Consider the following 922,746-nt stretch of genomic DNA (forward strand, 5'->3'; position numbering starts at 1 on the left):
TGGAGCTCGGCGTTCGACCCCTGGCGGGTGATATCCCCGGAGTAGAAGACCCGGTCGCCGCAGTCGAAGAAGCGGGCCTTGCTGCCGCGGGCCACCACGGTTCCCACCGCATCAAAGCCCAGCACCTTGGGGCTATCCTGCGGGCCGCTGCGCCTGCGGACCTTCGCGTCGATGGGGTTGATGGACACCGCGTGGACCTTCACCACCAGGTCATGGTCGCGCGGGGTGGGATCAGGAAGCTCGACCTCGTGGAAGCAGTCGGGGTCACTGGTGGGCAAGGAATCCAAGATTGCTACAGCCTTCATACCCTGTGAGCCTAGCCCGGTGAGCCCAGGTGACGCGCTGGCGTGGGCGGGCCTAAAATCTGCGGGCATGTCAAAGAAGAAACCTAAACCTGACCCGGTTCCAGCCGAGCCGCTGCCGGGAATCGTTGACGCGCACACCCACCTGGCCTCCTGCGGGGCCCGCACCGCCGAGGAGGTGGCTGCGGTGGTGGATCGCGCCGTGGCAGCCGGGGTGGACAAGCTATGCACCGTGGGGGACGGGGTGGAAGAAGCCGCCGCAGCGCTGGCGGCGGCACAAGAAAATCCGCGAGTATATGCGGCGTGCGCGGTGCACCCCACTCGCGCGCGGGAACTCGACGCCCCGACGCGCCAGCGGGTAGCGCAGCTGGTGGCGGATCCGCGGTGCGTGGCGGTGGGGGAGACGGGGTTGGATACCTACTGGATCCGCCATGATCCGGAGCGCACAGCGCCGCTGGAGATGCAGGAAGAGGCCCTGCGCTGGCACATCGACCTGGCCTGCCAGCACGGTAAGGCGTTGATGATTCACAACCGGGAAGCAGATGCGCAGCTGCTGGACATCCTCGACGATGCCCCCCGCCCGCCGCACGTGATCCTGCACTGCTTTTCTTCGCCTCTCGACGTCGCCGCCCAAGCCATCGAGCGCGGCTATGTGCTCAGCTTCGCCGGGAACGTGACCTTTAAGCGCAACGAGTACCTGCGCCAGGCCGCCGCGATGGTTCCTCCGGGCCAGCTGCTCATTGAGACGGATGCCCCGTACATGACCCCGGAGCCGTTCCGCGGGTGCCGCAACGAGCCGGCCCTGGTTGGGCACACCGCCTATTGCGTGGCGGCGGCCCGGGGACAAGATCCGGGGGAGTTGGCCGATGAGGTCTCGGCAACCTTTGACCGCGTCTATGGGCTGAATCTGTAGCTCGCCGTGCGCGCCGGGGCGTGTGGGGGCGCTGGAGTGAGGGTTGGAGTGAGCGCACCAGCCCGCACAGGACTATCACTGCATGCATTGGGTTCGCGGCGGGGGAGCGGCGGGGGAGCGCCGGGAAGAAAACTACTCGACAAGCCCGTGTTGTTACCGTATTGTTATGCGCATTGTGAGCGGTGGCCGAGGGTGTGCGCCAGGCGGCTGACAGGGCCTGCCACGCGGGCATCCTTTGCCCCACCACGTGCCACCGGAGCCCACGACTGAGAAAGTTTCAAGAGGAAGTTCGAGAATCTTGCCTATGTCTCACACCCGGATTACCAAAATCGACCGGATCAATGACTCGCGCTCCTTGCCGCTACGGCTGGCCACCGGCGGTGTGCTTGCCAGCGTTGTTGCCGGCGGCGTGGTGGTTGCGGGGATGCAAAAGCAGGTGACCGTGGAGGTCAACGGTGAGGCGACCGAGCTGACCACCCTTGCCACGGATATTGCCGGCGCGCTCAATGACGCCGGCGTGACCATCGGGGAGCATGACCTGGTCTCCCCGGCGCCGAGCGAGAAGCTGGGCAAGTCCACCACCGTGCGGGTGCAAACCGCCAAGCCGGTGGCGGTGATTATCGATGGCACCCCCCACGACCTGACCACCACCGCCACGACGGTCAGCGACCTGGTCAATGAACTGCCGCAGATCAACCCGGGCTCCACCCTGACCGAGGACGGCGCCGCCCGGCTCAAAGACGGCATGACCATCGAGGTGACCTCGCCGAAGATCATCTCCATCGACGATGGCGGCAAGGTGCTGTTTACCTCCATCGCGGCACGCACCGTCGGCGACGTACTCAAGCAGCGCGGCATCACGGTGGGCAAGGATGACAAGGTCACCCCGGCACTGAAGGATGCGCTCAAGCCTGGGGCACGCATTGCCATCGAGCGGATTGAAAAGCTGGATCGCACGGACTCCGAGCCCATCGAGGCGCCGGTGGACTACGTCGATGACCCGGACCTGTTGGTCGGGGAGGAAAGAGTCGTCGAAGAGGGCGAGGACGGCATTCGGGAGATCGTCCGGCACATCGTTACCGTCAACGGCAAGGAGCGGGAGAACACCGTCATCCGGGAGTCGGAGAAGAAGGCCCCGGTCGCGCGTGTCATCGCCCAGGGCACCAAGGTGGAGCGGTCTTCTTCCTCTTCCGAGCTGTCCTCTAGCGGCAACACCGGCGCGAGCGCCCCTGCGGTAGCCGATGGCAGCGTGTGGGACTCGCTGGCGCAGTGTGAGTCGGGAGGAAACTGGTCGACCAACACCGGCAACGGCTTCTCCGGTGGGTTGCAGTTCACCCCGTCGACCTGGGCCGCGTATGGGGGCACCGAGTACGCCCCGGAGGCCCACCAGGCCACCCGTGAGCAGCAGATCGCCGTCGCGGAGCGCGTGCAGGCCTCCCAGGGGTGGGGGGCGTGGCCGGCGTGTACCTCCCGGATGGGTATGCGCTAGCCGGGCTGGGTGTGCCAGGTAGATTCGGAAGCTATGGATCATCGTGAGCACACCCCGGCCGCCCAGCTGTTGGGGCCCGTTGAGATTCGGGCCCTTGCTGGTGAGCTTGATGTCACGCCCACCAAAAAGTGGGGGCAGAACTTTGTGCATGACCCCAATACGGTGCGCCGCATTGTGGGCGCAGCCGAGCTGGATCCTTCCGACCACGTGGTCGAGGTCGGCCCTGGCCTTGGGTCGTTGACCCTGGCGCTGCTGGATACCGTCGAGCAGGTCACCGCCGTGGAGATCGATCCGCGCCTGGCGCAGCGGCTGCCGCGCACGGTGCAGTGGCGGGCGCCGGACTTCGCCGAGCGGCTGCGGGTGGTGCAGGCGGACGCGTTGGCGGTGGGGGCCGACGAGGTGGGGGCGCCGACCGCGCTGGTGGCCAACCTTCCCTACAACGTCTCGGTTCCGGTGCTGCTGCATTTCTTGGCCACGTTTCCGTCCTTGCGGCGCGTGCTGGTGATGGTGCAGGCGGAGGTCGCTGACCGCCTGGCAGCCCCCGCGGGCTCAAAGGTCTATGGTGTTCCGTCGGTAAAGGCGAGCTTCTATGGCAAGGTCAGCCGGGCAGGTGCCATTGGGAAGAACGTGTTTTGGCCTGCCCCGCGCATTGACTCGGGGCTGGTGCGCGTGGACCGCTTTGCCCCGGGGGCTGCCCCGTGGCCGGTCGATGAGGCCACCCGGTCGCGCGTGTTCCCGCTTATCGACGCCGCCTTTGCCCAGCGCCGCAAGACCCTGCGCGCCGCGCTCGCGGGCACCTTCGGCTCCGGCGCGGCGGCAGAGGAGGCGCTGCGAAAGGCGCAGATCGATCCGACGCTGCGCGGGGAAAAGCTCTCCGTTGCTGACTTTGTTCGGCTGGCCGGGGTGGGGGCGTGATGGGCGCGCCGCTTGAGGGCAGCCGGACGGTGCGCGCGGTGGGCCGCGCCAAAGTCAATCTTCACCTGGGGGTGGGTCCGGCGCGCCCGGATGGCTTCCACGAATTGGCTACGGTTTTCCAATCGCTCAGCCTGGCCGACCAGGTCACGCTGCGCTGTGATGACACCCAGGCGTGCCCGCCGGGCGAGCCGGTGGTGCGCGCCGTGACGGTCAGCGGTCTTGACGCGGCGGCTGTGCCCTGCGACGCCAGCAACCTGGCGGCCCGCGCGGTGGAGGCCATCGCTGCTAATCTTCGGGCCAAGCGCGGGGCGGTGGAGGTGCCGGCGATTGATCTTGAGATAGTCAAGGCAATTCCCACGGCCGGGGGCATGGCTGGCGGGTCCGCGGATGCGGCGGCTGCGCTCGTGGCGGCGAATGCGGCGCTGGGGGCGGGATTGGATCAGGGGCGCCTGCTGGAATTGGCGGCGCAGCTGGGCTCGGACGTGCCGTTTACGCTGTTGGGCGGCACGATGCTGGGCACGGGACGCGGAGAAAAGCTCACGCCCATGCTTGCCCGTGGGCAGTACCACTGGGTGTTCGCACTGCCTGGCCTGGGGCTGTCCACGCCACGGGTGTTTGCCAAACTCGATGAGCTGCGTGGCGGCGACCAGCCGGCGGGCCCGGCGGCGCCCGATGCGGTGGCGGCTGCGCTGGCCGCAGGCGACGTGCATGCGTTGGCGCGCAGCATGCGCAATGAGCTGGAGCCGGCGGCGCTGTCCTTGGAGCCGCGGCTGCGGCGGATCCACGCCACGGCCCGGGAATTGGGGGCGCTGCGCGCGCTGGTGTCTGGGTCGGGGCCCACCATAGCGCTGCTGTGCGAGGATGCCGCCGCGGCGGCGGAGGTTGCCGAGGGGCTGGTGGCAGCCAACCTGGTCTCCCAGGCGCTGCCTGCTCACTCGGTGCCCGGAGGGGCCCAGCTACTTGGCGGCTAGGCCCGCTGAGGGGCTAGTGCTCGTGGCCGTGATCGTGGTCGTGCTCGTGGGGGTGGGCGGCGTCGGCATCCGCATCAGAGTGCGCGGGGCCGTGGCCGTCCACGATGGCCATCTCGGTGGGGGTGACGCTGAGCTGGTGGCGGGCGGCAACCTCGCCGGAGGTCAGGTCAACGACGGCCAGTTCCTTCTTTTCGGCGTCGGTGACAAAGGCGGTGGTGCCGCGGACCTTGAGGATAGGCCCGGGCTGCTGCCACTCGTCCTTTTCAGTCCAGGAGTCGATGACGGGGATGTCCTTGACCACGGTGGCGGACTGGGGGTCAATGACCTTCAGGTGGCCGTCGGTGGTCAGCACGATGGCCTGCCCGTCCTCGGTGCGCCCCAGGGAGCGGAACCAGTAGGATTCGCCCAGTTCCACGGTGCGCATGGTGGCCTGCTGGGTGTCGATGAGCGCCACGGAGGTGGGGTGCTCATGCTTGTTGTCCTTGTCGGTCTTGTTGTCTGCCAGCACCCAGGCAAAGGCGTCGCCGCCGGCCATGTTCCCGGAGCGCTGGTAGGCGTGCTCGACGGGAACCTTGTGGAAGGCGGAGCCGTCGAAGACGATGGGGCCGTTCTCACAGCCAAAGGCCACTCGGCCGTTCTTTCCGGGGGCTTCGCCGTGGACGCCGGGGCAATCGTTGGTCTCGGCGAGGGTGGAGCCGTCGGCGGCGACGTGGCGGATGGTGTCACGGTGATCGGTCGTGCCGGCGGTGATCAGGGCGGAGCCGTCGGGAAGCGGGACGGCCACGCCGTGGTGCCCGGAGCCGGTCTCTAGCTTGCCGATGGGCTTCAAGGCGCCTTCCTCTAGGGAGGCGGTGTCAAAGAGCTCGGCGGAGCCGGTGCCGTCAGAAAAGACAGCGGTGCGGCCGGCGTGGGCGACCACGTGGCCGATCTTCTTGCCGGAGGTAGTGGCGTCGGTGAGGTAGGGGGTGCCGGCGTAGTAGTGGGAGTGATCGCCGTGGGGCTGGACGTGGACGGCGGCGTCGTACAGCAGCGCCTCGTCGCCATCGGTGACCATGACGGTGCGGCCGTCGCCGGTGTCATTGAGGCGCAGGAAGCCGGGATGGTCCGTCTCGTCGAGGACCTTGCCGGTGACGGTGTCAATAGTCAGCAGGCCGTCGTCGTGGCTGATCACCGCCCGCGGATTGATCCGGGAGACCTCCTTGAGCTCGCCGGGCTTGGCGGCGGAGGAGGAATCAGCGGCCTCTGCGGCGGAGCTGGCGGCAGTGCTGGCGCCATCCGTCGACGAGGTGGTATCTGTGGTGCCGCAGGCACCGAGTGCAAGCGCTGCGCCGAGTGCGAGGGCGCAGGCGGGAAGGGCCCGGTGGCTGATGGGACGAGTATGGGGGAAACGGCGGGTCTTTCGTGTCATAGAGGCAACCCTACTGACAATGAAAATCGTGTGCAATAAGCCCTGTGGGCGGAATCCGTCATTTGGCGCACGTCCGGCCTAGACTGTCACCTTGATATGGCAGCGCAGATAAATTTGATCAATTTGGAGGCCGTGTCCAAAACCTTTGGACTGACCACCCTCCTCGACCAGGTCAGCCTGGGGGTCCAAGACACCGACCGCATCGGGGTCGTCGGCCTCAACGGTGGCGGCAAAACCACCCTCCTGGAAGTCCTGACGGGCATCGTCGAACCGGACTCCGGGCGCGTATCCCACCGCGGAGGCCTGCGCATGGCGGTGGTCACCCAGCGCGCCGAACTTGATCCCCACGCCACGGTGGGCCAATGCGTGGTCGAGCCCCTCGGGCTCAACACCTTCGAGTGGGCCTCCAACGCCAAAGTCCGGGAAGTGCTCGGCGGGCTGGGAATCATCGGCCTGGGGCTAGACACCGCAGTCGGCGACCTCTCCGGCGGGGAGCGCCGCCGCGTCAACCTCGCCGCCGCCCTGGTCCAAGACCTCGACCTGGTGGTCCTTGACGAGCCCACCAACCACCTGGACATCGAAGGCGTGCAGTGGCTGGCCCAACACCTCCTCTCCCGACGCATCGCGGTGGTGGTGGTCACCCACGATCGCTGGTTCTTGGACACCGTGGCCACCCGCACCTGGGAGGTCCACGACGGCCAGGTAGACACCTACCAGGGCGGCTACAATGACTGGATCTTCGCCCGCGCCGAGCGCGCCCGACAAGCCGATGCCGCCGAGGCACGCCGCCGGAACTTAGCGCGCAAGGAGCTCGCCTGGCTGCGCCGCGGCGCCCCCGCGCGCACCTCCAAACCGCGCTACCGCATCGAGGCCGCAGAAGCGCTGATCGCCGATGTGCCCGCCCCGCGCAACAGCGTCGAACTCATGCAGTTCTCCCGCGCCCGCCAGGGCAAGAAGGTCATCGACCTGGAAGACGCCCGCATTGAAACCCCCGACGGGCGAACCCTGGTTGACCACCTGACGTGGCGCCTGGGCCCCGGCGAACGGTTAGGCATCGTGGGCGTCAACGGCTCCGGAAAAACAACCTTGCTGCGCGCCCTTGCCGGCGACTACCCGCTGGCCAGCGGGCGGCGAGTCGAAGGACTGACCGTGCGGCTCGGATGGCTGCGCCAGGAACTCGATGACCTTGACCCCACACGCCGTGTTCTCGACGTCGTCGAAGACGTGGCCACCTACGTCCACCTGGGAGACAAAGAACTCAGCGCCTCTCAACTGGCCGAACGCCTGGGCTTCCCGCCCGCCCGCCAACGCACCCCCGTCGGCGACCTCTCCGGCGGGGAGCGCCGCCGCCTGCAACTCACCCGCATCCTCATGAGCGAGCCGAATGTGCTGCTCCTCGACGAGCCCACCAACGACCTGGACATAGACACCCTCCAGGAACTGGAATCGCTTCTCGACGCCTGGCCCGGCACGTTGGTAGTCATCTCCCACGACCGCTACCTCATCGAGCGCATCGTCGACTCCACCTGGGCACTCTTCGGCGACGCCACCCTGACCAACCTTCCTGGCGGCATCGACCAGTACCTTGCCCGCCGCAAGGAACTGGCCGCCGCGAGCCAGCAGGCGGCGGTGACCCCGGGGGCGTCGGCACGCGAAACCGCCGCACCCGAAAAGAAGAAGCGCAGCTTCCAGCAACAACGCGAAAACAGCAAAGCCCTGAGCAAGCTGGAGCGCGCCATGACACAAACCGCACAGCGCATCGACGACCTGGAAACCCAACTCGGTGACGTAGCGCAACAGCTTCCGGTAGACACCGCCGAGCTTGCCCGCCTGGATGCGGCCGTGAAGAAGGAACGCGCGGCGCATGAAGAACTGGAATCCCAATGGCTAGAGCTAGCCGAGGCCATGGAGGGATGAAACGACTACACCCGTGGGGAATCGTCGGCGCCGGCATCATGTTTGTTCTGGGGCTGACCCCATCACTGCTGCCCCGCGAGGTGTTCTACCAGGGCGTTGTCTGCGGGCTAGGTGCCGGGATCGGATACCTGGTAGCGCTGGGGGTCCACCGCGCGTGGCAACGGTGGGGTGCACCCTGGGTGCTCCCGCGCCTGGCGCGGTGGGTGGCGCGGTGGAGTGCTCGGCGTTCGGAGGAGGCTCGGCGTTCGGTGGAGGCTCCGCGTTCGGTGGGGTGGTGGCGGCAGTCTAGTAGTGGCGGGACTGGTGGGGCCGTGGCGGTGAGCCCGCGGATGGTGCGCGCCGGGGAGATCCTGCTCAGTGTCATCGTGGTGTGCGGGGTGCTCGTGGCCGTTGGCTTTGCGCTGCGCTGGCAGCGTGCCATCGCCGAGCTCACCGGATCGCAGGCCTACACCGTGTGGGAATTTCTGCTGGTCATCCCCGTGGGATTCGCCGTTTTTGGGCTCATGGTTGCGGTGGGGCGCCTGCTGCGCGCCAGTGCGCACTGGATTTCCCGCGTGCTGCCTGCCCGGGTGCGGCCTACCGTCCGCTCGGCAACGGGGTGGATGACGGTGGTCGTGGCATGCGTGGTCCTGGTCAACGATGTCATCCCGGGGGCCATCGTGGGATTAGGGGAGCGGGCATTTTCCGCTACCACCCCTGACGCGTCCGGCAGCTACGGCGCGACTGAAGAAGGGGTGGACCAGCCCCAGGAGTCCACGCGCAGCGGCTCGCCGGCCTCCCCGGTATCCGCCGACGGGTTGGGCACGTTTGGCCGCCGCTTCGTTGCTGGCGGCCTGCGCAGGGCGGACCTCGCCGCCCTGACCGGGCGGGAGGCCCGGGAACCGGCGCGCGTGTATGCGGGATTGGGTAGTGCGCCCGATAATGCCTCCCGCGCCCAGGTGCTCATCTCCGAACTTGAGCGCACCGGTGCGGCGGACAGGGAGGCCATTTTATTGGTCATGCCCACCGGCACAGGATGGGTGAATTTGCGCGCCGCCCAGGCATTTGAGCTGCTGTATGGGGGTAATACCGCGATCGCTTCTGCGCAGTATTCCTCGCTGCCGTCGGCGTTCCATTTCTTTGCGGGCGGCGATGCGGTGCGGGCCGCAGGCGTCGAGCTTCTCACCCCGCTTATCGATTGGTGGAATGCGCTGCCCCAACAGCACCGGCCCAAGCTGTACCTATATGGGGAGTCGCTGGGTTCTACCGCCGTGGAGTCCGCCTTTTCAGGTATTCGGGATATTGCAGCCTCGGTGGATGGGATTTTGCTGACCGGGCCGCCCCACTTCAACCCGTTGCATTCCAGCTTGGTGGCGCGCCGGGACCCGGGCAGTCGTGCGGTCAGCCCAGAATACTCGGGCGGTATGACTGTGCGTTTCGCGCAAGACCGGAACGATATTCGGAACTTAACCGCCAGCCCGGACATTGGGTCGCCGCATACCCGCGTGCTTTATGTTCAACACGCCTCCGACCCCGTGGTGTGGTGGTCCCCGCGCCTGCTGGTGCGCGAGCCCGACTGGCTGCGCGAACCCGCCGGAACGGACCGCTATCCCGGTATGCATTGGATTCCCGTGATTACGTTTCTTCAGGTCTCCGCGGATTTACCGGTGAGTCAAAATGTCCCGCAGGGCCACGGCCACAATTATGGGGACACGATGGTCGATGGCTTTGCGGCCATCGCCGGGGTAAGCGCGCAGTCACAACCGCTTATCGACGCCCTCGCTGAGGCCTTGCCACGCGCCCTCGCCATGAGCGGGGACGAGAGGTTCGGCTAAAGCGTTCGCCGCGGGGGCGTCGAAAAGCGAGCGGCGTGGCCGCTATGCTGGGGCCCATGATTTTGATCAACGTGAAATTTCGTCCCCTGCCGGAGTTTGTAGAAACGTTCCGCCAGGAAGTGGAGTCCTTCACCGCCGCCACCCGCGCAGAAGAGGGCAATATCTTCTTCGAATGGTTCCGCAATGTCGATGACCCCAACGAGTACTTCTTGCTGGAGTCCTTCCAGGATGACGCGGCCGAAGCGCACGTGGAATCCGAGCATTTCAAGGCCGCGTGTGAGATGTTCCCGCGGATCCTTTCGGAAACCCCGCAGATCATCAACACCACCATTGAGGGCAAGACCGAGTGGGATCGTATGGCGGAGTTTTCGGTGGACTAGTTCGCCGCCCTGCGAACCTGCAGCCCTTGCCCGCACATGCGTTCGATTGCTATGTGTGGGCTAGTGGGCGCCGTCACGGGGGGTTGTTAGGTTGGGGGATTTGGCTTAAAAACGCCTGGTCAAGGTGCAAATTTAGGGGGTGGCGCGCGGGCTGGGTGGTGGTTATAATGGGGTGGCATCGAAGGGGAACACACGATTGAAGGGGGGATATGGTCACCATTGCGGAACACGTCGCGGCGATTGATGCTGCGTTGCGTGGAATCTTCGCCGAGCTGGGCCCAGATCTTCCCGCCGAACATTTCCATCCCCTGATCCCTGTACTCAAGGATCTTGAGCGGGTCTGTCACACCAAGGGGCTGATCGATGCTCTTGTGGCGCACCTCGCGCAGACCACTCACGCCGGGGACACCATTGGCACCGCGCACAGTTCAACCTTCCTGCGGGAGGAATTTGGGCTGTCCGCCCAGGAGGCCCACCGGCGCCTGCGCCGCGGTGCCATGAACTATGCCGCAGTTGCCGGAACAGGGGCGCACGAGCAGGCGCAGCAGCGCGCCGCCGTCGCCGTCGAGCTGGACACCGGCGTGTCCGCCGAGAAGGCTGCGATCATCGAGCGCGAACTGCGCAGCCTGCGGCCAGAAGCGGCTGGCCTGCGCGACGAGCTTCACCACCAAGCAAGCGCGCACGCTGCCGAGCGTTCCCCGGAAGACTTACGCGACTGGGTGCGCCGCGCCGTCACCCGCGCCGGCGGGGCCACCCCGGACCCCTTCGCGGGAATCCGCAAACGCTACCTCGCCGTGGCTGCGCCGGATGCTGACGGCGGCGCACGCATCAGCGGCTACCTGCCGGCCCACGTCCTCGCGCAACTGGAGGTCAGCCTCGCACCGGCACGCCGGCCAGGCCACCTCTTCGACGAGACCCGCAACCCCGAGGAGACAGACGCGCGCACCCTGGGACAGCGCCGGGTAGACGCGCTGGCGGACATCCTCACCCGCTACAACAGCGGGGCACTGCAACGCCGCCAGGGCATCGGCTCAGTGGTCCTGTCACTGACCCCGGACGACCTCGCCGAACCGCACGGCCACCAGTGGTGGACGACACGTCACGCCACCAACACCAACGCGCGGCTGAATTTCGCCGAGTTCCTGGCCCTCGGCGCCGCGCCGCAGGATGTGGCCGTCATCCATGACCCAGACACCGGCCAGCCGCTGCACTGTGGCCGAACCAAGCGGAGCGCCACCCTGCTCCAAAGGCTGAGCCTCTTTGCCACCGAACTCGTGTGCACTCACCCCGGGTGTACCCAGCCGGCAGTCAACTGCGACGTTCACCACATCGAATCCTGGGCTCGCGGCGGGCCAACCGACATAGAAAACCTCACCCTGCTGTGCCGGCGCCACCACAGCGATAACAATGACGCCCGCGCGGCCACCGCAGCCCGCGGATGGGCGGCACGAGACGAAGAAACGGGCCGCGTCGGCTGGCAACCACCCGCGGCCCCCGGCCAGCCCAGACCGCCAATAAAATTCAACGAGACCACGGCTAGCCAACAATCAGGAGGGGCGAGAATACGGGCCACAAAACACCACCGGTCAGAGGGGGATTCACACTCTGATCCGCCACGTCATGCTGCCTAAAAGCAGCGCGGACCGCTGGGGACCGCGCGCGCATGCGCACGACCGCCGGTGCGGCAGCTCGGTGCGGGATGCAGCCTGCCTCCGGACAGCTGCGCAAGGTGAATAAAGCGCGGTACTATCTCAATTATGTCTGACATTCAGTCCGCCGATAGTTCGGTCAGCCTTGGCAAGGACGCTGCCAAGCCCGGCCCCGATCGCCCCCTGGATACGCACGGGAAGCTAGATAAAAAGGCGTATGAGAAGGAACTCAAGCGCCTTCAGGCGGAACTTGTTGACATGCAGCAATGGGTCGTGGAAACGGGGGCGCGCCTGGTCATCATCATGGAAGGCCGCGACGCCGCCGGCAAAGGCTCCGCGATCAAGCGCATCACCCAATACCTCAACCCGCGCACCTGCCGCGTAGAGGCCCTTCCGGCGCCGAACTCGCGGGAGCAGGGGCAATGGTATTTCCAGCGCTATGTGGAGCGTCTGCCCACCGCAGGCGAGATCGTCATCTTTGACCGCTCCTGGTACAACCGCGCCGGGGTGGAACGTGTCATGGGTTTTTGCACCTCCCAGGAGTATCGCCGCTTCCTGCACCAGGCGCCCATCTTTGAGCGCTTGCTCACAGAAGACGGCATCATGCTGCGCAAATACTGGTTTTCGGTCTCTGATGAAGAACAGATCGCCCGCTTTAAATCCCGGCGCAATGACCCGCTGCGCCGCTGGAAACTCTCGCCCATGGACTTGCAATCCATCACCCGGTGGCAGGACTATTCCCGCGCTAAAGATGAAATGTTTGTGCATACCGATATCGCCAGCGCGCCCTGGTTCACGGTAGAAAGCGAAGACAAGAAGCGCTCCCGAATTAACGTCATCTCACACCTTTTGTCCACCATTCCCTACGAGCGCATTGAGCGCGCCCTCCCGCAGATCCCGGATCGCCCCTCCTCCGACAAGAACTATCGACGCCCCCCGCGCGACGAGTTCCGCTACGTCCCCGACGTTGCGGCAAGCCTGGTCAAGCCCAAGAAGAAGAAAAAGCGCTAGCAATGACCCCCAGCGAGTCCCTGGAGTACCGGGATGCGCCGAACCGTGCGGTGGCGCCCCGGTACGGGTTCGTCATAGCTGGACTAGCCATTGTCATCGCGGCCGGGGTGGTGGCGTGGCTGCGTTTTGCAGAGATACCGGACCCCATGCCTACCCACTGGAGCGGAAGCGGTTCTCCTAACCGGTATAGCGATAAGTCGCTGCCCCAATACATCGGGCTTTTTACCGTCGGGCCGCTGGTGACGTGGGTGAGCCAAATCGGCGCCCTCGCGCTGATTCGCTCCCAGTCGCGCAACGTGGTGGGCCCCAGCCAGGCGCGCCGCCGCCGTATTTGGTTGATGCTGGATCGCACCTATGTGGCCACCGGGTGGTTCTTGTTGGCGCTCATCGCGCTGATCTCTGCCAGCTCGGCGGTGGTGGATGCGCAGACCGGCCGGGGGTTGAACTCGCTGTGGTTCCTCGCCGGGTTTGTCGTGGCGCTGGTTGGGTATTTCGCCTACCTGTGGCGCGCTGACGTGCGTATTCGGGCGACGGTTCCCCTGGAGCCTGGGGTGGATCCGGGGCCGCGGCTGCGCTGGGGCTTTTTGTACTTTGAGCCCAGTGATCCGCGGGTGATCATTTCTACTAACAAGGGCACCAGTTCAACGTTGAACCTGGCCCGGTTGGGGGCGTGGCTGGTGTTGGCCGGCCTTATGGCGCCGGCCGTGCTCGTTATTGTGCTGGTTGCGCTGACGGGTCGGTAGGGGCGGGGTCATCGTCGGGGTTGCGCCCGGGGGTCATGAGGTTCAGTTTGGTGATGAGCACCCGGAAGATCACGTAGTAGATGACCGCGAAGATGAGGCCAACGATGATCACCAGCCAGGGTTTGGTGGCAATTCCCCAGTTGAGAACGTAGTCGGTCGCGCCCGCGGAGAAGCCGAACCCCAGCTTGGCGCCCAGGAAGTTCATCACCGCCAACGCCGTTCCGGTGAGGATGGCGTGGATGACGTAGAGCGGCATGGCCACGAACATGAAGGAGAATTCGATCGGTTCGGTGATGCCGGTGAGGAAGGCGGTCAGCGCCAGGGAGATCATGGCGCCGCCGACGATCTTCTTCTGGGCGGGCCGGGCGGTGTGGTAGAAGGCCAGGCAGGCTGCGGGCAGGGCGAACATCATGATGGGGAAGAAGCCGGTCATGAAGCTGCCGGCGGTGGGGTCTCCAGCCAGGAAGCGGGCGATGTCGCCGTGGACGAGTTCGCCGGAGGCGTTAGGGTATTCGCCCAGGACGAACCAGGGGAAGAAGTTGAGCAGGTGGTGCAGGCCGAGCGGGATGAGGGCGCGGTTGCAGATGCCGTAGAAGAATCCACCGATGACGTCATTGTTTTGCACCAGCTCGCCGGCGGCGCGCAGCCCGGCGTTGAAGGCCGGGTAGATCAGCAGCAGGGGGATGGCCACCAGGACTGCGCTGAATCCGACGATCATGGGCACCAGGCGCCGGCCGGAGAAAAAGCCCAGCCAGTCGGGGAGCTTGGTGCGGTGGAAGCGTTGCCATTCTACGGCTGCGATGAGCCCGATGATCACGCCGCCGAAGACGTTGTAGTTGACCACGGCTTGGTCCCCGTTGGCGTCCGTGACGCCTTTGAGCACGATGGGGCTCATGGCTTCGAAGGTGCCGGTGAGCATGAGGTAGCCGACGATGGCGGCCAGTGCGGTGGAGCCGTCGGCCTTCTTGGCAAATCCGATGGCGATGCCCACCGCGAAGAGGATGGGCAGGTTGCTCATGATGGCGTTGCCGGCGCCTCCGAGGAGGTTGGCTAGCCAGGCCAGGACGGTGACGTCTGGCCAGCGGCCCAAAAGGTCTGCTTGCCCGGCTCTGGCCATGAGGGCGGCGACGGGGAGCGTGGCAATGGGCAGCATGAGTGAGCGGCCGAGCCGCTGGAGGACCTTCATGGATCCGCCCTTTTTGGCGGGGGCTTTTTCTCCAGCTCGTGTCATGGCTGGGTGTGTCCTTTCCTTGGAGACCAATATCCTGCGAAACATCCTAGACACAGCCTTAACCCTGTGCGGTGGGGCTTGTGTAGTGTGAACTTTGAACTGCTTGCTTTTAAGTGATCGAAGGGCATGAAGTCATGGCTTCTATTGACATTGACAAAATCGTCGCCGGACTGGGCGGCGTGAACAATATCTCCGAAATTGAGGGATGTATCACTCGACTGCGAACGGTGGTGGAGGATGCGTCTGCGGTAGATGAGGCGACGTTGCGGGCCGGCGGTGCGATGGGGGTTATCGCCGCGGGGGATGCGGTTCAGGTTGTCGTCGGGCCGCAGGCAGAGATGATCGCCGAGGATATTGAGGACATGCTGTGATCATTCATGCCCCGCTGTCTGGAACGGTCACGCCTTTAGCGCAGGTGCCTGACCCGGTTTTTTCTGCCGGTATGGTCGGCGATGGGATGGCGGTCACGCCGCCGGATGATGCTGAGACGCTGCACGTGGTGGCCCCGGTGTCGGGCAGGCTCGTGCAAGTCATGCCGCACGCTTTTGCCATTCTGACGCCCGAGGGGCCCGGCATTTTGGTCCACGTGGGCCTGGATACGGTGGAGCTGGAGGGCCGGGGTTTTGCTACCCACAAGGCCAAGGGCGACCAGGTCGCTGCCGGCGAGGAGGTCATCACCGTCACCGCTGGGGTGGTTCGGGAGGCGGAGCTTTCTTTGGTCTGCCCGGTGGTGGTGATGGATGCGGCAGGCACGGCGATTGCTCGCCGCGCCGACGCGGATGCCGCTATTGATTCCGGGGAGTTGCTCTTCGAGCTGAGCTAGTCGGCGAAGAGTTCGCGCAGGACCTGCATGACGCCGCCTTCGGTGTGGGGCGGCGCGATGTGGTCGGCGATTTCTTTCAGGGCGGGGTGGGCGTTGGCCATGGCGTAGGAGGTGCCGGCGGCGGTGAGGAGTTCGTAGTCGTTGAGGTAGTCGCCGAAGGCGAGGGTCTGGTCGAGCGTTATTCCGGTGTGGCGTGCGAGTTCGGTCAGCGCGGTGCCTTTGTTGGCGGCGGGGTTCATCACGTCGATCCAGCGGGCGCTGGAGATGACAACGTGCTGGCCGGCGGCGGCGTCGGCAAGCGTGGCGGCGAGCTGGTCGGTGGCGCCGTTGCGGCAGTTGACGGCGAGTTTGACTACCTCGTCGCGCTCAGCAACTTCGTGGAGGTCTGCCACCTGCTCGATGGAGTGGTAGTAGCTGAGTTCTTCGACGGGAGGGGTCTCTGTGTAGGCGCGCAGTGGGTGGCAGACCACCACGTTCATGGTGGTGCCGCGCACGGCATCAATGACGCTGTGGACGGCGTCCATGGGCATGGGGGTGGTGGAGACGATGTCTCCGTGGGCGACCACAACGGCCCCGTTTTCGGCGATGAAGTCGAGTTCGCCGGACAGTGGTTCGAACATTTCGGTCAGCGTGGCCAGCTGGCGCCCGGAGGAGGGGGTGAAGGCGATCCCGGCGGCGCGCAGGCGTGGGTAGAACTCCCAGAAGTCGGCGGGGATGTGCCCCTGGCCGTCCAGGAAGGTGCCGTCCATGTCCGCGGCTATTAATCGGTAGTCCACTGGGGTCCTTTCGGGGTGGGGCAGGTTGTGGGAGACTGGGCGCCATGACGCAAGAGGTTCTGACAGATGTTACTAATACTACCGGGGTGATCACGCTCAACCGGCCGCGCGCCCTCAACAGCCTTAATCCGGCGATGGTGCGCGCCATCGCTGAGGCGATCGCGCAGTGGCGGGATGATCCGCGGGTGGAGCAGGTCATCATCGAGTCCAGCTCGCCGAAGGCGTTCTGCGCTGGCGGGGATGTGCGGTTTGCCCGCGAGGAGATCCTGGCCGGCCGGCAGCGCGAGGTTGATGAGTTTTTCGCGCTGGAGTACCAGATGAATAAGGACTTGGCCGCGTTTCCTCGGCCGCTGATCGCGCTGGTCGGCGGCGTAGTGATGGGCGGCGGCCTGGGGGTCTCGGCGCACGGCTCGCACCTGGTGGTCACCGATGCCGCGTTTGCGTCGATGCCGGAGATGGCCATTGGCTTTAACACGGATGTGGGGATGAGCCACGTGTTTCAGACCCTGCGCGACAGCCCGGCGCTGGGTCGTTTCCTGGCGCTGACCGGCTGGCGCCTCAACCCCGCGGAGATGATGTGGGCGGGCCTGGCCACAAACTATGTCGGCGACCGCAACCTTGGCCAGCTCCGCGACCGCCTCATCGATGCGGGCCCGCAGGCGCTTATCGACGCCGCCGCCACCCCCGATCCCGCCACCAATCGGCTTGCGGGTCTCGCCGCGGACATCGAGGCCGTCTTCGCCGCGGACACCTACACCGAGATCCTGTCGCGCCTAGAGTCTTTCCCGCAGCTGGCCCGTGTGGTAGGCGAGCTGACCGCGAAGGCCAACCCGACCTCACTGGTGGCCACCGCGGCCTTGTGCGCGGTGACGGTCACGCAGGACCTGCCCGCGGCGATTGATACGGAGGCCCGGCTGGGCGAGGCGCTGCGCCGGGAGCCCAACTTCGCCGAGGGCGTGCGCGCGGTGCTGGTGGACAAGACCCAGGACGCGCAGTTTAGCCCCGCCACCGTTGAGCAGGTGGATGCGGGCGCCTACCAGGAGATTCTGCGCGCCTGCTCGTAGGCGTGCCAGGCGCGGGTGGGATCCGCGCCGGCCGGCAGCTCCGCGGCGAGGGTGGCCTCGGCGGCCGCCGTGGTGGGCTGCGGGAGGCGCAACTGCGGGGCGGACAGCGCCACAATGGCGGTGACCTCTGGCGACAGGGGCAGCGCCGCATGCGTCCACACCCCCAGCACCGGCTTGATGGTGGCGGGCAGGTCCCAGCGCTGCGCCAGCTCCAAGGGCAGCTGCGGCCGGGCGAGTACGACGATGCCTGTGTCGTAGCCGCAGCGGCGCAGCCCGGCGCTGGCCTGGCGGGCCGCCGGGGGCAGGGACTCATCAGCCCAGCCCCATGTCCAGGTCTGCCGAGTGATGGTGGCCACCACCGTCGCGCTGGCGCGAATGCCGCCCAGCCGCGCCTGGTTTGTGCCCAGGTCCAGGCTGGGCCGCACCCCGGGGAAGACCCCTTCGTAGAACAGCTGGTGCTCGGCGGAGAGGTAGGCGGCGTCGGCAGCCATGTCGGCGAGCCGGACGGTGGGGTAGGGGGTTTCGGTGAGCACCTGCTCTGGGGTGCCCGAAGCATCCAGGGTGACCGTGATGCGTGGGGTGGTGTGCACCACCACGGCGTCGGGCTGCTCGGTGACCTCAAAGCCGCGCAGCGCGGCGTAGCCCAAGACGGTGCGTACCTGCGGGTACTGGGCAAGCCCGGCGATGAGCGCCTGCCTGGGGTAGGCCCCGCGCCGCAGGAAGTCCCCGGTGATGGCCACGAGCATCGCCGAGCCGTCGCGGCGGGGGGAGAGCACCACGGGGGCTCCCGCCATGATGGTGCCGGCGGCGGCGATGAGGGCGTCGGAAAGCGGTTGCGGGGTGTGCAGCTCAGGCAGGGGGCTGGCATTGATGCGTGCGGTGCGCCACGTCAGGGTGCCCTCGGCGATCTCTGCGAGGCGTACCCCAGTTGCGGGGGCATCGTTGATCCGCAGGTCCACCGGGGCGTCGAGCGCGGGATCCGCCGCGCTCGGTCCGGTGGCAGCAAAGGAAGTGACTGCCCCGAAGCGGCGCTCGAGGTCCGCTCTGCCCTCCGCACTGGCGGCGGCGCCGTCGATGAGGAGCTCGGACAACGTTGAAGGGGCATTAAGCGGCACGACGCGGCCTCGTTTCTTGTGCTGCGGGGATCAGATGTACCTAAAGGCTACGGATAACCGCAAAGGCGCGGCGCACCCGGGCCACCGCATCGGTCGGCCCGGTGGGGGAAGCCTGATCAAAGTAGGACTCCATCGCCCGGTGCGCGGCCCCCGCCCCCACCGTCAGCACCACCGACACGTCGAAGGCATCCATGCCGGGAGTGTTGTGCGCGATGCGTTCGAAGAGCGGACCGAACTGTTTTTTGAGGGTGCGCTGCGCGCGGATCGGCTCTAGGGAGTTGAGCACCTCCCCGAGGCGGTAGAGCGTGGCAAAGGAATCCAGTGTCTCCGAGCCGCCCTCCTCGATGCTGCTGACCATGAGCCGCTCAAGCGAATCGAGCAGGCTCTCTCCGGGGGTGGGGGACTCCAGCTGGAGGGCAAGGTAGCGCAGCCGGCTGACCACAAAATGCAGCAGCGCGTCCTCGCGGGAGGTGAAGTAGTTGTGGAAGGTGCGGGTAGATACCCCGGCGAGCCGGGCGACGGAGGACACCGTGGCCGCGTCGACCCCGTCGCGCAGGGTGACCAGGGCCGCGGCATCGGCAATGGCGTTTCGGGTGGCGGCCTTCTTTTGCTCCCTGAGCCCAGACATCGTCCTAGCGCCATTGCCTTTCTGCACGTCGTGCTGCTTGTTACTGCTGGTTTGGCTGGTCGTGCTCGCCCTGCGTCGTGGTTGGGGCGGCGGCCGCGGAGTCGGTCAGCGCCTCACCCTCCACATCCACGCGCGGCAGGATCTTGCCTAACCAGTGTGGCAACCACCAGGCGTGCTTGTCCAACAGGAACATCGTCGCCGGGATGATGGTCATGCGCACCACAAAGGCATCCAGGAACACGGCGGCGGCCAGGGCAAAGCCCATCGTCTTAATAAAGGCCATATCCTGCAGCGCAAACGCGGCGAATACGGAGATCATGATCAGGGCGGCGGCGGTGACCACGCGCGAGCCGTGCTTGAAGCCGTTGGCCGTCGCGTTGCCGGCGGTCTTGCCGTGGTGGAAGCCCTCCCGCATCCGGGTGACCAGGAACACCTCGTAGTCCATGGCCAGGCCAAAGACCAGGCCGATGAGCATGATGGGCAGGAAGCTCAACAGCGGCTGCGGGTCGGAGATGATGCCCAACCAGCCTTCCTGGAAGATGGCCACGGTCAGCCCGAAGGTCGCCAGGACGGACAGCCCAAAGCCGGCGGCGGCGATCAAGGGTACCCAGATGGAGCGGAAGACAACCATGAGCACCAGGAATGCCAGGGCGATGACGATCGCCAGGTAGGGCACCAGGACGTCTGCCAAGCGCGCGGACATATCCACAAAGATGGGGGTCACGCCGGTGATGCCGTAGTGGGCGCCATCGTGCTGGCTGGAGAAATCCGCCTCGGCGTCGCGCAGCCGGGCCAGCGTGTCCTGGGTGGCCTCATCCGTCGCCCCGTCATGCGGGGTGATCATGACCTGGGCGGCGCTGTGATCCTCACTGATGCCCACGATCTGGGCGTTGTCTACCCCTTCCGTGCTGGCGAAGGTGGACACGGCCTCGGCGAAGACGGGCATGCGGGATTGCTCCGAAACCTGATCTGCCTCCACCAGGGCGATCATGGGGGCGTTGCGCCCGGGGCCAAAGGACTCCGAGATCTGGTCATAGGCGGCACGCTGTGGGGTGCCAGGGGCCTCCATGCCGTCGGTGGGCATGGCCAGCCGCATGGAGCCGACCGGGATGGCGCACAGGCCCAGCAGGGCAACGCCGGCGACCAAAAACGCCCAGGGCCGTGCCCTGATCAGGCGCACCCAGCGCAACCCCATGGTGGGGGTGGCGTTTTCGGGATCGGGGACCTTGGGCCCCGGCACGGTGCCGGCAAAGACCTTGGTGCCCAACAGGCCGAGCAGTGCGGGCAGGAAGGACAGGGCAACCATGACGGCCAGCGCGACGGTCACGGCCGCGGCCCCGGCCATCCAGGTCAGGAACGGAATGTTGATGATGGACAGCGCCGCCAGCGCGATAAGAACGGTCAGGCCGGCGAAGACCACGGAGGATCCGGCGGTGCCGGCAGCGCGGCCCATGGCGTGTGCGCGCTGCTCGACGCTGAGTTCCTTGATCTTGCGTTTGACGTCCGCGGGCGGGTCATTGTGCGCCCCGGCAAGCGTGATCAGCTCGCTGCGGAAGCGCGAGAGGATAAACAGGGCGTAGTCGATGCCCACGGCCAGCCCGATCATGGAGGCCAGCGTGGGGGTCATCTCATTGACGTCGCTGCTGACGATGGTGGCCAGCTGGACGCCCAGCACGCCCAACGCCACGCCAATGATCGCGGAGAACAGCGGCATGCCGGCGGCGACGAAGGAACCGAAGGTCACCAGCAGCACGATGGCCGCCACCGCCAGGCCGAGGAGCTCGGAGCTTAAGTTAAGGCCTTCGCCGCGGCCGCTAAACGCGTTGCCGTTGTAGGAAACATTGAGGTCGGAGGAGTTGTTCGCCTCGTCGAGGATGTCCGTGACGCGGGTGCGGGCATCGTGATCGATGTCCATGGACGTCTCCGCGTTGAACGCGATGGTGAGCGTGCCGGTGGTGTGATCGGGGCTCAGCGGGCTCAGCGCGGCGATATCCGCGTCGATTTTTTCTTCCGGGGTGCCTTGGGCGCCAAGCTGCTGGTGGAGCTTCTGGCTCATCCCCTGGGCGGCCAGGACTGGGTTAACTAGAGGTGCCTGGGGATCTTCGACGAGGGCTCCGGTGGCCGTGAGCTTGTCAATGGTGGCGTCTACCTGAGCCATGACGGCAGGATCATCGAGCTTCTTGCCATCCGCCCCGGAGAAGACCACGGTGCCGCTGGGGGCTTGGAGAGCGTCGCCGGCTTCGGGGAAGTGGGCGAGCATCTTCTCTTGGGTCTCCATGGCCGGCAGGCCAGGGATGGAAAAGGACGTTGCGGGCTGCTTGGCAAAGGCGCCGGCGAGCCCGCCGACGGCGATGAGGATGATCAGCCAGGTGGCTAGGAACGGCCACTTGTTGCGGTAGGCGGTGCTACCGAGCTTGTAGAGGAAGCGTGACACGAGTGGGTGAGCTTTCTGTTGAGACTGTGTGGTCTGCCGGGGCTGGCGCGCAGCTGGTTGTGCCGCGTCCCCGACGATACGGGTGCACAGTGTACGCAAGTTTGCAGCCCACGTGCAAAACCGCCGGTGGGGATGGGTCCGGGCCTGCGGAAGAGGCCGTCCCCAGGCGGCCGCACACCTCGGCCACGGCCCGCGCCCCTCACAACCACCGTCCCCATGCGGCGGCAGGGACGGCAGGGGCAGCGGAGGCGGCAGCAGACCCGGCAGCAACACGCACGGCAGCAGCCCCCGGCACCAGGGGCACCCCCGGCACCTGACCCCGTGATGGCACAATAAGAACCGCCCACCCGTGCCGCGGGCCCTACCTGTCTCCGGCACACCTTCCCACAAGAAAGCGCCTTCATGCTCCACGCGGCGTCCTTCGCCCTGCTCGACTCCGTTAACGTGCTGCTTATTGGCGTGCTCGTCGCCTTAGGTATTGCGCTGCCGGCCCGCGGCGCTTACGCCAAGGTTGCGGCGCTGCTGGTGGCGGGTGATTGGTTTGGGGTGTTGTCGCTGGCGCTGTTTTCGCTTTTTGTTTTTGGCGGCCTTGAGCAGCTGGTTCAGCGCTTTATGGATTCGCCTGCTTTCGGCGGCTTGCTCATTGCGGTGGGGGTGGTTTCTGTGTTGGCTACGCTGCGTGCGCAGGCGGAGTCTACCTCGGCGTTGGTGCGGCGGCTTATCCGTCCGCTGCGGCGTCCGGGGCCGAAGGTTCCGGTGGTGGGTTTTGTGCTCGGGGTGGTTCAGTCGGTGACGTCGGTCCCGTTTTTTGGGGGTATTGCGTATGTTAGCGTGAGTGGTTTTCCGGTGTGGGCAAGTTACGTGTCCATGATCGCGTACGCCAGTGTGGCGCTTAGTCTTCCTGCGTTGGCTGCGGTGGCGGTGGGGTGGGTGCGCCGCTATCCGTATTCCCCGGTGGGCAGGCTGTTTTCGTGGGCGCGGGACAACAGGGAGATGGCTATCGACGTCGCCGGTTACGGCGTCGGCGTGGCGCTTGTGGTGATGGGGGTTGCGGCGCTGCTCTAGCGGGTGGGGGTGGCACCCACCCCCGGATTGTTGAACAAAGTGCTTTACAGATGCCCGGGCTCACCCTAGAATGTCCAAAAACCCGTGGAAAGGATGACCCAGATCACAACTTTCCATGGAAACAACTGACGTCTACATGGTCGACAAGGGAGGCCCCCGGTGAGCCAGAAGAGCCATCACCTGACCGAGCGCGAGGAATCCAAGGCCCAAGCTCGTGCCCGCGCCAGCGCCGGACGCACCGCGGTCCTCGGCGCCATGTTCCTCATGGCTACCTCTGCCATCGGTCCCGGATTCCTCACGCAAACAAGCGTGTTCACAGTCAAGATGGGCGCGGCACTCGCGTTTGCCATTGTGGTGTCCATCATCGTGGACGTGGCCATCCAGATGAATGTGTGGCGCGTGCTGGCCGTGTCTGGCCTGCGCGCCCAGGAGCTGGGCAACACGGTGGTCACGGGCCTGGGCTGGGTGCTCTCAGCCTTCGTCTTCATCGGCGGGCTGGTCTTTAACATCGGCAACATCGCGGGCACTGGGTTGGGGCTTAACGCTATGGTGGGCCTGGACCCGAAGATCGGTGGGGCTATCTCCGCGGGCATTGCCATCTTGGTGTTCCTGTCCAAGCGCGCCGGGCTGGCATTGGACCGCATCGTCGTCGGGCTCGGTGCCCTGATGATCCTCATGATGCTCTACGTGGCCATCGCCTCGGCGCCGCCGGTAGGCGAGGCGCTGCGTAACACCGTGGCCCCGGAGAAGGTGGACTTTTTGGTCATCACCACCCTGATCGGCGGCACGGTCGGCGGCTACATCACCTTCGCGGGTGCGCACCGGATGATTGATAGTCACATCACGGGCCCGGAGAACATTCACCAGATCACCCGCGGGTCGGTGCTGGGCATCATTGTCACCGGTGTGATGCGCATCCTGCTGTTCCTGGCGGTGCTGGGCGTGGTGGCCACGGGGGTGGCGCTGTCGCAGGATCACACCGCGGCGGACGCCTTCCACCATGCCGCCGGCGAGGTGGGCCTGCGCCTGTTTGGTGTGGTGCTGTGGGCGGCGGGCCTGACCTCTGTCATTGGGGCGTCGTATACGTCGGTGAGTTTTGTGACTACCCAGGCGACGGCGCCGCGGACCCGCAACGTGGTCACCATCGTGTTCATCGCGGTGTGCGCGGTGGCGTTCCTGGTGCTCAACACCGCGCCGCAGGCCTTGCTCATCTTCGCCGGCGCGTTCAACGGGCTGATCCTGCCCATTGGCTTTGCAGTGGTGTTGTGGGTGGCGTGGCGGCGCACTGATCTGTTGCACGGCTACCGGTATCCGCGGTGGCTGCTGGTGCTCGGGGTGGCTATCTGGGCGCTGACCATTTACTTGGGGTGGAACTCCCTGTCCGGCATCGCCGCGCTGTGGCACTAGCTGGCACTAGCTAGTACTAGCTAGCACTAGGCCGCATGAGGCGGCACAAGAAAGGAACACCGTCATGGATTACGCACAGCTCAGCCCCGCCCAGGCGCGTCAGTTGGCGCGCGAGGGGCTGGTGGCCCCGACGGCCGGGTGGTGCCGCGGCTTTACCCAGGTCAATCTGGCGTGCGTGCCGCGCGAGCTGGCTTTTGATTTCTTGTTGTTCGCCCAGCGCAACCCCAAGTCCTGCCCGGTCATTGGGGTCATTGAGCCCGGCCAGATTACTGATCTCCCCCTGCTGGGCCCCGAGGGTGACGTGCGCCGAGATTGCCCTGCCTACCGGGTGTTCCGCAACGGCGAGTTGGTGGATCAGGTGCCGGATGCGCGGGATTTCTGGCGCGCGGACTTAGTCTCCTTCCTCATCGGGTGTTCTTTTACCTTTGAGACCGCCCTGCTGGAAGCCGGGGTCCCGGTGGCCCATATTGAGCAGGGGCGCAACGTGCCGATGTATCGCACCAACCGGCAGTGCCGCCCGGCGGGGGCGTTTTCGGGCCCGCTGGTGGTGTCCATGCGCCCCATTCCGGCGAGCCAGGTGGCCGATGCGGTGCGTATCAGCGCGCGCTACCCGTCGGTCCACGGCGCCCCGGTGCATGTGGGCGACCCGGCGGCCCTGGGGATTGCGGACTTGCAGCGGCCGGATTTTGGGGATGCGGTGGACATTGCATCCGGGTCGGTGCCGGTGTTTTGGGCCTGTGGCGTTACCCCGCAGGCCGCCATCATGGAGTCGCGCCCGGATCTGGCCATCACCCACGCCCCCGGGCACATGCTGATCACGGACGCGCGCGATAGCGCCTACCAGGTGCCTTAAGCGTCCAACAGCTTTTCGACGTCCCCGCTGGTCACCGCGAGCGCTCGGTGCAGCCGCTCAGCAGCTTGATCGCGCTGCCCGGCGGCAAGCAGCGCGGCAACGTCTTCATTATCGGCCACGAAACGCACGTGGAAGTCCGGCTCGACGGCGCTGGCCTTAAGGAAGGCGAGCCGCATGCGGGCGAGCAGGCGGTCCATTGTTTCGTTGAGGATCGTCGATTCGGCCCCGGCGACGATCGCCCGGTGGAAGTTCTGGTTGTGGGCTGCCACGGCGTCGATACGCAGGTCCGCGGCGGCGCGCCGGGCGGCGGCCGTGATGGACAGGAGCCTGTCTGGCTGGGGGTTGTGTCCCCAGCGCAGCGCTGCGGGCTCGATGAGCATGCGGGCCTGGTAGAGGTCGCGTACGGATTCCGCGGTGGGCACCGCCACGGCCACGCCGCGGTGCGGCAGGCGCTCCAGCAGGCCTTCTGCCTCCAGCATGGCAAAGGCTTCGCGCAGCGTGTTGCGGGAGATTCCCAGGTCGGCGGCGCAGGCCGCCTCGGTCAGCCGGGTTCCGGGGCGGAAGAGCCCGCGGGAAAGTGAGCGGCGCAGTTCCCGGGCGGCCTGCTGGGCGGCGTGCATTAGTCTTCGATGCGCGCCAGGGCGGCGCCTTGTTCGATGGCCTGGCCGGCCTGGGCGAGCAGGTGGATGGTCCCGCTGGCCGGGGCGGTGACGGCGGATTCCATTTTCATCGCCTCGACGGTGGCTACCTTGTCGCCTTCGCTGACCTGGTCGCCGTCGGCGACGTGGAAGTCCACGATGCTGCCGGTATACGGGCTGGTCACGGCGGTTCCGGGGCCATCGGGGGAGCCGGCAGCGGATCCGGCGGACCCACTGGAAGGCTCGCCTGCGGGGCTGGGGCCCGCACCGCCGATAAGCCCTGCGGGCAGCGCCACGGAGTGCAGCCGGCCGTCGATCTCTATGGCTACGCGGACGCGCTCCTGGTAGGCGGCTTCGATTCCCCCGGCGGCCTGCGGGTAGCGCGGGGTGTATTCCTTATCCACCCAGTCGGTGTAAATGCCGAGTTCGTTGCCGACGAGCGCCGGGTGGGTGACGATGTCCCGGTGGAAGGGCAGCACGGTGCGTACCCCTTCGATGCGAAACTCCGCCAGGGCGTGCTCAGCGCGGCGCAACGCGGCGGCGCGGTTGGGCCCCCACACGATGAGCTTGGCCAAAAGCGAGTCGTAGAAGCCGGGCACCTGGCTGCCGGAGCGCACCGCGGCGTCGACGCGGATGCCCGGCCCGCAGGGGGCCTCAAAGGTGGTCACGGTGCCGGGGCAGGGCACAAAGCCGTTGGCGGCGTCTTCGGCGTTGATGCGGAACTCAAAGGCGTGTCCGTGCGCTTGCGGCTCGGGCGGGCAGGACAACTCCAGGCCCGCGGCGATGCGGAACTGTTCGGCCACAATGTCTACCCCGGTCACGGCCTCGGTGATGGGGTGTTCTACCTGCACGCGGGTGTTGACTTCCAGGAAGGAGACGGTGCCGTCCTGGGAGACGATGTACTCGACGGTTCCGGCGCCGACGTAGCCTGCTGCCGCGCAGATGTCGCGCGCGCCGTCGATGATCGCCCGGCGCTGCTCCTCCCGCAGGAAGGGGGCCGGGGCCTCCTCGACGAGCTTTTGAAAGCGCCGCTGGGTTGAGCAGTCGCGGGTGCCCACCACGGAAATGTTGCCGTGCGTATCGGCCAGCACCTGGGCCTCCACGTGGCGGGGCTGGGTGAGGAATTTTTCTACAAAGCACTCGCCCCGGCCGAAGGCCTCACGGGCCTCCCGCCCGGCGGATTCGAAGGCGGACTCGATGTCGGCGGCGTTGTCTACTACTTTCAGCCCGCGCCCGCCGCCGCCGAAGGCGGCCTTGATGGCAATGGGCAGCCCGTGCTCCTCGGCGAAGTCTCGGGCTTGCTCCCAGGAGTCCAGCGGGTCCGGGGTGCCGGGGGCCAGCGGCGCCCCGGCCTCCTGCGCGATGCGTCGGGCGGCAACCTTGTCACCGAGCTTGTCTATGGTCTCCGGGTCCGGGCCGATCCAGGTCAGCCCGGCGGCTATGACCTCGCGGGCGAAGTCAGAGTTTTCGGAGAGGAACCCGTAGCCGGGGTGGACGCAGTCGGCTCCGGCGCGCAGGGCGACGTCGATAAGCGCAGGAATGTTGAGGTAGGTGTCCTTCGGTGAGTTTCCAGGCAGCGCCCAGGCCTCGTCGGCGATGTGGGCGTGTGGGGCATCCGCATCGGCCTCGGAGTAGACCGCGATGGAACGAATGCCCAGGTCGCGGGCCACTCGCGCCACCCGCACGGCGATCTCACCGCGGTTGGCAATCAGCACCGCGGACAGGGGAAAAGAGTCAGTCTGGGTCATGGTTTACTCCTCGATCGGGGCGGGCAGGGGGACAAAGCGGACCGTATCGCCGGGGGCGAGCTGGCCGGCGGCGTCCACGTCCGCGGCCACGACTGTGGCGATGACGGGGTAGCCGCCGGTGACGGGGTGGTCGCGCAGGAACACCACCGGCTGGCCATTGGGGGGAACCTGGATGGAGCCGGCAACCATGCCTTCGCTGGGCAGCTCGGCGGTGGCGTAGGCGTCCTCGCGGGCGAGCGCACAACCGGACAGCCGCAGGCCCACCCGGTTAGACGTGGGGGTGACCGTCCACTCCTGCTCACTCAGGGCGTTTGCGGCCTCCTGGAACCACTGCGCGCGCGGGCCCGGAATGACCCGCAGGGACACCGCGCCGTCGGGGTCGGCCTTGCGCAGCGGGTTGACGCCAGGCAACCCGACGCTGCCGCGCACCTGGGCGGCACCGCGCAGCACAGCACCGGCCTCGAGCGGGTCCGGGCCCAGCCCGGAGAGCACATCCGTTGCCGCACTGCCCAGCTCCGTGGGGGCGCTCAACCCGCCGCGTACCGCCAGGTAGGAGCGCAGGCCGCGGCGCGCAGGTCCTACGGTCAGCTCGCTTCCGGCGGGCACCAGGATGGGGGTTGCTGGGGGCACGGGCAGCCGGTCGCGGGTGATTGGCGCGTCGGCCCCAGCCACCGCCACCACGGCGTCGACCAGGGCGCGCAGCGTCATCCCTCCGATGTTTTCCAGCACCACCGCGCCAGGGGCGTTGCCCACCGCCGCATTGGCCGCGCGTGCCGACGCCCCATCTGCCGCACCGCTGCCCGTCACCCCCAGACTGGCCTGCCCGCCGCGCCCGGCGTCCTGGTAGAGGGTCTGCATGCCCACGGATTCGACGGTGAGCAGGGCGCGGGAGGGGCTAGCAGGTGGCTGGGCCGGGGGTGGCGGAGCCAGCTCGATGGCCTCGCGCACGGCCCGGTAGCGCACCGGGGTGTTGGGGCCCACCAGCGCGGGCGGGGTAGCCGTGGCATCCCACAGCGGGGTGGGGGAGTGTCCGATGAGCTGCCAGCCGCCCGGTGAGGTGCGCGGGTAGACGGCGGAAAAGTTATCGGCCAGGCCTACCGCCCCTGCGGGCACGGCGGTGCGGGGGCTGTCCAGGCGCTTAACCGAGCGAGCGTCGGCGGGGTCGGCGGGCACGCAATAGGTAAACCCGGGGGCAAACCCGCCGAAGGCGCCCACCCATTCGGTGCTGGTGTGCCAGGCGATCAGCGCCTCTTCCGACGTTTCCTGGGCGGCGGCGAGGGCGGACAGATCAGCGCCGTCATAGACCACCTCGATGGTGACGGGTTCGGCGTGGTCGGCCGCGTGGGTGGCCGGCTGGAAGTCCGCGAGCGTGCGCGCCGCGGCGGCCACAGCCGCGGGGCTGTCCAGGATGACCAGCAAGGTAGACGCGGCGGCGATGGCCTCGCGCTGCCCGGGCAGCGGGTGGGCGTTCAACTCGGCGTGCCAGGCCATGACTTCTGCCAGGTCGGGAAGATCGACGAGCAGCCCGTGGTCGCCGACGGGGTGAATGGTCCGGGGGGAGAGGGACATGGGCTAAGAATCCTGTCCGGCGAATGCGCGAATAGCAATGCCCTCTTTTTCTAAGGCGGCGACAATGCCGCGGGCCATCTCCACCGCGCCGGGGGAGTCGCCGTGGACGCAGACGGACTGTGCGCCCACGTCTACCCGGGTGCCGTCGGTGGCGGTGACGGTCCCGGTGGTGGCCACCTGGATGACGCGGTCGACCACCTCCTGTGTGGTGGCCAGCACGGCGCCGGGCAAGCGCCGGGAGACAAGGGTGCCGTCGGGGTTGTAGCCGCGGTCGGCGAAGGCCTCGCGGACAACCGGCAGGCCCTTGGCAGTGGCGGCGTCGATGGCCACGGAGCCGGGAAGCAGCAGCACGGGCAGGTCGCGGCCGAAGGCAGCCACGCCGTCGATGACCGCCTGGGCCTGAGCCTCGTGGTGGACGATGGCGTTGTAGAGCGCGCCGTGGGGCTTGACATACGCCACCGCGGTGCCGTGGGCCCGGGCGAGCGCGTCGAGGGCGCCGATTTGGTAGAGCACCTCGTCGGCGAGCTCCGCGGGGGCGTAGTCCATGAAGCGTCGGCCGAACCCGGGGGCGTCGCGGTAGCCCACGTGCGCGCCCACGGTGACGCCGCGGGCGGCTGCGGCCGCGACGGTGCGGGCGATGTCGTGGGGGTCGCCGGCATGGAAGCCGCAGGCCACGTTGGCGCTGCTGACTAGTTCGAGCATGGCGGCGTCATCGGCCACCGGGTTGCCGGCGGTGGTTTCTCCCAGGTCCGCGTTGAGGTCAATGCTCAGGTGCGTGCTCATGGAAGGGGCCGCCTTTCTTGAAACAGTGGGCTGGGTCCACCCCATCCAGGGGATTGTTGAACAATCCGGGGTGGTTTGGGTGGAAGTCTAGCTATTTTTGTTCCACCCCGTCGCCGTTTTTACCCCCGCGGTGTCCGTTTTCTCCCCCGCAGCCTCCCCCGCGGGCTACCCCGCGGCCTCCGCCGGAACGTCGAGCAGCCAGGACACCAGCAGCGCCCCGGGATCCACCACCCCCACGGCGCGCTCCTGAAGATAGGAGGCCCGCCCCTTGGCCGGGCGCATGGTCGCGGTGGCCTGGGCGCCTGCGGTGGCGGCCTGCCCGGCTGCGGCGAGCACCGCCGCGAAGTCAGCCTGTGGATTCTCAGCCAGCGCCTCCTCGGCGGCATCCGCAGCCGGGGCCAGCGCATCAATGACCGTGCGCTGCCCCGGGCGCGCCCCGCCGAGCTCGGTGATGGCCTCTTGTGCGCGGCGCAGCCCGCGGGCCAGGCCTTCAGCGGGACAGTCCGCGTCCGCCAGGGCGCGGCTCAGCTGCTCGCACAGGGTTCCCAGCACGGCTCCGGAGGTTCCCCCGGCACGCACAAAAAGTCGTTGGGCCAGGCCCTTGAGCACGTCGGTGGGCTGTCCGCGCAGCGGGAGCTCCAGGCCGCCGAAGGCGGCGGTCATGTTGGTGCCAAAGTCCCCGTCGCCGGCGCGCCGGTCCAGCTCGGTCAGCTCATCGGCGCCGCCTTGGATGCGCTCGATGGCGGCGCTCAGCCAGGGCTGGGGCTCGCCGGTGCTGGGCAGGGGGTCGCTGATGCGCATGCGCGCAGGGCTGGCCTGCGGGTCGCTCACCATCTGGGGCCAGGCGGGGGCGGCGGTGGGGGCGTCGAGAAGCTCAAGGATCTCCTCGTCGACGGGGGCGAGGGTCAGCGAGACCCCGTGCATGTTCACCGAGGTGACAAAGCTGCCCACCAGACCGCGGCGCACGCGGATGCCGCGCTGGTCCAGCTCGCGCAGGGCGTCGGCGAAGAACACCCCGAGTTCGAGTTGCGTGGTCGATCCCAGGCCGTTGATCACCACCGCGACCTGCGCACCAGCCTCCAGGCCGGCCGCCTGGGTGACGCGCTCGACGAGCGTGGCAGCGATCTCGGCAGCCGTGGACGTGGCCACGGTGTCGGTGCCCGGCTCGCCGTGGATGCCCACGCCCATTTCCATCTGGCCGGCCGGCAGGTCAAAGGTGGCGCGCCCCGTGGTGGGCACGTGTCCGGGGGCAAGTGCTACCGCCATGGAGCGGGCGGTGGTGGCCACGCGCTGAGCAAGGTCAACTACGCGCTCTAGCGAGTCCCCGCGTGCGGCGGCGGCCCCGGCGACCTTTTCCACCAGGATCGTCGCGGCGGTCCCGCGTCGCCCGGGTCCGTCCTCGCCGTCGCGCAGTTCGGTGGCGACGTCATCGTCCACAAGCACCACCGCGGTATCAACATCCGCGCAGGTCGTGCGTGCGGTGGAGAAGTTCATCACGTCGCCGGTGTAGTTCTTGACAATGTGCACCACACCGCGGCCCTGGTCGCACGCCCGCGTCGCCGCGGCAATCTGCACGGCGTTGGGCGAGGTAAACAGCAGCCCCGGCACCGCGGCGTCGAGCATCCCAGGCCCCACAAATCCGGCGTGCAGCGGCTCGTGTCCGGACCCGCCACCGGAGAGCACGCGCACCTGAGCCGGGGCGTCCGAAAGGGCGGCGCTGAGCACAAAGCCTCCGTCGTCCCAGCGTGCGTGCGGGTGGGCGGCAAGCAGCCCGCCCAAACCCTCGGGCAGGAAATCATCAGGATCATTGCGTAAAGCGGCACCGTGAGTCATGGCCGCGAGACTACCCGTTTTACTCGCACACCAGCCCAAGATTGATCCCGGGGATCTCCCACGCATACTGCTTATCGACGCCCCCGTCCTCACCCTGCGCCGCCACCTCACCGGTGCGCGCCACGAGCTGCGCGCGCACAGCCTGAGTGATGGGAATGATCCAGCCGGCTACCGGGTCCAATGCCGGGGCGGGGGTGGCCTTGTCCGGGGCTGCGACAAAGCTCACCGGCCGGGCGTCGGGGCACTCCAGGCGGACGTCCTCGCCCGCGCGCAAGGCGGCCGACAGTGGCGGCGCGACCTCGGGGGAGAAGGTGACAACCACCAGGGACTCGGCAGTGTGCACGTGGAGGCGCTGCGCAGCCAGGACGTGGGCCTGCTGCGGCGCGCGGGCCAGCGGGGAGCGGCGGCGAAAGAGCTTCATGGCCTGCGACTAACCCCGCGGATAGACCTGAACGTCTACCCCTCCGAAGGCCGCTAGGCCCGTGATGCGTACCCGGGGTGCGCCCGCCGGTGCTGGGGCAACACTGCGACCCTGTCTGGACGCCTGGCGCTGGCTGAAGCTGCCGAAGAGCCCCAGGCCCTCGCAGATGACCTCAACATCGTCGAAGACCTTGATGGTTATCCCCCCGAATAGCGCTACTGCCTGGATGACTGTCTCCGGGGCGCTCAGCTCCACGTTGCGCAGATCAATGTCCACCCCGCCGAAGGAAGCGACGGCGCGGTGGGTGGAGGCTAAGGCTCCGCGGGAGCGCTCCGTACCGCCGAAAACCCCCACCGACCAGGACGAACCCCGCACTGCGGAGGTGCGCCGGGGTGCGGGGGCTGAAGCTGCAACAGGTGTGGGGACGGTGGGGGCGGGGACGTCGGCAAGCAGGGCGGGAAGCTCATCGGCGTAGGTCGCCCGGATGGCGGCCATGGTGCGCTCCTCAAACTCCGCGATGGTCAGCTGCCCGCGCGACAACGCCGCGCCGAGCTCTTCGGTGGCCTGGTGGCGCTGGTCATCGGTGGCGCGCGGGCGCGCGGCGGGGGTGTTCATAGTGGTCATCCTAGGTGATAGGAATGACCCAGACCATTGCTGCGGGCGCGCTGGTGTGCCGATTGTCCGGCCGACACGGCTGGCGGGGCTGGTGGTTAGTCGGCCAGATCGTGCCGGGCGTAGCGCCGTGCGGCGCCCAGCTGGCGGCGTACCGCAAACGGATCGCGGCCAGCGCGTCCTGTCCCGCGGCGCTTGTGCGGCTTGCACAGGGCGCAGCCTCGCCAGCTGCGGGAGGGGTGATGATTAGGCACGGGTCGGGTGCTCCTTTTTGGGTTTAGTCGTCTGCCACCAGCGGCTCGAGAGTGAACTCCGGGTGCTCCTTCTCGATGAACGCCAGCTTCCACTTATCCCCGAACAGCGCGATGAGCTCGCCGTCGGTGCGGGTAAACACCTCGACGCCGCGCTGCCGGCCCAACCCGGGGGCGGACTCCGCGTCGGTGCGCCTGGCCACCTTATAGGGGATGGGGTCGATCTCCGTCTCCACGTTATATTCGGCGGCCATGCGGGCCTGCATGACCTCGAACTGCATGGGGCCTACGGCGGCCATGACGGGGTTGGCATCGCCGCGGATCTCATTGCGCAGGATCTGCACCACGCCCTCTGCATCCAACTGCTCGAGGGCCTTGCGGAACTGCTTGTACTTGCCCAGAGACTTGGCACGCAGGATCCGGAAATGCTCAGGGGCAAACTGCGGCATGGGCGGGTACTGGATCTTGCGGCCGGTATACAGGGTGTCCCCGGGCGCCAGCGATCCGGCGTTGACCAGGCCCACAATATCGCCCGGGAAGGCCGTCTCCACCGTGGCGCGGGTGCGCCCAAAGACGGTCAGTGCATACTTGGTGGAAAAGCTGCGCCCGCTCTGGGCGTGGGTCACCTGCATGCCGCGGTCAAACTCCCCGGAGACCACGCGCATGAACGCCAAGGTGTCGCGGTGATTGCGGTCCATGCCCGCCTGGGCCTTGAACACGATGCCGGAAAAATCATCATCGACCTCCCGGCGGGTATCCATGGCGCTGGTGGCGGCCTCGATGACCTTCGGGTCCGCGTCGCGCCCGGCCGGCGAGGGCGCCAGCGCACACAGGGCGTCCAGGATCTGGTGGACACCAAAGTTCAGCATGGCGGAGGCAAAGATCACCGGGGAGGTCTCGCAGGCCTCGAAAAGCTCCTGGTCATGCACGGCGCCGTCGGCAGCCAGCAGTTCTGCCTCCTCAGCGGCGCGCTCCCACACCTCGCCCTCGCGCTCACGGGCCTGGTCAGGGGAGTAGTGCTCCTCCGGCGCGATGGTGGAACCGCCGGCCGTGCGGATGAAGTGGACATACTCATCGACCTCGCCGTCCGGGGTGACGCGGGCCAGGCCCCGGAAATCGCCGGCATCACCGACGGGCCAAAACAGCGGGGTGGGCTGCAGACCGATCTCACTGACAATCTCATCGACAAGCTCCAGCGGTTCGCGGCCCACCCGGTCCCACTTGTTGATCACCGTCACGATGGGCAACCCCCGGGACTTGCACACGCGGAAAAGCTGGAGGGTCTGGGGCTCGAGGCCTTTCGCGGCGTCGATAAGCATGACTGCCGCATCGACCGCCATGAGCACGCGGTAGGTGTCCTCGGAGAAGTCCGCGTGGCCGGGGGTGTCCACCAGGTTGATCACAAAGGGGGCGCCCTCGTGGCCGCTAGGGGCGTATTCGAACTGCAAGGCTGACGAGGCGATGGAGATGCCGCGGTCCTTTTCCATCTCCATCCAGTCAGACACAGTGGACTTGCGTCCCGCCTTACCGTGAACGGCACCGGCCTCAGAAATCATGTGGGCGTGCAGCGCCAAAGCCTCGGTGAGCGTGGATTTACCGGCGTCCGGGTGAGCGATGACGGCAAAGGTGCGCCGCAGTGCTGCCTCGTTCTTGGTCGCGGTCTCGCTCATCGTCTCCCCTTCACGTGGTGGCTGGTGCCTGGTGCTTAGTTCTTGGCGCCTGACAGGCGCGCAACCTGAACAGGATACAGCACCTACCAGCGAAGTTGGAACCGGATCCAGTGCACGACTGCGAGGTGATGAGGGATGCAGGTGTTTGAATAGCGCAACGGCGGTGCAACTTGTTTAGTTCTGGCCCCGTACCCACCGTAAGCACAATGCGGCGCTGGCGATTGCCACTACTGCTTCTGCAATAGTCCAATGTGTGATTGTAAGTAGCATGTTCCAGTTTCTGGGGGATGCGGAGCTATCGTAGGCGAAGATGAGTAAGCCTAAAAGCACCGTGAGGGGAATAAACCAAGCGCGAATATTTCGGATGATACAACAACAAATTATGCAGATGCCTTGCCAGAATAACGTTCCTATCAGGGTTTGTGTTACATCCTGTACCGAGAGGTTCACGCAGATGAAAAAACGAAGTAGACCCGCGATGCATACAACAATAACTAACTGAAGAATGCAGAATACGGACATTGCGAAAAGTCTGATACGGAGGAGGGAGGATGGAGCAACATCTTCCATCGCAGGGGCTACCGGATTGACGGTCGTGCCAGCCAGTCCGCCGAGAACCACGGGTAGCAGTCGAGCCAAGGGCGTGTCTAATGCATAGTTCGCGCTTGGGATTCCCCATGAAATGGGCATAATCCATAGCAACGACGTCGCAGCGAGCACAGAAAGTGCAAGCGCGTAACCTATGCGACGCGTTGAAAGGAAGGTAGTAATCATCGGACCGTCTTGGAAATGAGGCTGGTGTAGTTATGCTCCATTTGTTCCAGAGTCGTTGCGCCGCTAGCTCCCAAGACGCTAGCCGGACCTTGGTAACATAATTGCCCTGAATTGATGACCAATAAGTCATCCGCGCAGGACACCACATCTTCTACAAGATGGGTGCTCAATAGGACCGTGGGTGGATGCTGTTGGGAGTGGAGCTCTCTAAGTAAGGCTCTAAAATGTGCGCGTTGTTGTGGATCAAGTCCGGCAGTGGGTTCATCGACGATAATTAGCTGTGGATGTCCGGCAACGGCCGCTGCGATGCCCGCACGTTGACGCATTCCGCCGGAGAGAGACTTCAGCGCGGTATCAGAATCACCGCCTAGGCCAACAGTGTCGATGGCCTCTGTGGTGGCACGGTCCCGCAGCTTCGAAGGGTAGCAACGCATCCAGAGGCTATAAGAGACAAATTGACTCACGGTGAGAGACTCATCAGCGCTGAAATTTTGCGGTAAGTAGCCGAGATTGCGTCGGATTTTATCACGGTCACGCCGCACTCGTGGGTCTAGGCCCCGTATACGTAGTTCTCCTGAACTTGGTCTAGCGACGGTAGCGAGGATGGAAAGCAATGTCGTCTTTCCGGCTCCGTTAGGACCGAGTAGAGCGATAACCCTACCAGTTCTCAGTTCAAAGGTGATGTCCGTGAGAACCGGACTGTGGCGATACCCGCCAGACACCTTTGTGGCTTGTAGTGCTGGTGGGAGTGAGGTCATGGCACAAGCTCCTCGGCATGAAAGGTACATGTGGTGAAATAGGTGGACAGGCTGGCAGCGAGACGGGCGCGAAGATCATCTGGGTCAAGTTTTTTTAACTGTTCTGTCAGGCGGACACGGTTCGCATCGGCTGCTGGATCCTGTGTGGCGAAGCCGCGGAAGTCTATGTCACCATACAGGTAGTTGTTGATGAGAACATAGAGTAGATCTGAGTCTTCTGACGGCGGACACGTGGTCCAGGGAAAAGCAGCGAGTAGACTCTGTGCGCCGCTCCAGGATGGGTTATCACCTCCGAAGGGGTATAAAACGATATTTTGGGGCGGTAGTGAAAGCCCGGGCTCGGCTGCTATGACCGGAGGAATGCTCATCTGGGCGGTTTCAATGAGCGATCGCTGCCTGGTGAGTTGCGCGTTGAGGGAGTCAAGTTTGAAAGCGTCTTCGGGCCACACACAGGCACGATCGTGTCGGGTGGTGGTGCATTCTGGAGACTTTGCCTGAGTTCGTGTCACCCCCACGGGCTGTACCCCACCGAAAAGAATAGTAATAATGACAAGGGTAGTGAGTGATACCCCGGCGACGCTCCGGTTGGTCATTGGTATGGTTCTAGGGAGGGTGTAGAGTAAGCAAAGAGCTCCAATAAGAAGCGCTAAGCAAGTGCTTATAGCCGCCCAGGCCAGGGGATTAAGCGTCTCCCACGTGTTGACGATGCCTGGCAGGCGTACCAGGTAGATTCCGCTAAATAGGCCTAGGATGACGGCGAAGATGGCATTACGTATCATTCCCAAGTTCAGATGCGCGGCCACCGTGCCAATGCACAATGCAATTGCCCCCAATCCGAAACTTAGCCCGAGGTAGCGGTAGTCTAAATAACCCGGAGTATGGCGTACCCACGTAACAACGAGGATTGCTCCACTTAAGAGGAACTGTGGTAGAAAAACTGATATCAGGTAGGTCTGGAGCACTTGCCTTGAGTGAACTGCACTCCAGCGTCGCGGAGTATGCATCCATACCGGGCGTGCATTGGCACCCACGCGTATGGATTCCTGCCAGGAAGCACACGCAGCAATAACCGGCATAGCATACATAACGGGTGCGCATATTGCTACCGTAGCCGCATTCAGGCTGTTGTGCCAGGATGTTGCGAGGGATAGCATGGTTGCTACCCATACTGCTGCCAAAAGTATTGCAGAAAAGAGCTGGCGCTTCCTTGCAGGCGTCATGTGCGGTTTTACTGCCAGTGAGTTTGTGCGGTGTGAACGTGGAAGAAGCAACCGGTTTGGGCGATTCCGAGTGACACCTGATTCTGATAGACCGGGACCCAACGGCTCATGATGGTGGGTTGAGCGGTGCAATGGGCGTGTGTGGCAACCTGTCCGGTTGCGGTAGCTGGGCGGCAGTTGCTCCATGCAGAAGCGCCCTGGATAAACGCTTGACACCCGTTGACGACTGAGCCCCGATAACCGACCGCTGCCATGGCTATCGGGGTGCAAGGGCTAGGGTAGCGAGGGTTGCGAGGCTCAGAGCCGATGCCATTTTGGGCATGAGCATAATCCTTTCGTGTACAGAGGATGGTATGTGCTATCCGCACATCGCGTAGGATACGTGGTCATCGGTGAGGCTGCCATAAGAGTTAGGGAAAATATTTCGGATTACACCCCAATATGGGGTAGGTCCCGTGAAGGTATGTATGGAGGCAAGGTCGTGTGTTCGCCATAAGGAATACTTAAAATTTATCCGGGATCCAAGGGTCTGTCTCTCCAGAAGGGTGAGCTGTGCGTACTCTTTGGGCGACCGCCCCATCTTCATGCTGCAACGCCTCAGTTTCCAGCGTGTTCAGCACTCTTTTGACTATCTGAAGCTGATCAGGGCTCTCACAAAGTAACTACCAAGTCCCCGACCATCAGAGGGGATACTGTAGTGGTCATGCTGGGGCTCCTTCATCGCCTGGATCGCTGTATTGGTCCGTTGGGCGGTTCAGGATCGATGTCGCGGAAGGGTGCGGGCAGGGGGCTAACAACTTTCAATCATGAAAATGTGTCCTTAAGCGGCTCTTCGCGTTTTAGAGTGCATTGATCGCGGCTTGCAGTCCTCCGGAGTGCAGCAGGGACCGCAAGCTGTAGTTCTCGAGGTTGCGGAACCCTAGGGCGATCCCCTGCAGGGGCTCAAGCGTCCATTGATCGCTTCAACTGGCCCATTGGACGCTCCGATACCGCAAAACGCCAAAATGTCTTCGCGACGGCGATACAAGGTATGACCCAGCTGGCGGAGTTCATCTGTTGTGTTGTTAAATATTTTGCTCGAGTACTAGTTACGTGCTCTCTACGACGAAGCTCCCCTTCATTGCGAGCAGCCTTGATCAGGGCTACGCGAACGAATGGCTGTGGAACTCTACTAAAGAATGCACTCCTAGGATGTCTTACACCGATTCTCTGGTGCGATGCACAAGTCACGCCGCCTTCCGGTACCGCGCCACCGCCAAGGGGGCGAAGACGACCGTAAAGATCACCGTACCGGCAAGAACGCCGGCGATGGGGTGCTGCATGGGCCAGGTATCCGGAATGGGGGCATCGCCGGTGTTGCCAAACAGGTCACGGGTGGCTTGGACCAGGGCAGAGACGGGGTTCCATTCGGCGAAGGCGCGCAAGAACCGGGGCATGGATTGGGAGGGCACAAACGCGTTGGACAGGAATGTCAGGGGGAACAGGACCATAAAGGACGCGCTGTTCATGGCTTCGGGGCTGCGCACAACAAGGCCCAGCAGAATCATCACCCAGGAAAACGCCCAGCAGAAGATGAGCAGCAGGCCCATGCCTGCCAAGAAATGCAGCCAGCCGTCTTCGAAGCGCCACCCCACGATTGCTCCGGTGAGCACCATGACGCTCAAGGTAAAGGCATTAAGCAGCAGGTCGGCGATGGTGCGCCCGACCACGACGGCGGAAGGGGCCATGGGCAGCGTTTTAAAGCGGTCGATCAGCCCCTTCTTTTTATCTTCGGCCATGAACATGCCGGATAGCGTGGAACCAAAGACGGCGGTTTGGACGAAAATGCCGGCCATGAGGAATTTGGTGTAGTCCGTGCCGGGCACGGTGATGGCGCCGCCGAAGACCTGGCTAAAGAGCAGCACAAACATGACGGGCTGGGCTACACCCCAGGTAAGCACGTCGGGGTTGCGCCGGAACCGGATGATATTGCGCAGCACGATGGCGCGGACGTCGCTCAGCCAGTTGATCATGAGCGGACTCCTTTGTTGGTGGCGTCAGCTTCTTCGGCGGGTTCGGCGGTCGCGTCATGGCCGGTGAGCTGTAAGAAGACGTCGTCGAGGGTGGGGCGGGTCAGGCCGGCGTCGTGCAGCGAGATTCCGTGTTGGCGCAGGCCGCGCAGCGCCTCTTCAAGGCTGTGGGCACCGTGGGTGGCCGGGGCGGTGATGGTGCGCTCGGCGACGTGGGGCTGTGTGCCGGTGGCATTGGCGATGATCTGGGCTGCCTTCATCGCAGCAGTGGCCTTCTCCACCGTGATGGAGATGCGCTGCCCGCCGACCTCGCGCTTGAGTTCGTCGGCAGTTCCTTCCGCGATGACGCGCCCGTGGTCGATGACGCTGATGCTGTCTGCCAACTGGTCTGCCTCTTCGAGGTACTGGGTGGTCAGCAGCAGGGTGGTACCGGCCGCGACGCGCTGGCGGATGATGTCCCACAGGGCTAGGCGTGCTGCGGGGTCGAGGCCGGTGGTGGGTTCGTCAAGAAAGAGGATGCGTGGGTCATTGACCAGTGAGGCGGCCAGGTCTGCGCGCCGGCGCATGCCTCCGGAAAATCCCTTGACCGGCCGGTTTGCGGCGTCGGTGAGGTGGAAGGTTTCTAGCAGTTCATCGGCGCGGGCTTTGGCGCGGCGGTCGCCGAGGTGGAACAGCCTGCCGATGAGGATGAGGTTTTCACGGGCGGACAGATCCTCATCGATGGTGGCGTATTGGCCGGATGCGCCGATGATGCTGCGCACGCGGTGGGCCTGGCGCACCACGTCGAACCCATCGATGGTGGCGGTGCCGGAGGTGGGGGTTATCAGGGTGGTCAGTACCTTGACGGTGGTGGTTTTTCCGGCGCCGTTGGGGCCAAGGAGCCCACGCACGGTGCCTTGTTCTACCTCGAGGTTCAGCCCGTCGAGGGCGTGGACCTCCCCGCTGGAGGTGCGGTAGACCTTGCGCACGTCGCGCAGTGAGATCAGTGACATGGTGTCACAGTCTACGCAAACCTAAGGGCGTTTAGCGTTCCAGCTGCTTCTCGACGTCTCTATGGCCCCGCCCGCAGCCACCTGCGGGAGGCAGGGGCTAACGGTTGAAGGTTAGTGGTGCCCGCTCACAGCCACAGCGCAGCAAAACCCCGCCACCCAAACATTAGAAGACAAGCATGGGGAGCGGGGCAGGATAGGCCGGAGGGAATGTATTTAGTGATCGTCCCAGTGGCCCTCGTGGGCGGCGTGGCGGTGGCCGTCATGGATGTAGTCCACGTGGTCGCCGTGGGGGACGGCGACGTGGCCACAGTTCGGGCCGTGCTCGTGGTCGTGGCCTTCGTGGACGTGGTGCTCTTGGGGCTCGCACTCGTCCCAGTGGCCCTCGTGCTCGCGGTGGAGGTGGCCGTCGTGGACGTAGTCGGTGTGGTCGCCGTGGGGGACGGCGACGTGGCCGCAGTTGGGGCCGTGGGTGTGGGTGTGGCCTTCGTGGGTGGTGTGGGTCATGGTTTCTCCTTTGTGGAGTAGGGAACAACCTTCTTAAGCCCTGACACTACTCATTTTTATTAGGTTTTCAATAAGGCCATTCCCGCAGGTAGAAGCGCTATTGAGCACCGTTTCCAACAAGCGGAAAACGGCAAGCTCACAGCCGGTGCGCTGCGTCGCCCTCGCCGCCGCGGCATACCCCCATCCGGGGGTGGCTAGCTGGAGTGGATGACGTTTTGCGCCTTGGCCAAGCCCTCTGTTGCTACCAACCGGCAGGCGCGCGCGGCGGTGGTGATAGCGGCGTCGAGAAGCGGACCCGAATCCACCGCCCCCAGCACCCAATCGATGACCGGAGTACCCTTCGGCGGGCGCGAAATACCGATGCGTACCCGCAGGTAATCGCGGGATCCCAGGTGCTCGCTAATGGACTTCAACCCGTTGTGGCCGTTCTCGCTGCCACCCTGGCGCAGCCGCACCGTGCCCAGTGGAAGGTCCAGCTCATCGTGGCAAACGATCACCCGCTCCGGCGGCAGGCCGAGTGCGCGGGCGGCCGGGCCCACCGCCTCGCCCGAGGTATTCATAAACGTTGTGGAGCGCATCACCACCGCCGTGGAATCACCGATGGGCACCACAGCGGCCTGCGCCGGCACGCCTGTGCACGCTGTGAGCACCTTGCCGTCGACCGCCAGCAGATCATCAACGGCCATATAGCCCACATTGTGGCGGGTCGCGGCGTACTTCGCACCCGGGTTGCCCAGCCCCACGATCAGCCAGTCGGCGCTGACCTCACGCAGATCCAGCGCAGCTGTCGGGCGCGCCGAGCCGGACGTGTCAGCCGCCGGGCGGCCAGAAACAAGGTCCTTGAACTTCTGAAGAAATCCCACGGTCGCCCATTGTCCCACAACTGCCGCGCCCCGCTGGCCTACCATTGGCACCATGAGCCCCGCACCGGCAACCCCCGCCTGTCCCCGAGTGCCCATCATCGCCGCCCCGATGGCCGGTGGGCCCTCCACCCCCGAACTCGTCTGTGCCGTCGGCCAGGCGGGCGGACTGGGATTCTTAGCCTCCGGGTCGTCCGACGCCGCCACGCTCGATGACCAGATGCGCACCGTCGCCGACGGCGGCGTGCCGTATGGCGTCAACCTTTTCTGCCCCCAAAACCCTGACCCCGAGCGCGAATGCATCGGCGAGGTTGCCCAGGAGCTGCAACCGCTGTTTGCCCAACACGGCCTGGAATGGCCCGGCATCCCGGACGTGGATTACATGTTTGGCTGGAACGCCAAATTCAACGCCATCCTCGATGCCGTGCGCGCCGGATACGGACCCACTGTGGTCAGCTGCACTTTTGGCATCTTCGCCCCCAACGAGTTCGACTGCCTGCGCGCCTACGGCGTCGAGGCGTGGGTCACCGTCACCAACCCGCAGGACGCCCGCGTAGCCGCCGACGCCGGGGCCCGCGCCCTGATCGTCCAAGGCCCAGAAGCCGGCGGGCATCGCAGCACGTGGAGCGTGTGCGCCACCCCCGACGAGCGCCCGCTTGAACAATTGCTTATCGACGTCCACGCCGTCACCGACGCCCCGCTCATCGCCGCCGGCGGCCTGACCACTCCCGGCGCCGTCGCCCGCGTCCTCGCCCAGGACGGGGTGTGCGCCGCCGCCTGCGGCACCGCGTTCCTGCGCGCCCCCGAAGCAGGAACCAGCCAGCGCAATCGCCGTTTGCTTAGCGACGCCACCGCCGAGGCGCTGCGCACAGTGTCCACCCGCGCGTTCTCCGGCCGCTTCGCCCGCGGCCTACCCACCGCCTTCACCCAGGCCCATCCCGACCTCAAGCCCTGCTACCCGCACCTGGGAGCACTCATGGCGCCGCTGCGCGGCCGCGATGAATTCGCCTACTGCCTGTGCGGTGCCGAATATGCGTCCGCGCCGGAGACACCCGCCGGGGAAATCGTGTCCTGGTTGGCCTCCGAGCTGGAAACTTAAGGGCTGCGGGGCTGTAACGGCGGGTGATCCGGGGCGGATAAATCGGGTATGAAGAAGCTGCTTGCCGCTGCCAGCGCCGCGACCGCGCTGGCGCTTGCCGTCCCCGCCCCTGCCTTTGCCACTACACCGGGTCCTGCCCTGGGTGCGTCCTTCACCGCGCCGCTGGTCTACGGGTCATCCGAACACGTCGACGTCTACTACCTGGTGGGCTATGAGGAATTCAATACCATGGGCCACCACTACGGTGATGCCGGCCAGACCTTCGCCCACTACACGCGTACCCCCAACCAAAACATTGACGGGTTGCGCATCATCACTCCGAAGGGGCAGCTGCCCGCGGAGTTCTGGGTGGACGCCGTGCCCTGGGAGTACTCGTCTAACACGTACCCCACGATCAAGATTGTCACGGGCTTCGAGCCGAAGTTCCCCAATGAACCGGATTCACAGCTGATCACCCCCACCTACTTTGGGCAGGTCCTCTGGACGCTTCCCGAAGTCAACCGCACCATCGTGGGCTCCACCATCCCTGCGCTCGACACACTCGCGGCGCAGGTTGGTGGGATTTTTCATCCTTAAATCTGCTCAAAGACCGTCTTGTTAGCAATGCGCCCCAGGCCGGCGATCTCAACGGTCACGGTCTGGCCATCGCCGATGTAGCGCTGCGGTTTCCGGGCATGTCCCACGCCGCCCGGGGTGCCGGTGGCAATGACGTCGCCCGGATTGAGCGGGTAGATGTGTGAGATGTACTCGATGAGGTCCTCTGGCTTAAACACCAGATCATCGGTGGGGGTGGACTGCACCTGCTCCCCGTCGAGGTAAGTGGCCAGCTCCCCGCCAAAAGCAAACGCATCCGCAGTGGTTAGCCAGGGGCCAAAGCCCGCCGAGCCTTCCATGGACTTTCCTTGGTGCCACTGCAGGGTGCGGTATTGCATGTCCCGCTGGGTGTAATCATTCATCACCGCATAGCCGGCGATGTACTCTGCGGCATCAGCAGCAGCCACGCGCCGAGCGCGGGCGCCGATGATCACCGCCAGCTCGCCCTCCCAATCCAAAGCATCGTGCCTGTCATGAGGTGCCAGGACATCATCAAACGGCCCGGTCAGCGCCTCGGGGAACTTGACAAAGAGCGTCGGATAATCCGGCTTGGGCCGCCCCATCTCCGCGATGTGATTGGCGTAGTTCATGCCCACACAGATGATCTTCGACGGGTGTGGAACTACCGGGGCAAGGTCCGTGGGGGCAAAGGTCAGCGAGGGGGCGTCGGCACGCTGGGCGATCTGCCGCCACGACGGATCAGCTAGCAACGCGCCCACATCCGAAAACCCAGCAATGGGCACGCCGGTGGAGTCAGTCTCCACCCGGACGGCAATAGTGGTGGAATCAGAACGAACAGTGGCAAGACGCATCGCAGGGGTGTCCTTTCAAACGAAAAACTACAGCCTAGACTAGAAGGCGTGGGTAAGGCCGACAAGCAACGCAAGAAGATGGCAAAGGTGCGCCGCCAGCTGGCCAGCGGCAAAACCAAGAAGAAATGCTGCCGCTCCGACCCGCGATGCCGCACCTGCCCCACAGTCGTGCACCGTTTGAAGCGTTGCGGCGCCTTAGAGCTCGATGATCGCGCCCTGGCCAAAGCCGTGAAAAAAGCCCGGAAATGGTAGTGCGCTAAGGTGGGGGAAATCACCGCTGAGCTTGAGCTATCCAGGAGGGGTCCACGCCGATGGGCGAAACCATTGCGCAGCGCAGCAGCGTCAACGCCGCCGACTACATCGCGTCCAACTACAACGACTTTGAGGCGCAGCGCTCCACAGCGCTACGGCCCGTAGAAGTCTACCGAGTCACCTCCGGATACGGCGGGCCCAGCTCCACGCCCCGCAACCCCTTCGACAGGGTAGAACTCTCCCGCGAACATCCCGTCGACGCCCACGGCAACGTCCGCCGCACCCTTGATGCCCACCACCAGGTGTTTGATGAAAACGTGGGCAAAAACCTCAACTGGCTTGACACCGCCAAGGCAGAGGTGGCGAGGAAGAAAATGCCGAACCTTACGGGGGCGTCGATAAGCCTTGCTATCCAGATTCTGCTGCTCTGGGCGGTACTGGTGCCGCTTATTTTCTTCGTCTTTTAAAGGGGGGCTAAAAGCAATGGCACGACGCTATGTGGTTTATGAAGAAGAAGACTATTCCGGATGTGGCATCTTCCTGGTCATCGCGGTAGGCCTGTGGCTGCTCACCCTGCTGGCACCACTACTGGTCACACTGGCTAAAATCGCCGCCGCAGGTGGAGCAATCTGGCTCAGCGCCAAAGCAGTGGCAGCGTGGCTGAAAAAATACCACGAAAAAGAAGACCTGGAACGCGACCGGCATCTCCTAGAACAAGAAACCGTGCTGGTAGAACAAGAAATCCGGGGACGCCTCGCCACCGCAGTCACCCGGCTAGACAGCCTGCTGGGCCACTGGCATCAACTCTGCGAAGTACAAGGAATAGGCTCCGGCGCAGAAAAGCTGATTAGCCGCTATCATGATGCCGCCAACTCCACCGAAGCCCTCGATTTTCTGCGCTATACAGAAGAACGCGCCTACGCGGAACTCAGAAACTCCCGCAACCTCCTTGACTGCGCCCCCTCCCCGGGAAATGCCCGCGCACTGAGCGCCGCCTACAGCGCCCTTACCCGCGCAGAAGAAGACTTCTACATCGCCGTGTCCTGGGCCAATGTTGAAGACTAACTAGCTGCGGATATTGCCCGAATAATCTCCCGCGCAGCAGTATCCGCAGCAATAGCCACCTCCACCCGCTCAGACTTAGCAAAGCGGCGCAGCACAAAAGCCGCCGGATCCATGCGCCCCGGTGGACGGCCAATTCCGCACGACACACGCACATAATCCTTCGTACCCAATGCCTTGGTGATAGAGCGCAAACCATTGTGGCCCCGATCGCCACCACCCGGCCGCAACGCCACCTGCCCCAAATCAAGCTCAAGTTCGTCATGGCAAACGTAAATGTGGTCTGCGGGGACCTTATAGTAGTCCGCCAGTACTCTGACCGGACCGCCGGACAGGTTCATCAGGCACCTCGGGCGTGCGAGGACGACATGCTGGCGATCACTGCCCAGGCGAGCCTCCGCGACCTCCGCGTTCACCTTGCGATTCGCCTTAAACGCCCCGGCCCCCAGCTGCGCGGACAGCTCCGCGATGACCTCGAAGCCAAAATTGTGGCGCGTACCGGCGTACGAGGCCCCCGGGTTTCCTAGGCCAACAACAAGAACAGTAGACACAAGGCACAACTCTACCGGGCCGCCGCGGGGCGCCCGCGAGGGCGGGACGGGGCCTTGTGTGTGTGGGCTTGTGCGTCGGGGCCTTGCGTGGGGTCTTTTGCCGGGGGTCTTTTGCACCGTGTGACTGGTGTGACTGACCGAGTGCGTTTTCGGGGGTGAAAAACGGCCGAACGGGGGTGGTTTTGTGCACCGTGTTAATCCCACCAGTCACACGGTGCATGCGGAGGGGCATGCGGGACCGGCAGGGGAGGGTGCGCGGGGCTTCGTAGCAAGGCGGGGCAGTGGGGCAGGGGGATTGCTGCCTCACCTGCTGCTCGTCCCTGCGTGGGTTCTTGACCAGACGGCGTGGCTATCCCCTTGCGCGGGTCCTCGTTTTGCACCGTGTGACTGGTGTGACTGGCCAAGTGCGTTTTCGGGGGTGAAAAACGGCCGAATGGGGGTGATTTTGTGCACCGTGTTAATCCCACCAGTCACACGGTGCATGCGGAGGGGCATGCGGAGGTGCATGCGGAGGGGCATGCGGAGGTGCATGCGGAGGTGCATGCGGGACTGACAGGGAGAGCGCGCAGCGCCACGTACCAAAAAGAAAACAGGGGCGACGGCCCACGGTGGGTCATCGCCCCTGCGTCATGCGCAAGGAACGCGGAGGGGTTTTACTCGGCGTCGGTTTCCTCGGTGGACTCGGCACCGGCCTCGGCGCCGCCTTCCTCGGCAGCCTCGGCGGCCTCCTCGAGTTCTTCGTCAACCTCGGGGTAGGAGACGGCCACGATCAGGGTCTCCGGATCGGCGACCAGGGTGACATCGCCCGGCAGGGTGATCTCGCCGGCGGTGATCTTGGTGTCCACCTCGGCGCCCTCGATGGAGACGGTGATCTCGTCGGGGATGTTGAGCACGTCGGCCTCGACGAGCAGCACGTCGGCGTCCTGGATGGCCATGGTGCCGGCGGCGGGCTCGCCTTCGATGACCACGGGGACCTCAACCTCGACCTTTTCGCCGCGCTTGATGGCAAGCAGGTCGATGTGGTCGATGTCCAGGGTGAGCACGTTCTGGTCAACGTGCTTGACCATGGTCAGGTGGGGGGTGCCGTCTACGTTGAGCTCGACGATGGCGTTGGCGCCGTGGTTGCGCACCAGGGCCTGGATTTCCAGGCGGGACACGGCAAAGTGGACCGGGGTTTCCATCTCGGGGCCGTAGATGACGCCGGGGACCTTCCAGTCGCGGCGCAGGCGGCGGGCAACACCCTTGCCAAATTCGGTGCGGGCGTCAGCCTGGATGGTGGGGTACTTGGTCGAAGGCATGTGGATGCTCCTTATTCGTTGGAAAGAAGGTCGTGTCCCAGGCCACCATTGCCTGCCCGCTGCCCTGTACAGGGGCCTCCGGGCAGCAAAAAGCCTGCGGCGGGACTCTGGTTCTTCGTCTTGGTCGAGTCTCTTCGCAGGCACAAGTTTGTTTGTGAAGATGGTGATCGCGTCGATAACGGAGCGGCGCACACAAGGCGGGCTCCCTCGCCGAGACTGGTCTACTTTAGCACTGCCCGGCGGTAGGGCTCAACCCTTGGTGCCAATGTGTTTGAGGGCTTCACGCCGGGAGAGTGCGGAAAGGCCTTTTCCTTCGCAGGAGTGCACGAAGTTTCGTACCCAGATGGGGTTGGTGCGGGCGTAGTCGCGCAGCGCCCAGCCGATGGCCTTATCCAGGAAGAACTCTCCGGTGCCCACGTTCGCCTGGATGCAAGCGGAAAGCAGGTCGGTGTCTGTGGCGTCGCGTCGGCCTAGCTGGTGGAGGAGTGCCACGCGACGGATCCAGAGGTTTGGGTCATGTGCCCAGGAGAGCATGGTGTCTGTCGCTGGGGCCATGCGTCCGATCACGCCGGCAAGCGGGTCGACGGTGTCCCACCAGGAGTGGGTGGTCACCAGGCGGTAGAGGGCCGGGAGCTGATCCTGAGGCACAGCGTGGCGTTGGGTGCGCAGGTGGTCGCAGGCGACGTACTGGTATTCGCGGTGGGGCTGGTCCCAGCAGTCGTTGATCAGCTCCCAACAGGGCTGGTCGCGCAGCGGCGAGAGGATTGGTTTGGTGGCGTGGCGGCGGGGCACGGCGCTGATGCCTAGGAATGCGAAACGCCCCCGCATGTAGGCCGCCATGGCCTCCGCCCGCAGGGGGTCTGCGAGGGGGAGGAGAGCGGCGCGAATGAGCGAGAGCGCGTCAGACAGCTTAGGCCTGGCCTTCGAAGAGGTGGGTGACGGATCCGTTTTCAAAGATTTCGTTGATGGTCTGTGCCAGCAGCGGGGCGATGGACAGTACCGTGAGGTTGGACCAGCCTTCGGTGGATTGCGGCAGGGTGTCGGTGGTGATGACTTCTTCGGCGCCGCAGTCGGAGAGCCGTTCGCGGGCGGGGTCGGAAAAGACGCCGTGGGTACAGGCGATGACTACGGACTTCGCGCCGGCTTCCTTGAGGATGCCCACGGCGCCGGCGATGGTGCCGCCGGTGTCGATCATGTCATCGAGCAGGACGCAGTCCTTCCCGGCGACGTCGCCGACGACGCGGTTGGCCACAACCTCGTTGGCCACGTCGACGCTGCGGGTCTTGTGCACGAAGGCCATGGGGGCGTCGCCAAGCACATTGGCCCACTTTTCGGCGACCTTGACGCGGCCGGCGTCGGGGGAGACCACGCAGATGTTGTCCAGGGAGTACTTGCCCTTGATGTAGTCGGTGAGGATGGGCATGGCATGCATGTGGTCGACCGGGCCGTCGAAGAAGCCCTGGATCTGGTCGGTGTGCAGGTCCACTGCCACGATGCGGTCTGCGCCGGCGGTCTTGAGCAGGTCGGCGACGAGGCGGGCGGAGATGGGCTCGCGGCCGCGGTGCTTCTTGTCCTGGCGGGCATAGGGGTAGAACGGCAGGATCGCGGTGATGTGCTTGGCGGAGCCGCGCTTGAGGGCGTCGATCATGATGAGCTGCTCCATGAGCCACTTGTTCAGCGGCTGGGTGTGGGATTGCAGCACAAAGCAGTCGGAGCCGCGGACGGACTCTTCGAAGCGGACAAAGATTTCACCGTTGGCAAAGTCACGGGCGGTGGTGGGGGTCAGCTCGATGCCGAGCTCGTTGGCCACCGCCTCGCCGAGCTCCGGGTGTGCGCGCCCGGAGAAGAGCATGAGGTTTTTGTGGGTTTGCTTCCAGTGGGCAGACATGGGTTTTCTGCTTAGCCTTCCTGGTCGGTGCCGGAGTGTGACTCGGATGCGGAGCGGGCCCGCTGGGCGGCCTGCGCGGCCGGGCTTCCCGGACGCTTCTTTTCCACCCATCCCTCAATGATGCGCTGTGGTCCACCGGAGACCACCAGCGCACCGGCCGGGACGTCCTGTCTGATCACTGTACCCGCCCCGGAGTAGGCCCCGTCACCCACGGTGACCGGGGCGATGAACATGGTGTCCGAGCCGGTGCGCACGTGGGAGCCCACCGTGGTGTGGTGTTTGTTCACCCCGTCATAGTTGACAAAAACGCTGGAGGCTCCGATGTTGGATTCCTCACCGATGGTGGCGTCGCCCACATAGGTCAGGTGGGGCACCTTGGAGCCGCGCCCGATCTGGGCGTTCTTGGCTTCCACGAACCCGCCGAGCTTGCCGTCTTCGCCCAGGACGGTGCCGGGGCGGATATAGGTAAACGGGCCCACGGTGGCGTTCGGGCCAATCTCAGAGGACAGCCCGTGGGTGCGCACGACGGATGCGCCCGCGCCGATGGTCATGTCTACCAGGGTGGTATCCGGCCCAATGGTGGCGCCGTCGGCGATGGTGGTGGTCCCGCGCAGTTGGGTGCCGGGCTCGATGGTGACGTCCTGGCCCACGCTCACGGTCACGTCGATGAAGGTGGTGTCAGGGTCGATGATGGTGGCACCCCCGCGCATGGCCGCTTCGACGGTGCGGCGGTTGAGCACCTTGCCCGCCGCGGCGAGCTGGACGCGGTCATTGACCCCGGCGAGTTCTTCCGAGTCTTCGGCCACGTGCGCGCGTACGGCAAGTCCGTCGCCGCGGGCGATGGCCAGCACGTCGGTGAGGTAGAGCTCGCCTTGGGCGTTGTCGGCGGTGATCCGGCCGAGTGCGTCGCGCAGCACGTCTGCGTCGAAGGCAAACACGCCGGAGTTGACTTCGTGGATGGCTTTTTCTGCGTCGGAGGCGTCCTTTTGTTCCACGATGGCGGTCACCTCGCCGGCCTCGTTGCGCACGATGCGTCCGTAGCCGGTGGGATCATCAAGCTCCAGCGTCAGAACGGTCACCGCGGTGGGGGACTGGGTGTGGGCGCGGGCCAGCCTGGCCAGCGTCTCCGGGCGCAGCAGCGGCACGTCACCGTTGGTCACAATCACTGTCCCGCTAAACCCGTCGAGCTGGCCTAGCGCGCACTGTACGGCGTGCCCGGTGCCCTTTTGTTCCTCCTGGATGGCAACGGCCACCGGACGATTCAGCTCCTGGGCCACCTTCTCGACCGCGGGGGTGACCTGGTCGCGCTGGTGGCCCACCACGGCGACGATGCTGGTGGGGTCCATCCCCGCGGCGGCGTGCAGGCTGTGGGACAGCAGGGTGCGTCCCCCGATTTCGTGCAACGTCTTTTGGGTGGCTGACTTCATGCGGGTGCCCGCACCTGCGGCGAGGACGATCACCGCGCAGGAGGGCGGAGTGAATTCTGTGTTGTTCTCGGTGGGCACTGGTAGACCGCCTGCCTTCCTGTTGGGACTCATCGATGGCGCGTGAGATGGCGCGTGAGATGGCGCGCGGCTGGTGGAAGTCTCACGGGCCACAGCATAGCGTGAGGCTAGGGTAGGAGGTAGAAGAGTTGAACCTCAAGGCTTAAAGGTGAGTCGATATAAATGATGAACATCCAGCGCAGGTCCTTCCTCAAGGGCGCAGCATTTCTTGCCGCTACCGTCGCCGCCGGTCCGTTGATCGTCGCCTGCGGGTCCAAGCACAAGCAGGCCACCCCGCGCGGCTATGACGGCGCCCGCCGCGCACTGCCCATCCCCCCGCTTCTCGACGGCTCCGTGGTCGCCGGAGTGCGCACCTTCGACCTCCATGCGGGGGAGGCCCAGGCGCAGATCCTCCCGGACGTCACCACGCCCGCCTGGGGCTTCAACGGCGGCCACCTAGGCCCCACCCTGCACCTGCGCCGCGGGGAGCAGGTGCAGGTCAACGTCCATAATGGGCTGAAAGAGATGACCACCATCCACTGGCACGGCATGAAGCTGCCCGCCATTGCCGATGGCGGCCCCCACCAGCCCATCGAGCCGGGAGATTCCTGGTCCCCGACCTGGAAGGTCGAGCAGCCCGCGGCCACGCTGTGGTACCACCCCCACCCCCACGAGCGCACCGCCCTGCACGCCTACCGGGGATTGGCCGGGCTGATTGTCATTGACGATGACACCTCCGCCAAGGTCGACCTGCCGCACAACTACGGCGTGGATGACATCCCCGTGGCCATCATGGACCAAAAGTTCAACGAGGACGGCACCCTCAACGAGGAATCCGACCCCGACCTTGGCCTCAAGGGAGACACCCCCACCCTCAACGGGATCACCAACGCCGAATTCACGGCAACCACCCGCAGGGTCCGCCTGCGCCTCCTCGACGCGTCCACCATGCGCTTTTTCAACCTGCGCTTCTCCGACGGGCGCTCCTTCCACGTGGTGGCCACAGACTCCGGGCTCCTAGACAAGCCCCTTGAGGTCGACCACCTGCGCATCACCCCAGGCGAGCGCGCCGAAATCGTGGTGGACCTTGACGAGGGCAAGGACCTCACCCTCCAGGCCACCCCCTTCGAGGACAACTTTGGCGTCCCGGATGACGAGTACACCCTCGACTTTGGCCTCCAGGACAGCTTTGACCTGCTGCTCATCCACGGCCCCGAATCCGCACCGGCCCCCGCCGCGCTGCCCGCAGTCCTCGAGCCCGCCGCCGCCAAACCGCTGGACATCAACGGCGCCGTCGAGCGCGAATTCGTGCTCAACACCTTTGAAATCAACGGCCAAAGCATGGACATGTCTCGCGTGGACCTCACCATCGACCGCAAGGCTCCGGAAATCTGGACAGTCACCAACGAAAACCCCGACTGGATCCACAACTTCCACATTCACGACGCCGCCTTCAAGGTGCTGTCCATGGAGGGTACCGACGTCGACGTGTTCACCGACGGCTGGAAGGACACCGTGGGCCTGCCCCCGGGAGCCACCGCCAAGCTGGCCGTCACCTTCGGCTACTACCCGGACCCCAAGTGGGCCTACATGTACCACTGCCACATGCTGCTCCACGAGGACTCCGGGATGATGGGCCAGTTTGTCATCACCGAGCCCGGCCAGAAGGCCGCACTCGCCGCCCCCATGGCCGGCGAGCATCACCACCACGGGCACTAGTGAATAGGAGAACACTCGGCTTTTTCATTACTTGTGTTTGGCCTTTTTGCTTGCTGACCACAAGCAATCCCGTACCGCTCGAGGAGCAGGTACGGGATTGGGGTTAGCGCAGAGACTATCCAGACCCTGCTAGGGATCGACGCGGGAGTTTAGGCCACTGCCGCGTCCGCTCGGCGGGAGAAGCGCTCAGGCAACACTGCTGCGACGAGGAAGAGGACCATAGCCACGATCGCTCCGCCAAATCCTGCGATGTTGATGCTTCCCAGCGGCAGCAAGCGGAAGGACGCCAGAGAAACGGCCCCGATTATTCCTGCGACGATCAGCAAGAGACGTGTTTTTCCGCTGGACTGTGCTAGAGCTAGGCCAACGGCGGCAATTGAAAGGATTACTCCGCCCCAGATGAGCACAGGGAACCACGGTGCGAGATCGTGTGCGGAGGCGTTTCCGAAGACAAATATCGCAAACACTGCAGTATTAGCAATCGCCAGAATTCGTGAGATCATGATATCTCCTAGTCGGCTGCAGCAGTCACCGCAGCATAGCGGCGTTCGGCCATGACTTCGCAGTTTCTCCAGGTAGTGTGGGGCAGCTGCGCCGATAACCAAGGCTGACGCGAAACCGATTGTGGCACCCTCGTGACAGGATTCTTTTCCGAGAAAATGCGTTCGTCACAGGCAAGCCTAAGACGGCTTCACGGCTACCGCAAGACTGTATATCAAGTTGTTATTAAAAGTTTAGCATGTAAACTTTTTTGGTTCGTAAAACGTGTGCTCCTACCGGGGTGGGCTGGAAGCTAGCTCTCGCTCTTGCGCCCCGCCACAACCACGTACCAATAGATCAGCGGGCCGATCAGGGGGACCATCACAAAGAGGATGCTCACCAGGGTCTTCTGGCCCTGGGAGAACTCCGGATTCTTTACCACGTGGCTGATGGCGTAGATGGTCACGGCCACTGCCGCCACGGTCAGCGCCAGCACGCCCACCGTCCACATGGCGTCGTAGGTGGCGGGCAAGGGGGAATTGGATGATTCGGCAAGCAGCATGAGTCCTCCTAGTGTCGGTGCTGTCTGGTTTTAGGCTACCCTGCCTGTGGCGGGCAGACCATGGCCACGGGGGAGGGGGCGTGCCGGGAGACCGTGGTGGTGATGCTGGCCTTGTCAAAGAGGTAGCGGTCATCGGAGGACTCGATGACCGCACCGTCGGGGGTGAACGCTCGGCGGCGTACGCGCAGCAGGGCAGTACCGGTAGGAACGCGCAGGAGTTCAGCATCCGTGGGGTCGGCAGGCAGCGCGTCGATAGTGCGGGTGGCGCGATCGATGGGCACCCCGCAGTCCACGAGTCGCTGGTAAATGGACCCAGAATCGGGATCGAAGCTCAAGACGTGTTGGCCGAACTCGAGCGGATAGTTGAGGCGTTCCACCATGGCCGGGGTGCCGTCCATGAGTCGCAGCCGCAGGACGCTGACGACGGGGGCGGCGTCGGCAAGCTCAAGGGAAGCGGCCAGGCTGGGATCGGCCTTGGTACGGGTGACCCACTGGGTCTGCTGGCCTGGTGTGACCCCGGACGCCTGACACCACTGGGTGAAGGAAAACAGGTGATCAAAGGACTGCGTGGGCAGGGTGTCTATGACGCGGGTGCGCCGTCCCTGCCCGGAAGAGACCATGCCTTCCTGGCGCAGGATTCCCACGGCCTGGCGGACTGTGCCTCGGGCGGCGTTGAATTGTTCACACAACTGGGCCTCAGAGGGCAGTGGATCGCCGGGGGACAGGGTTCCCGAACGGATGTCATGGCGTAGCTGCGCGGCGATCTCCATGTATCGCTGGACAGGTGGGGTGGCCACGGGGCCTCCTTTGCTGGACAAGTCAACCGTCCCAGTGGGGTGTGTGAGTCAGGGTGGTACGCGGCAGTAATTGAAGTTCATGATAGCGGAACCGATGTGCGGGGCCCTCCCACTGAGCGGAGGAAAGCGAACAACCGGTAACAATTTCATGAACATGTCTAGTCAAGTATGGCGAGTGGGGGTGAGATCTGCGCATAATCACACCATGACTACTCACACTGTGGCTGCACACTCTGCGCAGCCAACTACTGACCTACTCATCGTCGGCGCCGGAATTATCGGCTTGGCCACTGCCTTTTGTGCCCTTGGGGAAGGCCGCACGGTCCGCATCGTCGACGCCGCCGGAGGGTCTGCTGGCGCCGTTGGCGCCTCCATTCAAAACTTTGGTCATGCCTGTGTGACCGCCCAGTCGGACCTCATCCAACCGGTGGCACAGGCCTCCCGTGCAGGCTGGCTGCGCGCCGCTGCGGCAGCTGGCTTCTGGGCCCGTGAGGCGGGCACGTGGGTTCCGGCCGTCACAGAAGTAGAAGCCCAGGTGCTCGATGAATTTGCCCACCACCGTGGCAGCCAGCAGGTGCGGCTGATCGGCCGTGACGACGTTGCTGCTGCGCTGGGGAATCCTGACCTTGCAGCCGTCTCAGGCGCGCACTTCCCGCGCGACCTGCGAGTCAATCCCCGCGAGGTGGTCCCGGTCCTCACACGCTACCTGGCCGACCAGGGCGTGGAATTCGTGTGGAATGCCCGTGCCCTGCACGTTGGTGATGGCACCGTGGAGACCACCGCGGGCACGTACGCAGGCACCCAGGTGGTTGTCGCACCTGGACACCAGTTGTCTGGGCTTTTTCCCCAGTTGGCGCAGCGTCACCAGGTGCGGGTGTGCGAGCTGGTCATGTCCATGATCCGGCGGCCCGCCCACACTCCGGAGGACTTGAGTGTGCTCACCGGGACCTCGTTGGCGCGCTATGACGGCATCGCCGCCATGCCCAGCGTGACGGCGCTGCGCGAGGAGCTTGTCCAGCGCGAGCCGCGCTTAGTGGATTGCGTGGCTAACCTCATGATGACGGGTACAGCTGACCACGTGCTCATTGGTGATTCGCACGCCTACTCGCAGGCTCCGGATCCCTTCATCGACGCGGAGATCGCGCAGCTGCTGCTCGATCGCGGATGTGCGTATCTGGGCATTGAAAAGCCCTGTGTGGTGCAGCGATGGAAGGGCATCTACGCCGATAGTACCCAGACCAACCTGGTGCTGGAGCGCCCGGATGCAGCCACGACCGTGGCGGTGGTGACCTCCGGGATCGGCATGACGCTGTCTTTTGGTATCGCGGAATTGATCCTGAGTGGCGGCAATGTTGCGGGCTTCTAGGCGGCGGTGAACACTCGGTGACATGTCCATGAATTGCCCTAGCTACTATAGACAAGTGCCGTGCGGTGTCGGACAATAAGACGAACGACGCCGCATGAAGGGGCGTCGATAAGCACACTCAGCAACCCCTGCTCCCCGCGAAAGGCCGGAACACCACATGTCCCACACCCGCTGGCTGACCGGATGCCTGGCACTGGCAACCACCACAGCACTAGCCAGCTGTGCATCAACACCCACCGACGCGCCCACCACCATCACCTTTGCCGCCGTTCCCGCGGAATCTGCCATGAGCTTGGAACAAAGCTTTGGGCACCTCACAGCCCTATTGGAAAAGGAAACCGGTGCGAAGGTGGAATTTCACAACGCATCGGACTACGCCGCCGTCATCGAAGGCATGCGCGCAGGCCAGATCGATATAGCCTCACTCGGGCCGTTTTCCTACGTCATTGCCAAAGGCACCGGGATGGACTTAAACCCAGTAGCCGCCGCCTCCCACGCCAAGGACCAGGCGCCCTCCTACACTTCCCGGGCCTACGTGAAAACAGGCTCCGCCATCCAGTCGCTCAAACAGGCCGAAGGTCACCGGGTCTGTTTGGTGGACAAGGCGTCTACCTCCGGATACCTCGTCCCCCTCAAAGGTTTCATGGACGCACAGATAGACCCCAACACCGGCATTGAGCAGGTGCTCAGCGGTGGGCACGACGCCGCGCTGCTGGGTCTGAAATCCGGCAACTGCGATGTCGCCTTCGCGCATGACGCCATGGCCACCACGCTGGAAAAGTCCGGGCAGTTACGCGCAGGTGAGATCCAGGAGATCTGGAAGTCAGAACCCATCCCGGAAGACCCCTTGACCGTGAATAATTCCACGCTGACCCCACAGCTGCGCGAGAAGATCACCACCGTGCTGCGCGAACAGGCCACCAAGCCGGCCTTAGTTGAGGCGGGAATCTGCCCGAGCGAACACGACTGCGAGCTGCCGGAAGAAACCGAGTATGGCTACCTGCCGGTTGACGATTCCTCCTTCGACCCCATCCGTGACCTGTGCACGACAACCAAGGCGGAGGCGTGCCGTGGCCTTGTCTAAACAGCAGGCAGCGGGCACCCCGCATCATGAGCCCACGCAACCTGTCCACTCCACACTGCCCGCGGACTACCAACGTGACCTCGACGCGGTCTATCCCGTGCAGCTCAACGGCCTGACCAAGGCGTACGGGCAGGTCACCGCTCTCAATGACATCACGGTGGGCTTCCGTACTGGGTCCGTCACCGCGGTGCTTGGGTTGTCAGGATCCGGCAAATCCACGCTCTTATCCCACATCAATGGCATGGCCACCCCCACCCGGGGAACCGTCCGGGTGCTCGGCCATGAGGTCAATGCTCTGCGTGGCCGCCCGCTGCGGCGGCTGCGCCGCGATGTGGGCATGATCTTTCAGAGCTTTAACCTGGTTGGCCCCATGAGCGTGCTAGAAAACGTGTGTACCGGCGCGTTGGGCAGGCTGCGCGGTCCCCGCATTAGCCTCATGATGTACCCGCGGGCCGTGCGCGAAGAGGCGATGGCCAATCTTGAACGGGTGGGCCTGTCCAGCCACGCACACCAGCGCGCGGACACGCTCTCCGGCGGCCAGCAGCAGCGCGTGGCCATCGCCCGCGCGCTCATGCAGCATCCTCGCATTTTGCTTGCCGACGAACCCGTCGCTTCCCTTGACCCCGTCTCCGCACAGGAGGTCATGGGGCTGATCACTCACATCAGCCGCGAGGATGACCTCACCGTCATCATGTCCTTGCACCAGGTCCAGCTCGCTCTCGATGTTGCGCAGCGCGTCATCGGATTGCGCGGTGGCCACCTGGTGCTTGACCAGCGCACGGACACTCTCACCGCCGCGCAGGCCAGCCAGATCTACAGTGCGGTGGCCAGCACGCAGACAGCTGAGGTGCCCGCGCAGTGACCACTCTGAAAGCCCCGAAGCGCGCACCGATTCCAGCGCTTCCCGTTCGCCTGGCCCAGCCGGGCACCGCGGCCTGGGTGGTAGTGATGATCCTGCTTGCCGCCGGACTTTGGTCCATGTACTCGCTGGGCATCAATGCTGCTGCTCTGGCTCGCTCGGGCACCAACGCAGTGGCCTTTGTTCGGCGGCTTGTTCCTCTTGACTTCCCTGGGTTTGCAGAAACTGCGCAGCTTGTCGGCCAGACCCTTGCCATCGTCATCGCTGCGACAGCTGTGAGCGTGGCCCTTTCCCTCCCCGTCGCATTGCTGGCGGCGCGTGCCACCACACCGGCACCGTGGGCACGGCGCGGGGCGCGCGCAGTGATCGTTGGTTGTCGCGCTGTGCCGGACCTAATTCTGGCCATCATTTTTGTGCGCGCCTTCGGCCTGGGTGCCACCGCCGGCGTGTTGGCCATGGGCATCCACTCAGTAGGAATGGTGGCCAAACTCTACGCCGATGCCATCGAAGACCTCGATCCCAGCGCGCGCCGTGGTGTGGCGGCTACCGGTGCGAGTCGTGCCCAGCAGATCATCGCCGCGATTCCCCAGGCCTTGGCGCCACAGCTTATTGCCACGGCCCTGCACCGGTGCGACATCAATCTGCGTACGTCGGTGCTGTTGGGGTACGTCGGCGTGGGCGGAATAGGACTGGCCATCGCAGATGCACTGCGCGTGCTCAACTATCAGCGCGGGATGGCGCTCGCGCTGATTGTGCTGGTGTTGTGCATCGCCATGGAAATGGTGTCCGGAGTCGCGCGGGCGGTGCTGCAACGCGGTGGGGCTGGGGGCGTCGGCAGGCGCGGTGTGCTGCGTGGGGGCGGAAGCGCGGGGGCGTCGATACGCGAGAACAACACCACGCCGCCGTGGACGTGGCAGCGCAGTGGTCGCACCGCGGTGTTCGCGCTAGTGACAACGGTGGTCGTGGTCTCTTTCGTGGCTCTTGATTCCAGCCCGGCGCAGCTTACCCATGGAATCTCGCTGCTTCCAGAGACCCTGGCGCTATTGTGGCCGCCCACCACGGGCGGGGCGGGGGCGGCGATTTGGGCGGCGCTGCTGGTGACCATCCAGATTGCGCTGGCAGCTACCGTGATCGGAATGGTGGCCGCTGTGCCCATCGGGATCCTTGCCGCCCGCAATGTGGTGGCCAATAGGGCGGTGCACAGCTTCTTTCGGCTGCTCATCGTGGTGGTGCGCGGCATCCCAGAACTCATCGTGGCCATCATTTTCGTGGTGATCTCCGGACTGGGTGCCATAGCCGGAACGCTGGCGTTGTCCCTCGGCGCGGTGGGGTTGCTGTCCAAGCTGGTCGCTGACTCTGTGGAAGAGACGGATCAGCGTGTGCAACACGCCGTGGCAGCCACAGGGGCCAATCCCGGACAAGTGTTTTTTGCTGCCACGGTGCGCCAGGCTGCCCCCGCGCTGGTCGCGCACATTCTCTATCTGCTGGACACCAACGTGCGCTCGGCCACCCTGTTGGGCGTGGTGGGCGCCGGCGGCGTGGGTTTCCTGCTGCTCAACGCTGCACGCATCAATCAATTCGGGGTGGTCTCCGCCATCGTGCTGATCATGGTTGGCATCGTGGTGCTCATTGAGGCGTGCTCGATGTGGCTGCGCGCGGTCATGTCGGCGCGATCTGCCACGCAATCCGCCGCACGTCGGGCGAGTGCGGCCCAACATCCCTCAGTTACCCAAGGAGTAAAGCAATGAACAAATACCAGCTTGTTGTCTGCGACATGGCCGGAACTACCATCAACGATCGCGATGAGGTCTACCGCGTCCTGCGTGCGGCCACCGAGCGCGAAGGGGCCCGGTTGAGCGATGCTCAGTTCCAGGAACACATGGGCACAGAAAAGCGCGACGCCATCACGCAACTGCTGCGCATCGGAGGTATTGAGCCTACGCAAGAGCTGGTGGGCCAGGCCTTCGCGTGGTTCACCGCCGAGCTGCGCCGCACCTACCAACAGACCCCACCCGAGCCGCTCGAAGGGGTAGCCCCAGCTCTGCGGAGGCTGCGGGGCGCTGGCGTGACTGTGGCGCTGACCACCGGGTTTTCCCGCGAGATCACCGACATCATCCTCGCCGGGCTGGGATGGGAGCCGGGCGCGCCGGACAGCGTCATAGACATCAGTGTGGCTGGTGACGAAGTCGCCCACGGCCGGCCCGCCCCGGACATGATTGAGCGTGCCATGAGCATCGCCGGGATCACGGATCCGAGCGAGGTGCTCAGCTGCGGCGATACCCAGGCGGACGTGCGCTCCGCCCAGCGCGCCGGCGTCACCGCAGTCGGCGTGCTGACCGGTCACCTCAGCCGCGAGGACTTTGCCGCCCTGGATACTGCGGTGGTGCTCGAATCTGCCGCCGACCTGCCCGAATTGGTCATCGGTTGATGCGCGCCCAGGCTCAACTATGGAGCGGAGGGCGCAGCTTCTCGCTTATCGACGCCCCCCTTCCCACACTGTCCGCAGGCGAAGTGCTGGTAGCACTCACGGCGGCGACGGTGTGCGGATCAGACCGTCACACGATCTCCGGACGCCGCAGCGCCGCGTGCCCCTCGATTCTTGGACACGAAGGCGCCGGGGTAGTGGTGGAGTCGCGCCGCGATGGAGTGAGAGCCGGTGATGCTGTGGTCCTGGGTGTAACGAGTTCGTGCGGGACTTGCCCGCGGTGTCGCCGCGGCCTGGCGGCCAAGTGCCTACACGTGCGCAAGGTCGGCCACGAGCGCTTCGATCCCGCAGATACCTGGGTGCTGTCTGGAACCTACGCCACCCACGTGGTCGCCCCGGCTGGACTTCCCGTGGCTTTCGCGCCGCACGGGCTTCCACTTGGAGCCGCCGCCACCGCCGGATGCGCAGTAGCAACGGTGATGGCCATGCTGGAGGCCGCCGGGCAGCTGCGGGGGCGCCGCGTGCTGGTCATGGGATTAGGCCTGCTGGGGTTGTGTGCGGCGCAGGCGGCGCTGCACGCTGGGGCGCACGGCGTCCATGGTGCGGATCCTGACCCTGCCGCACGCTCGTGTGCTGCCGGGATGGGTGTGACGGTGAGCGCCGACGTGCCTGAGTCCTGTTGGGACATCGCTTTTGAACTGTCCGGCTCGCAGGCTGGGGCGCGGTCCTGCGTTATGGCACTGGACGTTGGCGGCACCGCTGTGCTGGCAGGCACCGTGGCTCCCGTGGGAACCATTGACGTGGACCCGGAGTGGATAGTGCGCGGCTGGCGCACCGTCACCGGTGTGCATAACTATCAGCCCTGTCACCTCACCCAGGCAGTGGAGTTTCTGGATGGACCGGGGCGGGGACTGCCCTGGGACACCATCCTGGGGCGGCGCTACGGCTTGGCTGACCTGCCGCGCGCATTCGCAGAGGCTACGGGCCTGCGTGCGGTGGTGGAGTTCTAGCCCCGCTGGCGCCTCGCTTTGAGCCGTGGCCTAGTCCTCGGGTAGAGTGTGGCGTGCGCGCAAGCGTGAGATTCCCCATGGTGTAATCGGCAACACTACGGTTTTTGGTACCGTCATTCTAGGTTCGAGTCCTGGTGGGGAAGCAATGATAGGGGGAAAGCGGCTGGTTGGGGGTAGTCCAGCTCGAGGCTGAACCTGGTTAGATTCGCAGGAACATGGGCCGTGGGAAAATGCCGTCTGCCGCGCCTGAAGGTGCACTCTTTATTGCCGGACTTCTTGCTCTTGCTCTTGGGCAGGCAATCAGGGCGGGTGTCAATAGTGCGGTAATTATTGGTGTGGTGTTCACCATCGTGGGCGCATTCGGATGCCTTTATCGCATTGTTCTTGGCGCAGCGCCCGGTCCGCGGAAGGGTATTCAGTGGGGCTGTTTCCGTGGCCATCGAACCGGATGGAATTCTCACGGGAGCACCGTTGTATATCGGTTTAGCCATTGTGGTCTGCCTGTTTTTGCACCGGGGCGAAGGGCAGTGAGAACTGCCAATAGGGTGCGCATGGTCGCGCTCTGGAGCTGTACTTGAGTCTGGGGCCTTCGCGTCAGGGGCCATTGTGTCTAAGGTAGGGGAAGTGAAGACAATGCCGATCCCACCCTCCGGGAGTCCTCGGGTGGTGTTCTACTATGACGCCACCTGCGGGCTATGCGTGCGTTCGGCACGGTGGGTCCAGGCCGTGGATCGGCGGGGACGCGTGCAGTTTCTTGCCCTGGATAGCCCCGGTGCCCTAGCAGCGCTGGGAATCACACAGCAGCAGGCTCAGGCCACCGCGTGGGTGATGCGCGGCACTGAGCGGCTGCGCGGTGCCGGTGCGGTCAATGCTGTATTGGATGCGCTGGTCAGTGCGCATTTTCGGGGCTTTAGCGCCATCTACCGCGTGCCTGGTATTCGTTTCCTGGAGGATCGGGCGTATCGGTGGGTGGCGGAGCATCGGCATCTATTTCCCGGTGCACGGTCGTGGTGCGATGGGCAGCGGGGAGTGTGTGCGCGATAGCGTGACGGGAGGGGGCGTCGATAAGCAAAGATAGGACCTCCACGGTTGACCAGATACCCTGGTTGCCATGGTGAGACAGCGGATGAGTGGGCGCGCCCGGCGTGAGCAGCTCATCGAGATCGGGCGGCAGCACTTTGCGCAGCGCGGTTTCGATGGCGCCACAGTAGAAGAGATTGCGGCCAGCGCGGGGGTGACTAAGCCGGTAGTCTATGACCATTTTGGGGGAAAAGAGGGCCTGTATGCGGTGATTGTGGATCGAGAAATGCTCCACATTGAGCAGGTGATTACCTCGGCGCTGTCGGAGGGGGGCTCGCATGAGCGTATTGAGCGGGCGGTCCTGGCGCTATTAACCTACGTCGAGGAGCGCACGGATGGGTTCCGTATTCTGGTACGGGATTCCTCGCCGCGGATGGGCTCGTCGAATGCCACGCTGCTTAATGCGACGGTCGGCCAGGTGTCCTATATTTTGGCGGGCAAGTTTGAGGAATTTGGGCTGGACCCCACAACCGCGGTGCTCTATGGGCAGGCGTTGGTGGGAATGGTGTCCATGACGGCGCAATGGTGGCTGGATGATCGTTCCATTGACAAGCGGGAGGTGGCGCGGCACATCGTTAACCTGTGTTGGAATGGGCTGCACCACCTGGAGATGAACCCGCATCTGTCCGATCGGGTGGTGGCGGCGCTGGATGCGCATGATGCAGAAAAGCGGGCCCAAGAAGGGCAGGTCCAGGAAGAGCAGGCCCAGGAGCCCCAGCAGGTCCACGAAGACAAGAAGATCCAGGAAGGTTTTGCACAGTAGTGTCTAGTAATTCGGCCCCCATGCTCGCGGGGCTGCTCAAGGTTGCGGCGACGGACCCCAAGCTCAAGGGCTTGGTCACGCACGTCGGGGAGCCGACGCTGCACCTGACCGGCATTGATCAGGCGCGCTCGTGGGCGCTGGGCACGCTCAGCCACCACGCCCCGGTGCTGGTGGTCACGGCGACGGGGCGGGAGGCAGAAGACCTCACCGCGGAGCTGCGTGCCATGATCGGGGACAAGGTGGCGTGGTTTCCGTCCTGGGAGACGCTGCCGCATGAGCGGCTGAGCCCCGGGGTGGATATTGTGGGCCGGCGCGCGGAGGTGCTGGGCAACCTGGAGAAATATTCTGTGGTGGTCACAGCAGCGCGCGGCGTGTGCCAGCCGGTGATTGCGCAGGTTGCCGGCCGCGATCCGGTGGTGCTGCGGGAGGGCCAGGACCACCCGCTCGAGGAGGTCACCGAGCAGCTGGTTTTCCGCGCCTATGAGCGGGTGGACATGGTTGCTCGCCGGGGCCAGTTTGCGGTGCGCGGCGGCATCCTGGATGTGTTTCCTACCACGGCCGCCTACCCGGTGCGCGTGGAGTTTTGGGGCGATGAGGTCACGGAGATCCGCCAGTTTTCCGTGGCTGACCAGCGCACGATCACAGATGTGGACCCGATTTCGCAGGTTGCGGCCTACCCCGCGCGCGAGCTGCCCATCACCCCGCAGGTGGCGGCGCGTGCCGAGGAGCTGGCGCGCCGTCACCCGGGCAACCCGACGCTGGTGGAGCTGCTGTCCAAGCTCGCCGCGGGCACTCCAGCCGACGGTATGGAGGCGCTCATCCCGGCGCTTATCGACGCCCCCCTGGTCACCCTCCCACAGCTCATGGACCCCGCCACCCACGTGGTGCTGGTGGCCCCGGAAAAGATTCGCCGCCGCATCACGGACCTGATTGCCACCGACCAGGAATTCCTAGAGGCCGGGTGGGAGGCCGCAGCGATGGGTGCCGATGGCCCCCTGGCCGTGGAGGGCCTGGACCTGTCCGCCTCCACGTACCGGTCCCTCGATGAGCTTGAAGATGACGCCCGCGACCGCAGGCTACCGTGGTGGACCTTTTCCCCGCCAGGGATGCTCGAGGGCGCGGAATCTGACACCCTGCCGCTGGAGTTTGAGCCCGGCCCCACCCCGCGCGGCGACCTGCCGGCCATCGAGGAAATGATGGCGCTGCTGCTCGCCCACACCAATTCCGGGGGGCGGGCAGCGTTTATCACCCCCACCCACGGTGCGGTCAAACGCATGGTGGACCGCTTTGGGGAGAAGGGCATCCGGGTCCACGTGGCGGAGCCGGGCTGGCAGCCCAACCCCGGCGAGGTGACCATCTACCAGGCGCTCAGCCACGCCGGACTGGTCTTCCCCAAGGTGCGCAAGCACCGGGATGCCCAGGCGTTGCCGCTGGTCGTGGTCACGGAGACGGACCTGACCGGCAACAGGGTGGGCGATATCGCCGGTGCAAAGCGCCGGCCTGCCCGGCGCCGCAACCGGGTGGATCCGCTCGCCCTCAAGCAGGGCGACTTTGTGGTCCATGAGACCCACGGCATCGGCCGCTTCCTCAAGATGGCCGAACGCACGATTCAGGCCGGGGACGAGACCTCGCGGCGCGAGTACATCGTGCTGGAGTACGCGGCGTCGAAACGCGGACAACCCGCCGACCAACTGTGGGTGCCCATGGACTCGCTGGACATGCTGAGCAAGTACAGCGGCGGCGAGGCGCCCACCCTGTCCAAGATGGGCGGGTCCGATTGGAAGAACACCAAGCGCAAGGCCCGCGCCGCGGTGCGGGAGATCGCCGGCGAGCTGGTCCAGCTCTACGCCAAGCGCCAATCCGCGCCCGGGCACGCCTTCGCGCCGGATTCGCCGTGGCAGCGCGAGATGGAAGACAACTTCCCCTACGTGGAAACGGAAGACCAAATGGCGGCCATCGATGCCGTCAAGGAGGACATGGAAAAGCCCACGCCCATGGACCGGGTCATCGTCGGCGACGTGGGCTACGGCAAAACCGAGGTGGCCGTGCGCGCCGCGTTCAAGGCGGTGCAGGATGGCCGTCAAGTTGCCGTGCTCGTGCCCACCACGCTGCTGGCCCAGCAACACCTGGCTACCTTTGAAGAGCGCATGGCGGGCTTCCCGGTAACCATCAGGGGCCTGTCGCGGTTTACCTCCACGCGGGAATCCAAGGAGATCCTGCGCGGGCTTGCCGATGGCTCCGTGGACATCGTCGTAGGCACCCACCGCCTGCTGCAAACCGGCGTGAACTGGAAGAACCTGGGGCTCATCGTCGTCGATGAGGAGCAGCGCTTCGGCGTAGAACACAAGGAACACATCAAGGCGCTGCGCAGCCACGTCGACGTGCTGACCATGTCCGCCACCCCCATCCCGCGCACCCTGGAGATGTCCATGTCCGGGATCCGGGAGATGTCCACCATCCTCACCCCGCCGGAAGACCGCCACCCGGTGCTCACCTACGTGGGACCGCAGGAAGAACAACAGGTTGCCGCGGCGATTCGCCGCGAACTGCTGCGCGACGGGCAGACGTTTGTCATCCACAACCGGGTGCGTGACATCGATAAACGCGCCCGCGAACTGCGCGACCTCGTGCCCGAAGCCCGCATCGTCGTCGCCCACGGGCAAATGAGCGAAGAAATCCTCGAACGCACCGTCCAAGGCTTCTGGGACCGCGACTTCGACGTCCTAGTGTGCACCACCATCGTGGAAACCGGCCTGGACATCGCCAACGCCAACACACTGATCGTGGAAGGCGCCCACCACATGGGGCTGTCCCAACTCCACCAGCTGCGTGGCCGCGTAGGGCGCTCCCGCGAACGCGGCTACGCCTACTTCCTCTACCCCAAGGGCACCACACTGACCGAAAACTCCTACGACCGGCTAGCCACCATCGCCCAAAACAACGACCTCGGCGCCGGCATGGCCGTAGCCATGAAAGACCTGGAAATGCGCGGCGCCGGCAACGTCCTGGGCGCCGAACAATCCGGCCACATCGCCGGTGTGGGCTTTGACCTCTACATGCGGCTCGTCGGCGAGGCCGTAGACACCTTCCGCGCACTAGCCCGCGGCGAGGTCCTCGACGCCACCGACTCCGGGCCCCGCGAAGTACGCATCGACCTGCCCGTGGACGCCCACATCCCGGAGTCCTACATCAACTCCGAACGCCTCCGCCTGGAGGTCTACCGCAAACTCGCCGCCGCTGGCGATGAGACGGATCTGCAGCTGGCGGTCGAAGAAATGGAAGACCGCTACGGCCCCATCCCCGTCGAGGTCACCCGTCTGCTCGCCGTTGCCCGCCTGCGCAACCAGGCGCGCGCCGCCGGCGTGACGGACATCGGCGTCCAAGGCACCCGCATCAAGGTCCACCCCGTCGCACTGCCGGACTCCAAGCAGGTGCGCCTCAAGCGCCTGTACCCGGGCTCAAACTACCGGGCAGCGGCGCAGGCCATCCAGCTGAACTTCCCCAAGGCCGGACGCAACGTCACCGACCCGAAGCTGCGTGACGAGGACCTCCTCCAATGGGCCGCCGACTTCCTCACCGCGCTTCTCGACGCCCCCGCCACCACCGTCCGCGGCCCCCACGCCACCCCGGCCCACAAGGGTGGCCCCGCGGTGGTTTCTGTGTCCGAGTAAAGGGCGCCGGCCTGCGCGGGTGAGCTCGTGCGCAGGGTGGCCTTTCGGGGAACGCTGCGCGGCGTGGCCTTTCGCGGGGCCCTGCGTGGGTACGTTTTGCACTGTGTGACTGGTGGGGTTGACAGAGTGCGTAAATCACCCCCGAAAACGCGTCTTTTTACCCCCGAAAGCGCATTTGCCTAGTCACATCAGTCACACGGTGCATGGGGCAGGGGTTGCAGGGTTCCGCGCCGTCCCCCCCCGCTTGTCGACGCCCCCGTTGCCATCGTTCGCGTGCTCCTGCGCCGCCCCTGCGCGGGTGCGTTTTGCACCGTGTGACTGGTGGGGTTTACGGAGTGCGCAAATCACCCCCGAAAACGCGCTTTTTTACCCCCGAAAACGCACTTGCCTAGTCACACCAGTCACACGGTGCATGGGGAGGGTGCATGGGGGTATGCGCCTGGGGGTCCCGCGCCCCGCGCCGTCCCCCGCTTGCCGACGCCCCCCGCGCGCCGCCGGTGCTAGAGCGTCAGGGATCCGGTGGTTAGGCCCCACAGCCCCACGGCGGCGCCCACGAGGACGAGCGCGACCACGCACCATTCGAAGGCGTTGAAGATCTGGCCGCCGCCGCGGCGGCGGGTCCACACGTAGGGGATGAGTCCCGGCACGATTGCTAAGAGCCCAAACAGCACGTACTTCGGGTCGGCGGCGTAGAAGAGCCACAGCGAGTAGATGAAGGCGACCGCGCCGACGAGGAGGTGGCGGTGGTTGTCGCGGCGGGGGATGTCTGGGCCGGAGAGGTTGAATCGGGTGCCGGCGTGGGGGTGGGTTACTCCGCGTCCGCGGACGGCCAGGAGTACCAGGTAGAGCGCGGAGAAGAGGTAGGGCACCAGGTAGAGCACGGTGGCTAGCTGCACCATGGAGGCGTAGGTGGTCTCGTTGAGGAAGAACACGATGATGAACAGCTGGATGACCAGGGTGGAGATCAGCTGTGCCATCCAGGGGGAGCCGGCGCGGTTGACGGAGCGCAGGCGGGCGGGCAGGAGGCCGTCGTGGGCCATCATCATGAGTGGTTCGGCGCAGAGCATTTGCCAGGAGACGTAGGCGCCGAGGACGGAGAGGCACAGGCCTGCGGAGATGAGTGCTGCGCCCCAGGGGCCGACGACGACTTCCAGCACGGAGGCCATGGAGTTATCGGGCAGTGCGGCGAGTTCTGCCTGGCTGAGCACGCCGAAGGAGAGCGTGGAGACGCAGACGAGGAGCGCGAGGACGCTTAAGAAGCCGATGACGGTGGCGCGGCCGACGTCGGAACGCGATCGGGATTGCCGGGAGTAGACGGAGGCGCCTTCGACGCCGATGAACACCCAGACGGTAAACAGCATCATGCCTTGGATCTGTTCAAAAACGGTGGCCTCGGATGCTGTTCCCCAGAAGTCGAAGGTGAAACGGTCCCAGGAGAATCCGATGAATGCGGTGAGCAGGATGAAGGCAAAAATGGGGAGCAGTTTTGCCACGGTGGTCACGGCGTTGAGTACAGCGGCTTGCCGGACTCCTTTTGCCAAAATGGCGAAGATGACCCAGGTCAGGATCGATACGCTCAGGGCGGAGGTGAGGCGGTGTTCTTCGGAAAATACCGGCACGTAGTGGCCGAGGGTGGAGAAGAACAGTGTGGCGTATCCCACTTGGGCGATAACTGATCCGAGCCAGTAGCCCCAGCCGGAGGCGAACCCGATGAAGTCGCCGAGCCCTGCGCGCGCGTAGGCGTAGACGCCGGAGTCGAGGTGGGGTTTGCGTCGAGCCAGGATGTGGAACACAAACGCCACGGAGAGCATTCCTACGCCTGCAATGACCCAGCTGATGAGCATGGCGCCGGGGGCGGCGACGGAGGCGATGTTTTGGGGGAGGGAGAAGATTCCGGCTCCCACGGTGGAGCCGATGATCAAGGCGACGAGCGTCCACATGGGGACGGAACGCTGGCTGGCGCCTGGCTGGGGTTGGTCATTCACCTGGATAAACTTATCGGATAGTGGTGGGGGGATTAAAAGTGGGGGGTGACGAGTACACGGAATGTGGCCTAATCTGGTGATGTACTTTGTGCATTCACGATTTTTGCTGAAAGGACACCCCATGGGTTTGTTTGATGAGGCCAAGAAGAAGGCCGGCGAGTTCCTCGGTTCTGATGCTGGGGAGCGCAAGAGCGATGAGTTCCTGGATAAGGCTGCCGATTTTGCCAAGTCCAAGCTGGGCGAGGATAAGGCCGGCATGATTGACAAGGCTCGTGATGCAGCTGATGAGCGCATTGGCGGTGGAGATCCGGAGCCGCAGGAAGAAGGGGAAGCTCCCGCCGAGGAGGCTCCGGAGCAGTAGGCACTAACGTCGGTGCCATGACTGTTGTGCTTCTCGACGCCCGCTGGCCCGACCTCGTGCCTCTTGCCGCATTGCAGGCACGCTTGCCCGCTCCCGTCACCGCCACTGCGGAGGTGCCGGAGCGGGTTGTTTCGTTTCTCGCGGCGCGCGCCGACCGTCACGGTGAGCACGGTGAGCAGGGTGAGCACGGTGAGCACGGTGAGCACGGTGAGCAGGGGGGCGTCGGCACGCTGGTGACCTGTGATGCCACGCATCCGCGCTGTGCGCAGGAGACGGTGATGGCGGCGGCGAGCGTGGCGGATCCGGTGGCGCAGGCGTGCACGGTGATGGCGGCGGCGCGGCGTCGGGGGCAGTGGGAGGCCCGACAGACTCATGCCAGCTTGTTGCCGTATTTGGCGGAGGAGGCTGGCGAGTTTGCGCAGGCGGTGCGGGCGGGGGAGTCGGAGGAGCGGCTGCGCTCGGAGCTGGCGGATGTGTTGTTGCAGGTGCTTTTTCACGCGTGCCTTGCGCAGGAGCGGGGCGCGTTCGGGTTTGCTGAGGTGGCGCAGGCTTTTGTAGACAAAATGCGCTCCCGCGCCCCGTACCTTTTCGATGGTTCTTCGGGCGTGGTGGATGAGGAGGAGCAGCAGCGCGCGTGGCAGGCGGGTAAGGATCGTGAGGCGCGCGAGGTGTGACTTCGGGTGGGCGGGGTCGCCGGGTAGGATCGGGCGCCATGAGTTTTTCGGAACAGGCCTCGCTTCCTCGCCGCGCAGCTGGGTGCGGCTGCGGTGTGCTCGTTGCCCTGTTCCTGGTGATTTCGCTGGTCGGGTGGGCGGTCACGTCGCTGGGTGGGGGTAACCCGGTGCGACGTTTGGAGCCGATTCCGGATTCGGTTCCGCCGGCTGCGGGCGATCCGGTGGCGCCGATTGATATCAACGCGCCGGGCCGGACTGCGGATCAGTTGGTGGCGTGGGCGCAGCCGTTGTCCCAGGCCACGGGGATTCCTGCGCCGGCGTTGCGGGCGTATGGCAACGCGGCGCTTATTGCTCAGCAGTCGTGGCCGCAGTGCCACCTAGCGTGGACCACGTTGGCGGGGTTGGCGTGGGTGGAAACTAAGCATGGCCATTATTCGGGGAAGCTTTTTGAGCCCTCTCATATTGATGAGGCTGGGGTGGTCACGCCCCCGATCATCGGGATCACGCTGGATGGCTCGCCAGGGGTTGCGGAGATCCCGGACACGGATGGTGGGGCTCTTGATGGTGATCCGGTTTATGACCGCGCCGTGGGTCCGCTGCAGTTCATCCCGGAATCGTGGGAGCGCTATGGCCGGGATGCCAACGGCGATGGGGTGGCGGATCCGCACCAGATTGACGATGCCGCCTTGGGCGCGGCGAATCTGTTGTGCGATGGGCGGGACCTGTCGGTGCCGGAAGAGTGGGTGTCGGCGATTAATTCCTACAACATGTCCGGCCAGTATTTGATCAAGGTGCGCGACGCGGCGAACTCCTATGCGCTGCGTCAACCTGCACCTTAAGGGTGTTTTTCCGCTTATCGACGCCCCGTCGGTGCGCCTCCCCACGTTGCGTTCGGACACATTCGGGCACGGTCGGGCACCCACGCGGGCAAGTTTTCTGCAATAATCGGGGGAAGGGAGTCGCTCCGGATGGCGCGCACTCCATCGAAGCAACTGCTTACTAGCTGGCAATAGGAGGCCACGGTGGCTGATATTATGCACGTCTTCGCCCGCGAGATTCTGGATTCGCGCGGCAACCCCACTGTCGAGGCTGAGGTGTTCCTCGACGATGGCGCCCACGGCGTCGCGGGTGTGCCCTCCGGCGCATCGACCGGTGTGCACGAAGCACACGAGCTGCGTGACGGAGGTGAGCGCTACCTGGGCAAGGGCGTGTCCAAGGCCGTCAACAACGTCAACGAGGAAATCGCCGATGAGATCGCCGGCATCGAGGCCGATGATCAGCGCCTGGTAGACAAGGCCATGATCGACCTGGACGGCACCGAGAACAAGTCCCGCCTGGGCGCCAACGCCATCCTCGGCGTATCCATCGCCGTGGCCAAGGCCGCAGCCGAGTCCGCTGGCCTGCCCCTCTACCGCTACATCGGCGGCCCGAACGCGCACCTGCTGCCCGTCCCGATGATGAACATTGTCAACGGCGGCGCCCACGCTGACTCCGGCGTTGACGTCCAGGAGTTCATGATCGCCCCCATCGGCGCCGAGACCTTCGCCGAGGCCCTGCGCGAGGGCGCAGAGGTCTACCACGCCCTGAAGTCCGTGATCAAGGACAAGGGCCTGTCCACCGGCCTGGGTGACGAGGGCGGCTTTGCCCCCTCCGTCGGCTCCACCAAGGAGGCCCTGGACCTGATCGTCGAGGCCATCAAGAAGGCCGGCTTCACCCCGGGCAAGGACATCGCCCTGGCCCTGGACGTGGCCTCCTCTGAGTTCTACAAGGACGGCAAGTACCACTTCGAGGGCGGCGAGCACACCGCCGAGGAGATGTCCAAGGTCTACGCCGAGCTCATTGAGAACTACCCGATCGTCTCCATCGAGGATCCGCTGCAGGAGGACGACTGGGAGGGCTACACCGCCCTGACCGCCGCCATCGGCGACAAGGTCCAGATCGTCGGCGACGACTTCTTTGTCACCAACCCCGCCCGCCTCAAGGAGGGCATTGAGAAGAAGGCCGCCAACGCGCTGCTGGTCAAGGTCAACCAGATCGGCACCCTGACGGAGACCTTCGACGCCGTCGAGCTGGCACACCGCTCCGGCTACCGCACCATGATGTCGCACCGTTCCGGTGAGACCGAGGACACCACCATTGCCGACCTGGCTGTGGCGCTGTCCTGCGGCCAGATCAAGACCGGCGCCCCGGCTCGCTCCGAGCGCGTGGCCAAGTACAACCAGCTGCTGCGCATCGAACAGGAGCTCGGCGAGGCCGCCGTCTACGCCGGCCGCGACGCCTTCCCCCGCTTCCAGGGCTAGGATCACCTCCGCGCTCACCACTTGGTCAGCGCCCTAGACCAGCCCCCAGGCGACCACTTCGGTGGCGGCCTGGGGGTTTTGTTGTGCGGCATGCGGGGGCAGCACAGCATTCCCCGCCGGAGTCGCGCACCTGCCTGTACTACTAAGGCAACGGCAAGCTATCGTATACAGTCATGCCCGCACTTGATCGTCCCGGCGACGACACCAAACGCTACATTGAGGTCTGGAGCGACCTCGTCTCCACCAAAGATCTCACCGTGAGCCTGCTGATCTGCTGCGCCACCACCATCGCTGCGTTGTTGGTCGCCCTGGCCATCCACTCCAGTGAATTCTTCTGGGGGTTAGGCGGCGCCGTGGTGGGCTTTGTCATCGCCGCCGTGGTGGTCACGCCTAAGCGGGTGGTAGAGATCGTCGATGCTGACGCCGCCGATGCCGCTGTGGCCCGGGAAGGGGAGGCAGCCTGATGGACCTCATGCTCGTCGCCCAGATGCTCATCGCCGCAGTCGCGGCGATCGGCCTGTATACCTTCATCGGCTTTATCCCCGGCACCGATGAGACCAGCGTGTTGGTCCCCGTGACCCTGGCGCTGGTGCTGGCGGGCACGGACCCGCACGTGATCCTCGCCTTCTTTATTGCCGCGATTGTCACGCTGAATCTGACCAACGCCATTCCCACCGCTTTGGTGGGGCTGCCGGGTGGGGTGTTGTCCACCCCCATGATGGAGGATTCCCTGTACTTGCGAGCCAAGGGGCTGGCGGGTTCAACCATTAGGAAGATGGCGGCGGGCTCTGCGGTAGGCACCGTCATTGCCATCCCGGTGAGCCTGGCCATCGCTACGGCGATCGCACCGTACGCGGATACGCTGCGCCAATATGGCTCGCTGATCTTTGTCATCGGCGCGGTGGTGTTGGCTCTGCTGGGGTCCAATAGGCTGCTGTCCCTGGTGGCCATCATCCCCATGTCTTTGCTCTTCCAGGGGTTGCTCTCCTTGTACCGCGCGCAGGGGGTGATCCCGGAGGATGGGTCCATTTCCGTGTCCTTCTTCCTGGGGATTACCATCGGCCCGCTGCTGGTGGCACTGCTTGGCCTGTTGAACAAGTCCCAGCGGGAGCGGCTGCCGCGCCAGCAGCCCACGCGGGTAAGCATCTCGCGGCGGTCCTTGGGCGGCGGGGAGCTGTCGCCGACGAAGATCCTTACGCGTGGGGAGTTGGGGGCGACCAGCCTGTGGTCCCTGGTGACCACGCCGCTGTTCTTCCTCAGCCCGGTGGGGTTGACGTTCCTTCTGGGCCGGCTGTCGCAGGGGCGCTCCACGGACCGGGTGGTGCGGGCTAATCGTGCGGTCTCCAGCATGAACGGTATCGCGCACGCGAGCTATCTGTCGGGCACGATCATCCCGCTGCTGGCGTTGGGTATTCCGTTGTCGCCGGTTGCTATCGGCCCGGCCCAGGCGCTGTTTAACGCCCCGCCGGTGTTGTCACTGGACAATAACCTGCACCATCTGTTGAGCACCGGGGGGTTCATCGCTGCGGTGCTCATCGGCGCCGTGGTGGCGCTGGTGCTCACCTACATCATCGCGGTGCGCTACTCCCACATGATCACCTACTTTGTCATGCGCTACATCGCCCACGAGGCCGTGCTGGGGTTGTTCATTGGGTTCATCGTGTTGCTGGCCTACTTGGATGCTGGGGTGCTCAATATTTTTGGGGTGCTCTTGGTAGGGGTTAGCTGCGGTACGCTCAATAAGTTGGGCGTTGGCTATGGCGTGCAGTTCATGACGTTGTACGCCTCCCCGTGGATTGTCCAGCACCTGCTCTAGCCCCATGTGGTGGGCGTGGAGTACGTGTGGGTAGCTGAAGTGTGCTGAGAAAGGCGTGTGCGTGGACGCTCAGGTGGGTCGTGGTTGTACTGCGGCCAAAGTCATTGTGATGGGTGAGCATTCGGTGGTCTATGGCCACCCTGCGGTGGCGTTGCCGTTGACGTCGCTGCGCATGGTTGCGCATGCCCGGGCGTGTGCCGCGGGGGAGTCGACGTTGTCTGCGCTGGGGTGGTCTGGCCCGTTGGCGCAGGCGCCGGCGCGTTTTGCTTCTGTGGTGTGTGCGGTGGAGGCGGCTCTACAGTTTGCCGGGTGCGCGGATCGCGGCGTGGAGGTGTCCACGGTGTCGGACTTTCCGGAGGGGCGCGGCCTGGGTTCTTCGGCGGCTGCGGCGGGCGCGGTGATTCGCGCGGTGCTTGCGGCGTGCGGGGCGTCGGCAACGTCTGCGGAGCTTTTCGAGCTCACCCAGCAGGCGGAGCGGGTGGCCCACGGCCGTCCGTCGGGCCTTGATGCTATGGCCACGGCTTCGCAGGTGCCCATCCTTTTTGAGCAGGGTCGCACCAGCCCGGTGGACATGACCATGCGTGCGTGGCTGGTCATCGCGGACTCGGGGGTCTCGGGCAGCACGCGGGAGACGGTGTCGCACATTCGGCACGGCGTTGAGCAGGACCTTCCCGGGGTGGCGTCATGGTTGGCGGAGTTGGGCCAGCTGGCGGCGGATTCGGTGGGGGACCTGCGCGCTGATCGGCCGCGGGAGTTGGGCGCCCGGATGGACCGCGCACACGAGTTGCTGGCCCGGCTGGGGGTGAGCATTGACGCGTTGGATCGGCTGGTGGCTGCTTCTCGACGCGCCGGCGCACTCGGGGCCAAGCTCACCGGTGGTGGTCGCGGTGGGTGCATCATTGCGCTGGCTGACTCCGCCGACGCCGCCCAGACAATTGCCCGCGCCGTAGCGGCGGCGGGGGCAACCCAGACGTGGATTCATCCCCTGCATCATGGCGGGGTGGAAGGGAAAGACTCGTGAGGCTTGCAGCTACGGCTACTGCGCACGCGAATATCGCACTGATCAAGTACTGGGGCAAGGCGGATGAGCAGCTGATCATCCCGCGCACCCCGAGCCTGTCTTTGACGCTCGCGGAGCTGTCTACCACCACGCGGGTGGAGTTCGGTGCGGGGGAAGCTGACGTCGCCGAGCTCGACGGGGTGGCGTTGCAGGGCCGCGCCCTGGAGCGAGTGGTGCGCTTTGTGGACCTGGTTCGTGCCCGCGCCGGGATTACCGCCCCGGTGGCGGTGACCTCGCATAACACGGTGCCCACGGCGGCGGGCCTTGCCAGCTCGGCGTCCGGTTTCGCGGCGCTGGCGGCGGCGAGCGCGGCGGCAGCCGGCCTCAACCTGGACCCCACTGAGTTATCGCGCCTGGCCCGGCGGGGCTCCGGCTCGGCGTGTCGGTCCATCTTCGGCGGGCTGGCCTACTGGGAGGCCGGCGATGATGATGCCACCTCTTTTGCCCGCCCGGTTACCGGCGCGCTTGCGGCGAGTCAGCTGGCCATCGTGGTGCTGGTCATCGATGCCGGCACCAAGGCGGTGTCCAGCCGGGAGGCCATGGCGCGTACGGTGGCCAACTCGCCGGTCTATGAGCAGTGGGTGCGCGACCACGCCACGGATATGGATCAGGCGCTCACCGCGATTGCGCAGGGCGACCTGGAGATGCTGGGGGAGGCGGTGGAGCGCAACGCGCTGGGCATGCACGCGACGATGCGCGCGGCCACGCCCCCGGTGGACTACCTGGGACCGGATTCCCAGCGCGCGCTTGAAGCGGTGCGTGCCGCGCGGGCGGCGGGGTTTGCCGCCTGGGCGACCATGGACGCGGGCCCGAATGTCAAGGTTCTTACCAGCGCCGCGCAGGCGGAGGCGGTGGGGGCGTGGTTGCGCCAGCGGCTGCTGGGCGTTGGGGTCATTGTTACCCACGCCGGGCGGGGAGTAGAGGTGGAGTCATGATTGAGGTCCACGCGCCCGGCAAGCTCTACATCGCCGGCGAGTATGCGGTGGTGGAGACGGGCTTTCCGGCGCTGCTCATCGCGGTGGATAGGTACCTGACCGTGCGGGTCAGCCCCGCGCAGGACATGGGGCATATCACCTCGGACCACAACTCGGGAAGCTCGCTGGCGTGGTATCGCCGTGCCGCGAGCATGGTGGTGGACGCAGACGGCACGACCTTTGACTTTGTGCTCGCCGCGATTCGGGTGGTCGAGGAGATCGCCGCCGCTGTGGGGAGGCCATTGGAGGTCTATGACCTGGACATCACCAGCGAGCTGGGGGATGATTCCGGGCGCAAGTTTGGTCTGGGTTCCTCGGCGGCGGTGACGGTGGCCACCGTACAGGCGTTGTGCGCGTACTACCGGCTGGATCTGCAACCGATGGAGCAGCTCAAGGCGGCCTTGCTGGCCTCAACGCTGGTGCAGCGCTCCGGATCTGGTGGGGATGTGGCGGCCAGCATGTTCGGTGGCTGGGTGTGCTACACCTCTTTTGACCGGGAGTGGGTCGAGCAGCAGCGCAACCTGGTTGCGCTGGCGGAGCTGGTGCGCCAGGACTGGCCGGGGTTGTCGGTGCGCCGGGTGACTCCGCCGGAGGGGCTGCGCCTCTTGGTGGGCTGGACCGGATCCCCGGCGTCCACGGCCCGGCTTGTTGGTGACGTGCAGGCGCGCCGGACTGGGGTGACCAGTTACGTGGACTTTTTGGCGGGTTCGCGGCGCTGCGTGACGGATATTGTTGCGGCGCTGGATGCGGGCGATTCCGCGGCCGTGCTGGAGGGGATTCGCCGCAACCGGGAGCTGCTGCGGGATTTGGGCGAGCTGACGGGCACCACCATTGAGACGCCGCTGCTGACTCGCCTGATTGAGACTGCGCAGGAGCATGGGGCGGCGTCGAAAAGCTCTGGTGCGGGCGGCGGCGACTGCGGCATTGCGCTTATCGACGCCGCGGGGGACACCGATGGACTCATCGCGGCGTGGGAGCGGGCGGATATTCGGCTGCTCAACCTGCACGAACACCGCCCGCGGGCGCTTTAGGCGCGTTCGCGCAGCGCGGTGGTGATCAGGCCCTCGCGCGGCGCGAAGAGGTAGACCACTAAGAAGACGAGCGCCTGGACCAGAATGATCATGCCGCCGGCGGAGACGTTGAGCCAGAAGCTCGCCCAGATTCCCACCGCCGAACACACGAAGGCGATGGCGGGGGAGATCAGCAGCATGCGATTCATCTTGCGGGTGAGCAGGTAGGCGATAGCGCCGGGGGTGATGAGCATAGCCACCACCAGGATCACGCCCACGGCCTGCATGCTGGCCACCACCACGAGCGCCAGGCAGACCATGACCACCCAGCGCAGGGCGGTGGTGTGGATGCCCACGGCGCGGGCGTGGCCGGCGTCGAAGGCCCACAAGGTGATGTCGCGCCGGAAGAACAGCATGAGGGCCAAGGCGATGAGCCCGAAGCTGAACACCTGGATCAGGGATGCCTGCGTCACGCCCAACAGGTTGCCAAAGAGGATTTCCTGAAGGTTGGTGCTCGCCGGTGTTCGGGAGACGAGCACCAGGCCTAAGGCGAAGAGCGCGGTGAAGACCACACCGATGGAGGTGTCGGATTTCAGCGTCGTGCGTTCCTTGACGGTGCCCACCAGCCCCACTGCCACGAGGGCGGCGACGAGCGCGCCGACGGCGTAGGGCATGCCGAACATGTAGGAGATGACAACGCCGGGCAGGACGGCGTGGGAGACGGCGTCGCCAAGCAGGGACCAGCCGATCAGGATCAGCCAGCAGGACAGCACCCCGGCGATGATGGAGGTCACCGCCCCCACGGCGAGTGCGCGGGGGATGAAGCTATAAGACAGCGGTTCAGTCAGCCATGTCCACATGGGGCGCCTCCTGCGGGGTCTCGGGCGCGGCGGCGCGGGTGGGATCGGAGCCAAAGGTCCGGATGAGGGTGTCATTGTCCATGACGGTGCGGGGATCGCCCTGGGCGATGATGGTGCGGTTGAGCATGGTCACCGTGTCACACAGGCGGGGCACGGCGGCGAGGTCGTGAGTGGAGATGAAGACCAGGCGGCCGTCGTTGGCCAGCTCGCGCAGCAGGCGTGAGATGGTGGCCTCACTGACTGCGTCGACCCCGGCGAAGGGTTCGTCGAGAAGCATGATGCGGGCCTGTTGGGCCAGGCCGCGGGCGACGAAGACCCGCTTGCGCTGGCCGCCGGAGAGCTGACCGATTTGCCGGTCACGCAGGTCCGTCAGTTGCGTACGCTCCAGCGCATGGGCCACGGCCTCGTGGTCGGCGGAGCTGGGGCGACGCAGGATGTTCATGTGGCCATAGCGGCCGGTCATGACCACCTGCTCCACGCTCAAGGGGAAGTTCCAGTCCACCGCCTCAGATTGCGGGACGTAGGCAATGCCGGCGTCCCCGGCGGCGATAGAGACCTCCCCTGAGACCGTGGGCAGCTGGCCCATGATGGATTTAAACAGGGTGGATTTGCCGGAACCGTTCATTCCGATCAGCCCGGCAACCTGTCCAAACTCCAGGTTCAGGGAAACATCGTGCAGCGCTGTGACGCTGCCGTAACGCACAGTGAGGTCGCGGACGCGGATAGCTGGTGCGTCGTCGCGGCGAGTGATCACTTGTTCAAGCCCTCCACAATGGTGGTGGTGTCGTGGCGGATGAGTTCCAGGTAGGTGGGGGCCTCTCCGCCCTTTTCTGTCAGAGAGTCTACGTAGAGCGTGCCTCCGTCGGCAGCTCCGGTCTCACGCATGAGCTGTTCCTTCGGGCCGGGATCCACGGTGGACTCGCAGAAGACCGCCGGGACCTTATTGCTCTTGACAAACTCGGCGGCGCGGCGCAGGTTCTGCGGGGTGATTTCTTCCTCCGAGTTGACGGGCCAGATGTAGGACTCCTTCATCTTGGCGTCGCGGGCCAGGTAGGAGAAGGCGCCTTCGCAGGTTTGCAGGGCGCGCTCGTTGTCGGGCAGCTTCTTCAGGCCGTCGAGCATCTCCTGGTTGACCTTCTTGAGCTTTTCCTTGTACGCCTTGGCGTTGGCGTCGAAGGTGGAGGCGGCCTCCGGCTTGAGGGCGGACAGCGCGGTGGTGATGTTGTCCACGTACTTTTCGGCGATGACGGGGCTCATCCAGGCGTGCGGGTTGGGCTCGCTGGTGCCTTCGATCATGATGGGGTCCACCCCTTCGCTGGCCACGGCGCGGGCGGCGTGGGAGTCCTGGGTCAGCTTGTCCACCCAGTGCTCCAGGCCTAGTCCGTTGGAGATGATGAGCTTGGCCTCATTCGCGGAGCGGATGTCGGCGGGGGTGGGGTCGTAGCCGTGAATCTCGGCGCCGGGGCGGGTCAGGGAGGACACGGTCAGTTCGTTGCCGGCAACTTCGCTGGCCATGTCGGCGAGGATGGTGAAGGTGGCCAGGACGTCAGTCCCGCCGGATGAGGGTGCTGCGTTGTCTTCAGAATTGTTTGCGTTTGTGCAGGCTGCGAGCGTGAGCCCGAGGGTTGCCAGAAGCGCGGTGGCAATCAGTCCGAGGCGCCGCAGGGAGCTGGTAGGAGACACTGAAGGATGTCCTTTCGGTTGGAGAAGACTGGTGTTCATTCCCAAGAACTTCATAGTACGGCCATGCTTGGCTTGATGCGACCAGGAGGGGGTAAAACTGGGTTAGACTAGCCGACATGCACATCACGGATTTGCCTGTGCGGTCGCAGGATTACCTCAAAAAGATCTACGACCGGCAGGAGTGGGGCGGGGGCGCCGCGCTGTCAGACCTGGCCGCCGCCCTCGGACAACGCCGCTCCACCGCCTCCGAGGCCATCAAGCGCCTCGCCGGCGACGGCCTGGTCAACCACGAGCCTTACGGGGACATCACGCTGACCGACCAGGGACGCGACCTTGCCGTGGCGCTGGTACGCCGCCACCGCCTCATCGAGACCTTCCTGGTCACCCACCTGGGCTATCCCGTCGAAGAAATCCATGATGAAGCCGAAGTCCTGGAGCACAGCGTCTCCGATACCTTCATCGCGCGTCTCGACGCCGTCCTGGGCCACCCCCTGCGCGACCCCCACGGCGACCCCATCCCCGACGCCGAGGGGCGCATCGCAGACACCCCCACCCAACCCCTCTCGACTGCCACCAGCGGGATGACCACCACGGTCATCCGCATCCGGGACCAAGACCCGGACCTGCTGCGCTACCTCGACGCCAACGGTGTGCGCCCCGGGGTGAGCATAACCCTGCTCGATCGGCCCTACCCGGACATGGCCCAGCTGCGGACCGCAGACGCCACCATCACCGTGGCGGCCAACGCGCTGGACTCAATTCTGGTGGCGGCAGAAAACTAAGCATGCGAACCGCCCGCACGGCGCATCATCAGGCTATTATCAAAGTTCTATGGGCTCAACGGCACGACGAGGCAACACAATGATCCACACTCCCCGCAGGCGCGGGCGTGTCCCTGTGGTCTCCCGTGACCTAGAACCGGCGCCGCGCAGGCGCCCCCACCCGCGCATGGCGCTGTCCGTGGCGGAGGTAGGCGTGATCATCGTGTTCACCCTGCTCATCCTCTTTGCTGTTGCCGTCCCACTGCGCAACTACTTCCAGGGGCGCAGCGAAATCGCCCAAGTCAGCCAGGCCATCGCGGCAAAACAAGAGCAAAAAGCCCAGCTCGAAGGGGAAATCAGCCGCTACAACTCGGACGCCTACGTGCGCGAGCAGGCGCGGCGGCGACTCGGAGTCATTGATAAGGGCGAAACCGCCTTCCGGATCCTCGACCCCGCAATGGATAACGCCCCCAACACCGGTGAGCAGCCCACCGAAGATCACGCCCCCACCCAGTGGTGGCAGCTCCTGTGGGACTCCGTATCCACCCCGCCAGAGCCGGAGAACAAACCCGCGCCCATTGACATGCACCTGCCGCTCCAGGCGCCTGCCGGGCAGCCCACAAACGCCCAATGACACAATAGGGCCCATGACTGTCACTGCCGCCGACCTTGAGCAGGTCTCCCGCCAGCTTGGCCGCCGCCCCCGCGGGGTTCTGGATATCGCCTACCGCACCCCGGACGGTGCCCCCGCCGTTGTCACCACCGCCCCGCGACTCGACGACGGCACCCCCTTTCCCACCCTGTACTACCTCACCGACCCCCGCCTCACCGCGGAGGCCTCCCGCCTAGAAGGCGCCCACGTCATGGCCGCCATGACGCAGCGCCTGGCACACGATACCGCCCTGGCGCAGGACTACCGCGCCGCCCACGACCACTACCTGGCCACGCGCAACGCCTTAGAGGACCTGGGCACCGAGTTCTCCGGTGGCGGGATGCCGGATCGGGTCAAATGCCTCCACGTGCTCATCGCCTACGCCCTGGCGGAGGGGCCCAACCGGATCCGACTAGGCACCGAGGCCGTCGCGCTGGCCGCCGAGCACGGCAACCTGCGCGGCACCGCCATCCCAGCCCAGTGGCCCACCCTGGAGCAACTGGGCGTAACCTGGTCTGACTTTGGGCTCACATCCCCCGACGAAGGAGAACCGCGTTCCTCATGACCCGCTATGCAGCTGTTGACTGCGGCACCAATTCCATTCGCCTGCTCATCGCCGACGTCGTCGATGGCCAGGTCACGGAGCTTCATCGCACCATGGAGATTGTGCGCCTAGGCCAGGGCGTGGACGCGACCGGCAGCCTCGCCCCGGAGGCCATCGCGCGCACCCGCGAGGCACTCGAGCGCTACGTGGACATGATGGCGTTTGAACACGTGACCACCGTGCGCATGGTGGCCACCTCCGCGAGCCGGGATGCGGACAACCGCGATGAGTTCTTTGACATGACCGCCCAGCTCCTCGGACGCATCCAGCCGGGCGCGCGCGCTGAGGTTATCACCGGGGAAGAGGAGGCGGAGCTGTCCTTCCGCGGCGCCGTGGCCGACCTGGATGCGCAGCGCGGGCCCTTCTGCGTGGTCGACTTGGGCGGCGGATCCACGGAGTTTGTGGTTGGCAACGAAGACGGCATCCGCGGCGAGCTGTCCACGCGGATGGGCTGTGTGCGCTTAACAGAGCGGATCCTGCGCTCAGATCCCCCGACGCCCGAGGAGATCGAGGAGGCGCGCGACTATGTTCGCGGCCAGCTGGCCCTGGTCCTCGACGCCGTGCCGGTGGCCCAGGCGCGCACCCTGGTGGGGTGTGCCGGGACGTTTACCACCCTGTCCGCGCTGGCTCAGGGGCTAGAAACCTATGATCCGGCGGCCATCCACGGCTCCGAGCTGAACTTTGGGGCCCTGCGGGTGATGACCAGCCAGCTCATCTCCGAAGGCGCAGCAACCCGGGCGCTCAACCCGGTCATCCATGAGGGTCGCGCCGACGTGATTGGCTCCGGGAGCGTCATCGTTGAAGAGATCATGGACTTCATGGGCTATCACGCGGGGGTGGAGTCGGTGGTCATCTCAGAAAAAGATATTTTGGATGGGATCATTGATAAGCTCGCCGCCCCGATAGGCTAAACTATCCACCCGGTGGGCCCCCATAGCCCAATTGGCAGAGGCAGCGGACTTAAAATCCGCGCAGTGTCGGTTCGAGTCCGACTGGGGGCACCAATGCCACAACGGCACCCCGGGTAGCGGGTGGTACAAGAACGTACAAGAACCAAGCACAAAGACTGTGGGCCCCGCCAGCGGCTGCTGGTGGGGCCCACAGTGGTGTGTGGAGCTAGTGTGCTTGCGGATCGTCGAGGTCGAGGATGCGCTCGGAAAGCTCCCGGGGGACAACCTTGCCGCCGTCATTGCGCGGCAGCCAATCGACCCAGTACACGCGATCAGGGACGTTGTGGTTGGCCAGGTTGGCGCGCACGATGTCGCGGACCTGCGCTGCGGTCAGCTGAGAGCCGTCAGCAAGCGTGCCGCGCACGATGAACGCGTCGAGTCGGGCAATGATGTCATCTTGGATGCCATGGACAAAAACATCATCGACGCCATCGACGGTGCCCAGGAATTCTTCCACCTCCCGGGGGAAGACGTTCTCGCCGCCCTTGATCACCATGTCATCGGCGCGGCCACAGATGTAGAGGCGCCCGGAGGCGTCAATGTAGCCGCGGTCGCCGGTGGCGATCATGCCGTCCCGGGTGTCTGCATGGTCCCGCGAGCTCAAAAAGCCCATGGTGGACATGCTGTTGGAGGAGAAGACGGCGCCTTCCTCCCCAACGGCGGCCTCCTGGCCGTCGTCACGGAAGACCGTCAGCCGCACACCCAGGCCCGGGGTTCCGGCGGTGGTGGGGTCGGCGGCCATCTCCTCGCCGCTGGCGATGGAAATCTGGCCGTGCTCCGTGCTGCCGTAGAAGTTGCACACCACGGGGCCGAAGCGGGCGATGAGCTCGCGGACCAGCTGCGGGGGGATGGCGTTGCCGGAGGAGACGATGAAGTCCAGCGGGCCGATGGTGCCCTTGTGGGCATCGACGGCGTCGATAAGCTCCCGCAGGAACACCGCGGCCGAGACGATGCCGGTGACCTGGTAGCGCTCGCAGTCCGCGGCGGCCTGGTTGGGGTCGTAGTAGCGGTGCGTGACCAGCGTGGAGCCCGTGGCCAGGCCCAGGTGCAGGTTGAGCCACCCCCAGGCGTGGAACATGGACGCGGTCAGTTGCACCACTCCGCCGACGCGCCACGGGATCTTGTTGACAATGCCGCCGAGCACCTTCGGCGTGCGCGGCACCGGGAGCGTGACTCCCTTGGGGATGCCGTAGGTGCCGGAGGACATGATGACCGTGGGCTGTTGCTTGGGCCGGTGGGCCAGGGTGATGTCCGGGTGGTACTCGGTGATGATGTCGGTGATCGAGGGGTGGCCGTCGACGTGGCCGTAGGCGATGACGCCCGGGGTGGGCAGGGAGTCGAGGACGCCGGCGTATTCATCGTCAACAACCAGCACATCGGCCCCGTGCTCGGAGATGATGCGCTTGATCTGCTCGGGTGAGGAGCCGACGTTGAGGATCATTGCTTGGGCGCCCAGGTAGCCGGCGGCGATCATAGGCAGCACGATTCCGCGGCCGTTGCGCGCCATGATGGCGATGATGGACCCCTCGGTCACGCCGCGGGCCTTGAGGCCTTGGGCGAAGCGGCGGGCGTCCGTGCGCAGGCCGCTGAAGGTGAGCAGGCCATCATCGTCAACCAGGGCGATGCGGTCCGGGAAGGAGCCATTGGCCCCCTCGACGAGGGAGGCCAGGGACATTCCCCAGCGTCCGATGGCGCCGACGGTTGCTGCCTGAGCTGCCGGGGTGCCGACGCGCAGAACCCCGGACTTGACTAGTGGGGGCAGCGATTCGAAGAATTGCTTAATTTGAACGCGCGCAGGAGTATGAGCCAGTCTTTCTGACATGTTTACTTTCTGGGTTTAGTAGCGTGCGGCGATCTCGTTGGCCAGGATTTCTTCACCCTCGGCGTTCAGGTGAACGGGAAGGTTGTAATCCTTGGTGCGGGTATCGATGACCCCGGCGACAATGCGCTGGTTATCCGGGGTGCACTCATGGCGGTTGGCCGTGGGCGTGCGCACATCCAGGAATTCGCCGCCGTTGCGCTCGGCTGCGGCCTGGGCGAATTCGGAGGTCTCCTTTTCGCCGACCTCGATCCAGAAAGCAGGAACACCTCCATCGACAGGCTGGCCCACAACGTCAACGTGGATCAGGCACTGCATGGAGGTGTTCGGCTCAGAGATGGTGGGGTAGTTCATGAACATGATGCGGGCGTTGGGTGCCGCGCCACGGATGGCGGCCACCGCGCGGTCAGCTGCCGCGCCATATAGGTTCGCCTTGACCGGCTTGGGGGTCAGAGCCTGCTGGTAGGTGTCATTGAAGCCGATCTGGATGACCACCAGCTTGGTCTGCCCGTCCAGGGCGTGCTCAGCAACGGCCTTGTCCACCTCGCCCTGGAGGGTGGTTCCCGCGCTGGGGGTGTACATGGTTGCCCCGGAGCAGGAGTAGTCCCGAACTTCCACGCCCGTCTTCATGCCCACGCGCGCCGGGATGTTGGCCTTGTCATGGCCGCAACCGCCGGGCGCGTAGCCATCTAGGCGTTCCTTGATTCCGGGGGCGTTGCGGATTTGCTCGGGCGCCTGGTGAGCGATCTTGGACCCGAAGAACTCGTCCGGGTTGGGGTTGGCAAAGTAGGAATCGCCGAAGGTGACGATGTTATCGCCGGGCGCTGCGGCCGCCGTCGGAGCCCCCCCCCGACGCCCGCAGCAACGCCGAGACACGTTGCCGTCGCCGCGACAGAGGCGAGCAAAGTCCTGGTCTTCATGGGAATGATCCTTCTCTCCTGTAGGTTCAGGTATCTCGCTGATACATGGGGTCCCGTGCGGTCGCGGTTGTCCTGCTTAGCGACGCCCCCGTGGGCACCGCAGGCACACACAGCCACGCGGATCGAGCACGGGGGATAAGGCAAGCAGGTGAGAAGTAAGCGGCCAGAAAAGCCAGGCGGCTTTGCAGGCCTTTACCATAAGCGCGATCGGCCTCAATGCTGAGGCCGCCACAATAAGACCACCTGAATGTAAAGTGTAGAGCAAGAATCCCCAGTGCGGTACCGGGAGGCCAGATAATTCATGGTTCCGGGTAGGTATTTCTCCCCAAAACAATAGGCACAAACTCCTAATGTCCACCCATCGTGCGGGTGCGGGAGGTCGCCAATGCCCCGCCTCTGAAAGGGGCCGGTCATGTGCTCATGGTTCGCGCATATTCCCAGCGTATTTCCAGCCCGGGAACTCTCGGGCGCCTGGCGTCGTTGACTCAAGTGCATGCCCCGTCGACCACCCATTGGTCTAGGCACGCCCAACCTTTGGATCGCCAGGTACTCGGCGAACCCTCAGGTTTTAAAAAGTAAAGATGATAAGAGTGAGGAAAAAGTGAGAAGCAGCAATCCTGTATTGAGGACACTGACGGACACCGATCGCCGCTCTGGGGACACCCTTCGCGGCACCATGCAGCAGGGTTATCCCAGCGCGCCGGCCCCCACCCAGATGGACCAGCAGCGCCCCATGACCGTCGATGACGTGGTCACCAAGACCGGCATCACGCTTGCCGTGATCATCGCCCTGGGCGCCGCCACCTTTGTCACCGGCATGTACAACCCGGGCATCGCTATGATCCTGACCGGCATTGGAGCTATCGGCGGCTTTATCACCGTCCTGGTATCCACCTTCGGCCGTAAATTCGGCTCGGCCGTGGTCACGCTGCTCTACGCCGCCTTTGAGGGCCTGTTCGTCGGCGGCTTCTCCTTTGTCTTTGCCAACGTGTCCTTTGGACAAGGCGCCAATCAGTCCAGCGGCATGGCCATCGTGGGTCAGGCCATCGTGGGCACCGTCGGCGTGTTCCTGGGCATGCTCTTCGTGTACAAGTCCGGGGCGGTGCGTGTGACGCCGAAGTTCAACCGCATTGTCACCGGCGCGATCGTCGGCGTGGCGGTGCTCACCCTGATCAACCTGATTGCCGCGGTGTTCTTCAACTACAACCCGCTGCGCGATGGCGGCACGCTGGCCATCATCTTCTCCCTGGTGTGCATCGTGCTCGCCGCACTGAGCTTCCTCCAGGACTTTGATCTTGCCGATGGCATGATCCGCGCAGGTGCTCCGGCCAACCAAGCCTGGGGCGTGGCCCTGGGGCTGTCCGTGACCCTGGTGTGGCTGTACACCGAGATCCTGCGACTGCTCAGCTACATGCGAAATAGCTAGCTGCCCCTTCGCAGTCCACACAAATAAGCCCGGCGGGGCTGCGCGATAACCACTCAGAACAGTGGTCCGCGCAGCCCCGCCGGGTTATTTCTATGCAGTGGGGGTGTGATGCCCGTTAAGGGGCAACAACCTCCCCGTTGACAATGAGCGTGCTAAACACCGTGGAGGCACCCGTGGTGACGGGGTTGGTCAGCTCGACGTGTGCGGGGACGGTGCCCTGCATGCCGTCGCCCTCAGCGCCCTGCGCGTCCCACGCGGTCCACTGAATGTTGGACACAATAGCAGTGGCATCGAAGCAGCTCAGCTGGATAGACATGGGGGTGGCGATGGGCGCATTGGCGCAGTCCGCATACAGCGGGGCGCTGGCCTGGGCCAGACCATGTGCCCCAGCCGCCGCGCTCGGGGCGGAGACAGCGGTGCTGTGCTGCACCGGCGGGGCAAAGCTGGTGGCCGTATCCACCTTGGTTTCAGAGGGGTTTTCCTGCGGGGGGCTACAAGCGGCAATGCCCACGGCGGCGACGGCAACGCTGGCCGCCGCAAGACTCAGACGCGAAGACAGGGAACGCATGGTAGGAGTTCTGGGACCTTTCAGGGAAACGGCCCCCGCGGTGCACACACCTGGGGGCGGGGAGGGTTATTGGGCTGCGCGTGGGGTGGCGGCCTTATCGGAGTCGTAGGGCGCGGCGGAGACGATGGTTACCGTGAGGGTCTTGCCGTTGGGGGCGGTGTATTCCCGGGTGTCGCCCTCCCGGGCGCCAAGAATCGCCGCACCCAGGGGCGACTGCTCGGAGTAGGTTTCCAGGTCCTTGTTGTCCGAGGCGGCGGCGCGGGTGCCGATGAGGAAGGTCTCCTTATCGTCCTTATCGCCGTTGTAGTACACGTGCACCACGGAGCCGATGTGGGCCACGCCCTCCTCCACGCCGGAACGCTCGGTGGTGGAGTTGGCCAGGATTTCGGAAATCTGCTTGATGCGGGCCTCTTCCTGGTCCTGCATCTCGCGGGCGGCGTCATAGCCCGCGTTTTCCTTCAGGTCGCCTTCCTCGCGCCGCTCGTTGATCTCTGCGGCCACCTCGGGGCGGTGGTCGATGAGAGTTTGCAACTCCGCTTCGAGCTTGGCCTTGGTTTCCGGGGTAATGTATTGCTTCTTCTGGTCTGCCATACAGCGGTCCTTTCGGTAACTGTCGCGCCCGTGTCCCCGGGGCGGAGGAATCTGATTAAACGCGCAGGTCACTACAGGCGTTTGTGCGGTGACATCCTAACACACGCCGGGGAAGGCCCCGGCGCGCAGCTCACAGGTCCATATAGGACGGGATGGTGGTCGAACAGCCGTAGACGTTGCCGGAGACGGCCTCCGAACGGGTCACAATGTCTACGGGGATACGCTGTTGTTCCTCGCCTCCGGGGGGTAGGAGAACCTCCCGGCGGCCCACCTCGGCCATGTCGAAGTTGAGCGCCCGCACGATGCAGTAGGAGGGTACGGAAGGGTTGTTGCGGGTGACGTCGATATCCATGTGGAAGGTGGAGTCGTCGATACGCTCGAAGTCGGTCATCTGCGCCTTGACGGTGTCTTCTTGGCGGTTGGCCAAATAGCGGGCAACGAAGATGACCAACAAGGCCAACAAGATGACCATGATGACGGCCACGATCTTTCCGCTGACCCCGCCGCGCGGGCTGACCTGCGCGCGGGTGCGCGGATCGGCGCCACCATAGCGGGCGCGGCGAGTGGGCTGATCAGAAGGGGAGGTGTTGGTGCTCATCGTTAGAGGTGCTGCTGCTTCCACACGTCGGAGAACAATGCTGCGCCGTGAGGTCGCGGGCAGGCCAAGCGGCACTGCCGTTCGGGTACGGCGTTTTCCCTAGCTTATCTGAGGCCGCCACCACGGTGGGCTAGTGCGTGCGCGCCGGGGCGTTAGGATGGTCACGATGTTGATGGTGTGCGCCGCGGCATTGCCGCGCGCATGCTCAAAGCGACAGGCGAAAGGAAGGTTCACGCGGTGAATGCCACGAACACCGAGGGGCTGCGGCTGATGGCCATCCATGCCCACCCGGATGATGAGTCCTCCAAGGGGGCAGCCACCATGGCCCGCTACGCTCATGAAGGGCACCGCGTCATGGTTGTCACCTGCACCGGTGGGGAACGTGGGGACATTCTCAACCCGGCCATGGACCGCCCTGGGATTAAAGAAGACCTGCGCAACGTGCGGCGCAAGGAAATGGATGCCGCGATCGCAGCGCTGGGCGTGGAACACGTCTGGCTGGGCTATGAGGATTCCGGCCTGCCGGAAGGCGACCCGCTGCCGCCGCTGCCCGCGGGCTGCTTTGCTCTGCAAGACTCTGACGCGGTGGCGCGCGACCTCGTCCGCGTCATCCGGGACTTTAGGCCCCACGTGATAATTACGTACGACGAAAACGGCGGCTACCCCCACCCGGATCACCTCAAAGTCCATGAGACCTCCATGATCGCCTGGGACAAGGCCGGCGATGACACCTATGTAGTCCCCGGCGACGCCCCCGCGTGGACGCCGCTGAAGCTGTATTACACCCACGGGTTTGTCCGCCAGCGCATGCAGCTCTTCCACGACCTGCTCATCCGCGACGGCAAGACCAGCCCCTACGCGCCGATGCTGGAGCGCTGGGAAAACCACAAGGCCGACATCATGGCCCGGGTGACCACGCAGATTCCCTGCGCGGACTACTTCCCGCACCGCGATGCGGCGCTGCGCGCCCACGCCACCCAGATCGATCCGGCCGGCGCGTTCCTGGTCACTGACCCCGCCGTGCAGGCCCAGCTGTGGCCCACCGAGGAGTTCGAGCTGGCCGCGACGCGGGTGAGCACAGATTTCCCCGAAGACGACCTCTTTGCCGGTATCCCTACTGGTGACACGCCGGATAACCCGGGCGCGATAGAATGACGGGCATGACGGACTCCATAGCTGCTATCACAGTCTTGGCGGCGCAAGGCGGACCGGTAGGCGCCGAGTTTGGTAAAGCATCTCCGATTGGCCTGCTGGTCACCGTGGCGCTCATGGCCGCGGTGCTCTACCTGGGCTGGGCGCTGCATCGCCGCTACGCGCGGCTGAATCGACGCCGGGTCTTTGCAGAAGAACACGGCCTGGACCTGTTCGATGAAGAGGCCGTGGATAAGGCAATGGCCGAAGCCGGCGTGCTGGACCGCTCAAAGAAGCACTGGCTGTAGCGGGGAGACGGTCGGGGACCGCGGACCGGAGCGTGGCCCGGGGGCGTGTGGGCGCCGCGGGGAGCCAAGGCCGCTAGACTCGGGGGCGTGAGATTTCTCCCGCGCCGCCTGCTCTATCCGCTCTATGAGGCTCGGCTGGAAAAGGAGCTCAAAGGCCTGCCGCAGCCGAAGCACGTTGCTGTCATGTGCGACGGCAATCGCAGGTGGGCGCGTGAGGCCGGCTTCGACGATGTCAGCCACGGGCACCGGGTGGGGGCGCGCAAAATCGCGGAGATGATCCGCTGGTGCCGGGATACCCAGGTGCAGGTGGTCACCGTGTATCTGCTGTCCACCGAGAACCTCAAGCGTTCCCCTGAGGAACTTCAGCTGCTGTTTTCCATCATCGGCGAGGTCGTCGATGAGCTCGCGGGCGCGGACAATGATTGCCGGGTGCGCGTTGTTGGCCACCTGGATGCGCTGCCCACTGAGCTTGCCCAGCGCATGGCGCAGGCAGAGCAGGCCACCAAGGACAATCCGGGCGTGACCGTCAACGTTGCGGTGGGCTATGGGGGACGCCAAGAGATTGTCGACGCCGTCCGCGCGCTCGTCGCCGAGAAAGTCGCCGCGGGCACTCCCGCTGAAGACCTTGAGGAAAGCGTGACGGTGGACTCTATCTCCCGGCACCTCTACACCTCCGGCCAGCCCGATCCGGACCTGGTGATCCGCACCTCAGGAGAGCAGCGGCTCAGCGGTTTTCTCCTCTGGCAGGCCGCCTACTCCGAGATCTGGTTCACGGACACGTATTGGCCGGCGTTTCGCCGCATCGACCTGCTGCGCGCGCTGCGCGAATACTCCAAGCGCTCGCGGCGCTTTGGAAAGTAGGCGGCAAGGACCGAGGACGCACACCGCGCCTAGAGCTTGCGCAACCGTACCCGATTGACCTGGTGGTTGTCCCCCTTGCGCAGCACCAGGCTGGCGCGAACCCGGGTGGGCAGGATGTTTTCCACAAGGTTCGGAAGGTTGATGGATTGCCAGATTTCGCGCGCTTCGGTGATTGCGGCGGCGTCGTCAAGCGTGGCGTAATGCCCGAAGTGCGCATCCGGCTCGCGGAACGCCGTGGACCTGAGGGTAAGAAAGCGCTGAATGTACCACGACTCGATGATGGCGGTAGGCGCGTCAACGTAGACGGAAAAATCCACCAAATCTGACACCATGAGCGTGGGGCCGGTCTGCAGGACGTTGAGGCCTTCAAGAATGAGGATGTCCGGCCGCGCCACGGTCTGCACCGCGCCGGGGACACGATCGTAGAGCTGGTGGGAATACACCGGGGCGGTGACCTCCGGCTCGCCAGACTTCACATCGGTGATAAAACGCAGCAAGGCGCGCCGATCATAGGATTCCGGGAAGCCCTTCCGGTTCATCATTCGCCGCCGCGACAGCTCGGCTGCGGGCAACAAAAAACCATCCGTGGTCACCAAATCCACCCGCGGGTGGGTGTCCCAGCGCTGGAGCAGAACCTGAAGCAACCGGGCGGTGGTGGACTTGCCCACCGCCACGGACCCGGCGACCGCGATGATAAACGGCACGTGCTGCGGCTGGGAGTTTAAAAAGGTGTCCGTCGCAGAGGTCAACTGCTGGCGGGCCGAGACCTGGAGGTGGATCAGTCGGCTCAGCGGCAGGTAGACCTCCGCGACCTCCTCAAGGTCAATGTTTTCGCCGATGCCGCGCAGGGCAACAACTTCTTCTTCCGTCAGTACCTGGGGCATCGACTGGCGCAGCGTGCGCCACTGGGTGCGGTCAAATTCCAGGTAAGGGGTGCTGGGCATGGCACCATTGTGCCCTCGCGGGGGATGCATGCCAGGCACTGGGAGGCCTGAGCGCCCCCACAACGGACCCACGCGCCCTGCCTGTGAGCGCGCCGCGGGGAGAGTAACCACACAAAATCCCTGTCCGGGGCCGGTAGTATCTTCGGTGATGCTTGGCCGGCACAATCGCGAAGCGCGGGTACACACGCGTGCCGGGTCCACAGCATGGACAGCCTGTGTGCGGCCACGGCCGCCCCGGAAGACCGGAAGAAAGGAATCACATGAGTTCTGACCTGAGAACGCAGTCGCTCGCCGAGCTGGACCCGGAGGTCAGCCAGGCTATCGCGGGAGAGCTGACCCGTCAGCGCGAGACCCTGGAAATGATCGCCTCAGAAAACTTCGTGCCACGGGCGGTGTTGCAGGCTCAGGGCTCCGTACTGACCAACAAGTACGCGGAAGGCTACCCGGGGCGGCGCTACTACGGCGGCTGCGAAAACGTTGACGTCATCGAGGACCTCGCCCGCGAGCGCGCGAAATCCCTATTCGGGGCCGAATACGTCAACGTCCAGCCGCACTCCGGGGCGCAGGCCAACGCCGCGGTGCTCCACGCTGCGGCGCGCCCCGGCGACACCATCATGGGGCTGTCCCTGGCACACGGCGGCCACCTTACCCACGGCATGAAGATCAACTTCTCCGGTCGCCTGTACAACGTGGTGGCCTATGAGGTGGATCCGCAGACCATGCGCGTGGACATGGATAAGGTCCGTCAGCTGGCCCTGGAGCATCGCCCGAAGGTCATCATCGCCGGCTGGTCGGCCTACCCGCGGACCTTGGACTTCAGCGCGTTCCGGGCCATCGCAGATGAGGTCGGCGCCGTCCTGTGGGTGGACATGGCCCACTTTGCGGGCCTGGTCGCCGCCGGCCTGCACCCCTCCCCGGTGCCGCACGCGCAGATCGTGTCCACCACGGTGCACAAGACGCTGGGTGGGCCGCGCTCGGGCATGATCCTTGCCACCCAGGATTGGGCTAAGAAGCTCAACTCTGCGGTATTCCCGGGCCAGCAGGGCGGCCCGCTCATGCACGTCATCGCCGCCAAGGCCGTGGCCTTGAAGATCGCCGCGACCCCAGAATTCAAGGAACGCCAGGAGCGCACCTTGGAGGGGGCGCGCATCCTTGCCGAGCGCCTGTCCGCCCAGGACTGCGCCGCCGCCGGCGTCGACGTGCTCACCGGCGGCACGGATGTGCACCTGGTGCTGGTGGACCTGCGCAATTCTGCCCTTGACGGGCAGCAGGCAGAAGACCTCCTGCACGCCGCGGGCATTACCGTCAACCGCAACGCCGTGCCCTTCGACCCGCGCCCGCCGATGGTGACCTCCGGGCTGCGCATCGGCACCCCGGCGTTGGCCACCCGCGGCCTGGACGCCGCCGCGTTCGCGGAGGTTGCCGATGTCATCGCCGCCGCCCTGACCGGTGGCACCAACACCGATGTGGACGCGCTGCGCGCCCGGGTGTCGGCAGTGGCACAGCAGTACCCCCTCTACGAGGGGCTGGAGGACTGGAAGCTGGCCTAGTCAGCCGACTAACGACGCCCCCCCCGCGCAGGGCGAGCCTAGGATTCCTCGGCGTCCCGCGCGGGGGTTTCTTGTTGCGGGGAGGCTTCCTGTTGCGCGGGGGCTGCTGAGTCTGCGGCGGCGAGTGCCGCGCGGGCGTGCGCGAGCCAGTCAGGCATGGTGGCGCGAAGGTCGTCGATCTGCGCGGTGGTCAGGGGCTTGTCCATGCCGGCGCGTTTGAGTGCGGCAATAGTGATGCCAAGTTTCTGCGCTACCACCGGCCGCGGGTGCGGGCCGTTGCGGCGCAGGTCGTTAAGCCACTCCGGGGGATTGGTGTGCAGCTCGCGCAGCTGGGCGTGCGTGATGGCATTGGCCTGAAAATCCTCCGGGGTAGCAGGTAGGTAGATGCCCAGTTTCTTCGCGGCGGTTTGGGGTTTCATCGCCGTGCCGGAGGGCGCGCGGTGGTCGTGGTTAGGCTCCGGGGCGGCGGGTTGGTTCTGCGCGGGTTCATTCACGTGCCTAACGGTAGCATCGAGCCCATGAGTGCACCCACCTCCATTGCTGTTGCTTTTGTTACCGGGACCAGGCCGGACAAGTGGTTTCGCCGGTACCGGGAGCGCAGCGATGTGGCCTTGGAGGCCCAGCCGGCCAGTGACGCCACGGCGCAGTTGCTGTGCGGTGCGGTCGATGTGGCTCTGACCCGGATCCCGGATCCGCGGCTTGACCCGCAGCTCTTTCACGTGGTGGTGCTCTACCGGGAAGAGCCAGGCCTGGCGGTACCGCGTGACAGCGTGGCAGGGGAGTTAGTGCGCGCGGGCGGTCAGCTCACGGCGGCTGACGTGGCAGAAGAGGTGGTGCATTATCGCCCTGACGCGACGGGACCAGTCGACGTTGCCGCGGTGCGCATGGGCTTAGACGTCGTGGCAGCAGGGGTGGGAATTGTTCTTGCGCCGCGGCCACTTATTCAGGTGTTGTCGCACCGCGGTGTAGTTGATACGCCCTGGCAGCCAGCTGAAAAGGAAATATGCGATTCGGCGGATGCAAGTAAGGCGCCTGATGCGGGTGATGGAGGGCAAGATACTGCGGTGGTGTTGGCATGGCGGAAGTCAGATGATTGTGCTGCCATCCAGGATCTGGTGGGAATTGCGCGGGGGAGAACGGCTGCCTCTTCGCGCACTGGTGCGGGAAGAAATGGCGCCCAAAGCACAGCCGCCGAGAAGACCGCGGCACAGCACAATGGTGGTAAACAAAATGGGGCGAAAGCAAAGAGTGCACAGACCGGACAACGGTCACAGGGCGGCAAGAAAGGCGGCGCAGTTTCGGGGCGGGGCCGCGGCGGACAGGGGCAGCGGGGGCGCCACAAGCCTGTGGCTAAGGGCACACGCCGCAAAAAGCGCCGTTAGATGTGGCAAAGGTTATCAAACTTGTCGGGTTGGATCATCGACGCGGCTGGGCAATGTGGTTACAATTTAATAGGTAAGCACCGCACGTTAATAGAAAGGCTTTTTTGTCATGACCTACAAGAAGCTCATTGCTCCCGTTGCTGCCGCGGCTCTTGCCTTCGGGCTCGTCGCCTGCTCCGGGGATGACGCGAAGGATTCCGCCACGAAGGCCACTGACACCGTGTCCTCCGCTGCCGCCCAGGCCTCTTCTGCCGTGACGGCTCCGGGCGCCGACAACTCGGCTGCCCCCTCCGAGGGCGCTGAGGGTGCCCAGGGTGCTGAAGGCGCCGAAGGCGCCCAGGCAGAGATGGTTGACGTTGCCACCGCCGACGGCCAGACCGTCCAGGTTCCCGCCGCCATCCAGTCCGCCGCCCAGCAGAACCCGGTGGCCTACACCTCGCTGCTGTCGGTGCAGAAGGGCCCGCAGGGCGAGTTCCTGGCGGAGTACCCGAACATGGAGTACATCGCCTACACCGCGCAGACCGGCGCACAGCCGATCCGCGGCTCCATCAGCGAGGTCTGGATCGGCCAGGGCGGCTTCAACTCCCCGCTGGGTGCCCCGGTTGCTGAGGAGACCGTGCTACCCAACAACGCCGGCTGGTCGCAGAACTTCGCCCACGGCGTGATCAACTGGACCAAGGATGCCGCCGGCCAGTACCAGGCTGACATCCAGGCCAGCTAAGCGCTGCGGCACTGCGGCGCTGCGGTACCACGGCAGCGTGAGGGCGTGGGAAGGATTTCATTCCGCGTTCATCTTTCACCCATGTAAGTTCCACATTGCGGCGTTAGCCTCAGGGCTGTGACGCGCTATGACCGTGATGTTGCCGCACTGGCGGCGGCCCGTTTCCCCTTGTGGGGTGCGGGCCGCCGCCTTTTTTGTGCGGTCGGCCCGGTGCGCGCACATGACGTGTCCCTGTTTCCCAAGAAGAAGGATCCGCAGATCATCATGCGTACTGCAACTTCTGCTTCTCCCGCTGTCCATTCGAGCTTTTCCCCTGCGCTGCCGGGCGTGCGAACCTGTGTGGTGGATACCTCGGTGTTGTTGTCTGATCCGTTTTGTTTGAGCAAGTTCGGCCCTCATGATGTGGTGGTTCCGCTGCCGGTAATTTCGGAGCTGGAGGCCAAGCGCCATCATCCGGAGTTGGGGTGGTGTGCGCGTGAGGCATTGCGCGCCCTGGAGGGATTTCGGGCCACGTTTGACCGCCTGGATGAGCCTTTTCCGGTGAATGTGGAGGGCGGCACGGTGCGCGTGGAATTGGTGTCCGCGACCGGGGATGACGCGGTGCTGAACTGTGCGTTGGATTTGCGCGATGAGGGCTGCGATGTGGTGGTGGTGTCTAAGGACATTCCGCTGCGGGTGCGCGCCGGGTCATGTGGTGTGGATGCTGATGAATATCGCGCGCAAGACGTGGTATTCACCGGCTATTCCGGGATGGTGGATCTGTGCGACGAGCAGGTTCCGGTGGGGCTTATCGACGCCCTCTATGCCCACCACCGCGTCGATCTCCCGGAAGCCTTAGCCGACACTCCCATCCATTGTGGGGTGCGCGTGCACAGCAATGGGCAGTCCGCGTTGGCGCGCGTGGGGCACAAGGAGCTGGTCGCTGTGGATGGGCAGCGCCAGGCCTTTGGGCTGCGCGGTCGCTCAGCCCAGCAGCGTTTGGCGTTGGACCTGTTGGCGGATCCTGGCGTGGGGATCGTTTCCTTGGGCGGTAAGGCGGGAACGGGCAAATCGGCCTTGGCGTTGTGTGCGGGCCTGGAGGCGGTTATGGAGCGCGGGGAGCAGGACAGGATCCTGGTTTTTCGCCCCTTGTACGCCGTGGGCGGGCAATCGTTGGGGTACCTGCCGGGCAGCGAAGATGAGAAGATGAACCCGTGGGCCCAGGCGGTGTTCGACACGCTGGGCGGGCTGGTATCCAGCAATGTCATGGAGGAGGTTGCGGCCCGGAACCTGCTGGAGGTCTTGCCGCTGACGCATATTCGGGGACGGACTTTGCATGGTGCGTTTGTCATTGTGGATGAGGCGCAGTCCTTGGAGCGCACGGTGTTGCTGACGGTGCTTTCTCGGCTGGGGGAGGGCTCGAAGGTGGTGCTGACCCATGATGTGGCGCAGCGGGATAACTTGCGGGTGGGCCGCCACGACGGGGTGCAGGCGGTGATTGAGAAGCTGAAGGGGCATGAACTTTTCGCCCACGTGACGTTGCAGCGCTCGGAACGCTCCGCGATAGCGGAGCTGGTCACAAGCCTGTTGGAGGGGGAATAGTTGCGGGATTCGGCGCGAGCAAGAATGATCGGCGATATGCCAGAAGCAACGTTTCTTATCAGGCCTTTGGAAGAGGCAGATTTCCCGCAGGTGCAGCGCATCTATGAGCGTGGCCTAGACACTGGGCACGCCACCTATGAGCGCAAGGCGCCGACCTGGGAAAAGTTCACCCGATCCAAGATCCAGGGCACGGCGTTCGTGGCGGTGGAAAAGGATGACCCTTCGGTGGTGCTGGGGTGGGTCTCCGGGGCGCCGGTGTCTTCGCGGCAGGTGTTCAACGGGGTGATCGAGGATTCCATCTATGTTGACCCCAACGCGCAGGGGCGCGGCATCGCCGGGGGCCTGCTGGATTGGCTCATTGAGACTGCGACCCAGATGGAAAAGTGGGCCATCCATTCCTGGATCTTCCCGGAGAACACCGGGTCGGCTCAGCTGCACGCCTCCCGCGGCTTTGAAAAGGTAGGCACCTACCATCACCTGGCTAAGATGCCTTACGGGGAGATGGCGGGCCAGTGGCGTGACACGGATGTGTGGGAAAAGCTGCTGCCCAAGCCGGATATTGCTGTTGCGGATCTGCCGGAGAACTAGCGCAAGCAGCATCGAGGACAATCAAGACTGAGCACAACGTGCACACGCCCGGTCCAATCCCCCGGCAGAGACTGACCGGGGCGTGCGTGAGCCCCCGTCCACACTGCGCGCTAACGCGGTGGTGGGCGGGGGCTGACGTGTGCCAGGACGGTGCGGTTAGGAGATCGTCTCGCTGAGCTTGTCTTCACGCACGGCGATAAGTATGGCCGAGCAGATGATGGCTACGGGCATGAGCATGAAGAAGATCGGGGTGAGCGCATCGTTGTAGCTGACCTGGATGGCGGTGCGGACGGCGTCGGGAAGCTGATCGACCATCCCGGGGGTGAGGTGAGAGGTGCCTTCAGCAAACTTCTCTGCCAGCGGGCGGCCGGCCTCGCCCAGGGAGGCGAGTGCAGGCGGCAGGTTTTCTGCCATGCGGTCGCCCATGTTATCCACGAACAGCCCGCCGACGAGCGCGGCGCCCAGCGAGCCACCGATCTGCCGGAAGAAGTTGTTGGCGGCGGTGGCGGTGCCCACCATGCGCAGCGGGAAGGAGTTCTGGACAATGAGCACCAGGATCTGCATGGCGCAGCCGATGCCAAAGCCAAAGACGAACATGAACAGGCCAACCGTCACCAGGGAGCTGTCCGCCTTCAGGGTGGACAGGAGCACCATGCCCACGGCGACGATGAGCAGTCCGACGATGGGGAACCACTTGTAGCGGCCGTGGCGGGAGACCAGCTGGCCCACCACGATGGAGGTGCCCATCAGACCAACCATCATGCAGATGAGCATGAGGCCTGCATTCGTGGGCGTCATGCCGTGCACCATCTGCAGGTAGGTGGGCAGGTAAGACAAGGAGCCGAACATGAACACGCCGATGCCAAAGCCGGCGACGGTGGTGAGCACAAAGTTGCGGTTCTTAAACAGCGTCATGGGCACCAGCGGATCACTTGCGCGCAGTTCAATGAGCACGAAGGCGGCGCCGAAGACGATCGCCGCGGCAATCAGGCCCAGGATGGTGGCGCTGGTCCACGGGTATTCGTTGCCACCCCAGGTGGCAAACAGGATCAGGCAGCTGGTGGCGATGGCCATGGTCAGCGTGCCCGCCCAGTCCATGTTCAGGTGACGCTCAGCCTTGGGCAGGCGCAGCAGGTAGGCGATCGCGGCGATGGAGATCAAGCCCAGCGGGATGTTGAGGTAGAGGCCCCAACGCCAGCCGATGCCATCAGTAAACCAACCGCCCAGCACCGGGCCCAGCACCGAAGACACGCCGAACACTGAGCCCATCAGCCCCATGTACTTGCCGCGTTCGCGGGCGGTGGTCACCTCCGCGGTGATGGCCTGAGACAGGATCATCATGCCGCCGCCGGCAACACCCTGGATAACGCGGGCGGCGATGAGCACCGCCATGGAGTGAGTGGAGCCGCCGAGGGCGGAGCCCACCACGAACAGGGCGTTGGCAAAGATGAACAGGCCCTTGCGGCCCAGCTGGTCGCCCAGCTTGCCAAAGATAGGCAGGGAGATGGTCTGCCCGAGCAGGAAGCCGGTGATCACCCACGTCATGTGGTTGACCCCGCCGAGCTCCCCGACGATGGTGGGCAGCGCCGTGGAGAAGATCATCTGGCCCAGCGAGCTCATGAGCATAGACAGCATGAGCGTGCCGATGATCCACGGCAGGTGCCGCCGCGACTCCGCCATGGCGGGATCGGTCACCGCGGGATCGGTGGCGGCGGGGGAGTGGTGAGGTGAGGTCGGTTCGTCGGGATGTCCGACGACAGCGGTTGCTGATTCTGTCACGAAGCCGTCCTTTGTAGTTCAGTGAGATGTGTCAGTGCGGTATGGCACGAATAGCGCAGTGAGCTCAGAGTGATGCCGGTTCCCTTCATCCACAGTCGCGTTCCCAATTGGTGGGCGGTGACCAGCAAGGCAATGATGGTCAGCGCCTCCTGGGACAGCGGAATATCTGGGATTTGCCGCTGTTGCGGGTGGGCCGTGAGGTAGCTCTGCGTCAAATCCACCAGAGCCTGGTACACGGTGTGCGACTGCCCGAAGCGCCCGGCCATGAGTAGCGGGTTTTCCTGAAGGATCAGTTTGCGCCGGCGGAGCAATTCGCCGGCGTTGCTACTAGTAAGCGAGCCGCCGAGAAGGGAAGCAAACAGCAGGTCCATGAGGTCGCCCAGGAGATCGTCGTGGGAGCAGGCGAGGAATTCCTCGCATACGGCTTCATCCGGCACAGTGGCGGCCGGGCCCATGACGGCGATCTCCTTAGAGTCCACATAATTGAAGAACGTGCGCCGGGAGATCCCCACGGCCTGGTGAATGTCCTCCACGGTGACGTCCTCGTAGCCGCGTTCGAGGACCAGCCGGGTGGCGTGGTCCTCTATGGCGGCGTGAGTGCGCTGCCGTTTGCTTTCGCGCAAGGAGGGTTTCTGAGTCACGAGGGGACAATCTAGGCCTACGGTGCACTCAGTGCAAGTTTGCACCCAGTAAAGGTGATGCGGTTAACATGAGCGCTTATCGACGCCCCCGACTCACACCGCACGCACCTGCGGGTAGATACTTGTGCGCGTTGTTCGACGTTTTTTTTGGCGTCTTCAGCTTCGTCGTATTTCTTGGCCTTGGCTTTCAGTTCGTCGTATCCGGCGTACTTGGCGCGCTCGCGGGCAAGACGGGCTTCGATGATGCGGTCAAGGTCGTCTTGGGTGGCTGGCGGGGTGTAGCGGGTTTCCTGCTGGTTGTTGGCTGCGTGCTGGGTGTCAGGCTCGGCGGCCTGTGGGGCCTGCGCGGTGCGCGTGTGTGTGGTGGTGCGGGCTGCGACGTCGCCGGGGGTGGGCATGTTGGGGTTGGTCATGGGGTGTTCTCCTTGGGGGTGCAAGTTGGTGGGTGTCCACCCCACGGTTTTTAGCCCCCTAGAGCCCGGGTGGGCTGGGGGCTTGTGGTTTGTGTGTGGGGTGTGGTTCTCCTGGCAGGAGTTGAACCTGCACGTGGGCCTTTTTTAACCCCCTGGCCGCCTGTGGTGGGTGGTGGGGGTTTTCAGGAGATGTTGAGGTGGGTGGGTTAGGTGGTTACCTTCCCGGCGCGCTCGGCGTTTTGGGCGCGCAGGCGTGGGATGGTGTTAGGCAGTCCGCAGTATTCGCCGTATTTGTTCATTTCGTCTTCGATGCGGTTGATGAGGTCGTCGGGGACGGGCCAGTTGTTTTCGGCAGCGAGGAAGAGCGCGTAATCCATACCGTCCCACTCGAAACAATAGCGAGCATCGTGAAGAATTTTCCTCTTATCACTGTCCTTTATCTTATCAAAGAGGAGGAGTACTACCTCATGTGGCAGTGGATCATCCTGAAAGAAATAGTCAAATATTTCCCGTGTCAGCGGAATCTTACGGCTAGGCGCAGCCCGGAAGTGATCAAGGTCCATTTTATGCTCCATTCAATTCATTCGGGTCGAATTGAACATGCGACCTGCGGTTCTTCTCATTGACGATTACCCCGTCACCGTTGATGGGGTAGAAGGCTCTCAACTGTGGTCCTTGGCCTTCATCATAGTAGGAAAACCGGCATACTACCCGATCTCCGTTCAATGTAACGCGTCGGTGAAGGTCCCTGCGATCTCTATCCAGCAATGATGCGTCGGGGTCGTTCATGGTCAGTTCCATGGCTCTGCGGATTTCTTCGGGCCCCCAGGATGGGGGAAACTCAGTCTTACCTGGGTTGTTTTGGAGCGCAGTCAAATTCTAGGTGATTTGCACGTTTTCGGTTCCGTGTGTGCGCAACGGTGAGGGGCAAAACCGCTGACTTCGCTTTAGTGAAGTCAGCGGGGCTCTTCCAGAAAGTATGACTAGAAAAGCCAACACGTGTTTTTAATTATTGTTAAATTTCTTGCGTTCAGCATTGTGGACTCGCTCGTGCTGTGGTGTGGGAGGAGGGGGCGTCGATAAGCAACAAAGCCGAATAAACAACGCCGGCCGAGCCCGCAAATGTAGGGCCTAGCCGGCGTCGAAATTCAGCGCCTAAAGAGATTTAGGCGTCGCGGTCCGTGTTGCACATGGCCAACACGTCCAGGCGGCGGTCCAGCTCTTCCTCGGTGAGCTTATCGCCATCAACAAAGCCGAGGTCAATGACGGCCTGGCGGATGGTGATGCCCTCCTTGAGGGCGTGCTTGGCCACCTTGGCCGCGGACTCGTAGCCGATCGCAGAGTTCAGCGGGGTGACAATGGACGGGGAGGACTCCGCCTGCAGCTTCATGCGCTCGGCGTTGGGCTCGATGCCATCGACCAGCCGGTGGGCGAACACGCGGGAGGTGTTGGCCAGCAGGCGGGCGGATTCGAGGATGTTGCGCGCCATCATGGGGATGAAGACGTTGAGCTCAAACTGGCCCTGGGTGCCGCCGAAGGCAACGGCGGCGTCATTGCCAATAACCTGCGCGGCGACCTGTGTGGCCGTCTCACACAGCACGGGGTTGACCTTGCCGGGCATGATGGACGAACCCGGCTGGAGGTCCGGCAGGTGGATTTCGCCCAGGCCGGTCAGCGGGCCGGAGCCCATGAGGCGGATATCGTTGGCGATCTTGTACAGGGACACGGCGATGGTGCGCATGGCCCCGGAGAATTCCACCAGGCCGTCGCGGGCGGCCTGGGCCTCAAAGTGGTTGCGGGCCTCGCTCAGGGCGTCCACGCCGGTGAGCTTCTTCAGCTCGGCGGTGACCTTGGCACCAAAGTCTGCAGAGGTGTTCAGCCCGGTGCCGGTGGCGGTACCGCCGATGGCCAGCTCGCCCAGGCGGGGCAGCGTGGCCTCAACGCGCTCGACGCCGGCCTCGATCTGGCGTGCGTAGCCGCCGAACTCCTGGCCGAGGGTGACCGGAACGGCGTCCATGAGGTGGGTGCGCCCGGACTTGACCACATCCTTCCACTCGGTGGCCTTGGCCTGGAGGGAAGCCTGGAGCTCCTTCAGCGCGGGGATCAGGTCCGTGACGGCGGCTTCGGTGGCCGCCACGTGGGTGGCGGTGGGGAAGGTGTCATTGGAGGACTGGCCCATGTTGACGTGGTCGTTGGGGTGGACCTCCACCCCGGCCTGGGCAGCCAGGGAGGCGATGACCTCATTGGTGTTCATGTTCGAGGAGGTCCCGGAACCGGTCTGGAAGACGTCGATGGGGAACTCCGCGTCATGCTCGCCGTCGGCGATCTTCTTGGCGGCGGCGATGATGGCGTCCGCGCGCTCGGCGTCCAGTGCGCCGGAGTCCTTATTCACCTGCGCGCAGGCGGCCTTGAGCAGGCCGAGTGCCCGGATTTGGGCTGCTTCTAGTCCGCGGCCGGAGATGGGGAAGTTCTCCACGGCGCGCTGGGTTTGGGCGCGCCACAGTGCCGCAGCCGGCACCTTGACCTCCCCCATCGTGTCGTGTTCGATCCGGTATTCCTGGTCTGCCATGGCTGCTGCCTTTGCCTTCCTAGAGATGAAGAAAAACTCATGGTGGTGGGCGCCCTAGCGGCACCCACCACTCCAGTATGACTGAAATTGCGCGGCTGGAGCCGCAGGGTTACTCGGCTTCCTTCAGCGCCGAGTAGTCCACCACGGAGTAGGCCTGCAGCTTGGAGAGCTTGTGGCGCGACTCCAGGTAGCGGATGGTGCCGGACTTCGAGCGCATGATCAGGGAGCGGGTGGTGGCGCCGTCGTTGCGGTAGGTCACCCCACGCAGCATGTCACCATTGGTCACGCCGGTGGCTGCGAAGTAGCAGTTGTCTGAGCTGACAAGGTCATTGGTGGTGAGCACCCGGCCGAGCTCGTGTCCGGCGTTGATGGCCCGGGCCTGCTCCTCTTCATTGCGGGGGGCGAGGATGCCTTGGATCTCTCCGCCCATGCACTTCATGGCGCAGGCGGTGATGATGCCCTCGGGGGTGCCGCCGGTGCCCATCATTACGTCGACGGAGTTGGTCAGGTCATCCTGTGCGGCGGCGACGGCTCCGGCGACGTCGCCATCAGAAATCAGGCGCACCTTGGCGCCGGCGCGGCGGATATCCGCAATGAGCTCCTTGTGGCGGGGACGGTCCAGGACGACCACGGTGACCTGGGAGGGGTGGATGCCCTTGGCCTTGGCCACGGCGTTGATGTTGTGCTCGACGGGGGCCTCAATGTCCACGCAGCCGGCGGCCTCTGCACCGACGGCGATCTTCTTCATATAGAACACCGCCGAGGGGTCATACATGGACCCACGCTCGGCGGCGGCGATGACGGAAATGGCATTGGGGCGGCCCTCGGCCATCAGGGTGGTTCCGTCGACGGGGTCGACGGCAATATCGACGTCCGCTCCGTCGCCGTTTCCTACCTGCTCACCATTGAAGAGCATGGGGGCTTCGTCCTTTTCGCCCTCGCCGATGACCACTACGCCGCGCATGGGCACGGTGTTGATCAGGCGGCGCATGGCGTCCACGGCGGCGCCGTCGCCCTCGTTTTTCATCCCGCGGCCGACCCAGCGACCCGAGGCCAGTGCCGCGGCCTCCGTGACGCGCACCAGCTCCATGGCGAGGTTGCGGTCGGGGGCGTCGTAGTCCTCCACGAACAGCGGCTGAGAAGTGTTGTCAGACATGGAATGCATGCTCCTGGTCTTGTGTGCGGGGGTGGGTACGTCAACAACGGGTCCGGGGGCAGCTGCGCCCAGACGATTTCATTGTTGCACTTTGTGGGTTTAGCCGGGTTCGTTGACCCCGTTTGAGGGTGACACAGTGTGCTGGTGCTGGGCCGACTGCCTCAACCGGGCGTGTTTATCGCGTCATGCCATACTTGTGGGCGTGGCAAAACCAAAGATTTTCGAATCCGGACGCGACATGATGCTGTCCCTGGGGGTCATCGTCATCATGATGATCGGCGGGGTGGCGTTCACCGGCCTGTGCTCCTTTAACCCAGGCACCCCGGAAAACGGTCCGGTTCCGCAGGTAGACGCGCACTCCTTTTTGACCATGGAGGCCGCCTCCGCGGGGTTCGCCGTGCGCGAGCCTGCGCTGCCACAGGGGTGGATTACTAACTCGGCGCGCCGGGCGGCTGTGGGGCCTGCCACGGCTGCGGTGGTGGGAGTGATCACCGACCAAGAAGGGTATTTGCAGTTGTACCAGACCGGCGCGGACGTTGCTGCCACAGTGCGCGACATCGACGCCGATTTTCGCGAGCACGCGCGCAGCGTGGACGTCTCCGGCCGGAAGGTAGACATTTACGCGTCGCCGAACCATGAGGCAGACGTGCGCGACCTGTGGGTCACGGACCTTGGCGACGCCCGCATCGTGGTCACCGGGGCTGCCACCGATGAGGAGTTTTCTCAGCTGCTCGCGGCCACAATCGCAGCAAAGCCGGTGCGCTCCGGCGCCTAGGCCGGGGCCGGGACCGGCTCGTTGTGCTAGTCCTGCTGGTCGTTGTGGCCTTGCTGGTCGCGCTCGTCCTGGGACTGCGCCAGCGCGGATTCCACCTTTGCCGCCGCGGCAGCCAGCTGCTCTTCGCAGCGCTTGGCCAGCGCCTCGCCGCGCTCCCAGTAGGCAAGCGATTCGTCCAGATTCATCTGGCCCAGCTCCAGGATGCGCACCACTTCAATGAGTTCATCGCGGGCCTGCTCATAGCTGAGCTGGGAAACGGGGGTATCTTCGCCGGGAACGCCGGCGCCGATGGTATCAGGGGAAGTCATAGCTGTTCTCGCTTGTTCTAGGGGGCTTTGGTAGTAGACATGGCGGCCGCGGTGATCGAGCCGTCCGCAACACGGATGCGCAGCTGGGCGCCCGGGGGAGCTTGGGCAATGGACGTCACCACAGCGGGTCCGGAGTGGTCCCGGGGGACGACCTGGACCACGGCATAACCGCGGGCCAAGGTGGCCGAGGGGCCCAAGGAAGACACCTGCGCGCGCAGGGCCGTCACGGTCGCGGTTTCCCTTGACACCAGGGCAGCAATGCCCCTCCGGGCAGTATCGCGGGCCCGGTAGAGCTCTTCTCGACGCCGCGTAATCGGCGTCAGCGGATCCGCCAACGCCGGCCGGGACCGCAGCGCGGCAAGATGCTGCGACTCCCGACGCACCCAGCCGCTGAGCGCAGCACCAGCGCGCCCGCGCAGCTCAGCGATCAGGGCACGCTCCGCAGCAACGTCAGGAACAACCCGCTTGGCCGCATCCGTCGGCGTGGCGGCACGCAGGTCAGCAACGTTATCCAGCACCGGATTGTCCGGCTCGTGGCCAATGGCAGACACCACCGGAGTGGTGGCCGCAGCCACCGCCCGGGACAGGGCCTCCTCAGAAAAGGGCAGCAGATCCTCGACGGAGCCACCGCCGCGGGCGATGATGATGACGTCTACGTTGGCATCCGCATCCAGCGTCTCCAGCGCAGCAATCACCTCCGGCACGGCATGGGCGCCCTGGACGGCGGTGTTGATCACTCGGAAGGAAACCTCCGGCCAGCGGTCCCGCGCCACCGCGAGCACATCGCGCTCCGCGGCGGACCCGCGGCCAGTGATCAGGCCCACGCATCGTGGCAGGAACGGCAGCGGGCGCTTGCGGGCGGCGTCGAAAAGCCCCTCCGCGGCGAGCTGGCGGCGCAGCCGATCGATCTTGGCCAACAACTCGCCGACCCCGACCTGGCGGATCTCCGTGACCCACAGCGAAAAGGAACCACGCCCGGCATAAAACGCCGGCTTACCGCGCACCACCACCCGATCCCCGTTGGAGACCTCCCGGGCAAGCTGGGTAGGGCACGTCAGCTGAATAGAAGCCTCCGCCTCCGTATCGCGCAGCGTCAGATAGCTCAGCTTCCACGTGGGCTTGACGTTGACCTGCGCCAACTGGCCCTCAACCCACACCGCCCCCAGCCGTTCAATCCACCCCTTGACCAGGGAATTGACCTCACGCACCGGCAAAGGATCCGCGGGAGTGGTGACCTGCTTAGCCATACGTGATGTACCTCTCAATAGGAAGGGGAAGACAAAGCGCCGCACTCAGTCTAGGCTCATTGGGCCCCTGTTGGTTAGTGTAGGGGCCATGGTTGAGGCGGTTAAGGAAGACAAGCAGGTGCTGCTGGCCGCGCCCCGGGGCTACTGCGCGGGCGTGGATCGCGCCGTGGAAACGGTCGAGCGCGCCCTGGAGAAGTACGGCGCGCCCGTATACGTGCGCAAGCAGATCGTGCACAACCGCTACGTCGTGGAGACGCTCTCCGAACGCGGAGCCATCTTTGTTGACTCCACCGACGAGGTCCCGGAAGGCGCACACGTGGTCTTCTCCGCCCACGGGGTCAGCCCCGCGGTGCGCGGCGAAGCACAGGAACTGTCCCTGCGCACCCTCGACGCCACCTGCCCGCTGGTGACCAAAGTGCACAATGAGGTCAAACGCTTCGCCCGCGGCGGATACCACATCCTGCTCATCGGACACGAAGGCCACGAGGAAGTCGAAGGAACCGCCGGCGAAGCCCCCGAGGTCACCCACCTGGTGGATGGTCTGGACGGGGTGGACAAGCTGCCGGACTTCCTCGACGATGAAAAGCTGATTTGGCTCTCCCAAACCACCCTGTCCGTCGACGAGACCGTCCAGATCCGCGCGCGGCTGCATGAGCGCTTCCCGCACCTGCAAGATCCGCCCAGCGAGGACATCTGCTACGCCACCCAGAACCGCCAAGTGGCCGTCAAAGCCATCGCGCAACAGTGTGAGCTGATGATCGTGGTGGGCTCGCAGAACTCCTCAAACTCCAAGCGCCTGGCGGAGGTGGCACTCCAACACGGGGCGCAGGCCTCCCACCTGATCGACTATGCCCGCCAGATGGAAGACTCCTGGTTTGACGGCATCACCAGCGTGGGGGTGACGTCCGGGGCGTCGGTCCCAGAGATCCTGGTCCGGGAGGTCATAGAGGAGCTGGCGCGCCGGGGATACACGGACGTCCAGGAAGTCACCACGGCCGATGAGACGATCAGCTTCGCCCTGCCCCGAGACCTGCGCCCGGCGCGCACCTAGGTGCTAGAGGTATACCTAGCGGCGGCTCTCGGCTCGGCCCAGGGGGCCTGTGGGGGGGGGGATTGGATTTGGCCGTGCGGGCAGCGAGCTTCGCCGCGGCGCGCTAGTACCGGCGCCGGGGCCGGCGCTGCCGGTTGCGGGCCATCAATTCTTCGACGGTGACGGACTTCTCGCCGCGCTGCACCGGGGGTTCGCGCCGCGAGACGGGCTCCGGCGGCCGTGGCGGTTCCACGCGCGCGCGGCGCCGGTCAGACCTGTCGATTCTGTCAGCCCTATCAGTTCGGTCAGCCCTGCCGGCCCTATCCGCACGAGCAGGGCGTGCGGCGGGCTCGCGCGGTTCGCGCTGGTCGCGTGGTTCGCGCTGGTCGCGCGGTTGACGTGGTTGGCGTTCCTCCTCAGGCCAGCGCCAGCGGGGGCTTGCCTCCTGGGCATCGCGCCAGCTGTTGATCTCCTGGCGGGTGCGCCGCTGTGCCTGGGCGGTGCGTCGCCGGGTGTCTGCCTCCGCGCGGCGGGTGTACTGGGCGCCGCGGCGCAGCAGCCACAGCCGCAGCACGGCAATGGCGATGGACCCGACGGTGACCAGGAAGAGGACGGGGAAAAGCTGCAAGAGGGGAAAGACGGTGGAGGCGATGGTTGTCAGCGAGAATGCGCCAGAATTTGGGCTCCCGGCGCGGGTGATAATCCACGAGGTTGCCACCGTGACCACGGCAAAGGAGACGGGCATGGCAGCCACGGTGAGATAAAGGCCGCGGGGTTGGGTAAACAACGCGACGACGATGCCTCCGATAACAAATGCGCTGACGTAGGGGGCACCGATGTTTGCGTTAAAAACGCTTATCAGAAGGCCCGTGAGAAGGGCTGCGATCACGATGACTATGCCCGCCCAGGTTGGCAGGCCAAGGGAGCCTTGGTCTGCGGCGGGGCGTGGTTTCTGAGTCAGGTGAGACACGTCGCGTTATTCTACCGTGACCTTTCTTCCTCAGGCTGTACGGGGCTTTGCCGTGGCGTGTTGGCAACCGGATGCAGGGTGGTTGGAGGTTCGTCTGTGCGGGCGGAAACCTCCATATCCGCGAGCTTGCGGGCGGTAACCATGACTCGGGCGTTCATGGACCCCAGCGTGGCGTTATAGGCATCCACCGCGCGTTCTAGACTTAAGCCCAACTTGTTGTAGTGATCGCCGAGGATGTTTAGCCGGCTATAGAGCTGACGGCCCAGGAAATGAATCTGGCGGGCTTTATCGGAGTAATCCTCCTGCCGCCAGCCCAGTGCCACGGTGCGCAACAACGCAAACAGGGTAGAGGGGGTAGCAATGATGACGTTGTGGGAAAAGGCGTATTCCAGAAGATCCGGCGCGGTGGACAGGGCAGCGTCTAAGAACGGATCTGCGGGGACAAACAGGACCACAAATTCCGGGGTGGGGCTAAAGGCGCTGATGTAATCGCGGGCAGCAAGTTGGGTGACGTGGGTGCGCAGCTGGTGGGCGTGGCGCCGCAGCAGCGCTTGGTGCTCCTCTGGGTCCTGGCTTTCAATGGCATCGAGGTAGGCGCCGTAGGGAACCTTGGCGTCCACCACAATCTGGCGGCCACCGGCGAGGAGGACCACCAGGTCTGGCCGCACGGTGCGATCGCCCAGCTTGGCGGTGACCTGGCTATCAAAATCGCAGTGGCGGACCATCCCGCCAAGTTCTACCACTCTTTCCAGCTGGATTTCTCCCCATCGGCCCCGCACCTGTGGGGAGCGCAGGGAGTTGACCAGCTCATTGGTGCGGTCCGTCAGGCGTGTGGAGGTGCGCACCATCGCTTGCATCTGGGCGTTGAGCCCAGCGAGGGTGGCTGTGCGGTCTTCTTCAAGAGCACGGACTTCGCCGGCTAGGTGCCCCATGACCTCGCGTATAGGCCGCAGTTCCGCGAGGACGCGGTTGGTGCTGTTGGTGCGTGCGGGTGCGGGGGTGGGGGCGCGTCGCGCCCACAACCAACCCAGCGCCGCCCCCAGCAACAGGCCGATGAGAAGCGCGAAGACGATGTCCATGCACCCTACCTTCTCACAGGGCCGGGACCTGGCGGGCTAGCGCCGCCTCCACCATTGGATCAGGCGTGCGAACACCGGGGGAGTATCCTGCGGGTCTTCTGGTTGACGCTGGGCCTCTTCAGCCCCCTGCTGCGCTTCGGCTTCCCGCTGAGCCTCAGCCTCCCGCTGAGCTGCGGTGTGGGGATCATCGCCCACCTCCACCGCGGCGGACTGCGCCGGCACCTGCGCTTCCGCTGCGCCGTCTAGGCACCACTCCTCCGAGTCTGCCGGTCCCGCCGTGGTGGCCAGCTGTTGGCGGTGCAGGTGGGCCTCCTGTTCGGTGAGCTGGCCAATCGGGGTGATAAAGCGCATCTCCTCCAGCGTGCGCTCCCCAGACTTGAGCGTGACTATGTCCTGGCAGTAGCGGAAGACCACGGCGATCATGGCGGCGACCGGCACGGCCAAAAACGCGCCGACGATGCTAAACAGGCTGCCGCCCACGGTCACGGAAACCAGGATGATCACCGGGTGAAGGTTCATCGCCTTGGACTGCAAGATGGGCGACAAGACGTTGCCCTCCAACTGCTGGACGATGAGGATGAGCACGAGCACCGCCACCGCCTGGGGCACCCCGAGGGACAGCAAGGCGATGGCCACCGCCAGGGCGCCGGCGGCAAAGGCGCCGATGATGGGGATGAACCCTGCGATGAAGGTAATCACCGCGAGGGCGAACGCCATGGGCACCCCGATGACGATGAGCCCGATGCCGATGAAGACGGCGTCGACAAGCGAAACCAACGCCTGCGCGCGGATGAACCCACCCAGGGTGGCCCACGCGCGCGTGAGCACCTCGGTGGCGTGCCAGCCCGCACGCCGCCCCAGCACGCCGCGCGCCCACGGCAGGAAGCGGTGGCCGTCCTTGAGGAAGAAGAACGTGAGCACCAACACCACACCCAGGGTCACCGCCACGGAGGTCACCGTGGAAATACCGCTGAAAATGCCGCCCGCAATCGCGCCGGCGCGGTCTTGCAGCCAGCTGGCGGCCTCATTGATTACCTGGTCAAGCTCGGTTTCGTCGATGTTGAGCGGCGATCGGGTGATAGTCAGGCGCAGCTGCTGGATGCCATTAATCAGCTGCAGATACAGCACCTGCGACTGCCGGACAATGCCCGGGGCGATGAGGTAGATCACCCCGCCGACCACAGCAAAAAAGCCGATCAGCGTGGTCGCCGCCGCCAGGGCGGAAGGGAAATGGGCGCGGCGCAGCCAGGAGGTAGGCCCTGCCAGCACGGTGCACACGATGATCGCCAGGATCACCGGCAGCACGCCCTGCCACACCATGCGCAGCACAATCCACGCCACATAGACAGAGGCCACCACCACCAAGGCGCGCAGGCACGTGCGCGAGGTGCGGCGCAATGCCTCCTGAACCACCACCGAGCGGTCCACCTGATCGCGGTAACCAGTAGTTTTCACAGCAACGTCACTCACGCCCACCCATTTTGCCCTAAGTTGGCCGTTGCTAGGATGGGTGGCCGTGAGCCTTACTCTTGGAATCGTCGGTCTGCCCAACGTTGGCAAATCCACCCTGTTCAACGCGTTGACGCGCAATGATGTTCTTGCGGCGAACTACCCGTTTGCCACCATCGAACCCAACGTGGGACTCGTGGAGCTTCCCGACGCCCGCCTCCCGCAGCTTGCCGCTATCTTCGGCTCCCAGCGGATCCTGCCGGCCACCGTGTCCTTTGTGGACATCGCCGGCATTGTCAAGGGCGCCTCCGAGGGCGAAGGCATGGGCAACGCCTTTTTGGCCAACATCCGCGAGGCAGACGCCATCTGCCAGGTCGTGCGCGCCTTCGCCGACGACAACGTGGTCCACGTCGACGGCAAGGTCGACCCGGCCAGCGACATCGCCGTCATCCAGACCGAACTCATCCTCGCCGACTTGCAAACCATTGAAAAGGCCCTGCCCCGGCTGGAAAAGGAAGCCCGCAAAGACAAGGACAAGGCCGTCGAGGTCGAGGCCGTGAAGAAAGCGCAGGCCGTGCTGGAAGATGACCGCACGCTGTACGCGGCATCCGTCGCCGGCGAGCTGGACCTTGCCCCGCTGCGCGAGCTGCACCTGATGACCGCCAAGCCCTTCCTCTACGTCTTCAACGCCGACGAGGAAGTGCTCACCGACCCCGAGCGCAAAAAGCAGCTTGCCGACGTCGTCGCCCCCGCGCAATGCGTCTTCCTCGACGCAAAAACCGAAGCAGAACTACTGGAACTCGACGAAGACGAGGCCGCCGAACTGCTCGCCTCCGTGGGTCAAGATGAACCCGGCCTGCAAACCCTGGCCAAGGCCGGCTTTGCCACCCTGGGCCTGCAGACCTACCTCACCGCCGGGGAGAAGGAAACCCGCGCCTGGACCATCCCCCAGGGTGCCACCGCCCCGCAGGCAGCAGGCGTGATCCACAGCGACTTCGAGCGCGGCTTCATCAAAGCGGAGATCGTCTCCTTCGACGACCTTGTCGACGCCGGCTCCATGGCCGAAGCCCGCGCCCGCGGCAAAGTCCGCCAGGAAGGCAAGGACTACGTCATGCGCGACGGGGACGTGGTGGAGTTCAAGTTTAACGTGTAGCGCCTAGTGGCATACGCTCACTCTCCTGCAGAATTTGCCCCTGATCAGGGCATTCAGCACCCACGATGTCAAAGTGTTGTTCGAACGACGCAGCACTCGTCCCTGCTCACACTCCCGCTGATCAATATGACCATGTAGGCTGCGGCCTCAGGGCCCTGCGGAGGAATTCCTGGGTCGGCTTCTGAATAAGCCCTGAACGCTGTGGTCGGGCAGAATTCGCATCTCCGCTGGACAGCGCATCTGCCTGTTCTAGAAAGATGGACGTGGGAGAAAATGACGAATGCGATTACTGCCACCGGCGATGATTTGATCGAACCGATCCACCCGGGAGAGGTCCTGATGGAGGACTTCATCAAGGGTTTTGGGATCACACAGAACAAGCTGGCAGTCTCAATCGAGGTACCGCCGCGGCGGATCAATGAAATTGTGCATGGTAAGCGTGGTATCACAGCTGGCACCGCGGTCCGCCTGGCGCGCTACTTTGGTACTTCCGAAGAATTGTGGATGAACCTGCAGTCGACGTACGAATTACGGCTTGAGCGGCGGGCACTACGTGATCAGGTCGATGCGATTACGCCATTGCGGTCTATGTGATTCGACCGGGTGAAAACCCCACGGGCTCAGAGGCATCCCCGCTCATCATCCGGGGTAATTCTAGGCGCGACAAAGGTACTATCGCCCGAGCTATCCGTGCGGGATGGCCGCGTGGTGTGGCTATTATCAGCCAGGATGCTGTGCGCCGGGAGGTCTACGGGGGGCGATGCTCACCTGCCTGCGGTTCGACCATCTGGGTGTGACCCGCTCCAATCGCTGCCAATTAGACCTGGACGGGATACTGAGACGGCATCGCGCTAAGCCCTAGGCACGCGGGGTCACCGAGGAGCCGGTCACGTCGAGGTACCGCAGCTAACCCCGTGCTGGGGCCCGATGAGGTGGTTGTGGGTCCTGGTGTGAACACCACCGCTGCAGTCGACCGAGTGCTTGTCGACGTCGCCTGGGGCGGCGCCGCCTCGATACCCCTACGAGTCACTGACGTACACCTCCTCCGCAGGTTGAGACGAGCTTTCCTTTCCAAGAGAGACGCGGACCTGTACTCCATCTTCCGTGTCGGAGCGGGAGCAGAAGGCCACGCACCTGTTTCGCTCACCTGCCAACGTGCGCCGTCTGATTGATGCTTGGGATCAGGCTCGCATTGGAAAAGCTGAGGTTGACCAGTGCGATCGGATAGACGAGCACGCCTGACTGATGGGACGTGGTGCGTAGCGTGCACCAGGTACGTTGGGTGCATGGCCCAGGTGACCCAGTCCCAGTTCAGCAGGAATGTGCCCCAATACATCGCACTCGCGCAGCATGAGCCAGTAGCCATCACTGCGCGTGATCCGGGACGCGGTGCGGTGGTAGTCTCACTGGAGTTTTATGACCGAGCAGTGCAGGCCCTAGAAAACCAAGCAGATATTCGAGATGCTGCTCGGGCTAGAGGCGAGGCAGGGCGCGTTTCTCACGATGAGCTTATTCGCGGGTATGGGTTCTAAGCTCTTGGGAATCTGTCGGGAACATCCCCGCTAAGCCCAGCCTAGAGAGAGCTCAGAGTTTCTTTTGCCTGGATTAATGTGGCCTCGGGATGGTCTCGGCGAAGTTGGCGGACAGCATGGGCAAGTCCTTTACTGTTCAACTCGGCTCTGAGAGATTCCTTTTCTTCGTCAGAAAGACTAATCACCGCAGGCGCGTCCCGTCGTTTCATAAAAATCAGAATCCCCGCGATGAGCCCAAGCACAAGACAACCGATGCCAACTACTGCACGCCACGATGATGGCTCGTCTGACATTGCGATCAGCAGGCAGCCGACGACCAGGAGAGTGAACGATGAACCGCTGAGTCTTGACATCACGTCGTCTCCTTCGATGTGGTCTGCCTGCCAGATGGCCCTACCTCACATGAAGGTGTGGATCATGCGGGCGATGGGTTGTCTGTGCTTGTTTCCGCAGCATGTCCCAGTCACACGGCCACCCTCACCGTGGACAGTCTAACCTGGTGCACGCGGCCGAGTCTCCGAGCAAGAAACACCGGTAACCATCATGCCTGACTACACCTTTGCACCTCCCACCGAACGGGACATTGTGCAGCTCCACGCCATTTACTCTGATCCTGAAGTCTGGCGGCACCTGCCTTCCGGGCGGCACACCGAGTTGGAGCAGACGGCGCGGATGGTGCGCGAGTGGATTGCGGGGTGGCGCACGGAGGGACTGTCGCACTGGGTGGTGCGTGACGCGGCGTCGGCACGCGTGCTTGGGCACGTGGGCTGTGGGCTGCGCCGAGGGTGTTTCTGGAACCTGGGTTACCGCATAGCGCCGAGCGCGCAGGCGCGGGGGATTGCCACGGCGGGGGCGTGCAAGGCCATTGACGCGGCGCACCACACTGATCCGGAGATGCCCGTTGTTGCCTACCTTCTGGAGCACAATGCGTCGTCTGCGCACGTGGCGCGCAAGGTGGGGTTGGAGCTGCAGTCGCGGTGCCCGGACGCAGGCAATCCGGATCCGCAGGCGGTGCGGCTGATTTTTGCGGATCGCCCCTTAACAGCGGAGGTGCTGAGCGCGGCCCAGAAATAGGCCCAGCAATAGGAACGGGCCGCGGCTAGCGTGTCACCAGGTCCAGGATCACGGGATCCTTGTTCGCGTTGAACACTAAGACGACGGCCTTGACTTGGTTGTCGTCATTAAGAATGGAAACAAATTGTGACTGGTCAAACTCGTCGACTCTGATGCCCGTCGATTTGGAGGGGAAGTCATCATAAAGACCCTCGCCAAATACGGCTTGGTACTTGCCGGAGAAATTGGTGGCCGTTCCGACCTTGGGGTGCGATGTCTTCAGCAGGGAATCGATGCCATTGAAGGTCTGGGACCTGTCCAAGTGGAGCGTGCTCATCACAGAGTCGCGGGTTCGGGGGTCGGTGTGCTTGAGCACCCAGTCGCGCAAGTCCTGCTCCGTGTCCTGCTTGAGCATGTCTTTGACCAGCGCCTGCGCCTTGTGTTCGGGGGATAGTAGCGACATCACGCCGTATGCTCCTGCCCCGGAGACGAGGGTGAGCACCGCGCCGGTAGCAAGGCCAATGACCAGGCTTTTTGTCTGTAGTCCAGCCCCGCGGCTCGCCTTGGCTGGAGCAGGCGCGCCGGGGCCGTACGGCGGGGCCGGAGCTGGGGTCGGTGCCGGCGGGGCGGCTGGTATAGCCGCGGATGGGGCAGTTGGCGCATCAGCGGGTCCTGGGGCAGGAGCTGATTCCGGTCCGACTGCGCCTAGGACGAGCGTGGGCTCGCCACCGGCAGGAGCCGCCGGAGCCGCCGCTGCTGGAGGAGCCGTCGGAGCCGCGGGTGCCTGGGCGGCGAGTTGGTGCAGCGTGTGGACGGTGATGGGTTCGGCTGAGGGGTCCTCCAGGTGGGCGTCGTAACGCGCGCGCAGCTCGGGGTTGCCCAGAATGGCGCGGGCGGTGGAACGCTCGTCGAGCGCGGCGGCGTCGTCGGGCGAGGTTGCCGCGATCTTCTCATCCAGGATGTCGCGCAGCTGCATGCTATCTGCAGCGCGGTCTAGTCCTAGGGATTGGTAGAGGTCATAGTGGGCCATGGCGGGCCATCTCCTTTCGCCGTTATCGGCGAATATACAGGTTCTTGGCCGCCAATGTGTGGCACATTATTCGCCCATGAGATGGGGTGGTTTCCTGCGAGTGTTCTTGCCGGAAAAGGACAAGACACCTTGTCGGGCAGGGCAGTTCGTTGAGCACTGCGCGGAGCAGAAATCACCATGTGACCCGCACCGCGTGGCTAGGCCGCGGGGTACAGGCGTGGTGTCGGGCGCACCGTGCCAGAAACCCCAAGGTCCAACACAAGCCTAGGCTTGAGGGGTCAAGAGCAGTGTGAAGAAATCTGCCAACGCAAGAAAGGACCAGCCCATGAAGGCTGCCCGCTACCATGGCCGCACCGATGTGCGGATCGAGGACATTGACCACCAACCGCTGCGCGAGGGTACTGTGCGCATCGACGTCGCCTGGTGCGGCCTGTGCGGCTCCGACCTGCACGAATATCTGGAGGGCCCGTTTGCTTGCCCGCCGCCGGAGCGCCCCAATGCGGTCACAGGGGAGTCCATGCCGGTAACCCTGGGGCACGAGTTTTCTGGAGTTATCAGCGAGGTCGGCGCGGGGGTCAGTGACCTTGAGGTTGGCGACCACGTGGTGGTGGAGCCCTATCTGCTCCCGGATTCGGTGGATACCAGCGACAACAACCCCACCTATCACCTGACTCCGGGGCTGAATTTCCTGGGCTTTGGGGGCGGTGGCGGGGGACTGCAGGAAAACGTGGTGGTGCCGCGCCGTTGGGTGCACAAGGTCTCTGAGCAGGTGCCGCTGGATGAGGCGGCGCTCATCGAGCCGGCGTCGGTGGCCTTCCACGCGGTGGAGCGCGCCGGCATCACGGCGGACAACGCGGCGGGAAAGACGGCGCTGATCGGCGGGGCGGGGCCTATTGGTCTACTTACCGCCGCGGTGCTCAAAGCGCTGGGCGCGCGGGTGATCGTCTCTGAGATCTCGGATCTGCGCCGCGCCAAAGCCCTGGAGTCCGGCGTGGCGGACGTGGCGCTGGATCCCCGGAAGGACGATGTGGTGGCGGAGGTAAGAAAGCTTTGCGACGCCCGCGGCGCCGACGTGGGCTTCGAATGTACCTCTGTGCAGGTGGTGCTCGACACCCTGCTGGATGCGGTGCGCCCGCAGGGAGTGATCACGGTGCTGTCCATCTGGGTCAAGCCTGCCGCGCTGAACCTGCACAAGGTGGTCATGCGGGAGCTTGAGATCCGCGGCACCATCGGTTACGTGCACACCCATCCGAAGGTCATTGCACTGGTGGAGTCCGGAAAATTGGACCTGCGGCCCTTCATTACCGCGAAGATCCCGCTGGAGGCGCTGATTTCTGAGGGCTTTGACACCCTGATTCACCACAATGAAAGTGCCGTGAAGATCCTGGTATCGCCCAGCGGTAGGGGAGTGGAATCCTAGCCGCTAGCGGTGAGCGTGCGGGTGCAGGCCGGCCTCGACGGCGTCGAGAAGAAAACGAATCTTGACGTCGAGGTTGCCGCGCTCGATCCAGGTGTCGTTGGGGCGCATGAACACCGTGGCATCAGGATCACCATCAGCAGGTTGGAGTGCGGCCGCGGCGCGGTCGACCCCGCGGCGCCCCTGCGCGTCAACCTGGCGCATTTGTTCCGTCATCAGGTGGGTGCCCAGCGTGATGTCTCCGATGAAATCGAGCATGAACTCAATGTCGTCGCCGGTGCCGGGAAAGTCCGCGGCGACGAGCGCGGCGGCGAGCTTGCGGATGTAGTCCTGGGCGTGGGCGTGGGCGCCGGGGGTGTTAATGATGGTGGCGGCAAGACCTGGAACGGCACACAGCACCGTCCAGAAATCATCCGCGTAGCGTTCCAAAATGGCGCGTCACCCCGGTGCTTCGTGGCCGTCGGGGCCGTCTTGATCGTCCAGACCGTCTTGGGGTTGGGTGGCCGCGCGGGCAGGATCGGGGAATCGCGCGGAGACCTGGGCTAGGCAGCGGTCGACGAGCTCGTCGCGGGAGGCGATGACCCGGTAGAGGGACGGGGCGGACACCCCGAGCTCAGAGGCAACACTGTTGAGAGTGAAGCGGTCCAATCCCTGGCTCAGTGCGGTCTCGATGACGGAGTCCAGTGTGAAAATCGGCCTTCTGCCTGAGGTGCGGCGCATACCCGACAGCCTAGTGCTCATCGCTTGGACAAGGTCCACCCGGCCGCTGCTTGCCTGCGCCGCCAAAACGCCGTGTATGGCCCAGGGTGTGCGATGAGCTGCTCATGGGTGCCCTGCTCGGCGACGCTGCCGTCCGGGTTGAGCACCACGATGGTATCGGCGGTGACCACGGTGGACAGCTTGTGGGCGATGACAATAAAGGTTGAGGTGGTGCGCAGTTCCTCCACGGAGGCGGTGATGGCGGCCTCATTGTCCGCGTCCAGCGCGGAGGTGGCTTCGTCAAAAAGCACGATGGGGGACTTCTTCAGCAGGGCGCGGGCGACGGAGACGCGCTGGCGCTCTCCGCCCGACAGGCTGCGCCCGGCCTCACCGACCCGGGTGTTCCATCCCTTTTCCATCCGCTGCGCGATGGTATCCACCCCGGCCAGGCTGGCAGCGTGGGCGATCTCCTCATCCGTGGCGTCCTCGCGGCCCACCCGGATGTTCTCCCACAGGGTGTCATCAAACAGATAGACGTCCTGGAAGACCAGGGACAGCTGCGTCATCAGGTCTGCTGTTGTCTGCTCGCGCACATCCACACCCCCGACGCGCACCGCACCGCTGTCAACGTCCCAGAATCGGGCGATCAGTCGCGCGATGGTGGTCTTTCCGGATCCGGAAGGTCCCACGATAGCCACCATGGTCCCGGGGGCAGCCTTCAGGCTCACATCGCGCACCACCGGGGTTTCGCCGTAGCCGAATGTCACGTGGTCCAACTCCACGGAGCCGGGGGAGACCACAGGGGTGGATTCCGTTGGTTCCGGCAGGATCGGGGTGCTCATGATGTCCCGCGTTTCTGTCAGCGGTTGACGGGCCATTTCCACGCCCACCAGCATCTGGCCCATGTTGTCCAGGTTCCGGGAGAACCGGAGGGTCAGGCCAATGAAGGTGATGGCCGCCACGGCGGACATGGTGCCCGCTAATGCGCCGAGGGCGGCGATGATAACCAACACCACCACAACCATCTGGGTGACCATCCCTGTCAGGAGCAGGGCTCCCGAGGACACCCACAGGTCCCGGATGGAGGCGGCGTGGTTGCGGCGGTGGGCCTGCGCCAAGGGGGCGAAGTCGCGGGAGTGTCCGGCGGCGCGCAGGGCCGGCTGGCAGGTGGCAAACTCCACGATTCGGGAGGCGAGTTCCTGTTCGGTGGGGCGCACCCGCGCATTGGACCGGCGCTTAATGCGTTGGGCGAGCATCATGATCACGCCGGCTATCGGCCCGGCGATTGTCAGTGCCAGCCCCAGCCGGACATCCCAGAACCAGGAGCCGATGAGAATGATGAGCATCGCAGTGCCGTTGGTGATGATCACGGAGATGATGTGCGCGAGCGATTCGCCCACGGCCATAAAACCCGAGGACACCAGCTGGGAGATCGTGCCGGAGCGCTGGCGCCCAAACCATCCCAGCGGCAGGGTTGCCAGGTGGTCGCCCAGTGCGGTGTGGCCGGTGCGGATGAAGTCCATCGCGGCGGCGTATCCCACCACATTTTGCCGGTAGACCAGCACGCCGGTGACGGCGGCGAGGACCGCGAGAACAATCAGCCAGCCCCCGGCAGACAGACCGCGGCACGGCTGCCCGGTGCTCAAGGCTTCTACGAGCGGCAGGATGCTCAGCAGCGCGAGCCCTTCGAGGACTCCGGCGCACACGTTGAGCCAGATCGCCTGGGTGAGTTGCCGATTGCCGCGGGGGCTCAATTGTGAGCGAAAGACGTTGATCATCAGGGGGTCAGGCATGGTGGGTTCCCATCAGTTCGTCGAGGGTGGCGTCGGTGATTTCTGCGCCGCTGAGCCGGCGGTGCAGTGTGCCATCGCGCAGGATGAGCAGTTGGTCAACGCCTCGTATCGTTTCGGGGCGGTGCGCGATGACCAAAACGGTCCGGCCGGCGGCCAGGCTGGTCAGCGCCGCCTGGATCTCTGCCTCGGTATCGGGGTCGGTGGAGGAGGTTGCCTCATCGAGGATGACCACGGGGGTATCTGCCAGGATGGCGCGGGCAATGGCGATGCGCTGCGCCTGCCCGCCGGACAGGCGGCAGTCCTGCCCGTAGACGGCGTCGAGGCCGATGCTGCGAAGATCGTCTGCGATGTGGGCGGCGCGCGCGGCGTCCCACACCTCTTCGTCGCTGGCGGTGGGCCGGGCGAGCCGGATGTTGTCCCGCAGCGAGATGCGCAGCAGCTGCGGGTCCTGAAGCACGAAGGATACGTGCTGGTAAAGCACCTCTTCGGGCAGGTCGCGCAGGTCCACGCCGCCGAGTCGGATGACGCCGGAATCCGGGTCCTGGAAGCGGGCGAGCATCGTCGCTGCGGTGGATTTTCCGGATCCCGACGGCCCGATCAGGGCCGTAACCGTGCCGGGCTCCAGGACGAAACTCAGCTTATCGACGCCCACCTGCTCACCGTAGGAGAAGCTCACGTCCGCGAACTCCACACGGGCGTCGGCCGGTCGCGCCCCTGCGTCGTCGGCACGGGGCAGCACGTCGATGGACAACGCCTCGCTGATGCGCAGGGCTGCCCCTCCAGCGAGCTGATAGGACCACATCGACCGGGTGATGGTGTCGATGGTGCCGGGGACCACCAGCGCGATGAGCGTGGTGGCCACCACGTCGAAGGGGCTCACCCACCCCTGGTGGACCATCCAGGCCCCGCCGCCGACGTTGACCAGCGCCAGCACGGGCACGCTGATCAGGCCTTGGGAAATGGCGGAGCCGCGAATGAGCGGGCCGCACCAGGCCTCGTAGAACTCGGAGAATTCCCTGGCCGCGGTGGCAAACCTGCCATGGGCGCGGCCGACCTTGCCAAAGGCCTTGACTACCTGGATGCCGTCAACAAACTCGACGGCGCGGGCAGACACCGTGCCCAGGCGGGTATCCATCTCTGCGGTCTTTGGCCCCATGTCCTTGGTCATGAGCATTTGCATGACCAGGTAGATGGGGATGACGGCCATGGTGAGAATCCCCAGGCGCCAATCGACGATGAAGGCGTAGCCCACCAGGGCCAGCGGGGTGATTGCGGCGGCGGCCACCTCTACAGGTGCGTGGGCGATGAGCTGGTGGAGTGTTTCCACATCATCTTGAACGGCTTTGCGCACGCGGCCGGACGTCTGGGAGCTAAACCAGCTCAGCGGGGCCCTGGCGAGCCGGCCTTCGAGGCGGGTGCGCAGGATCTCGCGCAGGGTGACGTCCGCGAAGTGGGTGACCAACAGGCCGGCAAAAAGGCAGCCCAATTGGCAGAGGAATGCGGTGATGAGCACCTGTACCAAGAAGTGGACCCGGTCCGGGTCGGGCTCGGTTGCTGCTAAGGCCTCGCCGAGGCGCACCAGCGCGACGTAGGGGGCGATGGCCAGCAGGCCGGACGCGGCGCCGAGCACGCGCCCCAAGGTGACGCGCGCTGCCACGGGCTTCATCAGGTCTTTCAGGGCCGCGTTTCCGGCCTTGCGCTGCTGTGCTGGAGTGAGTGCGTCTGCTGCCGTTGTGGTGTCCGTGCCTGCGCCAGCGGGGGTGGCGGTAGTGGTCGCCGGGGAGGGGTCTGGCTGAGTCATGTTGTCCGTCCAGGGGTGGGATGTGCTGCTGAGCCTACTCTAATACTAAATGCATTAAGTTATTCGACTCACCACCCCCGGACGGGGTCACCTACAGCTCGACGGGCTCGTACTCCCGCGGGGTGACAGCCATCCCGGAGCCGGACTCCTTAGCCGCCTGCGCCTTGGCGGCATGGGCCTCGGCCGTGGCGTCCAGCCAGGCGTGCAGATCCTCGGCGCTGCGCCAGCGGGTGATCACTAGGTACGTGTCCGCATCCTTGGCCGGGCGCAACAGCTCAAAGGACTCAAAGCCGGGGGCGGTGTCCACGGCCTTTTTCCGCGCGGCAAAGCGCTGCTCGATCTCAGCTTCCGCCCCGGCAGGGAAAGAAAGCTCAGTAATGCTGACGTAGCTCATGAGTGCCTCCGTTTCGGTGAGGTGAGGATTACCCACCCCACAGTACGCGTGCCCAAGGGTGAGGGGAAGGGGGCGTCGACAAGCGGGAGGCTATCCTTACCTGCGGTTTTACGCGAACCGGTAATATGACAAACGTACTATTTGGGTACTAATCTTGATGATTATGTCTGCTCTCAGTCCTCTCAACTGGCCAGTTCTGCGCCAGTTGCGCGCTGGTGACGCGTTTGGCCGGGATGAAAACACCCGCTCCCGCAAATCCCGCACCCTCACTCCCCGCAACGCCCACGCGGACCGGGTCGTGCAATCCGTCTGTCCCTTCTGCGCCGTGGGCTGTGGCCAACGCGTATACGTCAAAGACGAGCGCGTCATCCAGATCGAGGGCGACCCAGATTCGCCGATCTCCCGCGGCCGCCTGTGTCCCAAGGGCTCAGCCTCCGAGCAGCTGGTCAACTCCGCGTCCCGGTGCACCGACGTGCTCTACCGCGCGCCGCACGCCACCGAATGGCAAAAGATTGACCTGGACACGGCCACCGACATGATCGCTGACCGCTTCGTGGAAGCCCGGCGCAAGGGCTGGCAGGACTTCGACGAATACGGCAATCGTGTCAACCGCACCATGGGCATCGCCGGACTGGGCGGAGCGACGCTGGACAATGAGGAAAACTACCTCATTAAGAAACTCTTTACCGCCGCAGGGGCAATTCAGCTGGAAAACCAGGCCCGCATATGACACTCTGCCACGGTTCCCAGTTTGGGATCCTCCTTTGGCCGTGGCGGCGCAACTCAGCCGCTGCAGGATATGGCGAATGCTGACCTCATTCTGATCCAAGGATCAAACATGGCAGAGGCCCACCCCGTGGGCTTCCAATGGGTCATCGAAGCAAAGCGTCGTGGTGCGAAGATTATCCATGTGGATCCGCGCTTTACCCGCACCTCCGCGGTGGCACACAAGCACATTGCTATCCGTGGTGGCACGGACGTGGTGCTGCTCGGCGCGTTGATTAAGTACGTCCTGGATAACGAGTACTACTTCCACGACTACGTCCTGGCCTATACCAACGCCTCAACGATCATTAATCGTGATTTTGAGGACACCGAAGACCTCGACGGAATCTTCTCCGGCTACGACCCGGAGACCGGAAAGTACGACTTTGAAACCTGGGGCTACGAGCCCGCCAAGGGCCTGGGCCCGGACGCCGCGCAGTGGAACGTCGAGCGCGATGAGACGCTGCAAGACCCCAACACGGTCTTCCAGATTCTCAAGCGCCACTACTCGCGCTACACCCCGGAAATGGTGGAAGAAATCTGCGGCATCCCGCCGGAGGACTTCCAATACCTGGCGGATTCCATCGTGGAAAACTCCGGGCGCGAACGCACCACGTGCATGGCCTACGCCCTGGGCTGGACCCAGCACACCCTGGGTGCGCAATTCATTCGCACCTCGGCCATTTTGCAGTTGCTCATGGGCAATATCGGACGCCCCGGCTCCGGCATCATGGCGCTGCGCGGGCACGCCTCCATTCAGGGCTCCACGGACATTCCCACGCTGTTTAACCTGCTGCCGGGATATCTGCCCATGCCCACCACCAAGGAGCCGACGTTTAAGGAATACCTGGCAAACGTCAACGCCCCGGACCAAAAGGGCTTCTGGCAGCTCGGCGACACCTATGCGGTGAGTCTGCTGAAGGCCTACTTCGGTGACGCCGCCACCGAAGCCAACGGCTTTGGGTATGACTTCTTACCCAAACTCACCGGCCCGCAGTCGACGTACCACACGCTGCAAAACATGCTCGCCGATAAGGTGGACGGCTACTTTGTGTTCGGCCAAAACCCGGCCGTGGCACAATCGCATGGCCGGCTGCAGCGCATGGCACTGTCACACCTGAAATGGATGGTCATCCGGGACTTCCAGCTCATTGAAACCGCGACGTTCTGGAAGGATTCCCCCGAAATCAAGCGCGGGGACATGGCCACCGAGGACATTGCCACCGAGGTGTTCTATCTGCCCGCGGCCAACCACGTGGAAAAATCCGGCACGTTCACCCAGACGCAGCGCATGCTCCAGTGGCGCTTCCAGGCGGTCGAACCGCCAGGAGACGCGGAAAGCGAGTTGGACTTCTTCCACCGCCTGGGCTGCAAGATCCGGGAGCGGCTGGCCGGGTCCACGGACCCGCGCGACCGCGCGCTACTGAACATGACGTGGGACTATCCCGTGGATGACCGCGGCGAGGTCATCGCCGAAAACGTGCTCAAGGAGATCAACGGCTACTACCTCACCGGCGAGCACGCCGGGGAGCTGCTGCCCAACTACCTGGCTATGAAGGCGGACGGGTCTACCTCCGGCGGCTGCTGGATCTACTCCGGCGTCTTCGCTGACGGCATCAACCGCTCCATGCTCAAGCGACCTCGCTCGGCCGACGAGTGGGGCTGGGTGTGGCCGCTCAACCGCAAGATGCTGTACAACCGTGCCTCGGCGGACCCGGAGGGCAAGCCGTGGTCGGAGCGCAAGAAGTACATCTGGTGGGACGAGGAGCAGCGCCGGTGGGTCGGCGATGACGTCCCGGACTTCCCGGCGACCACGCCCCCGGACTTTGTTCCGGAGCCGGACGCCGTGGGCCCGGCCGCGCTGGCCGGCTCGGACGCCTTTGTCATGCAGCCCGACGGCAAGGGCTGGCTCTTCGCACCCACGGGCATGGTGGACGGGCCGATGCCCACCCACTATGAGCCGCAGGAATCTCCCATGCCCAACCTGCTCTATGACCAGCAGCAATCGCCGACGCGGTTGACGTTCCCGCATGAGGACAACCTCTCGGCGCCGACTGCCGGCGAGCCGGGCGCGGAAGTCTACCCGTTCGCGTTTTCTACCTACAGGTTGACGGAGCACTACACCTCCGGGGCGATGAGCCGACGACTGCCGTTCCTGGCGGAGCTGCAGCCGGAGCTGTTCTGCGAAGTCTCGCCCACATTGGCGCGCCAGCGGGGCCTGGAAAACGGCGGCTGGGCAACAATCGTCTCGCCGCGTGCGGCCATTGAGGCCCGAGTGTTGGTCTCTGACCGCATCACCACCATGAAGGTGGGCGGACGCGAGTATGAGCAGATTGGTCTGCCGTACCACTTTGGGCAGTCCGATACCACCGCGGTGACCGGCGATAGCCCGAATGACCTGCTGGGCATCACCTTGGACCCCAACACCTCTATCCAGGCCTCCAAGGTGGGCGCCTGTGACATCCGTGCGGGCCGGCGCCCTCACGGCAAGGAGTTGGTGGATCTGGTGCGCGCCTACCAGGAGGCCGCGGGCCTGACCACGGCCACCGGCAACCGCCTGGTTACGGTGTCCAAGGAGGATTTGGAGGCCTCCGAGGAGGCGGGCGAGGGCGCCGGCCAGGGCCCGCAGCAGGATCAGTCTGAGGTGGGTCGTCCAGAGATGCCCACCACCCACGGCGCAACCGCCAAGAACGGAGATGCATAAGCGGTGACTAGCAGTTTCCTCACCGAATCCCCGCGACACGTGGGCTACACCACGCGCAAGGGGTTCTTTACGGACACCTCGATCTGCATTGGCTGCAAGGCCTGCGAGGTCGCCTGTAAGGAATGGAACCGCAACCCTGTGGAGGGCTATTCGCTCACCGGGCACTCCTATGACAACACGGGCGCGTTGGGTGCGGACACGTGGCGGCACGTCGCCTTCGTGGAGCAGACCAAGGAGCGCATCGAGCAGGCTCAGGAGTCGGGGCGCAAGCTCATCGGCCTGGGTATGCCCAGCATGCCCAGCATGCCCACTAAGCCAGGGGAGACCCCGGCAGACGAGGCTGCGAGCCGGCCTGCCGCCTCCACGGCCCCGCCCCAGACCCCGGATTTCCGGTGGCTGATGTCTTCGGACGTGTGCAAGCACTGCACCAACGCCGGTTGCCTGGACGTGTGCCCTACCGGTGCGCTCATGCGCTCGGAGTTTGGCACCGTGGTGGTTCAGGATGATGTGTGCAATGGGTGCGGTACGTGCGTGGCTGGCTGCCCCTTCGGGGTCATCGAGCGGCGCACCGACGGCGGCGTCAATGTGCGTGCTGAGCGCGGTGGCCATGACTTCACCCCGGGTGAGCAGGCGCCGATCAAGAACGTGGGCGTGGCCCAGAAGTGCACGCTGTGTTATGACCGCCTCAAGGACGGCCAGATGCCCGCGTGCGCGAAGGCCTGCCCCACGGAGTCCATCCAATACGGCGACCACGATGAGCTGCTGGAGCGCGCCCGCGCCCGCGTCGCCGAGCTGCACGCCCAGGGCTACCCGGAGGCACGCCTCTACGGCGCCAACCCGGAAGATGGTGTCGGCGGCACGGGGTCCATCTTCTTGCTTCTCGACGCCCCCGAGGTCTACGGCCTGCCGCCGGATCCACGGGTGCCCACCGCCGACCTGCCCGCCATGGCGCGCACCGCGCTGAAAGCCGCAGCCGGCATGGTGGGCGCGTGCGCGGCCGCATTCCTGATCGGAGGCCGCAAGTGACCAATCAGTTTGACTCCTACCGTCCGCCGCAGGGCCCGCGGAAGAAGGGCAAGCGCGCCGAGGGATCCTTCGAGGCCTCCATGGTGCCGCGCATGCAGTTCGACTCCTACTACGGCCGCCCCGTGGTCAAGGCCCCGCCGTGGGAGTCGCCCATCGGCGTCTACCTTTTCCTCGGCGGCGTGGCCGGGGGATCGTCCCTGTTGGCGCTGGGTGCACACGCTTCTCGACGCCGCCTCCTGCGGCGCAACGCGCGCCTCTCGGCGTTCACCGCGGCGTCGGTAGGCTCTGTCGCGCTCATCGTTGACCTCGGCCGGCCGGAGCGGCTGCTCAACATGTTCCGCGTGTTCAAGCTCTCCTCGCCGATGAACATGGGGTCCTGGATCCTCGGCGGCTTTGCCTCCCTCGCCGGCCTGGCGGCCCTGCCGGAGATCGATGATCTCACCGGCCAGCGCCTCCCGCTGCCCGGGTTCCTGCGCACCCTGCTGCACAAGGCCGCCGGCCCCGCCGGCGTGGGCTCCGCGCTGCTGGGCTCCCCGCTGGCCGTCTACACCGCCGTCCTGTTTGCCGATACCTCCAACCCCACCTGGAACGGCGCCAAAGACCACCTGCCCTACGTGTTCGTTTCCTCCGCCACCCTGGCCGCCTCCGGGCTGGCCCTGGTGACCACGCCGGTGACGGAGACCGGTCCCGTGCGCGCCCTTGCCGCCGCCGGCGCGGCCTGCGACCTTGCGGCCACCAAAATCATGGAAGACAACATGGACCCCACGGCTGCCGAGCCGCTGCACACCGGCACCCCCGGCAAGCTGCTCAAATGGTCCGAACGGATGGTCGCCCTCGGCGGGGTAGGGGCCCTGCTGGCCCGGCACCGGGCCGTGGGCGTGGTCTCCGGGCTGGCGCTCATGGCCGGCTCGGCGCTGACCCGCTTCGGCGTGCTGCACGCCGGGCTCGAAGCCGCCAAGGACCCCCGCTACACCATAGAGCCGCAGCTGCGTCGGCTGGCCAAGCGCCAGCAGGCGGGCACCACCGGCGATTCGATCACCACCGCCGGCTAGACCACGGTGATGGTTGGCTCCCCGTCGGCCACGGTGGTCTGACCGATGACCGGGTAGCCTGGTACCTCGCCAATGACCAGCAGGCCACCAGAAGTCTGCGCATCGGCCAGCAGAATCAAGGACTCGAAGTCCAGGTCTGACTCCACATGGGGGCTTACCCAGTCGAAGTTCGAGCGCGAACCGCCCGGGATGAAGCCCTCGTGCACGGCGGTGACGGCGGCGTCGATAAGCGGAACCTTCGCGTGGTCGATGGTCGCGCTGACCTGCGAGGCGCGCAGCATCTTGTACAAGTGGCCCAGCAGGCCAAAGCCCGTCACATCCGTAGCGGCCTTCGCCCCCGCAGCGACCGCAGCGCGCGCCGCATCCCGATTCAGCGTGGTCATCGTGGCAATCGCCTCCGGGAAAACCTCCCCGGTCTTCTTGTGCCGATTGTTCAAAATGCCCACGCCGAGCGGCTTGGTCAGGGTGATCGGCAGGCCGGGGGCGGCGGCGTCGTTACGCATCAGCTTCGCCGGATCGACCAGGCCCGTCGCCGCCATCCCATAAAACGGCTCCGGCGCCTTAATGGAATGGCCGCCCGTCACCGCAATACCAGCATCCGACGCCACATCCATTCCCCCACGCAACACCTCACGCAGCACCGTCAACGGCAACACATCCTGCGGCCAACCCACAATATTGATCGTGGTCAGCGGCGTGCCGCCCATCGCGTAAATATCCGACAGCGCATTCGTGGCCGCAATGCGACCCCAGTCATACGGGTCATCGACCACGGGGGTGAAGAAGTCCGTCGTCGAAATGACGGCCAGGTCGCCGCTGCCACTGATGCCGTTGATGCGTACGGCCGCAGCATCGTCGCCATCATCCAGGCCGACGATGACATTCGGATCCTGCATGCCCACCAGATCCTTGACCGTGTCTTCCAACTGGCCCGGCGGGATTTTGCAGGCGCAGCCGCCGCCGGCGGCGAATTGAGTGAGGCGAAGGGGATCGTGCTGAGTGCTCATGCCTCCCGAGGCTACCCGGGTTGGCGACCGCGCCCCCGCCCCGTCGCGCCCGGTGCCCCCTGCACTGTCGCGCCCGGTGCCCCCTGCACTGTCGCCCCTGCACTGTCGTCCCCTGCACCGTGTGACTGGTGTGACTGGGTGAGTGCGTGTTTGGGGGTAAAAACGCGCGTTTTCGGGGGTGTTTTGTGCACTCTGTAAACCCCACCAGTCACACGGTGCAGGAAGTCCCTACGGAGAGGCGCTGCTCAGTGCCTGGACGGAGAAACCACCGCGGGCGCCTTGTTCGCAGCGGCGGTGCGGGGGCGTGCTCGGTGGTGGGGGCGGGACGTCGATAAGCGCGGGCGTACCGCGGCACGCGGAACTCCTCGTCGCCCCGGCTCCTCCTGCACCGTGTGACTGGTGTGACTGGGTGAGTACGTGTTCGGGGGTGAAAACGCGCCTTTTCGGGGGTGATTTGCGCACTCTGTAAACCCCACCAGTCACACGGTGCAGGAGAGGGGTGCAGGAAGCCCCAGGAGAGCCGCGCCCGGGAGGGCTCACCGGGGGAACCCACGCCCCGCGCCCCGCCCCGCGCTCCGCGCAGGCTTAGCGGCGGTCCCACCGCCAGTCGCGCTCCCAGTGCGCGTGGTCGTAGTTGGCGCGGATGTCTTCTTCGATGCGCGCCCACGCTTCTGGGCGGAACAGTGCGTTGGAGGTGACTTCGGTGATGCGCCATCCGGCGTTGCGCAGGGCGTTCATTCGTTGGGCGTCGCGTTCTCGGCCGTGGGCGGTGAAGTGGTGGTGGCTTTGGTATTCGGCGCCGACTTGGTGGTAGGCGTCGCCGAGGTCGATGTAGTAGATGCCGGTGGGGGTGGTGACGCGGACTTGGGGTGTCAGGGCGGTGAAGCCGGCGGCGTGGGCGCGTAGGCGTAGGAGTGTTTCGGGGCGGGATTCGGCACGCGGGTCGGCGAGTGTTAGTGCACGTCGTAGGTCGATGGGCCGGGTGGCGTTGATGCGGGGGTGGCGGCGCAGGAGGGCCAGGAGGGTGGGGTTTTGGCGGGTGAGGGTGTCGAGGACGGCGACGAGTTCGTTGTCCAAGGCGCGCAGGTGGGCGAGGCGTGCCGCACGATCGCGCGGGAGGTGCAGGCAGCCGGGCCATTGGTGGGGGATTTCGGCGAGGTCGCAGACTGCTTGGGCGGCGTCCATGGTGGTGGGGTTGCGGCGGATGAGCAGCCCGGCGCCGGGGATGAGGCGCCGTCGCGCGGGGGCGGGTAGGGCGGCGACGGGGGTCCACGTGGTGATTGGCAGGTGGTAGCCGGCGTGGTGGAGCCAGGCGAAGCCGCGTAGTTGCGCGGCAGGGTGGTGCAGGCGCAGCGTGGCGGTGGGATCGGGAAACGGAGGGGCTAGGTCCGTTGGCTCGAAGGTAGCGGTTTCGAGGGTTTCAGTCTTCATAGTCTTGTGGACTCCTCTCGGGCCTGCGGGGTTCCCTGCTAGTATTTTTGCCCGGAGGCGTACGTGTCCTGGTGGGCGCCCCGGTCTTCAAAACCGGTGAGGCCGAGTATCTCGGTCTGGCGGGTTCGATTCCCGTCCGTCTCCGCCAGTTTTCCTAAGTTTTCTATTTTTCTAGGTCAGGTGAGGGGCGCGAAGGTGTGTAGTGATCCGCGGCGAAGGATTCCTAGCACGGATTCGCTGTTGCCTTTGGGTGAGGGGTTGGGGGTGAGTCCTAGCGCGTTGCGGTCGGTGATTCATGAGGCGCAGGCTGCGGCGCGGGCGGGTCGGATTGCTCCGGAGGAGGTTGCGGCGCGGGTGCGCGCGCGGCTGGGGGAGGGGGCGTCGATAAGCAGGGTGCTCAACGCCACGGGTGTGGTGGTGCATACGAATCTGGGGCGCGCACCGTTGTCTCCTTCCGCACGTCAGGCGCTTATCGACGCCGCCGGCTACACCGATGTGGAGTTGGATCTGGCCTCCGGCACGCGCTCGTCGAATCGAGGTGCGGGGGCGCGCGAGGCGCTGCTGCAGGCGTGCCCGGCGGCTGAGGATGCGCTGGTGGTCAACAATGGTGCGGCGGCGTTGCTGCTGGCCACGGCCCTGGCGGGCGGTGAGGTGGTGATCTCGCGCGGGGAGCTCATTGAGATTGGGGCGGGGTTTCGGCTGCCGGAGCTGATCGAGTCGACTGGGGTGCGGCTGCGCGAGGTGGGGGCGACGAATCGTACGCACCCGCAGGATTATGTGGTCCCTGGTGCTTCGGCGATTCTGAAGGTACACCCTTCGAATTACGTGGTGCGTGGCTTTACCGCCTCCGTGGATGTGGAGCAGCTGCGTGAGATTGCTGATGCCCACGGCCAGCTGCTCATCGTGGATGTGGGCTCCGGGCTGCTGCGCCCGGACGCAGTGCTGCCGGAGGAGCCGGACATTGATTCGGCGCTGCGCGCCGGTGCCGACGTGGTTATTGCCAGCGGTGACAAGCTGCTTGGCGGGCCGCAAGCCGGACTGATGCTGGGCCGCGCGGAGGTGATTCGGCGGGCGAAGAAGCACCCGCTGGCCCGCGCGCTGCGGATGGATAAGCTGCGCCTGGCCGCGCTAGAGGCCACGGTGCGCGGCGGCAGCCTGGTGGCCGGCTACCTGCGTGCCGATACCCGCGCCCGAACCGAAGCCCTGGCCGCCCGGCTGGGCGCCCGCGTGGTGGAACACCAGGGGCGCGTGGGCGGCGGCGGTGCCCCGGAGGTTCCGCTGCCGGGTTGGGCGGTCGCGCTGGACCAGGGGCTGGCCACGCACTTGCGGGCCTTAGGCGTGCTCCCGCGGGTGCGCGATGGCGAGTGCCTGGTGGACCTGCGGTGCATCCCCGCGGAGGACGATGAGCGCCTGGCTGGGTTGATCGACAAGGCGCGCGAGGCGCAGGCTCGGCAGGCGCAGGCTCGGCAGGCGCGCCAGGCGCAACCAGGCCAGGCGCCAGCGAGAAAGGCCGAGGACTCATGCACGTCATAGCCACCGCCGGGCACGTCGACCACGGCAAGTCCGCGCTGGTCCGCGCCTTGACCGGCATGGAGCCGGACCGCTGGGAGGAGGAGCGCCGCCGCGGGCTGACCATTGACTTGGGCTTCGTGTGGGCGGGCGACCTTGCCTTCGTGGATGTTCCCGGCCACGAGCGCTTCTTGTCCAACACGTTGGCGGGCTTGGGACCGGCGAGCGTGGTGCTGTTCGTGGTGGCCGCCGATGAGGGTTGGCAGCGCCAGTCGGCGGATCACCGGGATGCGATCGCCGCGCTGGGGATTTCCCACGGGGTTATCGCCGTGACTAAGTCTGATCTGGCCCCGGATGCGGACTTGGACCCTATCCGTGAGGAGTTCGCGGGCACCGGGTTGGCCGATGCCCCCATCGTCCGGGTCAGCGCGAAGACCGGCGCGGGCATCGAGGAGCTGCGTGCGGCCCTGCGCGAGGTGGTGCCGCAGCCGCCGCGCCGCCCGTTGCGCTACTGGGTGGACCGCTGCTTTAGCGTCAAGGGCGCGGGAACGGTGGTCACCGGAACGCTGGAGTGCGCGCACGTGGCGGCGGGCGATCAGCTGGTGTGGCACGATGGTCACCGCCCCCACGCTGTTACGGTGCGCGGCATTCAGAGCGAAAACCAGCAGGTAGACAGTGCTGATCCGGTGGCCCGGGTGGCGCTGAACCTGCGTGGCGGCAGCCCACACCGCGGCCACGTGCTGGTGCGCCCGGATCAGTGGGTGTTTACCCGGTGCGTGGACGCCCGGGTGGTTTTCGGCAGCATTGATCAGGCACCAGAACACCTGGTGGTGCACGTGGGCACCGCGGAGATTCAGGCCCGGCTGCGCCCCCTTGGGAATCATGCGCGTCTGGTGTTGGAGTCTGCGGTGCCGCTGCGCCACGGCGACCGGTTGGTCCTGCGCGCCCCGGGCGGGGGGATCGTCGCCGGGGTGGAGGTGGCGGATGTGGAGCCCCCGGAGCTTGCCCGCCGGGGTGCGGCGGCGCGCCGGGGTGCGCAGTTGGCTGCAGGCCTGAGTGCCGATGGGGAGGTGGCCCGCCGCGGCGCGGTGCGCCATGCGGATTTCCTGCGCCTGGGGTTCGGCGCCCCGCACCATGCGCGCGATGAGGCCGGGTGGTGGATTGACCCGGGTACTTTCGATGGGTGGGTGGTCCGCGCCCAGCAGGCCGTCGCAGCTGCCGATCCGCTCAATCCCGCGGTTTCGCGCGGCTCGCTGCACGTCCCGGAGGAGCTTATCGACGCCCTCGTGGCCGCCGCCGGACTAGAAACTTCTGGTGGGCTCATCCGCAAGCCTGGGGCCAAGGTTGATCTCGGTGGGGCGGAGAAGGCGGTAGCCACCGTTGAGGGCTGGCTGGATGATGAGCCCTTTGCTGCCCCCGAGGCCGACGAGCTTGCCGAACTCAAGCTGGGCCCCCGCCAGCTGGCCGCCGCCGCCCAGGCAGGGCGCCTGCTGCGCCTTCCCGGCGAGGTGATCCTGCTTCCCGACGCCCCACGCCGCGCCGCCGCCATCCTGGCAAAGCTGGAGCAGCCATTTACGCTCAGCCAGGCGCGCAAGGCGCTAGATACCACCCGCCGCGTGGCGGTGCCCCTCCTGGAATACCTGGATGGGCAAGGCCTGACCCGGTGGGATGGCAACGTGCGCACGGTGCGCTAGGCGGTGACGTGCTCGGTGCCGGGATGCGCGGTCGCGCGCGGATCAGTCGCCTGGGCGATGAGGTGTTGGCAGCCCCAGTGCACCGTCAGCGCGCCGCACAGCCCCATGCCTAGTCCGAAGACCCCGGCGATGTGGAACAGGTCGGTGACCACGATGAACCAGACGCAGGATCCTATGACACACACCAGGCAAAACCACACGGTCGCTTGGAGTGCGCGGGCGAACTTCCTGGTGGACCAGGAGCTGGCAAAGAGGTAGGCCACGAACCAGAACAGCAGGGCGATGGCTATCCCGGCTCCGCAGATTCCGGTGGCAAAGGGGTAGCCGCTGCCTTCTGGGAGGTCTGGGCCACTGAATTCGTTGTAGAAGGAAATTGCGGCGACCAGCGTCATCCCCAGGATGAACAGTCCGGTGAGGACGGACACCGTGGCCTTGAGCATTTTCATCGGGTTTTAGCTCTTCAGCTGGGGGGTGACGCGCTGGCGGGCCCAGTGAATGGTGGCTGCGGCGATGACGGTGCACAGCAGGGCGAGCAGGATGCGGAAGTCAGCACCCCAGTGGGTGTGCAGCTGGAACCAGGCGGCCGCAACGACGCCGCAAGCCAGGGCGAACCATGCGGTGATGTCCACGGCGCGCAGCACCTTGTCGGTGGACCAGGTGGTGGCAAAGCTGTATGCCACGTAGAAGGCCAGCAGGGCAGCCGCCACTCCGGCACAGCCGAAGGCTACCTGGAAGGGCAGGCCGGCGCCGGGAATGCCGGTGACGTAGTCGACCTCCGCTCCGGCAGTCAGGACGGCAGCGACGGTGATGGCCAAGAGGAGCAGGCCCGCCGCTGCGGCGGTGATGGTGGGAAGGATTTTGGTGGTCATGGGTCAGTCTCCTTGTGTGGAAAGCTCGCGGGCGATGCTGCGGCAGATGGCCAGCAGCGTGACCGCTCCGGTGAGGGAAAAGGCGACGCCGAGGACGCCGACGATATTGAAAAGATCTGTACGGGCGATGAACCAGACGGTGGAGCCCGCCACGATGAGTAGGCAGGCCCACACCAGGATGCGCACGCCGGTGAGGAAGACGCGGGTGCGCCATCCGGCGACCAAAAGGAAGGCCACCAGGATAAAGAGCAACGCTGTGGCGATGCCCACGCCGATGATCCCCAGGTAGTACGGCAGGGAGGAGGCTTCCATCCCTAAGGGCTCGTCAAGCTGTGGGTCGAGGCCAGCACGCACGCCTTCTGCGGTGCACCACCCCGCCCAGAACACCAGCAAAGAAAACAAGAAAGAGGCGCCGGCGGCCAGCAGGTTGCGGTGCCGTGTCGCCGCGGAGGAATCGGGTGCTGGGGTAGGGCGTGGGGCTGGTGTCTGGGGCATGAGCTGCGACCTTCCAGGGTCTTCTGGCGTGTAACCCCAACCTAATGGCCTCCCGTGGCACAAGGCAATAGCTGTTATCGGATTGCAACCTGTATCGACGTGCCGACGACCCTAGGGGACGCGGTGGGTCCACTCGGGGGTGCCGAACTTGGTGTCCACGAGGTGTTGGGCGGCGTCGATATCCGCTTGGGGCAGCTCGGCCATGGTGGCGGGGTAACGGGAGGTAAAGGTGTCAAGCAGGGCGTCGATGACCTGCTCGCGCGGCACGCCCGTCTGGCGACGCAACGGGTCCACGCGCTTGGCGGCAGAGCGGATGCCCTTGTCTGCCAGCTTGACCTTGCCCACCCGCAGGACCTCCGACATCTTTTCGGCGTTGATGTCATAGCTCATGGTGGTGTGGTGGAGCACCGCGCCCTTGACCCGCTTTTGGGCGGCCCCGCCGATCTTGCCGCCGTCAGAGGTGATGTCATTGATGGGCACGTACCAGGCGTTGACGCCCAGGGAGCGCAGCCCAGCGATGACCCACTGGTCCAAGTATTCGTAGGATTCCACGTAGCTCAACCCCGCGACGGCGGATTCCGGGACGTAGAGGGAATAGGTGACGCAGTTGCCGCCCTCCATGAACATGGCCCCGCCGCCGGAGATGCGGCGCACCGGGGTGATCCCGTGGCGCTCCACGCCTTCTTGGTTCAACTCGTTGCGGTAGGACTGGTAGGAGCCGAAGACGACGGCGCGGTCGTGCCACTCCCAGAACCGCAGCATCGCCCCGCGCTGGGGTACCTGGCTTAACAGGTGTTCGTCGAGAGCCACGTTGAGCGGGGTGGGCAGGGGGCCGGGGCGGTAGACGGTCCATTCGAGGTCGGTTAAGTCCGTGGCGTCGAGGAGCGCGCGACGGGTGACCTGGGCGATGTCGCGGGTAGAAAAGCCGTGCAGGGCGGTGCCCTCGCAGCGGGTGAGGGCGGCGTCGAGAAGCTTTTCTAGGGTGTCGGTGTCCGCGGTGACGGGCGCGCCGACGAGCGCGGCGTTGAGGGCGTGGAAGGCTTCTTCGGGCTCTAAGAAGAAGTCTCCGGAGATGCTGGCGGCGGTGATGTGGGAGCCGTCGTCGGTGATGTCGGCGACGACGAGCTTGCCGCCGGGGACCTTTCGTTCAAAATGATGATCAGGCATACCTACGAAGGTAGCGCCCCGTGGGGGTGTCTGCTTTAGCGTCGTGTCATCGCTGCCTGGTGAGCGGGACCAAAGGGGCCGTGCGTTAGCGTGGAGGTTCGTCCGCGACTGTCCCCGACAGCCCTTCGTGTTCGACTAGAAAGCGCACATGTCCACCGAGCTGAGCCCGCACGCCCCTTTCCCATACCTCAAGCTCACGGGACTGTCCTTCGCGGCGTTCATCGCCATCATGACCGAGAACGTGCCCTCCGGTCTGCTGTTGGATATGGCCTTGAGCTTTGGCACCTCCACGGCGGTGGTTGGCCAATTCCTTACTGCTTACGCGTTTGGGTCCGTCGTCGCCGCCATTCCCGTGATGACGGTGACCCGGGCCATGCCCCGGCGTGCGCTCTTGGTCACCGCGGTGGGATTCCTCGCCGCCTTCAACGCCCTGACGGCCATGACCACCGTTGTTGGCGTGGGCTTTGTCTCCCGGTTCATCGCGGGCATGGCCGGCGGCGTGGTGTGGGGCCTGGTGGCCAACTATGCGCGCAGCCTGGTCACCCCGGACAAGGCCGGCCGCGCCCTGGCCTGGGTGAGCTTTGGCCAGCCCATCGCGCTGGCATTCGGTGTGCCGCTGGGCGCGTGGGCCAGCCAGTTTTTGGGCTGGAGGGGCGTGTTCGTGGCACTGTCTGCCATCGCCGCGGGGCTGGCCATCTGGATTGGAGTGACCGTCCCGCCCCGGCGCGGCATGACTGGTGGCGCGCCGGGGCTGAAACTGCTGGCCGGAGTGCTGCGGGTGCGCGGGGTACCAGCCGTGCTGGTGGCGTTGGCGGGGTGGATCTGCGCCCACAACATCGTCTATACCTACATCGCGCCAGTGACCCGGGACGCGGGAGCGCCGGTGAGCGTGGATGCGGTGCTGCTGGCCTTCGGCGTGGCGGCCTCGGTGGGGATCTTTGCCACCGCCGCGGTGGTGGACGCCCACCTGTATGCCACCGCCGTAGCCTGCGGGGCCGCATTGATCTGCGGTCTGGGGCTGATCTGCGTGGCGGCGGGCAGCCCGTGGGGGTTGATCGGCGGGGTGATCGTCTGGGGCGTGGGCTTCGGCGGGGCGCCCACGGTCATGCAGACGGCGCTGGCCGCGCGGGCGGGGGAGCAGGCCGATATGGCGCAGTCCTTCTTTGTCACGGTCTTTAACAGCGGGGTTGGTCTGGGAGGGGCTGTTGGTGGCGTGCTGTCGGGAGCCTACGGCTCTGGGAGCTTGCCGTGGGTGGCCGCGGGGTTATGCGTGGGCGTTGGGGTGCTGCTGTGGTGGCGCCCGGCGTATTTCTCGCCGGCCGGGGTCGTGCTCGGAGGCCAAGCGCAGCGGGGCTAGGCGCTGTGCACGGCTGACCGGGTGTTTGGGGCTCACGGCGCTTCGCCTGGGCCTAAGGTAGGCGCTATGAGTAAAAGAGACCGCGCCTCTTCCTTCCTGCGGGAGGTCAACCTGCCGCGCCGCATCCATCCTGCGTTGGTTCCCGGGGTCTCCGTCGATGACCTGCGCATTCACTTCCGGATTGATAGGCCCATTGTGGTGGGTGTGGGCGGGGTGATCATCGCGTTTGTGGTCTGGGGGGTGATGAGCCCGGATCAGGTGCTCGCGCTATCAACGTCCGTCCTGCACTGGGTGATGGTCAACCTAGGGTGGGTGTTTACCACGTTGGCAGTGGTGGCGGCGGTAGTGCTGGTGCTGCTGGCGGTATCGCGCTACGGGGCCATTCCGCTGGGTCGGGATGGGGAGAAGCCGGAGTACTCCACCTTGTCCTGGGCGGCCATGCTCTTTGCCGCCGGCATTGGCATTGGCATCATTTTCTTTGGCCCCTTCGAGCCGCTGACCTACTACCTTTCGCCGCGCCCGGGTGCCTACGAGCCGGAGACGCAGCGGGCGGTGCTGGGGGCGCTGTCCCAGTCGGCGCTGCATTGGGGGATTAATGCGTGGGCGATTTATGCGGTGGTGGGCCTGGCGGTGGGCTATGTGTCCTACCGGCGCGGCCGCGTGCCTTTGATGAGCTCTATTCTTACGCCGCTGTGGGGGACCCGCCCGGTGGCCTCACGGCTTATCGACGCCATGGCCATCGTCGCCACGCTCTTCGGTACTGCCGCCTCGCTGGGCATCGGTGCTCTCCAGATCTCCCACGGTGTGGAGGTGGTCACCGGCTGGTCGCCAGCAGGCAATGCGCTGGCCATCGGGATCATTGTGGTGCTGACGGTGGGCACCATCTTCTCGGCGGTATCCGGTGTGAACAAGGGCATCCAGTGGCTGTCCAACATCAACCTGGTGCTGGCCGTGGGGCTGGCGCTGTTCTTCTTTATTGTGGGCCCCACCGCCTTTCTGGCCAACATGATCCCGGCGGTCATCGTGGATTATGTGGGCTCCATGCCGCAGATGCTGGCGGCAAACATGGGGCAGGGCGAGGACATGCAGGAGTTCTTGTCCAGCTGGACCACGTTCTACTGGGCGTGGTGGGTGTCCTGGTCTCCCTTCGTAGGGGTGTTCGTGGCCAAGATTTCTCGCGGCCGGACTATCCGCCAGTTCATCTTTGGGGTGCTGTTTATCCCGTCGACGATCATCATTTTGGCGTTCAGCATCCTGGGTGGCACCACCATTTGGTTGCAGCGCTCCACCGGGGATATCGCGCCGGGCGGTAAGCTTCCCGCCCCGGAGCAGATCGTGTTCACCGTGCTGGATCACCTGCCGGGTGGCCACCTGGTGGCCCCGTTGCTCATCGTCATGCTGGCGGTGTTCTTTATCACCACGGCGGATTCTGCCTCCCTGGTCAATTCGCAGCTCTCCCAGCAGGGAAACCCCAAGCCGCGGCGGATGGTCACCGCGTTTTGGGCGGTGTGCATGGCAGGCATTGCGGTGGTGATTTTGTTGACCGGTTCATCCAACGCATTGCAGGGCTTGCAAAACCTCATCACCATCACCGCGCTGCCGTTTGCGGTGGTGCTGGTGGCCATGATGGTCGCGCTGTTTAAAGAGCTGCGCCATGATCCGCAGTCGATTCGCACCACCTTCCAACAACAGGCCATAGCCAAAGCGGTGGTGCGCGGGGTGCGCGAGCACGGTGACAACTTCACCCTGGCCATCGAGCCCACCCATGATGATGACTACGCCGTTGGCTCCCACTTTGATGCAGACAATGAGCAGGTCATGGACTGGTATGTGGCGCCTGCGGACCCACCGGATGAATCACATCCCGGTACGTAGCTGGTAGCTTTGAAAGCCACACGGGTACCCGGTGCAATTCCGGGCTGAGATGCCGCAAGGGCGAACCGCATGAACCTGATCCGGTTAGTACCGGCGCTAGGGAAGGAAGCGAATTTTTCATGCCTGCACAATCACAGGAACATCAAGACCAAGGTCAACATCAAGGCCAAGGCCAGGGCCAACGTCCGCTATCGCGTTCGTGGCGCATCATCGATATCGTCATTGCCACGGTGCTCGCCGTGGCGGGGGGACTGCTGTTTTGGATTTGGGATGGCCTCGGCGGCGCGGGCTATGAGGTCCTCAACGCGCTGACCCCCGGCCTGGGCGGGCTGGCAGTGGGGGTGTGGCTGCTCGCCGGGGTGGTCGGCGGGCTGGTCATCCGAAAGCCCGGGGCGGCGCTGTTCGTCGAACTGCTGGCCGCGGTGGTCTCCATGATCCTGGGAAACCAGTGGGGCGTGGGCGTGATCTACTCCGGTCTGGCCCAGGGCTTAGGCGCAGAGCTGGTCTTCGCGCTGCTGGTCTACCGGCGCTGGGGCCTGGGCACCGCGGTGGGCGCGGGCACGGCCTCCGCGGCGGCGGCCTTCGCCCTGGAGCTTGTCACCTCTGGGAACTGGGCGCGCAGCCTGGCGTTCAACCTGACTTACTTGGGCTGCGTGCTGGTCTCCGGGGCGGTGTTGGCCGGGGTGGGCGGCTTCTACCTGGTGCGTGGCTTGGCGCGCACGGGCGCACTCGACCGCTTTGCGGCGGGAAGGGAAGCGGCCGCGCAGTGATCCGCGCTTGCGACTTTTCTTATCAACACCCCACCCGCGACGCGCCTGCCTTTGAGCACGTCAGCATTGAGATCCCGGCCGGGCAGCGGGTGCTGCTGTGCGGGGATTCCGGAAGCGGAAAGTCGACCTTTGCCACCGCGTTGGCGGGCGTGCTGGAGGAAGATGCGCTCACCAGCGGCTCCCTGGAGGTCGCCGGAACGGTGGGACTGGTTCTTCAGGACCCGGACCCCATCTGCTCCCGGATCGGCGATGACGTCGCCTTCGGCTGTGAGAATCTGGGCCAGCACAACATCTGGGAGAAGGTGCGCTGGGCACTGAAGGCGGTGGGTCTGGACCTGCCGCTGGATCACCCCACCGCGCGGCTGTCCGGCGGGCAGCGCCAACGCCTGGCGCTCGCCGGGGTACTGGCCATGGGTGCGGATGTTGTGGTCCTGGATGAGCCCACAGCCAACCTTGACCCGCAGGGCGCGCAGGAAATTGTGCGCCTGGTAGATGAGGTGGTGGCCAACACGGGGGCGACCCTGTTGGTCATTGAACACCGGGCGCAGCGGTGGCTGCCGTATGTGGAGCGCATCGTCGAGATGACCGGCCAGGGGATAGTGGAGCGCACGGAGCTGCCGGAGCCGCCGCGCCTGCCGGGGGCGCGGGGCGTCGATAAGCACCAACAGCCCGCCGTGTGGACCCGGCAGCTGCGCACGCACACCGGCCCGCCGCGCGACGTGGAGCTGCCGGAGGGCGCGGCAACGGTGATCACCGGGCCCAACGGTGCGGGCAAGACCTCTCTGGCCATGGTGCTCGCCGGGCTGGATGCCCCGCGCTCGGGAGAGGTGGACTATGCGCCGCAGGTGCGTGATGGGCTGGGCGGGCCGGCGCATCGGTGGCGCTCGGCGCAGCTCGCGCGGCGCATCGGGTGCGTGTTTCAGGACCCGGAGCACCAGTTTGTGGCCCGCACGGTCGCCGAGGAGATGGCGGTGGGCCCGCGGGTGATGGGCATGCCCGATGCCCCGATTGATCAGCTGCTAGAACAGTTGCGCCTCGACCACCTGCGCAACGCCAATCCATTTACCCTGTCCGGGGGTGAGAAGCGCCGGCTATCCGTAGCAACGGCACTGGTTGCGGCCCCGCGGGTGCTCATTTTGGATGAACCGACCTTTGGCCAAGACGAGCAGACCTTTGTAGAGCTGGTCACGCTGCTGCGCCAGCTGACCGACCGCGGCGTCACCGTGGCGGCTATCACCCACGATGAGCTTTTCCTCCACGCGCTGGGCGATCATCACGTGGAGGTCACCCCATGAGGATGCTCGACAGTTTCAACCCCGTCGCCCGGCTTGCCGGCGCGCTCGTGGTGACCACTCCACTATTGATCTCCGTGGACCTCGTCTCCGCCACGGTGGCGCTGGTGTTGTGCACCGCGGTGGCCCTGGCCTGGGGCTTTCGCTTCACGCGCCTGCTTCCGCTGTGCGCCATCGCCCCGCTCGCCGGCGTGTCCATGGCGCTCTACGCCCGCCCGGAAGGCCACGAGTATTTCTCCTTCGGGTTCGCCCACATCACGGACAACTCGCTGGCCCTCGCCGCGGCGATCATGGTGCGCGTCATCGCGGTGGCGCTGCCGGTCCTGGTGCTCACCGATCGGCTGGACCCCACGGACCTCGGCGACGGGCTGGCGCAGGTGGCGCACCTGCCGGAGCGCTTCGTCGTCGCCTCCGTCGCCGGGGTGCGCATGCTCACGCTCTTTCGTGACGACTGGGCCAGCCTCAACCGCGCCCGCCGCGCCCGCGGCATTGCCGACCAAGGCCGCCTGCGCCACACCCTCACCCTGTCCTTCGGACTTTTGGTAGCGGCGCTGCGCCGCGGATCCACGCTCGCCGTGGCCATGGAGGCGCGCGGATTTGGCTCCGGCCCGCGCACCTGGGCCCGGCGCTCCCAGCTGCACCGCCGCGACGCAGTACTGGTCGCGGGCTGTGCCGTCGTGGCGGCGATAAGCATCGCCGCGGCGGTGTGGACCGGCCAATTCCGCTTCCTGGGGGCCTAACGGAGACAGCTATGAGCGATTTTCCTGCCGGTGGCTCCCCGCTTTCCGACGCCGCCCCCAGCGCCGCCCCCAGCGCTACCCCCAGCGCCGCCCCCAGCGCTACCCCCAGCGCCGCCCCCAGCGCTACCCCCAGCGCCGCCTCCAGCGCGGCGGTCACCGCCGCTGCTGCCTCCGGGGACCCGCTGACGGTTCTCATCGACGGCCCTTCGGGGGCAGGCAAGACCACGTGGGCGGCGTCACTGGGCTACCCGGTGGTGCATCTGGATGACTTCTACCCCGGCTGGTCGGGTCTGGCCGCCGCCGCGCAGATGGTGGCCCGGGATGTGCTTGACCCGGTGAACCCGGGGTTTTGGCGCTGGGACTGGGATGCTGATCGGCGCGGGGCGTGGCAGCCGTTGCCGCGCCGGGGCCCGGGCGAGGTGCTGGTGGTGGAGGGCGCCGGCGCGGTGACCGCAGAATCGGTGGCCGCGGCGCGGGCTCTCGGCCGAGTGCACACCGTGTTGGTCACGGCCCCGGAGGAGGTGCGCCGCACCCGGGCGCTGGCGCGCGACCCATATTATGCCCCCTTTTTGGCCATGTGGGCCCGCCAGGAGGAGCGGCACTTTTCAGTTCCGGTGCACTACGATGAGGTAATCCGGGGGTAGCTGTGCAACATCGGGGGTGGGGTGGTGGCTGATTTTGGTGCGCTTGTAGGGGTATTCCCACTATCCTTTCGGGAAACACCTACCCAGTATTGAGACGGAAAGAGACGTCCGTGAGAAAAGCGCTCAAGGCGGCGAGCCTGCTCCTAGCCGGAGTTCTCGCCGCGTGCTCCAGCGGCCAGGATGGGCCGGAAGTAAATTACGTCAGCGTCAATGGTTCGGAGCCGCAGAATCCGCTGCTTCCTGCGGGTACCACGGAGACTGGCGGCGGGGACATCATCGACCAGATCTTTTCCGGCCTGGTGGGCTATGACACAGACGGCAAGGCGTACAACGAGGTTGCCACGAACATCAGCACCACGGATGCCACCACTTTTAAGGTGGAGCTGCATCGGGACCGAAAGTTCTCTGACGGCTCTCCGGTCCAGGCCCACAACTTTGTGCGCGCTTGGGATTACGCGGTGGAGCACAGCCAGACCGGCGCGGACTTCTTTGCCCCCATCAAGGGCTTTGAGGAGGGCAAGGCGCACATGGAGGGCCTGAAGGTGGTGGATGATTACACCTTCACCATCACGCTGGCCTCGCCGCAGGCGGACTTTCCCATCCAGCTGGGGCACTCCTCCTTCTTCCCGCTTCCCGACGTCGCCTTCGACGACATGGAGGCCTTCGGTCAGCTGCCCGTGGGCAACGGCCCCTACAAGATGGAGCGCTGGGACCACAACGTTGCAGCCACCCTGGTGCCCAACCCGGAGTACGTGGGCGAGCGCACGCTCGCTAACTCCGGGGCCCAGGTGCGCTTCTACACCACCCCCAACGCGGCCTACGCGGACGTGTTGTCCGGTCAGCTTGACATCATCAAGGACGTGCCCAGTTCGGCGTTTACCACCTACCAGGACGAGCTGGGAGATGGCGCGGTGAATAAGCCGGTGGCTGTCTTCCAGGGATTTACCATTCCGCAGAACCTGCCGCACTTTAGCGGCGAGGAGGGCGCGCTGCGCCGCGCGGCGATCTCGCTGGCCATCAACCGCCCGCAGGTCACCCACGCCATCTTTGCGGATACCCGCACTCCGGCGCGCGACTTCACCTCGCCGGTGTTGCCCGGCTACAGCGCTGATATCCCCGGCGCGGAGGTGTTGGAGTTCAACCCGCAGCGCGCCCGCGAGCTGTGGGACAAGGCGGATGCCATCTCGCCCTACGAGGGCACGTTTACCATCTCCTACAACTCTGATGGCGGGCACAAGCCCTGGGCGGATGCCGTGGCCAATCAGCTCAAAAACAACCTGGGCATCCAGGCTGAGGGCACCGCCTACCCGGACTTTAAGTCCCTGCGCGATGACATCACCAACCGCACCATCACCGGCGCGTTCCGCACCGGCTGGCAGGGCGATTTCCCGGCCATGTCTGGCTTTCTTACCCAGACGTACCGCACGGGGGCGGGCTCCAATGATGGCGACTACTCCAACCCGCGTTTCGACGCCGAGCTCGACGCCGCCGCCAGCGCCCCCAGCGTGGAGGAGGCCAACAAGCACTACCGTGCCGCGCAGGCAATCCTGCTGAAGGATCTGCCCGCCATCCCGCTGTGGTATTCCAACGTCACCGGCGGCAGCGGGCCGCGCGTGAGCAACGTGCACTTCAACTGGAAGTCCGTGCCGGAGCTTAGCGCCGTGGTCAAGGAGGGCGACCCCGGACCCGGTGGTGGCGCTGATAACAAGACACAAGGACACGGAAAGGAGTAGGGCAGATGCCACGCTATATTGCGCGCCGACTGCTACAGATGATCCCCGTCTTCTTCGGGGCCACGCTGCTGCTCTACGCGCTGGTTTTCCTCATGCCCGGCGATCCGGTGGCCGCCCTGGGCGGCGACAAGGCGCTGTCAGAGGCCGCCCGGGCGCGCATTGAATCCCAATACAACCTGGACAAGCCCTTCCTGGTGCAGTACCTGCTCTACCTCAAGGGCATTGTGACCTTGGACTTTGGCACTACCTTCTCGGGCCGCCCCGTCGCTGAGGTCATGGCTGAGGCCTTCCCGGTGACCATCAAGCTGGCGGTCATGGCGCTGGTCTTTGAGGCCGTGTTTGGCATCCTCTTCGGCGTCATCGCCGGGGTGCGCCGCGGTGGCTTCTTTGACTCCACGGTGCTGGTGCTCTCGCTCATCGTCATTGCCGTGCCCTCCTTTGTCATCGGCTTTGTTTTCCAATACGTGGTGGGCGTCAAGTGGGGGCTGCTGCCGGTGACGGTGGGCAGCAAGGAAACCTTCGTGCCGCTGCTCATGCCGGCGATCGTGCTCGGCGCGTTGTCTTTTGCCTACGTGTTGCGGCTGACCCGCCAATCGGTCTCAGAGAACCTGACCGCGGACTACGTGCGCACCGCCCGGGCCAAGGGCTTGGGCGGGCGGTCGGTGATGACCCGGCACGTGCTGCGCAACTCCTTAATCCCCGTGGCCACCTTCCTGGGCGCTGATCTTGGCGCGCTGATGAGTGGCGCCATTGTCACAGAGGGCATCTTTGCCATCAACGGCGTGGGCGGCACGATGTACCAGGCCATCTTGAAGGGCGAGCCGACCACTGTGGTGTCCTTTGCCACTGTGCTAGTGGTGGTCTACATCGTGGCCAACCTGCTTGTTGATCTCATCTACGCCGTACTAGACCCGAGGATTCGCTATGAGTAGCACCCGTATCCCACGGCCGGACCGTGATGACCAAGAAAACCAGGTCAACCGTGACCTTCCAGAACCCGCGGGAGCGGTGGCTGACGCCGGGACTGTAGCCACCGAGGTTGCTGCGCCGGGCGTCGAAAAGCGAGCTGCCCGCCCGGGCCAAGAGCACGTGGTGGCCGCCGATGATGAGACCGGCCTCGGCGCAGTCGATGCGGTAGCCGATGAGTCCGCGCCGTCTTCCCAATGGGCGGTGGCCTGGCGGTACCTGCGCCGGCGGCCCCTGTTTTGGATTTCCGCAGCGCTGATCCTGCTTGCCCTCGCCGTGGCGGCGGTCCCGGGGCTGTTTACCCGGGCGGACCCCAGCTTCTGCGACCTTGACTATTCCCTGCGCGGGATGAGCTGGTCCCACCCCTTCGGTTTTGACCGCCAGGGCTGTGACATCTACGCGCGCACCGTCTACGGGGCCCGTGCCTCGGTGCTCGTGGGCGTGCTCACCACCGCGCTCGTGGTCCTCCTCGGCGGCGCGATCGGCGCCCTGGCCGGGTTCTTCGGCGGCTGGCTCGACGCGGTGCTCTCCCGCATCACGGATATCTTCTTTGCCGTGCCCCTGGTGCTGGCCGCGATCGTGATCATGCAGCTGTTTAAGAACCACCGCACCATCATCACGGTGGTGCTGGTGTTGGCCCTGTTCGGCTGGACCAGCATCGCGCGCATCACTCGCGGCGCCGTGATGAGCGCCAAGAATGAGGACTATGTCACCGCGGCCCGGGCGCTGGGCGCGCGGCGGCGCACCCTGTTGCTCAGCCACATCCTGCCCAACGCGGCGGCGCCGATCATCGTGTACGCCACGGTGGCGCTGGGAACGTTCATCGTGGCGGAAGCCACGCTGTCCTTCCTGGGCATCGGCCTGCCGTCCTCGGTGGTGTCCTGGGGCGGGGATATTGCCGTGGCGCAGGACGTGTTGCGCACCAAGCCTGCCGTGCTCTTCTTCCCCGCGACAGCCCTGGGGCTGACCGTGCTGAGCTTCATCATGATGGGCGACGTCGTCCGCGACGCGCTGGACCCGAAGGCGAGGAAACGATGACCGATCACACCACTGCGGATCGCGCTGCGGATCACGCATCCGCGGATCACGCTGCGGATCGCGCCGCAGGTCACGCCGCAGATAAGCCGCTATTGGAAATTAAGGACCTGCGAGTCTCCTTCACCTCCTCGACGGGCGTGGTTGACGCTGTGCGCGGGGCAAACCTGACGGTCTACCGCGGGCAATCCGTGGCCATCGTCGGCGAGTCCGGCTCCGGCAAGTCCACCACCGCCATGTCCGTGCTGGGCCTACTTCCGGGCGAAGGAAAGGTCACCGGCGGATCCATCCTCTTCGACGGCCAAGAGATCGCCGGGGCCAGCGAAAAGCAGATGCAACAGCTGCGCGGCGCCCACATTGGCCTGGTGCCCCAAGACCCCATGAGCAACCTCAACCCGGTGTGGCGCGTGGGCACCCAGATCGAAGAGGCACTGCACGCCAATAATGCAGAAGGCTCCGCCGAGCAGCTGCTTGAAGATGCCGGCTTAGATGATGCCGCGCGCCGGGCCCGCCAATTCCCCCACGAGTTTTCCGGCGGCATGCGCCAGCGCGCGCTCATTGCCATTGGCCTGGCCGCTAAGCCGCAGTTGCTCATCGCCGACGAGCCGACCTCCGCGCTGGATGTCACGGTGCAAAAGCGCATTCTCGATCACCTAGAGGGCCTGACTGAGCAGCTGGGTACCGCCGTGCTGCTGATTACCCATGACTTGGGGCTGGCCGCCGAGCGCGCTGAGCACCTGGTGGTCATGCACCGCGGCCGGGTGGTCGAGGCCGGTCCCTCCCGCGAGATCCTGGCCAACCCGCGCCACCCCTATACCCGCAGGCTTGTCGACGCCGCCCCCTCCCTGGCTTCCGCACGCATCCAGGGCGGCCACGGGGCCGACGAATTGCTCAAGACAGGGGATACCCAGACCACGGAGCAGGTCATCCGCGTGGACGGCCTGACCAAGGAGTTTAAAAACGTTACCGCCGTGGAGGATGTGTCCTTCTACGTGCGGGAAGGCACCACCACAGCGCTGGTGGGCGAGTCCGGTTCCGGGAAATCCACCGTGGCCAACATGGTGCTGGGCCTGTTGCAGCCGACGAAGGGGAGCGTGTACTTCCACGGCCGCAACCTCGACGAGCTCAGCCGGGCGGAGAAGTTTGCGGTGCGGGAGAAGATGCAGGTGGTCTTCCAGAACCCCTACGGTTCGCTGGACCCCATGTACTCGATCTACCGTTGCATCGAGGAACCGTTGGCGGTGCATAAGAAGGGCACACGCAAGCAGCGTCAGCAGCGGGTGGCGGACCTGCTGGATATGGTGGCCCTGCCGCGGTCAACCATGCGGCGCTACCCCAACGAGCTGTCTGGCGGTCAGCGCCAGCGGGTGGCCATTGCGCGTGCGCTGGCGTTGCGCCCGGAGGTGTTGGTGCTCGATGAGGCGGTGTCCGCCCTGGACGTGCTCGTGCAGCACCAGGTGCTTGAGCTGCTGGCTGGCCTGCAAGAAGAGCTGAAGCTGAGTTACCTGTTTATTACCCATGACCTGGCCGTGGTGCGCCAGATTGCAGACGATGTTGTGGTGATGCGCAAGGGACATCTGGTGGAGCGGGGCAGCGCCGATGAGGTGTTTGCCCACCCCCGCCAGGACTACACCCGCAACCTCATTGAGTCTGTTCCGGGCGCCGGAATCGACTGGGGTGCACACGTAACAAACTAGCGAGTTCGCCGCGCCGAACCCCTTATTGACAAATTTTGCCAATAAGGGGTTCACTGTGCCTTGTGAATCTGCAACCTCGAGGCTGGAGAGCCTCCGTCGCCGCCCTCGCCGCGGCCCTCCTGATCCCCCTAACCGGCCTGCCCGCCGCCGCCAGCCCCAACGACGCGCTGGTGGTCCGCACCGAAGGCCACGTCGATTCCCCCCACGTGACGTGGGACGAGCACACCAGCAACTTCCAGCTCGTCTCCCGCAGCGGGGGAGACCTACCAATTGAAAAGACGGTCAACTACGCCGGGCGCGGAAAGGAAAACAAGGGCCAGTTCGTCTTCACCGTCCCCGATGACCCGCGCCTGAGCTTCCTGGGGAAGCCCGGCACCCGCCTGTATAGCCTGGGCCCGGCCGCCGGCGGCCGCGGCGCGCCCATCTGGGCCGGGTTCGGCGCGGACTTGGACCTGCCCGTAGACAGCTTCCGGGACGGCACATTGACCATGGAGATCGTCGATTTTGACGGCCCCGGGCGCATGGAGCTGTTCAACTACACGGACGCTGACTATCCCGTCCGCAGGCTCTGGTCCTCCCACGACCTGGGCTACCGCTCCACCTGGGCCACGGCGGGAACCCACACCCACAACCTGACCACCTTCAGCAAACCCGGCCGCTATCAGGTCACCTACCGGGCCGCCGCCCGCGGGGTGGACGGCAAGCTCATCGCCTCTGCGCCGCAGACCCTGGTCTGGCAGATCGGCGGCACCCGCCCGGACGAGCACGGTCTGGGCCCCATCGAGGACGCCTTTGCGGCAAGCGCCCAGTCCTCCGATAGTGAACAATTCCACCCCGAGTTCTCGCTGCGCCCCTACCACGGCTCCATGCCCGGTTCCGCCGATGGGGCGCTGAGCACGCTGACCTTCAACACCGGCAATGACCGCGACCGCGGGCACGCCGTGTTCTACGTGGACGGCTACTTCCTGGCGGAGGTCCCGGTCGAGTCCGGCACGGCCCACTGGGATGAGCTGTTGGGTGACACCGAGTCCTCCTACAGCGCCGTGTTCATTCCGGACAAGGCGGCAGAAAGCCCGCGCTGGGTGTCTGCTCCGCTGCGCTACACCACCGGCGAGCAGACCACCGCCACCACCGATGAGGCTGATGGTCTACCCAGCCCTGCCACCCAGGACCCGGCGCCGCGCCTGGACCTGGGGGACTATCAGCCCACCAGCACCGATATCACGGTGAGCACCACCGCGGAAGACCCGGATACCGCGACCACGGACCTGACCGTGGCCCCGGCCGATGACTCCCTGAGCGTGCTGGCGTCCGGCGGCTACTACCGTCTGGATTCCTCCGGAACTATTTCCGCAGATGTGGTGGGCACGCAGGCCGCTAGCTGCCCCATCGCGTTTAGCAGCGCGCCGGGCAGGCGTACCTCCCGGCAGTCCATCGACGGCTGCCAGGGGCCGGGCTACGCTCTGGTGCTCAAGATCTCCCCGGATGCGCGCACTATAGCTCCGGGAGATGCCCACGTCACCGTCGCGCTGCCCGATGGGTTCGCGCCCACCCCGCCGACGACGGTGGCCTTCCAGCTCAACAATGAGCCGGAGGATCCGGACTACTCGCCGGAGGATCCGGAAGGCACGGACAACACCGAAGGGGCCACACTTAGTACGCAGCCCGTCACGCTGGAGCAGGGCCATCTGGACATCGCCCCCTTCTCGCGCGGTTCCGAGGTGGACCTGGCCATCAAGGACGGCACTGGGACGGCAAGTCACCAGGAGGTCTGGCGGGACCCAAGCGCCGTGACCCTGTCTGTGGCGGACCAGGCTCAGCGCACCTTGAGCGCCCGGGACGTGGCCAAAGGACTAGGGTTCTTGGGCCAGGAAGGCCAGCAGATCTACCTGCTTCCGCAAAGCCAGACCGATGGTTTGTTGTGGCCTGGGCTGAGTACGGAGGATGACGCGGCAACCCACGATGGGGACTACACCTTTACCATCACCTCGGCCGAGACCCCGGAGGGTGGAGACTGGTTCGCCTTCACCGGCGGCGGCCCGACCCCCATCGAGCACGTCTTCGACGCCACGCATAGCCAATTGCGTGCCGACGCCCCCCTCCACCGCCACCTGGCATGGGCCTTCACCAAGCCCGGCACGTACCGCCTGTCGGCCACCATAGCCCGCGGCGGGGACAACCCTGCCACGAGTAAGCCGGTGACCCTGACCTGGCAGGTAGGCCAGTCTGAGCAGGACCAGCCGGATCGTGAGGCTGGCACAGCGCAGGAGCGCTGGACCACCGGGCACATTGATATCCACCCGGCAGACGTTCCGGGTTCTCCCACCACCCCGGAACTCCTGTTGCATCGCGATGGCACCGGGGACCGCAAGACCTCGGACGTAGCGCTGGTGGTTAACGCCGCGCGTGCGCGGGTGATCGGCGGCGGGCAGCGCTATCCGTCCATCCCGGTCGAGCCGGAGCTGGCGTTCCTGGGCAAGCGGGGCGATGTGGTCTACCACCTGCCCATGAGCCAGGACCCGCAGGCGATTTGGCCCGGGTTTGACACCTATTCGGTGCGCACCACCCACCCGGATATGCGCTTTCGGCTGCGGCCAAAGAGCGCGCCCGAGGGTGGCAAGTGGTTTGCGTTTACTTCCGGGTTAGATATTCACCGGATCGCAGATTCCACGGGGCCGGCCGTCTTTGGTTCCGGGAAGCCATTCCACGCTCATCTGGACTGGGTGTTTACCCGTTCAGGCACGTATGAGATTGAGGTGCGTGGAGAGTCCAGCACCGGTTCAACTGCGTGGCACACCGTGACTTTTGTGGTGGAGCCGCACACGTTCGGCCAGGTGAAGTTGGATTCCTAGCGGGTTAACCGCCCCGCGGGGTTGTCGGAGCACGCAGCCGGCAACCCCGGTGCCGGGCGGCGCGCCTGATGCGGGAAACCAGGTTACCGCAAGGTGAACGGGGGTGAAATGGGGGGTGTACTGAGGCTTGGCTTTTATGGGGAAAAGCTGCATACTACTTCTCATGTCTGAATCTCATGCGTTTTCTTTGCGGGCGCTGAAGCCCGCGCCGCGCCTGAGCTCTGCTGAGGTAGCACACCGCTACCCGCTGCTGCGCTTTCAGGTGTTTATGGGCATCTTCATTGGTTACGCCGGATTCTATTTGGTGCGCAACAACATCTCGGTGGTCTCTGCGCTGCTCAAGAGCGAGGGCATCCTTGATACGGTGGCCATCGGAATCATTGCCAATGCCGTATTTGTTTCTTACGGTTTATCCAAATTCTTCATGGCCACGTTGTCGGATCGCTCAAATGCGCGCATGTTTATGCCCATTGGGCTCGCGCTATCTGGCCTGACCAATATTGCACTGGGTACCATGCCCGCGCTACATGCCTCGGTGGCCATTTTTGCGCTGGTGATGTTCATCAACGGTTGGTTCCAGGGCATGGGCTGGCCGCCCTCGGGCCGGGTTTTGGTCCACTGGTTCTCCACCTCTGAGCGCGGTTTGAAGACCTCCATCTGGAACTGCGCGCACAACGTCGGTGGCGCGGGCGTGGGCATCGCGGCCGCCTGGGCGCTGAGCGTGACCAATAATCAGTGGCAGTCTGCCTTCTGGTTCCCCGGCATCCTGGCCCTGGTGGTGGCCGTCATTGCCTTCGTGCTCATTCGGGATACCCCGGAGTCGCAGGGCCTGCCCACCATTGAGGAATATCGCAACGACCCGGCCAAGACCGAGGAAGTGGACGCGTCCGGCCTGACTGTCTGGCAGATCGTGTGGCGCCACGTGTTGACCAACCGGGTGATGATGTTCCTGGCGCTGGCCAACGTGTTTATCTACGTGCTGCGCTACGGCGTGCTCAGCTGGACCCCGGTCTACCTGCATGATGTCCACGGCGCCGACCTGGGCGCCGGCATCGCCGGCTTCTCCTTCTTCGAGCTGACCGGCATTGTGAGCACGCTGCTGTGCGGCTGGGTCTCCGACCGCATCTTCAAGGGCTACCGCACAGGCACCGGCATCCTGTTCATGTCCGGTGTGGGCCTGTTCATTGCGGCCTATTGGCTGCTGCCGCAGGGCACCCCGGTGTGGGTCCTGCTGGTGGTGGTGGCCATGATCGGTGGGTTGATCTACGGCCCGGTCATGCTCATCGGCTTGCAAGCCATTGACTTGGCTCCGCGTAACGTGGCCGGCACGGCCGCGGGCTACACCGGCCTGATGGGCTACGTGGTGGGCGCTACGTTGGCTTCCACGGGCGTGGGTTGGATTATTAAACACTATGGCTGGGATGTGACGTTTATATTCCTTCTGGTGTGTGCCATTCTGGCCATCGTGTTGCTGCGTGGTATCGGTGGCGATGAGCGTCGTTTGATGGAACACCACGCGTCGCAGAAGGCTGCTGCGGCCGAGGCAGGATCGGACGCAGCTGAGTAGTCTGAGCCGCAACTGAATCAAAAATGGGGGTATTAAGCGGGGGGATAACAACTGCTGTGTGAAAGCGCCGTCGTGGGTGGTGACCTGCGGCGGCGCTTCGCATGCGGGCCGTGTTGCAAAAAAGTTACCCAGAATCTCCAACCTGGGACTTGTGACGCCAGTAACATTGGCAACCAACAATTTCAGTGGTTTCCCAAAACCATCACCTGAGCTTGATTGTTGCCTTCACTGTGGGCGAAAGCGAGGACCGGGTTGATCAAGTATGTGTTAAAGAAGACTGCCAGCTGGGGGGTGGTCATCGTGTTGGCCACCAACCTTGCCTACTTCATGGCGTCTGTGTTCCTAGATCCGCGCTCGAACTACCAGGGGCGGCGCCCTCCGATGTCGCCTGAGCAGATCTCCGGGGTACTCACGCCGTTGAATCTCAACCCGGAGACCCCGTTGTTGCAGCGGTGGTGGACGTGGCTGACGGGGGTGGTGTTGCACTGGGACTGGGGGTCGTCCCCGGTGGGGGACTCGGTCAACTCGCAGGTGTCTTATCGCATCTGGGTCTCTGCGCAGTTGTTGCTCATTGCCACGGTCGCCTCGGTGATCATTGGCGTGGCGGTGGGCGTGTATACCGCCTCGCGCCAATACAAGCTGGCGGACCGAGTCTGGCAGGGGCTGTCCATTGTCACTATGAACACACACGTGGTGGTCGCCTCTATCGCGGTGGTGGCGGTAGGCCTGTGGGTCAATGACATCACCGGCACGCGCTTCTTCTACGTCACGGGGGCAGCGTCGCCGGACGTGCAGGGATTCTGGCCCAAGTTGGCAGATCTCGGCCAACACCTGGTGCTGCCCACGGTATCCCTGGTGATCATTTCCTACGCGGGCTACCACATGATGCAGCGCTCGTTGCTGCTGGATAACCTCTCCGCGGACTATGTGCGCACCGCGAGAGCCAAGGGGTTGACCCGCTCGACGGCTATCCGCCGACACGCGCTGCGCACGTCCATCATCCCGGTGGCCACGTCCGTGGCGTTTTCCGTGCCCGGGATTTTTACCGGCGCGGTGATGACGGAGACGATCTTCGCCTGGCAGGGCATGGGCAAGTACTTCATTGAGACCATCAGCCGCAATGATGTCCATGGCGTGGTAGCGGTCGCCGCGTTTTCCGCGCTCATGGTCGCCTTTTCTGCGGTGCTGGCAGACATCGTGGTGGTGCTCCTTGACCCGAGAGTGCGGGTGAGCTAGCCATGGGAAGCCATAAGTATCGGCGCCATGACCTGGAGATTGACACCGCGGCAGAGAATCTGGGGGTGCGCCCGGTAGGCCCCAACCCGGATCTGACACCCGCCTCGGTGGGCACTGGGCAGGCCGTCCTGGCAAGCCCGGATGAAGAGCAGGCCCACCGCACGGCGGCCAAGGCCACGAGCAAGTGGCGCCTGTACGCGCGGCGTTTCATGCGCAACAAGATGGCCGTGGTGGGCCTGGTGATCTTCGGGTTGCTGGTGGCGGCCTCGGTGGGAGGCAAGTATCTCACCCCGTGGGCTTTCGATGATCCGGATTTCCTCAGCCTCGCATCGGGCCCGTCGGCGGAGCACTGGTTTGGCACCACCGATTCCGGCAATGACCTGTATGCGCAGACGGTCCACGGGCTGGGGCGCTCGCTGATTATCGCCCTGGTGGTCTCGCTGGCTACCTCGGTATTGTCTGCGATTATCGGCGCGGGCGCCGCGCTTTATGGCGGCTGGCCGGAAAAGGTGATCCTGGCTGCTATTCACTTCCTGCTGGCTATCCCCACGTTCTTGCTGACCGCCCTGATGGTGGCGGATGCCAATGGGGATTGGAAGCTCCTCATCGTGGTGCTCATCATCTTTGGCTGGATGTATCCGGCGCGCGTGATTTGGTCGCTGGCGCTGAGCATCCGCGAGAATGATTATGTGCGCGCCGCAGGCTACATGGGGGTGTCGCGTCCGCGCATTGTGCTGCGCCACATCATTCCCAATATTGGTTCGCTGCTCATCATTCAATTTGCTCTGGGCGTGGTCTCCACTGTGGTTTCAGAAACGGCGCTGTCCTTCCTTGGCCTTGGTGTGAAGCTTCCCGACGTCTCCTTGGGCACCCTGCTCTCCGGCGGTGCGGGTGCCCTCCAGTCGGCGCCCTGGCAGTTCTACTTCCCGGCGCTCACGTTGACGCTGCTGACGGTGTCTATGTCCTTCATCGCGGACGGTCTGCGTGACGCCCTTGACCCGAATTCTCAGGCTGGAGGCCACGCATGATTGCCACACCAGAACCCATCTTGTCCGTGCGGGATTTGCGCGTGACATTCCCGTCTGAGGCCGGTCCCGTTCATGCGGTGCGCGGGGTGGATTTTGACCTTTTTCCGGGGCGCACCTTAGGCATTGTGGGGGAGTCCGGCTCCGGAAAGTCGGTGACCTCCATGGCCGTCATGGGGCTGCTTCCGGAATACGCCCGGATTGAGGGCTCTGCGGTGTTTGCCGGTGAGGAGCTTTTGACCAAGTCGGACAAAGAGATGTCCAAGGTCCGCGGTAAGGGCATTGGAATGATTTTCCAGGATCCGCTGTCTGCCTTGACACCGGTGTTTAACGTCGGCGACCAGATCATGGAGGCCATTCACACCCACCAGAATGTGTCGAAGAAGCAGGCCCTCACACAGGCCATCGAGCTGCTGGATCTGGTGGGAATTCCTGAGCCGGACAAGCGGGTGCGTTCCTTCCCACACGAGTTTTCCGGCGGTATGCGCCAGCGCGTGGTCATCGCTATTGCTATTGCCAATAACCCGCGGGTTCTTATTGCCGATGAACCCACCACAGCCCTGGACGTGACCATTCAGGCCCAGATCCTTGACGTGATCAAGCTCGCCCAGCGCGAGACCGGCGCGGCGACCATCATGATCACCCATGACATGGGCGTGGTGGCCGGCACCGCCGACGATGTGCTGGTCATGTACGCCGGCCATCCGGTGGAGATGGGGCCGGTAGACACCATCTTCAACGACCCCCGCATGCCCTATACGGTGGGCCTGCTGGGCTCCACTCCGCGGGTGGATGTCGCCGCCGACGAGCCGCTCACCCCGATTGCGGGCTCACCGCCGGTGCTTCTCGACGTCGCCGACCAGTGCCAGTTCGCACAGCGCTGCCCCGTGGCGCTGGAGCGGTGCCTAGCGGCAGAACCGCCGCTGCGGGGCGTCGATAAGCACCACAAAGTCGCCTGTGTGCGCTCCGATGAGATCGCCCACGGGCGCATCGGGGACGAGCGGATGTACCCGCTGCCGCAGCTCGCCCAGGATGTGCTGGCAGATGTGCCCCGTGAGCAGCGGGAGATCACGCTGGATGTGCGCAACCTGCACAAGGAATTTCCGCTGATCAAGGGGGCAGTGCTCAAGCGCAAGGTGGGCGTGGTGCACGCCGTCAAGGGCGTGGACTTTGAGGTTCGCGCCGGCGAATGCATGGCCATCGTCGGTGAATCCGGCTCCGGCAAGACCACAACTCTGCTGGAAGTTATGGACCTGCAGCCCGCCGCGGATACCACCCTCATGCTCGCCGGAAAGGACGCATCCACCTTCAGCGCTGCCGAGCGTCGGCGTGCCCGCCACGACATCCAAATGGTCTTCCAGGACCCCATGAGCTCGCTCAACCCGCGTATGACCATCCGCGAAATCATCGCCGAGCCGCTGGAATCCCTGGGCTATGACGGCGACATTGACCAGCGCGTCGGCGAACTCATGGAGCTGGTGGGCCTGGGCGCCCACCAGATTGACCGCTTCCCCGGGCACTTCTCCGGCGGGCAACGCCAGCGCATCGGCCTGGCCCGCGCGCTGGCCACCAACCCCAAGATCATCGTGCTCGACGAGCCTGTCTCCGCACTCGACGTGTCCATCCAGGCCGGCGTGATCAACCTGCTCGAAGACCTCAAGCGCCGCCTGGGACTGTCCTACCTCTTTGTCGCCCACGACCTGTCCGTGGTCCGCCACCTATCCGACCGCGTCGCCGTGATGTACAAAGGCGAATTTGTGGAAGCCGGCGACGTGGACGAGATCTTCGACCACCCCCAACACCCCTACACCAAGGCGCTGCTCTCAGCCATCCCGGTACCCGACCCCGCCGTCGAGCGAGAACGCGTCCGCATCCCGTTCAACCCAGACCTGCTCGCCACCGCGAGCACGGACACAACTACATAACGTCACTTTTCACTCCCCATGGCGCCGCAACTCCACCGGCGCCACCACCTAGCAAAAAAAGACACCGAAAGGAGGACGCCACCGATGAAAATGCGACGCACACTTGCGGCCCTAGTCTCAGTGGCCGCCCTGACTTTGAGCGCCTGCGGGGGCTCAGACGGATCATCCGGATCCGGATCCAAGCTGGAAGTCTCACCCGATGGGTCCTACAACAAGCAGGACCGGGAAAACCTCGCCCAGGGCGGGGAGCTGACCCTGCCTATTGACGAGCTTTCTGAACAGCAAAATGACTTCCACGCGGACTTTACAGCGTATACCCGCACTATTTGGCAGTGGTACAACCCGGTGCTGTTCACCACCGATGGGGATGGCACCTACCACACAAACCCTGATTACCTCACGGATGCCAAGGAAGAAACCGTCGACGGTAACACCCGGGTGACCTACACCATCAACCCCAAGGCGCAGTTCAACGATGGTACTCCCATCGATTGGAAGGTTTTTGAGCACACCTGGCAGTTCATGAATGGGTCCAACAAGGAACTCAACGTGAGCTCCACGGATGGCTACGAGCGCGTTACCTCCGTGCGCCCCGGCGAGAATGACCGTCAGGTTGTTGTGACCTATAACGGCGTGTATCCCTGGTGGCAGGGCATATTCGGAGAGTTGCTCCACCCGGCGATCAACAGCCCAGAGATCTTTAACAAGGCGTACATCGGCAAGCTACACCCCGAGTGGGGAGCCGGCCCCTTCACGGTGGACAACGTGGACTTCCATGCCGGTGTGGTCAGCTTCAAGCCCAATGACAAGTGGTGGGGAAATAAGCCCTTGCTAGACAAGGTCACGTACCGCTACATGGAAGACCAGGCCAGTATCAACGCGTTCAAGGCTGGGGAAATTGACGCCACAAGGGTAAGCAGTAAGGATCGGCTGGCGGTGGCCAAGGGAATGGGGGACCAAGCCAAAATCTACACAGCGCTGCGCCCGGCGAATGTGCTGATCATGCTCAACGGGCAGTCTCCAGAGCTGAATGACGTCCACGTCCGAGAAGCCGTCATGACTGCCATTGATCGTGCCCAGCTCGCGGACATTCGCTTCAACGGCTTGGACTACACCGAACAGCTGCCGGGATCCTTCAACCTGCTTCCCACCCAGGAAGGGTATGAGGACAACTTTGGCCAGGTGGTCTCTTTCGACCCAGACAAGGCGAAGGAGATCTTGGATCAGGCCGGTTGGGCCCCGGGTGCAGACGGTGTGCGGGAAAAGGACGGAAAGCCGCTCACGCTGCGCTATGTCGAAGTTGGCGGCACGCCTATGACCAAGGCGACCGCGGGTGCGGTTCAAAAGATGCTCAAGGACGTGGGCATTGAGGTCAAGGTGGAGGAGCGCCCCTCCTCGGACTTCTCCAAGGTGGCTACCCAGCGGGACTTTGACATCTTCCCCATGGCCTTCAACATGGGAGATGCCTTTGGTGTGGCCAGCTTCGGGCAGGTCTACCGGTCCAATTCTGAGCTCAACCGGTCTGGCACGGGTACCCCGGAGCTGGATAAGAAGATCGACGAGTTGCAGAAGATTGGCGATGCCAAGGGGCAGATCAAGAAGTCCAACGAGCTGGAGCGCGAGGCCTTCCACGGCTACGGCATCATGCCGCTGGCTAACGGCCCGTTCATCACGGCTACCAAGCCGGGGCTTGCTAACTATGGTTCGCTGTCCTTCGGCTACATCCCGCCGGAGAACATTGGCTGGGAAAAGAAATAGGACCTTCGAGCTTGTTCTTTCCACTGGGTGCCGGGGTGAAACAATTACAGTTTCGCCCCGGTTTCCATTCTTATATGAGCTTCTAGTGAATCGTCTGGCAGTGAGTAGTTGCTAAAGTTCTCCGGGAGGTGCCATGTCGCTTTTGCGTAATCGTCCTTTTCGGCGGTTCGTCGCGGCCAAGGTCTCCAATAAACTGGCAGATACGATTTCCGCGGTGGCCCTCCCGCTTATTGCGCTGGGCATCTCGGGAAACCCGGTGCTGGTTGGCGTGGCATCGTGCTGCGCCATGGGGGGCGCTCATTGTCATGCAATGCTTTGCAGGTACCCTGGTTGATCGCGTTAGCGCGAGCTTGGCGTTGCGGGGTTCCTCGCTGGCGCAGGCGTTCGGATGGGCTGCTGTGCTGTGTGCGGCCACGACGCATTCTGTGTGAGCAATAATTCTTCAGCCGAAGCGGGGTGCCGTGATCGATGGGGAGGGCGATGTCCCGGGATGGAACACGGGAAAACCAAAATATTGTCCTGCGCGGCGCGCAATGGTCAGGTAATCTGTGTTGCACCCAGCGGTGCAGTGAAGCGTCTCTGGAACTACCAATCCCCTATTTTCCGTTTTGCGGGACGAGGTGATCATATTCTTTGCCGAACAGCGGAGGGCAACGCGTGTGAGTAATCTGCGTAGTCCGGTCCTTTACCTGGGCCTGTCGTTGCTACTGTCAGGTTTTGGAGATTGTCTGATCCCCATTGCTTTTGCCATTGAGTCGACTCGCCTGAGTCCTGAGGGGGCGTTGCTCACCTGGGTATTGATGGCATTGTGGGCGGGGCGTTTGGTTGGCGCCACAGCCGCCAGGCGTATGCCGGATATGCTCCGTCCAGGCCGGATCATGATCATCGCGGATGTTATTCGGGCAGTAGCGCAAGGGGGTTTACTTGTTAGCGTGAGCGCTGGTTATATGCTGCCGGCAGCGATGGTGGTGTCTTCGGCGATCTATGGCCTTGCGACGTCATTTTTCAATCCAGCCCGATTTAGTCTCTTGCCGGCCATTTGTCCACAACGAAGCCTTGGAAGAGCAAATGCCGTATTTTCTGCAATTGGAGACACCTTTGCCATCGCCGGCCCTGTGCTGGGCACACTGTTGATGCTTTCTTGTGGCTTTTCGGGTGTGCTTTTCATAGATACCCTGAGCTTCGTCTTGTCCACGATGGTGCTTCTGCGGTTCTGGGCAACGCGTTCCACATCATTGGGGAGCAGGACAGCAAAGAGCACTTCCGGAGCTTTGCCGCGGTGGGTCTCCTGGGGGCTGTCTAGCTGGTTCTTTGTGTCCTGCGCTGTGGGGCTGGTGGGGATTGCGGCGCCAACCCACATTATGGGTTTTCATGGGGAAGCTGCCTGGGCAAGCGTGGCTACGGGTGTTGCCGTAGGTTCCCTCTGTGGATCGGCTCTGCTTTTGATACTTCGCCCGTCGGTATCGCGTTGGGTGGGTGTGCATACTATCGCGTGCGTGGCCTTTGCCGCTCAGATTATCGCCTATGCAGCCATTGGTACCGTGTGGATTGTTGTTGCAGTTGCCGCCCTTGGGTCACTGTGGGTCACAGTGTCTGGAGTTTGTTGGGACACCGTCGGGCAGACTCTCGGTGGCGGTGATGGCGATCTGGTTCACATATTTGCCACCCGAGACCAACTGGTTAATACAGTTGCCATTCCCTGCGGCATGCTCGTGTTCGCACTGTGCTCGAGGCTGAGCGGCACGCAGACGTCATTGTGGGTGGGCGTTGCACTATGCACGGCTGGGGTTGCCAGTCTGTTTCCTTTGTGGGGGAGATGGAACGCGAAGACCGCGTCGCACACTTAATCAGCCGGAGTCAGTTCCAGGTTTTCTGGGCGGGCCCACTCCAGCTCAACGCCGAGGGAACTCAGCCACGCCATCGGGTCATCCCCGCACCGGGCGATGCCGTCGATGGCGCGGGTGGTGGCTTTCAGCGCGCGGGTGCCTTCTTCGGGGGAGATGAGCCCTGCTGCTAGGGCGTCGGAAAGCTCATCGAGGTCATCAACGGTGACCGGTTGGCCAGGCACGCAAATGAGGTCCACGTAGAGGTCCCGGGTGTGCCACACCTGCGCTGTGCGGGTGATGGCTGCAACATCGATGTAGTACTCGAAGGGGCGTGGCGCGCGGTGGTGGAAGATGTTGACCCGCAGGTCTAGCTCGGGAAGTAGCCAGGACTCAAGGTATCCAAAACGCGGGTGGTTTGCCCCGCGGGCCATATACAGGCCCCATGCGGCCTCCCGGTAGGTATCGACTGCCCGCTCGAAGCCTTTGGGGTCAATGTTGATGGCGCGGGAGACGTCAAAGGTTTCCCGTTTGATCGCGTGAAGCTTGCCCATGGGTACCTAAAAGAGGGTGCGTCTGAGGGGGCTACCCGTGGTGGATGACCCCGGCGGTGGGGGCATAGTTGCAGGTGGCGTCTTGGGTTGCCACGGCGCCGCTGATGACGGCGATGATGGTGCCGCGGCCGGTAGTGGCGGTGCCGGACAGGGTGGCGGGCCCTTGGGGGTTGACGCCGTAGTTGTTCAGCTGGGTCTCGCCGGTGGCCATGGTGTCCAGGTTGATCCAGTTGACCTTCATGTGGCCTTGTTCTGGCAGCGCGGCGGAGGTTCCCAGGGCAGTGAACAGGAAGGCGGTGTCTTCGGCGCCGGCGCCGGGTGCGGGGATGGGGGAGGGGCCGGGTACCCCAATGGCGGTGCCTACGGAGTTCAGCCCGTTGATGCAGTTGCCGGCGACGGTGGGCCAATAGAACTGGGCTACGTGGGGGGCGTTTTCGGGAAGCTCAACGTCTCCGGGGGCGGCGGTGCCTTCGTAGAAGGCGATGGCCGCGTTGAGGGTGTCGCGCAGTTGTTGGGGCAGCCAGGGCTGGGCGGCGAAGTCGCGGACCTGGTTGAGCTGCTCGGCGGTGGGCTGGAGCATGGGGCCTTCTGGCAGGTTTTCGGCTCCGGGAACCGCTCCGGCGGTGGGGCTTAGTGCTAGCGCGGCGGTGCAGGCTACAGCGGCAGTGGCAGACAGCAGGCGGATACGCGGCACGGCGAGGGCTCTTTTCTGTAGTGCGGAAGTAAACAAGGGCACAGTCGGGCACAGTGAAGCGCGAAGTGGCGCCACCAAGCGCGGGGCAAGGACGCCACGGGCGAGCACACCACCGCGCGCGAAGCACGGCGGCGGTGAACCTGTGCACACTAATCCTTCACCATAGCGCGTTGGTCCCGGCTGTGGGTAGATTGTGTGCTATCTGTGCTGCGATTTTGGTGGGTTGTCATTCACAGCACCCCAGGCAGGCAGGGAAATTTTGGTGCCAAAACAATTTTCCTGTGATCCGCCGCAACGGTCGCGCAAACGGGGGCGGCGGGGCGTCGATAAGCAAGCAGATAAGCAAGCAGAAATGCGAGCTGATACACGAGCAGATAGCCGGGGAGTGAAGCAGCACTGCGCGATACGCGCTGCTCGGCGTGCACTGGCGGGCAAAAGGGGGTAGTGTCTTTCCGGTCCATGCGCGCGTGGCCGGGCTCACGGTGGTCTGTGCGAGCGCGGCGCATACATTTTTGCTACTTGAGTGCTTCAGGAGTTTCCCGCTAGTGAGCCATCCAGAATTCCGTAACGTTGCCATCGTCGCGCACGTCGACCACGGCAAGACCACCCTCGTCAACGCAATGCTGGAGCAGTCCGGCGTGTTTGGCGATCACGGCGAGGTCACCGACCGCGTGATGGATTCTGGTGACCTGGAAAAGGAAAAGGGCATCACCATCCTGGCCAAGAACACGGCCATCCACCGCAAGGGCCTGGGCAAGGACGGCCAGGACCTGATCATCAACGTCATTGATACGCCCGGCCACGCGGACTTTGGTGGGGAGGTCGAGCGCGCGCTGTCCATGGTCGATGGCGTGGTGCTGCTTGTCGACGCCGCCGAGGGCCCCCTCCCGCAGACCCGCTTCGTGTTGGGCAAGGCGCTCGCCGCGAAGATGCCGGTGATCATCCTGGTCAACAAGACCGACCGCCCGGATGCGCGCATCGATGAGGTGGTGGAGCAGTCCCAGGACCTGCTGCTGGAGCTGGCCGCCGGCCTGGATGACCCGGAGGCCGCTGAGGCCGCCGAGCAGCTGCTGGACCTGCCGGTGCTCTACGCCTCCGGGCGTGAGGGCAAGTGCGCCACCACCAACCCGGGCAACGGCAACGTGCCGGACTCGCCGGACCTGCAGCCGCTCTTTGACGTCATCTATGACGTCCTGCCGGAGCCCTCGGCCACCATTGATGGCCCGCTGCAAGCCCACGTGACCAACCTGGACTCCAGCTCCTTCCTGGGGCGCATTGGTCTGGTGCGCATCCACTCCGGGTCGTTGAAGAAGGGCCAGCACGTCGCCTGGATCCATTACGACGCCGAGGGCAACAGCCACATCAAGGACGTCAAGATCGCCGAGCTGCTGCGCACCGAGGGCGTTAACCGCGTGCCTGCGGAAGAGGTCATCGCCGGCGACATCGCGGCCGTCTCTGGCATCGATGAGATCATGATCGGCGATACGCTGGCGGATCTGGAGCATCCCAACCCGCTGCCGCGCATCACCGTCGATGAGCCGGCGATCTCCATGACCGTGGGCGTGAACACCTCGCCCATGGCGGGGCGCGGCGGCGGCACCAAGCTCACCGCCCGGCTGGTGAAGAACCGCCTGGACCAGGAGCTGATTGGTAACGTGTCCATCCGCGTGCTGCCCACCGAGCGCCCGGACGCCTGGGAGGTCCAGGGCCGCGGCGAGATGGCCCTGTCCGTGCTGGTGGAGACCATGCGGCGCGAGGGCTTCGAGCTGACCGTGGGCAAGCCACAGGTGGTCACCCAGACCATTGACGGCAAGATCCATGAGCCCTACGAGCACATGGTCATTGACGTGCCCGCCGAGCATCAGGGCGCGGTCACCCAGCTGATGGCCGCGCGCAAGGGCCAGATGGTGGCCATGGACACCACGCCGGGATCGGACTGGATCCGCATGGAATTTCGGGTGCCTGCCCGCGGGCTGATCGGCTTCCGTACCACCTTCATGACGGAAACCCGCGGCACCGGCATCGCTAACTCGTACGCGGATGGCATGGAGCCCTGGGCTGGTGAGATTAAGGACCGCGCCACCGGATCCCTGGTGGCCGACCGCACCGGCCAGGTCACCGCCTACGCGCTGACCCAGCTGGCAGACCGCGGCAGCTTCTTCGTCGAGCCCGGCGATGAGACCTACGAAGGCATGGTCGTTGGCGCCAACAATCGTGATGAAGATATGGACATCAACATCACCAAGGAAAAGAAGCTGACCAACATGCGCTCCGCCACCGCGGACGCCACCGTCACTCTGGCCAAGGCACACACGCTGTCGCTGGATGAGGCCATGGAGTTCTGCGGCGCCGACGAGTGCGTGGAGGTCACCCCGGACGTGCTGCGCGTGCGCAAGGTGGAGCTGTCTGCCACCGATCGCGGCCGGGCCCGCGCCCGCGAGAAGGCGCGCAATAAGTAAGACTTCGCGCAATCCCACTAGGCTAGGCACAGTGAGTAGTCCAACACGCCGGCCCCTTGGGAGCCGGGCCCTCGCGCTGGCCCTTTCTGGCACGCTAGCCGCGCTGGCGCTCAACCTTGGCGGCTGCGTGGCCCGGCCTGGGCCCGCCCCGGTGGTCGAGGACCCCCCAGCCGCTGAAGCGGCGGATCATCCCGAAGCTGAGGATTCGCCAGACGGCAACCGGCCCGGGGAGGCCGGTGCTGACAACGCGGACCAGGAGGACCCAGAGTCCACCACCACCCCGGGCGCGCAGGACGCCTCTGGGCAGCCGGTGCGCTCCACCATCAACGTGGGCGTGGACCCGCTGCGTGCGGGGCTCAACCCGCACCTGGCTGCGGACGCCAGCGCCCTGGTCGACTCGCTTGCAGACCTCGTACTGCCCTCGCCGTTTAAGAACGGCCAGCCGGACCCCAACCTGGTGGTCTCAGCCCGGGAGGTCGCCCCGCCCGAGGGATCCACGGTACAGCGCAGCGTGCACTATGTCATCGCCCCGGAGGCGCAATGGTCAGATGGCACGCCGGTGAGCGGCAATGACTTCGCCTACCTGTGGCGGATGATGGTGTCTACCCCCGGCGTTGTCGGCGCCGCGGGCTACCGCGCGATCAGCGCTGTGCGCGTGGGCGGTGGGGGCAAGACGGTGGATGTGGATTTTGCCTACCCGGTTGCCCAGTGGCGTGAGCTTTTTGCGCACCTGCTGCCCTCGCACCTGGTCGCCGGGGAGGATTTTGCTTCCGCGCTGCACGACACCATTCCGGCTTCTGCAGGGCGCTACATGGTGCGGGTGGTGGATCGCTCCCGCGGGATCATCGAACTCGGGCGCAATGATCGCTTCTGGGGAAGCGCCCCGGCGGCAACTGAGGTGTTGAGTCTGCGCCCCGTGCGTTCTGCGGTGGAGGGGTCGGATCAGCTGCGTTCGGGGCAGCTCAGTTTCATCGACGTCACCCCGGCGCAGACCACGCAGGAGTCCTTTGGGCTGGTCCCCGGCACGCAGACCCGCCAGCTGACCACGGCCCGCCGGCTCGAGGTGCGCGCGTCGGCGATCTCACCAAGGCTGCGCGACGCGCAGGTGCGTGCCACGTTCCTTTCGCTTATCGACGCCCCCCGCGTCGCCCGGCTAGCCACCGGCCGGACCGCACCCCTCGAGGTGCCGAGCCCCGCCGCCGCCGTCGCCGGGGTGACCCCCGGCCCTGAAGACGTGGCGGCGCTGCGTGAGGCGAGCCACAAGCGGGCGCTGCGCATCGCGGCCGATCCCGCCGACCCCACGGCGTCCGCGGCCGCGCGCACCATCGTGGACCTGCTGGCCCACCAGGGGGTGTCCGCCCGGGTCGTGGCCACGGATATAGATACCCTGGCGGCCACGCAGCTTCCTGAAGGCACCGTGGATGCGGTGGTGGTGTGGTCCGCCGGCCGTGCGACGGCGATGGATGTGGCGGACGCGTACTCCTGCGGCGTCGATAAGCAGCCGGGCAACCTGTCGGGCTACTGTGATGTGGCGCTGCAACCACAACTCGTGGCGGCGCTGGGCGGGAAGGACGATGCCGCGCAGCTTGCCCACCGCATCGAATCCTCCGCGCACCTGAGCCTGCCGCTGCTCAAGGAGACCCGACTGCTGGTCACCGGGCAGGACCTGGAAGGACCGGACCCGAACCTGGAGAACTGGACCGCGGGCTTATCCGCGGCCGCAACCTGGAAGAAGAAGTGATGAAGGACCTATCTGGTGCGCGCGTGGTGGCCGTGCACGCACACCCCGACGATGAGGCGATCTGGACTGGCGGTGCCCTGGCGCACCTGGCCCGCCGCGGCGCAGACGTCACCGTGGTCACCTGCACGCTGGGGGAGGAAGGCGAGGTCATCGGCGAAACCTACCAAGAGTTAGTGGCCGATCACGGCGACCAACTCGGCGGATTTCGCATCGCCGAACTGCGCGCCTCCCTGACCGCCCTGGGGGTCCAGGGCGTCCACCTGGGAGCCCCAGGACGCTACCGGGATTCCGGGATGGCCGGCACCCCGGCAGCAGCCAATCCGCGCGCCTTTGTCAACGCCACAACCCGCGCCGTGGCTGACCTGGTGGACATCCTCGTGCGCGTGCGCCCCCACCTGGTTATCACCTACGGCCCCGACGGCGGCTACGGGCACCCGGACCACATCCAGGCCCACACGATCACCCACGCCGCCGTGGCAGCCGTGGGCGATACGGCCCCCGTGCAGCGCATCGCCTGGTCGGTCACGGACACCGGCTACCTCAACCGGGGGCTCGACGCCCTGAGCCGCATCCCGGAGGGCTGGCGGCGTGCCAACGACGGCGAGATTGCCAGCCTGGACGGCTTCGATGTTGCCGTCGAGCTGACCGACCAGGACTACTCCGCCAAGCTGACGGCCATGAAGGCCCACGCCACGCAGCTGTGGATCGCCGACGCCACCGCCAGCCTGACCAACCCCCACGCCGCAACCGCAGCCACCACCGACCCACAGGCCGCGGCGAGCGTGTTCGCCCTGTCCAACCTCATCGCCCAGCCGCTGGGCACCACCGAGCACTACCGCATCGGAGCCGGCACCGTCCCGGCGGGCGGCACGGATCTGATGGAGGGGTTGGAATGGTAGACCCTGCGCGCCCACACGAGCCGCAGCGCCACATTTTTATTCGCCAAGACGTCTCCCGCGCGGAGGTCATCGGCGGGATCACCTGGCTGGCGGTGGCGGCTGCGGTCTCGGTGCTCCTGGAGGTGGTCTACTTAAGCGCCTGGGTGAGCCTGCCCGGGGGAGTGCAGGTCCCGGTGCCCTACACCATCCTCCTCGCCGGGGGCTTTAACCTGGTGTTATCCCGCACCGCGCTGCTATGGACGCGCAACAAACTCGCCGCCGGGGTGCCCCTGTGGGTGTGGGTGGCAGGGTTTCTCACCCTGACCTTTTGGGTCACGGTGACAGGCGATCAACTCGTCGGATCAAGCCTGCGTAGCCTGCTCTTACTTGTAGTAGGTATGGCTGGCGGTGGTTGGCCGCTAGTCAGGGGGAAGTGACATACTACTGCGTGTCACTTATTGTGATGACCCGTTTTCTTGGTGATCGGGCGCGGCCGTGCACCCTGGTTGCGCGGCCCACGCCGTCAGCGAGCCCCGACCGACACAGCGCGCCTCAAGTTTTCCGGAGTGATAGATAACAGATGACCTATGTGATCGCACAGCCGTGTGTGGACGTGATGGACCGAGCATGCGTTGAGGAATGCCCGGTGGACTGCATCTACGAGGGCAAACGCTCCCTGTACATCCACCCTGATGAGTGCGTCGACTGCGGCGCCTGCGAACCCGCATGCCCCACCGAGGCGATCTTCTACGAAGATGACGTGCCCGATGAGTGGATGGACTACACCGACGCCAATGCGGCATTCTTTGATGACTTAGGTTCCCCCGGCGGGGCTCAAAAGCTGGGCCCCCAGGACTTCGACCCCGCCTACGTGGCCGAGCTACCCCCGCAAAACCAGGACTAGGTTCCTCGCCGCGGGCGCCGCGGGGGCCGCGCGGCGGTGGGGGTGTGCACAGCGGCGCGGGGGCGTGGCAAAGGCGGCCGCGGCGTCGATAAGCCATTGCTCGTCGGAGGCGCGCGGCGCGCGGGGTAAGCTGACGGGCGTGACTGAGCCAACTTCCCCCACCTCACCGCGGCGAACCCCCCGCGCGCAGACCTTGCCCGACTTCCCCTGGGACACCATCGCCGAGGCCAAAGCCACCGCGCAGGCGCACCCGGAAGGAATGGTCAACCTCTCCGTTGGCTCCCCGGTTGACCCCGTCGCCCCCGGCATCCAGCTCGCCCTGGCAGAAGCCGCCGGCTACCCCGGCTACCCGCAGACCATTGGCACCCAACAGCTGCGGGACACCCTCGTGGAATCCCTGGAGCGCCGCTACGGTGTGACCGGCCTGAGCCGCGAGTCCGTCCTGCCCGTGGTTGGAACCAAGGAAGCTATTGCCTGGCTGCCCACCACCTTAGGGCTGGGGGAGCACTCCACCGTGGCCTTCCCCGAGCTGGCCTATCCCACCTACGAGGTCGGCGCCGCACTGGCCGGGGCGGCAAGCTTGCGCACCGATGACGTCGCCGGCGACGCGGACCTGATCTTTATCAACTCCCCGGCCAACCCCACCGGACGCGTCTTGGGCGTCGAGCGGCTGCGCGAACTCGTGCGCGCCGCCCGAGCCACCGGTGTGATTCTGGTCTCCGACGAGTGCTACCTGGGCCTGGGCTGGGATGATGAGCACCCACCGGTATCCATCCTGGACCCCCGCGTGTGCGACGGCGATCACACCGGGCTGCTGGCCGTGCACTCCCTATCCAAGACCTCCAACCTGGCAAGCTACCGCGCCGGCTTCCTCGCCGGCGACCCGGCACTCATCGCCGAGCTAGCCCTGGTGCGCAAGCACGCCGGACTCATGGTGCCCTACCCGGTCCAAGCCGCCATGGTGGCCGCCTGCACCGACGATGACCAAGAAGCACTGCAAAAGCTGCGCTACGCCTCCCGGCGCGCCACCCTCATGGCCGCGGTGCGCGATGCCGGGCTGACCATCGAACACTCAGAAGCCGGCCTCTACCTATGGGCCACCCGCGGCGAAGACGGGCGCGCCACCGTCGACTGGCTGGCCCAGCGCGGAATCCTCGTCGCCCCGGGCGACTTTTACGGTCCCAGCGGGAAAAACTACGTCCGCATCGCCCTGACGGCCACCGATGAAGACATCGCCGCCGCCGCAGCCCGCCTGCGCGACTAAGCCGGCACCCACACAAGGCCCGCCCCGGTGTCCTCCCGCAGCCCGCTACCACCACGCCACGGCATCCCCGCCCGGCGCGTGGTCCTGCGCGGGACCGTCGACCCCGCACACCGCTACCTAGCCGGGCGAGCCGGGGACAGCCCCTTCGCCTTTGGCCAACCGATCCCTCCCGGCACGGTGCTCGATCGCCCGCAGCCCGCCTGGTACTACCCGGAGCTAGGCCCGGAGCCGAAAATTCCCTTCCACCACACCCTGATCCACGCCGACGCAGACCTCCTCGTGGTGGACAAGCCCCCCTTCCTGCCCACCACATCCAACGGGCGACTAGTACGCAACACCCTACAAACCCGGCTCCGGCTGGCCTACGGGCAGGACTGCGTGCCCATCCACCGCCTGGACAGGCTGACATCCGGGATAGTTCTGTGCTCCCGCCACCAGGACACCCGCGGCGCCTACCAGCGACTATTCCAGCTTCACCGGGTGTCCAAACGCTACCTCGCCCGCGTGAGCAACCCCCACCTTCTGCCAACATCCTGGACGCGTATCGACGCCCCCATGGCCCGCATCCCCGCAGCCCGCGGCGTGGCCGTGGGGCACGGCAGGCCAACCACCACCTGGCTGCGCCGCCGCCCCGGCACCGACCTGGTGGATCTACGCCCCATCACCGGGCACACCCACCAGCTTCGGGCCGTACTCAACCACCTAGGAAGCCCCATCCGTGGCGATGACACCTACCCGGAGGACCTAGGCCTTGACCTTGGGGATTTCAGCCACGTGTTGCAGCTGCGGGCCATCGGCGTGAGCCTGGTGGACCCACTGAGCAACCAGACACGCACCTTTGCGGTACCGGAACAATTTCCGCGGCCCGGGTCTGGGGCGGTAAACTGCGCCAGTTAGCGTTGTTGACAATCTAGTCCGGAGACAATCACCATGGCCGAGCCCAGTGCCAGCAGACGTGTGCGCCTAATTGGTGGCATGCGCCAATTCCTGCAGTTTGGCATCGTCGGTGGATCCGGAGTGATAGTCAATATGGCGGCGGTGATTTTTGCCACTAAAATGGGCCTATGGAGCGCCGGACTACACGCTGATGACCCGTTTATGAATATTCTTGGTACCGCGTTCAACGTGCGGTGGTACCACATTTATTACACCTTTGCATTCCTGGTAGCTAATACCTGGAATTACCAGATGAACCGCATGTGGACCTTCCGGGGGGCGAACACGCGCAGCTGGTGGCGGGGCTTTTTCCCCTTCCTGTTCACCGGCGTCGGGGCTTTCTTAGTCACCCAGGTGGTGGCCACGCTGCTGATGAATCCCACATCACCGATCGCGCTATCGGACGCGTTCTTTGACGGCTCCAGTGGGCTGCGCACTAAGCACTATTGGGCGAATCTCATTGCCACGCTGGTGGCCATGCCGATCAATTTTGTGATCAATAAGTTGTGGACCTTCCGCGGCAAGCGCGTGGTGGTGGTCGCTCAGGAGGAGCCGGCGGCTTAGTCCTGGCCGCTCTTGGCCAGGTTGTCTGCCTCCCGCTCCCGGGCCCGCCGCGTCAGTCGCGGGCTGACAGTCAGTGTCAGGATGCCAAAAACCACAGCAAACACGATGAGCGAGATGACCCCGGAGATTTCTCCGGAAAACTCTGTGCGGGCGATACCCCACAACATGATGCACAGGAGCGCCACGCGCCCGAACACCTCCAGTACGGTGCTGTGCACCATGCGGGGGCGTGGATTGTAGGTGCGCAGCCACCGCTGGCTGATGGCCCCAGCCAGGGTCATGGGGAGGAGCATAAGCAGCACCGCCACGACAGCGTGATCGGGGATGACCCACGGCGTGATGGCCAGACTGAGCAGCAGGAACCACAGGTGGTAATACTGTGCAACGCTGGCCGCGCGGTGCAGGATGTGGCGTTCGTATTCGTCATCGACGCTGGCGTCTAGACGCTTGAGGTAGCTGGTGGGGGAGAGCGTATTCACGGCTGCGGATTCCTTTCCGGGTCGGTGGGGGCAAAAACCTCTTCTACGGTGCGGTGAAGGACCGCACAGATCGCCAGGGCGAGGTGGACGGAGGGGGAGTAGTTGCCCTTTTCGATGTTGGCGATTGTTTGGCGCGAGACCCCGACGGCGGACGCGAGCTCGGCTTGGGTGAGCTCTGCCCAACGGCGGTAGCGTCGCACCATGTTTGTGGTGGGTTCGTTCATGGAGCCTCTTCGTGGAAGTCAAATGCGCTACCTAAAAAGTAAAGGAAACTTGGCACTGAGTCAAGGCGGCTTGCGGGATAGCGTAAGAAAAAGCCCGCCTGCGGGTGATCGCAGGCGGGTATTCGACGGCCCAAAGGAGGCGGGCCGCGAGTTAAGCGGCTAGTTGGTGTGCAGCTCCTCGTTGAGCGCCACGGTGGCCTTATATGGGGTGGCCTCAACTGCGCCGGTGACGGAGTTGCGGCGGAACAGGATCCCGCTGGCCCCGGACAGCGCGGCAGCCTTGACGGTATCGCCGCTGGTCACCCCGGCGGCCTCAGCCACGGCATCCAGCACGGTGACCTTCGTGCCCGCGGTGACGTAGAGGCCTGCCTCGACCACGCAGTCGTCGCCAAGCGAAATCCCTACGCCCGCATTGGCGCCGAGCAGGCAGCGCTTGCCAATGGAGATGACCTCCTTGCCGCCGCCGGACAGGGTGCCCATGATCGAGGCGCCGCCGCCGACGTCGGAGCCATCATCAACCACCACACCGGCGGAGATGCGCCCCTCCACCATAGAGTTGCCCAGCGTGCCGGCGTTGAAGTTGACAAAGCCCTCGTGCATGACGGTGGTGCCCTCCGCCAGGTGCGCGCCCAGGCGCACCCGATCCGCATCACCAATACGCACCCCGGTGGGCACCACATAATCGACCATGCGGGGGAACTTGTCCACCGAGTACACCGTCACCGGGCCGCGGGCGGCCAGGCGGGCGCGCGTGGCGGCAAAATCGGCCACCGCGCAGGGGCCAAAATTCGTCCACACCACGTTGTTGAGCTTGCCAAAGATGCCCTCCACGCTCAGCCCGTGCGGGGCGACCAGCCGGTGGGAGAGCAGCTGCAGGCGCAGGTAGGCGTCATACGTGTCCGCGGGCGCGGCATCCAGATCCGCGATGGCAGTCTCCACCACCACCCGGCGCACACCGCGATCCTCATCCGCCCCGGCCAGCGCGGCGAGCTGCGCGGGCGCCTGTTGCGTATCGACGTCCCGGGTGCCCGGCTGCGCAGTGTCCTGCGCGTGAAGCTGGGGAGTCGGGTACCAGGCATCCAACACGGTTCCATCGGTGGTCACAGTGGCCACACCAAGGCCATAAGCAGAAGTCATGGCCTCGAACCTACCTGATCGCCGCGGCGGCGGGTCAACAGGGAGCCTGCGGCCAGGCCCAACGTCAGAATGCTCACCGAGAAGATCTGCGCGCGCGAGGAGGAATCAAATAGCATGAGTACCACCAGGCCCACAAAGCCGGCTACCGTGGCCCACGGCAGCCAGGGGTGGCCCCACATGCGCACCTTGGACAACTCCCCGCCAGCCACCAGCTTGGGGTGCAGGCGCAGGTAGCTGCCGCAGATCATTAACCAAATGACCACCAGGCACCCGCCCACGGCATTGAGCAGGAAGTCCAACAGGCCCGGGGGATTCCACCACTGCAAGCCCACGGAGACGAAGGCGAAGAACATGGACATGATCACCGAATTGATGGGCACGCCCGCGCGCGAGGTCACCGCAAACATCCGCGGCGAATCCCCCTCCAACGCCAGCGAATAGCACAGCCGCGAGGACGCATAAATCTGGGCGTTAAAGGCAGACAGCAGCGCCAAAACGATGATCAGCTCCATGAAGCCCACCACGCCCGGGGCGCCGGTCATGGTCAAGATGGTGGTGAAGGGAGATTCCGCAGCAGAATCCGCCCCGCGGATCTCCGAGAACGGCATGAGGAAACAAATCACCACCACCGAGCCCAAATAAAACAGCGAGATGCGCCAGATGATCGAGCGCACCGCGGTGGCGATCGCGCGCTGCGGATCATGGGATTCTGCCGCCGCGATGGTCACGATCTCAATGCCGCCGAAAGCGAAGGCCACCGCCAGCAAGCCCGCGGCCATGCCCGGCCAGCCGTTGGGCATAAAGCCAGAATCCCGAATGTGCGTCAGCCCCACCGCGGGGTGACCGGGCAGCCAGCCGAAGATCAAGGCCACTCCGACCACCAAGAATCCGATGATCACGGCCACCTTGATAAAGGCGAACCAGAATTCGAACTCGCCGAAGCCCTTGACCTGGCCCAAGTTGACCACGGCGAAGAACACCACGCAGATCAGCGCCGGGATCCACGGGTCCACACCAAACCAGGCGCCCATGATTGCTGCGGCGCCGGTCATCTCCGCGCCGAGCACCATGATGAGCATGAACCAATACAGCCACCCCAGGGTAAAGCCCGCCCAGTGGCCCAACCCTTGCCGGGCGTAGGCGGAAAAGGCCCCAGAGGCGGGGCGCGCAGACGCCATCTCTCCGAGCATCTGCATGACCATGACAATCATCAGCCCGGCCAGCAGGTAGGCCAGCAAGATCGCGGGCCCGGCGGCGCGGATGCCCACGCCGGTGCCCAGGAAAAGCCCGGCGCCCACCGACGATCCCAGCCCCATCATGGTCAGGTGCCGGGTTTTTAACCCGGAACCAAGTGTCGTTTTTTCAGTCATTGGCCTCGGCCTCGGTGTCAGTGAAGGAAAACAAGAGTCAGATCAATTTATCCCATGTCGGCGGAACGCTTGTGCGCGGCCCCAACCACAAAGGACGCGGCGACGAGGACCGCAAAGACAATGCTCACGGATGTCACCTGCCCCCGCGAAGAAGGATCAAACAACATGAGCAGCACAAACCCGCCCAACGCGATGATCGCCGCCCAGGGCAGCCACGGGTATCCGCCGAGGCGGACCGAGCCCAGCGCGCCGCTGGCGACCAGCCGGGGGTGCAGCCGCAGGTAGCTGGCGGCCACCACAATCCAGATGAGGATGAGAATCCCGCCGACCGAGTTGAGCAGGAAGTCCAACAGCCCGGTGGGGTTCCACCACTGCAGGCCCACAGAAGCGAACGCGCAGATCATGGACAGCACCACGGCGTTGATGGGGACCTCGTGGCGCGTCAGCCGGGCAAACAACCGCGGCGCGTCATGCTCGCACGCAAGGGAGTACACCATACGGGACGACGCGTAGATCTGGGCGTTGAATGCAGACAGCAGGCTCGCCACGATGACCACCTCCATCACGCCCACCACGCCCGGGATGCCGGCCATGTCGAGCACCTGGGTGAAAGGCGATTCGGCGGCGGAGGTTGCCCCGCGGATCTGGCTGAAGGGCAGCAGGAACGTAATCACCAGGACGGTGCCCACATAGAACAGGCCGATGCGCCACATCACCGAGTTGGTTGCCCGCCGAATGGAGGTCTGGGGATCTTCTGATTCCGCCGCGGCGATGGTCACGATTTCAATGCCGCCAAAAGCAAAGGCCACCGCCAACAGGCCGGCCGCCACCCCCGGCCAGCCCTGGGGCATGAAGCCATCGCCGAGGAAGTGCGTGGTGCCCACGAAGGAGTGGCCCGGCAGCCATCCGAAAATCTGGGCGACGCCCAACACCAAAAAGATGATGATCACGGCGACTTTGATGAAGGAAAACCAGAACTCGAACTCGCCGAAGCCGCGCACGCGCGCGAAATTGACCACGGCGAAAAACACCACGCAGATCAGCGCCGGGATCCACGGGTCCACACCAAACCAGGCGCCCATGATGGCCGCCGCGCCGGTCATCTCCGCGCCCAGAACCAGCACCATGTTCAGCCAGAAGAGCCAGCCGATGGAAAACCCTGCCCAGTGGCCAAATGCCAGGCGGGCGTAGGCGGCAAAAGACCCAGTGGCTGGGTGGGCGGCGCCCATTTCCCCGAGCATACGCATGACCACCATGACCACCGCGCCAGCCATGGCATAGGCCAGGATCACCGCCGGGCCTGCGGCGCGGATACCCACGCCGGTGCCCAAAAACAGCCCGGCGCCGATAGCCGAGCCCAGGCCCATCATGGTCAAGTGGCGAGTTTTTAATCCATTGCTCAGCGCAGTGGTAGTAGACATCAACGTCCCGCTTTCACGAGTGTGGTGGAAGGTGGAGCTTTAGGCCGCGCGGCGGCGGCGTCGGAAAGCAAACGAGGCAGCGGCGGCGAGCAGGATGACCGCGCAGACCACCGTCACAGCGAGCACCTGGGTGCGCGCAACGGGGTCGGCGAGCATGAGGCACACGATGGCCCCCACGGCCGCGGCCGTGGCCCACGCCGCCCAGGGATAGCCCCACATGCGCACGCTGGTGATCTCGCCGCGGCGCTCCAGGATCGGGTGAATCCGCAGGTAGGAAGCGATGACCGTGACCCAGATGACCACCAAGCATCCGCCGATGGAGCTGAGCAGGAAGTCCAGCAAGCCCGGCGGATTCCACCATTGCAGGCCCACCGAGCCGAAGGCAAAAATCACGGAGAGCACCACCGCGGGGATGGGCACCTGGGCAACGGAGACCTGGCGGAAGATGGCGGGGGCATCGCCGCGTTCGGCAAGCGAGTAGCACAGCCGCGACGACCCGTACAGCTGCGCATTAAACGCGCTGAGCAGGGCCAAGACAATGACAACCTCCATGATTCCCACCACGCCGGGAATGCCCGCCATGTCCAACACCATGGTGAAAGGAGACTCCGCCGCAGTCTGGGCGCCCTTAATCTCCTGCAAGGGCAGCAGGAAACTAATCACCAGCACCGACCCGATGTAGAACAGCCCGATGCGCCAGATGATCGAATTGACCGCAGTGTGCACGGAGCGCTGCGGATCCTCCGATTCTGCCGCCGCAATGGTCACCAGCTCGATGCCGCCGAAGGCAAAGGCCACCGCCAGCAGGCCTGCGGCCACGCCAGACACGCCGGAGGGCATGAAGCCTTCCGCCGTGATGTTGTGGGTGCCCACGAAGGAGTGGCCCGGCAGCCAACCGAAGATCAGGGCCACGCCGATGATGAGGAAGGCGATGATCACGGCAACCTTGACAAAGGCGAACCAGAACTCAAACTCGCCGAAGCCGCGGACGCTGGCCAGGTTGACGGCGGCCAACACGGCCACCGCAATCAGCGCGGGCACCCAGGCCGGGATGCCAAACCAGGCGCCCATGATGGCCGCGGCGCCGGTCATCTCCGCGCCCATGATCATGATCATCATGAACCAGTACAGCCAGCCGACGGAAAAGCCCGCCCAGGGCCCAAAGGCCTGCTCGGCGTAGGAGGAGAAGGTCCCCGCGGAGGGGCGGGCGGCAACCATCTCGCCGAGCATCCGCATGATCAGGACGGTGATGACGCCGGTGACGGCGTAGGCGATGATGACGGCGGGTCCGGCGGCGCGGATGCCCACCCCGGTGCCCAGGAAAAGCCCGGCGCCGATGGCAGAACCCAATCCCATCATGGTCAGGTGCCGGGTGCGCAGCCCGCGGCCCAGTGCTGCGCCGGTGCCGGCGTCTACGGTGGTGTTGTCTGGCATAGGTGAAACTGTAGCGTGAACGAATCCGCACCGGTGCACGAAGTGGCCTGTGTGGTCTACTTTTGCTCCTTGCGATCCTGCGCGGGGGAGGGCTGCTGCTTTTCCGCCTGGGAGTGCAGCCCCTCAAGGTAGAGTGCGACGAGCCACTGGGGCTGGCGCGGGGCAAGCTGGTGGGTGATGTCGGGTAAGGGCCGGGCGATGGAGACAAGCCCTAGGTGAAAGCGCAGCGGGTCCAGCCCGGCGGGAACTAAAGCGTTGGCTTCGGCGCGGGCTAGGAGGTCTGCATAGGCGGTGTGCACGTTGGACACGATGGTGTCGGTGAGGTGGCGGGCAAGCTCTTCGTGGCCGTGTTCGAGGAGATAGGGGGTGAAAATGGAGATCAGGGGGACGAGCTGGGAGGTCACTAGATCGCTAATGGTGTCGTGCCATGCCGTGGCGGGGTTGGCATCCCACTGGGCGTCATGGCGCTGTAGTGCCTGGTAGAAGGCGTCAAGCACGCGTTCTGACATGCCGCTAAAGAGGCTGAGTCGGTCCGGGAAGTGCCGCTGCACAGTGGCTATGCCCACATGGGCGTGGCGGGCGATAGCGCGAAAGGAGACCTCCGGTCCGCGTTGCGCAAATAGCTCCTCGGCGGCATCGAGGATGGCTTCGCGGTTGGCTTGGGCGTCGGCGCGCATGAGGGTCCTTGGGTTCTTGGGTTTCTTGGGTTTTCGGGGCTGAGGTGGGGGAGTCGGTGTTCTTTTTTAAGGGTATTGCACAGAGAGAACCGGCACACTATGATCCGTTTGCGTAAGTGGATCACGGTGTTCCGTTTGAATCGTCGTGGCCATCCTACCTCTGACCCATGACTTTCCGTCCAGCTCAGAAAGGCCCCCTCATGACACACCACCCCGAGCACGCCTCCCCATATGGGGATCTACCTGACACCGATGACAACCTTCAGCTCAACCCGGCAGCCCTGGGTGAGCACCGGGAAGCGCAGGAAGCGCAGAAGGCGCAGGAAGCGCAGGAGTCGAAGCCCCGGAACGCCTGGGCGATTGTTACCGCCCTGGTCGTCGGTCTGCCGGTGGTCATCGCCGCCATGCTCTTTTCCTTCCTTGCCCCCATGAATGCCTCGGGGCCGCATCACCTGCCTGTAGAGATCGCGGCGCCGGCGCAGGTCGTCGATAAGCTCGATGCCGCGCTCCAGCACCAGCAGCCGGACGCCCTCGATCTGCGCCACGCCGCAAGCCCCGACGCCGCCCGCGAGGCCGTAGCCCAACGCGAGGCGGTCGGCGCCCTGGTGGTTGACCCCCAGGCCAATCAGGTCACCGTCTACACTGCCGCCGCCAACGGCGCGCCTTACGGCCAGCTGCTCACCGGCGTGGCAGAAAGCTTCCGGGTCCAAGGAATGGACGTGACCTCCACCGACGTGGCCCCGCTGACGGAGAAGGATCCCTCCGGCACCGGCCTGAGCGCGCTTGGTTTGCCCCTTGCTTTCGGCGGGATGGTCTCGGGCGCATTGATTACCCTGCTGCTGCGCCGGCGCGCCGTGTGGGAGAAACTGTGCGGCGTCATCGGAGTGAGCCTGGTCGGCGGTTTCATCGTCTCCGCGATCCTGACCTGGGGTTACGGGACCCTTGATGCGAACGTGTGGGCCACCACCGCCACCATCGCGGCAGGTATCGCCGCGACGTCCTTTGTGGCCACCGGGCTCGGATCGTGGCTTGGCCTGGGCGGGGTGGGTATCGCCGCGATCCTGACCATCTTCGTGTCCAACCCGCTGTCCGGCCTGGCCACCGGATGGTGGTGGCTGCCGCAAGGTTGGGGCGCGCTGGGCCAGTGGATGCCCATCGGCGCGGCCGGGCACGCGCTGCGCTCGGTGGCCTTCTTCGACGGCGCGGGTGCCACGCAGCAGTGGTGGGCGCTGGCCTTGTGGATCCTGGTTGGTGCGGCGGTGCTGGTGTGGGGAGAAAGCCGCAAACCGGCGTCCCGCGTAGGCTAACGGGGCATGAACAGCCCGCGTCACGCCCGCCCCGAAGAGCCCTCCTCGCCCGCTGAGGCCAACCAGCAACCCCTGCCCCGGCTAGACCTGTGCGCAGACCCCGTCGCCCTGACCCAGGCCTTGGTGGACATTCCCAGCGAGTCACACAAGGAGGCCCGCATTGCCGATGCCATTGAGGCCGCGCTGCGCGCCCAGTTCGGCGACGCCGGGGCGCAGGCGGGCGCACCCGCACCCATTGAGATCCTGCGGGTGCGCAACAACGTGCTCGCCCGCACACATCGCGGTTTAGACCAGCGGGTGATCCTGGCCGGGCACATCGATACGGTGCCCATCGCCGATAACGTCCCCTCGCGGCTGGACCACGGCATTCTCCACGGCTGCGGGTCGGTGGATATGAAATCCGGCATGGCCGTCTACCTGCATGCTTTTGCCACGCTCGCCCGCAGCGCAGACTTGAGCCGCGACCTCACGCTGATCTGCTACGAGGCTGAAGAGGTCGCCTCCCAATACAACGGCCTGGCCTACATTCAGCGCGAGCTACCGGACTGGCTGCACGCGGACCTGGCCCTGCTGGGGGAGCCCACTGGCGGCGACATCGAGGCCGGCTGCCAGGGCTCCATCCGGCTGAGAATCACCGCCCGCGGCACCCGGGCGCATTCTGCGCGCGCCTGGCTGGGTGATAACGCCATCCACCGCCTGACCCCGGTGCTCAAGCGGGTGGCGGACTACCAGCCGCGCGATGCCGTCGACCTGGGCGGGTGCGTCTACCGGGAGGGACTCAACGTGGTCCACGTCGAAGGCGGGGTGGCCACCAACACCATCCCGGATGAGGCCTGGTGCTTTGTCAACTTCCGCTTCGCCCCGGATCGCTCCACCGACGAGGCGATGGCCCACCTGCTCGACGTGTTGGCCTTGGGCGATGATGATCAGCTGTCCTGGGAGCCTGATGACGTCTCCGCCGCCGCGCACCCCGGCCTGGGCAGCCCCGTCACCCAGGAGCTTATCGACGCCCTCGGGGGCACCGTGCGCGCCAAATACGGCTGGACCGACGTCGCCCGGTTCGCGGCCGCGGGAGTGCCCGCCCTGAACCTTGGCTGCGGCGACCCCGGGTACGCGCATAAGCGCGATGAGCAGTGCCCTGTCGAACACATCACGCGGGTAGCGCACGCTTTGAGCATCTACCTCACCGCGCGTACCCAGCAATCCTGAGCCCAAGGCGCTAGGTTGTCATCCGTGGCAGCAGAGAAAAACCCAACCCCAGACAAACAGCGCATGTTGCGCGGACCCCTGCTCGTGCGTGCAGAAGGCGCCGAGCAGGAATCCACCTATGATCAGCGCCTCCTGGAGCTGCGGGCCGACCATGACTGGATGCACGCGGACCCGTGGCGCATCCTGCGCATCCAATCGGAGTTCGTCGCCGGCTTTGATGCCCTGGCGGACCTGCCGCGGGCGGTCAGCGTCTTCGGCTCCGCCCGCATCCCCCGCGACCACCCCTACTACGCGCTGGGGGTGGAGGTCGGCCGCCAGCTCGCCCGGGCGGACTATGCCGTCATCACCGGCGGGGGACCAGGCCTGATGGAGGCCCCCAACCGTGGCGCCAGCGAGGTCGGCGGATTGTCCGTAGGCCTGGGCATCGAGTTGCCCCACGAGCAACACCTCAACGCCTACGTCGACCTGGGGCTCAACTTCCGGTACTTCTTTGTCCGCAAGACCATGTTCCTGAAGTACTCCCAGGGCTTCGTGTGCTTGCCGGGCGGCTTTGGCACCCTGGATGAGCTTTTCGAGGTGCTGTGCATGGTGCAGACCGGCAAGGTCACCCACTATCCGATCGTGCTCATTGGCACCGAGTTCTGGTCGGGGCTCATCGAGTGGATTCGCGAGCGCCTGGTCAGCGAAAAGCTCATCAACGCCGATGACCTCGACCACCTCATGGTCACCGATTCCCCGCAGGAGGCCGTCGACCACATCAGGCGGGCGCATGCGGCACGGCGCTAACGCGGTCGCGGGCAGCGGTGGGCCTACCAGGTAGGTTAGGGCCCATGCCTGCTCCGCTTGCTGCCGTCATGGCGATTATCAACCGCACCCCCGACTCTTTCTATGACCAGGGCGCCACCCACGCCTGGGATGCGGCCCTTGAGCGAGTCGACCAGGTCATCGCGCAGGGTGCGGACATCGTCGATGTGGGGGGAGTCAAGGCCGGTCCGGGCCAGGAGGTCAGCGCCGCCGAGGAAGCCGCCCGAGTGGTGGACTTCATCGCCGCCGTCCATGAGCGCCACCCGGAGGTGGTTATCTCAGTAGACACGTGGCGCGCTGGCGTCGCGGAGGCCGCCATTGCCGCCGGGGCCGGGTTGATTAACGATACCTGGGCGGGGGCCGACCCGGAGCTCGTCGAGGTAGCCGGCCAGCATCGGGTCGGCTACGTGTGCTCGCACACCGGCGGCGCGGTACCGCGGACGCGCCCGCACCGCGTCCACTACGACGACGTGGTGGCAGACGTCATCGCCACCACCGACGCGTTGGCGCGCCGGGCCGCTGAGTGCGGGGTTCCGCCGGAGCGCATCTACATTGACCCCACCCATGATTTTGGTAAAAACACGTTCCACGGCCTTGAGCTGCTGCGCCGTGTCGACGAGTTGGTGGCCACCGGGTGGCCGGTGCTCATGGCCCTGTCCAACAAGGATTTTGTGGGGGAGACTGTGGCCCGCCCGGTGCGGGAGCGACTGGCGGGCACCCTGGCGGCCACGGCGTGGGCGGCGGCGCGCGGGGTGGCGGCCTTCCGCGTACACGAGGTAGCCCAGACCGTCGATGTGCTGCAGATGACGGCGGCCATTCAGGGCCAGGTGGCGCCGCTGGCCACGATCCGAGGATTGGCATGATGCGCCACGTCAGCGTGGTCATCCCCGCGCTCAATGAGCAGGACACGGTAGCCGGGGTGGTGGCGGCCGCGCTCGCCGACCATCCGGGCGAGGTGCTGGTCATCGATTCTGATTCGCAGGATGCCACCGCCAGTCGTGCCGAGCGCGCCGGGGCGCGGGTAGTCCATTGGACCCGGGACGTGTTGCCGCAGGTTGCCCCGTGGTCGGGCAAGGGGGAGGCCCTGTGGCGCGGCGTGGCCGCAGCGAGCGGCGAGGTGGTGGTCTTCATGGATGCGGACCTGAAGGACCCGCGACCGGGGATGGTGGCGGCCCTGGCCGCACCGTTTGCGGACCCCCGCGTGGCTATGGTGCGGGCCCGATACCAGCGCCGCCTCAACGGGGTCGTGGGGGAGGGCGGCCGGGTTACCGAACTGACGGCGCGCCCCCTGCTCAGCGCGCTGTTTCCCGAGCTCGCACACATTGGCCAACCGCTGGGCGGCGAATACGCGCTGTGCACCCGCGTTGCCCGTGAGCTGCCCTTCATCGCGGGCTATGGGGTTGAGGCTGGATTGCTTATCGACGTCGCCCGGGCCTACTCGCCGGCAGCCATCGCCGAGGTGGACTTGGGGGTGCGGGCCCACCGGAACCGCCCGCTGGCCCAGTTGCGGGGGACCGCCGACGACGTGGCGCGTGCATTATTGCAGCGTGCAGGGGTTGCAGGCGTGCAAGTACGGGAACGCCCGCCATTGTCACGTATGATCAACTGCGATTAAACGCCCCTGCCCTGTTACTGACTTTTAAGGAAGCGAGCTTCTCCGAGACTATGTTTGCGCTCTGGATCCTGCTCATCGTCGTTTTGCTCCTCCTCATTGTGCTGGGCACGTGGTTGTGGGGAACTATTTTTGGCCGTGGAGAGGTCACCGAACCCCTGGAGGCGCCGGAGAAGGTGCGGGAGCAGAATGCGCAGGCGGTGGCCGAAGGGCGGGTGGATGACCTGCGCTTCGCGGTGGTCGTGCGCGGGTACCGCCAGGATCAAGTGGACCCCGTTATTGCGCAACTTGCGGAGCGAATCGCAGTTTTGGAATCCCGACTTAAGGGAAACGACTAAGCTGGATTGGGTATCCCCATAGAGCAGTTCAAGTAAGGAGCCTGACTTTTTATGGCAGCGATGAAGCCCCGCACTGGTAGCGGAGACATGGAAGCGGTCCTGGAAAACCGAAAGATCGTCATGCGCATCCCCTCCGATGGAGGCGGCCGCTTGGTCATTGAGATGAGTAAGGAGGAGGCCGCCGAGCTGGGCGGCCTGCTCACCGAGGCGGCCCAGTAGGAGCACGCAGACCCCCATGCTCGCAGACGTCATCGATGTGCTCGCCGATCCCGTTGACGGGACCCCGCTGGCCGGGGCGGATAATTTTAGCCGCCTCGTGTCTACCTCGGGCCACAGTTACGATGTGGCCCGACAAGGCTATGTCACCTTAACCGGGGGCGCGGGCCTGCGCCATAAGGGCGATGATGGTGAGATGATCGCCCACCGGGAGACCTTCCTGTCGAGCGGTCATTTTGCGCCCTTTGTGGAGGCGGTGACCGAGTCCGTCCACGACGCCCTCGATGAGGCCGCCGTGCCGGATGATGCGTCCCCGGTGATCTGCGAGGTCGGTGCCGGCACGGGCTACTACCTGTCCCACACGTTGGACTCTGTGCTCGGTGCGCGCGGTGTGGGATTAGACGTGTCCGTCGCCGCCGCCCGTCACCTGGCCAAGTGCCATCCGCGGGTGGGCGCGGTGGTAGCTGATGCGTGGTCGCGCTTGCCGCTGCGCGATGAGTCCATTGACGCTATTACCGTCATTTTTGCCCCGCGTAACGCCGCCGAATTTGCCCGGGTGCTCAAGCCGGGCGGCCAGGTCATCGTCCTGACCGCGGACACCGGTCACCTGGCGGAGCTGCGCGCGCCGCTGGGAATTATTGATGTGGAAAAGGGCAAGGTGGATCGCCTTATTGAGCAGGCTCGCGGCCACCTGGTCCCGGTGGGGGAGCCGGAACACATCACCTTTGCCATGGATCTTGATCAGGCGGCCATCGCCGCCCAGATTGGGATGAGCCCCTCGGCGCGCCACATTGACCCGGAGGTTCTTGCCGGGCGCATTGCCGAGTTGCCCAGCACCATGAAGGTCACCGCGCACGCCAACATCACCCGGTTGGCGCGCGCCGACGCCTAAGGCCCGGCTAGCCGGCCAGTCCGCCGTTCCAGCGTTCGAAGCTGTTGATCAGCTCGGCGCCACCGGTGGCCGTGACGTCGAAGCCGTGGCAGCCGCCATCAACGTAGACGCGGCTGGCCATGGCCACCAGGCCGCCGTCGGCGAAGACTTCCAGCGTGGAACCGTCGGCGATGATGGTCAGTGAATCGGAGTCCCCGTCGGCCAGGGGAGCGCGGGCGGGGGCGTCGCCGCGGTGGTGGGGGTTCATGGAGCGGTCGATGGTCAGCTCGTCGCCGGTGTGGCAGATGGTGGCGGCGGTGGCCCCGGAGGCGTCGAGAAGCTTCACCAGAACCTGACCGCCCTGGGGGATATCGCACAATCCGGTCCATAGATGCGCGCGCTGGGTGCGGCCGACATGATCCGGCAGCTTGGAGGTGGGCGTCTGGTAGAGCACCCCGTCTTGCAGGGTGGTCACCCGCGGCAGGGAGACCGCGTTGGCCCATTCTTCCGTGTCAAGGCTCGGGTGCGTGGTGGGGTCATCAAGCCGCCCGATGCCGTTGAGCAAGCCCATGATCGCGGCCCGGTCATAGCGCTGCTCCTCGGGGATGGTCCCCGGGGTAAACGTGGTGTTGCGGGGGCGGGTGAAGTCATGGCCGTAGTCGATGCGGGTGAAGGGGCTGACCACCGTAAACGTGGGTCCTTCGAGGTGGCCGACCACGTATCCGGAGATGTCCACGCCGTTGCGCTCGACGGTGATGAGCAGGATGTCTCTGATGTGCCCGGTGACCTCGTCGCGCAGCCGGGTAATCCGCGGCGAGACAATGGAGGCCTGGGGCTCGAGTCCGGTGTCTCCTTCGAAGCGCAGCGGGCCGTGCAGCTGCCATTCTTTGCCGTCGTCGGAGTGCAGCATCGCTAGGTCGGGGCTGTCTACGTCCCCGGTGACCGCGAGCATGAGCCAGCCCTCGTGGCCTTCGGAACGGTCATCATTGGCCACCCAGTCGGCCACCACGCAGGGGGAGCGGAAGTTGTATAGGCCGTCTGTGTCGCCGACGACTCTCCCCACCCGCTGCACGGCGGGGCACAGGGACAGCGGGTCATCGGAGATGTCGGAGCAGCACGCCTCGAGGTCGTCGATGCGGGCGAGGTGAATCTCCGTGCCCGTAGGGGTGACGGAGGTGAAATAGAGGTTGACCCCGCCGTCGATGGCCGCCACGGAGCCGGCGCGCACCCGCTCCTCGGCGCCCTGCGGCGCGAGCGCGTCATCGCACTGGTCCCAGCTGTAGGCGTCCCCTCGTGATATTTGGTGGCCCCACCGCGACGGTGACTGCGGGTCCGGCCGGTATTGATAAAACAGGTGCCAGGTTGAGGAATCGAGAAGGATCGCTGCGGGCGCCTCCAACACTCCAGTTTCGGCGGTCACGTGCAGCTCAGGGCGATAATAGGTGGCGGGTAGGGAGGGCATGAAGGTGCTCCTTTCGCGTCTTTAGCTTTTGATCTCGGTGTGGTGGATTTGTTCGTCGAGGTTCTCGGGGGCCAGCTCCGCGCGGGAAAAATCGCGCGTCAGCGGCAAGTGAAGCTGCAGGTCGGTGCCGGGGCACAGCTCGACCTGGCCCTCCTCCAAGGTGAAATCCAAGACGTGGCCGCCGCTGTGGCGGGCCTCATCGATGAAGTGCACGTGGCAGCCGGGGACCCCAATGCCCTTCTCATAGACCGGGGTGCGGAACCCCGCAATGGTTCCGGTGACGTCATGGAAGGTCAATTCCGCGTCGTCGCCGGTGGCCTCCGTCATCGGGCGGTAGGGCTTGGACTGCCTGGTCACGGTGCGCACAGTCACCGCGCTGAAGCGGCCGGTGATGCGCAGCGCATACATGTAGTTCTCGCTGGGCTGGAGGCCGTCGATGAACTCCCCAAGATCCTCCCGCGACATCTGCTGCGGGGGATGGGAGACGATGAGCGGAACAAAGTTGGTCATCACGGTGAAAGGAGAACGCTGCGTGAGCGCGGCGCGCTCGGCGGAGCCGTCGCCGCGGACCTGATAGCAGGTGCCGTCCAGGACGATCATTTCCCCGTCCAGGGCATCAAAGGTACCGATGCCAAAGTTGCCGTGGCCCAGCAGCTCTCCGACGGTCATTTCGCCGTCGTAGATCCCGTCGAGCAAGGCCGTCATCAAAGAGTTCTGGAAAATCGTGTGCCGCTGGACCGGCAGCGAAGTCTCAATCTCCATGCCGACCCAGGATAGTCAGCACCGCCGTTTAGTGCAGACGTGTCACCACAGCCATGCCCGCACCCAGGGCCAGGCGGCACACCGCCACCCCGTCGAGGTCGTCCAGGGCGTCTTGGCACCGGCGTGCTGCAACCGTAGAACGGTCGTCGCGTTCCGGATCGTCTAACTCCCCGCCGCTCAGGCAATCCGCCAGCAGGAGGCTGCCGCCCGGGGCCAGCAAAGGCAGGGCGGTATCTACGAGCGCGGCAAGCTCGAGCGGATCCACCTCCGCGTAGATGAGCTGATAGCTGCCCGGGGCCATGCGCCCGAGGACGTCGAGTGGCCGCGAGGTCAGGAAGCGGGCCCGCGATGTGGGCAGCCCGCGGCGTCGGAAAGCGTTCCGGGCGAGCTCTTGGTGCGCGGCCTCCGGATCGATGCACGTCAGCGTGCCCGCGGGCATCCCGTCGAGGAGATAATGGCCCACCACGGCCAGCGCGGGGGTAATAGCAATTGCCGACGCCCCCGTCACCCCCGCCGTCGCGGCCGCAGCCAACATCGTGAGCGTGGCACCGGTCATCGGATCCGGCACGCTAACGCCTAACTCCTGGGAATCCTGCCGGGCGGCGTCCAACTCCGCCACGTCCGCACGCGGGGACAACGAGGCAGAAGCAGCGGTAAGGGCGGAGGCAGACTGATCGGCGGCAGGGGCATCGGCCGCGACGCGCCGGGCCTCGACGTCACGCTGGCGGGCGTCAATGTAGTGTGCCAGGCCAGCGGCCTTGTCCTGGGGGCTATGTTCAGAGGATGTCACGGTCTCCGATGGTAGGCCACCGGCTGGCCAACGGCGGCCCATGACATCCCCATTGCGTTCCCGTGGGCTCCCTTTTGTTTCCCCAACCCTACGGGCGGGCAGCGTGCGGGGGAGCGGCACAGCTCACCGCCGCGCCGCTGCTGCGCCCGTTTGGGCCAGAATCTCAGCTATCGCGCAGCTCTTGCGGCGCAAACACCGTACATTCACAGAACGCTGTGCGCTGGGAAGCTGGTCATGGCAAGGAAGAGTTGGCAGAATAAGGCTCATGTCCACGCAGTATTCCTCCGACGGCACCGCCGGACCCGCCAGCCTCAGCGGCCGCAGCAGCTTAAGAAGCTCCGCAGGCCCCACCGGGGCCGCGGCGCCGGCACCCGCCCGGGATGTTCAGGACGGCCAGGATGCCCAGCAGGAGGCGGAACTGACCGGAACGGCAGCCTTCGACGCCGGCGTGGGTGATATGCCCAGCTGGGGCGAGCTGGTCGCCGAACACGCAGACAGCGTCTACCGGCTGGCCTACCGGCTGTCCGGCAATCAGCACGACGCGGAGGATCTGACACAAGAGACGTTCATGCGCGTGTTTCGCTCCCTGAAGCGCTATAAGGCAGGGACCTTCCGCGGGTGGCTGCACCGCATTACCACCAACCTCTTTTTGGATATGGTGCGCCACCGCAACAAGATCCGCATGGAGGCCCTCCCAGAAGACTATGAGCGGGTTCCGGGCACGGACATGACCCCGGAGCAGGCATATAGCGTCAACCACCTGGACCCGGTTCTCCAGGACGCCCTCGATTCCCTGAGCCCGGACTTCCGCGTGGTGGTGGTGCTCTGTGATGTGGTGGGGATGAGCTATGAGGAGATTGCAGATACGCTGGGGCTCAAGATGGGCACGGTGCGCTCCCGCATCCACCGTGGCCGCAGCCAGCTGCGCACCCGTCTGGAACAGGCCGCAGAGGCCAGTGAGGAAGCACGGCTGCTGCTTCCCGCGCACCGATAGCGCGATATCCTGGTTTCAGCGTTCCGCAATTTGAGTCCGGTATTGAACTTTGGGAGGTGACCCGCACCGTGTCCACGCACCCGACGCGCCCCACGCAACGCCGTGGCGCCCGCGAGATGCGTGTGGTCGCCGCCGCCCGTGCCCGCTTCGACTCCATCGATCACCTGGGCCCGGAGGCGGTGGCCGCCTTCGTTGATGGGGAGATGACCCCGCAGGCCGCGCACCGCGCCCGGATGCACCTGGCCCTGTGCGCGGAATGCCGCCGCGATGTGGCCCGCCAACAAGGTACCTCTGCGGCGCTGCGTAACTCCTGTCTGACCTCCCGGCTCCAAGCCTCCGCGGAGCTACTTGCCCGGCTGAATGCCATTGCGCAGGAAGGCTGCCCGCCCGGGCCGGGTGCCGGGCCCCAGACCAAGGCCGAGATGTTGGCGCAGCGGTGGGAGGATCTCATCCAATCCGTGCGCCCGCACCGGCCTGGGCGCTAGCGGCGTGCGGGCGCTGGCCTAAGGTAAAGAACTGTGTTTTCTAGTATCGGTTGGTCTGAGATCCTTGCGGTGGTGATCATCGGTCTCATCGTCATCGGCCCGGAGCGGCTACCCGGCGTGATCAAGGACGTGCAGGCGGCGATTTACGCGGCCCGCAAAGCTATTGCGAATGCGCGCGCCGAGCTTGACGGCGAGTTCGGGGACATCACCAAGGAATTCGATGAGCTGCGCGGGCCGCTGAGCCAGGTCGCGCGCCTCCAAAGGATGAGCCCCCGCTCAGCACTCACGCAGGTGCTTTTCGACGGCGACTCGACCGTGCTCGACGACCTTGACCCGCGAACTACTGCGCGCCCCAAGCCCGCACACAAGCCAACCGATACCGCCACCTCCGCCTCCGCGGCACCCCCGCAGCAACAGACCCCGCCGCGGCGCACCCCACCACCGGCCCCGCCTGCACCGGGCGGGTTCGACTGGAACGACATCATGTGAGGCCCGCACCCCGCGGGCGAGACGGCATTAGTGCCGGGTGACCCCCAGGCCGAGGGACTTGCCGGCCAATGATTCGCGCCGGTGTGCCAGGGTCTGGGCGATGGCCACAAACTCCTGCGCCGCGGGAGTATCCGGCTGCGCGATGACCACCGGGGTCCCCGTATCCCCGTGGATGCGCAGCTGGGGGTCAAGCGGAATCTGGCCCAGCACGTCTACCTGCGTGCCCGTCAGAGCAGTCAGGCGGGTGGCAACCTGCTGACCGCCACCGGATCCGAACACGTCCATGGTGGTGCCATCGGGAAGGACCATCGCGGACATGTTCTCAATGACTCCCGCGACCCGCTGGCGGGTCTGCTGGCTAATCGAGCCCGCCCGCTCCGCTACTTCTGCCGCAGCCACCTGAGGGGTGGTGACAATGAGCAATTCGGCGTTGGGCACCAGCTGCGCCACGGAAATGGCAACGTCACCGGTTCCCGGAGGTAGGTCCAGCAGCAGGATGTCCAGATCGCCCCAGAAGACGTCAGTGAGGAACTGCTGCAAGGCCCGGTGCAGCATGGGCCCACGCCACACCACCGGAGCGTTGCCCTCCACGAATTGGCCGATGGAGATGAACTTCACCCCATGGGCGATAGGAGGCAGGATCATGTCCTCCTCCATGACCGTCGGCTGCTGATCCGAGCCCATCAGGTGCGGCACGGAGTGGCCATAGATGTCCGCATCGACGATGCCCACCGACAGGCCGCGCTCGGCCAGCGCGCAGGCCAGGTTCACCGTGACGGAAGACTTGCCCACCCCGCCCTTGCCGGAGGCCACCGCAAACACCCGGGTGTGGGAGTTGGCCTGGGCAAAGGGGACCACTGGCTCTGAGTTGGCGCCGCGCAGCCGGGTGCGCAATTGGCGGCGCTGCTCATCGCTCATCACGTCGGTGGTCACGGTGACGGACTCCACGCCCGGTACTTCTGCCACGGCGGCCTGCGTGTTGGTTTGCAGGGTGTCGCGCATGGGACAGCCGGCGATGGTCAGGTAGATCTCCACGTCAACATGGGAGCCGTCAATCTCGACGGACTTGACCATGCCAAGCTCGGTGATGGGCCGGCCCAGTTCCGGGTCTTCAACCCGGGCGAGGGCGGCGCGGACGTCGGCGTGACTGAAAGTAGGCATCACTGCCCGACTCTAGCGCTCTGAGTCAGGGTGCCTCAATTTCGCTGATCCTCATCTTCACCGCGGAAGTGTTGCGTGGGTTCGGCAAGCTCCTCGCGCCGCTCCATGGCTTGCGCGGCGGCGTCGTCAAGCTTGGACTCGATGCGGGCGAGCACACCGAGCACATCCTCAAGCTCACCGCGCACGTAGTCGCGGGAGGCCATATCGCCGACCGCCAGCCGCACACCGGCGAGCTCGCGGGCAAGAAACTCCGTGTCCGCCTTCGTCTGCTCCGCCCGGCGGCGATCATTGCTCAAGGCGACCTTGTCCCGGTCCTCCTGCCGATTCTGCGCCAACAAAATCAGCGGAGCCGCATAGGCAGCCTGGGTGGAAAACGCCAGGTTAAGCAGGATGAACGGGTAGGGGTCCCAGTTCCACTTATAGCCGCCGATGTTCAGCGCAATCCACACGATGACCACCACCGTCTGCCACATGAGGTAGCGGCCCGTGCCAAAGAAGCGGGCGACCTTCTCCGCCATGGCACCGATGGCATCGTCGTTGACGGAAAACAGTTTGCGCTTCGACGCCGCGACCGGCGTATCCAGTGCGCTCTTCTCACGATCAGCCATAGGTCACCTCCGGACGCAGTCCCGTCTCGCGCCAGTCTTCGGGCAGCAGGTGGTCAAGCAGGTCATCGACGGCAACAGCGCCGAGCAGATGATTATCCGCATCGATGACCGGCCCGCACACCAGGTTATATGTAGCAAAGTAGCGTGCCGCGGTCTCCTGAGTGTCATTGGCGTACAGCGGCGGCAGGTCCGGATCCAGAATCCCGGAGATCAGCGTCGAGGGGGGCTCGCGGAGCAGCTTTTGTAAGTGCACGCAGCCCAGGTACCGGCCGGTGGGCGTCGCCGTTGGTGGGCGCACGACAAAGATGAGCGAGGCCAGGGAGGTCGGCAGCTCCGGGTCCCGGGCCAGCGCCAGCGCCTCGGCCACCGTGGTTTGGGGGCTCAGGATCAGCGGTTCTGGCGTCATCAGGGCACCCACGGTGTCCGGCGAGAAGCTCATCAAGCGGCGCACCGGGCCGGACTCCTCCGGGTCCATCAACTCCAGGAGCACCTCGGCCTTGTTGTCCGGCAGCTCCTGGAGGATGTCGGCCGCATCGTCCGGGTCCATCTCTTCGAGCACGTCGGCGGCGCGCTCAATGTCGAGGGTTTCTAGTAGCTCCGCCTGCCGCTCATCGGGCATCTCCTGGATGATGTCTGCCAGGCGGTCATCGTTGAGCTCATTGGCCAGCCGGTTGCGCTGCGAACTCGGCAGCTCATGAAGATAATTGGCCACGTCTGCCGGGTGCATGTCCTCAAAGGCCGCGATCGTCTCCGCCAACGTATCGGTCATGCCCACTCCGGCGGCGGTGATCCCGTGCACGTAATTCCACGGCACCGCATAGACCTCGCGGGAACGCCCGAAGCGGGCCTTATTGCCAAAGACGGCGACCTTGGAAATGACCCAATCCCGGGTCCGGGTGCGCTCCAACTCCACGTCCGTGATCTCCACGGCGCGGCTGTGCAGATCAATGAGGTCCGGATCATCCGTGTGTACCTTGGATCCCACCAGGTCGCTCATGATTGTCAGCTCGCCGGTGCGGGTGTGAAACGCCCGCATGGACACCGAGCCGGTAGCCAGGGTGATCTCGCCGGGCTCGATGCCAGCGATGCGCAGCATGGGGACAAAGATGCGGCGCTTGGTGGCCAGCTCCACAACCAGCCCCAGCGCCCGCGATGACTGCCCATAGGGGCGGATGGTCACCACCACGTCGCGGACCCGCCCGATGGCATCCATGTCCGGTCCGCGCACCACCATGCCCGCGAGTCTGCCTGCATACATTCGGGTAACCGCACTCATGGAAAGGCAGTCTAAACCCCGGGGAGGGAACTCTTCCAACGGCTGCGGCGTTTGATGTTTAAGTAAAAACAATAATTGGAAGGTGGCCCGCACGTGTCTTCACCCACGCCCCGTCAGAACGCCTCTTTTGCTCGCCAGGCAGCCATTGCGCGACAACGCCCAGCCGGCTGGCCGGTGGGCAGCTTTAGCACCTATGAGGAAGCCCAACGTGCCGTCGACGGCCTGTCTGATAAGGAGTTTCCCGTCGCAGCGTTGACCATCGTGGGCGTGGATCTCATGGAAGTTGAATCCGTCACCGGACGGTTGACCTGGGGGCGGGTGCTCGCCGGCGGAGCAGCCTCCGGCGCATGGACCGGCGTGTTCGTTGGCCTGTTGCTGGGCATCTTCATGAACACCTTCTTTGGCCCGCTGCTCGCCGGACTGGCCTTCGGCGCCGTCTTCGGGCTGGTCATGGCCGCCGTGCCCTACGCCATGACGCAGGGGCGCCGCGACTTTACCTCCGCCACCACCATCGTGGCAGGCCGCTACGACCTGCTGTGCGACCCGCAGCTTGCGCCCCAAGCCCGCGACTTTGTGGCCACGCTGACCGGCAATACCGCCCCCACGCAGCAGGATGATTCAGGCGCCCAGCACTAGCGGCTACCATTAACCGCCATGACCGCCGTGAGCCACGTCCGAACCCTGTGCGCCGCCCTCCTTGTCACCGCCTGCGCGGTGGGGGCATCAGGCACGCTCGTCGCGTGCGCAGACAGCGACCGCTTGGCCCGCCCCAACACCGATAGTGAGCAGGTGGGCCAGCGCGGCAAGAAGGCTCCCCAGGAGGCTGACGTCACGCAGACCGATGGTCCGCAGGCGCGCGATGGGCGAGTGGACATCGTGGTGGCGGCAGGCGACGTCGAAAAGCGGGCACTGGCACACATCTACCGCATGGCGCTGCTCGACGAGGGCATTCCGGCCGTGGTAGAGGCCCGCGAAACCACCCAGGATGAGCGCATGGAATGGCTCACGGATCCCGGCGTGGACATGGTCATCGGCTGCACCGGGGAACTGCTCACCCAGCGCTCCCCGCACGAGGCCGAGCAGCTGCGCGACCAGCTCACCGCCGGTGCGATCGCAGACCCAGTCCAGGCCACCTATGAAGCCCTAGCGGCAACGTTGTCCTATCAATTCGACGTCCCCGATCCGTCGCCGGCCTCCGGCTGCCGCTCCCACAGCCCCGCAGCTGCGGGCTCGCATGCCTCCACGTCGCGCGACGCCCTGCCGGAGAGTTTCATCCCGATCTTCCGCAAAACCGCGGTCGACCGCGAAGGGCTCAAGGGCATCAACGGGATTACCCGGCTGGTGACCACCGCAGATATAGAAAAGCTCGTCGCCGAGGCGGGCACCGATCCGAGCCGCGTCGACGAGCTCGGCGAGCAATGGTTCCGCGATAACGCGGGATCCTAAAGCGTTCGTGCCCCACCGCCCGACCTGTGCGCCAGGCCTGGGCGGTGGGGTCAGGTGCGCAGGGGGAAAAGGGCACGCACGGCGGTACGAAGGGAGACACCCGTATAGGGGGATGGTCCTTGAGGGGCCTATCGGGGGGAGGGTCTTCTCACTATCGTCGGGAACCGTACTCATTCGCCCCACCTGAAAGGGTCGCCATGCCTGCCCCCCCCCCCAATTCCTCTTAGCAAACGCGGCTGTCCAGCTGGTTGTTTCGGGCCCTCTCGTGGCTCAGGCCCACGCGAAGACATCGACTGTTAAGACCTCGGGGACAACGACCCTACAGGCGATAGCTACCGGGAACGTGGTGATGGCACATGCCTCGAACTAAGCTGATTAACCTCTGCGCAATGGTGGCCATTGCGGCAAGTGCGTGCCTATCCGCGTGCGCGCCGCACGCCGTGGTCTCGGAGGAAAAGGAGCGCGCGGCCGAGACGATCTCTGCACTGCGCGATGCCGATACGGGTTTGATAAAAGACCCCCGATCCACCCACGACCGCACAACAAGTATCCCTGATACGTACTATTTGCGGGAATCTGCGCACAAGCTTGATATTGCGGTGGCCCCGCTCAGCGGCACAACGCCGGCGCCTACCAACGACGTTGAAGCCATCTACCTTGCTTTGTTGGGGGAAAAGACTCAGCCGGACGTTGTCCGCGCGGTCTCTAACCCAGCACTCGCGCCGGCAGACAAGGCAGGACTGGGGTTTACTGCCCTCGACGCGCTGAAGAGCGACCCGGCCGATAAGGGCAAGCGCCACCAGGTTGTTGATGTGCTCAACGCGGACCCGGCAGTCGGTGAAGCCGTGTGCGCCAGCTATGACCTTTGGGAGCGCTGGACGCAGCACGAAGGCGAAGGCGTGCGCGTCCCGTGTTCCTCACCGAAACCCGGGCCGACACCCGGGCCGACACCAGATGATGACGATCATGGTTTGCTTGAAGCCCGCGGTGAGATCCTGGTGGAAACGCAACCCACTGCTCAGACAATCCGGACTGTGCAGCAGGCCTGCACCCGGGTGGTCAACGATCCTGAATCCATCTCTGGCCTGGCCACCTGGGTGCTATCTGACATCGCGCTGCACGACAATCTTGGCGCGGACTGTCTGGCGGGGGTCAAACAGCGAATCACCTCCCACCTCAAGGACGATGGCTGGGGCTTCGCGCCAGGGCGCATCCTGCCGCGGCTGGATGCGACGGAAGCGGCGTACCGGCTGGTGGGCGACGTTTTCGGCGAAGAAGATGACGCGCGCGCCGAGGAGACGATTCGCCACATGGTGGAGTCGCCAGACTGGGTCCCCGGCGGGCCCGAGGCCGCGTCAGCGAGCGTGGTGCTCTTTGAAATGGGCCGGTTGCGGGATGAAGATAAGGCACGTTTCTGCGAGGCACTTGGCTCCGCTGCGCGCACGATCTCGCTGAGCAACCTCACCGACCTTCAGGTATTAGCCGCAGGTGAGACCGTGGGCTGCACGCTGCCGCCAGCGCACCTGAAGTTCTGGACGCCCAGCGACGATGCCTCCCTGCACGCCGCGCTAGCCGTGGTCGCGCACGCCAACCTCTTTGGCAACCAGGAGGAAATCAAGGACACGTGGGGCGATCTAGCGGGCCAGACGCTCGCACGATACAGCCACTACACCGGCCCGGCGATGCTGATGGCGCAGGCCCTCCACGCCGCGCACGTCACCGGTGCTCCTGATGAGATCGACCGCGAGGACATCGGGCGCAGCATATACCAAGACGGCTGTGCGGACCCCGCGTACGGTGCGGACCTGATCAGGGATGGCAAGCCGAGCGGGGAGTCCTGCAGCCTTAACGTCGCCTACGAACTGCGGATGGCGGGGTATGTGCCATGGTGAATCAGTTGACCCTTGAAGGGCTGGAAATTGAGCTGAATGACGGCCGGGCGCGGACGACGGTTCGGGTGGCCGATTCAGCGGCCGAAGCCGGTGTGCTCACAGTGGTTGCGGGCCCGTCCGGGGCAGGAAAGACCACCGCCCTCGCGCACGCGGCGGGGCTCCTGCCAGCACGCCGGGGCCACGCGACGTACCACTGTGAGGGGGATGGCTTAAGCCCCGCAGCAGCCTCCGCGCGCGGGCTGATCGCCATTGCCTTCCAAAGCCCTCATCTGCTTGGACAATTAACCGTTGAGCAGAACCTTGTGATGTTCGGCGATAGGGAGATCGCCCAGTCCTATCTTGAGATGGCAGGAATCGGGTATACCGCACAGCGGCCGGCCGCAACGCTGTCTGGAGGCGAGGCGCAGCGGGTCGCCGTCGTGCGGGCGCTAGCTAGCCGCCCGGAGATCGTGATCGCCGATGAGCCGTTTGCCAACCTTGATCCGGAATCCGCGGCGGCCATCGGGGCGATGTTCGATGCGTTTCTGGACGGCGGTGGACTGGTGCTCATGGCGTCCCACCAGGAGATTCCCATGACCCATCCGCCCCAAGAGATTCCAGTGAAGTCGGAGGTGACCCGATGAAGATTGCAGCGGTGTGGTGGCTTTTTGTTTCTGGAATCCGCAAGGAGTACACCCGTAGCATCGTTCTGGCGGTAGTCCTTGCGTGTTTTGCTTTGGTGTTGGGGGCGTTCGTGGCGCCAACCGGGAGCGTGGCAGCGAAAGGTCTACAGGGCAACGATGCGGTTAGCACGCTGGTGATCACCCCAGCAGTTGGACCGAATGCGCAGCCGTTCAACGCGCAGACAGAAGAAGCGGTGCGGGCTGACGCCCGCCTCGACTCGGCGACCCCGCAGTTCACGGTGGGTCTGGTTCCCAATGACGAGCGCCTGAAGAGCGAGGGCGTTGACTCTATCCTCTGGGCAAAAACGGTGGTGCCTGGGGCGCATCCGGATTGGGAGTCAGGAGACGAGCAGCTTGGTGCAGCAGAGATCGCGGTACCTGCCGATTTCGGGGGCGTCGATTTTCGCGCACTGCTCGGCGACGACGCGGTATTCCGCTACCAGGAGCGCTTGGAGGGCAGCCGCGTGCGGGGAGCCGATGCCACGCTGAAGGTCAGCCGCATCTTTGGCACGGATCAGCCCAATAATGATGGCCCTGACGTCGCGTATATCAACGCCGACGATGCCCGGAGGCTCAAGGCAGCCGAGCAGGGCGTCCCACCAGACCAGGCCGTGCCGGAGAAGATCTTTGCCCATGTCGCCCCAGAGGCCGATCTGGCGGAGGTGCAGAAGGACTGGCAGGACCGCGGCTATCAGGTGACCAGTCTTGCCCAGGTGGTTCGTATGATGGATCCCATCGTGGGGGCCGCGAAGAACCTGTCGGTGGTGCTCAATGTTGTGGTCGCGGTGGTGCTCTTTGTGCTGGCATTCACGCTGGGCGCGGTGATTTGTTCGAGTCGGCGCACGTTCTTTGGCATCGCAAAATCCTTCGGCGATAGCTCGGGCAAGATTGCGGCCTACATCTTCCTCGAGTCCGCGTGCGTCGCAGGGGTGGTGGCCGTGGCCGCCGTGGTGCTTGCCATGGTCGTCGTGGGCGTGGCCGCGCTTGTCGATGCAACGGTCGGCTTGCCGCACGCGCTGAGCGGGGCCTGGTCTCTTCCGGCCCTTCTTGCCACGCCAACGGTCGCGGTGGTGGTGGGCAGCTGTGCGGCTATTCCCTTCCTGGCCGTACTTCGCGCCTGGAGCACAGTGTCGCGCTCAGATCCGCTGGAGCTGCTGCGCGAGGAGTAGCGCGCGGATAACCTTGAAAAACACCAGTGCCCCGGCCGAAAGATGATCGGCCGGGGCACTGCATGTGCCTAGATTAGTCGGCGAAGGCTTCGTCGATCAGCGCGGCTTCCTCAGCCTGGTGCACCTTGGCAATACCGGTGGCGGTAGAGGCCTGGGCGCGGCGCGAGACGCGGCGCAGCGGCAGCAGGTCGTCCACCAGCTCCGGCAGGTGCTCGTGCAGGAACGGCCACGGGCCCTGGTTGGCGGGCTCGTCTTGGCAGAAGACGATCTCCTTGGCGTTGGGGTAGGCCTTGAAGGCTTCGGCCAGGCGCTTGAACGGCACCGGGTGGAGCATCTCCAGGCGCACGATGGCAATGTCTTCGCGCTTGTCCTTGGCGCGGCGCTTTTCCAGCTCGTAGTAGAGCTTGCCGGAGACCAGCAGGATCCGGGTGACCTTGTCTACGTCGCCGGTGACGGTGCCGTCGGCGGCAATCAGGCGCGGGTCATTGATCACCGAGCGGAAGCGCTTGGTGGTGGTGAAGTCCTCCGGCGCGGAGACCGCAGCCTTGTTGCGCAGCATGGACTTGGGGCTAAAGACGATGAGCGGGCGGCGCATCTGTCCCAGTGCCTGCCGGCGCAGCAGGTGGAAGTAGTTCGCCGGGGTGGACGGCTGGGCGATGGTCATGGACCCTTCCGCGGCGAGCTGCAAGAAACGCTCGATGCGGGCAGAGGAGTGGTCCGGGCCCTGGCCCTCGTAGCCGTGGGGCAGCAGCAGGATCACGGAGGAGAGCTGGCCCCACTTGGCCTCGCCGGAGGAGACGTACTCATCGATGATGGTCTGCGCGCCGTTGGCAAAGTCGCCGAACTGCGCCTCCCAGGCCACCACGGCGTCCGGGTTGCCCACGGAGTAGCCGTATTCGAAGCCCATGCCGGCGTATTCGGTCAGCGCCGAGTTGTACACCAGGAACTTGCCGCCGTTGCCCTTGGAGGCGGCCAGTTCGCCCAGCGGGTTCCACTCCGCGCCCGTCTCCGGGTCAAAGATGATGGCGTGGCGCTGGGTGAAGGTGCCGCGGCGGGAATCCTCACCGGCCAGGCGGACGGTCTTGCCGGCGTTGGCCAGGGAGGACAGGGCGATCAGTTCGCCCCAGGCCCAGTCGATTCCGCCGGCGGTGACGGACTCGCCGCGCTTCTTGGCCACCGGCTTGACGCGGCGGTGGAACTCCCAGCCTTCCTTGGGAGTGGAGTAGGCGTGGCCGATTTCCAGCAGCTCCTCGCGGGAGATGTTGGTGTCCAGCCCCTGGGTCAGCTCCTGGGAGGAGGTGATTCCGGCCTGCGGCTCCGCAGCCTTCTTCTCTGTCTCCTTGACCTCGTTGAATACGGATTCCATCTGGTCGTGGAAGTCCCGGGCGGCGGCCTCTGCCTCATTTTCGTTGAGGTCGCCGCGGCCGATGAGGTCTTCGGTGTATTGGGCGCGCACGGAGGGACGGTTGTCAATCTGCTCGTACATCTGCGGCTGCGTCATCGAGGGATCGTCGGCCTCGTTGTGGCCGCGGCGACGGTAGCAGATCATGTCGATGAAGACGTCCTTGCCAAAGATGCGCCGGTATTCCGTGGCCAGGTTGGCCACCCACACCACGGCCTCCGGGTCGTCGCCGTTGACGTGGAAGACGGGGCAGCCGTAGGCCTTGGCCAGGTCGGTGGCGTAGTAGGAGGAGCGTCCGGAGTCCGGGGTGGTGGTAAACCCAATTTGGTTGTTGACCACGATGTGGACGGTGCCGCCGACGGTGTAGCCGCGCAGCTGGGCCAGGTTGAGGGTTTCTTGGACAATGCCCAGGCCGGCGAAGGAGGCATCGCCGTGGAGCATCAGCGGCATGACGGAGTAGCCGTCGTGGCCCTTGTCCAGCAGGTCCTGCTTGGCGCGTGCCAGGCCCACCATCACCGGGTCGACGGCTTCGAGGTGGGAGGGGTTGGCGGTCAGCGTGACCTTGATTTCGCCGTCGCCGAACATTTGCAGGTGTTCGCCTTCAGCACCCAGGTGGTACTTCACGTCGCCGGACCCGCCGGTCTGGCCGCCCTGCATGGTGCCTTCGAACTCGTGGAAGATCTGCGCCAGCGGCTTGCCCACGATGTTAAACAGCACGTTGAGGCGCCCGCGGTGGGGCATGCCAATGACCACTTCGTCGAGGCCTTGCCCGGCGGCGGTGTCAATGGCGGCGTCCATGAGCGGGATGAGCGCCTCGGCGCCTTCCAGGGAGAAGCGCTTTTGGCCCACGTACTTGGTTTGCAGGAAGTTCTCAAAGGCCTCGGCGGCGTTGAGCTTTTGCAGGATGTACTTCTGCTCGGCGGTGGTGGGCTTGGGCATGCCGGCTTCCAGGCGGTCTTGGAGCCAGTTGCGCTCTTCCTTGTCCAGGATGTGGGTGTATTCGGAGCCCACCTTGAGGGTGTAGGCGGCGCGCAGGCGGGAGAGCACCTCGCGCAGCGTCATGGTTTCCTTGCCGCCGAAGCCGCCGACGTTGAAGCGGCGGTCTAAGTCCCAGATGGTCAGTCCGTGGGTCTCAATGTTGAGGTCCCGGTGGTCGGGGACGGGCAGGCCGGGCTGGTGCCAGTTCAGCGGGTTGGTGTCTGCGATGAGGTGGCCGCGGGAGCGGTAGGCCTCAATGAGCTGCATGACGCGGGTGTTCTTGTCTACCCCCGTATTGGGGAGGTCCTGCGCCCACCGCATGGGGGCGTAGGGGATGCCCATGGCGGCGAAGATCTCATCGTAGAACTCGTCGTCGGTGAGCAGCCGCGACATCTCGCGCAAGAATTCGCCGGATTCGGCGCCCTGGATGATGCGGTGATCGTAGGTGGAGGTGATGGTCACCAGCTTGCCCACGCCGAGTTCGGCGAGGCGGTCGGTGGAGGCGCCGGCGAACTCGGCGGGGTAGTCCATGGCGCCGACGCCGATGATGGTGCCCTGGCCCTTGGTCAGGCGGGGCACCGAGTGGCGGGTGCCAATGCCGCCCGGGTTGGTCAGGGAGATGGTCACTCCCTGGAAGTCATCGAGGGTGAGCTTGCCGGAGCGCGAGCGGGCGACGATGTCCTCGTAGGCCTCGACGAAGGCGTCGAAGGTCAGCGTCTCGCATTCCTTAATCGCGGCGACGACCAGCGCGCGGGTGCCGTCCTTCTGGGGCAGGTCGATGGCCAGGCCGAGGTTAATGTGCTCCGGGGTGACAATCGAGGGCTTGCCATCGGCCAGTTCGTAGCGCACGTTCATGGCCGGGTGGATCTGGGTGGCCTTGACCATGGCCCAGCCGATGATGTGGGTAAAGGAGATCTTTCCGCCGTGGGTGCGCTTGAGGTGGTCATTGACCATCGCCCGGTTTTCAAACATGAGCCGCGCCGGCATGTCGCGCACGGTGGTGGCCGTGGGCAACTGGAGGGACTCCTCCATGTTCTTGGCTATCGCCTTGTATGTGCCGCGCAGCACCTTGGCGCCAGCTTCTGGTAGTTGCTGAACCTTCTCCAGGGGGGAATCCGGCTTCACGCGTTCTGGGATGGCCTTGCGGTTGGTCACCGGCTTGTCTCCTTGCCCGGCGGCTCCAGCGCCGGTGGTCAGGCTGGTAGTGGGCTGCGCGGCGGCGCGCGCCGGGGCGTCCGGTGCGGCGACGTCGCCTAAGGTGTCCGAGTCTGTCGAGCTATCCGAGCCAGCGTTAGTGGCCGGCGCGGTTGCGGGCGGGGCGTCCTGCGCGTTGGGTGCTGTTTGTGGAACGTCTTTGAACAGCTCGCGCCACTCCTTATCTACGGAGTTCGGGTCCTCACGCCACTGCTGGAACATCTCATCTACCAGCCACTGGTTCTGGCCGAAGTTGCTCACGCTGCTCACGGCAGGTACTCGCCTCATTTCCTTTACCTGGGGGTGCACTCGTTTATTCAACTGTAGTAGCCGAAAGTACCCTTGCGTTCCGAACACTCTAGGCCACCGGCACCACATGTCCGAATTTCACCCCGAATGCGGGTGAACGTCATTGTGACTGCCACATCCGAGCGTACCGCCCCGACCGCGCAAGCAAGTCCATATGCGTTCCATCTTCGACGATTGCCCCGTCTTCGATGACCAAGATGCGATCAGCGCGCCGGGCGGTTTCCAGCCGATGCGCCACCACAACGCAGGTGCGCGCGTGCGCCAGGGTGCGCGAGGCCTGCAGTACTGCTGCTTCGGTGGTGGCGTCGAGCGCGGCGGTGGCTTCGTCGAGAAGCAGCACGGCGCCGCCGGCCAGCTGCGCCCGCGCGAGTGCAATGATCTGGCGCTGCCCGGCGGACAGGCCGCGGCCCCGCTCGCCAACCCGCGCATTCAAACCACCGGGAATCGCGGCGATGACATCTCGCGCCCCCAGCGCGGTCACCGCAGCCTCAATGTCCGCACGGCTGCTTATCGACGCCCCCGCGTACCCAATGTTGGCTGCCACCGTCCCGCGAAACAGGTAGCCCTCCTGCGGCACCTGGGCGATCGCGCGGCGCCACTGCCGCAGCGGAAACTCGCGAATATCCCGGTCCCCGGCGCACACCGCACCGGCGGTGGGATCGTAGAAGCGGGCCAGCAGCTTCAACAGCGTCGATTTTCCGGCCCCCGTGGCCCCCACCACCGCCACCGTGGTGCCGGGCGCGATCGAGACACTGAGATCCGCCACGGTGGTCGGGCTGTCCGGCGAATACGCAAAACTGACCTCCCGCAGCGCCACCTCCCCGCGGGCGGCCTGCTCCGCGCCGGGGCGATCACCGGTGTCTACCACCGTGGCGCGGGTGCGCAACAGCTCGGCGATGCGGCGCAGCCCCACGCTGGCCTGCTGCCAGGAATCAAAGATCTGGCCCAACTGCTGGACGGGGCCGTAGAGCAAGCCCAGGTACATGACAAAGGCCACCAGCACACCTGCCGAAAGCTCGCCAGCCGCCACCCGGTGCGCACCCACCCACAGCACGGCAGCAGCCGTGAACTGGGAGATGAAATGCACGCCCGGAAAATACAGGGCGATAGCCGCGTAGGCGCGCCGCCGCAGCCGCAAATACCGCATCGACTCCGCCTCCAGGTGCGCTTGCGCAGCACCAGTTGCGCCATGCATCTGCGCGGTGCGCAACCCGGCGACCGCCTCCTGAAAATAGGCGTTCACGCCGCTGATCTGGGCGCGGGCGGCCCGATACGCCCGGGAGACCACCGCCCGAAACACCACCGTTGCCACCACGATCACCGGTACCGCGGCCACCGCCACCACCGCCAGCTGCCCATCCGTGGCAGCGAGCATGCCCACTACCCCCACAATCGTGGTCAAGGACACCACGGCCTGGGCCAGGGAGGTCTGCAAAAAGGAGGACAGGTTATCAATGTCCGTGGTCATGCGCGTCATGATCCGCCCGCCGGCGTGCGCCTCAAAATAGTCCATGGACAGGCCCATCAGGTGGGCGAAGCTGCGCACCCGCAACCCGTAGAGCACCCGCTCCCCGGCGCGCGCCGTCACCACCGTCTGCGCCGTCTCCGCCAGCCAGGACACCGCCACCACCAGCACCCCGCACCCAGAAATCACTGCCAAGAGGCGGCCATTGTGCTGGGCAATACCGGAATCGATGGCCACCCGCATCAGGTGGGGCAGGCACAGATCGGCGGCCACCCCTACCGCCAGCAGGCACACTACGCCCGCCAGTAGTCCGGCCACCGGGCGCAGCAGCCGCGCCAGCCGAAACGGCGCCCCGCCGGTGCTGGCAGGATCGGCGGCATCTAACTTCGGATCGCGCTCCGGGACGTAGCGCAACAGCCGGCCAGGGCCCTGCTGCGGCCACAGATCGTGCTCCACCGCCCGCCCCGGCAACTCCAGCTCCGTGGCGCAAGCGCGCCGAGTGGAATCCCGATGCGCCACCGCCACCAGGGTCAGCCCAGGAAGACCCGCCCGGATTCGGGCAAAAACCCGCGCCTCCGTCGGCGTATCCAGGGCGCTGAGCGCGTCGTCAAGGACGAGCACCTTCGGGCGGGCCAGCAGTGCCCTAGCCAACGCGATGCGCTGGCGCTGCCCGCCCGACAGGGTCAGGCCTCTTTCCCCAACCACGGTGTCCAATCCGGCGGGAAGGGCAGCAACAAACTCATCCGCGCAGGCCAGGTAGACCGCCTCATCGATTGCGGCGTCCGTGGCGCCAGTGGCCAGCGCGATATTCTCGCGCAGCGACCCGGAGTACAAGAAGGGCTCGTCAGGCACCACGGTGACTACCTCGCGCAGCTGCGCGCGGGACAGCTGCGCCACATCCACCGCGCCCTGGCTGCCTACCAGCCACACCGACCCCGCATCGGGGGAGACAAATCCCCCCAGCACGTCACTGAGCACCGTCTTGCCCGAGCCCGCCGGGCCGACCACGGCCACCGAGGACCCCGGCGCAACAGCGGCGCTCACACCGGCAAAGACGCCATCGACGCCCACCTCGCGCAGCTCGACTCCCAGCGTCGGCGAGGCCAGCGTGGCCGCCGCCTGCGCACAGCGCGGGAGGTCGGCGACGTGCGGTTCCAGGCCCAGCACCTCACCCAGGCGTCCCAGACTGGTCAGCGCCACCTGGAGACGCACCAGCGAGCTCGACACGATCCGCGCCACCGAAGTCATGGAGCTTAAATAGAGCGAGAAGGCAAAAAACTCGCCGACGCTGAGCACCCCGGAGACCGCCAACCAGCCGCCCGCCCCAATTGTGCCCACCAACGCCAACTGGGGCAGGTGCCCCAGGATCGGCTGGAGGCGCGCCTGCGTGCGGGCCAGCCGCACCTGCGCTGAATACAGCCGCCGCGCCAAGGCGTCGCAACGGGCCACGGCGGCGTCTTCGCCGGCGAAGGCCTTGACCACCCTGACGCCAGAGACCGTCTCCTCGACATGGACGGCAAGGTCCGCGCCGGCCTGTTGGCCCGCCCAGGACTGGGAGAAAACGTCCTTGCGCGATGTTGCTCCCACCACAAAGATCACCGGCAACAGCAGCACCGAAAGCGCGGTCAGCGGCAGAGATACCCACGCCATGATGGCGATGGTGACGATCAACTGGCCCACGTGACCGACGAACATGGGCAGCTGGGCAACCAGAGCCTGGGTGCGCGAAAGATCCGTGATGGCGCGGGCCACCACCTGGCCGGTCACCAGCCCGCTCTGGGCCGGGCCGTCGAGGCGGTGGAGCCGGGAGAGCAAAGCCACGCGCAGGTCATGCTGGACGCGCAGGGATAGGGTGGCGGCCGCGAAGCGGCGCAGCCCCTGGAAGAGGAATCGTGCCGCCGCCACAGCTGCCAGGGCGGCCACGGTGTGGTTGACGGCGTGCAGCTGGCCTCCGTGGGCGGCAGCCTGCACGGCGCCGTCGACGGCCCCGCCGGTCAACAGTGGGATGGCCAGGTCAAAGCCGATGGAAGCGAAGACCACACAGGCCGTCACCCACACGTGGATGCGGTGGTGTGCCAGACACGTGCGCAGCAGCTCCATGCTTGCCCCTCTCCACCCGTTGCGGCAGGCCCGCCGGGATTGTGCGATTAATCAGCGGGGGGCTGGTCTGCCTCGGGGATCAGCTGCGCCGGGCCGAGCGCCTGGCGTACATGGTCGATGACAGCGGCGGCGAGCCGGCGGTTAGCCACCGATCCCACCACAGCCCCGATGCCCATGGGCATGAGTTTGCCCAGGACTGCTCCCGTCATACGCTTAGTCATGGTCTTGAGGGCGCGCTGGGTCAGCCGGTTGTTCACCTGGTTGAGGGTGGGGGCAGAAAAGCGGGTCAGTGCCCGGGCGGAGGGAATCGTCGCCGTCTCCATGCCGGCGGGCAACAGGGCGTCAATGATCGCGGTGCCGGAGGAGCCCAATAGGCCGATGAGCACCAGCGCGCGACGCCGCTCCGGATCGCGGATATCAATGCCGCGCAGGCTGGCGCTGGCCACCGTGTAGAGGGCCGCGGCGTCGAGGAAGACGAGCGATTCCGCGCCGATGGCCGCCGCTCCGGTAAACAGGCCAACCCCGGGGATGGCCGCAGCCCCGCCCGCGCCGGCGCCGGATCCGATGGTGGCGTAGCGGAAGTGCTTGTCCACGATGCTCTGCAGCTCCTCGGTGGAGGCGCCGGGGTTCTTCTCGCGCAGCCGGTTGAGATAGTTCTCCACGGTGGAGCCCTGGATGCGCACCGCGCGGTCAAGCCCTGCCACCAGGGCGCGACCCACCGGGTTGCGGGAGGTGTCCACCTGTCCCGCGGTGTCCAAAGTCACAGGTGCATCGTGCGTGGTGGCAACGTCAGTCGCCTTCTTTTTGCGTCCAAATCCAAACATGAGGGAGCACTTTCTATCGTGATTGAACCTATGATGTCGAAAGGATTTTACTGTGCGGACTGTGCTTCGGGGGCGCTGGCGTACTCTTCTGCGGCGGCAACCTGCTCCGGGCTCGGGCGCACCCCGGTGTAGAGCGCGAACTGCTCGGCCGCCTGGAGGGCGGCAATCTGGGCTCCGGTGATCACGGGGATATCGCGGCTGCGCGCGGCGCGGACCAGGGGAGTGTTGGTGGGGAAGGCAACGGCGTCGAGGACGATGCGCGCCCGGGAGAGCTCGTCATCGCTGAAGGCCTGCGCCTGGGAGACCTCCGGGTCCGGGCCGTGCATGCCAATGGGAGTGACGTTGACCAGGAACTGGGCCTCCTGGGGTACCTGCGCGGAGTAGTCCCACTCGTAGCGGGAGGCCAACGCCGCGCCGGTGAGATGGTTGCGGGCCACAACCACGCCGCTGAGCCCGTGATCGGCCAGCGCCGCTACCACCGCGTTGGCCATCCCCCCGGAGCCGCGCACGGCCACGGGCAGATCGGGGTCGACCTCCGCGGTGCGCAGCAGCTGGCGAACGGCGGTGTAGTCCGTGTTGTAGCCGGTGAGTACGCCGTCTTCATGAACAATCGTGTTGACCGCGGAGAGGCGCTCTGCGGAGGGATCGAGGGCGTCGATAAGCGCGATGACATCCTGCTTGTAGGGCATGGATACGCCGGCACCGCGGATATCTAGGCCCCGGATTCCGGCGACGGCGGCGGTGATATCCGTTGGCGCAACAGCCTTATACAAAAAATTCAGTCCCAGCTGCTCATAGAGCCAGTTATGAAAGCGAACTCCATGATTAGACGGGCGCGCGGCCAGAGAAATACACAGAGTTGTGTTGCGGTCAACAGTATTTACCATGCCTTCAAAGGTAGGCCACTGAAGGGCCCGGGGCACACTACGGCAGGCAGATTCGGTGCGGCGGCGCATCGGCAGACGGCGGCCACATTTGCCGCTAGGCTGGTTTCGTCCCGGCAACCGCCTGGACCGACTTGATCGGAAGGTGTGGAGTAACCATGAGCTTTTTCGAGGATATCGCCGCCGCCCTGGACGCCGAGGGCATCGAGTCCCGCGTCGACGATGACGTTTTGTTCGTGCCCATTACATCCGACCTGGAAATCCAGTTTCTGGAAATAGACCCCCACCTGCCCGCCGCGAACGTCTACATCGCGGCAGCTGACGTTGATGAAGACGATGAGGACTTTGAGGCCGTGCTCGTCTCCGTTGTCTTTTCCGCCGCCGACGCCGTGGCTACCGTCAACCGACATGTCGCCACAGACCAGGTGGTCACCGTCCTGCGCGACCTGCTCGAAGCCACCGATGAGCGCATTGAGGACCTGGACTTCTACCAGGATCCGGTGGACCCCAACCTGGTCACCGCCGAGGTCGGTGAGGCCGCTGAGCTGAAGGTCTTCGTGGAAGTCGCCGACGGTACCCCCACCGCGCGCGTCTACTTTGCCACCGCCGGCGATAGCTTCGAAGACCTTGTTGATCAAGCCATCGATGAGCTGTGGGAATCCGACGCGGACGCCACCTTGAGCGATGAGGACCGCCGCCGGCTCTTCGCTGGATTGCGCCCCGACCCGCTGGCAGACCTCGGCCCCGAAGAAGTCTTAAGCCTGGGCTCCTTTACTGACTTTGACAAGCTTTTCGACGTCCTCTCCCTCGCCGCCGATCAGGCAGAGTCCTGGGAGGAGCAGCTCACCGTCTTCGACGACGACTTTGACGATGACTTCGACGACTACGATCCCGACGCCGACTACGACGACGAGGACGAGCTCGAGGCCGACGACGCCGACGACGCCGATGACTTCGACGACGATGACGCCGAAGACGATGACGCATACGCCGATGACGACGTGGAGGATGACGATGCCGACGACTTCGACGATGACCTCGACGACGAGCCCCACCCACACACCCGCGACGAACGCTAAACGCCGCCCGGTCCTGCTCGACTGCGACACCGGCATTGATGATGCCCTCGCGCTGATCTACCTTGCCGGTGCCCATCACGCCGGGACCATCGAACTGCTCGGGGTGACCTGCAGCGCCGGCAACACCACCGCCGCGCAGGCCGCCTCCAACAGCCGGCACATTCTCAACCTCTGCGGCCTGCCCGAAGTCCCGGTAGCCGCGGGCCAACCCGGGCCGGCGCACGTGGAGTTGACCACCACCCCGGAGACCCACGGTCCCACCGGGCTGGGCAGGGCACGGGCGCCCATGTGGCGCGGCGTGGAACCCTGGCAACACCTGTGGCGCCGGGCCCTTGCCCGCCCGGGCGTGGAGCTGATCATCACCGGTCCGGCCACCAACGCCGCGGCGTACCGCCACGACCTCAACGGCGCCCGACTGACCTGGATGGGCGGCGCTTTTACCTACCCCGGAAATACCACTCCTACGGCGGAGTGGAATGCGTGGGTTGATCCGCACGGGGCGAAGGAGCTGTTCGCCCGCCCGGACGTGGGGCTGATTACCGTGTGTTCGCTGGGGGTGACCAGCCGGCTGCGCGTTGATGACGCCGCTGCCGCCACCTTGGCCGAGCACGCCGCAGCGTCCCACCCGGCCTTGGCCGAGCTGATCCGCGATGCCCTGGGCTTTTACCTGGACTTCCACCAGGAACAGGGCGAGGGGCGGGCGGCAAAGATCCACGACCTGGCGGCCTGCATGATCGCCCTCGGCGCCGTGGGCTACCGCGCGACGGAAGCCACCGTGGACGTCGAGGCCGACTCGACCTTGCTGCGCGGCACCACCGTGGCCGACACGCGCGGAATGTGGTCGCGGCCCCCGAACGCCCGGGTGGTCACCGATGTCGATGTTTCTGGTGCGCAATCCCTGCTTATCGACGCCCTCGGGCACCTGCCCGCAGGGCCACGCTAGGATAAGTGCCCGGCGAGTACCCACCGCACGAGCCTGCGGTACACACCATCGCGTCTTCCGAGGTGACATAGGAAGCCGCGGTGTGCGGCAGGTGTTTATCCGCATGAGCAAAGAAGGCCCTCATGACTGTGTCACACAAGACTTTCCTCTACCTTGGCGCCGCACTGATCGCCGCGACCTGGGTCTATGTGGTCGCCCTGCGCCCCACCGAATGGGACCAGGTGGGCCAATCCGGCCCGGCGCTGGTTACCCTCGTCGGCTATGTGGCCGGCGCATTGTTGCTGTTGGCGGGAACCCTTCCCGGTTTGCCGGCCCGCACGGTGGCCATCATCCCCGGCGCGCTGGTGCTCAATATTGTCATCGGTGAACTTGTGGGCAGCTTCGCGCTGCCGATTTACCTGGACAGCCTGGGCACCGTGCTCATCGCCGCGCTCGCCGGGCCCGCCGTGGGCACGGCCACGGGGGCGTTGAGCTCGGTGGTGTGGGGGCTGATCAACCCGGCGGCCCTGCCCTTCGCGGCGGTAAGCGCCCTGACCGGCGGGGCAGCTGGAGTCATCGCCCGCCGCGGGTGGCTGCGTTCGGCGTGGAAACTAGTGGCATCAGGGGCAGTGCTGGGGGCTGTATGCGGGATGCTGGCCGCCCCGGTGGCGGCGTTTGTCTATGGGGGAACCGCAGGCTTGGGCACGGGCGCGCTGGTGTCTTTGTTGCGGGAAATGGGAAATTCATTGCTGGCTGCGGTGACGTTGCAGTCATTCCTGTCTGATCCTTTGGACAAGATCATCGTGTTGGCCGTGGTCGCGGCGACGATACGCCTGTTGCCCGATCGTGTCCTGACTTCCTTAGGCCGCCGCAGTGAGCAGAAGGCTTAACCCGCTGACCCGACTGACCCTGGCAGCCTGCGCCTGGATTGTGGTGTTGAGCCTCAACACCCCGATGCTGAGCGTGGCGGTGGCCCTCGCCAGTTGGGTATGGGCGCGGCGCTGGTCGGTGTGTGCCGCGTCCGTGCTGCTGACGGCGCCGGTGGCGGCGTCGCTAGCCATCATGCACATTCCACACGGGCAGGGGTGGGAGGGGCTGGCTCTCGCCGGGGAATTAAGCGTGCGTTTTGCGGCCTTGGTGTCCGTATTCTTGGCGGCCATGTCCGGGGTGAGTGTGCCCGCGCTGGCCAAGTCTCTCCAGGCGACCAGGATGAATTCGGCGTTGGTGTACATCGTGTGCGCGGCGCTGCAGTTCCTGCCGGAGGCGCGGGCGTGTACCCGACGCGTGCGCGAGGCGTTCATCGTGGCCGGGCGCACGCCGCGTGCCCGCAACCTGGTGCTTCCGGTGATTACGCAGATTCTGCATCAGGCGACGCTGCGCGGACACCGCCTGGAGGCTGCTGGCATTGCCTCCGGGCAGCGGGCAACGGTGTGGCGTCCGGTGCCTGACCCGGCGTGGCAGCGGTGGTTGCGCTGGTGCTTGGTCGGCGCGGCCCTGCTTACCGTGGTCGCCGCGGCCTTTGGCGGTGGCGGGTGGTGGCGCGCATGAAGCACTGGCCGACTCGCCCGGGCGTGTATCTCACCGATGCGGTAGGCCCGTGGGTTCCCGCTGGGGTGATTCAGGTGGCAGCGGATGTTTCCAGTGAGATCACCGGGCTGCGCGCACGCGTCGATGAAGAGGTGGCCTTTGGTCTGGAGCAGCGCGGGTGGGGGCGTGCGGAGATGACTCGGCGGGTTGCCGAGGTGATCGACGTGCTTGGCCTATCGTCCCTGGTTGATCGGGATCCGCGGGAGTTGTCTGGAGGGCAGACGCGTCTGGTGGCCATCGGCGCGGCGGCTGTGGTGCCGGAGGTGGGGCTGCTTATTGAGCACCCGTGGGCCGGGCTCGACCCGGAGTCTGTGCGCCGGGTTCGTACGCTGTGTCGCCTGCGCGCTGAGCAATCAGGCACCGTAGTCCTCGTGTGTCCGCCGCGCCCGCGTCTGGGCCGCGCCGAGCTTCCCGCCTGGGTGGAGCCGGGTGCGCCGGTGACGCTATCCCAGGTAAGCGCCCAGCGCGGGGCCGTCACTCTCGGCCCAGTTGATGTGGAGCTGCGGCGGGGCGCGGTGACGTGGTTGACGGGGGCAAATGGTGCGGGAAAGTCGACGCTGCTGCGGGAGTTGGCGCTGACCCATGGGGCGGCGCTGAGCATGCAGCGCAGCGTGGACCAGGTGGTGGATCACGCGGTGGGACGAATGGGCATTGACGCGCAAACGATGCGCATGGCGCAGCTGGCTGCAGATGCGCACCCCCTTGATCTTGAGCCCAGTGCGCTGCGAGTGGCTATGGTTGCAGCGGCGCTGGCCCGCGGGACTGCCGTGGTGTGCCTCGATGAGCCGGACGTGGACCTTGACGCAGCCGGGCGGGCCGTGGTGCACCGGCTGCTTGCGCAGGCACTGCGACAGCAGGTGGCGGTGGTCATTGCCTGTCACGAGGACTCCTTCATGTCGGAGGTGGCCTCCTATTGCCAGGTAACCCCAGTAGAGGTAGACAGCCTTAGGCGGCCTGCGGGAAGGCACTGAGCAGTTCGGCGGGGGAGTGCACGGCGCAGAAGGTGGCGTCAGTAACCCAGCAGAAGGTGGGGGCGGTGGCGCTCAAGGGTTGGTGGATGGCGTCGGCGAGGTCATCGGGGACGAGGGCACGAACCCACGCTTCTGCGATTGCTGGATCCGGGCGCCTGCCCCGCGGTGACGATAGCCGGACAGTGATCAGCCACGCGGGGCGGATGCCGCTGTAGGCGTGAATGCTCCGGGCGGCGTGGGGGCCAACGCGGTGGCGGTGCACGGTGGCGCGGAGTGTGCCGGTGCCCTGAAATCCGGGGAGGGTGATGGTGGGGGGCCGCCAGGTGGGGGTGGACCTGGCCAGGCTACGCGGGTGGTGGATGGTGGCGTCCAGGGCGCGCAATGGTGCGGCTGCCTGTCGGCGCAACTGGTGGGCCACTGCGGCAGGCGTAGGGATGGAGGCCGGCATGTCGGTGGGGGAGGTGCTGTGCGGACTCATGGGGTGCACGTTAACCCCCGGCCGTGACGGCGCCTTCCTGGAGCCATCCCAAAATAGAACGCCTGTGCTAATTTGCGTGAGGGAGCAGGCAACTTGACCCAGGGGCTAAGCTAGGTAGCAAAGGGATGATCACATCGGTGCGCCGGGCATGAACCGCACCCCCAAAGGCGCTTTACCGCCCCCTAACAATCCGCCCCTGCGGCCACCACGATTCGTCAGAGAGGTCGTTGATACCCCTGAAACGCCCCCACCCCGCCTCCCGGAGCATTGACACACTCGCGCGACAAAACGCCCACGCCACCGTCCAAGCGCTAGCCCCACACCCGGACCAACCGCCCGCACGCCCGCTACGCGCGGCGGCGATTCCGCGCGAGATCTGGATCCTCGTCTCCGCAGCCTTCATGGTCGCGCTGGGCTATGGTCTCATCGCCCCGATCATCCCGCAGTTCGCCCGCAGCTTTGACGTGGGCATGGCAGCCGCCGGCGCGGTGATCTCCATTTTCGCCTTCTCCCGGCTCGTCTTTGCCCCCACCGCCGGCTGGTTCATCAACAAGATGGGCTCGCGCACCATGTACCTGTCTGGACTGGCCGTAGTCGCCGTGACCACGGGGGCGGTGTCCATTGCCCACGAATACTGGCACATCCTGCTGCTTCGTGGACTCGGCGGCATCGGGTCAACCATGTTTACCGTCTCGGCGATGGGGCTGATAGTCAAGCTCGCCCCGCCGAGCATCAGGGGGAAATGCTCCTCGGCCTATGCGTCGGCCTTCCTGGTGGGAAACATCATCGGGCCGGTCGCCGGGGCGGGCCTGGCACCCTTAGGCATGCGCCTGCCCTTCCTCATTTACGGGGCGACGTTGTGCGTTGCGTGCGCCATCGTGTGGATGCGCATGCCGGCGACGGTCGGCCAAGATAGCCCCGATCATCCGCACCAGGAGGCCATGAGTGTGGCGGAGGCGCTGCGGGATCGGGCGTATCGCGTGGTCATGGTCAGCGGCTTTGCCAACGGATGGAGCAACTTTGGCGTGCGGGTGGCCACCCTTCCGCTGTTTGCCGCGGCGGTCTTTAAGGATGCGGCATCCGTCGCGGGACTGGCCATGGCAGCCTTCGCCGTGGGCAATGCGGTGTGCTTACAGTTTTCCGGCACCCTCGCAGACCGGTTGGGCAGGCGCCCGCTGTTGATCACCGGGCTGCTCATCAACGCCTTGTTCACGGGGATGCTTGGGTGGGCAGATTCCATGGCCGCAGTGCTGGTGGTTTCCGCCCTGGCGGGTGCGGGCGCTGGGGTGCTCAATCCCGCGCAGCAGGCGGTGGTGGCTGACGTTATTGGTTCGCACCGCTCGGGCGGCGCCGTGCTGGCGGCCTATCAGATGGCTGGCGACTGCGGGACGATTTTAGGGCCCATCGTGGTGGGCATGATCGTCCAGGCGGCGGGATTCCAGTGGGGCTTTGGGGTCTGTGGGCTGATCAGCCTGGCGGCCGCGGTGTTGTGGATGCTCCGCGGCCGGGAGACGCTAGGAGATCACTTGTCCGAACCCGGCGCAGCAGCGTCCTGAGCAGCACCATCCGCTGCCCCAGCAGCCGAGGTGGCGCCGGCCCCCGCGGGGCGGCGCAGCATGAGGGCATACAGCGCGCTCATGATCACCAGGAAGGCCACGCCGACGGCGAGCGCCATGTGGTATTCGGCGTTCCACACCATGATGCCAAACGTGAAGAAGATGAACGCGATGGCAAAGTACTGGCCCCAGGGCCAGAAGGGGACGGGGAAGTCCAGGTCGGCGACCTCGGCGCTGCTCATGCCGCGGCGTGAGGCGACGTGGGCGATGAGGATCATCAACCAGACGTAGATGGTGGCAAAGGTGGCCAGCGCGGCGACGATGGTAAACACGCGCTCCGGCAGGATGGCGTTGAGCGCCACGCCGATGACCAGCACCGCGATGAGGGCGATGGTGGTCATCACCGGAACGCCCTTGGCGGAGGTCCGCGCCAGTGCTTGGGGGGCCAGGCGCTCGCGCGCCATGCCGGTGATGACTCGTCCGGCTCCGAAGAGGTCGGAGTTGATGGCGGACAGTGCGGCGGTGATGACCACCACGTTGAGCAGCGCCGCCGCCCAGTTGACCCCGAGCGCGGAGAAGATTTGCACGAAGGGGGATTCCTCGCCTGTGACGCTGCGCCACGGGTTGAGCACCAGGATCACGGCGATGGCCAGCACGTAGAACAGCAGGATGCGCACCGGGACGGTATTGACGGCCTTGGGTACCGCGCGGCTGGGGTCGTCCGCTTCCGCGCCGGCGACGCCGATGATCTCCGTGCCGCCGAAGGCAAAGAGCACCAGGATGAAGGCGGAGACCATGCCGCCAACTCCGTTGGGGAAGAATCCGCCGTCGTTCCACAGGTTGGATACGGAGCTGTGGCTGGGGTCTGTGCCTAAGTTGAAGACGAGGATGGCTGCGCCGCCGGCGATCATCGCGATCACCGCGCCGACCTTGATGAGGGTGAATCCGAATTCCAGCTCACCGAACCAGCGCACGCTCGCCAGGTTGGCCGCGCCCACGACGAGCAGGGTCACTGCCACCCATACCCATTGGGGTGTATCTGGGAACCAGAATTTCATGTAAATGGCAATGGCGGTTAAGTCCGCCAGGCAGACGATCATCATCTCGAAGGCATACATCCAGCCGGTGATGTAGCCGGACCAGCCGCCCAGGTGTTCGCGGGTGTATTCGGCGAAGGACCCGGATACGGGGTGACGAACGGCCATTTCGCCCAGGGCGCGCAGCATGAAGTACACCACGGCGCCGCCGATGAGGTAGACCACCAGCACGGAGGGGCCGGCGGCCTGGATGGCCCCGGCGGAGCCGTAGAACAGGCCGGTGCCAATGGCTGAGCCCAGCGCGATGAAGTGAATATGGCGGGCATTGAGTCCTAGTTTCGCGCGGCCACGGGGGTGTGACTGCGTGCCGGGTCCGTGCGGTGTGGGCGTTAAGGGCGCTGTGTTTTCAGCCATGGCGCGGGGCCTTTCTGGAACAATCGTGTGAGATTCTCTGATGCTACCTAAGGGGACGCGGGAGTGCGGGAGAAACGTGCGTGTGCGTCGCGGGTGGGGCGTCGAGAAGCGCTCAATGCGGTCATTTGCGGGTTTGTGCGTTATCGTGGCAGGACAATGACGAATACGGATAACGGCTACGAGCCGGAGAACGTGGACGCCGTGAGCACTGACCGCACCGAGGTCCCCCAGGTCGAACAGGCCGTGGAGACGAGCGAAGATCAGGCGCAGACGGCTGCCACCACAGAGACAGTGAATCCGTCGGAATCTCAGGAACAGTCGCATGAGGGCGCCCAGCCCACTAGGGACGATTCGACTGCTGAGAAGACCGACTCTAGTGAACGGGACACCCCCAATTTTGAGGGGCTTGGACTTCCTGATGACGTGCTCAAGGCCGTCTATAAGGTTGGATTTGAGACCCCTTCAGCAATTCAGGCTGAGACCATCCCGCTGCTCATGCAGGACCGGGATGTGGTGGGCCTAGCCCAGACCGGTACCGGCAAGACGGCGGCATTCGCGCTGCCCATTCTTGCGCGTATCGACGTCGCCGAGCGTTCCCCGCAGGCGCTTGTGCTGGCCCCCACCCGCGAGCTCGCACTTCAGGTTGCGGACTCGTTCCAATCCTTCGCCGATCACCTCGGCGGCATCCATGTGCTTCCCATCTACGGCGGGCAGGCCTACGGCATTCAGTTATCCGGGCTGCGCCGCGGCGCCCAGATCATCGTGGGCACCCCGGGACGCGTCATCGATCACCTGGAGAAGGGCTCGCTGGACATCTCCGGCCTGCGCTTCCTGGTTCTCGATGAAGCCGATGAGATGCTCAACATGGGCTTCCAGGAAGACGTTGAGCGCATCCTGGAAGACACCCCGGATGACAAGCAGGTGGCGCTGTTTTCCGCGACGATGCCCAGCGGCATCCGGCGGATTTCCAAGCAGTACCTCAACGACCCGGCGGAAGTGACCGTCAAGTCGAAGACCCGGACCAACACCAACATCACGCAGCGCTGGCTGCACGTGGCACACCGCAACAAGCTCGACGCCTTGACCCGCATCCTTGAGGTCACCGAGTTTGAAGCCATGATCGTGTTCGTGCGCACCAAGAATGAGACCGAAGAGGTGGCAGAAAAGCTGCGCGCCCGCGGTTTCTCCGCTGCCGCCATTAACGGCGACATCGCCCAGCAGCAGCGCGAGCGCACCGTCGATCAGCTTCGCGACGGCCGCCTGGACATCCTGGTGGCCACCGACGTTGCGGCCCGCGGGCTCGACGTCGAACGCATCAGCCACGTGTTCAACTTTGACATTCCCAACGACACCGAGTCCTACGTGCACCGCATCGGCCGGACGGGCCGCGCCGGGCGCACCGGCGAGGCGATCCTGTTTGTCACCCCGCGTGAGCGCCGGATGCTGCGCTCCATCGAGCGTGCCACCAACGCCCCGCTCACGGAGATGGATCTGCCCACTGTCGACGAGGTCAATGACTCGCGCAAGGCAAAGTTCGCGGACTCCATCACGCAGTCCCTTGAGGACAGCCAACTGGAGCTCTTCCGCGGCCTGGTCAAGGCCTACGCAGAGGCTCACGACACCCCGCTGGAGGACATCGCCGCAGCACTGGCCACCCAGGCCCAGGCCGGCGATGAGTTCCTGATGAAGGAGCAGCCCCGCGAGTCGCGCAGGGATCGCTTTGACCGCCGCGACCGGGACCGCGACGACCGCTTCGATCGCGGCGGCCGTGGTCGCCGCGACCGGGATCGGGACCGCGACCGGGGCGGCCGGAGTCGCTTCGAGGCGGAGCCCGGCAAGGCCATGTACCGGCTGGCCGTGGGTAAGCGCCAGCACGTGCGCCCGGGCGCCATTGTTGGCGCCCTGGCCAACGAGGGCGGGCTGAACTCCAAGGACTTCGGGCGCATCTCCATCTTCGGGGACCACTCGCTGGTGGAGCTGCCCCAGGGCCTGCCGCGCGAGGTGCTCGATCGGCTGGCGGATACCCGCATCTCCGGGCAACTGATCAATATTGAGCTGGATTCCGGCCGCCCGCCGCGGCGCGAGTCCCGCGGCTACGGCTACGGCCGCGACCGTGATGATCGCGGCGACCGGGGCGGACGCGGCTATGGGCGGCGCGATGATCGCGGCGACCGTGGGGATCGCGGCGGCTACCGTGGGGACCGTGGCGATCGAGGCGATCGTGGCGGGAAACGCGGTGGCTTCCACCGCGACCGCTACTAAAAAAGCGCGCCCCCAGGGCAAAGCTCAAGCCCGCCGGGAATAAGGCAGACAGAACGTGTCTTCCTCATCCCGGCGGGCTTGCGTGATGCTGGGGCCACCCGGGTGCGTGTTAGAGGAACATCAGCACCAGGATGATCACCCACAGCAGGCTGAAGATGCCGCCGAACATGGACAGCTGCTTCTTGGCCTTCTCCCAATTGGAAATCGTGGTGGGCTTGGCGGGCTTGTCTTCCTCATCGAGCAGCCCAAGCGCGGCCATCATGGCCTTTTGCCGCGGGATGATCAAAAACAGCAGCATGGCCCAGGCGATGACTCCCAGCAGGATGCTCACGTGGTACTTGATCTCGTGGAAGTACGTGCTCAGGTCAGTGAACATCACCGCCACGCCGAGGACGGGAACCAGGGCAGACAGCACGCCGTAGGTGTTGGTGATGCGGTGGAGCAAGGAGGCGATGCCGGCGGCACGCTCGTCGCCCTTGTGCGCCTTGAGCGCATAGGTATGGAAGGTAGATGCCGCCACGGTGACCGGGCCCAAGAACAGGACCGCAGCCAATGCGTGGAGGATGATCATCAGAGAATTCATCGGAGAGATGACCTTTCACAAATAAAAATGTCCGGGTGTGCAGTGATACATATCAATCGTAGTTATTCCATCCCCGAAGGAAAACATGACCAGCGCATCACGGCACGGTCTGCCCGAGTCAACGGCAGGTGATAGGACCGCGCCACGGCGTCGAGGCGCCGCGAATACCAACATCGGGCGCCCCTATCGGAGGGCATCCATTCGGAGGGCAGCGCGTCAGACTTCTCCCGGTTTTCCTTGCGCGATACTGCCACCAGGTTGAGCGGGTCATTGGCAAATTGCTCCCGGAGGTGCGCCGGCCACGCATAGGCGCCCATATCCCACGCCGCGGACAGGGGGAAGACATGGTCAATGTCAATGGCCGCGGGGTCAAGCTGAGTGCCCGAATACGGGTCCCGGCCCGCGGAGCGCACGCGGCAATCGGACACCGTATCCGGGCCCTGCTGCCGGATGATTGTGGCCTCCCGCGTGGTGCAGGCTCCGGCAGGTGCCCAGCCGTCGCCGAAGGCGGAGCGCTCATAGCCCACGACCGTCGCGCGCTGGGCAACGGTGAGGGATGCGCCGGAGCGGGGGAGGGGGACGTCGGTAAGCGGGGTGTGGTGCCGCGGGAACACGGTGACCATGACCACCGCCAGGTAGCCCAAGGTGGCAAGAAGAAGCGCCCACCAAGCGCAGCGGCGAAGAGTCATGCCTCCTTTGACTTGGCCCGCCCTCGCAGCGGTTCCATGGCGGCATCAAATTCCTGGGTCACCTCGGCGTCAGGGGCGGCGGTGGCCAGGGAAATCACCCACGTCATCAGGGCAGCGCAGGCGAAGCCCGGAACCATCTCGTAGAGCGTGTCAGACAGCGGCGACATGCCCCAGGCGAAGGAGACCACCGCTCCGGTGAGCATGCCCGCCACGGCGCCGGCGGCATTCAGGCGGCGCCAGTAGAGGCTAAAGAGCATGAGCGGGCCGAAGGCGGAGCCAAATCCCGCCCACGCGAAGGCCACCAGGCCCAGGATCGAGTCGTTGGGGTGCACGGCAAACAGGGCGGCGAAGACGGATACGGCAATGACGGCCGTGCGGGCCAGGTTGATCAGGACCGCCTCGCTGGGCTGCCGCTTGGCCACCAGCTTGTACAGGTCCTCGATGAGGGAAGACGAGACCACGAGCAACTGCGAGCTCATGGTGGACATGATCGCGGCGAGCACCGCGGTGAGGACCAGCCCGGCGATCAGCGGGTGGAACAGGATGCGGCCCATGTCCAGGAAGATCGTTTCAAAGTTCTGCTGGTCGGTCACCGCGATGTCCGGGTTTTGGGAGAAGAACACCGTGCCAATAACGGCCGTGGCCAGCGCGCCGAGGATGCACAGCAGCATCCAGGAGATGCCGTAGCGGCGCCCAGAGCGGGCCTCCTGCGGGGTACGCAGCGCCATGAAACGCACCACCACGTGCGGCTGGCCAAAATAGCCCAGGCCCCACGCCAAGGAGCCAATGACCGCGGCGGCGCCCACCCCGCCGAAGATATTGAAGAAGTCAGGGTTGCCCACGCCGTCGGTCCAGGGGCCGTAGTCGTGGCTGGTGGCCCAGGTGAAGATGTCGGAGGGGTGGTCCAGGGTCAGCAGCGCCACGGACGGCACGGCGATTAGTGCGAGGAACATGATCAGCCCCTGGACAACATCCGTGTAGGACACCGCCAGGAAGCCGCCGACGAACGTATAGGCCACCGTCACCGCCGCGATGATGAGCATCCCGGTGAGGTAGTCGCCGCCGAAGGTCGCCTCGAAGTAGCGTCCGCCGGAGACCATGCCGGAGGAGACGTAGAACGTCAGGAAGACGATGATGATCACCGCGGCGGTGATGCGCACGATGCGGGAGGAATCATGAACCCGGTTGCCAAAGAAGCTGGGCAGCGTCACCGAGTTGTGGGCGCGCTCGGAGTAGGCGCGCAGCCGCGGGGCCACGAACTTCCAGTTCGCCCAGCTGCCCAGGAGCAACCCGATGGCGATCCACATGCCGGACACACCGCCAACGTAGAGCGCTCCGGGCAGGCCCATGAGCAACCAGCCGGACATGTCCGCGGCGCCGGCAGACAGTGCGGCGACGAAGGGATTGAGGCCACGATCGGCGAGAACGTAGTCCTCATACTTCTCAGTCTTGGTGTAGCTCCAGTATCCAATGCCAAGCATCACAAACATGTAGATGATGATGGCTAGGACAAACCACGTTGTTTGGGTCACGGTAGAAGCTCCCTGTGCGTCGTGAGGAACATCCGGCACGCACGACACGCGCCTGCTGCAAGGGCTGGCTGCGCGGCGTGGACGCCGAACATGGGCGGGGGAGGGGCGGACCGGAGAACCAGTCCCTCCGTAGAGGTTTGTTCCGACAGCTTATACAGCTTTGCGGCGCATCGCGGCGAAAATTGATGAAAATGGTAGAACGGACCTTATGGCCAAATTCCTCCTCCACGCGCTGTGGGTGCAGCATTCTGGACTGCATCTGTGGGTAGAGCAGGTCGCAGGCCACCGCATCGTGCTGCCTGACGCCGTGCCTTCGGGGACGTTTCCACCGGTCGTGGAGTCCATTTTGGAGCGAGCAAGCTTCCGGCACCGCCTGCGCACCACGCTGCGCACCCCCAAGGGCAGGGAGGTGGCCTTGGTGTTGCCCACCGCCGCCTATGCGCCCGAGCAAGCCATCACCGTGCTCGCCCAGCTGTCCTTCCTCGATTCGCCCACCCCTGCGGCCACGAACGCCCAGCGTGCGGCCATCGCGCCGGACTTGATGTGGATCATTCGCCTGTACCTGGGCCTGACGCGCTTCGTGCGCGCCGGGCGGGTGACGCTGCGCCTGGCCTACATTGACGATCAATGGTGGCCGCAGTGGCAGCTGGCCCACGGGCTGTCCGAGCGGGGCTGGGTGGCGCAGATGATGGCCAGCGCCCCGGGAATCTTGCACATCAACAACCGCGCCCTAGACAGCGACGTCACGGAGACCCTGCCGCATTGGATCGCCTCGGCGGAGCTGGCTGATCTGCGCGAATCCACCCGCCCATACCCCTGGCACGACTTTTCTGATGCGCTGCTCCACAATCAGCCGCTGCGCCGCGGCGGGGTGGGCCTGCTCAACCGGCTGCGGGAATGGAAGGATTCCGTCGCCGCGGTGGGCCTGCAACTGGTGGTGGTGGTCGAAGAGCCCGCCGAGCCGAGCGGACCCGAGGACTACCTTTTTGGCCAGGATGCCCCGGACCTTCCGGAGTCGGCGGCGCGGTGGCCGGTGCGCCTGCACGTGCGTTCCGGGGTGGATAGCCCCCAGCCGGTGCGCCTCGGGCGGCTCGACGCCGGCAGCGTGGAGGTGTTGCGTGAAGCCCGCAAACGGCTCGTGCAGCTGGCACCGCTTCTCGACGCCGCCCCTCCCGCAGCCCCCTTCGCCCCGCCGTCGCCGACGCAGGGCGACTGGGACGTTGTGCTGACCACCCCCCAGATCGTGGACTTTGTTGCCCGGGACGTGCCGCGCCTGAAGAGGGCCGGGACCACCGTGCTTTTGCCCAAGGCGTGGGCGACGCAAGATACCAAGGCGCGCTTGGTCACGCGCTCTGACGGGGGTGCCACTGGACCTGCCCGGCTGGGCATGGACCAACTGGTGGGCTTTGATTGGCATCTGTCGGTGGGCGATAAGCAGCTCAACGATGATGAGATGGCCATGCTCATCTCCTCTAAGTCTGGCCTGGTCAAGCTGCGCGGCGAGTGGGTGATGGCGGACACGGCGGCGCTGGCCCGGATCACGGACTACATGCGCAAGCTCGGCGACAAGTCGGTCGATGAGGCGGTCACCCTGGCGGACCTGCGCGAAGTGGCGCTTGAGGCCGCGGCCTATGAGCCAATCGCGGTGGAGGGCGAGGCCTGGGTGGAGGCCCTGCTGGGCTATCGCACCGCCCCGGCCCCGCAGCGCGTGGAGCTGCCGGAGACGGTGCACGCCACGCTGCGGGAGTACCAGCGCCGTGGGGTGGATTGGCTGGTGTGGATGTCGCACAACAACCTTGGCGCGGTGCTGGCCGATGACATGGGTTTGGGCAAGACTCTCCAGCTTTTGGCCATGGTTGCGGTGGAAAAGCAGGAGCGTGCCGCTGCCGGCGATCACGCCCCGCGGCCCACGCTGGTGGTGGCTCCGACGTCGGTGGTGGGCAACTGGGCGCGGGAAGCGGCACGCTTCGTTCCCGGCTTGCGCTGCGTGGTCCATCATGGGCCGCGGCGCCTGGCCGGGGAGGAGCTTGCCGCGGCGGCTCGGGACACGGACCTGATGATCACTTCCTATGGGATTCTCACCCGCGACTGCGCGCAGCTGGCGGAGGTGGAGTGGGATCATGTGGTCCTCGATGAGGCCCAGCACGTCAAGAACTCGGCGACGCGATCGGCCAAGGCGGCGCGCGCCCTGCCGGCCCGGCAACGCATCGCGCTGACGGGCACGCCGGTGGAAAACCGGCTCTCCGAAATGCGGGCGATTCTGGATTTCTGCAACCCCGGAATCCTGGGGTCGGCGACATTCTTCCGCCACCACTTTGCCGCTGCGATTGAGCGGGAGGGCGATGAGGAGATGACGCAGCGGCTGCGGCGGATGACCGCGCCATTTATCATGCGCCGCGTCAAGTCCGATCCGGCGATCATTGATGACCTGCCGGAAAAGACCGAGCAGGTGATCACCGTGGCCATGACGGCCGAGCAGGCGGCGCTGTATAGCGCCTACGTCAACGACGTGAAGGAAAAGCTCAGCCAGGCCCACGGCATCGCCCTCAAAGGCCTGGTGCTGGCCTCGCTGACGCGCATCAAGCAGATCTGCAATCATCCCGCCCACTTTTTGGGCGATGGCTCGCCGGTCACCGACCGCGGGCGCCACCGCTCCGGCAAGGTCGCCGAGCTCATGCGGCTGCTTGACGACGCCGTCCGGGACGGCCGTAGGGTGCTCATCTTCACCCAATACCGCGCCTTCGGCGACATCCTGGTGCCTTACCTGAGCGATCGAATGGGCGAGGACATTCCCTTCCTCCACGGCGGGGTCGCGCAGGCTGCCCGCGACCGGATGGTCGCCCGCTTCCAATCTCCCGACGGGCCGCCGGCCATGGTGGCCTCCCTCAAAGCCGGGGGCACCGGGCTCAACCTTACCGCGGCGTCCGTGGTGGTCCACATGGACCGGTGGTGGAACCCCGCGGTGGAAAACCAAGCCACCGACCGGGCCTACCGCATCGGCCAGGACAAGGACGTGCAGGTATACAAGATGATCACCGCCGGGACGATGGAAGAATCGATCCAGGATATTTTGGATGGAAAAACGCAGCTGGCCGGCACCGTCGTCGGGGAGGGCGAGGGCTGGATCACCGAGCTGTCGCCCGAGGATTTGGCCCGCCTGATGAGCTACCGCAGCCACACCGAAGAGAAATTCTAGGAACCACCCCATGCCCCGACCTCGCAAAGACAATGTCATCTACGCCAACTTCGGCGCGCGCCGCGGCGTGCGCGTGGACAACGAGCCTGCCACCGCGGCCCTGCGCCGTGACAAGCCGCTCGGGGACGCGGCTGCGTGGCTGGTCGCGGGCGTCGAAAAGCGTGCCGACGCCGGCCGCATCACCCGGGGGCGGGCCTATGCGCGCGCCGGGCACGTGGTGAGCCTAGAAATTGAAGCGCCGGGCCGCATTGCGGCACAGGTCGCCGGATCGCAGAATGAGCCCTTCGCCGTCACCGTGGCGCTGGAGTACCGCAGCACCGATGACCTCATGGAGGTCACTCGCCGGCTGACGCACCCCGCCCAGGGCAGCGACTCCCTGGCCAAGGCGCGGGCGGGCCAGCTGTCGGCTGAGCTGCTGGAAGTCTTGATGGGCACCGACATCACCTTTTCCTGCGACTGCCCGGATCGCGTCCCCGCGTGCAAGCATGCGGTGGCGGTGTGCGAGGTGGTGGCCGGGCGCATGGATGCGGACCCGGAGTTCGTCTTTGCCGCCCGCGGCCTCAACTTTGCGCAGATGGAGCGCTACTTCACGCAGCATGCCCAACAGGAGAGCAGGGAGTCCGCGGCGGCGACGGACGGGCGATTCTGGACGGGCTTGGAGCTGCCGGCCTTGCCCGAGCCGCGCCTGAGCCCAGCGATCGCGGACTCGGACCTAGACGCCCTGCACAAGGCGATGCGCACCGTGTCCTATACCTCGGTCGAACAGCTCCGCGCCGTGTCCGATATCGAGGATCTTTATGACCATCTGACCCGCTCCATGCACCAGTAAGCGAGCGTGTGTTCGACAGATTCGGGCTGTGGTTGGGTGGGCCATGATAGAAGTAGATCCATGACGGCAGTGACGTTCTTGCACACCTCGGACCTCCAAATTGGCATGTGTCCCCAGCGCCTGGATGCAGACGCCCAGGCCCGGTTTGAGGCCGCCCGCCTAGAGGCGGTGCGCACCTTGGGTCGGCGCTGCCTGGAGCATGACTGTGCCTTCCTGGTCATGGCCGGTGACGTCTTCGAATACAACTCGGTCAGCCCGCGCACCCTGGGCCGGGCACGCGAGGTCTTCGCCGAGCTGCCCGTGCCCTGCTACGTGCTGCCCGGCAACCATGACCCACTCACGGCGGACTCCGTGCTACGCCGCCTGGCCCAGGACGTTGCCGGGGTACACCTGCTGGAGGACTCCACCCCACTGGAGGTTGCGCCAGGAGTAGACATCGTTGGTGCGCCGCTGCTGGCCAAGCACGCCACCCGTGACCTGGTCGCGGAAGCCTGCGCGGGGCTCGAGCCCACCGACCGGATTCGCCTGGTCGTCGGGCACGGCGCGGTGCTGAACTTTGGCGATGACGCCGATGATCTCATCGACGTCGCGGCGTTGGATGAGCTGGCCCACCGGCGCGTCATCGACTACGTGGCGCTCGGCGATACCCACTCCGCCGGGCCCTGTAGCGCCCAGCGGCGGGTGTGGTACTCCGGCGCTCCGGAGGTCACCGATTTTTTGGAACCAGACGGCGGCGGGGAGAACAACTCCGGAAAGGCGCTGGTGGTCACGGTGGACAAGCCCGCGGGCCACGAGTCCAACGTGGAGGTCACCGAGGTTGCGGTGGGGCAGTGGCGCTTCCTGGCTGCGGAACAAGAAATCACCACGCCGGCGGATGTCACCGCGTTTCTTGACTGGATAGCAGGCCTGGAGGACAAAGACCGCACGGTGGTCAAGTACGCGCTGCGCGGCACTATCGACGTCGCCGGCAACCGCGCGCTGGAATCGGACCTGGAGCGCTACGGCCACGTGTTCGCCGCGCTCTACCCGCGCACCCGACTCATGGACCTCCACGTCGAGCCCACCAGCGCCGAATTGGCGGACCTCCAGCTCCACGGCATCGCGGGCCAGGCGCTGCAGGAATTGCTCGACGCAGATGAGCGCGACGCGGTCAACCTGCTGTTTCGACTGCAAGCCGGAATCGCGCGAACGGAGGCGGCACAATGAAAATCCACAGCATACGCATCACCAACTTCCGCACCCTCGAACACTTAGAGCTCAAAGACCTGCCGGAGACGGGCGTCTTTGTCATCTCGGGTGACAACGAACACGGAAAGTCCACCGTCTTAGAGGCGATCTACCTCGCGCTGACCACGCCCCATCACAGCAAGAAGAAGGAGGTCAAGTCCACCCAGCCGGTGGGCAAGGACGTCGGGCCCGAGGTCAGCGTGGAGGCGACGGTGGGCCCGCATCGTCTGCGCATCACCAAGCAATGGGTGCGCGGGAGTCGCAGCGAGCTGACAGTATTTACCCCGAATACGGAGTCCTACACGGGGCGCGAAGCCGATGAAAAGCTCACGCGCATCTTGGACAACAACGTAGACATGGCCCTGCTGGAGACGGTGTTCATGCGCCAGGGGCACATCGAGCCCGCGCTGGCGGCGGCGGGGATCCCCTCGCTGGCGGCAGCACTGGAGGACTCCTCCGGGGGTGTGCGCGAAGACATTCAGGGACAATCCCAGCTCATGGATGCCGCGGAGGCCGAGTACTCCCGCTACTTCCAAAAAAGTGGGCGCGAAAAAGGCGAGCTGACGCAGGCGCGCACCGAAGATCAGGAGGCCCACGACGAGCTCGAGGAGGCCCGCCAGGCCTGCACGCAGCTGGAAGAGTACGTCAGTAAAGTGGCACGCGCCCAGGAGACCCAGCGCGTGAGCACTGCGCAGATTCCCACCGCACAGGCCAACGTCGAGCAGCTTCGCGCCCAAAAGGAACAGGCCGACCGGGCAGCCGAAGAGATCGCCCAGGCGAAGGCGAAGGTCACCGCCGCCCGCGACGCCCACCAGCGCGCCCAGGGTGACCTAGAGGCCCGCGCGCAGTTGGCCGCACAGGTGGAGCGCCGCCGTGCGGATCATGCCACGCTGCAGGACAAGCAGAAACAAGCAGACGAGGCCGCGCAAGCAGAGTCCGCGCGCGCCACGGAATGTGCCGCCCTGGTCGACGCCGCGCGGCGCCGCCTCGACGAGGCCACCGAAGCCAACACGCAGGCGCAGGCAGCGCAAAGAATTGCCGAGCGCTCCCGGCAACTCGCCGATCTAGAGGCCCGCCTCGAAGCGCTGACGCAGATCGAGGAGGAACTCCGCGCGGCGCGCAATGAGCGGCCCGCCACTGCAATCAGTGCCGAGGAAGTCGATCAGCTCGATCAGGCGGTCCAGGACTCCCGGGTGGCGGCGGCGCTGGCCGCAGCCAGCACAGCAAAAATGCTCCTCCGCGGGCCACAGGCCTCCACCGTCACCGTTGATGGGCAGCCAGTCGAGCTCGACGCGCAGGTAGACCTGCGTGACGGCATGACGCTAGAAATCGGGGAGGTTACCGCCACCTATCAGGCCGGTGGGACGGGGACAGACGGCGTGCACGCACAGGCGGAACAAGCCCAGCGCCGCGTGACCCACTTGTGCGCCGAACTCGGGGTGGCGGACCTGGAGGACGCACGCGCGCGCCGCAGCGCACAGGACCAGGCTGAGAAGCACGTGGAGCAGGCGAGTAGGCGCAGGGAGGCGATCCTCAACGGGGCAGACGCCGATGATTGGCGCGCCCAGGCCGAGTCCTGGCGCCGCGAGCTCGACGAGGCGCAGCGCCACGGCGTTGCCGCGGTCGACCCTGAGCAGGCCGAACTGACTCGGCTGGAGACCCAAGGGGCAGTCCAGGATGCGCAGGAGGCCCTGCAGCAGGCTCAGGCGGCAGCCGATCCGTGGCTGGAGCGCACCGCGGCCACGGAGTGTGCCCGCATGAATGTGCGCGTCGAGGCCGCGCAGGAAGAGGTGGACCGCGCCGTGGAGGCGCTCGCCGCCGCGCAGGCCCACCGCGCCACCGAGGAACTCGAAGCCGCACTCCACGACGCCCACCAGAAGCTCACGGATGCACAAGACGCCTTGGAAGGAATCACCGCTAGGCAAGGAGACCAGGACCCGGAGCAGGCCGCCGAGATGGTCGAGGTAGCCCAAGGCCAGCTTGACGGGCTGCGCGAGCGGGCGCAGGGTGCCAGGGAACAGATCCTGGAGCTACAAGGCCGCATCGAACAGGCACAAGGCGCCCAGGAGCGCTGGGAAAAGGCCCGCGTGCGGGCGCAGTCCGCACAACGCCACCGCGAGTCCGTGGAGCAGCGAGCACACGCGGCGCGCAGCCTAGTCGAGGCCCTGCAACGAGCCCGAGACGCCGCGCGAACCCGCTACGCACAGCCGTTTGCCCAGGAACTCACCCGCCTGGCCGCGCCGGTCTTCGGTGCGGACGTCTCCTTCGAGCTCGATGACAACCTGGACGTGGTGGCCCGCACGCTCGGGCACACCTCAGTGCCGGTTTCACAACTGTCTGGCGGTGCTAAGGAACAACTCATGATCCTTGCTCGCATGGCAGCAGCCGGCCTTGCCGGAGGCGAAGACGGGCTCCCCGTGCCCGTGTTCATCGATGATGCCCTAGGGCACAGCGACTACGCCCGCCTACAAAAAATGGGCCTCGTGCTCAAAAAAATGGGGCTCACCGGCCAAGTGTTCGTCTTGACCTGTGAACCCCAACGCTATGACGCCGTACCTGGGCGCCACGAGTTCCCCATGGAGGAACTCACGCGTACTTAGGCCTTGATGCCGGAGCCGTCGATGGCGATGGCGATCTTCTCAGAGACCAGCACGCCGCCGGAGCCGAGAGGAGCCTGGAAATCAATGCCAAAGTCCTTGCGGTTGATGGTAGTGGAGGCCTCAAAGCCGATGCGGGTGTTGCCAAAGGGGTCTTCCTCCACGCCGAAGACCTCGACGTCGAGGGTCACCGGGCGGGTGGTGCCCTTGATGGTCAGGTCGCCGGTGACGGTGCCGGAGGCGGCGTTGCCCGTGGTGTCAATGTCAAAAGAGGTGGAGGAGAAGGTCATCTCCGGGAAGCGCTCGACGTCGAAGAAGTCCTCGTTCTTCACGTGGGCATCGCGGTCAGCGTTGCCGGTGTCCACAGACGCGGTCCGGATGGTGGCCTGAGCCGAAGACGCCTGGGGGTTCTCCGCGTCCACGGTAATGGTGGCATCGAAATCACCGAAGGAGCCGTGCACCTTGGTCACCATCGCGTGGCGAGCGGTGAAACCGATCGTCGAGTGGGCGGCGTCCAGCGTCCAGTTTCCTGCAAGAGTCATAGTCCTGAAACCTTTCCGATCGTGTTTGAGTCGTGCCGCGCCACCGTCTTGGTGACGCATCAACAACCACTATACACCATGTTGGTGACATGTCAACAACGGTTCGGTGTGGGCGTTTCTGCGTGGCCAGTTTCTGCGGGGTGGCGTGCCATAGGGTTTCATAATCGCCGAGCTCAAGGGCTAAAATCACCACCATGGTTTTCACCCCCCGCTGGCTCACTGATGAGGAACAGCACATCTGGCGCCTCCTGCTGTCGACGATGCGCAAGATCGATCGCTCACTCGATGAGACCCTGCTGGTGAGCCAAGACCTCTCTTCTTCCGAATTTGCTGTCCTGGTCACGCTCTCAGAATCCCCGAACAGTTCCATGCGTATGCACGAGCTGTGCGGGTCGCTGGACTGGGCGCGCAGCCGGGCCTCTCACCAGGTCACGCGCATGCAGCGGCGAGGTCTGGTAGACAAGTGCCGCAGTGAGGGCGACGGGCGCGGTGTCTTTGTCATGCTCACCGAGGAAGGGCGTCGCCGGCTGGAAAAGGCCGCCCCGGACCATGTGGAGCACGTCCGCCGACTCATTTTTGATCACCTCACCGCCGAGCAGGCCACAGCCCTGGCGCAGTTTTGCACCGACGTGCTGGCGGTAGACAACGTGCCAGGTATGGGAGGGTGCGCGGAACCGTTGCGTTAGCGCACTCCGGTGGTAGTCTTTCCACTATGGAAAGTGTGCAGGAAACGCTCGCAGCTGTCGACCAGGTGCACGCGCGCGCCACTGCGGGCGCCCCACGCTGGGTCCTCGGTGCGCTGTCGGTGCTTTTCGGGGTGACCATCGCGTTCATTATCTGGGAGGTGACCTGGGCGGCATTGGCCGGGCTAGGCGCGCTCATCGTGATCATCGTTGTCCGCTGGCGCGATTTTCGCAGAGGGGTACGCCCGAAGATCCGCCAGGACCCCGGCTCACCCCTGTTTCCCCCGTCGACGTGGTGGTCGCTGGCCCCATTGCCGTTCACGTGGCTGGCCATCATGGTTCCAGCGCACCCGTGGTGGATCGGCGCGTGCGTTGGGGTCATCACTTGCGCCGCCAGCTATTGGTATCTGGTGGCCATGGATGAAAGGCAGTGGCTGTGACGTTTGTGGGCGTACTGTGCGGGCTGGTGAGCCTCCTGGTAGGAGCGGGCCTGTGTGCTGCGATCTGGCACATGTGGGGCATCGCCATCGCCGTGATCCTTGTGGCCGCTGGCGGTGCTTGGCTCCTCACGCGCCGCGAGGTGCCCCGGCGTCATCCGGCACAGGTGTCCGGCCCGCAGGCCGCGCTGAGGATGGTGCCGCTGGTCATGATTCCGGCGGGAATAATTACTCCCAGCCAGCCGCGGTGGGCGGGGGCGTTGGTCGGCGCCCTCAATGCGGTGACCATGTATGTCTGGCTGTGTTGGATGGAAAAGAAATGACGCTCAACCCGGTGATTCATCCGATTAATCGGCTAAAAATTTGTGCCGCGTTGCGCGCGGGCGGTGCGGTCAATCGCGCGGGGCAGCTCGCTAAAGAAATGCGTTTCTCGCGGTTGGCCGAGCTCACGGGACTCAGTGACTCAGCATTGTCTAAACAGTTGACAGCCTTGGAGGACGCCGGAATGGTAACCCGGCAGCGGGAATGGGCCTCGCGGCGCAGCGGGGATGCGGTGTGGGTAACCCTGACGGAATCTGGTGAACAGGCGTTTGTTGAGCACATGGAAACCCTGAGATCCTTGGCCGAAACTTAGGTGCTTTCCCCGATGTCCTGGTGGCGCGCCCGCGGGACAATGGGAAGGGAAGCGCAGGTGCGCCTGTGATTTTCTAAACAAGGCCAAGATTTGGGAGGAATGACCGTGAATAAGAAGCTGCATCGCTCGACGACGAACAAGTGGATCGGTGGGGTGTGCGGGGGAATTGCCGAAACATATGATCTGGATGCAACGGTGGTCCGGCTGTTGGCCGTCGCGTCTTTTGTCTTACCGGGCACCCAGGTCCTGCTGTATCTGGTGGCGTGGGTGATCATGCCGCGCGGCTAGGTGCAGAGCAATGGTGAGGTGGGGCGGGGTCGGCGCAGCCGCGCCAAGCCGTAGATCCGGAGATCCGGAGACCGGCCGCGGAAAAGAAAAATCTCTCTACCGGCGGCGTTGAGCCGGCAGAGAGAGGAAAAGTGCCCCCGACAGGAGTCGAACCTGCGACCTACGGTACCGGAAACCGGCGCTCTATCCACTGAGCTACGGAGGCATGCTGTCAGTGTTGTGCTGACAACGGTGTGATTCTATCACCCTGTGCGCGGCGGTGTCTAAACCGGGCCGGGGTAGATCGTTATGGCGCGTGCTTTGGTCACGCAGATGACGTCGGATCCTTCGGCAAGCCCCAGGCGGGCGACGGATTGTGCGGTGATGGGCACACGGATGGTCGTCTCGCCGATATCCACGGTGACCTGGGCGGATTCGTCGATTGCTGTGACGGTGCCGGGCCAGGCGTTGCGGGCGGAGTCGGTGCCGTGGTTGCCCGGCAGACGCAGCAGGGTGTCCACTGGCTGCCATACGGCGACCCCCTGGCCGCCTGGACCTGGGCCTGGGCGCAGTTGGGGTGAGGGGTCAGCGGCCATGCCCACGACTCTGCAATCGCCGCAGGTGAGCGTGGCGGTGGGCCCGGTGATCTCGGTGATGGGTGCGGCGATGCGGTTGACGCCGGCGAGGCGGGCAGCAAACGCGGTTGGGGGCACCTGAAGGGCCTGCGCGGTGGGCAGGTGAGCCGCGACGACGCCGCCTTCCATGACGAGGGTGTGCTGGCTGAGTGCGGCCAGTTCGATGGGGTCGTGGGTGACCAACAAGGTGGTGCGGTCCGGTGTGGAGGCGCGCAGGAGTTGGCGCCAGGCGGCGGCGGAGTCGACGTCGACGGCGGCCAGGGGTTCGTCGAGGATGAGCACACTGGGGCGCGCCCCGAGGGCGCGCAGGAGGGCCACCTGGGCGGCTTGGCCTCCGGAGAGGTGGGCTATGGGGACGTCGGCAAGGTCGGTGAGCCCGGCGGCGTCGAGAAGCTCCTCGGTGGCGGCCCGCGAGCGGGTGGCCATGGTGATGGCGGCGGCGACGCGGGAGCGGGGCGGCAGGCCGGGGTTTTGGGTCAGCAGGATGATCCGCCCGGGGCAGTCGACCTCGACGTGGGGCCCGCGCAGCCGCCCGGCGATCAGTCCGGTCAGGGTGGTTTTTCCGGAACCATTGGGCCCGATGATGGCGGTGGTGGTGCCCGCGGTGAAGGTGGTGGTGCCCGCGGCGGTGCGCAACTGGACGCGCGCGGGCCCGGCAGTGGGAGCGGAAAGTTGACGCAGGCGCGCGGCGTCGAGTTCTCCGATGGTACGGGGGCGCGAGGGGCGGCGTCGGCGCAGGAAGGTGGGGCTGAGGGCGGCACTGAGGCTGAGCAGTGCCACGCCGATGAGGATGACGGCGAGCACATAGGCGCGGTCCTGGTTGAGCTCGCGTTCCAGGTAGATGCCCAGCGGCATGGTGCGGGTGACCCCGGGCATGGATCCGGCGAAGGTGAGAGTGGTGCCAAATTCGCCCAGCGAGCGGGCGAAGGCCAGTCCGGCGCCGGTGGCGATGGCGGGCGCCACGGTGGGCAGCGTGACCCTCCACAGCACGGCGCGGGGGCTCATGCCCACCCCGGCGGCGGAGGCCAGCACCTCGCGGTCGATTTGGCGCAGCGCGGAGTCCACGGAGACCACCACGAAGGGCAGGCAGACGAAGACGTGCGCGAGCACCACCCCGGGGAAGGCGAAGGCGAACTGGATACCCAGGGCGTCGAGGAGCGGGGCGGTGAAGCCGCGGCGGCCCATCGCCGCGGTCAGGGCCAGCCCGCCGACGACCGGGGGCATGGCCAGCGGCAGCATGACCAGCAGGCGCGCCATGCGTGACCCGCGTAGCGTCACCGCCAGGGGAACCCCGAGGGCCACGGTGATGATCGTTGCTTGGGCTGCCGCCGCCAGGGTGACGGTGAGCATGTCGCGGGTGGCCTGCTCGCCGAGGACCTGGGGTACCTGCCCCCAGGAGACGCGCAGGGCCAGGGCAATAACGGGTCCGACAATGACCAGCAGCCCCACGCCTCCCAGGATCCGGATGATCGGGGGAATGCGTGGGGCGACGGGGCGCGGTGACGGCGCTGTCATGGGGCGCTAGGCGGCGGGGGTGAAGCCGAAGTTGCGCCAGACCTGCGCGAATTGCGGGGAGGCGAGTAGGTCGACGAGTGCCTGCGCCTGCTCGCGGTGCTCGGTGGTGGAGGTCACCGCGGCGACCAGGGAGTTTTCATGTTCGGCGGCGTGGGGGATGTCAATGACTTCCACCTTGTCGCCGGCGGCTGCGGCGTCTGTGCGGTAGACCCATCCGGCATCGGCCTCCCCGGAGGTGACCTTGCCCAGCACGTCGGAGACGGACTGCTCCAGGGAGGCCGGGGAGAGCTCGATACCTAGGTCCTTTTGGATGTCCGCAGACACAGCGCCGCAGGGCACCTGCTTGTCGCACAGCACCAGCTTGGCGTGATCGAGGCTGGAATCCACACCGGTCACGTGCGCGGGGTTGCCCTTGGGCACCACCATGACCATGGAGTTGGTGGCCACCGTCACGGGCGTGTCCACGACGCCCGCGGAGACCGCCTTGTCCATGTTCTTCTGGTCTGCAGAGATGAACACGTCTCCGGGGGAGCCGTCGCGCAGCTGCTGGACCAGGGTGGATGACCCGGCGTTGTGGAACTCGAGGTGGGCCTGGTCAAAGGTTGCGGTGAGGTCGTCGTTGAGCACGCGTGTCGACGCCGCCGCCAGCACCTGGAGGTTCACCTTCTCACCGTCCGCACTCGTGGCGGATTCGGTCTGTGGGGAGCAGGCGGCCAGGGCCAGGCCGGCGGCCGCGGCCAGGGCCACGGCGCCGAGGGTTCGCACAGTGCGCAGGTTCATGGGGATCGTCCAATCGTCGGTGTCAATGAAGAGGTGAAGTAAGCGGGAAACCGCTCAGGCGCGCGCGCAACGCGCGAGCGGCCCGTGGCAGTCACCAAGACCCCACCTACTATAAGCGCAGGTGGGGTCTGGCAGGCGCGTCTTTAGCGGTGCACCTTGGTCGCTGCGGTCAGGGGCCGCGACGCCGGGGTAGTGGTGGCCTCGCGGGAGCGGTAGACCACGTAGGGGCGGGTGAGGTAGCCCACCGGTGCGGAGAACGCGTGCACCAGGCGGGTAAAAGGCCACACGGCAAAGAGGGTGAAACCGGACAGCACGTGGACCTTGAACTGCCAGGGCACGTCAGACATCAGCTGCGGTTCTGCGTTGAAGATGAGCAGCTGGCGCAGCCAGGGGGAGATGGTCTCCCGGTAGTCGTAGCCGTGGGGGCCGCCGAAGACCTGCAGGGAGATGGTGGCCACGGTTCCAGAGAGGATGACCAGGGCGAGGACGACGTACATGACCTTGTCCGAGGTGGAGGTAGACAGGAACACCGACCGGAACCGCACGCGACGGTAGATCAGCCCGGCCAGGCCGATGACCACCGCGACGGCGGCGATGGTGCCGGGGATGGTGGCTACCAGGTGGTAGACGGCGTCGCTAACACCCATGGCGCGGGTCCAGGACTTGGGCATTGCCAGGCCCATGAGGTGGCCGATGATCACGAAGACCATGCCCCAGTGAAACAGCGGCGAGGTCAGCCGCAGCAGCTTGGATTCGTAGATCTGGGTGGAGTGCGAGGTCCACCCGAATTGGTCGGAGCGCCAACGCCAGATGGTGCCGATGACAAAGGCGGCGAGGGCAAGCCAGGGGTAGGCCACCCAGGCGAAAATGTCGTAGGGGTTCATGATGCGGTGACCTCCGCTCGGTTGGTGTGAATATTGGGAAACGGCAGGGCGGTGGGCTGGCCCAAGCCCACCATCTCTGCGGGCGGGCCGGTGCGGATGAGCTCGAGGTAGCGTTGCGCGGTGTCCTCATCGATGGGCGGCAGCGCGGTGCACAGCGCACTGATCAGCCCCGCGTAGGGGGAGGCCACGGCCTCTAGCGCGCTGCGCAGCACCTCGATGCCGTCGCGGTGGGCGGCCAAAAGCTCGAAGGCGCTGGGCTCCAGGGCGGCGGCCTCTAACACCACGCACAGGTGGTCCGGCAGCTCCTCGCGCGCCAGGTCCAGGCCCAGGTCTGCCAGGTAGTCCTTGAATGCCAGCAGCGCTGCTCCGCGCTGGCGGGTATCTCCCACGGCGTAGTAGCTGAGGAACAGGCTGCAGCGGCGGCGCTGGTCGAAGGTCTCCACGTAGCGCGCTTGGGCGGCCAGCAGCGACTCGGCGGCGGTGGCGCGCAGGAATCCGGCCATCAGCTCGCGCGGGGTGGCCGGCAGGGCGGCGATCTGCCCGGCGACGGCGGCGCGTCGGTCCTCCCAGCTGTCGTCCGGGTAGTCCAGCAGCACGGCGACGGCCATGGCCACGATTCCGCGCTGGGCGGGGGTCATGGTGACGGGCTCGACGAGGGCTTCGGGTACCAGGCCGGTGTGGGTGCGGCGCATGCTAGACCTCCCTGAACAGGGAGTCTGGGCGGGTGCCCGGCTCCCAGCTGGCCAGCGAGACCCGTCCGCCTTCGGAGGCGGCCGCCCCGCTGTGGCACATTTCCGGGGCGCCGTGGCCGAAGGGGTCGAGCTCGGCGATGCCGCGCGGGGTCTCCGGGGAGGTGGTGGGGATGACAAAGCGGTCGTCATACTTGGCGATGGCCAGCAGCCGGTACATCTTCTCCAGCTGGTGCCCGGTCATGCCCACGGCCGCGGCGATGTCCTCGTTGGGCGCCTCGCCTAAGTTGATGTCGCGCATGTAGGAGCGCATGGCCGCCAGGCGGCGCAGGGACAGCTCCACGGGGGCGGTATCGCCCGCGGTGAACAGTCCGGCGAGGTAGTCCAGCGGGATGCGCATGGTGGACAGCGCGGTGAGCAGCACCCGGTGGTCCTCGGCGTCGTTGCCGGTGGCGGTGACTTGGTCGACCACGGGGGACAGCGGCGGAATGTACCAAACCATGGGCAGGGTGCGGTACTCCGGGTGGAGCGGCAGCGCGAGCTGGTAGGTCTGGATGAGATCCCAGATGGGCGACTGCTGGGCGGCGTCGATCCAGGAGTGGGGGATGTTCTCCGCGATGGCGGCGGCGATGACCTCCGGATCATGCGGATCGAGCAGCAGGTCGCGCTGGGCCTGGTAGAGGTCCTGCGGATCCTCGGTGGCTGCGGCTTCGGCGACGCGATCGGCGTCGTAAAGCAGCACCCCAAGGTAGCGCAGCCGGCCCACGCAGGTTTCGGAGCACACGGTGGGCTGGCCGACCTCCAGACGCGGGTAGCACAGCGTGCACTTCTCGGCCTTGCCGGTCTTGTGGTTGAAGTAGACCTTCTTGTAGGGGCAGCCGGAGACGCACATGCGCCAGCCGCGGCAGCGGTCCTGGTCCACCAGCACGATGCCGTCTTCGGTGCGCTTGTACATGGCGCCGGAGGGGCAGGAAGACACGCAGGTGGGGTTGAGGCAGTGCTCGCAAATGCGCGGCAGGTAGAACATGAAGGCGTCCTCGATGGTCTTGGATACCTGCAGGTTCATCTGCTCGAGCACGGGGTCATCGTCGAGCGTGGCGGTCGATCCGCCGAGGTTGTCGTCCCAGTTGGAGGACCATTCGATCTTCTCCAGGGGGCGGCCATCGAGGGCGGAGACGGGCCGGGCTGTGGGCTGGGTGCGCTGGCCGCGCGGGGCGGACAGCAGCTTGTCATACTCGTAGGTCCACGGCTCGTAGTAGTCGTCGATGGTGGGCAGCTTGGGGTTGTGGAAGATGGTGGCCAGCTTGCGCATGCGCCCGCCGGAGCGGGGGCGCAGCTTGCCGGTGGAGGTGCGGATCCAGCCGCCCTCCCAGTGGTCTTGGTCCTCCCAGGCGCGCGGGTAGCCCACGCCGGGGCGTGTTTCCACGTTGTTGAACCAGATGTACTCGGTGCCCTCACGGTTGGTCCAGGCCTGCTTGCAGGTCACGGAGCAGGTGTGGCAGCCGATGCACTTATCCAGGTTCATCACCATGGCGATCTGTGCCATTACCTTCATCAGTACTCAACCTCCTGGCTGCGGCGACGGATGCGCGTGACCTCGTCGCGGTTGTTTCCGGTGGGCCCGATGTAGTTGAACCCGTAGGAGATTTGCCCGTACCCGCCGGCCACGTGCACCGGCTTGATCATGATGCGGGTCAAGGAGTTGTGTGTTCCGCCGCGGCGGCCCGTTCGCTCGTTGACCGGGGTGCCGGTGGTGCGCTCCTGGGCGTGGTTCATAAAGACCGTGCCTTCGGGGATGCGGTGGGAGACGATCGCGCGGGCAGAGACGATGCCGTTGCGGTTGTAGGCCTCGATCCAGTCGTTGTCCGCCACGCCGAGCTTGGCGGCGTCGCGGTCGGACATCCAGATGACCTGGCCGCCGCGGGAGATGGACAGCAGGTGCAGGTTGTCGTAGTACTGCGAGTGGATGGACCACTTGTTGTGCGGGGTCAGGTAGCGCACCGTGACCTCGGGGTTGCCGTCCGGCCCGGTCAGCGTCTCGCCGGGGCCGACCTCACCGTTGATGTGGATGTGATCCAGCGGCGGGCGGAAGACCGGCAGCGCCTCGCCGTAGTCCATGAACCAGTCGTGGTCGATGTAGTAGTGCATCCGCCCGGACAGGGTGTGCCAGGGCTTGTTGTACTCCAGGTTGATGGAAAAGGCGGTGTAGCGGCGGCGGTCCTGCTTGGATCCGGTCCACTCGGGGGAGGTGATCACCTCGGCGGGGCGTTCCTTGATCATGTCCCAGGTGATGTGGGCGTCCTCGGCGCCGCGCACCAGCTTGGTCATGTCCTCGCCCACGCGCGCGCCCTGGTTGCGGAAGCCCTCCAGCGACACCTCGCCGTTGGAGACTCCGGACAGGTGCAGAATTGCCTCGATGGCTTTGGTTGCGGTGGTCAGCTCCGGCAGCTGGGTGGGTCCTTCGCTTGTCGACGCCTCCGAGGTGCCGTTGATCAGCTTAAGTTCCTCTACCTGCTTGGAAAGGTTGTAGGCGGTGCCGTGGGTGCCGGTACCCAAGGTCCCCGTCAGGGGGCCGAGGTGGTTCCACTTCTCATAGATCTTGGTGTAGTCGCGCTCCACCGGGACGAGCTTGGCCATGGTGGTTCCCGGGATGAGACCCTGGGATTCCACGTCCGGGACCACGCCGCCGGGCATGCCCAGCTCATCGGGGCTGTCGTGGCCCATCGGGGCGGTGATCACGTCAGTCTGCGTGCCCAGCCAGGTCACGGCCAGCTCGGAGAAGGCCTTGGACAGGTCGCGGAAGACCTCAAAGTCTGAGCGCGCCTCCCACGGCGGGTTAATCGCGGCGTTGAAGGAGTGGATGAACGGGTGCATGTCCGTGGTGGACATGTCGTTCTTCTCATACCACGTGGCGGCGGGGAAGACCAGGTCAGAGACCAGCGTGGTGGACGTGTTGCGGAAGTCCGTGGTCATCATCAGGTCGAGCTTGCCGTCCGGGGCCTCATCGGCCCAGCGGATCGTGCTCGGGCGCTCATCCGGGCCCAGCTCTTCGGCGGTAGCGTCCGAGTCCACGCCCAGCATGTGGCGCAGGAAGAACTCGGTGCCCTTGGCCGAGGAGCCCAGCAGGTTGGTGCGCCAGTTGAGCAGCACGCGGGGGAAGTTCACCGGGTTATCCGGGTCCTTGGCCGCAAACTCGAGGTCGCCTGACTCCAGCTGCTCGACGATGTACTCGCGCACGTCGCGCCCGGCGTTGCGGGCCTCTTCGGCGATGAGCAGCGGGTTGCGGTTGAACTGGGGGTAGGACGGCATCCAGCCGCGCTCCATGGCCTCAACCAGGGTCTCCGAGGTCATCTTGGTGCCCACCACGCCCCGGTTGGCCAGCGGAGAGGCCAGCCGGTCGGCGCGGGTGTTGTCATAGCGCCACTGGGAGGTGGTCAGGTAGTAGAACCCGGTGGAGATCATCTGGCGGGCGGGGCGCTGCCAGTCCAGCGCGAAGGCGTACTGGGCCCAGCCGTTGGCGGGGCGCAGCTTTTCTTGACCCACGTAGTGGGCCCAGCCGCCGCCGTTGACGCCCTGGGTGCCGCACATGGAGGTCAGGGCCAGGAAGGTGCGGTAGATGGTGTCGGCGTGGAAGTAGTGGTTGACGCCGGCGCCCATGATGATCTGGGAGCGGCCCTTGGTGCGGGCGGCGTTGTCGGCGAACTCGCGGGCGATGCGCACGGTGCCGGCTACCGGCGCGCCGGTAAGCTCCTCGGCCCAGGCCGGGGTGCCCACCTCGGAGGCGTCGTCGAAGCCGGTGGGCCAGGACCCGGGCAGGTTTAGCTCGGGGCGGGCCACGCCGTAGTGGGCGAGCATGACGTCATAGACGGTGGTGACCAGCTTGTCGCCCACGCGGTAGACCGGCACGCCGCGGGTGACCACGCCGGCGCCGACCGGGCCGGACTCTGCGCTGCCGGTTGCCGGCAGGTCGAATCGCGGCAGCAGCAGCGTGGCGGTGTCGTGGCCGGCGACCTCGCCGATGCTCATGACGGGGTCCACGCCGTCGAGGCGCAGGTTCCACTTGCCCACGCCGTCGTCGCCGTAGCGGTCGGCCACCGTGCCGCCCGGGTCCACCACGGTGCCGTCCTTTTCCATGGTCAACAGGCGATGGGTGGCGTTGGGGGTGGCGGCCAGCGGATCGCCGTCGAGCTGGGCGGCGGTGAGGAACTTGCCGGGGGTGTAGGCGCCGTCGGCGGCCTGGTCGAGGCTGACCAGGAATGCCGAGTCGGTGTAGCGGCGCATGTAGTCCAGGAAGTAGGGGGTCTTGTTCTTGACGTGGAACTCGGAGAGGATGACATGCCCCATGGCAAAGGCCAGGGCGCCGTCGGTGCCGGGGGCCACGCGCAGCCACTCGTCGGCGAACTTGGTGTTGTCAGCAAAGTCGGGGGAGACCACCACGACCTTGGTGCCCTTGTAGCGGGCCTCCACCATGAAGTGGGAGTCCGGGGTACGGGTGACCGGGATGTTGGATCCCCACATCATCAGGTAGCTGGAGTTAAACCAGTCGCCGGATTCCGGGACGTCGGTTTGGTCGCCGAAGGTCTGCGGGGAGGCCGGGGGCAGGTCCGCGTACCAGTCGTAGAAGCTGAGGGCGGTGCCGCCGATGAGCTCCAGGAAGCGGGTGCCCGCGCCGTAGGAGACCTGGGACATCGCGGGGATGACGGTAAACCCGAAGATGCGGTCGGGGCCGTGTTCGCGCACGGTGTAGACGTGGGCGGCGGCGGCGATCTCGATGGCCTCTTCGTAGGAGATGCGCACCAGGCCACCCTTGCCGCGCTCCTTGATGTAGGCGCGGCGCTTGTCCGGGTCCTGCTGGATGTCGCGCCACGCCAGGACCGGGTCGCCCAGGCGCTGCTTGGCCTCGCGGTACATCTCTACGAGCACGCCGCGGGCGTACGGGTAGCGGATGCGGGTGGGCGAGTAGGTGTACCAGGAGAAGCTGGCGCCGCGGGGGCAGCCGCGCGGCTCATATTCGGGCATGTCCGGGCCGGTGGTGGGGTAGTCCACGGCCTGGGATTCCCAGGTGATCACGCCGTCTTTGACGTAGACCTTCCAGGAGCAGGAGCCGGTGCAGTTCACGCCGTGGGTGGAGCGGACAACCTTGTCAAAGGCCCAGCGGTTGCGGTAGAAGACGTCGGCGTCGCGGCCGCCCTTCAAAAAGAGCTGTTGCTGGCCGGGGCCGGAGTCGCCACGGCGCACGTAGGTACCCAGCTTGAGCAGCGGGTTGGCAGAGGAGCCGGAGGTGTCAGTCATGGGAAAATCCTGAGGGGAAAGTGAGTGGGCAAAACGGGTGCAGTGTCAGCGCGCAGTTTTAGCCGGGGAAGGGGGCCCGGGGGCGGGCGTAGTAGATCCACACGAGGCTGGTGGCGATGGCAAAGAAGACCACGCAGCCCCAGTAGAAGGCGGGGACGGTAACGGCGGTGAGGAGCACACCGACGATGAACGGGCCGAAGGCTGCAATCGCGCCGGTCCAGCCGATGACGCCGCCGGCCTGGCGCTTGGGCAGGATCATGGGCATCTGCTTGAACGTGCCGGCGTTGCCCAGCCCGGTGAAGAAGAAGAACACGAGCATGGAGGTGAGGAACCAGCGGAACTGGCTGGGGTCGGTGGGGTTGAGGTAGAACGTTGCCCACGCGCACGAGATGGTCATGCCCACGCCGCCGACGAAGGTCCAGATGGCGCCGCCGAAGCGGTCGCACAGCGGGCCCCACAGGGCGCGCACGCCGGCGCCGATGAGCGGGCCGAGGAAGGCGAAGCTGGCGCCCGCGGGCAGGGTGGCCGGGTCGTGGGTGGCGGCGAAGTCGGAGTTGGCGCCGTAGAGGTTGTTGATCATCAGCCCGAATTGCGCGGCGAACCCGGAGAAGGCGCCGAAGGTCATCAGGTAGACGATGGTGAGGATCCAGGTGTTCTTGTTGCCAAAGATGTCGATCTGCTGGCGGATGTTGGCCTTGATGGGCACGTCGCGCAGCAGGGTCCAGGCCAGGATCGCGGCGAGGATGGCCCAGGGGATCATCACGGCGGCGGCGTTGTGGACGAAGATGTCATCGCCGGCCGTGGTGCGCTGCGGGGCGACGAAGGTCAGGCCCAGCAGGCCGAAGCCCATGACCCAGGGGGCCAGGAACTGGATGAGGGACATGCCGAAGTTGCCGATGCCCGCCTGCAGGCCCAGGGCCGTGCCGGAGCGGGACTTGGGGAAGAAGTATCCGGTGGAGGGCATGTAGCCGGAGAAGACGCCGCCGCCGATTCCGCAGAGGAAGGCCAGCGTCAAAAGCCATCCATAAGAAGTCGATGAATCTTGAACGGCGAAAAACCAGCCGACCATCGGAATGATGAAAAGCAGAGAGGAAAGGGTAACCAGTTTTCGCGTGCCGATGATCGGCGGCAGGAACATGAAAATCAGCCGGAAAATACCGCAGGCCAGTCCGGGAATGGCGGTCAGCCAGTAGAGCTGGCCGGCGCTGAGGCTGAACCCGATCTGGTTGAGCAGCGGGGCGACCGCGGAGACGAGGTACCAGGTGGAAAAGCCGATGATCAGGGAGAACGTGGATACCCACAGGGTGGTCCACGCGATGCCGGAATCCCAGCGGTTCGGATCTTCGGGGTCCCAGTTAGTCAGGACCCGACCGTGGTGGGATGCCTGCTGGGGCTGAGTGTCGGAGGACGCGGCCATCGCGGTGCCTTCCAATCTGTCGTAGAGATATCAAACAAGGGTGGTGCTGCTCATCAAATTATTCGACTAAGATTCAGTTGTCTAATTTTCTACGAGTATCCTCGTTTTAAATACGCAACACGGGTGTTGTTTAAATACGAGAAAGGAAGTTCACATGCGCACGGCCAGGGTGATTGTCGTCTCTGATCGGGTGGCCCAGGGGGGCCGCGAAGACACCTCGGGACCGGAGGCAATCCGGCTTCTCGCGCAGATGGCGGACCGCATCACTGACGGATTGCAAGTGGAAGAGGCGCCGGTGGTCGTCCCCGAGGGTGCCGAGCCGGTGGCTGACGCCCTGGACGCGGCCTTGGACGCCGGCGTGGGGCTGGTTATCACCTGCGGCGGCACGGGATTGAGCCCGCACAACAAAACCCCGGAGGTAACAAAGCAGCGCCTGGTCACTTTGCTTCCGGGGGTGGTCACTCAGATGGTGGTCGCGGGCCTGGCCAACAGCTCGAAGGCGGGCTTAAGCCGCGGTGTGGTGGGTATCAGTGCCTCGGGCGCGCTGGTGGTCAATGCGCCCGGCTCGCTGGGCGGGGTGCGCGATGCGCTCGCCGTGCTCGCCGAGGTGGCCGACGCCATCTTCCGCCAGCTCGACGAGGCCTAAGCGCCTCAGCGCCTCAGTGGCCGTGGCCGGCCCTGCCGCAGCTGCTTAGGCGGTGCGGTCGAAACGCAGGTGCCAGTCCTGCGGGCCCCGCTTGAGGTAGGTGACCTCGAAGGTCTCCGGGCGCTGCTCGATCTCGGCGAGCAGCGGCAGCGGGTCGTGCGGGGCGATGAGGATGAGGGACTGGCCCACCTCGCGGGTGCTCAGCGCGCCGTGGATGGCGCCGTGGCGCACCTCGTGGGGGATGGTGGCAACGTTGAAGGCGGGCACGGGTGCCTGGGGGTTAAGGGGGATGAATTCGCTCATGGGGTCTCCTTGGGGTCGAATCGTGGTGGCGTTGTACTCTCGCCCCCACTTTAACTACGCTCAAATCCGTGAAAAACATGGCCCGCGCTCATCTGGCCGTGGCCGCAGTCTTAACCGCCTGGCTGATCGCCGAGGCCGCCTCTGTCGCCGCGGGGGCGAGCTGGTGGAGGATGGTCCACCCGATCACGCTGGGGGTAGTCACCACGGCGATCCTGGTGTACTCCACGCACTTTTGTGATGCCCTGACCCGCTCGCATACCTCCGGCACCCCGCTGGTGATCCGGGTGGTGCTGGTGCAGGTCGCCGCCGTCACCCTCTACCTGGTGGACCCGGCGACGGGCTGGAATCTGCTTGCCGACGCCGCCGCGGCACTCCTCGGCATCACCGGCGCCTGGCACGCCCTTGCCCTGGCCCGGCGCCTGCGCGCGGCGATCAGCCCTAGCCCCTTGGCCCGGATCGTCGTGGCCTACTATGTTGCCGCGCTGGGCGCTCTCATCGCGGCGATCATCGCCGCGCGGTTGGGGTATACCCAGGTGCATTCGCGCCTGGCGGTGTGGGGTTTTGTGTGGCTGACGGTGCAGGCCACCGTGGTGACGTTGGTGCCTACCTTCGCCGGGACGTCGATAAGCACGACCGCGAGTGCCCGCCTGCCGCGCGCGCTCGTGATCAGCTGTGCGGGGCTGGCGGTGCTGGCTGTGGGGCTGCCCTGGGGCCAGCTGGTGGTCGCGGTGGCCGGGGTGCTGGTGATCCAGCCGGTGATCGCCGGCGCGCTGGCAGGCTCCGCGCCGGTGGGCGTAGTGGCCGCGCTGGTGTGGTTTCCTGCGCTGTGCGTGGCGGACGTGGTGGCCGGGCAGACGCAGGTGGTGCTGCCGACGCTGCTGGGTGCCGGCCTGGTGCAGCTGGTGACCGGCGTGCTCATCGTGCTGCTGCCGCGGTTGACGCTGCGGCGGCCGGGGCCGGATCGGTGGGCGGTGCCGCGCGCGGTGGTGATCAACGCCGGTGGGGTGGTGGCGCTGGTGTGGGCCGGGCCGGGGGCGGCCGTCATGGCGGCGGGCCTGGCCTGGCAGCTGGCCACCCTCATCGCGCGGGTGGTGCGGCGATGAGCGCGCGACGCCAGGCCATCATCTCCTGGGCGGTGATCCTTGGCACGATGGTGCTCGCGGTGGGGCTGGTGCTCGCCCCGCGGGCCTGGCAGGCCACCGCTGGCGGCCCGGTCCATGACGTGACCATGAAGGGCATGCATTTCTCCCCAGAGGTAGTGGCCGTGCGCCCGGGCGAGCACGTGCGCATCAGGCTGCACAACGAGGGCAGGGTGGCCCATGACCTCACCGTCAACGGGGTGCGCTCCCCGCGGGTCGCACCCGGCGCCACGGCGATTCTCGACGTCGGTGAGCTGGAGGAATCCACCACGGGGTGGTGCACGGTGGCGGGGCATCGCCAGGCCGGCATGGTGCTCTACGTCGTGGTGGTGGACGCGCCGTGAAGCTGGCTCTAGCCGCCAGCGAAGGGCGGCAGCACGTCGAGCCGGCGCACACCGGACAGGGGGCTGGCTGCGGTGGCGTGGGCGCCGTCGAGAAGGAAGGAACAGCGGCCGAGTACCTCGGCAAAGCCCATGCCCGCCTGGGTGGTGCCGGCGTGCTGGGCGCGCAGGTCATCGAGCAGCTCGCCGAGCGTTGCCGGAGGCTGCGGATAGTCCTGGCTGGCGGTACCAGCGGCCTCGCGGGCGGCGGCAAAGTAGTGAATCTCCATCAAAGAACTAGCCTTTTCGTGGGTGTCGGTAGCGGTATGAATGCCGATACCGGCCCACGCTACCCTGGAACACATGTCTCAACGAAGCCCGCTTGACCACCTGGCGGCTGTCCGCGCGGCACTGGGCAGCCCCACCACCATCACCGTCGCGCTTGCCGACGCCCTGGGCGCCACCCTAGCCAGCGACGTCACCGCGGTCACGGACTCGCCCCCCTTTGACAACTCCCAGATGGACGGCTTCGCCCTGCCTGCCGTCGGCGCGCGCACCTGGCCGGTCGGGCCCACCATCGCCGCCGGTGACGCGCCCGGCGAGCTGGCCGGGCACGCCCTGCCCATCATGACCGGCGCAGCCGTGCCCGCAGGGACCGCCGCGATCGTGCCCGTCGAGCGCTGCCGCCCGGATACCTTCGACGCCGCGCTCGCCGCGGGTGACGTCGACGTCCCGGAGGTGGCCCCGGGCACGTTTATCCGCACCGCGGGCAGCGACCTGCGCGCCGGCGAACTGGTGGTGCCCGCGGGGTCTCGGGTGACCCCGGTGGTCATCGGCGCGCTGGCGTCCCAGGGGATTGCTGAGGTCACCGTGGTCGCCCCCACCGTGGTGCTGGTCACCGGGGGAGCAGAGGTAGGTGGTACCGGCCCGGCATCCATCCCGGACGCCAACGGCCCGCTCCTGACCGCGCTGTGCAGCACCTTTGGCATCCGCGTGGCCTGCCACCTCCACACCGATGACAACCCGCAGGCCTGGGAAAAGCAGCTGGCCCAGGCCATTGCGACCCACCGCCCGGACGCGGTGATCACCTCCGGGGGCATCTCCCACGGCCGCTTCGAAGTGGTCCGCCAGGTGCTCAGCAGCCGCGGCTGGTTTGGGCACGTGGCCCAGCAGCCCGGCGGGCCCCAGGGCCTGGCCACATATGAAACCACCCCGGTGATCTGCCTGCCCGGCAATCCCATCTCTACGCTGGTCTCCTTCCGGCTGTTCGCCCTGCCCGCCCTGCTGGGGCGCGCCGATTTCGGTGGGGTGACCAGCGTGCTGTCTACGCCTGTCCCGGTGACCGGGCTGCCGGATAAGGTGCAATTTCGCCGCGCGATCACCCACGGGGCCACCACCCGCCTGCTCGGGGGTGCCAGCTCCCACCTGCTCGCCCAGGCCGCCACCGCCACCGCGCTGCTGGAGGTGCCCGCCGGCGCCGAGCTTGCCGACGCCACCGCCGTCACCGTCTACCCCCTCTACGACCTGCCAGGACCCCGCCATGACTAGCGCTTATGTCATCGTTTCTTCGACCCGCGCCGCCGCCGGTACGTACCAGGACCGCACCGGGCCGGTGCTCGTGGACTGGTTGCGCTCCCGCGGGCTGGACACCCCCGACGCCGAGGTCGTCGCCGATGCGGAAATCGCCGCTGCCGTGACCGCCGCGCTCGGCAGCCCGGTACCGCCGCGGGTGCTGCTGACCACTGGCGGGACCGGGCTGAACCCGGATGATCGCACCGTCGAGGCCGTCCGCGAGCACCTGGATACGGAGCTGCCCGGCATCGTCCAGGCCTTCTTCGCTCAGGGCCTGGCCTCCACACCCATGGCGGTGCTCTCCCGGGCCGTCGCGGGCACTACCGGGCGCACCTTCGTGATGACCCTGCCCGGCTCGCGCGGCGCCGTCGCCGATGGCATCGCCGTCCTCGATCCGCTCCTTGACCACCTGATCAGCCAACTGGAAGGCCGCCATGACCACTAATCTTGTCGACGCCCTGATGAGCACCCGCCCGCTGGAAGAACTACTCCCCGCCGCGCGCGCCGCCACCGCCGATGACACCCACGGCGCCGTGGTCACCTTCGACGGGGTGGTGCGCAACCACGACGGCGGCAACGCCGTGTCCGCCCTGACCTATAGCGCCCACCCCAGCGCCGACGAGGTCATCGCTGCCGTGGCCGCGCGCGTGGCCGCGGACTTCCCCGAGGTGCGCCTGTGGGCGGCCCACCGCACCGGCGCGCTGGCCGTCGGCGACCTCGCGTTCGTGGTCATCGCCGCCTCCGCGCACCGCGGCCCCGCCTTTCGCGCCTGCGCGGCGCTTGCCGACGCCGTCAAGGCCGAGGTCCCCATCTGGAAGGACCAAGAGCTCAGCAGCGGCGACCACCAGTGGGTGGGCCTAGAATGAGCCGCTACCTGCGCCAAGAAACCCTCTTTGGACCCGCAAACCAGGACAAACTCGCCGCGGCCCACGTGGTGGTCCTCGGCGCCGGCGGACTCGGCTCGCCCGCCCTGGCCTACCTGGCCGCCGCGGGCGTAGGCCGGCTGACCATCATCGATGATGACACCGTAGAAATCAGCAACCTGCACCGCCAGGTCATCCACCCCACCAGCGCCGTAGGCCTGCTCAAGGCCGACTCCGCGGCGCGCACCCTGGCCGCCTTGAACCCCGAGATCACCGTCACGGCCGTGGCCCGGCGCCTAACCCCGGACAACGCCGACGAGCTGCTGCGCGGCGCAGACCTGGTCCTCGACGGCACCGACAACTTTGCCACCCGCCACCTGGCCTCCACCGCCTGCGCGCGCGCCGGGATCCCGCACGTGTGGGGCTCAATCCTGGGCTGGCAGGCCCAGCTCAGCGTCTTCTGGGCCGACCACGGCCCGGTGTATGAGGATCTCTATCCCAGCCCGCCACCGGCAGGCTCCGTGCCCAGCTGCGCCCAAGCCGGGGTGCTAGGACCCGTCGTCGGCGTGGTGGGCTCCGCGATGGCCATGGAGGCCCTCAAGCTCATCACCGGGCTAGGCGAGCCGCTGATCGGGCGCGTGGCCTACTACGATTCCCTCCAGGCCACCTGGGAACACATCCCCCTGGTGGCAGACCCGCAGGTCACCCACCGCACCCGAGAAGGCCTGCCTCCGGGGCTGACCCCGCAGGTCGAGGACATCCCCGCCGGCATCGCGCTGATCGACGTACGCGAGCCAGACGAGTTCGCCCGCGGGGCGATCCCCGGGGCACGCAACGTTCCCTTAAGCCGCATCGAGGCGGCCACCCCCACTGAGCGCGCCGGGCTGATCGCGGCCCCCGCGGTGGTCTACTGCCAGGCGGGGGTGCGCTCCGAGCGGGCGGTCGAGTTGCTCGATACTCCCGGGATTGTCAGCTACCGCGGCGGGTTCGAGCGCTGGTTGGCCGCGGCCAACTCCTCCGGGGTGTCATAGTCGCGCTCGCTGCCGTCCGGGGCAACGGTGACAACGTTCGCCTGGGCCAGCAGGGCGCGCGCCGAACGATCCCGCGGGCTGCCCAGGCCCGCCAGCGCCGCCACCAGGGCCTCGGTGCGCCACAGGGCGCACAGCGGCTCGCCGGCAATGCAGGCCACACCGGCGGCAGGGGTGCGGGCCAGTGCGGCGTGGAGGCGGGGAAGCGCCGCCCCGGAGTGCGGCGCATCGACGGCGAGGACCGCCGTAAGGTCACAGTCCGGCCGCACCGCGGCGGCAATCCCGGCCACCGGCCCGCCGAGCGGGGGATCCTCGCACACCCGCGCTACGTCCGGGGGTAGATCAACGGGGCCGGGGTGGACAACGGTGACGGGGCGGTCCAGGGTGGCTAGGAGGGCGTCGATAAGCCGAACCCCGTGGAGGCGCACCTGCGCCTTATCCGCCCCCATCCGTGAGGAGGCGCCCCCGGCCAGCACGATGATGTGCACGCTAGGCACCGGGCAGCTCCCGAGACCAATCCCCCGAACGCCCGCCGGACTTGGCCACGATGCCGCAGCGGCGAATGTAGGCGCTGCGATCCACGCCCTTGACCATGTCAATGACCGCCAGGGCCGCCACGGACACCGCCGTGAGCGCCTCCATTTCCACGCCGGTGCGATCCGCCGTGCGCACCGTGGCCGCGATGGCCACGTGATCGTCGTGGATGTCTAGATCCACCGCCGCCCCGTGGACGCCGATGGTGTGCGCCAGCGGAAGCAGCTCGGGTACACGCTTGGCCGCGGCGATACCGGCGATGCGCGCCACCGCCAACACATCCCCCTTAGGCACCGTGCCTTCCCGCAACGCCGCCAACACCTCCGGCGAGCAGGCGACCTCGCCGACCGCGGTCGCTGTGCGTACCGTCGGCGCCTTGGCCGTTACGTCCACCATGCGGGCCTGGCCGCGAGAATCAAGATGCGTCAATTCCATGAAGACAACCTTCCACAAAAAGAGTTAAGCGAGCAGCTGTACCCGGGTCGACCCGTCGGGAAAGGTCACCGCCAGGCCGCTCGCCCCGGCAAGGGCCCCGACCATGTGAGAGCGCCCCGCATGCAGGCGGGCAACGCCGCGGCGCCAATCAATGGCCACCGGGCTGACTACCGCCACGCCCTCGCGGGCGGGAACCGCAGGCTCCACAGGGAAGGGCACCACGCGCGCGGGAGCCTGCGTTCCCGCCAAGCGCGCCACGCCAGGCAGCACGAACAGCTCCAAGCCCACCCACGCGGCCACGGGATTGCCTGGCAGGCACACCAAGGGGGTGTTCTCCCACCGGCCCACCCCTTGGGGCTTGCCCGGCTGGATGGCCACCGGACCAAACCACGCCACCGACCGGGCGGCGGCCTTGACCACGTCATAAGCACCGGCTGAAATCCCGCCGATGGTGACAATGAGATCTGCCTGGGCGGCCAGCTGATCCAGCAGCGCGCTCACCGCCGCCACGTCATCGTGGCAGTGGTGGTGACTGACCGAGGCATGGGGTTCCAGCACGGCGCAGGCCAGGGGCCCGTTGGAGTTGGGGATGACCGTGCCCACCTCATCACCCGTGGTCAGCACCGCCACCCGGGGCCTGGGATGCACCTCAACGTGGCTGATCCCGCAGCTAATCAGCGTGGAAAGCAGGCCCGGATCCACCACATCGCCGGCGGCGGCAATCTGGGCGCCTGCGGCGATGTGCTCGCCACGCAGGCGCACGTGGGCGCGTGGGGGCAGCGCCGCGATGGTCACGTGGGCAGGCAGCGACAGGTCGGCGGGGGAGTCGGTGTCCTCGACGGGGATGACGGTGAGGTCGGAGGCGCGCGCAAGCTCGGCGCCCGTCATCACCCGCAGCGCGGTGCCGGGGGTTACCTCGCGTGGCGACGCCCCCGCTGGTACATCTCCGCACACCGGCAGCCGCCACGGCCCACTGCCCTGCAGATCCGCCCGCCGCACCGCGTAGCCGTCCACCGCCGAGTTATCACACGGGGGGACCGCAAGCTGCGCCTGCACGGGGACGGCGAGCACGCTGCCAACCAGGCTGGCGTCCACGGCGAGACGCCCCGGCGGCAGGGGAGCGCACACCTCTTCAACGGCGCGGAGGTGTTCGGCAAGGGAACGAGGCATGGGACTCATGCTAGCCAAGCGCGGGGAGGACACCGGCGTTAGCCGCCGATGGCAGACATTGGCCGCTCGGGCTGCAAGAAGGACGGATCATCAATGCCATGCCCGGCGCGCTTAGCCAGCGTGTTGAGCCCCCACGCATCGATGAGCTCCGCATCAGTAGCCCCGGCGCGCATGGCATCGCGCAAACTCGTCTCGCCGCGGGCGAAAAGGCAATTGCGCACCGCCCCATCGGTGGTCAGCCGAGTCCGGTCACAGTCCCCGCAGAACGGGTGCGTGACAGAGGCAATAACCCCCAGCGCGCCCGTGGCGCCGGTATGCCGATCGCGGGCATCCCACAGCGCAGCCGGCGCCGCACCCCGGGGGGTGGTCGCCGCGCGCAAGTCAAAGCGCCGGCCCAGGCGCCGCAGAATCTCCGCGGCCGTAATCATGGTGGAGCGATCCCACTGCGACGGGGGCCCTAAGGGCATCTGCTCGATGAAACGCAACTGCAGCCCGTTGTTGATGGCGAAGGCAGCCACCGACTCAATATCGGCGTCATTGACCCCGGGCATGACCACCGTGTTGAGCTTGACCGGCTCCAGGCCCGCCTCCTTGGCCGCCTGAATCCCGGCCAGCACATGCGGCAGGCGGTCGCGCCGGGTCAGCTGCGCGTAATGCTCCCGGTCCAGGGTGTCCAGCGAAATATTGACCCGGTCCAGCCCGGCCGCCTTCAGCTTGGCGGCACGGTGGCTCAACCCCAGCCCGTTGGTGGTAATCGCTGTGGCAGGGGCCACCCCCTCATCGGTGCGCAGCTGCTTTGTGGCCGCGACGATCTCCTCCAACGAGCGGCGCAGCAGCGGCTCCCCGCCGGTAAAACGCACCTGGCGGATGCCCAGATCCTCCACGGCGATGCGGATGAGCCGCAGCATTTCCTCGTCCGTCAGCGTCGCCTCGGTGGGAAACCAGTCCAACCCTTGCGCCGGCATGCAATACGTGCAGCGCAAATTACAGCGATCGGTCAAGGAGACACGCAGGTCACGCGCAACCCGGCCGAAAGTATCGGCGAGGACCGTAGTGGAGGTTCGAGGAAGTGTCATTGCCCCTCATCCTAGGAATTGTTCACAGTTTTTCCAAGCTTTATCCCCCGTTGGCTGCGCCGGGGCCAACATAAGACTGCGGGGGAGTCAGCCGCGCGATGGCCGTTGCGATCAATTCCCGGGGGTGATCGCCGATCTCCATTGACCTGTGGAGGAGCAGCCCCTCGTAGAGCGCATCGATGACCAGGGTGGTATCCGCGTCGAAATACTGGGCCACCACCGCACGGCAGCGCCGAATCCACCCGCGCAGCACAGCCTGGAATCGGGGATGGCGCACCGCGATGGCATACAACTCACTGCCCAGGACCACCGAATCGCTCATCGATTCCGAGGACCCCACCAGCATGTTCACCACCGCCTCGCGGGCGGATTCGAGGCCATCAACGTGGGCAAAATAGGCGCTAAACTCCGCCACCGACTCATCGGTGAAGTGGGCGAAGGCCTCATGGAGCAGCTCATCAATACCGTTGAAGTAGTAGGTCATGGACCCCAACGGGACGCCGGCCGCCTGGGCGACACGGCGGTGCGACGTCCCGGCCACCCCGTGCGTACATATCACCTTCATGGCGGCCACGACGATGCGCATACGTCGGTCCGGGTCGCGCCGGGCCGACGCCTTCATGGGCGGGGAAGACGGAGGAAGAGCCATAATGTCTCGACCGTAGCAGGGGCCTGGATTCTACCCAGCCCCACTCCGCCACCCCGATCGCAGGCGATTAGGCGCTGGCCTTGCGGCGCATGGCGGTGCGGTAGATCTTGAAGATCCCGTAGGCGCCGAAGACGGCCCACACGAACTCGGTGATAAACAACCCGGGGTTGAACGGCGAAATGGCGGTGTAGGTAAAGCAGGCCGCGCCCACGAGGTTCAGCGACTGGTACAGGTAGGAGTCGCTCTTGAGCAGACCGGCGTTGAGCGCGCCGAAGGCGGCCAGGAAGCAGACGGTGCCAAACAGGGACACGGGGGCAGATAGAGGCATCATGGGAAAGGGTGCTCGCTTTCTTTAGCGGGGACAGCGGGGGGAAGGGGAAGGACAGGTGCAGGCGGTGCTGGTTTAGGCGGCGGCCGGTGCGGGCGCGCCCTTGGAGCGCTTGCGCCAGATCTTGACCACGCCGAATAGCGCGATGAGCGTCCAGATGGCCTCGGTGATGACCACGCCGACGTTGAAGGGCTGAATAGCGGAGTAGGTCAGGGCGGCGGCGCCGATGGCGTTGAGCCACTGGTAGGTGTAGTGATCCGGGGTCAGCTTGCCCATGTTGAGCAGGGCGAACCCGGCGAGCAGGGCAACAGATGCCACGATGGAAATAGGGGCTGCAAAAGGCATGAGGATCCTCTCAGGGGAAAGGTGTTAGGAATTTAGGAATGGTGCTGGGCGTGCCGGCGCTTCTCCGGCACGGCGATGCGCGCCAGCGTGGGCAGCTCGAGTGACTCCAAGGTCTGCTGCGCCTGGGTGGCCTGGGCCTCGAAGGCGCGCAGGCGCTCCTGCTGGGGTGCGGTGAGCCGGCCGGCCTTCTCGTAGTACTTCAGCCGCGGGTAGCGCCCGGCAAGCAGCGTGCCCAGGTCCACGGCGAGGTCGAACTGACCCTCATCGGCCGACGAATGACCGGCGTGGGCAAAGTCCAGGGCGTCAGCCAGGGTGTCGTGGAGCATGGCCAGATCCAGGTCCACGCCGGGCACGGAGCCGTCGGCGGTGGCGTAGGAGTCCACGCCGGTGCGGCTGGGCCCTGTCGGCGTATCGCGCCACCGCTGCATGCGCAGCGTCTGGTTGGCCAGCACGGGCTGATTGACCGGCAAGCGCAGCGCATCCGGCTGGCCGGTGAGCTGGCCGTAGCTCATCCGAATGAAGGTGTGGTGGGCCTCCAGGCCCGGGGTGGTGCACACCAAGCCCACGGCGTAGGCCTCCAAGTCCTCCGACTGGAAGTTCCAGCCGATGTATCGGGCCAGATCCTTGACGCGGAAGTCCCGCGGGGTCGAGCCGGGCAGGTGGAAGTCCACCTCCACCAGGTAGTCCAGGGCGCGCTGGCGCCCGGCCGCATCGAGGGTGATGTCCGAATGTAGGGGATACATGTGTGGGGGTTCTCCTTTCTAGATCATTTGCATGCGGTCGTAGTTGTCAAAGTCCTCGAACCAGCCGCCGCGGCCCTTGCCAATGACGTCATAGCGGCCGACGACCTCAATGCGCTCGACCCATTTGGCGGAGCGGAAGCCGGTGGAAATCTCCTGGCGCAGCCGCACCGGCGCGCCGTTTTTGATGGGAATGTCCTTGCCGTCGAGGCCGATGGCGATGAGTGTTTGCGGCTGGGTGGCCTCCATCATCGGGGCGGATTCGTAGTACCAGCCCTCCGGATAGATCGCGTCATCGCGGCCCATGTTTTGGAAGCAGCCAAACACCACGTCGGTGGCGCCGGGCAGCGGGCGGGCCAGCTCGAGCAGCCGGGCCAGCGGCACGCCGGACCATTGGCCCACCGAGGAGAATCCCTGCACGCAGTTGTGCATGGTGGTCTGGCTGTAGCCGTCGGCGATCTCGCGCAGCTGGGCCAGGGTCAGCGTCATGGGGCGCTCGACGAGCCCACCGATCTCCAGGTAGTAGTCATCCTCATAGCCGTGGGCGACCAGCGCGACGTACTCGTCATTTTCCGGCGGGCATCCGGAGGCCCGGAAGTGCGCCGTGGTGGCCTCCGGCGAGTAGTCCTGCCGGGACTTCAGCTTCATCAGCTGCCGGGTCAGGGGGCGCACCACCACGTTGTGGATGCGCTCGACCAACCGCGGGTTGTTCAGCGAGGTCTTGGTGGCCACCACGTGGAGGAAGACCACCAGCGCCAGGCCCAGGCAGAAGATCACGGCGGCGGCCAGCGGCGAGTCGGTGTGGCCGAAGACCATCTTGGAGACCTCCGTGCCAAAGCCGTGGGCGATGACCATGGCCACGTGGATGACAATGAACACCACGTAGACCATCAGCCCCCACCAGTGCAGGGTGCGGATCATCTGACGCCCGCCGAGTGCCCGGGTGATCTTGGGCCAGTGGGAGTTGACGGCGGGGGACTGGAACATGCCGGTAAAGATCATGAAGGCCGGCATGATGAGGATGATCACCGCGTAGGACAGCTGCTGGACGGCGTTGAAGGGGTAGCCGGGCATGTGCTCGGGGACCTGGAAGGCCAGGTAGCTAATGATGTCCCGGCCGGCCTGCGGGAAGACGTCCCAGCTGGCGGGGATGTACCGGCGCCATTGCCCGGTGACGGCCAGCGCCACGTAGTAGGCGACGAAGCAGGTGACAAAGCCCATGACCATCATGAAGTGCCAGTAGCGGCCCTGTCCCAGCAGGCCCTTGCCGGGAAGGGAGATCAGGGGGGAGTAGTCCTCGTATTCGCTGCCTACGGCGTAGTACTTGTGCTTGGGCTTGGACTTGATGGTGAATTCGGCCCACTGCTTGCCCGCGGGGGTGTGAATGGAGGTGTGCAGGCGGGGGAATGTGCCCAGGATTTCAATTCCGGAGCGGATGAAGAAGGTGATGAAGATGATGTTGACAAAGTGCTCTGCGCGGAGCCACCAGGGGAAGTCGTAAATCATGGTCAGTGTTTTCGGTCCTTAGTGCTGGTGAGTGGGGGAGGCTAGTCCGTAAAGCCCTGGGTATCCGGCCAGGCGACGAGGATGCCGTAGCCGAGGGCCGCGCGCAGGACCAGGTAGGCCACCGCGGACAGCGCCATGAGGTTCCACGTGGCGGCCAGTTCCACGGAGGCACCGTTGCCCACGTAGGGGGCGGTGCCGACCAGCCCGCCGATGTAGACGACCAAGGCGCCGGAGGCGACCAGCGCGCCGAGGTCCCAGACGCGCAGCTGGGTGCACAGCCCGAAGGCAAGGAAGATGACGGCCGCGGCGACTACCAGCCACAGGGCGATCTGGCCGTGGGCGAAGGGCAGGTGGCTGCTGCGTGCCACGCCGGCGGCGCACGCTGCGCACACGGCGATGCAGGCCAGCAGCGCGGCCTTGGTTAGCCGGGGCAGGTTGAAGCGGAAGTAGCGCAGCAGGGGCGCGCGGGTGCGGCCCGGCTTGATGTGGTGGTACACGTCCTCGGTGGCGTTAGCAGTGCCCACCGCGTTGGGGGTGTCGGTGATGTTCACTAGGCGTCCTTACCTGTGCTGGGAAACAATCGAGACCGCGTGAGATCTCGAACACAGTTAAAGATGCTATGAATGAACTGGCGAAAAGGCCTAGTGTACGAACGTACGCCGCAGCAAGGGGGCGGTTTCCACCCCGGCGCGCCGGCGAGGTATTGCACAAAAAATACCGCCACCAGCCGGGAAGCTGGTGGCGGTTGGTGGCGGCTAGCGGTACAGAGGCTAATCCACCACGATGACGATGAGATCGCGCGGGCCGTGGACGCCTTCCACGCGGGCGAGCTCAATATCGGAGGTGGCCGATGGCCCGGAGATCATGGTCACCGGGGCCGACGCATCGAGCCGGCCAATCATCTCTGGCACGCCGTAGACGACCGTGTCCATGCGCACGATGCACACGTGGCGGTCAGGCACCAGGGTCAGGGCGCGGCGCCCGCACACCGGGTTGGACATCAGGCAGATGGTTCCGGTCTGGGCGCAGCTGACGTGGGAGTCCGTGACCACGGCGTCCACGTCGTTGAGGGTGCGCGGGTCCACGGTGCGGTCATCGGCGCTGGCCTGCCCGTCGAATCCGGCGAAGAGTGCGGGGTCGAGCCCTTCGGCGTAGCGCACCTGCTTGCAGGACTTGTCGTGCAGCGTGGCGGCGAGGACGTCGGCAAGCGAATCCCCGGTGGCGGTGACTACCTCAGCCTTGTAGTCGATGAGGCGGTCGATGAGCAGCTCGCGCAGCTCGTCGCGGCCCATGTCCGTGGAGCGGACGTAAGTGCGCTGCGCCTCGTAGCGCTGCGGGGTGCCCGACAGCTGCTGGGCGTTGCGGATGCGGGCCAGGATTTCCTTTTTGGCGGTGGTGGTCATCGGTCCTGCTCCTCCACGGTCTCGTGGGTGGGAATGCCCTCGGCGCGCGCCTGTTCGAGCAGATCACGGGCCTCGTCGGACTCCCACCACTGGCGGAAGGACTGCTTGGGCGGAACGGCCGTGTCCCGCACGTTCGTCCAGCCGGACAGGAAGCTGGGCAGGTGCGTAATGGTCTGGTTGAACCCGCCGAGCAGGCGCCCGGCGCGCACGACGCGCATGAGCCGGTTCCACAGCCCGGAGTGGCCCATGGCCAGCCCTGCCGCGCCGAGGATTGCGCCCTCGATCTTGGGCTTGTGGTGGCTGATCTTCTGGTGGCGCATCTCCAGCAGGACGTCGGTGATCGGGATCTTGACCGGGCACACCGAGTCGCAGCGCCCGCACAGGGAGGACGCGTACGGCAGCGAGGCGGACGGATCGTCCACCGAGTCGATGCCGGTGAGCTGCGGGGTGAGGATCGCCCCGATGGGGCCCGGGTACGTCGAGCCGTAGGCGTGCCCGCCGGCGCGCTCGTAGACCGGGCAGACGTTGAGGCACGCGGAGCAGCGGATGCACTTGAGCGCCTCGCGCCCGATGGGGTTGGACAGCGCCGCGGTGCGCCCGTTGTCCAGCAGCACCAGGTGGAAGTTCTGCGGCCCGTCACCCGGGGTGACACCCGCCCACAGGGAGGTGTAGGGGTTCATGCGCTCGCCGGTAGAGGAGCGGGGCAGCAGCTGGAGGAAGACCTCCAGGTCCTGGAAGGTGGGCACGATCTTTTCAATGCCCATCACGGAGATGAGGGTCTCCGGCAGGGTCAGGCACATCCGGCCATTGCCCTCGGATTCGACGATGGTGATGGAGCCGGTCTCCGCCACGCCAAAGTTGGCGCCGGAGATGGCCACCTTGGCCTCCATGAACTGCTGGCGCAGGTAGAGGCGGGAGGCCTCGGCTAGCTCGGCGGGCTCGGTGGACAGGGACTCATCCGTGTCGGGCATCTCGCGGACAAAGATGTCGCGGATCTCCGCGCGGTTGCGGTGGATCGCGGGCACCAGGATGTGCGAGGGGGTGTCGTGGCCCAGCTGGACGATCAGCTCGGCCAAGTCCGTCTCCTGGGCGGAGATGCCGGCCTGCTCAAGCTGGTCATTGAGCGCAATTTCCTGGGTGGCCATGGACTTGATCTTGACCACGTGCTTCTCGCCGGTGGCCTGCACCAGTTCGGTGACAATGCGGCCAGCCTCGGCGGCGTCGCGGGCCCAGTGGACGTGTCCGCCCCGGGCGGTGACGGCGGCCTCGAACTGTTCGAGCAGCTCCGGCAGCCGGGCGGCGACGTCGCGCTTGATGCCGGAGCCGGCCTCGCGCAGGTCCTCCCAGTCCGGGCATTCCGCGACCACGTTGGCCCGCTTGTTGCGGATGGTGGTGGTGGCGTTTTTCAGGTTGCGCCGTTGGGTGGCGTTGTCTAATTCGTCGTGCGCGGCGCGCACGAAACCGGTCTTGCCGCGCAGGTGGCCCGGCGAGTGCGGGGCGCGTGGCGGCATGGCCGGGGAGCCGAGTGCAATGCTCACAGCATGGCCTCCCTCTTGTAGGCGGCCTTCTCCGGGGTCCACGGGTGGGCCTTGGTGGAGGCCAGGATTTCTGCCATGTGGATGGCGCGGATGCCGTTGCGTTGGCGGGACATGGTTCCGCCGATATTCATCAGGCAGGAAGAATCGCCGGCGGTGACAAATTCGGCGCCAGTTTCCTTAATGTGGCGGACTTTGTCGGAGACCATGGCGGCAGATGTTTCTGCGTTCTTGATGGCAAAGGTGCCGCCGAATCCGCAGCATTCCTCACTATTGGGAAGGTCCACCAGCTCCAGCCCTTCGACGTTGCGCAGCAGCTTAAAGGGGCGTTCGCCGACCTCGATGAAGCGCAGGGAGTGGCAGGAGGTGTGGTAGGTGACCTTGTGGGGGAACCAGGCTCCCAGCTGGGTGGTTTCCATGACGTCGACGAGGAATTCGGAGAGGTCGTAGGTCTTGTTCGCGGCGCGTTCGGCGGCGTCGACAAGCGCGGAGTTGCCGTAGCGCTGGGCGATACGGACGTGCTGTTCGCGCACGGCGCCGGTGCAGGAGCCGGAAGGGGCGACGACGTAGTCGATGGAAGGGTCCGCAAATGCGTCGGCATAGGTGCGGATGATGGGCACGGCTTCTTTTTGGTAGCCGGTATTGATGTGCATTTGGCCACAGCAGGTCTGGGCCTCGGGGTAGACGATGTCGCAGCCCAGGCGCGCGAGAATTAACGCGGTGGCCTTGTGGGCGTCGGGAAACAGTGCGTCGCCGATGCACGTGGAGAAGAGTGCTACTCGCATGAATGCTCCTGTGGTCGGGTTGCCCACCGGGGGTACCGGAGGTGGTGGGCCGGGTGACCCTTCTCACCCTAATGCGCCTCGTGGGAGAAAAGTATGCAGGCAACCCTTCCTACCTGCGGATTTACGCAACACGGGCGTTGTTTAATTGGGATGATCAGTGTTTCTCGCGGGGGTAGTTCGGGGCCTGAGGGGCGGACGCAGGGGGGATGTCAGATGTCCGGAAGTGGGCGCCTCGTGTGAATGTGTCCAACGTCACAGTGAGGGACGTGGAGCGGGGCTAGCAAAAAGGGGTGACCATTCGATGGTGGAGCAACGCGCGGGGGTAATCCTGTGGAATAGCCTGAAAAAAGGTGCGACAATACACAACGTCAACACCACGTCGATAAAAATTCGAGTTTTTGACCTGCCCACCTTTTAAAAATCTTTGTGAAAGGCGTTCCACGTGGATCCGCAGTCCCTCTCAGTGCTCGCCGCTGAGTACACCGCGCGTACCGACGCCGTCGCCGGCAACGTCGCGCTGTCCGCCCTCGCGGGAATCCTCCCGCTGGTGACATTTTTTGCCTTGCTCATGGGCCTGAAATGGAAAGCCCACTGGGCAGCCCTCGGCGCCGTGGGCGTAGGCCTGATCATCGCCGTCGCCCTCTTTTCCATGCCCGCCGGGCTCGCCGCACTCTCGCTGAGCCAAGGCATCTGCTTCGGCGTATTCCCCATCGTCTACATCATCATCATGGCGGTGTGGATCTATGACCTCACCGTCGCCTCCGGGCGCTTCGAGGACCTGCGCCTGATCTTCTCCAAGGTCGGCCGCGGCGACATGCGCGTCCAGGCCATGCTCATCGGCTTCGCCTTCGGCGGGCTGCTCGAAGCTCTCGCCGGTTTCGGCGCCCCGGTGGCCATCGTCGCCGCCATGCTGCTGGCCATCGGAATGGACCCGCTCAAGGCGGTCCTGGTCACCGTGGTGGCCAACGCCGCCCCGGTGGCCTTCGGCGCCATGGCCATCCCGGTGACCACCGCCGCCGGACTGGCCCAGCTGGTCCCCACCGAGGTTGCCGCCATGGCCGGCCGCCAGGTCTCCGTGGTGGCCCTGGTCGTCCCGCTGGTGCTGTGCCTGATCATGGACGGGATGCGCGGGCTCAAGCAGTGCTGGCCCATGGCCATCGTCCTGGGCATCTCCTTTGGTGGCGGGCAGTTCCTGGCCTCCAACTACTTCACCTACGAACTGACCGACGTGGTCGCCTGCCTGCTGTCCCTGGCCGCCGGACTGGCGCTGCTGCGCGTGTGGGCGCCGACCACCCCGGAGGATCAGGCCTCCCACGTGGACCAGTCCACGGGCAGCCTGGAGCCCGGGCGCATCGGCCTGGCGCTGTTCCCATACCTGCTCATCGTGGTCGTCTTCGCGGTGACCAAGCTGTGGACCTGGGGCGTGGACGTGCCGGGCGCGCTGGCGTCGACCGATAAGAAGATCAAGTGGCCGGGCCTGCACGGCAACCTGCTGACCGCCTCCGGGGAGGCCTCCTCCTCGCCGGTGTTCAACTTCAACTGGCTGTCTAGCCCAGGCACCATCCTGGCCATCTGCGCGGTAATCACCGTGGTGGTCTACACCGCCTGCCACTCTGGTGGGCGCTACCGCCTGGGCTATGCCAAGGGCTTCGGCGAGCTGATCCGCGGTGTCAACCGGATGAAGTGGTCCTACCTGACCATCGCCTCGGTGATGGGGCTGGCCTACGTGATGAACTTCTCCGGCCAGACCGCCGCGATTGGCGCGCTGCTGGCCGCCACCGGTGCGGCCTTCCCCTTCATCTCCCCGGTGCTGGGCTGGCTGGGTACTGCCGTGACGGCTTCGGCGACGTCGTCCAACGCGCTGTTTGCCCAGATGCAGGCCACCACCGCCGGACAGGTGGGCGTGGACCCGAACCTGCTGGTGGCGGCCAACACCTCCGGTGCCACGCTGGGCAAGATGATCTCCCCGCAGACCGCGGCGATTGCCGCCGGCGCCACCAACATGGAAGGCGGGGAGGGGCGCATCTTGAGCTCCGCTGCCCGCTACTCGCTGTTGCTGCTGGTGGGCATGGGCCTGCTGGTCTTCTTGCAATCCACCGCGGTGCTGGGCTGGATGGTGCCCTAAGGCTCGCCGCACTTCAGGCTCCGGCCCACCCGACCCCGGCCCACCCGGCCCCGGCCCACACCCAACCTCGGCTTGGTGTGGGCCGGGGTTGTCAGCGATACTGGTGTTTCTTGTCTTCAGTTATCCCAGTTAAATCAAGGAACCGACGCCCCTCATGGACATGCCCCCCGCAGCTGACTTCAACGACCTTCCCGCGCACGTGTGGCCGCGGGGCGCGCGCCGGCGTGCCGATGGCGCCGTGACCATTGCCGGGGTGGCGCTGCCTGACATCGTCGCCGAGTTTGGCACCCCGGTGATGGTGGTAGATGAGCAGGACATGCGCTCCCGGATGCGGGACATGGCTGCCGCCTTCGGGGCCCCGGAGCATGTCCACTACGCCAGCAAGGCGTTTCTCACCCGCACGATCGCCCACTGGGTCGATGAGGAAGGCCTGTCGCTGGATGTGGCCAGTGAAAACGAGTTCCTCATCGCCCGCGCGGCGGATTTCCCGGCCGCCCGCATTGCCGCCCACGGCAACAACAAGTCGCGCGGCTTCCTGCGCCGCCTGGTCACCGAGAAGGTTGGTCGGGTGGTGCTTGATTCTTTCCAGGAGCTGGAGCGCCTAGCGGACATCGCTGCCGAGTGCGGCGTGGTGCAAGACGTGCTGGTGCGCGTCAAGCCGGGCATTGAGGCCCACACCCACGAGTTCATTGCCACCTCGCACGAGGATCAGAAGTTTGGCTTCTCCCTGGCCAGCGGTTCGGCCTTCGAGGCTGCCCGCCAGGTGCTGGACTCGTCTTCTTTGCGGCTGGCCGGCCTGCACTGCCACGTGGGCTCGCAGGTCTTTGATGCGGAGGGCTTCTCCCTTGCCGCCGAGCGGGTGCTGGGGTTGCTGGAGCGCATTATCGACGACCTCGGTCCCAGCCACCCCGGCGGGCGCGCGGGGCTCGCCGCCCAGCTGTCGCACCTGGACTTGGGCGGTGGCTATGGCATCGCCTACACCACCGATGAGGTGGCCCTGGACGTCTCTGCGGTGGCCCGCGACCTGCTGCGCCGGGTAGCCGGCCACGCCCGCGATTTCGGGCTCCCGGAGCCCACGGTGACCGTCGAGCCGGGGCGCGCGATTGCCGGCCCGTCGACGGTGACGGTCTATGAGGTGGGCACCGTCAAGGACGTCCACATCGCCGCGGACAAGACGCGCCGCTACGTCGCCGTGGACGGCGGCATGTCGGATAATATTCGCCCCGCGCTCTACGGGGCGGAGTATGACATCCGCGTGGTGGGCCGCCTGGTTCACGGCACCCCGGTGACCACCCGCGTGGTGGGCTCGCACTGCGAGGCCGGGGACATTCTGGTGGATTCGCTCGCCGCCCCGGACGACATTTGTGCAGGTGACCTGGTGGCTTTGCCCGCCACGGGGGCCTATTGCTACGCCATGTCTTCGCGCTATAACTCCTTTGGCCGCCCGGCGGTGGTGAGCGTCAAGGACGGTCAAGCCACGCTCATGGTGCGTCGGGAGACGGTGGCAGACATCCTCGCGTTGGAGGCTTAAACCGCCCTAATCACGGCTCGCGGGCCGCCCCAGATACCACGATTAGACTGCTTGGTCTATAGTGGCTGCATGGCTCGGGAGAACCGGGCCGCACACACGTGTTGTCGGCGATGACTGGGGAGAGAGATGACCAGTACTAACGGTCAGGGTTTTAATCAGGGCAAGGGCGAAGGCCAGCCGGTGGGCATTGCCATTTTGGGCTTTGGCACCGTGGGCTCTCAGGTGCTGCGCCTCATGCTCGATAACGCCGACGCCTTCGCCCACCGCATCGGCGGGCCGCTTGAGGTGCGCGGCGTGGCCGTCTCGGACCTGTCCAAGTCCCGCGACGGGGTGGACCCGGAGCTGTTGACCGATGACGCCATGGCCCTGATCAACCGCGATGACGTGGACATCGTCGTGGAGGTCATCGGCGGGATCGACTACCCGCGCAAGCTGGTGCTCGCGGCGCTCAAGGCGGGCAAGTCCGTGGTCACGGCCAATAAGGCGCTGGTGGCCGCGCACGCAGATGAGCTTGCCGCCGCGGCAGAGGAGGCCGGGGTGGACCTCTACTTCGAGGCCGCCGTGGCCGCCGCCATCCCGGTGGTGGGCATGCTGCGCCGCTCCCTGGCCGGCGATCAGATCGAGCGCATTGCGGGCATTGTCAACGGCACCACCAACTTCATCCTGGACGCCATGGACTCCACCGGCGCCAGCTATGACGACATGCTGGCTGAGGCCACCCGCCTGGGCTACGCGGAGGCGGACCCCACCGCGGACGTGGAGGGCTATGACGCGGCCTCCAAGGCGGCGATTATGGCCTCCCTGGGCTTCCACACTCGGGTGAAGGCCTCGGACGTTTACTGCGAGGGCATCACCGCGATCACCGCCAAGGATATTGCGGCGGCGAAGGAATCCGGTCACACCATCAAGCTGCTAGCCATCTGTGAAAAGCTCACCGATGAGGAAGGACACCAGTCCGTGTCTGCGCGCGTGCACCCCACCCTGATTAGCCGGGACCACCCCCTGGCCAGCGTCTCTGAGTCCTACAACGCGATCTTCGTGGAGGCCGAGGCAGCCGGACGCCTGATGTTCTACGGCAACGGTGCCGGCGGCAACCCCACGGCCTCTGCGGTGCTGGGTGATGTGGTCGGCGCTGCCCGCAACAAGGTCCACGGTGGCCGGGCGCCGGGCGAGTCCACCTATGCCAACCTGCCGGTGGCAGATTTTGGTGACGTTCCCACCCGGTATCACATCGACATGGTTGTCCGGGACCGCATCGGCGTGCTGGCTGATGTCTCTGCCATCTGCGCCAAGCGGGGGATCTCCTTGCGCACGGTGCGCCAGGAAGAGTCCGGGGAGACCGCCCGGCTGATCCTGGTCACCCACACGGCTGCGGAGCGCGATCTGGCCGACACGGTGGCTGCCTTGAGCGCATCCGCGGATGTGTTGTCCGTGGAAAGCGTCATCAGGCTGGCCGAGTAGGTCAGGCAGTCAGGCAGCGAGTAGGGCAGGAGATCGATGAAGTGAGCGTTGACATTGAGGTCGGCCGCACCGTCACGGTGAAGGTTCCGGCGTCCTCGGCGAATTTGGGCCCGGGCTTTGACACCCTGGGCCTGGCGGTGAGCATGTATGACACGGTGACCGTGGAGGTCACCGAGTCCGGCCTGGAGATCATCATCCACGGCGAGGGAGCCGATGATCTTCCCCGGGACTCCTCGCACCTGGTAGTGCGCGCCATCCAGGCGGGCTTGACCGCAGCGGGGGTCAGCGCGCCGGGTTTGCGGGTGGAGTGCACCAACGTGATTCCGCAGTCTCGCGGCTTGGGCTCTTCGGCAGCCGCCGCTGCGGCGGGCGTGCTGGCGGCCAATGGCCTGGCCGGCAATCCTTTGGACACCGAGAAGGTGGTGCAGCTGGCCTCGGCGTTTGAGGGCCATCCGGATAACGCGGCGGCCTCCATTCTGGGCGGCGCGGTGGTGTCCTGGACGGAGATTCCCGTCGACGGGCAATCCCTGCCGGTCTACCGTGCGGTGCGCATCCCGGTGCACCCGGACATCATCGCCACGGCCCTGGTCCCGGATTCGCATGCCTCTACCCAGGCGGTGCGCCGGGTGTTGCCCAGCCACGTCACGCACACGGATGCGCGTTTTAACGTCTCGCGCGCGGCGGTGATGACGGTGGCCATTCAGTCGCATCCGGAGTTGCTGTGGGAGGGCACCCGCGACAGGCTGCATCAGCCCTATCGCGCGGACGTGCTGCCGGTGACCGCGGAGTGGGTCAATCGCCTGCGCAACCGGGGCTACGCGGCGTACCTGTCCGGGGCGGGCTCGACGGTCATGGTGCTGTCCACGGAGCCGGTCGAGGAGGCAATACTTGACGACGCCCGCTCCGCCGGCCTCGCCGTCCACGAGCTACAGGTCGCCGGTGCGGCAGACGTGACGGTCGCGTCGTAGGTACTGTAGGGGGGCATGGATAGGGTGACTTCACTATCAGATCATCGCCCGCTGTGGCTGGCCATGATCGCCGTGTTCGTGTGCGCACCGTTGGCGTACCTGCCGTGGGTGTGGCTCGCGGTGCCAGCCACCGCCGCGCTGATTGTCGTTGCCGCGTGGCAGGTCGGGAAGCTGCGCGGCAGGCCGGGGCTCATGGCAGTGGGCCTGGCGGCCGTTGCCATCGGCATCATCCACGCGGCGTTAACCATCTTTTTGGTCAACCTGGTATCGGAGGCGTGATGAATTCTGCATCCCCTTCGTCCCAGATCCGCGCTGTGTTCTCCCTCTACGCAGTCGTCCTCGTCGGGCTGGTGGCCAGCCTCGCCGTGCCTGCCCCCATCGCCATGATCATCTGTGGGGTGTGCAGCCTCATGGTCGCAGGATTTGCGTGGTGGGGCCGGCGCCTGGGGCCGGCATACCTCACGATGTGCCTGCTGTTCATTGTGACTGCGGGTATCGCTCGGGTGGCGTTTATCTGGATGAGCGGCTGGTTGAGCGTCACGCTGTAGTGTCCGCGCAGTAGTCGGCCATGTAGTCGGCCATGCCCACCGGGTCGGCCAGGAAGTCCTCCCAGGCGCGAAACGCCAGCGTCTCGCACAGTGGCAGGGTGTCCATGGTGCCGCCCGCGTGAAATTCGATGATGCGCGCGCCTGGGATGGCCAGCACGACGGGAGAGTGGGTGACTATGACGTATTGGCCACCCGCGTCCGCGGTGCGCGCGATGATGGCCAGCAGCGCCATCTGCCGCACGGTGGATAGTCCCGCCTCGGGTTCGTCGAGGAGGAACAGTCCGTTGCTGTGGAAGCGATCCATCGCGACGTCGAGAAGCGATTCCCCGTGGCTGCGGTAACGCAGGAGCGTGCCGTTGGGGTCCAGGCTGGTGGACGCGGTGGCTAGGTGGGTTTCTGCGCGCAGGAAGTAGCCGCCCATCGCGCGGGTGCCGCGGATGGCGGCGCCGATGCCGGCAAAGACTGACTCTTCGCGCAGCCCCACATCGGCACGCGGCAGCCCGTAGGCCCCGCCGCTAGGGTCGAACCCGCAGCTGACGGCGATGGCTTCCAGCAGGGTGGATTTGCCCACACCGTTGTCGCCGGTCAGCAGGGTGACAGGGCGGGCTAAATCCAGTGCCCCGGCGTCGCGGACGGCGCGCACAGCTGGGGCGCTCGCCGCCCAGGCGGGCAGGTCGCGGTGGCGCCAGTGGGCGTCATGGAAGCGGAAGGACTCGACGAACAGCCCGCTCATGGTTCCTCCTCGGCGCTAAGGAATTCCGCGGTGCCCTCCGGGTCGGAGAGGAACTCGCGGGCATCGCGCACCGCCTGGGTCTGTTCATAGGACTGCGCGCGGATTCCGGTACTGGTCAGCTCCACAATCTGCGCGTCCGGGACGGCCAACAGGATGGGAGAGTGTGTAGCCATGAGCACCTGGGAGCCGGCGCGCGCGAGGGTGGCGATGATGCCTAAGGCCTCCAGCTGGCGCAGCACCGACAGGCCGTCTTCAGGTTCGTCGAAAATGTAGAGCCCATCGCCGCCGCAGCGGTGGCGCAGGATGTGCATGACGGACTCGCCGTGACTGCGGGCCAGCAGGTCGGGAGCCCCCTCGATGTCATCGCGGTAGGTCCGCGCGATGTCCAGGTGCGTTTCGCCGCGCAGGAAGTACCCGTCGCGCGGGGAGCCGCCGCGGCTGATCCGCAGGTAATCGTGCACATCTTGGGTTTCATGGGTCTGCGTGACCAGCATCCCCCGTGGCCCGCCGCGGCCGTGGAAGCCCATGGCCCGGGCGATGGCTTCGAGCAGGGTGGATTTGCCCGCGCCGTTATCGCCACTCAGGATCGTCACCGGGGCGCGCAGCTTAAGCGGGCGCTGCGTCAGCGCGTGCAGTGCGGCGGGCAGGTGGCTCCTGCTTATCGACGCCTCCAGCGCCACCGAGCGCACGAAAAGCATGGCGGGCAGGTGGCCTACGCGGCGGTCGGGCGCAGGTGGATCCGGCAGGTGTGATCGGCGCGCAGGGGCTCAAGCTCAGAATCCAGGGCGCGGCCCTGGGCGAGCAGCTCGCGCAGGAACCCCTCGTGGACGTGGCAGATGGACACCGAGGGCACCCCGTCGGCGCGGGCGAAGGGGCACGCATTGAGGCAGATTGTGGTGGGCTCGGCGGGCGCGGGGGCGTCGATAAGCTCGGGGTCGAAGCCCAAATCGCGCAGGCGCGAAAAGACCCGATTAATTGCTTCTTCCGGGTCGGAGTAGTCCTCATCCCCGGCCATGGTGTGCGCCCAGCGCTGGCCAACCAGCTGGGCCTGCTGCGGGTCGATGGTATCGGCCAGCTCCGCAATGAGGCTCAAATACTCGTGCGCGATGGCGCGATTGTCCGGAAGGCGGGTGCTAAAAATCAAGGTCGGCCGCCCGCGGCCGGTGATGGGGGCCTGGCGGTGCCGTACGGCACCCTGCATCTGCAATTCATCAAGATGCCCGCGCACCGTGTTGGCGTGCATTCCCAGCTGCTTGGACAGCTCGGCGACGGTGGCCCCGTCCGGGAAGGTGTGCAGGGCGTCGAGGACCTCACGCTGCCGGGGGCTTAAGTGCAAAGACTCGCGAAAGAGCTCGGTAGTGGGCTTCGGTGCTTGGCGTGTTGCGTCAACCACGGTCATGATCTCACGTTCTCTCCGGCATATATGGGTAAAAAACTCTCCCTTTAACTTATGGGTTTAAGTGGGTTCGTCTCAAGCGGGGGCGGCTGAGCTAGCCGCCGTGGACCCCCGTCCGGGGCCCCGCAAGGCGATCACCTCAAACTCTCCGGCCTGCACGTGCTTGCGCAGATCCTTCTTATCAAACTTGTTCACCGAGGTCCGGTCGATGCGCTCCACAAACGTCCAATACTCCGGCAGCATCCAATTGGGGAGCTGATCGCGCAGCTGGTCGCGCAGGTGCTCGGCGGTGCGCGCGGTGGGGTCCACCCCCTCATGAAGCACCGTGACCGCCAGCGGGCGCTCGCCCCACTTCTTATCGGGGTAGCCAATCACGGCGGCCTCCACAACCTCCGGGGAATCCATGATGAGGTTTTCCAGCAGCACCGAGTAGATCCACTCGCCGCCGGAGCGGATGACATCCCGGGCGCGGTCGTGGATGGTCAAATACCCATCCGAGGTCACCGAACCCACGTCGCCCGTGCGCAGCCACCCGTCCGCAGTGAACTGGGAATCGGCGTCCTCGACCGGCTTGCCGCGGAAGTGTGCCGCCGCCCCGCCCGCATCCTCCGCAGGGGAGTGGTAGTAGGAGCCGGTCACCAGGTTTCCGCGCACCTGAATCTCACCCTGGTTACGGTCCGTGGCGGAGACCACCTTGCCGTCATTGACCACCCGGTAGTCCAGGGAGGGCGGGAACCGGCCCTGGCTGATCCGGTAGGCCCAGCGCGCCTCGCCGGACACGCCAGCCGGCGGGCGGGCCACCGTCCCCACGGTGGAGGTTTCCGTCATGCCCCACACGTGCACAATGTCCACGCCGTAGCGCTCCTCCCACATGCGGATGAGCATGGGCGGGGCGGGCGAGCCGCCGACGTAAATCTCCGTCAGCGACATCCGCTCTGGCGGGTGGTGCAGGTAGTGGACCATCAGCTGCATCCACACGGTGGGCACACCGTGGGCCACGCGCGGGTGGGTCGCGCCGATCAGCTCCGCCAGCGTGGCGGCAGAAACATCCGAGTCCGGGAAGATCATGGGTGCGCCTGCCATAAAACACGCCAGCGGCACCCCCCAGCTGAGCACGTGGTAAATGGGCACGCAGCACAGGAAGGAAACCCCGGCGGAGACCGCCAGGGAGTCCGTGGTGCGCAGGGTGACGGACTGCAAGTACAGGGAGCGCTGGGAGTAGACCACCGCCTTCGGCGCGCCGGTGGTGCCGGTGGAATAGCACATCGCCGCCCCGTCGCTTTCCTGCGGGATCGGCCAGTCGTAGGTGGTGGGGCGGGCGTCGAGAAGCGCCTCATAGGAGTAGAGCGCAACGCCGTCTGGTACCGGCGGGCACGGGGAGGGCAGCTGGGCGCCCAAAAACACCACGGCGCGCACGCTCGGGCAGCCATCAAGGACCGCGCACAGCTGCGGGGTCAGCCGTGGGTCGGCGATGATGACCTCATCTTCTGCATGGTTGATAATGTGCTGGATCTGATCGGCCATCAGATGCTTATTCAACGGGTTAAACACCGCCCCCATGCAGGTGACCGCGAAAAGCGCCTCCAGGTGCTCGGCGCAGTTATACATTAAGGTGCCCACCCGCTGATCGCCCGTAATGCCAAGCTCATCGTGCAGGGCATGGGCCAAGGCGGCCGCGCGCCCGGCGACCGCGCTAAACGTGGTCACCACGGGCTGGCCCTCGTGCCAGGTGGTGATCTTGGTTGCGCCGTGCACGGTCGCGCCGTAGTGAAGGATCCGCGCGACGGACAGGGGGATCTCCTGCATGGTGGACTGCATGCCCACCACCATAGCGGCCCTCATCCGCCGCGCGGAGGGACCTGAATGACACCAAAGCGGTGCCCATGCGATAAACTTTCGCGTGGATCAACCGAACCCCGCGCTGGGAGTGTCGCTGTGCAGCCGCGAACCAGCTGCCGAACGGGTCGGGGAACGTCCGCATCCATACCACCGCACCCCAAGCGCAGTTGTGCTTGCCTGCGAGGACAGCGGTCCATGATTCCCATACATTTGCACGTCAACGAGCATGCCGCATGCACTCGTGGGCCCGCGCCGTGTGGCTAACCCAAGCACACGCGCTGCAGGGGACGCGACGAAAGGACATTTGTGACCACACCGGATTTAACCACCCCCATGGGTGGCTCCGAGCAGTCGAGCTTGGCAACCTTGCGCATCCCTGAGCTGCGCAAGCTAGCCGCGGACCGCGGACTCAAGGGGGTATCAGGGCTGCGCAAGGGGGAACTCATCGCAGCCATCGAGGGCAGGGGGGCGCGCGCGCCGCAGCCGGAATCCACCGCCGGTGCCGCCCCGCACGAGCCGGCACAGCCGCGCGAAGACCACCGCGAGGATCGGCCGCGCGAAGAGCACCGCGCCCAGCAGTCGCAGCCCGAAGGCGACCGCGCGGAGGCATCCGAATCCTCCCGGGACAACCGGGATAACCGTGATAGCCGGGACAATCAGGATCACCAGGACGGCCAGGACGGGCACTATGAGTCTCGGTCGGCGGCCCGACGTGCACGCCGCAACCGGGCCCGCGCCCAGCAGCGCGGCGGGGACCACCGCGGCGGGGACCAGCAAAACGACGGCCAAGGGGATTCCCACCGCGAGGGCGGACGCGGCGGGCGGTCGGACAACCGTTCCCAGGATCGTGGGGACCGCGGTGACCGCAACGATCGCAATGACCGTGGTGACCGGGGCGACCGGCGGGGCCGGCGCAACCGCCGGGGCCGGCGGGGCCGGGATCGGGACTTTGATAACCGGGACAACAACCGGGATAACGGCCGCGAGAACTACCGGGACTCCGGCGCAGAGGAGCGCCCGGAGGAGTTGCAGCAGGTCGCGGGCATTCTCGACGTCGTGGATGCCAACGTCGCCTTCGTGCGCACCACCGGCTACCACGCGGCGTCCTCGGATGTCTTCGTGCCCAACCAGCTCATTCGGCGCTGCGGACTGCGCAGCGGCGATGCCGTGGTGGGCCAGGTGCGCCCGGGCCAGCTGCAGACCCGCGGCCACGGCCGCAACAAGCAGAAGTACAACAACCTGCTGCGTGTGGAATCCATCAACGGCCTGCCCGTCGAGGAAGCCCGCAACCGTCCGGACTTTTCCAAGCTCACCCCGCTGTATCCCAATAAGCGGCTGCGCTTGGAGACTGAGCCGAAGATCCTGACCACCCGGGTCATCGATCTGATCATGCCCATCGGCAAGGGCCAGCGTGCACTGATTGTCTCCCCGCCGAAGGCCGGTAAGACGACGATCCTGCAAAACATTGCCAACGCGATCTCCCGGAACAATCCGGAGTGCTACCTCATGGTGGTGCTTGTCGACGAACGCCCCGAGGAAGTCACCGACATGCAGCGCAGCGTCAACGGGGAGGTCATTGCCTCCACGTTCGACCGCCCGCCGAGCGAGCACACCGCGGTGGCCGAGCTGGCCATCGAGCGTGCCAAGCGCCTGGTGGAGCAGGGCAAGGACGTTGTGGTGCTGCTGGATTCCATCACCCGTCTGGGCCGGGCGTACAACAACTCTTCGCCGGCATCCGGACGCATCCTGTCCGGTGGTGTGGATTCCAACGCCCTCTACCCGCCGAAGCGTTTCCTGGGTGCTGCCCGTAACATCGAAAACGGCGGTTCACTGACCATCATCGCCACCGCGATGGTGGAGACCGGCTCTGCCGGCGACACCGTGATCTTCGAGGAGTTCAAGGGCACCGGCAACGCGGAGCTGAAGCTGGACCGCAAGATCTCCGAGCGGCGGGTCTTCCCGGCCGTGGATGTCGGACCGTCCGGCACGCGGAAGGATGAGCTGCTGCTCGCCCCCGAGGAGGCCCGGCTGGTGCACAAGTTGCGCCGCATCCTGGCGGCCTTGGACAATCAGCAGGCCATTGACCTGTTGATCAAGCAGCTCAAGAAGACCAAGTCCAATGGGGAATTCCTCATGCAGGTCGCTTCCTCGGCGCCGATGGCCGCGGACAAGGACGATGAGGAGGACTATTCCTAAGATGAGCGATCAGGTATCCGCCGTCGATGACGTGCTCTCCGAGTACATGGGCATTGAGGCCCAGATGGCTGACCCGGAGATCATTGGAGATCAGGACCAGTTCCGCAAGCTGTCCAAGCGCTATAACCAGCTGCAGCCCACCGTCACCGTGGCGCGTGAGCTGGAGCAGGTGCGCGCGGATCTGGCTGAGGCGCGGGAACTGGCCCATGAGGACCGCGAGTTTGCCGCCGAGGCTGAGCGTCTGTCAGCCCGCGAGGTCGAGCTCGAGGAGTCTCTGGCGGACCTGCTCGCCCCGCGCGATCCGCACGATGGTGATGACATCATCATGGAGATCAAGGCCGGCGCGGGCGGGGAGGAAGCCGCCCTGTTCGCCGGGGATCTGGTGCGCATGTATGAGAAGTACGCGGACAAGCACGGCTTCACCTATGAGGTGTTGGGCCTGTCCGAGTCTGACCTCGGCGGCGTCAAGGACATGACCTTGTCCTTCCGGTCGAAGGGCAACTCGCCCGACGGTGCGTGGTCCGTGTTCAAGTTTGAGGGCGGCGTCCACCGCGTCCAGCGCGTGCCGGTCACCGAATCGCAGGGGCGCATCCAGACCTCCTCCGCGGGCGTGCTGGTCTACCCGGAGCCGGATGAGGTCGAGCAGGTGGAGATCGACGACAAGGACATCCGCGTCGACGTCTACCGCTCGTCTGGCAAGGGCGGCCAGGGCGTCAACACCACTGACTCCGCGGTGCGCATCACCCACGAGCCCACGGGCCTGGTGGTGACCTGCCAGAAGGAGCGCTCGCAGATCCAGAACAAGGCCCGCGCCCTGCAGGTGTTGGCCGCCCGGCTGCAGCAGATGCGCGAGGAAGAAGCCGATGCTGCCGCCGCCGAAGGCCGCCACGCCCAGGTGCGCACCATGGACCGCTCCGAGCGCATCCGCACCTACAACTGGCCGGAGAATCGCATCTCCGATCACCGCATCGGTTTTAAAGCCAACAACCTTGACCAGGTCCTCGATGGCAACCTCGACGACTTGTTCACCGCGCTGCAAGCCGCCGAGCGTGCCGAGCGCCTCGAGGCCCAGTGACCCCTGAATGGCTGCGTGAGGCGGCAGCAACCCTCGCCGCCGCAGGCGTTGCTAGCCCGCTTGTCGACGCCCGCCTCATCGCCGCCCATCTCCTCGGGTGCGGTGCGCTGGAAGTAGGTCTGCGCGCAGGCGAGCGCCCGCCCGCCGGCTTCGCCGAGGCCATCCAGCGGCGCGCCAGCCGGGAGCCACTCCAGTACATCCTGGGCGTGGCGCCCTTCGGCCCGCTCGATCTTGCGGTGGGCCCCGGGGTGTTCATCCCGCGTCCGGAAACGGAGGTGCTGGCTGATTGGGCGGTGCGGGCGCTGGGGGGCGTCGATAAGCCCCTCGTAGTTGACCTGTGTACCGGGTCGGGCGCGCTGGCCGCCTACATTGCCCACGCCGTGCCGGATGCCCACGTCATCGCCGTGGAGCGCTCCCCGCACGCCTGCGCGTATGCGCGGCGCAACCTTGCCCCCTACGAGGGAAGGGTGACCCTGCTTGAGGCAGACGCCACCGACCCTTCTGTTTTGGAGCACTGGCACGGCCAGGCCCACGTGGTGGTGACCAACCCGCCCTACGTCCCGGAGACACCTGACCTCGACCCGGAGGTCTACTGCGACCCCCATGACGCCGTCTTTGCCGGGGCCGATGGCCTGACCGTGATTCCGGCGCTGCGAGAACCCATCGCGCGCGTGCTGCGCCCTGGCGGGGCAGTGGGCATAGAACACGATGACTCCACGGCGACCCAGGTGCGCGACCTCCTCGCAGCACACGGCGATTTTTGTCAATTGGCGCACGTCAAGGACTTGAGCGGGCGGTCGCGCTTTGTCACCGCGGTGCGCGTATAAACTAGACCCACGTCGGCCCGATCCCACACGCACAAAGAAAGGCCCGAGGTTTTCGCATGGCCCAGATAGCCAACTGCCTGGATGCGGCGTCGCGCGCCGCCTCGATCCCAGCCGCCGCTCGCGCGGTCGCAGCCGGAGAGCTCGTGGTGCTGCCCACTGACACCGTCTACGGGCTGGGGGCAGACGCCTTTAATAACCAGGCGGTGGCTCAGCTGCTGGCCACCAAACGCCGGGGTCCGGACTTCCCGGTGCCTGTGCTCGTGGGGTCCTGGGACACCGTCCAGGGGCTCGTCGCGCACTACTCGCCGACGCTGCGCACCCTCGTCGAGGCGTTCTGGCCCGGCGGGCTGTCCGTGGTGGTCGCCCAGGCCCCGTCGCTGCCGTGGGATTTGGGCGATACTCGCGGCACCGTCATGGTGCGCATGCCCAATCATCCCGTAGCGGTTGAGCTGCTGCGCCAGACCGGTCCCATGGCGGTGTCTTCCGCCAACCTTCATGGCATGGCTGCCCCCACCAGCGTGGAGTCTGCGCGCCAACAACTAGGCGATGCCGTGTCCGTCTACCTCGACGGGGGAGAAGCCACCATTGGCCAGCCCTCCACCATCGTGGACCTGTCTGGGGACCAACCAAGGGTGCTGCGCAGCGGTGCCGTTTCGGCCGAGCGCATCGCGGAGGTCCTAGACATACCAGTCGCGGCGCTGGAGGCCTCCTAGATGGGCAGCGGGGCCGCCGGCGTCCCGCTGCGTGAACTGGGCCTGGTCATCTTAGTCGCGGCGGTGATTACCTACCTGTGCACCGGCCTGGTGCGCTACCTCATGCTGCGCACGGGCCGGATCGCGGAGATCCGCAAGCGCGACGTGCATACCCAGCCCACCCCGCGACTGGGCGGGGTGGCCATGTATACCGGCTTTACCGCCGCGATCTTCCTGGCCAACCAACTGCCGGCCTTGACCCGCGGCTTCATGCCGGTCACCCCAGAGATGACGGCGGTGATTTGGGCGAGTCTGGTCATCGTCGTGGTGGGAATCATCGATGACCTCTACGAGCTGGACGCGCTGACCAAGCTCGGCGGGCAGATCCTCGGCGCGATCGTCATGAGCGTGCTGGGGCTGAGTTGGACGCTGCTCTACATCCCGGTTCGCGATGGCACGACGGTGGTCCTGGACCAGTTCCAGTCCACGGTGCTTACCGCAATCTTTACGGTTCTGCTGGTCAACGCCATCAACTTCGTCGACGGGCTCGACGGCCTGGCGGCCGGCCTGGGGCTGATCGCCGGGGGTGCAATCCTGGTGTTCTCCTTAACGGTGCTGCACGATCAAGGCGGGGCGGTGTCTGCCTATCCGCCGGCGATCATCGCATCCGGCCTGGTGGGCATGTGCGTGGGATTCTTGCCGCACAACTTCGAGCCCTCGCGGATTTTCATGGGGGATTCGGGCTCGATGCTCATCGGCTTGCTGCTGGCCGCGGCGAGCACGTCGGCGTCGGGAAAGATCAATATGTCCCTGTACGGCGCGGCGGATATGGTCGCGTTGATGAGCCCCATCATCGTGGTCGCCGCGGCGGTGTTCATCCCGGTCCTGGATCTGGTCATGGCGGTGGTGCGCCGCGTGTCCAAGGGCCGCTCGCCGTTTTCCGCCGACCGGATGCACCTGCACCACCGGCTGTTGTCCTTAGGCCACACCCACCGCCGCACGGTGCTGGTGCTCTATCTGTGGGTGTCCGTGGTCGCATTCGGCGCGGTCTCCTTTTCCTTTGTCCCCGGGGTGGTCGCAGTGGGCGGCATGGTTGTGGCCCTGGTAGGGGCGTTTATTGCCACGCTTATTCCACTGCGCCACGGCAAACTCGGCCGCCATGCACGTGGTCGGTAGGGTAGGTGGGCGTGACTGAGACGAATCATGGATTTCTGGGCGGCGCCCCGCGCCCGCTGCGGGTAGCTCTGCGCTGGGGCGCGGTGGCGTTGATCGCCCTGACGGTGGTCATGGCCGCGGTGTGGACGGCGGTGGCCGGTCTTCCGGGTCTGTGGGGCGCGCTTGTTGGTGCGGCCGTGGCGGGTGCGTTCATGCTGCTGACGGTCCTTAGCGTGGCAGCGACGTCGCGGTCGTCCATTGGGGTGTTGGGGGCCGTGGTGCTGGGTGGCTGGCTGCTCAAAATGGTGGTGGCCATGGGGGTGATGTGGTACCTGAGCCAGCTGAGCTTTTATCACCGTCCGGCCCTGGTGGTGACGGTGTTGGCGGCGCTGGTGGTGGTGCTCACGTCGGAGACTTTGGGGGTAGTGCGCACCCGGGAGCCCTATGTGGACCCGGACCGGGAAGCAAAGAACTAAAGATTCTACCCCCGCATGGGGTAGGCCATTGGGGGGCGTTCGGGGGCGGTGGGCTCCGATCTGGCAACCACGCCCTGGGGTTTTGTGCAGCCGCGGGGGTGGAAAACTGTGTTTGGGGGTATGGCCGGGTCAACGAAAGGTGCACGGGGCTGATACGCTATACCCCGGGTTGCCCCGAGTACTTTGCCGCGCCTTTCTTTTGTTGGATTGGCCGTGGCGGTGACGGGGTGAGATTATCCCCTGGTCTGACCTTGTGACGTGCGACGGAGTCGCAGGTTGGCGCCAGTGAAGCAGGAAAGACGTCCATCGCACCACGCGGCGACGATACGGCGCTGCGTGGACATGAGTACGGGAGACAACGCTGATCTCGACAACTTTGGCCATGAAGGGTGAGTTCCACTCTCCTTCATTGGATCACGAATTCTTCCCGGGAGAGTCCTTTGGCGACTTCGTGCTACACGACGTCGCTGGAGGCTGGTTCGCACTCGACCGTCTGATGTTCGTTCGCCTGTTGATGGCGGCGATTGTTGCAATCTTCTTCGTCCTGGCTATGCGCAACCCCAAGGTTGTGCCGTCGGGGCTGCAGAATGTGGGCGAGATTTGCCTGGACTTTGTGCGGGTGCACATCGCTGAGGAGATCCTCGGGCGTAAGGAGGGGCGCCGCTTCCTGCCTTTCCTGACCACCGTCTTCTTCCTCGTTTTCGCGATGAACCTGCCGTCGGTCATTCCGGGCCTCAACGTGTCACCCAATGCGCGCATTGGTATGCCGTTGGTGCTCGCCCTCGTGGGTTACGTGATCTTCATCTACGCCGGAGCGAAGCGCTACGGCTTTTTTAAGTACATGAAGTCCTCGCTGGTGATCCCCAACCTTCCGTGGGCTCTCCACTTCCTGGTGGTCCCCATCGAGTTCTTTTCCACTTTCATTCTGCGTCCGGCCACGCTCACCATCCGTTTGATGGCGAATATGCTGGCCGGTCACCTGATTCTGGTGCTGCTGTTCTCCGCCACTAACTTCTTCTTCTGGCAGATGAATGGCTGGACGGCATTGGCACCGGCAACGCTGCTCGCCGCTTTGGCATTCTCGCTGTTCGAGCTCCTGGTCATTTTCTTGCAGGCGTACATTTTCGCCCTGCTTTCGGCCGTGTACATCGAGCTGTCGCTGCATGCTGACGAACACTGATGAGTCCTCAGGGCGTCCCTAACGGCGCCTGAGGTGCTCACCCTCCCACAACCTCACCAATTTCGCCTCTGCGGGAACCTCGCCCACAGGAGCACCAAGAAAGGGAACGACTCTAAAATGCAAGAAATCATCCTCGCCGCTGACGCTGTCTCGCAGTTCAAGGGCTTCGGCGCCATCGGCTACGGCCTCGCCGCCATCGGCCCGGGCGTGGGCATCGGCATCCTCGTGGGCAAGGCCCTCGAGGGCATGGCTCGCCAGCCCGAGATGGCCGGCACCCTGCGTACCACCATGTTCCTGGGCATCGCCTTCACCGAGGCCCTGGCCCTCATCGGCCTGGTCGCGGGCTTCCTGTTCTAGTACTAGCCACTACCGGCTAGCCCTAGAATCCACCCGACAAAGAAGGATAGGAACAGATGAAGGACGTTCTCTACGTTCTGGCTTCCGAATCAGCGGAACACCTTCCCATGGAGGAAGCTGTCAACCCGCTGCTTCCGAAGAACTATGACCTCGTGTGGTCATTGGTGTGCTTCATCATTATCCTGCTGGTCTTTTGGAAGTTCGTTTTGCCGAAGTTCCAGGAGGTCCTCAGCGAACGTGAGGATCGCATTCAAGGCGGTATCCAGCGTGCTGAGGCTGCCCAAGCGGAGGCCAAGGCAGCGCTGGAGAAGTACAACTCCCAGCTGTCCGACGCCCGCGCAGAGGCCGCCGAGATCCGCGAGCAGGCGCGCGAGCGCGGCAAGCAGATCGAGGCTGAGATCAAGGAGCAGGCGACGCAGGAGTCGCAGCGCATCGTGGAAAGCGGTGAAAAGCAGCTGCAGGCTTCCCGCCAGCAAGTGGTCTCCGAGCTGCGTCAGGAGATGGGCCAGACCTCCATCTCGCTGGCAGAAAAGCTGCTCGGCGGCGAGCTGTCCGAGTCGTCCCGGCAGGCCGGGACTATTGACTCCTTCCTCGCCGACCTTGACTCCCTGGCAACGCCCGTTTCGGCAGGAAAGTGAGCGACATGCACGCAGCAAGCCGTGAAGCACTCGCAGCGTTGAGCGATCAGCTGGACTCCCAGATCACCACCGTCGCCCAGGCCGCCACCGTGGGCACGCAGCTTTTCGACGCCGTCGAGGTACTCGACGGTGATCGTCAGCTGCGCGTCGCCATCGCCGATCAAGCAGCGCCAGCTTCTGCTCGCGCTGGGTTGGTACGCGACGTCTTTGCCTCCGCAGTGGCCCCAGAGACGCAGCAGGTCCTGGAGGCCGCGGTGACCCAGCAGTGGTCCACCCCTCGCGAATTGCGCGACGGATTGGTTGACCTGGGCCGTCAGGCTCTGCTGGTGGGCGCCCGCTTGGACGGCAAGCTGGAGACCGTGGAAAGCGAGCTCTTCGAGCTCGCCCGCGTGCTGGACCGCGAGCCGGAGCTGACCGCGTTGCTTTCGGATAAGGCCACCGACCCCGAGCGGAAGCGCTCCCTGGCGGCCTCCGTGCTGTATGGCAAGGTCACCATGTTCACGGAGACGCTGGTGCTGCAGGCCATTGGCCGGCCCGAGTTCAACCCCATCGACGATGTGGATGCGCTCTCCGAGCGCGCAGCCGCAGTGCGGGGACACACCGTCGCGCGGGTGACGTCGGCAAGCGCCCTGTCTGCGCAGCAGACCGAAGCACTGGCACAGAAGCTCGGCCAGGTCTATGGCACCGAGATCTCCGTGCACACGGTCATCGACGAGTCGCTGCTGGGCGGGTTGAGCGTGCGGGTGGGTGATGAGCTTATCGACGGCTCCATCGCCGCCAAGATCGCACGCCTGCGCGCCGACATGGCGCGGGTGTCTTAATTCCTCAAGACCAGGCGAGAAGTACACGAAGACAAATTGGACGAAACAACCGAGAGCAGGAAGAACATGGCGGAGCTGACGATCTCCTCCGATGAGATCCGTAGCGCGATAGCGAACTACACCTCGAGCTTCTCCGCGGAGGCCTCCCGTGAGGAGGTCGGCGTGGTCATCTCCACCGCTGACGGCATTGCCCAGGTTTCGGGCCTGCCGTCCGTGATGGCCAATGAGCTGCTGGAGTTCCCCGGCGGCGTCATCGGCGTCGCGCAGAACCTCGAGGCCGACCGCATCGGCGTCGTGGTGCTGGGCAACTACGAGTCCCTCAAGGAGGGCGACGAGGTCAAGCGGACAGGCGAAGTCCTGTCCATCCCGGTCGGAGACAAGTTCCTCGGCCGCGTGATTAACCCCCTGGGCGAGCCGATCGACGGCCTGGGCCCCATCGAGGCCGAGGAAGAGCGCGTGCTCGAGCTGCAGGCACCATCCGTGCTGCAGCGCAAGCCCGTCGATGAGCCCATGCAGACCGGCATCAAGGCCATCGACGCGATGACCCCCATCGGTCGCGGCCAGCGTCAGCTGATCATCGGCGACCGCAAGACCGGCAAGACCGCGGTGTGCATTGACACCATCTTGAACCAGAAGGCCAACTGGGAATCCGGCGACAAGAACAAGCAGGTGCGCTGCATCTACGTCGCCATTGGCCAAAAGGGTTCCACCATCGCCTCGGTGCGCCGCACCCTGGAGGAGCGCGGTGCCCTGGAGTACACCACGATCGTGGCGGCCCCGGCCTCTGACTCCGCTGGCTTTAAGTGGCTGGCGCCCTTCTCCGGCGCGGCCCTGGGCCAGCACTGGATGTACCAGGGCAACCACGTCCTGGTCATCTACGATGATCTGACCAAGCAGGCGGAGGCGTACCGCGCCATTTCGCTGCTGCTGCGTCGCCCGCCGGGACGCGAGGCTTACCCCGGCGACGTGTTCTACCTGCACTCCCGTCTGCTGGAGCGCGCGGCCAAGCTCTCCGATGACATGGGCTCCGGTTCGATGACCGCACTGCCGATCATTGAGACCAAGGCCAATGACGTCTCCGCGTTCATTCCCACCAACGTCATCTCCATTACGGATGGCCAGGTCTTCCTTGAGTCTGACCTGTTCAACCAGGGCATTCGCCCGGCCATCAACGTCGGTGTGTCCGTCTCCCGCGTCGGTGGCGCCGCCCAGACCAAGGGCATGAAGAAGGTCGCAGGCTCCCTGCGTCTGGACCTGGCCGCCTACCGCGACCTGGAGGCTTTTGCCACCTTCGCGTCTGACCTGGACGCCGCGTCCAAGGCTCAGCTCGAGCGTGGCCAGCGCCTCGTCGAGCTGCTCAAGCAGCCGGAGAGCTCCCCGCAGCCCGTGGAATACCAGATGATCTCCATCTGGCTGGCTGGCGAAGGCGTCTTCGATGACGTTCCCGTCGAAGACGTTCGCCGCTACGAGGCCGAGCTGCAGGAGCACCTGCGCGCCACCCAGCCGCAGGTCTACGAGCAGATTGACGGCGGCGCCGCCCTGTCTGACGAGTCCAAGCAGACCCTGCTGAAGGCCAACGAGGAGTTCCGCTCCTCCTTCCAGACCACCGATGGCACCCCCGTGATCAACGAGCCCGAGGTGGACGCGCTGGATGCGGCGCAGGTGAGCAAGAACCAGCTCAACGTCAACCGCAAGAAGTCGGACGCGTAAAGGGCATGGTGCACGCAACCATGACCGCTAGCAAGCAAGAAGGGAGGAGGGTGTTCCATGGCTAATCTTCGCGAGCTGCGCGACCGCATTCGGTCCGTCAACTCCACCAAGAAGATCACCAAGGCGCAGGAGATGATCGCGACCTCGCGCATCACCAAGGCGCAGGCGCGCGTGCAGGCCTCGGTGCCGTATGCCACCGAGATTCAGCACGTCGTCGAGCGACTGGCCGCCGCCAGCTCCCTCGATCACCCCATGCTCCACGAGCGGGAGGACGGCCGTCGCGCCGCCGTGCTCGTGGTGTCGTCTGACCGCGGCATGTGTGGTGGATACAACCACAACGTGTTCAAGAAGGCTGCCGAGCTGATCAAGATGCTCGAAGAGGCCGGCTACGAGGTGGTCCGCTACGTCACCGGCGGCAAGGGCGAGGGCTTTTATAAGTTCCGCGGCGAGAAGATCGCCGGCGCCTGGACCGGGTTCTCCCAGGACCCCACCTGGGACTCCACCCACGATGTGCGCCGCCACATGATCGACGGTTTCCTGGCAGGCTCCAAGGCTCAGGCCAAGAGCCGCAACGGACTCGTCGGTGATGAGGGCGATGGCATCCAGGGCTTTGACCAGGTGCACGTGGTGTACACGGAGTTTGAGTCCATGCTCACGCAGACGGCTCGGGCGCACCAGTTGCTGCCCATTGAGCCGGTGCTCCATGAGGTGGAATTCAACCCGGGCGAGGACCTGCTGGACAACACCGGTGAGCCCACCGCTGACTATGACTTTGAGCCGGACGCAGACACGCTGCTTGGGGAGCTGCTGCCCAAGTATGTGTCGCGCTCGCTGTACTCGATTTTCCTCGAGTCGGCGGCCGCGGAGTCTGCATCCCGGCGCACGGCCATGAAGTCGGCGACGGATAACGCCACCGAGCTGGTCAAGGACCTCTCGCGCGTGGCTAACCAGGCCCGTCAGGCACAGATCACCCAGGAAATCACAGAGATCGTCGGTGGCGCGGGTGCGCTCGCCGATAGCGGAGAAAGCGACTGATTATGAGTACAGCTCTGACTGAGCACGAGACACAGCAGGCGGCTACCGCCGGCCGTGTCGTGCGCGTCATCGGCGCGGTCGTCGACGTGGAGTTCCCCCGCGGCGAGCTGCCCGCGCTCTACAACGCGTTGACGGTCGAGGTCACCCTCGAGGCCGTTGCCAAGACCATTACCCTAGAGGTGGCCCAGCACCTGGGCGACAACCTGGTGCGCACCATCTCCATGGCTCCCACCGACGGCCTGGTGCGTGGCACCAAGGTCATCGATACTGGGGCCCCTATTTCTGTGCCCGTGGGCGACGTGGTCAAGGGTCACGTCTTTAACGCCCTGGGCGACTGCCTGGACGAGCCCGGCCTGGGCCGCGACGGCGAGCAGTGGGGCATCCACCGCGATCCGCCGCCGTTTGACCAGCTCGAAGGCAAGACCGAGATCCTGGAGACGGGCATCAAGGTCATCGACCTGCTGACCCCGTACGTCAAGGGCGGCAAGATCGGCCTGTTCGGCGGCGCCGGCGTGGGCAAGACGGTGCTCATCCAGGAGATGATTACCCGTATCGCCCGCGAGTTCTCCGGTACGTCGGTCTTCGCCGGCGTGGGCGAGCGTACCCGTGAGGGCACCGACCTCTTCCTGGAAATGGAAGAGATGGGCGTGCTGCAAGATACGGCCCTGGTCTTCGGCCAGATGGACGAGCCGCCGGGAGTGCGTATGCGCGTGGCCCTGTCCGGCCTGACCATGGCGGAGTACTTCCGTGACGTGCAGCACCAGGACGTGCTGCTGTTCATCGACAACATCTTCCGCTTCACCCAGGCCGGTTCTGAGGTGTCCACGCTGCTGGGCCGCATGCCGTCTGCTGTGGGTTACCAGCCCACGCTTGCCGACGAAATGGGCGTGCTCCAGGAGCGCATCACCTCGACCAAGGGTCGTTCGATTACCTCCCTGCAGGCCGTCTACGTGCCCGCCGATGACTACACCGACCCGGCGCCGGCGACCACGTTCGCGCACCTGGATGCGACCACCGAGTTGGACCGTTCCATCGCCTCGAAGGGTATTTACCCCGCGGTCAACCCGCTGACGTCCACGTCTCGTATCCTCGAGCCGGGCATCGTCGGTGAGCACCACTACGAGGTTGCGCAGCGCGTGATCAACATCCTGCAGAAGAACAAGGAGCTCCAGGACATCATCGCGATCCTGGGCATGGACGAGCTGTCCGAAGAGGACAAGATCACCGTCCAGCGTGCCCGCCGCATCGAGCGTTTCCTGGGCCAGAACTTCTTCGTCGCGGAGAAGTTCACCGGCCTGCCGGGCTCCTACGTTCCGCTCAAGGACACCATTGACGCCTTCGAGCGCATCTGCAATGGCGAGTTCGACGCCTACCCGGAGCAGGCCTTCAACGGCCTGGGTGGCCTCGACGACGTTGAGGAAGCGTACAAGAAGCTCACCGAGAAGAAGTAGGGGAGGTTCGAGTACGTATGGCTTCCATCACCGTGGAACTGGTCTCCGTGGAGCGCATGTTGTGGTCCGGAGAGGCCACCATCGTCTCCGCGCAGACCACTGAGGGCGAGATCGGTATCCAGCCGAAGCATGAGCCCATGCTCGGCCAACTCGTTGACAATGGGACGGTGGCTATCCGGCCCATCGACGGCGGGTTGAAGGTCGCGGCGGTCCAGGGCGGATTCATTTCCGTCAACCCTGACCGGGTGACCATCCTTGCCGACCACGCGGTGTGGGCCGACGAGGTTGACTCCCGCGCCGCGGAGGAGGGCCTGAACTCCGCCCACGAACTTGAGCGCTCCCGCGCGCAGGCCGCGCTCAAGGCACAGCGTCGACTGGCTGAGGGATAATCTCATCTGCCGGACCCCCGTTTCCACTGTGTTGGAAACGGGGGCTTTGTGCATCCTGGGGAATTGGAGGCCGGCCGAATACTTCCCGATTAATTGGGTGCAAGCAGGGCAAATGAGTATTATTGCGGTATTACAATGCTCCCCCTTGGCGGCAGGGTATGACCGATTGGAGAACAGGATCGAAGATGGGAGTTCGTGGCATGCAGTGGACCCTGTGGATTCCCGCTGCTCTTGGCGCTGTCGTGCTCGCGCTGGCGGCCTGGAGATTCTTTGCAGTACGGTCTCAGGGCAGTACCATCGCGCTGCGTCGACTACCTGCAACAGGCATCCATGGCTGGCGCCACGGTGTGATCCGCTACGAGGGTGATTCGGTGAAGTTCTTTAAGCTTCGCTCGTTGTCCCCGGTAGCGGATCTTGTTTTTAACCGCAGCTACATCCACATCGAGTCCAGCCGGGAGATGACTCCGCAGGAGGCGTCGTTTATGATGCCCGGCTCGCGGGTGATCACCGTGAGCAACGGCTCGCGGTGGCAACTCGCCGTGGATGTGCGCACCGCGATGGCGTTGCGTGCGTGGGTGGAGGCGGCGCCGGACGTCCGGCAGGAGCGCCTCGATGCCCGCCTGATGCGCCGACAGCTGAAGCGCGACCCCGATGTCCGCGGGCGTCGATAAGCGGAAGTAGTCTAGTCGGCATGCGCCTTGTCATCGCCACGTGCAGAGTCGATTATGTGGGCCGGTTAGATGCCCATCTCCCCAGCGCACAGCGCCTGCTGATGGTCAAGGCCGACGGTTCGGTATCGGTGCATGCTGACGATCGCGCCTACAAGCCGCTCAATTGGATGACCCCGCCCTGCACGTTGCAGGAAAGCCCGATCCTCGACGAGGATGATCAGGACACCGGTGAGGTGCTGTGGGTGGTGGAAAACTCCAAGGGCGAGCAGCTGCGGATCACCATCTCTGAGATCGTGGCCGACTCCACCTACGAGCTGGGCCCGGATCCGGGCCTGATCAAGGACGGCGTGGAGGCCCACTTGCAGGAGCTTCTGGCAGAGCACATCACCACGCTGGGGGAGGGCTACAGCCTGGTTCGCCGGGAATACCCGACGGCCATTGGTCCGGTGGACATCGTGTGCCGGGACGCCGACGGTGCGACGGTGGCCGTGGAGATTAAGCGCCGCGGCGGCATCGACGGCGTGGAGCAGCTGACGCGCTACCTGGAGTTGCTCAACCGCGATAGCCTGCTGGCCCCGGTGCAGGGAGTTTTTGCGGCCCAGGAGATCAAGCCGCAGGCGCGCACCCTGGCGCAGGATCGCGGGATTCGCTGCGTGACACTGGACTACCAGGCGCTACGCGGCATCGAAAGCCCTGAGCTGCGGTTGTTCTGATGCCGCGGCGCAATAAACGGTCCCGCCGCGAGGCGCCCCCGCGGCTTCCCTCCCACGGTGCCTCGCTGCTGGGTGCGCGTGAGGTGCCGGGGCCGGCCTGGGCGCACGGGGAGATCTTTGTCGTGCGCCAGATTCCGGGCCCTTCCGCGGTGAAGAGGTACCTGTGTCCGGGGTGCAATCAGACGATTGAGCCTGGGGCGGCGCACGTGGTGGCGTGGCCGAAGGAAATCTGGGGCGGCGCGGAGGAGCGCCGCCATTGGCACCACGGGTGTTGGGCACGCCGGTAGGGTGGGGCCCATGATTGTTGCGTTTAGTGTGGCACCAACGCAGACCCCGGGACATGACGCAGAGATGTCTGCGGCGGTGGCGCGGGCGGTGCGTGTGGTCCGCGAGTCCGGATTGCCCAATGAGACCAATGCCATGTTCACCCTGGTGGAGGGGCAGTGGGATGAGGTCATGGATGTGGTGCACCGGGCCACGCTGGCGGTGGCGGAGGTCAGCCCGAGGGTGTCGCTGGTGCTCAAGGCGGATATCCGCGCGGGGCACACCGGCCAGTTGACCCAGAAGGTGGAGTCCTTGGAGGCCCAGTTGGCGGCGCAGTCGCCGGCTGCTGGTCCCGTCGATGGTGAGGAGAAGGCATAGTGACTACCCCTGATCGTTTTGTCGCCGGAGCGGTGGACTTGGGTGCGCTGGCCGCGTCCCGTTCGGAGCGCAGCTCTGATGGCGTGGTGGAGGTCAGCGCGCAGACGGTCCAGGAGGAGGTGATTGCGCAGTCGCAGCGCACCCCGGTGGTGGTGCTCATCGGCTCGGAGCGCAGTCCGGAATGTGCCACGATGCGTGGGGATTTGGCGCGGATCGCGGCCCAGTCTCAGCAGGCCCAACCCCAGGGCGGATTTGTGCTGCGCTACGTGGACGCGGATTCCTCCCCGGAGTTGGCGCAGGCTTTCGGCGTGGCGGTTGTGCCCACGGTGGTGGTTATTGCCGGCGGGCAGCCGGTGACGAGCTTTGAGGGCCCGCAGCCGGCGGAGGCCCTGGAGCAGTGGGCGCAGGCGTTGCTCGCGCAGCTCGGCGGTGCCCAGCCCGGTCAGCCCGGTCAGGAGCCGCGCGAGCCGCGGGATCCGCGTTTCGACGCCGCGGAGGAGGCCTTGGAGGCCGGCGATGCGGCGACGGCTATTGACTACTATGACCAGCTGCTTGCGGAAGATCCACACAACAGTGCGGCCGCCCAGGCGCGGGGCAGCGCCCGGCTTATCCAGCGGCTGGGCACCCCGGCGGAGTCGGGCGATGAGCTAGCAGAGCAGCTGGCCGCCGCGGATGCTGAGGTGGTGTCCGGCAAGGTGGAACAGGCCTTTGCCCGTTTGGTGGGCCTGTTGGCGGGCCCGCACCGGGATGCGGCGCGGGAGCGTTTGCTCGAGTTATTTGGTCTTTTTGCCCCGGATGATCCGCGGGTGAGCGCGGCGCGGTCGGCAATGGCAAACGCGTTGTTCTAAACGCGGTGTATGTGGTGCACTAGGGTGGGAAGGTGTGAGCGACGTGAATGAGGATCTGCTGATCGATTTCTCCCAGGTGAGTGTGGTTCGAGGTGGAACCACGCTGGTGGGGCCTGTGGATTGGCAGGTGGAGCTGGATGAGCGTTGGGTGGTCCTTGGCCCGAACGGGGCGGGTAAGACGACGCTGATTCGGGTCGCCGGCGCGCAGGAGCATCCCACCTCGGGGGTGGCGCGGGTGATTGGTCAGCGCTTGGGGCGTACGGATGTGCGTGACTTGCAGGCGAGCATTGGCATGTCGTCGTCGGCGCTGGCGCAGCGGATTCCGGATACGGAGCGGGTGGGGGATCTGGTGATTTCTGCGGGCTATGCCATTTTGGGTCGCTGGCGGGAACACTATGATGACACCGATTTTGAGCGTGCGACGGACATTTTGGATCAGGTCGCTGGGCTGCACTTGGTGGACCGGACGTGGGGGACGTTGTCGGAGGGGGAGCGCAAGCGCATTTTGTTGGCTCGCGCGTTGATGATTGATCCGGAGCTGTTGATCCTGGATGAGCCGACCGCCGGGATGGATTTGGGCGGCCGGGAGGACCTGGTGTCCTATTTGGGCCAGCTGGCGGAGGATCCTGACGCCCCGGCGATCGTGATGATCACCCACCATGTGGAGGAGATTCCGCCGGGATTCACGCACGCGTTGCTGCTCGATGAGGGCCGCGTGGTGGCCCAGGGGCTCATCGAGGATGTGATGACCAGCGAGAATCTGACCCGCACGTTCCATCAGCCCATTGCGTTGAACCGCATTGATGGGCGGTTCTTTGCTCGTCGTTCGCGGCGGGGTGGAAGCCACCGCAGCGGGTAAGTGGCTCATGGATTCGGCCAAGCGGGCGTGCGGCCTGGGTGGCGCACGCCTGGCGGCGACGGTGCTGTTGGTTCGTGACGGCCCCGGCGGGGTGGAGGTGTGGGTCCAGGAGCGCGTGTCCACCATGGAGCACTACCCGGGGATGACGGTCTTTCCCGGGGGTGGGGTTGATGAGCGGGATTGGCCGCAGGATTTTGGTTCTTTGTGGTCGGGCCCGTCGATTGTTGCTACGGCGCGCGCGCTGGGTACCTCGCGCCACAAGGCGCATGCGTTGGTTTTTGCTGCGGTGCGGGAGCTCTTTGAGGAGACGGGCACGCTGCTGGCTATCGACGCCACTGGTGCCACCGTGGAGGATGCGTCCCCCTTCCACGGGGATCGCCTGGCTTTGGAGTCGCATCGACTAGCCTTGACGCAGGTGCTCCAGCGGGGGCAGCTGCGGGTGCGTTCGGATTTGTTGCGGCCGTGGGCGCGGTGGGTGGGCCCGTCGGAGCGCGGCACGTGGTTTGATACTTTTTCTTTTTTGGCGGTGCGTCCCCGGGGCCAGGAGCCGGATGGTCAAACGCCCGAGGCGCTGTCGGCGGGGTGGTTTCCGCCGGGGCTGATCCTCCAGGCGTGGCGGCATGGTCTGGTGCGGCTGGTGGTGTCTACGTGGCACCAATTGTTGTTGCTGGAGCGCTGCGCCACGGTGGATGAGGCGTTGGCCCGCGCGGCGGTGGCGGATATGACTCCGGTGATTCTGCCGGCCACGGGCGATGACCCGCGTTTTGATGATTATTACCGTAACCACCCGACGGATCGGAGGTAGTGCCGTGGCTTTTCGGCTGGATGAGGTGGAGTTTTTGGTCTCCCACCGCAGCCAGGTGGCGCAGGTGTGCGGGCAGCTGTCGGGTGCGCGCGCCGATGCGCTTGCCGACGCCGCCGTGCTGCGCTCCGCCTTCGGCCCGTACGCGCGCGCGGCCGCGGAGTGGAACTCGGCGACGGCCACCGGCAAGCTGCCGGCGGGTTGGCTCGCTGACCATGATGCGGCGCAGCAGGCCACGCCCGCCCCGGTGGCCCAGGTGCGGGCGCAGCGCCTGGCCCAGGCTTGCCCGGGCGCGGTGGTCCATGACGTGACCTGTTCGGTGGGCGCGGAGGCGCCGGCGGTGCAGGCCGCAGGGTTGGGCTACATCGGCTCCGATATTGATGCCTCGCGGGTGGCCATGGCCCGGCACAACGTCAGCGGTGGGTTGGTGTGCCGAGCGGATGCAACGACGGCGTCGAGTAGCGCACCGGTGATCATCGCGGATCCGGCGCGCCGGCGTGGGGGACGCAGGCTGCGCGACCCTGAGGAGCTGGACCCGCCATTGTCGGCGGTGGTGGAGGCGTGGCGGGGGCGCCACCTGGCGATCAAGTGTGCGCCGGGTATTGACTACGCCGACTGGGAGGGGCTGGTCAGCGTGGTTTCCGTCGACGGCGGGGTCAAGGAGGCGTGCTTGTATTCGCCGGGGCTGTCGGCAGGCTTGCGCCGCGAGGCGGTGGTCATCCGCGCCGGGCAGGTGGATCGGGTCACGGACGCGGACGGCTCGGAGGTGGCGGTCGCGCCGCCGGGCAGATTCATCATCGATCCGGATGGGGCGGTGGTGCGCGCCGGGCTGGTGCGCCATTTTGCGGCGCGCGAGGGGCTGTGGATGCTCGATGAGCGCATCGCGCACCTGAGCGGCGACCGCATCCCTGTGGGGTATCGCGGATTTCCATTCATCGAACAGGCGCCCGTGCGCAAGGCCCGGGAGGTGTTGCGCCGCCTCGATGTGGGGCGGGTGGAGATTTTGGTGCGCGGCGTGGACGTGGATCCGGACGTGCTGCGCAGGCAGTGGCGGTTGCGCGGCAGCCAGCCGGCCACGGTGGTCATCTCGCGCATCGGGCGCAGCGCGGTGGCGCTCGTCTGTGGCCCGGCTGTGGTCCGGCGGCCCGGCTGAGGGGCTGATGGCTACACTGGCGGGGAGCAAAAAAATCCTAAGTGAGAAGGGAAGTAGTGCATGCCCGCCATCGTGGTGCTGGTAAAGAACGTCCCGGATACGTGGTCGACCAAAACCCTGGAGGCTGACCACACCGTGGACCGGGATTCCGTCGACTGCATTCTTGATGAGGTCAATGAGTACGCCGTCGAGGCGGCGTTGCGGCTGCGCGATGATAACCCGGATGCCGGACTGAAGGTCATTGCGCTGACCGTGGGCCCGCAGCAGGCGGATAACGCGTTGCGCAAGGCGTTGGCCATGGGCGCCGATGACGCCATCCACGTCGTCGATGACGCCCTGGCCGGCTCGGACGTGCTGGCTACGGCGTGGACCGTGACGTGCGCGCTGGCGACGATCCCGGATGTCAGCCTGGTGGTGGCGGGCGATGCCTCCTCGGACGGGGCGGTGGGCGCGCTGCCCGGAATCCTCGGAGAGTACCGCCAGCAGCCGGCCTTGACTGCCGTGCATGATGTGGCGCTGGATGGCACTGAGATCACGGCGACCCGCGAGGACGCCCACGGCACCTACCGCCTGCGCGCGGCGCTTCCGGCGATTGTGTCGGTAACGGATAAGTCCGCTAAGCCGCGCTTTGCCAACTTTAAGGGCATCATGGCCGCGAAGAAGCATGAGATCAGCACGCTGAGCTTGGCGGCGATCGGGGTGACGGCGGAGCAGGTGGGCCTGGAGCATGCCGCCTCCGTGGTCACGGGCGCGACGCCGCGCCCGGCGCGCGCCGCGGGCACCACGATTTCCGGTGGGGATGCCGCACAGCGCGTCGCGGAGTTTTTGTCCGACGAGAAGCTGATCTAGCCAAAGCGAGGGAGAACAATACCTATGAGCACTGCTTATGTTCTTGTGGAATACACCGCCGAGGGGCTGGATAGCACCACCGGCGAGCTGATCACCGCGGCCCGCGTCTTCGGCGATGTTGCCGCGGTTGTGGTGGGGGAGCCGGGCACCGCGGAGGCGCTGCGCGAGCAGCTGGCCGAGCTGGGCGCGGCCACGGTCTACGCCGCGGAGGCCCAGGGGGCTTCCCAGCGGGTGGTCTTGCCTGCCGTCGATGCGCTGGCTGCCGTCGCTGGCTCCACCCCGGGGCCCATCGTGGTCGCAGGCGGGGTAGCGGGCAATGAGATCGCAGGGCGCCTGGCCGCCCGCCTGGCCTCTGGCCTGCTGCGCGACGTGGTGGGCATCAACGCCGATGGCACCGCCAACCAGTCCATCTTCGGCGATACCATCCAGGTCTCTAGCGCGGTGGGTGGTACCAGCCCGGTGTATACGCTGCGCCCGGGCGCTGTCGCGGCCGCGCCGCAGGCGGCCGCGGGCGAGCTGGTTGCCGTGGAGCTGCCGGAGCCGACGATCAAGGACGTCACCGTGGAGTCTTTCACCCCGGCGCAGCATGGGGATCGCCCGGAGCTGACGCAGGCGAAGGTGGTTGTCGCCGGCGGACGTGGGGTGGGCTCCCGGGAGAACTTCACCGAGTACGTAGAAAAGCTGGCGGATGCGCTTGGTGGCGCGGTGGGGGCAACCCGCGACGCGGTGGATCTGGGCTACTACGACGCCCAGTATCAGATCGGCCAGACGGGAGTGACGGTCTCCCCGGACTTGTACATTGGGGTGGGCATTTCCGGCGCCATTCAGCACACCTCCGGCATTCAGACGGCCAAGAAGATCGTTGCCATCAATAACGACGAAGATGCCGCGCTGTTCCAGCTGGCGGACCTGGGCGTGGTGGGAGATCTCTTTGAGGTTGTCCCCGCGTTGGTGGAAGAAATTGAGAAGCGCAAGTGAGCACCCAGCATTATCTTGACCACGCTGCGACCACCCCGATGCGCGAGGTCGCGGTGCGCGCCTGGGTGGACAACGCACAGGCGCTCAACCCGGGCGGGCAGTATGCGGCCGGCCGGGAGAGTCGGCGCATTCTTGACGAGTCCCGGGAGCGGGTCGCGGAGCTGCTGGGGGCGGACCCGGTGGAGGTCATTTTCACCGCCTCGGGCACGGAGGCAGACAACATCGCTGTCCAGGGCCTATTCCGGGCGTCGGATCGCCAGCGCATTGTCACCACCCCCATCGAACACCCGGCGGTGGCTGAGGCCATTGCCGCCACGGGAGCGCAGGTGGATTACCTGGGCGTGGATAGCACCGGACACGTCAGCCAGCTCGCCGCGCTGGATACCCCGGCGGCGCTGGTGGCGTGCATGATGGCCAACAATGAGACCGGCGCGATCCAGCCGCTCGATAAGGTGATCGCGGCGGCGCAGGCCACGGATACGCCCGTGCACGTCGATGCGGTGCAGGCAACGGGGCGGGTGCCCATTGATTTCCATGCGCTGGGCGCGACGACGCTGGCCGCATCCGGCCACAAGTTCGGCGGACCGCGCGGGGTGGGAGTGCTGCTGGCGCGGCGATCCCCGGCACCCCAGGCGCTGCTTTTCGGCGGCGGCCAGGAGCGCGGCATCCGGCCGGGCACCAATGATGTTGCCGGGGCGGCGGCGCTGGCCGCGGCGTTGGGTGAGGCGTGCGCGCAGCTCGACGAGGAAGCCACCCGGCTGGGCGGCCTGCGCGATCGCCTGCGCGAGCGCATCCTGGCGTCGATTCCGGACGTGGTGGTCAACACGCATGCACCGGCCATGGCGGGTCACCTGAGCGTGTCTTTCCCCGGGGCTGAGGGAGATAGCCTGATCATGCTTCTCGACGCCGCCGGGTTCGCCGCATCCACGGGCTCTGCCTGCCACGCGGGGGTCAACCGCGCCTCCTCCGTCCTGCTAGCCATGGGGGTAGCCGAGGGGCCCGCACGCGGGACGGTGCGTTTTACCCTGGGGCGCACGACCACCGACGAGGATATCGATGCGCTGGTGGCTCAGCTGCCGGCGATCGTGGAGCGCGCCCGCGTCGCCGGGATGGCCTGAACTACCAGGTGATCCAGGGCGCGCAGCCCTGAGTGGCTGACCTTGGCTACCTCGACGACTTCGCCGAGCCGGGACGACCACTGGGGCACCACCCGGTCGCCGTCGGAGACGATGGAGACGATGCGCACACCGGGCGCGGCGGGGGCGTCGATACGCGGGCTATACCACGTGTCCATGCCCCGCCAGTTGGCCCCGAGCCCCACGATGGTGCCGATTTTTCCGGCGAACTCGGGGCGGGCGGCCAGCTGTAGGCCGATCAGTCCGCCGAGCGAGTGGCCCACGATGTCAAAGCGCGGCAGGTGGGACAGCTTGGCCGCCAGCCGATCCAGGATGGGTTGGTGGCGCCCGAACCCCAAAAAGCCGTAGGCGGGGGTGTGCACGGTGCATCCGCAACGGCGCAGGGAGGCCGCAATGCGCCACATTGATAGTGGCAGGGATGCGGAGCCATGGAGGGCGACGACAACTGGGTCCATGCCGTCATAGTACTGCCGGATGCCTGTGAGTTCCGCCGCAAGGTTCTTTTGGGTGCAGAACTTAGTTTCTGCTTCAGGTAAAAATACATCCATGACTTGGTTTTTAGAGCTCTCGCTCGTTTCACCAATTGCGAGAGCCTGCTACGCGCTCGCCTGGATTGCCGCCATGGTCTGCGCGCTGCGATACGGGACGCGAAAGGCCCGAATCGGCGGCTTCGCCGTGGCAGCAGTGCTCACGGTCCTGGCGTGGGCGATCCTCGAGGTGTGGTGGAAACCCTTCCCCGATCGGGTCATGCCGGTGGTCTACCTCGCCGGCGGCGGGGCGGTGGCCTGCCTGGCAGGCGTGGTCACCCACCGGGGTCGGCGCGTAGTCATGGCCGCCGCAACGATCGGCGCGCTCATCGGAGCACTCGGCGTGTTTAACCTCATCTACCAGCAGTATCCCACCGTGCGTTCGCTCAGCGCCCAGCTCAATGCCCAGTCGATGACCTATGAGCAGTTCCGCACCGTCACCGCCGCCCCGCAACGCGACGGCGGACCGGTGGGCGCTCTGGTGGATGTGGACCTGCCCGGTTCCTTCGCCGCCCGCACCGCCGTGGCGTGGGTGCCGCCGGCCTATTGGACCCAGCCGCAGCGCCAGCTGCCCGTCCTGGTGCTCATGGCCGGCAATCCCGGTCGGCCCCAGCAGTGGTTCAGCAACGGCGCGGCCGTGGCCACCGCGGATGAATACCAGGCCACCCACAACGGCGTGGCGCCGATCATCGTCAGCGTGGACGGCACCGGTTCCTTTACCGGCAACCCGCTGTGCACCGATAGCTCCGAGGGGGCGGTGATGACCTACCTGTCTACGGACGTGCCGGCCGCCATCAAGGAACGCTTCCGCGTCAACCCGGACCAATCCACGTGGACCATCGGCGGGCTGAGCTACGGCGGCACCTGCGCGCTCCAGGTGGCCACCGCCCACCCCCGCGCCTACGGCAACTTCCTGGACTTCTCCGGCCAGGCCGAGCCCACGCTCGGCGACCACCAGGCCACCGTGGAGCACTTCTTCGACGGCGACGAGGAGCGCTTCCAAGACATCAACCCGGCGACCCTCCTCGCCCGCGGAAACCCCGACTTTGCCCATGTCGCCGGGCGTTTTGTCGCCGGTGAGAAGGACAAGGAATCCCGCGCCGCGCTCACCGAGCTTAACGACGCCGCCCGCGCCGCCGGGATGGACACCACCTTCACCACCGTACGCGGGGGCCACTCCTACCAGGTGTGGCGAGAGGCCCTCCGTCATACTTTCGACTGGGTTGCCCAGCGGGGTAGGTTGGCAGAATGACCAGACAGCTTTTCGCCGTCGTGCGGCGCACGCCCGCCACTTTTGTCCTGGCGGCCATGATCTGGATCGTGCGGTGGACCGTCGGGCCGGACACCTTTGACCTCTGGGATAGCCTCGGCGTGTGGATGCCCTACCGCATCAATGACCCTCACCTCCTGCTCGCCGGCCTGACGGCGAGCACGGGCATGGGGGCGATCATCTCCACCGGCGCCATCCTGGTGCTGGTGCTCGGCTCGGAGATGGTGCTGGGCACCCGCAAGATGCTCGCCGTCGCGGCGGCCATGCAGATCTTTGCCACGCCGGTGGGGTTGATGATCGCCCAATCCGTCGAAGAGGTCGGCCTTAACCGCTGGGGGGCTGACCTGCTTAACCAGGCGTTTGTCAGCCCCGTGGGCTGGATCTGCGGCACGGCGGCATTTGCCACCGGGCACATGCCCGTCCTGTGGCGGCGGCGCATCGCCGGCTGGCTGGTCACCCTCACCGCCACCCTGGTGCTCTTTTCCGGCAGCCTGGGCGACTTTGTGGGCCTGGCCACCACGATCCTGGGCCTGCTCGCCCGCAACGTGAACTCGGTGCGCCGGATGTCCCTGCGCGAGACCCGAGTGCTGGTGGCCATGGTGCTCGCCGCCGTGGGCTTGGGACCGGTGATCTCCGCGTTTAACCCGCTGGCGCAAAGCCCCCTGTCCGCCGTCGGGGAACTGGCCTGGTGGCCGGCGGTCATCGACCTGGTGCCGCTGATTGTGCAGGCGGTGCTCATCCTGGGGCTGGTGCGCGGCCGCCGCCTAGCGTGGTGGCTGTCGCTGGGATTCCAGATTCTTTCCTGCCTGGTCATCGCCGTACACGTGGTGGCGCGCCGGGAGGCCTATGACGGTTCGGTGATCTACCAGGCAAACATCCTGTCTAGCCTGAGCCCGTGGCTGGCGTGTATCGCGGTGCTGGTGGTCACGCGCCGGGCTTTCCAGGTGCGTATTGCGTTGGCCCGCGTGGGCCGGTTTGTGCTGCGCTCCGCCGCGGCGTTCGGGGCGACTAGCGGCCTGTGGTTTGTGGGGGCGTGGCTGTTGCGCCGCCAGTTCGCGCCGCATGCGACGATGGACATGATTATCTCGCAGTGGCTGACGCGCTACGTCCCGCCGGCGGTGCGGGTGTACCCGCAGTGGCCGTTGCGTCCGGATTCCACCGCGGCCTGGCTGCTCTACGAGTGGGTGGGCTCCCTGTTCTGGATTGCGGTGGCCGTGGCGTTGTACGTGCTGCTGATGTCGGTGCCGGATCGTGCGGTGGCGGCTGATCGGATGGTGGCTCGCCAGATCATGGCTGCTGGCAGCGGAGACCACCTCCAGGCGATGACGGTGTGGCCGGGCAATAGGTACTGGTTCAATGAGGCGCGCGACGGCTACGTGGCGTTCCGGGTCCGCAACGGCGTGGCGGTGACGGTTGGTCAGCCGGTGGGCAGCGCTGCGGTGGAGGAATTGGCTGCGGGCTTTGAAAAGTTTGCGGCGGCCCAGGGCTGGACGGTGGCGTGGTATTCGGTGAATGCGGACTTCGCGCGAGATCGCGCCGCGCATGGCTTTAAGCGCGTGCAGGTGGCTGAGGAGTCCTTGATGCTGACCGAGTGCACGGACTTTAAGGGCAAGAAGTTCCAGAACGTGCGCACCGCCCGCAATCGCGCGGTCAAGGAGGGCGTGGAGGCCGTGTGGACGACGTGGGCGGAGGCTGGCCCGGCACTGCGGGACAAGATCACCGCCCTGTCGGAGGAGTGGGTGGCCGATAAGGCGCTGCCGGAGATGGGCTTTACCCTGGGCACCCTCGACGAGCTGGCGGAGCCGGGAACGCGGCTGCTGCTGGCCATCGACGGCCAGGGCCGTGTCCATGGCGTGACCAGCTGGTTGCCGGTCTACGAGCACGGCCAGTTAGCCGGTTTGACGTTGGACTTCATGCGCCGGGATCGGGAGGGCTTCCGCCCGGTCATCGAGTTCTTGCTGGCGGAGGCCGCGGTGGCCGCCCGGGAGGAGGGGCTGGAGTGGGTGTCGCTGTCGGGAGCGCCGCTGGCGCGGTCGAGCGAGGCGAAGAGCTTTTTGGATCAAGCCCTGGATCGGGTGGGCCATACGATGGAGCCGTTCTATGGCTTCCGCACGTTGGCCGCGTCGAAGTACAAGTTCAACCCGACCCACGAGCCGTGGTATTTGGTCTACCGCGATGAGTTGACCTTGCCGGCCATCGCCATCGCGGTGTCGGGCTGCTACTTGCCGCAGTTTGGCATCGGGTTACTTTTGAACCGGGTCCCGGCGTCCTAGCCGCACCTTCTTGACCTCCCGGCCGGTCTCGACGTCGGAGTCCTTGAAGCCGAACAGCCAGGTCAGGACGAAGGCGACGCCGGCGGCCACCGCGGAGGCGATCCAGAATCCCCAGAAGCTGAAGTCCAGGCCTTCTGGGTTGACAAAGCTGGTGAATCCGATGAGCGATCCGGTAAAGCCCCACATGTTGACCTTGAACAGGCCGGTGAGCAGGCCGCCACAGGCGCCGCCGATGGAGGCCATGATGAAGGTCCGCCCGTATTTCAGGTTGACGCCGTACATGGCCGGCTCGGTGATGCCACAGAAGGCGGCGATGGCCGCGGAGCCGGAGAGCTCCTTGACCTTGAGCAGCCGGGACTTGAAGAACACGGCCAGGACCGCCCCGCCCTGGGCGACCATGGTCGCGGAGATGATGGCGTTGAGCGGGGAGTTGCCGTTGAGCGCGATGTCTTGGGCCACCAGGGGGATGACGGCCCAGTGCAGGCCGAAGATGACCAGGGACTGGTAGAACCCGCCGATGAACAGCCCGGAGATGGTCGGGGAGAGGTCATAGAGCGCCTGGATGCCGTTGGCAATGCCGGTGGAGATGAACATGACCACGGGGCCCAGGAGCAGCAGGATTGCCAGGGAGACCACCACGACCTCCACCAGGGGCAGGAAGATCATGCGCACGGTGGTTGGGATGAAGCGCTTGAGCTGGGGTTCGAGGATGGAGGCCAGCCAGGCGGCGACGATGATGGGGAAGATGGAGTAAGAGTACTGGGCTACGTGGAAGGGCAGCCCGAAGAAGTCCGCGTTGAGGGGCATACCCAGCAGGCTGGAGGAGGCATCGCCTTCCGCCAGTTTGATGATGGCGGGGTAGGTGATCACACCGCCGATGATGGCCACGATGATGGGGTCCGCGCCGAGCCTGCGTGCGGCGGTAAAGCCGACGAAGATGGGCAGGAAGTAGAACACGGCGTCACTCATCGCGTCGATGAGGATGAAGGTGGATGACGTCTTGGTGATGACGTCAAAGTTCAGCAGCAGGGACAGGATTCCCTTGATAATGCCGGAGGCGGCCAGCAGTCCAATGACCGGAATCATGGACCCGGTGATCACACCGATGAGGGAGGCAAAGCCATGCTTGACCCATCCCCAGGTGGTCGTGGGCTTGTCGACGTCCCCCGCCAGCGCAGGGGCATCATCGGCACCGCCGAGCTGCGCAGCCAGGGTGTCATAGAGGTCCTCCACACCGGGGCCGATGACCACTTGATATTGCCCGCCGGCGCGGATGATCTCGATGACCCCGTCGAGACCCTGCAGATACTCAGTGCGGGCCTGGGATTCGTCCTTGAGGTTGAAGCGCAGCCGGGTGATGCAGTGGGTGTGGTTGCGAATATTCTCAGCGCCACCGACCCCGTCAATGATGGCGGCGGCCAGCTGGTCCTGGCTCAGTGGGGCGACGGCGGCGGCAGGCTGCTCATCCTGCGGCTGCTGCTGCTCAGGCTCGTCCTCGCCGCTGCGGACGATTGTTGCCGCCGGGTCGCCTGCGCTCACGGTTCCCACGTGGGCGTCGATACGCTCGCAGGTGGTGGCTGAGTTGGTGACGGCGACGATGGTGCAGGTGGACTTGCCTTCCTGCGCAACAAGCTCGGTGTCCCAGGTGGCGATGGCGTCGCCTGCCTGGACCTGATCGCCCTTGACCACGCTCAGCGCGAAGGGGCGTCCCTGCAGCTCAACGGTGTCGATGCCCAGGTGGACCAGCACGTCTAGGCCGTCTTCGGTATGCAGTCCGATGGCATGGCTGGTCCGCGCCACCATGGTCACCGTGCCGGTGACGGGGGAGACGACGGTGGTGTCCGTGGGATCGGCGATGCCAAAGCCTTGGCCTAGGGCGCCTTTGGCAAAGGTGGGATCGGGGACATCGGCCAGGTCAATAACGGTGCCTGAGACCGGTGCTACTAGGGATTGTGTGGCCATCCGTGGGCTCCTTTGGAAGCGGTCATGCAACTTTCGGTTCAGGTTAACACCGGGGGGAGAAAGCGGGATGGTTTTTGGCCAATCAGTGCTGCCGCACTAGTAAGTGCATTCGAGGCGGCCTGGGGCTAAGTGGTGCCGGTCAATGGTGGAGCCTTAACTGTACAACCTGGGCTGATGAACCTTGACGCGGTGGTGGAAGGGAGTATAGTGGGAGGGGAACATGTGAACGGGGACTGAGCGTACCGGGGGGAGAGCATGCCCCCGGAGGGGGGAGGCCTTGAAATGCCCGTCACACCAGACTGTTACTTCACTGTCAATGACCCGGAAAATCCGGTAGCTGTGCACTATCGGGACATTGTGCGCGCAACCCATCTTTTCTGGGAATCCCAGGTTCCGCGCGGTGATGAGGCCATGCGCACGTCCGTGGCCCGGCTGGTCAAGGACACGGGCGCGCGGCCGTACACGTTGAAAAACTCGATCATCGTGGGACTGGATGTACTGTCTCGGCTGCCGTTGCTCAACGCGCTTCAGCATGAGTTGTTTCATCTGGACCTGGATCGGGTGACGGCAATTGGCAGGCTCATGGAGGCTGTTGATCGGGAGGATTTCGGGGACGTCGATAGGCATTTGACTGCGTATCTCACGCCCACGGTTCCCGGGCAGGCGCTTCCTACGGTGCGGCAATTGGAAGCCAAGCTCACCGAGATTATTCGGGCGCTGGATCCGGAGATTATTCCGGGCCAAAAGGAGCCGCCGCGTCAACGCCGCTACGGGGTAGACCATAACGATGTCACCTCCGATTTCCTTATCACGCTGGACCTTGATGAAGGCGTGTGGCTAGACAAGCTCGTGCGGGCCCGTGCGGCCAAGGACAACACCACCCTGGGGGAGGCGTTCGTCGCCCTGGTCAAGGAGAAGAGCACCACCCGAGTGGTCCTCAACCTGTATAAGGCCACAGATATTGAGGCCGCCCCGGCGTGGATGCCGCAGGCCGGTTGGCTCAGCGAGCGTTCCCAGCGGCAGTGGGAGTCCATGGTGACGCAGGTGCGCGACATGGACAGCGCGCGTACCGAATACACCGCGGCCCACGATGCCACCCGGGGATTGTCGGCGTGGGTGGATGGGCGTGACGGCACCTGCCGCTTCCCGGGCTGTACCCATCCCGCTGACACCGCGCAGCAGGACCATCGGATCAACCACCACGAGGGGGGATCTACCAGCTGCGACGGCCTGGCCAACCTGTGCCAGCATCATCACAATATGAAAACCGATGGGGTGGTGCGCTACCTCCTCGACCCATCCACCGGCATTGCCGTGTGGATGATGGATGATGCCACCTGGCAAGTATCGGTGCCCAGCGGCCCGCTGAGTTGCCGGGGAATCGCCTGGGCGCGCACCATTGCGCAGTACCGCAGCCAGCGGTGCGAGCGTGCCCGCGAACTGGCGCGCAGGGCCGCGCGGGAGGAGGTCGGTTTGGATACTCGCCCATGGTGGTGACTACACTCGTGTCCCGCACAAAGACGCGAAGAGAAGGGGTGATGGTGTGCGGGTCCTTGCCGCCATGAGCGGGGGAGTAGATTCCTCCGTTGCCGCCGCCCGTGCCATGGAAGCCGGGCATGAGGTCATCGGGGTGCACCTTGCACTCTCCCGCGACCCGCAAGCCGTGCGCGAGTCCTCGCGCGGGTGTTGCTCGCTGGAGGATTCCGCCGACGCTCGCCGCGTGTGCGACAAGCTGGGCATCCCCTTCTACGTCTGGGACTTTTCTGATCGCTTTAAAGAAGAGGTCATCGACGACTTCGTGGACTCCTACGCCCATGGCGAAACCCCCAACCCCTGCCTGCGCTGCAATGAGAAAATCAAGTTCGCAGCCCTGCTGGAGCGTGGCCTCGCCCTGGGCTTTGACGCCGTGGTCACCGGCCACTACGCGCAGTTGACGCTCCCGCAGGATGGCGGCGACGGCTACCTGCGCCGCTCCGTGGACCCTAACAAGGACCAGTCCTATGTCCTGGGAGTACTCGGCGCCCACGAGTTGGCACACTGCATGTTCCCCGTGGGCGACACTCACAAGCCGCAGATCCGGGAGGAAGCGGCGCGGCATGGGTTCTCCACGGCCTCGAAGCCGGACTCCTATGACATTTGCTTCATCCCGGACGGTGACACCAAGGCCTTCCTGGGGGCCCACATTGGGCTGCGCCCCGGGGCGATCGTTGATACTGAAGGCCACACGCTGCGCGAGCATGACGGGGTGTACGGCTTTACTATCGGCCAACGCAAAGGGCTAGATATTAAAACTCCGACGCCGGACGGGACGCCCCGCTACGTCACAGACATCGACGCGCGCACCGGCACGGTCACGGTGGGGTCCCGGGCGGACCTCGCCGTCACCAGCATCGAGGCGGACCGGTTGAAGATCCTGCACCCCGCCATGGACGGAATCTTTGACGCCCAGGTCCAGGTGCGCGCCCACGGCGGCGTGGTGGACTGCCGCGCCCAGGTGGATCGCACGCGCGACCAGATGCACCTTGAACTGGCGCAGCCGCTGTCCGGCGTGGCGCGCGGGCAGGCCGCTGTGGTCTATCTGCCCGACCCCGGCGGGGACATCGTGGTGGGCTCCGGCACCATCACCGGAACTGGCCGCTAAGCTGCCCCAGATGAGCACCATCTATGGGCTAGGCCCCATGCCCGGAACCTCCATCGCGCATGCTGCCAGCATGATCGATGGGGAGACCACCCTGCGCCACATTCCCCTCCTGCCGCAGCGGGGACTGACCTGCCAGGCCGTGGCCTATACCGTGGCGCACCTTGAGGGGGTCTACATCGAACGCGGTCCCCGCAGCTGGCGGTTGTGCCCCCGCCCAAGCCTGCTGAGCCGGCAGGCTCGAGACCAGGTGGAGCGGGACCGTGACGCGCTGGAGGCCGCGTGGTCGGGTCTGCGCGCCCCGCTCAAACAGCAGTTCCTTGGGCCCTGGACCTTAAGCGCGCGCCTGGAGCTTAGTTCGGGGCACCGCGTGCTCACCGACCGCTACGCGTTGGCTGACCTTCGCGCCGCCCTTGCCGGCGCTGCGGCGGCAAGCCCGTGGGATATTCAGCTCGACGAACCAGACCTTGGCCTGATCCTCGGTGGGAATGTGCCCGCCCCAACAGCTTTTCATGCCATTGATCCGGTCCCCGCCGAGCGAGTCGCCGCGGCCCTCAAACAGGTCGGCCACCAGTGGCTCAACCTGGCTGGAGTGCCGCCGCGGTGGTGGCGCGAGCTGTGCCTGTGGCCCCAGACGCTCATCGTGGACGCGATGGACCTTGACGCTGCCGCGCAGCGCCTCGACGCGGGCTTGCGCCTCGGGGTGGTAGAAGGTCACCCGGCGGCGCTGTCACACGAGGTGGGGGTTGACGCCGAGGACCTCATCGACGTGGTCAAGCGCGACTGGCCCGCCTAGGCCGAGCCCCCTAGCCCCCTAGCCCCCTAGCCCCCTAGCCCCTAGTCCAGGCGGTAGCCGGCTTCCTCGACGGCGGCGGCCACCGCATCGCGGTCCACGGTGCCCGCAGAGGTGATGGTCAGGTGGCCGTCGGTGTGGCTGACGGATACGTCGCTGACCCCAGGGATGGCGCTGACCTCCTCGCGCACCGCGTTCTCGCAGTGGCCGCAGGTCATGCCGGTGACGTGAAATTCAGTAGTAGTCATGTCAGCCATTATCCACGCATGGGCCAGGAGGTGTGGACGTCGGAGGCGTCGCGGTCGCGGGCCTCAAGGTAGGACTTGAACTCTGTCTGCATCTCGTAATAGCCCACGGCCTGGAACTCCATGAGCTCCTCGCAGGTCATCTCCACCAGGTCTGGGTAGAGCTTGGCCTGCCGCCAGGCGATGCGCGCGGCGGCCAGCGCGTCAGAGGTGGCCTCATGGGCGTTATCAATGCGCACCCCGTAGTGGGCGGACATGTCCGTGAGCGTGCGCTTGCCCTTGCGGTAGCGGTCCTTGAGCTTGTCTATGACAAAGGGGTCATAGACGGTGCCAGTGACGGTGAAGTCGCCCGTCAGCTGGCGCAGCACGGTCAGGTCATAGGCGGCGTTGAACACGATGAGCGTGAGCCCCTCCTCCCAACCCGCGCGGATGGCTGCCACGGTTTCTGCCAGGACCTCATCGTGGGGGCGCCCATGCTCGCGGGCGTATTCGGTGGTGATGCCATGGACCTTTTGTGCCCCCTCGGGGATCTCGATGCCGGGATCGGCGAGTGACTCGCTGGGGTGGGCCCCGGCGGCGTCGATACGCACCATGGCGGAGGTGACAATGCGCGCTTCCATCGGGTTGGCGGAGGTGGTCTCCAGGTCGAAGGACAGCATGGCGGAGGGGGAGAAGTGGCTCATGGGCACAACCCTACTTTCCGCCTGGGACCCACCGATAGAATCGGAAGGCGTGACTGACACCAAGGACAATAATGAGCAGCTGCGCCGTCATTGGGATGAGCTTGCCTCCGCCGTGCGCTACCACCGGCAGCGCTATTACAACGGCACCCCCGAACTGCCGGACGGAGAATTTGACGCATTATTTTCCCAGCTCGTGGCCCTGGAGAAGGACCACCCGGAGCTTGCGGTGCCGGATAGTCCCACCATGGAAGTGGGTGCCCCAACCCCGGAGGGGTCCAACTTTGCGGACGTCACCCACCTCGAACGCATGTACTCATTGGACAACGTCTTTTCCGCCGAAGAACTCGCCGACTGGCTGGCCCGCACCCCCGCCCCGGCCTACCTGACGGAACTGAAAATCGACGGCCTGTCCATCGACCTGGTCTACCGGGACGGCCACCTGGAGCGCGCCGCCACCCGCGGCGACGGCACCACGGGCGAGGACATCACCGCCAACGCCAAGGTCATCTCGGACATCCCCCACCAGCTCACCGGAACCAGAGAATACCCCGTCCCAGCCTTGGTGGAGATTCGTGGCGAAGTCTTCATCGCCGTGGAAGACTTCGCGGACGTCAACGAGCAGCGCCAGGCAGCCGGAGGCAAGCCCTTTGCCAATCCCCGCAACGCCGCCGCGGGCTCCTTGCGGCAGAAAAATGTCGAAGACGTCCGCCGCCGCCGACTGCGCATGATCTGCCACGGCATCGGCGCCCGGGAGGGCTTTCACCCCACCACCCAGCACCAGGCCTACCAGGCCCTGCGGGCGTGGGGCCTGCCCGTCTCCGACTACACCCGCCAGGTGCACTCCGTCGAGGAAGTCCAGGAGCAGGTGGCCTACTGGGCACAGCACCGCCACGACGCCCTCCATGAGATGGACGGGCTGGTGATCAAGGTCGATGACATAGCCGAGCAACGCAAACTCGGCGCCACCAGCCGGGCGCCACGCTGGGCGATTGCCTACAAGTACCCACCCGAGGAGGTGACCACCCAGCTGCTGGACATCCGGGTGGGCGTGGGCCGCACCGGCCGGGTCACCCCGTTCGCGGTCATGGAACCCGTCCTGGTCGCCGGGTCCACCGTCGCCATGGCCACCCTGCACAACCAGACCGAGGTGGCCCGCAAGGGCGTGCTCATCGGGGATACGGTGGTCATCCGCAAGGCCGGAGAAGTTATCCCGGAGGTCCTCGGCCCCGTGGCGGAGCGCCGCGACGGCACCGAGCGCGCGTTCGTCTTTCCCGCCCTGTGCCCCGTATGCGGCACCCGCCTAGCCCCCCAGAAGGAAGACGACGCCGACTGGCGCTGCCCCAACCATCGCTCCTGCCCCGCGCAGCTGACCGCCCGGCTGACCTACCTGGCCGGGCGCGGCGCCTTTGACATCGAGGCGCTAGGGGAGAAGGGTGCGCGGGACCTCATCGCTTCCGGGGTGCTCAAGGACGAAGCCACCCTTTTTGACCTCACCGAGGAAGACCTGAAGGCCACCGCGGTCTATACCACCAAGAAAAAGACGGTCAACGCGGGCGGTCGGTCGCTCATCCGCAACCTCGAGCAGGCCCGCCACGCGCAGCTGTGGCGCGTCATCGTGGCACTGTCCATCCGGCACGTGGGCCCCACCGCCGCCCGCGCGCTCGCCGCACACTTCCACTCCCTGCCTGCGCTTGCCGACGCCCCCGCGGACGAGCTCGCGGACATCGACGGCGTCGGCACGATCATCGCCCAGTCCGTGGTGGACTGGTTCGCCGTGGACTGGCACCGCGGCATCGTTGCAGCGTGGGCGCGCGCCGGGGTGACCATGGAAGAAGACGCCCCAGAGGGTAAAGAGCTCACCCTTGACGGCTTGACCGTGGTGGTCACCGGAACGCTGGAGGGATTCACCCGGGACGGGGCGAAGGAGGCCATTGCCAGCCGCGGCGGCAAGGCCGCAGGTTCGGTGTCCAAGAAGACGGACTACGTGGTCGCCGGCCCCGGCGCCGGGTCCAAGGCCGCCAAGGCCGAGCAGCTGGGGGTGCCCATCCTTACAGAGGCGGAGTTTGTGGCCCTGCTGGCTGGTGAGTTAGGACAGGATGGCGCCGCAGACGGTAGCTAGATGCCCGAGGTGGCTGACCTCTGAGGCCAGGTAGTCCGGCCCCCCGGTGCGCCCGGTGACCACCACCAGGTTGGTGCCGGGCAGCGGGGCTGCGGCCAGCGCCGAGTCGAGCAGCGCCCACCCCCGCGGGATCCAGGCCTCCGTCTCCGGGTTGAGCACCCGGGCGGTGGTAATTGGGATGGACTCGGGGTTTTCGTGGTTATCCTCCGGGGCGGCGGAGGATCCGGCGACGCGGGTGACGGGATCGCTGGTGTCTAGCACCAGCGCCCAGGAGGAGGTCATGGACCTAGGTAGTACGCTGACCAGGACGTTCATGGCGCCGCGGACGTCGCGGGCGTGCTGGGCAACCTCGGCGAGCATGGCTATCTGGCCGCGCCTGTCCACCCTCCCGGAAAATGGGCGAATGGAGTCTACTAACACGCCGTCGACGGCCTGCGCGGCGCTGACCAGGACGTCGGCCATGGTGGCTGGCGGCAGCTCCACAACCAGGTCATCCATGGCGGTGCCGTCCGGAAATGTCTCCACCACGTCTACCGACTGAATGTTGGCGTTGATGCGCCCCATGGAGTCAGCCACGAGGGCGAGGCTGCCGGGGGAGTCGGGAAGAAGTACGCGGATAAGATAGGACATTGCTGTCAGCGGGCCTTTCTGGGGCGTGGTATCTGCCCCACATGATAGCTACTGCGGCGGCCATGGGGGTGGGCGCGACGGCGCTGCACTACTATGGGCCTGGTTCCCACCCGATTTGCGAAGAAGGAAATTCCCACGTGCCTGATTTTTCGCGCGATAAGGTAGCCCACCTGGCCAACCTGGCTAGGTTGGCGCTCAGCGACGAGGAGCTTGATCAATACGCCACCCAGATCGATGGCATCATCGCCAACGTGTCTGCGGTGCAGCAGGTGGCTGCGCAGGGGGTGGAGCCGATGAGCCACCCGCACTCGATTACCACCACCATGCGCGCGGACGTCGAGGAAAAGACGCTCACCGCGGACCAGGCCCTGGACCAGGCGCCTGAGGTGGAACAGCAGCGCTTCGTCGTACCGCAGATTCTGGGGGAGTAAGGCCAATCATGACTACTTTTATCCGGCCCGACTCCGGGCTGACCAGCCTGTCCGCCGCGGAGCTGGCGGCCAAGATCCACTCCCGCGAGGTCACCTCCCGCGAGGTCACGCAGGCACACTTGGAGCGTATCGACGCCACCGAGGACACCCTGCATGCTTTCCTGCACGTCGGCGCGGACGAGGCCCTGGCGGCTGCTGACGCGGTAGACCAGGCGCTCGACGCAGGGGAGACCCCGGCCTCCCCGTTGGCGGGTGTGCCGCTGGCGCTCAAGGACATCTTCACCACCACCGACGCCCCCACGACGGCGGCGTCCAAGATGCTCGAGGGCTACATGAGCCCCTACGACGCGACGGTGACGCGGCGCATCCGGCAGGCCGGCATCCCCATCCTGGGCAAGACCAACCTGGATGAGTTCGCCATGGGCTCGTCGACGGAGAACTCCGCCTTCGGTCCCACCCACAACCCGTATGACCCGGAGCGCACTGCCGGCGGGTCCGGCGGCGGGACGGCCGCCGCGCTGGCCGCCGGCCAGGCACCCCTGGGTATTGGCACGGATACCGGCGGATCGATCCGCCAGCCCGCGGCCCTGACCAACACGGTGGGTGTGAAGCCCACCTACGGCACCGTGTCGCGCTATGGCCTCATCGCCTGCGCGTCATCGCTGGACCAGGGCGGTCCGTGCGCGCGCACGGTGCTCGATACCGCGCTGCTTCACGAGGTCATCGCTGGCCACGACCGCTTCGATGCCACCTCCGTGGACCGTCCCGTCGCCCCCGTGGTTGCCGCTGCCAAGCAGGGTGCCACCGGGGATTTGAGCGGCGTGCGCGTCGGCGTGGTCAAGCAGTTTGACCGCGAGGGCTGGCAGCCCGGCGTGATGGAGCAGTACCACCGCGCTTTGGACCAGCTCAAGGAGCAGGGCGCACAGATCATTGAGGTGGACTGCCCCCACTTTGATGACGCCCTGGCCGCCTACTACCTCATCCTGCCCTGCGAGGTGTCTTCCAACCTGGCGCGTTTTGATGGCATGCGCTACGGCCTGCGCGTGGGCGATGACGGCACGCATTCCTCTGAGGAGGTCATGGCCTTGAGCCGTGCCGCCGGCTTTGGCCCGGAGGTCAAGCGCCGCATCATCCTGGGCACCTATGCACTGTCGGTGGGTTACTATGACGCCTACTATTTGCAGGCCCAGCGCGTGCGTACGCTCATCGCCCAAGACTTCGCCGCCGCCTTCGAGCAGGTGGACGTCCTGGCCACCCCGACCACCCCCACCACGGCGTTCAAGCTGGGTGAAAAGGCCGAGGATCCGCTGGCCATGTACAACTTCGACCTGTGCACATTGCCGCTAAACCTGGCAGGCTTGTGCGGTATGTCCGTGCCCTCCGGGTTTGCGGGGGACACCGGGTTGCCGGTCGGCCTGCAGCTGATGGCGCCCGCATTCGCGGACGATCGCCTCTACCGAGTCGGCGGCGCCTTTGAAGCAGGGCGCGCCGGAAAGGACTAGTCATGCCCCACGATCCTGAGATGGTCAAGCGCAAGCGCCGCGCCCTCGGCGCCACGGTCACCGCCACCCGCTGGATCTCTTCCAACCTCATTCGGGTGAGCTTCTCCTGCCCGGGCATCGTGGGCATGGACCTGCCATTTACGGACCACTACATCAAGTTCCTCTTCATCCCGGAGGGCGCGGACTACTCCTGGCCGTTCGAGCTGGCGGAGATCCGTGAGACCCGCCCGGCGGACATGCAGCCGGTGCGTCGCACCTACACGCTGCGCAGCTGGGACACCCAGGCCGGTACCTTTGACGTGGACTTTGTCGCCCACGGCGAGGAGGGCTTGGCCGGGCCCTGGGCGCAGCGCGCGCAGCCCGGAGATGTGTTGGCCTTCGCGGGCCCGGGTGGGGCCTGGGCGCCGCGTGCCGAGTATGCGCACTTTGTGCTCGCCGGTGATGAGGCGGCCGCACCTGCGGTAGCGGCGGGCGTCGACAAGCTCCCTGCCGGTGCCACCGCGCAGGTGTACCTGGAGGTCGCTGACGCCTCGGCGCGCTTCGAACTGGACGTCCCGGAAGGCGTCACGGTGCAGTGGGTGCACCGGGATGGGGCGACCCCGGGGGCGGCGCTGGCTCACGCCGTGCGGGCCGGCGGCATCCCGGAGGCGCACACCTCCTGGTTTATCCACGGCGTGGCGGAGATGATCAAGGACCTGCGCCGCTTCCTGTTCGTAGAAAACTCCGTGGACAAGAAGGATGTGTCCATCACCGGCTACTGGCGGTTGGGCATGATCGAAGACCAGTGGCAAGCCTCCAAGCATGACTTCAACCGGGAATTGGAAGAAGCCGAAGGCCACAGCGCCTAATGAGCGCCAACTATCGCGCCCTGATGGCGCTGTGCGTGGGGTTTTTTATCATCCTCATCGACCAGACCATCGTGGCGGTGGCCACCCCGCACCTCATCGCGGACTTTGACGCCTCGCTCACCGCCGTGGTGTGGGTGACCAGCGTCTACCTGCTGTGCTTTGCCGTGCCGCTGCTGTTTACGGGCCGGCTCGGTGACCGCTACGGGCAGCGCAACATCTACCGAATCGGCATGGCGGTGTTCATTGTCGCATCGGTGGTGTGCGGCTGCGCCACCTCCGTAGCCATGCTCATCGCCGGGCGTGCGCTCCAGGGCCTGGGTGCGGCGATTCTCACCCCGCAGACCATGAGCGTGATCAACCGCATCTTCCCGCGCGAGTCGCGCGGCGCGGCGCTCGGCGTGTGGGGGGCGGTCGCCGGGTTGGCCGCCCTGGTGGGCCCGGTCATCGGCGGGGTCATCGTGGCTACCGTGGGTTGGCACTGGATCTTCTTTATCAACGTCCCGCTCGGCCTACTCAGCCTGGCGCTGGTTACCGCGTGGGTACCCAAGATGCCGCGCACCGCCCGCGCCATCGATCCTGTCAGCGTGGCTGTGTCCCTGGTGGGCCTGTTCGCCTTTACCTTTGGGCTACAGCAGGGGGAGGATTTTGGTTGGGCGTGGTGGATTTGGGCGCTCTTCGGCGTGGGATTGGGCGCTTTTGTGCTGTTCGTGTGGCTGCAGGCCACCGCGCAGGCGCGGGGGACGGAGGCGCTGGTGCCCCTGGAGTTGTTTGCGCATCGGAACTTTTCGCTGGGGGCGGCGTCGATTAGCACCATGGGCTTTACGGTCTCCTCCCAGATGCTGCCCATCATGATCTACCTGCAGACGGCCAAGGGTTTAGATGCCCAGCAGGCCGGGCTGCTCATGGTTCCCATGGCCGTGGCCTCGGGGGTGCTCTCGCCGTTTGTGGGGCGGGCCAGTGACAAGGTCGCGCCGCGGGCGCTATCCGTGAGCGGCTTTGGTGCCATGGCTCTCGGCCTGACGGTGCTGGGGATAGGCATGCTACGCGGGGCGGGGCTGGTGGAGTTTTGCCTCGGCGTGGTGATTATGGGCGTGGGCTCCGCGCTGGTGTGGGCGCCCAACTCGGCGACAGCCATGCGCGACGTTCCGGTGGAGCTGATGGGGGCGGCCTCTGGGGTGTACAACACCACCCGGCAGTTGGGTTCGGTCACCGGGGCGGCGGCTATTGGTGTGACCATGCAGATGGCCTCGGAGAGGTTCAGCGTCGGCCCGGCGATGGGAATTACCATGTTTGTTCCCGCGTTTATGCTGGTTATTGGCATGATCCTGGTGAGCTTCTTCCGCGGAGGCGCGCCCGTGGCACAGTAGGGCAGACGTGATTGTCTAAACTATGTGCCATGCGCATTGCCACATTGACCTCCGGAGGTGACTGCCCGGGACTCAACGCCGTCATCCGGGGCATCGTCCGCACCGCCAGCTCTGAATTCGGATCCACCGTCGTGGGCTATGAGGACGGCTGGGTGGGTCTCATGGAGGACCGCCGCGTCCAGCTCTATGACGATGAGAAGATTGACAAGATCCTGCTGCGCGGCGGCACCATTCTGGGCACCGGACGCCTCCACCCGGACAAGTTCAAAAGCGGGCTGGACCAGATCAAGGCCAACCTGGCGGACGCCGGGGTGGATGCCCTGATCCCCATCGGCGGTGAGGGCACGCTCAAGGGCGCGAAGTGGCTGTCCGATAACGGCATCCCCGTCGTCGGCGTGCCCAAGACCATTGACAATGACGTCAACGGCACCGACTTTACTTTCGGCTTTGACACCGCCGTGGCCGTGGCCACCGACGCCGTGGATCGCCTGCACACCACCGCCGAATCCCACAACCGCGTGATGATCGTGGAGGTCATGGGCCGCCACGTCGGCTGGATCGCCCTGCACGCAGGCATGGCCGGCGGCGCCCACTACACCGTCATCCCCGAGGTGCCCTTCGACATCGCCGACATCTGCAAGGCCATGGAGCGCCGCTTCCAGATGGGTGAAAAGTACGGCATCATCGTCGTCGCCGAGGGCGCCCTGCCCAAGGAAGGCACCATGGAGATGCGCGAAGGCGAGGTGGATCAGTTCGGCCACAAGACCTTCACCGGCATGGGCCAGCAGATCGCCGACGAGGTCCACCGCCGCCTGGGCCATGACGTGCGCACCACCGTGCTGGGCCACATCCAGCGCGGCGGCACACCCACCGCTTTCGACCGCGTGCTGGCCACCCGCTACGGGGTGCGCGCGGCGCGGGCCTGCCACGAGGGCCAGTTTGGCAAGACCGTGGCCCTGCACGGCGAGCACATTGAGATGATCCCCCTGGAGGAGGCCGTGGGCACCCTCAAGGCCGTGCCCATGGACCGTTACCTCACCGCGCAAGCGATGTTCGGATAAGGCGCCCGCATGGACAATCGGGGCGCCTACATTGCGGCGCTGGGCTTTCCCGTTCTGGTGATCATCGGCGGCATTGTGGGCTTCACGCTTCCCGACGCCGCCCTCACCCTCAAGCCGGCCACCAACTACTTGTTGGGGGTCATCATGTTCGGCATGGGTCTAACCCTGCGGCCGGTGGACTTTGTGCTGGTGGCCAAGCGTCCCCTTCCGGTGCTCATCGGGGTGGTGGCCCAATACGTGATCATGCCCAGCCTGGCCATGGCGGTGGTGTGGTTGCTGCGCCTGCCTGCTGAGATCGCCGCCGGCGTCATCCTGGTCGGCTGTGCCCCTGGAGGCACCAGCTCGAACGTGGTGTCCTACCTGGCGCGCGGTGACGTGGCACTCTCGGTGACAATGACGTCTATTTCCACCCTGCTGGCCCCGCTGCTGACCCCCTTGCTCACGTTGTGGCTGGCTGGGCGCTACATGCCTCTCGACGCCGCGGCCATGGCCATCTCCATCGTTCAGGTGGTGCTCGTGCCCGTGGTCGCCGGGCTGGTTGTCCGCGTGGTGGCCAAGGACGCCGTGGCGCGCATCCTCGGGGCGTTGCCGTGGATCTCTGTCCTGGCGATATCCACCATTGTGGCCATCGTGGTCGCCGGGTCCAAGGCCTCCATTGTCAGCGCTGGTATCACGGTGCTGGTGGCCGTGATGCTCCACAACGTGGCTGGTTACCTCCTGGGCTATGCGGCCGGGCGGGTGACCGGTCAACCGGTAGCCGCGCGGCGCACCATGGCCATCGAGGTCGGCATGCAAAACTCGGGGCTAGCCGCGGGCCTGGCCGCCCAGTACTTTTCGCCGCTATCGGCGCTTCCCGCCGCGGTGTTCTCGGTGTGGCACAACCTGTCCGGGGCGGTGCTCGCTGCGCTGTGTCGGTCAGCTGACAGGCGTGCTGAGGTCACTGCACAGTAACGGATCAATAACAGATTCATCACAATCGAATCGTTATCCTGGAGTACAGGAAAACTGTGGACCTAAAGTGAGGGTAGCCGCAATCCTCCTTGGCGTCAGGATCGAGGGGGCACGGCTCGTGCACAGAGATCGGACACATGAAAACTCGTGCCCTACTCATGCCGGTGACCGTCGCCACGGCCTTCATCGCAGTTCCCGGACAAGCCCTGGCCAATGCGGCTGGGGTGGCTCTTCTGATTGGGCTGCTTTGGTTCACTAGGAAGGCCGTTCAATGCAAACTGTGGTTGAGGTTAAAGATCTCAGCTTCCAGTATTCGCATGGGCGTCCCGTCCTCAAAGGTGCGAATTGTGCTTTTGGGGACGGGTTGTCTGTGATTCTGGGAGCTAATGGAGCGGGCAAGAGCACGTTGATGGGCTTGCTTGCTGGTGAGTTAAAGGTTCAGGGTGGATCTATAGCACTGAACCAGGATCGTGCGAGATCTGTGTCCGCAGTGGGGTGGGTGCCGCAGCGTAGTGTGTTCGATCCGGCGCAGCGGCTTGAGGATTTTGTCTCATCCGTGGGCTGGCTTCGGGGCTTAAGCCGGAAGAAAGCCAGTGCTGCCGCTAAGGATGCGCTGGCTACGGTGGGTCTGGGGGACCGTAGTAGGGATAAGCTGAAAGACCTTTTGGGGGTATGCAGCGTCGTGCAATCATAGCTGCTGGTTAGGTCAATGAGCCCGCTGTGTTGTGGCTGGATGAGCCGACGGCGGGGTTGGATCCGAATCACCGGGCTGATTTGTTGGACTTGTTGCGAGGGTTTGCGGATGCTGGGACCTGTGTGGTCATCTCGACGCACATTTCCGGCGATGTTGCAGGTGCGGATCGGGTGCTGTTCCTTGATGGTGGGGTGATCACGGCGGAGGGCAGTGTGGGGGAGCTACTTGAGCGTTTTGGTGATATTGATGCGGCATTCCGGGCGTTGACAGGTGGGGGTGATCAGAGATGAGGCGCATGCCTCGATATGGCATATTCATCCTGCTTGTGGGGCTTCTTACGTGGATGTGTGTGCGCCTTGATTGGATGGAAGGATATTTACCCAGTATTCATGAGAGTTTTCTCTATATTTTAGAGTTTACGTGTCCCGTTCTTGCGGCAACAGTAGCCTGGGACATCTCTGGATTTGATATCTGATACGTGAGCGCCACGGCTATATCTCGAGTCCGCCTACTTATCGGCCTCTTCTGGGCACCGCTGATGAGCACAGCTGTAGCGACTTTTGCATGTCTAAGTCTGGTGATATGGCGGTTTACCCGACAAACTCCTGCTGGAGAACCCTGGTGGGGGATGTACTCTCAATACCTCTTATGGGTATTTTTGGCTATGGTCATCGGGGCAATTGTAGGAATTATTTTGCCGCATCGACGCCGGCTGGCCCCCGTTGTAGCGATAGCGGCGGTTGTATGTATTATGGCAGCAAGAAATTATGGATGGCTCCGTATGCCATACGCTGTTGTCGCCATTGACCAGTTCCCCTTCCCGGATCTTATCGCTCACGAGCCTGGTGTGATGTATCTAGTTGTGAGCGGGGTAGTTACTATGGTAGGTATAGTCGCGGGGTGTTGGTTTCTGGCAAAGAATCACTCAGGTAGGTCGACAGCTGTTACGGTACTTACGGCATTTTTGAGTGGAACCGCGTTTCTTTCCTTTTTTCAAGCTGATCCTATGGTTGCACGGCCTGCTCCCGCGCAACCTGTGTGTACGGAAACCGCTCGGGGCGTCAGGTACTGCGGGTGGCCTGAGGAGACGGCCCTGATTGAATCGTCAGGTCCGAAATGGGAGGAATATGTCGATTCGATGGCTAAGCTCGGGCTTGTACTGGAGGAAGGAACCTACGGTTTGGTTGGGATTTATCCTGACCATGAGGTTGAGCCTTTTGGGAATTACGATGGTGCACTATATCGCTCGATGATGGGGGCGATGACTGACACAATTGTACATAAACAATGTCGGGAATCTCCTCATTTCCCAGAAAATTTTGCTTTGGCTGATATGTTAAATACGTGGGCTGCATTTTCTTTCAAAAACCCCAAACAGCCTGATTCGGTGGGCCGCAACACCCCGCGCGCCCAGTGGGTCCTGTCCCACACTGAGGGAAAGCCGATGGAGGAGCAGATCGCGGTGATGAAGCCGATCGCTGAGGATCTGCTGACGTGCGGCTCGTTGGGGCGGGCGGTGATGAGTTGATGAACCCGTATCTGGCCCTGCGGGGTTGGAAAGAGGCCGCAGGCGTCTTTGTGTTTACACAGATGCCGCTATTGTTTGATCTGCCGATTTACAGTCTGTTCGGCCCAAACCTGGAATTTCCCACCACGCTGTTCAACTTGGAGCCATTAATTGCCGCGTTGGCGCTTGCTCTGTTGTTGGGTAGTAGGTGGGATGCTCGGTATGAGAAAGCGGTGACGGTTCGTAGCGTGGTCCCGCAGCGCGCGGTACTGGTTGGGATCTTTATGGCGGCGTGTGCCGTGGTGGTCGTCGAGTTTGCGTTCTACAGCCGTTTTAGTGAGGTTCCCATCAAGACGGCCGTCGATTATCTCGCAGTGTTAGCCCCGGTACTAGTAGTCGACGAGTTGTGGGGGACCCGGGCGGCGCTGTGGGTCGGTGGGCTGTGTGCGTTGGTGCTGGGTTTTGCCCAGTGGTTTGTTGGTGAGCATTGGTTGGTCGGTGATGTGATTGGTCGCGGCCAGGATCCGGTACTGCTTGGTTGCTTGTCTGCTGCGGGCCTGCTTGCCGCGGCGTGGTGGGTGTGGCGGGGGCGCGCGGCGTCGATAAGCGGGGAGCACTAGACTGTCTATCCATGACTGCCGCGATGTATGACCTGATGGATTTTGATGAGGTCCTAGAGAAGTTCGATCCCGTCATGGGCCTAGAAGTCCACGTGGAGCTGGCCACGGAGACGAAGATGTTTTCCACCTCCTCGGCGCACTTCGGTGCCGAGCCCAATAGCAACGTGGACCCGGTCTCCCTGGGCCTGCCGGGCGCGCTGCCCGTGGTCAACGCCAAGGGTGTGGAGTGGGCCATCAAGATTGGGCTGGCGCTGAACTGCCAGATCGCGGAGTCGTCGCGCTTTGCACGGAAGAATTACTTCTACCCGGATCAGCCGAAGAATTACCAGATCTCCCAGTACGATGAGCCGATCGCGCATGACGGCTACCTGGACGTGGTGCTCGATGATGGCACTCCGTGGCGCGTGGAGATTGAGCGCGCCCACATGGAGGAAGATACCGGCAAGCTCACCCACATCGGTGGGGCTGATGGGCGCATCCAGGGGGCCACGCGCTCGCTGGTGGACTGCAACCGGGCGGGCATCCCGCTCATCGAGATTGTGACCAAGCCCATCGAGGGGGCCGGTGCGCGCGCCCCCGAGGTTGCTCGCGCCTACGTCACCGCCCTGCGCGAGCTGGTCAAGGCCCTGGGTGTCTCGGATGCCCGGATGGACCAGGGGTCCATGCGCGTGGACTCTAACCTGTCACTGCGGCCGGTGGGCACCACGGAATTTGGTACGCGTACGGAGACCAAGAACATCAACTCGCTGAAGTCCGTGGAGCAGGCGGTGCGCTTTGAAATGCAACGCCAGGCCGCCGCCCTGGAAAACGGCGAGGAGATCGTCCAGGAGACCCGCCACTACCAGGAGACGGACGGCTCGACGGCCAAGGGGCGCCCGAAGGAGACCGCCGAGGACTACCGCTACTTCAACGATCCGGACCTGCCGCCCGTCATCGCGCCGCGGGAATGGGTTGAGGAGATTCGCGCCACCTTGCCGGAGCTGCCCTGGGTGCGCCGCGCGCGCATCCAGAAGGACTGGAAGCTGTCCGATGAGGAGATGCGCGACCTGGTCAACGCCGGTGCCCTGGACCTCATCATCGCCACCGTGGAGGCCGGCACCACGCCGGATGAAGCTCGCGCCTGGTGGGTGTCCTACCTGATGGGTAAGGCCAATGATGCCGGAACCGAGCTCGACGCCCTGTCCATCACCCCGGCACAGGTTGCCCGCGTGGTGGCACTGGTGCGCGAGGGCAAGCTGACCACCAAGCTCGCCCGCACGGCTATCGACGGTGTCCTTGCAGGCGAAGGCGACGTCGACGAGGTTGTCGCCTCCCGCGGGCTGGAGGTCGTGCGCGACGACGCCGCCATCGAGGCCGCCGTGGACGAGGCGCTGGCCGCCAACCCGGACATCGTGGAGAAGTACAAGGCCGGCAACACCAAGGTCACCGGAGCCATCGTGGGCGCGGTGATGAAGGCCACCCGCGGCAAGGCGGACCCGAAGCAGGTCAACCAGCTCATTGCCGCGAAGCTAAGCTAGCCGCTGAGCTAGTTGCGCGCGGCGGGGCAGCCCCGGGTGCCCCGCGCTCCGCGTCGGGCGGTTATGTTGGAAGGCTGTGTGTCCATCCTTCGCCGAACCTGATGAGGAGTTGCTGAACTCGTGAGAAGAACAATCTCCATCGCCCTATCTTTTGTGGGGCTGTTGGTTGGCGCCGGTTTTGCCACCGGCCAGGAAGTTATCCAATATTTCGTGTCCTTTGGCATGCCGGGCCTGTGGGGTGCGGTGATCGCAGGCGTAGTCTTTGCCATCGCCGGGGGAGTGATCCTGGGCCTGGGAAGCTATTTCCTTGCCGATGAACACAACATGGTCTTCAGGAATATCTCCCACCCGGTGATGTCCAAGTTCTTGGATATCAGCGTGACGGTGACGCTGTTTGCCATCGGCTTTGTCATGCTCGCCGGGGCGGGATCGAACTTTGCCCAACAATTCGGCTGGCCCACGTGGGTCGGCGCGGCAATCATGACCGGAATTGTCATGGCCACCGGCCTGCTGGATGTGGACAAGGTGTCCAACATCATCAGTTCGCTGACGCCGCTGATCATCATCGCCGTGCTGGGCGTGTTCTTCTACACCATGTTCCACCTGCCCAGCGATACCTCCCAGCTCTCCGAGATCGCCCAGCAGGCGGACTCTCCGGTCAAGCCCTGGCTGTTGTCCGCGCTGAACTACAACGGTCTGGCGCTGCTGCTGGGTGTGTCCATGTGCCTGGTCATCGGCGGCAATCACTCTGACCCGCGCGCGGCGCTGCGCGGCGGTCTTATCGGCGGAATTATTTACACCTGCCTACTCATCATGGCGGCGGTGGTGCTCTACCTCAATATCGCCGATGTGGTGGACGATTCCGTGCCCATGTTGTCCTTGTATGACTCCATTTCGCCGGTGTTGTCCTTCATCATGGTGTGGATCATTTACGCCATGATTTATAACACCGCCATTGGCATGTTTTATGCCTTGGGTCGCCGGCTGACGTCAAATAATCCCAAGCGCTATCGCCCGGTGTTCTTGAGTGTGTGCTTGGTCGGTTTTGCCATCAGCTTCCTGGGCTTCCAAACGCTGATGACGTACGTCTACCCGGCGATTGGCTACGTGGGCATTGTCATGGTGGCCATGCTGGTGTGGTGGTGGATCAAGCACCGCCGCACGATCGCCGAGGAGATGGATCGCCGCGAGCGCATCCTGGAGCTGACCTATGCGCGTGAGCACCCGGATGAGGAGTTCACCCGCAGTCATGCCCGGGAGCTGGAGAAGCACGCCGAGGAGTCCAACATTCACTCCGAGGAGATCGTGGCCACGATCGAAGAAGAGGTAGCCACCGCCCTGGTGGAGGATGATTCGGTGGACTACACCGAGGAGGACATGCCGGAGAGCGTGCAGGCCGCGCGCGAGGAAGACAGCTCGCGCGAATAACAGCATGCATTGTCCGCTTATCGACGCCCCCGTCGCCACCGTTGCGTTAGTATCGATCTGACAGCATAAAGATCGCGGGGCCCGTGTGGGCCCCGATTGACGTGGACGGGTTACTTACTGATGAAGAGAACCATTTCCATTGCTCTGGCTTTCGTCGGCCTGATGGTCGGCGCCGGATTCGCCACCGGGCAGGAGGTGATTCAGTACTTCATCGCCTTCGGCCCGTGGGGATTTGCGGGGGCTGTGGTCTCCGGCATCCTCATGGCCGTGACCGGAGCGGTGATCCTGCAGCTGGGCAGCTATTTTCTGGCGGAAGAACACTTCTCCGTCTTCCGGAATGTGTCCCACCCGATTATCTCTAGGATCATGGACTGGTGCGTGATAGTCACCCTGTTCTGCCTGGGCTTTGTCATGCTCGCGGGGGCGGGGTCCAACCTGGAGCAGCAGTTCGGCCTCAAGGCGTGGATCGGCTCGGCGATCATGCTCGTGCTGGTCATGGCCACCGGATTCTTGGATGTTGATCGCGTGTCCAACATTATCGGTGCGATTACCCCGCTGGTGATCGTGGCGGTGATCTTCCTGTTCATCTACGCGCTGCTGCACCTGCCGGAGAACCTGGAGCCGCTGCACGAGCTGGCGGAGTCGAATGATTCGCCGATTCCCAGTTGGTGGCTGGCCGCCCTGAACTACAACGGCCTGTGCCTGCTCATGGGCGTGTCCATGTGCCTGGTCATCGGTGGCACGAACTCGGATCTGAAGTCCGCCTGGCGCGGCGGCCTGGCCGGCGGCGCGGTGTTCATGATCATGCTGGTCATGGAGTTTAGTGCCCTGTATCTCAACATTGAGACCGTCCAGGGCTCGGACGTGCCCACCCTGGAGCTGTTTAACTCCATCTCTCCGGTGCTGTCCTTCATCATGGTGTGGATCATCTTTGGCATGATCTACAACACGGCCATCGGCATGTTCTATGCGCTGGGTCGGCGGCTGACGGCCTCGAATCCCTCCCGCTTCCACGTGGTCTACCTGATCGGCTGCCTGGCCGGATTTGCGGTGAGCTTCGTGGGCTTTAAGACGCTGCTCACCGCCGTCTTCCCGATCCTGGGCTACCTGGGCATCCTGCTGGTCGGCGCCCTGGTGGCGTGGTGGATCAAGTCGCGGGTGCGCATCACCCGCGAGGCTCATCGCCGGGAGCGGCTGCGTGACCTGACCTATGCCCGCGAGCACCCGGATGAGGAGTTCACCCACAAGGATGCCAGGGAGTTAGAAAAGATCACCGACGCCTCCCACGTCGAGGATGAGCGCCTGGCCGAGCAGGTCCACAATGAGGTTGTTGAGGAGCTGGAGGCTGACCCCGAGGTGGACTACGAATACAAGGGTGATGGCACCGGCAGCCACCGCATCTCCCACTAGGGGTGGCTATGTAGCCTGGGTGCCGCCCGTGATGGACAGGTAGTGCAGCACGGCGCGCACCCGCCTGTTGTCCACGTGCGGCGGCAGGCCCAGCTTGAGAAAGATCGCCGAGACGTGCTTGGACACCGCAGCCGCGGTGACCACCAGCGCCGCGGCGATCTCTGCGTTTGAGGCCCCGCGGGCCATCAGGCCCAGCACCTCCATCTCCCGGGCGGTGAGCGTTTCCACGCCGCTGCTCGCGCGCACCAGCGCGGAGGCCACCGTGGGGTCAATGACCACCCCGCCGCCGGCGACCATGTCCACCGAGGATAAGAACTCGCGCACGTCGGTGACGCGCTCTTTGAGCAGGTAGCCGGTTCCGGCCGCGCTGGGGGAGGAAAACAGGGTGCGCGCGTAGGCGGGGGCGACGTATTGGGACAGCACCAGGATGGGCAGGTGCGGCTGGGCGGCGCGTACCTCAAGGGCCGCGGACAGGCCGTCGTCGGCCATGCCGGGAGGCATGCGCACGTCGGTGATGAGCAGGTCGGCGGCGCAGTCGGGGCCCGTGGTGAGCGCCTCCGTGAGGGAGGGGGCGTCAGAGAATTGGGCCACCACCTCGTGGCCCTGGCTGGCCAGTAGACCGGCCAGGCCCTCGCGGATGAGTACCGCGTCATCGGCAAGGATGATCCTCATGCCACACCTCCAATGCCGCTCGTGCCGCGCTCCAACAGGAGGGGAATCTCCCCGCTGACCTTAGTCGGCCCGCCGGCAGGCGAGGACAGTGACAGGCGCCCGCCGAAGGCGGCCAGCCGTTGCGCCATGCCTTCGAGCCCTCCGCCGGGAGTCAACGTGGCACCGCCAGGACCGGCGTCCACCACGGAGATGCGCAGGGCATGATCCGCGGTGACGAGCACGCTGATGGGTTGCCCCGGCGCGTGGCGCGCGGCGTTGGTGAGCGCTTCGGCGGTGAAGAAGTAGCCCGCGGCGAGGACGGGGGCGTCGAGAAGCGGCAGGGGGTTCGGGCAGCACACGGTGACGGGGCTGGTCAGGCCGTCGGCGATGTCCTCGATGGCGGCGACCAGGCCAAGGTCTTCCAATTCGCGGGGCATGATGCCGTGGACGGTGTGGCGCAGCGCGGCCAAGCCCTGGGCGATGAGATCCGCGGCCGTGGCGACGGCGGGATCCGCATCGGGGCGCAGCAGCGCCTGGCCCAGGTGGAGGGAGGCGGCGACGAAGTACTGCTGGGCGCCGTCGTGAAGATCGCGTTCAATGCGGCGGCGCTCGCGTTCATAGGCCTCGGCGACGGCGCGCCGTGAGCGGGTCAGCTCCGCGATGCGGGCCGCGGTGGCGGTCTCGGCGCTGCGGCTGCGGGCCCGGCGGCGGGAGGAGAGCGTCATGGGACCATGGTAGCGGTGGTAGAGCTGCCTCTACCTAAAAGACTCCGGGCAGCGCCACTGGAAACGCGCTGCACACAGGGTGAAATGGAAGACATGACAGCAACAGTAACTGCAACAGGCGGCCCGTTGGTGGCCGAAGATATCACCAAGGACTACGGTTCCGGACCCGTACTCGGAGGGGTGAGCCTGCGCATCGAGCAAGGCGAGCTCGTCGCCGTGATGGGGCCCTCCGGTTCCGGTAAATCTACCCTCCTGCACTGCCTGTCCGGCATCCTGGTGCCCACGTCCGGGCGCGTGTGGCTGGGTGAGCAGGAAATCAGCGCGCTGCCGGACGCGCAGCGCTCCCGGTCCCGGCTGCGCAACCTGGGCTTTGTCTTCCAAGATGGCCAGCTCATCCCGGAGCTTTCCGCCGTAGAAAATGTGGCCCTGCCGCTGCAGCTGGACGGCACCCGCCGCGGGCTGGCCCGGCGCAAGGCCCAGGAGGCGCTGGACAAGCTGGGCTTGGGGGAGCTGGCCACCCGCCGGCCCGGGCAGCTGTCCGGCGGGCAGATGCAGCGCGTGGCGGTCGCCCGGGCGATTGCCGGCAACCCGGCGATCATCTTTGCTGATGAGCCCACCGGAGCACTGGACCAGGCCACCGGGCACGAGGTCATGCAGCTGCTGACCACCGTGCTGCATGCCACCGGCGGCACCCTGGTGATGGTCACCCATGACCGCAACGTCGCCGGGTGGTGCGATCGGCTGGTAGAAATCCGCGACGGCATTGTCCACCACGACTCCGCCGCAGCCGGGCAGGAGGCCTGACATGCGCACCGATCTTGCTCTTGCCGGCCAGCTCGCCGCCGCCTCCGTGCGGGCGCGCACCGGCTCCGGAACGCTCGGGGTCATCGCGGTGGCCGCCTTTACCGTCGTGGGCTGGCTAACCATGACGGTTGCCGGTGGGACGTGGATGTTTGTCCACCGCTGGACGGACAAACCCAGTTACCTGTCTCCGATCATGCTGGACCCGCAGTTCAGCGACATGCAATTGGGCATGTATGTGTGGTTGGCTCTGTGGGGCTGCGCGCTGCTCATCCCAGCGATCTTCAGCCTCACCTCCGCTACGGCCGTGCTGGGTGCCTCCGGGCGTGAGGAACGCCTGGCGGTGCTGCGCCTGGTGGGTGCCTCGCGCGCCCGGGTCATTGGCATCGCGCTGGCAGAAACGCTGGCCCAGGCCGGCGTGGGCGTGGCGCTGGGAACGGCACTGTCCGTGATCACCGCTCCGGCGTGGGCCGGGCTGAGCTTCCAGGACACCCCGGTGCGCCCGCACGAGTTCCTGCTGCCCTGGTGGGGGTATCTGGCCGTGCCCCTGGTGTTGCTCCTCATCGTGGCGGCGGCCACCGTCCGGGGCCTGGCGCGCGTGTCCATCACCCCGCTGGGCGTGGCGCGGCGCACCCCGCCGAAGGCGATGCGCGCCTGGCGGGTGGTGGTGCTGGTGCTCATGCTGGTCGCAGCGGTGGTACTCGTGCCCATGACAGGCCAGATGTCCAACTACAAGGGAGTGGGGGTTGCGGCGCTGATCCTGCTGCTGGTGGTCCAAGCCATCAACCTGGCGGTGCCCTACCTGCTGCAGTTCTGCGCGCGCCTGGCGGCCCACCTTCCGGGCACGGCGTGGGCGACGGCGATGCGCCGGGTGAGCACTGACCCGCGCCCGGCCTGGCGGCGCGTCTCCGTGCTGTCCGTGGTGGGCATCGTCGTGGGGTTCTTAGGCTCGGTGCCGTTTGAACAATTGCGTCACGATTCCCGCGCCGAGGACATCCCGCTGCTCAATGACCTGGTCACCGGCGGGCTGCTGGTGGTTATTGGCACGTTCTTGGTCGCCGGGGTGGCTACATTTCTTACCCAGGCCTCAGGCGTGTTTGAGTCGCAGCGGTTGAATGAGTCGCTGCACCGCATCGGTGCCCCGCGGGCGTTTATGGACTGGGTCTCCCTGTGGGAAACCTTAGGCCCGCTGCTGCTGTCCGTGCTCGCCGGCACGGGTGTGGGGCTGCTGTTTGGCCGGGCGATCTATGCAGAGTATTCCGCCTCCGGCGGGGTGAGTACCTCCGGGGTGCCCATGATGTGCGCGCAGATCGGGCTGGGGTGTGCCATCGTGCTCGCCGGGGTAGGTGGCGCTGCGCTACTGCGCAGGTCTACGGTTGCACACCGGCGCGGTCGGGTGATGCGCCCCTAGAGTGGGGGCATGGCTACTCATACTCTTCCGTACTACCCGGCGCAGGATCGCTATGAGAATGCGACCTTCCGCCGGGTTGGTCATTCCGGCCTCCAGCTTCCGCCGCTGTCGCTGGGGCTGTGGCACAACTTTGGCGATGATAAGCCGCTGGAGACCCAGCGCGAGATCATCCGCGGCGCCTTCGACCGCGGGATCACCCACTTTGACCTGGCCAACAACTATGGGCCGCCCAACGGCTCGGCGGAGAAGAACTTCGGGCGCATCCTGCGCGAGGACCTGTCCGCCCACCGCGATGAGCTGATCATCTCCTCCAAGGCCGGCTGGTACATGCACGAGGGCCCCTACGGGTTTGGCGGGTCGCGCAAGTACCTGGTCAGTTCGCTGGATCGCTCCCTGGCATCCCTGGGGGTTGACTATGTGGACATTTTCTATCACCACCGCCCGGATCCGGATACGCCGCTGGAGGAGACGATGTACGCCCTGCGGGACATCGTGGCCTCCGGAAAGGCGCTTTACGTGGGGATTTCTTCCTACGGTCCGGAGCTGACCGCGCAGGCCGCCGAGTTCATGGCAGACGAGGGCTGCCCGCTGCTCATCCACCAGCCGAGCTATTCCATTTTGAACCGCTGGGTGGAAGAAGAAGGCGAGGATGGCCAGTCCCTGCTGGAGGCCGCCGCGGAGGCCGGGCTGGGGGTCATCGCGTTTTCCCCCTTGGCCCAGGGCCTGCTCACGGATAAATACCTCGACGGCGTGCCGGCGGATTCGCGCGCCGCGGCCCACAAGTCGCTCTCGGAGGACATGCTCAGCGAGGCGAACCTGGCGATGGTGCGCCGCCTGAGCGAGATTGCCGCCAACCGCGGCCAGACGCTCGCCCAGATGGCGCTGGCCTGGGTGCTGCGCGAGCAGGGCGACTACGGCGAGCTGACCGTCACCTCCACCGTGACCGGCGCCTCCTCGATCGCCCAGCTGGACTCCAACCTCAAGGCCCTGGACAACCTGCACTTCGACGCCGAGGAGTTGGCGCTTATCGACGCCGCCGCCTCCGACGCAGGCATCAACATCTGGGCCGCAGCCACGGACTCCAAGCGCCGCGAAAGCTAGCGGCGGTAGCGCAAGGCTAGAGCAGGATCAGCTTGGCGGCGAGGCTGACCAGGATCACCCCGAAGACCACGTTGAGCACCCGCCACACGCGCGGGCTGGACAGGGGTCGGTGCAGCAGTCCGGCCCCGTAGCCCACGCCGCAGAACCACACGATGCTGGCCATGTAGGTGCCGGCGACGAAGGCCCAGCGACCGGCGTCGCCGTACTGGTTGGCAATGCCGCCGATCATCACCAGGGAGTCCAGGTAGGCGCCCGGGTTGAGCCAGGTGAGGATCACGGCCGTGATGGCCGGCTTGACCCAGGCGCGCTGTGGGGTGGGCATGTGCAGGCGGCGCCGGGTGCGCGTCTTCAGCGCCGTGCCGCCGGTGCTGTCGGTGCCGCCGGTGCTGGACTCGGGCCAGGAGTCGGTGGGAGAGGGGGCGTCGATACGCGGGGCCTCGTCGCTGATGACGGTGACGTTGTCGCGCGGCGGGCGCAACGCATCGCGGAAGGACGTGTAGGCAAACCAGGACAGGTAGGCAACGCCGACCCAGCGCAGGACAGTCAGCGCCTGGGGCAGGGTGTCGGTCAGGGCGCCCACGCCTAACACACCGCCGATGTAGAGGAAGATGTCAGAGATCAGGCACACGAGGACCACGGCGGTGACGGCCTCGCGGCGGATACCCTGCTTGATCAGCAGGATGTTCTGCGGGCCCATGGCCACGATGAGGGAGATACCCAGCAGGAAACCAGCGACGACGATTGACATGGCATCAGTCTGCGTCCAGGGCGATATGAAGTAAATATATGGAGTCTTAACCTGGTGAAGTAGTGCTTCATTCACACCGCCTGACTAGGCATTGTGCGAGGTCGCTGGCAAAACTCTGACCCGGCGGGGTGACCAACGCAACATTTTTATAACAAAGGTAAGCTGACCTGCGTGAACCCGGTGCATCTGCATACCCTGCTGACCATCCTCGACGAAGGCAGCTTCGAAGGCGCCGCCGCGATCTTGGGCATCAGCCCCTCGGCGGTCTCCCAGCGCGTCAAAGCCCTAGAAAAAGACGTCGGCCGCGTGGTGCTGCGGCGCACTAACCCGGTCACCGTCACCCACGCGGGGGAGATCCTTGCCCAAGCCGCGCGCAAGATGGAGCTGGTGCAGGCGGAAACCAACGCGCGGCTGCGCAGCAGGGTCGAACGCGTCCCGCTGGCCATCGCCGTCAACGCGGACTCTCTGTCCACCTGGTTCCTGCCCGTGCTGGCCAAGGTTGCCCAGTGGGGCAACGCCGCGCTGCAACTGCGCCGCGAAGACGAGGCCCACACCCTGGCGCTGCTGCGCCGCGGCGACGTCCTCGGTGCCGTCACCCGCGAGGAAGCACCCGTGTCCGGTTGCGACGTCGTGGAGCTCGGCGACATGCACTACGTCGCGGTAGCCACCCCCCAGCTGCGCAGCACCTACTCCACCGCCGAGGGCATCGACTGGGCCCACATGCCCGCCCTGGGCTTCGGGCCCCGCGACGGGCTGAAAAACATGGACCTGGAAGGCCGGCTAGCCCCGGACGTGCCCCGGCGGCGCCGCATGAACTACATCCCGTCAACAGAAGCCTTCGTGGAGGCCGCCCGGGTGGGGCTCGGCTGGGCGCTGCTCCCGGACTTCCAGGCCGAGCCGCTGCTGCGCGCCCGCGACGTCGTCCTGCTGGACGATCGCGTCCTCCAAGTCCGGCTCTATTGGCAGCGGTGGCGACTGGAATCGCCCCTGCTGGAGGATCTCACCGCCGCGGTCGTTGACGCCGCTGCCGTCCTGCGTTAGGCCTGCTCGGCCTGCTCGGCCTGTGGTCGGCTGGAGCTAGGCAGGCTGGAGCGGGTTGCGCACCTGCTCGCCCGGAGCCACCGGCCCCGGCGCGCTCGCCCCCGGGGCGAAGGGGCTGCCGCCCAGTCGCTCCCGCCCGTGCTCACTGAGCAGCCCGGTCATGTCCGGGCCCACCGGCACGATTCCGGTGGGGTTGACCTCTTCATGGACGATGTAATAGTGCTGCTTGATCTCCGTGAAGTCCGTGGTGTCTCCAAACCCCGGCGTTTGGTATAGGTCGCGCAGGTATCCCCACAGCGCCGGCATCTCCGTGATCTTGTTGCGCGAGCACTTGAAGTGCGCGTAGTAGACCGGATCGAAGCGCACGAGCGTGGTGTAAAGGAAGATGTCAGCGAAGGTGATGTGGTCGCCCATGAGGTAGCGCTGCGTGCTCAGGCGCTCCTCCAGCCAGTCCAGCGCCGTCCAGAGGCGCTGGTAAGCCTCCTCGTAGGCCTGCTGGGAACCGGCGAAGCCGCAGCGGTAGACCCCGTTGTTGACCTCCGTGTAGACGCGCCGGGTCAGCTTGTCCATCTCCGCGCGCAGCTCGGCGGGGTAGAGGTCCGGGGCGCCGTCGCGCTGGAAGTCGGTCCACTGTTCCAGGAAGTCCACCGGGATGGTGGGGAAGTCATTGGTCACTACCTTGCCGGAGGCGATCTCCACGATGGCGGGCACGGTGATGCCGCGCGGGTAGTCCGGGAAGCGAGCAAAGTACGCGTCCTGGAGGCGGGGGATCTTCAACACTGGGTCCACGCCGTCGGGGTCCAGGTCGAAGCGCCAGGACCGCACGTCATGGGTGGGTCCGGCCAAGCCGAGGGACAGGGCGTTTTCCAGGCCGAGGAGGCGGCGGGTGATGACGACCCGGTGGGCCCAGGGGCACGCCCGCGCGGCGATGACCCGGTAGCGCCCGGCCTCGACCGGCCAGCGCAAGGTGTCATCGTCCGGGTTGGAAACGGGTGCGGACCCGGCGGGCAGGGAAGCATCGAAGCGGTCGGCGATGTAGGCGGTGTCGCGGACGAACTCTCCGTCTGGGGAGGCGTTGTGCGCGGGGCCAGTGGTTGCTGTGGTGTCAGAATCTTGTGTACTCATCAACAAAAAGCATACTCGCGGCGCGGCTCCGACGTCGCCTCCGCGCAATGGCCTACCCTAACGCACTATGAACGATAGCCACCGAATCGACCGCCCTGACCGCGCCGTTGCTGGGGCCGATGACCTCGACGTGCCCACCTATAGCGCTGCCACGGACAGCATCTACCGCCGCGCCGGGCGCGCCGCCCCCCGCGCCATCGTGCCCGGCCAGGCCGCCACGGCTGCTGAAGCTTCCGCCACATTCGCGGCTGCAGACCTACCCAAGGAACCGGACACCCCCACCAGCGCCGGCCAGGCAGCGGTGCAGGATCCGGCGCCAACCTACCTACCGGAGGATCATTCCGCGCCCCTGGCCTCTGATGCGCCCACCCGCGCCTGGGAGGCGCCCACAGATTTCACCACGGACTTCGCCGCAGATGTGACCACAGACGTCACCGCAGCCGGCACCACAGCCGCGCCGGCAGCTGCGGAACCCCTGACAGAAAGCGAGCCTGCACCCGTGGCGGCGGCCGAGCCGGCTGGCCGGGGAACGACGGACCTGGGCCTGCTCATCGTGCGCCTCGTCGCCGGGCTGTGGCTGGTCATCCACTCCCTGGCCGTGTTTTTCCAACTGGGTCACACCCCGGGCATTGTCCAGATGGAGCAGGATTTCGCCGCCGCGTCTTACTCTTACCCTGCGGCGCTGGCCATCGCCGTTCCCTCCGCGCAGCTGGCCGCGGGAGTGTTTTTGGTCCTGGGTCTGATCACGCCGCTGTTTGCCGCCGTGGCCACGGTGGTTACGGGGTGGGGAGCCGTCCACGCCATCGCCGCTGCCGGGGTGGGGCTCAACGTTTTCGACTACACGGAGGCCGTGTGGCTGCCGATCGTGCTCTTCGGGGCCTCGGTTGCTCTCCAGTTCACGGGCCCGGGCCTGTATTCCTTCGACTTCTCACGCAGTTGGGCGCGCCGCCCGCTGGCTAGCGCCTGGGTTTTCGTGGTCCTGGGCATCGCCGGATTCGTCGCCGCCTGGGTCTTCGGCGCCGGCGTTAACCCGCTGCATTAGTCGCAGCTGCCAGGCCAGGCCGATGAGGGTGGCAAGCGCCACCCAGACGAAGTCTGAGACGAGGAAGCGCTGCCAGTAGTCCAGCGAGTCGAAGTCAATGCCGTCGCCGAACCACCACTTCGGGGGGCTGGTGAGCACCATGGTGGTCCACAGCACGGTGCATACCACCAGGAACGTGCGCTGCGGGTGCTGGCAGGCATGCCACCAGGCCACGGGTAGCAGCAGCGCGAGCCACACCCAGTGATGCGACCATGACACCGGCGAGATCAGCAGCATGACCACCGCGCCGACGAGCCAGGCCTGCGTGTCCCGCTGGGTGTGGCGCAGCCGGTACATAATCCACGCCCCGAGGGCGATGACCAGCAGGGAGCACACCAGCCAGAGCACTGAAACCAGCAGCTGATGGGTCTCCAGGTCGCCCCGCGTGGGCATGGAGCGCATGATCATGGCCTTCAGCGAGCTGTTGGAGGTATAGGTGTCATCGACAGCAAGCTCGGACCCGGAGCCCATCCCCAGCAGCGTGGACCCGAAGTACTCCTTGGTCATGTCCCAGCGCACGCTTGCCGACGCCGCGGTGGCCACCACCGCCGTGACGATCGCCGTGACCACGGGGCGCAGACGCTGGCGCCAGGGGCCGGGGCCGACAACAAAAAACAGGAGCATGGCCAGCGGCGTGACCTTGATGGCGGCGGCAAGACCAATGAGCCAGCCCTGCGGCAGCCGCCTGCGGCGGGGGATAAGGTCCAGGACCACCAGGGTCATGATGACCACGTTGATCTGGGCGAAGTTGTCATTGATCACCACTGGCCGGAAGTGCAAGGCCGCCGCCCAGCTGATGGTGGTCAGCGGCGCGAGCCATTCTTGAGCGGTGATGACTTGGCGCAGGACTAGGAAGATGCACAGGAGGAGGAGGGCGTCGGAAAGCAGGATCATGGCGTTGCCGGCGTCGTCGTGGGTCAGTGCCTTCCAGGAGAAGGGCGCCAGGGCGAGGGCCCCGAAGGGCGGATAAATGAAGGGCAGCTCCGCATCCCCGGCGCGCATGCGCTGCCCATAGACCTCCCGGCCATCGAAGAATGCCCACACGCCCTCCCGATAAATGGCCATGTCAACCGGCAGATCCGTGGCCGCGATATGCGCCACAGTGGTAGAGACCCCGATGGCCAAACCGACCAGGGTGATCAACAAATATGCGGGATGAGAGGCCGCTGACCGCGGGCGGGGGGCGCTTGCGCGCAGGTATGTGGGCATGATGAAGCGGTATTTTAGCATCAGCGCGGAACCACGAGGGGCCCCGCGGAAACCGGATCGCTGGCGATCACGGCGTCCAAGTCAAAGACGTCCGCCAGCATCTCTTGGGTGATCACGTCCTCGGGGCGGCCCGTGGTTACGATCCGGCCGTCCTTCATGATCACCAGGTTGTGCGAGTAACGAATCGCCAGGTTGAGATCGTGGAGAACCATGACCACGGTGCGCCCCTGCTGCTCCTGGAGGCGGCGGACGAGGCGCAGCACGGAGATCGCCTGGGAGAGGTCCAAGAAGGTGGTGGGCTCATCGAGGAGCAACACCGGGGTGTCTTGGGCTAGGACCATGGAGATCCAGACGCGCTGGCGCTGCCCGCCGGAGAGCTCATCAACCCGGCGCTGGGCGAGTCCGGTAATCCCGGTCATCTCCAACGCCCGGGACACCTCGGCGGCGTGGTCCCGCGACCACTGGCGGATCCAGGACTGGTGCGGGTGGCGGCCGCGCTCCACCAGATCTGCAACCACAATGCCCTCCGGGCACACCGGCGACTGCGGCAGGGACCCCACCATCCGAGCAAGCGCGCGCCGCGAGATCGCCGTCACGTCCGTGTCGCCCACCCGGATGGCACCCGTGCTCGGCAGGGTGCGGTTCATAGCGGACAGCAACGTCGACTTACCGCACCCATTCGGGCCGATGATCGTGGTCACCTGCGCCCCCGGCACCTGAAGATCAACTCCGTCGAGGATGATGCGGGAGCCATAGCCGGCCCGGAGCCCGGAGACCGTCACTGAAGCGGCCGCGGCTGCGCCCTGAGTGCTCATGATTCCTTCCTTGCCTGCTTGATAACCAAGTAGATCAACACCGGGGCGCCGATGGCCGAGGTCACCAGACCCACCGGAACCTCCCAGCTCAGCGCCAAACGTGCCACCAGATCAGCGGCCGTGAGCAGTGCCGCGCCCGCCGCTGCCGCCCCGGGCAGGGACGCCACCGGGCTGGCCGCCACCCGGGCGGTAATGTGCGGGGCGACAAAGGCGACAAAGCCCACCGGACCCGCCGCGGCAACCGCGCCGGCCGACAGCGCCACCGCGCTACCCAGGACGCAGGCCTGAACCAGCGCGACTGGGGCGCCTAAGCCGGCGGCAACGCGGGACCCCAGGTGCAAAGCCCGAAGCTCAAACGCCAGCCAGCGCCCCAACGCAGCCACCACCAGCAGTGCCCCTGCCGCGGCGCCCATGACCTGCCAGGTCATTGCGGACAGGGATCCAGACACCCACACCTTCGCCTCCGCCGCCCGGTTGAGGTCCGCGGCAGAAATCAGGTACAGCGTCCACCCATTGAGCAGCGCGGACATGGCCACACCCATGAGGACAAGGCGCAGCGGATCGATACCCCGGCGCCACGACAACAGCCACACCACCGCCATGACCACCCCTGCGCCCACCAACGCCGCGGTGGCCACAGCGGAGGACCCGGCGTTCAACCCGAGCAGCGGGCCCACCACGATGACGGTCACCGCCGCGGCCGAGGCGCCGTGGGTAATGCCCAGCACGTCCGGGCTGGCCAGCGGGTTGCGCGCCAGCGTCTGGGTCAGCGCGCCGGCGAGCCCCAGGCACGCTCCGACGAGCAGCGCACCACAGGTGCGCGGGGCCCGGGTCCCCAGCACCACGGTGGTATCCAGGCGGCTGCCGTGGCCCAGCGCCACGTCCACCACGCCCTGGAGGCTGATGGGGTAGTCGCCCAAGCACAGCCCCGCCAGCCCCGCCGCGGCGGCGATGAGCAGGAGGGATACGGTGGCCCAGTGACCGCGGGCGCGTCGGGACATCATGCTCATGCGGGGCTGACCACCCTCCGGCGGACCACCCACATAAACAGCGGGGCGCCAACCAGGGCGAGCACCACGCCCACCTCAACCTCACCGTGGGGGATGACCAGGCGGCCAACGATGTCCGCGCTAGTCAACAGGCAGGCCCCGCCCACGGCGCTCAGCGGCACCAAGGCCCGGTGGTCCGAGCCACACAGCGGACGCAGCAGGTGGGGGACCACCAGGGCCAAAAAGGCGATCGGGCCGGCCGCCGCGGTGGACACCCCGGCGAGTACCGCCACAAGTCCGAGGGCGCCCAGGCGCGCGGCGCCCACGGAAGTGCCCAGACCAGAAGCCACAGCATCGCCTAAGGCCAAGAGGTTGAGCGTGGGGGAGAGCGCGCAGGCGCCAGCCACGGCAATGGTCAAAACGATGGCGGTCAGCACCGCAGTACGCATGTCTGCGCCCGCGACGGAACCGATGGTCCAGAAGCGCAGCTTGTCTAAGGCAAAGGCGTCGCGCAGCACCAGGCCCGCGCTCAAGGAGGACAACAGGGCAGTCAGCGCCGCCCCGGCCAGGATGAGGGTCAAGGGGTTGATGCTGCGGCCCAGGGCCGTGATGCCAAACACCAGGGCGCAGGCGCCACCCGCTCCGACTAAGGCCAGCAGCGCCGTCACGGTGGCGGACAGGGGACCGGCCACGGTGGTGGCGGTGACGATCGCCAGCGCCGCCCCGGCGGAGATACCCAGGATGCCCGGATCGCTCAAGGGATTGTGGGTCACGGTCTGGATAATCACCCCGGCAACCCCCAAAGCCGCGCCGACGCTGAGCGCCGTCAGCGTCCGGGGCAGGCGCAGGTGCGCGATGATCTCCCCATCGGAACCCCCGGTGGACCCGCTGCGGATGGCGCGCAGGGCGGGGCCGGCGGCGTCGATAAGCTGTGCAGGAGACATGCTGCGCGAGCCCAGGCACAGGCTGGCCACGGCGATCAGCGCCAGGGCCACCAGCAGGATGCCCGCAAGATACCCGAGGGGACGGGGATTGTTCATCGGCAGTCTGATCCTAAAGATGTAATCTGATGTCCATTAGGTTAGCTAAGGGCACAGTACCCTATCCTTAGCATTGTCAGACAACAGCCCACCACCCAAGGAGCCCCAACACCATGGTTGACCTACGCCGCGTGATCGCCGCCGCCGCACTATCCTCCATTGCTGTCCTCAGCGCATGCAGCCAAGGAACACCCGAGACGCAGCAGACCACCTCGAGTGCGCCCGCCGCCAACCAGCACGGCGACCACGTCTCCATCACCCACGCGTGGGGCACCGACGAATACCCCACCCACCCCGCAACCGTGGTGGCAAGCGGAACCGCGGTGGACAACCTCCTGGAACTGGGCATTACCCCCACCGCAGTGGTCGTGTCCACCATGGATAAAAACAACCCCTGGCTCATAGACAAACTCGACGGCGTCCACATCATCGAAACCGCCGACTACGGCAGCCTGCCGGTAGAAAAGATCGCCGCAGAAAAGCCCGACCTCATTGTTGGCGACTTCTGGCACATCACCCAAGACAATTACAACGCTCTTAAAGACATCGCCCCCACGCTCGGAGGAATAGGCACCACCGGCGAGCAGTCCGGGTGGAAGCCCCAGCTCACCGCGCTCGGAACCATCTACGGCAAGGAAGACCAAGCCGCAGCCGTCCTCGCCGCTGATGAGAAGCGATTCGGCGACGCCGCCGCGGACATGCCCGGATTGCGCGGCAAAACAGCAGTGCTCACGCAGTTCATCAAAGGCCAGGGAATCGGCGTTATTGCGGACGAAAAAGAGCCCGGCAATTCCTTCTTCTACGACCTGGGCATGACCATCCCTGAAAAGGTAGCCACGCTGCCCAATGTGCAGATGGGCCGGGCCATGATCTCGCCAGAGCAGGTCAGCCTCCTTGACGCGGACTTCATGGTGATCTTCCCCGCCAGCGGGACCGAGGCGGAAATGCACGCCCTGCCCGGATTCGATCAGCTGCGCCAAGTCGCCGGCAAGCACACCGTCTTTACGGACTTTTCCACCGTCCAGGGCCTCAACATTCCCAGCTCGCTGAGCCGCGCCTGGGTGCTCGATTCCATCCGCCCGCAGCTGAAGCAGCTTGCCCACCAGGGTGCCTGACCGGGCCTCGCGCCTTTTCACCCCCCGAAGGAGAACCACCGCATCATGATCCCTACATCATCCCTGCGTCGCTCCGCCGCAGCGCTGCTGGCCGGGGCGCTACTGCTTGCCGGTTGTAGCAGCCCGCAGTCTGGCGAAAACACGGACTCCGCCGCATCCGAGCAGGCCACCGTGACCATCACGCACGCCTGGGGGACCGACGCTTACCCGGTCAAACCCCACAAGGTGGTGGCCACCGGCACCTCCGTGGACAACCTGCTGGAGCTGGGAATCACCCCGGACGTGGTAATCAATACCCCCATTGATAAAGACGTGCCGTGGCGCGAAGGCAAGCTCGACGGCGTGACCGTCCTGGAGATGCCGGACTTCCGGACGATGCCGATTGAAAAGATCGCCGCCGAAAAGCCCGACTTCATCGTCGGAGACTTCTGGCGGATCAGCCAGGACAACTACGCTGCGCTCAAGGACATCGCTCCCACCCTCGGCGGCATCGGCGCCACCGGCTTGGACATCGGCTGGGACAAGCAGCTGGAGGCGCTGGGCACCATCTATGACAAAAAGGATGAGGCGCAGGCCGTCCTGGCCGCCGACAAGAAGCGCTTTGCCGACGCCGCCGCCGCGCTGCCGGGAATCAAGGGCAAGACCGGGGTGGTGGCCCAGTACATCAAGGAAAAGGGCCTGGGCGTGGTGGCCGAGCGCACCGAGCCGGGCAACTCCTTCTACTATGACCTCGGCATGACGGTGCCGGAATCCGTGCTGGGCCTGCCGAACATCAAGACCGGGCGGGCGATCGTCTCCCCGGAGCAGGTTCAGCTGCTCGCCGCCGACTTCATGGTGATCTACCCGGTCAGCGGCAGCGAGGCGGACATGCACACGCTGTCCGGTTTTGACCAGCTGCCCCAGGTGGCCCACCACACCACCGTCTACGGCGATGCGCAGCTGGTGCAGGGGGTCAACGTGCCCAGCTCCCGGAGCCGCGCCTGGGTCTTAGAAAAGATCATGCCGCAGCTCAAGGCGCTGTCCGACGCCGCCTAGCGCTAATCCACCTGGCGCACCGCGCCCTTGTCGGCTGAGGTGGCCATGGCCGCGTAGGCGCGCAGCGCCTTGGACACTGTGCGGTTGCGGCCCACGGGCGTCCACGGCTTGTCGCGGGACTCCATCTCTGCGCGGCGCCGGGCGATTTCCTCATCAGGGACCTCCAGGCGCAGGATGCGCTCGTGGATGTCAATGGTGATGGTATCGCCATCGTGGATGAGTCCGATCAGCCCGCCGTGGGCGGCCTCCGGGGACATGTGCCCGATGGACAGTCCGGAGGTGCCGCCGGAGAAGCGCCCGTCCGTAATCAGGGCGCACACCTTGCCCAGGCCGGCGCCCTTGAGGAAGGACGTCGGGTGCAGCATCTCCTGCATGCCCGGCCCGCCGGAGGGGCCCTCGTAGCGGATGACCACCACGTCGCCGGGCTTGACCTTCTTGGCCAGGATCGTCGAAACCGCTTGCTCCTGGCTTTCCACCACCAGGGCCGGGCCGCTGAAGTGCCATAGCTCCTCATCCACGCCGGCGGACTTGATCACCGCGCCGTCGGGGGCGAGGTTGCCGCGCAGGATCACCAGGCCGCCGTCGGAGGTGTAGGCGTGCGCCACATCGTGGATGCAGCCGTGTTCGGCGTCGGTGTCCAGCTCTTCCCAGCGCGCGGACTGGGAGAACGCCTCGGTGGTGCGGCGCCCGCCGGGGGCGGCGTGGAAGAGGTCGCGGGCGTCGTCGATGGCCTTGCCGCCGCGCACGTCCCAGTCGTCGAGCCACTCGTCGACGGATCCGTACAGGGCGGTGTGGACGTCCTTGTTCAGCAGCCCGGCGCGGCGCAGTTCGCCGAGGATGGCGGGGATGCCGCCGGCGCGGTGGACGTCTTCGATGTGGTAGTCGGAGTTGGGGGAGACCTTGGCTAGGCAGGGGATGCGGTAGGACAGCTCGTCAATGTCGGCGAGGTCAAAGTCCACCTCGCCCTCTTGGGCGGCGGCCAGGATGTGCAGGACCGTGTTGGTGGATCCGCCCATGGCCATGTCCAGGGCCATGGCGTTGGCAAAGGCGTGCCGGGTGGCAATGGACCGGGGCAACACGGAGTCGTCGCCCTGGCCGTAGTAGCGCTGGCACATGTCAACGATGAGGCTGCCGGCGCGCTCGAACAGGGCGCGGCGGGCGGTGTGGGTGGCCAGGGTGGTGCCGTTTCCGGGCAGGGACAGGCCCAGGGCCTCGGTCAGGCAGTTCATGGAGTTGGCGGTGAACATGCCGGAGCAGGAGCCGCAGGTCGGGCAGGCAAAGTTCTCGATTGTGCCCAGCCCGGCCTCATCGACGGCATCGTTGGCGGAGGCGGTGATCGCGGTGATCAGGTCCGTGGGTGCGTGGGCTACGCCGTCGACCACCACGGCTTTGCCGGCTTCCATGGGGCCGCCGGAGACGAAGATCGCGGGGATGTTCAGCCGCAGGGCGGCGTTGAGCATGCCGGGGGTGATTTTGTCGCAGTTGGAGATGCACACCATGGCGTCGGCGGTGTGGGCGTTGCACATGTACTCCACGGAGTCGGAGATGATCTCGCGGCTGGGCAGGGAGTAGAGCATGCCGCCGTGGCCCATGGCAATGCCGTCGTCCACGGCGATGGTGTTGAATTCTTTGGGCACGCCGCCGGCGGCGCGCACGGCGTCGGCGACCACGTCGCCCACGTTTTTCAGGTGGACGTGCCCGGGCACAAACTGGGTGTAGGAGTTGACGATGGCCACAATCGGCTTGCCAAACTCCGACTCCTTGGTGCCCGTTGCCCGCCACAGGGCGCGGGCCCCGGAGGCGTTGCGCCCCACGGTGGTGACTTTGGATCGCAGCTCGATCACGGGAAACTCCTAGCTAAAGGTGGGTAGACTACTGCCCACAGGTGGGTCAAGAAAGGAACCGGTGCGGCCCGGACGGGGGTGGTGTCCGTGGGAAACGCTACTGGTCCTGCTCGTCCTTCATGGCGGCGTATTCCTCGCGGGTAACAAGGCGTTCGCTGCCGTCGCGGCGCACGATGGTGATCATGTCGTCTGCGGCTTCCCGGCCGGCGGTCAGCGCGTCCGGGATGCGGCCCCGCGACGCTTCGGACAGCGCCGGCAGGTCGTTGAAGGTTACCGCGGGAAGGGCCACGCGTTCGCGGCCCTGGGCGGTGGTGGTGCGGCGCAGGAATGCGCGGGCGCCTGTGAATCCAATGCCGGCGATGTCTTCCCAGTTCACGTGCACGGGCGCCCGGAGTGCGTAGCGTGCGGTGATCCCGGAATCATCGACGGTGGTTGCCACTCTTAAGACCCACCACAGGTAGGCCGCTGGCAGCAGCCAGGCCCACGCAAGCACCAACGGAGCATGGCTGAAGGGAATGGCGATGATGCAGGCCATCAACACCACTACCAGCAGGTGGATCCGTTCGGGGCGGAAGACCGTCCGGTGCTCGGCGTGGGGATTCATGTCGTTCATAGTAATCAGGACCCCGCATGGGTCCCGAATCGCCCCGCTATTGTGCCTGCGTGGTGGCCTCTGGCGTCGCGCTGGAGCTGGGGGTGGGGGTGTGGCTGTGCGCCTCTTCCTCCGGCTCTGGGGTAGGGGTGGGCGTGGTGCCGGCGTTGTCTTCGGCGGGGCGCTCGGGGGTGGCGCTGGGCCGCGGGGTGCTGGGGGTGGGCTCCTCGGCCGGCGTGGTGATGGCGGGCTCCGGCGTGGGCGTGGGCGTGGGGGTGGACGTGGATTCTGAGACGGTGGGAAACAGCCGGTTGGGGGAGAGCCAGCCGTCGTCGCCCTGCCAGTCATCGTCGGCTTGGACGGTGGCCAGCTGGAGGTAAAACAGCACGCCCAGGGCCGCCACCAGCAGGGTGGTGGAGGGGCGGAAGCGGTGGCCCAGGCTGAGCGCGCCGTGCAGCTTGCCGGACTTGTTCGTGCGTATCGACGCCCCCGTCGCCCCCTCGGCGGAATCGTCCGGCTCGGGCTGCGCGGCCGCGGGGCTGGCGTCCGGCTGCGCGGGCAGCTGCGGGCTGGTGGGCGGGGTGAGCACTTCGGTGGGGGTGTCGGCGACGTCGGGGGAGTCGGCGTCGGTAAGCGTGCGCCGCAACGTGCCCGAGGTCGTGGGGGCGGAGCCATACTCTTCCCAGAATTCGGCGACGATGGCCGTGCGGATGGCGCGCTCGACCTGCCATTGGCTGCCGGGCTCTACCTGAACCATCACCCGCATCTGCATCATCCAGGGCATGCCCACCGTGGTCGGCGGGGTGACGTCCACGGCCGGGTGGATTTCCAGCGGGCCGAGGATATCGGTGGAGATGGCGGGGTCGAGGAGTGCCTGGGAGGCGCTGGCGCGGCAGCGCTCGATCGCGTCGGCAGGACTGCGCGAGCCCAGCAGCGGAACCGGAATGACCACCACCGCCCGCGACCAGTAGTTTGAGGAGTTCACGCACACCTTCGCCGTGGAGTTGGGGATGGTCACCGTCTCCTGGGCCAGCGTGCGGATGCGGGTCGCGCGCATGGTGATCTGGATGACGGTGCCTTCTACTTCAACCCCGTTGCCCTCAAAGCGCACCCAGTCCCCGATGCCGTACTGCTTTTCGGTGAGAATGAAAAAGCCGGCCATGAAGTCGGCGATGATGGATTGCGCGCCCAAGCCGATGGCGGCCGAGGCCACGGTGGCGGGGATCGCGGCGCCGGTCAGGGAGAACCCCAGCGCCCTTAAGAAGGCCACCAGGAGCAGGAAATAGGCCACCATCTGAATGATGTAGACGGCCACCCCCGTGATGGCCTGCCGGGTCTTGCCATCCTGGGAATCGTTGGACTCCTCGATATGGCGGTTGACCACCCCGATGGCAAAACGGCCAATGCGGGGGATGAGCACCGCGATGATGCACAGCAGGGCCAGGGTCAGACCTTTGTCTGAGATCCATACCCAGACGTTGTAACGCAATAAGTGGACCGGCAACATGGCGACCACCGTAGGGCCTTCGCCCTTGGATTTCCTGGACTGCGCCTGTGTGCTGCTCACACGGTGGCGCGGGGGAGTGTGGCGCCGGGAAACCCCAAGAAGGGGGTCACCAAATGGTGTACTTCGCAACCGTGTGTATACTACCCGGCATGACCATCCTTCGACTTGTAATTATCACGCCGCGGCGCTCGCCGTGACGGCTTCCTACAAGTCGACCGACAAGCGCCCTCCACAGCCCACACCCAGGCTGTGCGGGGGCTTTTGTTTTAGGTGACACCCACCCACGGTGCCGCCCGGTCATGGACCCGACGCCCACCAACAACCGAAACTGTGGACACACCCAACTAAAAGAATCGAGAGGAACCCCGTGACAGTGGAAAAAGGCAAAGCAGGCCCGCCGGGGCGCAGACACGCCGCGCCCGAGGTGATGACGGGCGCGCAGGCCATCGTGCGCTCCCTGGAAGAACTCGGTGCTGACCTGGTCTTCGGGCTACCCGGCGGCGCGGTACTGCCGCTGTATGACCCGCTGTACGCCTCTGAGAAGGTTCGCCACATCCTGGTGCGCCACGAGCAAGGCTCCGGCCACGCCGCCGAAGGCTATGCGCAGGTCACCGGCCGGGTGGGCGTGTGCATTGCCACCTCCGGCCCGGGGGCGACCAACCTGGTCACGGCCCTGGCAGACGCCCACCTGGACTCCGTTCCCATGGTGGCCATCACCGGCCAGGTGGGCAGAGGGCTGCTGGGCACCGATGCCTTCCAGGAAGCAGACATCAAGGGCATCACCCTGCCGGTGACCAAGCACAACTTCATGGTCACCGACCCGGCAGACATCCCCCAGGCGCTGGCGGAGGCCTTCCACCTCGCCGCGACGGGCCGCCCCGGCCCGGTGCTGGTGGATATTCCCAAGGACATCCAGAATGCGCAGCTGGAGTTCCACTGGCCGCCCAAGATCGACCTGCCCGGCTACAAGCCGGTCACGGCGCCGCACTCGCGGCAGTTGGCCCAGGCGGTGGACCTGATCGCGGCGTCGCGGCGGCCGGTGCTCTACATCGGCGGCGGCGTGATCAAGGCGGATGCGTCCAAGGAGCTGCTGGAGTTCGCAGAGCTGACCCAGATCCCCGTGGTCACCACGCTCATGGCCCGCGGCGCCTTCCCCGATTCTCACCCGCTGCACATGGGCATGCCCGGCATGCACGGCACCGTCCCGGCGGTGGGTGCTATGCAGCGCTCCGACCTGCTCATCGCGGTGGGAACGCGTTTCGACGACCGCGTCACCGGCGACGTCGCCTCGTTCGCTCCGGAGGCAAAGACCATCCATGCGGATATTGACCCGGCGGAGATCGGCAAGATCCGCGCCGTCGACGTGCCCGTGGTGGGCGACGCCCGCAAGGTGCTCGCTGGCCTGACCCGGCGTTACCAGGCCTCCGGCGCACCCGCGCCGGATACCTCCGAGTGGCTGGAGTACTTAGGTGGGCTGCAGGAGAGATTCCCCCGCGGCTATGAGGAGCCCAGCGATGGGGCCATCGCGCCGCAGTACGTCATTGAGACGCTCTCCCAGCGCGTCGGACCGGACGCCATTTACGTCTCCGGGGTGGGCCAACACCAGATGTGGTCCGCGCAGTTCGTCGACTTTGAGCGCCCCCGCACCTGGCTCAACTCCGGCGGGCTGGGCACCATGGGCTATGCCATCCCGGCGGCTCTCGGCGCCAAGGCGGGCGCCCCGGACAAGGAAGTCTGGGCCATCGATGGCGATGGCTGCTTCCAGATGACCAACCAGGAACTGACCACCGCCGCGGTCAACGGGTTCCCCATCAAGGTGGCGTTGATCAACAACGGCAACCTGGGCATGGTGCGGCAGTGGCAGACCCTCTTCTACGGCGGGCGCTACTCCCACACGCGGCTGCGCAACCAGGATGAGTACGTGCCGGACTTTGTGGGCTTGGCCGAGGCGTTGGGCTGCGAGGCCATTCGGGTGACCCGCAAGGAAGATGTCATCCCGGCGATTGACCGGGCACGCGAGATCAATGATCGCCCCGTGGTCATCGACTTCATTGTCAGCGAGGACTCGCAGGTCTGGCCGATGGTCTCTGCCGGAGCCTCCAACTCGGAGATTCGCTACGCGCACAACCTGCGCCCGTTCTTCGATGAGGACGACTCCGCGGCGGAGACGCCGGCGGACATTGACACCGTTGTCGCCCACGCTGACGCAGAACTGGAGGATTAAATGGACTCCCAGGCAATCAACCGCAACATCCTCAGCGTGCTGGTCCAAGACGTTGAGGGCATTATCACCCGCGTGTCCGGGATGTTTACCCGCCGGGCCTTCAACCTCGTGTCTTTGGTCTCTGCGCGCACGGAGACGGAGGGCATCAACCGGATTACCATCGTGGTCGATGCCACGGAGATCAGCATCGAGCAGATCACCAAGCAGCTCAACAAGATCGTCCCTGTGCTCAAGGTGGTGCGGCTGGAGGAGGAATCCACGGTGGCGCGCTCCCTGATGCTGGTGAAGGTCAATGTGACCAACGCCAACCGGCCGCAGGTTGTCGACGCCGCGACGATCTTCCGCGCGCGGGTTGTTGATGTCGCCCCGGATTCGGTGGTCATTGAGGCCACCGGCAGCCCGGGCAAGCTCCAGGCCCTGCTGGATGTCTTGGATCCCTTTGGGATCCGCGAGATGCTGCAGTCCGGTCAGATCGCGCTGAACCGGGGGCCGAAGACGATGGCACCCAGCAAGGGATAGCGTCTCTTGAAATGAGACGACAATCCCGTATGATGAAACAGTATTTTCAATTCGCCCGCCGTCGCCCCACACGCGCGGCTGGCACCTTCTAGAAGGGAACACCCTCACTCATGGCAATCGAAGTGCTTTACGACGCCGACGCCGACCTGTCCATCATCCAGTCCCGCAAGGTTGCGGTCATCGGCTACGGCTCCCAGGGCCATGCCCACGCCCAGAACCTTCGCGATTCCGGCGTTGAGGTGGTCATCGGTCTGCGCGAGGGGTCCCGCTCCGCAGACAAGGCCCGCGAGGCCGGCTTTGAGGTCAAGTCCAACGCGGAAGCCGCCGAGTGGGCCGACGTGGTCATGATCCTGGCCCCCGACACCACCCAGGCCTCCCTCTACAAGGAGGACATCGCCCCCAACCTCAAGGACGGCGACGCGCTGTTCTTCTCCCACGGCCTGAACATTCACTTTGACCTGATCACCCCCGCCGAGGGCGTCACCGTGGGCATGGTCGCCCCCAAGGGCCCGGGCCACCTGGTGCGCCGCACCTACGTTGACGGCAAGGGCGTGCCCTGCCTCATCGCCGTGGACCAGGACCCCAAGGGTGAGGGCCGTGAGCTGGCGCTGTCCTACGCCGCCGCCATCGGTGGCGCGCGCGCCGGCGTTATCCCCACCACCTTCCGCGAGGAGACGGAGACGGACCTCTTCGGCGAGCAGGCAGTGCTCTGCGGCGGCCTGGAGTACCTGATCATGTCCGGCTTCGAGGTGCTCACCGAGGCCGGCTACGCCCCGGAGATGGCCTACTTCGAGTGCCTGCACGAGATGAAGCTGATCGTGGACCTCATCTACGAAGGCGGCATTGGCAACATGAACTACTCCTGCTCCGACACCGCGGAGTGCGGCGGATACCTCTCCGGCCCGCGCATCATCGATGCCGGCGCCAAGGACCGCATGCGCGATGTGCTCAAGGACATCCAGGACGGCACCTTTGTCAAGCAGCTGGTGGCCAACATTGAGGGCGGCAACAAGGACCTGGAGTCCCGCCGCGCCGCGATCGCGGAGCACCCGGTGGAGAAGACCGGCGCTAAGCTGCGCGACCTGATGAGCTGGGTGAAGAACCCGCTCGACGCCACCGCCTAAGGCCACAGGCTAGACACGCCTATTTTCAATAGGTTTCCAATAGTGGTTGTGGTGGACTAGGCTGCCAGACATGGGCAGCCACCATCACCACCATCATCATCACCCCGACTCCCACGCACCCGGCTCACTGGGCGCGTTGGTCGGGGTGATTGTGCTCACTACGGTCATCTTTCTGGCCGAGTTAGTCGCCGGCTGGCTGTCCGGCTCGCTCGCCCTGCTGTCTGACGCCATGCACATGCTGTCTGACTCCACCGGCCTGATCCTCGCCCTGGTGGCCATGCTGGTCGGCCGGCGCGCCCCAACCCCCCAGGCCACCTACGGGTATCGGCGCGTCGAGGTGCTTGCCGCCCTGCTCAACGCCATCACTGTGACCGCGGTGTGCGTGTGGATTGTCATCCAGGCCGTCGCGCGGCTGCACCACCAGGAGCCCATTGACACGGGCATGATGCTCATCGTTGCGGTCATCGGCTTGATAGCCAATGGAGCCTCCGCGCTCATCCTGGCCCGGCGCAGCGGCGGCAGCCTGAACATGCGCGGCGCCTACTTGCATGTGCTGTCAGACCTGCTCGGCTCCGTGGCCGTCATCGCCGCCGGACTGGTGATCGCCTGGACCGGATTCCAGGCCGCGGACACCATTGCCTCGGTGCTCATCGCCTGCCTCGTGGTGCCGCGGTCGCTGGGGTTGGTGCGGGCGTCGATAAGCGTGCTTTTAGAGCGCGCACCGGCCGACGTGGATGCCCGCGACGCCGCCCGCGCGCTGGAGCGCATCCCCGGCGTGATCGCCGTCCACGATCTCCACATCTGGACCACCGATGGAACCACGGTGCTGGCGAGCTGTCACCTGGTAATCGACACGGAGACCACCACTGGATGCGCGGTCCTCGACGCCGCCCAGCGCCGCCTTCATGACCGCGGTATCCAGCACTCCACCATCCAAGTGGAACACCCCGGACACCGCGATCATGAAACCGTATGTCATTAAAATATAAACACACCCACCGGCGGGTTTAGGCGCCCTACTGGCAACGCTAAGATAGCCCCCATGGGATTTTCCACGCCTAGTTACGGCCTGAACGATCTATTCGTCCGCATTGATCGGGGAGAGTTGCAGCTTCCCGATTTTCAGCGCAAATACTCCTGGGGAGTTGACCGAATTCGCTCCCTCATCGTCACAGTTTTGCGCGGATATCCGGTCGGATGCTTCATGGCGTTGGACACCCGCAACACCCCCGTGCGTTTCCGCCCCCGCCCCTTAAGCGGCGCGCCCGATACCGGAGCCACCCCGGGCATGCTGCTTCTCGACGGCCAGCAGCGCCTGACCACCCTGTACCACTGCCTGCGCGGGGACGGCTACGTCGACAGCGTGGACTACCGCGGCCGGCCCGTGCGCCGCACCTTCTACGTTGACCTGCGCCGCGCCACCCAGGCGGACGTGCTGCCGGATGAGGCCGTCTTCGCCGTCGACGAGGACGGCAACGTGCGCTCCCACTTCGCGCCAGAGATCCCCGGTGGACTGCCAGACCGCGAGGCTGCGCTGCGCCACCACTGCATCCCGGTCTCCACGCTGCTGCGCGACGACGCCACTGACTACCTCTTCGACCTCATCGGTGCGGACAGCGAACACAACCGCGACGAAGTCAAAGACTTCTTTACCGACACCGTCAACCCGCTGGCCGCCTACACCGTCCCCGTCATCCGCGTCTCCCGGGAAACCGCCCGCTCCGGCGTGGGCTCCATCTTCGCCCAAGCAAACTCGGCAGGCCTCCAGATGGACGTCTTTGACCTGCTCACCGCCGTGTTCGCCGCAGAAGATGAGACCTTCTCCCTGGCCGAGCACTGGCAGCGCGTCGAACGCGACCTGCGCAGCTACCCGGCACTCGACGCCGTGGACCGCACCGCGTTCCTCACCGCGGTCTCCCTGCTGGTGACCAGCCGTCGCGGACACGCGGCCGGCAACCGGGAAGACATCCTGGAACTGAGCCTGGAAGACTTCCTCGACGCCTCCGAGGACCTGCGCATCACCCTCAAGGAGTCCGCCGAATTCCTCCTCCAGCGCTGCATCTTTGACCTCTCGCAGGTGCCCTACGCCCCGCAGATCATCCCGCTGGCCGTCATCCTCGCACGGCTGTCCGATACCCCCGGGGCGCTGTCGAGCTCGCACGCCTGGGACCGGCTCAACCAGTGGTTCTGGTGCGGCGTGTTCGGCGAGCTCTATGGTTCGGCCGCCGTGGTAAACCGCATGGCCCGCGACGTCGACGAGGTCACCGGCTGGGTGCGCGGGGACGTCGACGACACGCCAAAGACCGTTCGCGACGCCGCCTTCCACCAGGACCGGCTCTACTCCGCCGACGCCGACTCCGGCGTGTACCACGGCCTCTACGCGCTGCTCATGTCCCGCGGCGCGCGCGACTGGCGCACCACCGAGCCCTTCGACCGCTGGACGGTAGGCGACCTGCACCCCACCTACGCCCAGATCTTCCCGGAGAAGTGGTGCGTCGACCATGACATCGACCCCGCCTTGGCCCGCTCCGCGGTCAACCGCACCCCCATGGGCAAGCGCACCGAGGTCGTCCTCGACGGCTATGATCCGGCGCGCTATCTGCCGCGGGTGCAGTCCAAGTCGCTCATGGAGGATGATGAGTTTGATGCGGTGCTTGCCTCCCACGAGCTCGACCCCCAGCTGCTGCTGCGCGGCAAGGCCCAGGAGTTCTTCGCCGATCGCGCAGAACGCCTCTACGCCGTCATCGCCGCAGCCATGGGCAAAGAGGTCGTCCGCGACGACCGCGAGGGCGCGGGCCCCGAAAAAGAGCGCGACGCCGCACCTGCTGAATCCGCACCTGCTGAATAGTGCCACCAACGCCCGACTAACTCTGCTGTGTTGGCAGGGTCGGCTGTGTTAGCTGTGTCGGCTGTGTCAGCGAAGCAACTGAGAAATACCCCCGAGAACACCACCGTGAAGAAGACTGAGAAAGGACACCCCACCCGGTGAAATTACGACAGGTTTGGGCCGCACTGGCCGCAACGGCGTTGTGTGCCGGCACGCTCACCGCGTGCACTGACGCTGATCCCGGCTCCCAGGCGGCCGCCACTGCCGTACCGGACTCCCTGGAGCAGGCGCGCACGGAAAACCGTGCCCACAACGTTGACCAGCGCTTTGGCAGCGCCCCCACGGTGGTGGCAGACCCCACCAATAGCGGGGTGGAGGCCACCAAGATCTTCTTCGAGTCCTCAGAAACAGCCGTGGTTTCCGGGCCCTCCGACGCTGACCAGCTACGCGCGGCCAGCCTAGCGATCACTGCCCACGCCCCCGTGCTGCGCTGGACTCCGGACACGGCGGAGAAGGTCACCGCGGAGCTACACCGGCTGGGGGTGGGCAAGATCCTGGCAGTCGGAGAGGTCGACCCGGCAGGAGTGGACTCCGCGTTTGGCACGGACGCCCAGGTCATCGTGGATCCCGGCACTTCGGCCGCGCTCAGCGACCTGACCAGCCTGGAGTTTGGCCAGGAGGAGGTCAACACGCCGGCCCAAATGGTCGCCGCCGCGGCCAAGTTTGACGCCAAGAACCCCGTGGAGCTTCAGGCCGTGTGGGAGCCGCGGCCGGCCCAGGAGGAGGCGACGTCGACCGCCACGCAGGAGCGGGTGGCCGCCTTCCCGGTGCAAAGTGCCCAGGACGGCCAGGTCGCCCCTGTGGTGGTGGCGGCCCCCCAGTCCTCGGTCATTGAGGTTGCTACGGCCCGCGCCTATGGCACCACGATTCGGGTGATGGATTATCCGGATCCCCGGATCAATGAGACCGCGCACAAGATGGTGGTGGGCCTGGATGATCAGCCGCTCATCGCCTTAGGCGCCGGGTTTGGGGACTCCCAGCAGCTGTCTCGCAAGATTCAGCTGGCGGATCAGGCCAGCGCCAAGGGGCAGGAGCTGCCCGGCGGCGGGAACCTGGTGTTCCCGGGCCGGCGCATGATTGCCCTTTATGGGCATCCCTCCGGCGGTGCGCTCGGCGTGATGGGGGAGCGGGACCCGCAGGGTTCCGTGGACTACGTCAAGGACCTGGTGGCCCAGTATCAGCCGTTAGAGCCTGATCAGAAGGTCATCCCGGCGTTTGAGATCATCGCCACGGTGGCCTCGGAGTTTCCCGGTGAGGACGGCGATTACTCCAACGAGGCGGACCCGGAGGAGCTGATCCCCTACATTGACGCGATCGTTGCGGCCGGCGGCTATGCCGTGTTGGACCTGCAACCTGGGCGGGCGAACTTCTTGGACCAGGCCAAGCGCTACGAGGAGCTGCTCAAGCGGCCCAACGTGGGCTTGGCGTTGGACGCGGAGTGGCGCATCGGCCCGGATGAGGCCCCGCTGTCGCGCGTGGGTCATGTGGAGGCGGCGGAGGTCAATGAGACCTCCGAGTGGCTGGCTCGACTGGTGTCGGATAATCAACTGCCGCAGAAGGCTTTTGTGCTCCACCAATTCCAGCTTCAGATGCTTCCGGACCGGGATAATATTCGAACCGATCACCCGGAGCTGGCGTATGTGTTGCATGCGGATGGCCACGGGGTCGCCGAGGAGAAGTTTGGCACCTGGAATGCCATGTTGCAGGGCCTCAACCCGTCCTGGTTCATGGCGTGGAAGAACTTCTTCGATGAGGATAAGCCGATGTTTACCCCGCAGCAGACCTATGATGTTGCGCCGCGGCCGTGGTTTGTTTCCTACCAATAAGGGTGGTTAAACCCAAAACGGCAGAATTTCTATTTTCAAGCAGGTAGACTCCAGCCCACCGGGGCGCGCGCCGGCGCGCCCCTCAAGCCGTGTATGGAGGAGTCGAGAGAATATGGCCGCGTCCAACGCCAGCCCTGTGGTAGTCATTGCTGATAAGTTGTCCCAGTCCACCGTCGATGCCCTGGGCGGCGGCGTGGAGGTGCGATGGGTCGATGGGACGGACCGTGACGCCCTGCTTGAGGCGGTGGGGGATGCGCAGGCGTTGTTGGTGCGCTCGGCAACCCAGGTTGATGCGGAGGTGTTGGCCGCCGCGCCGAACCTGGTGATTGTGGGCCGGGCCGGGGTGGGCCTGGATAACGTGGATATTGATGCCGCCACCGAGCGCGGCGTGATGGTGGTCAATGCTCCGACGTCGAATATCCACTCGGCCTGCGAGCATGCCATCGCGTTGCTGTTGGCTACGGCCCGGCAGGTGCCGGCTGCGGATGCCAGCCTGCGCGGCGGCGAGTGGAAGCGCTCGCAGTTCAAGGGGGTAGAGATCTTTGGCAAGACCGTGGGCATCATCGGCTTCGGCCACATCGGCCAGTTGTTTGCCCAGCGTCTCGCGGCTTTTGATGTGGAAAAGATCCTCGCTTTTGACCCGTATGCCAACCCGAGCCGCGCCGCTCAGCTGGGCGTTGAGCTCACGGAGCTTGAGGATCTAATGGAGCGCAGCGATTTTGTGACCATCCACCTGCCCAAGACCAAGGAAACGGCCGGGATGGTCAACGCGGAGTTGTTGGCGCACGCCAAGGAAGGGCAGATCATCATCAACGCCGCGCGCGGGGGGCTTGTCGACGAACCCGCGCTCGCCGCCGCGATCACCTCCGGGAAGATCCGTGGTGCCGGTGTGGACGTCTATGCGTCTGAGCCGTGCACGGACTCTCCGCTGTTTGCGCTCGATGCGGTGGTGGCCACCCCGCACCTGGGTGCCTCGACGGTAGAGGCGCAGGATCGTGCCGGCACGGACGTTGCGGCTTCGGTGCTCAAGGCGCTGGCCGGCGAGTTCGTCCCGGATGCGGTCAACGTGTCCGTCGGCGGGCGCGTGGGCGAGGAGGTGGGCTCCTGGCTGGACCTGGCTCGCAAGCTGGGCCTGCTGGCGGGCAAGCTGCTCGGAAGCGCGCCGGATGCCCTGACGGTGCAGGCGCGCGGCGAGCTGTCCACGGAGGACGTGGATGTGCTGGGCCTGTCGGCGCTGCGCGGGTTGTTCTCTGCGGTGACGGACGCGGGTTCGGTGACGTTTGTTAACGCCCCGCGCATCGCGCAGGAGCGCGGCGTGGAGCTGACGGTGACCACCGCCACGGAGTCGGTGTCGCACCGTTCGGTGCTGGAGGTTAAGGCAATCGGTGCGGATGGGGCGTCGGTAAGCGTGGTGGGTGCGCTGACGGGCCTGGAGCATGTGGAAAAGATCGTGCGCATCAACGGTCGCAGCGTGGATATGCGGGCGACGGGGCGCAACCTGTTCCTGCGGTATACGGACGTGCCGGGCGCGCTCGGCCGGGTCGGTTCGGTGCTGGGCGATGCCGGGATTAATATCGCGGCGGCGGCGCTGACGCAGACTACGCAGGGCCAGCCGGCGACGTTGATTCTGCGGGTGGAGGCGGAGGTGCCTCAGGAGTTGGTGGACCGGATTTGCGCCGACCTGGGCGCGACGGCCATTCAGCTGGATCTGGGGTAGTTTCCTGGGGGTTGCTAGGGTAGGCCCCATGAGTGGACAGTCTTTCCTACCCGGCACCTCCCAGGATCTGGGGGCGTTTTGGCTTGTCGCGGGGCAGGCGCCTGCCGGCTGGCAGGCGTGGGAGGCCGTGTGGGCGGGCCAGCTTGATGCGCGCGATTATGTGCGCGCCGTGGCGGTGGCTAATGCGCTCAACGGCGCGCAGCCGTGGCCGGGGGTGCGGATTACTGGGGCGGGGGGCTCGGATGTGGGGGCTGCGGTGCATGAGCAGGCGGCGGTGGAGGCGCGGGCCCGGGTGGTGCATCCGGAGCCGCGCGATGCCGCCCAGTCTCAGGCGCTGTGGTCCGCGGCGGTGACTGCGGGGCGTCGGCTTGCCCGGGAGATGGCGGCGCAGTTTCCGGATCGGGAGGTGCCGGCGTTGCGGCGGGATGCGGCGGGGAGTTCGGATGCGCCGGACGGCACCGCTGCGGACCCTTCTCCCGCCGCGGGGATCACGCGCGAGCGGGTGGCGGCCTGGTTTGAGCAGCGCGGAATAGCAGAGGTGCCCTTTGATGAGGAGGCGCAGGTGGTGGCGCTGTCTTTGGAGGGCACGGCGGTAGATATTGATGTTTCTGACCCGGCGGTGCTCAGCGTGCGGTTATGCGCGCTGGTGCCGGGGGCGGCGAACCCGGATCCGGGGAGGCTGGTGCACCTGGCTAATCGGGCTAATGCGCGCCACAGTCTGCCCACGTCCACGGTGATAAGCCAGGATGGCGGCTGGTGGGTGGCCTCCCAGGTGGTGGTGCCCGCCGGTGCGGGCCTTGATGATGCTCAGGTGGACACGGCGATTCATGATGCGGTGCTGGCGGGTGCGGCGCAGTTGCGCTCGGTGATGCACCGGCTCTAGGGGTGTTGGTGGAAGGTGCGCCGCAGTGACTAGGACTGCCCCCTCACATCCTGTATGGTGGGATCCAATACCCACTATGTGAGAAAGGCCAGTTGATTATGAAGATCGCCGTAATCGGGGGCGACGGCATCGGCCCGGAGGTCACCACCGAGGCCCTCAAGGTGCTGCGCGCGGTTCGCCCGGACGTGACCACCACGGACTGCGACCTCGGCGCCGCGCGCTACCTGCGCACCGGCGAGCTGCTCACCGACGCGGACCTGGACCAGCTGCGCGAGCATGACGCCATCTTGCTGGGCGCCATCGGCGCGCCCGGCGAGGTGGCCCCCGGAGTGCTCGAGCGCGGCCTGCTGCTCAAGATGCGCTTCGCGCTGGACCACCACGTCAACCTGCGCCCCTCCCGGCTCTACCGCGCGGAGCACTCGCCGCTGCGCGATCCCGGCGAGATTGACTTTGTGGTTGTCCGCGAGGGCACCGAGGGCCTCTACTGTGGCAACGGCGGCGGCCTGCGCGTGGGCACCGAGCACGAGGTGGCCAGCGAGGTCAGCCAGAACACCCGTTTCGGGGTGGAGCGGGTGGTGCGCGATGCATTCGCCCGGGCTGCGGTGCGCCGCGGTCATCTCACCCTGATTCACAAGCGCAACGTGCTGGTCAACGCCGGCGATCTGTGGTTCCGCACCGTCCAGGAGGTCGCGGAGGAGTTCCCGGATGTGGAGGTGGATTACAACCACATCGACGCCGCGACCATCTACATGGTCACCGATCCGGGCCGCTATGACGTCATTGTCACGGACAACCTCTTCGGCGACATCATCACCGACTTGGCCGGCGCGGTCACCGGCGGCATCGGCCTGGCGGCTTCCGGCAACATCGATGCCTCCCGCACCAACCCTTCCATGTTCGAGCCCGTCCACGGTTCCGCCCCGGACATCGCTGGTCAGGGGATTGCGGACCCCACGGCCGCTATTCTGTCAGCAGCCCTCATGCTGCGCCACCTGGGCGACGACGAGGCCGCTGCGCGTATCGACGCCGCCGTGGCCGCGGACATCCTCGCCCGCGACACGCAGGACGTGCGCACCGCTGAGGTCGGCGACCGCATTGCTAGTGCCGTGCAGCAATAAGCATCCTGTCGATGGACTCAAGCACCTCGTCCACGTAGGCGGGGTTTTGCCCCCGCTCGCGGCGCGCAGACAGCATCTCATGTTGTGAGGCGATCAGCGCCCCGGTGCGCACCTGGCGGGCGCGCTCGCGCCAGTGGGTCAGCTCCTCGCTGTGGTGCTCGGCGTGCTCGCCGAACTGGATGCGGATCCACCGTTGCATGGAGTCCCGGACGGTCTCCGGTAGCTCCTCGGCCTCGTGCATGATGTAGGCCTTGGCGGCGTCCTGGGCGCGGGTGCGCAGCCGCTCGATCGCCTGGTCGCCCGCGGCGTCGGGGCCGTGCTCAAGGTCGAGGACCTTCATCAGCTGCGGCAGGGTCAGACCCGGAAGCACCATCGTGCACAGCAGCACCACCAGGGCGATGACCGAGGCCTCATGGTGCAGGCTGCTGGCGGCGTGTGCGGGGATGGACAACACCAGCGCCAACGTCACCAGCCCGCGCATGCCGGCCCACGCCATGAGCAGCACCTCTTGGAGGCGCAGCGGGGCGGCAAACTCGCGCTTGCGCTTGCGGTTCATGTGGCAGGTCCACCACAGCCACGCGAAACGCACGATGAAGGCGACGGCGGAGAGCACCACGCCGATCCACACCGCGTGCCACAGCTCCGCGCCAACCTCCTCGATGGCATCGCGCACGGTCAGGCCAATGAGGCCGAAGGCCACGCCGGTAAACAGCATTTCCACCGTCTCCCAGAAGGCGCCGCCGGAGAGGCGGTCTTCCGCGCCCAGCGTCGCCCGGGAGTTCATCTCCACGGCGGCGATGACAATGGCGATGACGCCGGAGCCGCCGATCTCCTCAGCGACGATGTAGACCACGAAGGGCAGCACCCACGTCAAGGCGTTTCGGGCGGCCACGTTGTCAATGTGATCATTGGCCCACGCGGCGGTGCGCCCAATGCCCAAGCCCAAGGCCACGGCCGCAAGGATGGACCACAGGAAGCTGCCGGCCCCGTGGACGAAGGAAAGCTCAGAGCCCGCCACGGCCGCGCCGAGCGCCACGTGGAAGGTGACAATGGAGGCGGCGTCATTGAACAGCCCCTCCGTTTGCAAGGTGGTGGTGATGCGCTTGGGAATGCCCACCGGCTCCGCAACCGCGTCCACGGCCACCGGGTCCGGCGGGGCGAGCGCGGCCGCCAGGGCGATGGCCGCCGCCACCCCAAGCCCCGGCACGAGCAGCAGCGCGGTGCTTGCCAGCGCGGCGATGGTAATGAACACCAAAATCACCGACATGGAGATGATGGTGGACATCTGGGAACGGATCACCGACCATGACGTCCGGCGCGCCAGCGCCCACAACAGCGGGGGCAAGAAGATGGGCAGCATGAGCTCCGCCGGGATCTCCGGGGCGGGCAATCCAGGGATGAGCAGCGCCCCAGCCGTGAGTAGCGTGAGCAGGACGGGCCACGGCAGGCCCAGGCGATCGCCCGCGGCCACGACGATGACCGTGCCGAGTAACAAGCCAGCGATCATGAGGAGAATGGTCATAGCAGAAGTATATGTAGCATGAACTCCATGCGTTTTGGACGAGTAGCTACACCAGAGGGAATGAGTTTCTGCGTCATCGAATCCGCTGCGCCGCAGGAGGCAGACGCAGCGGCACGCGACGGGGCGGCGCAGGAAGACAACTTGATCTGCCGGCAGATCACCGGCACGCCGTTTACCCCGCCCACCTTCACCGGCAAGGAGTGGCCGCTTGAGCAGGTCAAGCTGCTGGCCCCCATGCTTCCGGGCAAGGTGGTAGCCATTGGGCGCAACTATGCGGACCACGTGGCTGAGGTGTTTAAGAAGTCCGCTGAAACGCTGCCGCCCACCCTGTTTATCAAGCCGCCCACAGCGGTCATCGGGCCGGGCAGCCCCATCAAGATCCCGGAGTTTGCCACCAACGTGGAGTTTGAGGGCGAGCTGGCGCTGATCATTGGCAAGCCGTGCAAGAACGTCTCCGCACAGCAGTGGCGATCGGTGGTCCTGGGCTACACGGTGGTCAACGATGTGTCCTCCCGCGACCTGCAGTTTTCTGATGGCCAGTGGGCCCGGGCGAAGGGAATTGACACGTTCTGCCCGTTGGGCCCGTGGGTGGAAACGGACCTGGATGCCATCGATCCGACGGACCTTCCCATCCGCGCGCGCCTGACCCACGACGGGGTGACCGAGGTCAAGCAGGATTCCAACTCCAACCAGATGATCATGGACTTAGGCCAGATCATCGAGTTCATCACCGCGTCGATGACCCTGCTGCCCGGTGACGTGGTGTGCACGGGTTCGCCGGCAGGCACGGCGGAGATGGTGCCGGGAGATTTCATCGAGATTGAGATCCCGGGCATCGGTAAGCTCGGCTCTCCGGTGGAGCGGGCGTAACGGCGATGGGACACACGGGAGCGAACCCCAGCGTTGAAGAGCTGGAGCAGTTTTATCAATCCCACGAGCAGCTGTGGTCCGGCCAGCCCAACTCCACGCTGGTGGATCTGGTCAGCACCCTGGGCTTGACCCCAGGTACGGCGCTGGATATCGGCTGCGGGGAGGGCGCGGATGCCGCGTGGCTGGCCGAGCAGGGGTGGCAGGTCACGGCCATTGATCCCGCCCCCACGGCCGCGCGGCGCACCGCGCAGCGCGTGCCGCAGGCCACGGTCAAGGCGCAATACTTGTCCGAGTGTGCCGGATCTGCGGGCGCCTATGACCTGGTGTGTTGCTCCTACGGGCAGCTGCCGGCCACGGATGCGACGCTGCGCGACCTTGCCCAGGTGGTGCGCCCCGGCGGGATATTGGTGGCGCTGCACCATGATCTGGACAAGCTCACAGACGAGCACGTGGCCATGCCGCAGTGGTTGGCCGACAACCTGAACGGCTGGCAGTGCGTGCGCGCCGGTACGGCGCAGCGCAGCGTGGCCACCGGCGCGGGGGCGCACCACCACGATGACGTCTACGTGGTGCTGCGCCGCCCGGACAGCGCTTAACTGTTAGCGCTCGAGCGCGCCGTCGGCCAGGCTGATCAGCCGGGACAGGACGCCGCCGTTGCTGGAGCGCAGGCCGGAGTGCTCGTGGGTGCTCGTCACCCAGGTGCGCACCCCGGGCACCAGCGCCGCGGTGTCCAAGGAGTAGCTCAGCGGCACAAAGGCGTCATTGACGTAGACGGCCGCGGCGCCGCGGGCTCCGGACTCGCGCAGGGCAGAGGCGCTATAAAGCGAGGGCCACTGCCAGGCGGCGAGCTGTTCGGTCAGCTGCTTCCAGGGCTTGAAGGCGGGGACGGTATCCAGCCACTCGGGGTCGACATGCTCGCCGGTCAGCAGGGTGGGATCATCGCGGAAGTCCTGCGGGCAGACGCGCTGGGCGGCCCAGTTGGTGGCAAAGCCGTCCGCATAGGAGGACTCGTGGAGGACGTAGTAGAGCGGGTTGCGCCCGGTGTAGGGCAGCGCGGCGGCGATGTCGTGGGCCAGGGCGGCGCTGCCGGGCTCGAAGTCCAGGATGGAGCGCAGCCGCAGCCAGCCGGCGTCGGAGCCGAGCAGAAGGCCCAGGCTGCGCAGCCGCGAGAGGCTTAATACCTCCCCGTCGGGCAGGACGATCTTGCCGGCGGTGGTGGCCTCGATGAGCTTTTCCATGCGGTCGCGCCCGCCATAGCGGCGGTAGAACTCCTCGGAGTGGGCGCGCATGGAGTCATAGGTGGTGGCGTAGATCTCTGCGGGGTCGGTGCCTACAGCAGACAGCCCGCCGGTGAAGTAGACGCGGTCGAGGGATTCGGGGTGGACCGAAAGGTAGTGCAGGGTGCTAAACCCGCCGAAGGATTGGCCCAGCACGGACCAGGTCTTCGCGCCCAGGTGCTCGCGGAAGGCTTCGGCGTCGCGGATGATGCCGTCGGCGCGCAGGTGGGACAGGTATTCGGCATCCCAGCCGTCCGGGCTTGACACGGGTGTGGAGCGCCCGGTGCCGCGCTGGTCGAGCAGGACGACGCGGTAGCGCTTCAAGGCGGCATCCATCCAGCTGGGCCAGGGCCGCGGTGCTTCGCAGCCGGGCCCGCCCTGGAGGAAGACCAGGTAGGGCAGGTTGTCGCCGGGGTGGCGGTCGGCTACGCGGGCGAAGACGTCGATGGTGCGGGCGTCTGCGGCGTCGGGGGACAGTGGCAGGGTCAGGGTGTGGTCGGTGACGGTGACGTCACCAATGCGGTAGGTCTCCATGGGGCCCAAGGCTAGCGTGCCCATCAACCGCCGGCTTCCGGCACGCTGGGAGCCGGCGCGGGGGACTATCCCAGCCCGAGGGCGCGCAGCATGGTGTGGAGCTTCGCGGTGGTTTCCGCCAGCTCGGCCTCCGGGTCCGATTCTGCGACGATGCCTCCGCCGGCCCAGGCCCGCGCGCGGGTGCCGCCGGCGGAGATCTGGGCGCAGCGGATGGCCACCATGTATTCGCCGTCGCCGTTGGCGGTGCACCAGCCGACAGCCCCGGCGTAGAAGCCGCGGTCTGTTTCGATGGTGGCGATGACGTCGGCGGCCGGGTCGGTGGGTGTGCCGCAGATGGCGGGCGTGGGGTGGGTGGCCAGCGCCAGCTCCAGGGCGGTGGTGTTTGGTTTGACGGTGCCGGTGATGGGGGTGGCCAGGTGCCACATGTCCTTGGTGCAGGTCAGTTCGGGCTGGTCGGGGATGTGCAGTTCGGTGCACAGGGGGGTCAGGCAGGCGCGGAGGTGGTCAACCACAAAGCGGTGTTCGGCACGGTCCTTGGCGGAGGCCTGGAGCTGTGCGGCCGCGGCGCGGTCAGCTTGCGGGTCTCGGTGGCGCGGGGCGGAGCCGGCCAGCGGGAAGGCGCTGACGGTGGTGCCGTGGCGGCGGACCAGGACTTCGGGGGAGGAGCCCACGAGGTGGACGCCGCGGTAGCGCGGTCCTGCGGGGGTGAGGTCGACGCACAGGCCGTCTTTGTTGGGGGAGGCGTCGATGAGCCGGGAGGCCACCAGCAGCGGGTCGATGGGGGAGTCGAAGGCGATGTCTACGGCGCGGGCAAGGACTACTTTGTCCAGGCGGGAGTGGGCGATGGTGGCCACGGCGGCTTCTACTCGGCGGAGGTGTTCTTCTTCCTCGGGGTCTTCGTCGATGATGCGCCCGCCGAGCGCGCGGGTGTCCGTGCGGTAGTAGGCGTGCGGTTCCAGCGGCCCGTCGGTGATGGCGAAGGTTGCTGGGGTGGTGAGGGCGGCGGCGTCGTCACGCGAAAACGGCAACGCCCCGACGACGATGTCCGCCTCACCACGGTGCAGTGCGTCCACGGCGGCCCACGGGTCCTGGAAGGTCGCTGCCGTGCCCTGTGCGCGCACAGAGCGGTGTGCCCGGGACAGCAGGAAGTCCGGGGCGCTGGCGGGACGCGACGGGCTCGCCTGAGAATCAGGAAGGGGCTCGGGCAGGGGCTCGGGCAGGGACGCAGACATGAGGAAGAAGTCTAATAGGCGGCCGCGGCGGCGGCGACTGCCGGGCAGACCTGGCGGGTTGTCTACGATGTGGAGTCATGAGCGAAGTTCGCGTGAGATTCTGTCCGTCACCCACCGGAACCCCGCACGTTGGCATGGTGCGCACGGCGTTGTTCAACTGGGCGTACGCCCGTCACACCGGCGGCAAGCTGGTTTTCCGTATTGAGGACACGGATGCGGCACGGGATTCTGAGGAATCCTATGCGGCGATCGTGGACTCGCTGCGCTGGCTAGGCCTGGACTGGGACGAGGGCGTAGAAAAGGGCGGCCCGCACGAGCCCTACCGCCAGTCCCAGCGCAAGGACATCTACGCCGAGGTGCTGCGCAAGCTTATCGACGCCGGCGAAGTCTACCCGGCCTACTCCACCGCCGAGGAGGTCAAGGAGCGCCACATCGCCGCAGGCCGGGACCCGCAGCTCGGCTACGACAACTTTGACCGGAACTTAACCGACGAGCAGGTCGCCGAGTTTGAGGCCCAGGGCCGCAAGCCAGTGTGGCGACTGCGCATGCCGGACCACGACTGGGCCTGGCACGACCTGGTACGCGGCGACATGGAATTCAAGGCCGCCACCCAGCCGGACTACGTGGTCGCCCGCTCCAACGGCGAGCCGCTGTACACCCTGGTCAACCCCGTCGATGACGCCCTGATGGGCATCACCCACGTCCTGCGCGGCGAGGACCTGCTGTCCTCCACCCCGCGCCAGCTGGCCCTCTACGAGGCCCTGCAGCGCATCGGCGTGGCCCAGGCGACCCCGCAGTTCGCCCACCTGCCCTTCGTGCTCGGCGAGGGCAACAAGAAGCTGTCCAAGCGCGACCCGGAATCCAACCTGTTCAACCACCGCGACGCCGGCATCATCCCCGAGGGCATGCTCAACTACCTGGCGTTGTTGGGCTGGTCCCTGTCCGCGGACAAGGACATCTTTGGCACCGAGGAGCTGGTGGCCAACTTCGACGTGGCAGACGTGCTGGGCAACCCCGCGCGCTTTGACCAGAAGAAGCTAGAGGCCATCAACGCCGACCACATCCGGCTGCTCGAGCCGGCCGATTTTGCCGCCCGGCTGCGCGCTTACTTGACCGAATACACCGACTTCCCGGCCGACTACCCGGAAGACAAGTTCGCCTTCGCCGCGGACCTGGTGCAGACGCGCATCAAGACCCTGTCTGATGCCTACGGCCTGCTGCGCTTCCTGTCCACCCCGGACGCGGAGCTGGAGCTGGATCCGAAGTCCGCCCGCAAGAACCTCAAGGAAGACGCCGCGGAGGTGCTGGCCGCCGCCATCGAGGAGCTGGAGCGTATCGACGCCCCCGCCTTCCGCACGCAGGCCATCGAGGACGCCCTGTCCGGCAGGCTTATCGACGCCATGGGGCTCAAGCCGCGCAAAGCCTACGGCGCCCTGCGCGTCGCCGTCACCGGCGCTGCGGTCTCCCCGCCGCTGTTCGAGTCCATGGAGCTGCTGGGCAAGGACTCCACCCTGGCGCGCCTCAAGGCCGCAGCGGCAGTGACGCCGTACACGCAGGAGTAGTCCCTGGCGCCCGGGGTGGGACTCGGAAGTGGCCTTTGCACACCCACCGGGACCCACCGGGACCCCGCTCGGGCTGAGTGCCGCAGCGGCGGGGAAGTGGCGGCTGAAGTGCAGATTTGTCAGCGTGACATCGATGTGGTTATAGTATTCCCCGTTGCACGGCAGCGCATGCCGCTTCAACAATGGCCTATGGTGTAATTGGCAACACAGCGGTTTCTGGTACCGCCATTCTAGGTTCGAGTCCTGGTAGGCCAGCTGCAATCTTTCCTTGAAACTTCATTGGGGGAAGGTTCGCCGCGCCCCGTTCGTCTAGCGGCCTAGGACGCCGGCCTCTCACGCCGGTAACACGGGTTCAAATCCCGTACGGGGTACAACGCAACAGCCAGGTTCCTTGGGTTCCCCAGGAGCCTGGCTGTTTCGGTTTGTCTGGGGAGTGCTGCCGGGTGGGGTGGTAGCGTGAGACGCACTGTTTTAGGTGACGTGCGGGATTGACCAATCGTGGATATTGGAGAGGCGGCACACTAGTGGCCAATATGCCCACCTGGGAAGAGTTTATGATTCCCACTCTTCGCGTCTTGAGTGATGGAGTAGTACGTCATTGGCGCGAGTTTCAGCCGCTGGTCGCGGACCTTATTGGCCTGAGCGATGAGCAAAAGACCGAAATGCTGGATTCCGGTGGCAACCTCAGGTACAAGGACCGCATCGGTTGGGGAGTCTCACTGTTGACCAACGTGGGTGCCTTGTCCCGGCCAGAGCGAGCGCATTATCAGATCACTGATGCCGGACGGCAGCTGATTGAGCAGTTCCCACAGGGCATCACCGCACGAGAGATCGCTGCGTTGGGTGAAGATCCACATTCTCCCATCCGGGTATATCGATCAAGCAAGCAACGCGCAAAGACCGTGGCTACCCCAACCAGCGTTCCTGATGACGTGATGACCCCCACAGAGCAGGTGCAGGCTGGAATTGAGCGCATCGAGGAGGAGGTGTCTGCCGAATTGCTCCACCGCCTTCAAGGCAAGGAGCCGGCCTTCTTTGAACAGGCCGTGGTCGACCTACTGCTTGCCATGGGATATGGCGGAACAACCGGCGCCGGGACGGTGACCCAGCTGTCCAACGACGGCGGCATCGACGGGGTGATCGACCAAGACGTCCTGGGGCTCAGCCGCGTGTACATCCAAGCCAAGCGCTACGCGGACGGCAACACCGTGGGCCGGCCCGATGTCCAGGCCTTTGTTGGCGCGCTCAGCGGCAAGGCAGATGGCGGCGTGTTCATCACCACCAGCAGCTTTTCTGATGGTGCACGCGCATACGCAGACAAGGTACCTATGCGCATCATCCTCATCGATGGCAAGCGCCTGGCTAGCCTGATGATCCGCTACGGCGTGGGCGTTCAGGTCAAGGAAACCTACAAGGTTGTGGAGATCGACGAGGATTTCTTCGCCTAAGGCAAATCAGCCACGTGATTGATTGTTCTCTCCATTTTGGCGAGGTCGTGCGGTTGAGTTCCTAACAGAACTCGGAAAGGACGTCCCAGGACCATAAATGGCAGCACTAGCGCGGGACCAAAGTGACCCACGCGCCCTCACCACGCTTATCTGATGGCCGCCGCCACCGCGGGCACCACGTGCTTGTCAAAGACAGACGGGATGATCGCCTGCGGGGTGGGGTGGGCGACTGCTGCGGCGAGGGCTTCGGCGGCGGCGATGAGGTGGTCGTCGGTAATGTTTGTAATCCCATTGTCCAGTGCCCCGCGGAAGATGCCCGGGAAGGCGACGGCGTTGTTGACCTGGTTGGGGTAATCGCTACGCCCTGTGGCCACAATGGCTGCTCCACCCACCAGGGCCTCTTCTGGCATGATCTCCGGGTCCGGGTTGGCCAGGGCGAAGACGATGGCCTGGGGGGCCATGGTGGCAATATCTTCGCGGGTGAGTAGCCCCGCGTGCGAGATGCCGATGACAATGTCCGCGCCGCGCAGGGCCTCGCGCATGGTGGTGGCGTCACTGTGGTGGTAGGTGGCCAGGCGGGCCTTTTCCTCCGTGAGCACCATGCGGGCCGGGGAGATGACCCCCTTGGAATCGCAGGCGATGATCTCCGGCTGCGCGTAGGCGTGGATGAGGTCCGCAATGGACACGCCTGCCGCGCCCGCGCCGAGGAGCACCACGCGGCACTCGGAGAGCTTCCTGCCGGTTACCGCGGTGGCATTGATCAGCCCGGCCAGGCAGACGACTGCGGTGCCGTGCTGGTCATCGTGGAAGACGGGGATGTTCAGGTCCCGGCGCAGTCGGTGTTCCACTTCAAAGCAGGTGGGCGCGGCGATGTCTTCCAGGTTGATGGCGCCAAAGCTCGGTGCGATGGCCTTTACGGCCGCAACGATCTCATCGGCGGAGTGGACATCCAGAGTAATGGGCACGCAGTCGATGCCGGCAAAGTGCTTAAACAGCATGGCCTTGCCCTCCATCACGGGCATGGCGGCGCGGGGGCCGACGTCGCCCAGCCCCAGCACTGCGGTGCCGTCAGTGACCACGGCAACCAGGTTGCGCACCCACGTGTAGTCGCGCAAGAGCGCCGGGTCGCGGTGGATGGCGGTGCTCGCCGCGGCGACGCCGGGGGAGTAGTAGGCGCTTAAATGCTCCGCGTCGAGGGGGCCGGGGTCGCGCAGCACCGTGGTAATTTTACCGCCGAATTTTTTGTGTAGCTGCAAAGAATATTCGCCGATGTCCATGACGTCTAACAGTAGCAATTCGGTAGCAACGCTCCACCCGCGGGGTGGGGTTCTCATCCCCTGTGGCCTGCGGATTTGTGTGTGGTCGTGGGAGTAGTTTAGTGTTCATGGAGTCCTAAACGGCATGCCCCGTTCGTCTAGCGGCCTAGGACGCCGGCCTCTCACGCCGGTAACACGGGTTCAAATCCCGTACGGGGTACAACGCAACAGCCAGGTTCCTTGGGTTTCCCAGGAGCCTGGCTGTTTTTGTGCGTGGGGTGTCGCTGGCGCTGGGGTCCGGGGGTGTGACGGGGGTAGGCGGCCGTGGATCCCAGTCCTCATGTCAGTCATGGCAGCTGCATTAATCGCCGGCATGATAAAGGACTATCTCTTCTAGGGATGCCTGGTATAAATTTGGGCCAGATGATTGAGTATTGTTGCTTTTTAGCGCCCCACAATTGTCGCCGATCCCTCCCGGGCTTGGGGGTGTGATCATTTTCTTTGTCTTGTGTTGCATGCGTTCAATGATCTGTAGGTAAAACAAAACCCTCATTCGTGCTTCACCAAGGGCAAGGAGGATTATCATCACCACTCACACCCATTTCACGCGCGCCCTCATCTGGCTAGTCACGGTGCCTTCGCTGCTCTGTACCGCTCCCGCGATGGCAGGAGCTGCGCCGGAAGAAGTGCCGGAGCCGCCGGCGGCAGCCATTCGAGTACAAGATCAGTTCCCCGATGGCGAGGGCGGCGCCAGCTTTGGCGATGAACGCGCAGATGGCCTGTACAAGCTGTTGAGCTACCTGGTGAGTATCCCTGACGAGGTGCTGGAACAGGGCGACGAGGCGCTGGCGCAGTGGAAGAGCGAGCATCCGCTTCGTGTCCCCCGCGCTTCTGCTGTTGGGTGCACGGGAGCACTTCTCTGGCTCCTGGGATCGAACATGGTCGGCTACGCGAAAGTGCTCAAAATCAAGCAATACGTGGCAGCTCTCGGCGGAGTGACAAAGGCTGTACGCATCATGTGGGGCGCAAGCTTTGAAATGGAAAAGATCCAGGCTCTTGGCGGCGCGGTTGTTGGGCTTGCCGCGGAAATATCGGGAGTGAGGAAGGTTCGGGACGAATGCTTCAATTAAAAAGGGTAGTGGCGGCGGCTGTGATCCTTATTTCGAGTTGTAGCGGTTTGGCACTTGCCATTCTCTACTTCTGCGATGTCATTGGTGGCTTTATTTTCGTCCTTGTGGCCCTGCTGGTGTGGTACCTCGCTAATGACTGGCTCAACGGGCTGAACTCCCGCAGGTCCTAAGGGGTCGCGCGCCGCTTTCCGCCATGGCCCACTCCGCCCTCGGCCAAGGGTTTTGGCCAGCTGGGGTGGTTATAGCTGTGCTATTGTCCACCAGTGTGACTGGTGTGAATATTGTGGCTAGCGGTGCTCGTGCGACTATTGCCACTTCCGGCGATCCCATTTCCGATAAGGCGGCAGCCCTGCCTCGCCGCCTGATGGCCATGCTGGGAGCTTTCGTCCTGGCGCTGGGCCTGTTCGGCGCACTGCCCGGCGTGCCTAACCGAACCGCCGCGGGCGCGCAGGAGCAGCTGGCTCCGGCACCAGTCCCGGCACCTGCCCCGCCAGCCGAGTCCAGCTCGTTGCCTGCAGGCCCCGGGCAGGTGATGGAACAACACCTGGATCTGCCGCATGGCCTGGTGCGCAGCTACCTGCTCAGCGTCACGCACACCTATGATCCTGCCCGGCCGGTGCCGCTGCTCATCGCCATGGGCGGCTGGGGTGATACGGCTGGCTTCTTCCGCTCCTACGCGGGCCTGGGCCGCACTGCCGCGGCGGATGAGGCGATTGTGGTCTACCCGCAGGGGGTGGCCAACGCGTGGGAGGGCGCGCCTTATGCGCGCACGGCGCCGGGGGAGGATGTGGATTTTATTCGGCGCATCGTCGCCGAGGTGCAGGCCCATTACTCCATTGATCCGGCGCGCATCTACGCGCTGGGCATGTCTAATGGTGGGGGGATGGCTGCCACGCTGGCCTGCCACGCGCCGGACCTGGTTACGGCGGTGGCGGTGGTCTCTGGGGCCTACTACGCGCCGGTCAATCAGGATTGCGCCCCGCAGCCGGTGGGCTTCCTGGACATTCATGGGGATGCTGATCCGGTGGTCCCGGCTGCCGGCGGGATGCGCCACGGCGCGTCGCTGCTGCCTATCGACGCCGTCGTGGCCAGCTATGCGGCCCGCTCCGGGTGTGCCGGTACCCGCGAGCAGGCCCCGGGCCACGAGGTATTTGACGGCTGTAGCCGGATGGTAGAGCGCGCCCGCGTCGCCGGTGGTGGGCACCAATGGTATACCTCGCCGGATGTGGCGGACTGGGCGTGGACCTTCTTACGCGGGCAGTCCCGTCCGGCGGGGGACCAGTAGTTAGAGGGCCGCGGAGAGGCGGGCGGCGGCGTCGAGAAGCTGTGGTGCCCAGCGGGCGCCGGGGCTGGGCTTGAGGCGCTCGGCCACCCCGGAGATAGACAGCGCGGCTAAGAAGGTGCCCTCCGAATCGAAGACGGGGGTAGACAGGCTGGCCAGGCCCACCTCGCGCTCCTCGACGGATTCGGCCCAGCCGCGCTGGCGTACCAGGTCCAGCTCCGCGGCGTCGAAGGCGGCGTCGGGAAGCGTGTTCTGGGCGAGCTCGGGGGGTCCGTAGGCCAGGAAGACGCGGGCGGCGGATCCGGCGGTTAGCGGCATGCGTGAGCCCACCGGGACGGTGTTGCGCAGCCCGGAGGCGGGCTCTTGGGCGGCGACGCACGTGCGGAAGGCGCCGGTGAGCTGGTAGAGCTGCACGGAGTTGGTGGTGGCCTCCATGAGATCGCTCATGATGGGGGTGGCGGCGTCGATAAGCTGATTCTTTGCGCCCGCGCCGAAGGCGGCCATGGTCGGGCCGATGGCCCAGCGCCCGTCGGAGGTGCGTGCCAGCAGTCGGTGGACCTCCAGGGCGGTGGCCAGGCGGTGCGCGGTGGCTCGGGGAAGCTCAGTGTCCGCGCATAATTCGGCGAGGTTGCGGGGCTTTTGTGCGATCGCCGTCATGATGGCCACGGCGCGATCCAGCACTTTGATGCCCGATACGTTAGAATGTCTCACACCGCGATACTATCATCCCGCATGATGGGATGTTAGGGATGGGTTGCCGTAGCTCCCGTTCGCTGACGGCAGAGAACAAAAGAAAGGCGCGTTGGAATGGCTGCAGAACAATCCCGCAAGCTCACGCTGGCCGAAAAGGTCTGGCGTGATCACGTGGTGAGCCCAGGTGAAAATGGGGAACCCGACCTCATCTACATCGATCTCCAGCTCCTCCACGAGGTTACCTCCCCTCAGGCCTTCGATGGCCTGCGCCTGGCCGGGCGCCCCCTGCGCCACCCCGAACTGCACCTGGCCACCGAGGACCACAACGTGCCCACCACCGGGGTCGCCGGCGGCAACCTGTTAGACATCGCCGACTTAACCTCGCGCACCCAGGTAGCCACCCTGCGCAAAAACTGCGAAGAATTCGGCGTGCGCCTGCACTCCATGGGAGACATCCGCCAGGGCATCGTCCACACCGTCGGGCCCCAGCTGGGCGCCACCCAGCCGGGCATGACCATCGTCTGCGGCGACTCCCACACCTCCACCCACGGGGCATTCGGATCCATCGCCATGGGCATTGGCACCTCCGAGGTCGAGCACGTCATGGCCACCCAGACGCTGTCGCTGAAACCCTTCAAGACCATGGCCATCGAAGTCTCCGGCACGCTGCAACCCGGCGTCACCGCCAAGGACCTCATCTTGGCGATCATCGCCAAGATTGGCACCGGCGGCGGGCAGGGCCACATCATCGAATACCGCGGCGAGGCCATCCGCAAGCTGTCCATGGAAGCCCGGATGACCATCTGCAACATGTCCATCGAAGCAGGCGCCCGCGCCGGCATGATCGCCCCGGACCAAACCACCTTCGACTACGTCAAGGGCCGCGAAATGGCACCCAAGGGCGCGGACTGGGACGCAGCCGTAGAGTACTGGAAGACCCTGCCCACCGACGAAGGCGCAGAGTTTGACACCGTCGTGCACATCGACGGCGACGCCCTGACCCCCTTTGTCACCTGGGGCACCAACCCCGGACAAGGCCTGCCCCTGTCCGCCACCGTGCCCGCCCCCGAAGACTTCCACGATGACACCTCCCGGGCCGCCGCCGAAAAGGCCCTGAAGTACATGGATCTCACCCCCGGCACCCCGCTGCGGGACATCGCCATCGACACCGTCTTCTTAGGCTCCTGCACCAACGCTCGCATTGAAGACCTGCGCACCGCCGCCGACATCCTGCGCGGCCGACGCATCCACTCCGGAGTGCGCATGATGGTCGTGCCCTCATCAACCATGGTGCGCAACCAAGCTGAAGAAGAAGGCTTAGACCGCATCTTCACCGATGCCGGCGCCGAATGGCGCACCGCCGGCTGCTCCATGTGCCTGGGCATGAACCCCGACCAACTCGCCCCCGGCGAGCGCTCCGCATCCACCTCCAACCGCAACTTCGAAGGCCGCCAAGGACCCGGCGGGCGCACCCACCTGGTCTCCCCGGCAGTCGCCGCCGCCACCGCCTTAACCGGGCACCTGGCCAGCCCCGCGGACCTGGAGTCCACCGCCGCACCCGCCGCCGGATCTGCCGCCGCACCCGCCGCCCAGAGCAACTAGACACGCCCCAGGAGGACCACCCCACCATGGAGAAATTCACCACCCACACCGGCGTCGGAGTGCCCCTGATGCGCTCCAACGTCGACACAGACCAGATCATCCCCGCCGTCTACCTCAAGCGCGTCACGCGCACCGGCTTTGATGATGGCCTGTTTGCCAACTGGCGTGCCAACGACCCCGACTTTGTGCTCAACCAGGACACCTACAAGAACGGATCCATCCTGGTAGCAGGGCCGGACTTTGGCACCGGATCCTCCCGCGAACACGCCGTCTGGGCGCTGATGGACTACGGCTTCAAAGTAGTCTTATCCGCCCGCTATGCGGACATCTTCCGCGGCAACGCCGGCAAGGCCGGGCTGCTCGCCGGGCTGATGGACCAAGGCGACATCGAACTGCTGTGGAAGCAGATGGAGCAAGAACCCGGCTTGGAGCTGACCGTCAACCTTGAAGAGCGCACCGTCACCGCCGGCAGCAACGTCTACTCCTTCGACGTGGACGAATACACCCGCTGGCGGCTCATGGAAGGCCTCGACGACATCGGCTTGACCCTGCGCAAGGAAGAAGAAATCGAGGCCTTCGAGGCCCGGCGCCCGGCGTTCAAACCGCTCGTTGCGGCCACCGCCCCCGGAAGCGACGCCGACCCGCAGGCCGCGGCCCCGGCGCCTACTTCACCGGAAGCGGACTAGCCAGGTAGTTCGCCCACAGCAGTTTCCCGGCGCGCAGGCCCAGCACCCAACAGCTGGCCTTGCGCGCCTCGATGCGCTTGGGCGCCACCCCCAGGTGTGCCAGCACGCCGGGGATGACCTCGCCCTGGGCGAAGACCACCGGGTGGGCCCCGCTGCGCGCCAGGCGCTCGTAGACCTTGCGCGACGCCTTCTGGTCGGTGCCCCAGCCGTAGTCGCCGAGCAGCGGGTCCACCACAACCTGGTTGGCCAGCTCATCGGCCAGGGGCGCGGCGGTCGCCTGGCACCGTTCGGGCCGGGCGCTGTACAGGGCGGTTGGCCCATAGGCCAGCAGCTGGGGGACCAGCAGCTCGGCCTGGCGGCGGCCCTTCTTGTCCAGGGGGCGGCGGTCATCGTCGCCACCCCAGTTGCGCCGCTGGTGTGCGCGGGCGTGGCGCACCAGCACCAGGGTGGTGTCGTGGGCGGTGAAATCCGCGGCGGCCAACACGTCCCGGTCCACGTCATAGCTGAGCAGATCGCGGGCCTTGTCGGGGCTGACCCAGCGCAGCTGATCGGCCTCATCATTGGGCACAAACTCGCCGCCGGTGACCTGCGCGGACCAGTAGTAGACCACCTTGGTGCGGTTGCCCACCGGGTAGGTGACCACGCCCAGCAGGGGCCCTAAGCAGACGTCCAGGCCGGTTTCTTCGGCGATTTCGCGGTGCGCGGTGGTGGGCAGGGATTCGCCCGGGTCGACTTTGCCCTTGGCCAAGGACCAGTCGTCGTAGCGGGGCCGGTGGATGAGCGCGACCTCCACCTCGGGGTGCTTGCCGGTGCCGGTTCGCCACAACACGGCGCCGGCCGCCAGGGTTGCGCGCGTGTACTGGCCTGCCGGGTCCTTGGGGATGGCGTCGTGGCGGTGGAAGGAGTGGGCTGAAGCCATGAGGGTGGGGGGCACCTTTCTGAACAAAGCGGTGTGCGGTGTTGCTGGTGTCATATTGTTGTCCAGCCGGCGCATATTCGCACACCGGGGTCCGCTTCGGCGCCCAGCGTGGCATTATGCTGGGTGGATTAGTGCAGCAGTGGGTTGGCAGAAAGGGTGAGATGGACCGTGACGGCAGGCTATGAGGATTCTCAGCGCGGGTGGGTGGCCATTCTGGGCGCCGGGTCGTGGGGCACAACGTTGGCCAAGGTTTTTGCGGACGCTGGCAATGAGGTGCGCCTGTGGGTGCGCCGGGAGGGCCTGGCGGCACGCATGGAGGCGACCCGCTGCAATGAGGACTACCTTCCGGGCATCATCCTGCCGGACAAGGTGGGCATTACCACCGACGTGGAGCAGGCCTGTGCGCGTGCCGACGCCCTCGTGCTCGCCGTCCCCAGCCAAACCCTGCGCGCCAACCTGAAGGCCTGGCGGGAATTCTTCCCCGCGCAGGCCACGGTGGTCAGCGTGGCCAAGGGCGTGGAGGCCGGCACCGGCAAGCTGATGACCCAGGTCATCGAAGAAGCCGCCGGGATCGACCCGGCGCGCATCGCCGTGATCACCGGACCCAACCTGGCCAAGGAGATCGCCCTGGAACAACCCGCCGCCACGGTCGTGGCGTGCACCGACGCCGCCCGCGCCCAACGCCTCCAGCAGGCCCTGGCCACCGACTATCTGCGTCCCTATACCAACACCGATGTTATCGGCTGCGAGCTCGGCGGCTCGTGCAAGAACGTCATCGCCCTCGCATGCGGCATCGCCGCCGGCCGGGGCCTGGGGGAAAACTCCGCAGCCACGGTGATCACCCGCGGGCTGGCAGAGATCACCCGGCTGGGCCAGGCGCTCGGGGCGGATCCGCGAACATTTTCCGGGCTTGCCGGGCTGGGCGACCTGGTGGCCACGTGTTCGTTACCGCTGTCACGCAACCGGACCTTTGGCCAGTGCCTCGGCGCCGGCGGCACCCTGGACAGCGCTATGCAGGCCACTCACGGACAGGTCGCCGAGGGTGTGACATCATCAAAGTCGGTATTCGAGCTTGCCCGCGCCCACGGGGTGGATATGCCCATGACGCAGGCCGTCTACGCCGTGTGCCACGAAGGAATGACCGTTGAGGACATGATCGTCGCACTGATGGGGCGATCGAAGAAAGCTGAGTAGATTTTCCACCATGCCCCAAGACAGAATCCGCGTCGCCGTCATCTACGGCGGAATGAGCACGGAACACTCCATCTCCTGCATCTCCGCCGCCGCGGTGATGGGCCACCTCGACCGCGAAGTCTATGACGTCATCCCCGTCGGCATCACTGCCTCCGGGACGTGGACCGTCGGCGTGGATGACCCCACCGCGGGCTGCGCGCCGGGCACCCTGCCGCAGGTCCCGGACGACGGCCAGGAGATCACCCTCAGCCCCGCCCCTGCGCGGCGCGGCCAGCTCTGCCACGCCGATGGCACGGTGTGGCAGCAGGTTGACGTCATCTTCCCCGTGTTGCACGGCCCCTTCGGTGAGGACGGCACCATCCAGGGTCTCTTTGAGCTCTCCGGTGTGCCCTATGTGGGCAACGGGGTGCTGGCGTCTGCCTGCTCGATGGACAAGGAATACACCAAGAAGATCAGCGCCGCCGCGGGCCTGCCGGTCACCCCTGAGGTGGTGGTCCGAGACCGCGGGCAGCTCAGTGACAAGGACCAGCAGCGCCTGGGCCTGCCGGTCTTTGTCAAGCCTGCTCGCGGTGGGTCGTCCATCGGGGTATCCAAGGTCACGGATTGGTCCGCGGTCCCCGCCGCCATCGATGCTGCCCTGGCGGTGGACTCCAAGGCCATCGTCGAGGCCGAGGTGGTGGGCAAGGAGGTCGAGGTAGGGGTGTTGGAATACCCCGACGGCCGGGTGGTAGCCTCCGCGCCCGCCTTGCTGCAGGGCACCGGGGACTCCCCGGAGGGCTTTTACGGCTTTGACACCAAGTACCTGGACAATGTGGTCTCCGCGCAGATTCCGGCAGATCTGCCGGATGAGACCATCCGCCAACTCCAGGAGATGGCGGTGCGCACCTTCCACGCCCTGGACTGCCGCGGCCTGGCGCGCGTGGACTTCTTTGTCACCGACTCGGGCCCAGTGCTCAATGAGATCAACACTATGCCCGGATTCACCGCGGTGTCCATGTACCCGCAGGTGTTTGCGGCCGGCGGCGTGGACTACGCCCAGCTGTTGGACATCATGGTGCGCACGGCCCTTAACGCGCCGCGCCGGTAGCAGCCGCGTGCACCACGGCCCGCCCGATGCGCACCAGCGGCTCGTTGCCGGCGGCCGGGGAGGCAGCCACCGCCAGGCCGGGGGAGCGGCCCACCGTGTAGGAGACCGCGCCCTGGGTAAACCAGGCGACGTCATCAACCTGTGTCAGGCGTACTCCCGGCTGGTAGGTGGGGGGAAGCTTCACTCCGCAGCGCGCGACAATGGGCTCGGTGGGGCGCGGGTCTGAGTCCGCGGCGGCCCACACCACGGTGGTGGGGTCGGTCTGGGTGGCGTTCATGACGCCGAGGTCGCGCGGCAAGGAGGCGAGCACCGCGGCGCAGCCTGCCGTATCCGGCGTGGCCACGTTGCTCAGCGGTGCCGGACCGGGGGCGCGCTCCACGCGCGCCATCGCGCCGAGGGCGGCGCTGAGGTCCGCGGTGGGATCCTGCGCGGCGGTTACCGCCACCACCTGGCTGCGGTCAACCGCATACCACGTCGCCCGGGAGGAGTCCGTGGGATCGGCGATGGTCAGCCAGCGCACCGGCTGGCTGCCGTGGGCGGCGACGTCGTGGGTGGGCATCAAGGCGGTGTATTGGGGAGGAACCTCCACGCCGCAGCGCAGGGTGGTCTCGCTTCCCCAGGCGGCCGCTCCGGCGGGTGCGGGGTCGGCCAGCGCGGAGCGGGGGTGGCCGGTGACGGTGCGGGGGAGGGCGTCGAGAAGCTGTGTGCACTCCTGGCTGTCCGCCCCCGGCGCGTCCACGTCGGCCAGGGAGACCGGCTGGTTGGACACCACCCGGGCGCCGATGATCACCCCGGCGACCATGGCTAAGGCGAGGGCAAGGGACAGGTAGATTGGCCACCGGCTAAATTTGTCACCATCGCGCATGGCGTTTCATTCTAGTGAAAGGACGTGGCATGCCCACCATCGGTGAGCTAGGCGAACATGAGGTCATCCGCCGCATCCGGGCCCTGGCCCCCAGCCCAGTTAACGGAGACGACGCCGCCGTCCTGCCCGTGGGCTCCACCAACTCACGCACCGTGGTGGCAACGGACACGCTGGTCCAAGACCGCCACTTCCGGCTCGACTGGTCGTCTCCCCACGACATTGGCGTGAAAGCAGTGACCCAAAACTGCGCAGACATTGAGGCGATGGGGGCGCGTGCCACCGCCGTTCTGCTCGCGCTCAGCGCCCCGCCGACCACCCCGATGGACCTGGTTGCCGGCATTGTCACCGGGATGCATGATGCGCTCGGCGCCTACCCCGCCCAGCTCGTCGGCGGCGACCTGACCACCGCGCCCACCCTGATCCTCGGGGTGACTGCCGTGGGCAGCCTGGGCGGCAACCTTCCCGCCCTGGGGCTCGACCGCGCCCGCCCCGGCCAGACCCTGGTGGCCACCGGGACAATCGGATACTCGGCCGCCGGATTGGACCTGCTGCGCGCCTATGGTCCCCACGACTTTCCCCCAGAGTTTGAGGAGCTGCGCCGGGCGCACTGCGCTCCGGTCCTGTGGCCTGGGCGTGGGATGATGGCGCGCGCCACCGGGGCGACCGGGGCCACCGACAACTCTGACGGCCTGCTGGCAGACGTGGGTCACCTCGCGCGCGAATCCGGCGTGGACATTGATCTCGACGCCGCCGCCCTCGCCCCCGATGACCTGCTCACCGCGGCGGCGGACCTGCTCAGCTGCGACCCCTGGGACTGGATCCTCGGCGGGGGAGAAGACCACACCATCCTGGCTACCACCGCCGCCGCCATCCCCTCGGGCTTCCGCAAACTAGGAACAGTCGGCCGCCCCCGCACCGCCGGCACCCCCGGGGCCGTCACCATCTCCGGTCAGGACCCGCAGCCCCACACCGGGTGGGTAAGCTTCTAATACCATGAACCTTCCCGTCCACGAATCCTGGAAGCCGGCGCTCGCCCCCGTCGAAGACGCCATCCACCGGATGGGGGATTTTCTCCGGGAAGAAAACCGCCGCGGGGGATACCTGCCTGCCGGCCACGACGTGCTGCGCGTCTTTAGCTACCCCTTCGATGAGGTCAAGGTGGTCATCATCGGCCAAGACCCCTATCCCACCCCCGGCCACGCCATGGGGCTGTCCTTTTCCACTCAGCCCGGGGTCCGGCCCCTCCCGCGCAGTCTGGCCAACATCTTCACCGAGCTGTCCGACGACCTGCACATCCCGCGCCCCGTCGACGGCGACCTGACCCCGTGGTCACGCCAGGGTGTGGCCCTGTTCAACAGGGTTCTTACCGTCGCCCCCGGCAAGGCCGGATCCCACCGGGGCAAAGGCTGGGAGGAGATCACCCAAGCCGCGCTCAGCGCCCTTGATGCCCGCGGCCTGCCCCTTGTGGCCATCCTGTGGGGCCGAGCCGCCCAATCCGCCCGGCCCTTCCTGCCCCACGCCCAGTGCATCGAGTCCCCCCACCCCTCGCCGCTGTCTGCCAGCCGCGGATTCTTTGGCTCCCGGCCCTTCAGCCGCGCCAACCAGCTGCTCACCGAACAGGGCGCACAGCCCATCGACTGGCGGTTGCCGTGCTAACCGGGCCCGAGTTACTCCAGCGGGCGCGCCACGCCCACGCGGAGCTGACCCAGCACGCCGCGGAGCTCAACGCGCTCAACGTTTTTCCCATTGCTGACGGCGATACGGGCGATAACATGCTGGCCACCATGGCCGCGGCCCTCCAGGCGGCCGACGCCGCCACCGCGGCCGCGAGCGCTGCGGGGGCGACGCCATCCGCGCCCGAGGTCGCCCGCGCGCTGGCGACCGGGGCGGTGCGTGGCGCGCGGGGCAACTCCGGGATGGTGCTCAGCCAGGTATTGCGCGCCGTGGCAGAGGCCGTAGTAGAGGGCCACGACCCGGCCGCGGGGCTGGCCCGCAGCGTCGAGTTTGTCACCGAAGCGCTGGCAGACCCCGTCGAGGGAACGGGCTTAAGCGTTCTGCGCGCGGCTGCCACAGCCCCGGCGGGCGCCCCGCTGGCCGCGGCCGATCACGCCCTGCGCGACACCGCCCGGCAGCTGCCGGCGCTGGGTGGGCGCATCGACGCCGGCGCCTGGGGCCTGGTGCTCGTGCTCAAGGCGCTGCTGGGGCCGGACACCCTGGACCCCACCACGGGAGGGGCTGCCGGCGCCGCGGGACAGCGCACGCCGGAGGCGTGGACCAGCCACGCACCCCACGCCGGGCAGGCCTACCTGGAGGTCATGTTCTACTTCCAGGGTGCAGAGGAGACCATCCAGCGCCTCGAGCAGGCGCTGTGCGCCATGGGCCAGGCGCTCGTTGTCGCACGGACGGGGGACAGCGCGGCCCAGGTGCACATTCACACCCACCAGGCAGGACGCGTCATTGAGGAGGCCTTTGGCCTGGGCGAGGTCAGCGATATTCGCATCGAGGTCCTGCCGCTAACCCAGCGCCCGGCGCTTGTCGCCGCGGCGCCACGCGGGTCTGTTGCCCGCCTGTTTGCGGAGGCCGGCGCGGAGGTCATCGACCCCGGGCAGCGCCCGCGGCCGGACGCAATCTACCTGCCCAACGGGCTGGGACACACCGCGCAGGAGGACTCCCAGCTCGTCGTGCCCACCGAAAGCCTGGTGGAAGGCATCGCCGCGGTGGCGGTGTTTAACCCGCAGTTACCCGCCGCGCAGGCTGCGGCGGTGATGCGGGAGACCGCCGCGGGAGTGCGCGTGGCTCGGGTGGAGGACGTCGATAAGCTTGATGCAACCGCACGCGGGCTGCTGCGCCCCGGCGACGAGCTCATGACCATCCTCGTGCGCCCCGACGTGGCGGTAGAATTGTCTGACCTGGGAGTAGAAACCACCGTCTATCCCGCGGACAATCTAGATTCGGTGGCGCAGATCGGGGTGGAATAGTTCAATGTTGGGGTTTCGTGATACCCGCGACCTCGCGGAGGTTCTTCCGGCCAAAGAATGGCGAGCCATGAAAAAGAACCTGGGGGTAGACACCTGCCAGGACCTTATCGACTGGCTGCCCCGGACCTACTCGCGCAACGGCGCGCAGGTGGGAATCACCGACGCCACCGAGGGCGAACTGGTCACCTGCATCGGACACGTCGTTGACGTTTCCGCCCACCGCGCCAAAAACGGGGTGTACATCACCGAGGTCACCATCGACGACGGCCAATCGCGCATCCGCGCCACCTTCTTTCGCAGCACCTGGATCCAACGTGCCCTGCCCCGGGGAACGCGCGCGATGTTTTCCGGCAAGGTGAAAAAGTTCCGGGGGCAGGTCAGCCTCCAACACCCCTCCTACCTCACCCTGCCGGACGCACCCACCGCCTACACCGGTGCCGCCACGGTGACGGACATGTTCCGCTACGAACCCGGCGACGACGTCGCCCAGGCCCTCGCGCAGCGCGAATACATTCCCATCTACCCCATCCGCGCCAAAGCAACCTCCTGGCGCATCATGGAAGCGGTAGACACCGTCCTGGAGACCCTGCCGCCCGTGCCGGAGCCCCTCGACTTCGCCCCCGCAGACCTGCCCACTTTCGACGCCGCCCTGCGCGGCATCCACCACCCCGGCCCGGAAGGGCCGGACCCGCACCTGCGCCGCTGGAAATACAACGAGGCCTTCGCGCTGGCCTGCGTCATGGCCCTGCGCCGGGCAGATACTGACCACCGGCGCGCCCACCCCTGCCCGCCGGCAGAATCCGGGGCGCGCGCCGAACTGCTCGCCGACCTGCCCTACGAGCTCACCGACGGGCAGCGCGCCGTGCTCGAAGAAATCAGCGCGGATCTTACCCACACCCGGCCCATGACCCGCCTGCTGCAAGGCGAAGTCGGCTCCGGGAAAACCATCGTCGCCCTCGCCGCCATGCTCCAGGCAGTCGACGCCGGCTACCAATGCGCCTTCCTGGCACCCACCGAAGTGCTCGCCGCCCAGCACGCCGCCACTCTGCGCGACCTGCTCGGCGACCTCGACGTCACCGTCGTGGTGCTCACCGGCTCCCTGCGCACCAAGCAGCGCCAGCAGGTGCTCCTGGACATCGTCGCCGGCAACGCCGACATCGTCGTGGGCACCCACGCGCTCTTCCAAGACACCGTCGAGTTCTTTGGCCTTGGGCTCGTGGTGGTCGACGAACAACACCGCTTCGGGGTCGAACAGCGCGAAAGACTCCGGCTCAAAGGCGCAAGCACCACCCCACACCTGCTGGTCATGACCGCCACCCCCATACCCCGCACCGTGGCCATGACAGTCTTCGGAGACCTGTCCGTATCCACCCTGCGCCAACTTCCCGGCGGCCGCCGCCCCGTGCACACCTACGCCGTTCCGGTGGACAAGCCCGCCTGGCTGGAACGCACCTGGGTGCGCATCCGCGAAGAAGTGGCCAAAGGCCGGCAATGCTACATCGTCTGCCCCCACATCGACGGCCCAGGTGGCGTCCTTGACGTCGCCGAACAGGTCCTTCCCGAACTCCGCGTGGCACCCCTGCACGGGCGCATGTCCGCCGAAGAAAAAGAAGACACCATGCGCCGCTTCGCCGACGGTGACATCGACGTCCTGGTCTCCACCACCGTCATCGAAGTCGGGGTGGATGTGCCCAACGCCACCGTCATGATGATCATGGAAGCCGAGCGCTTTGGCATCTCCCAACTCCACCAGCTCCGCGGGCGCGTAGGCCGCGGCGGCCACGAATCCCTGTGCTTTTTGTGCTCAGCCTCCCAGGACCCCCACGTCCACCGCCGCCTCAACGCCGTCGTGGCCACCACCGACGGCTTCCGGCTTGCCGAACAAGACCTCCTGCTGCGCCAAGAAGGCGACATCCTGGGCACCGCCCAGTCCGGCACCGAACGCAGCGTCAAGGTCCTCGACGTCCTCGCCGACGCCGATCTCATCGAACAAGCCAACCGCGACGCCGCCGCACTCGTCCAGCGCAACCGCGCCCTCGCCCAACGCTGCGCCGCCGAAATCGCCCCGGATGAACAGGAATTCCTCGACAAAAGCTAATCTTGGCGTCATGGCACGCATCATCTCCGGCCACGCCCGTGGCCGCAAGCTCAAAGTCCCACCGGAAGGAACCCGCCCCACCTCCGACCGCGCCAAGGAAGGCCTCTTCTCCTCCCTCCAAGTCCGCTTCGGCTTCGGAGGACGCACCGTCCTCGACCTCTTCGCAGGATCCGGGGCCCTGGGACTCGAAGCACTCTCCCGCGGAGCACAATCCGTTGTGCTTGTCGACGCCGCCCGCGCCGCCACCGCAATCATCCGCCACAATGCGCACACCGTCGGCCTTCCCGGCGTGACCATCGAAGAAGCCGTCGCCTCCACCTACGTCGCCCGCGCGCCGCACAATCACTTTGACATGGTGCTTGCCGACCCTCCCTACGACCTCGATGACACCGCCATCGCAGAGATGGTGCGCGCACTCATCCCCACCCTGCGCCCCGGGGCCGTCGTGGTCATCGAGCGCCACAAAGACTCCGCGCCCACCGACTGGCCCGACACCCTGGTACCCACCACCCAGAAACTCAAGAAACGAACCTACGGCATCGCCCGCATGGACATGGCCGTCTACACCCCCGAAGAGGCAGAACAATGAAGGTCGTATGCCCCGGATCCTTCGACCCGATCACCATGGGCCACGTCGACGTCATCGAACGCGCAGCCGCCCACTTTGATCAAGTCACCGTGCTGGTCACCGCCAACCCCAACAAAAACACCGGACTATTCACCGTGCCCGAGCGCGTGGAACTCATCCACGACAGCATCGACCACCTGCCCAACGTGGTGGTCGACTCCTGGGGCGGGCTCCTCGTCGACTACACCAGCGCCCACCGCATCACCGCCCTGGTCAAAGGCCTGCGCTCCTCGCTGGACTATGACTACGAACTGCCCATGGCACAAATGAACCGCCGACTCTCCGGCGTGGACACCTTCTTCCTGCCCACCAACGAAAAATACGGCTACGTCTCATCCACCCTGTGCAAGGAAGTCGACCGCTACGGCGGAGACCTCAGCGGACTGCTTCCCGCCCACGTCATCGCGGCGATGAAAGCCAAACGGCAGGAAACCCGCTAAGTGACGGCGCTGACCATCCTCATCATCGCCGGGGCCGTCGCCCTCGGCGCATGCTCGCAACGCGCCTCCGGCATGGGCATGGGCATAGTCGGCGGGCCCATCGTCAGCCTGGTACTCGGACCCGCGACCGGAATCCTGGTCATCAACGTCATCGCCTGCGTCAACGCCATCATCCTGACCTGGGGTGCGCGCCGGGAAGTCTCCTGGAAGCGATTCGGGCTCATCGCTTCCATGCTCATCGTGGGGGCAATCCCGGGGGCGTGGCTGGTCAGATCGGCCAACCCGGCCCTCCTGCAGGTACTCGTGGGCCTGGCAGTCCTTGCTGCCCTAGGTTTGGTCACCTGGGGCGCGCGGCTCGTGCCCACCCCGCGCGGGCCCGTCCCAGCCCTGTGCGCCGGGGCAATCGGCGGCTTCATGAACACCCTGGCTGGCGTGGCCGGGCCAGCCATTACTGTCTACGCCCAGGCCGCCCGCTGGCCTCATGTGATGTATGCGGCCACGCTCCAGCCGATATTTATGGTCTCCGGGCTGCTCTCCGTGGTGGTCAAGACCGTCGGCGGCGCAGGCAGCCTGGCGGATGTCAGCCTGTGGCTATGGCCCGCGGCTGCTGTGGGGATGGTGGCCGGTATCGCCGCCGGGCGTGCCGTGGCAGGAAGGATCACCCACGCGGTAGCCCATCGCGCCGCGCTGACCCTGGCCGTCGCGGGGGCCGGAGCGGTGGTGGTCAGGGGAGCCCTGGCCTGGTGGGCCGGAGTATAGGAGTATCGGGGCCCCGCTGGGCCCGCGGGGGTGTGGTGAGTTGCTACTTCACCACGGCGTGCTGCTTGATCCAGAAGTGACCAAGCTCATCCTTGTAGATGGTGTCGCCGGCATGCGCGGTCTCATACTCGTTGACGCGCAGCTCGGTGAGGTCACGCGTTTCAGCGGTGGGCTTGACAAACTCTCCGCCGGCGAACCAGGCCTCAAAGGCGTCCTTCGACGTGGAAGATCCGGAGAAGACGTGCTCTTCAACCTGTGAGGCGCTGGTGGCAGTGGCGGCGGTGGCCGCAACGTCCCCGGAGGGCTGGGCGGTCTGGGCGACAGCGACGGCACCGGCTGCGGTGGCGGCGAGGCTGGCGGCGGCAGCGAGGGCAGCAGTGGCGGTGGAAAGGCGACGCGGAGTCATAGGTTTCTCCCTGTAAGTTGGCTCGTACGGATCGAAATGGTCAATGAAGATGTGGGCCAAGTCTACGGGGGTACCTCTTGGGCTGCAAGGGTCTGCGCTCGGTGTGTTATGTGCACGAAGGCGCCGCTTGGGGATCTACGCTTCCTCGCGTCAACTGAGTCACTGTGACGGTTTCCTGGCGGACCAGCACTCCCGGGCGGGTGCGTTGCTTCGAAGGTGCCCTTCCGGTCTCGCAGGCAGTCTATACTGAAAGAAAAAATATGGTAAGCGATAAACACGCTGTAAAAAATGGTCCACAAATCTACCCCTAATACTGAAATGTAGCTTCGGTGCAGCACCATGGGAGATGGTACTATGCCGTGCAGGAATATCCCTGGTTGCTTGTACAAACGCGATAGAAAGCTTTCAAAACTTGCGAATAGACTCTTATCAGCGGACGTGTTGGTGGGCCCTTACAGAATGACCTACCGGGAAAATGTGCCGAGAACCAGGACTTATAATAGGGCACCTAAACAACGCCCCCAGCACCGCCTCATACCCCCGAAGGGGGAGGGGCGAGCTGCGCGGTACCCCGCGGTTGCGCACACTGGGATGATGACAAAGTCAACGCATCACGTTTTTGTTCCCGGCCGCGACCTAGGCGGTGCCGTCTTCTCGTTTGCTCGTGCACGCGTGGGTACACGGTGCCCGTCCGGAGCACACCGTCGACGCGGTTGGGGTGGCCCCACGCCACTGGCCGGGCTCCGCGCGCGATCCGTGGGGAGGCGTTGTGGCGCGGCATAGGCAGCCTGGGAGTTTTTGGGTTGATGATCTGTGGGTGCGCAGCCGCGGTGGCGGGCATACGGCGCGCTATGGGGTAGGAAAGCGCTGGCGTGCGTGTGTGGTCTATCCCGCACCGGTGGGCCTGCGCACTAAGGCGTTTTCTAGGAAGGCTGATGCTCAGCGCTATGCCGCGGACGAGGCGGCCCGGGCGTTGCGCGGCAGCGGGGCGGCCACGTTGCTGCGCGGGTTGACCGTCGGGGAGGTCTACTCCTGGTGGTTCGAGGAGGCTCAGCGCAAGGTGGAATTGGGGCGGATGAAAAAGACCTCGTTGGTCGATTACCAGAGCGTGTGGAAGAACCATGTGAAACCGGTGTGGGCCGATGAATGGGTAGGTGATATCCGGCAGTCGCAGCTGCAGCAGTGGGTCGATGCCCAGCTGAAAGCAGGCTGTGCGCCCAGCGCTCTGCGCAAAGCTAAATCCCTTTTAAGTCAAATATTTAAAAAGGCAGCCTCCCAGGGGTGCTTGGAAAACAACCCTGCCGCCGGGGTGGAGGTGGCCCAGCCGCGGCGCCGCGAGCCCGTGGTGCTGGACCCGCGGGAGGTGGAGGCCCTGGCGCGGGAGTGCGCGCCGTATGAGGGGCTGGTGCGCTCCTTTGCCTATGTGGGGTGGCGCTACGGGGAGGCGACGTCGTTACGCATCGGCGATGTGGACTTCAGCGCGGGACGGGCTCGGGTGTGGCAGACGGATTCCGGCGGGACCACCAAGACGCGGGCTGCGCGCACGGTGGCGCTGCCGCGGCGAGTGGTGGCCGATATGCGCCCGCTGTGTGCGGGCAGGGCGGCACAGGAGCGGGTGTTTGTGAGTCGGCGCGGAAAGCGGCTGTGGAACCAGACCTTCCATGAGCACGTCTTCGACCCGGCGAAGATCCGTTTGGGGCGCCCTGAGCTGCGGATCCATGATCTGCGCCATTTTGCCATCACCACGATGATCGGTGAGGGGGTGCCGCTGCCGGTTATTCAGGCGCAGGTGGGCCACGCGACCCCGACGATGACCCTGGGGGTGTACGCGCACGTGCGGGAGCGGGATCTTGGACAGGCGGCACGGGTCATGGACGAACTGGTGTCTACTGTGTGTTTACCGCCGCTGGATTCCCCTTCGCCCCCGCTGCCGCCGACACCCCTGTGACCTGGCGGTTTAGTGGTGCCCCCGGTGAGACTCGAACTCACACTGAACGGGTTTTGAATCCGTTGCCTCTGCCAATTGGGCTACGGGGGCGTTCACCGTTGAGGACCCTGCGGGTGCCGTAACGGCCGGGGGATAGTCTAGCCCACCGGGACGCCGGAGGGTAAATCCGGCGGTGGGCACCGGCACCCAGGCGCCTGACATAGACTCGTGGGCATGCCTGAGACCCCTGATGATTCTGCCGTGTCCGCGTCGAATTCCACGGACACGCTCCTGCTGATCGACGGCCATTCGATGGCTTTCCGCGCCTTTTATGCCCTACCTGCGGAGAAGTTCTCTACCGCAGGGGGCCAGCACACCAACGCCGTGTATGGGTTTTTGCAGATGTTGTCGGGCATCCTGCGCGACGAGCAGCCCACGCACGTGGCGGTTGCCTTTGACGTGGGCCGCAAGACCTTCCGCACGGAGATCTTCCCGGAGTACAAGGCGCAGCGCGATGCCGCCCCGGAGGAGTTTCGCGGCCAGGTGGGCATCATTCAGGAGGTCCTGGAGCTGCTGGGCATTACCACCTTGACCAAGGACAACGTGGAGGCCGATGACATCATCGCCACCCTGGCCACCCGCTCGACGATGAATAACCTGCTGGTCACCGGGGATCGGGACTATTTCCAGCTGGTCAATGACCACACCACGGTGCTCTATCCGGTCAAGGGCGTGTCCACCATGGTGCGCTATACCCCTGAGATGGTGGAGGAAAAGTATGGGCTGACCCCCGAGCAGTACCCGGATTTTGCCGCCCTGCGTGGGGATCCCTCGGACAACTTGCCCGGAATCCCGAAGGTGGGCCCGAAAACCGCCACCAAGTGGATTGTGCAGTTCGGCAGCCTCGATGAGCTGCTGGACCACGCCGAGGACGTGAAGGGCAAGGTGGGGGAGTCCCTGCGCGAGCGCATCGATCAGGTGCGCCTGAACCGCCAGCTGACGCAGATGATCACGGACCTTGACCTGCCCGTGGGGCCGGAGGATCTGGCCCGTCGTAGTGTGGATCCTGCCGCGGTGGCGGAGAAGTTCGATGAGCTGCAATTCGGCACAGGCTTGCGCGAGCGGGTGCTCGCGGTCGTGCCCACCACAGGGGAAGCCGCGCCGACGACTGAAGCGCTTATCGACGTCTCCGTGGTCACCGATGTCTCCTGGCTCACCGACTGCGAGGCCGCCGCGGTCTACTGCGACGGGCAGGAGACGCTGGCGTTTGTCTCTACCGATCATGAGGGCCTGGTGGTCAACCTCGGTGAGCTGGATGCCGCGGAGGAAAAGATCGTTGCGCAGTGGCTGGCCGGCCCGTCCCAGGTGATCGCGCACGGCGGCAAGAAGCTGATCGCGTTTCTGCGCGAGCGCGGCTTGGAGCTGGTCGGATTGAGCCACGACACGCTCATCGCCGCCTACCTGCTGCGCCCCGGCCAGCGCACCTATGAGCTTGCCGAGGTCTGCCAGCGCCATCTCGCCCAGGCCGTGGACGAGGACCCGATTTCCCAGGCGGCGGCCATTGTCCGGCTTGCGGAATCCCTGACGCAGCAGCTCCTCGAGTTGGGCATCTACGAGCTCTATTCCGACCTCGAACTGCCCCTCGTCAGCGTCCTGGCGCAGATGGAGGCCACCGGCATCGCCGTGGATCACAGCGTGCTGGAACGCCAGCTAGACAGCTTCAACGATGAGGTGGCCACCCAGGAACAGGCGGCCCGGGACTTAGCTGATGACCCCACCCTCAACGTCTCCTCGCCCAAGCAATTGCAAACGGTGCTTTTTGAACACCTCGGGTTGCCCAAGACAAAGAAAACAAAGACGGGCTACTCCACGGCGGCGAAGGAAATTGAACAACTGGCGGTCAAACACCCGCACCCCTTCCTGGAACACCTGCTGGCCTACCGCCAATACCAGAAGCTTGCCTCAACCCTGGAGGGCCTGATCAAGGCCATCGAGCCGGACGGGAGGATTCACACCACCTTCAATCAGACCGTGGCCTCCACCGGGCGTTTGTCCTCGACGGACCCGAATTTGCAGAACATTCCGGTGCGCACCGCTGCCGGGCGCACCATTCGCTCCGCCTTTGTGGTGGGCCAGGATTTTGAGACCCTCCTGACCGCGGATTACTCCCAAATTGAAATGCGAGTCATGGCCCACCTTTCCCAGGATCCGGGCCTGATTACCGCTTATCAGCGCGGCGAAGACCTGCATGACTTTGTCGGTTCCCAGGTTTTTGATGTGCCCATCGACGGCGTGACTCCGGAATTGCGCCGCCGGGTCAAGGCCATGTCCTACGGGCTGGTGTATGGCCTGTCCGCCTACGGGTTGTCCCAGCAATTGGGCATCCCCGCGGGGGAGGCCAAAGATATCATGGCCGCCTATTTTGAGCGCTTCGGCGGGGTGAAAAACTACCTGGACACGGTGGTCGAGCAGGCGCGCCGCGATGGCTACACGGCAACGCTTTTTGGCCGCCGCCGCTACCTGCCCGAGCTGACCTCTACCAACCGCGTGGCGCGCGAAAACGCGGAACGCGCGGCACTCAATGCCCCGATTCAGGGAACGGCAGCGGACATCATCAAGATCGCCATGCTGCGGGTGCACCGGCGGTTGCGCGACGAGGGCGTGGCCTCTCGGGTGCTGCTCCAGGTTCACGATGAACTCGTCGTCGAGGTTGCGCCGGGAGAGCAGGAGACCATCCGCCAGTTAGTCGTGGAGGAGATGGATTCCGCGATCACCCTGCGGGTGCCCCTCGAAGTGTCTGTGGGGGTGGGCCCCAACTGGGACGCGGCGGGCCACTAGTCGCCGGGCTGCGCGCTCTTCTGGGCGATGAAGATGGCCGTGCCGGGAATGACTGCGCCCCGCTGCGGTGACCACTGGCCCCAGGTGGTGGACAGCTGCGCGGGCCACGTGGGCTCCAGGACGTCGATAAGCGTCATCCCGTTGCCGCGCAGTGCGCGGATGTAATCGCCGAAGCTGTGGTGGTACTCCGCGTAGGTCAGGGTGCCGGCGTCATCGTATTCCTCGTAGGCGTGCTCGAAATAGCTGTGCGCCACCTGCAAGGTGGTGGGGTCATCGGCAAAGACCCAGCGCATGGGGTGGGCCACGGAAAACACGCAGCGCCCACCGGGGCGCAACACGCGGGCGACCTCAGCGAATGCCGGGTTGAGGTCCGGCAGGAAGGGAAACGCGCCGAAGGCGGAAAAGACCGTATCGGCGCACCCGCTGGCCAGGGGCAGCGCCAGGGCATCGGCCTGCAACCGGGGCACCGTCGGGTCCGGGCAGTGGGCCAGCATTTCGGCGGAAATATCCAGCCCGATGGCCAGGCGAGCGCGGCCCTGCAGCCAGCGCGTGCACGGCGCGGAGCCGCAGCCCACCTCGACGATGACGGCGTCGGAGGTGTCCCCGAGGAGCCCGGCGGTGGATTCGTGAAGCATCTCGGGGCACCAATAAAACGATGCTAAGTACTCCGGGTGTGCGCGGTGGTAGGACGCAGCGTCAGCGTCCCACCAGAGTTGATTCGCGGCGGATGCTGCGTGCATGGGGTGAGAGTCCTTTTGCCTGAGGGAAGAATCAGCGGATGATGTGCTGACAGGGTGCGGTCCGGTAGTGCGAAAATCGAGGCGCAACACGGCGTGTCCTACGCTTGATTCTGCTCGAATGCGGGGGTAGGGTTGTGCCCGCGTGTCTACGTTCGAGTTCGGCCTGCCTTGATAGGAGGGCGGCCCGGATTGTCGGCCGGGATCACCAGATCATCACTATCTAGCCGCTGTGCTGGGGATCTGCGTGAGAGACGCGCACCTCTGTCCGTCTACTAGATCCTATCTCAACCCCGGAGCACCAATACATATGCCCAATTCCAACGTCCCTCAGGTAGCCGTCAATGACATCGGCTCCGCTGAGGATTTCCTCGCCGCGGTCGACCAGACCATCAAGTACTTCAATGACGGCGATATCGTCGAAGGCACCGTGGTCAAGGTCGATCACGATGAGGTCCTGCTTGACATCGGATACAAGACCGAGGGCGTCATCCCGTCCCGCGAGCTGTCCATCAAGCACGATGTTGATCCCGATGAGGTCGTCGAAATCGGCGACCAGATCGACGCCCTCGTCCTCACCAAGGAGGACAAGGAAGGCCGCCTGATCCTGTCCAAGAAGCGCGCGCAGTACGAGCGCGCGTGGGGCGCCATCGAGGAGCTCAAGGAGAAGGACGAGCCGGTTACCGGTACCGTCATCGAGGTTGTCAAGGGCGGCCTCATCCTCGACATCGGCCTGCGTGGCTTCCTGCCGGCCTCCCTGGTGGAGATGCGCCGCGTCCGCGATCTGGAGCCCTACATCGGCCAGGAGATCGAGGCGAAGATCATCGAGCTGGACAAGCACCGCAACAACGTGGTGCTCTCCCGCCGCGCGTGGCTCGAGCAGACCCAGTCTGAGGTCCGCTCCGAGTTCCTGCACCAGCTGCAGAAGGGCCAGGTCCGCAAGGGTGTGGTCTCCTCCATCGTCAACTTCGGCGCCTTCGTCGACCTGGGCGGTGTGGACGGCCTGGTGCACGTCTCTGAGCTGTCCTGGAAGCACATCGATCACCCGTCTGAGGTTGTCACCGTGGGCGATGAGGTCACCGTCGAGGTTCTTGACGTCGATCTCGACCGCGAGCGCGTCTCCCTGTCGCTCAAGGCCACCCAGGAAGACCCGTGGCGCGTGTTCGCCCGTACCCACGCCGTCGGCCAGATCGTGCCCGGCAAGGTCACCAAGCTCGTGCCCTTCGGCTCCTTCGTCCGCGTCGACGAGGGCATCGAGGGCCTGGTGCACATCTCCGAGCTGGCCCAGCGCCACGTGGATGTGCCGGACCAGGTTGTCTCCGTCGGCGAAGAGGTCATGGTCAAGGTCATCGACATCGACCTGGATCGTCGCCGCATCTCCCTGTCGCTCAAGCAGGCTGATGAGGACTACTCCGAGGACTTCGACCCCTCGAAGTACGGCATGGCCGACTCCTACGACGAGCAGGGCAACTACATCTTCCCCGAGGGCTTCGACGCCGAGACCAACGAGTGGCTCGAAGGCTTCGACGCCCAGCGCGAAGAGTGGGAGGCCCGCTACGCGGAGTCCGAGCGTCGCTTCCAGCTGCACACCGCGCAGATCGAGCGGCACCGTGCCGCCGCTGCCGATGCCGCCGAGCAGGCCGCGACCAACTACTCCTCCGAGACCTCCGATGCAGCTCCGGCATCCGAGGTTGAAGAGCACACCGGTTCGCTGGCTTCCGACGAGCAGCTCGCTGCGCTGCGCGAGAAGCTTGCCGGCAACTAAGCGCTCACCGGTGGTGCCCTAGCACCACCTGGAACGCCCAAGGCGCAGACCACCCAGCGTGGTCTGCGCCTTGTTGTGTTTTCTGTGAGAGTGGGGGTTTACGGAAAGAACACTGTCATTGAAGGCGTGGTTTTGTGTGAGTTGGTGTGGTTTAGCGTGGGAGTTGGTGTGCTCTTTGTGGATACGGGCAGTATACTCATCAGACGTTCTGTGTCGTTGACTCTGAAAGGTATACGACTTCCATTATGGCGTCTCAGACGACAACGACGTCTCAGCACATCATCGACCACATCGGTGGTGCTGACAACGTCGCCTCACTCACGCACTGCGCCACGCGCCTGCGTTTCCAACTCGTCGACCAGTCGAAGGTCGATGTCCCGCAACTCGAATCGGACCCGGCCGTGTTGGGCGTGGTCAAGCAAGGCACCACGGGCCTCCAGGTGATCATGGGCGGAGGGGTTGCCGAATACTACAACGGCATCATGCGCGAACCGGGCATGGCCGCCGCCGGCGAAAAGAAGGCCGCCGCCCCCGCCAAGAAGGAATACGGCGGCATCCGCGGCAGGTTCGGCTGGGTGGACTACGCCTTTGAGTTCTTGTCCGATACCTTCCGCCCCGTGCTGTGGGCGCTGCTCGGCGCCTCGCTGATCATTACGCTGCTGGTCCTTGCGGATACCTTCCACATTCAGGACTTCCGCATGGATCTGCATGAGCAGCCGCCGGAGTTCCAATTTGCCCACGCCATGTGGCGCTCCGTGTTCTACTTCCTGCCGATCATGGTGGGTGCCACGGCCGCCCGGAAGCTCGGCGCCAATGAGTGGATTGGTGCGGCCATTCCGGCCGCGCTGTTTACCCCGGAGTTTATGGGGATGAAGGACTCCGCGCGCGAGGTAGCCACCGCGGTGGAGGGCCAGTCGACCTTCGTGGTGGACTTCTTTGGCCTGCCCATGTACATCCAGGATTATGGCGGACAGGTCTTCCCGCCCATCCTGGCGGCAATCCTGCTGTATTTCCTGGAAAAGGGATTGAAGAAGACCATCCCGGCCTCGGTGCACATGGTCTTTGTGCCCTTCCTGTGCCTGCTTATCCTCATCCCGTTGACCGCACTGGTGGTTGGCCCGTTTGGCATTTATATCGGTAACGGCATCGCCGGCCTTTTGGCGTGGCTCAATGACCTCTCACCGTTCATTTTGTCCGTGGTGGTCCCGCTGCTGTACCCGTTCCTGGTGCCGCTGGGCCTGCACTGGCCGTTGAACGCCATCATGATCGTCAACATCAGCACGTTGGGCTATGACGTCATCCAGGGGCCCATGGGCGCGTGGAACTTCGCCTGCTTCGGAGTGATCTTCGGCGTGTTCATCCTCTCGCTCAAGGAGCGCAACCGCCAGATGCGCCAGGTCTCCTTCGGCGCGACCATGGCCGGCCTGCTCGGCGGCATCTCCGAGCCGTCTCTCTACGGCGTGCTGCTGCGTTTCCGCCGCTCCTACTACCGGCTGCTGCCGGGCTGCCTCATCGGTGGTGTTGTCATGGGCTTCTTTAGCATCAAGGCCAACGCCTTTGTGTTTACCTCGCTGCTGACGGTCTTTGCCATGGATCCGCTGCTGGGCTACTGCCTGGGCATTGCGGCGGCCTTTGTCACCTCCTTCCTGCTGACCATCACGCTGGATTACCGCACCAAGGAGGAGCGCACGGAGATGCGCGCCGCCATCGCGGCGGATCAGGCTGCGCACGCAGAACAGGAGCAGGTCCACGAGCCGGCCGCTGTGGCGAGCGCACCCGCAGCCGGTGCGGCGGACGAGGCTGCGACGGCGTCGGCACGCGAAGCTGGTGCGGTGACCACCGTGGATGCGCCGATGGCGGGAACCATCGTGGCGCTTGCCGACGTCCCCGACCCGGCCTTTGCGGCAGGGGCACTCGGCCAGGGCGTAGCCATCGAACCTTCGGGGGATACCGTGGTTGCTCCCGCAGACGGCAAGATCATCGCGGTTCCTAAGTCCGGTCACGCGGTGGGTCTGCGCCTGGATAACGGCATTGACATGCTCATCCACATTGGCATTGACACGGTCACCATGAACGGCGAGGGCTTTGAGGTTCATGTGGCCAATAAGCAGCGGGTGTCCGCCGGCGAGAAGCTGATCACCTTCGATCGAGAGAAGATCGCGCAGGCAGGCTTCCCGGCCATCACCCCGGTGCTGGTGTCCAACACCAAGAAGTTTGCATCCGTCACGGCGGTGGCCTCCGGCGAGGTGGCTGCGGGTCAGCCCATCATCGAGGTGACGGCAAAGAGCACCGTCGACGCCTAGACTGGGGTCCATGATCATTGGACTTACTGGCGGGATCGGCAGCGGAAAGACAACCGTTGCCGATCTTCTGCGTTCTCACGGTTTTCGTATCGTCGACGCCGACCAGGTGGCCCGCGAGATCGTGGCCCCCGGCAGCCCGGTGCTCGACCAGCTTGCCCAGGCCTTCGGGCAAGACATCCTCGACGGCGATGTGCTCGACCGCACCGAGCTGGCCCGCAGGGCGTTCGCCGACCCGGAACACACCGAGCTGCTCAACACAATCACTCACCCGTGGATTGAGGCGGAGACCTCACGGCAATTCGCCGATGCCGGCGATGAGACGGTGATCTATGACATGCCGCTGCTGGTGGAAAAGGGCCTCCACGAGGACATGGACTACGTGGTGGTCGTTGACGTGGATGCGGAAGAGCGGGTGCGCCGCCTCGTGGAGCTGCGGGGGCTGGGGGAGGATGACGCGCGGCGCCGGATCGATGCCCAGGTTTCCGACGAGCGCCGCCGCGAGGTGGCCGACTTTATCATCGACAATAACGGCCCGGTAGACGCCCTGGCTGAGCAGGTTGACCAGCTTGTAGAGCGCATCAGCAGCTAGGGGTAGCGGCGACTGTAAGTCGCACATTAGTACGGGTAGCATCGGGGGCATGGCTTTTGCTGCTGAGCATCCCGTCCTGTCCCATTCGGAGTTCCGTCCCGTCGGCGAAGTCGAACGCACCGACGGGCGCTTTGAGGTCATCTCGGACTACCAGCCCGCCGGCGACCAGCCTGCCGCCATCGCGGAGCTGGATCGGCGGCTGCGGGCGGGGGAGCGCGACGTGGTGCTCATGGGGGCGACGGGCACCGGCAAGTCCGCCACGGCAGCGTGGCTAATTGAACGCCAGCAGCGTCCTACCCTGGTGATGGCGCCCAATAAGACGCTTGCGGCACAGCTGGCCAATGAGCTGCGCCAGCTGTTGCCCAATAACGCGGTTGAGTATTTTGTCAGCTACTACGACTACTACCAGCCGGAGGCCTACATAGCGCAGACGGATACCTATATTGAAAAGGATTCCTCTATTAACGAGGACGTGGAGCGGCTGCGGCACTCCGCCACCTCGGCGCTACTGTCCCGCCGTGACGTGGTTGTGGTTTCCTCCGTGTCCTGCATTTATGGCCTGGGCACGCCGCAGTCCTATTTGGATCGCTCCGTGGTGCTTCGGGTGGGTGAGGAGGTGGAGAGAAACAGATTCCTGCGCCTCCTGGTAGATATCCAATATGACCGCAATGACGTTGCCCTCCAGCGCGGGGCGTTCAGGGTGAAGGGTGACACGGTAGATATCATCCCCGCCTATGAAGAGGTGGCGGTGCGGGTGGAATTCTTTGGCGATGAGATTGACTCCCTGTACTACATTCACCCGCTGACCGGGGAGGTGTTGCGGCAGGTGGAGGAGATCCGTATTTTCCCGGCCACCCACTACGTCGCCGGCCCGGAGCGGATGGAAAAGGCGGTGGCGGATATCAAGGAGGAGCTGGCGCACCGGCTGGCGGACTTTGAAAACCGCGGCAAACTCCTGGAGGCCCAGCGCCTGCGCATGCGCACGGAATACGATCTGGAAATGATCGAGCAAGTCGGTTTTTGCTCCGGTATTGAGAACTACTCGCGCCACATTGACGGCCGGGCCGCGGGTTCAGCCCCAGCGACGCTCATCGACTATTTCCCCGAAGACTTCCTCACGATTATCGACGAGTCCCACGTCACCGTCCCACAGATCGGCGGCATGTATGAGGGCGATATGTCGCGCAAACGAAATCTGGTGGAATTCGGATTTCGGCTGCCATCCGCGGTGGACAATCGGCCACTGACGTTTGACGAGTTCGAGGATCGCGTGGGGCAGACCATCTACATGTCCGCAACGCCGGGAGACTTCGAGCTGGCCGCATCCGGCGGCGAGTTTGTGGAGCAGGTCATCCGCCCCACGGGCCTGGTGGATCCCAAGATCGATGTGCGCCCGACCTCCGGGCAGATCGATGACCTGATGGAAGAGATCCGGGTCCGCGCCCAACGCAACGAACGCGTGTTGGTAACCACGCTGACTAAGAAGATGGCCGAGGACCTGACGGATTACTTCCTGGGCAACGGCATCCGGGTGCGTTATTTGCATTCGGACATCGATACGTTGCAGCGCGTCGAATTGCTGCGCCAGCTGCGGCTTGGGGAATATGACGTGCTGGTGGGCATCAACCTGCTGCGCGAGGGCTTGGACCTGCCCGAGGTGTCATTGGTGGCCATTTTGGATGCGGATAAGGAAGGCTTCTTGCGCTCGGATCGTTCGCTGATTCAGACGATTGGCCGCGCGGCCCGCAACGTTTCCGGTGAGGTCATCATGTACGCGGATTCGGTGACGGACTCCATGCGCTACGCCATTGAGGAGACGGAGCGGCGCCGCGAAAAGCAGATCGCCTACAACACAGAGCACGGCATTGATCCGCAGCCGTTGCGCAAGAAGATCGCGGACATCTTGGACCAGGTGTATGAGCGCGATTCTGCAGACGACCAGGGCGCGGCGACGGGCGATCCGGTGCGCGTGGTGGAGCGCCCAGATACCACCGCCATGCCCGCTGAACAGGTACAAAAGCTTATCGACGACCTCACCGCGCAGATGGGTGCCGCCGCACGGGAGTTGAAGTTCGAACTCGCCGGCCGGCTGCGCGATGAAATAGCGGATCTCCGCAAGGAACTCCGTGGTATCAAAGAGACAGGCATGTAAAATCCCTGGGTACCGGAGGTTCCCGGGGACTAAGCCGGTACTGCAGCCTTTCTTCCCTTCAGAGACGACAAGGACACCACAATCATGATCACCTATAACACGATCGCCGCCGGAACAGATGGCTCCGATACTGCGTTGATTGCCGTGCGTCACGCAGCGAGCCTTGCCCGCGTCTATGAGGCCAAGCTGGTGCTGATCTGCGCCCACTATGAGGCCTCCGGGGACGTGCTCAACTCTCCCGGAACGGAATCCGTGCAGGTCCCCGTGGTCAGCGATACGCTCGCGGACCGCTACCTGGAGGAAGCAAAGCAGGCGGCCGTGGAAGAAGGCGCCGGCACCGTGGAGGTGGTCAAGGTCGAGGGAGCCCCGGTCACCGCATTGAGCTCTGCGGCTAAGGAAGCCGGGGCGGAACTGCTGGTGCTGGGCAACCGCGGGATTCACAGCTTGGCCGGGCGCATCTTTGGAAATATCCCCACGGGCGTAGCTCGCAAGTCCACTATGGATGTGATGATCGTCAATACTGAGGGCCGCGTCTAGCGAACGTTGATAGACTTGGACTCGGTATTTTTCTGACTGTGAGGAAGGTTCAATGAGCGACTACTACAAGAAGATCGTCGTTGGTACGGATGGGTCCAAGTCCTCGATGCTTGCCGTGGAGCGTGCCGCCAAGCTGGCCGCCGCCTTCGGCGCGCAGCTGATCATCGGATGCGCCTACTACGAGAACAAGGAGGAGGCGTCCAAGACCCTCCGCCAGGATTCTGTGACGATCCTCGGTGATGATCCTGCTCAGGAGAACCTGAACAAGGCGAGCGAGTTTGCGCAGCAATGCGGGGCTGCGGACGTGGAGACCGCCATTCGGCGCGGCACTCCGGTCCAGGCCCTCATGGAGATTGTCAATGAGAATGACGCGGACCTGCTCATCGTGGGCAACCGCGGCATCAACTCCCTGACCGGCCGCCTCCTGGGCTCCGTGCCGGCCGACGTGGCACGCCAGTCCGACTGCGACGTCATGATCGTGCACACCGTGAACTAGCACGAGCGCACGCACACCAGGGCTTCCTGGAACAACCGCGGATCTTCGGCGCCAGCAGCGCCACAAGAGAAGATCCGCGGTTGTGCGCGTTTTAGCCCCGGATGGTCAGTGACTGCGTCGCGCGAGTCACCGCAACGTAGAGGTCCTGGAGACCCTGCGGGGACGCGCTGACGATGTCCCCGGGGGCGTCGACAAGCACATGATCAAACTCCAGCCCCTTGATGGAGGCGACGTTTGCGGCATTGATCACTGTCACCGGCCGCCCGTCTGCGGGGGTGGGCACGGGCGCCCCGGCCGGGAGGGTGCGCACCGGGTGGCCGGACTCGCGGATCGCCTGCGCGGGCGTGGCCTGCGGGTCAATCCGCGCGAGAATGTCATTGGCATAGGCGGTGACCTCGGCGGGGGTGCGGTAGTTGATGGTCAGGCGGTGGGTGCGCAGCCGCGAGCCCACGAAGGGGGAAAGCGCCGCCTCCCAGGAGTCCACACCCGCGGGGGCGCTCGTCTGCGCGGGATCGCCGACCAGGGTCATCCAGCGGTTGGGGCAGCGGCGAAAGACCATGCGCCACTCCATGGGGGAGAGCTCCTGGGCCTCATCCACAACAACGTGCCCGTAAGCCCAGGTGCGGTCGGCGCGGGCCCGCTGGGCGGTGCTGCGGTCATCGCGCGTTTCCTGGCGGGCGGCAAGGCCTGCGGCGTCGATGACGTCGTGGGCGGAGAGGTATTCGGCGTCGAAGGCGTCATCGTCATTGTCGGTGGCCTGGGAGCCTTCCAGGATGTCCAGGGTCTCCTGGGCCTCCAGGATCTCGGCGGCATCATCGGCGCCATCAGGGCTTGGCGTGCCGTCGGCGTCTGGGCGCGCGGAGGGTGGCAGCGGGCCGAGGAGTTCAGCAAGCTCGTCGAGCAGGGCGGCGTCGCTGTCCGCCCAGCCGGGCTGGTGGCGCAGGAGCGCGGCCCGGGTTTCCTCGTCATAATCGTGGGCGGCGCGGGCGATGCGCTGCGCGTCCGTGAAAAGACCCTGGGCAAGCTGCTCAGGGGTCAGGGCCGGCCAGAGCTCCTCGACGATGAGATCAACGTCTGGTTCTGCGTCGAGGTCATCATGAAGCTGGTCCACATCCGCCGCGGACAGGAGGTTCTTTCCGCCGAGCGGGTCGGCGCCGATGGTTTCTGCAAGCTGTGCGGCCAGCAGGTCCAGCAACGCGTCGCGGAAGACGGCGCGCGCCTGATTGTGGGGTCGGCGGGAGCGGCGCGCCCGCGTGCGTGCCCGGCGGACCATATCCTGATCAACCGTCAGGCTCAGCGACCCGGTGCGCAGCGTCAGTGGGGCGCCGGGCAGCTCCTGGCGATCGCGCACCGCCTCGGCCAGGATGGTAGCCATCTCCGCGGAACCCTTGATCTCCCGGGTGAGGGGATCCTCGCGCAGCGTCGGGGCAAAGGGCGCGGCGACGCCGGGGTAGAGCTGGGAGACGGTGGACAACACCACGCCGGTCTCGCCGAGCTCGGGCAGGACGTGTGAGATGTAGTCCAGGAAGGTGGAATTGGGGCCCACAATGAGCACGCCGGTGCGGGCGAGCTGTTCGCGCCACGTATAGAGCAGGTAGGCCACCCGGTGGAGCGCCACGGCGGTCTTGCCTGTGCCGGGGCCGCCTTCCACGACCATCACCCCGCGGGTGTTATCGCGGATGATCTCATCTTGTTCGCGCTGGATGGTCTCAACAATGCTGGCCATCCTGCCGGTGCGCGGCTGATTGAGCGCCGCCACCAAGGCGGTCTCCCCGGCAACGCCCAGCCAGTCCTCCTGCTGAGCTGCATCCTCCGGTGCCGCGCCGACGTGCTCATCAGACACGTCAGTAACCATGCGTCCGTTGGTGCGAATGTGGCGGCGCAGGGTCACGCCCTCCGGGTGCGCGGTGGTTGCCAGGTAGAACGGGCGGGCCATCGGGGCACGCCAGTCCACCAGGAGTGTGCGGTAGGAATCCGCACGGTCGTCCAAGCCCATCCGGCCGATGTAGCGGCGATCCAGCTCGGGGTTGCCCGGCACGGGATTGTCGCCTGGGGCTGCAATATCGATGCGCCCGAACACCAGCCCAATCTGGGCCAGGTTGAGGCGGTCGAGTTTGGCGCCGAGCTGGTGGTATTCCGTCTCGCGCTGAACCAGGGCTTCCGCCTTGGGATTAGCGGGATCCAGGTTGCGGGACACATCCGCTAAACGACGCCGCGCCGTGGCAACCTCCGCATCAAGGCGAGAAAAGAGCATGTCCACATATGCTTGCTCGTGGTGGATAGCGTCATCATGTCCGCGATCGTGGAGACGATCCGAAGTCACAGTCGAATTCCCTCCTCGGGTGGTGCCTGGGGGTCAGGCGCAAAATTTGGCAGGCAGTCCAGTCTAGTCCGCCTGCCCGCAGCCGGGGCAATGCAATGATGAGCGCGCGAAAAACTCCCCCACCCGAAGCCGGATGGGGGAGTGGTGCTGAAGGGATGCTAGAACTCGAAGTTCTTCAGCTTCTTCTGCGCCTTGCTCAAGGCCTTGTCGGCGCGCTTGCGCAGCTTCTTGGCCTTCTTAGAGTCCACGTCGGCGACGCTTTCGGCCTTTTCTTGGGCCTTGGCAGCAGCCTTGACCACGCCCTTCTTGGCGGTCTTGGCGTTGTCCTGCGCTGCGGCAAGCCAGTCGTCCTTGTTATCGGAGACAAAGTCCTGCGCGCGCTGCGCGTAGTCGCCGATGACGGAGGAGACCTTGGTGGCGCCGTCCTGCGCGGACTCGATCCAGTCATCCTTGTTGTCGGCGACGAACTCCTGGGCCTTGGAGGTGTTCTCGCTGATCCAGCCCTTGGCGTTCTCAGCGAACTTCTCCGTCTCAGACTTGCTGGGCAGCGCAGACTGGACGCGCCACAGCAGACCGGGCTTGCCCTCCTTGTCCAGCGCGGTGATGCCCAGGCCGCCGAGCAGGGCGACGTTGGTGAGGAACCCGGAGCGGCGGGCACGCTTTTCCTCCGGCTCCTGGGTCTCCCAGAAGGCGTAGCGGCCGATGATGGTGGGCACGCTGCTCAGCGCCAGGGCGGTGGCGGACAGGCGGGGGAGCTTGCCCAGCGCCAGCAGGGAACCGGCACCAACCTTGACTCCACCGAGCGCCTGCGCGACGACCTTGGGATCATCCGGAATCTGGCGGGCGTACTTGCGGGGAAGCACCGAGCGGGTGTGCTTGATAATGCCCTCGGCGCTGTCGAGGTGCTCATCGGTGTTGACCAGAGTGTCAACGCCGTCGGCGATATAGACGGAGGCCAACATTGGGCGGGCCAGCTTGCGGATCATGTTTTACACGCTCCTGACGATTGACAATAGGGATTGTGCTATCAAACGAACAGACTACCAGCGTCGCTGCCACCAGACGTCGAGGTGCGGACGCTCCGCGCCGAGCGTGGTCGGCGCACCGTGTCCGGGCCAGACGACACTGGAGTCCGGGTAGACATCAAAGATTCGCTCCTTCACGTCGTTGAACAGACGCACAAAGTCCCCCTCGGAGGTGGTTTTGCCCAGCCCGCCGGGAAACAGGCTGTCGCCCACAAACAGCTGCGGGGTGCCGTCCAGCTCGGCGACGATCGCCGCGCCGCCCGGGGTGTGTCCGCGCAGGATGATGATGGGAAGCTCGACGCCGCCAAACTCGATGGTGTCCCCGTGGTTGAGCTCCACGTCGACGGGGGCGGGCAGGGCCGGCGCGTCGAGGAAAGGCGCGTAGTGGGTGGCCCCTGTCGCCTCCAGGACCTCCGCAAGGGCGCCGGTGTGGTCGGTGTGGCGGTGGGTGGTCACCACCTTGGTGATTGTCACCTCGTTGCGGGCGGCGAGCTCGAGCAGTGCGGGGGCGTCGGCGGCGGCGTCGATAAGCAATCCTTCACCTTGGGTGCACAGCAGGTAGCAGTTATTGTCCATGGCGGACACGGACAGGTGGTCAAGTGTCAGGGCTGTCACATTCTCGGCTGTCATAATCTCAACGGTAGCGGTTCGTTGCTGGTGGGGCGTTTCGGCTCCACACAGAGTCGCTGCTATGTTCGAAGTGGATGTGCGGTGCGTGGCGCGCGGCAAACGTGGCCGGCGCGCACGGATTAAAGGCAACACTAATTCATAGGAAGGGACGGGACTGTCGTGGCAGACCGACTGGTGGTACGCGGAGCGCGCGAGCATAACCTCAAGGGAGTTGATGTTGACCTCCCGCGCGATGCCATGGTGGTATTCACCGGATTGTCGGGATCCGGAAAGTCCTCCCTCGCCTTTGACACCATTTTTGCCGAAGGCCAGCGCCGCTATATTGAATCCCTTTCCAGCTATGCTCGCATGTTCCTCGGGCAAATGGATAAACCCGATGTGGATCTCATCGAGGGCCTGTCCCCGGCGGTATCCATCGACCAGAAATCCACCAACCGTAATCCGCGCTCCACAGTGGGCACCATTACGGAAGTTTATGACTACCTGCGGCTGCTCTACGCCCGCGCGGGCACGGCCCACTGCCCACAATGTGACGCCCCCATTGAGCGCCAGACCCCGCAACAGATCGTGGACCAGGTCTTATCTGGGACGGAAGGGGAGAAGTTCCAGGTGCTGGCCCCCGTTGTGCGTACCCGCAAGGGTGAGTTTGTGGACCTGTTTGAGCGCCTCGCCGCGCAGGGTTTTGCCCGCGTGCGTGTTGACGGGCAGGTCTATCCGCTGACTGATCCGCCCACGCTCAAAAAACAGATTAAACACGACATTGACGTGGTGGTTGATAGGCTCCAGGTCAAACTCAGCCAGAAACAGCGGCTCACGGAATCGGTGGAAACGGCCCTCGGGCTTGCCGATGGCGTCGTGGTCATCGATTATGTCTCCACCGGAAATACGCAACGCTTCTCCGAAAAGCTTGCCTGCCCCAACGGACACACCCTCGACATTGAGGAGCTCGAGCCGCGCGCCTTTTCCTTCAACAGCCCGTACGGCGCCTGCCCGGATTGTGACGGCCTGGGCACCCGGCTAGAAATCGACGAAGAACTGCTCATACCGGACCCCGACGCCCCGGTGCGCAACTCCATCCAGCCGTGGAACACCAGCCCCAACCATCGCTACTTTGAAAAGCTTATCGACGCCCTCGGGGCCGCCCTCGGCTTCGACTCTCACGCCCCGCTGTCCGCACTGAGCTCCAGCCAATACTCTGCGCTGCTGCACGGCAGCAAGGAGGAAGTCACCGTCCGGTACAAAAACCGCTACGGGCGAATGCGGCAGTGGACCGCCCCCTTCGAGGGCGTGACCGGCTATGTGCGGCGCAAAATGGACCAGGCGGAGTCAGAGACTCAAAAGGACCGACTGCTGGCCTACACCCGCCAGGTCGCGTGCCCGACCTGCAAGGGCACCCGCCTGCGCCCGGAGATCCTGGCCGTGCGCCTCAAGGCGGGCCAGGAGGAGCTTTCGATCGCGGGGGTCACCGCCCTGTCCATCGCCAACGCCGCCGAATTCCTTAACCGGCTCACCCTCGGCCACCGCGAGGAGATCATTGCGGGGGCTGTGCTCAAGGAGATTCAGGCGCGGCTGAAGTTCCTGCTGGACGTGGGGCTGAACTATCTCACCCTCGATCGGGCGGCGGGCACCCTGTCTGGTGGCGAGGCCCAGCGCATCCGCCTGGCCACCCAGATCGGCTCCGGCCTTGCCGGCGTCCTCTACGTGCTTGACGAACCCTCCATCGGGCTGCATCAACGCGACAACCAGCGCCTCATTGCCACCCTCGAGCGCCTCCGAGACCTGGGCAACACCCTGATCGTGGTCGAGCATGATGAGGACACCATCCGGGCGGCCGACTGGCTCGTCGACGTCGGCCCGCGGGCCGGCGAATACGGCGGGGAAGTGGTCTACCAGGGAAGCCCGGAGGGCATCGCGGACGTGCCAGAATCGCTCACCGGCGCCTACCTGTCCGGCCGCAAGGTCATTGGCGTGCCGGACACCCGCCGGGAGATCTCCCCGGACGCCATGCTGCGCGTCGTCGGGGCGCGGGAAAACAATCTGAAAAACCTCTCCGTGAACATCCCCCTTGGGGTGCTGACCTGCGTGACCGGCGTGTCCGGTTCCGGGAAATCCACCCTGGTCAACCAGATCCTGGCCAAGGTGTTGGCCAATGAGCTCAACCGCGCGCGCCAGGTTCCAGGACGGGTGCGCCGGGTGGAAGGCCTGGTCAATCTGGACAAGTTGGTGCAGGTAGACCAGTCGCCCATCGGACGGACCCCGCGCTCGAATCCGGCGACCTACACGGGTGTGTTCGATAAGATCCGCAAGCTCTTTGCGGAGACCCCGGAGGCGAAGGTCCGCGGCTATAAGGCCGGGCGCTTCTCCTTCAATATCAAGGGCGGGCGGTGCGAAGCCTGCCAGGGCGACGGGACGATCAAGATTGAGATGAACTTCCTGCCGGACGTGTACGTCCCCTGCGAGGTGTGCGGGGGCGCGCGATACAACCGGGAGACCCTGGAGGTCACCTATAAGGGGAAGAACATCTCCGAGGTGTTGGACATGCCGATTTCTGAGGCCGCGGAGTTCTTCGAGTCCATCGGCTCGATTCACCGCTACCTCAACACGCTCGTCGAAGTTGGCCTGGGGTACGTGCGCCTGGGCCAGTCCGCCACCACTCTGTCCGGGGGCGAGGCGCAGCGCGTGAAGCTGGCCTCTGAGCTTCAGAAGCGGTCCAACGGGCGCACCATCTACATCCTGGATGAGCCCACCACGGGCCTGCACTTTGAGGACATCCGCAAGCTGCTGCTGGTCATCCAGTCCCTGGTAGACAAGGGCAATTCTGTCATCGTCATCGAGCATAACCTCGACGTCATCAAGTCAGCAGACTGGATTATTGATATGGGCCCCGAAGGTGGCGATGGCGGCGGTACGGTAGTTGCGCAGGGCACCCCAGAAGAAGTTGCGCAAGTTGCACAGTCTTACACAGGCCACTTCCTTCAGGAGGTTCTGGCGCGATAGGATGTTGGCCAGCTTGTGCTTCCCGCACTTGACGCCCGGCCCCGGTGGTTCGCCCACCGTGGTCACCTGCACCACCAAGAATTCTGTGAAATGCGAGGACGCCGGACCCCATGACTGACCCCTTCGCTGATACCGCCACCTTCCCTACGGTCGAGGTGGACGGAGAAGAGCCGGAGCGCACGCGGGGCGTCCGCGGACTATGGCCTGCGCTGGGGATCCTCATCGCACTGGTGGTGGCAGCGCTGCTGCTGGGCGTCGGCGTGTACAACATCTTCCTGCGCCCCACCACCGGGCATGAAAACTCCCCGGCCGCCGGTGTGACGTCCACGGCCACCAGCCTGGCGCCGGCGACGACCCCGGCGGCCCCCGCCACCAGCAGCGCTCCTGCCTCCTCCGCCGCGCACACCACCCCGGAGTCGCCGACCACCGAGCCGACCACGGAACCCACCTCGACGCCCAGCAGTACTGCTGAGCAGGTCGGCTTCCTCGAGCAGTGCGGCAAGCAGGGAAGCTATGCCGTCTACCGGGACTCTGAGGTCACCTCCTGCGGGTTCGCCCAAGCGGTGGCCAAGCAGTTCCGGGGCCATGAAGGCACCAAGAAGGTGGAAAGCCCGGTGACAGGCCAGAAATATGAGATGACCTGCATCAAAGACGCCCATATCCCGGGTGTGGTGCGGTGCACGGGCGGCAACAATGCGGTAGTGGTGCTTCAGCGGGGCGGGGGCGCTCACTAATGACGCCCCGTTGGACACCGCGGGCTGCCACAGCCGCGGTGGCGATACCTTGTTGCGCCCTGCTGGCGCCCTTCCTTGCGGCCTGCGGCGACCACCACGAGCCCGCAACCCCTGCGCCGTCCCCCACGATGGAGCAATTCCGGCCGGCCGATGCGGACCTCCAACATCTCCTGCGTGATCTCGTCGAGGAGGTGCAAGCGCGCCACCGCATGCCGGTGGGCATAGCCGTGACCTCCGGGGACAGGGTGGTCGAAGCCGGGGATTCCGCGGTGGGACCCGCGTGGTCAACCATCAAGGTGCCCATCGCGGTAGCCGCCTACCGTGCGCACACCGCGGATCCGACCACGGTGGATGCCGCCATCACCATCTCCGATAATGATGCCGCCACCGAACTGTGGAACACCCTGTCCACCAACGGCTCTGCCCCGGAGGCGGTGGAACAGGTGCTGCGCTCCGGTGGCGATGACCAGACCACGCTGGCGGACCTGTCCCAGGAGGAGTTCGGGCAGACCACCTGGCCGCTGGCGCGCCAGGCGAGCTTTGTCTCCCACCTGCCGTGTCTTGCGGAGGCAGCGGACGTGCTGGACTACATGTCCGATATCACTCAGGAGCACCGCTATGGGCTGGGCGTCATTGAGACCATGGCGTTCAAGGGCGGCTGGGGAGACGATGACGATGGCCGCTTTACCACCCGCCAGATGGGTGTCATCGACGGCATCGGCGTGGCAATATTCGCAGACCCGGGGACCACGCAGGGGCCCAGCGGAGACCGTGAGGTCGAGGAGCTGGAGCGCTCCGGGCGCGCCGCGTTAGATGACCTCGCGCGAGGCTTTGAACAGATTCGCACCCAGGGCAAGATCGTCATCCCACAGGTGTGCCCGCAGCCACACGTCCCGCAGCGCCCGGAGCGCACCGAGCCCGCGCCGGTGCTTACCCAGTCTGATGAGGACGCCGCCACGGACTCGGAGCCCGCGCATCGGGAGGCCACCACGGAAGCTGGGCAGTCCCCGGAAGGTGCCGCAGCTCCCGCTGCGGAAGCCCGGCCGAACAATCCCGCACAAGACGTGGTGGAGGCCCCGGACCCGCCGGTCGGCGCGGCCCAGGAGGGTGCGGGCGGCCCGGCTAGTCAAGGCGCGGCTTCGCCTGCTCAAGGGGCAGTGTCTGCCAACCCTGGCGCCGGCGAGCCGGATGGGGGAGCCCAAGAAGTTGCGCCTTAGGCCGCGGGGTGTTAATCTCATCTGCACTACCGCCCAGAGCGCGGATTGGGTCATCCCTTCCGTCGCACGCTGGGCCGCAAGTGGAGTCCATCCCACCCCATGCCGTTACCAGCACAGGTAACTGGATACGGGTCCTCGTGGTACATCTCAACTGTTCGTTGTGGTGTGGCAGCGTAGATGACTCCTGCGGGCGCTGAGCGTCACGCAGGTTTTTCTTTGCCCACCGCGGCCGAATCACAGTGGGACGCCCGCCGAGGTATGTGGGGGAGGCTTCATGAATGCGGCCGCGGCAGGGCCGGTACGCACACACTATTTACCTTGCTACTTGAGGAGTACTCATCAGCGCTGAAGCCCGCATCAATGAGCGGATCAGAGTTCCAGAGGTCCGACTCGTCGGCCCGAGCGGCGAACAGGTCGGCATCGTCCGCACCGAAGACGCCCGCAAGCTGGCCTATGACGCGGATCTTGATCTGGTGGAGGTTGCCCCCAAGGCCAAGCCTCCTGTCTGCAAGATCATGGATTACGGCAAATACCGCTACGAGCAGGCCCAGAAGGCCCGCGAGTCGCGCCGCAACCAACAGCAGACTGTGGTCAAGGAACAGAAGTTCCGTCCGAAGATCGACAACCATGATTATGAGACGAAGAAGGGCAACGTTGTCCGCTTCCTCGAAAAGGGTTCGAAGGTCAAGGTGACCATCATGTTCCGGGGCCGGGAGCAGTCCCGCCCGGAGCTGGGATTCAGACTCCTCGATCGCCTGGCTCAAGACGTGGCTGAGTACGGCGTGGTGGAGACCAAGCCCAAGCAGGACGGTCGGAATATGACTATGGTGCTTGGTCCCGTCCACAAGGGCAAGAAGTAACAAGAAACCATCAAACAGGGATTGTAAGGATTCATCCATGAAGCAGAAGACCCACAAGGGCATGGCCAAGCGCGTGAAGGTTACCGGTTCCGGCAAGCTGCGCCGTGAGCAGGCCGGCCGCCGTCACCTGCTGGAGAGCAAGCCCTCCACCCGCACCCGCCGCCTGAAGGGCACCGTCGATGTGGCCAAGGCTGATACCAAGCGCGTCAAGCGCCTGCTGGGTAAGGCCTAACTGCGGTTGTGCGTGCAGGGACGTCGCCTCCCGCACGCTGACTGACAGATTTGCACTCTCCATTCCCTCATATAAAACGTTAAGGAAGTATCACCGTGGCACGTGTCAAGCGGTCCGTTAACGCCAAGAAGAAGCGTCGCGCCATTCTCAATTCTGCCAAGGGCTACCGCGGGCAGCGCTCTCGCCTGTACCGGAAGGCCAAGGAGCAGTGGCTGCACTCCATGACCTACGCCTACCGGGATCGTCGCGCTCGTAAGAGCGAGTTCCGGAAGCTGTGGATCCAGCGCATCAACGCTGCCGCCCGCATGAACGGCATCACGTACAACCGCCTCATCCAGGGCCTGCGTCTCGCCGAGATCGAGGTTGACCGCAAGATCCTCGCCGAGCTGGCGGTCAATGACTTTGACACCTTCTCCGCCATCTGCGAGCAGGCCAAGGCCGCTCTGCCGGAGGACGTCAACGCCCCCAAGGCTGCCTAAGTGGCACTGCCTGGCTAGAAGTCAGCGCGATTGCCTGATTGCCTAGCTATCGTCCCCGCTTCCCCGCATCGCCGCGTGGGTAGCGGGGATTTATGTATTTTCTGCCTGGCATGGGTCGTGCATAGTAGGGTAGACGTCAGCCAGATGCTCGGACTATCTCCCCTCAGGAGGCGCCATCAATGACCGATTCGAATCCCTATCGCGAATCCACTGGGGGAGAGGTTCCCTACCCGGGGTATGGCGGCGATACCTGGGGGGCAACTCCGTCCGATAGCTCCAATACGCAGGCTTTCCCAGGGGGTACCGGTAGCCCACAGCCGGGTTCGCACGCGTATGGCAGCGGGCCGGCCTATGGCACCGGTGCCGCCAACCCGAACTCTGCACCCTACAGCGGGTCCTACGGGGAGGGCTCACCGTACGGTCCGAGCGCACCGTATGGAGCGAGTGCCCCCTACGGGGCTGGCGCACCCTACGCAGCGGGCGCACCCTATGGTGCGAACCCGCCGTATGGGGCGAACTCCTGGCAGCAGGGACCGCTGGTCCTCCAAGCCAAGTCCTGGATTGCCGCGGCGCTGCTCTGCTTGTTCCTCGGGGGGCTGGGCCTGCACAACTTCTACCTGGGGTACACCGGCCGGGGAATAGGGCAGTTGGTGTTGCTCATCGTGGGGTGGATATCCACGCTTGTCTTTGTCGGCGGGCTGTTGCTTTTCGCACTTTTCGTGTGGGTGTTCGTCGAGTTCATCATGATTCTTACGCGTTCAGGAAACTACGGGCACGATAATCTAGGCATCCCCTTGCGCTAGCGGGGCACTTCCTGCCGGGTTGCGGCCTGCTGCTAGTTTGGCCTGTATGGATCTTGACTTCTCGACGCCCTTTACGCAGCGCACCCCACGCATTGTTGCGGCAGCAAAGCTGCACCGCAGCGCGGGGCGTCGGAAAGCGAAAGCCTTCCTCGTCGAGGGGGAAAACTGCGTGGAGGCCGCGGTGGCCACGGGGGCGGCCCGCGATGTCTTTGTCACCCAGCAGGCCGCGCAGCGCTATGAGGACATCGTCCGGTCTGCCGGATATCTTAACGTGTATGTGCACCCTATCTCCGACGATGCCGCCCGCGCGCTGGCTGAGACGGTGACCTCGCCTGGGATTTTCGCCGTGTGTGAGCCGGTGACCTGGCCGGTGGCGCAGGTGCTCAAGGGCCGCCCGCAGCTGGTGGCAGTACCCGTGGAGGTCCGCGAGCCCGGGAATGCAGGCACCCTGGTGCGCGTGGCCGATGCCGTGGGCGCAGACTCCGTGATCTTTGCGGGCGACACCGTGGATCCGCTGGCGGGCAAGGTCACCCGGGCCACCGCGGGCTCGGTTTTCCATATCCCGGTCGCGCGGGAGCGCAATACCCACCGTGTCCTGGACAGTCTGCGCGGGCGCGGCCTGACCCTCCTGGCTACCACCGCCTCGGGGCAGGTCAGTCTCGACGAGGCGGAAGAGCTCCTCGCCCGCCCGCACGCCTGGCTTTTTGGCAATGAGGCGCACGGCTTGGACCCGGAGATCCTGGCGCAGGCGGATACTACGGTGTCCATCCCCATGCGCGGCCGTGCGGAATCGCTCAACCTTGCCACGGCGGCGTCGATATGCCTCTACGAATCCTCCCGGGCGCAGGCCCGCGCCGCGCAGCGGCAAGGATCTGGGGAGTCTGAGTAAGGCGGCGCGGCGGCGCCGATACAATGAGCTACTACCTACGCATTTTCAGCGAAAAGCACCAGTGTTGAAGAAAGGCCTGCCCACCGTGTCTGACAATCCCATCGCGCTTACTGAGTCAGCGCTCAACGCCGCCGCAGACGAGGCCGTCAGTGCCTTTGCTGCCGCCGCAGATTTAGAAGCCTTGGCCCAGGCGCGCAAGGCACACCTGGGCGACGCTGCGCCGATTCCCCAGGCGCGCCGCCAGCTGGGCAGCTTGCCAAAGGACCAGCGAAAGGACGCGGGGCGGCGTGTCAACATGGCGCGCGGGCGCGTGGAAAAGGCCTACGCCGCGGCGCACCAGGAGCTGGAGGAACGCCGCAACGCGGAGATTTTGCAGGCGGAGACTGTCGACGTCACGGTGCCCACCGCCCGCGGCCAGCGCGGCGCGTTGCACCCGATTACCACGCTGAGCGAGTCCATCGCGGACATCTTCGTGGCCATGGGCTGGGAGATCGCTGAAGGCCCGGAGATTGAAGCCGAATACTTCAACTTTGATGCCCTGAACTTCATCCCCGATCATCCCGCGCGCACGCTCCAGGACACCTTCTACATCGGGCAGGACGGCTCCCATCAGGTTATGCGGACCCACACCTCCCCGGTTCAGGTGCGCACCATGCTCTCCCGCGAGGTGCCGCTCTACATCGCCTGCCCCGGCCGGGTGTTCCGCAGCGACGAACTCGACGCGACGCACACCCCCGTCTTCCACCAGGTAGAAGGCCTGGCGGTGGATCGCGGGCTGACCATGGCGCACCTGCGCGGCACGCTGGACCACCTGGCCAAGGTGCTCTTCGGCCCGGAGACCACCACCCGGATGCGGGTCAACTACTTCCCCTTCACCGAGCCGTCCGCTGAGGTGGACGTGTGGTTCCCCAACAAGAAGGGCGGGGCGGGCTGGATCGAGTGGGGCGGCTGCGGCATGGTCAACCCCAACGTGTTGCGCGCGGTCGGCGTTGACCCGGAGGAGTATTCGGGCTTTGCCTTCGGCATGGGGCTCGAGCGCACCCTGCAGTTCCGCAATGGGCTGACCGATATGCGCGACATGGTCGAAGGCGATGTCCGCTTTACGGTGCCCTTTGGAATTCAGGCCTAAGCCAGCCAGTCAACCCACTTTTTTCACGCTAATACTCCAAGGAGAGCGCTTCCCGTGCTGATTTCCCAGAAACTCATCATCTCCCAGCTGGCCGCCACCAATCCGGGCTGGAGCATCGATTCCCCCTCCTTAGACGCGGGTTTTGTCCGCGTGGGCTTTGAAACCGAAGGCTACGCCGATATCGAAGAGACCACCGGCCCGCTGGTTGTTGGAAAGGTCGTGAACATTGAGGAGCTGACCGGGTTTAAAAAGCCGATCCGCTTCTGCCACGTCGATGTGGGGCAGGCCAACGGTAACGGCGAGCCCCAGGAGATCATCTGCGGGGCGCGCAACTTTGCCGAGGGCGACTTTGTGGTGGTCAGCCTCCCCGGGGCGGTCCTGCCCGGCGGGTTTGCCATTGCCGCGCGCAAGACCTACGACCACGTCTCGCAGGGCATGATCTGTTCGGCGGCGGAGCTGGGGCTTACGGCAAAGCAGACGAGCGGGATTATCAACCTGGGTACGGACTGCGCGCAGGCCCCGGGTACGGACGCCCGCGAGCTGCTGGGGCTAGATGACACGATTTTTGACGTCAACGTCACCCCGGACCGCGGCTACGCGCTCAGCGCCCGCGGCCTGACCCGCGAGATCGCTTCAGCCTTTGACCTCACCTTTGTGGACCCCGTCTCCGCGCCCACTGAGCCCGAGCGCCAAGAGCTTATCGACGTCTCCGTGGATCCGGAGACCAAAGCCGTGCGCTTTGCGTTGGCTCGCGTCAGCGGCATCGACCCCCAGGCGCAGTCGCCGTTTTGGATGCAGCGCGAGCTCATGGCGTTTGGCGCCCGTCCCGTTAATGCCGCCACGGACGTGACCAACTACGTGATGTTCATGCTGGGCCAGCCCATGCATGCCTTCGACGCCGCACAGGTCCACGGCGCGATCTCCGTGCGGCGGGCAGCCCCCGGAGAGCAGCTGACTTGCCTCGACCATGAGACCCGCAAGCTCGACGGCGAGGATGTGGTGGTTGCCGATGAGCGCGGCGTGCTCTCCTTGGCAGGAGTCATGGGTGGCGAGGACTCGGGCGTGAGCGCACAGACCACCGACGTGTACTTCGAGGCGGCGACCTGGGATCCCATCACGGTGGCACGCACGAGCAGGCGCCACAAGCTCAGCTCCGAATCCTCGCGGCGCTTTGAGCGCGGCGTCGACCCGGCGGCCGTTGAGCAGGCGCTGAACATGGCCTGCCAGCTGCTCGTTGACATTGCCGGTGGCACGATCGCCGAGCAGCGCACCGTCGTCGGTGGGGTCCCCACCCGCGAGCCCATCATCATGCCGGCCAGCCGCGTCGGCGCCATCGCGGGCGTGGACTATTCCACCGAAACCGTGGTCGCGCGACTTCGTGAGGTCGGCTGCACGGTCGAGGTGGGCGATGACGACACCCTGACGGTCACCGCGCCGTCGTGGCGCCCGGACCTGACCATGGATGCTGATCTCGTGGAAGAGGTCCTGCGCCTCGAGGGGCTGGAGGACATCCCGCTGGTGCTGCCCACCCCGGTCGGCGGGCGCGGCCTGTCGCCGCGACAGCGCCGCCGCCGCTGGGTGGGCCACGCTTTGGCCTACAGCGGGTACGCAGAAATCCTGCCGAGCCCCTTCATGGTCAATGACGCGCTCGATGTGTGGGGCCTGGATGATAGCGATCCCCGCCGCGAGCTGGTCACCGTGCGCAATCCGCTGGATACTGATCGTGCGACGCTGGCGAGCACCCTGCTGCCGGCGATGCTCGAAGCTGTGGGACGCAACGTGTCCCGCGGTACCCGCGACGTCTGCCTCTTCGGGCTCCAGCAGGTCAGCTTTGGGGGCAGCGCGCACAGCCCGGTGCCTGCGGTGACCCACAGGCCGTCGGAAAGCGAGATCAGCGAGCTGCTCGAGTCCCTGCCGAGCCAGCCGCTCCACGTGGCCACGGTGGGCTGCGGCCAGCTGGAGCTTGCGGGTCCGTGGGGTCCGGGTCGTGCCTACGCCTACGCCGATGCAATCGAATCTGCGCAGGTGGTGGCGCGCGCCCTGGGTGTGGAACTAGAGGTATCGGCTGCAGAGATGCTGCCCTGGCACCCCGGTCGCTGCGCTCAGCTGAGCGTGGACGGCACGGTTGTTGGGCACGCCGGCGAGCTGCACCCGCGCATTGTGGCGGCCCTCGACCTGCCGGATCGCGTGTGCGCCATGGAACTGGATCTCAGTGCGATTCCGGTCACCGAGCCGCTTCCGGCGCCCGTGCTCTCCGCGTTCCCGGCATTGCACCAGGATATTGCCCTGGTTGTTGCGGAAAATGTCACCGCGCGCGAGGTGCGCGACGTCATCGTGGAGGGCGCAGGCGAGCTACTCGAGTCCGTGGAACTCTTTGATATCTACCGCTCGGACACACTCGGACATGGACTCAAGTCTCTGGCCTTTACTCTGCTGTTCCGCGCTCCGGACCGCACCTTGACCGATGAGGAAGCGAATGCCGCCCGCCTTGCCGCCGCTGAACTGGCACAACGCCGACTCGGCGCGCAACTTCGAGGGTAGTATTGCTGCTGCAGACAGCTGGTTATGAGTTTCTGCGGTGAGTTTTGTACCCTGCAAGATGTGAACAAGTGCCTAGGTGAGGAAGCGATCGTTTCGTGACTACCTCCATCATCATTCTGGCCATCGTCGTCATCACGGCTCTGGCGTTCGATTTCACCAATGGTTTCCACGACACCGCCAATGCGATGGCAACGTCCATCGCCACCGGTGCCCTCAAGCCCAAGACCGCCGTGCTGATCTCCGCATTGCTGAATCTGGTGGGTGCATTCCTGTCAGTCAACGTCGCGGCGACAGTGGCCAAGGGGATTGTCAACCTGGAGAACTTCGACCTGACCTCCCCGGGGGCGGGCGATGGTGATGGACGCTCCTTGTTGCTCCTCGTCTTTGCCGGGCTGATCGGCGGGATCATCTGGAACCTCTTCACCTGGCTGCTCGGATTGCCCTCAAGCTCCTCGCACGCCCTGTTCGGTGGGCTGATTGGCGCGGCGCTGGCCACCATGGGATCCTCCGGCGTGGCATGGACCTCCATCCTGGGCAAGATCATCATCCCGGCAGTCGCCTCGCCGTTCATTGCCGCGCTGGTCTCCTCCAGTGGCACGGCGCTGGTGTACTGGATCACCAACACCATGTCGGACAAAGAAAAGGCGCCGCACTTCCGGCACGGCCAGATTGTCACCGCCTGCCTGGTCTCCCTGGCGCACGGTACCGGCGACGCCCAGAAGACCATGGGCGTGATCTTCCTCGCCCTCGTCGCCGAGGGACAGGCCACGCAGGACCAGCGCATTCCGCTGTGGATCATCGTGTGCTGTGCCGTCGCCATCGCTGCCGGCACGCTGTCTGGTGGATGGCGCGTCATCCGCACCCTGGGCAAGGGACTCGTGGAAATCGACCCGCCCCAGGGCATGGCGGCGGAGGCGTCTTCGGCCGCGATCATCCTGACCTCTTCCGTCGGCGGCATGGCTTTGTCCACCACCCATGTCTCCACCGGTTCGATCCTGGGCAGCGGCCTGGGACGCAAGGGAGCCAGCGTGCGGTGGGGCGTGGCCATGCGGATGGCAGCCGCCTGGCTGATCACCCTGCCGGCGGCGGCAGTCACCGGCTTTGTCACCTGGTGGGTGGCCAAGGGCGCATCCGTGGCCACCAACGACTTGGTTGGCGTGCTCGTGGCCTTCGCCATCCTGCTGGCCACCGCCGGGTACATCTTCTGGAAGTCGCGCCAGAACCCGGTCCACGCCGGTAACGTCAACAACGAGTGGGATCCGGATTCAGAGTCCATTACCACCCAAGACTCCATGGCCACCCCGGCCGGCACCACGGTCGGCGCCTAGCCGCCTGTCGGTGCAAAGGAAGGACGAAATATGACTGGTGCAGAAATGGCCACCGCCATCTTCCACGTGGCCGCGTTGGGTTTGGTCTTTGGGGCGGGAATCCCGGCACTCTTCGCGCTGGGCATGCGCTGCCTGGCGGGGGACGTCCACCACAACCCGGACGGCTCCGTCGTCCGCGTGCATGAGGCCAGCCCGGCCATGAAGCTATTGGGATACCTGGTCTTCGCCTTTTGCGCCGCGCTGCTGATCTTTGCCGTGGCATGGACGGCCAAGGAGACCCTGCTGTACTACTTCGGGTTTAATTTGCTCGGGATGGCATGATGAGCTCAGACGCCCTGCCCACGCCGAGTGACCTGATCATCACCGACCCGGCCGAAGTTGAGCGGGAGCGCCTGGCAGCAGAAGCCGCGGCGCGTGAAGCGCTGCGCGCAGAAGAACGCCACGCGGGCTGGCTCGTCCGCGTGCTCGCTTGGGTACACAAGGGTTTTCCAAGGGGAGTGCCCGTGAATAAGACGCCTGCCCTGGCCTACGTGCTGCGGCGGCGTCTGGATGACAACGATATTGCCGTCGTCTTAAGCATGCTGCGTGCGCAGTGCGTCGGCGAACCCGTCAACCAGGCGCAGGTGGAAGGCACGCTGACTGCCGTCATGGAGCAGGAGCCTGATGAACAGGACGTCGTGCGCGTCTACGAGGCGCTGCTTGACGCCGGTTTCCCCGTGGAGACCTTTGACACGGATGACTCGGTTGCCGCGCAGATTCAGCGGATCGACTGCCGCCTGGCTGCGCTGGAAGAGGAAAAGACCCGGCTGCTGGGATGGCGCGAAAAGCTGGTGGCGCGGGAGGATGCCGGTGACCTGTCGGGTGCGGAATCTGCCGTACCGGCGGGGTATGGGCAGGATAGTCGGTCCGGCCCGTCCGAAAAGTGACCATAAAGTTAACGCAACGTTAACGGCCTGGTATCGCTACTGGTACGGGCCTCAAGCTCGGTAACTAGCAGTTAAACGCCAATAGTTGACAGCTCCCACTACTTCGCCTAGTCTTTGGTATCAAGGACGATTTGAGGAAGGTAGGTGGGTCGCACCATGTTCGCGTTTCTTTCGCACTTGTTTCCGGAACTGGTCAGCGGCGAATCCGCTGGCCTGACCTGCACTGGTCTTGATCTGCTTCCTCGGGTGCCGCTGGAGGCTCGTGTTGCTGAGTCTCTGGTGGATCAGGGGCGTACGCCGGCTACTCGGGAGGAAATTGCTGAGGCCGTCCGGCAGATCGAAGGGGAGGATGCTACGGCGGCCGTCGTAGCGGAGTGTGTGCAGTTCATGGCGGGGTTTGGGTTCCTCGCTCCAAGCCCACACGCTGCATAATTTACTTTTTGCCGCATAAATGATACGGTTGCCGGCATGACATTTCAGGCAGCCATCGCAGGAGCCTCCGGCTATGCCGGAGGCGAAATCCTTCGGTTGCTCCTCGGCCACCCCGCAATGCTTGATGGGACGATGAGCCTTGGAGCTCTCACCGCCCATTCCAGCGCCGGGCTCAGCGCATCCGAGGTGCTTCCCCACATCCCCGCGGTTGCCGAACGACGTATCCAGGACACTACAGCCGCCGCCTTCGCGGACGCTGATGTTGTCTTCCTCGCACTGCCGCACGGCCACTCGGCCCGGCTGGCCGCACAACTGCCGGATAAGACCGTAGTCATCGATTGCGCCGCCGACCACCGGCTGGCCAGCAAGGATGCCTGGGACGCCTATTACGGCGGAACCTACTCCGGGCATTGGCCCTACGGAATCCCGGAGATGCCGGGTCACCGGGAGCAACTCCAGGGAGCTACCCGTGTTGCTGTGCCCGGTTGTTTCCCCACCGGAGCGACCTTGGCCCTGGGGCCGGCGCTGCAGGCCGGCATTATTGAACCTGCCGTCAGTGTCACCTCCATCACCGGGGTGTCTGGGGCTGGGAAGAAGGCCTCGGTGCCCATGCTCGGCTCGGAGATCATCGGCAGTGTTCGGGCCTACAACACGGCCGGTGCGCACCGGCACACCCCGGAGATCGCACAGAACCTGGGGGAGTACTGCGCCGAACCGGTGACGGTGTCTTTCACCCCGGTTCTTGCCCCCATGACCCGTGGCATCCTGTCGGTGGCCTCCGCCACGCTGACTGACCCCGCCTCAGTGACCGCGCAGAAAGCCCGGGAGGTCTACGCCCAGGCCTACTCTCAGGAGCCCTTCGTGCACGTGCTCGCCCCCGGCGTCCAGCCGGCCACGGCGAACGTGGTGGGATCCAACATGTGTCACCTCCAGGTGGAGGTTGATCCCGGCTCTTGCCGCCTGCTGGTCACCACCGCCATCGACAACCTGACCAAGGGCACTGCCGGCGCGGCGATCCAGTGCATGAATCTGGCGCTGGGGTTCCCGGAGACAGCCGGGCTGCCTACCGCGGCCGTGGCTCCGTAACCGCGGTGTGAGGAAGGTAGTGACGTCAGCTATGTCTATTACTCAGCCGACTGGTTTTCAGGCCGCTGCAACCACGGCGGGCATCAAGCAATCCGGGGCCGCCGATCTGGCCTTGGTGGTTAACTGTGGGCCGCGTTTCGACGCCGCCGCGGTGTTTACCCGCAACAAGGTGTGCGCGGCGCCGGTCAAGCTCACCCGGGATGTGGTGGCCGATGGCACGGTGCGGGCAGTAGTGATCAATTCCGGCAACGCAAATGCCTGCACGGGTGCTCAGGGCATGGAGGATGCCCGCAGCATGCAAAGCGGCATCGCGCAGGCCCTTGGCTGCGCAGCCGACGAGGTCGCGGTCGCTTCGACGGGGTTGATCGGCGAGCCGATGCCCATGGACCGTATTTCCGCGGCGCTGGGCCCGCTTACAGCGGGGTTGGATGATGCCCCAGCAGCGGGCGAGGCGTTCGCCCACGCGATTATGACCACAGATACGGTGGCCAAGAGCGTGGCACACACCGCGCCAGCCGGGTTCCACGTGGGCGGTGCGGCCAAGGGCGTGGGCATGATGGCCCCGTCTCTGGCGACCATGCTGTGCGTCTTGACCACCGACGCGGTGGTGGACGCTCAGGTACTGCAGGCCGCATTGTCGGAGGCAGTCGATCAGACGTTTAACACGTTGGACATCGATGGCACGACGTCGACGAACGACACCGTGGTCATCATGGCCAGCGGGGCCAGCGGCGTGGCCGCCACACCAGCGCAGATGAACGCCGCCGTGCTGGAGGTCTGCCAGGAGCTCGCCGCGCTCATGCAGGCCGATGCGGAAGGCGTGACCAAGCGGGTACGGGTGAGCGTCACCGGTACCACCGATGATGACCATGCGCTGCGGGCGGCCCGCACCGTGGCGCGCGACAACCTATTTAAGTGCGCCATGTTCGGTTCGGATCCGAACTGGGGCAGGGTGCTCGCGGCGGTGGGGATGGCGCCGGCGGATATGGACCCGGAGGGAATCTCCGTGTCCTTCAACGGGCATCCGGTGTGCCGTGACTCCGCCGGGGTCCCGGGAGCCAGAGAGGTAGACCTGTCCGGACCGGAGATCGCGGTGGACATTGACTTAGGGCTGCGACGCCCCGGCCGCGCCACCGTGAGAACCACGGACCTCTCCCACGCCTACGTGGAAATTAATTCCGCATACAGTACCTAGCACCCCGGAAAGGGTGATTACCAAATGTCAGACGCAGTCACCCGACTTACCTCCGCGGATCGGGCCGCTGTTTTAGCAGATGCGCTACCGTGGCTTCAGTTCTTCCACGATCGCATTGTCGTGGTCAAGTATGGCGGTAATGCCATGGTTGATGAGGATCTTAAGCGCGCCTTCGCGGCCGATATGGTCTTCTTGCGCACCGTGGGTGCCAAGCCTGTGGTGGTGCACGGCGGCGGCCCACAGATTTCGGCGATGCTCGATCGCCTGGGTATGGTCGGCGATTTTAAGGGCGGCTTCCGGGTCACTACCCCGGAGGTGATGGATGTTGTGCGCATGGTGCTCTTTGGCCAGGTGGGCCGAGATCTGGTGGGATTGATCAATTCGCACGGCCCGCTCGCGGTGGGAACATCCGGGGAAGACGCCGGGCTGTTTACCGCCACCAAGCGCATCGTAGAAATTGACGGCGAGCCCACCGATATTGGTCAGGTGGGCGATATCACCGACGTGGATGCCACGGCATTGTTGGACCTCATTGATACTGGCCGCATTCCGGTGGTTTCTACCATTGCGCCGGGTGAGGATGGGCAGATCTATAACATCAATGCAGATACGGCCGCGGGCGCGCTGGCTGCTGCACTCGGTGCGGAACGCCTGTTGATTTTGACCAATGTTGAAGGCTTGTTTACCAAGTGGCCGGATCGGGAGTCGTTGGTCTCCAAGATTGTCGCCTCTGATTTGGCGAACCTGCTGCCGCAGCTGGAAACAGGGATGATTCCCAAAATGGAGGCCTGTTTGGAGGCCGTGCGCGCGGGCGTGAATGCCGCGCACGTCATTGATGGCCGTATTGCGCATTCGGTGCTTTTGGAACTGCTGACCATGGGCGGTATTGGCACCATGGTGCTGCCGGATAATTATGTGCGTGCCGATTATCCGGCGGGCACGGTGTTTAGGAAGGATGACCCCAATGACCACTAAAGAAACCTCCCACACGCTTGCGCAATGGCCGCAGGTGCTCATGAATACGTACCGCACTCCGGATGTTGAGATGGTGCGGGGTCACGGTGCGACGCTTATCGACGCCGCCGGCACCTCCTACATCGACTTCCTGTCCGGCATTGCGGTCAATTCCTTGGGTTACGGTCATGAGGGCTTGGCCCAGGCGGTCTACGAGCAGACCCTCCAGCTCACGCACGTGTCCAATCTGTTGGGTTCCGCCCCGGTCGTGCGCGCCGCAGCCGGCCTGATCGAGCGTTTTCCCCGCCCGGATGCCCGCGTGTTCTTCTGCAACTCCGGTGCTGAGGCCAACGAGGCGGCCTTCAAACTCGCGCGCAAGACGGGGCGGTCGCGGATCCTCGCCGCCGTGCACGGGTTCCATGGCAGGACGATGGGGGCGCTGGCCATGACCGGACAGCCCGACAAGCGGGCCCCGTTTGAGCCGATGCCCGCCGGCGTGGAGTTCTTTGACTACGGCGACGCTGCCGGTCTGACCGAGCTGGTCATGCAGGCTCCGCAGGATGTGGCCGCGATTATCATCGAGCCTATCCAGGGAGAAACTGGCGTGGTCCCGGCGCCGGAGGGCTTCATGTCCCACATCCGCCAGCTGTGCGATCAGGTGGGTGCGCTCATGGTGCTCGATGAGGTGCAAACCGGTGTTGGCCGTACCGGGGAGTTCTTCGCCTTCAGCCATGAAGCTGGCGTTGTCCCTGACGTGGTGACCTTGGCCAAGGGGCTCGGCGGCGGCCTGCCCATCGGCGCCTGCTTGGCGGCAGGACCGGCGGCCCAGCTGTTCGGCCCCGGCGATCACGGGACCACCTTTGGCGGAAACCCGGTGGCGTGCGCTGCGGCGGGCGTGGTGCTGGATACCGTGGATGATGGCTTCCTGGCTACGGTACGTGCACGCGGCGATCAGCTGCGGCGGGGCGTCGAAAAGCTCCCTGTGGTGGAGTCGGTGCGCGGCCGAGGGCTCATGCTGGGCGTGGTGCTTGCCAAGCCGTGCGCGAAGGCTGCCGTGGCCGCGGGGATGGACAGGGCGGTGATCCTCAACGCGCCGCAGGACAACGTGCTGCGGCTGGTCCCGCCATTGGTTATCACTGAAGAAGAGGTTGATCAGGGTCTGGAGTGCCTGGCGCAGGCGTTGCAGGACGTAACCGCCTAACGGGCGCAGACGGCGAGACGTCGGCGCTCAAGCGCGGACGGTGAAGAGACGGAACTTAGAAAGGATGACGCAGCTCATGGCACAGATACCCTCGACGCGGGTGGCTCGGCAGGCCAAGATTTTGGAACTGCTTGAGCGCACCAAGGTTTATAGTCAAACCCATTTGGCCGAGTTGTTGCGGCCGGAGGGTTTTGTGGCGACGCAGGCCACGCTCTCCCGGGACCTCGACGAACTCGGTGTGCGCAAGATTCGTAATCGGGCTGCGCGGTCCTTTTATTCCATCTCTCCGCAGGAGGATTCGGCGGGCCCGCGGGAAAAACTGCGGCGCATGATTCAGGAATTGGCGGTGTCTACGGATTCCTCCGGGAATATCGCCGTCCTGCGCACTCCGCCGGGGGCGGGGCAGTACCTGGCCAGCTTTGTTGATCGGGTTGATCTTGAGGATATCGTCGGGTGTGTCGCCGGCGATGACACCGTTTTTATTCTCGCGCGCGATCCCATGACGGGCGAGGAATTGCGAAGACTCCTGGCCGGCGGCGAGGACGCATAAGCAACTCTCCGCGGGCCCATGACCCACACCACTGTTTTTCACCGAGCTTTGCTCGCACACACTCACTGACTTTTCAAGGAGATTGACCTACTATGACTAATCGTGTGATCCTCGCGTACTCCGGCGGTTTGGATACCTCCGTGGCCATCCCGTACCTGGGCAAAATGCTGGATGCTGAGGTTGTTGCCGTATCCCTCGACCTGGGGCAGGGCGGCGAGGACATGGAATCGGTGCGGCAGCGTGCTCTCGACTGCGGGGCGGTCGAGTCCGTGGTCATCGACGCCAAGGATGAATTCGCCTCCGACTACTGCATGCCCACCGTCCAATCCAATGGCTTGTATATGAAGCAATACCCGTTGGTCTCTGCCATTTCGCGGCCGCTCATTGTGAAACATCTGGTGGCCGCCGCGGCGGAGTTTGGTGGCACCCACGTTGCCCACGGCTGCACGGGTAAGGGAAATGACCAGGTGCGCTTTGAAGTCAGCTTCATGGCCACGGCCCCGGAGCTAGAGATTGTTGCCCCGGCCCGGGACTATGCCTGGACTCGGGACAAGGCTATTGCCTTTGCGGAAGAAATTGACCTTCCCATCGAGCAGTCGGCGTCCTCGCCGTTTTCCATTGACCAAAATGTGTGGGGCCGCGCGGTAGAAACCGGCTACCTTGAGGACCTGTGGAATGCGCCCACCAAGGACATCTACGCCTATACCGAGGATCCCGCGCTGGGTAACGCCCCCGATGAGGTCATCATCTCCTTCAAGCAGGGCATTCCGGTGGCCATTGACGGCACCGCGGTCACGCCGCTGCAGGCCATCGAGGTGCTCAACCGGCGCGCCGGCGCACAGGGCGTGGGCCGGCTGGACATGGTCGAAGACCGGCTCGTGGGCATTAAGTCCCGCGAGGTCTATGAGGCACCCGGCGCCATCGCGCTGATCACCGCCCACCAGGCGCTGGAGGATGTCACCCTGGAGCGGGAGCTGGCCCGGTACAAGCGGCTGGTGGATGCCCGCTGGTCGGAGGAGGTCTACGACGGCCTGTGGTACAGCCCGCTGAAGAAGTCCCTGGACGCGTTCATCGCGTCGACGCAGACCCACGTCACCGGCGATATCCGGATGGAGATGAAGGCCGGGTCCATCACCGTTAACGGGCGGCGCTCCGAGCAGTCCCTCTACGACTTCAACCTGGCGACCTACGACACCGGCGACGCGTTTGACCAGACCCTGTCCAAGGGGTTTGTGCAGTTGCACGGTCTGTCCACCAAGATTGCCAACGAGCGGGATCGGAAGGCGGCGCAGTAGATGGATAATTCCCACACGACCACACCGGCCACGGGTACGCAGGCCACGGGTACGCCGGCCAACAGCGCGCCGGCGCGGCACGGCACGAATCAGGGTGCTCTGTGGGGCGGGCGCTTTGCCGGCGGCCCGGCGGAGGCGATGTTTGCCCTGAGCGTGTCCACCCATTTCGACTGGGTCCTCGCCCCCTATGACGTGCTGGCCTCGAAGGCCCACGCGCGGGTGCTCCACGCCGCGGGCCTGCTCAGCGATGCGGATAAGGACGCGATGCTGGCGGGATTGGAGCAGCTGGGCCGTGACGTTGCCAGCGGCGCGTTTACCCCCGCGCCCACGGATGAGGATGTCCACGGTGCCATGGAGCGCGGCCTGATTGAGCGCGTGGGCGCAGAGCTCGGCGGCCGGCTGCGTGCGGGTCGATCCCGCAATGACCAGGTGGCCACGCTGTTTCGGATGTGGTTGCGCGACGCGATCCGCGAGGTCGCCGTTGCCGTCACGGAGCTTATCGACGCCCTCGTGGCGCAGGCAGGTGCCCACCCCGACGCAGTCATGCCGGGCAAAACACACTTCCAAGCCGCCCAGCCTGTGCTGCTGGCACACCAGTTGCTCGCGCATGCCCACCCGCTGCTGCGGGACATCCAGCGGTTGCGTGACCTGGACGGGCGCCTGGCGGAGTCCCCCTACGGCTCCGGCGCGTTGGCGGGCAGCTCCCTGCACCTGGATCCTGAGGCCATCGCGGAGGAACTCGGCTTTGACCACGCCGCCGACAACTCCATCGATGCGACCTCTTCGCGGGATTTCGCCGCGGAGGCGGCCTATGTGCTCGCCCAGATCGCGGTGGATATGTCGCGGCTAGCCGAGGAGATCATCGCCTGGTCAACGCCCGAGTTTGGGTATGTCACGCTGTCTGATGCGTGGTCAACCGGCAGCTCGATCATGCCGCAGAAGAAGAATCCGGATATCCCGGAATTGACTCGCGGCAAGACCGGTCGGCTGATTGGCAACCTGGCGGGCCTGATGGCCACCCTCAAGGCGCAACCGCTGGCCTACAACCGGGATCTTCAGGAAGACAAGGAGCCGGTCATTGATTCGGTCGCGCAGCTGACGCTGCTGCTGCCTGCGATGACCGGGCTGGTGTCCACACTGGAGTTCCATGAGGACCGCATGCGCGAACTCGCACCGGCAGGGTACACCCTGGCCACGGACTTGGCCGAATGGATGGTTCGCCAGGGCGTGCCCTTCCGCGAGGCGCACGAGGCCTCCGGGGCGTGCGTACGGCTGGCAGAGCAGCGCGGGGTCGGCCTTGCGGAGCTGACCGACGCTGAGCTCCGCGGCGTCGATAAGCGGCTTTCACCGCAGGTCCGTGAGGTGCTCACCGTGGATGGGGCGATTGCCTCGCGCGATACCCGTGGCGGTACTGCCGGCACGCAGGTTGCACAGCAACGGCGTCGCGTCGAGGAAGCGTGCGCTAGCGCGCGCCAATGGGGGAGCACCCCCGTACGCAACAGCTAGCCCCCTCCGCTGAAGGCCAGGACATTCCGGCAGGTAGGATCAGTGACCATGAGTCTTGATCCGATGCTGCTGGAAGTCCTGGCCTGCCCGCGTGATAAGGGCCCACTGGACTATGTGGAAGAAGAACAAGTGCTGGTCAACCCGCGGCTGGGGATCGCCTACCCCATTGAAGATGGCATCCCTGTTTTGCTCATTGATGAAGCCATCTCGTGGCCGCGCAGCAACTAGTTTTCCTTCTTTAACAACGCAAGGAGTACACGTCCCAGACATGGATATCATTGATGAATTGTCCTGGCGAGGGCTGATCAACCAGTCCACCGATCTTGATGCGCTTCGTCAGCGCCTTGCCCAAGGTCCGCTTGCCGTTTATGCGGGATTCGATCCCACCGGACCGTCCCTGCACGCCGGGCACCTCGTCCCGCTGCTGATGCTGGCCCGCTTCCAACGCGCAGGCCACACCCCGATTGTGCTGGCAGGCGGGGCCACCGGCATGATCGGGGACCCGCGCGACGTCGGCGAGCGCAGCATGAATGACGCAGACACCGTCGCCGACTGGGCGCAGCGCATCTCCGGCCAGCTGTCCCGCTTCGTCTCCTTTGACGGCGACCACGCAGCAAAACTGGTCAACAACAACGAGTGGACGGCCAACCTGGGCACCATCGAGTTCCTGCGCGACATCGGTAAGCACTTCTCGCTGAACACCATGCTCAACCGGGAAACCGTGCGCCGGCGCCTGGAATCTGACGGAATCTCCTACACCGAGTTCTCCTACATGCTCTTGCAGGCAAACGACTACCTGCAACTTCATGACACCTACGGCGTGGACCTGCAGGTCGGCGGCGGTGACCAATGGGGAAACCTCGTCGCCGGGGTAGACCTAGTGCGCCGCGTACGCGGGGAGCGCGTCCACGCCGTCACCGTGCCGCTGGTCACCGACTCCGAAGGCAAGAAGTTTGGCAAGTCCACCGGCGGTGGATCGCTCTGGCTCGACCCGGAGATGACCAGCCCATACCGCTGGTACCAGTACTTTATTAACACCGCAGACGCGGACGTCATCCGCTACCTGCGCTGGTTTACCTTCCTGGACCGCGACGAACTCGCCGAGCTTGAGCAGCAGGTGGAAAACCAGCCGCACCTGCGCCAAGCGCAACGCACCCTCGCCCGCGAGATGACCACCCTGGTCCACGGCGCGCAAGCCACCGAGGCCGTAGAGCTCGCCTCCCAGGCGCTCTTCGGGCGCGCGGAACTTAGCGACCTCGACGCCCAGACCTTGGCCTCCGCGGTGGGGGAGACCACCGTCGTTGACCTTGGAGACGACGACCCCCGCGCGGTAGTGGACCTGCTCGTCGCGGCGGAACTGTGCCCCTCCCGGGGTGCCGCGCGCCGAGCAATCAAGGAAGGCGGCGTCTACCTGAACAACGCTCGCGTCGAAGCCGAGGACGCAGAGGTCACGGACGCAGACTTTCTTCACGGGACGTGGGCCGTCCTGCGCCGCGGAAAGAAGAACTTCGCCGGCGTTCACCGCGCCTAATGTGACCAAAAGGTACACCTCAATGGGGGTGCCCCGGGAGCGACCTGCCCCCGGAGCACCCCCATTGTTATTCCCCCCACCTTTCGTGGTGGTTTACTAGGTGGGGTGACAACTGAAGGGCAAGAGTTCGCTGCGCAGTGGCCTCCCCTGTGATGCGCACCCTTGCCAGGACTTTTTTACAATCGCGGCACTCAACCGCTGCACTGATGAAGGAACACCGGAAATGGAATGCACACAACCGGATCCCCAGGCGGAAACGCCGATTCCTGAAGTAGCCATAGAATACGGTGACTACCAGGCAATAATCAGCGGTTCTGGCGCCGCAGTACGCCAGTTCACCTACGGCGGAAGACCCCTTCTGCGCGGATTTGCAGCTGGTACCCATCCACCGGAATCCTGCAACGTCATCCTTGCCCCTTGGCCTAATCGGGTAGCCGACGGAGCCTTCACCTTCGACGGGCAGCACCACCAGCTTGAGATCACCGAGCCGGAGCGGGACAACGCGATTCACGGTTTCACGGACAGGCTCGTCGGCGAGGTGACGCGCACCAGCCCGGCCAGCGCACGGGTCGCCATGACGTTGGGCCCCCGGCCCGGGTGGCCCTGGCGCCTGGAGCTAACCGTGGACTACCACCTTGACCACGACGGTCTGACCGGGGTGGCGCGGGTGGTGAACACCGCAGATAGTGACTGCCCCTTCGCCTTTGGGGCCCACACCTACCTTGAGGCTCAAGGTCACAACCTTGACGAATGTGTTCTGGCCGGTCCGCACATGCGCAACCTTCCGCTCGACCAGCGCATGCGCCCCGCCGGCGACCTGCGGGCCTGGGGACCCCGGATGCTGGACATGGGAGGTGTTGAGCTTGACCATGCGTTTGTGCTCGATCGTGCTGCGGGACGCGCCGATGCAGCCGACGAGGTGAGCGGCGACGCAGAAGGTGCCGAATTCACGCTGTCCGGCCCGGACGGTCAAGGCGTGAGGCTTACCTGTGATGACACCCTGGGGTGGGTGCAGATTTACACCTCCCCGGAGCGTCACCTTGCGGTAGAGCCCATGAGCGCCCCACCCAACGCGCTCGCCAGCGGGGTAGACCTGCTGCGCCTCAAGCCGCAGGGCAGCGCCGAGTTCCGCTGGACCGTCGCGGCCACCCACCAGTAAGCAGCTTGTGCAGATGGCACCGATGGCCGGATGTGGTCCCTGGAGGAATGCATCGCGGCGCGTGCATCCGGGCTCTGCCGCCGGGAGCCGGGGGAACCGGTGGGAATCGGTGAGAATCGGTGAGAAACCAAGAGGAAAACCTACAACTTCATACGCTTCGTAGATTTTGACTAAATTTTTCTGTCTATTTCACACGAAAGAGCAGCTATGGATACTGCACAATCAGTGCTCAGGCTCGATGCCAGCTGGGTTGACTACACGCTGGTAGCCATCTACTTCCTGTTTGTTCTGTCGATTGGTTGGGCGGCAAAGCGGCGCGTCTCCTCATCCATCGACTTCTTCTTGTCCGGGCGCGGCCTACCCGCGTGGGTGACCGGGTTGGCGTTCATTTCGGCCAATCTTGGAGCGGTGGAAATTATCGGCCACTCCGCTAATGGCGTGCAATATGGTTTCCAAACCATGCACTACTTCTGGATTGGCGCCGTCCCTGCCATGGTTTTCCTGGGCATTGTCATGATGCCCTTCTACTATGGCTCAAAGGTCCGGTCGGTTCCGGAGTTCATGCGGCGGCGTTTCGGCTCCGGGGCGCACCTGGTCAACGCACTGTCTTTCGCCATCGCCCAGCTGCTCATCGCGGGTGTGAACTTGCTGCTGTTGGCCAAGGTGGTTAACTCGCTGCTCGGGTGGCCGCTGTGGGTGACGCTGATTGTCGCCGCGGTCATCGTCGTGTCCTACATCACCTTGGGCGGGCTGTCGGCGGCGATCTACAACGAGGTGCTGCAGTTCTTTGTCATCGTGGCCGCACTGCTGCCGTTGACTATCATTGGTTTGCACCGGGTTGGCGGCTGGTCGGGGCTCAAGGAGTCGCTGCCGGCCGGTCACTTTTCTACCTGGCCGGGGCAGGCGATTTCTGGTTTTGATTCTCCGGTGTGGTCGGCTGTGGGCATCGTGTTCGGCCTGGGCTTTGTGCTTTCCTTTGGGTATTGGACCACGAATTTCGTGGAGGTTCAGCGCTCGATGGCTGCCGAGTCGATGTCGGCGGCGCGGCGCACGCCGATTATCGGTGCGTTCCCCAAAATGCTCATTCCTTTCCTGGTGGTCATCCCGGGCATGGTTGCTGCGACGATTGTCACGCCGATTATGGATGGCAGCGGAGAACCCAACGATGCCATCTTGTACCTCATGCGCGACCTGTTGCCCAATGGTCTGCTCGGCGTGGGCATTGCGGGACTGCTGGCCGCCTTCATGGCGGGCATGGCCGCGAACATCTCCGCCTTCAACACAGTGATGAGCTATGACCTCTGGCAGACCTACGTCATCAAGGACAAGCCGGACGAGTACTACTTGCGTTTCGGCCGCATCGCCACCGTGGTGGCTACTGTCATCGCCATCTTCACGGCGTTGATTGCCTCGAACTACGGCAACGTCATGGATTATCTGCAGACCCTGTTCGGGTTCTTCAATGCCCCGCTGTTTGCCACGTTCTTGCTGGGCATGTTCTGGAAGCGGATGACCCCGCACGCCGGCTGGGTCGGCCTGGTCTTGGGCACGGCCTCGGCGATCGTCTACTGGTACTTTGCGGAGGTTGCCGAGGTCTCCGGAGCCCTGTTTGACCTCGAAGGCCAGGGCACCGCGTTTATCGCCGCGTCGATTGCATTCGTGGTGGACATTGTCGCCTCGGTTGTGGTGACGCTGTTTACCCAGCCGAAACCCGACGCGGAGCTGGTGGGCTTTGTCTATTCGGTAACGCCCCACGAACAGCTTGTGGACCCAGCAGAGGCCACGCGGCCCTGGTACGCCCGCACGGTTCCACTGGGTATGGTGTGCTTGGCGTTGGTCATCGCTTTGAATATCGCATTCTTCTAGATGCGCAGGGAGTAACTGAACATGTCTAAAAATACGCGTCCTGCACATCTGACTTCTTCGATGGGAGACCCCATGAACACCCACGCATCTGAACCGGCTGCTCACAGCGCTGTGCCGGAAAAGCCCGCGGAGTCCACGCAGGGAACACGGAAGCATAGTGCGGGCGCCTTTGATATCCGCAACGTCATTTCCATCCTGTTGGGCATCTACGGCGCCATTCTGGTGGTGTGCAGTTTTGTCCTTGACCCGGGCGTGAATCCGGACGCCGCGGTGCAAAAGAACTCTTCCGATAATTTGTGGACGGGCGTGGCACTGCTCGTCGTTGCCGCGGGATTCTTGGCCTGGGCGCGGCTGCGCCCCATCATTGTGCAAGAACCGGCAGGCGAGGGCGATACCCCGGTCGCCGTATCTAGCTAGATTCCCGGACGGGATACACGTTTCTGGTGCGCTGACTGCAAAGGGAGTTTTCTTATGGACGTTCGTGTCACGCGAACCCAGCTATCGGATGGGCGCGAGCTTATCTACTTCGATCTACCGGGCGCGCCCGAGCGCCAGACCGTTGATGGGCGTGGACTTCCACGCGTGGATACGGATTCGGACATGCGCCGGGATCCGCTCACAGGTCAATGGGTGATCTTTGCTGCTCATCGGCAGAACCGAACCTTTTTGCCTCCGGCCAATGAGGACCCTTTGGCGCCGACTCGCCCCGGCATGCTGCCCAGTGAGATTCCCGCCGATGACTATCAGGTGGCGGTATTTGAAAACCGCTTCCCCTCCTTGAGCACGCACATGGTTATCCCGGATGACTATGAATTCTGTGTTGACGGCCAAGAGCTTTTCCCGCAAAGGCCGGCCGCGGCGCGATGCGAGGTGGTCTGCTTCACCCCGGATGCGGAGGCGTCATTCGCCACACTAGAGCCGCAGCGTATTCGCATGCTTATCGACGTCTGGGCGCACCGCACTGCGGAATTGTCCCGCATTCCGGGCGTCGAGGTGGTATTCCCCTTTGAAAACCGGGGTGAGGAAATTGGTGTCACCCTGCACCACCCGCATGGGCAGATCTACTCTTATCCGTTCCTTCCGCCGCGAACGGCTGCGATTGTCCAGTCGGCGCGGCAGCACCGTGAGCGCACTGGCCGGGACCTTTTTGACGATGTGTTGCAATCAGAGCTGGATGCTCGCTCGCGCATCATCACCGCCACCACACACTTTGTTGTCTACACCCCGGCTGCGGCCCGGTGGCCCCTGGAGCTGGTGGTCATGCCGCGGCGCAATGTTCCGGATTTTCCGGCGTTGACCGATGAGGAACGCGATGATCTAGCAGCACTTTTGGTCCGCATTTTCCCCGCGGTGGATCAGTTCTTTGAGGGCGTGGATAAAACTCCGTATATCGCAGCGTGGAATCAAGCTCCTGTGGGGGAGCAGGACCGGCCCTTCGGCCGCCTGCATTTGCAGCTGTTTTCGTTGATGCGGTCGCCGCACCGGATGAAGTATCTCGCCGGCTCAGAATCCGGCATGGGGGTGTGGATTAATGACACCACCCCGGAGGTCATCGCCGCCACGCTTCGTTCCAAGATGGGAGTGGATGATGAATAGCCAGCTCAGCAGTGCAGATACCGCCGTCGTTGCGCTTTTCCGCGAACAGTGGGGCCAGGATCCGGAAGGGGTTTGGGAGGCCCCGGGGCGCGTCAACCTCATCGGCGAGCACGTGGACTACGCTGACGGCCTGAGCATGCCTTTCGCGTTGACGCTGACCACCAAGGTGGCAGCGCGTCGGCGCTCGGACGATCTCATTCGTGCGGTCTCGCAGGCTCCCGACGGCACCGTGCTCAAGGGCGAGGTAGCGCTCAGCGAGGTTGCCGGGCACGACCAATTGGGCTGGATGGGCTACGTGGCAGGCACGGTGTGGTCCTTGCAGCAGGCGGGGCTGCCGGTGTCGGGTATGGATCTGGCCTTGGTCAGTGATGTCCCTTTGGGCTCAGGGCTGTCTAGTTCTGCCGCCCTGGAATGTGCGGTGGGCATCGCTTCCTGCGAGCTTGCGCTAGGGCAGCCGCTGTCGCAGGAGGATCGCCACACCCTTATGCTTGCGGCGATTCGGGCGGAAAATGAGGTCGTGGGTGCTTCTACGGGCGGTCTGGACCAACGCGCCAGTCTGTTCTGCGCGCCTGGCCAGGCCCTGCTCATCGACTTTCTGGCTGACGCGCATCGCCTGATCCCCTGCGACCTGGAAGCCCATGGCCTGCGACTTCTCGGTGCCAACACCAATGTGTCCCATTCGCACTCTTCCGGCCAGTATGGTTCGCGCAGGGGGCTTATCGACGCCATCGGGGCAAGCTGGCAGGGCACCTTCCGGGATTCCGGTGTCGCCGAGGCCGCGCGTGCGTGGGCGGGAACAGATCCGGAGCGTCAAGCTCTGGCTGAGCGCAGAGTGCGGCATGTCACCACCGAGATTGCGCGAACCGAGCAGGCGGCCGCCGCTCTGGAGCGCGAGGACTTCACTGAACTGGGAGCGTTGATGAACGCCAGTCATGATTCGTTGCGTGATGACTTTGAGGTAGTTACGCCAGAATTGGAGAGTGCGGTCCAGGCGGCCCGCACCGCGGGCGCCCTCGGGGCCCGCATGACTGGCGGTGGTTTCGGCGGGACCATCATTGCGTTGGTGCGGGAGCCGGAGGCGCAACAGACGGCAACGGCTATCCGTGAAGCTGCCGCGCGACACGGGTTCCCCGAACCAACGATGATGAATCTGTGCCCGGGGCCGGCGGCTCGACGCATCTTCTAGCATCGCAGGTAACCCCTGTTGACCTGGTGGTTTGTGTTGTGTGGTGGGGGTGTGTAGCTTTATGCGAGTCGCTGCGGGCCGGCTTGGTTGTTTGTGAGTCGGTGTGGCTGGGTTGACTTGTTTGTTTGCCTGGTGTTAATGTTAGCGGCCTACGTACCCGGTGGGGTTTGGTCACTGTTGTGGTGGTTGGATTCTGTGTGGGTGTGTTGTGTGAGAACTCAATAGCGTACCAATGTACTTTTTTGATTTTGTTGTCATTGTTTCAGCTGGCTCTGCTTTGTATGGGTGGGGTTGGTTGGTGTGTGCCAGCGTGGTGTAACGGCCACGTTAAATAAGTGCCACAATTTGGTTGTGGTGGTTGTTGTTGGCTGGCAGTGATGATTGTTGTTTTGATTATTTTTCTTGTCAGTTTTTCTTTTTTGCTAGGTTTTGGCTTTTCACGAGCCTTTTGTGGAGAGTTTGATCCTGGCTCAGGACGAACGCTGGCGGCGTGCTTAACACATGCAAGTCGAACGGAAAGGCCTCCTGCTTGCAGGGGGTACTCGAGTGGCGAACGGGTGAGTAACACGTGGGTGATCTGCCCTTGACTTTGGGATAAGCCTGGGAAACTGGGTCTAATACCGGATAGGACCATCGTTTAGTGTCGGTGGTGGAAAGCTTTTGCGGTCAGGGATGAGCTCGCGGCCTATCAGCTTGTTGGTGGGGTAATGGCCTACCAAGGCGGCGACGGGTAGCCGGCCTGAGAGGGCGGACGGCCACATTGGGACTGAGATACGGCCCAGACTCCTACGGGAGGCAGCAGTGGGGAATATTGCACAATGGGCGCAAGCCTGATGCAGCGACGCCGCGTGGGGGATGACGGCCTTCGGGTTGTAAACTCCTTTCGCATGGGACGAAGCTTTTTGTGACGGTACCGTGAGAAGAAGCACCGGCTAACTACGTGCCAGCAGCCGCGGTAATACGTAGGGTGCGAGCGTTGTCCGGATTTACTGGGCGTAAAGAGCTCGTAGGTGGTTTGTCGCGTCGTCTGTGAAATTCCGGGGCTTAACTCCGGGCGTGCAGGCGATACGGGCATAACTTGAGTACTGTAGGGGTAACTGGAATTCCTGGTGTAGCGGTGGAATGCGCAGATATCAGGAGGAACACCGATGGCGAAGGCAGGTTACTGGGCAGTTACTGACGCTGAGGAGCGAAAGCATGGGTAGCGAACAGGATTAGATACCCTGGTAGTCCATGCCGTAAACGGTGGGCGCTAGGTGTGAGGGTCTTCCACGACTTTCGTGCCGTAGCTAACGCATTAAGCGCCCCGCCTGGGGAGTACGGCCGCAAGGCTAAAACTCAAAGGAATTGACGGGGGCCCGCACAAGCGGCGGAGCATGTGGATTAATTCGATGCAACGCGAAGAACCTTACCTGGGTTTGACATGCACTGGATCGGCGCAGAGATGTGTCTTCCCTTTGTGGTCGGTGTACAGGTGGTGCATGGTTGTCGTCAGCTCGTGTCGTGAGATGTTGGGTTAAGTCCCGCAACGAGCGCAACCCTTGTCTTATGTTGCCAGCACGTTGTGGTGGGGACTCATGAGAGACTGCCGGGGTTAACTCGGAGGAAGGTGGGGATGACGTCAAATCATCATGCCCCTTATGCCCAGGGCTTCACACATGCTACAATGGTCGGTACAGTAGGTTGCGAGACCGTGAGGTGGAGCTAATCCTTTTAAAGCCGGCCTTAGTTCGGATTGGGGTCTGCAACTCGACCCCATGAAGTCGGAGTCGCTAGTAATCGCAGATCAGCAACGCTGCGGTGAATACGTTCCCGGGCCTTGTACACACCGCCCGTCACGTCATGAAAGTTGGTAACACCCGAAGCCCATGGCCCAACCAGTTTTCTGGGGGGAGTGGTCGAAGGTGGGATCGGCGATTGGGACGAAGTCGTAACAAGGTAGCCGTACCGGAAGGTGCGGCTGGATCACCTCCTTTCTAAGGAGTTTTGTTTATTTATTTTGTTTTCTGGGTGGATCGCATGCCACGTCTGTGGGATGGTGATGGCAAAATCGTGTTGTATGTTGGTGCGTTGTTGGGTGTCTGGCATGGCATGCTTGTTGTGTGTGGTGTCGTTGATCGGCCAGTAGGCTGGCTGCCGTGTTTTCGTGGTGGTTGGTTGCAGGTTGATGGGTTGTGTGAGAACTGTATAGTGGACGCGAGCATCTTTATTCTTGTGTAAATTGTTTGTTGTGTTTTTTAAGGCACACGGTGGATGCCTTGGCATACTGAGCCGATGAAGGACGTGTGAGTCTGCGTTAAGCCTCGGGGAGTTGGCAACTAAGCGTTGATCCGAGGATGTCCGAATGGGGAAACCCGGCCATCGTTGTTGGTGGTCACCCTTCCATGAATTCATAGTGGTTGTGGGGGTTACGCGGGGAAGTGAAACATCTCAGTACCCGTAGGAGAAGAAAACAATAGTGATTCCGTTAGTAGTGGCGAACGAACGCGGACGAATGGCTAAACTGCATGCGTGTGATACTTGGCAGGGTTTGCGTGTGTGGGGTTGTGGGTGCATGTGTGATGGGTCTGTCAGCCTGTCGGCGTTTTTGTGCGTGGTGAAGCGGAAGTGGTTTGGAATGGCCTGCCGGAGTAGGTGAGAGTCCTGTACGTGAATCATCATGTGTGGCGCTAATGTGTTTACCCGAGTAGCAGCGGGCTCGTGGAATCTGCTGTGAATCTGCCGGGACCACCCGGTAAGCCTGAATACTCAGTGTGACCGATAGCGGATTGAGTACCGTGAGGGAATGGTGAAAAGTACCCCGGGAGGGGAGTGAAATAGTACCTGAAACCGTGTGTTGACAATCCGTCAGAGCCTTGACTGTGGGGTGATGGCGTGCCTTTTGAAGAATGAGCCTGCGAGTCAGCGGCATGTCGCGAGGTTAACCCGTGTGGGGTAGTCGTAGCGAAAGCGAATCCTAATTGGGTGTTTTTAGTGGCATGTTCTGGACCCGAAGCGGGGTGATCTACCCATGGCCAGTGTGAAGCGATGGTAAGACGTCGTGGAGGCGCGAACCCACTTAGGTTGAAAACTGAGGGGATGAGTTGTGGGTAGGGGTGAAAGGCTAATCAAACTCCGTGATAGCTGGTTCTCCCCGAAATGCATTTAGGTGCAGCGTTGTGTTAGCTTGCCGGAGGTAGAGCTACTGGTTGGTTGAGCGGGACTATCATCTTAGCAACATCAGCCAAACTCCGAATGCCGGTTAAGTGGTGCATGGCAGTGAGACTGTGGGGGATAAGCTCCATTGGTCGAGAGGGAAACAGCCCAGATCGCCGGCTAAGGCCCCTAAGGGTGTACTAAGTGGAAAAGGATGTGGGATCGCGAAGACAGCCAGGAGGTTGGCTTAGAAGCAGCCATCCTTGAAAGAGTGCGTAATAGCTCACTGGTCGAGTGGTTCTGCGCCGACAATGTAGTGGGGCTGAAGTACACCGCCGAAGCCGCGGCAGCAAGTCTTTTGGCTTGTTGGGTAGGGGAGCGTCGTGCATGTGTTGAAGCGTCCGTGTGAGCGTGGTGTGGAGTGTGTGCGAGTGAGAATGCAGGCATGAGTAACGAGTGGTAAGTGAGAATCTTACCCGCCGTATGACTAAGGGTTCCTGGGTCAAGTTCGTCTTCCCAGGGTGAGTCGGGGCCTAAGGCGAGGCCGACAGGCGTAGTCGATGGTTAACGGGTTGATATTCCCGTACCCGTGTGTGTGCGTCCATGGTGAATCAGGGATACTAACTGCCTGCTGTCACTGGCTTTGTCGCATGCCCTTTTTGGGTGTGTGTTGTTGGTGGTGGTGCGCAGGGCCTGATCTGGTAGTAGCCAAGTGATGGGGTGACGCAGTAGGGTAGCTGGGCCACTTATTGGATTGTGGTGTAAGCGTGTAGGGTGTGGTGTAGGTAAATCCGTGCCATGTTAAACCTGAGGCGTGATGCGTAGCCTTTTTTGAGGGTGATGTCAGTGATCCTGTGCTGTCGAGAAAAGCCTCTAGCGAGTGCATGTACGGCCCGTACCCTAAACCGACACAGGTAGTCGAGTAGAGTATACTAAGGCGTTCGGGTGAACTGTGGTTAAGGAATTCGGCAAATTGCCCCCGTAACTTCGGGAGAAGGGGGCCCATGTGTGGTGCATCATCCTGTGCGGTGGTTGTGCTGTGTGTGGGCGCAGAGGATAGAGGGAAGCGACTGTTTATTAAAAACACAGGTCCGTGCGAAAACGTTGAAGTTGATGTATACGGACTGACGCCTGCCCGGTGCTGGAAGGTTAAGAGGACCTGTTAGATCCCTTGTGGGTCGAAGCGGAGAATTTAAGCCCCAGTAAACGGCGGTGGTAACTATAACCATCCTAAGGTAGCGAAATTCCTTGTCGGGTAAGTTCCGACCTGCACGAATGGCGTAACGACTTCCCTGCTGTCTCAACCACAGGCCCGGTGAAATTGCAGTACGAGTAAAGATGCTCGTTACGCGCGGCAGGACGAAAAGACCCCGGGACCTTCACTATAGCTTGGTATTGGTGTTTGGTTCGATTTGTGTAGTATAGGTGGGAGACGTTGAAGCATTGACGCTAGTTGGTGTGGAGTCGGCAAGTGAAATACCACTCTGGTCGGATCGGGCATCTTAACCTTGGCCCATGATCTGGGTTGGGGACAGTGCCTGGTGGGTAGTTTAACTGGGGCGGTTGCCTCCTAAATGGTAACGGAGGCGCCCAAAGGTTCCCTCAGCTTGGTTGGCAATCAAGTGTTGAGTGTAAGTGTATAAGGGAGCTTGACTGTGAGAGTGACGGCTCGAGCAGGGACGAAAGTCGGGACTAGTGATCCGGCACCTACTTGTGGATGTGGTGTCGCTCAACGGATAAAAGGTACCCCGGGGATAACAGGCTGATCTTCCCCAAGAGTCCATATCGACGGGATGGTTTGGCACCTCGATGTCGGCTCGTCGCATCCTGGGGCTGGAGTAGGTCCCAAGGGTTGGGCTGTTCGCCCATTAAAGCGGCACGCGAGCTGGGTTTAGAACGTCGTGAGACAGTTCGGTCTCTATCCGCCGCGCGCGTTGAAACTTGAGAAAGGCTGTCCCTAGTACGAGAGGACCGGGACGGACGTACCTCTGGTGTGCCAGTTATTCTGCCAAGGGTAGGGCTGGTTGGCTACGTACGGGAGGGATAACCGCTGAAAGCATCTAAGCGGGAAGCCTGTTTTGAGATGAGGTTTCGTTTGAGGTGTCCTGTAGATGACGGGGTTGATAGGCTAGATCTGGAAGCCATGTAAGTGGTGGAGGTGACTGGTACTAATTCGCCGAGTAACACAACAATCGTTGTTGTTGTGCAAGAGTATTATGGGTGTTTGCGTCCACTGTGCAGTGTCTGGCATGGCTTGTTGGCTTGTGCTGGTTGGTTGTTTTTTGGTTGTGTCGGTGGTTGATGGTGGCGGGGTCACGCCCGGTCCCTTTTCGAACCCGGAAGCTAAGCCCGTTTCACGCTGATGGTACTGCACTCGGGAGGGTGTGGGAGAGTAGGTTGCTGCCGGCCTTTAACTTAATGTTGGTGTGGGTGGTGTGTTGTGGAGTCTGTTGACTTCGTGGCATGCCACCCACACTTTTTTTATACCCACAACACCCGCACAGTAGTTCTTGGCTGTCAGGGCGTGGGCTAGACTTGCGGTGTTTACGGTTGTGACGAGGCACGGTCTGTATGTGGGGAAGTGCGTATCTTCTTCCCCGTCGTGATTGGGCTAGGCCTAGATGACAAGGAGAATGATGGAACATCGCGGTGGTCAATACTCTCGGGGCGAAAACGGCGACTCCCGCGAAAACGGCGGGAATTCCGGCCGGCCCTCGGGAGGCCGAAGCGGCGCTGGCCGAGGTAGTGCAGGCCGCGGCGGAACAGGGCGCGGTGGGGGTCCCCGCGGAAACTCGAGAGGCGGCTCCCGCGGCGGCGCCCGGGGCTCACACGGCGGGCCAGGCCAGCGCCGCGGTCACGGGCAGCGCGGGGGCGCCGGCCGCGATGAGGGCAAGGGGCGGCTCAATCCGCAGCGGTCGGGTTTTCGGGAAGAACGGCTGAATAAGCGCCAATCGGAGCCTGATCTCCCGGATGATATTGACGTCCGTGACTTGGATCCGCTGGTGCTCCAGGACCTCAAGGTTTTGTCCAAGGTCAATGCGGATGCCGTGGCTAAGCACATGATCATGGCTGCGACTCTGATGGAGGATGATCCGCAGTTGGCTCTGCGCCATGCGCGGGCGGCGAAGGATCGCGCCGGTAGGGTCTCGGTGGCCCGGGAGACCAACGGCATTGCTGCGTATCGCGCGGGGGAGTGGAAAGAGGCGCTGTCGGAGCTTCGTGCTGCGCGCAGGATGAGCGGGGGACCTGGCTTGTTGGCCATCATGGCTGATTGCGAGCGCGCGTTGGGTCGCCCTTTGAAGGCGGTGGAGTTGTCACGTAGCCCTGAGGCGGCAGAGCTGGATCCTGCCTCGGCCGTGGAGTTGGCCATTGTTGCTGCCGGTGCCAGGAGGGATCTGGGCCAGGATGAGGCGGCGGTGGTGACGCTCGAGCGTTTGGGTCCGTCGTTGGAGTCCTCGGGCTACGTTGCGGCTCGGTTGAGCTACGCGTATGCGGATGCGCTGTTGGCGGTAGGCCGGGTGGCGGAGGCCCGCCGTTGGTTTGAGCATTGCCGGGAGAATGATCGAGATGAGCTCTTGGATGCGGCGGCACGGCTGGAGGAATTGGATCAGTGACGCAGCTCAAAGATATAACCGATGCCCTGCTATTGGATCTTGACGGCACTGTCTGGGAGTCTGGCCGCGCCATCGCGGGGGCGGTGGAGGCGATCGTTGCCAGCGGCGTGGACGCCCTGTACGTGACCAATAATGCTTCGCGTGCGCCCGCGGACGTGGCGCAGATGCTCCAGGCCATCGGGCTGAAGGCGGATTCCCGCCAGGTGGTGACCTCGGCACAGGTGGCTGCGGAGTTGGCGGCGCAGGTCAGCGGGTCGGGCGCGCGGGCGCTGGTGTTGGGCAGCCCGTCGTTTAAGCAGTTGGCTGAGGATGCCGGCCTGGTTGTGGTCTCTGGTATGGAGGATCCGCAGGGCCCTCCGGAGGTTGTGTTGCACGGGCATAATCCGGAAACCGGGTGGGCGCAGTTGTCCGAGGCCGCGTTGGCCTTGCGCGCGGGGGCGCGGTATATCGCGTCGAATCTGGACTCGTCATTGCCGTCGGATCGCGGGCTGATGGTGGGTAATGGCTCCATGGTGGCAGCTGTGGTCAGTGCGACGGGGATTTCGCCGACATCTGCGGGCAAGCCGGAGCCGGCGATGTTTGAGGCTGCGGCCCGTTCGGTGGGCGCGCAGCGCCCCTTGGCCGTTGGAGATCGCTTGGATACGGATATCCGGGGTGGAAACAACGCACAGATGCCCACGTTGCATGTGATGACGGGGGTCTCGCGGCAGCGGGATCTCATTGCGGCACCGCCGCAGGATCGTCCCACGTATCTCGCCGCGGATTTGGGCGGGCTTTTCGACGCCCCGGACTCGCTGCGCCCGCAGCCTCAGGGCGACTTTGTGGCTCAGGTGGCGCCTGCGGGTGCGCGGGTGGAGCTTCGCGGAGGCACGGGGGCGTCGACAAGCATGCAGGCACTGCGTACGGTGCTGGGCGCGGTGTGGGCGCAGGACCGGGAAGCGGAGTGGACCGTGGCTGCCTGTAGTGATGCTGCCGAGCGGTGCATCGCGGAGTGGAGTTGATGTGCAGGCCGCGGAGGTAGAGCAGAGGGTGCGCCAGATTCTGGAAGAAGATGCCACGACTGCCCAGGAGATCGCCGAGCAGCTAGAGCGCGCGCATGAGGTACTCAATGAGGCGCTCAAGGACAAGGATGCGTAAGTGGGTACAAAAAGAAGGCTAGACGCGGAGCTGGTGCGCAGAAAGATCGCGCGCTCCCGTGAGGCGGCCGTGGAAATGATCAAGCAGGGTCGCGTCAGCGTCGGAGGTTTTCGCGCGCTCAAGCCGGCCACCGCGGTGGGCCCGGATGTCTCGATCAAGGTCACAGGCCAGGCGGATCAGGAGTGGGCTTCACGCGGTGCGCACAAGCTCCTGGGTGCTTTGGAGACCTTTGAGCCGCAGGGCCTGAGCGTGCGGGGGCTGCGGGTGCTTGATGCGGGGGCGTCGACAGGCGGGTTCACGGATGTCCTTCTGGCGCGCGGCGCGGCGAGCGTCGTAGCTGTGGATGTGGGCTATGGGCAGTTGGTGTGGCGGCTGCAAAATGATCCGCGGGTGCAGGTGATGGATCGGACCAATATTCGGAATCTGACCCCGGATCTTATCGGCGGGCCCTGCGAGATGATGGTCGGCGATCTTTCGTTTATCTCCCTGCGCCTGGTTCTGCCGGCGATTGCGCAGTGCCTGACTCCGGGGGCCGCACTGCTGCCCATGGTGAAGCCGCAATTTGAGGTGGGCAAGGAGCGGCTGGGCCACGGCGGGGTTGTGCGCTCGCCGCAGTTGCGTGCAGAGGTCACCGCGGAGGTCGCAGACTTTGCCGCCACCCTTGGGCTGACGCTGCGCGGCGTGGTGGCCTCCCCGTTGCCCGGGCCTTCGGGCAACGTCGAATACTTCCTGTGGCTGGTCAAAGGCGACGAAGCGCACGCATGGGATGCCAGCGAGCGCAGGGCGGCAATTGAACGAGCCGTAGCGGAGGGACCGCAATGACCGATTCACAGCGCACCGTCCTGTTGGTGCCGCACACCGGGCGGGCCTCAAACACGCGCTCTGCTGCCCGGGCGGCGCAGCTTCTCACCGGGGCAGGAATCTGCGTGCGCATCTTGGACACGTACGGCTCCGGTGCCCTCAACGATTATCCCGAGCTGGCCAGCCTCGAGCGGGTGCCCCACGGCCGGGAGGCGACCTCTGGTGTGGAGCTGGTCTTGGTGCTCGGCGGCGACGGGACGTTCCTGCGCGCCGCTGACCTGGCCCATGACGCAGACCTTCCGGTTTTGGGCATCAACCTGGGGCACGTGGGTTTCCTCGCGGAATGGGAGGCGGAGTCGCTGGAGGAGGCCGTGGGGCGGGTTATCTCCCGGGACTACCGCATCGAGGAGCGCATGACTGTGCGGGCCACGGTCTATGACGCGGACATGGAGCTGATCGATTCCGCCTGGGCGCTCAACGAGGTCAGCGTGGAGCATGAGCGCAACGGCGGCGTCTTGGATGCGAGCCTGGAAGTTGATGCCCGCCCGGTCACGGCCTTCGGCTGCGACGGAGTGATCATCTCTACCCCCACGGGATCGACGGCCTACGCCTTTTCCGCGGGGGGACCGGTGCTGTGGCCGGAGCTCGACGCGATGCTTGTGGTGCCCAATAACGCCCACGCGTTGTTTACCAAACCGTTGGTTATTAGCCCGGATTCGACGGTGGCTGTGGAATCGCTCAGTCCCTTCGGCCGCGCGGTGGCGGTGATGGATGGCTTCCGGCGCATCAGCATGCCGCCGGGGGCGCGCGTGGAGGTTGTTCGCGGCGACAGGCCGGTGCGCTGGGTGCGCCTGGACGACCGCCCGTTTACGGATCGGCTGGTGACCAAGCTGCACCTGCCGGTTGATGGGTGGCGCGGTCCGAAGTCTCAGGGTGGCCGACCCGGAGACTTAAACCCGCCTCGCTCTGGCAGGTAGAGTCTGGGGCATGCTTGCAGAGCTGACCATCGAAAACCTTGGCGTCATTCCCAGTGCGCATGCGGAGCTCAGCCCCGGGTTGACGGTGCTGACCGGAGAGACCGGTGCGGGAAAGACCATGGTGGTCACCGGGCTGCGGCTGTTGGCCGGCGCCCGCGCGGAGGCGTCTCGCATCCGTGACGGGGCCTCCCGCGCCGTGGTGGAGGGCCGGTTTGTTACCGCGGGCATGCTGCCCGAGCAGGCGCACGCCGCGCAGCACACTGTGACGGAAGCCGGCGGCCAGGCGGATGAGAACGGAGAATTCATTGCCTCCCGGACTGTGAGCGCCTCTGGGCGTTCGCGGGCGCATCTGGGCGGGCGCTCCGTCCCGGCGGCGACGCTGACGGAGTTCACCGATCACCTGCTGACCATCCATGGGCAAAACGATCAGCTTCGTTTGCTCTCCCCGGCCGAGCAATTGGCCGCCCTCGACCAGCTGGACCCACGGATTGCCAAGAAGCGGGCAAGCTACGACGCCGCCTATGCGGTCTATGCCGAGCTGGCGCGCGACTTGTCTCGGCGCACGCAGCGCCGCCGCGAACTGGCCCAAGAGATTGACCGCCTGACCTTTGCCCTCAACGAGATCGATGAGATCAATCCGGTTCCCGGGGAGGATGAGGAGCTGGTGGCCCTGGTGCGCCGGCTTTCCGACGCCGATTCCCTGCGCGAGCAGGCCACCGCAGCGTTGGCAGCCATCGACGGTGCAGAAGCCTTCGGCGGGATGGCCGGCAGCGATGAGGACGCCGCGGCCTCCACGCTGTTGGGGCAAGCAGCCGCGGCCTTAAGCGGCTCAGAGGACCCGGAACTCGCGGAGCTGGCCGGCCGCCTTGAACAACTCACCGCCACGCTCGGGGACGTCTCCGCCCAGCTTGGCGCCTACCTGTCCGGGCTTCCCGATGACCAAGAGGCCCTCGAAGCCGCGCTCAACAGGCAGCAGGAGCTCAAAACGTTGACCCGCAAATACGCGCCGGATGCCGCCGGGGTGGTGCGCTGGCGGGACAAGGCACGCACTCGTTTGGAGCGTATCGACGTCTCCCAGGAAGCGCTCGACGAGCTGCGCGACCGCGTGCGCGAGGCGAAGGAAAAGATGACCCGTGCCGCGACAGCATTGTCCACTGCCCGCGCAGCCGCGGCCAAGCGCCTAGAAAAGGCCGTCACCGCCGAGCTCGCCGGGCTAGCAATGCCGCACGCCCACCTCCGCGTGGCCCTCAGCAGCGTGGAGCCGGGGCCCAGTGGCGCAGACGCCGTGGAGTTTTTACTTGCGCCTACCCCGCAGGCAACTGCGCGCCCGCTGGCCACGGCGGCGTCTGGCGGCGAGCTGTCCCGAGTCATGCTTGCCCTTGAGGTCATCGTCGCGGGCGGAATGCCCGGAGCCACGCTGGTCTTCGATGAGGTTGACGCCGGCGTGGGCGGCAAGGCCGCGATAGAAATCGGGCGCAGGCTCGCGCGTCTAGCCACCAACAACCAGGTCATTGCGGTCACGCACCTGCCGCAGGTCGCCGCCTATGCGGACGTCCACCTCCACGTATCCAAGGCGGTAAGCAGCCAGGACGTGCGTTCCGGGGTGCGCCAGCTCAGCGGGGAAGACCGAGTAGAGGAGCTGGCCCGAATGCTTGCCGGCATGGACGATACGGCGACGGGGCGGGCCCATGCGGCCGAGCTGCTGGCAAAGGCGGACTCGGAGAAGACCGAACAGCGTTCCTCGGCGTCCACGTAGCCGGCGGGGGACCGGGCGGGAGTGCGAGGCAGGCGACGGAACGAAAAAGCAAAGTTCTGGCCGCGGTGTCCCGCGTGCCTCCGCCCTTTGGAACTCCATGACATGCACAATCGACGCCATGAGTCTGTTCTCCCGCAAAGACGAGCTGCCCGGCGTCCACGGGGTGATGCGTGATTGCACCTCCGATAATGCCAAGGGCTTCAAGCGCCTCAGCCAGGGCGACATCGCGATTATTGATGCGCCCGATATCACCCGACAATTCGCCCAAGAACTCATTGAGTCGAACCCCGCAGTGGTGGTCAACCTGGCCGAATTCTCCACCGGGGCGGTTCCTAATTTTGGTCCCCGGTTGCTTCTGGATTCCGGAATTGACCTTGTAGAAGACGCCGGCGCGGAGGTGCTATCGCAGCTGCGCGACGGCAAGAAGGGCCGCGTGACGGAGGAAGGCGAACTCTTCCACGGTGATAAGCACATAGGTTCCGGCCGCCCGGTCAGCGCTGACGATGTGGATGAGACTTTTGCGCACGCCCAGCGCAGCCTCGTTGACCACATGGAAGCCTATTTTGGCAATACCATCGAGTTCATTAATTCGGAGGCGCCGCTGCTGGTTGATGGGCTGGGTATCCCGGATACGGGGGAGACCCTGCGGGGCCGCAAGGCGCTGGTGGTCAGCCCGGGGCCGGGGCACAAGGAACAGCTCGCTGACCTGCGGAATTTCATTCGGGAATATGATCCCGTGGTAGTGGGCGTTGATGCGGGCGCGGACACCGTGGTGTCCATGGGCTACAAGCCGGACTTTATTGTGGGCAATCCGGACGGCATTGATGCGGCGACGCTGCGCTGCGGGGCGCGGGTGATCCTTCCTGCCGATCCTGACGGCCACGCCGCCGGCCTGGAGCGCATTCAGGATTTGGGCATTGGGGCCATGACATTCCCGGCCGCGACAAGCTCAGCGACAGACCTAGCGTTGCTGCTAGTGAATTTCCATGAGGCGGATCTCATCGTTCTTGCCGGCGCACCCTTGGATCTTGATGCCATGTTTGCGCGGCGCTCCGATGCCACGCCGTCGGCGCTGGTGACCCGCGCGAAGGTAGGCCCTCGCCTGGTGGATGCCTCCGCGGTATCGAGCCTGTACACGGTGCCGTCGGGCGGTGGCATTGCCTGGCTGTGGGCGGTGCTCGGGCTGTTGGTGGCGCTCGCCGTGATGGTGGTGATCGCGGGTCTGAACGGGGACGGGAGCTTCGTGGACAACATGATCGATACGTGGAATAACATCGCGCTGACCGTCCAGGGTTGGTTTAAGTAACGTACGACTTTTCTGACTCGGAGGTTAGAAACACATGCCAGGAAAAACTGGAGGCAGGACCGGGTTGGTCGTCGCGGGGCTGGCTTTTGGCATCGCCGCAGGCGTGGCCTTTGGCACGTTGGGGCTTGCGCCAAACCTATCCTCGGGCGCCGGCCCGGGGGCGGGCTCGATCGCGCAGGAGCGTGACGCGGCGGTCAAGGATGCCCAGATCAATGACGCGCAGGCGCGATCCGCGGACGCGGTGGTGGGGGAGTTGGCCCGCCCGGCGGTCGCCGATGTGCTCAAGGACCATTCGGTGCTCATTATGCGCACGGCGGATGCTCAGGACGAGGACGTGGCGGCCGTGCGCGCGCTGCTGCGGCAGTCTGGGGCTACTTTTGCGGGCGGGATCAAGCTGGAGTCGCGCTTCTTATCCCAAGATGGTGCTGATGCGCTCAAGACGGTGGTCACTAACACGCTGCCGGCCGGGGCGCAGTTGTCGGAGACGAACCTTGACCCGGGCACGCACGCGGGCGAGGCGCTGGGCTCGGCCCTGCTGGTTAGCCCGCGAGAAGGCACGCCGCAGGCCACGGAGGCAGAGCGCGCCACGGTGTTGACCGCCTTGCGCGATGGGGGATTTATCTCCTATGACGAGGGCACGATCTCTCCTGCCCAGGCGGTGCTCATAGTCACGGGCGATTCTGACGGCTCGGGCGACGCCGCATTTTCGGCAAAGACGCTCGCCGCGATGAGTACTGCCCTGGATAGCCGCGGCAGGTCCGTGGTGCTGGCAGGCCGGATCCATACCGCTGCTGACACCGGTGCTGTGGGCCAGTTGCGCGCCGCCCATCCGGGTGGTGCGAAGGTGTCTACGGTGGATTCCGTGGATCGGCAGTGGGGCCGTGTGGCCACGGTGTTGGCGGTGCGCGAGCGCATCGATGGCGCCACGGGTGCCTATGGGGCTGCGGCGTCGGCAGAGGCGGCCAGTCCCGCGTTGACCCGCTAGTTTCCTAGCGTGGGCGGGCGCGGTGTTATGCTGGAGTCCCGTGGGTTGTACGGTCGGCCCCCGCGTTGTGTGGCGCCATGATTGGCGTGCACGGTGGGTGCCGGGTCCCCGCGGGATTTTTGTATGCACGGCAGGTGTGCGGCGCCGTCAGGGTGGCGCAGCGGGCGTGCATGCAGGGAGTTCTTTCGTGGGGATAGGGCCGGACCACCTGATCCTGTTGCGTGAGACTCCGAAGATTCAAGGGGATGACTGGTAGATGAAACGCCCGGCCACTAAGTACATATTTGTCACCGGGGGCGTCGTGTCCTCACTGGGGAAGGGGCTGACGGCAGCCAGTTTGGGCCAGCTGCTCACAGCTCGAGGCCTGTCGGTGACTATGCAGAAGTTGGACCCGTATCTCAATGTTGATCCGGGCACCATGAATCCCTTCGAGCACGGTGAGGTCTTTGTCACCGATGACGGCGCGGAAACTGACCTAGATCTTGGCCATTATGAACGCTTCTTGGACCGCAATCTCACCGCGAATGCGAATGTCACCACCGGCAAGGTGTACTCCTCGGTGATTGCCAAGGAGCGCCGCGGCGAGTACCTAGGAAAGACCGTTCAGGTCATCCCGCATATCACCGATGAAATCAAGGCCCGAATCCTGGCCATGGGCCAGCCGGATGCTGCGGGCGAGCGCCCTGACGTGGTCATCTCTGAGATCGGCGGCACGGTCGGTGACATTGAGTCCCAGCCTTTCTTGGAGGCTGCGCGGCAGGTTCGCCACGCCGTGGGGCGGGATAATATTTTCTTCATCCATGTGTCGTTGGTGCCCTATTTGGCCCCGTCCGGCGAGCTGAAGACAAAGCCGACTCAGCATTCGGTTGCGGAACTGCGTGGGATTGGCATTGTTCCGGATGCGTTAGTGTTGCGCTGCGATCGGGAGGTGCCTGCGCCGCTGAAGGAAAAGATCGCGCTGATGAGCGACGTCGACGTGGATGGGGTGATCTCCTGTGCTGATTCCTCGTCGATTTACAACATTCCGGAGGTGCTGTATCGGGAGCACCTGGATACCTTCTTGATCCGCAAGCTGGGCCTGCCGTTCCGGGATGTCGATTGGTCGCAGTGGCGGGACCTGCTTGATCGGGTGAATAACCCGCAGGGCGAGGTCACCGTGGGCATCGTGGGCAAATACATTGATCTGCCTGACGCCTATCTTTCCGTGGTGGAGGCGGTGCGCGCGGCGGGCTTTGCGCATCGGGTCAAGGCGAAGATCAAGTGGATTGCCTCCGATAGCTGTGAGGACTCGGCTGGCGCGGCGGCGGCCACGCAGGGGTGTGACGCGCTGATCGTTCCCGGCGGATTCGGGGTGCGTGGCATCGAGGGCAAGATCGGTGCAGTGCGCTACGCCCGGGAGGCCGGGATTCCGCTGCTGGGGTTGTGCCTGGGGTTGCAGTGCGTGGTCATTGAGGCCGCGCGGGCAGCGGGTATCGAGGGGGCCTCATCGACGGAGTTTGATCCGCAGACCGCGCAGCCGGTGATTGCCACCATGGCGGAGCAGCAGGAGGCTGTGTCCGGGAAGGCGGATCTGGGCGGGACGATGCGCCTGGGGTCCTACCCGGCGACCCTGGTTGCAGATTCGCTCGTCGCCGAGGTCTACGGCACGACGCAGGTTGAGGAGCGGCACCGCCACCGCTACGAGGTCAACAACGCCTACCGCAGCCAGATCACCGAGGGCTCTGGCCTGGAGTTTAGTGGCACCTCGCCGGATGGGACGCTGGTGGAGTTTGTGGAGTACCCGCGCTCCGTGCACCCGTACCTGGTGGCCACGCAGGCTCACCCGGAGTACAAGTCGCGGCCTACCAAGGCGCACCCGCTGTTTGCCGGTCTGATTGCGGCGGCCATCGAGCGCCAGAAGGCTGAGGACTGATCCGTGGGTCATGAGTTCGCGGTGCGCGATTCGCGCCTGCTTATCGACGCCCCCATCCTCGCCGTCCGCCGCGACGCCGTCACCATGCCCGGGGGTGAGGTGGCTAATCGAGAGATCGTGGAGCACTTCGGCGCCGTCGCCGTCGTGGCCTATGACCGCCAGCGCGACGCGATCGCGATGGTGCACCAGTACCGGCATGCGGTGGGCCGCCACCTGTGGGAGCTGCCCGCCGGCATCCTGGATGTGGCAGGAGAAAGCGCCCTGGACACGGCAAAACGGGAGCTCCAAGAAGAAGTTGGCCTGGCCGCGCAGACATGGTCTGTGCTGGTAGACCTGGTGACTTCTCCAGGGGTGTGCGATGAGGCCGTGCGCGTGTTTGTGGCCCAGGATCTTTCCGCGGTCGAGCAGCCGGTGCCGCAGGAAGAAGAAGCGGAGATGACTATGCAGTGGGTGGAGCTGTCTGCCGCGCGGGACATGGTCTTTTCCGGGCAGCTGCACAACTCCATCGCCGTGGCCGGCGTGCTCAGCGCGTGGGCGGTGCTGCGCGACGGTGCGTCGGCTCGCCCCGTGGATACCCCCTTTGATCTGCGCCCCACGGCGCTGGCGGGGCGTCGACAAGCAGCCGGGGTTCCCGCCGGCGCGGACATGAAGCGGCCCTAGCCGTGGAACTGGAGGAGGCCGCGGGTCTGTGGCTTGATCACCTCACCGTGGAACGCGGCTTGCGCCCCAACACCCTGAGCAATTACCGCCGGGATGTGGATCGCTACGTGACATGGATGCGGGCTGCGGGGCGAACGCGCATGGAGGATATTTCTGCCGGCGATGTCTCCGCCTATGTGGCGGACCTGCGCCGCGGCGGCCTGGCGGCCTCGTCGGCCGGTCGGGCGTTGGTGGTGGCGCGGGGCCTGCATCGCTTTGCCGTCATGGAAGGCTGGGTGGGAGTCGATGTGGCGGCGGAGGTCTCGCCGCCGCAGACCGGAAGCCACCTGCCCGATACGCTGAGCATTGATGACGTCTCCCGGCTGCTGGAGGCCGCCCCGGATGGGGAGTCGGCTACCGCCATCGACCTGCGTGATCGCGCCCTCCTGGAAGTCCTCTACGCCACCGGCGCCCGGGTCTCGGAGGCCTTAAGCCTCACGGTCGATGACCTAAGCGACTGCGACGGGGTCCTGCTGATTACCGGCAAGGGGGGAAAGCAGCGCCTGGTGCCCATCGGCCAGCCCGCACTGCGCGCCTGCCAGGCCTATCTGGTGCGCGGGCGCCCGAGCCTGGCGACTGGGCGCAGTCACGCCCTTTTTCTTAATCAGCGTGGTGGCGCCCTGTCGCGGCAAAGTGCCTGGGCGATTATGAAAACGCGCGCCCACCTCGCCGGCCTCGAACAGGCAGACGCGATCTCTCCGCACACGTTGCGGCATAGTTTTGCCACCCATTTGCTGGAGGGCGGCGCGGATGTGCGGGTGGTCCAGGAGCTTTTAGGCCACGCATCGGTGACCACCACGCAGATCTATACGCACATCACGGCCGAAGGTTTAAGGCAGGTGTGGCGTCACGCTCATCCGCGCGCCTGACGGCCGGGGTGAAAGCTTCGGTGCAAACGCACTAGAATGACAGGAGTGTAGTTTTTGTTGGGCCGCCCGCGGCGCACCAGGGCCCACCAACCCCGACAAAGACGAAAAGGATGACGATAATCAGAACACTGGCATTGCTGGCCAGGCACACGCGCCGGATGGATAAATGGGAGAAGGTGACACTGTGGCAGACGAGGGGCTGTTTGAGACCGCAGACCAAAAGACTGCCCTAACCGGACGCAGCCTGCGCGATATTCCCTTGCCGCAACCGCTTGAGCGGCACGGTCCCGCGACGGTGTTGGCTATGTGTAACCAAAAGGGTGGGGTAGGAAAAACGACCTCCACGATCAACCTGGGGGCCTGCCTGGCTGAGTACGGCCGCAAGGTACTCCTGGTTGATCTTGATCCCCAGGGCGCGTTGTCCGCCGGCCTGGGGATTGCGCACAATGAGCTGGAAGTTACCGTCTACAACCTGTTGGTGGATAACCAGACGTCCGTGCATTCGGCCATCCATCACACCGCGGTCGGCGGGCTGGATATTATTCCCGCCAATATTGACCTGTCCGCGGCGGAGATTCAGTTGGTCAATGAGGTCGGCCGGGAACAAACCCTGGCCCGCGCATTGCGTCCGGTTATGCGCGATTATGACTTCATCCTTCTTGACTGCCAGCCTTCCCTGGGCCTTCTTACGGTCAATTGCCTGGCCTGTGCGCATGGCGTGATCATCCCCATGGAATGCGAGTATTTCTCCCTGCGCGGGCTGGCTTTGCTCACGGACACGGTGGAGAAGGTCCGCGACCGGCTGAACTTTGACTTAGAGATCCTGGGCATCCTGGTAACCATGTTTGACCGCCGGACCAGCCACGCGCGGGAGGTCATGTCGCGGGTGGTTGAGGTATTCGGCGACAAAGTCTTTGATGCCGTGATCACCCGAACAGTGCGTTTCCCGGAAACCTCAGTGGCAGGCGAGCCGATTACCACGTGGGCACCTAATTCGCAGGGGGCGCAGCAGTATCGGCTCCTGGCCCGGGAGGTCATTGCCAGGGCAGGAGGCCTGCGCTGACACGGGTTGACCACCAGGGCGTCCAGGAGGAAATTCCCGGATTCCGGGTAGCGCTGGGAAACTTCGAGGGGCCCTTTGACCTTCTTTTGCAGCTGATTTCTGCAAAAAAAATGGACGTCACCGAGGTGTCCTTGTCTGCGGTGACAGATGAGTTTGTCTCCTACACCCGCAGCCTCAAGGAAAACGCCCAGCTGGAGCAGATCACGGAGTTTCTGGTCATCGCCGCAACCTTGCTTGATCTCAAGGCCGCGCGCCTGCTGCCGCGGGGGCAGGTGGATGATGAGTTGGACGTGGAGCTGCTGTCTACCCGGGACCTGCTCTTCGCGCGGCTACTTCAATACAAGGCCTACAAGCAGGTCGCTGATCTTTTTGCCCACTGGCAGCGCAAGGCGCAGCGGGGCTATCCGCGCACCGTCGGCCCGGAGGAGCAGTTTGCGCAGCTGGTTGCCCCGGTGCGGCTGGGGCATTCCGCGGATTCCTTTGCGCAGTTAGCTGCGGGGGTTTTCCGCCCGCGTCCGGCGCCGCAGGTGGGAACCGATCACCTCCACCAGGTGGCGGTGTCCGTTCCAGAGCAGGCGGGGCGGCTGTTGGACGCGCTGCGAATTGCTGGCCCGGACCAGTGGTTATCTTTTGCCACGCTCATCGCCGATTGCGGGGTCTCTATGGAGATCGTCGGACGCTTTCTTGCGCTGCTTGAGCTGTATAAGGCCAAGGCGGTGGAGGCCCGGCAGGATGACCCCCTGGGCCCTTTGGACGTGGCGTGGACGGGCCTGGAGGTAGATCCGCAGGTGGTGGCGGCCGCCAACTGGGACTAGGACGCGGCGTCGAGAAGCCGCATGTGTTCGGCGCTGAGCGTGACGGCGGAGACCTCAGCGTTGGCGCGCAGGTGCTCAACGCTGGTGGTGCCGGGAACCAGGGCGCTGACGTCACTGTGGTTGAGGTGCCAGGCCAGTCCCACCGCTGTGGGGCTAAGCCCGGTTTCTGCGGCGACCTGGATCACGGCCGGCAGGTCCTGGGCGCGGGTCATGGCGCCCATGACGCCGCTCCCGCCGAGGGGGAAGTAGGGGATCCAGGCGATACCGTGCTGGGTGCAGTAGTCCAGCAGGTCCTCGTTGGTGCGGTCCGCAACGGAGTGGATGTTTTGGACGGCGGCGATGTCCGCGTCGGCAGCCGCGCGCAGCTGGTCCAGGCTTACGTGGGACAGTCCGATGGCACCGATGCGTCCGGCGTCGCGCTCGGCGATGAGCGTGGCCAGCTGGTCGTCCAGGGGGACTCCGGCCTGCTCCCCGGTGGCCACTAGGCCGGGGGTCATATCCATGCGGCGCAGGTAGACCAGGTCAAGATGATCGGTGTGCAGGCTGGTCAGGTTGTCGGTGATGGCGTCACGCAGCTCGTCAGGATGCTGGGCGGCTGCCATGGGAACCGGGCCCTGCGGGGTGGGTCGGGCGCCGACCTTGGTGGCGTAGACCACGGTGCTGTTGGCTCCGGTGCGGGGCCCAAATGCCGCGGCGAGCATGGCGTTGGCCACGTGGTCGCCGTAGAAGGCAGCGGTATCAAAAAGCTGGACTCCTAGCTCCCTGGCAGCGGGCAGGAGGCGGCGGGCGGCCTCTGGGTCGCCTGCACCGTTGTTGGCGTGGGCTAGTGGGCCCATGCCTAGGCCTACACGAAAGACCTCGCGGTTTCCTATCGTGATGGTGCGTGTCAGTGACGTCATGGTGGACAAGCGTAGCCCGGTGGCGGTGGGCGGGCGGCGCGCCTGGCCCGAACACATATACTTGCCGCCATGGCAGCGATCATCGATGTGGACACGCTTGTCGCACTGCGCCGCAGGGCGGTTGTTGTGTGCGTCAGCTCGGCAGGCAATCCGCCCGAGCAGGGTATCCCCGGGTCCGTGTGGGCGGATGTGGAGGCGGATTTTTCTGCTCCGCAGGCGGGCCTGCCGCACACGGTGCCGGAGGATCCGCGGTCCCTGTTCCTCCGCTTGGGGGTGACCAGCAAAAAGCCGCTGGTGCTCTATAGCGCGCACGACCCGGGGCCGGCGGCGCGGGTGTGGTGGCTGGCCCGGGTTGCGGGCTTTCCCAACGCCGCGGTGCTCGATGGCGGCGTGCAGGCGTGGCAGGAGTCCGGGCGCGAGGTAGCGCCGATTGAGCGGGCGGAGTGCGGTGCGGGGACGGGGGCGTCGATAAGCGGGGAGGACACGCCCGTGGAATGGGAGCGCCTTGCCGATGCACCTGCCGTGCGCGAGGCGCTGACCAGCTATAACTCTTTTGTGGTGGATGTGCGCAGCGCGCAGCGGTTCCAGGGCACTGGCTCGGAGCCGCTTACGGGCGTGCGCGCCGGACACGTCCCGGGCTCTTTTAACCTTCCGGTGTCCCGGCTGCTGCGCGTCACGGAGGCCGGCGGGTGGAGGCTGCGCGACGTCGATGAGCTGCGCGACATCTTTGAGCCCATCATCGGGCCCGCAGGGGCGGTGACCTTCTTAAGCGGCACGGCGCTTGATGCGTGCGTGGGCGCTTTGGCGGCCAACGTCGCGGGCTACGGTGACGTGCAGGTCTATGAGGGATCGTGGGCGGAATGGGGCTGGGCGCACAATGATCCGCAGGACTTCCCCGTAGCCACCGGCCCGTCTGGAGAACCCCGGTGAGCCCCGACGCGCCGGCCTCCTGGGAGATCAGTCGCCTGCGCAGTCAGATTGAATCGCTGCTGCTCGTTGCGGATCAGCCGGTGGCCACCGAGGTCCTGGCCCGGCTCGTGGAGGCGGAGCCCGCGCAGGTCGCGGCGGTGTGCACACAATGGGCGCAGGAACTCTCCGAGCGCGGCAGCGGCATCGATCTGCGGTGCGTGGAAGCGGCCGCGGGGGAGGCGCCCGGCTGGCGGCTGTATACCAGCCGCGACAATGCGCCCACGGTGGAGAAATTCCTCCTCGACGGCAGCCAATCGCGGCTGTCCCGGGCCGCGCTGGAAACGCTTGCCGTGGTGGCCTACCGCCAGCCGGTCACCCGCGCCCAGGTTTCCGCGGTGCGCGGCGTCAACGTCGATGGGGTGATGCGCACCCTCGCGGTGCGTGGGCTGATCCGGGAGGTAGACCCCGACCCGGCGACCGGGGCACACCGCTGGGTAACCACAGAATTGTTCCTGGAGCAGCTGGGCATCGACTCGCTGGACCGGCTGCCAGATCTTGCGCCGCTGCTGCCGGACCTGGACCACATTGATCTGGAGGATCTTCCGGATTAGCGCGGGTGCGGGAAACACAGGCGAGGTGGGGTAGACTCGCGGGCGGCTGTGCGTGGCGTGGCGTGATGGTGTGGGGGGACTTTTCTACCGCGTCAGCATCCCCGCGCCGCCGGGCGTGGGGGAACCCAAAGCCACCGCCCATATGGGCCTGCGTGCGCCCGATGGCGCAGGCATTGACAGGCTAGAAAATCTGAAAATAGGAAGTACACCGTGACACCACCCGCTCGCCGAGACGGCACACCGGAGGACGGACGACGCCAGTCCCGCGCCCCCCAACGCTCCCGCGCTGACCAGCAATCTCGCGCTGACCACCATTCCCGCGCTGACCAGCATTCTCGCGCTGACCAGCAGTCGCGCCCCGCCCCGCAGTCGCGTGCGGCCGAAATCCCCGTGTCCCAGGCCCGCCCGGCCCGCCACCAGCACGTCGACGTGTCTGCCCGGCGCGCCGCGGCGGCCCGCTCTGAGGGGGAGGGGGTGCGTCTGCAGAAGGTCCTCGCCCAGGCTGGGGTGGCGTCGCGCCGCCATGCCGAGGTCCTTATTGACGCCGGCCGCGTGGAGGTCAACGGCTCCACGGTGACCCGTCAGGGGGTGCGCGTGGACCCGAACGTGGACATTATTCGTGTCGATGGGGTGCGCGTCAACGTCAACGAGGACCTGCAGTACTTTGTGCTCAACAAGCCCCGTGGCGTGCACTCGACGATGAGCGATGAGCTGGGTCGGCCCTGCCTGGGCGACATCGTGGGCGAGAAGATTGCCGCTGGCCAGCGGCTGTTCCACGTGGGGCGCCTTGATGCCGATACAGAAGGCCTGATCATGCTCACCAATGACGGCGAGCTGGCCAACCGGCTGATGCACCCACGCTATGAGGTGTCCAAGACCTACCTGGCCACCGTGCTTGGCGAGGCCGACCGCACCCTGGTGAAGGCCCTCAAGGACGGCATCGAGCTCGAAGACGGCCGCACCGCCGTGGACTTTGCACAGATCGTGGACGTCAACAATGGCCTGTCCCTGGTTCGCGTGGAGCTGCACGAGGGGCGCAAGCACGTGGTGCGTCGCCTGCTGAAGGCGGCGGGCTATCCGGTGCAGCGCCTGGTGCGCACCAAGATCCATACCGTGGCGCTCGGCGAGCAAAAGCCGGGCGGCCTGCGGGCGCTGAACAACTCGGAGCTGACCAGCCTGTTTAAGGCGGTGGGAATGTGAGCAGCGCGGATAGACAGCTGAGCAACATGCCGGACGGGGGACTGGTGCTTGCCGTCGACGGCCCCTCCGGGACAGGAAAGTCCACCACCTGCCGCACCCTGGCCGCCCAGTTGGGGGCCCGTTACGTGGACACCGGGGCGATGTACCGCGTGGCCACGTTGGCGGTGCTGCGGGCGGGCGTGGACCCGGCGGACGCGGACGCCGTGATCGCTGCGACGTCCGACCTGGGCCTTGGGATCAGCGATGATCCGCACTCCCATGAGGTGCTTCTCGACGGCGAAGACGTCTCCGGGCCCATCCGGGGTGCGGAGGTGACCGCCGCGGTCTCCGCCGTTTCCGCGATACCCGAAGTTCGCGCCAACCTTGTGGCCCTGCAGCGCGACCTGACGCGCAGAGCTCACCGCGCGATTGTGGAGGGCCGCGACATCGGCACGGTGGTGCTTGTCGACGCCCCCGCCAAGGTGTTTCTCACCGCCTCACCGCAGGTGCGGGCACAACGCCGCTATGACCAGGACCGCTTGGCTGGACGGCCGGCTGATCTCGAGGCCACGCTGGCAGACGTCATGCGCCGCGACGAGGCGGATTCCTCCCGGGCGGCCTCCCCGCTGCGCCCCGCCGCGGACGCGGTGGTGGTTGACACCTCGGAGCTCAGCCCGCAGCAGGTCATTGAGCAACTCATTGATATTGTGCGCCGCAGCGCACCGCAGCAGGAAGGACAGGGCTCATGAGCGACCACGATGGAACCGCTGAGGACCGCACGCAGGCCAGTGAGCTGGCGCCGCAGGAGCCGGAGACCCAGTTCTTTGGCCACACGGACCAGGTGGACTATGACGACACCCCGGTGCCAGGCGGCGGTTGGGCCGCCTCCGATTTTGATCTCTCCGAGTTTGGCGACGCGGACCTGGCCGAGGACGACTGGCAGGCCCTAGAGGCCGAATTCGGCGTCGAGGCGACCCCCAACGTCGAGGAGGCCCTGTGCACCGTTGCTGTGGTAGGCCGCCCGAATGTGGGCAAGTCCTCGCTGGTCAACCGCTTCCTTGGGCGTCGCGAGGCCGTGGTGGAAGACACCCCTGGGGTGACCCGGGACCGGGTGTCCTACCTGGCTGAGTGGACCAACCGGCGCTTCTGGGTGCAAGATACCGGCGGGTGGGACCCCAACGTGCGGGGCATCCACGCCGCCATCGCCCGGCAGGCCGAGGGCGCGATGGAGACCGCGGACGTCATCGTCTTTGTGGTGGACTCCAAGGTGGGCGTCACAGCCACGGACGAGGTGATGGCTCGCCGGCTGCAGAAGTCCTCCGTGCCCGTGATCCTGGTGGCCAACAAGTTTGATTCGGACACCCAGCTGGCGGACGTGGCGGAGTTCTATGCCCTGGGTTTGGGCGAGCCCTACCCGGTTTCGGCGCAGCATGGCCGGGGTAACGCGGACGTGCTGGATGAGATCTTGCGCTCTTTCCCGCAGACCCCGCGGGCGACGTCGATCGTCTCGGGCCCGCGGCGCGTGGCGCTGGTGGGCCGCCCGAATGTGGGCAAGTCCTCGCTGCTTAATAAGTTCACCGGCGAGCAGCGTGCGGTGGTAGATAACGTGGCGGGAACCACGGTGGATCCGGTGGATTCGATCGTGGAGCTCGACCAGCGCACGTGGCGTTTTGTGGACACCGCGGGTTTGCGCAAGAAGGTGAAGAATGCGCAGGGCCACGAGTATTACGCGTCGCTACGCACGCGGGGCATCATCGACGCCGCCGAGGTGTGCGTCATGCTTATCGACGCCTCCCAGCCAGTCACGGAGCAAGATCAGCGGGTGCTCGCGATGATCCTGGAGGCGGGCAAGGCGTTGGTCATTGCCTTTAACAAGTGGGACCTCATGGATGAGGATCGCCGCTGGGAGTTGGACCGCGAGCTGGATCAGCAGTTGGCGCATGTGCCGTGGGTGACGCGGATTAACATCTCCGCCAAGACCGGTCGCGCGCTCCAGCGCCTCGAACCGGCGATGATTGAAGCCTTGGATAACTGGGACAAGCGCATTTCTACAGGCCAGTTGAATAACTGGGTGCGTGCGACCATTGCCAAGAATCCGCCGCCGATGAAGAATAATCGGCTGCCGCGGGTGCTTTTTGCCACGCAGGCCACCACTCGTCCGCCCACAGTGGTGCTGTTTACCACGGGTTTCCTTGATGCCGGCTACCGCCGCTATTTGGAGCGGATGTTCCGCGAGGAGTTCGGTTTTCACGGCACTCCGGTGCGTTTTGCGGTGCGCATTAGGGAGCGCAAGCAGCGGAAGAAGTAGACATTATATCGGTGCGAGGGTACACCCTCCAAGCCGATTAAATGTGACCATTGCCATGGTCTGATCATTTCCCTTCGGCCCTGCAAGCTGGATAGCGTCGAGGTGGTATCCCGGAGAGATTCTGGGCGCCACCGCGGCGCTTTCTTTGTGCCGTTTCTTGCAACGCTGACCCCTTGTGGAAAGGTCACTTCTCATGCTTGCCTCGGTGCTCGACCCAACGTCGGTGCTGGCCATTGTCCTTCAGGTCCTTGTCATCCTGAGCTGTCTGCTCGTCGGAACACGCTTCGGAGGGATTGGCCTGGGCCTTATCTCGGGGATTGGGCTGTTGGTCCTGGTCTTTGCCTTCGGACTGACCCCGGGGGAGCCGCCCGTCTCCGTCATGCTGACCATCGTGGCGGTTATTGGATGTGCGGCAACGTTGCAACAAGCCGGCGGCCTGGATGTGATGATGCAGTTCGCAGAGCGCATCTTGCGCCGCAACCCGTCGATGGTGACCATTCTGGCGCCCCTGACCACCTGGACGCTGACGGTGCTGTGCGGTACCGGGCACGTGGTCTACACCATGTTTCCCATCATCGAGGACATCGCCGTGAAGAAGGGCATCCGCCCCGAGCGCCCCATGGCCGTGTCCTCCACGGCCGCGCAGATGGGCATCACGGCCTCCCCGGTCTCCGTTGCCACCGTCTCCCTGGCCTCCATCCTGGCCGAGCACGCTGGCGTGATTGATAAGGCCTACTCCATCCCGCAGATCCTGTCCGTGGCCCTGCCGGCCTCCCTGTGCGGCGTGTTGTTGGCGGCCCTGTGGTCCGTGCGCCGCGGCAAGGATCTGGACCAGGATCCGGAGTTCCAGCGGCGCTTGCAGGACCCGGAGTTTCGGGAGCAGGTGTATAGCCACTCGGAGACGCTGATTGGCAAGGTGTTCCCGGCCTCGGCCTTCCGCGCAATGTACATCTTCTTTACCGGCATCATCGTGGTGGTCGTGCTGGGTGCCTTTGACGGCCTGCGCCCCAGCTTCCCGGGCAAGGACGGCACCCTGACCCCGCTGTCGATGAACCTGGTTATCCAGATGGTCATGCTCGTCTCGGGCGCGGCGATCCTGCTGTCCTGCAAGGTTGAGCACGCCAAGATCGCCTCTACCGCGGTATTTAAGGCCGGAATGACGGCGGTGTTTTCCGTCTTTGGTGTCGCCTGGATGGCCGATACTTTCTTTGGCACCCACATTGATGCGCTGGAGTCCGGACTGGGAAGCGTGGTTTCTTCCGCGCCGTGGATGTATGCCATTGCTTTGCTCATCGTGTCCAAGCTGGTCAATTCCCAGGGCGCGGCGCTGGTGGCTATCGCCCCCATTGGGCTGCACCTGGGCATCGACCCGGCCGTCATCGTCGGATTCTATGGCGCCGCCTACGGCTACTGGATTCTGCCCACCTATCCTTCAGACCTGGCCTGCATCGGGTTTGATACCACCGGTACCACGCGCATCGGGAAGTTTGTGATCAACCACTCCTTCCTCATCCCGGGCGCCATTTGTGTGGCCACCTCCTGCGTGGTGGGCTCCCTGCTGGCCCAGGTGGTGCTCTAGCTGCGGGCAGCCCCGGCTAGCGCTCCAGGGCAAAGGCATCGGTGCGGTAGGGCAGCACCACAGGGTCATAGGGACCCAATGCGGTGTGCTCGAAGAGGTACCAGGTCAAGTTTTCCTTCAGCCTGTTGCGCGCTGCCGGGGAGGCACGCAGCCAAAAAGAGCGCGTCGCGGCGAGAGTAAAGAGGTCGCGCGCCTGCATCGTCTGCGTCCAGCGCAGGCGCACCTCCTGTGCGATGTGCCAGGGGCGGGCTACCTCCGGGCTAAACCCCTTCCGCAGGATGTCCCCAGAATGCATGATGCGGGCCAGCCGCAGCACCCAGGGGTCCGCCACGTCGAGAGTGTTCCACGCCAGCACCACGCGCCCGCCCGGGGCAACAATCCGATCGAACTCGGTGCAGGCGGCGGGGACGGTGACCCAGTGCCACGTCTGGGCGCAGGCCACGGCGTCCACGGAGGCGTCGGCAAGCGCGGTAGCCTCCGCCGTGGCGCGCAGGATGGGAACGGGAGCCCAGGAGGAGAGCACTCGAGTCATATCCGGGCTGGGGTCGGAGGCCACCACGCGATAGCCGCAATTGAGAAGCGATTCCGTGAATTTCCCGGTACCTGCGCCAACCTCGGCGACCAGGCGGGCGCGCCCACACAGCCGGGCCACCTCATGGGGGTACCCGGGGCGGACGTCATGATAGCGGCTCGCCCCGCGCGCAAAGGCGCCCGCAGTGTGCACACGCTGCTCCGGGGACGCAAAATGCGGGCGCTGCCTGCGCGATGGCGGGCGAAAAGCTGGTACATGCGAGGAATTCATTGCTAGCCACTGTATCCTTAGAGACTTGCGCAGCCACAACCCCGCGCAGGCGGACAGCGAGGGCGCGCAATCACAGAACCCAAGGCAAAGAAGGGTTGGGTATGAGACGAACACAACTCGCGGCGATGCTTCTCGCCGTGGGGGTGATGCTGGGCATCTTTTTGACGGTGGTCCTCGACTCCGTGGCCCGACAGTCTCACCAGCAGGCGAGCGCCATCACCGGCGTTGCCGAACCATTTACGCAGGTCGCTCCGGGAACAACGGAGACCTTTTCTTTAGTATCGGCAGAGCTTAACCGCACCTTTTTGCTCAGTCGGCCGGCAACCCCCGTGCCAGCAGCCGGCTACCCAGTGATCTTCATGTTCCACGGCTGGCAGGAAACCGCAGCACAGATGCGCGACTACTCCCAAATGGACCATGCCGACGCACTGGTTGTCTACGCCGACGGCATCGCCCGAGCATGGGCGGGAGGGCCCTATTCCAAAACCAACCAAAATGGAGGCGACGAGGTCCTAGTACGCGACATTTTGGCCCGACTCTCAGCAACCTATCCCATTGATGGACAACGCGTCTTCGCTGTCGGACTGTCCAACGGTGGAGGGTTTACCGCGTTGCTGAGCTGCCGGGCCCCAGACATCATCCACGCCGTGGCTGAAGTCTCCGCGGCGAACTACTCAGCAGTGCGCAGAAACTGTTCACCTACTCCCGTGCCTACGCTGTCGATCCACGGGACCAATGATGGCGTCATGCACTTTGATGGCGGCACCCGCCACGGCTCGCCCTATGACGCGGTGCCGGCTGCACGACGCTTCGATTCCAACCGCAACGGCTGCACCGGGGAGAACATTATCCCGCAAGGCCCAGCCATCGATTACTACCAACAACAAGGCTGCCAGGTGCCCACGGACTTCTACACCATCAAGGGCGGGGTCCACATCTGGGACGGCGCCCCCGCGGACGCCAACGCCTCGGTGCCCAAGGGTTTTGCCACGGACAAGGTCCTCGAGTTCTTCGGGGTGGGCCGCCAGCCCGAGCAGCCCGTGGAGCCGCCACCGCCGGCACCGCCGGAGCCTGCCCCGCAACCCGAGGAGCCGGTGCCGCCGGAGCTGCCCGAGTTGCCTTAAGCACCTTAAGCACCTTAAGCACCGTGGAGCGCCGGAAGCTTTTCAAGCTCCCGGAGCGATGGGGCAGCGGCGTACCGGCCGCCTACGCAACAAACCCCGGGGCCCTGCTGTGGCAGGATCCCGGGGTTGTTTCTTGTGGTCGGACTGACAGGATTTGAACCTGCGACCCCTTGACCCCCAGTCAAGTGCGCTACCAAACTGCGCCACAGTCCGCTACGTGCTATCCGGCCTGGTGAACAAGCCACCCAAACCGGTCCTGGCAACGGGTTAAAGGTTACAACACTGTCGTTCTAAAGAAGAAATCCCCAGCTCACAAGGATGATTCCTGGACGTAAAACCAGCGGCCATCGCGGCGGACGAACTCGGAGTTCTCCCGCTGCGAACCGGCGGCGGCCCCCGACCCCGGCAGCGGCTTGAAAAACGCCTCAAAGTCGACGGTGCCCCGCTCGTCGAGCAGGCCGCCTCCGGTGGTGGCGTAGATCTCCAGCCGGTAGAAGCGCACGGGGGAGTCTTTCAGATCCAGGTCTGCCGGGCGGGTAGCCGGATCCCAGGTGGCCAGCAGATAGTCGGCATCGCCGACGGCGAAGGCGCTAAACCGGGAGCGCATGAGCGCCGCGGCGGTGGGGGCGGTGTGGCCGGCGTGGTAGCGGCGGCAGCACTCGCCGTAGGACAGGCCAGTGCCGCAGGGGCAGCGCCGCGAATCCGGATAGATGTTGACCTGGTTCATCTAGGCATCCTGGATGTCTAGGCCGGCCAGGACGGCGCGCAGGTCGGTGCCATCGGCGGCCGCCACCAGGGTGGCCCGCTCGGTCGCGCTGGGCTCTGGGCTCAGGGCGATGGTGCGCCGTGCCTGGCGGGGAGCGGTGCGGGTGAGGGTGACAGAGACGTCGTCAAGCGTGATGCGCTGGGCGCGCGCGGCGGTGCGGATGGCCTCGGCGGCGTCGGCGCTCAGGGCGGCCAGGACAAGATCATCCGGGCTGTGGCCTGCGGACTTGCCGCCCCGCTCGCGGGGAAGGTCCGTGGTCAGCCGCCCGGTAGCCAACGTCACGGTGTCTGCCTGCCGGGAGCCGCCTGCCGGGGTGGACACCACGGTTCCCGGCTCCGGTGAGGTTTCCTGGTTAACCGGAACCAGGTAGGGCTTAACCCAGGTGCCAATGATCTCCCCGGCGCGCGCGGCCGCGCCCTGGCGGGTGAGCAGATGATCGGCCTTATCCAGGCTGACCAGGGACTTAGGGTAGCGGGTGAGCTGGAAGATCTTCTGGGCGTTGTCCACGCCCACGGTCTGGTCGACGGGGGAATGGACGATCAAAAGCGGGCGGCGCAGCCGCGGCAGGTAGGCCTCCACGTTGGTCTCTGCGAGGTCTTCGAGGAAGGGCCGGGAGATGACGATCTCGCGCCCGCCGAGGATCACCGTCACCGCCCCATGCTCATCGACCTCCTTGATGCGGTCTGCGTAGTGGAGCACGGAGTGCGCCGGGTCGAAGGGAGCGCCCACGGTGGCCACCGCCTTGAGGCCTTTGAGTTGACCGGCGGCGCGCAGGACGGCGGCCCCGCCGAGTGAGTGGCCGATCATCAGCTGCGGGGCGGCGTAGTTGGCCTCCATGAACTCGTAGGCGCAGCGCAGGTCCTCCACGTTGGAGCTAAAGCTCGTCTCCGCGAAGTCGCCTTCGGATTGGCCGAGGCCGGGGAAGTCGAAGCGCAAGGTGGCGATGCCAAAATCGGTCAGCTTTTTGGCTATGCGTGACGCCGCCGGGGTGAACCGGGAGCCGGTGAAACAGTGCGCGAAGATGGCGTAGGCCAGCGGCGGCGTATCAGGCAGATCGATGGTGCCGGCCATGGCGGTGCCCTGGGAGGACGTGAGCGAGACGGTGCGTGAATACACGAGGAGCCTAGGGTGCCTTTCTTGGGATCGGTCAGGCCCGCAAAACTATGGGGATGCCGCTGCGGGGCGCGTTCTTACCCCCATAGCGTAGACACCTGCGCGCGGCGGGGTCGTACGGGTAGCAGTACCGGAGGTGGCGCTGGTGGCGGTGCTCGCGCGGGCGTCGGCAGTAATCCGGTACCGCGGGGTGCGCAAGCGCGAAGCCCACGCCCCGCGAGGCCCGCACCGCGAACCCGGGGCATGAGCGGGCGCGTGGGGGTGGGTTAGGCTTAAAACCTGGAGCGTGCCTCCCGCAGGTTCCCACTGACCCACTCGATGACGGAGGTGACCCGCGTGGCGGGATTTGGATGGTTCTGGAAGGCCATGGGCTCAGGAACCGGGCGAAACCAAAAACGCAGCATCGCCATCGCCCAGGCGGCGCACGAACGAGCAGCAGACCTCGAGCAGCTTCCTGATCAGTCTGTGGCGCAGTGCGCCCGGGCGGCGACCGCTTCCGGCGCGCTGGACAACCCCACGGATTTCCTGGCTGCGTTGTCTGTGGCTGCCCAGCGCACGCTGGGGATGCGCCCGTTTGCGGTGCAGTCCCAGGCCGTGTTGCGCTTGGTGGAGGGCGACGTCATCCATATGGCTACCGGCGAGGGCAAGACCCTCGTGGGCGCCATGGCCGCGACTGGGTACGCGCTGATGGGCAAGCGAGTGCACACGGTCACAGTCAATGATTATTTGGCGGGCCGCGACGCCGAGTGGATGCGCCCATTGGTGGAGTTCTTTGGGCTGCGGGTGGGCGCGGTGACGGCGGCGTCATCACCCGAGCAACGCAGGCAGGCCTACGCCTGCGATGTGGTGTACGCGCCGGTCAATGAGATCGGCTTTGATGTGCTGCGCGATCGCCAGGCGACCAGCAGGTCCGCCCAGGTGCAGGCCCCCGCTCAGGTTGCGCTTGTCGACGAAGCGGACTCCGTGCTCGTCGACGAAGCACTCGTGCCCCTGGTGCTCGCGGGCAGCCGTCCGGGCACCGCGCCCACGGGACGGATCACGGGGATTGTGCGCGGATTGCGCGAAGGCAAGGACTTTAGCGTCGACGATGATCGCCGCAACGTCTTTCTCACCGAGCGCGGCGCCGGCGTCGTCGAGCGTGCGCTGGGCATTGATTCCCTCTACGGGCCGGAACACGTGGCCACCACCTTGGTGCAGGTCAACCTGGCACTTCACGCCCGCGCCCTGCTGTTGCGCGATGTCCATTACATTGTCCGCGACGGGGAGGTCAAGCTTGTCGACGCCGCCAAAGGCCGCGTCGCACAACTCCAGCGGTGGCCAGACGGCCTGCAGGCTGCGGTGGAGGCCAAGGAGGGACTCACCGTCACCGAGGGCGGGAGGATCCTGGATACCATCACGCTGCAGGCACTCGTCGGGCGCTATGACACCGTGTGTGGAATGACGGGCACCGCCGTGGAGGCCACCGACCAGCTGCGCCAGTTCTACGGCCTGCGCGTCTCTGAGATCGAGCGCAACGAACCGCTACGCCGATTCGATGAGGCCGACCGCATCTACGCCACCATGGAAGACAAGCTCGCGGCCATCGTCGACGAGGTAGAGGCCATTCACCTCACCGGCCAACCCGTCTTGCTGGGTACCCAGGACGTGGCAGAATCCGAGGAGCTCGCCGCGCGACTGCGCGACCGAGACATCCAGGTCAACGTCCTCAACGCGAAAAACGACGCCCAGGAGGCCGCCATCATCGCCGAAGCCGGCGACCGGGGACGGGTCACCGTGTCGACCCAGATGGCCGGACGCGGCACGGACATCCGGCTCGGCGGGGCGGATGAGGCCGACCATGACGCGGTCGCGGCAGCGGGAGGCCTCGCCGTGCTGGGGACCGCCCGGCACCGGACCGCGCGGCTGGACAACCAGCTGCGGGGGCGCGCCGGACGCCAGGGCGACCCAGGATTGAGCTTGTTCTTTGTCTCGCTCGAAGATGACGTGGTGGTGGCCGGCGGCTCGGGGGAGCGGATCACCGCCCACCCGGACGGCACCGGGCGGGTCACGGATAAATCCGTGCAGGACTTCGTGGAGCACTGCCAGCGCGTCACCGAAGGCCAGCTGCTGGAGATCCACGCCCAGACCTGGAAGTACAACAAGCTGCTCAGTGACCAGCGCGACATCATTGATGAGCGCCGCGACCGACTCCTTGATACCCCGCAGGCCTGGGAGGAGCTAGCGCAGGCCGCGCCACAGCGCGCCGAGGAGCTTGCCCAGCTACCCGCCGCGACGCGTGAGGATGCCGCCCGGACCATCATGTTGTTCCACCTCGACGATGAGTGGGCCGAGCACCTGGCGATCATGGATGACGTGCGCGAATCCATCCACTTGCGCGCGATCGCGCGGGAGACGCCGATCGATGAGTACCACCGCATCGCGGTGCGCGAGTTTAAGGACCTGGCCCAACGCGCCGTGGATAAGGCCGTGGAGACCTTCCAGCGCGTGCCCATCGACGAGTCGGGCGCACACCTGGAGGAAGTAGAGCTGTCTCGTCCCTCGGCGACGTGGACCTACATGGTCTCTGACAACCCGCTGTCCGGCGGTTCCTCACTCGCCCGCGGGATTGGCGATATCTTCCGTTAGGTCCCTGGCGTGCCTTAAACATGTCAGTTGCCGCTATGATGTGGCGTAGTGCTTATGGAGTGCTCGCAAGGGCCTCGGGCCGCTGTCACCCCGGTGTCGATTCCGCGGCGCCGTGGGCGCTGGTGTGCCAGGCTGAGAAGCAAGCGCGTGAAATGAAAGCAGAAAGGTAGGGCAATGAGCGATATCACCCAGGCGGAGACAACCTCGGTTTTCCGGGCGGAGCTGCTCAAGGAGATGGAGTCCGGAGCGAATGCCGCCCCGTCTACTGATGGGGCAGAAAACCTTCCCGGCGGAGCCGCCCTGCTGGTGGTCAAGCGCGGCCCGAATGCGGGCGCCCGATTCCTCCTCGACCAGGACACCACCACGGCTGGTCGGCATCCCGAATCAGACATCTTCCTTGATGACGTCACCGTTTCTCGCCGGCACGCGGAGTTCCGCAAGCACGGCGACGGCGACTATGAGGTCGTTGATGTGGGAAGCCTCAACGGCACCTACGTCAACCGGGAGCCCCGCAACTCTGAGGTGCTCACCTCCGGAGACGAGATCCAGATCGGCAAGTTCCGCCTGGTCTATCTCACGGCCGGCAAGTAGCCACCGGGGGCGCCGCCGCTCCGGCTTCACCTGGTTGGCGGGCGCCCCGCCGCGTTAGTCTTCCCCGTTTCCCATCCCCGCTTATGTGAAAGTGGCCTTCGATCTCCCGTGAACGCAGCACGTAAGTCCGCGGCAGTCCGCGCGAACGCGAATATTGGTGCGCGGCCCAAAAAGACGATGTCTATTGGCGTGGTCCTGGAACGCCTCCGTGAAGAGTTCCCAGACGTTACCGTCTCAAAGATCCGCTTCCTGGAGTCAGAGGGCCTAGTGACGCCGCAACGCACGGCGTCCGGGTACCGCCGCTTTACTGAAGAAGACGTTCAGCGGCTGCGCTATATCCTGGTGACCCAGCGCGATAACTATCTACCGCTCAAGGTCATCCGCGAGCAGCTAGAGGCCATGGATTCCGGGCAGGTGACGGCGATCCTGACGGCGGGAGACACCAAGACCTTGGTCTCTCCTGAAAACTTCCGCGCGCCGGCCGCAACGCGGCTTACGGATGCAGACGTTGCCACCCAAGCCGGCGTCGACCTGCCTGTTATCGCGGAGCTGGTCAAGGCCAAGCTCATCCACCCGGACGCGGCGGGCTTTTTTACGGCTGATGACGTAACGGTGGTCGCCACCGTAGAGGCGCTGCGTGGGTTCGGATTTGATCTGCGCCACGTGGGGCTGTTGCGAGGCGCTGCGCGCCGGCAGGCAGACCTCATCGCCCAGGTGGCGGCCCCGGTCGCCCGCTCGGGCATGGCCGGGGCGCGCCAGCGCGCTGAGGATACCGCTCAGCAGATGAGCGCACTGACCGTGTCCTTGCATGCGGCGCTGGTCAAGGCCGCATTGCGTGAAGATCTTGGCTGGTAAAAAAGGGGGTAAGGATCGGTGGCTAGCCGTGAAGTCCGGCTCCTAGGCATCCGCACCTTCGGGCCGGAGGAATTTTGTTGCGCGCTGCTGCACGTCGTGGGGCAGCGCCGGGTCATCCCGGTGTGGATGACCCCGAGCACCGCACGGAGCTTGGCACGGCGCACAGCCGGGGCGGGCCCGCGGCGGCCAGAGGCGCTGGAGCTGCTGGCAGAAACGATCGGGGAGAGTGCCCAGGGCATTGCGCGCATCAACGTGGGCAGTGCGCACCGCGGCGTCTTCTACACCGATATTGAGCTCGGCGACGGCACGCAGCTGGACGCCAAAATCTCCGACGGCCTGGCGTTGTCCGCCCTCGTGGGTACCCCTGTGACGGTTGCAGAAGAAGTCATAGCGGCAACAAGCGTGTATGTTCCGCGCGACGAAGAGCTGGAATTGCTTGGGGTGGAAATTCCGGAGGATTCTTCCGTCGCAGAGGCTGAGCAAGAAACTGCGTCAGCATCTGGCGACGCACAAGCAGATGCTGATTTTGAGGCACTCATGCGTGATATGGGCGTCTCGGAGACGGATTTGTGGGGTCAGGAGCCACCCACTGAAGGCGAGTAACTCTAAGGTTCAACTTTAACTTGAGAGTTTCGGCGTGTCGCATGCCCACGGCCACCGCGTGGTCTAGTGTGGGCAGCAACGGGCGCCTTGCGCGCCGCCATAAACGCCATTGGAGTAATTACGTGAGCAGCACCGATCGACCTGTGCAGGAATCCCTCTTTGACCTCGGCCCCGGCGATGAGGTGGGCTACCGCGTGCCCATCGCCTGCCAGGTAGCGGGCATTACGTACCGGCAGCTCGACTATTGGGCGCGCACCAACTTGGTCAAGCCCTCCATCCGGGCCGCCCGCGGCTCCGGCTCGCAGCGGCTGTATTCCTTCCGGGACATCTTGGTGCTCAAGATTGTCAAGCGCCTGCTGGATACGGGCATTTCCCTGCAGAACATCCGGCTGGCCGTAGACAGGCTGCGCGACCGGGGTGTTGATGACATCGCGGAGATCACGTTGGTGTCTGACGGTTCGACGGTCTACGAGTGCCGCTCCGCCGACGAGGTCATTGACCTGTTGGGCGGCGGCCAAGGCGTGTTCGGTATTGCCGTTCCGGGGATCGTGCGCGAGCTGTCCGGAACCATCGCCTCCTTCCCCTCGGAGCGCGTGGATAGCGCAGGGGAGGCACCGACGGTCATCGGTGTCGATGAGTTGGCCGCACGGCGCCGCTCGCGCAAGACCTCTTAACACTCCCGCTCTCCATAGCGTTAACGCCCCGCACATTGGCGGGGCGTTTTGTTGTGTCCAGACTAGGTGGGTCTTCTTCTGCGTCGAACCAGCGTTCCTTTAAGGGGCGGGGAGGAGGGCGCCCCTTGGAGAGGAACGCCGCTACTGCGCGCCGGCGGCGGTGCGTACCGCCTGGACGATCTGCGCGGGGTCAGCAACCTGGGTGAACGCATGAGCAGCGTTCTTGAGTCCCTCATCAACCGGGGCGGATCCCACGTGCACGACGGACAGCGACACCGCGTTGCCCGCAATGTCCTTGACCTGCTGAATGAACTCCGGATCCGGGGTGATGTCCTGCGCAGCCGTGCCGGAGGTCACCAGCACCACGCGGACCGGCTGGGCGGTCGCGGCTGCCTGATCGGCGCCGGCGCGGAGAGCCTCAAGCAGCGAGGTGCGCGTCATGGGCACGCCGCCGGTGCCAAACTGGTTGAGCACCTCCGGCAGGTCACTGCCCTGGGTAAATCCGAGGTTGGCGCGCCACGGGCGTACCACACCCGGGTTGAGCGGGGAGGAGTAGTTCCACAGGGACGACAGCTGGCCGCGCTCCTGCAGGGCGCCAGCGCTCTGGGCAATGGCGTCAGTGGCCTGGGGGAAGACGCCCGTAATCTGCTCGGAGGCGTCGAGGAGGAACAGGGTCTGCATGGTCTGGGCAGGCTGCGCAGGCGCCGGTGCTGCGGGGTCCTGGCCGTCCTTGCCCGGCTGTTCGGTGGCGGGTGCGGACGCATTCGCGTCATCGCCAGCAGGCTGCGGTGCCGGCTGCGCCTCCGGGGCGGGTGCCGGGACGCGGGGCAGGGCGGTCAACCCTAATGCTGCGTAGACGTGTTCCAACGCGCCGCGGGTTTCCGGGTTGAGCTCAGGAGCAGGGGTGGCCTTCTGCGCTACCTGTTCAACGGCGGCGACGGCGGCACGCACCTGATCCGGCTGGGCGCCGTTGTCATTGTGGGAGATCACCGGGATGGCTGCATAGGGCAGCACGGCCCCGGGGACGGGGGTAAAGGAGCGGCCCTCAGGAACAGCGGTGTCTACCGTGGCGATCATGGCATCCGGGTTGGCGGTGACAGCGGCGATGTCTGCGCCTTTGTCCCGGGACACAAGGGCCTCGGCGGCGGCGGGATCTCCGGTCAGCGCGGTGGCGGCGACCACGGCGACGTCGGGAGCCTGGGTGCTGGGGTAGAAGACGCGGTCAGCGGTCAAGGTGCCGGGGTCGGCGACGGGCTGCGCCGTGGACACGCCGACGGGCCGGGTGCCGAGTACCGCTGTGGGCGCCTCAACCTTGGCTAGGCCGTGGGAGTGGAGGAGGGCGTCGGTAGCCGGGGAGTCCACGCCGACAAAGAGGGCGGCTTGTTCAATGGAATCGACGACCTGTGGGGTGACGCAATGATCCTGGAAAGTCGGGTGAGTATCGGCGTAGGAGCTGATGAAGTCATGCGCGGCACCGGGTGTTTGTTCGGCGACCGGAATGATGAGTTCTCCCTGCGCGCAATCGCCGGCACCCGCGGCGGCATCCGAGTTGGAATCGCGGTCCTTGACCGCCAGATACACCAACGCGGCCACCACGGCGATGACGGCAATGACGGTGAGAATTATCGCTCCGATGAGTGCAGACCGATTACGATCGGTCCTGTGTTGAGCGGCCACTGGGGCGGTCCTCCCTTAGCTAGTCTGACTGTTAACTAGAAGTTTAGCGTCTTCGCAAGAGAAGACAATCTCTAACAGTAATTGTCTTATATCATTTCCGCGGGCGCTGAGCTCCCTTTGCCGGTGCACATAGGTTGCTTTACCTTCGGCAGTTTCAATGGGGACCACGCCCAGCCCCAGAGACGAGCAATCATAGGGGGAGGCCTCCATATCCAGGATGCGCGCATCCCACGCCAGGCCAAAGGCATCCAGCACCAACTCGCCGGGCACCGCCGGCGTCAATTTCAACGCCCATTTGACCAGGTCCATCGTGGCATGCAAACACCCTGATTGGTCACACGCCGCCTGGCTGGAGCGGGACAACTCGCACGCGTTGAGGGGGCGGGCCGCGGGGGTGAAAAACCGGAACGCGTCAAAGTGGGTGCACCGCAATTGGTGGTCTTCCACCACCGCGTTGGTGGCGTTGGCTCCCAGCCGCAGGGGAAGATCATGGCGGGGGACGCCCCGATAGACCATCGCCCATTCGTGCAGCCCAAAGCAGTCAAAGCGGGCCGGATTGGTGGCGGTAGCGTGCAACATCGTTGCGGCCTGGGCAATCACCTTTCCGCGCCGGCGCCGAAATTCAGCCACGTCTACGCCCACGGAGCCATCCGGGAAGCGGCGGTAGAACGGCCAATCCAGCTGGCGCGGGTGGTCCTGGCCCACGAGTCGCGCCCCCACACCCGGGTGCCAGCGGTGCAGGTGGGATGGCCGAATTGAATAATAATCAAAGAGGAAATCAAAGACGGGATGGCGCTGACCGGTGCGGCGCCGCTGTCGGTGCTCAGCGTCGAAGCTATCGGCGCGTGCGGTGTGGCGCTCTTCGCGGGCGCGGGCGGAGGGGGCGTCGATAAGCTCGATGGGACGGGGGCTACTCACTGGTGTCATGGGTCCAATCGTTGACCGTGCCTACGTATTCTTCGATGAGATCCTCCAGCGTGACCACGCCCACGAGCCGCCCGTGGTCGCGCACCTGGGCCATGTGCGCCGAACGAACGTGCAATGTGTGCAGCGCCTCGTCGAGGGTGGAGTCCGCCTCCACGGTGATTAGCGGGCGCAGCCGGTCGCGGGGGATAGCAGTATGCGGGTCGGTGGTCTCCAGGTCCGGCAGCACGTCCTTGATGTGGATGTAACCCAGGTAGGCGCCGTCGCTGCGCACCACGGGGAAGCGGGAAAAGCCGGTCTCCAGGACAAGGTCTTCCAGCGCGGCCAGGGTTGGACCGGTGGCGCCGTAGCGCAAGGTACGCACCTCATCGACGCCGATGGTCACCTCCCGCAGGCTGCGATTTTCCGAGCGCAACGCCTTATTCAGGCGGGCATGTTCCTCCGCGTCGAGGTAGCCTTCCGCGCGCGATTCGGCGATCATGCTGGCAAGCTGTTCCTGATCCACCGTGGAATCAAGCTCATCTTTTTGTTCGATGCCAAACATGCGCAAGGTGATGCGCGCGAGCCAGTTGAGAAACTCGATGATCGGCCGGGTGAGCCACACCCACCGGATCATCAGTGGTGCCAGCCACATTGCCAAAGACTCGGGGCCGGCGATGGCAATATTCTTGGGCACCATCTCGCCGACCAGAATATGCAAAAAGGTGATGATGGCCAGGGCGATGACAAAGGATAGCGGATGAATCAGCCCCGGCGAGATGCCCAATGCCGTAAACGGCCCCACCACAAAGTGGGCCACCGCCGGTTCAGCCACCTTGCCCAACAATAGCGAGCAAATAGTGATGCCAAACTGCGCTCCGGCCAGCATGATCGATAGGTGCTCGGTGGCGTGGAGCACCTCACGCGCCCGCGGGCGTCCCTGGGCAATCAAAGACTCGATGCGATCACGGCGCGAGGAAATAAAGGAAAACTCAGCGGCCACGAACAGCGCATTCGCGCCCAGCAGCGCGAGGATCAAAGCCACGGTGGTCAATACACTCACTGCTGGTACTCCTTCGCCTGCTCCTCGCTGATGGGGCTGAGCGCGACCTTGTCCACCCGGCGATCATCCATGAGGGTGACCTGGGCGAGCCAGCGGCCCGGGGGATCGGCCTGTAGGTCATCGAGCAGCCCGGCGCGCTGGCGGGGCAGCACCACGGTATCCCCGGCCGCGGGGATGCGCCCGAGCGTGGCCATGACCAGGCCTCCAAGCGTCTCATAGGGGCCGTCCGGGGCCTGATAGCCTAGCTCATCCGCGACGTCATCAAGTCGGGCAAGGCCGGTGACCAGCCAGGAGGTTCCCTGCTTGAGAAAGTCCTGCTCGGCGGCCTCGTCATCGTGTTCGTCGTAGACCTCGCCGAGGATTTCCTCCACCACGTCTTCGATGGTGACAATGCCGGCGGTGCCGCCATATTCGTCGGCAACGAGGACCAGCTGCGACCCGGCCGAACGCACCGCCTTGAGCACGGCATCGCCGTCCAGGGATTCCGGCACCGCGGGGATGGGAAGCGCCAAGTCCCCCAGTTGGAGGGTGCTGCGCTGCGCGCGGGGAACCCGGAACGCATCCTTGACGTGGACGACTCCGAGCGTTTCGTCCAAGTCCCCGTCCACGACGGGGAAGCGCGAATGGCCAGTCTCTATGGCCAGGGAGATGAGCTGGTCGACCGTGTCATCGGCCTGCAACACGTCGACCGTTGAGCGGGGAGTCATCAGTTCCTCGGCGGTGGTGTGCCCAAACTCCAGGGACGCCTCTAAGACTTCCGCCGTCGTGGCATCTAGCCCCCCGGATTCGACCGAATTGCGCACCAGAGATCCTAATTCCTGCGGCGAGCGCGCAGAGACCAGCTCATCGGCCGGCTCGATGCCCATTTTGCGCACCACCCAATTAGCCGTGAAGTTGAGAAAACGAATGAACCAGGAGAAGACAAGATTAAAAGCCTGCACCGGCCGGGTGACCGCGCGGGCGACGGGCAACGGCATGGTGATGGCGATGTTCTTGGGCACGAGCTCACCAAAAACCATGGACAGCACCGTCGCGATGATCAATGCCACAATCATCGAACCCGTCTCGGCGGCCGCCGGGCTGAGCCCACACGCCATCAACAGGGGGTTGACGTAGGTAGCCAGCAGCGGTTCGGCGAGGTACCCGGTGGCCAAGGTGGTAATGGTGATTCCCAGCTGCGCGCCGGAAAGCACGAAAGATAAGTGAGAAAAGGCCCGCGAAACGGCGCGGGCGGGGGCATCACCGCGCGCCCGTTCGTGGGCTTCAACGGTTGATTTTTCCAGCCCCGTGAGCGCAAATTCGATGGCCACAAACAGGCCGGTAGAAGCTGTGAGCAGGATAAAACCGGCTAGTGAGGCGATGGCTATAACAACGTCCATGGTGTCCGCACACAAACAAATGCGGGTGACAGTCCCTTCTTCGAGCCTATGGAACAAGTAGTCGTTGCACAGAGCTTACCCGCGCCCGCGGGTCCGGCGCGTCTTCCCGCGTGCCGACGCCCCACCCGTCGCCCGCGCGCGTCGCGTCCGCCCCCGTCCGCCAGCCGATGCACGGTTGCGTGTCGCGGCAGGCTTGCGGTCACCACCCTGCTTCTTTGCAGGCGGGGCGCCGAAGGGCGGCAGGGGCTGTCCCTGCGGTTCCCGCGCCCCAGTCAGCTGCGCGAGAACCGGGCTGGTGGGGGTGACGGCGACCTGCTTGGCGGTTACGCCGGCCTTGCGCAGCAGCGCAGCGACATCATCGACCTGGTCATCAGTAACCAGGGTGATCACCACTCCGGACTCCCCAGCGCGCGCGGTGCGCCCGGCGCGGTGGAGGTACGCCTTGTGCTCGGCCGGAGGATCGACGTGGACAACCAGGCTGACGTCGCCGACGTCGATGCCGCGCGCCGCAATGTCTGTGGCTACCAGGACCGGCACGGTCCCGTCCGAAAACCCGGCCAGGGCCCGCTCCCGGGCGCCCTGACCCTTATCCCCATGCAGGCCCGCGGCGTTGATCCCCAGGCGGCGAAGCTTCTTTACCTGACGGTCTACCCCGTGCTTGGTGCGGACGAACAGGATCGTGCGCCCGGAGCGTGCGGCGATGCGCGCCACCACCTCGGCGCGCTCGGGCTTGCCTGCCACCCGCAGCTGATAGTGCGTCATCGTCTCCACGCTCGCACCGACTGGCGCAGTAGAGTGCGTGACCGGGTTGTGCAGGTAGCGCGCAACGAGCTTGTCCACCTCCTTGTCCAGGGTGGCGGAAAAGAGCAGCCGCTGCCCGTCGCGCGGCGTCAGGTCGAGCAGCTTGCGCACCTGCGGCAAGAAGCCCATGTCTGCCATCTGGTCTGCTTCATCGACGGCAGTGATCTGGACATCGTCAAGAAAGAGCTTGCGCTGATTGATCAGATCCTGGGCGCGTCCCGGGGTGGCCACCAGCACGTCGACCGTGCGGGCCAAGGCGGTGATGTGGCGCTTGATGTTGACGCCCCCGACGACGTCGAGCACGCGCAGCCCCACCGCGGCGGCGGGCCTTTCCAGGCGCTGCTTCGTCTGCGAGGCCAGCTCGCGGGTTGGGGCCAGAATGAGGCCGCGCGGGTGCGCGGGGCGCGACGGCGCCCCGGCAAGACGGGCGAGCATGGGTAGCCCAAAGGTAAAGGTCTTGCCGGAACCCGTGGGCCCGCGGCCAAGGACGTCACGTCCTGCGAGGGCATCCGGGATGGCCGCGGCCTGGATAGGGAAGGGCTCAGTGATGTGCGCGTGCGTGAGCTCGCGCACAAGGGCGTCCGGTAGGCCGAGGTCGGCGAAAGTAGTCATCCGCGCCAGTCTAGGCGACCTGGCCGGACGCTCGAGACACTAGGCCTCTACTTCGCTGCGGTCCCCAGACCACAGCGTGTGGAAGGCGCCTTCGCGGTCCACGCGCTGATAGGTGTGGGCGCCAAAGAAGTCACGCTGGCCCTGGATGAGGGCAGCAGGCAGCCGGTCGGAGCGCAGCGAGTCGTAGTAGGACAGCGAGGAAGCGAAGACCGGGATGGGCAGGCCCAGCTGCGTGGCGGCAATGACCACGCGGCGCCAGGAGTCAACGGAGCCGCCGATCTCATCCTTGAAGTAGGGATCAAGCAGCAGCGACTCGACCTCGGGGTTGGTGTTGTAGGCATCCACAATGCGGTTGAGGAACTGGGCGCGGATGATGCAGCCGCCGCGCCAGATGGTCGCCAGATCGCGGGGATCGACGTCCCAACCGTTTTCTGCGGACCCCGCCTTGATCTCGTCGAAGCCCTGCGCGTAGGCCACGAGCTTGGAGGCGTAGAGGGCGCGGCGGACATCCTCAACGAAGGAGTCCTTATCCGTGCCCAGGGCGGCGAAGTCGAGCAGCTGGCCCGATGGCAGGGCGGCGGCGGCGCGGCGCTGGTCGAGGGCGCCGGACAGGGCGCGAGCGAACACGGCCTCGCCGATGCCGGTGGTGGCAATGCCCAAGTCGAGCGCGGCCTTGACCGTCCAGCGACCGGTACCCTTCTGTCCTGCCGCATCCACGATGACGTCGATAAGCGGCTTGCCCGTGGCGGCGTCTTCCTGACTGAGCACCTCCGCCGTGATCTCAATGAGGTAGGAGTCCAGGTCGCCCTTGTTCCACGTGCGGAAGATCTCTGCGATCTCCTTCGGCTCCAGGCCGGCGCCGTGGCGCAGCAGGTGGTAGGCCTCGCCGATGACCTGCATGTCTGCGTACTCGATGCCGTTGTGGACCATCTTGACAAAGTGGCCGGCACCATCGGGACCGATGTGGGTGCAGCAGGCGGTGCCGTCGACGTGCGCGGAGATATCCTCCAGCAGAGGGCCGAGGGACTTGTAGGACTCGGCGGTACCACCGGGCATGATGGACGGGCCGTTGAGAGCGCCTTCCTCGCCACCCGAGATGCCGGTTCCCACGAAGTGCAGGCCGCGGGCGGAGATCTCCTTTTCCCGACGGATCGTGTCCGTGTACAGCGCGTTGCCGCCGTCGACGATGATGTCGCCTTCCTCCATGGCGTCAGCCAGCTGGGAGATGACGGCATCCGTGGCGGGGCCAGCTTGGACCATGATGATGGCCCGGCGCGGGCGCTCCAGCGAGGCGACGAAGTCCTCGATGGTCTCGGAGGCGATGAACTCGCCTTCGGTGCCGTGCTCATTGATGAAGTCGTGGGTCTTGGCGGCGGTGCGGTTGTACACGGCGACGGTGTGGCCGTGGTGGGCGAAGTTGCGTGCCAGGTTGGAGCCCATGACTGCCAAGCCGACGACGCCGATATGTGCCAAAGAGTTCGGGTTGCTCATAGGTGTTAGGTTACAGCGCGGCCTCCCTGGGGTCTCGCGACACCCCGGGAAACGTACTACCTTTAACTAAATGTGAGAAACCTCACACCAATCTTGCTCCGTCGCCCGCACCTGTGGTGGCATACATGCATGAGTTCACTGGACATCCCCGCCACCAACACCACGCTGCGCGAGCTCATCGTCGCCGCATCCCACAACCAACTCGACGACGCCCAACTAGAACAATTCAACGTGGCACTCGGCGGCCTAGAAACCACCCTCAACCTGCGCTACACCGCCGTGGGCCCGGACCGCACAGCCGCACAATTAGCCGTGGCGCCCCGGCATTTGCAGCTCGCCGGACTCGTGCACGGGGGAGTCTTCGCCGCAATCGCAGAATCCGTGGGATCCCTGGCCAGCATCGTCAAAGCCGGTGCTGACCGCGCAGCGGCAGCCGCGGTTGCTGCCTCCACGCCCGGCGGGCAGGGCGCACAGGGCGCGCAACAGGCAGGGCGCCGCGCCCAGATCCCGCCAGCCGTCGTGGGGGTAGACAACAACACCTGCTTCTTGCGAGCCGTCCGCGGCGGCACCATTGAAGCCACCACCAGCTGCATCCAAGCCGGGCGGACCACCCATGTCTGGGAGGTCTCCATGCACAATGAGGGGCAGCTCGCCGCTATCACCCGGTTGCGCACCATGGTGTTTTAGCCTGCGGGCCGCCGGCCTGCGTGAGGCTGCGCCGGCGTGCGGGGCGCCAGCCTGCACCGGCGTGCACCGGCGGGTGCCCCCTGCCGGAACCATCATCAGGCGTGGCTACCAGTCAGATGTAGTGGCGCCGGTGACACACCCAGTAGATGATGGTGACGGACAGGACCATCAGTCCGATGGCCGCCGGGTAACCAAACATCCAGTGCAACTCGGGCATCTCGTCGAAGTTCATCCCATAAATTCCGGCGATGAGCGTGGGCACCGTGATCATTCCCACCAGCACCGAAAGCCGCCTCATATCCTGGTTTTGTTGCAGGGTAATCTTTGCCACCGCCGCGTCAACCAGAGCGGTCAGCCGCTCATCAAAAGAGGTGATCTGCTCGCGGGCGATTGCGGTGTTATCCAGCACGTCGCGGAAATGCGCGGATAGTTGGGCAGGGAGTTGGGGCTCGAGCCGGGTGGTCAGGGCCGTCAGCGCGGAAACCAGGGGAGCGACGGAATGGCGCATTTCTAGGATCTCGCGTTTGAGCATGTAGATCTGTTCGATCTGGAAATCGGAGTCTGGGGTAAAGACTTCTTCTTCAATCTCGTCGACCTCTCGCTCAAGCAGGTCTGCGATGCGCCCATATTCTTCCACGAGGTGGTCGGCGGCGCTCCACGCCAAAGCCAGCGGGCCGGTGTCCTCCAATTCCAGGTCCCGGTCCATGTGTTCCAGCAGGCCGGGGACGTCTGCCCCGTGGCGCACGGTGATGATGAAATGCGAGCCGATGAGCATCTGGAGCTCGCCGGTTTCAATGATTTCGCGCGCATCCTTGACCGCGTCTGCATCCCGGTAGGTTACCGAGCGCACGACGATAAAGAGCTGGTCGCCGTAGCGTTCCACCTTGGGGCGCTGGTGGGCGCTGACCGCATCCTCGGCGACGAGTTCATCAATGTCGAACTTCAACGCCACCCGGGCCATTTGGGTGTCGTTGGGCTCGCGCAGCGCCAGCCACACAAAACCCCCATGCGCGCGTACCTCTTCGATGGCTTGTTCAACGGTGTGTTCGCCGGGGAGGCGGGTGCCGTCGCGGAATATCCGACAGTGCTCGATAGCGCGCTCGACGGGAATGCGCAGGCGTGATTCGCGGTGCGCGCTGTCGCCGGAGGACGAGTTGCGCGGGCGGGGAAAAGTTGGTGACACGTCAGTCCACTATAGACTTGGGGGCCATGGTTACTTGGAAAGAAATAGTGGACAACAACCCGCAGCATTCCCACAACTACGCGCAACGGTGGCGCATGTTTGCGGCTCAGGGCCGCGACATCGTGGGAGAAGCACGGCTTGTCGACGCCCTCGCCCCCCGGAATGCACGCATCCTCGACGCCGGATGCGGTACCGGCAGAATTGGCGGGTGGCTCGCCGAGCGCGGGCACACCGTCGTGGGCACGGACATTGATCCGTTCCTCATCGAGGTGGCCCGTCACGATTACCCGGATGCGCGATGGGAGGTCGGGGATTTGGGCCACGACCCCATCCCGGAGGGCAATTTTGACGTTGTTGTCAGCGCCGGCAACGTCATGGGGTTTATTGATCCGCGTGACCGGCGCGCCGTGCTTGCCGCTCTTGCCGGCGCCACCGCGCCCCAAGGCCGCGTGGTCATTGGATTCGGCGCGGGTCGGGGATGGGATTTTGCTGACTTCTTAGCCACCGCGCAGGACGTTGGCCTGCACGTTGACGCTCGCTTTGAGTCCTGGGACCTGCGCCCGTGGGGCGAGGAGTCCCAGTTCCTCGTTGCCTTGATGTCTGTCTAGGCGCCGGTGGCAACCTTGTAGATGATCGAGAGGATCGCAATGGATCCGGCGATGATGACAAACAGGTTGGACCATTGCTTGCGGTAGGGCCGCAGCGCCGGAACCTTGTAGATGGCCACCATTGGCATGAGGTACAGCAGCGCCGCGATGACCGGGCCGGACAGCGTTTCAATCATGTCGAGGATGCCGGGGTTGAGAATGCCGGCAATCCAGGCGCAGACAAACATGAACAGGTAGACCCACAGCTGCAGCTTGCGCTCGTTGACCGAGCGCACCCCCGCGGCGTGCAGCGCCCCACGCGCGATTGAGGCAGCACCTTCAGAGGCGCCCAGGACGTGCCCGAAGTAGGAGGACACGATCGCGGCGATGGCGATGGCAGGCGCGAAGTAGGACAAGACCGGGCTGTCAAAGACATTGGCCAAGTGGGAGAGCACCGGGACGTTTTCCGCGCGGGCATCCTGCAGACCTTCAGTGCCCAGGGCCAGGGAGCAGGACCAGACAAAGAACATGGTGAACACGGTGAGCATGATCGCCGTCGCAGCCAAGACCACGGATGCCCGCTTTGCCGCGTTGTCGCCGTGGGCGCGCTGCATGGCCAGGGAGAACTGGGAAATCGCGGGGGAGTGGTTGAACGCAAACACCAACACGGGAACGGTCAAACAGATTGCTCCGGCAATGGCCCACACGCCCGCCGAGGGAGACCCGGAGAAGGCGGAGAAGTCCCAGCGCGGGATGAGGTAGATGGAGATGCCCGCCAGCAGCACGATGAGCGGGTAGACCAGAGCCTGGGTGACGGCCAGCATGAGCTTCTCGCCGAAAACGAGGACCAGGGTCATCACACCGATGAGCACGCCGGACAACAGGACACGGTTGACGTGTGGCCCGTTGAACTGGTGCACGATGAGGCTATCGACGGTGTTGGTGATGGAGACCCCGTAGATCAGCACGATGGGGAAGATCGCCATGAAGTACAGGAAGGTCACAGCCCAGCCGGCGACGTCGCCGAAGTAATCGCGGGCGACCAGGGTGATGTCTTCGCCTTTGCGGGGAGACACGCACACCATGCGCGCCATGGCGCGGTGGGCGAAGTAGGTCATGGGGCCAATGAGGATGGTGGCTACCAGAAGGGGCCACAGGCCCTTGCCTCCCGCGTTCATGGGGAGGAAGAGGATGCCGGCACCCACAGCGGTACCGAACAGTGAGATTGCCCAGCTGGCGTCGACGCCGCGGGCAGGGGTGTCAGTGGTGACATCTGCCGGGGTGGTGGCAGGAGAGGTCGTGGACATGGATGGTCCTTGCTATAGAAGCTTGTCGGTGCAACTAATTGTGTGTCGCCGACACGGTAGCCACCCACGTCCACGGTGCAACGTGCGTTACTCAGGCTCAAGGAGGTCTCGCCTTCACGTGAAGAGCGACACCTCCGCAAGGTTAATAGACAGTCAACCCTCTCGCACGGAAAATCTGCCTACACTGCTCCACCTGTTCGGGCGGGGGCGGGGAGACGTCTTCCAATGTGTAGTGCATCCCCAGTTCGCGCCATTTGTCGGCGCCCATGTTGTGGAAGGGGAGTACCTCAACTCTGTCGACAGTGCCCTTCCATCTGGCCACGATGTCAGCCGCGGCCTCGATGTTGGACACCTCGTCGGTCAGGCCCGGAACCAGCACGTAGCGCACCCAGGTGTGCTTGCCGGCTTGATGCAGCCTGTCTCCAAAGTCGATGGTGGGCTGCAGGGGGCGTCCGGTGACCGCTTGATAGGTCTCCGAGTTTCCGGACTTCACGTCCAGCAGCACCAGGTCAATGTTGTCTAGGTCCTCGTCGGTGAGTCGTGAACCGAGGAAGCCCGAGGTGTCGATGCAGGTATGAATGCCCGCATCATGCACGGCCCGCAGCAGGCGGCGCGTGAAAGCGATCTGGAAGAGAGGCTCCCCGCCGGAGACGGTCAACCCGCCCCCGGAGGCGCTGAAGACGGTGCGGTAGCGCTTGATCTTGGAAACGATCTCATCGATCTGCTCCAAGGTCCCCGTCTTCATCTCCATTGTGTCGGGGTTATGGCAGTACTGACACCGCAACGGACACCCGGACAGGAACAACGTCATGCGCGTTCCAGGTCCATCCACAGCGGTGACAATCTCCCACGAGTGAACGAGGGCGATGTCGCCTCTGCGGCGCGCCTCCATGAGCTCAGGGCGCGACAACTCATCGGCAAGATCCTCGCCTGAGTTGATCCCCTGGGCCACGCCACGGACTTTTTGTCCGATCTCTGGGGCGAGCGTGACCACGCCACTGATGCCGTCAGCCATTGTGCCTGATCTCTCCTAGCTGTTGTGGTGGAACGTACGGGAAATGACGTCGAGCTGCTGTTCCTTGGTCAGCTTGACAAAGTTGACGGCGTAGCCGGAGACACGCACCGTCAGGTTGGGGTACTTCTCCGGGTGCGACATGGCGTCCTTGAGGGTGGACTCATCGAGCACGTTGATGTTGGCGTGGTACAGACCAGCGGTCTGCTCGTTGGCGCAACGGTTGGCCTTCATGGTCTCAAGGCGCTGATCAAAAGTTTGGGTAGACATTTCTGCTCCTTTTCGCAGGATGTAGGGGAGAGGGGGTTAGCTTTCGGAGTGCTCCATGATGAAGCCGGCGTCAAGGATGCCGACCAGGTTGTTGACCTGCTCGTTCTTGTCGCGCCCCAGTCCCGAGGGGGTGATGGTGTTGGTGAGCGAGATTCCGTCGAGGGCATCGTTGTAGTCCAACTTGCCCACGGACAGCATCGACGCGACCATGCCGTGGTTGTCTGCGCCGTTTTCCGGGTTGGCACCCGGGGCGAACGGCGTGCCCGCCTCGTGTCCGGAGGGGAACGCGCCGGTGGCCTTGCCGTAGACCACGTTCGAGGTGATGGTCAGGACCGACTGGGTGGGGATGGCATCCCGGTACAGGGGGATTTCCTTGATCTTGGACATCACGGTGTGGACGACGGTGGCCGCAATATCATCAGCGCGGTCATCATCGTTGCCGTAGATCGGGAAGTCACCCTCGGTGATGTAGTCGGTGACCAGGCCGGATTCATCGCGCACCGGGGTGACCTTGGCGTATTTGATGGCAGCCAGGGAGTCGGCGACGATGGACAGGCCGGCGATGCCGCAGCCCATGGTGCGCACGATGTCAGAGTCGTGCAGCGCCATCTCGATGGACTCGTAGGCGTAGCGGTCGTGGCAGTAGTGGATGATGTTGAGGGCCTCAACGTAGGTGCCAACCACCCAGTCGAGCATCTCTTCGTACTTCTGCCAGACCTCGTCGAAGTCCAGGGGGCCGTCGCCGGAGATCGGGCTGAACAGTCCGTCCTCGGTGACCTGCTTGCCGGTGACCTCGTCGCGCCCGCCGTTGATGGCGTAGAGCAGTGCCTTGGCGGCGTTGACGCGGGCGCCGAAGAACTGCATCTGCTTGCCCACGCGCATCGGGGACACGCAGCAGGCGATGGCGGCGTCGTCGCCCCACTGGTCGCGGATCTGCTTGTCAGACTCGTACTGAATCGCAGACGTCTCAATGGAGATGGCGGCGCAGAACTCCTTGTAGCCTTCCGGAAGCTTGGGATCCCAGAAGATGGTGATGTTCGGCTCCGGGGCGGGGCCCAGGTTGCGCAGAGTCTGCAGCAACCGGAAGGAGGTCTTGGTCACCTGCGAGCGGCCGTCCTCGGCGAAGCCGGCGTCGGACCAGGTTGCCCAGTAGGGGTCACCGGAGAAGATCTGGTCATAGTCGATGGTGCGCAGGAAGCGCACGATGCGCAGCTTGATCACCAGGGCGTCGATGATCTCCTGGGCATCTTCCTCGGTGATCAGGCCGGCGGCCAGGTCACGCTCAAAGTAGATGTCAAAGAAGGCGGACAGTCGGCCGATGGACATGGCGGCGCCGTCCTGGGACTTCACCGCGCCGAGGTAGGCGAAGTAGGTCCACTGCACGGCTTCCTTAGCGTTGGTCGCCGGGCCGGAGATGTCAAAGCCGTAGGACGAGGCCATGGCCTTGAGCTTCTTCAGGGCCTTGATCTGCTCGGAGTGCTCCTCGCGGTAGCGAGCCCAGTGCTCCGAGAAGTGCTCGGTGGCCACGCGATCCTTGGCTTCGGTCTTGTCCTCGATGAGGCGGTCCACGCCGTAGAGCGCGACGCGACGGTAATCGCCGATGATGCGGCCGCGGCCGTAGGCGTCCGGCAGGCCGGTGATGATGTGCGAGGAACGCGCGGCGCGGATGCGGGGGGTGTAGATATCGAAGACGGCGTCGTTATGCGTCTTGCGGTACCGGGTGAAGATCTTCTCCACCTCGGGGTTGACTTCCTTGCCCGCCTCGCCGATGGCGGTCTTGACCATGCGCCAGCCGCCATTGGGCATCATCGCGCGCTTGAGGGGGACGTCCGTCTGCAGGCCGACGACGACGTCATCGTCCTCGCTGATGTAGCCAGCCGGGAAGGCATCGACATCAGCGGGGGTATCGGTGTCTACGTCATAGACTCGGCGCTCACGCTCGACGGACAGGTACTTGTCCTCAAGGTGCTCCCAGATGCGGGTGGTCTTGTCCGTGGGGCCAGCCAGGAACGACGCGTCGCCCTCGTAAGGGGTGTAGTTCTTCTGGATGAAGTCACGGACATTGATGGAATCTTGCCAGTCGCCGGGCTCGAAGGAGTCCCAGGCTGCCCGGGAAGGCGATTGTGCGGTGGTTGTCACAGGCACTCGTCCTTTTTACGAAAGTTGAAACGGATGTAATCTGCGGCCCATCGCTGCTCACACATTCTCAGCCACAGTCGTGCCGGATTCGCCGGATTCAACGCCGTGATGGCGGTGGCGAAGCGGGCGGCTATTTTTCAAGCAATGCGCCGTACATGACCCAGTATAGAGAAAAGGTTTCCGTGTCACGAAATTTCCTCGCTGTGAACTTCGGCACTCCCACCGCCGTGAGCCATCTCACTCCTGCCGGGAAGCCTGATCAAAAAACTCAAGCTCGAAGCGCCAGGCCCGCAAAAACTCCTTAGCCGCCCGGGCGCGCACCTCAGGCGACGCAGCCGCAAGGGCGCCCTCTACGTAGGCAATGGCACGCCCCACCTCCGCGTGGAAATCCGCATCCTCATAGGCAGCAATCCACGGCGAATAGGGGTTTTCCAGTACCCCGTCACTGGCCTTCTTACTGGTGCTGGCTGCGGCGGCTGGGCGTGAGTGCTGCCGCGTCAGCTGGGCCATGCGGTGACCAACTTCGGCGTACAACCAGAAGCACGGCAACACGGCGGCTGCTCCAACCACGGCGTCATCACTGAGCACGCGGGACTGCAAGAAGCTGACGTACGCCAAGGTCACCGGGCTAGGCTCCGTGGTCTTCCCGCTCGCCGGAGAGGTTTCCAGCCAGGCATCGTGGAGCTGGCGGCGCTCCTCAATACACCCCAGTGCGGCCTGGGCCCACCACTCGACATCCTCAGGCGCACTCGCACGCACCGCCAATCCGGCCAACGCACGGGCGTACCCCTCCAGGTAGACGGCATCCTGGGAGAGGTAGAAGTCAAACTGCTGGCGCGGCACGCGCCCGGAGGCCAGGCCCTGAATGAAGTCCAGCTGCCACGTCGCGTCCGTGATCGGGCGCGCAGCCTGCCACAGGGCGTTTGTCCAGGGCCCGGCCGCGGCGACGGCGGTGGGGGTGGCAGTGGAATCGTCCGCAAGTGTGGCCTGGGCTGTGGCGGCAAGATCATCAGGGTGCTGCCATTCAGTGCCCACCGCCGCCGGCTCTGGCCAGGGTGTGGTGTCGGCCGCACGCAGGAGGCGGCGGGAGCGATGCGTGTGGTCAATAGGCCCATTGCCGTGGCCGATGTGCAGCTCATCTGCATGCGCGATAGCCTCGTTGATCCAGGTGGTTGCCCACTGCAGGGCCGCAGGGGCAGCCTCTCCGGAGGCCAGCCGGGTGGCAAGGGCAGAAGACAGTGAGCATCCCGTCCCGTGGGTATGACGGGTGGCAATCCGCGGGCTCTCCACGATGCTCACTGCGCCATCAGGGGCGACGACAGCATTGCGTGCCGACGCCCCCGTCAAGTGCCCACCTTTGACGATGATCACCGTGTCAAGGCTATGGGCTAGATCCTTCGCGTCACCCAGGGCGTGCTCCCAGCCCTGCGGGCCCCGGTATACGGCCGGGTCCGGCACCTGGGCCAAGACCGCCAGTTCAGGAAGATTCGGGGTGATGACGTCCGCGCGCGAGCACAATTCGCGCAGGGCGTCCTGGGCGGCGGCGTCGAGAAGCGAATCCCCGCTGGTGGCCACCATGACCGGATCAACCACGAGCACGGGCGGGCGATGCTGCTGAAGATACTCGTCGACCGTGCGCGTAATCTCGGCGGTGCCCAGCATGCCGATCTTGACGGCATCGATGCGCACGTCATCCCAGACGGCATCGAGCTGTGCGCGCAGGAAATCCACCGGAGGCGTGTGAATGGAACGCACCCCCTGAGTGTTTTGCGCAACCAGAGCGGTGACAACGCTGAAGGGAAAACCACCGGCCTCACAGATAGCTTTGATATCTGCCTGGATTCCAGCACCCCCGGTGGGGTCTGTGCCGGCGATGCTTAAGACGGTGGGAAGGTAATGCGGGGGCCGATTCACGGTAGGCCTTTCCGCGAAGGGGCTTCGAGCGTGAGCCTGCGGCAAGCCCATGCCCGCATCGGGCACCGGCCCTTGAGCAGGCACAGCGGCGACAATTCCCTTCGCTAGTGCGAGCTAGATCAGGTTCGACGGGTGTGGTCTCAGCGCGCCGGTGCACCTGGGCTTGCCAGGAAGGCGCGCACCCCGTTGTCGTACGGGCCCCACGCTAGCAAACAGCAATCACCCCCGGTCGGGCTATGCGCCCAATCCGGGGGTGATACGTCCCACAATGACCGGTGGGGGGGGGGCAGCTACTTGCTGGCCTTCTCGGCCTTCTTCTCCTTCGAGGCCTCTGCGCCGGCCTCTGCGGCAGCCTTCGCGCCGGTCTCAGTGTCACCGTCAGCCTCGCCCAGCTTGTTCAAGCCGTTGCGGCCGTGGAGCTGCTGGCGAGTAGTGGCAAGGTTCCAGCGCTTGCGCGACAACGCGTTGAGCCCCCACGCCACGGCCGCGACCAGCCGGTTGCGGAAGCCAACCAGGTACATGACGTGGACCACCAGCCACAGCACCCAGCCGATGAATCCGGTGACCTCGACCTTGCCCAGCTTGACCACCGCGGAGAAGCGGGAGATCGTGGCCATTGAGCCCTTGTCAAAGTACTCGAAAGGCTCCCGCGCGGCGGCGGAATCCTCGGGCTGATCGACCTCCTTGGCAATGGTCTCAGCCACGTACTGGCCGGACTGGATGGCCACCTGAGCCACGCCCGGCAGCTTGTTCAGGTTGATCATGTCCCCGACGACGAAGACATTGCGGAAGTCCCCGACGCTCAAGTCCGGGTTGACCGGAACGCGGCCGGCGCGGTCGACCTCCAGGCCGGCCTGCTCGGCAACCAGCTTGCCCAGGGGGGAAGCCGCCACACCTGCGGACCACACCTTGGTGTAGGACTCGATGGTGTGCTCCTTGTCGCCCGCCTTGTAGGTCACCGAGGACTCATCCACGTTGGTGACCATGGCGCCGAGCTTGACGGTCACGCCGAGCTTTTCCAGCTGGCGCTGCGCCTTGCGGCCCAGGCGCTTGCCAAAGGGCGGCAGGACCTGCGGAGCGCCGTCCAACAGGATGATCTTGGTTGCGCTGGTGTTGAAGTTGCGGAACTCGCCCGCCAGGGTGCGGTGCGCCATTTCTGCCAGCTGGCCTGCCAGCTCAACGCCGGTGGGGCCGGCGCCCACGACGACGAAGGTCAGCAGGCGTTCGCGCTCCCGCGGGTCATCGGTCAGCTCTGCGCGCTCAAACGCGCCAACAATGCGGGCGCGGATTTCCAAGGCGTCATCGATGGACTTCATGCCGGGAGCGAACTCGGCGAAGTGATCGTTGCCAAAGTAGGACTGGCCTGCGCCAGCGGCGACGATCAGGGAGTCATATTCGTAGACGCGCTCATACTCATCCAGGTGGGTTGTCACGGTCTGGGCCTTGATATCAATATCCGTGACCTCGGCCTTGACCACGCTGGCGTTGTCCTGGTTGGCCAGGATCTGGCGGGTCGAGGGGGCGATCTCGCCGGAGGACAGGATGCCGGTGGCTACCTGGTAGAGCAGCGGCTGGAAGAGGTGGTGGTTGCCGCGGTCGATGAGCGTGACATCAACGTCGGCATCCTTCAGTTCCTGCGTGGCGAACAGCCCGCCGAACCCGGAGCCAATGACAACAACATGGTGGCGTCCGCCGACGGGCCGATAGGGTTGCGTAGTCATAAAAAAATCGATCTCCTCTTCGTAGGGACTGTTAGAGAGCTCCGCGGTGGGCCCAAAAGAGCTGTGAGGGCCGCATTTCGCTGAATCCTACGCCCGTTGCCTGGAGCGGGAAAACGGGAAGCAGGAGCCGGAAAAAATGTGGTCTGCGTCAACGATAATAGTCCGCACATTGCGATAGTGCACAGGTCAACTCCAGCAAGGTGAGGATGGCCGTGTCTACGCGGCGTATGAGCTCACACGCGGTAGCCTGGGATCCTGGTTTATCGCACGGATCAAGGAGCCCGCTCAACTCACCATGACAGACCATCACCTTCGCGATATAGACCATCAATCTTGGCCGCGCATTGCCACGGTTCCCCGCACGTGGCCAGTGAGCATGGCCGCCCGCGGTACTGAGGCAGGGTTCGCCCACGCCTGTGCTAAGGCCGGCATAGAGCTGGATCCGCGTTCCCGCCCGGACCTGGTGGTCCTTCATGCCGCAACCTTTCACCGCGTCGCCGCTGATGGGTGGCTCGGGCTCGCGGAGGCATACATGGCGGGGGAGTGGACGGCACCAGATCTTGCTGACGTCCTCGCCCGCCTGCTCAGCGTCAACTATCACCCCCGCGGCGTGCACCGTTTTCCCGGGCGAATCGCCGGCCCTCCAGATCAGCCGGATATTCGGCGCTGCCTCAACGAGTTGTCCTCGCCGATCGGGCTGGCTACCAGCGGTGCAGTCTTCGAGTCGGGAGTGCCTACGACGCTGCGGCGGGGCGTCGATAAGCGTTCTGCGGCGAGTGCGACCGGCCGCTATGTGGATCGCACCGTCGTCGCGCCCCCAGTAGCCGTCGAGCGCGCCGATCTGCCTGCCGCCCAGCTCAACGGCCTGCGCACGCTTGCCGACGCCGCCGGGCTCGCCCCAGGTGACCAAGCTGCTGTCCTGCCGGAGCTCGACATCGCGCTGGCTGCCGAACTCGCCGATCGGGGAGTGCACGTCAACGGGTGGGTCCGAAATCTTCAGGAAAGAAACAGGCTGCGCGCCGAGCTAGCCGTCACCGGCACCGATCTTGACGCCATCTCCGTGGGGGTAGACCCAGACCTGCTGGCCGGACAACTTCACCTCTCACGCGGCGCTTACCAGGCGATTGTCAGCCTCGAGGCCCTAGAAAACCTCAGCCGCCCGCATCGCACCCAGTTGGGCCGGCTCCTCGGCCACGGTGTCGCCCCCGGGGGTGCGGCGGCAATCCAGACCACCGTTGCAGGACCAGCATGGTCTCGATCCGCTCGCGCCGCGACGGCCGCGCTGCGCGCGTACCTGTGGCCCCACCTGACCTACCGCAGCCTCGCCGCCACGCAGGCAGAACTCGAAGCAACAACCGCCATGCCCATGACCGCCGAACGGCTACTCGGGGATCATGCCGTGACTGCCCTGCGAATGCAGCGCGAGTACTTTTCCGGCCATTCCCGCGAAGCCGCCGCGGCCGGCGTGGACGTTGTGTGCCGGCGACTCTGGCGCTTCCAGCTCGCTCTCAAAGAAGCACTCGGCGCCCAACAGATGACCACCACCGTCCAGCTCACCTTCACCCAGCGGGTGCGCCGCGGACGCTAAGGCAGGGGCTAGCGGCTACCGCTAGATAGCCGTCAAATCGTGGTCAGAGGACTCCCGCATGACCATGATGGCGATCAGAGAAACCACTGAGACCACCAACAGATACCAGCCCACCGAGCTCACCCCAAAGCTGGCAGCCAACGCCGTAGCAATGAACGGCGCAACCGCGGCACCCAGGATCGACGCAACGTTATAGGCAATACCCGAACCGGTGTAGCGGACATTGGTGGGGAACATCTCCGGCAGCACCGCAGACATCGGGCCGAAGATCAGGCCCATCAGCGCCATACCCACGGTCAAGAACGCCAGCACCGAGTTCTCCGTGGCCACCGCCGGGGACAAGAAGAAGGTAAAGGTCAAGGAGAACACGATGATGCCCGCGGTCGTCCACGCCAGCGTGGGCTTGCGGCCAAAGCGATCCGCCAGCCAGCCGGACACCGGGATACCAATGATGAAGGCGAAGATAGAAATCAGCTGCAAGTGCAGGAAGTCCACGTAGGGGATACCCAGCCCGACGCCCTTCTCCCGCGAACCGATACCAAAGGAAAGAATCCACGTAGTCACCAGGTAAAACAGCGTGTAGCAGCCGACCATGACAAACGTGCCACAGATCAGCGGACGCCACGCGGTGACAAAGACCTCCTTGAGCGGGGACTTCACGCGCTTGCCCTGATCGACAGCTTGCTGGAAGACGGGGGTCTCATCCAGGCGCAGCCGAACGTAGAGACCAATGGCCACCATCACCGCAGACGCCAGGAAGGGGATACGCCAACCCCAGGCCATGAACTGGCTATTGATGTCCCCGCCCTGGTGGTTAAACACCGTCACCAAGATCAAAAACAGCCCGTTGGCCAGCAGGAAGCCAAAGGGGGCGCCCAGCTGCGGCCACATGGCCGCGCGCGCACGCTTACCGTCTTCCGCCGTCTCCGTGGCCAGCAGCGCCGCGCCGGACCATTCGCCGCCCAGACCTAAGCCCTGGCCAAAGCGCATGAGTGCCAGCAGTGCCGGGGCCCACAGCCCGATGGTGTCATAGGTGGGCAGGCAGCCGATGATGAAGGTGGAAATGCCCATGGTCAATAGCGCCACCACCAACGACGCCTTGCGTCCGATGACGTCACCAAAGTGCCCGAAGACGATGGATCCCAGCGGGCGGGCAACGAATGCCAGGCCGAACGTAGCAAAAGAGGACAGCAACGCCATCGTGGGGTTGTCGCTCTTGGGGAAGAACAGGTGGGGGAAGACCGCCACGGCTGCCGTGGCATAGACATAGAAGTCGTAGAACTCGATGGTTGTGCCCACCGTGGAGGCAGTAATGACCCGGGCGCGCTGGCGCTTGGTGATCTGCGGGGGTGCTCCCAGATCCTGGGAAGCGACTGTGTTGACTGTCTGGGTCATGGCATGGAACCTCTCCAAACTCGGTAAAGCCGGTGAACATGATGTGAAGTGTTAGGAGAACACAGTAGTATCCCACTAAGTGGACCGCAAGTCCCATTGAGTGGAATTTTGAGAGGTTTTCTCTACCGCAGGGTGGGGTGGGGCGTTGGCTGCAGACGTGCAAGCCGCTAGGGCCTGCGAGGGTCCTAGCGGCTTGTGTGAAAGGTCCTGCGTTGCTGGCTACAGGTGCGGGATCGGGATGTCCCGAGGGGGCAGGTTCAAAACGTTGTCCACGCCCGCTGAGTACATGGTCCCGTCGGGAAGGTAGACCACCCCCAGCGACCAATGGTCGGGGATATTGGTCCCGTGATAATAGCGGCCGGCGTCCTGAGGGCAGTGACCTTCGGCTCGGCCACCCTTCAGAGGGCCAATTTTGAGGTCATAGTGTATGAAACAGGAGTGTTCCAGCCGGCTAGGCTCAATGGCGCCGGCTGTTGCTGCAGGTGCGAGCGTCGCAATCGCCGCCGCGGCGACGACCGTTCCGGCCAGGCGACGCAGTCGCGGATGGCGGGTGACTGTGGGGTGGTCCATGGTGGGTTCCTCTCTGGATCTTTTGACCTATGGACGGGGAATGTGGGTGGCATATCGAAGATATGTCGCCGCTGCCGCCTATTGTAGGACGATTATGGGTAGCGGGGGAGAAATTCTTGAGCCGCAGAATGATGAGTATTACGAGCCTGAGGGCTCCCATCTGAATGGGGACCTTTGAGCTCTGTACGTGCTGTGCCGGCAGAGGGGCAATATCCGGCGCCAGCAGGATCAGCTTTTCATTGTCAGGCGAGATCTGGGGATGCCTGATGGTAGGGCCCGGATATGGCATGGCTCCAGAAACAACGAACCGCCAAGACGTCTACGGTCTTGGCGGCTGCGTCTGGGCCGAGGGGTTTGGGTCACAGATGTGGGATCGGGATGTCCCGAGGGGGCAAGTTCAAAACATTATCAACGCTCGCGGAGTACATATCGCCGTTAGGAAGATAAAGAACCCCCAGGGACCAACGTGAGGGCACGCCGCGCCCGCGGTAGTATGATCCGGCGTCTTGGGGACAATCACCTTCGGCGCGACCGATCCGCAAAGATCCAAGTTTAAAATCCTCGTGTTGCCAGCAGGAATCGTTGTAAACACTAGCTTCTATAATGCCGGCTGTTGCTGCAGGTGCGAGCGTCGCAATCGCCGCCGCGGCGACGACCGTTCCGGCCAGGCGACGCAGTCGCGGATGGCGGGTGACTGTGGGGTGGTCCATGGTGGGTTCCTCTCTGGATCTTCTGACCTATGGACAGGGCATGGGGTGACACATCGGTGATATGTCGCTGCTGCTGCCTATTGTAGAACGGTTATGGGTAACTCGGGGAGAGGAATGCTGCGCGAAAAGGATAATTGCCTGATCACGCTAGGCGGCCGCGGTGGCATATTCAACAAGGAACGGACTCGTTCGTCGTTTCTCCGGAGTGCGCTGGTAACTGGCTGGGGCCGAGCTTGCGGGCCACAGCAGGCGGCATGCGGACGTCTCGGGGAGCTGCCGGTCTCCGATGTGGCGCGAGGTGTTGCGCAGCCTGAGGCGCATCGAGTTGTGTCAAGGGAACGGCTCTACAGTGGATACAAAGGGCGCAGGTTGTGTGCTCGGCTCGCTGAGAGGTTTCGGATGATCCGCAGCGTGCTGTGTCGTAGGCGTGTCTTAGGGTCTTACGCGGCGGCGGGTGGTTCCTCCACGGTCGGCGAGCAACCATGGTTACCAAATGTGTCCGCCACGCGGGTGCAGCTCGCATATCCGTGCCACACACGGAGTGAGTGCATGTTCGGGATGGAACCAGACGCCATGAAGTCTGCGGAGCGCTGTGAGGGAACAGGAGCGCCGATGAGAGTCACTACGGGGGTCCGGAGGAGGGGTGAAGCTACAGCGGCTCACGATGTAGGGAACTGCGGACACCGCTAAAATGACATAATGTACATTATCGGACAAAAGGGGAAGCGGGCCGCGGGCCCAGCGTGCACCGCACCGACACCGCAGCGCACCTCCGCATCGCCGGGACACCTTCTCCGTTTGCCCGTACACCGCGCTTTCGTCTGTGCTGGCCGGCGTTGCCGTCGCCCACGCCACCGCGCCGGCGGATGATCGGAAACCTCTCAGCGAGAAATTTCCGTTTGGCCGCTTCTGCGAAATTTCTTAGCCCGGTTTTCGGGGAAAATTTCTGCCACCAGGTGCTCGAGAAATTTTGCCTCCGGCACGCCTCCAGGTTTCCGCATGGCCAGACCTCGGACCGTTATTTAAAACGTCACGCGTGACAATAATAACCATATGGGCGTGAGACCCGGTTTGGCGCGATTTTCTTCGCAGATCCGGCGTGCACGCCGCGTGATGCCGCAGGGGCTACACGATGTCGCAGATGTGTAGGGCCGGCTGGGAATTATGGGTGAACATCACAGCTCATTTCGATGATCTTGGCCGCTGCTGCCAATTGTTGCCTAATTTTGGGCATCTAGAGCGCTAGCGCTGCTAGTGTGACCTTGGTTTTCACTAACCACTGTCTACAGCCCTGAGAAAGGGGTCTCATGCAGCATTGTTTTCAGTCAGCGCGTCGCGTCCGTGGCGTGGCTCGTTGGCGCTCCGCAGCCATGGCGTTGATCTGCGCTGCCCTCGCGGTGGGCACGCAGGTTCAGCCCTCGGCTGATGCGGTCATCCTCGGCGAAGAGGCTCACCGCGACGATCTCGTCCAACTCTACATCTATGACATGGGCCCGGGCGGTGCGCACCGCTGCTCGGCCACTGCGGTGGCGGACGAGTGGATTCTCACCGCAGCGCACTGCGTTGCGGGACAGACTCCCTCGGCTCCGGACGCGTCGCCGGACATCCTGCGCGTGTACTACTCCAATGACAGCGTGCACCCCGGCCGGGCTCTGCGCGTGGACAAGTACGCCAAGTCGAATGAGGCGGATCTGGCCATCATCCACGTTCCCGGCAGCCCGCGGCTGACGGCCTACCCGCCGATCGCAGACTCTCATGAGCTGCAGGTCGGCGAGCAGGTCAGCATGTACGGCTTTGGCCAGGGCTTCAAGGGTGCGCCCACGACGTGGCTGCGCACCGCTCGCCTGGAGGTCACTGGCCAGGAGCGTCACCCCAACGCTGGCATCGTGATGAACATGAAGGGTATTACCGGTTCGTCGAACTTCGGCGATTCCGGCGGACCTATCTTGGATGATTCCGGTGTGCTCATCGGCGTCAACGTCATCGGCTCTCAGTCCAACTGGTATGACCCCTACGCGCCGTCCAAGGCCGTGGACATTCAGTACTACCGTGACTGGATCTACCAGATGTCCGGGGTCTAACCCGGACTAGTTTGCCAGGCCGTTTCCGGGTGCACCCGGAGGGCCTGGTCGCTCATTTTTTCAAGAACGCCCCGTAAGCGGGCGTTCTTGTCGTCTCCTACTCCCCCATCTTCTGGGTGTCTTGCTTATCGACGCCCCCTCGCGCACCGTAGTCGGCGCTGCCTTCAAGGGGGTCTGCAATGTATCGCTGGATCGTCGGGCCGACGAGGTCCCCGACCTCTTCTGCAGACATGGAATGAAGTGGCTCTGATTGAATGACCACGCGGGATACTGCAAGCCCTATCAGGTGGCTGAGGATGAGGCTGCACCTCAATTCGCCATCGGGACCGTCGAGATGCAGTGGGCCGAGAATACTGCTGAGGAGGTGGTCCTTGAGTGCGGCCCGTGTCGACGCACCTGCGGCCTCTGATCCGAGCATGGTCCTGATGAGCGCTGAGATGCCCGGCGTGTTATCCCACATCGTGACCATCTGGACGACGAGGGTCTTTCCCCTTTCGTCCGGATGGCAGTCGAGGATGGGGGCAATGAGCTGTTGGGAGTCCATGGGGCGTTGGACTGCAGCGAGAAAGAGTTGGTACTTGGTGCCAAAGTATCGGTGCACGAGGGCTTGATCTACTCCAGCCTTGGCGGCTATCGCGCGAACGGACACGCCGTCATAGCCGTGGGTGCCAAAGAGCTGGCGGGCTGCATCAAGGATGCGAGACCGTGTGACCTCGGCTTTACCCTTCTTCTTCGCTGTAGACATCTGACCCTAATTTGTCTTTCTAGGCATGGTGAGTGCTGACAAGACGAGTGCCAGTGCGCCAACGCCAGCCAGAACCAAAAAGTCTACAAAAAGCATACCTGTTGCCGTTGCGTTGTCACGCACCTGGTTGAGAGCGTCCACGGCGTAGGTCATGGGCATGACTCGGGCGGCCCATTCGAGCACTACCGGCATATCTTCAGTGGCAACGAACAATCCGCAGAGGAACAGCTGGGGGCCAACGATCACGGGCATGAACTGCACGGCCTGGAATTCGTTACGGGAGAAGGCGCTGGTGAACAGCCCCAGGGCGACGCCCACAATCGAATCAATGAGGGCGATGGCCAGCACCCACCAGGATGCTCCCCTGGTCTCGACGTCGAGGAACCAGAATGCCACGCCGAAGAGGATAAGCGACTGAATGACGGCAGTAACCGCGAAAGCGGTGCAGTATCCCAAAATGAGGTCGAGTCGGTGGAGCGGTGTGGTCCACAGGCGCTCGAGAGTGCCAGATGCGCGCTCGCGTTGCATAGCCACAGAGGTGACCAGGAACATGACCACCATGGGCAGGATGCCGAGCATGGTCAGTGCAATGCGGGGGAACCCGGCGACAGAGCTCGGCTCGCCTGCCGGCAGCGGCGCTGCGGGCAGATCGGAGAAGACGTAGTAGAGCAGGATGAGCAAGAGGGTGGGCACCGCGAGAATCATGGAGACAGTGCGCTTGTCTGCGAGCAGCTGACGCATGACGCGCACGGTTGTTGCGCGGTAGGCGGAGAAATTCATGAGTTGGACTCCTGATCAGAATCGCGGATGAGGGTGAGGAAGGCCTCGTCGGGGGTTTCCGCATGGGTGCGCTCCAGGAGCTCCTGCGGGGACATGATGCCAAGGATGCGACCGTCGCGCATGAGGATGAGCTGATCGCACCTGGTCGCCTCATCCATGACGTGGCTGGAGACCAACAAGGTGGTGCCGTTTTGGGCAAGGCCGTGGAAGCGCTCCCACAAGTCCTCTCGGGTGACGGGGTCCAGGCCGACCGTGGGTTCATCGAGGACCAGGAGGTCGGGCAGGCCTACAAGTGCACATGCCAGGGATGCGCGTCCCGCCTGTCCGCCGGACAAGTCTTCGACGTTGCTGTCAGCGAATTTCTCCAGGTTGACAGCTTCAAGGGCATCGATGACGGCTTGCTCGTCGCGGTTGCCATGAAACAGCGAGGAGAAGTACTCCAGGTTGTCGCGGACTGTGAGGTCGCGATAGACGGAGGCCTGTTGGGTGACGTAGCCGGTGCGTCCGCGGTTGGCTGGCGCCCCGGGCTCATCGCCGAAGACGCGCAGCACTCCCCCGGAGGTTTTTTGTACGCCGACGATTGAGCGCATCAGAGTGGTTTTTCCGCAGCCGGAAGGTCCCAGGAGGCCCGTGACGCTTCCCGGGGGAAGCTCCAACGATACGTCGTGCAGAATGTGGTTTTTGCCCCTGTGGACGTTGAGGTCCTGGGCTTGGACAATGGGTTCAACCCTATTGTCATCAGGTGATGATGTCAGCATGTGATGAATGCTAGACCTGGATTCCGCAATGCGTCAAGGCTCAATCCCAAAGAACCGTGCAAACCCAGCTGCCGTCACCCGCCTATCCCCTGGTAGAGGGAGGAAACGGCGGCTGAAAAAAATCGCGATCAGGCGTGAAGGATAACCTTGAGCGCCCCCGTATCCTGCGCCCGAGAAAACACGTCATAGGCGGAAGCAATGTCGCTCAGTGCAAACTCGTGGGAGACAAATGGGCGAGCATCGAGCTTCTTTGCGGCAACCATCTTGAGCAGCATGGCGGTGGTGGTCGCGTTGACCAGCCCCATGGTCATGGTGATGTTGGAGATCCATAGCCGGTCAAGGGCGAGTTCCACGGGGCGACCGTGAACCCCGACGTTGGCCACGGTCCCGGCGGGCCGGACGATGCGCAGGCACATGTCAAAGGTGGCGGGGATGCCTACGGCCTCGATGGCCACGTCTACCCCCAATCCGTCCGTGAGGCTGAAGACCTGATCGGCCCAGTCTGCGTTGGAGGCCACTACCCCATCGGTTGCGCCAAAGGCTCGGGCCTGGTCCACCCGGTTGGGGTCGAGGTCAATCGCAATGATCGCAGCGGGACTATACAGCCCGGCGGTCAGGATTGCGGCGAGCCCTACGGGCCCGGCGCCGACCACGGCGACGACATCACCGGGTTTGACCTGGCCGTATTGGACGCCAATTTCATGGCCGGTTGGAAGAATATCGGAGAGCAGGACGCCCTCGGCATCGGTGACGTTTGCCGGGAGTTTGTATACCGAGTTTTCGGCGAAAGGAACGCGAACATATTCGGCCTGGGTTCCGTCAATGAGGTGTCCGAAAATCCACCCGATTCCTGATTCTCCCTCTGGGTCAAGGCAGTGGGAGGGAACTCCACTTTTGCAGTAGTCGCAGCGTCCGCACGAGCTAATGCAGGAAAGGATGACGCGGTCTCCCACAGCCAGCGTGGACACGGCCTGGCCGACCGCCGTAATGGTTCCCACGCCCTCGTGGCCGAGCACGCGACCGGGGGTTACCGCGGGTACGTCTCCTTTGAGAATGTGCAGGTCGGTGCCGCAGATGGTGGTGGCATCGATGGCCACGATCGCGTCAGTCGGGGCGAGAATGGTGGGGTCTGGTACCTCCTCCCACCGTTTATCGCCGGGCCCGTGATAGACAAGAGCTTTCATGAGGTGCGCCCTTCTTGAGGCTGATGGATAGCCATGAGCCTAGCTTTAGACGGGCGAAATGCTACGGGCGCGCGGGTGTGTAATTGGACACCATTTTTTTTGGGCGGGAAAAAGAGAAATAGAATGCCCAGGATTACATGCAGGTGCAGCGGTGGGTGGGGACTAGCGGCGTCGATAAGCGCTGATGAGCTGCCATGCGGTGAGCGCGGTAAGCCCAGCGCCAACAACGGCGATGAGCCACTGCTCGCGCGTGGCCATCCACGCGCTAAAGGCAATGACCACAACAAGGCGCAGCCACAGGGCGGGAATCATAGCTGAGGGGCGCATGGGTTTTTACTTTTCGTCCTTGTCAAAGCGCACCCGCAGATTCAGCGCGCCGTCATCGGCAATAGAGGCGGCGACGAATTCCGGGGTCTTTACCCCGTAGTCCGAGCGTTTGAGGGGAACGTCTCCCCCGATGATGACGTGCTCGCCATCGCGCAGCACCTCGAGGGTGGCGGTGACGTCGTGGGTGTGGCCGTGGATGGTCAGGCGCCCCGGAACGGAGACCTCGCCGATGGTGCCATCGCTGGGCAGCCCCCGGATGTCCACCGGCTTGACCACCTCAAAGGTGGCTGTGGGGTAGACATCGGTTTCCAGAATCTTGGTTGCAGCGTTGATATCGCGGCGCTCATTGTCAGACGACAGGTCGGTGAGATCGACCTCGATTTTCGCCCCCGTGATCGCGGCGTGCTCGATGGTGACATGCCCATCGACGCTCGTCGTCGACCCAGAGGTGGTCCGCCGGTCACCCGGAAGGACCTCGTCGAAGGTGTAGCCCACGGAGGTGGCGTTGGCCCCAGGCTTGTGGGAGACCACCCAGGTGCCGTCGACGTCGGTCGCAGCCGGCTTGGCGTGCTGGGCGTCGATACCATCGGTGGGCACGCCGGGCCCTGACATCGCGGAGATGATCATGGGCACCACGGCCACGGCGGCCAAAAGAATGATCGCCGTGACAAAAATGCTGACGATGAGTGTGCGATGACGCTGCATAAACGGTTACCTCAGTTTCTCTATCTTGCGGGCCATGACCACCAGCTCAGTGCAGAGTTGATCAACCTCGCTGCTCTCCGCACCTTCCCGCACCGCGGTGGCCACATCCTCGGCCGCGCAGCGAACCTGGAATAGCGAATCCTGCAGGTTGGATAGCTGCCGAGCACTCAGCACCACGGCATCTTTGTCCTCCCGGGGAGTCCGGGTGGCCTGGCGATGCTCAAAGGCGCGTTGCCGGCATGAGGCGCAACAATACTTGCGCCGCCGACCTTTGCGATGAACCTCGGTGATAGGACGGCCGCACCACTGGCACGTAGCCGGTGCAGCGGAAGATGAAGAGGAAGCGGCGGTGGGCACGCAGGCCATTCTAGGCCACCAGGGTCCGACCACCTTATCTACTACCCCATCCGGGGAACAAACAGGATGGTGGATTCGTTATACTCTTACGGCTGGACTATCTGCCCACCTCAGACACGTGTTGTGCGTGTGCGCCGGGTTCCTCGCGGACTCTGACGCTACATCCGCACCCCGCGCGCGCTGGGCAGAACCCACCAAGACCTGCTCCAACATACACAGAAGGGCTGATGCGTTCATGGCAGATCGCGTTCTCCGGGGAAGTCGCATGGGGGCGGTCAGCTACGAGACTGACCGCGACCATGATCTGGCACCGCGCCAGGTGGTGAAATACCGCACCGAATCCGGTGAAATCTTCGACGTTCCCTTCGCCGACGACGCCGAGATTCCGGGCACCTGGCCGTGCAAGAACGGCCAGGAGGGCACGCTGGTTGAAGGCGAAGGGGTGGAGTCCAAGGCAGCTAAGCCGCCGCGCACCCACTGGGACATGCTGCGCGAAAGGCGCTCGATCGAGGAGCTTGACGAGCTCCTGGAGGAGCGCATAGAGGCGCTGCGCAAGCGGCGCAGGAATGCCGCCCGCCTGCTCAAGCAGCAAAAGGAAGAAGAGGAAGCCGCCAAGAAGGCCGCGGAATCTTAAAAAGAACACGCGCCAAAGCCAATAAAGCCCTGGTGCCGTCAAAAGTGGTAGGGACTCCCCCGCTCCCCCACCGAAAACGGCAACCAGGGCTTTTGTGCTCCCTACAGGGGTGTTCGCTGCTCCTTCCGAGGCGGCCTTAGCCGCCACCGGAAGAAGCCCTCGCGCCCGCCCACGTCGATCCCTCGCACTCGCCGTGCGGGCGACGCGCTAGAGGTGGCGCTTGCGGAAGCGGGCAGCCTCGTGGGAGATCTGCCGCGCGGACTCCTTGGCCAGGTTGGCCACCTGCTCGCCCCGGTGGGCGATCCCCCACCGCGTGACCACAACCAGCGAATCCTTGACAAAACTGCCGTCGAGCTTGGATTCTCCGATCTCCCGCTCGGTGAAGGTGATGGGGACCTCGCGGACGTCCCAGCCGGCCTCGACGGCGCGACGGGCCAAATCCACCTGGAAGATGTAGCCGGCGTTGGACAGCTCGTTTAAGTCCAGGGATTCCAGAAGCTCGCGGCGGTACGCGCGGTATCCGGCGGTCATATCAGACAGCCCGGCGCCCAGGGCAAGGGAGATGTACACGTTGCCCAGCTTGGACAGCAGCCAGCGCTTCTTGGGCCAGTTGACCACCTTGCCGCCGGGAATATAGCGCGACCCGATGACCAGGTCTGCCCCGGCGTCGACCTCTTCCAGCAGCAGGTGAAGTTGCTCGGGGGCGTGGGAGCCATCGGCGTCCATTTCGCACAGCACCGTGTAGCCGGCCTCAAGGCCCCACTCGAAGCCGGCGATGTAGGCGCCGCACAGTCCGCCCTTTCCTTGGCGGTGCAGGACGTGCAGGTGCTGGTCCGCGGCGGCCATCTCATCGGCGTGGTCGCCGGTGCCGTCGGGGCTGTTGTCATCGACGATGAGGATGTCAACGTCCGGTGTTGCCTTGCGCACCCGCCCGACGATGAGCGGAAGGTTCTCCCTTTCGTTATAGGTAGGGATGATGACGAGGGTCTTGTCGCTGGGCTGGGACACGCGAAGCTCCTTTATATGGGCCCGCGCCCTCGAAAGGACAAGAGCAAAGGCCCCTTATTCATGGCTACTAGTCATCGCTGCCAGGGCGATCACCGCGGTGGCGTACCCACGCCACACCTACGGCGAAAACTCCGGCCGACGCCCCAATGATAGTCAGTGCCATTGTGACCCAGAAACCATACCTGGCAGCAGGGGTGATCGTCTGGCGCAGCGGCAGCGAAGAAACCAGCACTCCCGGCTCAAAAATCCCAGTTTGGGAGGTCACGGTGCCGTCGGGTTCCACGATGGCAGACACGCCCGACGTCGCGGCCACCACCACCGCTCGGTCGAGTTCGATGGCGCGCATCCGGCTCATGGCCAGCTGTTGGTAGGTCATGTCCGTGTGGCCAAAGGTGGCGTTGTTGGTGGGGGTGGCCAGGATCTGCGCCCCGTGGGTGACCGCGTCCCGGTAGGCGGCGTCAAAGGCCACCTCGTAGCAGGTTGCCACGCCCACGGGGATGCCCCGCATATGCACCACGCCATCGCCCTGTCCCGGCTGGTAGTCGCCCGCAAGATCAACCAGCGAGGTCACGTGGCGCAGCAGATCGCGGTAGGGCATCGTCTCGCCGAAGGGCTGGAGGTACTTCTTGTTGTGGCGCTCTCCGGGTCCGGTGTCCGGATCGAAGACGAGCATGGTGTTGCGCGGGCCGACTTCGTCGCGCGTAATCGTGCCCACAAGTACCGGTGCGCCAACGTGGGCCACCGCGGCGTCGACAAGCCGGCGGGCCGCAACGGAGGACAGCGGGTTGACATCAGCGGCGTTTTCCGGCCATATCACCAGGTCAACGGGCTGTGAGATATCCTGGGTGACCTCCGAATGATTGCGCAGGACCGCAAAACGCTGCGCATTAAAATCAAGCCCCAGCCGCGGCACATTGCCCTGCACCGCCGCCGCCGTCACCATCGGCTCCCCAGCCCGCGGCCCGCTCACCGGCCACCCGCCAACTAGCGCCACCGCCGCCACGCAGGTGCTTATCGACGCCCCCCGCCACGGCCACCGCCGCCCCGCGCACTCCCGCAGCATCATCCACACCGCAGCCCCAGCCACGGCCACCGCCGCAGACACTGCAATGGGCCCACCCAGTCGAGTCAGCCCCGCCAAGGGGCCACCAACTTGCCCCCAGGCCAAACGCACCCAGGAAAAGCCGCCGAAGGGCCAGGATGAACGCGCCTGTTCCACCGCCACCAGCCAGAACGGAAAGGCCAGCCACCCCCACCGCAGACGCAACAACGCCGCCCCGCCAGCACCCGTGGCCAGACCGTAGAGCGACAACACCACGCATAAGGCGATATACGGCAGCGCACCAACAAAATGCCCGATCCAGGGCAGCGTGAGCGCGCACAGCACCGCGGAGTGCACAAAGCCCAAACCGGCCCCTCCCCACAGGCCTAGCGGGGCCGACCACCGAGCCGGCCACGGGGCCAGCGCCACGCACAGCAGGAATACCCCGAGGATGCCCCCAACCCACAGCCCTACCGGTTCATAGGAGGCATAGACCGCAGCCCCGCCCAGGGCCGCGACCGCGCCGCGCGCGAGCGCACACGCGCAGCCTCGGCGGGACCACCTGCGCCGCGTGCCGCTCACTCGCGCGGGGAGTCCGGGGTGCCAAAGTCCTCAGGGTCAACCTGAGAACTCCACCGAGAAATCTCTTCGGAATCTATGATCTCCCCCGACCCCGACCCCGCGGCCGTTCCGCCGGGGTGAGGGTGAGTGCCAAAGGAACCGTAACTCGCGCGGCGTCGATAAGCATCGGTGGCCTGGAAGCCCCGCAACCCAAAGTCCTCCACCTTGGCGCGCAACCGCCGTGCGGTCATCCGGCGCACCATCGCGCGGGTGGGCGGAATGATCAGCACCAACCCCAACACCGAAGACACAAACCCAGGCGCAGCCACGCACAACGCACCCGCCGCCGTGAGGCCGTAATCACCCATCGCCTGAGTCGCGGGAATAGAACGCTGCCTGACCTGCGTAGAGATCCGGCGCAGCTGCCAGGCGGCCACCCCCAACCCCACGAAAAACACCACGACCAAAGCCAGCAACGCCCATCCCGTGCCAATCATCGCCGCAACAGCGATGAAGGCAAGCAATTCAATGAGCACATAAGGGACTGCAATAAACAAAGGCACGGTGCCCTAGTTTAGGCGCTTCGCATCAGCGAAGGCGATCCCACAGCCACTCCGCATCCGCAACAGCATGACGATAGTACGGCAAAAAGTGATTCAGACCGGTGCCGCCCGGGATGCGTAGCAACCCATTTTCGCGCCACTCCACCTGCGCCCCACCAGCACACCAGCGCTCCCGCAGCGCCCGCACCGCGGTGACTGGAATCACGTCATCATGCGTCGAGCCCCACAACACAACCGGCACCCGGGGGGCCCGCTTGCCCAACAGTCTGCGCTGACACTCGGCACGCAACGCCGGCCACTCACACAGCTCCTCAGACAGACTCCGGCCAGAACGCGTCCACTCCCGCGTATCAAGATTGCGCACCACCTGAGACGCACCCACCATGCACGTGCCCACCAAGCGGGCCATCTCCCGGACCCCGCGGGCGCTCAACAAAGAAAACACCTCTGTCCGCAACTGCGCAGACGTGACCGCAAGCCCAGCCGTGGCATAGCCAATCACCCCAGACCACAGGCTGCCCTCCACGTGGTCAAGCACCGCAGCGACATCAGCCGGGGGCGCTCCCACCACAGCGCCTGCCACCTCCACCGGCGACTCCCCCGCCGCATGCCTTTCCAACGCCGCAGCAACACACCCACCCCCCTGCGAAAAGCCCCATAGGCCCACCGGTGCGCACGCAGAAATCAGACCCAATTGCCGCGCCGCAGTCACCGCGTCGACCAACGACCGCGCCGCCGCATCATGATCGCAATAGAACTGAATATCCAATTCCGGATCGCGCGGATAGTCGATGAACACCACATCCAATCCGCGGGCGAGAAAATAATTAATCACCGGCTGCTCATAGGCGGCAATAAGGTCAAAAGGCCGGGCAAAAACGTGCACCCCAACCTCGCACGACCACGACGGATTGCAATGCGCCGCCACCCCCTGAGTCGACGGCGCAAAAGCAACAACACCGTGCCCGGCATTCGGCGCATGGGACACTAATACCGCGCCCGTGGTGGTAATTAGGCGATCGCGCGAATCTGTGGCCACGTACTCAATCCGCGTTGCGCTCGCCGGGACCTGCGGCCACCGCAGCCCCACCGGGGCCAACGGCTGCACCCGCAACGGGGTCCCCGGGACAAGCCCCTCAGCGCGGCGCGCATCCACAAACTCAATCTCGCGGCGCAACTGCGCATCCTCTTGCCCCAGGTCGCCGCCCCCAACCCCCGGGCTGCGGGTAGGTACCGCCCGGCGACGCACCAGGCGCAGGGCCCCTCGAGTGGCCACGTCCACGCCGAACGCAGCCACCACCCGAGCCGCCGTCGCCCACGAACCGGCCGTCAACGTCACCTCAGAGCCCGGCTGCATCATACGACCAATCCTAGCCACGGGCGCTAACGCGGCATTCTCCGCCATAAAAAGCGCGGCACAAGCCGCATGACCCAGGCGAGAATGCGCAATCGGCGCGGAATCCACACCGTTGCAGAATCCGACCCGCGGGTGACTACCGCGTCCACCGCATCAGCGACGTCGCCCGCCGCAACGGACAGGGGTGCCGGATCCATTCCAGCGGTCATTCGCCCACGCACAAACCCCGGCCGAGCGGTAATAATGCGCACGCCAGTTCCGTAACAGCGATCCGATAACCCCTGGCAAAAGGCATCCAAACCCGCCTTCGTGGAGCCATACACGTAGTTGGCTCGGCGAGCCCGCCACCCCGCGATGGAAGAAAAGGCCACCACCACCCGGGGAGACTGCACCGAAGGGGTGCCCAGCTGTTCAACCACGGTAGTCAACGCCGCCACCTGCGCGGCATAGTCAACGGTGGCGATCTCCCAGGCATGATGCTCGTCGCGCTGCGCGCGCTCCTGATCGCCGAGGATGCCAAATGCAACAACGGCAATGGCGGGGATGCCCATGCCGGAGCGCATCTGTTCAAGTACCGCCCGCGTGGCGCCGGGGTCGGCGGCCTCAAAACTGGTGACAGCCACCTGGGTAGCGCCCGCCGCGCGCAGTCGCTCGGCCACCGGCTCCAGTGCCTCCGGGCGGCGCGCCGCCAGCATCACCGGCCGGCCTGCAGCCAGCCGATACGCGAGCTCCGAGCCGATCTCGCTGGTGGCGCCCAGGACCAATAGTGGCCCCGGGCCCACACCGGTGGCGTGCGCCACCTAGCTCAGCTCCCTGGTGTTGGTGTTGAGCTGCTCGCAGCCCTGCGCGGTAACCACCACGATGTCTTCAATGCGAGCCCCGTACTGGCCGCGCAGGTAGATACCCGGCTCGATGGAAAACGCCATCCCCTCCTCTAACACCAGGTCATTGCCGGCCATGATGAAGGGCTCCTCATGGGTAGACAGGCCAATGCCGTGGCCAGTGCGGTGGAAGAAGGCATCGCCGAAACCAGCCTCCGCGATGGCATCGCGCGCCACGGCGTCGATCTGCTGGGCGGTCACTCCCGGGCGTACGGCCTTGACCGCGGCCGCCTGCGCCGAAAACAGCACGTCATACATGGCGCGCGCCTTCTCGTCGAGTGCGTCCGCATCGCCACCGACCACATAGGTGCGTGTGCAGTCGGAGTGGTAGCCCACCCCGTAGGTCCCTCCGATATCAACCACCACGAGCTCGCCGGGGTTGAGCGTGCGCTCGGAGAAAGAATGGTGCGGATTGGCGCCATTAGGCCCGGACCCCACGATGATGAAGTCCACGACGTCATGGTCAGCCAGGATGAGCTTTTCAATATCGGCGGCAACCTCCGCCTCAGTGCGCCCCGGGCGCAGCAGGCCAGGAACCTGCGCATGGACGGCGTCGATCGCCGCACCGGCGCGGCGCAGCTGCTCGACCTCGTCGGCGTCCTTGCGCATGAACAGTTCCTTGAGGGCGGTGGCCGCCAGAATCGTCTGGGGATCCCCCACCTGCGCCAAACGCTCCTGAATCCGCAGGACGTGATTGGTGGTCAAGGACTCCCCCAGCCCCACCTGGCCGGTGACCGTGCCGCCGGTGGCCAGGTGTGCCACGGCCAGCTGGTGGGCGTCATCCCCGTCCGCCCACCCGTGCACGTCAATGGGCAGATCCGGTACCGCGGATGCGGAGAGGTCTGCGATGTCCGTTTCCGGTGCGATGAGCAGTGCCCGGCCCTGTGCCGGCACGATCAGTGCCGTCAGGCGCTCATGAGACTCCAGCCAAGAGCCGGTCAGGTAGGCCAGCTCGGCTCCCGTTCCGATGATCAACCCGGCCAGGCCCTTGGCTTGGCACAGCTGGGCTGCGGTGTCCAGGCGGCGTGCGTAGACGTCGCTAGCAAACAATTCAGTCATGAGCCCCATCGTAGGGCCGGGGTCTGCTTAGTGGAGTGAGCGGGTGTGGGCGGTGCCGTTACCGTCGTCGCTTAAGACCACGGTGGTGGTATCGCCGGACTCACACGTCACGGTGAGGGTGTGGTATCCATCGGCCGGGCCGGGGCCAATGTTCACCGGTGCAATGAGGTCCCCGATGAGCACGCCGGCGTCAGCCGCGGGGGTCAACTGGGTATGCGCGCCGAAGCTGGCCTGCGCCTCAGCGCGAGTGTCGGAGCCGCAGTCTGCCGTGACGGTCAGCACTGCGGAGGGCTTAAGTAACCCGGAAATACGGACGGTGACCGGGTGTTGCTCGGAGTGGGATTCCCCGGCTGCGGGCGTGTCGGCGGAGTCTGCGCATGCCCATGCCAGCCCGGTGGTGGCGGCGCCAACCACTGCCACGGCGCCGACTGCCAGGAGGAGGCTGCGGCGGCGGGGGCTGCGGGTGGTGCGCTGTGCAGGGGTGGTGGTCGAGGACTCGGATGGTTTCTGAGAGCCTTGAATACTCATAGGCTAACCCTGCCACAGGCTAGGCGCCGATGGCTACCACCCCACGCCGAATAGCCTCTACGGCGCGTCGTGCCGTTGCCGCTGTGTCCTTGGAATAGGCCGTTGCGGCAACCTGCTCAAGCAAATCGATGACCTGGCGGCAGCACCGCACAAAATCCCCCGGCGTCAACTGCGCACCGCACTCTTGAGCGGCAGCCAGGGTGTAGCCCAGGGGCGCGCCTGCTGTCCATTGATGCATGGCCAGTGCGAAAGCGGCCTCCGGGGCCTGGGTTGCTGCCAGGCCGTGGCGCTGTTCGTCGGCCACGAGTTCCTGCCACACCCGGAAGGTCGCCTCCACCGCGGTGGCCATCTCATCTGTCGCGGCGGCGGGCTCGCCATGGACTTCCTTGCGGTTTTCAAAGGTGCACGTGGAGACCACCCCGGCTAGCTCGGCTGGGTCGAGGTCGTCCCAGATGCCGCGCCGCAGGCATTGTGCCACGAGCAGGTCCGCAGGATTGTGGATCCGTGCTAGGCGGGTTCCTTCCTCCGTGACGCGGGGAACCCGCGGCGTGGTGTGTTCATCAAAGTCCACGTACCCCAGCTCGCCGAGGAGCTCGAGGATGCGGCGGAAGGTCGTAGCCAAAGTGTCGGACGTCGCCTCAATCTGGGAGCGCAGCCGTGCAGCCTCGCGCTGGAGTTTGCGCAGCTGTGCGGCCAGTGTGGCCAGCTCCTCCCGGTCGTGCGGCGGCCACGCGTGCACGGGGTGCGCACGCAGCTGCGAACGCAGCTGTCGCGCCTTGGGGCTCATGCGGTCCCGGGGGCGCTGGCGCAGCGTCCGAGGGCGCTCGGCCTCCCACCGGCGCAGCGTTTTGCGCACCATGCCGGTGTATTTGTGTGGGTGGTGAGAAATCCCCTTAGGCAGCCCCACGTGGCCGAGCTCCATGGGCGGGCGGGCAAAGTCGTCGATGCCCACGCGGCCGAGCCACCCGGATTCAGAAATGACCTGGGGGCGCGGATCTTCGCGCTGGTTTGCCGGGGTGACAATGACCCCGAGCAGCGGCGCGCGTTGGGTGGGCATGGCGATCACGCTGCCGCGGCGCAGCCGGGCGAGAACTGCAGCGGTCTCGGCGGCGCGCTCCTTGGTGGCACGCGACTTCGCGCTGCGTTCCTCGGCGGTGAGCTCATCGCGCAGGGCCGCGTATTCTTCCAGCTCCTCGACCGGGTGGTCGCTGGGCAGGCTGCGAGCAGAGATGATGTCCGTGATGGAGCGTTCGAGCTCCGCGGCGCGGGATTCCGCCCGGTCGAGGGCGCGGGCCTCATTGACCACAGACCCATCGGCCTGGAACTGGGCAAAAGACATTCCAAGCAGCGTGATCGCTTGGTCATAGCCGTGGGTGCCCAGGAGGTTGACGGACATGTTGTAGCCGGGCGCGAAGGTGGATTCCAGGGGATATGTTCGGGTCGAAGCCAGGCCGGCCACGGAGCGCGGGTCCATCGAGGGGTCCCACTGCACCACGGCGTTGCCTAGGGTGTCTATCCCCCGGCGGCCTGCCCGCCCGGTCAGTTGGGTGTACTGGCCGGGGGTCAGCTCAGCGTGCGATTCCCCGTTGAATTTGACGAGCTTTTCCAAGACGACCGTGCGGGCGGGCATGTTGATGCCCAGTGCCAGCGTCTCGGTGGCAAAGACCGCCCGAATAAGCCCGCGGACGAAAAGCTCTTCGACGATGTGGCGAAACGCCGGGAGCATCCCCGCGTGGTGGGCCGCAAAACCCCGGGTCAACGCCGCTTTCCATTGCTTGAAACGCAGGACGTCGAGGTCCTCGCGCGGGATATCGGCGACGCCGGCGTCGATAATCTCGGCGATCTCATCGGCCTCCTGCTGGCTAGTGAGCACCAGGCGAGAGTGCAGAACCTGGGCGAGCGCCCCGTCGCAGCCCGCGCGCGAGAAGATGAAGATGATTGCTGGGAGAAGCTGCTGGCTTTCCAACAGTCGGATGACTTCCGGCCTGCCGGTGGGCGTGTGCCGGGCGGCCTGGTGGTGGTGGCGCCGCGTCATGCGGGAGGAGTAGCCGGAGCGGGTACCGCGGGCGCGCGAGCGGAAGGAGTTTGCCTCCCAGTCGTGATTGTCCCGGGGGGCGTGGCTGTGCGCGGCCCCGGATTCGATGCGTTCGATGGCCTGCTCGAGGGAGAGGTTGACGCGGGAGTCCGAACCGGGTTCGAAGAGGGGGTAGAGTCGCCGGCCCACCAGCATCCACTGGTCGAGAGGGACGGGGCGGTGCTCGGAGACAATGACCTCCGTATCGCCGCGCACCGTGGAGAGCCACCGGCCAAATTCTTCGGAGTTGGACACGGTGGCGGACAGCCCGATGACCCGGACTGATTCGTCGAGGTTGAGGATGATCTCCTCCCACACAGAGCCGCGCGAGCGGTCTGCAAGAAAGTGGATCTCATCCATGACCACGTGGGACAGCCGGCTCAGCGCCGGGGAGGACGCATAGATCATGTTGCGCAGGACCTCGGTGGTCATCACCACCACGTCGGCGCCTGGGTTGATGGACTGATCCCCCGTGAGCAGGCCGACCGCGTCTTGCCCATAGACGGCGACCAGGTCATGGAACTTCTGGTTGCTCAGCGCCTTGATGGGGGTGGTGTAAAAGCACTTGGTCCCGCGGTGCAGGGCCAGACTGACGGCAAACTCCCCCACTACCGTTTTGCCGGCCCCGGTGGGGGCGCAGACTAAGACTCCGCGGTCCGCTTCTACTGCGTGGCATGCGCGATCTTGAAACTCGTCGAGGCGGTAGCTCAGGCCCGCGCGGAAGGAGTCGAGGTGGGATGCTGAATTTTCAGCCTTGCTGTCACCCATACTTTCACCCATGGACACCCAGGCTACCGGCACGGGTGGCTCGTCGGGTTGGCTGGGTCGGCCCGGACCTCGCAGGGGCTGCGGGGGTCCAGGCCTTAGAGCACGTCGGAGTAGTCCGCTCCGGCCCCGCCTGCGGAGGAGTCGTTCCACCCGCCGTCAGCCTGTGGGTTATAGGGCCGGGCGATGCCTTCGGCGCTGGGGGCGGCGATCGGATCGGCGGGCCCGAGTGGGCTGGCCGCGCCTGGGGTGCCGGAGGGCTGGTCGAGGGGTGCGGCGTGGTCGTCGTCGACGTTGAGCCAGTCGGGGCGCTCGCGTTCTACGGAGCGGTCGTGGAGCCGGCACAGTTGGAAGGCCAATTCGACGAGCGCGACCAGCGCGGTTCCTAGGACGAGCATGGAGTAGGGGTCTTGCCCGGGGGTCATCACGGCGGCGAAGATGTAGAGCGCGACGGCGACGTAGGCGCGGTTGCCGTTGATGGTCTCATAGCGCAGCAGGCCGAGCCTGTTGAGCACGACGACAAGTAGCGGCACCTCGAAGCTGACGCCGAAGATGACGAGCACCTTGAGCACGATGCCAAAGTATTCTCCACCGGTGACGGCAGCGACCTGGGTTTGTTGGCCGATGGTGAGCAGGAATTCCAGGCCGACGGACAGGATGAAGTAGGCCAGGACGACGCCAAGGACGAACAGCGCGACGGCGGTGCTGACCACCGTCAGCGTGGTGGAGCGTTCGTTGCGGCGCAGCCCCGGGGTGATGTAGGCCCAGATCTGGTAGAGCCACACGGGCGAGGCGAGGATCGCGCCGAAGAGGGTGCCCATCTTGATGCGCAGCATGAGCATTTCAAAGGGCGCGGTGGCCAGGAGCCGGCAATCCCCATCGGGGCCGGTGTAGAGGCGTTTTTCCTGAGGCAGGTGGCAGTACGGGTCGAGGAGAATGTCGCCAAGGCTGGGTATGCCAAAAGCAGAGTGGGCGTACCAGATGTAGCCGATGACCGCGCCGATGCCCACGGCGACGAGACTGATGATCACGCGTCGCCGCAGCTCCTGAAGGTGCTCCACGATGGACATGGTGCCTTCAGGGTTCTTGGTGCGGCGCCGCTTCAGGCGCAGGGCACGGCTCGAACGCCCGGGGTGACCGGGTTGCGTACTGCGGGGGGTCATTTAGGCCTGGCGCGGAGGGAGATCCGTGGGGGCCGCAGGTGCTGCGGTGTCTTGGGGTGCCGGGGTAACCGGGGTCACCGGGGTGGACGGGGCCTGTTGGGTCAGCTGGGCGGGCGCCTGCTGCTGCGCGGCGGCCTCGGAGCGGGCGTCATCATTGCCCATCTCCTTCATTTCGGACTTGAAGATGCGCAGCGAGCGTCCCAGTGAGCGGGAGGCCTCGGGCAGCTTCTTGGCCCCAAAGATCAACACGATGATCAGGACGAGGATGACAAGTTCCATTCCACCTGTTGGCATGCGCTGGCCTTCTTTCTGTCTTAAGCGGAAAAAGCGCGGATGACTCCCATCATAAGCCCCCACCTTCGGAAGGTCATACCTGGTCGTACGCTGTCAGTGCCCGACCTGCGCGATCCTCGATGGCGGCGACGATCTCCGGCGGCCCGGTCACCGTGAGCCGATCTGCGTGGGACAGCGCGAAGCGGATGAGCCAGCCGGTCGAGGCATAGGTGAGGGTCGCGGGCAGCCAGTGGCCGCTGTGCTCCTCGGGGCGCGCGGCGATGACCAGCGGGAAGTAGTCGCTCATCCACGCCGCCTCGGGGGCGATGAGCACCTCTGCGACAGCCCCGTCCGCGCTGAAGTCGAAGGGGTCGGCGGCGTCGATGTCAAGGTCCTCGGCGTGCGGCTGTGCCTGCTTATCGACGCCCCGGGCCGCCACAATGCGATCCGTGCGGAAAGTCCGGTGGTCCCCCACCTCATGGTCAAAGGCCACCAGGTAAGTGTGACCGCCGGAGCTAAAGATCCGCGCTGGGCTGACCGTGCGGGTAGACAGCGTGTCTGAGTTGGCCGAGCCGTAGGTGAGCCGCAATTGGGTGCCGTGCGTGAGAGCGGTGCGCACCGCGGCGTCGATAGCCTCCCGCGATGGCGGCGGCGCGTCGGGCACGGAGTCGAACACGGCTGCGGTGGTGGTCCCTGTAGCGGCGCGCAGTTTGGCTGCGGCGCTGCGCACGGTGGCGGTATCGGCCAGTCCGGGGTGCGCCTCGAGGGTCTCTAGGTTCATGAGCAGGGCCGCGGCCTCGGGGGTGGTCAGGCGCAGGGCGTGATCGAGCCCCTGGCTGTTAATCACTTCTACGCTGCGGTAGTCAAAGACCAGGTCCACCAGGTCGTCGGGCATGAGGCCGGGCATTCCGCAGCAGAATAGGCGGCGCAGGTCGGAGAGGATCTCCTGGGGCGTGGTGCCCAGGTCCTGGGCGGCCTCGAAGGTGCTCACCCCGGGGTGGCTGCGAAAGTATGGGATGAGGTTGAGGCAGCGGACGAGGTCATTGGCGTGCGTGGCGTCACTCATGGTCGTGGCTGTCTTCCGTGTTCAATCTGGCTTCGAGCAGGGCGCGCACGGCGGCGCGGGCGTCGGGAGGATCAAGGATCACGGCGTCTGGGCCGAGGCCGGCGCAGGTGCGCACCAGCCAGTCGCGGTCGACTCCGGACAAAGCGATGCGGTTGGGGTCGCTGGCCGTGGCGGTGCCTGCCGCGCGGATGTCCAGTCCGCGCGCGGGGGCGCAGACCACGGTGGCGTCGACGGTGTGGCGGGCGCGGGTGAGGGAGGCGGTGACTATCTGGTCAAAGTCCGGCGGGTTCCCCAGGCCGGCCTCCGTGGCGTGGTGGGTCGCCGGCCCGGCGAGCGCGTGGGCGCTGGTGCGCGTTAGTCGGAAGCTGCGGGGTTCTGCGCGGTCGATGTCATAGCCCACCAGGTACGCGTTGCCGCCGCGCATGACTATCCGCCAGGGATCCATGGTCCGGGAGGTGGGCTCGTCGATGCCGGAGCGGCGGTGGGAGAAGGTGATGCGTTGCTGGTCGCGGATCGCGGTGAGGAGGACCTTGAGGGTCCGGGCGCTGATCCGGGTGAGGTCGTCGTAGGAGGATGCGGAGTCGAGCGCTGCCGCCGTGGCCTGCGTGGGGGTGCGGGGCAGCCCGGAGGCGGCCAGCTTGGTCCACCCGGAGCGGGTGAAGGCGGCTAGTTGGCCGCTGCCGCCGAGGCGCCCGGCCAGGGCGACCACGGTGGCTTCTTCCGGGGTGAATTCGATGGGTGGGAGCTCGTAGTCGGCTCCCCGAATGCGGTAGACCTGTTCGCCGTCGCGGCGGGTGGCTTCGAGGGGCACGCCGGCGCGGGCTAAGGCACGCAGGTCCCGTTGCAGCCGCTTGCGGGCAGCCTCTTCGGTGATCCCCGAGTAGCCGGCGACTTTGCTGCGCAGCCAGTGGCCGGATAGGTAGGGCCGGCCTGCCCGTTCGGCGCCGAGGAAGGCGAAGGTGAGGTTGATTAGCCGCTCGGTGGCATCGTCGGCGGGTGGTTGGGCCGCTGCGTTCACCGGTTGCTCCGCCCTAGGGTGTGGCCGTGGTCTCCGGCGGCGTAGCTCGCGGCGTGGGTGTCCATGTAGTCCAGTAGTTCGGCCACGCGGTCGTCGGCGGCGGTGAAGGGGTCCCCCAGCTCCACAAGCTTGGGCTCGGGGCGGTTGACCTTGAGCCGCAGCCAGTCCGCGGTTACCGGGGCGCCGGTTTCTTCGGCGTGGGTGAGGAACTGCCCGCGCAGCGCGGCGCGGGTGGTCTGCGGCGGCGTGGTGGTCGCCTGGGCGATGGCGGCGTCGGTGAGATCCGCGTCTGCCCACCGGGTAATCAGGCCGTGGCGGGTGAGCACGCTGGCCAGCCCCCTGCCGGGCCGGATGTCATGGTAGGCCAGGTCCAGCTGGGCGAGTTTGGGGTGGGTCCAGGAGGTGGGGTCGTCGGACAGTCCCAGCCGGTCCCGGTAGCGGTTGAGCAGGCGCAGCTTGATGACCCAGTCAATTTCGGTGTCTATGGCGGCGAGGTTGTCGGAGGCGATGGCCTCCAGGGTGCGGCGCCATAGCTCGACCACGCGGGTCAGTTCGGCGCTGCTGGTACCCGCACCGGACTGCGGTTCGGGGCGCTCGCGCAACCAGTCCTGCGCCGCCGCGCACAGCTGGCGTTGGATCTCCAGGGCGGTGATGGTGGTGCCGTCGGCAAGCTCAAGGGCCACGGTGCCGGTGTGGTCCTGGGAGACCTGGCGGATGGCGCGGATGGGGTCGCGCAGTTCCAGGTGCGGGGTGGGCGCGCCTGCCTCAAGCATCTCTAGAACCAGCAGCGTGGACCCGATTTTGAGGGCAAAGGTCGGTTCCGCCATAGAAGAGTCGCCGACGATGACGTGCATGCGCCGGTAGCGGGCGGAATCGGCGTGGGGTTCATCCCGGGTGTTGATGATGGGCCGCGATCGCGTGGTGGCCGAGGAGACGCCCTCCCACACTTGGTCGGCGCGCTGGGAGAGCACGAAGCCGGGCGCCTGCGCACCGGTGGGGTGGGCCGCAACCATGCCGGCGCCGCAGATCAACTGGCGGGTGACCATGAAGGCCAGCAGGTCGCGCCCCAGAGTTTTGAGCACGGTTGAGCGGGCGATGAGGTAGTTTTCGTGGCACCCGTAGGAGTTGCCCAGGGCATCGACGTTGTTTTTGAACAGGTACACGCCGGCGTCGATGCCCTCGGCGCGCAGCGCGCCCTCGGCTGTTTGCGCCAGGTCATCCATGATGGCATCGCCGGCGCGCTCGTGGGCGAGCAGGTCGGCGAGGTTGTCACACTCCGCGGTGGCGTACTCCGGGTGGGAGCCTACGTCCAGGTAGAGGCGCGAAGCGTTGGGCAGAAACACGTTGGAGCTGGAGTAGCGCTCCACGATGGGCCGGAAGAGATAGCGGGCTATCTCATCGGGGCCTAGCGCGCGGTGCCCGTTGCTGCGCGCGGTGATGCCGTATTCGGTTTCGATCCCGACGATGCGTCGCGTCAACGCTGCCGTGGTGTCCATCTGGGCTATTCTCCGCCCTTTTGCACGTAGGAGTTCACAAACTCTTCAGCATTGTCTTCCAGGAGGCCATCGATCTCGTCGAGGAGCGCATCGGTTCCCTGGGTATTGATCTGCACCTGCCCTGCGGCGGCAACGTCATCGTGTTCGGAATCATCGTCACGTCCGCCGTGGTGGACCTGGGTATGCAGTGAATCGGCCATAGAAAGCTCGAATGTCCTTTCTGTCTTGGAATGGCTTGCCTTAGCGCGAGCTATATCGTTCGACGCTACAACGTTCCAGGCGGGAAAGCCCATCTAACAGGGCTGTGACGTCTCCCCCCGCGTGCTCGATAATCGGGCCTGCCAGCTCAAAGGTACAGGAGTCAACGTCATCGAAGCGCACCTGAGCCGCCCCCGTGGAGCATGCCAGCACCACGCTTTGCCAACTGGCAGCGAGCACGTGTTCGCCGAAGTCCCGCACGAGGGTCGCGCGCAGCCAGGCGCGGGAGTCGCGCGGCGGGTGAGATGCCGCATCGCGCAGCTGGGGGGCGTCGACAAGCGTGCGCATCGCGCCCTTGCGCACCAGGGCATGGTAGAGGCCCCGCTTGGGATCGATATCGCAATACTGCAAGTCGATCAGCTTCAACTTGGCATCGCCGGCAGGCACCCCGCGGTCCATAAAAGACCTGATCAGCCGCAGCTTTGCGGTCCAATCCAGCAGGTCGGCGGTGCGCATCGGATCAGCGTCCAGCAAGTCCAGCACCCGCGACCACTCCTCAACGACCCGCTTATCGACGCCCCCGCGCACCCTCACCCGCTCCAAGTACTCCCGCAGGATCCGCGTTGCGGACAGCTCGCGCCCATCAGCCAGCTGGAGACGGTGGGTCAGGGAAAGATCACGCGAGACCGCCTTGAGCTCCGCGACGGGATCGCGCAGCGCAAGATCGGAAAAGTCCACCCCCGACTCGATAGCATCGAGCACCATGCTGGTCATCCCGAATTTGAGGAACGTGGCCGTCTGCGACAGGTTCGCATCGCCGACGATGGTGTGCAGCCGGCAAAAACGGTCCGCATCCGCGTGCGGCTCATCCCGGGTATTAATAATCCCCCTATTCAGCGTGGTCTCCAGGGAGATCTCCTGCTTGAAGTAATCGGCCCGCTGGGAGATCTGGAAACCCGGCGTGGCACCGTCCTCCCCCAGCCCCACCCGGCCAGCACCAATGATCACCTGCCGGGTGACAAAGAACGGGATCAGCCCCTGGGCGAGGACATCAAAATCCGTCTCGCGCGCGTACTGGTAGTTTTCATGGGCCCCGTAGGACGCGCCCTTGCCGTCGGTGTTGTTCTTGTAGATCTTCAACTCCGGGCACGGCTGGTGATCCTTGAGCACCGAAATCCCCTGCTGCGTCAACTGAGCCACCGCGCGGACGGCGTCCAAGACGATGAGGTCACCGGCGGCGTCATAGACCATGACATCCCAGGCATTCGAGCACTCCGGGGAGGAATACTCGGGGTGCGCGTGGTCCACATAGAATCGCGCCCCATTGTCCACCACCACATTGGCAACCCCCACCGCATCCGGGTCCACCACCGGGACCGTGTGATAGCGGCGCAGATCAAAGCCCCGGGAGTCGCGCAACGGCGACTCGCCATGAAAGTCCCACCTCGACCGCGCCGAGGTGTGCACCGCCGCATACCCCACCACCGCGTGGGTGGAGGTGATGATGGGGCTTAAACCCGGATCAGAGGGTGTGGCAATGCCATACTCTGTCTCCGAGCCCATAAAACGCGGGCAACACAGCAAATCAGGGGTCATAGAGTCCAGATTATCCGACGACCCTAGCCTCCACGACACGCTTGCCCCCACGGCCGGTGATTCGCGCCCACTCGTCCGGGTTGGTGGTATCCGGAAGATCCTCGCTTTGGCGCTGCTCGAGGCGCACCGCCGCGCGCAGATGCTGCGCAGACACCCCCGCGCACTCCACGCCAGCCAGCGTGTCTTTGATCGCCAGCTCCTTGGCCCGATCCACGATGTTGCTAATCATCGCCCCAGAGACAAAGTCCGAATAGTTCAGCGTCACCGTCGCCCCATCCGCATACGTCAGCTCCACGTAGGGGCGAGGCGTAAACAGCTCCTCCACGGCGGCGTCGATGAGCTCAGCTGTGGGCGCGGCCTGCGGCACCTCCGGGGACAAATAGCGCGAGAAGATATCCGCGCAGGCGTCCCGGCCCGGCCGCGCGACCCGGATCTTGACGTCCAGGCGCCCCGGGCGCAGGATCGCGGGATCGATGAGCTCCTCACGGTTCGTCGCGCCAATGACGATGACGTTATCCAGCGCCTCCACACCGTCCAGCTCCGCGAGCAGCTGCGGAACCACCGTGGTTTCCACATCCGAACTGCGCCCCGACCCGCGCGTGCGAAACAGCGACTCCATCTCATCAAAGAACACGATGACCGGCCGACCCCCATCCGCCAGCTCCCGGGCGCGCTCGAAGATCTCCCTGATCTGGCGCTCGGTCTCGCCGACGTACTTATTCAGCAGCTCCGGGCCCTTGACGTTGATGAAGTACGAGTCCTTCCCGTCGCCCGTGCGCGAGGCCAAGCTATTGGCCACGGCCTTAGCAATCAGCGTCTTGCCGCACCCAGGCGGGCCGTAGAGCAACACGCCCTTGGGCGGGCGCAGCTGGAAGGTCCGGTAGAGCTCCGGGTGGGAGAAGGGTAGCTCCACGGCGTCATGAATCAGGCCGATCTGTTCATCGAGCCCGCCGATGTCCGCATATGTGACGTCCGGGGCCTCCTCCAAAGACAACCGCGCGACCTCAGCCTTGGGGATCACCTCAAAGCCCACCGCCGCTTTCGGCTCCACCAGAATTGAATCGCCGGGGCGCGGCGGACGGGCACCCACCTCCAGCAGGGGGCCCGCAAGCCGGATGACCCGCTTCTCCCCCGTCGAATCCGCCACCACCGCGCGCTCCCGACCCAGCATTTGCAAGCAGGTCATCAGCGCGCCCGTCGGCTCAAAGCCCGTGGCCTCCAACAGTTGATGTCCCCCGCCCAGGCGCACCTGGATGCCCGTCACCAGATCCGCCTGGCACACCATCGGAGACATGGCCACCCGCATGCGCCGACCCTGGGTGAAAATCTCGGCGGAGTGGGCGTCATCAGAACGCTCCAAAAAGGTGCCGTAGGTTGAGGGCGGCTCCGCCAGATCCTCGAGCTGCTGGTACAGGTTGGCCAGCTTGTCGCGCGAGGACTTCAGCATCTCCGCCAGCTTGGCATTGCGCGCGCCCAGATACTTGTTGGTCCGGCGCAACTCATTGAGCTCCCGGCGGGCATCACCGTCCCCGGGCGCCGAAGCACCCGCGCGGGCGGATTCACGTTGTTGATGCTCCCGGAAGGACGGCAACGGGCCATGTTGGTCAAATCCGGTGGGCTTAGTCATGCTGCCCAGCCTATCCGACGCGCCACAGGGCGCACTCAGGCAGGTGAGCGTGTCCTGTGCGCGGGCAGTCTTACCTGCGCGCGCGGCGCTGCGGCCGCGGCGGCGTGACCCCATCGGCGAGCCGGCGCGCCCACACCAAAAATGCGGTGTGGGCGTTCATCCGGTGCTCCGGACGCGTGGCCAGGCCTTCCACCCGCCACTCGCGCACCAGGGACTCCCACGCGCGCGGCTCCGCGAAGCACTGCAACTGACGGATCTTTTCCATGGTGTTCATCAACTGCGGGACCGTGGCCACATAGGTCATGAGCACCCCGCCCGGGATGAGCAGGCCCGCAACGGTATCCAAGCAGTCCCAGGGCTCGACCATATCCAGGATCACCCGGTCCACCGGGCCCTCCAGGTCCGCCGTGGTCACCTCGTTGAGATCACCCAGCCGGGCGTGCCAATTGGGCGGGGTGCCCTCGAAATACTCCGCGACATTAGACCGGGCGAACTCCAGGTGATCCTCGCGGATCTCATAGGAAAACACCTCCCCTTCCGGTCCCACGGCCCGCAGCAGCGCCATGGACAGCGCCCCCGAGCCCGCACCGGCCTCCAGAACCCGCGCGCCGGGGAAGATGTCCCCCTCGACGAGGATCTGGGCGGTGTCCTTGGGGTAGATCACCGCAGCACCGCGGGGCATGGATAGCACGTGATCGACCATCAGGTGGCGGAAGCACAGGAACTCGCTGCCCTGCACAGAGCGAACCACAGAGCCCTCGTCCGTACCGATGATGTCATCGTGGAAGATCTGCCCCTTGTGCGTGTGAAAGACACCCCCAGGCGCCAGCACAATGGTGAAGTGGCGCCGCTTGGCGTCCGTGAGCTGGACGCGGTCGCCGGCTTGGAAGGGCCCGGAATATGCCATGGGGGAGGTCAGTCTCCTACGTGTCGGTGGGGTTAGTGACCGATCAAGTATGCCTCAAGCGCGTGCGCAAACCACTCCATGTCCGCGATGCCACACAGCTCCCGCGCCGAGTGCATGGACAGCAGCGGCACGCCCACATCCACCGTGTCAATGCCCAACCGAGTCGCGGAGATCGGCCCAATCGTGGACCCGCACGGAACCGAGTTGTTGCCCACAAAGGTCTGGGTGGGCACCCCGGCGCTGCGGCAGGCGCGCTCCCACATCCCCGCGCTGTGCGCCGTGGTGGCGTAGCGCTGGGAGGCATTGATCTTGGTCACCGGGCCGTGGTTGAGTAGCGGATGGTGGCTGGGGTCATGCTTGCCGGGATAGTTCGGATGCACGCTGTGCGCCGCATCCGCCGAGACCATGGTGGACCTGGCGATGATGCGGCTGCGCTGTTCCTCATCCGCGCCCAGGCCCCGCGCCGTGCGGGTCAGCACCTCGCCCAGCAGCGGACCGGCCGCGCCGGTGGTGCTGGAGCTTCCCACCTCCTCGTGGTCGAAGGCGGCGAGAACCAAGATGGAGCCGTCGCTTTCTGCGTGCGCGTCGGGGCCAGTGGTCGCGGCCTGAAGGGCGCGCATGCCCGCGTACACGGAGGTGAGATTGTCCAGCCTGCCGGAGGCGATGAATTCCCCAGCAGAGCCGATGATCGCGGGCTCGGCGGCGTCGATAGTAATCAGCGTGTGGCCGACGATGTCCTGGCGCGCCACTCCCGCCTGGCGAGCCACCATGTCCAGGATGTCTTCCTCACCATCAGCCATGCCCACGATCGGCTGCAGGTGCTCCTGACGGTCCACGGTGAACTCGTCACTGCGGTACAGGTGGATCGCCAGGCTCGGCACCCGCGCGATCGCGGGGGTGTGCACCAGGCGCTGCGAACCATCCGCCAGCGCCACCACGCCTGCGAAGGCAAGATCACGATCAAACCACGACGATAGGATCGGCCCGCCATAGACCTCGACGCCCACCTGCGCGAAACCATGCCGCGTGAGCGCCGGCTGCGGCTTGAGCATCAGCCCCGGCGAATCCGTGTGCGCGCCGACGATGCGGAAGGCACTGTCCGGGCCGGCGCCCTCCGGCACCCACCACGCGATGACCGCGCCGCCGCGCACCACCACATGCCCGCCGGGGGTGGCGTCCCACTCCGCGGCCGGATCCTGCTGGATGAAGCCGGCGGCCTCCAGCCGGCGAAAGACCTCCGCCGCGGCGTGGAAGGAACTGGGGCTGGAGCTGAGGAAGTCTAAGAAGTCCACGGGTCGGTTCATAGACCCCAGTCAACCACGATGTGGCACATAGTTAGGCTGGAACGATCATGGTTTCCCCCTCCCCGCACACCCCCCGACCGTTGGCGCTGTCTGCATCCCGCGCCAGCGACTACCGCCGCTGCCCCCTGCTCTACCGCCTGCGAGCCATTGACCGAATCCCGGAGCCTTCCACAATTGCGCAGGTCAAAGGCACACTCGTGCACGCCGTGCTCGAAGACCTCCACCGCCAGGACCGCGCGGAGCGCACCTACCCGGCAGCCGTGGCCGCCCTCAAACCGCACTGGCAGGCCATGTGCGACAAGGACCCCGAACTGACAACGCTAGTACCCCCGGAAGAACTCTTAGGCTTCCTCGTCGAGTGCCGCAGCCTGCTCAAGGGGTACTTCCGCATGGAAAACCCGCAGGGCTTTGACGCCCACGCCTGCGAGCAATACGTGGAGACCATCCTGCCCAACGGGGTACCCGTGCGCGGATTCATCGACCGGGTGGACGTCGCCCCCACCGGCCAGATTCGCGTGGTGGACTATAAGACGGGCAAAAAGCCCCAGCCCCGGTACGCGCAGGACGCCCAGTTTCAGATGCGCTTTTATGCCCTGCTGTACTGGCGCATCTTCCAGACCATCCCCGATCAGCTGCGACTGATGTACCTGAAGGTGTGCGACTCGCTCTACCTCCAGCCCACCGCCGAAGAGCTGGAGTTTGTCGAACGCGACGTCGCCGACGTCTGGGGGCGCATCGTGCGCGACGGTCACTCAGGGCTGTTCCGGGAACGCACCTCCAAGCTGTGCGGGTGGTGTTCCTTCCAGTCGCTGTGCCCGGCCTTCGGCGGCGTTCCCCCCGAATACCCCGGCTGGCCCGGAGCAGTAGAGCCCGGGCCAACAACCGATTAGAACAACCCGCTGATCTGCCCGTCGGCGGTGATGTCTATGCCCTCGGCCGCGGGGCGGGCGGGCAGCCCCGGCATGGTCATGACATCCCCGGTGAGAACCAGGACAAACCCCGCACCGGTACGCGCAACCACGTCTCGCACGTGCAGCGTGTGGCCCGACGGGGCGCCGAGCGCGGAGGGGTCATCAGAAAACGAGTACTGCGTTTTAGAAATACAGACCGGCAGCGTGTCCCACCCCTGCTTCTTCAGCTCCGCGATGGCGCGCCGCGCAGCAGCCGAATATTCCACGGAGTCCGCCCGGTAGATCTCGCGGGCGATCGTCTCAATCGAGGCCTCTACCCCATCCGCGGGATCATAGAGCGCGTGCGATCCGCTTCCCAGCTTCTCGACGACCGCGTCAGCCAGCTCGATCGCCCCGTCACCGCCGTCAGCCCACACGGTCACCTCGCGCAGCTCGACGCCGAAGCGCTGCGCCCAGGCGGCCATGAAGTCGCGCTCCTCCGGGCTATCGGAGGTAAACAGGTTGAGCGCAACAACCGGCTCAACACCGAACTTGCGGATGTTATCCACGTGGCGCTCCAGGTTGACCACCCCGCCGCCGAGGGCATCCACGTTGGTTTCATTGAGCTCGCTACGGGCGACACCGCCGTTGTATTTCAGGGAGCGGATGGTGGCCACCACCACCGCGGCCGCGACGTCGAGGTCACCGCTGCGGGCCTTGATGTCAAAGAACTTCTCCGCGCCAAGATCCGAACCGAAGCCGGCCTCCGTGACCACGATGTCCGCGCACCGCTGGGCGGTCTGGGTAGCCATCAAGGTGTTGCACCCGTGGGCAATGTTGGCAAAGGGGCCGCCGTGAATGAATGCGGGGGCACCGCCGAGCGTTTGCACCAGGTTGGGGTGGATGACGTCCTTGAGCAGGGCCGTCAGCGCACCTGCGGCGCCCAATTGGGCGGCGGTGACCGGTTGGCCATCCCAGGTCTGCCCGATGGTGATCGCCGCCAGGCGTTCCTTCAAATCCTCCAGGTCCCGCGCCAGGCCCACGATGGCCATGATTTCGGAGGCTGCCGTGATGGTAAACCCGGTCTGCGCCGGCATGCCGTGGGCCTTGCCGCCTAAGCCGGTAACCACGTGGCGCAGCGCCCGATCATTGACGTCAAGGCAGCGCTGCCAGGTCACGCGACGGGGATCAATGCCCAGGGCGTTGCCCTGCTGGATGTGGTTATCAATGAGCGCGGCGAGCGTGTTGGTGGCCGCGGCGATGGCGTGGAAATCCCCCGTGAAGTGCAGGTTGATGTCCTCCATGGGCACCACCTGCGAGTATCCGCCCCCGGCGGCACCGCCCTTGATGCCCATGACCGGGCCCTGGGAGGGCTCCCGCAGTGCCGCAACAGCATTGTGGCCGGCGGCGCGGAGGGCGTCGACAAGCCCGATGAGAACCGTCGACTTGCCCTCCCCCGCCGGTGTGGGCGACATACCGGTGATGAGGACCACGCGGCCGTCGGCCGGCTGATCCGCAAGCTGCGAGACATCGATCTTGGCCTTGGTGGTGCCAAAGGGGATGACCGCGGCGGCCGGAATGCCGGCACGCTCGGCGATGTCGCCGATGGGTTCGAGGTGGTGGGCTTGGGCAATCTCTACGTCAGATAACGGCATACCCGCCAATTCTACGGGTACTAGAGCACCAACGCCCCGATCCCGTAGCCCAGCGCCACCGACACGATGGTGTAGATCACGCCAGGAACCAGGAAGGGATGGTTGAAAACAAACTTGCCAATTTGGGTCGAACCCGTGTCATCCATCTCCACAGCGGCCAACAACGTCGGGTACGTCGGCAGGATGAACAGGGCCGCAACAGCCGGGAAGGCCGCCACCGCGGTCAGCGGGCCCACGCCGATGGCCAAAGCAGCAGGCATGAGCGCCTTGGCCGTTGCCGCCTGGGAGTACAACAGGCCCGCGGCGAAGAACAGCACGACGGCCAGCAGCCAGGGGCTCGCCTGCAGCACGTCCCCGGCAACGTTCTTAATGCCGTCAATGTTGTGGTTGATGATCGTGGTACCCAACCACGCCACGCCCAGCACACACACGCACGCAGACATTCCGGACTTGAACACCTGGGTGGAAATGATCTCGCCGGTAGGAATCTTGGTCACCATGACAATGAGCGTGGCGGCGGCCATCATGATGGCCATGATCGCCTCATTGCGCGGCAGCGTCGGGTCACTGACCAGGCCAACCTGCTCAGAAATCGCAGTGGCGTAGACCACCACCAACACAATCGCGGCGAGGAAGATCCACACGGAGGCCTTGGCCTCCTTGGTGGGGGTATACCCGTGGCCGACCGTCGGCTGCTTGACCAGGCCCTCCTTCATCCGCTGCTGGTAAATCGGATCCGCGTCGAGCTCCCTGCCCATCCGGTTACACAGCCAGGCGGTGGGGAAAATGGCCAGGAAAGTTGCCGGAATCATGATCCCCAGCAGCGCCAGGTAGCTCACGCCCTCCGGCTCAAGCAGGGACGCCATGAACACCACGGCGGCGGAAATCGGAGAGGCACAAATGGCCGCCTGCGCGGCGATGACCGCCACAGACAGCGGGCGCGACGGGCGAACGTGGCCTTCCTTAGCCACCTCCACGATGACGGGGAGGGTGGAAAAGGAGGTGTGGCCGGTGCCCGCAAAGAGCGTCATCAAAAAGGTCACCACCGGGGCCCAAAAGGTGATTTGGCGGGGATTGCGGCGCAAGAAACGCTCCGCCCAATAGACCAGTAGATCCATACCCCCTGCCCGCTGCATCGCAGAAATTGCGGCGATGACGGCCATGATGATGCCAATGACATCGAAGGGAATGTCCTCGCGGGTGACCGGCACACCGATCAACCCCAGGACCAAAACTCCCAACCCGCCGGCGAAGCCGATAGCAATGGAACCGAGACGAGCTCCCAGAACGATCGCCGCGAGGACAATCAATACCTGGAGGATTAGCATAGATGCCTTTCTGCACCGTGCAGGATCAGGTCTGGAATTGCCTGGGCCCCACACATTTTTAAGAAGCAAAAAACGAAACTGAACAGGTGCTATTATTGCGGTTCGAATTGGCTGAGGGCAAACCGGAACGACGCGTGCCGACGCCCGCGAAAGGGAAGTCGGCACGCGTCACCGCAACAGAGAGGCGTCAGGCCTCCTGACTAATCCTCCGTATCCAGGTAGATGGTGCCCCGGAATTCCGGGTGCATGAGGTTTTCCTTAGACAACACCCGGCCCAAAGTCTCCTCATCCAGCAGCTTCTTTTCCAACACCAAATCGCGCACGGACTTGCCGGTAGCCAGCGCCTCCTTGGCCACCACATCGCCATTATGGTGACCGATAAACGGGTTGAGGTAGGTCACGATGCCAATGGAGTTTTCCACGTAGGCGCGGCAGACCTCCTCATTCGCCGTGATGCCCTGGACGCACTTGGTGCGCAGCGTGTCCGCCGCCGCCCGCAGGATGCGCAGCGACTCAAACAGCGCCTGTCCGATGACCGGCTCCATCACGTTGAGCTGCAGCTGCCCGGCCTCGGCCGCCCACGTCACCGTGAGGTCATTGCCAAAGACCTTGAAGCACACCTGGCTGACCACCTCGGGGATCACCGGGTTGACCTTGCCCGGCATGATCGACGAGCCGGCCTGCAGCGCAGGAAGGTTGATCTCGTGCAGACCCGCCGTCGGCCCGGAGGACAGCAACCGCAGGTCATTACAGATCTTGGACAGCTTCATCGCGGCGCGCTTGATGCTCGACTGTGCCAGCACGTACGCGCCCGTATCCGACGTCGCCTCGATGAGATCCTTCGCGGACTTGACCTCCAGGCCAGTGACCTCGCTGAGCGCGGCGACAACCTGGTGGCGGAAGCCGGCGGGGGTGTTCACTCCGGTTCCAATGGCGGTGGCACCCAGGTTGACCTCCAGGAGCCGGTCGGCGGATGCCCGCAGAATTGCCTGCTCCTCGGCCAGGTTGTGGGCGAAGGCCCGGAACTCATCGCCCAGGGTCATGGGCACGGCATCCTGGAGCTGGGTACGGCCCATCTTGAGGATGTCCTCGAACTCCGCGCCCTTTTCCTGGAACGCCGCCTGCAGCTCCTCAAAAGCCTCGATGAGCTTGGACATGTCCGCGTAGACGCCCAGCCGGAACCCGGTGGGGTACGCGTCATTGGTGGACTGGGACATGTTGACGTCATCGTTCGGGTTGATCACGTCATAGGAGCCCTTGGGGTGGCCCAGGTGCTCCAGGGCAAGGTTGGCCACAACCTCGTTGGTATTCATGTTCAGGCTGGTGCCGGCGCCGCCCTGGAACACGTCCACGGGGAACTGGTCCATGCAGCGGCCTTCCTCCAGGATCTGATCGCAGGCCCAGATAATCGCGTCAGCCTTCTTGCGCGGCAGCGTGTGCAGCCGGCGGTTGGCCATGGCCGTGGCCTTCTTCACCTGCACCATGCCGCGAATAAACTCCGGGACCTCGTTGATGGTGGTTCCGGAGATCTGGAAGTTCTCAACGGCCCGCATGGTATGGACGCCGTAGTAGGCGTCCGCCGGGACCTTGAGCTCGCCGAGCAGGTCCTCCTCGATGCGGAAGTCCTTGTCCTTAGGGGCCGCGGGCGTGGCGCCAGCCTCGTCGATCGCGGCTGCCTGGGAGGGGGCTGCCTTCTTCTTTGCCTCGGTGACCGGTGCGAGTGCGTCAGTGTTGTCCACTGCGGGAGCATCGGTGGTGGCTGCCCGCTTGCCGTTCTTCCTGGATGAAGCCATGGTGGGAGCGGTGTCCTTTCCTCTAAAAATGAGAAAGGCCCAGGCAAATAAAATGCGTGTATGCAATTACCCTGGGCCGGTTGCTGCTCGAAATATGGTGCCGTAGTCCATGGTAGCTGGACTCGCAGAATTGGCCCACCATGCAGGTCCGGGTTTCCCCCCGAATTTGGGGATAACTATCAATTGTTAGCTAAATTCGGGCGATTCGCAGATCCGAAGCCAAAATAGCCTGCGCGCCTAACGCAGAGAGGCGATCCATTACGGAATTGGCATCCGCCTGGGGAATCATGGCGCGCACGGCCACCCAGTCCGGAGTTGCCAATGGCGAAACCGTGGGGCCGGACAAACCCGGGGTGATTGCCGTGGCGGCCTCCAGATCCTGGCGGGGAATGTTGTAGTCGAGCATGAGGTAGTTGTGCGCGTGCACAATGCCCTCGAACCGCCGCAGGATGACCTCGTGGTCCTCCCCCAGCGTCAGGTGTGGGCCTGCCACCACCACTGCCTCAGACTGGCAGATGGGTTCCCCGAAAGGCTCCAGCCCCTGGGTGCGCAGCGTCGCGCCCGTAGAGACCACATCCGCGATCACATCTGCCACCCCCAGCCGGATGGAAATCTCTACCGCACCGTCCAGGCGGATCACTGTGGCGTTGACCCCCTGGCGCTCCAGGTAGTCACGCACCAGATTCGGGTAGGCCGACGCGATGGTGCGCCCCTCCAGCCCCTCCACCGTCCAGTCAGAGCCCAAGGGTGCGGCGAAGCGGAAGGTCGATCGGCCAAAGCCAAGGGTGAGCACTTCATGGACCTCTGCGCGGGAATCCAGTGCCAGATCTCGGCCGGTGATGCCCAGGTCCAGCTTCCCGGAGGCGACGTAAATAGCGATGTCCTTGGGGCGCAGGTAGAAAAACTCCACGCCGTTGGCGTGGTCGACAACGTTGAGCGCCTTGGAGTCTCGTCGGGTGGCATATCCCGCCTCCCGCAAAATGGTCGACGTCACCTCTGCGAGAGCTCCCTTATTGGGAACGGCAATCTTCATCATGGGGTTGGCTTACACTCCTAGCGGCGATTCTTAGGTTCTTAAAGGAAACGGTAGATGTCTTCGGGGCGCAGGCCACGAGCGATCATGGCTACCTGGGCCCAGTAGATGAGCTGAGAGATTTCCTCAGAAAGCTCCTCATCGGACTGGTACTCGGCCGCCAGCCAGACCTCCCCGGCTTCCTCGACGATCTTCTTGCCAATGTTGTGGATCCCGCCGTCCAGGGCCGCTACCGTCCCGGAACCGGCGGGGCGCGACTGGGCCTTGGTGCTCAGTTCTGCAAACAGTTCTTCAAAGTTCTTCATTCGCGCCATTATCGCACGAATAGCCGAACCGCGGGCGGAAATAGTGGCGCCGTTTTCCGTTCATCCGCGCGCATGGGCGGCGAGTTTAGGCGAAGAGCTGATACCAGCGTTCGACGTCCGCCGCGCGGACCCCCTCGAAGGAACGGGTGCCGCACAGCTCGCGCATGCTCAGCGCCCCGGCGGGCAGCGGCGCGTCCGGGTCTTCTGGCAGCCCGATGACGCGGCATCCCGCCTGTGCGGCGGCGGCCATTCCAGCCGCGGAGTCCTCAAAGACCAGGCAGTCCGCGGGCGCCACCCCTAAGGAGTGCGCTGCCGCGAGGTACATATCCGGCGCGGGTTTGGGGGCCGGCACCTCATCTCCGGCGATGGAGCCGCGGAAGAAGGATCGCCCCACCGCGTCTATGGAGGGGTCAGCCAATTGCCTCTCGGTGTTGGTGGTCACCATCATGGGTACATCATTGTGGGCAAGCTCCGTGAGCAGCTCGCGCACGCCGGGGCGCGGGACCAGGTGGGCGTCGAAAAGCTCGCGCACCCTGGCGAACATGGCGTCGTGTAGCTCTTTGGCCTGCGCGGCGTCCACGCTCACGCCGGCATGTGTGGCGCACACCGCCAGCGTGTTGGCAAAGGATCCCCCGACGGTGGTCTCCCGCAGCTGCGGGGTCAGCCGGCGGCCCAGCTTCTCCGACAGTTCGTAGGTGGCTATCCCCCACAACGGTTCGGAGTCGACCATGGTGCCGTCCATATCCCACAAAATGGCGGTAATCATCAAGGGCTTACTCACGGACCTTTCGCACGGGTTCCCGGCAGATGCTGTCACGGGCGCCGGTGTGACCCGGGCGCGGCCGCGCACGTGCAAGGAAACGGTATGACCATTGACCCCATGGTAGGTCATGTCTGGTCCAGCCACCTAGTCCACGGCGGTTGGGTGACTAGTCCAGCTGTGGCAGCTCGGCGATGTCCTCTTCGCTCACGCCCGCCGCGCGCGCCGCGGAGACGAACAGGAAGTTGATCTCCTCGCGCTCCTCCGGCTCGACGACCGCCCCGGCGTGCTCCTGGTTGAACGCCTCCAGCTGATCGATGGTGTGCACGACCAGTTGGCGCAGCACCGTGGGATCGGACTGGGGCCCGAGCGTGTCAACGCGATCCGCAAACGCCTCCAGTTGGGAGCGCAGCTGAGCCAGGGCCTTGGCGTCGAAGGGCGGCTCCCACAGGGCGCGTTCCTCTTCCTTGAGGTAGGAGCCCGTGGCAAAGACTTCAAGGTCCTCGATGAAGGCGTCAATGCGCGGCTGGAGCTGGTGTCTGATGCTCATGGCTTCCCATTGTGTCACCCCACGCTTATCGACGCCCGCGGGAGCGCCACTCCAGCGCCAGCACGCACCGCGCGGGTTCGGCTTGCCGGCTAGCGCACCTCGACGCCGAGCAGCGCACTGACCGCGTCGGCGACCACCGTGGACCCGGAGGCGGCCGCATCCGGCTGGGATTCTCCGCTCTCCTGAGTTGTCTGCGCGGCCCACTCGTCCAGGACCGCCAGGGCGCCGGGGGTATCCAGGTCGTCGGAGAGCCGGGCACGCAGCCGGGCCACAGTGTCTGCCGCACGCGGGTCGCCGTGCGCGGCGGCCTCCGCGGCGGCGCTTCGCCACTGGTCCAGCCGGGCTTCAGCGGCGGCGAGGACCTGATCCGACCAGTCGCGGTCGGTGCGGTAGTGGCCGGCAAATACGCCCAGGCGAATGGCGCTGGGATCATGGCCGTCGCGGGTCAGGTGGGAGACAAAGACCAGGTTTCCTAGGGACTTAGACATTTTTGTCCCGTCCAGCCCGATCATGCCGGTGTGCACGTAGTGGCCGGCCATGCGGGCAGTCCCCAGCGCGGCTTCGGCGTGGGCGGCGGAAAACTCGTGGTGGGGGAAGGCCAAATCCGAGCCGCCGCCCTGGATGGAAAAGTGCTTGCCCAGGCGTTGGGTAGCGATTGCCGAGCACTCGATATGCCAGCCCGGGCGCCCTGCCCCCCAGGGGGCCGGCCATGCGGGCTCGCCGTCCCGGTGGGCGCGCCAGATCAGGGCGTCGAGTGGATCGCGCTTGCCGGGCCGGTCCGGGTCTCCCCCGCGCTCCCGGAACGCCTCCGCCATCTGCGCCGGCGAATAGTTCGACTCATAGCCAAAGTGGTCTGTTGCGTCGATGGATGCGTAGACGTCCGGGTACTGCGGATCATCCACGATGTAGGCTGCACCGACCTCAAGCAGCCGGGCGACCATGTCCACGATCTCATCGACCGCCTCCATAGCGCCCACAAAGTCCTGGGGCGGGATGACATCGAGGGTGTCCATGTCGCCGCGGAAGAGGTTGATCTGGTCGGTGCCTAGTTCCCGCCAGTCCACGTTATCGCGTGCTGCGCGCTCGAAGAGCGGGTCATCCACGTCGGTGACGTTTTGTACATAGTGAACCTGGTGGCCGTTATCCAGGAGCACCCGGGAGATGAGATCAAAGGTGAGGTAGGTTGCCGCGTGGCCCAGGTGGGTCGAATCGTAGGGGGTAATCCCACAGACGTAGATGCCCACGGGCCCGGAGGTGGGGATTTCTACCGGCTTGATCCGCGCATCGGCGGTATCAAACAGGCAGAGGGGCTCCGGGGTTCCGGGGGCAGAGTTGATCATTGGAGAAGGCCACGAGTGCATGCCCATACTCTAACGGCACCCACCGTGGCGCGGGCGGCGGACCCGGTTCGCCGCTAGGCCCCCTCAGCGGCGGCCGGGTCGCCGGCTCGGGCTACACCGGGCTGAGCACTCCGGTAGCCAGCAGCACCATGAGCAGCAGGCCGAGCGGAATGCGGTACAGGGCGAACCAGGAGAAGGAGTGGTGGGAGACGAACTTCAGCAGCCAGGCGATGCAGGCATAGCCCAGCCCGAAGCAGATGACGGTGCCCACGAGCAGCTGCAAACCGGAAGCAGCTTGGCCTGCCGAGGGATCGAAGGCGTCGGGAAGCGAAAACAGGCCGCTAGCCAGCACCGCCGGGATGGCCAGGAGGAAGGAAAACCGGGTGGCCACCTCCCGCTCCAAGCCCTGGAACAGGCCGCCGGAGATCGTGCCGCCCGAGCGCGAAACGCCGGGGATGAGCGACAGGCACTGCCACAAACCCATGGTCAGGGCGTCGCGCATGGTCAATTCGGAGTAGGAGCGGTTCTTTGGGCCGATGCGCTCGGCAAGGATGAACACGAAGGAAAACAGCACCAACACCGTCGCCGTGATCCACATGTTGCGCAGCGCACCGCGGATGAAGTCCTGCAGGAAGAAACCCAGCAGACCGATCGGCAGGGAGCCGGCGATGACCATCCAGCCCATGCGGTAGTCGAAGCCGCGCTTGGAGGAGTCCAGCAAGCCGGCGAACCACCCGACGATGATGTTCCAGATATCGCGGGCGAAAAACACCAGCACCGCGGCCTCTGTACCCAGCTGGACTACCGCCGTGAAGGAGGCGCCAGCGTCCGCGTCCCAGAACAGCTCCGAGACAATGCGCAGGTGCCCCGACGAGCTGACCGGTAGGAATTCCGTCAGGCCCTGGACAATGGACAATACGATCACTTGCAGCCAGGACATCGCGCCTGTTGCGGCCTCCGGAGCAGCGCCCGAGGCGAGGTACGTCACGTCAATCACCCGGTTGACCCTACTACCGCGCGCCCCATGCTGACAGCGGTGGCACGAGCGTGGTTGCGCCGGGCTAGAGTCGGGGCGTGGATATCACGACGCTTGGCCGCAGTGGGCTTCGAGTCTCACGCATAGGGGTGGACACCACCGGCTGGGATTCGACGATGGATGAGAAAACCGCCGCCGAAATCCTGGGCACCTTGGTCGACGCCGGGGGCAACCTGGTCACCTCCTGCCCCGCCGCACCCCGGCATGCCGGGCAGGTTCAGCTCGGGCAGGCCTTGGCCACAGTCAACCGCCAGGACCTCGTGCTGGCGGTGTCCGTCGGCGTCGACTTAAGCCAGCCCGTGGGCCGGCGAGTGGACTGCTCCCGCCGCGCGATCATGAGCGCCCTGGACAATGCCCTGGCCCGGATGGGCACCGATTACGTCGACGTGTTGAGCCTGGGCTACTGGGACCCGGCAACCCCCCTCGACGAGGTGGCCAGCACCCTGACCGGGTTGGTCGCATCCGGGAAAACCCGCTACGTCGGGGTGTGCGACTACTCCGGCTGGCAGCTGGCGGCCACCGCGGTAGCAACCGGCCCGGCGCTGATCACGGCCACGGCCTCTTATTCCCTCGTGGAGCGCGGCCCCGAACAAGAGGTACTCCCCGCCGCCGAGCACCTCGGCCTGGGCATTATCGCCCGTGCCCCCCTAGGTCACGGATTGCTTTCCGACGCCCCCGCACTCACCACCGCAACACCCGGAACCGCCAGCACCGCCGCCGAAGTCAGCGCGGAAGCCCATGCGCTCGCCGGCCAGCGCACCGACGCGATACGCCAAGCAGCACGCACCGCCTCCGAGGGGTTGGGAGTGAGCATGGACGCCGTGGCAATCAACTGGGTCAGCCGCCGGCCGGGGATCAGCGCCACCGTGGTCCCCGTGACCACCGCCCCGGTGCTTTCCCAGTTGGTCTCCCAGCTCACCGCCCACGCCGGCGGCTTGCCGGGCGCCATTGAGGAAGCGCTCGACGACGTTTCGCGTTAACCGCGCTGCTAGAGTTGCCCAGTGTGAGCAGTTCTCAGGCCCCCCGTCAGCAGCGGCGCGCTAGTGCGGCCCTGGTCCTCATTTGTGCGGCCGCACTTACCGCCTGCCAGGCCCAGCGCGACGATTCCCTCGACCCAGACATGGGCAACGCCACGCCGGCGGCCTCCCCGGCGCAACCCGCCCACCCCACCGGCTCCACGGTGGCGCTGCCGGCGGGATTTGATCATGTCACGGACATGGAGACCAGCGGAAACGGTTCCATCGCCGTGCGCTCCGGGGAGCGGTTGGCCGTCGGATCCGTGAAGCAATTCCGTGAGCGCACCCCAGCGGTCATTGATGTGCCCGGCCACTGCGGGGACCTGACGGCCACCGCAGATTCCTTTGTGCTGGCGTGCGGCGAAGAGGTCTGGGTGCTGCCAGCGGACCACCCGAAGGACGTGGATAAGAAGCAACTGGGCGACGGCGAGCGCGCAACCGTGGCCGCCCAGTTGAGCAGCGGCGAGCTAGTCACTGGCGACGCCGAGGATGGGCGCCTCCTCGTCCACACCCCCGGCGAGACCACCCGGTCCATCTCCGTCGACGAGGGGACCTCGCAGTTGGTTGCGGTGCCCGCCACCGGCCAGCGCGACGCGGTGGTGCGCGCGTGCAACGCGGACACCACCGTTCAAGACATCGACCTTGACCACGATCGCCAGGGCGGTCGCCTGCGCGTCGGCCTCGGCTTAGGCCAGGTCAGCGTCGGGGCCGAGGGTATTTTGCTGGCCTCCGACACCACCGGTTCCCAGCTGGCCGTCTACACCACCAACGACGACGTCATCCGGCTGCATCAGACCCTGCCCGTAGACGCCTCGCCGTGGGCCGTCGCCTGGGACCAGCACGCACACCTGGCGTGGGTCGCCTCCACGGCCACCAACACGGCCACGGGATATGACATCTCCCAAGGTCAACCCGTACGCAAGGCGAAGGTTGCCACGCTGGCTAACGCGACCTCCATGGTTGCGCTTCCCGATGGCTCCCTCGTCCTCGCCTCGCACAGCGAACCGACCCTGCAAATCACTGACAAGGCGGCGGAGAAGGACTCCGCCGCACACAAGTAGTTTCACCACGACCCTGCGGGGCGCGGCCCCGCCCTCAAGAAGTAGAGTCCACAGGTATGGGATCACTGCGTCAGAGCGCCTACCAGCTTGCCCTTAAAGCCATGTTCCGCATCGACCCGGAGCGCATCCACGGGATGATCAACGATGCGTTGGGATTGTGCCAGTTCTTCGGGCCGGTCAACCGAATGATGGGACACATCTTCCCGGTCAAGGACGACATCTTGACCCACACCGTCTTTGGTGTGGAATTCCCCCGCCCCCTCGGCCTGGCAGCCGGTTTTGATAAGGCCGCCAACTCCCCTGACGTATGGACCCCGCTGGGATTCGGGTACGCCGAGGTAGGAACCGTCACCGCCTCACCCCAGCCGGGAAACCCGCAGCCGCGACTCTTCCGGCTGAAAAAAGACCGCGGCATCCTCAACCGCATGGGCTTTAACAACCCCGGAGCCGCCCAGGTGGCCTCCAACATGGCGCGGCGGCACTCCCGCGACGTCGTGGGCATCAACATTGGCAAGACCAAGGTGGTCCCGCTTGAGGATGCCGTAGCCGATTACCGCCGTTCCGCCAGCCTGCTGGAGTACCACGCCTCCTTCCTCGTGGTCAACGTCTCCTCCCCGAACACCCCGGGCCTGCGCGACCTCCAGGCCGTCGAATCCTTGCGGCCCATCCTGCAAGCAGTCCAGGGCGAGACCACCAAACCCGTGCTGGTCAAGATCGCCCCCGACCTCAGCGATGCCGACATCGATGCCGTCGCCGACCTCGCGGTCGAGCTCGGGCTCGCCGGAATCGTGGCAACCAACACCACCATCTCCCGCGAAGGCTTAGCCACCAACGCCGCAGCCGTGGCAGACATGGGTGCCGGCGGAGTATCCGGTCCCCCCGTTGCCGCCCGCTCCTTAGAGGTGCTCCACCGGCTTTACGGCCGGGTCGGAGGCAAGCTGGCGCTCGTCTCCGTGGGCGGCATTGAGACCGCGGAACAAGCCTGGGAGCGCATCGCCGCCGGTGCCGACCTGCTCCAGGGATACACCGCGCTGATCTACTACGGGCCGGACTGGATCCGGGACATCCACCGCGGGCTGGCAGACCAGCTGCGCGCCCAAGGCATGTCCAACATTAAAGAGGCGGTCGGCTGCGGCCGCCCGTGGATCGCCTCCTAGTCGGCGGTCGAGTTAGGTCGTTTCAAACCAGCCCCACAACACGCCGCGGCCCAGCGTGTGGAAATACAGGTTAAAGCCCAGCGTGGCGGGGCTGGCATCGGGATCAATATCGAGCTCGTCTACGTCCAGGGCGTGCACGGCAAAAAGATAGCGGTGCGGGCCGTGCCCCTGGGGCGGCTGGGGGCCGTAGTAGGTGCGCTGCCCGCTATCGCCGCGAAGCGAGACGATTCGTGCTGCGGCGTCCCCGGCGGCGTCGGCAAGCACCTCCAACCCTGGCGTCTCCCCCGCCCCCGTGGGCAGCGCGGTGACGGACGCCGGAATGTTGAACACCGCCCAGTGCCAAAAGCCCGAACCCGTGGGCGCGTCCGGATCGAAGCACGTTACCGCCAGGGAGCGGGTGCCTTCTGGAAGGTCGGACCACGCCAGCTGCGGCGACGTGTTCGACGGCGCGGCCTGGGCTGGTGAAATTGCGGCGCCATCGTCAAGGTCTGTTGAGGTCACCGGAAATTCCGGGTGGGAGCCCAAGGGGGCGTACGGGTCGGGCCCGGGAAAGCGCTCGGCGTTGCTGTCTGATGCGTAGGAATAGCTCATAGCCTCGTTTCTACCTGTTTTCTGCGGCCCGCGTGGGCGCCGGACGGTGTCCGCGATCCCGGACCGCACCCATTGACATGCCCAACATCCCAGACCGGTGCTCGCGCCGGCGGGAGCGCCGCGGCATTCTCACCGCAGGGAAGGCACCTGAGCAGCGCCCGGATACCGGGTGGCCTGGCGATTTGTCTCCGACAGCCGCCAAAGGCTAATCTATGTCAGGTCGCTCACCGGAAACGGTGCAGGTCACCTTGCCCGGGTGGCGGAATGGCAGACGCGCTAGCTTGAGGTGCTAGTGTCCTATTAACGGACGTGGGGGTTCAAGTCCCCCTCCGGGCACCACGATCAACCGCTTCCGGTACACAACCGGGGGCGGTTTTTGTGCATCCTGTGAACACGTGGCTCAGCCGGGGCAGGACGGGGCGCAGATTGGTAGCAGACTACTATTGATCCCATGACGGTGACCATCAGAAGATACCGCGACGCAGACCTCGACCCCGCCATGGAACTATTGGCCGCGGCCTTCGAATCAGACCCCTCTTTCGCCCGAATGCAGCGGCTGACCACCACGGATTCCCAAAAAGACGCACTGCTGGACCTTTTTCGCGCCCAAATTAGCAAGCAGTACGCCCCGGCCGGGCTCATTGACATCGCAGAATCGGACGTCACCGACGGCATCGTTGGGGTAGCCCTGTGGGATCCTCCGCAAGGAGGCCCCAGCCTGCGCCACGAAATCGCCTCCCTGCCGGACCTCGCCCGCATCTTCGGGGCCAACCTGCCCCGTAAGCTCCTGCGTGACCGCGAGGGCGCCTCCTATCACCCACGTTTCCCACACTGGTACCTCTACGTTCTGGCCGTCTCTCCCCGCGCCCAGGGCCAGGGAGTCGGCTCAACACTGCTCAACCACGGCATCGACAGGGCCGGCGATGAGGCGATCTATTTGGAAGCCTCCACGCCGCGATCAGCTGCGCTCTACCAACGGTTAGGTCTGGTCCCCCTGGGTGAGATCCCGGCGCACGGTCCAGGCCCTTGTGAGCGCGCCATGTGGAAGCCGCCGGTCCTTCCCGGGCAGGATTAAGTGCGCCCAGCAGTCCCCGATACCTTCGAAGCCGCCGGGGGCATCGGTGGCTTCCTGCGGGACCTTGTCGCCGACGCCTGGCATGCAGTGCGCCAGTGGTCCTGGCCGCGCAAGGCAGCTGTGGCGTGCGGATGCCTCCTTTTTGCCGCAATAGCCTTATGGGCCGACGTGCCACCCCTGTCCACCCTGCGCGAATGGGCGCAGGGGCTAGGCGGCTGGTTCCCCCTCGCCTACTGGGCGGCTTATGTGCTGGTGACCCAGTTTCCGGTGCCGCGCACAGTGTTGACGCTCAGTGCGGGCATCCTCTTTGGGCCAGCGGTAGGCATTGCCATTGCGCTCACAGCCACGGTTGTCTCCGCGGTGGTGTCCTTGCTTGTGGTGCGCCATTTTCTGGGCGCCTGGATGGCGCCCCGGCTGCGCCACCCCGCGGTCTCCTCTATTACCCACCGCCTCGAGCAGCGAGGCTGGTTGGCGGTGGGCTCGCTGCGCATGATCGCCGGGGTACCTTTCTGCGTGCTCAATTACGCCTGCGCCCTATCGCCGGTGGCGGTGGCCCCCTTCGCCGTGGCTACCTTCGTTGGCTCTGCTCCAGGATCGATTGCCACGGTATTGCTGGGCGACACGCTGACTGGTCATGCGAATCCGGCGATCATTGCGGTCACGGTGGTCTTGGCCCTCCTGGGCGTCAGCGGGCTGGTGCTGGATCACCGCCTGCCCATCAAGCCGGGAAGCACAGAGTCCGGCCGAGAATAAGACCCGAAAGTCAAGCCTGAAAGGTAGACGCGAGGGGTAGACTGGGCAGCTACATGGTCAGCCAGTGGGAAAGCTGAGGATTGCGGCCCATGATGATTCTCTACGCCCGGTATCGCGGCGATACTCGTCAGCGTGCCCAGCTGGTGCGCGCCTCAGCACAGGCGCTGAGCAAGCTGGAAGGAATCGGCCCGTTCGAGGTCACCGGCGTTGAGGAAATCCGCGCCCAGGCCCACACCCCGGAAGGCTTGTGCGACGCAGTCATGGCCTTGCTTGCCGATGGACAATGGGCGCTGGGGCTGGTCCTCGGGGTTGATGCGCAGCCACAGGTCACCCAAGACCGGCGTGCGGGGCACCCAGGCTTTCCACGCGGATACAGCCCGACCATGTGTCCGATCGCCGCGCGCGCCCGGCCCGGCAGCGTTGCCGTGCGCGTGGGCGCCCGCCGCGACGCGCGCAGCCATGAGGTCAATATTGCCGGCGCGTTGACGCTGCTCCACCACGTGTTTTCCCGGCGCACCGTCGAAGGCCGGGAGGCTACTGCCCTGGTGCGGGCTGGGCTGACGCAGTCGGAGGCAGCAGCCGAACTCGGGGTGAGCAAGCAGGCGATTTCGCAGCGCCTCCAGGCTGCCGGCTGGACGGCGGAAAAGGCTGGATGGGCGCTGGCAGTCAACTTGCTCAGCGCGGCCGTCACCAGCCCCGCTGGAGCACTCGCCCCCGCCCAAGAGTGAGCGTCAGGCACACCGACGCACTGCCCTCTCCAAAAAACACCCAACCGCGGCCGGTAGGAAATCTCTCCCACCTGCCGCGGCTGAATTCTTCGGGACGCTAGGACTGCTCCGTATCCGCGCGCACGGCGGTAGCAGAATCCGGCTCGGGGCTTGGCTGCTGGTCCTGGCCAGGTGCGGCAGTCGCGGCGGTAATGGACGCCGGTGCTTCCTGCTCAGTCACTGCGGGCGCTGCGGGCGCTGCTGGCGCGGCAGCTGCTGCGGCCTGGGGTGCCGGTTCGCGCCGCTCCCGCGGGGTGACGGGCTCGGCGACCGCCGGGTCGACTGGCTTGTTGGCCACCGCGTTGGCGGCGGCAACTGCGGCAGCGATTTCCGGGTCTGACTCGGTGGAGAACCACTCGTCGGTGTTGTCGGAGGCGGCCATCTCCTTGGTGTCTTCATCGACGTCCTGGGCCTCATAGCGGAAGACGCCCTTGTCGTCCTGGTGTCCAAGGGCCCGGGCGAATTGTTCGAGGGAGTCGCCGAACTGGGAGGGGATCATCCACATGGTCGATGCCTTGCCCTCGGCCATCTTGGGCAGCTTGTCCAAGTATTGGTAGGCCAGCAATTCGGGGGTGGGCTTGGAGGACTTGATCGCGGCGTTGACCTTTTGGATGGCCCGGGCCTCGCCTTGGGCCTCCAGGTAGCGGGCGGCGCGGCGGCCTTCCGCTCGCAGGATTTCTGCTTGGCGTTCGGCCTCGGCGGCGAGGATGGCGGCGTGCTTTTCACCTTCGGCAGCAAGGATGCGCGCCTGCTTTTCGCCCTCGGCGGTCTTGATGTCAGCCTCGCGTTGGCCCTCGGCGGCCAGGATGGTGGCCCGCTTTTCGCGGTCGGCCTTCATCTGCTTTTCCATGGACTGCTGGATGGACGGCGGCGGGTCGATTGCCTTGAGTTCTACGCGGCTGATGCGCAGGCCCCATTTGGTGGTGGCTGCGTCGAGTTCGCCGCGCAGGCGGCGGTTGATCACTTCGCGGGAGGTGAGGGTTTCTTCCAGGGTCATGCCACCGACGACGTCGCGCAGCGTTGCCACGGAGATTTGTTCCACACCCACGATGTAGTTGTCTACTCCGTAGATTGCGCGGGCGGGGTCGTTGATTTGGAAGGTGACCACGGTGTCAATGGCCACGGTGAGGTTGTCTTCGGTGATGACTGCTTGCGGCGGGAAGGACACCACGCGTTCGCGGGTGTCAATGCGTGCGCGCACGCGGTCGATGAAGGGGACGAGGAGCGTGATTCCCCCTGATACGGTGCGCGTATAGCGTCCGAGCCGCTCGATGACGGCAGCTTCTCCTTGTGGGATCAGGGCGATCGATTTGATGACGATGAGTGCTATGACAACCACCAGGAGCACTGTGGTGAGCAGGCCCGGGGTGAGAAATTCCATTAGCTTTCCTTCCAGATGACTGCTGTGGATCCGTCAATGTGGACAACCGGGACCTGCTCACCGACCTCAAAGGAATGGCCGTCGATCATGCTTCGTGCCGACCACACGGTGCCGTCAAGGCGGACTTGACCGCCGGTGCCGTCGACACGCTCGAGGACGGAGGCCTTCGCGCCAACGAGGGCTGCCGGGGAGGTATCTAGCACCAGCGGTGCCTGCATGCGTCGACGCAAAACGGGGCGCAGGAAGACGATAAGCCCCGCCGAGGCGAGGGCGAATACGGCCACGCTGGCCAGCGTCGGGGCCCCCAGCTGGGCCGCTATGGCCGCGCAAGCAGCCCCGCCGGCGAGCATGAGCAGAGTAAATTCCCCCGCCGCTAACTCACAGGCGGCCAGGACCAATGCGGCGATGAACCAGACGAGAGCTTCCACGCTCCCCAACGTACCGTACGCGCGAGCTAGCAGAGGTCCTCCTTGCTCAGCTCGGGGGTGGTGACAAAGTCCACGAGGCGTTCGACGGCTCCGATCAGGCTGGAATCAAGATCGCGGAATGAGCGCACGGCGTTAAACACGCGATTCCACCCTTCCTGGGGGTCTGACCAGCCCAGACGCTGACACACGCCGGTCTTCCAATCCTCGCCGCGGGGAACCTCGGGCCACGCGCGGATGCCCAGTCGCTCGGGTTTCACCGCCGCCCAGATATCGATGTACGGGTGCCCGGTAACAAGGACATCAGGGCCGACCGCAGCCGTGAGCCGGGTTTCCTTGGATCCGGCGACCAGGTGGTCGGCCAGGACGCCTACCCGCCTGCCCGGTTCCGGGCGAAACTCAGCCAGGCGTTCCGGCAGGTTGTCCAGCCCCTCAAGGTATTCCACCACCACCCCTTCGACGCGCAGGTCATGGCCCCACACCCGCTCGACGATGGCGGCATCATGGATACCCTCCACCCAGATCCGCGAGGGAGCGGCAACCTTGGCCTGAACATTGGCCACGCGCCGGGATCCGCTGTTGGAATGCTGCGGGGGGCGCGGGGCATCAGCCACGTAGCGCGTCAAGGTCACTGGCTTGCCTTCGAAGAGAAATGCGCCGTTGCGGAGGTGGAACAGGTGCTGCGCGCCGTGGCGATCTTCGAGGCGGACGAAGTCACCGTCGTAGGTGCGTTCACAGCCGATGACGGCGCCGACGTATCCCGTGGCGCGCACCTCAACGACCATGCCCGGCTTCGCCGGCAGCGAGGGGTAGACGCGCGGGCGTTTCCGCGCATGCCCGGCAAAGATGTCTCCGGCATAAGGATCGTGTGCAACCATGGCCCCAGAGCTTAGTAGGCGCCGTGTCAGCGGCTAGCATGGTGCGGTCATGGATGTGCAAACCCAAGTGTGGAGCCCGCTGCAGGATTGGGCGCTGTGGATCAACGCCTGGCTGGAAGGATCGGTGTCTACCGATGCGCTTCTCGACGCCTTCTCCCCCGACGCCGCCACACACCGGTACGCGGGCGCGCCCATCATCGAGCTACTTGGGGTGCTGCGGGCGCTGCCGGGGGCGTCGGCACGCAGCGGTCCGGGAGTATTGCTCACCCTGGCCGGACCGGGTGACCCTGCCGCGCTGCCTGCCGGCAGTCCGGCGGCGCGCCAGGCTAGTGCTGCAGGCAGCCTCGGCGGGGCGATCCTCGTTGCGGGAGGGGGAGGCTGGACGGCGCTGGTTGTCACGCGCTCCGATGCGACGCTGGAGTGGAATGCCTACGAGCTCGCGGCGCCTTTTGTTCCCCCCGCACCGCTGGCCCCCGGGCAGGCTGATCTCGCGCTTGCTGCTGCGACGCGGGAGGCGGCGAGCGCCATCACCGCGGCGCACCCCCAGCCCGGCGCCTCACCGCTGCCGGATCCGCGCCTGACGGTGGGGACGCTGCGTGATCATTATGATTCCATCGGCCTGCCGCCGGGCACGCCGACGCGCAGCGCGCGGCTGATCGCCCGCGCAGATCAGGTGGCCGCCATCGTGGAGGCAGTACTGGAGCGCGCCGGGGAGCACGGCTTCGATCCCCACCTGTTGGCCCTGACCCGCCATATCCGGGCGGCGCGGGAGTCGGCCGTCGCCTACGCGGTGGCTACCGGACGGTAGCGGCTGCGCTGCGGATCGCTGCAGGGCTCTCCGTTGATGGACGCGCCGGTGACGGTGACCTCCCCCGCGCTTTCTAGCGGCGCATCCTTGGTCCACTCGTCGATGAGGTCGACGACCATGCCCGCAAATTCCGGGGTGGAGCCGATGGTGCTCGCCCGAACCATGGTCATGCCGCGCTCGTCGACTGCCTCGCGCAGCTCCGTATCCAGGTCCCAGACCACTTCCATGTGATCGGAGATGAAGCCCACCGGGAACACCACGATCGCGTTGACGCCCTGCTTATCGTGCAGGTCAACAACGTGATCCACCACGTCCGGCTCGAGCCACGGGGTGCGCGGGTTGCCGGAGCGCGATTGCCACACAACATCCCACTGCTCGACCCCGGCGCTCGTGGCGATAAGGCGTGCGGCCTCCTTGACCTGGCGCGAATACAGCTGGGGGTCCTCCGGGCCGCCGGCGGCGTTATCCGCGGCGAGCGGGACGGAGTGCGCGGTGAAGATGACGCGTGCGTCCTTGGGGGCCTCTTCGCGGGCACGGCGCACGGAGGCGGCGCTTTCGGCGATGACGCGCGGGTGGTCATAGAACTGGCGCAGCTTGGTGAACTCGATATCCGGAAGCCCCTTGGAGGCAAGGTGATCGCGCATCCGGATAATGTCCTCGTTGTATTGGTCGGTTCCGGAGTATCCGGCCCACGCCGAGGTGGCAAAGACGAGGACGCGGCGCACGCCGTCGGCGGCCATCTGCTCGGCGGCTTCCTGCGCAAAGGGGTGCCAATTGCGGTTGCCAAAGTAGACGGGCAGCGTCTCGCCGCGCCGTGACAACTCCGCCTCCACATTGGCAATGAGTTCCCGGTTGAGCCTATTGAGTGGGCTGACTCCGCCGAAGTGGAAGTAGTGTTCGCCGACCACCCGCAGCCGCTCGCGGGGGATGCCGCGGCCTTGGGTGACGTTCTCTAGAAAAGGAATAACCTCGTCTTCGCCTTCGGGGCCGCCGAAGGACAAGACGAGGAGCGCATCATAGTGCTGGGGTGCGTCAGTCATGGGCATGACTTTACGACTTTCGTTCGACTATGAGCAAAAGGTGGAGCCCGTGAAAGTGGGCTCCACCAGCGGCAATTAGAGCAGCCTCACCACATAAGGGCTCATTCCGGACCAGCGCACCGGGGAGATTTGCACGTAGGATCCCGATTGCGGGGCCTCCACCATGGTGCCATCGCCAAGGTAAATTGCCACGTGCTGATTGCCGGACGGACCATAGAAGATCAGGTCACCGCGCTGCATCTGGCTGGGATCCAACTGCGTACCGCGCTGGTACTGGTACCCGGAGTAGTGCGGCAGGGAAATGCCCACCCCGGCGAACGCATAGACCACCAGGCCAGAGCAGTCGAAGCCCACCTTGTTGTAGTCACCATAGGAGTCCGCGACTCCCCCATCCCGGATGCCCAGGCTGGGGCCCGTGGCGGTGCCGCCGCCCCAGGCATAGGGCACGCCGATCTGCGAGGTCGCGCGCGCGATGACCGTTTCCACCAGCTCCGAGCGCGCCCCGCTGACCACGGCACTGGAGCCCTGCCCTGCGGCATCGCTTCCCGACGCCGCCGAGCCGCTCGATCCCTGCGCCTCTGCGGGTGCGGCCTCCTGCTCGGTGGTCTCCTCAGCCGCATCGGTGCCCTGCTGGTCCTGCGTGCCGGAAGACGAACCCACGCCCGTGCCTGTGGTGCCGGTTTCCTCCGTGGCGTCCTGAGCGCCCGGGTTTTGCAGCTCTGCCACCGGGCCGGCAGCCGCATCCTCCGAGGTGGGGTACGGGCTATCCAACTCGGTGTGCGTCGGCTGGGTGGCCTCAACGCGCTGGGCTTCCTTGGCGGCGGCTGCCTGCTTCGCCTTATCAATAAGGTCCTGCTGACGAGCCTTCTCTTCCGCCTCCGCCCGCGCACGAGCGGCCTCTTCCTTTTCCTTCTGCGCCCGTGCGCGCGCTGCCTCATCGGCGCGTCGCTCCGCCTCCGCGGCCCGCTCGGCGGCTTCCTTCTCCGCCTTGCGCTGAGCCTCCGCCTCCGCCTGATAGCGGTTGTACTCCTCGCGCTGAGTCAGCAGACCCTCCGCGTGGGACTTGGCAGAATCTAGTCGCCGCTGAGCGTTTTCCTGGTCGGAAACCAATTGGTCCCGCTGCGCGGCCGCGGAGTCGAGCTTTGCCGTGTTGTTCTCGATCGCCTGGCGGGCGGCATCCTGGGCGCTTTGCGCCTCGGATTCCCGCAGTTCTGCAACGTTTCGGGCCTCGCGCAGCCGCGACTCGTTGTTCGCCTTTTTCGTCCGAGCGCGATCCAAGTCCTCAATGGCGGCGCGCTGTTTCTCTGCGTTTGTGCGCAAGAAGGTGGACCGGTCGAGGGCCTCCCGCGACGTCGACTCCCCGGCCAGTGCCGTCATCGGCGACGATGCCCCGCGCCGGTAGGTAGTCCGGGAGATCTCATCGAGTCGACGCTGGGCGTCTTCCAGCTCACTTTGGGTGCCGTCTAGCTCGCGCTTGGCGGCCGCGGCGTCCTGGCGTGCACGTTCCGCAATGGACTGCGCATCGTGCAGGTCAACCAGGGACTTGTTGACCTCTTCGCGCAACGCGCCCATGTCGAGCTCAATGCGCGCGATCTCCTCCTGGGCCTGCGTCACCTTGCCAGCCAGACCGGCGACGTCATTGGCACCGGTAGTCAGCGCCGCGCGCGCGTTTTCCAGGTCAGCGTCGCTGGGGTTGGTCGGTTCCGCCACCGCCGGGGGAACGGTCATGAGCGTGGCAGCGCAAACGAGTGCCGCCACGCTGGTGCGAGTCACCGCCCGCAGGCAGCGATAAGGCGTCGGTTTTCCGGTGCGAACCACGGGCTTCTCCTGTTGCCCTGAGCAGGCGCATGCCAACCCCGGGGCTGTCTTGGTCGATCCATTGAACACGTAGGGATGACTCGCGGGCCGCTGCGCGGCGCCGCTGCACCAGCACAACCGGGCAGCATCGCCTGCGGCATGGCGGGTTGATCGCAGTTACCCAAGCACGCTTCCCCACGTGCCCACACGGATCCGCGACCTCACCGCGTCTAGGCCAAAGCCTTGACTGCGGCGTTCGCCGTGCCCGACGATCCCGTTTCCGGGACCCCGGTTGTGACAAGTCGGTACAGATGTGACGAACATCGACCCGCGAGTCATTACCAAAACAATAGGGCACAGCAGGCTAAGCGCGCCACGTCAGGAACATATTTTTCATGAATCCCACCCCTCACACCAGCCCCAGCGGGCTGCTTACCCCCTCCTGCCTGGCCTTTTAATGTAACGCTAGACCAGTGTGACGCTCATCACTCTTGCGGTGTACCCCCTGGCGTGTCTGCCAATTCCTACCCGGCCTCCCCTACCGCCTCCTAGTCAAGGGTATTGGCCTGACCCACGTGCCGCTTGCCCATCCAGACCCCCAGGCCGACGACACAGGCCAGGGCTAGACACACCACCACCGCGATGAGCGTCCACTGGGGGGAGGTGGTATCCATCGCATGGGCAAACTCACGCAACCCCGTGGCGTAGTTGGGGTCCAGAAGATGCTGTTGCGCCGCCTCTATCGCATCGCGGGTATACACCTGACTGACCGCCCCTGAGGCATGGGGGGCGCGTACCACCACCGTGTCCAAGCCCGTTGTGTCCTGGAGCACCTGCGCAATATCGCGCAGGTCCGCGGGCTGTTGCGGCGTGGTGTCCACCGCGACGAACCCCAGGGAACCGTGCGTGACTGACTGTGCGTAACTCTGGGCGTCGATAAGCTCCCCGCGCCACGCGGGGTCGAGGGAGCCCTGCCCGATGATCCCCACTCGTGACCGCTCGAGTTCGGCGGTCACGCTGGCTAGGTCTTCTGTGCTCACGTTGGAGGGGATCACGGCGCAACGAGCTCCTTGTTTACTCGGTATCTCGATCTCAGTAACGAAGGGAACTCGGACAGCCGCACCCCGTGGTGGGCTATGAGCTCTCCGGCGGCATTACTACGGCATTTATCGGGAATATCCGGGGTCCCGTTAGCGTCCATTGTGCACCAGTGTTGGGCTCCCCCCACACGGGGGGTGGGAAAAGAAAAGTCTGGCGAAGATTCTGAAACAGAACGCCCGTACTGTTAAGATCAGAGCCAAGACGCGGGTCCGGTACCTCAACGACGGGTAAACTAGGGCTGGACCTCGCGTAATGCCGGACTCCGGCTCCGGCGACGAGGACACCCCCACCATTGCCCGTTAGGAAGTGGAGCTCACTGTGGTTGAAAGTAAGAACTCCTTTGACGCCAAGCGAAAGCTCACGGTCGGCGAAAAGGAATACGACTATTTCGCGCTCGATGCTGTCGAAGGTATGGATAAACTACCTTACTCGTTGAAAGTGCTCGGAGAAAACCTCCTGCGCACCGAGGACGGCAAAAACGTCACCGAAGAACACATCAAGGCAATCGCCGGGTGGGACCCACACGCCGAACCTTCCATTGAGATCCAGTTCACCCCCGCCCGCGTCCTCATGCAGGACTTCACCGGCGTGCCCTGTGTGGTGGACCTGGCGACCATGCGCGAGGCCGTGTCCACCCTCGGCGGCAACCCTGACCAGGTCAACCCCCTCAACCCCGCCGAGATGGTCATCGACCACTCCGTCATCGTCGAGGCCTTCGGCGGGCCGGAGGCATTGGCCAAGAACGTAGAAATTGAATACCAGCGCAATGAAGAGCGCTACCAGTTCTTGCGCTGGGGTTCAGAGAACTTCTCTAACTTCCGCGTGGTTCCCCCGGGAACCGGCATCGTCCACCAGGTCAACATCGAGCACCTGTCGCGCGTTGTCTTTGACAATGAGGGCCTGGCGTACCCGGATACCTGCATTGGCACGGACTCCCACACCACCATGGAAAACGGCCTGGGAATCCTCGGCTGGGGCGTCGGCGGCATCGAGGCAGAAGCCGCCATGCTTGGCCAGCCGGTGTCCATGCTCATTCCGAAGGTTGTGGGCTTCAAGCTCACCGGTGAGATCCCCGTGGGTGTGACGGCTACCGACGTCGTCCTCACCATCACCGAGATGCTGCGCGAGCACGGCGTGGTGCAGAAGTTCGTGGAGTTCTACGGCAACGGCGTCAAGTCCGTTCCGCTGGCCAACCGGGCGACCATCGGCAACATGTCCCCCGAGTTCGGCTCCACCTGCGCCATCTTCCCCATCGACGAAGAAACCGTGAACTACCTGCGCCTGACCGGACGCCCGGAGGAGCAGATCGCCCGCGTGGAGGCCTACGCCAAGGCGCAGGGCATGTGGCTGGAAATGGACGCCCCGGAGGCGGAGTACTCCGAGTACCTGGAGCTCGACCTGTCCACCGTGGTGCCCTCCATCGCCGGGCCGAAGCGCCCGCAGGACCGCATCCTGCTGTCCGACGCCAAGGAAACCTTCCGCAAGCAGCTGGGCGATTTCACCGACGACCCCATCTGCGAGGACGACTCCCCGGCCGGCAACGCCATGGAATCCGAGGGCGAAGTCGACGACACGGATACCGAGTCCGAGGATCTGGCAACCCCCGGCTACAACTCCTCGGCCGCCGGCCATGGCGAGTCCGCGGCCGCCGGCGCCAAGGGCCGCCAGTCCAAGCCCGTGCTCGTCCACTCCCCCAACGGCGGCAGCTACACCCTCGACCACGGCATGGTGGCCATCGCCTCCATCACCTCTTGCACCAACACCTCCAACCCCTCGGTCATGGTGGGTGCGGGCCTCATCGCCCGCAAGGCACACGCCCGCGGGTTGACCTCCAAGCCCTGGGTCAAGACCATCTGTGCGCCTGGCTCCCAGGTGGTTGACGGCTACTTCAAGCGCGCGGACCTGTGGAAGGACCTGGAAGCGCTGGGCTTCTACCTGTCCGGCTTCGGGTGCACCTCGTGCATCGGCAACTCCGGCCCCCTGCCGGACGAAGTCTCCGCGGCGATCAACGATAACGATCTCACCGCCACCGCCGTCCTGTCCGGCAACCGCAACTTTGAAGGCCGCATCTCCCCCGACGTGAAGATGAACTACCTGGCCTCCCCCATCATGGTCATCGCCTACGCCCTCGCCGGCACCATGGACTTTGACTTTGACACCCAGCCCCTGGGCCAGGACCCGGATGGCACTGACGTCTACCTCAAGGACATCTGGCCCTCCACCCAGGAGATCGAGGACACCATCGCCGAGGCGATTAGCCGCGAGCTCTACGTAGAGGACTACGCGGACGTGTTCAAGGGCGACGAGCAGTGGCAGAACCTCGACGTCCCCAAGGTCAAGACCTTCGTCTGGGATGAGGACTCCACCTACATCCGTAAGGCCCCGTACTTAGACGGCATGCTTGTCGAACCGGAGCCCGTCGAGGACATCCACGGCGCACGCGTCTTGGCCAAGCTGGGCGACTCGGTCACCACTGACCACATCTCCCCGGCGTCCGCCATCAAGCCCGGTACCCCCGCGGCGCAATACCTGGACGCCCACGGTGTTCAGCGCCAGGACTACAACTCCCTGGGCTCTCGGCGCGGCAACCACGAGGTCATGATGCGCGGCACTTTTGCCAACATCCGCCTGCAGAATCAGCTGGTTGATGTCCAAGGCGGCTACACCCGCGACTTCACCCAGGAAGGCGGCCCGCAGGAGTTCATCTTCGACGCCTGCCAGAACTACGCCAAGGCGGGCATCCCGCTGGTAGTCATCGCGGGCAAGGAGTACGGAACCGGATCCTCGCGTGACTGGGCGGCAAAGGGCACCAACCTGCTTGGTGTGCGCGCCGTGATCACCGAGTCCTTCGAGCGTATCCACCGCTCGAACCTCATCGGCATGGGCGTCATCCCGCTGCAATTCCCGCAGGGTGAGTCCCACGAGTCCTTAGGTCTTGACGGCACGGAGACCTTTGATATTGAGGGCATCACCGCCCTCAATGATGAGTCCGCCGGTATTCCTAAGACCGTCCATGTCACGGCCACCAAGGAAGACGGCCAGACCGTCGAGTTCGATGCCACCGTGCGCATCGATACCCCCGGTGAGGCGGATTACTACCGCCACGGCGGCATCCTGCAGTACGTGCTGCGCCACATGGCGCAGTCCGAAAACTAGCCGCACTGCCGCACCCCACGCCCCTGGAGCCAGCGGAAACCTTTTCCTCACGCTCCGGGGGCCTTGTGCCCCATTAGTCCCCTGCCTGCCCCCTGTTTTGGATTGGACGTGAAAACGCGTGCCCGTTGTCAGCGAAGCCGAGCTTGCCAAGCGCCGCCACGAGATCATCGAGGGCGCTCGCCGCTGCTTTGGCCGCCACGGTTATGAAGGTGCCACGGTCCGGTTGCTTGAGGAAGAAACCGGAAAGTCCCGCGGAGCGATCTTCCACCACTTCGGCGACAAGGAAAGCCTCTTCCTTGCCATCGCGCGCGAGGACGCGGTCCGGCAGGCAGACGTTGTTGCCCGCGACGGGCTGGTGGAGGTCATGCGCGACATCCTCTCCCACCCCGAACGCCACGACTGGCTGGCCACCCGGCTTGAGATCACCCGGATGGTGCGCACGGACTCGAGCTTCCGCTCACGTTGGCGCCAGCACCAGGAGGTCCTTGACGACGCCGTCCGCGACCGCCTGCGCCGCAACGCTCAGGCCGACCGCATGCGCACCGACGTCCCGGTAGAAACCCTCATGATCTACTTAGAGACCGTCATGGACGGGCTGATCTCCCGGGTGGCCGCGGGCCTGCCGCTGGACTCCATGGCCGGGGTGTTGGACCTGGTTGAGGCTTCTGTACGCAAAAGTGGCTAATCCCCTGCACCGGAAATAGACCGCTTAGTTCACTCGCGGCGCGGTGGTGTACTAGACTGTCACGCTATGTCGAAGTTCCTCCTGCTCTCCCCACGCCGTGGGGCGGCCGTCGCCGCCGCCGAATACCGGGATTTCCTCCAGGCCTCCCAGCTTGCCCCGGAACAGCTAGAGCAGCGCATGTTCGACACCGCGGATGCCCAGGTTGGGTCCACCGCGGGTGTCACCGGGATCTTCGTTGGGGGCAGTTCGTTGAACATGACCGCGCCGGCGCGTGATGAGTGGCACCGACGGGTCGTCGATAAGCTCTCTGAACTCCCCCACCAGCCGCTACCGTGCCTCTTTGTTTGCTTCGGGGCGGGACTGATCGCCGAGTCTTTCGGCGGCGCGGTGGGCAACACGCACCCGGAAAAGAGTGGCGAAACCATCGTTGAGCTCACCGCGGACGGGGCGCAGGACGAGCTTTTTGGGCGATTGCCCGCCCGCTTCAGCGCGCTGACGGGACACACCGAGAACGTCACCCGCATCCCGGAGGGTGCAACGCTGCTGGCCTCCGGGCCCACCTGCCCGGTGCAGGCCTACCGCCTGGGTACGCATACCTGGGCCACCCAGTTCCATGCGGAAATGGACCCCTTGGGCATGGCCACCCGGATGGGCTTTTACCGCAACCACGGCTATTTTGATGACGCGGATTTTGATGACATCGTCACCGAATTGCAGGCGGTGGATACCACGTGGTCCAATGCCGTGCTGCGCGGCTTTGTGGATATGTGTGATAAGCGGGCGGGGCAGCTCAGCGCCTAGACGGGCACTCCGCCCACAGGGGTAATGCTGCCTGGGCAAAAGCACCCCGGGGAGGGGTCGGGCGGACTACGATGGATCGGCATGTATGCCGTTATGACCGTCACCGGTGCGGACCACACCGGGATTATCGCCGCAGTGACCGCTAAACTTGCGGAACTAGACATTAATATTCTCGACGTCTCCCAGACCATCATGGACAAGTGGTTCACCATGATCCTGCGCGTCGAGCTACCGGAGTCCTCCAGCGACGTTCCCGCCGTGCAGGAGGCGATGACCGAGGTGGAAAAGGTCCAACACCTCACCATCAGGATCCAGTCCGAGGCCCTGTTCACCGCGGTCAACGAGGTCTAGACAATGGCATTGAGCATCAACGCCGGGCGGATCCTGGACACCATCGACATGGTGGAGAAGTACCGTCTGGACATCCGCACCGTAACCATGGGCATTTCCCTGCTGGGCTGCATCCGCTCCACCATGGAAGACACCTGCACCGCCATTTATGACAAGGTCACCACACAGGCTGGTCGCCTCGTCGAGGTGTGCCAGGGCATCGAGAAGGAGCTGGGGGTGCCCATCGTCAACAAGCGCATCTCGGTGACGCCGATCGCCCTGGTCGCCTCTGGTCTCGACGGTAACCCCGCCCTCCTGGCTGCCGCGCTGGATCGCGCCGCCAAGGAGGTGGGCGTCAACTTCATCGGCGGCTATAGCGCGCTGGTGGAAAAGGGCGCGACCACCGGCGACCGCCGCCTGCTGGCCTCCATCCCGGAGGCGCTGTCCACCACGGACGTGGTCTGTTCCTCAGTCAACATCGCCTCCTCCCGGGCGGGCATCAACATGGATGCCGTGGCCGCGATGGGCAGGATTGTGCGCGAGGCGGCCGAAAAGACCGCGGAGCGCGACGCCATCGCCTGCGCCAAGCTGGTGGTCTTTGCCAACGCCGTCGGCGATAACCCCTTCATGGCCGGCGCCTTCCACGGGGTCGAGGAGCCGGACTGCGTGGTCTCCGTCGGGGTGTCCGGCCCCGGCGTGGTCGACCGCGCCCTGGGCAGCCTCGAGGGCGCGAGCCTAGATCAGGTTGCCGAGGCCATCAAGAAGGCCGCCTTCAAGGTCACCCGCACCGGCCAGCTCGTGGGCACCATGGCAGCCGAGCGCCTCGGCGTACCGTTCGGCATCGTCGATCTCTCCCTGGCACCGACCGCCGAGCTGGGCGATTCCGTGGCTCATATCCTGGAGCACATGGGCTTAAAGCAGGTGGGCACGCACGGCACCACAGCCGCGCTGGCTCTGCTTAACGACGCCGTGAAGAAGGGCGGCATGATGGCCTGCTCCCGCGTCGGCGGGCTTTCCGGATCCTTCATCCCAGTATCCGAGGACCGCGGAATGATCGACGCCGTGCGCGCCGGATCCATCAGCGTGGACAAGCTGGAGGCCATGACCTCCATCTGCTCCGTTGGGCTGGATATGATCGCCATTCCCGGCGATACCACCGCGGAAACGATCTCTGCCATCATCGCGGATGAGGCTGCCATCGGAGTGATGAACCATAAGACCACCGCCGTGCGCGTTATCCCGGTTCCGGGGACGCGCGCTGGCGACGAGGTCAACTTTGGTGGACTGTTGGGCTACGCTCCGGTCATTGACGTCAACACCGTCGATTCCAACGAGTTCATTCACCGCGGCGGGTTCATCCCCGCCCCAGTCCACGGGTTCCGAAACTAAAAGCACCCCCGCGTCCCTGCTCGTTCCCGCCGACCGCCAGTGGCGGCCGGCTCGGGCCATTAGTCAGAGAAGGGTGCGGGGGTGGCTTGTGTGCCGTGGCCTGCCTTAGACGGACGGCTGCGGCAGCAGGCGCGGGACAACCTTGCCGGCATCATTGCGCGGCATCTCTTTGATCCGGCAGATGAAGTCCGGCACGTTGTGCTCGGCGAGGTTGGTGCGGATGAGCTCGCGCACGGCGTCGTCGTCAAGCTTGGCGCCCTCCTCATTATCGGCGACAACAATGTAGGCGTCCACGCGGGCCACGATGTCTTGGCGCACGCCGCGCACGTAGGCGTCACGCACGCCGGGCTGGCGCAGCAGGAAGTCCTCAAGCTCCCGGGGGTAGACGTTTTCTCCACCCTTGATCACCATGTCATCGGAGCGACCATGCACGTGCAGGAAGCCCTGCGCGTCCATGTGTCCGAGGTCCCCCGTGCCTAGCATGGCGTCATGCACGCTGACTTTGTCGCGTGCGGACAGGTAGCCAACCATGGTTTCGGCGTTGCAGCTGTAGATCTTGCCGATCTCCCCCACTGCTGCTTCGGTGCCGTCATCGCGCACGATGGCCATGCGCACCCCGGGCGCAATCGTGCCGGCGCGGGAAGGATCCTCAAATAGCTCCGGCCCGCTGGCGGTGGCCACCGGCCCGTGCTCGGTGGACCCGTAGAAGTTGCACACAATCTGGCCAAAACGCTCGGATAGTCCGCGCACCAGGATCGGCGGGATGGCGTTGCCAGACGAGGCGATGAATTCTAGGTGGATGCGTTGCTTATACTCGACGGATAGCTGGTCATATTCCTTCTGGAAGTCCCGTAGGAAGACCGCCGAGGATAGGACCCCGCACACGTTGTAGTCGATGCAGTCACGCACCGCCTGGCGCGGATCAAACTCCCGGCGGAGCACCATCGTAGACTTGGTGGCCAGCGCGACGTTGAGGTTCATCCACCCCCACGCGTGGAAGAGGGAGCAGGTCAGCTGCACGGTGCCGGCCTTGCGCCACGGAATCTTGGGCAGCACAGACCCCAAGACAGCGGGGCTCTTAGGAATAGCTCGCACCACGCCCTTGGGCACCCCGGTGGTTCCGGAGGACATGATGATCAGCGGCGCGGGGGCAGCCCGGAACTTCAGCTTCGGGCGTCCGGCGGAGCGATTGATCTCATCCTGGAAGGCGTACACGTTGTCCGGGTACTCCTCCGACGTGCGGCCCTCAGTGCCGTAGGCGGCGATGATCGGCGTTTCGTCGACTTCCAGTTGGATGGCGTATTCGCCATCCGCCACGACAACGGTGGCACCGTACTCCAGGATGATGCGCGACATCTGCGCTGGAGAGGAGGCCGGGTTGATGATCATCGGGGTGGCGCCCAGGTACGCACAGGAAATCAGGCACATCGGAACCACGCGGGAGTTGCGGGCGATGACGGCCACCTGGCTGCCTTCCTCAACGCCGAGGTGCTGCAGGGTCTCGGTAAACCTGAGGGCTTGATCGCGCAGCTCACCATAGGTCAGCTCCCCCATGTCATCGATGATCGCGCGGTGGTTCGAGTCCAGGTGGGCGGCGGCCTCCATGAGCGCGGCCGGAGAGAAGTGCCAGCGCAGGACGCTTGTTGCCAACTTAGCCACGCCGGCTGGTCCCCGCGAGGACAGGATTCCTGCCTTGAGGACCCAAGGGGTGCTATCAGCTAAGGAACGGATTTGACGGATGACAGATACCCGGGCGCCGACGGAGCGTTCTACCAGGTCTTCCGGTTTTAACAAGATGTAACCTCTGTGTGCGACGTGGTGATGGAGTTATGCTGCGGAAATGATCTCGGCGACGCGACCTTTTCCAAGATCAGTCATATGCACCGGCAGGTTCCGCGGCTGGCCCAGATCGATGAGCGCGCCGAACCACCGCTGCCCGTCGGGGGCGCACATGCCGTGACCCATGCTCGGCCCGCGCAGGTCGACGTAGGCAACCCCGGAGCGGGCGGCGGCGTCGCGAAGCATGTTCTCCGCGATGTTCTCCCAGTCGGTGACCTGGCGCAGGTTCTCCAACGAGTGAATGTTGTTGCCCAGCTGGATCATGCAGACGCCAAAGTTGTCAGAGATAGAGGGGTAGCCCACCACCTTGATGGCGGCGTTGGGGGCGGCCTGCCGGATGCGGTTGATTTCGGGGACGACGGTGTCCACGTAGCGGCCGTGGATGGACTCCGGGGACTGCCCGGCGAACAGGTTGCCGTAGATGTCATTGAATCCGGTCTGGATGATGACCTCTCGGGTGGCCCCGTCGAGCGCGCCGTCACGCAGTGCGTCATCGATCTGGGTGCGCAGGAGCTTTCCGCCAGAGAAAGCAGAAGCGCCAGGGCACGAGTAATCGTGGGGCTCCATTCCGCGGGCAGCGGCGGTCTGCTTGACGGTGCCAAAGGCGTCCGTAGCGCAGTTGTTGGCGATGTTGGGGTTGGGCACGGCGCCGGGCAGCGGCGCAACCTTGGACATCAAGAAGTCATTGATGGCCGGGTTGGCCAAGACGGAGTCCCCGAAGCCAACGAGCGCGTTCGGCGCCGCTCCCGCGATGGGGGCGGCGATGATTCCGGCGGATAGCGCCAAGCTCGCTAGGCCTGCTGCTGTGCGGGAGCACAGGGAACGAATCGACATATTTTCTTCTCTCTCCTTGGCTGCTGGACGGCTGCCCACGACCGAAACCAATGTGACAAATGGGACTGATGTTACTGAATACTACTCGTGATCTACAGTGTAGAGTCAAGTAGTTTCGCCTGGCAAAGCTCTTGCTCACACAAAGATACGCCTGGGTAACCCAACGAGGTCGCCGGGACCTAATCCTCGAAAAACTCGAGTCACACCAGGCGCCACCCGCACGGCACCACGCAGACCGCACCCCTATGGACCCAGTCCAAGGCGAGTGTGGAATCTTTGGCACGCCGGGCGTACGAACGCGGTCAATTTATCACGTCTTGACGCATTCACCATTTTCATCGCAGTCGCCGGAGACAACGTTACATTCTGGTAACGGCGCCCCCGCCCGCGTACTGACGCCCGTCCCGCCGCACGCGCTGCCACACAAGCCCGCCCACACGTGTGCACCCCAAGGCTGCTTCGCACACTCTGCCACGGTGCCTTCTCGCCGCCTTTTCTGGGCCCGCCGTCCCCCGGCATCTCCCGGGGGCGTGGGCGTCCTGAACTGCCCCACCGCCCCCGGTGTTCCCACCCCGCCAGACCGGTGCCATCCATCCGCTCGCATTATTTTCATTCACGGGCTGACCTGGGCTAACACTGGGAAGAGCAGCGCGGGGCTGGTGGCCTATTGGGGCCCTCGTTTAGCCTCATGAACACCTATTCAGAGCGGCCGAGAGACCCGGATCAGCGACGCCGCAGCAACCCCCAGAGCCCTGGAAGGGTGCTACAGCCGGGTTCAATAGGAAGAACTGTGTCCACCGCACATCTGTACGCCGGGTACCGTCCCGGCCGTCCCACGGATACCCCCACGGTGTCCTTCGAACTCTATCCACCCCGCAACCCCTCACGAACCTCCGGAGTGTGGGCTGGCATTGAGAGGTTGATCACTGCCGCCCCCAACTTTGTCTCCGTGACGTACGGGGCCGCCGGCGCCGCCACGGACACCCGCGATCGCTCTGTTCAGGTTTTGCTCAATGTGGTTGACCGCCACCCCGGGCTGCCCGCCGTGGCGCACCTGACCTGCCTGGGGTCAACGCGCTCAGAGCTGTCCATGATCGTTCGGCTTCTCTTGCGCGCCGGCATCCGAGATTTCCTCGCGCTGCGCGGGGACCCGCCAGCTGGTGGGAACCCGGACCCGTCCTTCCGCCCTGCGGAGCATGATCGGTTGTCCCGGGCAGTCGAGCTTGTGGAACTCATCCGGCAGGTCGCCGCAGAAGAGCTGCCGGATGGCGTAGGAACCGGGCCCAATGGTTCGGGCGCGGCCAGCGCCCCGTGCCCCCAGGACTACGTGTCCATCGCCGTGGCCGCCTACCCGGCGGCTACCAGCCAGGGGCGCGCCAATGATATTGCCGCGCTGCTGGAAAAGGAGCGCGCGGGGGCTGACTACGCCATCTCCCAGGTCTTCTACGACGCCGCCGGCTATGCCTCCTTGGTCCGCGAGTTGGCCATGTCCGGCTCCCGGCTGCCCATCATCCCGGGCATCCTGCCCCTGCACGATGTACGGCGTTTGGAGGCCATGGAACGGCTGGCTGGCATCGCCATCCCCGCGCGGCTGCGCCAGATGTATGAGGAGGCGACCTCTCCGCGGCAGCTGGCCAGCGCCGCGCTGGGAGAAACCATGCGCCTGATTACCGCCACGCTTGACGCCGGCGCACCCGGGATCCACCTCTATACCTTCAACCGACCGCGGCCCACCTTGGACCTGCTGGACTACCTGGCCGCCGCAGGCTACCTGCATCCGCGCCTGGGCACCCCGCTGCCGGTCGATCACGAGGCTGACCCGGAGCTGGTGGCGTTGGCGCTGCATCGACTCACCCCCAGCGCGTAGCTGTCGGCTCCATCACCCCCCTAGCTCATACCGCACATATCTTTTCCGCTATCTCAAGGAGTTCACCTATGACTACCACCACTTCTTTCCCCGCAGCCACCGTTTTGGGCTATCCGCGCATCGGCGCGAACCGCGAGCTCAAGCGCGCCATCGAGGCCTTCTGGTCGGGCGGGGACAACAACCCTGCTGAGACCGCCGCCCAGCTGCGCGCGGCGCGGACCCAGCGCCTGCAAGAATTGGGCCTGGACTCCCCCGCCGCGGTCCCGGAGGACTTTAGCTACTACGACCAGGTCTTGGACATCACGCTGGCCGCCGGCGCGCTGCCGGAGCGCTTCGCACCGGAGCGGGAGGTGTTGCGCGCGGCACAGGATCCGGAGGGCGCCGAGGCACTGCGCGCGCAGTTTACTGTGGCCCGCGGCGAGGGAGACCGCCCGGCACTCGAGCTGACCAAGTGGTTCGACTCCAACTACCACTATTTGGTTCCGGAAATCGGCCCGGGCACGGAATTTGAGTACCTGGGTTCGCCGCGCGTTGCTGGGTTGCGGGAGTTGGGTGCGGTAGCGCGCCCTGTCTTGGTCGGCCCGGTGACGTATTTGGCGCTAGCCAAGGCCGCTGACTCCGCTCCCGAGGGGTTTAACCCGCTGGAGCGCCTTGATGATCTCCTCGGCTTCTACGAGCAGCTGCTTGCCGAGCTGAAGGACGCCGGTGCCACCTGGGTGCAGTTCGACGAGCCCGCCCTGGTCACGGATCGTCACCGTACCCCCCAGGATCGCGGCGCGCTGCTGGAGGCCGTCTCCCGCGCCTACGGTCGGCTCGCCTCGGGCACGGATCTTCAGCTTGCGGTTGCTTTGACCTACGGGCAGGCTTTCGACGCCGTGGATGTGCTCGCGCAGACCCCCGTGCAGGCGGTCATCGTTGACCTCGTGCGCGGCGCGCAACCAGACGCACAGCAATGGCGCCGATGGGGTGCGGCTTTTGCCGGACGCACCCTGGGCCTGGGCGTGGTCTCCGGGCGCAATATCTGGCGCACGGACTTCGATGCCGCGCTTGCCGTAGTGCGCACGGCGACGGCCGAACTGGGCGAAAACGTGCAGGTCAGCATCACCACGTCCACGTCGCTGCAACACGTTCCCCATGATGTGGAGCGCGAGGTCGATCTTGATCCCCAGATTCGCAGGTGGCTGGCGTTTGCGGATCAAAAGGCCACGGAGGTGGCCACGCTTGCCGTCGGCGCGCGCGAAGGGGACGCAGCGATCGCGCAGGAACTGGAGGACAACCGAGCCGCACTGGCCTCCCGCCGCGACCACGGGGGCGTCGACAAGCCCGAGATTCGCACCGCCACCGCTGCAGTGACCGCCAAGCAGCGCACCCGTGGGGATTATCAAGAGCGCCGCCGCGCGCAGGCAGAGGCGCTGCAGCTGCCGCTGCTTCCCACCACCACCATCGGATCCTTCCCGCAGACTGCGCAGATCCGCAACGCCCGCGCCGCCCATCGTCGCGGCGAACTGAGCGACGCCGACTACACGCAGGCCATGCGAGCGGAAATCGAGCAGGTCATCCGGCAGCAGGAGGACCTGGGCCTCGATGTGCTCGTGCACGGTGAGGCCGAGCGCAATGACATGGTGCAGTACTTCGCAGAGCTTCTCGACGGCTGCGCGACCACCACGCACGGTTGGGTGCAATCGTACGGCTCCCGGTGCACCCGCCCCTCGATTCTGTGGGGTGACATCTCCCGGCCCGCGCCCATGACCGTCGAGTGGTCCGCCTACGCGCAATCGCTGACCGACAAGCCCGTCAAGGGGATGCTCACCGGCCCGGTCACCATCATGGCCTGGTCCTTTGTACGCGAAGACGTCCCCGCCCAAGAGGTGGCAGATCAGCTGGGCCTGGCCCTGCGTGAAGAGGTCAAGGACCTGACCGAGGCAGGCATTTCCATCATCCAGGTTGATGAGCCGGCCATCCGCGAGCTGCTGCCCCTGCGCGAGGCCGACCGCGCCGCATACCTGGAGTGGTCCGTGGGCGCGTTCCGGCTGGCCACCTCCGGGGCGGGCCCGGAGACCTCCATCCACACCCACCTGTGCTACTCGGACTTTGCCACCATCGTCGACGCGGTAGATAGCCTAGACGCTGACGTCACCTCCATTGAGGCCTCCCGCTCCCGGCTCAAGGTCCTGCCGGCCTTGGCCGAGCACGGCTTCGCCCGCGGGCTGGGCCCAGGCGTGTGGGACATCCACTCCGCACGCGTGCCCAGCACCGCAGAGATCCGGGAGCTTATTGAGGTTGCCGTCGGCGCCCTGGACCCCCGCCAGGTGTGGGTGAACCCCGACTGTGGCCTCAAGACCCGGCGCTGGGAGGAAACCGCCCAGACCCTGCGCCACCTTGTCGAAGCCGCAGAGCAGGTGCGCGCGCAGCTGAGCTAATTGCTGGCTCACGCCGGCAGTGGCCGGCGCTGCTGCCGGCTCAAGTCCGCTCAAGCCGGCTCAGGCCGGTTGAGGCTGGTTGAGGCCGGCCCAGGATTTCTCAGGCCAGCTCGACGATCTCCATGTACTCGTCGCTCCACAGGTCCTCGGTGCCATCCGGAAGCACGATGACCCGCTCGGGTTCCAGCGCCCGCACCGCGCCGGGATCGTGGGTGACCAGCACCACGGCCCCGGTATAGGAGGCCAGCGCCCCGAGCACCTGCTCCCGGGATACCGGATCCAGGTTGTTCGTGGGCTCGTCAAGCAGCAGCACGTTGGCCCGGGAGCTGACCAGCGTGGCCAGCGCCAGGCGCGTCTTTTCGCCACCGGACAACGTACCCGCCGGCTGATCAAGCTTCTCGCCAGAGAACATAAACGCCCCCAACAGGCCGCGCAGGTCCTGCTCGCCGGCGTCCGGGCAGGCCCGAATGGTGTTCTCCCACACGCTGGCCTGGGGGTCGATCGTGTCATGCTCCTGCGCAAAATAGCCGATCTTGAGCCCGTGCCCGCTGACGATGCCGCCCTCTCCGTCGGTGCGCTCAACCCCGGCAAGCAGCTTGAGCAGCGTGGTCTTTCCGGCGCCATTAAAGCCCAGAACAACAACGCGCGAGCCCTTATCGATGGCCAGGTCAATCCCGGCGAAGACCTCCAGCGAGCCATACATCTTGGTCAGCCCCTGGGCGAACATGGGCGTCTTGCCGCACGGGGCCGGCTCCGGGAAGGAAATGTGGGCGACCTTGTCAGCCACCCGCACCTCATCAAGGGAATCGAGCATCCGCTCCGCCCGGGCCGCCATCTGCTTGGCCGCCTTGGCCTTGGTGGCCTTCGCCCCCAGCTTGTCAGCCTGCTGGCGCAGCGCAGAGGCCTTCTTTTCCGCGTTGGCCCGCTCCCGACGCCGCCGCTGCTCATCTTGGGCACGCGCCTTCTGGTACTTGGCAAAGCTCATGTTGTACACGTCCGCCTCGGCGCGCACGGCATCGAGGAACCACACCTTGTTGCACACCGCGTCCAGCAGCTCCACGTCGTGGGAGATCATGATCAGCCCGCCCTCGTGCTTGGACAAAAATTCCCGCAGCCAGGCAATCGAGTCCGAGTCCAGGTGGTTGGTCGGCTCGTCGAGCAGCAAGGTGGTGGCCGACTTGCCGGAGCCGGCGGTGGCGGCAAAGAGAATCTGCGCCAGTTCGACGCGGCGACGCTGTCCGCCGGACAGTGTAGACAGCTGCTGGTCCAACACCCGCTCGGGCAGGCCGAGGTTATCGCAGATCTGCGCGGCCTCACTATCTGCCTCATAGCCGCCCAGAGTGTGGTACTGCTCCTCCAGGCGCGAGTACTTCCTAATCGCCGCATCTCGCTTGGAGCTGTCGCTGGTGGTCTCCATGATCTCCTGCTGGCGTTCCATCGACGAACGCAGCCGGTCGAGTCCACGCGCAGACAGCACGCGATCCCGCGCCGTCTGCTCGATGTTGCCTTCGCGGGAATCCTGCGGCAGGTAGCCCACCTCGCCTGAGACCGTCACGGTGCCCCCATACGGCTTCGTCTGGCCCGCCAAGATCCGCATCGTCGTGGTCTTTCCCGCACCGTTGCGCCCGACCAGCCCGATGCGATCCCCTGGCTGGACGCGCAGGTGATCCCCCGGGGCGGTCAACAGCGTGCGGGCTCCAACGCGGACTTCAAGGTCATGGGTGACAATCACAACGGGCTAGTGTATCAACGCCCGTCCCCACCGCTTAAGCGGTGCTCAACGCGGCACGCATCAGGGACGCCTGCGCGCCCCGGGGCGGGGAGCCACGCCGCCAGACCAGCCGAATCGGACGGCTCAGGTCCACTCCGTCCACCGGCACCCCGACCAAGCCCGCGGCCGCAACCAGGCGGGCCGGCAGGATTGCGGGCACGCCCAGTTCGCGCACGCAGGCCGCCACCCCCTGTTGCGAGGCCACCTCCGCGACCGGGGTGGCCAGCCTGCCCAGTGCCGCTTCCGCCACAGTGCGGGTTCCCGATCCTGCCTCCCGCATGATGAGCGGGGTGCGGCGCAGGGTCGCGGCGTCGATACGCGGCTCGTGCGCCCAGTGATGGTGCGGCGGGACCGCAACGCACAACTCATCGGTGGCTACCACCCGATCATCCAGGCGATGGCGCGCGGCTGCCACGATCTCCCGGGACTCGATGACCCCCAGGCCCACGTCTCCCGCCGCCACTGCCAGCGCAATCTCGGTGGAGTTTCCGGCGCGTACCCGAAAGTGCATGTGGGGATGATGCTGGTGCAGCGCGGCAACCCACTGGGGAACATAGGCGGCCACCGCCGTAAAGGACGCGCTCACGGTCACGGTCTGCCTGCCCGGATGGCGCAGCTCCTGGGCATCTTGCTCCAAGCGCTGCGCCGCAGCCAGCACATCCCGGGCACCGGCGAGCAGCGCCGTGCCAGCCACGGTCGGCTGCGCGCCCCGGGAGGTGCGAGCAAACAAGGCGACACCAAGGTTGGCCTCCGCCTCCTTCACCCGCGCCGAGACGGCCTGCTGCGATAGCCCCAATTCGGCAGCCGCCGCCCCAAAGGAACCCCCATCAGCCACCCCCACAATCGTCTGTAGGGTCTTTAGGTCTGGCACTCGCTGATTATGCACATCCACCAGCATAGACGCGAGGCAGCCACAAATATTTTTTGTGGGGTCATCGGCATTCTGGGCATCGACACCCACGCCGAGTTCTGCCACCCTGAGCACCCATGACACGATCTAAGGCCCCCACCCTCTTGCCCCAGCCAGCGGGACCACCCTGGTGGGGCAGCGTCATGGGAACAGCCATCCTGGCTAACCTCGCCTCCCTGCACGGCTACTCCGTCCCCGCCTGGCTCATCCTTGCCATCGCCTGGATCCTGCTCATCGCCCAATCCGTCGGGTTCGCCCGCCGCGTCCACCACGACCGCACCGTCCTCACCGACGCCCTGACCATCCCCGGTGAGGCCACCGGCTGGGGCATGGTCTCCATGGGCATCCTCGCCGTCGGGGCCGCCACCGCCCAGATCATCCCCGATACCTGGGGCATCGACGCCGTTCTATGGACCATTGGCACCATCCTGGGCATCGCCATCACCCCCTGGTTCTGCGCCAAGATCCTCACCCACCGCGCCGGGCAACCCGTCTTCGCCTGGGGATTGCCCGTGGTGGCGCCCATGGTCTCCGCCACCGGCGGGGCGAACCTGTCCGGCCACGTCCCCCCGGCGTTCGAATTGCCCACCCTCGTCGTGGCCACTGGCTGCTTTGCGCTCACCCTGACCTGCGCGCTCCCGATATTCGCCTACGTCTACGCCCACGGCTGGCCGCCCATCAACGCCAGCGTCTCCGCCTTCATCCCCCTCGGCGTGGTGGGCCAGTCCACCGCTGCCGCTCACGCCCTGTCCCAGCACTGGGAGCGTCACGGCTGGCACTGGACCGATGCGGCGGACCATTACGGCATCATCATGGCGTGCATAGGCGTCTGCGCCGTGCCCTGGGCCTACGCCAGCCTCATCCGCGGCCTGCGCAACCACATGGCGTTTACGCCTGGTTGGTGGGCCTCCACCTTCCCCATCGGCACGTGCTGCTTGGGGTCCTGGGCGCAGGGCTGGACCGGCGTCAGCCAGGTCTTTCTCATCCTGCTTGCCATCAATTGGCTGTGGGCCGGCTCCGGCAGCGTGCTGGCGTGCGTGCGGCACCACCAGCACAGCCACGCATAGCCGGCTGCGCTGGCACCACAGCCCCCCCGAGGGGCTAGACCTTAAACCGCAAAGCCGAGGGCGCGCAGCTGCTCGCGGCCTTCCTCGGTGATCATGTGCGGACCCCACGGCGGCATCCACACCCAGTTGATCTGCACATCATCCGCGGCACTGTTGCCGATCACCGCAGCGTGCGTCTGGTCCTCCAACATGTCCGTCAGCGGACAGGCCGGAGACGTCAAGGTCATGTTCACCATCGCCTTGCGTACGCCCTCCTGGGAATGATCCATCCAGATGTCATAGACCAAACCCAAATCCACAACGTTGATGCCCAGCTCTGGGTCGATCACATCGTGGAGGTACTCTTCCACCGCCGCGGCGTCCTTGATGTCCTGTTCTGTCTGCTCAGGACGCTGGGCGGGATCCTGCGGATCAAAACCAGAATCAATCACGTAGCCGTCCGCATCGCTTGTCGACGCTCCGTTCACAGGCTCAGTCATCATGCTCCTTCCGTGCAGTACTCATCGAATCAGAACCGCTACCCGATCCTGATCCTTCTTGTCCGGCGTCACGGTGATCCAACGCCTCGGCCGTAGCGGCCTGAAAAGCCTTCCATCCCAATAGCGCGCACTTCACCCGGGCGGGATACCGCGATACCCCGGCAAAGGCGACGCCGTCTCCGATGATCTCAGGATCGCCCTCCCGCTGGCCCCGGGACGTCACCATCGCCTCAAACTCCGCGAGCTTGGCCATCGCCTCATCCACCGGTTTGCCGATGACCCCTTCTGCCAACACCGACGTGGAGGCCTGGCTGATGGAACAGCCCTCAGCGTCATAAGAGACATCCTCCACGGTGCTGCCATCAGCCGACAGCGCCACCCGCAGCGTCAGCTCGTCCCCACAGGACGGATTGACGTGATGGACCTCCGCACCAAACGGCTCCCGAAGGCCAGCGAACTGCGGGTTCTTATAGTGATCCAGGATCACCTCCTGGTACATCGAGTCAAGATTCACCGATCAACTCCAAAGAAACTCCGGGCAGCGCCGATCGCCTCAACCAGCGCATCGACCTCCGCCCTGGTGTTGTACAGGTAAAAGGACGCGCGAGCCGTCGACTGGGCACCCATGCACCGGTGCACAGGCCACGCGCAATGATGGCCCACCCGGATGCACACCCCGTGATCATCGAGCACCTGGCCCAAATCGTGCGGGTGCACGCCGGACACGGTGAAGGACACGGCGCTGCCGCGCAGCGTCATATCCGTCGGCCCCACGATTGCCAGCCCCGGAACCTCGGACAGCTGCTGCAACGCATAGGCCGTCAGATCATGCTCGTGGGCGGCAATGGCGTCCATGCCGACCTCGCGCAAAAACTCCACAGCCGCACCCAGGCCGACGACCTGGCTGGTCATCTGGGTGCCGGCCTCGAAACGCTGCGGCGGGGCCGCGAAGGTGGTGTTTTCCATGGTCACCACCTCGATCATGGATCCGCCGGTAAGGAAGGGCGGCAGTGCCTCCCCGAGCTCCTCACGCAGATACAACACGCCCACGCCAGTAGGGCCCAGCATCTTGTGGCCAGAAAAAGCCGCGGCATCCACGCCTAGGGCGTGCACGTCAACCGCCTGATGGGGCACAGACTGGCACGCATCTAGGACCGTGAGCGCCCCTACGGCCCGGGCCCGGGCGACAACCTCAGCGACGTCGGTGACAGCACCCGTCACGTTCGACTGGTGCGTAAAGGCAACCACCTTGACCGAATCGTCCAGGTCCAAGGAATCCAGATCAATCCGGCCGTCCGGGGTGACCCGATACCACCGCAGCGTTGCCCCGGTGCGCTGGCACAGCTCCTGCCAGGGCACCAGATTCGCATGATGCTCTAGCTCGGTGATAACCACCGTATCCCCGGGGCCGACGGCATAATCTCCGGCACGGCGGTCACCCAACATGAAGGCAACCGAGTTCAACGCCTCCGTGGCGTTCTTGGTAAAGGAAATTTCCTTGTCCGCGGCGCCGATGAAGGAGGCGATTGCTGCCCGGGCGTTCTCGTAGGCGTCCGTGGCCTCCTCCGCAACCTCATAGGCGCCTCGATGCACCGGCGCCCAGTGCCCCAACACGAAGTCTTCCTCCGCGCGCCACACGCGCTCCGGGCGCTGCGAGGTCGCCCCGGAGTCGAGGTAGACCAAGGGGCGTCCGCCGCGCACCGTCCGCGACAGTATAGGGAACTCGGCGCGAATCGCGGCAACATCCAGCGCGCCGTCGGAGGTCTGAAAACTGCTCATCACAGGAACTGTTCGTATCCCTCGGCCTCGAGCTTGTCCGCAAGTTCCGGGCCGCCCGAGGTGACTACCCGGCCGTTGGCAAACACGTGCACAACATCCGGAATGACGTATTCCAAAATGCGCTTGTAGTGCGTGATCATGATGATCCCGCCGTCGGTGGTCTCCTGGTAACGGTTAATCCCCTCCGAGACCACGCGCAGGGCGTCGACGTCCAGGCCGGAGTCCGTCTCATCCATCACCGCGAACTTGGGCTTGAGCAGGTCTAGCTGCAAGACCTCATGGCGCTTCTTCTCGCCGCCGGAAAAGCCCTCGTTGACGGACCGCTCGCTAAAGGACTTATCAATCTTGAGGTCCTGCGTAGCCGCGTTAACCTCCTTGACCCAGTCGCGCAGCTTCGGGGCCTCGCCGCGCACCGCGGTGACCGCCGTACGCAGGAAGTTCGACATGGAGACCCCGGGGACCTCGGTGGGATACTGCATGGCCAGGAACAGGCCGGCACGCGCGCGCTCATCGACGCCAAGTTCCAGGATGTTCTCCCCGTCGAGCAGCACCTCACCCTCGGTCACCTCATAGCGCGGGTGCCCCGCTAGCGCGTACGCCAGCGTGGACTTGCCCGAACCATTAGGGCCCATGATGGCGTGGGTCTCCCCCGACTTCACCGTCAGGTTCACACCCTTGAGAATCTCCTTGGCCTCCCCGCCTTCCTCAGTGGGCAACACGGTGGCATGCAGGTTCTTAATTTCAAACGTAGACATTATGACTTCCTTTTCTCCTCGAACAACGGCAGCGCCTGAACCCGGGTGGGGTTAGACCACCACGTTTTCCAGTTCCTTTTCCACTCGGCGCTCCAATTCCTCGCGTACAGACTGCACCGGAATCTGGCGAATCACCTCGGTGAAGAACCCGTGAACAATGAGCCTGCGGGCCTCTGCTTCCGGGATGCCCCGGCTCATCAGATAGAACACATGCATGTCATCGAAACGTCCCACCGTCGCGGCGTGACCCGCGCCCGGGATATCCCCGGTCTCAATTTCCAGGTTGGGAATCGCGTCCGCGCGGGCACCCTGGCTGAGCACCAGGTTGCGGTTGGCTTCATAGGTGTTGGTGTTGGTGGCGGCGGCCCGAATGAGCACATCGCCCACCCAGCAGGTCCGCGCTTCCGTGCGGGTATCCGGGTTGCCTTGCAGCGCACCCTTGTACAGCACGTTCGAGGTGCAGTTGGGTTCGGAGTGGTCCACCAGGAGCCGGTTTTCAAAGTACTGCCCGTCATCCGCGAAGTAGACGCCCAGAAGCTCTACTTCCCCGCCTTGTGCCTCAAAACGCACGCGCGGCACGATGCGGACGACCTCGCCGCCGAAGGTAGCCACGCTGTGGTGGAGCCGGGCATCGCGGCCCACCACGGCCTGGTGCTGGGACAGATGCACGGAGTCATTTTCCCAATCCGCGTCCACGACCACGGTCAGCCGGGCGCCGTCTCCGATGCGGAAGTGAATGTTGTCGGCGTGGGTGGCATGCCCCTGGTAGGACAGCACGACCGTGGCCTCAGCATGCGGCTCCACGGCGATGACCACGCCGGCAAAGGTCGGAGCCTCAATGCCGTGGCCCGTGGTGGTGACGTAGATGGCATCGTCAATCTTCGTGTCCTTGGCCACCGTGACCAAGGTGACATCCGTCATGGACGTCCACGCCTGGGCCGCCACCCTATCGGCGGGGGCACCCGCGTAGGTCGCGCGCGCATCGTCCTTGGCGATTCTTTCTACGCTCACCCCGGACTCTGGGCTCACCTCCTTGCCGCCCACGGTCACGGTGATGTCCGGATCGGTGGGCTGGGCGAAGGAGCCATTGTGCAGGCCGCGCAGCGCACGCAGGGAGACAAAACGCCAGATCTCATCGCGTCCCTTGGGGACGTCAAAGTCCTCCACATTAAAGGACGTGAAGACATCGCCCTTGGTGTTATGGGGAGTTGCGTTTTTGACCATTTCAGCCACTTAGCCCACCGATCCTTCCATCTGCAGTTCAATCAGGCGATTGAGTTCTAGCGCATACTCCATGGGCAGCTCCTTGGCAATGGGCTCAACGAACCCACGCACGATCATGCCCATGGCTTCTTCTTCCGTCAGCCCGCGGCTCATCAGGTAGAACAACTGGTCAACGGACACCTGGGAGACCGTGGCCTCGTGCCCCAGCGTCACGTGATCATTACGGATGTCGTTGTACGGGTAGGTATCGGTCCGCGAGATGTTGTCCACCAAGAGCGCGTCGCACTCCACGTTGGCGGTCGAGTGATGAGCGTTTTGGTGAATCTCAATCAGGCCCCGGTACGCCGAGCGGCCACCGTTGCGGGAGACGGACTTAGACACCACGTTGGAGGACGTATACGGCGCCATGTGCACCATCTTCGCCCCGGTGTCCTGGAACTGGCCCTCGCCAGAGAACTGTGCGGACAGCACCTCGCCCTTCGCGTGCGGGCCGGTCATCCACACCGCCGGGTATTTCATGTTCGTCTTGGAGCCGATGTTGCCGTCCACCCACTCCATGGTCGCGCCCTCTTCGGCGCGAGCACGCTGGGTGACCAGGTTATAAACGTTGTTAGACCAGTTCTGAATGGTTGTGTAGCGGCACCGTGCGCCCTTTTTCACGATGATCTCCACCACGGCGGCGTGCAGCGAATCGGACTTATAAATCGGCGCGGTGCAGCCCTCGACGTAGTGCACGTAGGCGTCCTCATCGACGATGATGAGCGTGCGCTCGAACTGCCCCATGTTTTCCGTGTTGATGCGGAAATACGCTTGCAGCGGGATATCCACGTGCACACCCTTGGGCACGTAGATGAAGGAGCCGCCAGACCATACGGCGGAGTTGAGGGCGGAGAACTTGTTGTCCCCAGCCGGGACGACCGTGCCAAAGTGCTCACGGAACAGCTCCGGGTATTCGCGCACGGCGGTATCGGTGTCGACGAAGATGACGCCTTTTTCCTGGAGGTCTTCCCTAATCTGGTGGTAGACCACCTCAGACTCGTACTGCGCCGCAACGCCGGCGACGAGGCGCTGCTTTTCCGCCTCCGGGATGCCCAGCTTGTCATAGGTGGCCTTGATGTCTGCCGGCAGATCATCCCAGGACTGGGCCATGGCCTCGGTGGACTTGACGTAGTACTTGATCTGATCAAAGTCGATGCCGGATAGATCCGGGCCCCACGTAGGAATCGGCTTCTTTTCAAAGATGTTGTAGGCCTTCAGGCGCTGTTCAAGCATCCATTCCGGTTCCTTTTTTTGCATGGAGATGTCGCGCACGACTGCCTCGTTGAGGCCGCGGCGCGCCGCCGCGCCGGCGACGTCGGAGTCGTGCCAGCCATACTCATAGGCGCCCATGGACTCGATGATCTCATCATCATTCATCGGCTTAGTTACGCCCGGGTTCTGCGACGCCTGGGTCATGAACCGCTCCTTTCATCGGGGGCTGCGGGTTTGGGTTGCAGTGGGATATTGGTGGTGCACACTACGTTTCCGTTGGCTATGGAAGCTAAGGGCTGGACGTGCAGGCCCGTGAGTTGGGCGATCATGTCATGCTCGGCTTCGCACAGTTCCGGGAACTCGGCTGCGACCTGGGAAATGGGACAGTGATGCTGGCAGATCTGGACGCCACCGCCGGCGCTGCGCACGGTGGCGGCGTAGCCGTTGTCATCGAAGGCTTGGGCGAGATCGCTAGCGATGTCTTCGACTGTGCGCTCCGAGGAGCCCACGGGTTCCACATCCGCGAGAATAGCGTGAATGCGTGCCCGCGCTAACGCACGTACCGCCTCCGAGCCGCCCTGTTCGCGGAGCGCGTTCAGTGCCAGCTGGGCAAGGTTGTGATAGTCATGCCCGAATAGTTCACGGCCACGGTCGGTGAGCTGAAAATACTTCGCTGGCCTACCGCGCGGTGCCGCGGCCTTGCCGGGGAGGCGTCGGCGAACGGTGCACGCCATGCCCTCCGATTCCAGCACGTCAAGGTGTCGGCGCACGCCTGCGGCCGATAGGCCTAGGCGGTCGGCGACCTCGCCGGCGGTGACGGGGGCGTGTTTGAGAAGGGTCAGCATGATGGTGTGCCGAGTATCGCCTTCGGCGGGATCGCGTCGGGTTGTGGGCTCTGAAGTTTCCTTACCCTCTAAGCGACGCTCACGGCTCATCTGCTGCCATCTCCTTTCTCCTAGCTTGTGCGTTGAGAAATCTCAGGGTCTTAAACAACGGGCCTATCGGCCACGGCCGTGCGCACCCGTCCGGTATGCTGTGTTTTCGACCACAGCGTGGGGGTGTCCTGCAGGCGCGGGCGGATTGGGGCCCGTCTTTAGACAACACAAGTGTTACTTAAATCGCTGACCTGCGCAAGACAGGTTAGCGTAGCCCAATAGGCAGACCATTTCCTCGCCTCTGCCCGCCCCCTGAACTTTGGTCTGCGTTGCTGTTTGCCTGCACAGTCAGAATAGGATGAATGCCGTGCGTTCCCAAGGACCCGTGCTGTGGCAGGCACTCATCACAGAGCTTCCCCGCCTGGGCACCGCGGGCTCACGCTCCGCTGAACTCCACGTTGACTCCGCTCTGGTGACCGCCGTCAGCGGCGCCGATGTGGATCAACCCGCCGTGCGTCTGCGCCCCAAGCAGCTCCTCCACTTCGCCGTGCTGCGGTGGGTGGGGATGGTCGGCTCTTTGTTGCTGGCCATGGGCATCCTGGGCGGAGGGGCGCTGCCTGTGGTGGGCAACCCATACGGGGCGTTTCCTGGGGCCACGCTGCTGGGGCAGATGCCCCAGGCTTCCTGTGCTATTGCCTTCGTGGGCATCGGCGCCCTGGTTGTCGCGTGGGTGTGCATGGCACCCCTGGCTGGAGTGCGGTTGCGGCTTCACGACGCCGCCGAGGGCACCGTCCGCAGCGGCATTGTGGGGGTCTCAGTACTCTGGCGCACCTTCGCAGCCTGGGTGGCACCCATCGTGATCACGGCGCCTGCCTTTACCCAGGACATCTACTCCTACCTGGCGCAGGGGGCCATCGTGCGCGCCGGGATGGACGTGTATTCCGCGGGGCCTATTGATCTGCTCGGCCCGGAAAACCACCTGGCCCGTTCCGTCCCCTTCATTTGGGCCCACTCCCCTTCCCCTTATGGCCCGGTAGCGCTCGGCGTGGCGCAAGCGATTAGTTTTATCACCAACGATTCCATCGTGCTCGGCGTGGCCGCGCATCGCTTGGTCAGCGTCGCGGCGGTTGCCTGTGCCGGGTGGGCAATGTCGCGCCTGGCCCGTCGCTGCGGGGTCCACCCGACCACCGCGGTCTGGCTGGGAATCCTCAACCCGCTGACCATCTTGCATCTGATTGCCGGCATCCACAACGAGTCCCTCATGCTGGGCTTGTTGCTGGTGGGGCTGGAGCTGGGGCTGCGCGGCGTCGAAAAGCTGCGCAAGCCTAGCGGTTGGCTTCTGGTTGGAGTGTCTGCCCTCCTGGTGTCCATGGCGGGGATGGTCAAGGTCACCGCCTTCTTGGCGCTGGGCTTTATGGGCATGGAGCTGGCGCGCAAACTCCCGCACGCGGCGCGGGGCCCGTGGCGCCACGGCTGGGCCCGGCTGCTGACCGCCATTGCCGTGCAGGTTGTAGGACTCGTGGTCGCCGTGGCTGCCGTCTCCGCGGTCACGGGCATTAGCCTTGGGTGGATCAGCAGCCAGGGCGGCGCCGCAACCGTCCGAAGCTGGATGTCACTGAGCACCGAGACCGGAGTGGTGTTCGGTGGAATTGGCATGCTGCTGGGTCTAGGCGATCACACCGACGCCATGCTGGTAATCACCCGCGGCGCCGGGCTGCTGGTCGCCGGGGCGTTCACGGTGCGGCTGCTGTTTGCCACGCTGCGGGGCAACATCCACCCCGTCGGGGGTTTGGGAGTATCCACCCTGGTCTTGGTGGTGCTTTTCCCGGTGGTTCAGCCCTGGTACATCCTCTGGGCAATCCTGCCGCTGGCCTGCTGGGCGAACCGCAGCATCTTCCGGCTCGGCGTGGTGGCTTATTCCGCCGCGTTCAGCTTCTTTGTGCTCCCCCGGGGGCTGTCCTTGCCACCGGCAACAGTGCTCAGTATTTATGTGGCGTCCGCGGTTGCTTTCACCTGCTGCCTGGCGCTCGTGTGGTGGCTGTTGAGGCGTTGGGGATTCATTCGCCTAGACTAAGGCGCTGTGACTGCCAGTACCCAGGATGAGCCTCAACGCCTCGACGCCACCGGTTTCGCGGACGGGGACGCCCCGCCGCACGGTGACGCGGCGCTTGAGCTGCGCGACGTCGTCAAGCAATTTGGCTCCAAGCGGGCGGTGGATGGTTTAACCCTGTCGGTGCAACGCGGCCAGCTGCTGGCGTTGCTGGGCCCCAACGGGGCGGGCAAGACCACCACCATTGACATGTGCGAGGGGTTCCAGCGTCCCACCTCGGGGTTTATTCGAGTCCTGGGTGTGGATCCCGCCACGCACCCAGAAGCGCTGCGGGCGCGCATCGGGATCATGCTGCAAGGCGGCGGCGCGTATTCGGGTATCAAGGTCCGCGAAATGCTCAAGCTGGCGGCCTCCTACCACGCCAATCCCTTAGACCCTGAATGGTTGCTCGACCTTGTGGGCCTGCGGGAGGCGGCGGGCACGACCTATCGGCGCCTGTCCGGCGGGCAGCAGCAACGCCTCTCTCTGGCGCTCGCACTGGTTGGCCGCCCGGAACTGGTGTTCCTGGATGAGCCGACTGCGGGGCTGGACGCCCAGGCGCGCCTAGCGGTGTGGGAGATCATTGCGGAGCTGCGCCGCGACGGCGTCACCGTGGTCCTGACCACCCACCTGCTCGATGAGGCGGAATCCCTGGCGGACACCGTGGTGATCATTGACCACGGCCGCGCCGTCGCCGCCGGCACCCCCGCGGAACTGACCCGGGCACCCCACGATCAGATCATCGTAGAAACGGCCAGCGCCGCAGACGCAGCGCAGCTTGAGGCGACCGTTGGCCACCGGGTGGTGGGCACACGCCCGCTGCGCTACACCGTTGAGGCCGCCCCCACCCCGAGCCTCATCGCCGAGCTGACCGCAGAACTCGCCCGCCAAGACGTGCTCATCAGAAGCATCGACGTCGCCCAGCGCAGCCTGGAGGACGTCTTCTTGGACATCACCCACCAGCACGCGAGGAGCTAAGTCATGGCTGTAGACACGCACACACCGCACGCGCCCGCGGCCAGCACCACAGCGCCGGGAACCTTCACCCCCGCGCCCCGCCGGGCGAGCATCGCCCGCCTCGTGGCGGCCCAAGGGCGCGTGGAAACCCGCCTCTTCCTGCGCCACGGGGAGCAACAACTGCTCAGCCTCATCATCCCGCTGGGCATGCTCTTCGGACTGTCCGCCGTACCGGTGCTGGACACCGACGACCCCATGCGCGATGGCTTCCCCATGATGCTCGCCATCGCGGCCACCTCTTCCGGGTTTACCGGCCAGGCCATCGCCCTCGCCTTCGACCGCCGCTACGGGGCGCTCAAACGCACCGGCGCCTCCGGAGTGCCATCATGGACGATCATCGTGGGCAAGATCATCGCCGTGGCCTCCATGGTGGTGCTCCAAACCGTCATCCTCGGCGCTGTGGCTTGGTTCCTCGGGTGGCGGACAACGCCCCTCGGCATGCTCATGGGGGCGGTCGTCCTCATCGTCGGCGCCGCCGCGTTTACCGCCATGGGGCTGCTCATGGGTGGGACCCTGTCCTCAGAGATCGTGCTGGCACTAGCCAACCTCATCTGGGTGGTGCTGGTGGGCATCGTCGGGTTCGTCGTGTACACCCATGGCCTGACCGGCACCACGTGGTGGGATCTCATCCCCTCCGTCGCACTGGCCTCCGGCCTGACCGACGCCTTCACCGGAACAGTCCCCTGGCCTCAACTGGCCAGCCTGGCCATCTGGGCCATAGCCGTTTCCGCTGCGACGACCCGCTGGTTCCGCTTCTCCTCCTAAAGGCGGTGCTCTACGGCGGCGCTGCGCTGGCATTTCCCCGGTAGCGCGCTGGGCGTGCCCTTGCCCTGCCTGTCGTCCTGCCCCTCGCCCCGCCCGGGCCCTTTCCCGTCCGGATGGCCCCGGTCCGGGAGGCCTTTCCGTGCAGTCAGCCGCCGCGGGTTCCCCACAAAAAGGTAGCTGAGCATGCCCTTTCGCCCTCACCGCTCATGTGTGTGCGCCGCCTCACGGAATCGGGTTTTCGCGCCATAGGCTATAGACTCAGAAGGCGTGAGTATAGCCACGACATCAAATTCAGTCCTGTCCAGGATCCCTACTATCGCGGTACAGCGACGGTTGGCTTTGGTCCTGTTGATTCTGCAGGGGGGAATTACCGTCACGGGATCGATCGTGCGGGTGACCGGCTCTGGGCTGGGGTGTGACACGTGGCCGAATTGTCACGCCGGCTCCCTTGTTCCGGTTCAGGGCGCTGCCCCGCTGGTTCACCAGTTCATTGAGTTTGGCAACCGCCTTCTCACCTTTGTGCTTGTGGCCTCTGTTGTGGCGGTGTTGTATTCGCTATACAAGGCGCAGCGGCGCACCGAATTGAAGGTGTACGGCATCATCAACGCGGTTGGCATTGTTGTGCAGGCTGTCATCGGTGGCATTTCGGTTCATTTGGACCTCCAGTGGTGGGCCGTGGCGCTGCACTTCTTGCCGTCCATCATCCTGGTGTGGATCTCCGCGCTGCTCTACCAGCGGGTGCAGGAGCCTGACGACGGCGTCGTCGAACAGACCTTCCCGCAGGTTGTTCGCATCTGCGCGCTCAGCGCCGCGCTAGCCTTGGCGGTGGTGCTGGTCACGGGCACGATGACCACCGGCGCCGGCCCGCACGCCGGCGATGCTACCGCGGGCATGGAAGGACGCCTGGAGGTAGACATCGACATCATGGCCCACGTTCACGGGCTCCTGATGTACCTCTATTTCGCACTGACTGCCGCGACGGTCTTTTTGCTTTACCGCTTCTCCGCTCCGCAAGAATCGCGGCGCACCGGCCTTATTCTCATGGGCTTAATCGTTGTGCAGGGTGCTATCGGCATTGCGCAGTATCGTCTCGGCGTTCCGCGGTGGACGGTGCCCATTCACATTGGCATGTCCTCCGTGGTCACGGCATTTTCCGCCTTCCTTTACGCCCACGGCGTTATCCGCACGGGTGGTAGCGCCACCAAGACGGGTTCGCCGGCTGGGGACGCTGAAGTGCCATCGCGGGTGGCCTAGCCCGTTTCCCCGCGCCGCTTAAGCCTATTGCGCTTATCGACGCCCCCACCCCCACCGCAGCACCCAATCCTTCCGGTTTCCGGCCTCGCGCCTGTTCGCTTGAGCGTTGAGGCCGCCCGGGTAAGCCACAGGGTTTGGCAGCGGTGGGGGTTTCTTCATGCCTGTTGCCGCTATGTGAATCGCTGGCGGCGTGGGTCGCTGGCGTTGCCCGCGTAGCGCGCCATGGCACGGTGGGCCGAAACTTCTGCCTAGCATCCGAGCACGAACCGTTCTCCCCCACCCCGGAAACGTCGCGCCCGAGCCAGTCTGCTAGAAGTTCAGCGGGCCCGCGCCCAAGAACTGGGCGATGGTTTCCCACCCCAGCACCGCGTCGACGGACAGGGCCACGAAGAGCAGGGCCAGGTAGTTGTTGGACAGGATGAAAAGCTTCAGCGGCTTGACGGGCTCGCCGCGGCGCACGCCCCTGTGCAGCGCGGTGGCCATGACCAGGAAGGCCCCGCCGGTGACAATGGCACCGATCGCATAAATCCAGGATGCCGCCGGGATGAGCAGCAGCGAGACGATGACGGTGGCCCAGCTGTACCAGAGGATTTGCCGGGTAACCTGCTCAGGCGTGCGCACTACCGGGAGCATGGGGACGCCTGCCCGGTCATAGTCGTCGCGGTATTTCATTGCCAAGGACCAGGTGTGCGGGGGCGTCCAGAAGAAGATGATCAGCCAGAGCACCAGCGCCTGCCACCACTGCCAGGGCGAGGAACCGGGGGTGTTATCGGTGATGACCGCCCATCCCACGGCCACGGGCATGCACCCTGCGGCGCCGCCCCACACGATGTTCATGTGCGTGCGGCGCTTGAGGAACTTCGTGTACACGAAAATGTAGAACCAGATGGTCAGGAGGATGAAGCAGGCCGCAAGCAGGGAGTGGCACAGCAGCCACAGCCACAAGAAACTGACCACCGTCATCGTCCACGCGAAGATCGTGGCGTTGCGGTTGGACACCGTGTGGCGCACGAGCGGTCGCGCCCTGGTTCGACCCATCTTCTGGTCGATGTCAGAGTCGGCGACCATGTTGAAGGTGTTGGCCGCCGCGGCGCCCATCCAGCCACCGATGAGGGTGAGCAGGATGATCACAATGTTGTTTTCACCACGGTCGGCCTGCAGCATCGCCGGAATGGTAGCGACGAGCAACAGCTCAATCACCCGCGGCTTAGTGAGCGCGATGTAGGCCTTGATGGTCTTCAAGGAAAGAAGCCTCCAACGTGGTTCTTGCGTCCTTTAAGGTACCTGCAGCGAAGCTGGTACCAGGCTAGAGTCGACAACTGTGCGGTGCCACCGAAAGTTTTCCTCCCAGCCAGCATGGGACACAGCGCTGTGCCAGTCTGGCACTGACTCTAACTACTTTCGTATCCGCTCCACTGTATCGTGCTTAGGCGTGCGGGTGCGCATCGGCGCCCGGGCTAGCTCCCCCACGGTGGCCGCGCTGCCTCACACGTCTGTGACGCGGCCGCACCGGACCTGGCACGTGTGCGCCAAGACACGCTATGGCCGGGGCCGAGCTTCCAGCACCTTCCCATAAGGTACCATCATTATGGTATGGCACTTTCCCGCCGCGGAGCAGCCAAGTTCCACACACCGCCGACCAGATTTTGACCGACCTTTTTGAACGTGAGGTATTCACAGTGACACTCTCGCCCGACCTTCAGGCCCTCACCACGCGCCGCTACCCCGAGGACTGGACCGACGCGGACACCCGCGCCGTAGACACCGCCCGGGTACTTGCCGCGGACGCCGTCCAAAACGTGGGAAACGGCCACCCGGGTACCGCCATGAGCCTGGCCCCCCTGGCCTACACCCTCTACCAGCGAGTGCTCAACCATGATCCCGCGGACACCAACTGGGCCGGCCGGGACCGCTTTGTCCTGTCCTGCGGTCACTCCTCGCTGACCCAGTACATCCAGCTCTACCTCGGTGGCTTCGGCCTCGAGCTCGATGATCTCAAGGCACTGCGCACCTGGGGCGCGCTGACCCCCGGACACCCCGAGTACGGCCACACCAAGGGCGTGGAGATCACCACCGGCCCGCTGGGCCAGGGCCTGGCCTCTGCGGTGGGCATGGCCATGGCCGCCCGCCGCGAGCGCGGCCTGTTCGACCCCGAAGCTGCTCCCGGCGAGTCCCCCTTCGACCACTACATCTACGTCATCGCCTCTGATGGCGACTTGGAAGAAGGCGTGACCTCTGAGGCGTGCTCGCTAGCGGGCACCCAGCAGCTGGGCAACCTCATCGTGTTCTGGGATGACAACCGGATCTCCATCGAGGATGACACGCAGATCGCCTTTACTGAGGATGTCGTCGCTCGCTACAAGGCCTACGGCTGGCAGACCCTGGAGGTGGAGGGCGGCGAGGACGTCGTCGCCATCGAAGAAGCCATCGCCGCCGCGCAGAAGGAAACGCAACGCCCCACCTTCATCCGAGTGCGCACGGTCATCGGCTACCCGGCCCCCACCAAGGCCAACACCGGCGCCGTTCACGGTGCCGCCCTGGGCGAAGAGGAAGTCGCCGGCGTCAAGGAGGCCCTGGGCTTTGACCCGGCACGCACCTTCGACGTCGACGAGTCCGTGATCACCCACACCCGTAGCCTGGCCGATCGGGCCGCGCGCGCTCACGCCGAGTGGCAGGAGCGTTTCGACGCCTGGGCGCAGGCCAACCCGCAGCGCAAGGAGCTCTTCGACCGCCTGCGTGAAGGCGCCCTGCCGGCCGGCTGGGCCGACGAGCTTCCCACCTGGGAGCCCGACGCCAAGGGCGTGGCCACCCGGAAGGCCTCGGAGGCCGTCCTTCAGGCCCTCGGCGCCACCCTGCCCGAGCTGTGGGGCGGGTCCGCCGACCTCGCCGGGTCGAACAACACGGTGATCAAGGGCTCGGACTCCTTCGGCCCCAAGGACATCACCACGGATACCTTCACCGCGCAGCCGTATGGGCGCAACCTGCACTTTGGTATCCGCGAGCACGCCATGGGCTCCATCCTCAACGGCATCGCCTTGCACGGCGGCACCCGCCCCTACGGCGGCACCTTCCTGATCTTCTCGGACTACATGCGCCCCGCGGTGCGTCTGGCAGCCCTGATGGGCACCAACGTCTACTACGTGTGGACCCATGACTCCATCGGCCTGGGCGAGGACGGCCCAACCCACCAGCCCGTGGAAACGCTGGCGGCGCTGCGCACCATCCCCAACCTGGCGGTGCTGCGTCCGGCGGATGCCAATGAGACCGCCGCCGCCTGGAAGGCGGCGCTGGACTGCCCGACCAAGGGCCCGAAGGCTCTTGCCCTGACCCGCCAGAACGTGCCGGTCCTGGAGGGCACGCGAGAGAAGGCTGCCGAGGGCGTCGCCCGCGGTGCCTATGTCCTGCGCGAGGCCAGCACGCAGGAGCCCGCGGTCATCCTCATGGGTTCCGGCTCTGAGGTGCAGCTGGCTATCGAGGCCGCCGATCGCCTCGAGGCGGAGGGCATTGCCACCCGCGTGGTCTCTGTACCCTGCATGGACTGGTTCGCAGAGCAGGACGCCGAGTACATCGAGCAGGTGCTGCCGGCGGCCGTGACCGCGCGGGTGTCCGTGGAGGCTGCCGTGGCCATGCCATGGCACCGCTGGGTGGGCACTCAAGGCAAGTGCGTCTCCCTGGAGCACTTCGGCGCCTCGGCCGACTATGAGCGGCTCTACAAGGAGTTCGGCATCACTGCTGATGCCGTCTACCAGGCTGCGAAGGACTCCCTCGACGCCTCCTAGGGCCTCCCCCACGCTGCGGGCGCAGGCCCGCAGCGCTCGCTTTTTCTCTGCCTGTGAAAGGACAGCTATGAACCCCATTGATGAACTTGCCGCCGCCGGTACCGTCACCTGGCTTGACGATCTCTCCCGCGACCGCATCACCTCGGGAAACCTCGCCGAGCTTATCGCCCAAAAGTCCATCGTTGGTGTCACCACCAACCCGGCGATCTTCGCCGCCGCGATGTCCAAGGGCACGGCCTATGACGAGCAGATCGGTGAGCTGAAGGCCTCCGGTTCTACCGTCGATGATGCCGTCTACGCCATGAGCATCGATGACGTGCGCGATGCCTGCGATATCTTCGCCGACGCGTTCGCCAGCTCCGGTGGCGCCGATGGTCGCGTATCCATCGAGGTTGATCCGCGAATCTCCGCTGACCGCGAGGCCACCTTGGCCCAGGCGCGCGAGCTGTGGAACAAGGTCGGCCGCGACAACGTCCTGATTAAGATCCCGGCCACCAAGGGCTCCCTGCCCGCGATTGCCGACGCCCTGGCCGAAGGCATCAGCGTCAACGTCACGCTGATCTTCTCGGTGGAGCGTTACAAGGAGGTCATGGACGCCTACATCGAGGGCATCACCCGCGCCGCGAAGGCCGGCCTTGACGTGTCCAAGATTTTCTCCGTGGCCAGCTTCTTTGTCTCCCGCATGGATACCGAGGTCGACCGCAGGCTCGAGGCCATCGGCACCCCGGAGGCCCTGGCGCTGCGCGGCAAGGCTGGCGTGGCTAACGCGCGCCTGGCCTATGCCGAGTTCCAGCGCGTCTTCGCCGCAGCCGAGCTGCCGGATGGCGCCACCATCCAGCGTCCGCTGTGGGCGTCCACGGGCGTGAAGAACCCGGACTACCCGGCCACCCTGTACGTCACCGAGCTTGCGGGCCCCAACACGGTCAACACCATGCCGGAAGCGACGATCGACGCCGTCCTGGCGGACGGTGGGGTCCACGGTGACACGCTGACCGATACCGCCGCTGATGCCCAGGGCGTCTTCGATCAACTCGAAGAGGTGGGCATTGATCTGGCCGACGTCGCCGTGACGTTGGAAAGCGAAGGCGTGGAGAAGTTTGTCACCGCATGGTCCGAGCTTCTTGATTCCATGCGCTCGCGTTTGCAGTAGTTTTCTCACCGCTACCTGCTGGTGGCGTGGATGAGGGCCGGTGATCTTAGCGATCACTGGCCCTTCTCGCGCCCCAGGATTCCATATCTTGCGCCACGCCGCCTATTGTTTAGAGCGCACCGCATGCGGCGTATTCTTATTCAGTTTTTCCGAAAGGTCACCTCAGTACCGTGAGCACTCCCGCAGCCTCGCCTGTGCCCAATCCCTTGCGCGATCCACGGGATAAGCGCCTCCCGCTCATTGCCGGGCCGTCTGGCATGGTGATCTTTGGCGTCACCGGCGACCTCGCCCGCAAGAAGCTGTTGCCTGCCGTCTATGACCTGGCTAATCGTGGTCTACTGCCGGCCGGCTTTACGCTGGTGGGCTACGGCCGCCGCGACTGGTCAAAGGCGGACTTTGAGGATTATGTCCTGTCCGCGGTGCGCGCTAACGCGCGGACAGAGTTTCATGACAACGTGTGGCAGCGCCTCGCCGAGGGGATGCACTTTGTCTCCGGAAACTTTGACGATGATGACGCGTTTGATCGCCTCGCGCACACTCTCGAAGAAATGGATCGCACCCGCGGTACTGGCGGTAACTGGGCGTTTTACCTGTCGGTCCCGCCGGACTATTTTGCTGACGTGTGCAACCAGCTGGAGCGTGCCGGTATCGCGCAGGCGCCGGATGGTTCTTGGCGCCGGGTGATCATCGAAAAGCCCTTTGGCCATGATCAGGAATCCGGCCGACGCCTCAATAGGATTGTCAACTCGGTTTTCCCGGAGCGCTGTGTCTTCCGCATCGACCACTACCTGGGCAAGGAAACTGTTCAGAACATCATGGCGTTGCGGTTTGCCAACCAGCTTTTTGAGCCGTTCTGGAATTCCCACTACATCGATCACGTGCAGATCACCATGGCCGAGGATATCGGCGTCGGTGGCCGCGCCGGCTACTACGATACGATCGGCGCTGCGCGCGACGTGATCCAAAACCACCTCATTCAGCTGCTGGCCTTGGTGGCCATGGAAGAACCCATCGCCTTTGATCCCAAGCAGCTGCGCACGGAGAAGATCAAGGTGCTGCGCGCCACGCACCCCGTCTATCCCCTATCGCAGACCACGGCCCGCGGTCAGTACACGGCCGGGTGGCAAGGCTCCCAGCATGTTCAGGGCCTGCGCGATGAGGATGGCTTCGATCCGGAGTCCGCAACGGAAACCTACGCCGCCTGCACGCTGGAGATTAATTCACGCCGCTGGGCTGGCGTGCCGTTCTATCTGCGCACCGGCAAGCGTCTTGGCCGCCGGGTCACGGAGATTGCGTTGGTGTTTAAGCGCGCCCCGCACCAGCCTTTTGGGGATGGTGATACTTCGGAGCTTGGCCAAAACGCGGTGGTCATTCGTATCCAGCCGGACGAGGGCGTGCTCATGCGTTTCGGCTCCAAGGTTCCTGGCTCCGGCATGGAGGTCCGCGATGTGAACATGGACTTCTCCTACGCGGAGGCCTTCACTGAGGAGTCCCCTGAGGCCTATGAGCGGTTGATCCTGGACGCCCTGCTGGACGAGTCGAGTCTGTTTCCCACCAACACCGAGGTGGAGCTGAGTTGGGAGATTCTTGATCCGATCGTGGAGTACTGGGCTGCCCACGGGCGTCCGGATGAGTACGCGGCAGGCACGTGGGGTCCGCGCAGCGCGGATGTCATGCTGGAGCGCACCGGCCGCACGTGGCGCCGCCCCTAGGGTGACTGTTATTTTCATTCCCAGCGCCTCCCCCTGCCTTCTTGTCCCCCTCGCCTTGCCATAGAAACCGGTTTGACCAGTGAATATTGATCTTCCTCAGACGTCCACCAGCACCATCGTCGCGGAGCTGCAGCGAATCCATGAGACCACGGCGCAGACCACCGGCCGCGTGCTCACGCTGCTGGTAGAAACCCCCGCAGATGATGATCTTGAATCCATCATCGACGTCATCATTGACGCCTCGCGTGAGCACCCGGCCCGCGTGTTGGTGTTGATCAATGATGGTGACTCGGACCAGTCTGGCATCGACGCGCAGATCCGTATCGGCGGATCCACCGGAGCCAGCGAGTTGGTGATCATCCGCCTGCACGGGCAGGTCGCGCAGCATCCCGATGCGGTGGTCACTCCCCTGCTGTTGCCCGATACCCCTATTGTCGCCTGGTGGCCCTCGCGCTGCCCGGAGTGCCCGGCGGAGCATCCGCTGGGGCGCATCGCCCAGCGCAGGATCACCGATTCGCGCCGGGATGGGCGCAGCGATCCGTTGTCCGTGCGTGCGGCAAACTACAGCGCCGGCGATTCGGACATGGCGTGGGCACGGCTAACGCAGTGGCGAGGCATCGTAGCCTCCTCTCTTGACGTTCCTCCGTGTGAGCAGGTCGAGTCCGTGCACATCGCCGGCGGTGAGCCCAGCGTGAGCGTGGACCTGGCGGCAGCCTGGCTGGCCGACCGCCTGGAATGCCCGGTCGAGCGCGGCGTCATTGCGGAGCTTGCCGAGGACCCGGGCACCACCGAGCTGTCTGCCTGCGAGCTGACCATGAATCGAGCCTCCGGGCCGGTGACCATTTATAACCGCCTCGGCGGGACGGTGACTGTGCGGGTACCGGGGCGCCCGGAATCGTTGGTTGCCATGAACCCCCGCTCCGCCGCCGACTGCCTGTCCGAGGAGCTGCGCCACCTCGACCCGGACCTGGGCTATGCTGACGCGCTCAGCGCTCTGTCTTCTGTCCGCCCCGCACACTAGCTTGGAAGGAATTCCTTCGTCTTGATCACCGTTACTCAGTTTCCCACCCAAGATGAGCTCATCGACGCCGCCGCGCACGACTGCGCCCAGGTCATTGCGCACATTCAGAAGTCCCACGGGGGTCGGCACCGCGATGGCATCGCCCGGGTGGTGCTTACCGGCGGCTCCAATGGCATTGGGATGCTGCGCCGCCTTGCCGAGCAGGTAGATAGCAAGGGCGAGCCGCTCATCGATTTTTCGCGGGTGGAGTACTTCTTCGGCGATGAGCGCAACGTTGCGGTCTCCGATCCGGAGTCCAACGAAGGGCAGGCGCGGGAAGCGCTTTTCGACGCCGTCCCCGCCCCCGCCGCGACCATCCACGGGTGGCAGATGGAACAACTGGGCTTAGACGATGCCGTTGCGGCCTACACCCACACCCTGGAGAAGTTCGCTCCTCAAGGTTTTGACCTGCATCTTTTGGGCATGGGCCCGGAGGGGCACATCAACTCGCTGTTCCCCCACACCAGTGCGGTGGCCGAGCAGGAGGCGCTGTGCGTGGCGGTAACGGACTCGCCCAAGCCCCCGGCGCAGCGTGGCACGCTCACGCTTCCGGCCATCGCGCGGGCGGAGCGGGTGTGGCTGCTGGTCTCGGGCGCGGAGAAGGCCGAGGCGGCGGCGGCCGTGGTCGCGGGTGCTTCCCCGGAGCAGTGGCCCGCAGCCGGCGCGCACGGCAGCGCCCAGACCGTGTTGTACGTGTCTGAAGACGCCGCGGGACTCATCGCGGAATAATCCGCCACTCGCCCGCGAAAAGGGCCCTACCACCTGCCGGTTCAGGCAGGGGTAGGGCCCTTGGTACGTCTAGCGCGCCGTTAGCCGCGGGTACCCAGCAGGTTGAGGGTGATGATGCACAGCAACCAGATGAGCGCCACGATCACGGTGTAGCGGTCCAGGTTCTTCTCCACGACCGTGGAGCCGGACAGGTTAGACTGCACGCCGCCGCCGAAGAGGCTAGACAATCCGCCGCCCTTGCCTTTGTGCAACAGGACGAAGATGGTCATGAGCACAGCAGCGACGACGAGGATGATCTCAAGGGCCAGAATCATAACTATCCTTTGTACCTCTGGTTTTACGGCTCGTGATTCGAACTTGCTCTACTCTACACCACGGCTAACCCGAATTGCGCAAGGCTGTGGCAAGGCCGTTCATGGTCAGCTGGATGCCGGAGGCCACCTCATCAGACTCGTCGCCGTTGCGGTACCGGCGCATGAGCTCCACCTGGATGATGTTCAGCGGCAGCAGGTAGGGGTAGCGCGAGCGCACCGACCGGGACAGCTGCGGGTTATCCCCCAACAGATCATCGGTCTGGGTGATCTCTGAGTACATGTCTCGGGTGAGCTCGTACTCCGTGCAGATGCAGGAGTAGATGCGATCGGCGACCTCGGGGGCGTCGACAAGCTGGGAGTACAGCCGGGCCAGGCCCATTTCTGCCTTGCTCATCACCTGCGCCATGTTGGACAGCACCGAGTTGAAAAATGGCCAGTTTTGGTAGAGCTGCTGGAGCTCTGTCAGGCGCGCGTCCCGGTCGTCGCCGGCGTCGAGCCAGCGCTTGATGGCGGTGCCCACGCCATACCAGCCGGGCAGCATGACGCGAGACTGCGACCAGGACAGCACCCACGGAATAGCCCGCAAGTCATCCAGGCTTTCCGTCTGCTTGCGCGACGACGGCCGCGAGCCGATGTTGAGTGAGCCGATCTCGCGGACGGGGGTGGACTGCGTGAAGTACTGGATAAAGCCCGGGTCCTCGTGCGCCAATGCGCCGTAGTGTTCCTGGCTGGCCTGGGACAGCCACTCCATGACCTCGTAGGCCCGGGTCGGATCGTCCAGGTCATTGACGTCCAGGGCAGTAGATTCCAGCGTGGCGGCCACCAAGGCCTCCAGGTTGCGCCGGGCGGTCTCCTCGGTGCCGTACTTGGCGGAGATGATCTCCCCCTGCTCGGTGATGCGCACCGAGCCGGAGACGGCGCCCTTAGGCTGGGCCAGAATTGCGTCATAGGACGGCCCGCCGCCGCGGCCCACGGTTCCGCCGCGGCCGTGGAAGAGGCGCAGCCGGATGTTGCGGCGTGCGCAGGCGTCCACCAGTTGCAGCTCCCCGCGGTACAGCGCCCAGTTGGCGGCGAAGTAGCCGCCGTCCTTGTTGGAGTCCGAGTAGCCCAGCATCACTTCTTGGGTGTCGCCGCGTCCCTTGAGGTAGCTGCGGTAGAGCGGGATGTCCCAGAGCTTTTCCAGGATTTCCGCACCGCGCTGGAGGTCCTCGATGGTTTCAAACAGCGGAATAATGTCCAGGCTCCCCACGAGGGTGGAGTCCTGGCAGCGCAGCAGGCCAACCTCCTTGAGCAGGATCATCGGTTCCAGGATGTCGCTGACGGATTCGGCCATGGAGATGATGCTGTGGGGCACCATCTCGGTGCCGTAGCGCTCCACGGCCGCCGCGGCTTGTCTGACAATTCCCAGCTCGCGGACGGTCTCCTCGCTCAGCTCCACCTTTCCGGCGGGCACGAGGGGCCGGGGGCTCGACAGCTCGGCGACCAACAGCGCGATCTTGTCCTCTTCATTCAACGCCTCATAGTCGGGGGTGACGTGGGAGAGCCGGAACAGTTCGCTCAGGATTGCGCTGTAGCTTTCCGAGTTTTGCCGCAGGTCAATCGAGTAGAGGTGGAATCCGAAGGTGTCCACCGCGCAGATGAGCCGGGCCAGCCGGTCATCGGCAATGATGGCGTCTCCGCCCGCCCGCAGGGACGTATCAATGATCCCCAGGTCACGGCGGAAGTCCGCGACGCTGTCGTAGGGCCGGTGGTCCTGGTACCAGCTGCCTTCCACCGCATCGGGGTTGATGCGGTCTGCCTCCGTGGCCAGAATGCGGCCCCGGACGCCGTGGATGGCGCGCCGGTAGGGCTCGTCGACACGGCTGGGAACGTCATTGTGCCCGCGATCCGCCAGGTCATACAGCTCGGCGCTCATCTGCGTCATGCGGTCCGACAGGCTGAGTTCATGCTCAAGCTTGTGCAGTTGGCGCTGGTAGTAGCGCAGCACCGTCTGGGCCGCCCGCCAGGAGGCATAGTCCACCGTGGCGTGGGTGACGTAGGGGTTGCCGTCGTGATCGCCGCCGATCCAGGATCCGGGGCGCACGATGGCGTGGGTTCCGGTATCCACGCCGAGGCTGCGCAGGTGATTACGCACGTCCAGGTTGAGGCGCGGGATCTCCTCGAGCAGGCTGAGCTTGTAGTAGCGCAGGCCCACTTCGATCTCGTCTTCGATGCGCGGCCGGGCCACCCGAATCAGGGCCGTTTGCCACAGCAGCGTCAACCGCCGGGAAATATCGTGATCGATGCGATCAAGCTCGCGCTCTGTCAGCGCGTTGCGCGGCTGGCGCAGCACCTCATGGCGGCGGCGCATGAGCCGGCCGATGTGGCTTTGGGCATCAAAGACCGTGCGCCGCCGCGTTTCCGTCGGGTGGGCGGTGAGCACCGGGGCCACCAGCATGTGGGGCACGGCGTCGGCCAATTCTTGCGGGCTTTGTCCGGCGCGCTCCAGGGCTGCCCACGTCGCCCCGAGGGTCGCCGGGGCCGCCGGTTTGCCCTCCTGCGCGCGCCGCAGCTGGTCCGCTTCATCGTTGAGGTCCTCGGCCAGGTTCGCCATGAGGGCAAAGGTGCTAAAGGCGCGAATGACGGGTGCCGCGTCCTGGGGTTTGATGCCCTCGAACATGGCCCGGAGATCGTCAATATCGGCCTCCTGGCGGGCGACGGAAAACGCCAGTTGGCGCGCGCCCTCCACCAGCTCGAAGACCTCCTCGCCTTCCTGCGAGGCGATGACGTCACCGAGCAAACGTCCCAGGTGTCTAATGTCTTCTTGGAGACATTGCGCGGAACGCGAAAGCTCTTCTTCCACGGGAAATACCATCCTTATCCAACACAGTATGTGCCAGTGATTGCGGCCCTTTTCAAGGCCTGTGAGCCCACAAAACCCCCGAGGCACGTGCGTAGCGCTCGGGGGCTTGTGCGGCGGGTGCCGGCGAGACTAGCGCACCGTTCCGGCAGCGTTCGCGGCCAGCTTGGCAAACGCCTCACCATCGAGGGAGGCGCCGCCGACCAGACCACCGTCAACGTCGGGCTGCCCGACGATCTCAGCGACCGTTTCGGCCTTGACGGACCCACCGTAAAGGATGCGTATCGACGCCGCGGTCGGGGCGTCGGCAAGCTCCTCCAGCAGGCCACGGATCGCGTGGCAGACTTCCTGCGCATCGGCGGCCGAGGCCACCTTGCCGGTGCCAATGGCCCACACGGGCTCATAGGCGATGACCACGCGCTCCAGCTCGTCCTTGCTCAGGCCGGCCAGGGAGTTGCGGGTCTGCTCCACCACGTAGTCCACGTGGGTGCCCTTCTCCCGGATCTCCAGCGGCTCGCCCACGCACACGATGGGGCTGATGCCAGCGCCCAGCGCGGCCTTCGCCTTGGCGGCAACCAGCTCGTCCGACTCCTGGTGGTATTCCCGACGCTCCGAGTGGCCCACCACGACCCAGGAGCATCCCAGGCGCGCGAGCATAGCGGCGGACACCTCACCGGTGTAGGCGCCGGACTCGTGCCCAGAGACATCCTGCGCGCCATAGGTGATGGCCAGCTTGTCTCCCTCGACGAGGGTTTGCACGGAACGCAGATCCGTGAACGGCACGGTCAGCGCCACATCCACGGCCTCGTAGTACTCCTTGGGCAGAGCGAAGGCCAGCTTCTGCACGGTGGCAATGGCCTCCAGATGGTCCAAGTTCATCTTCCAGTTGCCGGCAATCAGCGGCTTACGTGCCATAGTGGGGCACCTTTCGTTGTGCTTGTAGGAAACAGCAGTGCTAGGCGGGCTGGGCGCTTAGGCGTTGAGAACTTCCACGCCCGGCAGGTCCTTGCCCTCCAGGAACTCGAGGGAGGCGCCGCCACCGGTGGAAATGTGGGAGAAGCCGTCCTCGTCAAGACCCAGCGCGCGCACGGAGGCTGCGGAGTCGCCGCCGCCCACCACGGAGAACGCGCCCTTGGCGGTCGCGTCGATGATGGCCTGGGCCACCCCGGCGGTGCCGGCGGAGAAGTTCTCAAACTCGAACACGCCCATGGGCCCGTTCCAGAAGACCGTGCGGGCCTGCGCCAGCACCTCGCCAAAAGCCTCCACCGACTTCGGTCCGATGTCCAGCGACTGCCAGCCCTCCGGGATACCGTCGAGCTCCACGATGGTGCGCTCGGCGTCGTTGGAGAAGCCGTCCGCGGCGGTCAGGTCGACGGGCAGGACGATCTTGTCTCCAAAGCGCTCCAGCAGGTCCTTGCAGGTGTCCACCATCTCCTCCTGGAGCAGGGACTTCTGCGTGTTGTAGCCGCGGGCAGTCAGGAAGGTGTAGCACATGCCGCCGCCGATGATGAGCTTGTCCGCCTTCTGGGCCAGCGCCTCGATGACGCCGAGCTTGTCGGAGACCTTCGAGCCACCGAGGACTACCACGTAGGGCTTCTCCGGAGCCTGGGCAACCTTCTCCAGCACGGAGACTTCCTTGTTCACCAAGTAGCCGGCGTACGCGGGCAGGCGCTTGGCAACGTCGTAGACGGAGGCCTGCTTGCGGTGCACCACGCCGAAGCCATCGGAGACGAAGGCGCCGTTGTCGGCGGCCAGGGCCACCAGCTCGTCGGCGAAGGCGCCGCGCTCTGCCTCATCCTTGGAGGTCTCGCGGGGATCGAAGCGCACATTTTCTACCAGCAGCACGTCGCCGTTGTTCAGGCCGTTGGCGCGCTCGTGGGCGTCCTCGCCGACGACGTCGCTAGCCAACGCGACGTACTGGCCGAGCGCCTCGGACAGCGCCTCTGCCACCGGCTTGAGCGAGTACTTCTCATTGACCTCGCCCTTCGGCCGGCCAAGGTGCGCGGTGACGATGAGCTTGGCGCCCCCGCCGATAAGCGCCTTGAGGGTGGGAAGGGAGGCAGTGATGCGACCGGGGTCGGTGATCTCGCCGGCGTCGTTAAGCGGAACGTTGAAGTCCGAGCGCACCAGGACGTGGCGGCCCTCGACGCCCTCCTTGAGCAGGTCATCAACAGTCTTGATAGCCATGAAAACTCCTCAATAAAACAAGTCGTGGGTGCAGCCTGCCCGGACGGGAGCGCCCGGATGCTGCGAAAGAAAACGGCCCGGGAGTACGTGTGCCGAGGCACACCCCGGGCCGCAGGGTTTATGCTGGGGGTACAACGCGAGCGCTCTACCCCGCGACGTGCACCTTAGAGCTTGGAGGCAACCAGCTCGGTCAGGCGCAGCAGCTGGCAGGTGTAGCCCCACTCGTTGTCGTACCAGGAGACGACCTTGACCTGGTCGCCGATGACCTTGGTCAGGCCGGCGTCGAAGATGGAGCCGTGGGAATCGGTGACGATGTCGTGGGAGACCAGCGGATCCTCGGTGTAGCCCAGGGTCTCGTTGGCAGCTTCCTTGATGGCGGCGTTGACCTCTTCAACCGTGGTCTCGCGGGAGGCGGTGAAGGTCAGGTCCGTGGCGGAGCCGGTGATCACCGGGACGCGCAGGGCGTAGCCGTCAAGCTTGCCCTTGAGCTCCGGGAGCACCAGGGCCACGGCCTTGGCGGCACCGGTGGAGGTGGGCACGATGTTCACGGCGGCGGCGCGGGCACGACGCAGGTCCTTGTGGGGAGCGTCGTGGAGGCGCTGGTCGCCGGTGTAGGCGTGCACGGTGGTCATCAGGCCACGCTCGATGCCGAACTTGTCATTGAGCACCTTGGCCATCGGGGCCAGGCAGTTGGTGGTGCAGGACGCGCCGGAGATGACGTTGTGCTTCTCCGGGTCGTAGTCCTCGTGGTTGACGTTGTAAACGAAGGTCGCGTCCTCGTTCTTCGCCGGAGCGGAGATGATGACCTTCTTGGCGCCGGCCTCGATGTGGGCCTTGGCGTCGTTGGCGTCGGTGAAGAACCCGGTGGACTCGATGACGATGTCCACGTTGTGGGAGGCCCAGTCAAGGTTCTTGGGCTCACGCTCGGCGGAGACGGCGATGCGCTTGCCACCAACGGTGATGGACTCATCATCGTGCTCGATGTCCTGATCCAGCTTGCCCAGGATCGAGTCATACTTCAGCAGGGTGGCCAGCGTCTTGTTGTCGGTCAGATCATTGACCGCGACGATCTCCAGGTCCTCGCTACGCTCCAGAACGGCGCGGAAGAAGTTGCGGCCGATGCGGCCAAAGCCGTTGATGCCAACACGAATGGTCACGTTGTTTCTCCTCTAGGTTGAGAGTGGTGTCCAGAGGGGCGATCCCACTTAACTCACCAGCCTGGTGCCGGTAGGTAAGCAGTCGCGCTCTGCCTCACACGGACGAGTGTACCGACCCCGCGCCCGTATTGCAGCCTTCCTATGCCCGAAACTGGACCGGAAGGCCACCGTTTCTCAACGTTTCGGGCTCAAACGGATATGAAACGGACATTGCTTGTGCGGACAATGTCGGGAAACCCTGGCCCACCCCCGCCCCGCGGGGTGCAGCCGCCCCCGTTAAGGGGGACATAACTTAAGGTATTCACCCCGGAGTACATCTTCCATACCTAAGTGTGTTCTTCATCACACCTGGCAGTCGGGGGCGATGTAGCAAACACCACCCCACCGCCCGCCGCAGCACCCCCACTGGGATCCGGCCTATTCCGGGTCCAAAAGGTCGTCCGTCACCGCCGCCGCGGTGCCCTCAATCCCCAGCTCCTCGGCGCGCCGATCGGCCATAGACAGCAGGCGCCGAATCCGCCCGGCGATCGCATCCTTGGTCATCGCGGGCTCAGCAAGCCGGCCCAGCTCCTCCAACGAGGCCTGCTTGAAGCGCACCCGCAACTGCCCCGCCTCAGCCAAATGCTCCGGAACATCATCGGCCAAAATCGCCATCGCGCGTTCCACCCGCGCCGCCGCGGCAACAGCCGCGCGCGCCGAACGACGCAGATTCGCGTCATCAAAATTGACCAACCTGCTCGTTGTCGTCTGCGCCTGCTGCGCGCGCCGCGCCTCATCCCACCGCAGGCACGTCCGATACGCCCCCATGCGATTAAGCAAGACCACAATGCCCTCCGCGTCCCGGACGGCAAAGCGCTCCTCTCCCCGAGTCTCGCGCATCCGCGCCGTCAGCCCCAGGCGACGCACGCACCCCACCAAGGCCTGGCCCGCCACCGTCTCCGGGCACTCCACCTCCAGCGCGCTCGAACGCGCCGGATCAGACAGGCTGCCGCGGGCAAGCACAGCCCCCCGCAACGCTGCATCGATCACCGAGATCGGGCCGTTGATGATCATCAACGGCAGCCCGCGCACCGGCTCGCCACTGCGGGTGATCAGGCCCAGCCGGCGCACCATCTCCGCGGACCCAGAACCCATGTGCACGCTAAACTGCGCGGCCTTGCGCCCCGCGACCGGAGGAATGGAAACGGTGCGCACCGGGACGTCGAAAAGCGAGGACACCAGACGAGACAGATGCCGAGCCACGCAGGCATACGGGGTCTCCACGCTCAACGTCAACACCCCAGAGCGCTGCTCCCACTGCCCGCCCATGCGCAACAGCCCGGCAAGCTCCGCCATCCGGTCACCCTGGCGATGCGTCTCCACCGCCGCTAGCTCGTCGATCATCGACGCGGTCAAACTCACCTCGGATACGCTCCCTTTCGCCTCACAGACTCCACCTGATGCCCCGGCTGGCACCTCGCCACAACCGGAACAGACACCGCGCGCGCCGACATCATGCCGAACCCAACCGTCTCACATCCCGCAAAGCTGCAGCGAGCTTAGCCGGATCGTGCCGATTGCGCCGGCGACCGTCCGAATCAACCTCCTCGACGTCACGGTAAACCACCTGCGCACCCAAGCGCTGTGCAGCGCGCTGCAAATACGCCTTCTCACTGCTACTGAGCTGCGCACCGCGATCCACCATGATCCAATCCACGCGCAAGCCCGGAGCATGCTGCGCGAGCATATGCAGGTGCCGCTCCGAGGAAAAGCCCTGCGTCTCCCCCGGCTCAGCAGACAGATTCAACACCACAACCTTGACTGCCGACGCCGCCGTCATCGCCTCCACCAACTCCGGAATCAGCAAGTGCGGAATCACCGAAGAAAACCAGGATCCCGGGCCCAGGGTAATCATGTCCGCCGCCGCAATAGCATCCAGCACATGGGCATTGACCTGTGGATTTTCCGGAATGAGGCGGACGCGCCGCACCGAGCCGGGAGTCGACGCCACCGCGACCTGACCGCGCACCGGACGCACGATCCGCGGATCATTGTCCAAGCCGGCCACATCGGCCTCAATATCCAACGGCTCCAAGCACACCGGCAACACGCGGTCACTCGATCCGGTCAAGGCGCCCACAATATCCAGCGCCTGCTGGGTATCGCCCAACACCTCCGTCAGGCCAGAGATGACCAGGTTGCCCAAGGCATGCCCCGCCAAGGCGCCGTTGCCGCCAAAGCGGTGCTGCAACGCCTGCGCCCACATCCGACCGGACTCATCCTCGCCCGCCAAGGCGGCCAACGCCATGCGCAAGTCGCCGGGCGGGATCATGGCAAGCTCGCGGCGGATGCGCCCCGAAGAACCGCCATCATCAGCCACCGTGACCACCGCGACGATCCCCTCGGCACCTGATAGCCGGCCCGCGCGCAAGGTCTGATAGAGCCCGTGCCCCCCGCCCAGACTCACCAATAGCCCCATATCTCCGGCGCCGCGAGCACCATGCTGGGTCATCGAATCCTCCGGGGCCGGGTAGTGCGGATCAGCATCCACCGCGGTTACCGCCTTTCTGCCTAATCTTCGTGGTGTCTAGCTCCAAGGGCACAGACACTCGTGTGTCTTCTTGACGCAGCCCGATGCGGGGTCAGGATGGGCGACGGGCCAGCACACAACCCGCGCATGACGCTGCGCGCGCAGCAGCATGCAGCCCACGGTGCAGCCTTAAGCGCAACCAATAAGCGCCGCATCATCCCTTTCTACCCAAACACTCATTGCCCTGAGCCACCCAGCCGCCCCCTCAAAAGGGGCCGGGTCCCGTACAGTGCGCGCGGCGCATGCTGTGCCACGCGCGCACAACTCCTGGTCGCTCCGGTCTGGTCCGGCACACGAGCGCGCCCGCGTCCCGGAACCCGCCTTGCGGCACGGCTGGGCATCAGCGCGGCTACTCGCGTGCGATATCCCGGTGCGTCACCGTCACTCCGATCGTGCCACGCTCACGCAGGCGCCGACCGATTTCCTGGGCCACAGCCACAGAGCGGTGATGCCCGCCGGTGCACCCCACAGACATGGTGATGAAGTTCTTTCCCTCATGCCGATACCCCGGCTGCATGGAATCAAACATGGTCAGGAAGTTATCAATAAACTCCCGCGAGCCCGGCTGAGAAAGCACATAATCCGACACCGCGGCGTCCGTGCCCCGATACTGGCGCAACTCCGGAACCCAATACGGATTGGGTAAGAAGCGCACATCCACCGTGATGTCTGAATCCCGGGGGGCGCCGTGCTTAAACCCGAAAGACTGAATGGTGACGTGCGGGCGCTTATCCACGATGGTGCCAAAGGTTTCTTCAATCCTGCGGCGCAGATCATGGACAGACAATTCCGAGGTGTCAATGGTCACATGGGCGTCTTCTTTAATCTCGGCGAGCTCATGGCGCTCGCGGGCGATGCCATCAGAAAGCGTGTCCCCGCCCTGGAGCGGATGAGTGCGCCGCACGCTATCAAAGCGTTTGATCAGCACGTCATCGCGGGCATCCAAAAACAGGACCGTCGGGGCGAGATGACGCGCCCGCAGCTCCTCAAGCGTCTGCAACAAATTGCCCCGGAACATCCGCGCACGCACGTCCGTGACCATGGCCACCCGATCAACGGGAGAATCCGGGGCGGCGCACATTCCGGCCAGCGTCAACACCAACTCCGGGGGCAAATTGTGGGCGACATACCAGTCTTTATCTTCAAAAACCTTCGCCGCGGTGCTCAAACCCGCCCCCGACATGCCGGTAATCAGCAACGGCGGGGACACCAGATGGGAAGGCAAAGAACCTGCGGGATCGAGATCTCTAGATTGCTCTCGGTCGGCGCTGTGACTAGTCATGCTCACCATCCTAGCGGCCGGCACTACAGGTGGTTACCCGGCGAAAAGTTCACCGCATACTCACTGACATCGTGACTCGTAATACCAGCCGCCAGCGCAGGCTTACTTATCCCGCACGCCGCCGGGTGCTTCCATGGCAGAATTTTGTCTACTGCCCCCGCGAAGCCCGCAGGTAGCGGGCACCGGGGACGGCGGGGCGTCGACAAGCAATACCTCCCGGGCGGCGGACTGAGTGCCCACTAGGTGGCCACGCGTGCCTTAAGCGTCACCCGGTGCTGGCGGATCCGCCGCGGGCGGGTGCTCCCCCGCATCAGGGTGCAAGGCGGTGAACACCGTCTGCGCCAGCGCCGGGCCAAACCCTTTGACCTGCGCTATTTGCTCCACGCTCGCCTGTTTGAGCCGCTTGAGGGAGCCGAAGTGGCGCACCAGCTCGCTGCGGCGCACCTGCCCCAGACCCTTAATGTCATCGAGCTGGGAGTGCTTCATGCGCTTGGAGCGTTGCTGCCGGTGATAGGTGATGGCAAAACGGTGGGCCTCATCGCGGATTTGTTGGAGCAAATACAGGCCCTGGGAATTGCGCGGCAGAATCACTGGATCGGGGTCGCCGGGCACCCAGATTTCCTCCAGCCGCTTGGCCAGACCGACCAGATAGACATCCGAGATTCCAAGCTCATCAAAAACCTCCGCAGCGGCAGCGACCTGGGGTGCGCCGCCATCAACGATGAACAGCTGCGGCGGGTAGGCAAAACGCTTCGGATCGGTGCTCATCTCCTCGACGCGCTGCGCGAGTTCATCGCTAAACGTCGATCCGTCGAATTCTTCCGCCTCCGGAATCGCGCGGCTGTCCTGATTATGGCGCAAGAATCGCCGACGGGTGATTTCCGCAATGGAGGCGACATCATCGCTGTGCCCATCGCCGGCAGCTTCCTTAATTCTGTAGCGCCGATAATCGGATTTCTTTGGCAGGCCGTCTTCAAAAACCACCAGCGAGGCAACCACATCGGTTCCCTGAAGGTGGGAAATGTCGGTACATTCGATGCGCAGCGGTGCCTGATCCATTCCCAGGGCATCTTGAATGTCCTGCAACGCCGCGGACCTGGCCGTCAGATCGCCCACGCGCTTGAGTTTGTGCTGGCGCAGGGCCTCCACCGCATTCTTGGTCACAGTTTCCGCCAACGCTTTTTTATCGCCACGCTGCGGAACCCGCAGTTCGACCGGGCCGCCACGCAACTCCTGCAACGCTTGGGTTGTCTCCGGGGCGGCCGCGGGAAGCTGCGGCACCAAAATCAGCCGCGGGATCAGAGTTCCAGGCCGGCGATGTTCGTGGGATTGCTTATCGACGCCCCGGCGCCGCACCGCCGCGCGCTCCTCCTGGTCTTCCTGGCGCGCCCGGTCAACCGCATCGCCATAAAACTGGACGAGGAAGTTCTGCAGCAATTCCGGAAGCGCCGGATCCGGCTCACCCTCGACGAGCGGCTGGCTGCCCCCGGCCTCGTCGCCGCTCTTTTCCACGACCCACCCACGCTGACCGCGGACCCTGCCGGCACGCACGTGAAAGACCTGGACTGCGGCCTCGAGCTCATCGGTAGCAATGCCGATGATGTCGGCGTCCGTGCCGTCGCCAAGGACCACCGTCTGGCGCTCCATGAGCTTATCAATGGCGGCCAGATTGTCCCGCAGCCGAGCCGCATGCTCGAACTCGAGGTTGACCGCGGCCTCCTCCATCTCCCGGGTTAGCCGCGCGCGCACGGCGTCAGTGTGCCCCGCCATGAAAGCGCAGAAGCCCTCCGCGATGTCACGGTGCTCCTCCGCGCTGACCCGCCCCACGCACGGGGCGGCGCACTTATCGATGTAGCCCAGCAAGCATGGCCTGCCCAGGGCCTCATGCCGGTGAAACACCCCCTTGGTGCAGGTGCGCATGGGGTAGATCCGGGTGAGCAGGTCCAACGTTTCGCGCACCGCCCAGGCATGCGAATAGGGCCCAAAGTAGCGCACCCCTTTGCGCCGCGGGCCGCGGTAGAAGAAGGCCCGGGGGTACTGCTCGTTCATGGAAACCGCCAGAACCGGATAGGTTTTATCGTCCCGGTACATGACGTTGAAGCGCGGGTCGAAGCGCTTAATCCAGGTGTACTCCAGCTGCAGGGCCTCCACCTCGCTGGCTACCACCGTCCACTCAACACTCGCCCCGGTGAGCACCATCTGGCGGGTGCGCGGGTGAAGCTGGGTGATGTCCTGGAAGTAGTTAGACAGGCGTGCCCGCAGGTTTTTGGCCTTGCCTACGTAGATGACGCGGCCGGTGTCATCGCGGAACTTATATACCCCCGGGTCGGTGGGGATGGTGCCGGGGGCCGGGCGATAGTCTGCTGGATCAGCCAAGAAACGGGGCCTCCGGCACTAATCTTCTGGCATGTAGGCGGCCTCGAGCTGGCGGAAGCGCTCCACGTCCTCAAGGATGGTGTCCTGATCCGCCGCTTGCAGCGCCCACATGGGCACATACTCAAAGTCCGGCAGCTCCAGGCGGGCAACGCGCGAGCCGCGGGGGAAAGACAGCCCATAAATCACGGACCACCCGTAGAAACGGGTTCCAATGAAGTTGCGCACCTCAACGCCATCGGCGTTGGCCCGCACGCGCGGGCGCGACAGGCACACGGCGCACAGCACGGCGAGGATGACGCCGATTCCGGGGAATGCGAAGCGGTCAATGGTGGTGATGGTCACGCCAGTGCTGCCGATACCCACGACGATGCCCATGATGATGTGGATAACGATGAGCGCCGCGGCGCCGACATATCCGATGAGCCGCAGCCGCCGCGACTGCACCTCATACTCCCAGGGGCGTTGCGAAGTCTCCGCCATCGGGTCCAAAGCGTTATAGGCGCTGGCCTGATCCTGGCTTAACTGCGTGGCTCCCGCCTGGGAGGCGGCGGTCGCCTTCGCGTCGCCGAGCTGTCCAGGCACATCCTTGGATTCCACTTTTTCTACGTCCGTCCCATCCGCTGGTCGCTAATCTCCGGGCTCAGTCTACCGAGCCGCCCGCTGCTGCACGCCAGATTGCCTCATCTGACGGCGTCTCGGGGCTTTTTCCCCTGACCCACCTCGCGCAGGACCAGCGCCGTGTGCAGCGCCGCCACGGCAGCTTCTGCGCCCTTATCCTCTACCGCGTCGATCCCACCGGAGCGTTCAATGGCTTGCTCGAGGGTATCGGTGGTCAGGATGCCATTGCCCACGGGGGTGGATTCGTCCAGGGCGATGCGGGTGAGCCCGGCGGTCACGGAGTCACACACATAATCGAAGTGCGGCGTGCCGCCCCGGACCACGCACCCCAGTGCCACCACTGCGTCGTGGGTGCGGGCTGCGGCCTGGACGACCACCGGGATCTCCAAGGCACCAACAACCCGGAACTCATCAACGCTCGCGCCGCAGTCGCGGGCGGCGCGCACGGCGTGCTCGTGGAGGCGATCGCAGATCTCCTCGTTCCAGCTGGACGTGACCACGGCCACCGAAAGGCCCGTCGCGTCCACGCCGGCTACCTGGGGCAATCCCTCTTTAGCCATCGCTTTTTACTCTCCTTGGGATTAGTTGTCATCCGCCGCGGCGGGCCCATCCTGGGGGTGGGTCTGGTCCCACTGTGCCACGCCCGGCAAGTCATGGCCCATGCGATCGCGCTTGGCGCGCAGATAACGCACGTTGTCCTCGTTGACGGTGACAGGCAAGGTGGTGCGCTTGACCACCTTCAGGCCGTGGCCGGCCAGCGCCTCCTGCTTAGCCGGATTATTGCTAATCAGGTTGACGGAGGTCACGCACAGATCCCGCAGGATCTGCGCGGCGGTATCAAACTCTCGAGCATCCACCGGGTGGCCAAGTTCCACATTAGCGTCCACGGTGTCCCAGCCCCGATCTTGAAGCTCATAGGCCTGGAGCTTGTGGTTCAGGCCAATGCCCCGGCCCTCCTGGCCGCGTAGGTATACCACGATGCCGCGACCGGCCTGGGCGATCAGCTCCATCGAGCGGTGCAGCTGCTCGCCGCAGTCGCACCGGCGCGAGGAGAAGACGTCTCCGGTCAGGCACTCAGAATGCACCCGCACGATGACATCCTCGCCGCCATCCTGGTCTGGGTGCCCGGCGATCAACGCCACGTGGTCTACCCCGGTGATGCGGTGTCTAAACCCGATGGCCCTGAAGTAGCCAAACTCGGTGGGCAGTCGGGTCTCTACCACCCGATCAATGAGCATCTCGTGGCTGCGGCGCCAGGCGATGAGCTGTTCGATGGAGATCATCACCAGGCCGTGTTCATCGGCGAACCGACGCAGCTCGGGTCCGCGTGCCATGTCCGTGGGATCAGCCTCCGAGACGATCTCACAGAGCACCCCAGCCGGGTAGAGCCCGGCGGCGCGTGCCAGGTCTACGGCGGCCTCGGTGTGGCCGTCGCGGACCAGGACTCCCCCTTCCCGGGCCCGCAGTGGCACCACGTGCCCGGGCCGGGTGAAGTCCTCCGGGCCGCGGGCGGGGTCGGCCAGGCGGCGGACAGTTTCGCAGCGCGACTGCGCCGAGATGCCCGTCGTGCCGGTGGCCGCATCCACGGTAACGGTGTAGGCCGTTGACCTGGCGTCCTCGTTTCGGGTCACCATGGGGGGAAGGCCCAGCCGGTCCGCATCCGCGTGGGTCAGGGGGGCGCAGATGTAGCCGGAGGTGTAGCGCACCATGAATGCCACCAACTCTGGGGTGGCTTTTTCCGCCGCGAAGATTAAGTCGCCTTCATTTTCCCGGTCTTCATTGTCTACAACCACCACGGCTTGACCTGCTGCGATCGCCGCGATGGCGGCCTCGACGGTGTCAAGTCTTAAGTTCTCCCGGGATTGCTCAGTCACGCTGCCTCACTTTAGTCGCCTGAGCTGGCGTGCTCAGCCCCGGGTCCCAGGAGTTTTTCCACGTACTTAGCCAGCACGTCGACTTCCAGGTTGACGGGATCGCCAACCTCTAGTTGACCCAGGATGGTCTGCTCCAGCGTGGCGGGGATGAGGCTGACTTCAAACCAGCCCGGCTGCGTTGCTGAAACGGTCAGGGAGGTGCCGCTGACGGTGATGGAGCCCTTCTCCACCACGTAGCGGTCAATCTGTTCGGGCAGGCTCAAGCGCAGGACGTCCCAGTGTTCTGAGTGCGTTCGCGCCAGTAGGGTTGCGGTGGCGTCGACATGGCCCTGGACTAGGTGCCCGCCGAGGCGCCCGCCTACCGGCATCGCCCGTTCGAGGTTGACCTGGGCGCCCGCAGTCAGCTCGCCGAGCGCGGTGCGCTGGAGGGTTTCTTTCATCACGTCGGCGCTGAAGTGGTCCTCGGCGATCTGTGTGATGGTCAGGCAGACCCCGTTGACGCACAGGGAGTCTCCCAGTTTGGCGTCGCTAAGCACCGTGCGCGCGGCGATGGTCAGTATCTGGGAGTCATCGTCGTGGCGCGTCAGCTCCTGGACGCGCCCGAGTTCTTCAACAAGCCCGGTAAACACGATTCGGTCATCCTTTCTGCGATGCGTGTGGCTCTCGGGTGTATTCCACGAGCAGGTCTTGGCCTAGGGGCGTGACCCCTGTCCTGGTCCAGTGGGGCGCGTCACGCAGCGTCGCTGCGACGGTGCGGGCGAGCACGCTGGTTCCGGCGCCGAGCAGGATCGGGGCGCTATAGATCTGGAGGGCGTCGACGACCCCGGCTTCGATGAAGGAGGCTGCCAGGTGCGGCCCGCCTTCGACGAGCACGTCGCGTGCGCCGGTCTCCCACAGCGCTTGCAGCGCGGTAGCAATGTCTGGGTACTGCTCATAGCCCAGTTCATGAAGGTTGGTGCACTGCTGTGGGGGCAGGTTCCGGCTGCCGATGACCACTCGGCGCGGTTGGTGTCCCCGGACCTCGCCGTGCTCGTCTCGGGCGGTCAGTGAGGGATTGTCCGCCAATGCGGTGCCGGTCCCGATGATGATGGCATCGCGCAGGCGTCGGTCGCGGTGCACCGCGGCCCGCGCGGCGGTCCCGGTGATCCACTTGCTGGTGCCGTCGGCGGCGGCAACGAATCCGTCCAGGCTGGCGGCCATCTTGAGGGTCACGTGGCAGCGCCCGGCCCGCATGGATGCCTCCCACGGCTCCAGGTCCGTGACGGCGACGTCCGCATGCCGGTAGACCCGCACTCCGGCGTTGTGCAGGGCGCGGTGCCCGCCCCCGGCGAGCGGGGTGGGGTCCGGGTGCGCGTAGTGGACGGCGGCCACGCCTGCGGCGAGGAGCGCCTGGGTGCACGGCCCCGTCCGCCCGGTGTGGTTGCACGGCTCCAGCGTCACGATGGCACTGCCGCCACGGGCGCGCTCCCCCGCGTCACGCAGGGCCATCACCTCGGCGTGGGGACCGCCGACGGGCTGGGTGTGCCCCACGCCCGCGAGGCGTCCGTGCGCATCGAGGATGACCGCCCCCACCGGAGGGTTGGGGCTAGTGGTACCGCGGGCGAGGTGGCCCTGCTCCACCGCGATCCGGAAAGCGTCAGGCAGATCGATCGACGGCAGGGCACTCACCGGGCCGCGCGTGCCAGGTCCCGCAGGGTATCTACTGCCGCCGCGGGGTCTGGGGTCTTATACACCGCGGAGCCTGCCACGAAGCTATCGCAGCCCGCGGCCGCGGCGGCGCCGATGGTCTCCGGGGAGATGCCGCCGTCGATCTCGATGGTGACGTCGAGCCCGGCGGCGTCGATAGCCGCGCGCAGCGTGCGTACCTTCTCCAGCTGGTCCGGCATGAATGACTGGCCACCAAAACCGGGCTCCACGGACATGACCAGGACCTCATCGATGTGGGGCAGCAGCTCCAGATAGGGCTCGAGGTCAGTGCCGGGGCGCAGGGAGATGCCCGCGCGCGCCCCGCCGGCCCGGATCACTTGCGCCAGCGCCAGCGGGTCGGTGGTGGCCTCCACGTGGAAGATGACCGTGTAGGCCCCGGCGGCAATATAGGTGTCCACCCACTTTTCCGGGTTTTCAATCATGAGGTGGACGTCTAAGGGCTTATCAGTAATGCGATGCACCGTCTTGGCGATGTCCGGCCCGAAAGACAGGTTGGGCACAAAGTGCCCATCCATGATGTCCACGTGAATCCAATCGGCGTTGGGGATTCGGGCGATGTCCTCCCCCAGGCGGGAGAAGTCTGCGGACAGGATGGACGGGGCGATGATCGGTTCAGCCATGGGCTCTATCCTACGTGCTCAGGCTCGACCGGCTTGGTCAGTACGGCAAAGAACATGGCATCGGTTCCGTGCCGGTGCGGCCACATCTGGACCGATAGCTGGGATCCCACGTCCTCCATGGGCGCCACCAGCCCGTGGGCGTCACACTCGCGCATCCCGGTATCGCGGATGACCGCGTCGACCACCTCACGGGTCTCCCGAAGATCCGGCGAGCAGGTGGAATACACAACCACGCCGCCGGGGCGCACCAGCTGGGTGGCACGGGTCAGCAATGCCGTTTGCAGTTCGGTGAGCTGGGCGATGTCGCTGGGTTGCTTGCGCCAGCGCGCCTCCGGGCGGCGGCGCAGCGCTCCCAGCCCGGAGCAGGGGGCGTCCACGAGAATCCGGTCATAGTGGCCACCGTCCGGGGCGAAGGTGCGCCCATCGGCGACGCGGACGGTCACCGGCAACCCGCGGACCGCCTGCTCGATGAGGGTGGCGCGATGCTCGGCGATCTCGACTGCGTCGAGGTGGGCGGCGTCGATACGCGCGAGCGCACCGATGAGGGCAGATTTTCCTCCCGGCCCGGCGCACAGATCGAGCCAGCGACCCGTATCCGTCCCCTCCACGGGGGCTTCCACCAGGGCCCGGGCGATCAGTTGGCTGCCCTCGTCCTGAACGGCGGCAAGACCCTGGCGCACCTCCTCGAGCGCGCCCGGCGAACCCGACTCCAGGTAAACGGCATAGGGACTGTAGCGGCCCTCCTCCCCGCCGCAGGTCAGCGCCAGCTCCTGGGCACTGATCTCCCCGGGGCGCGCCGCCAGGTGAACAACCGGCCGCGAAGAATCCGCGGTCAGTGCGGCCTCCAGCTCCGCGGTGCCGAGCACCTGGGCAAAGGAACGCGCAATCCACTCCGGGTGGGCGGTGCGAAACGCCAGCGCGGCAATCTCCCCGCTGGGGGCCAGCCGGGACATCCATTCCTCGCGCGGAGTGCGGGTGATGGTGCGCAGCACGCCGTTGGCAAACCCTTTCGCCTTTGGCTGGCCGGCGGCGGCAACCAGCCGCACGGACGTATCCACGGCGGCGTGATCCTCCACCCGCATGTACAGGATCTGGTAGACGCCCAGGCGCAGGGCGTCGAGCACCTCCGGGCTGATGCGGTCCAGTTCGCGTGACGACGCCGCCCCAATCACCGCATCCAGGACCCCCAGCATCCGCAGCGTCCCGTAGGTCAGCTCGGTGGCAAAGTGGGCGTCGCGCCCGCGGACCTTGCGCTGGCGCAACAGGCCGGGAAGCACAAGGTTGGCGTAGGCGTCTTGTTCGCGCACCGCTGCCAGCACCTCCATGGCTACCTGGCGGGGCATATCCACGTCCGCGGCGTGCCCTGCCTGGCCGGACCGGCCCGCCCGCGGCGCCTGCGACGAGCGCGGAGGTCTCCCCCGCTGCGCAGGCGTGGCCTGCGTGCCGGTGCCGTGCGGCGCCGCGTCGCGTGCGGCCGCCCGGCGGGTCCGGGAGCGGAATCCTCCGCCCTGCTTCTGGCTCATGACAACCTCGCTTCGGCAGAGTCAGCAAAGGATAGCCCGCGCGCCCAGTCGGCCGCGGGCATGGCCGCCTTGCCAGCCGGCTGCACGCGGGTTAAGCGCACCACGCCGCTTCCCGTGCTCACCAGGACCTCCGACTTGCTGATGTGCAGCTGTCCAGGCTCGCCGTCCGGGACGGCCACATCCAGCGGAACCTCGACGGGCGAGACTTTCAGCCGCGCTCCTTCCAGGGTGGTCCACGCACCAGGTGCGGGGGTGTAGGCACGGATCGCCCGCGCGATGTCCACGGCGGAGTCAGCCCACTGAATGCGTGCGTCCTGCTGGGTAATCTTCCCGGCGTAGCTGGGCGTGCCCTCCTGGGGCCGCGGGCGTAGCGTCGAATGCTCGCACCCGTTGACGGTGTTGACCAGCAGGTCCGCGCCGGAATAGGCCAGCCTGGTCAAAAGGTCGTCGGCGGTGTCGGTGATGCGGATTTCCTCGTTGACGGTGGCCAGAATCTCGCCGGTATCCAAGCCCTCATCGATGCGGAACGTCGTCGCGCCGGTGACGCGGTTTCCGGCGCGGATCGCGGCCTGCACCGGAGCGGCGCCCCGCCACCGCGGAAGCAAAGAGTAGTGGAGGTTGATCCAGCCGTGCGGGGCGACGTCGAGAAGCTCTCGCGGCACCAGGCAGCCGTAGGCGACCACGGGGATGACATCCGGTGCCAACTGCCGAAGCCGAGCGGCCGCGGCATCCCCATCGGCGGTCCCCGGCTTCAGGGTCGTCGGGGTCAGGACCTCGATGCCCGCCTCCCGAGCCAGCCGTGCGACAGGGGACGCCACGACGCGCCGGCCGCGACCCTGGGGCGCATCCGGGCGGGTGATCACCGCGATGACCTCATGGTGGGAATCCAGGAATCGTTGCAACGCTACCGCTGCCGGTTGCGGGGTGCCCGCAAAGACGATCCTCATGGGCAAGAACTCTCCTTAACACACGTCACACTCAATCAGCACAAAGACAACTCAATGGCACTGAGTGAACAGGAATGAACGGGAATGAACAGTGGGTGCATCATCGGCTGGCAGCACGCACACAACAAGCAGGCGATGAGCACAGCTGCGCACCTGCTCTACGATAGCCACCCGCCCGCACCAGCTTTAACCCTGGCTATTCCACCAGCTGCTCGATCGAATCTGCGCCATCGCCGCGCGGCGATCCTGCGCCGCAGCCCGCCGCAGGAACAACACGCCGTCAAGATGATCCGTCTCATGCTGAATACACCGGGCCAACAGCCCCGAGGCCGTCAGCGTCACCGGGCGGCCCGCCACATCAATGCCGCTCACGCGCACCTGCTGATAGCGCTCAATGGGCAGGCTGACCCCCGGGATAGACAGGCACCCCTCCGAGCCCTGCTGAAGCTGCTCGCCCACCGGCTCCCACACCGGGTTGATGATGTGCCCGCGCATACCCGATTCCACGTGCGTGCAATCAAAGACAAACACCCGCTTGAGCACGCCCACCTGGTTGGCCGCCAAACCGACGCCGCCCGCCTCCTTCATGGTCTCCACCATGTCATCGATCAGACCGCGCAGCGCGGGGGCGTCGTCTGGGTGCACCTCGTCGGCGCGCGTGGATAGTACCGGGTCTCCGAAGAGCCGGATCTTTCGCAGCGTCATCGTTTCAACGCGGTCCCTTCTTTGTCCTCATCGTTTCCAGGCATGCTACCCCACCTGCACCGGATCAATATGAATACGCAGCGGCAGCGTGGAGCCTTGCGCCACCCAGGATGCCGCGGCATCCTTCAACGCCCGGCCCAGGCTCGCCCGCGGGCCCAAGGGGGCGCGCACCAGCATGCGCTGCGGCGGCCCGTAACGGCGCTCGTCATATTCCCCCGGCAGCGCCGCGCCCGGCGGGAGATCCATGGGGCCAAGGATCTCCGCGCCCTCCGGTAGCGCGGCGGCCTCCAACACGGCGCTGACCGCCGCGGCCGCGCCATCGACGGCAGCCAGGTGTGCGGCGGGCGGAAACCGCACCTGACGGCGCGAATCCAGCTCTGCGCGGGCGTGGCCGACCACGTCCCACGCCTGCAACGCCTGCACCACCTGGAGTTCCTGCGGGGCGAAGATGAGCACCTCCCCGCCCTGTCTTGCGGGGGCGACCAGCCGGCTTGCCGCCGTCCACGCGGCGAAGGCTTCCTCCGTGGCCCGCAGATCCGGCCGCTGGAGCATCCCCCACGTATCGGTAAGCAACGCCACCCCATAGGAGCCACCGCTGACCTCCGGCTCCGCGCCGGGGGTGGCCACCACGATAGCGGGGGCGCAGTCGACCTCGTCGAGCACGCGCGCCCCGCCGGAGGCCACGATGCGCACCGAGGCAAAGGCTTTACCCAGCTCCTCTGCCGTGCGCTGGTGGCCAACCACCACCGCCCGCAACCGCGGGGACCCGCACTCGGCGCAGCGATGCCGCGGGGACGGCCGCCCACACCACCGGCAGGTAGGCACCCCCGGCTGGTCACCGTGAGTGCGGATCTCCAAGGGCCCGTTGCACGCCCGGCAGCGCGCCGGGGCACGGCAGGAGGCACAGGCCAGTACCGGGGTATCCCCCTTGCGCGGGATCTGCACGAGCACCGGGCGCTGGGACTCCAGGCACGCGGTCATCGCCCGGTAGACCTGCCCCGGGATGGACGCGCCCCCAGACTCCGGGTTGGCGGCGATGCGCAGCCGCTGATCATCGATGGCCGTCATCGTCGGCAGCACCCCCGCCACGTCCTGCGGGGCTGCTACCAGGTCATGGGCCCAGCCAGACTCGACGAGCAACTGCGTCTCCGCAGTACGGGAGTAGCCTGCGACGATCAAGCTGGCGCCGCACTGCGCGGCGCGGGTGGTCAGCACCTCGCGCGCGTGAAAATACGGGGCCCGGGGTTCGGCATGGCTGGGGTCACCATCGTGCACAATCACGCACAGCCGCAGGTTGTTCACCGGCGCGAACGCCGCCGAGCGGGTACCAATAACCAGCCTCCCCTGCCCATGCAGCACCGAAAGGAAGCGCCGATAGCGCGCCTGCGGGCCTTGCGCGGCGGTCAGGGTGGTGATCTGCCGCGCGCTGACATGCTCGCGCAGGGCGCGCTCGAGCTTATCGACGTCCCGCTGGTCCGGCACCACCAGCAACGCCCCGCCGCCACCACGCACCACCGCCACAGCCAGGGCCGCCAGCGGCCCCGCCCAGTGCTGATCCGGGCGAACCTGCCAGGCGACCCGCGCCCGCTGACCGGCCAGCACGGCGTCCACAAACGAGGTGCCGTGCTGGTAGCACGCCCACTGGCTTAAGTCAGGGTCGTGGGACTCCCCCAGCGCCTCCCAGGCGGTGGAGGTGTCTGCGGCCTCAGCGGCGGTGTGGCGCGGCGGCACCGCCAGGCGAATGACCTCCGAGCGGATGCCCGCATAGCGTTGCGCGATGGCGTCGACAAGCGCGAGAGTCTCCGGCGGCACCACAACCTCCGGGGAGACCACCCGATGCAGGTAGGACAGGCGCCCAGCAAAATCGGTGCCCTCTTCCCGCGACAAGATGATGCCGTCTACTCGGCGCCCGGAAAACGGCACCACCACCCGAACTCCGGGCTGGGCGGCGGCGGAATCATCCTCGCTGACCTGGTAATCAAAGACCCGGTCCAGGTGAGAAAGGCCAAGAAAAGGCAGCACCCGCGCCACCGGCTGGTCAGCAGCGGGGACGCGGGGGTGAGGGGCCATGACGGCCGATTCTACTCGGCGGCCTCCGCCAGCGGCTCCAGGCCGGCGGCTTCGCGCAGCGCGGCCACCTGATCCGTCGCCTCCCAGGGCAGGTCAACATCCGTGCGCCCAAAGTGGCCGTACGCGGAGGTTTGAGCGTAGATGGGGCGACGCAGGTTGAGCGTGGAGATGATCGCCGCCGGACGCAGATCAAAGGTCGCCGCCACGGCCGCCTGGATGTCCGCGTCGCTCAAGCCCTCATGGGCCGTGCCAAAGGTCTCCACGTAGAGGCCCACCGGCGTGGCCCTGCCGATGGCATAAGCCACCTGCACCTCAGCGCGGTCCGCCAGACCCGCCGCGACGATGTTCTTGGCCACCCAGCGCATGGCGTAAGCGCCGGAGCGGTCCACCTTGCTGGGATCCTTCCCGGAAAAGGCCCCGCCCCCGTGGCGGGCCATGCCGCCATAGGTATCCACAATGATCTTGCGCCCCGTCAACCCGGCGTCGCCCATGGGCCCGCCCAGGATGAAGGAACCGGACGGGTTGATCAGCAAGGTCAGGTCCTCATCGACCATGTCCGCCACGCCGGCCTCGGCGATGACGTGGTTGACCACGTGCTCGCGCAGCCGCGGCTCCAGCCAGCTGGAATCGACCTCGGGGTCATGCTGAGTGGAAATGACCACGGTGTCCAGGCGCGTGGGCCGTCCGGAATCGTCATACGCGAAGGTGACCTGGGTCTTTCCATCCGGGCGCAGGTGGTCAACAATCCCCTCCTTGCGCACCTGGGTCAGCCGGCGGGCCAGGCGATGGGCCAGGGCGATGGGAAGCGGCATGTACTCCGGGGTCTCATTGGAGGCGTAGCCAAACATCAGGCCCTGGTCGCCCGCGCCGGACTGGTTCCCGGCATCCCCATCGGCCCCATCACGGGACTCCTGGGAATGATCGACCCCATCGCCGATCTCGGTGGACTGCTCGCCGATGGCGATATTGACCCCGCAGGTGTGCCCGTCGAAGCCGACGGCCGAGGAGGTAAACCCAATATCGAGCAGCGTCGCGCGCACCAACCGCGGGATCTCCACGTACCCGCTGGTACGCACCTCCCCCACAACGTGCACCTGGCCGGTGGTCACCAGCGTCTCCACGGCAACGTGGGCGTCCGGATCCTCCGCGAGCATGGCATCCAAGATGGCATCAGAGATGGCGTCGCAGATCTTATCGGGGTGGCCTTCGGTCACCGACTCGCTGGTAAACAGCCGGGCCTGAGGCTGATTCGGCGAGACTGTAGGCAAAACCACGGGCGTCGCTTCCTTTACGCTAACTCGATTGCGATTGCTTGTGTTCATCCCTCCCGCGGGAGGCACCGACTCAGGATAGACCAAGCGGTCTAATTAGTGCAAGAGTTCGCCCACCGCATCCAGGATCACACCCGCGACCTCCAGCTTAGAGCCCTGCGCCACCTCCTGAACCGTCACCGACTCCGCGCTTCTCGACGCCCCCCGGTACCCCAGCAACCAGCCCGCGTTCTGCGAAGAGCCGAAGACCTTGTCCGTGCCAACCTCGTTGCACATCATCAGATCACAGCCCTTCCGCAGGAACTTGCTGCGGCCGTGCTCCAACGCGGACGATTCAGCATCGCCCGTCTCAGCCGCAAATCCCACGATCACCGGCTGCTCCTTAGCCCCCAAGCCCAGGTCACCCTGGTCGCGCGAGCGCACCAGCCCGGCAAGAATATCCGGGTTTTCCACCAAATCGATGCGCCCCAGCGCCTCCGCGTCCGCCTGGCTCGTCTTCTTCAGCTTGGCCGCAGCCACCGCCGCCGGGCGCATATCCGCCACAGCCGCAGCCATAATCACCACGTCCGCCTCGCCGGCCGCTGCCTGCGTAGCCTCCTGCAACTCCAGCGCGCTGTTGACCCGCACCACCGACGCCCCCGCCGGCACCGGCAACTGCTCAGTCGCCGCAGCAATCACCGTCACCTCAGCCCCACGCTGGGCCGCCAACTCCGCCAGCGCGAAACCCTGCCGCCCAGACGAACGATTGCCAATAAAACGAACCGGATCCATCGCCTCCCGCGTCCCCCCAGCAGTAACCACCACACGCACCCCCTCAAGGCTGCGAGCAAAGCTCACACCGGCGTCAGCCGCGCGAGCAAGCGCCACAATCTGCTCCGGCTCAAGCAACCGACCCGCACCAGAATCCGCCCCCGTCAACCGGCCCGCCGCCGGCTCCAACACCACTACCCCGCGCTCCCGCAACGTGGCCACGTTTGCTTGGGTAGCCGGATGGGTCCACATCTCCGTATGCATCGCCGGAGCCACCACCACCGGACAGGAAGCCATCAGCAGGCTGGCCGTCAACAGGTCATCCGCACGCCCCGCAGCCATCCGCGCCAACAGGTCCGCCGTCGCCGGCGCCACGATGACCAGGTCCGCCTCCTGACCGATGCGCACATGGTTGACCTCATCGACCTTCTCAAACACCCCCGTATCCACCGGGTGGCCCGAAAGCGCCTCCCACGTCGCCGCGCCAACAAAGCGCAGAGCATTATCGGTGGGCACCACCTGCACATCATCCCCATGCTCCCGCACCGCGCGCACCACGTGGCAGACCTTATACGCAGCGATACCGCCGCCGACCCCCACCACGACCCGACGCCGCCCTGCATCCGCTCCGGATTGAGCCACCGACATCCTCCTCATTCGCTTCCACTTCGACGACCAGGCAACTGCACCGTGACGCATACGCGTTTACCCGCCGGTCGCCGGTCTCGTTCGCGCCCAGTCTATCGCCCCACGCTCACCCGCCCCCTGTGTCCGCGGCGACGGGCCCTTCTCCGCGGCGGCCGCCCCGCAGGTGGCCGAGCCACGAGCGCTGCATCTCCCCCTGCTTGTGGCATGCAAAAACCCGCCGCACGGCACGCGCTTGCCATCCTGACAAGTCACGTCCGCCTGCGACGGGTCTACGGCCCTCACACAAGGGCGCTAGCGGCCCTCTTCGTGCTCCAAGAGTTCAGCGTCGATCTCTCGCAGCGCGATAGACAAGGGCTTCTCACCGGCTTCCGGAGTAACCAGCGGCCCGATGAACTCAAACACGCCCTCATCAGCCTGCTGATAGTAGCTGTTGATCTGGCGGGCGCGCTTGGCGGCGAAGATCACCAACGCATACTTCGAGGAGACCTTCTCCAACAGGCGGTCGATCGGGGGGTCAGTAATACCGACCGGCGGATCAAATACCGGCTGCTTCTTAGGGGTCTCATTGCTCACGATAGTCACTTACACCTTCATCTTTTGCATCTACTGGGTTGACCGCAGGCTGCACCACGGCCGCGGATCACCGCAGATCCGCGCAACTCACACCGAACGCAGAATATCACCAATCTGGGCTACGGCCGTGTCCACATCCTCGTTGACCACAATGCGATCAAACTCATCCTGTGCGGCGAGTTCTTCCTTGGCTGTTTCCAGCCGCCGATCGATCACATCCTGCGGCTCCGTGCCGCGTCCGGTCAGTCGCTCGACAAGCGCCTCCCATGACGGCGGGGCCAAGAAAACGGTCACCGCATCCGGCACCATTTTCTTCACGTTGCGCGCACCTACGAGGTCCACCTCAACGAGCACCGGGCGGCCTTCTTCCAAGGCTTTGTGCACGGGCTCCGCCGGGGTGCCAGAACGTTGCAAGCCACCGTGAATATCGGCCCACTCCAGCATCGCACCCTCATCAATGCGGGCTTGAAACTCCTCGGGGGAAACAAAGAAATAATCCACCCCGTCAACCTCACCCGGGCGGGGCGCCCGGGTGGTCATGGAGACGCTGAAGTAAAGCTCATCCACGAGCGAGCGGAGGCTGTTCACAACGGTGGACTTGCCCACCGCGGACGGGCCGGCGAGAACCACGAGCCGGCCTCTGGGCTGCCCTCCGCTCATCTGCTAGTCCTGCTCGTAGCCGAAGCGCTCCAGCAGCGCGCGGCGCTGCCGCTCGCCCAGGCCACGCAGGCGGCGCGTCGGAGCGATCTCCAGCTCCTCCATGATCTCCTTGGCCTTGACCTTGCCCACCTTAGGCATGGCCTCCAGAAGTGCGGACACCTTGGTCTTGCCGACGATCTCATCGTCCTGCGCCTTGGCCAGAACTTCCTTGAGGGTAATGTCGCCGCGCTTGAGCTTGTCCTTCAGTTCAGCGCGGGCCTTACGGGCCTCAGCTGCCTTGGCAAGAGCTTCCTTGCGCTGCTCGTCGGTCAACTTGGGAAGGGCCACGGGGTTCCTCCAGTTCGTCTTTGGTACGTGGTCTGTCATGGCGTTATGCGTTCGCCGCGGACAACTGCCACGACGACGGCACAGGCGCCGCTTTAAAAGTGCTTACTGCGCCTGACCCGAGTCGAAGGTGGCCAATAGGCTAATTCCAACGTTGTCATCCGCAGATTCGCGCTAAGTCTAACACCGCAGGTGGGAAAACGTCTCTCCCACCCTTACGACGATCTGCCACGGTACCACCCAGTCGCCTTGAAGTACACAAGTTGCCAGGTCAGTTCGCGCAAACGCCATAAAGGTGCAGGCCAGACGAAAGGTGCGTGGCTAGCAGCACACCTACTTCGCGCGCTCCTGCGGGCGCGCAAATTGCACAGAATATTGTCTAACAGCCGCCCGCAGAGCCGCAACATTTGGCCCCTCTTGGAGCACTGCGCGCGAAACATTCGGGTACGCCCATGACGCTTGTTGCCCCATAATTCGCATCACATCCGCCACTCCCGCGCCCTGTGCACCAACGCCGGGAAGGAGCACCGGACCGCGCAGTTGCGCAATGGAAGGTGGGTTAGTCAAGGTCGCCCCAACCACCACTCCCAGGTTGCCTAAATCCTGATGACGCGCATTGATTTCACCGCAAAAATCCACCACTGCCTGCGAGATCGTCCGACCCGTTGAATCACACCGATCTTGGAAATTCCGCGCTTCCGGATTAGAAGTTGCCGCCAATACGAAGATTCCGCGGCCCGTCTCTTCCGCCAAATGCACCACCGGATCAAGTGATCCCGTACCCAAGAAAGGAGATACAGTAACTGCGTCACAGGCCAAGGGCGAGGCGTCGTCGAGCCAGGCGCGCGCATAGCCCGCCATCGTCGAACCGATGTCGCCGCGCTTGGCATCAGCAACCACCAAAGCGCCGGCCTTTCGCAGGCCCGCGATTGTGGCCTCCAACACCTCAAAGCCGCGGGCGCCGAATTGCTCATAAAACGCGACTTGTGGCTTGACCAACGCGACCAGGTCGCCGAAAGCCTCCACGCACAACTCGGAAAAACGCTTCACGCCTGCGGGATTTACAGGCAAGCCCCACGCCTCCAACAGAGCGGGGTGGGGATCAATGCCCACGCACAACTGCCCGCGCGAGCTCGCCAGGCTGGCCAGCCGGTCACCAAATGTTTCTTGCGCCATCTTGAACCTCAATTCCTTTGTGCCAATCCCGCAACTACGGGCGCTCGCCAGCCTGGCAAGCCGTCATCGTCCCATTAAACGGGCCACCGGGGTGTGCTCCAATTCTTGGAGGGCACGCACGTCAAAGCCCTCACCGCGCAGCGCCTCAATGGCCTGGACGAACGCGGTGATGCCCTGGACCGTGGTGGCCGCAGGCACACCCACGTTGACGGCCGCGGAACGGATGTCATAGCCGTCATGGCGTGCTCCGGACGAGCCGGCAGGGGTGTTCAAAATCATGTCCACTTCCCCGCTCTGGATGAGGTCCACCACCGAGGGGCCCGAGGCGCCATCGCGCACATCCGAGGCCTTGGCCACGGTCTCGCAGGGAACGCCGTTGCGGCGCAGCATGCCGGCAGTACCGGAGGTAGCCAGGATCCTAAAGCCCAGGGTGTGCAGCCGCTGGATGGGGAAAATCAACGTGCGCTTGTCCCTGTTAGCCACGGAGACGAACACGGTGCCACTGGTCGGCAGGCTGCCAAAGGCTGCGTCCTCAGCCTTGGCGTAGGCCGCGCCGAAATTGCTGGCCAGGCCCATCACCTCGCCGGTGGACTTCATCTCCGGCCCCAGCAGCGTGTCCAGCATGGTGCCGTCCGGGCGCCGGAACCTGTTGAAGGGCAAGACCGCTTCCTTGACAGCGATGGGCGCATCCATGGGCAGCGAGCCGCCGTCGTAGGTGCTGGGGATCATCCCCTCGGCGCGCAGTTGGGCGAGGCTTTCGCCCATCATGATCCGCGCCGCCGCCTTAGCCAGGTGCACCCCGGTGGCCTTAGACACAAACGGCACGGTGCGCGAGGCCCGCGGGTTCGCCTCGATGACATAGAGGGTGTCATCCTTCAACGCGAACTGGACGTTCATCAGACCCTTGACCCCAATGCCGTGGGCCAGCGCCTCAGTTGAGCGACGCACGGTGTCGATGTCCTCGGCGCCCAGGGTCATCGGCGGCAATGCGCAGGCGGAATCCCCGGAGTGAATGCCCGCTTCCTCGATGTGCTCCATGACACCGGCGAGGTAGACCTCCTCGCCGTCACACAGCGCATCGACGTCGATCTCAATGGCGTTATCCAGGAACCGGTCCACGAGCACCGGGTGGTCCGAGGTCAATTCCGTGGCGCGCTCGATGTACTCCGCCAACGCAGACTCGTCATAGACGATCTCCATCCCGCGCCCGCCGAGGACGTAGGACGGCCGCACCAGGACCGGGTACCCGATGCCCTGCGCGACCTCCGCGGCCTCAGCGAACGATGTCGCCGTGCCAAAAGCAGGTGCCGGCAGCTGCGCGCGCCGCAACACCTTGCCAAACTCCCCGCGGTCCTCCGCCAAGTCGATGGACTCCGGGCTGGTGCCCACCACCGGCACCCCTGCAGCCTTGAGCCGCGCGGCAAGCGAAAGCGGCGTCTGCCCACCGAGCTGCACGATCACCGCAGCCACCGTCCCCGACTGGCATTCCGCGTGGTAGACCTCCATGACATCTTCGAAGGTCAGGGGCTCAAAGTAGAGCCGGTCCGCGGTGTCATAGTCCGTAGAGACAGTCTCCGGGTTGCAGTTGACCATGACCGTCTCATAGCCAATGCGCGACAATTCCAGCGCCGCGTGAACGCAGGAGTAGTCAAACTCAATGCCCTGGCCAATGCGGTTCGGACCGGAGCCAAGGATGATCACCTTGTCCTTGTCCGTCTGTGCGGCAACCTCGGACTCGGCGGCCGGATCGAGCTCGTAGCAGGAATAGTGGTACGGCGTCTTGGCCTCAAACTCCGCGGCACAGGTGTCCACGGTCTTGAACACCGGGCGAATGCCCAGCGACCAGCGCAGGCGGCGCACACCATCCTCGCCTGCCAGCTCCGGGCGCAGCGCGGCGATCTGTGCATCCGACAGGCCGAAGACTTTAGCCTGCCGCAACAGATCTGCGTCGAGGACGGGGGCGTCGAGAAGCGTGGCGCGGAAGTCCACCAGCTCGGCCAGTTCCGCCAGGAACCACGGGTCAATGCCGCTGGCCCGGTAGACCTGCTCGACGGTGCCGCCCAGGCGCAACGCCAGCTCGGCGTCATACATGCGGCCCTGGGTGGGGCGACGCAGGTCCTGCAGCACCGCGTCGAGGCTGGTCGCGCGCTCGCCGGCGAAAGACTCGTCCGATTGCGTCCAAAAACCGGCCTGCTTGTTTTCCAGCGACCGCATGACCTTGTTCAATCCGGCGATGTAATTGCGCCCAATTCCCATGGCCTCGCCCACCGATTTCATGGTGGTGGTCAGGGTGTCATCGCTGCCGGGGAACTTTTCAAAGGCAAAGCGCGGGGCCTTGACAATGACGTAATCCAGGGTCGGTTCGAAGGCGGCCGGGGTGACTCCCGTGATGTCATTGGTGATCTCATCGAGGGTGTAACCAACCGCCAATTTGGCCGCGATTTTGGCGATGGGGAAACCGGTTGCTTTCGATGCCAGCGCCGAGGAGCGCGACACCCGGGGGTTCATCTCAATAGTAATCAGCCGGCCATCGTCCGGATTGACCGCAAACTGGATATTGCAGCCGCCGGTGTCTACCCCCACGGCGCGGATGATCGCAATACCTAGATCGCGCATCTTTTGGTACTCGCGGTCCGTCAGCGTCATCGCCGGCGCCACGGTCACCGAATCGCCGGTGTGTACGCCCAAGGCGTCGACGTTTTCGATGGAGCAAATAACCACCACGTTGTCGTGGCCATCGCGCATGAGCTCCAGCTCATATTCTTTCCATCCCAAAATGGACTCTTCGATGAGCACATTGGCCTCCGGAGAGGCGGCCAGTCCCCCGCCGGCAATTCGCTCGAGATCTTCGTAGGTAAACGCCAGGCCGGAGCCCAGTCCACCCATGGTAAAAGAGGGCCGCACGACCACGGGAAGGCCCAGCTCCGCCACCGCGTCGTGTACTTCCTCCATGGAATAGCACACGGTAGAGCGGGCAGATTCGCCGCCCACGGAGGCGACGATGTCCTTGAACTTTTGGCGGTCCTCGCCCCGTTCAATCGCCGCAATGTCCGCGCCGATGAGCTCAGCACCGTGCTTTTTCAGGATCCCCTGACGGTCCAGAGCGATAGCGGCATTGAGCGCGGTCTGTCCGCCCAGGGTGGCCAGCACCGCGTCGATGGGGTGGCCTTGCTCGGCTTCCTTGGTGAAAATTTTGTCGATGAATTCCGGCTCAATGGGTTCCACGTAGGTGTGGTCCGCAAATTCCGGATCGGTCATGATGGTCGCGGGATTGGAATTGACCAGGGTGACGCGCAATCCCTCTTCACGCAGCACTCGGCAGGCTTGGGTGCCGGAGTAGTCGAACTCGCAGGCCTGCCCAATGACAATGGGGCCGGATCCAATGACCAGTACGTGGTTGATGTCTGTGCGTTGTGGCATGTGAACTTCTCTTTTTCGGTGTGACTCTTCGGGGGAAACGTCAGGTGGCCTGCTGGTTACGCGGTCTCGTGCGACGCGGCATGCGTGGTCATCAATTCCACAAATTGGTCAAATAGGTTCTGTGCGTCGTGGGGGCCGGCCGCAGATTCCGGGTGATACTGCACGGAAAACGCCATGCCGTTGTCCAACGCCACCCCTTCGACGACGTCATCGTTGAGGCACGTGTGGGTCACGTGGGCCGGGCCGAAGTCCGTATCAAAGCGCATATTCGGCTCGCCCTTGAGCGCGAACCCGTGATTCTGCGCGGTGATATCAATAACCCCGGTGTCATGGTTGAGCACGGGGACGTTGATGCCGCGGTGGCCGAACTTCAACTTGTAGGTCTCCAGCCCCAGCGCACGGCCCAAAATTTGGTTGCCAAAACAAATACCAAAGAACGGCACGCCCGCGGCCAGGACTTCCCGAACCACGGAGACAATTCCGTCCGCGGTGGCCGGGTCACCCGGGCCGTTGGACACGAAGACCCCGTCCGGGTGGTAGTCCAGGACCTGTTGGGCCGTGGTGCCGGCGGGTACCACGATGGTGCGCACTCCGCGGGCGGCGAAGTTACGGGGCGTGTTGGACTTGATTCCCATGTCGAAGGCGACCACGCACAGGCGTTCCTCGCCCTGGGCGGGCACCTCATAGACCTCGTCGGTTGAGACGTCGTCCGCCAACGCCAGCCCGGCCATGGCCGGCTGCTCCTTGACCCGGGCGACCAGGGACTCGGTGTCGGTGGTGTAATCCGCACCGGAGAAGATGCCGGCGGGGATGGATCCGAAGTTGCGCAGGTGGCGCACCAGGGTGCGCGTATCCACGCCCTTGATGCCCACGATGCCCTGTTCGCGCATTTCTTCTTCCAGGCTGTGCGTGGCGCGCCAGTTGGATACGCGGGCGGCCAGGTCTCGGATGACCAGCCCGGCGACCCAGATGCGGCCATCGTGGGATTCGCTGTCTTCCCCGTTCCAGCCGGTGTTTCCCACCTGGGGGGCGGCGAGGGTGACAATTTGGCGGTGGTAGGACGGGTCGGTCATCGTTTCCTGGTACCCGGTCATGGCGGTGCTAAACACCGCTTCGCCCAGCGTTGTGCCGGTTGCGCCGAGGGCGCGGCCGCGGAAAACGGTGCCGTCTGCCAGTACGAGTACCGCTGGCGTGGCGCGGTGTCCGGAGGGTGGTGGGGTGGTCACAAAGACTGCCTTTCCAACACCCCATCGCCGCCGGGGATGGGGCCCGTGCGTGTGCGTCGGCGCGGGAGGCCGGGCGGGCTGGGGTGTCGTTGTTGAAAATTTTTAACGTGTGCTGGTGGGTCTTCGGGCTGCCGCGACCCTGCGGAAGGGCGGGACATGCTCTTTACAGCTCTGTGCTGTCTGCCGGCCCTTATCGACGTTGCGTTTTACGCTCCAGGCGCACCCCTCGCACGCGCCCGCGTGGCCGTTGTCTCGTGCCGGGCTCCCAGGTGATCCTGGAGCCGGCCGCCATGGTGCCACTCGTGGTGGCACTCACCAGGGTTCAACAACACCTGGCGACCTCCTTTCCCGCCTCTCTGTGCGGACATTAAAGGAATCCTTCCTCACACGAACCCCAAGGTATTGCTTCCCGCCGTGCCGGGCACGTGACGGGATGGACACTCCCAAGGACTCGCATTGTCTACACCTCTAAGCAGACAATGCAAGACTAGCACCGCCCCAACCCCCGCGTCAGCCCAATGCCCCACCTGCCCCGCACTCCTTTCCCGGAGGCCGGTGATAATACGATGGACACACCTATCCCCACTCATCCGCGAAGGACACCCCCAACAGTGGCCACTGATCCCCACCCCGTGACCATCGAGCGCATCGCCGGAATCATCGCCGATAGTGAGCTTCTCGACGCCGCCGCTGCCCCCGACAGCTCTACCGACACCGCATCCTCCATCAAGCTTTCCTTCCCCGACGGCGAGGTCGTCTTCGCCCTCCAGGGTGCCTCCCTCATCTGCGACGCCCTCTGGGCTGGCCGAATCCCCTCCGAACAGGCAGCCACCGTCCTGGCGGTGGTCAACGAGTGGAACCTCACGAACGTGCGGCCTACCCTGCGCTTCTTCGAGCTCGAAGATGCCGTCCTGCGCTGCGCGGCCAGCCGCCGCAACGCCCTTCCCGACGCCCTCAACGACGAGCAACTGCGCCACGTCGTCCTCGGCAGCCTGCATGCCGCCACGCAGGCGTTCGCCGGCCTGGCCCAGGCCTTCCCTCAGGCGGTGACCTGGCAGGACGATGCCACCACCATCACTATCGACGCCGCGAGCGTCACCGAACCCACCACTGCCCGGGAGGACGCATGACCACCACCCCGCAAACGCCCGCCGACAACAAGCCGCAGCCGGTCACGCTCGAGCGCGTCACCGAGACCATGCGCGGCTTTGGCATCCAGCTGTGGCCTGACCCCCAGGGAGCGGTCGTCATGGCCAACCTCAACGGGTTCTCCGTCACCTTCGCCCCCCTCGGCGGCATCTGCCTTGTGCGCGCCGACTGCCCCACGCAGGTGGCTTCCGATTCCGGTTTGCCCCACCTCTATCTGGCGGCCAACGCCGCCAATTGCACCGGAGCGCCCGCCCGCGCGGCCGTCATGGACCGGACGGACAAGCTGGTGGTGCGCACGGAATGCGAGATTAGCGCGGAAGCCGGCCTAAGTAACGCCCAACTTGCGCAGCTGCTTCGCGACGCCGTCGATGCCGTCTTGAGCACCCAGGATGCGGTGGCTAACGCGGCGGAATCCTTGACCGGTGACAGCGAGGATCCCACCGCCTAAACGTTGCCAAAATGACGAACAGCCCCGTCCACACCGCGGCATGCGGGGCGTGGGCGGGGCTGGCGTGAGCCGGGCCGGGTTTAGTCTTCCAGCGGCTCGGCCTGTTCTTCTGGTTCTTCGACGGAGCCTTGAGCAGGCTCCGCTTCCGCGGCTCCGGGGGCCTGGGACGCAGCGAAAGCAGGCTGATCGTCCGCGTCCGCTTCGGAGTCACCGGAAGCCTCGGGCGTGGGAGCAGGCGTGGGGCGCTGCTGACCAATGCCGTCGAGCGTGGCGTGGATGTACGGGCTCGCCTTGTCCGTGGAATAGGCGCTGGCCAATTCCACCGCCTCAACCAGTGCGGTGGCGGTGGGAACCTCCGGGTTGAACAACAGCTCCCAGACGGCCACGCGAAGGATCGCGCGGTCCACCGCGGGCAGCCGGTCCAAGCGCCATTCTGCGGTCAGGTGCGCCTCGATGGCATCATCGATGGCGTCGAGCTCGCGTGCCGCACCGTGCACAATCGTGGTGGTGTAGTCGGAGACCGGCGCGACCTGGTTTTCTGGGTTCCGGGACAGCTCCACACGATCCTCCACGATGGAGACGGGGTCGATGTCCCGGGCCTCTGCCTCAAAGAGGATGTCTACTGCCCGGCGCCGAGCCTTGTAGCGCGCGCCGTGCCGGCGCCGCTTGTGTCCTTTTTCTGCCACGGCGAAGACTAGTTGTTCACCCGGGACAGGTACTCACCGGTGCGGGTATCCACCTTGAGCACATTGCCGGTCTCGATGAACAGCGGGACCTGGATCTCCGCGCCCGTCTCCAGGGTGGCCGGCTTGGTGCCGCCGGTGGAGCGGTCGCCCTGCAGGCCCGGATCGGTGTGCTCGACGGTCAGGTCGACAGAGACCGGTAGCTCCGCGAACAGCGGCTCACCCTCGTGGAAGGAGACCTGCACGCGCATGTTTTCCAGCAGGAAGCGCGCCGCGTCGCCGAACTTGGAGGGGTCTAGCTCAATCTGCTCGAAGGTCTTGTCGTCCATGACCACGTAGCTGGAGCCGTCGTTGTACAGGTAGGTCATGTCGCGGCGGTCCACCGTCGCGGTCTCCACCTTCACACCCGCGTTGAAGGTCTTATCCAGGGTCTTGCCGGAGACTACATCCTTGAGCTTGGTGCGCACGAACGCCGGGCCCTTACCGGGCTTGACGTGCTGGAACTCAATGATCTGCTGGAGCTTATTGTCCAGCTTGAGCACAAGACCGTTCTTGAAATCAGCGGTGGTTGCCACTTATCGCGTCTCCCTTGGCGTAGAGGTTATTGGGCACTAAGTGTGTGACTGGCCTAGCTTACAACACAGTGAGATCTTTACTTACCTTGGTAATCACTTCTGGGGCTCCCCCGGTGATAATCAAGGTATCTTCAATGCGCACTCCGCCCTTGCCAGGAACGTAGATTCCGGGCTCGATGGTCAGGGTCATGTTTTCTGCCAGCTCTCCGGAGGCGCTGGCAGCCGCCGCGGGGGCTTCGTGAACCTCCAGGCCGACCCCGTGGCCGGTGGAGTGCACGTAGTATTCGCCGTATCCGGCCTGGGTGATGATGTCCCGGGTCGCCCGGTCCACGTCCACGAGCGCCGCGCCCGGCACCGCCGCGTCCACGCCCGCCAATTGCGCCTTGTGCACGATCTCATAGATCTCGCGGGCAAAGTCAGTGGCGTGCCCCAGCATCACCGTGCGGGTCATATCCGAGTTGAAGCCGTTGAGGTAGGCGCCGAAGTCCAGGGTGACGATGTCACCGTCGGCAAGGATCCGGTCCCCCGCCCCGTGATGCGGCTTCGCGGAATTGGGCCCGGAGGCCACGATGGTGTCAAAACTCGGCCGCTCCGCCCCGGCCATGCGCATGCGGTATTCCAGATCCGCGGCGACCTCGCGCTCGCTTCGGCCCACGCACAGCTGCCCGGCGGCAACCAGGTCCTCATACGCCTGCGAGGCCAGCTCGGCCACGGCGCGCAGCCCGTCCAGCTCGGCGGGGTCCTTAATCAACCGCAGGTTTTCTACCACCCCGCCCACCGGGATCAGCTCCACATCCTGGCCGGCGGCGGCCCGCAGCGCCTCAAACTGAGACACAGACAGGTGGTCCGCCTCAAAGCCCACCCGACGCGGCCCGGTGATCTTGCCCAGCAGCGCTTGATCGCTCGCCCGGGCTATAAGGGCCTCAATGTCAGGCACTTCCTCGGCGATCTGCGTGGTGTAGCGGCCATCCGTGCAGATGCGCGCCGACAGGTCCTTGTTGATCAGCAGGGCGGCATTCGAGCCGCTAAATCCGGACAGGTAGCGCACGTGAATGAGGTTTGTTACCAGCATGGAGTCGATGCGCTGTCCGGCGAGCTGCGCTGCCAGCGCCCGGCGTCGAGTTGAAAAGCGAGTGTCTGCGAGTGCCACGAGGGCCCACCTTCCGAGGTCGAGAACTTGTGCGGGCGGCGCCGGCGCGGCGACGTCGATAAGCCCCACGCAGCGCCAGCAGTCTGTGAGACCTACCTTAGCGCCGCATCGGACGCCGTGGCTGCAATCGCCTCCAGCGCCAACAGGTAGCCCTGCACGCCCAACCCCGCGATCACCCCGCGAGCAATCGGCGAGAGGTAGCTGTGCGCACGGAAGGGTTCGCGCGCGTGAATATTGGAAATGTGAACCTCGATGAAGCCGGCGCCGTCAGCCACCTCAGCGAGCGCGTCACGCAGCGCCACCGACGTGTGCGTAAAGCCACCAGGGTTGATAATCACCGCGGCGCCGTCATCGGCGGCCTGGTGCACCCAGCCCAACAACTCATGCTCGGCGTCGGACTGCCGGCAGGTAACGTCCAGCCCCAGCTGTGCGGCGCGGCGAGCAATCATCTCCTCCACATCGGCCAACGTCACCGCCCCGTAGACCTCGGGCTGACGCTTGCCCAGGCGCCCCAAGTTCGGGCCATTGAGCACCACAACGGCGGGTGCGTGTCCGTTTTCAGCGCTCACTTGTGCTCACCCCCAACCGCCGTAGCAGCAGCCTCCAGCTCCGCCTCCGTGGGGCCTTCCAGCCGGGTGACCTGGCCCAAGGTGCCGTCGAGGACCACAAAGCGCACCACCCCGTGGCGGACCTTCTTATCCCGACGCATCGCCTCCCACAACGCCTGGCGGTCACCCCCGGAATAGCTGATGGGCAGGCCTACCGCGCTGAGCACCGTGCGGTGGCGCTCCACCAGCTCGCGGTCGATGAGACCTCGCGCGCACGCCAACTCAGCAGCAAAAACCATGCCCACAGCCACCGCGTGGCCGTGGCGCCACGAGTAGTGCTCCACCTGCTCGATCGCGTGGCCAAAGGTGTGCCCATAGTTAAGAATTTCCCGGCGGGCGGACTCGCGCAGATCCGCGGCAACTACCTGCGCCTTGACGCTAATGGCCCGCTCCACAAGCTCCGGCAGCACGCCGTTGAGATCCCACACCGCCGCGGGATCGGCCTCGACGAGCTCCACGATGCGCGGATCAGCGATAAACCCGCACTTGACAATCTCTCCCATCCCGGAGACCAGCTCCTCGTGCGGAAGCGAGGCAAGATGCTCTAAGTCCACAAACACCCCAGACGGCTCATGGAAACACCCCACCAGGTTTTTCCCGGCAGCGGTGTTGATGCCCGTCTTGCCGCCCACGGCGGCATCCACCATGCCCAGCAAGCTGGTGGGCACCTGCACCAGGCGAACGCCGCGCATCCACGTCGCCGCAGCAAAACCCGCCAGGTCGGTCGCGGCACCGCCGCCGAGGCCAATGATGGTATCGGCACGATCGATCCGATACTCGCCGCAGGCGTCCCACACCCGCCCGATGCTCTCCAGCGTCTTGCCCGCCTCCGCGTCAGGCACCGCGACGCTGAGCGCCTCAACCCCGGCGTCGCGCAGCGCCGCTACCAGCGCTTCGGCCTGGGCTGCGACGGTGGGCTGATGAATGATGGCCGCCCGGGTGGAGCCGGCTGTCGCGACATGGGCCGCCACCTCAGCGTTAAGCCCGTGGCCGATGGTGACCTCATAGGCGGCAGCCGTGGCCACCGGAATGGTGCGATTACTCATATCTGAATCCTTACTCCAAAAATCTACGGCGCGGCCGACTCGGCGAACGCACAAATATCGGCAACCACCCGGCCCAGCGGGCGCTCATGGGTGGGTACCCGCAGCGAGGCAACTTCCTCATACCACGGTCGGCGCTGCGCAAGCAGGTCCGCGTATCGACGCCGCGGGTCCTGCGCGTTGAGCACCGGACGGTCCCCCGTGGCGGTCCTGCGCAGGCCTTCCGTCACGCTGACATCAAGCCACACCACCGCATGATCGGCCAGCGCCTGCCGGGTAGCGGCGGTGACCACCGCGCCACCGCCCAACGCCAGCACGCCTGGCTCCTGCAAAGCCTGGGCGATGACCTCTTGTTCTATGCGGCGAAACTCCGGCTCCCCCACGGCGGCGAACACCCGCCCGCAGGGCATGCCGAACTGGGCCGCGATGATTTCATCAGAGTCCCGAAACTCCAGGCCCAGCCGGCGGGCAACCTTGGTGCCTACCGTCGATTTTCCAGCCCCCGGAGGCCCCACCAACACCACCGTCGGTGCCGGGGACGTCACTGGCCCTCCTCGAATGCCAGCCGCTGGGCCACCCGCTGCGCATAGGCCTGCGCGTTGAGCTTCGTCTGGGACAGCGAGTCCCCGCCAAACTTCTCCAGCACCGCCTCTGCCAGGACCAACGCGACCATCGCCTCCGCCACGACTGCGCCGGCAGGCACGGCGCAGACATCCGAGCGCTGGTGAATCGCCCGCGTCTGAGCACCGGAGTCCATGTCCACCGTGCGCAACGCGCGCGGCACCGTCGAGATGGGCTTCATGGCCGCGCGCACAACCAGGCGTTGGCCATTGGTCATGCCCCCCTCCACGCCGCCGGCGCGGTTGCTTGCCCGCTTCAGCGCACCCGAATCATCGCGCAGCATCTCATCGTGCGCCTGGCTGCCGAGCCGGCGAGCCTCCGCGAAACCATCGCCAATTTCCACCCCCTTGACGGACTGGATACTCATCAACGCCCCCGCCAGCCGAGCATCCAGGCGGCGATCCGCACTGACGTGGGAGCCCAGCCCCACCGGCAGCCCATCGACGACCACCTCGACCACACCGCCGAGCGTATCGCCGGACTTCTTCGCCGCCTCAATCTGGGCGATCATGGACGCCTCCGCGGCGCTATCCCACGCCCGCACCGGGGAGGCGTCAATGGCCGCAAGATCCGCAAACACCGGGTCCTTCGTGCCGCTTGCTGCCTGGGAATCCCCAATGGAGACCACGTGCGAAAACACCTCGACGCCGAGCACCTCGCGCACCACCCCGCGGGCCACGGTCGCGCACGCCACCCGCGCGGCCGTCTCCCGGGCTGAGGAACGCTCCAGGATATTGCGCGCATCCGTCGCATCGTATTTGAGCATCCCCGCAAAATCCGCGTGCCCCGGGCGCGGGCGAGTCAGCCGCGCACCGCGGCCGGAATCCAACGCCGCAGCCACCTCGGGGTCCTGGGTATCCACCGGGTCTGCGGACATGATGGTGGTCCACTTGGGCCACTCCGTATTGCCAATAATCATGGCTATGGGGCTGCCCAACGTGCGCCCGTGACGCACACCAGCTACCAGCTGCAACTCATCAGCCTCAAAGGCCATCCGAGCACCGCGACCATAACCCAGCCGCCGCCGCGCCAACTGTGCGGCCACATCCTGGGTAGTCACCGGGATATCAGCCGGGACTCCTTCTACCAGCGCCACAAGGGCCGATCCGTGCGATTCTCCCGCAGTGCTCCAACGAAACATGCCACCATTGTCGCATGCCCGTGGCCCGGGCGCCGCCGAATAGCCCGAAATACTCACCACGGCAACCATCCCGGGCACATTCCCAGCCCCCACACGGCCGCCGCAGCAAGAAGCATCGCCGGGCCATGCGCGACGGCGCGCCGCCGCGTGGCAAGCATAAAGACGACGCTCAGCGCACTCGCCGCCGCGACGGCAACCCACCACGCCAGCACGCCCCACACAGCGACCGCCACCCCCAGGCTTGCCGCCAGCTTGACGTCGCCGCCGCCCATGCCCCGTCCCCACAGCGCGCACAGCCCGTAGCAGGCCGACCACCCCAACCCGCCGAGAATCCATCCGGGCTCCAGGACAGCCGCCACCGCCCACGCCACCAGGACGCCCGGCAGCGTAAGAACATCAGGCAGCCGGTGCTCCCGGGCATCCACCCAGGCCAACGTGCACGCCCAGGCGGCCACGCACGCCACAGCTATTCCCACCCCGAAACCCCACATGGCCCCTCATGCTACACACGGCCGCGCTCGAGCGCCTCCACCATCGCGTCCTTGGGAGCCGCAACGCCGGTGAACAGCTCGAACTGCGCGAAAGCCTGGTGGGCCAGCATGATCAAGCCATCCGCAGTGGGATAACCATTGGCGGCAGCCTGGATCAGCAGCGGGGTGGGGCGCGGGTCATAGACCACATCGATCACCGGCGCGTGAGCTAAGGCCCGCACCCGATCATCGATGACCCCTGCGGGCAGCGTAGAGATGACCACATCGCTGGCGGTGCTCAGTCGCGTCAGCTCGTCATCGGAGGTCTCCGGCCCGTAGCCCACCAGGGTGCACTGCCCACCGGCAACCACCTCACGCAGCTGCTCCGTCTTGTCCGAGCGGTTGTACACCGCGACCTCTTTCACCCCCGCCTCGGCGAGCGCGTACAGCGCTGGCCGGGCGGTGCCGCCCGCACCGAGCAGCACAGCGGTGCCGGAGGAGCCGACGTAGGCGCCGGTGGCGTCGATAAGCCCCAGGTGCGTGAGTGCGCCGGTGATGCCGGCGGCGTCGGTGTTGTAGGCCGTCCAGCCGGCTTCGCTCCGAACCAGTGTGTTGGCGGATCCGATGCGGCGGGCCTCCGGGCTGGTTTCCTGGGCGAAATCCAGGGCCGTGAACTTTGCCGGCATGGTCACTGAGAATCCGCGGTAGCTCTCATGCGCGCCGCGAACGAGCTCCGGCAGGGTGTCGGCAGTGGCCTCGTGGCGGTCGTAGTACCACCCCTCCAGCCCGGCGGCCTCATAGCCAGCGTTGTGGAGCAGCGGCGAGAGCGAATGGGCAATGGGGCTGCCCAGCACCGCCGCGCGGTGGGTGATCTCCTGACCCGGGCCCTGGCTACTCATCGGTTGGAGTCCAGCACGCCACTGTTCATCGCGTCCTGTACGGCCTGCTGGTGGGCATCAAAGTTGTCGTTGAAGACCGTGGTGCCCTGCTTATCGATGGTTACGAAGAACAGCCAGTTGCCCTCAGCCGGGTTTTCCATGGCCTGAATCGCCTCGTCGGAGGGGGCGGCGATGGGGGTAGCGGGCAGGCCGTCCTTGGCGTAGGTGTTCCACGGGGTGACCTTGGCGCGGTCCCCATCGGTGGTGGCCACCTCCTGCTCGGACAGCCCGTAGTTGACCGTGGAGTCAAACTCCAGCCGCATGGGCTCTGCCAGGCGGTTGAGGATCACGCGCGCCACCTTGTCAAAGTCTCCCGCGGGGGCCTCGCGCTCCACCAGGGACGCGGCAGTCAGAAGCTCGTAGGGGCTCAGGCCGATGGCCTGGGCGCGCTGCTCGATTCCGGTGGAGTTGTAGTACTCCGTCGACCGGGTGATCAGGTCCTTGAGGATGGCCTTGGCATCCATGGTGGGGTCGATGACGTACTGGCCCGGCTTAATCAGGCCGTCGAGGCGCTTGGGGTCCGCGCCGCGCTCGAGCACTGCCTTGACTGCCCACACGGGGACGCCGAGCTCGGTGGGCGGGGTCTTTGCGGCGACGTCGTGAAGCTGCTGCACCGTCACGCAGTGGCCGCTGTTTCCGGCGTCGCAGGACAGCTCCGAAATCTGGGTATAAATGCCCTTTCGGGTGCCCCCGGCAACGACGGTGACGTCCATGAGGGTCGCCCCGCCCGTGACATCCAGCAGGTCCACCTGATTGTGCGGATCAAGCAGCGCGTCGACGGCCGCCTTGGCGCTCATGTGCTCCTGCAGCCGGTAGAACCCCGGCTGAATGCTCGCCGCCCGGGGGTGGTTGACCGCCGCAGCCTGGAATGCGGAATCCGATTTGACCACGCCGCGGTCCACCAGCTCCGGACCCAGCGCGGACACCGAGGAGCCCTCCGGAACCTGAACCAACGCTGCCACGCCGTTGCCCGTGCCCTCATAGTCCTTGGAGCCCATGGCACCCGACACCTGCAATCCCGTGTAGATAACCACACCCACGAGGAGGACCACCGTGGCGATGATGACGGCCAAACCGCGCTGGCGGCGCTTGACGTACTTCGGTTCCATCCGGCGACCTTTCGGGTCACGCGCTGCGTACTGGCTCATAGGGTGTTCTCCTCGTCGTCTGCACGGGCTGGGGTCACAGGGGTTGATGGGCTAGCGGGGGGAGTCTGGCGCGTTGCGCCCGGACGGGCGGCCGCCGCCAGGAGGTGTGGTCCAGGCGTCGGTCCACGCTTCTGGTCTACACCGTTTGGTCGGGACAATCTGTGTGCCCTGCCGTCCAACCAGGTCTGCAAAATCTCTACGGCTGCGGCTTGATCGATGACCGCACGCCCCTTGCGGCTGGTCACCCCTGAGGCACGCAAGGCGTGGGTAGCCGCCACGGTGGTCAGGCGCTCATCAGCAAGCCGCACTGGAATGATAGGCCGCTTGTGCGCCAGTCGGCGGGACAAGCGACCAGCAATAAACCGCGCCTGGGTCACACTGGCTGAGCCATTGCCCTTCAGGTCGCGGGGTAGCCCGACAATGACCTCCACGGCGTCATACTCCGCGATGAGATCGACCAGCTGCTCAATGTCCGCCCCATCGGGATCATTCAGGCCGGTCACGCGGCGGACGGTGGTCACCGGCGTGGCCAGGGTCGCACCCCGGTCGCTGCTGGCCACCCCGATGCGTACGGTTCCCACATCAATCCCGATGCGACGCCCCGGACCCGGGTCATCAACACCAGGGGTGTCTACGGACACAGTCATCGAGAGATGGAACCTTTCACATTGACAGTCGATTCGCGCAGTGAGCCCGCGAGCGCACACACAAATCTCCACCGAGCGGCGGACTACCCTACCAAGATAACGGAATGTGTAAAGAAACGGTAACGGCACCGCCCTCAGTTAGCGGTGCCGCTTATCGACGCCCCATGGCCTCCTGCTCGCCAGACTAGCGCCGCAAGGCCTCACGCACCGCCTGGAAGGCGGCTTCCAGGCCGGCAGGACGGGTACCGGAGCCCTGCGCCAGGTCCGGCTTTCCGCCGCCGCGGGCCTCAATGTTCGGGGCCATCTCCTTGACGATGTCGCCGGAGCGCACGCCGCGATCCACAGCCTCCTTGGTCGCCGCGACCACGAAGGGCACCCGGTTGGCCGCCGCATCCTTCGCCGCCGCGACTACCACCGCAGCGCGGCCCCGCAGCCGGTTGCGCACCTCGTTGGCCAACGAACGCAGATCGGCCGGGTCCGCGACATCATCAAGATCGACGGTAACCAGGTCATAGTCGCCCACGTGCTGTGCCGCCTCCACCAGCGCACCCGCCGAGGCCAACAGCTGGGCACGACGCAGCGCCGCCACCCGCTTCTCCGCATCGTGCAGCTTGGAGGTCAGCGCTGCCAGGCGCGCCGGAATGTCCGCCGACGGGGTCTTCAAGGTTGCGGCCACGCCGCTGGCCAGCGCGGTCTCCTTGGACATGTAGCGGAAGGCGTCAAGGCCCGAGTAGGCCTCAATGCGCCGCGCGCCCGAGCCCACCGAGGACTCGCCCAGCACCGACACCGGGCCGATCTGCGAGGAATGCCCCACGTGGGTGCCACCGCACAGCTCAATGGAAAATGGGCCGCCGATTTCTACCACCCGGACCACGTCACCGTAGTTCTCGCTAAACAGGGCCATCGCGCCCATCGCCTTCGCCTCCGCCAAGGAGGTCTCAATGGTGTTGACCTGCCAGTCAGCGTCCACAGCCTGGTTGGTAATCAGCTCGATTTCGCGGAGCTGCTCCGGGGTGAGCTGCTCGGTGTACTGGAAATCAAAACGCAGGTAGCCCGGCTTGTTCATGGACCCCGCCTGGACGGCGGTGGGGCCAAGCACCTGGCGCAGCGCCGCGTGGATGAGGTGCGTGGCCGAGTGGGCCTGGCGCGCGGCATGGCGCCACGTGCCGCTGACCTCAGCGGTGACCTGCGAGCCCACATCAAGGCCACCCTGGGTGACCGTGCCCTTGTGCACCCACAGCTTCTTGCCGATCTTTTGCACGTCATGGACATCCACGATCGCGTCGCCGGTGACAATCTGGCCCCGGTCGCCCAGCTGTCCGCCGGCCTCGGCGTACATGGGCGTGACGTCAAGGATGACCTCTACCTCATCGCCGGCATGCGCCTGCGTGACCAGCGCGCCGTCGGCGACCATGCCGAGCACGGTGGCGGGAGAATCCAGCTGGTCATAGCCGACGAACTCCGTCGGATGGTTGTCCACGAACTCGCGGTAAACCGAAAGATCAGCGTGTCCATGCTTCTTGGCGCGGTTGTCCGCCTTAGCGCGCGCCTTTTGCTCCGCCATGGCGGCCTCAAAGCCGTCCATGTCAACCTCAAGGCCCGCCTCTGCGGCCATCTCCAGGGTCAAGTCGATGGGGAAACCATAGGTGTCATGCAGCTCGAAGGCACGCTCCCCGGCGAGGGTGTGCTTGCCCTGCCCCTTGACCTGCTCGACCGTGTTCTCAAACAGGTGGGTGCCCGACTCCAGGGTGCGCAGGAAGGCCTGCTCCTCCTTGGTGGCCACGCGCAGGATCCGCTCCCGGTTGGTGGCAATCTCCGGGAACGACGGCGTCATGGTGTCCATGATGGTGTTCATGAAGCGGCCGATGGTCTCTCCGGTGGCGCCCAGCAGGCGTGCCGAGCGGACGATCCGGCGCAGCAGGCGGCGCAGGATGTAGCCGCGCCCCTCATTGGAGGGCACCACGCCGTCCAGGATGATCATCATGGCGGTGCGCGAGTGATCGGCGATCACCCGGAAGCGGATGTCATCGCTGCGATCGGCCTTCGGGTCCTCATAGGTGCTGCCGGTGACCTCTTCCGCGACGTCGATGACCGGGCGCAGCAGGTCCGTCTCATAGACGTTGTCCACCCCTTGCAGGATGCACGCCACGCGCTCGACGCCTAGGCCGGTATCGATGTTCTTCTTGGGCAGCGGGCCAAGGATCTCAAAGTTGCCCTTGCCGGTGCCCTCGCCGCGCTCGTTTTGCATGAAGACCAGGTTCCAGATCTCCATGTAGCGGTTGTCGTCGGCGATTGGGCCGCCTTCCTTGCCGTACTCCGGCCCGCGGTCATAGTAGATCTCTGAGCACGGACCGCAGGGCCCCGGGATACCCATGGACCAGTAGTTATCTTCCATCCCCAGCCGCTGGATGCGCTCCGTGGGCACGCCCATCTTCTCGTGCCAGATGTCGGCGGCTTCATCATCATCCAGGTACACCGTCACCCACAGGCGCTCTGGGTCCAGCCCGAAGCCGCCCTTGTCAACCGGGTCAGTCAGCAGGGTCCAGGCGTGCGTGATGGCGCCTTCCTTGAAGTACTGCCCGAAGGAAAAGTTGCCGGCCATCTGGAAGAAGGTGTTGTGGCGGGTGGTGATGCCCACCTCCTCAATGTCTAGTGTGCGCACGCACTTCTGAATGGACGTGGCGGTGCCGTTGGGAAACGGTGGGTTCTGCTGGCCCAGGAAGTAGGGCTTGAAGGGAACCATGCCGGCGTTGACAAAGAGCAGGTTCGGGTCATCCAGGATCAGCGAGGCACTAGGAACCTCCGTGTGGCCTGCGTTGACAAAGTGGGCGGTAAAGCGCTCCCGGATCTCATGAGTCTGCACTGCGACTGGTCCTCGATTCTTGGGCCCCGACGCGCACGCCGGGCTGGTGGATAAACGACTAAAATGCCAGCGGTCTACTCTACCCTGCCCGCCTGACTGCTACTGTGTGCCCCTCACTATGCCACGCAGCCGGCCCAGGTAGTCATGGATCCGCTTTTCTGCACCGTGCTCGCTGGGCTGATAGTACTGGGCCTGGGCCAGCTCACTCGGCAGATACTCTTGGGCGACGACCCCGCGGGGATCATCGTGCGGATACCGGTAGCCCACGGCGTTACCCAGGGCAGCCGCCCCGGCGTAATGGCCATCGCGCAGGTGGGCTGGCACGGCTCCCGTTTTGCCTGCCCGCACGTCAGCCAGCGCCGCATCGATGGCGGTAATCACGGAGTTGGACTTCGGGGCACAGGCCAGGTGGATGGTGGCCTGCGCCAGGTTGATGCGCGCCTCCGGCATCCCGATGAGGGCCACCGCCTGCGCGGCGGCCACCGCCGTGGGCAGCGCTGTGGGATCGGCCATCCCGATGTCTTCGCTGGCGTGAATGATCAACCGGCGGGCGATGAAGCGCGGGTCCTCCCCTGCTTCAATCATCCGGGCCAGGTAATGCAGCGCCGCGTCCACATCCGAGCCCCGGATGGACTTGATAAAGGCGCTGGTGACGTCGTAGTGCTGGTCGCCGTCGCGGTCATAGCGCGCCACCGCCCGGTTGACGTTGTCGCGCACGGTGTCCGTGTCCAGGTCAGCCCCATCGTCGACCGCCTCCGCGGCCGCCTCTAGGTAGGTCAGCGCCCGCCGGGCGTCACCTGCGGCCAGCGCCGCCAGCTGGGCTACGGCGTCCTCGGTGATTCCGATGCGCCCGCCGAGTCCGCGCTCATCGGTGACGGCGCGCAGGATGAGGGTGCGCACGGCGGCGTCGGAAAGCGGCTTGAGCTGGAGCACCAGGGAGCGCGACAGCAGCGGGGAGACGATGGAGAAGGAGGGGTTTTCCGTGGTGGCGGCCACGAGCAGGACCGTGCGGTTTTCCACCGCCGCGAGCAGGGCGTCTTGCTGCGTGCGGGAGAAGCGATGGACCTCGTCGATAAACAGCACGGTGCGCGTCCCCGCGATGAGGTCGCGCCGCGCTTGATCGATGACCTCGCGCACCTGCTTGACCCCGGCGTTGAGGGCTGACAGCCCGACGAAGTGGCGCCCGGTGACATCGCTGATCAGCGACGCGACGGTTGTCTTGCCAATACCGGGCGGGCCGTAGAGGATCACCGAGGCGTCCCCGGAGCCTTCGACCAGGCGGCGCAGCGGCTTGCCGGGCGCCAACAGGTGCTCTTGGCCCAGGACTTCGTCCAGGCTGCGTGGCCGCATGCGCGCCGCCAGCGGGGCGTCGGCGGGCACCTCAAAATAGTCGGCGGCCTGTTGGACCGTGGTGTCGCGTGCGCCCGGGATGTCGGCGCTGAGCCGGCCGGCAAAAAGGTCATCGTTGGTAGCCATGACGTCTCACCTTCCGAAACTGCGCCGCGGCTTTCCTAGGCATAGCCGTCATAGCCGTGCCGCTGGCGCGATCGTGCTTTATTCCTCTGCGCCGGCATCGTTGAGCAGCGCGGCGATCTCATCGGCGAAGCGGGCCACAACCCCCAGCCTCGGGTCGGCGGCGCGTACGGCGTAGCGGGCAAGGGCCTCAAACGTGTCAAAGAGGTCGCGGCGCAGAATCGCTTCGGACCTGCTCAGCGGAGTCGATCCGGCGGGGGCGAAAAGCCGGCTAACCGGGGTGATGTCTTCGGGTTGCAGGGAGATCAGGTCCGCCTCGCCCGCGCTGGCGGCGACCTCGTGCACGAGGTTATGCGTGGTACCCAGGTGCAGCACCGTGACCTCGGTGAGCGCCAAGCCCAGCAGGGCCGTGACCAGGCGCAGCTGCAGCGCATCCTCGTCGCGGGCGTCCGGCCAGATCGACCCGACCTTGTTTGCCCAGGCCTCCAGGAACACGTCGGCCTCGTCGTCGCTGATCGGGCGGGAGAGCAAGAACTGCGGGAAGCCGGCGATGACGCTGCCCAGGTCATAGGCGGTGTCTCGGAAACCCGCCCACTCGTAGTCGAGGAAGTGGGTGCGCTGGGCGACGATGATGTTGTCCGGGGACAGGTCAAAGGGCGTAAACGCGCGCTGCCCGCCGCGCAGCCTGCGCACCGCCTCGCGGGCGAGGGCCTCTACCCCGTCGGGGACGGTGATGCCGGCGTCCCGCAGCAGGGCCACCCCATGCAGGATGGCGTGTTCCTTGGCCTTGGTGCGGTACCGGTTGATGTGGAAGGCCTTCGGGTGTTGGCGGGCCATGCGCGCGCGCAAGGCCTCGAAGTCTGATTCGCGGCTCGCGGTGCCGGCGTGCATGAGACCCAGGGCCTCGCCGAGGTTGCGCAGGATGTGGACTCGCTGTTCCGCATCGCCGGTGGCAAGCAGTTCTGCGAAGGTGTCGCCGTTGCCGGAGTCAGAGATGACGATGATCCGGTCAGCAACGTCATAGGCCAGCAGGACCGGCCCGGGGCGTTCGGCCTCCCCCAGCGAGGTGGTGAACTGGTAAGCCACCAGCTCGCGCACCAGGGCGGCGTCATCGAGCGCGTCATCGGTGACGGGCACGTACTTGACTACAACCGAGCGCTCGGGGAGGAAGGGGTTGGCCGCGAGCTTGCCGCGAAGCACGATCGCGTTGCCGGAACCGCTGAGTTCCTCATGGCCGGTGAGGGCCTGGGTTCCACCGAACCGCCGGGACAGGAGGGCCTCTGCGGTGGTGAGGATCTCTTGGTTAGTGGGCACGATTCCGGCATCTCCTTAGAACAATGTGAGCGCTGGCGCGCGGCCCGCGCGCCAGGACTCTGACTTAAGCGTCGCGCGCTTGGCCTTCGGCCTTGGGGGACGCTGCCGTCTTGGTGCCGCGTGCAGGGGTTGCGGCAGCCGGCTTGGCGTCGATGCCGGCTTCCTTGCGCTGGGCGGCGGTGATGGGGGCGGGGGCGTCGGTAAGCGGATCGACTCCGCCTCCGGACTTGGGGAACGCGATGACATCGCGGATGGAGTCAAAGCCGCCGAGCAGGGAGACGATGCGGTCCCAGCCGAAGGCGATGCCGCCGTGCGGCGGGGCGCCGAAGGCGAAGGCGTCGAGCAGGAAGCCGAACTTCTCGCGCGCTTCCTCCTGCGTGATCCCCATGACCTTGAACACGCGCTCCTGGACATCGCGGCGGTGGATACGGATCGATCCGCCGCCGATCTCATTGCCGTTGCACACGATGTCATAGGCGTAGGCCGTGGCCGCACCCGGATCCTCGTCGAAGGAGTCCATCCACTCCGGCTTCGGGGAAGTAAACGCGTGGTGCACGGCGGTCCACTGGGAGTGGCCCAGCGCCACGTCGCCGGAGGCGGTGGCGTCCGCGGCGGGCTCGAACAGGGGTGCGTCAACAACCCAGGTAAACGCCCAATCGCCGTCCTTGATCAGGCCGAGCTTGCGGGCGATCTCGCCGCGGGCGGCGCCGAGCAGTGCGCGGGAGGACTTGGTGTCCCCGGCGGCGAAGAAGATGCAGTCGCCCGGCTTGGCGCCCACGTGGGCGGCGATCCCGGCGCGCTCTTCTTCGGTGATGTTCTTGGCTACCGGGCCGGACAGTTCGCCGTCCTCGCCGACGAGGATGTAGGCCAGGCCCTTGGCGCCGCGCTGTTTGGCCCAGTCTTGCCAGGCGTCGAGTTGGCGGCGGGGTTGGGAGGCGCCGCCGTCCATGACTACGGCTCCGACGTAGTCGTTTTGGAACACGCGGAAGGTGGTGTTGGCAAAGAAGTCGGTGCACTCGACGATCTGGATGTCAAAGCGCAGGTCGGGCTTGTCGGAGCCGTAGCGGCGCATGGCCTCCGCGTAGGTCATCCGCGGGATGGGGGTGGAGATGTCGTAGCCGATCTCCTTCCACAGGGCGACCAGGATTTCTTCTGCCAGGGCGATGATGTCGTCTTGGTCGACAAAGCTCATCTCGACGTCGAGCTGGGTGAACTCGGGCTGGCGGTCGGCGCGGAAGTCTTCGTCGCGGTAGCAGCGGGCGATCTGGTAGTAGCGCTCCATGCCGGCGACCATGAGCAGCTGCTTGAACAGCTGCGGGGATTGCGGCAGGGCGTACCAGCTGCCGGGCTTGAGGCGGGCGGGCACGAGGAAGTCTCGGGCGCCTTCGGGGGTGGAGCGGGTCAGCGTGGGGGTTTCGATCTCGGTGAAGTCGTGGGAGTCGAGCACCGCGCGGGCCGCCCGGTTGACGCGGGAGCGCAGTCTGAGGGCTTCTCCTTGTTCGTGGCGGCGCAGGTCGAGGTAGCGGTAGCGCAGGCGGGTTTCCTCGCCGACTTCGCCGGAGGAGGAGGGGTCATCGATTTGGAAGGGCAGCGGCTCCGACTCGTTGAGTACCTCTAGCTCCGTGACGTTGAGTTCCACCGCGCCGGAGGGCAGGTTAGGGTTGTGGGAGCCTTCGGGGCGTTCTTCGACGACGCCGGTGACTTTGATCACAAATTCGCTGCGCAGTCCGTGTGCCCGGGCGGCGACATCGGAGTTGCGGAAGACCACCTGCGCCAGTCCGGAGCGGTCACGCAGGTCGATGAAGATCACGCCTCCGTGGTCTCGGCGGCGGGCTACCCAACCGGTCAGCGTGACCGTCTGTCCAGCGTTGTTGGTGCGGAGCTCCCCCGCCAGATGAGTACGCAGCACGGATGCGACCGTCCTTCCTTGATTGGTGTCCGGGGTCTTGCCTCCCCGTAGTGATTCCTCCGCGCATTCTACCCCGCGGCCTGTGCGGGCCCGCCGTCACGCCCTGTTCTAGTGCTTATCGACGCCCCCTCGTCCCCTGCGCCACCCCCGCCGTCATGTGGCATCATTTCACCATGACCTTTAGAAAAGACGTCAACCTTGATCCGGGTCGCGTCAGCACGTCCTCCGGCGGGCGAGGCGGCGTGATCGCCGCTGGTGGCGGCCTGGGAAGCCTGGTGTTGGTCGGCCTATTCCTGCTGCTTGGTGGCAACCCTGCCGAACTTGGTGGGCTGCTGGGCGGCGGCCAAGACCAGGTGGACTCCGCGGACGGCGGGGATTACTCCTTGGATCACTGCGTCACCGGCGAGGATGCGAACAAGTACGATGACTGCCGCATGGTGGGCATTGCTGCCTCCGTTGATGAGGTCTGGTCGAAGGTGCTGCCCGAGCAGGCCAACATTGACTACGTCCAGCCCGGGGTGCACCTTTTCCGCGATTCCGTGTCTACCGGGTGCGGGTCGGCGACCTCCGCGACGGGACCTTTCTATTGTCCCAAGGATCGCACCGCCTACCTGGACGTGTCCTTCTTTGAGCAGCTCGCTCAGCTGGGCGGATCCAACGGGCCGCTGGCGCAGGAGTACATCGTCGCCCACGAGATCGGCCACCACATCCAGAACCTCGAGGGCACGCTGGGTTTGAGCAACTATGAGGACCCGGGTGCGGATTCCAATGCCGTCAAGATCGAGTTGCAGGCGGACTGCTACGGGGGCATCTGGGCCCACTACGCCAACAACTCCTCCTCCTTCGAATCCTTCACCGACGAGCAGCTGCGCGACGCGCTCGATACCGCGGGGGCGGTGGGTGACGATAACATTCAGCGCCGCTCCGGCGGGCGCGTCAACCCAGAAAGCTTCACCCACGGCACCTCGAAGCAACGCGAGCAGGCCTTCAAGGCGGGCTTTGAGTCCGGGAAGATGTCCCAGTGTGACACCCTGGGCCGGGGCGGCTACCGCGGCTAAACCGCAAGCTCCGGGTGCAGGTCCTTGTGCAGAATCTGCCGGTGCCAGCGCGCAGACAGGCAGCTGACCACCCACGCGCCGAGCAGCACGGCCGCCAGGAACACCGCCCCGTGGAGCGCCCGGCCGCCATCATGGTCAAAGCCCAGGATGACGCCCCGGAACAGGTCCACGGAATACGTCATTGGGTCGATGTGGTGGACCCACTGCAGCAGCCGCGGCTGGGTCTCCACCGGGTACAGCCCTCCGGAAGACACCAGCTGGATGGCCATGAGCATCAGGCAGAGGACCCGTCCCGCCGTCACCCCCACAACCGCATTGACGGCCTGGGTGGCGGCGATAAACGTCGCGGACACGCCCAGCAACGCCACCCACAACGCTAGCGGGTGGACAGCGCCGAGCCCCACTCCGGCCTCAACCACCGCCCACACCAGGGTTGCCTGGCACACGCCCACGATCAGCCCCGGCAGGTAGCTGGCCGCCACCACGCGGGGTGAGCGTGCCCCGGAATCCACGGCACGGGATTGCAGCGGACGCAGCACCATCCAGCAGATGGTCCCACCCATGAACATGGCCAGGGAGAGGAAGAAGGGCGCCAGCCCGATGCCAAACTCGCGCATCTCATCGGCCACGAGGTTGCGCACCACCGGCTGGCCGCCGACGCGGCTGGCATCGTCCAGGCGCTGGCCCTCCCAGGTGGGCACCTGGGAGCCGGCCTGCCGCATCTTTAGGGACAGCTCCCCCGCGCCGTCATCAAGGCGGCCCAGCCCGTCGCGCAGGCGCCCGGATCCAGCATCCAGTTCCACCAGGCCGTCGCGCAGCGCGGATGCCCCGACGGTGAGCTGCTGGGTGCCGCCGACGAGGCGACTCGCGGCGTCGGCAAGCGTGCGGGCGCCCACGACGAGTTGCCCGGAGCCGTTTTTCAGCTCATCGATACCCGCCGAGAGCTGCTGGGATCCCGTCGCCGCAGCGTCGATGCCCTGGACGTACTGTGCCGCCGGGTCGGATAACTCGGTAGCTATCGTGCGCGCGCCGGCACGCAGTTGCTCCAGCTGAGCGCCAGTGGCCTGGGTGCCGGTGGTGGCGCGCAGCTGGTTGAGGGTGGCGTCGATCTGATCGGCCAGGGCGATGGTGCCGGGCTGCCCGGCGGCCCGCAGCGCAGCCGAGGTACTCACCAGAGGACCTTCGAGTTGGCCGCGGATGTGGTCGAGTTGCCCGGCGACGTCGCTGACCTTATCCACTCCGTCGGCAACCTGCCCCGCACCAGAGGCCAGCGCCTGGGTGGCCTGCTGGAGACGCGACAGGCCGGCGGCCAGGCGATGGGAGCCGTCCTGCGCGGTGGACAGCCCGTTATCCAGCCGTTCGATGCCGTCGCGGAGGCGGTTAGTTCCTGCCTGCGCCTGCCCCATGCCGTCATTAAGCGTTGCTGCACCATCGGCGAGCCGGCCCGCGCCGTCGACTGCGCGCCGCGTACCGCCGGCGAGGGTGGTGGCGCCATCGTGGGCGGTGGTCGCCCCCGCGGCCAGCTGGCCGGCCCCGTCGGCGGCCTGGTCAATCCCGTGCCCGACGGTGCTCAGCCCCACCAACAGCTGGTTGGTGATGTTCCGGCCGATCGTGGCGTCGACCGTATCCACCATGACCAGGGTGACCATGTTGCCCAGGGTTGTGGAGATAAACCCATTGCGGTTATTAAACGCCACGTTGATGGTCGCCGAGCGCGGAGTACCAGAGCGAATGCTGCTGGCCGCCGCGGAGAAGTCGTGCGGAATCTCCACGGCAAAGTAGTAGCGGCCGGAGTCCAAGCCAGCGCGCGCTTCCTCAGCGTCCACGACGTGAAAGTCCAGGCGCCGATTGTCCAGCAGGCCGTCTACGACTTGCTGGCCGGCGTCGAGGCGCCCCTGCGGGGAATCTGCCCCCTCATCGGAGTTGACCACCGCTACCGGCAGCTTGTCTAGGCGCCCGATCGGGTCAAAGTAGGACCAGACGAACAGCGCGCCGAAGATGAGCGGCAGGCAGATGATGACCACGAGGGCCAGCGGCGGGAGTTTGCCGTGGCCAAAGCGGCGCAGCTCCGTGCCGATGTGCAGTCCGGAGATCATCGCACCCCCTCCCCTCGCGCCGGTACAGCCGCCGCGTCCGCGGCGCGTCGCGCGGCCCCGCCGCGCACATCAATGAGCGTGCAGGCGGCCGCGACCCCCGGTGCGACTTGTCCCGCTAGCTCGTTGACCGTGCTGACGATGACCGGAATGCGGGTGCTCAGAAGTGCGGCGTCGGCAAGCAACTCGGCGCGCAGGCCCATGTCGCGCACCTGATCGATGTCATCGATGACCAGCAGGCGCGCCCGCGGACGCGCGATGAGGGACAGGAGGATGCGCAGGCGAAAGCGATCAGCCACGGCGAGGCCGCCTACGGGTTCGCGCGCCGCGATGGTGTCTGCGATACCCAGCAGGCCCGCCCAGTCGCGCACGTGCGGGTGATCGGCCGGATCACCGACCGGCTTCCACCACGGCACCGACCAGGCCAGTTGTTCCTTGACCACTGCGCGCACCGGAACCTGGCGTTCCAGCGAATCGATTTCCGTGGCTCCGGCCAGCGCGATGCGGGAAAATAGTTCCCCGGCGCGCGACCAGCTTTTATGCCGATCGTGAAGGGTGATGGTTCCGGCGCTGGGGCGGCGTCGCCCGGCAAGCGTTAGGCTCAGCGCGGTGGTGTGGTCTTCCCGCCCGCCGCGCAGCACGGTCAGCCCGGGTGATGCGGTGAAGGTCACTTCCGGCGCGGGCGTGCTTTGGGCGGACCGGGCGGGTCGGGCGGGTCGGGTGGGTCGGGTGGTGCGCACACCGGTGGCCTCGAGCACGACGGGGGTGGTGCCGGAGTGGGTGTCGGCGGGGTGGGTGTCGGCGGGGTGGGCCTCAGGCAACGTCATACCAGGAGTTCGTCCTTTGTCTCCCCTTCCGCACTCATGCGGAGGGTCAGCTATCACTTTCTTGTGGGGCTCATCCAACTCCGCAAGCGTTGAACTGTCAACACGACCGCGCCTCATGGATATAGTGGGCGGCAAGCAGGCTCACAGGTTTCCCACTTCCAGCAAGAAAGGACGGCCCCCCATGCGTGCCGACGCCGCGGCTCGACGCTCCCGGATCATCGACACCGCCTGCACGTTATTTCGCACCACCTCCCCCCACGACGTAACCATGGAAAAAGTTGCGGCCCGCGCCCAGGTGGGAATCGCCACCGTCTACCGCAACTTCGCCGACCGCAACCAGCTCATCCTGGAATGCATGATCGCCCTGCTCGCCCAGGCCGAGGCGCTTCAAGATGACATCGTCGCCCACCTGGATACTGACGTCACCGCCAGCTGGCGCCGCTACGTCTGGGGGCTCGTCGAGCTCGGCCTCGGCCCCCTGGTCCAGGCCCTCGCCCCACCCTCCCTGTCCCAGCTGCCCCCCGGCCGTCGACGCCCGCTGGAAGCGCATGCACGGCAAGAGCCAGCGCATCATCTCCGCCGCGCAGCGCGCCGGGCTAGTCACACAGTCGCTGACGCCCTCGCAGTTCATCGCCGAGCTCATCGTGATCACCCGCCCGCCCATGAGCGGGGTGCTCGAACTGGATCCCGACGTCACCCGCAGACTCGTGCGCGCCTACTTCACCAAAGAAACCAGCCCCGCCCCCTAGAACCGCCCGACTACGGCATTAACGACATTCGAAAGGACGAAACCACCATGCAGTTTGGCATCTTTTCCATCGGAGACGTCACCACCGATCCCACCACCGGCACCACCCCCACGGAGGCCGAGCGCATTAACGCCATGACGGCTATTGCACTGAAGGCCGAAGAGGTGGGCCTTGACGTCTTTGCCACCGGCGAGCACCACAACCCCCCGTTCGTGCCCTCCTCGCCGACGACGCACCTGGCCTACATCGCCGCGCGCACCTCCCGGCTCCAGCTGTCCACGGCAACCACCCTGATCACCACCAATGATCCCGTCACCCTCGCCGAGGACTACGCCGTGCTCCAACACCTCTCCGGCGGGCGCATCGACCTCATGCTCGGCCGGGGCAACACCGGGCCGGTCTACCCCTGGTTTGGCAAGGACATTCGCACCGCCCTACCGCTGGCGATTGAAAACTACCACCTCCTGCGCCGCCTGTGGCGCGAGAAACCGCTGACCTGGAAGGGACGCTTCCGCACCCCGCTCCAGGGCTACGTGTCCACCCCGTGGCCGCTTGACGACGTCCCCCCCTTCGTGTGGCACGGCTCCATCCGCACCACCCAAATCGCCGAACAGGCCGCCTACTACGGCGACGGATTCTTCCACAACAACATCTTCTGGAACCCCGAGCACACCGCCCAGCTGGTCAACCTCTACCGCAGGCGCTTCGCCGCCCACGGCCACGGGCGCCCCGAGCAGGCGATTGTCGGCCTGGGCGGGCAGGTCTTCATCGGCGACACCCACGACGCCGCCGTCAACCAGTTCCGCCCCTACTTTGATAACGCCCCCGTCTACGGGCACGGCCCCAGCCTGGAGGAATACACCACGCACACGCCCCTGACAGTGGGCACCGCGGAGGAGGTCATCGCCTCGACGCTCAGCTTCGCCGACTGGGCGGGCGACTACCAGCGCCAGCTCTTCCTCGTCGATCACGCCGGCCTGCCGCTTGAGGTGGTGCTCGACCAGATCGAACGCCTGGGCCGCGACGTCGTTCCCGAGCTGCGCCGCGCCTTCGCGGCACGCCGCCCCGACAACGTTCCCGCGGATCCGCCCACGCACGCCACCTTGCGCTCCTTGGACCGCTCGGCGGCACATTTCCAGGTCAATCCCGGAAACCCTGACGCATAACTTTCACCTATTCCCCACCCTTTACCACCCCAATTTCCACACGGAGGATCCATGAGCACCCGCCACCTAGTGGTCGTCAGCGCCGGCATGTCTAGCCCCTCGAGCACCTCCCGGCTGGCTGACCAACTCGCCGGGGCCACCACCGCCGCGGTGACCGCCCGCGGCGAGAGCCTTGAGGTCACCAACATCGAACTCCGGCGCCTCGCCGCAGACATGGCAGCGGCGGTAGCAACGCCGGGCATGAATACCGCGCAACTCGATGAAGCCCGCTCCCAGCTGAGCACCGCCGACGGGCTCATCGCGGTCACCCCGGTATTCCAAGCCTCCTACGCTGGGCTGTTTAAGCTGTTCTTTGACCTGGTCACCCCCACCGATGTCGCCGGGCTGCCCACCCTGATTGCCGCCACGGCTGGCTCCCCCCGGCACAGCCTGATGCTGGAGCACGCCGTGCGTCCGCTGTTTAGCTACCTGCGCGCCGTGGTGGTGCCCACGGCGGTCTTTTCCGCCACCGAGGACTACGGCACCCACGAGGGCCTGGCGCTGCCCGGGCGCATCGATCGCGCCGCCGGAGAACTCGCAGAATTGATGGTCCGGCAGGCCACCTCCGTGTCCGGGCTGGGCGGACAAACGGCCACCCAAGACGCCGGCGCGCAGCGGGGAACTAATACGCGCTCGGGCGCAGATTTCACATCGTTTGCCCAGCTCCTGGCGGGTTATGACGGTACCACCGACTAGGTGACCCTGGGTTGGGTAGCACCCCAAATGGGCGGTAGCCTGGTGCCAGATACACCGCTTCAGCCATGAACCGGTGTCCGCCTTTTCAACCAGGATGGAGCAGGCAGCAATGACGATCAGCGTTGTTGACATGTTCAGCATCGGTATCGGTCCCTCGTCCTCGCACACCGTTGGCCCCATGCGCGCAGCAAAGGCCTTCGCGGATGGTTTGTCAGACAACTCCGGCGTCATCCGGATCCAGCTGCGCGGCTCGTTGGCCGCCACCGGCCGCGGGCACGGCACCGACCGCGCGGTGGTGCTCGGGCTGGCCGGCTATGACCCGGTGACGGTGCCTGCGGACGCGGAGCCTGCCCCCGGCGCCAGCGTGCCCGTCGTCGGATCGGTCACCGGCCCCGGAGGGACCTTCCGCTACGAGATCGATTTCAACCCCGTCTCCTTGGAGCTGCACCCCAACGGGCTGATCTTTTCCGTCCACGACGGCGAGGGCAACCCCCTGGCACCGGACCAGGACTACTACTCCGTCGGCGGCGGGTTCATCCTCACCGGCAAGCAGCTGCGCCAACAGCTCAACTCCCCCGACGGGCTCGGCTCCGGCGCGGCCACCCAGGCCAGCGACGAAGCCCCGGTGCCTTTCCCCTTCAGCACCGCCGAGGAGCTACTCAAGCATTGCGAGGTCAATGACCTTTCCATCGCGGAGGTCGTGGCCGCCAATGAAGACGTCTTGCACCGCGACGAAGGCGGGCTGGAGTTTGTCTACGAGCACCTCGACCGGGTGTGGCGCACCATGCGCGAATGCGTGGCCGCCGGCATTGCCACCAGCGGGATCCTACCCGGGGGGCTCAACGTTGTCAGACGTGCCCCGGAGCTTCATGAATACCTGCTCAAGGAGCGCGCCGAGGATCAGGCCGGCTTCGGCGCGATGGAGTGGGTCAACCTCTATGCGCTGGCCGTCAATGAGGAAAACGCCGCCGGGGGCCGGGTAGTCACCGCCCCGACCAACGGCGCGGCGGGCATCATCCCCGCCGTCATGCACTACGCGCGCGACTTCCTCGCAGACTTCAACGAGGCATCCGCCCGGGAATTCCTGCTCACCGCCGGAGCCGTCGGCGCGATTATCAAGCAGAACGCCTCCATCTCTGGCGCGGAGGTCGGCTGCCAGGGCGAGGTAGGCTCCGCCTCCTCCATGGCCGCCGGCGGCCTGTGCGCCGTCATCGGCGGCAGCGCCCGGCAGGTGGAAACCGCCGCGGAGATTGGGCTGGAGCACAACCTCGGCCTGACGTGCGACCCGGTGGCCGGGCTGGTGCAGATCCCCTGCATCGAACGCAACGCCATCGGCGCGGTGAAGTCCATTAACGCCGCCCGCCTGGCGCGCCTCGGCCACGGCACTGCACGGGTGACCCTCGATGACGTGGTGCACACCATGGCCGAAACGGGCCGCGACATGCTGACCAAGTACAAGGAGACCGCCACCGGCGGGCTGGCCGTGACCCTGGGCCTGCCGGTCAGCCTTACCGAGTGTTAGGAGCGCGCCGCGTCGGCGGCGTCCGTGGCCAGGCGCCGGGCCACCTCCGCGGGTGCGTCCTCGCGCGGGATCTCCACCTGCTCGCGGGTGGCCAGGTCCTTGAGCGCCACCGTGCCGGCGGCGAGCTCGTTGTCACCGATCACCAGCGCGAAGCGGGCGCCCGCGCGGTCGGCTCCCTTCATCGCCCCCTTGAGGCCGCGGTCCCCGTAGGCCATGTCGGAGCGCACATCGGCGCGCCGGAGGGCGTCGATTAGCCGAGCCATCTCTGCCTTCGCCGCCGCACCGAGGGCCACACCATAGGCGTCGACGCGGTTGGAGCTTAAGTCAACGCCTTCGGCCTCCAGTGCGAGCAGGGTGCGGTCCACCCCCAGCCCGTAGCCGATGCCGGAGAGGTCCTGGCCGCCGAGTTGCGCCATGAGCCCGTCATAGCGCCCGCCGCCGCCGATGCCCGACTGTGCGCCCAAGCCGTCATGGACGAACTCGAAGCACGTCTTGGTGTAGTAGTCCAGGCCGCGGACCATGCGCGGGTTGATGGTGTAGGCCACGCCGAGATCGTCAAGCAGGCCGGTGACCGTTTCAAAGTGTTCGCGCGGCCCCGCGGACAGGTGGTCGAGCATGAGCGGGGCGTCGGCAAGCTTGTCCTGCATCTCCGGGCGCTTGTCATCGAGCACGCGCAGCGGGTTGATCTGCGCCCGGCGGCGCGTCTCCTCGTCCAGGTCCAGCCCGGCGAGGAACTCCTGGAGCAGCGCCCGGTAGGCCGGCCGGCACGTCGCATCCCCCAGAGACGTCAGCTCCAGGCGGAAGCCGGTCAGCCCCACCGAGCGGAAACACCGATCCGCCAGGGCGATGGCCTCCGCGTCCAAGACCGGGTCATCAATACCAATGGCCTCCACGCCCACCTGCTGGAGCTGGCGGTAGCGCCCAGCCTGCGGGCGCTCATAGCGGAAGAACGGGCCGTGGTAGGACAGCTTTGCCGGCAGCTGGCCGCGATCCAAATTGTGCTCGATGACCGACCGGATCACCCCGGCGGTGCCCTCCGGGCGCAGGGTCACGCTGCGCCCACCCCGGTCAGCAAAGGTATACATCTCCTTGGAGACCACGTCGGTGGACTCGCCGACCCCCCGGGCGAACAGCTCCGTGTCTTCAAAGATCGGCAGCTCGATGTGCTCATAGCCCGCCAGGTGCGCCTGATGGCGAAACGCCTCGCGCACGGTGACAAACGCCGCCGACGTCGGCGGAAAGTAATCCGGGACCCCCTTAGGGCCCTGGTGGGACTGCTGCTTCATCTTTTCGCTCACGGCTTGCCACTCTACCGCGAACCCCCTAAAACAACCGCAGGTAGGGGTTGCCCCCACGCTCAGCGCCCATGGTGGTGCCCGGGCCGTGGCCGGGGTGAATCTCCAGCGCATTGTCTAACTGCCACACCGGACCGGCCAGGGTGGCGCGCATCGCCGCCGGATCCGACCCCGGAAGATCCGTGCGCCCGATAGCCCCGCGGAAGAGCACATCACCACTAAAGCAGTGCTTCTGCCCCACGAGCAGCACGCTTCCCGGCGAATGCCCCGGGGCGTGGCGGACGGTGAACTCTTCCCCGCCGAGGGTGAGGGGGGCGGCGTCGACAAGCGCAACCGTCTGCTCTACTTGCACCCAGGAGGAGAGATCAAAATACTGGTCGGCCAGCGGGCCGATCCCGCCGTGAGCGTCGGTGAGCATCCACTCGTCGTCCGGATGCAGGTGCACCGCAACGCCACACTCGGCCGCCAGCCTGCCCGCGTCAAAGGTGTGGTCCAGGTGGCCGTGCGTCAACACGATCGCCGCTACCTCAAGGCCGCGGCGCTCCACCGTCGCCATCACCGGCTCGAAGGCGCCCGCCCCCGGGTCCAGCACCGTCGCCTTCCCATCCGCCACCAGCAGATAACAATTAGCCGAAAATGCGCCCGCCACGCAGCCCAGAATCTCCATGCGTCACACTGTAACCACACGGCACTGACGCTGTAGCGGCCTGGCGGCGCAAGCGCTGCCGCGCCCACCGACTAAGCTATGACGGCAACGCGTGCGGCCACGCGGGGCCCTGTGCTCCCGCGCGCCGCATGAGACACACTTTGCCCACGATTTCTTTGAACCTAAGGAAAGCCCGGTACCACGGTGAACAATGAACAACGCGGCCAGGAAGCCCTGGCAGAACTGGACAAGGCACTCAAGTCCCGCGATAGGTCCGAAAAGTCCCGCCCCCTGGGTGTAATCTTCGTCGCCCTCGTGGCCATCCTGGCCATCGTCGGAGCCATCTTCTACCTGGCTACCCGCGACAACAGCAGCGACACCGATGACGCCAGCGCGGACAGCGACACCCCGCAGCCCCTGTCCCTCGTGCGCGACCAGGCGCTACCAGAAACCGTCAACTGCGACTACCCCGCTGACGGCAAGGCCGCCAGGGAAGCCAAGGCCCCCGCCGGCGACAAGGTCTCCGCCCGCGGCACCGTGCACCTGACCCTGGCGACCAACCAGGGCGAAATCCCCATGGACCTGGACCGCTCCCTGGCTCCCTGCACCGTCCACGCCATGGAGTCCCTGGCCAAGGCCAAGTACTTTGACAACACCGTCTGCCACCGCATCACCGACCCGTCCATGTCCAACGGCATGGGCATCCTGCAGTGCGGCGACCCGGCCGGCACCGGCGCCGGCGGACCCGGCTTCCGCTTTGCCAACGAATACCCCACCGATGAGGCCGCCAACAAGGACAACCCCGTGATCTACCCGCGCGGCTCCGTGGCCATGGCCAACGCCGGCGAGGGCACCAACGGCTCGCAGATGTTCCTCAACTTCACCGACACCACCCTGCCCCCGGCCTACACCGCCTTCGGCCAGATCACCGACACCGGCCTGAAGACCCTGGACACCATCGCGGCCAACGGAGTCAAGGACCACGCCCCCGACGGCGCCCCCGCCAAGGAAGTTCGCATCACCTCCGCCACCGTGTCCTAACAGCGCCACGGCCTCCCGCTTATCGACGCCCCCTCGCCCACCGGCTCCACCCCACTTCCGGTGCGTGCGCGGGGGCGTCACCCGTGCGCCGACCCCTCAACCTCCTGCGGCGCCTCATCCACGACGCGGTGGGCTCCCACGACACCGCGCAAGAACTCCGGGTCAATCGGCTGGCCTTCACGCACCACGGAAAAACCACCCGAAGGCTCCAGGATCATCGCCCGGACCTGCGACATGCTGGATACCCCACTGCGGCGCAACACGGCATAAATATCCGCCCGCGATAGGTGATTGCGGTGAACCTCAGAGTCGATGAACTCCCCGCGCGCAATAATCACCCGCGGGGTGGCATCGACCACCCGGCGAATAGACCCCACCCGGCGGGCCGCCCCAAAAACCAGCTCCAGGGCCACCAGGGTGCACAGGCCCACCACGCCCGCACCCAGGGTGGGCGGGTGGCCGATGATCACACGGCCCGCCACCGCCCCAAACATGATGATCACCACGGCGTCAAAAAGGTTCATGGGGCTTAGCACCCGCGCGCCAAAGACGCGCAGCATGCCCACGAACACCACATAGATCACGCAGGCAGAGCCCATCACCACGGGAATGCGCCACGGTTCGATGAAGACCTCGGCTGCCAGCCGCTCCATCCACACGTCCGGAATTACCATGAAACCACAGTCTAGAACCCCACTGTGGCGGCACCGAGTGGCGGGCAGGACTGTCTCCGGTGCACCGTGGTGTGGCGCGTCCGCCCGGCGTACCCGGCGTACCCGGCGACTAGGCAGTTACCCGATACACATCGAAGACGCCCTCGGTGTTGCGCAGGGTGGTCATCAACGACCCCAGCTGCTTGGTATCGGACACCGAGAAGGTAAAGCGAATGGTGGCTATGTGGTCATCGGAGGCCTGCGAATTCATGGCCAACACGCTCAGGCGCTCCTCCGTTATGGCCTTGGTCAGGTCCATGAGCAACCCAGCGCGATCCAACGCTTCAATCTGCACCGTGGCGGTAAACACCGACCCACCCGACTCGCTAGCCCAGGCCACCGAAATCAGGCGCGCCGTTTCCTGGCGTAGCTTATCCGCGTTGGTGCAGTCGGTGCGGTGCACAGATACACCTCCGCCGCGGGTGACAAAACCAAAAATCGCATCCCCAGGAACCGGCTGACAACACTTGGCCAGCTTCGCCATGACGTCCGGGCTGCCTTCCACCAACACCCCGGAGTTGACGCTCGTCTGCGCCGCAGAGGACTTTGAGCCCAGGATCTCCGAGAAGGGGGTGCGGCTGACCAGCTCATCCTCGGCGGCTTCTTCATCACCGAAGATCGCCAGCATCCGGTGGGCGACGTGTTGGGCAGAGATGCTGCCCGAGCCGATGGCCGTATAGAGCGCATCAACATCCGGATAGTGCAGCTCGACTGCCACCGTGCGCATGGACTGCGCGGTAAACAGCCGGTGCATGGGCAACCCCCCGCGCTGCACCTCGGCGGCCAGCGCGTCGCGCCCCGCCTCAAGATGCTCCTCGCGGCGCTCCTTGCTAAACCACTGCCGGATCTTGGCCTTCGCGCGGGAAGAGACCACAAAGTCCTGCCAGTCACGCGACGGTCCAGCATTTTCATCCTTGGAGGTAAACACCTCCACCCGGTCCCCCGAATTGAGCGCCGTTTCTAGGGCGACGAGCTTGCCGTTAATCTTCGCCCCGATGCACCGGTGTCCCACCCCCGTGTGCACCGCGTAGGCAAAGTCAATGGGCGTCGAGCCCGCCGGTAGGTTGACCACATCCCCCTTGGGGGTAAACACAAAAATCTGGCGGGCAGACAGGTCATAGCGCAAAGAATCCAGAAACTCATTCGGATCCGCGGCCTCTTTTTGCCAGTCGAGCAGCTGGCGCATCCACGCCATCTGGTCGACCTCTGCCTGGTCGCCCTTGTGCGAGCCCTTGGTCTCCTTGTACCGCCAGTGTGCGGCGATGCCGAACTCCGCGGCATAGTGCATCTCATGGGTGCGCACCTGGACTTCCAACGGGCGCCCAGAATCCGTCATCACCGTGGTGTGCAGGGACTGATACACCCCGAAACGGGGGGCAGAAATATAGTCTTTAAATCTGCCCGGCATGGCCGAGAAGACCGAATGGACGACGCCGATAGCCGCGTAGCAATTATTGATGTTATCCACCAGGACCCGGATTCCCACCAGGTCAAAGATCTCATCAAAATCATGACCGCGCACAATCATCTTTTGGTAAATCGACCAATAGTGCTTCGGCCGCCCCATGACCTCCGCAGGAATGTCATTTTCCTTCAGCGCCTGGGTGACGTGTTCTTTAATTTGGGCAAGTGCGTGATCCCGCTGCGGGGCGCGATCGGCTACGAGTCGAACGATCTCGTCATATTTCTTGGGGTAGAGAATGGCAAAGGAAAGATCCTCCAGCTCCCACTTCAGGCTGGCCATGCCTAAGCGATGCGCCAGTGGGGCGATGACCTCCAGGGTTTGGCGGGCCTTCTTGGCCTGCTTCTCCGGCGGCAGGAAGCGCATGGTGCGCATGTTGTGCAGCCGGTCGGCCACCTTGATCACCAGCACGCGCGGGTCCTGGGCCATGGCCACGATCATCTTGCGGATCGTCTCCGCCTCCGCCGCCGCACCCAACGCCACCTTGTCCAGCTTGGTCACCCCATCGACCAGGCGGGCAACCTCGTCACCGAACTCGGCGGACAGGTCCGCCAAGGTGTAGTCCGTATCCTCGACCGTGTCATGGAGCAGCGCGGCCACGAGCGTGGTGGTGTCCATGCCGATCTCCGCGGCGATAGTCGCCACCGCCAGCGGGTGGGTGATGTACGGGTCCCCGGATTTGCGGAAGACTCCATCATGGAGCCGCTCGGCCGTTTCATAGGCCTTGGCCAGGACCTCAACGTCGGCCTTCGGGTGGAATTGTCGGTGAATGCCCAACAGCGGATCAAGCACCGGGTTGACCCGCGTCCTATTGCCGGTGAGGCTGCGGGCTAAGCGCGCGGACATTCCCCGAACGCCAACCGCATTACGGGTTTTGCCACGATCCTGAGTCATATGCCGACCTTCCTAGGTTAACGGCAATCTTAAGCCACCAACCAGGCCCGCCTCAAAGCATCCGGACTTTTAGTCCTTATTGATAACGATCACCGGAGTATCGCCCACACGCTGCCGCCCGCCAAGCCCATCGACCTCAAGGACAACCACGTTGCCGCACACGGTGGCGCCGGCCTTACGCAGCAGCTCTGCAGCGGCAACCAGGGTGCCCCCGGTGGCCAACACGTCATCGACGAGCACCACGTTGCGCCCCTCCAGCTCCATGGCCTCAGCCGGGATCTCCAGCGCGGCGGTGCCGTATTCCAGCGAGTACTCCTGGGTCAACACCGGCGGCGGCAGCTTGCCCTTCTTCCGAATCGCCACGATCCCCAGGCCCATCTTGTATGCCACCGCGGAGCCCAGGAGGAAACCCCGGGCATCCAGACCACCGATGAGATCCGCATTCAGTGATGCGGCGGCGTCGGCAAGCGCATCAATGATTGCCGCGAACGCGTCCGGCTGCGCCAACACCGGGGTCATGTCCTGGAAGAGCACACCCGGGGCGGGGAAGTCTTCCACATAACGCATGTGCTCATTCAGCGCGGCGCGAGCCTGCGGGAAATGGCTTTCACTCAGCGGGCGAGGATCAGTAAAACTCATGGAGAAACAATCCTTAAAATGCTTAACGGGAAACTACAGGGGGCAGGCGGGCCACAGCCGCCGACGTATGGGCGTTTTCCGCCTAACTCATCTGCCAGCGGTCAAGATTCCAACCCAGCCCGGTCACACCCGTGTAGGCGGTGATATTGCTGATTTTGCGGTGGCTGGCAAAAGAGCGCGGCTGCGCGGAAAGCGGAATATCGGGAACCTCATTCCACAGCTGCTCCTCCGCCGAATACAGGCCCTTATCATCATTGACCCCAGCGGCCGGCACTTGACCATACTCCTGCTCCGGATCGACCGCCATGAGCACCGCATCCAAGGAATGTGACCCATACGGGGTCACGCCCTCGAGATCGCCCAGCCCCGCGTTATCGCCGGCGGCGTTGACCACCGTAATTCCGGCGGGGGCGCAGGACTGCCGGATGGACTCCACCATGGCGCTATAGCGCTCATTGGGGCCCTGATAGCCGATGCGCACCGTGGCCTGATCGAGCTTGCGCGCCTTATTCACATCGACGTCGAGGTGCGGATCCGTCACCCCGGCCAAATGCCGGGCGGCCGGGTCATCATAGGAGACCACGTGGGCGCCCACCGCGGGAACCTCAATGCCGGACTTTTCGGAGGAGATGCGCGCCACCGCAGCGTGGTCAATGCAGGCCGCCAAGGCCTGCCGGTTGGCCTCGTCGGCAAAAATGCCCCCGGGGGCAAGCACCAGGGTGTCCGTCAGCCGCCCGGCTACCGCGGTGATGTCATAGGTGTTGGCCGGATCGTCGCGGTTGAGCCAGGCCGAGCCGTGGTCGGTGAGGTCTGCGGCAATGACATCCGCCTTGCTGGCCAGCCACGCACCGTCAGTCTTTGCCGGCCACAGGGTCAGCGCCCCGATCCGGGCGGGATCGCCAAAGTAGTCCTGGTTGCTCAGCAGCACCACTTCCCCGCGGGCGCCTACCTCATCAATGCGATACGGGCCGGCAGAGACCTGCAGTTCCGGGTCGAAGTGGTCAAGGTTAAAGCCTTCACGCCACACGGTTGCCACCGGTTCGAGGGCGGCGCGATCGTCGGCGAGCAGAGCATCGGTGAGCTGCTGCTGGCTCACGCCGGCCTTGCGGGCGATAGCGTGGGCGGGCAGCACTTCGCCCGGGCCGAAGAGATTGCGCCACCGCCCCCCCTGACCGGGCCGGAAGGTCACGGAGAACTTCTTTGCCCCAGGCGTGCAGTCCAGGCGCTCGACTTGCCGCGTGAGCGGCAGGTGCGAATCAAAGAGGTCTGAGAGCACCCCCGCCTTGAAGGACAGCAGAAAATCCGTGCAGGTGATGGGCACACCATCGGCGTATTTTGCTTGCTCCGTCAGGGTGTAGATGACCGTGCGCTTGTCGCCGGGAAGAACCTGGGTGGTGGCCAGGTCGGTGTTGGGGATCATTTGGCCCGCCGGGCCGGAAGCATAGATGCCCGGGTAAATTCGCCCGGAGACCACTTCGGCTGAGGTGGATACCCCCAGGTTGCTGGCCGCGTTAGCGGTGCGCAGTTCGGAGCCCACCAGGTATGCGGGATGGGCGATGGAGGAGGCCAGGGTATCGCGCTCCTCGCGATCAGAGTCCCCGCCCGAGCAGGCGGCAAGGCTGAGGGCCGTCAGCCCCGCCAGGGCCAGCGCGCCGAGGCGGCGCACCGGATGAGCGTGCCCGGAATCTGCTTTCCGTGGATGTGTATCAACCATCAGCCGTTGCTCCTTATCCGGAAGTTCCCATCACCCGCAGACGCGCCCGCCTACAGGCCGGGGCGCCAGCTTGCGCCAGGGCGGGACTGCCCGGAGGCCTCGGCAGGATCATCGGCGTAATCCGCCGTGTGCAGGTCGCCGACCACGCGCCGGCCGCGGGCGGCAGCCACGCTGGGTTCTGCCGACTCATCCTCGCCGGCCCGGTAGCGGGCTACCTCCTCGTTGTGGCGCTGCACATCTTGGCGCCGATTCTCCAGGGACACCAGCACCGGGGTGGCCAGGAAGATCGAGGAGAACACGCCTTCAACCACGCCGATGAGCTGGATGAGGGCGAGGTCTTTGAGGTCGCCGACGCCGAGCATCCACACGGCGACCACCATGAGCGCCACGATGGGCAGCGCGGAGATCACCGAGGTGGAAATAGAACGCATGACGGTTTCATTGACCGCCGAGTTAGCCGCCTCTGCGTAGGTTTGCTTGCGGGAGCCAAAGATGCCCTCGGTGTTCTCCCGCACCTTGTCAAAGACGATCACGGTGTCATACACGGAGAAGGACAGCACCGTGAGCAGGCCGATGATGGCGGCCGGCGAGACCTCGAAGCCGAACAGTGCGTAGATGCCGGCGATGAGGACGGCGTCGATAAGCAATGCGATCATGGCCGCGGCAGCCATTTGCCGCTGCAGGCGCACCGCAATGTAGGCAAACGCCGCCGCCAGGAAGACCACCATGGAGATGAGCATGCGGTTGGTGATCGTCGAACCCCAGGACTCGGAGACCGTGGAGTCACCCACCGCATCCGGGCTGGGCTTCCCGGTCGCGTCCTTGGGCTGGAACTTTTCAAAGATCGCGCGGCGGGCGTCCTGGATCTGGTCGTCGCTTAGGCGCTGGGAGTTGATCTCCAGGGTTGCCGTGTCGCCGGAACCGACCACCTGGGTCAGCTCGGGGGTCACGCCGGTGGCATCCGTGAAGGTCTTTTCCACGTCGGAGACAGTGAGCTCGGCGGCGGGCATGTTGAGCTTGGTGCCGCCCTCGAAATCGATGCTCATGTCAAAGCCGCGCACCGCAATCGCGCCGATGCTAATGAGCACCAGCACCGCGGTGATGATGTACCACTGCTTGGTGCGGCCGATGAAATCAATGCCACCCTCGCCGGTGTAGAGCCGGTCGAAGAAGCCGGTCTTGTGTTCTGTGACGGTGGTCATTTACTTCTCCTCTTCGTCGGAGGTGATCCGGTGCGCGCCAGCGGCCTCATCCGGGTGCTGCACGCTGATCGGTTTACTCACGCTGCGGGCGATAACGCGCTCGTCGCCCTCCTTGTCCGGCGCAGGCTTCGCGCTTTCCGACGCCCCCCGCTCCGGATGGCTATAAGGCTTCAGGCTGCTCTCGGCACCGGCTCCGGTCGCGCCGGACGTCACGGTCGAGCTGGAGGAAGACACGACACCGGGGGTGTGTCCCTCCCGCAGCGCCCGCTTGTGCGCGGCCACCTGGTAGACCCGGCCCATACCGTTGACGGCGGGCTTGGCCCAGAAGGGCTTGCGGGCGGCCAGGATCATCAGCGGCGCGGTGATCAGGAAGGTGACCACGAGGTCAAACACGGTGGTCATACCCAGGGTAAAGGCGAAGCCCTTGACCTCACCGACGGCGAGCATGTAGATGATCACCGAGCCCAGCAGTGTGACCATGTTGCCGGTGACCACGGTGCGCTTGGCGCGATCCCAACCACGCCGCGACGCCGAACGGAAGGTGTGGCCTTCCCGGACCTCATCCTTGATGCGCTCATACATGACCACAAAGGAGTCCGCGGTAGCGCCCAAACCAATGATCAGACCGGCGATGCCAGACAGGTCCAGCGAGTAGTCAATCCACCGGCCCAGCAGCACCAGCGAGCCGTAGACCACCACGCCGGCGCAGAACAGCGTGAACAAGGAGATCAGACCGTAGAGCCGGTAGTAGGCGAACACGTAGACGGCGATGAGCGCCAGGCCCACCAGGCCGGCGATGAGGCCCGCCTTCAGCGAGGACGCGCCGAGGCTTGCCGGGATCGTCTTGGTCGTGCCGCCGGACTCGCCGTTCTCACCGGCGAAGGACAGCGGCAGGGCGCCGTACTTCAGGTTGTTGGCCAGCGTCTGCGCCTCGGTCTGGGTGAAGGCACCGGTGATCGAGGTACCAGAGCCCACCGGGGTGGGGCTCTGAATATTCGGCGCGGAGATCACCTGGGAGTCCAGGGTGATGGCCACCTGGCGGTTGAGGTATTCGTTGGTGAGCTTGGACCAGGTCTCGGAGCCGCCGCCGGTGGAAAACGCGAAGGTGATTTCCATCTGCCCGGTCTTGGAGTTGAGCCCGCCATTGATGGGTGAACCGGTATCAATGTTCGCGCCAGACAGGCGGGTGCCGTCCTTGCCGGCGTCACCTTCCAGCACCGGGGCGGGGGCCAGGATCATCGGCCGGTTCGGGGCGTCGCCGCGGCCGGAGACATCACAGGTCACCAGCGGCTTGGCCGGATCATCAGTGCCCTGGAGCGGATCAATCCCGCCTTCCTTGCACTCAGAGCCCACCAGGATGCTGGCGGCCAGCTGAGTGGTCGGGTCGGTGGACTGGCGGTCCTTGGCCAGCATCGCGGTCACCTCGCGGCGCCGCTCGCCTGCCTCCAGGGAGTTTGCCGGCTCCGGCTTCGGCGTCGCCGTAATCGCCGGCATCTTCAGCCGCGGAGTCTTGTCGTCCTGGATGGTCTTGTTGGACTGCTCCACAAAGGTCTTCAGGTCCTGTTCCACCTGTTCCTTTGGCAGCACGCCGAAGGTGACCCACCTATTGGCCATGTCACCGACCACGTCCATGAGCCTGCCCAAGTCCGGATTGCCCGGCTCGGCGACCGGCCGGAAGATGAGCTTGGAAGTCTGGCCCAAGGCGCGCGCCTGGGAGGCATCCTCGCCGGGGACCGTAATAACCAGGGTGTCACCGTCCGTGATCACGCTCGCACCGGTCACGCCCATGCCGTTGACACGGTTTTCCATGATCGTTCTGGCCTGTGCCAGCTGGTCCTGGGTGGGCTTTTGGCCCTGGGGCACCAGGGTGATGCGAGTTCCGCCTTGCAGGTCAATGCCCAACTTGGGGGTTGCTTCCCGGTTCCCGGTGAAGAAGACCAGCGAGTACATGGCGATGACAAGCAGCACAAAGATGCCCATCGCCTTCATCGGCCAGGAATGACTCTTGTTCCTCGAGCCCCGTGGTCTCAGGTGTGTTGACACAGGTGTCGTCTCCTCATTGGCGCGCGTGGCTGCCACGCCAGGCCAACACTGCCCCAGGCCGTCCATCCAACCGGGGACCGTGTGGCGACGCATTGCCACCTGGGCCGCCGCCCACGACTGCGGCTGCCACTTGTGATCGTTGTGGTTCCAATAATGTGCGTGCGCGACCTGCCGTGGGTCGCGCGACGGTTTTCAGGGCGCCAGGGGTAGCGGCACGCGCGGCTGGCGTGCCGGCGCACCCGGGGCTGTCCAAGCCAACATCGTACGGCATAGCCCCCGCGATGCGGTATGGGGTCCACCTTCCCGACGCCAAAAGGGCTAGCCAGCAGGCACTCTTGCCCACCCCATCGCGCGTGCCTGCGAGCCCAAACGCAAGGTAAGCCTACTAAGAGCTGGGCGCGTCGGGTTCGGCGGTTGCCTCATGAAAACCGATGGCCCCCTCCGGCGGTTCCAAGCCGATATGGCGCCATGCGGCGGCGGTAGCTACCCGTCCCCTGCCGGTGCGGGCGATCAGCCCCGCTCGCACTAGGTAGGGCTCGCAAACCTCCTCCACCGTTCCCGGTTCTTCGCCTACCGCGATGGCAAGCGTATTAACGCCCACTGGTCCGCCGCCGTGGCCGCGGATGAGGGCGTTGAGGACGGCGCGGTCCAGGCGGTCGAGCCCCTTGCGGTCCACGTCAAAGACCTCCAGGGCAGCGCGCGCGGAGGACACGTCGACGTGACCATCGGCATGGACCTCGGCATAGTCGCGGACGCGGCGCAGCAGCCGGTTGGCAATACGCGGCGTTCCGCGGGACCGTGACGCGATCTCCCGGGCGGCGTCAGCATCCACACCCACGCCCAGGATCGCTGCAGCCCGGGTGACCACCTGCGTGAGGTCCTCGACGTCGTAGAACTCCATTTGCGCAGTAAACCCGAAGCGATCGCGCAAAGGTCCAGTAAGCATCCCGGATCGGGTGGTGGCCCCCACCAACGTAAATGCCGGAAGTTCGAGGGGAATGGACGTGGCACCAGGGCCCTTGCCCACGATGACGTCGATGCGGAAATCCTCCATGGCCATGTAGAGCATTTCCTCGGCGGGCCGGGCAATGCGGTGGATCTCATCGATGAACAGGACGTCGCCTTCCATCAGATTGGACAGCATGGCGGCCAGGTCTCCTGCTCGCTCCAGCGCCGGGCCGGAAGTCATGCGCAGGCTGGTGCCCAACTCCTGGGCGATAATCATGGCCATGGTGGTCTTGCCCAGCCCCGGAGGCCCGCTGAGCAGCACGTGATCGGGCACTACCCCGCGGCTTTTGGCACCCTGAAGCACCAGGGAGAGCTGTTCGCGCACCTTCTTTTGGCCGATAAACTCATCCAGGCTGCGCGGGCGCAGGTTGCGCTCGGCGTCCTGCTCCCCGGTGCGCAGCTGGGGGGTGACGTCACTGGTCCCAGAAAACTGCCCCGACCCGCGGGGGGAAAAATCGAATTCTGTTTTCTCAATGTCTGACATGTCCGCCTAGCCCTTCTGCCCCAGCCGCGCGAGGGCCGCGCGCAAGGCACTGGAGGTATCCAGCGAGTCCGCCTCGGCGAGGACCGCATCGACGGCACCGGCTGCCTGCTTTTCCGTGAACCCCAGGCCCACCAGCGCTGCTGTGACCTGGATTCCCACGGCGGAATCCGTCGCCCCGCCCGGCGCAGCCGCCGGCTCATCCGTGGCGCCTCCCGCCTCATCGACGTAGCCCTGGACCTTGTCCTTGAGGTCGACGATCATGCGCTCGGCCATTCTTTTGCCCACCCCCGGGATGCGCTGCAACGCGCGCGCATCCGAGCTGGAGATGAATCCGGCCAGTTCGGCAGCGCTATAGACGGACTCGGCCGCAAGGGCCAGGCGCGGGCCCAGACCGGAGACCGTCTGTAATACCCCGAACATGGCCCGGGCGGCAGGGTCGATGAACCCATAGAGGGTCAAGGCGTCCTCGCGCACGACCATCGTGGTGAGCACCGTGGCTACTTCCCCGCGGCGCAGCGTGGCCAGCGTCGCGGGTGTGGCGGTGAAAAAATAGCCCACGCCGGCGCATTCGATGACCGCCCCGGAAAGTTCAATGGCGATGACGGGGCCGGTAAGAGAGGCGATCATGGGTGTCCTTTCGCAGCGACGACGCTCGATTGGGCCGTGGGCTGGGCCGGGGATGTGTGGGCTTGTGTGGCTTGCTGGGCGCGTTCGAGTAGCGGGGCGCGCCAGCAGTGGCAGACGGCAAGGGCGAGGGCGTCGGCAGCATCAGCGGGCTTGGGCGCGGCGCTGAGTCCAAGAATGCGGGTAATCATGGCCGTCATTTGCTTCTTATCCGCCCGGCCGTTACCGGAGATGGCCTTTTTTACTTCGCTGGGGGTGTACATGTAGACGGGAATGCCGCGTTGTGCCGCGGCGAGCACCAAAACGCCCACCGCGTGCGCGGTGTTCATGACGGTGGAGACGTTTCCGCGCTCGAAGACGCGCTCGATGGCTACGACGTCTGGATGATAATCGTCCATCCATTCGGCTACGGCGCGCGAGAGCCGCAGGAGCCTTTCGGTGAGCTCGGCGTGCGGCGGGGTGCGCGCTACTCCCACGGCGATGGGGATGACCCCCCTGCCGCGCCCCCCTTGAACTACGGAAAGCCCGCAGCGGGTGAGGCCAGGATCGATGCCCATGACGCGGACTTGTCCTGTTGCCGTCACAAACGCTCCTCGCTCTCCTTATGGGCCGTACCCCATATTCTTAGCACATAGTAGCGATGCACTAGCGGCGCCCCGCCCACCCGGGAAAAGCCGCGGGTGAAGGCGACGGCGCCGCTGCGGTGGTTAATCCTCGTCGAGCGCGGCGAGGACCTCGTCGGACAGGGACATGTTGGTGTAGACGTTTTGCACGTCGTCAGAGTCTTCCAGCGCGTCGATGAGGCGCAGGATCTTCTTGGCGTCGCCGGCCTCCAGGGGGGTTTCTAGGTTGGCGCGGAAGTCCTGCTCGGAATCCTCGACCTCAATATCGGCGCCAACCAGCGCCTCGCGCACCGCGGAGGTGTCCTCCGGAGCGCTGACGATCTCGAAGGTCTCGCCGAGGTCATTGACCTCCTCCGCACCGGCGTCAAGCACAGCCATGAGGACGTCATCCTCAGTAAGCTCGCCCTTCTTAATGAGCACCACGCCCTTGCGGTTGAACATGTAGGACACCGCGCCGGAATCCGCCATGTTGCCGCCGTTTTTGGTCATGGCGGTGCGCACCTCAGTGGCCGCGCGGTTCCGATTGTCGGTGAGGCATTCGATGAGCATGGCCACGCCGTTGGGGCCGTAGCCCTCGTACATGATGGTCTGCCAGTCCGCGCCGCCGGCTTCCTCGCCCGATCCGCGCTTGCGGGCGCGCTCAATGTTGTCATTGGGCACGGAGGCCTTCTTGGCCTTCTTAATCATGTCATCCAACGTGGGGTTGGCCGCCGGGTCTCCGCCGCCGGTGCGGGCAGCAACCTCGATGTTCTTAATCAGCTTGGCAAATTCCTTGCCGCGCTTCGCGTCATTGGCGGCCTTCTTATGCTTGGTGGTAGCCCACTTTGAGTGACCTGACATATCGCATGCCTTTCTTCATCGACGCCCCAGCGCGGCACTGGCCTGCACCCGGGCTTGTGCATCCGCGGCGCGCCCGCATGGTGGGCGCCGCCCTAGCAAAACTCGTGCTTCAGTCATGAACATGATGCGTGCCGCGCACCGCACGTACCCGCCGCGGGCCCAGGGGCACAGGTGCGGCGAGTGCTGCGGACACGACACTGCCGCTGCGGGGACGCAGCGGCACATCCAGCTGGGCCAAGTATACGCACCCCCGTCGCCCCACCCACGCAGGCGGCCCCGGCTGCGCGGTGCCGGTATCGCCGGGCGGGCAGGCAGGGCGCGCGCTCAGGGTGCGCTAGTTGTCCGCGGACGGGACGTGGACCTGCTCGAAATACTCCGGAAGTCGGGCCGTTCCGCCTAGCCGCAGGGCGCGTACCAGGGGGCGCGTGCGCAATGCGCGCGTGTCGGTGACGGCGTCATTGTAGAAGCGCCGGGCGAGCTCGACGCGTGTTGATGCGTCGACCAGCGCGCGTTGGGTGTCCTGGCGCTCGGGGGCGTCGCGAAGCGCCTCTTCTACCTGCACCTCCGCGACCGCGCGCGCGTCCAGGGTGGCATAACTCATCTCGATGGCCGCCGCACGGTTGGCCGCCTCCTGCGCTTCTGGGACCGTCGCAACAACCAGGTGCGCGCGGTGGTCGAGCGCGGCGCGCAGCGCTTGGAGCGCCGCCGCGGTGCGGATGTGGAGTCTGTTAAGCCGTTGTGCGGTGAAATAGGCCCACGCAGCGATGATGGTCACCAGCGCGGTGACCACGATAATGGCGATAGTTCCCATGGTAGCTGTCAGTTACCTCAATTCTGTCTCGGTGCTCCTTTGCGCGAGACGCACGGGGCTGTCTTCGCGCACCGTCTCATAGACGGCTTCAATTTCCGCCGACACCCGCTGCCAGTCGTAGCGCTGAGCGCGGCGTGCCGCGGCGTCGGATAGCGCTTCTCGACGCCGCCCGTCCGCGATAAGCTCCCCCAGCACCCGCGCCAAGTCAGCACTGTCCCCGTTTTTAAAGAGCACCCCCGCAGCTTCGGAACTAGCCACCGCGCACACGTCCGCAAAGGCCTCCAGATCGCTGGCAACAACAGCGCAATGCGCTGCCATCGCCTCGACGAGGACAATGCCAAAACTCTCCCCGCCGGTATTCGGCGCCACATACACGTCAGCCTGTGCCAACAGCCGCGCCTTCTCGTCGTCGCTGATCCGGCCCACGTGGCGGACCCGCACCCCGGCAGCCAGCTTCTCCCCTCGCCCGGTGAGGGTGGCCTGCACGGAGTCGGGCAGCTCGCCGGACCCGGCGATGGCAACCTCAACCGCACGGGAGCCGGTATCGAGCTGGCGCAACGCCTCCCAAAGAACGGTCAGCCCCTTGCGCGCCTCATTGACCCGGCCCAAGAAAACCACCCGCAGGGGATCATCCACCCCGCGCGGCTGATCCTTCATGGCCTCCACGGCGCGCTGGAAAATACGGGTATCAACCCCGTTGGGAATGAGCACTGGGTCGCCGCCCAAAGCCTCCACCTGCCACCGGCGCGCCATCTCCGATACCGCAATACCGCCCCGGATCTTTTCCAAGTACGGGCGCAACAGCGGCAACGCGGCACGCAGGGCGCGCGAGGAGGTCGTGGACGTGTGATAAGTGGCCACCAGCGCCCCCTCCGCCTGGATCAGCGCACTCATGGAAAAGCTCGGCGAATTGGGCTCGTGAATATGAAGGACATCAAACCTGCCCTGCTCAATGAACTCCCGCGTCCGACGCCGTACGTTCGGACCGATAGCGATACGAGCCACTGACCCGTTATAAGGAATAGGCACCGCAGCCCCGCCCCGCACCACAAACTCTGGCAGCGGGGTATCGGCGCAGGCAGGGCCCAGCACTTCTACCTCGTGCCCATGGCTGATAAGAACCCGTGCCAGGTCCAAGATGTGCGCCTGAACACCGCCGGGTTCATCAAAGGAATAAGGGCAAACGATGCCAATTCTCATCGGGTCGGGGATGATTTCCTCTCCGTGACATCTGCGGGCCATAACGGCTGAAGCATATGCCAATCGTGGGGGTGGCGCCGAATATTACGCTCAAAAATCTCTGCTACGGCCTGCTGCGTGGACGCAACCGAGCTGACCTGCACCCGCGGCGAGACACTCAAACCCCACCCGCGATGCGCAGTACCGGTGCCGGTAAACCAGCTGTGCACCACGTGCAGATGCGCTCCGGTCGCGGCCGCTAGTTCGACGGCCCCGGTGGGCATGGTGGTCTGCTCCCCGAAGAACTCCACGGGCACGCCGCGGCGCTTGAGGTCACGTTCTCCCACCAGGCACACCACCCCGCCGGACCGGGTCACTTCCGCCAATCGCGGCAGGACCGGGCCCTGGCCAGTCAGAGCAAGCACGTCAAAGCCCAGCGTGCGCCGATAGTCCACGAAAGCCTGGTAAAGGCTCTCCGGGCGCAGCCGCTCCGCCACGGTTGTAAATCGGGTGTAGCGCTGCGCCAGCAGCAGCCCCGCCATATCCCAATTGCCGGTATGGGGAAGCACAACCACCACTCCCCGCCTGCTGGCCAGCGACTCCTCCAGGTGCTCAAGCCCTTCGGTGCCGGCGACAAGCTGGTCGAGCAGCCCCGGCTGCCGCATCATGGTGGGCAGGCGGAAGGCCTCTTCCCAATAGCGCGCGTAGGAGCGCATGGAGTCGCGCACCAGCTGGCGGGTCACCCCGGCATCCCCAACCACGCGGGCGAGGTTGGCGCGCAGTTGCTCGCAACCGCGACCGTCATCGCTCACCCGATCGGCCGCCCATTGGAAGGCGCGCCGGGTCACCACTGGGGGCACCCCGCGCACCACCGCCCACCCAGCCCGGTAGCCCCAGGCACTGAGCGTTTCTTGGGCGCTCATCAATCGACCCTGCGGTCCGCTGCCGGCCGCTGCGGCGTTGCCCCTGCGGGGGCCGCCGAGGGCTGACCCGCCACCGGGGACCGGGCGGCCATCATCAGGCGCTGAATCACCGTGAACACAGAGCCCACGGCCAGCACCCACAGCGCCACGTCGATTGCCCAGGGGACTCCCAATCCTTGCAAGCCGATGCCGCCCAGCCCCACGATGAGGCGCTCGGGGCGTTCGACAAGACCACCAACCATAGTCAGCCCGCTGGCTTCACCGCGCGCCTTGACATAGGAGATGACCTGGGAGGACACCAAGACCACCAAGGCGGCGACGATGAGGCTGCGATGCGGCTGATAGGTATAGACCAGCCACCAGGTGATGGCAGCAAAAAGTGCGCCGTCGGTAATCCGGTCGCACGACGCATCCAGGGTGGCACCGAACTTGGTCCCACCCCCGCTCATTCGCGCCATGGTGCCATCGATCATGTCGCTGGCCGCGAAGATCCCAGTTAACACGGCCGCCGCCAGGAGGTGACCCGTGGGGATGAGGGTGACCGCCACCACGATGGTGGCCACCGCCCCCACCACGGTGATCACGTTGGGGGTCAGCCCGGTGCGCAGAACCGCCCGCGCAATCGGCTCGACCACCACGGCGGCGGGGCGTCGTCCGTGAACGCTAAGCATCACGGTCCTCCTTGATCGTCTCGGCCCATCCTTGTGCCAGCACCTCACGCGTTCGGCTGAGCACTTCCGGCAGCACCTTGGTTCCGGATAGGACCGTCATAAAATTCGCGTCCCCTGCCCACCGCGGCACCACGTGCATGTGCAGGTGATCCCGAATAGAGCCGCCGGAGGACTGCCCTAAGTTGAAGCCAACATTGACCCCCTGGGGGCGGGAGACCTTTTTCAGAGTGCGCACCGCCCGCTGAGCAAAGGCGAACAGCTCCGCGGATTCCGCGGCATCCAGTGCCTCAATATCGGCCACCTTGCGGTACGGAATCACCATCATGTGCCCGGCGTTGTAGGGGAACAGATTGAGCACACAATACACCAGCTCACCCCGAGCAACGATGAGCGAATCCTCATCCGAGTGCCGCGGCAGATCCACAAAGGGATCCGCCGGTCGCGCGTCGCCGCCCGGGCTCGCCGTGATGTAGTCCATGCGATAGGGAGCCCACAGGCGCTCCAGGCGGTCCGGCTCGCCCGCTCCCGTATCTACCCAAGCGTGGGGAGAATCAGCGTCGCTGTGCAAGGAGAGCCTCGCTCGGCTGATCATTGATGCGATCTGCCACCCATGCGCTGATGAGCTCCACCGCCTCATCCACCGGCACCCCATTGATCTGGGAGCCATCAAGGAACCGGAAGCTGACCGCGCCCGCGTCCACGTCGCGCCCACCAGCCAGCAGCATGAAGGGCACCTTGCCGGTGGTGTGGTTGCGAATCTTCTTTTGCATGCGATCGTCAGAGGTATCCACCTGAGCGCGGATGCCACGCTGGCGCAGCTTGTCTGCAACCATTTCCAGGTGCCCACAGAACTCATCAGCCACCGGGATTCCCATCACCTGGTGGGGTGCCAGCCAGGCCGGGAAGGCACCCGCGTAGTGCTCCAGCAGGACCCCGAAGAACCGCTCGATAGAGCCGAACAGGGCGCGGTGGATCATGATCGGACGCTTCTTCGAGCCATCCGGGGCGGTGTACTCCAACCCAAATCGCTCGGGGAGATTGAAGTCCAGCTGCACGGTCGACATCTGCCAGGTCCGGCCGATCGCGTCGCGCGCCTGTACGGAGATCTTCGGACCATAGAAGGCCGCTCCGGCGGGATCCGGGACCAACTCCAAACCGGAAGCGGTAGCAACGTCGCGCAGGATCGTCGTGGCCCGCTCCCAGACCTCATCACTGCCCACGTACTTGTTGGGGTCCTTGGTAGACAGCTCCAGGTAGAAGTCATCCAGGCCGTAGTCCTGAAGCAGGGAGATGATGAACTCCAGCACGCTGGTCAGCTCGGCCTCCAGCTGCTCCTCGGTGCAGTAGATGTGGGCATCATCCTGGGTAAAGCCGCGGGCGCGGGTCAGCCCGTGGATCACGCCGGATTTTTCATAGCGGTAGACGGTGCCGAACTCGAATAGCCGCAGCGGCAGCTCCCGGTAGGACCGACCCCGGGAGGCGAAGATGAGGTTGTGCATGGGGCAGTTCATGGGCTTGACGTAGTAGTCCTGGGCAGGTTTGGTCTCCTGGCCCTGCTCATCGACTTCCCCATCAAGCTGCATCGGGGGGAACATGCCATCGGAGTACCAGTCCAAGTGACCGGACTTTTTAAACAACTCGCCCTTGGTCACGTGGGGGGTGTTCACAAAGGAGTACCCGGCGGCGATGTGGCGACGGCGGGAATGCTCCTCCATCTCCAGGCGCACAATGCCGCCATCAGGGTGGAACACCGGGAACCCGGAGCCAATCTCATCGGGGAAGCTAAACAGGTCCAGCTCCTGACCCAGCCGGCGGTGATCGCGCTTTTCCGCCTCTTCGAGCATGGTCTGGTAGCTCTCCAGCGCCTCCTTGGACTCCCAGGCGGTGCCGTAGATGCGCTGCAAGCCGGCGTTGGACTGGTCACCGCGCCAATATGCCGCGGACGTGCGCGTCAGCGCGAACGCGGGAATATACCGGGTGGTGGGAACGTGGGGGCCGCGGCACAGGTCAAACCATTCCGTTTCACCGGTGCGCGGGTTGACATTGTCATAGGCGGTCAGCTCGCCCTCGCCGACCTCCGTGGCTTCGTCAGAATCCGGGGCCACGCTGCCCTTGTCTTCGATGAGCTCAAGCTTGTAGGGCTCAGCGGCCAAGGCCTGGCGGGCCTCGTCCTTGGATTCCCATACTCGGCGCTCGAAGCGCTGCCCGGACTTGATGATCTTTTTCATCCGCTTTTCCAGCGTGCGCAGATCTTCCGGCGTGAACGGCTCCGCAACGTCGAAGTCGTAGTAGAACCCGCCCTCAATGGCCGGCCCGATCCCCAGCTTGGTACCGGGGAATTCTGCCTGCACCGCCTGGGCAAGCACGTGCGCGCAGGAGTGGCGGATGACGCTGCGGCCGTCTTCAGTGTTGGCCGCAACGGCAGTGACCGTCTCCGCCTCGGTCGGGGTGTAGGACAGATCCCGAAGCACCCCGGCGGCATCCTTTACGCACACAATGGCCTCAGGCCCCTTGTTGGGCAGGTCATAGTCGCGCAAGGCGCGCCCGACGGGGGTACCTGCAGGTACCTCAAAGGCGGATAGTTTCTCGGCGGAGTTCACCATAGGTCTCCTGCGCTCCTTTGCGCTTGGGTGGGGACGGCGGCATACCGGGCCGCAATCACCCACGTGTGGTCGCACGACAATACTGTTCGCGGGCACGCGCGGCATGCACCCATGGCATGGCAGGACCGAGGTGCCGGAGCCACGCACAGATGCTGCCTGGTGCACGCACCCGACAGTCGTGCGTCGATCTTACTCGGTCCGACTAGCCTTCCAGCAGCCCGGCTCCCCAGTAGGCGTCCCGCCCGGGATCACTCGCGCTGACCCCCGGGGTGACAAAGTAGACCGCCGAGCCGATGTGGGTAATCCACTCATTGAGCCGATCGGCCTGATCCAGGCGCCGCTGAATGGGAATGAACTGACGCGTGGGATCCTTTTGGAAGCAGATGAAAATCTGCCCCGTGTTCGAGGTCGCCCCGGTGGCGGGGTCCGGCTGAATATCCCAGTTAAACGGGCGGCGCAGGATCCGCTGTTCCGGGTGGTCGGCAGGAGGGGTTGCCCGCGCCATGTGGCTGTTGGGGTCAATGAGGGTCAACCCGGAGGCGTCCGCGGCCTGGAAGTCCGCGGGGGTGAACTCATCCCCACCGGACAGCGGGGCGCCGTGGACGAGGTCACGGCCAACCACTACTTCACGGGAAGGCCGATCCAGGATCTCCCAGGTGTCCTGATTCATGAAAATGCGGCGCACCACCATGGCCGTGCCGCCGCGCGCCCAGGCGGGCCCCTGGTCGATCCACACCTGCTGGGCAAATTCCTCGTCGGTATGCGGGTTGACGGTGCCGTCCTTCTGCCCAAAGAGATTTCGCGCGGTCTGCCCACGGCCAACGCCGTCCGCGTGGAGGAATCCCTGCTGGAGCCACCCGGTGGTCACGTATTCCTTGCCGGACCGGATCATGTGGCGCATGGCGTGGGCCACCCCCAGGGGATCATCCCCACAGATCTGCAGCACCAGATCCGACTGACCCCACTGCGGATCGAGCTTGTCGTGGGCGAACGCCGGGATGGGGGCGAGCCAGGAGGGGCGCTGCTTGGTAAGCCCCGCGACGTCGAAAAGCCGCGGCCCAAAGCCACAGGTGATGGTCAAGTTTGCGGGGCTGGTGGTCAGCTCCGGTTCGAGGCTTCCCACCGGGGTGTTGCCCGTGCATAGCGCGCGCGCATCCTCGGTCCACAGTCGCATGAGGCGCTTGATGCCCGCACGGTCGACCCCCTCGTGGAAATTGAACGCCAAAAGGTTGACGTGTGCCTGGGACGGCGTTTGCACGCCCGCCTGGTGGACGCCGTCGAAGGGCACCTGCTGATCGGCAAGCCAGGCGTCATCGTGCTGGTCCTGGCCGTCATCGTGCTGGGGGCTCGCACACGCGCTCACCGCCATTCCTCCAACCCCCGTAGCCGCAGAGGCGGCAAGGAAACCACGCCGGGAAACGGTGTGGTGCTTCGCGGGTTCGATATGACGGTGGGTGCTCACGGGTACGAGTGTCCTTTCACAGCGGAGACGACGGATGTCGGGGGCTAAGTACGCCAGCTTTTAGTGCTGGTGCTCCGCGTGCTCGCCCTGATCCTTCATGTCATGCCCCTTCATGTCATGGCCATTCATGTCGTGGCCCTTCATGCCGTGATCACCGTGCTCGCCGGCCTTGTCCGCACCACCGTGATCCAGGTCCCCGTAGTTCTCCTCGCCAGCGGCGATGACACGCACCGGAACCTCCGGCACCTCCACCTCGCCGGCATCCGTGGTCAGGGTGAGGGTCACCGTGTCGCCGGAGGCCACCGGGTGCGCATAGCCCATGATCATCATGTGGTCGGCGCCCGGCGCAAGCTCATAAGTGCCGTTGGCGGGCACCACAAAGCCGCCGGGCTTTTCCTGCATGACGCCGTTGACAACCTCGTGCAGCTGGTAGGTAGCCGTACCCAGCGAGCTGGTCAGCCCCGTGATGCGGACGTCCTTATCCGTGTGGTTGACCAGGGTGCCAAAAACCGCGGTCATGTCATTGTCCGTGCCCTTAGCGCGTACGACGCCGCGCTCAAAGGTCACCATCGAATCGTTGTGCTCGCCTGCCGCGTTGCTCGTCGTCTTCGGTGCGGCCGCCGTGGGGTTGGCGGCAGGACTGGTGTTGGTGGACGGCTGCTCGTCGGGCGAGCAGGCGGCCAGGCCGGCACCCACCAGCACGGTCGCACACAAGACACCAAGCGCGGTGGAACCCTTACGTACATTCACAGACATTGTCAAAGCCCTTTTCTAGTGTTGTTCTTGCTGATTCTGACGCCGTTGCCGCCACACCCATCCGCCGGCAAGCGCTGCGACTACGGCCACCACGCCCGCGGCTACCGCAGCCACCGTCGCCGCCGTGGCGCCGGATTCCGACGCCCCCTCGGCGGACGGAGCAGCTGCCGAGTCGGCGGACTGCGCCGCGGCGGAGCCAGGCTCACCCGCAACGCTAAAGGTGGTCATACCGCGGGTCGCATGCCCGTCGGAGGACGTGATCTGAAAACCGATGGTGTAGTCGCCTGGCCCCGGGTTGAGATCCGTGGGGAGCTCAACGCTGACATCGCGCCCCCGCAAAGTCGGCTCACCCCGGAAGAGAATCTCCCCTCCTCCTGTCCGCGACACCGCCACGGTATTGAAGGTGTCACGCGGAATGCCGGAAAAGGTCAGAGTGATCTGGTGGGGAAACTGCGCAACGGTGGCCCCTACTCCGGGCTCGGCACTGATGACTACGTCATGTGCCTGGGCAAGAGGCGCCACGGTACTAAGCATAAATAAGCCCCCTGCCATGACACAGCCAAGCCGTGCACGTGTGCGCTGTGGCACGCTGTCTCACCTCACTTTTCTTCACGCCGGACAGCTGGCGCTTAGGTAGCAACCGGGAACATCCCGATGCTCGCATCTGCCATTGTCCACCGAGCGGGCCTATGAAGGCCAACCCGGGCGTGACCCCAGGCGAATTACCGGGCATGGCGCCATGCCCGGTACTGGAGTAGTCGACACAATCGGCCAAGTAGTTCCCCAGTTGCCAGGCGAGCGCACTCCCACCTGGGCACTAACGGTATGAGCCCCCTGCGGGCAGCAACGGTGCGCGCAGGCAAACGGCGTGCGCCTTTAGCCTTTAAGCCCTGCATCCCCCACCGGAAATGCAAAAAGACGGGAACACTAAGTGTTCCCGTCATGTGGTGGTCCCAGCTGGGATCGAACCAGCGACCTTTCCGGTGTGAACGGAACGCTCTTCCACTGAGCCATGGGACCGCATCCAAACCGTGCCGCGATCAAGCACTTCATGCGGCCGGTGGTGCGGGATTCAAGGTAGCACGGAGGCGCTCCCACCGCGAAATCCGCTGGTCTTTGCCCCGGCGAGGACCCGCATAGCCCCTTCGCAGGGCTTTCCCGGGTAGGGGCGGCGTCTCACCTTGCCGCGGCATCGAAGCACTACCGACGCACTAACGACGCCACCGCCACCCCCCGGCACGCCCGCAGCAGCAGTGCCGTCACACCCATTCCCGCCGCGCCCATGCCGGCCCGCACAGGGTCCTCGCGCCCCCGCCGTTCACCCCCGCGCTGGGGAGGAACCCAGGCGATTTGTACCGATTGGTGGAGTCAGGCTAAAGTTTGTCAACGCACAACGGCCTTGAGCTTTTTGCCTTATAGGCCAGGTGCGTGCGGATGTAGCGCAGTTGGTAGCGCATCACCTTGCCAAGGTGAGGGTCGCGAGTTCGAGTCTCGTCATCCGCTCCAGGTTATCGCCCTTGTTGGTGGTTTCCCCGGCGCGATTAGCTCAGCGGGAGAGCGCTTCCCTGACACGGAAGAGGTCACTGGTTCAATCCCAGTATCGCGCACGGATCATTCCGGTTGTTGCCGGGATTATCTTTTGCGGATGTAGCGCAGTTGGTAGCGCATCACCTTGCCAAGGTGAGGGTCGCGAGTTCGAGTCTCGTCATCCGCTCTGGCACTGAGTGCCCGAGGCGGTAACGCCACGGTGGAATGGCCGAGTGGTGAGGCAACGGTCTGCAAAACCGTGCACACGGGTTCGATTCCCGTTTCCACCTCCACGATTGTCGTGTCACACCAGGCACGGGCAATGCGAGCGCGTTTAGCTCAGCGGGAGAGCGCTTCCCTGACACGGAAGAGGTCACTGGTTCAATCCCAGTATCGCGCACGGATCATTCCGGTTGTTGCCGGGATTATCTTTTGCGGATGTAGCGCAGTTGGTAGCGCATCACCTTGCCAAGGTGAGGGTCGCGAGTTCGAGTCTCGTCATCCGCTCTCTGTTCTCCACCCCGTACGGCGTGTCCGTCCGGGGTGGAGTTGTTTGTAGGGTGGCAGGCATGTCTGTTGCATTTTGCGTTGATCCGACGGTGGCTGATCTCATCGGCCCGACCGCGCCGGTGGGCCACCCGGAGGTGCGCGCCGTGGCGATCATGGCGGCGACGGGGAGTGCGACTGTGCAGGGCCGCTCTGGCACGTTGGGCACGGCGCGAGATTCGGCCTTGCTTGCGGGTTTGCGTTCCTGGGCCGATGCCATTGTGGTCACGGGGGCGACCGTGCGTAACGAGTCTTATGGGCCGGTGGATGTGCCTGCCCAGGCCCGCCGCGAGCGGGTGGCGCGCGGGCAGCGGGAGCTTCCGGTGCTGTGCGTGGTCTCGCGGAAGCTGGAGTGGGCGAACCTGCCGGCGGGGGTGGTGGTGACGTCGGAGGAGGCGGCGGCGTCGATAAGCGCTGACCGCTTGCGTGCAGACGGGTGGGAGGTGCTGGCGGGGGGCAGCGATCCGATCGCCGCACTGCGGCCGAGCTACCCGCGCATCCTCGTCGAAGGCGGGCCGCACCTGTACGCGGACCTGTTGGCTCGGGAGCTTATCGACGTCTTCCACCTCACCGTCTCCCCTGCACTTCTGCCCAGCGTGGACACTCCCCTGGTCGCCGGCCACGAGCACAAGCCACCGGTGAATCCTGCGCCACGCTGGCGCCTCGATGGGCTCGCCGCCGACGCAGACGCAATGGTCTATGCGCGCTACCGGCGCCCAAACCCCGCCGGGTAACCGACGGGCACAGGGGCGGCAACGTTACCATGTGTGGGTGACCCACGCACCACACACATTGCGCCACCGCCTGTCCCAGACCTGGCAGGCACACGCCCCGCTGTGCTCGGCCGATTCCGGCTGGTCCACCCCCCGGCGCACCCGGATTGACCGCTACGCCAATCCGATAGCCTGGCCGCTTGCCGTATGGACCATCCTGGAGGTGGTGTGCGCCCAGGCCGTCATCGGGTCTCAGACGGATGACTTCACCACCGTCCACTCCGCGGCGCGCCGCATGCTTGAAGGTGTCCCGGTCTACTCCGAGAATTACCGCTTTGTGGACCCGCATTACCTGTACAACCCCGGGGCCACCGCCATCCTGGCCCCGCTTGGTCTTGCCGCAGACGTGCCTACCGCACGGATGATCTTCATCCTCCTCAATGCGGCGTGCATCATCGCAGCCCTTGGGATTCTGGTGCGGCTGTGCGGGTGGGCGTTGCGCAGCTGCGTCTACCCCACCGTGGTGCTGGCTGCCTTCCTGACGGAGTCGGTGCGCAATACGCTGATCTTTTCCAATATCAACGGCGTCCTACTTGCCCTGCTCGCCGGATTCCTCGTGCTCTTCCTCCACCACCGCGACTGGGCTGCCGGCATCCTCATCGGCTTGGCCATTGTGATCAAGCCACAATTCGCCCCGCTGCTGATCCTGCCCGCCATGCGCCTCCAGCTCAAGCCTGTCTTCGCCGGCGTGCTGGTGCCCGTGGGGCTCAATGTGGTGGCGTGGCCCCTCGTCCCCGGGGCAAGCGACTACCTGCACGTGGTCACCCCCTACCTTGGCCAGGTCCGCGACTACGCCAACGCCTCGCTCGCCGGGGTGGCCCAGTACTACGGTATGCCCGCCGCACTACATCTGCTCTTGTGGGCCAGCCTGGCCGGGTCCGTAGCCATCGGGATCATCGGGCTGGCGCGCTGGCGTGACACCGACCCCACCCTGTGGGCAATGACCTCCAGCGGCATCCTGCTCGTCGGCGTGTTTCTTCTGTCCTCGTTGGGCCAAAAGTACTATTCCATGTTCCTGTTCCCGCTGCTGCTCACGGCGCTGATGGGCCGATCGGTCGCACACTCCTGGATGGTCTGGGCCGCCGCCTGGCTCTTCCTCGCCCCGGTTGAACCAGTGTTTGAGAATCATTGGTACATATCACACGTGTTTAATTCACTGGCCGCACCCGTAGGCTGGGCAGGGCTGCTGCTTGCCAGCGCAGCCGTTATCCTCGGATGGTGGTGGGCGGATGCTGCCGGGCCTCACGTCACGCGGCCAGCCGCTGGGGTAGCTGCGGTGACTCCGGCGACTACAGCGACTGCGGGCTCTGCGAGCGCTGTGGGTTCTGCAGGCTCCATGGCAACCGGTGCCCCGAACTCGCCCACCCGCCCCCGCCGCACCACGTCAATCCAGAAAGGAAAGCGATGACCGACTTTCGTCTCATCAGCGATCAGGAATGGCGCCAGCGTTTAAGCGCTGAGGAATACCGCGTCCTGCGTCAGGCCGGAACGGAAGCCCCGTTTAGCGGAGAATACACAGACACCACCACGGCCGGAATCTACCGCTGCCGGGCGTGCAAGGCAGAGCTGTTTCGCTCCACTGAGAAATTCCCCTCCCATTGCGGATGGCCCGCGTTCTTCTCCCCCTTAGCCGGCGAGGCCGTCATCGAGCGCGAAGATCATTCGCTGGGGATGACGCGCACCGAGGTGATCTGCGCCAACTGCGGCTCCCACCTGGGTCACGTTTTCGCCGGTGAGGGCTATGACACCCCCACCGACCTACGCTATTGCATCAACTCCGTGTGCCTCGAGCTTTCCGCTGACGCACCGGATGGCGCCGAGGCGCCGGAAGCGACAAGCACTTCGGGCGCACCGGGCGCACCGGGCGCCTCGGCAGATTCGGGGTTGCCCCCGCAGCGCCGCGCTTAGGGCAGCGCGTTGAGCAGCGTCTGGGCATCCATGATGCGCCGGCCGCTGTAGAACGGAATCTCCTCGCGCACGTGCAGGCGCGCCTCCGTGTAACGCATGTCGTGCATGAGGTCGACGATGCGGCCCATGTCCGAGGCTTCGAAAGCGAGCATCCACTCATAGTCGCCGAGCGCGAAGGCGGTGGTGGTGTTGGCGCGCACGTCCTTGTAGCCGGCGGCTGCGCGGCCGTGCTCGGCCAGGATGCGTCGGCGATCGGTGGGATCTAGGACGTACCAGTCGTAGGAGCGGACGAAGGGGTAGACGGTCATCCATTCTTCCGGCTCCTCGCCCATGATGAAGGACGGCAGGTGTGCCTTGTTGAACTCGGAGGGGCGGTGCACGCCATTTCCGCACCACACCAACTCGCAGACCTGGCCCAGCACGGTGGTGCGGCGGAAATCGTTGAGCGCGGACTGCAGGTCCGAGAACTCAGGCGCGTGCCACCAGATAATAAGGTCCGAGTCCGCCTTGAACCCGGAGGCCAGGTAGACGCCGCGCACGGTGACGGTGCCGGCGGCGGCAAGGTCATCCAGGAACTTCTGGAATTGGGCGGCCACGTCCGTGCGGTCATCCGGCAGGGCTCCCTGCCCAATATGGAACACTGCGTACTGGGTGTACTGCTGATAGTTGTTGAGTTGATCGAGATCCATGTCTGCCATGACGGCGTCGATGTCCTTTCTGGCGAGTGGGAGGCGGTCTCCTCCGCCTCCGCGCGGCGCGGGATGCTGCCATCCCGCGCGGGGTAGTCAACCGGTGCCCGCGGGATGGAAGCACCCCGCCGGCACCGCGTCTCATCCATCATAAGTTTGAACGCACGGGGAGGGGAACCAAGGGTACCCACAGCGGGATGGGGGTTGTCACTTTGCTATGCCAAATATGCTCAGCTTCGGCGCGCCTTCACGCCACGCACAAAGCTAAAGATACGTTTGTGTGCGTGATCCATTCCGATTCGTCCACCACGGCTGCGTCCGCCTCCCGGCGCCGACGCAGCGACGAGGCGGCTGTGCCGGCTGAGTTCTCCGAGGCGGTCGAGTCCATGCACTCGGCGTATATCCGCCCGGAACTGAGCCTGGGAACGATCCGCCCGCCCCAGCGCCTCGCCCCCTTTAGCCACGCCATCGGCCTGGAGGTTGACCACCTACAACCTGAGCTACCTGACCAGATTCCCCCGGACTCGGACGGTGACGCCTTTGGCCGGCTGATCCTCCTGCACGATCCCAAGGCAGAGGACGCCTGGGAGGGATCCATGCGCCTGGTGGCCTACATTCAGGCAGACATGGATGATGAGGTTGCCGCCGATCCCCTCCTGCCGGAGGTGGCCTGGCAATGGCTCACTGAGGCGCTAGAAAAGGAATCGGCAGGCCTGACAAACCTGGGTGGCACCGTCACATCTACCACGTCTGTGCGCTACGGTGACATTGGCGGCCCGCCACGGGCCTATCAGCTTGAGATGCGCGCGTCCTGGACCGCCGATGGTAACGATCTGTCCCCCCACGTTGCTGCCTTTGCCCGCGTGCTGGCCAACGTGGCTGGCCTTCCGCCTGAGGGCGTGACCCAACTCGGGTCCTAGATTCTTCAGGCCATACGCTCAAGCCTGGGTTCATAAAGGAGGAACTCCTCTTCGCGATGGCACGCCGCACGCCCCACTCTTTGCAGTCCAGCGCACAGTCTGGCCCCCGCCCTGCCGCCGACCCTGCTTCGCCGACCCCGGCGACTCCCGCCGCAGAGGTACCCGTGTTGCAGCGGCCCGCCGGCGGCGTGCCGGACGTGGTGGATACCCCGTCGGGGTTTCGTCGGGCTGCCCGCGTGCTCGCCCGGGGGGCGGGTCCGTTTGCCATTGATACCGAGCGGGCCTCCGGCTTCCGCTTCGACGACCGCGCCTTTTTGATTCAGATCAAGCGCCGCGGCGCAGGCACCTTCCTGCTGGCCCCGGAGGGCTACCGCACGGAGCTCAATGCGGCCCTCGCCCCCGTGATCAACGGGCAGGATTGGGTCATTCACGCGGCCGCCTCTGATTTGCCGTCTTTGTCCTGGCTGGGCCTTCATCCGGGGACGCTGTTTGATACGGAGCTGGCGGGGCGCATCGCCGGCTATCCGCGCGTGAATTTGGCGGCGATGACGGAGGCCGTCCTTGGTGTCCGCCTGGAGAAGGGGCACGGGGCCGAGGATTGGTCTACTACTCCCCTGCCGCGCAGCTGGCTGGCGTATGCGGCACTGGACGTGGAGCTGCTTCTTGAGCTTGCCGAGGCGCTTGCAGAAGTACTCGATGAACAAGGCAAGCTCGACTGGGCGTCCCAGGAGTTTGCCAGCCTGGTGGAGCGGCATCGCGATGACGTTCCGCCGCTGCGCCATTGGCGCAATACCCGCGGGGTTTCCACCGTGGTGAGCACCCGCACCCTGGCCATCGTGCGCGAACTGTGGCAGGCGCGCGAGGCGATCGCGGTATATCAGGACCTCTCCCCGTCCGTGTTATTGCCGGACAAAATGATCCTGGCCATCGCCCACGCCGCCCCGCGCACCCCCCGGGAGATGCATGGGATTCCGGGCATGCGCGAGCGCTACCGCAGACACAGCTCGGTGTGGTTGCAGGCGGTGAAGAAGGGCAAGCGGGTTCCGGCCGACCGGTTGCCGCGCAAGGCCCCCAAGGTGCGGTCTTTGCCGGCGGTGTCCGCGTGGCCGCGGCGCAACAGGACGGGTGCGCGGGTGCTGGCCGCGGCGCAACAGGCGTTGGAGGAGTTTTCGCGTTCTCGGGGCATCCCGGTGGAAAACATCATCAAACCCGCTGTGCTGCGCGCAGCTATTTGGGCGGCGACCTATGACAAGGCGCGCACCATCGCCGATGTCGCTGAGCTCATCGCGTTTCTGGATGATCACGACGTGCGCGCGTGGCAGCGCGATATTGCGGTGTCACTCGTCGCGCCGCTGCTGTTTGCTTCTGCCGCCCGCTAGCTTAACCACTGGCTAATCGACGCCGCGATGGTTGCGGCATCCATCCCCATCTCCGCGAGCAGTTCCGAGCGCGAGGCGTGCTGGGGAAACTCGTCAGGAAAGGCGATGTGCCGGATAGGAACATCGCAGCCGGCGGCGCTGAGCGTTTCTGCAATCAGTGAGCCAATTCCGCCGCGGATGATCCCGTCTTCCACGGTGACCACCATGCGTGCGGTGCGGGCCAGCTCGACCACGCTGCCTGGCACGGGGCTGACCCAGCGTGGGTCGATGACGGCCGTAGGGGTGCCGGCGGTGTTGAGCTCCGCGGCGGCATCCATCGCTGCCTGGACGAGCGCCCCGACCCCGATGATGAGCACGGGCGCGGTTTCTTCGGTGTCGGCGGCAGCGGGTTCGACCATGATGTCTACTCCGTCGTCGGTTCGCCGCAGCGCCTGGGTGTCGGCGGGGCGGTCGCCCTTGGGGAAGCGCACCACGCTCGGGGCGTCGGCGATGCGCCAGCTTTCTTGCAGCAGCTCGCGCAGCTGGGCGCCGTCGCGGGGGGCGGCGACGTGCATGCCTGGCACCAGGGAGGTGATGGCAAGATCCCACACACCGTTGTGGCTGGGCCCGTCGGATCCGGTGATGCCCGAGCGGTCCAGGACGAGCGTGACGGGCAATTTGAGCAGCGCCACGTCCATGAGCATCTGGTCAAAGGCCCTATTGAGGAAGGTGGAGTAGAGCGCGACCACCGGGTGCAGGCCACCCAAGGCCAGACCTGCAGCCGAGGTCAGGGCGTGCTGTTCGGCGATTCCTACGTCAAAGAAGCGGTCCGGGTAGCGCTCCGCAAAGGGCGACAGTCCCGTCGGGCCCGCCATCGCTGCGGTGATGGCCACGATGTCTTCGCGCTCCTGGGCCACGTCGAGCAGTTCTTCGGAGAAGACGGACGTCCAGCTTGGGCCGGCCTGGCTGATGGCCTTTCCGGTGGTGGGGTCAATAACCCCCGTGGAGTGCATGAGGTCCACGGATTCGGTGGCTGCCGGGGCGAAACCGCGGCCCTTCTCGGTGACTACGTGCACGATGATCGGCCCGTCGAAGTCCCGCGCGTAGGTCAGGGAGTTTTCCAGCGCCCTGAGGTTGTGCCCGTTGACCGGGCCCACGTACTTCATCCCCAGTTCGGGGAACATCTCGGTGGGTAGCACCGAGGATTTCACGCCTTCTTTGAAGGCGTGCAGCGCCTCAAAGGTGCGTTCGCCTACCCAGCCCATGGATTTCAGGGTGGATTTACCCTGCTCCATGACTCTGTCATAGGTGTGCATCATGCGCAGGTCAGCAAGGTTGTTGGCAAAGCCGCCGATGGTCGGTGAATAGCTTCTGCCGTTGTCGTTGACCACGATGACCACGTTGCGGTGCGGGTCGGCGGCGATGTTGTTCAGCGCCTCCCAGCACATCCCGCCAGTCATGGCGCCATCGCCGACGATCGCCACGACGTTGCGGTCCCGCTGTCCCGACAGCACGAAGGACTTGGACAGGCCATCGGCGATAGACAGCGCGGCAGAGGCGTGCGAGGACTCCGTCCAGTCGTGCTCGCTTTCTGAGCGATCCGTGTACCCGGACAGCCCGCCACGCTTGCGCAGGGTATCAAACTTGTCCGCCCGGCCGGTCAGGATCTTATGCACGTAGGACTGGTGCGAGGTGTCAAAGATGAGCGGATCGTGCGGAGACGCAAAAACCCAGTGCAGGGCGACGGACAATTCCACCACACCCAGGTTGGGGCCCAGGTGCCCGCCGGTGGCCGAGACCTTGGAAATCAGGAATTGCCTGATCTCCTCACACAGCTGCTCACGCTGGGCAAACCCCAGAGCCTTGAGGTCGGCGGGTGAAGACACGTTGCGGAGAATACCCATGGACTTGTTTTACGACTCCTTCGCTTGCCGTGGCCCGTGGCACGCCGCCGCCCGCCTCGGGCGCGACCTGCCCGCCCAGGAGGCCCCGGGCGAGGAGGGCAACTTCCGCTAGATTCTACGCGGTTGCGCGCCTACTCAAGAACTACGGTCGGCCTCATTTATGCGCCGCGGTCGCCGCGGGGACGAGGAGTACCAGTACCTCAAAGTGGTGGGTGCCGGGGAAGGCGTCGATAAGCTGCATCTGTGCCACCGTCATCCCTTGAGCAGACCAATAGCCCAGGTCACGGGCCAGCGTCGCGGGATCGCAGCCGATGTGCACGACGGCCCGCGGGCGCGCCTGCGCCACCTGTGCGATCACGGCAGCGCCCGCGCCCGAGCGCGGCGGATCAAGAATCACGGCGTCCGGGCGCGGCAGCTGGGACACCGCCGCATCGACCCGCGCATTGACCATGGTCACGCCCTCCGGCCAGGAATGAGCCTGGCCAGAAGCCGCGGCAGAATAATCCACCGAATAGATCTGCGCGTCGGCGCCCAGCACGTCGCGCAACGTGGGAATGAACAAGCCGACGCCGCCGTAGAGATCCCAGCCGACGGGGCTGGCCTGGGTGTTTTCGCTGAAGTAGCGCTCGAGTCCCTGGCGCAGCAACCCGGCGACAGCCTCCGCGTAGGCGCCGGGTGCGGCAACATGGGCCTGCCAAAAGGCCGTCGCGGGGAAGCGGAACGTGGTCGCGCCCACCGTCTGGGTGACCGTCCCGCTGCCTTCGATCAGGCCGGTCGTCTTTTCCGTTCGCCGCCCTCGTGCAGCCGCGCGCGCCTCAAGCACATGCCGCTCGCCGGCATCATCCATGACGGCAATGACTTCCGCTCCCGGGGTAAAACGGCGCGCGTCCTCCCCCACGATCCCGCGCGCTAAGCCGGGCACCAATTGGCTGCACGCCACATCCGTGACCACCGCGGTGGACTGCGCCTTGCGCGTACCGGCTCTGCCCTGCTTATCGACGCCCAGCCGCGCACGCGAGCGCCACCCGCTCACCGGCTCCAGGGTGCGCAGCGTCGGCTCCGGCAGCCCCTCCAGCGCCCCGATGCGCCCGAGCTGGTCGCGCAAGATCCCAGCTTTGAGCTCCAGCTCCTTGTCCGGACGCACCGCAGAAAAGTCGCAGCACCCGGCACCGGCTGCGGCCGCAGGGCAGCGCTCCTCACCGCGGAGCTCCGAGGGCTGCTCAACGGCTACTGCCGTCGCCTCCCAGAAGCGCTTCTTCTTCTTGTGCACGGCGATGGTGACCACATCGCCGGGGAAGGCTCCTGCGACAAAGACCACGCGGGCGTCGATAAGCGCAATCCCTCTGCCGCCGTGGGCCATCCGCTCGATGCGAACCCCGGATATGGTCTCACGGGTATCAGTGGGAATCATCGGTATCTCCTTGTCGCCGCCCCTGCGGGAGGCCTTGCTGTGCTGGATGTTTGGGTGCCTGCTCGGCTTCTGGCTCGGCTTCTGGCTGGGCTTCTTGCTGAGCTTCTTCCGCGGGCGACGGCTGCGCGGCAACCAGCGCATCGGCGCGACGCACCAGAATCACCGTCACAACAGTCACCACCGCCGTCAGTGGCCACCCCATCAGAATCCTCGCCACCGCCAACTGGGTGGTGCCATCGTGGCCATAAAAGTAATGCTGCACCACAAAACGGGCGGCAAAAACAACGGCCCACCCCAGCGTCGCCCACGCATAACACCGCCGCGCAGCAGGGACTCCGCGCCAAGACATCGAGTCCCCATTAACGCCCTTCCAAATCACCCCGACAATTGGCCACCGCACCACCACGGACACCACACTCACGCAGGCGAAAAGCAGCGACATCCAGATCCCGTAGAGGAAATAGCCCTTGGCATCCCCCATCTTCCACGCAATTGCGGCACAAATGGCCACCCCAATGAAACCGGAAATTGCCGGTTGCACCGACTCCTTGCGCACCAGCCGCCACACGAACACCGCGGCGGCGACTCCCAAGGCGGCAAGCAGCGCTGGCACAAGACCCTTCCAAGCGTTGATAGGAACCAACACCAGCACCGGCAACGTGGAAGACACCAGCCCGGTCAGCCCTCCCATCTGTTCGAGCAGGGTCGGGTCGCTTACCTCGGTGTCTGCGGCGGCCGCCCCCTCGGGCGTTGCTGCTGGTGGCGTTCGAGGGGCATCACTGTGATCGGCGGGCAGGCCAGATGACGTCACGTCCGGATTCCTTTACTGGTGGGGCACGGGGCAACTATGAAAGGGCATGCGGCGGTGCCCCCTCGCCACGCTGCGTGGGCTTTAGTGCTCGTGCGAAGCAGAAGGGCTCGCGCCCTCTTGCACGACACTGGGTGTGCGTTAGCTTACAGCGCGGCCACCGCACGACCACCGCGCGGGAGAACTGGGCTGGAGCAAGCCAGCAGATGCACACCAGCTGACACAGGCCAAGCGGGGCCTGCGGGGCGCCGCAGCGTACTTAGGATGCCGAGGGGCCGATTTGCGGCTGCCCCGGCGCAGGCGCCTGCTCGGGCTGCTGTTGCTGCTGTTGCTGCTGGGCCGCGCGCTGCTGGAGCGCCTGATTAACCTGCTCGACCAGCTGCTGCGGCAACGTCACCGGCAGCGAATTGCCTGCAAGGATCGGGTCGTCCCCGCGATACACAAAGGTCCGGGCCACAAGCTGGCGGCCCTGCTCAGTCAGCTCATCAGCCATCTCCAGGGGGCCCGCCAGCGTGAAGCGCAACATCCATCGCGGCCCGTCCGCGCCGATCAGGCGAATGATTCCGGCGGTGCCGCGGGCAACAACCTCGCGGCCCCAAGGCCCATCTTCGATCTGCGGGTTCAGACCATCTTCGGTCATCTTCTCCATGATCTCGCTGACGGCCTGACGCCACTGCGCGGTCGAGGTGGGCGCAGCGAACGCCACCGGCGTGATGCGCCCGTAGCGGGTGACCACGTGGAGCATCCGCGGGCCCTCCTCCCCCATCTCCACCTGAATCTGGGATTCCTTGGGCAGGGGTAGCTTGAGCGAGCCTAGGTTGAGCACGCCGTTGGAAAAGTCAGAGAAGTCAAAGTCCTCGATGGCCACCTGGTCACCATCGAAGGGGCCAGTCGTGCCGTTGACGGCATCGTGGGTGACGGCAGGCTCTTCCTCTGCTCCGGGCTGTCCATCTTGTGCTGCGGACGCTGCCACGGCGGAGTCATTGTCCGCATAGCCGGTGTGGGCATTGTGCGCGCTATTGTCCGCGCTGCTGGAACCGTCCTGCTCGTATTCGTTTGGTGCAGCTACAGCCTCATCATTGCCGTCTGCCTTATCTTTCTTTCCAAATGGCCACAGTCCCATGGCACTCCACTCCCTTTCCTATCAGTACCGCCCTTCCCGCCCCGACTACTGCGGGGGGCGGGCGCCACCAACGTGCGGGGCACGGTGGCTTGCGGGTACGCCTGTTCGCTCACCCGCTGGGGCCCATGATTCACGGATGAACACGGTTGCGGGAAAAACGATACCCGCCAGCAGTCTTATTGCACACCTGTAGAGCCGTGACCGCCCTCACCGCGTTCGGTGCTATCTAACTGACTAACCTCACCGAAGGTGGCAAATTCCACTTTCTGGATAAGCAATTGCGCAATCCGGCTTCCGGCAGGCAACGTCACCGGCGTTTCCGGATCAAGGTTAATCAAACAGACCTTTATCTCGCCCCGATATCCGGCGTCGATTGTCCCCGGCGTGTTGACTATGCTCACGCCCTGGCGCGCAGCGAGGCCTGAGCGCGGATGGACCAGGCCAACTGTCCCCTCGGGCAAAGCCAGGGCGATTCCCGTGGGGACCAATACGCGCTGACCAGGCTCGAGGTGAACATCTTCTACACAGCGCAGATCGGCCCCAGCATCATCAGGGTGCGCGCGCTGCGGCAGCTGCGCCTTCGGATGCAGCAGCCGGACCGACACGTGCGGTGCCGCAACACCTGCCCCGGCGAAACCTGGTTCGGCTTCGGGGTCTGAAACGGCGGAGGCGGGTTGGTGATCATGTTCAAGGTTCACGGCGCCCACACTACGTCAGCACCGTGGAGTGCAGGAAGAATCCCACCTCAGCCCCGGGGATGTCCACGCCGAGTTGTCGCGTGCCGTAGACTTGGCCGATGTGGTTGAAAAAGGTTCTGTAGGCGGTGACGCCGCGCACGAGGCCCAGCCTTCCCAACCGTCACAGCCGCCCGCTGCGACGGTGCTCTACAGGGAACGCCAGTGGGTCCCGTTCTACTGGTGGATCCTGGCTTTCATGCTGGTGGCCCTGCTGACTGCCCAATTCGCCCACAACCGTTCCACGGTGTGGCTTATCGTCCCGGCGATCGGGCTGTCCATCCTTGCGGTGTGGTCTTTGCTGTGGCTGTCTTCCACGGTGGTGCAGGTCGAGCAAGACGCGGATGGGACACGCTGGCTGGTTACTAATAACGCGATGCTGCCTCACGATGCGATTGATCGCGCCTTGGCCGTGCCCGCTACCGCCAAGCGCAACGCCATGGGCCGGCAATTGGATCCGGCCGCGTTTGTCATTTCCCATGGTTGGGTGCCGGAGATGGTCATGTTGGTACTCAATGACCCGGAGGACCCTACCCCCTACTGGCTGGTGGCCTCGAGAAACCCCGATGCGCTTCTCGACGCCCTCGTGGGCACCGATCGCTAAAACCTGGCACGCCGCCACGGCGCCGGCGTGCCCTCAGGCCTCGACTACGCGCAGTCGAGGCAGATGACAGAACCGTCATCTTCAACGTGGGAAATGCGGTTCTTCCGCTGCACTAGGTAGCAGCTTGCACAAGTGAACTCATCCGACTGGCGTGGGATGACCGTCACGTTGAGCTCCTCGCCGGTGAGATCCACGCTCGGAGGCTCGAAGGAATCTACGATTTCTCCGTCTTCATCGATGGAGGAATTGTCAGTTTCCGCGGCTTTGAGGCCCTCCAGGGAATCCGTCTCGATGTCATCCTCAGTCCGCTGGCGCGGTGCGTCATAATCCGTGGCCATTGCTCTTCGCTCCTTCGACAACACTTCAGCTCCGGCACCGACCTATCAGTTCTGCCCACAATGACCTGCGGCGCAAGCGGTAACAGTGCTCTTGGTGGCGCATAGTAAACCACCGATAGTGCTGTGTCATATCCCCAGGTCACAACACATATTTTTAGCTCAGGTATAGCCCCGTTATTGCACGAAGATCCGCAGATGAGCGCACGCAATGGCGAACAGAAGCACAATCTCCCACAGCCGGCGATCCGCCCGCTTTGCCCAGGAGCACTGGTTGACCTCCGCAACCTTTGTACAATGCACAACTATGAGTAACTACGGGTTTGGAATCGACGTCGGAGGATCCGGGGTAAAAGGCGCCCGCGTAGACCTGGATACAGGAGAATTCGTGGATGAGCGCATCAAAATTGCCACCCCCAAGCCCGCAACTCCGGAGGCGGTCGCAGAGGTCACCGCGCGCATCATCGCCGAGGCCCAGTGGGACGGCCCGGTGGGCATTACCGTTCCGGCCATTGTCCGGGACCAAGTTGCTCGCAGCGCAGCCAACATTGATCCCGCCTGGATTGGCACGAACGTCGCCGAACTCTTCTCTGCGCACCTTCCCGGCCGAGAATTAACCGTCCTCAATGATGCGGACGCCGCGGGCTTGGCCGAGTCCCGCTACGGCGATCCCCGCGCAAACAGCGGTCCCGTGGTCTTCCTCACATTAGGTACCGGCATCGGTTCCGCGTTGCTCATCGATGGCACCCTCTACCCCAACTCGGAGCTGGGCCACCTCTACGTGGATGGGAAGGAGGCAGAACACTTGGCGTCCTCCGCGGTCAAGGAAAGAGAAGAACTGAGCTATAAAAAGTGGGCTAAGCGGGTAAGCACCGTGCTCAACCACTACGAGTTCATCTTCTCCCCGTCCTTGTTTATTGTTGGCGGAGGAATCTCTCGCAAGGCGGACAAGTGGATCCCCTTGCTGACCACGGAGACTGAGGTGGTGCCGGCCACTCTGCGCAATCGCGCCGGAATCGTCGGTGCGGCTCTGGCCATACAGGAAGAAATCCGGCCCTAACGGGCCCCGCAAATACCACAGTGACCGCGCAATACTCTATACTGGGCGGTCGGCATTGAGATACCGCAGACTTGCGCCGCGCCAGCTAGCCTGGCGGAGCACACGTCCGCGGTTGCTCGGCAGGAATGGTCCTTCGCCAGAAATCCCCATCGCAGGCGGGAATAATCACCCGCCTACTAGGTGTTTTCTAGGTCAGAGGAGGGCGCTGGCCTAGCCGGGCAACCCTCGCGGCGGGTGACACACCCGCCGCAGTCTCACTATCGGCTCACCGTGATCAATCAGGAGCCGAGCGGTACCAACCGAGCAACGTAAACACAAGGCGAAAGGGTGTACGTGGTAGCCACCGGTACTTCAGGAAGTTCAACAGCCCCCAACGGTGAAGAGTCCCCCGTGGCGGCGCCGAAGAAGACTGCCAAGAAGACCGCCCGGAAGTCGGCCCGCAAGGCCGCTCCGCGCACGGCGCAGCCCGCCGCGCAGGCCACCCCTGCAACCACTCCGGCCGAGCCCACCGAAGCAGCTCCGAAGAAGACCGCTAAGAAGTCCGCCCGGAAGACTGCCCGCAAGGCCGCCCCCCGCGTGGCCAAGACCGCAGCTGCCGCCACTGCCGCCGAGGCTGATAGCACGAGCGCAGCGTCAGAAGAGTCGGCGGCCACCCAGCCGGCAAAGAAGACGGCGGCCAAAAAGACCGCCCGCAAAACGGCGGCAAAGAAGACCACAGCTAAGAAAACTACCCGCCGTGCGGCGAGCACCACCCCGGCTGCCGAGGATTCCGCAAAGCAGGCTGAACCCGCAGCGGAGCAGGAGACCGCGGCCACGACGGGCGTCAAGAAGCGGACGGCGAAGAAGACCACCGCAAAGAAGACTGCCGCTAAAAAGACCGCCCGCAAGACCACTGCAAAAAAGACGACTACCAAGAAGACCACGGCCAAGAAGGCTGCCACGTCCACGCGCGGCCGCACGTCCGCTGCAGCTCAGGCCAAGGACGGCGCGGACGCGGCAACGACGGCAGATAAGGCGGAGACCACCGCACCCGAGATCCTCGACGACGAGTTCGCCGTAGCCGACAACGAGGACTTCGAGCCGGACGCAGACCTTGAGGATGACGAGAACTTCGCGGAGGATCCCGAGGACGAGGATCCGGACGCTGAGGCTGACGCCGACGTCGATGACACCGAATCCGACGAGGAAGAAGAAGACGACGGCGCCTCAGTCTGGGACGAGGACGAATCAGCGGCCCTGCGCCAAGCGCGCAAGGATGCTGAGCTGACGGCCTCCGCGGACTCTGTGCGCGCCTACCTCAAGCAGATCGGCAAGGTCGCCCTGCTCAACGCCGAGCAGGAAGTCTCCCTGGCCAAGCGCATCGAGGCCGGGCTCTACGCCACGTTCCGCATGGAGCAGATGGAGGCCGCGTTCGCCGGTGGCGACCGTGAAGCCAAGCTGACCCCTGCAGTCAAGCGGGATATGCGCGCCATCGCCCGCGATGGCCGCAAGGCCAAAAACCACCTGCTGGAGGCCAACCTCCGCTTGGTGGTCTCCCTGGCCAAGCGCTACACGGGCCGCGGGATGGCGTTCCTGGACCTCATCCAGGAAGGCAACCTGGGCCTGATCCGGGCGGTGGAGAAGTTCGACTACACCAAGGGCTATAAGTTCTCCACGTACGCCACCTGGTGGATCCGCCAGGCCATCACGCGCGCCATGGCAGACCAGGCAAGAACCATCCGCATTCCGGTTCACATGGTGGAGGTCATCAACAAACTGGGTCGAATCCAGCGGGAGCTGCTCCAGGACCTGGGCCGCGAGCCTACCCCGCAGGAGCTGGCCAAGGAGATGGACATCACCGAGGAGAAGGTGCTGGAAATCCAGCAGTACGCTCGGGAGCCCATCTCTTTGGATCAGACGATCGGCGATGAGGGCGATTCCCAGCTCGGCGACTTCATCGAGGACTCCGAGGCGGTTGTTGCTGTCGACGCCGTCTCCTTCACCCTCCTGCAGGACCAACTCCAAGATGTCCTGCAGACCCTCTCCGAGCGGGAGGCCGGCGTGGTGCGTCTGCGCTTTGGGCTTACCGACGGCATGCCCCGCACCCTCGACGAGATCGGCCAGGTCTATGGGGTCACGCGGGAACGCATCCGGCAGATCGAATCCAAGACGATGTCCAAGCTGCGCCACCCCTCACGCTCCCAGGTCCTCCGGGACTACCTGGACTAGCCTCCCCGCAGACGCTGACGGGGTTGGTCTAGGTCAACCCATACCGCACGCGGCCGCCCGCCTTCCTGAGACCAGTGAATGCGGCCGGCCGCGTGTCGTGCGTGCTCGCTCCTATTTACTTCGCGATCGCATCACTGATGCAGGACGCAACCTGATCATTGTCCGAGCCATAGCGATCGACGCACGCCATCAAGTCATCGCCGTGCTGTGCAAAGAAGATGATGGACATGATCATCAGGAACCCGGTGATGAGCGTTACCAGGATGGACAAGACCAGGCCCGTAATGGACATGCCCATGCGCCGACCCTCGCCCGCGATGCCGCGTGCCTTGACCACGGCGATGATGCCCACGATCACCCCGGCGATGGCCACCGGCAGCGCAAGCACGGAGGTGACCACCGCAATCGCCAGGACGGCGGCAACAATGCCCAGGCCTAGGGCCCACGGGGCGACCTTGTTCTTTTCCTGGTTGATCACCCAGCTGCTGTCAGCGCTCGGCGGCGCCGGGACCGGCTCCGGGAAGGAGGCATCCTGCGCGGGCACGGTGGGAGTGGCGGCTGCTTCTTGGGTCGGCGGCTCGGTGGGCTGCTGCGGAGTGTTGGGGTCCTGGGCATTGGTCATGGGTTGTCTACCTTCCTCGCGAGGGGTCTCCCCCACCGTGCGCGCAATCTCGCGCAGGCGGTGGCAACATAAAATTCCGCGTCAACCCTACCCTTAGTTGCCTGTCAGCGTTGGTATTACCACTTTCGCAGGTAGGCAATCCGGTCTTTGAGCTGCTCGGCTGAACACAAGGCGGTGGGTGGACCCCCACAGGCCTTGCGCGCCTCGTTGTGGATCGACCCGTGGGGTCGCCCGGTCCGCGCCGCGGTGATGGAGACGATGGCGTTGAGTTTCTTGCGCAGCTCGGGTAGCTCCTCGCTGGCCACGCGCTGGCGGGCGGCCTCGGCGCCGCGGGAATGCTGGGCGCGATCCCGGCGCGCCTGTTCCTCCTGTGCCTGCGCGGTGCGGGTGTCTAGTTGTTCTTGCTCGCGGCGGCGCAGTAGTGCGCGCATTTGCTCGGCGTCGAGAAGCCCAGGAAGACCCAGGTAGTCGGCCTCTTCATCGGAGCCGGAAAACGCCCCGGTGCCGTAGGTAGACCCGTCGTAGATGAGCGAGTCCAGCTCTGCCTCAGCGCCAAGGGACTGGTAGGACTGGGTCTCGTCGGGCTCGTCCTTGCGCCGATTGGCTTCTGCGAGGAGCGCGTCATCGAGCCCGTCGGAGGGCCGATCCGGTTTTCCTAGGACATGATCGCGGGAGCGCTCCAGCTTGGCGGCCAGATCAAGCAGCACCGGAACAGAGGGCAGGAATACGGAGGCGGTCTCTCCCGGACGCCGGGATCGCACGAAGCGGCCGATTGCCTGGGCAAAAAACAGTGGTGTGGAGGCGGAGGTGGCGTAGACGCCCACGGCGAGGCGGGGGACGTCGACACCCTCGGAGACCATGCGGACCGCAACCAGCCATTCATCGGTGCCCGCGGAAAACCGGTCGATGGCTTCGGAGGATCCCGCCTCATCCGAGAGCACCACGGTGACGGGGGTGGCGGACAGCCGGCTCAGTATTTTGGCGTACGCGCGGGCCGCCTTGGTATCGGAGGCGATCACCAGGCCCCCGGCATCCGGCATGGTGCGCCGCAGCTGTTGGAGCCGGGTGTGGGCCGCGCCGAGGACGGCGGGGATCCAATCGCCTCGCGGGTCCAGGGCGGTGCGCCACGCGCGGGCAGTTTGCTCGGCGTTGAGCGGCTCGCCGAGACGGGCGGCATATTCCTGCCCGGCGCTGTCGCGCCAGCGGGCCTCCCCGGAGTAGGCCAGGAACACCACGGGGCGCACGACCCCGTCGGCGAGGGCGTCCGCGTACCCGTAGGTGTGGTCCGCGCGGCTGACAAGGTGGCCCTCGCCGTCTTCTTCATAGCGCACGAAGGGGATGGCGCTGTCGTCGGAGCGGAAGGGCGTTCCGGTCAGGGCCAGGCGATGCTGGGCGTCTGAGTAGGCTTCGCGGATGCCGTCGCCCCAGCTCTTCGCATCACCACCGTGGTGAATCTCGTCGAGGATGATCAGGCTGCGGCGGGCGGTGGCCACGGCGCGGTGCTTATAGGGGTGGAGGGCTACCTGGGCATAGGTGACCACTACCCCGTTATAGGCGGCGTTGACGGCATCAGAGTTGCGGAACTGCGGGTTGAGCGAAATGCCCACCCGGGCCGCGGCGTGGGCCCACTGCACCTTGAGGTGCTCTGTGGGCACCACCACGATGATGCGATCGACGGTGCGCGCGGCGAGCAATTCGCTGGCGACGCGCAGCGCGAACGTGGTCTTTCCGGCGCCCGGGGTGGCCACCGCCAAGAAGTCGCGGGGCTTGGCGGCCAAGTATTTGGCTAGGGCGCGTGCCTGCCAGGCGCGCAGCGGGGCTTTCGTCCCGGCGTGGGCGCCGCCCGGGGTGACAGAAACCGCGGGGTTGTCTGCGCCGGGGCGCTGGGCTGGCGCTGGAATGTGTGCGCCGGGAGCAGGGGGTGCTCCCGGCGTGGACTCGGCGCCAAACAATCCTGGTTGGCCTATCGGCTGTGCTTGGTCGCGGCTCACTTCTTGCGCAGGCCCCTATACACGCGCTCGCAGTCTGGGCAGACCGGGGAACCGGGCTTTGCTTGCTTGGTCACCGGGAAGGTTTCACCGCACAGGGCTACCACCATGCGTCCACTGACCGCTGACTCTACGATCTGGTTCTTCTTGACGTAGTGGAAGAACCGGGGGGTGTCATCGTCTGTGGTTGTGGCTTCCCTGATGTCTGGGCGCTCGATGGTCTTGGTACCTGTTCTCACGTGACCCATCATGCCCCAGGGGGGTCCCTTCGGGCCAAGCCGGGCGGGGCTACCCTAGGGCTATGACCTCTCAGCCTGGACCGACACCTCCGGATCCGCGGTCTGCCGCGTCCGGGCGGGATCACGGCGGCGCGGCGCAGGACCAGCAGCAGGGGCAACAGCAGGGGCAACAGCAGGAGCAACAGTCCCCGCCGTCGCCGGAGGGCCCGGGGCAGCAGAGGGCGCAGAGGGCGCAGGGGGCGCAAGCGATCGTGCGGGACCGGTCGCTACGGTCCTGGCTGCGGCCGTTTCGGCGCGCTGAGTTGATCACGGATGCTCACCGCACCCCGTCGCAGAATCGCCGCCACCGCGAGCGGGTGTACGCCGTGATTCAGGGTATTCGCCTGCCGCTGATTGTGGTGTCTCTGGCCATTTACTCGCTGGCGCACAATCCGGGTCTGGCGGGTGCGCTGTTTTTTATTTCTATCCCCTTGCCGTGGATTGCGGTGGTGATTGCTAATGGGCGTGGGGAGCCTCGGGATCGCCGTGCGCCGCAGGTGTATAAGCCGGCTGTGGCGCGGGAGTTGTATGAACGCCAGACTCAGCTCAATGCCGCGCAGCGCAGGGAACTTGGCACAGGCTCGCCCGATGAGTAAGGCTTGTCCTTATGTCGCGTGCGCCTCATTCTGGATTATCTGATGCTGCCTTGCCTGGCCTCTCCGAGCTGCTTGCCCCACTGGTGCGCAGCGCGGAGAGCTATGGGCTGGGGCCGGGTGATCTTGAGGCCACGTTGGGCCCTTCATCCTGGGCTGCGTTCGTGCGGGGTGAGCCTGGCGGGGTTGACGTAAGCGGGCTGCCGGAGCCTGCGGCTGCTGTGCTCAGGCTGCTGTATCTCCACGAGCCGGTGGGGGTCAGCGCGGTGCGAGCGGTCCTCGGAGAGGCGATGGATCCGCTTATCGACGCCGCTGTTCTCCTGACCTCCGACTCCCCTGCTGCTAGCGTGCGCCTTGCCGTTGATGTGCGTCCGCATGTGCTCAATGGCACCGCCTCGTGGGTGGTCTCTGACCCGGACCCGACCGATAGTTCTTATGAGCCTGGGCCAGATCATGTGCCCGGGGTGGGCGCGGCCAGTGTGTCGCTGTCGCGGATTGTTTCTCCTTTCCCGGTGGGTTCTGTCTTGGATCTGGGCTGTGGTTCTGGCATCCAACTGCTCGCCCAGGCAGGCTGTGCCGCGTCTTTGACGGGTACGGATGTCAGTTCCCGCGCGCTGGGTTTTGCGCGCGCCAGTCTGGAGCTTTCTGGCGTGGAGGCGCAGCTGCTCACCGGTTCCTGGTTTGAGCCGGTCGCGGGGCGTACCTTCGACCGCATTGTGTCCAACCCGCCGTTTGTTATCGGCGCGGGCGATGATGATCACGTCTACCGTGCGGCCGGCCTTGAGCTGGATCAGGCGACGTCGTTGGTTGTCAGCGGCGCCCGGGAGCATCTGGCAGCCGGCGGGCAGGCGTTCATTTTGGGCTCGTGGGCCCATATCGCCGGCCAGCCGTGGCAGCAGCGCGTGGCGTCGTGGCTTCCGGATTCCGGGGTGTGCGCGTGGGTGGCCCAGCGCGATGTTGTCGATCCGGCTCATTACGTGGGCACGTGGTTGCGCGACGAAGGCCTCGACGTGCGTGATCCGCAGGTTCGTCGCCGCTCGCGGCGCTGGCTTGATTACCTGCGCGCCCGCGACGTGGAGGCTATTGGTTTTGGCTACATCGCGCTAAGTGCCCTCACCGATGAGCCCAGCGAGGTGGTTGCAGAGGACCTCCCGCAGCACATTGAGGACCCCTTAGGCCCGGAGCTTGCCGAATACTTCCACCGCGCGCGGTGGCTGCGCGCCGCAACCCCGGAGTCTATTGCCCACACTCGCTTTGGGGTGCGCGCGGGGCTGGCGCGGGAGACGGTGGAGCTTGCCGGAGACTTCGGTTTTGACCCCGTGGTCACCCGACTGACCCGCACGGACGGGCCGCGCTATAGCCACGACGTCGATACGCATCTGGCTGCGATCGTGGCGGGCCTGCACCCCCAAGGACTGCCGCTCAGCGATGTTGTTGACCTCTATTGCGCTGCCAATGATCTGGCCGCTGACGGCTTTCTCACGCAGTGCATTCCCCTGGTGGTGGACCTTGTTCGCCACGGACTTATCCTCCCAGAGGCGCTTATCGACGCCCCCGACTCACCCCAGTAGGAGCATTCATGAAAGCTGTACTCACCCGCGTGACGAGCGCACGCGTCACCGTTGGCGGCACGCTCGCCGGAGCGATCGCAGCCCCCGAAACCGGTGGGGTGCTCGCGCTCATCGGCGTCAGCCGCGACGACGACGACCGCGACTGCGAGGTCATGGCCCGCAAGATCGCCGAGCTGCGCCTCCTCGACGGCGAACGCAGTGCCACGGATCTCCAGGCCCCTATTTTGGCGGTCAGCCAGTTTACGCTGCTGGGACGCACCGCGAAGGGACGTCGCCCTTCCTGGTCACATGCCGCCTCCGGCGATCACGCCCGCGACCTCTTTGAGCGGGTAATTACCCTGCTCCGGGAGCGTGGACTGGACGTAGAGACGGGTATCTTCGGCGAGATGATGCAGGTAGAATCCATCAACGATGGACCATTCACCCTGCTAGTAGACACCCAGGACCCCTCGTCCTAGCCCCGAAAGGGGGTAGTGGAACTAATGAGGGATTCCTCGCGTTGAAGTGTGTACACGGCGATTTCGAGGAGGCTTACATGCAGCAGGCGTCAGCAGCTGACGTGGAAACGGAAGAGCAGGACCGCGTCGAGCATGACCGGGGCAGCCGCCGCAATCAGACAAATGACAATCCCTCCGCAGACCTCGTCCGGGTCTATCTCAACGGCATTGGAAAAACGGCGCTGCTCAGCGCCGAAGATGAGGTAGAACTCTCCCAGCAGATTGAGGTGGGGCTCTACGCAGAACATCTGCTAGAAACGGCATCGAAGACCCTCACCAGGGCCAAGAAGCGTGACCTGAAAATCCTGGCCCGCGAAGGCAAGAAGGCGCGAAGCCACCTCCTCGAGGCGAACCTGCGCCTCGTGGTCTCCCTGGCCAAGCGCTATACCGGCCGCGGCATGCCGCTTTTGGACCTCATCCAAGAGGGCAACCTGGGGCTTATCCGCGCCATGGAGAAGTTCGATTACGCCAAGGGCTTCAAGTTCTCCACCTACGCCACCTGGTGGATCAGGCAAGCAATCACCCGCGGAATGGCAGACCAGTCCCGCACCATCCGGCTGCCCGTCCACCTGGTCGAGCAAGTAAACAAGCTCTCCCGCATCAAGCGCGAGCTCTACCAGCACCTGGGCCGTGAGGCCACCAATGAAGAACTCGCGGATGAGTCCGGCATTGATGAGTCCAAGATCGAAATGCTGCTGCGCCAGTCGCGCGACCCCGTGAGCCTGGACATGCCCGTCGGGGCGGATGAAGAAGCCCCCCTGGGTGATTTCATCGAAGACGCCGAGGCCGCAGACGCAGAATCCGCGGTTGTCGCTTCCCTGCGCCACTCCGACATCAAATCCGTGCTGTCCACCCTCGAAGAGCGCGAGCAAGACGTCATCAGGCTGCGCTACGGGCTCGACGACGGAGTCCCCCGCACCCTTGACCAGATCGGCCGCCGATTCGGCCTGTCCCGCGAGCGGGTGCGCCAGATTGAACGCGAGGTCATGGCAAAGCTGCGCGAGGGAGATTTAGCCGATCGCCTCCGCGATTACGCTCAATAGAAGCACCATCGGAGCCAATGGGCACACCAAAAACTCGATTCGCATCCCATCTGCCGAGCTCATCGCCCATTCGGTGAACACCAGTGCCAACTTAGGTTAAACTAGTCGGGTGTGTACCCCGTGCGCCTGAGGCAGATTCCACCGCCCAGAGCTCATCCGGTTGTGCTGGCACAAATAATCAACAAAGAAAACCAATAGAGGGGTTAAGAAGACGTGAAGGACCTGGTAGATACTACAGAAATGTACCTGCGTACCATTTACGAGCTCGAAGAGGAAGGCATTATTCCCCTCCGAGCCCGCATCGTGGAACGCCTGGAGCAGTCCGGACCCACCGTCAGCCAGACCGTAGCCCGCATGGAGCGCGACGGCCTGCTGCACGTCCGCCCGGACCGCAGCCTGGAAATGACCAAGAAGGGCCGCGCCCGAGCAACCGCCGTCATGCGCAAGCACCGCCTGGCCGAGCGCCTGCTCACCGACGTCCTCAAGCTGGACATCAACCAGGTACACGACGAAGCCTGCCGCTGGGAACACGTCATGAGCGACGAGGTTGAGCGGCGCGTCATCGACGTCCTCAGCGATGCCACCGCCTCCCCCTTTGGCAACCCCATCCCGGGCCTGGACGCCCTGGGACTAGACGACGTCGCCGCAAACAATAGCGCCCAGGCAGAAGCTGGCGTGCGCGCCGTGGACCTGCCGCTGCAGGAGCACGTCAAGGCACGCCTCCTCCAGATTAATGAGATCCTGCAGGTCGACGCCCGGCAGTTCCGTGCCCTGTCTGACGCCGGCATGACCATCGGCGCCGAACTTGACGTCTTCAACGACCACGGCATGGTCACCCTGCGCCGCGAAGACCACGTTGTTGAGCTCGCCGACGACTACGGCCACGCCATCCGCGTCGAGCCACTGGACTAGCCCCGACGCCCCCCCTTTTTCAGGCTCCTCTTAGTTCTCTCCACTACCCTTCGGGCCGCGCCGTCACCGACGAGCGCGGCCCGAAGGCCATTGTTCCCCTTGTGCGAAAGGCCCCACCCCTCATGAAAATCTTGGTCACCGGCGGCGCAGGATACGTCGGCAGCGTCTGCTCGCAGGTACTTATCGAGTCCGGCCACGACGTCATCGTCCTGGACAACCTGTCCACCGGCAACCGCGACGCCGTCCCAGAAGAAGCCACCTTCATTCACGCAGACGTCTCCGACGAAGCCGAAGCCGTCCTGCGCAACCACCACTGCGACGCCGTCATCCACTTCGCCGCCCGCTCCCTGGTCGGAGAATCCATGGAGGTGCCCGAAGAATACTGGCAAGACAACCTGGTAACCACGCTGCGCCTCCTCGACGCCATGCGTGGCCAAGGAGTACACAACCTCGTCTTCTCCTCCACCGCAGCGACCTACGGCGAACCCGAGGCCGTGCCGATCACCGAAGACATGCCCACCCGTCCCACCAACACCTACGGTGCGACAAAACTGGCCATCGACTACGCCATCACCTCCTACGCCCAGGCCCACCAGCTCGGGGCCACCAGCCTGCGCTACTTCAACGTGGCCGGAGCGTACGGCTCGATCGGGGAAAACCGTGAAGTAGAAACTCACCTGATCCCACTCGTCCTTCAGGTCGCCCTGGGGCTGCGCGAGAAGATCTTCATCTACGGCACCGACTGGCCCACCCCCGATGGCACAGCCATCCGCGACTACATCCACATCCGCGACCTGGCCCAGGCGCATGTCCTTGCGCTGGAGAGCAATCAGCCCGGAACCCACCGAATCTTCAACCTCGGATCCGGGGAAGGCTTCTCCGTCCGACAAGTCATCGACACCGCCCGCGCCGTCACCGGCGCCCCCATCCCCGCAGAAGAGGCCCCCCGCCGCTCCGGCGACCCCGCCGTGCTCATCGCCTCCTCAGCCAAGGCACAACAGGAGCTCGGCTGGCAGCCCAGGTACACCGACCTGCCGACCATCGTCACAGATGCCTGGGAATTTACCCGTCACGCACAGCTGCACGCTCAGCGGTAGCCGGCACGCTCGTCATCGAAGAGGTGCTCGAACGTATCCAGCATGGCATCCACGAAGCCGTGGGAATACGCCTGCCACAGCAGCGTAATTAACCTGTGTTCAGGGCAGGCGAGGTAGCCCGCCGCCAGCGCCAGAGAGATCCTGCGCATGCGCCCCAGGCGCAGGTTGAGCACCACCCACGTTGCCAGGGCATTGGCCTTGGCATTGCCCTCGAGGTGGTGAGCCGCCCACAAAACCGTGTCCACGCATTGCTGCGGATTCTGCAACGCCGCATAAATGGTGATGTCGCGCGCGAGGGGGGCGTCGAGAAGCGCCGAAGCCTGGGCCAACAAATCCAGGTCCTCTTCTTGGCCAGCGGTGCCAAAAACGTCACGTGCCAAGGCAGCCACATCGGCGTAATCAAGATCGCCATCAGGTGTGCACAACCGCAGCGTAAGCTCAACGCTATCCCGGGTCCACTGCTGCTGCGCCCGCGCACACGCATCCCGGTCCATCAGGTCGTCCCGGTAGCCGAAAAACTCCAGGGCATCCTGGCGATCCAACTCCGGCAGACACCCCTGCGCCGCCATCTCATCCATCGTGTGCGATCGCACAATCGGTGCGATTGTTCCCTGCCGCCAACACCCCATGGGATCCTTCTGTGCACCCGCACCACCCGGGCACCAACACAGTTCATAGGGCTCATCCGTGACGATTCTCCGGGTAGTCCACACACCTGCAAGATGCGCACCACACGTTCGAGCCTCCTGCACCATCGAGCGCACCACACGGCGGCGACTGCCCACCGCGGCCTCAGGATCCACAATGAAAACAAAGATCAGATCTGGACCCTGCTGCGTCAACGCCCCCACAACCTCTGCGACGGTCTCCCGCCGCACAGCATCTGCAAGATCCATCCGCGCGGTCGCACCCAACGTGTAGTGCTTCCCACTGTCATGATTGAAGGCCATGACAAGGACGGAAGCATCCGGATAAAAGCCCAGGAGACCTGGGACTTCTGCAAGCAGTTGGCCCGGATTCACCAACGGTGTGTTGTGCTGTGTCATAACCCCACCGTGGCCGAGCAACCCCACCCATTCCAGCCCCATTGCCCCACGACAACCCCACGCTGTGGACAAGCCTTGCAAGCCTCCACAGGTACTACCACGCCTGCAAACCAGGGAACCAACAATCACCAGCGAGCACGCGGCTGATGATTTACCGTGGGGAATTACCCACGTTCTGGGACGTTGCATAGAGTAGAACCCTTACGCACCTGCACTGGCCCGCCCACAGGATTGAGCCAGGCAGTCGGCGTGAGAAAGCAAGGACAACCACCGAACGCGAAAGATTGGATTAGGCCAACAAGGAGGAATCATGCACGATAACCGTGACATGTACGAGCTGGAGTACCCCACCCCAGACATCGCGGGAGAAGGCGCCCCTGGACCTGTCCTCATTATCGCCCTCCAGGGATATGCCGACGCCGGACAAGCCGTTAGCGCCAGCTCAGATCACCTCTTAGCCGCCCTGGATAACCGCCTTGTCGCTTCCTTTAACACCGATGAACTCATTGATTTTCGCTCCCGGCGCCCCGTGGTGACCATGCGCGATCATGAAGTTACCGATATTGATGACATCACCCTAGACATGCGCGTTCTGCGCGACTCCGATCACCACAGTTTCCTCCTTTTATCCGGCCCCGAACCCGATTTACGGTGGGGAGCCTTTACCCATGCAGTAACCAACCTCGTGGACAAGTACAACGTCTCCCAGGTCATCTGCCTTTATGCCGCGCCCATGACCGTGCCGCACACGCGACCGCTCATGGTCTCTGCCCACGGAAATGCGCCAGATCACACCGGTCAACGCTTTCATTTCGATGGCAAGGTCATCCTGCCGGGATCTGCATCACTGACAATAGAAAAGGCCCTCAGCGACTCCGGGCACAACGTCGCCGGATTTACCGCACACGTGCCCCACTACGTGTCCTCCTCCCCCTACCCGGAAGCCACCTACCGCCTGCTCAGCTCAGTAGCCGACCAAGCAAACCTCAAGTTCCCGCTGCAAACGCTCGAACATGACCGCCAACGCATTGCCCAGCAACTCGCTGAACAGGTAGCCGACTCGCCAGAAATCCAACAGGTCGTCGCCGCACTGGAAATCCAATACGACGAAGAACTAGACAGCTACCGCAATACCCACCCGCGGGCCGTCATGCCCGGCGAAGAAGATCTTCCCTCCGGCGAAGAGCTGGGTGAGGAATTTGAGCGCTTCCTCGCTCAACTCGACGAGCCTTCCAACGAGAAGCCTTCCGACGACGAGCCTTCCGACGACGAGCCTTCCGACGAGGATGCCCCCGAGGAGGATGCCTCCCAGCCGCACGACCAGGAGGATCCCGGCGACTCTTCCGATGAAGGCAACAACCCTGACGCTTAAGTCTTGCCCCCGTGGGCTCCGCGTAGTGCGAGAGTCCACGGGTGCTTTTGACTACTCTGGTCAAGGTGATGCTTTCAGCCGTACTCCCCGACCTTGATGAGGTACCCGAGTCCCTCGTAGACGAGTCCATCTACCAGGCGTTCCTCTCTTGGACCCGCGAGCGCGGCATCTCGCTGTACCCCGCCCAGGAAGAAGCAAGCCTGGAGATTCTGACCGGAGAAAACGTCATACTGGCCACCCCCACCGGATCTGGGAAGTCCATGGTGGCCATTGCCGCGCACTTCATCGCCATGGCCAGGGGACAACGGAGTTTCTACACCGCCCCCATTAAGGCCCTGGTCAGTGAGAAATTCTTCGCCCTGTGCGGAGTCTTTGGCCCCGAGAATGTGGGCATGATGACCGGAGATGCGACAGTCAACGCCGGCGCCCCCATCATTTGTGCTACCGCAGAAATTGTGGCCAATATTGCCTTGCGCGATGGGTCCGAAGCAGACATCGACCAAGTAGTCATGGATGAGTTCCATTACTACTCCGACCCCGACCGCGGCTGGGCATGGCAAGTTCCGCTGCTCGAACTGCCGCACACCCAGTTCCTCCTCATGTCCGCCACCTTGGGGGATACCCGATTCCTCCAAGACGATCTCACCGAACGGACCGGCCGCAACACAGTCTTGGTGGGCACGGACGCCCAACGCCCAGTGCCCCTGGACTTTCACTACGTGTTCACCCCGGTCCATGAGACCGTGGAAGAACTGCTGAAAACCCAAAAGGCCCCCATCTACATTGTGCACTTCACCCAACGTGAAGCCGCAGAGCGCGCACAAGCCCTGACCTCCGTGCCCATGATCAACACCGAGGAGAAGGCGGCCATCGCCGCGGAGATCGGCTCCTTTAGGTTCAGTACCGCGTTTGGCAAAGATCTGTCTAAGCTGCTTCGCCGTGGAATTGGTGTTCACCATGCGGGGATGCTTCCCAAGTATCGGCGGCTGGTGGAAAGGCTTTCCCAAAAGGGACTTTTGAAAGTCATCTGCGGTACGGACACTCTCGGCGTGGGCATCAACGTGCCCATCCGCACCGTGCTGATGACGGGTCTAGCAAAGTTTGATGGCACACGCCAACGCATCTTAAAAACCAGGGAATTTCAGCAGATCGCCGGACGCGCCGGACGCGCTGGTTTTGATACCCAGGGCACCGTGGTCGTCGAGGCACCAGAACATGAAATTGAGAATTGGCGGCTGCGCGAACGCGCAGGATCGGACCCCAAGAAGCTGAAGAAGATTCGCAAGAAGCGCGCACGGGACGGAGAGATTTCCTGGAGCGAAAAGACCTTTGACCGCCTGACAACCGGTGAGCCCGAAGGCTTGAGCTCCCAGTTTTCCGTCTCCAACTCCATGGTCATCAACCTCATTGCCCGGCCCGGCGATGGCTATGCGCACTTTGAACATCTCCTACGCGGAAGCCACAACACCAGGGCTCAGCAGAATCGGGACATCCTCACCACCGTCGATTTGATTGACGGCCTGATCAATGCCGGAATCGTTGAACATCTACCCGACGGCACCCGCGATGACGAGGGCAGAGCCTACCGCCTTACCCAGGACATGCAGCGCGATTTTGCCCTCAACCAACCCCTGTCCCCCTTTGCCCTGGCTGCTTTGGAGTTATTGGATCCAGATTCGCCCACCTACGCACTGGACGTTATTAGCGTCTTTGAATCCATCCTGGATGACCCCGGCCAGGTGCTTCGCGCACAGCAATCCGCGGCACGCGGGGAGGAGATCGCCGCGCTCAAAGCCGAGGGCGTGGACTACGCAGACCGGATGAGCATCATCGAGGAGGTGACCTGGCCCCGCCCGCTGGAGGATCTCCTCGAGGATGCATTCGAGACGTTTTGTGCGTCTGCGCCCTGGGCTAAGGAATACGAGATCTCGCCAAAGTCAATCGTGCGCGACATGATCGAACACGCGATGACCTTTTCCGACTTCATTGCCACCTACGGCCTCGCCCGCTCAGAGGGCGTTGTGCTGCGCTATCTGACCAGCGCCTGGCGCACCCTCCGGCACACGCTTCCTCCCCTGTTTTCCAACGATGAGCTCGCCGATATCACCGAGTGGCTTGGGGAGCTCATCCGCCAGGTGGATTCATCCCTGGTTGAGGAATGGGCACAGCTCGGCGACCCGGACGCCCCCGTTGCCAAGGACGTTGTGGAGCGCGAGCTGGCCTTCGGCGTCGAAGACCCCACGGCTCTGACTGCCAATAGGCGCGCGTTTACCACGATGGTCCGCAACGCCATGTTCCGGCTCGTCGAGCTGTTTGCTTGGGAGAAGGAAGACCGCCTCGAGGAGCTAACCAGCTACCTCGAGGAAGCCCCCGATTTTGGGCAAGCCCTGGATGACTATTTCGACGAATACGATGATCTTGACACCTCGCCAGCTGCGCGTGGACCAGAGTATTTCCGGCTCGATTCCGCGCAGCAATCCACTCGGCGTTGGCCGGTTCGCCAGATCCTCAAGGATCCTGAAGACGACCACTCCTTCGCCTTTAATGCCGTGGTTGATCTCGACGCCTCCGATGAAGCCGGCGAGGTACGCTTCGCGGAGCTTAGGATCGAATCCCACTAGGCCACCGCTCCGGAGTACCCGGCTATCGGGCAACTGCTAACTGGGGAAAACGACGTGGCCCGCGACAAGGGGCCAACCTGTACCGGTACGTCGTCGAGCGTTTTCTGGGATCCTGCTTGCGGTTCCCACACCCCTGGGGAGTTTGGGTTTCTGATAGCTTTCCTGGGGTACGCGCTTTTCCGGAGACCTCTACCGGTGCCCTCGACGCCGGAGCCCTCGAGGTCTGCCCCAATGGTCTGGCAGCTGTGCCGGATCTGCTGGGTAAATATTCCCACCGATTCGCAAACACAGCACCACACCTGCCCTTAACTGGGAAAGTTGCTGGACGTGTGCAATAGCCCGCACGCTAGAGGGGCCCGCACACACGTACGTGCGGTACAGCAAGCAGTAGAGTAAGGGTAGTTGACCCATACTGGGGGTGGATTTATCCGGAGAGTGGCATATCAAAATAGCCAAAAGTAGATCTATGAGGGTACTTTCGTCTATCCTCGGCACTGTCGCCTTCTCCCCTGCCCGCAGACCGCCTTTTTGGGCGGACTCCGTGGCACCGTAGCCGTGCCTATCAGGCACGATCTGCCCGGGGAGGGGCCCATTTGCGCCGCGTCGGGCGCCGGATCCCCGCACCGCCGTTTCCAACTGCGGTGGGAAGGCGATCAGACGGACTAATCAACATCTACTTTTAAATAGGTTATAGTAATGGCCATGCATTCCAAGGAGTACCGCCCAACTCTTGCCCAGCTGCGCACCTTCGTCACCATTGCGGAGAACAAGCACTTCGGCACCGCTGCTGCAAAATTGGGGATCTCCCAGCCCTCGCTATCTCAGGCGCTCGTTGCCCTGGAAAACGGTTTGGGCATCCAGCTGATCGAACGCTCGACACGCAAGGTCATCATCACGCCCGTCGGCGCGCAACTGCTGCCTTACGCCAAGGCGACGCTCGACGCGGCCGAGGCCTTCTTTACTCATTCTCGCGGCATCCACGGCCAGCTCACCGGCCCACTGACCATTGGGATCATCCCCACGATAGCGCCCTACATCCTTCCTGAGTTGTTGCCGGCCCTGCGCACCCATTTCCCGCGCCTGGAGCCCCGGTTTGTCGAGGACCGTACCGAACCGCTGGTTTCCATGCTGCGCGATGGGCGCATCGACGTGGCAGTCATGGCGCTTCCGTCCGAGAGCAATGGCATGGTTGACCAGCCGCTCTATGACGAGCCCTTCGTCATCGTTGTGCCAGCCGATCATCCGCTGGCGGGACAATGCGACCTGGGCCTTGATGCTTTAGACGAGCTCAAGCTCCTGCTTCTTGACGACGGCCACTGCCTGCACAACCAGATCATCGAGCTGTGCCGCAAGGCGCATGTCAACACCAAGGACGCAGCCAGCGCCGTGACCAGAGCGTCGAGCCTGGCCACTGTGGTCCAGCTTGTCGACGCCGGCCTGGGCTCAACACTCGTCCCCGCCAGCGCGGTCTCCGTGGAGTGCACGAGGCCCGGCCTTGCCACTGCCACATTCGCCGAAGACGTGAGCGCTCACCGCAACGTAGGCCTGGTCTACCGCGGGTCAACCTCCCGCGCAGAGGAGTTCACCAAGATCGGCAAGATTGTTGCCCAGGCGTTTAGCGCGGCGATGAAGTCCTGCCCGCTGGCGTTGCCCACCACCATCCACGTCGGCTCCGATGCCGCCGCGGATTCTTCCGCCCAGCTGTAGTCAGTCCCGGTCCTGCACCCCCAGGCAGGACTTGGGTGGGCACAGGAGGGACGGGACTGAGATCCCGCCCCCCGAGGCCCTTAGTAGGCCGCCCCCGGGTTGTAGCTTGCAGGCCCGTTTCCGTAGGGACCGCCAGGGACGGGGATGGGGCCGCCGACGGCCTGCCGGTAGGCATGGGCGCGGATGAGGTAGTAGGCCGGCAGCAGGATCACCGCGCCAATCATGAAGGTCAACAGACAGCCGAAGAACAGCAGGAACGCGAGCAGGATCTCCCAGCCCACGATGCGCCAGTAGTTACGCTTGCCGGCCTCGAACGCGACCTTCAGCGATTCCCACACCCCGATGGTGCGGTCTGCTGCAACCCACGGCCAAAACAGGTACAGCGGTTGCGCGAACAGCAACAGCAGCAGGCACAGGAAGGCACCGATCAGAGCACCCCCAAGGGAAACCCCAGGCGACTGTGTTTGCACACCTACAATACCGAATCCAATGCCTGCCATTACGAGCAGAACCAGTCCCTCAAAGAGGCCCGAGAGGATTCGGGTAGCCAGGACATGCAGGTAGCGTATGTTGGTCCAGAACCCCTCGATACGCATGCGCTCCCGATCAACTTGGTAGAGCAAACCGGTAAATAGGAACGGCGCCAGCAAGGCCCACAGCAGGCTACTGCCCGTGCCATACCAATTTGATTCGGCCACTTGTCGGTTTGCACTCAATCCGCCAGGGCTCAAAAATTGCACTGCAACAATCAACAAAACCGGTACCACGATGAGAAGAATCGTGCCTAAAATCCAGATGTACCAGTTGCGGAACGTGGCCTTGAAGCCCCAGCTGAAGGCCGCAGGATAATCGATGACCCCATTTGTGGTGGTCATCAGTTGCCCGTCAGCGCCTTCATGGTTGGACCCTGCTCCGATGGTGGGGCCATAATTTCCGTAACTGGGGTAACCATAGGGTTGCCCGCTTCCCGCTCCCGGATATGGAGGAAGCCCCTCCCCCGAGTTTTCCTGCGAGGACCCTTCATTCGGGTAAGGATCATAAGGTGTAGACATCGTGCCCCTCTTTCTGTCTTGACTCCCACCAACATCTCTCGAACGTCTTCCACGATACTGACACTTAGTAGCGTCGGCCATCGCGGCCGACTAGGATCTGCCAGTTGCTATGACTTCACCTTCTGCCCCGTCGCGTTCTGATCTTGAATCCCTGCTTCAGGAAGTCTCGCTTATCGACGCCCGCTCGCTGCAACGTCGACTGCGCAAAGCCCGCACCCCGCAGGCACTCACGGCCATCGCCAAGGACATCGACCGCGCCCGCAGCCTTGTCGCGGCTCGCGACGGCGCGATCGGGGAGATCTCCTACCCTGATGAGCTTCCCGTTAGCGCCTACCGGGAGGAGATTGCGGACGCTATCCGGGACAACCAGGTGGTGATCATCGCCGGGGAAACCGGCTCCGGAAAGACGACGCAGATTCCCAAGATTTGCTTGGAATTGGGCCGCGGCAGACGGGGCCTCATCGGGCATACGCAACCGCGGCGCCTTGCTGCGCGCACTGTTGCCGAGCGTATTGCCCACGAGCTCGGGCAGCCCGTCGGGCAGACCGTGGGCTATGCCATTCGCTTCGATGACACGGTGGCGCGCCGCACAGCAGTCAAACTGATGACGGACGGTATCTTGCTCGCCGAGATGCAACACGATCGCTTCTTCAACGCGTATGACACCATCATTATCGATGAAGCCCACGAGCGCAGCCTGAACATCGATTTCCTCCTGGGGTACATCAAAAAGCTCCTCCCCCAACGCCCCGACCTGAAGGTTATTATCACTTCAGCCACCATTGACCCGGAGCGTTTTGCCCACCATTTCTGTTCCGCCGACGGAACCCCTGCACCCATCATCGAAGTGTCGGGGCGTACCTATCCCGTGGAAGTGCGTTATCGCCCCTTGGAGGAGGAACGCAACGGGAAAACCTATGCAGTTGATCCCCTCGATGGACTGACCGCTGCCCTCGAAGAACTCATGAAGGAAGGCCCAGGAGATATCCTGTGCTTCTTTCCTAGCGAGCGCGATATCCGCGACGCCATGGAGGTCATCGGTGCGAAAAAATGGCGCGGTGTAGAGGTCACACCGCTTTTTGGCCGACTATCAAATCAAGAACAGCACCGGGTGTTTTCTCCCCACCGCGGTCGCAGGATTGTTCTTGCCACCAATATCGCGGAGACCTCCTTGACGGTTCCGGGTATCCATTACGTCATTGACACAGGAACAGCCCGTATCTCCCGGTATTCCACGCGCACCAAGGTGCAACGCCTTCCCATCGAGGAGATCTCGCAGGCAAGCGCCAACCAGCGATCTGGGCGCTGCGGCCGCATCGCAGAAGGCATTGCCATCCGACTGTATTCCGAGGAGGATTTTCTCAGCCGCCCGGAGTTTACTGACCCCGAAATCCTGCGGACCAATCTGGCCAGCGTGATCCTGCGCATGGCTTCTTTGCGCCTGGGCGCTGTCGAGGACTTTCCCTTCGTCGAGGCTCCAGAACCACGAGCTGTCCGCGACGGCATCTCCCTGCTGCTCGAACTTGGTGCTATCACCCAGCGCCCCTCCAACGGTTTGCCGCGGCTAACGGCCATTGGGCGGGATCTGGCGCGCATTCCTGTCGACCCTCGACTGGCTCGCATGCTTGTCGAGGCCCATCGCCTCGGCTGCCTCGCCCCCACCATCGTCATCGTCGCCGCCTTGAGCCTGCAGGACATCCGTGAACGCCCGCTCGATTACCAAGCACAGGCCGACCAGCTACACGCTCGATTCAAAGACAAGCACTCTGACTTTTTGAGCTACCTCAAGCTGTGGGAATACCTGTCAACACAGCGCGCCGAGCTCTCCGGAAACGCCTATCGCAAAAAGCTGAAGAAAGAGTTCTTGCACTTCATGCGCTCACGCGAGTGGCAGGATCTGGTGCGCCAGCTGCGGGATGTGTGCAAGCAGCTGTCCTGGCAAATGGGTGCAGAGGATACCTCCCAGACCCATCCGGATTTGCTCCACCGCGCGCTACTGTCCGGGCTCCTCATGAATATCGGTGCCCGCGATGGCAACAAAAAGGAATACCGCGGCACCCGCGGCAGCCGCTTTGCCATATTCCCCGGTTCCAGCTTGGCTAAACGCCCACCCGAGTTTGTCATGGCCGCGGAGCTGGTGGAGACGTCCCGGCTGTGGGCCAGAGATGTGGCAGAAATTGACCCTTCGTGGGTGGAAAAGCTGGGCGGCGATGCCGTCAAATATCAATATTCTGAACCTTTTTGGTCCCGCTCCCAATCGGCGGTGTTGGTCCATCGGTCCGCGACCTATTATGGCGTGCCCATCATCTTTGACCGCACTATCGGGTATCAGAAGGTTGATCCTGAGGCGGCCCGGGATCTGTTCATCCGCCACGCGCTCGTCGATGGTGACTGGGATGCTCACCATAAGTTCCTGGAGCACAATGCCCAGGCACTGGACCAGGCCTCGCGTGTGGAAGATAAGGCGCGGCGCCGAGGAATCATTGCAGACGAGGACGCGCTGACCGAGTTTTATGATGCCCGCATTCCCCAGACGATTACCACCGCAGCTGCCTTCAACACGTGGTGGAAGAAGCAACGCCACCGCAATGCGGAGTTGTTGAACTTTGACCCGCAGGCCCTCATAGCTCCCTCAGAAACCGGGGTCGATGAGCACCAGTTCCCCGATTCCTGGCCCTATGGGGACTCGGCGCTGGATCTGCGCTACGTGTTTTCTCCTGGGGATCCCGCCGACGGCGTAAGCGTACTCATTCCAGTTCCTATGCTCGCCGATGTCTCCGAAAGCGAGTTTCACTGGCTCGTTCCTGGAATGCGTGAGGAACTGGTCACCGAACTGCTGCGCACCTTGCCCAAGGGGCTGCGCCGTTCCGTCGTTCCCGTCCCCGATTTTGCTGCCCGCATCACCCCGCTTCTTGATGTCAACCAGCCAGACATCACCGTGGCCCTGGCCAACGCACTGCGCGAAGCCGGGGTGGCGGGAATCGACGCTACCGACTTCCGCCCTGCAGCCGTGCCCCCGCACTTGCGCATGACCTATGCGGCGGTGGACAAGGCCGGCAAGATCATTGACTCTGACAAGGACCTAAGCGCCTTAAGGCAACGCCAGGCCCGCCACATTGCGTCCTCGGTGCACAAGCTGAGTACCGCGACCACGGAGGCGTCGGCAAGCGAATGGACAGCGGACACGCTGGGCACTATTGCCCAGGAGGTGACCACGGACGTCGATGGCCACCCGGTGACTGCTTATCCGGCGCTGGTGGTGTCGGGCGATAGCGTGGCCGTGCGGGTGATGCCTACCCGCGCGGCTGCCGACGCCGCGATGCTCACCGCGACGCTGACCCTCTTGCTCCAGCGCACAAAGCTGTCCGCGCCGCAGATGGTCAAGGGCCTACCGCTGCAACAACGAGTCAGCGTGGAAAACTATCCGCATGGTGGGGCCAGCGGCTTGGTCGAGGAAGTTCGGGTGGGTGCTGTGCGCGACGCCCTGGTACGCCACGGCGGCCCGGTGCGCGACCCCGACGCTTTCGCTGCCCTGGCTAAAACTGTGATCCCCGAGGTGGCGCCGCAGGTCAGGCGCGACATCGTCACGCTGGCACCGGCGCTGGCGCAGTATCACAAGCTGACTGCGGAGTTGGAGCAATGGGAGGGGCCGGCCATCGACGACATGAACCGGCAGCTGGAGTTTCTCCTTCCGCCCAAGGCAGTCATTGTCCACGGCATGGGACATTTGAAGCATCTGTCCAGGTACCTCACCGCGATGGAGATTCGGCTCCAAGATATGGCCAGCAACCCTGACCGTGACGCCCAACGTCAGGATGAAATCGCCGACGTTGAGCAAGCGCTCGATCAGGTGTTGGCGCGTAAAACCCCCGCGACGGCGAAGACCACGGCGGTTAAGGATATTCGCTGGATGATCCAGGAGCTGCGGGTGAGCCTTTTTGCCCAGCGGCTGGGTACAGCCAGGCCGGTGTCGCGCAAACGGGTGCTCAACGCCATCGACAAGGTGGCACGGCACCGCTAAGTCCGGTTAACGGCGATCAAGCCGGTGGAGAAGCCGGATCTCCTTTTCAAAGTCCGCGGCGGACTCGAAGGACTTGTACACGGAGGCGAAGCGCAGGTAAGCCACCTCATCGAGTTCCCGCAAAGGGTTAAGGATGGCCAGGCCGATGGCATTGGCTTTGATGTGCGAGCCATGATCGCGCCGGACGGCCTCCTCGACCTCTTGGGCCAGCCGCTTGAGAGCATCATCAGAGACATTCCTGCCCTGGCAGGCCCGGCGCACACCGGTGATGACTTTCTCCCTGCTGAAGGGCTCAGTCACGCCGCTCCGCTTGACCACCAGCAACACGGCTTTTTCGATGGTGGTGAATCGGGTCTTGCACTTGGAACACTCCCGGCGCCGTCGAATGGCAGACCCTGCGTCCACGACGCGTGAATCGATGACCTTCGAATGATCATGATGGCAAAAGGGGCAGTACACCAGTGCTACCTTTCCACGCGTCGCCGGGGGGAACACGTGCGTCACACGCGCCGCAGACCATCCTAGTCTTTGCCCACCCCTCCTATCGCTGCACTCCTACGGTGTATCCCATTCCCGCAGGTGACTCCGGCACGACATCGGATTCCCCACCGCTGATGACAACCGCGCCGATGGTCAGGGCGAGTCCGAAGAGCCCACCAACTACATAGGTGGTGATGCGATCTAGACGTTCTGCGCGACGCCCTCGCGGTCCTGTTCGTTCCACAAACGTACCGCCGACCGATCCTTCCCACCCCACCGGGGAAGCTAGCTCCTCCCACTGACTCGAACGTGACAGCGTTCGAACAGGGGCAGCCTTGCCGGTACGAACATGGCTACCGATCGGATCCCACACGGCGACCGCGCAATTCGAGACCGCGGGGCGAGCAGCCGTGATGTTACTGGTGGATACGGGGTTTAATGAGAGGGTCATAGGGGTACTCCTTTCACGAGAGTGGGCCACGTCCGTTACCGACACACAGAGACTAGCAACCTGCCGTGACACTCGAACACTAGGTTCGTACACGTTTGCGATTCATCGTTTCCCTGTTCGTTATAGCACTCATGGCGAAGGCGCGCTAGCGACACGCGGAAAAATCTCGAACACCCGTCCCAACACTGCGGGTGATCGTGTAGGGTTTGGGGCAAGAAGGGTTCCCACGATCCTGGGGAAAGATCACCACCGGGGCGCGGGGGCGCAGCACCGCAGCATGGTCTCCACAGCCTTGTGTCGGCTCGCCACCGATCGCCTCCCGGCCCCTCCCCGGAACCATGACACCCCGTTATTCAGTCCAACTAAGCAACCGTCAGCGAGACCGCGACTAGCCCCGACTAGTCCGCACCGAAGTCAAGGAGCACCACACATGGCACGCACGCCCCGGCAGAAGGCGAATAAGAAGTCGCCGCAGCCGACCTCTACCCCCAAGAATCCCGACCCCGCCAGCCTTTCGGACCGGCAGCGCCGAATCCTTGAGGTCATTCGGGACGCCGTAGTCCTGCGCGGCTATCCGCCGAGCATCCGTGAGATTGGGGATGCCGCAGGGCTGCAATCCACCTCCTCCGTGGCCTACCAGCTCAAGGAGCTGGAGAAGAAGGGATTTTTGCGCCGGGATCCCAACAAGCCCCGGGCCGTAGATGTGCGCCACTTGCCCGGAGACCCCAAGCGCGGTCCAAAGAGCTCTGCCCCGCAGGCTGACGTCCCCCCGGAGGCGGCAGCGACGTCCTATGTTCCCATCGTCGGCAACATCGCGGCAGGATCGCCGATTTTGGCCGAGCAAAACGTGGACGAATACTTCCCCCTGCCCACCGATGTTGTCGGCGGCGGTGAGCTGTACATGCTGCGCGTCTCCGGACAATCAATGCAGGATGCCGGAATTTTCGACGGCGATTGGATCGTCGTACGCGCACAACCCGTAGCAGAAGAAGGCGAATTTGTTGCCGCCTTGCTCGACGGAGAAGCCACGGTCAAGGAATTTCATAAGGACTCCACCGGAGTTTGGCTGCTTCCCCACAATGACGCCTATGACCCCATTCCCGGTAATGAAGCCGAGATCATGGGCAAAGTCGTCTCCGTGATGCGCAAACTCTAGACCACACCCCCGAGGATGAAGTCTCGCGCCGAAACCTCGACCCACATCTGCGATCCAGCACCGTTTACCGCCCCCGCTTGTGGTAGCCCTTTCGGTTGATCGGAACAGAAATCCCGATCAGGTACCGGACCGCAGAGTATCCCTGACCACTGATAACGGCCGTCTCGCCCCACAAAACGGGCATGACCACAATAAAAACAACATGGCCTAGCCGCGGCCATGTTGTTTTTTGTGGAATAATGGCAGGAAACTGGCGCGTCCTTGTTCCGGATACGCCCGACTGGAAAGGATCCCGAGCATGTACGCAGAGGAGCGGCGCCGACAGATCGCGTCGCAGACTGCCGTCGAGGGCCGCGTCAACGTCACGGAGCTTGCGAGCCGCTTCGAGGTCACCGCAGAAACCATCCGACGCGACCTGGCCGTCCTTGACCGAGAAGGACTGGTTCACCGGGTCCACGGTGGAGCCGTGGCCACGCAGTCTTTCCAAACTACGGAATTGTCCTTGGATGCCCGACTGCGTTCTGCGCCCAGCGCAAAGTCCGCCATCGCTCACGCGGCACTGGAATTTCTCCCCGACGCCAACGGCGGAATGTTCCTCGACGCCGGTACGACCGTCACGGCATTGTCCGATCTCATTGCAGAAAAGAGCCACTCCCACCAGTGGTCCATTGTTACTAATAGTCTGCCGATCGCATTAAATATGGCAAATAAGGGCTTCGGGGAAATTCAACTCCTGGGTGGCTCTGTTCGGGCCATTACCCAGGCGGTGGTTGGGGATACTGCACTGCGCACGCTGGCACTCATGCGCGCAGACGTGGCGTTCATCGGTACCAACGCGCTGACCCTGGACCACGGCTTGTCCACGGCAGACGCCCAGGAGGCTGCCATCAAGTCCGCGATGGTCACCAACGCGCGCAAGGTGGTAGTGCTGTGCGACTCCTCAAAGATCGGCAATGACTATCTAGTCAGCTTCGCCTCCATCGATGACCTGGATGTGGTCATCACCGACCGCAACGCCCCGCAGTCCTTCCTGCAGTCACTGCGTGAACGCGGCCTCGAGGTTGTGCTGGCCTAGGCGCAGCACGCCACTCACGCCACTGGCCGCGAGCATGCCCCCTGGCAAGCCCGTAGCTCCCGTAACTGAGAAGGCAGGCACCCAGGCACCCGCCCACGGCCACTCGAGCTGCTGACTGGCCCATCAGACGCCTCCCCGCACGGTCTTTGCACCGCCGGCGAGCCTTTCATCGGCCAACCCCGACACGCCCCCACCCAGACGTCGTGCACAACAAGCCCCACCGCGGTGGCAGAAACCGCCCGCGCTAGGGCAAAGACAACGCCCGGCCCCTTGAAAAGGGACCGGGCGCAGACGTGCGCCGGGCCGCACACGGCCCCACATCTGGTCTTAGTCTTGGGCGTCTCCGCGCAGGATGGTGCGCACGGCCTCGCGGGCCTCTGCGGCGCCCTCGGAGGACATGGCCGCCTCGGCGGCGCGTTCGCAGTCTTCCATGGTGACCTCGGCGAGCTGGGCGCCCACGCCGGCGACGGCGGTGGAGGCGGCGGACAGGGAGTTCACGCCCAGTCCGGCCAGGACGCAGGCCAGCAGCGGGTCGGCGGCAGCCTCGCCGCAGACGCCGACGGCGGTGTTGGTGTCGTGGCCGACCATGCAGGTGTGCTGGATCAGGCGCAGGACGGCGGGCTGCCACGGGTCGGTGAGGTATGCCAGCTGGGAGGACAGCCGGTCGGCGGCCATGGTGTATTGGGTGAGGTCGTTGGTGCCAATGGAGACGAAGTCCAGGTGGGGCATGATCTTGTCCGCCATGAGTGCTGCCGCGGGGACCTCGATCATCGCCCCGGCAGTCAGGCCACGTTCGGCGCACAGGGAGGCGAACCATTCGGCTTCCCGCGCGGTGGAGACCATCGGCGCCATGACCCAGGTCGGGGCGTCGTCCCCGCGACCTTCGGCCGCGGCGGCGATGGCGTCAAGCTGCCGGGTCAGCAGGGCCTCATTGTCCCGGGCGATGCGCAGGCCGCGCACGCCCAGGGCCGGGTTTTCTTCGGCGGACATGTTGGCGTAAGCGATGGGCTTGTCGGAGCCGGCGTCGAGGGTGCGCACCACGACCTTCGAGTTGGGGAACGCGGCGAAGACCTTGCCGTAGAGGGCTGCCTGCTCGTCGACGGAGGGCTCCTCGGTGGCGGACAGGAAGCTCATCTCCGTGCGATACAGGCCGATGCCTTCCGCCTGCGTGTGGGAGGCCAGCCGGGCCGCGTTGGCGTCTTGCACGTTGGCCAGGAGCTGGACGCGGTGGCCGTCTTTGGTTTGTGCGGGGCCGCGCCACTGCGCGATGGCTTCTGCGCGCTGTTGTGATTCGGCGACGAGGCGGCGGGACTCCTCCGGGTCAGCGTCCGTGGTGACGGTGCCCCGGGAGCCGTCGACAAGCACCATGGTGCCAGCGGCGAATTCGCGCACGCTCACGCCGGCGGCGACGATGCACGGCAGGTTGAGCTGGCGGGCGATAATGGCCGTGTGGCTGGTGGGCCCGCCCAGCTCGGTGACCAGGCCTTTGTAGTGGTTGGTGTCTAGCGCGGCGGTGTCTGCCGGGGAGAGGTCGTCGGCGAACAGGACGCCTTCGCCGTCGATGGCGGGCAGGCCGGGTTCTTCTTCACCACGCAGTTGTGCGATGACGCGGTCGCGGATGTCTTTGAGGTCCGTGGTGCGTTCGGCCATGACGCCGCCGGCGGCTTCGAACATGGCGACAAACTTGTTGGTGGCTTCCACCGTGGCAAATTCGGCGTTGGAGCCGGCTTTGACGTTTTTGCGCACGGCTTTGCGCCAGCCGCGGTCGCGGACCATGCCGGCGGTTGCCTGGAGTACCTCGGCGGCCTGGTCTTCGGCTTGGGCGCCGCGGTCTTCGAGGCGCTGGGCGACTACGTCGGCCGCCGCGACGAAGCGTTCGTACTCTGCGTCACGGGACTCTTCCGGAATAGCCTTATTTTCTGTGGGCAGTTCCGGACGTGGGTGTACCCACACGACCGGGGCATAGGCAATACCAGCGACAACACCGGTGCCAGTGACGGTGGTGATTTCAGAACCTGCAGTCATACGCACCACTGTAGCTAGTCGCGCATCACACTGCCACACATCCGATCCCACAAGTGGGCAAAAACACGGACACCAAACCCACCAAACGGGCTAAAATCGGTTGACAAACGGACAAAAGCAGACAAGACTCTAGACACAATCAGACATTGATCGTGACGTTGCTTACCCCGATTGCCATCGTGCGTCGCACGCCATCGCATCCTGCGCAGCCACAGCCCGCATGCCATGCAGCTAAAGCCCGCAGAACCGTGCAGGTGCCGTGCAGAATCCGTACAGAGACCACGCACACGCAGCGCAACCACCGGCAACGATGCGCCCAGCGACTGATTGCCACATGCTCGTCACGACAATCCGCCGATCTAGGTCAACGTAGGAGCCCGCACCAGTGATCCTGACCTTCACTCCCAACCCCAGCGTGGACGCCACGCTCAGCCTTGATCAGCCCTTGGCGCCCGGCCAGGTTCACCGCCTGCGCTCGGTGACCCGCGTCGCGGGAGGCAAGGGCATCAACGTGTCCCACGCGACCGCACTAGCCGGCCACCCCACTGTGGCCGTCTTTCCCGCCGCCGATCATGACCCCTTCCTGGCTTTGGCAGAAGAGGCGATGATTCCCACCCACCCGGTGACCATGGACGGTGTCATCCGTATGAACACCACGGTCACGGAGCCGGACGGCACGACCACTAAGCTCAACGGCCCCGGCCCCCACGTGAGCGCTGAGCTCCAGGCCACCCTCGAGCGCACGCTTATCGACGTCTCCACCCGCACCGACGCGCAGTGGATCGTCCTTGCCGGTTCCCTCCCGCCGGGACCAGACGCTCAGTGGTATGCCCACCTCGTCGCCCAGCTGCGCGCCCAGTGCCCCGCGCTGCGTATCGCGGTGGACACCTCGGACGCCCCGATGATTGAGCTGGGCCGCCACTTCGAGCACGCCGCCCCGCACCTGATCAAGCCCAACGGTTTGGAGCTTGGCCAGCTCGTCGGCGCCGACGGCCAGGGGTTGGAAGATGCCGCAGCAGCCGGAGATTTTCAGCCGGTGGTCGCCGCGGCGCGCACCGCGGTCGAGCGCGGAGTGGAAACCGTGTTGGTCACCCTCGGGGGTGCCGGCGCGGTGCTGGTGACTGCGGAGGGCGCCTGGAAGGCCACCCCGCCGCCCATCGAGGTGGTGTCCACGGTCGGCGCGGGCGATAGCTCCCTGACCGGCTACCTGCTGGCCCAGATCGCCGGTGCCGAGCCCGCGGAGCGGCTGCGCAACGCGGTCGCCTACGGCAGCGCCGCCACGGCGTTGCCGGGCACGACGCTGCCGCGCCCGGAACAATTGGATCACGCACGCACCACCGTCACCGCTTTGTCCTGACACAATTCCATCAGAAGTGTTTTTCATCCACCCGACACAGAAAGCCGAAAAGAGACCACAGACATGTCCCAGCCGATAATTACGACCGAGCTTGTTGGGCTCGACGTCGACTTCGGAGAGACCTCAACTCAGGTCATCGAGGCCCTCGCCGGCCTGGTCCACGCGGCCGGCCGCGCCGAGTCCGCCGAGGTTCTTGCCGCTGACGCCAAGGCCCGGGAGGCCAAGTCCGGCACCGGCGTCCCCGGTGGCGTGGCCATCCCCCACTGCCGTTCCGAGGCCGTTGCCACCCCGACCCTGGCGTTTGCCCGCCTGTCGCGTCCCGCGGATTTCTCCGGGCCTGATGGCGACGCCTCCCTGGTGTTCCTCATCGCCGCACCCGCCGGTGGCGGCAAGGCGCACCTGCAGATCCTGTCCAAGCTTGCCCGCGCGCTCGTGCGCAAGGACTTCCTCGAGGGGCTGCGCAACGCGCAGAGCCCGGAGGAAATCGTCCAGTTGGTCACTGACGTGGTCAACGCGCAGCCCAAGCGCAAGACGCCGGCGGCCCAGTCCAGCGCTGCTGGTGCGGCCGCAACCGCGGCCGGCGGCGCCACCGCCGCGGCGGGCGATGCCGCCGCGCAGGACAAGTCGGCTGAGCCCGCACAGCCTGTCACTCGCGTCGTGGCCATCACCGCCTGCCCCACCGGCATCGCCCACACCTACATGGCTGCCGACGCCCTGAGCCAGACCGCCGACGAGCGCTCCGACGTGGAGTTCCACGTGGAGACCCAGGGCTCGTCCGCGGTCACCCCGCTGGATCCGGCCATCATCGAGGCCGCCGATGCGGTCATCTTTGCCACCGACGTCGGGGTCAAGGACCGCGACCGCTTCGCCGGAAAGCCGGTCATCGAGTCCGGCGTCAAGCGCGCTATCAACGAACCTGGCGTCATGCTTGATGAGGCCATCGCTGCTGCGAAGAACCCCAACGCGCGGCGCGTCGCCGCCGGTGCGGGAAGCAGCAGCGCCGAATCTGGCGCGGAAACCGGTTCCGGCCTGGGCTGGGGCAAGCGCATCCAGCAGGCCGTGATGACGGGCGTGTCCTACATGGTTCCGTTCGTCGCCGCGGGTGGTCTGCTCATCGCTTTGGGCTTCCTCTTCGGCGGGTACGACGTGGCAAACGGTGCCACCGAGATCATCTCCAAGTACTCCCTGACCAACCTGCCGGGCCACATCGTTGACCTCGAGGCTGGCCCCACGGAGTTCAAGCACGCTGGTCTGGGCCTCTACCTGGGGGCGGTGCTCTTTGCCACCGGCAGCGCATCCATGGGATTCATCGTGGCTGCCCTGTCTGGCTACATTGCCTACGCGCTGGCTAACCGGCCGGGTATCGTGCCGGGCTTTGTCGGCGGCGCGATCTCCGTGCTGGTGGGCGCCGGCTTCATCGGCGGCCTGGCCACCGGCATCATCGCCGGTCTGGTAGCCATGTGGATCGGGTCCTGGAAGGTCCCGCGCTGGATCGGCTCCCTGATGCCGGTTGTCATCATCCCCCTGCTGGGCTCCCTGACGGTGGGCCTGGTGATGTTCCTCGCGCTGGGTCGCCCCCTGAGTGCCCTGATGGACGGCATGCAAAACGGGCTGGCCTCCATGTCCGGCTCTTCTGCGATCCTGCTGGGTGTCATCCTGGGCCTGATGATGTGCGCCGACCTGGGCGGGCCGATCAACAAGGCCGCCTACCTGTTCGCCACCGCCGGCCTGTCCGCGGGTACGGATGCCTCCATGCAGATCATGGCCGCCGTCATGGCCGCCGGTATGGTGCCCCCGATCGCGCTGTCCCTGGCCACCTTCATCCGGCGCAGCCTGTTTACCCCTGCCGAGCAGGAAAACGGCAAGTCCTCGTGGCTGCTGGGCCTGTCCTTCGTCTCTGAGGGCGCAATCCCCTTCGCCGCGGCTGACCCGCTGCGCGTGATCCCCTCGATGATGCTGGGCGGAGCCGCCACCGGTGCCGTCTCCATGGCCCTAGATGTAGCCTGTCGTGCCCCGCACGGCGGCATCTTCGTCCTGTTTGCCATCCAGCCTGCGTGGGGCTTCGTGGTTGCCATCGTGGTGGGCACGCTGGTGGCTACGGCCGCCGTGCTGGCCGCCAAGCAGTTCTGGCCCAATAAGACCATCGAACGCCAGGCTGCGCTGGCTGATGAGGCCGCCGCTGCGAAAGCCCGCGTAGCCGGGTAGTACTGAGTCTTCCCTCCTCGCGGGCCCTGCGATGGCGCGCGAAGAGGGTTCTCCCTAAAATTGGAAATGCACGCTTCGTGCCGGACTACTGACGTAGCCGGCCCCCGCCGGCGCCGCGCGAAGTGACCACAACCCCTACGCCTGGTTCCAGGCGTAGACACGAAAGGAACGACTTATGGCTTCCAAGACTGTGACCGTTGGCTCCGCCGTCGGACTGCACGCCCGCCCCGCCTCCATCATTGCCGACGCCGCCGGCGAATACGATGAGGACATCTTCCTCACCCTCGTCGGTTCCGAGGACGATGAGGAGACGGACGCCGCCTCCTCCCTGATGATCATGGCCCTGGGTGCTGAAAAGGGCGATGAGGTCACCGTGACCTCCGACAACGCCGAGGCCGTTGACGCGATCGCCGCGCTGATCGAAAAGGACCTCGACGCGGAGTAGTATTCTCCCGTCCGCTAGGACCGCGCACTCCCCGGGTAACCGGCACCGCCTACGGTGACCGCCCCGGGGAGCTTTTTTATCCCCCTCCCCCGAACCTCCCCCGAACCTCCCCCGAACTGCACGTGCCGCACGCGCAGCGCGTCCGGGACCTAGCCGTAATACTGAGCGCCCTGCCCTTCGCCCACGTGGGCGTACAGCCAGCGCAGCACCGGGTAGACCACGATGATGCCAGCCGAGCCCCAGGCAATACCCTCCAGCTGCACGGATCCCACCGTCAGCGTGAGGTTGCCGATGCCAGCAATGAGCGCCACGGCCGCGGCGCACAGGTTGACCGGGTTGTTAAAGTTCACCTTGTTGTCCTGCCAGATCCGGATGCCCAGCATGCCAATCAGGCCGTAGAGGACCAGCGTCGCCCCGCCGAGCACTCCGGCCGGGATGGTGAAAATCAGCGCCCCAAACTTGGGGATGAATGCCAGGGTGATGGCCGTGGCCGCCGCCACCCAATAGGCCGCCGTGGAATAGACCTTTGTCGCGGCCATGACGCCGATATTCTCTGCGTAGGTGGTGGTACCGGAGCCGCCGAACCCGCCGGCGACGGTGGTTGCCAGGCCATCTGCCATGAGTGCCGTGCCGGCCAGGTCATCAAGGTTGCGCCCCGTCATTTCGGAGACCGCCTTGACGTGACCCACATTCTCAGCGATCAGCACGATGATCACCGGAAGGGTAATCAGGATTGCCGAGGCCTCGAACTGCGGGGTGTGCAGTTGCGGCAGACCGATCCAAGGCGCCTGCGCGATCGTGTCCCCGGCGCCGTCGGCGAGGTTTCCCGTCGCGGCCGCAAACACCCACCCGATGATGACCCCGATGAGGATGCCCAGGCGGGCCACCATGCCGCGTCCCGCCACCGTGCACACCAGGATGCTGGCCAGCGTCACGCCCGCCACCAGGGGTTGCGTTTGCACGTTTGAGGCGGCCGTGGGCGCCAAGTTCAGGCCAATGAGTGCCACGATGGCGCCCGTGACGGCCGGAGGCATGACGGCGTCAAGAACCTTGCGCCCCGCTGCCTGAACTACCGCACCCACGGCAATCAGCGCCAGGCCGGCGACGACCACGCCGCCGATTTGCACGGGAATCCCCTGGCCCTGGGTGGCGGTCAGCGGGGCGATAAAGGCAAAAGAGCTGCCCAGGTAACTGGGCAGCCGATTGCGGGTGAGCAACAGGAAGAGGATGGTCCCCAACCCGGAAAACAACAGCGTGGTGTTGACCGGAAATCCGGTCAATGTGGGCACCAGGAGGGTAGCCCCAAACATGGCCACCACGTGCTGCATGCCTATGCCAATTGTGCGTGGCCAACTGAGTCTTTCCTCCGGGGCGACCACGGCCCCCGGAGCAATGCTTTTTCCGTCCCCGTGGACGGCCCAACCGATGGAGTTCACACTGTCTAGTATGCGGGTGGGCCCGGACCTTTCTTACACCGGGTCCGGTGAAGCGGCCTCCCGGAATTCGTCGAGCTCGGCCGCCAAACGCTGCGGGAGGCGGACGTCGAGAAGCGTTCCTGTTGCGGAATAGTCCTCCGCGAGCACGGTGCCGTGCTCATGCACGCGGGCCACCACGTCGCCCCTGGTGAAGGGGATATTTAGGCGCACCCTGGCGTCGAGGCTGTTGAGGAAGAGCTCGATGCGTCCGCCAAGCTCCGCGATGCCCTCGCCGGTGCGCGCGGAGACGAATACCACGTCGTCGAGGGCGTGGCGCAGCTCCGCAAGGATCAGCGGATCGGCAACATCGATCTTGTTGGCCACGATGATTTCCGGCGGGATGGTCCGCCCGGTATCGCGGGCGATGCCGGAGATGACCTCGTTGACCGCGGCGATCTGCTTGAGCGGGAAAGGATCGGAGCCGTCCACCACGTGGAGGACTAGATCCGCTTCGAGGACCTCCTCGAGCGTCGACTTGAAGGCCTCCACCAGCTGGGTGGGAAGGTGGCGCACAAAGCCGACGGTGTCCGTGAAGATCACGGCGCGGCCATCGGCAAGCTGGGTCTTGCGCGTGGTGGGGTCCAGGGTGGCAAAAAGCGCGTCCTCTACCAGCACACCTGCCCCCGTCAGCGCATTGATCAGCGACGACTTGCCCGCATTGGTATAGCCCGCGATGGCGATCTTGGGGGTCAGGGACTCATTCCGGCGCGCCCGCTTGACCTCCCGGGAGGTCTTCATCGCGGCCAACTCCCGGCGCAGCCTGGCCATGTCCGCCCGCAGCCGCCGACGATCCGCCTCGATCTTGGTCTCGCCGGGGCCACGCAGCCCCACACCCCCGTTTGATCCGGCGCGTCCACCGGCCTGCCGCGAAAGGTTGCCGCCCCAGCCGCGCACCCGAGTGATCAGGTATTCCATCTGCGCCAGGGAGACCTGCGCCTTGCCTTCCTTGGACTTTGCGTGCTGCGCGAAGATGTCCAGGATGAGCATGGTGCGGTCAATGACCTTGGTGTTCAGGGCGTTTTCTAGCGCCACCAGTTGGCCCGGGTTGAGCTCGCCGTCGCAGATGACGGTATCGGCGTCCGTGGCCTGCACGGTATCGCGCAGTTCCGCCACCTTGCCGGAACCGATGAAGGTGCCGGGGTCCGGCTTGTCGCGGCGCTGGTAGAGCATGTCAATGACCTCTGCCCCGGCGGTTTGCGCCAGCGCGGCGAGCTCATCCATGGTGGCCTCTACCTCCGCGGCCGTGCCCTGGGTCCACACGCCCACCAGGATGACGCGCTCGAGGCGCAGCTTGCGGTATTCCACCTCATAGCCGTCGGCCTGTTCCTCAGCATGGATGGAGGTACGCCCCGCGACGTGGCGCAACGCATTGCGTTCGCCAAGCTCGAGCTCACCAACGGTGGGCTCGTGGTCAGTGCTTATCGACGCCCCGCTACCCCGCGTGGGCTCATTATTCCGGAAGGCACGAGCCAACAGCTCATCATGGCTGTCATCAGACTCGCTCGGATCATAGTGGTGATCAACATTCATTACCCGCCATTGTGGCACGGGCGCGCCCCCGATGTCAGGCCACTACAGCACAGTGTTGCACCGCACAGAGTTTCCCCCCGGCGCCTGGGCTTATACAATCTGTGAACATGACTGCAGATCTCAAGAGCATCGGCCTGGATTTTCCGCGTTGGCAAGACGCCGTCGAGGCAGCCATTGCCTCCAACCGCCTCCAGGTCGCCGGCGAGGTCCGCGGCGGCCAGCTCATCCAGTTCGCCGACCGCTCCGGCGCCCAGATTCACATCCTCGCCGTCGAGCCCTATGCCACCTACGCCGGTTTTGAGTCCATCACCCAGACCTACGCCCACGTAGAAATGCTCACCGACGTGCTGGCGCTGTGTGAGATCATCGACCCCTTCGGCGCAGAAATCACCACCATCACCTGCAACCTCGCCCAGGGTCCGCTGCTGGCAGATCAACCCCGCCAGGACTATCAGCCCCTTGCTGTGACCGCACTGGCCATGCAGACCACCATCTACCCCAGCGCGGAAGACTTTGAAAACCGCACCGGCGAGGTCCTGGGCGTACTCATCTCCGAAGGCGCCCAGACCGTGGCCGCCGGAACCGGCGCCCACACCCCGGATGCCTCCGCACAGTTTTCCGCCCGGGTACTCGATGCGGAATACCGCACCAACGAGCTGACCGGTCAGCGCTTCATCCACGCCACCGTCGACGGCCCCTTCCCCTTCGACGTGTGCCTGCCGGACTCCCCCGAACTGCCCGCCAGGGACCAGGTCATTGCCGGCACGGCGCTGCTCACCGCCGCGATCAAGGCCCCCGTCGGTGGTGGCTGCGGCGGCTGCGGCGGATCCTGCGGTTGCGGCGGACATTAGGCGTGGACTGCGGACGTCATGGAGATGGCAACAATGACCAGATCGTGGAGCCCACAAGGCAATAGACCAGGGGCAAGCGCGTACGCCCTGCGCGCGGTGGTGGTGTTACTCGCCGCCGTCTTGGTCTACCTGCTACAGCTTCCCGGTCTAGTCATTGGCGTGATCCTGGTGATGGGGGTGTTCATGGCCACCCGCCCGGACCCCGAATCCCCGGAGTTGACCTCCCTGCGCACCTCCGTGCGCCTGTCAGCCGAAGACATCAAAGAAGTGGTCAACGCCTACGACACGTTCCTGTACTCCCCGGCCTCCGAACACGTCACGGACCGCACTGTCCAGCGCCCCGAATTGGCCAACCCCCATAGCTCGATCCCGGCCATCCAGAGCTTCCAATTCCACTACCACCACGCCTGCCGCTTCCTCAACCGACTCGAGCCCAGGCTACTCAACCCCCGCCGCAGCGCCCGGGAACTCGAACAACTCCTCGCCCTGACGGATGAGCGCGCAGCCACCCTGCGCACAGCCTGGTGGCATGCCCGCCAGGCCGCGCAGCGCCACAGCCCCAAGGGGACCGATAAGCGCTAGATGCTCAGCCGCCCGGTAGCGACGATGCGCGACGGGCCAGTGAGCGTGGTTGTCGTGGCCAAGACATCAACCACCACCTCACCACCGGGGACCCGCACGGTAACGCTGCCGGTCTCCTCGGCGGCGTCGGCAAGCGCCGCAGTAGCCGCGGCGACGGTGCCGGTGCCGCAGGACAGCGTCTCGCCGACACCGCGCTCCCACACCCGCATGTCCACCGCCCCATCGGACAGGGGCGTCACGATCTCCACATTCACCCCCTCCGGGAAAAACTCCGGATCAATGGTCGGTGCCTCCAGCGTCAGGTCTGCAAGATCCTGCGCACTCAAGCCGGGAATGACCGCCGCCAAATGCGGATTACCCGTGGAGATACCCAATCCCGCAAAGCTCAACTCGCCCATCTTCGCAGTAGAAACTCCCCGCACCTGCGCCGGGCCCATATCAATTCGCACCTGCGCCTCGCGCGGCGTCGCGCGAATAACAAGCACCTCGCGGGCACCCGCCCGCGTGCCGATGGTCCCTCCAGAAAAAGACTCCGGGGTATTGTCGCCTTCCTCCCGGCGCTGATACATGGCCAGCCAATGGGCAAACACCCGCAGCCCATTACCGCACATTTCCGCCACGGTGCCATCCGCATTGCGGTAATCCATGAACCAATCGGTGCGCTCTACACCGTCCGGAAGAGACGCAATTTCACCGGCATCAAGCAACGCGCCCGAACGCACAACGCGCAAGACACCGTCGGCCCCAATGCCCCGCCGCCGATCACACAGCGCAACAATATTTTCCTGGCTTAGGGAAAGCCGCGCGTCCGGATCCGGAATGATGACAAAATCGTTGCCGGTCCCGTGCCCCTTGGCAAAGAAAATGCCCTCCTCGCGCAGCCCATCAGCCAGCGCATCCTGCGGCCCCGACAAGGCCTCCGGGCGCGATCCCAACGGCTGGCTTGTCACCTCACCTGGAGCAACCGGATCGTGCGCCCCACACTGGCACGGCGAATCCGCCTGCACGAATGACTCATCACTGGACGTGTCGCTGAAATCATCTCTAGTCACGAAAGCCAGTCTATCGACTCCCCTACCGGGTCCGCCGCAGCCTCACACCACCTAATACGAGGATCCCGCCGGAACCACGAACGCTGCCGGCGCACATAACGCCGCGTACCCGCCTCCGTCGCCTCCACCGCCTGCGCCACGGACAATTCACCGCGAAGAACCTGCAGACACTGCGCATACCCAATCGCCCGGCCCGCAGTGGAATCCGCACGCAAACCATGATGGTCCACCAAACCGCGGACTTCATCGATGAACCCGCGCTCGAACATCTGCGCCGTGCGAGCAGCAATGCGCGGATTAAGCCACTGCGCATTTGTAGCCAGGCCGATAATTCGCGTCCCCCATCGCGGTGCAGCACCAATTACAGGCTGCGAAGCCTGATACGGCTTTCCCGTTAACTCAATGACTTCCAAGGCACGCACAGTGCGGCGCGGATCATTATCCTCAATGACCTGCGCCGCCGCTGGATCCTTCAGCGCCAATTCCGCATGCAACGCAGCAACACCGACCTCATCCAAACGCTGCTGCCAGCGGGCCCGCACCGCCGCATCAGTAGGCGGAAACCGCCAATTATCCAGCAACGACTGCACATACAGCATCGAGCCGCCCGCCAAAATGGGCGTCTTTCCCCGACGCAGAATATCTTCTACATCCGCGACAGCCGACTGCTGATACCGCGCGACAGAAGCCGGCTCCGTGACATCCAACGTATCGAGCTGATGGTGCACAATGCCCTCCCGCTCAGCCACCGACAACTTCGCAGTCCCAATATCCATTCCCCGATACAGCTGCATGGAATCCACATTGACCACCTCCCCGTCCCACCGATGAGCCAATGCCAAGGCCAGCGCAGACTTGCCCGACGCGGTAGGGCCCACCACCGCGATCGGCGTAATTGTCCCATCGACCCTATATGCCCCGGACATCATTGGCCTCCTTGTCGCTGCCCCGATTGCTGCTGCTCCGATTGCTGCTGCCCCAGCCAGGCCACATAGCGTGCCACCCCCTGGCTGACGTCTTCTTGCAGCAGGTGCGCACCAACTCCTGGATGGCGCCGGCGCCACTGGGCGATCTCCAGCCACAGCTCCGGCTCAACCACACCGGCATCAGCCAGCCAGGATGCAGTCACTGGCTGCGGGCATTGTGCACCCAACACCGCGCGGCACCACTGATGCGCGGCCGGTGCGTCCTCCCGCAAAGCCAAGGGCGCCCGCGGGGTCATCCCGGCCGAGCCGTCGATGACCACTACCGTCAGCACGTCCTGGACGGAGTCCTCCGCTGGACTGGGATCGCCTAGGTTTCCACGAACCTCGCGGACCTGCCGGTCTCCCACCACCGGCTCTAGCAGCCAGCGCGCCACCAGCTCTGGCAAATAGGCACCCGTGCTTACCGTCACGTCGGGGGCGCCCCAGGCTTTGAAGCTGCCCTCATGGCCGGTTCGCCACCGCTCATCGCGCGATCCCACAATATCGATGCGACACCGCCCATGCGCGGCAATAATCTCCCGGGCTGCACAAACCAGGCGCGTGGCGTTTTCGTCGACTGCGCGCGCTCCCAATTCCGGAATCAACGCAGGCGAACCCGGCACAACCAGAATTCCTCCGTTCACGGATCCCCAGCGTAATGCCAACAGATGACATACCCGCGAGGCGGGGTGGATCAGCAGCGTAAGCCACCACTTCTGCGTGTTCGAATCGCCCCCGACCCAGGGTAGGCGCACACAAACCCGGACAGTTGTTTACGCCATATCCAGGCAACCTGTAGATTGGTGAGAGTTAAAGCGCCCGTCTTCAGGTCGGTTCAATTTGTGCTATACCAAATACCCCGGAAGATGTGCGCCACCGATAGCAGCATCGTGATTGACTGGTCGCATCACTGAACGCCCCGAAGAACAATTGTGGAACGCCCCATCAGGTTCCACATTGAACCTAAGGCAGACACAGGGACAGCGGCGCTAGATGGTAAAGGACGTTGTACGAGTATGACCGACAAGCCCACCTCCGACCACACCGACTCCGCCCCGGCCGCCCCCACCCGCCGGGCCGTGCCCAACCCGGCCATGCTGGCCAAGAAGCGGCCCGCCGTCGCGCGTACTGGAGCCAACGCTGCACCCCTAGCGCCCCTTCCACCCAACGATCCATCCCAGTGGGGACGTGTCGATGAAGACGGCACCGTCTGGGTACGCACGGAAACCGGGGAGCGCCCCATCGGCCAGTGGCAAGCCGGAAGCCCGGATGAGGCCTTGGCACACTACGGGGCACGCTACGACGACCTCAGTACCGAGGTTGCCCTGCTCGAGTCCCGCCTGGCGGCACATCCTGACGACGCCCCGAAGATCCGGCACGCAGCCACCGAGCTGAAGGAAGGCCTTCCCGTGGCGGCAGTCATCGGGGATCTGTCTGTGCTGCGCACCCGACTGGACGCCATCATCGAGCGTGCCGACGACGCACACGAGGCGTTCCTGGCAGAACGCACCCGCCACCGCGAAGAGGCCACCGCCCGCAAGACCGCGCTGGCCGAGGAGGCCGAGCGACTGGCCAAGGCCGATGGCGAATGGAAGGCCACGGGAGATCGCTTCAAGGAGATCTTCGATGAGTGGCGCACCATCCACGGCGTAGACCGGAAGACCGACGACGCCCTGTGGAAGCGCTTCTCTCACTCCCGCGAGACGTTCAACCGCCGCCGCGGATCGCACTTCGCCGAACTCGACCGCAACCGCGCCGCGGTGAAGAAGCGGAAAGAAGAGCTCATCGAGCAGGCACAGGGACTCCAGGACTCCACGGATTGGGGCCCCACCGCACGCGAATTCAAAGCGCTGATGACGCAGTGGAAGGCCGCCGGGCGTGCCTCCCGCGACGTTGATGATCGCCTCTGGGAGAAGTTCCGGGCGGCACAAGATCACTTCTTTGACGCGCGGAACGCCGCACACCAGGCCCAAGAAGACGAGTATGTGGCTAACGCCCGCGCCAAGGACGAGCTTCTGGCGGAATACTCCCCGCTCATCGACCCGGAGACCAACCTGGATGCCGCACGCACCAAGCTTGCGGAACTCCAGGAGAAGTGGGATGAGATTGGGTTTGTCCCCCGCGGCCAGGTCAAGGCCTACGAGAACAAGATCGCGGAGTTGGAAAACAACGTCGCAGCGGCCGAGAAGGCCCAGTGGCGCCGCACCGACCCACAAGCCCAGGCCCGCGCCGCCCAGTTCACCGCCAAGGTGGAGGAGTTCACCCAGGCTGCCGAGGCCGCAGGAAAGCACAACAAGGCCACCCAGCTGCGCGAGCAAGCAGCCCAATGGCAGGAATGGGCTGACGCGGCACAAAGCGCCGTGGCTGACCGCTAGCAGCACCCTTTTACTGACCGGCCACGCCGGGAGCGCTGGCCGCACCCGGCGTGCCCCCGCCCCACGCCAGCCCGGTAACAGACTGCTGAGGACCACCCACACCTGTGATGACGCACCTTCGCTTCTTTGACCTCGGCGAACACCGGGATATTTCTGGCACCATCCAGCCAACAACGGCGCTGGAGGACTTCGTCTTCATGGCGAACTTGCAGGCCCAGGAGGCAACCGGGGACATGGCTGTCTCCGTCACCACGGGCGACGTGGTGACCACACTCGGAGAGGACAGCCACGTCCGCGTCGCGGCCATTCTTCAGAGCAATCAGGGCGTTGCCGGCACGAGCACATGCCCAGACCCGGAGCGTCTGCCCGCGGTCTACGACTCGACCGGCCCCGATCCGACCGCCGATATCGAGTGCACCGGCTACATCCACCTGTCCGCCCCGGTGGAAGAACACGATCATGCCCTGATCTGCGAGGTTGTCCCCGACGCCGATTTTCAGCCCGTCAGCGACCTCCTCGACGCCGATCATGCCGCTCGGATCACCGACTTCTGGTGTACTGCCCTTGATGCACTTATCGCCTACGGGCACCGTACCGGCCGCACTTACCTGCAAGTGTGGCGCCGCCGCCCACCCACCACCTCCTCCCATGGCGCTGATCCGGCTGCCTGCGCCTTGCGCCGCGCCGGTTTCGAACTCCACGGGCAGGAGGACCAATGGGTCATCCCCGGTGCTGCCGCGCCTGCACCGGCGCCCGCGGAAACGGCGCACGCAAGCGTGACGCGCACGGGAGCGGTTGATCTTCGGTGCTATTGGGATTTCGACTTCCCGGAGACAGTGACCAGCGGCATCCTTAAGCTCTACGAGCAAGCCGACACCGATAGTCCCCACGGACAATTAGTGCAGCGGCCCGCCCCCTGGACTCGCCAGCGTCTCTGGCGCGCCCGCACGCGCCTGCACCGGGCAGGGTGTACCGCCCTGACCGTGGTTGTACTCAAGGAGGGCACACCAGTAGCGATCAGTGAGGTCACCCTCGACTTTGCGGCGCTTGCCGACGCCGCCGGCGGCGCCATTGCCGTCGCCGAGCACACCGCAACCGTCGTCGATGCAGCCTGCCGCGGGCACGGCCTCGGCACAGCATGCACCGCCGCACTGGCGGCAGCCCTCGGGCCACGCTGGCGCATCTACAGTGCCAATGACCACCAGCATGAGGCCATGACCAGGATTAATGAGCTGGCCGGCGGTCAGCGTCTGTGCCGCCTGGAGGCCTGGGATCGCCGCCTCTAACGGGCGGCGGCACCGCACCGCCGGTTAGGAATCCTGCTGCTTGGCCGCGGTGGGCGCCTGTTCCTCGGCTTCAGCGCCGGACTCCGCGGGGCGCGTTAAGCGCTGGTGGCGGCGGGCTGCCTGCTCCCGGCGGTGATCTTCAAGCAAGGGATTATCGTCCCCGACGCTGCGCTGTTGGCGCACGAGCGCGGCGTTTTGCACGTAGGCGACGTCGTCAAGGTCGGTTGACTGGGCACGTTGCTGGGCGATCTGATCTTGCTCCGGCGAGCGTCGCAACGCGATCCGACAGTAGATCACCAGCCCCGCGATGACGGCGAGGATCAACAGGTACTCCCCCACGCCGGCGGCAATGTCCGCCTCCGCGCCAGGGCGGGTTTGCCGCAGCCACAAGGCCAGCACCGAGGCAAAAGTGCCCACGGTGCACAGCATCCATGCGATCTGTGCGAAGACGGTGCGCCGCGCCACCAACGTTGCGGTGGTAAATACGCCAACTCCTAGGAACGCCAGCCACGCCAGCACGTACTCGGTGAGCTTGACGTGGGCCTCGCTAGCCGCATCCGTCAGCGTGAGCACCTTCCAGCCAGCAACGCCGGTGACCTGGGGCGTGACCAGGGCGATGAGGTAGACAGCCAGGACGGCGCCCAGAGCCCACCGGTGGGCTCCTAAATCCAGGTGCCGGGCGGCAGCGCGCTCCTGCGCAGCCAGTTGCGCCGCGCTAGCAGTCACCGGTGGGGTGCCAACTTCCCTGTCAGGCTCCATGGGATACTTCTTCCTTCTTTATCCGCGCGCGGCGTCGGCCTCAGGGCTGTGGCTTCTTCCTGTCGAGCACGTATCGACGCCGCCTTTCATCGGTTCACCCTAGCCGCCCGGGCCCCCACGGGGCACATCCCCCGCCGCTAGCAGCACGCCCCCGCCGAGGCGCTTGCCGCCGGCCGGCCAATGCGGGGCAGCCCCAGACCCACCCCAACGGGTGCGGTGGTGGGCGTCTTCCCGGCCTGCCACATATCGCCGGCCTTGGTCGCCCGATGCGAGGCCACACCGGAATCGGCGATGAGGAAGAACGGCGAGGAATCCGTCACGGTCACTTGGACCACATCACCTGGGCGAATGTCTTCGCGCTGCACGCCCGCCGGGTCGAAGTGGACCAGGCGACCATCGCGGGCTCGACCCGACAGCCGGTGGGTCTCCCGGTTCTTCCGGCCCTGGTGGTCCTGCACGATCAGCTCCACGGTGGCGCCCACCAGCGCGGCGTTTTCTTCCGCGCTAATGCGGTCTTGCAGGGCGATGAGACGCTCATAGCGTTCCTGCACCACCTCCTTGGGCACCTGGTTGTCCATGGTGGCTGCCGGGGTTCCGGGGCGCGGAGAGTATTGGAATGTAAAGGCGGAGCTAAACCGCGCCCTTTCCACCACGTCGAGGGTGGCCTGGAAGTCTTCTTCCGTTTCTCCAGGGAATCCGACGATGATGTCGGTGGTGATCGCCGCGTGGGGGATCTTCGCGCGCACCTCATCGAGGATGGCCAGGAACTTCTTGGTCCGGTAGGACCGGCGCATGGCTTTGAGTACGGAGTCCGAACCTGATTGCAGCGGCATGTGCAACTGCGGGCACACATTCGGGGTCTCAGCCATCGCGTCGATGACATCCGAGGTGAACTCCGCGGGGTGCGGGCTGGTGAAGCGCAGCCGTTCCAGTCCGTCGATCTCACCGCAGGCGCGCAGCAGCTTGGAGAAGGCGAAACGGTCGCGCTCTAAAGCAGGATCTGCAAAGTGAACGCCGTAGGCGTTGACGTTTTGGCCCAGCAGGGTTACCTCGCTGACGCCTTGGTCAACCAGGGCGCGGACCTCTGCAAGGATGTCGCTGGGGCTGCGGTCGGCTTCCCGTCCACGCAGCGCCGGCACAATGCAAAAGGTGCAGGTGTTGTTGCATCCCACAGAGATGGACACCCAGCCCGCGTAGGCGGACTCCCGCTTGGCTGGCAGGACGGAGGGGAATTGCTCCAGCGCCTCAACGATTTCTACCTGGGCGGCATCATTGTGTGCGGCGCGTTGCAGCAGGGCCGGCAGGGAGCCGATGTTGTGCGTGCCAAAGACCACATCTACCCAGGGGGCTTTGTCCACCACGGTGGCTCGGTCTTTTTGGGCTAGGCACCCTCCGACGGCTATTTGCATGCCGGGGTGGTTGTCTTTGACGGATTTGAGCTGCCCGAGTGAGCCGTAGAGCCGGTTGTCGGCGTTTTCGCGCACTGCGCAGGTGTTATAGACCACCAGGTCCGGTTCTTCGTCGCTGCTGGCCTTCCGGTAGCCGGCGTCTTCGAGCAGCCCGGCCAGCCGTTCGGAGTCATGAACATTCATCTGGCAGCCGAATGTCCGGACTTCGTAGCTGCGCGGCGGCGCGGTGCGAGTTTCGACGTCTGTGGGAGAGGCAGTGCGTGTCACGCCGGGCATCTTAATCGGATGGGGGCGATCGCCCCAAAGAAATGTGCCCTTATCCTGCCTTCCTCGCCGTTAAGCATTATGCCTCTTGTTGCAGCTGTGCCACGCGCTCATCGAGTGCTTGGGTTGCCGCGGGAAGCGCCACGGATTCGCTGAAGCCGCGCCGCGCGAGCGCACCTGCAATGCGCCGGAGCGCTTTGGTGCGTTGCGCGTAGTCGGCGGGTGGTGTGGTCAAGGAGCGGGCTTTCTTAGCGGCTACCTCTGCTGCCAGGCGCTGTTCATCCTCATCATCGATGTCGGCGAGCACTTCGCGGCGCACCGTGGCACTGATGCCTTTCTTTTCGAGCTCCACATCCAGCATCCGGGTGGATTTTCCGCGCCGGTTTCTGCGTTGGCGGACCCATTCTTGAGCAAAGGTGCGGTCATCAATGAGTCGGGATTCTTCGAGTTGCGCAAGGACCTTGTCAATTACCGGTTCTGGGTAGTCGTGCTCGCGCAGGCGGGTGTGCAGTTCGTGCCGGGACCGCGCGCGGTGGTCGAGCAGCCGGAGTGCCCGTTGCCGCACGGCAGCCATGGCTGTCTCCTCCTGGGCGTCAAAGAGCCGCCCGGTCCCCTCCTGCCCGACTGCGGCGATGGCTTCCTGGAGCGCGCGCAGCTTGTGCGCGCGCTGGGCGTCCTCTGCTGTGGCAGGTCGGGCAGGCTGTGATGGGGACATGACCGGTGCGGGTCTCCTTGCGGGCGTGGCTGGTTGCAGGGGTGTTAGCTGGCGGGCGCTTCGGAGGGGTCGAAGTCATCCGCGGCCTCGTCATCATCGTCAAAGTCGACGTTGGGGACCATGTCCACCGGGTCATCGGACAGGGCGTCATCGGCGGGCTTGTCCGCCCCTTCGCCGATACCTAGGGCCGCGAGGATCTTCTGCTCGATCTCATCGGCCAGCTCCGGGTTTTCCTTGAGGTTATTGCGCACCTTTTCCTTGCCCTGGCCGAGTTGTTCGCCCTCGTAGGTAAACCAGGAGCCGGACTTCTTGATGATCTTTTCCTCAACACCCATATCGATGATGGAGGACTCCCGCGAGATTCCCTCGCCGTAGAGGATGTCAAACTCGGCGGTCTTAAAGGGCGGGGCGACCTTGTTCTTGACCACCTTGAGCTTGGTGCGGTTACCCACGTGGTCCTGGCCGTCCTTGATGGCCTGGATGCGGCGAATATCGCAGCGCACGGTGGCGTAGAACTTCAGCGCCTTGCCGCCGGTGGTGGTCTCCGGAGAGCCGAACATGACGCCGATCTTCTCGCGCAGCTGGTTGATAAAGATCGCTGTCGTGCCCGAGTTGTACAGCGGGCCGGTCATCTTGCGCAGGGCCTGGCTCATCAGCCGCGCCTGCAAGCCCACGTGGCTGTCTCCCATGTCGCCGTCGATTTCGGCCTTGGGGGTCAAGGCCGCAACGGAGTCAATGACCACGATGTCGATCGCGCCGGAGCGCACCAGCATATCGGTGATTTCCAGGGCCTGTTCGCCGGTATCCGGCTGGGATACCAGCAGCGCATCGGTGTCCACGCCAAGGGCGCGGGCGTATTCGGGGTCGAGGGCGTGTTCAGCGTCGATGAAGGCGGCAATACCTCCGGCGCGCTGTGCCTGGGCGATGGCATGGAGGGCCACGGTGGTCTTACCGGAAGATTCCGGACCGTAGATTTCTACGATGCGTCCGCGGGGGAAGCCTCCGACGCCCAAGGCGACGTCGATAGCCGTGTTACCTGAGGAGATCGCCTGAATTGGCGGGCGATTCTCATCGCCCAGGCGCATGATGGCGCCCTTGCCAAAGTCTTTTTCGATGTTGGCCAGGGCCATCTCCAACGCCTTAGAGCGGTCCCCTTCTGGGGCCCGCGTGGTCTTGGTGGTCTTCTTTTTTGCAGCCATGGGCGCGTGAAGCTTCCTTTCCGCGAATCAAGGATGTGTGGTCTAGTTCTGTCAGTTGCTGCCTGCCCCGGCCGGATGGTCGGGCCTATGGAGGGGCTTGACAGGGCCCCTGTCTGTCTTTGACTGTGCGCGGACCCGTTAAGGTTCCACGGAGCCTGTTGATCAGACCACGTCGTACCGTAGTACACCGCCGTGACGGCGCCGGTACCAACACCGCTCATCATACACACACCTGTTCTAATTCCACGTTCCGCGTCGATCTCCACCTCGCCCGTGAGCGCGCCGCCTTCCCCCAAGTGAACAGTGTTCAGGGTACAGTGATCCCATGCTGTCACCATCGACCTCCAACGCCGGGCCCGCCCGGGGCACCGCGGCTGGCTTCGCCTCCGTGCGCGACCTGGCCTACTGCGCCGTTTTCGCCGCCTTGATCATCGTGTTGGCGTTCGTATCCATTCCCGTCGGCGCCGCCGGGGTTCCCATCGTCGCGCAAAACGCCGCCATCATTCTCACCGGTTTGGTCCTCGGGCCGCGCCGCGGACTGATCACCGTGACTACCGTGCTCGCCTTGGGCCTCGTCTTGCCGGTGCTGGCCGGCGGACGCCACGTCATCGGCGCACTCGCCGGGCCGACAGTCGGCTACATCGTCGGCTACGTGGTCTGCGTCATCGTCGGCGGCGCCATCGCCTACCGTGCGCCCAGGTCCCGGGGGGTGGCCACCACGGTGCTCATCAGCGTGGCGGGAATATGCGCCCTGGCCACCCAGTATCTGTGCGGTGCTCTCGGCCTATGGGCTAGGGCTGGACTCTCTGCCATGCAGGCGCTGGCCGCGCAGGTGCCCTTTGTGCTTCCCGACGCCGCGAAGCTCATTGTTGTCATCCTCGTCGCCATCTCCGTTCGGGCGGCCTTCCCCCAGCTGCACCAGCGCTAATGGCCACCATCGAACTGCGCGAAGTCTCGGTTGACTTCGGCGCCGGGGTGGTCCTGGACAACATCAGCACCACGCTTACCCAACGCCGCGTGGGCATCATCGGATCCAACGGCTCCGGAAAGTCCACCTTTGCCCGATTGCTCAACGGGCTGACCCAGCCCACCTCTGGGCAGGTGCTCATTGATGGCTGCGACGTCTCGACCCACGGCAAACAGATCCGCCGGCGCGTGGGATTCATCTTTTCCGATGCAGACAACCAGATTGTCATGCCTACTGTCGTCGAGGATGTGGAGTTCTCCCTGCGTCGCAGCAAACTGCCTGCCGCCGAGCGACACACCCGCGCAATGCAGTGCCTGGAGCGCTTTGGACTCGCCGATCATGCGCAGGCCTCTCCGCACACCCTTTCGGGCGGCCAAAAGCAGCTGCTGGCACTGGCCGCCGTGACGGTCTGCGAACCGGACATCATCATTGCCGATGAACCAACCACGCTGCTGGACCTGCGCAATCGCATGCGCATGGCACAGCTTTTTTCCCGGCTCAGCCAGCAGCTGATCATTGTCAGCCACGACATGGATCTGGTGCGCACCACCGACCGCGTGTTGTGCATCGAATCCGGCGAAATTGTGGCTGACGGCGCCCCGGACCGCGTCATCGACGCCTACGCCGAACGCGTCACCGCCCACCCACCGCAGCTGCCATGAGACTGATTCCCACCGCGATACCGCTCGGCTATTACTACCCCAAGCACGGACCCTTGCATGGGGTACGCGTGCCGGTCAAACTCGCCGGAATCGTCCTTTTTGTCCTCGCCGGGGCACTCTTTATCACCAGCCCCATCGTGGCTGGCGGCTACGCACTCGTGGTTCTGGCTGCCTACATCCTCGCCCGCATCCCCCTATCCGTGGCGTGGAGCCAGTTGTGGCCAGCACTGCCGCTGCTGGTAGCGCTGAGCGCCTTTCAGTGGTGGCAGCGCGGCCCGGCCGTGGCCGCCACGCTGCTGTTGGTCCTCGGGGCGGCTCTCCTCGCCGCCTGCCTGCTGACCGTGACAACTACCATCGGCGAGCTCTTAGACGGCATCACCTCAGCCCTCGAACCCTTTCGCCGCTACGGCGTCCCCGTCGAGCGCATTGGGCTTTTGCTCAGCCTCACGCTGCGCCTGATCCCCCTCCAGCTCCAGGCCGTGACAACCGTCTTGGAGGCGCGCCGCGCCCGGGGCGCGGGCATGGGGCTGATGAGCTTTATCACTCCGGTCATCGTGCGCAGCCTGCGGCGCGCGGACGCCATCGCAGAGGCCCTGTGGGCCCGGGGTGCAGGCGATGACCCCCGCGATGATGAGTGATTGATTAGTTCTGGTTGCGCAGCTGCCGCATCTTTTCTGCAACGGCGTCCGACGGCGCGGCGGCCCGCTCGGAGCCATCCGTGATGGCCTCCGTGGCGCGGCCGGATTCCACGGCGGACTGCCCGCCGTTCATCTCTGCGCGAATCTGTTCGAGGCGCGAGTGCCCCGCCATCTGGATGCCGGCCTGCTGTACTTCGGCCATGCGCGCTTCCACGGAGTTTTCCGCCAGCTCAGCCTGGCCGAGGGCGTTGGCGTAGCGGCGCTCAATCTTCTCGCGCACCTGGTCCAGGTTGGGCGAGGAGCCGGCGGTCAGCGAGTTCATGGATTTCATGGACTCCGCGACCTTTTCTTGCATCTTGGCCTGCTCCAGCTGGCTGAGCAGCTTGGAGCGCTCGGCAACCTGTTCTTGCAGCTTGGCGGAGTTGCGCTCCACCGCGGCCTTGGCCTGCTCGGCCTGCTTGAGCGCCTGATCGTGGAGCTGCTTGGTGTCCTCGACGGACTGTTCGGCGGTAACCAGCTGGGCGGCGAACGCCTCGGCCGCGTTTTCATACTCCACGGCCTTCTTTTCATCGCCAGCCGCGCGCGCCTTATCGGCCAGGGCCAGGGCCTGCTTGGTATTGGCCTGGAGCTTTTCAATGTCCCCGAGGCGACGGTTGAGTTGCATCTCCAGCTGGCGCTGGTTACCGATGACCGCGGCGGCCTGCTGGGAGAGCTCCTGGTGCTGGCGCTGGGCCTGCTCCATGGCCTGCTGGATCTGGACCTTTGGGTCGGCGTTCTCCTCGATCTTGTTGTCAAAGAGCGCCATGAGGTACTTCCAGGCCTTGGTAAACGGATTAGCCATGAGTGTAAGAGCCTTCCTAACCTAAAAAAGTGTCACTGTCCGCCGGTGCTTTGTCCTGGATTGCGGACCGTCCTGTCCAAGATGGTACATCGACACCCGGCCATACTTCTGCTGGCTGGGGCGGGGAACAAAACCCGGCGGCGAAGAGTTGATCTACATGATGGTTACTCACACAGCTGTCTTAGACAAGCCCTCCGTTGTGCGCACCCCCGTGCGCCACCCTGAGCCCCTGCTGCGCCAGGCCCTCGGGGAGGCCCTGCGCGGTTTTCGCGCCGAGGCCCACGTCACGCTCCGCGAGCTAGCCGAGGCCTCCAACGTCTCCTTGAGCTACCTCTCCGAGCTTGAACGCGGCCGCAAAGAGGTCTCCTCCGAGGTGCTCGCTGCAATCTGTCACGCCCTGGGCGCCAGCGTTGCTGATGTCCTCATCGAGGCTGCCGGAACGATGGCGCTTCACGACGTCGCCGACGAACTCGCGCGCGCCCCGCGTACGGTCTAGCGGCTCATCCTCAGCTGCTCGCGCAGCACATCCAAGCCGCCGGCGACGGCCTGCTTTCGGATCGCCGCCCGCGAGCCACGTAGCAGTAGGTCGCCCGATTCAGCGGCCTGCTGCCCCGGCGCTGCACTGCCCAAGCGCCGCGCGACAGTGCCCCAGGGGCCTGCCACCGCGGCCCAGACCTCTCCTACTGGGTGACCATCCTGCGGCTGCGGCCCCGCTACCCCTGTCAGCGCCACCGCCCAATCCACGTTCAGCACCGAGCGCGCCCCCTGAGCCATCGCACGGGCGGTATCCGCACTGACCGGGCCCTGGGCGTCCAATACCGCCTGGTCGACTCCTGCCAACGCCGCCTTGAGGTCGGTGGCGTAGGTGACTAGCCCGCCGCGGAGCGCGGCGGAGGCCCCGGGGACGTCGGCAAGCGTGGCACACAACAGACCCGCAGTCAACGACTCACAGGTACCCACCGTCCAGCCGTGCTCGCGCAAGCAGGACAGGACGTCAGCGGCGGGCGCGATAGGCACGCTAGTTCTCCCGTCGTGCGTCCAGGATGTACTGCACCCCGGTGACCACGGTGACCACCACCGCCACCCACATCACAGCGTGCGTGGGGTACGTCATCCAGCCAGGCAGCGGGCAGAGGTATAGCGCCACGCCGAGGGTTTGCAGCACCGTCTTGAGCTTGCCGCCCTTGCTAGCCGGCACCACCTTGCCCCCGCGCAACAGCACCATCCGCCACACCGTGATGCCGAGTTCCCGGATGACGATGATCACCGTAATAACCACCGGCATCGCCCCCACGACGTTGAGGCACACCATGGCGGTGATCATCAGCGCCTTGTCTGCAATCGGGTCGGCGATCTTGCCAAAATCCGTGACCAAACCACGCTTGCGGGCGATATCCCCATCCAGCTTGTCCGTGGCCATGAGCACCGCAAACACCGCGAAAGCCGCCCACATCCAGCCGGTATGCGTATCATCCCCACGCACCACACACCACGCGAAAACCGGGATGAACAGCACGCGCAGGCACGTCAACACGTTAGGCAGGTTCCAATTGGACACCGGCGCCGGAGACGATTCGGGGGTTTTTGCGGTCGAGAATGCACTCACGCCCACCACAGTACCGCGAACACAGCCTTGCCAGTGCCCGCAAGCCCCCTCAGGCCCCGCACCACGCAGCCCTCTATCCTAGAAAGGGTGAACCATTTTGCTGTCTTTTACTCCTATGACCCCGCCGATCCCGCCATCGCCGAGACCCGACCCAAGCACCGGGAGTTTCTCCGCGAGCTCAAAGACGCCGGCCAGCTCGTCGGCTCAGGACCCTTCGACGATGCCACCGGCGGCGCGCTCATCGTGGTACGCCTCGCAGAACCCGCCGGCGTGGCAGAGGTAGAAACCCTCATGAACCACGACCCCTTCTGGGTCTCCGAACTGCTCACCGACCGACAAATCCGCCCCTGGAACCCCGTGCTCAACGTCTTTTCTGCCGCCGAATAGCCGCAGCCGCCAGCGCCCCCGGGCCCGCCGCGCAGCGGGCCAGCCTGCGGTCTACCCCAGGGACTTACCCGCGGGCTTCGCCCGCCTAATCGGCGGCACGCACGCGCGTATCAACACCACCTGCAGCCTGGTCCCGCTTGTTCTTCCACAGGGAGGCAAGCACCGTCACGGTAAGCACGACCACAATGACTATCAGTGACGCCTCTGTCCCCACCTCCGGTACTGGCACGGACTCGCCGCCGTTGATAAACGGCAGATGGTTGTTGTGCAGGGCATGGGCGATCAGCTTGAGCCCAATGAATCCCAGGATGACCGCAAGGCCGTAGGACAGGTAGACCAGCCGATCGAGCAGCCCATCCAGCAGGAAGTACAGCTGGCGCAACCCCAGAAGAGAAAAGGCGTTGGTGGTAAAGACCAGGTACGCCTCCTGGGTGATGCCATAGATTGCCGGGATGGAATCCAGGGCAAACATGACGTCGATGACGCCGATGGCCACCAGGGCAACCATCAGCGGGGTGAAGTGGTGGCGGCCCTTGCGGTGCGTGATCAGGTGATCGCCCTCCAGCTCAGGGGTGACCGGGATGACCTTACGAATAATCTTGATGGTGGCCATGTCCTGCGGGTCCGTCGGCGGGGCATCACGCAGCTCATCCACCAGCATCTTGCCCGCGGTAAACAGCAGGAACAGCCCGAACAGATAAAACACGTCCGACCACGCGTTAATGATTCCGGCGCCGAGCAAAATGAACAGCAGCCGGAACGCCAACGCCAGCACAATGCCGATCAGCAGCACCTTTTGCTGGTACTTGCGCGGAATCTGAAACGCCCCCATGATCAGGGCAAAGACAAAGAGATTGTCTACGGACAGCGCCTTTTCCGTGACGTATCCGGTGAAGTACTCAATGCCGTGGGTGTGATCCCACACCAGGTAGACCAGGCCGCCGAAGGCGAGCGCGATGCCAATGTAGAACGCCGACCACCAGGCTGATTCCTTGATGGACGGCTCGTGCGGGGTGCGCACGTGCGAGTAGAAGTCGAACACAAAAAATCCGAGGATCACCACGATGGTGACTCCCCAGACCCACAACGGCACAGTCATATTCTTTTTCAGTCCTCCGGTTGGTTGGCACATGGGCAAAACCGGAGGTCTCCCCCACTCACGGCCGGTGTTGGTGGGCCGCTGAGCCGACATGACCGGGGGCGCGCATGCTGGCGTGCCACCGTGCTGACGATCAATGTCGCGGGCGGGGTACTCCCCTCCACCCGCGCGCACGACAGCCGCGGGTGCTTTTCAGCCTACAGTAGGCCCCAGCGGGCAACCATGCGCGCCCCGCTGCGGCCGCGGCACCTGCGAACACCCGCTTAGTGCGTCTGCAAAAGCCTGGCGTCAAGCCTTGCCTGCGGGCCTTCTAAAACGCGGACTGGCTCGGGTTGGCCTGGGCGCGCACCACCGCCGTGGGTGCCTCTGAGGGGCCCGGTTGCGGGTCCTGGTCCTCCTGCGCGGCATCGGGTTGACCGAAGTCATCCTCCTTGGGCGCCTCCGCGGGGTCCGCACCCTTGATCATCCAGATGATGGTGTCGAGTTCTTCGGGCTTGACCAGCACCTCCCGCGCCTTGGAGCCCTCGGAGGGGCCAACCACGCCGCGCGTTTCCATCAGGTCCATCAGGCGACCAGCCTTGGCAAAGCCGATGCGCAGCTTGCGCTGGAGCATCGACGTGGAGCCCAGCTGTGAGGTGACCACCAGCTCGACGGCTTCGAGCAGGTCATCCATGTCCTTTCCGATGTCCTCGTCAATGTCCTTCTTGGAGTCCTGCGCCCGTTCCTCCGTCACACCTTCCGCGTAGTCCGGTTCTGCCTGCGCCTTGGCGGCGTCAACCACGCGCTGGATTTCCTCATCGGTGACAAACGCCCCTTGGAGGCGCTGCGGCTTGCCAGCACCCTGCGGGATGAACAGGGCATCGCCCATACCAATGAGCTTTTCTGCCCCCGACTGATCCAGGATCACCCGTGAGTCCGTCAGCGAGGAGGTGGCAAAGGCCAACCGCGAGGGCACGTTGGTCTTGATCAGGCCGGTAACCACGTCCACCGAGGGCCGCTGCGTAGCCAGCACCAGGTGGATGCCCGCTGCGCGGGCCTTCTGGGTGATTCGGACGATGGAGTCCTCGATTTCCTTCGGGGCCGTCATCATCAGGTCGGCCAGCTCGTCGACCACGCACACGATGAACGGATAGGGCCGGTAGACCCGCTCGGATCCGGCAGGAGCCTGAACCTGGCCTGCACGCACCTTCCTGTTGAAGTCTTTGATGTGGCGCACGCGCGCGGACTTCATGTCCAGGTAGCGCTGCTCCATCTCTTCGACGAGCCACTGAAGCGCCGCAGACGCCTTCTTCGGCTGGGTGATAATCGGGGTGATCAGGTGCGGAATGCCCTCATAGGGGGTCAATTCCACCATCTTGGGGTCGACGAGGATGAGCCGAACCTGCTCGGGGGTCGCCCTGGTGAGCAAGGAGACGAGCATGGAGTTCACAAACGCGGACTTACCGGAGCCCGTCGATCCCGCGACCAGCAGGTGCGGCATCTTTTGCACGGAGGCGGACACGAAGCGGCCCTCGATGTCCTTGCCCAGGCCAATGACCATGGGGTCCTGGTTGGCTTGCGTTTCCGCAGCGTTGAGCACGTCTGCCAGGCGCACGATCTCCCGGTCCGTGTTGGGGACCTCAATGCCCACTGCCGACTTGCCCGGGATGGGCGTGAGCAGCCGAACGTTGTCGGTTGCTGCCGCGTAGGCGAGGTTGGACTGGAGGTTGGTGATCTTGGACACCTTGACGCCGGGGCCCAGTTCCACCTCGTAGCGGGTGACTGTGGGCCCGCGGGAGAAGCCGGTGACGGCGGCGTCGATTTTAAACTCCGCGAAGACGTCGCTGATCGCCTCGATCATGCGGTCGTTCGCAGCCGAGCGCGTCTTCGGCGGGTCGCCGTCGATGAGCAGGTCGGTCGAGGGCAGGTCGTAGTCGGTTTCGGTCTCCTCGCCGGCACCAGCCGGGGAATGTTGCACCGGCTGTTCCTCGGCCGCGGGCGCAGGCGTGCGTGCGGGCTTGGGCGCGGCTGGCTTCTTCTTTTCCGCGCGCGCGGATGCGGGGCGGGCGGCACCAGAGCGCGCGAGGATGGCGGTGCGCATCGCCTCCCTGCTGCGCGCCACCGCATCATCGGGCGCGCCTGCTGGGGTGATGGCTGCGAACTCATCGGTGTCCGCCGCAGACGGTGCGGGGGGCTCCGGTGCGGAGGCGGGGGCGTCGAAAAGCCCGGGTTGGACGGGGGCATCGTCCTCGGGCAGCGGGTAGGCCTCCATGGGGGTGGGCTTCCTGCTTCTCGACGCCCCCTGCGCCGGCCGATGCGTCGTGGTTGCGCGCCGCTCCAGCTCGGTGTTCACGTGCGCGTAAGGGTCCTGAGACTCGTCGTCCTCCTCGTCTTCCCGGTCCGCGTGGATGCTCGACACGACGGCGTCAGAGAGGTAGTCCCACCCCTGGCGCACGGTAATCCCCGTCGCCATGAGCGCACCGTAGACGATGACCAACACGAGCAAGGGGCAGGCAAGCCAGGCGCTAAAGCCGCGCTCGAGGATGCCTCCCAGCACCGCGCCCAGGGCACCTCCTGCCTCACCGCGCTCACCCCAGGACTCCGGGGTGCCCGCCAGCACGTGGATCAGCCCAAGCATGGCCCAGACGATGATGCTCACGCCCACAGCCACGCGGTTGCGGGTCGCCGCGTGCGTCGCCCGGCCAATCATGAGCACCACGGCGAGGATCACCAGCGCAATGGGAGCAATGTATGCCCCGGCGCCGATGGTGACGTGCACGGCCGTGGCGATGCCCCGGCCCACCGGCCCCGCCACGTGGAACCACACGGACCCGGCCAGCACAACGGCCACGCCCAGCAGGATCAGGCCCAGCCCATCCGAGTGCTGGGAGACAAAATCCGTGCCCGACTGGCTACCTTCAGCCTGCTGCTCCGGCTGTTCTTTCTGCTGCTCTTCTGGCTGCTCGCGAGCGCGACGACGGCGCGCCGGACGCGGCTCGGCCGCCTGCGCTACCGGCGAATGATCTGCGTCTTCTGCGAGCTCGTCATGCCGGGGCGAGCGCCGAGTCACCTTGGCAAACCCGGAGGCGGTTGCCCCGAATAGGGAGCCGATGCCACTTCCCACTGCGCGCAGCGCGCTGCCGGTGCGTTCCTGAGAGGAACCCGCAGCCCGAAACGCCGAGGTAGCCGGGTAGACGGCCGTCTCCTGGGCGTTGAGCACCCGGGTATGCGCCGCCTTCGCCGCGCCCGAGCGCGCACGGGATGACCCCGCGGGGCGCGCGCTGGACGGTCGGTTCTTCCGGGAGGGGGAACTCGTGGCAGACATGGCAACTAGACTAGCGGCCCACCACCCCACAGATCACTTTCGCCACACTAGTTGCCACGGACACTCAGATAGCCGAGCGCACGACGGCGGACTCATCCCCCTCGATGCTCACCCGCACCGCATCGCGGCCAAAGGCCCACAGCAGCAGCTCACCGGCCTCCCCGGACACGCGCACCACGTCATCACCACGGCGCGCCACCCCGGTTGAACGCGCCGCCACAATAGGAACCCCCGCCGGCGGGCACAGCACCACCGAAGAGCGCGACTTGCGCAACAGCAACGGCGCCATCCGGGCCACCAGATCCTGCAGCTGGCGGGTGACCACCGCGCTGAACTCGCGCGACTCCGCCAAGGGCTCGCCGCGCATGACCCCGCCGCGGCGAACATCCTCATGGTGAACAAAATGCTCGGCAGCGTTCATCGCGCCGTCCACCAGCCGAACGGGATTGAAGCGGCCCGGGCCCGCCCCCCACTGGCGCACCACGTCTTCATAATCACGCGCCGCCTGCGTGCGCGTGACCGCCGCTAAGTGCCCGCGCGCAGGCGGCAGAAACATCCCGAGTGCGGCATCAGGGCGCGTCTCCCGCACGAGCAAGTGCACTGCGAGGTCCCGGGTGGTCCACCCCTCACACAGCGTGGGTGCGTCGGGCCCGAGGGCTAAAAAAAGATCGCGCAGCTTGCTGCGCTCAGCTCCGGAGAAAGACATGATCCCCAGCATAGGCCTCCCGGCCCACACTGGGGATCACCCGCGCTACGTGCTCACGCTACAGCGATTCACGTGCGGCCTTGACCGCATCATCGGGGATCGTCTGATCATGATCCGAGGTCATGGGGATGACCGTCGGCAGGATCATCGGCTCCCGACGCCACGTCTGCTCAACGAAGCGCGAGATCTTGCGGCGCACCTGCTGAACCATGCGGTAAGGATCATTCTCGCCTTCCGCGGCAAGATCATTCATGGTGGTCTCAGCCAGGGTCCGCACCTCCGGGACCATCGCGCGATCGTCCTCGGCGAAGCCCTTGGTCTGCACCGTCGGCGACTCCATGAGCCGGCCGGTCCGGTTGTCAATGACGGCAGTAATGGCGATGATGCCGCCCTCGCCCAACGAGGTCCGGTCCGCCAGCACGTCCGCATCCACGTCGCCCATGGTCACGCCATCGACGTAGAGGGTGCCCACCGGAATCTGGCCCACCACGCTGGCGCGACCATCAACCAGGTCCACCACCACGCCGTTTTGGGCCAGCACCGTGCGGTCCTCCGCCACCCCGGTAGAGATGGCCAGCTGCTTGTTAGCCCGCAGGTGGCGCCACTCGCCGTGCACCGGCATGGCGTTGCGGGGACGCGCAGCATTCCACAGGAACAGCAGTTCCCCGGCGTAGCCGTGCCCGGAGGTGTGCACCTTGGCATCACGCCCGGTAACCACCGTGGCGCCGATCTGGGCGAACATATTGATCACGCCGAAGACGGCCTCTTCATTGCCCGGCACCAGCGAGGAGGACAGGATGATCAGGTCGCCGTCACGGACGGTGATCTGGCGGTGCTCACGCCGCGCCATCCGCGACAGCGCGGCCATCGGCTCGCCCTGGGTACCGGTGGTGATGAGCAGCACCTTGTGCGGAGCCATCTTGGCGGCTTCCTCCATGGGGATGATGGTGCCGCGCGGGGCCTTGAGGTAGCCCATCTTTTCCGCGATCTCCATGTTGCGCAGCATCGAACGCCCGTTGAACGCCACCTTGCGGCCGGCGGCCACCGCGGCATCCACCGCGGCCTGCACGCGGTACACGTTGGAGGCGAAAGACGCCAAGATGACGCGCTGACGCGCCTCAGAGATCAGCCGCTTAAGGGTCGGGGCGATGTCTGCCTCCGAGCCGGACACCCCCGGGGTGGTGGCGTTGGTGGAGTCACACAGCATCAGGTCCACGCCCTCATCTCCAAAGCGCGACAGGGCCGGAAGGTCCGTCGGGCGCCCATCGGTGGGGGTCTGATCCAGCTTGATGTCGCCGGTGTGGATCACCAGGCCGGCGCCCGTCTTGATGGCCAGGCCCAGGCAGTCCGGAATGGAGTGCCCAACGTGCCAGAAGCGCAGGTTGAACGGGCCCCGATTCTCGTTGGAATCCTCATTGACCTCGATGAGCTTGGGCCGCTGGCGATGCTCCTTACACTTGGCCGCAATCAGCGCCAGGGTGAACCGCGAGCCCAGGATCGGGATATCCGGGCGCAGCTTGAGCAGCCACGGGATGGCACCGATGTGGTCCTCGTGGCCGTGGGTAATCACCAACGCGTCCACGCGATCCAGCTTGTCTTCGATGGGGCCAAAGTCCGGGAGGATCAGGTCCACGCCCGGCTCCCCCGAGGAGGGGAAGAGCACGCCGCAGTCGACGATGAGGATGCGGTTGTTGTACTCAAAGACCGTCATGTTGCGGCCGATTTCAGAAATTCCGCCGAGCGCATAGATGCGCAGGCCATTCTTCGGCGCCTTCGGCGGCTGTGGCAGGCGCTTGGTCAGGTCAGCACCCTGCATGGACTTGACCACGTTGCGCCGACTGTTGGCGTTTCCGCCATTCTTTCCCTGCTGGCCGCGGCCATTCTTGGAACGCGACCCTGACCCGCCGCGCTTATTGTTGCGCGAGCGGCGTGACGAGGCGGAGGAGGAAGAGTCCGAGCGTGCGGTCTCTGCGTCCTTCGCTCCCCCCGTGCGGGCGCCACCGGCAGCCGTCTCCGGGGCCTGAAAAACCGGCGCGGCCTCATCAGCGGACGCGGGTGTTCCGGCTTTGCGTGTGACCCTCCGGGAACGGTTACGGGTATCACTCATATTTATAGAACTCCAGCTTTCTGCATATCTTCACGGAGACGCTCCACCTGATCGGGCGTCGGTGCGACGACCGGCAGGCGAGGATCTCCCACATCTATGCCCTGCAGGCGCAGGGCAGCTTTAGCAAGGCTGGCCCCGCCCAGGCGGGCCTGGGCGGCAACCAGCGGGGTCAGCGTGGCGTTGATCTTCCTGGCACGAACCAGGTCGCCAGCGTCGAAGGCGTCATACATCTCGCGCAACTTACCTGCCGCGACGTGGCCGATGACGGAGATGAATCCGGACGCGCCCAGGGACAACCAGGGCAGGTTCAACGGATCATCGCCGGAGTACCAGGCAAGCCCGGTCTCTTCAATCAGCCTGGTCGCCGCCGCGAGATCACCCTTGGCGTCTTTGAGCGCCTTGATCGTGGGGAGCTGCGCCAAGCGCTCGATGGTCTCGGTGGCGATGGGAATCCCCGAACGCCCGGGGATGTCATACAGGCACACCGGGAGCGGCGTTGCCTGGGCAACCGCAGCAAAGTGCTGGTAGACGCCTTCTTGAGTCGGCTTCGAGTAATAGGGAGTGACCACCAAGAGCGCGTCCGCGCCTGCTTCGGCTAAAGCCTGGGCGTTTGCCACGGAGACTCGGGTGTCATAGGTTCCAGCGCCTGCGATGATCTTCGCGCGCTGGCCCACCTCCTGTTTTACTGCCGTGAGCAGGTCGACTTTCTCAGTCAACGTGGTCGTCGGAGACTCGCCGGTGGTTCCGGAAAGAACCAGCGCATCGCAGCCCTCGTCGACCAGGTGGCTGGCAAGGCGGCGCGCTGCGTCGAGGTCTAACTCCCCAGCGGAATCAAAGGGGGTGACCATGGCGACGCAGACGGTGCCGAAAAACTCGACTCCGGCTTTTGCAGTCAAACCTGTGCTCATGGCTAACCAGACTACCCGCCTAGCCCCCCGATGACCGCATTCACCGCACCACGCCGCGCGCGCTGCACAGGGCTAGGACGGATACGTCTGGCTACCGCCAGCTAGGTCCGCAAACGCGTCGGGCGCCTGCGCGCTCAGCCCGGCGAGGATCAGGCCGGCAAGCTCGCGCAGTTCTGCATCCGCGTGCCCGCCCAGCCAGGAGGCCAACAGCCGGCGCCAGGTGCGGAAGTTGGCGGTCACCACTAGCTGCGTAGCCCACGCCCCCGGGAGGACCGCCCGGGCCGCGGCCTGAGCCCGCAACGCGGAGACGACAGCATTGTGCTCACCGGGAGATTCCTGGGACGTCTCGCTCAGGGCGTCGAGAAGCTCCCCATAGGCAAACCGTGCGTCGGCGACGCAGCGCGAAAACAGCTCGTTGAGCTGCGGGTCGGCAGCAATCTGCGGCGGGACCACCACGGGCGCGGCGCCCACGTCACCATGCGCCGCGGAAAGCTCTGTAATGCTGAGCATCCGGTGGGTGTGCAGCTGCGCGGCCGCGAGCCCAGAGATACCCCGGATGAGCACCGTCGCGGTGGCGTGTTCAAACAGCCGCTCCGAGCCGACCTCGACCACATGGCGCACGTAGTCATGCGTGCTCGCCGTGCGTGGGTTGGGCCGGTGGAACGTCTGCGCGCGCGTGCGCCCGGCGAACTCAATGAGCGCCTCAGGCCCGCTGGCTGACTCATCCGGCGCCCACTGCACATCCGGAGGAAGAATGAACCGCGACACCGCCACGACATCCGCGCGCAGACTCACCTCACCGGGCACCTCGCCTTGGCCCACCACGCGGCAACTACTCCAACCCCAGGAAGGAATCCAGGCCCACCGTCAAGCCCTGGTGCGAGCCCACCTCCCGGACGCCAAGGAGCACCCCGGGCACAAAAGAACTGCGATCATAAGAGTCCTGCCGGATGATCAAGGTTTGGCCCATCGCCCCAAAAATGACCTCCTCATGCGCGTTCATGCCCTGCATGCGCACCGCGTGCACGGGAATACCGTCCACCACTGCCCCGCGGGCGCCATCGAGCTGCTGGTCCGTGGCATCCGGCGCCGCACCCAGGCCGGCCTCCTTGCGCGCCGCGGCAATGCCCTGGGCGGTGTGGATCGCCGTGCCCGACGGCGCATCCAGCTTGTTCGGGTGGTGGAACTCCACCACCTCGGCGGAATCAAAGAAGCGCGCGGCCTGGCGGGCAAAGTTCATGGTCAGCACCGCCGAGATGGCAAAGTTCGGTGCGATGAGCACGCCTACCTCCGGGTGCTCGCCACACCAGCTGCGTACCTGCTCCAGGCGCTGCTCATCAAACCCCGTCGTGCCCACCACCGCGTGAATGCCGTGAGAAATGCAAAACTCCAGGTTGCCCATCACCGCGGCGGGGACGGTGAAATCAATGACCACCTGGGCACCCGAATCAACCAGGACCGACAGGTCATCGTCCGCATCAACGCGGGCCACCAGTTCCAGGTCTTCCTCCTGCTCAACCGCCTGCACCATGGTCGATCCAACGCGGCCATGAGCTCCCAGCACTGCAACCTTAATGGTCATGTTCTCTCCTTCGCGCCCGATTACCCAGCCCGGACGCATTGTGCGTTTTTCCTAACCTGCACCAGTCTAAGCCCAGCCAGTACCATCGGGTCATGGATACCCGCCGCTACATACCAGTTGGTGTGCTGCTTGCCACGGCCCTCGCCGCCTGCTCTCCGCAGCCCACCCCGCTTGACGACGCCCCCTCCCCCACCGCCACCACGACCGTGTCCGCCGAGTCCTCCGCCGCCACCGCAACCGCAACCGAGCACGCCCAGGCGTCCGCCCCAGCCGCCCTCGCGCACGATGCTGACACCGCCACGGCCCCGCCCGCGCGCCCAACTGACCTCATCGGCCCCGGCGAGCGCAGTCACGACGAAGGCTCCGGCGCCCCGGATCTGACCGTCACGGACGTGCGCACCGGCTCCCACGGCGATTTCGACCGCGTGGTCATCGAGTTTGCCGGCACCGGCACCCCCGGCTGGTTCGCAGAAATGACCCCCAACCCCACCCAGCAGGCCTCGGGCCGGCCCATCGCCTACGAAGGCACCCAGGCCATCGTGCTAAGCGTGTACTTTGTGCCCTACAGCGGGGAAAACGGCGCGGAGATCCCGCAGCCCGGGCAAGCCGCCGGGCCCGCGGGACACATCACCGGGGTGCGTTTTGACTCCAACTTTGAGGCCAATTCCCAATACGTCGTCGGGTTAGACACAGCGCGCTCCTACCGGGTGACTACCGCGACCAACCCCACTCGGGTGATCGTGGACGTCTACCAGTAGGAGCGCGCTGCGAGCGGCGGTGTGGCTAGTCCTCGTCGCCGGAATCGTCGACCGGGACCAGCGAGATCTTGCCGCGGTTATCAATGTCGGCGATCTCCACCTCGATGGTGTCGCCGACGTTGATCACGTCCTCGACCTTCTCGATGCGCTTCTTGCCGCCCAGGTTGGAGATGTGGATGAGCCCATCGCGGCCCGGGGTCAGGGAGACGAACGCACCGAAGGCGACCGTCTTGACCACGGTGCCCAAGAACCGCTCGCCCACCTTAGGCAGCTGCGGGTTAGCAATGGCGTTGATCTTCTCAATCGCCGCGTCCGCCGCCTCACCGGTGGCTGCGGAGACATAGACGGTGCCGTCTTCCTCGATGGAGACGTCAGCGCCGGTCTCCTCCGTCAGGGCGTTGATGTTCTTGCCCTTCGGGCCGATCAGCTCGCCGATCTTGGACACCGGGATGTGCACCGTGGTGATCTTCGGCGCCAGCGGGTTCATGTCATCCGGGGTCTCAATGACCGTGGCCATCGTGTCCAGGATGGCCAGGCGAGCCTCGCGCGCCTGGTTGAGCGCGGCCGCCAGGACCTCCGAGGGGATCCCGTCCAGCTTGGTATCCAGCTGCAGCGCGGTGACAAAGTCCTCCGTGCCGGCCACCTTGAAGTCCATGTCGCCGAAGGCATCCTCGGCGCCCAGGATATCGGTGAGCGCAACGTACTCGGTCTTGCCGTCCACATCACCAGAGACCAGGCCCATAGCAATACCGGCCACCGGAGCCTTCAGCGGCACGCCGGCGTTGAGCAGCGACAACGTCGAGGCGCACACGGAGCCCATCGACGTCGAGCCGTTCGAGCCAAGGGCCTCAGAGACCTGGCGGATGGTGTAGGGGAAGTCCTCCCGGGAAGGGATCACCGGGCGCAGCGCGCGCTCGGCGAGCGCACCGTGGCCGATCTCGCGGCGCTTCGGCGAACCGACGCGGCCGGTCTCGCCGGTGGAATACGGCGGGAAGTTGTAGTGGTGGATGTAGCGCTTGGACTTCTGCGGAGACAGCGAGTCAATCTGCTGCTCCATCTTGAGCATATCCAGCGTGGTCACACCCAGAATCTGGGTCTCGCCGCGCTCGAACAGCGCCGAGCCGTGGGCACGCGGGATGAGCTCCACCTCTACCTCAAGGTGGCGGATGTCGGTGGTCTTGCGGCCATCGATGCGGTAGTGCTCGCTGAGGATCTTCTCACGCACCACCTTCTTCATCACGGCGTTGTAGGCCGCACGGATCTGCTTGGACGCCTCCGCGGGGCTTAAGTCATCGCGCCCGTCACCGCTGAAGCGATCCACCAGGGCGTCCTCAACAGAGACCATGTGCTCGTTGGTGGCGTCGTCGCGGTCCTGCTTGCCGGGAATGGTCATGAGCTGGCCGAGCTTCTTCACGGCCTTCTTCTCCACCGCGGAGTAGATCTCATCGGTGTAGGGCGGGAAGACGGGGAACTGCTTGGCGGAATCCGATCCTGCCCGCTCGGCCAGACCCTCCTGGGCGCGGCACAGCACGGCGATGAACGGCTTTGCGGCCTCCAGGCCTTCAGCCACGGTGGACTCGGTGGGCACGGGCGCGCCCTCGGCGATGCGCTCAACAACCTGGTCGCCGGCGCCGGCCTCCACCATCATGATGGCCACGTCTTCTTCCGCGTCGCGGCCCGAGCCGCGGGTGACAATGCGCCCGGCGACGACGATCTCAAAGATCGCCTGCTCGTGTTGTTCCACGGTGGGGAATGCCACCCACTGGCCTTTCGGGTGGTCCTCATCAGCCAGCAGCGCCATGCGCACGCCACCGACCGCGCCGGACACCGGCAGGCCGGAAATCTGCGTGGCGGCCGAAGCACCGTTGATGGCCACGACGTCGTAGAACTCCTCCGGAGACTGCGACATGACGGTGATGACTACCTGGACCTCATTGCGCAGACCCTTGACAAAGGTCGGGCGCAGGGGGCGGTCGATGAGGCGGCAGGCCAGGATCGCGTCCGTGGACGGGCGGCCTTCGCGGCGGAAGAAGGAGCCGGGGATGCGTCCCGCGGCGTACATGCGCTCTTCCACGTCAACGGTCAGCGGGAAGAAGTCCAGGTTCTCCCGCGGGCTGGATGACGCCGTGGTGGTCGCCAGCAGCATCGTGTCATCGTCCAAATAGGTGGTCACGGAGCCGTCGGCCTGTCGGGCCAGCTGGCCCGTTTCAAAACGAATCTCGCGGGTACCAAAGTCCCCGTTATCAATCGTGGCAATCGCCTCGGTGATATTGACGTCTTCATCAAACCCGAACTCAACAAACTTGTCCGCGTTTTTCACCGGGCTGGTCTTCCCCCTCCGAGCCCCACCGCTGTTATTTTTCTTGCTGTCATTGCGCCGTCTAGGCAACCTTGACCCTCCTTCGGGGTAATCAATCCGGCGATCGTCGCTGCCGCCGTGTCTGGGATATATGTCAACTCACCAGAGTCTAGCAGCCGATCCGCTATATACCACCCCGTTACGCGCAAACGCCCGGAGTCAGCCAAATAATGGCAACTCCGGGCGGGAGGGCAATCTCGGGACTTTCCATCCCGGGAAAGTAACGCCTAGCGGCGCAGCCCCAGACGCTTGATGAGGTCGCGGTAGCGATCAATGTTGGTCTGCGACAGGTAGTTGAGCAGACCGCGACGGCGGCCGACCATCAGCAGCAGGCCACGACGCGAGTGGTGGTCATGCTTGTGATCTTTCAGGTGCTCCGTCAGGTTGTTGATGCGCTCCGTCAGCAGCGCAACCTGGGCCTCCGGAGAGCCCGTGTCCGTCTCATGAAGGCCGTATTCCTTCAGGATTTCCTTCTTCTTCTCAGTGCTCAAAGCCATGGAAGATTCACCTCACAGTTATTTCAGTCCACATGAAAAGAACCGCCCCGCGGGGCGGCGGGCGCGACTACTGTGGACCGCAGTCGCTTCAACCTGGACCAGACCCTACCACAGGGCCCAATCCAGGTGAAAAATAGCTACTCCTGTGCGCTGGCGCGCCCCCACGCATCCGCGTAGAGATGACGGCGCACCACCAGGAACCACACCACCCCGGCCACGCTGATCGCGCCCAGGATGAGGAAGATGACGGAGAAGTGGGCCGCCTGGCCCGCACTCGCCCCCGTGACCGTCACCTGGGCGAAGGCAGAGCTGCTCATCAGCGCACCAAAGATGGCCACGCCGATAGACGGGGAGACGTTCATCGCCAGGTCATTGAGCCCCACCGCGCGGCCGGACTCTGACACGTCAACCGTCCCCACGACCGTGTCCACCACGGGCGAGTACATCATGGCCAAGCCGGCGAAGAAGAAGATGGCGCTCAACCCGATAGCCCAGATCCCTGACTCCAGCGTAAAGGCGGCGAGGAACGCGGACAGCGCCATCAGGATGCCCGCCAGGAGAATACCCGGGCCGCGCCCGATCCAGCCCACAATGCGCCCGGAGAGCATGCCCGTGGCCCCACCAACGAGGTTGGCCCACAGCAGCACGAAGGACATGGCCATGGTGTTGCGCCCATACAGCGCAGCCCCCACCGAGTTAAACAGCGGGTTCATAGCGTATTGGCCAAGGTAGAACACCAGGATCAGGGATACCGCCATGAGGTAGCGGCGGTTAGCAAAAAACGCGGGGCTGACAAATGGGTCCTTGGCTTTGGCAATGTAGGCGCCAAAGACCACCAAGAGGACAACGAACAGGCCCAGCAGCCACCACTTTTGGGTGCTAAAGAAGATCACCAGGCTGCCCACCATGAATCCCGCGATGACAAATCCGATGACGTCAATGCGTTGGGCGCGCCCGCGCACATCGGGCAAGTTAGCCAGCAGCGACGGGGCGAAGAAGAGGGACAACAGCGGGATGATGAACAACCAGGTCCAATTCACCCGGGACAGTTGGCCCGCCGCCACAATGCCCACCGCGGTAGAAAACTGGTAGGCCGCGGTGAACACGCCAAAGTAGATGACCTTCTTGGCCCCGGGGGCGTATTTGGTGGCCACCACCAGGTAGACGGAACCGGCGACTTGGCAGCCGGCGGTCTGGATTGCCCGGGCGATGATGACTAACCAGATGCTTGAGCCGCTGAGCAGCCCCAGCACGGAGCCGACCACAATGAGCACCAGGCCCACGAGCATGAGCCGGCGCAGGGACACAAAGTCGCCGAGGGAGCCATAGATGACGCAGGCGATGCCCAGGACAACGCCCGGAATGGCGGTAATCAGTGAGGCCTGCTCTGGGGCCCCCAGGTCTGCTCCGATGTCCGCAAAGACAAAGTTGAATGCCTGCAGACACAGGATTCCGAAGACAAAGATGAACACCAGCCCCGGCATGGCCTTGAGCACTTTGGTGGTGTCCACGGTGGTATCCGCCGCAGTCGGGGTCGGGGAAGACGTCATGGCGGTTGTCCTTTCTGTGTGAGTCACAGTGGTTGACCAAACGAGCCAACGCTCGGTGGGACTAATCGCGTGCTTCGAGCACTGAGCCGATCCGGGCCATGAATTCCTTTAAGAATCGATCCACGTCCACGCCCACGGCGGCGCGTGAGGTCTTGGTGGCCTCGCGCAGCCGCTTTTCATCCCCGATGGTGCGCCCGCGCGTCTCCCCTTCGGTGTCTACCTTGAGGTTGATGTCCAAGCAGGTGACCAGGGATGGATCCACCGCCACGCCCACGGCGAGCGGGTCGTGCAGGCCGCAGCCGCCCAGGTAGGGGGCAGTGGTCTCATAGGCCTTGATGTAGTAGTCCGTGATGTCCGCCATCGCCGTGGCGGCGGGGGTGCCCAGGGCGCGCCATACGGCGGTGTCCTGGTAGGTCAGCAGGGTCTGCAGGGTGACGTCCAGGCCGATCATAGTGAGGTCCTTGGCCTGGCGCAGCACGGTGTCGGCAGCTTCCGGATCCTGGTTGATGTTCGCCTCGGTCCAGGCGTTGACGTTGCCCGGCACGGTCAGCGCGCCGCCCATGATGACGATGTGCGCATTGTCCGCGAAGGTGGGGTCCTTGGCCATGGCCGCCGCAAGGTTGGTGCAGGGCCCCGTGGCCACGATGACCAGATCATCCCCGTGGGTGGCCACGGCGTCGATAAGAAAATCAACCGCACTGGTCTGCTCGAGACTGCGGGCAGACGCCGGGATATCCACATCCCCGATGCCGTTGTGGCCGTGGATGAACGCGGAGATCTCCAGCACCTCGAAGCCGTCGGTGGTGCTGGCGTGCGGCTCGCCGACGTAGACGGGCACCTCGGGGTGGCCCAGCAGGTCGAGCAGTGCTAGGTCATTGGCGGCGCCTTGTTCAATAAGAACGTTGCCGTAGGTGCACGTCACGCCGATGAGCTCGAGTTCCGGCGAGCCGAGGGCATACGCCAGGGCCAGGGCATCATCGACGCCAGTATCAAGGTCGAGGATGATCTTGCGAGTCATGAGGTTGTCAGACCTGCCTTCTTGGATGAGAAAGGGAACAAAATTGTGTGTCCCGGCAAGTCTATCCTGTCCGCAGTTGACCGCCCGCCGGCCTTATGCCCCGAGGATCTCGCGGGCTCGGGCAACATCGCGACCCATGGCTTCGAGCAGGTCATCGACCCCTTCGAACTTGACCATGGGGCGCAGGTGCTCAACAAATTCCACGGTGGCGGTGCGGCCATAAAGATCCGCGTCGCGCCCGATGATAAAGGACTCCACGCTGCGGGGATGGTCCCCAAAGGTGGGATTAGTGCCTACTGAAATGGCTGCAGGGTAAGCCTGCCGGGCGGCAATATCGCCGTCAATAGTGCAGTCCTCCACCACCGTGACCCAGCCCGCATACACGCCATCGACGGGCAGCGCGACGGATTCAGCAAAGTACTGGTTAGCGGTGGGATAGCCCAGCTGGGCGCCGCCGCGCCCCTGGCCGTGAACGATCTTGGCCGTCACCGAATAATTGCGGCCCAGCACCTGCGCCGCCCCGGAGACATCGCCTTGGGCCAACAGGTCGCGCACCAGGGAGGAGCACAGGGGCTGGCCGTCCTGGCGCAGCAGGTCCACGATGGTCACCGCGATCCCGTGGCGCGCGCCCAGCTCCCGCAGGGTGTGCGCGTTGGCCTCTCCCCCGCGCCCGAAGGTGAAGTTTTCTCCCACAAAGACGGCCGTGGCATGGAGGGTATCGGCCAGCAGCGAGGTGACGTAGAGCTCCGGGCTTAGGCCCGCCAGCTCGCGGGTGAAGTTGACCACCAGCACCGCGTCGATGCCCAACTCTTCGGCCAGGGCGCACCGCTGCTGCAGGGAGGTCAGCTGCGTGGGGGCTTGGCCGGGGAGGAACACGCTGATGGGGTGCGGGTCAAAGGTGACCATGACGCACCGGGCGCCCTGGTCTTGGGCGTGCGTCACCGCCGCGCGGATGAGGGCCTGATGGCCTTTGTGCACGCCGTCAAAAACTCCGATGGTGGCTACGCAACCCTGCATGTCGGAGGGGACTTCTGCTAGTCCATGCCAAATATCCACCCGTTTAGGCTAACGCATAGACTCCTTAAGCTATGACCGATCCCCTTTCCGGCTCCGGACTCGTCATCGTTGACAAGCCTTCGGGCATGACCTCCCACGACGTGGTGGGGCGCCTGCGCCGAGCGTTTGGCACCAAAAAGGTCGGCCACGCCGGCACCCTTGATCCCCTGGCCACCGGGGTGCTGGTGATGGGGATTGGCCGCGGCACCCGCTTTTTGGCGCACCTGGTGGCCACCACAAAGTCCTACGACGCGACCATGCGCCTGGGCGCCACCAGCACTACCGACGACGCCGAGGGCACCATCACCCCCACCGCCTCACCGCAGGCACTCTCTTTGCTTGACGACGCCGCCCTCGCCCGCGCCACCACCAGCCTCACCGGAGACATCATGCAGCGGCCCACCAGGGTCTCTGCCATCAAGATCGACGGCAAGCGCGCCCACCAGCGCGCCCGCGACGGCGAGGACTTTGACATCCCCGCCCGGCCTGTGACCGTCACCCGCTTTGACATCCTGGGCATTCGCCGCGCAGACGACCACATTGACCTCGATGTCTCCGTGGATTGCTCATCTGGCACCTACATCCGCGCGCTTGCCCGCGACCTCGGCGAGGCTTTAGGCGTCGGCGGGCACATCACCGCCTTGCGCCGCACCGCGGTGGGACCCTTCCATATTGACGATGCCCACCCGCTCGACCAGATCGAATCCACCCCCGAGCTCTCACTCACCCTCGATGAGGCCCTGCTGGCCTGCTACCCACGCCTGGACGTCACCGCGGAGGAATACCAGGCCCTCGCCCTGGGCAAGTGGCTAGAGCCCCGTGGGCTGGCAGGCACCCACGCCGCAGTCGGCCCCGACGGGCGCGTGGTGGCCTTGGTCGCAGAGGAAGGCAAGCGGTTGCGCACCGTCTTTGTCGCCCGGCCGGCCACGCTGGGGTAGAGGCACACCTGGGCGGCTTAAGGCTCTCCGCCAGCGCCTGCCAGCCGGTAAACGCCATCTCCATTGCGAATCGGAGCATCTGGGTCGTGCGTAGCCACGATGACCCGGTTGCGCGTGGCGTAGTCCTCAATGAGCTGCCAGATTCTTGCGCGTGTTGCAGCGTCGAGGCTGCTCGTCGGCTCATCCAACACGACTACCCCACCCGTAGATGCCAGCGCCCGGGCGATGGCAATGCGTTGGCGCTGGCCTCCCGACACTCCACCCCCCTCACCAGCAACGTCACGCAGGTGATCAGCCCCGCCGGCGCAGAAGGACGCGAGCCCAACTCTTCTTAGCAGTGTGTCCGCTGCCTCGCCGGAAACCGCGCGGCCAAAAACCACGTTGTCCTGAGCTGAGGCGTTGAGGAGTCCAGGTGATTGTTGGACGTACCCGGATGCATCGGGGATTGATACCGCGGAGGCATTGAGGCCCAGCAGGCCCTCCGCGAGGGTCGTTTTGCCCGACCCGCTTGGCCCGAGGATCCACAGCGGCCTGCCGGGGTGACGGTCAGCTAGTGCGACAACTGTTTCGATCTGTTCGCGTCCCGCAGGGGCTATCCCCTCCTGTTTCCGGTGCGGCGGGCGGATCTTCTTCTGCGCCTCGTCATGTTGGGCGATGGCGACCACCAATGAAGAGATGCCAAAGCCAACAGACTGCAGCGGACTAATTGCGGCAACCGCGATTCCTACAGTTGCGACAATCGCCCCGATCACCTGGGCATCTGCTACCGGCACGCGTGAGCTCACTGTAAAGACCAGGCAGCATAGCGTTGCAGCCAGCACACTGCCTTGCGCCACATACAGGCGCCTGGTTGCACAATAGGAATCTGCTGCTGCATGTTCAACGGTGCACCGATCCGCGCGATAGCGTGCGGTCAAAAACCCTTCGACCCCAAACGTCACCGCTTCTTTCCAAAGGGAGAGACAATTGCCAAGGACACCAAAGCTGCGCGTATTTTCCTTGAAGAATGCCGACTGCGCCTTGTGATGGGCGGTAATAAGTGGCGTGCTCGCCAGGCTGTAGGCGACTGCCGCTGCGAGCACGATCACCGCCTCCAGCCAGGAACTAGCCATGACCACTGCCCCCAACCCGGCCGCGAGGCGCAGACCGGCCGGAAGCACGGAAAGATAAAACCCCGACAGACACTCGCGATAGGCAGCGCCCTCGCTGTCGATGGCGAAGGAAATCTCGCCGTCGTCTAGTCGGTGGCGAATAGCCGGGTCAGCACGAATACTATCGCGAAGACTGCCGGCCATGACCTCTGATTGCAGACGCTGCTCAATAAATCCATAGAGCGGATAGATGAGATAAGTCAGGCACGAACCAGTTAGCCACAGCACCGAATACGCGATGGCCACGGCCACAGCCTCGCGCAGAAATTCTGCTCGATCCGATGCCTCCGTCATGGCACCTACGCCCTGCCCTAGGACATAGGGCGCCGCCACCGCGCTCGCTGAAGAACACACGATGGCAAGCACGACGGTGAGATTGCGCCACGGCGACACTCGCCAGCCAGCAGCAATGACCACGAGAAATTTGTTCATTTTTTCACCCCACTCCTGGTTGCGAATCCGCCAGGATCCCAGCCAGCATCAACGATTGTCTTTCCTCCCGCAGGAGGAACCTTGATCATCAGCACACACTCGATCACCCAGGGACTGCGGCGCACCGCTGCCCCTTTAAAGGAAAAAGACTTTCCTACCTGGTGTGGTTGCTGGAATTCGTCGGCATGGAAGCTCCTGGCTGCTTGACCGTGGGGTGCATGAAACGGGGCGTTGGCAAAACACTAACAGACAGCTGGGACCCCGCAATTTAGACGCGCAGGTAGCGCTGGGACGCCACCTCGGTGACCGCCGTGGCGGTGATGATGAACCCATCGGTGATCTGCCAGCGCCCGGAAATAAACGGCACCGGGGTGGGTCGGACCAGCAGGTAGGCCACAAAGGTACCGTCTGCGCGCAGGTCAACTTCCGCCTGCTCAAAGCCCAGCCACCGGCGCGTCAGCGGAAACCACGCCTTGTAGGCGGCCTCCTTGGCCGAAAAGAGCAGCCGGTCCGGGCAGTCCACGCCCCCGGCGCGGAGCTGGTCGAGCTGCGGTACTTCGCCGGTGCGTGCTATGGCCCCAAGCACACCTCCGGGCAGGGCCAGAGCTGGTTCGGCATCGATACCCAGTGAGCGCACCGCGCTGGTGGGGGCGGCCACCGCGGCGCGCAGGCCCTCGGTGTGGGTCATCGATCCGGTGAACCCCTCGGGCCACAGCGGCATCCCACGCTCGCCGCGCAGGATGGGGGCACGCGCATCTGCACCCAGCTGGGATAGTGCCTGGTGGGCACACCAGCGGGCATCGCCAAACTCTGATTTGCGCAGGTCCACCGAGCGCGAGACCAGGGTCTGCTCAAGGACGGGAAGCGCCCGGTAGTTGCTCAGGTCGTGGTCGTGGGGGTCAGTGACCACGTAGCAGAAGGCCGCCTGAGGGGGAAACAAATCGGCTTTCATCACGGCGTCCTACCCTGGCCTTCCACCAGCACCGGGTAGGGCCAGGGGTGCGTGGTCCTCCTGCGCCCCCACTCGCGCGGGTAGCCCAGGGAGACTTCGATGTGGTCCACACCGCGCACCCGAGTCACCCCGGGCATGTGCAGGTGACCGTAGACCACTGCGTGGGCTTGGTAGCGCTCTGCCCACCCGCGGGTGTGCTTAGTTCCACACCACAACGCCAGGTCGGGGTAGCGCAGCAGGCGCGTGGGCTCACGGACGAGCGGCCAGTGGTTAACCAGGATGGTCGGCCCCGTCACTGTGGATAGCCGCCGGATACTGTAGGCCAACCGTTCTTGGCACCATGCCCGCACGTCGACGAACGGGGCGATAGCGACGTCGTCGAAAAGCGCAAAATCCCGGGCACGCGCCTGCTCGAGGGCTTGTGCCACCGATAGCCCGGGGCCGCGGAAGGAGTAGTCATACAGGGTAAAAAGCCCCGCGACCGTCACCCCATCGAAGACCGGGAAGGGGTCCTCTGGGGTAAACACGCCCATGGAGCGACAGCCCGCGACCAAATCCGCGTATTTGTCTTTGCCCTTGTGGGCGTCCGTCGCCCGGCTAAACAGCTCGTGGTTGCCCGGCACCCACACCACCGTGTCAAAGCGGGCATGCAGGTCAGATAGCGTCTCTAAGACCCGTGAAGTCGACTCGGCGACATCTCCGGCGACGATGAGCCAGTCGCGCGGGGAGCTCGGCTCGATGGCGGCGATGCGCTCCCGGTTGGCGCGCACCGCGGCATGCAGGTCCGCCACAGCCCAGAGAGTCGCCGGCGTCGAGTCGTTCACGTCTTAGCCCTTTCTTGCCAGTCCAGCAGCACCGCTGCCACCATCATCCGTGACGGCCCAGCGCATAGACCAGAAACGCCACACCACTGCAACCAGCCGGATGGCCATAAACGCCACCAGCCCACACCACACGCCGGTCAGACCGCCGTCGAGAACGTAGGCCAACCAGACTCCGGGGACGAACCCGCACAGGGCCGCCACCACGGTGGCATTGCGCAAGAAGGCGGCATCCGATGCCCCCAGCAGCACCCCGTCAAGAGCGAAGACCACCCCGCCGAGAATCACCATGACGATCATCAGCCACCAGGGCCCGGACACAGCAGCAATCACCTGGTCATCGTTGGTAAGGACCCGCGGAATGAGGGTACGGCCGAGCACGAACACGCCCGCCAGCACCACCGCGAAAACCAGCGAGTACTGGGTCACCTTCACCCCAACCGTGCGCGCCCGCTGCACCGTCCCCGCCCCCAAGGCCGCACCGGTGAGCGCCTGGGCGGCAATGGCCAAGGAATCAAGCACCAGGCTGAGGAAGTTCCACAGCTGCAGCATGATCTGGTGGCCCGCCAGCGCCGCGGCACCGAAGCGGCCCGCCACCGCCGCAGCGGACAGGAACGCCACCTGGAAGGAAGCCGAGCGCACAATGAGATCGCGCCCCAACACCAATTGGGCCTTCATCACCGACCACCGCGGGGCCCAGTGTTCGGGACGCTCACGAACCAACGCGCCGACGAAACAACTCGCTGTGACCGCAACCCCCAGCACGTTGGCCCACGCCGAGCCCACAATCCCCCATGCCCCCACAAAAAGCGGCACTGCCACCGCGCCGGGAATCACCCCGGCGAGGGTAAAGACCAACGGCGTCCTGGTGTTTTGTACCCCGCGTAGCCAGCCGTTTCCGGCCATGACCACCAGCGTCAGCGGGATGGCAATCGCCGCAACGCGCATCCAGCGGGCGGCCTCAGCGGCGAGCTGGCTATCGCCGGACAGCCACGTGGCCAACGCCGGGGCGCCCGCGGCCACCACCGCCGCGAGCACCAGGCCCACGGCCACGGCAACCCAGGTCGCCTGCACGCCCTCGGCGACCGCGGCGGCGCGCTTGCCCTGCCCATATAGGCGGGCGGCCCTCGCCGTGGTGCCATAGGACAAAAACGTCAACTGGGTGGTCACCTGGGATTGGATGGCAGTGCCGGTGGCGAGAGCGGCAAGCTCAAAGCCCCCCAGGTGGCCGACCACCCCGGTGTCGAGCAATAAGTACAGCGGAGTGGCAGCCAGCACGCCCAGGGCGGGCAAGGCCAGGGAGAGGATCTGGCGCGCGCTGACCTCTTGGGTGTGACTCACCGGGTCGTGCCCCCCACCGCCTGGGGTGAAATGTCGCGTACGGCGGCGACCAGCTCATCAATAACCTCTTGGCGGGTGCCGGCGGTGGTATACGCGGCCGCAGGGCGGTGCCCTCCCCCACCTTGGCGGGCCGCCACCTGAGAAACGTCATACACCCGCGAGCGCAGCGAGACCGCCCACGTGCGTGCCGACGTCGCCTTAAACACCACTCCCAGGTCAGTCCCGGTCACCGAGTGGACAAAGTCCACCAGCGACTCCACGGCCGATGCGGAATGGCCCACCACGGTCTCATGGTCGGCCACCAGCACCGCGGCCGTCACCCCATCAATCTGGAGGACGCGCACCCCGGCGAGCACGCTGCCGATCATCGCCAAATCATAAGCGCTGACCTCATCGATCAAGTCCGTGGCAATCTGCCGGGCGTCAATGCCGCGATCAATCAGGTCCGCGGCGATGACATGCATGCGCGGCGAGCCCCAGCGGAAGCTCCCCGTATCCGTGACCAGGCCCGCGTACAGGCAATGGGCAACGGAAGTATCAATCTTCTCGCCGAGCTGGGCAAACAGGTCATAGAGGATCACCGTGGTGGACTCGGCGGCGGCATCCACGTGATTCCACCGGCCGAAGCCCTCGTTGGAGGCGTGGTGATCGATGACGATGAGCCGATCCGAATGTTCCTTCAGGTCCTCAGCAAAGGCGCCGGTTCGATTCAGCGAACCGCAATCCACGCACACGTAGAGGTCCGCGTCCATCAGGTGCGCCCCCACGGCTACGTCCCGGGCACCAGGAATGGTGTACAGATTCTCCGCGAACCGCTCCGTCTGCCCCACAAAACCGCGCGCCTCAATGCCCCGGCGGCGCAGCACCGTGACCAGTGCGGTGACCGCGCCGATCGCATCGGCATCCGGGCGCAGGTGCCCGATGACCGCGACGCGCTTTGCGTCCTGGAGTACGGAGGCGACGTCGGCAAGCCCCACCTGAGTACGGGCCTGGGCCACCTTAGGACTCCTCAACAACGCTGTCCTTGTATGGGTTAGCCTCACCCGCGGGAGTCGCCTGCTCCTTGAGCTTGGCCAGCTCCGCGTCGCGCGCGCGGGCCCGGGCCAGCACCTCCTCCATCTTCGCGGAGGTCTCCGGGACCGTATCAAGCTCAAAGGACAAGGTGGGGGTAAAGCGCACGCCGAGCTCATCGCCTACCAGCTTGCGCAGCTGGCCGCGCGCCCGCCCAAGGGCCTGCTCGGCGGCGTCAAGATCCGGCTCCTCACCGATCTGACGGCCGCGGACGGTGTAGAACACTGTGGCGTCATGCAGATCGCCGGTCACCCGGCAATCCGTGACGGTGATCAGCTCCACCCGTGGGTCTTTAACCTGCCGTTCCAGCGCGGTAGCAACAATGGTCTGGATGCGCTTGGCCATGCGTCCGGCACGTGCGTGATCAACCATGGTGGTCCTTCCTTCTGGTAGACAACAGGGGGTTGCCGCCCCGCGGTGTACGGGGCGCATTCATCCAAAAGAGTCTACCCTGTCGCACGCGCCGAGGCCCGCAGCGCCGAAACATGCACAAACCCCGCCGCCGCCCGCGCCTGTAAAGAGGCAGGGGCCGCGACGGGGATCGTGGCGGATGGTAGGACATCAGGCCGGAGACCCGGCTGGGAACCCGGCCTGACATCGGGCCGCTATCCGTTTAGGACTCGCGGGGCACCTCGACCATCTCGAAGGCCTGGATCTTGTCGCCCACGGAAATATCCGGGTAGGACAGGACCATGCCGCACTCGTAACCGGCGGAAACCTCGGTGGCATCGTCCTTGCCGCGCCGCAGCGAGGTGATGGAGGCGGAATCGGTGATGACGTTGCCGTCGCGCACCAGACGCACCTTGGCGTTGCGCCGCATCTTGCCGGACTCGACCATGCAGCCTGCGATGAGGCCCACTGCAGAGGCCTTGAACAGCTGGCGGATCTCCGCCTCGCCCAGGTCGCGCTCCTCGTAGACCGGCTTGAGCATGCCCTTGAGAGCAGACTCCACCTCGTCGATGGCCTGGTAGATCACCGTGTAGTAGCGGATGTCCACGCCTTCGGCGTTGGCTTCCTCGGTGGCCTTGCCTTCCGAGCGGACGTTGAACGCGATGATGATGGCGTCCGACGCCGCCGCGAGGGTGACGTTGGTCTGGGTGACCGCACCCACGCCGCGATCGATGATGTTGAGGCTGACCTCGTCGTCGATCTCGATCTTGAGCAGGGCGTCCTCCAGGGCTTCCACCGAACCGGCGTTGTCGCCCTTGAGGATGAGGTTGAGGGTGGAGCGCTCCTTGAGCACCTCGTCGAGGTCCTCCAGGGAGACGCGCTTGCGGTTGCGTGCCGCCTCCGCGCTGCGGCGCCGAGCATCACGCTGGTTAGCAATCTGACGCGCCACGCGGTCATCTTCCACAACCAGGAGGTTATCGCCAGCACCCGGCACGCCGTTGAGGCCTTGGACCTGCACGGGACGCGAGGGGCCGGCTTCTTCAACATCGTTGCCGTATTCGTCGACCATCCGGCGCACGCGGCCGTAGGTGTCGCCGGCGACGATGGAGTCGCCGACGTGCAGCGTGCCGCGCTGCACGATGACGCTGGCCACCGGGCCGCGGCCGCGGTCCAGGTGCGCTTCGATGGAAATACCCTGGGCATCCATGTTCGGGTTGGCCCGCAGGTCCAGCGCCGCGTCGGCGGTCAGCAGCACGGCCTCCAGCAGGGAGTCAATGTTTTGTCCCTGCTTGGCGGAGATGTCCACGAACATCGTGTCGCCGCCGTACTCCTCCGGGACCAGGCCGTATTCGGTGAGCTGGCCGCGGATCTTGTCGGGCTGCGCTTCCGGCTTATCGATCTTGTTGACCGCCACCACGATCGGCACGTCAGCCGCCTTCGCGTGGTTGATGGCCTCCACGGTCTGCGGCATGACGCCGTCATCGGCGGCGACAACCAGAATGGCAATATCGGTGGACTTGGCACCGCGGGCACGCATGGCGGTAAACGCCTCGTGGCCCGGGGTATCGATGAACGTGATGGCCCGGTCCGAGCCGTCAACGTTGACGGTCACCTGGTACGCACCGATGCCCTGCGTGATGCCGCCGGCCTCCCGGCCGCCCACGTTGGCGTGGCGAATGGTATCCAGCAGGCGGGTCTTGCCGTGGTCCACGTGGCCCATGACGGTCACCACCGGAGGCCGCTTGGCAAGGTCATCCTCGCCGCCTTCATCCTCACCGAACTGCAGGTCGAAGGACTCCAGCAGCTCACGGTCCTCATCCTCGGGGGAGACAACTTCAACCTTGTAGTTGATCTCCTCGCCGAGCAGCTTGAGGGTTTCTTCGCTTACCGACGCCGTCGCGGTCACCATCTCGCCCAAATTGAACAAGGCCTGCACCAGCGACGACGCATCCGTGCCGATCTTTTCAGCAAAATCAGACAGGGAGGCACCGCGGCGCAACCGCAGCACGGAGCCGCCGCCGTCAGGAAGGTGCACGCCGCCGACGACGTTCGGCGCCTTCATTGCCTCATACTCATTGCGCTTCTGCCGCTTGGACTTCCGGCCCCGACGCGGTGCGCCACCCGGACGCCCGAAGGCACCCGCGGTTCCGCCGCGACGACCGCCCCGGCCACCGCGGAATCCTCCGCCGCCGCCGGTGGTACCACCAGGACGACCATGGTGGGCCGAGCCACCGCGACCGCCCCGACTGCCGCTAGCAGACTTCGCCGGCATCTGCCCCGGGTTGGGGTGCGCCGGCATCATCGCGGGAGTCGGCGCCTTACCGGAACCGGAGCTACCACCCGGACGCGGTGCCGGACGCTGCCGGTCGCGGGACGGCTTGCCCTCGCCGCGCGGACCGGGGCGTGCAGCCCCACGGGTGCCGCCCGGACGCGGCGCGGGACGCTCCCCGCCGCCAGAAGAAAATGGGTTGTTGGCCACCCGGGGCGCGCGGCCACCGGGCTTGGGGCCCGGCTTGACGCCGGCACGCGGGCGCTCTCCACCCGGCTTCGGCGCAGCCTTCTGCGCGCCGTCACCGGGCTTGGGTGCGGGCTTGCCCGCCTTGGGGGCGCCGTCTCCCGGCTTCGGAGCACCGGGCTTCGGGCCCTGTCCAGCGGGGGCAGCGGGCTTAGCCCCAGGCTTCGGCGCCGGCTTGCCGGGCTGGGCAGGCGTCGGCTTTGCGGCCTGCTGGGGCGCTGCGGCCGGGGTCTTGGGGCCCGGCTTGGCCCCCGCGGGACCCGGCTTCGGGGCGGTACGCCCCGGCTTGGGTGCCGGACGGGTAGCCCCCGGCGTAGCAGACGGTGCCTGCTTGGCCGGCTGGGCCGGCGCAGGTTCTTTATCCTTCTCGTAGAAGGCGCGCATCTTCTTCACCACCGGGGGTTCGATGGTGGACGATGCAGTCTTAACAAACTCGCCTTGCTCCTTGAGCGTTGCGAGTAGTTCCTTACTTGTCACTCCGAGCTGCTTAGCCAGCTCGTGGACACGGAGTTTTCCGGGCACTGCTCTCCTCTGGTGTTAGTCCTGAGAGCCAGTGCCGGTGACCCGGCAGGGTTCTCAGGAACGGTTCTTGACGTTCATCGCTGATGCTTCATCGGGTGCTCATCAGTGTTCGGTCTTCCTTTTCCTTGTTGTTCGCGTTGCGCACAGGGTCCTTCGCTTCAAGGAATGCACGCACGCGACTCGTATCCACCGGGGCGGATACCTTCAGGGCGCGCGCTATGGCGCGCCTCTTCTCAGCCAGGTCGAGTGCGTCGAGCGTGGGCGTGATCCACGCGCCTCGCCCGGGGGCGCGACGACGTGGATCAGGCACAATCATGTGGGAATCAGCGGGATCCGCCGTCAACCTCAAAAGCTCAGCTTCGGGATGACGGGTCCGCGTGGCAATGCAGGTGCGCACTCGCGTGGTGCTTGTCGACGTCGCGGCGCGCTGCGCGCCAGCGGTGCGTTCGACCATGCGGTGCATCCATCTCCTGATCATTCCGGCGGAATTGTTAACCATCCCCCACGCGTATCGACGCGCCGGAACCACAGCCCCACTTTTCGGGGGCGGGCACGACGCGCTTGTCACACAGGGCCGCCGAACATGTTACGCGATCGCCCAAGATTTTTGTAGTTTGCACAGGCTGCCGCTGGCTCTAGCCGCAATGCGCCCGGGAATTGTGTGGGACACTTTGCTGTAACCCTGCACTCCGCGGCTGTAACCGTGCCCGATGGGGACCCTAAACGCGAAAAGCTATGCGCGTTGTCGATCCGGACCCCCTCACGTCTGCAGATCAACCCGCACCGAAGCAGCTGTGCGTTCCGCCGCCTTGAGTAGCAGCAACCCAGGCCGCCCGTGCTGAGGCAATTCCCGTGGCTCTGTATCAGTTGGGTCCTTCGCAGCATGTTGAGGCCATTACCCCGCAGGCGGAACTGAAGTGGATCACCGGGGATCACGTCCTTCTCGCATGGGGTGAGCAGCGTGCCCGGCAACATGCACCCACGCTAACTGGCACGATGGCCGCAAACTCCACGGAGAAGTGGATACACGTAGTGCGGTTACGTGTGGTTAAGAGCCAACGCTCCCATGACACATTCACAGTCGCTGATCTACATCGCTCATTGCGTTTAGCTAGGTAACAACGGACCCAAAACGCGAGACAAAACCATAAGCATCTGCTTCTGGTAGCCTACAATAGGCTACCGGTGGAGCGGTCCCAATTATCACGCCTGCAAACAAAAGGGCAGCACAGATGAAGCGCCCCCCCCCCCCCCCAAAGCTAAACGTCGTTGCAGACCATGGCCAGTACGTGGGACGACACCAGTATCCTCCTCGAAACCAAAGAACAGAAAGCACCCATGTTCGACCGAAAGAATGTCCCTCTCGTCCTACTTAGCTTGGTTTTGGCCATTACCACTCAGCACTGGGTACTCCTTGTAGCGATCATTGCAATCGGGGTCATCCCCCCGCTTTTCCGCGCCTACTGGGGTAATCGATAGCGATGAGACTGCGAGATTCACACGGAGCTCAGGATTCCCCACATGCACTACCCACCGCTGAGTCAGCCGCTCGACCTGCACGACCTACGCATCCCACCACCACGATCCGAAGCCTATGGCCACGCCACCCGCCCCGATCAGCAAGGCCACGAGCCTATCGTTAGCACCTTCACAAGCGTGCCCACCAATCACAGTTGCAGCTGCCACTGCACCTGCGCCGCCTCCAGTGCATTTTGAGCGTGTGAGCACCTCGGACAGCGCTCCTCGCCGACACACAGGGACTCATCGCCTACTCCGGAACGTACAGCGCATATTACTTCGTAGGCTGATCCGTCCCAGGATGTAACACCACACCCGATTCTGGGGATGACTCAAGTAAACGCCCGTCACTTCAAACGGAGATCCTTATGCGACGCTTGTCCCGCGCACTAGCAGCCACCGCCCTCCTCATCGCCACCACCAGCGCAACCGCCGCCAACGCACTTGAGGCCTCACCTGAGTTGCCCCCGGCAGACCGCCCCTACCACGAGGTCACCGACCAGCCCGTCTACTCGCCCTACGGCAAGACAGTCCACTGCCTGTTCACCCGCGACTACATCAGCCGCGGCACCTGCTACCAGCAGCGCCCAGACGGACAGTGGGTGCACATGGTCAACATGGATCCGGCGCTTGTCTACCCCGTGTGGGAGGACCCCGAGGCGCTCTTCGCCTCCCTGCCCCGCGAGGCGCAGCTCCAGCTCCGCAAGATCTACGGCATCGCTGGACTCGTTCTGAACCCGGGGACGGGCCCAGACATTCTGTTCAGCCCCGCCATCATCGAGCTCATAACGATGCCTGCTGAGGACTTCGCCTAGGAGGCCTTAAGCTCGGCGATTTCCCGCAATTCGCGCAACTTTCGAAGCAGATCACACACCGGCTCCTCACTCGTGTTCTAGCCACGTAGAAATCACCGCCTACGGAGGAGAGACCCATGGGGAGATTCCCTCGTACACTGACAGCCGTCGCAGGCAGTTTAACCATCACCACTAACAACGCAACAACCGCCAGCGCACTCAAAACCTCTGCTACACCCCCACAGTCGCCATACCCGTCCAGTTACCAGACTGTAGAAGCCCTGCAGATTTTGAGTCCCTACGGCAATCAAGCTTCATGCCGAGTAGACGGCAGGGCGCAATATACGGACTGCTTATAAGAACGGCCCCAAGGGGAGTAGGCCCGCCCTGTCGGACTACCTGGCCTTGGCGCTATTTGCCCGGCATGGGAGGATCCCGTCCTAAACCTGGAGCTTCTTGCATCACTCATTCTGCAGGGAGCTCCAGCGGGAAGCCTGAGTGCTGTGGCCTCTAATACAGCTAGCACGCGCATCAGACGCATCGCCCAAAGAAGCACTCAGGTTGGTTAGGCCCTCCCAACTGTTACAACGAACGCCCTCGTTGTTTGGGTGAATCACTCCGCGTCTGAATGGATATCGATTTTCCACCCGGTCAGCCGCGCAGCCAGGCGCGCGTTTTGGCCCTCGCGGCCAATGGCCAGGGACAGCTGGTAGTCCGGGACGATCACGCGCGCGGATTGTTCCTCCGCGTTGAGGATCTCCACGCGGACCACCTTAGAGGGAGCGAGGGCGTGCGCGATGAAGTCGGCTGGGTTCTCCGAATAATCGATCAGGTCGATCTTCTCGCCGCCGAGCTCATCCATGATGGTGCGCACCCGCTGGCCGCGCGGGCCAATGCACGCGCCCTTGGCGTTGATGCCGCGCACCTTCGGGGCCACGGCCACCTTGGAGCGGTGCCCGGCCTCCCGGGCGATGCCCACGATCTCCACGGCGCCGTCCGCGATCTCCGGGACTTCCAGCTCGAAGAGGCCGCGAACCAGCTCCGGGTGGGTGCGGGACAGGTTGATCTGGAGATTGCGCGGCCCGCGGTTGACCCCAACAACAAATGCCTTGACGCGGTCTCCGTGCTTGAGCTTTTCGCCAGGAATCTGCTCGGCGGGAAGCAGGATGCCGTCCTGGGGATCGTGCTCGGTGCCCAGTTCCACGACGACGATGCCGCGCTCATTGGCCCGCGCATCACGCTGCACAACGCCAGAGACCACGGTCTGCTCAAGATGCTGGTAGGCATCGAAAGCTACGCCGGTTTCCGCCTCACGCATCTTCTTGATGATGGAATCGCGCACCGCGGTGGCGCCGATGCGGCCAAAGTTATCCGGGGTGTCGTCGTAGTGGCTGAGTTCTTCGCCCTCCGGGCCGAACTCGGTGACGATCACGCGCACGGCACCAGTCTGCGGATCAATGTCCACCCGCGCCTTCTCCGTGGAGCCGCCCTCTTCAGCAGTGGCGGTATCCCCCTGGCTCGCGCCGACCCCCCGATAGGTGCGATACGCCGAAAGCAACGCCCCGGCGATGGTGTAAAGCAGGTCCTCGACCGGAATTCCGCGTTCGGATTCGATCGTGGCAAGCGCACCCATATCGATATTCACTTATCATCCTCCTGCCAAGCGATGGCGTTATCAAAGTCGGTTCTGGTGAGCTCCAGCTGCGCCTCCGGCGGCTGGGCGAACTCAATTTGTACCACTGCCTTGTAGGGCGAGTCCAAATCCAGGACCCGCACCTGCGGGGTCTTGCCCGTCGTTGAGACCAGGACCACCCGATCCGCCGCGGCAGACACATCCCCGATGCGCCACACCCCATCCACCTGCTGTCCCGCGATATCTGTGCCAGTAACGCGCACCAGTCGATGGCGTGCGCGCCGCCAGTGCCGCGGCGCGTTCAGTGGCGCATCCACCCCCCGGGAGGTGACCTCCAGGGTGTAGCCGGCGCCGAAGTTGAGCTCTCCGGCGGCCTCGGCGGCGTCGAAAAGCGTGGAAATCTCCTGCGATACCGCTTCCAAATGGTCTAAATCTGGCTGTTGATCAGCATCAACGGCCACTCGGACGAGGGACTTCTTCCCGGCGCGCGTGACCACTACGCCCTCTAGATCCCATCCATGGGGGCGGAGGACAACGTGCAGCCGATCTGTCAGCTCTTCGACGGTAGGGAATGCCATAGCCACTACCCTAGCGCCGCAGCCGGTAAGGTCTTGCCTGTGCCGTGGTTGTCTTCGCGTTCCCTGTCCCTGCGCCCCACTCGTCGCCGAGTGCTGGGTGCCTGCTGTGCCGTCGCCGTTGGCTTAAGCCTTGCCTCCTGCACTGTGGAGGAGACGTCACCAAAGGTCTCTGGGGCCATGGATAGGGTCTTTGGCCCACGTCCGGACTCCGCCGTGATGGCGCTGGCGCATCTGGCTCGTACGGATTCGCAGGCGGCACCGGATGGGTCTTTTGCTGCCCTCCGGGCTGCCCAAGCTGACAGCCTGGTTGCGGAAGCCGCGCGCCTGTGTGGAACCTTCCCCGATGGGCAGGCTCCGCAGTCCTGTGATCTCACACAGGAGCAGAACACAGAACAGGATGCGCAGGCCTCCGCGTCACCTGAGGCCGCCGACGCCGCCCGTCCGGATCAGGCCCTGCGTGTCACCGCCGATGCCCTCGTGCGCGTCCCCGAGCAGTCGCGTGGCCTTGTAGCCACCCAGGCAGTCGAGCTCGCCGGGTATCTCCTGGACACCGCCAAGAAGGAGCCGAGCGAGGATCCGCTGTCCGAATACACCTTTGGGCTGCTGGACAGCTCGCAGGCCACCGCCGTCCTCGACGCGGATTCAGCGGCGGTTGCGGATATGCTCAGCCGCGAATACGCCCTCGAATATGGCCTTACCCAGGCGCAGGCGTTCATCGATTCCTCCCAGGCCGGGGCGCTGCGCCGCACCGTGGCCGCGCACCTGGCCTGCATTGGCATGCTCAATGAGCTTTCGGCGCACGCAGGGAGCACCACGAGTGCCACTCCCACGCCGGTATCCCCCGCCCCCGGATACTTGTTTAGCGCGATCCCCGAACCCACTGACGCGCAGACTGCGGCAGCCTTTGTCTCTCAGGCCGCCGAGCAGACCGCTGCCGCGTGGACGGCCAGCGCGGCGGGCGCCCACAGCGCCGAGTGGGTCATCATTGCTGCCCTGAGCGCCGCGTATCTGCGCTAGCGCCCAGGCTCCGGCTACGCCTGCGGGTCTTTCCAGATCTTCCAGCCGCCGGAGATCAGCGGCAGCTGCAGGGGCAGGCGGCCCCAGCCGATGGCCTTGTGCCACCAGGTCTTCTTGTTCCAGTCGACGGCCATCTGGAAGTTCGCCGGCCACACCGCCACCATGAGTGCCGCGGTGGCCAAACCGCCGGCGCGGCGGGCCTTGTCCTGCGGTGCGGCCAGCAGCCCGGCGCACGCGAGTTCGCCCACGCCGGAGGCGTAGGTCCAGAAACGCGCCGATCCGGGGACCTGCTTGGGAACAATGCTGTCAAAGGGCTCCGGGCGGAGGAAGTGGAGCACGCCGGCCCCGCCGAGGAGGCCAATCAAAAACTTTCTCATGGTCCCCAAGCCTAGCCCCTGCGTCACTAGTGACCACCCGGGCGCAGGCTAGCTGCGGGACTGCGCCTCCTGGACCAGTTGGCGGACAGTGTCGTTGATCTCGCCGACCGGCACCTGTGAGGTCTTGCCGCCGCGCACGCGCAGCTCCACGTTGCCCTCGGCGAAGTTGCGGCCGAGCACCACGATGAACGGCATGCCCAGCAGCTCAGCGTCCTTGAACTTCACGCCCGGGCTGACCTTGGGGCGATCATCAAACAGGACGTCTAGTCCCGCCGCGCTGAGCTGATCGGCAACGTCACCGGCGGCCGCCACCGCTGCGGCGTCCTTGTTCGCGGCCACCACGTGCACCTGGTAGGGCGCCGCGGCCACGGGCCAGATCAGGCCCTTGTCATCGTGGTGCTGCTCGGCGAGCACACCCACCAGGCGGGACACCCCCACCCCGTAGGAGCCCATGGTGGGCACGGCGCGCTTACCGTTTTCGTCGAGGATCTGCACGTCGAAGGCCTCGGTGTACTTGCGGCCCAGCTGGAAGATGTGGCCGATCTCGATGCCGCGGGCCAGCGTGAGGGTGCCCTGCCCGTCGGGTGCCGGGTCGCCTTCCTTGATCTCGGCGACCTCGACGGTGCCATCGGGGGTGAAGTCCCGGCCGCAGACCATGCCGACGACGTGGTGGTTCTTCTCATCAGCGCCGGTGATCCAGGAGCTTCCTTCCACGACGCGGGGGTCGGCCAGGACCCGCACGCCGTTGGCTGCCAGCGCCTTCGGCCCCACGTAGCCCTTGACCAGGAAGGGGTTGTCCTTGAAGGTGTCCTCGTCGGCAAGGGCAACCTCCGCCGGCTCGAAGGAGGCCTCCAGGCGTTTGACGTCCGCCTCCCGGTCACCGGGAAGCAGAATGCCGGTCAGCTCGGGCTCGCCGCCTGGTTGGGTGACGGTGACCACGAGGCACTTGAGGGTATCGGACAGCTCGACCGGGCGGCCGTCGATAGTAATTCCCGCATCGCGGGCCCACGCCACCAGGGTGTCCATGGTGGAGGCATCTGGGGTCTCGTGCACCGTGGCCTCCGGTTGCCCCGCGATGGGCTGAGCCGCAGGCACCTGGGTGACCACTGCCTCGACATTGGCGGCGTAGTCGCCCTGCGTGGCGCGCACGAAGGTGTCCTCGCCGGTCTCGGCGTAGGCCAGGAACTCTTCGGAGGCGGATCCGCCCATCGCCCCGGAGGTGGCCGCGCAGATGGCGTAGTCCACCCCCAGGCGATCGAAGATGCGCTGGTAGGCGCCGCGGTGGCGCGCATAGGATTCGTCCAGCCCGGCGTCATCCATGTCGAAGGAGTAAGAGTCTTTCATCACAAACTCGCGGCCGCGCAGGATACCTGCGCGCGGGCGCTCCTCGTCGCGGTACTTGGTCTGCACCTGGTAGAGGGTGACCGGGAAATCCTTGTAGGAGGAGTAGAGGTCCTTGACCGCGGAGGTGAACATTTCCTCATGGGTGGGCCCCAGCAGCATGTCTGCGCCCTTGCGGTCTTTGAGTCGCAGCAGCGAGTCGCCGTATTCGGTCCAGCGGTGGGACACCTCGTAGGGCTCGCGCGGCAGCAGGGCCGGGAAGAGTAGCTCCTGGGCGCCGATGCCGTCCATCTCCTCGCGCACAACTGACTCGATGCGCCGCAGGGTGCGCAGGCCCAGCGGCAGCCAGGAGTACACGCCGGGGGCCACGCGGCGCACGTAGCCGGCTCTGACCAGCAGCTTGTGGCTAGGGACCTCAGCGTCGGCGGGATCCTCGCGCAGCGTGCGCAGAAACAGGGTGGAAAGGCGCGTAATCATGCCTTGAGACTCTACCCGCTAGGGTGTTGGCCATGCTGATTGTGCTGCCGCCTTCTGAGACGAAGCGTGCCGGCGGCACCGGGAGCCCGCTGGAGTTGGACCGACTCTCCTTTGCCAGCCTCAACCCGGTGCGCGCCCAGATTGCCAGGGACCTGTCCGCCCTGCCGGTGGACCGCGCTATAGAGGTGCTGAAGATCTCTGCGCGCCTGCGCGCTGAGGCGCAGGCCAACACCGAATTGTTCTCCTCGCCCACCATGCCCGCCATCGAGCGCTACACGGGGGTGCTTTTCGACGCCCTCGACGCCGCCTCGCTGCCCGCCGCAGCGCGGTCGCGCATCACCATCGGCTCCGCACTTTTTGGCGTGGTGGCAGCACACGACCTCATCCCCCACTATCGCCTGTCTGGCACCACCAAGCTGCCCCGCCCCGATGGCACGACACCCACCATGAAGGCGCGCTGGACGCCGCTGCTCACCGAGGCGTTGAGCGGCTGCGACGGCCTGATCGTGGACCTGCGCTCGGGGGCTTACCAGCAGCTTGGGCCCGTGCCCGGCGCGCTGACCGTCCGCGTGGAGTCCGTGCGCCCGGATGGCTCGCGCAAGGTGGTCAGCCACTTTAACAAGCGGTATAAGGGCCAGTTGGCGCGGGCCTTGGCGCTGGCTCCAACCCCGGCCGAGACTCCCGACGAGGTGGCCGCCATCGCCGAGCAGGCGGGGCTGACGGTGGAGCATTCCGGCCCAACGCAGCTGACCGTCGTCGTCGCCGGCGATCCTGCTTAGCGGATCGCGCGTCGCTGCACCGCCACCGCGCAGCCGATTGCCGCCAGCCCGAGGGTGATCACCAGGGTGATCGCCGCCTGGGTGGGGGTGTGGTCGATGACGGGCGGTATCCCCTCAAAGAGCACGTGGGTGTTTCCCATGGGCAGGTAGAGGCCAACAGTTTTCAGCCAGCCCTGGCCCATGTTGGCGATGAGCAGCTCGACGACGAAGACATCGGCAAGCAGGATTCCTGCCGCGGCCACCCCGCTGCCCAACGCCTGGGCAAACAGCGCCGCAAAGAGGCTAAAGAACGCCCAGCACGCCAGCGCCGTCCACAGGTAGTGGCTCTGCTCGGGGTTGTGAACGGTGCTCGTATCAAGGGGATGGCCCATCGCTGCCATGCCGAGCATGCCACACGCCATGCCCACCACGCCCGCGGCCATCATCCCCGCCGTGATGATCACCGCGCGCAGGCAGGCCTGGCCAATCCTGTTGTTATTGGACAGATAGAACCAGGAGGCTGACTTCGCCGAAATCTCCGCGGCGCCGGCTAGCGACGCCCCAAAGAACATGATGAGCATGGCAAAGTCCCCGCCCATGACCAGATAGCTCACGTCCGCCGGTCCGCTGAGCATCTCTGCCTTGGCCCCAAGGGTGGCCGTTGCCGCCACGGCCCCGACGATCAGCGCCATGGATATCCACATCGAGCGCAGCGAAAATACCTGACGTACTTGAGAAAGAAGAAGTGACATTGTTGTGCTCCTTGCACGATGAGTAAAACGTATCCGGGCGGTACTCAGACCGCGCCGAGTGCTAATTGATGCTGCGGCGGTGCAGGACCACCACGTGGACGGCGAGCACCACGCCAAGGATGATCCCCAGCCATGCCACCGGCCCGACGACCTGCTGCCAGGACGTCGCCTGGCAGGCCCGCGCCAGCGTGTGCCAGGGGAAATAGGCGGCTATTGTGTGCATCCACGGGGCGTCGAGGTTGTCCAGGTGCGGCTCGATGACCACCAGGTCGCCGATCACCAGCCCGATGGCCAGTGCCCGCCCCAGCACCGGTGCGAGCAGCGCCGCCAGCACCGCCCCGAGCAGCCACGTGCCGTACGGCAGTGCCGCCCAGGAGGCAAACGCCCCGGCGTCGGTGCTCAGCCGGCCACCTACGGCCACAACGCCACCGATGGCGAGCACCACGCCTAGCGTGGCTACCAGCAGCGCACCTAGGGTGATGATCCCGGCGCGAACCACACCGTGGCGCGCGCGGTGCGGGGAGGAAAGAGACTCCCACGACACCGATCGGTGGGCCCAGTCCGCCCCGGCCAGCAGACCCGCCGCGAAGACGATGGCCACCAAGGCAAAATCGGCGAAGATGAACAGGTCCGTGACATCGGCTTCTGCCCCCTGGGCGGTTTGCGCCACGTTGTTCCAACAGCCCCCGGCCAGCACGGCGAGGATGAGGACCGCAAACAACTTGGTTGTGCGCAGGCTCCAGACCAGCCGCGCCTGCGCGGTCATGGTGGGAATCATTTGGCCACGAACTCCACCGATTCGCCGGTGGCCTGGAAGAAGGCCTCCTCCAGGCTGTGCTCGCGGCGCGTGAGGTTAAACACCGCGATGCCCAGCTGGCTACACAGCGTGCCGACGTCCCTGGGGCTCATCGCGCCATCGACAACTACTCGTTCCTGCTCCCGGCGCGCCGCAATCCCGCGCTGCAGCAGCGCCGCCACCAGGGTCTCTGGGTCCGAGACCTCGGCCTCCACGCCCTCGTGGCCCGCGCCGGCCAGGAACTCGTCCAAGGTGCCTTCATGGATGAGGGCCCCTTTGCCGATGACCACCAGCCGGTCCGCCACGGCCTGCATCTCGCCGAGCAGGTGGGAGGAGACCAACACGGCCTTGCCCTCCTGGGCCAGCGAGTCGATCAATCCGCGCATCCACTGCACGCCGGCCGGGTCCAACCCATTGACGGGTTCGTCGAGCAGGACGTGGTCCGGGTCAGACAACAGGGCGCATGCCAGGCCGAAGCGCTGGCGCATACCCAGCGAGAAGGACCCCACTCGCTTGTGAGCGGCGTCTGCAATACCCACCTGCTCCAGCACCTGGGCCACCCGCTTGTCGGGGACGCCCTGCAAGTCTGCCATGGCCTTGATGTGATTCCACGCGGAGCGCCCCGGGTGGAACCAGGTGGCGTCGAGCAACGCCCCGGCGACCTGTGCCGGGCGAACGTGACGGCGCAGCGATTCGCCATCAAAGGTGGCGGTTCCGGCGTCCGCCGCCTCTAGGCCGAGGATCATGCGCATGGTGGTGGATTTGCCGGCGCCGTTGGGGCCCAAAAAGCCGGTGACCTGTCCGTTGGGAACGCTAAAGGAAAGGTCACGGACCGCGGGCCGCTTGCCGTACGTCTTGGAAAGGGAATCGATGATGAGCATGACCCCATCATCGCGGCCGAATCATTCCTGGTCATCGGCCTACGGGGTGATCTTTGGCCCTCAGCCCTGGGGATGAGACAACAGTTGGTCCTGAGTGACCAGGCCGCTGCGAAACGCCGTGAGTACCGCCTGCACCCGGTCCCGGCTGGCGGTCTTCATCAAGATGTGGCGCACGTGGGTCTTCACCGTGGCCATAGACACATATTCGCGGTCCGCAATCTCTTCATTATTCAGCCCCAACGCAATGAGGGTGAGAATCTCGCGCTCCCGAACCGTCAGCTCCTTGAGCACATCCACGCCCCCGCGCTGCATGCCGGGCTGATCCGGGGGCTGGCGCATGCGGTGGAGCACGCGAGCGGTGACCCGTGGGGCGAGGACCGCCTCACCGGAATGGACGACCCGGACGGCGTCGAGAAGCTCCTCTGGGCGCGCATCCTTGAGCAGGAAGCCGCTCGCACCGGCGTCGATAGCCCCGCTGACAAAGTCCTCATCATCAAAGGTGGTGAGCATGATCACGCGGACATGCTCATCGCGGGCCAACAACTCACGGGTAGCGCTAATGCCGTCCACCCGCGCCATCTGAACATCCATGAGCACCACGTCCACCGGACCCTGAGCCGGGACCTGGTCACCATCATCTACCTGCCACGAGACCGTCAGATCGTCCTGAGAACCCAGCAGCAGCGCAAAACCGGCACGTACCAGCGGCTGATCGTCCACAAGCCCAACGCGAATCACCACGCAACCTCCGCAATCACCACAAACTCATCCTCCGTGCGCTGTGTAGTCACACGCCCACCCCCGGCGCGCACCCGCTCGCGCATCCCCACCAAACCAAAACCAGAACCGTCCTGTCGAGCCGGCGGTGCCACGCCGTTGCGCGACTCAATGCGAATGGGGTTGCCCGACCCATCAATGTGAATCTGGCCCGAGCGCGCTGTGGCATAGCGCAGCATGTTGGTCAACAACTCCTGCAATGTGCGATACACCGTCAACTGCGTCAACTCCGGAAGCTGCCGCGGCACCGTATCCAACCCCGTGACCTCCACCACAAGACCGGCACGCTGCGCATCAGTGACCAAGGAGGCAAGCTCTGCCACCCCCGGAGCCGAATGCGTCTGACGCGGAGAATCCTCCCGCAGCACCGACAACAACCCCCGCATCTGCCCCAACGCCTGGCGCGAGGCCTCCGAAATCGTGGCCAACGCCTCCACCGCAACATCGGGATTCTTCGCCGCCGCAAACCGCGCACCATCCGCCACCGCAATGACCCCAGACAGCGAATGGGCCACAATGTCATGCATCTCGCGCGCAATGCGGGTGCGCTCCAACACCCCGGCCAGCTCCGCCTTCGCCCGCAAAGCCGCAAGATCTTCCCGACGCCGACGCATCGTGCGGCCCAACAGCCAAAAGAAGCCCATATCCAGCAGCGCGGCAACAAGCACCCCGGCAGAAAACTCCAACTCCAAATACTGCCGGGTCGCCGCAACCTGCAACCCCAACGCCGTAAGGACCCCCGCCACCATCCACGTGGCAAAAAACCTTCGCCACCGGGCGCTGCACCGAAACGCAACAGCCCACGCCGCCCAGGACACGCACAAAGGCGGAAGGGTATGGGTCCGCAGTGACGCATCGCACAAAGCAAGCGTCAGCGCCGCCCCAACAACAACCACCGAGCCCTGCGGAAAACGCTTGTTCAGCAGCACAGCCACCACGATGACCGGCACGGCCACCGCCGTCCACACCATCTCCACCGGCGAAGCAGCATCAACATTCGCAGATGTTGCCCCCACCGTGCACACCAGCGCGATAATGACCACCGCGCTGACCACCCACCACGGACCGACCCACCGTTGCATCCACGTCTGGGCCACACCACCGTCACGCGGCGCAGAAGTCGAGGATGAAGGCACGGACATGACCCCCAACACTACCGGCGCTGCGCACCGGTCACCTCATCCCCAGGGCTGAAAAAGACCTAAGCTCCCGGCAAGGTCAAACCGGCGACCTCGCCGATGACGATGACCGCAGGAGAACCCAGCTCTGCCTCGCGCATATCTGCTGCCACGCGCGCCACCGTCGAGCGCACCATCCGCTGTTGCGACAAGGAACCATCCTGAATAGCAGCCGCCGGCATATCCGGATCCAGCCCCGCGGCAATCAGCGTGTCCGCAATCGCCGCAATATGGCGCACCCCCATGATGATCGCCAGCGTGGCCCCACTGGCAGCCAACGCCGCCCAGTCGACCTTGCTGCGCGGATCCCCCGGGGGAACATGGCCTGAGACCACAGTAAAAGCGTGGACCACGCCACGCTGAGTCACCGGGACTTGCGCCAATCCGGGAACCGCCACCGCACTGGTCACACCGGGGACGACGTGGCATTCCACCCCCGCTGCGGCGCAGGCCACCCACTCCTCAAAACCGCGACCAAACACAAAGGGGTCCCCGCCCTTGAGGCGGACAACCCTGCGGCCTGCCCGAGCATGCTCGATGAGCAGCTCGTTGATGCGCTCCTGGCTCACCTGCTTGCCATAGGGCATCTTGGAGACATCAATGACCAGCTTGTCCGAAAGATCCACACACTGCTCAAGCTGGCTGCCCGGCCCCAGATGATCGGCCAGAATCACCTCCGCAGACTCTAAAGCCCGCAAGGCCCGTACCGTCATGAGGTCCCAGGCACCCGGCCCCCCGCCGACGAGAGTGACAGTCCCCCCGCCTGCCACCTGGTGTGCATCCCCGGGAGATTCGGGCAGCACAGCATCATCGTCACTGGGATTCGGCTGAGGGGCAATCACGCTTCTATCGTAGAGACCCCTCAACCTGAGGCACCAAACCTACAGCTCGACGGCGTTGTCCCCGTCAAGGCGCAGAGTCTTTTGCGTGCGCTCCCATATCTGCTGGAAACGCTCAGGATCGCCGGAGAGCTTCCGACCATAGGAGGGGATCATCTCATAGAGCTTGTCCGCCCAATCGATCATGTTCTCGCCGAAGCAGCGCTCCAGCAGCTCCACCATCGCCGCCGGAGCAATAGACGCTCCCGGGGAGGCACCCAACAGGCCAGCAATTGAGCCATCAGCGCTATTGACCACGGCGGTACCAAACTCCAGCGAACCGAAACGCGGCGCGGGAGCAGGCTGGATGACCTGCACGCGCTGGCCGGCAACCACCAGCTCCCAGTCCTTGCCGTCAGCCTCGGGCATGTACTCGCGCAAGGTATCCATCCGCTGGTCAAAGTTCTTGACCACCTCAGAGACCAGATACTTGGTCAGCCCAAACTCCTGGACCGCCACGCCCAAGTAGGACGGGATGTTATCCGGGCGAATCGACTTGAACAGGTCCAGGTACGAGCCCTGCTTGAGGAACTTCGGGCTCCAGCCGCCATAGGGGCCAAACAGCAGACCTCGCTTGCCGTCAATGACGCGGGTGTCCAAGTGCGGAACGGACATCGGCGGGGCCCCCACCCGCGCCTTTCCATACACCTTCGCCTGGTGCTGATTAATCAGTTCCTCATTGGTGCAGCGCAGCCACAGCCCAGAGATGGGGAAACCGGCAATGCCACGAACCTCAGAGACCCCAGCCTTGCGCAACAGATCCAGGGCGTAGCCGCCCGCCCCCACGAAGACGAACTTGGCGCGCACCGTGGTCAGATCCCCGGTATGCACGTTGCGGGAGGTGATCTTCCAGCCCGTGCCCTCCCGCTTGATGTTGCGCACCTCTGTGCCGTAGCGGATGACGGTGCCAGCCTGCTGAGCGGCATTAAGGAACTGGCGAGTTAAGGCGCCATAGTTGATATCCGTTCCGACGTTGGTCCAGGAGATGGCGACCTTTTCTGAGAAGTCCCTCCCCCGCCCCATCAGCGGCAGCTTTTCTGAGAACACCTCCGGGTCATCCGTAAACTGCATCCCCGGAAACAGCGCCTGCTTGCTCAACACGTCGAAGCGGCGCCGCAGGAAATCCACCTGCTCGTGGCCCTGCGCTAGGGACACGTGCGGGACGGGATTGATAAATTCCCGCGGGTTGGTCAGCACACCATTTTCTACCTGGTGGGACCAGAACTGGCGGGTTACCTGGAACTTCTCATTGATGCCAACGGCTTTAGAAATATCAATCTTGCCGTTTTTTTCCGGGGTGTAGTTTTGCTCACACAGCGCGGAGTGCCCCGTGCCGGCATTGTTCCATGGCGAGGAGGACTCCTCCGCTGGCGCGTCCAGGCGCTCGAGGATGAGCTGGCTCCATTCCGGCGCAAGCTCGCGCAGCATGGCACCCAGCGTGGCGCTCATGATTCCCGCGCCGATGAGTGCAACGTCGACCTCGTCAGTGATCTTCGTAGTATCAGGCACTTGTCGTCTTTTCCTTCTTTGTCTCACGCCGCGCACCCCCGGTGGGGGCCGGCGTTCCACTTCTCCAGGTTGCTGTCGGGCCCGATAGTTCGGGGTCACCCGTAAAAGAAACGCGGTGGCGTTCTCGCTGAGCGCAGCGTAGCGCGCCGTCTGGCGCGTTCAGCCACGCCGGGTCAAAGCACCGCCCATTACCGGCTTCCACAACCTTACGCTGTGGGCGTGCGCGCGACCGAGAGAAACCGGAAAAGGCCCGAAGATCCAACCAAAGAACGGACATCTGAAGACTACCCCCGCCTACCCCCGCTCCTGTCTGTGCTCTCGCCCTGCCCCACCCCAGCGACGCTAGGACCCGCGCATTGTCCCCTTAAACCCCCGTTTCACCCCCATCCCCCTTCAACCGTGCCCTGCACCGTCCAAAAGACGGCATATAAGCACCCGAAATGGCAGATTTTTGGCCCACCACACGCCCCGCACCGTCCGACTAGGCTTGGCAGCTATGCGCCGTTTTGAATTCTCATCGCTTGCTAGCGGCTCCCCGCAGAGGCCGTCCGGCACCTCTGCCAGCCACAACCCGGCGGCGCAATGGAGACCAGACCTGCTCGGCCCGGACTTTCAACACGCCATCATTGACCTAGGCACCGATCCAGAGGGCCAGGGCACGGTCCTGGCCACCGTGGTGCGCTACCTGCCCCACCCGAACTCCGCGCCACGCAGCTTCTTCCACCGGCCGGCTCTGCTGTGGGTGCACGGCCTTGATGACTACTTCTTCCACGAACACGTGGCCCGCTACTTTCACGAGCGCGGCTTCGCCTTCTACGCCGTCGATCTGCGCAAAAGCGGGCGTTCCCACCAGCCCGGGCAACGCTGGCATGACGCTCACTCCCTCGCGCGGTATTTCCCCGATCTCACCCGCGCCACCCGCATCATCGCCCACGACCACCCGAGCGTCATCCCGCTCGCCCACTCCACCGGGGGCCTTATTACGGCGCTGTGGCTCAACCACATCGCAGACAGTGACTCTGCGCTCTACGGACGCATCAGCGCCATGATCCTCAATAGCCCCTGGCTGGCCATGCAATTCCCGCCAACCATGACCCTGCTGGCACGCATCGGCGCCGCAACACTGGGACGAGTTGCCCCAAGCCTTCCGGTGCCCCAACCCCGGGCGGGCCGAACGACCTACGTCGATTCGATTCACCGAGATTTTCATGGGCAGTGGGACTTTGACCTTCGGCTCAAACCACGTGGCGGGCACACCCGCAGATTCGGATGGCTCCACGCGATTTTTGCCGGCCAGGATCACCTGCGCCTCCACTCCGATCTCACCTTGCCCATCCTGGTGTTAGTCTCCCACCAATCCTGGCTGGGCCAGGATTACGCCCCGACCGCCGACTCCTCCGATACGGTCCTTGATGTCTCCGCGATTCGCCGGCGCGCCCGCGTTTTGGGCAATGACGTCACGGTCCATACCGTTGATGGGGCGCGCCATGATGTGTTTTTGTCCATGCCGCTCGCCCTGGAGGATGCCTTTGGGGCAACCTACGAGTGGTTGACCGACCAGCAGCTCGCACCCGCCATCAGATAGCAACAAACTAGCCATCTAAGAAAGAAAGGCCGCGTCACCGTCCATGGGAGCTACCGCAGATAAGCACTATGACCTCATCATCCTTGGCACGGGCTCGGGAAACTCTATTCCCAGCCCGGAATGGGACGACAAGTCCATTGCCATCGTTGAGGAAGGAGTTTTCGGGGGAACCTGCCTCAACGTCGGGTGCATCCCCACCAAAATGTATGTGCTTGCCGCCGAGACCGCGCAGAGTGTCCGCGAGGGAGAGCGACTGGGTGTGCATGCGCACGTGGATCGGGTCGATTGGCCGGGGATCGTCGACCGCGTGTTTGCCCAGCGCATTGATCCCATCGCGGCTGGCGGCGAGAAGTACCGTCGCGGCCCGGAGACCCCCAATACCGATGTGTACGATGGGCACGCCGAATTTGTTGGTCCCCACACGCTGCGCACTGCCCAGGGTGGCCAGACCTGCACGATTTCCGGGGATAATATTGTCATCGCCGCCGGCTCGCGTCCCACTATCCCCCCGGTGATTGCTAATTCTGGGGTCACCTACCGCACCAACGAGGACATCATGCGGCTGCCGCGCCAGCCCAAGGACCTCATCATCGTCGGTGGCGGATTTATTGCCATGGAATTTGCCCACGTCTTTTCCGCGCTGGGTACCACTGTGACGGTGATTAACCGCTCCGACCGGTTGCTCAAGCACCTCGACGCGGAGATCTCCGAGCGCTTCACTCAGCTGGCGGCCGACCAATGGGACATCCGCTTCAACAGCTCGATTACGCAGCTAAGCAGCTCAGACGGACGCATCACGGCAACCGTGGAGGACTCCACGGGGGCGACCACGCAGGTGCACGCCGATGAGATCCTGGTGGCAACCGGACGCACGCCCAATGCCGATAGGCTCGGGCTGGAAGCGGCAGGGATCGCACTCGACGGTGACCGGGTGGGCGTCGATAAGTATGGGCGCACCACTGTTGCTGGAGTGTGGGCGCTGGGCGACGTCTCCTCCCCCTACATGCTCAAGCATGTAGCGAACGCGGAGGCCCGCACCATCGCGCACAACCTGCTCCACCCCGATCAGCTCCGCGAGCTTCCGCACGCACACGTGCCCTCCGCCGTGTTTACCCACCCGCAGATCGCCACCGTGGGGATGACCGAAAAGGAGGCGCGCGAGCAGGGCCACACGGTGACCACCAAGGTCCAGACCTTCGGCGATGTGGCCTACGGCTGGGGCCTGGAAGACACCACGGGCGTGGTCAAGCTCATCGCCGATCGGTCGACCCGCCGGCTACTCGGCGCCCACATCATAGGCCCGCAGGCCTCCACGCTCATCCAAGAAGCCATCACGATGATGGCCTTTGATATTCCCGTTCCCCAGGCAGCGCGCGGGCAATATTGGATTCATCCGGCGCTGCCCGAGGTCATTGAAAACGCGCTCCTCGGGCTCGACTTTGATGACTAAAGCAACCCGCCATCGGGGACGGTAAGAATTTCATTACCGTCCTCGGTGATCACAATGGTGTGCTCGAACTGTGCGGAGAATCCGCCATCGGTGTTTTGCACGGTCCAGCCGTCATCCCAAATCCGATAATCCAGCCCGCCGATATTGAGCATGGGTTCCACGGTCAACGTCATGCCGGGTTCCAGGACATCCCGGTAGGCATCAGAATCATAATGCAGCACCACCAGGCCGTTGTGGAACGTAGGCCCCACGCCGTGGCCGGTGAAGTCCGTGACCACCGAGTAGCCAAAGCGGTGCGCATAGGCCTCAATAACCCGCCCAATGACGTTGATTTCCCGGCCCGGTTTTGCCACCTTAATGCCCCGTAGCGTGGCCTCCCGGGTGCGCTCAACCAGCAGGCGATGCTCCTCCGAGACGTTGCCCGCCAAGAAGGTGGCATTTGTATCCCCATGCACACCATTCTTGAACGCCGTGACATCAATATTGACAATGTCCCCGTCCTGAATCACCGTGGTATCCGGAATACCATGGCACACAATCTCATTGAGGGACACGCAGCAGGACTTAGGGAAATGGCGGTAGCCCAGGGTGGAGGGGTACGCGCCATGATCACACATGTATTCATGGGCCACCCGGTCGACCTCATCGGTGGTGACTCCAGGGGCCACCGCGGCACCGGCCGCCGCGAGGGCGTTGGCCGCGATGGTGGAGGCCTCGCGCATGGCCTCAATGACCTCTGGGGTCTGGACAAAAGGCTCGCCGACGTTTTCTTGCACCTCGTCCTTCCACGCGTATTCGGGGCGCGCGATGGCGTCCGGAACGTGGCGGATCGGGGTGGGCTTGCCGGGGGTTAACAATGCTCGAGTGCCAGACATGGACTCCATCGTAGACTCAGCGGTGCAACACGAAATAGAACGGTGCCGCCACCACCGCGCATGCAGCCAGGGAAAGTCCCAAGCCCAGTCCCGTGCGCTTGATGCCATGCTGGATCACATCATTGGCCATAATCGCCGGCAACACGCAGTACACGATGTTTTCTGCGCCGCCCATCCGATGGCCCGTCGTGGCAACGATCACTGCCTCTAACACCACCACAGAGACAAAGGACAGCAGGCACAACACTAAGAAGCGGTCCTTGCCAAACAACGGCACCCGCCGCGCATAGGAGGTGTAAATCACGTACACCACAGCCGTCGCCGCAACCAGCATGAGCAGGTAAAACGGGTGGACGGTGGTAGCCACCAACAGTCCGGCGGTGATGTATCCGCCCGTGCGCAGCCGCAGGTCCTTGAGCATCCCGTCCTGAATCAGGATGGCCAGCAGCACCGACACCGCGGCGATGCCAAAGAACCACCCCTTCGAGCGATCCGAAACCCCAAACATGGCCCCGGACAGGGACAGCGGCAGCACCACGCTGGTCAGCCACGTCAGCGCCAGACCCACCGCCCCCGTCAGCGGAACCATCCACGCCAACGGCACCAGCGTGCGCGCAACCCCCTGCTTGATCAGGGAGTTGCACAGCATCCCCGGAACGATCACGCCGATCAGGGCGAACTCCACTCCGCCTATCGACGCCGTCCCCGCCAGCACCGACGAGCCCAGCACCCACAGCCCACCGCAGCCAACACCCACGGCAAGGCCGATGGAAAAAATTTGGCGCGGCCGGGGCAGCCAAATCTTCAAGATCACGTACTTGATGATCACCCAGGCCAACAGCGACACCGCGATGGTGAACACCACGTTCCAGGGCCGGTACAGCGAGGCTGCGAGGTAGCCCACCGCCAAAGATCCCCCGACAGAGACCTGCCGGCGATGGAAGTACAGATAGCTGACCAGCAGACCGACCAAGAAGGTCACGTGGAAGAGGTCAACAAGGAAATCATAGGAGCCGAAGGCTACGCGCGTCATCATGGTCGTGTCTGTCTCTCTGGCTGTAATTAGGCTCCGACGCGATCTAGCGAGGCCGCAACGGACGTGTCGTGGGTGAGCACATCGTCGATGTACGAGCGCATGGCGGTGACGTGATCGGTGTGGATGTTGACCATGCCGAACACGGCGACCTCATCATCACCAAAACCGTCGCGGGCGCGGTTGACCAGCTCCAGGCCGCTGGCCTGCTCGTCCAGGTCCGCGGTGGTAACAATCTCCTCCTCGGGGAAGCCCTCCTCCACCAGGCGCTGGTGCACCACCTCTTGGAGGTCTCCGTAGAGGACCACTCGGTCAATCTCATTGCGCAGGTCCTGGGAGACCAGGTCAATGAACATGGCGGCCCTATCGGTGCGGTCCGCCCGGTTGTTCAGCGCGACCACGCGCCGGCAATCCCGCGGCAGGCGCGATGCGGAGACGGAATCGAAGACGCGCACGGTGGACTCCCAGTCATTGACCGCGAACATCGGGACCCAGTACATGGTGTCGCCGTGATCCCCGGTGGCGTCATGGTCCTCGATGCGGGTCACCGACGTGGTTCCCGGGTCCGGGGCTGCCTTGAGCATGCCGCGCACGGCCGTGCGCGAATCGATGCCCAGCGCCTCGGCGACCGCCAGGGCCACCGCGATGTTTTCCTCGAACTGCTGGTAGGAGAACTTGTCTACCAGCGAGGCAGACAGTTCGGTCTCCTGGGCAACAATGAGCCTGCTGTGCCGGGCCTCGGCGTGTTGACGGATGATCTCCACCAGCTTCGGGTTGCGCTCACCGGTAATAACGATGCCCGAGTCCGGAACCGTGTTGCACAGGGATGCGGCGATTTCCTCGAGGGTGTCGCCCATGTCCTCCTGGTGATCGAGCCGAACGTTAGTAATCACCGTGATGGGAGAACGCAGGATCGTCTGCTGGCAGATGTCCTGATACTTCGGCTTGACCGCCATGCACTCAACAACCAGGGAATCGATGTCCCCATTGATCCACTCCTTGACAAAGCGGTACTGCTCGGCGATGTTCGCCGGGCCCGTGCGCCGGATGGGATGCTCCTGGGCGTCAGGGCCGATAACGCAGGCGTAGGTTCCGGTCGTCTTAGCAATGGCCGGGTGCCCCGCCTCCCGCATGATTCCGCCGATCATGCGGGTGACGGTGGACTTGCCGCGGATGCCGTTGACGTGAACGTTGTAGTGCAGCCGCCCCAGCCGCTGCCGGTGGGCACGCTCCTTGAGGTGAAAGCGGGTCATGGCCGTGGCAGCCGCGACGGTAGACAGGCTCAAAAAAGCAAACATGAAAAGTGTTCTCCTGGGGTCCAGGTCGAAGGTGAAAGAAGAAAAGCGAAGACGCACAGATGCACGCAGGGGTGCCACAGAGGTTTAGCCGCCGACCACCGCGCCTCCACGCCGGGCGTCTGCTCCGCCCGAGAGCCCATCGGCGTCGCTTTGGACGATCCCCGCGCCGCTATCTGCGGTGTCTACGGAGACCTCTTGTCCCCACTCCTCCAGGTTGGATTGCAGCAGGCCCTGATGCTGCAGATCGCGACCCCCGGAGGTGGGTCCGGTTTGCGATTCCGCGTAGACCTGGGTGCGGCCCGTTGCCCCAAAGTTGGGCATGGCGATCGCCGCGTCCGGGCTCAGCCCCCACCCGGCGATGGCCACGATGTTTTTCAGGTTGTAGGACGGGATCTTGCGCCCGCCGGGCGAGCCCAGCGCCGTCACCTTAGCCCCGGGGCCTTCCATGATCACGGGATTCATCAAGGTCTTGGGCCGGGTGGCGTCTTGCCGGGCGTTGGGCTGGCCCTCGTGGGCGTCTGCGGTGAAGTTGTCCAGCGAGTTGTTCAGGAAAAATCCGTCGACCATGATTCCGGAGCCAAAGTTGCGCTGCAGGGTCGTGGTCATAGAGGCGACGTTGCCGGACTTATCCATCACGGAGATCTGCGCGGTGCCTTCCTCCTCGAATTCCCGGTAGCCCTGGGCATCAAAGCCGTCAAGGACCGCGGGCGCAATGGATTCCTGCGCCCGGCCCTGGCCGATGTCCTCGCTGCGCGATTGCGCATAGGCGGAATCGGTGATGACCTGATCCACGTAGGCCGCCGCGCGCTCCGGGTTGACGCTAGGATCGCCCATCCAGGTGTTCGCGTCTGCAAACGCCACACGCTCCGCCTCGGAGATGAGGTGTGCGGCGGTGGAACGCGCCACGGGGGTATCGCCGTCGGTATAGGGTTCCAGGCGAGAGATGTCCAGCTTGTCCACGATGTTGAGGGTCTCTGCGGTGACCATCATGCCGGTGGCTGTGGATCCTGGCCCGCACACGTGTGCTCCCAGCGCCCTCGTGCACAGCGCCGGGGCCGCCTCGATGGGTTGCGCGGACTGCTCGGCCCAGGCTGCCGCCAGCTGCTGGGCGTAGTGCTTGCCATCGGATTGGTCCCGGATCTGCTTGTCAGCATCCGTCACGAACTCGGGGCTGAGCTGAGGTTGCGCGGCCCAGCGTTCCAGGAAGTCCGCGTACGGCTCGTTGTGCAGGATGTCTCCGGCATTGGGCCGTTTGCCGTCCTTGTTGCGCAGCACTGCCCCCGGCTGCCCCTTGCGGAAGGGCCGCTGGTTGGAGTTCATGGCCTGGGCAAGGCGGTCGCTTGCTTCAAACCCATCGCGACCGAGCCGCACTGCCGGGCCGACCAGCTCGCTCAACGGCTTGTGGCCGAGTTGTGCGTTCAGGCTGGCCAGCAGGCGCATGGTCTGCGGCACACCTACGCTGCGCAGGTTGGAGGAGGCATCGCCGGAGACGGAGCTGTCTTTGTCCAGGGTGTGGACCGTGGCGTCAAAGGAGCTGACCTTCCCGCTTGCGGCGTCGCGGTAGGTCACCAGCGCGCCGCCGCCCGGGCCGGAGGATTGCGGCTCCACTAATCCCAGCACCGCCTGGGCGGCGACCAGGCCGTCGGCGGCGGTGCCGCCCTGCGCCAGGACCGTGCAGGCAGCCTGGGTGGCCCGCGGATGCGTGGTGGCGGCCATGAAGCTGCCTTGGGGGCTGTGTGCACGCAGCTGCTCGGTCGCCGGGTGCTCTGGATCCCATACCGGCGCTGCGATGGAGCAGGCGGCGTCCAAGTCAGCGGCCTCGCCGGAGGGCCCCTGACGATCGGTCTGGCAGGAGGCGAGAGCGAGCGTGGAGCACGCGAGCGCCGCCAGGAGGCGACGGGTGCGGGTTGCTGCGGCGGGGCGGGCGGGCAGGCGCGACACGGTGTTGAAAGGATCCTCTAGTCGATGTTGGTTATTTCCACCATGAGCCTTGGATCCGGGGTCGCGAGGACTGCCTGAGCGGACTTCCTGACCCAAGGGACTCGCCACACGCTATCAAGATCACATTTCTACAACAACGTCCTTTTGATCCCCTCTTTTTGCTGGTCAGGGCCATAAGTATCCCGATTGGGGTATCAAAAGTAGATCGCCGGATACCCCCCTTAGGTCACGCACCCCTGTGACGTGGCATTCCGGTACAGCGCCCCTCCCGGGCCCCGTCCGCTCCCACGGCCCCGCATCCCATAAATTATGACGAAACTCACATCTAGGCCGCGCCATCCAGGCGGGCAAAGAAGTGATCGGTCATGGCCACTGCGGCCTCCGAGCCGCCGCCTTTGACCACCAGGGTGGCAAAGGCAAGATCGGTGCCCGGCTCCCCGTCGGGATTGGCGGGGCGGAATCCCACAAACCACGCGTGGGAGCCCTCGTTGAACTCCGCCTCGCCGGTCTTGCCGTAGACCTCGCCTTCTGCCTTCAGGGCCTGCGCGGTACCGGTGGTCACCACTGAACGCATCATCCGGTGCAGACCCGCGGTCAGCGACTCCGGCAGGCGGGGGCCTACCCCTTTGGCGTGGGTCTGCTTGCTGGCTACCAGCTGCGGGGTGGGCACCTGCCCCGTCGCGGCGGTTGCCGCCGCCAGGGCCATGCCGAAGGGGCTGACCAGGTCTAGGCCCTGGCCATAGCCGGCCTCGGTGCGGTCGAGCTCGCTATCGGCCTGGGGCACGGATCCGGTGAGCGTGTCTATGCCTGCAATATCAAAGTCGGCCCCGATGCCGAATTGGCTGGCCACCTCCTTGAGCCGGCCGGGACGCAGGTCTGTGGACAGCTGCGCGAAGCTGGTGTTGCAGGACCGCGCGAAGGCTTGCTCCAACGGGACGGTGCCCAAAGAAAACTCGTTGTAGTTGACCACGGTGCGGCCGAAAAGGTTCATGCGTCCGGGGCACGGCACCGGGGTGTCTGGGCCCACCTGCTCATCTTGCATGGCCGCGGCGGCGGTGATGATCTTGAACACCGAGCCCGGCGGGTACTGGCCGGACAGGGCCAAGTCTCCCTGGCGGTCTGCCGCGGCGGTCTGCGCCACGGCGAGGATCTGCCCGGTTGAGGGGCGCAGCGCCACCATCATCGCTTCATCGTCGCGCCTGGTATCCACCGCCTCCTGGGCGGCCTGCTGGACCTGGTAGTCGATGCTGACGTCGACGCGGGGGGCGGGCTGGGCGTCGTGGAAGTCGACGTCGGCAAGCGCCACGCCCTCCGGGTTGACCACGGAGACGCGCCAGCCGGCCGCGCCGTCGAGTTCGCTGTCGACCACCCCGCGCAGCCGCGCCATGATGTCCGGGGCGAAACCCGGCTTCGGGGTAAGCATGGTCGCCTCATCGTTGACGCTGACCCCGTCGAGGCCGGTGAGATCCGCGCGCACCATCTCCCCCACCGCCGCGGGCACGGTGGCCACCGAGTACGCCCCGCTAGCACCGCGCAGGGTGTGCTCCAGGTCGCGTGGGTTCACGGTAGCCACGCTGGGCTCTTGGGCGTGGGCATGCGCGAGGGCGTCGGCGATGCGCCGGGCCGCCACCTGCGGGTTGGCCTGCCCGGCCTGCACCACCACGCGGTGGACGGTACCTGGGGTGAGCAGCGCCACGCCGTCAGAGCTGACCACGCTGGCGCGCGTTGGGGTCACCGCACGCAGCTCCAGGTGCTGGTTCGCGCCCAGGCGCGGATGCACGCTGCTGGGTTGCCACCGCACCGTCCACGTCTCATCCTGCAGTGTCAGCAGCACGGAGGTGTCATAGGACAGTGTCCGGTCGCGCGGCAGCGCCCAGGTCATGTGGTAGCGGGCGGTGGCGCTATTGCCAGAGACCTCAACGTCGGGGTCATCGATGGTCAGGGATTCTGCCTGCAGTCCCGCGAAGGTGTCCTTCCAGATGGGGACGGCGCGGTCGGGGGCGTCGATTAGCGAACTGACCTTATCCCAATCCGCGCTGGCCACCGCCTCAAGAAAGTCCCGGGCCACGGGGCGCGCCGAGGCAGGCCGCGGGGTGCACGCCACTAATGACGCCGCCAGCACCAACACGCACACCACTGCAGCGCCCGCGCGGCGCACCAACCCTGAGGACGCAGCAGCCATGACTCGCACCTACTGCGTGATCTTCACGCTCGGGGAACCGCCCGCGGCCTGCGCCGCGGCCACCTCCTCCGGGTCCATGTCCTCAACGATGCGCATGGCTTCCTCGATGAGCGTCTCCACGATCTGGTCCTCGCTGACCGTCTTGATCACCTCACCCTTGACAAAGATCTGGCCCTTGCCGTTGCCGGAGGCCACGCCAAGATCCGCATCCCGGGCCTCGCCCGGACCATTGACCACGCAGCCCATCACCGCCACGCGCAGCGGCACATCAAGGCCCTCCAGGCCCGCTGTCACCCGCTCGGCCAGGGTGTAGACGTCAACCTGGGCACGCCCGCACGACGGGCACGACACGATGTCGAGCCCCCGCGGGCGCAGGTTCAGCGACTGCAGAATCTGGTCGCCGACCTTGACTTCTTCCTTCGGATCCGCAGACAGGGACACGCGGATGGTATCCCCAATCCCGGAGCCGAGCAGCCACCCGAAGGCCACCGCGGACTTGATGGTGCCCTGGAACGCCGGACCCGCCTCTGTCACGCCAAGGTGCAGCGGGTAGTCGGTCTTCGCCGCCAGCTGCCGGTACGCCTCAACCATGACCACCGGGTCATTGTGCTTGACGGAGATGGCAATGTCGCCGAAGCCGTGCTCCTCAAAAAGCCCGGCCTCCCACACCGCGGACTCCACCAACGCCTCCGGGGTGGCCTTGCCGTACTTTTCCAGCAGCCGCTTGTCCAAGGAGCCCGCGTTGACGCCGATGCGGATGGGGATGCCCGCCTCGCCGGCAGCCTTGGCTACCTCCTTGACCCGGCCGTCGAACTCCCGAATGTTGCCGGGGTTGACGCGCACGGCGGCGCAGCCAGCATCAATGGCCGCAAAAATATACTTGGGCTGAAAGTGGATGTCCGCGATCACCGGGATCGGGGACTTCTTGGCGATGGCCGGCAAAGCCTCCGCGTCCACGGTCTTGGGGCACGCCACGCGCACAATGTCACAGCCAGTGGCCGTGAGCTGGGCGATCTGTTGCAGCGTCGCATTGACATCGTGGGTGCGGGTAGTGGTCATGGACTGCACCGAAACTGGGTAGTCCGACCCCACTCCCACGTTGCCCACCATCAACTGCCGGGTCTTCCTGCGCGGCGCCAGGGTAGGCGGCGGGGCGTCAGGCATACCAAGTCCGATGGGAATCGTCACAGTCGTTGCTCCTCACGGGCAGCACCCGGGCGCGACACCATGCGGCATGCGTGCCCGCGGCTCCCGTCCTTGTGGGAAGTTCAGCAGGTCTTGCAGTAAAAACAATAAAACAGCAAAGCTCATGCCCGGGCCACAGGCGCGATACGCCAACCCAAGCACCCAGCATCATACACCGGGCCCACCGCCGCCCCAGGCCGCGCCAAGACCACCCCAGCCGACCCTGGCAGCGCCCTGACTCAACCCTCCTAGAACAATCGGACAGGGTTGACTACGTCCGCCACAATGAACACCACGCCGAGGGCGAGCAGCGTCGCTGCGATGGCGTACGTCACCGGCATAATCCGCGAATAATCCACCGGGCCCGCCGGCGCCAACCCACGCAGCCGCCGCCACCAGTTGCGCACCACCTCCACGCACACCACGGCTACATGGCCGCCATCGAAGGGCGGCAGCGGAATCAGGTTGAACACCGCCAAGAAGAAGTTCAGCCCCGCAAGCATCATCCAAAACATGGGCCACTGGTCGCGCTGGGCGAGCTCGCCGCCGACTCGAGCGGCACCGACCACACTCATCGGCGACTCCACGTCACGCTGCGCCCCAAAGATCGCGGCAGCCACCCCCGGGATGCGCGCCGGCAGGCCCACCAGCGCCTGGCCCGTCTGGCCCAGCACCGTCGCGCTGTAGCTTAAGGCCGCACCCACGCCCTCACCGGGGCCGTAGGTCACCACAGCATCCTTGGGCACCGCGGACGCAACCCCAATTGCGCCTACCGTTACTTGGCGGCCTTCCTCATCAACGCGCACCACGCGCGCCACCGGCACCGTCACCACCGCACGCTCGCCGGCGCGCTCCACGGTCAAGGCCACCGACTCATCCGGGTGCTCGCGCACCCGCTGGGCGAGCTCCACAAAGGAATCCACCGGCTCACCGTTGACCTTCAGAACCCGGTCATCTACCCGCAGCCCCGCCGCCGCAGCGGGCCCATTGCCCTGGCACGGCGCAAGCTCGCCATCAGCCTGCTGGTCTGCCACGCACGTCAGCTCGCCCACCGTCGCGGTGCGGTCCATATTCGGGTTAGGCAGGCCCGAGGACACCGCCAGCCCATAACAGATGACCACCCCGATGAGCAGATTCATTGCGATGCCGCCCAGCAGCACGATCACCCGCGCCCAGGCGGGCTTATTCACCATCGCGTGCGGTGCTTCCTCCGGGGTCAGCTCATCCTGCGCGGTCATCCCCGCGATGTCACAAAACCCGCCGAAGGGCAGCGCCGCCAGGCCGTACTCCGTGTGCCCGCGACGAAACGACCACACCCGGGGGCCGAAGCCGATGAAATAGCGGCGCACCCGCATCCCAAAAGCGCGCGCCGCCAGAAGGTGGCCCGCCTCGTGCAGGGCGATCGCCGCCGTAATCCCCACGGCAAATAACGCCACTCCGATGATGTAACTGCTCACAGTGTGCTGACTCTTTCCCTCTTCGCGTCGACACCGATGCCCACGAGATCAGGACAACCCGGCAATGATCGCATCGGCGGCTCGCCGCGCTGCGGCCTCCGATCCTAAAACATCAGCAACATCGCGCGGCGCACAGACTATCGACGCCGCCGAACCCACCACCTGCTCCACCACATCGACGATCTGTGGGAACCGGATCCTGCCGGCCAGAAACGCCGCAGCCGCCTGCTCATTCGCGGCGTTGTACACCGCCGGCCACGTCTTCCCTGCACTGATGACCTCACGGGCCAGATTCACCGCCGGGAAAGCAGCGTCATCGACGACGTCAAAGGTCCACGACTGCGCCTGCGAAAAGTCCAGCGCGGGCTGCGCGTGGGCCACCCGATCCGGCCACCCCAGCGCCAAGGCGATGGGCAGTTTCATCGACGGCGGAGAGGCCTGCGCGATGGTGGCACCATCGCAGAACGTGACCATCGAATGGACGATGGACTGCGGGTGCACCACGACGTCGATAAGCTCCGGATTGATCCCAAACAGCAGACTTGCCTCGATGAGCTCGAGGCCCTTATTTACCAGGGTCGCCGAATTGAGCGTATTCATCTGGCCCATCGACCAGGTGGGATGCGCCGCCGCCTGCTGCGGAGTCACCTCCCACATCCGGTCCCGATCCCAGCCCCGGAACGGCCCGCCTGAGGCCGTGAGCACCAGGCGCGCAACCTCGGACTCCCGGCCGCTGCGCAGGCACTGGGCCATCGCCGAGTGTTCCGAATCCACCGGGACCAGCTGCCCCGGCGCCGCCGCATCCAACACCAGCTGGCCCCCCGCAACCAAGGATTCCTTATTAGCCAACGCCAGCCGCGCGCCCGTGGCCAACGCCGCCAGCGTTGCCGCCAACCCCATCGAGCCCACCAGCGCATTGAGCACCACGTCCATCTCCCCGGCAGCGGCCTCAACCAGGTGCTGCGCCGCCTGCGGCCCACTGATCACGTCCCCGCCCAATGCCTGTGCAACCTGGCGCGCCGCCTCCGCGTCTGCCACCGCGACCCGCTGAGCCTGCACCCCCCACCGCTGCGCCTGAGCCACGATCGCCTGCGGATTCGCCCCGCCCGCCGCAATGCCGGCAAGGGAGAACAAATCCGGATTATCCGCCATAACCTCCAAAGCCTGCGTGCCAATGGAGCCTGTAGAACCGAGAAGAAGGATGCGCGTAGTCACCGCACCATTGTCACCCGGCACCCCGCCCCACAGCCACACCGCACCCACCTCAGCGCCCAGCAGGGCCCAACCAGACCCCGAAAGGGTTAACCAAAAGGTGGAGATTTGCCTGCCTAACCACCCATGATGGCAGTCTCCAGGGCCCCCATGTGGCACAATAAGGACTCATAAGGACGTCCCCGCAACCCCCGCCAGCATCCCGGCCCACCACACTGCACGGCCCGGCTCATCTGACGTGGACTTGAGCGGGGCACGCCACGCAATAAGAAAAATTCGTGGCACGAATACAACGTGTGAAGGAGAGTTAACGTGGCTGGTTCCCACCACATCGAGCCCGAGGTTTTCAACGGCGTATCCACCCTGGATGAGCCCTCCGCGGGCTGGGGCTGGCATCACCTGAGCTTCCGCGCGGTTCAGCTTGCCGGCTGGATCAGCGTCCTGTTCCTCCTGGCCTACAACTTTGGCAACCACAAGGGCCACGTTGAGACGATCTTCCTCATCGTCTTCGCCGTTGTCATCGCCCTTGGCCTGGTCCTGCTGGCGTTCCGCCCCAAGCTCAACCAGGTGCGCACCCTGTCCGCGTACAACAAGCCCATGGGACACCAGGAGCCGGAGTGGGCCTACCTGCAGGCCACCCTGCAAGGCCCCTACGCTAACCTCACCGACTCCCAGCTGCGCGCGCTGAACATTGACCCGGAGCGGGTGGCGCACCTGCGCGCCCTGCCGGAAGGCTCCCAGGCCTCCGACGTCAACGCTGCCACCACCTTCACCACCACGAGCTCCCGCACCGCCACCGCGGTCACCCGGGACTAATTCCCCGACTTTCCCGTTCGATCCCACCCCGGTTACGCGCCCGCGACGCGTACCGGGGTGGTTGTCATTGCACACCCCCCGGCGGCTAATTCACCCAGGAACGCACCCGCTGGAAAATCTCCGGCCAGCGGCGCTCCACCCTCCGGCCCGCCAGCGCGCTGACCACGAACCACAAGACCGCCGGAACCGCGACCACCAGCACGCCGCCGGCCCACATCGCCCAGGACGCCGACCCCGCGGCGCGGTAGCTGTAGAACAGGAGAGCTGCCCCGGGCGCCACCGGAATCCAGCTCACCAGCAGCACAATGAGCGTGGTGATAAACGCCGCGGAGGAAAATCCAGAGCGATCGCCCCACGGGCTGGTCCCCGGCCGCGAGGTGGGGAAAGGATTGACAACGGTGGCCACGAGGGAAAACGCCGCCGCAGAAAAGGCCAGGCCGAGCGCCGCGATGGCAAAAAGCGTGGCGGCGTGGTGGTCCTCGGCCACCACGATCAGTGCGACAAGATAGGCCACCACCAGCGCAAAGATGGGCACAGCCCACGCCAGGTGGCGCGCCCGCACCTGCGTCGCGCCGCGCACCCCGCTGATCATCACGCTCCACCCAGACGGGCCGTCATAGCCAAAGTCATTGGAGCACATCTGCAGCGCCAGGCACATCATGACCGCACCCAAATACATGTTGAACGGGGACATCATCACGCCTTGGACCAGCAGGATCACGCCCACCAGCGGGAAGACAATCACGCTAGCCATGATCCGGGAATCCCGGCGCAGGTAGCGCAGCGCCCGGGAGGCGATCACACCGGCAGGCGACCACCTCAGTCCGGGCACCATGATCGCCTGGCTGGCGGACTGGTGGCTGGCCTTCTCGCTTACCTGCGCCGGCCCGCCGGCCTGCTCCAGCGGCTCCGTGAACCGCGCGGAGACCTGACTGGCCCACAACCACACCACCACCCCCACGGTGCCCAGCGCGATGAGGCAATACAGCCCCATCAGCGCCCAGGAACCGGCCTTGGCCGCCCCGATCGCCGCCCCGGCCGCCCCGAGCGGGGTCCACCCCAACACGGTAGAGATCTGCCCAAAGTCAATTGCCTGGGCGTTGTTGATGACCATCGTGTACACCAGCAGCAGCACCATCACGCCCGCAGACACGATGGTGGTCAGCTTCTCCTTGCTGGTGCGGTTGCTCGCCCCAAACGCGCCGGTGAGCACCAGCCCCAGCCCGATGGTCACCGCGAAGGCCACGAGTAGCATCGGCCAGGCGATGATCGCCAGCGCCGGGTCTGCAACGGTGATGATGATCCCGGTGACCAGGGTGCACAGCGCCGCCAATAGGCCGCGGGTTTGCAGGATGTTTGCCAGGGCCAGCCCGGGAAGCAGCGCCCGCGGGCGGATGGGCAGGGTGGCAAATTGGGAGGCATCCAGTTGCGTCTCGCCGCTGGGCACCATGGCCGCGGCGATGAGGTAGGCGGTGGTACCCAGGCCAATAATCCCGCCGAGCAGCATGGGGTCCGCCTCGCCGCGCGCCGCCATGGCGATGAAAAAACTCATGGCCAGCAGCCCGCCAAGCCCATAGAGGGTAAATAGGCAGGCCATCAGGATGGTCGCGGGGTTCGCCCGCAGGGACCTGGCCCACAGCTTCCGGTGCAGGCTCAGCAGGATGCGCGTCACGCTCATTGCCCCTCCCCCGTTCCCAGCCAGGTCAGGGAACCTTCCGTGTAGGTGCTGCCGCCGACGAAGGCCACGAAGGCGTCGGAAAGCGATTGCCCCTGCCGCACCTCGGCGACGCTGCCCGCGGTGAGCACCCGCCCCTTATCGATGATGGCCACATGGCTACACAAGCCTTCCACCAGCTCCATCACGTGCGAGCTGACCACAACCGTTCCCCCGCTCGCGGCGAAGGCGCGCAGGATCTGCTGGATCGTGCGCCCCGATACCGGATCAACGGCCTCCAAAGGCTCATCGAGAATCAGCACCTCAGGATTGTGCAACAGCGCGCCGGCAAGCAGAATCTTCTTGGTCATGCCCGCCGAATAATCCACAATGCGTTTGCCCCGCGCCTCCTGCAAGCCCAAGGCCTCAAACAGTTCATCGCTCCGCTTATCGACGACCCCCGCTCCATGCCGCGCAGCCCGCCAAGGTAGCCCAAATACTCCGCCCCAGAAAGGCGATCAAACACGGGTAGACCATCAGCGAGCAAGCCCATCGAGCGCTTCATCGCCTGGCTATCAGACCACGTATGATGCCCGCCCACCCAGCTATCGCCCGCATCCGGGCGCAGCAGGCCAGTGACCATAGAAATCATGGTGGTCTTACCCGCGCCATTCGGTCCCACCACACCATAAATGGCCCCGCGCGGCACATCGATGTCTAGCCTGTCCACCGCCGGCGTGCCATTAAACGCCTTACACAGGTTGCGGGCTGCAAGGGCCTGGGAGGTGGGATCCGGGGACAAAGGAGGATGATGGGGCTGAAGCTGCATGGTTCCTTCCGGTAAAAAGGCGCGTACCTACACGCGCCAACAGGCCCCTCACTATACCGGAAAACAGCAGCTCAAGCGGAGATTTCGCGCTCTTCTGCCGCCAGCTGGCCACAGGCGGCGGCAATTTCTTGCCCCTTAGTATCGCGCACGGTGCACGTTACGCCCTGCGCAATAACGCGGCGCTGGAAATCGTCCTGGCGCTCCTTCGGAGACGCATCCCATTCTGATCCCGGGGTGGGATTAAGCGGAATCAAATTCACATGGACCTTTGAGCCCAACGCCTTATGCAACCGCTTTCCCAGCAGGTCCGCCCGCCACCCCTGATCATTTTTATCCCTGATCAAGGCATACTCGATAGACACACGGCGGTGCGAACGGTCCGCGTAATAGCGCGCCGCATCGAGCACCTCCTCGACGGACCACCGGTTATTCACCGGCACCAACGTATCGCGCAACTCATCGTCGGGGGTATGCAAAGACACCGCGAGCGTGACGGAGAGATCTTCATCAGCGAGCTTGCGAATCGCCGGCGCCAATCCAACCGTAGACACCGTGACATTGCGCGCAGAAATGCCAAACCCATCCGGGGCAGGCTGCGTAATCTGGCGCACCGCAGACACCACCCGCTTATAATTCGCCAGCGGCTCGCCCATACCCATAAACACCACGTTGGACAGCCGGCCGCCTTCGCGGTTCATCGTCGCAGCCGCCGCGCGCACCTGATCCACAATCTCTGCCGTGGACAGGTTCCGGTCCAAGCCGCCCTGACCGGTGGCACAAAACGGGCACGCCATGCCGCAGCCGGCCTGCGAGGAAATGCACAGCGTCGCCCGATCCGGGTAACGCATCAACACCGACTCCAGCAGCGTGCCGTCATGCAGCCGCCACAAGGTCTTGACCGTCTCGCCCTCATCCGTCGCAGACTGGTTCACCGGAACCATCAGCGGCGGAAACAGCGCCTGCGCGACCTCATCTCTCACCGCCGCCGGAAGATCCGTCATGGTCGAAGGATCAGCCTCAAAGCGGGCGTAATAATGCCGAGAGATTTGATTAGCGCGAAACTTGGGCAAGCCCAACTCCCCCAAAGCATCAATGCGAGCCTGCGCATCCAAGTCGGCGAAATGCTTGGGCGGCATGCCGCGCTTCGGCGCAGCAAATTGCAAACGAACGGGTTCAGCCATGATGCCTCCTCGCGCATCAATAAAACGGGAAACTCAACAAGGGCCAACGTGTGGACAGAACTGAGCTCGGGGGCTTGAATAGACAGCATGAACCAACCCACGCAGCCACGAAACAACCCGGCGGACGCGCAGCCGCCCAGCCACACCGCCTCCACCACACCTGCTGCACCGGCCCCAACAAAGCCGGCCCAGCCAGCACACGTACCCGCGACACACACAGGCACCGGTACGGGCACCACAAGCGCGAAAACTGCTCCCCAGCGCACCATCGCTGGCGCCACCTGGACCGCGCTCATCGTGGGCGCCGGGCTGCTCATTCTGCTCCTGATTTTCATCATGCAGAATCAGCAATCCGTTGACCTTAACCTTTTCGCGTGGCACTTTACTTTCCCAGCCGGAGTGGGATTCCTGCTCGCCGCCATCGTCGGGGCACTCATCATGGCGCTCGTCGGAGGGGTGCGGATGCTGGAACTGCGGCGTCACGCAAAACGGAACAACTGAGCTACCCTAGCGCCGCTGACCCGCATTCGTCCAACCGCAGCGGCGCTAACCGGCAAACCCGAGCAGCAGCCACGTGACCATGGCCGCCGGCAGGACGCCGTCAAGGCGGTCCATCATTCCCCCATGCCCTGGCAAGAGCGCGGACATATCTTTGATCTTCAGGTCGCGCTTAAATTGTGACTCCACCAGATCCCCGAGCGTGGCACACACCGCCAACAACGGGCCCAACACAGCCCCCACCAGCCACGAATGGTTGAGCAGGCAGCTCACACACACCGCCCCCACGATCGCGGCCGCCACCACAGAACCGGCAAAGCCCTCCCACGACTTCTTTGGGCTCACCCTAGGTGCCATGGGGTGCGAGCCAAAGAGCACCCCTGCGCAATAGCCCCCGGTATCGGAGGCCACCACGCACGCCATAAAAGTAATGATGAAGTAACTCGACGGCGCTCCGACCGAATCAAACTTGGAGATCAACGCCGCAAAGGCGCCGAAGACCGGAATCCAGGTGAGCACAAAGATGCTGACCCCGACGTCCCGGATAAAGTGTTCACTTCCCTCCGATTGAAACAATCGCAGGTACATGACAATCAATGCGACGGCCACGAAGCTCGACGCCAAACCGAAAACCCCAAAAGGCAAGGTGGACCAGACGATGGCCTGCCCACCGGCCAGCAGCGCCCATCGCGGGATGGTAAATCCGGCCTCACATAGCCGGGCAGTGACCTCCCAGGTGGCCAGGCCAATCACCACAGCCACCGCCGGGTACCACCCCACCGGCCCCAGGAACGCCGCAATAACCACCACGGCCGCCAATCCCACCCCAACAGCCACGGCGATAGGCAGATCCCGTCCCGGGTTGTTTTTCGGTCTTAGCGGCGCAGTCGCTGATGCGCGGTGGGGCTTGGCCACCATGAGCTCCTTTCCGTGGGGTGGATGGGGGGTCAGGTCCTCTTAAGGAAACACTCCCGCCCGATGCGCACGAGCATCCGACGGGAGTGCCATTGTGTGGAAGGTTAGACCTCCATGAGCTCTTCTTCCTTCTTTGACACGACCTCGTCGATCTGGCCGACGTAGTTCTGCGTGGTCTTGTCCAATTCCTTCTCCGCCGCCTGCACCTCATCCTCGCCGGCGTCGCCGTCCTTTTGCAGGCGCTTGAGCTGGTCCATGCCCTTGCGGCGAATGTTGCGGATGGCGATCTTGCCGTCCTCCCCCTTCGCCCGAGACACCTTGACCATCTCCTTGCGTCGCTCCTCCGTCAGCTGCGGAATAGTCACGCGCAGCACCTGGCCGTCATTGGTGGGGTTAACGCCCAGATCAGAGTTGCGGATGGCGTCCTCAATAGCCCCCATGATGGACAGCTCGTAGGGCTTGATCAACAGCATGCGCGGCTCCGGCACCGAGATCGAGGCCATCTGGGTGATCGGAGTGGGCACGCCGTAGTATTCCGCGACCACGCTGTTGAACATGGACGGGTTCGCCCGTCCCGTGCGAATGGTGGTCAAATCTTCACGGGTGTGCTCCACCGAGGCGGACATCCGCTCTTCACACTCCAACAAAATGTCATCGATCATGGGAATCCTTTAGGGCTCAGGGGCAACAGGTCACCGCGGGGCGCCCATCGGAGGCACCCCACCAACACACAATCTATCAAGACTGCACCAAAGTGCCGATATTCTCTCCCGCCACTGCGCGCGCAATGTTGCCGTTTTCTAGCAGGTTGAACACCAAGATGGGCATGTTGTTGTCCATGCACAGGCTAAAGGCCGTGGCGTCCGCGACCTTCAGGTTGCGCTCAATGACCTCACGCGGAGCGATGCGATCAAACAGTTCTGCCTCCGGGTTGACCCGCGGATCATCGGAGTAGACGCCGTCCACGGCCTTGGCCATCAGCAGGACCTCGCAGCCAATCTCCAGGGCCCGCTGCGCGGCGGTGGTGTCGGTGGAGAAATACGGCATACCCATGCCGGCACCGAAGATGACAACCCGGCCCTTCTCCAGGTGGCGCGATGCCCGCAACGGCAGGTAGGGCTCAGCAATCTGGGCCATGTTGATGGCCGTTTGCACGCGGCACTCCACGCCCTGCTGGTGCAGGAAATCCTGAAGGGCCAGGCAGTTCATGACCGTGCCCAGCATGCCCATGTAGTCCGAGCGTGCACGGTCCATCCCGCGCTGTTGCAGCTGCGCGCCGCGGAAGAAGTTGCCTCCGCCGATCACCACGGCCACTTCGGTTCCGCCGCGGGAGACGTCGGCGATTTGGCGGGCGACGTTTTCTACCACGTCCGGGTCAATGCCAACCTGACCGCCGCCAAACATCTCACCCCCGAGCTTGAGCATGACTCTTTTGTATCCTGTGCCGCGTGATTCCTGCTTGTTCGGCTGTGCGTCCGCGGTGTGGGTTCCCACTGGTTGACTCCTTTTAGTCACGGTCGGGTTCAAGGTGTGCCTCAGGCGGGTCGCATGCACGGGGGTGCACCCGCCTTCCGTGTCATCTTACAGGCGCGCCTCAGCACCTTTAAGACGCGACAACCGCCCCAGAGGGTTCTGGGGCGGTTGTGGGTGCGACGGGTGCGGCGGCGTTCACCGCGCGCGAGTCCCGGACGCTTTAGTGCTGGCCGACCTCGAAGCGGGCGAAGTCGGTGACGGTGATGCCGGCGGCGTCGGCAATCTGCTTGACGGTCTTCTTGGAGTCCGCAACGGACGGCTGCTCCAGGAGCACAACATCCTTGTAGAAGCCGCCCAGGCGGCCCTCAACGATCTTCGGGATGGCCTGCTCCGGCTTGCCCTCTTCGCGGGTGATCTGCTCGGCGATGGAGCGCTCCTTGTCCACGACCTCGGCGGGCACGGACTCGCGGGAGAGGTACTGCGCCTTCAGGGCAGCAACCTGCATGGCGATGGCGTGGGCTGCCTGCTCGGCCTCCTCGCCCTCACCGGTGTAGGCGACCAGCACGCCCACGGCCGGGGGCAGGTCGGCGGAACGCTGGTGCAGGTAGGTGGAGACGTGCTCGCCCTCGACGGTGACGGCGCGACGCAGCTCAAGCTTCTCACCGATCTTGGCGGACAGCTCCTGCAGCACGTCCGCGGCGGGGGTGCCGTCGACGTCGGCAGCGGCGAGCTCCTCAGCGGAGTTGGCCTTCACGGCAGCGGCGGCCTCGGCGATGCGGGCAGCAACGTCCTTGAACTCGGCGTTCTTGGCCACGAAGTCGGTCTCGGCGTTGACCTCAACCATGGTGTTGCCGGAGACGGCAATCAGGCCCTCTAGGGCGTTGCGCTCGGCGCGCTTGCCCACGTCCTTTGCGCCCTTGACGCGCAGGATCTCAACGGCCTTGTCAAAGTCACCCTCGGTTTCGTCCAGGGCCTTCTTGCAGTCGAGCATGCCCGAGCCGGTCAGCTCGCGCAGCTTCTTCACGTCAGCAGCAGTGTAATTCGCCATGCGGGGCGATCCTCCTTGAGATTTAGAACAGATTCGTTGATCCGCTTCCAGGATCGTAGTCGACTGCGGGAGCCGACGCCGACGCTGCAAGCGGCAAGCAATCATGGCTGCGGCCCCCGGCGTGCGTAACGACCGGGTCTATAGCGAGTCCGGAAGGTGTGCGCTCATCGGGGGCCGGCAGTGGATGCTTATTTATGCCTGGGCATCCTCGGCGGGGGTCTCCTGCGCGGGGGTCTCAGCCGCCTCCGGAGCCTCCGAAACCTCAGCCGCAGAAGCCTGGGCAGCCTTCTCGGCGTCCTGGGCTTCCTTCTCAGCGCTGTCGCCGGCAGCTTCCTTCGCGGCGGCGAGCTGGCGCTCCTCGCGGGCCTTCTTGCCCTCGATGACGGCCTCGCCGACAACGTGGGTCAGGATGGACACGGAGCGGATGGCGTCATCGTTGCCCGGAATCGGGTACGCAACATCATCAGGATCGCAGTTGGTATCAAGGATGCCAACGACGGGGATGTTGAGCTTGTGGGCCTCATGAACAGCGATGTGTTCCTTGTTGGTGTCCACGATCCACAGGGCGGAGGGCACCTTGCCCATCTCGGCGATACCGCTGAGCACGCGCTCCAGCTTGGTGCGCTCGCGGGTCAGCATGAGAACTTCCTTCTTGGTGCGGCCTGCGTAGCCGTCCTCAGCGGCCTCCATGGCCTGGAGTTCCTTCATGCGGGCCAGCCGCTTGGACACGGTCTGGAAGTTGGTGAGCATGCCGCCGAGCCAACGGTGGTTGACGTAGGGCATTCCCACGCGCTCGGCCTCATTCTTGATGGCCTCTTGCGCCTGCTTCTTGGTGCCCACGAAGAGGACGTTGCCACCGTGGGCGACGGTCTCCTTGATGAACTCGTAGGCCTCATCGATGAAGGTCAGCGTCTGCTGCAGGTCGATGATGTAGATGCCGTTGCGGTCGGTGAAGATGAAGCGACGCATCTTAGGGTTCCAGCGACGGGTCTGGTGCCCGAAGTGGACGCCGGCGTCGAGAAGCTCACGCATGGTTACAACTGCCATGGGGTGCTCCCTTCCTGTTCTCAGGTGGTTTCGGTTTCAATGTGCACAGGCTTTGTGTCCTTTTGTCCTCTGCCCTGGCGACGAGCAACCGGCACTAACACCCGAATTGGAAATACGGGACCTTGTCAGTGTCCGGGGCTGACCTGATCTCTCACGAAAGTGAGAAGTTGTGGCGAGTCAGCCACGCTGCGCCGCGCGTAGTCAGTGCGTTGACCTGTAGTTTTGGAGTCCTACCCCGAACAACAGACACACTGCTAGCAGGTAGTTTAGACGCCTTTAGCCCGCAGGTAAAGCCGGCCCCGACCACCTTTTCACAGGCTTGTCACATCAGCCTCATACGTACCGTTTTCCACAGACTTCTTCATTTGGATTCTGCCTCGCCACCACAATCCGCCCGGCCTGACCAACACTGACCAATCATGAACACCCACACCCCGGCACGCCACGACCACGAAACGCTTATCGACGCCGCGCCTCTCCCCGCCGGTTCGCACCCCCAGCGAGCCCGCACCACACGAACACCCGCGGCGTGTCTCGCAGCACTCTTCGCCGCTCTCCTGACCATCCTGTGCGCCGCGCCGCCACAAGCCAGCGCCGGCGCCTACCGCGACCCCATCACCGGCAACCCCCGACCCTCCATGGTCACGCGGGCTTTTGACCCTCCAGCCCAGGACTGGCTCCCCGGGCACCGCGGCGTCGACCTGTTTGCTGCCCCGGGCCAACCGATTACAGCGGCAGGTTCGGGAACGGTCAACTTCGCCGGAGTCATCGCCGGAACACCCACCGTCAGCATCGATCACCCCGACGGCATCCGCACGACTTACCAGCCGGTGCTCGCTCGAGTCCGGGCAGGTGACACGATCACGGTCGGCCAGGTCATCGGAATACTGTCTACCCCCACCGACGGCCATCCCGGCTTGAGTTGGGGCGCAAAGTGGGCCGAGCGCAAGGCTGACTACATTAACCCCTTGAGCCTGCTTGACAGCCCCGTCATTCGGCTCAAGCCCGTGGATGAGTCTGCTGATAGACCTGGCGCAAACGCGCCGCACTGACGTGGGTATAAATCTGCGTCGTCTGCATCGACGAGTGCCCCAACAACTCCTGCACCACGCGCAGATCAGCGCCGCCTTCCAGCAGATGAGTGGCCGCAGAGTGACGCAGCTCATGGGGCGAGACATGGCTCACCCCACCTTGACTGGCTGCAGCATCGACGATGCGGCGCACCTGGCGCTGATCAATGCGCGTACCGCTGCGTTGCCCGACAAAAAGCGCCCGCCCCCCCTGCGGCCCAGCAAGCTCTGAGCGCCGCTCCAGCCACGCCTCCACCGCGCTAGCCGCGGCCCGCCCAAACGGCACAACGCGCTCCTTGTTGCCTTTGCCCACCACCCGCAGCGTGCACCGCTGCTTATCGACGTCCCCGCAGTCCAGACCGCACAATTCCGCAACGCGCACACCGGTGGCGTACAACAATTCCACGATCGCCCGGTCCCGCACCGCCACGGCGGAATCGGGGTGCGCCTCGGGGTGCTCGACAACCCGGCGCGCTTGCTCCGCAGTCAACACCTCCGGCAGGTGACGGTGTCGTTTCGGCGCAACCAGCCGGGCGGCCTCATCGCGGTCAATATGGCCTTGGTCTACTGCCCAGGTGGAAAACGCGCGCACAGCCGCGATGCGCCGGGCCATCGTCGACCGGGCCCGCCCCGCCGCCACCGACTGTGCCAGCCACGAACGCAGGGCCGGCAGCCGGAAATGCGCGAAGTCGCCCACCACGGCGGCAAGGTCACGGAGGTCACTTTTGTACCCGCGCACGGTGGCTGGCGAGCGGCCAAGAACCAGGGATTGATACTCCCCAAAGTCCTCAATCGCTTCGATCAGTTGCGTGCCTGCCTGCGCCATGGCATCCACCGTAATGGACGCCCCGCCTAGCCAGCAGCGCGCTGCCACGCCGAACCGTGAAGTTCCACTACGCCGCGCTGGCGCAACTCCACCAGAACATGCATGACCAGGGCAATAGGCAGTCCCGCGGTGGCCGCAATTTCCTCGCCCGGGCTCCCACCCTCGCCTCGGACGGGCAGCGCATCAAATACGCGCAGCTCATTTCGGCTCAGCCCCTGGACAGTATCCGCACCAAACTGCAACTCGTATTGGTCCTCCGCCGTCACCGCGCCCACGGCGCTGAGCAGCCCGCGCACCTCATCGGCGCTACACACAAGTTGCGCCTGTCCTTTCATGATGCGCTGGTGGCACCCGAGGGAGCCTGGTCCCGTAATAGGGCCCGGTACGGCCATGGTCACCCGGCCCAAACCTTCCGCCCAGCTCAAGGTGTTCAGTGCGCCAGATCGCCAGGAGGCCTCGATGACCACTGTGCCCGCGGACAGTGCCGCCACCAACCTATTGCGGGTAAGAAAACGGTGCCGCTGTGGGGTCACCCCGGGTGGGTACTCGCTGACCACAGCCCCGCCGCCGGAGGCAATGCGCTCGCACAGCGTCCGATTGCGCGCGGGATAAAACCGGTCGATCCCGCACGCGCTGACAACGATGGTCGAGCCCCCGGCAGCCAGCGCTTGCTCATGTGCCACGCAATCAACCCCCAGTGCGCCTCCCGAAATGATGGTCCACTGGTGCGCAGCTAGCCCGCGGACGATGTGGCCGGTGGCTTGGGCCCCGTAGCTGGTCATCGCCCGGGTGCCCACAACGCTTACTGCCTGCGCGAGAAGCTCTGGCAGCACGCCGCCGCGCACCCACAGCGCATGGGGGGCCACCGCATCGGCCTGATGGCTGCGGATGTGCGGGCTGCACCCAGAGGCGGCAAAACCAAAGGCGTGGTCGAGCTGTTCGGCCGGCCACTGCTCATGGCCGGGATGAATCAGCTGGGCACCCACCGCGGCTGCCGCCTCCAGGTCGTGCTCAGCCCGATTGGTCCCCCGGCGCGACGCGGTCTGGCGGGCGAGGTCTCCTATCCAGTCCTCCTGGCCGGCCACGCCGCGGGCGATATCCACGGCGCTCGCTCCGCCGGCTAATAGTGCTGTCAGCTCCCGGGATGGTCCTTCTACGACTCTGGAAAGGTATGCCCAGGCGAGTTGCTCTTGTGTCCAGCTCATGCGGCCGCCTGGATCGTTGGGGTGCCGCGCAGGTCCAAGGCGGCGGCAACGTGATCAACATCCGGGATGTCACAGCCCGCCAAGTCGGCGAGCGTCCATGCGATCTTGAGGGTGCGATCAACGCCGCGTTGACTCATCTCTCCCCGGGCAAGGAAGGCACCGAGCATGGCCATGGCGGCCTCGGTGGCGGGAAACTCTCGCCGCAGCACAGTCCCCTCAACCTGCGCATTGGTGGTCACGTCGAGGCCCCTCTCGACCCACCGGGCCGTCGCCCGCTCGCGGGCCAGCGCGACTGCCTGAGCGATGTCTGCGGTGCTGGTGGCGTGGGCGTCGGAAAGCACCGACATCTTGCCGTGCGTGCTCACCATGATGTCTAAGCGATCGCGCAGCGGCCCGGAGAGGTTTTCTAGATATGTTCGCCGGGTCTGGGCGCTGCACCGACACTCGTGGGGCTCCTCGGCGCCGCACCGGCACGGGTTGGCCGCCAGCACGAGTTGGCAGCGGGCAGGGAACCGATACTCGCGGTGTGCCCGCACGATGCGGACGCTGTGCTGCTCGAGGGGGGTGCGTAGCCCGTCGAGGATGCGCGCGGGAATCTCGGAGACTTCGTCAAGAAACAGCACCCCACAGTGCGCCAGGCTAACGGCCCCGGGACGGGGTGTGCCGCTGCCTCCTCCCAGGAGTCCGGAGCGGGTGATGGAATGGTGCGGTGCGACGAAGGGCGCCCGCGTGATCGGTTCGGATCCATTGCCGGCGATGGAGTGGACAATCGTGGCCTCAATAACCTCATCGGGCCCCAGGGGCGGCAGCAGGCCAGCCATGCGCTGCGCGATCATGGACTTGCCCGATCCCGGCGGGCCGATCATGAGCAGATGGTGCCCGCCTGCCGCGGCCACCTGCGCGCCGAATTTCGCGTGATCCTGGCCTGCGACATCGCTGAAATCCCCGTAGTGCGGTGGCGCCCCAGAGGCCACGATGTTGCCCACTCGGGGCAACGGGCGGCCCTGAAACAGCCACTCGTGGGCCTGGCGCAGCGTGGCAACGCAGCGAACATCGATCCCGGTGGCCAATGCAGCCTCGGCCATCGTTTCCTCCGGGACAATGACCTGCGCAATCCCGCACTCCCGCGCGCGCAGAATCGCCGCGAGGACCCCGGGCACGGGTTTGATCGCCCCATCCAGTCCGATCTCCCCCACAACCAGGACGCCAGCCAGGCGGGCCGCAACCTCATCATCGTGAGCTTGGGCAGCAAGCACCGCGAGGGTAATCGCCAGATCAAAGTGCGAGCCGGCCTTGGGCATATCCGCCGGCGACAAGGAGATGATGACCTTGGTGCGCGGCCAGGCAATGCCGCAGTTGGCCGCCGCAGTTTTTATCCGCTCGCGCGATTCCCGCACGCTGGTATCTGCCAACCCCACAACGTGCAGCCCCGGCAGGCCAGGACCGATATTGGCCTCCACGCTGACCAGCTGCGCATGAATCCCATGGAGTGCTACGGACGATACGCGGGCGAGCTTCCTAATTGGCGGCATCGTCAACCCCCGGGTACCAGTCCGTGTCAAAGAGAAGATGTTCTTCTCCCCCGAGACCCTGATGCCGCCCGACGACGGTGAGCGCGAGGACGTCGAAACGCACCGGCACATACGCGGTCCCTCGCAGCCATTGTGCGGCGGCGCGGCGCATGCGCCCGAGTTTGCGCGCGGTGATGGCCTCCGCGGTTCCAAAGTCCGGCGTGGAGCGCGTCTTGACCTCCACGAAGACCACCGTTCCGTCATCTTCCTGACAAATCAGGTCAAGCTCCCCGCACGGATAGGCCACATTCATAGCCAGGATGTGTGCTCCCCGGTCCCGATAATAGGCGGCGGCAAAAGCCTCCCCCTGGCGACCCAGCTGGCGACGATGCCCGGCGCTGGGCGGCGCTGATGTAGACATGTTTCCCCCTTTTCCTGTGTGACGTGTGGCCCATCATCGCCCATCCGCGCCCCAGCGCGCCGGCCTGAGCCACCCCGCCCCCGATCCCCTGTGGATAGATCCCCCCTATCCACAGGTCCGTCCCCCGCACTCGCCTTACTCCGGCAGAATCATCTCCGGCTTGTCCAGCTCCTCAATGTTCACGTCCTTATAGGTAATAACGCGCACATAGCGCACGAAACGCGCCGGCCGATACATATCCCACACCCACGCATCAGACATCCGGACCTCATAATAAAGTTCCGTTTCGCCAGAATCGTGCGCAATGAGTTCCACCGCATTGGCCAAATAGAAACGCCGCTCCGTTTCTACAACATAAGAAAACTGACTAACGACGTCCCGGTATTCCCGGTACAGGGACAGCTCCGCGTCCGCCTCATAGTTGTCCAGATCTTCTGCACTCACCGAGCACCCCGTCCTTTCGAAGTAGTCACACTGTGGCCGTCCGCGGCCGCTTCCGCCTGCGCGAGCCACTGGCGGTGGGCCGACGCCACATTGGCATAAGTGTAGCGGTGAAAGGCGCTCGCCCCGTGGCGGCGCACCGCGTCCATATGGGCGGCCGTACCGTAGCCCTTATGCCGGGCAAACCCGTACTGCGGCAGGCATTCATCAAGGCGCACCATCATCTCATCGCGCGTGACTTTTGCCAGCACACTCGCAGCAGCAATGCAGCGTGCCGCCGCATCCCCACCGATGATGGGCAGATGGGGACGACCCAGACCGGGCACGCGCATGGCGTCCGTCAACACATACCCGCACGCGACATCCAAACGCGCGACGGCACGGCGCATCCCGCCCACATTTGCCCGCTGAATACCGTGAGCATCAATTTCGGCGGCGTCAATAATGACCACAGACCATGCCAGCGCAGTCTTTTTAATCACCGGGAAAAGGCGCTCGCGGGCCCGCGCGGTGAGCTTCTTCGAATCAGTAAGAGTAGCCAGCTCAGCCACCGGGCGATCTGGAAGAATGCACGCGGCAATAGCAATGGGGCCAGCGCACGCCCCTCGGCCGGCTTCATCCACGCCCGCCACGGGGCCCAAACCAGCCCGCGACAATGCCACTTCATAGGTGCGATGCTGAATCAGCTTGCGCACGACTCACGCTCGCCTTAGTGGTGCTGAATATCCGGGGAGCCGATGCCTCCAATGCGCCCCACAGGCCAAATCCGTGCCACGGCTTTACCGCGAATGTTTTCCACCGGGATGGTTCCCTGATACTCATCACCCATATGCTCAGGGGCCCGCGAATCTGCCGAGTTCGTCCGGTTATCACCCATGACAAACACGTTGCCGTCCGGCACCCGAACCGGGCCGAAATACTCGCCGCCGCATTGCACGGAGCCGGTATCAGTGTTCACCGGGATCTGCGGGGGATCGAGCACGTAATCCTGATCAATGGGGGAACCATCGACCATCACCGCCGGGTCCCCGGCCTGGCACGACACCGTCTGGCCACCCGTGGCAACGATCCGCTTGACCAGGTTATTTTCATCCGGGGCGACTAATCCGGCATACGCTCCCAGGTTCTCTAGCCCCCGCTTGATGGGGTTATCTGAGCGCTGGGAAACAAAGCTGCGGTTCCACGAGTCGGTCCCCTTAAAAACAACAACGTCTCCCGGTGCAGGATCGCTGAAGTAATAGCTGATCTTCTCCACCGCAATGCGGTCACCCTGGCACCCAGAACACCCGTGGAGAGTAGGTTCCATGGAGGCACTAGGAATAAGATAGACCCGCCCAATGAACGTTTGGATCACAAAGACGATGACAAACACCGTGATCAGGGTCAAGGGCAGCTCGATGTACCACGGGCGTGACGGGCGCGCAGCCTTCGCTGCCGAGTCATCCTGGGGGGTTTCTGCGGTGTCGTTCACGCCGTCCGACTCTAGCACCTTCCCCCGAGTACCCTGAGCGAACAGACGTCGCCCCGAGCGGGACGACTGACACATGCACGTATGACCTGGTTTCCCGCCAGATTTCCCCACTAAGGACCATTCCATTGACACATGATCGGCACCGCGGCACCCAGGCACCGCGCCGGGGCGCGTTTGTTTCCCTCCTGCGCATGCTTGGTTACCACAAGGGCGCACTCATCTTCGCGGTCCTCCTCAGCCTCATTGGTTCGGGCCTGGGGCTTGTCCAGCCGCTGGTGGTCAACCGCATGATCACGCAGTTTTCCCAAGGCGGTGGGCTGCCCCATGGCCTCATCGGGGCACTCATTGGGCTGCTCATTGTCTCCACCGCCGTCAGCGGCCTGGAAATCTACATCATGACCCGCACCGCCGAGGCGGCTGTCCTCGGATCCCGGAAACAACTGCTCGCCCGCATGCTGCGGCTTCCGATCGCCACCTATGACACCCACCGCACCGGCGATCTGGTCAGCCGGCTGGGATCAGATACCACGCTGGTGCGCACCGCCTTTACCGGCGGCCTGATCAGCGCCATCGGCGGGGTGGCCACCATGGCCGGCGCGATCGTGCTCATGGCGCTGATCGATATTGTCATGCTGCTGGTCGTGCTGGGAGTAGTAGTTGCCGCGATGGTGGCGGTAGTAGCGGCGTCGTCACGCATCCAAAAATCAACCAAAGCAGCCCAGAAAGCAGTCGGTGACCTGGGGGCGGGCATGGAACGCAGCCTGCTGGCCATCCGCACAATTCGGGCCGCCCACGCAGAAGACGCAGCCGAAGCTGAACTAGGAGACCAAGCACACCGGGCGTTTGTGCATGGCCGGCGCATCGCCGCCATCGAAGGCGTGCTCTACCCGGTCTCTGGGTTAGCCATGCAGGGCGCGTTCCTGGCTGTCCTGGGCGTTGGCGGCATGCGCGTCGCCGCCCAGACAATCACCGTTGCTGACCTGGTTTCCTTTGTCCTCTATCTATTCATGGTGGCAGGCCCGCTGACCACCATCTTTGGGGCCGTGACCACGGTGCGCTCCGCGATGGGCGCCATCGAGCGCATCGACCAAGTCATGGAACAAGACCCAGAAGACACCGACGGCCAACCCCTCCAGCCCGTCGCGCAGTCCGACGCCCTGGCCTTCGAGCATGTCACTTTCTCCTACCCCACCTCCGAGGGCCCCGTCCTTGAGGACGTAACCTTCCACGTCCCACCGGGAACCCGCACCGCCTTGGTCGGCCCATCCGGGTCCGGAAAATCTACCACCTTGGCGCTCATCGAGCGCTTCTACGATCCCGACTCGGGACGCATCATGCTCAACGGCCAAGACGCGTCCACGGTGGCGCGGCCCCAGCTGCGCGCCGCCATCGGCTACGTGGAGCAGGAGGCCGCCGTCCTCGCCGGCACGGTCGCCGACAACCTGCGCCTGGCCAACCCCAACGCCACCGACGAACAATGCTGGCAGGCCCTGCGCGACGTCAACATGGCCGAACGCTTCGTCCAAGAAAAAGGCCTTGAAACCACCCTCGGCGACCGCGGCATGACCCTGTCCGGGGGACAACGCCAGCGCCTCGCGCTCGCGCGCATGCTCCTCATGGACACTCCCCTGCTGCTCCTCGACGAACCCACCTCCGCCGTGGACTCCCACAACGAGCAGCTCATTCTCGACGCCGTGGCCGCAAGCTCGCGCGGGCGCACCACGATCACGGTGGCTCACCGGCTGTCCACGGTGACAGACTCTGACCAAATCATCGTCCTCGACGGCGGCCGGGTGGCGGCGACGGGCACCCATGAAGAACTCATGGCCACCAGCGAGCTCTACCGGCAGCTCGCCTCCCGCCAACTGTTGTCCTAAAACGCAACAACCGCCCGGCACATGGCCAGGCGGTTGTGAAAAGCGCGAGCGTACTAGCGACGTTCCTTGATGCGAGCAGCCTTACCGCGCAGGTTGCGCAGGTAGTACAGCTTCGCACGGCGCACGTCACCGCGACGGGTGACCTCGATGGAATCGATGTTGGGAGAGTGCACCGGGAAGGTACGCTCCACACCAATGCCGAAGGAGACCTTACGCACGGTGAAAGTCTCCCGGATGCCGGAGCCCTGGCGACGAATCACCACACCGGTAAACAGCTGGGTGCGCTCGTTGTTGCCCTCGATGACCTTGACGTTGACGCCAAGGGTATCGCCGGGACGGAAATCAGGAATATCGTCGCGCAGCTGCGCTGCATCGACCTTATCCAGGATGTTCATAACAAACAGTTCCTCACTTTTTCTGGATAGAGGACCCTGGCGGCACTTCCCTTACAAGGGCGCTCGGCCGGTTCGTATCCGCAACATGTCTCGCCGCTGCCACCGCAATCAGGTTCCCCCCCACCGCGAGGCAGACAACGTTTCCACATTCTTGCACGGCTCCCCCACCCTTTTCAAACCACCACGCCGCACCGACGCCGCCCCCTATACTCAACCATTGACATCCCCACGGGAGCCCGGGGCACCGGGCTGAGAAGGCGCTACCGCCGCGCCAAACCGTTCGAACCTGTCTGGTTAGTACCAGCGAAGGAAGCGAGGCCCACCCATGTCCACCACGGAGATTCACCCGCAACACTCCCCTGCCCCCATACGCCTGCGAACCCGCGCAGGCATCGAGTTGGAAGTACCAGAAACACGCGTCACCCTCACCGGGGAGCACCCTCCCGTATCCCGCTACCGCACCTGCGGACCAGCCAACCCCGAAGCCCAAGGCCTGCCCGCACTCCGCTCCACCTGGCACAACGCGGCGAGCGCCGGGTCACACCCCACCCAAATGGCGGCGGCCCGCGCCGGGCAGATCACCCCGGAAATGGAGTTCGTGGCCGCCCGCGAGCACTGTCCCGTAGAACTGGTGCGCAGCGAGGTTGCTGCCGGGCGGGCCATCATCCCGGCTAACCTGCGCCACCCCGAACTTGAGCCCATGATCATCGGGCGCCGGTTCCTCACCAAAATCAACGCCAATATTGGCAACTCCGCGGTGAGCTCCTCCATCAAAGAAGAGGTAGCCAAACTCCAGTGGGCGATCCGCTGGGGCGCGGACACGGTCATGGACTTGTCCACCGGCCCGGATATCCATGAGACCCGTGAATGGATCCTGCGCAACTCCCCGGTTCCTATTGGCACCGTGCCCATCTATCAGGCCTTGGAGAAGGTCAACGGGCGCGCAGAGGAGCTGTCCTGGCAGGTCATGGAGGAAACCATCATCGAGCAGTGCGAGCAGGGGGTCGATTACATGACCATCCATGCCGGGGTGCTGCGCGACTACATTCCCCTGACCGCCCACCGGGTGACGGGCATAGTCAGCCGCGGCGGCTCCATCGTGGCGGGGTGGTGCCTGGCTCACAACAAGGAGTCGTTCCTCTACGAGCACTTTGCCGATATGTGCGCGATCCTCAAGTCCTACGACGTCGCCTTTTCCTTGGGCGACGGGCTGCGCCCGGGGTGCCTGGCCGACGCGAATGATGCCGCACAATTCGCCGAGCTGGCCACCATCGGCGAGCTGACCCGCATCGCCTGGAACTTCGACGTTCAGGTCATGGTGGAGGGGCCCGGGCATGTGCCTTTAAACGACATCCCCATCAATAATGACTACGAACAAGCGTGGTGCCAGGATGCCCCGTTTTATACCCTCGGCCCCCTGGTCACGGACGTGGCTCCCGGCTATGACCACATCACCTCCGCCATCGGGGCGGCCACCATTGCCATGGGCGGCACCGCCATGCTGTGCTACGTCACTCCCAAGGAGCATCTGGGCCTGCCCAACCGGGATGACGTGAAAACCGGCGTGATCGCCTACAAAATCGCCGCCCACGCGGCAGACGTGGCCAAAGGCCACCCCGGGGCCCGGGAGTGGGACGACGCCATGAGCGCGGCGCGCTTCGATTTCCGCTGGCACGATCAATTCGCGTTGTCCCTCGACCCGCCCACAGCACAAGAGTTTCATGATGAAACGCTGCCGGCAGAACCCGCCAAGAAGGCGCACTTTTGTTCCATGTGCGGCCCGAAGTTTTGCTCGATGCGCATCAGCCAGGACATTCGGGAGGCCTACCCGGAGCACTTCTGCCCCACCGCGCTGGGCATGCCCTCCCTTCCGACGTCCTCCCTTCCGACGTCCTCCCTTCCGACGTCCTCCCTTCCGACCCTCCCACCAAAGGAATCACTGAAAGGATCGCGTGAATAACTCCCTCGACCTGCGCTGCTACCTGGTCACCTCCCGGCATCCTTCACGCAGCCACATCGCTGCCGTCGCGGCCGCCGCTGCACGTGGTGGCGCCGGGGTAGTTCAGGTGCGCAGCAAACCGACATCCGTGCGGGACCTTGCCGAGCTGGCACGCGCCGTCGCCCGCGCGGTTTTCCGTGAGGCCCCCAATACCCGCGTGCTCATCGATGACCGCACCGATGTCGCCGCCGCCCTCATGGCCGCTGGCGAACACGTCCACGGCGTCCATCTTGGCCAGGAGGATCTGCCCGTGGGCGATGCCCGGCGCGTCCTTGGCCCGCAGGCCATCATCGGCCTGACCACCGGCACGGCCGACCTGATCCGCGCGGCGAATACGCAGGCGCACCTCATTGACTATGTTGGCTGCGGACCGTTTCGCCCCACCCCCACCAAGGATTCCGGGCGGCCGCCCATCGGGGTGGAGGGCTACCCGCCGCTTGTCGCGCTGTCCCAGGTGCCGCTGGTGGCCATCGGTGATGTCACCCAAGCTGACGTGCCGGCCTTGGCCGCCACTGGTGTGGCGGGTGTCGCGCTGTGCAGGGAGTTGATGAATGCTGCCGACCCAGCGGGAACGGCGGCGTCGATAGTAAGGAGCTTTGCATGCATGCCATCGTGATCGGTGCCGGAATCATCGGTCTGACCACCGCTTTTGAGCTGACCGAGCGGGGGTGTTCCGTCAGCGTGGTTGACCCGGATCCGGTCAGCGCGGCGACTCATTTCGCCGGCGGCATGCTCGCCCCGGTCGCGGAGGTGCAGTATTGCCAGGATCCGCTCTACCCGCTCATGCTCAGCGCCGCCCGCGCGTGGCCCTCGCTACTCGAGCGCGTGGGCACGTTCACGGACAAGCCCCTGGGTTTCCGCGACGAGGGCACCCTCGTGGTCGCCGGCGATCGCGCGGATGCGCAGCACCTCAAAGAGTTGACCGCGCACCAGCAGGCGCACGGCATGCAGGTCGAGCGGATCACCGTGCGGCAGGCGCGCGACCTGGAGCCGGCCTTGAGCCCTGGCATCGCCGGTGCGGTGTCCATCCCCGGCGATCATCAGGTCGCCCCGCGGATCTTTGCCCAAGGACTCATCGATGCGTTGGCGCGGCGCGGGGTGGAGTTTGTGCTCACCGCCGCGCGCCACTTCGACTGCGACGACCAAGGCCGGGTGCACCACATTTCCGGCGATGATGAGACCGCGGAGGTCTGTGGGGATACCCAGATCGTGGTGTCGTGCGGATTGGGCGCGGCGGACATCTCCGGGTGGCAGGCCCGCCCCGCGCTGGCGTTGCGCCCGGTATATGGCGACATCCTCATCGTGCGGGCGCCGGGCCTCATCGACCGGGTCATCCGCGGCTTTGTGGAGGATCGGCCGGTCTACATCATTCCGCGCCCAGACGGGACGGTGGCCATCGGTGCGACCACGCGGGAAGACGAGCGTCCCGACACCCCGGTCGGCTGCGTGCGCGACCTGTTGGCCGACGCCTGCCGCATCGTCCCCGGGTTGGAGGAGGCCGGCATGGTCGAGTGGGGTACGGGCGCGCGTCCGGGCACCCCCGATGACCTTCCCTACCTGGGCCGGGTGAGCCCCAACATCGTGGTCTCTACCGGCTATTTCCGTCACGGGATTCTACTCAGCGCGCTGGGGGCGGCTGCCGGTGCGGACCTGGCAACGGGAGCCCGACCCGCCGACGCAGACCTCTTAACGGCCTGCGACCCCCTCCGCCACCAAGAAAGGACAAGGACCCAGTCATGATTGCTTATACGGTTAATGATCAGCCGCGCCACGACGCCGGCGGCACCATTGCGGACCTTCCAGAGCTGGCCTCACCCAGCGGGGTCGCCGTGGCCGTCAACGGGGCAGTCGTGCCGCGCTCGGAGTGGTCGCGGCCGATCAGCGACGGCGACGTCATCGACATCCTCACCGCGGTTCAGGGAGGCTAGTAGTGCTTACTATCGGCGAGATCACCCTAGAATCGCGGCTCATCATGGGCACGGGTGGCGCCACCTCCCACGAGCTGCTCGAACAAGCACTCGTGGCCTCAGGCACCCAGCTGACAACCGTGTCCATGCGCCGCCACAACCCCGCAGCCCAGGGCGAATCGGTCTTCTCCCTGCTGCGCCGGCTCGGCATCACCGCGCTGCCCAATACCGCGGGCTGTCGCACCGCCCGGGACGTGCTGCTCACCGCCCAGCTGGCGCGCGAGGCACTGGGCACCAACCTCATCAAGGCTGAAGTCATCGCGGATGAGCACACGTTGCTTCCCGACGTCGTCGAGCTCGTCGATGCGTGCGAGCGCCTCGTCGCCGACGGATTTAGCGTGCTCGCCTACACCTCGGACGATCCGATCGTGGCCCGGCGCCTGGAGGACGTCGGCGTCGACGCGGTCATGCCCCTGGGCGCGCCCATCGGCACCGGGCTGGGAATACTCAACCCCCACAACATCGAGCTCATCTGCTCCCGCGCCCACGTTCCCGTCCTCATCGATGCCGGGGTTGGCACCGCCTCCGACGCCGCGCTCGCTATGGAATTGGGCTGCTCCGGGGTGCTCGTTGCCAGCGCCATCAACCGCTGCCACGACCCGGCGCGCATGGCCCGCGCCATGGCCCATGCGGTGCGCGCCGGCTATGACGCCCGCGAGGCCGGGCGCATCCCCCGCCGCGAGCACGCCCAAGCGTCCTCCACCTTCACCGGACTAGCTACCTGGGCGCAGGAGGTGTTATGAACCACGAGGAACAGGTGCGCACGGCCCGCCACCTGGCACTGCCCGGATTCACCGCGGAGTCCCAGCGCCGTCTGCACCACTCCCACGTGCTCATCGTGGGCGCCGGAGGGCTCGGGTGCCCCATCATGCAATCTCTGGCGGCAGTGGGGGTGGGCACCATGACCATCATCGATGATGACACCGTCTCCTTGAGCAACCTGCACCGCCAGATCCTCTTCGGGGTCGCCGACTGCGGCCAACCAAAAGTCGATGTTGCTGCGCGGCGGCTGCGCGAGATCCAACCCTCCATCACCCTGCACTGCCGCAACGAGCGGCTCACCGAAGACAACGCGCTCGACCTGGTGCGCGGCGTCGACCTCGTCATCGACGGCTCTGACACGTTTGCCACGAAATACCTGTGCGCCGACGCCTGCGAAATCACCCATACACCGCTTGTGTGGGGCAGCGTGCTGCGCTACGTCGGCCAGGTCGCCTTCTGGGCCGACGGCATGAGCCTGCGCGACCTCTTCCCCGACCAGCCCGACGCCGCCTCCGTCCCCGACTGCGCCACCGCCGGCGTCCTCGGCGTGACCACCGCCGTCGTCGGATCACTCATGGCCACCGAGGCCACAAAATTCCTCGCCCACCTCGACGGGGTCATCCCCGGCAGAGTGCAGCTTTACGACGCCCTCGCGGCCACCCTCCGCCACGTCACCGTCACCGCAGACCCCCACCGCGACCGCGTCACCCACCTGGGCACCTACGCGCAAACATGCTCGATTCCCCGGGCACAGGAGCTCTTTGCCCTCGTCGAATCCGGAGAGGCCACGGCCGTAGACATTCGTGAAGACCACGAACGCCTCGCCGAAGACTTCGCCTGGACAACCCCCTCCCTCCACCTACCGCTATCCACGCTGACCCCCGCGGATCTCGCGCAGCTATCCGGCACCGCGGTGATCTACTGCGCCTCCGGGCAGCGCAGCGACCGCCTGGTAGCCGACTACCCCGACACCGCCGCAACACTGCTCAGCCTGCCCGGCGGGATTCGGGGAAACCCCACACTTCCTAGGAGGACTTAAACCCCGCATTCTTCAGCGCCGCGGCCAGCGAACCGTCCTTGCGGGGGCGGGACCGCTTGGCGGGGGCGTCGAGAAGCAAACTCAAAGAAATACGCTTGCGGGGCACATCAACATCGATGACGCGCACCTTCACCACATCACCGGAACGCACCACCTCATGCGGGTCGGAGACAAAACGGCGCGACATCTCCGAGACGTGAACCAAACCATCCTGGTGGACGCCCACATCCACAAACGCGCCGAACGCGGCAACATTGGACACCGTTCCCTCCACGATCATCCCCGCGGACAGGTCCGAAATCTTGTTCACCCCCTCCTTGAACGTCGCCGTGCGGAACTCCGGGCGCGGATCCCGGCCCGGCTTATCCAGCTCAGCAATAATGTCCGTCACCGTGGGAACGCCGAAAGTCTCATCGGCGAAATCAGCTGGGCGCAACCGCGACAACACCGCAGAATTGCCCACCAAGTCAGCCACCTTTAGGCCTTGGGCCTGCGCAATCCGCCGCACCAGCGGATACGCCTCCGGATGCACCGCAGACCCATCCAAGGGATCCGCCGCCCCAGGAATCCGCAAAAAGCCCGCAGCCTGCTCGAACGCCTTAGGGCCCAAACGCGGAACCTTGCCCAACTCCTTGCGGCTAGCAAACGCCCCATGCTCATTGCGGAACGCCACAATATTGTCAGCCACGGTGGCACTAATCCCCGCCACCCGCGCCAACAGCGGCGCCGACGCAGAATTCACGTCCACGCCCACCGCGTTGACCGCATCCTCCACCACCCCATCGAGTGTGCGCGCCAACGCCTGCTGATTGACATCATGCTGATACTGGCCCACGCCCAAGGCCTTCGGATCAATCTTGACCAGCTCAGCCAACGGGTCCTGCAACCTACGGGCAATAGAGACCGCACCCCGCAAAGACACATCCATCTGCGGAAACTCCCGCGCAGCAAGCTCGGAGGCGGAATAGACCGACGCGCCGGCCTCCGAAACCACAACCGGGACCGGGTGGCTGGCAACCTCCTGCGACACCTCACGGGCCAGGGCATCCGACTCCCGGGATGCGGTGCCATTGCCCACCGCGATCAGATCCACCCCATGCGTGGTGGCAAGACGCACCAACGTCTCCTTCGCCTGCCGCCACTGCTGCTGCGGCTGATGCGGATACACCACCACGGTATCGAGCACCTTGCCCGTGGCATCCACCACGGCACACTTCACGCCATTGCGGTAGCCAGGATCGAGGCCCAACACCGCCTTATGGCCCGCCGGGGCGGCCAACAAAATGTCGCGCAGATTCCGGGCGAAGACCACAAGGGCGTCCTTTTCTGCCCGCTCCTTGAGCCGCATCCGCGCGTCCAGGCCACTAGAGACACTCAGCTTTGTGCGCCACCCAAAACGCACGGCCTGAGCAAGCCACGGCGACGCTGCGGTGTCAAGCCCGCTGCGTTGCGCGATAAGACCCTCATAGAAGGCATCCTCGCCGGGATCCAAGCGCACCGTAAGAACGCCTTCGGCTTCCCCGCGCAACAGGGCGAGAATGCGGTGGCTAGGAAGCGAATCACACGACTCACTGAACTCAAAGTAGTCCGCATATTTCGCGCCCTCAGCCTTCTTGGACTCCTCCACCGCAGAGACCATGGTGCCGCGCTTAAACACCTCCTCCCGGACCTCCCCCACCAGATCCGCGTCCAGGCTCAGCTGCTCGACCAGAATCGCCCGCGCGCCATCAAGGACTGCCTTAGTGTCCTCATAGCCGGGGCACACATAGGCCGCGGCGGCGTCCTGGGGATCCTGCTGCGGCTGCGCGATGAGAGTATCTAGCAACGGCTCGATGCCCGCCTCCCGGGCCTTATCTGCCTTGGTGCGGCGCCGCTTCTTAAACGGCAAATACAGGTCCTCCAGGCGTGCCTTCGTCTCACAAGCGAGGATGAGGGCACGCAGATTCTCGCTGAGTGCCCCTTGCTCCTCAATGGCCTTGAGAATCGTCTCCTTGCGCTGCTCAAGGTCGCGGAGGTACTCCGCGCGCTCGGCCAGCGTGCGCAGTTGCGAGTCATCAAGGCCACCCGTGGCTTCCTTGCGGTAACGAGCGATAAAAGGCACCGTGTTGCCCTGATCGATCAGGTCCAAGGCAGCATCAACCTGGGGCTGCCCAACCCCCAATTCTCGGGCGATAGTCGCAGAGATCATTCCCGCGATTCTAGACTCCCTTCCCCTCGCCGCCGTGGAGGGCTTGGTAATAGGCCCTCCTGTGCTCCCGCGCATCCGTGAGGCTGACCCGCCACTGGCGCGGACGAGGCTGTGCCAGTGGCCCCGTGGGATCCGTGACCGTGGTGGTTCCATCCGGGAAGAACCAGTGGCAATTGCCCGTGTGTCCCATGAACATGCGCACATGATCAAACGTGACCATGTTGTGGTGATGCGGACACAGGCACGCCAAGTTCGACATGGTGGTCGCCCCGCCCAAACCGTGGTCAATGACATGATGAAGCTGCAAGTTGCGCGTCCGGGAGCAGTGCGGGTACCGGCAGGTCCCGTCGCGCAGGCGAACCGCCACCGCAACATCGCGCGGTGCATCATGACGCTGCGTGAGGATCTCCCCCACCCCATCAAGGCAGCGGTACCCATCGATCAGCGGCGCGAAGTAGGCCGCCTCCTGCCGGCTCAACTCCCCGGAACCCACCAGATAGGTGGCCTGCGAATCCGGATCAGGGGAAAAGAAGTTGAGCACACACCGCACGGTGGCCTGCTGCGTAAACAACTCCTCAAAAGCCTGCCCCATGCTGCACCGGCGCTGGGAAGACAACTGGGATAACGCCTCATAGATTGCTACCGCCGCCCCCTGGCTGACCACGGCTCGGATCTGTGTAGCCCCGCCCGGAACCGCCTCGAAGGCCACACTGGCGGCCACCCGCTTGAGCGGCTCAGGAGCCCGCGGGCCTTCCGCCTCGCGTACCAGCAGGCGGACCTTTCGGTACATTGCCTGCGGGGACGGAAGATGCTGATGCGCCCGGGTAGGGGTCACGTATTCCGCGATCTGCGAGTCAAGGGAGGCGATCGTCTCATTCGATTCACTGGCCAACGCCCGCCCGATGGCGCACACGCGCTCCATGCACAAGTGGTGCAGACTCTCCTGGAGAGCATCTACCTTGGGCAGGTGCGACAGGATCTCCACACTAAACACGTAGTCCTCGACCTTCGCCGGACGCATGCCTAGGTTTTCCGCCACGCTGTCACGCGTGACATCAAAGTCTTCCTCCTGCGCAAGAATCCACCGCAGCTTGTCTTTCCAGAAGGCAACCTGACGCTCATTGTTATCCATGAAGAACACGCAGTCTGGGTTGTCTGGGTTACAGGCCCGATAACCGGGCTCTACTACAGCTGCCACCACCATGAGCTACCCCCTTTTTTTCTCCCCGTCACCCTCACTTTTTCTTTCTTTCCCCACACCCTAGACCACCAACCCCAACCCCCTACCCTCCCATTCGAACACACCCCTTCCCCATTCGAACATCCGCAGGTAAACGGTAGTATTGCCACATGGACACCACCACCCGACTACGCGCCATGACCTTCGCCGACCTCTACGAGTGCTACCGCGCAAAAATCCTCCGCAAGGATCGCACCATCGACGAACTAGATGCGGTCTTGACCTGGTATTTCAACGACTCCCCCGACGTCTTGACGCACGCCCGCGACAGCGACATCACCCTCGGCGAACTGCTCGACACCGCGCAGACCACCCCGCATGCGCCCGAGATTCGTGGGGTCATATGTGGGGTCCGCGTCGAAGACATCTCCGATCCATTCCTGCGCGCGGTACGCCAGCTAGACAAGATCGTCGACGAGCTGGCCCGCGGCAAAAAGGTAGCTGCCATCCTGCGCGGCTAGATCACTGATCCTGCCAGCGCGTGGACCCGTACCACGGGGTATTGTCCGGCAACGCCCCCACCACCGCGGCAGTGACGGCATCACACTCGAGCTCGGAGGTGGCCACCACCTCCAGGCGGTACAACTCCATGCCCACCGGCGAAAACCCGTGCGTGGCCTCATACTCATTGGCCAGCATGTTGTCCGGCTGGCACGTCGATGCCTGCGCGTAGGCGTCCATGCGCTCCACGTCGAGGCCCGCACTGCTCAGGGCCGCGCGGGCATGCGGCAGGTGATCACGCCACTGCCGCGGGTCAAGGAGCACGGTCAGATTGGTCACATGACGGCGGCGGGCGGCAAGCGCCTGCCTTTCTGCGGCGGTGAGCTCGGCGGCGTCGAGAAGCTCCGGGCGTACCCGAGCCGTGCGCACGATTGCCTGCTGCCTGTGCCACCTGCGAATGCGCGCATGATCGCCGCTGGTCAGCGCCTCCGGAACGGAAAGTCCCCGCCACGTGCGCGGCTTGGTGTATGAGGGCCCTTCGAGCAGGCCATCGGAGAAGCTATCTTCTTCATGGCTGCGCCGGTTTCCCAGAACGCCCGGGATGAGGCGCACCACTGCCTCTGCGATGACGAGCACGGCGACCTCCCCGCCGATGAGCACATAATCCCCGATGGAGACCTCACGCACCCGATAGCGCGTTGCCGCATCCTCGAAGACGCGCTGGTCAATGCCCTCGTAACGCCCGCAGGCGAAAACGATGTGGGACTCCGTGGACCAGCGGCGCGCGTCCTCTTGCGTAAATGGGGTGCCGGCGGGGGTGGGAACCAGCAGGAGAGGAAGGGAGCGATCCTCCTGGTCGGGTTCGTAAGCGCACGCGTCCACGCCCGCGAGCTCATCATGGCGCGGGCCCCCGCGGTGCTGCTGCGAAGAGGACAGCTCCGTGCCAGGCGCGCTACCCGCCGCGACCGCGTCAAGGGCCGGCCCCCACACCGTGGGGGTCATCACCATTCCGGGGCCGCCACCGTAGGGAGAATCATCCACCGCCTGATGAACCCCCGGTGCCCAGTCCCGCAGGTCATGGACGCCCACGGAGAGAATCCCCTGCTCAATGGCCTTACCTAGAAGGGCATGGCGCAGCGGATCAAGATATTCGGGAAAGATAGTTATGACGTCTAAGCGCATGAGGTTACAGCTCCAACAGCCCTTCTGGAGGGGTGATCACACACGTTCCGGAATCAAGGTCAACGTCCGGGACAATGTCTTCCACAAAGGGGATGAGGACCTCCTTTCCGGAATTGATCGTCACCTCAAGGAGAAGCCGGCCTGGAACATGCGTCACCCCCGTGACCTCACCAATGTCGGCGCCGTCCTGGAGAACCCGCAGCCCCTCCAGGTCATGATCATAAAAGCCCTCATCATCCTCGCGCGGCGGGGCAAAAAAGGTCGTCGAACGCAGCGACTCCGCGGCCGTGCGATCCGCAATCTCCGCAAACGTGATAAGAAGTCTGCCCTGGTGCGGGCGCATCGCTGTGACCGTCAGTTCGCGTGTCCGACCCCCCTGCTTTCCCTGCACCACCGTGCCGGGGGCAAAACGCTGCTCGGGAACATCCGTGCGCGGCTCCACAACAACCTCGCCGCGAATCCCATGCGCCTTGACCACTCGCCCAATCATCAACTCCATGCAGCACAACTTAGCAGGCCAATTGGGAAGACTATTGTGGGGCAGGCAAGCACCTGCGCGATTCGAACGGAGAAACCATGCCAGCTACTCCCCACATCAATCCCCAAGGCGCCCCCATCGCCCCCACCGTGCTCCTGCCAGGAGACCCACTGCGCGCCAAATTTGTTGCGGAGAACTTTCTAGAGGACGTGGTCCAGTTCAATTCAGTGCGCAACATGCTGGGGTTTACCGGCACCTATCGGGGAACTCCCGTATCGGTCATGGGATCCGGCATGGGCATCCCCTCCATTAGTTTGTATGCCCACGAACTCATCGACGTCTTTGGGGCCACCACGCTGGTGCGCATCGGATCCTGCGGCGCCCTGCGCGCAGACATTTCGCTTCTCGACGTCGTTGTCGCCCAAGGTGCCTGCACCGACTCCCGGTTCATCGAGCAATACAATCTGCCCGGAACGTTTGCCCCTCTGGGTTCTTGGGACCTCCTCCAACGCGTCGCCGCCACCGCGGCAGCATCCGGTACCCCCGTGCGCGTGGGAAACATTGTCTCCTCAGACGTGTTCTACAACGATGACCCCACCGTCAACGAGCGCTGGGCGAATATGGGCGTACTCGCCGTAGAGATGGAATCCGCAGGACTCTACGCCGTCGCCGCCCGGGCCGGAGTGCAGGCGCTAGGGATGTTTAGCGTCTCCGACAACATCGTCACCGGGCAGTCATGTCCCCCCGAGGAACGCGAAACCGGGCTGAGCACCATGATTCGCCTGGCCCTCGATACCACCTGTTCCTAGACCAACCCACAACACCAACCCACAAGGAAGGATCCCCCATGGATATTCACCAGCCAGAAGCATTCGGCGCCGCACAACACCAGGCCACCCCCGGAATGACCATCACTGATGTCCTTGCCGACGCCCCCGCGATCAAGGAAGGCAGCCGCCCCGCGGTTACCCGCTTGATGCAGGGCGCGCGGGCGAATATCATCGCCTTCCACTTTGCTACCGGCCAAGAACTACCCGATCACCAGGCCGCCCACCCCGTGACCATTCAAGGACTTAGCGGCACGCTCACGCTGAACTGCGCCGGGCAGGACGTAGTCCTTGAGCCCGGGCGCGTCGTCCACCTGGCAGACCACGTGGTCCATGCGGTGACCTGCCAGGAGGGGCCAGCAGTGCTCCTGCTGACCATGCTCACCGGGCAGGACGCCTCCTAGTCCTTCTCCTAGTCCTTGAGCAGCTGGCCGTTTTCGTCATAGCGGTAGAAGCCCTCGCCGGACTCTGCGCCCGTGCGGCCCTTGGCCAGGTACTCCTCCTCGATGAGGGTGGCAAAGGAGCGCAGCTCCTCATCATTGGTCTCCTCAGCATTCTTGTGCGCAATGGCCGCCACGGTACGCAGCCCAATGGAGTCCAGAATGCGGAAGGGGCCGGCGGGCGCGCCGGTGGAGTTCTCCCAGTCTGCATCGATGTCTTCCGGGGACGCCACGCCGCGGACCACAAGGCGCTGCCCGGCCTCAAGGAACGGCACGAGCAGGGAGTTGAGCACGTAGCCCGGCTGCTCCTTATTGAGCGCCACGGGGATCATGCCCATCTCTGAGGCATAGTCCAGCACCGTCTGGAAGGCCTCGTCGGACGTCTTGGGCGTGCGCATGACCTCCGCCGTGCGGTAGCGCCAAATGTGATTGGCAAAGTGAAGGGCCAGGAACTTGTCCACCCGACCGGAGTCTTCCGCGAAGTCACTGGGCAGCAGCGTGGAGGTGTTGGTGGCAAAGATCGTATGCTCCGGGGCTGCCTTGCCTACCTTGGCCCAAATCTCCTTCTTAAGGTCCAGCCGCTCTGGCACGGCCTCGATGACCAGATCCGCCTGGGAGACTGCCTGCTCCAGATCCGACGACTGGGTGAGGCGGTCCCGCGCGGCGGCGACGGTGTCCTGCGTAGCATCCTCCAGGTCGCGGATGTAGGCCTCCCCGAGCTTGTCAAAGCGCTTCGTGGCAGCTGCTACGGCATCATCGTTGATGTCATAGGCCACGACCTGGAAACCGGCGTATGCCGACTGGAAGGCAATCTGTGCGCCCAGGACGCCCGAGCCGAGGACCGTCACATTGGTGATATCGGTCATGATGGATCTCTCCTTGAAGGTTGAGGGATTGGTGTACCTCACCCACCGTAGGGGCGGAAACGCAAAACCCGGCGGCCAGTGCCCCCATTTGGGGGCCCGGTCACCGGGTTGGGGCGGGTAAATGCCTAGGCGTCGGCGTCCTCAGAAGACTCGGCCTCGGCGGCCTCTGCCTCCTGCTTGGCAGCCAGCTCCGCGGCCTCCTTGGCCTCACGGGCCTCCTTGGCCTTGCGCTTCTTCTCCACCACGTCCTCGACGGAGGGGCCATTGTTGGCCTCAGACAGCGCGGCGTTGAACAGGTCGAGCTTGGAGGGCTTCTCCTCGGCCACCTTCAGGGTGCCTTCGGCGCCCTCGATGCCCTTGAACTTCTGCCAGTCACCGGTGACCTTGAGCAGGGCGAGAACCGGCTCGGTGGGCTGGGCGCCGACTCCGAGCCAGTACTGTGCGCGCTCAGAATCGATCTTGATGACGGACGGCTCCTGCTTGGGCTCGTAGGTGCCCAGGTTCTCAATCACCTTGCCATCGCGACGCGTGCGGGCATCCGCAACAACAACGCGGTAGTGGGGGGTGCGGATCTTGCCGAGCCGCTGCAGCTTAATCTTGACAGCCATGATGGCCTACCTTTCTGGTCACTGGGCAGTGCAGACACTCACAAAAAAGTGAGCCGGTTCAACCCAATTTGTTAACCCTGCGCGTGATCAGGCCGGTCGGACCGTAGTCGATGACGGCATAACGCAGGAACGTCGAACGTGCGCACGCCAATGCGCAACCACGCTAGCGTACGCCGAACACCGCCCCAACGGGAAATCGCCCCTACTTCTTCGGACCAAAGTCCAAGTTGTTGAGGTCAATATTTTCCATCCCCTTGGGCATAGGCATCGAGCCAAAGGGATTCGCCGGCATGCCCTTGCCCTCAAACTGGGAGGACAGCGCCTGTAGTTGTGCCATATCCGGCATGCCCGGCTGCTGGGAGGGCATCCGCTTGGGTGCCTTGCGCTTTCCCTTCTTCCCCTTGCGCCCCTTGGGCTTCTTCTTGGTGGCAGAGCGCTGGGAGCCCATCCCGAACTGACCCGCCATCTTGCCCATCATCTTCTTCGCCTCAAAGAAGCGCTCCACCAGCTGATTGACGTCAGAGACAGCCACGCCAGAGCCGGCGGCGATGCGCTTGCGGCGCGAGGCGTTGAGGATCTTCGGGTTTTCCCGCTCGGCGGGGGTCATGCCACGAATGATGGCCTGGATGCGGTCCAGCTGCTTTTCATCGATCATGTCCGCCATCTGGTTCATCTGCTTGCCGCCAGGCAGCATCTTGAGCAGATTGCCGATGGGCCCCATGCGCCGAATCATGAGCATCTGGTCGAGGAAGTCTTCGAGCGTGAGCTCCCCGGTGCCGATCTTGCGGGCGGTATCTTCCGCCTTTTGCTGATCGAGAACGCCCTCGGCCTGCTCGATGAGGCTGAGCATGTCGCCCATCCCCAGAATCCGGCTGGCCATCCGCTCCGGGTGGAAGACATCAAAATCCTCAAGCTTTTCGCCCGTGGAGGCGAAGAGGATCGGCTTTCCGGTGACCTCACGGATAGACAGCGCCGCACCGCCGCGCGCATCGCCATCAAGCTTGGTCAGGACCACGCCGCTGAAGTCCACGCCGTCGCGGAAGGCCTCCGCGGTGGTCACGGCATCCTGGCCGATCATCGAATCGATGACAAAGAGCACTTCATCGGGGTTGACGGCATCGCGGATGTTGCGCGCCTGAGTCATCAACTCCTGGTCGATGCCCAACCGGCCGGCGGTATCGACGATGACCACGTCGTGTTGGAGTCGACGCGCCTCCTCGATGCCGGCCTGCGCCACGGCCACCGGATCCCCGTGGGAGGTCCCCATCTCATGATCGGAGGAATCAATCGAGGTGCCCGGGTCCGGGGCGAAGGTAGGCACTCCGGCCCGCTCACCCACGATTTGCAGCTGCTGCACCGCACCAGGACGCTGCAGGTCACAGGCCACCAGCATCGGCGTATGCCCCTGCTTTTCCAGGTGGTGGGCCAGCTTGCCCGCCAGGGTGGTCTTACCGGCACCTTGCAGGCCGGCGAGCATGATCACCGTCGGAGGGTTCTTAGCTAAGTTCAGGCGCCGGGTCTGGCCGCCGAGGATGCCCGTGAGCTCCTCATTGACAATCTTGATGACCTGCTGGGCCGGGTTGAGCGCCGCGGACACCTCCGCGCCGTTAGCCCGCTCCTTGACGCGCTTGATAAACCCGCGCACCACCGGCAATGAGACGTCCGCTTCAAGCAACGCGAGGCGGATCTCCCGGGCGGTCGCATTGATGTCCGCCTCGGTGAGCTTGCCTTTGCCACGGATGCCATTGAGGGCGCCAGATAGGCGATCGGACAGTGACTCAAACACGTCAGGGTTCTCCCTTCAGGGGGGACATTTTCCAAAGACTCTATGGTAGCTGGAGACCCGCAGAAAGCCGCGAACGGTCCCCCAAGGCGGCGTCGATACGCCGCTCCACAGCCGCACGATCCACACCAGGATGCAACTGCGCCTGCACAATCATCGTGCCACCGGGGCTGTCCATCCGCATCCACTCGGTGTCTGGAAGGGCTGCCAGCAGCGCACCAAAGGCCGCGATGCGGTCCACCGTGCGCACCTCGACGACGGCCCCATTCCAGTAGGTTGCGGTCGCCTCCGGACGCACCGGTGGAAGGGCGGAATGCACCCCGGACTTGTAGGCCTGGATGAACGTTTCTGGCTCCACCTCATGTTCGACCGTGGGACGCACGATCAGCTCCGCATGCGCCTGGCCGTCGGCGTGGGTGGCAATGCGCGCCGAATCAATCGTGCACGCCTTCGCACTAATCACCGCCAGCACCGCAAGCACGTCCGCGCGCCGACGCCCCCGCCACCACACCCGAATGCCCGCAGCATCGGGAGCAACGCCCAGTGCGGTAGGCGCGTGGACCAGCGGTGGGCGCGGAGTCACCGACGTGAGCCGCGCCCGCCCCCGCCGAATGAGGACGTCACGCGCCCGCGCTAGCCGCGGACTGAAAACCCCCGGGCCCGTGGCCAGCGAATCCGCCTCCAGCAGCACGCCCAAAAGCTCCAGGGTCAGCACGTCATAATGGACAGCATCCAGCAGCTCATCAAGGGTTTCCTCCGCGGTAACGTCGCGGGAGGCGGCAAGCCGAGCGATCGTCGAATGCTCCGCGACAAGCGTTTGCACGCAACCACGATCGCGCAGGTTCAGGCCCAAACGCGCCGCCATGCGGGCAACCAGCTGGGCCCCGGTGATCTCATGGCGCGGCCGGCGGAACTTGCCCAAATCGTGGTAGAGCGCCGCCAAAAGCAGCAGGTCTGGGCGCGGGACCATCACCGTCGCCGCCGCGCAATTAGCCACGGTGGCCAGCAAATGATCATCGATCGTGCGAATGTGAGTGCGCTCCCGCGGCATCAACCCGCGAATCTTGCCCCACTCCGGGACGATGGGCTCCCACAGCCCATAGGCATCAAGCTGGCGCACAACCGGAGCGCAGTTCGTCGGCGAAGCCAAAAGCGCGAAGAAGTCCGCCGCGGCGAAGCGCGGAATGCGCTCCGGCAGCCGCGGACACTGCGTCAGCGTAGCCAGGGTGCGCTCCGCCACCGGAAGCCCCGCACGCGCCGCCGCCGCGCCCACCCGCAGCACCAAACCCGGGTCCTCCACATTGGCATTGCGCGCCAACACCACCTGGCCGGAGGATTCAACCACGTCGAGGGCCAACGGGCGGCGCACCGCCCGGTGCCCCGGGGAGCGCCGCGTCCCGATCATCGCCCGGGCCGTGGACAATCCCGCCCGCACCGCGGCATCGACGTCGCGCGCCGCCTCGGACAGCAGGGCCGACAGCTCATAGCGGTCCACAAAGCCCAGGTCTTCTGCCACGTCCGCCGCAAATTCCGGATCAAGGACATCACGGGGACGCCGCGCGTGGCGGTGCACGAGCGTGCGCGCGTTGAGCAGCAACTCCCGCTGGGTCTCCAGCCGGGGCGCATCGCACAGGTTGCCCAGGGCCACCGCCCGAATGAGCTCAATATCGCGCAGGCCGCCGCGCCCGTGCTTGAGATCCGGGTGAGTCATGGCCACCACCGATCCGCTTCGGCGCCACCGCGCAATCGCCACATCAATGACGTCCGGAAGCCGCCGCGGCAGCATCGCACGCCACGCCGCGACCACCTCCCGGCGCGTGCGCGCAACCAGATCCGCGTCGCCGGCTACCGCAGTCAGGTCCAGCAGTGCCAGCGCCGCGGTGACATCGGTGCCCACCATCGCCACATTGTCTGCCGGTGTGCGCACCGCATAGTCCAGGCGATACCCCGCCTGCCACACCCCTTGCCACAGCTTTTCGACGCCCCCCTCCTCCACCGTCGCACCCTCCGGACGGATGAGCACGAGATCAAGGTCCGAACGCTCGGTCAGCTCCCCCCGCGCCAAAGAGCCCGTGGCGGCGACAGCGCACCCGGGCGGGATGGGCAGGCTGGCAATAAGGTCGCGGGCCCGCGCACACGCCTCCCGGCGGATCTGTTGGGTCGCCGCGGCCCCGGGGCTACAAGGCGGACTCGTCACGCTCACCCGTGCGCACCCGCACCACATGTTCGATGGGGCTGACCCAAATCTTGCCGTCGCCAGCCTTGCCGGTGTAGGCGGCCTCCGTGATCGCATCGACCACCTCATCGAGCTGCGCATCAGCAATGAGGACCTCAATGCGCACCTTGGGCACAAACTCGGTGGCGTACTCCGCCCCCCGATACACCTCAGAGTGACCATTTTGCTGGCCAAAACCCTGAGTCTCTGTCACCGTCATGCCCCGCACCCCCACCTGTTCCAGGGCGGCCCGAACGTCTGGCAGCGTAAAGGGCTTAACCACGGCGGTGACAAGTTTCATCGGTGATGCCTCCAAAGAGAATCGACGGTGGTGACCTTCGCCCCACATCTTAGATGGGTTTTACAGCGCCTAGTGCTTCGTGCCCAACAACGCATCCACAAACCCCTCGACCTCGAAGGGAGCAAGGTCGTCTGCACCCTCGCCCAGGCCAACCAACTTGACGGGAACACCCAGCTCCTCCTGAACCTGGAAGACAATGCCTCCCTTGGCGGTGCCATCCAACTTGGTGAGCACCACGCCCGTGATATCCACCACATCGCGGAACGTCCGGGCCTGCATCAAACCGTTTTGGCCCACGGTGGCATCCAAGACGAGCAGCACCTCATCCACCTTGGCCTTCTTCTCTACAACCCGCTTGACCTTGCCCAGCTGATCCATCAGCCCAACCGACGTGTGCAGCCGCCCTGCGGTATCCACCAGCACCACATCGACCTGCTCCTCCACGCCGCGCGCGACGGCGTCGAAAGCCACCGAAGCCGGGTCCGCCCCCTCCTTGCCGCGCACCGTGTGTGCACCAACCCGACGCCCCCATGTTTCCAGCTGATCCGCCGCCGCGGCACGGAACGTATCCGCCGCGCCCAGCAGCACCGAGTGGCCCAGCGAAACCAGCACGCGGGCAAGCTTTCCCGTGGTGGTGGTCTTGCCCGTGCCGTTGACACCAACGACGAGGACAACAGCCGGCTTGCCCTCATACGGCATGGCCTTGATCGCCCGATCCATGTCCGGCTTGCACGCCTTGATCAAAGACTCACGCAGCATCGCACGCGCCTCCGCCTCACTGGAGACCCCGCGCTGCGCGATAGTGGTGCGCAGATCCTCTACCACCGCCATGGTTGTGGCCGTACCCAAATCGGCCATGACGAGCGTATCTTCGATCTCCTCCCAGGCGTCCTCGTCCAAATCCCCCGCAGACAGGATGCCCAGCACAGACTTGCCGATCATGTTCTGCGATCGGGCCAACCGCCCACGCAGCTTGCCAATACGCCCCGGCGCGGGAGCAATGTCATCAAGCTCCGGCTCGGGTTCTGGCGCTGGTTCTGGCGCTAGCTCCGGTGCTAGCTCTGGCTCCGGTTCTGGTTCTGCAACGGGCTGCGGCTCCGCAACGGGTTCCGGTTCTACAACTGGTTCCGGTTCCGGTGCTGTTACCGGTTCTGGCTCCGGCGCTACAGCTGGTTCTGGCTCCGCAACGGGCTCCGGTTCTGGCTCTACAACCGGCTCCGGCTCCGCTACTGGTTCCGGCTCCGGCTCCTGCTCCGACTGGGCAGCCTTAAGGTCCTGGTTGTCCAGGACAACCGGTTCCTTGACCGCCGGGGCGAAGTTGAATCCGCCCTTGGCCTGGTAGTTACCGGACTTTTCCTCCTGGGTGAGTTCTTTGGGGGCCTCCTGCTCCAGCGAATCGAAGCTGACCGACTTCTTCTCGCCGCGTTTGCGGCCCACCACGAGGAGGGCGATGAGCGCCACCACCACGAGGGCGAGCGCTATACCTACATAGATCCAGTACTCCGTAGTCATGGCGTCCATCGTGCCACGAAGGGTGCGGGGACGCGCCGACTAGTTCCGGTTCTTCAGCGCCGCGGATGCCGCCAACACCATCGCGTCGGCGGACAGGAGATCACCCGTAACCAGGTCAGGGACCAGATCCGCCAGTTGGGACCAGCCTGAGGCGGCCGCAGAAAGCGTCTTAGACTTCCCCATCAATCCGTGTGCGTGCATGCGCGCGGCGAGGGCAAAGACCAAAGAGACGACCGGGGCAAGGGCCCACGCGTTGGACTTATCTTCGGTGTTGACGCCGTCGATCTTGTCAAAGCGCACGCGAGCCGCAGAATAGAGTGCCCGGTTGGTTGAGCGCAGGGCGCGCAGCAACGACACCGCCGGCTTGATCAGGCCCTCCGTGGTCAACAACTCGTTGAGCTGGGTGCGCATGCGGAAGGTCTCAAAGACGGCCATAAGCCGTTGGCCGTCCTCCATCATCGGTCCGGGAACGATGTCGGTGCTGGCAAAGAACATGTCGATGAGCTGTTCCTGCTGCGCCGCATCCATGTGCGCGATGCGGACCGTGGAGCTGTCGATGCATGCAGAGTCGAGGGTCGAGTCCCGGCCCGTGAGGAGGGTATTAACCAGCGTCTTGCCGGCGATGTCCCCAACCTGGTCGAGAAGGTCGCGCGCCTTTGCGGTATCGGACTGGCCGCCGAGTACCCCGCTGAGCTGGCCCAACAGGATCATTGCGGTAATCCAGGGGCTATGGCGATCATCGTGGTGCTCATCCGCATCATCGAAGACGTGGTTGACCAGTCCGCTGGCGATCATGCGACCAGGCTGAAGATGCGCCGGCACCAGCGAGTCTGCCAGCCCGCGCAGCGCCGCGGTGGGGGCCGCCTGGAAGACTGCCCCGGCGACGTCGCGTTCGCGCTGTGTCGTGCCGCAGTGATCCCAGATGATCGGCAAAATGTCCCCACCCGTGGGCGGTTGTTCGCTGACTCCGGCCAGGAATGCGGACAGCTCCTTGAGCTCGTCTGGCTGATCGCGCAGGTAGCCCGGTTGGGTGGCAAGCAGCGCGCCGGCGCCGGGGCGGGTGGGGGCGCGCAGGATGGTGAAGGGATCCGCACTGTGCAGCTGGACGGTGAGGTCGCCGGCGTCGATAAGCTCTGGCGGAAGCGGAGTCCGCGGGGTGATGTGCGGCAGCACGCGAGCCCGGGCCCACGGGGCGGTCGCGGGCCACACCCAGGCGGCCAGGCTCCGGCCCTCCACCAGGTCCGGCAGGCACAGCGTTCCGTCCTCGATCAGCGCCTCCGTGGCGTGCGGGGTGGAGCTGATCAGCGCCAGCGTCACTGAGACGCGGTTGCCCGACTGCTCATCGGTCCATTCAAATTCGAGCCTGCCCTCGGGCATGACTGCGGCGGCTTGGGCGATGCTCGCCGCCGGTGCCGCATAGGTGAGCGCGTCCTCGGCGACCAGGTCAACGGTGCGCACCGGGGAGCCGTGCTGGTTGCGGATCGCCACCCGCGGACGCCCCAGCTGACCGGTGGCACGCACGCGGATCCGACCCGCCGGGTCCAGGTGGCGCGAACCCAAGAAGATGCGGCTAGTGCGCCACATCGGCGGGTAGGTAGTCAGCGGAAGCTCAAAGGACAATGCCGGGGGGACGAACCGGAGCGGAAGGGAATCGCCCTCCTGAGTTTCCACAACAAAATCCGTGCCGGCCTGGTCCGGGGTGACAACGATGCTGCGGGGGCTGACACTAAATTCCTTCGGGCCATGGCCCACCTCCAGGCGTGCTGGGGACAGGCCCCCTCCCGCCGGGATGCGCACGCTGTGGGAACCGCCGTCGATGGAGGTGTGCGCCACCATCGATTCCACGATGGCGTAGCGGTGCCGGAAGGACTCATTGCGCGGGCCGCGCAACCGGATGAGGTATTCGCCGACCCAGGGGGCGTCATAGGCCTCCGGATCGAAAACCTGAAACGCCCCACCACCGGCCGGAACCTCCAGCGGCTCGGGATCGGCGATCTCCTCGGTGGCCTCGCCCACCCCGGCGTAGGCGGAAATGGTCAGCTGCCAGATCTCGTCGCGCCCCGACAGCGTCGGCGGGAAATCCGCCACCAAGCTGGTGGCAAACACCGGCAGGTGGGCGGCCGTGCGCACATGCGCGATGGGTTGGCTGGGGTGGACAAAACGCACCCGCTGCCGCGGATCCACGCTGCGCAGCCGCATCATCGCCGACGGCGCCTGGCCCGGGCGCACCGCCTGCAGGGAGGCCGCCTCCGAGGCATCGATGAGCGCGCAGACCCAGCCCTGCCAGCCCTGCACTATCGACGTCTCCGCCACCGGGATCGCCGCCCCCGTCACCGCATCACGCAGCGACGTGTCCTCCGGGGTGAGCACATACAGGCGAGAGTGATGCAGCGAGGCCTTGTCCGAGAGGTTTTGCCCGTTAGCCGCGAAGATGAGCAGCGGATCCTCCGAATCCACCACCGGCACCACCCAGTTGATCCCATTGGTGGTATCCGTGACCGTAACCTCCGTCACCGGCTGCTCGACCGCCACGTCAAGCGCCTCCGCATACGTCGGCTCGCCCCACGGCCGATTCGTGCGGAACTCACGGGTGGTGCCAGCCATATTCACCCGCCACGACACCTCAGCATCCTGCGGATCACCCCCGAAGGCCGCCGCAACGCGCTGCTCAGGCAGCCGCACACACACGCGGTTGCGCTGCGCATCCAAAACCAGGCGGGGGCGCAGCTCCCGGTGGGCCACCCCCACCGACGTGCCCCGCTCCGGGGTGCCAATGGGCCGTTCACGCAGCTCCGCTACCACGGCGTCAGCCACCAGGCGGGGCAACGGCGCAAGCCCGAAGCGGTCCCGATCCACCCAGGAAGAGGGGTGCTCCCGCGAGAACTCCCGCAGCGCCACAATCCCGGTCACCAGATCGGTCAGCCGGCCCCCGCGTGCCGACGCCGCGGTCATGGCCAATCCATCCACCCCCGCCGCAAGGCTCGCCGCAATCTCGGCGACATCCGTTGCCGCCTCGACGCCACCCTGCTCCTCCAGCTGGTCACAATAGCCCAGCACACCGGCGACCTCAGCTCCAATAATCCCGGCGTGGTAGCCCAGCAGCTCCACCCCGCTCAAGCCCTCCGGCACCTCGAGGCCCGCCTGGGCGATCAGCGCATCACTGCGCGCGGAGACCTCAGCGACGAGGTCGTCGGTGGGGTTCAACCCCAAACCGGCGAGAAACTCCGCGAAAAAGTGCTCCGGGTCAATCAGCTGGGCCGCCCGCGCGATCAGCGTGGCAGAAGTCAGCGCCGGGGTCACGTCCAGCAGGGAAGACAATTGCGCCCCCGCGGCCAACTGCCGGGACAAGAAAATGCCAAAAAGGCGCTCCAGCCGCTCCAGGAAATCCCGCCCAAAACCGGTGTCAGGAAACCACGGGTGTCCCGCGAAGGCCTCGGCAAGCTCCAGCTCACTGTGGGAGGCCCACCCCAGGAGGGAGTCAGTCATATCAGCAAACGGCGTGGTCCGGGAATCGGAAGAATGGCCCATCAGAGTGTTCTTAACCCCTTGATACAGTCGTGAAGAAATACGCGGTGAATAAAGAAATGTACTTATTGCCTGTTATATCAGGACGCTCGGGGGTGCAGCACCCGGCGACATGCGCTGGCTGAGCACCCGGGTCACGCCATCGCCGCGCATGGTCACACCATAGAGGACGTTGGCCACATCCATGGTGGGTTTCTGGTGCGTAATCACAATGAGCTGGGAATCCTGACGCAACTGCTCAAACAGGTGAATGAGGCGACGCAGATTGACGTCATCCAACGCGGCCTCAACCTCATCCATCACGTAGAAGGGACTCGGCCGCGCCCGGAAAATGGCCACCAGCAGCGCCAGGGCGGTCAACGACTTCTCCCCGCCCGACAGCAAGGACAGGCGCTTGACGCGCTTGCCCGGCGGGCGCGCCTCCAACTCGATGCCCGTGGCCAAAAGGTCATCCGGCTCCGTGAGGACCAGCCGGCCCTCACCGCCCGGAAAGAGGGTAGAAAACACGCGCGGAAACTCCGCCTCCACGTCCCGCCACGCGTCAGTAAAAAGCTGCAGGATCTTCGCGTCCACGTCCTCGATGACGCCGCGCAAATCCTCCCGCGCCTGTTCCACATCGGCCAGCTGGGTGGACAAAAACTGGTAGCGCTCCTCTAACGCCTTGTATTCCTCCAAGGCCAGGGGGTTGACCTTGCCCAACGCCGACAGATCCCGGCGCGCCTGGGCCAGCCGCTTTTCCTCCGCGGCGCGATCAAAGTCTGGGCCCGGGGTGTAGTCCGCTAATAGGTCCGCAACGGACAGGCCCAGCTGCTCGTCGACCTTGGCTTCCGCCTCCTCCACGTGCACGCGGGCGCGCTCGAGGGCGACCTGCGCCTCGTGCGCCACCGTGGTGGCCCGATCAAGGTGTGTGCGCGCGGTGTGGACTTCGTCGCGCGCCTGGGACAGCACGCGGGCGACTTCTCGGCGCTGGGTGGTCAGGGAGTCGCGCTGCTCGGCCGCGTGTGCAATGCGCAGATCCACCCGGGCGGCCAGGTCATTGGCGCAGGACTCGACCACCCGGGCGAGCTCCCGCTGCCGGATCCTCCTGGCCCGGGCAGCCTCATGGGCCTGGCGGGCCTGCCGCTCCTGGGCGGCGCGGCGGGCAAGCCCCTGGGCGCGGGCGGTGGACTGTTGGGCACGATCCTGCGCCGAACGCAGGCTCAGCCGTGCCTCCACCTCCATCGCGCGGACCTGTTCGAGTGCGGCGACGGCGGAATCACGGGTCGCGGTGGACACCTCCGCGGGATCATCGCTGTCTTCTACCTGGGATAATTGCTCGCGCACGGCACGCAATTCCCGGCGCGCGCTGTCCAACTCTGCCAGGAGGGCGTCGCGCTCCTTTTCTGCCCGCTGCACGGCGGCATCATCGGCCTCACACTGGCGGGTCACCCGCTGCACCACCCGCTGGGCCTCCCCCACCCGCGCCTCATGGTCGCGGCGGGCCGCCGTGGCCTCCGCGAGGCTGACCTGCGCCTGATCCGCCGCCTGGCGGGCGCCTTCCAGCGTGCCCGCAGCCGCATCGACGGCCTCCTGGGCGGGCACGATGGCGGCCTCCGTCTGTGCGAGCCGCGCCTCCACCTCGACTGCCGACGGCGCCCCGCTGCCCACCACGGCCCAGCCCCGGCCGAACAGATCGCCGCGTGGAGTCACCGCCCGCAGGCGCGGGTCGTCCGCGACTAAACGGCGAGCATCCTGGGCATCTGGAACCACAACGACGTCGGCAAGCAGCGCGCTGATCGCCCCGCACACCGCAGCATCGGCGCTGACCTTGTCCACCAACCACTCCGCCCCCGCCGGCAGGCTGGCGTCCAGGTGCCACGGCGTCGGGTCCGCGGTGACGTCCACCAGCGCGGTACGCGCGACGTTGCCCTCGCGCAGCTGGGTGAGCACCCCCTCATCCATCGTGAGCGCCACCGCATCCGCGTGCGGGCCCAGCGCGCTAGCAAGGGCCACCTCCAGACCCGCGGGCACCCGCACGTGCGCCGACAACGGGCTAGTTTCTACCGCGACGACGTCCTCTAGGGACGGGCCCGCAACCGCCTGCCGCAGCGTATCCCGGCGCGCCTGCAACGAGTACAGCTCCCGCTCCCGCTCCCGCTGCTGGGTCTCCAACTCCTCCAGCCGACGGCGCGCCCCCTGCGCCTCCCTGTGGGCCTGCTCGCACGCACGCTCCACCTCCGCGCCGCCGGCGGCAGCATCCGCCACCGCATCCTGGGCCGCATCCGCCTCCGCGCGGGCGGCACCGGCCCGCTGCACCATCTGCTCGACCCGCTGCTGGGCGCGCTCCACCTGCACCGTGGCGGTCTGCTCGCGGGCCGCCAGGGACTCCTCCGTGGCAATCAGACGGACGAGCCCCTCCCGGCGGTGCGCCACAGCCTTGACCAACGCCGCATACTCTGCCTCTGCCTGCCGGAGCTGCTCGCTGCGCGCGGCGACCTCCTCAGAGACCGATTCCAGGCGCTCGGCAGCGATCTCACTTTCTTCCTCCAGCGCCGCGACCTCCTCCCAGGCGGCCTCCGCCTCCGCCTCCAGCTCGGCAGGATCCGGCCCCTGATAGCCCGCATCCTCCTGCGCCGCGCGCCCCCGCTCCTGGGCGATGCGCGCCGTCGCGGAGATGCGCTCCGCCAAGGTAGACAACCGAATCCACAGCTCATTTGCCTGGTCGACCAGCGGCGACAGCTCCGCATCCCGCGCACTGGCCGCATCATGACGCCCCTGCGCCTGCGCCACCTGCCCCTCCAGCTCCGTGCGTTGCGACGCCGCCCGCGCCTGCGCAGCAGACTTCGCCTCCAACGTCTCGCGCACCTGCACCACCCGCGCGCCAGCCAGCCGCAAGCGCGCATCCCGCAGCTCCGCCTGGACGCTAGCTGCGCGCCGCGCTGCCTGGGCCTGCCGGGCCAACGGCTTGAGCTGGCGGCCCAACTCATCGGTCACATCGCGCAGGCGATCCAGGTTCGCCTGCATACCTGTGAGCTTGCGCTGCGCCTTCTCCCGGCGCCGCCGGTGCTTGAGCACCCCCGCCGCCTCCTCGATGTAGGCGCGGCGCTCCTCCGGGCGCGACTCCAAAATGTCCGACAGCTTGCCTTGGCCGACGATGATGTGCATCTCCCGGCCAATGCCCGAATCTGACAACAACTCCTGGATGTCCATCAGCCGGGCCTTGGCGCCATTGATCTCATATTCGCTGGCGCCATCCCGAAACATCCGGCGCGTGACGGAGACCTCAGCGTAGTCGATGGGCAGCTTGCCATCCGAATTATCGATGGTCAGCGTCACCTCGGCGCGGCCCAAAGGCTTGCGATCCCCCGCCCCCGCAAAAATGACGTCCTGCATCTTCCCGCCGCGCAGGGTCTTCGCCCCCTGCTCCCCCATCACCCAGGCCAACGCGTCCACCACATTGGACTTACCCGAACCATTCGGGCCCACCACGGCGCAGATGCCGGGCTCAAATTTCAGCGTCGTGGCAGACGCAAAGGACTTAAAGCCCTTCAGCGTGAGGGATTTCAGGTGCATAGCACCAAGCAGTCTAACTCAACGCTCCACAAAGCCCACCACGCCGTCGCGGGGCTCGGACCACTGCTCAACAACCGCATCCACGTGGCCCGGGCGGCGCCCCGAATACTCCGGGCGCAAACAATCCAGCAGGGCGCGACACTGGTGCTCGCTGGCCTGCCCGACTACGCACACCCGGCCATCCACCAGGTTCGTAGCGCTGCCTGCCACCCCAAGCTCCAAGGCCCGACACCGCACCCACCAGCGAAAGCCCACGCCTTGCACATGGCCATGGACAAAGACCGTCAGACGAACCTGATCCACCGCGGCTCCTTACACAGTCTCATCGTGGGCTGGGGGCTGACCGTGCCACCGGTAATCCAGGGACTCATAGGCGGCATCGCGCTGCGTGATCGGATCCGACCCATCCCAGGTTTCCATCTGGTCCCACCCGCGCACGCTACGGGGCAGATCATCGCGGTGGAACACCGGGTTAAGCCCCGCCTTACGCTGCACCGAATAGTGGCGCAACACCACCACAGCCACCCCGGCAAGCGGCAGGATGGCCACCAAGTTGATCAGCGCCATTACGCCACTGAACACGTCAGCCAGGGCCCACACCAGCGGCACCGAGCCCACCGCGCCACCAAAGACACACAACGCCACCAGGACCCGGAAGCCGGTGAGCAGGCCGCGCTTGCGCGACAGGAAACCAATGTTGGACTCGCCGTAGTAGTAATTACCGATCACCGAGGAGTAGGCCAAGAACAAGATGATGACGGAAAGGAAGTGGATGCCCCACTGTCCCACCGAGCTGGCCAGGGCATTCTGCGTCAACGCCATGCCGCCCTCACTAGCCTCCAGATCGGGGTGGGCCAGCAGGATGATAAACGCCGTCATGGAGCACACCACGAGCGTGTCAAAGTACACGCCCAAGGTCTGGATGAGCCCCTGCTTGGCGGGGTGAGACACAGACGCCGTCGCCGCCGCATTAGGAACCGAACCCATGCCGGCCTCGTTGGAAAACAGCCCGCGGCGCACGCCCGTCATAATCACCGTGCCCAGCGTCGCCCCCGCAAAACCGCGCAGGTCAAAGGCGTGGGAAACGATATCGGCGAACATTCCCGGAACCTTGTCAAAGTTCAGCCCCACCACGATGAAAGCCAGGATGATGTAGAGCACCGCCATGACCGGGACCACCGTCTGGGTGACGTTGGCAATGCGCTGCACACCACCGAAAATGATCCCCGCCGTCACCACAGCCAGGATCGCGCCGATGATCGCCTTGGTGGTCAGCGAATCATGGCCCACGGAAGTCACCACAGCCGCCGAAATGGAGTTGGACTGCACCGCGTTGAACACAAACCCATAAGTGACGCAGATGATCACGGCAAAGGCCAGTGCCAGCGGGCGCCACCCCAACGCCTTGGTCATGTAGTAGGCCGGACCGCCGCGGTAGGAATCCTTATCCCGGATCTTATAAACCTGAGCCAGCGTGGACTCCACAAAGGACGTCGCGCCGCCGATGACGGCCAACGCCCACATCCAAAACACCGCGCCCGGCCCGCCGGTGGCCACCGCGATGGCCACCCCGGCGACGTTGCCCGTGCCCACGCGCGACGCGGCAGAGATGGTAAAGGCCTTGAACGCAGAGATGCCCTGCTGACCCTCCGAGATCTCAGAGGGCGTCTCTGTGACCGACTTGAACATATCCGGCAGGAACCGGATCTGCACCACCACGGTACGCACACAGAAGTACACGCCCGAGGCGGCCAAAATAACGGCAAAGAAACGCCAATAGACGTCCCCGAAGTCCTCAATGCCCTTGACCAAAGAATCCATGCGGGGAACTTTACCGCCTCTACCAGTCTCACCTAATAACGGTGCTGGCAAAAGGGACACAAGTGCGATCCCCTACCCATGAACTCCTCCCGCACGATGGGCCGTCCACACCGGTGACAGGGTTGCCCCTGGCGCCCATAGGCGTGCAGGCTCACCGCAAAGTAGCCTGATTGTCCGGTGACATCAACGTAAAGATCATCAAAAGACGTTCCCCCTGCGCAAGCGCCGCCTCCATGACCCCGCGCCCAGAATGCAGCAGGCCTTCCAGCCGCGAGCGGGACACCCGGCTGGCGCGCTGGCGCGGATGCAGCCGCGCCGCCCACGCCATCTCATCGGCATAAATATTGCCAATTCCGGACACAATCTCCTGGTTAAGCAGCAACCGCTTGAGCTCGACGTCGCGGGATTTCAGCTGTGCAGCAAGAGCGGGAACGTCAAGGAGTGGATCCAGCAGATCCCGGGCAATGTGCTCGATGGGCTGGGGAATGCACCCCCGGGTGGTCTCCACCATCCTGGCGGCACGCAGGTAACCAAAGGTGCGCTGATCGATGAAGCGCACCACGTGGCCGTTATCTAGGCTCATCCAGGCACGCAGGTGCGGGTGCGGAGCGGCGGTGGTCGCGGTGTCAACCAGGAGCTGCCCACTCATGCCCAGGTGGATGAGCAGGCAGGGCGCCGGGTCCGGGCCTGCGCATTCCAGCCAGGCGAACTTGCCGCGCCGGCGCACCGCGGTGATCGTCGCCCCCGTGATCGCGGCCTCAATCTCCGCAGCCCCGCCAGCGTTATGGCGCGCGGCACGCGGGTGGACAACGCGCACCGCGGTGATGGTCGCCCCGGTGACAAAAGGCTCCAGCCCCCGGCGCACCACCTCAACTTCAGGCAGCTCAGGCATGTTTTGCCAGCTTAGGCGTCCGCGGCGCGCACGGCGTGGACCGTTTCCGGGTTCCCCAAAGCCAGATACGCCTGGTGGGCTGCCTCCTGCTCGGCGAGCTTCTTGTTGTGCCCGGTCCCACGGCCCAGGTCGATGCCGGCGATGCTGATGTCCGCGGTGAAAACCAGATCATGCTCGGGGCCCGAGGAATGCGACCGGTAGGTCGCCGAGCTGATCCCGTAGGCGGACAGGCGCTCCTGGAGGGTGGTTTTCCAGTCCTGGTTTCGCCCCTCCGATGAGGCCGTGGCGATCTTGTGCGCGAACAGCCGCAAAACAACGTCCCGGGCAACGTCAAAGCCGTGCTCGAGGTAGACCGCGCCCAGGACGGCTTCGGTGGTATCGGCGAGGATGGACAGCTTGTCGCGCCCGTCGGTGGCCAACTCCCCCTTGCCCAGCAGGATGTAGGTGCCCAGGTTGATCTCCCGGGCAACGTCCGCGCAGCCGTACCGGGACACGATCCCGGCCCTCATCTTGGAGATGTCAGACTCCGGGCGCGCCGGGTACTTTTCAAACAGCGCCCCGGCGATGGACAGGCCCAGCACCGCGTCGCCGACGAACTCCAGGCGTTCATTGTTGGGAAGGTTGCCGTTTTCGTGGGCGAAGGATCGGTGGGTCAGCGCCAGGCGCAGCTGCTCATCGGGGATGGTGACGCCGAGGGTGCGCAGCAGGGGCTCATGGTCGACCGCCCCGTAGGCGGCGTCCCACGCCGCGTACCCGGTCAGGCGTGCCTTCTTCGGGTGGCTCATAAGAACTTCTCCAGTCCCGCCCAGCGGGGGTCTGCCAGGGTGTCTTCGTCGCGCCCAGACTCGCCGTCTGGCGCCGGGGCGGAGTCGGAGTCGTCGGCGCAGCCGTCCGGGCAGGTGGGGTTGAACGGCAGTGTCAGGCCGACCTCGTCGGTGACGGCCTGGAGAATATCCACGCGCCCGTCGGTGATCAGGGCGGCGTCGTCTGCGTCATCGGCGTCGTCGTCAGCGCTATCGGAGGTGATCAGGGAGGCGTCCGCGCTAAACACCTCGGTGATGTGGAAGCTCTCCTGCGGGGTCAGCGGCTGCAAGCAGCGCACGCATTGGCCTTCCAGGCGTGCAGAAACCTCCGCGTCGACCATGACGGCCTGGCCCAATGGGGTCAGGTGGGCGTCAACGGTCACGGGGGCGCCCTCCGGGATGGCGATCATGGCCGCGCCAATGCGGCGGGGGCTGGGCCCCTCATTGCGCCGATCTTCTGCGATGGCACCGGGGTGCGTGAGCCCCGTGACGTCGAATTCAAATGGTGAAGTCATATCGTCTGGACACTTTACCCGTCGATGCTAGGGCCGCGTTAGCGCTCCTCATAGCGGGGCGTGGTCCGCCCGGCGTAGCGGCCGTCACCCGGCTCGCGTGCCTCGCGTGGCTCCCTCGGCTCCCGCGGTGCACCCGCGGCGCCGGCACCGCGACGCAGCGCCGCCCGGTCGCGGGAGACGGTGCGCAGCACCCCGGAGAGGGATTCCTCAAACTCGGCGAGCTTGGAATCGACGTAGCGGTCGCACTCGCTGCGCAGTTGCTTGGAGTCTGCGTGGGCGGCGTCAACCACCCGGTGGGCTTCCTCATCAGCGCGGCGCACAACCTCGGATTCAGACACCAGGCGCTTTTGTTCTGCCAGGCCCTCATCGACACTGCGCTGGTAAGACTCGTTGCCGTCGGCGATGAGGCGTTCCGCCTCCGCTTGGGCGCGGCGCACGGTGTCGTCGGCCTCTTCGCGTGCCCTGCTGACAAGCTGCTGGGCATCGTCTTCGGCCCGGGCGACCATGGTGGTGGCACGCTGCTGGGCGTCGTTAAGCATCCCATCGGATTCGCTCTGGGCGGTATCGACGATCTCCGTGGCCTGTGCCTGCGCGTCCGCAACCACGTGCTGTGCCTGGTCTTGCGCGTTGCCAAGGATCTCATCCTGCTTATCTAGGACGTCTTGGGCATCGTCGATTTCTATGGGCAGCGCGTTGCGTAGGTCATCGAGCAGCGCGAGCATGTCATTGCGGGGGACCATGCAGTTGGAGGTCATGGGCACTCCGTAGGCTTGCTCTACGGTCTTGACCATCTCATCTAGGGCTTCGAATACGCGGTACATGCCCCCAATGCTACTTGCCTTCGGGCTTGCGCCCCGGGCGCGGCGGTTTCCCGGTATGTCTTGGCGGTGCGCCGCGGCGCGGTCGGGTCAGCGGGCTGTGCCAGCTCAGGCGGTGCGCCGCGGCGGGTGACTCCGGTTGCCATCATCTTTGCCGCACTCCTTTGGGGGTGCTAAGAATTGGGGTCGCCATAACCGTGCACTCTCCCAGAATTTCATAGGAGTACCCCATGAGTCACTCCCTGTCCGTTCGCGCCCTAGCCTGCCTGTTGGCCTGCGCCACCGTCACCGGCGCTCTCGCCTCCCCCGCCGCGGCCGCCCCACGCAAGATGCAGATGAGCTCGTCGACGTCCATCGACGCGGGCACGCGCAGCCGCTGCTCGATCACCCTGATCAGCGACACGCTCGCCTATTCGGCCGCGCACTGTTTCGCGTTCAAGGCCAAGGTGGGCGATCCCGTCACTCGCGCCCACCGAGTCATCGGGCACATCACTGCGGACGGCATGAGCCAGCCAGCGGGCAAGCGTATCGACGCCGTGCGCATCGCCCTTGACCCGGACGCCGTCACTGTCTTAAGCCCCCACGAGATCGGCGATTCGCTGGCCCTGCGCACAGGCGACATCGTGCATCGTACCGGGGTCTCCTCTTCGAGCGTTGGCCCCATGCTCGATGATGCCGCCAAGATCGTGCGCTACCGGGAAACCGGCGACATCGCCACCCGCTGCGTCGACGCGACCTCGCGCCCCGGCGATTCCGGCAGCGCGGTGCTGGACGCGCAAGAAAAGGTCGTGGGCATTCTTACCCACGGGCCCGGCGACCATGAGTACTGCTTCGCCCCCATCGATCTTGCTGAGGCGATGAGCTAAAAACCGCGAGCACCGACGCGACGGTGCGGCGGCGCTGCGTGTGCCGTCGCACCTGTTTTTTGCGGTGCACTGGGGCTGCGAAAGTGCGGCAGTTTCACGCCGGCAGCCGGAATTAAGCACGGGAAAAATGGGGGGAAAGTTACGCTAAGAAAACTACCCCTGTACAGGGGAAATGTGCGCCCAATGACCAGCACAATGGTGCCAACCAAATTTGCTGTACAGGATGTGTAACGCCGCCGATCCTTTTCACAATATGCCCGATGGTTCCCGCTGCAACATTATGGTTGCCGCCCGCTCAAGCATTGGAGGTCTAGACCCATGACCATGCAAAGCACTAGCGCCCTGCCCCGGCCCGTCGCTAGCGATGACAAGGATTTCTACCGGCGTGACCTCGCCGTGGTGGATCTATCCACGGACACCATTTTCTGGACGACCGCCCAGGTGGCGGCCTATTGCGGAATTTCGCGGCAAACGTTGAGCTCCTACGTTTCCCGTTCGCAGGCCCCCGCCCCCGTTGGCAAGTTCAACGGCCTGCCGCTGTGGGAGGCAGAGAGCATTAAAGTGTGGCACCACTCTCGCCCCTCACAGCGGCGGCTGCACCCCCAGCCTTAGTGCTGCTTAGATGATCCCCTGGGCCAGCATCGCGTCCGCGACCTTTTTAAAGCCCGCGATGTTGGCGCCCACCACGTAATCGTCTTCGCGGTCATATTCCTTTGCCGTGTTATCCATGGCACGGAAAATGTTGGACATAATCTTGTGCAGCCGCTCGTCGGTGTACTCAAAGGTCCACGAATCCCGCGAGGCGTTTTGCTGCATTTCCAGCGCTGAGGTGGCCACGCCGCCGGCATTGGCCGCCTTGCCCGGCGCGAAATGCACGCCCTTTTCCCCGCGGAATACCTCAATGGCCTCCGCGGTAGAGGGCATATTCGCGCCTTCTGCGACGTAGCGCACACCGTTGGAGATCAGCGTGCGGGCGTGATCGCCATCCAGTTCGTTTTGGGTGGCGCACGGCAACGCGACGTCGGCAGCGAGATCCCACACGGAGCCGTCCTCGTGGTAGGTCGCGCCGTCGATTTCCTTGGCGTAGTCAGACACGCGGCCGCGGCGGACTTCCTTGATGTCCTTGAGCGCGGCGACGTCGACACCCTTCGGCGTGGCAACCCAGCCGGAGGAGTCGGAGAAGCCCACAACGGTCGCGCCGAGTTCCTGGGCCTTTTCCATGGCGTAGATGGCCACGTTGCCGGACCCGGAGACGATGACCTTGGCGCCCTCGAAGGAGTCGCCGTGGGTCTTCATCATCTCTGAGGTCAGGTAGACGCAGCCGTAGCCGGTGGCCTCGGTGCGCACCAGGGAACCGCCCCAGTTCAGGCCCTTGCCGGTCAGGACTCCGGACTCGTGCTGGTTGGCCAGGCGGCGGTACTGGCCGAAGAGGAAGCCGATCTCGCGGCCGCCAACTCCGATGTCGCCGGCGGGAACGTCGCGGTACTCACCGATGTGGCGGTAGAGCTCGGTCATGAAGGACTGGCAGAAGCGCATGACTTCCTGCTCGGACTTGCCCTTGGGATCAAAGTCGGAGCCACCCTTGCCGCCGCCGATGGGCAGGCCGGTCAGGGAGTTCTTAAAGATCTGCTCGAAGCCCAGGAACTTGATGATGCCCAGGTTGACGGAGGGGTGGAAGCGCAGGCCGCCCTTGTAGGGGCCCAGTGCGGAGTTGAACTGGACGCGGAAGCCGCGGTTGACCTGGACGGTGCCTTCATCATCAACCCAGGGCACCCGGAAGATGAGCTGACGCTCGGGCTCGCACAGGCGCTGGATCAGGCCGTAGTCCGCGTAGTGGGGATCCTTCTCCAGGACAATCTTCAGCGAGTCCAGAACTTCCGCCACTGCCTGGTGGAATTCCGGCTCGCCGGCGTTGCGCTTGAGCAACTTTTCGTAGTAGCTGGATACCTGCTCATCGATGGACATGAGGATCCCTTCCTTAGGTGTCGGTGGTACCGCGCGCTCACGGCTTTTCGATTATTGCACAGGTATTGCGGTCCACGCACCTTTTTAGTCAACAAATTTCCCCCACACCCCTCCTGACCTGCGAAAAAATACCTGTCAGCCGCAAGGTGACAGCGATTGCAGCACAATGGAAAACGATGACTAGTACAAGCCCCCGGGTGGTAATCGCCCCCGACTCCTTCAAAGGCCACGCCGCCGCCGACGAGGCTGCCTCCTGGCTCGCCCAGGGCGTGCGCGAAACCCTGCCCCACGCCGACATCGCAGAGATGCCCATGGCCGACGGCGGCGAGGGCACCGCCCAGCTTTTCGACGGCGCCCCCATCACCCTGCCCACGACCGATGCCGCAGGCAGGCTCACCGAGGCCAGCTACACCTTCGATGCCGCCAACCAGACCGCCATCATCGATATCGCCGCCGCCTCTGGGCTGCCCGCCGTGGCCGACCACCCCGTCCCTATGACCGGCGACACCTACGGCACCGGCGTCCTCATTGCCGACGCCCACTCCCGCGGCGCCCACACCATCGTGCTGGGGCTCGGCGGTTCCGCCACCATCGACGGCGGGACCGGGATCCTCGCAGCCTTGGGCGCTACCGGGCTCGACCGCGACGGCCTGCCGGTGCGCCCCGGCGGCGGACACGTAGGGCGCATCGACAGCTTTGACACGAGCGCCCTGAACATCGCCGCCGCAGCCGCGAACTTTGTCCTGCTGACCGACGTCGACGCCCCCGCCACCGGACCGCACGGCGCCGCCGCGGTCTTCGGCCCCCAAAAGGGCGCGACCCCAGCGCAGGTGGAGCTTCTCGACGCCGCTCTCTCCCACCTGTGCACCACCTGCGACATCGACCCCACCACCCCCGGCTACGGCGCCGCCGGCGGCATAGCCATCGGGCTGACCTGGCTGAGTCGGCTCCTCCACGGCACCGACGAACACATTCGCCTCGCCCCCGGCGCCGAGGTCGTCGCCGCCAGCCACGGGCTGCCCGCCGCCCTGGAGGGTGCCGACCTTGCCATCACCGGCGAAGGTCGCCTGGATGATCAGTCCTTCCGCGGAAAGGTCGTGGGGACCGTGGCCGCGCAGTGCGGCCCACACACCCGCCTGGCGGTCGTCTGCGCCTTTGCGGACACGCGCCCACCCGGAGTGGACATCATCGAAGTCGATCGCGGCGCGGGCACCCGCGACCAACTCATCGATGCCGGCCGCCGGGCCGCTGAGGGCTACCTGCGCACCTCCACCCACCACGGGTAAGAGGCCGGAAGCTCGAAACGGTTTTCATCGAGCAGCGCCAGCGGATCGGCAGGCAGGTTCGCCTGGGGAGTCAGCAGGCGCGACAGGCCCATGGCCAACTCGTTGAGAGACCCCTGGGCGTCCACGATCTCCACGTCATAGCGGCGCATGTGCGCCCCCTGCTCCACCGACAGGCCCGGGGTGTGGCGCAACACCTCCTCAACATCGGCTGCGATGACAGGACGAGCGGACGTGCGCACCGCAGCGTGGCGCACACAACCGTGATCGACGAGGCGTCGACAAGCAGTAGCAAAAGCCCCATCGAGGGTGCAGGCGTTGGCGTCAGGAATGAGAACGTCAAACTGTATAGACGGCATGAGGATAGCCTAAAGCACCTCACCCCTTTCGCGCATTCTCTACAGTTGGAACCATGAACCATACGCCGCTGCTACTGACGTCAACTACCGCTGACCTGGGCTTCCAGCGCGCATTCTACGAAGACCTGCACGAACATCCGGACCTGTCCGGCCAAGAGCGGGCCACCGCGGCGCGCATCGAGGAACGCCTGGCCCACTACGACTGCGAGGTCCACACCCACATCGGCGGGTTCGGAATCGTCGCCATCTTCCGCAACGGGCCCGGGCCCGTGGTGCTCATGCGCGCGGACTTTGACGCCCTACCAGTCAAGGAAGACACCGGCGTGGACTTCGCCTCCACCCGCGTCCAGGCCCGCCCCGACGGCTCTACCGCCCCCGTCATGCACGCCTGCGGCCACGACATGCACACCACCGCGCTGATGGGCGTGTGTGCGACTCTCGACGCCGACCGCGACCGGTGGAACGGAACATTCATCGCGCTGTTCCAACCCTCGGAGGAAAACGGCGTCGGCGCGGACGCCATGATCGCCGACGGGCTCGCCTCCATCATCCCCAAGCCCGACGTCTGCTTCGGCCAGCACATCATGCCCGGGCGCGCCGGCGAGGTGCAGACGATGGCCGGCGGCCAACTCGCCGCCGCAGACTCCATCCGGATCACCATCCCCGGCGTCAGCGCCCACGGATCCATGCCCCACAAGGCGGTAGACCCCGTCTACGTCGCCGCCATGATCATCATCCGGCTCCAAGGAATAGTCGGCCGGAAAGTCGACCCCAACGAATTCGCCGTCATCACCGTCGGATCTGTGCGCGCCGGCGAGGTCAACAACATCATCCCCGAAAGCGCACAGCTGCAACTGAACTGCCGGTTCTACAACGACGCCGTGAAAAAGCGCGTCCTGGCGGCCATCCAGCGCGTGGTCAAGGCCGAATGCACCGCCTCCGGCTGCCCGGCGGCCCCCTCCTTCGAGTTCTTCTCCCACGCTGAGGTCACAGACAACTCCACCGAGGTCTTCGACCGCGTGCGCCCCATCTTTGACAAGGTCTTTGGCGCCAAGTCCGTCGAGGCGAAACGCTCCACCGTCTCCGAAGACTTCTCCCACATCCCCCGGGCGCTCGGCGTTCCCTACATGTTCTGGTTCATCGGGTGCACCCCCCACGACGTATGGGATAACGCCGTAGCCAACGGCACCGTTGACGAGGACGTCCCCGTCAACCACATGCCCACGTTCCTGCCCGACTACGAGCCCACCGTCGAGTCCGCCACCCGCGCCGGCGTCGCCGCCGCCCTGACCTACCTCGCCCGACAGCAATAGACAAACCCCCCACCGGTGAATGCTCACCGGGTGGGGGTTAAGGCGCAGGCGGGCACTGTCCGTCCCTGCGCTTCCTAGCGGTTGCCGTGGGCAGCCTCAACCAGATCATCGCCCAGCTGGTGGACGTGAATCATGTTGGTGTTGCCCTGGATTCCCGGAGGCGTACCGGCCACCACAACGACCATGTCATTGTTGGTGTACTCCTCCATCTTGAGCAGCGCGTCATTGACCTCGTTGAGCATCTCATCGGTGGTCTCCACCTCGGGGCACAAGAAGGGCTCCACACCCCAGGTCAGCGACAGCTGCGCGTGCACGTCCGAGTTCGGCGTGAACACCAGCAGCGGCAGGTGCGAGTGCAGGCGAGCGACGCGACGCGCCGTATCGCCGGAGGATGTAAACGCCACCAGCGCCTTGGAATTGAGCCGCTCGGCGATATCGCGCGCGGAGTAAGAGATCACGCCGCGCTTGGTGCGCGGAATGTGCGACAGCGGCGGCACGGTGCCACCCGACTCGGTCTTGCGCACGATGCGGGCCATGGTGCGTACAACGTTGTGCGGGTCCACGCCCACGGAGGTCTCACCGGAGAGCATGACGGCATCCGCGCCGTCGAGCACGGCGTTCGCCACGTCCGATGCCTCGGCGCGGGTAGGCCGCGAGTTGGTGATCATGGAGTCGAGCATCTGGGTGGCCACGATGACCGGCTTCGCGTTCTCGCGGGCGATCTGGATGGCCCGCTTCTGGAAGAGCGGAACCTGCTCCAGCGGAACCTCCACGCCAAGGTCACCACGGGCGATCATGATGCCGTCGAAGGCCAAAACGATGGACTCGAGGGCGTCCACGGCCTCAGGCTTTTCCAGCTTGGCGATCACCGGAACCCGGCGACCCTCCTCATCCATGACCTTGTGCACCAGGTCCACGTCCGCCGGGGAGCGCACGAAGGACAGCGCGATGAGATCCACGCCCAGCTGCAGCGCGAAACGCAGGTCCGCGATGTCCTTTTCAGACAGGGCCGGAACGGAAACATCCATGCCGGGCAGGGAGACACCCTTGTGGTCAGAGACCGGGCCCCCTTCGGTGACCTCGCAGACCACGTCATTGCCCTCAACCTTGAGGCAGACGAGCCCGACCTTGCCATCATCGACGAGCAGGCGGTCCCCCGCCTTCGCGTCCTTGGCCAACCCCTTGTAGGTGGTAGACACGCGGTCATGGGTGCCCTCGACGTCATCGGTGGTGATGCGCACGACCTCACCGTTGTCCCACTGGGCGGTGCCGTTCTCAAAGGTCCCTAGGCGAATCTTCGGGCCCTGAAGGTCAGCCAGGATGCCCACGGACTTGCCGGTCTGCTCCGCGGCCTCGCGGACCCAGGCGTAGTTCTGCGCGTGGTCCTCATGGCTGCCGTGCGAGAAGTTCATGCGAGCCACGTTCATGCCGTCTTCGACGAGGCGCCGGATGGCCTCATCGCTGGCGACTGCCGGCCCGAGCGTACATACGATCTTGGTTCTTCTATCCACGTGATCCAACCTACTTCGTTTTCGTTCCGATCTCCACGGTACACGACGCCTAGATGAATCCGAATACGCCCGGTTTTGTTGTTTTCCCTGGATAGTGCGGGCGGGAGTCCACAAAAAAACACCACACATGTGGGGGCACACAGCGTCGCAGCCGCGCGGGAGAGACCGCACCGCGGGCGTTAAGACTTAATCTACCTGCGAATCCACCCGCGTGCCGCGCCCAAACCGGGCCCGCAACCACACAAAGGTAGCAACGGCGCCAAGCCCCACCACCGCGGAGACAATCGTATTAATCCGCAGGCCAAAGACATGCGTGGCGGGATCATCGCGCATCAACTCCACAAAGAACCGGCCCAAGGTATAGCCCGCAACATACAGCGCGAAGACCTGACCGTGGCCCAGCTGCCACCGCCGATGCGCCCACAGCAACACCAGGCACACGGCCACGTTCCACAGCGCCTCATAGAGGAACGTCGGGTGCACCGTAGCCAGCACCTCACCCGTTGAATGACCGGTCAGCGGCGCCACACGACCAGACTCATTGACCCGCTGATAAATCTCCAGCGCCCACGGCACATCGGTGGGCCGCCCATAGAGCTCCTGGTTGAACCAATTGCCCAGACGCCCGATCGCCTGCGCAAGGATGACGCCGGGGGCGGCAGCATCCGCGAACGCACCAAGGGCGACCCCGCGGTAGCGCAGCAACAACCACACGCACAGCGTCCCCAGGGCCACCGCGCCCCAAATACCCAGTCCGCCGTTGGTAATTTTCACCGCGTCGATGGGGTGGGCGCCGGGGCCAAAGTACTTATCCCAGTCCGTGAGCACGTGGTAGGCACGCCCCCCGATAATCCCCGCCGGGATCGCCACAATCGCCGCATCCCACACCACCGCGGGGTCACCCCCCACAGCCCGGTAGCGGCGTTGGGTCATCCACAATGCCACCACAATGCCCGTGATGATGCACAGCGCGTAGGCACGAATCGGGATCGGGCCGAGGTACCACACTCCCTGGGGCGGGGAGGGAATTGTTGCCAGATAGTCAACTCTCACTCGACCCATTGTGCCCCACCCCCCTGTCAGGTGCGTTACCGCAACGTCGCAGCCTTGCGCGAGGGGCACGCGGGGTGCTGGCCCGCCGCACACAGGACCCGAAGACTGCGGCCCGGCTCCGCTGCTGCCATCACCGCATTGTGCACCACCACGGCATCCGCCCCGGCCGCGGCGTAGTCGATGACATCGCGGGAACTGCCCACCCCTGATAGCCCCACACAGATCACGGTCGCCGGCATCCCCGCGGCCACCTCCGCAAAACGGTCCGGTCCACTGGTGTGCGCCCCCGGCTCCTGCTTGCCGCGCGTATCCACCCCGATGACCGTGAACCCGGCGCGCAGCGCGCGGTCCGCCTCCTGCGGGCAGCGCACCTCCGCCAGCGCGACCATCTGTAAGGACTCCGCACGGTCGGCCAGCGCTGCCAGCCGGTAGTCATCGAGGTAGCGCACCTTGAGCGGGATGATGTCGGCGCCGTAGTACCGGGCCTCATGGACCTGGTAGGGGTCATAGATGATGCCCCGCGCCATGATCGGGACGCTGACCGCGGCGCGCACAAGGGCCATGTCCTCTAACGCCCCCGGGTGGCGGTGGGGCTCAATGTGGCAGGCAATGAGGTGTGCCCCGCCAGCCTCAAAGTCGTGGGCGACGTCCGTAATCGAGGACACTGGGTGGGCGACCTGCTTGATCTCGGGGATGACCCCACATCCCTCACGCAATAGGCCGGTGACCGCCGCCCGGGGCGGGTCGACGCTGGTGGACATCGCTTTGATAGCCCGAAAGTTCACCCGGGCTTCCCGCCGGGCGACGTCTAGGCGCACGCCGGAAGGAACCGTGTCAACCGCTGTGTGCCCAGCCATGGTTGCCTCCCGCTTGTACCGGTTGCCAGCGTGGCAGGTGCTGTCCATTCCTGCAGTTGATGGTATCCCCCCGGCCCACAGGACTGAAAATCAGCCGCGATTTTCATTCGGAGTTGGTCCCGGTTGCGTATCAGTCGGGTCAATATCCGCATCCAGGGCGTCCCACAACACCCGGCCTGATTCCTCCGACAATCCGGCTGCGCCGTGCTCGTCCTGCTCCGCCAGCTGCGCACGCACCTTGTGGGTGCGCTGTGCCGGGCGTTCGTAGCGGCGCGTCCGCGCACCGTCTGCTCCTGGGCGCACGACCAGCACTATTGCCGCGCACAGGGCCACGGCCGCCGCGAGCAAGACCAGTACCGGGCCGAGCGCGGCCACGTCCGTGGCGGTGATCTGGGACCATTCGGAGATGCTGACGGGGTGGTTGGCGCGCTGGCTGGTGGTCCCGTGGGTTAACAGGTCAAAAGCGCGCTGCGGATCTGCGCCAGAGATCAGGGTGGACACCGGGATCCAGGACACCAGCGCGGCGATGAGCGCGGCAAGCGCGCCGATGATGCGGCGGGCCAGCGACCGCACCACCAGGATGGCTACGGCTGCTGCCAGCAGGGCCAGCGCCCCTGCCCCGAGCCCGGGCGCCCAGCTCGCCCCGGTGATCGTCACGGAGGTGGGCCCGGACTTGTCATCGAATGCGCTGACGTCGATCCAGGTCATTCGGGAGGCGAGCCACCATACCGCGGCGCTGGCGAGGAGGATCGCCGCGGTGATGCGGGCCTTCATTGTTGCTCCTGCGCGAGGAGGACATCGGCGTCGAAGCAGGTGCGGTCCCCCGTGTGGCAGGCGCCGCCGGTCTGGTCGACGCGCAGCAAGATGGCGTCACCGTCGCAGTCGAGGCGCACTTCCCGCACGGCCTGGGTGTGCCCCGAGGTTGCGCCCTTGACCCAGTATTCCTGGCGGGAGCGTGACCAGTAGGTGGCCTTGCGGGTGGCTAGGGTGGCCGCCAGCGCGGCGGCGTCCATCCACGCCAGCATGAGGACGGCCCCGGTGGTGGCGTCCTGCGCGATTGCCGGGACGAGTCCCGCGTCGTTGAAGGCGACCCGGCTGGCGATCTCTGGGTCAAGTGTTGGGGTATTCATCAGCGCACCTCGTGGCCGGTGTCGGCGAGTTCTTTTTTCACCGCGGCGATGCTGACCTTGCCAAAGTGGAAGATGGAGGCTGCGAGCACGGCGTCAGCGCCGGCGTCGATAGCCGGGGGGAAGTCCGCCGCGGCACCGGCGCCACCGGAGGCGATGATGGGGACATCGACGGCGCGGCGCACTGCGGCGATCAGTTCGGTGTCAAAGCCGTCCTGGGTGCCATCGGCATCCATCGAGTTGACCAGGATCTCCCCGGCGCCCAGGCGAGCGCCTTGGCGCGCCCACTCGATGGCGTCGACGCCCGCGGACTTTCTCCCGCCGTGGGTGGTGACCTCAAAACCGGAGGGCTGGTCTGCGCTGCGGCGGGCATCCAGGGACAACACGATGCACTGGTTGCCAAAGGTCTGGGCAAGCTCGGCGAGCAGTTCCGGGCGCCGCAGCGCCGCGGTGTTGACGGCTACCTTGTCGGCGCCGGCACGCAGCAGCTGCCTGACGTCCTCCACACTGCGCACCCCGCCGCCGACGGTCAGGGGGATAAACACCTGGTCTGCTGTGCGCCGCACCACCTCAAGCATGGTGCCGCGGCCAGCCGCCGAGGCGGAGACATCCAGAAACGTCAGCTCATCAATGCCCGCGGCGTCGTAGGCCGCGGCGAGCTCGACGGGATCGCCGGCATCCTTAAGGTCTGCAAAGCGCACCCCCTTGACCACCCGGCCGTCATCCACGTCCAGGCACGCGATTACTCGTACGGCCAGTGTCATCGTCGGTCCTTTCCGGAGGTCTTGACCTCGGTTGTTGTCTGTCTGATGGCGTCCATGATCGCCGCGTGCGCGCTCCGCGTCCCGGCGACGACGCCCTCCGAGTCCGCTGTCCATTCTTCCCCATCGACCCCGGTGACTACTCCCCCAGCCGCCCGGATCAGCGCCACCCCCGCCGCGTTGTCCCACACGTGCGGGGACAGCGACACCGCGCCGCCGAAAATCCCCTGCGCCACAAACGCCAGGTCTACCCCCACAGAACCGGTGATTCGGGGGCGGAGATACGTTTCCGCCAGCCGGGCGAGGAGGCCCTGCCGGACCATGCTGGGGAAAGAAGAGTCATCGGGGGAGGCCACGGAGGAAAAGCCCACCTGCGCGGTGAGGTTCGAGGAATCCCGCAGCGGCGGCATGGGCGTGCCGTCGACGAGCAGCGGGCCCCCGGCGATGGCCGATAGCCGACGGTGCAGCACCGGCACGGCGGTCAGCCCCAGGACTGGTTGGGCGTCGATAAGCAAACTCACCAGGATCGCGCAGAGCGGATTGCCCGCCGCGAAATTTGCGGTGCCGTCGATAGGGTCAACCACCCACACCGGATCCGTCCCCAGCGTGCCGCCCGTCTCCTCCCCCAGCACCGGGATGCCGGTCGCCTCAGTCAGCCGCCGGCGCAGGAAGGCCTCAATGTCCAGGTCCGCCTTGGTGGCAAAGTCGCCGGGGGCCTTCAGCCACGCCGGGCGGGAGCCCACGCACGCCAGGAAGTGCGACTGTGTCTCGTCAAGGATCTCCTGGGCCCACTGGTGCAGCGCGGGCAGCTCGTGAGCTAGCCGCGGCATGATCCTCCTACGACCTGCAACGCCTCCGCGAGGGTAAAGCGCCCCTCGTAGAGGGCCTTGCCCACAATCGCCGAATCAATCCCCTCGCTGCTAAACGCCGACAGCGCCACCAGATCATCCAGGCAGGAAATCCCGCCGCTGGCGGTGACCAGGGCATCCGTCGCCGCAGAGACCTCGCGCAACAATTCCACGTTCGGCCCCGCCAGCGTGCCGTCCTTGGACACGTCCGTGACCACCACCCGTGAGACCCCCGCGGCATCCAAACGCTCCAGGATCTCCCAGAAGTCACCGCCATCATCGACCCACCCCTTGCCCATGGCGCGCCAGGACCCACCAATATTGCTGGCGGCCAGGTCCACCGCGACGCGATCGCCATGGCGGGCAATAACATCGGCGATCCACTCCGGATGAGCCAGCGCCGCGGTACCGATGTTCACCCGGCGCGCCCCCGTGGCCAGCGCCCGCTCTAAGGTGGCATCATCACGAATACCGCCGGTGAGCTCCACCTGCATAGACACCGTTGAGACGATTTGCTTGAGCAGCTCAAAGTTAGATCCCCGCCCGAAAGCGGCATCAAGATCCACCAGGTGAAGCCACTGCGCCCCCTGGTCCTGCCACTCCTGCGCCGCGGCCACCGGATCGCCGTAGGACTTCTCGGTCCCGGCAACGCCCTTTTCTAGCCGAACCGCCTGGCCGGAAACCACATCAACAGCAGGTAACACAGTAAGAGTCATGCTGCCCCAGTCTAGTCATCTCCGCGGCGGTCCACCGGCAGACCGCCTGGCGTGTGCCGGTTAGCTCGCGCTTTGCGACGCCACCCCTGCCGCACCCCGCCAGCACACCTCGCCGCCGCGACCCGCCGCCGCAACCCCCGCCCAAGCTGGCGCTAGAGGGTACCCATCCAGTTGGCCAGCACCTGCGCGCCGGCATCCCCGGACTTTTCCGGGTGGAACTGCGTGGCCCACAGCGCCGAGTTTTCCACCGCGGCCACGAAGCGATCGCCGCCGTGGCTGGACCAGGCGACCTGGGGGGCGCGGGTGAGCTCGTCGGTAGTCAGTTCCCAGTTGCGCACCCCATAGGAGTGCACAAAATAAAAGCGGGTGGACTCATCCAGGCCAGCGAACATGGGGCAATCGGCGGGTGCGTCCACTGTGTTCCACCCCATGTGCGGCAGCACATCCGCCTGGAGCGCTTCGACGGTGCCCGGCCATTGCCCGCATCCCGGCGTGCGCACGCCGTGTTCGGTGCCGTAGTCGAACATGACCTGGAGGCCCACGCAGATGCCCAATACCGGGCGTCCGCCGGCCAGGCGCTGCCCAATGATCCGCGGCCCGTGGATGGCGTTGAGGCCTTCCATGCACGCGCTAAAGGCCCCGACCCCCGGCACCACCAGGCCGTCTGCCTCCGTGGCTGCGTGCGGGTCAGAGGTGATGGTCACGCGCGCGCCAACACGCTCCAGGGCGCGCTGCACCGAACGAAGGTTGCCCGCGCCGTAGTCAAGAATTGCCACTGAGGAAGCCATGCCCGCCATCCTAACGGGTCCGTGGCTTAGTCTTGGCCTTCGTGGTCCTTCTTGGTGGGGTCAAGGCGTTCGATGCGCCCGCGGACCGTAGGACCCTGCTGTTGCGGCATGAGCAGCGAGTGGCGCACCTTGCGGGCCTGCAGCACCGCCGCGCGGGCCATGGGAATCTGGCGCAGCCGGGCGCGCGTGTTGGAGTATTCGGTGATCCGGTGGCGCCCCACGATGGCGTCGCCCACCGTGAGCACCAACCCCACCGCCACGAGGGCCGCCCCGACGGCGAAGGCCCCGGAGTACGCCAGCTGCGCCGCCACCGCGCCGAGGATGAAGGAGCCCAGCCCGGTGCCGGCATCGTAGGAGGCGTTCCAGATCGCCGAGGCGTCAGACACGCGGCTGCGCGGCAGGCGCAGGAACATGGTCAGCAGGGCCTCGTTTTGTACCAGGCCAAAGCCGCCACCGAAGGCGATCGCCGCGATGATGAGGTACCACACCGGCCACTCGTAGTAGAGCACCACGGCCATCAGCGCCACGCCCGCGCCGCCGAGAATCTGGCCGGGGATCATGGTCACCCCAGGCCGCCCGCGGCGATCCGCGATGATCCCGGAGGCGTAGCGCAGCGCCATGATGGCCCCGCCGACGATGGACAGCATCACGCCACCAATCACCGCCCCGGTGTGGGCATCAAGTTCCCGGACGGCGACCGGCAGGAACGACGAGACCGCCCCGAAGCTCATGGACAGGGACGTCACCGCCAGCGCCGGCACCGTGACCAGCTTCCACGTGGATACCGCCGGCAGGTGGTGGCGCTGTGCGGGGTCCTGCGGGGCGCTTGTCGATGCCTTGATCCGCGGGATGCGCAGGCACATCACCCCCGCAACCACTGCGACAACCGCCGCGGCGATGCACACCGAAGTAAAGCCCAGTGGGGTATCCAGCATTGCCATGCCCACCGGCAAGAACAGCATCTGGGCCAGCCCCACGAACACGCCCAACGTGCCGGAGGCTTTACCCAGCAGGCGCACCGGAACGAGCTCGGCGATCAGCGCGGATTCTGCCACCGTCAGCGCCCCAAAACCCACCCCGCGGATGGCTGAAAACAGCAATGCAGGCAGCGCCGACATACCCAGCAGGTAGCCCAGGGCGGGAACCCCGAGCGTGACCGCGGCGGCAACCATGACCGGGTTGTAGCCAAAGCGACGCAGCGCCCGCGGCGTGAGTACCTGGGTGACAACGGTGGCCACCATGAAAATGCCGGTGGTCGCGCCGGCGAGGGTGCGCGAGCCACCCTGATCAATGACCTGCGCGGGAATGACCGGCAGCAGCAGGGACCAGGCGCCGAAGGCACAGGCCACGGCAATGAGCGTGGGCACGTAGCCAGGGGCCTTCCACAAGCTTGTCACCTGCGGCTGATTCGCCTGGCTACCGCCCTGCTGCGTCACTTACGTCACTCCTCCTATAAGCCACACGATTGCTGCCACCAGCGCCAGCGTTGCTAACACTGCGGCCACCATTGTCAACAGCTTCGACCCATGCTGATAGGCCGACCACGTCGCCCCCACCAAAAGCCCCGCCACGGCGAAGAGTACATACACCTGCCAGGCGTTTGGGGAAGCAGCATCCTGGGCAACTGTAGCAACGGTGTCCATGCCTCTAGAGTGCCCCCTTCGTCGACGGAATGCCGTGCACCCTGGGGTCGTGTTCCACAGCCTGGCGCAGCGCCCGCGCCACTGCCTTGTACTCCGCCTCCGTGATGTGGTGAGGATCACGCCCACGGCGACACGTCAGGTGCAGAGTCGCACGCGCATGGAAGGCCAAGGTTTCAAAGAAGTGCCGGTTGATCACCGTGGCGTAGTGCCCGCCGATGATCTGGTGGACCATGTGATCCGGCTCCCCCTCGCCCACAAAATAAGGGCGGCCCGACAAGTCAATGACGGCCTCAACCAGTGTCTCATCCATGGGCAACAGTTGGGACCCAAAGCGCCGAATGCCCGCCTTGTCCCCCACCGCCTGATCGATGGCCTGGCCTAGGACGATGGCGGTGTCCTCCACGGTGTGGTGGGCATCAATGTCAATGTCTCCGCGGCAGGAGACCTCCAGGTCAAAGCTGCCGTGGACGCCAAAGGCCGTGAGCATGTGGTTAAAAAACGGCAGGCCGGTGTCAATGCGGGTGGTGCCCGAGCCGTCAAGATCGATGCTGACGGTGATGTCCGATTCGCTGGTTGTCCGGGTGACGGTGGCGCGTCGAGAGGCGGTCACAGGGTGGTCCTTTCATATTCTGCTGCGGCGGCGAGGAAGGCATCATTTTCCTCCGGCACACCGATGGTGGCGCGCAGGTATCCCGGCACGCCGACGTCGCGGACGAGCACGCCGCGGTCCAAGAAGAACTGCCACGCCTCATGCTGGTCCTTGAAATCCCCGAAGAAAACAAAGTTGGCCTCGCTGGGGCTGACCGAGAAGCCGGACTGGGCAAGGCCGGCGGCAACCCGCTCGCGCTCCTGGACCAGCGCCTCCACCGTGGCCAGCGTGTCTGCGGCGTGATCCAGCGCCACGATCGCGGCCACCTGAGACAGCGTGGACAGGTGATACGGCAGGCGCACCAACAAGGCCGCCTCCACGAAGGCGGAGGCCGCAACGAAGTAGCCCAGGCGCCCGCCAGCAAAATCAAACGCCTTGGACATGGTGCGGGAGACCACCAGGCTGGTGGGATACTGCGCAAGCAAGCTGACCGCCGAGGGGGCGGAGGAAAACTCCATGTAGGCCTCGTCGACGATGACGATTCCCGGCGCGGCCTGGACAATGCGCTCGATGTCCGCCAGGGGCGTGACATGGCCCGTCGGATTGTTGGGCGTGGTGATGAACACCACCTCCGGGCGGTGCTGCTCAATGGCCTCCAGGGCGGCGGGGACGTCAATCCTAAAGTCCGCGCTGCGGGGCACCGCCACGAACTCAGTATTGGTGGCCTGCGCCAGCAGCGGGTGCATGGAGTAGCTGGGCACAAAGCCCAACGCGGTGCGACCCGGCCCGGCGAAAGCCTGAAGGAGCTGCTGGAGGACCTCGTTGGAGCCGTTGGCCGCCCACACGTTGTCCACCCCCACGTGCACCCCGGTGCGCTCGGTGATGTAGGCGGCAAGCTTGGTGCGCAACGCGGTGGCATCGCGGTCGGGGTAGCGGTTGAGTTCGCCGGCGTGCGTGCGCACCGCGGCCACGAGGGCGTCGATAAGCGCAGGCGACGGCGGGTAGGGGTTTTCGTTGGTGTTGAGGCGGACGGGAACGTCCAACTGCGGGGCGCCGTAGGCGGAACTGGCCTTGAGCTCCGCGCGCAGCGGCAGGTCGGACAGGGCCGGTTGGGGAATGGTCATGGCGCTAATCCTCCTGGGCATTCTGGGTCCGGGCCCGCACGGCCTCTCCGTGCGCGGGCAGATCCTCCGCATCGGCCATCGCCACGATCGCATCAGCAACCTGCGCCAACGCCGCGCGGTCATAGTCGATGAGGTTGACCGGCCGCAGGAAGGTGTGCGTGGACAACCCCGGGTTAAAGCGCGCCGTCCCGGAGGTGGGCAGCACGTGGTTCGACCCCGCCACATAGTCGCCCAGCGGCACCGGCGCATACGGGCCAACAAAGATCGCGCCAGCATGCCGGATCGCCTCCGCATCCGCGCGCGCGTTGCGCGTGATCACCTCCAGGTGCTCAGCGGCATACGCATCCGCCACCTTCCGGGCAACCTCAATGGAATCGACCAGGACAATGCCCGACTGGCTGCCCTGCAACGCCTCCGCCACCCGCTCGTGGTTGCGGGTGACCTGATAGCGCTGCTCGATCTCCCGGTCCACGGCATCGGCCAGCTCCACGCTATCGGTGATCAGCACGCTGGCAGCCAGCGGATCATGCTCCGCCTGGCTAATCAGGTCATAAGCCACCCACACCGGATCGGCCGAAGAATCCGCCACGATAGCAATCTCCGTAGGACCGGCCTCCGCGTCCGTGCCCACAATCCCACGGACCAGGCGCTTGGCCGCCGTGACAAAAATATTGCCCGGGCCCGTGACCATGTCCACCGGCTCCAAACCGTGCTCATCATCGCCATAGGCCAGCAACGCCACCGCCTGCGCGCCGCCAACCGCCCAGACCTCATCGACGCCCAGCAGGCGCGCCGCGGCGAGGATCGTCGGGTGCGGCCAGCCATCGCACTCAGCCTGCGGCGGCGAGGCGATCACCAAAGACTCCACCCCCGCCTCCTGGGCCGGAACCACATTCATGATCACGCTCGACGGATACACCGCCTTGCCGCCCGGCACATACAACCCCACCCGCTCGACCGGCAAAAACACCTCAGTTACCGCAGCCCCGGGCGCCAAGGTCGTCGTGTGCGCAGCGGGGCGCTGATCGGCGTGCACCTTACGCACCCGCTCGATCATGACCTCCATCGCCGCCTTGACCTGCGGATCCAGCGCCTCCACGGCCGCAGAGATCACCGCCTCCGGAACGCGGATCGCCGGCGGAACAGCGCCGTCAAAACGCTGGGAAAACTCATTCGCCGCGGCCACACCCCCCTCGCGGACCTGCGCAATAATCGGCGCAACGGTATCGATCATGGAAGCCACATCCGTCCCGCCGCGCGGCAACACCCGACGCAACGAACTTGTGGTGGGTACCTGCCCAGTGAGGTCAATACGATTCAGCATGGCTCATCTACTCTTCTTGTGCTTTGGTGTATTTTTCTTGTCGCACCCCGCCAGCCGCCGCCGTGGCAGGCCGCAAGGCACCACGGTCAACGCCCGACATAGCGCGCATCGGTCGATGACAACAGAGACATGTATGCATCCGGTCAGCGTCATGCATGCATCCAGCGCGGCGGGACCGAACCGGCCCCCAGCGGGCAAACAGGCGGAAAATATGCCGTCACCCGCACAATAGCTGGTTTACCCATTGTAGCTATCGTCGGTGCAACCGCCGCATTGGCCAATCCTGGGCTCAGCTCTCGGGCTCGGCTCCTGGGTATTTTCGGCGCCTTGGGCGTCCTGGACGCGAGCCCGAGGTTCAGCGGGAACCGCCCCCTCCGGGGCCGCCCAGATGATTTTCGGGACATAGCCAGCGTCTTTCCAGATACCGCCACGTACGGTTGACCGCACACCGATTCAAGGCCATCATTGTCACCACTAGACCACCGGCTCGAGGGAGGACCACCGTGCACGCCTCCGCCAGCAATGCTCCCCGCCCAGTCACCCTGGCGCGCATCATTAGCGCGCTCGACTCGCTGGGGCATCGTCACCATGAGGGCGCCGATCGTGCCATCATTCCCGCGCTGCACCACCGCACCACCGTGTACCTGTGCGGGCCCTCAGGCGGCTTTCCCGTCCTGGTCATGGCCGTCACCCTGCGGCGCCGGTTGCCCATGTCTTACGCCACCCTCATCGCGGAATGTCTCAACGAATGGCACTGCTACCACTGCGATCCCGCGCTGAGCTTGTGGCTGAGCGACGACGCCTCTGTCGAGGTCACCGGCCACTCCAGCATCTCCATTGCCCCCGGCCTGACGGATGCACAACTGTCCACCGCCCTATCCGCCGGCATTGCCAACGCCACCCGGGCCGTGAGCTGGATTATTGAGCACCTACCCGAGCTTGCCGCCGACGGCGCCGACGCCATCGGCCCCGCCTCCTCTCCCGCCGCCCAAGCCCGCCTCCGCGCCGACCTCGACGCCCTGGGCGAACCACTGGCACACATCATCTCCGACCCCGCCGGGCCTGCGCGCATGCTCCACCCCAGCTCCCCGCGCCACACCGGGGCCGCCTACCAGGACCACCCGCGCGACGACGGCACCCTGGGCGCCAGCCCACACCCGCTGTCTGTTGAGCGGCTGCGCGAGGTCCTCCACGACGTCGGGGTGCGGCGCACCAGCGTCGAAGGCGCCACGATCACCGCCTGGATCAATGACATCCCCTTCAACTTCACGCTCGACCCCACCCCTCAACTACTCATTCGCGCCCGCTGGGATACCGAACTCGATCCCCGCACCCAGACCCTCAGGACGCTTTTGACCTGCTCAGACGCCTCGCGTTCCCCGTGGACTGCACGCACCTTTTGCACCATCGATGACCAACAGCTGCACCTCAATGCAGAACTGACCCTGCCCGCAGCAGCTGGCTATAACAACGCCCAACTAGTCCACCATCTCGCGCTATCCATGAGCACCGTGCTCGCCGCCATAGATACGGTGAGCACCCAGCTGTCGGGCACCTCCGCGGTGCACTGGCCCCGCTAAATCCCGGCCCCGTTACTCCTGGCCAGCGCCTATCCGCGGTCCACCAGGACGCAGCACCAATACGCCAGGGCTGCGCACAGCGCAGGAAACAGCGCCACAATGCCGCCTGGGCGCACCGCGGCAGGAAGCCGCACCTGCATGCCCTCATGCACCGAACCCCACTCCGGTACGGGCACCATCCACCCGGCCACCTGTTGGCCCACGGCGGCAAAGACAATGCTCGCGCCCGCCACCACCAGCGCTATCCACCACAGCATGGCCAGCCCGCGGCTGCGTTTCGAGCGGGCATACACCGCCACGGCAAGCAACATCCCCAGGCCCGCGCAGGAGACCACCAGCGCCACCCAGTAGGCGAACATGGTGTTTCCCGGCGCCCCAGACAGGGTGACCACCCCGCCGCCTGCCACCACCCCCACCAACGTGGGCCGAACGGCACCCCAGATCGCCCCGCCGAGAGCAAACACAACGAGCACGAGCGTCATCGTCCCGGCACCTGCGCCCACGAGTGCGCGCCGCCGTGACTGCTCGGCGCTGGCGGGTGCGGAGTCATCGCCGCGCGCCGAGTGATCAGGGATTAATCGCAAAATGTCCAGGCCCCGCCCTCACGCTCAAAGCGCTGCACCGCCGACTGCGGGCCTTCTTTGCCGCTGACCGTGACGGTGGCACTGGCCCGGTCGCCGTTGACCAGCACGTCTGTGACGTCAAGGACATCCGACTGGCCCTGCCCGGTGCCGGGGAAGGAATCCAGGGGCACGTCCGGAACCGAATCCAGGTTGAATGCTTCCCGCCCGCCGTTGGCGGCCAGCACCCGCTGGCAGGTGTGATCCGGCAGGTAGCCGATCTTGGAGCGCATCGTGTGTTGATCATTAAAGCCCATGACGAGGGTCCTAATCCCCGCCTCGTCCGCCGGGCTCGGGGGCACGCCGCCCTCAATGGGGAGCTTTCCTGTCACCCCTGGGCCGGAGTTGCCCAACACTTCCGCGTCATTTTCCACCTTGGGCGATCCCTCCGGGGCGGGCCCCTGATTGGGGGTAGCGCCCTGCTGCGGGTGCGCCGCGTCAGACGTGGGGGCGGCGCTGGCGGACTGCTGTGCTGAGGTGGGGGCTACCGCAGTGCTGCTGGGGCTGCCCGCTGCGCCGACGCTACTCGACGCCGCCGTGGTCCCCGCCTCCGAATCTGCAGCATCATCTGCATGTCCACCGCATCCACCAAGCAGTACTGCCACGGCTCCTGCGGCCACAGCAAGGACGGTCTTGGGCACAGATGCATTCGCCACTGGAAGAACCTCCAAATTGGTCGGCGTTTTCTTGAGCGGCCAGTCTACCGGCTCAAGTTCACGCCCAGACTATCGCCATTGCCCCCTGGCCCTGTTACCTGTGCGCCCGTATAAGGTGGGCGGGGTGCACCTGTCGCGCGAGAAGATCGTAGCCGCCGCCTTGCAGATCCTGGACCAGTATGGCCTGGCGGATCTGTCTATGCGGCGACTTGCCACCGGCCTTGGGGTCGCGCCGGGGGCCCTTTATTGGCACATTCCGAACAAGCAGCACCTCATCGAATTCATGGCGCAATCCATGCTTTCTTCCCTGCTCAACCCCCCTACACAGCCGCTGAGCCCCAACGAGTTTGCCCGCACGCTGCGTAACCTGGTGCTCGCCCACACTGACGGCGGCGAGGTCCTCGTCGCCGGGCTATCCATGCCGGGGTTGCGGGACCAACTGACCCAGCGTGCCCAGGACGTCATGCGCGCAGCGCACGCCCCCGCCCCGGCGCTTGCGGCGCAGGTGCTTATCGACGCCATCGTTGGGGCAGTATTAGTAGAACAATCACAGGTTCAGCTCGCGCAGCTGACCGGCCAGCCCACCGCCCAGGACGCTGCCGCGGGCGATGCCCAGCAGCGCGAGGATCACTTCTGCGCCAAGATCGCGGTGGTCCTCGCCGGCTGCGCTGGCCCCGAAGAAAGGACATAAGCCCCGTGATCCCGGCCCATGGCGCCACGCTTAGCTTCACCTCCAGCGAGGTCACCGTCACCTACGGTGCCCTCCTAGCTGCGCTTACCGGGCGCGCCAGCGATACGGTGCCGTTGCGCCACATCACCGGCATTGCCACGCAGCCGCCCACCGCATTAAGCGGCGGGTGGGTAGATATCGCGCGTGACGACGCCCCCGACCTGCGGGTGCGCTTCTCCCCGCGCGCCGACCGGGAGGCCGCAGCCTTTGCCGATGCGTTAAGCGCCGCCCAGCGCGGCGAGACTCCCCCGACGATCGCGCCGGTGATCGGCCTGGACTTTGTCGCCCTCGACGTGGAGACCGCCAACGCGGATAACGCGTCCATCTGCCAGATCGGGGTGGTGCGCTACCGCGATGGCATCGCCGAGGACTCCGCGTCCTGGCTGTGCCAACCGCCGCAGCCCGTCTCCTACTTCGATTCGGCCAACGTGGCCATCCACGGGATCCGCGCCGAAGACGTCGCGCAGGCCCCAAGCTGTGCCGAAGCCATCGCGCAGGCAGTCGAGTTTGTGGGCACCGATGTCTTTGTGGCCCACAACGCTCAGTTCGATGCCTCAGCCCTCTTCCGGGCAAGCCGCGCCAGTGACAGCCCCGTCCCACAGCTGCGCTTCGGCTGTTCCCTGGCGCTGAGCCGGAGAAGCGACCTGTCCTTGAAAAACCACAAACTTCCCACCGTGGCTGAAGAGCTGGGCATCACCCCGGGGCGCCATCATGACGCACACGCTGATGCCCAGGCCTGCGGGGACATCGTCGTCGCCTTGGCCCGGCGCGAAGGCTTTAGCGGCAGCATTGACGAGTTTTTTGCCGCACACCGCTTCAGCCTGGGGCGCCTCGAGGAGGATCGCGTCTACCCCGTCTTGTCCATTCGCAAGGGCGCGACCGGGGCCACCGGGTCGGCCGGGAAGGCTGGGAAGGCTGGCCGCGCCGCCGCTGGGTCCACCTCCGCCGCGCACGAAGGCGCCCAGGGCGAGCTGTTTAGCGCCGCGAAGAAACCCAGGCGCGACCCCTGGAAGGCGGTGGCAACGCCCGACACCGTGCCTGAGGCCAACCCTGATGCCGATCCCCACGGTCTGCTCTTTGACCAGCACGTCACCTTGTCCGGGGACTTCGAGCCCTATGACAAGGGGCAGCTGTGGGCGGGTATCGCCCAGCGCGGCGGGCACGTGGGAAAGAACGTGACCAAGAAGACCACAATCCTTGTTGCCGGCGCCTGGACGACCAAGACCTCCAAGCACAAAAGGGCCGAGGAGCTCATCGCCGCCGGGCAGCATATTGACATCTGGACCGCCGATGAGCTCATCGCCGCCCTGGGGCTAGAGGAACAACCCCCGTTTTAGGGCAATGGGAACCATTCGGTTCCGGCAGCAGTCCAGTGAGGTATGACAATTGCTCCCTGTGCGCCCACCGCGCTGCGCCCAGTGTTGGTTGCCCAGCGCCACCGCGATCCGGCCCACCACCATGTCACGTTGTCGCGCGGTGTTGCCGCGCGACTGACCCTCGACGGCACGCCCGTGGATGCCACGCATCTCCACCAGCTGGGGTTGACCATGCACCAGGCCTGGGATGCGGCCGCGTGCAACCTTGTGCGGCTGGCCCAGTTCCCCTTGGGGACCAGGTTTATGACGCGCCCGGCCAGCTGCCTTGATCCGGGATTGCGCGGAGCAGCACAGGTAGACACCCCCGGCGCTGACCCGACGGCCTGGCTGGCCCACCCCTATTCTTTTTCCGTGCTGCACAAGCATCTGACGAGTCTGTGCCGCGGTGTGGAGCCCGCCTACATCGTGGTGCGGCCCGGGGTGCTGTTGTGCAGCCCGCTGCCGGTGCGCACGACGGTGTTGGCCCGGTGTGCCACGCTGGCGGCTGAGGCTGGGGAGCTACCCAGCTTGGGTCCGCTGATCTACCGCCACGGCTTTGCATCGCTAGAGTAACCCGGCCCGGGCTCGGGCTAGACTGGTTGGCCAATATGAATGACAATCCCGTCGCCCAATTGGGCAATGACTATCACCGCTGGATCACCACTCACCCGCATGCCTCCGCGGACTTTGTCGCCGCCATCGAGGAGCTGCTCAGCGACGCCGGCGTCACCTACGATCGCATCGTCGCGCGCGTGAAAACCTGGCCGTCGCTCAAAGCCAAGGCCTACAAACGCGATGCCACGGGCTCCCCGGTCTACCCGGATCCCTGGCAAAACATCCATGACCTTGTGGGGGTTCGGGTGACCACCTACCATTCCACGGAGATTCCGGTGGCCATCGCGGTGCTGCGGCAATCCTTTAGCGTCGTCCGCTCCGTTGATAAGACCGCGGAGACGCGCATCGCCGGGAACTTTGGCTACGGATCCCACCACCTGGTGCTGCGCATCGAGCCGAATACGGAGGGCCTGGAGGACTACGCGGGCTTTGTCTTCGAGGTCCAGGTGCGCACGGTCCTCCAGCACGCGTGGGCTGAATTTGAGCACGACATTCGCTATAAGAGCGGCGCCACCCAGCTCGACCCGCGCGTGGACCGGGCGTTTACCCTCGCCGCGGGGCTCATCGAATTGGCGGATCAGCAGTTCGACCAGATTGCTACTTTGCAGGGCTCGCAGCAAGACACCAAGGAGGACGTGGAGCTGAGCGCGGAGATCCTTCCCGGGGTTTTGAGCATGCTCGTGGGCACGCGTTTTCCACGGTCCCGCTCTGACCACTACCGCTGGCTGTCTGAGCTGCTCGCCCGCAACGGGATTACCCATGTAGGCCAGCTGCGCGAGCTCCTCAATGAGGAGGACATTTCCGCGGTGAGTTCCGCAATGGCCTACCGCTATCAGCCCGGACAAGTGCGCATCATTGACGATCTTCTGCTGGCCCGCTTTGGGCGCGACCACATTGCCCGAACGGGCGATACGGGCAATCGCTCGGAACAGCGTCCCCGACGTTTGGAGCGCCGCCTGGCCGCGTTACGCGCTGCGGGAGTAAGCCCGCGTCCGAGCGTGTAGCATGGCCCCGCACCTGACATCTAGCACGAGGAGAAGTGCCCGTTGTTTTCTACCATCCTTGACCAATTGACCGACTTCATTCACGTGTGGGGGCTGGCAATCGCTGAGCAGATTGCCAACCTGTTGCACATCGAGGGTTAGTCACTCCGAGCGCCCCAGCAGCCTGTCGAGCTGCCGGCGCTCCTTTTTTGTCGGCCGCCCGGCACCGCGATCACGCACGGGGGCCGCGGCGTACATCTCCCGCGGGGGTGGCGGCGGAGTGTGGTCGAGGTAGCAGGTTTGTGCAATGGCAGCGCCCACGCGGCGGCGCACCGTGGCGGTGACCTCGACGTCCTTTTCGCGGTGGTGGGCCCACACCCGCACACGATCGCCGGGAACGACCTGTTGAGAAGGTTTAACCGCCATCCCATTGATTTTGATGTGCCCGGCGCGGCAGGCGTCCGCGGCTTCGGATCGGGTTTTCAGCAGGCGCACCGCCCACACCCAGGCGTCGATGCGCACCGGCTCGCTGCCGGGCAGGTTTGTCTGGGAAACCATGATGGGCGCCGCCTAGTAGGCGTCCTTGTGGTTGACAATGCGCTGGATACGCAGCCAGTTGTAGCCGCCCCCGACCACTGCGACGATGAGCCCGAGTACCAGCCAGACCAGCAGGTGGTGGCTCAGGAGCCCGAGGGCTAGTCCGCCGACCACCCCGACGCCGGCGGTGATTACGCCGTTGCGTGCCAATCGGCGGACCTCTTGTTTGCGTGCGACGATGGGATTGTTGGGCTGGGACTGGATGGTCATGGCCAACAGTCTAGCGTTCCACCCAGTCCTCGCCAGCGGCCTGCAGGCGGGCCTTCCCGCCCGTGATGGCCGCCAGCGCGGCGTCGAGTTGCGGCCTGCCTCCCGGGACGCACCCCAGGGTTGCGGTGACTTGCGCGGCGTAGGAGACGTCGAGAAGCGAGATGCCGCGTTGGCGCACTTCGGCGAGGTGGCGGCCCGCGTCGCTGTGGCTCAGCTCCACGGTGTAGATCTCCTGCCTGGCGCGCTCGACCTGCGCGACGAGCGGAAGGGTCTCGCCCACGGAATTGGAGTAGGCGTGCACGAGCCCGCCGGCGCCGAGCTTGATGCCGCCGAAGTAGCGCACCACCACCGCCGCGATGTCGAGCATGCCGGAGCCGCGAAGCTGTTCGAGCATGGGGCGCCCGGCGGTGCCGGAGGGCTCGCCGTCGTCGGAGGAGCGTTCGACGGGCTGGGCTGCGGGCACATGGTAGATGTAGGCGCTGCAATGGTGGCGTGCCGTCGGGTGCTGGGCGCGCACCTCGTCGAGGAACGCGCGGGCGGAGCGCTCATCGCTGACGCGGCGGATGTAGGTGAGGAAGCGGGATCGCTTGATCTCTAGCTCGTGGCTCCACGTGGTTCCGGCCTGGGGCAGCCGGTAGGCGGTGTCGCAGTCCATGGCGGGCCTGGGGCTAGATCAGGAATCCGTACTCGGGGGTGCCGGGGTGGAGCTGCTGGCAGTCGAAGTCGATGTCCTCCATGCGGGTGAGCAGGCCCTCGAGGTCCGCGGCGTTGCCAAGTTGGATGCCCACCAGGGCGGCGCCGGTCTCCCGGTCGTTGCGCTTGAGGTATTCAAAGCGGGTGATGTCATCGTTGGGGCCCAGCACATCGGAGACGAATGCGCGCAGCTGGCCTGGCTTTTGCATGAAGTTGACCAGGAAGTAGTGCTTGAGCCCCCGGTCGACCAGGGAGCGTTCCATGACCTCGTTGTAGCGCAGGACGTCATTGTTGCCCCCGGAGATGATGCACACGACGATCTCTCCGGGCCGGAAGGTGCGCTGACTCAGCGCGGTGACGGACAGCGCGCCCGCGGGTTCGGCAATGATCCCCTCGTTTTGGTACAGCTCGAGCATGGAGGTGCAGACGGCGCCTTCGGAGACACTCATCACGTCCAGGCGATCCTGGTTGCGCTCGACTACGGACCAGTTGACGTCACCGATGCGCTTGACCGACGCGCCATCAACAAACGGGTCAACGTGCTCGAGGGTGACCGGGCCGCCATGCTCCAGCGCCGCGGTCAGGGAGGCCGCACCACTCGGCTCCACGCCAATGACCTGCGTCGCCGGCGACATGTCCGCCACATAGCTTAAGACCCCGGACAGCAGGCCCGCGCCGCCGACGGGCACGATCACCGTATCCACCGCGCGCCCCAGCGCCGTGAGCTGGCTGATGACCTCTGCGGCCACGGTGCCCTGTCCCACGATCGTCGCCGCGGAGTTGAAGGGCTCCACCACCACGGCCCCACGCTCGGCGGCATCCGCGCGGGCGGCTGCGGCGGCGTCATCAAACGTTGCCCCGGTGACCACCAGGTCCACCATCTCACCGCCGTGGACAAGGATGCGGTCCCGCTTCTGCTGGGGCGTGGGTTCCGGCACGAAGATCCGCGCCTTAATCCCCAGCGCCTTGCACGCATAGGCCACGCCCTGCGCATGGTTGCCTGCCGACGCCGCGACGATCCCCGCCGCGCGCTCCTCCTGGTTGAGCTGGCTGACCGCGTTGAAGGCGCCGCGGATCTTGTAGGAGCGCACGTCCTGGAGGTCTTCGCGCTTGAGGTAGATCTCCGCCCCCGTCGCCTCAGACAGCCGCGGGCAATACTGCAGCGGCGTCTGTGCGATGGCAGTAGAAATTCGTGCCTGCGCCAGCTGGATGTCAGCGGCGCGAATGGCGCTGACCGCCGGCGTGAGCGGAGACACGGAACTACGGACGGAAGCGGAATCAGTCATGGGGATACATAGTAGTACTCTCCACGCTTCCCGCCTGCGCGCGCACCGGCCCTGCGCTTATCGACGCCCCATTTCCCACAGGGCGACCGTATCCGGTGCGGGTTTTCCTTCCCGCCCCTCTGCTAGTTACCCCACAATTGGGGTGAACCAAAGAATTTCTCCGCTGTACTTCTAGCCTTACCGGCTAATTGACTTATACAATGAGTGCACCACGTCACTTGAGTCCGCGCCGCCCACCTTTCTTCGGCGACAGCGAACCCACACACCGTTGGAAAGGACCGCACCACCATGACCGCACTGACCCGGCGCGCAACCCGCCGCACCCTTGCCGCCGCCATGACAGCCAGCATGATCCTCGCCGCCACGCCCGCGCTGGCCGAGGAACTGTCAGCACCCCTGCCCGTCGACCCCTACAGCATCGGACTTCCCACCGACCTGCCCAACCTGCCGCACAACATCGGCGTTCCCGCCTCCGAGGGATCCTCACAGCAGGGCGTCACCGGAGTCCTGCTCACCGCCCCCTACTCCCATGAGGCAGGCGCAATCCGGAAGGAATTCGGCGCACCCGGACCCCACCCCGTGGCCTACACCAACCAGATCCGCACCTGCTCCGACCTATTTTTCTCCCTCTACAACTTTGGCACCCACTTCGCGCAGGGAACCAACGCGCCCGTGCAGTGCTCCGGGACGTTCCCCTCAGGTCCGGAAAGCCCCTTCGGCTACCAGTTCGTCTACCCCGCTGACCTCAACGCCGCGGCCGGCCCCGCGCCGCTGGTGGTCATGAGCCCCGGCATCGGATCCGAGCCCGGCAACATCACCCCCCAGGCGTCCTTCTACGCCTCGCACGGCTACGTGGTGGCCATTGGCTACAACTTCACCAACTGGCTCGGTGGCCAGGTTGAGGCCGCGGCCGCCGGGGCCATTGAGGCCAACGCCAACCCGCAGCACCCCCTCCACGGGCTGATCGATACCTCCCAGACCATCCTGGTGGGACACTCCGCCGGCGGTGGATCCGTCATCCGCGTGGCCAACACCATCGAGCAGGCGGTCTCCCAGGCCGGCGCCGGCGACTTCAAGGTCGCCGGAGTGGTGGGCGTCAACCCCGGGCCGGCCGACTTTGGGCTCGCCTCCCCCGCCACCGACAAGCCGCTGTTGATCCTGGCGGCTGAAAACGAGTCCCTGGTCCCCCACCCGCTGTCGCGGCTCCTGTGGGACCGGGCCACCGGGCCGAAGTGGTGGTCAGTCATCGATGGCGCCTTCCACGGCACCTTCTTTGACCCCACCGACCGCAACGTCTACGGCTCCCTGATCATGGCGTTCGCGGAATACAACCGCACCCACTCGCCCCGGTCCACCGCCGTCTTTGAAGGCGACGGGCTGGCCAGCGACAGCGAGCTGCTGCGGGTGGAGCGCGCCAACGTCTAGGCGCTAGAACAGCTGCTTGCTGGCCAGGCGGGCGCCCTCCACCAGCGCCTCCAGCTTCGCCCACGCGATCTGGTGGTGCAGGCGTCCGCCCAGCCCACAGTCAGTAGAGGCGATCACGCGCTGCGGACCAACCAGCTCCGCGAAGGTGACAATGCGGTCCGCAATGACCTGCGGGTGCTCCACGGCGTTCATCGAGTGCGAGACCACGCCCGGGTAGATGACCGTGCCCTCCGGCAGGGCGTGATCGCGCCACACGCGCCACTCGTGGGCATGGCGTGGGGAGGCACCCTCGAAGGAGAAGCCGCCAACCTGCGCACGCAGGATCTCCTCAATAATCGCCTCGAAGGGCACATCCGTGGTGTGCGGGCCATGCCAGGAACCCCAGCAGATGTGCAGGCGGGTCTGTTCGCGGGGCAGGCCCTTGAGCGCAGAGTTAATCGCGTCGATGCGGATGCGCAGCCAGGCGCAATAGTCCTCGACGCTCGGCTCCGGGTTGATCTGATCCCACGCCTCAGCCAGGTCCGGGGCGTCAAGCTGCACGGTCAACCCCGCGTCCGTGATCGCCTTGTATTCGTGGTGGAGCGCGTCCGCGCAGGCCTGAACCACGGCGGTGTCGTCGTGGTAGTACTCGTCCTTGAGGCGGGCCGCGGCGCCGGGGGAAATCGCCGCGATGAAGCCGTTGCTCGGGCTGGAGCCGGCGTTGGTCAGGGCGTGCGTTAACAGCCGGGCATCCGTGGCCACCTCATCGCCGCCAATATAGGTAATCGGCCCGGTGAACTTGGGGTTGCCCACCTTGGCGCGGCCGGTGAAAATGCCGGAGTCCGGGTCCTCATAGGCCTCGGAGAACAGCTGGCGGTCGCGGCGGTCCTGGAAGGAGGTCAGGGCAATGTTGCCGGGGGTGGAGCGCACCACTTCCTGGTTGGCCCAGCGGTCCTCCTCGGTCATGGTCAGGCCGCCGAGGCGGGAGAAAATGTAGTTCCACCAGGCGCCGTAGTCCACCGCGCCGGAGGTCACGTGGCCGTATTCGCCCTCATTGACAATGTCAATGCCCAGGTCCACCTGGCGCTTGACCACCGCATCGACGCTGGCCTGGAGGATAGAGAAGAACTCCTCCTCGGCGATCTCCCCGGCTGCGCGGCGCAGGTTGGCCTCCAGCAGCTCAGGTGTACGCGGCAGGGAACCGACGTGGGTGGTCAGGATGTGATCGTTGGGCACTTGCTTCCTACTTTCTACTAGCGATGGACCTCCACCAGCATAGTAGACAGCACTGTTCATTTTGGCGCTTTTTATTCGTAGCCCCTCACCTGGGGTTATGCGCGCCCCGCCAGATCCCGAATCAGGGTATCCGCCAAAGCCTGGGACGACTGCGGATTCTGCCCCGTATACAGGTTGCCGTCCACCACCACGTGCGGCAGCAGCGGCAGCCCCTTGCGGTAGCTGATGCCCGCGGCCACCAGCTCATCTTCCAACAGCCAGCGCGCACGCCGGGAAAAGGGGTTGAGCAGCTCCTCGCGGTTAGACAGCCCCGTCATCTCACGGCCCGCAAAGACGTTGGAGCCATCGGACCTGCGTGCGGCCAGCACCGCGGCCGGGCCGTGGCAGATCAGCGCCAGGGCACGCCCAGAAATCAGCCGGTGGGCAAGCAGCGCCCCCGAGACATCGTCATAGGCCAGGTCCTCCATCGGGCCGTGACCCCCGGGGTAGAAGATGAGGTCAAAGTCATCGCTGCGGGAGGCGGCGTCGACAAGCGCCATCGGGCGCGCCAGCACATCGCGCATGCGTTCCAGCTGCGCGCGGATGTTCCGCAGCTTCCAGGGCGTCGCCGCGGTCACGCCCAGACTCGCCTGATCGATCGTGGGCTCCACCCCACCCGGGGTGGCCACCGTCACCGACCATCCCGCCGACTCCATCAGGCGAAAAGGAACAGCCACCTCTTCCGCCCACACGCCCGAGGGGTGAACCTCCCCTTCACGCAACGTCCACCGATCAGCTCCGGAAAGAACAAACAACGCCCGCAATTGCCCAGCCATGAGGTCTCCTTGAACACCGCGCCACCAACCGGAGCTCACGGCCCTGGGGGGCGGGCGTCGAGCGAACTTCAGTCACTCGCCTAGTGCCTTTCCGGCCCCCAGGGGCAGCGCCGGTCCATTTTTAGCCCAAAATACCCGTTCCCATGGTTGCTTTGAGATCCCCCATCAGGGACGCATCCCGGTTGACCCGCAGGTGCTCGCCCAGGACCACCAACGCGGAATCCTCGCCGCACACTAAGTTGAGGTAGACATCCGAATCCCCATGGTTAGCCAGCAGGACCTCCTTGAGGCGAGCGATTGTCTCCGGGGTGCACTGGTCGGTGCGCATAGTCAGGCGCAAGGGCAAGCCACTGGCGCTGCCGGGGCCCAAGTCCGGGACGCGCAAATCATCGCAAAACAGGCTCATCCGGTCATCGCGGATGGACACATGCGCCTTTGCCAAAATGATATTGTCTTCCACAATTTGCGCACTGACCAACGCATAGACCTTGTTAAACACAAGCAAATCGATGGAGGCACCATTGTGGTCTTCGACGGTGACAATTGCCCACGGTGACCCATCCTTCTTAGAGAACCTCCGGTCCACCCCGGAAATGATGCCTCCGATGGTCACCTCCTGGCCGTGGCGAGCCTCCCCGCCAAGCAGGGTGGTCAGCTGGGTATCCGTCTGCGCATCCAGGGCCTGCTCATAGCCGTCGAGGGGGTGGCCCGAGACGTACAGGCCCAGCATCTCCCGCTCGAGGGCCAACTTGTGCTTGCGGTCCCATTCCATATCCGGAACCTCAATGGCAAAGACGTTATCCACCGCCTCGTCGCCGTCCCCGGCCAATCCCGCAAAGAGGTCAAACTGGCCCTTATCCGCCGCCTTCTTGGTGGCAGTGACGGAATCCACCGCGTCTTCATGGATGAGCTGAAGGCCCTTGCGCGGGTGGTCCAAGGAATCGAATGCCCCCGCCATAATCAGCGATTCAGTAATCCGCTTCGAGCACGGCAGCAGGTCAATCTTTTCCAAATAGTCGCCAAAGTCCTTGAAATCACCCTTGGCTTCCCGGGTGGCCACGATGGAGTCCACCACTTCCTGGCCCACGTTGCGGATAGCACCCAGACCAAAGCGGATGTCCTCGCCGACGGCCATGAAGTCGTTGTATGAGGAGTTGACGTCTGGGGAGAGCACCCGAATGCCCAGGTGCCGGCAATCCGACAGGTAAATCGCGGACTTATCCTTCTTGTCCGCCACCGAGGACAACAGCGCGGCCATGTATTCCGGGGCGTAGTGGGCTTTGAGGTAGGCCGTCCAGAAGGACACCAGGCCGTAGCCGGCCGCGTGTGACTTGTTAAACGCGTAGGAGGCAAAGGGCTCGATGGTGCCCCACAGGGCGTCCACGGCGTCCTTGGAGTAGCCGTTGTCCTTCATGCCTCCGGCGAATTTCTCATACTGCTTGGCCAGCACCTCGGGCTTCTTCTTACCCATGGCCTTACGGAAGTTATCGGCTTCACCGGCGGTGTAGTTGGCCACCTTTTGGGAGATACGCATGATCTGCTCTTGGTAGACGATGAGGCCGTAGGTCTCATCAAGAATCTCGCGCAGCGGCTCTTCTAGCTCCGGGTGGATGGGGGTAATGGGCTTGCGGCCGTTTTTGCGGTCCGCGTAGTCCCAGTGGGCGTTCACGCCCATGGGGCCGGGTCGGTAGAGCGCCAGGGAGGCAACAATGTCCTTAAACCCGGTCGGTTGCATGCGCTTGAGCAGTTCTTGCATGCCGCCACTATCCAGCTGGAACACGCCCAGGGTGTCGCCGCGACCCAGCAGCTCGTAGACGGCTTCGTCCTCGGTGGACAGGGTCTCCAGGTGGACGTCTTCGCCCCGGTTGTGCTTGATGTTGTCAATCGCATCGCCGATGACGGTGAGGTTGCGCAGGCCCAGGAAGTCCATCTTCAGCAGGCCGATGGCCTCGCACGCCGGGTAGTCCCAGCCGGTGATCAGCGCGCCGTCGGCAGCGCGCTTCCACATGGGGATGTGCTCGAGCAGCGGGACCGACGCCATAATCACCGCGCAGGCGTGCACGCCGGCCTGGCGGACCACACCCTCAAGCCCGCGGGCGGTTTCATAGATCTGCTTGACGTCCGGGTCCGACTCAATGAGGCTACGCACCTCCCCGGCCTCCGCGTAGCGGGGGTGGGAGGAATCTGTGATGCCGGACAGCGGAATGTCCTTGGCCATGATGGCCGGCGGCAGGGCCTTGGTGATGCGGTCGGCGATTTGGTAGCCGGGCTGGCCGAACTGCACGCGGGCGGAGTCCTTGATGGCCTGCTTGGTTTTCACCGTGCCAAAGGTGATGACCTGCGCGATCTTGTCCTCTCCCCAGCGCTGGGCGGCGTAGCGGATCATCTCGCCGCGGCGGCGATCATCAAAGTCAATATCAATATCGGGGGCAGACGGGCGCTCGGGGTTCAAGAAGCGCTCGAAGAGCAGGTCATGCTCGATGGGATCAATGTTGGTAATGGTCAACGCGTAGGCCACCAGGGCACCGGCGGCGGAACCACGGCCCGGCCCAACACGAATGCCCACCTTTCGCGCGTGTTTGATCAGCTCCGCGACGATGAGGAAGTAGGAGGGGTAGCCCTTCATGTCAATGACGGAGATCTCATATTGGGCGCGGTCGAGGTATTCCTGTGGGACCGGCGAGTCCGGGAAACGCGCTTTGAGCCCCTCCATGACCTCATGGGTCAGCCAGGAGGTGGGGGTTTCGCCTTCCGGCACGTCGGCGATGGGCATCCGGTCATGGGGGTGTTCCTCCCACAGCTCGGAGTAGTCCCCTACCCGCTCGGCGATCCACAGGGTGTTATCGCACCCATCGGGCACCAGGTCATCCCACAGTTCGCGCATCTGGGCGGCGGACTTGATGTAGTAGCCGGTGCCGCCGAACTTGAAACGGTCCGGGTCGTGCAGGGTCTTGCCGGTTTGCACGCACAGCATGGCCTCGTGGGGCTTGGCCTGGCTTTCTAGGACGTAGTGGCAGTCATTGGTCACCAGGGGCGGCAGGTTGAGCTTTTGGCCGATTTCTAAAAGTTCGGAGCGCACCCGGGTTTCAATGTCCAGGCCGTGGTCCATCAGCTCGAGGAAGTAGTTGTCCTTGCCGTAGATGTCTTGCCACATGGCTGCCGCTTCGAGGGCCTTATCAAATTGCCCGAGCCGCAGGCGCGTTTGCACGTCGCCTGAGGGGCACCCGGTGGTGGCGATGACGCCGTCCGCGTGCTCGGCGACCAGGTCTGCGTCCATGCGTGGCCACTTGCCCAGCTGGCCTTCATAGGAGGCCATGGAGGACAGGAAGAACAGGTTGCGCAGGCCCGTGGCGTTTTCTGCCAGCATGGTCTGGTGCAGGTAGGCGCCGGAGGCGGAGACATCGTCTGACTTTTGGTAGGGCTCACCCCAGCGCACGCGGTTTTTGTTAAACCGCGACTCGGGTGCCATGTAGGCTTCGATGCCAATGATCGGCTTGATGCCGGAGGAGACCATTTTGCGGTAGAAGGCGTTGGAACCAAACATGTTGCCGTGGTCTGTGATGCCCACGGCGGGCATGTCTTGGCGCTGGACTTCCTCGGCAAGCATGTCCACCTTGGCCATGCCGTCGAGCATGGAGTACTCGGTGTGGTTGTGCAGGTGGACGAACGAGGACTTCTTGGCCATGGCCGACATTCTATCGGCCCGCGCAAGTCACCCCACTCGGCTTGTCACTGCCCTCATACGCAGCCAATAATCGGCTACGCCTGGCCGAGGCAGCCGACCAGCCACGCCACTGCGCGCTCCATCGCCGCCACCACCACTGGGGCCTGCGGCGCGACGTTGTCACAGTCGTGCACCCCGCCGGGGATGATGTCCAGTTCGACGGGCACCCCTGCGGCGGCCAGCTGTTGGGCGTAGGCGCGGTCTTCGGCGTAGAACAGGTCCGCATCACCAACCACAAGATAGGTCTGCGGCAGGCTCGGGTGGGCACGCAGTTCAGCTGTCATCACCGCAGGTGAGGTAGGACCCAGCAGTGCCTTCCAGGCATATTCATTGTCGCGGGCCGTCCACACGGGGTAGTCGGCGGTGGCGGTGGTGTGGGGGTCGAGCATGGGGTACCACAGCCACTGCGCGGCTGGCAGTGGCTGGCCGGTTGCAGCCAGGTGGTGGGTAGTTCGGGCGGCCAGGCCTGCGCCCGCGGATTGTCCGCCGATGATGATGCGCTGGGGCTCGACGCCAACGGCCTGGCAGGCGGCGTGGAGGGCCGCGACGGCGTCGTCGCGCTGGGCAGGATAGTGGTGCTGGGGGGCGAGCCGGTAGGACGCCGCGATGATGGGCACGCCCAGCCGGGCGGCGAGCATGCCGCACAGGGGATCGAGGCTAAAGGGGGACCCGGTGAGGTAGCCGCCGCCGTGAAAGAGCAGCACCGCAGCAGCAGCGTTCGCGGTGGTGGTCGAGTGGTGAATGCGCAGGTATCCGCCGGGGTAGGGGTGCATCTGGCAGGTAACGCCCGGGTGCGGGCGGGGCTGGGATTGGTGTGCTGCGAGCGCGGCAGCATCGGTGACATCGAGGTGCGGGGTGCGGGCCAGGGCGTCGATAAGCTGGGGGTGCACACGCGGGCTTGCCATGGGGGGTGCTTTCCAGAGCGGGAATGTGGGGTTACAGTCAATCGCTATGGTATTCGCCGTTGGCTGTTATGTGCTGTGGGGCTTGTTCCCCGCGTATTTTCCGTTGCTCAAGCCCGCCGATGGGTTGGAGATTTTGGCGCACCGGATTTTGTGGTCTGCGGTGGTCATGGTGGTGGTGCTCACGGTGACGCGCGGGTGGGCGCCGCTGCGGGCGGCGTCGGCACGCATGTGGGGGCTCATGGCGCTGTCGGGGCTGTTGGTGTCGGGCAATTGGCTGATCTATGTGCTGGCGATCAACGGTGGGCATGTGGCTGAGGCCGCGCTGGGATACTTTATTAATCCGCTGGTCAGCGTGGTGCTGGGGATCGTGTTCCTCAAAGAGCAGCTGCGCCGCGGCCAGCTCATCGCAGTGGGCATCGCCGGCGTTGCGGTCGGCTGGCTGACCATCGCGGGAGGCGCCCCGCCGATCATCGGGCTGGGGTTGGCACTGACCTTCGGCCTTTACGGGCTGCTAAAAAAGCGTATCGACGTCCCCGCTACCGCAGGGCTTGCCGCAGAAACGCTCTGCATGGCGCCCATTGCGGTGGTGTGGCTCGCCGTGACCACCGCCACCGGGGCGGCGACCTGGCACACCCACGGCGCCGGTCACGCCGCCTTGCTGCTCAGCAGCGGCGTGGTCACCGTGGTGCCCCTGCTGCTATTCGCCTATGGGGCTAAGGCCATCCCGCTGGCAACAATCGGGATGCTGCAGTACCTCACCCCCACCCTGCAGATGCTGTGGGCGGTGTTTGTGGTTCATGAGACCATCACCACCCAACGCTGGGTGGGTTTTGTGCTCATCTGGATTGCGGTGGGAGTCTTCCTTGCCGACACCCTGCGCGCCGCCCGCCACACCCGGCGCCACCAGCACCCGCACCCGGCGCAGCCGCTGGACGCGGCCTAGCCAACGGGCCTAGCCCCCTGGTCTAGCCAGCCGGTCTAGTCCAGGGGGCGCGCCTTAGTGATCGCCCTCAAAGGGCCACTGGGTGCCCACCTTGGTCACCGGGATGACCGGACGAATACCAAACTGCCCCCACGCACAATCCGGAGGCAGCACCTCCACCGCCGTCAGGTGCTTTTCTTCCCGCTGATTGAACTCGCGCAGCCGCTGGCCCGTATCGCGCACCACCACGGAGCTGATCTCGCCGGGCAGCTCCATGTCCGTGGGCGCCGTGGCGGTGGACTCCAGGCGTGCCGTCTGCCGGGCAAAGAGGTCCGCGCGCGTCGCCGGGGCCACCGGCTCCACCAGCGGGATGATGCGCAGGCCATCGACGACCACCGCGCTGACCCGCTCCAGAGAATCCAGCGCCTGGCCGGCCGCGGCGGGAGACATCGGCGCGGCGAACGTAACCAGCGCATAGGCGGGCTCGTTAGCCGGTGCCTGCGCCAGGGTTGCCGCCGCATGATCCTGATAGGAACGAATGTCCTGGTCTTGGGCCATGCCCACCGAATCACCGTTGAGGCGCTCCGGGCGGGAACCGGGATCAGCCAGCGAGGCCACCAAAACCAGGCCGATGAGCAGCACCACCACGCCCACGACAGGCAGCACGTGACGCCACCACGGCTGCTCTCCAGCAGCGGCGGGCTCGGGCGCGGCGGGTGCTGCCGCGGGTGCGGCGGCGGGTGCAGCGGCCCCCTGGGCTGCGGGCTCACTGCCCGGCAGGTCTTCTCGCTGTGGGTCCGTGTGGGTATCCGGCTGGGCGTCCCTCTGGGAGTCCGGGCGGTCCTGAGTCACTGATCAATCATCTCCAAGGCATGACGCAAATCATCGGGGTACGGGGCGGTGATTTCCATCCATCGGCCGTCGCCCGGATGGTGAAACCCCAGTCTTACCGCATGTAACCACTGGCGTACCAGGCCCAGCCGCTCCGAGAGCGCTGGGTCCGCACCGTACATGGGGTCGCCGCAGCAGGGGTGCTTGATGGCGGCCATGTGCACCCGAATCTGGTGGGTGCGCCCGGTTTCCAGGTGCACCTCAAGCAGGGTGGCCTCCCGGAACGCCTCAATGGTCTGGTAGTGCGTGACCGCCGGCTTTCCGCCGGTGGTTACTGCGAAGCGCCACCCTGCGGACGGGTGGCGCCCGATGGGCGCGTCGATGGTGCCGCTAAACGGGTCGGGGTGGCCTTGCACCAACGCATGGTAGGTCTTGTCCACGCTGCGTTCCTTGAAGGCGCGTTTGAGGGTGGAGTAGCCGCGCTCTGATGCGGCGACGACCATCACCCCGGAGGTCCCCACGTCCAGGCGCTGGACAATCCCCTTGCGCTCCGGGGGGCCCGAGGTGGAGATCCGGAAACCCGCCCCGGCTAGCCCGCCGACTACGGTCGGCCCCTCCCAGCCCACCGTCGGATGCGCCGCCACCCCGACGGGTTTGTTCACCGCGATGACGTCTTCATCCGCATACAGGATGTCCATGCCCTCGATTTGCTCTGCGCGTGGAGTCAGGTCCGGGCGCGGATCCGGCAGCGTCACCTCCAGCAGCGCCCCGTCCATCAGCCGTGCGGATTTGCCCACGGGATGGCCGTCAACAAGAACCGCCCCAGATTCCGCCAAGTCCGCCACTGCGGAACGCGAAATCCCCAAAAGTTTGGCCAGGGCAGCATCCACCCGCATGCCTGCCAGTCCCTCAGGCACCGGCAGCCTCTTACATTCGCCCATGAGCTTCCACCTCCTGGTTCATCGATCTATCGCGGATCCTCCACACTCGCCCGGCGCTCCGGCTGCGCACCCGGCCGCCTTCGCCTGCTGCGTCGCCGACCTGCGATCCTGTGCCGATCCTGCGCGGCTCCAGCGCGCTACTGCTCCGGGTGCTGCGCGGGATGGTCTCCCGGGCGGCTCCCAGGCTGGCCTCCAGGCTGCTCCTCAGCACGGGAGTCAGGACTATCCGTTGCCCGGGCGCGCACCTCTTGGAGCACCATTCCCACCAGAAACGCAATCACGCCCACAGTAATCGCAGCATCTGCGATATTAAACACCGCAAAACGCCCGATGGAGATGAAATCCACCACGTGGCCCAAGAAAAATTGCGGCGGGCGGGTCAGGCGGTCCACCAGGTTTCCGGCCGCTCCCCCGCCGATGAGCGCCAGTCCGGTGGCCGTCCACGGGTCCTTCACCCGGGGCGCATACACCATCACGCCGACCAGAAACGCCAGCTGGAAACAGGTAAAAAGCCAGGTAGATCCCTGCCCCATGGAGAAGGCGGCGCCGGGGTTAAACACCAACAGCAGGCGCGCCCAGTCCCCGACCACGGGCACTGGCACCCCGGGGGTGAGGTGGGCAACCACCGCGTGCTTGGCGGCCTGGTCAATCGCGGCCAGGGCCACGATGAGGGCAAACATGGCGGGCCAGTATCGGCGTGCGGGTTGGTTCACGCTTCCCTATCTTTCCCCATCGCCGACCGGGGTGGGGCAGGCGGCCCGGGAAAGTCCCGGTAGATTGTAGGCGTGAGCGAGTTGCCTACGCCCCCCATGCCCCGTTTTTCCGCCCGCGCTACCGGCCGCAGGTTTGCCGCGTTGACCGTGCCTGGCCGGCGCGGCCACGCCTGGCGCGTCCTTGCCTGCACGGTGGCATGCGTGCCCATCTGCGCGATGGGCGCCTGTTCTGTTCATACTTCGCAGTCGCAGAGCTCGTCGAGCGAGTCTTCTATTGCGGTGGAGCAGGCCGTGGCCATGCAGGTTGATGCCGCGAAGGTGACGGTGTCTCAGCCTGGTGCCCAGCCGCAGTCGGTTCTGGCTTTTTCTGCCCCGACGGGCGACGATGAGCCCGAGCCCCGAACGACCACCGTCACGGTGGGCAGCGGGTTGGACCAGCACGTCGCCGAGGCGGCCGCGGTCAAGGCTACTGCCCCGGATGCGCCGTCCGGCCCCGTGGAGCGGGTCACCCTGCCGCTGTCTACGCAGGTGGTGCAGCCAACTGATGAGGAGCGCGACGCCGCGGCCTCGGACCCGGCGCCGGAGCGTGCGGTAAAGATCCGGGTCGCCGACGGGGCGCCTGCTGCCGGCTTTGCCACCCGCTGGGTGCAGGCCCGCTCGGGGCAGGTTCAATCTGTCACCATGGCTGCACCGGTTGATGCGGCCGATAAGGATCGCTCGACAACAGAAAAGGCGCTGATGACGGTGCTGTCCATGCCGGTGATCTTCCCGGACCAGCCGATCGGGCCCGGGGCGACCTGGACGGTGGAGGCGCGGGTGACCGGGGAGTCGGCTTTGCTCCAGACCACGACCTTCACGCTCGTGGAGGCCCCGCGCGACGGCCAGGTGAAGGTCCAGGTCTCGGTTTCGCAGCGCCCGACCATCGGAGCGTTGGATATCGGTGCCGCGTTGGGCGATGAGAAGGCGGGCAGCCTGGAGGTGTTGTCTTCTTCTACCACCGGCGGCGGGGTGCTCACGGTGGATACGGCCGGCGGGGTTCCGGTCTCCGGTGCGGTGTCCTTTGTCACCCGTGTGGTCTATGGGCATGATGGCTCCCCGACGCGGGTGGTTCAGGATGCCGCAACGTCGCTGGAATACCACTCTTAACACGGGGCGTCAGGGCGCGGCCGCGGCGGGCACACTAGGGTGAAAAAGGTATGGGGCGGCCCGCGCCCCTGTGTGTTTCCCGCTGCCTAGGAAGATCTCTCATGCCTGCGCCCCATCATCTCAAGCTTGATCGGGTTAGCTTTTCTTACCCGGGCAAGCGCGTTCTTACTGACGTCAGCCTCACCGTGCCCGCCGGGGCGGTGGTGGGCTTGATCGGGGAAAACGGTTCCGGCAAGTCCACCTTGCTGGGGCTGATTGCCCGCGAGCATCGCCCGGATGCGGGGACGATCACCCGGCCGCCGGTCACGGGGTTTATCGCCCAGGAGACGGCGCTGCCGCACAGTGCTCCGGCACGGGAGCTTATCGACGCCGCCGTCGCCGAGCTGCGCGCAGTAGAGTCGCGCATCAGCGAGCTGTCCGCACTCATGGCGGCGGGCCAAGACGTCACCGCCGAGTTCGATGCGGCGTTGTCCTTTGCCACTGAGGCTGGGGTGTGGGAGCTGGATGCGCGCATCGCGGAGGTGCTTGCCGGGCTTTCGCTGGCCCACGTGTCGCTGTCTACCCCCTTGGGGCGCATGTCTGGGGGTCAGCGGCGTCGTTTTGCGCTCGCCACCGCGCTGCTGCGCCCGGCGGACGCGTTGGTGCTTGATGAGCCCACCAACCACCTCGATGACGCCGCCGTGGATTTCCTCTGCGAGCAGCTGCGCGACTTTTCCGGCCCCGTGTTGGTGGCCAGCCATGACCGCTATTTCCTGGACACCGTCGCCGATTCCGTGGTGGACTTGGACCCGGCCCTGACCGCGGAGGGCACGGCCACCGCCGAGGGCACCCCGCGCCAGGGCGCGGCGTTTGGGGGAGGTTTTTCGGACTACCTCAAGCAGCGCGCCCGCGCCCGGCAGCTGTGGAAGGAGCGCTTCAACGCCCAGGCCCAGCTGCGCGAGCGGCTGGAGTCGCGCGCCAGCCAGTCCAACGCGGACGTCTTTCACCATGACACCAGTAAGTCCGAGTCGAAGATTTCTACGAAGTTTTATGCGGATCGGGCTGCGAAGACGGTGGGCAACCGGGTGCGCTCCGCGCGGGCGCGCCTTGAGGAATTAGAGCGCGCAGCTCTACCGGCGCCGCCGGAGCCGCTGCGTTTCGCCGGGATTACTCCGCAGTCGGCGCTGGCAGCGCTGGGTGAGCCTGCCGTGCATCTGCGCGGGGTGGGGGTGCGCGGGCGGCTAGCCCCCGTGCATCTGAAGGTCCAGCCCGGCGAGCACGTTCTTATCGTGGGGCCCAACGGGGCCGGAAAGTCCACGCTCTTGGATGTTATTGAGGGACGCCTGGCACCGGATCAGGGCCAGGTGCGGGTGGCTGAGGATGTGCGCGTGGGCCGGTTGAGCCAGGACACAGTCTGGCCGGACCTTTCTTTAAGCGCCCGCCAGGTCGCCGGCAAGGCGGATCTGGTGGCGCTGGGGTTGCTCACGCCAGCGCAGGCAGACATGCCGCTGCGGGAGCTCTCCCTAGGCCAGCGCCAGCGTGTGGCGTTGGGTGCCCTGGTGGCCGCACCCCCTGACGTGCTCATCCTTGATGAGCCCACCAATCACCTTTCTTTGGCCCTCGCCGGGGAGCTCGAAGATGCGCTTGAGGATTTCCCCGGAACGGTGATCATGGCCACGCATGACAGGTGGATTCGCCGCCGCTGGACGCGACGGCGCAATTCGCGCGTGGTTCGCCTCGAACCCCTCTCCCCCGAGGGCCGCTGAGGCGCGCGCGAAGCGAGGTTTTCTTATTGTGCCGGGGCGTCATCCAGCGGCGCCGGGGCCGGGACAACCTCACCGACGGGAGGCAGATCCCCGGCCGGGGCGTTCTCGCCGCCTGCGGGCGGGACCGCAGCGCCGGGGGCACCTTCTGGGGCGCCCGGGGCCGGCTCTTCGGGGCCGCCTGCCGGGGCGGGAGCGGGCGGGACGATACCCGGCACCTCGGCGCACATCTGCGGCAGCTGGTCCGGAACAACCTGGGAGACCAGGGTACACGCCCAGTCCTTGGACAGCTTCCAGCGGTTGTCTTCGAAGACAAAGCGGACGTTATCGGCCTGCTGATCAGGCTGGTCGGGGCGGGTAAAGATGATGGTGGTGAGCACGGAGTTGGGCACCATGTCCGGCAGTACCGGGTCCACCACGTGGAAGTCTGCGCCAGATTCTTGCTTGGAGTGGGCCATGACCTCGAAGAGCTCGGGTGCGGTTTCGCCGCCCTGCACTGTGGCGAGCTTTTCCTCCAGGGGCCGGTTGGGGTCGGAGGCGATGGTCAAAATGTCATTAAGCTCCGCGGCGGCGGGCAGCGCGGCTGCGGCGGCTGCGGAGGTGGGCGCCTTCGAGTCCGCCGAGGAGGTGGCGGTCTCGGAGGAATCCGAGGAGCCATCCCCGGAGCAGGCAACCATGCCCAAGGCGAGGGCGGTGCTTGCAACGGCGGCTGCGGTGAATCTGGTCAGCTTCATGGTTCTCCTCATTTGTTCACCCAGTTCAAAGCGTGGGTTCGTAGCATTCATGACACGCCTAGCGTACCCGGATGATGTTACACGTGTTACTGATGTTGCTCATCCCGGGCTTTCGCCGCCACCTTCAACTCTGCGCATCCGCCGGGTGCTCCGCTGGGGGAACTTCGGCAGCACAATCGGCGTCCCGGGCCGCCAGCCAATCGGCCCAATCCAGGCTGTCGAGCGGGTCCGCCGCCACCAGGAGCGGATCTTTCTCGTCGAAGGTCAGCGTTCGCCCCGGCCCGGTTGATCGCGTTTCAAAGCGCACCGTGACCACGCCATGGCCGGCGCCCTGAATCCAGCCGTGGCCGTAGTCGGGATGCCACACATCCTGGGTAGCCTTCCTCGGCTCGGCGGCGTGCTCTGCGGGCGAGTGGGTGGTGGCTTCTACCACGGTCGGCTCTTCGTCGATGAGCGCACCCGAGACCCCGACCTCATAGTCCGCGTCGGCTGCCGGCGCCGGGCGTACCACGGCGTCGAGCTCTGGGAACAAGACATCCTGCCGGGCGGTCTCCAGTCCGGAAAAGCTCACGCCAACCAGCCGGATAGCGCCCACCTGCGCTGGGTAGCGCACCAGCTGGGCAGCCAGGGCCGACAGGGTGGCGGCATCGTCGGTGGCGTAGGGAAGCGTCGCCGAGCGCGATTCGATGTGAAAGTCTGCCATCCGCAGCTTCACGGAGACGGTGCGCGCCCCGCGGCCGTCGATAGTCAGGCGCCTGTGCGCATCCGCGGCCGCGCGCTCCAGTGCCGCATCCACCTGCGCGCGGGTGGTCAAATCCTGCGGGTAGGTGTGCTCCGCGGAGACCTGCTTGGCCTCCGCGCGGCGCTGCACCGGGCGATCATCGTGACCGCGCGCCAGCTCCCACAGCTGCACCCCCACCGTCGCCCCCAACAGCACCTCAACTTCCCGGCGCGTCAGCGCGGCCAAATCCCCGATTGTTTCCACCCCCGCCGAGCGCAGGCGCCCATGCGTGACCGGACCCACCCCCCACAACTTATTCACCGGCAGCGGGTGGAGCACCTCTAGCTGGCGGTCCGCGGGCAGCACAAACGTGCCATCCGGCTTGGCCTCCCCCGAGCCGATCTTTGCGTACTGCTTGCCGGAGCCTGCCCCCACGGACGCCGGCAGGCCCGTTTCTTTGCGGATCTGCGCGCGCAGCTCATCGGCCCACTGCCGGACCTCATCGACGCCGGCACCGAGCAGCTCGGCTGGCTCTACAAACGCCTCGTCGATGGAGAGCTGCTCAACCACCGGCGCGCACCGCTGCACCACCTCAAAGACGCGTTGCGACGCCGCCGCATACACCGGCCTGCGCGGGGCCACCACCACCGCCCCGTAGCCCACCAGCGCCATCGCGCGATGCGTGGGCATGGCAGAACGCGCCCCAAAACGCCGCGCCTCATAGGACGCCCCGGCGACGACTCCCCGCCCGGAGACGCCCGCCACCAGCACCGGGCGGCCCCGCAGGGTAGGTCGGGTCAACTGTTCGCAGGATGCGAAAAACGCATCCATGTCCACATGTAAGACCCAACGCTGCATACCCACCAGGGTATCTATCCGCGCGGCACCCGTCCCCACTGACCGGTGGCGTCACGCAGGAAGTCATAGCGCTGCCGGCCGGCTGCCACCTGCTCGGCGGCGGACGCATCCGGTTCGTGCACCAGCTCCTGCGCCCGCGCCCACACCGGCGGCTCATCCTTGCCCGACAGCGCCCAGGCGGCCTGCCGGGCCGCCCCCAGGGCCACGTATTCAGCTGGGGCCGGAACCGCCACCGGGACGCCGAAGATCTCCGCGGCCACCTGCTGCAACGCCCCCGCCCGGGCGGCGCCACCGATGAGCAGGATACGCGTGGTCTCCACGCCGGTAGCTGCCTCTAGTGCCGCGACGGCGTCGCGAAGCGAATGCACCACCCCTTCTACCGCCGCGCGCGCCACGTCCTCGCGGGAGGTCGCCGTGGTCAGCCCATTGAGCACCCCTTGTGCATCGGGGCGATTGGGGGTGCGCTCCCCATCAAAATAGGGCAACAGCGTCACCCCATGCGCCCCCGGAACCGACTGGAGCGCCAGCTCCGACAGGCCCGCATGATCCACGCCGAGCAGGCGCGCCGCAAAGTCGAGCACCCGTGCCCCGTTGAGCGTGCACGCCAGGGGCAGGTAGCCGCCCGTCGCATCACAAAAGCCGGCCACCAGGCCGGAGCCATCGTGCACCGGCTGCGCCACGGCGGCGCTGGCCACCCCCGAGGTGCCAATGGACACGCACACCTCGCCGGGGCGCAAGCCCAACCCCAGCGCGGCGGCCGCATTGTCACCGGTGCCCGCAGCCACCGCCACGCCACCACTGGTAGTGCCCACAACCTCGGCGGGCTCAGCGATGCGCGGCAGCGCAATGTCATGGCCCACAAACTGCGCCGCCAACTCCGGCAGGAAGGCGCGCTGCGTGGTGGAGTAATAGCCGGTCCCGGAGGCATCGCCGTGATCGGTGGTCAGCTCGTCTCGCCCGGTCAACTGCCAGGTCAGGTAGTCATGGGGCAGCGCAACCGACGCGGTCGCCTGCGCGTGGTCCGGCTCATTGTCGCGCAGCCACGCCAGCTTGCTGCCGGTAAAGGAAGCCACCATGACAGAGCCGATCTCCTGAGCGCAGGCCTGCGGGCCGCCCAGCTGCGCCACGATGTCCTGCGCCTGCGGGGCCGAGGACGTGTCATTCCACAGCATCGCCGGGCGCACCACCGCGCCGTCCCGGTCGAGGGCCACCATGCCGTGCTGCTGGCCGGCCACGGCGACGGCATCGGCACGCTCGATCAGGCCGGAACACACCTCATCCAGGGCATCGACCCAGGCCTGCGGGTCAACCTGGGTGCCGTCCGGATGACTTGCCCGAGCCTGCGTGACGACGGTGCCGGAGGAGGCGTCGACAAGCACCGCCTTGCACGACTGGGTGGAGGAATCAATACCAAGAACGAGGCTCACAATCACAGTCTCCTGACTAACAAAGGCTTCAAGAACACAAACGCTTACAACACAATGGGTCCGGCGACAGTAGGTTCCGGAGGAGCCTGCGCCGCCACGAGGTGAATACGCGCACCACTGGCCTGCAGCATCTTCGCCGCCGCCGGGGAGAGCTGGGAGTCCACCACAATGTCATCAAAATCCGCCAGCGCGGCCACCCGGTGAACGCCCAGCGCATCAAACTTCGATGAATCAAAAACCAACACCTTGCGCTGCCCCAAGGCAACACACGAACGCTTAGTCAACGCGGCATCCTCATCCGGGTGATACAACGCCCCACCACGCACGCTGGTAGTAGACACCACAGAGACATCCGCGCTCAGCGTGCGCATCTGCGCGCACGTGGACTGCCCCAAGAAAGAATCCGTGGCCGGCACATAACGCCCACCCAACCCAATGAGCGTCAAGTCCGGGTGACTGCGCCCCAGCTCAACAATCAACTCCAAAGAATGCGTAATCACCGCCCCCGGATCACGCCTGGCCAACCGATACCCCACCGCAGCCACCGTGGTGGAATCATCCAAAGCCACCACCTCGCCCGGATGCACCAACCCCAGCACCACCTCTGCCAGGTCCGCCTTGAGGGCCACGTTGGTCAACCGCCGCACAGCGACGTCACGCTCCGTCATCTGTGTGCCAATCGCCCGGGCCCCGCCGCGCACCCGCTCGATCAGACCCCGGTGCGCCAAGGCGTCAAGGTCCCGGTGAATAGTCATCGCGGAGACTTCCAGGTCCGCGGCGAGCTCATCAATGCGCACCGCACCCTCCTGGCCGACCCGCGCCACGATTGCCGCCTGGCGCGCCTCCGGCCCGGCGACGCGGCGCGGCGGGGTGGCCGGGGCGTGCGACGTCGCGGTTGGGTCTTGCGGTGTGGCTGGACCGTGCGGTGTGGCTGGGTCTTTTGCTGCGGGAGAGCCGTGCGGCGTGGCCGAATGCTGCGGCTCAGCGATGGGGCGGGCAGAACTAGACACGGGGATCACCTTTCAACCGGTGAGTGAGAAACACGGTGGGGGCTGGGTTTGGCGGAGATTCCGCGGCAAGCCGGTGGCAGCTGCGCGGCACGTCGGCGCTGTTCCGGCACTGTTCCGGCGGTGCCTCGACAGGATTGCGCGAGCACCTCCGCAACACACAACTCAACAACCACGTGTGAAATATAGCCCATTTTATAACACGCTGGTGTGACATGTGGCCATTGTCACCCCCGCGAGGAGGCTGAAAGATGGCTGCCCGGGCCCTCCACCCCACAGGCTCATCCCGCCCCACGCCCCTCCATACCCCCCGCATGGGGGTAATTCCCCACCCGGCGCGGCGGGTGGGGACCTGCACTTTTCCGCCGCCATGACCCAAAGCAACATTTTCTCACGCGAAACTGTTGACTTCTGTTAATTTCACGTTAGATCATGGACGCCATGCCCGTCTGGGCAAACACACCTGAGGACAGCTAACAGCGCCGCCACATGCTTGGCACTCCCCTGCTCGCAGCCACCTTGGCGTGTGCCCCTTGTCAGCTTCCTCCTGGAAACGAGGTTGTCACCCGTGTCCCAGCATTCCTTGACCGAGCGCCTCGGCATCCCCAGACCACTGATCTGGGGATTCGTGGGCCTGACGGTCTTCATGATCGGCGACGGCATTGAGACCAACATCCTGGAGCCTTTCCTTGAAGACGATCACGGCTTCAGCGTGGACCAGGCCGCCGCCGTGGTCACTGTCTACGGCATCGCCGTCGCCATCGCCGCCTTCTTCGCCGCCGCACTGTCTGACCTGTGGGGGCCGCGCAAAGTAATGATGCTCGGCGCCGCCGTGTGGGTCTGCTTTGAGGTCGGTTTCCTGGCCCTGGCGCTGACCTCCGATCAACGGTGGATGATCTTCTTGTTCTACGGCCTGCGGGGATTTGGCTACCCGTTCTTTGCCTACGGCTTCCTGGTGTGGATTACCGCCACGGCCTCGCCGCGCAACCTGGCCAGTGGCGTGGGCTGGTTCTACGTGGCCTTTTCTGCGGGCTTGCCCACGCTCGGCGCGCTGGTGGCCACCGTCTCCCTCAACCGCTTCCACCTGACCTATTACGAGACGCTGTGGTTGTCCCTGGTGGTGGTCTCCATCGGCGCACTCATCGCCTTTGTTGGGGTGCGCGAGCGCATCGGGCGCGGCCCGCTGGTGGAGGATTCCAGCGACGTCACCGCCACCCTCGCACGCGGTTTCAAGCTGCTGGCCACCGATCGGCGCGCCCGCTTTGTCACCTACATCCGCACCATCAACTCCATGCCCACCTACGCCATGGCGATCTTCTTCCCGCCCTACTTCGCGGAGGTCCTGCACTGGCCGCGCGCCTGGTTCCTCCTGCTGACCACGGTCATCTACGCGGTGAATCTGCCGTTCAACCCCATCTTTGGGCGCGTCGGCGACCGCTTCGGCTGGTGGCGCACGATGGTGTGGGCGGGCCCGGTGAGCTGCTTTTTCACGTTGGGTCTGGTCTATTTCACCCCAAAGATGGCCTTGGCCGCGGGGGCTTCAGACCACCTGGCCTACGGGCTGACCTTGATTGCCGGCGCACTGTTCGGCGTGGCACTGGCTGGATATGTGCCGCTTTCTCCCATCGCGGTGTCGCTGGATCCCACCCACCCGGGCGCGGCGATGTCTACCTACAACCTGGGTGTGGGGGCGGCCGTCGCGGCGGGTCCCCTGCTGGTCTACGTCTTCCATCCGCTGCTGGGGCCCACCGGGCTGATCCTGATCATGATGGGGCTTTTTGTCCTCGCCGGCATGATGTGCCTGGCATTCAAGGGTTTGCAGCCCGGCTTCGATGGGGTGCCGCCGCTGACCAACGAGCATGCCGAGGCCGCCCCGCAGGCTCTCAACCCCGACGCTGCCACGGCAGCATCTGCTTCCACACGTTCATCCTAAGGAGTGGTTTTCACCATGAGTTCTGTTCACCTGTCCACTGCCTCCCTGCCGGAGATCGCCCAGAAGGGTGAGGTGGCCGTACCCGCTTATGATCGCGCTGCGGTACGCGCCGGGATCGTCCACTTTGGTGTTGGCGGTTTCCACCGCGCCCACCAGGCGCGGTACCTCGACGAGCTGATGAATGCCGGCACGGCGTTGGACTTTGGCATCGTGGGCATGGGGGTCATGCCGTCGGATGCGCGCATGCGCGACGCCCTCAAGGCCCAGGATTGCCTGTATACGCTGGTAGAAAAGGCCCCGGACGGTACCGTCAATCCGCGCGTGATCGGCTCGATCATTGATTACGTCTTCGCACCGGACGATCCGGCTGCTGCTGTTGCGGTGCTTGCCGACGCCGCGATCCGCATCGTCTCCCTCACCGTCACCGAGGGCGGCTACAACTTCGATCACGTCAAGGGCGAGTTCAACCTGGACCAGGAGCACGTGGCCCATGACATCGCGGAGCTCAAGCAGGGCCGCGAGGACTCCTTGCGCACCTTCTTTGGGCTGATCACCGCCGCTCTCATGCGCCGGCGCGCCGCCGGCGATACCCCGTTTACGGTGATGAGCTGCGACAACATTCAGGGCAATGGCCACGTTGCCAGCGCCATGTTCCACGCCTTCGCCGAGGCGATCGACCCGCAGCTGGCGCAGTGGATCCGCGACGAGGTCCCCTTCCCCAACTCCATGGTGGACCGCATCACCCCGGAGACCACCGACGCGGACCGCGCGGACGTGGCCGATGCTTACGGCTATACCGATGAGTGGCCGGTGGTCTGCGAAGACTTCACCCAGTGGGTGTTGGAGGACAACTTTGTGGCCGGCCGCCCCGAATACGAGGACGCCGGCGTCCAGGTTGTCCAGGACGTGGTGCCTTACGAGCTGATGAAGCTGCGCCTGCTCAACGCCTCCCACCAGGGGCTGTGCTACTTCGGCTACCTGGCCGGGCACCGCCTGGTCCACGACGTGGTGCACGATAATCTTTTTGCGGACTTCCTGCTGGCCTACATGGAACAGGAGGCCACTCCCTCGCTGCGCCCGGTGCCCGGGGTGGACCTGGACGCCTACCGCCGCCAGCTGATTTCCCGGTTTGGCAATGAGGCTGTCAAGGACACCGTGGCGCGCCTGTGCGCGGAGTCTTCGGACCGGATTCCCAAGTGGCTGCTGCCGGTGATCCGGGAGAACATCGCTACGGGTCGCCCCGTGGAGCTCTCGGCTGCCATCGTGGCCAGCTGGGCGCGCTATGACGAGGGCGTCGATGAGCAGGGAGAGCCGATCACCATCGTCGACGCCTTGGCTGACCGCCTCCACGCCGCCGCCCAGCACAATCGGGAGGACATCCTGGCGTTTGTTCGGGATCGGGAGATCTTCGGCGACTTGGTCGATGAGCCCGCGTTTACCCAGCCCTACGAGGCGACGCTGCGCAGCCTCCACGAGGTCGGCTCCATTGCCACCCTGAACACGCTGCTGGGCCGCAGCTAGCGCTTAGGGCTGAATCGGCGTGTCGGCATCGCCCACAACCTCGTCGAAGGCTGTGGGCGGCGCGGAGCGCCGTACGGTCGCTTGTCCGCGCGTGCCGGCCCGCACCACCACCGCGGCGACCACCGCCGCGATTCCTCCTATTTCTGCTGCGCTGAGCCCCTGGTGCAACACCACCGCCCCGAGTACCGCAGCCGTCAGCGGCAGCAGCGCCAACAACACCGCGAAGTGCGCCGGTCCTGCCATGCGCAGGATGACCTGGTCAAGGCCGTAGGGAATGACCGCGGACAAGACGCCAAGCCCGAGCGCCACGCCCAGGATGCGCATGCCGTCGAGGTCCCCGGGGTGCTGGCCCGGCCAACCAGCAATAGCCAGCGGCAGCGTAGCTATTCCCGCCCACGTAAACCCCACGGCCATGGACGTAGTTGAGGTGGCGGCATCCCCGGATATGCGCGCGCCCACCACGATGTAGGTACCCCACATGGTGGCGGCGAGCAGCGCCAGGATCACGCCGCTAGCGCTGGCGGACCATTGCGCCCCGCTGAGGGCCACAACGCCCCCGGCGGCGCACACCACGGCCACCCATTCGCGCAGGGTGCGCGAGCCCACGGCGGCCACCACGATGGGCCCGGTGAACTCAATGGCCACCACGGTGCCCATGGGCAGGCGGGCAATGGCCTCGTAGAAGGCGGTGTTCATGGCCAGGGTCACTGCCCCATAGACGGCGGCCAGGGCGCCGGCGCGTCCCCAAAAATCCCGCAGGGCGGGCCTCAGGACCACCGTGAGAATCAGCCCGGCTGACCCCATGCGCAGCCAGGCCGCCAGCCAGGGCGGAAACTGTTCGAAAAGGCCCACCGCCAGGGCGGCACCGGCGTAGTTGGACAGCCCGGAGATCACCATCAGCCCGGGGGCCAACCAGATCAGCGCGCCGGGCGGCGCGGTGGAGGGAGAAGAAGAGCCAGCCATAGTTTGGCTTAGTCTAGCCTGGCGGCTACCTGATAGCGCCCGGCAGGACCGTGGGGGCTTTCGGGGGACGGCCGGTGATTCGGTCTAGTTCTACATAGCCTAGGCTAGCGTCCATGTTCGCTCTTGTGACGTTGCTGAGTCCTTCCGCGCAGCCTTCCGCGCGGGACCTGGGATTCTTGTTACACAAGCATCCGGACCGGGTGTATGAGCGCGCGCTCAGGTATGGCACGGCGAGGGTGTTTTTCCCGCGGGCTGACCATACGGAGTGCACGGCCGCGGTGTGGGTAGATGCGGATCCGGCGGCGTTGCACGCGATGGCCCGCCGCCGCGGGGCCACGGCGGAGCTGAGAGGCTACCTCAATGATCGGGCGTATGCTGCGTCTTCCCTACTGGCGGTGGCCGTGCGGGCCTGCCTGCATTCGGCGTTTATGGGCACGGCCGACGCCGCCCACCAGGCGCTGGCGGATTCGCCGCTGGAGTTGCGCCTGACGGTGGTGGGGGTGCGCGCGGAGGAGGCCACCATCCGTGAGCTGTGGGAGCCGTTGGGGTGGCGGGTCGAGGTCAGCGGCTCGCGGTATGCCTCCACTGTGGTGCTCACGGGCACGGCCCTACTGCGGACGGCGCTGCGCCAGCTCTACGTCCTTATCCCCGTGCTCGACGGGACGAAGCACTATTGGGTTGCGCAGCCGGAGGTGGACAAGGTGGTTGAGGCGGCTGCCGGTTGGTTGCCGGCCCACCCGGGTGCGCAGCGGATTCTTGCTGCCTCGCTGGCCCACCAGCCGGACCTGGTTGCTGCGGCGCGCGAGCGCTTAGGCATCGCCCCGCCCCCGCGCCGTGAGCCGCATCCGAGCCAGCAGCGCCTTAACGCCGTGGTGGCCCAGGTCTTGGCGCTGCGGCCGCGGGTAGTGGTGGACTTTGGCTGCGGGGAGGGCAAATTGATCCGGGAGCTTGTGCGCGAGCCCACCATCGCGCGGATCATTGGTGCGGATGCGTCGGCCCCGCAGCTTGAGCGCGCTGAGAAGCGACTAGCCCAGGCCCATCTGGGCGAGCGCCAGCTGCGGCGGGTGGAGTTGGTGCAGGCCGCCGCGCCGTATGCGGATGAGCGCCTGGCGGGCGCGGATGTGATGGTGGCTATGGAGGTCATCGAGCACATTGATCCGAGTCGCCTCCCCGAGTGGGAGCAGCTCATTTTTGGGCAGTCCAGCCCCGAATTCGTGGTGCTGACTACCCCGAATCGGGAGTTTAATGCCACGTTTTCTGATCTTTCCCCGGGGCAGCTGCGCCACGGCGATCATCGTTTCGAGTTTGACCGTGCCGGGTTTGCTCAGTGGACCCGCCGGGTGTGCGCCGAGTTTGGTTACGTGGTGGAATGCAGCGGCATCGGTCAGCCGCATGCCAGCTTCGGGCCGCCGACGTTTTTGGCAGTGTTTTCGCGCACGTTTTAAGGAGGGATTCTGGTGAGTATTCTGCGGATTCCGGACCCCAGCCTGGTGGTCCTCATCGGCGCGTCTGGCGCCGGAAAGTCGACTTTTGCGCGCACGCATTTTGGGCCCTTTGACACGGTTTCTTCTGACTTCTGCCGCGGGGTGGTGTCCAATGATCCCAATGATCAGGAGGCGACGGCGCAGGCTTTTGATCTGCTTTTCGACGTCGCCGCGCGCCGCCTCGATGCTGGACTGCTCACCGTGGTGGACGCGACGTCGATAAGCCCCGAAGACCGGTCGGCGCTGGTCACCCTGGCCAAGCGGCACCACCAGCTTCCGGTGGCCATTGTCCTCGACGTTGGCCTTGCGGAGCTGCGCCGCCGCCACGCTGCACGCGCCGACCGTGATTTTCCCGCCAGCGTCATCGACCGCCAGCACCGAACGTTGCAGCGGGGGCTGGCGCACCTGCGCAAGGAGGGCTTTCGCGGGGTGCACGTGCTGCACGGGCCGGAGGAGATTACCCAGGTGCGCATCGAGCGCACCCCGCTGCGCAGCGACCGGCGCGACGAGCACGGCCCCTTTGACATCATCGGCGACGTCCACGGCTGCCTCGACGAACTGCGCAGCCTCCTCGACGCGCTGGGCTACCGGATCGATCCCACCGGCCACGACGCCGCCCACCCCGAAGGACGCCGGGCGGTATTCGTCGGCGACCTCGTCGACCGCGGGCCGGACTCGCTGGGGGTGCTGCGGCTTGTGCTGGGCATGGTGCACGCCGGACACGCCCTCGCCGTGCCCGGCAACCATGACGCCAAGCTGGTGCGCGCACTCGGCGGGGCGAACGTCACCCGCAACCACGGCCTCGACGCCACCATGCGCCAGCTAGAAACCCAGGCCAGCCACTCGGAGCGCGAGGACATCCGCACCAGCCTTGACCAGCTGGTCGCCCACCTGGTCCTCGACGACGGCGCCCTGGTCATCGCCCACGCCGGGCTGCCCGAACACCTGCACAACAAGGCCAGCGGCGCGGTGCGCGAACACGCCCTCTACGGGGCAACCACCGGCGAGGTCGACCGCTACGGGCTGCCCGTGCGCGAAGACTGGGCCGCCGACTACCGCGGGCGCGCCGCCGTGATCTACGGCCACACGCCCGTCGCCGACGCACGCTGGGTCAACAACACCTTGTGCATTGATACCGGCTGCGTCTTCGGCGGCAGCCTCACCGCCCTGCGCTACCCCGAACGCGAGATCGTGCAGGTCCCCGCCCGGCGCACCTACGCCGACCCCGTGCGCCCCCTGGCCAACCCCGACGCGCGCGCCACCGACCTGCGCATCAGCGACGTCACCGGTCCCCTGCGCCTGAACACTCCGCGGGCCGGGCGCATCACCATCTCCGCCCAGCGCACCGCCGCCGCACTGGAAACCCTCAGCCGCTTCGCACTGCCCCCACACCTGCTGCCCTACCTGCCACCCACCATGGCACCCGCCCCCACCGCAACCCAGGACGGGTTCCTGGAACACCCCGCCCCCGCACTGGCCTACTACGCCGACCGCGGACTGGAGGTGGTGTGCCAGGAAAAACACATGGGCTCCCGAGCCGTGGCCTACCTCCACACCGACCCGCAGCGCTGCTACCTGTACACCCGCACCGGACGGGCCTTCTTTGACCAGCCAGACATCCCCCAGGCCCTCGGCGCCGCCGCCACCGACCTGCTGCGCGCACTGGACAGCGAATGGGTCCTCCTCGACGGCGAAATCCTGCCCTGGAACCTCAAAGCACAAGGCCTCATAGACACCCTCTACGCTCCCCTATCCGCCGCAGGCCACGCCGACCTATCCGCCGCCGCCCAAGCCCTGACGCACGCCCGCCGCCGCGGCGTACCCGTACCCGACCTGGACACCACGCTGGCCACCCGCCTGGACAACCTGTCCCGCTTCGACCACACCTGGCGCACCTACGTCACCGACCCCAGCAACATCCGCTTCGCCCCCTTCCAAATCCTGGCCAGCGCCGGACACACCCACCACCACCGCCCCCACAGCTGGCACCTCGAGCACATCCAGTTGCTTTGCGACGCCCCCGGCAACCTCTACCACCCCACCCAACACCGCCACGCCAACCCCCACGACCCAGAGGCAGTCACCGCCATCACCGACTGGTGGCTCAAACTCACCGCCGCCGGGGCCGAAGGAATAGTGATCAAACCCGAAACCAACGCGCACGCCCCGGCCGGTACCCAACCAGGGCTGAAAGTCCGCGGGCGCGACTACCTGCGCATGATCTACGGCCCGGACTACCTCGACCCCGCACGCCTCACAGCGCTGCGCAACCGCAACCTTGCCCCCAAGCGCACCGCCGCGCTGCGCGAATACGCCCTAGGCCTCGACGGCCTGGACAAGTGGGTGGCGCACGCCCCATTCTACCAGGTCCACCAGCGGGCGCTGGCCGTCCTGGCGCTCGAATCAGAAGGGTTGGATCCGCGGTTGTAGAGGCGGGGGTGCGGTGGTAGGCGCAGGCCTTAAGCGCACGTTCTGTGAGGGGCTGTTGTGGTACCTGCTCGGCGGTGTGGGGCTGGTGGTGTGTAGCCGGTGGTGTGTAGCCGGCCCTGCGCAGGTCGGCGCTATGTGGCTGGTGTTGATGGTTAGATGCTGCGGGCCAGATGCTGGGGCTAGGCCCGCGAGGCGAGCAATCTCCCTTTGGTTAATCCCCCATTCGGTCTGCTGGGGTGGTGGGTTGAGGAACATCATCTGATCGAAGTCGGCATTACTATTTGGAAGCGTTATACGTACGAATCATGGTGAACGTCTCCTTGGAAAGGAAGAATACAGTCACGGCAGCTAGGGCGTAAGTGACAGGAGCGGGAGCTTCACACGCCGAAGACATGATGGTAAGAATTGCCGGGATGATCTCCATAGAATTTCCCCTTCTAAATTAATACTGCTTTGGTTGGTTTACTTTCTACTTTTCAACACGATTCTACATTGATGAAGGTTGTGGTTCCTTCGTCTTGGACTTGAGATTATTCAACGAAGATATATTCTCCCTTCGCGAGGCAGCCCACAGAGAGTCGTACTAGTTCCTGTTTTGGCCACATGGTGTAAACAGATAATTAAGGTAGATAACTGATTTCAGTAAATGATCCATCATCCCACCACACCGGCCCCAGCCCTGCTGGCGAAAGAGAGCTATGGGGACTCGGCATACGGCAAAAATTTGGAGCTCATCCCTGCTTACGCGGGGAAAACCACCGCATGGACGTGTTTGCGGATTCCAGTTCCGGCTCATCCCTGCTTACGCGGGGAAAACCTGTTCCTGAACCTGATCCGCCTGCACGGCAACGGCTCATCCCTGCTTACGCGGGGAAAACCGCAAGGCGATCAGCGAGGATAGGGTGTAGGCCGGCTCATCCCTGCTTACGCGGGGAAAACCACGGGCAGGTCAAGACTAAGGAAGTCGATCTCGGCTCATCCCTGCTTACGCGGGGAAAACGTGATCCGCCCGTCGGTGATCGCCTGGACACGCGGCTCATCCCTGCTTACGCGGGGAAAACGCAGGTGGTCCCGCATTCGTGGCATACGAGCCCGGCTCATCCCTGCTTACGCGGGGAAAACTCGCAGAGACGATGCCCGACGAAATCATCGCAGCGCGGCTCATCCCTGCTTACGCGGGGAAAACGTCGTCGCACGCGCGGGCTGCTACGCACAGAGCGGCTCATCCCTGCTTACGCGGGGAAAACAACGCCCTGAAAGCCGAGGGGCCCGCGATGGGGGGCTCATCCCTGCTTACGCGGGGAAAACTTGCACGAATGTCTCAGTCGCCGTTTGTGGGGCGGCTCATCCCTGCTTACGCGGGGAAAACCCAGGTAGGCGGTGATGGTCAGCGGGGTGGTCAGGCTCATCCCTGCTTACGCGGGGAAAACCCGACGACGGGCTATGTGCCCGACGGCACGCAGGGCTCATCCCTGCTTACGCGGGGAAAACGTACCCATGCCGAACGCCATCAGTGCGGTCGTCGGCTCATCCCTGCTTACGCGGGGAAAACGTACCCATGCCGAACGCCATCAGTGCGGTCGTCGGCTCATCCCTGCTTACGCGGGGAAAACCGTTGTGTCGCCTACTGGTGCCGGGGCGCGCGCGGCTCATCCCTGCTTACGCGGGGAAAACGTGATTATGGCCGTCATCCGTGGCGTGATTGACGGCTCATCCCTGCTTACGCGGGGAAAACTGGCAGACGTCTTGGGCTTTGTCGCCCGCCTTAGGCTCATCCCTGCTTACGCGGGGAAAACTAGCGTCTCCCTATTCCACCCATCACCGGTGTAGGCTCATCCCTGCTTACGCGGGGAAAACATGCTGCGCATCACCAGCTGGCCGTTCTTATTGGGCTCATCCCTGCTTACGCGGGGAAAACCGCGCTTCCTCAATTACAGCACCGATTTTGTTCGGCTCATCCCTGCTTACGCGGGGAAAACCCAGCGTGCCAAGGAGCTGGAAGGCCCGGCCGCGGCTCATCCCTGCTTACGCGGGGAAAACCCCGTTACGGGTCAGGCCCAGCAGGCGGGCGGCGGCTCATCCCTGCTTACGCGGGGAAAACTATCTCACTATGCTGGGTGTCGACCCCGAGAAAGGCTCAACCCTGCTTACGCGGGGAAAACAGCGCCACGCGCGCCAGCATCCGCACCTGAGCAGGCTCATCCCTGCTTACGCGGGGAAAACCCCGGGGGATAGCTACTGTGCGGTGCTCGTGGGGGCTCATCCCTGCTTACGCGGGGAAAACGTCACCCCCTACCGGTACAACCGCAGGTGACACGGCTCATCCCTGCTTACGCGGGGAAAACGTGCGTATTGTCTCCCATGCCAATGACAAGGGCGGCTCATCCCTGCTTACGCGGGGAAAACATCTTTGGGTGATCGTAGAAGCCGTCGTCAACCGGCTCATCCCTGCTTACGCGGGGAAAACCGCAATTGGGCGTGCCCTTGCCGCCGCGAATTAGGCTCATCCCTGCTTACGCGGGGAAAACCTATGATGCGCGTATTGCCCCGCCGGATACTGAGGCTCATCCCTGCTTACGCGGGGAAAACAAACGCCTTTTGCTTCCGGTCTTCGATACTGCCGGCTCATCCCTGCTTACGCGGGGAAAACATACCCGGCTTTTTTGAGCCGTCCGGTTGTGACGGCTCATCCCTGCTTACGCGGGGAAAACAAGAGGAAGGCCGGTCCAAGAATGACAAATTGAGGCTCATCCCTGCTTACGCGGGGAAAACGCGGTAAATCCCTCGACCGAATTGACCCACTCAGGCTCATCCCTGCTTACGCGGGGAAAACGGACTGGATGAGGTGGAGAAAGCACGGCGCGTGGGCTCATCCCTGCTTACGCGGGGAAAACTGTCCCCCGAGATCCACAAGAAGGGCCAGGACAGGCTCATCCCTGCTTACGCGGGGAAAACCGTTGGCGTTCTTGCGCAGCGACTCCAACTTAGGGCTCATCCCTGCTTACGCGGGGAAAACTACCTGGATGTACTGTCCGGTGTGGTCTACGAGGGCTCATCCCTGCTTACGCGGGGAAAACGATTCCACCACAGTGGCATAGGCCGGGCGGTACGGCTCATCCCTGCTTACGCGGGGAAAACTACCTGGTCCTTGTTGAGCTTGACGACCGGGAACGGCTCATCCCTGCTTACGCGGGGAAAACTTTGCTTGAGCACCACCCATGTGGCGCTTGATCGGCTCATCCCTGCTTACGCGGGGAAAACCACGTCCAGCAGGAACCCGATCACCGGGGAGTCGGCTCATCCCTGCTTACGCGGGGAAAACTAAATGGCATATCCGCCCGCATGACTTCGACAAGGCTCATCCCTGCTTACGCGGGGAAAACGATCGTCAGGATGCCCGACACGATGGCAGAGTCGGCTCATCCCTGCTTACGCGGGGAAAACGCAGCCCAGCGCATGCAACAGGCACAAGCAGAGGGCTCATCCCTGCTTACGCGGGGAAAACTCGGGTCGTGGGTGAGGATGGTGACGAAATTGGGGCTCATCCCTGCTTACGCGGGGAAAACGGACAATACGACCCGAATAAGGGCATCGAAGACGGCTCATCCCTGCTTACGCGGGGAAAACCTGGTGCCGTGGGCGGTTTTTTGGGTGGTGGTCGGCTCATCCCTGCTTACGCGGGGAAAACGCGCCCCGAGTTTGTCGATTACATCGCCAGGGAGGCTCATCCCTGCTTACGCGGGGAAAACCCGGTAAGCGCCCTCATATGAATTCCGGGCGACGGCTCATCCCTGCTTACGCGGGGAAAACTTGATCCGCCGATTCATCCCACAATGCCTGCAAGGCTCATCCCTGCTTACGCGGGGAAAACCGAATAACGTATACATGGCCAACGGGTTCCGCGGGCTCATCCCTGCTTACGCGGGGAAAACGGGATGCAGTGACCGCCGCATGGAATGGGGCACGGCTCATCCCTGCTTACGCGGGGAAAACGATGAATAAGCCATGGTCAATCAGCCATTCGTCGGCTCATCCCTGCTTACGCGGGGAAAACCAATTCCGCCCTTCCCTAGGAATTGCCATGCGCGGCTCATCCCTGCTTACGCGGGGAAAACTACCGCTGTTGGTTAGTGATGGTGCCGAAACGGGGCTCATCCCTGCTTACGCGGGGAAAACCACATAGATTGTCTGATCATCGACCGGGGCGTAGGCTCATCCCTGCTTACGCGGGGAAAACCCGCGTGACCTGTCCGCCATGACCCTAGACGGGGGCTCATCCCTGCTTACGCGGGGAAAACTAGAGCATCTGCTCCGGAATCCGCTCATACAGCGGCTCATCCCTGCTTACGCGGGGAAAACGGCCTTATCGCCCGCTGTCGTCGCCCGGTCCGCGGCTCATCCCTGCTTACGCGGGGAAAACTGATGACGATATTCGCGTGGAAGTCGCGCGGAAGGCTCATCCCTGCTTACGCGGGGAAAACTGTAGCCCGTTTCTTTTGTCTGGACTGAACCACGGCTCATCCCTGCTTACGCGGGGAAAACACCGCGTCGATCAGGGCCCCCTGGGTCAACGACGGCTCATCCCTGCTTACGCGGGGAAAACACCTGGTCCTTGTTGAGCTTGACGACCGGGAACGGCTCATCCCTGCTTACGCGGGGAAAACTTTGCTTGAGCACCACCCATGTGGCGCTTGATCGGCTCATCCCTGCTTACGCGGGGAAAACCACGTCCAGCAGGAACCCGATCACCGGGGAGTCGGCTCATCCCTGCTTACGCGGGGAAAACTTCAGCGCGCCACCGAGCGTGACGGCAACGTCCGGCTCATCCCTGCTTACGCGGGGAAAACGGCTCGCGGTCCGACGAACAGCTGGGACAAGCAGGCTCATCCCTGCTTACGCGGGGAAAACAGATTGCGCCGACCCATTGGCCGCGACCGTTGCGGCTCATCCCTGCTTACGCGGGGAAAACCGGTATTTTAGAGGCAGTAGGGTCAGCATCCTAGGCTCATCCCTGCTTACGCGGGGAAAACCGGCTCATCGACGGCGGCAAGCGGCTCGGCCGCGGCTCATCCCTGCTTACGCGGGGAAAACAAATCCAGCATTACCCGAATGCTCTTCAGCCTCGGCTCATCCCTGCTTACGCGGGGAAAACAAATACAGGGGAATAGGAAAACTTTGCTCGTCCGGCTCATCCCTGCTTACGCGGGGAAAACAGCAGAGTCCAAAAACAGCAGCTCCCGAGTGTCGGCTCATCCCTGCTTACGCGGGGAAAACCGTATTCGGTTGTGGGTACCGCCCCGGCGGGACGGCTCATCCCTGCTTACGCGGGGAAAACGTCAATTAGCGGCTTATCGTCCGGCCCGGCTGCGGCTCATCCCTGCTTACGCGGGGAAAACCGTTTCTGCTGGTAGTTGGATTAACTTGTGACAGGCTCATCCCTGCTTACGCGGGGAAAACACTTCTTTCTAGGGGACCGTATTGGGGCGGAAAGGCTCATCCCTGCTTACGCGGGGAAAACAAGGGGATCCGCAACCGTGGCCGGGGGCGGGCCGGCTCATCCCTGCTTACGCGGGGAAAACCTGGATATGTCCTGCCAGCTGACCGAGATTAAAGGCTCATCCCTGCTTACGCGGGGAAAACGCATTCTTTGCAGATGTGCGAGAATGGGAGTCAGGCTCATCCCTGCTTACGCGGGGAAAACTCGATGCGCAGGTCATCGAGGGCAAGGTCGTCCGGCTCATCCCTGCTTACGCGGGGAAAACGAGGTACATCCGGGCGATTCTGTGGTGCTTTTCGGCTCATCCCTGCTTACGCGGGGAAAACGCCAAGAGGTGACGGTGGAGCACACGACGCATAGGCTCATCCCTGCTTACGCGGGGAAAACGACGTCGGCGAGCGTGTGTGGGCAGCCCTATACGGCTCATCCCTGCTTACGCGGGGAAAACGCCATCGACACTGCTCTGCACACCCCTGCCAGCGGCTCATCCCTGCTTACGCGGGGAAAACCCATCACGCACCTGCTCACCAAACCGCTGGATCGGCTCATCCCTGCTTACGCGGGGAAAACCAACCCGCCTATACAGGAAACCTGATGTTACCCGGCTCATCCCTGCTTACGCGGGGAAAACTTTTGAGTAGCACCACCCATGTGGCGCTTGACCGGCTCATCCCTGCTTACGCGGGGAAAACTGAATTCGGGCCATTTTGCGTTCGTGACGGGCCGGCTCATCCCTGCTTACGCGGGGAAAACGTAGTCCAGCAGCTCGCGGGCGGCAGGCCGTTCGGCTCATCCCTGCTTACGCGGGGAAAACTCGTAGAATTTGTTGAGTTTGTCGTAGTATTCCGGCTCATCCCTGCTTACGCGGGGAAAACAGCAGGTTGGACAGTAGCCGGAATTCCGTTCCCGGCTCATCCCTGCTTACGCGGGGAAAACGAATTGTGTGAGGCCGAAATTAGGCAACATACAGGCTCATCCCTGCTTACGCGGGGAAAACGTACCCCGGCGTCTTCTGATGATTGGCCCATTAGGCTCATCCCTGCTTACGCGGGGAAAACGTCACCTGGGACGTCGACGAAGGCGAACAAATTGGCTCATCCCTGCTTACGCGGGGAAAACTATAAGCTCAAGACTGACGTCAAGGCGGCGGAAGGCTCATCCCTGCTTACGCGGGGAAAACATGCCACTGCTCGGCTACGAGGAATGGCGAAAGGGCTCATCCCTGCTTACGCGGGGAAAACCACCCCAACCGCAGCGAAGATGCCGTCAACGCGGGCTCATCCCTGCTTACGCGGGGAAAACCGCTGGAAGACGCCTGCACTGTCTATGCGCCGAGGCTCATCCCTGCTTACGCGGGGAAAACCACTCGTGGAAATTCGTCGAGCACTCGGAGAAAGGCTCATCCCTGCTTACGCGGGGAAAACTCCCCCGGTCTGGAAGCTACAACATTAAGGACCGGCTCATCCCTGCTTACGCGGGGAAAACGGTCACGATGGTTGACCCGTCGGACATTTACGCGGCTCATCCCTGCTTACGCGGGGAAAACCTGGCATGGGCTCCGGCGTGAGCTTCGACCAGAGGCTCATCCCTGCTTACGCGGGGAAAACGCGTGGAGCACCCTGGTAGCCAACGATGAGCGCGGCTCATCCCTGCTTACGCGGGGAAAACTCGGCGATGATGCCGACTTTAAGTATGGCTGTCGGCTCATCCCTGCTTACGCGGGGAAAACGATCAAATTTTGCCGGTCAATGCTAAAGCCAAGTGGCTCATCCCTGCTTACGCGGGGAAAACGCCCCTTAGCAGCGAGCCTCGCATTGATGTCGCGGCTCATCCCTGCTTACGCGGGGAAAACATAAATGACCCCGTGAGATAGCACCAGCGACCAGGCTCATCCCTGCTTACGCGGGGAAAACGACCCCGGGTTTGTTGGGGTGGTCAATGCCGCGGGCTCATCCCTGCTTACGCGGGGAAAACGATCTTTTCGCGGCTCAGTCATCGCGCAACCCCGGCTCATCCCTGCTTACGCGGGGAAAACACCTCCTGCGCCACATCGGACGCAGCCTTATTCGGCTCATCCCTGCTTACGCGGGGAAAACAGGACCGTAAAGTCGCGGAAATTCAAACGTCACGGCTCATCCCTGCTTACGCGGGGAAAACTGGATATTGACCACTGCCTAGTGGGCGGGGAGCGGCTCATCCCTGCTTACGCGGGGAAAACCGAGTCGGCTTTTGCGGCTAGCCATTATTTGGAGGCTCATCCCTGCTTACGCGGGGAAAACGATTAGGCCGCCTGATTTGACGAATTCGGTCCAGGCTCATCCCTGCTTACGCGGGGAAAACAATGAGTAGCTGCGGGTCGGATCGACCCAGCTCGGCTCATCCCTGCTTACGCGGGGAAAACTACCTGAGTATATGGCAAATAGCCGGTGGGCACGGCTCATCCCTGCTTACGCGGGGAAAACTTCTGGGGTGAAAAACCGGATCCGCATCCCCGCGGCTCATCCCTGCTTACGCGGGGAAAACCAGTGGGTGGGTTGTCGCGGGAGAAGATCGCCAGGCTCATCCCTGCTTACGCGGGGAAAACGACCCCGGGTTTGTTGGGGTGGTCAATGCCGCGGGCTCATCCCTGCTTACGCGGGGAAAACCCGATAGGACCCATACGCACACGTCGTCTGAGAGGCTCATCCCTGCTTACGCGGGGAAAACCGACAGAACGCCTCCGCTGGAGGCCTGCCATTCGGCTCATCCCTGCTTACGCGGGGAAAACTTCGCGCCGATGACCATGGCATCCCAGGCGGGCGGCTCATCCCTGCTTACGCGGGGAAAACCCGAAGTGTCCGTATCGGGGGCGGGGCTGCACGGGCTCATCCCTGCTTACGCGGGGAAAACGCCAGGAGGTGACGGTGGAGCACACGACGCATAGGCTCATCCCTGCTTACGCGGGGAAAACAAGGGCGCGCCCCGGGCGATGATGGTTGCACAAGGCTCATCCCTGCTTACGCGGGGAAAACGCCATGTACCAAATTGATTCACTCCCCCTCATATGGCTCATCCCTGCTTACGCGGGGAAAACAGGTGCGCACCGGCGCGAAGGATACTGGGGACAGGCTCATCCCTGCTTACGCGGGGAAAACGCCTCCGATGTGGCGCAGGAGGTCTCGAAGCGGGGCTCATCCCTGCTTACGCGGGGAAAACTATGTCTCCAGGGTGAAAGTCCGATCCACGCGAGGCTCATCCCTGCTTACGCGGGGAAAACCCGGTACAACCGCAGGTGACACTTTCCAGACCAGGCTCATCCCTGCTTACGCGGGGAAAACGTGACGCCGGCGTTTGACGTGTTTGCTCAGGCGGGCTCATCCCTGCTTACGCGGGGAAAACCCATACCTTTCCGATGTTCCGGCATGGAAATTCGGCTCATCCCTGCTTACGCGGGGAAAACGCCGGGGATACGCTTTAGGTATTCGAGGTTTTCGGCTCATCCCTGCTTACGCGGGGAAAACATCCAATTCCGCCAGGTAGCGTCCCAGTCGGCCGGCTCATCCCTGCTTACGCGGGGAAAACAATGAGTAGCTGCGGGTCGGATCGACCCAGCTCGGCTCATCCCTGCTTACGCGGGGAAAACTACCTGAGTATATGGCAAATAGCCGGTGGGCACGGCTCATCCCTGCTTACGCGGGGAAAACTTCTGGGGTGAAAAACCGGATCCGCATCCCCGCGGCTCATCCCTGCTTACGCGGGGAAAACCAGTGGGTGGGTTGTCGCGGGAGAAGATCGCCAGGCTCATCCCTGCTTACGCGGGGAAAACGACCCCGGGTTTGTTGGGGTGGTCAATGCCGCGGGCTCATCCCTGCTTACGCGGGGAAAACGATCTTTTCGCGGCTCAGTCATCGCGCAACCCCGGCTCATCCCTGCTTACGCGGGGAAAACACCTCCTGCGCCACATCGGACGCAGCCTTATTCGGCTCATCCCTGCTTACGCGGGGAAAACAGGACCGTAAAGTCGCGGAAATTCAAACGTCACGGCTCATCCCTGCTTACGCGGGGAAAACTGGATATTGACCACTGCCTAGTGGGCGGGGAGCGGCTCATCCCTGCTTACGCGGGGAAAACTACCTGAGTATATGGCAAATAGCCGGTGGGCACGGCTCATCCCTGCTTACGCGGGGAAAACTTTTCAATATCCTGGAAAATGGTGCCATTCATCGGCTCATCCCTGCTTACGCGGGGAAAACACTCGGCGACCAGCGCCGATGCAGAGCCTCACCCCAGTTTAGATATAACTTGCTTCCAGCTCCAGTCCCGTCGGCGGCCCTCAACTGGTACGTGATCGAGGGCAAGAGAGCTCAGTCGAGGACGTGTTCGTCTTCTAGGTCCTCGACATAAGCACCCGGCGAACTCAGGATCGGTTGCGCTGCCGCCTCGCGTTTCTGGCAATGCTCCACCCGGTTCGCTGCCCATACTTTGGGCCCTGGCGATCCTTCTGCGGGCGCATCATCAGTGTCAGTCCATCAAAGTCGGTGGGGACCCAGTCATGCCTGTGGGTGCGGTATTCCATTCCTTGCTCGTTGTTTGTACTCCAAATGAGTAGCGCTCTACCGTCTTTGCAAAGTTCGGTTGTTCGCTCCCAGATTTCTTCGCGTACTCGAGCGCTTGGGTCCCCAACAAAGACCCCAGGGGTGATTTCCATGACCCACTTTGTTAGGTCACCGCGTAATCCTGCGGGACAGGCGGTCACAACGAGGACCATCACGATGTAGCCCCATCCCAGTGATCCGAGTCTGCTCCCCAATTGACCCCGGCCGCGATCACTTCGAGTTCGCTCCAGAGATAGAGTTTCGCGTCCATGGTGAGCAGTTCTTCAGGGATCCTCATCAGTTTCTGAAGGTCAGCTACCATTCTGGGGAGTAGTTTTTGGTCCACTATTCGGTCTCTCACCAGTCGGCGCACTGCTGTGCCGGGCGTTCCGTGGGCGCCAGTGGCCGCATCAAATGCAGCGGGAATGCTCACTTCGGCTTTGTATAAGTCAGCAATGTCGTAGACGAGGCTTCGGTCTTTTCCTGTGTGGACTATTCCCAATGAGGGAATGAAGCCCAGGCCCACAATCACCGCATGGGTGATGCCGTAGAGTGCAGCTGAACCGGCAGTCAAGGCCTGGTTTGTGGGATCGGAGGAATCAAAATCATCCGGATCATAGGATCGCCTATTCCAATAGACCCCTACCCTGTCGGCTTCCTTTTGGTAGATCTTTTTCATCCGTGCGCCTTCACGGCCACGGAGCTGCGCCATGGTCAGCCGGGATACGTCTTCTCCGGGGAAGCGCATGGCGTACATCTCCCGCGCGCATGCCAGGCGTTTGCGCTGGTTGGTCACAATTTCTGCTTGGGCCAGCGCCATGCGGGAGGATTGTGCTGGGGAGCGGCCGTGGGCGTAGTAGCGCACGCCCTTCTCCCCTACCCAGACGGCGCTGGTGCCGCTATCGCCAAGCAGGGACATCCCGGAGTGGGTGATGCGGGTGCCCGGCCCCAGCAGTAGTACCGCTAGTTGGGTCGCTGGCACGTGTGCCGTGCCGCGCTGATCTGTGATGGTCAGGGCATTTCCTTCACGATGCACGGTGGCCCGTTCAACGTAAAGGAAAGAGAGCCTGTCGCTCATTGTTGCCAATGAGCGCCTACTTAACGGTACTTGGCTGGGGTTGGTCATCTTCTTACCTTCGGGACAGTGTCAGCAGGCCACATCCGTAGCCGCGGCCTCGTCCGAGGCCGTGGGTCAGGGTGTGACGCAACTGTTCGGCGTCGGTGACTTCGAGGACTCCGTGGAAGCGGGCGGTGACCAGGCGAACCCGGTTCCTTGCTCCCGCGTGGCCACGGTAGAAGTCCAGCCCGCCGCGGCCTACCACTTGCGCAGCTTCCTCGCTGATCTGGAATCCGGCGTGCGGGGCTTTGGCGTAGAGCCACTCCAGCTGGTGTGGGGCTGAGACATGCGCCCGTATCTTTCCGCGCTTCCCAGCACCCTGGGACTCTGAATAGGTGGGATTTGCCACCAAATCAAAGCGCCACTGTTGGCCCTTGCGCAGGGAATCCAGCAAGCGGGTGTAGTCCGCGATCTGCGGCGGGCGGGTGTCCCAGCCGGAGTCTTCCATGTCTTGGACCACGGTAGGCTTTTCTGGGCCCACAACGTAGAGGGTGTGGTGATGCTCGCTGGCATCCACCCGCCACAGGACACGGGAGGCTGATTCATCTAGATCCGGGGGGAACATTGCGCGCACGGTGGCGTGCATTTTCTGCGGATCCAGCAGCAGCTTTCGGGCTGTGCGCCGGTTGGGGTTGAGCAGGAATTTGCTAAAGGTGGTCATGCTCCCAACACCGCCTCCATAATCCCGTCTTCATGTCCCCACTGGCTGTTGTCCACCGATACGTAGTCGCTGAGTACTACTCCGCGCCACCCGTACTGGCGGTGCTGTTGGGAAAAGGAGATGGGTACATCCTGACGTTGCACGGCTCCCGGCTCGCCGGGAAGAGCGTCCCGGTAGATGGGTAATGAGACGTGCTTGCCGCGCTCTTGCTTGTGCGCCTGCGTGGCGTACCAGGTCGTCTGGTGCTGGAGTGCGGTCACCGCGTCGGTGTCCTCGATTCCCAGCACCAGGTTGACTGGCGCGGGGCAGGATCGCCGCCCGAGGTACAGGGGGAACGCGGGGCGTCGCAAAGCATCCGCAATGCCCTCCAGCAGTTGCCTGCTTGGGCTTTCCACCGCGGCAACGAAGGCGGCATCGGACAGGTAGTAGCGGGTGATCAACGACGCCGCTTTGTCGGGATGAGTCAGCCACTGCTGGGCGGTCTGGTAGTCACGCAACAGGTTTCCGGGCTGGTCAACCCGGACCGCGAGGCGCAGCGCGGCCAGATCCTCTACGGGATCTGTGCGGCGCCGGCCCTGAGCTGCGGCGATGAGTCCCACGATCCCAGACTTGGACGGCGTGGCAGCGGTGGCTCGGGTGTTGTAGCGCGACTCGTCTCCCCAGGACTGCATGGGCCCCTTGAGTAGGAGCAACAGGGAGGCAACCATCTAGTTCACCTCGAGCGCGTCGCGCACCGCCGAGCCGATCTGCGCGAAGGTGACGGATTGTGCCAGGCCGTCGAAAGGCTCCGCCAGATCGCCCAGGGCGAGGACAAACGCCGCCTTGGGAACAAACCCATAGACCTTTTCGACGTCCCGTTCCTCCTGCGCCAGCGCCTCCGCTGCCGCGCGGCGCCGTCCCCGATCATCGCCCTCCTTAACCGGCGTTTCAAAAGCATTGACCAGGGAGATCGAGCGGGTATCGCGCACCGTCACATACACCAACTCCGGCAGGGTGTTGTTGGCAAAGGTGTTTTGCTTGCCGGTGGGCATGGACTGGATGAAGGCGTTGATGAAGTGCTCGCTGGCGTTCGCCGCAGCCTCCATGGAGCCGAGGTTGTCCGCCAGGGCTTCCACGTTGACGGTGGCAAAGCGGTACATGGTCGAGGCGATCATCTGCACGGTGCCGATCATTCCGGCGCCGGTTTCCTCCACACTGGCGGCCAGATCATCCACGGCGGTGAAATAATCCACCTCTGGCGTCTCTGCATGCACAGAGATCTCGTGAGCGACCTGAACGGAGGCGTCAACGTTGTAGGCGGCATCATCGGCGACCATGCGGCCGAACATGGCGATGTCCACGGAGTGCTCGGTGTCGAACAGTTCCTTGGCGCGCTTCGGACCGATCTTTTCACCGTCTGCGTTCACGATAGCCGCCACCGCATTGTCAATCTGACGCGGGCTCAAGAACAGCAGGTACCCGGTCTCCGGGAAGATCTCCTTCTTCTCATCAGGATCCGCGTCCTGGTTCTTCGGGGCCTTCGGGGTGGACACCTTGATCTTTGCATCCTTGAACAACTGCTCCACCCGGGCGGTCACCTCAGCAGGATCCCACTCTGGCTTTTCGGCGCGGACCTTGGTGATGATCTGACCGGGGATGCGCTTGCTGCGGGTGCCCACCAGCTGGGAATCCACATTCTCCTGGAAGTACCGGCGAATGGCTCGCTTGGCGGCCTGGGAGGAGATGCGCTGCCGGGGCACGCCACCGAAGTTGGCGGTCTTGGGAGCACCGGTGTCATCCCGGTTGATCAGGCTGGGCGGGAAGGTTTGCAGGGCGTGAATGTCGATGACAAGACTCATGGTTAGTTGTTTCCCTTCTGGGTTGAGGTGGTGGGGTAGATGGCGCCGAAGGCAAATTCTCGGCCCCAGGTAGTCAGTACGTCTCTGTTGCGGTCGGCATAGGCAAGATTGCGCAGATCCACAGCGAGTTTCCCGTAGTCAAAGGAGATTTTCTCGCCGCGCAACAGGGTGATCATGGAGCGCAGGTGGATGCGCTGCACTCGCTCATCGCGGCTGAGCTGCAGAGCATCAAAGCGCGGTTTGATGGAATCTGATTCCAGGCGTGCCGTGAGAACACCACACGCACGCGCGAAGGATCGCTCCTCCGTGTGCGCCGGGGTGGTCGCCCCCTGCATGTGCAGGGCAAACATGGTCAGGGCCTGGAAGGCGGCGTGCTCTGAGGGCGAGGGCGCATCCCCCTTGCCCAGCGCGCGTTCTTCCAAACGCGGGCACAGCGTCATGAGCACGTCCTCGATGGCTAACGGACTCATGGCCAGACTCCCGCTGAGGTGGCTGCGCAGTCGTGCCAAAGCATGCCGGGCGGAGGCCTCCTCCACCCGCTTCGTCGGGTTGAGAAGGTTGTTTTGCAGCCTCTCGGCAGTCTTCGCGACTGCGACCTGAAGCGGGGCTACTCGTGGTTCGTGATCGCACTCCCAAGTCTTTGGAGAGGTCATTTCTGCTCCTTTTCTTTCTTCTTAGGCGCCGTCAGCGGCAAATCCTGGTTGAGCTTGCGCTCCAGAAGACTGCGCGCGGTGGCGCTGGTGACAAAGCGTCCCTTGGTGTCCTCGGCGTTCTGGAACACCTGCCGGCCGATCATCGCCTTGGGGCCGGCACCGCGCTGGAGGATGTCCGCGTGCTCCTTGATCGCCCGGCGCACCACGTGCTGCCAACCCTCAGCAGATTTTTCGACATTCTCCGGGGTGATGCGGGCAAGCCAGCGGAGAAAAATCGGCTCTAGTTCATGGAGGGCGCGGTCCGTTGCGCTGGACCCGAAGGCGTACTCTCCTCCCGCGGCAACCAGGAGGTTGCCAGCAAAAGAGCCCAGGCTGACGGCTGCGTCCACGGTGGCGCGGGCGGCGTCGGAAATGTCTTCCCGGATGTCCTCGGCGGATTGCGCAAGAAGATGCAGCGGAATGCCCAGCGTGCCATCGACGGTGCTGGTGATGATGGCAGACTGCGGACCGTACTCCACAGACACGATCTGTGTATTAAGCACCTCCGGCACGCCGGGTCCCTTGTCATAGTCCGCCAGCGTGTTGAAGATGTCCGGCCTTTTCGGCGGCTGGTCCTTCTTACCGGGGACAACGAATGCGTCCGATTCGCAGGCCAGCATGGCGTCGAGGGACCGCCAGGTGGTGCGCTCCGCGTCGTAGGGTCGCGGGTAGTAGATCGTCTCGGTGGCAGTCGATTTGTTCTTGCTCCACCGGTACGGCGTCATGGGGTCTGCCATGACGTTGGCCCCGGCCGCCGCAATTTTGTCCCCATTGGAGACCAGGACCTGGTCCACCAGTCCTTCTTCATTGCGGTACAGGCGGATGCGTCGGGTCTGCCAGGTGGCTAGGTCGGCCGGGCCTTGGGGAGTGATCGGCTCGCTGGGCTGGTTATAGATGCGCTCCGCAGCGGAGTCGACGCTGCGCTCCCACACCGGCTTATCGGTCGGGTGTTTCAGGCATTCCCGGGTGGTGTTGAGCAGCATAGTGTGCAGCAGGTTCTCGCCATGGACCACCGTGCCGCCGGTCATGCCGGTCCACCCGGTGCCGATGGGATAGCCCCTGCCGCCCTTGACGCGGTCATCGCCAACCGCCCCGGACTTGATGCCGGAGTAGTCAAAAGCATGGCAGTGGATGACCCAGCGTGCGGCCTCGGCCGGGGTGATGGTTTCCCGTCCGGCGCCGCTGCGCATGGTGAAAAAGCGACCTTCTGCCTCGGGCACGATGCGCCGAATCTCCGACACCTTGCCGCTTTGCGTGTGCAGGTCTGCAACCTGCATGAACGGGGCGGTGGGGTCGAAGAGGTTAAAGCGATCCTCGTAGGCGTTGAGGTAGTCCAGGACTTGCTCGTCGCGGCCGGTGGCGCTCAGCTGGTTGTATACGCGGGTGAACCACTCGTCCATGTGGAACGTGGAGCCGCCAATATCCGTGTAATCCGGCTGGTGGGCTCGCCAGAAGATGGCCAGCAGCACGCGCAGCACGGCGTAGTCCTGTGTGGGGGAATCGCCCACGATCCGCGCGGCGGTGACGCTGCCGTCAAAGATGTCTCTGATGGACGCGGTGACGGTGGCGCCTTGGGCATCATGGCAGTTGATCCATGGTTCGTCCAGCAGGCTAAAGCGTGTCATCTCCTCCTCCTTTCTTGTGGGGGTGGGTGGGGTTGTCATGGGGTGTTGCTTTCTATTTCGAGGCCTACGTCATCCGTGTAACGCAGGGGGGTCTTGCCAAGTGTGATGCGGTATTCATCATCGAGCCGCAGGGCCACTTGACCTCGTAGTTTGGGATCTTGGCGCCACCCGACGGGGGTGGCTTGCTCCAACAATGTGATCACCTCCTCAAAGTTCCTTTTTGTCACCCGCAGCGGTAGGCGCACCGTGCTGGTGGCCAGGCGGAAGGCCACTGAGTCGCTCAGCTGCGCGTCATCGGCGATGTCGAGTTCCCCGCCCGGCCAGCCCAGCGGCTGGTAGCCGGTGGGGGTGTCCATGATGGGGATGACCTCCACCGCGGGCTCGATGTCGCGCACCTGGGCCTGGCCGCGGCGTTCCTCCTGTTCGGCGTTGTGGTCTTTCTGCATCATCGCGTACAACTCGGCCAGGGTTTCGCCCTCGCGGGGCCCGGGCATGCGGAACGTGCCCGCCCGGGCGCGCGCCTGCTCCTTAGCCACCCGGCTGGCCACCTCAGCTTCCTGCCACGCCTCCCGCCAGGCCTCCGGGATGTCTGGGTGCTCGCTATAGGCGCGGCGCACCAGGTCTTCGATGTCGTCGGGGCGGCGGAAGGTCTCTGGCAGGATGGCCAGGCTGGCCAGCAGGATGGCGGGGTCATAGATGGCGGCGGTGCCAAAGTCCCAGTCGGGCGCCGCGGTGTGGCCGTCATAGTTGCGGATGCCGCGGATAAGCGTGCGCGGGTGGCGCAGGTTGGCCGGGCGGTCAGCTTCCGGACGCTGGTGGCGGTGCATGCGCCCCATGCGTTGGATGAGCAGGTCCATGGGTGCCATATCTGTGACCAGCAGGTCCACGTCAATGTCCAGGGACTGCTCTGCCACCTGGGTGGCTACCACGATGCGCCGCCACGGCCGCACGTCTGCTCCCGTACCGCCGCGGTGGGCCTGTGGGCCCAGGGCGCGACGCAGGGCGTCTTCGCGTTCGGCGCGCTGCCAGGCCATAAAGCCGGCGTGGTGGAGTTCCACCTCGCCTGGGAAGAGGTCCGCCAGGTGCCGGTAGGCTTCCTGGGCGCGAGCGATGGTGTTGCAGATGATCAGCACGCAGCCGCCATCCTCGGCGACGGCCGCGGTGACGTGACGGGACAGCTCGGGGAGGGGGTCGTCGATAAGCTCAATGGCAATGGCCGCGTCGGTGGGGCGCGGGGTGACGGGGAGCTGCTTGACGCCGTCGCGCGTGACGCAGGTGATCAGCGGGTAGCCGGTGGCGTCAGTGCCGCAGTCGCCGGTGTGGCCGGGCAGCTCGCGGTCATAGGCTTGCGCGAAGGCACGGCGCTGGGCTGGGGGTAGGGTGGCGCTGAGCACGATGACGCTGGCGCCGTAGCGGGCCAGCCACCCCAGCAGGGCCTTTATGTATTCAGAGGTGTACGCATCATACGCATGCAGCTCATCTAATACGATCACCTTGCCGGCCAGAGCCAGGTGGCGCAGCATCGCGTGGCGCTGCTGGAGGCAGGCCATGAGCGCCTGGTCGATGGTGCCCACCACAAAGTCCGCGAGCAGCCCCTTCTTGCGCCCGGACAGCCACTGGCTGGCCACCACCGCGCCGTCTTCGCTGGGCATGTCCGGCCCGATGTTGCTGTGGCGCAGCTGGCCATAATCCTTATTCAGGGCGCTCTTCGAGTGCGCGAGGTACAGCGAGGACACCTCACCGCTAGCCGTATTGACGCGCGCCCACTCCAGCGCCCGCACGAACAGCCCGTTCGCCGTGGCCATGGTGGGCAGGCACAGCATCACCCCCTGCGCGCCCGTGCGCTGGGCAATCACCTGCGCCGCGGACAGCGCCGCCTCGGTCTTCCCTTCGCCCGTGGGGGCCTCGATGATCATCAGCGTTTGCCCGCTTATCGACGCCGCCGCCCGCACCGCAGCCTCCTGCACCGGGCGCGCACTGCGCCCCCCAGTCCAGCGGAAGGAGGCACGCAGCAACGCATCCGGGTCTGCAATCTCCTCCGCGGAAAGCTCCCGCGGCTGCCAGGGCCCGGGCAGGTCCACCCGCGCCATCCCCGCGGCCACCCGACGCTCCTGATCCGGATCCACCTCAAGGGGAAAAGCATCCTGATTAGAAGCAATCCAGTCCGCCATGATGACCAGGCCGGTGAGCACCTGCTGAACGTCGGCGGAGACGGCGTCGCGAGTCAGCCGCGGCAACACCTGCGCCACGCCACACATCTCCTCCATGGCGTCCAGGAGCTCATCATGGACTGCCACCCACTGCGCGGGATAGCGCCTGAAAATCCGGTTAATTTTGTCGCGCTGTTCCTCCGATACCGGAATGCCGTGGTGGGCGCCGGCAATGGTGGCCAGGTAGCGCGCGACGCGTTCCGGCACCGCACGGTCGGGCTTACACAGCCAGCGCTCGAGAATGCCCAGGGAGGCCATGGGGTGATACAGCGTGAAGTTAGGAAGCTCCCGTTCGCCGACCACAGGCAGCCCCGCGGCGACGGCATCATCGATAAGGTAGGAGTATTCAGCCCCCTTTTCCACCTTGATCAAAAATGAGATTGACGCCTTGCCCGCGTCGTGCACGCCACACATAAAGGCGACTAACCCCTGCGCCTCCCCCGCCGTAACACCCAGGCGAGAACACAGATATGCCTGAAGAGAGTCCGATACCCACCCTTCCCATAGCGCAACCCCCACACAGGCGGAATCCACCATGTGCTGGGGCAACCGCAAGTCCCCCTCCCCCGTCTTTGAGGTTTTGGCCCACACGGACCGTGCGGCCGGACCCAGACGGTCTACCCAGCCCGTGGCCGCGGCGGCAAAGGTCCGTGCGCGAGGGCCCAGGACCGTGGCGCTATGCGATGTCATCGTCGACCCCTTTCAGCAGGTCAACACGGCCTAGCTTACCAGCTTTTCTACACCTTGTTACATCTTTAGAAATTGCTCTCGCGCCAAACCATCCCCACCAAGGGGCTATACTTAGCAAGAGCAGGCTTGATATAAGAAAGCAACAAGTCTCATTCGTTTTAGAATGTGACGCATTGCATATCCCCGCCAAGGCAGGGATGAGCCCATGTAACAAGGTGCATCAAGCCCATCCCCGCGTAAGCGGGGTTTTTTCTTCCCCCTCTCCCCCACTCCCCAGCGCCCCCGTCACGTCGCAGGGTGCAGACTATGCGCACACCCCCGCGATGTGAAGGTCCAGTTCACAGGCCCACCCCTGCACCTGCTGCCCCGCCGGGTCCCAGCGATGCCGGGCCGACGGGGCGTCGATAAGCGTGGAGCCGCTAGACGCGCGCGACGGTGGCGCGCACCCCCGGCACCACCTCGTGGTCGCCCGGCTGGGGCTGGGTCTCCTCGCGGACCTCAAAGGAGGTGGCCAGAACCTCGGCCGCGATGGCCTCCGCGTGGCGGTGGGCCCACTCGGCCTTGTCCGCCGGGACGCTGAGCACCACGCTGATGCGGTCGGTGACCTCAAAATCCTCGGCCTTGCGGGCGTCCTGGAGGCCGCGCACCACGTCGGCGGCCCAGCCCTCGGCCTCCAGCTCCTCGGTGAGCTGCATGTCCAGCACCACCAGGCCGTCGAGGCCGTCGACACGCGCGGTGGAATCCGGGTCCTCGGCGACCAGGCGCTCGGTGAACTCGTCGGCACGCAGCTCAATGCCATCCGCAACCACGGTGTCGCCGACGCGTTCGTAGTTGCCCGCCTTGACCGCCTTGATGGCCTTCTGCACATCGCCACCCAGGCGCGGGCCCGCCACCTTGGCGTTGACCACCACGTCAAACCGGCCAACGGAGTCGACGTCGCTGGTCAGCACCACCTTTTTCACGTTTACCTCATCGCCGATGATGTCCACAAAAGGCTCCAGACGCTGCGCCTGCGGCACCGCCACGGTCAGCGTGGGCAACGGCAAACGGTTGCGCAGCTTGTGGGACTTGCGCACTGACGACGCCGCCGAGCACACCGCCCGCACCGCATCCATCGCCGCCACCAGCTCCGGATCAGCCGGGAAATCCTGCGCATGCGGGTAATCGGTCAGGTGCACCGACCGCCCGCCAGTCAGCCCGCGCCAGATGACCTCGCTGATGTAGGGCAACAACGGGGCGGCTACGCGGGTGAGCGTCTCCAGCACCGTGTACAGCGTGTTAAACGCATCCTGGTCACCCGCGGCAGACTCGCCGGCATCGCCAGCCCAGAAACGCTCCCGGGACCGGCGCACATACCAGTTGGTCAACGCGTCGCAGAACCAGCGCACCTGGTCACAGGCCGCAGACACATCAGTATCATCCAGCGCCTGGCCCACGCCCGCCACCAGATCATGCAGCTTGGCCAAGATGTAGCGATCCAGCACATCCGTCGAATCCACTGACCACGTGGCCTCCTGCGACGAATACAGCTGCAAGAAGCTGTACGCGTTCCACATGGGCAGCAGCGCCTGGCGCACACCCTCGCGGATGCCCTGCTCCGTGACAATCAGGTTGCCGCCGCGCAGGATCGGCGAGCTCATGAGGAACCACCGCATGGCGTCAGAGCCGTCGCGGTCAAAGACCTCATTGACGTTGGGGTAATTGCCCTTGGACTTGGACATCTTCAGGCCATCATTGCCCAGCACGATGCCGTGGGCGACCACCTTTTTAAAGGCCGGGCGGTCAAACAGGGCCGTCGACAGCACGTGAAGCAGGTAGAACCAGCCGCGCGACTGGCCGATGTACTCCACGATGAAGTCCGCCGGCGAATGGGACTCGAACCACTCCTTGTTTTCAAAGGGGTAGTGGAACTGCGCAAACGGCATGGAACCAGAATCGAACCACACGTCCAACACGTCCGGGACGCGGCGCATGGTGGACTTTCCTGTGGGATCATCCGGGTTCGGGCGGGTCAGCTCATCGATGTAGGGCCGGTGCAGCGAGGTCGGCCGCACCCCAAAGTCACGCTCCAGCTCGTCGAGCGAACCGTAGACGTCAACGCGGGGGTAGTCATCATTGTCAGACACCCACACCGGGATCGGGGAGCCCCAGTACCGGGACCGCGAGATGTTCCAATCGCGCGCGCCCTCGAGCCACTTGCCAAACTGGCCGTCGCGCACGTGCTCCGGCATCCACTCGATCTGCTCATGGTTGAGCTCCACCATGCGATCGCGGAACTTAGTCACCGCCACAAACCAGCTGGGCAGGGCCATGTAGATCAGCGGCTCACCGGAGCGCCACGAGTGCGGATACGAGTGCTCGATGGTCTGCTGGCGCAGCACCCGGCCCGCGGCCTTCAGGTCCTTGATGATCGGCTTGTTCGCGTCGAAGACCAGCAGGCCCTCATACTCGGGCACCAGCGAGGTGAACTTGCCATCCATATCCACCGGGATGACCACCTCGATGCCCTCAGCATTGCAGGTATTCATGTCGTCTTCACCAAAGGCAGGGGCCTGGTGGACGATGCCGGTGCCGTCCTCAGTGGTGACGTAATCAGCGCCCAGGATGCGGAAAGCACCCTGCTCCGCCCGGTCCGCAAAGTAGTCAAAGACGGGCTTGTAGGTCAGCCCCACCAGGTCCGCCCCGCGGAACGTGCCCAGCACCTGCGCAGACTCGCCGAACTCCTTGGCATAAGCGCCCTGAAGGTCCGCGGCCACCAGCAGCGTGGCGCCCACAAAGCCCGCGGCACCGTCCTCGCCCACGCGCACCAGCACGTAGTCCACCGCGGGGTTGACCGCCAGCGCCAGGTTAGAAGGCAGCGTCCACGGGGTGGTCGTCCACGCGATCGCGGCGGCACTGCCCAACTCCGGATGCTCCGCCAGCGTCTGCTCGCCGGGGGTACCCGGGGCCGCGCCCGTGATGGGCATGGTCACCGTCAAGGTGGGGTCCTGGCGCATCTTGTAGGAGTCATCCAGGCGGGTCTCCTGGTTCGACAGCGGGGTGTGCTCGGCCCACGAGTACGGCAGCACGCGGAAGCCCTGGTAGATCAGGCCCTTGTCATAGAGCTGCTTGAAGGCCCAGATGACGGACTCCATGTAGCCCAGGTTCATCGTCTTGTAGCCGTTATCAAAGTCCACCCAGCGGGCCTGGCGGGTGACGTATTCTTTCCACTCCTCGGTGTAGCGCAACACCGATTCCGCGCAGTACTCGTTGAACTTGGCCAGGCCCATGTCCTCGATCTGGCCCTTGTCCTTGATGCCCAGCTGCTTTTCCGCCTCCAGCTCGGCGGGCAGGCCGTGGGTGTCCCACCCGAAAACGCGCGGGACGTGGTAGCCCCGCATCGTTTTAAAGCGCGGCACGATGTCCTTGACGTAGCCGGTCAGCAGGTGGCCGTAGTGCGGCAGCCCGTTGGCAAAGGGCGGGCCATCATAGAACACGTATTCCGGGGCACCCGCGCGCTGGCGCAGGGACTCCTGGAACGTGTCATCTTCAGCCCAGTAGCCTAAAACCTGGTGTTCCATGTCCGGGAACTTCGCCGAACCCCCGGTCATGTCTACCTTGGGGTAGACCTTGCCCACCCCGTGTGATTCGTGGTGTTGATCCATCCGTGCACGCCTTCCTTTACTCACTCGCTGGTGCGTGCAGGGACGCGGCCGTCTTGCCGCGCGGTACCACCCTGCTTGCCCCGGCCTACCTGACGGTGTGCCTGGGCCACTTCATTGGTGGGTAAAGGAGGTCTCGTCCCCTTGTGACGTCCGGTTCTACTGGGCGCGCGGGCCGTGCTGGTGCGGCGCGCTGTTCTTCCGAAAGCTCCCCGGTGATAGCCGGATCAACACAATGCCCGATATCCTACTCCCCTGGTGGGCCTAGAGCCAGTCATCCCCGGTGGAATCGTCTGCTTCGTCAGTGCGGTCCATCTCGCCCGCCCGGGGTGCCTCCCCGTGGTGCTCGTGTGCGCCGCCGGCGGGCTGATCGCGGCGGTGCTTGATCACGGCGTCAAGAAGCAGCGCCACGATCCCCGCCACCACTAAGGGGAACAGGATCAATAACAGGAAAGTATCCCGCAGCACTATCAGGGCTACCAACACGAAGGCGGCGAGCACCGCCAAAACCATGGCAGCAACGAGCATCACGGCGCTCCTTTGTTTGTGATCCACACCCCGCGCCGAGCGCGCGGGATCGTCCTCACAGCGATGGACGCCCAACAATCTAACACACCCCCGCGCCAGGCCTTTAGGCCTTCTGGCGCGGGGGTGTGCAAGTACAGCGTGCAGCTGCCTGGTAGCAGGCCTGGCTGTTAGTTGCCCTTCAGGCTGGAGTGCGGCGCGGAGGTGGTCCGTGTCTCCAGCTCTTCGAGCTGGCTCTCCAGGAGGGTCTTCAGGCGGGTGCGGTATTCGCGCTCGAAGGTACGCAGTTCCGCAATGCGCGCCTCCAGGGCGGTCTGCTGCTGCTTGACGGTGGACATGATCTCGGAGTGCTTGCGCTCCGCCTCCTGCTGGAGTGCGGCGGCCTTTTCTTCGGCCTGCTTGACCTGCGCGTCGGCGCGGGTGCGGGCGTCGGTGAGCGTGCGCTCGGACTGGCGCTCCGCCTCGGAGACGAGGCTGCGGGCCTTGCGGTCTGCCTCAGACAGCTGGCTTTCTGCCGCCTGGCGGGCCTCGGAGAGCATGGACTTGGATTCCATCTGCGCCTCGGACGTCAGGCGATCGGCCATCTCCTGGGCCAGGCCCAGGACCTTGGCGGCCTGCATGTGAGTCTCAGCGGAGGCCTCGGCGGCGGAGGCGTGGCTGGCCGCACCCATGGAGCTGGCGCTGGCGCGCTCATTGGCCTCACGGCGGGCCTTGTCTGCCTCCATGCGGGCGGAGCGGGCCTCAGACTCTGCCTGCTGTGCGGCCTGCTTGGCCTCAGACAGGCGCAGCTCGTACTCGCTGCGCAGCTGGTCTTCGATCTCCCGGCGCAGCGCCGACTCATCAGCCTGCTTGATGTGGGTGACAGAACCGACACCGGCACCGGAGGCCTTGAGCTCTTCGACGCGCTGGTGTAGGTCGTCGTTTTCCTCCTGCAGCTGAGCCAGGGTGTCCTCGACGAGGTCCAGGAACTGATCAACCTCGTCCTCGTTGTACCCCCGCTTACCGATCGGCGGCTTACTGAATGCGACATTATGCACGTCAGCTGGAGTCAGCGGCATTGGGTTTCCCTTCGAGTTCGATCGCCCCGACGGGGCTCTAGCGCAGGCGAGGGTGCCCGCGTTGCGATTCCTTGTACTTCTATTACTTAACGCATGCCAGTGTAGCGCGTTGAACACTGGCTCTGCGTCAAGCCCTCAGATAATTCTCTAGTTCTTGTTCAGGCAACTGCCACACCACAGCATACGTTGTTGGCACGCCACAAGCACCCCATCAGTTCCATTATTTCCCCACTTTCCCCCCGCAACAGGCGCCTCAACAGGCCGCAGATCGGACAAATCTGCAGGTCACAGTAGTATTACGGCGACCGCCATGCGCAGCAACATGCACAGCAAAAACACAACAATCACGGACATATCCAAGGCTACTGCCCCCAAGTTGAGGGGCGGAATGACCCTCCGCGCAAGCTTCACCGGAGGATCAGTCACCACGAAAAATGCCTCCGCAATAACCATGAACCACCGCGGGGCGGTGAACTGGCGGGAGAAAGACTGGATCATCTCAATGAGGATGCGCACGATGAGCGCGAGCTCAAAAAGACGGATCAAGACAAGTAGACCAAGTCCGAGAGTATTCACGATCACCCACCCTATCCGAGGCACGGTCACCGCTCATGGAGGCCCACATGCCGCGTGCCGACGCCCCGCGGGGCGCCGTCAGCCACTAGGCGCGCCGCGCCGCGTCCTCCAGGTCCACGGTGGACACCGCGGCCCCGGCAGGAACCAACGCGAAGACGCGAGAGTCCAGCTTCTTCATCTCCCCACGTAGGGCGAAGCATAGGCCGGAGGCGAAGTCGATGACCCGCTTGGCCTCAGAAAACTCCATGTCATTCATGTCAAAGACCACGGCGTCCCCATCGCGGAAGGGCTCGCCCACGCTGGCCGCCCGGGTGTAGGAGGTCAGCCGCACCGCCACCACGCGCGGGGCATAGCTGGAACCAGTCCGCGGCGCGGCGGGGCTGTAGCCCGCCTCCGGCTCTCCGTAGCGTCCGGCGCCAGCGGCGTAGCTGCGGTCTTCGCGGTAGGTGTCATAGTCATCAGCAACCTCACGCGGGGCGCGATATGCCGGCTGATAGGCGGCCGAGCCGTGCGCGCCATAGGTGGACTCTTCTGCGTAGTACGCGGCCTCCGAATCCATCTCAGGATCAAGGGGCGCAAGTCCAAAGAATTCCTTAGCGTTCTTAATGATCGACATCGGTGTTATTCCCCTTCGCGTGGCGCTTAGTACGTGTGTGGTCATTGTGGCGCAATGCGTACCGCGCGGCCTGTGAATTGGTTTACGTATTATCGCGCTCAGGCTATCGGCCGCGGACCCATGATTGCGGTTCCGACACGCACAATGTCAGTTCCGGCTGCAATTGCTTCATCCAAGTCCGCTGTCATTCCCGCGGACATCTGTAGTGGTGTGCCCAGGGTGAGACTCAGGGCGTCGATACGCTGCCGAAGTTCGCTAAAAACTACTTCCGGTTGGGCACCCAATGGGGGCACACACATCAGCCCGCGCAGCGCGAGTCCCTCCGCGGCCAGGATCGCCTGCGCAACCGCCTCCACATCGCCGGTAGCCGCTCCCCCACGAGCCGGATCCCCATCCGCACTGACCTGCACAAAACAGTCAAGGATGGCGCCTTGCGCACGCTGCCCATCCGCCCACGCGCGCTGCACCCCGCGATCCAGCGCGGCGGCGAGCTTGACCGAATCCACCGAATGCACCGCCTGCGCCCACCGCGCCACCGAATTGGCCTTTTTGGTTTGCACCTGGCCGATCATCACGAATCCCATATCCGGAAGCTCGGCGGCCTTCGCGCGCGCCTCCTGCTCCCGGTTCTCCGCCACCTGGCGCACCCCCAGCTGGCCGAGCACGGCCACATCCGCCACGGGGTGGAACTTGGTCACCGGCAGCAGGGTCACGCTGCCTGCCGGGCGGCCTGCGGCCTCCTCCGCCTGCCGGATGCGCTGGCGCACCGCCGCTAAATTGTCCGCCAACTCCTGGCGCCGCGATCCATGCTGAGCCATGCCACAAGCCTCCTAACGCTCTCCGTGCTGTCCGGGCTGTTCGGTCTGTCCGGGCGCACCGTCCAGCCACACCACACCGGCCTGGCGCCCCGTCACGCCCTCCCGGCGATAAGAAAAGAAATCCGAATCGGTGACCGTATCGCGCGGATCCACGTCGACGGCCTGCACACCCAGGCTAGACAATTGGCGCTCCAGCCCGGCGCGCACGTCCAGCCCCCACGTGCCCCGCTGGGTGCGGCACAGGGATCCGGGAAGGTGCGCCTCGACGTCGCGAGCCATCGCCTCCGGAACCTCGTAGGATTGCCCGCCGGCGGCTGGGCCCAGCAGCGCGTGCATGCGCTCCGGTTGGGCCCCCAGCTGGACCATGGTGGCCACGGCGGCTGCGACGATGCCGTTGCGCGCCCCCATGCGCCCGGCGTGGACCGCGGCGATGACGCCGGCGGCTTGGTCAGACAGCAGCACGGGCACGCAGTCGGCAACCAGGACGCACAGTGCCAGTCCCGGCTGCGTGGTCACCAGGGCGTCGGTGGCCTCCACGGGGGTTGCTGTGGGTTCGTGCACCACGGTGACGGTGGCGGAGTGAATCTGCTCCATCCACACCAAAGCCCCCGGATCGAGCCCTACGGCCCCCGCTAATCGACGCCGATTCGCCGCAACGTCCGCGGCATCGTCGCCCACGTGGGCCCCCAGATTGAAGGACCCATACGGCGCGGCCGACACGCCTCCCGCGCGGGTGGTCATCACCTTGCGCGCGCGGAGTGTGTCGGCCGGAGAAGTGCGCGAGTTCACCTGGCGCAGATTACCGCAGGAAGTCCGGCACATCCAGCTCGTCTTCGCCGGACGGGGCGGGACGCGAGGAGCTGCCGTGGGTGAACAGCCCGGAGTCCGTTCCGGTGCGCGTCGGAGTGGCGCGGCGATCCAGGCGGTGGCGGGCCTGATCCGCGGCGCGGTCCTCGTCCTCACCGAACAGGGAGCTGCGGTGGGTGTCCGGCGCCGGGGTGGGGTGCGACTGTGCGGCCTCCTGGGTGGCGTGCGAGCCGGTGTCCTGGCTGTCCTCCACGCTGGAGATCGCGTTGCTGGCGGCGTCGAAGCCGGTGGCGATGATGGTCACTCGGACCTCGTCGCCTAGGTTGTCGTCGATGATGGTGCCGAAGATGATGTTGGCGTTATCGTCCGCCTTCTCTTCGACCATGGAGGATGCCTCATAGACTTCCTGGAGCCCCAGGTCCGAACCACCGGCCACGGAAAGTAGTACCCCGTGGGCGCCTTCCATGGTGGACTCCAGCAGCGGGGAGTTGATGGCCTGCTGTGCGGCCTCCATGACGCGATTGTCGCCGCGGGCAGAGCCCACGCCCATGAGGGCGGAGCCGGCATCGTGCATGACAGAGCGCACGTCGGCGAAGTCCACGTTGATCATGCCCGGGGTGGTAATCAGGTTGGTGATGCCCTGCACGCCGTTGTGCAGCACCTCATCGGCCGCGCGGAAGGCTTCCATCATCGACAGGGAGGCGTCGCCAAGCTGGAGGAGGCGATCGTTAGGAATCACTATCAGGGTGTCACACACCGCGCGCAGTTCCTCGATGCCATCGAGGGCCTGGCGGGTGCGGCGCTTGCCCTCAAACTTAAACGGACGCGTGACTACCCCTATGGTCAACGCACCCATCTTCTTAGCGATACCCGCGACCACCGGCGCCGCGCCGGTGCCCGTGCCGCCGCCCTCACCGGCGGTGACAAAGACCATATCGGCGCCCTTGAGCGACTCTTCAATCTCGTTTTTATGGTCCTCCGCCGAGGCGCGCCCGACCTCCGGGTTGGCCCCGGCGCCCAGGCCACGAGTCGCCTCGCGCCCGATATCGAGCTTGACGTCCGCGTCAGAGAACATCAGGGCCTGGGAGTCGGTGTTCACGGCAATGAACTCCACCCCCTTGAGCCCTTCTTCGATCATCCGGTTGACGGCGTTGACGCCGCCTCCGCCAACACCGACGACCTTGATAACGGCGAGGTAATTATTCGGGGAGGTCATGGGTGGTGGTCTCGCCTTTCAGTCTGGAAATTAAGCATAAAAGTGTGTCATGGTGCGCTCCCCCCTTAGTCGGCGGGTGCGCGCGTCGGCGGCGGCTGCGCTGCACGGTTGTGGCCGAGACGCCGCGCGCCTTCGAAGGTGTCTCCATCATGTGCGATAAGCCCGCGCAGTTGGCGGACATTTTTTGGCGGCGTGTCGCCTGTCTCAACCACTACTTGAGGGTTCGCGCCTGGCCCGCCCTCAGCGCACGGTGACCAAGGCGGGATTAGACACGTCCCAGTGCGCGCCCTCGCGGCCCAGGATGGCGTGCACTGCCCGGGCCTTGTCGTGGGAGTTTTGTGCCGTGCCCCAAAAGATGGTGCGCCCGTCAGTCAGGACCAATTCCAGCTGCTCAGAATCCGGCCCCGCAATCCGGGCGACCTGCCCCCTGACGGGCTCCTCCAGGCTCGCGGCCACCTGGGCCATCGCCTCCAGGCCTGCGGCGTCTTCCGACGCCTTGCCGGTTGCCTCGATGACCCCCGGGGCCGGATCCGCACGCACGAACCCAATGCCCTGGCTGTCTACGAGCACGGGCTGGCCGGGGCCCTCCCGATGGAACAACACGACGGTGCGTTCCTCAAGCTCAATGGCCACGGTCCCAGGAAGGGACCGCGACACCGTCGCGGAGGCCACCCACGGCACCGCGGCCACCGCACGGGCAGCCGCTGCCTCATCCACGCGCACCAGGTTCATGCCCGTGACCACGCCGCTGGCGTTTTCCACGTCCTCGACGCTGACTTGCCGGTTGCCGGACACGGTAATCTCCGATACCCGCAGCACCGGCCACATCCACACCACCCCGGCCGCCAGTGCGAGCACGACGATAAGCGCCCCCGCACCCACGGCCAGGCGGCGCGGCCAGCGGCGGCGCGGAAGTACCGCGTGCGCATCGCTCGGCTGCGCGGCGGCGGTGTCCTGGGCGGCGGAGGGGTCGCGGCGTCGAGACGTGTTGGTCCGAACGTCGTGCTCCTGCGGGTGCTCCCCGTGCGTGTTGTAGTCCATAGCCGCCTCGTCCCTCGTGCGCACTTACCGTGCGCTCAACAACTCCACAATCCGCGGACCCAGCGTGGTCACGGATCCTGCCCCCACGGTCAACACCAGGTCGCCCGGCTTCGCCGCCTGCGCCGCAGCCTGGGCGGCACGGTCGAAGTCCGGCTCCACGATGACCGTCGTGGCGTCGACGCCATCGGCAATGAGCTGGGAGCTCACGCCCGGGATGGGCTCTTCGCGCGCGCCGTAGACCTCGAGCAGAATCACCGTATCGGCGGCCGAGAGGGCAGCCGCGAACTCGGCGGCAAACTCCCGGGTGCGCGAGTAGAGGTGCGGCTGGAAGACAACCACAAGGTTGCCCTCGCCTGCCGCCGCCAGCCGGCCGCGCGCGGCGGCCAACACCGCCGTGACCTCCGTGGGATGGTGGGCGTAGTCATCATAAACGTGCACTCCCCCGGCCTGGCCTTTCGGTTCGAAGCGGCGCCGCACCCCGCCGAAGGAGGACAGGCCGGCGGCCAAGGCCTCCGGTTGGCCGCCCACGAGCACCCCGGCGAGCAACGCCGCGGTGGCGTTGAGCACCATGTGCATGCCCGGCACGGTCATGGAGACGGACACCTCGGTGGTGTGCTGCTCGCCGCGCAGCTCAATGGTGGCCCGCGACTCGTGCGCCGAGTGGTCAACATCGACTACCTGCGCCACGCAGGGCACGTCCGGGTGGGCCGCGGCCGCCTCAGCGGTGCCATAGCCGGCCACGGCGATGCCGCGGTCCAGGGCCCGCCGCGCAAGCTGGGCGGCGTGGGTGTCATCGAGGCAGGCCACCACGTGCCCGCCGGGGACGATGCGCTCGAGGAACTGGTCAAAGACCGCAAAATAGGCCTCTGGCGAACCGAAGAAGTCCAGGTGGTCCGGCTCGATGTTGGTGACCACGGCGACCGTCGGCGCGTAGCTGAGCAGGGAGGCGTCCGACTCGTCGGCCTCGGCCAAGAAAACATCGCCGGTGCCGTGGTGGGCACCCAGGCCCGTGGCGGTGAGCTGGCCGCCAATGGCAAAACTGGGATCCAGTCCGGCGGCCTGCATGGCCACCACCGCCATGGACGTCGTGGAGGTTTTGCCGTGCGTGCCCGCGATGAGCACCTGGCGGTAGCCCTCCATGAGCTGGGCCAGCAGGTCAGAGCGCCGGATGACCGGGATTCCGGCCTGCCGGGCGGCCACCAGCTCGGGGTTATCGGCGGGGATGGCGGCAAAGGAGATGACCACCACCTCCGGCAGCTGGCCGGACAGGCTCAGGTGGGCGGCATCGTGGCCCACGGCCACGTGGGCGCCGGCGGCACGCAGGTCATCGAGCACCGTCGATTCCGCACGGTCGCTGCCTGAGACCACGGCGCCGCGGTCCAGGAGGATGCGCGCCAGCCCGGACATGCCGGCGCCGCCAATGCCCACAAAATGGACGCGATCGAGGCTCATTTGTGCGTGTCCTTTCCCCGTCGGCGGGCAACCCCGGCGACAATGCGTTGCGCGATCACGTCGGCGACGTCCGTCGCGGCCTCGCGCACGGCGGCCGCCCGCATCTGCTGGTAGGCGCCATGATCAGAAAGAGTGCTGTCCACCTCGGCGACAAAGCGGTCCGCGTCGAGGTCACCATCTGCGAGGATGCGCGCGGCGCCGGCGGCCACCGCGTCGCGGGCGTTGAGGCCCTGCTCCCCGTTTCCGTGCGGCAGGGGTACGTAAATCGCCGGCAGCCCGGCCGCGGTCACCTCCGCCACCGTCATCGCGCCCGAGCGGCACACGATGAGGTCAGCAACGGCATAGGCGGCCTGCATGTCCTCGATGAACGGCACCGCCGTGTAGTGCTCGTGGGGTTGCGGCTGGTCATTCTTCTTGCCGTACGCGTGCAGCACCTGCAGCCCGGAGTCAACCAGCCTGTCCACCGCGCCGGCCAGGGCCGCGTTCAGGCTGGCCGCACCCTGGCTGCCGCCGGTGACAAAGACCGTGGACCGATCCGGATCCAGGTTCCACTGCTCGCGGCCGCGCTGGGCAGCCTCCCCGGCGCGATCGCCAGTCAGGCCGCGGCGGATGGGCACGCCCACCACCTCGCCGGGGATTCCAGATCCTTCCACCGCGTTCAAGCCGGTTCCGCCCAGGCGGATCCCCAGCTTGTTGGCCATCCCCGCCCTGGAGTTAGCCTCATGGACCCAGAAAGGAATTCTCAACGACGACGCCGCCAAGTAGGCAGGTGCAGACACGTACCCACCGAAACCGATGACCGCGTCCGCGCCCACATCCTTGAGCACGGCACGCGTCGCGCGCACCGCCGCACCCACCTTTCCGGGCAGCGCCAGCAGCGCGGGCGTGGGCTTGCGCGGCACAGGTACCGGGGGGATCATCCGCAAGTCCACCCCCCGCGCCGGAACCAAGTCTTTTTCTAATCCGCGAGGGGTACCCAGGGCGGTCACGCGTGCCGCATGATTGGCCTGGAGTGCCTCAGCTACCGCGAGGGCAGGCTCGATGTGGCCTGCCGTGCCGCCGCCGGCGACGACCACGCTGATGGGGTCGTGCGCACCCGGCGCATCCTGGTGAGGTTGGGACATCAACGAAAATACTTTCCTTGGAATCTAACTCAATGGGTCAGGGACAACAGACAACACTAGTAGTGCCGCGGCCGCCGCCCCGGCGGGTAGGGCACCGAGGTCGCACCCCGCGCGGCGCGCTGTGGTGCGGAAGGGGAGGCGTCGATACGCGAGGCACGTGCCCCAGCGGCAGGCGCCTCGGTGGCTGGGCTGGGCTCCGCGATGAGGAAAAGGCGATCAAACAACGGGCGCCCATACGACTGCATAGCGGACACCGCCTCCGGCTCATGCCGAGCGATGTTGGCCAGCAACCCCATGGACGTCAGCGTAATAATCGCCGAAGTGCCGCCCGCTGAAATCATGGGCAACTGGATACCGGTCACCGGCAGCAGCCCCACCACGTAGCCAATATTGATAAACGCCTGGGAGATCACCGCCGCAGTCAGCGTCGCTGCTAGAAGGCTTTGGTAGCGATCCTGCGCGCGCAGCGCCGTGCGTAGGCCAAAGAAGCCCAGCACCCCGAACAAGGCGATGACGATCACCCCGCCCCACAGCCCTAGCTCCTCGCCGATGATGGCAAAGATGAAGTCATTGTGGGCCTCCGGAAGATAGAACCACTTCGCCCGGGACTGCCCCAGGCCCACGCCGGTCAGGGAGCCATCGGCAAGCGACAAAAACCCCTGGTAGGACTGGAAGGCCTTATCGCGCGTGTCATCAAAATGGCCGATCAGCGCGTCAAAATACACGTGGAACCGGTAGGAGCGGAAGCCGCCACCAACCAGCACCCACAGCATCCCCACAAAGCCAATGACCACCGCCGCGGCAATCCACGTACGGTGCACGCCCGCGAAAAACAGCGCAAAGCCCACGACGATGGCAAAAGACACCGCCATGCCCAAATCCCCCTCCGCCATGATGAGGATGAGCAGCACCGTCGCCACCGCCGCATACACCGTATACGGGGTGCGCAAACCCGACCCCTGGATGCGCCGATTAGCCAGAAAATCCGCGCCCACAATAGCGATGGCCACCTTGGCCACCTCCGAGGGCTGCAACCGCAGCGGGCCCAGCGCAATCCACGACTGCGAACCCACCTCCGCGCGGCCGGTACCAATCCCCGGAATGAGCACCGCCACCAGCAAAACAACCGCAAGGCCCACCACCCACCAGGCAACCTTGCGCACCGCCACCGGCGGAATCTTCAAACACGCCCACATCATCACCAGGCCGCCGCCAACCATCGCGGTCTGCCGCGCGGCCGAACCCCACACCGAGGAGCCCTCAATGATCGACCACGTCATGGAGCTCGACATCACCATCACCAGGCCCAGTCCGGTCAGGGCGAATACGGCCAGGCGGATCATGAAGTAATCCAACAGCGGGCGGCCGTCCATCCAGGCGCCCGCGCTGCGGATCGCCCGCCCCAGTGCCGACGAGCGGCGCTGCCCACCAGCCACGGCAGCGCCGGGCTGCGCGGCACGCGGGGGCTGACCTGCCGGTCCCGCCGCGCGGGCCGAGGTGGGACGGCCCGGCTGGCGGGCCTGGCGGGGCTGGCGGTCCTGCCGGTCCTGCCGGGGCTGGCGCGGCTGGCCAGGCTGCCGCGGCTGGCGGGCTTGACGCGACGACAGCGGGGTGCGAGGGGCCCGACGGGGCCGCTGTTGTTGCCGGTCACTCATCGATGCTGGCCTCCTCCATGAATTCTGCCCCGGGGCACCCCGGGGATGCGGCATAGGATGCCCCGCCGAGTCTAGGCGGTCCCCGCCGCAATCCCCGACTCCGACTCACGAGCGGCCGACACCCGCCTACAAGGAGCCACCCCGGCGCCCCTAGCGGGACGAGCTACCCGCCACCTCCCGCGCCGCGGCAGCGAAGATATCCCCGCGCTGCCCCATCCCCGAATACATGTCTAACGACGCCCCCGCCGGGGCCAACAGCACCGTATCGCCCGGGCGGGCAGCGCTCGCCGCGGCAGCCACCGCCTGCTCCATGGCCGCGACCGGATCAGTCGAATCAACAACCACCACGGGCACCTGGGGTGCATACTCCGTCAGGGCGGCAACAACCAGGTTGCGGTCAACCCCCATGACCACCGCCGCACGCAACCGCTGCGCGTGCGAACGCACCAGCTCATCCACGCTGGCGCCCTTGAGCTGGCCGCCAGCGATCCACACCACGTTATCGACGCCCGTCAGCGCCGCATCAGCGGCATGGGGATTGGTGGCCTTGGAGTTATCCACCCAGGACACCCCGCCCGCGCGGTGGACCTCCTGGCCCCGGTGTCCGGCAACCTGGAACTGCCCCAGTGCCGTGGCGATCGCCGCAGGGGCAACGCCTTGCGAAAGCGCCATCGCGGATGCCGCGGCGGCATCGAGAATCCCCGCCCGCCCGGCGGGATTGATCCCTTCCACCGGGGCGAGAATCTCCTCGTGCCCGTCGGCGTTGTACACCAGGTGGTCATCGACCACGCCGACGTCTCCCGCCGCCGGGCGGGCTGCGCTGAAACCGATGACCCGCTGGTTCGGGGCCACCGGGGTGGCGTTCACGCGGGCATCGTCACGCGCAAGGACCACCACGGGGCCCCGCAACGCGCGCTGCTTATCGGCCGCGTAGTTGGCAAAACTACCGTGCCAATCCAGGTGATCATCGGCCAGGTTGAGCACCACACCCGCTGCCGGCACCAGGCGGGGCGCCCAATGCAGCTGGAAGCTCGACAGCTCCGCCACGAGCACATCCACCCGCGGCGTCGCCCGCAGCGCATCCGCAACCGCCACCCCGATATTGCCTACCGCGCTTGCCGCACGGCCATCCGCCACCAGCATCGCTGCCAGCATCGCCGTGGTGGTGGTCTTACCGTTGGTACCGGTGACCACCAGCCAGGTGCGCGGCGCGCCGAACACGCCCGCAGCATCTAGGCGCCACGCCAGCTCCACATCGCCGATGACCTCGAGGCCGCGGGCGGCGGCGTCGACAAGCAGCGGGGTATCCGGCCGCCACCCCGGGGAGGTGACCACCAGATCACCATCGCGCAGCGCCAATCGCGCCTGCTCCACACCACACGTGGCCACGTCCGGCACCTCTGCGCGCAGCGCGGCGATGGCATCCGGGTTATCCTCCGCGACCACCACCTGCGCGCCAAGATCAACCAGCAGGCGGGTCACGCCGCGACCAGACACCCCAGCCCCGGCGACCAAGATCCGGCCGCGTAATTCCTGCGGCAGCTCGTCCGGCAGCTCCCGCCGCAGCGCCTCCGGCTGCCCGTCGCCGTGGGACATCAGCGCGCCCCCAATCCGGTAGCCGAGGACAGCAACTGGCCCACGCTGTCATCGCCGGTGGCAGCCAGCCACTCGCCGTAGAACAGGGACACCCCCAGGCTCACCGCCACCGCGGCGATGATCCAGAAGCGAATCACCACCGTGATCTCATCCCAGCCGGAATGCTCAAAGTGGTGGTGGAACGGCGCCATCTTGAAAAAGCGCTTGCCCGTCGTCCGGAACACCGCCACCTGGATCACCACAGAGGACACCTCCAGAACAAACAGTGCGCCGATGATGATCATGAGCAGCTCCGTGCGCGAAGCCAAGGACAAGCCCGCAACCAGGCCGCCCAAGGCAAGGGAGCCGGTATCGCCCATGAAAATCTTTGCCGGTGCGGCATTCCACCACAAGAACCCCACGCAAGCACCCAGGCCGGCAGCCGCGATGATGGACAAGTCCAGCGGATCCCGGACCGAATAGCACCCGGCAACAACAGACTCATCACAGGAGTTGCGGTACTGCCAGAACGTCAACAGGGTATACGCGCCCATCACCAGAGCAGTGGTGCCCGCGGCCAGGCCGTCCAAGCCATCCGTCAGGTTGACCGCGTTGGACCACGCGGCGATGAGGAACACGATGAACACGATGAACACCGCGGTGCCCACGCCGCCGCCGAGGGCCAGGTCCACGGTGGGGATATCCCGAATGAAGGAAAGCATGGACGACCCCGGGGTCAGCCCCTCAGAGTTTTTGAACCGCAGCAGCAAGAAGCCGAAGATGATGGCCACCGCCAGCTGCCCCGTCAGCTTGGCGGTCTTATTCAACCCCAGGTTGCGGTTCTTAAACAGCTTGATGGAGTCATCAGCAAACCCCAGGCCGCCCAGGCCCAGGGTCAAGCCCAGCACCAGCAGGCCAGAAGCGGTAAAGCCCTGCTTGCCGGTAGCCAGACCGATGAGCGCCGTCGCACAATAGGCCACCGTGATCGCCAGCATGATGGCAATGCCGCCCATGGTGGGCGTCCCGCGCTTTCTCAGGTGGGAACGGGGACCATCCTCACGGATTTCTTGACCAATGCCCTCCGCGCTAAACCAGCGGATGAGCACCGGGGTGGTCAAGATAGAGACCGTGAAAGCGATAAGTCCTGAGATAAGAATCTGAGTCACGGCCTAGCATCCTTCGCTGTCAAAATGTGTATCACTATCGGTGGAGTCTGTGGGGGTTGCGCCGGGGGCGCCACCTAGGGTTTCGGGGGCGTCGGCAAGCAGCAGCTCTGCCACGCGCCACAACGCCGCCGCGTTTGAGGCCTTCACCAGCACCACGTCATGTGGCCTGGCCACGGCGCGCACCGCGGCAGCCGCCGCAGCCGGGCCCTGGCGCTGATCCTGCGCCCCCTCGCCCGGGTCCACCCGCGTGGTGGGCACCCCGGCCTGCTCTGCTCCGCGCGCCAGGGCATCAATGGCCGGCGAGGAGCCATACGCAATCAGGTGGGCGATGCCCCGCTGCGCCAGGCTGGCGCCAAGCTCCTGGTGGGCGGCCTCGGAGCCCTCGCCCAGCTCGCCCATTTCGCCCAACACGGCTATCGCCCGGGCGCCGGGGTGAGCAGCCGCGGCGGACTGTGCCGCCGTGAGCCCAGCGGCCATGGAGTCTGGGTTCGCGTTGTAAGAATCATTGATGATCGTCAGCCCGGTGGCTGAGGTGCGCACGTCCATGCGATGGGCAGACACCCCGCGGCTGTGGCTCAGCGCCGCCGCCACGGCATCGATGCTCAAGCCCGCGGCCAGCCCCAGTGCCGCCGCCGCCAACGCATTGGCCACCTGATGGGCGCCGAAGACCTGAAGGTCCACGTGCGCCGTCTGGTGGGATGCGGAATCTGCCAGCTGGGCGTGAAGGTCAAAGCTGGCGCGGGTCAGCTCGTCGAGCTGGCACCCGCTCGCCCACACCTGGGCGCCCGGAGCACCCTCGGCGCTAAAGAAGGTAATTGCCGCCGAGGTGCGCGCAGCCATCCCCGCGACCAGTGGATCATCCGCGTTGAGCACCGCAACCCCGCCGTCGGCGGCAGACGGCAGCGCCTCAACGAGCTCGCCCTTTGCCTGGGCGATGGTCTCCCGGGACCCAAACTCACCCAGATGCGCGGTCCCCACATTGAGCACCGCACCCAGGCGCGGCGGGGCGATGCGGGCCAGGGCGGCAACGTGGCCTACCCCACGGGCAGACAGCTCCGCGACGAGGAAGCGGGTGGATTCGGTGCACCGCAGGGCGGTGTAGGGGTGTCCGATCTCATTGTTGAACGACCCCGGCGGGGCCACCGTCGGGCCGGCGGCCTCCAGCACGGAGGCGGTGAGATCCTTGGTAGACGTCTTCCCGGCAGACCCGGTCACGCCGATGACGGTGAGCCCCTGCTCAGCCACCAGGGTGGTCACCACATGGTGGGCAAGGGCGGACATCGCCCCAATCACGCGGGCGGCCGAGCCATCCGTGTCATGGGCAAGCGCATAAGCCTGCGTCGAAGGCGCCTCAGCAGACGCCTCAGCAGGAGCCTCAGCAGACGAGGCTGCCGGGGGGACCACGATGGCGGGTACGCCGACGGGTCGAGCGGCCAGGACTGCGACGGCGCCAGCGTCGATGGCCTGGCGGGCGAACTCATGCCCGTCGACCTTTTCGCCGGCGAGCGCAACGAAGAGCCCGCCGGGGGTAACGGCGCGCGAGTCAAACTCGACGCTACCGGTGACCCGCGCGGTGGGGTCGGTGACGTCGGCGAGGGTACCGCCGACGACGGCGGCGATCTGTTCCAGAGTCAGGGCTATCATGTCGGTCCTTTAAGTTACCTTCCCGGGCGCTAGTCGCGCGCGCCGGGCTTGCCCTCCAGGCGGGCACGCAGCGCTGCACGCACCTCTTCACGGTCATCAAAGGGGTGCGTGACCCCTTTGACCAGCTGCCCCGTTTCATGCCCTTTGCCTGCAACGACGACGGCGTCGCCGGGCTGCGCCCAGGCGATGAGCGCCGCGATCGCGCGCGCCCGATCAGCCTCTTCTTGGACCTGTGCACCACTGTTCGCAGCCGCCTCGCGGGCGCCTTCGAGCAAGCTCTGGCGGATCGGGGCGGGGTCCTCGTCACGCGGATTGTCATCGGTGATGATGACAAGATCCGCCCGCTGTGCCGCCGCGCGTCCCATGATCGGGCGCTTCGAATGATCCCTGTTTCCGCCGGCGCCCACCACGATGCCCACTCGCCCAGAAACCTGGGAGCGCAAGGTATCCAGCACCTCCGCAACGGCGGCCGGCTTGTGCGCGTAGTCCACCACGGCGATGAAGTCTTGGCCGGCGTCAACGCGCTCCATGCGCCCCGGTACCGCAACCTGCGACAACCCGTGAGCGCAGCGCTCGGCGTTGACCCCGGCGGCGTCGGCAAGCGCAATGGCCAACCCTGCGTTGGCCACATTGAATCTGCCGGGAAGCGGCAGGTGCACCGGGATCGGGCCGGCGGCGCCGGGCAGTCCAGAGAGCACAAAGTCCTGGGAGCCGTCCGCACGCACGGTCACCTCGGTGGCGGTCACGGTCGCCTGCTGGCCGTCGGTAGCCACGGTCACCGCGGTGCCCGCACGCTCGGCCATCCGCTGGCCCCACTCATCATCAATGCACACCACCGCCGTGGCGGCCGCCAGCGGCGAAGCGGGATCAAACAGCCGCGCCTTGGTGTCAAAGTAGTCCTGCATCGTCGGATGGAAGTCCAGGTGATCCTGGGACAGGTTGGTAAACCCGGCGACCGCAAAGTCCGTGCCCGCGACCCTGCCCAGGGCAAGTGCGTGCGAGGAAACCTCCATGACCACATGAGTGACGCCGGCGTCGCGCATGCGGGCAAACAGCTCCTGAAGCTTCGGCGCCTCCGGAGTGGTCAGGGAGGTGGGAACCGCGGTGCCATCAATGCGCGTGCCCGTGGTCCCAATCAGCCCCACCTTGTGCCCGGCAGCCATCAGGCCGGCCTCCACCAGATAGCTGGTGGTGGTCTTCCCGGAGGTCCCAGTAATACCAATAACCACCATGTCCCGGGACGGATAGCCGTAAATCAGCGCCGCCACCGGGCCCATCGCCGCGCGCACATCCGGCACCACCACCACGGGCCGCGTCTCCCCCGCCTCAGCAAGGATCTGCGCGCCCTGCTCATCAGTGAGCACCGCACTCGCGCGTGCCGACGCCGCGTAGGTCGCCCCATGCACGCGCGTTCCCGGTACCGCAGCAAATAAGGCCCCCTCCGCCACCTCAGCGGAGTTCAGGCCCATCGACGTGATGTGTATATCAGCCTCATGCACCACCGTGGCATGGGCACACTTAATGATCTCAGCCAGTCTCACACCCATCGGTGTGTCTCCTTTGTCATCTTTATCATCGACGATTCCACACTAGTTTTTACCCGGGCCGCCACCGGCGACGCGCTCGAGCGGCCCCGATGGTAACGCGGCGGCGCGTGCGCGCCCCCACGCTCACCCCAGAGCATCAATTGACCTGCAACGTGAGCATCCCCTCTACCGGAGCGGACAAGGCCACGTTATCCCGATCCAACAGCCAGGAGGCAACATCCTTGAACAACGGGGCTGCGGACTGCCCGCCGGCCCCGTTGGGGCCCACCCCCCGCTGCGGAGCATCCACCATGATGGCGATGACATAGCGCGGATTGTCCGCCGGGGCGATGCCGGCGAAGGTGATCCAGAAGCTGCTCATGGAATAGGCACCCGTATCCGGGTCGACCTTCTGGGCCGTACCCGTCTTCCCGGAGGTCTGGTACCCCGGAATGGCCGCGCCCGGGCCGGTACCCTGCTGAACCCCCGTGGGGTCCGCCTGGGTGACCGCCCGAAACATGTTAACCACCGTGCGCGCAGCATCAGGGCTGAGCACCTGCGTCTGCGCCGGAGGATCCTGGGCGACCTCCTTGCCGTCCGGCCCGGTGACCTTCTTGATGATCCGCGGCTCGATGCGCTCCCCACTATTGGCCAGGGTCTGATACACGCTGGCCATCTGCAAGGTCGTCCACGACATGCCCTGCCCGATGGGCAGGTTGGCAAAGGTACCGCCCGACCACTGCTCGTGGGTGGGCAACAAACCGTAGGACTCGTTGGGCAGCTCCACCCCGGTGGGCCGGCCAATGCCAAACCGGTCCAAGTAGTCCGCGAACTTATCCTCGCCCAGGCGCTGGGCCAGCATCAGCGTGCCTACGTTGGAGGACTTGCCAAAAATGCCCGTGGTGGTGAAGTCCACATCCCCGTGCTCCCACGCATCCTTGACCGTCACCCCCGCCATAGAGATCGCCCCCGGCACCCGGTGCACCTCATCCGGGGTGGTCAGGCCCTCTTGAATCGCCGCCGACGCGGTGATCACCTTAGCCACCGAACCCGGCTCGTAGGGCGCGCTGATGGACGTATTGTCAAAGTCCTTACCCCGCTTGAGCTGGGCCTCAATGTTGCCATTGGGGTCGATCGTCCCGGTATTGGCCATCGCCAACACCTCCGCAGTCCGCGCATCAAGGACCACCGCCTCCGCGTGGCGTGCCCCCGAATTCGACTTGGCCTGCTCAAGCTTCTGCTGGAGGTAGGTTTGCAAGTCCACGTCCACCGTCAACTCAACGTTGGCACCATCCACCGCAGCAACCTGGTCGCGCAACGTGCCCGGGATGATCTGGCCGCCCGTAGACACGTCCTCCGTCTGCCGTCCATTGATCCCCGACAGCAGTGCGTCAGCGGAGGCCTCCAGACCGAACTGGCCCTGCCCATCCATAGAGACCTTGCCCACCAGGTTCTCCCCCACCGCACCATTGGGGTACTGGCGGATATCCTGATGGTCCGCCGCCACCCCGTGGAACGTCGCCGCAATATCGGCGGCTACATCCGGATCCACGTTGCGCACCAACACCTCATAGTTGGAATCGGCGTGCAGCTTGGCGGCAATGTCCTTGGAATTGACCTCGTCTGTCGACGCCCCGGCCTTAGCGATCATCTCCGGGATCCGCTTAGCCATGTCCTTCAGGGTGTCTTCCACCCGGTCATCCAGCCGCTCGGAGCGCTCCTGCTCGCCCAGGCCCGCCAACGAGCCGTCCGTGCGGGCATCAAGGTCCTTCTGCTCCTTCAGCTCCGAGCGCAGCACCTTCGGCGAGACAGTCAAAGACCGCGCCTGCATGGTAAAGGCCATCTGACGCCCCGTCCGGTCAACCACCTCACCCCGACGCGCCGGCTCCACGTACACCCGAGCCCGCTGCTCCTGCGCCCGCGCCGCTAGATCCGGACCCCACACCACCTGCACCCACGCTAACCGGCCGCCAAGAACCACGGCGATAGCAACGATCACAGCGGTAACCAGGCGCACCCTGTTGGTCATGAGCACACGCTGCGTCAGCCGCGGCGCCCCCTCACGCCCAGCCGCGCCGCCCGGACGAAAACTCGCGCCAAACCCGGCTTCAGCGCCCGCACGTTCCCCCCGCATCCGATCCCCCGGGTCCCCAGCATCGCGGGGTCCCCGGCGCCCCGGCCGCCCGGTACTGCGATCGTGTGAGAAAGTCACTGAAAGAACCTGCCACCTTCCATCACCACTGTGTACCCGGGCCATGACGCCCAGGTTGACAGCACACCGGATATCGCGCGAATAAAGAGCTGTTTACAGGACGCTAACCCTACCCGGTGCACGCACCACGGGCGCGAAACCCACCGGGGACGCGTGTCGATCACCAAGCCGCGCGCAGCCACCTGACCGCGCGCCCACACGATGCGCCGCACACGTTTCTAGCCAATATACGGCGGCGGGACCGCGCCCGCCCCGCCCGGCGCCGCCGGAGCAGGAACCCCAGAAGGCGCCCCTGCGGCCGGTGCGGCAGGCCGCTGACCCGCCGCAGGCACCCGCGCCTGGCCCTGCGGAACCTGCACCAGGTTGTTGCCCAGCTCCTTAGTCTTATCCGGGTTGCTCGAGGCGCGATGCCCCTTATCGGAGGAATCGTTGATGTTGAGCAACGCCGTCGACTCTTCGCCCGCGGGGCGGGCCTCTTCAACCTGCCCATCCGGAGCCACCGCCAAAATGCCGGGCTGCTGGGGCACAACCATCCCGCGATCAGTGGCTTGCTGAGCCAGGTGAGCCGCCGAGCGCTGGACTTCCAAGTCCCGCTTCAGGGTCTCTAGCTGGTTATCTAGCTGGTTTTCCTGGGACTTCAAGTTCTGCAGCTCGAAGGTTTGCTGCGTGGACATGCCCGACAGGGTCATCGCGACGACCACACCCACCAGCAGCAGCACAAAGGACACCGCGCTGATGCGCATGACCCGGCTGACCTTCTTGGTCTGCACGGTACGGCGCCCCCGCACGGACACCACCTGGCGG

Annotated in this window: 816 protein-coding genes, 16 tRNA genes, 3 rRNA genes, 7 pseudogenes, 1 CRISPR repeat array and 3 riboswitches (2 of these 846 running past the window's edge); of the genes and pseudogenes, 395 read left to right on the top strand and 447 right to left on the bottom strand. The window is 65.2% G+C overall.

Annotation, left to right across the window (positions count from 1 at the left end):
* Positions 1-305, bottom strand: partial view of a zinc-binding alcohol dehydrogenase family protein gene (locus tag LH390_RS03435; RefSeq protein WP_227280579.1) — the 5' end (the start) only. Its footprint begins 700 nt before the window's first position; 305 of the gene's 1,005 nt are visible here — the first part of the coding sequence; the start codon lies at positions 303-305; its stop codon lies off the left edge, out of view.
* A gap of 67 nt (positions 306-372) precedes the next feature.
* Here LH390_RS03435 and LH390_RS03440 point away from each other — a divergent pair, with 67 nt between their 5' ends.
* From LH390_RS03440 to LH390_RS03455, 4 genes are all read left to right on the top strand, one after another.
* On the top strand, positions 373-1,215 hold the full coding sequence (locus tag LH390_RS03440) for a TatD family hydrolase (RefSeq protein WP_227280578.1): 843 nt from the start codon (positions 373-375) through the stop codon (positions 1,213-1,215).
* A 304-nt stretch (positions 1,216-1,519) separates the two neighbouring features.
* The gene (locus LH390_RS03445) at positions 1,520-2,704 is read left to right on the top strand and encodes a resuscitation-promoting factor (protein ID WP_227280577.1); all 1,185 of its coding nucleotides are present in this window, start codon (positions 1,520-1,522) and stop codon (positions 2,702-2,704) included.
* 33 nt (positions 2,705-2,737) lie between these two features.
* Positions 2,738-3,619 carry a 16S rRNA (adenine(1518)-N(6)/adenine(1519)-N(6))-dimethyltransferase RsmA gene (gene rsmA, locus LH390_RS03450; RefSeq protein WP_227324366.1) on the top strand — a complete coding sequence of 294 codons (882 nt, stop codon included), beginning with the start codon at positions 2,738-2,740 and terminating at the stop codon, positions 3,617-3,619.
* Positions 3,619-4,590: a 4-(cytidine 5'-diphospho)-2-C-methyl-D-erythritol kinase gene (locus tag LH390_RS03455; protein ID WP_227280575.1), complete on the top strand. Its 972-nt coding sequence runs from the start codon at positions 3,619-3,621 to the stop codon at positions 4,588-4,590. Before rsmA ends, LH390_RS03455 begins: the two co-directional genes overlap by 1 nt.
* A 13-nt stretch (positions 4,591-4,603) precedes the next feature.
* Here the strand turns inward: LH390_RS03455 and LH390_RS03460 are convergent, their stop codons facing one another.
* Positions 4,604-5,998, bottom strand: coding sequence for a hypothetical protein (locus LH390_RS03460; RefSeq protein WP_227280574.1), 1,395 nt, complete (start codon positions 5,996-5,998; stop codon positions 4,604-4,606).
* Positions 5,999-6,094: 96 nt separating this feature from the next.
* Here LH390_RS03460 and LH390_RS03465 point away from each other — a divergent pair, with 96 nt between their 5' ends.
* The 6 genes from LH390_RS03465 (at position 6,095) to LH390_RS03490 (ending at position 13,512) form a co-directional block, all read left to right on the top strand.
* Positions 6,095-7,915 carry an ABC-F family ATP-binding cassette domain-containing protein gene (locus LH390_RS03465; protein WP_227280573.1) on the top strand — a complete coding sequence of 607 codons (1,821 nt, stop codon included), beginning with the start codon at positions 6,095-6,097 and terminating at the stop codon, positions 7,913-7,915.
* Entirely contained in the window at positions 7,912-9,729 is a 1,818-nt protein-coding gene (locus LH390_RS03470; RefSeq protein WP_227280572.1) for an alpha/beta-hydrolase family protein, read from the top strand. Before LH390_RS03465 ends, LH390_RS03470 begins: the two co-directional genes overlap by 4 nt.
* A gap of 56 nt (positions 9,730-9,785) precedes the next feature.
* The gene (locus tag LH390_RS03475) at positions 9,786-10,109 is read left to right on the top strand and encodes a putative quinol monooxygenase (RefSeq protein WP_227280571.1); all 324 of its coding nucleotides are present in this window, start codon (positions 9,786-9,788) and stop codon (positions 10,107-10,109) included.
* Positions 10,110-10,318: 209 nt separating this feature from the next.
* On the top strand, positions 10,319-11,740 hold the full coding sequence (locus LH390_RS03480; protein WP_227280570.1) for an HNH endonuclease signature motif containing protein: 1,422 nt from the start codon (positions 10,319-10,321) through the stop codon (positions 11,738-11,740).
* A 126-nt stretch (positions 11,741-11,866) separates the two neighbouring features.
* Positions 11,867-12,769: a polyphosphate kinase 2 gene (gene ppk2 / locus LH390_RS03485; RefSeq protein WP_227280569.1), complete on the top strand. Its 903-nt coding sequence runs from the start codon at positions 11,867-11,869 to the stop codon at positions 12,767-12,769.
* 2 nt (positions 12,770-12,771) lie between these two features.
* Positions 12,772-13,512: a DUF1648 domain-containing protein gene (locus LH390_RS03490; RefSeq protein WP_227280568.1), complete on the top strand. Its 741-nt coding sequence runs from the start codon at positions 12,772-12,774 to the stop codon at positions 13,510-13,512.
* Here the strand turns inward: LH390_RS03490 and LH390_RS03495 are convergent.
* Complete coding sequence (locus LH390_RS03495; RefSeq protein ID WP_227280567.1) at positions 13,481-14,743, bottom strand: PTS transporter subunit EIIC; 1,263 nt, start codon at positions 14,741-14,743, stop codon at positions 13,481-13,483. The genes LH390_RS03490 and LH390_RS03495 overlap by 32 nt on opposite strands.
* A 134-nt stretch (positions 14,744-14,877) precedes the next feature.
* Between LH390_RS03495 and LH390_RS03500 the strand changes: the two genes are divergently transcribed.
* Together LH390_RS03500 and LH390_RS03505 are read left to right on the top strand one after the other, a co-directional pair.
* Positions 14,878-15,114 carry a PTS sugar transporter subunit IIB gene (locus LH390_RS03500; protein ID WP_227280566.1) on the top strand — a complete coding sequence of 79 codons (237 nt, stop codon included), beginning with the start codon at positions 14,878-14,880 and terminating at the stop codon, positions 15,112-15,114.
* Positions 15,111-15,566, top strand: coding sequence for a PTS sugar transporter subunit IIA (locus LH390_RS03505; RefSeq protein ID WP_227324368.1), 456 nt, complete (start codon positions 15,111-15,113; stop codon positions 15,564-15,566). The genes LH390_RS03500 and LH390_RS03505 overlap by 4 nt, the downstream gene beginning before the upstream one ends.
* On the opposite strand, the gene LH390_RS03510 is transcribed toward LH390_RS03505, so the two are convergent.
* On the bottom strand, positions 15,563-16,342 hold the full coding sequence (locus LH390_RS03510; RefSeq protein ID WP_227280564.1) for a Cof-type HAD-IIB family hydrolase: 780 nt from the start codon (positions 16,340-16,342) through the stop codon (positions 15,563-15,565). The genes LH390_RS03505 and LH390_RS03510 overlap by 4 nt on opposite strands.
* Before the next feature lie 44 nt (positions 16,343-16,386).
* Here LH390_RS03510 and LH390_RS03515 point away from each other — a divergent pair, with 44 nt between their 5' ends.
* On the top strand, positions 16,387-17,406 hold the full coding sequence (locus tag LH390_RS03515) for a 3-hydroxyisobutyryl-CoA hydrolase (RefSeq protein WP_227280563.1): 1,020 nt from the start codon (positions 16,387-16,389) through the stop codon (positions 17,404-17,406).
* Here the strand turns inward: LH390_RS03515 and LH390_RS03520 are convergent.
* The 3 genes from LH390_RS03520 to LH390_RS03530 are packed head-to-tail and all read right to left on the bottom strand — an operon-like array spanning position 17,376 to position 21,583.
* The gene (locus tag LH390_RS03520) at positions 17,376-18,521 is read right to left on the bottom strand and encodes a DUF6882 domain-containing protein (RefSeq protein ID WP_227280562.1); all 1,146 of its coding nucleotides are present in this window, start codon (positions 18,519-18,521) and stop codon (positions 17,376-17,378) included. The genes LH390_RS03515 and LH390_RS03520 overlap by 31 nt on opposite strands.
* Before the next feature lie 40 nt (positions 18,522-18,561).
* On the bottom strand, positions 18,562-19,149 hold the full coding sequence (locus tag LH390_RS03525; RefSeq protein ID WP_227280561.1) for a TetR/AcrR family transcriptional regulator: 588 nt from the start codon (positions 19,147-19,149) through the stop codon (positions 18,562-18,564).
* A gap of 40 nt (positions 19,150-19,189) precedes the next feature.
* Positions 19,190-21,583, bottom strand: a complete 2,394-nt coding sequence (locus LH390_RS03530) for an MMPL family transporter (protein WP_227280560.1) — start codon at positions 21,581-21,583, stop codon at positions 19,190-19,192.
* 402 nt (positions 21,584-21,985) lie between these two features.
* Here LH390_RS03530 and LH390_RS03535 point away from each other — a divergent pair, with 402 nt between their 5' ends.
* The 3 genes from LH390_RS03535 to LH390_RS03545 all read left to right on the top strand — a co-directional run bounded on the left by LH390_RS03535 (position 21,986) and on the right by LH390_RS03545 (position 24,908).
* Positions 21,986-22,648, top strand: a complete 663-nt coding sequence (locus tag LH390_RS03535; RefSeq protein ID WP_227280559.1) for a hypothetical protein — start codon at positions 21,986-21,988, stop codon at positions 22,646-22,648.
* A 159-nt stretch (positions 22,649-22,807) separates the two neighbouring features.
* Complete coding sequence (locus LH390_RS03540; protein ID WP_399524786.1) at positions 22,808-24,055, top strand: NRAMP family divalent metal transporter; 1,248 nt, start codon at positions 22,808-22,810, stop codon at positions 24,053-24,055.
* A 64-nt stretch (positions 24,056-24,119) separates the two neighbouring features.
* Complete coding sequence (locus tag LH390_RS03545; RefSeq protein WP_227280558.1) at positions 24,120-24,908, top strand: putative hydro-lyase; 789 nt, start codon at positions 24,120-24,122, stop codon at positions 24,906-24,908.
* On the opposite strand, the gene LH390_RS03550 is transcribed toward LH390_RS03545, so the two are convergent.
* The 16 genes and pseudogenes from LH390_RS03550 to pth (LH390_RS03625) form a co-directional block, all read right to left on the bottom strand.
* Positions 24,905-25,528 (bottom strand): GntR family transcriptional regulator, encoded by a 624-nt coding sequence (locus tag LH390_RS03550; RefSeq protein ID WP_227280557.1) that lies wholly within the window; start codon positions 25,526-25,528, stop codon positions 24,905-24,907. The genes LH390_RS03545 and LH390_RS03550 overlap by 4 nt on opposite strands.
* The gene (locus tag LH390_RS03555) at positions 25,528-27,294 is read right to left on the bottom strand and encodes an acetyl/propionyl/methylcrotonyl-CoA carboxylase subunit alpha (RefSeq protein ID WP_227280556.1); all 1,767 of its coding nucleotides are present in this window, start codon (positions 27,292-27,294) and stop codon (positions 25,528-25,530) included. Before LH390_RS03555 ends, LH390_RS03550 begins: the two co-directional genes overlap by 1 nt.
* A gap of 3 nt (positions 27,295-27,297) precedes the next feature.
* Complete coding sequence (locus LH390_RS03560) at positions 27,298-28,863, bottom strand: 5-oxoprolinase subunit B/C family protein (RefSeq protein ID WP_227280555.1); 1,566 nt, start codon at positions 28,861-28,863, stop codon at positions 27,298-27,300.
* Between the two features lie 3 nt (positions 28,864-28,866).
* Positions 28,867-29,646, bottom strand: a complete 780-nt coding sequence (locus LH390_RS03565) for a LamB/YcsF family protein (RefSeq protein ID WP_227280554.1) — start codon at positions 29,644-29,646, stop codon at positions 28,867-28,869.
* Positions 29,647-29,811: 165 nt separating this feature from the next.
* Complete coding sequence (locus tag LH390_RS03570; protein WP_227280553.1) at positions 29,812-31,479, bottom strand: dihydroxyacetone kinase family protein; 1,668 nt, start codon at positions 31,477-31,479, stop codon at positions 29,812-29,814.
* 19 nt (positions 31,480-31,498) lie between these two features.
* Positions 31,499-31,900 carry a hypothetical protein gene (locus LH390_RS03575; RefSeq protein ID WP_227280552.1) on the bottom strand — a complete coding sequence of 134 codons (402 nt, stop codon included), beginning with the start codon at positions 31,898-31,900 and terminating at the stop codon, positions 31,499-31,501.
* Positions 31,901-31,909: 9 nt separating this feature from the next.
* Complete coding sequence (locus tag LH390_RS03580; RefSeq protein WP_227280551.1) at positions 31,910-32,515, bottom strand: DUF1707 SHOCT-like domain-containing protein; 606 nt, start codon at positions 32,513-32,515, stop codon at positions 31,910-31,912.
* A 95-nt stretch (positions 32,516-32,610) separates the two neighbouring features.
* Complete coding sequence (locus tag LH390_RS03585; RefSeq protein ID WP_227280550.1) at positions 32,611-32,766, bottom strand: hypothetical protein; 156 nt, start codon at positions 32,764-32,766, stop codon at positions 32,611-32,613.
* A 23-nt stretch (positions 32,767-32,789) separates the two neighbouring features.
* Complete coding sequence (locus tag LH390_RS03590) at positions 32,790-34,433, bottom strand: peptide chain release factor 3 (RefSeq protein WP_227280549.1); 1,644 nt, start codon at positions 34,431-34,433, stop codon at positions 32,790-32,792.
* A 770-nt stretch (positions 34,434-35,203) separates the two neighbouring features.
* Positions 35,204-35,995, bottom strand: a complete 792-nt coding sequence (locus LH390_RS11665; RefSeq protein WP_353057198.1) for an ABC transporter ATP-binding protein — start codon at positions 35,993-35,995, stop codon at positions 35,204-35,206.
* Positions 35,962-36,927, bottom strand: a complete 966-nt coding sequence (locus tag LH390_RS03600; RefSeq protein WP_227280547.1) for a hypothetical protein — start codon at positions 36,925-36,927, stop codon at positions 35,962-35,964. The genes LH390_RS11665 and LH390_RS03600 overlap by 34 nt, the downstream gene beginning before the upstream one ends.
* Before the next feature lie 1,097 nt (positions 36,928-38,024).
* Positions 38,025-38,236, bottom strand: a pseudogene (locus tag LH390_RS03605) (transposase); the annotation flags it as partial.
* Positions 38,237-38,411: 175 nt separating this feature from the next.
* Positions 38,412-39,197, bottom strand: coding sequence for an ABC transporter permease (locus tag LH390_RS03610; RefSeq protein WP_227280546.1), 786 nt, complete (start codon positions 39,195-39,197; stop codon positions 38,412-38,414).
* Complete coding sequence (locus LH390_RS03615; RefSeq protein ID WP_227280545.1) at positions 39,194-40,186, bottom strand: ATP-binding cassette domain-containing protein; 993 nt, start codon at positions 40,184-40,186, stop codon at positions 39,194-39,196. The genes LH390_RS03610 and LH390_RS03615 overlap by 4 nt, the downstream gene beginning before the upstream one ends.
* 213 nt (positions 40,187-40,399) lie before the next feature.
* Complete coding sequence (locus tag LH390_RS03620; RefSeq protein ID WP_227280544.1) at positions 40,400-40,690, bottom strand: hypothetical protein; 291 nt, start codon at positions 40,688-40,690, stop codon at positions 40,400-40,402.
* A 194-nt stretch (positions 40,691-40,884) separates the two neighbouring features.
* Positions 40,885-41,553 (bottom strand): aminoacyl-tRNA hydrolase, encoded by a 669-nt coding sequence (pth, locus tag LH390_RS03625; protein ID WP_399524780.1) that lies wholly within the window; start codon positions 41,551-41,553, stop codon positions 40,885-40,887.
* A 52-nt stretch (positions 41,554-41,605) separates the two neighbouring features.
* On the opposite strand from pth (LH390_RS03625), the gene LH390_RS03630 reads away from it, so the two are divergent.
* Both LH390_RS03630 and LH390_RS03635 read left to right on the top strand, forming a co-directional pair.
* The gene (locus LH390_RS03630) at positions 41,606-42,649 is read left to right on the top strand and encodes an NAD(P)H-dependent flavin oxidoreductase (protein WP_227280543.1); all 1,044 of its coding nucleotides are present in this window, start codon (positions 41,606-41,608) and stop codon (positions 42,647-42,649) included.
* Between the two features lie 48 nt (positions 42,650-42,697).
* Entirely contained in the window at positions 42,698-43,225 is a 528-nt protein-coding gene (locus LH390_RS03635; protein WP_227280542.1) for a hypothetical protein, read from the top strand.
* Here the strand turns inward: LH390_RS03635 and LH390_RS03640 are convergent.
* Entirely contained in the window at positions 43,222-44,055 is an 834-nt protein-coding gene (locus tag LH390_RS03640) for a fumarylacetoacetate hydrolase family protein (protein WP_227280541.1), read from the bottom strand. The two genes, LH390_RS03635 and LH390_RS03640, sit on opposite strands and share 4 nt — an antisense overlap.
* A gap of 48 nt (positions 44,056-44,103) precedes the next feature.
* Between LH390_RS03640 and LH390_RS03645 the strand changes: the two genes are divergently transcribed.
* From LH390_RS03645 to LH390_RS03655, 3 genes are read left to right on the top strand one after another with little or no spacing between them, the layout of a single operon-like run.
* Positions 44,104-44,307 (top strand): hypothetical protein, encoded by a 204-nt coding sequence (locus LH390_RS03645; protein ID WP_227282728.1) that lies wholly within the window; start codon positions 44,104-44,106, stop codon positions 44,305-44,307.
* Positions 44,308-44,366: 59 nt separating this feature from the next.
* Entirely contained in the window at positions 44,367-44,774 is a 408-nt protein-coding gene (locus LH390_RS03650) for a hypothetical protein (protein ID WP_227280540.1), read from the top strand.
* A 16-nt stretch (positions 44,775-44,790) separates the two neighbouring features.
* The gene (locus LH390_RS03655; protein ID WP_227280539.1) at positions 44,791-45,372 is read left to right on the top strand and encodes a hypothetical protein; all 582 of its coding nucleotides are present in this window, start codon (positions 44,791-44,793) and stop codon (positions 45,370-45,372) included.
* Here LH390_RS03655 and pth (LH390_RS03660) read toward each other — a convergent pair.
* The 5 genes from pth (LH390_RS03660) to glmU form a co-directional block, all read right to left on the bottom strand.
* Positions 45,369-45,920 (bottom strand): aminoacyl-tRNA hydrolase, encoded by a 552-nt coding sequence (gene pth / locus LH390_RS03660; protein ID WP_227280538.1) that lies wholly within the window; start codon positions 45,918-45,920, stop codon positions 45,369-45,371. The two genes, LH390_RS03655 and pth (LH390_RS03660), sit on opposite strands and share 4 nt — an antisense overlap.
* Before the next feature lie 653 nt (positions 45,921-46,573).
* Positions 46,574-47,218: a 50S ribosomal protein L25/general stress protein Ctc gene (locus LH390_RS03665; RefSeq protein ID WP_227280537.1), complete on the bottom strand. Its 645-nt coding sequence runs from the start codon at positions 47,216-47,218 to the stop codon at positions 46,574-46,576.
* A gap of 249 nt (positions 47,219-47,467) precedes the next feature.
* The gene (locus LH390_RS03670) at positions 47,468-48,172 is read right to left on the bottom strand and encodes a DNA alkylation repair protein (RefSeq protein ID WP_227280536.1); all 705 of its coding nucleotides are present in this window, start codon (positions 48,170-48,172) and stop codon (positions 47,468-47,470) included.
* Positions 48,129-49,106, bottom strand: coding sequence for a ribose-phosphate diphosphokinase (locus LH390_RS03675; protein ID WP_227280535.1), 978 nt, complete (start codon positions 49,104-49,106; stop codon positions 48,129-48,131). Before LH390_RS03675 ends, LH390_RS03670 begins: the two co-directional genes overlap by 44 nt.
* Positions 49,107-49,117: 11 nt before the next feature.
* Positions 49,118-50,644 carry a bifunctional UDP-N-acetylglucosamine diphosphorylase/glucosamine-1-phosphate N-acetyltransferase GlmU gene (glmU, locus tag LH390_RS03680; RefSeq protein WP_399524775.1) on the bottom strand — a complete coding sequence of 509 codons (1,527 nt, stop codon included), beginning with the start codon at positions 50,642-50,644 and terminating at the stop codon, positions 49,118-49,120.
* Positions 50,645-50,773: 129 nt separating this feature from the next.
* Here glmU and LH390_RS03685 point away from each other — a divergent pair, with 129 nt between their 5' ends.
* Entirely contained in the window at positions 50,774-52,309 is a 1,536-nt protein-coding gene (locus LH390_RS03685) for a multicopper oxidase family protein (protein ID WP_399524774.1), read from the top strand.
* A 149-nt stretch (positions 52,310-52,458) separates the two neighbouring features.
* Here LH390_RS03685 and LH390_RS03690 read toward each other — a convergent pair whose 3' ends face one another.
* From LH390_RS03690 to LH390_RS03700, 3 genes are all read right to left on the bottom strand, one after another.
* On the bottom strand, positions 52,459-52,812 hold the full coding sequence (locus tag LH390_RS03690) for a hypothetical protein (protein WP_227280533.1): 354 nt from the start codon (positions 52,810-52,812) through the stop codon (positions 52,459-52,461).
* Between the two features lie 290 nt (positions 52,813-53,102).
* Positions 53,103-53,351: a hypothetical protein gene (locus LH390_RS03695; RefSeq protein ID WP_227282571.1), complete on the bottom strand. Its 249-nt coding sequence runs from the start codon at positions 53,349-53,351 to the stop codon at positions 53,103-53,105.
* Positions 53,352-53,386: 35 nt separating this feature from the next.
* The gene (locus LH390_RS03700; RefSeq protein ID WP_227282570.1) at positions 53,387-54,148 is read right to left on the bottom strand and encodes a GntR family transcriptional regulator; all 762 of its coding nucleotides are present in this window, start codon (positions 54,146-54,148) and stop codon (positions 53,387-53,389) included.
* Positions 54,149-54,353: 205 nt separating this feature from the next.
* On the opposite strand from LH390_RS03700, the gene LH390_RS03705 reads away from it, so the two are divergent.
* From LH390_RS03705 to mfd, 9 genes are all read left to right on the top strand, one after another.
* Complete coding sequence (locus tag LH390_RS03705; RefSeq protein WP_227282569.1) at positions 54,354-55,514, top strand: TIGR03364 family FAD-dependent oxidoreductase; 1,161 nt, start codon at positions 54,354-54,356, stop codon at positions 55,512-55,514.
* Positions 55,515-55,671: 157 nt separating this feature from the next.
* On the top strand, positions 55,672-56,598 hold the full coding sequence (locus LH390_RS03710; RefSeq protein ID WP_227282568.1) for a phosphate/phosphite/phosphonate ABC transporter substrate-binding protein: 927 nt from the start codon (positions 55,672-55,674) through the stop codon (positions 56,596-56,598).
* A 55-nt stretch (positions 56,599-56,653) separates the two neighbouring features.
* Positions 56,654-57,460 carry a phosphonate ABC transporter ATP-binding protein gene (phnC, locus tag LH390_RS03715; protein ID WP_227282635.1) on the top strand — a complete coding sequence of 269 codons (807 nt, stop codon included), beginning with the start codon at positions 56,654-56,656 and terminating at the stop codon, positions 57,458-57,460.
* Positions 57,461-57,576: 116 nt separating this feature from the next.
* Complete coding sequence (locus LH390_RS03720; protein ID WP_428845118.1) at positions 57,577-59,205, top strand: PhnE/PtxC family ABC transporter permease; 1,629 nt, start codon at positions 57,577-57,579, stop codon at positions 59,203-59,205.
* Positions 59,202-59,885: an HAD family hydrolase gene (locus tag LH390_RS03725; protein WP_227282567.1), complete on the top strand. Its 684-nt coding sequence runs from the start codon at positions 59,202-59,204 to the stop codon at positions 59,883-59,885. Before LH390_RS03720 ends, LH390_RS03725 begins: the two co-directional genes overlap by 4 nt.
* Complete coding sequence (locus LH390_RS03730; RefSeq protein ID WP_227337391.1) at positions 59,885-60,892, top strand: alcohol dehydrogenase catalytic domain-containing protein; 1,008 nt, start codon at positions 59,885-59,887, stop codon at positions 60,890-60,892. The genes LH390_RS03725 and LH390_RS03730 overlap by 1 nt, the downstream gene beginning before the upstream one ends.
* Before the next feature lie 633 nt (positions 60,893-61,525).
* Positions 61,526-61,936: a thiol-disulfide oxidoreductase DCC family protein gene (locus LH390_RS03735; protein WP_227282565.1), complete on the top strand. Its 411-nt coding sequence runs from the start codon at positions 61,526-61,528 to the stop codon at positions 61,934-61,936.
* Positions 61,937-62,003: 67 nt separating this feature from the next.
* Complete coding sequence (locus tag LH390_RS03740; protein WP_227282564.1) at positions 62,004-62,735, top strand: TetR/AcrR family transcriptional regulator; 732 nt, start codon at positions 62,004-62,006, stop codon at positions 62,733-62,735.
* A 20-nt stretch (positions 62,736-62,755) separates the two neighbouring features.
* Complete coding sequence (mfd, locus tag LH390_RS03745; protein ID WP_227282634.1) at positions 62,756-66,406, top strand: transcription-repair coupling factor; 3,651 nt, start codon at positions 62,756-62,758, stop codon at positions 66,404-66,406.
* Between the two features lie 500 nt (positions 66,407-66,906).
* On the opposite strand, the gene LH390_RS03750 is transcribed toward mfd, so the two are convergent.
* Positions 66,907-68,346, bottom strand: a complete 1,440-nt coding sequence (locus LH390_RS03750) for an amino acid permease (RefSeq protein ID WP_227282633.1) — start codon at positions 68,344-68,346, stop codon at positions 66,907-66,909.
* A gap of 166 nt (positions 68,347-68,512) precedes the next feature.
* Here LH390_RS03750 and LH390_RS03755 point away from each other — a divergent pair, with 166 nt between their 5' ends.
* The 9 genes from LH390_RS03755 (at position 68,513) to LH390_RS03795 (ending at position 76,607) form a co-directional block, all read left to right on the top strand.
* Positions 68,513-68,752: an antitoxin gene (locus LH390_RS03755; RefSeq protein ID WP_227282563.1), complete on the top strand. Its 240-nt coding sequence runs from the start codon at positions 68,513-68,515 to the stop codon at positions 68,750-68,752.
* Between the two features lie 17 nt (positions 68,753-68,769).
* Positions 68,770-69,426, top strand: a complete 657-nt coding sequence (locus tag LH390_RS03760; protein ID WP_227282562.1) for a MazG nucleotide pyrophosphohydrolase domain-containing protein — start codon at positions 68,770-68,772, stop codon at positions 69,424-69,426.
* Positions 69,427-69,464: 38 nt separating this feature from the next.
* Positions 69,465-70,265 carry a lytic transglycosylase domain-containing protein gene (locus tag LH390_RS03765; protein ID WP_227282561.1) on the top strand — a complete coding sequence of 267 codons (801 nt, stop codon included), beginning with the start codon at positions 69,465-69,467 and terminating at the stop codon, positions 70,263-70,265.
* A gap of 183 nt (positions 70,266-70,448) precedes the next feature.
* Positions 70,449-71,726: a phosphopyruvate hydratase gene (gene eno / locus LH390_RS03770; protein WP_227282560.1), complete on the top strand. Its 1,278-nt coding sequence runs from the start codon at positions 70,449-70,451 to the stop codon at positions 71,724-71,726.
* A 173-nt stretch (positions 71,727-71,899) separates the two neighbouring features.
* Positions 71,900-72,190: a hypothetical protein gene (locus LH390_RS03775; RefSeq protein ID WP_227282559.1), complete on the top strand. Its 291-nt coding sequence runs from the start codon at positions 71,900-71,902 to the stop codon at positions 72,188-72,190.
* Entirely contained in the window at positions 72,190-73,542 is a 1,353-nt protein-coding gene (locus LH390_RS03780) for a tripartite tricarboxylate transporter permease (protein WP_227282558.1), read from the top strand. The genes LH390_RS03775 and LH390_RS03780 overlap by 1 nt, the downstream gene beginning before the upstream one ends.
* Positions 73,543-73,615: 73 nt before the next feature.
* Complete coding sequence (mvk, locus tag LH390_RS03785; protein WP_269961650.1) at positions 73,616-74,563, top strand: mevalonate kinase; 948 nt, start codon at positions 73,616-73,618, stop codon at positions 74,561-74,563.
* A complete protein-coding gene (mvaD, locus tag LH390_RS03790; protein ID WP_227282556.1) occupies positions 74,560-75,537 on the top strand; it encodes a diphosphomevalonate decarboxylase in 978 nt (325 codons plus the stop codon). Before mvk ends, mvaD begins: the two co-directional genes overlap by 4 nt.
* Positions 75,534-76,607: a phosphomevalonate kinase gene (locus LH390_RS03795; protein WP_227282555.1), complete on the top strand. Its 1,074-nt coding sequence runs from the start codon at positions 75,534-75,536 to the stop codon at positions 76,605-76,607. Before mvaD ends, LH390_RS03795 begins: the two co-directional genes overlap by 4 nt.
* On the opposite strand, the gene LH390_RS03800 is transcribed toward LH390_RS03795, so the two are convergent.
* From LH390_RS03800 to LH390_RS03810, 3 genes are read right to left on the bottom strand one after another with little or no spacing between them, the layout of a single operon-like run.
* On the bottom strand, positions 76,604-77,446 hold the full coding sequence (locus LH390_RS03800; RefSeq protein ID WP_227282554.1) for a metal ABC transporter permease: 843 nt from the start codon (positions 77,444-77,446) through the stop codon (positions 76,604-76,606). The two genes, LH390_RS03795 and LH390_RS03800, sit on opposite strands and share 4 nt — an antisense overlap.
* Complete coding sequence (locus LH390_RS03805; RefSeq protein ID WP_227282553.1) at positions 77,427-78,200, bottom strand: metal ABC transporter ATP-binding protein; 774 nt, start codon at positions 78,198-78,200, stop codon at positions 77,427-77,429. The genes LH390_RS03800 and LH390_RS03805 overlap by 20 nt, the downstream gene beginning before the upstream one ends.
* Positions 78,197-79,129 (bottom strand): metal ABC transporter solute-binding protein, Zn/Mn family, encoded by a 933-nt coding sequence (locus LH390_RS03810; RefSeq protein ID WP_227282552.1) that lies wholly within the window; start codon positions 79,127-79,129, stop codon positions 78,197-78,199. Before LH390_RS03810 ends, LH390_RS03805 begins: the two co-directional genes overlap by 4 nt.
* A 116-nt stretch (positions 79,130-79,245) precedes the next feature.
* Here LH390_RS03810 and LH390_RS03815 point away from each other — a divergent pair, with 116 nt between their 5' ends.
* From LH390_RS03815 to LH390_RS03835, 5 genes are all read left to right on the top strand, one after another.
* On the top strand, positions 79,246-79,911 hold the full coding sequence (locus LH390_RS03815) for a metal-dependent transcriptional regulator (RefSeq protein WP_227282551.1): 666 nt from the start codon (positions 79,246-79,248) through the stop codon (positions 79,909-79,911).
* A 79-nt stretch (positions 79,912-79,990) separates the two neighbouring features.
* Positions 79,991-80,524: an FtsB family cell division protein gene (locus LH390_RS03820; RefSeq protein WP_399524769.1), complete on the top strand. Its 534-nt coding sequence runs from the start codon at positions 79,991-79,993 to the stop codon at positions 80,522-80,524.
* A gap of 13 nt (positions 80,525-80,537) precedes the next feature.
* Positions 80,538-81,107 (top strand): DUF501 domain-containing protein, encoded by a 570-nt coding sequence (locus LH390_RS03825; RefSeq protein WP_227282550.1) that lies wholly within the window; start codon positions 80,538-80,540, stop codon positions 81,105-81,107.
* Positions 81,104-82,057, top strand: coding sequence for a Ppx/GppA phosphatase family protein (locus tag LH390_RS03830; RefSeq protein WP_227282549.1), 954 nt, complete (start codon positions 81,104-81,106; stop codon positions 82,055-82,057). The genes LH390_RS03825 and LH390_RS03830 overlap by 4 nt, the downstream gene beginning before the upstream one ends.
* A gap of 16 nt (positions 82,058-82,073) precedes the next feature.
* Positions 82,074-82,150, top strand: a tRNA-Leu gene (locus LH390_RS03835).
* Positions 82,151-82,262: 112 nt separating this feature from the next.
* Here the strand turns inward: LH390_RS03835 and LH390_RS03840 are convergent.
* Together LH390_RS03840 and LH390_RS03845 are read right to left on the bottom strand one after the other, a co-directional pair.
* Entirely contained in the window at positions 82,263-83,918 is a 1,656-nt protein-coding gene (locus LH390_RS03840; protein ID WP_227282548.1) for an AMP-binding protein, read from the bottom strand.
* Positions 83,919-83,933: 15 nt separating this feature from the next.
* Positions 83,934-84,791, bottom strand: coding sequence for a GDSL-type esterase/lipase family protein (locus tag LH390_RS03845; protein ID WP_227337392.1), 858 nt, complete (start codon positions 84,789-84,791; stop codon positions 83,934-83,936).
* 645 nt (positions 84,792-85,436) lie between these two features.
* On the opposite strand from LH390_RS03845, the gene LH390_RS03850 reads away from it, so the two are divergent.
* Positions 85,437-86,261 carry a Bax inhibitor-1/YccA family protein gene (locus LH390_RS03850; RefSeq protein ID WP_227282546.1) on the top strand — a complete coding sequence of 275 codons (825 nt, stop codon included), beginning with the start codon at positions 85,437-85,439 and terminating at the stop codon, positions 86,259-86,261.
* A gap of 115 nt (positions 86,262-86,376) precedes the next feature.
* On the opposite strand, the gene LH390_RS03855 is transcribed toward LH390_RS03850, so the two are convergent.
* From LH390_RS03855 to LH390_RS03865, 3 genes are all read right to left on the bottom strand, one after another.
* Complete coding sequence (locus LH390_RS03855; RefSeq protein WP_227282545.1) at positions 86,377-86,829, bottom strand: hypothetical protein; 453 nt, start codon at positions 86,827-86,829, stop codon at positions 86,377-86,379.
* Positions 86,830-86,895: 66 nt separating this feature from the next.
* Positions 86,896-87,420: a transcription elongation factor GreA gene (gene greA / locus LH390_RS03860; RefSeq protein ID WP_227282544.1), complete on the bottom strand. Its 525-nt coding sequence runs from the start codon at positions 87,418-87,420 to the stop codon at positions 86,896-86,898.
* A 130-nt stretch (positions 87,421-87,550) separates the two neighbouring features.
* Positions 87,551-88,018 (bottom strand): DUF4307 domain-containing protein, encoded by a 468-nt coding sequence (locus LH390_RS03865; RefSeq protein WP_227282543.1) that lies wholly within the window; start codon positions 88,016-88,018, stop codon positions 87,551-87,553.
* A 201-nt stretch (positions 88,019-88,219) separates the two neighbouring features.
* Here LH390_RS03865 and mca point away from each other — a divergent pair, with 201 nt between their 5' ends.
* From mca to LH390_RS03880, 3 genes are all read left to right on the top strand, one after another.
* Complete coding sequence (gene mca, locus LH390_RS03870) at positions 88,220-89,173, top strand: mycothiol conjugate amidase Mca (RefSeq protein ID WP_399524799.1); 954 nt, start codon at positions 88,220-88,222, stop codon at positions 89,171-89,173.
* Positions 89,174-89,178: 5 nt separating this feature from the next.
* Positions 89,179-89,457, top strand: a complete 279-nt coding sequence (locus LH390_RS03875; RefSeq protein WP_227282542.1) for a hypothetical protein — start codon at positions 89,179-89,181, stop codon at positions 89,455-89,457.
* A gap of 87 nt (positions 89,458-89,544) precedes the next feature.
* On the top strand, positions 89,545-90,318 hold the full coding sequence (locus LH390_RS03880) for an isoprenyl transferase (protein ID WP_227282541.1): 774 nt from the start codon (positions 89,545-89,547) through the stop codon (positions 90,316-90,318).
* Between the two features lie 29 nt (positions 90,319-90,347).
* Here LH390_RS03880 and coaA read toward each other — a convergent pair whose 3' ends face one another.
* A complete protein-coding gene (gene coaA, locus LH390_RS03885) occupies positions 90,348-91,292 on the bottom strand; it encodes a type I pantothenate kinase (RefSeq protein ID WP_399524765.1) in 945 nt (314 codons plus the stop codon).
* A 230-nt stretch (positions 91,293-91,522) separates the two neighbouring features.
* On the opposite strand from coaA, the gene glyA reads away from it, so the two are divergent.
* Complete coding sequence (gene glyA, locus LH390_RS03890) at positions 91,523-92,812, top strand: serine hydroxymethyltransferase (RefSeq protein WP_227282539.1); 1,290 nt, start codon at positions 91,523-91,525, stop codon at positions 92,810-92,812.
* Positions 92,813-92,850: 38 nt separating this feature from the next.
* On the opposite strand, the gene LH390_RS03895 is transcribed toward glyA, so the two are convergent.
* Positions 92,851-93,231: a DUF5997 family protein gene (locus LH390_RS03895; RefSeq protein WP_227282630.1), complete on the bottom strand. Its 381-nt coding sequence runs from the start codon at positions 93,229-93,231 to the stop codon at positions 92,851-92,853.
* Between the two features lie 99 nt (positions 93,232-93,330).
* Between LH390_RS03895 and LH390_RS03900 the strand changes: the two genes are divergently transcribed.
* The 4 genes from LH390_RS03900 (at position 93,331) to LH390_RS03915 (ending at position 97,084) form a co-directional block, all read left to right on the top strand.
* Positions 93,331-94,194 (top strand): LysR family transcriptional regulator substrate-binding protein, encoded by an 864-nt coding sequence (locus LH390_RS03900; RefSeq protein ID WP_227282538.1) that lies wholly within the window; start codon positions 93,331-93,333, stop codon positions 94,192-94,194.
* Positions 94,195-94,303: 109 nt separating this feature from the next.
* Positions 94,304-94,915 (top strand): LGFP repeat-containing protein, encoded by a 612-nt coding sequence (locus LH390_RS03905; protein ID WP_227282537.1) that lies wholly within the window; start codon positions 94,304-94,306, stop codon positions 94,913-94,915.
* 264 nt (positions 94,916-95,179) lie between these two features.
* A complete protein-coding gene (locus LH390_RS03910) occupies positions 95,180-96,496 on the top strand; it encodes a PhoH family protein (RefSeq protein ID WP_227282629.1) in 1,317 nt (438 codons plus the stop codon).
* Positions 96,497-96,532: 36 nt separating this feature from the next.
* Entirely contained in the window at positions 96,533-97,084 is a 552-nt protein-coding gene (locus tag LH390_RS03915) for a GNAT family N-acetyltransferase (RefSeq protein ID WP_227282536.1), read from the top strand.
* Positions 97,085-97,240: 156 nt separating this feature from the next.
* On the opposite strand, the gene LH390_RS03920 is transcribed toward LH390_RS03915, so the two are convergent.
* From LH390_RS03920 to glpX, 6 genes are all read right to left on the bottom strand, one after another.
* Positions 97,241-98,764, bottom strand: a complete 1,524-nt coding sequence (locus LH390_RS03920) for an MDR family MFS transporter (RefSeq protein WP_227282628.1) — start codon at positions 98,762-98,764, stop codon at positions 97,241-97,243.
* A gap of 95 nt (positions 98,765-98,859) precedes the next feature.
* Complete coding sequence (locus LH390_RS03925) at positions 98,860-99,504, bottom strand: TetR/AcrR family transcriptional regulator (RefSeq protein WP_227282535.1); 645 nt, start codon at positions 99,502-99,504, stop codon at positions 98,860-98,862.
* Positions 99,505-99,521: 17 nt separating this feature from the next.
* A complete protein-coding gene (locus LH390_RS03930) occupies positions 99,522-99,917 on the bottom strand; it encodes a hypothetical protein (protein WP_227282534.1) in 396 nt (131 codons plus the stop codon).
* 206 nt (positions 99,918-100,123) lie between these two features.
* Entirely contained in the window at positions 100,124-100,480 is a 357-nt protein-coding gene (locus LH390_RS03935) for a hypothetical protein (RefSeq protein ID WP_227282533.1), read from the bottom strand.
* 602 nt (positions 100,481-101,082) lie between these two features.
* A complete protein-coding gene (locus LH390_RS03940) occupies positions 101,083-102,486 on the bottom strand; it encodes a class II fumarate hydratase (protein WP_227282532.1) in 1,404 nt (467 codons plus the stop codon).
* Between the two features lie 109 nt (positions 102,487-102,595).
* Positions 102,596-103,642 carry a class II fructose-bisphosphatase gene (gene glpX, locus LH390_RS03945; protein WP_227282531.1) on the bottom strand — a complete coding sequence of 349 codons (1,047 nt, stop codon included), beginning with the start codon at positions 103,640-103,642 and terminating at the stop codon, positions 102,596-102,598.
* A gap of 202 nt (positions 103,643-103,844) precedes the next feature.
* Between glpX and LH390_RS03950 the strand changes: the two genes are divergently transcribed.
* The gene (locus LH390_RS03950) at positions 103,845-104,417 is read left to right on the top strand and encodes a DUF4245 domain-containing protein (RefSeq protein WP_227282530.1); all 573 of its coding nucleotides are present in this window, start codon (positions 103,845-103,847) and stop codon (positions 104,415-104,417) included.
* Between the two features lie 26 nt (positions 104,418-104,443).
* Here the strand turns inward: LH390_RS03950 and LH390_RS03955 are convergent, their stop codons facing one another.
* On the bottom strand, positions 104,444-104,725 hold the full coding sequence (locus tag LH390_RS03955; protein WP_227282529.1) for an exodeoxyribonuclease VII small subunit: 282 nt from the start codon (positions 104,723-104,725) through the stop codon (positions 104,444-104,446).
* Between the two features lie 17 nt (positions 104,726-104,742).
* Entirely contained in the window at positions 104,743-105,972 is a 1,230-nt protein-coding gene (xseA, locus tag LH390_RS03960) for an exodeoxyribonuclease VII large subunit (protein ID WP_227282528.1), read from the bottom strand.
* An 88-nt stretch (positions 105,973-106,060) separates the two neighbouring features.
* On the opposite strand from xseA, the gene LH390_RS03965 reads away from it, so the two are divergent.
* Positions 106,061-107,023, top strand: a complete 963-nt coding sequence (locus tag LH390_RS03965; RefSeq protein ID WP_227282527.1) for a 4-hydroxy-3-methylbut-2-enyl diphosphate reductase — start codon at positions 106,061-106,063, stop codon at positions 107,021-107,023.
* Positions 107,024-107,126: 103 nt separating this feature from the next.
* On the opposite strand, the gene LH390_RS03970 is transcribed toward LH390_RS03965, so the two are convergent.
* From LH390_RS03970 to LH390_RS03980, 3 genes are read right to left on the bottom strand one after another with little or no spacing between them, the layout of a single operon-like run.
* Positions 107,127-107,972, bottom strand: coding sequence for a DUF6542 domain-containing protein (locus tag LH390_RS03970; protein WP_227282526.1), 846 nt, complete (start codon positions 107,970-107,972; stop codon positions 107,127-107,129).
* A gap of 11 nt (positions 107,973-107,983) precedes the next feature.
* On the bottom strand, positions 107,984-109,051 hold the full coding sequence (locus LH390_RS03975; RefSeq protein WP_227337393.1) for a DNA recombination protein RmuC: 1,068 nt from the start codon (positions 109,049-109,051) through the stop codon (positions 107,984-107,986).
* Positions 109,052-109,087: 36 nt separating this feature from the next.
* The gene (locus LH390_RS03980) at positions 109,088-110,521 is read right to left on the bottom strand and encodes an AI-2E family transporter (RefSeq protein ID WP_227282524.1); all 1,434 of its coding nucleotides are present in this window, start codon (positions 110,519-110,521) and stop codon (positions 109,088-109,090) included.
* Positions 110,522-110,567: 46 nt separating this feature from the next.
* On the opposite strand from LH390_RS03980, the gene ychF reads away from it, so the two are divergent.
* On the top strand, positions 110,568-111,653 hold the full coding sequence (ychF, locus tag LH390_RS03985) for a redox-regulated ATPase YchF (RefSeq protein WP_227282523.1): 1,086 nt from the start codon (positions 110,568-110,570) through the stop codon (positions 111,651-111,653).
* A gap of 273 nt (positions 111,654-111,926) precedes the next feature.
* A complete protein-coding gene (locus LH390_RS03990) occupies positions 111,927-112,247 on the top strand; it encodes a HigA family addiction module antitoxin (RefSeq protein ID WP_227282522.1) in 321 nt (106 codons plus the stop codon).
* A 979-nt stretch (positions 112,248-113,226) separates the two neighbouring features.
* On the opposite strand, the gene LH390_RS03995 is transcribed toward LH390_RS03990, so the two are convergent.
* Positions 113,227-113,541, bottom strand: coding sequence for a hypothetical protein (locus tag LH390_RS03995; RefSeq protein WP_227282520.1), 315 nt, complete (start codon positions 113,539-113,541; stop codon positions 113,227-113,229).
* A gap of 187 nt (positions 113,542-113,728) precedes the next feature.
* Between LH390_RS03995 and LH390_RS04000 the strand changes: the two genes are divergently transcribed.
* Positions 113,729-114,259: a GNAT family N-acetyltransferase gene (locus LH390_RS04000; protein WP_227282519.1), complete on the top strand. Its 531-nt coding sequence runs from the start codon at positions 113,729-113,731 to the stop codon at positions 114,257-114,259.
* Positions 114,260-114,284: 25 nt separating this feature from the next.
* Here the strand turns inward: LH390_RS04000 and LH390_RS04005 are convergent, their stop codons facing one another.
* On the bottom strand, positions 114,285-115,268 hold the full coding sequence (locus LH390_RS04005; RefSeq protein ID WP_227282518.1) for a hypothetical protein: 984 nt from the start codon (positions 115,266-115,268) through the stop codon (positions 114,285-114,287).
* 325 nt (positions 115,269-115,593) lie between these two features.
* On the opposite strand from LH390_RS04005, the gene LH390_RS04010 reads away from it, so the two are divergent.
* Positions 115,594-116,688, top strand: coding sequence for a 2,3-butanediol dehydrogenase (locus LH390_RS04010; RefSeq protein WP_227324371.1), 1,095 nt, complete (start codon positions 115,594-115,596; stop codon positions 116,686-116,688).
* Positions 116,689-116,691: 3 nt separating this feature from the next.
* Here LH390_RS04010 and LH390_RS04015 read toward each other — a convergent pair whose 3' ends face one another.
* The 5 genes from LH390_RS04015 to LH390_RS04035 all read right to left on the bottom strand — a co-directional run bounded on the left by LH390_RS04015 (position 116,692) and on the right by LH390_RS04035 (position 121,372).
* Positions 116,692-117,114, bottom strand: a complete 423-nt coding sequence (locus tag LH390_RS04015; protein WP_227282734.1) for a hypothetical protein — start codon at positions 117,112-117,114, stop codon at positions 116,692-116,694.
* A gap of 9 nt (positions 117,115-117,123) precedes the next feature.
* Positions 117,124-117,405: a TetR/AcrR family transcriptional regulator gene (locus LH390_RS04020; RefSeq protein ID WP_227326852.1), complete on the bottom strand. Its 282-nt coding sequence runs from the start codon at positions 117,403-117,405 to the stop codon at positions 117,124-117,126.
* Positions 117,406-117,422: 17 nt separating this feature from the next.
* Positions 117,423-119,177: an ABC transporter ATP-binding protein gene (locus LH390_RS04025; protein WP_227282516.1), complete on the bottom strand. Its 1,755-nt coding sequence runs from the start codon at positions 119,175-119,177 to the stop codon at positions 117,423-117,425.
* Entirely contained in the window at positions 119,170-120,978 is a 1,809-nt protein-coding gene (locus LH390_RS04030; protein ID WP_227282515.1) for an ABC transporter ATP-binding protein, read from the bottom strand. The genes LH390_RS04025 and LH390_RS04030 overlap by 8 nt, the downstream gene beginning before the upstream one ends.
* 91 nt (positions 120,979-121,069) lie before the next feature.
* Entirely contained in the window at positions 121,070-121,372 is a 303-nt protein-coding gene (locus tag LH390_RS04035) for an antibiotic biosynthesis monooxygenase family protein (RefSeq protein WP_227282514.1), read from the bottom strand.
* A gap of 163 nt (positions 121,373-121,535) precedes the next feature.
* Here LH390_RS04035 and fdnG point away from each other — a divergent pair.
* From fdnG to nrfD, 3 genes and pseudogenes are all read left to right on the top strand, one after another.
* Positions 121,536-124,718: pseudogene (gene fdnG / locus LH390_RS04040) on the top strand (formate dehydrogenase-N subunit alpha); the annotation flags it as partial.
* Positions 124,719-124,844: 126 nt separating this feature from the next.
* On the top strand, positions 124,845-125,867 hold the full coding sequence (locus tag LH390_RS04045) for a 4Fe-4S dicluster domain-containing protein (RefSeq protein WP_227282513.1): 1,023 nt from the start codon (positions 124,845-124,847) through the stop codon (positions 125,865-125,867).
* Positions 125,864-126,919, top strand: a complete 1,056-nt coding sequence (gene nrfD / locus LH390_RS04050) for an NrfD/PsrC family molybdoenzyme membrane anchor subunit (protein WP_227282512.1) — start codon at positions 125,864-125,866, stop codon at positions 126,917-126,919. The genes LH390_RS04045 and nrfD overlap by 4 nt, the downstream gene beginning before the upstream one ends.
* Here nrfD and selD read toward each other — a convergent pair.
* Both selD and LH390_RS04060 read right to left on the bottom strand, forming a co-directional pair.
* The gene (selD, locus tag LH390_RS04055) at positions 126,916-127,926 is read right to left on the bottom strand and encodes a selenide, water dikinase SelD (protein ID WP_227282511.1); all 1,011 of its coding nucleotides are present in this window, start codon (positions 127,924-127,926) and stop codon (positions 126,916-126,918) included. The two genes, nrfD and selD, sit on opposite strands and share 4 nt — an antisense overlap.
* Positions 127,927-128,511: 585 nt before the next feature.
* Positions 128,512-129,357: a hypothetical protein gene (locus LH390_RS04060; RefSeq protein ID WP_227282510.1), complete on the bottom strand. Its 846-nt coding sequence runs from the start codon at positions 129,355-129,357 to the stop codon at positions 128,512-128,514.
* A 53-nt stretch (positions 129,358-129,410) separates the two neighbouring features.
* Between LH390_RS04060 and LH390_RS04065 the strand changes: the two genes are divergently transcribed.
* The 3 genes from LH390_RS04065 to LH390_RS04075 all read left to right on the top strand — a co-directional run bounded on the left by LH390_RS04065 (position 129,411) and on the right by LH390_RS04075 (position 132,560).
* Positions 129,411-129,505: transfer RNA gene (locus LH390_RS04065), tRNA-Sec, on the top strand.
* A gap of 110 nt (positions 129,506-129,615) precedes the next feature.
* Complete coding sequence (selA, locus tag LH390_RS04070) at positions 129,616-130,890, top strand: L-seryl-tRNA(Sec) selenium transferase (RefSeq protein WP_274709681.1); 1,275 nt, start codon at positions 129,616-129,618, stop codon at positions 130,888-130,890.
* On the top strand, positions 130,878-132,560 hold the full coding sequence (locus tag LH390_RS04075; protein WP_227282509.1) for a SelB domain-containing protein: 1,683 nt from the start codon (positions 130,878-130,880) through the stop codon (positions 132,558-132,560). The genes selA and LH390_RS04075 overlap by 13 nt, the downstream gene beginning before the upstream one ends.
* On the opposite strand, the gene LH390_RS04080 is transcribed toward LH390_RS04075, so the two are convergent.
* The 4 genes from LH390_RS04080 to LH390_RS04095 all read right to left on the bottom strand — a co-directional run bounded on the left by LH390_RS04080 (position 132,557) and on the right by LH390_RS04095 (position 135,091).
* Positions 132,557-133,006 (bottom strand): hypothetical protein, encoded by a 450-nt coding sequence (locus LH390_RS04080; RefSeq protein ID WP_227282508.1) that lies wholly within the window; start codon positions 133,004-133,006, stop codon positions 132,557-132,559. The two genes, LH390_RS04075 and LH390_RS04080, sit on opposite strands and share 4 nt — an antisense overlap.
* Before the next feature lie 6 nt (positions 133,007-133,012).
* Positions 133,013-133,429, bottom strand: a complete 417-nt coding sequence (locus LH390_RS04085; protein WP_227282507.1) for a hypothetical protein — start codon at positions 133,427-133,429, stop codon at positions 133,013-133,015.
* A 3-nt stretch (positions 133,430-133,432) separates the two neighbouring features.
* Entirely contained in the window at positions 133,433-133,924 is a 492-nt protein-coding gene (locus LH390_RS04090; protein ID WP_227282506.1) for a hypothetical protein, read from the bottom strand.
* Between the two features lie 111 nt (positions 133,925-134,035).
* Positions 134,036-135,091 carry a lipoate--protein ligase family protein gene (locus LH390_RS04095; protein WP_227282505.1) on the bottom strand — a complete coding sequence of 352 codons (1,056 nt, stop codon included), beginning with the start codon at positions 135,089-135,091 and terminating at the stop codon, positions 134,036-134,038.
* A 148-nt stretch (positions 135,092-135,239) separates the two neighbouring features.
* Between LH390_RS04095 and LH390_RS04100 the strand changes: the two genes are divergently transcribed.
* The 17 genes from LH390_RS04100 (at position 135,240) to LH390_RS04180 (ending at position 159,410) form a co-directional block, all read left to right on the top strand.
* Positions 135,240-136,448, top strand: a complete 1,209-nt coding sequence (locus LH390_RS04100) for an MFS transporter (RefSeq protein WP_227282504.1) — start codon at positions 135,240-135,242, stop codon at positions 136,446-136,448.
* Between the two features lie 66 nt (positions 136,449-136,514).
* Positions 136,515-138,323 (top strand): BCCT family transporter, encoded by a 1,809-nt coding sequence (locus tag LH390_RS04105; RefSeq protein ID WP_227282503.1) that lies wholly within the window; start codon positions 136,515-136,517, stop codon positions 138,321-138,323.
* Between the two features lie 119 nt (positions 138,324-138,442).
* A complete protein-coding gene (locus tag LH390_RS04110) occupies positions 138,443-139,093 on the top strand; it encodes an ECF transporter S component (RefSeq protein ID WP_227282502.1) in 651 nt (216 codons plus the stop codon).
* The gene (locus LH390_RS04115; protein WP_227282501.1) at positions 139,090-140,388 is read left to right on the top strand and encodes an ABC transporter ATP-binding protein; all 1,299 of its coding nucleotides are present in this window, start codon (positions 139,090-139,092) and stop codon (positions 140,386-140,388) included. Before LH390_RS04110 ends, LH390_RS04115 begins: the two co-directional genes overlap by 4 nt.
* Positions 140,385-141,125, top strand: a complete 741-nt coding sequence (locus LH390_RS04120) for an energy-coupling factor transporter transmembrane component T family protein (RefSeq protein WP_227282500.1) — start codon at positions 140,385-140,387, stop codon at positions 141,123-141,125. Before LH390_RS04115 ends, LH390_RS04120 begins: the two co-directional genes overlap by 4 nt.
* An 11-nt stretch (positions 141,126-141,136) precedes the next feature.
* On the top strand, positions 141,137-141,769 hold the full coding sequence (locus tag LH390_RS04125; RefSeq protein WP_283095034.1) for a nucleoside/nucleotide kinase family protein: 633 nt from the start codon (positions 141,137-141,139) through the stop codon (positions 141,767-141,769).
* A 110-nt stretch (positions 141,770-141,879) separates the two neighbouring features.
* A complete protein-coding gene (locus LH390_RS04130; RefSeq protein ID WP_399524643.1) occupies positions 141,880-143,502 on the top strand; it encodes a peptide ABC transporter substrate-binding protein in 1,623 nt (540 codons plus the stop codon).
* 5 nt (positions 143,503-143,507) lie between these two features.
* The gene (locus LH390_RS04135) at positions 143,508-144,434 is read left to right on the top strand and encodes an ABC transporter permease (RefSeq protein ID WP_227282499.1); all 927 of its coding nucleotides are present in this window, start codon (positions 143,508-143,510) and stop codon (positions 144,432-144,434) included.
* Positions 144,427-145,506, top strand: coding sequence for an ABC transporter permease (locus LH390_RS04140; RefSeq protein ID WP_227337394.1), 1,080 nt, complete (start codon positions 144,427-144,429; stop codon positions 145,504-145,506). Before LH390_RS04135 ends, LH390_RS04140 begins: the two co-directional genes overlap by 8 nt.
* Positions 145,503-147,200 carry a dipeptide ABC transporter ATP-binding protein gene (locus tag LH390_RS04145; protein WP_227282497.1) on the top strand — a complete coding sequence of 566 codons (1,698 nt, stop codon included), beginning with the start codon at positions 145,503-145,505 and terminating at the stop codon, positions 147,198-147,200. Before LH390_RS04140 ends, LH390_RS04145 begins: the two co-directional genes overlap by 4 nt.
* 62 nt (positions 147,201-147,262) lie before the next feature.
* Positions 147,263-150,052 carry a choice-of-anchor M domain-containing protein gene (locus LH390_RS04150; protein WP_227282496.1) on the top strand — a complete coding sequence of 930 codons (2,790 nt, stop codon included), beginning with the start codon at positions 147,263-147,265 and terminating at the stop codon, positions 150,050-150,052.
* A gap of 163 nt (positions 150,053-150,215) precedes the next feature.
* Complete coding sequence (locus tag LH390_RS04155) at positions 150,216-151,619, top strand: MFS transporter (RefSeq protein ID WP_227326853.1); 1,404 nt, start codon at positions 150,216-150,218, stop codon at positions 151,617-151,619.
* A 252-nt stretch (positions 151,620-151,871) separates the two neighbouring features.
* A complete protein-coding gene (locus LH390_RS04160) occupies positions 151,872-152,855 on the top strand; it encodes an ABC transporter permease (RefSeq protein WP_227282494.1) in 984 nt (327 codons plus the stop codon).
* Positions 152,856-152,857: 2 nt separating this feature from the next.
* Entirely contained in the window at positions 152,858-153,883 is a 1,026-nt protein-coding gene (locus tag LH390_RS04165; protein ID WP_227282493.1) for an ABC transporter permease, read from the top strand.
* A complete protein-coding gene (locus LH390_RS04170) occupies positions 153,880-155,805 on the top strand; it encodes a dipeptide ABC transporter ATP-binding protein (protein ID WP_227282492.1) in 1,926 nt (641 codons plus the stop codon). Before LH390_RS04165 ends, LH390_RS04170 begins: the two co-directional genes overlap by 4 nt.
* Positions 155,806-155,889: 84 nt before the next feature.
* Positions 155,890-157,563, top strand: a complete 1,674-nt coding sequence (locus LH390_RS04175) for an ABC transporter family substrate-binding protein (RefSeq protein WP_227282491.1) — start codon at positions 155,890-155,892, stop codon at positions 157,561-157,563.
* 659 nt (positions 157,564-158,222) lie between these two features.
* Entirely contained in the window at positions 158,223-159,410 is a 1,188-nt protein-coding gene (locus LH390_RS04180) for an MFS transporter (protein WP_227282490.1), read from the top strand.
* Here the strand turns inward: LH390_RS04180 and LH390_RS04185 are convergent.
* Both LH390_RS04185 and LH390_RS04190 read right to left on the bottom strand, forming a co-directional pair.
* Positions 159,407-159,940, bottom strand: a complete 534-nt coding sequence (locus LH390_RS04185; protein WP_227282489.1) for a ribonuclease FAU-1 family protein — start codon at positions 159,938-159,940, stop codon at positions 159,407-159,409. The two genes, LH390_RS04180 and LH390_RS04185, sit on opposite strands and share 4 nt — an antisense overlap.
* A 31-nt stretch (positions 159,941-159,971) precedes the next feature.
* A complete protein-coding gene (locus tag LH390_RS04190) occupies positions 159,972-160,634 on the bottom strand; it encodes an Rv1157c family protein (RefSeq protein ID WP_227282488.1) in 663 nt (220 codons plus the stop codon).
* A 545-nt stretch (positions 160,635-161,179) separates the two neighbouring features.
* On the opposite strand from LH390_RS04190, the gene typA reads away from it, so the two are divergent.
* From typA to LH390_RS04230, 8 genes are all read left to right on the top strand, one after another.
* A complete protein-coding gene (gene typA / locus LH390_RS04195) occupies positions 161,180-163,093 on the top strand; it encodes a translational GTPase TypA (RefSeq protein WP_227282487.1) in 1,914 nt (637 codons plus the stop codon).
* 31 nt (positions 163,094-163,124) lie between these two features.
* On the top strand, positions 163,125-164,834 hold the full coding sequence (locus LH390_RS04200) for an ABC transporter family substrate-binding protein (protein ID WP_227282486.1): 1,710 nt from the start codon (positions 163,125-163,127) through the stop codon (positions 164,832-164,834).
* Positions 164,834-165,733, top strand: a complete 900-nt coding sequence (gene mshB, locus LH390_RS04205) for an N-acetyl-1-D-myo-inositol-2-amino-2-deoxy-alpha-D-glucopyranoside deacetylase (protein WP_227282485.1) — start codon at positions 164,834-164,836, stop codon at positions 165,731-165,733. The genes LH390_RS04200 and mshB overlap by 1 nt, the downstream gene beginning before the upstream one ends.
* Entirely contained in the window at positions 165,727-166,149 is a 423-nt protein-coding gene (locus LH390_RS04210) for a hypothetical protein (RefSeq protein ID WP_227282484.1), read from the top strand. The genes mshB and LH390_RS04210 overlap by 7 nt, the downstream gene beginning before the upstream one ends.
* Positions 166,150-166,292: 143 nt before the next feature.
* A complete protein-coding gene (fdxA, locus tag LH390_RS04215) occupies positions 166,293-166,616 on the top strand; it encodes a ferredoxin (RefSeq protein WP_227282483.1) in 324 nt (107 codons plus the stop codon).
* Positions 166,617-166,755: 139 nt separating this feature from the next.
* Positions 166,756-167,880 (top strand): succinyldiaminopimelate transaminase, encoded by a 1,125-nt coding sequence (gene dapC, locus LH390_RS04220; RefSeq protein WP_227282482.1) that lies wholly within the window; start codon positions 166,756-166,758, stop codon positions 167,878-167,880.
* Between the two features lie 27 nt (positions 167,881-167,907).
* Complete coding sequence (locus LH390_RS04225) at positions 167,908-168,777, top strand: pseudouridine synthase (RefSeq protein ID WP_227282481.1); 870 nt, start codon at positions 167,908-167,910, stop codon at positions 168,775-168,777.
* 33 nt (positions 168,778-168,810) lie between these two features.
* Positions 168,811-169,380, top strand: coding sequence for a GtrA family protein (locus LH390_RS04230; RefSeq protein ID WP_227282480.1), 570 nt, complete (start codon positions 168,811-168,813; stop codon positions 169,378-169,380).
* On the opposite strand, the gene LH390_RS04235 is transcribed toward LH390_RS04230, so the two are convergent.
* The 7 genes from LH390_RS04235 to LH390_RS04265 form a co-directional block, all read right to left on the bottom strand.
* On the bottom strand, positions 169,377-169,859 hold the full coding sequence (locus LH390_RS04235; RefSeq protein ID WP_227282479.1) for a hypothetical protein: 483 nt from the start codon (positions 169,857-169,859) through the stop codon (positions 169,377-169,379). The two genes, LH390_RS04230 and LH390_RS04235, sit on opposite strands and share 4 nt — an antisense overlap.
* Positions 169,856-170,083: a helix-turn-helix transcriptional regulator gene (locus LH390_RS04240; protein WP_227282478.1), complete on the bottom strand. Its 228-nt coding sequence runs from the start codon at positions 170,081-170,083 to the stop codon at positions 169,856-169,858. The genes LH390_RS04235 and LH390_RS04240 overlap by 4 nt, the downstream gene beginning before the upstream one ends.
* 159 nt (positions 170,084-170,242) lie before the next feature.
* The gene (dapD, locus tag LH390_RS04245; protein ID WP_227282477.1) at positions 170,243-171,220 is read right to left on the bottom strand and encodes a 2,3,4,5-tetrahydropyridine-2,6-dicarboxylate N-succinyltransferase; all 978 of its coding nucleotides are present in this window, start codon (positions 171,218-171,220) and stop codon (positions 170,243-170,245) included.
* A complete protein-coding gene (locus LH390_RS04250; protein WP_227282476.1) occupies positions 171,217-172,590 on the bottom strand; it encodes an amino acid permease in 1,374 nt (457 codons plus the stop codon). The genes dapD and LH390_RS04250 overlap by 4 nt, the downstream gene beginning before the upstream one ends.
* A 47-nt stretch (positions 172,591-172,637) precedes the next feature.
* Positions 172,638-174,011 carry an amino acid permease gene (locus LH390_RS04255; RefSeq protein WP_227282475.1) on the bottom strand — a complete coding sequence of 458 codons (1,374 nt, stop codon included), beginning with the start codon at positions 174,009-174,011 and terminating at the stop codon, positions 172,638-172,640.
* 39 nt (positions 174,012-174,050) lie between these two features.
* Positions 174,051-175,445: an amino acid permease gene (locus tag LH390_RS04260; RefSeq protein WP_227282474.1), complete on the bottom strand. Its 1,395-nt coding sequence runs from the start codon at positions 175,443-175,445 to the stop codon at positions 174,051-174,053.
* A 56-nt stretch (positions 175,446-175,501) separates the two neighbouring features.
* Entirely contained in the window at positions 175,502-176,122 is a 621-nt protein-coding gene (locus tag LH390_RS04265; RefSeq protein WP_227282473.1) for a TetR/AcrR family transcriptional regulator, read from the bottom strand.
* 200 nt (positions 176,123-176,322) lie between these two features.
* Here LH390_RS04265 and LH390_RS04270 point away from each other — a divergent pair, with 200 nt between their 5' ends.
* The 8 genes from LH390_RS04270 to LH390_RS04305 all read left to right on the top strand — a co-directional run bounded on the left by LH390_RS04270 (position 176,323) and on the right by LH390_RS04305 (position 182,500).
* Complete coding sequence (locus LH390_RS04270; RefSeq protein WP_227282472.1) at positions 176,323-177,429, top strand: YhgE/Pip domain-containing protein; 1,107 nt, start codon at positions 176,323-176,325, stop codon at positions 177,427-177,429.
* A 6-nt stretch (positions 177,430-177,435) separates the two neighbouring features.
* On the top strand, positions 177,436-178,638 hold the full coding sequence (gene dapE / locus LH390_RS04275) for a succinyl-diaminopimelate desuccinylase (RefSeq protein WP_227282471.1): 1,203 nt from the start codon (positions 177,436-177,438) through the stop codon (positions 178,636-178,638).
* Between the two features lie 63 nt (positions 178,639-178,701).
* A complete protein-coding gene (locus LH390_RS04280; protein WP_428845117.1) occupies positions 178,702-179,424 on the top strand; it encodes an LOG family protein in 723 nt (240 codons plus the stop codon).
* 44 nt (positions 179,425-179,468) lie between these two features.
* Positions 179,469-180,305 (top strand): dihydropteroate synthase, encoded by an 837-nt coding sequence (folP, locus tag LH390_RS04285; RefSeq protein ID WP_227282469.1) that lies wholly within the window; start codon positions 179,469-179,471, stop codon positions 180,303-180,305.
* Positions 180,302-181,057 (top strand): glucosyl-3-phosphoglycerate synthase, encoded by a 756-nt coding sequence (locus tag LH390_RS04290; protein ID WP_227282468.1) that lies wholly within the window; start codon positions 180,302-180,304, stop codon positions 181,055-181,057. Before folP ends, LH390_RS04290 begins: the two co-directional genes overlap by 4 nt.
* A gap of 50 nt (positions 181,058-181,107) precedes the next feature.
* Positions 181,108-181,392 carry a cell division protein DivIVA gene (locus LH390_RS04295; RefSeq protein ID WP_227282467.1) on the top strand — a complete coding sequence of 95 codons (285 nt, stop codon included), beginning with the start codon at positions 181,108-181,110 and terminating at the stop codon, positions 181,390-181,392.
* A 51-nt stretch (positions 181,393-181,443) separates the two neighbouring features.
* On the top strand, positions 181,444-181,611 hold the full coding sequence (locus LH390_RS04300; protein ID WP_227282466.1) for a DUF3117 domain-containing protein: 168 nt from the start codon (positions 181,444-181,446) through the stop codon (positions 181,609-181,611).
* A 16-nt stretch (positions 181,612-181,627) separates the two neighbouring features.
* On the top strand, positions 181,628-182,500 hold the full coding sequence (locus tag LH390_RS04305; RefSeq protein WP_227282465.1) for a methyltransferase domain-containing protein: 873 nt from the start codon (positions 181,628-181,630) through the stop codon (positions 182,498-182,500).
* A gap of 7 nt (positions 182,501-182,507) precedes the next feature.
* On the opposite strand, the gene LH390_RS04310 is transcribed toward LH390_RS04305, so the two are convergent.
* From LH390_RS04310 to LH390_RS04320, 3 genes are read right to left on the bottom strand one after another with little or no spacing between them, the layout of a single operon-like run.
* Complete coding sequence (locus LH390_RS04310) at positions 182,508-183,941, bottom strand: GH32 C-terminal domain-containing protein (protein ID WP_227282464.1); 1,434 nt, start codon at positions 183,939-183,941, stop codon at positions 182,508-182,510.
* A 21-nt stretch (positions 183,942-183,962) separates the two neighbouring features.
* Entirely contained in the window at positions 183,963-184,703 is a 741-nt protein-coding gene (budA, locus tag LH390_RS04315; RefSeq protein ID WP_227282463.1) for an acetolactate decarboxylase, read from the bottom strand.
* Positions 184,704-184,731: 28 nt separating this feature from the next.
* The gene (locus LH390_RS04320; protein ID WP_227282462.1) at positions 184,732-185,493 is read right to left on the bottom strand and encodes an O-methyltransferase; all 762 of its coding nucleotides are present in this window, start codon (positions 185,491-185,493) and stop codon (positions 184,732-184,734) included.
* Between the two features lie 265 nt (positions 185,494-185,758).
* Between LH390_RS04320 and sigE the strand changes: the two genes are divergently transcribed.
* From sigE to tatB, 3 genes are read left to right on the top strand one after another with little or no spacing between them, the layout of a single operon-like run.
* Positions 185,759-186,487 (top strand): RNA polymerase sigma factor SigE, encoded by a 729-nt coding sequence (gene sigE, locus LH390_RS04325; protein WP_227282461.1) that lies wholly within the window; start codon positions 185,759-185,761, stop codon positions 186,485-186,487.
* Between the two features lie 56 nt (positions 186,488-186,543).
* A complete protein-coding gene (locus LH390_RS04330) occupies positions 186,544-186,972 on the top strand; it encodes a zf-HC2 domain-containing protein (RefSeq protein ID WP_227282460.1) in 429 nt (142 codons plus the stop codon).
* A 33-nt stretch (positions 186,973-187,005) separates the two neighbouring features.
* Positions 187,006-187,461, top strand: a complete 456-nt coding sequence (gene tatB / locus LH390_RS04335; protein WP_227282459.1) for a Sec-independent protein translocase protein TatB — start codon at positions 187,006-187,008, stop codon at positions 187,459-187,461.
* Between the two features lie 27 nt (positions 187,462-187,488).
* Here tatB and LH390_RS04340 read toward each other — a convergent pair whose 3' ends face one another.
* Genes LH390_RS04340 through LH390_RS04350 form a run of 3 tightly spaced genes read right to left on the bottom strand, consistent with a single transcriptional unit; the run spans position 187,489 to position 190,506 of the window.
* Positions 187,489-188,622, bottom strand: a complete 1,134-nt coding sequence (locus LH390_RS04340) for an Mrp/NBP35 family ATP-binding protein (RefSeq protein WP_227282458.1) — start codon at positions 188,620-188,622, stop codon at positions 187,489-187,491.
* A 35-nt stretch (positions 188,623-188,657) separates the two neighbouring features.
* Positions 188,658-189,230 carry a DUF1003 domain-containing protein gene (locus tag LH390_RS04345; RefSeq protein WP_227282457.1) on the bottom strand — a complete coding sequence of 191 codons (573 nt, stop codon included), beginning with the start codon at positions 189,228-189,230 and terminating at the stop codon, positions 188,658-188,660.
* On the bottom strand, positions 189,223-190,506 hold the full coding sequence (locus tag LH390_RS04350) for a magnesium transporter MgtE N-terminal domain-containing protein (RefSeq protein ID WP_227282456.1): 1,284 nt from the start codon (positions 190,504-190,506) through the stop codon (positions 189,223-189,225). The genes LH390_RS04345 and LH390_RS04350 overlap by 8 nt, the downstream gene beginning before the upstream one ends.
* 93 nt (positions 190,507-190,599) lie before the next feature.
* Between LH390_RS04350 and LH390_RS04355 the strand changes: the two genes are divergently transcribed.
* The 5 genes from LH390_RS04355 to LH390_RS04375 all read left to right on the top strand — a co-directional run bounded on the left by LH390_RS04355 (position 190,600) and on the right by LH390_RS04375 (position 195,675).
* Entirely contained in the window at positions 190,600-191,142 is a 543-nt protein-coding gene (locus tag LH390_RS04355; protein WP_227282455.1) for a general stress protein, read from the top strand.
* A gap of 18 nt (positions 191,143-191,160) precedes the next feature.
* A complete protein-coding gene (locus tag LH390_RS04360) occupies positions 191,161-191,952 on the top strand; it encodes a hypothetical protein (RefSeq protein WP_227282454.1) in 792 nt (263 codons plus the stop codon).
* Between the two features lie 356 nt (positions 191,953-192,308).
* On the top strand, positions 192,309-193,844 hold the full coding sequence (locus LH390_RS04365; RefSeq protein WP_227324377.1) for a hypothetical protein: 1,536 nt from the start codon (positions 192,309-192,311) through the stop codon (positions 193,842-193,844).
* The gene (locus LH390_RS04370) at positions 193,838-194,467 is read left to right on the top strand and encodes an ATP-binding cassette domain-containing protein (protein ID WP_227282452.1); all 630 of its coding nucleotides are present in this window, start codon (positions 193,838-193,840) and stop codon (positions 194,465-194,467) included. The genes LH390_RS04365 and LH390_RS04370 overlap by 7 nt, the downstream gene beginning before the upstream one ends.
* Positions 194,464-195,675: an FtsX-like permease family protein gene (locus LH390_RS04375; protein ID WP_227282451.1), complete on the top strand. Its 1,212-nt coding sequence runs from the start codon at positions 194,464-194,466 to the stop codon at positions 195,673-195,675. Before LH390_RS04370 ends, LH390_RS04375 begins: the two co-directional genes overlap by 4 nt.
* A 73-nt stretch (positions 195,676-195,748) precedes the next feature.
* On the opposite strand, the gene LH390_RS04380 is transcribed toward LH390_RS04375, so the two are convergent.
* The 4 genes from LH390_RS04380 to LH390_RS04395 all read right to left on the bottom strand — a co-directional run bounded on the left by LH390_RS04380 (position 195,749) and on the right by LH390_RS04395 (position 204,834).
* Entirely contained in the window at positions 195,749-199,519 is a 3,771-nt protein-coding gene (locus tag LH390_RS04380) for a multifunctional oxoglutarate decarboxylase/oxoglutarate dehydrogenase thiamine pyrophosphate-binding subunit/dihydrolipoyllysine-residue succinyltransferase subunit (protein ID WP_227288283.1), read from the bottom strand.
* A 139-nt stretch (positions 199,520-199,658) separates the two neighbouring features.
* Positions 199,659-203,123 carry an ABC transporter ATP-binding protein gene (locus LH390_RS04385; RefSeq protein ID WP_227282449.1) on the bottom strand — a complete coding sequence of 1,155 codons (3,465 nt, stop codon included), beginning with the start codon at positions 203,121-203,123 and terminating at the stop codon, positions 199,659-199,661.
* 47 nt (positions 203,124-203,170) lie between these two features.
* Positions 203,171-203,947, bottom strand: coding sequence for a hypothetical protein (locus tag LH390_RS04390; RefSeq protein ID WP_227282448.1), 777 nt, complete (start codon positions 203,945-203,947; stop codon positions 203,171-203,173).
* 47 nt (positions 203,948-203,994) lie between these two features.
* Complete coding sequence (locus LH390_RS04395; RefSeq protein WP_227282447.1) at positions 203,995-204,834, bottom strand: shikimate 5-dehydrogenase; 840 nt, start codon at positions 204,832-204,834, stop codon at positions 203,995-203,997.
* A gap of 155 nt (positions 204,835-204,989) precedes the next feature.
* Here LH390_RS04395 and LH390_RS04400 point away from each other — a divergent pair, with 155 nt between their 5' ends.
* The 5 genes from LH390_RS04400 to LH390_RS04420 all read left to right on the top strand — a co-directional run bounded on the left by LH390_RS04400 (position 204,990) and on the right by LH390_RS04420 (position 209,390).
* The gene (locus LH390_RS04400; protein WP_227282446.1) at positions 204,990-205,910 is read left to right on the top strand and encodes a hypothetical protein; all 921 of its coding nucleotides are present in this window, start codon (positions 204,990-204,992) and stop codon (positions 205,908-205,910) included.
* Positions 205,864-206,853 (top strand): nucleoside hydrolase, encoded by a 990-nt coding sequence (locus LH390_RS04405; RefSeq protein ID WP_227326858.1) that lies wholly within the window; start codon positions 205,864-205,866, stop codon positions 206,851-206,853. Before LH390_RS04400 ends, LH390_RS04405 begins: the two co-directional genes overlap by 47 nt.
* 122 nt (positions 206,854-206,975) lie before the next feature.
* Positions 206,976-207,722 carry an ECF transporter S component gene (locus tag LH390_RS04410; protein WP_227282445.1) on the top strand — a complete coding sequence of 249 codons (747 nt, stop codon included), beginning with the start codon at positions 206,976-206,978 and terminating at the stop codon, positions 207,720-207,722.
* Complete coding sequence (locus LH390_RS04415) at positions 207,706-208,380, top strand: energy-coupling factor transporter transmembrane component T family protein (protein ID WP_227282444.1); 675 nt, start codon at positions 207,706-207,708, stop codon at positions 208,378-208,380. The genes LH390_RS04410 and LH390_RS04415 overlap by 17 nt, the downstream gene beginning before the upstream one ends.
* Positions 208,377-209,390: an ATP-binding cassette domain-containing protein gene (locus tag LH390_RS04420; RefSeq protein ID WP_227282443.1), complete on the top strand. Its 1,014-nt coding sequence runs from the start codon at positions 208,377-208,379 to the stop codon at positions 209,388-209,390. Before LH390_RS04415 ends, LH390_RS04420 begins: the two co-directional genes overlap by 4 nt.
* Here the strand turns inward: LH390_RS04420 and LH390_RS04425 are convergent.
* The gene (locus tag LH390_RS04425; RefSeq protein ID WP_227282442.1) at positions 209,365-209,868 is read right to left on the bottom strand and encodes a hypothetical protein; all 504 of its coding nucleotides are present in this window, start codon (positions 209,866-209,868) and stop codon (positions 209,365-209,367) included. The genes LH390_RS04420 and LH390_RS04425 overlap by 26 nt on opposite strands.
* A 401-nt stretch (positions 209,869-210,269) precedes the next feature.
* On the opposite strand from LH390_RS04425, the gene LH390_RS04430 reads away from it, so the two are divergent.
* A complete protein-coding gene (locus LH390_RS04430; RefSeq protein ID WP_227288302.1) occupies positions 210,270-211,424 on the top strand; it encodes an MFS transporter in 1,155 nt (384 codons plus the stop codon).
* On the opposite strand, the gene LH390_RS04435 is transcribed toward LH390_RS04430, so the two are convergent.
* Complete coding sequence (locus LH390_RS04435; RefSeq protein ID WP_227282441.1) at positions 211,391-212,875, bottom strand: amino acid permease; 1,485 nt, start codon at positions 212,873-212,875, stop codon at positions 211,391-211,393. The genes LH390_RS04430 and LH390_RS04435 overlap by 34 nt on opposite strands.
* A gap of 156 nt (positions 212,876-213,031) precedes the next feature.
* Here LH390_RS04435 and LH390_RS04440 point away from each other — a divergent pair, with 156 nt between their 5' ends.
* Entirely contained in the window at positions 213,032-215,137 is a 2,106-nt protein-coding gene (locus LH390_RS04440) for a DEAD/DEAH box helicase (RefSeq protein WP_227282440.1), read from the top strand.
* A 109-nt stretch (positions 215,138-215,246) separates the two neighbouring features.
* Here the strand turns inward: LH390_RS04440 and LH390_RS04445 are convergent, their stop codons facing one another.
* The 3 genes from LH390_RS04445 to putP form a co-directional block, all read right to left on the bottom strand.
* Positions 215,247-215,720, bottom strand: a complete 474-nt coding sequence (locus LH390_RS04445) for a DUF2269 domain-containing protein (protein ID WP_227282439.1) — start codon at positions 215,718-215,720, stop codon at positions 215,247-215,249.
* 62 nt (positions 215,721-215,782) lie between these two features.
* Positions 215,783-216,409, bottom strand: a complete 627-nt coding sequence (locus LH390_RS04450) for an HNH endonuclease family protein (protein ID WP_227282438.1) — start codon at positions 216,407-216,409, stop codon at positions 215,783-215,785.
* On the bottom strand, positions 216,406-217,941 hold the full coding sequence (gene putP, locus LH390_RS04455; RefSeq protein WP_227282437.1) for a sodium/proline symporter PutP: 1,536 nt from the start codon (positions 217,939-217,941) through the stop codon (positions 216,406-216,408). The genes LH390_RS04450 and putP overlap by 4 nt, the downstream gene beginning before the upstream one ends.
* Before the next feature lie 208 nt (positions 217,942-218,149).
* Here putP and LH390_RS04460 point away from each other — a divergent pair, with 208 nt between their 5' ends.
* The 4 genes from LH390_RS04460 to LH390_RS04475 are packed head-to-tail and all read left to right on the top strand — an operon-like array spanning position 218,150 to position 225,793.
* Positions 218,150-221,137: a DEAD/DEAH box helicase gene (locus tag LH390_RS04460; protein ID WP_227282436.1), complete on the top strand. Its 2,988-nt coding sequence runs from the start codon at positions 218,150-218,152 to the stop codon at positions 221,135-221,137.
* A 10-nt stretch (positions 221,138-221,147) separates the two neighbouring features.
* Positions 221,148-221,966, top strand: a complete 819-nt coding sequence (locus LH390_RS04465; RefSeq protein WP_227282435.1) for an SWIM zinc finger family protein — start codon at positions 221,148-221,150, stop codon at positions 221,964-221,966.
* A 60-nt stretch (positions 221,967-222,026) separates the two neighbouring features.
* Positions 222,027-223,172 (top strand): metallophosphoesterase family protein, encoded by a 1,146-nt coding sequence (locus tag LH390_RS04470; protein WP_227288285.1) that lies wholly within the window; start codon positions 222,027-222,029, stop codon positions 223,170-223,172.
* On the top strand, positions 223,169-225,793 hold the full coding sequence (locus LH390_RS04475) for an AAA family ATPase (protein WP_227282433.1): 2,625 nt from the start codon (positions 223,169-223,171) through the stop codon (positions 225,791-225,793). Before LH390_RS04470 ends, LH390_RS04475 begins: the two co-directional genes overlap by 4 nt.
* Here the strand turns inward: LH390_RS04475 and LH390_RS04480 are convergent.
* Positions 225,790-226,332: a YceI family protein gene (locus LH390_RS04480; RefSeq protein ID WP_227282432.1), complete on the bottom strand. Its 543-nt coding sequence runs from the start codon at positions 226,330-226,332 to the stop codon at positions 225,790-225,792. The genes LH390_RS04475 and LH390_RS04480 overlap by 4 nt on opposite strands.
* 194 nt (positions 226,333-226,526) lie before the next feature.
* Between LH390_RS04480 and LH390_RS04485 the strand changes: the two genes are divergently transcribed.
* The 5 genes from LH390_RS04485 (at position 226,527) to LH390_RS04505 (ending at position 228,374) form a co-directional block, all read left to right on the top strand.
* Positions 226,527-227,018, top strand: coding sequence for a MarR family winged helix-turn-helix transcriptional regulator (locus LH390_RS04485; RefSeq protein WP_227282431.1), 492 nt, complete (start codon positions 226,527-226,529; stop codon positions 227,016-227,018).
* Positions 227,019-227,044: 26 nt separating this feature from the next.
* Positions 227,045-227,455, top strand: coding sequence for a hypothetical protein (locus LH390_RS04490; protein WP_227282430.1), 411 nt, complete (start codon positions 227,045-227,047; stop codon positions 227,453-227,455).
* Positions 227,446-227,775 (top strand): hypothetical protein, encoded by a 330-nt coding sequence (locus tag LH390_RS04495; protein WP_227282429.1) that lies wholly within the window; start codon positions 227,446-227,448, stop codon positions 227,773-227,775. Before LH390_RS04490 ends, LH390_RS04495 begins: the two co-directional genes overlap by 10 nt.
* Positions 227,772-228,086 (top strand): transcriptional regulator, encoded by a 315-nt coding sequence (locus LH390_RS04500; RefSeq protein WP_227282428.1) that lies wholly within the window; start codon positions 227,772-227,774, stop codon positions 228,084-228,086. Before LH390_RS04495 ends, LH390_RS04500 begins: the two co-directional genes overlap by 4 nt.
* A 105-nt stretch (positions 228,087-228,191) precedes the next feature.
* Positions 228,192-228,374 (top strand): PspC domain-containing protein, encoded by a 183-nt coding sequence (locus LH390_RS04505; protein ID WP_399524622.1) that lies wholly within the window; start codon positions 228,192-228,194, stop codon positions 228,372-228,374.
* A 132-nt stretch (positions 228,375-228,506) separates the two neighbouring features.
* Here the strand turns inward: LH390_RS04505 and LH390_RS04510 are convergent.
* The 8 genes from LH390_RS04510 to LH390_RS04545 form a co-directional block, all read right to left on the bottom strand.
* Positions 228,507-228,579 (bottom strand) — tRNA-Arg (locus LH390_RS04510).
* 58 nt (positions 228,580-228,637) lie between these two features.
* Positions 228,638-230,503: an ATP-binding cassette domain-containing protein gene (locus LH390_RS04515; RefSeq protein WP_227282426.1), complete on the bottom strand. Its 1,866-nt coding sequence runs from the start codon at positions 230,501-230,503 to the stop codon at positions 228,638-228,640.
* A gap of 6 nt (positions 230,504-230,509) precedes the next feature.
* Positions 230,510-231,283 (bottom strand): molybdate ABC transporter substrate-binding protein, encoded by a 774-nt coding sequence (modA, locus tag LH390_RS04520; protein WP_227282425.1) that lies wholly within the window; start codon positions 231,281-231,283, stop codon positions 230,510-230,512.
* A gap of 143 nt (positions 231,284-231,426) precedes the next feature.
* Complete coding sequence (gene narI / locus LH390_RS04525) at positions 231,427-232,167, bottom strand: respiratory nitrate reductase subunit gamma (RefSeq protein ID WP_227282424.1); 741 nt, start codon at positions 232,165-232,167, stop codon at positions 231,427-231,429.
* On the bottom strand, positions 232,164-232,859 hold the full coding sequence (narJ, locus tag LH390_RS04530) for a nitrate reductase molybdenum cofactor assembly chaperone (RefSeq protein ID WP_227282423.1): 696 nt from the start codon (positions 232,857-232,859) through the stop codon (positions 232,164-232,166). The genes narI and narJ overlap by 4 nt, the downstream gene beginning before the upstream one ends.
* Position 232,860: 1 nt before the next feature.
* Positions 232,861-234,411 (bottom strand): nitrate reductase subunit beta, encoded by a 1,551-nt coding sequence (narH, locus tag LH390_RS04535; protein ID WP_227282422.1) that lies wholly within the window; start codon positions 234,409-234,411, stop codon positions 232,861-232,863.
* Entirely contained in the window at positions 234,411-238,148 is a 3,738-nt protein-coding gene (locus LH390_RS04540; protein ID WP_227282421.1) for a nitrate reductase subunit alpha, read from the bottom strand. Before LH390_RS04540 ends, narH begins: the two co-directional genes overlap by 1 nt.
* 58 nt (positions 238,149-238,206) lie before the next feature.
* Positions 238,207-239,565, bottom strand: coding sequence for a nitrate/nitrite transporter (locus LH390_RS04545; protein ID WP_227282420.1), 1,359 nt, complete (start codon positions 239,563-239,565; stop codon positions 238,207-238,209).
* Positions 239,566-239,719: 154 nt separating this feature from the next.
* Between LH390_RS04545 and LH390_RS04550 the strand changes: the two genes are divergently transcribed.
* Positions 239,720-240,211, top strand: coding sequence for a molybdopterin-binding protein (locus LH390_RS04550; protein ID WP_227282419.1), 492 nt, complete (start codon positions 239,720-239,722; stop codon positions 240,209-240,211).
* A 45-nt stretch (positions 240,212-240,256) separates the two neighbouring features.
* On the opposite strand, the gene LH390_RS04555 is transcribed toward LH390_RS04550, so the two are convergent.
* Complete coding sequence (locus LH390_RS04555; RefSeq protein WP_227282418.1) at positions 240,257-240,514, bottom strand: DUF2249 domain-containing protein; 258 nt, start codon at positions 240,512-240,514, stop codon at positions 240,257-240,259.
* 68 nt (positions 240,515-240,582) lie between these two features.
* Between LH390_RS04555 and LH390_RS04560 the strand changes: the two genes are divergently transcribed.
* Together LH390_RS04560 and LH390_RS04565 are read left to right on the top strand one after the other, a co-directional pair.
* Positions 240,583-241,617, top strand: coding sequence for a beta-carotene 15,15'-monooxygenase (locus LH390_RS04560; RefSeq protein ID WP_227282733.1), 1,035 nt, complete (start codon positions 240,583-240,585; stop codon positions 241,615-241,617).
* Positions 241,614-241,997 carry a cupredoxin domain-containing protein gene (locus tag LH390_RS04565; RefSeq protein WP_227282417.1) on the top strand — a complete coding sequence of 128 codons (384 nt, stop codon included), beginning with the start codon at positions 241,614-241,616 and terminating at the stop codon, positions 241,995-241,997. Before LH390_RS04560 ends, LH390_RS04565 begins: the two co-directional genes overlap by 4 nt.
* Before the next feature lie 8 nt (positions 241,998-242,005).
* Here LH390_RS04565 and LH390_RS04570 read toward each other — a convergent pair whose 3' ends face one another.
* A complete protein-coding gene (locus tag LH390_RS04570; protein ID WP_227282416.1) occupies positions 242,006-242,263 on the bottom strand; it encodes a MoaD/ThiS family protein in 258 nt (85 codons plus the stop codon).
* Positions 242,264-242,336: 73 nt separating this feature from the next.
* Here LH390_RS04570 and LH390_RS04575 point away from each other — a divergent pair, with 73 nt between their 5' ends.
* Genes LH390_RS04575 through LH390_RS04590 form a run of 4 tightly spaced genes read left to right on the top strand, consistent with a single transcriptional unit; the run spans position 242,337 to position 245,439 of the window.
* Complete coding sequence (locus LH390_RS04575; RefSeq protein ID WP_227282415.1) at positions 242,337-243,521, top strand: molybdopterin molybdotransferase MoeA; 1,185 nt, start codon at positions 242,337-242,339, stop codon at positions 243,519-243,521.
* A complete protein-coding gene (locus tag LH390_RS04580) occupies positions 243,514-243,990 on the top strand; it encodes a molybdopterin-binding protein (protein ID WP_227282414.1) in 477 nt (158 codons plus the stop codon). The genes LH390_RS04575 and LH390_RS04580 overlap by 8 nt, the downstream gene beginning before the upstream one ends.
* The gene (locus LH390_RS04585) at positions 243,980-244,411 is read left to right on the top strand and encodes a molybdenum cofactor biosynthesis protein MoaE (RefSeq protein WP_227282413.1); all 432 of its coding nucleotides are present in this window, start codon (positions 243,980-243,982) and stop codon (positions 244,409-244,411) included. The genes LH390_RS04580 and LH390_RS04585 overlap by 11 nt, the downstream gene beginning before the upstream one ends.
* Positions 244,408-245,439, top strand: coding sequence for a ThiF family adenylyltransferase (locus LH390_RS04590; RefSeq protein ID WP_227282412.1), 1,032 nt, complete (start codon positions 244,408-244,410; stop codon positions 245,437-245,439). The genes LH390_RS04585 and LH390_RS04590 overlap by 4 nt, the downstream gene beginning before the upstream one ends.
* Here LH390_RS04590 and mobA read toward each other — a convergent pair.
* The 13 genes from mobA to LH390_RS04655 form a co-directional block, all read right to left on the bottom strand.
* Positions 245,382-245,933, bottom strand: a complete 552-nt coding sequence (mobA, locus tag LH390_RS04595; RefSeq protein ID WP_227282411.1) for a molybdenum cofactor guanylyltransferase — start codon at positions 245,931-245,933, stop codon at positions 245,382-245,384. The two genes, LH390_RS04590 and mobA, sit on opposite strands and share 58 nt — an antisense overlap.
* Positions 245,926-246,405 (bottom strand): cyclic pyranopterin monophosphate synthase MoaC, encoded by a 480-nt coding sequence (moaC, locus tag LH390_RS04600; protein ID WP_227282410.1) that lies wholly within the window; start codon positions 246,403-246,405, stop codon positions 245,926-245,928. Before moaC ends, mobA begins: the two co-directional genes overlap by 8 nt.
* 24 nt (positions 246,406-246,429) lie before the next feature.
* Positions 246,430-247,575 (bottom strand): molybdopterin molybdotransferase MoeA, encoded by a 1,146-nt coding sequence (locus LH390_RS04605; RefSeq protein WP_227282409.1) that lies wholly within the window; start codon positions 247,573-247,575, stop codon positions 246,430-246,432.
* A gap of 38 nt (positions 247,576-247,613) precedes the next feature.
* A complete protein-coding gene (gene moaA / locus LH390_RS04610; protein ID WP_227282408.1) occupies positions 247,614-248,651 on the bottom strand; it encodes a GTP 3',8-cyclase MoaA in 1,038 nt (345 codons plus the stop codon).
* Positions 248,652-248,691: 40 nt separating this feature from the next.
* Entirely contained in the window at positions 248,692-249,300 is a 609-nt protein-coding gene (locus LH390_RS04615; protein ID WP_227282407.1) for a TetR/AcrR family transcriptional regulator, read from the bottom strand.
* 67 nt (positions 249,301-249,367) lie between these two features.
* Positions 249,368-249,631, bottom strand: a complete 264-nt coding sequence (locus LH390_RS04620; protein WP_227282406.1) for a CBU_0592 family membrane protein — start codon at positions 249,629-249,631, stop codon at positions 249,368-249,370.
* Between the two features lie 72 nt (positions 249,632-249,703).
* Positions 249,704-249,973: a CBU_0592 family membrane protein gene (locus tag LH390_RS04625; protein WP_227282405.1), complete on the bottom strand. Its 270-nt coding sequence runs from the start codon at positions 249,971-249,973 to the stop codon at positions 249,704-249,706.
* A 32-nt stretch (positions 249,974-250,005) separates the two neighbouring features.
* Positions 250,006-250,716 (bottom strand): hypothetical protein, encoded by a 711-nt coding sequence (locus LH390_RS04630; protein WP_227282404.1) that lies wholly within the window; start codon positions 250,714-250,716, stop codon positions 250,006-250,008.
* Positions 250,717-250,734: 18 nt separating this feature from the next.
* Positions 250,735-252,219, bottom strand: a complete 1,485-nt coding sequence (locus tag LH390_RS04635) for a molybdopterin-dependent oxidoreductase (protein ID WP_227282403.1) — start codon at positions 252,217-252,219, stop codon at positions 250,735-250,737.
* 41 nt (positions 252,220-252,260) lie between these two features.
* Positions 252,261-252,770 (bottom strand): hypothetical protein, encoded by a 510-nt coding sequence (locus LH390_RS04640; protein WP_227282402.1) that lies wholly within the window; start codon positions 252,768-252,770, stop codon positions 252,261-252,263.
* Positions 252,771-252,989: 219 nt separating this feature from the next.
* Positions 252,990-253,622 (bottom strand): LutC/YkgG family protein, encoded by a 633-nt coding sequence (locus LH390_RS04645; protein WP_227282401.1) that lies wholly within the window; start codon positions 253,620-253,622, stop codon positions 252,990-252,992.
* Entirely contained in the window at positions 253,619-255,160 is a 1,542-nt protein-coding gene (locus LH390_RS04650) for a lactate utilization protein B (protein WP_227282400.1), read from the bottom strand. Before LH390_RS04650 ends, LH390_RS04645 begins: the two co-directional genes overlap by 4 nt.
* The gene (locus tag LH390_RS04655; protein ID WP_227282399.1) at positions 255,157-255,942 is read right to left on the bottom strand and encodes a (Fe-S)-binding protein; all 786 of its coding nucleotides are present in this window, start codon (positions 255,940-255,942) and stop codon (positions 255,157-255,159) included. Before LH390_RS04655 ends, LH390_RS04650 begins: the two co-directional genes overlap by 4 nt.
* 442 nt (positions 255,943-256,384) lie before the next feature.
* Between LH390_RS04655 and LH390_RS04660 the strand changes: the two genes are divergently transcribed.
* The 6 genes from LH390_RS04660 to LH390_RS04685 all read left to right on the top strand — a co-directional run bounded on the left by LH390_RS04660 (position 256,385) and on the right by LH390_RS04685 (position 262,575).
* Positions 256,385-258,067: an L-lactate permease gene (locus LH390_RS04660; protein WP_227282398.1), complete on the top strand. Its 1,683-nt coding sequence runs from the start codon at positions 256,385-256,387 to the stop codon at positions 258,065-258,067.
* 160 nt (positions 258,068-258,227) lie between these two features.
* The gene (gene lysA / locus LH390_RS04665) at positions 258,228-259,598 is read left to right on the top strand and encodes a diaminopimelate decarboxylase (protein WP_227282622.1); all 1,371 of its coding nucleotides are present in this window, start codon (positions 258,228-258,230) and stop codon (positions 259,596-259,598) included.
* Positions 259,599-259,724: 126 nt separating this feature from the next.
* Positions 259,725-261,059: a homoserine dehydrogenase gene (locus LH390_RS04670; protein ID WP_227282397.1), complete on the top strand. Its 1,335-nt coding sequence runs from the start codon at positions 259,725-259,727 to the stop codon at positions 261,057-261,059.
* 41 nt (positions 261,060-261,100) lie between these two features.
* Positions 261,101-262,027, top strand: coding sequence for a homoserine kinase (gene thrB / locus LH390_RS04675; RefSeq protein ID WP_227282396.1), 927 nt, complete (start codon positions 261,101-261,103; stop codon positions 262,025-262,027).
* A 24-nt stretch (positions 262,028-262,051) separates the two neighbouring features.
* Positions 262,052-262,306: a hypothetical protein gene (locus LH390_RS04680; RefSeq protein ID WP_227282395.1), complete on the top strand. Its 255-nt coding sequence runs from the start codon at positions 262,052-262,054 to the stop codon at positions 262,304-262,306.
* Positions 262,303-262,575 (top strand): hypothetical protein, encoded by a 273-nt coding sequence (locus tag LH390_RS04685; RefSeq protein WP_227282394.1) that lies wholly within the window; start codon positions 262,303-262,305, stop codon positions 262,573-262,575. The genes LH390_RS04680 and LH390_RS04685 overlap by 4 nt, the downstream gene beginning before the upstream one ends.
* On the opposite strand, the gene LH390_RS04690 is transcribed toward LH390_RS04685, so the two are convergent.
* The 4 genes from LH390_RS04690 to LH390_RS04705 all read right to left on the bottom strand — a co-directional run bounded on the left by LH390_RS04690 (position 262,565) and on the right by LH390_RS04705 (position 266,522).
* A complete protein-coding gene (locus LH390_RS04690) occupies positions 262,565-263,308 on the bottom strand; it encodes an AAA family ATPase (protein WP_227282393.1) in 744 nt (247 codons plus the stop codon). The two genes, LH390_RS04685 and LH390_RS04690, sit on opposite strands and share 11 nt — an antisense overlap.
* A complete protein-coding gene (locus LH390_RS04695; protein WP_227282392.1) occupies positions 263,305-264,006 on the bottom strand; it encodes an AAA family ATPase in 702 nt (233 codons plus the stop codon). Before LH390_RS04695 ends, LH390_RS04690 begins: the two co-directional genes overlap by 4 nt.
* 14 nt (positions 264,007-264,020) lie before the next feature.
* A complete protein-coding gene (locus tag LH390_RS04700; RefSeq protein WP_227282391.1) occupies positions 264,021-264,707 on the bottom strand; it encodes a helix-turn-helix transcriptional regulator in 687 nt (228 codons plus the stop codon).
* Positions 264,708-264,779: 72 nt separating this feature from the next.
* Positions 264,780-266,522, bottom strand: a complete 1,743-nt coding sequence (locus LH390_RS04705; protein ID WP_227282390.1) for a long-chain fatty-acid--CoA ligase — start codon at positions 266,520-266,522, stop codon at positions 264,780-264,782.
* Between the two features lie 354 nt (positions 266,523-266,876).
* Between LH390_RS04705 and rho the strand changes: the two genes are divergently transcribed.
* From rho to LH390_RS04830, 25 genes are all read left to right on the top strand, one after another.
* Positions 266,877-268,739 carry a transcription termination factor Rho gene (rho, locus tag LH390_RS04710; RefSeq protein WP_227282621.1) on the top strand — a complete coding sequence of 621 codons (1,863 nt, stop codon included), beginning with the start codon at positions 266,877-266,879 and terminating at the stop codon, positions 268,737-268,739.
* A 1-nt stretch (position 268,740) separates the two neighbouring features.
* Positions 268,741-269,814 carry a peptide chain release factor 1 gene (gene prfA, locus LH390_RS04715; protein WP_227326856.1) on the top strand — a complete coding sequence of 358 codons (1,074 nt, stop codon included), beginning with the start codon at positions 268,741-268,743 and terminating at the stop codon, positions 269,812-269,814.
* Positions 269,811-270,641 carry a peptide chain release factor N(5)-glutamine methyltransferase gene (prmC, locus tag LH390_RS04720; RefSeq protein ID WP_227282388.1) on the top strand — a complete coding sequence of 277 codons (831 nt, stop codon included), beginning with the start codon at positions 269,811-269,813 and terminating at the stop codon, positions 270,639-270,641. The genes prfA and prmC overlap by 4 nt, the downstream gene beginning before the upstream one ends.
* A gap of 56 nt (positions 270,642-270,697) precedes the next feature.
* Positions 270,698-271,354 (top strand): L-threonylcarbamoyladenylate synthase, encoded by a 657-nt coding sequence (locus LH390_RS04725; protein WP_227282387.1) that lies wholly within the window; start codon positions 270,698-270,700, stop codon positions 271,352-271,354.
* Positions 271,355-272,509, top strand: a complete 1,155-nt coding sequence (locus LH390_RS04730; protein ID WP_227282386.1) for an MraY family glycosyltransferase — start codon at positions 271,355-271,357, stop codon at positions 272,507-272,509.
* A gap of 11 nt (positions 272,510-272,520) precedes the next feature.
* The gene (locus LH390_RS04735) at positions 272,521-272,964 is read left to right on the top strand and encodes a Cg1360 family ATP-synthase-associated protein (protein ID WP_227282385.1); all 444 of its coding nucleotides are present in this window, start codon (positions 272,521-272,523) and stop codon (positions 272,962-272,964) included.
* A gap of 382 nt (positions 272,965-273,346) precedes the next feature.
* Complete coding sequence (atpB, locus tag LH390_RS04740; RefSeq protein WP_227282384.1) at positions 273,347-274,144, top strand: F0F1 ATP synthase subunit A; 798 nt, start codon at positions 273,347-273,349, stop codon at positions 274,142-274,144.
* Positions 274,145-274,261: 117 nt separating this feature from the next.
* Positions 274,262-274,501, top strand: coding sequence for an ATP synthase F0 subunit C (locus tag LH390_RS04745; protein ID WP_227282383.1), 240 nt, complete (start codon positions 274,262-274,264; stop codon positions 274,499-274,501).
* A 56-nt stretch (positions 274,502-274,557) separates the two neighbouring features.
* Positions 274,558-275,139, top strand: coding sequence for a F0F1 ATP synthase subunit B (locus LH390_RS04750; RefSeq protein ID WP_227282382.1), 582 nt, complete (start codon positions 274,558-274,560; stop codon positions 275,137-275,139).
* A 5-nt stretch (positions 275,140-275,144) separates the two neighbouring features.
* On the top strand, positions 275,145-275,960 hold the full coding sequence (locus LH390_RS04755) for a F0F1 ATP synthase subunit delta (protein WP_227288288.1): 816 nt from the start codon (positions 275,145-275,147) through the stop codon (positions 275,958-275,960).
* A 66-nt stretch (positions 275,961-276,026) separates the two neighbouring features.
* Positions 276,027-277,670, top strand: a complete 1,644-nt coding sequence (gene atpA, locus LH390_RS04760) for a F0F1 ATP synthase subunit alpha (RefSeq protein ID WP_227282380.1) — start codon at positions 276,027-276,029, stop codon at positions 277,668-277,670.
* A gap of 57 nt (positions 277,671-277,727) precedes the next feature.
* Positions 277,728-278,705 carry a F0F1 ATP synthase subunit gamma gene (locus LH390_RS04765; protein ID WP_227282379.1) on the top strand — a complete coding sequence of 326 codons (978 nt, stop codon included), beginning with the start codon at positions 277,728-277,730 and terminating at the stop codon, positions 278,703-278,705.
* Between the two features lie 2 nt (positions 278,706-278,707).
* Complete coding sequence (gene atpD, locus LH390_RS04770; protein WP_227282378.1) at positions 278,708-280,156, top strand: F0F1 ATP synthase subunit beta; 1,449 nt, start codon at positions 278,708-278,710, stop codon at positions 280,154-280,156.
* 17 nt (positions 280,157-280,173) lie between these two features.
* A complete protein-coding gene (locus tag LH390_RS04775) occupies positions 280,174-280,545 on the top strand; it encodes a F0F1 ATP synthase subunit epsilon (protein WP_227282377.1) in 372 nt (123 codons plus the stop codon).
* A gap of 200 nt (positions 280,546-280,745) precedes the next feature.
* Positions 280,746-281,216, top strand: a complete 471-nt coding sequence (locus LH390_RS04780) for a DUF2550 domain-containing protein (protein ID WP_227282376.1) — start codon at positions 280,746-280,748, stop codon at positions 281,214-281,216.
* 20 nt (positions 281,217-281,236) lie between these two features.
* Positions 281,237-281,929 (top strand): endonuclease NucS, encoded by a 693-nt coding sequence (gene nucS / locus LH390_RS04785; protein WP_227282375.1) that lies wholly within the window; start codon positions 281,237-281,239, stop codon positions 281,927-281,929.
* Positions 281,929-282,216 carry a hypothetical protein gene (locus LH390_RS04790; RefSeq protein WP_227282374.1) on the top strand — a complete coding sequence of 96 codons (288 nt, stop codon included), beginning with the start codon at positions 281,929-281,931 and terminating at the stop codon, positions 282,214-282,216. Before nucS ends, LH390_RS04790 begins: the two co-directional genes overlap by 1 nt.
* 10 nt (positions 282,217-282,226) lie before the next feature.
* Complete coding sequence (locus LH390_RS04795) at positions 282,227-282,571, top strand: thiamine-binding protein (protein ID WP_227282373.1); 345 nt, start codon at positions 282,227-282,229, stop codon at positions 282,569-282,571.
* On the top strand, positions 282,571-283,419 hold the full coding sequence (locus tag LH390_RS04800) for a tetratricopeptide repeat protein (RefSeq protein WP_227282372.1): 849 nt from the start codon (positions 282,571-282,573) through the stop codon (positions 283,417-283,419). Before LH390_RS04795 ends, LH390_RS04800 begins: the two co-directional genes overlap by 1 nt.
* Positions 283,420-283,453: 34 nt before the next feature.
* Positions 283,454-284,278: an ABC transporter ATP-binding protein gene (locus LH390_RS04805; protein WP_227282371.1), complete on the top strand. Its 825-nt coding sequence runs from the start codon at positions 283,454-283,456 to the stop codon at positions 284,276-284,278.
* Positions 284,223-285,083, top strand: a complete 861-nt coding sequence (locus LH390_RS04810; protein WP_227282370.1) for an NUDIX hydrolase — start codon at positions 284,223-284,225, stop codon at positions 285,081-285,083. The genes LH390_RS04805 and LH390_RS04810 overlap by 56 nt, the downstream gene beginning before the upstream one ends.
* Before the next feature lie 4 nt (positions 285,084-285,087).
* The gene (locus LH390_RS04815) at positions 285,088-286,233 is read left to right on the top strand and encodes a THUMP-like domain-containing protein (RefSeq protein WP_227282369.1); all 1,146 of its coding nucleotides are present in this window, start codon (positions 285,088-285,090) and stop codon (positions 286,231-286,233) included.
* Positions 286,234-286,293: 60 nt separating this feature from the next.
* Positions 286,294-287,082, top strand: a complete 789-nt coding sequence (locus LH390_RS04820; RefSeq protein WP_227282368.1) for an electron transfer flavoprotein subunit beta/FixA family protein — start codon at positions 286,294-286,296, stop codon at positions 287,080-287,082.
* Between the two features lie 24 nt (positions 287,083-287,106).
* On the top strand, positions 287,107-288,060 hold the full coding sequence (locus LH390_RS04825) for an electron transfer flavoprotein subunit alpha/FixB family protein (protein WP_227282367.1): 954 nt from the start codon (positions 287,107-287,109) through the stop codon (positions 288,058-288,060).
* Positions 288,057-289,178, top strand: a complete 1,122-nt coding sequence (locus tag LH390_RS04830; RefSeq protein ID WP_227282366.1) for a cysteine desulfurase family protein — start codon at positions 288,057-288,059, stop codon at positions 289,176-289,178. Before LH390_RS04825 ends, LH390_RS04830 begins: the two co-directional genes overlap by 4 nt.
* Here the strand turns inward: LH390_RS04830 and LH390_RS04835 are convergent.
* Positions 289,130-289,744: an esterase/lipase family protein gene (locus LH390_RS04835; RefSeq protein ID WP_227282365.1), complete on the bottom strand. Its 615-nt coding sequence runs from the start codon at positions 289,742-289,744 to the stop codon at positions 289,130-289,132. The two genes, LH390_RS04830 and LH390_RS04835, sit on opposite strands and share 49 nt — an antisense overlap.
* Between LH390_RS04835 and LH390_RS04840 the strand changes: the two genes are divergently transcribed.
* Both LH390_RS04840 and LH390_RS04845 read left to right on the top strand, forming a co-directional pair.
* The gene (locus LH390_RS04840) at positions 289,743-290,975 is read left to right on the top strand and encodes an alpha/beta hydrolase (RefSeq protein WP_227282364.1); all 1,233 of its coding nucleotides are present in this window, start codon (positions 289,743-289,745) and stop codon (positions 290,973-290,975) included. The genes LH390_RS04835 and LH390_RS04840 overlap by 2 nt on opposite strands.
* Entirely contained in the window at positions 290,972-293,266 is a 2,295-nt protein-coding gene (locus LH390_RS04845) for a bifunctional lysylphosphatidylglycerol flippase/synthetase MprF (RefSeq protein WP_227282363.1), read from the top strand. The genes LH390_RS04840 and LH390_RS04845 overlap by 4 nt, the downstream gene beginning before the upstream one ends.
* On the opposite strand, the gene LH390_RS04850 is transcribed toward LH390_RS04845, so the two are convergent.
* A complete protein-coding gene (locus tag LH390_RS04850; RefSeq protein WP_227282362.1) occupies positions 293,237-295,228 on the bottom strand; it encodes a PTS sugar transporter subunit IIABC in 1,992 nt (663 codons plus the stop codon). The genes LH390_RS04845 and LH390_RS04850 overlap by 30 nt on opposite strands.
* 282 nt (positions 295,229-295,510) lie before the next feature.
* Here LH390_RS04850 and LH390_RS04855 point away from each other — a divergent pair, with 282 nt between their 5' ends.
* The 3 genes from LH390_RS04855 to LH390_RS04865 are packed head-to-tail and all read left to right on the top strand — an operon-like array spanning position 295,511 to position 298,662.
* Complete coding sequence (locus LH390_RS04855; protein ID WP_227282361.1) at positions 295,511-296,725, top strand: HNH endonuclease signature motif containing protein; 1,215 nt, start codon at positions 295,511-295,513, stop codon at positions 296,723-296,725.
* Positions 296,726-296,771: 46 nt separating this feature from the next.
* Positions 296,772-297,869 carry a tRNA 2-thiouridine(34) synthase MnmA gene (gene mnmA, locus LH390_RS04860; RefSeq protein WP_227282360.1) on the top strand — a complete coding sequence of 366 codons (1,098 nt, stop codon included), beginning with the start codon at positions 296,772-296,774 and terminating at the stop codon, positions 297,867-297,869.
* Positions 297,870-297,879: 10 nt separating this feature from the next.
* On the top strand, positions 297,880-298,662 hold the full coding sequence (locus LH390_RS04865) for a uroporphyrinogen decarboxylase/cobalamine-independent methonine synthase family protein (protein ID WP_227282359.1): 783 nt from the start codon (positions 297,880-297,882) through the stop codon (positions 298,660-298,662).
* A 41-nt stretch (positions 298,663-298,703) separates the two neighbouring features.
* Here LH390_RS04865 and LH390_RS04870 read toward each other — a convergent pair whose 3' ends face one another.
* Positions 298,704-298,907, bottom strand: coding sequence for a heavy-metal-associated domain-containing protein (locus LH390_RS04870; RefSeq protein ID WP_227282358.1), 204 nt, complete (start codon positions 298,905-298,907; stop codon positions 298,704-298,706).
* A gap of 8 nt (positions 298,908-298,915) precedes the next feature.
* Positions 298,916-299,587 carry a 3'-5' exonuclease gene (locus LH390_RS04875; RefSeq protein WP_227282357.1) on the bottom strand — a complete coding sequence of 224 codons (672 nt, stop codon included), beginning with the start codon at positions 299,585-299,587 and terminating at the stop codon, positions 298,916-298,918.
* Here LH390_RS04875 and ligA point away from each other — a divergent pair.
* Positions 299,562-301,706: an NAD-dependent DNA ligase LigA gene (gene ligA / locus LH390_RS04880; RefSeq protein ID WP_399524601.1), complete on the top strand. Its 2,145-nt coding sequence runs from the start codon at positions 299,562-299,564 to the stop codon at positions 301,704-301,706. The genes LH390_RS04875 and ligA overlap by 26 nt on opposite strands.
* Here the strand turns inward: ligA and LH390_RS04885 are convergent.
* Positions 301,674-302,336 carry an ACT domain-containing protein gene (locus LH390_RS04885; protein WP_227282355.1) on the bottom strand — a complete coding sequence of 221 codons (663 nt, stop codon included), beginning with the start codon at positions 302,334-302,336 and terminating at the stop codon, positions 301,674-301,676. The genes ligA and LH390_RS04885 overlap by 33 nt on opposite strands.
* A 137-nt stretch (positions 302,337-302,473) precedes the next feature.
* On the opposite strand from LH390_RS04885, the gene gatC reads away from it, so the two are divergent.
* The 13 genes from gatC to LH390_RS04950 all read left to right on the top strand — a co-directional run bounded on the left by gatC (position 302,474) and on the right by LH390_RS04950 (position 315,672).
* Entirely contained in the window at positions 302,474-302,767 is a 294-nt protein-coding gene (gatC, locus tag LH390_RS04890) for an Asp-tRNA(Asn)/Glu-tRNA(Gln) amidotransferase subunit GatC (RefSeq protein WP_227282354.1), read from the top strand.
* 8 nt (positions 302,768-302,775) lie between these two features.
* Complete coding sequence (gatA, locus tag LH390_RS04895) at positions 302,776-304,269, top strand: Asp-tRNA(Asn)/Glu-tRNA(Gln) amidotransferase subunit GatA (protein ID WP_227282353.1); 1,494 nt, start codon at positions 302,776-302,778, stop codon at positions 304,267-304,269.
* Between the two features lie 2 nt (positions 304,270-304,271).
* Positions 304,272-305,117, top strand: coding sequence for a siderophore-interacting protein (locus LH390_RS04900; RefSeq protein WP_227282352.1), 846 nt, complete (start codon positions 304,272-304,274; stop codon positions 305,115-305,117).
* Complete coding sequence (locus LH390_RS04905; RefSeq protein ID WP_227282351.1) at positions 305,117-306,484, top strand: DHA2 family efflux MFS transporter permease subunit; 1,368 nt, start codon at positions 305,117-305,119, stop codon at positions 306,482-306,484. Before LH390_RS04900 ends, LH390_RS04905 begins: the two co-directional genes overlap by 1 nt.
* Positions 306,485-306,513: 29 nt before the next feature.
* Positions 306,514-307,545: a 6-phosphofructokinase gene (locus tag LH390_RS04910; RefSeq protein WP_227282350.1), complete on the top strand. Its 1,032-nt coding sequence runs from the start codon at positions 306,514-306,516 to the stop codon at positions 307,543-307,545.
* A 9-nt stretch (positions 307,546-307,554) separates the two neighbouring features.
* On the top strand, positions 307,555-308,496 hold the full coding sequence (locus LH390_RS04915) for a bile acid:sodium symporter family protein (RefSeq protein ID WP_227282349.1): 942 nt from the start codon (positions 307,555-307,557) through the stop codon (positions 308,494-308,496).
* Between the two features lie 271 nt (positions 308,497-308,767).
* Complete coding sequence (locus LH390_RS11670; RefSeq protein WP_227282348.1) at positions 308,768-309,190, top strand: ATP-binding cassette domain-containing protein; 423 nt, start codon at positions 308,768-308,770, stop codon at positions 309,188-309,190.
* A 26-nt stretch (positions 309,191-309,216) separates the two neighbouring features.
* Positions 309,217-309,480 (top strand): ATP-binding cassette domain-containing protein, encoded by a 264-nt coding sequence (locus LH390_RS04925; protein ID WP_227282347.1) that lies wholly within the window; start codon positions 309,217-309,219, stop codon positions 309,478-309,480.
* 848 nt (positions 309,481-310,328) lie between these two features.
* Complete coding sequence (locus LH390_RS04930) at positions 310,329-310,718, top strand: hypothetical protein (RefSeq protein ID WP_227282346.1); 390 nt, start codon at positions 310,329-310,331, stop codon at positions 310,716-310,718.
* Entirely contained in the window at positions 310,685-311,317 is a 633-nt protein-coding gene (locus tag LH390_RS04935) for a hypothetical protein (protein ID WP_227282345.1), read from the top strand. The genes LH390_RS04930 and LH390_RS04935 overlap by 34 nt, the downstream gene beginning before the upstream one ends.
* Before the next feature lie 11 nt (positions 311,318-311,328).
* Entirely contained in the window at positions 311,329-312,834 is a 1,506-nt protein-coding gene (gene gatB / locus LH390_RS04940; protein WP_227282344.1) for an Asp-tRNA(Asn)/Glu-tRNA(Gln) amidotransferase subunit GatB, read from the top strand.
* Positions 312,835-312,954: 120 nt separating this feature from the next.
* Positions 312,955-314,262, top strand: a complete 1,308-nt coding sequence (locus LH390_RS04945) for a YkvI family membrane protein (RefSeq protein ID WP_227282343.1) — start codon at positions 312,955-312,957, stop codon at positions 314,260-314,262.
* 120 nt (positions 314,263-314,382) lie between these two features.
* A complete protein-coding gene (locus LH390_RS04950) occupies positions 314,383-315,672 on the top strand; it encodes a YkvI family membrane protein (RefSeq protein WP_227282342.1) in 1,290 nt (429 codons plus the stop codon).
* Positions 315,673-315,678: 6 nt separating this feature from the next.
* Here the strand turns inward: LH390_RS04950 and LH390_RS04955 are convergent, their stop codons facing one another.
* Both LH390_RS04955 and LH390_RS04960 read right to left on the bottom strand, forming a co-directional pair.
* Positions 315,679-316,344, bottom strand: coding sequence for a response regulator transcription factor (locus LH390_RS04955; protein WP_227282341.1), 666 nt, complete (start codon positions 316,342-316,344; stop codon positions 315,679-315,681).
* Complete coding sequence (locus LH390_RS04960; RefSeq protein ID WP_227324383.1) at positions 316,341-317,048, bottom strand: sensor histidine kinase; 708 nt, start codon at positions 317,046-317,048, stop codon at positions 316,341-316,343. The genes LH390_RS04955 and LH390_RS04960 overlap by 4 nt, the downstream gene beginning before the upstream one ends.
* Positions 317,049-317,132: 84 nt before the next feature.
* Here LH390_RS04960 and LH390_RS04965 point away from each other — a divergent pair, with 84 nt between their 5' ends.
* The 3 genes from LH390_RS04965 to mgrA are packed head-to-tail and all read left to right on the top strand — an operon-like array spanning position 317,133 to position 320,361.
* Positions 317,133-317,852 carry an ABC transporter ATP-binding protein gene (locus LH390_RS04965; protein ID WP_227282339.1) on the top strand — a complete coding sequence of 240 codons (720 nt, stop codon included), beginning with the start codon at positions 317,133-317,135 and terminating at the stop codon, positions 317,850-317,852.
* A 1-nt stretch (position 317,853) separates the two neighbouring features.
* Positions 317,854-319,260, top strand: a complete 1,407-nt coding sequence (locus tag LH390_RS04970; RefSeq protein ID WP_227282338.1) for an FtsX-like permease family protein — start codon at positions 317,854-317,856, stop codon at positions 319,258-319,260.
* A gap of 9 nt (positions 319,261-319,269) precedes the next feature.
* On the top strand, positions 319,270-320,361 hold the full coding sequence (gene mgrA, locus LH390_RS04975; protein WP_227282337.1) for an L-glyceraldehyde 3-phosphate reductase: 1,092 nt from the start codon (positions 319,270-319,272) through the stop codon (positions 320,359-320,361).
* A 16-nt stretch (positions 320,362-320,377) separates the two neighbouring features.
* On the opposite strand, the gene LH390_RS04980 is transcribed toward mgrA, so the two are convergent.
* On the bottom strand, positions 320,378-321,109 hold the full coding sequence (locus LH390_RS04980; RefSeq protein ID WP_227282336.1) for a LysE/ArgO family amino acid transporter: 732 nt from the start codon (positions 321,107-321,109) through the stop codon (positions 320,378-320,380).
* A 171-nt stretch (positions 321,110-321,280) separates the two neighbouring features.
* Here LH390_RS04980 and LH390_RS04985 point away from each other — a divergent pair, with 171 nt between their 5' ends.
* Positions 321,281-322,150, top strand: coding sequence for an ArgP/LysG family DNA-binding transcriptional regulator (locus LH390_RS04985; RefSeq protein WP_227282335.1), 870 nt, complete (start codon positions 321,281-321,283; stop codon positions 322,148-322,150).
* Positions 322,151-322,186: 36 nt separating this feature from the next.
* Here LH390_RS04985 and LH390_RS04990 read toward each other — a convergent pair whose 3' ends face one another.
* Positions 322,187-323,275: a glutathione S-transferase C-terminal domain-containing protein gene (locus LH390_RS04990; RefSeq protein WP_227282334.1), complete on the bottom strand. Its 1,089-nt coding sequence runs from the start codon at positions 323,273-323,275 to the stop codon at positions 322,187-322,189.
* 67 nt (positions 323,276-323,342) lie between these two features.
* Here LH390_RS04990 and LH390_RS04995 point away from each other — a divergent pair, with 67 nt between their 5' ends.
* Positions 323,343-324,317, top strand: a complete 975-nt coding sequence (locus tag LH390_RS04995; RefSeq protein WP_227282333.1) for a DoxX family protein — start codon at positions 323,343-323,345, stop codon at positions 324,315-324,317.
* Here LH390_RS04995 and LH390_RS05000 read toward each other — a convergent pair.
* The 4 genes from LH390_RS05000 to LH390_RS05015 all read right to left on the bottom strand — a co-directional run bounded on the left by LH390_RS05000 (position 324,204) and on the right by LH390_RS05015 (position 328,409).
* Positions 324,204-325,499, bottom strand: a complete 1,296-nt coding sequence (locus LH390_RS05000) for a glycosyltransferase family 87 protein (RefSeq protein ID WP_227337395.1) — start codon at positions 325,497-325,499, stop codon at positions 324,204-324,206. The two genes, LH390_RS04995 and LH390_RS05000, sit on opposite strands and share 114 nt — an antisense overlap.
* An 86-nt stretch (positions 325,500-325,585) precedes the next feature.
* Positions 325,586-326,380 (bottom strand): ABC transporter ATP-binding protein, encoded by a 795-nt coding sequence (locus LH390_RS05005; protein WP_227324387.1) that lies wholly within the window; start codon positions 326,378-326,380, stop codon positions 325,586-325,588.
* Positions 326,377-327,390 carry a FecCD family ABC transporter permease gene (locus LH390_RS05010; protein WP_227324388.1) on the bottom strand — a complete coding sequence of 338 codons (1,014 nt, stop codon included), beginning with the start codon at positions 327,388-327,390 and terminating at the stop codon, positions 326,377-326,379. Before LH390_RS05010 ends, LH390_RS05005 begins: the two co-directional genes overlap by 4 nt.
* Positions 327,387-328,409: a FecCD family ABC transporter permease gene (locus LH390_RS05015; protein ID WP_227282329.1), complete on the bottom strand. Its 1,023-nt coding sequence runs from the start codon at positions 328,407-328,409 to the stop codon at positions 327,387-327,389. The genes LH390_RS05010 and LH390_RS05015 overlap by 4 nt, the downstream gene beginning before the upstream one ends.
* 113 nt (positions 328,410-328,522) lie before the next feature.
* Here LH390_RS05015 and LH390_RS05020 point away from each other — a divergent pair, with 113 nt between their 5' ends.
* Together LH390_RS05020 and LH390_RS05025 are read left to right on the top strand one after the other, a co-directional pair.
* A complete protein-coding gene (locus LH390_RS05020; RefSeq protein ID WP_227324389.1) occupies positions 328,523-329,524 on the top strand; it encodes an ABC transporter substrate-binding protein in 1,002 nt (333 codons plus the stop codon).
* 45 nt (positions 329,525-329,569) lie between these two features.
* Entirely contained in the window at positions 329,570-330,559 is a 990-nt protein-coding gene (locus tag LH390_RS05025; RefSeq protein WP_227282327.1) for an ABC transporter substrate-binding protein, read from the top strand.
* Positions 330,560-330,561: 2 nt separating this feature from the next.
* On the opposite strand, the gene ilvD is transcribed toward LH390_RS05025, so the two are convergent.
* From ilvD to LH390_RS11560, 3 genes are all read right to left on the bottom strand, one after another.
* Positions 330,562-332,403, bottom strand: coding sequence for a dihydroxy-acid dehydratase (gene ilvD / locus LH390_RS05030; protein ID WP_227282326.1), 1,842 nt, complete (start codon positions 332,401-332,403; stop codon positions 330,562-330,564).
* A gap of 97 nt (positions 332,404-332,500) precedes the next feature.
* Entirely contained in the window at positions 332,501-333,007 is a 507-nt protein-coding gene (locus tag LH390_RS05035) for a PH domain-containing protein (protein ID WP_227282325.1), read from the bottom strand.
* A gap of 46 nt (positions 333,008-333,053) precedes the next feature.
* Positions 333,054-334,502, bottom strand: coding sequence for a mechanosensitive ion channel family protein (locus LH390_RS11560; protein WP_269961640.1), 1,449 nt, complete (start codon positions 334,500-334,502; stop codon positions 333,054-333,056).
* Between the two features lie 427 nt (positions 334,503-334,929).
* Here LH390_RS11560 and LH390_RS05045 point away from each other — a divergent pair, with 427 nt between their 5' ends.
* The 9 genes from LH390_RS05045 (at position 334,930) to LH390_RS05085 (ending at position 346,800) form a co-directional block, all read left to right on the top strand.
* Positions 334,930-336,726, top strand: coding sequence for an acetolactate synthase large subunit (locus LH390_RS05045; protein WP_249214541.1), 1,797 nt, complete (start codon positions 334,930-334,932; stop codon positions 336,724-336,726).
* Positions 336,727-337,245, top strand: a complete 519-nt coding sequence (ilvN, locus tag LH390_RS05050) for an acetolactate synthase small subunit (RefSeq protein WP_227282323.1) — start codon at positions 336,727-336,729, stop codon at positions 337,243-337,245.
* A 110-nt stretch (positions 337,246-337,355) separates the two neighbouring features.
* Complete coding sequence (ilvC, locus tag LH390_RS05055) at positions 337,356-338,369, top strand: ketol-acid reductoisomerase (RefSeq protein WP_227337396.1); 1,014 nt, start codon at positions 337,356-337,358, stop codon at positions 338,367-338,369.
* 70 nt (positions 338,370-338,439) lie between these two features.
* Entirely contained in the window at positions 338,440-339,351 is a 912-nt protein-coding gene (locus LH390_RS05060; RefSeq protein WP_227282321.1) for a cation diffusion facilitator family transporter, read from the top strand.
* A gap of 60 nt (positions 339,352-339,411) precedes the next feature.
* On the top strand, positions 339,412-341,217 hold the full coding sequence (locus LH390_RS05065) for a DUF262 domain-containing protein (protein ID WP_227282320.1): 1,806 nt from the start codon (positions 339,412-339,414) through the stop codon (positions 341,215-341,217).
* Between the two features lie 137 nt (positions 341,218-341,354).
* The gene (locus tag LH390_RS05070) at positions 341,355-343,082 is read left to right on the top strand and encodes an MBL fold metallo-hydrolase (RefSeq protein WP_227282319.1); all 1,728 of its coding nucleotides are present in this window, start codon (positions 341,355-341,357) and stop codon (positions 343,080-343,082) included.
* A gap of 112 nt (positions 343,083-343,194) precedes the next feature.
* Positions 343,195-344,799 (top strand): phosphoglycerate dehydrogenase, encoded by a 1,605-nt coding sequence (gene serA, locus LH390_RS05075; RefSeq protein WP_227282318.1) that lies wholly within the window; start codon positions 343,195-343,197, stop codon positions 344,797-344,799.
* A 28-nt stretch (positions 344,800-344,827) separates the two neighbouring features.
* The gene (locus tag LH390_RS11565) at positions 344,828-345,682 is read left to right on the top strand and encodes a YbjN domain-containing protein (protein WP_269961641.1); all 855 of its coding nucleotides are present in this window, start codon (positions 344,828-344,830) and stop codon (positions 345,680-345,682) included.
* A gap of 98 nt (positions 345,683-345,780) precedes the next feature.
* Complete coding sequence (locus tag LH390_RS05085; RefSeq protein WP_227282317.1) at positions 345,781-346,800, top strand: 3-isopropylmalate dehydrogenase; 1,020 nt, start codon at positions 345,781-345,783, stop codon at positions 346,798-346,800.
* Here LH390_RS05085 and LH390_RS05090 read toward each other — a convergent pair.
* Entirely contained in the window at positions 346,781-348,322 is a 1,542-nt protein-coding gene (locus LH390_RS05090; RefSeq protein WP_227282316.1) for a cation:proton antiporter, read from the bottom strand. The two genes, LH390_RS05085 and LH390_RS05090, sit on opposite strands and share 20 nt — an antisense overlap.
* Before the next feature lie 27 nt (positions 348,323-348,349).
* Here LH390_RS05090 and LH390_RS05095 point away from each other — a divergent pair, with 27 nt between their 5' ends.
* Positions 348,350-349,192, top strand: a complete 843-nt coding sequence (locus LH390_RS05095) for a fumarylacetoacetate hydrolase family protein (RefSeq protein WP_227282619.1) — start codon at positions 348,350-348,352, stop codon at positions 349,190-349,192.
* Between the two features lie 5 nt (positions 349,193-349,197).
* Positions 349,198-349,788, top strand: a complete 591-nt coding sequence (locus tag LH390_RS05100) for a class I SAM-dependent methyltransferase (protein ID WP_227282315.1) — start codon at positions 349,198-349,200, stop codon at positions 349,786-349,788.
* 3 nt (positions 349,789-349,791) lie between these two features.
* Here LH390_RS05100 and LH390_RS05105 read toward each other — a convergent pair whose 3' ends face one another.
* Together LH390_RS05105 and LH390_RS05110 are read right to left on the bottom strand one after the other, a co-directional pair.
* Positions 349,792-351,003 carry an alpha/beta fold hydrolase gene (locus LH390_RS05105; RefSeq protein ID WP_227282314.1) on the bottom strand — a complete coding sequence of 404 codons (1,212 nt, stop codon included), beginning with the start codon at positions 351,001-351,003 and terminating at the stop codon, positions 349,792-349,794.
* A gap of 65 nt (positions 351,004-351,068) precedes the next feature.
* Positions 351,069-352,235, bottom strand: a complete 1,167-nt coding sequence (locus LH390_RS05110) for an isochorismate synthase (RefSeq protein WP_227282313.1) — start codon at positions 352,233-352,235, stop codon at positions 351,069-351,071.
* Between the two features lie 77 nt (positions 352,236-352,312).
* On the opposite strand from LH390_RS05110, the gene gltX reads away from it, so the two are divergent.
* The 4 genes from gltX (at position 352,313) to LH390_RS05130 (ending at position 355,245) form a co-directional block, all read left to right on the top strand.
* Complete coding sequence (gltX, locus tag LH390_RS05115; RefSeq protein ID WP_227282312.1) at positions 352,313-353,797, top strand: glutamate--tRNA ligase; 1,485 nt, start codon at positions 352,313-352,315, stop codon at positions 353,795-353,797.
* Between the two features lie 183 nt (positions 353,798-353,980).
* Positions 353,981-354,052: transfer RNA gene (locus LH390_RS05120), tRNA-Gln, on the top strand.
* 43 nt (positions 354,053-354,095) lie between these two features.
* A tRNA-Glu gene (locus tag LH390_RS05125) sits at positions 354,096-354,168 on the top strand.
* 183 nt (positions 354,169-354,351) lie between these two features.
* Entirely contained in the window at positions 354,352-355,245 is an 894-nt protein-coding gene (locus LH390_RS05130) for a restriction endonuclease (RefSeq protein ID WP_227324392.1), read from the top strand.
* 146 nt (positions 355,246-355,391) lie between these two features.
* Here LH390_RS05130 and LH390_RS05135 read toward each other — a convergent pair whose 3' ends face one another.
* Positions 355,392-356,522: an NAD(P)-dependent malic enzyme gene (locus tag LH390_RS05135; RefSeq protein WP_227282311.1), complete on the bottom strand. Its 1,131-nt coding sequence runs from the start codon at positions 356,520-356,522 to the stop codon at positions 355,392-355,394.
* A gap of 126 nt (positions 356,523-356,648) precedes the next feature.
* On the opposite strand from LH390_RS05135, the gene LH390_RS05140 reads away from it, so the two are divergent.
* The 4 genes from LH390_RS05140 (at position 356,649) to LH390_RS05150 (ending at position 358,916) form a co-directional block, all read left to right on the top strand.
* Positions 356,649-356,721 (top strand) — tRNA-Glu (locus LH390_RS05140).
* A gap of 442 nt (positions 356,722-357,163) precedes the next feature.
* Positions 357,164-357,631: a hypothetical protein gene (locus LH390_RS05145; protein ID WP_227282310.1), complete on the top strand. Its 468-nt coding sequence runs from the start codon at positions 357,164-357,166 to the stop codon at positions 357,629-357,631.
* Positions 357,632-357,678: 47 nt separating this feature from the next.
* Positions 357,679-357,801 carry a hypothetical protein gene (locus LH390_RS11570; RefSeq protein ID WP_269961644.1) on the top strand — a complete coding sequence of 41 codons (123 nt, stop codon included), beginning with the start codon at positions 357,679-357,681 and terminating at the stop codon, positions 357,799-357,801.
* A gap of 95 nt (positions 357,802-357,896) precedes the next feature.
* The gene (locus LH390_RS05150) at positions 357,897-358,916 is read left to right on the top strand and encodes a CE1 family esterase (protein WP_227282309.1); all 1,020 of its coding nucleotides are present in this window, start codon (positions 357,897-357,899) and stop codon (positions 358,914-358,916) included.
* Here LH390_RS05150 and LH390_RS05155 read toward each other — a convergent pair whose 3' ends face one another.
* Positions 358,917-359,624 carry an IclR family transcriptional regulator gene (locus tag LH390_RS05155; protein WP_227282308.1) on the bottom strand — a complete coding sequence of 236 codons (708 nt, stop codon included), beginning with the start codon at positions 359,622-359,624 and terminating at the stop codon, positions 358,917-358,919. It abuts the gene before it with no gap.
* 96 nt (positions 359,625-359,720) lie between these two features.
* Here LH390_RS05155 and leuC point away from each other — a divergent pair, with 96 nt between their 5' ends.
* Together leuC and leuD are read left to right on the top strand one after the other, a co-directional pair.
* On the top strand, positions 359,721-361,208 hold the full coding sequence (gene leuC / locus LH390_RS05160) for a 3-isopropylmalate dehydratase large subunit (RefSeq protein ID WP_227282307.1): 1,488 nt from the start codon (positions 359,721-359,723) through the stop codon (positions 361,206-361,208).
* Between the two features lie 26 nt (positions 361,209-361,234).
* The gene (gene leuD / locus LH390_RS05165; RefSeq protein ID WP_227282306.1) at positions 361,235-361,894 is read left to right on the top strand and encodes a 3-isopropylmalate dehydratase small subunit; all 660 of its coding nucleotides are present in this window, start codon (positions 361,235-361,237) and stop codon (positions 361,892-361,894) included.
* On the opposite strand, the gene LH390_RS05170 is transcribed toward leuD, so the two are convergent.
* Complete coding sequence (locus tag LH390_RS05170; RefSeq protein ID WP_227282305.1) at positions 361,872-362,813, bottom strand: NUDIX hydrolase; 942 nt, start codon at positions 362,811-362,813, stop codon at positions 361,872-361,874. The genes leuD and LH390_RS05170 overlap by 23 nt on opposite strands.
* Before the next feature lie 204 nt (positions 362,814-363,017).
* Between LH390_RS05170 and LH390_RS05175 the strand changes: the two genes are divergently transcribed.
* Both LH390_RS05175 and LH390_RS05180 read left to right on the top strand, forming a co-directional pair.
* Positions 363,018-364,007, top strand: coding sequence for an NAD(P)H-dependent glycerol-3-phosphate dehydrogenase (locus LH390_RS05175; protein ID WP_227337405.1), 990 nt, complete (start codon positions 363,018-363,020; stop codon positions 364,005-364,007).
* A gap of 10 nt (positions 364,008-364,017) precedes the next feature.
* Complete coding sequence (locus LH390_RS05180; protein WP_227282303.1) at positions 364,018-365,094, top strand: D-alanine--D-alanine ligase family protein; 1,077 nt, start codon at positions 364,018-364,020, stop codon at positions 365,092-365,094.
* On the opposite strand, the gene LH390_RS05185 is transcribed toward LH390_RS05180, so the two are convergent.
* Positions 365,075-365,959, bottom strand: a complete 885-nt coding sequence (locus LH390_RS05185) for a DUF3515 family protein (protein WP_227282302.1) — start codon at positions 365,957-365,959, stop codon at positions 365,075-365,077. The two genes, LH390_RS05180 and LH390_RS05185, sit on opposite strands and share 20 nt — an antisense overlap.
* Positions 365,960-365,988: 29 nt before the next feature.
* Between LH390_RS05185 and LH390_RS05190 the strand changes: the two genes are divergently transcribed.
* From LH390_RS05190 to LH390_RS05220, 7 genes are read left to right on the top strand one after another with little or no spacing between them, the layout of a single operon-like run.
* Entirely contained in the window at positions 365,989-366,948 is a 960-nt protein-coding gene (locus LH390_RS05190) for a thiamine-phosphate kinase (RefSeq protein WP_227282301.1), read from the top strand.
* Positions 366,949-366,952: 4 nt separating this feature from the next.
* The gene (locus LH390_RS05195; protein ID WP_227282300.1) at positions 366,953-367,615 is read left to right on the top strand and encodes a uracil-DNA glycosylase; all 663 of its coding nucleotides are present in this window, start codon (positions 366,953-366,955) and stop codon (positions 367,613-367,615) included.
* Positions 367,609-368,937 (top strand): DAK2 domain-containing protein, encoded by a 1,329-nt coding sequence (locus tag LH390_RS05200; protein ID WP_227324394.1) that lies wholly within the window; start codon positions 367,609-367,611, stop codon positions 368,935-368,937. Before LH390_RS05195 ends, LH390_RS05200 begins: the two co-directional genes overlap by 7 nt.
* A 4-nt stretch (positions 368,938-368,941) precedes the next feature.
* Positions 368,942-371,035, top strand: coding sequence for an ATP-dependent DNA helicase RecG (locus LH390_RS05205; protein WP_227282298.1), 2,094 nt, complete (start codon positions 368,942-368,944; stop codon positions 371,033-371,035).
* Positions 371,036-371,045: 10 nt separating this feature from the next.
* A complete protein-coding gene (gene rsmD / locus LH390_RS05210) occupies positions 371,046-371,624 on the top strand; it encodes a 16S rRNA (guanine(966)-N(2))-methyltransferase RsmD (protein ID WP_227337397.1) in 579 nt (192 codons plus the stop codon).
* Positions 371,621-372,103 (top strand): pantetheine-phosphate adenylyltransferase, encoded by a 483-nt coding sequence (gene coaD, locus LH390_RS05215; protein ID WP_227282296.1) that lies wholly within the window; start codon positions 371,621-371,623, stop codon positions 372,101-372,103. The genes rsmD and coaD overlap by 4 nt, the downstream gene beginning before the upstream one ends.
* Positions 372,104-372,862: a sulfite exporter TauE/SafE family protein gene (locus tag LH390_RS05220; protein ID WP_227282295.1), complete on the top strand. Its 759-nt coding sequence runs from the start codon at positions 372,104-372,106 to the stop codon at positions 372,860-372,862. It begins immediately after the preceding gene.
* Between the two features lie 43 nt (positions 372,863-372,905).
* Here the strand turns inward: LH390_RS05220 and LH390_RS05225 are convergent, their stop codons facing one another.
* Positions 372,906-373,268, bottom strand: coding sequence for a hypothetical protein (locus tag LH390_RS05225; RefSeq protein ID WP_227282294.1), 363 nt, complete (start codon positions 373,266-373,268; stop codon positions 372,906-372,908).
* Between the two features lie 880 nt (positions 373,269-374,148).
* Here LH390_RS05225 and LH390_RS05230 point away from each other — a divergent pair.
* Positions 374,149-375,216 carry a tyrosine-type recombinase/integrase gene (locus LH390_RS05230; protein WP_227282293.1) on the top strand — a complete coding sequence of 356 codons (1,068 nt, stop codon included), beginning with the start codon at positions 374,149-374,151 and terminating at the stop codon, positions 375,214-375,216.
* A 13-nt stretch (positions 375,217-375,229) separates the two neighbouring features.
* Here the strand turns inward: LH390_RS05230 and LH390_RS05235 are convergent.
* Positions 375,230-375,306 (bottom strand) — tRNA-Leu (locus LH390_RS05235).
* 123 nt (positions 375,307-375,429) lie between these two features.
* Here LH390_RS05235 and polA point away from each other — a divergent pair.
* On the top strand, positions 375,430-378,033 hold the full coding sequence (gene polA, locus LH390_RS05240; protein WP_227324396.1) for a DNA polymerase I: 2,604 nt from the start codon (positions 375,430-375,432) through the stop codon (positions 378,031-378,033).
* On the opposite strand, the gene LH390_RS05245 is transcribed toward polA, so the two are convergent.
* Positions 378,030-378,773, bottom strand: coding sequence for a class I SAM-dependent methyltransferase (locus LH390_RS05245; protein ID WP_227282291.1), 744 nt, complete (start codon positions 378,771-378,773; stop codon positions 378,030-378,032). The genes polA and LH390_RS05245 overlap by 4 nt on opposite strands.
* A gap of 307 nt (positions 378,774-379,080) precedes the next feature.
* Here LH390_RS05245 and rpsA point away from each other — a divergent pair, with 307 nt between their 5' ends.
* From rpsA to LH390_RS05275, 6 genes are all read left to right on the top strand, one after another.
* A complete protein-coding gene (gene rpsA / locus LH390_RS05250) occupies positions 379,081-380,535 on the top strand; it encodes a 30S ribosomal protein S1 (protein ID WP_227282290.1) in 1,455 nt (484 codons plus the stop codon).
* Positions 380,536-380,780: 245 nt separating this feature from the next.
* Complete coding sequence (locus LH390_RS05255) at positions 380,781-382,838, top strand: glucose PTS transporter subunit IIA (protein ID WP_227337398.1); 2,058 nt, start codon at positions 380,781-380,783, stop codon at positions 382,836-382,838.
* Positions 382,839-382,848: 10 nt separating this feature from the next.
* Positions 382,849-383,427: a dephospho-CoA kinase gene (gene coaE, locus LH390_RS05260; protein WP_227282288.1), complete on the top strand. Its 579-nt coding sequence runs from the start codon at positions 382,849-382,851 to the stop codon at positions 383,425-383,427.
* A 49-nt stretch (positions 383,428-383,476) separates the two neighbouring features.
* Complete coding sequence (uvrB, locus tag LH390_RS05265) at positions 383,477-385,579, top strand: excinuclease ABC subunit UvrB (protein WP_227282287.1); 2,103 nt, start codon at positions 383,477-383,479, stop codon at positions 385,577-385,579.
* A gap of 84 nt (positions 385,580-385,663) precedes the next feature.
* Positions 385,664-386,116 carry a universal stress protein gene (locus LH390_RS05270; protein WP_227324397.1) on the top strand — a complete coding sequence of 151 codons (453 nt, stop codon included), beginning with the start codon at positions 385,664-385,666 and terminating at the stop codon, positions 386,114-386,116.
* A 52-nt stretch (positions 386,117-386,168) separates the two neighbouring features.
* Positions 386,169-386,612, top strand: coding sequence for a universal stress protein (locus tag LH390_RS05275; protein ID WP_227282285.1), 444 nt, complete (start codon positions 386,169-386,171; stop codon positions 386,610-386,612).
* 91 nt (positions 386,613-386,703) lie between these two features.
* Here LH390_RS05275 and LH390_RS05280 read toward each other — a convergent pair whose 3' ends face one another.
* The 3 genes from LH390_RS05280 to LH390_RS05290 all read right to left on the bottom strand — a co-directional run bounded on the left by LH390_RS05280 (position 386,704) and on the right by LH390_RS05290 (position 390,590).
* The gene (locus LH390_RS05280; protein WP_487249688.1) at positions 386,704-388,935 is read right to left on the bottom strand and encodes a HelD family protein; all 2,232 of its coding nucleotides are present in this window, start codon (positions 388,933-388,935) and stop codon (positions 386,704-386,706) included.
* A gap of 158 nt (positions 388,936-389,093) precedes the next feature.
* Complete coding sequence (locus tag LH390_RS05285) at positions 389,094-389,921, bottom strand: DoxX family protein (RefSeq protein WP_227282284.1); 828 nt, start codon at positions 389,919-389,921, stop codon at positions 389,094-389,096.
* A gap of 54 nt (positions 389,922-389,975) precedes the next feature.
* Positions 389,976-390,590, bottom strand: a complete 615-nt coding sequence (locus LH390_RS05290) for an MBL fold metallo-hydrolase (RefSeq protein ID WP_227282283.1) — start codon at positions 390,588-390,590, stop codon at positions 389,976-389,978.
* 159 nt (positions 390,591-390,749) lie between these two features.
* Between LH390_RS05290 and uvrA the strand changes: the two genes are divergently transcribed.
* From uvrA to LH390_RS05515, 44 genes are all read left to right on the top strand, one after another.
* Positions 390,750-393,587 (top strand): excinuclease ABC subunit UvrA, encoded by a 2,838-nt coding sequence (gene uvrA / locus LH390_RS05295; RefSeq protein WP_227282282.1) that lies wholly within the window; start codon positions 390,750-390,752, stop codon positions 393,585-393,587.
* Between the two features lie 110 nt (positions 393,588-393,697).
* Entirely contained in the window at positions 393,698-394,321 is a 624-nt protein-coding gene (locus tag LH390_RS05300) for a hypothetical protein (RefSeq protein ID WP_227282281.1), read from the top strand.
* 38 nt (positions 394,322-394,359) lie between these two features.
* Positions 394,360-395,538, top strand: a complete 1,179-nt coding sequence (locus LH390_RS05305) for a serine hydrolase (protein WP_227282280.1) — start codon at positions 394,360-394,362, stop codon at positions 395,536-395,538.
* Positions 395,539-395,876: 338 nt separating this feature from the next.
* Entirely contained in the window at positions 395,877-396,398 is a 522-nt protein-coding gene (gene infC / locus LH390_RS05310; RefSeq protein ID WP_227282615.1) for a translation initiation factor IF-3, read from the top strand.
* A gap of 37 nt (positions 396,399-396,435) precedes the next feature.
* Entirely contained in the window at positions 396,436-396,630 is a 195-nt protein-coding gene (gene rpmI, locus LH390_RS05315; protein ID WP_227282279.1) for a 50S ribosomal protein L35, read from the top strand.
* 95 nt (positions 396,631-396,725) lie between these two features.
* The gene (gene rplT / locus LH390_RS05320) at positions 396,726-397,109 is read left to right on the top strand and encodes a 50S ribosomal protein L20 (protein ID WP_227282278.1); all 384 of its coding nucleotides are present in this window, start codon (positions 396,726-396,728) and stop codon (positions 397,107-397,109) included.
* A gap of 179 nt (positions 397,110-397,288) precedes the next feature.
* On the top strand, positions 397,289-397,912 hold the full coding sequence (locus LH390_RS11575; RefSeq protein WP_269961647.1) for an NINE protein: 624 nt from the start codon (positions 397,289-397,291) through the stop codon (positions 397,910-397,912).
* 46 nt (positions 397,913-397,958) lie between these two features.
* Positions 397,959-398,801, top strand: a complete 843-nt coding sequence (locus LH390_RS05335; protein WP_227324399.1) for a TrmH family RNA methyltransferase — start codon at positions 397,959-397,961, stop codon at positions 398,799-398,801.
* Positions 398,802-398,886: 85 nt separating this feature from the next.
* Positions 398,887-399,930, top strand: a complete 1,044-nt coding sequence (gene pheS, locus LH390_RS05340; RefSeq protein WP_227324400.1) for a phenylalanine--tRNA ligase subunit alpha — start codon at positions 398,887-398,889, stop codon at positions 399,928-399,930.
* A gap of 54 nt (positions 399,931-399,984) precedes the next feature.
* Complete coding sequence (gene pheT / locus LH390_RS05345) at positions 399,985-402,471, top strand: phenylalanine--tRNA ligase subunit beta (RefSeq protein WP_227282275.1); 2,487 nt, start codon at positions 399,985-399,987, stop codon at positions 402,469-402,471.
* 95 nt (positions 402,472-402,566) lie between these two features.
* Positions 402,567-403,799 (top strand): inorganic phosphate transporter, encoded by a 1,233-nt coding sequence (locus tag LH390_RS05350; RefSeq protein ID WP_227282274.1) that lies wholly within the window; start codon positions 402,567-402,569, stop codon positions 403,797-403,799.
* A 30-nt stretch (positions 403,800-403,829) separates the two neighbouring features.
* Entirely contained in the window at positions 403,830-404,120 is a 291-nt protein-coding gene (locus tag LH390_RS05355; protein WP_227282273.1) for a hypothetical protein, read from the top strand.
* Positions 404,117-404,725, top strand: coding sequence for a DUF3349 domain-containing protein (locus tag LH390_RS05360; RefSeq protein ID WP_227282272.1), 609 nt, complete (start codon positions 404,117-404,119; stop codon positions 404,723-404,725). The genes LH390_RS05355 and LH390_RS05360 overlap by 4 nt, the downstream gene beginning before the upstream one ends.
* Positions 404,726-404,881: 156 nt before the next feature.
* Positions 404,882-405,157, top strand: a complete 276-nt coding sequence (locus tag LH390_RS05365) for a hypothetical protein (protein ID WP_227282271.1) — start codon at positions 404,882-404,884, stop codon at positions 405,155-405,157.
* 36 nt (positions 405,158-405,193) lie between these two features.
* The gene (gene argC, locus LH390_RS05370) at positions 405,194-406,243 is read left to right on the top strand and encodes an N-acetyl-gamma-glutamyl-phosphate reductase (RefSeq protein WP_227324401.1); all 1,050 of its coding nucleotides are present in this window, start codon (positions 405,194-405,196) and stop codon (positions 406,241-406,243) included.
* A gap of 31 nt (positions 406,244-406,274) precedes the next feature.
* On the top strand, positions 406,275-407,438 hold the full coding sequence (gene argJ, locus LH390_RS05375) for a bifunctional glutamate N-acetyltransferase/amino-acid acetyltransferase ArgJ (protein WP_227282269.1): 1,164 nt from the start codon (positions 406,275-406,277) through the stop codon (positions 407,436-407,438).
* A 24-nt stretch (positions 407,439-407,462) separates the two neighbouring features.
* Positions 407,463-408,413, top strand: coding sequence for an acetylglutamate kinase (gene argB / locus LH390_RS05380; protein WP_227282268.1), 951 nt, complete (start codon positions 407,463-407,465; stop codon positions 408,411-408,413).
* A complete protein-coding gene (locus LH390_RS05385; RefSeq protein ID WP_227282267.1) occupies positions 408,403-409,593 on the top strand; it encodes an acetylornithine transaminase in 1,191 nt (396 codons plus the stop codon). Before argB ends, LH390_RS05385 begins: the two co-directional genes overlap by 11 nt.
* A gap of 76 nt (positions 409,594-409,669) precedes the next feature.
* Positions 409,670-410,143, top strand: a complete 474-nt coding sequence (locus tag LH390_RS05390) for an arginine repressor (protein ID WP_249214533.1) — start codon at positions 409,670-409,672, stop codon at positions 410,141-410,143.
* Positions 410,144-410,235: 92 nt separating this feature from the next.
* Positions 410,236-411,438 (top strand): argininosuccinate synthase, encoded by a 1,203-nt coding sequence (locus tag LH390_RS05395; RefSeq protein ID WP_227282265.1) that lies wholly within the window; start codon positions 410,236-410,238, stop codon positions 411,436-411,438.
* A complete protein-coding gene (argH, locus tag LH390_RS05400; RefSeq protein ID WP_227282264.1) occupies positions 411,439-412,944 on the top strand; it encodes an argininosuccinate lyase in 1,506 nt (501 codons plus the stop codon).
* Positions 412,945-412,992: 48 nt separating this feature from the next.
* Positions 412,993-413,172, top strand: a complete 180-nt coding sequence (locus LH390_RS05405) for a Trm112 family protein (protein ID WP_227282263.1) — start codon at positions 412,993-412,995, stop codon at positions 413,170-413,172.
* A gap of 40 nt (positions 413,173-413,212) precedes the next feature.
* A complete protein-coding gene (gene tyrS, locus LH390_RS05410) occupies positions 413,213-414,475 on the top strand; it encodes a tyrosine--tRNA ligase (RefSeq protein ID WP_227282262.1) in 1,263 nt (420 codons plus the stop codon).
* 223 nt (positions 414,476-414,698) lie between these two features.
* Positions 414,699-415,634: an aldose epimerase family protein gene (locus LH390_RS05415; protein WP_227282261.1), complete on the top strand. Its 936-nt coding sequence runs from the start codon at positions 414,699-414,701 to the stop codon at positions 415,632-415,634.
* 207 nt (positions 415,635-415,841) lie between these two features.
* Positions 415,842-417,500, top strand: a complete 1,659-nt coding sequence (locus LH390_RS05420; RefSeq protein ID WP_227282260.1) for a sodium:solute symporter family protein — start codon at positions 415,842-415,844, stop codon at positions 417,498-417,500.
* A gap of 72 nt (positions 417,501-417,572) precedes the next feature.
* Positions 417,573-417,917: a hypothetical protein gene (locus tag LH390_RS05425; protein ID WP_227282259.1), complete on the top strand. Its 345-nt coding sequence runs from the start codon at positions 417,573-417,575 to the stop codon at positions 417,915-417,917.
* Between the two features lie 54 nt (positions 417,918-417,971).
* Complete coding sequence (galT, locus tag LH390_RS05430; RefSeq protein WP_227288292.1) at positions 417,972-419,096, top strand: galactose-1-phosphate uridylyltransferase; 1,125 nt, start codon at positions 417,972-417,974, stop codon at positions 419,094-419,096.
* The gene (galK, locus tag LH390_RS05435; protein WP_227282257.1) at positions 419,086-420,282 is read left to right on the top strand and encodes a galactokinase; all 1,197 of its coding nucleotides are present in this window, start codon (positions 419,086-419,088) and stop codon (positions 420,280-420,282) included. Before galT ends, galK begins: the two co-directional genes overlap by 11 nt.
* A 447-nt stretch (positions 420,283-420,729) precedes the next feature.
* Positions 420,730-422,258 (top strand): 16S ribosomal RNA (locus tag LH390_RS05440).
* Positions 422,259-422,268: 10 nt separating this feature from the next.
* A complete protein-coding gene (locus tag LH390_RS05445) occupies positions 422,269-422,502 on the top strand; it encodes a hypothetical protein (protein WP_227288208.1) in 234 nt (77 codons plus the stop codon).
* Between the two features lie 6 nt (positions 422,503-422,508).
* A 23S ribosomal RNA gene (locus LH390_RS05450) occupies positions 422,509-425,610 on the top strand.
* 97 nt (positions 425,611-425,707) lie between these two features.
* Positions 425,708-425,826: ribosomal RNA gene (gene rrf / locus LH390_RS05455) — 5S ribosomal RNA — on the top strand.
* The 16S, 23S and 5S rRNA genes sit together here, the layout of an rRNA operon.
* 224 nt (positions 425,827-426,050) lie before the next feature.
* The gene (locus tag LH390_RS05460; RefSeq protein ID WP_399524701.1) at positions 426,051-427,031 is read left to right on the top strand and encodes a tetratricopeptide repeat protein; all 981 of its coding nucleotides are present in this window, start codon (positions 426,051-426,053) and stop codon (positions 427,029-427,031) included.
* Positions 427,028-428,032: an HAD-IIA family hydrolase gene (locus LH390_RS05465; RefSeq protein WP_227282255.1), complete on the top strand. Its 1,005-nt coding sequence runs from the start codon at positions 427,028-427,030 to the stop codon at positions 428,030-428,032. Before LH390_RS05460 ends, LH390_RS05465 begins: the two co-directional genes overlap by 4 nt.
* A 136-nt stretch (positions 428,033-428,168) precedes the next feature.
* Complete coding sequence (locus LH390_RS05470) at positions 428,169-428,990, top strand: TlyA family RNA methyltransferase (RefSeq protein ID WP_227282254.1); 822 nt, start codon at positions 428,169-428,171, stop codon at positions 428,988-428,990.
* On the top strand, positions 428,987-429,946 hold the full coding sequence (locus tag LH390_RS05475) for an NAD kinase (protein WP_227282253.1): 960 nt from the start codon (positions 428,987-428,989) through the stop codon (positions 429,944-429,946). Before LH390_RS05470 ends, LH390_RS05475 begins: the two co-directional genes overlap by 4 nt.
* Before the next feature lie 10 nt (positions 429,947-429,956).
* Positions 429,957-431,702 carry a DNA repair protein RecN gene (gene recN / locus LH390_RS05480; RefSeq protein WP_227282252.1) on the top strand — a complete coding sequence of 582 codons (1,746 nt, stop codon included), beginning with the start codon at positions 429,957-429,959 and terminating at the stop codon, positions 431,700-431,702.
* Positions 431,703-431,811: 109 nt separating this feature from the next.
* The gene (gene steA / locus LH390_RS05485) at positions 431,812-433,008 is read left to right on the top strand and encodes a putative cytokinetic ring protein SteA (RefSeq protein WP_227282613.1); all 1,197 of its coding nucleotides are present in this window, start codon (positions 431,812-431,814) and stop codon (positions 433,006-433,008) included.
* Between the two features lie 34 nt (positions 433,009-433,042).
* Entirely contained in the window at positions 433,043-433,993 is a 951-nt protein-coding gene (locus tag LH390_RS05490) for a copper transporter (protein WP_227282251.1), read from the top strand.
* Positions 433,994-434,249: 256 nt separating this feature from the next.
* Entirely contained in the window at positions 434,250-435,905 is a 1,656-nt protein-coding gene (gene pyrG, locus LH390_RS05495) for a CTP synthase (RefSeq protein ID WP_227282250.1), read from the top strand.
* Between the two features lie 3 nt (positions 435,906-435,908).
* Complete coding sequence (locus tag LH390_RS05500) at positions 435,909-436,565, top strand: NUDIX domain-containing protein (protein WP_227282249.1); 657 nt, start codon at positions 435,909-435,911, stop codon at positions 436,563-436,565.
* A gap of 2 nt (positions 436,566-436,567) precedes the next feature.
* On the top strand, positions 436,568-437,473 hold the full coding sequence (gene xerD / locus LH390_RS05505; RefSeq protein ID WP_227282248.1) for a site-specific tyrosine recombinase XerD: 906 nt from the start codon (positions 436,568-436,570) through the stop codon (positions 437,471-437,473).
* Positions 437,474-437,657: 184 nt separating this feature from the next.
* Positions 437,658-438,536, top strand: a complete 879-nt coding sequence (locus LH390_RS05510) for a ParA family protein (RefSeq protein ID WP_227282612.1) — start codon at positions 437,658-437,660, stop codon at positions 438,534-438,536.
* Entirely contained in the window at positions 438,533-439,351 is an 819-nt protein-coding gene (locus LH390_RS05515; protein WP_269961623.1) for a segregation and condensation protein A, read from the top strand. Before LH390_RS05510 ends, LH390_RS05515 begins: the two co-directional genes overlap by 4 nt.
* On the opposite strand, the gene LH390_RS05520 is transcribed toward LH390_RS05515, so the two are convergent.
* The gene (locus LH390_RS05520) at positions 439,348-440,250 is read right to left on the bottom strand and encodes an aldo/keto reductase (protein ID WP_227282247.1); all 903 of its coding nucleotides are present in this window, start codon (positions 440,248-440,250) and stop codon (positions 439,348-439,350) included. The genes LH390_RS05515 and LH390_RS05520 overlap by 4 nt on opposite strands.
* A gap of 69 nt (positions 440,251-440,319) precedes the next feature.
* On the opposite strand from LH390_RS05520, the gene LH390_RS05525 reads away from it, so the two are divergent.
* From LH390_RS05525 to LH390_RS05550, 6 genes are all read left to right on the top strand, one after another.
* Positions 440,320-441,180: a sulfurtransferase gene (locus LH390_RS05525; RefSeq protein WP_227282246.1), complete on the top strand. Its 861-nt coding sequence runs from the start codon at positions 440,320-440,322 to the stop codon at positions 441,178-441,180.
* Positions 441,177-441,770 carry an SMC-Scp complex subunit ScpB gene (scpB, locus tag LH390_RS05530; RefSeq protein WP_227282245.1) on the top strand — a complete coding sequence of 198 codons (594 nt, stop codon included), beginning with the start codon at positions 441,177-441,179 and terminating at the stop codon, positions 441,768-441,770. Before LH390_RS05525 ends, scpB begins: the two co-directional genes overlap by 4 nt.
* A gap of 384 nt (positions 441,771-442,154) precedes the next feature.
* The gene (locus LH390_RS05535) at positions 442,155-442,970 is read left to right on the top strand and encodes a pseudouridine synthase (RefSeq protein ID WP_399524705.1); all 816 of its coding nucleotides are present in this window, start codon (positions 442,155-442,157) and stop codon (positions 442,968-442,970) included.
* Between the two features lie 26 nt (positions 442,971-442,996).
* Positions 442,997-443,698, top strand: coding sequence for a (d)CMP kinase (gene cmk / locus LH390_RS05540; protein WP_227282610.1), 702 nt, complete (start codon positions 442,997-442,999; stop codon positions 443,696-443,698).
* Positions 443,695-445,257: a ribosome biogenesis GTPase Der gene (gene der / locus LH390_RS05545; protein ID WP_227282243.1), complete on the top strand. Its 1,563-nt coding sequence runs from the start codon at positions 443,695-443,697 to the stop codon at positions 445,255-445,257. The genes cmk and der overlap by 4 nt, the downstream gene beginning before the upstream one ends.
* 193 nt (positions 445,258-445,450) lie before the next feature.
* Positions 445,451-446,836, top strand: coding sequence for an anaerobic C4-dicarboxylate transporter (locus tag LH390_RS05550; protein ID WP_227282242.1), 1,386 nt, complete (start codon positions 445,451-445,453; stop codon positions 446,834-446,836).
* Positions 446,837-446,852: 16 nt separating this feature from the next.
* On the opposite strand, the gene LH390_RS05555 is transcribed toward LH390_RS05550, so the two are convergent.
* Entirely contained in the window at positions 446,853-447,638 is a 786-nt protein-coding gene (locus LH390_RS05555) for a class I SAM-dependent methyltransferase (RefSeq protein WP_227282241.1), read from the bottom strand.
* Positions 447,639-447,739: 101 nt separating this feature from the next.
* On the opposite strand from LH390_RS05555, the gene LH390_RS05560 reads away from it, so the two are divergent.
* Positions 447,740-448,762, top strand: a complete 1,023-nt coding sequence (locus tag LH390_RS05560; protein ID WP_227288293.1) for a CE1 family esterase — start codon at positions 447,740-447,742, stop codon at positions 448,760-448,762.
* Between the two features lie 136 nt (positions 448,763-448,898).
* On the opposite strand, the gene LH390_RS05565 is transcribed toward LH390_RS05560, so the two are convergent.
* The 3 genes from LH390_RS05565 to LH390_RS05575 all read right to left on the bottom strand — a co-directional run bounded on the left by LH390_RS05565 (position 448,899) and on the right by LH390_RS05575 (position 450,644).
* Positions 448,899-448,975: transfer RNA gene (locus tag LH390_RS05565), tRNA-Pro, on the bottom strand.
* Positions 448,976-449,072: 97 nt separating this feature from the next.
* Positions 449,073-449,489, bottom strand: coding sequence for a YchJ family protein (locus tag LH390_RS05570; protein ID WP_227282239.1), 417 nt, complete (start codon positions 449,487-449,489; stop codon positions 449,073-449,075).
* Positions 449,490-450,644 (bottom strand): alpha/beta hydrolase family protein, encoded by a 1,155-nt coding sequence (locus tag LH390_RS05575; protein ID WP_227282238.1) that lies wholly within the window; start codon positions 450,642-450,644, stop codon positions 449,490-449,492.
* 333 nt (positions 450,645-450,977) lie between these two features.
* Here LH390_RS05575 and secA2 point away from each other — a divergent pair, with 333 nt between their 5' ends.
* The 5 genes from secA2 to LH390_RS05600 all read left to right on the top strand — a co-directional run bounded on the left by secA2 (position 450,978) and on the right by LH390_RS05600 (position 455,989).
* Positions 450,978-453,266 (top strand): accessory Sec system translocase SecA2, encoded by a 2,289-nt coding sequence (gene secA2 / locus LH390_RS05580; protein WP_227282237.1) that lies wholly within the window; start codon positions 450,978-450,980, stop codon positions 453,264-453,266.
* 174 nt (positions 453,267-453,440) lie between these two features.
* Positions 453,441-453,857: an oxoglutarate dehydrogenase inhibitor Odhl gene (gene odhI / locus LH390_RS05585; protein WP_227282236.1), complete on the top strand. Its 417-nt coding sequence runs from the start codon at positions 453,441-453,443 to the stop codon at positions 453,855-453,857.
* A 108-nt stretch (positions 453,858-453,965) separates the two neighbouring features.
* Positions 453,966-454,712, top strand: a complete 747-nt coding sequence (ftsR, locus tag LH390_RS05590) for a transcriptional regulator FtsR (protein WP_399524696.1) — start codon at positions 453,966-453,968, stop codon at positions 454,710-454,712.
* Positions 454,713-454,730: 18 nt separating this feature from the next.
* Positions 454,731-455,315 (top strand): bifunctional nuclease family protein, encoded by a 585-nt coding sequence (locus LH390_RS05595; protein WP_227324404.1) that lies wholly within the window; start codon positions 454,731-454,733, stop codon positions 455,313-455,315.
* A gap of 122 nt (positions 455,316-455,437) precedes the next feature.
* The gene (locus LH390_RS05600) at positions 455,438-455,989 is read left to right on the top strand and encodes a MerR family transcriptional regulator (protein WP_269961618.1); all 552 of its coding nucleotides are present in this window, start codon (positions 455,438-455,440) and stop codon (positions 455,987-455,989) included.
* 141 nt (positions 455,990-456,130) lie between these two features.
* Here the strand turns inward: LH390_RS05600 and LH390_RS05605 are convergent, their stop codons facing one another.
* From LH390_RS05605 to gndA, 6 genes are all read right to left on the bottom strand, one after another.
* Positions 456,131-457,666, bottom strand: a complete 1,536-nt coding sequence (locus LH390_RS05605) for a vWA domain-containing protein (RefSeq protein ID WP_227337399.1) — start codon at positions 457,664-457,666, stop codon at positions 456,131-456,133.
* Positions 457,667-457,681: 15 nt separating this feature from the next.
* A complete protein-coding gene (locus LH390_RS05610; protein WP_227282232.1) occupies positions 457,682-458,593 on the bottom strand; it encodes a 3-methyladenine DNA glycosylase in 912 nt (303 codons plus the stop codon).
* Positions 458,577-459,632, bottom strand: coding sequence for a hemolysin family protein (locus tag LH390_RS05615; protein ID WP_227282231.1), 1,056 nt, complete (start codon positions 459,630-459,632; stop codon positions 458,577-458,579). Before LH390_RS05615 ends, LH390_RS05610 begins: the two co-directional genes overlap by 17 nt.
* Positions 459,629-461,011: a hemolysin family protein gene (locus LH390_RS05620; RefSeq protein ID WP_227282230.1), complete on the bottom strand. Its 1,383-nt coding sequence runs from the start codon at positions 461,009-461,011 to the stop codon at positions 459,629-459,631. Before LH390_RS05620 ends, LH390_RS05615 begins: the two co-directional genes overlap by 4 nt.
* 75 nt (positions 461,012-461,086) lie before the next feature.
* The gene (locus LH390_RS05625; RefSeq protein WP_227282229.1) at positions 461,087-462,424 is read right to left on the bottom strand and encodes a DEAD/DEAH box helicase; all 1,338 of its coding nucleotides are present in this window, start codon (positions 462,422-462,424) and stop codon (positions 461,087-461,089) included.
* 39 nt (positions 462,425-462,463) lie between these two features.
* Positions 462,464-463,915 carry an NADP-dependent phosphogluconate dehydrogenase gene (gene gndA / locus LH390_RS05630; protein WP_227282228.1) on the bottom strand — a complete coding sequence of 484 codons (1,452 nt, stop codon included), beginning with the start codon at positions 463,913-463,915 and terminating at the stop codon, positions 462,464-462,466.
* Positions 463,916-464,044: 129 nt separating this feature from the next.
* Between gndA and LH390_RS05635 the strand changes: the two genes are divergently transcribed.
* Positions 464,045-464,602 carry a PaaI family thioesterase gene (locus LH390_RS05635; RefSeq protein WP_227337400.1) on the top strand — a complete coding sequence of 186 codons (558 nt, stop codon included), beginning with the start codon at positions 464,045-464,047 and terminating at the stop codon, positions 464,600-464,602.
* Between the two features lie 112 nt (positions 464,603-464,714).
* Here LH390_RS05635 and LH390_RS05640 read toward each other — a convergent pair whose 3' ends face one another.
* Positions 464,715-465,785: a magnesium and cobalt transport protein CorA gene (locus LH390_RS05640; RefSeq protein WP_227282226.1), complete on the bottom strand. Its 1,071-nt coding sequence runs from the start codon at positions 465,783-465,785 to the stop codon at positions 464,715-464,717.
* 26 nt (positions 465,786-465,811) lie between these two features.
* Here LH390_RS05640 and LH390_RS05645 point away from each other — a divergent pair, with 26 nt between their 5' ends.
* A complete protein-coding gene (locus tag LH390_RS05645; protein ID WP_227282225.1) occupies positions 465,812-466,393 on the top strand; it encodes a class I SAM-dependent methyltransferase in 582 nt (193 codons plus the stop codon).
* On the opposite strand, the gene LH390_RS05650 is transcribed toward LH390_RS05645, so the two are convergent.
* From LH390_RS05650 to LH390_RS05675, 6 genes and pseudogenes are all read right to left on the bottom strand, one after another.
* Positions 466,390-467,679 carry an SLC5/6 family protein gene (locus LH390_RS05650; protein WP_227282224.1) on the bottom strand — a complete coding sequence of 430 codons (1,290 nt, stop codon included), beginning with the start codon at positions 467,677-467,679 and terminating at the stop codon, positions 466,390-466,392. The two genes, LH390_RS05645 and LH390_RS05650, sit on opposite strands and share 4 nt — an antisense overlap.
* 142 nt (positions 467,680-467,821) lie before the next feature.
* Positions 467,822-468,694, bottom strand: coding sequence for a pyruvate formate-lyase-activating protein (pflA, locus tag LH390_RS05655; protein ID WP_227282223.1), 873 nt, complete (start codon positions 468,692-468,694; stop codon positions 467,822-467,824).
* Positions 468,695-468,709: 15 nt separating this feature from the next.
* Positions 468,710-469,273: pseudogene (gene grcA2, locus LH390_RS11675) on the bottom strand (autonomous glycyl radical cofactor GrcA2).
* Positions 469,274-471,106: pseudogene (locus LH390_RS05665) on the bottom strand (pyruvate formate lyase family protein); the annotation flags it as partial.
* A 231-nt stretch (positions 471,107-471,337) separates the two neighbouring features.
* Positions 471,338-473,014 carry a bifunctional hydroxymethylpyrimidine kinase/phosphomethylpyrimidine kinase gene (locus tag LH390_RS05670; protein WP_227337401.1) on the bottom strand — a complete coding sequence of 559 codons (1,677 nt, stop codon included), beginning with the start codon at positions 473,012-473,014 and terminating at the stop codon, positions 471,338-471,340.
* Between the two features lie 78 nt (positions 473,015-473,092).
* Positions 473,093-473,210, bottom strand: a riboswitch (TPP riboswitch).
* A gap of 94 nt (positions 473,211-473,304) precedes the next feature.
* Positions 473,305-474,735: an NAD(P)/FAD-dependent oxidoreductase gene (locus LH390_RS05675; protein WP_227282221.1), complete on the bottom strand. Its 1,431-nt coding sequence runs from the start codon at positions 474,733-474,735 to the stop codon at positions 473,305-473,307.
* Positions 474,736-475,111: 376 nt separating this feature from the next.
* Between LH390_RS05675 and LH390_RS05680 the strand changes: the two genes are divergently transcribed.
* Positions 475,112-476,323, top strand: a complete 1,212-nt coding sequence (locus LH390_RS05680) for an SAM-dependent methyltransferase (protein ID WP_227282220.1) — start codon at positions 475,112-475,114, stop codon at positions 476,321-476,323.
* A gap of 21 nt (positions 476,324-476,344) precedes the next feature.
* On the opposite strand, the gene LH390_RS05685 is transcribed toward LH390_RS05680, so the two are convergent.
* Complete coding sequence (locus LH390_RS05685) at positions 476,345-477,718, bottom strand: MFS transporter (protein WP_227282219.1); 1,374 nt, start codon at positions 477,716-477,718, stop codon at positions 476,345-476,347.
* Between the two features lie 219 nt (positions 477,719-477,937).
* Positions 477,938-478,288, bottom strand: coding sequence for a hypothetical protein (locus LH390_RS05690; protein ID WP_227282218.1), 351 nt, complete (start codon positions 478,286-478,288; stop codon positions 477,938-477,940).
* 2,056 nt (positions 478,289-480,344) lie between these two features.
* On the opposite strand from LH390_RS05690, the gene LH390_RS05695 reads away from it, so the two are divergent.
* Entirely contained in the window at positions 480,345-481,079 is a 735-nt protein-coding gene (locus tag LH390_RS05695) for a S1 family peptidase (protein WP_227282217.1), read from the top strand.
* 97 nt (positions 481,080-481,176) lie between these two features.
* On the opposite strand, the gene LH390_RS05700 is transcribed toward LH390_RS05695, so the two are convergent.
* The 7 genes from LH390_RS05700 to LH390_RS05730 all read right to left on the bottom strand — a co-directional run bounded on the left by LH390_RS05700 (position 481,177) and on the right by LH390_RS05730 (position 485,935).
* The gene (locus LH390_RS05700; protein ID WP_227282216.1) at positions 481,177-481,824 is read right to left on the bottom strand and encodes a TetR/AcrR family transcriptional regulator; all 648 of its coding nucleotides are present in this window, start codon (positions 481,822-481,824) and stop codon (positions 481,177-481,179) included.
* 6 nt (positions 481,825-481,830) lie between these two features.
* Positions 481,831-482,604 (bottom strand): ABC transporter permease, encoded by a 774-nt coding sequence (locus LH390_RS05705; RefSeq protein WP_227282215.1) that lies wholly within the window; start codon positions 482,602-482,604, stop codon positions 481,831-481,833.
* The gene (locus LH390_RS05710; protein ID WP_227282214.1) at positions 482,601-483,362 is read right to left on the bottom strand and encodes an ABC transporter ATP-binding protein; all 762 of its coding nucleotides are present in this window, start codon (positions 483,360-483,362) and stop codon (positions 482,601-482,603) included. Before LH390_RS05710 ends, LH390_RS05705 begins: the two co-directional genes overlap by 4 nt.
* Positions 483,363-483,490: 128 nt before the next feature.
* Positions 483,491-484,546: a zinc-dependent alcohol dehydrogenase family protein gene (locus LH390_RS05715; RefSeq protein WP_227282213.1), complete on the bottom strand. Its 1,056-nt coding sequence runs from the start codon at positions 484,544-484,546 to the stop codon at positions 483,491-483,493.
* Between the two features lie 162 nt (positions 484,547-484,708).
* Positions 484,709-484,873 carry a hypothetical protein gene (locus LH390_RS05720; RefSeq protein WP_227282212.1) on the bottom strand — a complete coding sequence of 55 codons (165 nt, stop codon included), beginning with the start codon at positions 484,871-484,873 and terminating at the stop codon, positions 484,709-484,711.
* 6 nt (positions 484,874-484,879) lie between these two features.
* Entirely contained in the window at positions 484,880-485,578 is a 699-nt protein-coding gene (locus tag LH390_RS05725) for a YceI family protein (RefSeq protein ID WP_227282211.1), read from the bottom strand.
* Positions 485,579-485,584: 6 nt separating this feature from the next.
* Positions 485,585-485,935 carry a hypothetical protein gene (locus tag LH390_RS05730; RefSeq protein WP_227282210.1) on the bottom strand — a complete coding sequence of 117 codons (351 nt, stop codon included), beginning with the start codon at positions 485,933-485,935 and terminating at the stop codon, positions 485,585-485,587.
* Positions 485,936-486,170: 235 nt separating this feature from the next.
* Here LH390_RS05730 and LH390_RS05735 point away from each other — a divergent pair, with 235 nt between their 5' ends.
* Positions 486,171-486,569, top strand: a complete 399-nt coding sequence (locus LH390_RS05735; protein ID WP_227282209.1) for an RNA polymerase-binding protein RbpA — start codon at positions 486,171-486,173, stop codon at positions 486,567-486,569.
* A gap of 207 nt (positions 486,570-486,776) precedes the next feature.
* Here the strand turns inward: LH390_RS05735 and LH390_RS05740 are convergent, their stop codons facing one another.
* The 18 genes from LH390_RS05740 to LH390_RS05825 all read right to left on the bottom strand — a co-directional run bounded on the left by LH390_RS05740 (position 486,777) and on the right by LH390_RS05825 (position 507,055).
* Complete coding sequence (locus tag LH390_RS05740; protein WP_227282208.1) at positions 486,777-487,577, bottom strand: polyprenol monophosphomannose synthase; 801 nt, start codon at positions 487,575-487,577, stop codon at positions 486,777-486,779.
* 67 nt (positions 487,578-487,644) lie between these two features.
* Positions 487,645-489,201, bottom strand: a complete 1,557-nt coding sequence (gene lnt / locus LH390_RS05745) for an apolipoprotein N-acyltransferase (RefSeq protein WP_227282207.1) — start codon at positions 489,199-489,201, stop codon at positions 487,645-487,647.
* Positions 489,198-489,743 (bottom strand): FxsA family protein, encoded by a 546-nt coding sequence (locus LH390_RS05750; protein ID WP_227282206.1) that lies wholly within the window; start codon positions 489,741-489,743, stop codon positions 489,198-489,200. Before LH390_RS05750 ends, lnt begins: the two co-directional genes overlap by 4 nt.
* Positions 489,744-489,768: 25 nt before the next feature.
* Positions 489,769-491,103 (bottom strand): lipase family protein, encoded by a 1,335-nt coding sequence (locus tag LH390_RS05755; RefSeq protein ID WP_227282205.1) that lies wholly within the window; start codon positions 491,101-491,103, stop codon positions 489,769-489,771.
* A 23-nt stretch (positions 491,104-491,126) separates the two neighbouring features.
* Positions 491,127-491,900, bottom strand: coding sequence for an SDR family NAD(P)-dependent oxidoreductase (locus tag LH390_RS05760; RefSeq protein WP_227282204.1), 774 nt, complete (start codon positions 491,898-491,900; stop codon positions 491,127-491,129).
* Positions 491,901-493,040 carry a M24 family metallopeptidase gene (locus tag LH390_RS05765; RefSeq protein ID WP_227324407.1) on the bottom strand — a complete coding sequence of 380 codons (1,140 nt, stop codon included), beginning with the start codon at positions 493,038-493,040 and terminating at the stop codon, positions 491,901-491,903. It abuts the gene before it with no gap.
* A 27-nt stretch (positions 493,041-493,067) separates the two neighbouring features.
* On the bottom strand, positions 493,068-493,568 hold the full coding sequence (locus tag LH390_RS05770) for a hypothetical protein (protein ID WP_227282202.1): 501 nt from the start codon (positions 493,566-493,568) through the stop codon (positions 493,068-493,070).
* A gap of 19 nt (positions 493,569-493,587) precedes the next feature.
* Complete coding sequence (locus tag LH390_RS05775) at positions 493,588-496,422, bottom strand: DEAD/DEAH box helicase (RefSeq protein ID WP_399524689.1); 2,835 nt, start codon at positions 496,420-496,422, stop codon at positions 493,588-493,590.
* Between the two features lie 83 nt (positions 496,423-496,505).
* Positions 496,506-497,570, bottom strand: a complete 1,065-nt coding sequence (gene tatC, locus LH390_RS05780; RefSeq protein ID WP_227282201.1) for a twin-arginine translocase subunit TatC — start codon at positions 497,568-497,570, stop codon at positions 496,506-496,508.
* Complete coding sequence (tatA, locus tag LH390_RS11580; RefSeq protein WP_311516915.1) at positions 497,571-497,864, bottom strand: Sec-independent protein translocase subunit TatA; 294 nt, start codon at positions 497,862-497,864, stop codon at positions 497,571-497,573. It lies immediately after the preceding gene.
* Positions 497,865-497,937: 73 nt separating this feature from the next.
* Positions 497,938-498,909, bottom strand: a complete 972-nt coding sequence (locus tag LH390_RS05790; RefSeq protein WP_227282200.1) for a helix-turn-helix transcriptional regulator — start codon at positions 498,907-498,909, stop codon at positions 497,938-497,940.
* Positions 498,902-499,927 (bottom strand): helix-turn-helix transcriptional regulator, encoded by a 1,026-nt coding sequence (locus LH390_RS05795; RefSeq protein ID WP_227282199.1) that lies wholly within the window; start codon positions 499,925-499,927, stop codon positions 498,902-498,904. The genes LH390_RS05790 and LH390_RS05795 overlap by 8 nt, the downstream gene beginning before the upstream one ends.
* Entirely contained in the window at positions 499,924-501,423 is a 1,500-nt protein-coding gene (gene pafA / locus LH390_RS05800) for a Pup--protein ligase (protein WP_227282198.1), read from the bottom strand. The genes LH390_RS05795 and pafA overlap by 4 nt, the downstream gene beginning before the upstream one ends.
* A gap of 5 nt (positions 501,424-501,428) precedes the next feature.
* The gene (locus LH390_RS05805; protein ID WP_227282197.1) at positions 501,429-501,623 is read right to left on the bottom strand and encodes a ubiquitin-like protein Pup; all 195 of its coding nucleotides are present in this window, start codon (positions 501,621-501,623) and stop codon (positions 501,429-501,431) included.
* Between the two features lie 40 nt (positions 501,624-501,663).
* Entirely contained in the window at positions 501,664-503,217 is a 1,554-nt protein-coding gene (gene dop, locus LH390_RS05810; protein WP_227282196.1) for a depupylase/deamidase Dop, read from the bottom strand.
* Positions 503,218-503,227: 10 nt separating this feature from the next.
* The gene (arc, locus tag LH390_RS05815; protein WP_227337402.1) at positions 503,228-504,844 is read right to left on the bottom strand and encodes a proteasome ATPase; all 1,617 of its coding nucleotides are present in this window, start codon (positions 504,842-504,844) and stop codon (positions 503,228-503,230) included.
* 70 nt (positions 504,845-504,914) lie between these two features.
* Entirely contained in the window at positions 504,915-505,751 is an 837-nt protein-coding gene (locus LH390_RS05820; protein WP_227282194.1) for a tRNA (adenine-N1)-methyltransferase, read from the bottom strand.
* A gap of 32 nt (positions 505,752-505,783) precedes the next feature.
* The gene (locus LH390_RS05825) at positions 505,784-507,055 is read right to left on the bottom strand and encodes a M18 family aminopeptidase (RefSeq protein WP_227282193.1); all 1,272 of its coding nucleotides are present in this window, start codon (positions 507,053-507,055) and stop codon (positions 505,784-505,786) included.
* 47 nt (positions 507,056-507,102) lie between these two features.
* On the opposite strand from LH390_RS05825, the gene LH390_RS05830 reads away from it, so the two are divergent.
* Positions 507,103-507,945, top strand: a complete 843-nt coding sequence (locus tag LH390_RS05830) for a RecB family exonuclease (RefSeq protein ID WP_227282192.1) — start codon at positions 507,103-507,105, stop codon at positions 507,943-507,945.
* Here the strand turns inward: LH390_RS05830 and LH390_RS05835 are convergent.
* The 9 genes from LH390_RS05835 to LH390_RS05875 all read right to left on the bottom strand — a co-directional run bounded on the left by LH390_RS05835 (position 507,942) and on the right by LH390_RS05875 (position 517,649).
* On the bottom strand, positions 507,942-509,600 hold the full coding sequence (locus LH390_RS05835) for a formate--tetrahydrofolate ligase (RefSeq protein WP_227282191.1): 1,659 nt from the start codon (positions 509,598-509,600) through the stop codon (positions 507,942-507,944). The two genes, LH390_RS05830 and LH390_RS05835, sit on opposite strands and share 4 nt — an antisense overlap.
* A 20-nt stretch (positions 509,601-509,620) precedes the next feature.
* Entirely contained in the window at positions 509,621-510,928 is a 1,308-nt protein-coding gene (locus LH390_RS05840) for an anaerobic C4-dicarboxylate transporter (RefSeq protein WP_227288294.1), read from the bottom strand.
* 200 nt (positions 510,929-511,128) lie between these two features.
* On the bottom strand, positions 511,129-512,721 hold the full coding sequence (aspA, locus tag LH390_RS05845; protein ID WP_227282189.1) for an aspartate ammonia-lyase: 1,593 nt from the start codon (positions 512,719-512,721) through the stop codon (positions 511,129-511,131).
* A 190-nt stretch (positions 512,722-512,911) separates the two neighbouring features.
* Positions 512,912-513,757, bottom strand: a complete 846-nt coding sequence (gene hisG, locus LH390_RS05850; RefSeq protein ID WP_227282188.1) for an ATP phosphoribosyltransferase — start codon at positions 513,755-513,757, stop codon at positions 512,912-512,914.
* 38 nt (positions 513,758-513,795) lie between these two features.
* Positions 513,796-514,059: a phosphoribosyl-ATP diphosphatase gene (locus LH390_RS05855; RefSeq protein ID WP_227282187.1), complete on the bottom strand. Its 264-nt coding sequence runs from the start codon at positions 514,057-514,059 to the stop codon at positions 513,796-513,798.
* Positions 514,060-514,144: 85 nt separating this feature from the next.
* Positions 514,145-514,825 (bottom strand): HAD family hydrolase, encoded by a 681-nt coding sequence (locus tag LH390_RS05860; protein WP_227282607.1) that lies wholly within the window; start codon positions 514,823-514,825, stop codon positions 514,145-514,147.
* Between the two features lie 163 nt (positions 514,826-514,988).
* Positions 514,989-515,369: a hypothetical protein gene (locus LH390_RS05865; RefSeq protein ID WP_227337403.1), complete on the bottom strand. Its 381-nt coding sequence runs from the start codon at positions 515,367-515,369 to the stop codon at positions 514,989-514,991.
* Between the two features lie 89 nt (positions 515,370-515,458).
* Positions 515,459-516,730: a cysteine--1-D-myo-inosityl 2-amino-2-deoxy-alpha-D-glucopyranoside ligase gene (mshC, locus tag LH390_RS05870; protein WP_227282185.1), complete on the bottom strand. Its 1,272-nt coding sequence runs from the start codon at positions 516,728-516,730 to the stop codon at positions 515,459-515,461.
* Between the two features lie 91 nt (positions 516,731-516,821).
* Entirely contained in the window at positions 516,822-517,649 is an 828-nt protein-coding gene (locus LH390_RS05875) for an undecaprenyl-diphosphate phosphatase (RefSeq protein ID WP_227282606.1), read from the bottom strand.
* A 134-nt stretch (positions 517,650-517,783) separates the two neighbouring features.
* Between LH390_RS05875 and LH390_RS05880 the strand changes: the two genes are divergently transcribed.
* Genes LH390_RS05880 through LH390_RS05890 form a run of 3 tightly spaced genes read left to right on the top strand, consistent with a single transcriptional unit; the run spans position 517,784 to position 520,979 of the window.
* On the top strand, positions 517,784-518,725 hold the full coding sequence (locus LH390_RS05880) for an aldo/keto reductase (protein WP_227282184.1): 942 nt from the start codon (positions 517,784-517,786) through the stop codon (positions 518,723-518,725).
* Positions 518,726-518,748: 23 nt separating this feature from the next.
* Entirely contained in the window at positions 518,749-519,822 is a 1,074-nt protein-coding gene (locus LH390_RS05885; RefSeq protein WP_227282183.1) for a YncE family protein, read from the top strand.
* A 56-nt stretch (positions 519,823-519,878) separates the two neighbouring features.
* Entirely contained in the window at positions 519,879-520,979 is a 1,101-nt protein-coding gene (locus LH390_RS05890) for a quinone-dependent dihydroorotate dehydrogenase (protein WP_227288295.1), read from the top strand.
* 12 nt (positions 520,980-520,991) lie between these two features.
* Here the strand turns inward: LH390_RS05890 and LH390_RS05895 are convergent, their stop codons facing one another.
* Positions 520,992-521,570 (bottom strand): YbhB/YbcL family Raf kinase inhibitor-like protein, encoded by a 579-nt coding sequence (locus LH390_RS05895; protein WP_227282181.1) that lies wholly within the window; start codon positions 521,568-521,570, stop codon positions 520,992-520,994.
* Positions 521,571-521,820: 250 nt separating this feature from the next.
* On the opposite strand from LH390_RS05895, the gene LH390_RS05900 reads away from it, so the two are divergent.
* From LH390_RS05900 to LH390_RS05915, 4 genes are all read left to right on the top strand, one after another.
* Positions 521,821-521,909, top strand: a tRNA-Leu gene (locus tag LH390_RS05900).
* Positions 521,910-522,021: 112 nt separating this feature from the next.
* A complete protein-coding gene (locus tag LH390_RS05905; RefSeq protein ID WP_227282180.1) occupies positions 522,022-522,645 on the top strand; it encodes a GNAT family N-acetyltransferase in 624 nt (207 codons plus the stop codon).
* A complete protein-coding gene (locus LH390_RS05910) occupies positions 522,646-523,398 on the top strand; it encodes a TVP38/TMEM64 family protein (protein ID WP_227282179.1) in 753 nt (250 codons plus the stop codon).
* Between the two features lie 89 nt (positions 523,399-523,487).
* On the top strand, positions 523,488-524,126 hold the full coding sequence (locus LH390_RS05915) for a MarR family transcriptional regulator (protein ID WP_227282178.1): 639 nt from the start codon (positions 523,488-523,490) through the stop codon (positions 524,124-524,126).
* A gap of 97 nt (positions 524,127-524,223) precedes the next feature.
* Here the strand turns inward: LH390_RS05915 and LH390_RS05920 are convergent, their stop codons facing one another.
* The 3 genes from LH390_RS05920 to LH390_RS05930 are packed head-to-tail and all read right to left on the bottom strand — an operon-like array spanning position 524,224 to position 526,849.
* The gene (locus tag LH390_RS05920) at positions 524,224-525,546 is read right to left on the bottom strand and encodes an SPFH domain-containing protein (protein ID WP_227282177.1); all 1,323 of its coding nucleotides are present in this window, start codon (positions 525,544-525,546) and stop codon (positions 524,224-524,226) included.
* Complete coding sequence (locus LH390_RS05925; protein WP_227282176.1) at positions 525,546-525,974, bottom strand: NfeD family protein; 429 nt, start codon at positions 525,972-525,974, stop codon at positions 525,546-525,548. Before LH390_RS05925 ends, LH390_RS05920 begins: the two co-directional genes overlap by 1 nt.
* A gap of 26 nt (positions 525,975-526,000) precedes the next feature.
* On the bottom strand, positions 526,001-526,849 hold the full coding sequence (locus LH390_RS05930) for a DUF3097 domain-containing protein (protein WP_227282175.1): 849 nt from the start codon (positions 526,847-526,849) through the stop codon (positions 526,001-526,003).
* 49 nt (positions 526,850-526,898) lie between these two features.
* Here LH390_RS05930 and LH390_RS05935 point away from each other — a divergent pair, with 49 nt between their 5' ends.
* On the top strand, positions 526,899-527,657 hold the full coding sequence (locus LH390_RS05935) for a hypothetical protein (RefSeq protein ID WP_227282174.1): 759 nt from the start codon (positions 526,899-526,901) through the stop codon (positions 527,655-527,657).
* Here the strand turns inward: LH390_RS05935 and LH390_RS05940 are convergent.
* The 3 genes from LH390_RS05940 to LH390_RS05950 all read right to left on the bottom strand — a co-directional run bounded on the left by LH390_RS05940 (position 527,633) and on the right by LH390_RS05950 (position 531,549).
* Positions 527,633-528,697, bottom strand: coding sequence for a ferrochelatase (locus tag LH390_RS05940; RefSeq protein ID WP_227282173.1), 1,065 nt, complete (start codon positions 528,695-528,697; stop codon positions 527,633-527,635). The genes LH390_RS05935 and LH390_RS05940 overlap by 25 nt on opposite strands.
* 75 nt (positions 528,698-528,772) lie before the next feature.
* Complete coding sequence (locus tag LH390_RS05945; protein WP_227282172.1) at positions 528,773-530,470, bottom strand: DIP1281 family NlpC/P60 protein; 1,698 nt, start codon at positions 530,468-530,470, stop codon at positions 528,773-528,775.
* A 572-nt stretch (positions 530,471-531,042) separates the two neighbouring features.
* Positions 531,043-531,549, bottom strand: a complete 507-nt coding sequence (locus LH390_RS05950) for an Rv1476 family membrane protein (protein ID WP_227282171.1) — start codon at positions 531,547-531,549, stop codon at positions 531,043-531,045.
* A gap of 364 nt (positions 531,550-531,913) precedes the next feature.
* On the opposite strand from LH390_RS05950, the gene can reads away from it, so the two are divergent.
* The 5 genes from can to LH390_RS05975 all read left to right on the top strand — a co-directional run bounded on the left by can (position 531,914) and on the right by LH390_RS05975 (position 537,956).
* Positions 531,914-534,751, top strand: a complete 2,838-nt coding sequence (gene can, locus LH390_RS05955; protein ID WP_227282170.1) for an aconitate hydratase — start codon at positions 531,914-531,916, stop codon at positions 534,749-534,751.
* Between the two features lie 118 nt (positions 534,752-534,869).
* Entirely contained in the window at positions 534,870-535,436 is a 567-nt protein-coding gene (locus LH390_RS05960) for a TetR/AcrR family transcriptional regulator (protein ID WP_227282169.1), read from the top strand.
* 66 nt (positions 535,437-535,502) lie between these two features.
* Positions 535,503-536,237: a glutamine amidotransferase gene (locus LH390_RS05965; protein ID WP_227282168.1), complete on the top strand. Its 735-nt coding sequence runs from the start codon at positions 535,503-535,505 to the stop codon at positions 536,235-536,237.
* 81 nt (positions 536,238-536,318) lie between these two features.
* Positions 536,319-536,588, top strand: a complete 270-nt coding sequence (locus tag LH390_RS05970; RefSeq protein WP_227282167.1) for an ACT domain-containing protein — start codon at positions 536,319-536,321, stop codon at positions 536,586-536,588.
* A 3-nt stretch (positions 536,589-536,591) separates the two neighbouring features.
* Positions 536,592-537,956: a PFL family protein gene (locus LH390_RS05975; RefSeq protein ID WP_227282166.1), complete on the top strand. Its 1,365-nt coding sequence runs from the start codon at positions 536,592-536,594 to the stop codon at positions 537,954-537,956.
* A 105-nt stretch (positions 537,957-538,061) separates the two neighbouring features.
* Here LH390_RS05975 and LH390_RS05980 read toward each other — a convergent pair whose 3' ends face one another.
* Entirely contained in the window at positions 538,062-539,615 is a 1,554-nt protein-coding gene (locus tag LH390_RS05980; RefSeq protein WP_227282165.1) for an AMP-binding protein, read from the bottom strand.
* Positions 539,616-539,783: 168 nt separating this feature from the next.
* Entirely contained in the window at positions 539,784-540,629 is an 846-nt protein-coding gene (locus LH390_RS05985; RefSeq protein ID WP_227282164.1) for a GDSL-type esterase/lipase family protein, read from the bottom strand.
* Positions 540,630-541,322: 693 nt separating this feature from the next.
* A riboswitch (SAM riboswitch) is annotated at positions 541,323-541,414 on the top strand.
* 5 nt (positions 541,415-541,419) lie between these two features.
* Between LH390_RS05985 and LH390_RS05990 the strand changes: the two genes are divergently transcribed.
* Both LH390_RS05990 and metE read left to right on the top strand, forming a co-directional pair.
* Positions 541,420-542,496 carry a methylenetetrahydrofolate reductase gene (locus tag LH390_RS05990; RefSeq protein ID WP_227282163.1) on the top strand — a complete coding sequence of 359 codons (1,077 nt, stop codon included), beginning with the start codon at positions 541,420-541,422 and terminating at the stop codon, positions 542,494-542,496.
* Positions 542,497-542,564: 68 nt separating this feature from the next.
* Positions 542,565-544,916, top strand: coding sequence for a 5-methyltetrahydropteroyltriglutamate--homocysteine S-methyltransferase (gene metE, locus LH390_RS05995; protein WP_227282162.1), 2,352 nt, complete (start codon positions 542,565-542,567; stop codon positions 544,914-544,916).
* Positions 544,917-545,016: 100 nt separating this feature from the next.
* Here the strand turns inward: metE and LH390_RS06000 are convergent, their stop codons facing one another.
* Both LH390_RS06000 and LH390_RS06005 read right to left on the bottom strand, forming a co-directional pair.
* Positions 545,017-546,648: an ABC-F family ATP-binding cassette domain-containing protein gene (locus tag LH390_RS06000; protein WP_227282161.1), complete on the bottom strand. Its 1,632-nt coding sequence runs from the start codon at positions 546,646-546,648 to the stop codon at positions 545,017-545,019.
* A 34-nt stretch (positions 546,649-546,682) separates the two neighbouring features.
* Positions 546,683-547,558 carry a LysR family transcriptional regulator gene (locus LH390_RS06005; protein WP_227282160.1) on the bottom strand — a complete coding sequence of 292 codons (876 nt, stop codon included), beginning with the start codon at positions 547,556-547,558 and terminating at the stop codon, positions 546,683-546,685.
* Positions 547,559-547,674: 116 nt separating this feature from the next.
* On the opposite strand from LH390_RS06005, the gene LH390_RS06010 reads away from it, so the two are divergent.
* On the top strand, positions 547,675-548,664 hold the full coding sequence (locus LH390_RS06010) for an SLAC1 family transporter (RefSeq protein ID WP_227282159.1): 990 nt from the start codon (positions 547,675-547,677) through the stop codon (positions 548,662-548,664).
* Between the two features lie 41 nt (positions 548,665-548,705).
* Here the strand turns inward: LH390_RS06010 and LH390_RS06015 are convergent, their stop codons facing one another.
* From LH390_RS06015 to LH390_RS06045, 7 genes are read right to left on the bottom strand one after another with little or no spacing between them, the layout of a single operon-like run.
* Complete coding sequence (locus LH390_RS06015; protein ID WP_227324228.1) at positions 548,706-549,143, bottom strand: metal-sulfur cluster assembly factor; 438 nt, start codon at positions 549,141-549,143, stop codon at positions 548,706-548,708.
* The gene (gene sufU / locus LH390_RS06020) at positions 549,136-549,657 is read right to left on the bottom strand and encodes a Fe-S cluster assembly sulfur transfer protein SufU (protein ID WP_227326790.1); all 522 of its coding nucleotides are present in this window, start codon (positions 549,655-549,657) and stop codon (positions 549,136-549,138) included. Before sufU ends, LH390_RS06015 begins: the two co-directional genes overlap by 8 nt.
* The gene (locus LH390_RS06025) at positions 549,654-550,922 is read right to left on the bottom strand and encodes a SufS family cysteine desulfurase (RefSeq protein WP_227282156.1); all 1,269 of its coding nucleotides are present in this window, start codon (positions 550,920-550,922) and stop codon (positions 549,654-549,656) included. The genes sufU and LH390_RS06025 overlap by 4 nt, the downstream gene beginning before the upstream one ends.
* Positions 550,922-551,677 carry a Fe-S cluster assembly ATPase SufC gene (gene sufC, locus LH390_RS06030; RefSeq protein WP_227282155.1) on the bottom strand — a complete coding sequence of 252 codons (756 nt, stop codon included), beginning with the start codon at positions 551,675-551,677 and terminating at the stop codon, positions 550,922-550,924. Before sufC ends, LH390_RS06025 begins: the two co-directional genes overlap by 1 nt.
* A 51-nt stretch (positions 551,678-551,728) precedes the next feature.
* A complete protein-coding gene (gene sufD, locus LH390_RS06035; RefSeq protein ID WP_227282605.1) occupies positions 551,729-552,901 on the bottom strand; it encodes a Fe-S cluster assembly protein SufD in 1,173 nt (390 codons plus the stop codon).
* A 9-nt stretch (positions 552,902-552,910) separates the two neighbouring features.
* Complete coding sequence (gene sufB / locus LH390_RS06040) at positions 552,911-554,356, bottom strand: Fe-S cluster assembly protein SufB (protein WP_227282154.1); 1,446 nt, start codon at positions 554,354-554,356, stop codon at positions 552,911-552,913.
* Entirely contained in the window at positions 554,353-555,087 is a 735-nt protein-coding gene (locus LH390_RS06045; protein WP_283095031.1) for a helix-turn-helix transcriptional regulator, read from the bottom strand. Before LH390_RS06045 ends, sufB begins: the two co-directional genes overlap by 4 nt.
* Before the next feature lie 298 nt (positions 555,088-555,385).
* Between LH390_RS06045 and mptB the strand changes: the two genes are divergently transcribed.
* The 4 genes from mptB (at position 555,386) to LH390_RS06065 (ending at position 560,152) form a co-directional block, all read left to right on the top strand.
* Positions 555,386-557,101: a polyprenol phosphomannose-dependent alpha 1,6 mannosyltransferase MptB gene (gene mptB, locus LH390_RS06050; protein ID WP_227282153.1), complete on the top strand. Its 1,716-nt coding sequence runs from the start codon at positions 555,386-555,388 to the stop codon at positions 557,099-557,101.
* Between the two features lie 6 nt (positions 557,102-557,107).
* Positions 557,108-558,094: an ABC transporter ATP-binding protein gene (locus LH390_RS06055; protein ID WP_399524678.1), complete on the top strand. Its 987-nt coding sequence runs from the start codon at positions 557,108-557,110 to the stop codon at positions 558,092-558,094.
* Between the two features lie 3 nt (positions 558,095-558,097).
* Positions 558,098-558,898 (top strand): ABC transporter permease, encoded by an 801-nt coding sequence (locus LH390_RS06060; RefSeq protein WP_227282152.1) that lies wholly within the window; start codon positions 558,098-558,100, stop codon positions 558,896-558,898.
* A 267-nt stretch (positions 558,899-559,165) separates the two neighbouring features.
* The gene (locus LH390_RS06065) at positions 559,166-560,152 is read left to right on the top strand and encodes a COX15/CtaA family protein (protein WP_227282151.1); all 987 of its coding nucleotides are present in this window, start codon (positions 559,166-559,168) and stop codon (positions 560,150-560,152) included.
* Positions 560,153-560,461: 309 nt separating this feature from the next.
* Here the strand turns inward: LH390_RS06065 and LH390_RS06070 are convergent, their stop codons facing one another.
* Positions 560,462-561,394 (bottom strand): heme o synthase, encoded by a 933-nt coding sequence (locus tag LH390_RS06070; protein WP_227282150.1) that lies wholly within the window; start codon positions 561,392-561,394, stop codon positions 560,462-560,464.
* A gap of 437 nt (positions 561,395-561,831) precedes the next feature.
* Here LH390_RS06070 and tkt point away from each other — a divergent pair, with 437 nt between their 5' ends.
* From tkt to pgl, 5 genes are all read left to right on the top strand, one after another.
* Complete coding sequence (gene tkt, locus LH390_RS06075) at positions 561,832-563,931, top strand: transketolase (RefSeq protein WP_227282149.1); 2,100 nt, start codon at positions 561,832-561,834, stop codon at positions 563,929-563,931.
* Positions 563,932-563,998: 67 nt separating this feature from the next.
* Positions 563,999-565,081, top strand: coding sequence for a transaldolase (tal, locus tag LH390_RS06080; protein WP_227288170.1), 1,083 nt, complete (start codon positions 563,999-564,001; stop codon positions 565,079-565,081).
* Between the two features lie 170 nt (positions 565,082-565,251).
* Positions 565,252-566,793, top strand: a complete 1,542-nt coding sequence (gene zwf / locus LH390_RS06085) for a glucose-6-phosphate dehydrogenase (protein ID WP_227282147.1) — start codon at positions 565,252-565,254, stop codon at positions 566,791-566,793.
* A 79-nt stretch (positions 566,794-566,872) separates the two neighbouring features.
* The gene (locus LH390_RS06090; protein WP_227282146.1) at positions 566,873-567,814 is read left to right on the top strand and encodes a glucose-6-phosphate dehydrogenase assembly protein OpcA; all 942 of its coding nucleotides are present in this window, start codon (positions 566,873-566,875) and stop codon (positions 567,812-567,814) included.
* A 21-nt stretch (positions 567,815-567,835) separates the two neighbouring features.
* Positions 567,836-568,582 carry a 6-phosphogluconolactonase gene (gene pgl / locus LH390_RS06095; RefSeq protein WP_227282145.1) on the top strand — a complete coding sequence of 249 codons (747 nt, stop codon included), beginning with the start codon at positions 567,836-567,838 and terminating at the stop codon, positions 568,580-568,582.
* An 80-nt stretch (positions 568,583-568,662) separates the two neighbouring features.
* Here pgl and secG read toward each other — a convergent pair whose 3' ends face one another.
* From secG to carA, 27 genes are all read right to left on the bottom strand, one after another.
* Positions 568,663-568,896, bottom strand: a complete 234-nt coding sequence (secG, locus tag LH390_RS06100) for a preprotein translocase subunit SecG (protein WP_227282144.1) — start codon at positions 568,894-568,896, stop codon at positions 568,663-568,665.
* 64 nt (positions 568,897-568,960) lie between these two features.
* Complete coding sequence (gene ppc, locus LH390_RS06105; protein ID WP_399524674.1) at positions 568,961-571,750, bottom strand: phosphoenolpyruvate carboxylase; 2,790 nt, start codon at positions 571,748-571,750, stop codon at positions 568,961-568,963.
* Between the two features lie 117 nt (positions 571,751-571,867).
* On the bottom strand, positions 571,868-572,650 hold the full coding sequence (gene tpiA, locus LH390_RS06110; RefSeq protein WP_227337349.1) for a triose-phosphate isomerase: 783 nt from the start codon (positions 572,648-572,650) through the stop codon (positions 571,868-571,870).
* A 57-nt stretch (positions 572,651-572,707) separates the two neighbouring features.
* Complete coding sequence (locus LH390_RS06115) at positions 572,708-573,922, bottom strand: phosphoglycerate kinase (protein ID WP_227282141.1); 1,215 nt, start codon at positions 573,920-573,922, stop codon at positions 572,708-572,710.
* 164 nt (positions 573,923-574,086) lie between these two features.
* Positions 574,087-575,079 carry a type I glyceraldehyde-3-phosphate dehydrogenase gene (gene gap / locus LH390_RS06120; RefSeq protein ID WP_227282140.1) on the bottom strand — a complete coding sequence of 331 codons (993 nt, stop codon included), beginning with the start codon at positions 575,077-575,079 and terminating at the stop codon, positions 574,087-574,089.
* 417 nt (positions 575,080-575,496) lie between these two features.
* The gene (whiA, locus tag LH390_RS06125; protein ID WP_227282602.1) at positions 575,497-576,462 is read right to left on the bottom strand and encodes a DNA-binding protein WhiA; all 966 of its coding nucleotides are present in this window, start codon (positions 576,460-576,462) and stop codon (positions 575,497-575,499) included.
* Between the two features lie 109 nt (positions 576,463-576,571).
* A complete protein-coding gene (locus LH390_RS06130; RefSeq protein WP_227282601.1) occupies positions 576,572-577,537 on the bottom strand; it encodes a gluconeogenesis factor YvcK family protein in 966 nt (321 codons plus the stop codon).
* A gap of 460 nt (positions 577,538-577,997) precedes the next feature.
* Positions 577,998-578,930, bottom strand: coding sequence for an RNase adapter RapZ (gene rapZ / locus LH390_RS06135; protein WP_269961613.1), 933 nt, complete (start codon positions 578,928-578,930; stop codon positions 577,998-578,000).
* 258 nt (positions 578,931-579,188) lie between these two features.
* On the bottom strand, positions 579,189-581,306 hold the full coding sequence (gene uvrC, locus LH390_RS06140) for an excinuclease ABC subunit UvrC (protein ID WP_227282139.1): 2,118 nt from the start codon (positions 581,304-581,306) through the stop codon (positions 579,189-579,191).
* 18 nt (positions 581,307-581,324) lie between these two features.
* Positions 581,325-581,903 carry a PH domain-containing protein gene (locus tag LH390_RS06145; RefSeq protein ID WP_227282138.1) on the bottom strand — a complete coding sequence of 193 codons (579 nt, stop codon included), beginning with the start codon at positions 581,901-581,903 and terminating at the stop codon, positions 581,325-581,327.
* An 83-nt stretch (positions 581,904-581,986) separates the two neighbouring features.
* Complete coding sequence (gene ribH, locus LH390_RS06150) at positions 581,987-582,484, bottom strand: 6,7-dimethyl-8-ribityllumazine synthase (protein ID WP_227282137.1); 498 nt, start codon at positions 582,482-582,484, stop codon at positions 581,987-581,989.
* A 21-nt stretch (positions 582,485-582,505) separates the two neighbouring features.
* On the bottom strand, positions 582,506-583,798 hold the full coding sequence (locus tag LH390_RS06155) for a bifunctional 3,4-dihydroxy-2-butanone-4-phosphate synthase/GTP cyclohydrolase II (RefSeq protein ID WP_227282136.1): 1,293 nt from the start codon (positions 583,796-583,798) through the stop codon (positions 582,506-582,508).
* 11 nt (positions 583,799-583,809) lie between these two features.
* Complete coding sequence (locus tag LH390_RS06160) at positions 583,810-584,427, bottom strand: riboflavin synthase (RefSeq protein WP_227282135.1); 618 nt, start codon at positions 584,425-584,427, stop codon at positions 583,810-583,812.
* A gap of 7 nt (positions 584,428-584,434) precedes the next feature.
* Positions 584,435-585,466 (bottom strand): bifunctional diaminohydroxyphosphoribosylaminopyrimidine deaminase/5-amino-6-(5-phosphoribosylamino)uracil reductase RibD, encoded by a 1,032-nt coding sequence (gene ribD, locus LH390_RS06165; protein WP_399524670.1) that lies wholly within the window; start codon positions 585,464-585,466, stop codon positions 584,435-584,437.
* On the bottom strand, positions 585,463-586,125 hold the full coding sequence (gene rpe / locus LH390_RS06170; RefSeq protein WP_227282134.1) for a ribulose-phosphate 3-epimerase: 663 nt from the start codon (positions 586,123-586,125) through the stop codon (positions 585,463-585,465). The genes ribD and rpe overlap by 4 nt, the downstream gene beginning before the upstream one ends.
* 5 nt (positions 586,126-586,130) lie before the next feature.
* The gene (locus tag LH390_RS06175) at positions 586,131-587,648 is read right to left on the bottom strand and encodes an RsmB/NOP family class I SAM-dependent RNA methyltransferase (protein WP_227282133.1); all 1,518 of its coding nucleotides are present in this window, start codon (positions 587,646-587,648) and stop codon (positions 586,131-586,133) included.
* The gene (gene fmt, locus LH390_RS06180) at positions 587,645-588,595 is read right to left on the bottom strand and encodes a methionyl-tRNA formyltransferase (RefSeq protein WP_227282132.1); all 951 of its coding nucleotides are present in this window, start codon (positions 588,593-588,595) and stop codon (positions 587,645-587,647) included. Before fmt ends, LH390_RS06175 begins: the two co-directional genes overlap by 4 nt.
* Positions 588,596-588,781: 186 nt before the next feature.
* Complete coding sequence (gene def / locus LH390_RS06185) at positions 588,782-589,300, bottom strand: peptide deformylase (protein WP_227282131.1); 519 nt, start codon at positions 589,298-589,300, stop codon at positions 588,782-588,784.
* Between the two features lie 45 nt (positions 589,301-589,345).
* Positions 589,346-591,370: a primosomal protein N' gene (locus tag LH390_RS06190; RefSeq protein ID WP_227282130.1), complete on the bottom strand. Its 2,025-nt coding sequence runs from the start codon at positions 591,368-591,370 to the stop codon at positions 589,346-589,348.
* Between the two features lie 11 nt (positions 591,371-591,381).
* The gene (gene metK / locus LH390_RS06195; RefSeq protein WP_399524667.1) at positions 591,382-592,644 is read right to left on the bottom strand and encodes a methionine adenosyltransferase; all 1,263 of its coding nucleotides are present in this window, start codon (positions 592,642-592,644) and stop codon (positions 591,382-591,384) included.
* A 93-nt stretch (positions 592,645-592,737) separates the two neighbouring features.
* Positions 592,738-594,039 carry a bifunctional phosphopantothenoylcysteine decarboxylase/phosphopantothenate--cysteine ligase CoaBC gene (coaBC, locus tag LH390_RS06200; RefSeq protein WP_399524665.1) on the bottom strand — a complete coding sequence of 434 codons (1,302 nt, stop codon included), beginning with the start codon at positions 594,037-594,039 and terminating at the stop codon, positions 592,738-592,740.
* A gap of 291 nt (positions 594,040-594,330) precedes the next feature.
* Positions 594,331-594,621, bottom strand: coding sequence for a DNA-directed RNA polymerase subunit omega (gene rpoZ / locus LH390_RS06205; RefSeq protein ID WP_227282128.1), 291 nt, complete (start codon positions 594,619-594,621; stop codon positions 594,331-594,333).
* A 78-nt stretch (positions 594,622-594,699) separates the two neighbouring features.
* Complete coding sequence (gene gmk, locus LH390_RS06210; protein WP_227282127.1) at positions 594,700-595,272, bottom strand: guanylate kinase; 573 nt, start codon at positions 595,270-595,272, stop codon at positions 594,700-594,702.
* Between the two features lie 3 nt (positions 595,273-595,275).
* Entirely contained in the window at positions 595,276-595,599 is a 324-nt protein-coding gene (gene mihF / locus LH390_RS06215; RefSeq protein WP_227282126.1) for an integration host factor, actinobacterial type, read from the bottom strand.
* A 330-nt stretch (positions 595,600-595,929) separates the two neighbouring features.
* Positions 595,930-596,772, bottom strand: a complete 843-nt coding sequence (gene pyrF, locus LH390_RS06220; RefSeq protein WP_227282125.1) for an orotidine-5'-phosphate decarboxylase — start codon at positions 596,770-596,772, stop codon at positions 595,930-595,932.
* A 63-nt stretch (positions 596,773-596,835) separates the two neighbouring features.
* Entirely contained in the window at positions 596,836-600,192 is a 3,357-nt protein-coding gene (gene carB, locus LH390_RS06225) for a carbamoyl-phosphate synthase large subunit (protein WP_227282124.1), read from the bottom strand.
* A 56-nt stretch (positions 600,193-600,248) separates the two neighbouring features.
* Positions 600,249-601,418 (bottom strand): glutamine-hydrolyzing carbamoyl-phosphate synthase small subunit, encoded by a 1,170-nt coding sequence (gene carA, locus LH390_RS06230; RefSeq protein WP_227282123.1) that lies wholly within the window; start codon positions 601,416-601,418, stop codon positions 600,249-600,251.
* Between the two features lie 611 nt (positions 601,419-602,029).
* Here carA and LH390_RS06235 point away from each other — a divergent pair.
* Both LH390_RS06235 and LH390_RS06240 read left to right on the top strand, forming a co-directional pair.
* Positions 602,030-602,548 (top strand): type III secretion system chaperone family protein, encoded by a 519-nt coding sequence (locus LH390_RS06235; RefSeq protein ID WP_227282122.1) that lies wholly within the window; start codon positions 602,030-602,032, stop codon positions 602,546-602,548.
* A complete protein-coding gene (locus tag LH390_RS06240; RefSeq protein ID WP_227282121.1) occupies positions 602,545-603,015 on the top strand; it encodes a YbjN domain-containing protein in 471 nt (156 codons plus the stop codon). Before LH390_RS06235 ends, LH390_RS06240 begins: the two co-directional genes overlap by 4 nt.
* A gap of 80 nt (positions 603,016-603,095) precedes the next feature.
* Here LH390_RS06240 and nusB read toward each other — a convergent pair whose 3' ends face one another.
* From nusB to aspS, 15 genes are all read right to left on the bottom strand, one after another.
* Positions 603,096-603,701, bottom strand: a complete 606-nt coding sequence (nusB, locus tag LH390_RS06245; RefSeq protein WP_227282120.1) for a transcription antitermination factor NusB — start codon at positions 603,699-603,701, stop codon at positions 603,096-603,098.
* 8 nt (positions 603,702-603,709) lie between these two features.
* A complete protein-coding gene (efp, locus tag LH390_RS06250) occupies positions 603,710-604,273 on the bottom strand; it encodes an elongation factor P (RefSeq protein ID WP_227282119.1) in 564 nt (187 codons plus the stop codon).
* A 58-nt stretch (positions 604,274-604,331) separates the two neighbouring features.
* Positions 604,332-605,423: a M24 family metallopeptidase gene (locus LH390_RS06255; RefSeq protein ID WP_227282118.1), complete on the bottom strand. Its 1,092-nt coding sequence runs from the start codon at positions 605,421-605,423 to the stop codon at positions 604,332-604,334.
* A 92-nt stretch (positions 605,424-605,515) separates the two neighbouring features.
* Positions 605,516-605,992, bottom strand: coding sequence for a type II 3-dehydroquinate dehydratase (gene aroQ / locus LH390_RS06260; RefSeq protein ID WP_227282117.1), 477 nt, complete (start codon positions 605,990-605,992; stop codon positions 605,516-605,518).
* Entirely contained in the window at positions 605,989-607,077 is a 1,089-nt protein-coding gene (gene aroB / locus LH390_RS06265; protein WP_227282116.1) for a 3-dehydroquinate synthase, read from the bottom strand. Before aroB ends, aroQ begins: the two co-directional genes overlap by 4 nt.
* A gap of 23 nt (positions 607,078-607,100) precedes the next feature.
* Positions 607,101-607,619 (bottom strand): shikimate kinase, encoded by a 519-nt coding sequence (locus LH390_RS06270; RefSeq protein ID WP_227282115.1) that lies wholly within the window; start codon positions 607,617-607,619, stop codon positions 607,101-607,103.
* Positions 607,616-608,836, bottom strand: coding sequence for a chorismate synthase (aroC, locus tag LH390_RS06275; protein ID WP_227282114.1), 1,221 nt, complete (start codon positions 608,834-608,836; stop codon positions 607,616-607,618). Before aroC ends, LH390_RS06270 begins: the two co-directional genes overlap by 4 nt.
* Positions 608,837-608,889: 53 nt before the next feature.
* Entirely contained in the window at positions 608,890-609,327 is a 438-nt protein-coding gene (locus tag LH390_RS06280; protein ID WP_227282113.1) for a prepilin peptidase, read from the bottom strand.
* An 11-nt stretch (positions 609,328-609,338) separates the two neighbouring features.
* Positions 609,339-610,205 (bottom strand): shikimate dehydrogenase, encoded by an 867-nt coding sequence (locus LH390_RS06285; RefSeq protein ID WP_227282112.1) that lies wholly within the window; start codon positions 610,203-610,205, stop codon positions 609,339-609,341.
* Positions 610,202-611,392 carry an endolytic transglycosylase MltG gene (mltG, locus tag LH390_RS06290; RefSeq protein WP_227282111.1) on the bottom strand — a complete coding sequence of 397 codons (1,191 nt, stop codon included), beginning with the start codon at positions 611,390-611,392 and terminating at the stop codon, positions 610,202-610,204. The genes LH390_RS06285 and mltG overlap by 4 nt, the downstream gene beginning before the upstream one ends.
* Positions 611,389-612,039, bottom strand: a complete 651-nt coding sequence (gene ruvX / locus LH390_RS06295) for a Holliday junction resolvase RuvX (RefSeq protein WP_311516910.1) — start codon at positions 612,037-612,039, stop codon at positions 611,389-611,391. The genes mltG and ruvX overlap by 4 nt, the downstream gene beginning before the upstream one ends.
* A 184-nt stretch (positions 612,040-612,223) precedes the next feature.
* The gene (gene alaS / locus LH390_RS06300; protein WP_227282110.1) at positions 612,224-614,902 is read right to left on the bottom strand and encodes an alanine--tRNA ligase; all 2,679 of its coding nucleotides are present in this window, start codon (positions 614,900-614,902) and stop codon (positions 612,224-612,226) included.
* Between the two features lie 99 nt (positions 614,903-615,001).
* Positions 615,002-616,378 carry a replication-associated recombination protein A gene (locus LH390_RS06305; protein ID WP_227282109.1) on the bottom strand — a complete coding sequence of 459 codons (1,377 nt, stop codon included), beginning with the start codon at positions 616,376-616,378 and terminating at the stop codon, positions 615,002-615,004.
* 78 nt (positions 616,379-616,456) lie between these two features.
* Entirely contained in the window at positions 616,457-617,689 is a 1,233-nt protein-coding gene (locus LH390_RS06310; RefSeq protein ID WP_227282108.1) for a phosphotransferase family protein, read from the bottom strand.
* 64 nt (positions 617,690-617,753) lie between these two features.
* Positions 617,754-619,598 carry an aspartate--tRNA ligase gene (gene aspS / locus LH390_RS06315; RefSeq protein ID WP_227282107.1) on the bottom strand — a complete coding sequence of 615 codons (1,845 nt, stop codon included), beginning with the start codon at positions 619,596-619,598 and terminating at the stop codon, positions 617,754-617,756.
* Positions 619,599-619,771: 173 nt separating this feature from the next.
* On the opposite strand from aspS, the gene ypfJ reads away from it, so the two are divergent.
* The gene (ypfJ, locus tag LH390_RS06320; RefSeq protein ID WP_227282106.1) at positions 619,772-620,656 is read left to right on the top strand and encodes a KPN_02809 family neutral zinc metallopeptidase; all 885 of its coding nucleotides are present in this window, start codon (positions 619,772-619,774) and stop codon (positions 620,654-620,656) included.
* Here the strand turns inward: ypfJ and LH390_RS06325 are convergent.
* Together LH390_RS06325 and LH390_RS06330 are read right to left on the bottom strand one after the other, a co-directional pair.
* Positions 620,653-622,752 carry a YhgE/Pip family protein gene (locus LH390_RS06325; RefSeq protein ID WP_227282105.1) on the bottom strand — a complete coding sequence of 700 codons (2,100 nt, stop codon included), beginning with the start codon at positions 622,750-622,752 and terminating at the stop codon, positions 620,653-620,655. The genes ypfJ and LH390_RS06325 overlap by 4 nt on opposite strands.
* Positions 622,749-623,576: a hypothetical protein gene (locus tag LH390_RS06330; protein ID WP_227288310.1), complete on the bottom strand. Its 828-nt coding sequence runs from the start codon at positions 623,574-623,576 to the stop codon at positions 622,749-622,751. The genes LH390_RS06325 and LH390_RS06330 overlap by 4 nt, the downstream gene beginning before the upstream one ends.
* 548 nt (positions 623,577-624,124) lie before the next feature.
* Between LH390_RS06330 and LH390_RS06340 the strand changes: the two genes are divergently transcribed.
* From LH390_RS06340 to LH390_RS06355, 4 genes are all read left to right on the top strand, one after another.
* Positions 624,125-624,325 (top strand): hypothetical protein, encoded by a 201-nt coding sequence (locus tag LH390_RS06340; protein ID WP_227324420.1) that lies wholly within the window; start codon positions 624,125-624,127, stop codon positions 624,323-624,325.
* 47 nt (positions 624,326-624,372) lie between these two features.
* Positions 624,373-625,491, top strand: coding sequence for a CE1758 family FMN-dependent luciferase-like monooxygenase (locus LH390_RS06345; RefSeq protein ID WP_227282102.1), 1,119 nt, complete (start codon positions 624,373-624,375; stop codon positions 625,489-625,491).
* A gap of 51 nt (positions 625,492-625,542) precedes the next feature.
* A complete protein-coding gene (locus LH390_RS06350) occupies positions 625,543-626,226 on the top strand; it encodes a CE1759 family FMN reductase (protein WP_227282101.1) in 684 nt (227 codons plus the stop codon).
* Positions 626,227-626,335: 109 nt separating this feature from the next.
* Complete coding sequence (locus tag LH390_RS06355) at positions 626,336-627,748, top strand: L-serine ammonia-lyase (RefSeq protein ID WP_227288174.1); 1,413 nt, start codon at positions 626,336-626,338, stop codon at positions 627,746-627,748.
* On the opposite strand, the gene hisS is transcribed toward LH390_RS06355, so the two are convergent.
* The gene (hisS, locus tag LH390_RS06360; protein ID WP_227282597.1) at positions 627,745-629,034 is read right to left on the bottom strand and encodes a histidine--tRNA ligase; all 1,290 of its coding nucleotides are present in this window, start codon (positions 629,032-629,034) and stop codon (positions 627,745-627,747) included. The two genes, LH390_RS06355 and hisS, sit on opposite strands and share 4 nt — an antisense overlap.
* Positions 629,035-629,071: 37 nt before the next feature.
* Positions 629,072-629,710, bottom strand: coding sequence for an MBL fold metallo-hydrolase (locus LH390_RS06365; protein ID WP_227282099.1), 639 nt, complete (start codon positions 629,708-629,710; stop codon positions 629,072-629,074).
* 183 nt (positions 629,711-629,893) lie between these two features.
* On the opposite strand from LH390_RS06365, the gene LH390_RS06370 reads away from it, so the two are divergent.
* A complete protein-coding gene (locus LH390_RS06370) occupies positions 629,894-630,730 on the top strand; it encodes a peptidylprolyl isomerase (RefSeq protein ID WP_227282098.1) in 837 nt (278 codons plus the stop codon).
* A gap of 77 nt (positions 630,731-630,807) precedes the next feature.
* Here LH390_RS06370 and LH390_RS06375 read toward each other — a convergent pair whose 3' ends face one another.
* The 20 genes from LH390_RS06375 to LH390_RS06470 all read right to left on the bottom strand — a co-directional run bounded on the left by LH390_RS06375 (position 630,808) and on the right by LH390_RS06470 (position 652,401).
* Positions 630,808-631,404, bottom strand: coding sequence for a DUF421 domain-containing protein (locus LH390_RS06375; protein WP_227282097.1), 597 nt, complete (start codon positions 631,402-631,404; stop codon positions 630,808-630,810).
* Positions 631,405-631,513: 109 nt separating this feature from the next.
* Positions 631,514-633,799, bottom strand: a complete 2,286-nt coding sequence (locus tag LH390_RS06380) for a RelA/SpoT family protein (protein WP_227337350.1) — start codon at positions 633,797-633,799, stop codon at positions 631,514-631,516.
* Positions 633,800-633,868: 69 nt separating this feature from the next.
* Entirely contained in the window at positions 633,869-634,438 is a 570-nt protein-coding gene (locus LH390_RS06385) for an adenine phosphoribosyltransferase (protein WP_227282095.1), read from the bottom strand.
* 82 nt (positions 634,439-634,520) lie between these two features.
* Entirely contained in the window at positions 634,521-636,152 is a 1,632-nt protein-coding gene (locus LH390_RS06390) for an ABC transporter substrate-binding protein (protein WP_227282094.1), read from the bottom strand.
* A 50-nt stretch (positions 636,153-636,202) separates the two neighbouring features.
* Positions 636,203-637,354 carry a protein translocase subunit SecF gene (gene secF / locus LH390_RS06395; RefSeq protein ID WP_227282093.1) on the bottom strand — a complete coding sequence of 384 codons (1,152 nt, stop codon included), beginning with the start codon at positions 637,352-637,354 and terminating at the stop codon, positions 636,203-636,205.
* The gene (gene secD / locus LH390_RS06400; protein WP_227282092.1) at positions 637,355-639,343 is read right to left on the bottom strand and encodes a protein translocase subunit SecD; all 1,989 of its coding nucleotides are present in this window, start codon (positions 639,341-639,343) and stop codon (positions 637,355-637,357) included.
* A 439-nt stretch (positions 639,344-639,782) separates the two neighbouring features.
* Positions 639,783-640,889, bottom strand: a complete 1,107-nt coding sequence (gene ruvB, locus LH390_RS06405) for a Holliday junction branch migration DNA helicase RuvB (RefSeq protein ID WP_227282091.1) — start codon at positions 640,887-640,889, stop codon at positions 639,783-639,785.
* Positions 640,890-640,895: 6 nt separating this feature from the next.
* Positions 640,896-641,516, bottom strand: coding sequence for a Holliday junction branch migration protein RuvA (gene ruvA / locus LH390_RS06410; protein WP_227282090.1), 621 nt, complete (start codon positions 641,514-641,516; stop codon positions 640,896-640,898).
* Positions 641,513-642,070, bottom strand: a complete 558-nt coding sequence (ruvC, locus tag LH390_RS06415) for a crossover junction endodeoxyribonuclease RuvC (RefSeq protein WP_274709625.1) — start codon at positions 642,068-642,070, stop codon at positions 641,513-641,515. Before ruvC ends, ruvA begins: the two co-directional genes overlap by 4 nt.
* Before the next feature lie 150 nt (positions 642,071-642,220).
* Positions 642,221-642,976: a YebC/PmpR family DNA-binding transcriptional regulator gene (locus tag LH390_RS06420; RefSeq protein WP_227282088.1), complete on the bottom strand. Its 756-nt coding sequence runs from the start codon at positions 642,974-642,976 to the stop codon at positions 642,221-642,223.
* A 334-nt stretch (positions 642,977-643,310) separates the two neighbouring features.
* Positions 643,311-643,787 carry a hypothetical protein gene (locus tag LH390_RS06425; protein WP_227282087.1) on the bottom strand — a complete coding sequence of 159 codons (477 nt, stop codon included), beginning with the start codon at positions 643,785-643,787 and terminating at the stop codon, positions 643,311-643,313.
* Positions 643,788-643,799: 12 nt separating this feature from the next.
* Positions 643,800-644,987, bottom strand: a complete 1,188-nt coding sequence (locus LH390_RS06430; protein ID WP_227282086.1) for a glycosyltransferase family 4 protein — start codon at positions 644,985-644,987, stop codon at positions 643,800-643,802.
* Positions 644,984-645,889, bottom strand: a complete 906-nt coding sequence (locus LH390_RS06435; protein ID WP_227282085.1) for a phosphatidylinositol mannoside acyltransferase — start codon at positions 645,887-645,889, stop codon at positions 644,984-644,986. Before LH390_RS06435 ends, LH390_RS06430 begins: the two co-directional genes overlap by 4 nt.
* The gene (gene pgsA, locus LH390_RS06440) at positions 645,889-646,560 is read right to left on the bottom strand and encodes a phosphatidylinositol phosphate synthase (protein WP_227282084.1); all 672 of its coding nucleotides are present in this window, start codon (positions 646,558-646,560) and stop codon (positions 645,889-645,891) included. Before pgsA (LH390_RS06440) ends, LH390_RS06435 begins: the two co-directional genes overlap by 1 nt.
* Positions 646,553-647,152 carry an HIT family protein gene (locus LH390_RS06445; RefSeq protein WP_399524657.1) on the bottom strand — a complete coding sequence of 200 codons (600 nt, stop codon included), beginning with the start codon at positions 647,150-647,152 and terminating at the stop codon, positions 646,553-646,555. Before LH390_RS06445 ends, pgsA (LH390_RS06440) begins: the two co-directional genes overlap by 8 nt.
* Complete coding sequence (gene thrS / locus LH390_RS06450) at positions 647,112-649,163, bottom strand: threonine--tRNA ligase (RefSeq protein WP_227282082.1); 2,052 nt, start codon at positions 649,161-649,163, stop codon at positions 647,112-647,114. The genes LH390_RS06445 and thrS overlap by 41 nt, the downstream gene beginning before the upstream one ends.
* A 202-nt stretch (positions 649,164-649,365) precedes the next feature.
* On the bottom strand, positions 649,366-650,532 hold the full coding sequence (locus LH390_RS06455; RefSeq protein WP_274709624.1) for a Dyp-type peroxidase: 1,167 nt from the start codon (positions 650,530-650,532) through the stop codon (positions 649,366-649,368).
* Between the two features lie 153 nt (positions 650,533-650,685).
* Positions 650,686-651,381 (bottom strand): copper chaperone PCu(A)C, encoded by a 696-nt coding sequence (locus tag LH390_RS06460; protein ID WP_227282080.1) that lies wholly within the window; start codon positions 651,379-651,381, stop codon positions 650,686-650,688.
* A 15-nt stretch (positions 651,382-651,396) separates the two neighbouring features.
* Entirely contained in the window at positions 651,397-651,903 is a 507-nt protein-coding gene (locus tag LH390_RS06465) for a copper resistance CopC family protein (protein WP_227282079.1), read from the bottom strand.
* Between the two features lie 423 nt (positions 651,904-652,326).
* Positions 652,327-652,401: transfer RNA gene (locus tag LH390_RS06470), tRNA-Val, on the bottom strand.
* 410 nt (positions 652,402-652,811) lie between these two features.
* Between LH390_RS06470 and LH390_RS06475 the strand changes: the two genes are divergently transcribed.
* The 9 genes and pseudogenes from LH390_RS06475 to msrB form a co-directional block, all read left to right on the top strand.
* Positions 652,812-652,887, top strand: a tRNA-Gly gene (locus tag LH390_RS06475).
* Positions 652,888-652,916: 29 nt separating this feature from the next.
* Positions 652,917-652,988, top strand: a tRNA-Val gene (locus tag LH390_RS06480).
* Positions 652,989-653,022: 34 nt separating this feature from the next.
* Positions 653,023-653,095 (top strand) — tRNA-Gly (locus tag LH390_RS06485).
* Between the two features lie 32 nt (positions 653,096-653,127).
* Positions 653,128-653,201, top strand: a tRNA-Cys gene (locus LH390_RS06490).
* 35 nt (positions 653,202-653,236) lie between these two features.
* Positions 653,237-653,308: transfer RNA gene (locus LH390_RS06495), tRNA-Val, on the top strand.
* Between the two features lie 34 nt (positions 653,309-653,342).
* Positions 653,343-653,415 (top strand) — tRNA-Gly (locus LH390_RS06500).
* Positions 653,416-653,477: 62 nt separating this feature from the next.
* Positions 653,478-654,188 carry a dihydrofolate reductase family protein gene (locus LH390_RS06505; RefSeq protein WP_227282078.1) on the top strand — a complete coding sequence of 237 codons (711 nt, stop codon included), beginning with the start codon at positions 653,478-653,480 and terminating at the stop codon, positions 654,186-654,188.
* Positions 654,189-654,225: 37 nt separating this feature from the next.
* The gene (locus LH390_RS06510; RefSeq protein WP_227282077.1) at positions 654,226-655,635 is read left to right on the top strand and encodes a glycosyltransferase family 87 protein; all 1,410 of its coding nucleotides are present in this window, start codon (positions 654,226-654,228) and stop codon (positions 655,633-655,635) included.
* Positions 655,632-656,021, top strand: a pseudogene (gene msrB / locus LH390_RS06515) (peptide-methionine (R)-S-oxide reductase MsrB); the annotation flags it as partial. The gene LH390_RS06510 and the pseudogene msrB, both read left to right, overlap by 4 nt.
* A 110-nt stretch (positions 656,022-656,131) precedes the next feature.
* Here msrB and hemQ read toward each other — a convergent pair.
* The gene (hemQ, locus tag LH390_RS06520; protein ID WP_227282076.1) at positions 656,132-656,833 is read right to left on the bottom strand and encodes a hydrogen peroxide-dependent heme synthase; all 702 of its coding nucleotides are present in this window, start codon (positions 656,831-656,833) and stop codon (positions 656,132-656,134) included.
* Between the two features lie 344 nt (positions 656,834-657,177).
* Between hemQ and LH390_RS06525 the strand changes: the two genes are divergently transcribed.
* On the top strand, positions 657,178-657,744 hold the full coding sequence (locus LH390_RS06525) for a DUF3000 domain-containing protein (protein WP_399524483.1): 567 nt from the start codon (positions 657,178-657,180) through the stop codon (positions 657,742-657,744).
* A 56-nt stretch (positions 657,745-657,800) separates the two neighbouring features.
* Positions 657,801-659,123: an HRDC domain-containing protein gene (locus tag LH390_RS06530; protein WP_227282074.1), complete on the top strand. Its 1,323-nt coding sequence runs from the start codon at positions 657,801-657,803 to the stop codon at positions 659,121-659,123.
* Here LH390_RS06530 and dxs read toward each other — a convergent pair.
* The 6 genes from dxs to LH390_RS11585 all read right to left on the bottom strand — a co-directional run bounded on the left by dxs (position 659,120) and on the right by LH390_RS11585 (position 665,185).
* Positions 659,120-661,006 (bottom strand): 1-deoxy-D-xylulose-5-phosphate synthase, encoded by a 1,887-nt coding sequence (gene dxs, locus LH390_RS06535; protein WP_227282073.1) that lies wholly within the window; start codon positions 661,004-661,006, stop codon positions 659,120-659,122. The two genes, LH390_RS06530 and dxs, sit on opposite strands and share 4 nt — an antisense overlap.
* Positions 661,007-661,160: 154 nt before the next feature.
* Positions 661,161-662,417 (bottom strand): class I SAM-dependent RNA methyltransferase, encoded by a 1,257-nt coding sequence (locus tag LH390_RS06540; protein ID WP_227282072.1) that lies wholly within the window; start codon positions 662,415-662,417, stop codon positions 661,161-661,163.
* On the bottom strand, positions 662,404-663,108 hold the full coding sequence (locus LH390_RS06545) for a DUF3159 domain-containing protein (protein WP_227282596.1): 705 nt from the start codon (positions 663,106-663,108) through the stop codon (positions 662,404-662,406). The genes LH390_RS06540 and LH390_RS06545 overlap by 14 nt, the downstream gene beginning before the upstream one ends.
* Before the next feature lie 376 nt (positions 663,109-663,484).
* A complete protein-coding gene (locus LH390_RS06550; protein WP_227282071.1) occupies positions 663,485-664,348 on the bottom strand; it encodes a DUF3710 domain-containing protein in 864 nt (287 codons plus the stop codon).
* A gap of 176 nt (positions 664,349-664,524) precedes the next feature.
* Complete coding sequence (gene dut, locus LH390_RS06555) at positions 664,525-664,953, bottom strand: dUTP diphosphatase (RefSeq protein WP_227282595.1); 429 nt, start codon at positions 664,951-664,953, stop codon at positions 664,525-664,527.
* A gap of 103 nt (positions 664,954-665,056) precedes the next feature.
* On the bottom strand, positions 665,057-665,185 hold the full coding sequence (locus tag LH390_RS11585; RefSeq protein WP_269961607.1) for a hypothetical protein: 129 nt from the start codon (positions 665,183-665,185) through the stop codon (positions 665,057-665,059).
* Positions 665,186-665,227: 42 nt separating this feature from the next.
* Here LH390_RS11585 and LH390_RS06560 point away from each other — a divergent pair, with 42 nt between their 5' ends.
* Positions 665,228-665,686 (top strand): DUF3093 domain-containing protein, encoded by a 459-nt coding sequence (locus LH390_RS06560; protein WP_227282070.1) that lies wholly within the window; start codon positions 665,228-665,230, stop codon positions 665,684-665,686.
* Positions 665,687-665,730: 44 nt separating this feature from the next.
* Here the strand turns inward: LH390_RS06560 and LH390_RS06565 are convergent, their stop codons facing one another.
* A complete protein-coding gene (locus LH390_RS06565) occupies positions 665,731-666,024 on the bottom strand; it encodes a DUF4193 domain-containing protein (protein ID WP_227282069.1) in 294 nt (97 codons plus the stop codon).
* Between the two features lie 304 nt (positions 666,025-666,328).
* On the opposite strand from LH390_RS06565, the gene ppgK reads away from it, so the two are divergent.
* Positions 666,329-667,081, top strand: a complete 753-nt coding sequence (gene ppgK / locus LH390_RS06570; RefSeq protein ID WP_227282068.1) for a polyphosphate--glucose phosphotransferase — start codon at positions 666,329-666,331, stop codon at positions 667,079-667,081.
* Positions 667,082-667,471: 390 nt separating this feature from the next.
* Positions 667,472-669,289 (top strand): RNA polymerase sigma factor, encoded by a 1,818-nt coding sequence (locus LH390_RS06575; RefSeq protein ID WP_399524469.1) that lies wholly within the window; start codon positions 667,472-667,474, stop codon positions 669,287-669,289.
* 115 nt (positions 669,290-669,404) lie between these two features.
* Here LH390_RS06575 and LH390_RS06580 read toward each other — a convergent pair whose 3' ends face one another.
* From LH390_RS06580 to LH390_RS06590, 3 genes are all read right to left on the bottom strand, one after another.
* The gene (locus LH390_RS06580; RefSeq protein ID WP_227282067.1) at positions 669,405-669,911 is read right to left on the bottom strand and encodes a DUF4190 domain-containing protein; all 507 of its coding nucleotides are present in this window, start codon (positions 669,909-669,911) and stop codon (positions 669,405-669,407) included.
* A 116-nt stretch (positions 669,912-670,027) separates the two neighbouring features.
* Complete coding sequence (locus tag LH390_RS06585) at positions 670,028-671,725, bottom strand: DEAD/DEAH box helicase (protein WP_227282593.1); 1,698 nt, start codon at positions 671,723-671,725, stop codon at positions 670,028-670,030.
* Between the two features lie 173 nt (positions 671,726-671,898).
* The gene (locus LH390_RS06590) at positions 671,899-672,138 is read right to left on the bottom strand and encodes a DUF3039 domain-containing protein (RefSeq protein WP_227282066.1); all 240 of its coding nucleotides are present in this window, start codon (positions 672,136-672,138) and stop codon (positions 671,899-671,901) included.
* A 62-nt stretch (positions 672,139-672,200) separates the two neighbouring features.
* Here LH390_RS06590 and LH390_RS06595 point away from each other — a divergent pair, with 62 nt between their 5' ends.
* The 6 genes from LH390_RS06595 to galE all read left to right on the top strand — a co-directional run bounded on the left by LH390_RS06595 (position 672,201) and on the right by galE (position 677,890).
* A complete protein-coding gene (locus LH390_RS06595) occupies positions 672,201-672,773 on the top strand; it encodes a DUF3099 domain-containing protein (protein WP_227282065.1) in 573 nt (190 codons plus the stop codon).
* A gap of 50 nt (positions 672,774-672,823) precedes the next feature.
* Positions 672,824-674,341 carry a DUF7782 domain-containing protein gene (locus LH390_RS06600; protein ID WP_227337351.1) on the top strand — a complete coding sequence of 506 codons (1,518 nt, stop codon included), beginning with the start codon at positions 672,824-672,826 and terminating at the stop codon, positions 674,339-674,341.
* 8 nt (positions 674,342-674,349) lie between these two features.
* Positions 674,350-674,799 (top strand): D-aminoacyl-tRNA deacylase, encoded by a 450-nt coding sequence (gene dtd, locus LH390_RS06605; RefSeq protein ID WP_227282063.1) that lies wholly within the window; start codon positions 674,350-674,352, stop codon positions 674,797-674,799.
* Positions 674,800-674,876: 77 nt separating this feature from the next.
* Complete coding sequence (locus tag LH390_RS06610; RefSeq protein ID WP_227282062.1) at positions 674,877-675,881, top strand: sigma-70 family RNA polymerase sigma factor; 1,005 nt, start codon at positions 674,877-674,879, stop codon at positions 675,879-675,881.
* A gap of 213 nt (positions 675,882-676,094) precedes the next feature.
* Entirely contained in the window at positions 676,095-676,793 is a 699-nt protein-coding gene (locus LH390_RS06615) for a metal-dependent transcriptional regulator (RefSeq protein WP_227282061.1), read from the top strand.
* Between the two features lie 122 nt (positions 676,794-676,915).
* Positions 676,916-677,890, top strand: a complete 975-nt coding sequence (gene galE, locus LH390_RS06620) for a UDP-glucose 4-epimerase GalE (protein ID WP_227282060.1) — start codon at positions 676,916-676,918, stop codon at positions 677,888-677,890.
* Here galE and LH390_RS06625 read toward each other — a convergent pair.
* Complete coding sequence (locus tag LH390_RS06625; protein WP_227282059.1) at positions 677,881-678,936, bottom strand: DUF4192 domain-containing protein; 1,056 nt, start codon at positions 678,934-678,936, stop codon at positions 677,881-677,883. The two genes, galE and LH390_RS06625, sit on opposite strands and share 10 nt — an antisense overlap.
* 310 nt (positions 678,937-679,246) lie before the next feature.
* Between LH390_RS06625 and LH390_RS06630 the strand changes: the two genes are divergently transcribed.
* The 3 genes from LH390_RS06630 (at position 679,247) to LH390_RS06640 (ending at position 684,636) form a co-directional block, all read left to right on the top strand.
* Positions 679,247-680,308, top strand: coding sequence for a PAC2 family protein (locus LH390_RS06630; protein WP_227337352.1), 1,062 nt, complete (start codon positions 679,247-679,249; stop codon positions 680,306-680,308).
* A 68-nt stretch (positions 680,309-680,376) separates the two neighbouring features.
* Positions 680,377-682,929: a DEAD/DEAH box helicase gene (locus LH390_RS06635; protein WP_227282592.1), complete on the top strand. Its 2,553-nt coding sequence runs from the start codon at positions 680,377-680,379 to the stop codon at positions 682,927-682,929.
* Between the two features lie 702 nt (positions 682,930-683,631).
* Positions 683,632-684,636 carry a hydrogen peroxide-inducible genes activator gene (locus LH390_RS06640; RefSeq protein WP_227282057.1) on the top strand — a complete coding sequence of 335 codons (1,005 nt, stop codon included), beginning with the start codon at positions 683,632-683,634 and terminating at the stop codon, positions 684,634-684,636.
* An 80-nt stretch (positions 684,637-684,716) separates the two neighbouring features.
* Here LH390_RS06640 and LH390_RS06645 read toward each other — a convergent pair whose 3' ends face one another.
* Positions 684,717-685,511: a hypothetical protein gene (locus LH390_RS06645; protein ID WP_227282056.1), complete on the bottom strand. Its 795-nt coding sequence runs from the start codon at positions 685,509-685,511 to the stop codon at positions 684,717-684,719.
* Between the two features lie 286 nt (positions 685,512-685,797).
* On the opposite strand from LH390_RS06645, the gene hrpA reads away from it, so the two are divergent.
* On the top strand, positions 685,798-689,709 hold the full coding sequence (hrpA, locus tag LH390_RS06650) for an ATP-dependent RNA helicase HrpA (protein ID WP_227288175.1): 3,912 nt from the start codon (positions 685,798-685,800) through the stop codon (positions 689,707-689,709).
* 6 nt (positions 689,710-689,715) lie between these two features.
* Here hrpA and nrdR read toward each other — a convergent pair whose 3' ends face one another.
* Positions 689,716-690,168: a transcriptional regulator NrdR gene (gene nrdR, locus LH390_RS06655; protein WP_227282591.1), complete on the bottom strand. Its 453-nt coding sequence runs from the start codon at positions 690,166-690,168 to the stop codon at positions 689,716-689,718.
* 902 nt (positions 690,169-691,070) lie between these two features.
* Between nrdR and lexA the strand changes: the two genes are divergently transcribed.
* Both lexA and LH390_RS06665 read left to right on the top strand, forming a co-directional pair.
* On the top strand, positions 691,071-691,796 hold the full coding sequence (gene lexA / locus LH390_RS06660; RefSeq protein WP_227282055.1) for a transcriptional repressor LexA: 726 nt from the start codon (positions 691,071-691,073) through the stop codon (positions 691,794-691,796).
* Positions 691,797-692,094: 298 nt separating this feature from the next.
* Positions 692,095-692,871 carry a DeoR/GlpR family DNA-binding transcription regulator gene (locus tag LH390_RS06665; RefSeq protein WP_227282054.1) on the top strand — a complete coding sequence of 259 codons (777 nt, stop codon included), beginning with the start codon at positions 692,095-692,097 and terminating at the stop codon, positions 692,869-692,871.
* Positions 692,872-693,198: 327 nt separating this feature from the next.
* On the opposite strand, the gene ptsP is transcribed toward LH390_RS06665, so the two are convergent.
* The gene (gene ptsP / locus LH390_RS06670; protein ID WP_227282053.1) at positions 693,199-694,896 is read right to left on the bottom strand and encodes a phosphoenolpyruvate--protein phosphotransferase; all 1,698 of its coding nucleotides are present in this window, start codon (positions 694,894-694,896) and stop codon (positions 693,199-693,201) included.
* Positions 694,897-695,281: 385 nt separating this feature from the next.
* Here ptsP and LH390_RS06675 point away from each other — a divergent pair, with 385 nt between their 5' ends.
* The 3 genes from LH390_RS06675 (at position 695,282) to LH390_RS06685 (ending at position 698,903) form a co-directional block, all read left to right on the top strand.
* On the top strand, positions 695,282-696,253 hold the full coding sequence (locus LH390_RS06675) for a 1-phosphofructokinase family hexose kinase (RefSeq protein ID WP_227326797.1): 972 nt from the start codon (positions 695,282-695,284) through the stop codon (positions 696,251-696,253).
* A 63-nt stretch (positions 696,254-696,316) separates the two neighbouring features.
* Complete coding sequence (locus tag LH390_RS06680; protein ID WP_227282051.1) at positions 696,317-698,458, top strand: PTS fructose transporter subunit IIABC; 2,142 nt, start codon at positions 696,317-696,319, stop codon at positions 698,456-698,458.
* Between the two features lie 175 nt (positions 698,459-698,633).
* On the top strand, positions 698,634-698,903 hold the full coding sequence (locus tag LH390_RS06685) for an HPr family phosphocarrier protein (protein ID WP_227282050.1): 270 nt from the start codon (positions 698,634-698,636) through the stop codon (positions 698,901-698,903).
* Between the two features lie 149 nt (positions 698,904-699,052).
* Here LH390_RS06685 and LH390_RS06690 read toward each other — a convergent pair whose 3' ends face one another.
* A complete protein-coding gene (locus tag LH390_RS06690) occupies positions 699,053-700,339 on the bottom strand; it encodes a uracil-xanthine permease family protein (RefSeq protein WP_227282049.1) in 1,287 nt (428 codons plus the stop codon).
* Between the two features lie 33 nt (positions 700,340-700,372).
* Positions 700,373-701,908 (bottom strand): GTPase HflX, encoded by a 1,536-nt coding sequence (gene hflX / locus LH390_RS06695; protein WP_227282048.1) that lies wholly within the window; start codon positions 701,906-701,908, stop codon positions 700,373-700,375.
* 107 nt (positions 701,909-702,015) lie between these two features.
* Here hflX and LH390_RS06700 point away from each other — a divergent pair, with 107 nt between their 5' ends.
* Positions 702,016-702,759, top strand: coding sequence for a hypothetical protein (locus LH390_RS06700; protein WP_227282047.1), 744 nt, complete (start codon positions 702,016-702,018; stop codon positions 702,757-702,759).
* 33 nt (positions 702,760-702,792) lie between these two features.
* The gene (locus LH390_RS06705) at positions 702,793-703,341 is read left to right on the top strand and encodes a hypothetical protein (protein WP_227282046.1); all 549 of its coding nucleotides are present in this window, start codon (positions 702,793-702,795) and stop codon (positions 703,339-703,341) included.
* Here LH390_RS06705 and dapF read toward each other — a convergent pair.
* The 3 genes from dapF to LH390_RS06720 all read right to left on the bottom strand — a co-directional run bounded on the left by dapF (position 703,338) and on the right by LH390_RS06720 (position 706,002).
* Positions 703,338-704,207: a diaminopimelate epimerase gene (gene dapF / locus LH390_RS06710; RefSeq protein WP_227282590.1), complete on the bottom strand. Its 870-nt coding sequence runs from the start codon at positions 704,205-704,207 to the stop codon at positions 703,338-703,340. The two genes, LH390_RS06705 and dapF, sit on opposite strands and share 4 nt — an antisense overlap.
* Positions 704,208-704,389: 182 nt before the next feature.
* Positions 704,390-705,319 (bottom strand): tRNA (adenosine(37)-N6)-dimethylallyltransferase MiaA, encoded by a 930-nt coding sequence (gene miaA, locus LH390_RS06715; protein WP_227282589.1) that lies wholly within the window; start codon positions 705,317-705,319, stop codon positions 704,390-704,392.
* Entirely contained in the window at positions 705,319-706,002 is a 684-nt protein-coding gene (locus LH390_RS06720) for a hypothetical protein (protein WP_227282045.1), read from the bottom strand. The genes miaA and LH390_RS06720 overlap by 1 nt, the downstream gene beginning before the upstream one ends.
* Before the next feature lie 372 nt (positions 706,003-706,374).
* Between LH390_RS06720 and LH390_RS06725 the strand changes: the two genes are divergently transcribed.
* Together LH390_RS06725 and LH390_RS06730 are read left to right on the top strand one after the other, a co-directional pair.
* Complete coding sequence (locus LH390_RS06725; RefSeq protein WP_428844999.1) at positions 706,375-707,733, top strand: DUF349 domain-containing protein; 1,359 nt, start codon at positions 706,375-706,377, stop codon at positions 707,731-707,733.
* A gap of 107 nt (positions 707,734-707,840) precedes the next feature.
* Positions 707,841-709,019, top strand: a complete 1,179-nt coding sequence (locus LH390_RS06730) for a hypothetical protein (protein ID WP_227282043.1) — start codon at positions 707,841-707,843, stop codon at positions 709,017-709,019.
* Positions 709,020-709,043: 24 nt separating this feature from the next.
* Here the strand turns inward: LH390_RS06730 and LH390_RS06735 are convergent, their stop codons facing one another.
* The 4 genes from LH390_RS06735 to recA all read right to left on the bottom strand — a co-directional run bounded on the left by LH390_RS06735 (position 709,044) and on the right by recA (position 713,365).
* Positions 709,044-709,778, bottom strand: coding sequence for an Rv2732c family membrane protein (locus tag LH390_RS06735; RefSeq protein WP_227282042.1), 735 nt, complete (start codon positions 709,776-709,778; stop codon positions 709,044-709,046).
* A 137-nt stretch (positions 709,779-709,915) separates the two neighbouring features.
* The gene (gene miaB / locus LH390_RS06740) at positions 709,916-711,463 is read right to left on the bottom strand and encodes a tRNA (N6-isopentenyl adenosine(37)-C2)-methylthiotransferase MiaB (RefSeq protein WP_399524460.1); all 1,548 of its coding nucleotides are present in this window, start codon (positions 711,461-711,463) and stop codon (positions 709,916-709,918) included.
* A 67-nt stretch (positions 711,464-711,530) separates the two neighbouring features.
* Positions 711,531-712,166: a regulatory protein RecX gene (locus LH390_RS06745; RefSeq protein WP_227282040.1), complete on the bottom strand. Its 636-nt coding sequence runs from the start codon at positions 712,164-712,166 to the stop codon at positions 711,531-711,533.
* A gap of 44 nt (positions 712,167-712,210) precedes the next feature.
* Positions 712,211-713,365, bottom strand: a complete 1,155-nt coding sequence (gene recA, locus LH390_RS06750; protein ID WP_227282039.1) for a recombinase RecA — start codon at positions 713,363-713,365, stop codon at positions 712,211-712,213.
* A gap of 325 nt (positions 713,366-713,690) precedes the next feature.
* On the opposite strand from recA, the gene LH390_RS06755 reads away from it, so the two are divergent.
* From LH390_RS06755 to LH390_RS06765, 3 genes are read left to right on the top strand one after another with little or no spacing between them, the layout of a single operon-like run.
* Positions 713,691-714,293: a biotin transporter BioY gene (locus LH390_RS06755; RefSeq protein WP_227282038.1), complete on the top strand. Its 603-nt coding sequence runs from the start codon at positions 713,691-713,693 to the stop codon at positions 714,291-714,293.
* Positions 714,293-714,994: an energy-coupling factor ABC transporter ATP-binding protein gene (locus LH390_RS06760; protein ID WP_227282037.1), complete on the top strand. Its 702-nt coding sequence runs from the start codon at positions 714,293-714,295 to the stop codon at positions 714,992-714,994. Before LH390_RS06755 ends, LH390_RS06760 begins: the two co-directional genes overlap by 1 nt.
* A complete protein-coding gene (locus LH390_RS06765) occupies positions 714,991-715,632 on the top strand; it encodes an energy-coupling factor transporter transmembrane component T family protein (RefSeq protein ID WP_227282036.1) in 642 nt (213 codons plus the stop codon). The genes LH390_RS06760 and LH390_RS06765 overlap by 4 nt, the downstream gene beginning before the upstream one ends.
* 4 nt (positions 715,633-715,636) lie before the next feature.
* Here the strand turns inward: LH390_RS06765 and LH390_RS06770 are convergent, their stop codons facing one another.
* On the bottom strand, positions 715,637-716,473 hold the full coding sequence (locus LH390_RS06770; protein ID WP_227282035.1) for a PspA/IM30 family protein: 837 nt from the start codon (positions 716,471-716,473) through the stop codon (positions 715,637-715,639).
* A 160-nt stretch (positions 716,474-716,633) separates the two neighbouring features.
* Between LH390_RS06770 and LH390_RS06775 the strand changes: the two genes are divergently transcribed.
* The gene (locus LH390_RS06775; RefSeq protein WP_227282588.1) at positions 716,634-716,969 is read left to right on the top strand and encodes a helix-turn-helix domain-containing protein; all 336 of its coding nucleotides are present in this window, start codon (positions 716,634-716,636) and stop codon (positions 716,967-716,969) included.
* On the opposite strand, the gene LH390_RS06780 is transcribed toward LH390_RS06775, so the two are convergent.
* Both LH390_RS06780 and pgsA (LH390_RS06785) read right to left on the bottom strand, forming a co-directional pair.
* Positions 716,966-717,484, bottom strand: coding sequence for a CinA family protein (locus LH390_RS06780; protein ID WP_227282587.1), 519 nt, complete (start codon positions 717,482-717,484; stop codon positions 716,966-716,968). The genes LH390_RS06775 and LH390_RS06780 overlap by 4 nt on opposite strands.
* 7 nt (positions 717,485-717,491) lie before the next feature.
* Positions 717,492-718,079, bottom strand: coding sequence for a CDP-diacylglycerol--glycerol-3-phosphate 3-phosphatidyltransferase (gene pgsA / locus LH390_RS06785; protein WP_399524457.1), 588 nt, complete (start codon positions 718,077-718,079; stop codon positions 717,492-717,494).
* Positions 718,080-718,166: 87 nt separating this feature from the next.
* Here pgsA (LH390_RS06785) and LH390_RS06790 point away from each other — a divergent pair, with 87 nt between their 5' ends.
* Complete coding sequence (locus LH390_RS06790) at positions 718,167-718,466, top strand: YciI family protein (protein WP_227282034.1); 300 nt, start codon at positions 718,167-718,169, stop codon at positions 718,464-718,466.
* Between the two features lie 85 nt (positions 718,467-718,551).
* Here the strand turns inward: LH390_RS06790 and LH390_RS06795 are convergent, their stop codons facing one another.
* The 7 genes from LH390_RS06795 to dapB form a co-directional block, all read right to left on the bottom strand.
* On the bottom strand, positions 718,552-719,565 hold the full coding sequence (locus LH390_RS06795) for a TerC/Alx family metal homeostasis membrane protein (RefSeq protein ID WP_227282033.1): 1,014 nt from the start codon (positions 719,563-719,565) through the stop codon (positions 718,552-718,554).
* Positions 719,566-719,875: 310 nt separating this feature from the next.
* Positions 719,876-722,869 (bottom strand): DNA translocase FtsK, encoded by a 2,994-nt coding sequence (locus tag LH390_RS06800; RefSeq protein WP_227282032.1) that lies wholly within the window; start codon positions 722,867-722,869, stop codon positions 719,876-719,878.
* Positions 722,870-722,933: 64 nt separating this feature from the next.
* Positions 722,934-723,575 carry a TIGR03085 family metal-binding protein gene (locus LH390_RS06805; protein ID WP_227282031.1) on the bottom strand — a complete coding sequence of 214 codons (642 nt, stop codon included), beginning with the start codon at positions 723,573-723,575 and terminating at the stop codon, positions 722,934-722,936.
* A gap of 58 nt (positions 723,576-723,633) precedes the next feature.
* On the bottom strand, positions 723,634-725,682 hold the full coding sequence (locus LH390_RS06810) for a ribonuclease J (RefSeq protein WP_227337353.1): 2,049 nt from the start codon (positions 725,680-725,682) through the stop codon (positions 723,634-723,636).
* Positions 725,683-725,684: 2 nt separating this feature from the next.
* Positions 725,685-726,590: a 4-hydroxy-tetrahydrodipicolinate synthase gene (gene dapA / locus LH390_RS06815; RefSeq protein WP_227282029.1), complete on the bottom strand. Its 906-nt coding sequence runs from the start codon at positions 726,588-726,590 to the stop codon at positions 725,685-725,687.
* Positions 726,591-726,662: 72 nt separating this feature from the next.
* Positions 726,663-727,385 carry an FAD-dependent thymidylate synthase gene (gene thyX / locus LH390_RS06820; protein ID WP_227282028.1) on the bottom strand — a complete coding sequence of 241 codons (723 nt, stop codon included), beginning with the start codon at positions 727,383-727,385 and terminating at the stop codon, positions 726,663-726,665.
* Between the two features lie 37 nt (positions 727,386-727,422).
* A complete protein-coding gene (dapB, locus tag LH390_RS06825) occupies positions 727,423-728,172 on the bottom strand; it encodes a 4-hydroxy-tetrahydrodipicolinate reductase (RefSeq protein ID WP_227288177.1) in 750 nt (249 codons plus the stop codon).
* A gap of 92 nt (positions 728,173-728,264) precedes the next feature.
* Here dapB and LH390_RS06830 point away from each other — a divergent pair, with 92 nt between their 5' ends.
* Entirely contained in the window at positions 728,265-728,930 is a 666-nt protein-coding gene (locus LH390_RS06830; protein WP_227282026.1) for an AMIN-like domain-containing (lipo)protein, read from the top strand.
* A gap of 25 nt (positions 728,931-728,955) precedes the next feature.
* On the opposite strand, the gene LH390_RS06835 is transcribed toward LH390_RS06830, so the two are convergent.
* The 5 genes from LH390_RS06835 to LH390_RS06855 form a co-directional block, all read right to left on the bottom strand.
* Positions 728,956-731,250, bottom strand: a complete 2,295-nt coding sequence (locus LH390_RS06835; RefSeq protein WP_227282025.1) for a polyribonucleotide nucleotidyltransferase — start codon at positions 731,248-731,250, stop codon at positions 728,956-728,958.
* Positions 731,251-731,516: 266 nt separating this feature from the next.
* A complete protein-coding gene (gene rpsO / locus LH390_RS06840; RefSeq protein WP_227282024.1) occupies positions 731,517-731,786 on the bottom strand; it encodes a 30S ribosomal protein S15 in 270 nt (89 codons plus the stop codon).
* Between the two features lie 137 nt (positions 731,787-731,923).
* Positions 731,924-733,336, bottom strand: coding sequence for an MFS transporter (locus LH390_RS06845; protein ID WP_227282023.1), 1,413 nt, complete (start codon positions 733,334-733,336; stop codon positions 731,924-731,926).
* A 61-nt stretch (positions 733,337-733,397) separates the two neighbouring features.
* Positions 733,398-734,354, bottom strand: a complete 957-nt coding sequence (locus LH390_RS06850; protein WP_227282022.1) for a nucleoside hydrolase — start codon at positions 734,352-734,354, stop codon at positions 733,398-733,400.
* A 93-nt stretch (positions 734,355-734,447) separates the two neighbouring features.
* Positions 734,448-735,410: a bifunctional riboflavin kinase/FAD synthetase gene (locus LH390_RS06855; protein ID WP_227282021.1), complete on the bottom strand. Its 963-nt coding sequence runs from the start codon at positions 735,408-735,410 to the stop codon at positions 734,448-734,450.
* Between the two features lie 32 nt (positions 735,411-735,442).
* Here LH390_RS06855 and truB point away from each other — a divergent pair, with 32 nt between their 5' ends.
* On the top strand, positions 735,443-736,348 hold the full coding sequence (gene truB / locus LH390_RS06860) for a tRNA pseudouridine(55) synthase TruB (protein WP_227282020.1): 906 nt from the start codon (positions 735,443-735,445) through the stop codon (positions 736,346-736,348).
* Between the two features lie 17 nt (positions 736,349-736,365).
* On the opposite strand, the gene LH390_RS06865 is transcribed toward truB, so the two are convergent.
* From LH390_RS06865 to LH390_RS06900, 8 genes are all read right to left on the bottom strand, one after another.
* Positions 736,366-737,931 carry an ABC transporter ATP-binding protein gene (locus LH390_RS06865; protein WP_227288178.1) on the bottom strand — a complete coding sequence of 522 codons (1,566 nt, stop codon included), beginning with the start codon at positions 737,929-737,931 and terminating at the stop codon, positions 736,366-736,368.
* Between the two features lie 268 nt (positions 737,932-738,199).
* The gene (locus tag LH390_RS06870; protein ID WP_227282018.1) at positions 738,200-738,886 is read right to left on the bottom strand and encodes a 4'-phosphopantetheinyl transferase family protein; all 687 of its coding nucleotides are present in this window, start codon (positions 738,884-738,886) and stop codon (positions 738,200-738,202) included.
* Positions 738,883-739,707 (bottom strand): metallophosphoesterase family protein, encoded by an 825-nt coding sequence (locus tag LH390_RS06875; RefSeq protein ID WP_227282017.1) that lies wholly within the window; start codon positions 739,705-739,707, stop codon positions 738,883-738,885. Before LH390_RS06875 ends, LH390_RS06870 begins: the two co-directional genes overlap by 4 nt.
* A 3-nt stretch (positions 739,708-739,710) precedes the next feature.
* Positions 739,711-741,045 (bottom strand): MATE family efflux transporter, encoded by a 1,335-nt coding sequence (locus LH390_RS06880; protein WP_227324233.1) that lies wholly within the window; start codon positions 741,043-741,045, stop codon positions 739,711-739,713.
* Entirely contained in the window at positions 741,042-742,043 is a 1,002-nt protein-coding gene (locus LH390_RS06885; RefSeq protein WP_227282015.1) for a DHH family phosphoesterase, read from the bottom strand. The genes LH390_RS06880 and LH390_RS06885 overlap by 4 nt, the downstream gene beginning before the upstream one ends.
* 1 nt (position 742,044) lies before the next feature.
* Entirely contained in the window at positions 742,045-742,488 is a 444-nt protein-coding gene (rbfA, locus tag LH390_RS06890; RefSeq protein ID WP_227282014.1) for a 30S ribosome-binding factor RbfA, read from the bottom strand.
* A gap of 241 nt (positions 742,489-742,729) precedes the next feature.
* On the bottom strand, positions 742,730-745,543 hold the full coding sequence (gene infB / locus LH390_RS06895) for a translation initiation factor IF-2 (RefSeq protein ID WP_227282013.1): 2,814 nt from the start codon (positions 745,541-745,543) through the stop codon (positions 742,730-742,732).
* 88 nt (positions 745,544-745,631) lie between these two features.
* Positions 745,632-745,997: a YlxR family protein gene (locus LH390_RS06900; RefSeq protein WP_227282012.1), complete on the bottom strand. Its 366-nt coding sequence runs from the start codon at positions 745,995-745,997 to the stop codon at positions 745,632-745,634.
* Between the two features lie 1,432 nt (positions 745,998-747,429).
* On the opposite strand from LH390_RS06900, the gene LH390_RS06905 reads away from it, so the two are divergent.
* Positions 747,430-747,876, top strand: coding sequence for a hypothetical protein (locus tag LH390_RS06905; RefSeq protein WP_227282011.1), 447 nt, complete (start codon positions 747,430-747,432; stop codon positions 747,874-747,876).
* Positions 747,877-748,468: 592 nt separating this feature from the next.
* Here the strand turns inward: LH390_RS06905 and nusA are convergent.
* Complete coding sequence (gene nusA, locus LH390_RS06910; protein WP_227282010.1) at positions 748,469-749,500, bottom strand: transcription termination factor NusA; 1,032 nt, start codon at positions 749,498-749,500, stop codon at positions 748,469-748,471.
* On the bottom strand, positions 749,497-750,066 hold the full coding sequence (rimP, locus tag LH390_RS06915) for a ribosome maturation factor RimP (protein ID WP_227282009.1): 570 nt from the start codon (positions 750,064-750,066) through the stop codon (positions 749,497-749,499). Before rimP ends, nusA begins: the two co-directional genes overlap by 4 nt.
* Positions 750,067-750,105: 39 nt before the next feature.
* Here rimP and LH390_RS06920 point away from each other — a divergent pair, with 39 nt between their 5' ends.
* Positions 750,106-751,083, top strand: a complete 978-nt coding sequence (locus LH390_RS06920; RefSeq protein ID WP_227282008.1) for a hypothetical protein — start codon at positions 750,106-750,108, stop codon at positions 751,081-751,083.
* A 14-nt stretch (positions 751,084-751,097) separates the two neighbouring features.
* On the opposite strand, the gene LH390_RS06925 is transcribed toward LH390_RS06920, so the two are convergent.
* A complete protein-coding gene (locus LH390_RS06925; protein ID WP_227282007.1) occupies positions 751,098-751,460 on the bottom strand; it encodes a DoxX family protein in 363 nt (120 codons plus the stop codon).
* Positions 751,461-751,508: 48 nt separating this feature from the next.
* On the bottom strand, positions 751,509-753,278 hold the full coding sequence (locus LH390_RS06930) for a proline--tRNA ligase (protein WP_227282006.1): 1,770 nt from the start codon (positions 753,276-753,278) through the stop codon (positions 751,509-751,511).
* Positions 753,279-753,310: 32 nt separating this feature from the next.
* On the opposite strand from LH390_RS06930, the gene yaaA reads away from it, so the two are divergent.
* Positions 753,311-754,057: a peroxide stress protein YaaA gene (gene yaaA, locus LH390_RS06935; RefSeq protein WP_227282005.1), complete on the top strand. Its 747-nt coding sequence runs from the start codon at positions 753,311-753,313 to the stop codon at positions 754,055-754,057.
* Here yaaA and LH390_RS06940 read toward each other — a convergent pair.
* The 7 genes from LH390_RS06940 to mqo form a co-directional block, all read right to left on the bottom strand.
* The gene (locus tag LH390_RS06940) at positions 754,054-754,788 is read right to left on the bottom strand and encodes a hypothetical protein (protein ID WP_227282004.1); all 735 of its coding nucleotides are present in this window, start codon (positions 754,786-754,788) and stop codon (positions 754,054-754,056) included. The two genes, yaaA and LH390_RS06940, sit on opposite strands and share 4 nt — an antisense overlap.
* Positions 754,789-754,849: 61 nt before the next feature.
* Positions 754,850-755,566, bottom strand: coding sequence for a hypothetical protein (locus tag LH390_RS06945; RefSeq protein WP_227337354.1), 717 nt, complete (start codon positions 755,564-755,566; stop codon positions 754,850-754,852).
* The gene (locus tag LH390_RS06950) at positions 755,563-756,465 is read right to left on the bottom strand and encodes an ABC transporter ATP-binding protein (protein ID WP_227282002.1); all 903 of its coding nucleotides are present in this window, start codon (positions 756,463-756,465) and stop codon (positions 755,563-755,565) included. The genes LH390_RS06945 and LH390_RS06950 overlap by 4 nt, the downstream gene beginning before the upstream one ends.
* A gap of 60 nt (positions 756,466-756,525) precedes the next feature.
* Positions 756,526-757,203 carry a response regulator transcription factor gene (locus LH390_RS06955; protein WP_227282585.1) on the bottom strand — a complete coding sequence of 226 codons (678 nt, stop codon included), beginning with the start codon at positions 757,201-757,203 and terminating at the stop codon, positions 756,526-756,528.
* Positions 757,200-758,384: a sensor histidine kinase gene (locus tag LH390_RS06960; protein WP_227282001.1), complete on the bottom strand. Its 1,185-nt coding sequence runs from the start codon at positions 758,382-758,384 to the stop codon at positions 757,200-757,202. Before LH390_RS06960 ends, LH390_RS06955 begins: the two co-directional genes overlap by 4 nt.
* A gap of 59 nt (positions 758,385-758,443) precedes the next feature.
* Positions 758,444-759,133: a uroporphyrinogen-III C-methyltransferase gene (gene cobA, locus LH390_RS06965; protein ID WP_249214547.1), complete on the bottom strand. Its 690-nt coding sequence runs from the start codon at positions 759,131-759,133 to the stop codon at positions 758,444-758,446.
* Between the two features lie 168 nt (positions 759,134-759,301).
* On the bottom strand, positions 759,302-760,807 hold the full coding sequence (mqo, locus tag LH390_RS06970; protein WP_227281999.1) for a malate dehydrogenase (quinone): 1,506 nt from the start codon (positions 760,805-760,807) through the stop codon (positions 759,302-759,304).
* Between the two features lie 496 nt (positions 760,808-761,303).
* Between mqo and LH390_RS06975 the strand changes: the two genes are divergently transcribed.
* Together LH390_RS06975 and mtr are read left to right on the top strand one after the other, a co-directional pair.
* Positions 761,304-762,392, top strand: coding sequence for a serine aminopeptidase domain-containing protein (locus LH390_RS06975; protein WP_227281998.1), 1,089 nt, complete (start codon positions 761,304-761,306; stop codon positions 762,390-762,392).
* Between the two features lie 43 nt (positions 762,393-762,435).
* Positions 762,436-763,842 (top strand): mycothione reductase, encoded by a 1,407-nt coding sequence (gene mtr / locus LH390_RS06980; protein WP_227281997.1) that lies wholly within the window; start codon positions 762,436-762,438, stop codon positions 763,840-763,842.
* Here mtr and map read toward each other — a convergent pair.
* The 8 genes from map to dxr form a co-directional block, all read right to left on the bottom strand.
* Positions 763,839-764,726: a type I methionyl aminopeptidase gene (gene map, locus LH390_RS06985; RefSeq protein ID WP_227281996.1), complete on the bottom strand. Its 888-nt coding sequence runs from the start codon at positions 764,724-764,726 to the stop codon at positions 763,839-763,841. The genes mtr and map overlap by 4 nt on opposite strands.
* A 7-nt stretch (positions 764,727-764,733) precedes the next feature.
* Positions 764,734-765,753 (bottom strand): poly-gamma-glutamate biosynthesis protein PgsC/CapC, encoded by a 1,020-nt coding sequence (locus LH390_RS06990; RefSeq protein WP_227337355.1) that lies wholly within the window; start codon positions 765,751-765,753, stop codon positions 764,734-764,736.
* A 26-nt stretch (positions 765,754-765,779) separates the two neighbouring features.
* Positions 765,780-767,048, bottom strand: coding sequence for a poly-gamma-glutamate synthase PgsB (gene pgsB / locus LH390_RS06995; RefSeq protein ID WP_227281994.1), 1,269 nt, complete (start codon positions 767,046-767,048; stop codon positions 765,780-765,782).
* Between the two features lie 84 nt (positions 767,049-767,132).
* Entirely contained in the window at positions 767,133-768,989 is a 1,857-nt protein-coding gene (locus LH390_RS07000; RefSeq protein ID WP_227281993.1) for a gamma-glutamyltransferase, read from the bottom strand.
* A gap of 325 nt (positions 768,990-769,314) precedes the next feature.
* Complete coding sequence (locus LH390_RS07005) at positions 769,315-771,171, bottom strand: penicillin-binding transpeptidase domain-containing protein (RefSeq protein WP_227281992.1); 1,857 nt, start codon at positions 771,169-771,171, stop codon at positions 769,315-769,317.
* A 9-nt stretch (positions 771,172-771,180) separates the two neighbouring features.
* A complete protein-coding gene (gene ispG, locus LH390_RS07010; protein WP_227282584.1) occupies positions 771,181-772,335 on the bottom strand; it encodes a flavodoxin-dependent (E)-4-hydroxy-3-methylbut-2-enyl-diphosphate synthase in 1,155 nt (384 codons plus the stop codon).
* 269 nt (positions 772,336-772,604) lie between these two features.
* Positions 772,605-773,813, bottom strand: coding sequence for a M50 family metallopeptidase (locus LH390_RS07015; protein ID WP_227281991.1), 1,209 nt, complete (start codon positions 773,811-773,813; stop codon positions 772,605-772,607).
* A 48-nt stretch (positions 773,814-773,861) separates the two neighbouring features.
* The gene (dxr, locus tag LH390_RS07020; RefSeq protein WP_227337407.1) at positions 773,862-775,049 is read right to left on the bottom strand and encodes a 1-deoxy-D-xylulose-5-phosphate reductoisomerase; all 1,188 of its coding nucleotides are present in this window, start codon (positions 775,047-775,049) and stop codon (positions 773,862-773,864) included.
* A gap of 288 nt (positions 775,050-775,337) precedes the next feature.
* On the opposite strand from dxr, the gene LH390_RS07025 reads away from it, so the two are divergent.
* Complete coding sequence (locus tag LH390_RS07025) at positions 775,338-775,841, top strand: DUF2631 domain-containing protein (protein ID WP_227281990.1); 504 nt, start codon at positions 775,338-775,340, stop codon at positions 775,839-775,841.
* 85 nt (positions 775,842-775,926) lie between these two features.
* Here the strand turns inward: LH390_RS07025 and LH390_RS07030 are convergent, their stop codons facing one another.
* The 3 genes and pseudogenes from LH390_RS07030 to rlmN all read right to left on the bottom strand — a co-directional run bounded on the left by LH390_RS07030 (position 775,927) and on the right by rlmN (position 779,505).
* Entirely contained in the window at positions 775,927-777,519 is a 1,593-nt protein-coding gene (locus LH390_RS07030; RefSeq protein ID WP_227281989.1) for a hypothetical protein, read from the bottom strand.
* Positions 777,516-778,324, bottom strand: a pseudogene (locus tag LH390_RS07035) (ABC transporter ATP-binding protein). Before LH390_RS07035 ends, LH390_RS07030 begins: the two are co-directional and overlap by 4 nt.
* Before the next feature lie 71 nt (positions 778,325-778,395).
* The gene (gene rlmN, locus LH390_RS07040; RefSeq protein WP_227281987.1) at positions 778,396-779,505 is read right to left on the bottom strand and encodes a dual-specificity RNA methyltransferase RlmN; all 1,110 of its coding nucleotides are present in this window, start codon (positions 779,503-779,505) and stop codon (positions 778,396-778,398) included.
* An 87-nt stretch (positions 779,506-779,592) separates the two neighbouring features.
* On the opposite strand from rlmN, the gene LH390_RS07045 reads away from it, so the two are divergent.
* Positions 779,593-780,006: a LapA family protein gene (locus LH390_RS07045; protein WP_227281986.1), complete on the top strand. Its 414-nt coding sequence runs from the start codon at positions 779,593-779,595 to the stop codon at positions 780,004-780,006.
* Between the two features lie 45 nt (positions 780,007-780,051).
* Here LH390_RS07045 and LH390_RS07050 read toward each other — a convergent pair whose 3' ends face one another.
* From LH390_RS07050 to rpsB, 5 genes are all read right to left on the bottom strand, one after another.
* Entirely contained in the window at positions 780,052-780,921 is an 870-nt protein-coding gene (locus LH390_RS07050; protein ID WP_227281985.1) for a phosphatidate cytidylyltransferase, read from the bottom strand.
* 101 nt (positions 780,922-781,022) lie between these two features.
* Complete coding sequence (frr, locus tag LH390_RS07055) at positions 781,023-781,580, bottom strand: ribosome recycling factor (protein WP_227281984.1); 558 nt, start codon at positions 781,578-781,580, stop codon at positions 781,023-781,025.
* Between the two features lie 76 nt (positions 781,581-781,656).
* Entirely contained in the window at positions 781,657-782,343 is a 687-nt protein-coding gene (pyrH, locus tag LH390_RS07060) for a UMP kinase (RefSeq protein ID WP_227282582.1), read from the bottom strand.
* 268 nt (positions 782,344-782,611) lie between these two features.
* Positions 782,612-783,439: a translation elongation factor Ts gene (gene tsf / locus LH390_RS07065; RefSeq protein ID WP_227281983.1), complete on the bottom strand. Its 828-nt coding sequence runs from the start codon at positions 783,437-783,439 to the stop codon at positions 782,612-782,614.
* 192 nt (positions 783,440-783,631) lie between these two features.
* The gene (gene rpsB / locus LH390_RS07070; protein WP_227326800.1) at positions 783,632-784,486 is read right to left on the bottom strand and encodes a 30S ribosomal protein S2; all 855 of its coding nucleotides are present in this window, start codon (positions 784,484-784,486) and stop codon (positions 783,632-783,634) included.
* Between the two features lie 419 nt (positions 784,487-784,905).
* Between rpsB and LH390_RS07075 the strand changes: the two genes are divergently transcribed.
* On the top strand, positions 784,906-785,538 hold the full coding sequence (locus LH390_RS07075) for a M23 family metallopeptidase (protein ID WP_227281981.1): 633 nt from the start codon (positions 784,906-784,908) through the stop codon (positions 785,536-785,538).
* Here LH390_RS07075 and LH390_RS07080 read toward each other — a convergent pair.
* The 7 genes from LH390_RS07080 to lepB all read right to left on the bottom strand — a co-directional run bounded on the left by LH390_RS07080 (position 785,486) and on the right by lepB (position 791,431).
* A complete protein-coding gene (locus tag LH390_RS07080; RefSeq protein WP_227337408.1) occupies positions 785,486-786,382 on the bottom strand; it encodes a tyrosine recombinase XerC in 897 nt (298 codons plus the stop codon). The genes LH390_RS07075 and LH390_RS07080 overlap by 53 nt on opposite strands.
* A 26-nt stretch (positions 786,383-786,408) precedes the next feature.
* The gene (dprA, locus tag LH390_RS07085) at positions 786,409-787,587 is read right to left on the bottom strand and encodes a DNA-processing protein DprA (protein ID WP_227281980.1); all 1,179 of its coding nucleotides are present in this window, start codon (positions 787,585-787,587) and stop codon (positions 786,409-786,411) included.
* On the bottom strand, positions 787,584-789,119 hold the full coding sequence (locus LH390_RS07090) for a YifB family Mg chelatase-like AAA ATPase (protein ID WP_227281979.1): 1,536 nt from the start codon (positions 789,117-789,119) through the stop codon (positions 787,584-787,586). The genes dprA and LH390_RS07090 overlap by 4 nt, the downstream gene beginning before the upstream one ends.
* Positions 789,106-789,519: a YraN family protein gene (locus LH390_RS07095; protein ID WP_227281978.1), complete on the bottom strand. Its 414-nt coding sequence runs from the start codon at positions 789,517-789,519 to the stop codon at positions 789,106-789,108. Before LH390_RS07095 ends, LH390_RS07090 begins: the two co-directional genes overlap by 14 nt.
* A gap of 135 nt (positions 789,520-789,654) precedes the next feature.
* The gene (locus tag LH390_RS07100) at positions 789,655-789,963 is read right to left on the bottom strand and encodes a DUF2469 domain-containing protein (protein WP_227281977.1); all 309 of its coding nucleotides are present in this window, start codon (positions 789,961-789,963) and stop codon (positions 789,655-789,657) included.
* Entirely contained in the window at positions 789,960-790,655 is a 696-nt protein-coding gene (locus LH390_RS07105; protein WP_227281976.1) for a ribonuclease HII, read from the bottom strand. Before LH390_RS07105 ends, LH390_RS07100 begins: the two co-directional genes overlap by 4 nt.
* Before the next feature lie 14 nt (positions 790,656-790,669).
* Complete coding sequence (gene lepB, locus LH390_RS07110; protein WP_227281975.1) at positions 790,670-791,431, bottom strand: signal peptidase I; 762 nt, start codon at positions 791,429-791,431, stop codon at positions 790,670-790,672.
* Between the two features lie 191 nt (positions 791,432-791,622).
* On the opposite strand from lepB, the gene LH390_RS07115 reads away from it, so the two are divergent.
* A complete protein-coding gene (locus LH390_RS07115) occupies positions 791,623-793,308 on the top strand; it encodes an ABC transporter ATP-binding protein (RefSeq protein WP_227281974.1) in 1,686 nt (561 codons plus the stop codon).
* Between the two features lie 53 nt (positions 793,309-793,361).
* On the opposite strand, the gene rplS is transcribed toward LH390_RS07115, so the two are convergent.
* A complete protein-coding gene (gene rplS, locus LH390_RS07120) occupies positions 793,362-793,703 on the bottom strand; it encodes a 50S ribosomal protein L19 (protein WP_227281973.1) in 342 nt (113 codons plus the stop codon).
* Between the two features lie 218 nt (positions 793,704-793,921).
* A riboswitch (TPP riboswitch) is annotated at positions 793,922-794,032 on the top strand.
* Here rplS and thiC point away from each other — a divergent pair.
* The 6 genes from thiC to LH390_RS07150 all read left to right on the top strand — a co-directional run bounded on the left by thiC (position 794,029) and on the right by LH390_RS07150 (position 799,470).
* Positions 794,029-795,663, top strand: coding sequence for a phosphomethylpyrimidine synthase ThiC (thiC, locus tag LH390_RS07125; RefSeq protein WP_227288182.1), 1,635 nt, complete (start codon positions 794,029-794,031; stop codon positions 795,661-795,663). It overlaps the preceding riboswitch by 4 nt.
* Complete coding sequence (locus LH390_RS07130) at positions 795,656-796,318, top strand: thiamine phosphate synthase (RefSeq protein WP_227281971.1); 663 nt, start codon at positions 795,656-795,658, stop codon at positions 796,316-796,318. Before thiC ends, LH390_RS07130 begins: the two co-directional genes overlap by 8 nt.
* Complete coding sequence (gene thiO / locus LH390_RS07135) at positions 796,303-797,442, top strand: glycine oxidase ThiO (RefSeq protein ID WP_227281970.1); 1,140 nt, start codon at positions 796,303-796,305, stop codon at positions 797,440-797,442. Before LH390_RS07130 ends, thiO begins: the two co-directional genes overlap by 16 nt.
* Entirely contained in the window at positions 797,439-797,630 is a 192-nt protein-coding gene (gene thiS, locus LH390_RS07140) for a sulfur carrier protein ThiS (RefSeq protein ID WP_227281969.1), read from the top strand. Before thiO ends, thiS begins: the two co-directional genes overlap by 4 nt.
* 2 nt (positions 797,631-797,632) lie before the next feature.
* Positions 797,633-798,412 carry a thiazole synthase gene (locus tag LH390_RS07145; protein ID WP_227281968.1) on the top strand — a complete coding sequence of 260 codons (780 nt, stop codon included), beginning with the start codon at positions 797,633-797,635 and terminating at the stop codon, positions 798,410-798,412.
* The gene (locus LH390_RS07150; RefSeq protein WP_227281967.1) at positions 798,409-799,470 is read left to right on the top strand and encodes a ThiF family adenylyltransferase; all 1,062 of its coding nucleotides are present in this window, start codon (positions 798,409-798,411) and stop codon (positions 799,468-799,470) included. Before LH390_RS07145 ends, LH390_RS07150 begins: the two co-directional genes overlap by 4 nt.
* Here LH390_RS07150 and LH390_RS07155 read toward each other — a convergent pair.
* Positions 799,457-801,658, bottom strand: coding sequence for a Tex family protein (locus LH390_RS07155; protein WP_227281966.1), 2,202 nt, complete (start codon positions 801,656-801,658; stop codon positions 799,457-799,459). The genes LH390_RS07150 and LH390_RS07155 overlap by 14 nt on opposite strands.
* 10 nt (positions 801,659-801,668) lie before the next feature.
* A complete protein-coding gene (locus tag LH390_RS07160) occupies positions 801,669-802,862 on the bottom strand; it encodes an HNH endonuclease signature motif containing protein (protein WP_227281965.1) in 1,194 nt (397 codons plus the stop codon).
* Positions 802,863-803,008: 146 nt separating this feature from the next.
* Here LH390_RS07160 and LH390_RS07165 point away from each other — a divergent pair, with 146 nt between their 5' ends.
* On the top strand, positions 803,009-803,359 hold the full coding sequence (locus tag LH390_RS07165) for a DUF2200 family protein (RefSeq protein WP_227281964.1): 351 nt from the start codon (positions 803,009-803,011) through the stop codon (positions 803,357-803,359).
* Position 803,360: 1 nt separating this feature from the next.
* Here the strand turns inward: LH390_RS07165 and trmD are convergent, their stop codons facing one another.
* Together trmD and rimM are read right to left on the bottom strand one after the other, a co-directional pair.
* A complete protein-coding gene (gene trmD / locus LH390_RS07170) occupies positions 803,361-804,521 on the bottom strand; it encodes a tRNA (guanosine(37)-N1)-methyltransferase TrmD (protein WP_227281963.1) in 1,161 nt (386 codons plus the stop codon).
* Between the two features lie 4 nt (positions 804,522-804,525).
* Entirely contained in the window at positions 804,526-805,020 is a 495-nt protein-coding gene (gene rimM, locus LH390_RS07175; protein WP_227281962.1) for a ribosome maturation factor RimM, read from the bottom strand.
* Positions 805,021-805,097: 77 nt separating this feature from the next.
* On the opposite strand from rimM, the gene deoD reads away from it, so the two are divergent.
* Both deoD and LH390_RS07185 read left to right on the top strand, forming a co-directional pair.
* Positions 805,098-805,808, top strand: a complete 711-nt coding sequence (deoD, locus tag LH390_RS07180; protein WP_227281961.1) for a purine-nucleoside phosphorylase — start codon at positions 805,098-805,100, stop codon at positions 805,806-805,808.
* Positions 805,809-805,846: 38 nt separating this feature from the next.
* Positions 805,847-806,230 carry a cupin domain-containing protein gene (locus tag LH390_RS07185; RefSeq protein ID WP_227281960.1) on the top strand — a complete coding sequence of 128 codons (384 nt, stop codon included), beginning with the start codon at positions 805,847-805,849 and terminating at the stop codon, positions 806,228-806,230.
* A gap of 8 nt (positions 806,231-806,238) precedes the next feature.
* Here the strand turns inward: LH390_RS07185 and LH390_RS07190 are convergent, their stop codons facing one another.
* The 14 genes and pseudogenes from LH390_RS07190 to LH390_RS07255 all read right to left on the bottom strand — a co-directional run bounded on the left by LH390_RS07190 (position 806,239) and on the right by LH390_RS07255 (position 825,480).
* Positions 806,239-807,132: a 3-hydroxyacyl-CoA dehydrogenase gene (locus LH390_RS07190; RefSeq protein WP_227281959.1), complete on the bottom strand. Its 894-nt coding sequence runs from the start codon at positions 807,130-807,132 to the stop codon at positions 806,239-806,241.
* A 125-nt stretch (positions 807,133-807,257) separates the two neighbouring features.
* On the bottom strand, positions 807,258-807,740 hold the full coding sequence (gene rpsP / locus LH390_RS07195) for a 30S ribosomal protein S16 (protein ID WP_227281958.1): 483 nt from the start codon (positions 807,738-807,740) through the stop codon (positions 807,258-807,260).
* A 202-nt stretch (positions 807,741-807,942) separates the two neighbouring features.
* Positions 807,943-809,526, bottom strand: a complete 1,584-nt coding sequence (gene ffh, locus LH390_RS07200; RefSeq protein ID WP_227281957.1) for a signal recognition particle protein — start codon at positions 809,524-809,526, stop codon at positions 807,943-807,945.
* A gap of 40 nt (positions 809,527-809,566) precedes the next feature.
* The gene (locus LH390_RS07205; RefSeq protein WP_399524432.1) at positions 809,567-811,726 is read right to left on the bottom strand and encodes a [protein-PII] uridylyltransferase; all 2,160 of its coding nucleotides are present in this window, start codon (positions 811,724-811,726) and stop codon (positions 809,567-809,569) included.
* Complete coding sequence (locus LH390_RS07210) at positions 811,701-812,039, bottom strand: P-II family nitrogen regulator (RefSeq protein WP_227281956.1); 339 nt, start codon at positions 812,037-812,039, stop codon at positions 811,701-811,703. Before LH390_RS07210 ends, LH390_RS07205 begins: the two co-directional genes overlap by 26 nt.
* Before the next feature lie 69 nt (positions 812,040-812,108).
* Positions 812,109-813,551, bottom strand: a complete 1,443-nt coding sequence (ftsY, locus tag LH390_RS07215; RefSeq protein ID WP_227281955.1) for a signal recognition particle-docking protein FtsY — start codon at positions 813,549-813,551, stop codon at positions 812,109-812,111.
* Positions 813,552-813,590: 39 nt separating this feature from the next.
* Entirely contained in the window at positions 813,591-817,037 is a 3,447-nt protein-coding gene (locus tag LH390_RS07220) for a hypothetical protein (protein WP_227337356.1), read from the bottom strand.
* Positions 817,038-817,151: 114 nt separating this feature from the next.
* Entirely contained in the window at positions 817,152-820,628 is a 3,477-nt protein-coding gene (smc, locus tag LH390_RS07225; protein WP_227337357.1) for a chromosome segregation protein SMC, read from the bottom strand.
* An 18-nt stretch (positions 820,629-820,646) separates the two neighbouring features.
* Entirely contained in the window at positions 820,647-820,931 is a 285-nt protein-coding gene (locus tag LH390_RS07230; protein ID WP_227281952.1) for an acylphosphatase, read from the bottom strand.
* Between the two features lie 9 nt (positions 820,932-820,940).
* Positions 820,941-822,449, bottom strand: a complete 1,509-nt coding sequence (locus LH390_RS07235; RefSeq protein ID WP_227281951.1) for an alanine/glycine:cation symporter family protein — start codon at positions 822,447-822,449, stop codon at positions 820,941-820,943.
* Between the two features lie 32 nt (positions 822,450-822,481).
* A pseudogene (gene mutM, locus LH390_RS07240) lies at positions 822,482-823,341 on the bottom strand (bifunctional DNA-formamidopyrimidine glycosylase/DNA-(apurinic or apyrimidinic site) lyase).
* A gap of 11 nt (positions 823,342-823,352) precedes the next feature.
* Positions 823,353-824,126 carry a ribonuclease III gene (gene rnc, locus LH390_RS07245; RefSeq protein ID WP_227281949.1) on the bottom strand — a complete coding sequence of 258 codons (774 nt, stop codon included), beginning with the start codon at positions 824,124-824,126 and terminating at the stop codon, positions 823,353-823,355.
* Positions 824,123-824,659: a YceD family protein gene (locus tag LH390_RS07250; RefSeq protein ID WP_227281948.1), complete on the bottom strand. Its 537-nt coding sequence runs from the start codon at positions 824,657-824,659 to the stop codon at positions 824,123-824,125. The genes rnc and LH390_RS07250 overlap by 4 nt, the downstream gene beginning before the upstream one ends.
* Before the next feature lie 38 nt (positions 824,660-824,697).
* Positions 824,698-825,480 (bottom strand): DivIVA domain-containing protein, encoded by a 783-nt coding sequence (locus tag LH390_RS07255; RefSeq protein ID WP_227281947.1) that lies wholly within the window; start codon positions 825,478-825,480, stop codon positions 824,698-824,700.
* A gap of 227 nt (positions 825,481-825,707) precedes the next feature.
* On the opposite strand from LH390_RS07255, the gene LH390_RS07260 reads away from it, so the two are divergent.
* Positions 825,708-826,343, top strand: a complete 636-nt coding sequence (locus tag LH390_RS07260) for a serine protease (protein WP_227281946.1) — start codon at positions 825,708-825,710, stop codon at positions 826,341-826,343.
* A gap of 324 nt (positions 826,344-826,667) precedes the next feature.
* The gene (locus tag LH390_RS07265) at positions 826,668-826,955 is read left to right on the top strand and encodes a helix-turn-helix transcriptional regulator (RefSeq protein ID WP_227288184.1); all 288 of its coding nucleotides are present in this window, start codon (positions 826,668-826,670) and stop codon (positions 826,953-826,955) included.
* A gap of 6 nt (positions 826,956-826,961) precedes the next feature.
* On the opposite strand, the gene gdhA is transcribed toward LH390_RS07265, so the two are convergent.
* The gene (gene gdhA / locus LH390_RS07270) at positions 826,962-828,308 is read right to left on the bottom strand and encodes an NADP-specific glutamate dehydrogenase (protein WP_227281944.1); all 1,347 of its coding nucleotides are present in this window, start codon (positions 828,306-828,308) and stop codon (positions 826,962-826,964) included.
* Positions 828,309-828,484: 176 nt separating this feature from the next.
* Between gdhA and LH390_RS07275 the strand changes: the two genes are divergently transcribed.
* Positions 828,485-829,594 (top strand): glycerate kinase, encoded by a 1,110-nt coding sequence (locus LH390_RS07275; RefSeq protein ID WP_227281943.1) that lies wholly within the window; start codon positions 828,485-828,487, stop codon positions 829,592-829,594.
* Here LH390_RS07275 and LH390_RS07280 read toward each other — a convergent pair.
* Complete coding sequence (locus tag LH390_RS07280) at positions 829,564-829,950, bottom strand: hypothetical protein (RefSeq protein ID WP_227281942.1); 387 nt, start codon at positions 829,948-829,950, stop codon at positions 829,564-829,566. The genes LH390_RS07275 and LH390_RS07280 overlap by 31 nt on opposite strands.
* Positions 829,951-830,003: 53 nt before the next feature.
* Between LH390_RS07280 and LH390_RS07285 the strand changes: the two genes are divergently transcribed.
* Positions 830,004-831,263 carry an amidohydrolase gene (locus LH390_RS07285; protein ID WP_227326802.1) on the top strand — a complete coding sequence of 420 codons (1,260 nt, stop codon included), beginning with the start codon at positions 830,004-830,006 and terminating at the stop codon, positions 831,261-831,263.
* Between the two features lie 74 nt (positions 831,264-831,337).
* On the opposite strand, the gene pyk is transcribed toward LH390_RS07285, so the two are convergent.
* The 14 genes from pyk to hisD form a co-directional block, all read right to left on the bottom strand.
* Positions 831,338-832,774, bottom strand: a complete 1,437-nt coding sequence (pyk, locus tag LH390_RS07290) for a pyruvate kinase (protein ID WP_227281940.1) — start codon at positions 832,772-832,774, stop codon at positions 831,338-831,340.
* Between the two features lie 186 nt (positions 832,775-832,960).
* Positions 832,961-833,827 (bottom strand): prolipoprotein diacylglyceryl transferase, encoded by an 867-nt coding sequence (gene lgt, locus LH390_RS07295; protein WP_227281939.1) that lies wholly within the window; start codon positions 833,825-833,827, stop codon positions 832,961-832,963.
* Between the two features lie 35 nt (positions 833,828-833,862).
* Entirely contained in the window at positions 833,863-834,684 is an 822-nt protein-coding gene (locus LH390_RS07300) for an indole-3-glycerol-phosphate synthase TrpC (protein WP_227324243.1), read from the bottom strand.
* A gap of 90 nt (positions 834,685-834,774) precedes the next feature.
* Complete coding sequence (locus LH390_RS07305; protein ID WP_227281937.1) at positions 834,775-835,458, bottom strand: TIGR02234 family membrane protein; 684 nt, start codon at positions 835,456-835,458, stop codon at positions 834,775-834,777.
* A complete protein-coding gene (hisI, locus tag LH390_RS07310; RefSeq protein ID WP_227281936.1) occupies positions 835,455-835,814 on the bottom strand; it encodes a phosphoribosyl-AMP cyclohydrolase in 360 nt (119 codons plus the stop codon). The genes LH390_RS07305 and hisI overlap by 4 nt, the downstream gene beginning before the upstream one ends.
* Positions 835,814-836,575, bottom strand: a complete 762-nt coding sequence (gene hisF, locus LH390_RS07315; RefSeq protein WP_227281935.1) for an imidazole glycerol phosphate synthase subunit HisF — start codon at positions 836,573-836,575, stop codon at positions 835,814-835,816. Before hisF ends, hisI begins: the two co-directional genes overlap by 1 nt.
* Entirely contained in the window at positions 836,572-837,402 is an 831-nt protein-coding gene (locus LH390_RS07320; RefSeq protein WP_227281934.1) for an inositol monophosphatase family protein, read from the bottom strand. The genes hisF and LH390_RS07320 overlap by 4 nt, the downstream gene beginning before the upstream one ends.
* A complete protein-coding gene (gene priA, locus LH390_RS07325) occupies positions 837,390-838,136 on the bottom strand; it encodes a bifunctional 1-(5-phosphoribosyl)-5-((5-phosphoribosylamino)methylideneamino)imidazole-4-carboxamide isomerase/phosphoribosylanthranilate isomerase PriA (RefSeq protein ID WP_227281933.1) in 747 nt (248 codons plus the stop codon). Before priA ends, LH390_RS07320 begins: the two co-directional genes overlap by 13 nt.
* Before the next feature lie 152 nt (positions 838,137-838,288).
* Positions 838,289-838,924: an imidazole glycerol phosphate synthase subunit HisH gene (gene hisH / locus LH390_RS07330; RefSeq protein ID WP_227281932.1), complete on the bottom strand. Its 636-nt coding sequence runs from the start codon at positions 838,922-838,924 to the stop codon at positions 838,289-838,291.
* Positions 838,925-838,950: 26 nt separating this feature from the next.
* The gene (locus tag LH390_RS07335; RefSeq protein ID WP_227281931.1) at positions 838,951-840,360 is read right to left on the bottom strand and encodes an MFS transporter; all 1,410 of its coding nucleotides are present in this window, start codon (positions 840,358-840,360) and stop codon (positions 838,951-838,953) included.
* Complete coding sequence (locus tag LH390_RS07340; RefSeq protein ID WP_227281930.1) at positions 840,361-840,567, bottom strand: hypothetical protein; 207 nt, start codon at positions 840,565-840,567, stop codon at positions 840,361-840,363.
* A 4-nt stretch (positions 840,568-840,571) separates the two neighbouring features.
* Positions 840,572-841,177: an imidazoleglycerol-phosphate dehydratase HisB gene (gene hisB, locus LH390_RS07345; RefSeq protein ID WP_227281929.1), complete on the bottom strand. Its 606-nt coding sequence runs from the start codon at positions 841,175-841,177 to the stop codon at positions 840,572-840,574.
* Entirely contained in the window at positions 841,174-842,280 is a 1,107-nt protein-coding gene (locus tag LH390_RS07350) for a histidinol-phosphate transaminase (protein WP_274709561.1), read from the bottom strand. Before LH390_RS07350 ends, hisB begins: the two co-directional genes overlap by 4 nt.
* Before the next feature lie 4 nt (positions 842,281-842,284).
* Positions 842,285-843,604, bottom strand: a complete 1,320-nt coding sequence (gene hisD / locus LH390_RS07355) for a histidinol dehydrogenase (protein ID WP_227337358.1) — start codon at positions 843,602-843,604, stop codon at positions 842,285-842,287.
* Between the two features lie 503 nt (positions 843,605-844,107).
* On the opposite strand from hisD, the gene LH390_RS07360 reads away from it, so the two are divergent.
* Positions 844,108-845,184: a type III secretion system chaperone family protein gene (locus LH390_RS07360; protein WP_227281927.1), complete on the top strand. Its 1,077-nt coding sequence runs from the start codon at positions 844,108-844,110 to the stop codon at positions 845,182-845,184.
* A gap of 29 nt (positions 845,185-845,213) precedes the next feature.
* Here the strand turns inward: LH390_RS07360 and LH390_RS07365 are convergent, their stop codons facing one another.
* Both LH390_RS07365 and LH390_RS07370 read right to left on the bottom strand, forming a co-directional pair.
* Positions 845,214-845,768 carry a hypothetical protein gene (locus LH390_RS07365; protein ID WP_227281926.1) on the bottom strand — a complete coding sequence of 185 codons (555 nt, stop codon included), beginning with the start codon at positions 845,766-845,768 and terminating at the stop codon, positions 845,214-845,216.
* Positions 845,759-846,460 (bottom strand): hypothetical protein, encoded by a 702-nt coding sequence (locus LH390_RS07370; protein ID WP_227281925.1) that lies wholly within the window; start codon positions 846,458-846,460, stop codon positions 845,759-845,761. Before LH390_RS07370 ends, LH390_RS07365 begins: the two co-directional genes overlap by 10 nt.
* Before the next feature lie 124 nt (positions 846,461-846,584).
* Between LH390_RS07370 and LH390_RS07375 the strand changes: the two genes are divergently transcribed.
* From LH390_RS07375 to LH390_RS07390, 4 genes are read left to right on the top strand one after another with little or no spacing between them, the layout of a single operon-like run.
* Positions 846,585-847,151, top strand: coding sequence for a TetR/AcrR family transcriptional regulator (locus LH390_RS07375; RefSeq protein WP_227281924.1), 567 nt, complete (start codon positions 846,585-846,587; stop codon positions 847,149-847,151).
* A gap of 5 nt (positions 847,152-847,156) precedes the next feature.
* Entirely contained in the window at positions 847,157-848,527 is a 1,371-nt protein-coding gene (locus LH390_RS07380; protein ID WP_227281923.1) for a 3'-5' exonuclease, read from the top strand.
* Between the two features lie 42 nt (positions 848,528-848,569).
* On the top strand, positions 848,570-849,118 hold the full coding sequence (locus LH390_RS07385) for a hypothetical protein (RefSeq protein ID WP_227281922.1): 549 nt from the start codon (positions 848,570-848,572) through the stop codon (positions 849,116-849,118).
* Between the two features lie 35 nt (positions 849,119-849,153).
* Entirely contained in the window at positions 849,154-850,164 is a 1,011-nt protein-coding gene (locus LH390_RS07390) for a GTP pyrophosphokinase (protein ID WP_227281921.1), read from the top strand.
* A 141-nt stretch (positions 850,165-850,305) separates the two neighbouring features.
* Here LH390_RS07390 and LH390_RS07395 read toward each other — a convergent pair whose 3' ends face one another.
* From LH390_RS07395 to ilvA, 4 genes are read right to left on the bottom strand one after another with little or no spacing between them, the layout of a single operon-like run.
* Positions 850,306-850,701 (bottom strand): RNA-binding S4 domain-containing protein, encoded by a 396-nt coding sequence (locus tag LH390_RS07395; RefSeq protein ID WP_227281920.1) that lies wholly within the window; start codon positions 850,699-850,701, stop codon positions 850,306-850,308.
* A gap of 12 nt (positions 850,702-850,713) precedes the next feature.
* Positions 850,714-850,950 carry a hypothetical protein gene (locus LH390_RS07400; RefSeq protein WP_227281919.1) on the bottom strand — a complete coding sequence of 79 codons (237 nt, stop codon included), beginning with the start codon at positions 850,948-850,950 and terminating at the stop codon, positions 850,714-850,716.
* A 10-nt stretch (positions 850,951-850,960) separates the two neighbouring features.
* Positions 850,961-851,605: a YigZ family protein gene (locus LH390_RS07405; RefSeq protein WP_227281918.1), complete on the bottom strand. Its 645-nt coding sequence runs from the start codon at positions 851,603-851,605 to the stop codon at positions 850,961-850,963.
* Positions 851,606-851,618: 13 nt separating this feature from the next.
* The gene (ilvA, locus tag LH390_RS07410) at positions 851,619-852,929 is read right to left on the bottom strand and encodes a threonine ammonia-lyase IlvA (RefSeq protein WP_227337359.1); all 1,311 of its coding nucleotides are present in this window, start codon (positions 852,927-852,929) and stop codon (positions 851,619-851,621) included.
* A gap of 288 nt (positions 852,930-853,217) precedes the next feature.
* Here ilvA and LH390_RS07415 point away from each other — a divergent pair, with 288 nt between their 5' ends.
* On the top strand, positions 853,218-854,354 hold the full coding sequence (locus tag LH390_RS07415; protein WP_227281916.1) for an alpha/beta hydrolase: 1,137 nt from the start codon (positions 853,218-853,220) through the stop codon (positions 854,352-854,354).
* Positions 854,355-854,357: 3 nt separating this feature from the next.
* Here the strand turns inward: LH390_RS07415 and LH390_RS07420 are convergent, their stop codons facing one another.
* The 4 genes from LH390_RS07420 to LH390_RS07435 all read right to left on the bottom strand — a co-directional run bounded on the left by LH390_RS07420 (position 854,358) and on the right by LH390_RS07435 (position 861,013).
* Positions 854,358-855,569 (bottom strand): cobalamin-independent methionine synthase II family protein, encoded by a 1,212-nt coding sequence (locus LH390_RS07420; RefSeq protein ID WP_227288186.1) that lies wholly within the window; start codon positions 855,567-855,569, stop codon positions 854,358-854,360.
* A gap of 95 nt (positions 855,570-855,664) precedes the next feature.
* Positions 855,665-856,384, bottom strand: a complete 720-nt coding sequence (locus tag LH390_RS07425) for a type 1 glutamine amidotransferase domain-containing protein (protein WP_227281914.1) — start codon at positions 856,382-856,384, stop codon at positions 855,665-855,667.
* Positions 856,385-856,505: 121 nt separating this feature from the next.
* Positions 856,506-860,069: a DNA polymerase III subunit alpha gene (dnaE, locus tag LH390_RS07430; RefSeq protein ID WP_227281913.1), complete on the bottom strand. Its 3,564-nt coding sequence runs from the start codon at positions 860,067-860,069 to the stop codon at positions 856,506-856,508.
* A 74-nt stretch (positions 860,070-860,143) separates the two neighbouring features.
* Complete coding sequence (locus LH390_RS07435) at positions 860,144-861,013, bottom strand: alpha/beta hydrolase (protein ID WP_227281912.1); 870 nt, start codon at positions 861,011-861,013, stop codon at positions 860,144-860,146.
* Between the two features lie 46 nt (positions 861,014-861,059).
* Between LH390_RS07435 and rarD the strand changes: the two genes are divergently transcribed.
* Positions 861,060-861,956, top strand: a complete 897-nt coding sequence (gene rarD / locus LH390_RS07440) for an EamA family transporter RarD (protein ID WP_227281911.1) — start codon at positions 861,060-861,062, stop codon at positions 861,954-861,956.
* 54 nt (positions 861,957-862,010) lie between these two features.
* Here rarD and LH390_RS07445 read toward each other — a convergent pair whose 3' ends face one another.
* The 3 genes from LH390_RS07445 to lspA form a co-directional block, all read right to left on the bottom strand.
* Entirely contained in the window at positions 862,011-862,787 is a 777-nt protein-coding gene (locus LH390_RS07445; protein WP_227281910.1) for a hypothetical protein, read from the bottom strand.
* Entirely contained in the window at positions 862,784-863,707 is a 924-nt protein-coding gene (locus LH390_RS07450) for an RluA family pseudouridine synthase (protein ID WP_227281909.1), read from the bottom strand. Before LH390_RS07450 ends, LH390_RS07445 begins: the two co-directional genes overlap by 4 nt.
* A gap of 137 nt (positions 863,708-863,844) precedes the next feature.
* Entirely contained in the window at positions 863,845-864,420 is a 576-nt protein-coding gene (gene lspA, locus LH390_RS07455; RefSeq protein WP_399524416.1) for a signal peptidase II, read from the bottom strand.
* A gap of 96 nt (positions 864,421-864,516) precedes the next feature.
* Here lspA and LH390_RS07460 point away from each other — a divergent pair, with 96 nt between their 5' ends.
* Positions 864,517-865,566, top strand: coding sequence for a hypothetical protein (locus tag LH390_RS07460; protein ID WP_227281908.1), 1,050 nt, complete (start codon positions 864,517-864,519; stop codon positions 865,564-865,566).
* A 101-nt stretch (positions 865,567-865,667) separates the two neighbouring features.
* Positions 865,668-867,311, top strand: coding sequence for an ABC-F family ATP-binding cassette domain-containing protein (locus tag LH390_RS07465; RefSeq protein WP_227281907.1), 1,644 nt, complete (start codon positions 865,668-865,670; stop codon positions 867,309-867,311).
* Positions 867,312-867,334: 23 nt separating this feature from the next.
* Here LH390_RS07465 and LH390_RS07470 read toward each other — a convergent pair whose 3' ends face one another.
* The 4 genes from LH390_RS07470 to LH390_RS07485 form a co-directional block, all read right to left on the bottom strand.
* The gene (locus tag LH390_RS07470; RefSeq protein ID WP_227281906.1) at positions 867,335-868,042 is read right to left on the bottom strand and encodes a WKL family lipoprotein; all 708 of its coding nucleotides are present in this window, start codon (positions 868,040-868,042) and stop codon (positions 867,335-867,337) included.
* Positions 868,043-868,166: 124 nt separating this feature from the next.
* The gene (locus tag LH390_RS07475; RefSeq protein ID WP_227337360.1) at positions 868,167-869,621 is read right to left on the bottom strand and encodes a DNA polymerase IV; all 1,455 of its coding nucleotides are present in this window, start codon (positions 869,619-869,621) and stop codon (positions 868,167-868,169) included.
* A 14-nt stretch (positions 869,622-869,635) separates the two neighbouring features.
* The gene (gene xylB / locus LH390_RS07480) at positions 869,636-871,048 is read right to left on the bottom strand and encodes a xylulokinase (protein ID WP_227337361.1); all 1,413 of its coding nucleotides are present in this window, start codon (positions 871,046-871,048) and stop codon (positions 869,636-869,638) included.
* Positions 871,049-871,092: 44 nt separating this feature from the next.
* Positions 871,093-872,058, bottom strand: a complete 966-nt coding sequence (locus tag LH390_RS07485) for a DeoR/GlpR family DNA-binding transcription regulator (protein WP_227281903.1) — start codon at positions 872,056-872,058, stop codon at positions 871,093-871,095.
* A gap of 565 nt (positions 872,059-872,623) precedes the next feature.
* Here LH390_RS07485 and LH390_RS07490 point away from each other — a divergent pair.
* On the top strand, positions 872,624-873,988 hold the full coding sequence (locus tag LH390_RS07490; RefSeq protein WP_227281902.1) for an RbtT/DalT/CsbX family MFS transporter: 1,365 nt from the start codon (positions 872,624-872,626) through the stop codon (positions 873,986-873,988).
* A gap of 15 nt (positions 873,989-874,003) precedes the next feature.
* Positions 874,004-875,509, top strand: coding sequence for a mannitol dehydrogenase family protein (locus LH390_RS07495; RefSeq protein WP_227281901.1), 1,506 nt, complete (start codon positions 874,004-874,006; stop codon positions 875,507-875,509).
* Between the two features lie 3 nt (positions 875,510-875,512).
* Here LH390_RS07495 and LH390_RS07500 read toward each other — a convergent pair whose 3' ends face one another.
* Entirely contained in the window at positions 875,513-876,472 is a 960-nt protein-coding gene (locus LH390_RS07500; protein WP_227326804.1) for an EamA family transporter, read from the bottom strand.
* A gap of 113 nt (positions 876,473-876,585) precedes the next feature.
* On the opposite strand from LH390_RS07500, the gene LH390_RS07505 reads away from it, so the two are divergent.
* On the top strand, positions 876,586-877,917 hold the full coding sequence (locus LH390_RS07505; RefSeq protein WP_227281899.1) for a 3' terminal RNA ribose 2'-O-methyltransferase Hen1: 1,332 nt from the start codon (positions 876,586-876,588) through the stop codon (positions 877,915-877,917).
* Positions 877,918-877,929: 12 nt separating this feature from the next.
* On the top strand, positions 877,930-880,386 hold the full coding sequence (locus tag LH390_RS07510; protein WP_227281898.1) for a polynucleotide kinase-phosphatase: 2,457 nt from the start codon (positions 877,930-877,932) through the stop codon (positions 880,384-880,386).
* Between the two features lie 728 nt (positions 880,387-881,114).
* Positions 881,115-890,115: direct repeats of the CRISPR family, unit length 28 nt; unit sequence GGCTCATCCCTGCTTACGCGGGGAAAAC.
* 164 nt (positions 890,116-890,279) lie between these two features.
* On the opposite strand, the gene cas2e is transcribed toward LH390_RS07510, so the two are convergent.
* The 26 genes from cas2e to ftsL form a co-directional block, all read right to left on the bottom strand.
* A complete protein-coding gene (cas2e, locus tag LH390_RS07515) occupies positions 890,280-890,633 on the bottom strand; it encodes a type I-E CRISPR-associated endoribonuclease Cas2e (protein ID WP_227281897.1) in 354 nt (117 codons plus the stop codon).
* Positions 890,630-891,583: a type I-E CRISPR-associated endonuclease Cas1e gene (cas1e, locus tag LH390_RS07520; protein WP_227281896.1), complete on the bottom strand. Its 954-nt coding sequence runs from the start codon at positions 891,581-891,583 to the stop codon at positions 890,630-890,632. The genes cas2e and cas1e overlap by 4 nt, the downstream gene beginning before the upstream one ends.
* 4 nt (positions 891,584-891,587) lie before the next feature.
* Positions 891,588-892,235 carry a type I-E CRISPR-associated protein Cas6/Cse3/CasE gene (gene cas6e / locus LH390_RS07525; RefSeq protein WP_227281895.1) on the bottom strand — a complete coding sequence of 216 codons (648 nt, stop codon included), beginning with the start codon at positions 892,233-892,235 and terminating at the stop codon, positions 891,588-891,590.
* Positions 892,232-892,942, bottom strand: coding sequence for a type I-E CRISPR-associated protein Cas5/CasD (cas5e, locus tag LH390_RS07530; protein ID WP_227281894.1), 711 nt, complete (start codon positions 892,940-892,942; stop codon positions 892,232-892,234). The genes cas6e and cas5e overlap by 4 nt, the downstream gene beginning before the upstream one ends.
* Positions 892,943-894,073, bottom strand: a complete 1,131-nt coding sequence (gene cas7e, locus LH390_RS07535; RefSeq protein ID WP_227288187.1) for a type I-E CRISPR-associated protein Cas7/Cse4/CasC — start codon at positions 894,071-894,073, stop codon at positions 892,943-892,945.
* 2 nt (positions 894,074-894,075) lie between these two features.
* On the bottom strand, positions 894,076-894,726 hold the full coding sequence (gene casB / locus LH390_RS07540) for a type I-E CRISPR-associated protein Cse2/CasB (protein WP_227281892.1): 651 nt from the start codon (positions 894,724-894,726) through the stop codon (positions 894,076-894,078).
* Positions 894,723-896,390 carry a type I-E CRISPR-associated protein Cse1/CasA gene (gene casA / locus LH390_RS07545; RefSeq protein WP_227281891.1) on the bottom strand — a complete coding sequence of 556 codons (1,668 nt, stop codon included), beginning with the start codon at positions 896,388-896,390 and terminating at the stop codon, positions 894,723-894,725. The genes casB and casA overlap by 4 nt, the downstream gene beginning before the upstream one ends.
* Before the next feature lie 35 nt (positions 896,391-896,425).
* Complete coding sequence (gene cas3, locus LH390_RS07550) at positions 896,426-899,290, bottom strand: CRISPR-associated helicase Cas3' (RefSeq protein WP_227281890.1); 2,865 nt, start codon at positions 899,288-899,290, stop codon at positions 896,426-896,428.
* Between the two features lie 419 nt (positions 899,291-899,709).
* The gene (gene ileS / locus LH390_RS07555) at positions 899,710-902,934 is read right to left on the bottom strand and encodes an isoleucine--tRNA ligase (RefSeq protein WP_227288188.1); all 3,225 of its coding nucleotides are present in this window, start codon (positions 902,932-902,934) and stop codon (positions 899,710-899,712) included.
* A gap of 261 nt (positions 902,935-903,195) precedes the next feature.
* Positions 903,196-903,462: a hypothetical protein gene (locus LH390_RS07560; protein WP_227281888.1), complete on the bottom strand. Its 267-nt coding sequence runs from the start codon at positions 903,460-903,462 to the stop codon at positions 903,196-903,198.
* 164 nt (positions 903,463-903,626) lie between these two features.
* Positions 903,627-904,514, bottom strand: coding sequence for a DivIVA-like cell division protein Wag31 (gene wag31 / locus LH390_RS07565; RefSeq protein ID WP_227281887.1), 888 nt, complete (start codon positions 904,512-904,514; stop codon positions 903,627-903,629).
* 285 nt (positions 904,515-904,799) lie between these two features.
* Positions 904,800-905,090: a YggT family protein gene (locus LH390_RS07570; RefSeq protein WP_227281886.1), complete on the bottom strand. Its 291-nt coding sequence runs from the start codon at positions 905,088-905,090 to the stop codon at positions 904,800-904,802.
* Between the two features lie 85 nt (positions 905,091-905,175).
* Positions 905,176-905,706 carry a cell division protein SepF gene (locus LH390_RS07575; RefSeq protein WP_227281885.1) on the bottom strand — a complete coding sequence of 177 codons (531 nt, stop codon included), beginning with the start codon at positions 905,704-905,706 and terminating at the stop codon, positions 905,176-905,178.
* A gap of 98 nt (positions 905,707-905,804) precedes the next feature.
* Complete coding sequence (locus tag LH390_RS07580; RefSeq protein WP_227281884.1) at positions 905,805-906,524, bottom strand: YggS family pyridoxal phosphate-dependent enzyme; 720 nt, start codon at positions 906,522-906,524, stop codon at positions 905,805-905,807.
* A 12-nt stretch (positions 906,525-906,536) separates the two neighbouring features.
* Positions 906,537-907,265 (bottom strand): peptidoglycan editing factor PgeF, encoded by a 729-nt coding sequence (gene pgeF, locus LH390_RS07585; RefSeq protein ID WP_227282577.1) that lies wholly within the window; start codon positions 907,263-907,265, stop codon positions 906,537-906,539.
* Between the two features lie 58 nt (positions 907,266-907,323).
* Positions 907,324-908,547, bottom strand: a complete 1,224-nt coding sequence (ftsZ, locus tag LH390_RS07590; protein ID WP_227281883.1) for a cell division protein FtsZ — start codon at positions 908,545-908,547, stop codon at positions 907,324-907,326.
* A 240-nt stretch (positions 908,548-908,787) separates the two neighbouring features.
* The gene (locus LH390_RS07595; protein WP_227326805.1) at positions 908,788-909,588 is read right to left on the bottom strand and encodes a cell division protein FtsQ/DivIB; all 801 of its coding nucleotides are present in this window, start codon (positions 909,586-909,588) and stop codon (positions 908,788-908,790) included.
* A gap of 24 nt (positions 909,589-909,612) precedes the next feature.
* A complete protein-coding gene (gene murC / locus LH390_RS07600; RefSeq protein WP_227281881.1) occupies positions 909,613-911,040 on the bottom strand; it encodes a UDP-N-acetylmuramate--L-alanine ligase in 1,428 nt (475 codons plus the stop codon).
* Positions 911,037-912,164, bottom strand: coding sequence for an undecaprenyldiphospho-muramoylpentapeptide beta-N-acetylglucosaminyltransferase (gene murG / locus LH390_RS07605; RefSeq protein ID WP_227281880.1), 1,128 nt, complete (start codon positions 912,162-912,164; stop codon positions 911,037-911,039). Before murG ends, murC begins: the two co-directional genes overlap by 4 nt.
* A gap of 56 nt (positions 912,165-912,220) precedes the next feature.
* Positions 912,221-913,819, bottom strand: a complete 1,599-nt coding sequence (locus LH390_RS07610; RefSeq protein ID WP_399524407.1) for an FtsW/RodA/SpoVE family cell cycle protein — start codon at positions 913,817-913,819, stop codon at positions 912,221-912,223.
* 150 nt (positions 913,820-913,969) lie between these two features.
* Complete coding sequence (gene murD, locus LH390_RS07615; protein WP_227281879.1) at positions 913,970-915,415, bottom strand: UDP-N-acetylmuramoyl-L-alanine--D-glutamate ligase; 1,446 nt, start codon at positions 915,413-915,415, stop codon at positions 913,970-913,972.
* Positions 915,415-916,560 carry a phospho-N-acetylmuramoyl-pentapeptide-transferase gene (gene mraY, locus LH390_RS07620; protein WP_227281878.1) on the bottom strand — a complete coding sequence of 382 codons (1,146 nt, stop codon included), beginning with the start codon at positions 916,558-916,560 and terminating at the stop codon, positions 915,415-915,417. The genes murD and mraY overlap by 1 nt, the downstream gene beginning before the upstream one ends.
* A 3-nt stretch (positions 916,561-916,563) precedes the next feature.
* A complete protein-coding gene (locus LH390_RS07625; RefSeq protein WP_227281877.1) occupies positions 916,564-918,204 on the bottom strand; it encodes a UDP-N-acetylmuramoyl-tripeptide--D-alanyl-D-alanine ligase in 1,641 nt (546 codons plus the stop codon).
* A 29-nt stretch (positions 918,205-918,233) separates the two neighbouring features.
* Positions 918,234-919,751 carry a UDP-N-acetylmuramoyl-L-alanyl-D-glutamate--2,6-diaminopimelate ligase gene (locus LH390_RS07630; protein WP_227281876.1) on the bottom strand — a complete coding sequence of 506 codons (1,518 nt, stop codon included), beginning with the start codon at positions 919,749-919,751 and terminating at the stop codon, positions 918,234-918,236.
* A gap of 136 nt (positions 919,752-919,887) precedes the next feature.
* The gene (locus tag LH390_RS07635) at positions 919,888-921,759 is read right to left on the bottom strand and encodes a peptidoglycan D,D-transpeptidase FtsI family protein (protein ID WP_227281875.1); all 1,872 of its coding nucleotides are present in this window, start codon (positions 921,757-921,759) and stop codon (positions 919,888-919,890) included.
* Between the two features lie 401 nt (positions 921,760-922,160).
* Positions 922,161-922,746: the 3' portion of a cell division protein FtsL gene (gene ftsL, locus LH390_RS07640; protein WP_227281874.1), read on the bottom strand. It continues 305 nt past the right edge of the window; only the last 586 of its 891 coding nucleotides appear in the window; its start codon lies beyond the right edge, outside the window — the gene reads right to left on this strand; its stop codon occupies positions 922,161-922,163.

Origin of the sequence: Corynebacterium uberis, from assembly GCF_020616335.1 — a bacterium.
GTDB classification, from domain to species: domain Bacteria; phylum Actinomycetota; class Actinomycetes; order Mycobacteriales; family Mycobacteriaceae; genus Corynebacterium; species Corynebacterium uberis.

Coding starts and splice junctions, on each gene's coding strand:
- xseA (WP_227282528.1), bottom strand. CDS start 105,972: ATGGCTAAGCAGGTCACCACTCCCGCGGATCCTTTGCCGGTGCGTGAG.
- LH390_RS05570 (WP_227282239.1), bottom strand. CDS start 449,489: ATGAACCAGGTCAACATCTATCCGGATTCGCGGCGCTGCCCCTGCGGC.
- LH390_RS05090 (WP_227282316.1), bottom strand. CDS start 348,322: ATGACCATTCTCCTCATGATCGCTGGCTTGTTACTCGGCACGGTCATC.
- LH390_RS06905 (WP_227282011.1), top strand. CDS start 747,430: ATGCGACGCTTGTCCCGCGCACTAGCAGCCACCGCCCTCCTCATCGCC.
- LH390_RS06430 (WP_227282086.1), bottom strand. CDS start 644,987: ATGAGAATTGGCATCGTTTGCCCTTATTCCTTTGATGAACCCGGCGGT.
- LH390_RS04185 (WP_227282489.1), bottom strand. CDS start 159,940: ATGGGCAAGCTTCACGCGATCAAACGGGAAACCTTTGACGTCTCCCGC.
- LH390_RS04700 (WP_227282391.1), bottom strand. CDS start 264,707: ATGACCGTGGTTGACGCAACACGCCAAGCACCGAAGCCCACTACCGAG.
- LH390_RS05700 (WP_227282216.1), bottom strand. CDS start 481,824: ATGTCTACAGCGAAGAAGAAGGGTAAAGCCGAGGTCACACGGTCTCGC.
- atpD (WP_227282378.1), top strand. CDS start 278,708: ATGAGTACAGCTCTGACTGAGCACGAGACACAGCAGGCGGCTACCGCC.
- tal (WP_227288170.1), top strand. CDS start 563,999: ATGAACCCCATTGATGAACTTGCCGCCGCCGGTACCGTCACCTGGCTT.
- murC (WP_227281881.1), bottom strand. CDS start 911,040: ATGAGCCTCGATCGCGTCCATTTTGTGGGCATTGGCGGCGCCGGCATG.
- LH390_RS03475 (WP_227280571.1), top strand. CDS start 9,786: ATGATTTTGATCAACGTGAAATTTCGTCCCCTGCCGGAGTTTGTAGAA.
- LH390_RS05860 (WP_227282607.1), bottom strand. CDS start 514,825: ATGATTACCGCCATTTTGTGGGATATGGACGGCACCATGGTCGACTCC.
- LH390_RS04990 (WP_227282334.1), bottom strand. CDS start 323,275: ATGAGTACACAAGATTCTGACACCACAGCAACCACTGGCCCCGCGCAC.
- LH390_RS03445 (WP_227280577.1), top strand. CDS start 1,520: ATGTCTCACACCCGGATTACCAAAATCGACCGGATCAATGACTCGCGC.
- LH390_RS04775 (WP_227282377.1), top strand. CDS start 280,174: ATGGCTTCCATCACCGTGGAACTGGTCTCCGTGGAGCGCATGTTGTGG.
- LH390_RS03875 (WP_227282542.1), top strand. CDS start 89,179: ATGACGGACTCCATAGCTGCTATCACAGTCTTGGCGGCGCAAGGCGGA.
- LH390_RS04090 (WP_227282506.1), bottom strand. CDS start 133,924: ATGCCCCAGACACCAGCCCCACGCCCTACCCCAGCACCCGATTCCTCC.
- LH390_RS07210 (WP_227281956.1), bottom strand. CDS start 812,039: ATGAAACTTGTCACCGCCGTGGTTAAGCCCTTTACGCTGCCAGACGTT.
- LH390_RS06130 (WP_227282601.1), bottom strand. CDS start 577,537: ATGGGGCTATTGGTGAGTCTGGGCGGGGGGCACGGGCTCTATCAGACC.
- mfd (WP_227282634.1), top strand. CDS start 62,756: ATGCTCGCGGGGCTGCTCAAGGTTGCGGCGACGGACCCCAAGCTCAAG.
- LH390_RS07050 (WP_227281985.1), bottom strand. CDS start 780,921: ATGGTGGCCAAGCCCCACCGCGCATCAGCGACTGCGCCGCTAAGACCG.
- LH390_RS05085 (WP_227282317.1), top strand. CDS start 345,781: ATGAAGATCGCCGTAATCGGGGGCGACGGCATCGGCCCGGAGGTCACC.
- LH390_RS07265 (WP_227288184.1), top strand. CDS start 826,668: ATGCAAAGCACTAGCGCCCTGCCCCGGCCCGTCGCTAGCGATGACAAG.
- hisI (WP_227281936.1), bottom strand. CDS start 835,814: ATGAATACCCCAACACTTGACCCAGAGATCGCCAGCCGGGTCGCCTTC.
- LH390_RS05170 (WP_227282305.1), bottom strand. CDS start 362,813: ATGGCTTCAGCCCACTCCTTCCACCGCCACGACGCCATCCCCAAGGAC.
- LH390_RS05015 (WP_227282329.1), bottom strand. CDS start 328,409: ATGAACAATCCCCGTCCCCTCGGGTATCTTGCGGGCATCCTGCTGGTG.
- LH390_RS04950 (WP_227282342.1), top strand. CDS start 314,383: ATGAAGAGAACCATTTCCATTGCTCTGGCTTTCGTCGGCCTGATGGTC.
- LH390_RS04870 (WP_227282358.1), bottom strand. CDS start 298,907: ATGACTACTACTGAATTTCACGTCACCGGCATGACCTGCGGCCACTGC.
- LH390_RS04550 (WP_227282419.1), top strand. CDS start 239,720: ATGCGCACGGCCAGGGTGATTGTCGTCTCTGATCGGGTGGCCCAGGGG.
- LH390_RS05685 (WP_227282219.1), bottom strand. CDS start 477,718: ATGACCCAGACAGTCAACACAGTCGCTTCCCAGGATCTGGGAGCACCC.
- LH390_RS05735 (WP_227282209.1), top strand. CDS start 486,171: ATGGCAGATCGCGTTCTCCGGGGAAGTCGCATGGGGGCGGTCAGCTAC.
- LH390_RS03900 (WP_227282538.1), top strand. CDS start 93,331: ATGAGTGCACCCACCTCCATTGCTGTTGCTTTTGTTACCGGGACCAGG.
- LH390_RS03580 (WP_227280551.1), bottom strand. CDS start 32,515: ATGAACACCCCCGCCGCGCGCCCGCGCGCCACCGATGACCAGCGCCAC.
- LH390_RS04545 (WP_227282420.1), bottom strand. CDS start 239,565: ATGGCCGCGTCCTCCGACACTCAGCCCCAGCAGGCATCCCACCACGGT.
- LH390_RS06830 (WP_227282026.1), top strand. CDS start 728,265: ATGGATACCCGCCGCTACATACCAGTTGGTGTGCTGCTTGCCACGGCC.
- atpA (WP_227282380.1), top strand. CDS start 276,027: ATGGCGGAGCTGACGATCTCCTCCGATGAGATCCGTAGCGCGATAGCG.
- LH390_RS05185 (WP_227282302.1), bottom strand. CDS start 365,959: ATGCGCGATGGTGACAAATTTAGCCGGTGGCCAATCTACCTGTCCCTT.
- LH390_RS05045 (WP_249214541.1), top strand. CDS start 334,930: ATGACGGGCGCGCAGGCCATCGTGCGCTCCCTGGAAGAACTCGGTGCT.
- hisF (WP_227281935.1), bottom strand. CDS start 836,575: ATGACACTGGCCGTACGAGTAATCGCGTGCCTGGACGTGGATGACGGC.
- LH390_RS04915 (WP_227282349.1), top strand. CDS start 307,555: ATGGACAATCGGGGCGCCTACATTGCGGCGCTGGGCTTTCCCGTTCTG.
- LH390_RS04300 (WP_227282466.1), top strand. CDS start 181,444: ATGGCAGCGATGAAGCCCCGCACTGGTAGCGGAGACATGGAAGCGGTC.
- LH390_RS05875 (WP_227282606.1), bottom strand. CDS start 517,649: ATGTCCTGGCTGCAAGTGATCGTATTGTCCATTGTCCAGGGCCTGACG.
- glyA (WP_227282539.1), top strand. CDS start 91,523: ATGAGTTCTGACCTGAGAACGCAGTCGCTCGCCGAGCTGGACCCGGAG.
- LH390_RS04230 (WP_227282480.1), top strand. CDS start 168,811: ATGGCCGAGCCCAGTGCCAGCAGACGTGTGCGCCTAATTGGTGGCATG.
- LH390_RS06385 (WP_227282095.1), bottom strand. CDS start 634,438: ATGAGTTTTACTGATCCTCGCCCGCTGAGTGAAAGCCATTTCCCGCAG.
- LH390_RS06175 (WP_227282133.1), bottom strand. CDS start 587,648: ATGAGCCAGAAGCAGGGCGGAGGATTCCGCTCCCGGACCCGCCGGGCG.
- LH390_RS05620 (WP_227282230.1), bottom strand. CDS start 461,011: ATGGACGTTGTTATAGCCATCGCCTCACTAGCCGGTTTTATCCTGCTC.
- LH390_RS04725 (WP_227282387.1), top strand. CDS start 270,698: ATGGCCCAGATAGCCAACTGCCTGGATGCGGCGTCGCGCGCCGCCTCG.
- nucS (WP_227282375.1), top strand. CDS start 281,237: ATGCGCCTTGTCATCGCCACGTGCAGAGTCGATTATGTGGGCCGGTTA.
- LH390_RS05275 (WP_227282285.1), top strand. CDS start 386,169: ATGAGCGACTACTACAAGAAGATCGTCGTTGGTACGGATGGGTCCAAG.
- LH390_RS07280 (WP_227281942.1), bottom strand. CDS start 829,950: ATGCCGTCTATACAGTTTGACGTTCTCATTCCTGACGCCAACGCCTGC.
- LH390_RS06940 (WP_227282004.1), bottom strand. CDS start 754,788: ATGTCACTTCTTCTTTCTCAAGTACGTCAGGTATTTTCGCTGCGCTCG.
- LH390_RS07390 (WP_227281921.1), top strand. CDS start 849,154: ATGAATGACAATCCCGTCGCCCAATTGGGCAATGACTATCACCGCTGG.
- LH390_RS04035 (WP_227282514.1), bottom strand. CDS start 121,372: ATGAGCTACGTCAGCATTACTGAGCTTTCTTTCCCTGCCGGGGCGGAA.
- LH390_RS04385 (WP_227282449.1), bottom strand. CDS start 203,123: ATGGAGCTGCTGCGCACGTGTCTGGCACACCACCGCATCCACGTGTGG.
- LH390_RS04295 (WP_227282467.1), top strand. CDS start 181,108: ATGTTTGCGCTCTGGATCCTGCTCATCGTCGTTTTGCTCCTCCTCATT.
- frr (WP_227281984.1), bottom strand. CDS start 781,580: ATGATCGATGACATTTTGTTGGAGTGTGAAGAGCGGATGTCCGCCTCG.
- LH390_RS04250 (WP_227282476.1), bottom strand. CDS start 172,590: ATGACTGAAAAAACGACACTTGGTTCCGGGTTAAAAACCCGGCACCTG.
- LH390_RS03590 (WP_227280549.1), bottom strand. CDS start 34,433: ATGAGCGAGACCGCGACCAAGAACGAGGCAGCACTGCGGCGCACCTTT.
- LH390_RS07005 (WP_227281992.1), bottom strand. CDS start 771,171: ATGGCTGCTGCGTCCTCAGGGTTGGTGCGCCGCGCGGGCGCTGCAGTG.
- LH390_RS04905 (WP_227282351.1), top strand. CDS start 305,117: ATGAGCGCCAACTATCGCGCCCTGATGGCGCTGTGCGTGGGGTTTTTT.
- LH390_RS03895 (WP_227282630.1), bottom strand. CDS start 93,231: ATGAAACCCCAAACCGCCGCGAAGAAACTGGGCATCTACCTACCTGCT.
- LH390_RS03800 (WP_227282554.1), bottom strand. CDS start 77,446: ATGTGGACATGGCTGACTGAACCGCTGTCTTATAGCTTCATCCCCCGC.
- LH390_RS04765 (WP_227282379.1), top strand. CDS start 277,728: ATGGCTAATCTTCGCGAGCTGCGCGACCGCATTCGGTCCGTCAACTCC.
- rpsP (WP_227281958.1), bottom strand. CDS start 807,740: ATGGCTGTCAAGATTAAGCTGCAGCGGCTCGGCAAGATCCGCACCCCC.
- LH390_RS05100 (WP_227282315.1), top strand. CDS start 349,198: ATGGGACACACGGGAGCGAACCCCAGCGTTGAAGAGCTGGAGCAGTTT.
- miaA (WP_227282589.1), bottom strand. CDS start 705,319: ATGTCCGGGGCATATAGGGTCGATGGGACAATTACGCCGATCGCGGTG.
- LH390_RS05550 (WP_227282242.1), top strand. CDS start 445,451: ATGCTTGCCTCGGTGCTCGACCCAACGTCGGTGCTGGCCATTGTCCTT.
- LH390_RS04875 (WP_227282357.1), bottom strand. CDS start 299,587: ATGAGCCACTTCTCCCCCTCCGCCATGCTGTCCTTCGACCTGGAGACC.
- dapA (WP_227282029.1), bottom strand. CDS start 726,590: ATGAGCACAGGTTTGACTGCAAAAGCCGGAGTCGAGTTTTTCGGCACC.
- LH390_RS04075 (WP_227282509.1), top strand. CDS start 130,878: ATGCACGTCATAGCCACCGCCGGGCACGTCGACCACGGCAAGTCCGCG.
- LH390_RS06530 (WP_227282074.1), top strand. CDS start 657,801: ATGGCACGCCGCACGCCCCACTCTTTGCAGTCCAGCGCACAGTCTGGC.
- uvrB (WP_227282287.1), top strand. CDS start 383,477: ATGGCTTTTGCTGCTGAGCATCCCGTCCTGTCCCATTCGGAGTTCCGT.
- LH390_RS06635 (WP_227282592.1), top strand. CDS start 680,377: ATGCTTTCAGCCGTACTCCCCGACCTTGATGAGGTACCCGAGTCCCTC.
- polA (WP_227324396.1), top strand. CDS start 375,430: ATGCCTGAGACCCCTGATGATTCTGCCGTGTCCGCGTCGAATTCCACG.
- LH390_RS03560 (WP_227280555.1), bottom strand. CDS start 28,863: ATGTCCCTCTCCCCCCGGACCATTCACCCCGTCGGCGACCACGGGCTG.
- LH390_RS05715 (WP_227282213.1), bottom strand. CDS start 484,546: ATGAAAGCTCTTGTCTATCACGGGCCCGGCGATAAACGGTGGGAGGAG.
- miaB (WP_399524460.1), bottom strand. CDS start 711,463: ATGCCCGGCGTGACACGCACTGCCTCTCCCACAGACGTCGAAACTCGC.
- LH390_RS05920 (WP_227282177.1), bottom strand. CDS start 525,546: ATGGAATTTCTCACCCCGGGCCTGCTCACCACAGTGCTCCTGGTGGTT.
- sufD (WP_227282605.1), bottom strand. CDS start 552,901: ATGGTCAAAAACGCAACTCCCCATAACACCAAGGGCGATGTCTTCACG.
- dnaE (WP_227281913.1), bottom strand. CDS start 860,069: ATGGCCAAGAAGTCCTCGTTCGTCCACCTGCACAACCACACCGAGTAC.
- LH390_RS05805 (WP_227282197.1), bottom strand. CDS start 501,623: ATGGCCGATTCACTGCATACCCAGGTCCACCACGGCGGACGTGACGAT.
- ppc (WP_399524674.1), bottom strand. CDS start 571,750: ATGGTATTTCCCGTGGAAGAAGAGCTTTCGCGTTCCGCGCAATGTCTC.
- LH390_RS05255 (WP_227337398.1), top strand. CDS start 380,781: ATGGCGTCTCAGACGACAACGACGTCTCAGCACATCATCGACCACATC.
- LH390_RS06565 (WP_227282069.1), bottom strand. CDS start 666,024: ATGGCCACGGATTATGACGCACCGCGCCAGCGGACTGAGGATGACATC.
- LH390_RS03470 (WP_227280572.1), top strand. CDS start 7,912: ATGAAACGACTACACCCGTGGGGAATCGTCGGCGCCGGCATCATGTTT.
- ppk2 (WP_227280569.1), top strand. CDS start 11,867: ATGTCTGACATTCAGTCCGCCGATAGTTCGGTCAGCCTTGGCAAGGAC.
- LH390_RS03725 (WP_227282567.1), top strand. CDS start 59,202: ATGAACAAATACCAGCTTGTTGTCTGCGACATGGCCGGAACTACCATC.
- LH390_RS05775 (WP_399524689.1), bottom strand. CDS start 496,422: ATGGGTGAAAGTATGGGTGACAGCAAGGCTGAAAATTCAGCATCCCAC.
- atpB (WP_227282384.1), top strand. CDS start 273,347: ATGAAGGGTGAGTTCCACTCTCCTTCATTGGATCACGAATTCTTCCCG.
- LH390_RS04010 (WP_227324371.1), top strand. CDS start 115,594: ATGAAGGCTGCCCGCTACCATGGCCGCACCGATGTGCGGATCGAGGAC.
- LH390_RS11560 (WP_269961640.1), bottom strand. CDS start 334,502: ATGTTGCCGGTCCACTTATTGCGTTACAACGTCTGGGTATGGATCTCA.
- LH390_RS03940 (WP_227282532.1), bottom strand. CDS start 102,486: ATGGCAGACCAGGAATACCGGATCGAACACGACACGATGGGGGAGGTC.
- coaBC (WP_399524665.1), bottom strand. CDS start 594,039: ATGTCGGTGGCTCAATCCGGAGCGGATGCAGGGCGGCGTCGGGTCGTG.
- LH390_RS05095 (WP_227282619.1), top strand. CDS start 348,350: ATGCGTTTTGGACGAGTAGCTACACCAGAGGGAATGAGTTTCTGCGTC.
- priA (WP_227281933.1), bottom strand. CDS start 838,136: ATGACTCTTACTGTGTTACCTGCTGTTGATGTGGTTTCCGGCCAGGCG.
- LH390_RS04420 (WP_227282443.1), top strand. CDS start 208,377: ATGAAGCACTGGCCGACTCGCCCGGGCGTGTATCTCACCGATGCGGTA.
- LH390_RS07385 (WP_227281922.1), top strand. CDS start 848,570: ATGACAATTGCTCCCTGTGCGCCCACCGCGCTGCGCCCAGTGTTGGTT.
- LH390_RS04305 (WP_227282465.1), top strand. CDS start 181,628: ATGCTCGCAGACGTCATCGATGTGCTCGCCGATCCCGTTGACGGGACC.
- LH390_RS06115 (WP_227282141.1), bottom strand. CDS start 573,922: ATGGCTATCAAGACTGTTGATGACCTGCTCAAGGAGGGCGTCGAGGGC.
- LH390_RS03495 (WP_227280567.1), bottom strand. CDS start 14,743: ATGACACGAGCTGGAGAAAAAGCCCCCGCCAAAAAGGGCGGATCCATG.
- LH390_RS04930 (WP_227282346.1), top strand. CDS start 310,329: ATGGCTAAGCTCGGGCTTGTACTGGAGGAAGGAACCTACGGTTTGGTT.
- LH390_RS03655 (WP_227280539.1), top strand. CDS start 44,791: ATGGCACGACGCTATGTGGTTTATGAAGAAGAAGACTATTCCGGATGT.
- LH390_RS05555 (WP_227282241.1), bottom strand. CDS start 447,638: ATGAATTCCTCGCATGTACCAGCTTTTCGCCCGCCATCGCGCAGGCAG.
- LH390_RS04430 (WP_227288302.1), top strand. CDS start 210,270: ATGGTCGCGCTGGGCTATGGTCTCATCGCCCCGATCATCCCGCAGTTC.
- LH390_RS05195 (WP_227282300.1), top strand. CDS start 366,953: ATGAACCTTCCCGTCCACGAATCCTGGAAGCCGGCGCTCGCCCCCGTC.
- murG (WP_227281880.1), bottom strand. CDS start 912,164: ATGTCCCAACCTCACCAGGATGCGCCGGGTGCGCACGACCCCATCAGC.
- LH390_RS07425 (WP_227281914.1), bottom strand. CDS start 856,384: ATGGCTGGGCAATTGCGGGCGTTGTTTGTTCTTTCCGGAGCTGATCGG.
- LH390_RS03565 (WP_227280554.1), bottom strand. CDS start 29,646: ATGAGCACGCACCTGAGCATTGACCTCAACGCGGACCTGGGAGAAACC.
- ispG (WP_227282584.1), bottom strand. CDS start 772,335: ATGCCTGACGCCCCGCCGCCTACCCTGGCGCCGCGCAGGAAGACCCGG.
- pflA (WP_227282223.1), bottom strand. CDS start 468,694: ATGGCTGACGGCATCAGTGGCGTGGTCACGCTCGCCCCAGAGATCGGA.
- LH390_RS06850 (WP_227282022.1), bottom strand. CDS start 734,354: ATGACTCGCAAGATCATCCTCGACCTTGATACTGGCGTCGATGATGCC.
- LH390_RS05145 (WP_227282310.1), top strand. CDS start 357,164: ATGGCAGGAGCTGCGCCGGAAGAAGTGCCGGAGCCGCCGGCGGCAGCC.
- LH390_RS11670 (WP_227282348.1), top strand. CDS start 308,768: ATGCAAACTGTGGTTGAGGTTAAAGATCTCAGCTTCCAGTATTCGCAT.
- LH390_RS03710 (WP_227282568.1), top strand. CDS start 55,672: ATGTCCCACACCCGCTGGCTGACCGGATGCCTGGCACTGGCAACCACC.
- gdhA (WP_227281944.1), bottom strand. CDS start 828,308: ATGTCCATCGATGAGCAGGTATCCAGCTACTACGAAAAGTTGCTCAAG.
- hisG (WP_227282188.1), bottom strand. CDS start 513,757: ATGATGAAGATTGCCGTTCCCAATAAGGGAGCTCTCGCAGAGGTGACG.
- yaaA (WP_227282005.1), top strand. CDS start 753,311: ATGCTGATTGTGCTGCCGCCTTCTGAGACGAAGCGTGCCGGCGGCACC.
- LH390_RS04960 (WP_227324383.1), bottom strand. CDS start 317,048: ATGACGCTCTCCTCCCGCCGCCGGGCCCGCAGCCGCAGCGCCGAGACC.
- dapB (WP_227288177.1), bottom strand. CDS start 728,172: ATGACCATTAAGGTTGCAGTGCTGGGAGCTCATGGCCGCGTTGGATCG.
- LH390_RS06770 (WP_227282035.1), bottom strand. CDS start 716,473: ATGGCTAATCCGTTTACCAAGGCCTGGAAGTACCTCATGGCGCTCTTT.
- LH390_RS06285 (WP_227282112.1), bottom strand. CDS start 610,205: ATGAGTAGCCAGGGCCCGGGTCAGGAGATCACCCACCGCGCGGCGGTG.
- LH390_RS06765 (WP_227282036.1), top strand. CDS start 714,991: ATGAGACTGATTCCCACCGCGATACCGCTCGGCTATTACTACCCCAAG.
- LH390_RS04475 (WP_227282433.1), top strand. CDS start 223,169: ATGAAAATCCACAGCATACGCATCACCAACTTCCGCACCCTCGAACAC.
- LH390_RS05940 (WP_227282173.1), bottom strand. CDS start 528,697: ATGACTGACGCACCCCAGCACTATGATGCGCTCCTCGTCTTGTCCTTC.
- LH390_RS04095 (WP_227282505.1), bottom strand. CDS start 135,091: ATGCCTGATCATCATTTTGAACGAAAGGTCCCCGGCGGCAAGCTCGTC.
- LH390_RS04750 (WP_227282382.1), top strand. CDS start 274,558: ATGAAGGACGTTCTCTACGTTCTGGCTTCCGAATCAGCGGAACACCTT.
- LH390_RS03705 (WP_227282569.1), top strand. CDS start 54,354: ATGACTACTCACACTGTGGCTGCACACTCTGCGCAGCCAACTACTGAC.
- argC (WP_227324401.1), top strand. CDS start 405,194: ATGACATTTCAGGCAGCCATCGCAGGAGCCTCCGGCTATGCCGGAGGC.
- LH390_RS05385 (WP_227282267.1), top strand. CDS start 408,403: ATGACCACTAAAGAAACCTCCCACACGCTTGCGCAATGGCCGCAGGTG.
- sufC (WP_227282155.1), bottom strand. CDS start 551,677: ATGTCTACGTTTGAAATTAAGAACCTGCATGCCACCGTGTTGCCCACT.
- tyrS (WP_227282262.1), top strand. CDS start 413,213: ATGGATATCATTGATGAATTGTCCTGGCGAGGGCTGATCAACCAGTCC.
- LH390_RS03695 (WP_227282571.1), bottom strand. CDS start 53,351: ATGCTGCTTGCCGAATCATCCAATTCCCCCTTGCCCGCCACCTACGAC.
- LH390_RS07260 (WP_227281946.1), top strand. CDS start 825,708: ATGAGTCACTCCCTGTCCGTTCGCGCCCTAGCCTGCCTGTTGGCCTGC.
- LH390_RS05245 (WP_227282291.1), bottom strand. CDS start 378,773: ATGCACGCAGCATCCGCCGCGAATCAACTCTGGTGGGACGCTGACGCT.
- LH390_RS06425 (WP_227282087.1), bottom strand. CDS start 643,787: ATGGGAACTATCGCCATTATCGTGGTCACCGCGCTGGTGACCATCATC.
- LH390_RS04270 (WP_227282472.1), top strand. CDS start 176,323: ATGACACACCACCCCGAGCACGCCTCCCCATATGGGGATCTACCTGAC.
- LH390_RS07095 (WP_227281978.1), bottom strand. CDS start 789,519: ATGTCTACATCAGCGCCGCCCAGCGCCGGGCATCGTCGCCAGCTGGGT.
- LH390_RS04980 (WP_227282336.1), bottom strand. CDS start 321,109: ATGTCAATCGTCGTCGCTGGTTTCCTGCTGGGTATCTCCCTCATCGTG.
- mltG (WP_227282111.1), bottom strand. CDS start 611,392: ATGAGCCAGTACGCAGCGCGTGACCCGAAAGGTCGCCGGATGGAACCG.
- dop (WP_227282196.1), bottom strand. CDS start 503,217: ATGACCCCTGATTTGCTGTGTTGCCCGCGTTTTATGGGCTCGGAGACA.
- rho (WP_227282621.1), top strand. CDS start 266,877: ATGGGTGGCTCCGAGCAGTCGAGCTTGGCAACCTTGCGCATCCCTGAG.
- LH390_RS07285 (WP_227326802.1), top strand. CDS start 830,004: ATGAACCATACGCCGCTGCTACTGACGTCAACTACCGCTGACCTGGGC.
- LH390_RS04465 (WP_227282435.1), top strand. CDS start 221,148: ATGCCCCGACCTCGCAAAGACAATGTCATCTACGCCAACTTCGGCGCG.
- LH390_RS03740 (WP_227282564.1), top strand. CDS start 62,004: ATGGTGAGACAGCGGATGAGTGGGCGCGCCCGGCGTGAGCAGCTCATC.
- aroB (WP_227282116.1), bottom strand. CDS start 607,077: ATGAGTAATCGCACCATTCCGGTGGCCACGGCTGCCGCCTATGAGGTC.
- LH390_RS04605 (WP_227282409.1), bottom strand. CDS start 247,575: ATGCCTCGTTCCCTTGCCGAACACCTCCGCGCCGTTGAAGAGGTGTGC.
- LH390_RS07320 (WP_227281934.1), bottom strand. CDS start 837,402: ATGCCGCGGCTAGCTCACGAGCTGCCCGCGCTGCACCAGTGGGCCCAG.
- LH390_RS06325 (WP_227282105.1), bottom strand. CDS start 622,752: ATGATCTCCGGACTGCACATCGGCACGGAGCTGCGCCGCTTTGGCCAC.
- dprA (WP_227281980.1), bottom strand. CDS start 787,587: ATGAGCTGGACACAAGAGCAACTCGCCTGGGCATACCTTTCCAGAGTC.
- LH390_RS05130 (WP_227324392.1), top strand. CDS start 354,352: ATGATTCCCACTCTTCGCGTCTTGAGTGATGGAGTAGTACGTCATTGG.
- hflX (WP_227282048.1), bottom strand. CDS start 701,908: ATGAATGTTGATCACCACTATGATCCGAGCGAGTCTGATGACAGCCAT.
- LH390_RS07190 (WP_227281959.1), bottom strand. CDS start 807,132: ATGACCGATATCACCAATGTGACGGTCCTCGGCTCGGGCGTCCTGGGC.
- LH390_RS04555 (WP_227282418.1), bottom strand. CDS start 240,514: ATGAGCGAATTCATCCCCCTTAACCCCCAGGCACCCGTGCCCGCCTTC.
- LH390_RS06435 (WP_227282085.1), bottom strand. CDS start 645,889: ATGAGCGCCCAAGAAACGCTCAGTGCCTGGGGCTACCGGGCTGGGTGG.
- LH390_RS04845 (WP_227282363.1), top strand. CDS start 290,972: ATGACCAGACAGCTTTTCGCCGTCGTGCGGCGCACGCCCGCCACTTTT.
- LH390_RS05675 (WP_227282221.1), bottom strand. CDS start 474,735: ATGACTACGCAACCCTATCGGCCCGTCGGCGGACGCCACCATGTTGTT.
- narI (WP_227282424.1), bottom strand. CDS start 232,167: ATGAACCCCTACGACATTTTCGCCTGGGTGGCCTACCCCTGGCTTGCC.
- LH390_RS04855 (WP_227282361.1), top strand. CDS start 295,511: ATGCCCGTCACACCAGACTGTTACTTCACTGTCAATGACCCGGAAAAT.
- LH390_RS04955 (WP_227282341.1), bottom strand. CDS start 316,344: ATGAGGATCATCCTTGCCGATGACGCGGTACTCATCCGCGAGGGCCTG.
- LH390_RS04080 (WP_227282508.1), bottom strand. CDS start 133,006: ATGAAAATGCTCAAGGCCACGGTGTCCGTCCTCACCGGACTGTTCATC.
- tpiA (WP_227337349.1), bottom strand. CDS start 572,650: ATGGCACGTAAGCCGCTGATTGCCGGCAACTGGAAGATGAACTTGGAC.
- LH390_RS05930 (WP_227282175.1), bottom strand. CDS start 526,849: ATGGTTGCACACGATCCTTATGCCGGAGACATCTTTGCCGGGCATGCG.
- LH390_RS04445 (WP_227282439.1), bottom strand. CDS start 215,720: ATGAATTCTCTGATGATCATCCTCCACGCATTGGCTGCGGTCCTGTTC.
- LH390_RS05970 (WP_227282167.1), top strand. CDS start 536,319: ATGTATGCCGTTATGACCGTCACCGGTGCGGACCACACCGGGATTATC.
- LH390_RS03545 (WP_227280558.1), top strand. CDS start 24,120: ATGGATTACGCACAGCTCAGCCCCGCCCAGGCGCGTCAGTTGGCGCGC.
- hrpA (WP_227288175.1), top strand. CDS start 685,798: ATGACTTCACCTTCTGCCCCGTCGCGTTCTGATCTTGAATCCCTGCTT.
- LH390_RS06865 (WP_227288178.1), bottom strand. CDS start 737,931: ATGAACAAATTTCTCGTGGTCATTGCTGCTGGCTGGCGAGTGTCGCCG.
- LH390_RS07595 (WP_227326805.1), bottom strand. CDS start 909,588: ATGGACTACAACACGCACGGGGAGCACCCGCAGGAGCACGACGTTCGG.
- wag31 (WP_227281887.1), bottom strand. CDS start 904,514: ATGCCGCTGACTCCAGCTGACGTGCATAATGTCGCATTCAGTAAGCCG.
- LH390_RS04110 (WP_227282502.1), top strand. CDS start 138,443: ATGCCTGCACAATCACAGGAACATCAAGACCAAGGTCAACATCAAGGC.
- LH390_RS05895 (WP_227282181.1), bottom strand. CDS start 521,570: ATGAGCTATTCCTACGCATCAGACAGCAACGCCGAGCGCTTTCCCGGG.
- ruvC (WP_274709625.1), bottom strand. CDS start 642,070: ATGGGCATCGATCCTGGCCTCACCCGCTGCGGGCTTTCCGTAGTTCAA.
- LH390_RS07155 (WP_227281966.1), bottom strand. CDS start 801,658: ATGATCTCTGCGACTATCGCCCGAGAATTGGGGGTTGGGCAGCCCCAG.
- LH390_RS04395 (WP_227282447.1), bottom strand. CDS start 204,834: ATGGTAAATACTGTTGACCGCAACACAACTCTGTGTATTTCTCTGGCC.
- glpX (WP_227282531.1), bottom strand. CDS start 103,642: ATGTCTGACAACACTTCTCAGCCGCTGTTCGTGGAGGACTACGACGCC.
- LH390_RS03665 (WP_227280537.1), bottom strand. CDS start 47,218: ATGCCTTCGACCAAGTACCCCACCATCCAGGCTGACGCCCGCACCGAA.
- pgeF (WP_227282577.1), bottom strand. CDS start 907,265: ATGACCACCCGCGCGGGAGGCGTGTCGGCCGCGCCGTATGGGTCCTTC.
- LH390_RS07220 (WP_227337356.1), bottom strand. CDS start 817,037: ATGACTGACTCCCTCCTGGGGTGGGCCTCCCACAGTGAGCTGGAGCTT.
- whiA (WP_227282602.1), bottom strand. CDS start 576,462: ATGATCGACGAGCTAGCGGCGGTGGAGACGCATCGCCAGGGTGACCGG.
- LH390_RS04615 (WP_227282407.1), bottom strand. CDS start 249,300: ATGGCTCTTCCTCCGTCTTCCCCGCCCATGAAGGCGTCGGCCCGGCGC.
- LH390_RS03755 (WP_227282563.1), top strand. CDS start 68,513: ATGGGTTTGTTTGATGAGGCCAAGAAGAAGGCCGGCGAGTTCCTCGGT.
- LH390_RS03555 (WP_227280556.1), bottom strand. CDS start 27,294: ATGACCCAGACTGACTCTTTTCCCCTGTCCGCGGTGCTGATTGCCAAC.
- LH390_RS07475 (WP_227337360.1), bottom strand. CDS start 869,621: ATGCAGCGTTGGGTCTTACATGTGGACATGGATGCGTTTTTCGCATCC.
- mshC (WP_227282185.1), bottom strand. CDS start 516,730: ATGCACTCGTGGCCTTCTCCAATGATCAACTCTGCCCCCGGAACCCCG.
- LH390_RS06930 (WP_227282006.1), bottom strand. CDS start 753,278: ATGATTACGCGCCTTTCCACCCTGTTTCTGCGCACGCTGCGCGAGGAT.
- LH390_RS06810 (WP_227337353.1), bottom strand. CDS start 725,682: ATGAGTGATACCCGTAACCGTTCCCGGAGGGTCACACGCAAAGCCGGA.
- ftsY (WP_227281955.1), bottom strand. CDS start 813,551: ATGACTACGGAGTACTGGATCTATGTAGGTATAGCGCTCGCCCTCGTG.
- dtd (WP_227282063.1), top strand. CDS start 674,350: ATGAAAGCTGTACTCACCCGCGTGACGAGCGCACGCGTCACCGTTGGC.
- LH390_RS07045 (WP_227281986.1), top strand. CDS start 779,593: ATGAACCAACCCACGCAGCCACGAAACAACCCGGCGGACGCGCAGCCG.
- LH390_RS03965 (WP_227282527.1), top strand. CDS start 106,061: ATGGTTGAGGCGGTTAAGGAAGACAAGCAGGTGCTGCTGGCCGCGCCC.
- thrS (WP_227282082.1), bottom strand. CDS start 649,163: ATGGTGAACTCCGCCGAGAAACTATCCGCCTTTGAGGTACCTGCAGGT.
- LH390_RS05635 (WP_227337400.1), top strand. CDS start 464,045: ATGAGTTCACTGGACATCCCCGCCACCAACACCACGCTGCGCGAGCTC.
- LH390_RS05835 (WP_227282191.1), bottom strand. CDS start 509,600: ATGCCGTTATCTGACGTAGAGATTGCCCAAGCCCACCACCTCGAACCC.
- def (WP_227282131.1), bottom strand. CDS start 589,300: ATGACGCTGCGAAAGATCCGGCTCTTCGGAGACCCGGTACTATCCACG.
- ilvN (WP_227282323.1), top strand. CDS start 336,727: ATGGACTCCCAGGCAATCAACCGCAACATCCTCAGCGTGCTGGTCCAA.
- sigE (WP_227282461.1), top strand. CDS start 185,759: ATGTCCACGCAGTATTCCTCCGACGGCACCGCCGGACCCGCCAGCCTC.
- LH390_RS04835 (WP_227282365.1), bottom strand. CDS start 289,744: ATGGATGTATTTTTACCTGAAGCAGAAACTAAGTTCTGCACCCAAAAG.
- LH390_RS07495 (WP_227281901.1), top strand. CDS start 874,004: ATGAGTTCTGTTCACCTGTCCACTGCCTCCCTGCCGGAGATCGCCCAG.
- ypfJ (WP_227282106.1), top strand. CDS start 619,772: ATGACCTTTAGAAAAGACGTCAACCTTGATCCGGGTCGCGTCAGCACG.
- LH390_RS06505 (WP_227282078.1), top strand. CDS start 653,478: ATGTCTGTTGCATTTTGCGTTGATCCGACGGTGGCTGATCTCATCGGC.
- dxs (WP_227282073.1), bottom strand. CDS start 661,006: ATGGGTATTCTCCGCAACGTGTCTTCACCCGCCGACCTCAAGGCTCTG.
- LH390_RS06665 (WP_227282054.1), top strand. CDS start 692,095: ATGTACGCAGAGGAGCGGCGCCGACAGATCGCGTCGCAGACTGCCGTC.
- LH390_RS05755 (WP_227282205.1), bottom strand. CDS start 491,103: ATGATGCAGCCGGGCTCTGAGGTGACGTTGACGGCCGGTTCGTGGGCG.
- LH390_RS06545 (WP_227282596.1), bottom strand. CDS start 663,108: ATGGGAGGGCTGACCGGGCTGGTGTCTTCCACGTTGCCGGTGCTGGTG.
- LH390_RS06945 (WP_227337354.1), bottom strand. CDS start 755,566: ATGATTCCCACCATGACCGCGCAGGCGCGGCTGGTCTGGAGCCTGCGC.
- LH390_RS07150 (WP_227281967.1), top strand. CDS start 798,409: ATGAACCACGAGGAACAGGTGCGCACGGCCCGCCACCTGGCACTGCCC.
- LH390_RS03735 (WP_227282565.1), top strand. CDS start 61,526: ATGCCGATCCCACCCTCCGGGAGTCCTCGGGTGGTGTTCTACTATGAC.
- LH390_RS06390 (WP_227282094.1), bottom strand. CDS start 636,152: ATGGTTGATACACATCCACGGAAAGCAGATTCCGGGCACGCTCATCCG.
- LH390_RS07460 (WP_227281908.1), top strand. CDS start 864,517: ATGCCCCGTTTTTCCGCCCGCGCTACCGGCCGCAGGTTTGCCGCGTTG.
- gatB (WP_227282344.1), top strand. CDS start 311,329: ATGACTGCCGCGATGTATGACCTGATGGATTTTGATGAGGTCCTAGAG.
- LH390_RS04900 (WP_227282352.1), top strand. CDS start 304,272: ATGCCCCACGATCCTGAGATGGTCAAGCGCAAGCGCCGCGCCCTCGGC.
- secF (WP_227282093.1), bottom strand. CDS start 637,354: ATGACCACCGTCACAGAACACAAGACCGGCTTCTTCGACCGGCTCTAC.
- moaA (WP_227282408.1), bottom strand. CDS start 248,651: ATGACACTTCCTCGAACCTCCACTACGGTCCTCGCCGATACTTTCGGC.
- LH390_RS07275 (WP_227281943.1), top strand. CDS start 828,485: ATGACTAGTACAAGCCCCCGGGTGGTAATCGCCCCCGACTCCTTCAAA.
- gmk (WP_227282127.1), bottom strand. CDS start 595,272: ATGAGCGGAGGGCAGCCCAGAGGCCGGCTCGTGGTTCTCGCCGGCCCG.
- LH390_RS04170 (WP_227282492.1), top strand. CDS start 153,880: ATGATTGCCACACCAGAACCCATCTTGTCCGTGCGGGATTTGCGCGTG.
- LH390_RS03815 (WP_227282551.1), top strand. CDS start 79,246: ATGCACATCACGGATTTGCCTGTGCGGTCGCAGGATTACCTCAAAAAG.
- LH390_RS05645 (WP_227282225.1), top strand. CDS start 465,812: ATGGTTACTTGGAAAGAAATAGTGGACAACAACCCGCAGCATTCCCAC.
- LH390_RS05680 (WP_227282220.1), top strand. CDS start 475,112: ATGGCCGCCCGCGGTACTGAGGCAGGGTTCGCCCACGCCTGTGCTAAG.
- galE (WP_227282060.1), top strand. CDS start 676,916: ATGAAAATCTTGGTCACCGGCGGCGCAGGATACGTCGGCAGCGTCTGC.
- LH390_RS04060 (WP_227282510.1), bottom strand. CDS start 129,357: ATGAAGACTGAAACCCTCGAAACCGCTACCTTCGAGCCAACGGACCTA.
- LH390_RS03640 (WP_227280541.1), bottom strand. CDS start 44,055: ATGCGTCTTGCCACTGTTCGTTCTGATTCCACCACTATTGCCGTCCGG.
- LH390_RS04000 (WP_227282519.1), top strand. CDS start 113,729: ATGCCTGACTACACCTTTGCACCTCCCACCGAACGGGACATTGTGCAG.
- LH390_RS07075 (WP_227281981.1), top strand. CDS start 784,906: ATGAACACCCACACCCCGGCACGCCACGACCACGAAACGCTTATCGAC.
- LH390_RS03515 (WP_227280563.1), top strand. CDS start 16,387: ATGACGCAAGAGGTTCTGACAGATGTTACTAATACTACCGGGGTGATC.
- LH390_RS04490 (WP_227282430.1), top strand. CDS start 227,045: ATGGAAAGTGTGCAGGAAACGCTCGCAGCTGTCGACCAGGTGCACGCG.
- folP (WP_227282469.1), top strand. CDS start 179,469: ATGCCTGCTCCGCTTGCTGCCGTCATGGCGATTATCAACCGCACCCCC.
- ruvX (WP_311516910.1), bottom strand. CDS start 612,039: ATGACTGTGTCCGTAGACACCCCTGGTGTTGATGACCCGGGTCCGGGG.
- LH390_RS05300 (WP_227282281.1), top strand. CDS start 393,698: ATGACTGACCCCTTCGCTGATACCGCCACCTTCCCTACGGTCGAGGTG.
- LH390_RS04340 (WP_227282458.1), bottom strand. CDS start 188,622: ATGCCTACTTTCAGTCACGCCGACGTCCGCGCCGCCCTCGCCCGGGTT.
- LH390_RS07160 (WP_227281965.1), bottom strand. CDS start 802,862: ATGGTGGTGGCAGCTGTAGTAGAGCCCGGTTATCGGGCCTGTAACCCA.
- LH390_RS07580 (WP_227281884.1), bottom strand. CDS start 906,524: ATGGCTCAGCATGGATCGCGGCGCCAGGAGTTGGCGGACAATTTAGCG.
- LH390_RS03720 (WP_428845118.1), top strand. CDS start 57,577: ATGTACTCGCTGGGCATCAATGCTGCTGCTCTGGCTCGCTCGGGCACC.
- LH390_RS05830 (WP_227282192.1), top strand. CDS start 507,103: ATGGTTTCCCCCTCCCCGCACACCCCCCGACCGTTGGCGCTGTCTGCA.
- aroC (WP_227282114.1), bottom strand. CDS start 608,836: ATGTTTCGTTGGAGCACTGCGGGAGAATCGCACGGATCGGCCCTTGTG.
- LH390_RS04265 (WP_227282473.1), bottom strand. CDS start 176,122: ATGCGCGCCGACGCCCAAGCCAACCGCGAAGCCATCCTCGATGCCGCC.
- LH390_RS03440 (WP_227280578.1), top strand. CDS start 373: ATGTCAAAGAAGAAACCTAAACCTGACCCGGTTCCAGCCGAGCCGCTG.
- LH390_RS06645 (WP_227282056.1), bottom strand. CDS start 685,511: ATGACCACCACAAATGGGGTCATCGATTATCCTGCGGCCTTCAGCTGG.
- LH390_RS05725 (WP_227282211.1), bottom strand. CDS start 485,578: ATGCAGCGTCATCGCACACTCATCGTCAGCATTTTTGTCACGGCGATC.
- LH390_RS05135 (WP_227282311.1), bottom strand. CDS start 356,522: ATGGACATCGGCGAATATTCTTTGCAGCTACACAAAAAATTCGGCGGT.
- LH390_RS05825 (WP_227282193.1), bottom strand. CDS start 507,055: ATGAACCGACCCGTGGACTTCTTAGACTTCCTCAGCTCCAGCCCCAGT.
- LH390_RS05865 (WP_227337403.1), bottom strand. CDS start 515,369: ATGAGCATCAGACACCAGCTCCAGCCGCGCATTGACGCCTTCATCGAG.
- LH390_RS04365 (WP_227324377.1), top strand. CDS start 192,309: ATGCCTCGAACTAAGCTGATTAACCTCTGCGCAATGGTGGCCATTGCG.
- LH390_RS05650 (WP_227282224.1), bottom strand. CDS start 467,679: ATGTCCACGACCTCTCCTGCCACCACCCCGGCAGATGTCACCACTGAC.
- LH390_RS07340 (WP_227281930.1), bottom strand. CDS start 840,567: ATGGACACCGTTGCTACAGTTGCCCAGGATGCTGCTTCCCCAAACGCC.
- truB (WP_227282020.1), top strand. CDS start 735,443: ATGACCGATCCCCTTTCCGGCTCCGGACTCGTCATCGTTGACAAGCCT.
- LH390_RS04825 (WP_227282367.1), top strand. CDS start 287,107: ATGAGCACTGCTTATGTTCTTGTGGAATACACCGCCGAGGGGCTGGAT.
- LH390_RS03535 (WP_227280559.1), top strand. CDS start 21,986: ATGCTCCACGCGGCGTCCTTCGCCCTGCTCGACTCCGTTAACGTGCTG.
- LH390_RS04290 (WP_227282468.1), top strand. CDS start 180,302: ATGATGCGCCACGTCAGCGTGGTCATCCCCGCGCTCAATGAGCAGGAC.
- LH390_RS04440 (WP_227282440.1), top strand. CDS start 213,032: ATGACGAATACGGATAACGGCTACGAGCCGGAGAACGTGGACGCCGTG.
- cobA (WP_249214547.1), bottom strand. CDS start 759,133: ATGACGGTACGGGCCTTGCGGGCTTTAGAGTCTGCGGAGGTGATTCTG.
- LH390_RS03455 (WP_227280575.1), top strand. CDS start 3,619: ATGGGCGCGCCGCTTGAGGGCAGCCGGACGGTGCGCGCGGTGGGCCGC.
- LH390_RS06610 (WP_227282062.1), top strand. CDS start 674,877: ATGCAGCAGGCGTCAGCAGCTGACGTGGAAACGGAAGAGCAGGACCGC.
- LH390_RS04410 (WP_227282445.1), top strand. CDS start 206,976: ATGACTGTGTCACACAAGACTTTCCTCTACCTTGGCGCCGCACTGATC.
- LH390_RS03480 (WP_227280570.1), top strand. CDS start 10,319: ATGGTCACCATTGCGGAACACGTCGCGGCGATTGATGCTGCGTTGCGT.
- LH390_RS05765 (WP_227324407.1), bottom strand. CDS start 493,040: ATGACTGAATTGTTTGCTAGCGACGTCTACGCACGCCGCCTGGACACC.
- LH390_RS03490 (WP_227280568.1), top strand. CDS start 12,772: ATGACCCCCAGCGAGTCCCTGGAGTACCGGGATGCGCCGAACCGTGCG.
- LH390_RS03975 (WP_227337393.1), bottom strand. CDS start 109,051: ATGGACATCGTCTTCGCGCTTCTCATCGGCCTGTTGCTGGGGGCGGCG.
- LH390_RS03910 (WP_227282629.1), top strand. CDS start 95,180: ATGCGTACTGCAACTTCTGCTTCTCCCGCTGTCCATTCGAGCTTTTCC.
- LH390_RS05690 (WP_227282218.1), bottom strand. CDS start 478,288: ATGGACCACCCCACAGTCACCCGCCATCCGCGACTGCGTCGCCTGGCC.
- rlmN (WP_227281987.1), bottom strand. CDS start 779,505: ATGGCTGAACCCGTTCGTTTGCAATTTGCTGCGCCGAAGCGCGGCATG.
- tatC (WP_227282201.1), bottom strand. CDS start 497,570: ATGACCCCCCGCAGTACGCAACCCGGTCACCCCGGGCGTTCGAGCCGT.
- LH390_RS04260 (WP_227282474.1), bottom strand. CDS start 175,445: ATGCCAGACAACACCACCGTAGACGCCGGCACCGGCGCAGCACTGGGC.
- LH390_RS04020 (WP_227326852.1), bottom strand. CDS start 117,405: ATGCGCCGCACCTCAGGCAGAAGGCCGATTTTCACACTGGACTCCGTC.
- LH390_RS04485 (WP_227282431.1), top strand. CDS start 226,527: ATGGTTTTCACCCCCCGCTGGCTCACTGATGAGGAACAGCACATCTGG.
- LH390_RS07080 (WP_227337408.1), bottom strand. CDS start 786,382: ATGGCGCAGGCAGGCACGCAACTGATCGAAGCGATTGAGGACTTTGGG.
- carB (WP_227282124.1), bottom strand. CDS start 600,192: ATGCCACAACGCACAGACATCAACCACGTACTGGTCATTGGATCCGGC.
- LH390_RS07115 (WP_227281974.1), top strand. CDS start 791,623: ATGCTTGGTTACCACAAGGGCGCACTCATCTTCGCGGTCCTCCTCAGC.
- LH390_RS03460 (WP_227280574.1), bottom strand. CDS start 5,998: ATGACACGAAAGACCCGCCGTTTCCCCCATACTCGTCCCATCAGCCAC.
- LH390_RS06975 (WP_227281998.1), top strand. CDS start 761,304: ATGCGCCGTTTTGAATTCTCATCGCTTGCTAGCGGCTCCCCGCAGAGG.
- mshB (WP_227282485.1), top strand. CDS start 164,834: ATGAAGGACCTATCTGGTGCGCGCGTGGTGGCCGTGCACGCACACCCC.
- LH390_RS06960 (WP_227282001.1), bottom strand. CDS start 758,384: ATGTCCGTGCCTTCATCCTCGACTTCTGCGCCGCGTGACGGTGGTGTG.
- LH390_RS04645 (WP_227282401.1), bottom strand. CDS start 253,622: ATGACCACCACCGCCAAAAAGGAAATCCTGGCCCGCATCCGCAACGCC.
- LH390_RS04435 (WP_227282441.1), bottom strand. CDS start 212,875: ATGGCTGAAAACACAGCGCCCTTAACGCCCACACCGCACGGACCCGGC.
- greA (WP_227282544.1), bottom strand. CDS start 87,420: ATGGCAGACCAGAAGAAGCAATACATTACCCCGGAAACCAAGGCCAAG.
- argH (WP_227282264.1), top strand. CDS start 411,439: ATGGATAATTCCCACACGACCACACCGGCCACGGGTACGCAGGCCACG.
- LH390_RS05335 (WP_227324399.1), top strand. CDS start 397,959: ATGGATCTTGACTTCTCGACGCCCTTTACGCAGCGCACCCCACGCATT.
- der (WP_227282243.1), top strand. CDS start 443,695: ATGAGCGACCACGATGGAACCGCTGAGGACCGCACGCAGGCCAGTGAG.
- LH390_RS04155 (WP_227326853.1), top strand. CDS start 150,216: ATGTCTGAATCTCATGCGTTTTCTTTGCGGGCGCTGAAGCCCGCGCCG.
- LH390_RS04175 (WP_227282491.1), top strand. CDS start 155,890: ATGAAAATGCGACGCACACTTGCGGCCCTAGTCTCAGTGGCCGCCCTG.
- mgrA (WP_227282337.1), top strand. CDS start 319,270: ATGGCTACTCATACTCTTCCGTACTACCCGGCGCAGGATCGCTATGAG.
- LH390_RS04400 (WP_227282446.1), top strand. CDS start 204,990: ATGAGCTTTTTCGAGGATATCGCCGCCGCCCTGGACGCCGAGGGCATC.
- LH390_RS03915 (WP_227282536.1), top strand. CDS start 96,533: ATGCCAGAAGCAACGTTTCTTATCAGGCCTTTGGAAGAGGCAGATTTC.
- LH390_RS03780 (WP_227282558.1), top strand. CDS start 72,190: ATGGACCTCATGCTCGTCGCCCAGATGCTCATCGCCGCAGTCGCGGCG.
- LH390_RS04995 (WP_227282333.1), top strand. CDS start 323,343: ATGAACGATAGCCACCGAATCGACCGCCCTGACCGCGCCGTTGCTGGG.
- LH390_RS07165 (WP_227281964.1), top strand. CDS start 803,009: ATGGACACCACCACCCGACTACGCGCCATGACCTTCGCCGACCTCTAC.
- LH390_RS05065 (WP_227282320.1), top strand. CDS start 339,412: ATGGGATTTTCCACGCCTAGTTACGGCCTGAACGATCTATTCGTCCGC.
- LH390_RS07305 (WP_227281937.1), bottom strand. CDS start 835,458: ATGAAGGCCCGCATCACCGCGGCGATCCTCCTCGCCAGCGCCGCGGTA.
- LH390_RS07405 (WP_227281918.1), bottom strand. CDS start 851,605: ATGGACTGCGACACCGCCTACCGGCTGCCCCAGGCCGGAACCACGTGG.
- LH390_RS03575 (WP_227280552.1), bottom strand. CDS start 31,900: ATGAAGCTCTTTCGCCGCCGCTCCCCGCTGGCCCGCGCGCCGCAGCAG.
- LH390_RS04145 (WP_227282497.1), top strand. CDS start 145,503: ATGACCGATCACACCACTGCGGATCGCGCTGCGGATCACGCATCCGCG.
- LH390_RS07500 (WP_227326804.1), bottom strand. CDS start 876,472: ATGGCTGGCTCTTCTTCTCCCTCCACCGCGCCGCCCGGCGCGCTGATC.
- secD (WP_227282092.1), bottom strand. CDS start 639,343: ATGAAGGCGATGGGCATCTTTGTGCTGCTTGTCATCGCCATGTACTCG.
- tsf (WP_227281983.1), bottom strand. CDS start 783,439: ATGGCGAATTACACTGCTGCTGACGTGAAGAAGCTGCGCGAGCTGACC.
- LH390_RS03825 (WP_227282550.1), top strand. CDS start 80,538: ATGACTGTCACTGCCGCCGACCTTGAGCAGGTCTCCCGCCAGCTTGGC.
- rnc (WP_227281949.1), bottom strand. CDS start 824,126: ATGAGCCACCCGAAGAAGGCACGCCTGACCGGGTACGCGGCGTGGGAC.
- LH390_RS03685 (WP_399524774.1), top strand. CDS start 50,774: ATGATGAACATCCAGCGCAGGTCCTTCCTCAAGGGCGCAGCATTTCTT.
- LH390_RS04390 (WP_227282448.1), bottom strand. CDS start 203,947: ATGTTTGGATTTGGACGCAAAAAGAAGGCGACTGACGTTGCCACCACG.
- LH390_RS07090 (WP_227281979.1), bottom strand. CDS start 789,119: ATGCCGCCAATTAGGAAGCTCGCCCGCGTATCGTCCGTAGCACTCCAT.
- LH390_RS05270 (WP_227324397.1), top strand. CDS start 385,664: ATGATCACCTATAACACGATCGCCGCCGGAACAGATGGCTCCGATACT.
- LH390_RS05840 (WP_227288294.1), bottom strand. CDS start 510,928: ATGCTAATCCTCCAGGTATTGATTGTCCTCGCGGCGATCGTTCTGGGA.
- LH390_RS03930 (WP_227282534.1), bottom strand. CDS start 99,917: ATGACCAACCCCAACATGCCCACCCCCGGCGACGTCGCAGCCCGCACC.
- LH390_RS04670 (WP_227282397.1), top strand. CDS start 259,725: ATGACCAGTACTAACGGTCAGGGTTTTAATCAGGGCAAGGGCGAAGGC.
- ftsZ (WP_227281883.1), bottom strand. CDS start 908,547: ATGACCTCCCCGAATAATTACCTCGCCGTTATCAAGGTCGTCGGTGTT.
- LH390_RS04500 (WP_227282428.1), top strand. CDS start 227,772: ATGACGCTCAACCCGGTGATTCATCCGATTAATCGGCTAAAAATTTGT.
- gatA (WP_227282353.1), top strand. CDS start 302,776: ATGACTACTTTTATCCGGCCCGACTCCGGGCTGACCAGCCTGTCCGCC.
- ileS (WP_227288188.1), bottom strand. CDS start 902,934: ATGGATCAACACCACGAATCACACGGGGTGGGCAAGGTCTACCCCAAG.
- deoD (WP_227281961.1), top strand. CDS start 805,098: ATGCCAGCTACTCCCCACATCAATCCCCAAGGCGCCCCCATCGCCCCC.
- recN (WP_227282252.1), top strand. CDS start 429,957: ATGCTTGCAGAGCTGACCATCGAAAACCTTGGCGTCATTCCCAGTGCG.
- LH390_RS04630 (WP_227282404.1), bottom strand. CDS start 250,716: ATGTATCCCCTACATTCGGACATCACCCTCGATGCGGCCGGGCGCCAG.
- LH390_RS04790 (WP_227282374.1), top strand. CDS start 281,929: ATGCCGCGGCGCAATAAACGGTCCCGCCGCGAGGCGCCCCCGCGGCTT.
- LH390_RS06330 (WP_227288310.1), bottom strand. CDS start 623,576: ATGACGTTGCCTGAGGCCCACCCCGCCGACACCCACCCCGCCGACACC.
- LH390_RS06445 (WP_399524657.1), bottom strand. CDS start 647,152: ATGATCAGCCGAGCGAGGCTCTCCTTGCACAGCGACGCTGATTCTCCC.
- LH390_RS07610 (WP_399524407.1), bottom strand. CDS start 913,819: ATGAGTGACCGGCAACAACAGCGGCCCCGTCGGGCCCCTCGCACCCCG.
- LH390_RS06305 (WP_227282109.1), bottom strand. CDS start 616,378: ATGGCTACCAACGATGACCTTTTTGCCGGCCGGCTCAGCGCCGACATC.
- rimM (WP_227281962.1), bottom strand. CDS start 805,020: ATGGAGTTGATGATTGGGCGAGTGGTCAAGGCGCATGGGATTCGCGGC.
- LH390_RS11575 (WP_269961647.1), top strand. CDS start 397,289: ATGACCGATTCGAATCCCTATCGCGAATCCACTGGGGGAGAGGTTCCC.
- narH (WP_227282422.1), bottom strand. CDS start 234,411: ATGAAGGTAATGGCACAGATCGCCATGGTGATGAACCTGGATAAGTGC.
- LH390_RS04165 (WP_227282493.1), top strand. CDS start 152,858: ATGGGAAGCCATAAGTATCGGCGCCATGACCTGGAGATTGACACCGCG.
- LH390_RS06925 (WP_227282007.1), bottom strand. CDS start 751,460: ATGAGAAAGTTTTTGATTGGCCTCCTCGGCGGGGCCGGCGTGCTCCAC.
- LH390_RS05035 (WP_227282325.1), bottom strand. CDS start 333,007: ATGAATCCCCACGCCGAGCACCGGACGGTCTTCCGCCCCGAACGGATC.
- LH390_RS06800 (WP_227282032.1), bottom strand. CDS start 722,869: ATGTCTGCCACGAGTTCCCCCTCCCGGAAGAACCGACCGTCCAGCGCG.
- LH390_RS07465 (WP_227281907.1), top strand. CDS start 865,668: ATGCCTGCGCCCCATCATCTCAAGCTTGATCGGGTTAGCTTTTCTTAC.
- LH390_RS07235 (WP_227281951.1), bottom strand. CDS start 822,449: ATGGATTCTTTGGTCAAGGGCATTGAGGACTTCGGGGACGTCTATTGG.
- sufB (WP_227282154.1), bottom strand. CDS start 554,356: ATGACCCAGGCGTCGCAGAACCCGGGCGTAACTAAGCCGATGAATGAT.
- LH390_RS07030 (WP_227281989.1), bottom strand. CDS start 777,519: ATGAGCGTGACGCGCATCCTGCTGAGCCTGCACCGGAAGCTGTGGGCC.
- cas3 (WP_227281890.1), bottom strand. CDS start 899,290: ATGACATCGCATAGCGCCACGGTCCTGGGCCCTCGCGCACGGACCTTT.
- rpsO (WP_227282024.1), bottom strand. CDS start 731,786: ATGGCTTTGAGCACTGAGAAGAAGAAGGAAATCCTGAAGGAATACGGC.
- metE (WP_227282162.1), top strand. CDS start 542,565: ATGACTACCACCACTTCTTTCCCCGCAGCCACCGTTTTGGGCTATCCG.
- LH390_RS07185 (WP_227281960.1), top strand. CDS start 805,847: ATGGATATTCACCAGCCAGAAGCATTCGGCGCCGCACAACACCAGGCC.
- casB (WP_227281892.1), bottom strand. CDS start 894,726: ATGACCTCTCCAAAGACTTGGGAGTGCGATCACGAACCACGAGTAGCC.
- modA (WP_227282425.1), bottom strand. CDS start 231,283: ATGAACCTGCGCACTGTGCGAACCCTCGGCGCCGTGGCCCTGGCCGCG.
- lexA (WP_227282055.1), top strand. CDS start 691,071: ATGGCACGCACGCCCCGGCAGAAGGCGAATAAGAAGTCGCCGCAGCCG.
- fmt (WP_227282132.1), bottom strand. CDS start 588,595: ATGAGGATCGTCTTTGCGGGCACCCCGCAACCGGCAGCGGTAGCGTTG.
- LH390_RS07630 (WP_227281876.1), bottom strand. CDS start 919,751: ATGGGTGTGAGACTGGCTGAGATCATTAAGTGTGCCCATGCCACGGTG.
- murD (WP_227281879.1), bottom strand. CDS start 915,415: ATGTCCCACGGCGACGGGCAGCCGGAGGCGCTGCGGCGGGAGCTGCCG.
- LH390_RS06540 (WP_227282072.1), bottom strand. CDS start 662,417: ATGATTCCCACTGATACCCGTGAGACCATATCCGGGGTTCGCATCGAG.
- LH390_RS04280 (WP_428845117.1), top strand. CDS start 178,702: ATGTTGCGCGGACCCCTGCTCGTGCGTGCAGAAGGCGCCGAGCAGGAA.
- LH390_RS05490 (WP_227282251.1), top strand. CDS start 433,043: ATGCCAGGAAAAACTGGAGGCAGGACCGGGTTGGTCGTCGCGGGGCTG.
- lysA (WP_227282622.1), top strand. CDS start 258,228: ATGCCCCCCGCAGCTGACTTCAACGACCTTCCCGCGCACGTGTGGCCG.
- LH390_RS05025 (WP_227282327.1), top strand. CDS start 329,570: ATGATCCCTACATCATCCCTGCGTCGCTCCGCCGCAGCGCTGCTGGCC.
- LH390_RS04405 (WP_227326858.1), top strand. CDS start 205,864: ATGACCTCGACGACGAGCCCCACCCACACACCCGCGACGAACGCTAAA.
- LH390_RS06345 (WP_227282102.1), top strand. CDS start 624,373: ATGCAGTTTGGCATCTTTTCCATCGGAGACGTCACCACCGATCCCACC.
- pyrF (WP_227282125.1), bottom strand. CDS start 596,772: ATGGCGCAAGAAACATTTGGTGACCGGCTGGCCAGCCTGGCGAGCTCG.
- LH390_RS05365 (WP_227282271.1), top strand. CDS start 404,882: ATGTTCGCGTTTCTTTCGCACTTGTTTCCGGAACTGGTCAGCGGCGAA.
- LH390_RS03830 (WP_227282549.1), top strand. CDS start 81,104: ATGACCCGCTATGCAGCTGTTGACTGCGGCACCAATTCCATTCGCCTG.
- LH390_RS05395 (WP_227282265.1), top strand. CDS start 410,236: ATGACTAATCGTGTGATCCTCGCGTACTCCGGCGGTTTGGATACCTCC.
- secG (WP_227282144.1), bottom strand. CDS start 568,896: ATGATTCTGGCCCTTGAGATCATCCTCGTCGTCGCTGCTGTGCTCATG.
- LH390_RS06990 (WP_227337355.1), bottom strand. CDS start 765,753: ATGATGACGCGCGTAGCCTTCGGCTCCTATGATTTCCTTGTTGACCTC.
- LH390_RS05420 (WP_227282260.1), top strand. CDS start 415,842: ATGGATACTGCACAATCAGTGCTCAGGCTCGATGCCAGCTGGGTTGAC.
- LH390_RS04135 (WP_227282499.1), top strand. CDS start 143,508: ATGCCACGCTATATTGCGCGCCGACTGCTACAGATGATCCCCGTCTTC.
- LH390_RS03760 (WP_227282562.1), top strand. CDS start 68,770: ATGACTGTTGTGCTTCTCGACGCCCGCTGGCCCGACCTCGTGCCTCTT.
- coaA (WP_399524765.1), bottom strand. CDS start 91,292: ATGCATCCCCCGCGAGGGCACAATGGTGCCATGCCCAGCACCCCTTAC.
- LH390_RS05985 (WP_227282164.1), bottom strand. CDS start 540,629: ATGTCGATTCGTTCCCTGTGCTCCCGCACAGCAGCAGGCCTAGCGAGC.
- odhI (WP_227282236.1), top strand. CDS start 453,441: ATGAGCGATATCACCCAGGCGGAGACAACCTCGGTTTTCCGGGCGGAG.
- LH390_RS06350 (WP_227282101.1), top strand. CDS start 625,543: ATGAGCACCCGCCACCTAGTGGTCGTCAGCGCCGGCATGTCTAGCCCC.
- LH390_RS07350 (WP_274709561.1), bottom strand. CDS start 842,280: ATGACCATTCCCCAACCGGCCCTGTCCGACCTGCCGCTGCGCGCGGAG.
- LH390_RS03610 (WP_227280546.1), bottom strand. CDS start 39,197: ATGATCAACTGGCTGAGCGACGTCCGCGCCATCGTGCTGCGCAATATC.
- LH390_RS04515 (WP_227282426.1), bottom strand. CDS start 230,503: ATGACAGCGCCGTCACCGCGCCCCGTCGCCCCACGCATTCCCCCGATC.
- LH390_RS05720 (WP_227282212.1), bottom strand. CDS start 484,873: ATGCGCCCCTCAGCTATGATTCCCGCCCTGTGGCTGCGCCTTGTTGTG.
- galK (WP_227282257.1), top strand. CDS start 419,086: ATGATGAATAGCCAGCTCAGCAGTGCAGATACCGCCGTCGTTGCGCTT.
- LH390_RS03990 (WP_227282522.1), top strand. CDS start 111,927: ATGACGAATGCGATTACTGCCACCGGCGATGATTTGATCGAACCGATC.
- LH390_RS03570 (WP_227280553.1), bottom strand. CDS start 31,479: ATGACTCACGGTGCCGCTTTACGCAATGATCCTGATGATTTCCTGCCC.
- LH390_RS06280 (WP_227282113.1), bottom strand. CDS start 609,327: ATGTGGGGTTTCGGGGTGGGAATAGCTGTGGCGTGCGTGGCCGCCTGG.
- hisH (WP_227281932.1), bottom strand. CDS start 838,924: ATGGCTTCCTCAGTGGCAATTCTTGACTACGGCGCGGGCAACCTTCGT.
- coaD (WP_227282296.1), top strand. CDS start 371,621: ATGAAGGTCGTATGCCCCGGATCCTTCGACCCGATCACCATGGGCCAC.
- thiC (WP_227288182.1), top strand. CDS start 794,029: ATGTCCACCACGGAGATTCACCCGCAACACTCCCCTGCCCCCATACGC.
- LH390_RS05890 (WP_227288295.1), top strand. CDS start 519,879: ATGGGATCACTGCGTCAGAGCGCCTACCAGCTTGCCCTTAAAGCCATG.
- rpsB (WP_227326800.1), bottom strand. CDS start 784,486: ATGGCAGTTGTAACCATGCGTGAGCTTCTCGACGCCGGCGTCCACTTC.
- LH390_RS05285 (WP_227282284.1), bottom strand. CDS start 389,921: ATGATCCGCAAGCTGGCCCGCCCAATGTTGGCCTCCGTCTATATCGCC.
- ptsP (WP_227282053.1), bottom strand. CDS start 694,896: ATGACTGCAGGTTCTGAAATCACCACCGTCACTGGCACCGGTGTTGTC.
- cas5e (WP_227281894.1), bottom strand. CDS start 892,942: ATGGTTGCCTCCCTGTTGCTCCTACTCAAGGGGCCCATGCAGTCCTGG.
- serA (WP_227282318.1), top strand. CDS start 343,195: ATGGCCGCGTCCAACGCCAGCCCTGTGGTAGTCATTGCTGATAAGTTG.
- ribH (WP_227282137.1), bottom strand. CDS start 582,484: ATGGCTAAAGAGGGATTGCCCCAGGTAGCCGGCGTGGACGCGACGGGC.
- LH390_RS03615 (WP_227280545.1), bottom strand. CDS start 40,186: ATGTCACTGATCTCACTGCGCGACGTGCGCAAGGTCTACCGCACCTCC.
- rpe (WP_227282134.1), bottom strand. CDS start 586,125: ATGGCTGAACCGATCATCGCCCCGTCCATCCTGTCCGCAGACTTCTCC.
- LH390_RS03525 (WP_227280561.1), bottom strand. CDS start 19,149: ATGTCTGGGCTCAGGGAGCAAAAGAAGGCCGCCACCCGAAACGCCATT.
- LH390_RS06685 (WP_227282050.1), top strand. CDS start 698,634: ATGGCTTCCAAGACTGTGACCGTTGGCTCCGCCGTCGGACTGCACGCC.
- LH390_RS07395 (WP_227281920.1), bottom strand. CDS start 850,701: ATGGTTTCCCAGACAAACCTGCCCGGCAGCGAGCCGGTGCGCATCGAC.
- LH390_RS04005 (WP_227282518.1), bottom strand. CDS start 115,268: ATGGCCCACTATGACCTCTACCAATCCCTAGGACTAGACCGCGCTGCA.
- LH390_RS03920 (WP_227282628.1), bottom strand. CDS start 98,764: ATGGCGGAGTCGCGGCGGCACCTGCCGTGGATCATCGGCACGCTCATG.
- mptB (WP_227282153.1), top strand. CDS start 555,386: ATGAATGCCGTGCGTTCCCAAGGACCCGTGCTGTGGCAGGCACTCATC.
- LH390_RS03840 (WP_227282548.1), bottom strand. CDS start 83,918: ATGTCAGAAAGACTGGCTCATACTCCTGCGCGCGTTCAAATTAAGCAA.
- LH390_RS06680 (WP_227282051.1), top strand. CDS start 696,317: ATGTCCCAGCCGATAATTACGACCGAGCTTGTTGGGCTCGACGTCGAC.
- LH390_RS04970 (WP_227282338.1), top strand. CDS start 317,854: ATGCGCACCGATCTTGCTCTTGCCGGCCAGCTCGCCGCCGCCTCCGTG.
- LH390_RS06340 (WP_227324420.1), top strand. CDS start 624,125: ATGCACGGCAAGAGCCAGCGCATCATCTCCGCCGCGCAGCGCGCCGGG.
- LH390_RS05225 (WP_227282294.1), bottom strand. CDS start 373,268: ATGACTCCGCGTCGCCTTTCCACCGCCACTGCTGCCCTCGCTGCCGCC.
- LH390_RS04850 (WP_227282362.1), bottom strand. CDS start 295,228: ATGGCCACACAATCCCTAGTAGCACCGGTCTCAGGCACCGTTATTGAC.
- LH390_RS06380 (WP_227337350.1), bottom strand. CDS start 633,799: ATGACTCAGGATCGTGGCAAAACCCGTAATGCGGTTGGCGTTCGGGGA.
- LH390_RS04450 (WP_227282438.1), bottom strand. CDS start 216,409: ATGACTCTTCGCCGCTGCGCTTGGTGGGCGCTTCTTCTTGCCACCTTG.
- LH390_RS04375 (WP_227282451.1), top strand. CDS start 194,464: ATGAAGATTGCAGCGGTGTGGTGGCTTTTTGTTTCTGGAATCCGCAAG.
- LH390_RS04240 (WP_227282478.1), bottom strand. CDS start 170,083: ATGAACGAACCCACCACAAACATGGTGCGACGCTACCGCCGTTGGGCA.
- LH390_RS04655 (WP_227282399.1), bottom strand. CDS start 255,942: ATGCGAGTAGCACTCTTCTCCACGTGCATCGGCGACGCACTGTTTCCC.
- LH390_RS06595 (WP_227282065.1), top strand. CDS start 672,201: ATGACCTCTCAGCCTGGACCGACACCTCCGGATCCGCGGTCTGCCGCG.
- LH390_RS04745 (WP_227282383.1), top strand. CDS start 274,262: ATGCAAGAAATCATCCTCGCCGCTGACGCTGTCTCGCAGTTCAAGGGC.
- LH390_RS07435 (WP_227281912.1), bottom strand. CDS start 861,013: ATGGCAAGCCCGCGTGTGCACCCCCAGCTTATCGACGCCCTGGCCCGC.
- LH390_RS05855 (WP_227282187.1), bottom strand. CDS start 514,059: ATGAAGAACTTTGAAGAACTGTTTGCAGAACTGAGCACCAAGGCCCAG.
- galT (WP_227288292.1), top strand. CDS start 417,972: ATGGACGTTCGTGTCACGCGAACCCAGCTATCGGATGGGCGCGAGCTT.
- thiO (WP_227281970.1), top strand. CDS start 796,303: ATGCATGCCATCGTGATCGGTGCCGGAATCATCGGTCTGACCACCGCT.
- LH390_RS05290 (WP_227282283.1), bottom strand. CDS start 390,590: ATGACAGCCGAGAATGTGACAGCCCTGACACTTGACCACCTGTCCGTG.
- pyrG (WP_227282250.1), top strand. CDS start 434,250: ATGAAACGCCCGGCCACTAAGTACATATTTGTCACCGGGGGCGTCGTG.
- LH390_RS03500 (WP_227280566.1), top strand. CDS start 14,878: ATGGCTTCTATTGACATTGACAAAATCGTCGCCGGACTGGGCGGCGTG.
- LH390_RS04910 (WP_227282350.1), top strand. CDS start 306,514: ATGCGCATTGCCACATTGACCTCCGGAGGTGACTGCCCGGGACTCAAC.
- LH390_RS04425 (WP_227282442.1), bottom strand. CDS start 209,868: ATGAGTCCGCACAGCACCTCCCCCACCGACATGCCGGCCTCCATCCCT.
- LH390_RS04730 (WP_227282386.1), top strand. CDS start 271,355: ATGGGCAGCGGGGCCGCCGGCGTCCCGCTGCGTGAACTGGGCCTGGTC.
- mtr (WP_227281997.1), top strand. CDS start 762,436: ATGGGAGCTACCGCAGATAAGCACTATGACCTCATCATCCTTGGCACG.
- LH390_RS05935 (WP_227282174.1), top strand. CDS start 526,899: ATGGATGTGCAAACCCAAGTGTGGAGCCCGCTGCAGGATTGGGCGCTG.
- pgsB (WP_227281994.1), bottom strand. CDS start 767,048: ATGTTTGCTTTTTTGAGCCTGTCTACCGTCGCGGCTGCCACGGCCATG.
- LH390_RS05965 (WP_227282168.1), top strand. CDS start 535,503: ATGTCGAAGTTCCTCCTGCTCTCCCCACGCCGTGGGGCGGCCGTCGCC.
- LH390_RS03630 (WP_227280543.1), top strand. CDS start 41,606: ATGAGCCCCGCACCGGCAACCCCCGCCTGTCCCCGAGTGCCCATCATC.
- LH390_RS04540 (WP_227282421.1), bottom strand. CDS start 238,148: ATGACTGACACCTCCGGCTCCTCTGCCAACCCGCTGCTCAAGCTGGGT.
- arc (WP_227337402.1), bottom strand. CDS start 504,844: ATGACTAAGCCCACCGGATTTGACCAACATGGCCCGTTGCCGTCCTTC.
- LH390_RS04570 (WP_227282416.1), bottom strand. CDS start 242,263: ATGGAGATTCACTACTTTGCCGCCGCCCGCGAGGCCGCTGGTACCGCC.
- tatA (WP_311516915.1), bottom strand. CDS start 497,864: ATGCCAACAGGTGGAATGGAACTTGTCATCCTCGTCCTGATCATCGTG.
- LH390_RS05360 (WP_227282272.1), top strand. CDS start 404,117: ATGATGAGCTCAGACGCCCTGCCCACGCCGAGTGACCTGATCATCACC.
- moaC (WP_227282410.1), bottom strand. CDS start 246,405: ATGGAATTGACGCATCTTGATTCTCGCGGCCAGGCCCGCATGGTGGAC.
- LH390_RS06455 (WP_274709624.1), bottom strand. CDS start 650,532: ATGGCGGTGAGCGCGTGTGCGAGCCCCCAGCACGATGACGGCCAGGAC.
- LH390_RS06365 (WP_227282099.1), bottom strand. CDS start 629,710: ATGGAGATTCTGGGCTGCGTGGCGGGCGCATTTTCGGCTAATTGTTAT.
- LH390_RS05905 (WP_227282180.1), top strand. CDS start 522,022: ATGACGGTGACCATCAGAAGATACCGCGACGCAGACCTCGACCCCGCC.
- LH390_RS05010 (WP_227324388.1), bottom strand. CDS start 327,390: ATGAGCATGATGTCCCGACGCGCCCGCGGTCACTGGGCCACCGTATCC.
- thiS (WP_227281969.1), top strand. CDS start 797,439: ATGATTGCTTATACGGTTAATGATCAGCCGCGCCACGACGCCGGCGGC.
- LH390_RS04370 (WP_227282452.1), top strand. CDS start 193,838: ATGGTGAATCAGTTGACCCTTGAAGGGCTGGAAATTGAGCTGAATGAC.
- LH390_RS03955 (WP_227282529.1), bottom strand. CDS start 104,725: ATGACTTCCCCTGATACCATCGGCGCCGGCGTTCCCGGCGAAGATACC.
- LH390_RS03855 (WP_227282545.1), bottom strand. CDS start 86,829: ATGCGTTCCCTGTCTTCGCGTCTGAGTCTTGCGGCGGCCAGCGTTGCC.
- LH390_RS03935 (WP_227282533.1), bottom strand. CDS start 100,480: ATGGACCTTGATCACTTCCGGGCTGCGCCTAGCCGTAAGATTCCGCTG.
- LH390_RS06025 (WP_227282156.1), bottom strand. CDS start 550,922: ATGAGCAGTTTTCAGACCTCCGACGGCGCGCTGGATGTTGCCGCGATT.
- pgsA (WP_227282084.1), bottom strand. CDS start 646,560: ATGCTTAGCGTTCACGGACGACGCCCCGCCGCCGTGGTGGTCGAGCCG.
- LH390_RS05355 (WP_227282273.1), top strand. CDS start 403,830: ATGACTGGTGCAGAAATGGCCACCGCCATCTTCCACGTGGCCGCGTTG.
- rarD (WP_227281911.1), top strand. CDS start 861,060: ATGGTATTCGCCGTTGGCTGTTATGTGCTGTGGGGCTTGTTCCCCGCG.
- trmD (WP_227281963.1), bottom strand. CDS start 804,521: ATGCGCTTAGACGTCATAACTATCTTTCCCGAATATCTTGATCCGCTG.
- LH390_RS05790 (WP_227282200.1), bottom strand. CDS start 498,909: ATGAGTGACGCCACGCACGCCAATGACCTCGTCCGCTGCCTCAACCTC.
- LH390_RS06355 (WP_227288174.1), top strand. CDS start 626,336: ATGACGATCAGCGTTGTTGACATGTTCAGCATCGGTATCGGTCCCTCG.
- LH390_RS07505 (WP_227281899.1), top strand. CDS start 876,586: ATGTTCGCTCTTGTGACGTTGCTGAGTCCTTCCGCGCAGCCTTCCGCG.
- rsmD (WP_227337397.1), top strand. CDS start 371,046: ATGGCACGCATCATCTCCGGCCACGCCCGTGGCCGCAAGCTCAAAGTC.
- LH390_RS06550 (WP_227282071.1), bottom strand. CDS start 664,348: ATGGGACTGTGGCCATTTGGAAAGAAAGATAAGGCAGACGGCAATGAT.
- LH390_RS05770 (WP_227282202.1), bottom strand. CDS start 493,568: ATGAGTATTCAAGGCTCTCAGAAACCATCCGAGTCCTCGACCACCACC.
- LH390_RS05710 (WP_227282214.1), bottom strand. CDS start 483,362: ATGCTGACATCATCACCTGATGACAATAGGGTTGAACCCATTGTCCAA.
- LH390_RS04460 (WP_227282436.1), top strand. CDS start 218,150: ATGGCCAAATTCCTCCTCCACGCGCTGTGGGTGCAGCATTCTGGACTG.
- LH390_RS06745 (WP_227282040.1), bottom strand. CDS start 712,166: ATGTCCCCATCACAGCCTGCCCGACCTGCCACAGCAGAGGACGCCCAG.
- rapZ (WP_269961613.1), bottom strand. CDS start 578,930: ATGACTAGTCACAGCGCCGACCGAGAGCAATCTAGAGATCTCGATCCC.
- LH390_RS06060 (WP_227282152.1), top strand. CDS start 558,098: ATGGCTGTAGACACGCACACACCGCACGCGCCCGCGGCCAGCACCACA.
- LH390_RS07250 (WP_227281948.1), bottom strand. CDS start 824,659: ATGACTTCACCATTTGAATTCGACGTCACGGGGCTCACGCACCCCGGT.
- LH390_RS06460 (WP_227282080.1), bottom strand. CDS start 651,381: ATGTCTGTGAATGTACGTAAGGGTTCCACCGCGCTTGGTGTCTTGTGT.
- LH390_RS07625 (WP_227281877.1), bottom strand. CDS start 918,204: ATGATAGCCCTGACTCTGGAACAGATCGCCGCCGTCGTCGGCGGTACC.
- LH390_RS03650 (WP_227280540.1), top strand. CDS start 44,367: ATGGGCGAAACCATTGCGCAGCGCAGCAGCGTCAACGCCGCCGACTAC.
- LH390_RS04255 (WP_227282475.1), bottom strand. CDS start 174,011: ATGTCTACTACCACTGCGCTGAGCAATGGATTAAAAACTCGCCACTTG.
- LH390_RS07450 (WP_227281909.1), bottom strand. CDS start 863,707: ATGGGCGAATGTAAGAGGCTGCCGGTGCCTGAGGGACTGGCAGGCATG.
- LH390_RS06375 (WP_227282097.1), bottom strand. CDS start 631,404: ATGGTAATTCCGGACGTGTGGATGGAGCGGCTGGCAGCCGAGGTCTTC.
- LH390_RS03690 (WP_227280533.1), bottom strand. CDS start 52,812: ATGATCTCACGAATTCTGGCGATTGCTAATACTGCAGTGTTTGCGATA.
- gltX (WP_227282312.1), top strand. CDS start 352,313: ATGAGCGAAGTTCGCGTGAGATTCTGTCCGTCACCCACCGGAACCCCG.
- LH390_RS04705 (WP_227282390.1), bottom strand. CDS start 266,522: ATGCAGTCCACCATGCAGGAGATCCCCCTGTCCGTCGCGCGGATCCTT.
- rplS (WP_227281973.1), bottom strand. CDS start 793,703: ATGAACATCCTGGATAAGGTCGATGCAGCGCAGCTGCGCGACGATATT.
- LH390_RS04105 (WP_227282503.1), top strand. CDS start 136,515: ATGAGTAAAAGAGACCGCGCCTCTTCCTTCCTGCGGGAGGTCAACCTG.
- LH390_RS04030 (WP_227282515.1), bottom strand. CDS start 120,978: ATGACTCAGCCAGACCCCTCCCCGGCGACCACTACCGCCACCCCCGCT.
- LH390_RS04565 (WP_227282417.1), top strand. CDS start 241,614: ATGAGCGCGCGACGCCAGGCCATCATCTCCTGGGCGGTGATCCTTGGC.
- LH390_RS06845 (WP_227282023.1), bottom strand. CDS start 733,336: ATGACGTCTTCCCCGACCCCGACTGCGGCGGATACCACCGTGGACACC.
- fdxA (WP_227282483.1), top strand. CDS start 166,293: ATGACCTATGTGATCGCACAGCCGTGTGTGGACGTGATGGACCGAGCA.
- casA (WP_227281891.1), bottom strand. CDS start 896,390: ATGACACGCTTTAGCCTGCTGGACGAACCATGGATCAACTGCCATGAT.
- LH390_RS04345 (WP_227282457.1), bottom strand. CDS start 189,230: ATGGCTGATCGTGAGAAGAGCGCACTGGATACGCCGGTCGCGGCGTCG.
- LH390_RS04620 (WP_227282406.1), bottom strand. CDS start 249,631: ATGATGCCTCTATCTGCCCCCGTGTCCCTGTTTGGCACCGTCTGCTTC.
- cas6e (WP_227281895.1), bottom strand. CDS start 892,235: ATGACCACCTTTAGCAAATTCCTGCTCAACCCCAACCGGCGCACAGCC.
- dapE (WP_227282471.1), top strand. CDS start 177,436: ATGAACAGCCCGCGTCACGCCCGCCCCGAAGAGCCCTCCTCGCCCGCT.
- LH390_RS04585 (WP_227282413.1), top strand. CDS start 243,980: ATGACCACTAATCTTGTCGACGCCCTGATGAGCACCCGCCCGCTGGAA.
- LH390_RS04755 (WP_227288288.1), top strand. CDS start 275,145: ATGCACGCAGCAAGCCGTGAAGCACTCGCAGCGTTGAGCGATCAGCTG.
- LH390_RS03620 (WP_227280544.1), bottom strand. CDS start 40,690: ATGACCCACACCACCCACGAAGGCCACACCCACACCCACGGCCCCAAC.
- rbfA (WP_227282014.1), bottom strand. CDS start 742,488: ATGGTTGATCACGCACGTGCCGGACGCATGGCCAAGCGCATCCAGACC.
- leuD (WP_227282306.1), top strand. CDS start 361,235: ATGGAGAAATTCACCACCCACACCGGCGTCGGAGTGCCCCTGATGCGC.
- LH390_RS04810 (WP_227282370.1), top strand. CDS start 284,223: ATGGGCGGTTCTTTGCTCGTCGTTCGCGGCGGGGTGGAAGCCACCGCA.
- cmk (WP_227282610.1), top strand. CDS start 442,997: ATGCCGGACGGGGGACTGGTGCTTGCCGTCGACGGCCCCTCCGGGACA.
- LH390_RS06420 (WP_227282088.1), bottom strand. CDS start 642,976: ATGTCAGGTCACTCAAAGTGGGCTACCACCAAGCATAAGAAGGCCGCC.
- selD (WP_227282511.1), bottom strand. CDS start 127,926: ATGAGCACTCAGCACGATCCCCTTCGCCTCACTCAATTCGCCGCCGGC.
- coaE (WP_227282288.1), top strand. CDS start 382,849: ATGATCATTGGACTTACTGGCGGGATCGGCAGCGGAAAGACAACCGTT.
- LH390_RS04310 (WP_227282464.1), bottom strand. CDS start 183,941: ATGCCCTCCCTACCCGCCACCTATTATCGCCCTGAGCTGCACGTGACC.
- LH390_RS06760 (WP_227282037.1), top strand. CDS start 714,293: ATGGCCACCATCGAACTGCGCGAAGTCTCGGTTGACTTCGGCGCCGGG.
- hisS (WP_227282597.1), bottom strand. CDS start 629,034: ATGAAGCAGCAGTCCCACCAGGGCCCTAAGGGGGTCCCGGATTACTTT.
- LH390_RS05405 (WP_227282263.1), top strand. CDS start 412,993: ATGAGTCTTGATCCGATGCTGCTGGAAGTCCTGGCCTGCCCGCGTGAT.
- LH390_RS04580 (WP_227282414.1), top strand. CDS start 243,514: ATGACTAGCGCTTATGTCATCGTTTCTTCGACCCGCGCCGCCGCCGGT.
- LH390_RS04100 (WP_227282504.1), top strand. CDS start 135,240: ATGTCCACCGAGCTGAGCCCGCACGCCCCTTTCCCATACCTCAAGCTC.
- LH390_RS05475 (WP_227282253.1), top strand. CDS start 428,987: ATGACCGATTCACAGCGCACCGTCCTGTTGGTGCCGCACACCGGGCGG.
- argB (WP_227282268.1), top strand. CDS start 407,463: ATGTCAGACGCAGTCACCCGACTTACCTCCGCGGATCGGGCCGCTGTT.
- LH390_RS04210 (WP_227282484.1), top strand. CDS start 165,727: ATGGTAGACCCTGCGCGCCCACACGAGCCGCAGCGCCACATTTTTATT.
- LH390_RS06705 (WP_227282046.1), top strand. CDS start 702,793: ATGACCAGATCGTGGAGCCCACAAGGCAATAGACCAGGGGCAAGCGCG.
- LH390_RS03750 (WP_227282633.1), bottom strand. CDS start 68,346: ATGTGGACGCTCGTCGCCTTGATCATCGGCTCCACCGTGGGAGCCGGA.
- LH390_RS05180 (WP_227282303.1), top strand. CDS start 364,018: ATGCCCCAAGACAGAATCCGCGTCGCCGTCATCTACGGCGGAATGAGC.
- recA (WP_227282039.1), bottom strand. CDS start 713,365: ATGGCTGCAAAAAAGAAGACCACCAAGACCACGCGGGCCCCAGAAGGG.
- prfA (WP_227326856.1), top strand. CDS start 268,741: ATGAGCGATCAGGTATCCGCCGTCGATGACGTGCTCTCCGAGTACATG.
- LH390_RS06010 (WP_227282159.1), top strand. CDS start 547,675: ATGACACGATCTAAGGCCCCCACCCTCTTGCCCCAGCCAGCGGGACCA.
- rpsA (WP_227282290.1), top strand. CDS start 379,081: ATGCCCAATTCCAACGTCCCTCAGGTAGCCGTCAATGACATCGGCTCC.
- ruvA (WP_227282090.1), bottom strand. CDS start 641,516: ATGATCGCCTCTCTTACCGGCCCCGTCATCGCCATTGAACTTTCCGGG.
- LH390_RS07300 (WP_227324243.1), bottom strand. CDS start 834,684: ATGGCTGGGCACACAGCGGTTGACACGGTTCCTTCCGGCGTGCGCCTA.
- LH390_RS04795 (WP_227282373.1), top strand. CDS start 282,227: ATGATTGTTGCGTTTAGTGTGGCACCAACGCAGACCCCGGGACATGAC.
- ligA (WP_399524601.1), top strand. CDS start 299,562: ATGGCGGAGGGGGAGAAGTGGCTCATGGGCACAACCCTACTTTCCGCC.
- LH390_RS06795 (WP_227282033.1), bottom strand. CDS start 719,565: ATGACTGTGCCGTTGTGGGTCTGGGGAGTCACCATCGTGGTGATCCTC.
- LH390_RS07470 (WP_227281906.1), bottom strand. CDS start 868,042: ATGAAGCTGACCAGATTCACCGCAGCCGCCGTTGCAAGCACCGCCCTC.
- LH390_RS03635 (WP_227280542.1), top strand. CDS start 42,698: ATGAAGAAGCTGCTTGCCGCTGCCAGCGCCGCGACCGCGCTGGCGCTT.
- leuC (WP_227282307.1), top strand. CDS start 359,721: ATGGCTGCAGAACAATCCCGCAAGCTCACGCTGGCCGAAAAGGTCTGG.
- LH390_RS06015 (WP_227324228.1), bottom strand. CDS start 549,143: ATGACTGAGCCTGTGAACGGAGCGTCGACAAGCGATGCGGACGGCTAC.
- LH390_RS04360 (WP_227282454.1), top strand. CDS start 191,161: ATGACCGCCGTGAGCCACGTCCGAACCCTGTGCGCCGCCCTCCTTGTC.
- ruvB (WP_227282091.1), bottom strand. CDS start 640,889: ATGTCAGACATTGAGAAAACAGAATTCGATTTTTCCCCCCGCGGGTCG.
- LH390_RS04820 (WP_227282368.1), top strand. CDS start 286,294: ATGCCCGCCATCGTGGTGCTGGTAAAGAACGTCCCGGATACGTGGTCG.
- LH390_RS05415 (WP_227282261.1), top strand. CDS start 414,699: ATGGAATGCACACAACCGGATCCCCAGGCGGAAACGCCGATTCCTGAA.
- LH390_RS05110 (WP_227282313.1), bottom strand. CDS start 352,235: ATGTCTGCGTCCCTGCCCGAGCCCCTGCCCGAGCCCCTTCCTGATTCT.
- LH390_RS06630 (WP_227337352.1), top strand. CDS start 679,247: ATGCACGATAACCGTGACATGTACGAGCTGGAGTACCCCACCCCAGAC.
- LH390_RS04885 (WP_227282355.1), bottom strand. CDS start 302,336: ATGTCCTATCTTATCCGCGTACTTCTTCCCGACTCCCCCGGCAGCCTC.
- LH390_RS03775 (WP_227282559.1), top strand. CDS start 71,900: ATGCCCGCACTTGATCGTCCCGGCGACGACACCAAACGCTACATTGAG.
- LH390_RS05975 (WP_227282166.1), top strand. CDS start 536,592: ATGGCATTGAGCATCAACGCCGGGCGGATCCTGGACACCATCGACATG.
- pyrH (WP_227282582.1), bottom strand. CDS start 782,343: ATGCTCAAGCTCGGGGGTGAGATGTTTGGCGGCGGTCAGGTTGGCATT.
- LH390_RS06240 (WP_227282121.1), top strand. CDS start 602,545: ATGACCACCACCCCGCAAACGCCCGCCGACAACAAGCCGCAGCCGGTC.
- LH390_RS04965 (WP_227282339.1), top strand. CDS start 317,133: ATGGAAGACATGACAGCAACAGTAACTGCAACAGGCGGCCCGTTGGTG.
- budA (WP_227282463.1), bottom strand. CDS start 184,703: ATGGAGATTGAGACTTCGCTGCCGGTCCAGCGGCACACGATTTTCCAG.
- narJ (WP_227282423.1), bottom strand. CDS start 232,859: ATGCGCCGCACCCACACCGGCCTGGTACCCGAAGCCCTCGTCGAGCCC.
- rimP (WP_227282009.1), bottom strand. CDS start 750,066: ATGGCATTCCCTACCGTCGAAGAGCTGACAGATCGGCTGCACGTTGTC.
- LH390_RS05390 (WP_249214533.1), top strand. CDS start 409,670: ATGGCACAGATACCCTCGACGCGGGTGGCTCGGCAGGCCAAGATTTTG.
- argJ (WP_227282269.1), top strand. CDS start 406,275: ATGTCTATTACTCAGCCGACTGGTTTTCAGGCCGCTGCAACCACGGCG.
- LH390_RS03730 (WP_227337391.1), top strand. CDS start 59,885: ATGCGCGCCCAGGCTCAACTATGGAGCGGAGGGCGCAGCTTCTCGCTT.
- LH390_RS04120 (WP_227282500.1), top strand. CDS start 140,385: ATGAGGATGCTCGACAGTTTCAACCCCGTCGCCCGGCTTGCCGGCGCG.
- LH390_RS06730 (WP_227282043.1), top strand. CDS start 707,841: ATGACGCACCTTCGCTTCTTTGACCTCGGCGAACACCGGGATATTTCT.
- LH390_RS11665 (WP_353057198.1), bottom strand. CDS start 35,995: ATGTACCTTTCATGCCGAGGAGCTTGTGCCATGACCTCACTCCCACCA.
- LH390_RS06045 (WP_283095031.1), bottom strand. CDS start 555,087: ATGAGCCGTGAGCGTCGCTTAGAGGGTAAGGAAACTTCAGAGCCCACA.
- LH390_RS04470 (WP_227288285.1), top strand. CDS start 222,027: ATGACGGCAGTGACGTTCTTGCACACCTCGGACCTCCAAATTGGCATG.
- LH390_RS04590 (WP_227282412.1), top strand. CDS start 244,408: ATGAGCCGCTACCTGCGCCAAGAAACCCTCTTTGGACCCGCAAACCAG.
- LH390_RS04865 (WP_227282359.1), top strand. CDS start 297,880: ATGAGCACCATCTATGGGCTAGGCCCCATGCCCGGAACCTCCATCGCG.
- LH390_RS05820 (WP_227282194.1), bottom strand. CDS start 505,751: ATGGCATATTCCGGGCCCTTCCAAGCCGGCGACCGCGTCCAGCTCACG.
- rsmA (WP_227324366.1), top strand. CDS start 2,738: ATGGATCATCGTGAGCACACCCCGGCCGCCCAGCTGTTGGGGCCCGTT.
- hemQ (WP_227282076.1), bottom strand. CDS start 656,833: ATGGCAGACATGGATCTCGATCAACTCAACAACTATCAGCAGTACACC.
- LH390_RS05520 (WP_227282247.1), bottom strand. CDS start 440,250: ATGACGTCACTGACACGCACCATCACGATAGGAAACCGCGAGGTCTTT.
- LH390_RS04625 (WP_227282405.1), bottom strand. CDS start 249,973: ATGCCTTTTGCAGCCCCTATTTCCATCGTGGCATCTGTTGCCCTGCTC.
- cas7e (WP_227288187.1), bottom strand. CDS start 894,073: ATGAGTCTTGTCATCGACATTCACGCCCTGCAAACCTTCCCGCCCAGC.
- LH390_RS05460 (WP_399524701.1), top strand. CDS start 426,051: ATGATGGAACATCGCGGTGGTCAATACTCTCGGGGCGAAAACGGCGAC.
- LH390_RS05610 (WP_227282232.1), bottom strand. CDS start 458,593: ATGACACCAGTGAGTAGCCCCCGTCCCATCGAGCTTATCGACGCCCCC.
- LH390_RS03550 (WP_227280557.1), bottom strand. CDS start 25,528: ATGCACGCCGCCCAGCAGGCCGCCCGGGAACTGCGCCGCTCACTTTCC.
- LH390_RS06950 (WP_227282002.1), bottom strand. CDS start 756,465: ATGCTCATCATCGATTCCCTTTCCAAGACGTACGGCAAGCGGCCCGCG.
- LH390_RS06625 (WP_227282059.1), bottom strand. CDS start 678,936: ATGACACAGCACAACACACCGTTGGTGAATCCGGGCCAACTGCTTGCA.
- LH390_RS06735 (WP_227282042.1), bottom strand. CDS start 709,778: ATGGAGCCTGACAGGGAAGTTGGCACCCCACCGGTGACTGCTAGCGCG.
- LH390_RS05205 (WP_227282298.1), top strand. CDS start 368,942: ATGTTGGGGTTTCGTGATACCCGCGACCTCGCGGAGGTTCTTCCGGCC.
- LH390_RS04780 (WP_227282376.1), top strand. CDS start 280,746: ATGCAGTGGACCCTGTGGATTCCCGCTGCTCTTGGCGCTGTCGTGCTC.
- LH390_RS06700 (WP_227282047.1), top strand. CDS start 702,016: ATGACTGCAGATCTCAAGAGCATCGGCCTGGATTTTCCGCGTTGGCAA.
- LH390_RS03765 (WP_227282561.1), top strand. CDS start 69,465: ATGAGTTTTTCGGAACAGGCCTCGCTTCCTCGCCGCGCAGCTGGGTGC.
- LH390_RS04690 (WP_227282393.1), bottom strand. CDS start 263,308: ATGAGCGGGCTGTTCGTCGAGTCCTTCCGCTTCCATGACGCCCACTGG.
- LH390_RS05020 (WP_227324389.1), top strand. CDS start 328,523: ATGGTTGACCTACGCCGCGTGATCGCCGCCGCCGCACTATCCTCCATT.
- LH390_RS04575 (WP_227282415.1), top strand. CDS start 242,337: ATGTCTCAACGAAGCCCGCTTGACCACCTGGCGGCTGTCCGCGCGGCA.
- LH390_RS04695 (WP_227282392.1), bottom strand. CDS start 264,006: ATGCTTTTCGTGCGCTCGGTGGCGCTGGAGGCGTCGATAAGCAGGAGC.
- ilvC (WP_227337396.1), top strand. CDS start 337,356: ATGGCAATCGAAGTGCTTTACGACGCCGACGCCGACCTGTCCATCATC.
- dapD (WP_227282477.1), bottom strand. CDS start 171,220: ATGACTTCTGCTTATGGCCTTGGTGTGGCCACTGTGACCACCGATGGA.
- ppgK (WP_227282068.1), top strand. CDS start 666,329: ATGAGTAACTACGGGTTTGGAATCGACGTCGGAGGATCCGGGGTAAAA.
- LH390_RS03865 (WP_227282543.1), bottom strand. CDS start 88,018: ATGAGCACCAACACCTCCCCTTCTGATCAGCCCACTCGCCGCGCCCGC.
- mca (WP_399524799.1), top strand. CDS start 88,220: ATGCTCAAAGCGACAGGCGAAAGGAAGGTTCACGCGGTGAATGCCACG.
- map (WP_227281996.1), bottom strand. CDS start 764,726: ATGGAGTCCATGTCTGGCACTCGAGCATTGTTAACCCCCGGCAAGCCC.
- LH390_RS05425 (WP_227282259.1), top strand. CDS start 417,573: ATGAACACCCACGCATCTGAACCGGCTGCTCACAGCGCTGTGCCGGAA.
- LH390_RS06725 (WP_428844999.1), top strand. CDS start 706,375: ATGACCGACAAGCCCACCTCCGACCACACCGACTCCGCCCCGGCCGCC.
- hisD (WP_227337358.1), bottom strand. CDS start 843,604: ATGCTGAATCGTATTGACCTCACTGGGCAGGTACCCACCACAAGTTCG.
- gndA (WP_227282228.1), bottom strand. CDS start 463,915: ATGAGCAACCCGAACTCTTTGGCACATATCGGCGTCGTCGGCTTGGCA.
- LH390_RS05060 (WP_227282321.1), top strand. CDS start 338,440: ATGGGCAGCCACCATCACCACCATCATCATCACCCCGACTCCCACGCA.
- LH390_RS04025 (WP_227282516.1), bottom strand. CDS start 119,177: ATGCCTGACCCCCTGATGATCAACGTCTTTCGCTCACAATTGAGCCCC.
- LH390_RS03905 (WP_227282537.1), top strand. CDS start 94,304: ATGACCTACAAGAAGCTCATTGCTCCCGTTGCTGCCGCGGCTCTTGCC.
- LH390_RS06580 (WP_227282067.1), bottom strand. CDS start 669,911: ATGACCAATGCCCAGGACCCCAACACTCCGCAGCAGCCCACCGAGCCG.
- LH390_RS07575 (WP_227281885.1), bottom strand. CDS start 905,706: ATGTCGATCATTAAGAACGCTAAGGAATTCTTTGGACTTGCGCCCCTT.
- LH390_RS05705 (WP_227282215.1), bottom strand. CDS start 482,604: ATGAATTTCTCCGCCTACCGCGCAACAACCGTGCGCGTCATGCGTCAG.
- LH390_RS04840 (WP_227282364.1), top strand. CDS start 289,743: ATGACTTGGTTTTTAGAGCTCTCGCTCGTTTCACCAATTGCGAGAGCC.
- LH390_RS05560 (WP_227288293.1), top strand. CDS start 447,740: ATGAGACGAACACAACTCGCGGCGATGCTTCTCGCCGTGGGGGTGATG.
- LH390_RS07635 (WP_227281875.1), bottom strand. CDS start 921,759: ATGACCAACAGGGTGCGCCTGGTTACCGCTGTGATCGTTGCTATCGCC.
- pafA (WP_227282198.1), bottom strand. CDS start 501,423: ATGGACACCACGGCAGCGTTGACGCGACGCATCGTCGGGATCGAAACC.
- LH390_RS05005 (WP_227324387.1), bottom strand. CDS start 326,380: ATGAGCACTCAGGGCGCAGCCGCGGCCGCTTCAGTGACGGTCTCCGGG.
- LH390_RS03795 (WP_227282555.1), top strand. CDS start 75,534: ATGATTGAGGTCCACGCGCCCGGCAAGCTCTACATCGCCGGCGAGTAT.
- cas1e (WP_227281896.1), bottom strand. CDS start 891,583: ATGACCAACCCCAGCCAAGTACCGTTAAGTAGGCGCTCATTGGCAACA.
- rpmI (WP_227282279.1), top strand. CDS start 396,436: ATGAAGCAGAAGACCCACAAGGGCATGGCCAAGCGCGTGAAGGTTACC.
- LH390_RS06805 (WP_227282031.1), bottom strand. CDS start 723,575: ATGTCTTTCTCCGGAGCTGAGCGCAGCAAGCTGCGCGATCTTTTTTTA.
- LH390_RS04125 (WP_283095034.1), top strand. CDS start 141,137: ATGAGCGATTTTCCTGCCGGTGGCTCCCCGCTTTCCGACGCCGCCCCC.
- LH390_RS05625 (WP_227282229.1), bottom strand. CDS start 462,424: ATGACTACTTTCGCCGACCTCGGCCTACCGGACGCCCTTGTGCGCGAG.
- aspA (WP_227282189.1), bottom strand. CDS start 512,721: ATGGCTTCATCCAGGAAGAACGGCAAGCGGGCAGCCACCACCGATGCT.
- LH390_RS04140 (WP_227337394.1), top strand. CDS start 144,427: ATGAGTAGCACCCGTATCCCACGGCCGGACCGTGATGACCAAGAAAAC.
- LH390_RS11565 (WP_269961641.1), top strand. CDS start 344,828: ATGAGTGGACAGTCTTTCCTACCCGGCACCTCCCAGGATCTGGGGGCG.
- smc (WP_227337357.1), bottom strand. CDS start 820,628: ATGCACCTGAAATCCCTCACGCTGAAGGGCTTTAAGTCCTTTGCGTCT.
- LH390_RS03465 (WP_227280573.1), top strand. CDS start 6,095: ATGGCAGCGCAGATAAATTTGATCAATTTGGAGGCCGTGTCCAAAACC.
- LH390_RS05915 (WP_227282178.1), top strand. CDS start 523,488: ATGATGATTCTCTACGCCCGGTATCGCGGCGATACTCGTCAGCGTGCC.
- LH390_RS06775 (WP_227282588.1), top strand. CDS start 716,634: ATGGTTACTCACACAGCTGTCTTAGACAAGCCCTCCGTTGTGCGCACC.
- LH390_RS05190 (WP_227282301.1), top strand. CDS start 365,989: ATGCCCACCATCGGTGAGCTAGGCGAACATGAGGTCATCCGCCGCATC.
- LH390_RS03820 (WP_399524769.1), top strand. CDS start 79,991: ATGATCCACACTCCCCGCAGGCGCGGGCGTGTCCCTGTGGTCTCCCGT.
- ilvA (WP_227337359.1), bottom strand. CDS start 852,929: ATGACTGATTCCGCTTCCGTCCGTAGTTCCGTGTCTCCGCTCACGCCG.
- LH390_RS06640 (WP_227282057.1), top strand. CDS start 683,632: ATGCATTCCAAGGAGTACCGCCCAACTCTTGCCCAGCTGCGCACCTTC.
- LH390_RS04635 (WP_227282403.1), bottom strand. CDS start 252,219: ATGATTTACGACTTCCCCTGGTGGCTCCGCGCAGAGCACTTTGTCAAC.
- LH390_RS04085 (WP_227282507.1), bottom strand. CDS start 133,429: ATGACCACCAAAATCCTTCCCACCATCACCGCCGCAGCGGCGGGCCTG.
- LH390_RS06755 (WP_227282038.1), top strand. CDS start 713,691: ATGCTGTCACCATCGACCTCCAACGCCGGGCCCGCCCGGGGCACCGCG.
- LH390_RS07415 (WP_227281916.1), top strand. CDS start 853,218: ATGACCGCACTGACCCGGCGCGCAACCCGCCGCACCCTTGCCGCCGCC.
- LH390_RS03675 (WP_227280535.1), bottom strand. CDS start 49,106: ATGTCTGCCCACTGGAAGCAAACCCACAAAAACCTCATGCTCTTCTCC.
- LH390_RS05525 (WP_227282246.1), top strand. CDS start 440,320: ATGGCAGCGATCATCGATGTGGACACGCTTGTCGCACTGCGCCGCAGG.
- LH390_RS06190 (WP_227282130.1), bottom strand. CDS start 591,370: ATGGCCCCTCACCCCCGCGTCCCCGCTGCTGACCAGCCGGTGGCGCGG.
- LH390_RS07255 (WP_227281947.1), bottom strand. CDS start 825,480: ATGTACCGCGTATTCGAAGCCCTAGATGAGATGGTCAAGACCGTAGAG.
- glmU (WP_399524775.1), bottom strand. CDS start 50,644: ATGAGTCCCAACAGGAAGGCAGGCGGTCTACCAGTGCCCACCGAGAAC.
- LH390_RS06900 (WP_227282012.1), bottom strand. CDS start 745,997: ATGGTCGAACGCACCGCTGGCGCGCAGCGCGCCGCGACGTCGACAAGC.
- LH390_RS04480 (WP_227282432.1), bottom strand. CDS start 226,332: ATGACTCTTGCAGGAAACTGGACGCTGGACGCCGCCCACTCGACGATC.
- LH390_RS07400 (WP_227281919.1), bottom strand. CDS start 850,950: ATGACCATCCAGTCCCAGCCCAACAATCCCATCGTCGCACGCAAACAA.
- LH390_RS05105 (WP_227282314.1), bottom strand. CDS start 351,003: ATGGAGACCTACCGCATTGGTGACGTCACCGTCACCGACCACACCCTG.
- LH390_RS04350 (WP_227282456.1), bottom strand. CDS start 190,506: ATGAGTGCGGTTACCCGAATGTATGCAGGCAGACTCGCGGGCATGGTG.